The organism is Roseateles sp., assembly GCF_047654785.1.
Taxonomy (GTDB): domain Bacteria; phylum Pseudomonadota; class Gammaproteobacteria; order Burkholderiales; family Burkholderiaceae_C; genus Pelomonas.
In genome coordinates this window covers 1,237,635-2,121,825 of sequence record NZ_JASGKQ010000003.1, presented here as the reverse complement: position 1 = coordinate 2,121,825, position 884,191 = coordinate 1,237,635, and the positions used below count along the sequence as shown (strand labels likewise).

The 884,191-nt window shown below is 71.5% G+C and carries 778 protein-coding genes, 14 tRNA genes, 12 pseudogenes and 5 riboswitches (1 of these 809 running past the window's edge); of the genes and pseudogenes, 436 read left to right on the top strand and 368 right to left on the bottom strand.

Annotated elements, in window-relative coordinates; genetic code table 11:
* The 7 genes and pseudogenes from QM788_RS18785 to QM788_RS18755 all read left to right on the top strand — a co-directional run.
* Positions 1-264: pseudogene (locus tag QM788_RS18785) on the top strand (GTPase); the annotation flags it as partial.
* 318 nt (positions 265-582) lie between these two features.
* A pseudogene (gene hflK, locus QM788_RS18780) lies at positions 583-1,787 on the top strand (FtsH protease activity modulator HflK).
* A 15-nt stretch (positions 1,788-1,802) separates the two neighbouring features.
* Positions 1,803-2,693: a protease modulator HflC gene (hflC, locus tag QM788_RS18775; RefSeq protein WP_415662963.1), complete on the top strand. Its 891-nt coding sequence runs from the start codon at positions 1,803-1,805 to the stop codon at positions 2,691-2,693.
* A complete protein-coding gene (locus tag QM788_RS18770; RefSeq protein ID WP_415662962.1) occupies positions 2,690-2,872 on the top strand; it encodes a DUF2065 domain-containing protein in 183 nt (60 codons plus the stop codon). Before hflC ends, QM788_RS18770 begins: the two co-directional genes overlap by 4 nt.
* A gap of 64 nt (positions 2,873-2,936) precedes the next feature.
* Positions 2,937-4,100, top strand: coding sequence for an ATP phosphoribosyltransferase regulatory subunit (locus QM788_RS18765; RefSeq protein WP_415662961.1), 1,164 nt, complete (start codon positions 2,937-2,939; stop codon positions 4,098-4,100).
* A 46-nt stretch (positions 4,101-4,146) separates the two neighbouring features.
* Entirely contained in the window at positions 4,147-5,478 is a 1,332-nt protein-coding gene (locus QM788_RS18760) for an adenylosuccinate synthase (RefSeq protein WP_415662960.1), read from the top strand.
* A gap of 32 nt (positions 5,479-5,510) precedes the next feature.
* Positions 5,511-6,032 carry a phosphoribosyltransferase gene (locus tag QM788_RS18755; RefSeq protein WP_415662959.1) on the top strand — a complete coding sequence of 174 codons (522 nt, stop codon included), beginning with the start codon at positions 5,511-5,513 and terminating at the stop codon, positions 6,030-6,032.
* Between the two features lie 190 nt (positions 6,033-6,222).
* On the opposite strand, the gene QM788_RS18750 is transcribed toward QM788_RS18755, so the two are convergent.
* A tRNA-Leu gene (locus tag QM788_RS18750) sits at positions 6,223-6,307 on the bottom strand.
* 68 nt (positions 6,308-6,375) lie between these two features.
* On the opposite strand from QM788_RS18750, the gene rnr reads away from it, so the two are divergent.
* A complete protein-coding gene (gene rnr / locus QM788_RS18745) occupies positions 6,376-8,727 on the top strand; it encodes a ribonuclease R (RefSeq protein ID WP_415662958.1) in 2,352 nt (783 codons plus the stop codon).
* A 7-nt stretch (positions 8,728-8,734) separates the two neighbouring features.
* On the opposite strand, the gene QM788_RS18740 is transcribed toward rnr, so the two are convergent.
* The 5 genes from QM788_RS18740 to QM788_RS18720 form a co-directional block, all read right to left on the bottom strand.
* Entirely contained in the window at positions 8,735-10,087 is a 1,353-nt protein-coding gene (locus QM788_RS18740) for an NAD(P)H-hydrate dehydratase (RefSeq protein WP_415662957.1), read from the bottom strand.
* Positions 10,088-10,119: 32 nt separating this feature from the next.
* Positions 10,120-11,895 carry a ShlB/FhaC/HecB family hemolysin secretion/activation protein gene (locus tag QM788_RS18735; protein ID WP_415662956.1) on the bottom strand — a complete coding sequence of 592 codons (1,776 nt, stop codon included), beginning with the start codon at positions 11,893-11,895 and terminating at the stop codon, positions 10,120-10,122.
* 40 nt (positions 11,896-11,935) lie between these two features.
* On the bottom strand, positions 11,936-14,911 hold the full coding sequence (locus QM788_RS18730) for a beta strand repeat-containing protein (RefSeq protein ID WP_415662955.1): 2,976 nt from the start codon (positions 14,909-14,911) through the stop codon (positions 11,936-11,938).
* Positions 14,912-15,817: 906 nt separating this feature from the next.
* Positions 15,818-17,530 carry a filamentous hemagglutinin N-terminal domain-containing protein gene (locus QM788_RS18725; protein ID WP_415662954.1) on the bottom strand — a complete coding sequence of 571 codons (1,713 nt, stop codon included), beginning with the start codon at positions 17,528-17,530 and terminating at the stop codon, positions 15,818-15,820.
* Between the two features lie 283 nt (positions 17,531-17,813).
* Positions 17,814-19,064 carry an NAD(P)/FAD-dependent oxidoreductase gene (locus QM788_RS18720; RefSeq protein WP_415662953.1) on the bottom strand — a complete coding sequence of 417 codons (1,251 nt, stop codon included), beginning with the start codon at positions 19,062-19,064 and terminating at the stop codon, positions 17,814-17,816.
* A 355-nt stretch (positions 19,065-19,419) separates the two neighbouring features.
* On the opposite strand from QM788_RS18720, the gene rpsB reads away from it, so the two are divergent.
* The 26 genes from rpsB (at position 19,420) to QM788_RS18590 (ending at position 44,858) form a co-directional block, all read left to right on the top strand.
* Complete coding sequence (gene rpsB, locus QM788_RS18715) at positions 19,420-20,166, top strand: 30S ribosomal protein S2 (RefSeq protein ID WP_415662952.1); 747 nt, start codon at positions 19,420-19,422, stop codon at positions 20,164-20,166.
* Between the two features lie 69 nt (positions 20,167-20,235).
* Entirely contained in the window at positions 20,236-21,129 is an 894-nt protein-coding gene (gene tsf / locus QM788_RS18710) for a translation elongation factor Ts (protein ID WP_415662951.1), read from the top strand.
* Positions 21,130-21,218: 89 nt separating this feature from the next.
* Positions 21,219-21,929, top strand: a complete 711-nt coding sequence (pyrH, locus tag QM788_RS18705; protein ID WP_415662950.1) for a UMP kinase — start codon at positions 21,219-21,221, stop codon at positions 21,927-21,929.
* 54 nt (positions 21,930-21,983) lie between these two features.
* Positions 21,984-22,544 carry a ribosome recycling factor gene (gene frr / locus QM788_RS18700; RefSeq protein WP_415662949.1) on the top strand — a complete coding sequence of 187 codons (561 nt, stop codon included), beginning with the start codon at positions 21,984-21,986 and terminating at the stop codon, positions 22,542-22,544.
* A gap of 14 nt (positions 22,545-22,558) precedes the next feature.
* Positions 22,559-23,266, top strand: coding sequence for a polyprenyl diphosphate synthase (uppS, locus tag QM788_RS18695; protein ID WP_415663012.1), 708 nt, complete (start codon positions 22,559-22,561; stop codon positions 23,264-23,266).
* Positions 23,267-23,291: 25 nt separating this feature from the next.
* Positions 23,292-24,128, top strand: a complete 837-nt coding sequence (locus tag QM788_RS18690) for a phosphatidate cytidylyltransferase (protein ID WP_415662948.1) — start codon at positions 23,292-23,294, stop codon at positions 24,126-24,128.
* On the top strand, positions 24,125-25,291 hold the full coding sequence (gene ispC / locus QM788_RS18685) for a 1-deoxy-D-xylulose-5-phosphate reductoisomerase (protein WP_415662947.1): 1,167 nt from the start codon (positions 24,125-24,127) through the stop codon (positions 25,289-25,291). Before QM788_RS18690 ends, ispC begins: the two co-directional genes overlap by 4 nt.
* Positions 25,288-26,646 carry an RIP metalloprotease RseP gene (rseP, locus tag QM788_RS18680; RefSeq protein WP_415662946.1) on the top strand — a complete coding sequence of 453 codons (1,359 nt, stop codon included), beginning with the start codon at positions 25,288-25,290 and terminating at the stop codon, positions 26,644-26,646. The genes ispC and rseP overlap by 4 nt, the downstream gene beginning before the upstream one ends.
* Before the next feature lie 14 nt (positions 26,647-26,660).
* Entirely contained in the window at positions 26,661-28,973 is a 2,313-nt protein-coding gene (gene bamA, locus QM788_RS18675; protein WP_415662945.1) for an outer membrane protein assembly factor BamA, read from the top strand.
* Complete coding sequence (locus tag QM788_RS18670) at positions 28,973-29,482, top strand: OmpH family outer membrane protein (RefSeq protein WP_415662944.1); 510 nt, start codon at positions 28,973-28,975, stop codon at positions 29,480-29,482. The genes bamA and QM788_RS18670 overlap by 1 nt, the downstream gene beginning before the upstream one ends.
* A 14-nt stretch (positions 29,483-29,496) precedes the next feature.
* A complete protein-coding gene (gene lpxD / locus QM788_RS18665; protein ID WP_415662943.1) occupies positions 29,497-30,540 on the top strand; it encodes a UDP-3-O-(3-hydroxymyristoyl)glucosamine N-acyltransferase in 1,044 nt (347 codons plus the stop codon).
* A complete protein-coding gene (fabZ, locus tag QM788_RS18660; protein ID WP_415662942.1) occupies positions 30,537-31,004 on the top strand; it encodes a 3-hydroxyacyl-ACP dehydratase FabZ in 468 nt (155 codons plus the stop codon). Before lpxD ends, fabZ begins: the two co-directional genes overlap by 4 nt.
* A 126-nt stretch (positions 31,005-31,130) precedes the next feature.
* Positions 31,131-31,925, top strand: a complete 795-nt coding sequence (gene lpxA, locus QM788_RS18655) for an acyl-ACP--UDP-N-acetylglucosamine O-acyltransferase (RefSeq protein ID WP_415662941.1) — start codon at positions 31,131-31,133, stop codon at positions 31,923-31,925.
* A 347-nt stretch (positions 31,926-32,272) separates the two neighbouring features.
* Positions 32,273-33,382 carry a lipid-A-disaccharide synthase gene (lpxB, locus tag QM788_RS18650; RefSeq protein ID WP_415663011.1) on the top strand — a complete coding sequence of 370 codons (1,110 nt, stop codon included), beginning with the start codon at positions 32,273-32,275 and terminating at the stop codon, positions 33,380-33,382.
* Positions 33,354-33,974, top strand: a complete 621-nt coding sequence (rnhB, locus tag QM788_RS18645; protein WP_415662940.1) for a ribonuclease HII — start codon at positions 33,354-33,356, stop codon at positions 33,972-33,974. The genes lpxB and rnhB overlap by 29 nt, the downstream gene beginning before the upstream one ends.
* Entirely contained in the window at positions 33,962-34,759 is a 798-nt protein-coding gene (locus QM788_RS18640) for a TrmH family RNA methyltransferase (RefSeq protein WP_415662939.1), read from the top strand. The genes rnhB and QM788_RS18640 overlap by 13 nt, the downstream gene beginning before the upstream one ends.
* 82 nt (positions 34,760-34,841) lie before the next feature.
* The gene (gene hemP / locus QM788_RS18635) at positions 34,842-35,054 is read left to right on the top strand and encodes a hemin uptake protein HemP (RefSeq protein ID WP_415662938.1); all 213 of its coding nucleotides are present in this window, start codon (positions 34,842-34,844) and stop codon (positions 35,052-35,054) included.
* 68 nt (positions 35,055-35,122) lie between these two features.
* Positions 35,123-36,211: a hemin-degrading factor gene (locus tag QM788_RS18630; protein WP_415662937.1), complete on the top strand. Its 1,089-nt coding sequence runs from the start codon at positions 35,123-35,125 to the stop codon at positions 36,209-36,211.
* Positions 36,199-37,047, top strand: coding sequence for a heme/hemin ABC transporter substrate-binding protein (locus QM788_RS18625; protein ID WP_415662936.1), 849 nt, complete (start codon positions 36,199-36,201; stop codon positions 37,045-37,047). The genes QM788_RS18630 and QM788_RS18625 overlap by 13 nt, the downstream gene beginning before the upstream one ends.
* On the top strand, positions 37,031-38,083 hold the full coding sequence (locus QM788_RS18620) for a FecCD family ABC transporter permease (protein WP_415662935.1): 1,053 nt from the start codon (positions 37,031-37,033) through the stop codon (positions 38,081-38,083). Before QM788_RS18625 ends, QM788_RS18620 begins: the two co-directional genes overlap by 17 nt.
* A 2-nt stretch (positions 38,084-38,085) precedes the next feature.
* The gene (locus QM788_RS18615; protein ID WP_415663010.1) at positions 38,086-38,898 is read left to right on the top strand and encodes an ABC transporter ATP-binding protein; all 813 of its coding nucleotides are present in this window, start codon (positions 38,086-38,088) and stop codon (positions 38,896-38,898) included.
* Positions 38,899-38,923: 25 nt separating this feature from the next.
* The gene (locus QM788_RS18610) at positions 38,924-40,075 is read left to right on the top strand and encodes a DUF2325 domain-containing protein (protein WP_415662934.1); all 1,152 of its coding nucleotides are present in this window, start codon (positions 38,924-38,926) and stop codon (positions 40,073-40,075) included.
* On the top strand, positions 40,072-40,446 hold the full coding sequence (locus QM788_RS18605; protein WP_415662933.1) for a hypothetical protein: 375 nt from the start codon (positions 40,072-40,074) through the stop codon (positions 40,444-40,446). The genes QM788_RS18610 and QM788_RS18605 overlap by 4 nt, the downstream gene beginning before the upstream one ends.
* A 98-nt stretch (positions 40,447-40,544) precedes the next feature.
* Positions 40,545-41,819, top strand: a complete 1,275-nt coding sequence (gene glgC, locus QM788_RS18600; RefSeq protein WP_415662932.1) for a glucose-1-phosphate adenylyltransferase — start codon at positions 40,545-40,547, stop codon at positions 41,817-41,819.
* Positions 41,816-43,279, top strand: coding sequence for a glycogen synthase GlgA (glgA, locus tag QM788_RS18595; protein WP_415662931.1), 1,464 nt, complete (start codon positions 41,816-41,818; stop codon positions 43,277-43,279). Before glgC ends, glgA begins: the two co-directional genes overlap by 4 nt.
* Positions 43,280-43,331: 52 nt before the next feature.
* Complete coding sequence (locus QM788_RS18590) at positions 43,332-44,858, top strand: S1/P1 nuclease (RefSeq protein WP_415662930.1); 1,527 nt, start codon at positions 43,332-43,334, stop codon at positions 44,856-44,858.
* On the opposite strand, the gene QM788_RS18585 is transcribed toward QM788_RS18590, so the two are convergent.
* Positions 44,859-45,731, bottom strand: a complete 873-nt coding sequence (locus tag QM788_RS18585) for an EamA family transporter (RefSeq protein WP_415662929.1) — start codon at positions 45,729-45,731, stop codon at positions 44,859-44,861.
* Positions 45,731-46,552, bottom strand: a complete 822-nt coding sequence (locus QM788_RS18580; RefSeq protein ID WP_415662928.1) for a pyruvate, water dikinase regulatory protein — start codon at positions 46,550-46,552, stop codon at positions 45,731-45,733. The genes QM788_RS18585 and QM788_RS18580 overlap by 1 nt, the downstream gene beginning before the upstream one ends.
* Before the next feature lie 247 nt (positions 46,553-46,799).
* Between QM788_RS18580 and ppsA the strand changes: the two genes are divergently transcribed.
* From ppsA to QM788_RS18550, 6 genes are all read left to right on the top strand, one after another.
* Positions 46,800-49,196, top strand: coding sequence for a phosphoenolpyruvate synthase (ppsA, locus tag QM788_RS18575; RefSeq protein WP_415662927.1), 2,397 nt, complete (start codon positions 46,800-46,802; stop codon positions 49,194-49,196).
* A 121-nt stretch (positions 49,197-49,317) separates the two neighbouring features.
* Positions 49,318-51,504, top strand: a complete 2,187-nt coding sequence (locus QM788_RS18570; protein ID WP_415662926.1) for a S46 family peptidase — start codon at positions 49,318-49,320, stop codon at positions 51,502-51,504.
* Positions 51,505-51,517: 13 nt separating this feature from the next.
* On the top strand, positions 51,518-52,399 hold the full coding sequence (locus tag QM788_RS18565) for a LysR family transcriptional regulator (protein WP_415662925.1): 882 nt from the start codon (positions 51,518-51,520) through the stop codon (positions 52,397-52,399).
* Positions 52,396-53,742, top strand: a complete 1,347-nt coding sequence (locus QM788_RS18560; RefSeq protein ID WP_415662924.1) for a hypothetical protein — start codon at positions 52,396-52,398, stop codon at positions 53,740-53,742. The genes QM788_RS18565 and QM788_RS18560 overlap by 4 nt, the downstream gene beginning before the upstream one ends.
* 26 nt (positions 53,743-53,768) lie before the next feature.
* On the top strand, positions 53,769-54,323 hold the full coding sequence (locus QM788_RS18555; protein ID WP_415662923.1) for a DUF1566 domain-containing protein: 555 nt from the start codon (positions 53,769-53,771) through the stop codon (positions 54,321-54,323).
* Between the two features lie 8 nt (positions 54,324-54,331).
* Positions 54,332-54,661 carry a YnfA family protein gene (locus QM788_RS18550; protein ID WP_415662922.1) on the top strand — a complete coding sequence of 110 codons (330 nt, stop codon included), beginning with the start codon at positions 54,332-54,334 and terminating at the stop codon, positions 54,659-54,661.
* 30 nt (positions 54,662-54,691) lie between these two features.
* Here QM788_RS18550 and QM788_RS18545 read toward each other — a convergent pair whose 3' ends face one another.
* The 8 genes from QM788_RS18545 to QM788_RS18510 all read right to left on the bottom strand — a co-directional run bounded on the left by QM788_RS18545 (position 54,692) and on the right by QM788_RS18510 (position 64,184).
* A complete protein-coding gene (locus QM788_RS18545; protein ID WP_415662921.1) occupies positions 54,692-55,006 on the bottom strand; it encodes a protease inhibitor I42 family protein in 315 nt (104 codons plus the stop codon).
* Between the two features lie 6 nt (positions 55,007-55,012).
* Positions 55,013-55,477 (bottom strand): hypothetical protein, encoded by a 465-nt coding sequence (locus QM788_RS18540; protein ID WP_415662920.1) that lies wholly within the window; start codon positions 55,475-55,477, stop codon positions 55,013-55,015.
* 14 nt (positions 55,478-55,491) lie between these two features.
* Positions 55,492-56,595 carry a C1 family peptidase gene (locus QM788_RS18535; RefSeq protein ID WP_415662919.1) on the bottom strand — a complete coding sequence of 368 codons (1,104 nt, stop codon included), beginning with the start codon at positions 56,593-56,595 and terminating at the stop codon, positions 55,492-55,494.
* A 302-nt stretch (positions 56,596-56,897) separates the two neighbouring features.
* On the bottom strand, positions 56,898-58,052 hold the full coding sequence (locus tag QM788_RS18530; protein ID WP_415662918.1) for an L-lactate dehydrogenase: 1,155 nt from the start codon (positions 58,050-58,052) through the stop codon (positions 56,898-56,900).
* 69 nt (positions 58,053-58,121) lie between these two features.
* Positions 58,122-59,039: a LysR substrate-binding domain-containing protein gene (locus tag QM788_RS18525; protein ID WP_415662917.1), complete on the bottom strand. Its 918-nt coding sequence runs from the start codon at positions 59,037-59,039 to the stop codon at positions 58,122-58,124.
* Between the two features lie 405 nt (positions 59,040-59,444).
* A complete protein-coding gene (locus QM788_RS18520) occupies positions 59,445-60,452 on the bottom strand; it encodes a choice-of-anchor A family protein (protein WP_415662916.1) in 1,008 nt (335 codons plus the stop codon).
* Between the two features lie 205 nt (positions 60,453-60,657).
* Positions 60,658-62,988 carry an ATP-dependent DNA helicase gene (locus QM788_RS18515; RefSeq protein WP_415662915.1) on the bottom strand — a complete coding sequence of 777 codons (2,331 nt, stop codon included), beginning with the start codon at positions 62,986-62,988 and terminating at the stop codon, positions 60,658-60,660.
* Positions 62,988-64,184, bottom strand: coding sequence for a DNA polymerase Y family protein (locus QM788_RS18510; protein WP_415662914.1), 1,197 nt, complete (start codon positions 64,182-64,184; stop codon positions 62,988-62,990). The genes QM788_RS18515 and QM788_RS18510 overlap by 1 nt, the downstream gene beginning before the upstream one ends.
* A 124-nt stretch (positions 64,185-64,308) precedes the next feature.
* Between QM788_RS18510 and QM788_RS18505 the strand changes: the two genes are divergently transcribed.
* Positions 64,309-64,761, top strand: a complete 453-nt coding sequence (locus tag QM788_RS18505) for a YidB family protein (protein WP_415662913.1) — start codon at positions 64,309-64,311, stop codon at positions 64,759-64,761.
* A gap of 18 nt (positions 64,762-64,779) precedes the next feature.
* Here the strand turns inward: QM788_RS18505 and QM788_RS18500 are convergent, their stop codons facing one another.
* From QM788_RS18500 to QM788_RS18490, 3 genes are all read right to left on the bottom strand, one after another.
* Positions 64,780-66,426: a PhoH family protein gene (locus QM788_RS18500; protein ID WP_415662912.1), complete on the bottom strand. Its 1,647-nt coding sequence runs from the start codon at positions 66,424-66,426 to the stop codon at positions 64,780-64,782.
* 165 nt (positions 66,427-66,591) lie between these two features.
* Positions 66,592-67,071, bottom strand: a complete 480-nt coding sequence (locus tag QM788_RS18495; protein WP_415662911.1) for a peroxiredoxin — start codon at positions 67,069-67,071, stop codon at positions 66,592-66,594.
* Positions 67,072-67,189: 118 nt separating this feature from the next.
* A complete protein-coding gene (locus QM788_RS18490) occupies positions 67,190-67,564 on the bottom strand; it encodes an Mth938-like domain-containing protein (RefSeq protein WP_415662910.1) in 375 nt (124 codons plus the stop codon).
* A 114-nt stretch (positions 67,565-67,678) separates the two neighbouring features.
* On the opposite strand from QM788_RS18490, the gene QM788_RS18485 reads away from it, so the two are divergent.
* From QM788_RS18485 to speD, 6 genes are all read left to right on the top strand, one after another.
* Complete coding sequence (locus QM788_RS18485; protein WP_415662909.1) at positions 67,679-68,905, top strand: pyridoxal phosphate-dependent aminotransferase; 1,227 nt, start codon at positions 67,679-67,681, stop codon at positions 68,903-68,905.
* 10 nt (positions 68,906-68,915) lie between these two features.
* Positions 68,916-70,235 (top strand): homoserine dehydrogenase, encoded by a 1,320-nt coding sequence (locus QM788_RS18480; RefSeq protein ID WP_415662908.1) that lies wholly within the window; start codon positions 68,916-68,918, stop codon positions 70,233-70,235.
* A 133-nt stretch (positions 70,236-70,368) separates the two neighbouring features.
* Positions 70,369-71,760 carry a threonine synthase gene (thrC, locus tag QM788_RS18475; protein WP_415662907.1) on the top strand — a complete coding sequence of 464 codons (1,392 nt, stop codon included), beginning with the start codon at positions 70,369-70,371 and terminating at the stop codon, positions 71,758-71,760.
* Complete coding sequence (gene glp, locus QM788_RS18470) at positions 71,753-72,964, top strand: gephyrin-like molybdotransferase Glp (RefSeq protein ID WP_415662906.1); 1,212 nt, start codon at positions 71,753-71,755, stop codon at positions 72,962-72,964. Before thrC ends, glp begins: the two co-directional genes overlap by 8 nt.
* Entirely contained in the window at positions 72,961-73,218 is a 258-nt protein-coding gene (locus tag QM788_RS18465; RefSeq protein WP_415662905.1) for a MoaD/ThiS family protein, read from the top strand. The genes glp and QM788_RS18465 overlap by 4 nt, the downstream gene beginning before the upstream one ends.
* A gap of 76 nt (positions 73,219-73,294) precedes the next feature.
* Positions 73,295-73,681 (top strand): adenosylmethionine decarboxylase, encoded by a 387-nt coding sequence (speD, locus tag QM788_RS18460; RefSeq protein WP_415662904.1) that lies wholly within the window; start codon positions 73,295-73,297, stop codon positions 73,679-73,681.
* A 94-nt stretch (positions 73,682-73,775) separates the two neighbouring features.
* On the opposite strand, the gene QM788_RS18455 is transcribed toward speD, so the two are convergent.
* The 9 genes from QM788_RS18455 to QM788_RS18415 all read right to left on the bottom strand — a co-directional run bounded on the left by QM788_RS18455 (position 73,776) and on the right by QM788_RS18415 (position 82,199).
* Positions 73,776-75,317, bottom strand: coding sequence for a flavin monoamine oxidase family protein (locus QM788_RS18455; protein WP_415662903.1), 1,542 nt, complete (start codon positions 75,315-75,317; stop codon positions 73,776-73,778).
* 11 nt (positions 75,318-75,328) lie between these two features.
* The gene (locus tag QM788_RS18450) at positions 75,329-76,894 is read right to left on the bottom strand and encodes a polyamine aminopropyltransferase (RefSeq protein WP_415662902.1); all 1,566 of its coding nucleotides are present in this window, start codon (positions 76,892-76,894) and stop codon (positions 75,329-75,331) included.
* A complete protein-coding gene (locus tag QM788_RS18445; RefSeq protein ID WP_415662901.1) occupies positions 76,891-77,574 on the bottom strand; it encodes a hypothetical protein in 684 nt (227 codons plus the stop codon). Before QM788_RS18445 ends, QM788_RS18450 begins: the two co-directional genes overlap by 4 nt.
* Positions 77,564-78,109, bottom strand: a complete 546-nt coding sequence (locus QM788_RS18440) for a hypothetical protein (protein WP_415662900.1) — start codon at positions 78,107-78,109, stop codon at positions 77,564-77,566. The genes QM788_RS18445 and QM788_RS18440 overlap by 11 nt, the downstream gene beginning before the upstream one ends.
* A gap of 94 nt (positions 78,110-78,203) precedes the next feature.
* Positions 78,204-78,410 (bottom strand): YciI family protein, encoded by a 207-nt coding sequence (locus tag QM788_RS18435; RefSeq protein WP_415662899.1) that lies wholly within the window; start codon positions 78,408-78,410, stop codon positions 78,204-78,206.
* 21 nt (positions 78,411-78,431) lie between these two features.
* Positions 78,432-78,653 (bottom strand): DUF350 domain-containing protein, encoded by a 222-nt coding sequence (locus QM788_RS18430; RefSeq protein ID WP_415662898.1) that lies wholly within the window; start codon positions 78,651-78,653, stop codon positions 78,432-78,434.
* A gap of 12 nt (positions 78,654-78,665) precedes the next feature.
* The gene (locus QM788_RS18425; RefSeq protein WP_415662897.1) at positions 78,666-80,249 is read right to left on the bottom strand and encodes a DUF4178 domain-containing protein; all 1,584 of its coding nucleotides are present in this window, start codon (positions 80,247-80,249) and stop codon (positions 78,666-78,668) included.
* On the bottom strand, positions 80,242-81,285 hold the full coding sequence (locus QM788_RS18420) for an SPFH domain-containing protein (protein WP_415662896.1): 1,044 nt from the start codon (positions 81,283-81,285) through the stop codon (positions 80,242-80,244). Before QM788_RS18420 ends, QM788_RS18425 begins: the two co-directional genes overlap by 8 nt.
* 102 nt (positions 81,286-81,387) lie before the next feature.
* Positions 81,388-82,199, bottom strand: a protein-coding gene (locus QM788_RS18415) for an IS5 family transposase (protein ID WP_415659607.1) whose coding sequence is annotated in 2 segments (ribosomal slippage) — positions 81,388-81,869 and positions 81,869-82,199 — 813 coding nt in all. Because the reading frame shifts where the segments join, the coding sequence is not laid out codon by codon here.
* Between the two features lie 81 nt (positions 82,200-82,280).
* On the opposite strand from QM788_RS18415, the gene QM788_RS18410 reads away from it, so the two are divergent.
* From QM788_RS18410 to QM788_RS18390, 5 genes are all read left to right on the top strand, one after another.
* Positions 82,281-82,766, top strand: coding sequence for a molybdenum cofactor biosynthesis protein MoaE (locus QM788_RS18410; RefSeq protein WP_415662895.1), 486 nt, complete (start codon positions 82,281-82,283; stop codon positions 82,764-82,766).
* A 78-nt stretch (positions 82,767-82,844) separates the two neighbouring features.
* Positions 82,845-85,436 carry an ATP-dependent chaperone ClpB gene (gene clpB / locus QM788_RS18405; RefSeq protein ID WP_415662894.1) on the top strand — a complete coding sequence of 864 codons (2,592 nt, stop codon included), beginning with the start codon at positions 82,845-82,847 and terminating at the stop codon, positions 85,434-85,436.
* A 103-nt stretch (positions 85,437-85,539) separates the two neighbouring features.
* Positions 85,540-85,749 carry a hypothetical protein gene (locus tag QM788_RS18400; protein WP_415662893.1) on the top strand — a complete coding sequence of 70 codons (210 nt, stop codon included), beginning with the start codon at positions 85,540-85,542 and terminating at the stop codon, positions 85,747-85,749.
* 45 nt (positions 85,750-85,794) lie between these two features.
* Positions 85,795-87,912 (top strand): TonB-dependent siderophore receptor, encoded by a 2,118-nt coding sequence (locus QM788_RS18395; protein ID WP_415662892.1) that lies wholly within the window; start codon positions 85,795-85,797, stop codon positions 87,910-87,912.
* Positions 87,913-87,928: 16 nt separating this feature from the next.
* On the top strand, positions 87,929-89,110 hold the full coding sequence (locus tag QM788_RS18390; protein ID WP_415663009.1) for a PepSY-associated TM helix domain-containing protein: 1,182 nt from the start codon (positions 87,929-87,931) through the stop codon (positions 89,108-89,110).
* Here QM788_RS18390 and QM788_RS18385 read toward each other — a convergent pair.
* On the bottom strand, positions 89,051-89,377 hold the full coding sequence (locus QM788_RS18385; RefSeq protein WP_415662891.1) for a hypothetical protein: 327 nt from the start codon (positions 89,375-89,377) through the stop codon (positions 89,051-89,053). The genes QM788_RS18390 and QM788_RS18385 overlap by 60 nt on opposite strands.
* A gap of 52 nt (positions 89,378-89,429) precedes the next feature.
* Between QM788_RS18385 and QM788_RS18380 the strand changes: the two genes are divergently transcribed.
* Complete coding sequence (locus QM788_RS18380) at positions 89,430-90,290, top strand: sterol desaturase family protein (RefSeq protein ID WP_415662890.1); 861 nt, start codon at positions 89,430-89,432, stop codon at positions 90,288-90,290.
* Positions 90,291-90,354: 64 nt separating this feature from the next.
* Positions 90,355-91,656, top strand: a complete 1,302-nt coding sequence (locus tag QM788_RS18375; RefSeq protein WP_415662889.1) for a diguanylate cyclase — start codon at positions 90,355-90,357, stop codon at positions 91,654-91,656.
* On the opposite strand, the gene QM788_RS18370 is transcribed toward QM788_RS18375, so the two are convergent.
* A complete protein-coding gene (locus tag QM788_RS18370; protein WP_415662888.1) occupies positions 91,645-93,645 on the bottom strand; it encodes an alpha/beta hydrolase family protein in 2,001 nt (666 codons plus the stop codon). The two genes, QM788_RS18375 and QM788_RS18370, sit on opposite strands and share 12 nt — an antisense overlap.
* A 131-nt stretch (positions 93,646-93,776) precedes the next feature.
* Here QM788_RS18370 and nadB point away from each other — a divergent pair, with 131 nt between their 5' ends.
* The 3 genes from nadB to QM788_RS18355 are packed head-to-tail and all read left to right on the top strand — an operon-like array spanning position 93,777 to position 95,950.
* A complete protein-coding gene (gene nadB, locus QM788_RS18365; RefSeq protein WP_415662887.1) occupies positions 93,777-95,387 on the top strand; it encodes an L-aspartate oxidase in 1,611 nt (536 codons plus the stop codon).
* A 43-nt stretch (positions 95,388-95,430) separates the two neighbouring features.
* On the top strand, positions 95,431-95,649 hold the full coding sequence (locus QM788_RS18360; RefSeq protein ID WP_415662886.1) for a DUF433 domain-containing protein: 219 nt from the start codon (positions 95,431-95,433) through the stop codon (positions 95,647-95,649).
* Positions 95,633-95,950, top strand: coding sequence for a DUF5615 family PIN-like protein (locus tag QM788_RS18355; protein ID WP_415662885.1), 318 nt, complete (start codon positions 95,633-95,635; stop codon positions 95,948-95,950). Before QM788_RS18360 ends, QM788_RS18355 begins: the two co-directional genes overlap by 17 nt.
* A gap of 13 nt (positions 95,951-95,963) precedes the next feature.
* Here the strand turns inward: QM788_RS18355 and QM788_RS18350 are convergent, their stop codons facing one another.
* Complete coding sequence (locus QM788_RS18350) at positions 95,964-96,254, bottom strand: late competence development ComFB family protein (protein WP_415662884.1); 291 nt, start codon at positions 96,252-96,254, stop codon at positions 95,964-95,966.
* A gap of 53 nt (positions 96,255-96,307) precedes the next feature.
* Complete coding sequence (gene nadA, locus QM788_RS18345; protein WP_415662883.1) at positions 96,308-97,408, bottom strand: quinolinate synthase NadA; 1,101 nt, start codon at positions 97,406-97,408, stop codon at positions 96,308-96,310.
* A 64-nt stretch (positions 97,409-97,472) separates the two neighbouring features.
* On the opposite strand from nadA, the gene QM788_RS18340 reads away from it, so the two are divergent.
* Entirely contained in the window at positions 97,473-98,312 is an 840-nt protein-coding gene (locus QM788_RS18340) for a substrate-binding periplasmic protein (protein WP_415662882.1), read from the top strand.
* Positions 98,313-98,334: 22 nt separating this feature from the next.
* On the opposite strand, the gene QM788_RS18335 is transcribed toward QM788_RS18340, so the two are convergent.
* Entirely contained in the window at positions 98,335-99,144 is an 810-nt protein-coding gene (locus QM788_RS18335; RefSeq protein WP_415662881.1) for an AraC family transcriptional regulator, read from the bottom strand.
* Between the two features lie 70 nt (positions 99,145-99,214).
* Between QM788_RS18335 and QM788_RS18330 the strand changes: the two genes are divergently transcribed.
* From QM788_RS18330 to rraA, 6 genes are all read left to right on the top strand, one after another.
* The gene (locus QM788_RS18330) at positions 99,215-100,468 is read left to right on the top strand and encodes an MFS transporter (RefSeq protein ID WP_415662880.1); all 1,254 of its coding nucleotides are present in this window, start codon (positions 99,215-99,217) and stop codon (positions 100,466-100,468) included.
* 70 nt (positions 100,469-100,538) lie between these two features.
* Positions 100,539-101,687, top strand: coding sequence for an AI-2E family transporter (locus QM788_RS18325; RefSeq protein ID WP_415662879.1), 1,149 nt, complete (start codon positions 100,539-100,541; stop codon positions 101,685-101,687).
* A gap of 107 nt (positions 101,688-101,794) precedes the next feature.
* The gene (locus tag QM788_RS18320; RefSeq protein WP_415662878.1) at positions 101,795-103,510 is read left to right on the top strand and encodes a thiamine pyrophosphate-binding protein; all 1,716 of its coding nucleotides are present in this window, start codon (positions 101,795-101,797) and stop codon (positions 103,508-103,510) included.
* Between the two features lie 265 nt (positions 103,511-103,775).
* Positions 103,776-104,192, top strand: coding sequence for a GreA/GreB family elongation factor (locus tag QM788_RS18315; RefSeq protein WP_415662877.1), 417 nt, complete (start codon positions 103,776-103,778; stop codon positions 104,190-104,192).
* 31 nt (positions 104,193-104,223) lie between these two features.
* Positions 104,224-104,457, top strand: a complete 234-nt coding sequence (locus QM788_RS18310) for an RNA-binding S4 domain-containing protein (protein ID WP_415662876.1) — start codon at positions 104,224-104,226, stop codon at positions 104,455-104,457.
* Positions 104,454-104,963, top strand: coding sequence for a ribonuclease E activity regulator RraA (rraA, locus tag QM788_RS18305; protein WP_415662875.1), 510 nt, complete (start codon positions 104,454-104,456; stop codon positions 104,961-104,963). The genes QM788_RS18310 and rraA overlap by 4 nt, the downstream gene beginning before the upstream one ends.
* Here rraA and serB read toward each other — a convergent pair.
* The 14 genes from serB to QM788_RS18235 form a co-directional block, all read right to left on the bottom strand.
* Positions 104,953-105,663 (bottom strand): phosphoserine phosphatase SerB, encoded by a 711-nt coding sequence (gene serB / locus QM788_RS18300; protein WP_415662874.1) that lies wholly within the window; start codon positions 105,661-105,663, stop codon positions 104,953-104,955. The two genes, rraA and serB, sit on opposite strands and share 11 nt — an antisense overlap.
* A 46-nt stretch (positions 105,664-105,709) precedes the next feature.
* Positions 105,710-106,282: a PEP-CTERM sorting domain-containing protein gene (locus QM788_RS18295; RefSeq protein ID WP_415662873.1), complete on the bottom strand. Its 573-nt coding sequence runs from the start codon at positions 106,280-106,282 to the stop codon at positions 105,710-105,712.
* Positions 106,283-106,454: 172 nt separating this feature from the next.
* Positions 106,455-106,531, bottom strand: a tRNA-Pro gene (locus QM788_RS18290).
* 47 nt (positions 106,532-106,578) lie between these two features.
* On the bottom strand, positions 106,579-107,094 hold the full coding sequence (locus QM788_RS18285) for a MerR family transcriptional regulator (protein ID WP_415662872.1): 516 nt from the start codon (positions 107,092-107,094) through the stop codon (positions 106,579-106,581).
* Between the two features lie 48 nt (positions 107,095-107,142).
* Entirely contained in the window at positions 107,143-107,508 is a 366-nt protein-coding gene (locus tag QM788_RS18280) for an integration host factor subunit alpha (protein WP_415662871.1), read from the bottom strand.
* 12 nt (positions 107,509-107,520) lie between these two features.
* A complete protein-coding gene (gene pheT, locus QM788_RS18275; protein ID WP_415662870.1) occupies positions 107,521-109,950 on the bottom strand; it encodes a phenylalanine--tRNA ligase subunit beta in 2,430 nt (809 codons plus the stop codon).
* Between the two features lie 6 nt (positions 109,951-109,956).
* Positions 109,957-111,000: a phenylalanine--tRNA ligase subunit alpha gene (gene pheS, locus QM788_RS18270; protein ID WP_415662869.1), complete on the bottom strand. Its 1,044-nt coding sequence runs from the start codon at positions 110,998-111,000 to the stop codon at positions 109,957-109,959.
* 87 nt (positions 111,001-111,087) lie between these two features.
* Positions 111,088-111,444, bottom strand: a complete 357-nt coding sequence (rplT, locus tag QM788_RS18265; RefSeq protein WP_025564000.1) for a 50S ribosomal protein L20 — start codon at positions 111,442-111,444, stop codon at positions 111,088-111,090.
* A gap of 26 nt (positions 111,445-111,470) precedes the next feature.
* Positions 111,471-111,674, bottom strand: a complete 204-nt coding sequence (rpmI, locus tag QM788_RS18260) for a 50S ribosomal protein L35 (protein WP_028601240.1) — start codon at positions 111,672-111,674, stop codon at positions 111,471-111,473.
* 119 nt (positions 111,675-111,793) lie between these two features.
* Positions 111,794-112,339 (bottom strand): translation initiation factor IF-3, encoded by a 546-nt coding sequence (gene infC / locus QM788_RS18255; protein ID WP_268166444.1) that lies wholly within the window; start codon positions 112,337-112,339, stop codon positions 111,794-111,796.
* A gap of 68 nt (positions 112,340-112,407) precedes the next feature.
* Positions 112,408-114,315: a threonine--tRNA ligase gene (thrS, locus tag QM788_RS18250; protein ID WP_415662868.1), complete on the bottom strand. Its 1,908-nt coding sequence runs from the start codon at positions 114,313-114,315 to the stop codon at positions 112,408-112,410.
* 201 nt (positions 114,316-114,516) lie between these two features.
* The gene (locus QM788_RS18245) at positions 114,517-115,614 is read right to left on the bottom strand and encodes a patatin-like phospholipase family protein (protein ID WP_415662867.1); all 1,098 of its coding nucleotides are present in this window, start codon (positions 115,612-115,614) and stop codon (positions 114,517-114,519) included.
* Between the two features lie 2 nt (positions 115,615-115,616).
* Positions 115,617-117,848, bottom strand: coding sequence for a TonB-dependent receptor plug domain-containing protein (locus tag QM788_RS18240; RefSeq protein WP_415662866.1), 2,232 nt, complete (start codon positions 117,846-117,848; stop codon positions 115,617-115,619).
* 129 nt (positions 117,849-117,977) lie between these two features.
* The gene (locus QM788_RS18235; protein WP_415663008.1) at positions 117,978-120,335 is read right to left on the bottom strand and encodes a Tex family protein; all 2,358 of its coding nucleotides are present in this window, start codon (positions 120,333-120,335) and stop codon (positions 117,978-117,980) included.
* A gap of 145 nt (positions 120,336-120,480) precedes the next feature.
* Here QM788_RS18235 and QM788_RS18230 point away from each other — a divergent pair, with 145 nt between their 5' ends.
* Positions 120,481-121,125: a glycoside hydrolase family 19 protein gene (locus QM788_RS18230; protein ID WP_415662865.1), complete on the top strand. Its 645-nt coding sequence runs from the start codon at positions 120,481-120,483 to the stop codon at positions 121,123-121,125.
* A gap of 6 nt (positions 121,126-121,131) precedes the next feature.
* Here the strand turns inward: QM788_RS18230 and QM788_RS18225 are convergent, their stop codons facing one another.
* From QM788_RS18225 to kduD, 17 genes are all read right to left on the bottom strand, one after another.
* The gene (locus QM788_RS18225) at positions 121,132-121,899 is read right to left on the bottom strand and encodes a substrate-binding periplasmic protein (RefSeq protein WP_415662864.1); all 768 of its coding nucleotides are present in this window, start codon (positions 121,897-121,899) and stop codon (positions 121,132-121,134) included.
* 35 nt (positions 121,900-121,934) lie between these two features.
* Positions 121,935-123,182: a TIGR03862 family flavoprotein gene (locus tag QM788_RS18220; protein ID WP_415662863.1), complete on the bottom strand. Its 1,248-nt coding sequence runs from the start codon at positions 123,180-123,182 to the stop codon at positions 121,935-121,937.
* A gap of 25 nt (positions 123,183-123,207) precedes the next feature.
* Complete coding sequence (locus tag QM788_RS18215) at positions 123,208-123,897, bottom strand: NUDIX hydrolase (protein ID WP_415662862.1); 690 nt, start codon at positions 123,895-123,897, stop codon at positions 123,208-123,210.
* 22 nt (positions 123,898-123,919) lie between these two features.
* Positions 123,920-125,506: a nicotinate phosphoribosyltransferase gene (locus tag QM788_RS18210; RefSeq protein WP_415662861.1), complete on the bottom strand. Its 1,587-nt coding sequence runs from the start codon at positions 125,504-125,506 to the stop codon at positions 123,920-123,922.
* Positions 125,507-125,548: 42 nt separating this feature from the next.
* Positions 125,549-126,412, bottom strand: a complete 864-nt coding sequence (prs, locus tag QM788_RS18205; protein WP_415662860.1) for a ribose-phosphate diphosphokinase — start codon at positions 126,410-126,412, stop codon at positions 125,549-125,551.
* A gap of 130 nt (positions 126,413-126,542) precedes the next feature.
* Entirely contained in the window at positions 126,543-127,427 is an 885-nt protein-coding gene (locus tag QM788_RS18200; RefSeq protein ID WP_415662859.1) for an SDR family oxidoreductase, read from the bottom strand.
* Positions 127,424-127,867 carry a GNAT family N-acetyltransferase gene (locus tag QM788_RS18195; protein WP_415662858.1) on the bottom strand — a complete coding sequence of 148 codons (444 nt, stop codon included), beginning with the start codon at positions 127,865-127,867 and terminating at the stop codon, positions 127,424-127,426. The genes QM788_RS18200 and QM788_RS18195 overlap by 4 nt, the downstream gene beginning before the upstream one ends.
* Positions 127,867-128,889, bottom strand: coding sequence for an NADP-dependent oxidoreductase (locus tag QM788_RS18190; protein WP_415662857.1), 1,023 nt, complete (start codon positions 128,887-128,889; stop codon positions 127,867-127,869). The genes QM788_RS18195 and QM788_RS18190 overlap by 1 nt, the downstream gene beginning before the upstream one ends.
* A 78-nt stretch (positions 128,890-128,967) precedes the next feature.
* Positions 128,968-129,768: a DNA-binding transcriptional regulator KdgR gene (gene kdgR, locus QM788_RS18185; RefSeq protein ID WP_415662856.1), complete on the bottom strand. Its 801-nt coding sequence runs from the start codon at positions 129,766-129,768 to the stop codon at positions 128,968-128,970.
* 45 nt (positions 129,769-129,813) lie between these two features.
* Positions 129,814-131,094, bottom strand: a complete 1,281-nt coding sequence (locus QM788_RS18180) for a pectate lyase family protein (RefSeq protein WP_415662855.1) — start codon at positions 131,092-131,094, stop codon at positions 129,814-129,816.
* Positions 131,091-132,179: a pectinesterase family protein gene (locus QM788_RS18175; protein WP_415662854.1), complete on the bottom strand. Its 1,089-nt coding sequence runs from the start codon at positions 132,177-132,179 to the stop codon at positions 131,091-131,093. Before QM788_RS18175 ends, QM788_RS18180 begins: the two co-directional genes overlap by 4 nt.
* Complete coding sequence (locus QM788_RS18170; protein ID WP_415662853.1) at positions 132,176-133,357, bottom strand: oligogalacturonate lyase family protein; 1,182 nt, start codon at positions 133,355-133,357, stop codon at positions 132,176-132,178. The genes QM788_RS18175 and QM788_RS18170 overlap by 4 nt, the downstream gene beginning before the upstream one ends.
* Positions 133,358-134,647 (bottom strand): ABC transporter substrate-binding protein, encoded by a 1,290-nt coding sequence (locus QM788_RS18165; RefSeq protein ID WP_415662852.1) that lies wholly within the window; start codon positions 134,645-134,647, stop codon positions 133,358-133,360.
* Positions 134,644-135,750 (bottom strand): ABC transporter ATP-binding protein, encoded by a 1,107-nt coding sequence (locus QM788_RS18160; RefSeq protein ID WP_415662851.1) that lies wholly within the window; start codon positions 135,748-135,750, stop codon positions 134,644-134,646. The genes QM788_RS18165 and QM788_RS18160 overlap by 4 nt, the downstream gene beginning before the upstream one ends.
* Positions 135,750-136,622: a carbohydrate ABC transporter permease gene (locus QM788_RS18155; protein WP_415662850.1), complete on the bottom strand. Its 873-nt coding sequence runs from the start codon at positions 136,620-136,622 to the stop codon at positions 135,750-135,752. The genes QM788_RS18160 and QM788_RS18155 overlap by 1 nt, the downstream gene beginning before the upstream one ends.
* Positions 136,619-137,500, bottom strand: coding sequence for a carbohydrate ABC transporter permease (locus tag QM788_RS18150; protein WP_415662849.1), 882 nt, complete (start codon positions 137,498-137,500; stop codon positions 136,619-136,621). Before QM788_RS18150 ends, QM788_RS18155 begins: the two co-directional genes overlap by 4 nt.
* 78 nt (positions 137,501-137,578) lie before the next feature.
* Positions 137,579-138,340, bottom strand: a complete 762-nt coding sequence (kduD, locus tag QM788_RS18145; protein ID WP_415662848.1) for a 2-dehydro-3-deoxy-D-gluconate 5-dehydrogenase KduD — start codon at positions 138,338-138,340, stop codon at positions 137,579-137,581.
* A 418-nt stretch (positions 138,341-138,758) separates the two neighbouring features.
* Here kduD and QM788_RS18140 point away from each other — a divergent pair, with 418 nt between their 5' ends.
* Genes QM788_RS18140 through QM788_RS18120 form a run of 5 tightly spaced genes read left to right on the top strand, consistent with a single transcriptional unit; the run spans position 138,759 to position 148,810 of the window.
* On the top strand, positions 138,759-141,677 hold the full coding sequence (locus QM788_RS18140; protein WP_415662847.1) for a TonB-dependent receptor: 2,919 nt from the start codon (positions 138,759-138,761) through the stop codon (positions 141,675-141,677).
* 11 nt (positions 141,678-141,688) lie between these two features.
* A complete protein-coding gene (locus QM788_RS18135) occupies positions 141,689-142,249 on the top strand; it encodes a PEP-CTERM sorting domain-containing protein (RefSeq protein WP_415662846.1) in 561 nt (186 codons plus the stop codon).
* Positions 142,250-142,267: 18 nt separating this feature from the next.
* Positions 142,268-145,105 (top strand): hypothetical protein, encoded by a 2,838-nt coding sequence (locus QM788_RS18130; protein WP_415662845.1) that lies wholly within the window; start codon positions 142,268-142,270, stop codon positions 145,103-145,105.
* A gap of 54 nt (positions 145,106-145,159) precedes the next feature.
* Positions 145,160-148,057: a TonB-dependent receptor domain-containing protein gene (locus tag QM788_RS18125; protein ID WP_415662844.1), complete on the top strand. Its 2,898-nt coding sequence runs from the start codon at positions 145,160-145,162 to the stop codon at positions 148,055-148,057.
* A gap of 3 nt (positions 148,058-148,060) precedes the next feature.
* A complete protein-coding gene (locus tag QM788_RS18120; protein ID WP_415662843.1) occupies positions 148,061-148,810 on the top strand; it encodes a rhamnogalacturonan acetylesterase in 750 nt (249 codons plus the stop codon).
* Between the two features lie 16 nt (positions 148,811-148,826).
* Here the strand turns inward: QM788_RS18120 and QM788_RS18115 are convergent, their stop codons facing one another.
* The gene (locus tag QM788_RS18115) at positions 148,827-149,783 is read right to left on the bottom strand and encodes a sugar kinase (RefSeq protein ID WP_415662842.1); all 957 of its coding nucleotides are present in this window, start codon (positions 149,781-149,783) and stop codon (positions 148,827-148,829) included.
* A 247-nt stretch (positions 149,784-150,030) separates the two neighbouring features.
* Between QM788_RS18115 and phaR the strand changes: the two genes are divergently transcribed.
* Genes phaR through QM788_RS18095 form a run of 4 tightly spaced genes read left to right on the top strand, consistent with a single transcriptional unit; the run spans position 150,031 to position 153,311 of the window.
* Positions 150,031-150,579: a polyhydroxyalkanoate synthesis repressor PhaR gene (phaR, locus tag QM788_RS18110; protein WP_415662841.1), complete on the top strand. Its 549-nt coding sequence runs from the start codon at positions 150,031-150,033 to the stop codon at positions 150,577-150,579.
* Between the two features lie 27 nt (positions 150,580-150,606).
* Complete coding sequence (gene rimO / locus QM788_RS18105; RefSeq protein ID WP_415662840.1) at positions 150,607-151,998, top strand: 30S ribosomal protein S12 methylthiotransferase RimO; 1,392 nt, start codon at positions 150,607-150,609, stop codon at positions 151,996-151,998.
* Complete coding sequence (locus QM788_RS18100; RefSeq protein WP_415662839.1) at positions 151,995-153,194, top strand: PLP-dependent transferase; 1,200 nt, start codon at positions 151,995-151,997, stop codon at positions 153,192-153,194. Before rimO ends, QM788_RS18100 begins: the two co-directional genes overlap by 4 nt.
* A 15-nt stretch (positions 153,195-153,209) precedes the next feature.
* Positions 153,210-153,311: a DUF1778 domain-containing protein gene (locus tag QM788_RS18095; protein ID WP_415662838.1), complete on the top strand. Its 102-nt coding sequence runs from the start codon at positions 153,210-153,212 to the stop codon at positions 153,309-153,311.
* Positions 153,312-153,398: 87 nt separating this feature from the next.
* Here QM788_RS18095 and smpB read toward each other — a convergent pair whose 3' ends face one another.
* Positions 153,399-153,860 carry an SsrA-binding protein SmpB gene (gene smpB, locus QM788_RS18090; RefSeq protein WP_415662837.1) on the bottom strand — a complete coding sequence of 154 codons (462 nt, stop codon included), beginning with the start codon at positions 153,858-153,860 and terminating at the stop codon, positions 153,399-153,401.
* 47 nt (positions 153,861-153,907) lie between these two features.
* Here smpB and QM788_RS18085 point away from each other — a divergent pair, with 47 nt between their 5' ends.
* Together QM788_RS18085 and QM788_RS18080 are read left to right on the top strand one after the other, a co-directional pair.
* A complete protein-coding gene (locus QM788_RS18085) occupies positions 153,908-154,366 on the top strand; it encodes a type II toxin-antitoxin system RatA family toxin (RefSeq protein ID WP_415662836.1) in 459 nt (152 codons plus the stop codon).
* The gene (locus QM788_RS18080; protein ID WP_415662835.1) at positions 154,356-154,658 is read left to right on the top strand and encodes an RnfH family protein; all 303 of its coding nucleotides are present in this window, start codon (positions 154,356-154,358) and stop codon (positions 154,656-154,658) included. Before QM788_RS18085 ends, QM788_RS18080 begins: the two co-directional genes overlap by 11 nt.
* A gap of 9 nt (positions 154,659-154,667) precedes the next feature.
* Here QM788_RS18080 and QM788_RS18075 read toward each other — a convergent pair whose 3' ends face one another.
* A complete protein-coding gene (locus tag QM788_RS18075) occupies positions 154,668-155,177 on the bottom strand; it encodes a DUF4124 domain-containing protein (protein WP_415662834.1) in 510 nt (169 codons plus the stop codon).
* 86 nt (positions 155,178-155,263) lie between these two features.
* Between QM788_RS18075 and guaB the strand changes: the two genes are divergently transcribed.
* The 3 genes from guaB to guaA all read left to right on the top strand — a co-directional run bounded on the left by guaB (position 155,264) and on the right by guaA (position 159,622).
* Entirely contained in the window at positions 155,264-156,733 is a 1,470-nt protein-coding gene (gene guaB / locus QM788_RS18070) for an IMP dehydrogenase (protein WP_415662833.1), read from the top strand.
* A 62-nt stretch (positions 156,734-156,795) separates the two neighbouring features.
* Positions 156,796-158,028, top strand: coding sequence for a TCR/Tet family MFS transporter (locus QM788_RS18065; protein ID WP_415662832.1), 1,233 nt, complete (start codon positions 156,796-156,798; stop codon positions 158,026-158,028).
* Between the two features lie 7 nt (positions 158,029-158,035).
* Entirely contained in the window at positions 158,036-159,622 is a 1,587-nt protein-coding gene (gene guaA, locus QM788_RS18060) for a glutamine-hydrolyzing GMP synthase (RefSeq protein ID WP_415662831.1), read from the top strand.
* Between the two features lie 12 nt (positions 159,623-159,634).
* On the opposite strand, the gene QM788_RS18055 is transcribed toward guaA, so the two are convergent.
* The 3 genes from QM788_RS18055 to QM788_RS18045 form a co-directional block, all read right to left on the bottom strand.
* Positions 159,635-159,943 (bottom strand): hypothetical protein, encoded by a 309-nt coding sequence (locus tag QM788_RS18055; protein ID WP_415662830.1) that lies wholly within the window; start codon positions 159,941-159,943, stop codon positions 159,635-159,637.
* Positions 159,944-160,055: 112 nt separating this feature from the next.
* A complete protein-coding gene (locus QM788_RS18050) occupies positions 160,056-177,545 on the bottom strand; it encodes a Calx-beta domain-containing protein (protein ID WP_415662829.1) in 17,490 nt (5,829 codons plus the stop codon).
* Between the two features lie 47 nt (positions 177,546-177,592).
* Entirely contained in the window at positions 177,593-178,978 is a 1,386-nt protein-coding gene (locus tag QM788_RS18045; protein WP_415662828.1) for a TolC family protein, read from the bottom strand.
* Between the two features lie 227 nt (positions 178,979-179,205).
* On the opposite strand from QM788_RS18045, the gene QM788_RS18040 reads away from it, so the two are divergent.
* Together QM788_RS18040 and QM788_RS18035 are read left to right on the top strand one after the other, a co-directional pair.
* The gene (locus QM788_RS18040) at positions 179,206-180,921 is read left to right on the top strand and encodes an ATP-binding cassette domain-containing protein (RefSeq protein WP_415662827.1); all 1,716 of its coding nucleotides are present in this window, start codon (positions 179,206-179,208) and stop codon (positions 180,919-180,921) included.
* Positions 180,922-180,924: 3 nt separating this feature from the next.
* Positions 180,925-182,226: an HlyD family type I secretion periplasmic adaptor subunit gene (locus tag QM788_RS18035; RefSeq protein WP_415662826.1), complete on the top strand. Its 1,302-nt coding sequence runs from the start codon at positions 180,925-180,927 to the stop codon at positions 182,224-182,226.
* 34 nt (positions 182,227-182,260) lie between these two features.
* Here QM788_RS18035 and QM788_RS18030 read toward each other — a convergent pair whose 3' ends face one another.
* From QM788_RS18030 to pxpB, 4 genes are read right to left on the bottom strand one after another with little or no spacing between them, the layout of a single operon-like run.
* Positions 182,261-183,265, bottom strand: coding sequence for a DUF72 domain-containing protein (locus tag QM788_RS18030; protein ID WP_415662825.1), 1,005 nt, complete (start codon positions 183,263-183,265; stop codon positions 182,261-182,263).
* On the bottom strand, positions 183,262-183,996 hold the full coding sequence (pxpA, locus tag QM788_RS18025) for a 5-oxoprolinase subunit PxpA (RefSeq protein ID WP_415663007.1): 735 nt from the start codon (positions 183,994-183,996) through the stop codon (positions 183,262-183,264). The genes QM788_RS18030 and pxpA overlap by 4 nt, the downstream gene beginning before the upstream one ends.
* 13 nt (positions 183,997-184,009) lie before the next feature.
* Positions 184,010-184,933, bottom strand: a complete 924-nt coding sequence (locus tag QM788_RS18020) for a biotin-dependent carboxyltransferase family protein (protein WP_415662824.1) — start codon at positions 184,931-184,933, stop codon at positions 184,010-184,012.
* Complete coding sequence (gene pxpB, locus QM788_RS18015) at positions 184,930-185,568, bottom strand: 5-oxoprolinase subunit PxpB (protein WP_415662823.1); 639 nt, start codon at positions 185,566-185,568, stop codon at positions 184,930-184,932. The genes QM788_RS18020 and pxpB overlap by 4 nt, the downstream gene beginning before the upstream one ends.
* Before the next feature lie 36 nt (positions 185,569-185,604).
* On the opposite strand from pxpB, the gene tadA reads away from it, so the two are divergent.
* The 11 genes and pseudogenes from tadA to QM788_RS17960 all read left to right on the top strand — a co-directional run bounded on the left by tadA (position 185,605) and on the right by QM788_RS17960 (position 197,935).
* The gene (tadA, locus tag QM788_RS18010) at positions 185,605-186,150 is read left to right on the top strand and encodes a tRNA adenosine(34) deaminase TadA (RefSeq protein WP_415662822.1); all 546 of its coding nucleotides are present in this window, start codon (positions 185,605-185,607) and stop codon (positions 186,148-186,150) included.
* Complete coding sequence (locus tag QM788_RS18005) at positions 186,147-187,136, top strand: LD-carboxypeptidase (RefSeq protein WP_415662821.1); 990 nt, start codon at positions 186,147-186,149, stop codon at positions 187,134-187,136. Before tadA ends, QM788_RS18005 begins: the two co-directional genes overlap by 4 nt.
* A 50-nt stretch (positions 187,137-187,186) precedes the next feature.
* A pseudogene (locus QM788_RS18000) lies at positions 187,187-189,356 on the top strand (ABC transporter substrate-binding protein).
* A complete protein-coding gene (locus QM788_RS17995) occupies positions 189,356-190,339 on the top strand; it encodes an ABC transporter permease (protein WP_415662820.1) in 984 nt (327 codons plus the stop codon). Before QM788_RS18000 ends, QM788_RS17995 begins: the two are co-directional and overlap by 1 nt.
* A 76-nt stretch (positions 190,340-190,415) precedes the next feature.
* Positions 190,416-191,858 (top strand): ABC transporter permease, encoded by a 1,443-nt coding sequence (locus tag QM788_RS17990; protein ID WP_415662819.1) that lies wholly within the window; start codon positions 190,416-190,418, stop codon positions 191,856-191,858.
* Positions 191,851-193,689, top strand: coding sequence for a dipeptide ABC transporter ATP-binding protein (locus tag QM788_RS17985; RefSeq protein ID WP_415662818.1), 1,839 nt, complete (start codon positions 191,851-191,853; stop codon positions 193,687-193,689). The genes QM788_RS17990 and QM788_RS17985 overlap by 8 nt, the downstream gene beginning before the upstream one ends.
* Positions 193,690-194,129: 440 nt before the next feature.
* The gene (locus QM788_RS17980; RefSeq protein ID WP_415662817.1) at positions 194,130-194,774 is read left to right on the top strand and encodes an ABC transporter substrate-binding protein; all 645 of its coding nucleotides are present in this window, start codon (positions 194,130-194,132) and stop codon (positions 194,772-194,774) included.
* An 86-nt stretch (positions 194,775-194,860) separates the two neighbouring features.
* Entirely contained in the window at positions 194,861-195,703 is an 843-nt protein-coding gene (locus QM788_RS17975; RefSeq protein WP_415662816.1) for a MotA/TolQ/ExbB proton channel family protein, read from the top strand.
* Between the two features lie 26 nt (positions 195,704-195,729).
* Complete coding sequence (locus QM788_RS17970; RefSeq protein WP_415662815.1) at positions 195,730-196,155, top strand: ExbD/TolR family protein; 426 nt, start codon at positions 195,730-195,732, stop codon at positions 196,153-196,155.
* Between the two features lie 14 nt (positions 196,156-196,169).
* A complete protein-coding gene (locus QM788_RS17965) occupies positions 196,170-196,607 on the top strand; it encodes an ExbD/TolR family protein (RefSeq protein ID WP_415662814.1) in 438 nt (145 codons plus the stop codon).
* A gap of 83 nt (positions 196,608-196,690) precedes the next feature.
* The gene (locus QM788_RS17960; protein ID WP_415662813.1) at positions 196,691-197,935 is read left to right on the top strand and encodes a hypothetical protein; all 1,245 of its coding nucleotides are present in this window, start codon (positions 196,691-196,693) and stop codon (positions 197,933-197,935) included.
* Positions 197,936-198,002: 67 nt separating this feature from the next.
* Here the strand turns inward: QM788_RS17960 and QM788_RS17955 are convergent, their stop codons facing one another.
* From QM788_RS17955 to QM788_RS17925, 7 genes are all read right to left on the bottom strand, one after another.
* Positions 198,003-198,761 (bottom strand): 3-hydroxyacyl-CoA dehydrogenase, encoded by a 759-nt coding sequence (locus tag QM788_RS17955; protein ID WP_415662812.1) that lies wholly within the window; start codon positions 198,759-198,761, stop codon positions 198,003-198,005.
* Between the two features lie 113 nt (positions 198,762-198,874).
* Positions 198,875-199,528, bottom strand: a complete 654-nt coding sequence (gene adk, locus QM788_RS17950; protein ID WP_415662811.1) for an adenylate kinase — start codon at positions 199,526-199,528, stop codon at positions 198,875-198,877.
* Between the two features lie 115 nt (positions 199,529-199,643).
* The gene (gene kdsB / locus QM788_RS17945; RefSeq protein ID WP_415662810.1) at positions 199,644-200,381 is read right to left on the bottom strand and encodes a 3-deoxy-manno-octulosonate cytidylyltransferase; all 738 of its coding nucleotides are present in this window, start codon (positions 200,379-200,381) and stop codon (positions 199,644-199,646) included.
* The gene (locus tag QM788_RS17940; protein ID WP_415662809.1) at positions 200,378-200,590 is read right to left on the bottom strand and encodes a Trm112 family protein; all 213 of its coding nucleotides are present in this window, start codon (positions 200,588-200,590) and stop codon (positions 200,378-200,380) included. The genes kdsB and QM788_RS17940 overlap by 4 nt, the downstream gene beginning before the upstream one ends.
* A complete protein-coding gene (lpxK, locus tag QM788_RS17935; RefSeq protein WP_415662808.1) occupies positions 200,517-201,629 on the bottom strand; it encodes a tetraacyldisaccharide 4'-kinase in 1,113 nt (370 codons plus the stop codon). Before lpxK ends, QM788_RS17940 begins: the two co-directional genes overlap by 74 nt.
* Positions 201,595-202,011: an ExbD/TolR family protein gene (locus QM788_RS17930; RefSeq protein ID WP_415662807.1), complete on the bottom strand. Its 417-nt coding sequence runs from the start codon at positions 202,009-202,011 to the stop codon at positions 201,595-201,597. Before QM788_RS17930 ends, lpxK begins: the two co-directional genes overlap by 35 nt.
* A gap of 20 nt (positions 202,012-202,031) precedes the next feature.
* Positions 202,032-202,649, bottom strand: coding sequence for a MotA/TolQ/ExbB proton channel family protein (locus QM788_RS17925; RefSeq protein WP_415662806.1), 618 nt, complete (start codon positions 202,647-202,649; stop codon positions 202,032-202,034).
* Positions 202,650-203,044: 395 nt separating this feature from the next.
* Here QM788_RS17925 and xseA point away from each other — a divergent pair, with 395 nt between their 5' ends.
* Both xseA and QM788_RS17915 read left to right on the top strand, forming a co-directional pair.
* On the top strand, positions 203,045-204,337 hold the full coding sequence (xseA, locus tag QM788_RS17920) for an exodeoxyribonuclease VII large subunit (protein WP_415662805.1): 1,293 nt from the start codon (positions 203,045-203,047) through the stop codon (positions 204,335-204,337).
* 58 nt (positions 204,338-204,395) lie between these two features.
* A complete protein-coding gene (locus QM788_RS17915; protein WP_415662804.1) occupies positions 204,396-204,977 on the top strand; it encodes a superoxide dismutase in 582 nt (193 codons plus the stop codon).
* A gap of 69 nt (positions 204,978-205,046) precedes the next feature.
* Here QM788_RS17915 and QM788_RS17910 read toward each other — a convergent pair whose 3' ends face one another.
* The 9 genes from QM788_RS17910 to QM788_RS17870 form a co-directional block, all read right to left on the bottom strand.
* Positions 205,047-206,087 carry an NAD(P)-dependent alcohol dehydrogenase gene (locus QM788_RS17910; protein WP_415662803.1) on the bottom strand — a complete coding sequence of 347 codons (1,041 nt, stop codon included), beginning with the start codon at positions 206,085-206,087 and terminating at the stop codon, positions 205,047-205,049.
* Between the two features lie 112 nt (positions 206,088-206,199).
* On the bottom strand, positions 206,200-207,060 hold the full coding sequence (locus tag QM788_RS17905; RefSeq protein ID WP_415662802.1) for an SDR family NAD(P)-dependent oxidoreductase: 861 nt from the start codon (positions 207,058-207,060) through the stop codon (positions 206,200-206,202).
* Positions 207,061-207,091: 31 nt separating this feature from the next.
* Positions 207,092-207,886: an SDR family NAD(P)-dependent oxidoreductase gene (locus tag QM788_RS17900; RefSeq protein WP_415662801.1), complete on the bottom strand. Its 795-nt coding sequence runs from the start codon at positions 207,884-207,886 to the stop codon at positions 207,092-207,094.
* Positions 207,887-207,900: 14 nt separating this feature from the next.
* Entirely contained in the window at positions 207,901-208,857 is a 957-nt protein-coding gene (locus tag QM788_RS17895; protein WP_415662800.1) for an SDR family NAD(P)-dependent oxidoreductase, read from the bottom strand.
* Between the two features lie 23 nt (positions 208,858-208,880).
* Complete coding sequence (locus QM788_RS17890; RefSeq protein ID WP_415662799.1) at positions 208,881-209,684, bottom strand: SDR family NAD(P)-dependent oxidoreductase; 804 nt, start codon at positions 209,682-209,684, stop codon at positions 208,881-208,883.
* An 82-nt stretch (positions 209,685-209,766) separates the two neighbouring features.
* Positions 209,767-210,810 carry an MBL fold metallo-hydrolase gene (locus QM788_RS17885; RefSeq protein ID WP_415663006.1) on the bottom strand — a complete coding sequence of 348 codons (1,044 nt, stop codon included), beginning with the start codon at positions 210,808-210,810 and terminating at the stop codon, positions 209,767-209,769.
* 66 nt (positions 210,811-210,876) lie between these two features.
* Positions 210,877-211,806 carry an alpha/beta hydrolase gene (locus QM788_RS17880; RefSeq protein ID WP_415662798.1) on the bottom strand — a complete coding sequence of 310 codons (930 nt, stop codon included), beginning with the start codon at positions 211,804-211,806 and terminating at the stop codon, positions 210,877-210,879.
* A gap of 125 nt (positions 211,807-211,931) precedes the next feature.
* A complete protein-coding gene (locus QM788_RS17875; RefSeq protein WP_415662797.1) occupies positions 211,932-213,608 on the bottom strand; it encodes a GMC family oxidoreductase in 1,677 nt (558 codons plus the stop codon).
* A gap of 5 nt (positions 213,609-213,613) precedes the next feature.
* Complete coding sequence (locus QM788_RS17870; protein ID WP_415662796.1) at positions 213,614-215,137, bottom strand: CoA-acylating methylmalonate-semialdehyde dehydrogenase; 1,524 nt, start codon at positions 215,135-215,137, stop codon at positions 213,614-213,616.
* A gap of 97 nt (positions 215,138-215,234) precedes the next feature.
* Between QM788_RS17870 and QM788_RS17865 the strand changes: the two genes are divergently transcribed.
* The 10 genes from QM788_RS17865 (at position 215,235) to QM788_RS17820 (ending at position 223,751) form a co-directional block, all read left to right on the top strand.
* A complete protein-coding gene (locus tag QM788_RS17865; RefSeq protein ID WP_415662795.1) occupies positions 215,235-216,152 on the top strand; it encodes a LysR family transcriptional regulator in 918 nt (305 codons plus the stop codon).
* A 61-nt stretch (positions 216,153-216,213) separates the two neighbouring features.
* Entirely contained in the window at positions 216,214-218,442 is a 2,229-nt protein-coding gene (locus tag QM788_RS17860) for a heavy metal translocating P-type ATPase (RefSeq protein ID WP_415662794.1), read from the top strand.
* Positions 218,443-218,449: 7 nt separating this feature from the next.
* The gene (ccoS, locus tag QM788_RS17855; protein ID WP_415662793.1) at positions 218,450-218,635 is read left to right on the top strand and encodes a cbb3-type cytochrome oxidase assembly protein CcoS; all 186 of its coding nucleotides are present in this window, start codon (positions 218,450-218,452) and stop codon (positions 218,633-218,635) included.
* A 10-nt stretch (positions 218,636-218,645) separates the two neighbouring features.
* A complete protein-coding gene (gene ccoN, locus QM788_RS17850; RefSeq protein ID WP_415662792.1) occupies positions 218,646-220,091 on the top strand; it encodes a cytochrome-c oxidase, cbb3-type subunit I in 1,446 nt (481 codons plus the stop codon).
* A gap of 12 nt (positions 220,092-220,103) precedes the next feature.
* Positions 220,104-220,748 carry a cytochrome-c oxidase, cbb3-type subunit II gene (gene ccoO / locus QM788_RS17845; RefSeq protein ID WP_415662791.1) on the top strand — a complete coding sequence of 215 codons (645 nt, stop codon included), beginning with the start codon at positions 220,104-220,106 and terminating at the stop codon, positions 220,746-220,748.
* Positions 220,735-220,866, top strand: coding sequence for a cbb3-type cytochrome oxidase subunit 3 (locus tag QM788_RS17840; protein ID WP_415662790.1), 132 nt, complete (start codon positions 220,735-220,737; stop codon positions 220,864-220,866). The genes ccoO and QM788_RS17840 overlap by 14 nt, the downstream gene beginning before the upstream one ends.
* Positions 220,863-221,780, top strand: a complete 918-nt coding sequence (gene ccoP, locus QM788_RS17835) for a cytochrome-c oxidase, cbb3-type subunit III (protein ID WP_415662789.1) — start codon at positions 220,863-220,865, stop codon at positions 221,778-221,780. The genes QM788_RS17840 and ccoP overlap by 4 nt, the downstream gene beginning before the upstream one ends.
* A gap of 4 nt (positions 221,781-221,784) precedes the next feature.
* Entirely contained in the window at positions 221,785-223,194 is a 1,410-nt protein-coding gene (ccoG, locus tag QM788_RS17830; protein WP_415662788.1) for a cytochrome c oxidase accessory protein CcoG, read from the top strand.
* A gap of 18 nt (positions 223,195-223,212) precedes the next feature.
* Positions 223,213-223,458, top strand: coding sequence for a hypothetical protein (locus QM788_RS17825; protein ID WP_415662787.1), 246 nt, complete (start codon positions 223,213-223,215; stop codon positions 223,456-223,458).
* Positions 223,455-223,751: a hypothetical protein gene (locus QM788_RS17820; protein ID WP_415662786.1), complete on the top strand. Its 297-nt coding sequence runs from the start codon at positions 223,455-223,457 to the stop codon at positions 223,749-223,751. Before QM788_RS17825 ends, QM788_RS17820 begins: the two co-directional genes overlap by 4 nt.
* Positions 223,752-223,796: 45 nt before the next feature.
* Here the strand turns inward: QM788_RS17820 and fnr are convergent, their stop codons facing one another.
* The gene (fnr, locus tag QM788_RS17815) at positions 223,797-224,537 is read right to left on the bottom strand and encodes a fumarate/nitrate reduction transcriptional regulator Fnr (protein WP_415662785.1); all 741 of its coding nucleotides are present in this window, start codon (positions 224,535-224,537) and stop codon (positions 223,797-223,799) included.
* Positions 224,538-224,666: 129 nt separating this feature from the next.
* Here fnr and hemN point away from each other — a divergent pair, with 129 nt between their 5' ends.
* The 3 genes from hemN (at position 224,667) to icd (ending at position 228,022) form a co-directional block, all read left to right on the top strand.
* Positions 224,667-226,061: an oxygen-independent coproporphyrinogen III oxidase gene (hemN, locus tag QM788_RS17810; protein ID WP_415662784.1), complete on the top strand. Its 1,395-nt coding sequence runs from the start codon at positions 224,667-224,669 to the stop codon at positions 226,059-226,061.
* Between the two features lie 12 nt (positions 226,062-226,073).
* Complete coding sequence (locus tag QM788_RS17805) at positions 226,074-226,703, top strand: sulfite exporter TauE/SafE family protein (protein ID WP_415662783.1); 630 nt, start codon at positions 226,074-226,076, stop codon at positions 226,701-226,703.
* Positions 226,704-226,765: 62 nt separating this feature from the next.
* Entirely contained in the window at positions 226,766-228,022 is a 1,257-nt protein-coding gene (gene icd, locus QM788_RS17800) for an NADP-dependent isocitrate dehydrogenase (RefSeq protein ID WP_415662782.1), read from the top strand.
* 67 nt (positions 228,023-228,089) lie between these two features.
* Here the strand turns inward: icd and QM788_RS17795 are convergent, their stop codons facing one another.
* Entirely contained in the window at positions 228,090-230,324 is a 2,235-nt protein-coding gene (locus tag QM788_RS17795) for an NADP-dependent isocitrate dehydrogenase (RefSeq protein WP_415662781.1), read from the bottom strand.
* A gap of 217 nt (positions 230,325-230,541) precedes the next feature.
* Complete coding sequence (locus tag QM788_RS17790; protein WP_415663005.1) at positions 230,542-230,784, bottom strand: cold shock domain-containing protein; 243 nt, start codon at positions 230,782-230,784, stop codon at positions 230,542-230,544.
* A gap of 185 nt (positions 230,785-230,969) precedes the next feature.
* Between QM788_RS17790 and clpS the strand changes: the two genes are divergently transcribed.
* Genes clpS through QM788_RS17770 form a run of 4 tightly spaced genes read left to right on the top strand, consistent with a single transcriptional unit; the run spans position 230,970 to position 234,163 of the window.
* Positions 230,970-231,347, top strand: coding sequence for an ATP-dependent Clp protease adapter ClpS (gene clpS / locus QM788_RS17785; RefSeq protein WP_415662780.1), 378 nt, complete (start codon positions 230,970-230,972; stop codon positions 231,345-231,347).
* Complete coding sequence (gene clpA / locus QM788_RS17780; RefSeq protein WP_415662779.1) at positions 231,344-233,671, top strand: ATP-dependent Clp protease ATP-binding subunit ClpA; 2,328 nt, start codon at positions 231,344-231,346, stop codon at positions 233,669-233,671. Before clpS ends, clpA begins: the two co-directional genes overlap by 4 nt.
* 10 nt (positions 233,672-233,681) lie before the next feature.
* A complete protein-coding gene (locus QM788_RS17775) occupies positions 233,682-233,879 on the top strand; it encodes a stability determinant (protein WP_415662778.1) in 198 nt (65 codons plus the stop codon).
* Complete coding sequence (locus QM788_RS17770; RefSeq protein WP_415662777.1) at positions 233,879-234,163, top strand: type II toxin-antitoxin system RelE/ParE family toxin; 285 nt, start codon at positions 233,879-233,881, stop codon at positions 234,161-234,163. Before QM788_RS17775 ends, QM788_RS17770 begins: the two co-directional genes overlap by 1 nt.
* Here QM788_RS17770 and QM788_RS17765 read toward each other — a convergent pair.
* From QM788_RS17765 to QM788_RS17745, 5 genes are read right to left on the bottom strand one after another with little or no spacing between them, the layout of a single operon-like run.
* Positions 234,160-234,936 carry a zinc-dependent peptidase gene (locus QM788_RS17765; RefSeq protein ID WP_415663004.1) on the bottom strand — a complete coding sequence of 259 codons (777 nt, stop codon included), beginning with the start codon at positions 234,934-234,936 and terminating at the stop codon, positions 234,160-234,162. The genes QM788_RS17770 and QM788_RS17765 overlap by 4 nt on opposite strands.
* A complete protein-coding gene (locus tag QM788_RS17760; RefSeq protein ID WP_415662776.1) occupies positions 234,936-235,682 on the bottom strand; it encodes a UDP-2,3-diacylglucosamine diphosphatase in 747 nt (248 codons plus the stop codon). The genes QM788_RS17765 and QM788_RS17760 overlap by 1 nt, the downstream gene beginning before the upstream one ends.
* Positions 235,679-236,176: a peptidylprolyl isomerase gene (locus tag QM788_RS17755; RefSeq protein ID WP_415662775.1), complete on the bottom strand. Its 498-nt coding sequence runs from the start codon at positions 236,174-236,176 to the stop codon at positions 235,679-235,681. Before QM788_RS17755 ends, QM788_RS17760 begins: the two co-directional genes overlap by 4 nt.
* Positions 236,173-236,748, bottom strand: coding sequence for a peptidylprolyl isomerase (locus tag QM788_RS17750; protein ID WP_415662774.1), 576 nt, complete (start codon positions 236,746-236,748; stop codon positions 236,173-236,175). Before QM788_RS17750 ends, QM788_RS17755 begins: the two co-directional genes overlap by 4 nt.
* A 33-nt stretch (positions 236,749-236,781) precedes the next feature.
* Positions 236,782-237,297: a tetratricopeptide repeat protein gene (locus QM788_RS17745; RefSeq protein WP_415662773.1), complete on the bottom strand. Its 516-nt coding sequence runs from the start codon at positions 237,295-237,297 to the stop codon at positions 236,782-236,784.
* A 142-nt stretch (positions 237,298-237,439) separates the two neighbouring features.
* On the opposite strand from QM788_RS17745, the gene cysS reads away from it, so the two are divergent.
* The 6 genes from cysS (at position 237,440) to QM788_RS17715 (ending at position 243,189) form a co-directional block, all read left to right on the top strand.
* Positions 237,440-238,810, top strand: coding sequence for a cysteine--tRNA ligase (cysS, locus tag QM788_RS17740; protein ID WP_415662772.1), 1,371 nt, complete (start codon positions 237,440-237,442; stop codon positions 238,808-238,810).
* On the top strand, positions 238,810-239,451 hold the full coding sequence (locus QM788_RS17735) for a DNA-3-methyladenine glycosylase family protein (RefSeq protein ID WP_415662771.1): 642 nt from the start codon (positions 238,810-238,812) through the stop codon (positions 239,449-239,451). The genes cysS and QM788_RS17735 overlap by 1 nt, the downstream gene beginning before the upstream one ends.
* Entirely contained in the window at positions 239,451-240,422 is a 972-nt protein-coding gene (locus tag QM788_RS17730) for an acetyl-CoA carboxylase carboxyltransferase subunit alpha (protein WP_415662770.1), read from the top strand. The genes QM788_RS17735 and QM788_RS17730 overlap by 1 nt, the downstream gene beginning before the upstream one ends.
* Positions 240,391-241,710: a tRNA lysidine(34) synthetase TilS gene (gene tilS / locus QM788_RS17725; protein ID WP_415662769.1), complete on the top strand. Its 1,320-nt coding sequence runs from the start codon at positions 240,391-240,393 to the stop codon at positions 241,708-241,710. Before QM788_RS17730 ends, tilS begins: the two co-directional genes overlap by 32 nt.
* Before the next feature lie 60 nt (positions 241,711-241,770).
* Entirely contained in the window at positions 241,771-243,048 is a 1,278-nt protein-coding gene (locus QM788_RS17720) for an aspartate kinase (RefSeq protein WP_415662768.1), read from the top strand.
* 48 nt (positions 243,049-243,096) lie between these two features.
* Positions 243,097-243,189 (top strand) — tRNA-Ser (locus tag QM788_RS17715).
* A 149-nt stretch (positions 243,190-243,338) separates the two neighbouring features.
* Here the strand turns inward: QM788_RS17715 and QM788_RS17710 are convergent.
* From QM788_RS17710 to modB, 13 genes are all read right to left on the bottom strand, one after another.
* Complete coding sequence (locus tag QM788_RS17710) at positions 243,339-243,602, bottom strand: cyd operon YbgE family protein (protein WP_415662767.1); 264 nt, start codon at positions 243,600-243,602, stop codon at positions 243,339-243,341.
* 71 nt (positions 243,603-243,673) lie between these two features.
* Positions 243,674-243,796, bottom strand: a complete 123-nt coding sequence (gene cydX / locus QM788_RS17705) for a cytochrome bd-I oxidase subunit CydX (protein ID WP_415662766.1) — start codon at positions 243,794-243,796, stop codon at positions 243,674-243,676.
* A gap of 14 nt (positions 243,797-243,810) precedes the next feature.
* Positions 243,811-244,953, bottom strand: a complete 1,143-nt coding sequence (gene cydB, locus QM788_RS17700) for a cytochrome d ubiquinol oxidase subunit II (RefSeq protein WP_415662765.1) — start codon at positions 244,951-244,953, stop codon at positions 243,811-243,813.
* 10 nt (positions 244,954-244,963) lie between these two features.
* Complete coding sequence (locus tag QM788_RS17695; protein ID WP_415662764.1) at positions 244,964-246,520, bottom strand: cytochrome ubiquinol oxidase subunit I; 1,557 nt, start codon at positions 246,518-246,520, stop codon at positions 244,964-244,966.
* Positions 246,517-246,693: a cytochrome oxidase putative small subunit CydP gene (cydP, locus tag QM788_RS17690; RefSeq protein WP_415662763.1), complete on the bottom strand. Its 177-nt coding sequence runs from the start codon at positions 246,691-246,693 to the stop codon at positions 246,517-246,519. Before cydP ends, QM788_RS17695 begins: the two co-directional genes overlap by 4 nt.
* A 216-nt stretch (positions 246,694-246,909) precedes the next feature.
* Positions 246,910-248,277, bottom strand: coding sequence for a multicopper oxidase family protein (locus tag QM788_RS17685; RefSeq protein WP_415662762.1), 1,368 nt, complete (start codon positions 248,275-248,277; stop codon positions 246,910-246,912).
* A 14-nt stretch (positions 248,278-248,291) separates the two neighbouring features.
* Positions 248,292-249,674, bottom strand: a complete 1,383-nt coding sequence (locus QM788_RS17680; RefSeq protein WP_415662761.1) for a TolC family protein — start codon at positions 249,672-249,674, stop codon at positions 248,292-248,294.
* Positions 249,675-249,756: 82 nt separating this feature from the next.
* Positions 249,757-250,125 (bottom strand): hypothetical protein, encoded by a 369-nt coding sequence (locus QM788_RS17675; RefSeq protein WP_415662760.1) that lies wholly within the window; start codon positions 250,123-250,125, stop codon positions 249,757-249,759.
* A 36-nt stretch (positions 250,126-250,161) separates the two neighbouring features.
* On the bottom strand, positions 250,162-250,968 hold the full coding sequence (locus tag QM788_RS17670; RefSeq protein WP_415662759.1) for a TOBE domain-containing protein: 807 nt from the start codon (positions 250,966-250,968) through the stop codon (positions 250,162-250,164).
* Positions 250,965-251,447 carry a hypothetical protein gene (locus QM788_RS17665; RefSeq protein ID WP_415662758.1) on the bottom strand — a complete coding sequence of 161 codons (483 nt, stop codon included), beginning with the start codon at positions 251,445-251,447 and terminating at the stop codon, positions 250,965-250,967. The genes QM788_RS17670 and QM788_RS17665 overlap by 4 nt, the downstream gene beginning before the upstream one ends.
* Positions 251,444-252,208 carry an ABC transporter ATP-binding protein gene (locus tag QM788_RS17660; RefSeq protein ID WP_415662757.1) on the bottom strand — a complete coding sequence of 255 codons (765 nt, stop codon included), beginning with the start codon at positions 252,206-252,208 and terminating at the stop codon, positions 251,444-251,446. Before QM788_RS17660 ends, QM788_RS17665 begins: the two co-directional genes overlap by 4 nt.
* Positions 252,205-252,951 carry a molybdate ABC transporter substrate-binding protein gene (gene modA, locus QM788_RS17655; protein ID WP_415662756.1) on the bottom strand — a complete coding sequence of 249 codons (747 nt, stop codon included), beginning with the start codon at positions 252,949-252,951 and terminating at the stop codon, positions 252,205-252,207. The genes QM788_RS17660 and modA overlap by 4 nt, the downstream gene beginning before the upstream one ends.
* On the bottom strand, positions 252,948-253,634 hold the full coding sequence (gene modB / locus QM788_RS17650; RefSeq protein ID WP_415662755.1) for a molybdate ABC transporter permease subunit: 687 nt from the start codon (positions 253,632-253,634) through the stop codon (positions 252,948-252,950). The genes modA and modB overlap by 4 nt, the downstream gene beginning before the upstream one ends.
* 139 nt (positions 253,635-253,773) lie before the next feature.
* Here modB and QM788_RS17645 point away from each other — a divergent pair, with 139 nt between their 5' ends.
* The 10 genes from QM788_RS17645 to phoR all read left to right on the top strand — a co-directional run bounded on the left by QM788_RS17645 (position 253,774) and on the right by phoR (position 262,920).
* On the top strand, positions 253,774-253,950 hold the full coding sequence (locus QM788_RS17645) for a hypothetical protein (protein WP_415662754.1): 177 nt from the start codon (positions 253,774-253,776) through the stop codon (positions 253,948-253,950).
* Between the two features lie 27 nt (positions 253,951-253,977).
* Positions 253,978-254,170: riboswitch (yybP-ykoY riboswitch) on the top strand.
* Positions 254,171-254,179: 9 nt separating this feature from the next.
* Complete coding sequence (locus QM788_RS17640; protein ID WP_415662753.1) at positions 254,180-254,758, top strand: TMEM165/GDT1 family protein; 579 nt, start codon at positions 254,180-254,182, stop codon at positions 254,756-254,758.
* Between the two features lie 28 nt (positions 254,759-254,786).
* Positions 254,787-255,950 carry a serine hydrolase domain-containing protein gene (locus QM788_RS17635; protein WP_415662752.1) on the top strand — a complete coding sequence of 388 codons (1,164 nt, stop codon included), beginning with the start codon at positions 254,787-254,789 and terminating at the stop codon, positions 255,948-255,950.
* Positions 255,951-256,124: 174 nt separating this feature from the next.
* Complete coding sequence (pstS, locus tag QM788_RS17630) at positions 256,125-257,165, top strand: phosphate ABC transporter substrate-binding protein PstS (protein ID WP_415662751.1); 1,041 nt, start codon at positions 256,125-256,127, stop codon at positions 257,163-257,165.
* Between the two features lie 158 nt (positions 257,166-257,323).
* On the top strand, positions 257,324-258,283 hold the full coding sequence (gene pstC, locus QM788_RS17625) for a phosphate ABC transporter permease subunit PstC (RefSeq protein ID WP_415662750.1): 960 nt from the start codon (positions 257,324-257,326) through the stop codon (positions 258,281-258,283).
* Between the two features lie 58 nt (positions 258,284-258,341).
* On the top strand, positions 258,342-259,205 hold the full coding sequence (gene pstA, locus QM788_RS17620; protein ID WP_415662749.1) for a phosphate ABC transporter permease PstA: 864 nt from the start codon (positions 258,342-258,344) through the stop codon (positions 259,203-259,205).
* A 10-nt stretch (positions 259,206-259,215) separates the two neighbouring features.
* The gene (gene pstB / locus QM788_RS17615; RefSeq protein ID WP_415662748.1) at positions 259,216-260,001 is read left to right on the top strand and encodes a phosphate ABC transporter ATP-binding protein PstB; all 786 of its coding nucleotides are present in this window, start codon (positions 259,216-259,218) and stop codon (positions 259,999-260,001) included.
* A 16-nt stretch (positions 260,002-260,017) separates the two neighbouring features.
* Complete coding sequence (gene phoU, locus QM788_RS17610; protein ID WP_415662747.1) at positions 260,018-260,725, top strand: phosphate signaling complex protein PhoU; 708 nt, start codon at positions 260,018-260,020, stop codon at positions 260,723-260,725.
* Between the two features lie 112 nt (positions 260,726-260,837).
* The gene (gene phoB / locus QM788_RS17605; RefSeq protein ID WP_415662746.1) at positions 260,838-261,539 is read left to right on the top strand and encodes a phosphate regulon transcriptional regulator PhoB; all 702 of its coding nucleotides are present in this window, start codon (positions 260,838-260,840) and stop codon (positions 261,537-261,539) included.
* A gap of 16 nt (positions 261,540-261,555) precedes the next feature.
* Entirely contained in the window at positions 261,556-262,920 is a 1,365-nt protein-coding gene (gene phoR, locus QM788_RS17600) for a phosphate regulon sensor histidine kinase PhoR (RefSeq protein ID WP_415662745.1), read from the top strand.
* On the opposite strand, the gene QM788_RS17595 is transcribed toward phoR, so the two are convergent.
* From QM788_RS17595 to trxA, 4 genes are all read right to left on the bottom strand, one after another.
* Entirely contained in the window at positions 262,903-264,543 is a 1,641-nt protein-coding gene (locus tag QM788_RS17595; RefSeq protein ID WP_415662744.1) for a hypothetical protein, read from the bottom strand. The two genes, phoR and QM788_RS17595, sit on opposite strands and share 18 nt — an antisense overlap.
* Positions 264,544-264,649: 106 nt before the next feature.
* The gene (locus tag QM788_RS17590; protein ID WP_233390366.1) at positions 264,650-264,901 is read right to left on the bottom strand and encodes a type B 50S ribosomal protein L31; all 252 of its coding nucleotides are present in this window, start codon (positions 264,899-264,901) and stop codon (positions 264,650-264,652) included.
* A 112-nt stretch (positions 264,902-265,013) separates the two neighbouring features.
* Positions 265,014-266,279: a transcription termination factor Rho gene (rho, locus tag QM788_RS17585; protein ID WP_373716215.1), complete on the bottom strand. Its 1,266-nt coding sequence runs from the start codon at positions 266,277-266,279 to the stop codon at positions 265,014-265,016.
* A 246-nt stretch (positions 266,280-266,525) separates the two neighbouring features.
* Positions 266,526-266,855: a thioredoxin TrxA gene (gene trxA / locus QM788_RS17580; protein ID WP_415662743.1), complete on the bottom strand. Its 330-nt coding sequence runs from the start codon at positions 266,853-266,855 to the stop codon at positions 266,526-266,528.
* A 109-nt stretch (positions 266,856-266,964) separates the two neighbouring features.
* Here trxA and QM788_RS17575 point away from each other — a divergent pair, with 109 nt between their 5' ends.
* From QM788_RS17575 to QM788_RS17565, 3 genes are all read left to right on the top strand, one after another.
* On the top strand, positions 266,965-267,603 hold the full coding sequence (locus tag QM788_RS17575) for a recombinase family protein (protein WP_415662742.1): 639 nt from the start codon (positions 266,965-266,967) through the stop codon (positions 267,601-267,603).
* 343 nt (positions 267,604-267,946) lie between these two features.
* Positions 267,947-268,828: a ParB/RepB/Spo0J family partition protein gene (locus tag QM788_RS17570; protein ID WP_415662741.1), complete on the top strand. Its 882-nt coding sequence runs from the start codon at positions 267,947-267,949 to the stop codon at positions 268,826-268,828.
* Positions 268,829-268,894: 66 nt separating this feature from the next.
* A complete protein-coding gene (locus QM788_RS17565) occupies positions 268,895-270,142 on the top strand; it encodes a zonular occludens toxin family protein (RefSeq protein ID WP_415662740.1) in 1,248 nt (415 codons plus the stop codon).
* 105 nt (positions 270,143-270,247) lie between these two features.
* Here QM788_RS17565 and QM788_RS17560 read toward each other — a convergent pair whose 3' ends face one another.
* The 10 genes from QM788_RS17560 to QM788_RS17515 all read right to left on the bottom strand — a co-directional run bounded on the left by QM788_RS17560 (position 270,248) and on the right by QM788_RS17515 (position 275,470).
* A complete protein-coding gene (locus tag QM788_RS17560; RefSeq protein ID WP_415662739.1) occupies positions 270,248-270,499 on the bottom strand; it encodes a hypothetical protein in 252 nt (83 codons plus the stop codon).
* 42 nt (positions 270,500-270,541) lie between these two features.
* The gene (locus QM788_RS17555) at positions 270,542-270,796 is read right to left on the bottom strand and encodes a hypothetical protein (protein ID WP_415662738.1); all 255 of its coding nucleotides are present in this window, start codon (positions 270,794-270,796) and stop codon (positions 270,542-270,544) included.
* Between the two features lie 185 nt (positions 270,797-270,981).
* Positions 270,982-271,284, bottom strand: coding sequence for a DUF2523 family protein (locus QM788_RS17550; RefSeq protein WP_415662737.1), 303 nt, complete (start codon positions 271,282-271,284; stop codon positions 270,982-270,984).
* 2 nt (positions 271,285-271,286) lie between these two features.
* On the bottom strand, positions 271,287-272,183 hold the full coding sequence (locus tag QM788_RS17545) for a hypothetical protein (protein WP_415662736.1): 897 nt from the start codon (positions 272,181-272,183) through the stop codon (positions 271,287-271,289).
* A gap of 534 nt (positions 272,184-272,717) precedes the next feature.
* On the bottom strand, positions 272,718-273,035 hold the full coding sequence (locus QM788_RS17540; protein WP_415662735.1) for a zonular occludens toxin domain-containing protein: 318 nt from the start codon (positions 273,033-273,035) through the stop codon (positions 272,718-272,720).
* A gap of 216 nt (positions 273,036-273,251) precedes the next feature.
* Positions 273,252-273,461 carry a hypothetical protein gene (locus QM788_RS17535; RefSeq protein ID WP_415662734.1) on the bottom strand — a complete coding sequence of 70 codons (210 nt, stop codon included), beginning with the start codon at positions 273,459-273,461 and terminating at the stop codon, positions 273,252-273,254.
* An 8-nt stretch (positions 273,462-273,469) separates the two neighbouring features.
* Entirely contained in the window at positions 273,470-273,763 is a 294-nt protein-coding gene (locus tag QM788_RS17530) for a hypothetical protein (RefSeq protein ID WP_415662733.1), read from the bottom strand.
* An 8-nt stretch (positions 273,764-273,771) separates the two neighbouring features.
* The gene (locus tag QM788_RS17525; protein ID WP_415662732.1) at positions 273,772-273,984 is read right to left on the bottom strand and encodes a hypothetical protein; all 213 of its coding nucleotides are present in this window, start codon (positions 273,982-273,984) and stop codon (positions 273,772-273,774) included.
* 2 nt (positions 273,985-273,986) lie between these two features.
* Entirely contained in the window at positions 273,987-274,286 is a 300-nt protein-coding gene (locus tag QM788_RS17520; RefSeq protein WP_415662731.1) for a hypothetical protein, read from the bottom strand.
* A gap of 26 nt (positions 274,287-274,312) precedes the next feature.
* Positions 274,313-275,470, bottom strand: a complete 1,158-nt coding sequence (locus tag QM788_RS17515) for a replication initiation factor domain-containing protein (protein WP_415662730.1) — start codon at positions 275,468-275,470, stop codon at positions 274,313-274,315.
* 514 nt (positions 275,471-275,984) lie between these two features.
* Here QM788_RS17515 and QM788_RS17510 point away from each other — a divergent pair.
* The 6 genes from QM788_RS17510 (at position 275,985) to QM788_RS17485 (ending at position 284,510) form a co-directional block, all read left to right on the top strand.
* On the top strand, positions 275,985-276,227 hold the full coding sequence (locus QM788_RS17510; protein ID WP_415662729.1) for a hypothetical protein: 243 nt from the start codon (positions 275,985-275,987) through the stop codon (positions 276,225-276,227).
* Positions 276,228-276,306: 79 nt separating this feature from the next.
* Positions 276,307-278,901 carry a PD-(D/E)XK nuclease family protein gene (locus QM788_RS17505; protein WP_415662728.1) on the top strand — a complete coding sequence of 865 codons (2,595 nt, stop codon included), beginning with the start codon at positions 276,307-276,309 and terminating at the stop codon, positions 278,899-278,901.
* Positions 278,898-282,113, top strand: coding sequence for a UvrD-helicase domain-containing protein (locus QM788_RS17500; protein WP_415662727.1), 3,216 nt, complete (start codon positions 278,898-278,900; stop codon positions 282,111-282,113). Before QM788_RS17505 ends, QM788_RS17500 begins: the two co-directional genes overlap by 4 nt.
* Positions 282,114-282,128: 15 nt before the next feature.
* Positions 282,129-282,205 (top strand) — tRNA-Pro (locus QM788_RS17495).
* A gap of 176 nt (positions 282,206-282,381) precedes the next feature.
* The gene (locus tag QM788_RS17490) at positions 282,382-284,361 is read left to right on the top strand and encodes an OPT family oligopeptide transporter (protein ID WP_415662726.1); all 1,980 of its coding nucleotides are present in this window, start codon (positions 282,382-282,384) and stop codon (positions 284,359-284,361) included.
* A gap of 72 nt (positions 284,362-284,433) precedes the next feature.
* Positions 284,434-284,510 (top strand) — tRNA-Arg (locus QM788_RS17485).
* Between the two features lie 50 nt (positions 284,511-284,560).
* Here QM788_RS17485 and QM788_RS17480 read toward each other — a convergent pair.
* Positions 284,561-285,259, bottom strand: coding sequence for an N-acyl amino acid synthase FeeM domain-containing protein (locus tag QM788_RS17480; RefSeq protein WP_415662725.1), 699 nt, complete (start codon positions 285,257-285,259; stop codon positions 284,561-284,563).
* A gap of 286 nt (positions 285,260-285,545) precedes the next feature.
* Here QM788_RS17480 and QM788_RS17475 point away from each other — a divergent pair, with 286 nt between their 5' ends.
* Complete coding sequence (locus QM788_RS17475; RefSeq protein WP_415662724.1) at positions 285,546-286,256, top strand: hypothetical protein; 711 nt, start codon at positions 285,546-285,548, stop codon at positions 286,254-286,256.
* Between the two features lie 28 nt (positions 286,257-286,284).
* Here QM788_RS17475 and QM788_RS17470 read toward each other — a convergent pair whose 3' ends face one another.
* The 6 genes from QM788_RS17470 to lptF all read right to left on the bottom strand — a co-directional run bounded on the left by QM788_RS17470 (position 286,285) and on the right by lptF (position 291,799).
* Positions 286,285-287,358, bottom strand: a complete 1,074-nt coding sequence (locus tag QM788_RS17470; protein ID WP_415662723.1) for a phosphotransferase — start codon at positions 287,356-287,358, stop codon at positions 286,285-286,287.
* A gap of 86 nt (positions 287,359-287,444) precedes the next feature.
* Positions 287,445-288,149 (bottom strand): Crp/Fnr family transcriptional regulator, encoded by a 705-nt coding sequence (locus tag QM788_RS17465; RefSeq protein WP_415662722.1) that lies wholly within the window; start codon positions 288,147-288,149, stop codon positions 287,445-287,447.
* A 43-nt stretch (positions 288,150-288,192) separates the two neighbouring features.
* A complete protein-coding gene (locus QM788_RS17460) occupies positions 288,193-289,137 on the bottom strand; it encodes a CysB family HTH-type transcriptional regulator (protein WP_415662721.1) in 945 nt (314 codons plus the stop codon).
* Between the two features lie 78 nt (positions 289,138-289,215).
* Positions 289,216-289,581, bottom strand: a complete 366-nt coding sequence (locus QM788_RS17455; protein WP_415662720.1) for a sirohydrochlorin chelatase — start codon at positions 289,579-289,581, stop codon at positions 289,216-289,218.
* The gene (gene lptG / locus QM788_RS17450; protein WP_415662719.1) at positions 289,581-290,705 is read right to left on the bottom strand and encodes an LPS export ABC transporter permease LptG; all 1,125 of its coding nucleotides are present in this window, start codon (positions 290,703-290,705) and stop codon (positions 289,581-289,583) included. Before lptG ends, QM788_RS17455 begins: the two co-directional genes overlap by 1 nt.
* On the bottom strand, positions 290,702-291,799 hold the full coding sequence (gene lptF, locus QM788_RS17445) for an LPS export ABC transporter permease LptF (RefSeq protein WP_415662718.1): 1,098 nt from the start codon (positions 291,797-291,799) through the stop codon (positions 290,702-290,704). The genes lptG and lptF overlap by 4 nt, the downstream gene beginning before the upstream one ends.
* Before the next feature lie 30 nt (positions 291,800-291,829).
* Between lptF and QM788_RS17440 the strand changes: the two genes are divergently transcribed.
* From QM788_RS17440 to QM788_RS17400, 9 genes and pseudogenes are all read left to right on the top strand, one after another.
* Complete coding sequence (locus tag QM788_RS17440) at positions 291,830-293,293, top strand: leucyl aminopeptidase (RefSeq protein WP_415662717.1); 1,464 nt, start codon at positions 291,830-291,832, stop codon at positions 293,291-293,293.
* Positions 293,294-293,296: 3 nt separating this feature from the next.
* Positions 293,297-293,716, top strand: a complete 420-nt coding sequence (locus tag QM788_RS17435) for a DNA polymerase III subunit chi (protein WP_415662716.1) — start codon at positions 293,297-293,299, stop codon at positions 293,714-293,716.
* 115 nt (positions 293,717-293,831) lie between these two features.
* Positions 293,832-294,972 (top strand): annotated as a pseudogene (locus QM788_RS17430) (branched-chain amino acid ABC transporter substrate-binding protein).
* A gap of 429 nt (positions 294,973-295,401) precedes the next feature.
* Complete coding sequence (locus QM788_RS17425; protein ID WP_415662715.1) at positions 295,402-296,784, top strand: TIGR03013 family XrtA/PEP-CTERM system glycosyltransferase; 1,383 nt, start codon at positions 295,402-295,404, stop codon at positions 296,782-296,784.
* Between the two features lie 62 nt (positions 296,785-296,846).
* Complete coding sequence (gene prsK, locus QM788_RS17420) at positions 296,847-298,976, top strand: XrtA/PEP-CTERM system histidine kinase PrsK (RefSeq protein ID WP_415662714.1); 2,130 nt, start codon at positions 296,847-296,849, stop codon at positions 298,974-298,976.
* Complete coding sequence (gene prsR / locus QM788_RS17415; RefSeq protein ID WP_415662713.1) at positions 298,973-300,334, top strand: PEP-CTERM-box response regulator transcription factor; 1,362 nt, start codon at positions 298,973-298,975, stop codon at positions 300,332-300,334. Before prsK ends, prsR begins: the two co-directional genes overlap by 4 nt.
* A 71-nt stretch (positions 300,335-300,405) precedes the next feature.
* Positions 300,406-301,692: a GNAT family N-acetyltransferase gene (locus QM788_RS17410; protein WP_415662712.1), complete on the top strand. Its 1,287-nt coding sequence runs from the start codon at positions 300,406-300,408 to the stop codon at positions 301,690-301,692.
* Positions 301,689-302,447, top strand: coding sequence for a S1C family serine protease (locus QM788_RS17405; RefSeq protein ID WP_415662711.1), 759 nt, complete (start codon positions 301,689-301,691; stop codon positions 302,445-302,447). Before QM788_RS17410 ends, QM788_RS17405 begins: the two co-directional genes overlap by 4 nt.
* Before the next feature lie 105 nt (positions 302,448-302,552).
* Positions 302,553-302,985 (top strand): annotated as a pseudogene (locus QM788_RS17400) (type II toxin-antitoxin system MqsA family antitoxin).
* Positions 302,986-303,056: 71 nt separating this feature from the next.
* On the opposite strand, the gene QM788_RS17395 reads toward QM788_RS17400, so the two are convergent.
* The 5 genes from QM788_RS17395 to QM788_RS17375 form a co-directional block, all read right to left on the bottom strand.
* Positions 303,057-303,551, bottom strand: coding sequence for a GNAT family N-acetyltransferase (locus tag QM788_RS17395; RefSeq protein ID WP_415663003.1), 495 nt, complete (start codon positions 303,549-303,551; stop codon positions 303,057-303,059).
* Positions 303,548-303,820 (bottom strand): DUF1778 domain-containing protein, encoded by a 273-nt coding sequence (locus QM788_RS17390; protein WP_415662710.1) that lies wholly within the window; start codon positions 303,818-303,820, stop codon positions 303,548-303,550. Before QM788_RS17390 ends, QM788_RS17395 begins: the two co-directional genes overlap by 4 nt.
* A 278-nt stretch (positions 303,821-304,098) precedes the next feature.
* The gene (locus QM788_RS17385; RefSeq protein WP_415662709.1) at positions 304,099-305,028 is read right to left on the bottom strand and encodes an EDSAP-1 family PEP-CTERM protein; all 930 of its coding nucleotides are present in this window, start codon (positions 305,026-305,028) and stop codon (positions 304,099-304,101) included.
* Positions 305,029-305,208: 180 nt separating this feature from the next.
* Positions 305,209-307,989, bottom strand: coding sequence for an XrtA/PEP-CTERM system TPR-repeat protein PrsT (prsT, locus tag QM788_RS17380; protein ID WP_415662708.1), 2,781 nt, complete (start codon positions 307,987-307,989; stop codon positions 305,209-305,211).
* A 74-nt stretch (positions 307,990-308,063) separates the two neighbouring features.
* Positions 308,064-309,680: an FAD-binding oxidoreductase gene (locus QM788_RS17375; protein WP_415662707.1), complete on the bottom strand. Its 1,617-nt coding sequence runs from the start codon at positions 309,678-309,680 to the stop codon at positions 308,064-308,066.
* 508 nt (positions 309,681-310,188) lie between these two features.
* Between QM788_RS17375 and QM788_RS17370 the strand changes: the two genes are divergently transcribed.
* The 20 genes and pseudogenes from QM788_RS17370 to QM788_RS17275 all read left to right on the top strand — a co-directional run bounded on the left by QM788_RS17370 (position 310,189) and on the right by QM788_RS17275 (position 334,488).
* Positions 310,189-310,701 carry an XrtA/PEP-CTERM system exopolysaccharide export protein gene (locus QM788_RS17370; RefSeq protein WP_415663002.1) on the top strand — a complete coding sequence of 171 codons (513 nt, stop codon included), beginning with the start codon at positions 310,189-310,191 and terminating at the stop codon, positions 310,699-310,701.
* A gap of 49 nt (positions 310,702-310,750) precedes the next feature.
* Positions 310,751-312,337 carry an XrtA system polysaccharide chain length determinant gene (locus tag QM788_RS17365; protein WP_415662706.1) on the top strand — a complete coding sequence of 529 codons (1,587 nt, stop codon included), beginning with the start codon at positions 310,751-310,753 and terminating at the stop codon, positions 312,335-312,337.
* A gap of 1 nt (position 312,338) precedes the next feature.
* Positions 312,339-313,304, top strand: a complete 966-nt coding sequence (locus tag QM788_RS17360) for an XrtA-associated tyrosine autokinase (protein ID WP_415662705.1) — start codon at positions 312,339-312,341, stop codon at positions 313,302-313,304.
* Entirely contained in the window at positions 313,285-314,844 is a 1,560-nt protein-coding gene (locus tag QM788_RS17355) for a TIGR03016 family PEP-CTERM system-associated outer membrane protein (RefSeq protein ID WP_415662704.1), read from the top strand. Before QM788_RS17360 ends, QM788_RS17355 begins: the two co-directional genes overlap by 20 nt.
* Positions 314,845-314,871: 27 nt before the next feature.
* Positions 314,872-315,969 carry an XrtA/PEP-CTERM system-associated ATPase gene (locus QM788_RS17350; protein WP_415662703.1) on the top strand — a complete coding sequence of 366 codons (1,098 nt, stop codon included), beginning with the start codon at positions 314,872-314,874 and terminating at the stop codon, positions 315,967-315,969.
* An 87-nt stretch (positions 315,970-316,056) separates the two neighbouring features.
* Complete coding sequence (locus QM788_RS17345) at positions 316,057-316,950, top strand: XrtA system polysaccharide deacetylase (protein WP_415662702.1); 894 nt, start codon at positions 316,057-316,059, stop codon at positions 316,948-316,950.
* 1 nt (position 316,951) lies between these two features.
* The gene (locus QM788_RS17340; protein ID WP_415662701.1) at positions 316,952-318,001 is read left to right on the top strand and encodes a FemAB family XrtA/PEP-CTERM system-associated protein; all 1,050 of its coding nucleotides are present in this window, start codon (positions 316,952-316,954) and stop codon (positions 317,999-318,001) included.
* A gap of 85 nt (positions 318,002-318,086) precedes the next feature.
* The gene (locus QM788_RS17335; protein ID WP_415662700.1) at positions 318,087-319,274 is read left to right on the top strand and encodes a TIGR03087 family PEP-CTERM/XrtA system glycosyltransferase; all 1,188 of its coding nucleotides are present in this window, start codon (positions 318,087-318,089) and stop codon (positions 319,272-319,274) included.
* Complete coding sequence (gene xrtA / locus QM788_RS17330; RefSeq protein ID WP_415662699.1) at positions 319,271-320,836, top strand: exosortase A; 1,566 nt, start codon at positions 319,271-319,273, stop codon at positions 320,834-320,836. The genes QM788_RS17335 and xrtA overlap by 4 nt, the downstream gene beginning before the upstream one ends.
* A 42-nt stretch (positions 320,837-320,878) precedes the next feature.
* Positions 320,879-322,159 (top strand): nucleotide sugar dehydrogenase, encoded by a 1,281-nt coding sequence (locus QM788_RS17325; RefSeq protein ID WP_415662698.1) that lies wholly within the window; start codon positions 320,879-320,881, stop codon positions 322,157-322,159.
* Positions 322,160-322,178: 19 nt separating this feature from the next.
* Positions 322,179-323,666, top strand: coding sequence for an MBOAT family O-acyltransferase (locus QM788_RS17320; protein ID WP_415662697.1), 1,488 nt, complete (start codon positions 322,179-322,181; stop codon positions 323,664-323,666).
* 2 nt (positions 323,667-323,668) lie between these two features.
* Positions 323,669-324,712, top strand: coding sequence for a hypothetical protein (locus QM788_RS17315; RefSeq protein WP_415662696.1), 1,044 nt, complete (start codon positions 323,669-323,671; stop codon positions 324,710-324,712).
* The gene (locus tag QM788_RS17310) at positions 324,709-325,845 is read left to right on the top strand and encodes a TIGR03088 family PEP-CTERM/XrtA system glycosyltransferase (RefSeq protein ID WP_415662695.1); all 1,137 of its coding nucleotides are present in this window, start codon (positions 324,709-324,711) and stop codon (positions 325,843-325,845) included. The genes QM788_RS17315 and QM788_RS17310 overlap by 4 nt, the downstream gene beginning before the upstream one ends.
* Positions 325,846-325,947: 102 nt before the next feature.
* A complete protein-coding gene (locus QM788_RS17305) occupies positions 325,948-327,885 on the top strand; it encodes an XrtA/PEP-CTERM system amidotransferase (protein ID WP_415662694.1) in 1,938 nt (645 codons plus the stop codon).
* Entirely contained in the window at positions 327,882-329,105 is a 1,224-nt protein-coding gene (locus QM788_RS17300; RefSeq protein WP_415662693.1) for a TIGR04063 family PEP-CTERM/XrtA system glycosyltransferase, read from the top strand. Before QM788_RS17305 ends, QM788_RS17300 begins: the two co-directional genes overlap by 4 nt.
* A gap of 16 nt (positions 329,106-329,121) precedes the next feature.
* Positions 329,122-330,315, top strand: coding sequence for a glycosyltransferase family 4 protein (locus QM788_RS17295; protein WP_415662692.1), 1,194 nt, complete (start codon positions 329,122-329,124; stop codon positions 330,313-330,315).
* Positions 330,308-331,627, top strand: a complete 1,320-nt coding sequence (locus QM788_RS17290) for a putative O-glycosylation ligase, exosortase A system-associated (RefSeq protein ID WP_415662691.1) — start codon at positions 330,308-330,310, stop codon at positions 331,625-331,627. The genes QM788_RS17295 and QM788_RS17290 overlap by 8 nt, the downstream gene beginning before the upstream one ends.
* On the top strand, positions 331,624-332,574 hold the full coding sequence (locus QM788_RS17285) for a polysaccharide deacetylase family protein (protein ID WP_415662690.1): 951 nt from the start codon (positions 331,624-331,626) through the stop codon (positions 332,572-332,574). Before QM788_RS17290 ends, QM788_RS17285 begins: the two co-directional genes overlap by 4 nt.
* 5 nt (positions 332,575-332,579) lie before the next feature.
* Positions 332,580-333,311, top strand: a pseudogene (locus tag QM788_RS17280) (acyltransferase family protein); the annotation flags it as partial.
* A gap of 88 nt (positions 333,312-333,399) precedes the next feature.
* Positions 333,400-334,488, top strand: coding sequence for an acyltransferase family protein (locus tag QM788_RS17275; protein ID WP_415663001.1), 1,089 nt, complete (start codon positions 333,400-333,402; stop codon positions 334,486-334,488).
* Positions 334,489-334,512: 24 nt separating this feature from the next.
* Here the strand turns inward: QM788_RS17275 and wecB are convergent, their stop codons facing one another.
* From wecB to QM788_RS17225, 10 genes are read right to left on the bottom strand one after another with little or no spacing between them, the layout of a single operon-like run.
* Positions 334,513-335,613, bottom strand: coding sequence for a non-hydrolyzing UDP-N-acetylglucosamine 2-epimerase (gene wecB, locus QM788_RS17270; RefSeq protein WP_415662689.1), 1,101 nt, complete (start codon positions 335,611-335,613; stop codon positions 334,513-334,515).
* 19 nt (positions 335,614-335,632) lie between these two features.
* Positions 335,633-337,306, bottom strand: coding sequence for an asparagine synthetase B family protein (locus QM788_RS17265; RefSeq protein WP_415662688.1), 1,674 nt, complete (start codon positions 337,304-337,306; stop codon positions 335,633-335,635).
* 8 nt (positions 337,307-337,314) lie between these two features.
* The gene (locus tag QM788_RS17260; protein ID WP_415662687.1) at positions 337,315-338,349 is read right to left on the bottom strand and encodes a glycosyltransferase family 4 protein; all 1,035 of its coding nucleotides are present in this window, start codon (positions 338,347-338,349) and stop codon (positions 337,315-337,317) included.
* A gap of 11 nt (positions 338,350-338,360) precedes the next feature.
* Positions 338,361-340,430, bottom strand: coding sequence for a GNAT family N-acetyltransferase (locus QM788_RS17255; RefSeq protein WP_415662686.1), 2,070 nt, complete (start codon positions 340,428-340,430; stop codon positions 338,361-338,363).
* A 12-nt stretch (positions 340,431-340,442) separates the two neighbouring features.
* A complete protein-coding gene (locus QM788_RS17250; protein ID WP_415662685.1) occupies positions 340,443-341,903 on the bottom strand; it encodes an oligosaccharide flippase family protein in 1,461 nt (486 codons plus the stop codon).
* Positions 341,904-341,925: 22 nt separating this feature from the next.
* On the bottom strand, positions 341,926-343,158 hold the full coding sequence (locus QM788_RS17245; RefSeq protein ID WP_415662684.1) for a glycosyltransferase: 1,233 nt from the start codon (positions 343,156-343,158) through the stop codon (positions 341,926-341,928).
* A 4-nt stretch (positions 343,159-343,162) separates the two neighbouring features.
* Positions 343,163-343,849: a tetratricopeptide repeat protein gene (locus tag QM788_RS17240; protein ID WP_415662683.1), complete on the bottom strand. Its 687-nt coding sequence runs from the start codon at positions 343,847-343,849 to the stop codon at positions 343,163-343,165.
* Positions 343,846-344,697 (bottom strand): hydrolase 1, exosortase A system-associated, encoded by an 852-nt coding sequence (locus QM788_RS17235; RefSeq protein ID WP_415662682.1) that lies wholly within the window; start codon positions 344,695-344,697, stop codon positions 343,846-343,848. Before QM788_RS17235 ends, QM788_RS17240 begins: the two co-directional genes overlap by 4 nt.
* Positions 344,694-345,497: a hydrolase 2, exosortase A system-associated gene (locus QM788_RS17230; protein ID WP_415662681.1), complete on the bottom strand. Its 804-nt coding sequence runs from the start codon at positions 345,495-345,497 to the stop codon at positions 344,694-344,696. Before QM788_RS17230 ends, QM788_RS17235 begins: the two co-directional genes overlap by 4 nt.
* Positions 345,494-345,751 (bottom strand): acyl carrier protein, encoded by a 258-nt coding sequence (locus tag QM788_RS17225; RefSeq protein ID WP_415662680.1) that lies wholly within the window; start codon positions 345,749-345,751, stop codon positions 345,494-345,496. Before QM788_RS17225 ends, QM788_RS17230 begins: the two co-directional genes overlap by 4 nt.
* 135 nt (positions 345,752-345,886) lie before the next feature.
* On the opposite strand from QM788_RS17225, the gene QM788_RS17220 reads away from it, so the two are divergent.
* The 5 genes from QM788_RS17220 to QM788_RS17200 are packed head-to-tail and all read left to right on the top strand — an operon-like array spanning position 345,887 to position 351,498.
* Positions 345,887-347,458 (top strand): acyl-CoA ligase (AMP-forming), exosortase A system-associated, encoded by a 1,572-nt coding sequence (locus QM788_RS17220; protein WP_415662679.1) that lies wholly within the window; start codon positions 345,887-345,889, stop codon positions 347,456-347,458.
* 20 nt (positions 347,459-347,478) lie between these two features.
* On the top strand, positions 347,479-348,624 hold the full coding sequence (locus QM788_RS17215; RefSeq protein WP_415662678.1) for a hypothetical protein: 1,146 nt from the start codon (positions 347,479-347,481) through the stop codon (positions 348,622-348,624).
* 11 nt (positions 348,625-348,635) lie between these two features.
* Complete coding sequence (locus QM788_RS17210; protein ID WP_415662677.1) at positions 348,636-349,898, top strand: pyridoxal-dependent decarboxylase, exosortase A system-associated; 1,263 nt, start codon at positions 348,636-348,638, stop codon at positions 349,896-349,898.
* Entirely contained in the window at positions 349,895-350,833 is a 939-nt protein-coding gene (locus QM788_RS17205) for a hypothetical protein (protein ID WP_415662676.1), read from the top strand. Before QM788_RS17210 ends, QM788_RS17205 begins: the two co-directional genes overlap by 4 nt.
* Before the next feature lie 53 nt (positions 350,834-350,886).
* Complete coding sequence (locus QM788_RS17200) at positions 350,887-351,498, top strand: methyltransferase domain-containing protein (protein WP_415662675.1); 612 nt, start codon at positions 350,887-350,889, stop codon at positions 351,496-351,498.
* A gap of 18 nt (positions 351,499-351,516) precedes the next feature.
* Here QM788_RS17200 and QM788_RS17195 read toward each other — a convergent pair whose 3' ends face one another.
* Positions 351,517-352,257, bottom strand: coding sequence for an arginyltransferase (locus tag QM788_RS17195; RefSeq protein ID WP_415662674.1), 741 nt, complete (start codon positions 352,255-352,257; stop codon positions 351,517-351,519).
* A complete protein-coding gene (locus tag QM788_RS17190; protein ID WP_415662673.1) occupies positions 352,254-352,988 on the bottom strand; it encodes a leucyl/phenylalanyl-tRNA--protein transferase in 735 nt (244 codons plus the stop codon). Before QM788_RS17190 ends, QM788_RS17195 begins: the two co-directional genes overlap by 4 nt.
* A gap of 77 nt (positions 352,989-353,065) precedes the next feature.
* On the opposite strand from QM788_RS17190, the gene QM788_RS17185 reads away from it, so the two are divergent.
* From QM788_RS17185 to QM788_RS17170, 4 genes and pseudogenes are all read left to right on the top strand, one after another.
* Complete coding sequence (locus QM788_RS17185) at positions 353,066-353,221, top strand: hypothetical protein (RefSeq protein ID WP_415662672.1); 156 nt, start codon at positions 353,066-353,068, stop codon at positions 353,219-353,221.
* Between the two features lie 30 nt (positions 353,222-353,251).
* Complete coding sequence (locus tag QM788_RS17180) at positions 353,252-353,608, top strand: Spx/MgsR family RNA polymerase-binding regulatory protein (RefSeq protein WP_415662671.1); 357 nt, start codon at positions 353,252-353,254, stop codon at positions 353,606-353,608.
* Positions 353,608-354,324, top strand: coding sequence for a riboflavin synthase subunit alpha (locus QM788_RS17175; protein WP_415662670.1), 717 nt, complete (start codon positions 353,608-353,610; stop codon positions 354,322-354,324). Before QM788_RS17180 ends, QM788_RS17175 begins: the two co-directional genes overlap by 1 nt.
* 69 nt (positions 354,325-354,393) lie before the next feature.
* Positions 354,394-355,365: pseudogene (locus QM788_RS17170) on the top strand (magnesium and cobalt transport protein CorA).
* A gap of 68 nt (positions 355,366-355,433) precedes the next feature.
* Here QM788_RS17170 and QM788_RS17165 read toward each other — a convergent pair.
* The 3 genes and pseudogenes from QM788_RS17165 to QM788_RS17155 form a co-directional block, all read right to left on the bottom strand.
* Positions 355,434-355,712 carry a hypothetical protein gene (locus QM788_RS17165; RefSeq protein ID WP_415662669.1) on the bottom strand — a complete coding sequence of 93 codons (279 nt, stop codon included), beginning with the start codon at positions 355,710-355,712 and terminating at the stop codon, positions 355,434-355,436.
* Between the two features lie 376 nt (positions 355,713-356,088).
* Entirely contained in the window at positions 356,089-356,586 is a 498-nt protein-coding gene (locus tag QM788_RS17160; protein ID WP_415662668.1) for a hypothetical protein, read from the bottom strand.
* Positions 356,587-356,801: 215 nt separating this feature from the next.
* Positions 356,802-356,858: pseudogene (locus QM788_RS17155) on the bottom strand (DUF1010 domain-containing protein); the annotation flags it as partial.
* A gap of 276 nt (positions 356,859-357,134) precedes the next feature.
* On the opposite strand from QM788_RS17155, the gene QM788_RS17150 reads away from it, so the two are divergent.
* Positions 357,135-357,419 carry a hypothetical protein gene (locus tag QM788_RS17150; RefSeq protein WP_415662667.1) on the top strand — a complete coding sequence of 95 codons (285 nt, stop codon included), beginning with the start codon at positions 357,135-357,137 and terminating at the stop codon, positions 357,417-357,419.
* Positions 357,420-357,477: 58 nt separating this feature from the next.
* On the opposite strand, the gene QM788_RS17145 is transcribed toward QM788_RS17150, so the two are convergent.
* A complete protein-coding gene (locus QM788_RS17145; protein ID WP_415662666.1) occupies positions 357,478-357,771 on the bottom strand; it encodes an immunity 53 family protein in 294 nt (97 codons plus the stop codon).
* A 141-nt stretch (positions 357,772-357,912) separates the two neighbouring features.
* On the opposite strand from QM788_RS17145, the gene QM788_RS17140 reads away from it, so the two are divergent.
* Positions 357,913-358,926, top strand: coding sequence for a transposase (locus QM788_RS17140; RefSeq protein WP_415661394.1), 1,014 nt, complete (start codon positions 357,913-357,915; stop codon positions 358,924-358,926).
* On the opposite strand, the gene QM788_RS17135 is transcribed toward QM788_RS17140, so the two are convergent.
* The 4 genes from QM788_RS17135 to QM788_RS17120 all read right to left on the bottom strand — a co-directional run bounded on the left by QM788_RS17135 (position 358,853) and on the right by QM788_RS17120 (position 361,265).
* Positions 358,853-359,464 (bottom strand): methyltransferase family protein, encoded by a 612-nt coding sequence (locus tag QM788_RS17135; protein WP_415662665.1) that lies wholly within the window; start codon positions 359,462-359,464, stop codon positions 358,853-358,855. The two genes, QM788_RS17140 and QM788_RS17135, sit on opposite strands and share 74 nt — an antisense overlap.
* Positions 359,465-359,607: 143 nt before the next feature.
* Positions 359,608-360,222 carry a DUF1294 domain-containing protein gene (locus QM788_RS17130; protein WP_415662664.1) on the bottom strand — a complete coding sequence of 205 codons (615 nt, stop codon included), beginning with the start codon at positions 360,220-360,222 and terminating at the stop codon, positions 359,608-359,610.
* A gap of 97 nt (positions 360,223-360,319) precedes the next feature.
* Positions 360,320-360,700: a VOC family protein gene (locus QM788_RS17125; protein WP_415662663.1), complete on the bottom strand. Its 381-nt coding sequence runs from the start codon at positions 360,698-360,700 to the stop codon at positions 360,320-360,322.
* 88 nt (positions 360,701-360,788) lie between these two features.
* A complete protein-coding gene (locus tag QM788_RS17120) occupies positions 360,789-361,265 on the bottom strand; it encodes a DUF4262 domain-containing protein (RefSeq protein WP_415662662.1) in 477 nt (158 codons plus the stop codon).
* Between the two features lie 165 nt (positions 361,266-361,430).
* On the opposite strand from QM788_RS17120, the gene QM788_RS17115 reads away from it, so the two are divergent.
* Positions 361,431-362,429: an integron integrase gene (locus QM788_RS17115; protein WP_415662661.1), complete on the top strand. Its 999-nt coding sequence runs from the start codon at positions 361,431-361,433 to the stop codon at positions 362,427-362,429.
* Positions 362,430-362,431: 2 nt separating this feature from the next.
* Here QM788_RS17115 and acnA read toward each other — a convergent pair whose 3' ends face one another.
* Entirely contained in the window at positions 362,432-365,143 is a 2,712-nt protein-coding gene (gene acnA / locus QM788_RS17110) for an aconitate hydratase AcnA (protein WP_415662660.1), read from the bottom strand.
* 131 nt (positions 365,144-365,274) lie between these two features.
* On the opposite strand from acnA, the gene QM788_RS17105 reads away from it, so the two are divergent.
* The 12 genes from QM788_RS17105 to dut all read left to right on the top strand — a co-directional run bounded on the left by QM788_RS17105 (position 365,275) and on the right by dut (position 377,079).
* The gene (locus QM788_RS17105; RefSeq protein WP_415662659.1) at positions 365,275-366,615 is read left to right on the top strand and encodes an MATE family efflux transporter; all 1,341 of its coding nucleotides are present in this window, start codon (positions 365,275-365,277) and stop codon (positions 366,613-366,615) included.
* A 108-nt stretch (positions 366,616-366,723) separates the two neighbouring features.
* Positions 366,724-367,698: a BMP family lipoprotein gene (locus QM788_RS17100; protein WP_415662658.1), complete on the top strand. Its 975-nt coding sequence runs from the start codon at positions 366,724-366,726 to the stop codon at positions 367,696-367,698.
* A gap of 5 nt (positions 367,699-367,703) precedes the next feature.
* A complete protein-coding gene (locus QM788_RS17095; RefSeq protein WP_415662657.1) occupies positions 367,704-369,236 on the top strand; it encodes an ABC transporter ATP-binding protein in 1,533 nt (510 codons plus the stop codon).
* 85 nt (positions 369,237-369,321) lie between these two features.
* A complete protein-coding gene (locus QM788_RS17090; RefSeq protein ID WP_415662656.1) occupies positions 369,322-370,431 on the top strand; it encodes an ABC transporter permease in 1,110 nt (369 codons plus the stop codon).
* Positions 370,424-371,389 (top strand): ABC transporter permease, encoded by a 966-nt coding sequence (locus QM788_RS17085; RefSeq protein WP_415662655.1) that lies wholly within the window; start codon positions 370,424-370,426, stop codon positions 371,387-371,389. Before QM788_RS17090 ends, QM788_RS17085 begins: the two co-directional genes overlap by 8 nt.
* The gene (locus QM788_RS17080) at positions 371,389-371,805 is read left to right on the top strand and encodes a cytidine deaminase (RefSeq protein ID WP_415662654.1); all 417 of its coding nucleotides are present in this window, start codon (positions 371,389-371,391) and stop codon (positions 371,803-371,805) included. Before QM788_RS17085 ends, QM788_RS17080 begins: the two co-directional genes overlap by 1 nt.
* Positions 371,806-371,813: 8 nt before the next feature.
* Positions 371,814-372,650 (top strand): purine-nucleoside phosphorylase, encoded by an 837-nt coding sequence (locus tag QM788_RS17075; protein ID WP_415662653.1) that lies wholly within the window; start codon positions 371,814-371,816, stop codon positions 372,648-372,650.
* A gap of 8 nt (positions 372,651-372,658) precedes the next feature.
* A complete protein-coding gene (gene deoC / locus QM788_RS17070; RefSeq protein ID WP_415662652.1) occupies positions 372,659-373,411 on the top strand; it encodes a deoxyribose-phosphate aldolase in 753 nt (250 codons plus the stop codon).
* Between the two features lie 2 nt (positions 373,412-373,413).
* Complete coding sequence (gene deoA / locus QM788_RS17065) at positions 373,414-374,733, top strand: thymidine phosphorylase (protein ID WP_415662651.1); 1,320 nt, start codon at positions 373,414-373,416, stop codon at positions 374,731-374,733.
* Positions 374,733-375,416, top strand: coding sequence for a tRNA (guanosine(46)-N7)-methyltransferase TrmB (gene trmB, locus QM788_RS17060; protein ID WP_415662650.1), 684 nt, complete (start codon positions 374,733-374,735; stop codon positions 375,414-375,416). Before deoA ends, trmB begins: the two co-directional genes overlap by 1 nt.
* Complete coding sequence (gene coaBC, locus QM788_RS17055; RefSeq protein WP_415662649.1) at positions 375,416-376,630, top strand: bifunctional phosphopantothenoylcysteine decarboxylase/phosphopantothenate--cysteine ligase CoaBC; 1,215 nt, start codon at positions 375,416-375,418, stop codon at positions 376,628-376,630. Before trmB ends, coaBC begins: the two co-directional genes overlap by 1 nt.
* Positions 376,630-377,079: a dUTP diphosphatase gene (gene dut, locus QM788_RS17050; RefSeq protein WP_415662648.1), complete on the top strand. Its 450-nt coding sequence runs from the start codon at positions 376,630-376,632 to the stop codon at positions 377,077-377,079. Before coaBC ends, dut begins: the two co-directional genes overlap by 1 nt.
* Here dut and QM788_RS17045 read toward each other — a convergent pair.
* Complete coding sequence (locus QM788_RS17045) at positions 377,073-377,591, bottom strand: FKBP-type peptidyl-prolyl cis-trans isomerase (protein ID WP_415662647.1); 519 nt, start codon at positions 377,589-377,591, stop codon at positions 377,073-377,075. The genes dut and QM788_RS17045 overlap by 7 nt on opposite strands.
* A gap of 32 nt (positions 377,592-377,623) precedes the next feature.
* Here QM788_RS17045 and QM788_RS17040 point away from each other — a divergent pair, with 32 nt between their 5' ends.
* From QM788_RS17040 to QM788_RS17030, 3 genes are all read left to right on the top strand, one after another.
* Positions 377,624-378,739, top strand: a complete 1,116-nt coding sequence (locus tag QM788_RS17040) for a JmjC domain-containing protein (RefSeq protein WP_415662646.1) — start codon at positions 377,624-377,626, stop codon at positions 378,737-378,739.
* Positions 378,736-379,230, top strand: coding sequence for a hypothetical protein (locus QM788_RS17035; protein WP_415662645.1), 495 nt, complete (start codon positions 378,736-378,738; stop codon positions 379,228-379,230). The genes QM788_RS17040 and QM788_RS17035 overlap by 4 nt, the downstream gene beginning before the upstream one ends.
* Positions 379,231-379,391: 161 nt before the next feature.
* Positions 379,392-379,619 (top strand): hypothetical protein, encoded by a 228-nt coding sequence (locus QM788_RS17030; RefSeq protein ID WP_415662644.1) that lies wholly within the window; start codon positions 379,392-379,394, stop codon positions 379,617-379,619.
* An 83-nt stretch (positions 379,620-379,702) separates the two neighbouring features.
* On the opposite strand, the gene QM788_RS17025 is transcribed toward QM788_RS17030, so the two are convergent.
* The 7 genes from QM788_RS17025 to QM788_RS16995 form a co-directional block, all read right to left on the bottom strand.
* Positions 379,703-380,482, bottom strand: coding sequence for an MBL fold metallo-hydrolase (locus QM788_RS17025; protein ID WP_415662643.1), 780 nt, complete (start codon positions 380,480-380,482; stop codon positions 379,703-379,705).
* Positions 380,483-380,504: 22 nt separating this feature from the next.
* Positions 380,505-381,626, bottom strand: a complete 1,122-nt coding sequence (gene bamC, locus QM788_RS17020; RefSeq protein WP_415662642.1) for an outer membrane protein assembly factor BamC — start codon at positions 381,624-381,626, stop codon at positions 380,505-380,507.
* Between the two features lie 154 nt (positions 381,627-381,780).
* The gene (dapA, locus tag QM788_RS17015) at positions 381,781-382,662 is read right to left on the bottom strand and encodes a 4-hydroxy-tetrahydrodipicolinate synthase (protein ID WP_415662641.1); all 882 of its coding nucleotides are present in this window, start codon (positions 382,660-382,662) and stop codon (positions 381,781-381,783) included.
* A 31-nt stretch (positions 382,663-382,693) separates the two neighbouring features.
* Positions 382,694-383,194: a class I SAM-dependent methyltransferase gene (locus QM788_RS17010; RefSeq protein ID WP_415662640.1), complete on the bottom strand. Its 501-nt coding sequence runs from the start codon at positions 383,192-383,194 to the stop codon at positions 382,694-382,696.
* Positions 383,191-383,316 carry a hypothetical protein gene (locus QM788_RS17005; protein WP_415662639.1) on the bottom strand — a complete coding sequence of 42 codons (126 nt, stop codon included), beginning with the start codon at positions 383,314-383,316 and terminating at the stop codon, positions 383,191-383,193. The genes QM788_RS17010 and QM788_RS17005 overlap by 4 nt, the downstream gene beginning before the upstream one ends.
* Positions 383,313-384,530: an MFS transporter gene (locus tag QM788_RS17000; RefSeq protein ID WP_415662638.1), complete on the bottom strand. Its 1,218-nt coding sequence runs from the start codon at positions 384,528-384,530 to the stop codon at positions 383,313-383,315. The genes QM788_RS17005 and QM788_RS17000 overlap by 4 nt, the downstream gene beginning before the upstream one ends.
* A 15-nt stretch (positions 384,531-384,545) precedes the next feature.
* A complete protein-coding gene (locus QM788_RS16995) occupies positions 384,546-385,967 on the bottom strand; it encodes an amidohydrolase family protein (RefSeq protein WP_415662637.1) in 1,422 nt (473 codons plus the stop codon).
* A gap of 90 nt (positions 385,968-386,057) precedes the next feature.
* On the opposite strand from QM788_RS16995, the gene QM788_RS16990 reads away from it, so the two are divergent.
* The 6 genes from QM788_RS16990 to QM788_RS16965 all read left to right on the top strand — a co-directional run bounded on the left by QM788_RS16990 (position 386,058) and on the right by QM788_RS16965 (position 392,286).
* Positions 386,058-388,064: a DNA topoisomerase IV subunit B gene (locus QM788_RS16990; protein WP_415662636.1), complete on the top strand. Its 2,007-nt coding sequence runs from the start codon at positions 386,058-386,060 to the stop codon at positions 388,062-388,064.
* Between the two features lie 45 nt (positions 388,065-388,109).
* Entirely contained in the window at positions 388,110-388,343 is a 234-nt protein-coding gene (locus QM788_RS16985) for an AbrB/MazE/SpoVT family DNA-binding domain-containing protein (protein WP_415662635.1), read from the top strand.
* Positions 388,330-388,773: a PIN domain-containing protein gene (locus QM788_RS16980; RefSeq protein ID WP_415662634.1), complete on the top strand. Its 444-nt coding sequence runs from the start codon at positions 388,330-388,332 to the stop codon at positions 388,771-388,773. The genes QM788_RS16985 and QM788_RS16980 overlap by 14 nt, the downstream gene beginning before the upstream one ends.
* A complete protein-coding gene (locus QM788_RS16975; RefSeq protein ID WP_415662633.1) occupies positions 388,770-389,294 on the top strand; it encodes a GNAT family N-acetyltransferase in 525 nt (174 codons plus the stop codon). The genes QM788_RS16980 and QM788_RS16975 overlap by 4 nt, the downstream gene beginning before the upstream one ends.
* Positions 389,291-391,612 carry a DNA topoisomerase IV subunit A gene (gene parC / locus QM788_RS16970; protein ID WP_415662632.1) on the top strand — a complete coding sequence of 774 codons (2,322 nt, stop codon included), beginning with the start codon at positions 389,291-389,293 and terminating at the stop codon, positions 391,610-391,612. The genes QM788_RS16975 and parC overlap by 4 nt, the downstream gene beginning before the upstream one ends.
* Before the next feature lie 173 nt (positions 391,613-391,785).
* A complete protein-coding gene (locus QM788_RS16965; protein WP_415662631.1) occupies positions 391,786-392,286 on the top strand; it encodes an FxDxF family PEP-CTERM protein in 501 nt (166 codons plus the stop codon).
* A 221-nt stretch (positions 392,287-392,507) separates the two neighbouring features.
* On the opposite strand, the gene QM788_RS16960 is transcribed toward QM788_RS16965, so the two are convergent.
* Genes QM788_RS16960 through QM788_RS16945 form a run of 4 tightly spaced genes read right to left on the bottom strand, consistent with a single transcriptional unit; the run spans position 392,508 to position 395,770 of the window.
* On the bottom strand, positions 392,508-393,830 hold the full coding sequence (locus QM788_RS16960) for a TAXI family TRAP transporter solute-binding subunit (protein ID WP_415662630.1): 1,323 nt from the start codon (positions 393,828-393,830) through the stop codon (positions 392,508-392,510).
* Positions 393,830-394,324 carry an outer membrane protein assembly factor BamE gene (locus tag QM788_RS16955; protein WP_415662629.1) on the bottom strand — a complete coding sequence of 165 codons (495 nt, stop codon included), beginning with the start codon at positions 394,322-394,324 and terminating at the stop codon, positions 393,830-393,832. Before QM788_RS16955 ends, QM788_RS16960 begins: the two co-directional genes overlap by 1 nt.
* A 4-nt stretch (positions 394,325-394,328) precedes the next feature.
* On the bottom strand, positions 394,329-395,369 hold the full coding sequence (locus QM788_RS16950) for a quinone-dependent dihydroorotate dehydrogenase (protein ID WP_415662628.1): 1,041 nt from the start codon (positions 395,367-395,369) through the stop codon (positions 394,329-394,331).
* Positions 395,360-395,770 (bottom strand): LysR substrate-binding domain-containing protein, encoded by a 411-nt coding sequence (locus QM788_RS16945; protein WP_415662627.1) that lies wholly within the window; start codon positions 395,768-395,770, stop codon positions 395,360-395,362. The genes QM788_RS16950 and QM788_RS16945 overlap by 10 nt, the downstream gene beginning before the upstream one ends.
* On the opposite strand from QM788_RS16945, the gene QM788_RS16940 reads away from it, so the two are divergent.
* From QM788_RS16940 to rpiA, 5 genes are all read left to right on the top strand, one after another.
* Positions 395,760-397,112 carry a 3-deoxy-7-phosphoheptulonate synthase gene (locus QM788_RS16940; RefSeq protein ID WP_415662626.1) on the top strand — a complete coding sequence of 451 codons (1,353 nt, stop codon included), beginning with the start codon at positions 395,760-395,762 and terminating at the stop codon, positions 397,110-397,112. The two genes, QM788_RS16945 and QM788_RS16940, sit on opposite strands and share 11 nt — an antisense overlap.
* Positions 397,113-397,373: 261 nt before the next feature.
* On the top strand, positions 397,374-398,045 hold the full coding sequence (locus QM788_RS16935; RefSeq protein WP_415662625.1) for a PEP-CTERM sorting domain-containing protein: 672 nt from the start codon (positions 397,374-397,376) through the stop codon (positions 398,043-398,045).
* Between the two features lie 20 nt (positions 398,046-398,065).
* A complete protein-coding gene (locus tag QM788_RS16930) occupies positions 398,066-398,680 on the top strand; it encodes a PEP-CTERM sorting domain-containing protein (protein ID WP_415662624.1) in 615 nt (204 codons plus the stop codon).
* A 5-nt stretch (positions 398,681-398,685) separates the two neighbouring features.
* Positions 398,686-400,452 carry a glycoside hydrolase family 16 protein gene (locus QM788_RS16925; protein ID WP_415662623.1) on the top strand — a complete coding sequence of 589 codons (1,767 nt, stop codon included), beginning with the start codon at positions 398,686-398,688 and terminating at the stop codon, positions 400,450-400,452.
* Between the two features lie 59 nt (positions 400,453-400,511).
* Entirely contained in the window at positions 400,512-401,171 is a 660-nt protein-coding gene (gene rpiA / locus QM788_RS16920) for a ribose-5-phosphate isomerase RpiA (protein ID WP_415662622.1), read from the top strand.
* On the opposite strand, the gene mnmC is transcribed toward rpiA, so the two are convergent.
* From mnmC to QM788_RS16885, 7 genes are all read right to left on the bottom strand, one after another.
* Positions 401,168-403,054 (bottom strand): FAD-dependent 5-carboxymethylaminomethyl-2-thiouridine(34) oxidoreductase MnmC, encoded by a 1,887-nt coding sequence (gene mnmC, locus QM788_RS16915; RefSeq protein ID WP_415662621.1) that lies wholly within the window; start codon positions 403,052-403,054, stop codon positions 401,168-401,170. The two genes, rpiA and mnmC, sit on opposite strands and share 4 nt — an antisense overlap.
* 2 nt (positions 403,055-403,056) lie before the next feature.
* Positions 403,057-403,383 carry a type II toxin-antitoxin system RelE/ParE family toxin gene (locus QM788_RS16910; protein ID WP_415662620.1) on the bottom strand — a complete coding sequence of 109 codons (327 nt, stop codon included), beginning with the start codon at positions 403,381-403,383 and terminating at the stop codon, positions 403,057-403,059.
* Entirely contained in the window at positions 403,380-403,649 is a 270-nt protein-coding gene (locus QM788_RS16905; protein WP_415662619.1) for a type II toxin-antitoxin system Phd/YefM family antitoxin, read from the bottom strand. The genes QM788_RS16910 and QM788_RS16905 overlap by 4 nt, the downstream gene beginning before the upstream one ends.
* 61 nt (positions 403,650-403,710) lie before the next feature.
* A complete protein-coding gene (locus QM788_RS16900) occupies positions 403,711-404,997 on the bottom strand; it encodes an MgtC/SapB family protein (protein ID WP_415662618.1) in 1,287 nt (428 codons plus the stop codon).
* Positions 404,997-406,367, bottom strand: a complete 1,371-nt coding sequence (locus QM788_RS16895) for an MBL fold metallo-hydrolase RNA specificity domain-containing protein (protein ID WP_415662617.1) — start codon at positions 406,365-406,367, stop codon at positions 404,997-404,999. The genes QM788_RS16900 and QM788_RS16895 overlap by 1 nt, the downstream gene beginning before the upstream one ends.
* Before the next feature lie 101 nt (positions 406,368-406,468).
* Complete coding sequence (locus QM788_RS16890) at positions 406,469-408,250, bottom strand: DUF3482 domain-containing protein (protein ID WP_415662616.1); 1,782 nt, start codon at positions 408,248-408,250, stop codon at positions 406,469-406,471.
* An 85-nt stretch (positions 408,251-408,335) separates the two neighbouring features.
* The gene (locus QM788_RS16885) at positions 408,336-409,808 is read right to left on the bottom strand and encodes a DEAD/DEAH box helicase (protein WP_415662615.1); all 1,473 of its coding nucleotides are present in this window, start codon (positions 409,806-409,808) and stop codon (positions 408,336-408,338) included.
* A gap of 249 nt (positions 409,809-410,057) precedes the next feature.
* Between QM788_RS16885 and QM788_RS16880 the strand changes: the two genes are divergently transcribed.
* From QM788_RS16880 to QM788_RS16850, 7 genes are all read left to right on the top strand, one after another.
* Entirely contained in the window at positions 410,058-410,591 is a 534-nt protein-coding gene (locus tag QM788_RS16880) for a YfiR family protein (RefSeq protein WP_415662614.1), read from the top strand.
* Positions 410,588-411,811 carry a diguanylate cyclase gene (locus QM788_RS16875; RefSeq protein WP_415662613.1) on the top strand — a complete coding sequence of 408 codons (1,224 nt, stop codon included), beginning with the start codon at positions 410,588-410,590 and terminating at the stop codon, positions 411,809-411,811. The genes QM788_RS16880 and QM788_RS16875 overlap by 4 nt, the downstream gene beginning before the upstream one ends.
* Complete coding sequence (locus QM788_RS16870; RefSeq protein ID WP_415662612.1) at positions 411,808-412,317, top strand: OmpA family protein; 510 nt, start codon at positions 411,808-411,810, stop codon at positions 412,315-412,317. Before QM788_RS16875 ends, QM788_RS16870 begins: the two co-directional genes overlap by 4 nt.
* A gap of 94 nt (positions 412,318-412,411) precedes the next feature.
* Positions 412,412-414,076: an energy-dependent translational throttle protein EttA gene (ettA, locus tag QM788_RS16865; RefSeq protein WP_415662611.1), complete on the top strand. Its 1,665-nt coding sequence runs from the start codon at positions 412,412-412,414 to the stop codon at positions 414,074-414,076.
* A 97-nt stretch (positions 414,077-414,173) separates the two neighbouring features.
* A complete protein-coding gene (locus tag QM788_RS16860) occupies positions 414,174-414,722 on the top strand; it encodes a Spy/CpxP family protein refolding chaperone (RefSeq protein ID WP_415662610.1) in 549 nt (182 codons plus the stop codon).
* A gap of 91 nt (positions 414,723-414,813) precedes the next feature.
* Positions 414,814-415,530 (top strand): response regulator, encoded by a 717-nt coding sequence (locus tag QM788_RS16855; protein WP_415662609.1) that lies wholly within the window; start codon positions 414,814-414,816, stop codon positions 415,528-415,530.
* A 24-nt stretch (positions 415,531-415,554) separates the two neighbouring features.
* The gene (locus QM788_RS16850; protein ID WP_415662608.1) at positions 415,555-416,940 is read left to right on the top strand and encodes an ATP-binding protein; all 1,386 of its coding nucleotides are present in this window, start codon (positions 415,555-415,557) and stop codon (positions 416,938-416,940) included.
* 11 nt (positions 416,941-416,951) lie between these two features.
* On the opposite strand, the gene QM788_RS16845 is transcribed toward QM788_RS16850, so the two are convergent.
* Genes QM788_RS16845 through trpS form a run of 3 tightly spaced genes read right to left on the bottom strand, consistent with a single transcriptional unit; the run spans position 416,952 to position 419,700 of the window.
* Complete coding sequence (locus QM788_RS16845) at positions 416,952-418,295, bottom strand: MATE family efflux transporter (protein WP_415662607.1); 1,344 nt, start codon at positions 418,293-418,295, stop codon at positions 416,952-416,954.
* On the bottom strand, positions 418,292-418,702 hold the full coding sequence (locus QM788_RS16840; protein ID WP_415662606.1) for a DUF3717 domain-containing protein: 411 nt from the start codon (positions 418,700-418,702) through the stop codon (positions 418,292-418,294). Before QM788_RS16840 ends, QM788_RS16845 begins: the two co-directional genes overlap by 4 nt.
* Positions 418,699-419,700 (bottom strand): tryptophan--tRNA ligase, encoded by a 1,002-nt coding sequence (gene trpS, locus QM788_RS16835; protein WP_415662605.1) that lies wholly within the window; start codon positions 419,698-419,700, stop codon positions 418,699-418,701. The genes QM788_RS16840 and trpS overlap by 4 nt, the downstream gene beginning before the upstream one ends.
* A gap of 157 nt (positions 419,701-419,857) precedes the next feature.
* On the opposite strand from trpS, the gene purN reads away from it, so the two are divergent.
* A complete protein-coding gene (gene purN / locus QM788_RS16830; RefSeq protein ID WP_415662604.1) occupies positions 419,858-420,493 on the top strand; it encodes a phosphoribosylglycinamide formyltransferase in 636 nt (211 codons plus the stop codon).
* Positions 420,494-420,509: 16 nt separating this feature from the next.
* On the opposite strand, the gene QM788_RS16825 is transcribed toward purN, so the two are convergent.
* On the bottom strand, positions 420,510-421,160 hold the full coding sequence (locus tag QM788_RS16825; RefSeq protein ID WP_415662603.1) for a DUF1345 domain-containing protein: 651 nt from the start codon (positions 421,158-421,160) through the stop codon (positions 420,510-420,512).
* Between the two features lie 35 nt (positions 421,161-421,195).
* Here QM788_RS16825 and QM788_RS16820 point away from each other — a divergent pair, with 35 nt between their 5' ends.
* From QM788_RS16820 to QM788_RS16810, 3 genes are all read left to right on the top strand, one after another.
* Positions 421,196-422,458, top strand: coding sequence for an RsmB/NOP family class I SAM-dependent RNA methyltransferase (locus QM788_RS16820; protein WP_415662602.1), 1,263 nt, complete (start codon positions 421,196-421,198; stop codon positions 422,456-422,458).
* Between the two features lie 130 nt (positions 422,459-422,588).
* Entirely contained in the window at positions 422,589-423,800 is a 1,212-nt protein-coding gene (locus QM788_RS16815; protein WP_415662601.1) for an acyl-CoA desaturase, read from the top strand.
* Positions 423,801-423,890: 90 nt separating this feature from the next.
* Complete coding sequence (locus QM788_RS16810) at positions 423,891-424,394, top strand: DUF3016 domain-containing protein (RefSeq protein ID WP_415662600.1); 504 nt, start codon at positions 423,891-423,893, stop codon at positions 424,392-424,394.
* Positions 424,395-424,485: 91 nt separating this feature from the next.
* Here the strand turns inward: QM788_RS16810 and QM788_RS16805 are convergent, their stop codons facing one another.
* Positions 424,486-425,040, bottom strand: a complete 555-nt coding sequence (locus tag QM788_RS16805; protein WP_415662599.1) for a phasin family protein — start codon at positions 425,038-425,040, stop codon at positions 424,486-424,488.
* 159 nt (positions 425,041-425,199) lie between these two features.
* Here QM788_RS16805 and QM788_RS16800 point away from each other — a divergent pair, with 159 nt between their 5' ends.
* From QM788_RS16800 to QM788_RS16770, 7 genes are all read left to right on the top strand, one after another.
* On the top strand, positions 425,200-425,643 hold the full coding sequence (locus QM788_RS16800; RefSeq protein ID WP_415662598.1) for an acyl-CoA thioesterase: 444 nt from the start codon (positions 425,200-425,202) through the stop codon (positions 425,641-425,643).
* 43 nt (positions 425,644-425,686) lie between these two features.
* Positions 425,687-427,012 (top strand): sodium:proton antiporter, encoded by a 1,326-nt coding sequence (locus QM788_RS16795; protein ID WP_415662597.1) that lies wholly within the window; start codon positions 425,687-425,689, stop codon positions 427,010-427,012.
* A gap of 8 nt (positions 427,013-427,020) precedes the next feature.
* Positions 427,021-428,004, top strand: a complete 984-nt coding sequence (locus tag QM788_RS16790) for a 2-hydroxyacid dehydrogenase (protein WP_415662596.1) — start codon at positions 427,021-427,023, stop codon at positions 428,002-428,004.
* The gene (locus QM788_RS16785; protein WP_415662595.1) at positions 428,004-428,828 is read left to right on the top strand and encodes a hypothetical protein; all 825 of its coding nucleotides are present in this window, start codon (positions 428,004-428,006) and stop codon (positions 428,826-428,828) included. Before QM788_RS16790 ends, QM788_RS16785 begins: the two co-directional genes overlap by 1 nt.
* Before the next feature lie 67 nt (positions 428,829-428,895).
* Positions 428,896-430,278: a DNA recombination protein RmuC gene (locus QM788_RS16780; protein ID WP_415662594.1), complete on the top strand. Its 1,383-nt coding sequence runs from the start codon at positions 428,896-428,898 to the stop codon at positions 430,276-430,278.
* The gene (locus QM788_RS16775) at positions 430,275-431,429 is read left to right on the top strand and encodes an MFS transporter (RefSeq protein WP_415662593.1); all 1,155 of its coding nucleotides are present in this window, start codon (positions 430,275-430,277) and stop codon (positions 431,427-431,429) included. The genes QM788_RS16780 and QM788_RS16775 overlap by 4 nt, the downstream gene beginning before the upstream one ends.
* Before the next feature lie 914 nt (positions 431,430-432,343).
* Complete coding sequence (locus tag QM788_RS16770) at positions 432,344-432,499, top strand: DUF736 family protein (RefSeq protein WP_415662592.1); 156 nt, start codon at positions 432,344-432,346, stop codon at positions 432,497-432,499.
* A gap of 192 nt (positions 432,500-432,691) precedes the next feature.
* Here QM788_RS16770 and QM788_RS16765 read toward each other — a convergent pair whose 3' ends face one another.
* Positions 432,692-433,027, bottom strand: coding sequence for a YegP family protein (locus QM788_RS16765; RefSeq protein WP_415662591.1), 336 nt, complete (start codon positions 433,025-433,027; stop codon positions 432,692-432,694).
* A 375-nt stretch (positions 433,028-433,402) separates the two neighbouring features.
* On the opposite strand from QM788_RS16765, the gene QM788_RS16760 reads away from it, so the two are divergent.
* Positions 433,403-442,327, top strand: a complete 8,925-nt coding sequence (locus QM788_RS16760) for a hypothetical protein (RefSeq protein ID WP_415662590.1) — start codon at positions 433,403-433,405, stop codon at positions 442,325-442,327.
* Here the strand turns inward: QM788_RS16760 and fliQ are convergent.
* The 4 genes from fliQ to QM788_RS16740 all read right to left on the bottom strand — a co-directional run bounded on the left by fliQ (position 442,285) and on the right by QM788_RS16740 (position 445,266).
* Positions 442,285-442,551, bottom strand: a complete 267-nt coding sequence (fliQ, locus tag QM788_RS16755; RefSeq protein ID WP_415662589.1) for a flagellar biosynthesis protein FliQ — start codon at positions 442,549-442,551, stop codon at positions 442,285-442,287. The genes QM788_RS16760 and fliQ overlap by 43 nt on opposite strands.
* A gap of 171 nt (positions 442,552-442,722) precedes the next feature.
* Complete coding sequence (locus QM788_RS16750) at positions 442,723-443,880, bottom strand: tetratricopeptide repeat protein (RefSeq protein WP_415662588.1); 1,158 nt, start codon at positions 443,878-443,880, stop codon at positions 442,723-442,725.
* Positions 443,881-443,898: 18 nt separating this feature from the next.
* Positions 443,899-444,804, bottom strand: coding sequence for a tetratricopeptide repeat protein (locus QM788_RS16745; RefSeq protein ID WP_415662587.1), 906 nt, complete (start codon positions 444,802-444,804; stop codon positions 443,899-443,901).
* Between the two features lie 96 nt (positions 444,805-444,900).
* Positions 444,901-445,266, bottom strand: a complete 366-nt coding sequence (locus QM788_RS16740; protein WP_415662586.1) for a hypothetical protein — start codon at positions 445,264-445,266, stop codon at positions 444,901-444,903.
* A 681-nt stretch (positions 445,267-445,947) separates the two neighbouring features.
* Between QM788_RS16740 and QM788_RS16735 the strand changes: the two genes are divergently transcribed.
* Positions 445,948-446,961, top strand: coding sequence for a transposase (locus QM788_RS16735; protein ID WP_415661394.1), 1,014 nt, complete (start codon positions 445,948-445,950; stop codon positions 446,959-446,961).
* 3 nt (positions 446,962-446,964) lie between these two features.
* Here the strand turns inward: QM788_RS16735 and QM788_RS16730 are convergent, their stop codons facing one another.
* Complete coding sequence (locus tag QM788_RS16730) at positions 446,965-447,390, bottom strand: hypothetical protein (protein WP_415662585.1); 426 nt, start codon at positions 447,388-447,390, stop codon at positions 446,965-446,967.
* 203 nt (positions 447,391-447,593) lie between these two features.
* Between QM788_RS16730 and QM788_RS16725 the strand changes: the two genes are divergently transcribed.
* Positions 447,594-448,405 (top strand): IS5 family transposase gene (locus tag QM788_RS16725; RefSeq protein WP_415659607.1). Its coding sequence is split into 2 segments (ribosomal slippage): positions 447,594-447,924 and positions 447,924-448,405, totalling 813 coding nucleotides; the frame shifts between segments, so codons are not numbered across the junction.
* A gap of 385 nt (positions 448,406-448,790) precedes the next feature.
* Here the strand turns inward: QM788_RS16725 and QM788_RS16720 are convergent.
* The 5 genes from QM788_RS16720 to QM788_RS16700 form a co-directional block, all read right to left on the bottom strand.
* A tRNA-Ala gene (locus tag QM788_RS16720) sits at positions 448,791-448,866 on the bottom strand.
* A gap of 46 nt (positions 448,867-448,912) precedes the next feature.
* Positions 448,913-449,971: a tRNA 2-selenouridine(34) synthase MnmH gene (mnmH, locus tag QM788_RS16715; protein WP_415662584.1), complete on the bottom strand. Its 1,059-nt coding sequence runs from the start codon at positions 449,969-449,971 to the stop codon at positions 448,913-448,915.
* Entirely contained in the window at positions 449,968-452,565 is a 2,598-nt protein-coding gene (locus QM788_RS16710; protein WP_415662583.1) for a [protein-PII] uridylyltransferase, read from the bottom strand. Before QM788_RS16710 ends, mnmH begins: the two co-directional genes overlap by 4 nt.
* Before the next feature lies 1 nt (position 452,566).
* A complete protein-coding gene (map, locus tag QM788_RS16705; protein WP_415662582.1) occupies positions 452,567-453,388 on the bottom strand; it encodes a type I methionyl aminopeptidase in 822 nt (273 codons plus the stop codon).
* A 30-nt stretch (positions 453,389-453,418) separates the two neighbouring features.
* Entirely contained in the window at positions 453,419-454,276 is an 858-nt protein-coding gene (locus QM788_RS16700) for an undecaprenyl-diphosphate phosphatase (protein ID WP_415662581.1), read from the bottom strand.
* Positions 454,277-454,405: 129 nt separating this feature from the next.
* On the opposite strand from QM788_RS16700, the gene QM788_RS16695 reads away from it, so the two are divergent.
* From QM788_RS16695 to QM788_RS16660, 8 genes are all read left to right on the top strand, one after another.
* A complete protein-coding gene (locus tag QM788_RS16695) occupies positions 454,406-455,041 on the top strand; it encodes a TetR/AcrR family transcriptional regulator (protein WP_415662580.1) in 636 nt (211 codons plus the stop codon).
* Positions 455,042-455,116: 75 nt separating this feature from the next.
* Positions 455,117-455,770, top strand: a complete 654-nt coding sequence (locus QM788_RS16690; protein ID WP_415662579.1) for a protein-L-isoaspartate O-methyltransferase family protein — start codon at positions 455,117-455,119, stop codon at positions 455,768-455,770.
* A gap of 149 nt (positions 455,771-455,919) precedes the next feature.
* Positions 455,920-457,266 carry a TolC family outer membrane protein gene (locus QM788_RS16685; RefSeq protein ID WP_415662578.1) on the top strand — a complete coding sequence of 449 codons (1,347 nt, stop codon included), beginning with the start codon at positions 455,920-455,922 and terminating at the stop codon, positions 457,264-457,266.
* A 109-nt stretch (positions 457,267-457,375) separates the two neighbouring features.
* Positions 457,376-457,702: an ArsR/SmtB family transcription factor gene (locus QM788_RS16680; RefSeq protein WP_415662577.1), complete on the top strand. Its 327-nt coding sequence runs from the start codon at positions 457,376-457,378 to the stop codon at positions 457,700-457,702.
* Positions 457,699-458,130 (top strand): YeeE/YedE family protein, encoded by a 432-nt coding sequence (locus tag QM788_RS16675; RefSeq protein WP_415662576.1) that lies wholly within the window; start codon positions 457,699-457,701, stop codon positions 458,128-458,130. Before QM788_RS16680 ends, QM788_RS16675 begins: the two co-directional genes overlap by 4 nt.
* A gap of 14 nt (positions 458,131-458,144) precedes the next feature.
* The gene (locus tag QM788_RS16670) at positions 458,145-458,567 is read left to right on the top strand and encodes a DUF6691 family protein (RefSeq protein ID WP_415663000.1); all 423 of its coding nucleotides are present in this window, start codon (positions 458,145-458,147) and stop codon (positions 458,565-458,567) included.
* A 22-nt stretch (positions 458,568-458,589) separates the two neighbouring features.
* The gene (yaaA, locus tag QM788_RS16665; protein WP_415662575.1) at positions 458,590-459,369 is read left to right on the top strand and encodes a peroxide stress protein YaaA; all 780 of its coding nucleotides are present in this window, start codon (positions 458,590-458,592) and stop codon (positions 459,367-459,369) included.
* Positions 459,366-460,208 (top strand): 2OG-Fe(II) oxygenase, encoded by an 843-nt coding sequence (locus QM788_RS16660; protein WP_415662574.1) that lies wholly within the window; start codon positions 459,366-459,368, stop codon positions 460,206-460,208. The genes yaaA and QM788_RS16660 overlap by 4 nt, the downstream gene beginning before the upstream one ends.
* 7 nt (positions 460,209-460,215) lie before the next feature.
* Here the strand turns inward: QM788_RS16660 and QM788_RS16655 are convergent, their stop codons facing one another.
* Positions 460,216-460,761 carry a LuxR C-terminal-related transcriptional regulator gene (locus tag QM788_RS16655; protein ID WP_415662573.1) on the bottom strand — a complete coding sequence of 182 codons (546 nt, stop codon included), beginning with the start codon at positions 460,759-460,761 and terminating at the stop codon, positions 460,216-460,218.
* Between the two features lie 99 nt (positions 460,762-460,860).
* Here QM788_RS16655 and QM788_RS16650 point away from each other — a divergent pair, with 99 nt between their 5' ends.
* The 3 genes from QM788_RS16650 to QM788_RS16640 are packed head-to-tail and all read left to right on the top strand — an operon-like array spanning position 460,861 to position 464,001.
* On the top strand, positions 460,861-461,568 hold the full coding sequence (locus QM788_RS16650; RefSeq protein ID WP_415662572.1) for a CoA transferase subunit A: 708 nt from the start codon (positions 460,861-460,863) through the stop codon (positions 461,566-461,568).
* Between the two features lies 1 nt (position 461,569).
* Positions 461,570-462,208 carry a 3-oxoacid CoA-transferase subunit B gene (locus QM788_RS16645; protein ID WP_415662571.1) on the top strand — a complete coding sequence of 213 codons (639 nt, stop codon included), beginning with the start codon at positions 461,570-461,572 and terminating at the stop codon, positions 462,206-462,208.
* A 2-nt stretch (positions 462,209-462,210) separates the two neighbouring features.
* A complete protein-coding gene (locus tag QM788_RS16640) occupies positions 462,211-464,001 on the top strand; it encodes a gamma-glutamyltransferase family protein (protein WP_415662570.1) in 1,791 nt (596 codons plus the stop codon).
* 7 nt (positions 464,002-464,008) lie between these two features.
* Here the strand turns inward: QM788_RS16640 and QM788_RS16635 are convergent, their stop codons facing one another.
* Positions 464,009-464,500 (bottom strand): disulfide bond formation protein B, encoded by a 492-nt coding sequence (locus tag QM788_RS16635; RefSeq protein WP_415662569.1) that lies wholly within the window; start codon positions 464,498-464,500, stop codon positions 464,009-464,011.
* Complete coding sequence (locus tag QM788_RS16630; RefSeq protein ID WP_415662568.1) at positions 464,500-464,964, bottom strand: RidA family protein; 465 nt, start codon at positions 464,962-464,964, stop codon at positions 464,500-464,502. Before QM788_RS16630 ends, QM788_RS16635 begins: the two co-directional genes overlap by 1 nt.
* Positions 464,965-465,045: 81 nt before the next feature.
* On the opposite strand from QM788_RS16630, the gene QM788_RS16625 reads away from it, so the two are divergent.
* Positions 465,046-467,442, top strand: coding sequence for a DNA internalization-related competence protein ComEC/Rec2 (locus QM788_RS16625; protein ID WP_415662567.1), 2,397 nt, complete (start codon positions 465,046-465,048; stop codon positions 467,440-467,442).
* Positions 467,443-467,642: 200 nt separating this feature from the next.
* On the opposite strand, the gene QM788_RS16620 is transcribed toward QM788_RS16625, so the two are convergent.
* The 10 genes from QM788_RS16620 to QM788_RS16575 form a co-directional block, all read right to left on the bottom strand.
* A complete protein-coding gene (locus QM788_RS16620; RefSeq protein ID WP_415662566.1) occupies positions 467,643-468,122 on the bottom strand; it encodes a hypothetical protein in 480 nt (159 codons plus the stop codon).
* Between the two features lie 378 nt (positions 468,123-468,500).
* Positions 468,501-470,654: a putative Ig domain-containing protein gene (locus tag QM788_RS16615; protein WP_415662565.1), complete on the bottom strand. Its 2,154-nt coding sequence runs from the start codon at positions 470,652-470,654 to the stop codon at positions 468,501-468,503.
* Positions 470,655-470,906: 252 nt separating this feature from the next.
* Positions 470,907-471,155: a hypothetical protein gene (locus tag QM788_RS16610; RefSeq protein WP_415662564.1), complete on the bottom strand. Its 249-nt coding sequence runs from the start codon at positions 471,153-471,155 to the stop codon at positions 470,907-470,909.
* 185 nt (positions 471,156-471,340) lie between these two features.
* The gene (gene acnB, locus QM788_RS16605; RefSeq protein ID WP_415662563.1) at positions 471,341-473,932 is read right to left on the bottom strand and encodes a bifunctional aconitate hydratase 2/2-methylisocitrate dehydratase; all 2,592 of its coding nucleotides are present in this window, start codon (positions 473,930-473,932) and stop codon (positions 471,341-471,343) included.
* A gap of 37 nt (positions 473,933-473,969) precedes the next feature.
* Positions 473,970-474,377 carry a type II toxin-antitoxin system VapC family toxin gene (locus tag QM788_RS16600; protein WP_415662562.1) on the bottom strand — a complete coding sequence of 136 codons (408 nt, stop codon included), beginning with the start codon at positions 474,375-474,377 and terminating at the stop codon, positions 473,970-473,972.
* Positions 474,374-474,649 (bottom strand): AbrB/MazE/SpoVT family DNA-binding domain-containing protein, encoded by a 276-nt coding sequence (locus QM788_RS16595; RefSeq protein ID WP_415662561.1) that lies wholly within the window; start codon positions 474,647-474,649, stop codon positions 474,374-474,376. The genes QM788_RS16600 and QM788_RS16595 overlap by 4 nt, the downstream gene beginning before the upstream one ends.
* A gap of 107 nt (positions 474,650-474,756) precedes the next feature.
* Positions 474,757-475,392 (bottom strand): hypothetical protein, encoded by a 636-nt coding sequence (locus QM788_RS16590; protein ID WP_415662560.1) that lies wholly within the window; start codon positions 475,390-475,392, stop codon positions 474,757-474,759.
* Between the two features lie 75 nt (positions 475,393-475,467).
* Positions 475,468-476,469, bottom strand: a complete 1,002-nt coding sequence (locus tag QM788_RS16585; RefSeq protein ID WP_415662559.1) for an HpcH/HpaI aldolase/citrate lyase family protein — start codon at positions 476,467-476,469, stop codon at positions 475,468-475,470.
* Positions 476,466-477,239 carry a trans-aconitate 2-methyltransferase gene (tam, locus tag QM788_RS16580; RefSeq protein ID WP_415662558.1) on the bottom strand — a complete coding sequence of 258 codons (774 nt, stop codon included), beginning with the start codon at positions 477,237-477,239 and terminating at the stop codon, positions 476,466-476,468. Before tam ends, QM788_RS16585 begins: the two co-directional genes overlap by 4 nt.
* A gap of 21 nt (positions 477,240-477,260) precedes the next feature.
* The gene (locus tag QM788_RS16575) at positions 477,261-478,247 is read right to left on the bottom strand and encodes a malate dehydrogenase (RefSeq protein WP_415662557.1); all 987 of its coding nucleotides are present in this window, start codon (positions 478,245-478,247) and stop codon (positions 477,261-477,263) included.
* Positions 478,248-478,362: 115 nt separating this feature from the next.
* Between QM788_RS16575 and QM788_RS16570 the strand changes: the two genes are divergently transcribed.
* The 10 genes from QM788_RS16570 to purL all read left to right on the top strand — a co-directional run bounded on the left by QM788_RS16570 (position 478,363) and on the right by purL (position 490,482).
* On the top strand, positions 478,363-479,100 hold the full coding sequence (locus QM788_RS16570; RefSeq protein WP_415662556.1) for a GntR family transcriptional regulator: 738 nt from the start codon (positions 478,363-478,365) through the stop codon (positions 479,098-479,100).
* 82 nt (positions 479,101-479,182) lie between these two features.
* Entirely contained in the window at positions 479,183-479,611 is a 429-nt protein-coding gene (sdhC, locus tag QM788_RS16565) for a succinate dehydrogenase, cytochrome b556 subunit (protein WP_415662555.1), read from the top strand.
* 25 nt (positions 479,612-479,636) lie between these two features.
* Entirely contained in the window at positions 479,637-479,999 is a 363-nt protein-coding gene (gene sdhD / locus QM788_RS16560) for a succinate dehydrogenase, hydrophobic membrane anchor protein (RefSeq protein ID WP_415662554.1), read from the top strand.
* Positions 479,999-481,768 (top strand): succinate dehydrogenase flavoprotein subunit, encoded by a 1,770-nt coding sequence (sdhA, locus tag QM788_RS16555; RefSeq protein WP_415662553.1) that lies wholly within the window; start codon positions 479,999-480,001, stop codon positions 481,766-481,768. The genes sdhD and sdhA overlap by 1 nt, the downstream gene beginning before the upstream one ends.
* Before the next feature lie 7 nt (positions 481,769-481,775).
* Positions 481,776-482,477, top strand: coding sequence for a succinate dehydrogenase iron-sulfur subunit (locus QM788_RS16550; protein ID WP_415662552.1), 702 nt, complete (start codon positions 481,776-481,778; stop codon positions 482,475-482,477).
* Between the two features lie 26 nt (positions 482,478-482,503).
* Positions 482,504-482,755, top strand: a complete 252-nt coding sequence (locus tag QM788_RS16545) for a succinate dehydrogenase assembly factor 2 (protein WP_415662551.1) — start codon at positions 482,504-482,506, stop codon at positions 482,753-482,755.
* 33 nt (positions 482,756-482,788) lie between these two features.
* Positions 482,789-484,099, top strand: a complete 1,311-nt coding sequence (gene gltA / locus QM788_RS16540; protein ID WP_415662550.1) for a citrate synthase — start codon at positions 482,789-482,791, stop codon at positions 484,097-484,099.
* Positions 484,100-484,166: 67 nt separating this feature from the next.
* Positions 484,167-485,132: a ribokinase gene (locus QM788_RS16535; RefSeq protein ID WP_415662549.1), complete on the top strand. Its 966-nt coding sequence runs from the start codon at positions 484,167-484,169 to the stop codon at positions 485,130-485,132.
* 12 nt (positions 485,133-485,144) lie between these two features.
* A complete protein-coding gene (locus QM788_RS16530) occupies positions 485,145-486,455 on the top strand; it encodes a TRZ/ATZ family hydrolase (RefSeq protein WP_415662548.1) in 1,311 nt (436 codons plus the stop codon).
* A gap of 73 nt (positions 486,456-486,528) precedes the next feature.
* Positions 486,529-490,482, top strand: a complete 3,954-nt coding sequence (purL, locus tag QM788_RS16525; protein WP_415662547.1) for a phosphoribosylformylglycinamidine synthase — start codon at positions 486,529-486,531, stop codon at positions 490,480-490,482.
* Here the strand turns inward: purL and QM788_RS16520 are convergent, their stop codons facing one another.
* On the bottom strand, positions 490,483-491,157 hold the full coding sequence (locus QM788_RS16520; protein ID WP_415662546.1) for a glutathione S-transferase family protein: 675 nt from the start codon (positions 491,155-491,157) through the stop codon (positions 490,483-490,485).
* A gap of 61 nt (positions 491,158-491,218) precedes the next feature.
* Positions 491,219-492,550, bottom strand: a complete 1,332-nt coding sequence (locus tag QM788_RS16515; RefSeq protein WP_415662545.1) for an MFS transporter — start codon at positions 492,548-492,550, stop codon at positions 491,219-491,221.
* Positions 492,551-492,664: 114 nt separating this feature from the next.
* Between QM788_RS16515 and cyoA the strand changes: the two genes are divergently transcribed.
* The 7 genes from cyoA to QM788_RS16480 are packed head-to-tail and all read left to right on the top strand — an operon-like array spanning position 492,665 to position 499,404.
* Complete coding sequence (gene cyoA, locus QM788_RS16510; protein ID WP_415662544.1) at positions 492,665-493,741, top strand: ubiquinol oxidase subunit II; 1,077 nt, start codon at positions 492,665-492,667, stop codon at positions 493,739-493,741.
* 8 nt (positions 493,742-493,749) lie between these two features.
* Positions 493,750-495,771 (top strand): cytochrome o ubiquinol oxidase subunit I, encoded by a 2,022-nt coding sequence (cyoB, locus tag QM788_RS16505; RefSeq protein ID WP_415662543.1) that lies wholly within the window; start codon positions 493,750-493,752, stop codon positions 495,769-495,771.
* Between the two features lie 15 nt (positions 495,772-495,786).
* Complete coding sequence (gene cyoC, locus QM788_RS16500; RefSeq protein WP_415662542.1) at positions 495,787-496,410, top strand: cytochrome o ubiquinol oxidase subunit III; 624 nt, start codon at positions 495,787-495,789, stop codon at positions 496,408-496,410.
* Complete coding sequence (gene cyoD, locus QM788_RS16495; RefSeq protein ID WP_415662541.1) at positions 496,410-496,808, top strand: cytochrome o ubiquinol oxidase subunit IV; 399 nt, start codon at positions 496,410-496,412, stop codon at positions 496,806-496,808. The genes cyoC and cyoD overlap by 1 nt, the downstream gene beginning before the upstream one ends.
* A 16-nt stretch (positions 496,809-496,824) precedes the next feature.
* Positions 496,825-497,532 (top strand): SURF1 family protein, encoded by a 708-nt coding sequence (locus QM788_RS16490; RefSeq protein WP_415662540.1) that lies wholly within the window; start codon positions 496,825-496,827, stop codon positions 497,530-497,532.
* The gene (locus QM788_RS16485) at positions 497,529-498,857 is read left to right on the top strand and encodes an ATP-binding protein (protein ID WP_415662539.1); all 1,329 of its coding nucleotides are present in this window, start codon (positions 497,529-497,531) and stop codon (positions 498,855-498,857) included. The genes QM788_RS16490 and QM788_RS16485 overlap by 4 nt, the downstream gene beginning before the upstream one ends.
* Complete coding sequence (locus QM788_RS16480) at positions 498,844-499,404, top strand: response regulator transcription factor (RefSeq protein ID WP_415662538.1); 561 nt, start codon at positions 498,844-498,846, stop codon at positions 499,402-499,404. Before QM788_RS16485 ends, QM788_RS16480 begins: the two co-directional genes overlap by 14 nt.
* Positions 499,405-499,410: 6 nt before the next feature.
* Here the strand turns inward: QM788_RS16480 and QM788_RS16475 are convergent, their stop codons facing one another.
* From QM788_RS16475 to QM788_RS16455, 5 genes are all read right to left on the bottom strand, one after another.
* Positions 499,411-500,736 carry a type II toxin-antitoxin system HipA family toxin gene (locus tag QM788_RS16475; protein WP_415662537.1) on the bottom strand — a complete coding sequence of 442 codons (1,326 nt, stop codon included), beginning with the start codon at positions 500,734-500,736 and terminating at the stop codon, positions 499,411-499,413.
* A complete protein-coding gene (locus tag QM788_RS16470; RefSeq protein ID WP_415662536.1) occupies positions 500,729-501,034 on the bottom strand; it encodes a helix-turn-helix domain-containing protein in 306 nt (101 codons plus the stop codon). Before QM788_RS16470 ends, QM788_RS16475 begins: the two co-directional genes overlap by 8 nt.
* A gap of 54 nt (positions 501,035-501,088) precedes the next feature.
* The gene (locus QM788_RS16465) at positions 501,089-502,081 is read right to left on the bottom strand and encodes an LLM class flavin-dependent oxidoreductase (RefSeq protein ID WP_415662535.1); all 993 of its coding nucleotides are present in this window, start codon (positions 502,079-502,081) and stop codon (positions 501,089-501,091) included.
* A gap of 61 nt (positions 502,082-502,142) precedes the next feature.
* The gene (yjjJ, locus tag QM788_RS16460) at positions 502,143-503,510 is read right to left on the bottom strand and encodes a type II toxin-antitoxin system HipA family toxin YjjJ (protein ID WP_415662534.1); all 1,368 of its coding nucleotides are present in this window, start codon (positions 503,508-503,510) and stop codon (positions 502,143-502,145) included.
* Between the two features lie 122 nt (positions 503,511-503,632).
* Complete coding sequence (locus QM788_RS16455) at positions 503,633-504,712, bottom strand: S1C family serine protease (RefSeq protein WP_415662999.1); 1,080 nt, start codon at positions 504,710-504,712, stop codon at positions 503,633-503,635.
* A 73-nt stretch (positions 504,713-504,785) separates the two neighbouring features.
* Between QM788_RS16455 and QM788_RS16450 the strand changes: the two genes are divergently transcribed.
* Genes QM788_RS16450 through upp form a run of 3 tightly spaced genes read left to right on the top strand, consistent with a single transcriptional unit; the run spans position 504,786 to position 506,921 of the window.
* Complete coding sequence (locus QM788_RS16450; protein ID WP_415662533.1) at positions 504,786-505,514, top strand: DUF1624 domain-containing protein; 729 nt, start codon at positions 504,786-504,788, stop codon at positions 505,512-505,514.
* Positions 505,511-506,263, top strand: a complete 753-nt coding sequence (rlmB, locus tag QM788_RS16445) for a 23S rRNA (guanosine(2251)-2'-O)-methyltransferase RlmB (RefSeq protein ID WP_415662532.1) — start codon at positions 505,511-505,513, stop codon at positions 506,261-506,263. Before QM788_RS16450 ends, rlmB begins: the two co-directional genes overlap by 4 nt.
* Positions 506,264-506,294: 31 nt before the next feature.
* A complete protein-coding gene (upp, locus tag QM788_RS16440) occupies positions 506,295-506,921 on the top strand; it encodes a uracil phosphoribosyltransferase (RefSeq protein ID WP_415662531.1) in 627 nt (208 codons plus the stop codon).
* 147 nt (positions 506,922-507,068) lie between these two features.
* On the opposite strand, the gene QM788_RS16435 is transcribed toward upp, so the two are convergent.
* Complete coding sequence (locus QM788_RS16435) at positions 507,069-508,244, bottom strand: acetylornithine transaminase (RefSeq protein ID WP_415662530.1); 1,176 nt, start codon at positions 508,242-508,244, stop codon at positions 507,069-507,071.
* Positions 508,241-508,897 carry a DJ-1/PfpI family protein gene (locus tag QM788_RS16430; RefSeq protein WP_415662529.1) on the bottom strand — a complete coding sequence of 219 codons (657 nt, stop codon included), beginning with the start codon at positions 508,895-508,897 and terminating at the stop codon, positions 508,241-508,243. The genes QM788_RS16435 and QM788_RS16430 overlap by 4 nt, the downstream gene beginning before the upstream one ends.
* 48 nt (positions 508,898-508,945) lie before the next feature.
* Here QM788_RS16430 and QM788_RS16425 point away from each other — a divergent pair, with 48 nt between their 5' ends.
* On the top strand, positions 508,946-509,920 hold the full coding sequence (locus QM788_RS16425; RefSeq protein WP_415662528.1) for a GlxA family transcriptional regulator: 975 nt from the start codon (positions 508,946-508,948) through the stop codon (positions 509,918-509,920).
* 57 nt (positions 509,921-509,977) lie between these two features.
* Here QM788_RS16425 and QM788_RS16420 read toward each other — a convergent pair whose 3' ends face one another.
* Entirely contained in the window at positions 509,978-510,985 is a 1,008-nt protein-coding gene (locus QM788_RS16420; RefSeq protein ID WP_415662527.1) for a D-2-hydroxyacid dehydrogenase family protein, read from the bottom strand.
* A gap of 279 nt (positions 510,986-511,264) precedes the next feature.
* On the opposite strand from QM788_RS16420, the gene QM788_RS16415 reads away from it, so the two are divergent.
* The 25 genes from QM788_RS16415 to QM788_RS16295 all read left to right on the top strand — a co-directional run bounded on the left by QM788_RS16415 (position 511,265) and on the right by QM788_RS16295 (position 534,700).
* Entirely contained in the window at positions 511,265-512,599 is a 1,335-nt protein-coding gene (locus QM788_RS16415) for a hypothetical protein (RefSeq protein WP_415662526.1), read from the top strand.
* Positions 512,600-512,682: 83 nt separating this feature from the next.
* Positions 512,683-513,576, top strand: coding sequence for a LysR family transcriptional regulator (locus tag QM788_RS16410; RefSeq protein ID WP_415662525.1), 894 nt, complete (start codon positions 512,683-512,685; stop codon positions 513,574-513,576).
* Entirely contained in the window at positions 513,573-515,024 is a 1,452-nt protein-coding gene (gene leuC, locus QM788_RS16405) for a 3-isopropylmalate dehydratase large subunit (RefSeq protein WP_415662524.1), read from the top strand. Before QM788_RS16410 ends, leuC begins: the two co-directional genes overlap by 4 nt.
* Before the next feature lie 62 nt (positions 515,025-515,086).
* On the top strand, positions 515,087-515,734 hold the full coding sequence (leuD, locus tag QM788_RS16400) for a 3-isopropylmalate dehydratase small subunit (RefSeq protein ID WP_415662523.1): 648 nt from the start codon (positions 515,087-515,089) through the stop codon (positions 515,732-515,734).
* Between the two features lie 2 nt (positions 515,735-515,736).
* A complete protein-coding gene (gene leuB, locus QM788_RS16395; protein ID WP_415662522.1) occupies positions 515,737-516,831 on the top strand; it encodes a 3-isopropylmalate dehydrogenase in 1,095 nt (364 codons plus the stop codon).
* A gap of 93 nt (positions 516,832-516,924) precedes the next feature.
* On the top strand, positions 516,925-518,037 hold the full coding sequence (asd, locus tag QM788_RS16390) for an aspartate-semialdehyde dehydrogenase (protein WP_415662521.1): 1,113 nt from the start codon (positions 516,925-516,927) through the stop codon (positions 518,035-518,037).
* A gap of 230 nt (positions 518,038-518,267) precedes the next feature.
* The gene (locus tag QM788_RS16385) at positions 518,268-520,796 is read left to right on the top strand and encodes a FimV/HubP family polar landmark protein (RefSeq protein WP_415662520.1); all 2,529 of its coding nucleotides are present in this window, start codon (positions 518,268-518,270) and stop codon (positions 520,794-520,796) included.
* Positions 520,797-520,858: 62 nt separating this feature from the next.
* The gene (gene truA, locus QM788_RS16380) at positions 520,859-521,641 is read left to right on the top strand and encodes a tRNA pseudouridine(38-40) synthase TruA (RefSeq protein WP_415662519.1); all 783 of its coding nucleotides are present in this window, start codon (positions 520,859-520,861) and stop codon (positions 521,639-521,641) included.
* A complete protein-coding gene (locus QM788_RS16375; protein WP_415662518.1) occupies positions 521,638-522,270 on the top strand; it encodes a phosphoribosylanthranilate isomerase in 633 nt (210 codons plus the stop codon). The genes truA and QM788_RS16375 overlap by 4 nt, the downstream gene beginning before the upstream one ends.
* A 7-nt stretch (positions 522,271-522,277) precedes the next feature.
* A complete protein-coding gene (gene trpB, locus QM788_RS16370) occupies positions 522,278-523,531 on the top strand; it encodes a tryptophan synthase subunit beta (RefSeq protein WP_415662517.1) in 1,254 nt (417 codons plus the stop codon).
* 76 nt (positions 523,532-523,607) lie between these two features.
* Positions 523,608-524,417, top strand: a complete 810-nt coding sequence (trpA, locus tag QM788_RS16365) for a tryptophan synthase subunit alpha (RefSeq protein ID WP_415662516.1) — start codon at positions 523,608-523,610, stop codon at positions 524,415-524,417.
* On the top strand, positions 524,414-525,286 hold the full coding sequence (gene accD, locus QM788_RS16360) for an acetyl-CoA carboxylase, carboxyltransferase subunit beta (RefSeq protein WP_415662515.1): 873 nt from the start codon (positions 524,414-524,416) through the stop codon (positions 525,284-525,286). Before trpA ends, accD begins: the two co-directional genes overlap by 4 nt.
* Positions 525,287-525,407: 121 nt before the next feature.
* Positions 525,408-526,940 (top strand): Fic family protein, encoded by a 1,533-nt coding sequence (locus QM788_RS16355; RefSeq protein ID WP_415662514.1) that lies wholly within the window; start codon positions 525,408-525,410, stop codon positions 526,938-526,940.
* Positions 526,941-526,977: 37 nt separating this feature from the next.
* Positions 526,978-528,288 (top strand): bifunctional tetrahydrofolate synthase/dihydrofolate synthase, encoded by a 1,311-nt coding sequence (gene folC, locus QM788_RS16350; RefSeq protein ID WP_415662998.1) that lies wholly within the window; start codon positions 526,978-526,980, stop codon positions 528,286-528,288.
* Between the two features lie 15 nt (positions 528,289-528,303).
* Complete coding sequence (locus tag QM788_RS16345; RefSeq protein WP_415662513.1) at positions 528,304-529,104, top strand: SPOR domain-containing protein; 801 nt, start codon at positions 528,304-528,306, stop codon at positions 529,102-529,104.
* Positions 529,105-529,114: 10 nt separating this feature from the next.
* On the top strand, positions 529,115-529,657 hold the full coding sequence (locus QM788_RS16340; RefSeq protein WP_415662512.1) for a CvpA family protein: 543 nt from the start codon (positions 529,115-529,117) through the stop codon (positions 529,655-529,657).
* Positions 529,658-529,669: 12 nt separating this feature from the next.
* Complete coding sequence (gene purF / locus QM788_RS16335; protein WP_415662511.1) at positions 529,670-531,181, top strand: amidophosphoribosyltransferase; 1,512 nt, start codon at positions 529,670-529,672, stop codon at positions 531,179-531,181.
* Positions 531,178-532,407 (top strand): O-succinylhomoserine sulfhydrylase, encoded by a 1,230-nt coding sequence (locus QM788_RS16330; RefSeq protein ID WP_415662510.1) that lies wholly within the window; start codon positions 531,178-531,180, stop codon positions 532,405-532,407. Before purF ends, QM788_RS16330 begins: the two co-directional genes overlap by 4 nt.
* On the top strand, positions 532,404-533,807 hold the full coding sequence (gltX, locus tag QM788_RS16325; RefSeq protein WP_415662509.1) for a glutamate--tRNA ligase: 1,404 nt from the start codon (positions 532,404-532,406) through the stop codon (positions 533,805-533,807). Before QM788_RS16330 ends, gltX begins: the two co-directional genes overlap by 4 nt.
* 89 nt (positions 533,808-533,896) lie before the next feature.
* A tRNA-Ala gene (locus QM788_RS16320) sits at positions 533,897-533,972 on the top strand.
* A gap of 52 nt (positions 533,973-534,024) precedes the next feature.
* Positions 534,025-534,100: transfer RNA gene (locus QM788_RS16315), tRNA-Glu, on the top strand.
* A gap of 53 nt (positions 534,101-534,153) precedes the next feature.
* Positions 534,154-534,230, top strand: a tRNA-Asp gene (locus tag QM788_RS16310).
* A 77-nt stretch (positions 534,231-534,307) separates the two neighbouring features.
* Positions 534,308-534,383 (top strand) — tRNA-Ala (locus QM788_RS16305).
* A 49-nt stretch (positions 534,384-534,432) separates the two neighbouring features.
* Positions 534,433-534,508 (top strand) — tRNA-Glu (locus QM788_RS16300).
* A 115-nt stretch (positions 534,509-534,623) separates the two neighbouring features.
* Positions 534,624-534,700, top strand: a tRNA-Asp gene (locus QM788_RS16295).
* Positions 534,701-534,767: 67 nt separating this feature from the next.
* Here the strand turns inward: QM788_RS16295 and QM788_RS16290 are convergent.
* The 4 genes from QM788_RS16290 to QM788_RS16275 all read right to left on the bottom strand — a co-directional run bounded on the left by QM788_RS16290 (position 534,768) and on the right by QM788_RS16275 (position 536,834).
* Positions 534,768-535,022 carry a hypothetical protein gene (locus QM788_RS16290; RefSeq protein WP_415662508.1) on the bottom strand — a complete coding sequence of 85 codons (255 nt, stop codon included), beginning with the start codon at positions 535,020-535,022 and terminating at the stop codon, positions 534,768-534,770.
* 282 nt (positions 535,023-535,304) lie between these two features.
* A tRNA-Ser gene (locus QM788_RS16285) sits at positions 535,305-535,395 on the bottom strand.
* 59 nt (positions 535,396-535,454) lie between these two features.
* On the bottom strand, positions 535,455-536,372 hold the full coding sequence (locus QM788_RS16280; RefSeq protein ID WP_415662507.1) for an SPFH domain-containing protein: 918 nt from the start codon (positions 536,370-536,372) through the stop codon (positions 535,455-535,457).
* A 33-nt stretch (positions 536,373-536,405) separates the two neighbouring features.
* Complete coding sequence (locus tag QM788_RS16275) at positions 536,406-536,834, bottom strand: NfeD family protein (protein ID WP_415662506.1); 429 nt, start codon at positions 536,832-536,834, stop codon at positions 536,406-536,408.
* Positions 536,835-536,955: 121 nt separating this feature from the next.
* Here QM788_RS16275 and QM788_RS16270 point away from each other — a divergent pair, with 121 nt between their 5' ends.
* On the top strand, positions 536,956-539,223 hold the full coding sequence (locus QM788_RS16270) for an Orn/Lys/Arg decarboxylase N-terminal domain-containing protein (protein WP_415662505.1): 2,268 nt from the start codon (positions 536,956-536,958) through the stop codon (positions 539,221-539,223).
* A gap of 58 nt (positions 539,224-539,281) precedes the next feature.
* On the opposite strand, the gene fabI is transcribed toward QM788_RS16270, so the two are convergent.
* Positions 539,282-540,061 (bottom strand): enoyl-ACP reductase FabI, encoded by a 780-nt coding sequence (gene fabI / locus QM788_RS16265; protein WP_415662504.1) that lies wholly within the window; start codon positions 540,059-540,061, stop codon positions 539,282-539,284.
* A 266-nt stretch (positions 540,062-540,327) separates the two neighbouring features.
* Here fabI and rimP point away from each other — a divergent pair.
* From rimP to QM788_RS16195, 14 genes and pseudogenes are all read left to right on the top strand, one after another.
* Positions 540,328-540,831, top strand: a pseudogene (gene rimP / locus QM788_RS16260) (ribosome maturation factor RimP); the annotation flags it as partial.
* Positions 540,832-540,959: 128 nt separating this feature from the next.
* Positions 540,960-542,438, top strand: a complete 1,479-nt coding sequence (gene nusA / locus QM788_RS16255; protein ID WP_415662503.1) for a transcription termination factor NusA — start codon at positions 540,960-540,962, stop codon at positions 542,436-542,438.
* A 53-nt stretch (positions 542,439-542,491) separates the two neighbouring features.
* Positions 542,492-545,485, top strand: coding sequence for a translation initiation factor IF-2 (gene infB, locus QM788_RS16250; RefSeq protein ID WP_415662502.1), 2,994 nt, complete (start codon positions 542,492-542,494; stop codon positions 545,483-545,485).
* Positions 545,486-545,554: 69 nt separating this feature from the next.
* The gene (rbfA, locus tag QM788_RS16245; RefSeq protein WP_415662501.1) at positions 545,555-545,935 is read left to right on the top strand and encodes a 30S ribosome-binding factor RbfA; all 381 of its coding nucleotides are present in this window, start codon (positions 545,555-545,557) and stop codon (positions 545,933-545,935) included.
* Complete coding sequence (gene truB, locus QM788_RS16240; protein WP_415662500.1) at positions 545,928-546,875, top strand: tRNA pseudouridine(55) synthase TruB; 948 nt, start codon at positions 545,928-545,930, stop codon at positions 546,873-546,875. Before rbfA ends, truB begins: the two co-directional genes overlap by 8 nt.
* Positions 546,876-546,900: 25 nt before the next feature.
* Positions 546,901-548,724 carry a translational GTPase TypA gene (gene typA, locus QM788_RS16235; protein ID WP_415662499.1) on the top strand — a complete coding sequence of 608 codons (1,824 nt, stop codon included), beginning with the start codon at positions 546,901-546,903 and terminating at the stop codon, positions 548,722-548,724.
* 117 nt (positions 548,725-548,841) lie between these two features.
* Positions 548,842-549,702 (top strand): DMT family transporter, encoded by an 861-nt coding sequence (locus tag QM788_RS16230; RefSeq protein ID WP_415662498.1) that lies wholly within the window; start codon positions 548,842-548,844, stop codon positions 549,700-549,702.
* The gene (locus QM788_RS16225; protein WP_415662497.1) at positions 549,699-550,814 is read left to right on the top strand and encodes an enoyl-CoA hydratase/isomerase family protein; all 1,116 of its coding nucleotides are present in this window, start codon (positions 549,699-549,701) and stop codon (positions 550,812-550,814) included. Before QM788_RS16230 ends, QM788_RS16225 begins: the two co-directional genes overlap by 4 nt.
* Positions 550,811-551,812, top strand: coding sequence for a tRNA dihydrouridine(20/20a) synthase DusA (dusA, locus tag QM788_RS16220; protein WP_415662496.1), 1,002 nt, complete (start codon positions 550,811-550,813; stop codon positions 551,810-551,812). Before QM788_RS16225 ends, dusA begins: the two co-directional genes overlap by 4 nt.
* Positions 551,809-552,375, top strand: coding sequence for a methylated-DNA--[protein]-cysteine S-methyltransferase (locus QM788_RS16215; protein WP_415662495.1), 567 nt, complete (start codon positions 551,809-551,811; stop codon positions 552,373-552,375). The genes dusA and QM788_RS16215 overlap by 4 nt, the downstream gene beginning before the upstream one ends.
* An 8-nt stretch (positions 552,376-552,383) precedes the next feature.
* Entirely contained in the window at positions 552,384-553,640 is a 1,257-nt protein-coding gene (locus QM788_RS16210; RefSeq protein WP_415662494.1) for a DEAD/DEAH box helicase, read from the top strand.
* The gene (locus QM788_RS16205) at positions 553,630-554,100 is read left to right on the top strand and encodes a CYTH domain-containing protein (protein ID WP_415662493.1); all 471 of its coding nucleotides are present in this window, start codon (positions 553,630-553,632) and stop codon (positions 554,098-554,100) included. Before QM788_RS16210 ends, QM788_RS16205 begins: the two co-directional genes overlap by 11 nt.
* Positions 554,097-554,534 (top strand): nickel-responsive transcriptional regulator NikR, encoded by a 438-nt coding sequence (gene nikR, locus QM788_RS16200; protein WP_415662492.1) that lies wholly within the window; start codon positions 554,097-554,099, stop codon positions 554,532-554,534. Before QM788_RS16205 ends, nikR begins: the two co-directional genes overlap by 4 nt.
* Positions 554,535-554,636: 102 nt before the next feature.
* Positions 554,637-556,709, top strand: a complete 2,073-nt coding sequence (locus QM788_RS16195; protein ID WP_415662491.1) for a TonB-dependent receptor — start codon at positions 554,637-554,639, stop codon at positions 556,707-556,709.
* Positions 556,710-556,712: 3 nt separating this feature from the next.
* Here QM788_RS16195 and QM788_RS16190 read toward each other — a convergent pair whose 3' ends face one another.
* Both QM788_RS16190 and QM788_RS16185 read right to left on the bottom strand, forming a co-directional pair.
* Entirely contained in the window at positions 556,713-557,687 is a 975-nt protein-coding gene (locus QM788_RS16190; protein ID WP_415662490.1) for a recombination-associated protein RdgC, read from the bottom strand.
* Between the two features lie 63 nt (positions 557,688-557,750).
* A complete protein-coding gene (locus QM788_RS16185) occupies positions 557,751-558,395 on the bottom strand; it encodes a DsbA family oxidoreductase (RefSeq protein ID WP_415662489.1) in 645 nt (214 codons plus the stop codon).
* A 73-nt stretch (positions 558,396-558,468) separates the two neighbouring features.
* Between QM788_RS16185 and yghU the strand changes: the two genes are divergently transcribed.
* The 4 genes and pseudogenes from yghU to QM788_RS16165 all read left to right on the top strand — a co-directional run bounded on the left by yghU (position 558,469) and on the right by QM788_RS16165 (position 560,534).
* Entirely contained in the window at positions 558,469-559,350 is an 882-nt protein-coding gene (yghU, locus tag QM788_RS16180) for a glutathione-dependent disulfide-bond oxidoreductase (protein WP_415662488.1), read from the top strand.
* Positions 559,347-559,976 (top strand): glutathione S-transferase family protein, encoded by a 630-nt coding sequence (locus QM788_RS16175; protein ID WP_415662487.1) that lies wholly within the window; start codon positions 559,347-559,349, stop codon positions 559,974-559,976. Before yghU ends, QM788_RS16175 begins: the two co-directional genes overlap by 4 nt.
* Positions 559,977-560,026: 50 nt before the next feature.
* Positions 560,027-560,307 (top strand): annotated as a pseudogene (locus QM788_RS16170) (BrnT family toxin).
* A gap of 2 nt (positions 560,308-560,309) precedes the next feature.
* Positions 560,310-560,534, top strand: coding sequence for a BrnA antitoxin family protein (locus tag QM788_RS16165; RefSeq protein WP_415662486.1), 225 nt, complete (start codon positions 560,310-560,312; stop codon positions 560,532-560,534).
* A gap of 18 nt (positions 560,535-560,552) precedes the next feature.
* On the opposite strand, the gene QM788_RS16160 is transcribed toward QM788_RS16165, so the two are convergent.
* Genes QM788_RS16160 through QM788_RS16130 form a run of 7 tightly spaced genes read right to left on the bottom strand, consistent with a single transcriptional unit; the run spans position 560,553 to position 567,683 of the window.
* A complete protein-coding gene (locus tag QM788_RS16160; protein WP_415662485.1) occupies positions 560,553-561,446 on the bottom strand; it encodes a hypothetical protein in 894 nt (297 codons plus the stop codon).
* Between the two features lie 8 nt (positions 561,447-561,454).
* Entirely contained in the window at positions 561,455-562,435 is a 981-nt protein-coding gene (locus QM788_RS16155) for a succinylglutamate desuccinylase/aspartoacylase family protein (protein WP_415662484.1), read from the bottom strand.
* Positions 562,436-562,469: 34 nt separating this feature from the next.
* A complete protein-coding gene (locus QM788_RS16150) occupies positions 562,470-563,651 on the bottom strand; it encodes an esterase-like activity of phytase family protein (RefSeq protein WP_415662483.1) in 1,182 nt (393 codons plus the stop codon).
* 58 nt (positions 563,652-563,709) lie between these two features.
* Positions 563,710-565,026: an aspartate aminotransferase family protein gene (locus tag QM788_RS16145; RefSeq protein WP_415662482.1), complete on the bottom strand. Its 1,317-nt coding sequence runs from the start codon at positions 565,024-565,026 to the stop codon at positions 563,710-563,712.
* Between the two features lie 56 nt (positions 565,027-565,082).
* A complete protein-coding gene (locus tag QM788_RS16140) occupies positions 565,083-566,000 on the bottom strand; it encodes a DMT family transporter (protein WP_415662481.1) in 918 nt (305 codons plus the stop codon).
* On the bottom strand, positions 565,997-566,782 hold the full coding sequence (locus QM788_RS16135; protein ID WP_415662480.1) for a ferritin-like domain-containing protein: 786 nt from the start codon (positions 566,780-566,782) through the stop codon (positions 565,997-565,999). The genes QM788_RS16140 and QM788_RS16135 overlap by 4 nt, the downstream gene beginning before the upstream one ends.
* 16 nt (positions 566,783-566,798) lie before the next feature.
* A complete protein-coding gene (locus tag QM788_RS16130) occupies positions 566,799-567,683 on the bottom strand; it encodes a hypothetical protein (RefSeq protein ID WP_415662479.1) in 885 nt (294 codons plus the stop codon).
* A gap of 117 nt (positions 567,684-567,800) precedes the next feature.
* Between QM788_RS16130 and QM788_RS16125 the strand changes: the two genes are divergently transcribed.
* Together QM788_RS16125 and QM788_RS16120 are read left to right on the top strand one after the other, a co-directional pair.
* The gene (locus QM788_RS16125; protein ID WP_415662478.1) at positions 567,801-568,325 is read left to right on the top strand and encodes a gamma carbonic anhydrase family protein; all 525 of its coding nucleotides are present in this window, start codon (positions 567,801-567,803) and stop codon (positions 568,323-568,325) included.
* 95 nt (positions 568,326-568,420) lie between these two features.
* Positions 568,421-569,362 carry an Hsp33 family molecular chaperone HslO gene (locus tag QM788_RS16120; RefSeq protein ID WP_415662477.1) on the top strand — a complete coding sequence of 314 codons (942 nt, stop codon included), beginning with the start codon at positions 568,421-568,423 and terminating at the stop codon, positions 569,360-569,362.
* Here the strand turns inward: QM788_RS16120 and QM788_RS16115 are convergent.
* From QM788_RS16115 to QM788_RS16065, 11 genes are all read right to left on the bottom strand, one after another.
* The gene (locus QM788_RS16115; protein ID WP_415662476.1) at positions 569,287-569,862 is read right to left on the bottom strand and encodes an AAA family ATPase; all 576 of its coding nucleotides are present in this window, start codon (positions 569,860-569,862) and stop codon (positions 569,287-569,289) included. The two genes, QM788_RS16120 and QM788_RS16115, sit on opposite strands and share 76 nt — an antisense overlap.
* A 235-nt stretch (positions 569,863-570,097) precedes the next feature.
* Positions 570,098-570,709, bottom strand: a complete 612-nt coding sequence (gene pnuC, locus QM788_RS16110; RefSeq protein WP_415662475.1) for a nicotinamide riboside transporter PnuC — start codon at positions 570,707-570,709, stop codon at positions 570,098-570,100.
* Positions 570,709-571,023 carry a septum formation initiator family protein gene (locus QM788_RS16105; RefSeq protein WP_415662474.1) on the bottom strand — a complete coding sequence of 105 codons (315 nt, stop codon included), beginning with the start codon at positions 571,021-571,023 and terminating at the stop codon, positions 570,709-570,711. Before QM788_RS16105 ends, pnuC begins: the two co-directional genes overlap by 1 nt.
* A 163-nt stretch (positions 571,024-571,186) precedes the next feature.
* Positions 571,187-572,473: a phosphopyruvate hydratase gene (eno, locus tag QM788_RS16100; RefSeq protein WP_415662473.1), complete on the bottom strand. Its 1,287-nt coding sequence runs from the start codon at positions 572,471-572,473 to the stop codon at positions 571,187-571,189.
* A 77-nt stretch (positions 572,474-572,550) separates the two neighbouring features.
* A complete protein-coding gene (locus tag QM788_RS16095; protein ID WP_415662472.1) occupies positions 572,551-572,838 on the bottom strand; it encodes a DUF1330 domain-containing protein in 288 nt (95 codons plus the stop codon).
* A 4-nt stretch (positions 572,839-572,842) separates the two neighbouring features.
* The gene (gene kdsA, locus QM788_RS16090) at positions 572,843-573,700 is read right to left on the bottom strand and encodes a 3-deoxy-8-phosphooctulonate synthase (protein WP_415662471.1); all 858 of its coding nucleotides are present in this window, start codon (positions 573,698-573,700) and stop codon (positions 572,843-572,845) included.
* A 157-nt stretch (positions 573,701-573,857) separates the two neighbouring features.
* Complete coding sequence (locus QM788_RS16085; protein ID WP_415662470.1) at positions 573,858-575,489, bottom strand: CTP synthase; 1,632 nt, start codon at positions 575,487-575,489, stop codon at positions 573,858-573,860.
* A gap of 81 nt (positions 575,490-575,570) precedes the next feature.
* A complete protein-coding gene (locus QM788_RS16080) occupies positions 575,571-576,359 on the bottom strand; it encodes an alpha/beta fold hydrolase (RefSeq protein WP_415662469.1) in 789 nt (262 codons plus the stop codon).
* On the bottom strand, positions 576,356-578,914 hold the full coding sequence (gene mutS, locus QM788_RS16075) for a DNA mismatch repair protein MutS (RefSeq protein WP_415662468.1): 2,559 nt from the start codon (positions 578,912-578,914) through the stop codon (positions 576,356-576,358). Before mutS ends, QM788_RS16080 begins: the two co-directional genes overlap by 4 nt.
* Positions 578,915-578,952: 38 nt before the next feature.
* Complete coding sequence (locus QM788_RS16070; protein WP_415662467.1) at positions 578,953-579,171, bottom strand: XRE family transcriptional regulator; 219 nt, start codon at positions 579,169-579,171, stop codon at positions 578,953-578,955.
* A 73-nt stretch (positions 579,172-579,244) separates the two neighbouring features.
* Positions 579,245-580,240 (bottom strand): LysR family transcriptional regulator, encoded by a 996-nt coding sequence (locus tag QM788_RS16065; protein WP_415662466.1) that lies wholly within the window; start codon positions 580,238-580,240, stop codon positions 579,245-579,247.
* 87 nt (positions 580,241-580,327) lie between these two features.
* Between QM788_RS16065 and QM788_RS16060 the strand changes: the two genes are divergently transcribed.
* Positions 580,328-581,338 (top strand): zinc-binding alcohol dehydrogenase family protein, encoded by a 1,011-nt coding sequence (locus QM788_RS16060; protein WP_415662465.1) that lies wholly within the window; start codon positions 580,328-580,330, stop codon positions 581,336-581,338.
* A gap of 75 nt (positions 581,339-581,413) precedes the next feature.
* A complete protein-coding gene (locus tag QM788_RS16055; RefSeq protein WP_415662464.1) occupies positions 581,414-582,484 on the top strand; it encodes a hypothetical protein in 1,071 nt (356 codons plus the stop codon).
* A gap of 19 nt (positions 582,485-582,503) precedes the next feature.
* Here the strand turns inward: QM788_RS16055 and QM788_RS16050 are convergent, their stop codons facing one another.
* Positions 582,504-582,710: a heavy-metal-associated domain-containing protein gene (locus QM788_RS16050; RefSeq protein ID WP_415662463.1), complete on the bottom strand. Its 207-nt coding sequence runs from the start codon at positions 582,708-582,710 to the stop codon at positions 582,504-582,506.
* 180 nt (positions 582,711-582,890) lie between these two features.
* Between QM788_RS16050 and QM788_RS16045 the strand changes: the two genes are divergently transcribed.
* Together QM788_RS16045 and cueR are read left to right on the top strand one after the other, a co-directional pair.
* Positions 582,891-585,320 (top strand): heavy metal translocating P-type ATPase, encoded by a 2,430-nt coding sequence (locus QM788_RS16045; RefSeq protein ID WP_415662462.1) that lies wholly within the window; start codon positions 582,891-582,893, stop codon positions 585,318-585,320.
* Complete coding sequence (cueR, locus tag QM788_RS16040; RefSeq protein ID WP_415662461.1) at positions 585,317-585,721, top strand: Cu(I)-responsive transcriptional regulator; 405 nt, start codon at positions 585,317-585,319, stop codon at positions 585,719-585,721. Before QM788_RS16045 ends, cueR begins: the two co-directional genes overlap by 4 nt.
* Positions 585,722-585,845: 124 nt before the next feature.
* Here the strand turns inward: cueR and QM788_RS16035 are convergent, their stop codons facing one another.
* Positions 585,846-586,160 carry an energy transducer TonB gene (locus tag QM788_RS16035; protein WP_415662460.1) on the bottom strand — a complete coding sequence of 105 codons (315 nt, stop codon included), beginning with the start codon at positions 586,158-586,160 and terminating at the stop codon, positions 585,846-585,848.
* Positions 586,161-586,386: 226 nt separating this feature from the next.
* Entirely contained in the window at positions 586,387-587,337 is a 951-nt protein-coding gene (locus QM788_RS16030) for an inositol monophosphatase family protein (protein WP_415662459.1), read from the bottom strand.
* A 116-nt stretch (positions 587,338-587,453) separates the two neighbouring features.
* On the opposite strand from QM788_RS16030, the gene QM788_RS16025 reads away from it, so the two are divergent.
* The 3 genes from QM788_RS16025 to QM788_RS16015 all read left to right on the top strand — a co-directional run bounded on the left by QM788_RS16025 (position 587,454) and on the right by QM788_RS16015 (position 592,376).
* Positions 587,454-588,191, top strand: a complete 738-nt coding sequence (locus QM788_RS16025) for an RNA methyltransferase (protein ID WP_415662458.1) — start codon at positions 587,454-587,456, stop codon at positions 588,189-588,191.
* 39 nt (positions 588,192-588,230) lie between these two features.
* Complete coding sequence (gene cysE, locus QM788_RS16020; protein ID WP_415662457.1) at positions 588,231-589,007, top strand: serine O-acetyltransferase; 777 nt, start codon at positions 588,231-588,233, stop codon at positions 589,005-589,007.
* Positions 589,008-589,112: 105 nt separating this feature from the next.
* Positions 589,113-592,376 carry a two-component regulator propeller domain-containing protein gene (locus QM788_RS16015; RefSeq protein ID WP_415662456.1) on the top strand — a complete coding sequence of 1,088 codons (3,264 nt, stop codon included), beginning with the start codon at positions 589,113-589,115 and terminating at the stop codon, positions 592,374-592,376.
* On the opposite strand, the gene mog is transcribed toward QM788_RS16015, so the two are convergent.
* Both mog and yjgA read right to left on the bottom strand, forming a co-directional pair.
* A complete protein-coding gene (gene mog / locus QM788_RS16010; protein ID WP_415662455.1) occupies positions 592,373-592,951 on the bottom strand; it encodes a molybdopterin adenylyltransferase in 579 nt (192 codons plus the stop codon). The two genes, QM788_RS16015 and mog, sit on opposite strands and share 4 nt — an antisense overlap.
* Positions 592,944-593,477: a ribosome biogenesis factor YjgA gene (yjgA, locus tag QM788_RS16005; protein ID WP_415662454.1), complete on the bottom strand. Its 534-nt coding sequence runs from the start codon at positions 593,475-593,477 to the stop codon at positions 592,944-592,946. Before yjgA ends, mog begins: the two co-directional genes overlap by 8 nt.
* A 58-nt stretch (positions 593,478-593,535) precedes the next feature.
* On the opposite strand from yjgA, the gene pmbA reads away from it, so the two are divergent.
* The 6 genes from pmbA to QM788_RS15975 all read left to right on the top strand — a co-directional run bounded on the left by pmbA (position 593,536) and on the right by QM788_RS15975 (position 599,471).
* Positions 593,536-594,903: a metalloprotease PmbA gene (gene pmbA / locus QM788_RS16000; RefSeq protein WP_415662453.1), complete on the top strand. Its 1,368-nt coding sequence runs from the start codon at positions 593,536-593,538 to the stop codon at positions 594,901-594,903.
* Between the two features lie 66 nt (positions 594,904-594,969).
* Positions 594,970-596,121 carry an ABC transporter substrate-binding protein gene (locus QM788_RS15995; RefSeq protein ID WP_415662452.1) on the top strand — a complete coding sequence of 384 codons (1,152 nt, stop codon included), beginning with the start codon at positions 594,970-594,972 and terminating at the stop codon, positions 596,119-596,121.
* Between the two features lie 3 nt (positions 596,122-596,124).
* A complete protein-coding gene (locus QM788_RS15990; RefSeq protein WP_415662451.1) occupies positions 596,125-597,006 on the top strand; it encodes a branched-chain amino acid ABC transporter permease in 882 nt (293 codons plus the stop codon).
* A 135-nt stretch (positions 597,007-597,141) separates the two neighbouring features.
* The gene (locus QM788_RS15985; RefSeq protein ID WP_415662450.1) at positions 597,142-597,996 is read left to right on the top strand and encodes a branched-chain amino acid ABC transporter permease; all 855 of its coding nucleotides are present in this window, start codon (positions 597,142-597,144) and stop codon (positions 597,994-597,996) included.
* A gap of 1 nt (position 597,997) precedes the next feature.
* Positions 597,998-598,759, top strand: coding sequence for an ABC transporter ATP-binding protein (locus tag QM788_RS15980; RefSeq protein ID WP_415662449.1), 762 nt, complete (start codon positions 597,998-598,000; stop codon positions 598,757-598,759).
* Positions 598,752-599,471, top strand: coding sequence for an ABC transporter ATP-binding protein (locus QM788_RS15975; RefSeq protein ID WP_415662448.1), 720 nt, complete (start codon positions 598,752-598,754; stop codon positions 599,469-599,471). The genes QM788_RS15980 and QM788_RS15975 overlap by 8 nt, the downstream gene beginning before the upstream one ends.
* On the opposite strand, the gene QM788_RS15970 is transcribed toward QM788_RS15975, so the two are convergent.
* The 4 genes from QM788_RS15970 to QM788_RS15955 form a co-directional block, all read right to left on the bottom strand.
* A complete protein-coding gene (locus QM788_RS15970; RefSeq protein ID WP_415662447.1) occupies positions 599,465-599,812 on the bottom strand; it encodes a TIGR01244 family sulfur transferase in 348 nt (115 codons plus the stop codon). The genes QM788_RS15975 and QM788_RS15970 overlap by 7 nt on opposite strands.
* A 9-nt stretch (positions 599,813-599,821) precedes the next feature.
* Complete coding sequence (locus QM788_RS15965; protein WP_415662446.1) at positions 599,822-600,268, bottom strand: GatB/YqeY domain-containing protein; 447 nt, start codon at positions 600,266-600,268, stop codon at positions 599,822-599,824.
* 99 nt (positions 600,269-600,367) lie between these two features.
* Positions 600,368-600,580 (bottom strand): 30S ribosomal protein S21, encoded by a 213-nt coding sequence (rpsU, locus tag QM788_RS15960; protein ID WP_012346814.1) that lies wholly within the window; start codon positions 600,578-600,580, stop codon positions 600,368-600,370.
* Positions 600,581-600,711: 131 nt separating this feature from the next.
* A complete protein-coding gene (locus QM788_RS15955; protein ID WP_415662445.1) occupies positions 600,712-601,950 on the bottom strand; it encodes an NAD(P)/FAD-dependent oxidoreductase in 1,239 nt (412 codons plus the stop codon).
* Between the two features lie 206 nt (positions 601,951-602,156).
* On the opposite strand from QM788_RS15955, the gene QM788_RS15950 reads away from it, so the two are divergent.
* A complete protein-coding gene (locus QM788_RS15950; RefSeq protein ID WP_415662444.1) occupies positions 602,157-603,164 on the top strand; it encodes a GGDEF domain-containing protein in 1,008 nt (335 codons plus the stop codon).
* Between the two features lie 10 nt (positions 603,165-603,174).
* On the opposite strand, the gene QM788_RS15945 is transcribed toward QM788_RS15950, so the two are convergent.
* From QM788_RS15945 to QM788_RS15915, 7 genes are all read right to left on the bottom strand, one after another.
* The gene (locus QM788_RS15945; protein WP_415662443.1) at positions 603,175-603,633 is read right to left on the bottom strand and encodes an EVE domain-containing protein; all 459 of its coding nucleotides are present in this window, start codon (positions 603,631-603,633) and stop codon (positions 603,175-603,177) included.
* A gap of 221 nt (positions 603,634-603,854) precedes the next feature.
* On the bottom strand, positions 603,855-604,145 hold the full coding sequence (locus QM788_RS15940; protein WP_415662442.1) for a cell division protein ZapA: 291 nt from the start codon (positions 604,143-604,145) through the stop codon (positions 603,855-603,857).
* Positions 604,142-604,357 (bottom strand): DUF904 domain-containing protein, encoded by a 216-nt coding sequence (locus QM788_RS15935; RefSeq protein WP_415662441.1) that lies wholly within the window; start codon positions 604,355-604,357, stop codon positions 604,142-604,144. The genes QM788_RS15940 and QM788_RS15935 overlap by 4 nt, the downstream gene beginning before the upstream one ends.
* A gap of 14 nt (positions 604,358-604,371) precedes the next feature.
* Entirely contained in the window at positions 604,372-605,016 is a 645-nt protein-coding gene (gene nth / locus QM788_RS15930) for an endonuclease III (protein WP_415662440.1), read from the bottom strand.
* A gap of 12 nt (positions 605,017-605,028) precedes the next feature.
* Complete coding sequence (gene rsxB / locus QM788_RS15925) at positions 605,029-605,673, bottom strand: electron transport complex subunit RsxB (protein WP_415662439.1); 645 nt, start codon at positions 605,671-605,673, stop codon at positions 605,029-605,031.
* Complete coding sequence (locus QM788_RS15920) at positions 605,670-606,995, bottom strand: polyhydroxyalkanoate depolymerase (protein WP_415662438.1); 1,326 nt, start codon at positions 606,993-606,995, stop codon at positions 605,670-605,672. The genes rsxB and QM788_RS15920 overlap by 4 nt, the downstream gene beginning before the upstream one ends.
* Positions 606,996-607,142: 147 nt before the next feature.
* Positions 607,143-608,333, bottom strand: a complete 1,191-nt coding sequence (locus tag QM788_RS15915) for an amino acid aminotransferase (RefSeq protein WP_415662437.1) — start codon at positions 608,331-608,333, stop codon at positions 607,143-607,145.
* A gap of 113 nt (positions 608,334-608,446) precedes the next feature.
* Between QM788_RS15915 and uvrB the strand changes: the two genes are divergently transcribed.
* The 9 genes from uvrB (at position 608,447) to tsaD (ending at position 617,095) form a co-directional block, all read left to right on the top strand.
* Positions 608,447-610,585, top strand: a complete 2,139-nt coding sequence (gene uvrB, locus QM788_RS15910; RefSeq protein WP_415662436.1) for an excinuclease ABC subunit UvrB — start codon at positions 608,447-608,449, stop codon at positions 610,583-610,585.
* 167 nt (positions 610,586-610,752) lie between these two features.
* Positions 610,753-611,298 carry a Fe-S cluster assembly transcription factor gene (locus QM788_RS15905; RefSeq protein WP_415662435.1) on the top strand — a complete coding sequence of 182 codons (546 nt, stop codon included), beginning with the start codon at positions 610,753-610,755 and terminating at the stop codon, positions 611,296-611,298.
* Between the two features lie 13 nt (positions 611,299-611,311).
* The gene (locus QM788_RS15900; RefSeq protein ID WP_415662434.1) at positions 611,312-612,532 is read left to right on the top strand and encodes an IscS subfamily cysteine desulfurase; all 1,221 of its coding nucleotides are present in this window, start codon (positions 611,312-611,314) and stop codon (positions 612,530-612,532) included.
* Between the two features lie 12 nt (positions 612,533-612,544).
* The gene (gene iscU, locus QM788_RS15895; protein ID WP_415662433.1) at positions 612,545-612,931 is read left to right on the top strand and encodes a Fe-S cluster assembly scaffold IscU; all 387 of its coding nucleotides are present in this window, start codon (positions 612,545-612,547) and stop codon (positions 612,929-612,931) included.
* A gap of 1 nt (position 612,932) precedes the next feature.
* Positions 612,933-613,256, top strand: coding sequence for an iron-sulfur cluster assembly protein IscA (gene iscA, locus QM788_RS15890; RefSeq protein ID WP_415662432.1), 324 nt, complete (start codon positions 612,933-612,935; stop codon positions 613,254-613,256).
* Positions 613,257-613,318: 62 nt separating this feature from the next.
* Complete coding sequence (gene hscB / locus QM788_RS15885) at positions 613,319-613,849, top strand: Fe-S protein assembly co-chaperone HscB (RefSeq protein WP_415662431.1); 531 nt, start codon at positions 613,319-613,321, stop codon at positions 613,847-613,849.
* Positions 613,849-615,705, top strand: coding sequence for a Fe-S protein assembly chaperone HscA (gene hscA, locus QM788_RS15880; protein WP_415662430.1), 1,857 nt, complete (start codon positions 613,849-613,851; stop codon positions 615,703-615,705). The genes hscB and hscA overlap by 1 nt, the downstream gene beginning before the upstream one ends.
* A gap of 11 nt (positions 615,706-615,716) precedes the next feature.
* Positions 615,717-616,055, top strand: a complete 339-nt coding sequence (fdx, locus tag QM788_RS15875; protein ID WP_415662429.1) for an ISC system 2Fe-2S type ferredoxin — start codon at positions 615,717-615,719, stop codon at positions 616,053-616,055.
* 5 nt (positions 616,056-616,060) lie between these two features.
* Entirely contained in the window at positions 616,061-617,095 is a 1,035-nt protein-coding gene (gene tsaD / locus QM788_RS15870) for a tRNA (adenosine(37)-N6)-threonylcarbamoyltransferase complex transferase subunit TsaD (RefSeq protein WP_415662428.1), read from the top strand.
* Here the strand turns inward: tsaD and QM788_RS15865 are convergent.
* The gene (locus QM788_RS15865; protein WP_415662427.1) at positions 617,092-617,526 is read right to left on the bottom strand and encodes an Hsp20/alpha crystallin family protein; all 435 of its coding nucleotides are present in this window, start codon (positions 617,524-617,526) and stop codon (positions 617,092-617,094) included. The genes tsaD and QM788_RS15865 overlap by 4 nt on opposite strands.
* Positions 617,527-617,928: 402 nt before the next feature.
* Between QM788_RS15865 and rpsO the strand changes: the two genes are divergently transcribed.
* From rpsO to QM788_RS15745, 24 genes and pseudogenes are all read left to right on the top strand, one after another.
* Positions 617,929-618,198, top strand: coding sequence for a 30S ribosomal protein S15 (gene rpsO, locus QM788_RS15860; RefSeq protein WP_415662426.1), 270 nt, complete (start codon positions 617,929-617,931; stop codon positions 618,196-618,198).
* Positions 618,199-618,408: 210 nt separating this feature from the next.
* A pseudogene (pnp, locus tag QM788_RS15855) lies at positions 618,409-620,554 on the top strand (polyribonucleotide nucleotidyltransferase).
* A gap of 11 nt (positions 620,555-620,565) precedes the next feature.
* A complete protein-coding gene (locus tag QM788_RS15850) occupies positions 620,566-621,552 on the top strand; it encodes an NAD(P)H-quinone oxidoreductase (protein ID WP_415662425.1) in 987 nt (328 codons plus the stop codon).
* A 10-nt stretch (positions 621,553-621,562) separates the two neighbouring features.
* Positions 621,563-622,309: a triose-phosphate isomerase gene (gene tpiA / locus QM788_RS15845; protein WP_415662424.1), complete on the top strand. Its 747-nt coding sequence runs from the start codon at positions 621,563-621,565 to the stop codon at positions 622,307-622,309.
* A 60-nt stretch (positions 622,310-622,369) separates the two neighbouring features.
* Positions 622,370-622,762, top strand: coding sequence for a preprotein translocase subunit SecG (gene secG, locus QM788_RS15840; RefSeq protein ID WP_415662423.1), 393 nt, complete (start codon positions 622,370-622,372; stop codon positions 622,760-622,762).
* Positions 622,763-622,873: 111 nt separating this feature from the next.
* Positions 622,874-622,958 (top strand) — tRNA-Leu (locus QM788_RS15835).
* 222 nt (positions 622,959-623,180) lie between these two features.
* Positions 623,181-623,540 carry an NADH-quinone oxidoreductase subunit A gene (locus QM788_RS15830; RefSeq protein WP_415662422.1) on the top strand — a complete coding sequence of 120 codons (360 nt, stop codon included), beginning with the start codon at positions 623,181-623,183 and terminating at the stop codon, positions 623,538-623,540.
* A 30-nt stretch (positions 623,541-623,570) separates the two neighbouring features.
* Positions 623,571-624,047 (top strand): NuoB/complex I 20 kDa subunit family protein, encoded by a 477-nt coding sequence (locus QM788_RS15825; RefSeq protein ID WP_046113908.1) that lies wholly within the window; start codon positions 623,571-623,573, stop codon positions 624,045-624,047.
* An 8-nt stretch (positions 624,048-624,055) separates the two neighbouring features.
* Positions 624,056-624,652, top strand: coding sequence for an NADH-quinone oxidoreductase subunit C (locus tag QM788_RS15820; RefSeq protein WP_415662421.1), 597 nt, complete (start codon positions 624,056-624,058; stop codon positions 624,650-624,652).
* A gap of 5 nt (positions 624,653-624,657) precedes the next feature.
* Positions 624,658-625,911 carry an NADH-quinone oxidoreductase subunit D gene (locus QM788_RS15815; RefSeq protein WP_415662420.1) on the top strand — a complete coding sequence of 418 codons (1,254 nt, stop codon included), beginning with the start codon at positions 624,658-624,660 and terminating at the stop codon, positions 625,909-625,911.
* Positions 625,908-626,408: an NADH-quinone oxidoreductase subunit NuoE gene (gene nuoE, locus QM788_RS15810; protein WP_415662419.1), complete on the top strand. Its 501-nt coding sequence runs from the start codon at positions 625,908-625,910 to the stop codon at positions 626,406-626,408. Before QM788_RS15815 ends, nuoE begins: the two co-directional genes overlap by 4 nt.
* A gap of 8 nt (positions 626,409-626,416) precedes the next feature.
* Positions 626,417-627,757: an NADH-quinone oxidoreductase subunit NuoF gene (nuoF, locus tag QM788_RS15805; RefSeq protein ID WP_415662418.1), complete on the top strand. Its 1,341-nt coding sequence runs from the start codon at positions 626,417-626,419 to the stop codon at positions 627,755-627,757.
* A 22-nt stretch (positions 627,758-627,779) separates the two neighbouring features.
* Positions 627,780-630,086, top strand: coding sequence for an NADH-quinone oxidoreductase subunit NuoG (nuoG, locus tag QM788_RS15800; protein ID WP_415662417.1), 2,307 nt, complete (start codon positions 627,780-627,782; stop codon positions 630,084-630,086).
* 14 nt (positions 630,087-630,100) lie between these two features.
* The gene (nuoH, locus tag QM788_RS15795; RefSeq protein ID WP_415662416.1) at positions 630,101-631,198 is read left to right on the top strand and encodes an NADH-quinone oxidoreductase subunit NuoH; all 1,098 of its coding nucleotides are present in this window, start codon (positions 630,101-630,103) and stop codon (positions 631,196-631,198) included.
* A 10-nt stretch (positions 631,199-631,208) separates the two neighbouring features.
* The gene (gene nuoI / locus QM788_RS15790; RefSeq protein WP_415662415.1) at positions 631,209-631,697 is read left to right on the top strand and encodes an NADH-quinone oxidoreductase subunit NuoI; all 489 of its coding nucleotides are present in this window, start codon (positions 631,209-631,211) and stop codon (positions 631,695-631,697) included.
* A gap of 53 nt (positions 631,698-631,750) precedes the next feature.
* A complete protein-coding gene (locus QM788_RS15785; RefSeq protein WP_415662414.1) occupies positions 631,751-632,407 on the top strand; it encodes an NADH-quinone oxidoreductase subunit J in 657 nt (218 codons plus the stop codon).
* Positions 632,404-632,724: an NADH-quinone oxidoreductase subunit NuoK gene (nuoK, locus tag QM788_RS15780; RefSeq protein ID WP_415662413.1), complete on the top strand. Its 321-nt coding sequence runs from the start codon at positions 632,404-632,406 to the stop codon at positions 632,722-632,724. Before QM788_RS15785 ends, nuoK begins: the two co-directional genes overlap by 4 nt.
* Before the next feature lie 7 nt (positions 632,725-632,731).
* Positions 632,732-634,771, top strand: coding sequence for an NADH-quinone oxidoreductase subunit L (gene nuoL, locus QM788_RS15775; protein WP_415662412.1), 2,040 nt, complete (start codon positions 632,732-632,734; stop codon positions 634,769-634,771).
* A 20-nt stretch (positions 634,772-634,791) separates the two neighbouring features.
* Complete coding sequence (locus QM788_RS15770) at positions 634,792-636,270, top strand: NADH-quinone oxidoreductase subunit M (RefSeq protein WP_415662411.1); 1,479 nt, start codon at positions 634,792-634,794, stop codon at positions 636,268-636,270.
* A 21-nt stretch (positions 636,271-636,291) separates the two neighbouring features.
* Positions 636,292-637,773, top strand: coding sequence for an NADH-quinone oxidoreductase subunit NuoN (nuoN, locus tag QM788_RS15765; protein ID WP_415662410.1), 1,482 nt, complete (start codon positions 636,292-636,294; stop codon positions 637,771-637,773).
* 10 nt (positions 637,774-637,783) lie between these two features.
* Entirely contained in the window at positions 637,784-638,086 is a 303-nt protein-coding gene (locus QM788_RS15760) for a DUF2818 family protein (protein ID WP_415662409.1), read from the top strand.
* Positions 638,073-638,660, top strand: coding sequence for an NUDIX domain-containing protein (locus tag QM788_RS15755; RefSeq protein ID WP_415662408.1), 588 nt, complete (start codon positions 638,073-638,075; stop codon positions 638,658-638,660). Before QM788_RS15760 ends, QM788_RS15755 begins: the two co-directional genes overlap by 14 nt.
* Before the next feature lie 285 nt (positions 638,661-638,945).
* Positions 638,946-640,088, top strand: a complete 1,143-nt coding sequence (locus QM788_RS15750; protein WP_415662407.1) for an efflux RND transporter periplasmic adaptor subunit — start codon at positions 638,946-638,948, stop codon at positions 640,086-640,088.
* Between the two features lies 1 nt (position 640,089).
* The gene (locus tag QM788_RS15745) at positions 640,090-643,302 is read left to right on the top strand and encodes an efflux RND transporter permease subunit (RefSeq protein ID WP_415662406.1); all 3,213 of its coding nucleotides are present in this window, start codon (positions 640,090-640,092) and stop codon (positions 643,300-643,302) included.
* Here QM788_RS15745 and QM788_RS15740 read toward each other — a convergent pair whose 3' ends face one another.
* The gene (locus QM788_RS15740) at positions 643,303-644,706 is read right to left on the bottom strand and encodes an FAD-binding oxidoreductase (RefSeq protein ID WP_415662405.1); all 1,404 of its coding nucleotides are present in this window, start codon (positions 644,704-644,706) and stop codon (positions 643,303-643,305) included.
* The gene (locus QM788_RS15735) at positions 644,703-645,098 is read right to left on the bottom strand and encodes a DUF2069 domain-containing protein (protein ID WP_415662404.1); all 396 of its coding nucleotides are present in this window, start codon (positions 645,096-645,098) and stop codon (positions 644,703-644,705) included. The genes QM788_RS15740 and QM788_RS15735 overlap by 4 nt, the downstream gene beginning before the upstream one ends.
* A 21-nt stretch (positions 645,099-645,119) precedes the next feature.
* Between QM788_RS15735 and QM788_RS15730 the strand changes: the two genes are divergently transcribed.
* A complete protein-coding gene (locus tag QM788_RS15730; protein ID WP_415662403.1) occupies positions 645,120-646,400 on the top strand; it encodes a YihY family inner membrane protein in 1,281 nt (426 codons plus the stop codon).
* A gap of 7 nt (positions 646,401-646,407) precedes the next feature.
* Positions 646,408-646,875, top strand: coding sequence for a Fur family transcriptional regulator (locus QM788_RS15725; protein ID WP_415662402.1), 468 nt, complete (start codon positions 646,408-646,410; stop codon positions 646,873-646,875).
* 4 nt (positions 646,876-646,879) lie between these two features.
* Here QM788_RS15725 and QM788_RS15720 read toward each other — a convergent pair whose 3' ends face one another.
* Together QM788_RS15720 and QM788_RS15715 are read right to left on the bottom strand one after the other, a co-directional pair.
* Positions 646,880-649,048, bottom strand: a complete 2,169-nt coding sequence (locus QM788_RS15720) for a hypothetical protein (protein WP_415662401.1) — start codon at positions 649,046-649,048, stop codon at positions 646,880-646,882.
* A gap of 4 nt (positions 649,049-649,052) precedes the next feature.
* Complete coding sequence (locus QM788_RS15715) at positions 649,053-651,182, bottom strand: TonB-dependent receptor (protein ID WP_415662400.1); 2,130 nt, start codon at positions 651,180-651,182, stop codon at positions 649,053-649,055.
* Positions 651,183-651,368: 186 nt separating this feature from the next.
* On the opposite strand from QM788_RS15715, the gene QM788_RS15710 reads away from it, so the two are divergent.
* The 4 genes from QM788_RS15710 (at position 651,369) to QM788_RS15695 (ending at position 655,103) form a co-directional block, all read left to right on the top strand.
* Entirely contained in the window at positions 651,369-652,940 is a 1,572-nt protein-coding gene (locus tag QM788_RS15710; protein ID WP_415662399.1) for a hypothetical protein, read from the top strand.
* Between the two features lie 92 nt (positions 652,941-653,032).
* Positions 653,033-653,737, top strand: a complete 705-nt coding sequence (locus QM788_RS15705; protein ID WP_415662398.1) for a PEP-CTERM sorting domain-containing protein — start codon at positions 653,033-653,035, stop codon at positions 653,735-653,737.
* Positions 653,738-653,771: 34 nt separating this feature from the next.
* Complete coding sequence (locus QM788_RS15700) at positions 653,772-654,629, top strand: all3515 family Zur-repressed PEP-CTERM protein (RefSeq protein WP_415662397.1); 858 nt, start codon at positions 653,772-653,774, stop codon at positions 654,627-654,629.
* A gap of 243 nt (positions 654,630-654,872) precedes the next feature.
* Positions 654,873-655,103, top strand: a complete 231-nt coding sequence (locus QM788_RS15695) for a hypothetical protein (protein WP_415663013.1) — start codon at positions 654,873-654,875, stop codon at positions 655,101-655,103.
* Positions 655,104-655,107: 4 nt separating this feature from the next.
* On the opposite strand, the pseudogene QM788_RS15690 reads toward QM788_RS15695, so the two are convergent.
* The 3 genes and pseudogenes from QM788_RS15690 to QM788_RS15680 all read right to left on the bottom strand — a co-directional run.
* Positions 655,108-655,359 (bottom strand): annotated as a pseudogene (locus QM788_RS15690) (helix-turn-helix domain-containing protein); the annotation flags it as partial.
* Positions 655,341-655,820, bottom strand: coding sequence for a signal peptide prediction (locus QM788_RS15685; RefSeq protein WP_415662396.1), 480 nt, complete (start codon positions 655,818-655,820; stop codon positions 655,341-655,343). The gene QM788_RS15685 and the pseudogene QM788_RS15690, both read right to left, overlap by 19 nt.
* Complete coding sequence (locus QM788_RS15680) at positions 655,817-656,383, bottom strand: helix-turn-helix domain-containing protein (RefSeq protein ID WP_415662395.1); 567 nt, start codon at positions 656,381-656,383, stop codon at positions 655,817-655,819. Before QM788_RS15680 ends, QM788_RS15685 begins: the two co-directional genes overlap by 4 nt.
* A gap of 92 nt (positions 656,384-656,475) precedes the next feature.
* Here QM788_RS15680 and kbl point away from each other — a divergent pair, with 92 nt between their 5' ends.
* From kbl to QM788_RS15660, 4 genes are all read left to right on the top strand, one after another.
* A complete protein-coding gene (gene kbl / locus QM788_RS15675; RefSeq protein ID WP_415662394.1) occupies positions 656,476-657,672 on the top strand; it encodes a glycine C-acetyltransferase in 1,197 nt (398 codons plus the stop codon).
* A complete protein-coding gene (locus tag QM788_RS15670; protein ID WP_415662393.1) occupies positions 657,669-658,616 on the top strand; it encodes an NAD-dependent epimerase/dehydratase family protein in 948 nt (315 codons plus the stop codon). The genes kbl and QM788_RS15670 overlap by 4 nt, the downstream gene beginning before the upstream one ends.
* A gap of 35 nt (positions 658,617-658,651) precedes the next feature.
* The gene (locus QM788_RS15665) at positions 658,652-659,488 is read left to right on the top strand and encodes a MipA/OmpV family protein (protein WP_415662392.1); all 837 of its coding nucleotides are present in this window, start codon (positions 658,652-658,654) and stop codon (positions 659,486-659,488) included.
* 153 nt (positions 659,489-659,641) lie between these two features.
* Complete coding sequence (locus tag QM788_RS15660) at positions 659,642-660,637, top strand: peptidoglycan-binding protein (RefSeq protein ID WP_415662391.1); 996 nt, start codon at positions 659,642-659,644, stop codon at positions 660,635-660,637.
* 31 nt (positions 660,638-660,668) lie between these two features.
* On the opposite strand, the gene QM788_RS15655 is transcribed toward QM788_RS15660, so the two are convergent.
* Genes QM788_RS15655 through QM788_RS15645 form a run of 3 tightly spaced genes read right to left on the bottom strand, consistent with a single transcriptional unit; the run spans position 660,669 to position 663,063 of the window.
* Entirely contained in the window at positions 660,669-660,977 is a 309-nt protein-coding gene (locus QM788_RS15655; RefSeq protein ID WP_415662390.1) for an Mpo1-like protein, read from the bottom strand.
* The gene (locus QM788_RS15650) at positions 660,974-661,774 is read right to left on the bottom strand and encodes an alpha/beta fold hydrolase (RefSeq protein WP_415662389.1); all 801 of its coding nucleotides are present in this window, start codon (positions 661,772-661,774) and stop codon (positions 660,974-660,976) included. The genes QM788_RS15655 and QM788_RS15650 overlap by 4 nt, the downstream gene beginning before the upstream one ends.
* Positions 661,771-663,063, bottom strand: a complete 1,293-nt coding sequence (locus QM788_RS15645; RefSeq protein WP_415662388.1) for an O-acetylhomoserine aminocarboxypropyltransferase — start codon at positions 663,061-663,063, stop codon at positions 661,771-661,773. The genes QM788_RS15650 and QM788_RS15645 overlap by 4 nt, the downstream gene beginning before the upstream one ends.
* Positions 663,064-663,136: 73 nt before the next feature.
* Here QM788_RS15645 and QM788_RS15640 point away from each other — a divergent pair, with 73 nt between their 5' ends.
* Both QM788_RS15640 and aroC read left to right on the top strand, forming a co-directional pair.
* Positions 663,137-663,610, top strand: coding sequence for a CBS domain-containing protein (locus QM788_RS15640; protein ID WP_415662387.1), 474 nt, complete (start codon positions 663,137-663,139; stop codon positions 663,608-663,610).
* An 87-nt stretch (positions 663,611-663,697) separates the two neighbouring features.
* Positions 663,698-664,801: a chorismate synthase gene (gene aroC, locus QM788_RS15635; RefSeq protein WP_415662386.1), complete on the top strand. Its 1,104-nt coding sequence runs from the start codon at positions 663,698-663,700 to the stop codon at positions 664,799-664,801.
* A gap of 33 nt (positions 664,802-664,834) precedes the next feature.
* Here the strand turns inward: aroC and QM788_RS15630 are convergent, their stop codons facing one another.
* From QM788_RS15630 to queF, 19 genes are all read right to left on the bottom strand, one after another.
* On the bottom strand, positions 664,835-665,635 hold the full coding sequence (locus QM788_RS15630) for an NRDE family protein (RefSeq protein ID WP_415662385.1): 801 nt from the start codon (positions 665,633-665,635) through the stop codon (positions 664,835-664,837).
* A gap of 73 nt (positions 665,636-665,708) precedes the next feature.
* The gene (locus QM788_RS15625) at positions 665,709-667,097 is read right to left on the bottom strand and encodes an L-serine ammonia-lyase (RefSeq protein ID WP_415662384.1); all 1,389 of its coding nucleotides are present in this window, start codon (positions 667,095-667,097) and stop codon (positions 665,709-665,711) included.
* Between the two features lie 2 nt (positions 667,098-667,099).
* Positions 667,100-667,483, bottom strand: a complete 384-nt coding sequence (locus QM788_RS15620) for a type II toxin-antitoxin system VapC family toxin (RefSeq protein ID WP_415662383.1) — start codon at positions 667,481-667,483, stop codon at positions 667,100-667,102.
* Positions 667,484-667,488: 5 nt separating this feature from the next.
* Entirely contained in the window at positions 667,489-667,734 is a 246-nt protein-coding gene (locus QM788_RS15615; RefSeq protein ID WP_415662382.1) for an AbrB/MazE/SpoVT family DNA-binding domain-containing protein, read from the bottom strand.
* A gap of 62 nt (positions 667,735-667,796) precedes the next feature.
* Complete coding sequence (gene gcvP / locus QM788_RS15610) at positions 667,797-670,715, bottom strand: aminomethyl-transferring glycine dehydrogenase (RefSeq protein WP_415662381.1); 2,919 nt, start codon at positions 670,713-670,715, stop codon at positions 667,797-667,799.
* Positions 670,716-670,728: 13 nt separating this feature from the next.
* Positions 670,729-671,103 carry a glycine cleavage system protein GcvH gene (gene gcvH / locus QM788_RS15605; RefSeq protein ID WP_415662380.1) on the bottom strand — a complete coding sequence of 125 codons (375 nt, stop codon included), beginning with the start codon at positions 671,101-671,103 and terminating at the stop codon, positions 670,729-670,731.
* A gap of 2 nt (positions 671,104-671,105) precedes the next feature.
* Positions 671,106-672,218, bottom strand: coding sequence for a glycine cleavage system aminomethyltransferase GcvT (gene gcvT, locus QM788_RS15600; RefSeq protein ID WP_415662379.1), 1,113 nt, complete (start codon positions 672,216-672,218; stop codon positions 671,106-671,108).
* A 26-nt stretch (positions 672,219-672,244) separates the two neighbouring features.
* Positions 672,245-672,348, bottom strand: a riboswitch (glycine riboswitch).
* Between the two features lie 19 nt (positions 672,349-672,367).
* A riboswitch (glycine riboswitch) is annotated at positions 672,368-672,452 on the bottom strand.
* A gap of 16 nt (positions 672,453-672,468) precedes the next feature.
* A complete protein-coding gene (locus QM788_RS15595; RefSeq protein ID WP_415662378.1) occupies positions 672,469-672,858 on the bottom strand; it encodes a type II toxin-antitoxin system VapC family toxin in 390 nt (129 codons plus the stop codon).
* A complete protein-coding gene (locus QM788_RS15590) occupies positions 672,855-673,064 on the bottom strand; it encodes a type II toxin-antitoxin system VapB family antitoxin (protein WP_415662377.1) in 210 nt (69 codons plus the stop codon). Before QM788_RS15590 ends, QM788_RS15595 begins: the two co-directional genes overlap by 4 nt.
* Positions 673,065-673,190: 126 nt before the next feature.
* Positions 673,191-674,090, bottom strand: a complete 900-nt coding sequence (locus QM788_RS15585; protein ID WP_415662997.1) for an aspartyl/asparaginyl beta-hydroxylase domain-containing protein — start codon at positions 674,088-674,090, stop codon at positions 673,191-673,193.
* Between the two features lie 14 nt (positions 674,091-674,104).
* A complete protein-coding gene (locus tag QM788_RS15580; RefSeq protein WP_415662376.1) occupies positions 674,105-674,974 on the bottom strand; it encodes a lipid A biosynthesis acyltransferase in 870 nt (289 codons plus the stop codon).
* A gap of 14 nt (positions 674,975-674,988) precedes the next feature.
* Positions 674,989-675,423: an organic hydroperoxide resistance protein gene (locus QM788_RS15575; protein ID WP_415662375.1), complete on the bottom strand. Its 435-nt coding sequence runs from the start codon at positions 675,421-675,423 to the stop codon at positions 674,989-674,991.
* Between the two features lie 35 nt (positions 675,424-675,458).
* Entirely contained in the window at positions 675,459-677,411 is a 1,953-nt protein-coding gene (locus QM788_RS15570; protein ID WP_415662374.1) for an ABC-F family ATP-binding cassette domain-containing protein, read from the bottom strand.
* A complete protein-coding gene (prmB, locus tag QM788_RS15565; protein WP_415662373.1) occupies positions 677,408-678,268 on the bottom strand; it encodes a 50S ribosomal protein L3 N(5)-glutamine methyltransferase in 861 nt (286 codons plus the stop codon). The genes QM788_RS15570 and prmB overlap by 4 nt, the downstream gene beginning before the upstream one ends.
* The gene (locus QM788_RS15560) at positions 678,265-679,425 is read right to left on the bottom strand and encodes a PilT/PilU family type 4a pilus ATPase (protein WP_415662372.1); all 1,161 of its coding nucleotides are present in this window, start codon (positions 679,423-679,425) and stop codon (positions 678,265-678,267) included. The genes prmB and QM788_RS15560 overlap by 4 nt, the downstream gene beginning before the upstream one ends.
* Positions 679,426-679,528: 103 nt before the next feature.
* Positions 679,529-680,353: a 2,3,4,5-tetrahydropyridine-2,6-dicarboxylate N-succinyltransferase gene (dapD, locus tag QM788_RS15555; protein WP_415662371.1), complete on the bottom strand. Its 825-nt coding sequence runs from the start codon at positions 680,351-680,353 to the stop codon at positions 679,529-679,531.
* Positions 680,350-681,573 carry a succinyldiaminopimelate transaminase gene (gene dapC / locus QM788_RS15550; protein ID WP_415662370.1) on the bottom strand — a complete coding sequence of 408 codons (1,224 nt, stop codon included), beginning with the start codon at positions 681,571-681,573 and terminating at the stop codon, positions 680,350-680,352. Before dapC ends, dapD begins: the two co-directional genes overlap by 4 nt.
* A 27-nt stretch (positions 681,574-681,600) precedes the next feature.
* The gene (locus tag QM788_RS15545; RefSeq protein ID WP_415662369.1) at positions 681,601-682,554 is read right to left on the bottom strand and encodes a diguanylate cyclase domain-containing protein; all 954 of its coding nucleotides are present in this window, start codon (positions 682,552-682,554) and stop codon (positions 681,601-681,603) included.
* A 6-nt stretch (positions 682,555-682,560) separates the two neighbouring features.
* Positions 682,561-683,001: a preQ(1) synthase gene (gene queF, locus QM788_RS15540; RefSeq protein WP_415662996.1), complete on the bottom strand. Its 441-nt coding sequence runs from the start codon at positions 682,999-683,001 to the stop codon at positions 682,561-682,563.
* A gap of 154 nt (positions 683,002-683,155) precedes the next feature.
* On the opposite strand from queF, the gene smc reads away from it, so the two are divergent.
* The 4 genes from smc (at position 683,156) to QM788_RS15520 (ending at position 689,718) form a co-directional block, all read left to right on the top strand.
* The gene (gene smc, locus QM788_RS15535; protein WP_415662368.1) at positions 683,156-686,668 is read left to right on the top strand and encodes a chromosome segregation protein SMC; all 3,513 of its coding nucleotides are present in this window, start codon (positions 683,156-683,158) and stop codon (positions 686,666-686,668) included.
* A 2-nt stretch (positions 686,669-686,670) separates the two neighbouring features.
* The gene (locus tag QM788_RS15530) at positions 686,671-687,741 is read left to right on the top strand and encodes a cell division protein FtsZ (RefSeq protein WP_415662367.1); all 1,071 of its coding nucleotides are present in this window, start codon (positions 686,671-686,673) and stop codon (positions 687,739-687,741) included.
* Positions 687,742-687,802: 61 nt separating this feature from the next.
* Positions 687,803-689,098 (top strand): hemolysin family protein, encoded by a 1,296-nt coding sequence (locus tag QM788_RS15525; protein WP_415662366.1) that lies wholly within the window; start codon positions 687,803-687,805, stop codon positions 689,096-689,098.
* A gap of 2 nt (positions 689,099-689,100) precedes the next feature.
* A complete protein-coding gene (locus QM788_RS15520) occupies positions 689,101-689,718 on the top strand; it encodes a Fic/DOC family protein (protein ID WP_415662365.1) in 618 nt (205 codons plus the stop codon).
* 7 nt (positions 689,719-689,725) lie between these two features.
* Here QM788_RS15520 and QM788_RS15515 read toward each other — a convergent pair whose 3' ends face one another.
* On the bottom strand, positions 689,726-689,899 hold the full coding sequence (locus QM788_RS15515; RefSeq protein WP_415662364.1) for a hypothetical protein: 174 nt from the start codon (positions 689,897-689,899) through the stop codon (positions 689,726-689,728).
* A gap of 69 nt (positions 689,900-689,968) precedes the next feature.
* On the opposite strand from QM788_RS15515, the gene ligA reads away from it, so the two are divergent.
* Positions 689,969-692,074: an NAD-dependent DNA ligase LigA gene (ligA, locus tag QM788_RS15510; RefSeq protein ID WP_415662363.1), complete on the top strand. Its 2,106-nt coding sequence runs from the start codon at positions 689,969-689,971 to the stop codon at positions 692,072-692,074.
* On the opposite strand, the gene QM788_RS15505 is transcribed toward ligA, so the two are convergent.
* Both QM788_RS15505 and QM788_RS15500 read right to left on the bottom strand, forming a co-directional pair.
* Entirely contained in the window at positions 692,071-693,051 is a 981-nt protein-coding gene (locus QM788_RS15505; protein WP_415662362.1) for an SGNH/GDSL hydrolase family protein, read from the bottom strand. The genes ligA and QM788_RS15505 overlap by 4 nt on opposite strands.
* Positions 693,052-693,126: 75 nt before the next feature.
* Entirely contained in the window at positions 693,127-694,053 is a 927-nt protein-coding gene (locus QM788_RS15500; protein ID WP_415662361.1) for a LysR family transcriptional regulator, read from the bottom strand.
* Positions 694,054-694,197: 144 nt separating this feature from the next.
* Here QM788_RS15500 and QM788_RS15495 point away from each other — a divergent pair, with 144 nt between their 5' ends.
* The 5 genes from QM788_RS15495 (at position 694,198) to QM788_RS15475 (ending at position 699,202) form a co-directional block, all read left to right on the top strand.
* Positions 694,198-695,289 carry an HlyD family secretion protein gene (locus QM788_RS15495; RefSeq protein WP_415662360.1) on the top strand — a complete coding sequence of 364 codons (1,092 nt, stop codon included), beginning with the start codon at positions 694,198-694,200 and terminating at the stop codon, positions 695,287-695,289.
* A gap of 245 nt (positions 695,290-695,534) precedes the next feature.
* The gene (locus QM788_RS15490; RefSeq protein WP_415662359.1) at positions 695,535-697,115 is read left to right on the top strand and encodes an MDR family MFS transporter; all 1,581 of its coding nucleotides are present in this window, start codon (positions 695,535-695,537) and stop codon (positions 697,113-697,115) included.
* A 41-nt stretch (positions 697,116-697,156) separates the two neighbouring features.
* The gene (locus QM788_RS15485; protein ID WP_415662358.1) at positions 697,157-698,578 is read left to right on the top strand and encodes an efflux transporter outer membrane subunit; all 1,422 of its coding nucleotides are present in this window, start codon (positions 697,157-697,159) and stop codon (positions 698,576-698,578) included.
* A gap of 43 nt (positions 698,579-698,621) precedes the next feature.
* Complete coding sequence (locus QM788_RS15480; RefSeq protein WP_415662357.1) at positions 698,622-698,906, top strand: CopG family ribbon-helix-helix protein; 285 nt, start codon at positions 698,622-698,624, stop codon at positions 698,904-698,906.
* Entirely contained in the window at positions 698,906-699,202 is a 297-nt protein-coding gene (locus tag QM788_RS15475) for a type II toxin-antitoxin system RelE/ParE family toxin (protein WP_415662995.1), read from the top strand. The genes QM788_RS15480 and QM788_RS15475 overlap by 1 nt, the downstream gene beginning before the upstream one ends.
* A gap of 3 nt (positions 699,203-699,205) precedes the next feature.
* On the opposite strand, the gene QM788_RS15470 is transcribed toward QM788_RS15475, so the two are convergent.
* Complete coding sequence (locus QM788_RS15470) at positions 699,206-700,480, bottom strand: 3-deoxy-D-manno-octulosonic acid transferase (RefSeq protein WP_415662356.1); 1,275 nt, start codon at positions 700,478-700,480, stop codon at positions 699,206-699,208.
* A 38-nt stretch (positions 700,481-700,518) separates the two neighbouring features.
* Positions 700,519-701,916: a phosphomannomutase/phosphoglucomutase gene (locus tag QM788_RS15465; RefSeq protein ID WP_415662355.1), complete on the bottom strand. Its 1,398-nt coding sequence runs from the start codon at positions 701,914-701,916 to the stop codon at positions 700,519-700,521.
* Positions 701,917-702,047: 131 nt separating this feature from the next.
* Between QM788_RS15465 and QM788_RS15460 the strand changes: the two genes are divergently transcribed.
* Genes QM788_RS15460 through selD form a run of 4 tightly spaced genes read left to right on the top strand, consistent with a single transcriptional unit; the run spans position 702,048 to position 705,980 of the window.
* Positions 702,048-703,490 carry an Ada metal-binding domain-containing protein gene (locus QM788_RS15460; RefSeq protein ID WP_415662354.1) on the top strand — a complete coding sequence of 481 codons (1,443 nt, stop codon included), beginning with the start codon at positions 702,048-702,050 and terminating at the stop codon, positions 703,488-703,490.
* Complete coding sequence (locus tag QM788_RS15455) at positions 703,487-703,987, top strand: methylated-DNA--[protein]-cysteine S-methyltransferase (protein WP_415662353.1); 501 nt, start codon at positions 703,487-703,489, stop codon at positions 703,985-703,987. The genes QM788_RS15460 and QM788_RS15455 overlap by 4 nt, the downstream gene beginning before the upstream one ends.
* A complete protein-coding gene (locus QM788_RS15450) occupies positions 703,984-704,871 on the top strand; it encodes a DMT family transporter (RefSeq protein WP_415662352.1) in 888 nt (295 codons plus the stop codon). The genes QM788_RS15455 and QM788_RS15450 overlap by 4 nt, the downstream gene beginning before the upstream one ends.
* A 32-nt stretch (positions 704,872-704,903) precedes the next feature.
* Positions 704,904-705,980 carry a selenide, water dikinase SelD gene (gene selD / locus QM788_RS15445; RefSeq protein ID WP_415662351.1) on the top strand — a complete coding sequence of 359 codons (1,077 nt, stop codon included), beginning with the start codon at positions 704,904-704,906 and terminating at the stop codon, positions 705,978-705,980.
* A 12-nt stretch (positions 705,981-705,992) separates the two neighbouring features.
* Here the strand turns inward: selD and QM788_RS15440 are convergent, their stop codons facing one another.
* The 14 genes from QM788_RS15440 to QM788_RS15375 all read right to left on the bottom strand — a co-directional run bounded on the left by QM788_RS15440 (position 705,993) and on the right by QM788_RS15375 (position 722,209).
* Complete coding sequence (locus QM788_RS15440) at positions 705,993-707,771, bottom strand: secretin N-terminal domain-containing protein (protein WP_415662350.1); 1,779 nt, start codon at positions 707,769-707,771, stop codon at positions 705,993-705,995.
* On the bottom strand, positions 707,768-708,154 hold the full coding sequence (locus QM788_RS15435; RefSeq protein ID WP_415662349.1) for a hypothetical protein: 387 nt from the start codon (positions 708,152-708,154) through the stop codon (positions 707,768-707,770). The genes QM788_RS15440 and QM788_RS15435 overlap by 4 nt, the downstream gene beginning before the upstream one ends.
* Positions 708,151-708,798, bottom strand: coding sequence for a hypothetical protein (locus QM788_RS15430; protein WP_415662348.1), 648 nt, complete (start codon positions 708,796-708,798; stop codon positions 708,151-708,153). The genes QM788_RS15435 and QM788_RS15430 overlap by 4 nt, the downstream gene beginning before the upstream one ends.
* Positions 708,795-709,475 carry a hypothetical protein gene (locus QM788_RS15425; protein WP_415662347.1) on the bottom strand — a complete coding sequence of 227 codons (681 nt, stop codon included), beginning with the start codon at positions 709,473-709,475 and terminating at the stop codon, positions 708,795-708,797. The genes QM788_RS15430 and QM788_RS15425 overlap by 4 nt, the downstream gene beginning before the upstream one ends.
* On the bottom strand, positions 709,475-710,245 hold the full coding sequence (locus QM788_RS15420; protein ID WP_415662346.1) for a hypothetical protein: 771 nt from the start codon (positions 710,243-710,245) through the stop codon (positions 709,475-709,477). Before QM788_RS15420 ends, QM788_RS15425 begins: the two co-directional genes overlap by 1 nt.
* 222 nt (positions 710,246-710,467) lie before the next feature.
* Positions 710,468-713,671, bottom strand: coding sequence for a DUF6701 domain-containing protein (locus QM788_RS15415; RefSeq protein ID WP_415662345.1), 3,204 nt, complete (start codon positions 713,669-713,671; stop codon positions 710,468-710,470).
* A complete protein-coding gene (locus QM788_RS15410) occupies positions 713,671-714,108 on the bottom strand; it encodes an agglutinin biogenesis protein MshP (RefSeq protein ID WP_415662344.1) in 438 nt (145 codons plus the stop codon). Before QM788_RS15410 ends, QM788_RS15415 begins: the two co-directional genes overlap by 1 nt.
* Positions 714,109-714,111: 3 nt before the next feature.
* Positions 714,112-714,918: a type II secretion system protein J gene (locus QM788_RS15405; protein ID WP_415662343.1), complete on the bottom strand. Its 807-nt coding sequence runs from the start codon at positions 714,916-714,918 to the stop codon at positions 714,112-714,114.
* On the bottom strand, positions 714,896-715,432 hold the full coding sequence (locus tag QM788_RS15400) for a type IV pilus modification PilV family protein (protein ID WP_415662342.1): 537 nt from the start codon (positions 715,430-715,432) through the stop codon (positions 714,896-714,898). The genes QM788_RS15405 and QM788_RS15400 overlap by 23 nt, the downstream gene beginning before the upstream one ends.
* Before the next feature lie 37 nt (positions 715,433-715,469).
* A complete protein-coding gene (locus tag QM788_RS15395; RefSeq protein ID WP_415662341.1) occupies positions 715,470-715,916 on the bottom strand; it encodes a Tfp pilus assembly protein FimT/FimU in 447 nt (148 codons plus the stop codon).
* Between the two features lie 3 nt (positions 715,917-715,919).
* Positions 715,920-716,312, bottom strand: a complete 393-nt coding sequence (locus tag QM788_RS15390) for a type II secretion system protein (protein ID WP_415662340.1) — start codon at positions 716,310-716,312, stop codon at positions 715,920-715,922.
* Positions 716,313-716,466: 154 nt separating this feature from the next.
* Complete coding sequence (locus QM788_RS15385) at positions 716,467-717,696, bottom strand: type II secretion system F family protein (RefSeq protein ID WP_415662339.1); 1,230 nt, start codon at positions 717,694-717,696, stop codon at positions 716,467-716,469.
* Between the two features lie 247 nt (positions 717,697-717,943).
* Positions 717,944-719,677 (bottom strand): GspE/PulE family protein, encoded by a 1,734-nt coding sequence (locus QM788_RS15380; protein WP_415662338.1) that lies wholly within the window; start codon positions 719,675-719,677, stop codon positions 717,944-717,946.
* Between the two features lie 21 nt (positions 719,678-719,698).
* Positions 719,699-722,209, bottom strand: coding sequence for an ATPase, T2SS/T4P/T4SS family (locus tag QM788_RS15375; RefSeq protein WP_415662337.1), 2,511 nt, complete (start codon positions 722,207-722,209; stop codon positions 719,699-719,701).
* 366 nt (positions 722,210-722,575) lie between these two features.
* On the opposite strand from QM788_RS15375, the gene pcp reads away from it, so the two are divergent.
* The 4 genes from pcp to QM788_RS15355 are packed head-to-tail and all read left to right on the top strand — an operon-like array spanning position 722,576 to position 725,063.
* Positions 722,576-723,238 carry a pyroglutamyl-peptidase I gene (gene pcp / locus QM788_RS15370; protein ID WP_415662336.1) on the top strand — a complete coding sequence of 221 codons (663 nt, stop codon included), beginning with the start codon at positions 722,576-722,578 and terminating at the stop codon, positions 723,236-723,238.
* Between the two features lie 47 nt (positions 723,239-723,285).
* On the top strand, positions 723,286-723,552 hold the full coding sequence (locus QM788_RS15365; RefSeq protein ID WP_415662335.1) for a DUF2282 domain-containing protein: 267 nt from the start codon (positions 723,286-723,288) through the stop codon (positions 723,550-723,552).
* Between the two features lie 10 nt (positions 723,553-723,562).
* Complete coding sequence (locus QM788_RS15360) at positions 723,563-724,420, top strand: DUF692 domain-containing protein (protein WP_415662334.1); 858 nt, start codon at positions 723,563-723,565, stop codon at positions 724,418-724,420.
* Positions 724,407-725,063, top strand: a complete 657-nt coding sequence (locus QM788_RS15355) for a DNA-binding domain-containing protein (RefSeq protein ID WP_415662333.1) — start codon at positions 724,407-724,409, stop codon at positions 725,061-725,063. The genes QM788_RS15360 and QM788_RS15355 overlap by 14 nt, the downstream gene beginning before the upstream one ends.
* Positions 725,064-725,068: 5 nt before the next feature.
* Here QM788_RS15355 and QM788_RS15350 read toward each other — a convergent pair whose 3' ends face one another.
* The 19 genes from QM788_RS15350 to QM788_RS15260 all read right to left on the bottom strand — a co-directional run bounded on the left by QM788_RS15350 (position 725,069) and on the right by QM788_RS15260 (position 741,276).
* Positions 725,069-726,316: a voltage-gated chloride channel family protein gene (locus tag QM788_RS15350; RefSeq protein ID WP_415662332.1), complete on the bottom strand. Its 1,248-nt coding sequence runs from the start codon at positions 726,314-726,316 to the stop codon at positions 725,069-725,071.
* A 56-nt stretch (positions 726,317-726,372) separates the two neighbouring features.
* Positions 726,373-726,438, bottom strand: a riboswitch (Fluoride riboswitch).
* A gap of 28 nt (positions 726,439-726,466) precedes the next feature.
* The gene (tolA, locus tag QM788_RS15345; protein ID WP_415662331.1) at positions 726,467-727,321 is read right to left on the bottom strand and encodes a cell envelope integrity protein TolA; all 855 of its coding nucleotides are present in this window, start codon (positions 727,319-727,321) and stop codon (positions 726,467-726,469) included.
* Complete coding sequence (tolR, locus tag QM788_RS15340) at positions 727,321-727,755, bottom strand: protein TolR (protein ID WP_415662330.1); 435 nt, start codon at positions 727,753-727,755, stop codon at positions 727,321-727,323. The genes tolA and tolR overlap by 1 nt, the downstream gene beginning before the upstream one ends.
* 81 nt (positions 727,756-727,836) lie before the next feature.
* Positions 727,837-728,511 carry a protein TolQ gene (gene tolQ, locus QM788_RS15335; protein WP_415662329.1) on the bottom strand — a complete coding sequence of 225 codons (675 nt, stop codon included), beginning with the start codon at positions 728,509-728,511 and terminating at the stop codon, positions 727,837-727,839.
* Complete coding sequence (gene ybgC / locus QM788_RS15330; protein ID WP_415662328.1) at positions 728,508-728,909, bottom strand: tol-pal system-associated acyl-CoA thioesterase; 402 nt, start codon at positions 728,907-728,909, stop codon at positions 728,508-728,510. Before ybgC ends, tolQ begins: the two co-directional genes overlap by 4 nt.
* Complete coding sequence (locus QM788_RS15325) at positions 728,906-730,084, bottom strand: pyridoxal phosphate-dependent aminotransferase (protein ID WP_415662327.1); 1,179 nt, start codon at positions 730,082-730,084, stop codon at positions 728,906-728,908. Before QM788_RS15325 ends, ybgC begins: the two co-directional genes overlap by 4 nt.
* Before the next feature lie 8 nt (positions 730,085-730,092).
* Positions 730,093-730,614 carry a transcription antitermination factor NusB gene (nusB, locus tag QM788_RS15320; RefSeq protein ID WP_415662326.1) on the bottom strand — a complete coding sequence of 174 codons (522 nt, stop codon included), beginning with the start codon at positions 730,612-730,614 and terminating at the stop codon, positions 730,093-730,095.
* Positions 730,611-731,084 (bottom strand): 6,7-dimethyl-8-ribityllumazine synthase, encoded by a 474-nt coding sequence (gene ribH / locus QM788_RS15315; RefSeq protein WP_415662325.1) that lies wholly within the window; start codon positions 731,082-731,084, stop codon positions 730,611-730,613. Before ribH ends, nusB begins: the two co-directional genes overlap by 4 nt.
* An 8-nt stretch (positions 731,085-731,092) precedes the next feature.
* Positions 731,093-732,211, bottom strand: a complete 1,119-nt coding sequence (gene ribBA, locus QM788_RS15310; RefSeq protein ID WP_415662324.1) for a bifunctional 3,4-dihydroxy-2-butanone-4-phosphate synthase/GTP cyclohydrolase II — start codon at positions 732,209-732,211, stop codon at positions 731,093-731,095.
* Positions 732,212-732,235: 24 nt separating this feature from the next.
* A complete protein-coding gene (gene ribD, locus QM788_RS15305) occupies positions 732,236-733,282 on the bottom strand; it encodes a bifunctional diaminohydroxyphosphoribosylaminopyrimidine deaminase/5-amino-6-(5-phosphoribosylamino)uracil reductase RibD (RefSeq protein ID WP_415662323.1) in 1,047 nt (348 codons plus the stop codon).
* A gap of 39 nt (positions 733,283-733,321) precedes the next feature.
* Positions 733,322-734,626, bottom strand: coding sequence for a type IV pilus modification PilV family protein (locus QM788_RS15300; RefSeq protein ID WP_415662322.1), 1,305 nt, complete (start codon positions 734,624-734,626; stop codon positions 733,322-733,324).
* 4 nt (positions 734,627-734,630) lie between these two features.
* A complete protein-coding gene (locus QM788_RS15295) occupies positions 734,631-735,926 on the bottom strand; it encodes a PilX N-terminal domain-containing pilus assembly protein (protein WP_415662321.1) in 1,296 nt (431 codons plus the stop codon).
* Positions 735,923-736,672, bottom strand: coding sequence for a PilW family protein (locus QM788_RS15290; protein ID WP_415662320.1), 750 nt, complete (start codon positions 736,670-736,672; stop codon positions 735,923-735,925). The genes QM788_RS15295 and QM788_RS15290 overlap by 4 nt, the downstream gene beginning before the upstream one ends.
* Positions 736,663-737,292: a hypothetical protein gene (locus tag QM788_RS15285; RefSeq protein ID WP_415662319.1), complete on the bottom strand. Its 630-nt coding sequence runs from the start codon at positions 737,290-737,292 to the stop codon at positions 736,663-736,665. Before QM788_RS15285 ends, QM788_RS15290 begins: the two co-directional genes overlap by 10 nt.
* A gap of 3 nt (positions 737,293-737,295) precedes the next feature.
* Positions 737,296-737,751: a type IV pilin protein gene (locus QM788_RS15280; RefSeq protein ID WP_415662318.1), complete on the bottom strand. Its 456-nt coding sequence runs from the start codon at positions 737,749-737,751 to the stop codon at positions 737,296-737,298.
* Between the two features lie 79 nt (positions 737,752-737,830).
* Positions 737,831-738,376 carry a GspH/FimT family pseudopilin gene (locus QM788_RS15275; RefSeq protein ID WP_415662317.1) on the bottom strand — a complete coding sequence of 182 codons (546 nt, stop codon included), beginning with the start codon at positions 738,374-738,376 and terminating at the stop codon, positions 737,831-737,833.
* A 142-nt stretch (positions 738,377-738,518) separates the two neighbouring features.
* Positions 738,519-738,962 (bottom strand): transcriptional regulator NrdR, encoded by a 444-nt coding sequence (gene nrdR, locus QM788_RS15270; RefSeq protein ID WP_415662316.1) that lies wholly within the window; start codon positions 738,960-738,962, stop codon positions 738,519-738,521.
* Between the two features lie 22 nt (positions 738,963-738,984).
* Entirely contained in the window at positions 738,985-740,238 is a 1,254-nt protein-coding gene (glyA, locus tag QM788_RS15265) for a serine hydroxymethyltransferase (protein WP_415662315.1), read from the bottom strand.
* 38 nt (positions 740,239-740,276) lie between these two features.
* Positions 740,277-740,389, bottom strand: a riboswitch (ZMP/ZTP riboswitch).
* 8 nt (positions 740,390-740,397) lie between these two features.
* The gene (locus QM788_RS15260; RefSeq protein ID WP_415662314.1) at positions 740,398-741,276 is read right to left on the bottom strand and encodes a transglycosylase SLT domain-containing protein; all 879 of its coding nucleotides are present in this window, start codon (positions 741,274-741,276) and stop codon (positions 740,398-740,400) included.
* A gap of 220 nt (positions 741,277-741,496) precedes the next feature.
* On the opposite strand from QM788_RS15260, the gene QM788_RS15255 reads away from it, so the two are divergent.
* On the top strand, positions 741,497-743,029 hold the full coding sequence (locus tag QM788_RS15255) for a UbiD family decarboxylase (protein ID WP_415662313.1): 1,533 nt from the start codon (positions 741,497-741,499) through the stop codon (positions 743,027-743,029).
* Positions 743,030-743,224: 195 nt separating this feature from the next.
* Here the strand turns inward: QM788_RS15255 and QM788_RS15250 are convergent, their stop codons facing one another.
* The gene (locus QM788_RS15250; protein ID WP_415662312.1) at positions 743,225-744,052 is read right to left on the bottom strand and encodes a YdcF family protein; all 828 of its coding nucleotides are present in this window, start codon (positions 744,050-744,052) and stop codon (positions 743,225-743,227) included.
* 1 nt (position 744,053) lies between these two features.
* Here QM788_RS15250 and QM788_RS15245 point away from each other — a divergent pair, with 1 nt between their 5' ends.
* The 7 genes from QM788_RS15245 to QM788_RS15215 all read left to right on the top strand — a co-directional run bounded on the left by QM788_RS15245 (position 744,054) and on the right by QM788_RS15215 (position 751,464).
* Positions 744,054-747,581 carry a DUF748 domain-containing protein gene (locus tag QM788_RS15245; protein ID WP_415662311.1) on the top strand — a complete coding sequence of 1,176 codons (3,528 nt, stop codon included), beginning with the start codon at positions 744,054-744,056 and terminating at the stop codon, positions 747,579-747,581.
* An 8-nt stretch (positions 747,582-747,589) separates the two neighbouring features.
* On the top strand, positions 747,590-748,126 hold the full coding sequence (gene msrA / locus QM788_RS15240; protein WP_415662310.1) for a peptide-methionine (S)-S-oxide reductase MsrA: 537 nt from the start codon (positions 747,590-747,592) through the stop codon (positions 748,124-748,126).
* Positions 748,126-748,854: an ATP-binding cassette domain-containing protein gene (locus QM788_RS15235; protein ID WP_415662309.1), complete on the top strand. Its 729-nt coding sequence runs from the start codon at positions 748,126-748,128 to the stop codon at positions 748,852-748,854. The genes msrA and QM788_RS15235 overlap by 1 nt, the downstream gene beginning before the upstream one ends.
* The gene (locus QM788_RS15230; RefSeq protein WP_415662308.1) at positions 748,851-750,098 is read left to right on the top strand and encodes an FtsX-like permease family protein; all 1,248 of its coding nucleotides are present in this window, start codon (positions 748,851-748,853) and stop codon (positions 750,096-750,098) included. The genes QM788_RS15235 and QM788_RS15230 overlap by 4 nt, the downstream gene beginning before the upstream one ends.
* Positions 750,099-750,168: 70 nt before the next feature.
* Entirely contained in the window at positions 750,169-750,390 is a 222-nt protein-coding gene (locus tag QM788_RS15225; RefSeq protein ID WP_415662307.1) for an AbrB/MazE/SpoVT family DNA-binding domain-containing protein, read from the top strand.
* 77 nt (positions 750,391-750,467) lie between these two features.
* On the top strand, positions 750,468-750,881 hold the full coding sequence (locus tag QM788_RS15220; protein ID WP_415662306.1) for a PIN domain-containing protein: 414 nt from the start codon (positions 750,468-750,470) through the stop codon (positions 750,879-750,881).
* Positions 750,882-750,981: 100 nt separating this feature from the next.
* Entirely contained in the window at positions 750,982-751,464 is a 483-nt protein-coding gene (locus tag QM788_RS15215; protein ID WP_415662305.1) for a DUF3299 domain-containing protein, read from the top strand.
* A gap of 5 nt (positions 751,465-751,469) precedes the next feature.
* Here the strand turns inward: QM788_RS15215 and pdxH are convergent, their stop codons facing one another.
* A complete protein-coding gene (pdxH, locus tag QM788_RS15210; protein ID WP_415662304.1) occupies positions 751,470-752,105 on the bottom strand; it encodes a pyridoxamine 5'-phosphate oxidase in 636 nt (211 codons plus the stop codon).
* 109 nt (positions 752,106-752,214) lie between these two features.
* Here pdxH and QM788_RS15205 point away from each other — a divergent pair, with 109 nt between their 5' ends.
* On the top strand, positions 752,215-752,808 hold the full coding sequence (locus QM788_RS15205) for a nucleotidyltransferase family protein (protein ID WP_415662303.1): 594 nt from the start codon (positions 752,215-752,217) through the stop codon (positions 752,806-752,808).
* A gap of 10 nt (positions 752,809-752,818) precedes the next feature.
* Here the strand turns inward: QM788_RS15205 and QM788_RS15200 are convergent, their stop codons facing one another.
* The 4 genes from QM788_RS15200 to QM788_RS15185 are packed head-to-tail and all read right to left on the bottom strand — an operon-like array spanning position 752,819 to position 757,694.
* Positions 752,819-754,189, bottom strand: a complete 1,371-nt coding sequence (locus QM788_RS15200; RefSeq protein WP_415662302.1) for an efflux transporter outer membrane subunit — start codon at positions 754,187-754,189, stop codon at positions 752,819-752,821.
* Complete coding sequence (locus QM788_RS15195) at positions 754,186-755,385, bottom strand: HlyD family secretion protein (protein WP_415662301.1); 1,200 nt, start codon at positions 755,383-755,385, stop codon at positions 754,186-754,188. The genes QM788_RS15200 and QM788_RS15195 overlap by 4 nt, the downstream gene beginning before the upstream one ends.
* Positions 755,382-757,073 (bottom strand): MFS transporter, encoded by a 1,692-nt coding sequence (locus QM788_RS15190; protein ID WP_415662300.1) that lies wholly within the window; start codon positions 757,071-757,073, stop codon positions 755,382-755,384. The genes QM788_RS15195 and QM788_RS15190 overlap by 4 nt, the downstream gene beginning before the upstream one ends.
* 27 nt (positions 757,074-757,100) lie before the next feature.
* Positions 757,101-757,694: a gamma-glutamylcyclotransferase gene (locus QM788_RS15185; RefSeq protein ID WP_415662299.1), complete on the bottom strand. Its 594-nt coding sequence runs from the start codon at positions 757,692-757,694 to the stop codon at positions 757,101-757,103.
* Positions 757,695-757,809: 115 nt separating this feature from the next.
* Between QM788_RS15185 and edd the strand changes: the two genes are divergently transcribed.
* Positions 757,810-759,639, top strand: a complete 1,830-nt coding sequence (edd, locus tag QM788_RS15180; protein WP_415662298.1) for a phosphogluconate dehydratase — start codon at positions 757,810-757,812, stop codon at positions 759,637-759,639.
* A gap of 11 nt (positions 759,640-759,650) precedes the next feature.
* Positions 759,651-760,277: a bifunctional 4-hydroxy-2-oxoglutarate aldolase/2-dehydro-3-deoxy-phosphogluconate aldolase gene (gene eda, locus QM788_RS15175; protein ID WP_415662297.1), complete on the top strand. Its 627-nt coding sequence runs from the start codon at positions 759,651-759,653 to the stop codon at positions 760,275-760,277.
* A gap of 32 nt (positions 760,278-760,309) precedes the next feature.
* On the opposite strand, the gene QM788_RS15170 is transcribed toward eda, so the two are convergent.
* Positions 760,310-760,699, bottom strand: a complete 390-nt coding sequence (locus QM788_RS15170) for a hypothetical protein (RefSeq protein WP_415662296.1) — start codon at positions 760,697-760,699, stop codon at positions 760,310-760,312.
* 100 nt (positions 760,700-760,799) lie between these two features.
* On the opposite strand from QM788_RS15170, the gene QM788_RS15165 reads away from it, so the two are divergent.
* Complete coding sequence (locus QM788_RS15165) at positions 760,800-761,513, top strand: helix-turn-helix transcriptional regulator (RefSeq protein ID WP_415662295.1); 714 nt, start codon at positions 760,800-760,802, stop codon at positions 761,511-761,513.
* Positions 761,514-761,844: 331 nt separating this feature from the next.
* Entirely contained in the window at positions 761,845-762,096 is a 252-nt protein-coding gene (locus QM788_RS15160) for a hypothetical protein (protein ID WP_415662294.1), read from the top strand.
* Here QM788_RS15160 and QM788_RS15155 read toward each other — a convergent pair.
* The 3 genes from QM788_RS15155 to fur all read right to left on the bottom strand — a co-directional run bounded on the left by QM788_RS15155 (position 762,093) and on the right by fur (position 765,110).
* Positions 762,093-763,694: a methyl-accepting chemotaxis protein gene (locus QM788_RS15155; protein WP_415662293.1), complete on the bottom strand. Its 1,602-nt coding sequence runs from the start codon at positions 763,692-763,694 to the stop codon at positions 762,093-762,095. The two genes, QM788_RS15160 and QM788_RS15155, sit on opposite strands and share 4 nt — an antisense overlap.
* A 140-nt stretch (positions 763,695-763,834) precedes the next feature.
* Positions 763,835-764,608 (bottom strand): exodeoxyribonuclease III, encoded by a 774-nt coding sequence (gene xth / locus QM788_RS15150; RefSeq protein WP_415662292.1) that lies wholly within the window; start codon positions 764,606-764,608, stop codon positions 763,835-763,837.
* 58 nt (positions 764,609-764,666) lie between these two features.
* Complete coding sequence (fur, locus tag QM788_RS15145; RefSeq protein ID WP_415662291.1) at positions 764,667-765,110, bottom strand: ferric iron uptake transcriptional regulator; 444 nt, start codon at positions 765,108-765,110, stop codon at positions 764,667-764,669.
* Positions 765,111-765,696: 586 nt separating this feature from the next.
* Here fur and QM788_RS15140 point away from each other — a divergent pair.
* Genes QM788_RS15140 through QM788_RS15115 form a run of 6 tightly spaced genes read left to right on the top strand, consistent with a single transcriptional unit; the run spans position 765,697 to position 768,256 of the window.
* Positions 765,697-767,040: a metallophosphoesterase gene (locus QM788_RS15140; protein ID WP_415662290.1), complete on the top strand. Its 1,344-nt coding sequence runs from the start codon at positions 765,697-765,699 to the stop codon at positions 767,038-767,040.
* A complete protein-coding gene (locus QM788_RS15135; protein ID WP_415662289.1) occupies positions 767,027-767,281 on the top strand; it encodes a hypothetical protein in 255 nt (84 codons plus the stop codon). Before QM788_RS15140 ends, QM788_RS15135 begins: the two co-directional genes overlap by 14 nt.
* A gap of 5 nt (positions 767,282-767,286) precedes the next feature.
* A complete protein-coding gene (locus QM788_RS15130; RefSeq protein WP_415662288.1) occupies positions 767,287-767,460 on the top strand; it encodes a hypothetical protein in 174 nt (57 codons plus the stop codon).
* Positions 767,457-767,612: a hypothetical protein gene (locus QM788_RS15125; protein WP_415662287.1), complete on the top strand. Its 156-nt coding sequence runs from the start codon at positions 767,457-767,459 to the stop codon at positions 767,610-767,612. The genes QM788_RS15130 and QM788_RS15125 overlap by 4 nt, the downstream gene beginning before the upstream one ends.
* A gap of 13 nt (positions 767,613-767,625) precedes the next feature.
* Positions 767,626-767,853: a hypothetical protein gene (locus tag QM788_RS15120; RefSeq protein WP_415662286.1), complete on the top strand. Its 228-nt coding sequence runs from the start codon at positions 767,626-767,628 to the stop codon at positions 767,851-767,853.
* Positions 767,840-768,256, top strand: a complete 417-nt coding sequence (locus tag QM788_RS15115; RefSeq protein ID WP_415662285.1) for a type II toxin-antitoxin system VapC family toxin — start codon at positions 767,840-767,842, stop codon at positions 768,254-768,256. Before QM788_RS15120 ends, QM788_RS15115 begins: the two co-directional genes overlap by 14 nt.
* On the opposite strand, the gene QM788_RS15110 is transcribed toward QM788_RS15115, so the two are convergent.
* The 7 genes from QM788_RS15110 to QM788_RS15080 form a co-directional block, all read right to left on the bottom strand.
* Positions 768,246-768,584 (bottom strand): hypothetical protein, encoded by a 339-nt coding sequence (locus QM788_RS15110; RefSeq protein ID WP_415662284.1) that lies wholly within the window; start codon positions 768,582-768,584, stop codon positions 768,246-768,248. The two genes, QM788_RS15115 and QM788_RS15110, sit on opposite strands and share 11 nt — an antisense overlap.
* A 224-nt stretch (positions 768,585-768,808) precedes the next feature.
* Positions 768,809-769,630, bottom strand: coding sequence for an efflux RND transporter periplasmic adaptor subunit (locus QM788_RS15105; protein ID WP_415662283.1), 822 nt, complete (start codon positions 769,628-769,630; stop codon positions 768,809-768,811).
* Positions 769,627-771,615, bottom strand: coding sequence for a hypothetical protein (locus tag QM788_RS15100; protein ID WP_415662282.1), 1,989 nt, complete (start codon positions 771,613-771,615; stop codon positions 769,627-769,629). The genes QM788_RS15105 and QM788_RS15100 overlap by 4 nt, the downstream gene beginning before the upstream one ends.
* Before the next feature lie 13 nt (positions 771,616-771,628).
* A complete protein-coding gene (locus QM788_RS15095) occupies positions 771,629-773,812 on the bottom strand; it encodes a hypothetical protein (RefSeq protein ID WP_415662281.1) in 2,184 nt (727 codons plus the stop codon).
* Positions 773,800-775,641, bottom strand: a complete 1,842-nt coding sequence (locus QM788_RS15090) for an HlyD family efflux transporter periplasmic adaptor subunit (RefSeq protein WP_415662280.1) — start codon at positions 775,639-775,641, stop codon at positions 773,800-773,802. Before QM788_RS15090 ends, QM788_RS15095 begins: the two co-directional genes overlap by 13 nt.
* 41 nt (positions 775,642-775,682) lie before the next feature.
* Entirely contained in the window at positions 775,683-776,249 is a 567-nt protein-coding gene (locus QM788_RS15085) for a hypothetical protein (RefSeq protein ID WP_415662279.1), read from the bottom strand.
* A gap of 29 nt (positions 776,250-776,278) precedes the next feature.
* The gene (locus QM788_RS15080) at positions 776,279-818,212 is read right to left on the bottom strand and encodes a right-handed parallel beta-helix repeat-containing protein (protein WP_415662278.1); all 41,934 of its coding nucleotides are present in this window, start codon (positions 818,210-818,212) and stop codon (positions 776,279-776,281) included.
* A gap of 267 nt (positions 818,213-818,479) precedes the next feature.
* Here QM788_RS15080 and QM788_RS15075 point away from each other — a divergent pair, with 267 nt between their 5' ends.
* A complete protein-coding gene (locus QM788_RS15075; RefSeq protein ID WP_415662277.1) occupies positions 818,480-819,484 on the top strand; it encodes a peptidylprolyl isomerase in 1,005 nt (334 codons plus the stop codon).
* On the opposite strand, the gene feoB is transcribed toward QM788_RS15075, so the two are convergent.
* The 4 genes from feoB to QM788_RS15055 form a co-directional block, all read right to left on the bottom strand.
* Positions 819,469-821,352, bottom strand: a complete 1,884-nt coding sequence (gene feoB / locus QM788_RS15070) for a ferrous iron transporter B (protein ID WP_415662276.1) — start codon at positions 821,350-821,352, stop codon at positions 819,469-819,471. The genes QM788_RS15075 and feoB overlap by 16 nt on opposite strands.
* Positions 821,349-821,621: a FeoA family protein gene (locus tag QM788_RS15065; protein WP_415662275.1), complete on the bottom strand. Its 273-nt coding sequence runs from the start codon at positions 821,619-821,621 to the stop codon at positions 821,349-821,351. Before QM788_RS15065 ends, feoB begins: the two co-directional genes overlap by 4 nt.
* A 101-nt stretch (positions 821,622-821,722) precedes the next feature.
* Positions 821,723-825,496, bottom strand: coding sequence for a response regulator (locus QM788_RS15060; RefSeq protein WP_415662274.1), 3,774 nt, complete (start codon positions 825,494-825,496; stop codon positions 821,723-821,725).
* A 3-nt stretch (positions 825,497-825,499) separates the two neighbouring features.
* A complete protein-coding gene (locus tag QM788_RS15055; RefSeq protein WP_415662273.1) occupies positions 825,500-826,666 on the bottom strand; it encodes a response regulator in 1,167 nt (388 codons plus the stop codon).
* 74 nt (positions 826,667-826,740) lie between these two features.
* On the opposite strand from QM788_RS15055, the gene QM788_RS15050 reads away from it, so the two are divergent.
* From QM788_RS15050 to QM788_RS15015, 8 genes are all read left to right on the top strand, one after another.
* Complete coding sequence (locus QM788_RS15050; protein ID WP_415662272.1) at positions 826,741-827,481, top strand: sulfurtransferase; 741 nt, start codon at positions 826,741-826,743, stop codon at positions 827,479-827,481.
* A 52-nt stretch (positions 827,482-827,533) separates the two neighbouring features.
* The gene (locus tag QM788_RS15045; RefSeq protein WP_415662271.1) at positions 827,534-828,490 is read left to right on the top strand and encodes an alpha/beta fold hydrolase; all 957 of its coding nucleotides are present in this window, start codon (positions 827,534-827,536) and stop codon (positions 828,488-828,490) included.
* A 25-nt stretch (positions 828,491-828,515) separates the two neighbouring features.
* Positions 828,516-829,301, top strand: coding sequence for an ABC transporter substrate-binding protein (locus QM788_RS15040; RefSeq protein ID WP_415662270.1), 786 nt, complete (start codon positions 828,516-828,518; stop codon positions 829,299-829,301).
* Positions 829,302-829,541: 240 nt separating this feature from the next.
* On the top strand, positions 829,542-830,234 hold the full coding sequence (locus QM788_RS15035) for an ABC transporter permease (protein WP_415662269.1): 693 nt from the start codon (positions 829,542-829,544) through the stop codon (positions 830,232-830,234).
* A 55-nt stretch (positions 830,235-830,289) separates the two neighbouring features.
* On the top strand, positions 830,290-830,973 hold the full coding sequence (locus QM788_RS15030) for an ABC transporter permease (RefSeq protein WP_415662268.1): 684 nt from the start codon (positions 830,290-830,292) through the stop codon (positions 830,971-830,973).
* A gap of 2 nt (positions 830,974-830,975) precedes the next feature.
* Positions 830,976-832,103, top strand: coding sequence for a succinylglutamate desuccinylase/aspartoacylase family protein (locus QM788_RS15025; protein WP_415662267.1), 1,128 nt, complete (start codon positions 830,976-830,978; stop codon positions 832,101-832,103).
* A 144-nt stretch (positions 832,104-832,247) separates the two neighbouring features.
* On the top strand, positions 832,248-833,015 hold the full coding sequence (locus tag QM788_RS15020) for an ABC transporter ATP-binding protein (RefSeq protein ID WP_415662266.1): 768 nt from the start codon (positions 832,248-832,250) through the stop codon (positions 833,013-833,015).
* Between the two features lie 3 nt (positions 833,016-833,018).
* Positions 833,019-833,387, top strand: coding sequence for a YbaN family protein (locus tag QM788_RS15015; RefSeq protein ID WP_415662265.1), 369 nt, complete (start codon positions 833,019-833,021; stop codon positions 833,385-833,387).
* Positions 833,388-833,406: 19 nt separating this feature from the next.
* On the opposite strand, the gene QM788_RS15010 is transcribed toward QM788_RS15015, so the two are convergent.
* The 3 genes from QM788_RS15010 to QM788_RS15000 all read right to left on the bottom strand — a co-directional run bounded on the left by QM788_RS15010 (position 833,407) and on the right by QM788_RS15000 (position 836,791).
* Positions 833,407-833,985: an isochorismatase family protein gene (locus QM788_RS15010; RefSeq protein WP_415662264.1), complete on the bottom strand. Its 579-nt coding sequence runs from the start codon at positions 833,983-833,985 to the stop codon at positions 833,407-833,409.
* On the bottom strand, positions 833,982-836,021 hold the full coding sequence (locus QM788_RS15005) for a M3 family metallopeptidase (protein WP_415662263.1): 2,040 nt from the start codon (positions 836,019-836,021) through the stop codon (positions 833,982-833,984). The genes QM788_RS15010 and QM788_RS15005 overlap by 4 nt, the downstream gene beginning before the upstream one ends.
* Positions 836,022-836,101: 80 nt before the next feature.
* Complete coding sequence (locus QM788_RS15000; protein WP_415662262.1) at positions 836,102-836,791, bottom strand: hypothetical protein; 690 nt, start codon at positions 836,789-836,791, stop codon at positions 836,102-836,104.
* A 109-nt stretch (positions 836,792-836,900) separates the two neighbouring features.
* Between QM788_RS15000 and QM788_RS14995 the strand changes: the two genes are divergently transcribed.
* From QM788_RS14995 to argG, 3 genes are read left to right on the top strand one after another with little or no spacing between them, the layout of a single operon-like run.
* Complete coding sequence (locus QM788_RS14995) at positions 836,901-837,461, top strand: YaeQ family protein (RefSeq protein ID WP_415662261.1); 561 nt, start codon at positions 836,901-836,903, stop codon at positions 837,459-837,461.
* Positions 837,458-837,724, top strand: coding sequence for a GNAT family N-acetyltransferase (locus tag QM788_RS14990; protein ID WP_415662260.1), 267 nt, complete (start codon positions 837,458-837,460; stop codon positions 837,722-837,724). Before QM788_RS14995 ends, QM788_RS14990 begins: the two co-directional genes overlap by 4 nt.
* A 14-nt stretch (positions 837,725-837,738) precedes the next feature.
* Positions 837,739-839,055: an argininosuccinate synthase gene (argG, locus tag QM788_RS14985; RefSeq protein ID WP_415662259.1), complete on the top strand. Its 1,317-nt coding sequence runs from the start codon at positions 837,739-837,741 to the stop codon at positions 839,053-839,055.
* A 10-nt stretch (positions 839,056-839,065) separates the two neighbouring features.
* Here the strand turns inward: argG and murB are convergent, their stop codons facing one another.
* Positions 839,066-840,136 (bottom strand): UDP-N-acetylmuramate dehydrogenase, encoded by a 1,071-nt coding sequence (murB, locus tag QM788_RS14980; RefSeq protein WP_415662258.1) that lies wholly within the window; start codon positions 840,134-840,136, stop codon positions 839,066-839,068.
* 37 nt (positions 840,137-840,173) lie between these two features.
* Here murB and QM788_RS14975 point away from each other — a divergent pair, with 37 nt between their 5' ends.
* The 9 genes from QM788_RS14975 (at position 840,174) to lspA (ending at position 851,069) form a co-directional block, all read left to right on the top strand.
* Positions 840,174-840,662 (top strand): YajQ family cyclic di-GMP-binding protein, encoded by a 489-nt coding sequence (locus QM788_RS14975; protein ID WP_415662257.1) that lies wholly within the window; start codon positions 840,174-840,176, stop codon positions 840,660-840,662.
* Between the two features lie 2 nt (positions 840,663-840,664).
* Entirely contained in the window at positions 840,665-841,315 is a 651-nt protein-coding gene (locus QM788_RS14970; protein ID WP_415662256.1) for a TIGR02281 family clan AA aspartic protease, read from the top strand.
* Positions 841,316-841,404: 89 nt separating this feature from the next.
* Positions 841,405-842,604, top strand: a complete 1,200-nt coding sequence (locus QM788_RS14965; protein WP_415662255.1) for an acyl-CoA dehydrogenase family protein — start codon at positions 841,405-841,407, stop codon at positions 842,602-842,604.
* Positions 842,605-842,619: 15 nt separating this feature from the next.
* Positions 842,620-843,747, top strand: a complete 1,128-nt coding sequence (locus QM788_RS14960; RefSeq protein ID WP_415662254.1) for an acyl-CoA dehydrogenase family protein — start codon at positions 842,620-842,622, stop codon at positions 843,745-843,747.
* 49 nt (positions 843,748-843,796) lie between these two features.
* Positions 843,797-844,513, top strand: coding sequence for a pseudouridine synthase (locus QM788_RS14955; RefSeq protein ID WP_415662994.1), 717 nt, complete (start codon positions 843,797-843,799; stop codon positions 844,511-844,513).
* 112 nt (positions 844,514-844,625) lie between these two features.
* Entirely contained in the window at positions 844,626-846,593 is a 1,968-nt protein-coding gene (locus QM788_RS14950; protein WP_415662253.1) for an ATP-binding protein, read from the top strand.
* Positions 846,594-846,634: 41 nt separating this feature from the next.
* Positions 846,635-847,672: a bifunctional riboflavin kinase/FAD synthetase gene (locus QM788_RS14945; RefSeq protein ID WP_415662252.1), complete on the top strand. Its 1,038-nt coding sequence runs from the start codon at positions 846,635-846,637 to the stop codon at positions 847,670-847,672.
* Between the two features lie 74 nt (positions 847,673-847,746).
* Entirely contained in the window at positions 847,747-850,578 is a 2,832-nt protein-coding gene (gene ileS / locus QM788_RS14940; protein WP_415662251.1) for an isoleucine--tRNA ligase, read from the top strand.
* Positions 850,579-850,580: 2 nt separating this feature from the next.
* Complete coding sequence (gene lspA, locus QM788_RS14935) at positions 850,581-851,069, top strand: signal peptidase II (protein ID WP_415662250.1); 489 nt, start codon at positions 850,581-850,583, stop codon at positions 851,067-851,069.
* A gap of 18 nt (positions 851,070-851,087) precedes the next feature.
* Here the strand turns inward: lspA and QM788_RS14930 are convergent, their stop codons facing one another.
* Positions 851,088-852,077 (bottom strand): quinone oxidoreductase family protein, encoded by a 990-nt coding sequence (locus QM788_RS14930; RefSeq protein ID WP_415662249.1) that lies wholly within the window; start codon positions 852,075-852,077, stop codon positions 851,088-851,090.
* A gap of 63 nt (positions 852,078-852,140) precedes the next feature.
* On the opposite strand from QM788_RS14930, the gene QM788_RS14925 reads away from it, so the two are divergent.
* The 5 genes from QM788_RS14925 (at position 852,141) to QM788_RS14905 (ending at position 857,369) form a co-directional block, all read left to right on the top strand.
* The gene (locus QM788_RS14925; RefSeq protein WP_415662248.1) at positions 852,141-853,043 is read left to right on the top strand and encodes a DMT family transporter; all 903 of its coding nucleotides are present in this window, start codon (positions 852,141-852,143) and stop codon (positions 853,041-853,043) included.
* Complete coding sequence (locus QM788_RS14920) at positions 853,040-853,633, top strand: RluA family pseudouridine synthase (RefSeq protein WP_415662247.1); 594 nt, start codon at positions 853,040-853,042, stop codon at positions 853,631-853,633. Before QM788_RS14925 ends, QM788_RS14920 begins: the two co-directional genes overlap by 4 nt.
* Positions 853,634-854,338 carry an SDR family NAD(P)-dependent oxidoreductase gene (locus QM788_RS14915; RefSeq protein ID WP_415662246.1) on the top strand — a complete coding sequence of 235 codons (705 nt, stop codon included), beginning with the start codon at positions 853,634-853,636 and terminating at the stop codon, positions 854,336-854,338.
* A 62-nt stretch (positions 854,339-854,400) separates the two neighbouring features.
* Positions 854,401-855,273: a Tim44 domain-containing protein gene (locus tag QM788_RS14910; RefSeq protein ID WP_415662245.1), complete on the top strand. Its 873-nt coding sequence runs from the start codon at positions 854,401-854,403 to the stop codon at positions 855,271-855,273.
* 86 nt (positions 855,274-855,359) lie between these two features.
* Positions 855,360-857,369, top strand: a complete 2,010-nt coding sequence (locus QM788_RS14905; protein WP_415662244.1) for a prolyl oligopeptidase family serine peptidase — start codon at positions 855,360-855,362, stop codon at positions 857,367-857,369.
* A gap of 37 nt (positions 857,370-857,406) precedes the next feature.
* Here QM788_RS14905 and QM788_RS14900 read toward each other — a convergent pair whose 3' ends face one another.
* From QM788_RS14900 to rpsP, 6 genes are all read right to left on the bottom strand, one after another.
* Positions 857,407-858,396 carry a CobD/CbiB family protein gene (locus QM788_RS14900; RefSeq protein ID WP_415662243.1) on the bottom strand — a complete coding sequence of 330 codons (990 nt, stop codon included), beginning with the start codon at positions 858,394-858,396 and terminating at the stop codon, positions 857,407-857,409.
* 23 nt (positions 858,397-858,419) lie between these two features.
* The gene (locus QM788_RS14895; RefSeq protein ID WP_415662242.1) at positions 858,420-859,103 is read right to left on the bottom strand and encodes a CoA pyrophosphatase; all 684 of its coding nucleotides are present in this window, start codon (positions 859,101-859,103) and stop codon (positions 858,420-858,422) included.
* A gap of 64 nt (positions 859,104-859,167) precedes the next feature.
* Positions 859,168-859,521: a 50S ribosomal protein L19 gene (gene rplS, locus QM788_RS14890; RefSeq protein WP_415662241.1), complete on the bottom strand. Its 354-nt coding sequence runs from the start codon at positions 859,519-859,521 to the stop codon at positions 859,168-859,170.
* A gap of 132 nt (positions 859,522-859,653) precedes the next feature.
* Entirely contained in the window at positions 859,654-860,394 is a 741-nt protein-coding gene (gene trmD, locus QM788_RS14885) for a tRNA (guanosine(37)-N1)-methyltransferase TrmD (RefSeq protein ID WP_415662240.1), read from the bottom strand.
* A 16-nt stretch (positions 860,395-860,410) separates the two neighbouring features.
* Positions 860,411-860,932 (bottom strand): ribosome maturation factor RimM, encoded by a 522-nt coding sequence (gene rimM / locus QM788_RS14880; protein ID WP_415662239.1) that lies wholly within the window; start codon positions 860,930-860,932, stop codon positions 860,411-860,413.
* Positions 860,933-861,024: 92 nt separating this feature from the next.
* The gene (gene rpsP / locus QM788_RS14875; protein ID WP_415662238.1) at positions 861,025-861,285 is read right to left on the bottom strand and encodes a 30S ribosomal protein S16; all 261 of its coding nucleotides are present in this window, start codon (positions 861,283-861,285) and stop codon (positions 861,025-861,027) included.
* 184 nt (positions 861,286-861,469) lie between these two features.
* On the opposite strand from rpsP, the gene QM788_RS14870 reads away from it, so the two are divergent.
* On the top strand, positions 861,470-862,027 hold the full coding sequence (locus tag QM788_RS14870) for a GNAT family N-acetyltransferase (RefSeq protein WP_415662237.1): 558 nt from the start codon (positions 861,470-861,472) through the stop codon (positions 862,025-862,027).
* A 73-nt stretch (positions 862,028-862,100) separates the two neighbouring features.
* A complete protein-coding gene (locus QM788_RS14865; protein WP_415662236.1) occupies positions 862,101-862,529 on the top strand; it encodes a hypothetical protein in 429 nt (142 codons plus the stop codon).
* Here the strand turns inward: QM788_RS14865 and QM788_RS14860 are convergent.
* From QM788_RS14860 to murJ, 9 genes are read right to left on the bottom strand one after another with little or no spacing between them, the layout of a single operon-like run.
* Entirely contained in the window at positions 862,523-863,533 is a 1,011-nt protein-coding gene (locus tag QM788_RS14860; RefSeq protein WP_415662235.1) for an inorganic phosphate transporter, read from the bottom strand. The two genes, QM788_RS14865 and QM788_RS14860, sit on opposite strands and share 7 nt — an antisense overlap.
* Before the next feature lie 9 nt (positions 863,534-863,542).
* A complete protein-coding gene (locus tag QM788_RS14855) occupies positions 863,543-864,190 on the bottom strand; it encodes a DUF47 domain-containing protein (RefSeq protein ID WP_415662234.1) in 648 nt (215 codons plus the stop codon).
* Between the two features lie 59 nt (positions 864,191-864,249).
* Complete coding sequence (locus QM788_RS14850; RefSeq protein ID WP_415662233.1) at positions 864,250-864,606, bottom strand: DMT family protein; 357 nt, start codon at positions 864,604-864,606, stop codon at positions 864,250-864,252.
* 17 nt (positions 864,607-864,623) lie between these two features.
* A complete protein-coding gene (gene folK, locus QM788_RS14845; protein WP_415662232.1) occupies positions 864,624-865,118 on the bottom strand; it encodes a 2-amino-4-hydroxy-6-hydroxymethyldihydropteridine diphosphokinase in 495 nt (164 codons plus the stop codon).
* Positions 865,115-866,680 carry a polynucleotide adenylyltransferase PcnB gene (gene pcnB, locus QM788_RS14840; RefSeq protein WP_415662231.1) on the bottom strand — a complete coding sequence of 522 codons (1,566 nt, stop codon included), beginning with the start codon at positions 866,678-866,680 and terminating at the stop codon, positions 865,115-865,117. Before pcnB ends, folK begins: the two co-directional genes overlap by 4 nt.
* Positions 866,677-867,345: an HAD family hydrolase gene (locus QM788_RS14835; RefSeq protein ID WP_415662230.1), complete on the bottom strand. Its 669-nt coding sequence runs from the start codon at positions 867,343-867,345 to the stop codon at positions 866,677-866,679. The genes pcnB and QM788_RS14835 overlap by 4 nt, the downstream gene beginning before the upstream one ends.
* A complete protein-coding gene (gene hda / locus QM788_RS14830) occupies positions 867,342-868,028 on the bottom strand; it encodes a DnaA regulatory inactivator Hda (RefSeq protein WP_415662229.1) in 687 nt (228 codons plus the stop codon). The genes QM788_RS14835 and hda overlap by 4 nt, the downstream gene beginning before the upstream one ends.
* 32 nt (positions 868,029-868,060) lie before the next feature.
* Complete coding sequence (locus QM788_RS14825; protein WP_415662228.1) at positions 868,061-868,912, bottom strand: SirB1 family protein; 852 nt, start codon at positions 868,910-868,912, stop codon at positions 868,061-868,063.
* Positions 868,912-870,474, bottom strand: coding sequence for a murein biosynthesis integral membrane protein MurJ (murJ, locus tag QM788_RS14820; protein ID WP_415662227.1), 1,563 nt, complete (start codon positions 870,472-870,474; stop codon positions 868,912-868,914). Before murJ ends, QM788_RS14825 begins: the two co-directional genes overlap by 1 nt.
* Before the next feature lie 119 nt (positions 870,475-870,593).
* On the opposite strand from murJ, the gene rpsT reads away from it, so the two are divergent.
* On the top strand, positions 870,594-870,890 hold the full coding sequence (rpsT, locus tag QM788_RS14815; RefSeq protein ID WP_268152380.1) for a 30S ribosomal protein S20: 297 nt from the start codon (positions 870,594-870,596) through the stop codon (positions 870,888-870,890).
* 145 nt (positions 870,891-871,035) lie between these two features.
* On the opposite strand, the gene QM788_RS14810 is transcribed toward rpsT, so the two are convergent.
* Both QM788_RS14810 and QM788_RS14805 read right to left on the bottom strand, forming a co-directional pair.
* The gene (locus QM788_RS14810) at positions 871,036-871,914 is read right to left on the bottom strand and encodes an alpha/beta fold hydrolase (protein ID WP_415662226.1); all 879 of its coding nucleotides are present in this window, start codon (positions 871,912-871,914) and stop codon (positions 871,036-871,038) included.
* A gap of 92 nt (positions 871,915-872,006) precedes the next feature.
* The gene (locus QM788_RS14805; RefSeq protein WP_415662225.1) at positions 872,007-872,336 is read right to left on the bottom strand and encodes a DUF3579 domain-containing protein; all 330 of its coding nucleotides are present in this window, start codon (positions 872,334-872,336) and stop codon (positions 872,007-872,009) included.
* 152 nt (positions 872,337-872,488) lie between these two features.
* On the opposite strand from QM788_RS14805, the gene QM788_RS14800 reads away from it, so the two are divergent.
* The 7 genes from QM788_RS14800 to QM788_RS14770 all read left to right on the top strand — a co-directional run.
* A complete protein-coding gene (locus tag QM788_RS14800) occupies positions 872,489-873,694 on the top strand; it encodes an aspartate aminotransferase family protein (RefSeq protein ID WP_415662224.1) in 1,206 nt (401 codons plus the stop codon).
* Positions 873,691-874,653: an ornithine carbamoyltransferase gene (gene argF / locus QM788_RS14795; protein ID WP_415662223.1), complete on the top strand. Its 963-nt coding sequence runs from the start codon at positions 873,691-873,693 to the stop codon at positions 874,651-874,653. The genes QM788_RS14800 and argF overlap by 4 nt, the downstream gene beginning before the upstream one ends.
* A 56-nt stretch (positions 874,654-874,709) precedes the next feature.
* Positions 874,710-875,486 (top strand): metallophosphoesterase family protein, encoded by a 777-nt coding sequence (locus QM788_RS14790; RefSeq protein ID WP_415662222.1) that lies wholly within the window; start codon positions 874,710-874,712, stop codon positions 875,484-875,486.
* Positions 875,483-876,931: a protein kinase domain-containing protein gene (locus QM788_RS14785; RefSeq protein WP_415662221.1), complete on the top strand. Its 1,449-nt coding sequence runs from the start codon at positions 875,483-875,485 to the stop codon at positions 876,929-876,931. Before QM788_RS14790 ends, QM788_RS14785 begins: the two co-directional genes overlap by 4 nt.
* Positions 876,932-876,960: 29 nt before the next feature.
* A complete protein-coding gene (locus QM788_RS14780) occupies positions 876,961-877,290 on the top strand; it encodes a YkgJ family cysteine cluster protein (RefSeq protein WP_415662993.1) in 330 nt (109 codons plus the stop codon).
* Positions 877,291-877,565: 275 nt separating this feature from the next.
* Positions 877,566-883,172, top strand: a complete 5,607-nt coding sequence (locus QM788_RS14775) for a YDG domain-containing protein (RefSeq protein WP_415662220.1) — start codon at positions 877,566-877,568, stop codon at positions 883,170-883,172.
* 40 nt (positions 883,173-883,212) lie between these two features.
* Positions 883,213-884,191 carry the 5' portion of a ShlB/FhaC/HecB family hemolysin secretion/activation protein gene (locus QM788_RS14770; protein ID WP_415662219.1) on the top strand. The gene runs 797 nt beyond the window's last position, so 979 of the gene's 1,776 nt are visible here — the first part of the coding sequence; it begins with the start codon at positions 883,213-883,215; its stop codon lies beyond the right edge, outside the window.

Sequence of the window (884,191 nt, the reverse complement as noted above, 5' to 3'; positions counted from 1 at the left end):
CTGTTCGCCACGCTGGACACCACCACCCACTCGCTCTACCTGGAGCAGGCCGGCGCCAGCGTGTCGCTGTCCGACACGGTGGGCTTCATCCGCGACCTGCCGCACAGACTCATCGAGGCCTTCCGTCGCGACGCTGCAGGGGCGGCCGACGCCGACCTGCTGCTGCACGTGGTGGACACCGCCAGCCCGGTGCTGGACGAGCAGATGGCCGAGGTCGAGCGCGTGCTGGCCGAGATCGGCGCGGCCGGCATGCCGCAGATCCTGGTCTACAACAAGCAGGACCTGCTGCACGAACGACCAGCGCCCGCGCGAGATCGTCGACGCCGTTCTTGCGCCCCGCGGGCGGCACCGCGCCGACGCCGCGCGTGTTCGTCAGCGCCCGGGGCGGCGCCAGCACTGGCCGAGCTGCGCCAACTGATCGCCGTGGCCATGCAGGCCCGGCCCTTGATTCCCGACGAGCGGGACCACGTTTCGACGTCGAGCCGTCGGACGGTCCCGAGTTCCTTCTTCCTCAGTCCCTTCCCAGGCATGAGCAGCACTTTCCACACCCCGCCCCGCAGCCCCTCCTGGGTCCGGCGCCTGATGACGCCGGTGGCCCGCGCCGCCGGCCGGCTGCTGAACAACGGCCGCAACGACGGCCCGCCCGACCTCGACGAGCTCTGGCGCGACTTCAACCAAGCAAGCTCTCCGGCATGTTCGGCGGCAAGCCCAGCGGCCCCACCGGCCCGGCCGGCGGCACCGGCGGCGGCGTGCCCGACATGAAGGGCGCGGGCATCGGCGCCGGGCTGATCGCCGGCGTGGTCGCGCTGGGCTGGCTGGGCAGCGGCTTCTTCATCGTGCAGGAAGGCCAGCAGGGCGTCGTCACGTCCTTCGGCAAATACAGCAAGACCGTGGAAGCCGGCTTCCAGTGGCGGCTGCCCTATCCGTTCCAGCAGCACGAGATCGTGTCGGTCACGCAGCTGCAGCAGGTCGAGGTGGGGCGCAACTCGGTCGTGGCCGCCACCGGCCTGCGCGACTCGTCGATGCTGACGCAGGACGAGAACATCGTCGACATCCGCTTCACGGTGCAGTACACGATCAAGGACGCCCGCGAGTTCCTGTTCGAGAACCGCGAGCCCAGGGACGCCGTGATGCTGGCCGCCGAGTCGGCGGTGCGCGAGATCGTCGGCAAGAGCACGATGGACTCGGTGCTGTACGAGCAGCGCGACGTCATCGCGGTGGACCTGGCCAAGTCCATCCAGGCGCAGCTGGACCGCCTGAAGGCCGGCATCCTGATCAAGAACGTCAACGTGCAGAGCGTGCAGCCGCCCGAGCAGGTGCAGGCCGCGTTCGACGACGCCTTCAAGGCCAACGCCAACCGCGAGCAGCTGAAGAACGAGGCCCAGGCCTACGCCAACGAGGTGATCCCGCGCGCGCAGGGCGAGGCCGCCAAGCTGCGCGAGCAGGCGCAGGGCTACAAGGCCCGCGTCGTCGCCACCGCCGAGGGCGACGCCGAGCGCTTCAAGAGCGTGCTGGCCGAGTACCAGAAGGCGCCGCAGGTCACGCGCGACCGCCTCTACATCGACGCGATGCAGCAGGTCTACAGCAATGTCAGCAAGGTCATGGTGGACAGCAGGAGCGGCTCCAACATGCTCTACCTGCCGCTGGACAAGCTGCTGCAGCAGGGCGGCAGCGGCAGCGTGACGGTGTCCGCGCCGCAGCCCGCGAGCCTGCCCGAGTCCGCGCAGGTGCCGGCCGCCGCCGACCTGCGCGGCCGTGACAACCTGCGCAGCCGCGACGGCCGCTGACCGAGGAAGCCCCCCATGAACCGTATTGCCGCCATCGTCGCCGGCGCGCTCGTCGTCCTGATGCTGCTGTCGTCGACGCTCTTCATCGTCGACCAGCGCCAGTTCGCCGCCGTCTATGCGCTCGGTGAGATCAAGGAAGTCATCACCGAGCCGGGCCTGAAGTTCAAGCTGCCGCCGCCGCTGCAGAACGTCGTGCTGCTGGACCGCCGCGTGCAGACGCTGGACAGCCCCGAGTCGCGCCCCATCTTCACGGCCGAGAAGAAGAGCCTGGTCATCGACTGGCTCATCAAGTGGCGCATCGCCGAGCCGCGCCAGTTCATCCGCAACAGCGGCGCCGACATCCGCAACGTCGAGAACCGGCTGGCGCCGGTCGTGCAGGCCGCCTTCAACGAAGAGGTCACCAAGCGCACCGTCATCGCCGTGCTGTCCACCGAGCGCGAGAAGGTGATCAGCGACGTGCGCAAGCGCCTGACCGACGAGGCCGCGCAGTTCGGCATCGAGGTCGTCGACGTGCGCATCAAGCGTGTGGACTTCGCCTCGGGCATCACCGAATCGGTCTACCGGCGCATGGAGTCCGAGCGCAAGCGCGTGGCCAACGAGGCGCGCTCCACCGGCGCGGCCGAGGGCGACAAGATCCGCGCCGACGCCGACCGCCAGCGCGAGATCATCGTCTCCGAGGCCTACCGCGACGCGCAGAAGGCCATGGGCGAGGGCGACGCCCGGGCCTCGGCGCTGTACGCCGATGCCTTCGGCCGCGACCCGAACTTCGCCCAGTTCTACCGCTCGCTGACGGCCTACAAGGCCAGCTTCCGGAACAAGAGCGACGTGATGGTCGTCGACCCGAACAGCGACTTCTTCAAGGCCATGCGCGGGGCCGGCCCCGCCGCCGCAGCGGCGCGCAAGTGAACGAGTGGCTGGCCGCGCTGGCGCTGGTGCTGGTCATCGAGGGGCTGATGCCGCTGCTCAGCCCGGCGAGCTGGCGCGAGGTGTTCCGCCGCGTGCTGGCGATGAGCGACGGGCGAATCCGCTTCATCGGCCTGGCCAGCGTGCTGATGGGCACGCTGGGCCTGCTCTGGTTGCGCTGATCCGAACGCTGGCGGGCCGAAGGCGGCCCGTACAATGCCGTTTTTAACCGCCTAGCCCGCGCCCATGACCTCTGCTTGGCTGCTGCCCGAGCACATCGCCGATGTCCTGCCCTCGCAGGCACGCCGCATCGAAGAACTGCGCCGAGAGCTGCTCGACATGGCCCGCAGCTACGGTTGCGAGCTGGTCATCCCGCCGCTGCTGGAGCACCTGGACTCGCTGCTGTCCGGCACCGGCAGCGGCTCCGACATCAAGCTCTTCAAGCTCGTCGACCAGCTCTCCGGCCGCTCGCTCGGCCTGCGCGCCGACACCACGCCGCAGGTCGCCCGCATCGACGCCCACCTGCTGAACCGCCAGGGCGTGACGCGGCTGTGCTACTGCGGCCCCGTGGCGCACGCGCGGCCCGACGGCCTGAACACCAGCCGCGAGCCGCTGCAGTTCGGCGTCGAGATCTACGGCCACGCCGGCCTGGAGGCCGACCTGGAGGTGCAGGAGCTGGCGCTGGACGCGCTGCGCCGCGCCGGGGTCGGCCGCGTCATGCTGGACCTGGGCGATGCGCGGCTGCTGCGCGGCGTGCTCGACGGCGTCGCGCTGCCGGCCGACCGGCTCGGCGCGCTGACCGCCGCGCTCGCCGCGAAGGACATGGACGCGCTCGCCGCGCTCGCCGCCGGCATGCCTGCCGCGACGCGCGACGCGCTGCTGGCCCTGCCCAGCCTGTTCGGCGGCCGCGAGGTGCTGGACGAGGCCGCGCGCCGCCTGCCGGACCACCCGCTCGTGAAGGCCGCGCTGGCCGACCTGGGCTGGCTGGCCGGCCACCTGGCGGCCGTGCATCCCGAGGTCGGCCTGGGCTTCGACCTGGCCGACCTGCAGGGCTATGCGTACTACACCGGCATCCGCTTCGCGGCCTATGCGTCCGGCTGCGCCGACGCGGTGCTGCGCGGCGGCCGCTACGACGAGATCGGCGCCGCCTTCGGCCGCCGCCGGCCGGCCGTGGGCTTCAGCCTGGACCTGAAGACGCTGGTGGGCCTGGTGCCCGCGACCCGGCTGCGCGCCGCCGTGCGCGCGCCCTGGGGCGAGGACGCCTCGCTGCGCCAGGCCGTGCGCGCGCTGCGCGAGCAGGGCGAGACGGTGGTGTGCGTGCTGCCCGGCCACGAGCACGAGGCCGACGAATTCGACTGTGACCGCGAGCTGGTTCGCGGGCACGCTGGCTGGGCCGTCCGCGCGCTGTGAGGCGCGGCCGCCCGCAATCCCATTTCAAGCAAGACAGGCAAGCAACATGAGCCAAACCGCGCGCGGACGCAATGTGGTCGTCGTCGGTACCCAGTGGGGTGACGAGGGCAAGGGCAAGGTCGTGGACTGGATGACGGACCATGCCCAGGGCGTCGTGCGTTTCCAGGGCGGCCACAACGCCGGCCACACGCTGGTCATCAAGGGTGTGAAGACGGCGCTGCAGCTGATCCCCAGCGGCATCATGCGCGACGGCGTGGCCTGCTACATCGGCAACGGCGTCGTGCTGGACCCGACCCATCTGCTCACCGAGATCGAGCGCCTGGAGGCGGCCGGCGTCGAGGTGCGCTCGCGGCTGTTCATCAGCGAGAGCTGCCCGCTGATCCTGCCCTTCCACGTCGCCGTGGACAAGGCGCGCGAGGCGCTGCGCGAGACCAGCGGCAGCGGCAAGATCGGCACCACCGGCAAGGGCATCGGCCCGGCCTACGAGGACAAGGTCGCCCGCCGCGCGCTGCGCGCCCAGGACCTGAAGCACCCCGAGCGTTTCGCCAAGAAATTGCGCGAGCTGCTGGAGCTGCACAACTTCGCGCTCGCCGGCTACCTGAAGGGCGAGGCGCTGGCCTTCGAGCCCATCTTCGAGCAGGCCATGAAGATGGCCGAGCAGATCAGGCCCATGCTGGCCGACGTCGGCTACCTGATCCACAAGGCCCACCAGGCCGGCGCCAATATCCTGTTCGAAGGCGCCCAGGGCACGCTGCTGGACATCGACCACGGCACCTACCCCTACGTCACCTCCAGCAACTGCGTGGCCGGCAACGCCGCGGCCGGCGCCGGCGTCGGGCCGCAGATGCTGCACTACATGCTGGGCATCACCAAGGCCTACACGACGCGCGTCGGCTCCGGCCCGTTCCCGACCGAGCTGGACTGGGAGCAGCCCGGCACCGTCGGCCACCACCTGTCCACCGTCGGCCAGGAGCGCGGCACCGTGACCGGCCGCGCGCGCCGCTGCGGCTGGCTGGACGCCGCCGCGCTGAAGCGCTCCATCATCATCAACGGCATCACCGGCCTGTGCCTGACCAAGCTCGACGTGCTGGACGGCCTGCCCGAGATCAAGATGTGCGTGGGCTACGAGCTGGACGGCAAGCGGCTCGACATCCTGCCGCTGGACGCCGACGAGATCGAGGCCTGCACGCCCGTCTACGAAAGCTTCCCCGGCTGGACGGAGGCCACCTTCGGCGCGACCTCGATCGAGGCGCTGCCGGCCAATGCGCGCAGCTACCTGAAGCGCGTCGAGGAAGTCATCGGCGCGCCGATCGACATGGTGTCCACCGGCCCCGACCGCGAGCACACCATCGTGCTGCGCCACCCGTATTCCGCCTGACCCATCCCCATCACCACGGAGACACCCTCGCCATGCTGACCGACGACGGCAAACACCTGTACGTGTCCTGGGACGAGTACCACCTGCTGACCGAGCGCCTGGCGCTGAAGGTGCATGCCTCGGGCTGGCAGTTCGACCAGATCCTGTGCCTGGCCCGCGGCGGCATGCGCCCGGGCGACGTGCTGTCGCGCGTGTTCGACAAGCCGCTGGGCATCATGTCCACCAGTTCCTACCGCGCCGAGGCCGGCACCATCCAGGGCCGGCTGGACATGGCCAAGTACATCACCATGCCCAAGGGCGAACTGGCCGGCCGCGTGCTGCTGGTGGACGACCTGGCCGACTCCGGCATCACGCTGAAGGCCGTCGTGGAGCGGCTGCGCGGCATGCCGGCCATCAGTGAACTGCGCTCGGCGGTCATCTGGACCAAGCAGGTGTCGGCCTACACGCCGGACTACTACGTCGAGATGCTGGAAACCTCGCCGTGGATCCACCAGCCGTTCGAGGAGTACGACGGCATGGGGCCGGAGGCGTTGGCGAAGAAGTTCGTCGTTTGAAGCGACGTTGGTGGGTGAGTGGCACGGATGAAAAGCTCGATTTGTGCCACCACTCGACGAAGCGCCCATCGAGGGTGCCTCGTCGGGGACTCGGTCACGTCCCGCGACCCCGACGCGCCCTTCGAGTCCTCTCCTGGGCACCCAAAAAGCAAAAGGCCAGCGCGTTTGCGCTGGCCTTTTGCTTTTTGTCTGGTGCCCAGGAGAGGACTCGAACCTCCACGGAGTTACCCGCTAGTACCTGAAACTAGTGCGTCTACCAATTCCGCCACCTGGGCAAGGTGCTCAACACTTCTGGTGAAGTCCTGAGCCGTTTCAGGAAAGCGCGGACTATAGCATCAAAATCTTGAAACACGCAAATCACACTTCCACCGGCGCCGACGGCGCCGGGCTGCTCGGCGAGGTCGAGGGCACGCTGCAAGGCCACCGCGACGGGCACGGCTTCCTGATCCCGGACGACGGGTCGGCCGACATCTACCTCTCCTCGCAGGAGACCCACGCCGTCATGCACGGCGACCGCCTGCGCGTGCGCGTGACGCGCTTCGACAAGCGCGGCCGCCCCGAGGGCAAGGTGCTGGAGATCCTGGCGCGCAGGAAGCGGCCCATCATCGGCCGGCTGCTGCTGGAGTCCGGCGCCTGGCTGGTCGCGCCCGAGGACCGGCGCATGGGCCAGGACATCCTGATCCCCAAGAACGGCATCGCCAACGCGACGGCCGGCCAGGTCGTCGCCGTCGAGCTGACCGAGCCGCCGTCGCTGTACTCCAGGCCGGTGGGCCGCGTCGTCGAGGTGCTCGGCGAGATCGACGACCCCGGCATGGAGATCGAGATCGCGGTGCGCAAGTACGACGTGCCGCACCGCTTCAGCCCCGACACGCTGGCGCAGTCCGCCAAGCTGCCCGAGAAGCTGCGCGCCGCCGACCTGAAAGGCCGCATCGACCTGCGCGACGTGCCGCTGGCCACCATCGACGGCGAGGACGCCCGCGACTTCGACGACGCCGTCTACTGCGAGCCCTTCAAGCAGGGCCGCGGCAAGAAGGCCTTCGAGGGCTGGCGGCTGCTTGTCGCCATCGCCGACGTGTCGCACTACGTCAAGCCCGGCGAGCCGCTGGACGCCGACGCCTACGAGCGCGCCACCTCGGTCTACTTCCCGCGCCGCGTGATCCCGATGCTGCCGGAGAAGCTGTCCAACGGCCTGTGCTCGCTGAACCCGTATGAAGACCGGCTCAGCATGGTCTGCGACATGCTCGTGTCCACGGCCGGCGAGGTCTCGGCCTACCAGTTCTACCCGGCCGTCATCAGCTCGCACGCGCGCTTCACCTACAACGAGGTGGCCGCCATCCTCGCCAACACGCACGGCCCGGAGGCCGCCAAGCGCCGCGAACTGGTGCCGCAGCTGCTGCACCTGCACGAGGTCTACCGCGCGCTGCTGGCCGAGCGCCAGCGCCGTGGCGCCATCGACTTCGAGACCACCGAGACGCAGATCGTCTGCGACGACAACGGCCGCATCGAGAAGATCGTCCCGCGCACCCGCAACGACGCGCACCGGCTCATCGAGGAGGCCATGCTGGCCGCCAACGTCTGCGCGGCGGACTTCATCCAGCACGGCAAGCACCCCTCGCTGTACCGCGTCCACGAAGGCCCCACGCCCGAGAAGCGCCAGACGCTGCAGGCCTACCTGCGCTCGCTGGGCATCCCGCTGGGCATCTCCGACGACCCGGCGCCGCGCGAGTTCCAGCAGCTCGCCGAGGCCACCAAGGACCGCCCCGACGCGCAGCAAATCCACACCATGCTGCTGCGCTCCATGCAGCAGGCCATCTACACCGGCACCAACTCCGGCCACTTCGGCCTGGCCTACCCGGCCTACACGCACTTCACCAGCCCGATCCGGCGCTACCCGGACCTGCTGGTCCACCGCGTCATCAAGGCGCTGCTGGCCGGCCGGAAGTACACGCTGGACCCGGCCAAGATGAACGTGCCGCAGGCGCCCAAGCGCCCCGGCCGCGCGGCGCCGCCGAACCCGGCCGAGGCCCGCAACGAGGCCGAGCGCTGGGAGGTCGTCGGCGCGCACTGCAGCGCCAACGAGCGCCGCGCCGACGAGGCCAGCCGCGACGTCGAGGCCTGGCTGAAATGCCGCTACATGCGCGACCGCCTCGGCGAGGAGTTCGCCGGCACCGTCAGCGCGGTCACGTCCTTCGGCCTGTTCGTGCAGCTGGATGCGCTCTACGTCGAGGGCCTGGTCCACATCACCGAGCTGGGCGGCGAGTACTTCAAGTTCGACGAGGCGCGCCAGGAACTGCGCGGCGAGCGCACCGGCATCCGCTACGCCACCGGCGCGCGCGTGCAGGTGCAGGTCGGCCGCGTGGACCTGGACGGCCGGCGCATCGACTTCCGCCTCGTGCGCGAGGCCGACGAGCTGCGCGCGCTCGCCCGCGGCGCCGCGCCCAAGTCGGCGGGCAAGCCGGCAGGCAAGGGCGCCGGCCGGGCCCCGGCCCGGAAGCGGGCGCCGCAGACGGACGCCCAGATGGCCGCGCAGACGGCCGTCGAGGCGCTGGAAGACGTGCGCCAGGCCGACCGCGACCTCAAGCAGAGCCGCAAGGCCGCCGTCGCGGCGCTGCACCCGGTGAAGGCCGCGCGCAAGGCGGCGAACAAGGCCGCCAAGAAGTCGGCCGCCAAGCCGGCGACGCGCAAGCGCCGCTGAGTTGGGCTCAGCGCCCGGCCGCAAGCCGGGCGACCAGCTCGCCGGCCCGCGCCAGCGCCGGCCCCTCGCCCGCGCGGCCATGCTGCTCGACGCCCTGGCAGGCGATGGCGTGCGCGCCCGCCCGGGGCTGCTGCGCCCACAGCCCGCCCAGCCAGCCGGCCAGCACGTCGCCGGTGCCGGCCGTCGCCAGGCCCGGGCCGCCGCTGGGGCAGAGGGCCGGCGTCTCGCCCGGGCTGGCGACGACGCTGCCCGAGCCCTTCAGCACGACGGTGGCGTTCAGCGCGCCGGCCAGCCGCTGCGCGGCGGCCACGCGGTCGCGCTGCACGGCGGCCACGTCCGTGCCCAGCAGGCGGGCGGCTTCCAGCGGATGCGGCGTGAGCAGCGTCGTGCCGGCCGGGCGCTGCCGCAGCCGGGCCGCGAGCGCCGGGGCCGCGGCGACGGCGTTCAGCGCGTCCGCGTCGAGCACGAGCGGGCCGGTCTGGGCCAGCAGCGCCGGGGCGGCGGCGGCCGCCGCGTCGCCGGCACCGCAGCCGAAGACCCGCACCGCGTCCGGCAGGCGCGCGGCCGCGCCGCGCATCAGCTCCGGCCACGCCGGGTCGGCGGGCTCCAGGGCCGGCGCGTCCAGCAGGTCCACGTAGACCCGCCCCGCGCCGCAGGCCAGCGCCGCGCGCGCGGCCAGCCGGGCTGCGCCCTGCATGCCCGGCGCGCCGCCCACCACCAGCACCTGGCCGTGGCTGCCCTTGTGGCTGGTCGCGCCGCGCGCCGGCCGGGGCACGGGGCCCAGCAGCAGCGCGGTGGGCGCCTCGTCGGGCGCGACGCCCAGGCCGTCGAACCACAGGCGCCCCGCATGCGCGCGGCCTTCGCCGGTGAACAGGCCGGGCTTGAGCGTCAGCAGCACCAGCGTGTGGTCGGCCCGCACGGCGAGCTCACCGGCCGGCTGGCCGGTGTCGGCGAGCAGGCCGCTGGGCAGATCGACGGCCAGCACCGGCGCGCCGCAGGCGGCCATCGCGGCGATGGGCGCCCGCAATTCGGCGGCGGGCGCGCGGTTCAGCCCCAGGCCCAGCAGCGCGTCGATGGCCAGCGACGGATTCGCCGGCATGTCGTGGCCGACGTGGACCGGCACGCCGGCCTGCGCGAGCCGGCGCGCGGCGACCTGGCCGTCGCCGCCGTTGTTGCCGGGGCCGCAGGCCACCCAGACCGGGCCGTCGCCGCGCCGCAGCGCCAGCGCCAGCTTGGCCACGGCCAGGCCGGCGCGCGCCATCAGGTCGGGCGAGTGGACGAGGGCGCGGGCCTCGATGCGCCGGCTGGCGGCGACGTCGAACAGCGGCAGCGGGGCGGTGGTGGGCAGCAGCGGGTGCATGCCCGCGAGCTTAGGACCTGTTCACGCCTTCTTCAGAACACCCACCCCCCCTGCACCAGCACGCGGGTGCGCCCGGCGCGCTCGCTCATCGGCTCGCCGCCGGCGGTGCGGCGGGCGAGCTGCAGCTTGGCCATGCCGCCGCCTGTGGTCGCCAGGCTCAGCGAGGCGCCCACGTCGGCCAGCGTGCGCGGCTGGCCGGAGGGGCCGGCGGGGTGGGCCGCGCGCGCCCGGCCGTGGTCGGTGAAGACCCCCGCCGTCCAGCGCAGCCGGCTGCCCTGTCCGCCGCTTTGCGTACCACCCAGCGCCTTGTTCAGCTCCGCGTGCAGCAGCACCGCATGGTCGCCGCTGAGCTCGCCGATGGGGTAGGCCAGCACGCCGCCGCTGCCGGCCACGCCCATGCGTTCGCTGCCGTCGAGGTTGCGCCCGCTCAGCGTGATCTGCGCCCGCGCGCTGGCCTGCGCCGTGACGCCCTGCGGCAGTTGCACGGCGTGCGCCAGCCGGAGTTCGAGCTTGCCGTAGTCGCCCTCGGTCCGGTCGCCGGCCGCGTCCAGCGCCCGGGCCGTGGCGTCGCGGAAAGCGAGCCGCCCGTAGCTCAGCGCCGCGCTGGCCGTGGTCTGGCCGTCGTGGCCGGCCAGCAGCGCGTGGATGTGGCGCAGGCTCACCGAGGCGGTGACGCCGTGCGAGCGCTTGGGCGTGACGAGGCCTGCGCTGCGCACCTCGTCGCGCAGCTGCCGCGCGGCCAGCGCGAGGCCGGCTTCGATGCTGGTGGCCCGGGTGCGCTTGAGCGGCGTGGTGAGGTTGAGTTCGAGCGCGTCGGCGGTGCCGGTGGCGTCCAGCGCGGCGTAGCGGTCGCCGAGTTCGTAGCGGGTGCGCGAGAGCGCGGCTTCGGCGCGCGTGCCGCGGGTGCTCAGCAGCGCGGAGTAGGCCAGGCGCCCGTTGGCCAGGCCGGCGTGTTCGGTGAGCAGGCCGCTGGCGGAGAGCCGGTCGCCGCGCCCGGTGGGGGAGTTCCAGTCCACGGCGCCGGAGAGGCGCGCCTTGCCGGTGTAGCGCGAGCCGTGGTTGTCGGCCAGCAGGTAGCCGTTGGCCGCGGGCGTGGCCTGGGTGCCGACCGCGAAGTCGCTGGTGCCCACGCGGGCGCCGGGCATCACGTCGGCGCGCACGACCTGCACGCCGGGCGTGTCGTTGATGATCAGCATCGCGCGCTCCAGGGTGTCGAGCGAGACGATGTCGTAGCGCTTGACGTCGTCCAGCAGGCCTTGCACGACCGCGTCGTTGACGCGCGAGCGGTTGTCGAGCACGAAGCGGCCGTAGTTGCCCTCGAGCACGCGCAGCGTGAGCACGCCGCCGCCGGCTTCCTGGGCGGGTTCCTGGGCGGGCACGTAGACGCGCGCGACGAAGTAGCCGCGCCCGCGGTAGTAGCGGGTGAGGCGGGCGGCCAGGGCTTCGAGCTCGGCCAGGGTGTAGGCCTTGCCGGCCTCGCCCTGCAGCTGGGCCTGCAGCGTGGCGGTGTCGATCTCGCGGTTGCCGGCGATCTCGAAGCGCGCCACCTGCACGCGCGGGCCGCCGCCGGGCAGGGCCTGCATCGGGGGTGCGGGCGGGAGGTTGCCGAGCGTGGGCAGCGGCGGCGCGGTGTCGGGGCGCGGGGCGGGCGCGGGCAGCTGGCGCAGCGCGTCGCCGATGCCGGGCGGGGCCGTCTGCGCCTGCGCGGCGAAGGCGGCCAGCGCGAGCGCGGCCGACAGCGCCGACAGCGTGAGAAGGCGGGGCTCGAAGGTGCGGGCGCGGGGGGCGGAGCGGGTCGTCATGGACATCGGGGGCATGGGGGTGATGGGAGAGCGGGCGGTCAAGGCGTCACTCCTCGGCCTGGACGACGAACAGCAGCTGGTCCACGCCGGTGGGCAGGCGCACGCCGCCGTTGACGATCTCGGCCAGCGAGTTGCGGCTGAGCGGCACGCGCACGTCGGGCGGGGTGCCGGTGGCGGCCCCCGCGCCGGGCTTGAGCATCGCGCGGGCCTGGGTCAGCGTGACGCCGGTGCTGGCCTCGCCGCCGCGCGGCGCGGACACCAGCGCGAGCGCCGCGCCTTGCTCGAAGGCGCCGGCCAGGGCCTGCGGCATCGCCACGACGTTGGGCGCCAGGCCCGCCACCGGGCCGGTGGCGTCGCCGGGCAAGGCGGCTTCGGTCAGCGCGGGCACGGCCGGCAGGGTGCGCACGGCCTGCGCCACCACGGCCTTGACGGCGTTGTCCTGCACCGTGATCTGCAGCACCGTGTTGCCGCTGTCGGCGATGGCGTAGTGCGCGTCCTGCGCGGCGAACTGCGCGCGGATCTCGTAGACCCCGGCGTTGCGGATGGCGTCCACCTGCTGGCCGTCCTTCCAGATCGTGTAGGCCAGCGCGCCGGGCTCGGTGCCGGCCACCGTGTTGGCCCAGCTCTGCAGCACCAGCTGGTCGAGCTGCGCGGGGGTGACCAGGTCGGAGCCGTTGGCCGTGTAGAGCTTGCCCGGCTCGGCGCTGGCCAGGGTGTAGGTGAGCGGGCGGTGCAGCAGGTTGCCGGTGAGGCCCTGGCCGGCGCCGCCGGCCAGCTGGTAGTTGCCGGCGTCGGCACCGCCGAGGGCCAGGCCGGTGAGGGCCACGGGCTTGCCGCTGCCGGCCACCGTGTCGGCGAAGGCGGCGCTGTAGTCGAGGGCCAGCTGGTCGCCGGCGATGCGGTCGTCCGTGGCCTGCACGCTGGCGGCCAGCGTGCCGTCGAACACCTTGTCGGCGACGGTGAAGCTCAGCTGCAGCACGCGCGGGGTGATGAGCACGCTGCCGGTGGGCGAGCCGGCCAGCGCGTAGTTGGCGTTGCTCAGGCCCAGCGTGCCGGCGGACAGCGCCTGCGTGCCCACGCCCTTGCCGGCCAGCGCGGCGCTGCCGGTGAGGCTGGCCTGCTCGCCGGGCAGCACGCCACTGAGTTGCAGCAGGTCCAGCCCGGCCACGGCCGTGCCGTCGTAGGCCCGGCTGGCGCCGGCGATGGCGCTGACGGTGACGGGGCGGGCGGTGATGGTGACGTTGCCGGTGGGCGTGCTGCCCGTCAGCGTGTAGTTGCCGGCAGCCGTGCCGGTGAGCGCCAGGCCGCTGAAATCCGTGATGGCCTGGGTGCCGGCGTTGGCGCTGGCGAGGGTGGCGTTGCCGGCCACGGCCACGTTGTCGCCGGCCACGAGGTTGCCGATCTGCAGCAGGTTCACGCCGGCCAGCGCCGTGCCGTCGTAGACCCGGCTGGCGCCCGGCAGCACGCTCACGCTCACGGGCCGCGCGGTGATGGTCACGCTGCCGCTGGGCGTGTTGCCCGCCAGCGTGTAGTTGCCCGCAGCCGTGCCGGTGAGCGTCAAGGCCGTGAGGCCGGTGAGGGCCTGGGTGCCCACGTTGGGGCTGGCGAGCGTCGCGCCGCCGCCCACGGCCACGTCGTCGCCGGGCAGGAGGTTGCCGATCTGCAGCAGCTCCAGTCCGGCCAGCGCCGTGCCGTCGTAGGCCCGGCTGGCGCCGGCCACGACGGCCACGCTGACCGGGCGGGCGGTGATGGTGACGTTGCCCGTGGGCGTGCTGCCCACCAGCGTGTAGTTGCCGGCATGTGCGCCGGTGAGCGTCAGGCCGGTGACGCCGACGAGCGCCTGGCTGCCCACGCCGGATGCGGCCAGGGTGCCGGTGCCCGACAGGGCCACGCTCTCGCTGCCGACGATGTTGGTGATCTTCAGCAGCGCGTGGCCGGCGTCGGTGGTGGCGTCGTAGACGCGGCTGGCGCCGGCCACCGTGGTGAGGGCCACCGGGCGGGGCAGCACCAGGTAGCTCGATCCGTTGAGGGTGTAGTTGCCGTTGCTCAGGGCCAGCGTGCCGGCCGAGGCCAGGGTCTGCGTGCCCACGCCGGCGCCGGAGAGGGTGCCGCTGCCGGTGGCGGTGACGGTGTCGCCGGCCACCAGGTTCTGCACCACCAGGTCGGTGCCCGCGAAGGCGCTGGTGCCGTCGTAGGTCTTGCCGGCCTGCACCACGCGCGGGGTGATGGCGGTGCCGTCGGCGGCGAGCGTGACGCTGTAGTTGCCGGCCTTGCCGCCGTTCGTGCCGTCGGCCAGCGTGGCACCCACCTGCGCGGTGGCGCCGGCGTTGGCGGAGGTGAAGGTGACGGTGGGGGTGAAGACCAGGGTCTCGCTGCCCACCAGGCCGCTGAGCGTGCCGCCGGTGGCGCTGCCGGCGGTGGTGCCGTCGTAGACCTTGGCGCCGACCGTGGCGCCGGTGATCGTCAGGGCCTTGGGCGTGACGGTGGCGGCCACGGCCTGGCCGGTGAGGGGCGTGAAGTCGTAGTCGCTGGGCAGGCCCGAGCCGGTGACGGCCAGGCCCGCCACGTCCACGCTGGCGCTGCGGCTGCCCGCGTCGGGGCTGTCGAGCACGCCGGTGACGCCGGTGAAGCTGAGCGTGTCGCCCGCCACGCCGCCGACCGGGCTGGCCGTGACGCTGGCACCGGTGGTGCCGTCGTAGGCGCGCGTGGACACGCTCAGGGCGGCCGTGACTGCGGCCTTGCTGACCTCGACCGTGCCGGTGGGCAGGGTGCTGCTCAGCGTGTAGTTGGTGCTGGAGAGCGTGAGGCCGCCGATGCTGCTGACCGAGCGCGTGCCGGCGTGGATGGAATCCAGCGTGGCCAGGCCGCCCAGGCTGACGCTGTCGCCGTTGACCATGCCGGCGAGGTTGAACAGGCTGGCCGCGGCCACGTTGCTGCCGTCGTAGGCGCGGGTGGCGCCGTTGTTGACGGCCAGTGTCAGGGCGCGGGGATCGACGGTGAAGGCGCCGGTGGGCAGGGTCACGTCGTAGTCGGCCGGGTCGAAGCCGCTGGCCCAGGTCAGCGAGAAGATGTTGGGCGTGCTGGCGTAGGCGTAGCTGCCGGCGTTGGTGGTGGGGGAGATGGCGGTGCCCCAGTTGACCGACAGGCAGCCCGTGCAGCCGGTGAGGCTCAGGCCTCGACAGCGAGGGCAGTACGGTGTCGCCGTAGGTCATGCCCAGTGCGCCGGGCAGGGTCAGGGTGAGCGAGGTGGTAGTGGGCGTCCAACCCGCCTTGTGGACCGGATAGCCGTCATTGAACGTGCTCTTCTGCAGCCAGGGGCCGGTAGGGCCGAAGTCCCAGCCCGCGCCGGTGAACGTGGCCTTGTCCGTCATCTGGGCGGTGGGGAGCGGACGACTGTTGGTGATCGTGAGCGTCATTTGTCGGGGTTGTAGGTGTTGTCACTGCCCGGTGGCGAGACGGCCGGTGAACGAGCTGTCCCAGTAAGCTGTCGATCACAGTGATAGTGTAAAGACCGTTGCAATTGACTTTGCAAAGCCGACAAAGGCTCCCTTGCCCGACTCGGCGACACTGCCCACGTGGTAGCTGCGCTCAATGGTGGTTAGGTTCCCAATACGTTCACCAACGAATCCGCCAACTTGCTAATGGTACCGACTAATGCACGATACGTTGACGCGCGCATAGGAATCGGCTATATGCAAGTCCTTCCTGCGTGCGGCCGATCAAGCCGCCTGCTCTGTTTGTTGACATCCGTACCCTGGACCGAGCTGCGCACGATGTTGACAGTGCCGTGGGTTCCACGTAGGCGACCAACCCACCGGAGGTCTGAGCGTCCGAGACACTCAGATTGGTGACGGCGACGCCTGAAATCGATACTGGCCTCCACGCTACCGCAACCAGGCCGGCTGCGGAAAACATCGTGCCGCCACTGCTATGGATATTCACGTTGTCCAGGCGCAGATCGCGCACCGTCAGGTTGCCCCGGTCGCCGCCGAAGAAGGCAGCTATTCGCGTTCGAGGCGCCTGCGATGTCGATGTTGCTGATCGTGTGCCCCAGCCCCGTGAACACCGTGGGCGTGTTGCTGCCCGCCACGGAGTTCGTGAAGCTGATGCTGTTGGCATCCATGTTTGCCCCCAGCGCCAGGTACGCGGTCACGGTGCTGGTGTTCAACGCGCCGATCAGGTCGGCGGTCGAGGTGTTGCCCAGCGCGCCCAGGCTGGTCACCACGGTGTAGGTGTTGGTGCTACCGAGCCCGCCCGCTATCGTGGAGAAATTCTGCCCGGCCTGCAGCGAGATCGGCGCCCACACGTAGTAGTCCGAGGCCTGCCCGCCGACCACGCCGTCGTTCGCCGCCTGCCCGTACTCCAGGGCCAGCTTGCCGCTGGCGCCCGTGGCCGTGATGGGCTTGTTGATGTAGATGTTGCGATCGGCCACCAGCGACAGCGTCGTGTTGGCCGACCAGTTCACCGCGTCGTTGACGAAGATGTCGCCGTTGCCGCTGGTGCCGCCGTTGATGCTCTGGATCCCGACATGGTTGTTGTTCAACTGCGCCGACAGGGTGGCGCCGCTGATGTCGCCGCCGCTGGCGATGGTGTAGTCCTGCGGGTCGATCAGCCAGGTGCCAGTCTTGCCCTGCGGCGCGGCGGTGGTGATGTGCGCGCTGTCGGCGACCTTCACCTTCGCGGCGCTGGTCTCGATGAAGCCGCCGTTGCCGCCGTCCGGCGCGCTGGCGTCCAGCGTGCCGCTGACCGTGGTGGTGCCGCGCTCCATGTCGCCCAGCAGCACGATTTTTCCCTCGTGCTCGGCGATGCTGCGCGCGCGGATCTCGCCGCTGTGGTTGACCATGCCGTCCAGCAGCCCTTCGGCTGCCTTGGCCGTCAGCAGCACCTGGCCGCCATCGGCCAGGATGGCGCCGCCGTTGGCCACCAGGCTGTCCAGCGCGCCCTGCTCCAGGGTCACGCCGACCAGCGAGCTGCCGTTGAAGTTGAGCGTGACCTGGTTGCCCGCGGCCAGCGCGACGTGGCCCAGCTTGGCGCTGATGACGCCGTCGTTGCGCACCTGCTGGCCGATCAGCGCCACGTAGCCGCCGTCGGCCGCGTTGAGCGTGCCTTCGTTGACGACGCTACCGGCGCCGCTGCCGCTGAAGCTGGCCTTGCCGGCCATGAAGTCCGCATCGCTCAGGTCGCGCGTGGAGGCCACGAGGCCGGCCGTGTCCACGCGCGCGCCCTTGCCGAACAGCACGCCGTTGGGGTTGAGCACGAAGACCTGGCCGTTGGCCTTCAGCGCGCCGTCGATGACGGAGGTGTCAGCGCCGGTGACGCGGTTCAGCACCACGGCCTGCGCATTGGGCTGCTGGAAAGTGACGCTGGCGTCCTTGCCGATCGAGAAGTTCTGCCAGTTGATGGCCGCGCGCTGGCTGCCCTGGGTGACCGTCATCGCGCTGCCCTGCTGGGCGATGGCCGCACTGCCGGCGGTGACCTGCCCGCCGGTGGGCAACGTGCCCGGGCCGGCCGCGAAGGCCGCGCTCGCGGCGGCGACCAGGCCGGCCGCACCGGCCGCCTTGCCGCAGCTGCGCGCGGTCTCCGCGACGGCGACGAAGGCGCCCAGGCGCCGGTTCCAGACTTTGCGATAGATGTGGTTCATACGGGCTGCAAGACGGTGAGGAGCCACGCGGCGCCACCCCCACCTGGGCGGTGGCGCGCGCATGTGAAAAACAGGTGCAGCCAGTATTCGGAAAACGCTCAGATCCGTATACGCGGATCGCGCAAACCTCTATACGGATTGCGCAGTCGCCCCCTGTTCCCGCGCCGAAAGGCGGGGAATGCGTGAGGAGTTCACAGTCCAAAAATGGCGGGTCGCGGCCGCCTGGCGGCTGCCTGAGCGCCGGCGCAACATCCCGCCGGGCGGCGTGGCCGCGAACGGGTTCTCAGGCCAGCCGCTGCGGGCCGAGGGCCGTGATGTCGAGGGCCGGCGCCTGGCCGGCGACCTGTTGCGCCAGCAGCTGCGCGCTGCCGCAGGCCAGGCCCCAGCCCTGGCCGCCGGGCGAGAGGTTGAGCCACAGGCCGGGGCGGGCGGCGGCGCCGAGCAGCGGCAGGCCGTCGGCCGGCACGGCGCGGCGGCTGAGGCCCTGCTGCACCTGCTGGTGCAGCACCGAGCCGGGGAACCAGTGCTGCAGGCCGCGGTGCAGGGCCTCGAAGTCGGGCGTGGCCTTGGCGCGGGCGTCGGTGACGGCCAGGCCGCCGGTGACGCGCACGCGCTGGCCGCTGCGGGCCACCGTGAGGCCGCGCGAGGGGTCCACCCAGCCGCCCTTGGGGCCGAGGTCGGGATGGGCCTCCAGCAGGCGCAGCGGCGCCGTGACGGCGGCCTCGTGCCGGGCGGCGAGCCGCAGGCGCTGGCCGGCCAGCGCGGCCGCCTCCAGGCCGTTGCACAGCACGACGGCGTCGAAGCGCTCCTGCTGCGGGCCGGCCGGCTGCGGCAGGGTGTCGCCCGCGTCGCGCTCCACGCCGCGCGTGGGGGCCTCGGCGGGCGGCGTGTATTCGTGCTGCAGCGCGAGGCCGGCGCCCTCGGCGGCGATGGCGCGCACCGTCGTGTGGAAGCGGAACTCGGCGCCCAGGCGCTGGGCCTGCAGGCGCAGCTGCTGGGCGAAGAGGCGGGCGTTGCCGGCGCCGCCCTGGCCCAGCGCCAGCGCGGCGGACAGCGGCGCGTCGGGGTTCAGGCCGGGCTCGCGGCGCCGGGCCTCGCCGGCCTCGATCAGCTCGACCTGCAGGCCGAGCGCCTGCCAGCCCGGCAGGGCGGCCTCGGCGGCGGCCGCGCGTTTGGCGTCGGCCAGCGCGACGAGCAGGCCTTCGGCGGCCTCGTCGTCCAGGCCGAGTTCGCGGCGCAGCGCGGCGGTGCGGGCGAGGCTGAGATGGCTCAGCGCGGCGAGCGTGGCCGGCGCGTCGCCGCCGGTGCGGCCGGCGCGCCAGCGGCGCAGGCGCAGGCCCAGCGGTGCCGGCGCGCCGGCCTCGGCGAGCCCGGGCACGAAGGGGGAGAGCAGGGCGCTGCTGGCGAAGCTGGCCTGCTCGGCGACGCTGCCGCCGCGCTCGAAGACCTGGACCCGCAGCCCCAGCGCGGCCAGCTCGTAGGCCGTGGCCACGCCGGCCAGGCCGGCGCCCACCACCGCGACGCTGCGGCTCACCGCGGCACCCGGCGGGCAGCCGCGGAGGCGGTCGTGGCGCGGGGCGCCGAGGCGGGCGCCGCAAGCGGGCTGGCGACCGCGGCGGGGCGGCGTCGGCGGGAGGGGGTCATGGGCCGTGTATACTCTGCGGGTTTTGCCGGAGGGGGCAGCTTTTTGAGCTGCTTTCGTTCGGCAGGACGGTTGTGAGGGGTGGCGTCACCAGGAGGCTGGTGCCCGCCCGTCGCAACGAATCGCAAACCGGCCACGCAAAGGTGTTGTGGTTTGCGGCGCTGGGAATCCGTTCAGAAACAAGGGTTTCCAGATGCTGCGACGCAATTCGGGCCGGATTTTAGACCCAACCTTCGGAGCAAGACCCATGTCTGTCACGATGCGCGAGATGCTGGAAGCCGGCGTCCATTTCGGCCACCAAACCCGCTTCTGGAATCCCAAGATGGCCCCGTATATCTACGGCCATCGCAACAAGATCCACATCATCAACCTCGAGAAGACGCTGCCCGCGTTCAACGATGCGATGAAGTTCGTCCGCTCGCTGGCGGCCAAGCGCGGCACGATCCTGATGATCGGCACCAAGCGCCAGGCCCGCGAGTTCGTCGCCGCCGAGGCGCAGCGCGCCGGCATGCCCTACGTCGATTCGCGCTGGCTGGGCGGCATGATGACCAACTTCAAGACGGTCAAGACCTCGCTGAAGAACCTGAAGGACATGCAGGCCCAGGTCGAGGCCGGCACGCAGCCCGCGATCAAGAAGGAAGCCCTGCTGTTCCAGCGCGACATCGCCAAGCTGGAGAAGAACATCGGCGGCATCCAGGACATGACCGCGCTGCCTGACGCGATCTTCGTGATCGACGTCGGCTACCACAAGATCGCCGTCGCCGAGGCCAAGAAGCTGGGCATCCCCGTCATCGGCGTCGTGGACACGAACCACTCGCCCGACGGCATCGACTACGTCATCCCCGGCAACGACGACTCGGCCAAGGCCGTGGCGCTGTACGCCCGCGCCGTCGCCGACGCGGTGCTGGAAGGCAAGGCCAATGCCACGAACGACGTGCTGGCCGCGGTGGCCCCGGCCGGCGACGAGTTCGTCGAGGTTTCCGAAGAGGCCTGAGCCCCTTCCACCCTGCATTCGAAAGGGGCCTCACGGCCCCTTTTTCCGAACCGATCCTGGAGAACTGAAATGGCTGCAATCACTGCAAGCATGGTCGGCGAGCTGCGCGCCCGCACCGACGCCCCGATGATGGAGTGCAAGAAGGCGCTGACCGAGGCCGACGGCGACATGGGCCGCGCCGAGGAGATCCTGCGCGTCAAGCTGGGCAACAAGGCCGGCAAGGCTGCGTCGCGCATCACCGCCGAGGGCGTGGTCGCCGCCGCCGTGGTCAACGGCAACGGCGCGATGGTCGAGGTCAACTGCGAGACGGACTTCGTCTCCAAGAACGACGCCTTCCTGGCCTTCGTGTCCGCGCTGGCCGGCCTGGTGGCCGAGCACGCGCCGGCGAACGTCGAGGCGCTGTCGGCGCTGCCGCTGTCGCAGGAAGGCTTCGGCCCGACCGTGGAAGACGTGCGCAAGGGCCTGATCGGCAAGATCGGCGAGAACATGACGATCCGCCGCTTCCAGCGCTACACCGGCTCCAAGCTGGCGACCTACCTGCACGGCACCCGCATCGGCGTGGTCGTCGAGTTCGAGGGCGATGACGTGGCCGCCAAGGACGTGGCGATGCACATCGCCGCGATGAAGCCGGCCGCGCTGTCGGGCGCCGACGTGTCGGCCGAGCTGGTCGAGAAGGAACGCAAGATCGCCACCGAGAAGGCCGCCGAGTCCGGCAAGCCGGCCGACATCGTCGCCAAGATGGTCGAGGGCTCGGTGCAGAAGTTCCTGAAGGAAGTCGCGCTGCTGGACCAGGTCTTCGTGAAGGCCGCCGACGGCAAGCAGACCGTGGGCGCGCACCTGAAGTCGGTCAACACGACGGTCAAGGGCTTCACGCTGTACGTCGTCGGCGAAGGCATCGAGAAGAAGGTGGACGACTTCGCCGCCGAAGTGGCCGCCCAGGTGGCCGCCGCCAAGGGTCAGTAAAGACCCCTGCTGAATGAAAGGGCGCCAAGTTGGCGCCCTTTAAACTTCCGGCCTCCCCCCAGACCCACCCCCCGATTTCCGAGGACAACATGCCCGCGTACAAGCGCATCCTGCTCAAACTCTCCGGTGAAGCCCTGATGGGCGACGACGCCTACGGCATCAACCGCGCGACCATCGTGCGCATGGTGCAGGAGGTGCGCGAGGTCACCGAGATGGGCGTCGAGGTGGCGGTGGTCATCGGCGGCGGCAACATCTTCCGCGGCGTGGCCGGCGGCTCGGTCGGCATGGACCGCGCGACGGCCGACTACATGGGCATGCTCGCCACCGTGATGAACTCGCTGGCGCTGGCCGACACGATGCGCCAGGAAGGCATGACCGCCCGCGTGATGTCGGCCATCGCCATCGAGCAGGTCGTCGAGCCCTATGTGCGGCCCAAGGCGCTGCAGTACCTCGAAGAGGGCAAGGTCGTCGTCTTCGCCGCCGGCACCGGCAACCCCTTCTTCACGACCGACACCGCCGCCGCGCTGCGCGGCGCCGAGATCGGCGCGGAGATCGTGCTGAAGGCCACCAAGGTGGACGGCGTCTACACCGCCGACCCGAAGAAGGACCCGTCCGCGACGCGCTATTCGCGCATCGGCTTCGACGAGGCCATCGCCCGCAACCTGCAGGTGATGGACGGCGCCGCCTTCGCGCTGTGCCGCGACCAGAAGCTGCCGATCAAGGTCTTCAGCATCTTCAAGCCTGGCGCGCTCAAGCGCGTCGTGCAGGGCGAGGACGAGGGCACGCTGGTCCACGTCTGAGCCGCCGCGCCGACCGCCCGGGCGGCCCGTCCCGCAATTTCACAGGTATCGATCATGAGCATCGCCGACATCAAGAAGAACGCCGAAGCCAAGATGGCCAAGTCCGTCGAGGCGCTGAAGGGTGAACTGCAGAAGATCCGCACCGGCCGCGCCCACCCGGGCATCCTGGACCAGGTCAGCGTCGATTACTACGGCTCCATGGTGCCGCTCAGCCAGGTGGCCAACCTGACGCTGCTGGATGCGCGCACGATCTCCGTCCAGCCCTGGGAAAAGGGCATGGGCGCCAAGATCGAGAAGGCCATCCGCGAGAGCGACCTGGGCCTGAACCCGGCCAGCCAGGGCGACCTGATCCGCGTGCCGATGCCGCCGCTGACCGAGGAGCGCCGCCGCGACCTGACCAAGGTCGTGCGCAATGCCGGCGAGGACGCCAAGGTGGCCGTGCGCAATCTGCGCCGCGACGCCAACGAGCAGGCCAAGAAGCTGCTGAAGGACAAGGAAATTGGCGAGGACGACGAGCGCCGCAGCCTCGACGAAGTGCAGAAGCTCACCGACCGGGTGATTAGCGAGATCGACAAGCTGATCTCGGCCAAGGAAGCCGAGATCATGGCGGTTTGAGCGCGCGGCCCGACGTGACGACGCCCGACCGCCCGGCGCCGCCGCGCCACGTCGCCATCGTCATGGATGGCAACGGCCGCTGGGCCAAGAAGCGCTTCCTGCCGCGCTTCTTCGGCCACAAGGCGGGCGTGGACAGCCTGGTCAAGATCGTGCAAGCCTGCATCGACCGCGGCATCGAGCACCTGACCGTCTTCGCCTTCTCCAGCGAGAACTGGAAGCGCCCGAGCGACGAGGTGTCCGGCCTGATGGGCCTGGTGCTCGCGGCCGTGAGCCGCTACCTGGCCAAGATGGGCGCGATGGGCGTGCGCATCCGCATCGTCGGCGACCGCGACGCGGTGTCCGACAAGCTGCGCAACGCCTGGAACGAGGCCGAGGCGGCCACGGCCCACAACACCCGGCTGACGCTCAACGTCGCCTTCAACTACGGCGGCCGCTGGGACATCGTGCAGGCCTGCAGGAAGGCCATCGCGGCCGGCGTGAAGCCCGAGGAACTGACCGAGGCCAGGTTGTCCGGGTTCATGGCGATGAGCCATGCGCCGGACCCGGACCTCTTCATCCGCACCGGCGGCGAGGTGCGCATCAGCAACTTCCTGCTCTGGCAGGCGGCCTACACCGAGTTCGTGTTCTCGGACTGCCTCTGGCCCGAGTTCGGCGAGCGCGAGCTGGACGCCGCGATCGCGTCCTTCCACGAGCGCGACCGCCGCTTCGGCGGCGTGAAATGAGCCCATCGCCCGAGGAGCGAACCCCTTGCTGAGAACGCGCGTCATCACCGCCCTCGTGCTGCTGGCCGTCCTGCTGCCGGTGCTGTTCCAGGCCTCGCCCTGGCCCTTCGCCTGGGTGACCGTGCTGCTGATGGGCGCGGCCGGCTGGGAATGGGCGCGGCTCAACGGCCTGCCCGGCACCGGCGCCATCGCGGCCGGCGTGGCGCTGGCGCTGGCCTGCGTCTGGACGCTGCTGCTCGGCGGGCTGCATGCGCCGCCGCCCTGGCTCTGGTGGCTGGCCACCGGCACCTGGGTGCTGGGGGGCGCCTACGCGCTGCGCGCCGGGCCGGCCGGCTGGCCGCAGATCGCGCGCGGCGGCCGCCTGGCGCTGGGGGCGCTGCTGCTGTGGGGCGCCTGGCTGGCCATCACGCAGGCCAAGGTGCTGGGCATCAACTTCATCCTGTCGGTGTTCTGCCTGGTCTGGGCGGCCGACATCGCCGCCTACTTCGGCGGCCGTGCGTTCGGCCGGCGCAAGCTGGCGCCGGCGATCAGCCCGGGCAAGAGCTGGGAGGGCGTCTGGAGCGGCCTGGCCGGCGTCGTCCTGCTGGCGGCGCTGTGGGTCCACGTCATCGACGTGCGGGTCGCCGTCGATTCGCCCAGCCTCTACACGCTGCTGGTGCAGCGGCATGGCTGGGTCGCGCTGCTGGCGCTGGTCTTCCTCGCGGCGATGAGCGTCGTCGGCGACCTGTTCGAATCCCTGGTCAAGCGCGCGGCCGGCGCCAAGGACAGCAGCGGCCTGCTGCCCGGCCACGGCGGCGTGCTGGACCGCATCGACGCGCTGCTGCCGGTGTTCCCGCTGGCCCTGGCCTTGATCACCCTATGACCCGCCAACGCCTCTGCGTCCTCGGCGCCACCGGCTCCATCGGCGTCAACACGCTGGACGTGCTGTCGCGCCATCCCGAACGCTATGAAGTCGTCGCGCTCAGCGCGATGAGCCGCGTGGACGAACTGCTGGCCCAGTGCCTGCGCTGGCAGCCGCGCTTCGCGGTGATGCCGCAGCGCGAGGCCGCGGCGCGGCTGCGCGAGCGCCTGCGCGAGGCCGGCAGCCGCACCGAGGTGCTGGACGGCGCCGCCGCGCTGGCCGAGATCGCCGCGCATCCGGAGGTGGACACGGTCATGGCCGCCATCGTCGGCGCCGCCGGCCTGGCGCCCGCCATCGCCGCGGCCCGCGCCGGCAAGCGGTTGCTGCTGGCGAACAAGGAGGCCATCGTCGTCGGCGGCGCGCTGTTCATGCAGGCGGTGCAGGCCGGCGGCGCGACGCTGCTGCCCATCGACAGCGAGCACTCGGCCATCTTCCAGTGCCTGCCGGAAGACCGCGCGACCTGGCATGAGCGCATCGACCACATCGTGCTGACCGCCTCGGGCGGCCCGTTCCGGCAGCGCGATCCGGCGACGCTCGCCGACGTGACGCCCGAGCAGGCCTGCGCCCACCCGAACTGGGTCATGGGCCGCAAGATCTCGGTCGATTCGGCGACGATGATGAACAAGGCGCTGGAGGTCATCGAGGCGCGCTGGCTGTTCAACCTCGCGCCGGAGCAGATCCGCGTGCTGATCCACCCGCAGAGCATCATCCACTCCATGGTGGTCTGCCGCGACCAGTCGGTGCTGGCGCAGCTCGGCACGCCCGACATGCGCGTGCCCATCGCCTACGGCCTGTCCTTCCCCGAGCGCATCACGTCGGGCGCCAGCCGGCTGGACCTGCTGACCACGCCGGGCCTGACCTTCGAGGCGGCCGACGCGCTGCGCTTCCCCGGCCTGCACCTGTCCTGGCAGGCGCTGCGCGGGCCCGAGGGCACGACCACGGTGCTGAACGCGGCCAACGAGGTGGCCGTCGATGCCTTCCTGAACGGCCGGCTGCGCTTCGACCGCATCCACGCCGTCAACGCGCAGTGCCTGGCCGACATCGTGCCGGGCGATTGCGGCAGCATCGAGGCGCTGCTGGCGCTGGACGCCCGCACGCGCGCCCACGCGGAGCGGCTGGCATGACCACCGTCATCGCCTTCCTCGCCGCGCTGGCGCTGCTGATCGCCGTCCACGAATGGGGCCACTACCGCGTGGCCAAGGCCTGCGGCGTCAAGGTGCTGCGCTTCTCGATCGGATTCGGCCGCGTCGTCTGGCGCCGCATCGGGCGCGACGGTACCGAGTTCACGCTCAGCGCGCTGCCGCTGGGCGGCTATGTGCGCATGCTGGACGAGCGCGACGGCCCGGTGGCGCCCGGCGAGCGCGGGCAGGCCTTCAACCAGCGGCCGCTGCGCCAGCGCGCGGCCATCGTCGCCGCCGGCCCGGCCGCGAACTGGGTGCTGGCCGTGCTGCTGTTCGCCGCGGTCGCCTGGCTGGGCAGCGAGCTGCCCAAGGCCGTGCTCGGCACGCCGCCGGCCGGCTCGCTCGCCGACCAGGCCGGCGTGCGCGCGGGCGACTGGGTGCAGGCCGTGTCGGCCGACGGCCAGCAGTGGGACGCCGTCGAATCGCTGGCGGATCTGCAGGCCGCCGTGGCGCGCGCGCAGGCGCTGGGCGAGCCGCTGCACCTGTCGGTGGGCGCGCCGGGCCATGGCACGCGCAGCCTGCGGCTGGAGACCGAGCGCCTGGCCGGGCGCGCGCCGGACGCGCGGCTGTTCCTGGACATCGGCCTGTCGCCGCTGGCCGAGCCGCTGATCCGCCAGGTCGCCGCGGCCGGCCCGGGCGCGGCCGCCGGCCTGCAGGCGGGCGACCGGGTGCTGACCATCGACGGCCAGGCCGTGCCCGATGCCGGCTTCCTGCGCGACGCCATCCGCCGCGCGCACGACGGCGAGCAGCCGCGCGCGATGGCGTGGCAAGTGGAGCGTGCGGGCCACGTCGTCGAGCTGCAGGCCACGCCGCGCGTCATCGAGGAAGGCGGCCAGCGCATCGCCCGCCTGGAGATCGGCGTGGGCGGGCCGCCGGAGCGCGTGTTCGTCAGCCACGGCCTCGCCGGCGGGCTGTGGCGCGGCGTGCAGCAGAGCTGGGACATGGCGGCCACCACGCTGCGCCTGATCGGCCGCATCCTGACCGGCGAGGCCTGGCCCCGCAACCTCAGCGGCCCGCTGACCATCGCCGACTACGCCGGCCAGTCCGCGCAGGCCGGGCTCACGCCCTACCTCGACTTCCTCGCCAAGATCTCGCTGAGCCTGGCCGTGCTGAACCTGCTCCCGCTGCCGATGCTCGACGGCGGGCACCTCATGTATCATCTTTTCGAGGGTCTGAGCGGCCGCCCCGTCCCCGAACGGTGGCAGCAATTCATGCAGCGCATCGGTGCGCTGATCCTGCTGCTGATGATGGCCTTGGCCCTTTCCAACGACGTCGCCCGCCTGGCGGGCTGGCACTGAAACTCCCCGGTCCCATGTCCTTTCCTTTCCGCTCGGGAGCATCGCTGCGCCCCTCATTCCTGGCTTTGGCTCTCGCGGGGATCTTCCAGTCGGGGCTGGCCTGGGCCGTCGATCCCTTCGTGCTGAAGGACATCCGCGTCGAAGGCCTGCAGCGCACCGACCCGGGCACCGTGTTCGCGTCGCTGCCCTTCCGCATCGGCGACACCTACAACGACGAGAAGGGCGCCGCGGCGCTGCGCGCGCTGTTCGCCACCGGGCTGTTCAAGGACGTGCGCATCAGCATCGAGGGCGATGCCGCCGTCGTCATCATCGACGAGCGCCCCATCATCGCCAACGTCAACTTCGTCGGCCTCAAGGAGTTCGACACCGAGGCGCTGACCAAGTCGCTGAAGGACGTGGGCATCGGCGAGGGCAAGCCCTTCGACAAGGCGCTGGCCGACCGCGCCGAGCAGGAGCTCAAGCGCCAGTACCTGACGCGCAGCCTGTACGGCGCCGAGGTCACGACCACCATCACCCCGATCGAGCGCAACCGCGTCAACGTCAGCTTCAACGTGACCGAGGGCGAGCCGGCCAAGATCGCCGAGATCCGCATCCTGGGCTCCAAGGTGTTCTCGGAAAGCACGCTGCTGGGCCTGCTGGAGCAGACGACGAGCGGCTGGCTGACCTGGTACACCAAGACCGACCGCTACTCGCGCGCCAAGCTCAACGCCGACCTCGAAACCATCCGCAGCCACTACCTGAACCGTGGCTACCTGGAGTTCGCGGTCACGTCCACGCAGGTGACGATCTCGCCGGACAAGCAGAGCATCAGCATCGCCATCACGGTCAGCGAGGGCCAGCCCTACACCGTCACCGGCATCAAGCTCGAAGGCGACTTCCTGGGCCGCGAGGACGACTTCAAGCACCTCGTGTTCATGAAGCCCGGCCAGGCCTACAACGGCGAGGCCGTGGCCGCGACGACGCGCGCGTTCAGCGACCTGTACGGCACCTACGGCTACGCCTTCGCCCGCGTCGACAGCCGCCCGGACATCAACCGCGAGACCGGCCAGGTGGTCGTCACGCTGATCGGCGAGCCGCAGCGCCGCGTCTACGTGCGCAAGGTCATCATCTCGGGCAACTCGCGCACGCGCGACGAGGTCATCCGCCGCGAGTTCCGCCAGTTCGAGGCCGCCTGGTACGACGGCCAGAAGATCAAGGCCTCGCGCGACCGCGTCGAGCGCCTGGGCTACTTCAAGGACAAGGAAGTCAGCATCGACACCCAGGAGGTGCCGGGCGCGCAGGACCAGGTCGACGTGCTGCTGACCGTCGCCGAGCGCCCCACCGGCGCGATCACCGTCGGCGCGGGCTATTCCAGCCAGCAGCGGCTGTCGTTCAGCGGCTCCATCCGCCAGGACAACGTGTTCGGCTCGGGCAACTACCTGGGCATCGACATCGCCACCGCGCGCACCGGCCGCCAGCTGCAGATCAGCACGGTGGACCCGTACTTCACGGTGGACGGCGTGTCGCGCGCCATCGACGTGTTCTACCGCACCACCAAGCCCATCAACACGCTGGGCGAGGAGTACGAGTACGTCACCAAGGGCGGCGCGATCCGCTTCGGCGTGCCCTTCTCCGAGGTCGACACCGTGTTCTTCGGCGTCGGCTACGAAGAGACCGACATCACCACCTCCAAGGGCCTGCCGAACAGCTACCTGCTGTTCGTCAACCAGTTCGGCCAGCGCAGCAACGCCGTGCCGCTGACCATCGGCTGGCAGCGCGACAGCCGCGACAGCGTCATCACGCCGTCGCGGGGCAAGTACCAGCGCGTCAACGTCGAGCTGAGCCCGCTGGGCGACGCGCAGTTCGCGCGGCTGAACCTGCAGTACCAGCAGTACTTCGAGATCACGAACAAGATCACGCTGGGCGTCAACAGCGAGCTGGGCTGGGGCGCGGGCCTGGGCAACCGGCCCTATCCGATCTTCAAGAACTTCTACGGCGGCGGCCTGGGCTCGGTGCGCGTGTTCGAGGCCGGCTCGCTGGGCCCGGTGGACAACACCGGCTCCTACAGCGGCGGCAACCGCCGCTTCAACCTGAACGCCGAGCTCTACCTGCCGGTGCCCGGCAGCGGCAACGACAAGAGCTTCCGCATCTTCCTGTTCGGCGACGCGGGCAACGTCTGGGGCTCGCACGAGAAGCTGAAGTTCGACAGCGTGCGCGCGTCGGCCGGCATCGGCCTGTCGTGGATCTCGCCGATGGGGCCGCTGCGCCTGAGCTATGGCCAGCCCATCCGCAAGGAACGCACGGATAGAATCGAGAAATTCCAATTCCAGATCGGGACTGCATTCTGATGATGAGCAAGCTCTTGCAATCGGTGGCCCTGGCCGCCGCAATGACGGTGGCCGCCCCGGCCGTGCAAGCCCAGGAACTCAAGATCGGCTACGTCAACAGCGAGCGCGTGCTGCGCGAGGCCAACCTGGCCAAGACGGCGCAGATCAAGCTGGAAGCGGAGTTCGGCAAGCGCGAGAAGGACCTGCGTGACCTGGAAAGCCGGCTGCGCGGCGCCGCCGAGAAGCTCGAGAAGGACGCGCCGACGCTGTCCGAGTCCGAGCGCAGCCGCCGCCAGCGCGACGTCGTGGAGCAGGAGCGCGACCTGCAGCGCAAGCGCCGCGAATGGCAGGAAGACCTGACGCAGCGCAAGAACGAGGAGCTGTCCGTGGTGGTCGAGAAGGCCAACCGCGTCATCAAGCAGATCTTCGACGCCGAGAAGTACGACCTGATCCTGCAGGACGCGATCCACTTCAGCGCCCGCGTGGACATCACCAAGAAGGTGATCGACGCGCTGAACGCGCAGAAGTAAGCCGGACGCTCACGATGAGCCCGACGCCCCCCGTCGCGCTCGCCGAGCTGATCGCCGCCTTGGGCGGCGATTTGCTTGGTGGGTCCGAGGTGCGCATCGCGCGCATCGCGCCGCTGGACGAGGCCGAGGCCGACGGCATCAGCTTCCTGGCCAATCCACGCTACCAGGCCCAACTGGGCACGACGCGGGCGGGCTGCGTCATCGTCGCGCCGGCGCTGGCCGAGGCGGCGGCCCGGCGTGGCGACGCGGGCGGCGCGGTCATCGTCACGCCCGACCCCTATCTGTACTTCGCCCGGCTCACGCAGTGGTGGGCGGCGCGCACGCGGCCGGCGGCGCAGGCCGGCGTGCATGCCAGCGCCATCGTGTCGCCGGATGCGCGGCTGGGCGAGGGCGTGGAGGTCGGCCCGCTGGCCGTCGTCGAGGCCGGCGCCGTGATCGGCCGCGATGCCCGCATCGGCGCGCACTGCGTCATCGAGCGCGGCGCCGCCGTCGGCGAGGGCACGCGGCTGGCGCCCCGCGTGGTGCTGGGCCACGGCTGCCGCATCGGCGCGCGCGGCCTGGTCCACAGCGGCGTCGTCATCGGCGCGGACGGCTTCGGCTTCGCGCCGAGCCCGAGCGGCTACGTGAAGATCGAACAGCTGGGCAACGTGCGCATCGGCGACGACGTCGAGATCGGCGCCAACACCTGCATCGACCGCGGCGCGCTCGGCGACACCGTCATCGAGGACGGCGTGAAGCTCGACAACCTGATCCAGATCGCCCACAACGTGCGCGTCGGCAGGAACACCGCGATGGCCGGCTGCGCGGCGGTCGCGGGCTCCACGCGCATCGGCGCGAACTGCACCATCGGCGGCGCGGCCAACATCATCGGCCACCTGACGCTGGCGGACGGCGTGCACATCTCGGCGGCCACCACCGTCACGCGCAGCATCGCCGCGCCGGGCGTGTACAGCGGCCCGCATCCCTTCGAAGAGAATTCGAGCTGGCAGAAGAACGCGGCCACGCTGCGCCAGCTCCATGGCCTGAGAGAGCGTGTGCGCGCGCTGGAAAAGAAATGACTGAGACGACGACCCCGACGACGATGGACATCCACGACATCCTGAAGCGCCTGCCGCACCGCTACCCCATCCTGCTGGTGGACCGGGTGGCGGAGCTGGTCAAGGGCGAGCGCATCCGCGCGATCAAGAACGTCTCCATCAACGAGCCCTTCTTCCTCGGCCACTTCCCGCACCGCCCGGTGATGCCCGGCGTGCTGGTGCTGGAGGCGCTGGCCCAGGCCGCGACGCTGCTGGCCATCGAGACCATGGGCATCGTGCTGGACGACAAGGCGGTGGTCTATTTCGCCGGCATCGACGGCGCCCGCTTCAAGCGCCCCGTCGAGCCGGGCGACCAGCTCGTGCTGGAGGTGACGCTGGGCCGCGCCAAGGCCGGCATCTACAAGTTCTCGGCCCGGGCGCTGGTGGGCGAGCAGCTCGCGGCTGAGGCCGAGCTGATGTGCACCATGCGCCGCATCAATGATTGAGCCCACCCCCTACCGGCTTCGCCGGCCCCCTCAAGGGGGCGCACCCAGTGGCCTGGCAAAGCCAGCTCCACGGGTGCCGCTGGAGGGGTCGAACACGCGCTTTGCGCGTGCGTCTCTGGAGCCGGCATGGCTTTGATTCATCCGACAGCATTGATTGACCCTGCCGCCGAGCTGGACAGCAGCGTCGAGGTCGGCGCCTACACGCTGATCGGCCCGCACGTGAGGATCGGCGCCGGCACCGTCGTCGGGCCGCACGTCGTCATCGAGGGCCACACCACCATCGGCCGCGACAACCGCTTCTTCCAGTTCAGCTCGATCGGCGCCGCCAACCAGGACAAGAAGTACGCCGGCGAGCCGACGACGCTGGTGATCGGCGACCGCAACACCATCCGCGAGTTCTGCACGCTCAACGTCGGCACCGTGCAGGACCGCGGCGAGACGGCGGTGGGCGATGACAACTGGATCATGGCCTACTGCCACATCGCGCATGACTCGGTGCTGGGCAACCAGAACACGCTGGCCAACGGCGTGACCTTCGCCGGCCACGTGACGGTGGGCGACTGGGTCACCATCGGCGGCCTGAGCGGCATCCTGCAGCGCATGCGCATCGGCAGCCACGCGATGATCGGCTTCCAGGCCCACGTGGCGCATGACGTGCCGCCGTTCATGACCGTGGACGGCAACCCGCTGGCGGCGCGCGCCGTCAACGTCGTCGGCCTGAAGCGGCGCGACTTCAGCGCCGAACGCATCGGCGTGATCCGCCAGGTCTACAAGCTGCTCTACCGCAGCGGCCACACGCTGGACGAGGCCTGCGCGGCCATCGAGGCGCTGCGCGGCACGGAAGGCGGCGCGGCCGACGGCGACATCGACACCATGCTCGCCTTCCTCGCCGCCTCCACGCGCGGCATCGTCAGGCAGTGAAGCCCCTCGTCCAAGCAGCACCTCGCCGGTGCGGGCCGGCTTGGGAGCGGCCCGGCGCCCGGTCCGCGCGTTCGGCGGAGGTGTGACGTGACCCTAAATCCGGCAGTTGGGCATGCCCGAGGGGCTGGCGAGGCGGGCCGCTGGCAAGGCGCGACGACGCTGCGGGCTCATGCCCGCGAGGAGAAGCAACGCCGCCAGCGGCCCGCAGCGCCAGACCAGCGGGCGTGCAGCGCTGCTCATCGAAGTGCCGATCTCCGCATGGGCGACGAGGTGTTGAACCATCAGGACCTTCGATGAATGGCAAGCGGTCAACTGCCGGATTTAGGGTGATCCCGCCCCGCCTCGGCATGGTGGCCGGCGAGGCCAGCGGCGACCTGCTGGCCGGCCTGCTGCTGCAGGGCCTGCGCGCGCGCTGGCCCGGGCTGCGGTCCGAGGGCATCGGCGGCCCGAAGATGCTGGCCCAGGGCTTCGAGACCTGGTGGCCGCACAGCAAGCTGTCCCTCTTCGGCTACGTCGATGCGCTGCTGAACCTGCGCGAGCTGCTGGCGATCCGCAGGCAGCTCGGCAACCGCCTGATCGCCGACAGGCCCGACCTGTTCATCGGCGTCGATGCGCCCGATTTCAACTTCGGCCTGGAGACGCGGCTGCGCGAGGCCGGCATCAGGACGGTCCACTTCGTCTGCCCGTCCCTCTGGGCCTGGCGGCCGGAGCGCATCGAGACCCTGAGGCGCGCGGCCGACCATGTGCTGTGCCTGTTCCCGTTCGAGCCCGAGATCCTGCAGCGGGCCGGCATCGGCGCCACCTACGTGGGCCATCCGCTGGCCGACGCGATCCCGATGGAGCCGCCGCGCCCGGCGGCCCGCGAGGCCCTGGCGCTGCCGGAGGCCGACACCGTCATCGCGCTGCTGCCCGGCAGCCGGCGCAGCGAGATCCGCCACATCGCGCCGGCGCTGCTCGGCGCGGCGAAGCGGCTGGCACGGCCCGGCCGGCGCTTCGTGATGCCGGTCGTGCCGGGCCTGCGCGGGCTCGTCGAGCCGCTGCTCGCGGACGCGGGCGGCGCCGCCGTCCAGCTCGTCGACGGCCAGTCCCACGCGGCGCTGGCGGCCTGCGACCTGGCGCTGGTGGCCAGCGGCACGGCCACGCTGGAGGCGGCGCTGTTCAAGCGCCCGATGGTGATCGCCTACCGCATGAACGCGTTGAACTGGTGGCGCATGAAGGGCAAGGGCCTGCTGCCCTGGGTGGGCCTGCCCAACATCCTGGCGCGCGACTTCCTCGTGCCGGAGCTGCTGCAGCACGACTGCACCCCCGAGCGCCTGGCCGGCGAGGCCGAGGCGCTGCTGGCCGACGCGCCGCGCCGCGCGGCGCTGCACCAGCGCTTCGTCCACCTCCACGAACTGCTGCGCCAGGACACCGCGCGGCGCGCCAGCGATGCGATCGCCCAGCTCCTTCCCGCCTGAGCAGTCGGCCCTGGACTGGGCGCCGGCCACCGGCCTGGTGGCCGGCGTGGACGAGGCCGGCCGCGGGCCGCTGGCCGGGCCGGTGTTCGCCGCCGCCGTCATCCTCGACGAGCTGCAGCCCATCACCGGCCTGGCCGACTCCAAGGCGCTGACCGCCGCGAAGCGTGCCCGGCTGTTCGACGAGATCCGCGCCAAGGCGCTGTGCTGCTGCATCGCGCAGGCGAGCACCGAGGAGATCGACCGCCTCAACATCCTGCAGGCCACGATGCTGGCGATGCAGCGGGCGGTCCACGGCCTGCGCCTGAAGCCCGCGCTGGTGCGCGTGGACGGCAACCGGCTGCCGGTGCTGCCGATGGCGGCCGAGGCCATCGTGAAGGGCGACGCCAGCGTGCCGGCCATCTCGGCGGCCAGCATCCTCGCCAAGGTGGCGCGCGACCTGTTCTGCGAGCAGATGCACCGCAGCCACCCGCAGTACGGCTTCGCCACGCACAAGGGCTACGGCACGCCCGCGCACCTGGCCGCGCTGAAGCAGCATGGCGCCAGCCCCTGGCACCGGCGCAGCTTCGCGCCCGTGCGGGAGTGTCTGCGGTGAGCGCGCAGCTGCTGCACATCAGCTCGCGCGACAACCCGGCGCTGGTCCGGCTGCGCAAGATCGCGGCCGATGCCGGCGGCTACCGCAAGGCCGGCAGCGTCTGGATCGAGGGCGACCACCTGCTGCGCGCCGCGCTGCAGCGCGGCTGGCGGCCGGCGCTGGTCGTGCTGACCGACGCCGCGCTGCGGGACGCCGCGCTGGCGGCGCTGGCCGAGGCCGCGCCGCGCGCGCTGGTCGTGCCGGCGGCGCTGTTCAAGGCGCTGAGCGGGCTGGAGTCGCCCGCGCAGATCGGCGCCGAACTGGCGCTGCCGGCGCCGGCCGCCGCGGCGCCGGCCATCGACCCCGGCGTGGCCACCGTGGTGCTCGACCGCCTGCAGGATGCCGGCAACGTCGGCGCCATCCTGCGCAGCGCGGCGGCCTTCGGCGTGCGGCAGGTGCTGGCGCTGAAGGGCACGGCGGCGCTGTGGTCGCCCAAGGTGCTGCGCGCGGGGCAGGGCGCGCACTTCGGGCTGCGCCTGGTCGAAGGCCTGGCGGCCGACGACCTCGCCGCGCTCGCCGTGCCGCTGGTCGCCACCAGCCCGCACACCGGGCAGCTGCTGCACCGCGTCGCGCTGCCGTCGCCGTGCGCCTGGGTGCTGGGCCACGAAGGGCAGGGCGTGTCGCCCGCGCTGATGGCGCGCTGCGCGCTGACCGTCGGCATCCCGCAGCCGGGCGGCGAGGAGTCGCTGAACGTGGCCGCCGCCGCCGCCATCTGCCTCTACGAAAGCCACCGCCAGCGCGCTTGACCGTTGGCGCGCCCGGCCGGGCGCATGGGTAGGGGCATCGCCGGGCTTGCAATCGAGAATGATTCTCATTACAGTGGCGAGCATGTTTGGTGACACCCGCCCGCCCAAGACCGCGCCGCCGCCGGACCGCCGCCCGGCCGTCGCACATGCCGCCGCCACGCCCGTGCCGCCGGGCCGGCGCAGCATCGACAGCGCCACGCTGCTGGGCCATGGCAGCGAGCTGCTGATCCACCACCACGAGCAGGTCTACCGCCTGCGGCTCACGGCGCAGGGCAAGCTGATCCTGACCAAATGAGCCGCGCGGCGCCGCGGCGCCGTGCCCATCCTTCCGATTCCCCCGCTTTGCACCCAAGGAGCCCGCCGATGGATCTCTGCCAGGCCTACCGTGACGCCCGCGCCGCCGGCGCGACCCGCCACCGCGACATCGCCGAGTCCCTCGGCGTCACCGAGGGCATGCTGATCGACGCCCACGTCGACGCGCCCCGCCCCGACGGCGGCGGCCTGCAGGCGCAGCGCCTGCGCCGCGACTTCCCGCGCCTGCTGTCCGAGCTCAGCCGCGCCGGCGAGCTGATGGCGCTGACGCGCAACCCGCACTGCGTCCACGAGCGCACCGGCGTGTACGAGAACCTCAGCGCCCAGGGCGCGCCGGGCCGCGAGATGGGCATGGCGCTGGGCGACGAGATCGACCTGCGCCTGTTCTACAGCCACTGGGCGCACGGCTACGCGGTGCGCGAGGCGACGGCCCAGGGCGAGCAGCAGAGCCTGCAGTTCTTCGACGCGCGCGGCGTGGCCGTCCACAAGATCTTCACCCGCCCGGCCACGCAGATGGCGGCCTGGCAGGCGCTGCGCGCCGACTGGATCGACCCGCAGGCGCCCGCGCCGCAGTGGTCGGCCGAGGTGCCGCCGGCCGCCACCGACGCGCCCGAGGTGGACGCCGACGCCTTCCGCGCCGGCTGGGCCGCGATGCGCGACACCCACGACTTCTTCGGCCTGCTGCGCCGCCACGGCCTGACCCGCCGCACCGCGATGCACCTGGCCGCGCCGCAGTTCGCGCAGCGCGTGGACAACCACGCCGCCCGCGTGCTGCTCGAAGGCGCGGCCGCCAACGGCACGCCCATCATGGTGTTCGTCGGCAACCCCGGCGTGATCCAGATCCACGGCGGGCCCATCAAGCGCGTGGCGCTGATGGGCCCGTGGCTGAACGTGCTGGACCCGCGCTTCAACCTGCACCTGCGCGAGGACGCCATCGTCGAAGCCTGGGCCGTGCGCAAGCCGACCGTGGACGGCCTGGTCAGCTCGCTGGAGCTGTACGCGGCCGACGGCGAGCTGATCGCCCAGTTCTTCGGCCAGCGCAAGCCCGGCCAGCCCGAGCGCTGCGCCTGGCGCCAGCAGCTGGACGCGCTGGTGGACGACCCCGCCTGGACCGAGGAGGGCGCCGCATGCGCCGCCTGATGCTGCAGCGCCGCCACTGCCTCGCGCTGGCGCTGCTGCCGGCGGCCGCGCGCGCGCAGGCGGCGCCGCGCCTGGTCAGCATCGGCGGCGCGGTCACCGAGACCGTCTACGCGCTCGGCGCGCAGGGCCAGCTCGTCGGCGTGGACACCACGTCGCTGTTCCCCGCGGACGCCACCCGGCTGCCGCAGGTGGGCTATGCCCGCACGCTGTCCGCCGAAGGCGTGCTGGCGCTGGCGCCGCAGCTGCTGCTGGCCAGCGGCGAGGCCGGCCCGCCGCATGTGCTGGCGCAGCTGAAGCAGGCCGGCGTGCGCGTCGAGGTGCTGGACGACCAGCACCGCTTCGACGGCATCGTCGAGCGCACCCGGCGCATCGGCCAGCTGTGCGGCCGCGAGCGCGAGGCGCAGCAGCTCGTCGCCCGCATGCAGCAGGACTGGGCCGCGCGGCCCCGGCCGCCGGCCGGCAGCGCGCCGCGCGTGCTGTTCGTGCTGGCCCATGCCGCCGGCCAGCTGCGCGTGGCGGGCGAGGGCACCGCCGCCGACGCGATGCTGCAGCTGGCCGGCGCGCGCAACGCGATGGCTGGCGTGCAGGGCTACAAGCCGCTGACGGCCGAGGCCGCGCTGCAGGCCGCGCCCGACGTCATCCTGTGCACCGACCAGGGCCTGGCCGCGCAGGGCGGCGCGGACGGCCTGCTCAAGGGCCCCGGCCTCGCGCTGACGCCCGCCGGCCGCGCGCGCCGCGTGGCCAGCATGGACGCGCTGCTGCTGCTCGGCTTCACGCCGCGCCTGCCGCAGGCCGTGGCCGAGCTGACGATCCGGCTGCATGGACGCGCCGCTTGACCGCCCGCTGATGCGCTGGCCCGCGCTGCCGGGGTGGCCGCTGGCCTTCGCGGCGCTGGCCGCCGCGGTCGTCGTGGCCGCCAACAGCGGCGCGCTGTCGCTCGGCTGGGCGGACTGGCGGGCGCTGCTGGACGGCGAGCCCACCCAGGGCGCGCTGGTGCTGGCGCAGCTGCGGCTGCCGCGGGTCGCGTTCGCCGTCGTCGTCGGCGCGGCGCTGGGCCTGGCGGGCGCGCTATCGCAAGGCGTGTTCCGCAACCCGCTGGCCGAGCCCACGCTGCTGGGCATCCCCAGCGGCGCGATCTGCGCGGTGGCGCTGATGCTGACCGTGCTGTCCGCCTGGGCCGGCGGCCTGCCGCCCGCGTGGCGGCCGTTCGCGGTGCCGGTGGCGGCGCTGGCGGGCGCCTGGGCGATGTGCGCGCTGCTGCAGGGCGTGGCACGGCTGCTGGTGCCGGGCGCGGTGGCCGGCCTGCTGCTGGCGGGGCTGGCGCTGAACGCGCTGGCCATGGCCGTCGTGGGCCTGTGCACCTACGTGGCGACCGACGAGCAGCTGCGCACCCTGACGTTCTGGCAGCTCGGCTCGCTGGCGCTGGCCGGCTGGCCGGTGGTGGCGGTGCTGGGCGCGGCGGTGGCGGGGGCGCTGGCGATGTCGCGCCGCTGGGGCCAGGGCCTCAATGCGCTGGCGCTGGGCGAGACGGTGGCGGCCCAGGTCGGCGTGCCGGTGGTGCGGCTGCGCCGCGCGCTGGTGCTGGCGCTGGCGCTGCTCAGCGGCCTGGCGGTGGCCTGGTGCGGCATGATCGGTTTCGTCGGCCTGCTGGCGCCGCACGCGGCGCGCGGCCTGGTCGGCGCGGACGCCCGCCGCGTGCTGCCGCTGGCGGCCTGGTTCGGCGCGGTGCTGCTGCTGCTGGCGGACACGGCCGCGCGCACGCTGGTCGTGCCGGCGGAGCTGCCGGTGGGCATCCTGACCGCGCTGTTCGGCGCGCCGGTGCTGTTCGTGCTGCTCAAGCGCGCACAGCGCGAGATCGGCGGGGGCTGGTGAGCATGCCCCGCCTGCTGCAGCTCGACGCCGCCACGCTGGCCCGCCACGGCCAGGTGTTCGGCCCCTTCGACCTCGGCGTGGACCTGGGCGAGCGCGTCGCGCTGCTGGGCCCCAGCGGCGCCGGCAAGTCCACGCTGCTGAAGCTGATGTGCGGCGACCTGGCGCCGACGGCCGGCCGCGTGCTGCTGGACGGCCAGCCCATCGCCGCGATGGACCCGCGCCCGCGCGCGCGCCGCCGCGCGGTGCTGCCGCAGTCGCACCAGGTGGCGTTCGGGCTGCCGGTGGAACTGGTCGTCGGCCTGGGCCGCTGGGCCGGCGACGGCGCCGACCGCTGGGTGCGCCAGGCGCTGGCCTGGGCCGCCGCCAGCCACCTGCAGGGGCGGCGCTACGACCGGCTCTCCGGCGGCGAGCAGGCGCGCGTGCAGCTGGCGCGCGTGCTGGCGCAACTGGCCGACGTCGAGGCCGGCCTGCTGCTGGTGGACGAGCCGCTGGCCTCGCTGGACCCCGGCCTGCAGCTGGAGCTGCTGGACACGCTGGCCCGCTTCTGCCGCGAGCGCGGCCATGCGCTGGTGGCCGTGCTGCACGACATCCAGCAGGCGCTCAACGGCTTCGACCGCCTGGTGCTGGTGAAGCACGGCCAGGCGACGGCCGACCTGCCCGCCGGCGCGGCCGCGCTGCCGGCGCTGGAAACCCTGTTCGGCCTGCGCCTGCAGGCGCTGCCCACGCCCGACGGCGCCTGGGCGCTGGCCGCGCGCCGCCTGGAGGCGGCGCCCCCCATCCCCGCCCATCCCGTCCCGGAGGTCTCGAATGGCTGAATCCTGCTGCGCGGCCCATACCGCCATGCCCGTCCTCACCGGTTCGCGCCGCCGCCGGCTCTGGGAGCTGGGCAGCCATGCGCACTGCCCCGTCGTCGGCGTCTGCGTGCCGCTGGAGCGCGTGCGCGTGCTCGCCAGGAAGCTGCTGGTGCTGCAGGGCGACGAGGACGACTACACGCTGCACTGCAGCCTCGTCACCGCCGCCGCGCGCCGCAACGCGGTGGCCGAGGCGCTGCAGAAGGACCTGGAGCAGCGCTTCGCGCTGGAGGTGCGCCAGGCCGCGCAGGCCAAGTGCCGCGACAGCCTGATGGCCTGGTGGCGCGGCCGCGCGGCGCAGGGCGAGATCGCCGGGGCGCTGTGGGCCACGCTGACGCATGCGCGCTGCGACGAGTGGCTGGAGATGCGCGTGCTGGGCCAGGTCCACATGCTGCAGCACCAGGTGGGTGCGGCGCAGCGGGTGGACATGGTGCGCCACCGCGAGCTGGCGGCCGAGCACCAGGCGCTGGCCCGCGAGTACGCCGACGTGCAGCAGCGCGTGACCGCCTGGAGCCTGGAGCGCGCCCGCGAGCAGCAGGCCTGGGAGCAGGAGCGGGTGCAGCTGCGCGCCGCGCAGATCGGCCTGCAGACACAGCTCGCGCAGGCCCAGGAGCAGCTCGCCCACTGGCAGGCCGCGCGGCCCGACCTGCCGGAGCGCGAGCAGCTGCGCGAGCGGCTGGCCGAGCAGCTGGAGCGCAACCAGGCGCTGCAGCGCGAGATCAACCGGCTGGCCTCGCGCGCCGTGCCGGAGGCCGCCGCCGAGGCGCTGCCGGCGCCCGTGCCGGCCGCCGCGGACGAACCGCCGCCGCCCGCCGATCCGGCGCGGCTGGAGCACCGCGTCATCCTGTGCGTGGGCGGGCGCGGCGGCAGCGTGCCGCAGTACCGCCAGGCGGTGGAGGGCTGCGGCGCGCAGTTCCTGCACCACGACGGCGGCAGCGAGCACAAGCCGGCGCAGCTGGAGCCGCAGCTCGCCGCGGCCGACCTGGTCATCTGCCAGACCGGCTGCATCAGCCACGACGCCTACTGGCGCGTGAAGGACCACTGCAAGCGCCACGGCAAGCGCTGCCTGTTCGTCGAGACGCCCAGCCGCAGCGCCTTCGAGCGCGCGCTGGCGCAGGCCGCGGGCGCGGAAGCCGCATGACGGTGCCGCACCCCGCCGCCGGGCACGCGCTGCAGCGCTGGCAGCGCATGGCGCTGGGCGTGCGGCTGGCCTACCACCCGAGCCGGCCCTGCAGCATCGGCTGCTACGTCGGCGTCGGCCGGGCGCTGGTGCGGCACGGCTTCCTGCCCGAGCTGGAGGCCGAGCAGCGCATGTACCGCCTGCTGCTGCAGACGGCCGCCGACCTGGCGCTGCCGCCCGCGTGGCGCCAGCACTGCCTGAGCCATGCGCTGCACCCGCTGGCGCGGCTGACCACGCTGCTGGCGCACGACCCCTTCACCGTCACCGCGCTGCATGCGCGCTGGGACCTGGCCCACCGCCAACTGCCCACCACCCCGGCGGACGCGGACTGATTCCGGCGGCAACCGAGGGGAAGCCCGCTGCGGCGCGGCCCCGGACTGGCCCCAAACTGGGGCCTGTTCGCAGCCCCCTCCGCGGAGACCCGTCAGCCATGCCCCCGTCCGTCACGTCCCCCCATCAACTCGCGCGGCGCGCCATCGCCCTGGTGCTGGCCGGCGGCCGCGGCTCGCGGCTCAAGCAGCTCACCGACGCCCGCGCCAAGCCGGCGGTCTACTTCGGCGGCAAGTTCCGCATCATCGACTTCGCGCTCAGCAACTGCGTCAACAGCGGCATCCGCCGCATCGGCGTCGTCACCCAGTACAAGAGTCATTCGCTGCTGCGCCACATCCAGCGCGGCTGGAGCTTCCTGCGCGCCGAGCTGAACGAGACCGTGGACCTGATGCCCGCCCAGCAGCGCGTCGACGAGGAAAGCTGGTACCGCGGCACGGCCGACGCCGTCTACCAGAACCTGGACATCATCCAGAGCACCGAGGCCGAGTACATCGTCGTGCTGGCCGGTGACCACATCTACAAGATGGACTACTCGGCCATGCTGATGGACCACGCCGAGAACGTCGCCAAGAACGGCGCCGGCTGCACGGTGGGCTGCATCGAGGTGCCGCGCAGCGAGGCCAGCGCCTTCGGCGTGATGGCCGTGGACGGCGAGCGGCGCATCACCGCCTTCAAGGAAAAGCCCGCCGACCCGCCCGGCATCCCCGGCCGCGAGGACACCTGCCTGGCCAGCATGGGCATCTACATCTTCAACGCCGACTACCTCTACCGCCTGCTCGCGGAAGACCTGGCCGACCCCGACTCCAGCCACGACTTCGGCAAGGACGTGATCCCCAAGACCGTGGCCGAGCAGCGCGCCGTCGCCCACCCGTTCGGCATGAGCTGCATCCTGAACCCCAACGGCGCGCCGCCCTACTGGCGCGACGTGGGCACGCTGGACGCCTTCTGGGCCGCCAACCTCGACCTCGCCTCGATCAGCCCCGAGCTCGACATCTACGATACCGACTGGCCGATCTGGACCTACCAGCGCCAGCTGCCGCCGGCCAAGTTCATCCCCGACCACAACGGCATGCACGGCATGACGGTGAACACCATCGTCAGCGCCGGCTGCATCGTGTCGGGCTCGCACGTCGTGCAGTCGGTGCTGTTCAACAACGTGCGCATCCGCTCGTTCTGCAACATCCACCAGAGCGTGCTGCTGCCGGGCGTCAGCGTGGGCCGCAACTGCCGGCTCACCAAGGTCATCATCGACCGCGCCTGCGACATCCCGGACGGCCTGGTCGTCGGCGAGGACGCCGCGCTGGACGCGGCCCGCTTCGAGCGCACCGAGAACGGCGTCGTGCTGATCACCAAGCAGATGCTCGCCAGGCTGTGACGGCGCGCGTCCTGCAAGTCAGCGCGGAGCTGTACCCGCTGCTGAAGACCGGCGGCCTGGCCGACGTGGCCGGCGCGCTGCCCGCCGCGCTCGCCGCGGCCGGCGCCGAGCCGCGCCTGCTGCTGCCGGGCTTCCCGGCCATCCAGGCCGCGCTGGCGCCGGAGGGCACCGTCGCGCCGGTCGCGCTGCCGTGGAGCGAGGGCCGGGCGACGCTGCTGCGCGGCCGGCTGCCGGGCTTCGGCATGCCCGTCTACGTGCTGGACGCGCCCGGCCTGTTCGACCGCGCCGGCAACCCCTACGGCGACGCGGACGGCGTGGCCTATGCCGACAACCACCGCCGCTTCGCGCTGCTGGGCCTGGCCGCCGCGCGCCTGGCCGAGGGCGCGGACGCCGCCTGGCGGCCCGACGTCGTCCACGCGCACGACTGGCACGCGGGCCTGGCCTGCGCCCACGTCGCCGCCAGCCGCGCGCGCCGCCGCACCGCGGCGCGCACGGTCTTCACCATCCACAACCTCGCCTACCAGGGGCTGTTTCCGGCCGGCCACTTCGGCGACCTGGGCCTGCCCGCCCACCACTATGCGATGGAAGGCGTCGAGTTCCACGGCCAGGTCAGCTTCATGAAGGCCGGGCTGCACTTCGCCGACGCGATCACCACCGTCAGCCCCAGCTACGCGCGGGAGATCCGGACCCCCGAGCAGGGCTGCGGCCTGGACGGCCTGCTGCGCCGCCGCGCCGACGTGCTGCACGGCATCCTGAACGGCGTGGACTACGCCGTCTGGTCGCCCGCGCACGACCGCGGCATCGCCCAGGCCTACGACGCCGACCGCCCCGCCGGCAAGGCCGCCTGCAAGGCCGCGCTGCAGCGCGACTGCGGGCTGGACGTGGCGGCCGGCGCGCCGCTGTTCGGCATCGTCAGCCGGCTGACCGAGCAGAAGGGCCTGCCGCTGGTGCTGCAGGTGCTGCCCGACCTGCTGGCCGGCGGCGGCCAGCTCGTCGTGCTCGGCAGCGGCGACGCGCGGCTGGACGAGGCCTTCGCCGCCGCCGCCGCGCGGCATCCCCGCCAGGTCGCCCGCCGCACCGGCATGGACGAGGGCCTGGCCCACCGCATCGTCGCCGGCAGCGACGTGGTGCTGGTGCCCAGCCGCTTCGAGCCCTGCGGCCTGACGCAGCTCTACGGCCTGCGCTACGGCGCGCTGCCGCTGGTACACCGCGTCGGCGGCCTGGCGGACACGGTGGTGGACTGCACGCTCGAAGACCTCGCCGCGGGCACCGCCACCGGCTTCGCCTTCGACGGCTTCGACGCCGACGCCTGCCGCCGCGCGCTGCGCCGCGCGTTTGCGCTGTGGCAGCGCCCCGAGGACTGGGCCGCGGTGCGCGCCACCGCGATGCGCCAGCGCTTCGGCTGGGACGACGCGGCGCGGCGCTATGTCGCGCTGTACGGTGGGCTGCTGTCGGGCTGATGCCGGGCAGAGTTCGGCGCAAACTCCGGTCCTTTCCACCGGACCCGCCGCCATGCCTGTTTCCCGCTTCCCCGTGTTCCGCCACCTCGCCGCTGCGGCCGCCGCCGCGCTGGCTCTCGTGCCCGTCGCCTGCCAGGCCTGGGGGCAGGAGGGCCATGCCATCGTCGCCGAGATCGCGCAGCGCCGGCTCACGCCCGCCGCGGCGGCCGGCGTCGCGCAGCTGCAGGGCGGCGCCAGCCTGGCCTCGGTGGCCAGCTGGGCCGACGACGTGCGCGGCCAGCGCCCGGGCGACTTCAACCTGCACTTCGTCAACCTGCCGCGCGGCGCGCGGGCCTACGACGCGCAGGCCCACTGCGCGCCGTCCGCCAAGGGCGATTGCGTCGTGGCCGCGCTGGGCCGCGCGCAGCAGGCCCTGCGCTGCGGGCCGACCGAGGAGGCCCGGCGCGAGGCGCTGCGCTACGTCGTCCACTTCGTCGGCGACCTGCACCAGCCGCTGCACGCCACCGGCGACCTCGAAGGCGGCAACGGCTTCAAGGTCCATGGCAGCCTGCACGGGCAGACCTGCAAGGGCGCCTGCGCGCTGGAGAGCGGCAACCTGCATTCGCTGTGGGACGCGGGCCTGATCCGCCGCGCCGTCTGGGCCTGGGGCGCCTACGTCGACCGCCTGGAGCAGACGCTGCTGGCCACGCAGGACTTCGACCTGAAGAGCGGCGGCGACCAGCCCGCCGACTGGGCGCTGCAGTCGCACGCGGTGGGCGAGCTGGTCTGGAACGACCAGCTCATCCCCGCCGACGGCCGCATCGACGACGCCTACTACGCCGCCGTGCTGCCGGTGCTGGACCAGCAGCTGGCGCTGGGCGGCCTGCGCCTGGCCCGGCTGCTCAACGAGACCTTCGCGCCCGGCTCGTGCAGTGCGCCGGTGGCCGGCACGCCCTGGCCCGCCGCCGAGACCGGCCTGCGGCCGGCGGCCAACCTCGGCGAGCTGAAGGCCCAGTTCAGCGCCTACCGCGACGGCGGCGGCTACGCGCGCGACCAGGCCGCGGTCGCCGAGGCCGCCACCGCCTACGTGCTGGCGCGCGCCGGCCAGGTGGCCAGGCCGGCGCTGGTGCTCGACATCGACGAGACCTCGCTGGATAACTGGGGCCAGATGGCGCAGAACGACTTCGGCTACATCGTCCACGGCGACTGCGGCAGCGCACCCGGCACCGCCTGCGGCGCGCTGGCCTGGGAGGCGCAGGGCCGCGCGCCGGCCATCGCCGCGACGCTGAAGCTTTACCGGGCCGCGCGGGCCGCCGGCGTGGCGGTGTTCTTCATCACCGGCCGCAAGGAGGCCGAGCGCGCCGGCACCGAGGCCAACCTGCGTGCCGCCGGCTACGATGGCTGGGCCGGCGTGGTGCTGCGCCCGGACGGCGCGCACGGCGCCCATTCGGCCGCCAGCTTCAAGGCCGCCGAGCGCGCCCGCATCGTCATGCAGGGCTACCAGATCCTGGCGACCGTGGGCGACCAGCCCAGCGACCTCTCCGGCGGCTACGCCGAGAAGGCGTTCTTGCTGCCGAACCCGTTCTACCGGATCCCTTGATCAGATCGCCAGCGCGACGACCCCGGCGCCGATCAGCGCCGCGCCTGCCAGCCGCCAGCCGCGCTCGCCCTCGCCGAGCAACTGCCCGCCGAGCAGCGCGGCGAACAGCATGGACACCTCGCGCGCCGGGGCCACCCGCGACAGCGGCGCCTCGCGCATGGCCAGCAGCACCAGGATGTAGGCCAGCGGCCCGAGGCCGGCGACGGCCAGCACGCCCTTCCAGGTGCGGCGCAGTTCGGGCAGGAAGCCCTGCGGGTCGCGCAGCGCCACCGGCAGCTGCAGCGGGATGCGCAGCACGTTGCCGAAGTACTCGGTCATCAGCGGCGACACGGCCAGCACCTTGACCGCGTAGCCGTCCAGCAGCGTGTAGCCGGCGATCAGCGCGCCCGTGGCCGCGCCCCAGTACAGGCCGCGCCGGCGGCGCAGCGCGGCGTCGGGGTCGCCCGTGGCGCCGCGCGGCCCCATCGTGATGAGCAGGATGCCGCCCACCACGCCGGCCAGCCCCAGCGCGCCGAGCGCGCCCAGGTGCTCGCCCAGCAGCGCCACGGCGGCCAGCGACGACAGCAGCGGCCCGCTGCCGCGCGCCACCGGGTAGACCACGGTCAGGTCGCTGGCGCGGTAGCCGGCCAGCAGGCAGTTGAAGTACAGCAGGTGGACCGCCGCGCTGGCACCGACGACGGCCCAGGCCAGGCCGCTCCAGCGCGGCAGCTCCGGCACGCCGACCCACAGCGCCGCCGGCAGCCACAGCAGCGCCACGCCCAGCGAGCAGGCCAGCACGAAATGCGGCCCGCCGCCCCACCGCTTGGCGGCCAGGTTCCAGAGCGCGTGGAGCAGGGCGGCCGCGAGGACGAGCGCGAGGGCCGGCGCGGGCATCAGTACATCAGGCGGTCGGGCCGGATGTCGCGCAGGATGGTCGTCGCGATCTCTTCGATGGACTTGTGCGTGGACGACAGCCAGGAGATGCCCTCGCGCTTCATCATGGCCTCGGCCTCGTTGACCTCGTAGCGGCAATTCAGCGGGTCGGCGTACTTGCTGCCCGGGCGGCGCTCGTTGCGGATGGAGGCCAGCCGCTCCGGGTCGATGGTCAGGCCGAAGCACTTGCGCCGGTGCGGCACCAGCGCCGGCGGCAGCTTGCGGCGCTCGAAGTCCTCGGGGATCAGCGGGTAGTTGGCGGCCTTGATGCCGTGCTGCATGGCCAGGTAGAGCGACGTGGGCGTCTTGCCCGAGCGCGACACGCCCAGCAGGATCACGTCGGCCACGTCCAGGTTGCGGGCCGACTGGCCGTCGTCGTGGGCCAGCGAGAAATTGATGGCCTCGATGCGGTCGTGGTACTCCTGGCTCTCGGCCACGTCGGAGAAGCGGCCGACGCGGTGGTTGCTCGTGATGCCGAACTCCTCCTCGAGCGGCTCGATGAAGGTGCCGAACATGTCCATCACGCGGCCCTGGCAGCGCTCGCGGACGATCTTGAGCACGTCGCGGTCCACCAGCGTGGCGAAGACGATGGGGCGCTGGCCTTCGCTCACGGCGGTTTCGTTGATCTCGTTGACCACGGCCTGGGCCTTCTCGGCCGAATCCACGAAGGGCCGGCGCACGTGGCGGGCCTTCAGCGAGAACTGCGCCAGGATGGAGTTGCCGAAGGTCTCGGCGGTGATGCCGGTGCCGTCAGAGACGAAATAGACGGTTCTGGCACTCATGTTGGCGGCTCGTGAAGTTGTGGCGTGCCGATGATAGCCAGCCGACCCACTCGGCCGCGGGCGGTTACGGTGGGGTACGAACCGCCTAGAATCCGCCGCAATTCCTCGCGGTCAGCCCCATGCGCGCCTCCCTCCCCCCAGAAGAATCCAGAAATGGACGGAGCCGCGCCTGCCTTGAGCATCCCTGCTCGGCGCCGGGCCAGGACACCGCGGCGGCCCCGGTTTTTCAACCTCCCGGAGTTTTTTCATGTCCACCCTGTTCGAGGCGACCGCCCTGGTCGTACCGTTTGAGAACCTGAGGATGAGCGACGTCGAGTCTGTTGGCGGCAAGAACGCCAGCCTCGGCGAAATGATCTCGCAGCTCGCCGCCAGCGGTGTGCGCGTGCCCGGCGGCTTCGCCACCACGGCGCACGCCTTCCGGCATTTCCTGAAGCACGAGGGGCTGGACGCGCGCATCGCTGCGCGGCTGGCCTCGCTGAACACCGACGACGTGCGCGCGCTGGCCGAGGCCGGCGCCGAGATCCGCGGCTGGATCGAGAGCCAGCCCTTCCCGGCCGACCTGGAGGCCGCCGTGCGCGCGTCGTTCGCGCAGCTGACGGCGGACAACCCGGGCGTGTCCTTCGCCGTGCGCTCGTCCGCGACGGCCGAGGACCTGCCCGACGCCTCCTTCGCCGGCCAGCAGGAGACCTTCCTGAACGTGGTCGGCATCGACGAGGTGCTGCACAAGATGCGCGAGGTGTTCGCGTCGCTGTACAACGACCGCGCGATCAGCTACCGCGTCCACAAGGGCTTCGCGCATGGCGACGTGGCGCTGTCGGCCGGCGTGCAGCGCATGGTGCGCAGCGACCTGGGCTCGGCCGGCGTGATGTTCACGATCGACACCGAGAGCGGCTTCCCCGACGTGGTCTTCATCACCTCCAGCTACGGCCTGGGCGAGACGGTGGTGCAGGGCGCCGTGAACCCGGACGAGTTCTACGTCCACAAGCCGGCGCTGAAGAACGGCAAGCAGGCGCTGATCCGCCGCAACCTGGGCTCCAAGCTGATCCGCATGGAGTTCGCGTCGCCCGAGGAAAAGGCCGCCAGCGGCAAGCTGGTGAAGACCGTGGACACGCTGCCCGAGCACCGCAACCGCTACTCGCTGAACGACGCGGAAGTGACCGAGCTGGCGCAGTACGCGATGATCATCGAGCAGCACTACGGCCGCGCGATGGACATCGAGTGGGGCCGCGACGGCGTCGACGGCAAGCTCTACATCCTGCAGGCCCGCCCGGAGACGGTGAAGAGCCAGGCCACCGGCCAGGTCGAGCACCACTACAAGCTCAAGGCGCACAGCGCCGTGCTGGCCGAGGGCCGTGCCATCGGCCAGAAGATCGGCACCGGCCCGGTGCGGCTGGTCGAGAGCGTCGCCGAGATGGAGCGCGTGCAACCGGGCGACGTGCTGGTCACCGACATGACCGACCCGAACTGGGAGCCGGTGATGAAGCGCGCCAGCGCCATCGTCACCAACCGCGGCGGCCGCACCTGCCACGCGGCCATCATCGCCCGCGAGCTCGGCATCCCGGCCGTCGTCGGCTGCGGCGACGCGACCGACAAGCTCAAGGACGGCCAGCTCGTCACCGTGGCCTGCTCGGAGGGCGACACCGGCTACATCTACGACGGCCTGCTGGAGACCGAGGTCAGCGAGGTGCACCGCGGCGAGCTGCCGTACTGCCCGATCAAGATCATGATGAACGTCGGCAACCCGCAGCTGGCGTTCAACTTCGCGCAGATGCCCTCGGGCGGCGTGGGCCTGGCGCGGCTGGAATTCATCATCAACAACAACATCGGCGTCCACCCCAAGGCCATCCTGGACTATCCGAACATCGACGCCGACCTGAAGAAGGCCGTCGAGTCGGTCGCCCGCGGCCATGCGTCGCCGCGCGCCTTCTACGTGGACAAGCTGGCCGAGGGCATCGCCACCATCGCGGCGGCCTTCTTCCCGCGCCCGGTCATCGTGCGGCTGAGCGACTTCAAGTCCAACGAGTACCGCAAGCTCATCGGCGGCACCCGCTACGAGCCGGACGAGGAGAACCCGATGCTGGGCTTCCGCGGCGCGTCGCGCTACATCAGCGGCGAGTTCCAGGACGCGTTCGCGATGGAGTGCGAGGCGCTGAAGCGGGTGCGCAAGGACATGGGCCTGACCAACGTCGAGATCATGGTGCCCTTCGTGCGCACCGTGAAGCAGGCGGCCAAGGTGGTGGACATGCTGGCCGAGAAGGGGCTGAAGCGTGGCGTCGAGGGCCTGCGCGTCATCATGATGTGCGAGGTGCCGAGCAACGCCATCCTGGCCGAGCAATTCCTGGAGCACTTCGACGGCATGTCCATCGGCTCCAACGACCTGACGCAGCTGACGCTGGGCCTGGACCGCGACTCCGGCCTGGAGCAGCTGGCCGGCGACTTCGACGAGCGCGACCCGGCCGTCAAGGCGCTGATCTCGCGCGCGATCCGCGCCTGCCGCGCGACCGGCAAGTACATCGGCATCTGCGGCCAGGGCCCCAGCGACCACCCGGACTTCGCCGAATGGCTGGCCGAGGAGGGCATCGTGTCGATCTCGCTGAACCCGGACACGGTCATCGACACCTGGCAGCGCCTGGCGGCGGGCTGACCGCGCCGGCCCGGGGCGGCTTCTGCGGCGCATGCCGCGGGCCGTCCTGGCTTTCAGCACAGGGGCGGGGCCGCGGCTTCACGGTAGGCTCGCGGCTTCGCGTCATCACCGCCCCTTTGCCATGAACCGCCATTCCCTCTCGCTGCTGGCCGCCGCCGTGCTGGCCGCCGCCACCGCCCATGCCGAAGAAGGCATGTGGATGCCCAAACAGCTGCCGCAGATCGCCAAAGCCCTGAAGGCCGGCGGCCTGGCGCTGGACCCCCGGACGCTGAACGACCTGACCGCTTTCCCGATGGGCGCCGTCGTCTCGCTGGGCGGCTGCACGGCCAGCTTCGTGTCGCCGCAGGGCCTGGTGGTCACCAACCATCACTGCGCCTACGGCAGCATCCAGTACAACTCCCGGCCTGACCGCGACCTGCTGAAGCAGGGCTTCTACGCCGCCACGCTGGCCGACGAACTGCCCGCCGCGCCAGGCAGCCGCATCCTGGTCACCGTGGACATGAAGGACGTGTCCGCCGACATCCTCGACGCCAGGACGTTGGCGCTGGACGGCAAGGCCCGCAGCGACGCGATCGAGGCGACCGAGAAAAAGCTCGTCGCCGCCTGCGAGGCCGATGCCGGCCACCGCTGCAACGTCTACGCCTTCTTCGGCGGCCTGCAATACCAGCTCATCAAGCAGCTGGAGATCCGCGACGTGCGCCTGGTGCATGCGCCGGCCACCGGCGTGGGCCTGTTCGGCGGCGATGCCGACAACTGGGTCTGGCCGCGCCACACCGGCGACTACAGCTTCTACCGCGCCTACGTCGGCCCGGACGGCAAGCCCGCCGAGTTCAGCAAGGACAACAAGCCCTACCTGCCCAGGCACCACCTGAAGCTCGCGTCGCCCAAGACCAGCCCGCTGAACGAGGGCGACTTCGTCATGGTGGCCGGCTACCCGGGCCGCACCAACCGCCACCGCCTGCCGGCCGAGGTGGACTTCGCGTTCGGCTGGGAGCAGCCGGCGCGCATCCAGGCCATGGGCGAGTCCATCGCCCTCATCAAGGCCGAGACCGCCGGCCGACGCGACGGCGAGATCCGCATGGCCTCGCGCATGCAAGGCCTGCAGAACTACTTCAAGAATCTGGAAGGCCAGCAGCAGAGCTACGCGGGCAGCGACATCCTGGCGCGCAAGCAGGCCGGCTTCGACCGGCTCACCGCCTGGATCCACGCCGACGCCCGGCGCCAGGCGCGCTACGGCGCCGACCTGGCCGCCACGCAGCGCCTGCTGGCCGAGCGCCAGGCCACGGTGCGCGCCGAGCACCTGATGGGCTTCATGTCGCCCGCGCTGCTGAACGCCGCGCGCCAGCTCTACGAGGCCGCCGAGCAGCGCGCCAAGCCGGACGCCGAGCGCAAGAGCGGCTTCCAGGAGCGCGACCTGCCGCGCCTGAAGGCCGCGCAGCAGTCGCTGGACCGCCGCTACGACGAGCCGAGCGACAAGCGCCTCGCCGCCCACTTCCTGGCGCAGTACCTGGCCCAGCCGGCCGGCACGCTGAATGAAGCCTGGCTCGGCGCGCTGGGCCTGAAGGCCGGCCAGGACGAGGCCGCCGTCCGCGCGCAGCTGGACAAGCTCTACGCCGGCAGCCGCCTCGCCGACACCGCCACCCGCATGGCCTGGCTGGGCAAGGACGTGGCCGCCTTCAAGGCCAGCGACGACGCCTTCATCCGCGCCGCCGTGGCGCTGTACGGCGACGACCAGAAGCGCGAGGACCGCGACAAGGAACTCGGCGGCCAGCTGCAGAAGGCCTATGCCGGCGTGCAGCAGGCCATGATCGACTACCACGCCAGCCGCGGCGAGGCCGTCTACCCCGACGCCAACGGCACGCTGCGCATCAGCTTCGGCAAGGTGCAGGGCCGCACGCCCGGCGCCGACGGCGGCACCTGGACGGCGTTCACGACGCTGCGCGGCATCGTTGCCAAGCACAAGGGCCCGGACGAGGCGGGCGGCGAGTTCAACGCGCCGGCCGAGCAGCTGGCCGCCATCCAGGCGCGCCAGTTCGGCGACTACTACGTCAAGGCGCTGGACTCGGTGCCGGTGAACTTCCTGTCCACGCTGGACACCACCGGTGGCAATTCCGGCAGCCCGGTGCTGAACAAAAAGGCCGAGCTGGTGGGCCTGCTGTTCGACGGCACGCTGGACGCGGTGATCTCCGACTGGGACTTCAACCCCCGGATGGTCCGCAGCATCAGCGTCGACGCGCGCTACATGCTGTGGCAGATGCGCACCGTCGACCGGGCCACGCGGCTGCTGGACGAAATGGGCATCCGCTGAGGCCCGGCCGCGCATGGCCGGCGACAACCTGCGCGACCTCCAGGCCTTCCTGGCGGTGTCCGAGGCGCACAGCTTCACCCGCGCCGCGGCGCGGCTGGGCGTGTCGCAGTCGGCGCTGAGCCAGACCATCCGCGGGCTGGAGGAGCGCATGGACATGCCGCTGTTCGTGCGCACCACGCGCCGGGTCTCGCTGACCGAGGCCGGCGAGCGCCTGCTGGCGCTGGTGGGCCCGGCGATGGAGGAAATCCGCCAGGGCCTGGCGCAGATGAGCGCGCTGCGCCGCCGCCCGGCCGGCACGCTGCGCATCTCGGCGGACGAGTACGCCGTCCACGCCGTGCTGTGGCCGGCGCTGCCGGCCTTCCTGGCCGCCTACCCGGACATCAAGGTCGAGATCACCACCGACTACGGCTTGACCGACATCGTCGGCCAGCGCTACGACGCCGGCGTGCGCCGCGGCGGCCTGGTCTCCAAGGACATGATCGCGGTGCGCATCGGGCCGGACATGCCGATGGCCGTCGTCGGCGCGCCGGCCTACTTCGAGCGCCGCGGCCGGCCCCGGCTGCCGGAGCAGCTCATCGAGCACGACTGCATCAACCTGCGCCTGCCGGCGCAGGGCCTGTACGGCTGGACCTTCCGCAAGGGCGGGCAGGAGCAGCGGCTCAAGGTGGACGGGCAGCTGGTGCTCAACAGCCTGTTGCAGATCGTCGAGGCGGCGCGGGCCGGCCTGGGCCTGGCCCACGTGCCCGAGGCGCTGGTGCGCCCGCACATCGAGTCCGGCGCCCTCGTCGAGGTGCTGCGCGACTGGCGCCACACCTACGAGGCCTACCATCTCTACTACCCCAACCGCCGCAAGCCGCCGGCCCTGGAACTGCTGGTGGAGGCGCTGCGGGCATGACGCGCCGGCTCGCCACCCTCACCGCCTGCCTGGCCGCGGCCCTGGCGCTGGCGGCCTGCGCGCCGCTGGCGCCGCGCCCGCCCGGCGCCGAGCAGGCCGCGCCGCGCCCGACCGCCGCCGACTTGCTGGCGCTGCAGCCGGGGGACCTCAGCTGGCCCGCCACGTCCACGGCCGGCGAGCGGGCGCAGCGCGAGCAGGCGCTGGCCGGCATCCGCGCGGTGCTGGCGCTGCCACCCGGCCCCGCGCGCGACGCGGCGCTGCCGGCGCTGTTCGACGCCGTGGCCCACTACAACGCCGAGGCGGACGCCGCGCGGCCGCTGCTGCTGGCGGCGCTGCCCACGCTGGGCACGCGCGACGCCGAGACGCAGCGCGCGCTGCTCACCGCCGCGCACACGCTCTACCCCGCCGAGGCCGCGCCGCTGCTGTGGCCGCTGCTGCCGCAGCTCGGCGCCAGCAAGCCCTTCGCGATCGCCGCCTACACGCTGCTGCAGGCCGACCCCGGCGCCGCGCCGCGGTTGGCCGCGCTCGTGCCGGCGCAGTTCCCGGGCTGGGCCGACGACGCGCGGCTGCTCGCGCTGATGCAGCGCCTGCAGCCGCCGCCGGCCGCCGCGCCGCCGCCGCTGGCCGAGCTGCTGGCCGCGCCGCTGCGCCCGGGCTTCCCGGTCATCTACAGCCTGCAGCGCCCCGGCCGCCAGCGCATGGGCCTGGCGCTGGTGCGCGGCGCCGACGGCCGCTTCGTGCGCGACGCGGCCGGCCGGCTGTTCACGTCGCCGCAGCTCGCGCTCGCGCGCAGCGGCCTGCCCGGCACCCTCACCAACGGCAACACGCCGCAGGGCCTGTTCACCATCGTCGGCGCCGGCACGGCCCGCAACCCCGACATCGGCCCCACGCCCTATCTGCACAGCAAGCTGCCGATCGAGGCCACGCCCGCCGAGTTCGAGCACGTGGACGCCACCGGCGCCGCTGCCTGGAGCGAGGCGCTGTACGACAGCTACCTGTCGCCGCGCTGGCGCGCCTGGGCGCCGTTCAAGGAAGCCTGGCTGGCCGGCCGCGCCGGGCGCGACGAGCTGCTCATCCACGGCAGCACCATCAACCCCGCCTACCACGCCGGCGCGGCCTATTTCCCCGGCACGCCGCAGCAGGGCTGCCTGGTGTCCGGCGAGGACTGGGACCCGGCCACCGGTCGCCTGCTCGCCAGCCGCCATCTGGCGCTGGCCCAGGCCTATGCCGCCGCGGGCGCGCGGGCCGACCTGGCCGGCTACCTGGTCGTCGTCGAGCTGCCGGGCGATGGCGAGGTCACGCCGGCCGAGGCGCAGGCGCTGGTGACGGCGGCGGGGCGCTGAGCGCGCGTTCTGGCAGCATGGGCGCCATGCGACCCTTTGCCCTCCTTGCCCTCGTCACCGCCGCGCTGGCCTCGGCCGCCGCGTCCGCCACCCCCGCTCCGGCGCTCGCGCCCAGCGCCGACGGCCAGGAGCTGCTGGACGCCGCCAGCGGCCACGCCTGGGCGCGCTGCGTCGAAGGCATGCAGTGGGACGGCCGCGGCTGCCTGGGCCGGCCGGCGCTGTTCACGCACGCCGAGGCGCTGGCGATGGCCCGCGCGCGCAGCCAGGCGCAGGGGCGGACCTGGCGCGTGCCGCGCGTGCAGGAGCTGCGCCAGTTCGGCGAGCGGCTGGCGCGCGCGCCGCAGCCGGCCGCGCTGGCGCCGGCCGCCCCGGCGGGCTGGTACTGGACCAGCACCGTGCGCATCGACAGCGAGGCGGTGAACCCCTACGCCTACGGCAACGTGCAGCGCGGCAGCACCGGCGCGCGCAGCGACCGGCTGGTGCTGCAGACCGGCTGGGCGGTGGACCCGCGCAGCGGCGAGGCGCGCGGCGACCTGCCGCGCCGCGAACGGCTGCCGCTGCGGCTGCTGCGCGTGGAGTGAGCGCCGCCATGCTCAAGACCCTGGGCTTGTTCATCGCCACCGCGCTGGCCGAGATCGTCGGCTGCTACCTGCCCTGGCTGTGGCTGCGCCAGGGCGGCCCGGCCTGGCTGCTGCTGCCGGGCGCGGCCAGCCTGGCGCTGTTCGCGTGGCTGCTGTCGCTGCACCCGACGGCGGCCGGGCGCGTCTACGCGGCCTACGGCGGCGTCTACATCGGCGTGGCCATCGTCTGGCTGATGTTGGTGGACGGGGTGAAGCCGACGCTGACCGATTGGCTCGGCGTGGCGCTCTGCCTGGCCGGCATGGCGGTCATCATGTTTGGGCCGCGCGCGGCGGCGTGAGCGGCGCGCGCAGCCCCTCCCGCCGTCCCGCTAGGTGACTTCCAGCGTCGCCGAGAAGCTGGATGGCGGTGTGTCGTCCGGCGCCCAGGCGCGGCGCAGCGCCGCGTTGACCGCGTGGCACCCCGGCGCGATGGCGCGCAGGCGCAGCACGCGCTCGCCGCCGCCGCCGGGGGCGCTGCCCGCGGGCACCTGCTCATCCGCCAGCAGGCTCAGGCCGGGCGGCACGGCCAATTCCCAGCGGTAGCCCGTCGTCGGGTTCTCGGGCAGCCGCAGCAGCACGTCGTCGCCGACGGTGGCGCGCAGGGCGCCGCCGTGCTGCGCCTGGGTCAGCAGATGCTCGGCCATGGCGGGCTACCAGACGTAGGCTTCGTGGATCATGCCGTCCGCTTCGTCGCGGTAGTTGTACGGCGCCTGTGCCTGCTTGGCGTGGGCGCCGAGCAGGGTGAGGGCCATGACCGCGCTGTCCGAGTTGTTGGCCAGCTTCTTCCAGCCGACGCCGTTGACATGGACCCAGGCGTTGCGGTTCTGGTTCATGGACCACAGCGCGGTGACGCGCTTGTCGTTGTTCCAGGCGGTGATGCCGCCGTCGCCGTCGCCCGAGGCGTTCAGCGAGTCGGGCGTCAGCGTGGGCGCGCCGTCCGCCGCGCCGCTGCCCGCGCTGTCGCTGGTGTCGTCGGCCTGGGGCGGGGTCAGGGAGGGGGCTTGGTCGCTCATGGCGCTTCCTTCGGTGGTGGTCTGGAGGTTGGAGGGGTCGCGCATCGGCATGCCGGCATTGCCCGCCGCCTTCTTGCTGCCGCATCCGCAGTCGTTGCTCATGGTGAACCTCCCGTTCAGAACACGTAGGCCTGCTTGATGACGCCGCCTTCCTGGTAGACGTTCACCAGGCTCTTCGTCAGCTTGGCGCTGGACAAGAGGGTCAGCAGGTCGATGAAGATGTTGTCGTTGTCGAAGGCGATGCGCCTCCAGCCGATGTTGCCGTCGAGGTAGACCCAGGCGTTGCGGTTCTGGTCGATGCTCCACAGGCCGAGCACCTTGCGGCCGTTGAGCCAGCCGGTCTCGATCACGCCGTCCACGGCCCACATCTGCGCGTCGATGCCGCACTGGCCGTAGGCGATGTTGAAGAAGCCCTGCGCGCCCCAGTTGGTGCCCCAGCTGTTCTTGCAGATCCAGTAGCCCCCCGCGTCGTTGTAGCCGACGACGCAGACGCAATGGCCGCCTGCCGCCGCGCCGCTGACGTGCTTGTAGACCCCGCTCTTGTACGAGAAGAAATCGTTGTAGACCGTGAAGGCGGCGGACAGCGGGCCGCGCGTCGACAGCCAGGTCTTCATCTCGGCCGCCGTGTTGATCGGGTGCCAGTTGCTGATCTTGGTCAGGCGGTTCTGCCAGTCGGCACAGCGGTTGCTGCAGTTCTGGTCCGCGGCGGTGTAGGGGTAGCAGGCCTCGTCCGCGACGCCATCCGTCTTGAACGCGTCCAGCCCCTTGTCGCACCACCAGCCGTTGTTGCAGTTGCGGCCCTGGGCCCGCGCGATGCAGTAGAACAGGTGGGCCTCGGAGAGATCCACCGCCAGGCTGGCGTCGTCGCGCTGCACGCGGAACGTGCCTTCCACCGCGGCGGCGCTGCCGAACGCGACGCAGGAGCCGCAGCCGCCCTGGTCCTTCACCGGGGTGATGAAGTTCTTGCCGCCCACGTTGCGCAGGTCGTAGGACGCCGGGGCGCCCTCGGCGGACAAGGCCATCGCCGCGTCGCGGTTGGCTGCCGCGGCGCGTTCGCGGTCCAGCAATTCGGCTTCGCCACCCGGCGGCGTGGCGCCGAGGCGCAGCCGCTTATCCTGGTCCGGCAGTTCGGACACGCTCGTCACGCCCGCCTGCCAGGCTTCGCCTGCCTGGGCCACCGCGCTTTGCAGGGCGGCCGCATCCATTTTCTCGAGTGCCATGGGACTGTCTCCCGCGAGTCGATTCGGGTCCCGGGCAGGGCGATCTCCCTGGCGGAACCGCGCCGGAGGACTCGCTCTCGGCGCGGCCGCATCGTGTGCCCGGGCGCCGTGCGATGCCATCCGCAAGCGGAGGGAAGCCGCCCCGAAACAGTCCACAAGATTGAGGTGAAGGCGCGTCGCCATCGACTTCGCCTCATCAAGCCGCAGGATCGGCGCGCCCTCGGGGGAGGAGAACCACGGCGCGCAGAACCCGTGGCGGGCCACCCCGCGCCGCTTGAGCCGCGCGGCTGCGGGCCGGCGTCTCAGGCCGCCGGGTAGCTGCCCGGCACCAGGATGTCCCGCGTCACGTTCGTCAGCTGCGTGTGGCCGCAGAAGGCCATGCTGACGTCGAGTTCCTTGTGGATGATCTGCAGCGCCTTCGTGACGCCGGCCTCGCCCATCGCGCCCAGGCCGTAGGCCATCGCGCGGCCGATCATCGTGCCGCGGGCGCCCAGCGCCCAGGCCTTCAGCACGTCCTGGCCGGAGCGGATGCCGCCGTCCATCCAGACCTCGGTCCGGCTGCCCACCTCGGCGGCGATGGCCGGCAGCGCGTGGATGCTGCTGGGCGCGCCGTCCAGCTGCCGGCCACCGTGGTTGCTGACGACGATGGCGTCGGCGCCGGCCTGCACGGCGAGCTTGGCGTCCTCGACGTCCATGATGCCTTTCAGGATCAGCTTGCCGCCCCACTGTTCCTTGACCCAGGCGATGTCGGCCCAGGACAGGCGCGGGTCGAACTGCTCGTTGGTCCAGGCCGACAGCGAGCGCATGTCGCTCACGCCCTTGACGTGGCCGACGAGGTTGCGGAAGGTGTGGCGCTTCGTGCCCGCCATGCCCAGCACCCAGCGCGGCTTGGTGGCCAGGTTGATGAGGTTGGCCAGCGTCGGCCGCGGCGGCGCGGTGAGGCCGTTCTTCAGGTCCTTGTGGCGCTGGCCGATGACCTGCAGGTCCAGCGTCAGCACCAGGGCGGAGCATTTGGCGGCCTTGCAGCGGCCGATCATGCGCGCCATCGCGTCGCGGTCGCGCATCATGTAGAGCTGGAACCAGAAGGGCGCGGACGTGTGCTCGGCGATGTCCTCGATGGAGCAGATGCTCATCGTCGACAGCGTGAACGGGATGCCGAACTTCTCGGCCGCGCGCGCGGCGTGGATCTCGCCGTCGGCGTGCTGCATGCCGGTCAGGCCGACGGGCGCGATGGCCACGGGCATCTTCGCGTCCTGGCCGATCATCTTGACGGCGGTGCTGCGGCCTTCCATGTTGACGGCCACGCGCTGGCGCAGCTTGATGGCCTGGAAGTCGCTCTCGTTGGCGCGGTAGGTGGTCTCGGTCCAGGAGCCGGAGTCGGCGTAGTCGTAGAACATGCGCGGCACGCGTTTCTCGGCGAGCTGGCGCAGGTCTTCGATGCAGGTGATGACGGGCATGGCGGCGGGCTGGGTTGCGGGTGGCCGCGATGCTAGGGCCGCCGCGTGCCCGGCGCGTCGGAAAAAACCTCAGGCCGCAGCGGAAGAGTTTTCCGCGGCCAGCGCCGCGCAGTGCGCGTGCAGCCAGGCCGCGAAGGCGTCGGCGGCGGGCCCGGGCCGGTGCGTCACCAGCCCGTAGTGCCGCTCGGCCGGCACCGCCAGCGCGAACGGACGCACGAGGCGGCCCTCGGCCAGTTCGTGCCGGGACAGGCTGAGCCGCGCCAGCGCGACGCCCTGGCCGGCGAGTGCTGCGGCCAGCACCAGGCCGAGGTCGACGAGGCGGGCGCCGGCGTCCGGCTCGGGCACGCCGTCCAGGCCGGCGGCGCGCAGCCACGGCGCCCAGGGCTGCAGCGGCGTGCGCAGCAGCGGCAGCGCGAGCAGGTCGGCCGGCGCGCGCAGCGCGGCGAAGCGGGCCAGCAGCGCGGGCGCGGCCAGCGGCGTGAGGCGGTCGTGCAGCAGCACCTGGGCGGGGGCGAGGTCGTCCGGCACGGCGCCGTGGCGGATCTCCAGGTCCGCGCCCGCGTCGCCCTCGGCCAGCAGCGGCACGGACAGCGTCAGCTCCAGCTCGACCTGCGGGTGCGCCGCCGCGAAGCCGGGCAGCGCGGGCACGAGCAACTGGCGCGCGAACGTGGGCGTGGAACTCACGCGCAGCCGCTCGCGGCGCCCGCCCGGGCGGCGGTGCAGCGGCATGGCCTGCAGCAGCGCCAGCGCCTGGCGCACCTGCGGCAGGTACTCGTGCCCGGCGGGCGTGAGCGCCAGGCCCCGGGGCGGCTGGCGCAGGAACAGCGGCTGGTCCAGCCGCTCCTCCAGCCCGGCCACGCGCTTGGCGACGGCGCTGGCCGTCAGCGCCAGCTCGGCGGCCGCGGCCTCGAAGCTGCCGGCGCGCGCCACGGCGTCGAAGGCGAGCAGGGCGTCCAGCGAGGGCAGGCGGATGGGGCGGGTGGGCATGCGGGCATCGTATCCAGCGGTGTGGGGGTTGCTGGTGTTGCTGCTGGTGTTTGTGCCGGTGTTGGGCTGGGCGCAGGAGGGCGGGGAGCCCTCCTGTTCAGCGTTGCGCTCAGTCGTCGCCGCGAAAACCCGCTGGTGGAAGCGCCGGGATGCGGGGATGGGTAATTGCGCAGGTAAAGGAGGAGGGCCGCGCAGCGGCCCGGGGGACACGGAGCAATTGCCCATCCCCGCGTCCCGGCGCCAGCCCGGCCTTCCCGTCAGGTGCCTGCCCTGAGTGAACATCCCAAAAACAAACGCCGCCACGCGCACTGGAAACTCCAGGCAGGGTGGCGGCGGCAGACCCCGGGGCGCGCCCGGGGCCTTGGGGGAAGGCGGCGCCGATGCCGGCGGCCGCCTTCCGGCAGATCAGCGCGACTGGCGACGGCGGCGGGCCAGGGTGCCCACGGTCAGCAGACCGGCCATCAGCATGGCGTAGGTTTGCGGTTCCGGCACCGGCGAGGTCGGGGTGAAGTGCTCGTAGCCGATTTCCAGCTTGCGGCCATCCGCGTCCGCGCCCAGCGAGTCGGCGATCAGCATGCCTTCCAGGTGGCCGGAGCCGCTGACGGCGGCGTTCACCGCGAGCACGCTGCCGTTCACGAAGGTGTTGACGTTGACGCTGGTGGCGTTGACCAGGTTGAACACGATGCGGTCGCGGAACGAGGCCAGCGGGTCCGTCGAGTCGCCCTTGTCGCCACCGAAGTCGCCGGCGAAGGTGACGTTGGTCAGCGTGCTGTTGATGACGATGTGGGCGCCGGCCTTGATGTTGCTCAGCGACAGGTTGGTCAGGGCGGTGTCGCCGAGGTTGAAGACCTGCACGTCGGACGTGCCGTCACCGACCAGCGAGACGCCGCCACCGACGACCGAGAAGCTGCCGTTGGCCGCTTCGGACGCCAGGCTGTTGGACAGGCCGCCGAGTTGCGACTTGGCGGCGGCGAAGTCGAGGTAGTTCGCGTTCTTCGTCGCGGTCTTGTATTGCCAGTCGGCCGCCTGCAGCGTGCCGCCGTAGACGATGTCGCCGGTGTTCAGCTGGCCGGGGATCCAGGGGGCGGTCGACGGGCCGATGGTGGCGTTGGTGTCGACATCGTAGGTCGGGCCGTTGTAGACCATGCCGTGCGTCATCGTCACGTTGCCGCCGACCACGAGGGACGGTGCCGTGGAGCCGTAGGCATTGCGGTAGCCGATGTCGAAACCGTTCGTCAGGTCGCCACCGACGGCCAGGCGGCCTTCCACGTCGGCAGCGTTCGTGACGTTGCCGAAGAAGAAACCGCTGTAGCCGTTGGCGGCGCCGAAATCGATGACGGGCACGGCTTGCGCAGCGCCCGCAGCGGCCAGCAGCGCGACGGCGGCGATGCGGTTCAGGGTCATGAATGCCATGGAATTGTCCTTTCCTCGTGGTGTTGAATATTCGATGCCCGTTGAACTGGTTTGCAACCGGTATCTGCCGCTTTTCAGCTCCATTGACTGGTATTGAATTGGCTCTTTGGGCGGGTCGGATTCTCTGGGCGAATCTTGAGATTTGTGACCCCCGGGGTCAGGGGGGCTGTTGTCGGGATGTGCGCTGCGTCACGCGCGGCGGGCGTCACAGCCGCCACCAGGCGGGCAGCAGCGCGCGTACTTCGGGGCGGCGGTAGCGCCGGTCCAGCAGCCACACCCAGCCCCGGTCGTCCACCGAGCGCAGCACCCGGCCGGCGGCCTGCACCACTTTCTGCAGGCCGGGCACGAGGTCGGCATAGCCGTGGCCGGGGCCGAACAGCGCGTCCAGCCGCTCGCGCACCTGGTCCTGCAGCGGCGACACCGGCGGCAGGCCGAGCGTGGCGATGAAGGCGCCGATGAGCCGGGTGCCGGGCAGGTCCACGCCCTCGGCGAAGGCGCCGCCCAGCACGGCGAAGCCGATGCCGCGGCCGCCCGCCGCGAAGCGCTCCAGGAAGGCGCGGCGCGCGGCGTCGCCCATCGTGCGGGACTGGCGCCATTGCGGCAGCGCCGGGTGGCGCAGCGCCAGCCGCTGGGCGGCCTGCTCCAGGTAGTCGAAGCTGCTGAAGAAAGCGAGGTAGTTGCCGGGGTGCGCGGCGAACTGCGCGGCGAGCAGGTCCACCAGCGGGTCCAGCGAGGCCTGGCGGTGCTCGTAGCGGGTGGACAGCCGGTCGGCCACGCGCACGCTCAGGTGCTCGGGCGGGAAGGGCGCGGGCAGGTCGATCCACGCGGCGTCGTCCGGCAGGCCGAGCAGCCGGCGCGGGTAGTCGGGCGGGCCCAGCGTGGCCGAGAACAGCGTGACGCTGCGGCAGGCCGCGAAGCGCTCCTTCAGGAAGGGCGCGGGCACGATGTTGCGCACGGACAGCAGCAGGTCGCGCACATCGCCGGTGTCGACGGGCGGCTCGTCGTCCAGCAGCGACAGGGTCTGCGGCGCGCCGGCCTCCGCCGCGCGGCCGGCGCTGCGCTGCAGGTCGCACAGCGAGTGCGTGTCCAGCCGGTCCAGCAGTCGCTGCAGGCCCAGCACCTCGAAGTAGAACTCCAGCACCGCGCCCACCTCCAGCGGGTGGCGCTGCACATGCTCGCCCAGCGCGGTGTTGGCGCGCTGCAGCGCGTCGGCCAGCGGCTCGGGCAGCTGGGGCAGCGGCTGGTAGTCCGCCGCCGCCGGGCCGCTGGCGAGCCGGGCCAGCTCGCCGGCCAGGCGGCGCAGCGGCGGCTGCAGCGCCCGGGGTGCGGCGGCGACGGCCTCGCGCACGCGGGCCAGGCTCAGCGCGCCGCTGTACATGTCCCGCGTTCGGGCGACAAGGTTGTGCGCCTCGTCCACCAGCAGCGCCAGCGTCCAGCCCTGGGCCTGGGCCAGGCCGTGGAGCTGGCCGTGGGGGTCGAAGGCGTGGTGCACGTCGGCGACGACGACGTCGGCCCAGCGCAGCATCTCCTGGCCCAGGTAGTAGGGGCAGATGCCGTGCGCGAGCGCGATGCGGCGCTGCGTGGCGGGGTCCAGCCAGGCGGCGGCCGCGGCCTCGGCGCGGGCGGCGGGCAGGCGGTCGTAGAAGCCGTGGGCCAGCGGGCAGGCGTCGCCGTGGCAGGCCTTGCCGGGGTGCTCGCAGGCCTGCTCCTTGGCGACGAGGGCGAGCACGCGCAGCGGCAGGCCCGGGCTGGCGCGGCGCACGGCCTGCAGCGCCTCCAGCGCGGGCAGGCGCCCGGTGCCCTTGCAGGTCAGGTAGCCGATCTTGTCCAGCCGCTGGCTGGGCATGGCGCGCAGCAGCGGGTAGAGCGTGCCCAGCGTCTTGCCGATGCCGGTGGGCGCCTGGGCGAGCAGGCAGCGGCCCTGGCCGGCCGCGCGCCAGACGGCCTCGGCCAGCAGGCGCTGGCCCGGGCGCATCTCGCCGAGCGGGAAGGGCAGGGTGGCCAGCGCGGTGTCGCGCGCGGCGCGGTGCGCGGCTTCCTGCGCGGCCCAGGCCTCGAACTGGCCGCAGCGCGCCTCGAACGCGGCCTGCAGCGCCGCGGCGGGCGCGGTCTCGCGCAGCACGGTCTCGTGCTGGGTGTCGGCGTCCACGTAGACCAGCGCCAGCTCCAGCTCGGCCAGGCCGCGGTCGGCGGCGATGAGGGCGCCATACGTCTGCAGCTGCGCCCAGTGCAGCGCGCGGCGGTTCTCGGGGACGAGCTCGACGGGGCCGCGCACGGTCTTGATCTCCTCCAGCCGGTTGACGTCGGCCTCGTAGCCGTCGGCGCGGCCGCGCACGCGCAAATGGCCGTGCCGGCCTTCCAGCGGCAGCTCGGTCTCGTAGCCCGGCGAGCGCCGCGCGATCACGGCCAGCTGGCCCGCCTGGCCTTCCAGCGACGTGGCGGACGGCGTGAAGCGGCGGTCCAGGCTGCCGCGCTTGGCGGTGAACTCGCAGAGGCTGCGCACCGAGACGGTGTAGTGCCAGTCGGGCGCGGCCATCAGAAGAGCGAGAGGTTTTCCCGCCCGGGCGGGCCGGCGCGCGCGGCGGCCGGCACCTCGCCGGCGGGCACGAGGTTGCCGATGCGCACGCCCATCAGCCGCAGCCGCTTGTCGAAGCTGACGCGCTTCAGGCACAGGCCGGCGGCGCGGCGGATGTCGGCGGCGCTGGCGATGGGGCGCTCGAGCGTCTGGTCGCGCGTGACGGTGACGAAGCCCTCGAAGCGCAGCTTGATGCCCACCGTCTTGCCCGCGTAGCGCTTGCGCGCGAGGTCGCCGGCCAGGCTCTCGCACAGCTCGTCGAGGATGCGGCCCAGCAGCGCGCGGTCATGCACCGCGTGCAGGTCGCGTTCGAAGGTGGTCTCGCGGCTGATGGAGACCGGCTCGCTGTGCGTGACGACGGGGCGTGCGTCGCGGCCGTGGGCGGCGTCGTGCAACCAGCGGCCGTAGCTCTCGCCGAACTGCTCGACGAGCCAGGCGGGCGCGGCGGCGGCGATCTGGCCGATCGTCTCGATGCCCAGCCGGGCCAGCTTGTCGCCGGCCTTGGGGCCGATGCCGTTGACCTTGCGCACGGCCAGCGGCCAGATGCGCGTCGGCAGCTCGTCCATCGTCAGCACGGTGATGCCGTCGGGCTTGTCCAGCTCGCTGGCGATCTTGCTGAGCAGCTTGTTGGGCGTGATGCCGATGGAGCAGGTCAGCCCGGTCGCGCGGCCGACCGAGTTCTTGATCTCGCGCGCCACGGCCTTGACGCCGCCGAGCGGGTCGTGGCCGACGGCGTCGCGCACGCCGGGCACGTCGGTCAGGTCGATGTAGATCTCGTCGATGCCGCGGTCCTCGATGACCGGCGCCACCTCGGCCACGGCGGCCTTGAACAGCCGCGAGTACTTGCGGTAGCTGTCGAAGTCGGCCGGCAGCAGGATGGCGTCGGGCGCGCGCAGCGCCGCCTTCATCAGCCCCATGGCCGAGAACACGCCGAGGTCGCGGGCCGCATAGGTGCTGGTGGTGACGACGCCGCGGCCGGTGTAGTCGCGCAGCCGGGCGTAGCGCCAGCTGCCGTCCGCCAGCTGCCGGGGCGCGTCCGCGCGCCGCCCGCCGATGACGACCGCCTGGCCGCGCAGCTGCGGATAGCGCAGCAACTCGACGGACGCGTAGAAGGCGTCCATGTCGAGGTGGGCGATCCAGCGGTCGGGCTGCGGCATGGTGCGCGGCATTGTCCGGGCGCGCGTTGACAGCCGCTGGCAGCAGCGGCCGGGGGGCGCGGGCGTGTTGGCCTATGCTCGCGCCGCGGCCCCGGGCCGTGCCCTTTCTTTTTTGGAGACTTCGATGGGACTTCTCGACAACATCCTCGGCGCTGCCACGCAGGCCCTCGGCAGCCAGCAGGCGCAGGGCGACGGACCGAACTGGATGGCGCTGATCGCCGGGCTGCTGGCCAACGGCTCGGCCCAGGGCGGGCTGGCCGGGCTGCTGCAGCAGCTGCAGGCCGGCGGCCTGGGCGAGCAGCTGCAGAGCTGGATCTCGACCGGCGGCAACCTGCCGGTGTCAGCCGACCAGCTCAGCAGCGCGCTGGGCGGCGCGGGTGGCCTGCTCGGCCAGCTGGCGCAGCAGGCGGGCGTGTCGCCGGCCGAGGCCGGCAGCCAGCTCAGCCAGTGGCTGCCGCAGATCATCGACATGCTGACGCCGGACGGCCAGCTGCCGCAGCAGGGCGCGGGTGCCGCCGGCGGCGGCCTGGGCGACCTGGCCGGGATGCTGGGCGGCCTGCTCGGCGGCCAGCGCTGAGCCGGCGGCCCTCCAGCGCTACAGCACTTCCGACGCGAAGTCGGCGAGCCGCGAGCGCTCGCCGCGCGCCAGCGTCACGTGGCCGCTGTGGGCCCAGCCCTTGAAGCGGTCCACCGCGAAGGTCAGGCCCGAGCTGCCCTCGGTCAGGTAGGGCGTGTCGATCTGCGCGAGGTTGCCCAGGCAGACGATCTTGGTGCCCGGGCCGGCGCGCGTGATCAGCGTCTTCATCTGCTTGGGCGTCAGGTTCTGCGCCTCGTCGATGATGACGAACTTGTTCAGGAAGGTGCGCCCGCGCATGAAGTTCAGGCTCTTGATCTTGATCTTGCTGCGCACCAGGTCGTTGGTGGCCGCGCGGCCCCATTCGCCGGCCGACGAGCCGCCCTTGGCCAGCACCTCCAGGTTGTCGTCCAGCGCGCCCATCCACGGGCCCATCTTCTCCTCCTCGGTGCCGGGCAGGAAGCCGATGTCCTCGCCCACCGGCACCGTCACGCGGGTGACGATGATCTCGCTGTAGCGGCGGTCGTCGAACACCTGCGCCAGCGCGGCGGCCAGCGTCATCAGCGTCTTGCCGGTGCCGGCGGTGCCGGTCAGCGTGATGAAGTCGCACTCCGGGTCCATCAGCAGGTTGAGCGCGAAGTTCTGCTCGCGGTTGCGCGCCGTCACGCCCCAGACGGCATGCTTCTGGTGGCCGTAGTCCTTCAGCGTGCGCAGCACGGCGGACTTGCCGGTGATCTCCGTGACCTTGGCGTACAGCGGCGTGGCGTCGGGCGCCTCCAGGTAGACCAGTTCGTTGACCAGCAGGCTGGGCACCAGCGGGCCGCTGATGCGGTAGTAGGTGGTGTTGCCCTGCTGCCAGCTCTCGACGGTCTTGCCGTGGCGCTCCCAGAAGTCGGCGGGCAGCGCCTGCACGCCGGTGTAGAGCAGGTCGGAGTCCTCCAGCGTCTTGTCGTTGCGGTAGTCCTCCGCCGGCAGGCCCAGCGCGCGGGCCTTGATGCGCATGTTGATGTCCTTGGACACCAGCACCACCTCGCGGCCCGGATGGCGGCTCTTGAGCGCCTGCACGACGCCGAGGATCTGGTTGTCCGCCTTGCCCTGCGGCAGGCCTGGCGGCAGCGGCGTGTCGATCAGCTCGGTCTGGAAGAACAGCTTGCCCTCGGCCTCGCGGTGGCCGGTGCCGGCCAGCGGCAGGCCCTTGGCCATCTCCTGGATGCCGCTGGTCTGCAGCGTGGCGGCGAGCTGGTCCAGCTCGCGGCTGACCTGGCGCACGTTGCGGGCGACCTCGGTCATGCCCTTCTTGTGCCCGTCCAGTTCCTCCAACGTGATCATCGGCAGGAAGACGTCGTGCTCCTCGAAGCGGAACAGCGACATCGGGTCGTGCATCAGCACATTGGTGTCCAGCACGAACAGCTTGGCCGGGCCGGCGGCCGCGGCCTTGCGCGCGCGCCTGGGCGCGGCGGCCTGGGCCGGCGCTTTGGTTGGCAGCTTGGCGGCGGGGGCTGAGGCCGGCTTGGCGGCGGCCGGCGCGGGCGGCAGGCGCAGCACCTCGGCCGTGGGGGCGGTGGCGGCGGGTGCTGCGGCGCGGGGTTTGCTGGGGGTCAGGTTGGCCGGGTAGGCGGTGGCTTCGAGGCGGCTGGCGCGTTGTGCGGGAGGCTTGGGCAGTGGCATGTACGGCTAGAGCGGCGGAAGTGAACCCCACGCGGTCCCGGCGCCAGAAAGCAAAAAGCCGCACAGGATGAGTGCGGCTTTTCCAGTCTGAGGCGAGGAGGCGACCCGGGGCATGCGCCGATTATGCACATCCGCCGGGGCGCGCCGGCTCGCCAGCGAAGCGGCTCAGGCGGCTTCCTTCTTGAGGCCCTTGACGGCCTTCAGCACCTCGTCGACGTGGCCCGCGACCTTGATGCCGCGCCATTCGCCGACCAGGATGCCGGTGGGGCTGATCAGGAAGGTCGAGCGCTCGATGCCCTTGACCTTCTTGCCGTACATGATCTTGTTCTTGACCACGCCGAACATGTGGCAGAGCTTTTCCTCGGTGTCGGCGATCAGCTCGAAGGGCAGCTCCAGCGCCTGCTTGAACTTCTCGTGCGAGGCCATGTTGTCGCGCGAGACGCCGAGCACGACCGCGCCGGCCTTCACGAAGTCCTTGTGGCGGTCGCGGAACTGCATCGCCTCGGTGGTACAACCGGGCGTGTTGTCTTTCGGGTAGAAATACAGCACGACCGACTTGCCCAGGAAGGCGTTGCCGGTGAACTTCACGCCGCCGGTGGCTTGAGCCTCAATTTCCGGCAGGGGTTTGTTGAGCGCAGGCGTCATTGGGGGGTGCGGCAGAGTTGGGCTCGCGGGGTCCCCGGTTCGTGCGCAAAGTCACGCGGGCGCCCGCAGGCAATAGCCGGCGATTATAAAGCCTCGCCCCGTCGCCCGGCCGCCCGGGTCATCGCTCGATGAGCAGCGCCGCCAGCACGTTGCGGCCTTCGCTGGCCAGCACGGTGTAGGTGCGGCAGGCGGCGGCGATGTCCATCACCTCGAAGCCGATGCGCGCCGCCACCAGTCCCCGCCACAGCTCGGGGCGGGGAAAGCGCAGCCGCGCGCCGCTGCCGAAGACGACCAGCTCCGGCCGCAGCGCCAGCATCGCTTCGAAATGCGCGGGCTGAAGTTCCTCGAAGCGCGAAGGCGGCCAGGCGGCGACTTCGCCCCGCCACGGCACCAGCACGCTGGCCGTGTGCGGCCGGCCGTTGACCCAGATGCTCTGGGCGTCATGGCGGGAGATGCTGTTGCCGCCCTGCGGCTCGTCGAGCTGGAACTTCATGGGGAACGGGGGCGAGAGGGGGCGGGAGGGCCGGGGCGCGAGTGTCGCGCACAACGGCCTTCGCGCCCGGCACCTGCTTAAACTGCACGGTCCCCTTTTTGCAGTGCAGCAACCGTGAAACCCATCGCCAAATCCAGCAAGCTCGCCAGCGTCAGCTACGACATCCGCGGCCCGGTGCTGGACAAGGCCCGGCAGATGGAGGAAGAGGGCCAGAAGATCATCAAGCTGAACATCGGCAACACGGCGGTGTTCGGCCTGACGCCGCCGGACGAGATCGTGCAGGACATGATCCGCAACCTTGCCGACGCCGGCGGCTACACCGACAGCAAGGGCCTGTTCGCGCCGCGCAAGGCGGTGGTGCACTACACGCAGCAGAAGGGCATCCGGGGCGTCACGGTGGACGACGTGTACCTGGGCAACGGCGCGTCCGAGCTGATCCAGATGGCGATCAACGCGCTGGTCAACGACGGCGACGAGATCCTGATCCCGGCGCCGGACTTCCCGCTCTACACCGCCGTCGTCGGCCTGTCCGGCGGCCGCCCGGTGCACTACCGCTGCGACGAGGGCGCCGGCTGGCTGCCCGACCTGGATGACATCGCCGCCAAGATCACGCCGCGCACCCGCGCCATCATGGTCTGCAACCCGAACAACCCGACCGGCGCGCTCTACCCCGACGACCTGCTGCTGGGGCTGATCGAGCTGGCGCGGCGCCACCAGCTCATCGTCTTCGCCGACGAGATCTACGACAAGGTGCTGTACGACGGCGCGACGCACACCAGCATGGCCTCGCTGGCCGACGACGTGCTGTTCGTCACCTTCAACGGCCTGTCCAAGAACTACCGCTCCTGCGGCTACCGCGCCGGCTGGATGGTGGTCAGCGGTGAGAAGCGCCACGCCCGCGACTACATCGAGGGCCTGAACATGCTGGCCTCGCTGCGGCTGTGCGCGAACACGCCGGGCCAGCTCGCCATCCAGACCGCGCTGGGCGGCTACCAGAGCATCAACGACCTGGTCGCGCCCACCGGCCGCCTGGCCCGCCAGCGCGACCTGGCCTACGAGCTGCTGACGCAGATCCCCGGCGTCAGCGTCGTCAAGCCGAAGGCGGCGCTCTACATGTTCCCGCGCCTGGACCCCAAGGTCTACCCGATCACCGACGACCAGCAGTTCGCCTACGAGCTGCTGGCCGAGGAGAAGGTGCTGATCGTGCAGGGCACCGGCTTCAACTGGCCCGAGCACGACCACTTCCGCCTCGTCTTCCTGCCCAACGTGGACGACCTGCGCGAAGCCGTGGGCCGCATCGACCGTTTCCTGGCCGGCTACCGCCGGCGCGTTTCCTCCTGAGTCCCCGCGTATGAAACCCATCCAAGTCGGCCTGATCGGCCTCGGCACCGTCGGCGCCGGCACCTTCCACGTCCTGCAGCGCAACCAGGCCGAGATCCGCGGCCGCGCCGGCCGGGGCATCGAGGTGGTGATGGTGGCGGCCCGTAATGCCGCGCGCGCGGCGGCCTACCAGGCCGTCGTCGGCGACGGCGTGCGCTGCGTCGCCGACCCGCAGCAGCTCGTGGACGACCCGGCGCTGGACGTCGTCGTCGAGCTGATCGGCGGCATCGAGCCCGCGCGCACGCTGGTGCTGCGCGCCATCGCCAACGGCAAGCACGTCGTCACCGCGAACAAGGCGCTGCTGGCGCTGCACGGCACGGAAATCTTCGAGGCGGCGCGCGAGCGGGGCGTCACCGTCGCGTTCGAGGCGGCCGTGGCGGGCGGCATCCCCATCATCAAGGCGCTGCGCGAGGGCCTGACGGCCAACCGCATCGAGTGGATCGCCGGCATCATCAACGGCACGACCAACTTCATCCTCTCCGAGATGCGCGGCAAGGGCCTGGACTTCGTCACCGTGCTGAAGGAGGCCCAGCGCCTGGGCTATGCCGAGGCCGACCCGACCTTCGACATCGAGGGCGTGGACGCCGCCCACAAGCTCACCATCATGAGCGCGATCGCCTTCGGCGTGCCGGTGCAGTTCGACAAGGCGCACGTCGAGGGCATCAGCGCGCTCCAGGCCACCGACATCCGCTACGCCGAGCAGCTGGGTTACCGCATCAAGCTGCTGGGCATCACGCGCCGCCGCGAGCACGGCATCGAGCTGCGCGTGCACCCGACGCTGATCCCGGCCAGCCGGTTGATCGCCAACGTCGAGGGCGCGATGAACGCCGTCGTCGTGCAGGCCGACGCGGTGGGCACGACGCTCTACTACGGCAAGGGCGCGGGCGCCGAGCCGACGGCCTCCGCCGTCGTCGCCGACCTGGTGGACGTGGCCCGCCTCGCCACCGCCGACCCTGGCCACCGCGTGCCCCACCTGGCCTTCCAGCCCGACGCGATCAGCGACACGCCGGTGCTGCCCATGGCCGACGTGCAGACCGCCTTCTACCTGCGCCTGGTCGTGGCCGACCAGCCCGGCGTGCTGTCGCGCATCACGACGACGCTGGCCGAGCACGACATCTCCATCGACGCGGTGCTGCAACGCGAGTCGGCGGACGGCGAGCGCCAGACCGACCTCATCATCCTGACCCACGACACCGTGGAAGGCCGCATGAACGCGGCACTCGCCAAGATGCAGGCGCTGCCGACCGTGCTCGCGCCCATCGTGCGCATCCGCAAGGAAGAACTCGCGTGATGGCCCACTCCCGAAGCGCTTCGCGCCTCCCCCTCAAGGGGGCGCTGCCAGTGGCCCGGCAAAGCCGGTGCCACGGCAGCCGCTCGATCAAATCGTTCAGCGCCGCAGATGGATCGTTTGCGGTGAAAGCTCTATGAAGTACGTCTCAACCCGCGGCGACCAGACCGAGCGCGGCTTCTCCGACATCCTGCTCGAAGGCTTGGCGCCGGACGGCGGCCTCTACCTGCCCAAGACCTACCCGCAGGTCGATGCAGCGACGCTCGCGCGCTGGCGCGGCCTGGCCTATGCCGACCTCGCGTTCGAGATCCTGTCGCTCTACATCGACGACATCCCTGCTGACGACCTGCGCGCGATCACGCGCAAGGTCTACACGCCGGAAATCTTCGGCACGCCGGAAATCACCCCACTGACCTGGCTCGGCGACGGCCTCGCGCTGGAGGGCCTGTCCAACGGCCCGACGCTGGCCTTCAAGGACATGGCGATGCAGCTGCTCGGCGCGCTGTTCGAGTACGAACTCGGCCGGCGCGGCGAGACGCTGAACATCCTCGGCGCGACCTCGGGCGACACCGGCAGCGCCGCCGAATACGCGATGCGCGGCAAGCAGGGCGTGCGCGTCTTCATGCTGAGCCCGCACGGCCGCATGAGCCCCTTCCAGCAGGCGCAGATGTTCAGCCTGCAGGACGCCAACATCCACAACCTCGCCATCGAGGGCGTGTTCGACGACTGCCAGGACATCGTCAAGGCCGTCTCCAACGACCTCGCGTTCAAGCGCGAGCACCGCATCGGCACCGTCAACTCGATCAACTGGGCGCGGCTGCTGGCCCAGGTCGTCTACTACTTCGCCGGCTACTTCCAGGCGACGAAGACCAATGACCAGAAGGTCAGCTTCACCGTCCCGTCAGGCAATTTCGGCAACGTCTGCGCCGGCCACGTCGCGCGCATGATGGGCCTGCCCATCGCCCGCCTCGTCGTCGCCACCAACGAGAACGACGTGCTCGACGAGTTCTTCCGCACCGGTGCCTACCGCCCGCGCGGCACGGCGGACACGCACGAGACCTCCAGCCCGTCGATGGACATCTCCAAGGCCAGCAACTTCGAGCGCTTCGTGTTCGACCTGCTCGGCCGCGACGGCGCGCGCGTGCGGCAGCTGTTCTCGTCGCCGGCCTTTGAGCTGACGGCGGACGAGCAGGCCCGCATCGCCGGCTTCGGCTTCGCGTCCGGCCGCAGCACGCACGCCGACCGCGTGGCGACCATCCGCCGCTGCCACGCCGAGTACGGCGTCGTCATCGACCCGCACACGGCCGACGGCCTCAAGGTCGCGCTCGACCTGCGCGCGCCCGGCGAAACCATGCTGGTGCTGGAAACCGCGCTGCCCGCCAAGTTCGCCGCGACCATCGTCGAGGCGCTCGGCAGCGAGCCGCCACGCCCGGCCGGCCTCGAAGGCATCGAGCAATTGCCCAAGCGCGTGAAGGTCATGCCGGCCGACGTGGCCCAGGTGAAGACCTACATCCACGCCCATGTCTGACGCCCCGCGCAAGCCGCTGATCGCCCTCGACGACGCGCTGGCCACGCTGCTGGCTCAGGCCGCGCCGCTGGCGGGCACGGAGACGCTGCCCACCGCCGCCGCGCGCGGCCGCGTGCTGGCCGCCGACCTGATCTCGCCGCTGGACGTGCCGCCCGCCGACAACTCGGCGATGGACGGCTACGCGCTGCGCGCCGCGGACGCCGCGGCCCCATTGCCAGTGACGCAACGCATCCCGGCCGGCCAGGTTCCCGGCGCGCTGCCGTCCGGCGAGGCCGCGCGCATCTTCACCGGCGCGCAACTGCCGGCGGGCGCGGACACGGTCGTCATGCAGGAGTTCGCCGAGCTGGCGGACGACGGCCGCTTGCGCGTGACCCAGCCCGTCACGCGCGGCCAGCATGTGCGCCTGCGCGGCGAGGACCTGAAGGTCGGCCAGACCGTGCTGCCGGCCGGCACGCGGCTGGACGCCATCGCGCTGGGCCTCGCGGCCACGGCCGGCGCGGCGCAGTTGAGCGTCGCGCGCCGCCCGCGCGTCGCCGTCTTCTCGACCGGCGACGAACTGGTGATGCCCGGCGAGCCGCTGCCGCCCGGCGCGATCTACAACTCCAACCGCTTCACGCTGCGCGCGCTGCTCGAAGGGCTGGGCTGCGAGGTCATCGACCTCGGCATCGTGCCCGACCGCCTCGACGCCACCCGCGCCGCGCTGCGCGAGGCGGCCGCGCGGGCGGACGTGATCCTGACCTCGGGCGGCGTCTCCGTCGGCGAGGAAGACCACCTGCGCCCCGCCGTGCAGGCCGAGGGCCGGCTCGACCTGTGGGCCATCGCGATCAAGCCCGGCAAGCCCTTCGCGTATGGACGTGTCGGCGAAGCGCATTTCATCGGCCTGCCCGGCAACCCGGTGTCCAGCCTCGTGACCTTTCTCGTGCTGGTTCGGCCCTTCCTGCTGAAGCTGCAAGGTGCGACCCGCCTCGCGCCGCGCGGCTACCGGCTCGCGGCCGGCTTCGACTGGCCCCGGCCCGACAAGCGCCGCGAGTTCCTGCGCGTCCGCCTGGACGAGGCCGGCGGCCTCGCGCTGTTCGCCAACCAGAGCAGCGGCGTGCTGACCTCGGCCTACTGGGCCGACGGCCTGCTCGACAACCCGGCCGGCCAAGCCTTCAAGGCGGGTGACGCGGTGCGCTTCCTCCCGTTCGCGGAACTGCTGGCATGACGATCACGGTCAAGCTGCGCTTCTTCGCGTCGCTGCGCGAAAAGCTCGGCGACGAGGGGGTGCTGTGCTTGCCCGAAGGCAGCACCGTCGCCGCCGCGCGCGATGCGCTGCTGGCGCGCGACGAGCGCCACGCCGACGCGCTGGCGCGTGGCCGTGCGGTGCGGGCGGCGCTGAACCAGACGATGTGCGCCGAATCGGCCGTGCTGGCGGACGGCGACGAACTGGCGTTCTTCCCGCCAGTGACGGGCGGATGACCATGAGCCCCCACGCTCGCTGGCGCTCGCTGCCCCCCGAGGGGGCGTCATCCGCCTTGGGGCGGCCCGGCGGCGGATGAACGGCCTGCACCTGACGGCCGACTTGAGCGGCGTCGATCCGGCACTGCCGCCGATGACCGACCCGGCCGCGCTCGCCGCGCTGTGCCGCGACGCCATCGCCGCCTCGGGCCTGAGCGGCGTCGCCGAACTCTTCCACCGCTTCGCGCCCGAGGATGCACAGAGCGGCATCACCGGCGTCGTGCTGCTGGCCGAATCGCACGTCGCCGTGCATACGTGGCCCGAACTGGGCGGCGTGACGCTGGACGTCTACGTCTGCAACTACGGCAGTGACAACAGCGCCCGCGCGGAGGCGCTGCTCGATGCTCTGCTGAAAGCCTTTGCGCCGTGTGACGCGGCGGTTCAACGCTTGACCCGCGCGGCTGCGTCGACGCCGAGGCAGTAGGTTGGGGTGAACAACGTGAACCCCAACGAATGCTGCCGGCCTGAATGTTGGGGTTCGCAGGCTCACTCCAACCTACCGGGCTCTGCGCCGCGCCTCAAAGGCTGAGCCGCTCGGCCGCTTCGACGCCGACCGTGTACGCCTCTTCAAACACTGAATAGCCCGCCAGGTCGCCGTGCGCGAACACGACGCGGCCGCGCTGCGCGTTCAGGGCGGCCAGTTCGGCCGAGCCGCGCAGGCCGGGCGTCGGGATGCTCATCGCGTGGCCGAAGCGGCAGAGCGCGATGCGCTCGACCTTGGCCGGCAGGTCGGGGTGGGTCTGGGCCAGCTCGGCGGTGACGATGCGCGCCCAGTGCTGCCAGGGCCGCGCCAGCAGCTCGCCGCGCCGTGCGGCGGGCAGCGCGACATAGGCCGTCAGCAGCGGCGGGCGCGGTGTCGGGTCGAGCGACTGGTGGCGCGCATCGACGTAGCCCAGCGCCGTCGAGCCGTAGCGCACGTTGTCCCAGGACGGCGGTGCGCCGGGGCGCGTCAGCAGCGGCTCGCGCAGCAGCAGGCTGGCGGTCAGCCAGGGCGCGTGCCGCTGCTTCAGCGCGCGCAGCGCATCGGGTGGCGCGGTGAGCAGCCGCGCGGACACGAACAGCGGTGCGGCCATCACGACGGCGCGCGCGGCCCAGCGCTCGGGGGCGCCGGCGGCCTCGTTCCAGGCCAGCAGCTCGACGCCGCTGCGCTGCTCGGTGACGCGCAGCACGGTGCGGCCCGTGTGGATGCGTTCCCGCAGCGGCTCGGCGAGGCGCTGCGACAGCCAGCCGTTGCCCTCGGGCCAGGTCAGCACCGGCTCGCGCTCGGCGGCTTCGTCGCCCGGCGCGTGGAAGCCGTGGCGGCTGGCGAAGTAGTGCAGGCCGGCCCAGGCGGAGACGGTGGTGGCGTCCGCGCCGTAGTCGTCGCGGCAGCAGTAGTCGAGGTACCAGCGCAGCCGTGCGTCGCTCAGGCCCTGGCCGTCCAACCAGGCGGCGAAGGGCTGCGCGTCCAGCGCGGCATGGCCGGCCGTCCAGCGCGTGCGGTGACTGGGCATGGCGAAGCCGAGCCCGCGCTGCGCCCGCGCGACCAGGGCCGAGAAGTGGCGGTACTGGGCCAGCGACGCGGCGCCGTCGGGCGGCGGCAGCAGGCCGTCATGCCAATAGCCGCCGTTCGGGCCGTCGATGAACAGCCGCTCCTGCGGGCTGTGGCAGAGCCAGCGCTCGTCCCAGACCGTGCGGCCGGCCTGTTCGCGCGCGAGGCCCAGTTCGTGCAGCAGTTCGTTGACCTCGTGCGCCTCGGGGCCGGGCAGCGGCAGGTAGTGCGCGCCGAGCGGGCAGGGCGCGCTGCCGACGACGTGGCTGCGGCTGTTGCCGCCGGGCTGGTCTTCGAGGTCGAGCAGCGCGAAGTCGTCGATGCCGCGCCGGGCCAGCGCCCGCGCGCAGGCCAGCCCGGCGATGCCGCCGCCGACGATGAGCACGCCGGTCTTCCTCAGCGGGCCGCTGGCCTGGGGCAGTTCGCCGCGCAGCCGGTGCCCGCGCTCGGGATGGGTGCCGACCCAGCCGCCTTGCAGCGCTGGGGCATCGGGCGTGCAACCCGTGGCGGCCAGTCCCGCCAGCAGCAACTCGCGCCGCCTCAATGCACCTTCCCCCATTCCTCTTCGAAGGTCTGCACCAGCACCTGATTGGACAGCCGGTTCACCTCGGCCGGCACGCGCGCCATGTCGGGCGGGAAGTCCAGCAGCGTGGGCAGCGTCTGTGCGTTGATGAAGCGCAGGCCGGGCGGGAACTGCGTGGGCGCGCGGAACGGCCGGCGCGACGCGAGCACGAAGCCCCATTCGCCGAAGCTCGGCACGTGGGCGTGGTAGGGCGTGGCGGTCAGCCCGACGGACTCGACGGTGGCCACCACGGTCCAGAAGCTGCGCCGGGCCACCAGCGGCGAGGTAGTCTGCACGACCGCGTAGCCGGAGGCCGCGAGGTGCTGGTCCACCAGCTCGTAGAAGCTGGCCGTGTAGAGCTTGCCGAGCGCGAAGTTGGACGGGTCGGGGAAGTCGATGACGATGACGTCGAAGGTCCCGGCGTGCTGCTCCAGCCAGCCGAAGGCGTCGGCGTTGACGATGGTGAGCTTCGGCGACGCCAGCGCCCGGCCGTTCAGCGCGGCCAGCCGGGGGGTGTCGCGGAACAGCGTGGTCATCAGCGGGTCCAGCTCCACCAGCGTGACCTGCTCCACGCTGGCGTGGCGCAGCACCTCGCGCACGGCCATGCCGTCGCCGCCGCCCAGCACCAGCACGCGCTTGGGCGCCCCGTGCGCGGCCATGGCCGGCTGCACCAGGGCCTCGTGGTAGCGGTACTCGTCGCGCGAGTGGAACTGCAGGTTGCCGTTCAGGAACAGCCGCGTGCCGGCCTGCCCGTCGGTGACGACGATGCGCTGGTAGGCGCTGCTCTGCTTGAAGACGATGTGCTCGCCGTAGAAGCGGTCCTCGGCCCAGGTGGTCAGCCGCTCGGCGCCCAGCAGCGCGGCCAGCAGCAGGCCGGCCGACAGCGTACAGGCCGCCGCCATCGCCGCCCTGGCGCGCACCTCGGCGCGGAACAGCCACAGCGCCCACACCGCCACCGCCACGTTCAGCAGCCCGAAGGCGATGCCCGTGCGCACGAGGCCCAGCTGCGGCACCAGCACCAGCGGGAAGGCCAGCGCGACGAGCAGCGCGCCGAGGTAGTCGAAGGTCAGCACCTGCGACACCAGGTCCTTGAGCCCGTAGCGTGCGCTGAAGTGGCGCTTCAGGATGCGCATGACCAGCGGGATCTCCAGCCCGACCAGCGTGCCCACCAGCAGCACCAGCCCGTACAGCAGCACGCGGAACGGCGTGGCCGCGCCGGGCGGCAGCAGGCTGTGGACGGCGAACAGCGCCGCCGGCATCAGCCCGCCGATGACGCCGACGAGCAGCTCCACCTGCAGGAAGACGCCCACCAGCTGCCGCTCGACGAAGCGCGACAGCCACGAACCCAGCCCCATCGCGAACAGGTAGACGCCGATGACGGTGGAGAACTGCAGCACCGAGTCGCCGAGCAGATAGCTCGCCAGCGCGCCCGCCGCCAGCTCGTAGACCAGGCCGCAGGCGGCGATGACGAAGACGCTGGCGAGCAGCAGCAGCTCGGCGAGCGAGACGGGCGCTGTCTGGCCCTCATGGTGGTGCAGATTCATGGGCTCAAGGCTTTCAGGCGGCCCATGACGAGGCCGGCGCGTTCCGGCTCGACGATCAGGCCCGGCAGCACGTTGGCGAAGTCCGGGTTCTTCAGCAACCGGGCGAAGGCAGCGGCCACCGCCTGCCGCAATTCGGCGGGGGCAGCGGCCATCTCATCGGCAAGCTCCTCGCGCCCGTCGATGATGTTGAGCACGTCTTCGAGGTCGTGGCTGCTCATGAAGTCGCCGCCGCCACGGCTGGCAAAGGCTTCGAGCTTGGTCGCCACGAAGGCGACGGCGCTCACCCGCCGAATGACCACGCCCGCACCCAAGTCCAAGGGCACGGCAGTTTCCACCGCATAGGGGTACCAGCGGTTTGAGAAGCCCAGCACCTCCGGCTGTACCGGCATCAGGTCGAAGGGCACCCCCGATGCCTTGTGCACCCAGCGGCAAATCACATCGCTGCTGACGTCACGCGCAAACCCGCGCGCCGCCACGGCCTCCTCGATGCGATGGAACAAGGCGCGGTTGGCACTCACCACCGCATCCACATCGCGGGTGGCGCGCACCGGATCGGCCAGCAGGTCGGTGACGAGCAGGCCGGCCACGGCACCGCCGACAAACACCACTTGCTCCCGCAACTCTCCCAGGGCCTCGGCGACGCTGCGCAGATGGGGCAGGTTCGGGTCATCAACGCGCATCGGCGTCTCCGGGGTCGAACTGCATCAACTCGGCTTCCATCAGCTTCGTGGCCAGCGTGCGCTCGCGCGCCCGCCCGATGCGCAGGGCGTCCAGCAGCGCCAGCAGGCGATGCAGCGCGGGGTCGGCCAGCGCGGCCTGCGGCGCCGTCCGATACAGGGGCGAGAGCGTCGGCCCTTTGGCGCTGCCGGTGGGATGCGCCCAGACGGGTGCCTCCCCGGCGGTCACCGTCAATTGGCTGGCCAGGGGCTCGGCACCGAAGGCCGTCGGCACGCCCCGCTTGACCGGCCCCGGCGTGGCCGGCCAGATATAACGCACGCCGTGCAGCATGAACTCCAGCAGGTTGGGCCTGACCGGCGACCATTCACCGCGAGCAGGCGTCACCGCCAGGCCGGACGCCACCGCGCGCTTCACGCTGGCGTGCGCCTCCGACGCGCTCATGGTCAGGGCTTCGCCTAAAGCGGCATAAGTCCAGCGCTGCGGCGGGTGTGCCGCCACCTTCAGCAGCACCAACAAGTCTTGGGGTTTGAGGTCCATCGGGCGTGCATATTCGCTATTCGCGAATTGCGAATGTCGCCGATGAAACCCGATTTGGCAAGCCGTCGGCGGCCGCACCAGCTCAGCCCCTGCTTCACCTGTCGAGAACGAAGTCCCAGCCGGCGCGCAGGCCGCCGGTAGTGAAGGGGTCTGCGGCGATCAGCGCCTCGACGGCCGCCCTGTCCGGTGCCCGCACTATCCACAGCCCGCCGACTGGCGTCGCCTCGGGTGACTCGCGCAGCGAGCCGGCGGCGCGCAGCGGGTCGGCATGTGCGGCGACCCCTTCGAGGTGGACTGGCAACAACCGGCGGCGCAGCCGTGCTCAGCCATGGATCGCCGCCGCGACGATGTGCCCGATCGACAGGCACATCGCGCCGACGACGATGGCCAGCGCCACGTTCTTGTGCTCGACGATCTCCTCCCACAGCTTGTAGGGGGTGATCTTGTCGACGATGACGAACGAGATCCAGAAGACGGCGACGCCGATCAGGGCGTACATCGTCGAGCCGAGGACGACTTCGGGCCGGAGCCAGTCGAGGGTCATGTCAGTTCTCCTTTACTTGTGGCCGCCGCCACCGCTGCTGTAGCCGCCGTAGCTGCCGCCGCCGTTGCCGATCCGCACGCCGCTGCCGCGCGAGTCCGCGAGGCACTGGCGGTATTCGTTGCTGTTTTCGCCGAAGCTGTCCTTGTACGGCTGGCAGCCGTCGTCGCTGCAGGCGCGCAGCGCCGAGAACAGCACCACCATCAGGAACAGGCCGATGACGATGTTGCGCAGCAGCGTGCCGCCGTCGTTCCTGAAGGCCGAGGCGTCGCGTGCGAGGGCGCCGGCCGGCGCGGCGAGGCCGAAGGCCTGCTGCACGGCGGACGCGGGCAGCGTGCGGCCGGCGCTCCAGGTCAGCTCCGGGCCCTGCTGCTCGCGGCTCAGCAGGAACTGGCCATCGTGGCTGGCGTAGTCGGTCACCTGCACGCGGTCGCCCAGCCGCACGGGCCAGTAGAACTCGCCCAGCACATGCGTCGTCTTCGCGCCATAGGCCCAGCGCTGCACGTAGGCGCGGCCCTGCCAGGTGGCGCCGCCGCGCTGCGGCGCGGGCGCGCCGGTCAGCGTGCGCACCAGGCTCCAGCCTTCGTCCGTGTCGACGAGGAAGGCGAAGCCGGCCAGCCGGTTGTAGAGCAGGTATTCGCGCCAGAAGCTCTGCTCGTCCTCCGCGTCCTCGGGGAGGTCGCAGCGCTCCTGGTAGCCGACGACGGTCCAGGGCAGCGGCTGGCCGTCGTCGGCCGCCAGCGTGCCGGTGCGGCCGAGCGGGATCAGCGGCGGCGCGCCGGGGCTTTGCGCGGTGAAGCCGAGGGCCTGGGCGTCGCCTTCCGGCAGGTCGACGACGGCCTGGCATTGCGCGCAGCTCATGCTCTTGGTCTGCACCAGGCTGGGCGCCAGCGGTGCGCCGCAGTTGGGGCAGGCGATGGCCCGGCCCTTGAACCGGGCGTCGGCGACCGACTCGCCCTCGGCCGTGCTGCGCAGCCCCTGCAGCGCCAGCTCGGCCAGCTGCACGCCGCGGCCGAGGGACCAGACGGGCGGGCCATCCTCGCGGTATTCCAGCGTGCCGACCTCGTCGCGCTCGTTGCGCAGCTCGGCGACGCGGCCCGTGCGCGGCACGCGCGGCAGCTCGCCCTCGGCCGCGTACACGGCGGCGTCGATCACCGCCGCCACCTGCCAGCGCTGCCCGGCCAGCGTCAGCGGCAGGCCGGCCTGGGGCTGCGCGGGCGGCGCCTCGGCCAGCGGCGCCTCGAGGCTGAGGACGAAGCGGCCGTTGTCCTCGCTGAGCCAGGCCACGCGCGGGGCGTCGCCGGCATCGAACAGCAGGTGCCATTCGTTCCAGCGGCCGAGCTCCGAGCCGCGCTGCACGCGGCCGACGACGGCGAAGCCCTGGCCCATCCAGCGCCCGGTGGTGCCGAGCTGCAGCGGCGAGTAGTCCTCGAAGATCTCGGCGCTCTGGCCGATCCGCTGCAGCGCATCGCCGTCGCGCAGCAGCGTGCTGCGGCAGAAGCCGCAGACGGCCGTCGTCGACGCCGCGCTGGCGAACGCTACCGGCGCGCCGCAGTTGGGGCAGGCCGCACGCCAGCGGCGCTGGGCTTGGTCAGCCAAGCTTCTTCAGCAGATCGGCCTTCTTCGCGGCGAATTCCTCGTCGGTCAGGATGCCCTTGGCCTTGAGGTCGCCGAGCTTTTCCAGCAGCGCGACGATGTCGTCGGGCTTGCTGGCGGCGGGGGCCGGCGCCGCCGTGCCCACGCCGGCCAGGCCCTGGCTGAGCGTCTGCGCCAGCGTCTGGCCCAGCGCGACGCCCGCGCCCAGGCCCACGGCCTCGCCGGCGATGCCGCTGCCGCCGGCGCCCACGCCCTTGGCCATCTCGGGCAGCGCCTGCGCGGCCTGGTACTGCATGAACTGGCCCATGTTCTGGCCGATGATGCCCATGCCGATGCGCTGGTCCAGGATCTTCTGCAGCTCCTCGGGCAGCGACACGTTCTGCATCGTCACCGACATCAGCTCCAGGCCGAGGGCCTGGAAGGCTGGCGCGGTGGCGGCCTGGAGCGCGGCGGCGAACTCGACCTGGTTGGCCGCCAGGTCCAGGAACGGCGTGCCGCTGCCGGCCACGGCGTCGCTGATGTGCTGCAGCATCAGCCCGCGCAGCTGGCCCTCCAGCTCGGCCACCGTGTAGCGCTCGCGCGTGCCGGAGATCTGGCTGTGGAAGGCCTTGGGGTCCTGGAGGCGGTAGGCGTAGTTGCCGAAGGCGCGCAGCCGCACGGCGCCGAAGTCCTTGTCGCGGATGGACACGGGCTGGCTGGTGCCCCAGCGCTGGTCGATCTGCTGGCGGGTGCTGAAGAAGTAGACGTCGCTCTTGAACGGCGACTCGAACAGCTTGTCCCAGTGCTTCAGGTTGGTCAGCAGCGGCAGCGTCTGCGTGGTGAGCCTGTGCGTGCCGGGGCCGAACAGGTCGGCCACCTGGCCCTCGTTGACGAACACCGCCAGCTGCGACTCGCGCACGACGAGCTGGGCGCCGTTCTGGATTTCCATGTCGCGCATCGGGAAGCGCCAGGCCAGCACGGCGTCTCCCGCGGCCGCCGAGTCCTCGGTCCACTGGATGATGTCGATGAACTGTTTCTTGATGAAATCCATCAGGGCCATGGCGGGTCTCGCTTGCGGTCGGGAAAGGTGCGCAGTATGCGGCGCGAACCGGGCAGGCAGCCGGCCGGGGCCAGGTGAATATGACCCTCCGGCTTAGAGCGGCTAACAAAACTGAATCAATGCTCGCACGCAGATGACGCTGCACGCCAGGGATAGCAAGGCCACATGGGTATGAACGCTTCGCTCGAAACGCACGCGCAGCTTGCCGAAGGCGGCCAGCCAAGCATGCGTGCGTTCGACGACCCAGCGATGGCACCCGAGTCGGTCGTTGCGCTCGATACCCCTGCGGGCGATCCGATCCTGGATGCCTCGGCGCTTGAGGTGCTCCCGACAGCGTGCAAAGTCGTAGCCCTTGTCCGCGTGCAGCTTGTCGGGCCAGCGGCGCGGCTTTCCACGCTTTCCTCGCACATCGGGCAAGGCATCGATCAACTGCTCGAAGACCACCGAGTCGTGGCGGTTGGCTCCGGTCACGCAGAACATCAGCGGGATGCCCTGGCGGTCCGTGATGATGTGACGTTTGCTGCCGAGTTTTCCTCTGTCCGTGGGGTTGGGGCCAGTGTGCGAGCCCCCCGGGGGCTGGGCACGCTGGCCCCGTCCAGGCTGGCTCGGCTGAAGTCCAGCCGCCCGGCGCTACGCAGTTCGGCCAACAACAGCATATGCAATTGGTGCCACACACCGGCATCCTGCCATTGGCGCAGTCGCCGCCAGCAGGTCATGCCACTGCCGAAGCCCAGTTCCTGGGGCAACTCTTCCCAGGGGATGCCGGTGCGCAGCACGAACAGGATGCCGTTCAGAGCCATCTCGTCGCTCACCCGTGGACGACCGCCCTTGACCGAGGGCACGAATACCGGCAGCAGTGGCTCAATCTTCTTGAACAGCGCCGCGCTGATTTCCTTGTTCTTGGTTCGACCCATGTACCGTCAAACGCACTTCAACCGCCTGACGATGACAGGGTTGTGTTAGCCGCTCTTAGGGGGCCGGGCGAGAATGCCGGCATGGCGAGAGTTTCCATCCAGTCGGCCGACTTCGACCTCGGCGCCGAGGCGGCGGCCCTGCGGGCCGGCGACGGCGGCGTGGGCGCGGTGGTGGCCTTCGTGGGCACGGTGCGCGAGCACGGCAGCGGCGCGGCCGTCGTGCGGATGGAGCTGGAGCACTACCCGGGCATGACCGAGGCCGCCATCGAGGCCATGGTGGACGCCGCGCTCGCCCGCTTCGACATCCGCGCCGCCCGGGTCATCCACCGCGTGGGCGCGCTGCGCGCGTGCGAGCAGATCGTCGCGGTGCTGGTCGCCGGCGCGCACCGCGGCCCGGCCTTCCAGGCCTGCGAGTTCCTGATGGACTACCTGAAGACCCAGGCGCCGTTCTGGAAGAAGGAGCACACCGCCGACGGCGCGCACTGGGTGGACGCCCGGGCGGCGGACGACCAGGCGCTGGCGCGCTGGGGCATCGCCGGCGGCAACGCGGCCGCGGAGCCGCAGTAGGCGCCCGCCGTTCGTGGCCGGCGCTTGAAATCGCCGGGCGCGTGCCCACTTGGCTTGCAACCGGAGGAGTCATCCATCATGCGAGCCGACAAGTTCACCACCCGATTCCAGGAAGCCCTGGGCGAGGCGCAGAGCCTGGCCCTGGGCCGCGACAACCCCTACATCGAGCCCGTCCACGTGCTCGCCGCGATGCTGGCGCAGGACGACGGCCCGCGCGCGCTGCTGGAGCGCGCCGGCGTGAAGGCGCCCGCGCTGAAGACGGCGCTGGACGGCCTGATCGCCGGGCTGCCCCAGGTCAGCGGCGACGGCCAGACCGTGCAGGCCGGGCGCGAGCTCGTGGCCCTGCTGCAGGCGGCCGAGAAGGAGGCCACGAAGCGCGGCGACCAGTTCATCGCCAGCGAGATGTTCCTGCTCGCGCTCAGCGACGCCAAGACCGACCTGGCCGGCGTCGTGCGCGGCCACGGGCTGACGCGCAAGGCGCTGGAGGCCGCGATCCAGGCGGTGCGCGGCGGCGAGAAGGTCGATTCCGCCGACGCCGAGGGCCAGCGCGAGGCGCTGAAGAAGTACACGCTCGACCTGACCGAGCGCGCGAAGCAGGGCAAGCTCGACCCGGTGATCGGCCGCGACGAGGAAATCCGCCGCGCGATCCAGGTGCTGCAGCGCCGCAGCAAGAACAACCCGGTGCTGATCGGCGAGCCGGGCGTGGGCAAGACGGCCATCGTCGAGGGCCTGGCGCAGCGCATCGTCAACGGCGAGGTGCCGGACAGCCTGAAGGACAAGCGCGTGCTGGTGCTGGACATGGCGCTGCTGCTGGCCGGCGCCAAGTACCGCGGCGACTTCGAGGAGCGCCTGAAGGGCGTGCTGAAGGAGGTGGCGCAGGACGAGGGCAAGACCATCCTCTTCATCGACGAGATCCACACCATGGTCGGCGCCGGCAAGGCCGAGGGCGCCATCGACGCGGGCAACATGCTGAAGCCCGCGCTGGCGCGCGGCGAGCTGCACTGCATCGGCGCGACGACGCTGGACGAGTACCGCAAATACGTCGAGAAGGACGCCGCGCTGGAGCGCCGCTTCCAGAAGGTGCTGGTGGACGAGCCCAGCGTCGAGGCCACCATCGCCATCCTGCGCGGCCTGCAGGAGAAGTACGAGGTGCACCACGGCGTCGAGATCACCGACCCGGCCATCGTCGCCGCGGCCGAGCTGAGCCACCGCTACATCACCGACCGCTTCCTGCCCGACAAGGCCATCGACCTGATCGACGAGGCGGCGGCCAAGATCAAGATCGAGATCGACTCCAAGCCCGAGGCGATGGACCGGCTGGACCGCCGCATGATCCAGCTCAAGATCGAGCGCGAGGCCGTGCGCAAGGAGAAGGACGAGGGCTCGCAGAAGCGCTTCGCGCTGATCGAGGAAGAGCTGCTGAAGCTGCAGCGCGAGTACGACGACCTGGAGGAAATCTGGACCGCCGAGAAGGCGCAGGCCCAGGGCTCGGCGCATGTGAAGGAGGAGATCGACCGCATCCGCCAGCAGATCGAGGACTGGAAGCGCAAGGGCGACTTCAACAAGGTCGCCGAGCTGCAGTACGGCCGCCTGCCCGAGCTGGAGAAGCAGCTCAAGGAGGCCCAGGCCAAGGAGGCCGGCAAGGCCGGCACCGACAAGCCGCAGCTGCTGCGCACGCTGGTCGGCGCGGAGGAGATCGCCGAGGTCGTCGCGCGCGCCACGGGCATTCCGGTGTCCAAGCTGATGCAGGGCGAGCGCGAGAAGCTGCTGCAGATGGAAGGCCGGCTGCACGAGCGCGTGGTCGGCCAGGACGAGGCCATCCAGGCGGTGTCCGACGCCATCCGCCGCTCGCGCGCCGGCTTGAGCGACCCGAACCGGCCGCTGGGCTCCTTCCTGTTCCTCGGCCCCACCGGCGTCGGCAAGACCGAGCTGTGCAAGGCGCTGGCGGGCTTCCTGTTCGACAGCGAGGACCACATGGTGCGCATCGACATGAGTGAGTTCATGGAGAAGCACTCGGTCAGCCGCCTGATCGGCGCGCCGCCGGGCTACGTCGGCTACGAGGAAGGCGGCACGCTGACGGAGGCCGTGCGCCGCAAGCCCTATTCGGTGCTGCTGCTCGACGAGGTGGAGAAGGCGCACCCGGACGTGTTCAACGTGCTGCTGCAGGTGCTGGACGACGGTCGGCTCACCGACGGTCAGGGCCGCACGGTGGACTTCAAGAACACCGTCATCGTGATGACCAGCAACCTCGGCTCGCAGCACATCATGGCGCTGGCGGGGCAGGGCGAGCAGGTGATCCGCGACGCGGTGTGGGGCGAGGTCAAGAGCCACTTCCGGCCCGAGTTCCTGAACCGCATCGACGAGACGGTGATCTTCCACGCGCTGGGCGCGGCGCACATCAAGTCCATCGCCCGCATCCAGCTGCGCCAGCTCGAGGCCCGGCTGGAGAAGCTGGAGATGAAGCTGGACGTGTCCGACGCGGCGCTGGACGAGCTCGCCAAGGTCGGCTTCGACCCGGTGTTCGGCGCCCGACCGCTGAAGCGCGCCATCCAGCAGCGCGTGGAGAACCCGCTGTCCCGGCTGATCCTGGAGGGCCGGTTCGGGCCGAAGGACGTGATCCCGGTCAACGTCGAGAACGGCGAGTTCAGCTTCGGGCGCGTCGTGCACTGAGCCGCCGGTCCCCCCCGGCCCCAGGCCGCCTTTCCCATGCGGGGAGGCGGCTTTTTGACGCTTGCGTATAAAATGATAATCATTCTCAATCGCATCAATCCGGATGACATCTCCCCGCAGGGCCGATCACGGCCATCGCCGAAACCGCTTTCATGACGCGCTGACGCTGTGGGGCTGGCCGCTGGCGCTGGGCCTGCTGAGCGCCAGCGGGCTGGTGTCGGCGCTGGTGTCCGACGACTGGGGCGACACCTGGTCGTGGATCGCGCTGGGCGTGCCGGTGCTGGTCATGGGCCGGCATGCGCTGCGCCGCTGAGGCCGGACGCCCCTGAAAACTTCCCTCCATTTGCTCTCCAACGACATGAAGAACCGATTCCTGCCGACCGCCTGCGCCCTGGCCGCCGCCGCCGCGATGGCTCCCGCCCAGGCCCAAGAAGCCAGCGCCCCCGCCGTTGCCAGCGGGCCCACCGCACTGGAAGCCGTCGTGGTGACTGGCAAGCGCGCCAATCGCATCTCCAAGGGAGCGACGGGGCTGGCGATGGAAATCAAGGACACGCCCCAGTCCATCAGCAACCTCGATAAGGAGGACATCACTGCGTTCGGCGCGACCGACTCCAACGAGGCCCTGCGCATGGCCACCGGTATCAACGTCGAGCAGTACGAGACCAACCGTGCGGTGTTCAACTCGCGCGGCTTCGAGATCCAGCTGACGCAGATCGACGGCCTGGGCATGACCAACGACTGGGGCACCGTGGCCGGCCAGCAGGACACCTATCTGTTCGAACGCATCGAGCTGATCCGTGGCGCCAACGGCCTGCTGACCGGCGTGGGCAATTCCTCCGGCACGATCAACTACGTGCGCAAGCGTCCGCTCAACGAGGACCGTGGCGAGGTGAGCCTCACGGCCGGCTCTTACGACACCCGTCGTCTCGCGCTGGACTACAACAAGCGCCTCACCGGCGACGGTGCCTGGGCCGGCCGCGTCGTGGCGGTGTACGACGACAAGGACTCCTACCTCCGCGCACTGCACAACAAGCGCAGCACGCTGTACGGCGTGGTCGATGGCCAGATTGGCGAGAACGGCGTGCTGACGCTGGGCGTCACGCTGTCCGACTCGAAGCAGAAGTCGCCGATGTGGGGCTCGCTGACGCTGACGCGCACCGACGGTACGCAGGCGGACTTCGACGTCTCCGCCTCGACGGCGCCCGACTGGAGCTACTGGAACATCCGCACGCAGAGCGTCTTCGCCGAGTACACGCACAGCCTGGGCGCGGACTGGGAGGCCAAGGTCACCTACAACCACCGTCACAACCGGGACGAATCCCACCTGCTGTACGCCTACACGAACACCGGTGCGCTGAACCCGGACGACACCGGCCTCATTGGCTGGCCCTACGGCAGCGTCATCACGACGAACAACGACGTGCTGGACGCCAACGTCAGCGGCCAGTTCAGCGCCTGGGGCCGCAAGCAAAGCCTGCTGGTGGGAGCGAGCCATTCCCGCCAGCGTAACGAGACCGACCTGACCAGCCCGCTGACCAATATGTTCCTGCCGCTGCCGGCCTTCCCCTATCCCGGCAATGCCTACCCGGAGCCGGATTGGGGCGCGCGTACTCCCAGTTCCAGTGGTAGCCAGACGCTGGATCGCGTCTACGTCGCATCGCGCCTGTCGCTGACCGACGGCCTGAAGGGCATCGTCGGCTTGAACGCCATCCGTTTGAAGCGCGAGGGCAGTTCCATCTACGGCAATGCCGCCGCGCAGACGCCGCCGGCTACGAACAAGGTCAGCCCCTACGCCGGACTCACCTACGACATCACCCCCGACGTGCTGGGCTATGTGTCCTATTCCGACATCTTCCAGAATCAGGATCAGTACGACATCACCGGCAAATACCTGTCACCGATGAAGGGCCGCAACATTGAGGCTGGCGTCAAGGCGGATTGGCTGGGCCGCAAGCTGCTGACCACCTTCGCGGTGTTCACGGCCGAACAGAAGGGCCTGGGCTTCGCCGGCGGCGTCATCAAGGAAGGACCGAAGACCGGGCAGACCTACTACGTGCCCAAGGACGTGGACTCCAAGGGTGTGGAGTTCGAGGCCACCGGACAGATCGACAAGGACACGCGTCTCACGCTGGGCCTGACCCGACTCAAGCTCACCGGCCCCGACGGCGGCGACACGACCGAATGGGTTCCGCGCACCGCGTTCAACTTCCGCTACGTCAGCCGAGTGGCCTCACTGCCGGGATTGGAACTGGGCATCAGCGGCCGTTGGCAGTCCGACGTGCGCAAGGATGCCGGTGCCCGCCAGGACGCCTACCTGTTGGCGCACGGCTTTGCTGCCTACGAGCTGAACGACCGCGCGACGCTGCGCCTGAACGTCAACAACCTGTTCGACAAGAAATACATCCAGGGCCTGTCCTACGGTGCGATCTACGGCGCGCCGCGCAACGTCGCCGTGTCGCTGGACTACAAGCTCTGACGCCGCCGCCATGAGCCTGAGCACGCGTTCGATCCGGGTCTGGGCCTGGCTGCACAAGTGGAGCAGCCTGGTCTGCACCGTCTTCATGCTGCTGCTGTGCCTGACCGGGCTGCCGCTGATCTTCCACCACGAGATCGGCCACCTGCTGGGCACCGAGATCGAGGCGCCGGAACTGCCGGCCACGCTGGAGGGCCAGCGCGCGTCGGCGGACGCGGTGATGGCCGCGGCGCGCAGCCAGTACCCGGACCGCATCGTGCAGTTCATGGGCAAGTCCGACGACGACGATCGCCTGTGGTGGACCACGCTGACGCCCTCGCCCGAGCCGACCGAGGACTACAAGTCCGTCACCGTGGACGCGCGCACGGCCCGGGTCGTCGGCGAGTACAAGGTGGGCGAGGGCTTCATGGACCTGATGTTCCGCCTGCACGTGGACCTGTTCGCCGGCCTGCCCGGCAAGCTCTTCCTCGGCTTCATGGGCCTGCTGTTGCTGCTGGCGGTCGTGTCGGGCGTCGTGCTGTACGCGCCCTTCATGCGCAAGCTGGACTTCGGTACCGTGCGCCACGAGCGCTCCACTCGCGTGCGCTGGCTGGACCTGCACAACCTGATCGGCATCGTCACGCTGGTGTGGTGCTTCGTCGTCGGCGCGACCGGCGTCATCAACACCTGGGCCGACCTGCTCATCAAGTACTGGCAGTACGAGCACGTCGGCGCGCTGCTCAAGCCCTACCAGGGCCAGCCGCTGGTGCCGGAAAGCCAGCGCCTGCCGACGCAGCGGCTGCTGGAGTCCGCCCAGGCCGCCGCGCCGGGCAAGAAGCTCTACTTCGTCGCCTTCCCCGGCACGGCCTTCTCCAGCCCGCACCACACGACCTTCTTCATGCGCGGCGACACGCCGCTGACCTCCAAGCTGATGCTGCCGGTGCTGGTGGACGCGCGCACGGCCGAGGTCACCGCCGCGCCGGAACTGCCCTGGTATTTGGACGCGCTGCTGATCTCGCAGCCGCTGCACTTCGGCGACTACGGCGGCATGCCGATGAAGGTGCTGTGGGCGCTGCTGGACATCGCCACCCTCGTCGTGCTGGGCAGCGGGCTGTACCTGTGGCTGAAGAAGCGCGGGCCGGCCAAGGCCGCCTCGCGGGCCTCACCAGCGCGAGCGGTGGTCCTCGGTGACGCCGAGCAGGCCGTAGACACGGCGCGGTAGCGCGCCCGCCGACGCGCGCACCTCGCCGCTGAAGCCCGGGCCGCGGAAGCGCAGGCCGCCCAGCCCAGGTCGACGATGGCGACGCCGAGGAACACCGCGCCGTTCCCCGAGGCCCACGTAGTGCCAGCGCTTGTGGTGCAGCCGCCGCCACAGCCAGCCCGGGCGCGGCCGCAGCCCGGCCCAGTCGATGCGCGCGATGGCGCCGGCATGGCGGCCGCAGGCGGGCCGGCCGCCGCTGACGGCCGCGCCGGGCAGGTCGAGCGGCATGCGGGTTTGTGCCGTCCGGGCGGCGCGCCAGTTTCGCCGCAACATCGCGGGCATGGACGCGCTGCTCGACCTCTACCACCGCCACCTCGACTGGCGCGACCTGACGCTGCTGATGCTGTCGCCGGTCTTCATCGCGCTGATCGCGCTGGAGGCCTGGCGCTTCCGCCGCACCGGCGTGTTCGAGCTGCGCGACAGCCTGGACAGCCTGAACAGCGGCGGCAGCTACCTCGTCATCGACCTGCTGCTGCTGACCGTGCTGGTGCTGCCGGCGATGGGCTGGGTCCACGACCACCGGCTGTTCACCATCGCGGTGACGCCGTGGAACTTCCTCGCGCTGTTCCTGCTCGTCGAGTTCCTCTATTACGGGTTCCACCGCGCCAGCCACCGCATCCGCTGGTTCTGGTGCGCGCACGTCGTCCACCACGGCTCGGAGAAGATGAACTTCGGCACCGCGCTGCGGCAGAGCTGGTTCTACCCGCTGGCCGGCAACTGGCTGTTCTACCTGCCGGCCGTGTGGCTGGGCTTCGAGCCGCGCTGGGTGCTGTTCGCGCTGTCGCTGAACCTGGGCTACCAGTTCTTCGTCCACACCACCTGGGTGGAGCGCCTGCCGGCGTGGTTCGAGTTCGTCTTCAACACGCCGTCGCACCACCGCGCCCACCACGGCCGCAACCCGCAGTACATGGACCGCAACTACGGCGGCACGCTGATCGTCTTCGACCGCCTGTTCGGCAGCTTCGTGCCCGAGCAGGAGCCGGTGGACTACGGCCTGGAGCACCCCTTCCCGACGCACAACCTGTTCTCGCTCAACGCCCACGAGTGGCGCGCGATGTTCCGCGACATGGCCCGCGAGCAGAGCTGGGGCCTGCGCCTGGCCCATCTCTGGATGCCGCCGGGCTGGCGGCGGCATGGATGACCGGCGCTGAGACCGGCGCTGAGGGATGATGCGGGCTGGCTCCGCTGTGCCCGAGGAACACCCCATGCCCACCTCTGCGATCACCGATGCCCGGCTGCTGCTGGACGAGGTGGGTGCCTTCGTCTACACGACCGACGCCGCCGGCCGCTACACCTATGCGAACCGGCTGGTGCTGGAGCTGCTCGGCAACCCCCCGTTGGCGGCCGTGGTCGGCAAGTCCTTCACCGATTTCGTCGATGTCGGCGCCGCCGGCGACGCGCTGCGCGAGACCGACCTGCGCGTGCTGCGCGACGGCGAAACCCTGGCCCGCGAGGAAACCAGCAGCAGCCGCGCCACCGGCGAGCTGCGCACCTACTGGTCGATCAAGAAGCCGCTGCGCGACGCCGGCGGCGCCATCGTCGGCATGCTGGGCATCTCCCACGACATCACCGAGAAGAAGCGGCTGGAGGACCAGGTGCGCCAGCAGAAGGAGCTGCTGGACGCCGTGCTCGACAACGTCCAGGGCCTGGTCTACGTGAAGGGCGCGAACCGCCGCTTCCTGTACGCCAACAAGCACCTGGCCACGGTGTTCGGGCGGCCGGTCGAGGCGATCGTCGGCCGCCTGGACAGCGAGCTGATGCCGCGCGAGGCGGCCGACGCCTTCTGGGAGAAGGACAAGCACATGCTGGCGACCGGCCAGCCCTATGCCGGCGAGGAGTCGCTGGTCGACGCGGCGGGGCAGCTGCGCCACTACTGGAGCGTGGTCGTGCCCTGGGCCGGCTTCGACGGCATGCCCGCGCTGATCGGCCTGATCACCGACATCACCGAACTGCACGCGCTGAAGGAAGAGCTGCGGCAGCAGGCCCACAGCGACAGCCTGACCGGCGTCGCCAACCGGCGCAGCTTCTTCGAGAGCGCGGAGCGCGAGTTCGCGCGCAGCCGCCGCCACGGCACGCCGCTGAGCGTCGTCGCCATCGACCTCGACCACTTCAAGCAGATCAACGACGGCCACGGCCACCCGGTGGGCGACACGGTGCTGCGCGGCTTCGTGCTGTGCTGCCAGCGCCTGCTGCGCGAGGAGGACCTGTGCGCCCGCACCGGCGGCGAGGAGTTCTGCATCCTGCTGCCCGGCACCGACGCCGAGGCCGCCTGGGCGGTCGCCGAGCGCATCCGCACCGAGCTGGCCGGCTGCGCGCTGAGCCCGGAGCATCCGGCGCTGCGCGTGACCGCCAGCTTCGGCGTGACCGAGATGGGCGCGGCCGACACGCACTTCGGCCCGCTGTTCTCGCGCGCCGACCGCGCGCTCTACGCGGCCAAGCAGCAGGGCCGCAACCGCAGCCGCCTGCTGCGCGCGGGCGAGGCGGTTGCGGTGGCGTCAGGGCTCTAGGTACCGGGCCAGGAAGGCCTCCATGCGCTCCGCGAAATCGACGCGGTGCTTCAGCACGGCGAAGCCGTGGCCCTCGCCGGGGTAGCTCACCCAGGCCGGCTCGTTGCCCGCCTCGCGCAGCGCCCGGCGCATGCGCTCGCCATGGGCCAGCGGCACGCGCAGGTCGGCCTCGCCGAAGGCCAGCAGCACCGGCGCCTTGATGCGCGCCGCCTGCTGGACCGGCGAGTGGGCGGCGATCATGGCCGCGTCCCTGACCGGGTCGCCCACCATGTCGCGGAGCTGGTACTGGCGGCCCCAGTCGGAGATGTCGTCGCGCACCCACCAGGAGCCGGCCACGTAGAGGTCCAGGTCGGTCACGGCCACCCAGGCGACGCCGCAGCGGTAGAGGCCGGGGTCGTTGACCAGGCCCATCAGCGTGCTGTAGCCGCCATAGCTGGCGCCGGCGATGCAGGCCTTGTCGCTGGCGATGCCCTGGGCCTGCGCCCAGCGCAGTGCGTCGGCGACGTCGTCCTGCATCGCCTGGCCGAACTGCCGGAAGCCGGCGCGGAAGTGCGCGCGGCCATAGCCGGTGCTGCCGCGGAACTCGGGCTCGATGACGACATAGCCGCGCGAGGCCAGGAACTGCGCCTGCGCATGCCAGCCCCAGGTGTTGCCCCGCACCCAGGGCCCGCCGTGCACGAGGACGACGGCCGGCAGCGGCCCGGCGGCGCCCGGGCGGCGGGTGATCCAGACGGGCAGGTCGCGGCCATCACGCGCCTGGATGCGCTGCAGCTCCATTTGCGCCATCCCGGCCGGCTCGATGTCGATGCGCACCCGGCCCACGGGCCGCCAGTGCGCCTCGCCGTCGGGCGGCTGGGCCTGGTAGAGCCAGAACCGGCCCGGCTCGCCGTCGCTGTAGGAGCGCACGAGCGCCACCATGTCGGGCCGGGCGCAGCGCCGGCAACTGATGCTGTTGACGCGGCCCGGCATGCGCTCGTCGGCCTGCTGCTGCAGCGCCTGCATCGCGGCGTTCTGCCAGACGGTGGTTTCGCGGTCGGTGACGGCGCGCACGCCGAGCGCGGCGCCGTCGCCATCGGCGAGCACGCGGCCGCGGAAGTCGAAGCCGGGCGCGCTGGCCAGCGGCGCGCCCGGCGCGCGGGCCTCGAAGTCGTAGCGGCTCAGCACCGTCTCGCCGGCCGGCCCCGCGGCGTGCGTCACGTAGAGCTGGCCGGCATCGTCCACGGCGTTGATGCCGAACGGCGGGTCCAGCACCTCGCTCTCGTACAGCGTCTGCCAGTCCTGCCGGCCCGGCCCGCGCCACAGCGCGGCCCGGCGGCCCTCGCGGCGCGTCAGCGCGACGCGCAGCTCGCCGCGGCCGTCGGCGACCCAGCCGACCGTGTCGGGCGGGACGCTGACGCCGGTCGGGCGCGTCCGGCCGGTGCGGGTGTCCAGCCACAGCGGGCGCTCCAGGCGGCGCTCGTCGGCCGTGAACGCGACCATCAGCACCTCATCGTTGCGCTGGCCCGGCTGCGGCCTCGGCACGGCCAGCAGGCGGTGGTTCCAGTCCAGCAGCTGCGCCTGGCGGGAGTCGCCGCTGCCGATGAAGGGGCGTCCCAGGCGCCGCACCAGCTGGCGCAGTTCGCTGCCGTCGGGATTGACCGCGAACAGCCCCGGCGCGCCGTTGGGGCGGCCGCTGCCGTCCGACAGATCGACGGCGGTGAAGACCAGGCGTTCGTCATTGACCCATTGGACCTGCCCGATGTCGGCGTCCTTGAACTGGAGGGGGCCTGACACCTTGCCGCCGGGGCCGAGGTCGGCCACGCCCAGGCCGATGCGGCCGCCGCCGAAGGCGCCGCGCAGCGCGAGCTTGCGGCCCGAGGGCGACAGCACGGCGCCGACGATGTCCGGGTCCTTGAAGAACACCTCGGCCGGCGGCGGCGCGGCCCGCGCGACGCCGGCGCACAGCAGCAGGCCGGTGATGACGGCGGCCCAGCCTTTGAAATCGCCCATGTGTCTTTCCTCCCGCACGCTTCGTCGTTGGCGGCGCGGAGCATAGGGCAGGGCCGGTGCCGCCCGGCTGCGCGCCAGCGCAATCCCCGCCTGGCCACCGGCATGCCGGCGCTGCCGCACAATCGCCCGCCATGACCGCAGCCTCCCCAGCCTCCCCCGTCGTCATCATCGGCGCCGGCCTCGCCGGCCTCACCGTGGCCCTGCACCTGGCCGACACGGTGCCCGTCGTCGTGCTCGCCAAGCGCGAGCTGACCGAGGCCGCCACCGCCTGGGCGCAGGGCGGCATCGTCGGCGTGCTCGGCAACGACGACAGCATCGAGAGCCATGTGCGCGACACCCAGGACGCCGGCGCCGGCCTCGTGGACGAGGCCACGGCCCGCTTCATCGCCGAGCGCAGCGCGGCGGCCGTGGGCTGGCTGGTGCAGCAGGGCGTGCCCTTCACGCCCGACGACGACGGCCCGCTGGGCCTGCACCTGACGCGCGAGGGCGGCCACGCGGTGCGCCGCATCGCGCATGCGGCCGACGCCACCGGCAAGGCCATCCACGACCAACTGCTGGCCGAGGCCCGCCGCCACCCCGGCATCACGCTGCGCGAGCGCTCGATGGCGGTGGACCTCGTCACCTCGCGCCACCTGCAGCGCGACGAGCCGCCGCGCGTCTACGGCGTGTACGCGCTGGACATCGACGCGCAGCGCGTCGAGACGCTGCCGGCGCGCGCCGTCGTGCTCGCCACCGGCGGCGCCGGCAAGGTCTACCGCTACACCACCAACCCCGACACCTCCACCGGCGACGGCATCGCGATGGCCTGGCGCGCCGGCTGCCGGGTGGCGAACATGGAGTTCATCCAGTTCCACCCGACCTGCCTCTACCACCCGCAGGAGCGCAGCTTCCTGATCACCGAGGCGCTGCGCGGCGAGGGCGCATACCTGAAGCTGCCTGAACATCTCGGGGGCACCCGCTTCATGGCCGCGCACGACGAGCGCATGGAGCTGGCGCCGCGCGACATCGTCGCCCGCGCGATCGACTTCGAGATGAAGAAGCACGGCCTGGACCATGTGTGGCTGGACGCGACGCATCTCGGCGAGGCCTTCCTCATCGAGCACTTCCCGACCATCCACGCGCGCTGCCTGAAGCTGGGCATCGACATCGCGCGCCAGCCCATCCCCGTCGTGCCGGCGGTGCATTTCACCTGCGGCGGCGCGGTGACCGACCTGAACGGCCGCTGCGACCTGCCGGGCCTGTACGCCGTGGGCGAGACGGGCTACACCGGCCTGCACGGCGCGAACCGGCTGGCCAGCAACTCGCTGCTCGAATGCGTCGTGCTCGGGCAGACCTGCGCGGCCGACATCCTGGCGGCCCCGCCGCCGGCCGCCGCGCCGCTGCCGGCCTGGGACGAGAGCCAGGTGGACAACGCCGACGAGCAGGTCGTCATCGCCCACAACTGGGACGAGCTGCGCCTGCTGATGTGGAACTACGTCGGCATCGTCCGCACCACCAAGCGGCTGGAGCGGGCGCTGCACCGCATCGCGCTGCTGCGCAGCGAGATCGACGACTACTACGCCAACTTCCGCGTCACGCGCGACCTGCTGGAGTTGCGCAACCTCGTCGACTGCGCCGAACTGATCGTCCGCTCCGCGCTGCTGCGCCACGAAAGCCGCGGCCTGCACTACAGCCGCGACTACCCGCAGACGCTGCCGGTGAGCTTCCCGACCGTGCTGATCAGCGAGCGGCGGCGGCGCTGAGCGGCGGGCGGCCCGGCATAGACTCAAGGCCCTGGAGGTGAGCATGGATGGCCGCACGGTTTCCCGCGATCCCGACGTCATGAGCGGCGCGCCCTGCTTTGCCGGTACGCGGGTGCCGGTGAAGCACTTGTTCGACTACCTCGAAGGCGATTCGACGCTGGACGACTTCCTGGCTGACTTCCCCAGCATCAGCCGCACGCAGGCCATCGCCGTGCTGGAGGCCGCACGCCTGCATCTGGTGGCCGATGCGCCTGCTGCTTGACGAGTGCGTGCCGGCACGGCTGGCGCGGGCGCTGACCGGCCATGCGGTCTCGACGGTGGTGCAGATGGGCTGGTCGGGCGTCAAGAACGGCCGGCTGCTCGCGTTGGCCGCCGACGATTTCGATGCGCTCGTCACCGTGGACAAGAACCTGCCCTACCAGCAGCACGAAGCCGCGCTGCCGCTGCCCGTGATCGTGCTGGAGGCCCACTCCAACGAACTCGCCGTGTTGATGGCGCTGGTGCCTGCGCTTCAGTCGGCCCTGGGGCAAATCGGGCAGCGGCGCTTCATCCGGGTCGGCTGAGCGTCGGCCGCGGTCATTTGCGTGCCCGCAGCGCCGTGCGCGCCCGCACGAAGTCGAAGGCGTAGCCCACGGCCTCGGCGATGGCGGCGTCGATCTCGTTGCGTTCGTTGGCGGTCAGGTAGAAGCTGAAGTCCACCTCGTGGCGGATGTAGCGCGGCGGCAGGCGGTTCAGCGCCACGCAGGCCACGTCGCACAGCAGGTCGCCGTTGGCGGCGATGTCGGGGTGGTGGGCGGACGCCTCGAGCACCGCCGCGAAGACCTCGCGCTCGTGGTGGTTGTAGAGGGTGCTGAAGTCGGCGGTCATGGTGGCGGGCCTCGTGGATCGGTGGCCGGGTTATAGCGCGCCTCGGGCCGCGTTCAGGCGGCGCCGATGCCCGGCGTCATGCCCGAGGCCGCCGCTTTGCGGGCGGCCGTGAAATCCAGCATGCGCGTGATGCAGCGCTGCGCCTTCACGCGGACGGCTTCGTCCACGTGGATCTGCGGCTCGCCGCTTTCCAGGCAATCGACGAGGTTGGCCAGCCCGTTCATCGCCATCCACGGGCAGTGCGCGCAGCTCTTGCAGGTGGCGCTGTTGCCGGCGGTGGGCGCCTCGATCAGCGTCTTGCCCGGCGCGAGCTGGCGCATGCGGTGCAGGATGCCGTTGTCGGTGGCGACGATGTACTGCTGCGCCGTGCCCTCGACGACGGCCTTGATCAGCGCCGACGTGGAGCCCACCACGTCGGCCTGCTCGACGACGCTGCGCGGCGACTCGGGATGGACCAGGATGAGCGCGTCCGGGTGCTGCTCGCGCAGCAGCTCCAGTTCCAGGCCGCGGAACTCGTCGTGGACGATGCAGGCGCCGTTCCACATCAGCATGTCCGCGCCGGTCTGCTCCTGGATGTAGCGGCCGAGGTGCCGGTCGGGCGCCCACAGGACCTTCTGGCCCCGGGCATGCAGGTCGCCGACGATCTCCAGCGCGCAGGAGCTGGTCACCATCCAGTCGGCGCGGGCCTTCACGGCGGCGCTGGTGTTGGCGTAGACGACCACCTGGCGGTCCGGGTGGGCGTCGCAGAAGGCGGCGAAATCGTCGGCCGGGCAGCCCAGGTCCAGCGAGCAGGTGGCGTCCAGGTCGGGCATCAGCACGCGCTTCTCGGGACTCAGGATCTTGGCCGTCTCGCCCATGAAGCGCACGCCGGCCACGACCAGCGTCTGCGCCGCGTGGTCGCGGCCGAAGCGGGCCATCTCCAGCGAGTCGGACACGATGCCGCCGGTCTCCAGCGCCAGGTCCTGCAGCAGGCCGTCCACGTAGTAGTGGGCGACGAGCACGGCGTCGTGCCGCTTCAGCAGGGCGCGGGCGCGGTCGGCCAGCGCGTGGCGCTCGCCGGGCGACAGCGGCGCGGGCACCTTGGCCCAGGCATGCGCGGTGGAGCAGGCGCCGGCCGCGTCCTGCTTGGTGTAGTCGAACAGCTGTGTGTCCATCGGGCGGTCTTTCCAGTGGGGCCGCGTCGCGCGTCGGTCGCCGGGGGCTCCCTACACTCGCGGCATGGCAAGGGGTGTGGATTGTCCGTCGGGTGGCGGCCGGATTGGCGGTGCCGCCGCGAAGCCCGCACGGTGGCGGGCGGCGTGGCTGCTGCTGGCGGCGTGCGGCGGGCTCGCGGCCGCCCGCGCGGCGCCGGACGCGCCGGCCAGCGCGCCGCCGGACCGGCCGACGCTGCGCTTCATCGTCGGCGAGGACTGGGCGCCGCCCTACCTGGAGCTGCGCGGCGGCCGCCCCGTCGGCGGCCTGGCCTTCGAGCTGATGGAGCGCGTCGCGCAGGCCGCCGGCGCGCGGCCGGTCTACCTGATGCTGCCGCCGAAGCGCACGCAGGAGGCCCTGCACGCCGGCGAGGCCGACCTGATGTGCCTGATGAGCCCCAAGTGGCTGGCCCAGCCGCTGCCGGCCGGGCGCCTCGGCCCGCCGCTGCTGGTGCTGGAGGACGTGCTGGCCGTGGCGCCCGGCCCCGGCCGCCGGGCGCCGCTGGACCTGGCCGCCCAGCGCGGCCTGCGCGTGGGCACGGTGCTGGGCTACCGCTACCAGGAGCTGGGGCCGCTGTTCGACGGCGGCCAGCTGGTGCGCGACGACGCCGGCACCCAGAACGCCGTGCTGGAGAAGCTGGCGCGCGGCCGCATGCCCGTCGCGGTGGTGGACCGGCTCGTGCTCGCGCAGTTCAACCGCGGCCGGCCGCCGGCCGAGGCGCTGCGGTCGCTGCAGGTGGTGAGCCAGACGCCGGTGTACTGCCTGCTGGGCGGCCACACCCGGCTGGCGCCCGCGCGGCTGCTGCGGGCGCTGCACGCGGTGGCCGAGCACGGCGACCTGGCGCGCCTGCTGCAGCGCTACCGCTGACCGGCGCGCCGCGCCGCCGCCATCACGCCTCGGCGAAGAAGCGGCTCGGCGGCATGCCGACCGTGCGCGTCACCATCGCGGTGAAGGCGCTGGCGCTGGCATAGCCCAGCTCGGCGGCGATGTGGCTCATCGGCCGGCCGCGGGCGGCCAGCGTCAGCGCATGCGCCAGCAGCAGCTGCGAGCGCCATTGCGCGAAGCTGGTGCCCAGCTGCTCGCGGAACAGCCGGCTCAGCGTGCGCGGGCTGGCGCCGGCCTCCAGCGCCCAGTCCTCCAGCCCGGCGTGGCGGCCGGGCTCCTGCAGCATGGCCTCGCAGAGCCGGCGCAGGCGCGCGTCCCGCGGCAGCGCCACGCCCAGCGGCAGCGGGCGGGCGCGCTGCAGCTCGATCAGCAGCAGCGCCTCGATTCCGGTGCGCCGCGCCGCGTCGGCGGCGCTCTCGGCCGGCGTTGGGTCGGGCAGGGCGGGCAGGGCCAGCACCAGCTCGCGCAGCAGCGGCGACACCTCCAGCACCCGGCCCACCCGCCAGGCCTCGCCGGCCAGCAGCGCCGGTCCGAGGTACAGCGTGCGCAGGTCGCACTGCTCGATGGCCGTCACCGCGTGGACCAGCCCCGGCGGGATCCACACCGCGCGCGACGGCGGCACGATGTAGGTGGACGCTTCGGTGCTGACGCGCACGGCGCCGGTCATCGAGAACACCAGCTGCGCCCAGTCGTGGCGGTGCGGCTGGATGTCGGCGAGGTGTTCCAGCACGCGGGACTTGGCGCGCAGCGGGCGCTCCGGCGTGGGCGCGAAGCGCTCGGGCGAGATGGCGGGGAAGCTTTTGCCGCTGGCCATGGCCGGATTCCGATAGAACTTGACGAACCATCGTAACTGCGCCGGCCGGCGTTTTCCTAGAGTGGCGCCCATGGACACCTCCCCCGCCTCCCCGCCGGACGCCGGCCGCCAGCGCCGGCGCGACATCGCCACCCTCTCCACCATCGGCGTCGCGCATGGCACCTCGCACTTCTTCCACATGCTGCTGCCGCCGCTGTTCCCGGCGTTCATCCAGGCGTTCGGGCTGACGTACTCGGAGCTGGGCCTGCTGGTGACGACCTTCTTCGTCATCTCCGGCGTCGGGCAGGCGCTGTCCGGCTTCGTCGTCGACCGGGTGGGCGCGCGGCCGGTGCTGTTCATGGCGATGGGTTTCTTCTTCCTCGGCGCGGTGGCGGCCGGGCTGGCGCAGGGCTTCGGCGGGCTGATGCTGGCGGCGGCGCTGGCCGGTGTGGGCAATGCGCCCATGCACCCGGCGGACTTCACCATCCTGAACAAGCGCGTGTCGCCGCCGCGCCTGGGCCATGCGTTCTCGGTGCACGGCATCAGCGGCAACCTGGGCTGGGGGCTGGCGCCGGTGTTCTCGATCGGCATCGCCGAGGCCACGGGCAACTGGCGCCTGGCCTGCGCCGGCACGGCGCTGTTGGCGCTGGCCGTCATCGCGCTGGCGTACTGGCAGCGCGACGCCATCGACGACCGCCAGGGCACCTGGAGCCATGCCAAGCCCGCGCCCGGCGCGAAGCTGGAGCATCCGATGGCCTTCCTGAAGCTGCCCTCGGTGTGGCTGTGCTTCTCGTTCTTCTTCTGGACGACGGCGGCGCTGTCGGCCATCCAGAGCTTCGCCAGCCCCGCGCTGCAGAAGGCCTACGGCCTGCCGGCCGCGCTGACCGCCTACGTCGTCACCGGCTACATGCTGGCCGGCGCGGCGGGCATGGTGTGCGGCGGCTTCCTGGTCGCCCGCGCCGAGCGGCTGGAGCGGACCATCGCCGCCGCGATGGCGTTCGCCGCCGCGCTGCTGGCGCTGACGGCCAGCGGCCTGCTGCCCGGCACCGCGGCGGCGGTCGTCGCGGCGCTGGCGGGCTTTGGCACCGGCGTGGCCGGCCCGTCGCGCGACATGCTCATCAAGCGCGCCGCGCCGCCGGGCGCCACGGGCCGCGTCTACGGCACGGTGTACTCGGGCCTGGACGTGGGCTTCGCCGTCGCGGCGCCGGTGTTCGGCGCGCTGATGGACCGAGGCCATGCGCTGGGCATCTTCGGCGGCGCGGCGGTGGCGCTGCTGCTGGGCATCGCGTCGGCCGGCCTGGTGGGGCTGGGGCTGGCGCGCCGGCCGGTGGCGGCGGCCGCCTGAGCGGCGCCCGCGGCCCGCGGACCCGTACCATGCGGCACCGCCCCGCCTGGGGGCCGACCCGCCGCGCGCCATGAAATTCAAGCACTTCGCCACCTCGCCGGTCCTGGAGAACAGGGCCTTCATGGCGCTGCTGCTCGCGGTCAGCGCGGCCTTCCTGTGGATCCTGCTGCCGTTCGGCGGCGCGGTGTTCTGGGGCGCGGTGATCGCCATCGTCTTCACGCCGGTCCACACCCGGCTGCTGCGCCGCTGGCCGCGGCGGCGCACGCTGGCGGCGCTGGCGACGCTGGGCATCGTCGTGCTGATGGGGGTGCTGCCGCTGGCGCTGCTGACCGGCACGCTGGTCCGGGAGGGCGCGGCGCTGTACCAGCGCGTGCAGTCCGGCGAGACCAATTTCGCGCGCTACTTCGAGCAGGTGGTGACCGTGCTGCCGGGCTGGGCGCACGGCCTGCTGGAGCAGTTCGGGCTGACGGACTTCAACGAGCTGCAGTCCCGCATCGCCGATGCCGTCGGGCGCGGCAGCCAGGCGATCGCCACCTATGCCTACAGCATGGGCCAGAACGCGCTGGACTTCGTCGTCGGCTTCTTCGTCATGCTGTACCTCGCGTTCTTCCTGCTGCGCGACGGCGCGGCCCTGAGCCGCCGCATCCGCGCGGCCGTGCCGCTGGCGCCCGCGCACCGCCGGCACCTGGCGGAGAAGTTCATCACCGTGATCCGCGCCACCGTCAAGGGCAACATCCTGGTGGCGGCCACGCAGGGCGCGCTGGGCGGCCTGGCGTTCTGGTTCTTCGACATCAAGGGCGCGCTGCTGTGGGCGGTGCTGATGGGCTTTCTGTCGCTGCTGCCGGCCATCGGCGCCGGGCTGATCTGGCTGCCGGTGGCCGTCTACTTCCTGGTGACGGGCGCGGTCTGGCAGGGCGTGGTGCTGATCGCCTACGGCGTGCTGGTGATCGGCCTGGTGGACAACCTGCTGCGCCCGCTGCTGGTGGGCAAGGACACGCAGATGCCCGACTACCTGGTGCTGATCTCCACCATCGGCGGCATGGCGGTGTTCGGCATCAACGGCTTCGTCATCGGCCCGGTCATCGCGGCGATGTTCATGGTGGCCTGGGACCTGTTCGCCAGCGCGCGCGAGGAGGCGGCGGAAGACGCCGCGCGGGACGCGGCGCAGGAACCCGTGCAAGAGGCCGCCCCCGGCGCCACGCGGCCGCCCGAGGCCTGACGCGCCGGGCCGGCGCCCGCCGCCCGCCCCGGCAGGGCCACGGCGGGTTATGGCCGACACCTTTGTGTCAATGCCTGGCGTGGCGGCCGGCGGCTTACAGTCCCCGGATGACTGGACACCCCCCTCCCGCCCGCCTCGCCGGCCATGCCCTGGTCGAAGCGCTGATCGCCCAGGGCGTCACCACGGCCTTCGGCGTGCCGGGCGAGAGCTATCTCGCCGTGCTGGACGGCTTCCACGAGCATGCCGATCGCATCCGCTTCATCGCCTGCCGGCAGGAGGGCGGCGCGGCCTTCATGGCCGAGGCGCAGGGCAAGCTGACCGGCCGGCCCGGCATCTGCTTCGTCACGCGCGGCCCGGGCGCGACGAACGCCAGCATCGGCCTGCACACTGCCTTCCAGGACAGCACGCCGATGATCCTGTTCATCGGCCAGGTCGCCAGCGACCAGCGCGACCGCGAGGCCTTCCAGGAGGTGGACTACCGCCAGATGTTCGGCCCCGGCACGCTGGGCATGGCCAAGTGGGTGGGCGAGGTGCACGACGCCGAGCGCCTGCCGGAGTACGTCGCCCGCGCCTTCCACACCGCGATGCAGGGCCGGCCCGGCCCGGTCGTGCTGGTGCTGCCCGAGGACATGCTGACGCAGGCCATCACGGCGCCCGTCGTCCCGCCCGCGCGGCCGGCCGAGGCCGCGCCCACGCCGGCCGCGCTGGCCGAGCTGCGCGGGCGCCTGGCCGCCGCCCAGCGGCCGCTGGTCATCGCCGGCGGCGGCGGCTGGACGCCCGGCGCCGCCGCCGCGCTGCAGCGTTTTGCCGAGGCCTGGCAACTGCCCGTCGGCTGTGCGTTCCGCTTCCAGGACCTGTTCGACAACGCGCACCCGAACTACGCGGGCGACGTGGGCATCGGCATCAACCCCCGGCTCGCGGCGCGGGTGCGGGACGCCGACCTCATCCTCGCCGTCGGCCCGCGCCTGGGCGAGATGACCACCGGCGGCTACACGCTGCTGCAGGCGCCGCGGCCCGCGCAGCAGCTCATCCATCTCCACGCCGGCGCCGAGGAACTGGGCCGCGTCTACACGGCCGAACTGCTGATCAACGCCAGCATGAGCCAGGCCGCGCCCGCTCTGGCCGCGCTGGAGCCGCCCGCCGACATCCGCTGGCGCGGCTGGACCGCCGCCGCCAACGCCGACTACCGCGCCAACCTCGAGCCCACGCCGGTCGCGCCGCTGGACATGGCCGAGGTCGTCCGCCTGCTGGCCGAGAAGCTGCCGGAGGGCACGATCTTCACGAACGGCGCCGGCAACTACAGCGGCTGGCTGCACCGTTTCCACCGCTACACCGCGCTGCACCGCTTCGGCAAGACGCAGCTGGCGCCGACGTCGGGCGCGATGGGCTACGGCGTGCCGGCCGCGGTCGCCGCGGCGCTGCTGCAGGATGAGCGCTGGGTCGTCAACATCGCCGGCGACGGCGACTTCCTGATGACCGGCCAGGAGCTGGCCACGGCCACCGGCTACGGCGCGAAGAAGCTGCTCATCGTCGTCGTCGACAACGGCAGCTACGGCACCATCCGCATGCACCAGGAGCGCGAGTACCCGGGCCGGGTGTCGGGCAGCGACCTGTTCAACCCCGACTTCGCCCGGCTGGCCGAGGCCTACGGCTTCGTCGCCGCGCGGGCCGAGAGCACCGCGCAGGTCGGCCCGGCGCTGGACGCGGCCATCGCCGCCGGCCGGCCGGCGCTGCTGCACCTGCGGCTGTCCGGCGACGTGTCCACCTCGCGCGCGACGCTCACCGCCATCCGCGACGCGGCGCTGCAGCGCCGGGCGGGCTGAGCCGGACAGCGCCGCCCGCTGGGGCACAATCGCCCGCCATGAGAAGCCCGGCCCATCCGCAGCGCCCCATGCCCGTCGCCGACACGGTGGCGGGCGGACGCCTGGCCGTGGCCTTCCAGCGCCCGGCCGCAGATTCCTGAGCCCGGCGATCCCCCACCACTCCCCCACATAGCGCAACCTCGATCGCCGGGCCCACAGCCAGCGCGATGCCGTGCCGCCGCTGCCAGGCCCTGTCCGGCGGCATGGCCCCGAACGAGGTGCAGCCATGTCCTTCCCATCCCCGCAACCGGGCGCCGAGCGCCTGCTGAGCGAACTCGACCACCGCCGCCTGAGCCTGCTGGTGGGCGCCCTGCCGACGGCGCACAAGCCCTTGCAGGACCTGCTCGACACCGCCGAGCTGCTGCCGTCGCCGCAGTTGCCGGCCGACGTCGTGTCGATGAACTCCGAGGTCGAGGTGCTCGGCCCGCAGCGCGGCCAGCGGCAACGCCTGACCCTGTGCTACCCGGCCGATGCCCGGCCGGAGCAGGGCCGCATCTCGGTGCTGTCGCCCGTGGGCCTGAGTCTGCTGGGCCGCACGGTCGGCGAGCAGGTCAGCTGGCAGGCCGGCCATGGGGCGGTCGGCAGCCTGTGCATCCAGGCCTTGCCCTACCAGCCCGAGGCCAGTGGCGACTTCAGCCGCTGAGCCCGGCTGCGGCGCTGCCAGAATGCGGCGCATGCAGGAAATCATCTTGGAACTTCGCGGCGACTACATCGAACTGGACAAGCTGCTGAAGGCCACCGGCCTGGCCGACAGCGGCGGCCAGGCACGCGCGCGGATCGCCGCCGGCGAGGTGCGCGTGGACGGCCAGGTGGAGTTGCGCAAGACGGCCAAGATGCGCGCCGGGCAGCTGGTCGAGTTCGCCGGCCAGCAACTGCGCGTCGCTGCGGCGCAAGGAGACGGGCGATGAGCTTTTCGACCTGCGACTTCTGCGATGCCCACAAGGCCGACGACAGCGGCGCCTTCCGCGTGCTGCCGGGCGGCGCGCTGGCGGCCTTCGGCGGCGCGGCGCGCTTCGCCGGGCCGGTGGCGACGGTGCGCTGCGCCGACGACAACAGCCGCGTGAAGGAGGCCGTCGAGAGCCCCGGCGCGGGCCGCGTGCTCGTCGTCGACGGCGGCGGCTCGCGGCGCCGGGCTTTGCTGGGCGGCAACCTGGCCGCCGCGGCGGCGAGCAACGGCTGGGCCGGCATCGTCATCGACGGCTGCGTGCGCGACGTGGCGGAGCTGGCGGCGACCGGCATCGGCATCCTCGCGCTGGCGGCGGTGCCGCTGCCGACGGACCGCCGGGGCCAGGGCCTGGCCGGCGTCGCGGTGCGCGTCTGCGGCGTGGACGTGCGGCCGGGCGACTGGCTCTATGCCGACGCGGACGGCGTGGTCGTCAGCGCCGGGCCGCTGGCCGCCGCCGCTACGGCCTGAGGACGTCCAGCAGCCGCGCCAGCCCGCCGCCGTCGATGGCGACGCGGGCCTGCTCGCGCACCCGGGGCTTGGCGTGGTAGGCCACGGACAGGCCGGCGGCACCCATCATCGGCAGGTCGTTGGCGCCGTCGCCGACCGCAATCGCCTGCTCGGGGCGGCAGCCGACCGCCGCGCAGCAGGCCAGCAGCATCAGCCGCTTCTGCTCGCCGTCGCAGATGTCGCCCCAGTCCTGCATGACGAGGCGGCCGGTGAGGGCGCCATCCACGATCTCGAGCTCGTTGCTGCGCACGAAGTCCATGCCCAGTTCGGCCGCGACGAAGCGGGTGAAGAAGGTGAAGCCGCCGGAGACGAGCAGCAGCTTCAGGCCCGCGGCCTTCAGCGCCGCGCACAGCTCGCGCGCGCCGGGATTGAAGTGCAGCCGTTCGGCCAGCACCCGGTCCAGCACGCCGGCCGGCACGCCGGCCAGCAGCGCCAGGCGGCGGCGCAGGCTGTCCTTGAAGTCGGTGATCTCGCCGCGCATGGCGGCCTCGGTGATGGCGGCCACCTCGGCGCCCCGGCCGGCGAGCGCGGCGATCTCGTCGATGCACTCGATGCCGATCAGCGTCGAGTCCATGTCGAAGGCGGCGAGCTTGAAGTGGGCGAGCGGCGGCAGCGCGGGGCCGTCGCGCAGGACGAGGCCTTCAGGGGCGGGAGGGGTCACGGGTGGGAGTGTCGGGGCGGGGATGGCCGCGATTATCCCGGCGCGTTCAGCGGCGGCCGGCGCGGCGCCGCTGCGCGGCCAGGAGTGCGAGGCCGCCCAGCAGCAGCGCGGCGCTGGCGGGCTCGGGCACCGGGGCGGTCCATGCGTAGATCTCGAACCAGGCGTCCGGCGCCGCGCTTAGGCCGCGCATGTCGATGCGGATGCTGTGGTCCGCGAAGCTCAGCCGCGACAGGTCGAGCTTGTCGATGGTGGTCTCCAGTGCCACGCCGGCGATCCGCCTGTCGCTGCCGTACAGCGACGCGAAGGTGAAGGCGTTGACGGCGATGTCGCTGAAATCGGCGTTGAGGCCGGTGCCGGTGTAGTGGTAGCGGATGCGGCGGTCGTCGATGTCCAGCGTCTGCGTCGGCACGGTCAGCACGTTGCAGAGCTGCGCGGCGCCGGGGCAGCTCAGCTCGATGTCGTCGCTGACCATGACGCTGTCGCTCGTGTGCCAGTCCTGCCCGCCGCCGACATAGTCGTAACGCACCTCGACGGTCGTGCCCTGCAGCTCGTCGGCGCGGGATGGGGCGGGGGCCGCGAAGGCCGAGGCGAGGGCGGTGGCGAGAATGAGGGTCTTCATGGGGGGGGGCTCCGGGGGCGGGGCCGGCCAGTCTAGACAGCAGGGCGGGCGCTGGCAGCCCCTAGGTGTCCGGGCGGCAGAAGACAGGAGTCGCCAGGCTACTTCCGCAGCCAGAAAGGAAAAAGGACTTAGAGGCTTTCGCTTCTAAGTCCTTGATTTCTCTTCTTGTTTTTGGTCGGGACGGCGGGATTCGAACTCGCGACCCCTTGCACCCCATGCAAGTGCGCTACCAGGCTGCGCTACGCCCCGACTGAGCCGAGCAGTATAACCGAGAAATCAGCACCCGGCCGGCGATTTCAGGTGAGGAGCGTCGCGCGGATCGACAGCAGCTCGGCGCGGACCTGCTCCAGCGAGGTCAGCGGCCCGGCGGCCAGCACCGGCAGCGTGATCGACGCGCCGGCCGCCTTCAGCGGCTGGGCCGCGGCGTGCGGCGCCGCGTGGCGGGCGGCCGGGGCCGGCATCGGTTCACCGGGCAGGTCGTCGGCATCGTCATCCGGCACATCGGCGGCCTGCGCGGCCTCGGCCTCGTCGCGGAAGTTCTGCGTGGCCGGCGGCGGCAGGCCTTCGCTCAGCTGGTTGCGCGCGCCGCTGATCGTGAAGCCCTGGTCGTAGAGCAGGTCGCGGATGCGGCGGATCAGCAGCACCTCGTGGTGCTGGTAGTAGCGCCGGTTGCCGCGCCGCTTCATCGGCTTGAGTTGCGTGAACTCCTGCTCCCAGTAGCGCAGCACATAGGGCTTCACGCCGCACAGCTCGCTGACCTCACCGATGGTGAAGTAGCGTTTGGCGGGGATGGCGGGAAGCGCCTTATCCATTGCAAATTCTCATTGCAAATCAAGGAGTTCGCGTGGGGAGGGCAGACTCTACTCGAAGTCCTCGCCCGCGGGCGCGTCACCTTGCACCACCCCCTTGAGTTTGTGGCTGGCGTGGAAGGTGACGACGTTGCGCGCCTTGATCGGGATGGACTCGCCGGTGCGCGGGTTGCGGCCCGGCCGCGGCGCCTTGCGGCGGATGTTGAAGTTGCCGAAGCCGGAGAGCTTGACGTCCTGCCCCTTGACGAGGCTGTCGTGCAGGATGTCGAAGAAGGCCTCGACCATGTCCTTGGACTCGCGCTTGTTCAGGCCGAGCTTGTCGAACAGCAGTTCGGCCAGTTCGGCCTTGGTCAGCGTGGGCGTCTCCAGGCTGCCGATGACGACGGCGGCGGCCTTCTTGGGGTCGTTGGCGTCCATGGGGACCTCCGGTCAGCCGCGCAGGCGCGCGCCGAGTTGCTGGCTGGCGGCGGCGACGATGGCGGCCACGGCCGCGTCGATGCGCTCGTCGGTCAGCGTGGCCTCGTCGTCGAGCAGTTCCAGGCGCACGGCCAGGCTGCGCTCGTCGGCCTGCAAATCGGTCGTGGCGGTGGCGGCGGGTTTGAACACGTCGAACAGCCGGGCCGAGCGCAGCAGCGCGCCGCCGACGGCGGCGATGGCGGCCATCAGCGCGTCGTGGGGCACGCCGTCCTTGACGACCAGCGCCAGGTCGCGCTGCACGGCCTGCTGGCGCGGCAGCGGCTGGCCCTGCGGCAGCGTGCGGGTCAGCGCGGCATCGAGGTCCAGCTCGAAGACGATGGGTGCGCCGCCGCTGATCTCGTAGGCCTGGCGCCAGCGCGGGTGCAGTTCACCGACGATGCCGATGGGCTGGCCATTCAGGCTCACGCGGGCGCTGCGGCCGGGGTGCAGCGCGGGGTGTTCGGCGGCCTCGAAGCTCAGCGCCTGCGGCGCGAACAGCGCTTCGAGGTCGCCCTTCACGTCGAAGAAATCGACGGCGCGGTCCTTCTGGCTCCATTGCTGCTGGTCGGCCGGGCCCCAGGCGAGGCCGCCGATGCGCAGCGGCTGCGCGATGCCGGCGACGGCCAGCGGGCCGGTGGCGACGGCTGCGTCGCGCTTGAACACGCGGCCCAGTTCGAACACGCGCACGCGCGTCGCGCGGCGGGCCTGGTTGTGACGCAGCACCTGCACGAGGCTGCCGATCAGGCTGGTGCGCATGACGGACAGCGGCGCGGCGATGGGGTTCAGCAGCTTGATCGGGTTCGTCTCGCCGGCCAGTTCGCGCTCCCAGCGTTCCTCGACGAAGCTGAAGTTGATCGTCTCGAAATAGTCGCGCGCGGCGACCGCGCGGCGCAGCGCGTGCGTGGACTGGCGCGACTCCGAGCGCGCGCGGCCGACGATGGGCGCCAGCGGCGCGCTGGACGGCAGCGTCGGGTAGCCGAGCACGCGGATGATTTCCTCGATGAGGTCTTCCTCGATCTGGAGGTCGAAGCGCCAGCTCGGCGGCGTGACGGTCAGCACGCCGTCGGCCGCCGTGAACGGCAGGCCGAGGCGCGTGAAGACGCGCTCGCAGTCGGCCTGCGTGACGGGCATGCCGATGACCTTGGCGGCGCGCGCGACGCGCAGCCGCACGGGCTGGCGCACCGGCACATTGGGCTGCTGGTCGTCCATCGCGCCGACCTGGATGTCGGGTGTGCCGCAGATGTCGAGGATGAGCCGCGTGATGCGCTCGATGTGCTCGACGGTCTGCGACGGATCGACGCCGCGCTCGAAGCGGTGGCCGGCGTCGGTCGAGAAGTTGTAGCGCCGGCCCCGGCCCATGACGGCCTCGGGCCACCAGAACGCGGCCTCGACGTAGACGTTCCTCGTGTCGTCGGACACGGCCGTGTGGTCGCCGCCCATGATGCCGGCGAGCGACTCGACCTCGCGCGCGTCGGCGATGACGCCGACCTTCTCATCCAGCTGGACCGTGTTGCCGTTCAGCAGCTTCAACTGCTCGCCGGCCCGGCCCCAGCGCACGACCAGTTCGCCGCTGATCTTGTCGAGGTCGAAGATGTGCGACGGGCGGCCGTACTCGAACATCACGTAGTTCGAGATGTCCACCAGCGCCGTCACCGAGCGCTGGCCGCAGCGCTCCAGGCGCTGCACCATCCACGCGGGCGTCTTGGCTTGGGTGTCGATGCCCTTGACGATGCGGCCCGAGAAGCGGCCGCAGAGGTCGGGGGCTTCGATGCGCACGGGCAGCTTGTCCGCCAGCGTCGGCGCGACGGGCGGGAACCCGGCCTGCAACAGTGGCGAGCCCGTCAGCGCCGCCACCTCGCGGGCGATGCCGAACACGCTCAGGCCGTGGCCGAGGTTGGGCGTCAGCTTCAGCGTGAACAGCGTGTCGTCGAGGTTCAGGTGCTTGCGGATGTCCTCGCCGACGTGCGCCTCGGCGGAGAGTTCCAGCAGGCCGCCGTGGTCTTCGCTGAGCTTCAGCTCGCGCGCCGAGCACAGCATGCCGAAGCTCTCGACGCCGCGCAGCTTGCCGACGCCGATCTTGAAGGGCTTGCCGTCTTCACCAGGAGGCAGCTCGGCGCCGACGGTGGCCAGCGGCACCTTGATGCCGGCCCGCGCATTGGGAGCGCCGCAGACGATTTGCAGCGGCTCCGGGCCACCCGCGTTGACCTGGCAGACGCGCAGCTTGTCCGCGTTCGGATGCTGCTCGGCCGCGAGGATTTCGGCGACGACGATGCCGTGGAAGGGCGGCGCGACCGGGCGCAGCTCTTCCACTTCCATGCCGGACATGGTCAGCAGTTCGGCCAGTTGCTCGGTGGACAGCGGCGGATTGCAGAACTCGCGCAGCCAGGACTCGGGGAATTGCATAACGGTTTACTTGAACTGTGCGAGGAAGCGGAGGTCGCCGTCGAAGAAGGCGCGCAGGTCGTTGACGCCGTAGCGCAGCATCGCCAGGCGGTCGATGCCGGAGCCGAAGGCGAAGCCGATGTAGCGCTCGGGGTCCAGGCCCATGTTGCGGATGACCTGCGGATGCACCTGCCCGGAGCCGGACACCTCCAGCCAGCGGCCCTTCAGCGGGCCGCTCTCGAACATGATGTCGATCTCGGCGCTGGGCTCGGTGAACGGGAAGTAGCTCGGGCGGAAGCGCAGCTGCAGTTGGTCCGTCTCGAAGAAGGCGGTGATGAAGTTCAGGTAGACCGCCTTCAGGTCCTTGAAGCTGATGTTCTCGCCGACCCACAGGCCCTCGACCTGGTGGAACATCGGCGAGTGCGTCGCGTCGCTGTCCACGCGGTAGGTGCGGCCCGGCGCGATGACGCGGATCTCGGGCATCGTCTCCTGCCCCGCGTAGCGCTTGGCGTGGGCCTGCGCGTAGCGGATCTGCATCGGGCTGGTGTGCGGGCGCAGGTTCAGCCAGGCGCCGTGCTCGTCCTTCATGTCGACGTAGAAGGTGTCCTGCATCGAGCGGGCGGGGTGGTTCTCGGGGTTGTTCAGCGCCGAGAAGCTGTACCAGTCGGTCTCGATCTCGGGGCCGTCGGCCACGTCGAAGCCCATGCTGCCGAAGATGGCCTCGATGCGCTCCATCGCGCGCGTGATCGGGTGCAGCCCGCCGGTGCCGCGCTGGCGGCCGGGCAGCGTCACGTCGAGCGCCTCGGCCTTGAGCTGCTGCGCCAGTTCGGCGGCGGCGAGGGCGTCGCGGCGGGCGGTCAGTGCGGCCTCGATGCCGACCTTGAGCTGGTTGATCTCGGCGCCACGGGTCTTCTTTTCCTCGATGCTGAGGGCACCCAGGCCCTTCATCAACTCGGTCACGCGGCCGGACTTGCCGAGGAAGCGGGCCTTGGCGTTTTCGAGTTCGGCGGGCGTTGGCGCGGCGGCGAAGTCCGCTTGCGCGGCAGCCAGGAGGGCGTCGAGATCAGACATTCGGGAATGACAAATGAAAAGAGGCCGACCCTGGTGGGCCGGCCCCGAAAGTTTGCGTGCTCCGGCGTGAACCGGAGCGGGTCGCAATCAGGCGAGCGCGGCCTTCACCTTGGCGAAGATGCTGGCGAAACCAGCCGGGTCGTTGACGGCCAGATCGGCGAGGACCTTGCGGTCGATCTCGATCTGCGCCTTCTTCAGGCCCGCCACGAACTTGCTGTAGGACAGGCCCAGGCCGCGCGAGGCGGCGTTGATCCGGGCGATCCACAGCTGGCGGAACACGCGCTTCTTGGTGCGGCGGTCACGGTAGGCGTATTGGCCCGCCTTCATCACCGCCTGCTTGGCGATGCGGAAGACGTTCTTACGACGACCGCGGAAGCCCTTGGCCAGGGCCAGGACCTTCTTGTGACGGGCGCGAGCGGTGACACCACGTTTGACGCGAGGCATATGTTTCTCCTTCTAGTCTTGGTGGATTACAGGCCGGCAAAGGGCAGCATTTGTGCCATGTGCCCCATGTTGGTCTCGTGCACGTTCACGGCGCCGCGCAGCTGGCGCTTGTTCTTCGTGGTCTTCTTGGTCAGGATGTGGCGCTTGAACGCCTGACCGCGCTTGACGGTGCCACCCGGACGGACGCGAAAACGCTTTTTCGCGCTGCTCTTGGTCTTCATCTTGGGCATTGAATGCTCCTTCTAAGTGTGTCCCTGGGGCGATGCCGAAAGAGCCCGGCATGCTTGTCGGCCTCAGGAGACTTGTGAACCGGCGGGCGACCAAACCCACTGGTTGAACTCTTTCGATCTCAGCGCTTTTTCGGCGCCAGGACCATGATCATCTGCCGGCCTTCGAGCTTGGGCATGTTCTCGACCACCGCCACGTCGGCCAGTTCGTCGCGGATGCGCTCCAGGAGGCGCATGCCGATGTCCTGGTGCGTGATCTCGCGGCCCCGGTAGCGCAGCGTGACCTTGCCCTTGTCGCCGTCCTCGGCGATGAAGCGGCGCAGGTTGCGCATCTTGATCTGGTAGTCGCCCTCGTCCGTGCCCGGACGGAACTTGACTTCCTTGATCTCGATGATCTTCTGCTTGGCCTTGGCTTCGGCAGCGCGCTTTTGCTCCTGGTACTTGAACTTGCCGTAGTCCATCAGCCGGCAGACCGGCGGATTGGCGGTGGCGGAGATCTCGACCAGGTCCACGTCCAGGTCGCCCGCCATGCGCAGGGCTTCCTGGATGCTGACGATCCCGATGGGTTCGTTCTCGGGGCCGTTCAGGCGGACTTCGGGAGCCATGATTTCGCGGTTCAGCCTGTGCTTGCGCTCAGGAATCGCACGACGGTCGGCAAACGTAGCGATGGTGTGGACCTTTCAGCAGGCGCCAAGGCGGCGGCGCCCAGAAAAAACAAAGCGCGCCCCGGTGGCTCTCAGGCCTTGTTGGCGATGTCTGCGGAGATCCGGTCAACGAACTCCTGCAGGGGCATCACGCCAAGATCCTGGTTGCCGCGGGCGCGGACTGCAACGCTGCCATTCGCCTTCTCCTTGTCACCGACGACGAGGATGTACGGCAGCTTCTGCAAAGACAACTGGCGGATTTTATAGGTGATTTTCTCGTTGCGCAAATCAGCCTGAACCCTAAGCCCTTGTTTTTGCAGCGATTTCACGATTTCCTCGACGTAATCGGCCTGCGCGTCGGTGATGTTGGCGATGCCCACCTGCACCGGCGCCAGCCACGCGGGCAGCGCGCCGGCGTGCTGTTCGATCAGGATGCCGATGAAGCGCTCCAGGCTGCCGACGATGGCACGGTGCAGCATCACGGGCGTCTTGTGCTGGCCGTCCTCGTCGACGAACTCGGCGCCCAGGCGGGCCGGCACGTTGTGGTCGATCTGCATCGTGCCGCACTGCCATTCGCGGCCCAGCGCGTCCTTCAGCGTGTACTCGATCTTGGGCGCGTAGAAGGCGCCGTCGCCGTGCGCGATCTGGAACTCGCAGCCGGAGCGCCGCAGGCTCTCCATCAGGATGTTCTCGGTGCGGTCCCAGTACTCGTCGCTGCCGATGCGCTTCTCGGGCCGGGTCGCCACCTTGTAGAGCACGTCCGTGAAGCCGAAGTCCCGGTAGACCTTCTGCAGCAGCCGCGTGAAGGCCTCGCATTCGTTGAGGATCTGGTCGTCGGTGCACATGATGTGCCCGTCGTCCTGCGTGAAGGCGCGCACGCGCATGATGCCGTGCAGGCCGCCGGACGGCTCGTTGCGGTGGCAGGCGCCGAACTCGCCGTAGCGCAGCGGCAGGTCGCGGTAGCTCTTCACGCCCTGCTTGAAGATCAGCACGTGGCCGGGGCAGTTCATCGGCTTGAGCGCGTATTCGCGCTTCTCCGACTCGGTGACGAACATCGCGTCGCGGTACTTGTCCCAGTGGCCGGACTTCTCCCACAGGCCCTTGTCCAGGATTTGCGGGCCGCGCACTTCCTGGTAGCCGTTGTCCTGGTAGACCTTGCGCATGTACTGCTCGACCTGCTGCCACAGCGCCCAGCCCTTGGGGTGCCAGAACACCGTGCCGGGGGCGGACTCTTCCATGTGGAACAGGTCCAGCTCGCGGCCCAGCCGGCGGTGGTCGCGCTTCTCGGCCTCCTCCAGCCGCGTCAGGTATTTCTGCAGGTCGTCCTTGCTGGCCCAGGCGGTGCCGTAGATGCGCTGCAGCATCTCGTTGCGGTGGTCGCCGCGCCAGTAGGCGCCGGCCACCTTCATCAGCTTGAAGTGCTTGAGCTTGCCGGTGCTGGGCACGTGCGGGCCGCGGCAGAGGTCCTCGAAGGCGCCTTCGGCGTACAGCGACACGTCCTGGTCGGCCGGGATGCTCTCGATGATCTCGGCCTTGTAGGCCTCGCCCAGCGCCTTGAAGTGCGCCACGGCCTCGTCGCGCGGCAGCACGCGGCGCACGACCTTCTCGTCCTTCTTCGCCAGCTCGACCATCTTGGCCTCGATCGCGGCCAGGTCCTCGGGCGTGAAGGGGCGCTTGTAGGCGAAGTCGTAATAGAAGCCGTTCTCGATGACCGGGCCGATGGTGACCTGGGCGTCGGGGTAGAGCTCCTTGACGGCGTAGGCCAGCAGGTGGGCCGTGGAGTGGCGGATCATGTCCAGGCCGTCGGCATCCTTGTCGGTGACGATGGCCAGGCTGGCGTCGCGGTCCAGGCGGTAGCCGAGGTCGACGACCTTGCCGTCGACCTTGCCGCCGAGCGCGGCCTTGGCCAGGCCGGCGCCGATGCTGGCGGCGACGTCGCCGACCGTCAGCGGCGCGGGGAACTCACGGCGGGAGCCGTCGGGGAGTTGGATGGAAATCATGAGCAGTGCTCCGTCAGGGGCGGAAATGAAAAAGCGCGGCCGGGTGCCGCGCTTGGTTCATGGCCCCAGGTGGGAGAGGGGCGAGAAGACGTGACGTGCCGCGGCCGACTAGCTACCGGTGAAGGTGGGGGGCGTAGTTCGCGGTGTCATAACCGGGGTGCCTTTCTCGCTCTTGTGGGATGAGGGGAGGAAGGCGCGATTCTAAAGCGGCAGCGCCGCGATCGAGTCGCGCTGCACCAACGCGGCGAATTCGTCGGCCAGCCGCTGGCTCTCGCGCACCGCGGTGCGCCAGCGGCGGCGGCGCTCGCCGGCGTCCAGCTTCAGGAAGTCGTTGCGGTCCGGCAGCTTGGCGCCGGGCAGCCCGGCGATCCACGCGGGCGAGGGGCACAGCAGCACGACGTTGTCCAGGAACGCGGTCGGGCGGTGGCGGTGCTTGAGCGCCTTGTCCAGCCAGCCGGGCACGACCTGGCGCTGGAAGTGCGGGTAGAGCACCAGCGGCGCGCTCGTGGCCTGCAGCGCGCGGTAGTCCAGGTGCAGGTGGTAGTCGGTGATGCCGCCGTCCCAGTAGGCGCCGCGCGGCGCGCCGGGCAGGTCGGCTTGGGCCTGCAGCCAGAACGGGATGGAGCAGCTCGCCAGCAGCGCGCCGCGCAGGTTGGCGCGCGACAGGTGGACCTCGCGGGTCGTGAAGTCGGCCAGCCTCAGCGGCAGGCGGTCGCGCGGGTCCGAGAAGACGACGCGCTCCAGGAAGCGGCCCAGCAGCGGCCGCGACACCGCATTGGCCGCGAACGCGCCGAGGTAGCCCAGCGGCGTGCGCAGCCGGCCTTCGCGCGCCAGCAGGCCCAGCCCCTTGTGCTGGCCGCGCGACGTGACGATGTGCAGCCGCAGGCGCGGATGGGCCAGCACCTCGGCCTCGCGGCCGGCGAAGATCCCGGCCAGGATCTCGCCGAAGCGCCGGCTGACGCCCTCGGGGCGCGGGCGCTTGTCGCCGGGCAGCACGTCGTAGTCCTGCGCGACATAGGCCTCGGCCATCGCGTCGAACGCCGCGGCCACGTCGCGCTGGGCCAGCGCCGCCGTGGCCATGCGCCAGGCGCCGATGCTGGCGCCGACCAGGTGGACCGGGTGGCGGGCCTGCGGCAGCCAGTCGCCGAACACGAAACGGTCCAATCCGTTCAGGATCAGGCCCTTGGGGCCGCCGGCGGCGGCGGGGACCAGCCCGACGTCCCCGGCGTGCAGGCCGCGCTCGGCCAGGCGGGCGCGGGCGGCGGGGCCGGCATGGAGCTGCAGTGCGGCCGCGGCCATGGTCAGAACTTGTGTTCCCAGTTCACCGCATACCAGGGCACCGGCTGGCGCTCGCTGAGGCTGTAGTCCGGCAGGCCGGCGATGGCCACGCGCGTGCCCTGCCTGGGCTGGAACAGGCCGCTGGCGCTCACGCGCACGCTGTCCTGGCTGCCCAGCTGCAGCGCGGCGAAGGCGTCCAGCGAACGCGAGGCCAGGCTTTCCTGGCTCTGCAGCACGGTCTGCTGCACGGTGAACCGGGGCGCGATCTGCGCGCTGATGCCCATGTTGAGGGGCAGGCTCTTGAGCCGGTAGTCGGCGCCCAGGTTGAGCTGCCAGGGCTGCTGGCCCTCCAGCCGGTTGTCGGGGCCGGGGATGTCGGCGACCCGGGACTGGTAGACGTTCAGCGACGCGCGCAGGCTCAGCGCCGTCGTCGGCTCGAACAGGCTGGGGAAGAGCTCGCCCGCGCGGCCCTTGACCTCGAACTCCAGGCCGGTGGTGCTGGCCCGGCTGAGGTTGATGGGCCTGGCCACCCAGCGCGGCATCGCCGACCAGCTGACGCTGTTCTCCAGCGCCAGCGCGTTGCGCACCAGGCCGGTGATGCGGCGGTGGAAGGCGCCCACCGACACCATGCCGCCGGCCGGCAGGTAGGTTTCCCAGGCGAGGTCCAGGCCGGTGGCCAGTTCGGGCTGGAGGGCGGGGTTGCCGACCCGGTCCGGCGTGGTCTGCGTGTTGGTGCGCGCGTCGGGGCCGATGGCGGGGTAGTCGGTGTTGATGGTCGGGCGGGCGATGAGCTGCTGCACGTCGGCCGCCTTGTAGCTGCGCGTCAGGCTGGCGCGCACCAGGTCGCGGCCCTTGGGGTCGGGCTTGAAGTTCAGGTGCAGCAGCGGCGTGGTGACCTGGCTGGTGCTGTTGAACTCGCTGCCGACGCCGACGCTTTCGATCCGGATCCGCTCGTGGCGCAGGCCGACGTAGGCGGACCACTGCGGGCTGATCTCCCACTCGTCCTGCGCATAGGCGGCGGTGCGGGTGATGGTGGCGTCGAAGGGCTGCCCCTCCAGGCCGGGCAGCAGGTCGGCGCCGTTCTCCGTCGTGCGGCGGGTCTCGTCGCGGGTGCGGCGCTCCAGCTCGCCGCCGACGGTGACCGTGTGCGCCTCGCCGGCGTACTGGCTGTACTTGCCTGCCAGCGTCGCGTTGCGGTTGCGGTTGTCGCCGGTGGTGGTGCGGGTGACGGTCTGCGCGCCGTCCTGGCCGCGGCCGAGGAAGCCGAAGTTGAAGTCGGCGCCGCCGCTGCCGGCCCCGGCACGCAGCTCGATGCGGCGGTCCTCGCCGAAGCGGTTGTTGTATTGCAGGTTGACGCGCTGCGCCGAGAAGGTGCCGCGGTTGCGGGTGCTGTCCAGCACGCTGGGCGGCAGCACGCTCTGGCCCGGCGTGGCGGCGAGGATCTGCGTCGTGCTCTGGCCGTCGGAGCGGAACTGGTTGCGCACGAAGAAGCCCTGCAGCGCCAGCGTCTCGTCCTCGCCCAGCTTCCAGTTCAGGCGCGGCGAGATGTTGAAGCCGCGGCCGTGGGAGCGGTCGCTGCCGGCGCTGGCCAGGTGGGTGCTGCCGGCGTCGCGCACGCGCTCGCCGTCGCTGTCGGTGACGGAGTTCCACTGGTAGACCGAGACCGGCAGCACGAAGCCCACGCCGCCGACGATGCGGTCCCCGTAGGTGAAGCCGGCGTTGACGACCGGCTTCTCGCTCGCATAGGCCAGGCCCAGGCGCATGTCCTTCTGCACGACGCGCGGTGCGTCCTTCAGGATGATGTTCAGCGTGCCGGCGATGGCCTGCGCGCTCTGGTCGGCCGTGGGCGCCTTGCTGACCTCCAGGCGCTCGACCTGGGCGGGGTTCAGGTTGTCCAGGCTGAAGCCCGGCGGCGCCGGCTCGCCGTTGACGAGGATCTGCGTGTACGCGCCGCCCAGGCCGCGCATGCGCAGCTGGCCGCCGGAGACGTTGATGCCGGGCAGGCGCTTGAGCACGTCGGAGAGCTGCGTGTCGCCGTACTTGTCCAGCTCCTCGCGGCCGTAGAGCTGCTTGGCCACGGGCTCGCGGCGGCGCAGGTCGGTGTCGGTCTGCTGGCGCGTCACGGACACGCGCTCCAGCTGCTGGCTGGCGGGCGTGGGCGGCGTGTTCGTGGCGCGCTCCACCTCCTGCTGGGCCAGCGCCAGGGCAGGGCAGAGCAGGAGCAGGAGCAGCGACGCGAGGGCGGGGGTTTTCAAGGGGAACTCCGGGGAAGGCGGGGAAGCGGCGCCGCGGCCACCGGCGGCGCGATGGCGCGATGGCGCGGTGGCGCGGGCGGCATCATGGCAGCGCCGGGCGGCGGTGCCGAAGGTCAGCCCCGCGGGTTTTCAGCGTTTGGTCTGCAATTTGGCAAAAGCCGCCGCCATCGCGTTGCCGCCGGCCGGCGCCGCGTCGCGCGGGCCGCCGCCCTGGCGCTCGTGGCGCGCCGCCGGGCGGAAGGCGTTGTCCGGCCGCGGGCCGCGCGGCGCCTGCGCGTCCAGCTTCATCGTCAGCGAGATGCGCTGGCGGGCCAGGTCCACCTCCAGCACCTTGACCTTGACGATGTCGCCGGTCTTGACCACCTCGCGCGCATCGTTGACGAATTTGCTGGACAGCTGGCTGACGTGGATCAGCCCGTCCTGGTGCACGCCCAGGTCCACGAAGGCGCCGAACTGCGCGACGTTGCTGACCGTGCCCTCCAGCAGCATGCCGGGCTGCAGGTCCTTCACGTCCTCGATGCCGTCGTTGAAGCGCGCGACCTTGAAGTCGGGCCGGGGGTCGCGGCCGGGCTTCTCCAGCTCGGCCAGCACGTCCTTGACGGTGATGGCGCCGAACCGGTCGTCGGCCAGCAGCTCGGGCTTCAGCGTGCGCAGCACCTCGCTGCGGCCGATGACCTCGGCGGCCGGGCGCTTCAGCAGCGCCAGCGCCTTCTCGACCAGCGGATAGGTCTCGGGGTGGACGCCGCTGAAATCCAGCGGGTTGTCGCCGCCATGGATGCGCAAAAAGCCCGCCGCCTGCTCGAAGGTCTTGGGGCCGAGGCCCGTCACGTCCAGCAGCTGCTGGCGGTTGCGGAACGCGCCGTGGGCGTCGCGCCAGCGCACGATGCTGGCGGCCACCGAGGCGGACAGCCCCGACACCCGCGCCAGCAGCGCCTGCGACGCGGTGTTCAGGTCCACGCCGACCTTGTTCACGCAGTCCTCGACGACGGCGTCCAGCGCGCGCGCCATCTCGCCCTGGTTCACGTCATGCTGGTACTGGCCGACGCCGATGCTCTTCGGGTCGATCTTGACCAGCTCGGCCAGCGGGTCCTGCAGCCGGCGCGCGATGGAGACGGCGCCGCGCAGGCTCACGTCCAGGTCGGGCAGCTCCTTGGACGCGAATTCGCTGGCCGAGTAGACCGACGCGCCGGCCTCGCTGACCACCATGCGCTCGATCTTCACGCCGGCATCCAGCGCCTGCAGCTTCTTGACCAGCTCGCCGGCCAGCTTGTCCGTCTCGCGGCTGGCCGTGCCGTTGCCGATGGCGATCAGGTTCACGCCATGCGCGGCGCACAGCCGGGCCAGCGTGTGCAGCGCGCCGTCCCAGTCGCGCCGGGGCTCGTGCGGGTAGACGGTGGCGGTGTCCAGCACGCGGCCGGTGTCGCTGACCACGGCGACCTTGACGCCGGTGCGGATGCCCGGGTCCAGCCCCATGACGACGCGCTTGCCGGCCGGTGCGGCCAGCAGCAGGTCGCGCAGGTTCTCGGCGAAGACCTTGATCGCCGTCGCCTCGGCGGCCTCGCGCAGCCGCGCGAACAGGTCGCGCTCCAGGCTCAGCGAGAGCTTGACCTTCCAGGTCCAGCCGATGGTCTTGCGGATCAGCGCGTCGCCCGGGCGGTTGGCGTGGCGCCAGCCCAGGTGCGACGCGATGCGGCCCTCGGCCAGGCCGGGCTGGCCGGCGACGGGCTCCTCGTCCAGCACCAGCTTGGCGTCCAGCAGCTCCAGCGTGCGGCCGCGGAACACGGCCAGCGCGCGGTGCGAGGGCACGGTGCGGATGGGCTCGGCGTAGTCGAAGTAGTCGCGGAACTTGGCGTGGTCCGGCAGCTCGCCGTTCTTGCCGTCCATCAGCCGGCTCTGGAACAGGCCTTCGGCCCACAGCCACTCGCGCAGCTTGCCGACCAGCACCGCGTCCTCGGCCCAGCGCTCGGAGAGCAGGTCGCGCACGCCGTCCAGCACCGCGTGCGCATCGGCGAAACCGGCCTCGGCCAGCGCCGCCCAGCCGCCGTCCCGGGCGGCCGCGAAGCCGGTGGCCTCGGCCAGCGGGTCCAGCGACGGGTCGGCGAACAGCCGGTCGGCCAGCGGCTCCAGGCCGGCCTCGCGGGCGATCAGGCCCTTGGTGCGGCGCTTGACCTTGTAGGGCAGGTAGAGGTCTTCCAGCTCCTGCTTGGTCGGCGCGGCCTGGATGGCGGCCTCCAGCTCGGGCGTCAGCTTGCCCTGCTCGGCGATGCTCTTCAGCACCGCCGCGCGCCGGTCGGCCAGCTCGCGCAGGTAGACCAGGCGCGCGTCCAGCTCGCGCAGCTGCGTGTCGTCCAGGCCGTCGGTGGCCTCCTTGCGGTAGCGGGCGATGAAGGGCACGGTGGCCCCGCCGTCCAGCAGGTCGACGGCGGCCTGCACCTGGGCCGGCCGGACCTTCAGTTCGGCGGCGATCTGGGAAACGATGTGGTCCACAAACACGAAGGGCGCCGTCCGGGCGCCCTGGGGAATACGCGAAGGCGCGCATTCTGCCAAACCGGGCTGGGCGCATCCCCCATCGCGAGGAGGCGCCCGCCGTGGCGGCTGGCTAGGCTGGGGCCTGCATTGCCGGAGGTTCGCCATGCCCATCGTCCTGTCGCTGCCGCTGCTCGCCCAGCTCGCACCCAACGCCCGCTCCAGCTACCGGGAGGCCGCCGCTGGCGCCCAGTCGGTGCTGGACCGCCATGGCATTACGAACAGCCGGCTGCGCCTGGCGCATTTCCTCGCGCAGATCCTGCACGAGAGCGGCGCGCTGACGCTGCAGCAGGAGAACCTGAACTACAGCGCGCCGCGCCTGCCGGCGGTATGGCCCAGCCGCTTCAAGCCGCGCGGGCCGCTGGACCCCGCCGCCTATGCGAACAACCCCGCCAAGCTGGCCAACGAGGTCTACGGCGGCCGCATGGGCAACACGCGTCCGGGCGACGGCTTCCGCTACCGCGGCCGCGGGCTGCTGCAGCTGACCGGGCGCGACAGCTACCGCGAGGCCACGCGCATCGTGCGCCGCTTCACGCCGGATGCGCCGGACTTCGACGCCGAGCCGGACCTGGTGTTCAGCGCCGCCTGGGCGCTGCCCATCGCTGCCGCCGAGTGGGAGGCCAAGGGCTGCAACATGTTCGCCGATGAGGACCAGATCACCCGGGTCACGCAGCGCATCAATGGCGGGCAGATCGGCATCGCCGACCGGCGCGATTGGCTGCTGCGCGTGAAGGCGCTGCTGAAGGCCTGACCACCGCTACCGGGCCTCGGCGGGCCGGCGCCAGCGCTCCTGGAGGGCCTTCGCGGTGCCGTCGGCGTTGACGAGGCGCATGCCCTCGTCGAATGCGGCCAGCATGCGGGCCGCGTCCGGGTGGTGGCGCGAGAAGGCGGTGTAGATGCCGAACGCGTTCAGCTGGCCGACCACCTTGAACCGCCCGGCCAGGTCCTGATGGCGCTCGAACAGCCGCTGCGCGTTGAGGCCCGGCGCCAGCGTGTAGTCGGCGCGGTCGCGCAGCAGCAGGCGGAAGTTGGTTTCGTCGTGGCTGGTGACGACGCGCCGGATGCGCGGGTTGGCGTCGAACTCGCTGCCGTACTCGTAGCCGCGCGTCACGGCGACCCGTTCGCCGTCCAGGTCGCGCACCTGCAGGCCGCCGGGGCGCTTCATCGCCGCCTCGGCGCGGGCGTAGATCAGGAAGCGCTCCTCGAACATCGGCCGGGCCGGCCAGCGGTAGGCGTGCTTGATCTGCAGCGTGCGCGTGGTGTTGAAGCAGGCCGCCAGCGAGCCGGTCCGGGTCTGCGCCATGCAGCGGGCGTAGGGCATCGGCTGGAAGCGGGCCTGGACGCCGACGGCGGCGAAGGCCGCCGCCACCAGATCCACGGTGAGGCCCTGGGCGCGGCCCTGGCGCTCGGCCGAGTAGGGGAACCAGTCGTCCTCCGCGCCGATGAGCACCGTGCCCTCTTGCGCCCATGCGGCGGCCGCCGGCAGCGCCAGCGTGGGGAACAGCAGCGCATCGCGTCGGCGCATCGTGAAGGCTGCAGGGGGGGGTGTGCGGCCCATGCCTAGCGGCCGCCGCGGGCCAGCAGGCCCAGCGCCGCCGCGCGGCCGCTGGCCAGGCAGGCGGTGAGCAGGTAGCCGCCGGTGGGCGCCTCCCAGTCCAGCATCTCGCCGGCCGCGAACACGCCGGGCAGCTCGCGCAGCATCAGCCCGTCGGCCAGCGCCTCGAAGCGCACGCCGCCGGCCGTGCTGATGGCCTCGGCCACCGGCCGCGGCGCATGCAGCCGCAGCGGCAAGGCCTTCAGCGCCGCGGCCAGCGTGGCCGGGGCCAGCATCTGCTCGCGCGTGAGCAGCTCGTGCAGCAGGCCCAGTTTCAGCGGGCCCAGGTGCAGCCGGCTCTTCAGGTGCGAGGACAGCGAACGGCTGCCGCGCGGGTGGGCCACCTCGGCGAGCACGCGCTCGGGCGTCAGCTGCGGCAGCAGGTCCAGCTGCAGCGGCGCGCTGCCGTCACGGGCGATGCGCTCGCGCAGCGCGCTGCTGGCGGCGTAGACCAGCGAGCCCTCGATGCCGGTGGCGGTGATGACGAACTCGCCCGCGCGGGCCGGGAAGCCCTCGGCCGCCAGCGCCACCGGCTTGACCGGCTGGCCGGCGAAGTCGGCCGCGAAGCGCGCGCTCCAGCCGGGGCCCTGCGGGTGCGCGGCCGTGGGGCCGACGTCGAAGCCGCAGTTGGCCGGCCGCAGCGGCGCCACGTCCACGCCGCGGGCCTGCAGCAGCGGCGCCCAGGCGCCGTCCGAGCCGAGCTGCGGCCAGGACGCGCCGCCCAGCGCCAGCAGCGCGGCGGCCGGCGTGACCAGCCGCTCACCGTCCGGCGTGGCGAAGCGCAGCGTGCGGCCGTCCTCGGCCCAGCCGGTCCAGCGGTGGCGCATCGCGAACTTCACGCCGCCGGCGCGCAGCCGGTGCAGCCAGGCGCGCAGCAGCGGCGCGGCCTTGAGGTCGGCCGGGAACACGCGGCCGGAGGTGCCGACGAAGGTCGGCACGCCCAGCGCGCCGGCCCAGGCGCGCACCGCGTCGGCGTCGAAGCCGCGCAGCAGCGGCTCGATTTGCGCGGCGCGCGCGCCGAAGCGGCCGGCGAAGGCGTCGAACGGCTCGGCGTGCGTCAGGTTGAGCCCGCCCTTGCCGGCGAGCAGGAACTTGCGGCCGACGCTGGGCTTGGCGTCGAAGACGGTGACGGCCTGGCCGGCGGCGGCCAGCACCTCGGCGGCCATCAGGCCGGCCGGGCCGCCGCCGATGATGGCGATGGGATCGGGGGTCATGGGCCCGATTGTCCCGCCGTGGTCGTCAGCCGCCGCTGATCAAGCCTTCGATGTAGGCCAGGTCGCCGCGCAGGCGGTAGCCTTCGGCCGGCCGACCCACGGCGCCAATGCGCACGTCGGTGGCGACCAGCGCGTCGGCCGCCAGCATCTTGCGGCGGAAGTTGGCCTTGTTCTCGGTGGTGCCGCAGACCAGCTCGTAGGCCTGGCGCAGATCGCTCAGCCGGAACACGGGAGGCAGTAGGTGCGCAACGATGGTGGAGTAGCGCGCCTTGGCCTGCAGCCGTGCCAGCGCGGTCTGGATCAACTCAGTGTGGTCGAAGGCCAGTGGGGGGAGGGCCGGCGTGGGATGCACGGCGTGCAGCGATACGGCGCCGGCTTGTATCAGCGCGTCCACCGCCGAGGGCTCGTGCAATGCCAGGTAGACGACGCTGGCCGACCAGCCGCGCGGGTCGCGTTTGGGGCCGGACGCCGTGTAGACCTGCTCCAGGTGGCTGGGCGTGAAGCCCAGCTTCTGCTTCAGGATGCGCAGCGCCGCGTGCGTGGTGGATGCGTCCACGTGACCGGTACGCGGGTCGCCATGCACGTAGCCACCGGGCAGTACGGCCCGGCCCGCGAAGGGATCTTCCGTGCGCGTCATCAGCGCAACCTGCAACCGTCCGTCATGAAGCGTGAGGATCACCACGTCCACCGTCAGGATGGGGTTCTGGTAGTGCATGGTCGCCGTCTCGGCTGCGCCGTCAACCGCCGTTGCGCAGCCGCGCACGGATATCGGCCAGCGACTGGCGGCGCAGCAGCTCGCCGTCCTTGAAAACGGTCTCCAGCAGGCCGCCGGCTTCCTGCTCGGGTGTCTGGCGGTCGTGCAGCACGTAGTGCTCACCGTCGCGCTCGACGCGCAGCAGGCCCACGGCCGACTTCTTGGTGCCAGCGTCGGTCTTGGGGTCTTTGGACAGTTCACGCAACTCGCCGTTGACGACACCGGCCGTGGCCTTCATCGCCATGCCGAAGCTGTCGCGGGTGATGAACTGGTAGCTGTAGCTGCCCACGCCCAGCACGACGTTGGTGGAAGCGAAACCCTTGGCTAGCAGGCGTTGCATGATGGCGTCTGCGCGCTGCAGCGTGATGGAGTCGCCGTAGATCAGGCCCACGCGCTCATGCAGCACCTTGAAGCCCTTGGCGGTTTCGGCGCCACCGAAGATGTCCCACAGGCATTGCACGGCACCACGGCGCTCGGCATCGGTGATGAGGGCGTTGTCGTTACGCACGGTGAAGTAGCCGTCGGCGGAGCGGGCGGGTTGGCCGCTGGCGTCTGCCACCAGTTCTTCGTCCAGATAACCGGTCAGGATCAGCACCGGGTCGCCCGAATCGGGGCGAAACACGACTTTGGCTTGGCCCAGCGCGTTGGGCGTGCGGGCCAGGATTTCGGCTTTCAGCGTGAGCGCGTACTCGGTGATGACCTGCCAGAAGTCCCAGGTGTCGCTGACGATGCTGACCATGCCGCCGGGGTAGGTTTGGGTGATGAGGCGGCGGAAGGTGCCGATCTCGTCCAGCTTGCCGCCCATGCTCATCACGCTGTGCTCGGTGGCGGGGATGGAGCCACCCACCATCTCCGTGTCGCTGTTGGCGTCGTAGTAGTCCTCCACGTAGTCGATGGCGCTGACCGTGTCGGTGCCGGTGAAGCTCAGCAGGTGGCCGGCGCCGCTGCGGGCTGCGTCCTCGGGGCCTGACATGCCGCGGGCCGAGAAATCGTGCGCCTGCCAGTCGATGAACAGCGGGTCGCCGCCAGTCATGTCGCAGTAGGCCTCCAGCAGGCGGCGGTACTGGTAGGCCAGCGTGGCCACGGTCATGGGTTTCCAATTGGCGCTGCTCAGCACGGTCTCGATGTAGTTGGTCAGCCAGAAGAACTGCGGCAGCGTCTCGGTGACGGTGAATGGCGGCACCTTGATGTCCACCAGCGAGCCTTCGGGCAGCGCCTTGATGTGCAGCGGCAAGTAGCCCAGGTCGTGCAGTGCCTCGATGTGATCTGCCGGCACGGCGCCAGGGCCGAGGGCGTTGTCCATGCGACGGCGGTAGCGGGCCACGGCCTTGGCCTTGGGAAGTTGGAAGAACTCGCTGTTGAAGGCGTCCATCAGGATGTCGAGGATGAAACCCTGCAGGCCGAAGAACACGACCTTGCCGTTGAACGCTGCCGGACCGGTGCGCAGCACCGGTGCCAGGCGGTCGGAGCGGGGCGTGAAGTTGCTGTAGACCTTCTCGGTGCCGGCGGGGTACTGGAACACGTGGCCCGACTTGTAGAAGTCGATCAGGTTCAGGGGGTTCAGCTTCATGGCGTTTCTTCTTTCTCTCTGGGGTGATTGGTGATGTGGGTGTCAGGTGGCGGGCGTCAGGCGGGTGGTGTCGGCCAAGGTAGGGTCGGCGCAGTGCGCGGCAAAGATGCCGTCGAACCAGGGCTGCAGGGGCGTCAGCCCCTTGGTGAACAGGCCGTGCGTCACGTACAGGAACAGCGGTTGCGAGGTCTTGCCGCGCAGAACCTGCGCCAGTGCGATGAAGGTGCCGCCGCCATCGCAGATGTCGTCAACGATCAGCAGCGGCAGGTCGGGCAATTCGCCCGAGACTTCGGCGCTGGACAGCTTGCCGGTGACCGGGTCGCGCGTCTTGGTGGCATAGGCGACTGGGGCACCGACGGCCTTGGCGACCAACTCGACACGCTTGCGGGCGCCGACGTCGGGTGCCACCAGCGCGACTTGGGGTAGATGCACCAGCGCGCCGGTCAGCAGCGCCTGCACGTAGTGCGCGGCGGGCAAGATGCGCACGCGGTCGAGCAGCGCGGGTGTTACGTCGCTGTGTGGGTCGGCGATGGTGACCGAGGCGAAGTTCAGGCTGTTGACCAGCCGGCAGAAGACGGCAGCGGATAAAGGTTCGCCGGGCAGGGCGACGCGGTCCTGCCGGGCGTAGGGCACGTAGGGCATGACCAGATGGATCTCCGCATCGTGGCGGGTCGCGCGGCGTAGTGCGTCCGCCGTCAGCAGCAGGTCCATCACGCCGTTGGTGTCGTGCAGATGCGCCGTCAGTGTCCAGATGCGGTCGCGGCTGACACCGACGCTGGCGGGCAACCGGACGTGGCGCTCGCCGCCGGGGAAGGCAAGGAACTGAAGGTCGGGATGGCTGTCACCATCGGACGCATCGAGCGCGGCGGGGGTGGCAAATGATTGCAGGGAGAAGCGCGAGATCATGTTTCGTCCTTGTTTGTCTCATTGTGAGACAAATTGAGGAGGGTGAACAGACCCCAAAAGAAACAGGCGCTGATTTCAGCGCCTGTGGGAATGGGACGTGCAGCCGGAGGCGTCGATACGACGCCGGCCATCAGCCCGCGCGCAGCTTGGCGCGCAGCGTCGCGCCGATCTCGGGTTTGTCGATGAAGGGGTCGGTCGGGTTGCGCTGCTGCATCACGTCTTCCAGCCGCGTCTGCACGCCGGCCAGCGCCTGGGGGTGGCTGAAGATGTAGAACTTGTCGTGGTCGATGGCGTCGAACACCAGCGCGGCCACGTCGGCGGCGGTCAGCTTGCCGGAGTTCACGGCCTTGTCGGTCTGCGCCTGCGAGATGAGCTGGCTCTTGGTCGGCCGGGCCGCCGCGAATTCGCCGGGGCGGTTGCGGTGGCTCTGGCTGATGCCGGTCGGCACGAAGAACGGGCACAGCACCGAGGCGCGCACCTGGTCGGTCACCAGCGACAGGTCCTGGTACAGCGTCTCGGAGAGCGACACCACCGCGTGCTTGGACACGTTGTAGACGCCCATGTTGGGCGGGTTCAGCATGCCGGCCATCGAGGCGGTGTTGACGATGTGGCCACGGTAGGCCGGGTCGGCCTGGGCGGCGGCCAGCATCATGGGCGTGAACAGGCGCACGCCGTGCACCACGCCCATCAGGTTGACGCCCAGCACCCATTCCCAGTCGCTGACGCTGTTCTCCCAGATCAGCCCGCCGGAGCCGACGCCGGCGTTGTTGAACACGAAGTGCGGTGCGCCGAAGCGGGCCTGCACCGCGTCGGCCAGGGCCTGCATGGGCTCGGCCTTGGCGACGTCGACGACGCGGGACAGGACCTGCACGTCCTTGAACTCGGCGGCGGCGCGGTCCAGCGCGTCGGCCTGCACGTCCACCAGCACGAGGTTCATGCCGCGCCGGGCGGCGAGGCGGGCGGTTTCGAGGCCGAAGCCGGAGCCGGCGCCGGTGATCACTGCGGTGGGGGTCATGGGGTCCTCATTTCGATGTGGGTGATGCCGTCTTCGAGGTAGGGCGCGCCGACGGGCGCGAAGCCGAAGCTGGCGTAGAAGCGCGCCAGGTGGGCCTGGGCGTGCAGCGTGATCGCGTGGCCGGGCCACAGCCGCCTGCACTGCGCGACCGCCTCGGCCATCAGCGCGCGGCCCAGGCCGATGCCGCGCGCGGCGGGCGCGGTGACGACGCGGCCGATGACGGCCTCGGGCGCCTTCACGCCCGGCGGCAGCAGGCGGGCGTAGGCGCGCAGCGCGCCGCTGTAGTCATGGCCCAGCAGGTGCCAGCCCAGCGGGTCGATGCCGTCGAGGTCGAGGAACAGGCAGCGCTGCTCGACGACGAAGACGGCGGCGCGCAGGGCCAGCGCGTCGTAGAGCGGCCGGGCCTGCAGTCCGTCGAAGGGAACGCAGGTCCAGCGCATCAGGCCAGCTTGACGAGCTGCTTGCCGAAGTTGCGGCCCTTGAGCAGGCCGATGAAGGCCTCGGGCGCGCTGGCCAGGCCCTCGGCCACCGATTCGCGGTATTTCAGCCGGCCGCTGGCCACCAGGCCGCCCAGCTCCTTCAGCGCCTCGGGCCAGACCTCCATGTGCTCCGAGACGATGAAGCCCTCGACCTTCATGCGGTTGACGAGGATGAGCTGCGGCGCGGCCAGCGGGATGGCCTGCCCGTCGTAGCCGGAGATCATGCCGCACATGGCGACGCGGCTGAAGGCGTTGGCGCGCAGCAGCACGGCGTCCAGGATCATGCCGCCGACGTTCTCGAAGTAGCCGTCGATGCCGTCCGGGCACGCGGCCTTCAGCGCGGCGGACAGCGACTTCACGTCGCCGTGCTGCTTGTAGTCGATGCAGGCGTCGAAGCCGAGTTCCTCGACGACGTAGCGGCATTTGTCGGCGCCGCCGGCAATGCCCACGGCGCGCGCGCCGCGCGCCTTGGCGAGCTGGCCCACGGCCGAGCCGACGGCGCCGCTGGCGGCGCTGACCACCACGGTCTCGCCGGCCCGGGGGGCGATGATCTTGACGAGGCCGTACCAGGCGGTCACGCCGGGCATGCCCACGGCGCCGAGGTAGGCGGACAGCGGGATGTGCGTGGTGTCCACCTTCTGCAGCACGCCGCGCTGGCCGGCGTCCACGGTCAGGTACTCCTGCCAGCCGCCCATGCCGACGACCGGGTCGCCGACGCGGAAGTGGCCGTTCCTCGACTCGACGACCTCGCCGGCCGTGCCGCCGATCATCACCTCGCCCAGCGGCTGCGACGCGGCGTAGCTCTTGCTGTCGTTCATGCGGCCGCGCATGTACGGGTCCAGGCTCAGGAAGTGGTTGCGCACCCGCACCTGGCCGTCGGCCAGCGGGGCGAGCGCGGTCTCGACCAGGCGGAAGTTGTCGGGCGTGACCTCACCCCGGGGGCGGGAGGCGAGGACGATCTGGCGGTTCAGGGTGGGGCTCATGGCGGCAGGCGGTGCGACGGACAGCCGGCATTGAAGCATCCCGCCCGCGGCCCCCGCGTCCCAGGGGCGACAAGGCGCTCAGCCGGCGATCGGGTAGGCCGTGCAGCCCAGCTTCTCGGAGATGTCGCGGCTGGCGGCCTGCAGCATGCGCACGACCTCGGGCGCTTTCTCCTCGCTGAAGCGGAAGGTGGGGAAGGACACGCTCATGCCGGCGATGGGCTGGCCCAGCCGGTCGAAGATGGGCACGCCCAGGCAGCGGATGTGGTCGTCGAACTCCTCGCGGTCCTCGCCGAAGCCCTGGGCGCGCACCTGGGCCAGCTCGGCCAGGAAGGCCGGGCGTTCGGTGATGGTCTTGTCGCGGAAGCGCGTGAAGGTGGCGCCGTCCAGGATGCGGTCGCGGCGCTCGGGGTGCTCCCAGGCGAGCAGCACCTTGCCGATGGCGGTGCAGTGCAGCGGCGCGCGGCGGCCGATGCGCGAGTACATGCCCAGCATGTGGCGCGAGTCCACCTTGTGGATGTAGATGATCTCGCTGTCGATCAGGCTGCCCAGGTGGACGGTCTCGCCGGTGGCGTCGGCCAGCATCTGCATGTGGTGCTTGGACAGGTCCACCAGCTCGGGCGAGGGCAGGGCCTTGGCGCCGAGCTCGAACATGCGCATGGACAGGCCGTAGCGCTCGCTGTCGGCCTCCTGGCGCACATAGCCCAGGCTCTTCATGGTCTGCAGGAAGCGGTAGACCGTGGCCTTGGGCATGGCCAGGCGCACCGACAGGTCGGTGATGCCGATGTCGCTGCGCTCCCCCAGGGCGTTCAAGATGGCGAACACCTTGAGCACCGCCGCAACCGATTCCGGCTGCTTCGAATCACCACTGTCGTCGTCCATCGTTTCGATTCTTTCGGGCGCTGGTTCCAGGGGGCGGATTCTGACTCAGCGCAGGCGCGGGCCGGCCTCCGCGCGGATTCGCTCAGCAAGGCGATCGGGATGGGCGGTGCGCAGCGCGGCGGCGTCGTAGGCGTCTTCCGGGCGCCAGCCGACGTCGGCGGACAGCGGCTCGTCGGGGTGGGCCGCGTTCCAGGCGGCCCGCAGGTCCACCGGCCGGCCGTTCAGGCGGTTGCCGCGGTCCAGCAGCGCGCTGCCGCCCAGGCGGCGCAGCAGCCGGTGGGCCGGGATGACGGCGGGCAGCTCCCAGGCGTTGTCGTCGCTGACCAGGCGCGAGCGCAGGCCCACGCCGAGGGAGTAGCCGAAGTCGGCGGCGTGCCCGGCGCTGAACAGGTTGCTCGCCACGTGGACGCGGCCGAAGCGCACGCGCGGCGTGCGCTCCTTGCAGGCGTCGAAGTGGTTGTGGTGCAGCGTCACGCGCAGCAGGCCGTCGTCGCCGGTGCGGGCGTCGCCGCCGCCGATGAGCAGGGTCTTGTCGTGCCCCTGGAAGCGGCACCAGGAGACGGTGACGAGGTCGCTGCCGTGGGTGATGTCCAGCAGGCCGTCGTGGTGCTGCACGCGCTGGCCCAGGCGCTGGGGTTCCAGGCGGTCGGGGTGGTGGCCGTCGTCGAAGTGGCAGTGGTCCACCCACACGCGCCGGGCGCCGCGCAGCGACAGGTTGTCGTAGGCCGAGTTCCACTCGCCATGGCCGTTGTCGCGCGGTTGCCATTCGGGAAAGTGGTCGTAGGCGTCGCGCAGGTGCAGGTCGCGCAGCACGACGTTGCGCACCTGCTCCAGCAGCAGCATGCCGCGCGTGAAGCCGGCGCCCGGCGCGGCGCCGACCAGCGTGGTGTTGGACGGCAGGCGCACCGTGGCGGCCCGGGCCTGGCGCTGGGCGGAGCGGCGGCGCGCGTCCTCCAGCGGGCCGGCGGGGTCGCCGCGGCCCCAGGTGGCGGGGTCGAAGGCGCGGTCGAAGGCGTCGGCGTCGAAGGCCGGGTCGCGGAAGGCCTCGGCGTCGCCGGGGCAGAGGTCGATGAGGGCGTGGACGCGGATGAGCTTGGGCGCATCGCCCAGGCGCAGCGCGGCGTCCAGGCCGGCGCGGTCGTGCACGTCGAAGACCCGGCCCGGCCGGGCCGGCATGCCGGTGGGGGAAGCGTCGCCGGGCACGACCGCGCCGGCCCAGCCCAGCGGGCGGTCGGCGGCGTCCCGGGGCGGGCTCGCGCAGCCGGCGAGCGCGGCGAGGCCGCCGAGTGCGGGGAGGGCGAGGGCGCGGCGGCGGGTGAGGGTCATGGCCGGTTGTCGAATTCGTGGAGGCGGTGGGTGGCGGCGTCGAAGGGGCGGCGCGAGGTGCTGGCGGCCCAGGGGCCGACATGCTCGCCGATCTCGCTGTCGCGCACCACGGCCAGGCCGTTGGGGCTGCGGCCGGCCTGCCAGGTGCCGGGCTTGACGCCGGCATCCCAGGCGCGGCCCAGCGCGGTGCTGCCCGGCGCGACGCCGGGCTCGGCGACGAGGCGGCTGTGCGTGACGAGGAAGCCCTGCGCCGCGTCCGGCGCCGTGCTGGGCGCCAGGATGATGCCGCCCTGCCCGGGCGCGCGGCGGTGGGCGCGGGTCAGCAGCGTGCTGTGCTCGATGACCAGCACGGCGTTGCCGAAGACGAAGTCCACGTCGCCCGCGATCAGGCTGTGGCGGATCAACTGGCGGGCCGGCGCGCCGGCCGTGCGGCGCTTGGCGTACAGCGTGTCCTGGTGGCCCAGCAGGCGCACGTTTTCGAGCTGGAGGCGGTCGCCCATCAGCGTCAGCGCGACGGCCTGCGCGCCGCCGCTCTCGCCGCCGCCGGGCGGGTAGGCCCGGCCGGCGCGCACGCCGTCCATCGCGTCGTTGGCGATGGTCAGCGAGAGCAGCTGCACGTCGTCGCTGTCCACCAGCAGCGTCGTGCTGCCGCTGGTGCCGATGGCGGTCTTGCCGAGTTCGGGCCAGCAGGGGTGGGCGGGCTCGTCGGCGGCCTTCGGCCGGCCGGCGAAGCGGTGGTCCACCAGCACGACGGCGCCGGGGTCCAGCGCCGCGCCGACCAGTGCGAGCGGCGCCTTGTCCCGGATGCACAGCGGGCCGCGGTAGGTGCCGGGCTGGATCTGGATGACCCAGCGCCGGGGGCTGCGGGCCGGCGCCTGGTCGATGGCGGCCTGCACCGACTCGCCGGGCCGGACGACCAGGTCGGGCGCGGCGGCGGACAGGTCGGCCAGCGGCGCGGGCCGCCAGTCGCCCAGGTAGGCGGCCGGCGTGTGCGCTGCGGCCTGCCCGGGCGTCAGCTGCGGGCGCGGCTGGGTCGGGCTCGCGGCGGCGGCCAGCGCCAGGGCCAGCGCGAGCAGGGGCTTCACAGGTCGGCCAGGTAGAGGGCCGGCTCGACGCCGTTCGCGCGCTCCTTGTCGCAGCTGAACAGCACCTGCTTGCCGTCCGGCGTGAAGCTGGGGTGGGGGTGGGTGACCTGGCGGCTGTCCTTGTAGACGTCCCAGCCGCTGTCGTGGCGGGCAATCTTCCGAGTGGACGGGCGGGCCGTGCCGGCCTTCAGGTCGAACAGGTGCAGATAGGGGTCGCCCGTCAGCATCGCGTTGCTGGCGGCGCTGTCGCCGCTGGCCTGGCCGCAGCCGTCGCCGACGATCAGCGTGCCGTCGAAGTTGCTCATCAGGTGGGAGCACTGCGGCATCGCGGTCAGCACCCGGTTCTCCAGCGTGACCGGGTCCAGGCTGCAGATCCAGCGCTCGGGGGACTGGTGGTCGTAGCTGACGTAGATCATCGCGCTGCCGTCCGGCACCCAGAACTCGTGCGTGCAGCTTTCGCCGTCGCGGTGTTGCTTGCCGCAGCGGCGGTTCGTGCCGTCCTCGTCGATGAACCACATGCGCGCGTCGATGAGGTCGTGCGGGCCTTCGTGGCAGTAGGCCACCGTGTTGTCGTCGAAGGGCCGGTACTGCGGGTGGCCGAGCCAGCCGCGCTGCTCCAGGATGACGTTGCGCTGGCCGGTGCGCAGGTCGACGCTGAAGAGCCGGCACAGCGGCTTCTTGTGGAACATCTCGTTGAACTTCTGCCAGGTGTTCAGCGGGAACCAGTCGGCGGCGGCGATCTCGATGCCGACCATCTTCGTGCAGGCGCTGTTGGCCACCCAGGTGCCGTAGCCGACCCAGCCCTCGGGCACGACGTAGGCGACCTCCTCGCGCAGCGTGGCCAGCTCCAGGCGGATCAGGTTGCGGTCGCCGCGCACGAAGTAGACGAAGCAGTCGTCGGGGCTCATGAAGGCGCCGAAGGTGTTCTCGCGCGCGCCGTCGGTGAGCTGCACGGCGCACTGCGTCTGCAGGTCCAGCAGGTGCAGGTTCCAGTTCGGGCTGGGCTGGGGGCCGAACTCGCCGCCGAACATCAGCTTCGTGCCGTCGTTCGTGAAGCACTTCTGATAGAAGTAGTTGCGGTGGCAGGTCACGTCCGGCGGCGTCAGGCGGGTGACGCGGGCGCCGGTGTCGGGGTCCTCGCGGGTGAGGAACTGGAACTGGCGTTCGGTGGCTTTCATCTACTGGATCCTCTGCAGCAGCGCATTGCCCTCGGCGACGAGCCGGCGCGCGGCCTCGCCCTCGGTGGTCTTGTGGTACGCGACGGTCTCGAAGACCTCGCGCATGAACTTCTGGAAGCGCGCGTGCTCGAACAGCGGCGCCGGGCGGATCAGCCGGCCGGCGTCGCGCTGGGCCTGGATCTGGTCGTGCGCGGCGAGCTCCAGCGGCGGCAGGCCGCCGGCCTGTTGCAGCACGGCCAGCGCCCCCTTGGCGCTGGGCAGGCCGCGGGTGCGGCCGAGCAGGCGGGCGGCCTCGGGGTCGGTCAGCAGGAAATTCACCAGCCGCGCGGCGAGCGCCGGCTGGCGGCAGTTGCGGCCGACGGCGTACATGACCGTGGGGCGGCCGAACAGCCCGCTGTCCCGGGCGCCGGGCAGCGTCGGGAAGGTGCCCAGCGCCAGCTTCTCGCCGGGCGCCAGCGTGGAGGCGCGCAGGCCGATCACCGAGTCCCAGGTGTAGTTGCCGGCCCAGCGGCCGGCCACCCAGTCGGGCTGCTGCTCGGTGGGCTTCTCGGCGCCGCCCAGCGACGCGCGCAGCGGCAGCGGCGTGGCGACGTGCTCGGCGATCAGCCGCTTGTAGACCTGCACCCACTCCAGCGCGGCGGCCGGGCTCATCGCCACGCGCGGCCGGGCCGGGTCCACGAAGGGCGTGCCGTGCTTCTGCTGGATGTAGCTCTGCGACAGCAGGATCATGTCGTAGAGCTCGCCGTCCAGCGGGTAGGCGCCGTCGCCCAGCCTGGCGCGGAAGGCGGGGCCGGCGGCGAACAGCTGCTGCCAGGTCTGCGGCAGCGCCAGGCCGGCGCGCTGGAAGGCCGTCTGGTTCCACAGGAAGATGCGCGCGCTGAAGGAGATGGGCAGCGCGTTGAGCCGGCCGGCGACGCGGCCGTAGGCCAGGTCGTCGTCGCCGAACTGGTCCAGCGCCAGCTCGCGGGCCAGGCCGCTCAGGTCCGTGAAGCCGTTGCCGCGCTTGCTGAACATCGCCAGCCAGGCCCAGTTGATCTGCATCACGTCGGGCTCGGAGCGGCCGGCGATCTGCGTGGTCAGGCGCTCCAGGTAGCCGTTGAAGCCCATGTACTCGGCCTTCACGCGCACGCCGTGGCGCTGCTCGAAGACCTTGAGCGCGGCCAGCGTCGCCTGGTGGCGGCTGGCGCCGCCCCACCAGGCGAAGCGCAGCACCGGGCGCTCCTGGGCGTGGACGAAGGGCGCGGCCAGCGCGGCGCCGCTGGCGATGAGGGTGCGGCGGTTCAGGCTCATGCGAGGAGGCTCGCGCCGTCGTCGCCCGCGGCGAACAGGTGGGCGTGGTTCATCTGGAAGTGCAGGCTCAGCGCGGCGCCGCGGGGCAGGGCGGCCAGGGCGCTGCCGTCCTCGGCCGGCACGCGCGCGCTGAAGGCGACGCCGCCGAGGTCGAAGTAGGTGAAGACCTCGGCGCCCATGTGCTCGCAGAACTTCAGCGTCGCGCTGACGGCGGTGCTGCCGGGCCTGGCCGCCAGGCCGATGTGCTCGGGGCGCAGGCCGAACTGCACGGCGCCGTCGGCGGCGGCCTTGAAGCGGCCGGCCGGCAGCGGCAGGCTGACGCCGCCGAGCTGGACGGTGCCGCCGCGCAGCCCGGCGGGCACGATGTTCATCTCCGGCGAGCCGATGAAGCTGGCGACGAAGGCGTTGGCCGGGCGGTCGTAGAGCGCGGTCGGCGTGTCCACCTGCTGGATGACGCCGGCCTTGAGCACGCAGATGCGCTCGCCCATGGTCATCGCCTCGGTCTGGTCGTGGGTGACGTAGATGGTGGTCGCCGGCTGGCCGGCGTCGCGCAGCGAGCGATGCAGCTCGGTCAGCCGCACGCGCATCGCCGCGCGCAGCTTGGCGTCGAGGTTGGACAGCGGTTCGTCGAACAAAAAGACCTCGGGCTTCTTGACGATGGCGCGGCCCACGGCCACGCGCTGCGCCTGGCCGCCCGAGAGCTGCTTGGGGTAGCGCGCCAGCAGGTGCTCCATCTCCAGCAGCTGGGCGGCGTGGCGCACGCGCTGGTCCAGCTCGGCCTTGCCCGTCTTGGCCAGCTTGAGGCCGAAGGCGAGGTTGTCGTAGACCGTCATGTGCGGGTAGAGCGCGTAGTTCTGGAACACCATCGCGATGCCCCGGCCCTTGGGCGCCACGTCGTTGACGACGCGGCCGCCGATGTGCAGCTCGCCGCCGCTGATGGACTCCAGCCCGGCCACCATGCGCAGCAGCGTGGACTTGGCGCAGCCCGAGGGGCCGACGAAGACCATGAACTCGCCGTCGCGCACGTCGAGGTCGACGCCGTGCACGGCCTTGAAACCATTGGGGTAGGTCTTCTCGACCTTGCGCAGGGAGACAGCGGCCATCAGCCTTTCACGCCACTGCTGGTGGCGCCCTCGATGAAGTGTTTCTGCGCCGCGAAGAACACCGCGACGGACGGGATCAGCGCGACGACGGAGATCGCGATGACGTTGGCCCACTCGACTTCCTCGGTGGCGCCGATGCTCATCTTCAGCGCCAGGCTGACCGGGTATTTCTCGACCGAGGCGAGGTAGATCAGCGGGCCCATGAAGTCGTTCATCGTCCAGATGAACTGGAACACGACGACGCTGATGATGGCCGGCTTGAGCAGCGGCACGATGATGTGCCAGAGCAGCTGCAGCGCGTTGCAGCCGTCGATCAGCGCGGCCTCTTCCATGTCGCGCGGGATGCCGCGCAGGAACTGCACGAGCATGAAGACGAAGAAAGTGTCGGTGGCGAAGGCCGAGGGCACGATCAGCGGCAGGTAGCTGTCCAGCCAGCCCAGTTCGCGGAACACCAGGTACTGCGGCAGGCGCAGCACGATCAGCGGCAGCATCATCGTGCCGACCATGATGCTGAACAGCGTCTTCTTGCCCCAGAACTCGAAGCGCGCGAAGGCGTAGGCCACCAGCACGCAGGAGATCACCGTGACGACGATGCGCGGGATGGTGATCAGGAAGCTGTTCAGGAAATAGGTGGCGAAGGTGTACTCGGTGCTGGTCTTCCAGCCCTTGGCGTAGGCGTCCAGCGAGAAGCGGTCGGGCCAGAAGCCGGCCGACGTGAAGATCTCGCTGTTGCTCTTGAAGGACGCGCCCACCAGCCACAGCAGCGGGTAGAGCATGACGATGGCCGTCGCGCCCAGCATCAGGTAGCGCAGCCAGGGCGTGCGGCCGTCGTCGCCGACGGCGCGTTCCTGCAGGTCAGCGGCGGTGCTCATTTCTTGGACTCCCCGGCATAGAACACCCAGTACTTGCTGCTCCAGAACGAGATCGCGGCCAGCGCGGCGACCAGCGCGAACAGCACCCAGGACAGCGCCGCGCCATAGCCCAGGTTGAAGAAGCGGAAGCTCTGGTCGTAGATGTAGAGCGCCAGCACGTAGGTGGAATGCAGCGGGCCGCCCTCGGTGATCAGGTAGGGGCCGTTGAACTCCTGGAAGGCGTGGACCATCTGCATGATCAGGTTGAAGAAGATCACTGGCGTGATCAGCGGCACGGTGATCCGCCAGAACTGCTGGTTGACGCTGGCGCCGTCGATCTCGGCGGCCTCGTACAGCGACTTCGGCACGTTCTGCAGCGCGGCCAGGAAGATCACGCAGGCCGAGCCGAACTGCCAGGTGAACAGCAGCACGATGGTCCACATCGAGTAGTGCTCGTCGGCCAGCCAGGGGATGGGCTCCAGGCCGAGCCGGGCCAGGATGATGTTGACCAGGCCGTTCTTCGCGAACACGAAGCGCCACAGCACCGCCACCGCGATGGATCCGCCCAGGATGGACGGGATGTAGAACGCCGCGCGGAAGGCGTTGATGCCGCGCAGCCGGAAGTTCAGCACCTGCGCCACCACGAGCGCGAAGCCCACGCGCAGCGGCACGGCCAGCAGCGCGAAGGTCAGCGTCACGCCCAGCGACTTGGTGAACAGCGGGTCGCCGGTCAGCATCTCCTCGTAGTTGCGCAGGCCCACCCACTCGGGCGGGTCGATCAGGTCGTACTGCGTGAAGCTGAGCGCGAAGCTCATCACGAAGGGGAAGAGCTTGAACAGCAGCACGCCCAGCACGAAGGGCAGCACGAACAGGAAGCCCAGCTTTTTGTTCTCGTACATCTCACCGTGTCTCCGTCGGTGATTTCGTGAGGCCCGCCTTGGCGGGGCGGGTCATGCAGCGCAAGCGCGTAGGGGGAGTTACCTGGCCAGCCAGCCGCCGTCCACGGCCAGCGTATAGCCGTTGACGTAGTCGGAGGCCGTGGACGCCAGGAACACGACCGGGCCCGCCAGGTCCTCCGGCTTGCCCCAGCGCGCGGCCGGGATGCGCTCCAGGATGGCGTTGTTGCGCTGCTCGTCGGCGCGCAGCGCGGCGGTGTTGTTGGTGGCCATGTAGCCCGGCGCGATCGCGTTGACGTTGATGCCGTGCGAGGCCCACTCGTTGGCCATCAGCCGCGTGATGCCCATCACGCCGCTCTTGCTGGCCGTGTACGAGGGCACGCGGATGCCGCCCTGGAAGCTCAGCATCGACGCGATGTTGACGATCTTGCCGCCCTTGCCCTGCGCCATGAAGACCTTGGCCACCGCCTGCGACAGGAAGAACACCGACTTCAGGTTCAGGTCCATCACGTCGTCCCAGTCGGCCTCGGAGAACTTGATGGCGTCCTCGCGCCGGATGATGCCGGCGTTGTTGACGAGGATGTGGATCTCGCCGTTCAGCGCCTTGGCCTGGGCCACCAGGCCGGGGATGCAGCCCACGTCGCCCAGGTTGGCGCGCAGGTCCAGGAAGCGCCGGCCCAGCGCCTCGACGCCGGCCCGGGTGTCGTCCGGTTCGGTGACGTTGACGCCGACGATGTCGGCCCCCGCCTGTGCGAGCGCCAGCGCCATGCCCTGGCCCAGGCCCGTGTTGCAGCCCGTGACGATGGCCGTCTTGCCGGCCAGGTTGAAGTTCTGGAGAACCATGTGGTGTGTCCCAAGGTGCGCGGAGCACCGGTTGCGTGTGGAAGAAGAGGGGAATGAGCGCTTGAAACGCGGTTCCAAAATTCTTTGAGCCGAAGCTTATGCGCTCGTCAAGCATCGCGGAATCATGGTTTTCAATTAGTGAACCGCTGTTCCGATTTTGTGGCTATGCCCTTATCATCGCCCACCATCCCGCCCAAGAGCGCAAGAACATGAGCACTTTCCTCTTCAGCGGCGCCGCGCTGCCGGCCCCGTGGCCCCGCTGCCGCGACGGCCTCTAGCCGTCGCGGCCTGCCCGGCGCTCGCACTGCCGCGATGCCGGGCTTCCAGAACCGACGGGTGCCCTGCGTGCGCCTGGCCTCACCCAGCCCAGCCCGAGAGCCGCCGGCATCGCCAGGCGGCCAGCACCAGGAGACCCTTCATGCCCCGATTCCGCCCGCCCCGCCCTCCGGCCCTCTGCCCGGTGGCCCTGGCCGCCGGCCTGCTCGCCGCGCCCGCCTGGGCCCAGGACGCGCCCGCCGCGCAGCTCGAAACCGTCACGGTGACCGGCATCCGCGCGTCGCTGGAGAGCGCGCTGAACGCCAAGCGCCAGGAGAAGGGCATCGTCGACGTCATCAAGGCCGAGGACATGGGCAAGTTCCCGGACACCAACCTGGCCGAGTCGCTGCAGCGCATCCCGGGCGTGGTGATCGACCGCGATGCCGGCGAGGGCCGCAACATCACCGTGCGCGGCCTGGGCGGCGACTTCACGCGCACCCGCATCAACGGCATCGAGGCGCTGGCCACCACCGGCGGCACCGACAGCTCCGGCGGCGCCAACCGCAGCCGCGCGTTCGACTTCAACGTCTTCGCCGCCGACCTGTTCAACTCGCTGACGGTGCGCAAGAGCAGCTCGGCCGACGTGGACGAGGGCTCGCTGGGCGCCACCGTGGACCTGCAGACGGCCCGCCCCTTCGACCTGAAGAAGTCCGTCGCCGCCGTGTCCGTGAAGGGAACCTACAACGAGCTGCGCGGCAAGGCCACGCCCAAGTCCTCGTTCCTGCTCGCCAAGACCAGCGCCGACGGCCGCTTCGGCATGCTGCTGTCCGGCGCCTACTCCAGGCGCGAGGTCTACGAGGAGGGCTTCAGCACCGTGCGCTGGGACAACGGCCCGTCCAGCGGCGGCTGGTGCCCGCCGCAGGGCGTGGCCACCGGCCTGCCGGCCGGCTCCACCGCCACCACCTGCGGCCCGGCCGCGCAGGGCGTCGCCCGTCTGCCCAACACGCCGGAATACGTCGCTGCCTACAACGCCGCGTCGTCGGCCACCAACTTCCACCCGCGCCTGCCGCGTTACGGCCGCCTCACGCACGACCAGTCGCGCCTGGGCCTGACCGCTTCCGTGCAGGCCCGCCTGTCGGACAGCACGCTGATGACCTTCGACATGCTCTACAGCAAGCTGGAGGCCACGCGCCGGGAAGACTTCCTGGAGGCCATCTCCTTCAGCCGCAACCTCGCCCAGGGCGGCAAGCAGCAGACCAGCGTCGTCGAGGCCCAGTTCGCGCCCGGCGGCCAGCTGCTCTACGGCAAGTTCAACGGCGTGGACATCCGCGCCGAGTCGCGCTTCGACCGGCTCAGCACCGAGTTCTCGCAGCCCACGGTGACCTTCGAGCAGGACATCGGCGACACCGTCAAGCTGACGCTGCGCGGCGGCCGTGCCAAGTCGCGCTACCACAACCCCATCCAGACCACGACCACGCTGGACGCGCCCAACGTCGACGGCTACGTGTTCGACGCCCGCGGCGACGACCGCGCGCCGCTGCTGGCCTACGGCAGCCTCGACCCCAGCGACCCCGGCGGCGGCCTGAAGATCCACGGCGTGCCGGCGGGTGCGACCAGCATCGCCAACTTCACGCCCAGCGAGGTCCGCATCCGCCCCAACGGCGTGACCAACGAGCAGGACGTCGCCACCGCCGACGCCGCCTGGGAGCTCTCCGACAGCCTGACGCTCAAGGGCGGCCTCAGCTACAAGAAGTTCAGCTTCACCAGCTACGACTTCCGCCGCGCGACCGAGGTGATGGCTGCGCTGCCGGCCAACGCGCTGCCCAACGGCCTGGTGAGCACCGTGCGGGGCTTCGGCAAGGGCCAGAACCTGCCCGCCGGCTCGGTCACCTCCTGGGTCACCCCGGACCTGGATGCCATCGCCGCCCTCTACGACATCTACTGCAACTGCCTGAAGAGCGGCCCGGCCGGCGGCCCGGGCGACTACCGCCTGGCCTCCATCACCAACGGCAACGCCCGCGGCGGCAACCGCGCCATCAGCGAGACCGACACCGGCGCCTGGCTCATGGCCGACTTCGAGGCCCGCCTGGGCGGCCTGCCCGTGCGCGGCAACGTCGGCACACGCTATGTGAAGACCGCCATCCTGTCCAAAGGCTATCTCGCCACCGGCGGCGGCAGCCTGGCCGTGGCCGAGCGCAGCTACCGGGACTGGCTGCCCGCGGCCAACCTCTCGGTCAACCTCAGCCGCAACCTGATGCTGCGCGCCGCGGCTGCCAAGGTCATGTCGCGCCCGCCGCTGCTCAGCCTGAGCCCGGGCGGCACGCTCACCACCACCGGCCAACTGGGCTACACCGGCGGCAACCCGGCGCTGGAGCCCTTCCGCGCCAAGACGCTGGACGCCAGCCTGGAGTGGTACCACGCCAGGAACGCCTTCATCGGCCTGGGCCTGTTCCACAAGAAGATCGACAGCTACGTGCTCACCAAGGGCCGCGACGTGGCCTACAAGGACACCGGCCTGCCGATGTCGCTGCTGCCCAGCAACTTCACCGGCGACGAGATCTTCCGCTTCAGCGCGCCGGTCAACTCGCCGGGCGGCAAGCTCAGCGGCTTCGAGATCAATGTGCAGCAGCCCTTCAGCTTCCTGCCGGGCCTCGGCAAGAACTTCGGCCTGCTGGCCAACTACACGCAGGTCAAGTCCAAGATGGAATACCTGCTGTCGGCCACCGCGGTCGGCGCGGCCACCGTCACGGAAGACCTGGTGAACCTGTCGCCGCGCTCCTGGAACCTGTCGCTCTACTACGACGACGGCCGCTTCAGCGGCCGCGTGTCCACCTCGGCGCGCTCCGCCTTCCTGACCACCATCCCGGCCGGCAACAACCAGGACGTGGCCGGCAAGAACAAGACCTTCAACGTCGACCTGTCGCTGGGTTACAAGCTGGACGGCAACCTGGAGCTGACCTTCGAGGCCACCAACCTGAGCAACCAGCCCAACGACCAGTTCATCTCGCGCGCCATGGACAACGTGGTGGTCAACAACTACACCGGCCGCGAGTTCGTCGTCGGCGCCCGCTACAAGTTCTGACGGAGACCGCCATGAAGAAGCATCTCGCACCGCTGGCGGCCGCCGCGCTGCTGGCCTCGGCCGCCGCGTCGGCCGCCGTGCTGACGCCGGGCACGCCCGTCACCGGCACGCTCGACGGCGACCCCGCCGGCCTGCTGGGCGCGCCGGACTTCGCCGGCAACGCCAGCACCGTGGCCGACGGCTTCGACAGCGTCGAGTTCATCGCCGCGGACTTCAGCTTCCAGCTCGACATCGGCAGCGACGGCCTGCTGCGCCTGTACGACAACACCGGCACCGGCGCGCTGGCCGGCACGCGCGTGATCCGGCTCAGCTTCGCCGACGCCGCGCTGGCCCTGGCCCCGCCGCGGCTGGCCGACGGCGCCAGCCTGCTGTCCGGCGCCGTGCAGCTGCAGCTGCTGGGACCGCAGGCCGTGCAGCTCACGCTGGCCGACCTGCGCTTCGACGCACCCTACGCCAGCGTCGGCATCCAGCTGGCGCCGGCCCCCGTGCCCGAGCCCGCGCCCGCGGCGTTGCTGGCGCTGGGCCTGCTGGGCCTGGCCTGGCGCCGCCATGGCCACCGCGGCCGCCGCTGAACTTCGGGAGACCCCGTGATGAAACCGATCCTCGCGGCGCGCGCGGCGCTGCTGTTCCTGCCCCTGTCCTTGTCGGCGCCCGCGCCAGCGCTCGCGCAGGCGCCCGGGCCCATCGACCCGGCCCGCGAGGCCGCGCCGGCCGACGGCTTCGCCGCGCTCGGCGGCGGCACCACCGGCGGCGCCGCCGCCGGCCCCGGCCAGATCTACACCGCCAGCAACCGCCAGCAGCTGCTGGCGGCGCTGGCCCATGGCGGCAGCCAGCCCAAGATCGTCAAGGTGGTCGGCAGCATCGACATGAGCGAGGGCCGGCCCTTCGCCAGCCGCGCGGACCAGGACCAGCGCGCCGCCGTGCGCCTGCCGTCCAACACCACGCTGATCGGCGCCGGCCCGGGCGCGGGCCTGGCGCACGGCCGCATCGAGATCATCGGCGTGGCCAACGTCATCGTCCGCAACCTGGCGCTGATGGCGCCCTGCGACGTGGCGCCGGTCTGGGACCCGGCCGACGGCAGCAGCGGCAACTGGAACGCCGCCTACGACGCGATCAGCATCCAGGGCGCCGAGCGCGTGTGGATCGACCACAACACCATCACCGACACGCCGCTCACCGACGACCAGCTCCCGGTCGAGAACGGCAAGCCGCGCCAGTGCCACGACGGCGCCATCGACATCACGCGCGGCGCCAGCTTCGTGACGGTCAGCTACAACGTCATCGACCGGCACGACAAGGTGATGCTGATCGGCCATTCCGACGGCCACACCGCCGACATCGGCCGGCTCCAGGTCACGATCGCCAACAACGTGTTCTCCAACGTCACGCAGCGCGTGCCGCGGGTGCGTTTCGGCCAGGTCCACCTGTTCAACAACTACCTCGCGGGCAGCAAGGCCGCCGCCGCCTACCCCTACAGCTATGGCGTCGGCGTGGGCACCGGCGCGCGGGTGATCTCGCACGGCAATGTGTACGCCGTCGCCGGCGCGGCGCCCGGCTGCGCGTCGGTGGTGAAGGCCTTCAACCCCGACGCCGCGAGCAGCTTCGCCGACACCGGCTCGATGCTGAACGGCGCGCCGCTGGGCGTTTGCGCGCTGCCCGGCGCCGTCGGCTGGAGCGTGCCCTATGCGTTCACACCGCGCCCCGCCGCGCTGGTCCGGGCCAACGCCCTCGCGCGGGCCGGCGCCGGCAAGCTGGCCACCGCGATCACCGGCAGCGGGCCGGTCGGCGTCGAGCCCGGCAGCGTGGAGCCCGCGCGCCATGCGACCGGCGTCCACACCGACACACCGCTGGCCATCGCCTTCGACGCGGCCCCCGTGCTCACCGGCGCGGGCGCGATCACCGTGCGCCGCGCCAGCGACGGCGCGGTGGTGGACCGCATCGACCTGTCGGCCGCGCCCTCGGCCACCGACACCCAGACCGCGCTGCCGCGCAGCAACCTGGAGATCGATGCGCTGGCCCTCGGCGCCATGCCCGAGAACCCGGCTCGCGCCCGCTTCGTCTGGTACCGCCCGGTCGCCGTCAGCGGCAACCAGGCCGTCGTGCGGCTGCGCAGCAACCGCCTGGCCTTCGGCACCACCTACACGGTGAGCGTCGATGCCGAGGCCTTCGCGGGCCGCATCCACGGCTCGCCGTTCGCCGGCCTGAGCTGGAGCTTCACGACGCGCGGCGCGCCGGCCAGCCGCACCCAGGTCAGCGTGGACGACGACGGCGCCGCAGCCGACTTCCGCACCGTGCAGGGCGCGCTGAACTGGGTGATGGCCGGCTGCTCCACCGGCAGCCCGGCGGCGGGCGGCTGCAACACGGCGGCCACGCCCAAAACGGTCAGCATCCGCAACGGCCTGTACCCGGAGCTGCTGATGCTGCGCAACGTCGCCAACCTCAGCCTGGTGGGCGAGAGCCGCGACGGCGTGCAGGTGGGCCGGGCGAACTTCGAGTCGCTCAACAGCGGCAGCGGCGCCAGCAGCGTCGCGCCGGGCACGGCGCTGACCGCCGGCGGCCGCGTTCCGGGCCACCGCGTGCTGGGCGGCGGGCGCGCGGTGCTGCTGGTGGAGAACAGCGACCTGCTGACGCTGCGCAACTTCACGCTCGTCAACCCGCATGCCCGCGCCGCCGCCTTCGACAACCAGGCCGAGGCGCTGTACTTCAACACCAGCACCACGCCCGCCGCGCACCGGCTGGTGGGCCGGGAGATGAACTTCGTCTCCGAGCAGGACACCCTGCAGCTCAAGGGCTATGTGTGGATGTACCAGTCGCTGGTGGCGGGCAACGTGGACTTCATCTGGGGCGGCGTGATGGCCGCGCTGTTCGAGGACTGCGAGATCCGCAGCGTGATGGACGCGGCCAGCAGCTCGCCCGGCTACCTCCTGCAGGCGCGCGCGACGGCCGGCGACGCGGGCTTCGTGTTCCTGAACAGCCGCCTGACCGCCGGCCCGGGCGTGGCGGCCGCCTACCTGGCGCGCAGCGGCGGCACGGCCAGCAGCGCCTACGTCGACAACATCGCTTTCATCGACACCCGCATGGGCCCGCACATCCTGCCGGTGGGCTGGTGCGTGGGCACCGGCACCAGCAGGACCGGCACCGGCCAGGGCGGCTGCGGCAGCAACCCGCCGCCCTGGGCCGGCACTGCCGGCGGCGGCGCGACCGACGCGGCCGGCTGGCGCGAATCGGGCAGCCGCGACCTGGACGGCCGCCCGCTGGACACCAGCGCCCGCCTGGGGCTGGCCGCCGTCAAGCTGGGCGGCGCGACCGCCCATGTGCAGCTCGCCAAGCCGCTGGACAGCACCGCCGGCCTGACCCGCCGCGCCGACATCTTCCGCCGCTCCACCATCGCCACCGGCTCGCCCGGCGGCTGGGTGCCGGCTCCCTGACTCCGGCGCGACCCGCGCGCGACCGGCTACAACTCGAACCCAGGAGACCCCGCCATGACCCCGATTTCCCCGTCCTTCCGCCCCCGCCTGAGCCTGTGCGCCGCTGCTGCCCTTGCGCTGACCGGCACCGCCCAGGCCCAGGAGGTCGCCGTCCCGGTGACGATGGAGCGCATCCAGATCACCGGCTCGTCCATCAAGCGCGTGGCCGGCGAGACGGCGCTGCCGGTGTCCGTCAACAAGATCCAGGAGCTGGACGCGCGCGGCCACACCGAGCTGAAGGACCTGCTGCTGGAGCTGCCGCAGTCGCAGTCGCTGGGCATGAATGCCGGCGCGGCCGGCCCGGTGCTGAACCTGCGCGGCCTGGGCCCGATGCGCACGCTGACGCTGCTCAACGGCCGCCGGCTGGCCAACGAGCCGCTGCAGGACCAGTACGTGTCGGCCAATGTGATGCCGCGCATGGCGCTGGACCGCGTCGAGACGCTGCGCGACGGCGCCTCGTCCATCTACGGCTCGGACGCCATCGGCGGCGTGCAGAACTACGCCACCCTCGACAACTTCCGGGGCGCGCGCATCAAGGTCGAGCTGAACGCGCCGGAGCGCTCGTCGCGCGGGCAGACCAACTCGATCGGCCTGATCGCCGGCATCGGCGACCTGGCCAGCGACGGCTGGAACGTCTACGGCGCCATGGACTACCAGACCAAGTCGGCGCTGATGCAGGGCGACCGCCCGGAGCTGTTCGACGGCTCGGCGCTGAACCGGCTGGGCCTGCTGAAGACGCCCAGCAACAAGAACCCCAGCCCCAGCGCCAACTTCGGCTTCAGCACCGGCAGCAACAGCAACTACAACCCCAGCTTCGCCACCGGCTGCCTGGCGCCGTACTCGCTGCCCACGCTGGGCGCCGGCAGCGTGGCGGCGACGCCCAGCTACGGCAACGCCGGCTGCTACCGCGACCCGAACTACTACACCGCCGTCAGCGACGGCAGCCGCATCAGCAACCTCTACGGCAAGGGCAGCCTGAACCTGGGCGGGGGCCACCGCCTGAACCTGGAGCTGATGCACGCGGCCTTCACGGTGCAGAAGTTCCGCGGCCTGCAGCTGCCCACCAGCAACGAGCCGGCCACCACCTACTCGATGCCGGCCACCAGCAAGTACTACCCCGGCAAGGGCATCACGCCGCTGGTCGACGTGGTGGGCAGCAACACCGGCAGGAACTCGCCGTCGATGTACATCGACGCCGCCAGGACGCCGGGCGCCGTCAGCCCGCTGAACATGAGCGACCGGACGATCTACTTCCAGTGGGGTCCGGCGGAGCTGGGCTCGGCCTACCGCAACGACGAGCAGATCAACGACCGCCTGGTGCTCAGCGCCGAGGGCTCGGTCTGGAACTGGGACTACCGCGTGGGCCTGAACTACGGCCACTCCCAGCGCGACACCCGCACCGGCGGCGGCTACATCCTCTACAGCAAGGCGCAGGAGGGCTTCACGAAGGGCATCCTCAACCCCTTCGGCCTGCAGGATGCCGAGGGCCTGGCCTACCTGCAGAGCATCGAGCTGCGCGACTACACCTACCGCTTCAACGAGGCCTTCAACAAGGCCGTGGACGCGACGCTGACCCGCGAGCTGATGGACCTGGGCGGCGGCCCGCTGACGCTGGCCGTCTCCGGCGAGCTGCGCCGCGACGAGGCCCGGGTGCGCGCCGCGCCGCTGGACCACGTCGCCAAGCTGGCCAACGGCAATTACAACGTCAGCAGCGCCGGGGTGGTGCTCAAGGACGACATCGTCGGCGAGAACCCGGCCGGCGTGGCCAGCACGCTGCACCGCGACATCAAGTCCGCCGTCATCGAACTGGACGCGCCGCTGACCAAGGCCTGGAGCGTCAACGGCGCCGTGCGCTCCGACACCTACAGCGACCTGAAGACCACCACGGTCAACCCCAAGCTGTCGGTGCGCTTCCAGCCCACCGCCGAGCTGATGCTGCGCGCCTCGGCCAACACGGGCTTCCGCGCGCCGTCCATCATGGACATCCAGAACCCGACGCCGGAAGTGCGCGTGGTGACGATGGACGACCCGGTGCTGTGCCCCAGCGCGACGCCGCTCACCACCAACACCGGCACGCCGGTCAGCGGTTTCACGGCAGACCAGGTCTGCAACGTCGGCGTCAACGTCTGGACCAAGTCGCCCGACAACAGCCACCTGAAGCCCGAGGAGTCCAAGGGCTGGTCCGTCGGCGGCGCCTTCGAGCCCGTCAAGGGCCTGCTGGTGACGGTGGACTACTGGGGCATCCGCATCGGCGGCGTGCTGGGCGCGCTCAGCTACGCCGAAGTGCAGTCGGCGCCGGCCAAGTACGCCGCCAACATCCTGCGCAAGGCCGACGGCACCATCGACCACATCGTGGCCAGCCAGGGCAATCGTGGCGACATGAGCATGCGCGGGCTGGACGTGGCGGCGACCTACCAGCTGAAGACCGGCAGCTGGGGCAGCTTCAACTTCAAGCTGGACGGCACCTACTACGACAAGTACGCCTTCTCGGTGGAGAAGGGCGGCCAGGTCTACGACAACATCGGCATCCTGAACAACGACGGCGTCTACACCGTCTCCAACCTCGGCCTGGCGACGACGCAGCAGATCATCTACCGCTGGAAGCACACGGCCGCCGTGGCCTGGCGGCTGGGCAACTGGTCCACGCAGCTGTCGCAGCGCTACAGCAGCGGCCTGACCGACCAGACCCCGCGCGCCGGCTCCAGCTACACCAGCATCAAGGCCTACAAGCAGTACAACCTCAACGCCGCCTACACCGGCTTCAAGAACCTGAAGCTGAACTTCGGCATCAACAACCTGACCGACGTGAACCCCTCGCTGACGGCCAACACCCGCTACGAGGGCTATCTGACCAGCAACGCGGACATCCTGGGCCGCAGCTTCCGGTTCTCGGCCGAGTACACGTTCTTCTGAGCCATGCAGCCGGCCCGACTGACCTCCCTTCTCGCCGCCGTGCTGCTGGCGGCCGGCACGGCGGCGGCCCAGCCGCCGGCCGCCGCGCCCCGGGCCGGCGAGAGCACCGCCAACGTCGCGCCCGGCCCGCGCCTCATCCTCGTCGGCGACTCGACGATGGCGCCGCGCAGCGGCTACGGCAACGCGCTGTGCGCGCGGCTCCAGCAGGTCGCCTGCCTGAACCTCGCGCGCGGCGGCCGCTCCAGCAAGAGCTTCCGCGCCGAGCGCCTGTGGGACGTCGTGATGGCGCTGCTGGCCGAGAAGGGCCACAGGACGCTGGTGCTGATCCAGTTCGGCCACAACGACCAGCCCGGCAAGCCCGGCCGCTCGACCGACCTGGCCACCGAGTTCGTGCCCAACATGGCGCGCTACGTGCAGGAGGTGAAGGCCGCCGGCGGCGACGTGGTGCTGGTGACGCCGCTGGCGCGCCGCGGCTTCAAGGACGGCCGGCTTCCCAACGACCTGCGCCCCTGGGCCGAGGCGCTGATCCGCGTCGGCGCCGAGCAGGGCGTGCCGGTGCTGGACCTCAACGCCACCAGCCACGCCGCCGTCGCCGCGCTGGGCCAGGACGGCGCCGACACGCTGGCCGAGGCTCCGCCGCGCTTCGACCGCACCCACCTCGGCCCCCGGGGCGCGGCGCTGTTCTCGGCGCAGGTGCTGCAGGGCCTGCTGCAGATCCGGCCGGACCTGGCCGCGGCGGCGACGCTGGAGTGATCCGGCGCCCGCCGGCTCACGCCGGCATCAAATCCGCCATCGCCTCGCGCGGGATCAGCGCCCCCGGGTGCTGGATGACGCGCGCGGCCAGCCGGTGGGCGAAGGCGGCGGCGTCGGCGGGCGCGGCGCCGGCCAGGCGCCGGGCCAGGTAGCCGGCGGCGAAGGAGTCGCCCGCGGCGGTGGTGTCGACGACGCGCGGCACGGCCTCGGCGGCCACGTCCTGCCAGGCGCCGTCCCGCCCGACGCGCGCGGGCAGCGCGCCGCGCTTGATGGCGATCTCGGCCACCGGCAGCGCCTGCGCGGCGGCCACGGCGGCGTCCAGGTCGGGCAGGCCGTGCAGCGCCTGGTGGTCGTCGGCCGTGACCAGCGCGAGCGACGCCGCGGCGAACGCGCGGCCGTACCAGTGCCGCGCCTCGGCCGCCGACTCCCACAGCCGCGGGCGGTAGTTGTTGTCGAACGCGACCAGGGCGCCGCGCGCGCGCATGCGGGCCATCAGCGCCAGCACGCGCTCGCGCCCGGCCGCCGGCAGGATGGCCAGGCTGATGCCGCTCAGGTAGAGCGCGTCCAGCGCGTCGGCCTGCGCCTCCAGCGCGGTGGCGGCGGTGTCGAAGTACGAGCGCGCCGCCGCCTGGCCGCGCCAGTAGTGGAAGCGCCGCTCGCCGCCGGCATCCAGCTCGATGAGGTAGAGCCCCGGCAGCCGCCCGGCCAGCCGCTGCACCAGCCCGGTCCGCACCCCTTCCTCGGCCCAGCGCGCCAGCATGCCGGCGCTCAGGCTGTCGTCGCCCAGCGCGGTGGCGTAGTGCACGCGCAGCGCCGCGCCGCCGCAGCGGGCCATGTAGACGGCGGTGTTCAGCGTGTCGCCGCCGAAGGCCTGCCGCATCGGGCCGAACGCGGCACCCTGCAGCTCCAGCATGCATTCGCCCAGCGCGGCGATGGAGACCGGCCGGGCGCCGGGCGAGGAGGGGTGGTTCACGGGATTTGAAAATGAAACGACGGTTCAATAGGATAACCCGACCGGTTCATTCCAGGGCTTCTGGTTTGCCCCGGCCGGGCCGTCCTGGAGGCCGCGCACTGCGGCGGCCTCGGTGGCGGCGAACAAGCCTCGGCAGCGGCGGCTCCGGAGTCGCCAGGGATTGGTCAGGCCGGGGTCAGCCTGGCGCGGGGCGGCGGTGGTAAGGTCGGCCCGAATTCGTTGCTGCACCGCATCAGGAGACCTTTGCATGGTGACTGCCCGCAAGAAGCCGGCATCCACGACCGGGCCCGCCCACGCCGCCGAGGCCAGGCCGGGGCTGCGCATCCTCAAGAAGTACCCCAACCGGCGCCTGTACGACACCCAGGCCAGCAGCTACATCACGCTGGCCGACGTGAAGCGCATGGTGCTGGACGGCGTGGCCTTCGAGGTCCACGACGCGAAGACGCAGGACGACCTGACCCGCTCCATCCTGCTGCAGATCATCCTGGAGGAGGAGACCGGCGGCGTGCCGATGTTCTCGACGGCGTCGCTGGCGCAGATCATCCGGTTTTACGGCCATGCGATGCAGGGCGTGATGGGCGGGGTGCTGGAGCGGCAGATGCAGGCGGTCGCCGAGCTGCAGCAGCGCTTCGCCGAGCAGCCGCCCGGCATGCCGTTCGCGCCCGACGCGTGGAGCAGCCTGATGGGCAGCTACGCCGAGCAGTCCAAGTCGCTGATGAACAAGTGGCAGGAGCAGCTGAAAAATGCCGGCGTGCTGTTCCCGTTCGGTGTGCCGCCCGGGGGCAAGAAGCCGTGAGCCGCGTTCATCGCCGAAAATGCGGCGATGAATGACGCCGCCACCCTCGCAGCTCCCCCGGCCGCCGCGCCCAAGATCGGCTTTGTCAGCCTTGGCTGCCCGAAGGCCCTGACCGACAGCGAACTGATCCTCACGCAACTGCGCGCCGAGGGCTACGACACCTCCAAGACCTTCGCCGGGGCCGACCTGGTGATCGTCAACACCTGCGGCTTCATCGACGACGCGGTCAAGGAGAGCCTGGACACCATCGGCGAGGCGCTGGCCGAGAACGGCAAGGTCATCGTCACGGGCTGCCTGGGCGCCAAGTCCGGCCATGCGTCCGACAACCTGGTGCGCGAGATCCACCCCAGCGTGCTCGCCGTCACCGGCCCGCACGCGACGCAGGAGGTGATGGACGCGGTCCACACCCACGTGCCCAAGCCGCACGATCCCTTCGTCGACCTGGTGCCGGCCTATGGCGTCAAGCTCACGCCCAAGCATTTCGCCTACCTGAAGATCAGCGAGGGCTGCAACCACCGCTGTTCGTTCTGCATCATCCCGAGCATGCGCGGCGACCTCGTGTCCCGCCCCATCGGCGACGTGCTCAACGAGGCGCGCGCGCTGTTCGAGAGCGGCGTGAAGGAACTGCTCGTCATCAGCCAGGACACCTCGGCCTACGGCGTGGACGTGAAGTACCGCACCGGCTTCTGGGACGGCAAGCCGGTCAAGACCCGGATGCTCGACCTCGTCGCCCGCCTCGGCGAGATCGCCAGGCCCTACGGCGCCTGGGTGCGGCTGCACTACGTCTACCCCTACCCGCACGTGGACGAGGTGCTGCCGCTGATGGCCGAGGGGCTGGTGCTGCCCTACCTCGACGTGCCCTTCCAGCACGCCCACCCGGACGTGCTCAAGCGCATGAAGCGCCCCGCCAACGGCGAGAAGAACATGGAGCGCATCCTGCGCTGGCGCGCGGTCTGCCCGGAACTGGTCATCCGCTCGACCTTCATCGCCGGCTTCCCCGGCGAGACGGAGGCGGAGTTCCAGTATCTGCTGGACTTCACGAAGGAGGCGCAGATCGACCGCGCCGGCTGCTTCGCCTACTCGCCGGTGGAGGGCGCGAGCGCCAACGACATCGCCGGCGCGCTGCCCGACAAACTGCGCGAGGAGCGCCGCGCGCGCTTCATGGCGGTGGCTGAAGGCGTGTCGGCCGCCAAGCTGCAGGCCCGCGTGGGGCAGACGATGCAGGTGCTGGTGGACGCCGCGCCGGCGCTGGGCCGCAAGGGCGGTGTCGGCCGCAGCTACGCGGACGCGCCCGAGATCGACGGCAGCGTCAAGATCCTGCCGCCCGAGAAGGCCAGCCGGACGATGAAGGTGGGCGACTTCGCGCGCGTGCGCATCGTCGCGGCCGACGGCCACGACCTGGTGGGCGTGCTGGCATGACGCGCAAGCCCGCGACCGCACTGATCCACCACCCCTACCGCGCCCCCGACGGCTGGGACGCCGTGCCGGTGCCCGTGGCCAAGGCCTCGACCGTGCTGTTCAAGGACACGGCCGACCTGCACACGCCGCGTCCGCGCGACGGCCGCTCCTACCGCTACGGCCTGCACGGCACGCCCACCAGCTACACGCTGGCCGCGCGCCTGGCCACGCTGGAGCATGCCGAGCACTGCCTGCTGGTGCCCAGCGGTCTGGCGGCGGTGACGCTGCCGTCGCTGGCCATGCTGCGCCCCGGCGACGAGGTGCTGGTGCCCGACAACGCCTATGGCCAGAACCGCTACCTGACCGAATCCTGGCTGCCGCAGTGGGGCGTCACCCACCGCTTCTACGACCCGCTTGCGGTGCCGGAGCTGCGCGACAGCACCCGGCTCGTCTGGCTGGAGGCCGCGGGCTCCATCACGCTGGAGTTCCCGGACCTGCTGGGCACCTTGGCGGCCTGTCGGGCGCGCGGCGTCACGACGGCGCTGGACAACACCTGGGGTGCCGGCCTCGCGTTCAACGGCTTCGAGCCGGCGCCCGGCACGCACCCGGGCCTGGGCGCGGACATCGTCGTGCAGGCGCTGACCAAATACCCCAGCGGCGGCGCCGACGTGCTGATGGGCTCCGTCTGCACGCGCGACGCCGCGCTGCACGAGCGCCTCAACCACGCGCACGAGCACCTGGGCTACGGCCTGGGCCAGAACGACGTGGAGCTGGTGCTGCGCGGCCTGCCGACGCTGCCGCTGCGCTACGCCGCGCAGGACCGCGCGACGCGCGAGCTGGCGCGCTGGATGGCCGGCCGGCCCGAGATCGCGCGGGTGTTCCACCCGGCGCTGCCCGGCTCGCCGGGGCACGAGCACTGGCTGGCGGTCGGCGATCCGCAGGCGCGGGGCGCGGCGGCGCTGTTCTCGGTGGCGTTCCAGCCGGCCTACGGCGCCCGCCAGGTGGACGCCTTCGTCGACGCGCTGCAGCTCTTCGGCATCGGCTACTCCTGGGCCGGCCCGATGAGCCTGGCCGTGCCCTACGACCTGGGCCGCAGCCGCAACCTGCCGCTGCCCTTCGAGGGCCGGACGCTGGTGCGCTTCGCGATCGGCCTGGAAGACGTGGACGACCTGCGGGCCGATATCGAGCAGGCGCTGGCCGCTCTTGGTCGGGGCTGACGGCGGGCGCGTTTGGTGTCCGAGCGCGACACACGCAAGGTGTTGGCCTTGCTGGACGACCCGCCCGAGCCGAACGAGCGGCTGGTGTCCCTGCTGAAGGCCAGGCAGGCGCGGTGACCGGCCTGCCGCCGCTCTGATCGGCGCACCTGGTCGGTGCTGGGGGCACAGGCGCTACGGGCTCTTCGAGCCTCGCGGCTCGGCCGTTCAGCCCTTGCGGCCCGTCGATGCGTGCCGCATCAACTGCCCCTTCTCGCGCTCCCAATCCCGCTTCTTCTCCGTCTCGCGCTTGTCGTGCTGGGCCTTGCCCTTGGCCAGCGCGATGTCGGCCTTCACGCGGCCGCCCTTGTAGTGCAGGTTCAGCGGCACGAGCGTGAAGCCGCGCTGCTCCACCTTGCCGACCAGCCGCTTGATCTCGGCCTTGTGCATCAGCAGCTTCTTCGTGCGGTCGGCCTCGGGCGTCACGTGCGTGGACGCGCTGCGCAGCGCGTTGATGCGGCAGCCGATCAGGAACAGCTCGCCGTCCTTGATCATCACGTAGCCGTCCGTCAGCTGCACCTGGCCGGCGCGGATGGCCTTGATCTCCCAGCCCGACAGCACGACGCCGGCCTCGAACTGTTCTTCGATGTGGTAGTCGTAGCGGGCGCGGCGGTTCTCGGCGATGGACATGGGATGGCAGGTGAGGGCGGGGCCCGTCAATACAATCCGTGGATTCTATGAAGCAGGTCAAAAAGTCCGTGCTGCTCTGGCACCCGCCGCAGGCCATGTACGACCTGGTCACCGCGGTGGAGCACTATCCCGAGTTCCTGCCCTGGTGCAGCAGGGTCGAGGTGCTGGCGCAGAGCGCCGATGGCGTCACCGCCCGGCTGCACCTGGCCTATGCCGGCGTGCGCCATGCGTTCACGACGCGCAACACGAACGAGCCCGGCCGCAGCGTGCGCATGGAACTGGTGGACGGCCCGTTCTCGCACCTGGACGGCCTGTGGCAGTTCCACCCGCTGGCCAGGCCCGGCGCCGACGGCGAGGCCAGCGCCTGCAAGATCGCCTTCGAGCTGAACTACGCGTTCAGCAGCGGCGCGCTGGAGGCCGTGGTCAGCCCGGTGTTCGACCGTATCGCCAACACCTTCGTCGACAGCTTCGTGCAGCGCGCGGAGCGCCTCCACGGTGCGCGTTGAACTGGTGTGGAGCCCGGCGGCGGGCGACGTGCGGCACCGCTGGCTGGAGGTCGAGCCCGGCGCGACGGTCGGGTCCGCGCTGCGCGGCTGCGGCGAGTTCGGCCCGGCCATCGAGCCGCTGCGCGTCGGCATCTGGGGCCGCGTGCGGCCGCTGGACACGCCGCTGCGCGAGCGCGACCGCATCGAGGTCTACCGGCCGCTCACCGTCGATCCCAAGGAGGCGCGGCGGCTGCGCTACGCCCGGCGCGGCGAGCGCATCGTGTCGCGCCACCGGCCCGGGCGCCCGGGCTGAGCGCCCGGCTCAGCGGCACTCGCTGGTGATCGCGTCCCGCGCGCTGGCCATCTCGGCGGCGATCTGCCGTTCGTCCATGAAGACGCGCTCGCCCCGGTCGTTGGTGCGGGTCAGCCGCGAGCCGCTGTGCAGCTCGCGCAGGTAGGCCTGGGCGCGCGCGCAGTTCTCGCGCCGCTTCTCGGCCGCGCGGCGCTCGGCGTCCTGCTGCCGGGCGGCCCGGCCGTCCTGGTCCCGCTTCTGGCGGGCCGCGGTGTCCAGCTCGGCCTGGGACGCGGCGCTGGCGGCCTGGGCCGCGGCCACGGCAGCTGCCGCGCTCGCGGCGGCGCCCACCGGCGCGACGACGATGGCCGGCCGGGCGCCGCCGGGGCGCTGCAGGATGTCCTTGTCCGGCGTGCCGGCCGGGGGCGGCATGTCGCTGTACTGCAGCTTGCCGCGGGCATCGCGCCACTTCCACTGGGCATGGGCGGACGCGGCCAGGGCCAGGCCGATCAGGGCGATGAACAGGGGCTTGTGGCGCATGCGGCCAGTTTAGGGCCAGCCGCCCCCGGCAGCGGCGGGCCGCAGGGCCCACCGTACAATGCCGCTTTGCGTCTGGAGCTTTCCTCATGCGCCTTCTTGGCAAAGCGCTCACCTTCGACGACGTGTTGCTGGTGCCGGCGTTCTCCCAGGTGTTGCCCCGCGACACCAGCCTGGCGACCCGACTGTCGCGCAACATCCCCCTGAACCTGCCGCTGGTGTCCGCCGCGATGGACACCGTGACCGAGGCGCGCCTGGCGATCGCCATCGCGCAGGAGGGCGGCATCGGCATCGTCCACAAGAACCTGAGCGCCGAGGCCCAGGCGCGCGAGGTGGCCCGGGTCAAGCGCTACGAGAGCGGCGTCGTCCGCGAGCCGCTGACCATCACCCCGGACACCAGCGTCCGCGAGGTCGTCGAGCTGTCCCGGCTGCACGGCTTCTCGGGCTTCCCGGTGGTCGAGGGCCGGCGCGTCGTCGGCATCGTCACCGGCCGCGACCTGCGCTTCGAGACGCGCATGGACGCCAAGGTGCGCGAGATCATGACGCCCGCCGAGAAGCTCATCACCGTCAAGGAAGGCGCGTCGCTGGACGAGGCCAAGGCGCTGATGCACACGCACAAGCTGGAGCGCGTGGTCGTCGTCAACGAGGCCTTCGAGTTGCGCGGCCTGATGACGGTGAAGGACATCACCAAGCAGACCAGCTTCCCCAACGCCGCGCGCGACAGCCACGGCGGCCTGCGCGTCGGCGCGGCGGTGGGCTTCGGCGAGGACACCGAGCAGCGCGTCGAGCTGCTCGTCAAGGCCGGCGTGGACGCGATCATCGTCGACACCGCGCACGGCCACAGCGCCGGCGTGCTGGAGCGGGTGCGCTGGGTCAAGCGCGCCTACCCGGGCGTGGACGTGATCGGCGGCAACATCGCCACCGGCGCGGCCGCGCTGGCGCTGGTGGAGGCGGGCGCGGACGGCGTCAAGGTCGGCATCGGCCCCGGCTCCATCTGCACGACGCGCATCGTCGCGGGCGTGGGCGTGCCGCAGATCACCGCGATCGACAACGTCGTCACCGCGCTGAAGGGCACCGGCGTGCCGGTCATCGCCGACGGCGGCGTCCGCTACTCGGGCGACGTGGCCAAGGCCATCGCGGCCGGCGCGGACTGCGTGATGATGGGCGGCGCCTTCGCCGGCACCGAGGAGGCGCCGGGCGAGACCATCCTGTACCAGGGGCGCACCTTCAAGAGCTACCGCGGCATGGGCTCGATGGGCGCGATGGCCAAGGGCAGCGCGGACCGCTACTTCCAGGACACCTCGGCCAACAACCCCAACACCTCCAAGCTGGTGCCGGAAGGCATCGAGGGCCGGGTGCCGTACAAGGGCTCGGTGGTGCAGGTCATCTTCCAGATGGCCGGCGGCCTGAAGGCCTCCATGCACTACTGCGGCTGCGGCTCCATCGCCGAGATGCAGGACAAGGCCGAGTTCGTCGAGATCACCACGGCGGGCATGCGCGAGAGCCATGTCCACGACGTGCAGATCACGAAGGAAGCGCCGAACTACCGCAGCGAGTGAGCTGTTGACCGAACGAACGGGGCGACGCCAGATCGCCCCGTTCTTCTTTTTGCGCAAACGCGATGAGCCCGTCCCCGCAGCGCACCCCGGCCATGGGTTTCATCATGGCCGCCGTGCTGATCGACATGATCTCCATCGGCCTGATGGTGCCGGTGCTGCCGCACATCGTCGGCGCCTTCACGCATGGCAACGACGAGCAGGCCTCGGCGCTGCTGCTGGTGATGGCGGCGTTCGGCGTCGCCAACTTCTTCGGCTCGCCGGTGCTGGGCGCGCTGTCGGACCGCTTCGGCCGGCGCCCGGTGCTGCTGGTCGGCTTTGCCGGCCTGGCGCTGAGCTTCTTCGTCACGGCCATGGCAACGGCGCTGTGGGTGCTGGTGGCGGTGCGGCTGTTCACCGGGGCCATGCAGGCCAACATCGCCATCGCCAACGCCTACGTGGCCGACATCACGCCGGCCGAGGACCGCGCCCGCCGCTTCGGCCAGCTCGGCGCGATGTTCGGCATCGGCTTCATCCTCGGGCCCGTGGTGGGCGGCTGGCTGGGGCACTACGACGTGCGCTGGCCCTTCGTCGCCGCAGGCTGCATGGCGCTGCTGAACTGGTGCTACGGCTTCTTCGTGCTGCCGGAATCGCTGCCGCCGCAGCGGCGCCGCCCGTTCGAGTGGCGCCGCGCCAACCCGGTCAGCGCGCTGCGCGGGCTGGCGGCGCTGAAGGGCGTGGGCCCGCTGGTGGCCGTGATCGCGCTGTCGTCGCTGGCGCAGTTCATGCTGCACATGACCTGGGTGCTCTACACCAAGTTCCGCTTCGGCTGGGGGCCGCTGGAGGTCAGCTGGTCGCTGTTCGCCGTGGGCGTGGTGTCGGTCATCAGCCAGGGCGTGCTGCTCAGGCCATTGCTGGCGCGCTTCGGCCCGCAGCGGCTGGCGCTGATCGGCATGGGCTCGGCGGCGCTGGCCTACGTGGGCTTCGGCCTGGCGACGCAGCCCTGGATGATGTATGCCGTCATCGCGCTGAACCTGCTCGGCGGCGTCGCGTCGGCGGCGGTGCAGGGCATCATCTCCAACGCCGCCAGCGCCGACCGCCAGGGGCAGGCCATGGGCGCCGTGTCGTCGCTGAACAGCCTGACGGCCGTGCTCGCGCCGGTCATCGGCCTGACGCTGCTGGGCTGGGTGTCGCACCTGCATGCCGCCGACCCGCGCATGGGCCTGCCCCTCTTCGCCTGCGCCGCCCTGCAAGGGGCCGGCCTCATCCTGGCCTACCGCTTCTTCCATCGCCAGCGCGCGGCCCTGCAAGCCGCCTGAGAACACCATGCAACACGACAAGGTCCTGATCCTCGACTTCGGCTCCCAGGTCACCCAGCTCATCGCCCGCCGCGTGCGCGAGGCGGCGGTGTACTGCGAGATCCACCCGAACGACGTGCCGGACGACTTCATCCGGTCGTTCGCGCCCAAGGCCATCATCCTCAGCGGCAGCCACGCCTCCACCTACGAGGACCACGAGCTGCGCGCGCCGCAGGCCGTGTGGGAGCTGGGCGTGCCGGTGCTGGGCATCTGCTACGGCATGCAGACCATGGCCGTGCAGCTGGGCGGCACCGTCGAGTGGAGCGACCAGCGCGAGTTCGGCTACGCCGAGGTGAGGGCGCATGGCCACACGCGGCTGCTGGACGGCATCCAGGACTTCGAGACGCCCGAGAAGCACGGCATGCTCAAGGTGTGGATGAGCCATGGCGACAAGGTCACTGCGCTGCCGCCGGGCTTCAAGCTGATGGCCTCCACGCCCAGTTGCCCCATCGCCGGCATGGCCGACGAGGCGCGCGGGTTCTATGCTTTCCAGTTCCACCCCGAGGTCACGCACACGCTGCAGGGCGCGGCCATCCTGACGCGCTTCGTGCGCGACATCGCCGGCTGCACCGGCGACTGGCAGATGGGCAGCTACATCGACGAAGCGGTGGCGCGCATCCGCGAGCAGGTGGGCGACGAGGAGGTCATCCTGGGCCTGTCCGGCGGTGTCGACTCCAGCGTGGCGGCGGCGCTGATCCACCGCGCCATCGGCGACCAGCTCACCTGCGTCTTCGTCGACCACGGCCTGCTGCGCCTGAACGAAGGCCGGATGGTCATGGACATGTTCGCCGGCCGGCTGCACGCCAAGGTCGTGCACGTGGACGCGAGCGAGCAGTTCCTGGCCCAGCTGGCCGGCGTGACCGACCCGGAGCGCAAGCGCAAGATCATCGGCGCCGAGTTCGTCGAGGTCTTCCAGGCCGAGGCCGGCAAGCTGAAGAACGCCAAGTGGCTGGCGCAGGGCACCATCTACCCCGACGTGGTGGAAAGCGGCGGCACCAAGACCAAGAAGGCCACCACCATCAAGAGCCACCACAACGTCGGCGGCCTGCCCGAGACGCTGGGCCTGAAGCTGCTGGAGCCGCTGCGCGAGCTGTTCAAGGACGAAGTGCGCGCGCTGGGCGTGGCGCTGGGCCTGCCGGCCGACATGGTCTACCGCCACCCGTTCCCGGGCCCGGGCCTGGGCGTGCGCATCCTGGGCGAGGTCCGCCGCGACTTCGCCGACCTGCTGCGCCGCGCCGATGCGATCTTCATCGAGGAGCTGCGCAACACCCTGGACCCGGCCACCGGCAAGAGCTGGTACGCGCTGACCTCGCAGGCCTTCGCCGTGTTCCTGCCGGTCAAGAGCGTGGGCGTGATGGGCGACGGCCGCACCTACGACTACGTCATCGCGCTGCGCGCCGTGCAGACCAGCGACTTCATGACGGCCGACTGGGCGGAACTGCCCTACGCGCTGCTCAAGCGAACCTCGGGCCGCATCATCAACGAGGTGCGCGGCATCAACCGCGTGACCTACGACGTGAGTTCCAAGCCGCCGGCGACGATCGAGTGGGAATGAGCTGGTTCTCGCTCACCCCGCCGCCAGGCGGCCCTGCACCCGCACCAGGCCGGCCTCGCCGCCCGGCGTGACGCGCCAGGTGCGCGCCGCCACCGGGGTGCCGCGCCGGGTGCGGTGGCCGGGCATCTGCAGCACCGCCGCATCCGGCCCGGCCTGCCGCAGCCGGCCGAGGGCGACGGTGCCGTCGCTGAATGCCACCTGCAGCGCATCGCCCGCGGCCAGCTGCGCCCGGCCGGGCGCGTCGAGGCAGCGCAGCAGCGCGCCCGGGTAGAGGTGGGTGTGGCTGGCGGCGAAGCGCCACGGCTTGGCGGGGTGGTTCATGGGCTGCGGCGGGTCCGGTCCTGGCGGGCAGGCCCTCGCCACCCCGAGGTGAGGCGGTGGCGGGGAAGGGCGATGGTGCCAGGTCCGGCGCATTCCTGGCATCGACCGGGCATCAACCCGGCATCGGCACCGCCAGCACCTCCACCGGCGTGGCATGCACGTCCGCCACGCCCTGCAGCTGCGCCAGGGCCACGAGGCCGCTGCCGTCGCTGCCGGCATGCGTGTCGGCGTCGAAGTACAGCCGCGTCTCGCTGCCGTCCGAGATGGCGAAGATCGCCGGGCCGTGGTGGCTGCCCCTGGCCGTGATGGCGGCCTCGAGCTCGTCCAGGTGGCCGGCGCTGCCGGTGCCGAACTGGAAGGTGCCCGGGGCGAACGACACCTGGTAGACGTCGGCGTTGCCCTTCGCGGCCAGCCGCGCGAGCGTGGTGGCAAGGTCGGTGTCGAAGGCCTGCGACACGGTGACCATGCTGCCCTGGCCGAGCCCGCCGAAGGGCGCGGACACGATGCCGATCCGGTCCACGCCGGACTGGAAGTCCTGGATGACGTCCATGCCCTCGCCCGGCGCGGTGAACACGAAGCGGTCCGCCCCGGCGCCGCCCTGCAGCACGTCCGGGCCGGCGCCGCCGACCAGGGTGTCGTTGCCGTCGCCGCCGCGCAGCACGTCGCTGCCGGCGCCGCCGAGGAGCAGGTCGTCGCCGGCCAGCCCGTCGAGGGTGTCGTTGCCGTCGCTGCCTTCGACGCGGTCGTTGCCCGCCGTCGCTGTGTCGTCGTTGCCCACGATGACGCTGGCCGTGTCGCCGATCTGGCGCACGCCGTTGCTGCCGGTCACCGACACCACCATCAGCTCGTCCAGCTCCACGGTGTCGTCGCCCTGCACGTCGATGCTGAAGCTCAACGTCGCCTCGCCCGCGTTGAAGTGCAGCGTGCCCGCCGGCAGCACGTTGCCGGCGAAGTCCCCGGCGTTGACCGGCGCGAGCCCGCCGCCGGCCACCTGCCAGGCGAAGTCGCCGGCCTGCGAGGCGTTGGCGCGGGTCACGTCGAAGACGACCTGGCGCGTGCTGCCCGGCCCGCCCTCGGCGACCGTGGCCTCGCGTGCGGCCAGGGACACGCCGCTGTCGTCGTCGCGGATGACGCCGTCCACCGGCGTGCTGTCGACGTTGACGCCGCTGCCGCTGAGCGTGACCTGGAAGCTCTCGTCGCCTTCGCCCACGGTGTCGCCGCGGGCGTACAGCGTCAGCACCTGGCTGGCCGCGCCGGCCGCGAGCGTGATCGTGCCGCTCAGCGGGCTGCTGAAGTCGTCCGCGTCCACCATGCCGGTCACGTCGTAGTTCAGCGTGACCGCGTTCGCGGTCGAGCCGGAGCGCAGCACCTGGAAGGTGAAGGCCGTCAGGTCGCCGGTCCCCCCTTCGTCGCGCGCCGCGTCGAGCGCGCGCAGCGTCACGCCCAGGTCGTCGGTGCGGATGGTGCCCACCGCGCTGTTGGCCAGCGGGTTGGTGGTCACGCCGGTGCCCGGGTTGATCAGCTTCACGGCGAACTGCTCGTCGAGTTCGGTCGCCGTGTCGCCGGCGACCATCACGGTGATGGTCTTGGTCGTCTCGTTGGCCTGGAAGGTGACCAGGCCGGTGGGGAGCGTGCCGCCGAGGAAGTCGTCGCCGCTGGCCGCGCCGCCGCCGGCGCCCACCACCTCCCAGCCGACGCTGGCCTGCTGGTCCAGCGCGCCGGTGCGGGTGACGGTGAAGGTGTACGGCGTGCCGCCGCTGTTGCCTTCTCCCTGGTCGGCCTGCGCCGCCGCGATGCTGATCTGGCTGTCGTCGTTGATGATCGTGCCCTGCGCGGTGGTGTTCACCAGGTCGGCGCCGACGGCGTTGGACAGCGTCACCGTGAAGTCCTGGTCGGCGCCCAGCGTGCGGTCGCCTTCCACGTTCAGCACGATGTCCACATAGGCCTGGCCGACCGCGAACTGGATGCTGCCCGAGGGCATCGCGCCGCCGATGAAGTCCGACCCCGCGGCCGGGTAGGGGCCGGTGCCGGCCGTGCTCCAGTCGACGCTGGCGGTGCCGCTCAGGTCGCCCAGGCGCTCGACGCGGAACACATAGGGGGTGGTCTCGCCGTCATGGCCCTCGCGTTTGACCGCGTCCAGCGCCGTGATGATGATGCCCATGTCGTCGTTGTCGATGACGGTCGTGGCGGTGTCCACCAGCAGCGCCACGCCGGTCGGGTCGTACAGCCGCACCGAGAAGCCCTCGTTGCGCTCGCCGACGTCGTCGCCGTAGACCGTGATGGTGATGGTCCGCGTGACGTCGCCGGGCAGGAAGCCCACCGCGCCCGAGGGCGTCAGGCCGCCGAAGTCCTCGGCGTTCACCGGGTTGCCGCCCGCGCCGATCACCTCCCACAGCGCGCTGGCGCTGCCGCTGAAGTCGCCCGAGCGGGTGACGGTGAACGTGAAGTCGCGCGTCGTGCCCGAGGCGCCTTCCTCGGCCGAGGCCTGGTCGGCCGTGATGACCAGCACCGGGTCGTCGTTGCGGACGGTGCCGGTGGCGGAGGCCGTGCCTATCGTCGAGCCGTAGGCCGGGTTGGACAGCGTCAGCGAGAAGGTGTCGTCGAACTCGCCCAGGTCGTCGGCGCGCACGTCGATGCTGACGATCGCGCTGGTCTGGCCGTCGGCGAACTGCACCGTGCCCTGCGTCGTGACGAACGAGTTGGCGTCCAGCGGGTGCTCGCCGCTGCCGGCCACCTGCCAGTCCACGCTGGTCGCGCCGATGGCGGTGCCGCTGCGGTGGATGATGAAGCTGTACGCAGTCACGTTGCCGGCCGAGCCTTCCGGGTGGTCGGCGTCGAGGGCGGCGACCGAGAGGGTGTCGTCGTCGTCGAGGATGCTGCCCGCCGCGCTGCCGTTGGCGATGTCGGTGGCGGCATCCGGGTTGGCGAGCTCCACGGTGTAGTTCTCGGCGCCTTCGTCGAGGCCGTCGCCCGCCAGCTGCAGCGTGATGGTCTTGCTGGTCTCGCCCGCGGCGAACGACACCGTGCCGCTGGGCAGGCCGCCAAAGGCGCCCAGCAGGTCCTGGCCGGCCGCGAAGTCGGCGGCGCCGGCGCTGCCGGCCTGCACATGCCACTGCACGCTGCCGGCCCCGGCCACGTGGCCGGTGCGGGTGACCACGAAGGTGGCGGTGCCCGGGTTGCCGAGGTCGCCCTCGGCGACGTTGGCGTTGCCGGCGGCCACCGACACCTGCGCGTCGTCGTTGCGGATCACGCCGCCGGCCGACGCGGCGGCCGGGTCCACCGTGGAGCCGGTGCCCGGATTGAGCAGCGCCACCGTGAAGCTCTCGTCGCCCTCGACGCTGCGGTCGCCCGCCGTCGCCACGGTGATCGTGGCGCTGGCCTGTCCGTCGGCGAACGTGATCTGCCCGCTGGTGGCGGCGAAGTCGTCCGCATCGGTGCTGCCGTGGACGATGTGCCAGTCCACCGTGGACGTGCCCGTGAGGCTGCCGGTGCGGGTGACGGTGAACGTGCGCGCGCCGCTGCTGCCGGCCCCGCCTTCCGGCCCATCGGCATCGCTGCCGGCGATGGACAGCACGTCGTCGTCGTTGGTGATGGTGGCGACCAGCGAGTCGGTGCCCAGCTCCTGGTAGCCGGTGCCGGACGGCGGTGCCAGCGTCACGGTGAACTGCTCGTCGGCCTCCAGCAGGGCGTCGGCGGCCAGCGTGACGGTGAACTCCTGCATGCTCTCGCCAGCGGCGAAGACGAGCAGGCCCGAGGGCAGCGCGCCGCCGGCAAAGTCGGCCGTATCCGCCGCGTCCGCACCGGTGCCGGCCAGGCTCCAGGCCACCGAGCCGGCGCCGAGGCCGCCGCTGCGGACGACGCGGAAGGTGAAGCTGTTGCCGGTTTCGTCCTCCGACGCCGGTGCCGACACCAGCGTCAGGTTCCACAGCGTGTCGTCGCTCAGGATCGTGCCTTGCGCCGTGCCCGAGCTGATCTCGGTGCCGGCCGAGGCGCCCGACAGCACGAGCTGGAAGGGCTCGTCGGACTCGATGGTGTGGTCGCCCTGCACCCAGATCTCGACGGTCTTCGAGGTCTCGCCGCTGGCGAAGCTCACCGTGCCCGAAGGCAGCGTGCCGCCCACGAAGTCGGCGGCCGTGATGCCGTTGCCGGCCGGCACGGACCAGGTCGCGGTACTCGTCTGCGCCAGGTTGCCGGTGCGCAGCACCTCGAAGCTGAACAGCGTGCCGCTGGCGCCGTCGGCGTTCTCGTGGCGCACGGCGTCCACCGGCTGCACGGCCAGGGCGGCGTCGTTGTTGAGGATCGTGGTGTCGACGTGGTCGTTCGTGTAGTGCACGCCGGCCGGGCCGGTGATGCTCAGGCGGAAGCCTTCGTCCGCCTCCTTGTTGTTGTCGCCCGCGATGGGTACGACGAGGGTCTTCGAGGTCTCGCCCGCGGCAAAGCTGATGCTGCCGGTCAGCGCGACGAAGTCGGCGGCGTCGGTCGGGTCCGCCCCGAGGCCGGTGACGGCCCAGGTGATCGTCTGGCTGGCGCTGGTGTTGCCCGAGCGGGTCACGGTGTAGGTGGCCGGCGTGGTGCCGGCGTCGCCTTCGGCCATGGTCGCGGGGCCGGTGAGGTCGAACCAGGTGTCGTCGGCGACGATGCTGCCGTCGGCCGTGGCCGTGGTCAGCACGATGCCGGCGCTCGGGTTGCTGAGCGTGACGGTGAAGCCCTCGGTGAGCTCGGCTGCGAGGTCGCCGGCCACGGCCACCGTCAGCGTGATGCTGGCCTGGCCCGCCGGCAGCGTCAGCGTGCCCGAGGGCAGCGCGTTGCCGGCGAAGTCCGCCGCGTCGGCCGCGTTCGTGCCGGAGCCGGCCACGGCCCAGTCCACGGTGCCCACCGTGGAGAGGTCGCCCGTGCGGGTCAGCGTGAAGGTGTAGTCCGTCGTGCCGCTGTCGCCTTCGGCCTTCACGGCGCTGGTGGCCGCGATGGCGAGCGTGGCGTCGTCGTTCACGATGGTCGCGGTGGCCGAGTTGCCGACGATGAGCGAGCCGGTGGAGCCCGACAGCGTCACGATGAGGGTCTCGTTGCCTTCCAGCACCGTGTCGCCGAGCACGTCGATGGTGATGATCTGGCTGGACTCGCCGGCCGCGAAGTGGACCGTGCCCGAGGGCAGCACGTTGCCCACCAGGTCCGTCGCGTCCGCCGTGCCGCCGGTGACGGCCCAGTTCACCGACGAGGGGGAGGACAGGTCGCCCCGGCGCTTGATCTCGAAGGTGAACGCCGTGCTGCCGCCGTGGCCCTCGGCCTGCATCGGCTGCTGCGCGGTGATGGCGACGCCGTTGTCGTCGTTGAGGATGGCGCCGGTGGCGCTGGCGTCGGCCAGGCTGTCGCCCGCGGTGCCGGCGCCCAGCGTCAGCGCGACCGTGTAGGTCTCGTCGGACTCGGACACGTTGTCGACGCTCGGGCTGATGGTGATGAGCTTGCTCGTCTCGCCCGGGGCGAAGGTCACGCTGCCCGAGGGCAGGGTGCCGCCGAAGTCGGCCGCGTTCGCCGGCTTCGGGCCGCTGCCGGTCACGGCCCAGGCCACGGTCTGGTTCTGCGCGGTGTCGTGCGAGCGGGTGATCGTGAAGGTGTGCGGGCCGGCGTCCTCGTCGCCTTCGGCGGCGGTGGCGGCGATGCTGAAGCTGCTGTCGTCGTTGCGGACGGTGCCGATGGCCTCGATGCGCTGCGGGTCGTTGATGCCGGCCAGGTTGTACAGCTGCACCTTGAAGGTTTCCATCGCCTCCGGCGTGATGTCGCCGGCCACGTCCACGGTGATGGTCTTGGTGGTCTCGTTCGCGGCGAACTCGATCAGGCCGGTGGTGGGGCCGATGATGTCGTCGTCGCTGGTGGTGACGTGCGTCAGCATCCATTCGGCCGACGACGCGCCGGCCACGGCGCCGCCGCGCGTCACCGTGAAGCTGATGGTCGCGCTGCCGCTGTCGCCTTCCGTCACGGCCGCGTCGGCGACCGAGATCGAGGTGTCCTCGTTGGTGATGGTGGTCGTGGCGGTGGACGTGACGATCTGGCCGAAGGACGGGTTGGACAGCACGACCGAGAAGGCCTCGTGGGCCTCGGCGAGGGAGTCGCCGCGCACCTCCACGGTGATGGTCTTGGTGGTTTCCACGCCGTTGAAGGTGATGACCCCCGAGGGCAGCGCGTCGCCGACGAAGTCGGCGGCGTTGGCCGGGTGCGCGCCGCTGCCGACCAGCGCCCAGTCCACCGTGCTGGTGGTGCCGGTGCCGTTGGCGTTGATCAGGCGCGTGACCGTGAAGGTCACGTTCTGCACCTGCCCGGTGTCGCCCTCCACCACCGAGGCGCTGTCGGCCGTCACGGTGTACTTCACGTCGTCGTTGAGCAGCGTGGCGCTGAAAGACGCGCTGGCCGTGGTCGCGACCGCGTCGAAGGCCGGGTTGAAGGTGACGCCCGGGTCGGTGGAGCTGAGCGTGAAGGTGAAGGTTTCGTCCGCCTCGATTGCCGTGTCGCCGGCCAGGATGGGCAGCGACACCAGCTGCTGGTGGATGCCGTTCGGGTTGCCCGTGACCGGCGGCAGCACGAAGCTGCCCGACGTCCGCACGAAATCGCTGTTGTTGGTGGTGCCGTGCGTGATCGTGTAGTTGACCGTGATCGCGTCCATGCGGCCGTAGCGCGAGATCGTGAACTCGAAGTTCCCGGGGTTCGCGTCGCCTTCCAGGACCTTGTTCGTGTAGGTGTTGCCGACCAGGTCGCCCACGTACAGGCGCACGTCGTCGTTCAGGATCTGCGTCGTGGCGACGGTCTGCGTGCCGATGCTGGTCGGGCCGTAGCTGGCGCCGTTGGCCCAGCGCGGCGCGATCTCCACGGTCAGCGCCTCGCCGATGTCGCCGTGGGCCTGCTTGTCGGCGACCAGCTTGAGGCGGATCTCGGCCGAGGACTGGTTGGCGGCCAGGTTGACGATGCCGTACGCGCGGCTGCGCTCGTAGTCCCATTGGATGTCTTGCAGCGCGCCGCCGTTGACCGAGTATTTGCCCTTGCTGTCGGCCAGCGGGTCGCTGCCGTTGATGTGGATGCCGTAGAAGTCCAGCACCACGCTCACCGGCACGTTCATCGTGCTGCCGCTCAGCGACGGGTTGGCCGCGCTGCGGGTCACCGTGTAGACCACGTCGGTGGTGCCGCCGCTGGAGCCCTCGTACTGGCTCGCCTGCGCCGCGGTGATGTTGATGAGCGGGTCGGCGTCGTCGTCGTAGATGCGCACCCGCGCCGTGTTGGCGAGCTGGCTCACGCCGCCGGTCGATGGGTTGGAGACGCTGACGCTGAAGTCCTCGTACCAGCTCTCGGGCAGGCTGTCCGCGGCCACCGTGAGCAGCACGGTCTTGCTGTCCTCGCCCGCGGCGAACGAGATGGCGCCGCCGTTGGCCAGCGCGTTGCCGTCGACGCTGGCGCCGAGGATGTCGCTGGCGTCGGCCTTGTACCAGGTCGCCTTCGTGGCGTTGCTCTCGTTCGTGTTCTCCGTGCCGGGGAAGCTCATGTTGAACTGGACCGTGCCGGCGTTGGCCGAGCTGCCGGTGCGCGAGACCACGACGGCCACCGTCGTCGTGCCGCCCGTGCCTTCGACGACGTCGACGTTCGCCACCGAATACAGCGGGTCGTCGTTGCCGATGTAGACGAACTTTTCTTTCCGCTGCTCGGCGAGGCTGCCGCCGGTCACCCCGGTCATCTGCACCTGGAAGGTCTCCAGGTCCTCGGCCGCGGTGTCGCCGCGCACCTGGATCTCGATGGCCTTCCAGCGCTCGCCGTCCGCGAAGGTGACGCTGCCGCTCGTCGCCTGGCCCACGGCCAGGTCGGTGGCGTTGGCCGCCACCGTGCCGTCGTCGGCGACGAAGTTGATCTTCCAGTTGACCGTGGTCGTGCCGGCCTGTGAGAGGTCCCGCTCCAGCCAGACGTAGCGGGTGCTCGAACCGGTGTCGCCCTCGCTCAGCGCGTTGTGCCGGCCGTAGTACGTCGTGCGGCCGGCGTCGCCTTCCGCGCGGATGTAGACGATGTTCTCGTCGCGCAGGATGCGGCCTTCGGCGGTCGTCTGCGTCACCGCGTCGACGTTGGCCGAGGTGCTGCCGAGCTTCAGGTGGAACCACTCGTTGTTTTCCACCGTCGCGTCGCCGCGGGCCTGGAAGGTGATGGTCTTGGACGACTCGCCGGCGGCGAAGCTGAGCACGCCGGACGGCAGCACGCCGTTCTTGAAGTCCGCCGCGTCGGCCGCGTTCTCGCCCTGCCAGCCGCGCTCGTCGGAGTAGATGCCGCCGTAGGTGGCGGACCAGTTGTAGCCGGTGACGGCCCAGTTCACCGTGCTCACGGCGCCGAGGAAGCCGCTGCGGGTGACCTGGTAGCTGTAGGTCGCCTCCGTGCCGGCCACGCCCTCGACCTGGTCGATGCGCCCGCCCTGCAGCGCGACGGTGATGTCGTCGTTCAGGATGATGCCGGTGGCCGTCGCCTGGCTGCCCAGCGTCGTGCCGATCGACGGCCCGGACAGCGCGATGGTGAAGCTCTCGTCGGCCTCGATATCGTGGTCCCCGGCGAGGTTGACCGTGATGGTCTTGCTGGCCTCGCCCGCGGCGAAGGTCACCATGCCGCTCGGCAGCGCGTTGCCGAGGAAGTCGTTGGCGTCGGCGCTGCCGGCGGTGACGGTCCAGTTGGCCGTGCTGGTCTGCTGCAGGTCGCCGATGCGCACGACCGTGAAGGTCATCGCGGCGCTGGCGTCGGTCTCGCTGAAGCTGACCGTCGGGGCGCTGAAGCTGAGCTGCGAGTCGTCGTTGCGCACCGTGCCGTCGGCCGAGGCGGCGCCGATGCTGCCGTCCGACGAGTTGGACAGCGTCACCCGCAAGGTCTCGTTGCTTTCGAGCAGGCCGTCGCCGGCCACCATCAGCGTGATGGTCTGGCTGGTCTCGTCGGCCGCGAAGCTGATCAGGCCGCTGGGCATGCCTCCGTTGTCGCCCAGCGCGTCCTGGCCGGGCTCGAAGTCGTCGGCATCCACCGGGTTGGTGCCGCCGCCGACGCGCCATTCGACCGAGCCGGGGCGCGACACGTCGCCGCTGCGGGTGATGGTGAAGGTGAAGGGGCTGCTGAAGTTGGTGCCTTCCGCGCGGTTGGCCAGCAGCGTCGTGATGTTGAGGCCGGCGTCGTCGTTCAGGATCACCGTCGCCGCCGAGGCGGCCCCGAGGCTGGTGTTGTCCGGCGCGTTCGACAGCGTGACGGTGAGCGTCTCGTCGGCCTCGAACCCCGCATCGCCCAGCACCTGCATGGTGAGGGTCTTGCTGGTCTCGCCGTCGGCAAAGGTCAGCGTGCCCGACGGCAGCTGGCCGTCGGCGAAGTCGTCGGCGCTCAGGCCGGTGGCCGTCCAGTCGATGGTGCGGCTGCCGCGCAGCAGGCCGGTGCGGTTGACCGTGAAGGTGACGGTGGTGTCCGTGCCGGTGTTTTCGAGCACCTGGGTGGCCTGGGCGACGACGTCGAACTGGTCGTCGTCCGTCTCGATGGTGGTGCTGGCGAGCTCGCCGCCGCTGACCAGGGTGCCGGCGCTGGGGTTCTGCAGCTGCACCGAGAAGGTCTCGTCGGCCTCGACGGCGGTGTCGCCGCGCACCTGGACCGTGATGACCGCGGTGGCGGCGCCCGCCGCGAAGTGGACGGTGCCGCTGGGCAGGCCGCCGTTCGTGCCCAGGCCGTCCTGGGCGGCGGCGAAGTCGGTGGTGTCGGTGTCGTCGGACACCACCAGCCACTGCACCGAGGCCGCAGCCGACAGGTTGCCGGTGCGGGTGACGGTGAAGCTGAACGGGGTGCTGTTGCCGGCCGTGTCCTCCGCCGCTGCGGCGGGGCCGGTGATCGCGTAGCTGGTGTCGTCGTTGGTGACCACGGTTTGCGCGCTGGCGCCGGTGATCAGGCCCTGGCTGCTGTTCGACAGCGTCAGCGTGAAGGCCTCGTCGCTCTCGATGTCGCGGTCGCCGGTGACCAGCAGGGTCACGGTGGCCGTGCTCGCGCCGGCGGCGAAGTTGAGCGTGCCGGACGGCAGCACGCCGCCCAGGACGTCCGCGCCGTCGCCGCCGTTCGCGCCGGTGATCGCGAAGTCGATGGTGGCCGAGTTCGCCAGGTTGCCGGTGCGGGTGACGGTGTAGACGACGCTGGTGTTGCCGCTGTGGCCTTCGGCGACGCTCGCGGCGGCCGTGACCGCGAACGCCGTGTCGTCGTTGCGGATCACGCCGTCCGCCGTGGCGCCCCGGATCGCCTGCGGCGTCTGGTCGGCGAGCATGGCGTTGGACAGCGTGACCGTGAAGCCCTCGTTCAGCTCCAGGACCAGGTCGGCGGCGACGCTCACGTCGAGGGTCTTCGAGAGCTCGCCGGCGGCGAAGTGCAGCGTGCCGCCGGGCAGCGCGCCGCCGTGGAAGTCGTCGGCGTCGGCCGCGGCCTGCGCGCCGCTGGCGGCGGCGTTGCCGGTCACGGCCCACTCGACCTGCGCGGCCGAGTCGCCGTTGCCGATGCGCACGACGATGAACTGGTAGCTGACCACGCCGGCATCGCCCTCGCGGGCCGGGTGGGCGGCGGCGGTGATCGAGAAGCCGAGGTCGTCGTTGGTGATGGTGGTCGTGGTGCTGCCGGTGAGCAGCGCGCTGTTCGGGGACTGCGGCTCCAGCCGCACGGTGAAGGCTTCGTCGAGCTCCGGCGTCGCGTCGCCGCGCAGCCGCACGTTGATGGTGGCGCTGGCCTGGCCGGCGGCGAAGTTGATCTTGCCCGAGGGCAGGCCGGCGTTGCTGCCGAGCGCATCCTGCGCGGCGGCGAAGTCGGTGGCGTTCGCCGCCGTCGCGCCGCCGTCGGTCTCGACCCGCCAGTCCACCACGGCGGCCGAGAGCGCGCCGCTGCGGGTGACGGTGTAGGCGACGGTCTGTGTGCCGGTGTCGCCCTCGGCCACGCTGGCCGGGCCGCTGAGGGTGTAGCCGGTGTCGTCGGTGGTGACGACCGTGGTGGCGGACCCGGCCACGATCACGCCGTTGCCGGACGGGTTGGCGAGTGTGACGGTCAGCGTCTCGTCGGGCTCGAACGTGGCGTCGCCGGTGAGCGTGAACGAGATGGTCGCGGTGGCCTGGTCCGGTGCGAAGGACGCGGTGCCGGCGAACACGGTGCCGGGGTCGAAGTCGTCGGCGTCCAGGCCGGCGGCGCTCCAGTCCACCGTCCGGCTGCTGTGGAGGTCGCCGCTGCGGCTGATGACGAACTGCAGGGTCTGGCTGGTGCCGGCGGCGCCCTCGGCGACCGAGGCCTGGGCGGCCGCGATCGAGAAGCCGGCGTCGTCGGCCAGCACCAGGCCGTCGGCGCTGGCCGTGTTCAGGTCGGCGCCGCTGACGTTGCTCAGCGTCACGGTGAAGCCCTGGTCGGCCTCGATCGTGGTGTCGGCTGCGATCGAGATGGACACGGTCTTCGTGGTCTCGCCCGGCAGGAAGGTGAGGGCGCCGGTCGTCACGGCGAAGTCGCCGGCAGCGACCGGGTTCGCGCCGCTGCCCGCCACCGTCCAATCCACGGTGGTGGTGCCGGTGAGGATGCCGCTGCGCTCGACGGTGAACACATGCACCGTGGCGCCGGCATCGCCCTCGGCCAGCGCGGTGGTGGTGGCCTGGATGGCCAGGCCGGTGTCCTCGTCGGTGATGAGGTTGTCCGCCGTGCCGACGCCGATCTCCGTGCCGTCGGGCGCGTTGATCAGCGTCACGGCGTAGCCCTCGGGGCCCTCGAAGCGGCTGTCGCCGGCCACCGGCACGGTGATCGTCGCGGTGGCCTGCCCGGCCGCGAAGGTCACGGTGCCGGACGGCAGCACGCCACCGGCGAAGTCGACGGCGTCGGCGGGGTTGGAGCCCTGGCCGCTCAGCTGCCAGCCGACGGTGGTGGCGTTCGCCAGGTTGCCGGTGCGGGTGACGGTGAAGGTGGCGTTGGTGACGTCGCCGGGGCCGCCTTCCACCACGTCGGCCTGGTCGGCCGACAGGACCAGGCGGTTGTCGTCGTCGGTGATCGTGACCGTGGTGCTCGCGTCGCCGATGCTGAGGCCCACGCTCGGGCTGTGCAGCGTGACCGTGAAGTTCTCGCTGCCCTCGAGCAGCGAGTCGGCGGCGACCGCCAGCGTGAAGGTCTGCGTGGCCTCGCCCGGCGCGAACGTGACGACGCCGCTGGGCAGCGTGCCGCCCGCGAAGTCGGCCGCGTCGGCGGAGCCGGCGCTCACCTGGTAGCTGGCGCTGTGGCTGACCGACAGGTCGCCGACGCGCTGCACGGTGACGGTGACCAGCGTCATGCCGCCGCTGCCTTCCACCACCGGCGCATGCGGCAGGATGGAGATCGTCGCGTCGTCGTTGCGGACGGTGCCGGCCGTGTCGGGGTTGACGATGGAGATGCCGGCGGACGGCGTGTCGAGGTGGATCGTGAAGCCTTCGTCCGACTCGCCGTCTGTGTCCGCCGCGAGCGGCACGGTCACCGTGATGGAGCCGACGCCGCGCGGGAAGTGGACCGTGCCCGAGGGCAGCACGCCGCCGGGGAAGTCGGCCGCGTCGACCGGGTTCGCGCCGGCCGGCTGCAGCGACCAGTTCAGGCTGCCAGCCGTGGTCAGGTCGCCGTTGCGCTGCAGCTGAAAGCTGAGCGACGCGGGCGCGGCCGGGTTGCCCTCGGCCAGGTCCAGGCCGGTGGCCACCAGGGTGATGGCGCTGTCGTCGTTGAGGATGACGCCGTTGGCCTGGGCCGTGGTGATCACCACGCCCGGCTGGGTGGTGGCGATGGTGACGGTGTAGCCCTCGTTGGTTTCGAACAGCCCTTCGGCCGCGGGCATCAGCGTGATGGTCTTCTGGGTCTCGCCGACGCCAAAGCTGACGGTGCCGGACGGCCAGCTGCCGCCGAAGTCGGCCGCGTTGGCCGCGAAGCCGCCCACGCCGGAGGCGCTCCAGCTGAGCGTCGCGGGCGCGTCGAGGTAGCCGCTGCGCGTGACGACGAAGGTGTGGACATGGCCCGTGCCGGTGCCTTCCTTGAGCACCGCGTTCTGCGCGGCGATGGCGACGGTCATGTCGTCCGGGTCGATGCCGGCGACGGCGAAGCCGCGGTCGATGGCGGTGTTCGGCTGGGTCGTCACCAGTTGCACCGCGTAGCTCTCGTAGCCTTCGTGGCGGTCGTCGCCGTCGAGGCTGATCTCCAGCAGCACGCTGGCCTGGCCCGGCGCGAAGCTCACGGTGCCCGTGGGCAGCACGCCACCCTGGAAGTCCGCGGCGTCCGCCGGGTTCTCGCCGTAGCCGGCGGTGGTGTAGCCGACGGTGGCGGCGTTCGACAGGTTGCCGCTGCGGGTGACGAGGAACTGCTGCACGCCGCCGGTGCCGTTGCCTTCCATGGTCGACGGCGTGACGGCGGTGATGTTGAAGACGATGTCGTCGGTGCGGATGACGCCCTGGGCCTCGCCGTAGAGGATCTGCTGGCCGGGCGGCGGGTTCGACAGCGCCACGCCGAAGGTCTCGTCCATCTCGATGACGGCGTCGCCCTTCACCCAGACGGTGACGAGCTTGACGAGTTCGCTGGCCGCGAAGGTCACCGTGCCGCTGGGCAGGCCGCCGTTGCTGGACAGCGCGTCCTGGCCGGCGACGAAGTCGTTGGCGTCCACGCCGTCGCCGCCCAGCGAGAACAGCCGCCACTGGATGGACGCGCCGGTGTTGAGCGTCTCCGAGCGGCGCACCTCGAAGGTGATGGCGGTCTGGCCGCCGGTGCTGCCTTCCATGACGTCCATCGCCACGCCCTGGAGGGTGAAGCCGACGTCGTCGTTGCGCAGCAGCGTGGTCGCGGTGGCCTGGCCGATCTGGGCGTTCGCGCCGGGGTTGCCCAGCTGGACGGTGAGCGCCTCGTCCGGTTCGATCATGCGGTCGCCGGCGACCTGCAGCGTGATCTGCTTGCTCGTCTCGCCCGCGGCGAAGTACACGGTGCCGGCCGGCAGCGCGCCGCCCGCGAAGTCGTCGGCATCGACGCCGCCGCCCACCGTCCAGTCCACCTGGCTGGCGGCCAGGCCGTTGGTGCGGCTGACGGTGAAGCTGAGGCTGCGGGTGGCGCCGGTGTCGCCTTCGGTGAGGCTCACCGCGTCGGCGGAGATCGAGATCATGCCGTCGTCGTTGACGACGGTGGTGGTGGCGACGCCGTGGTCGAGCACGGCCAGCCGCGGGCCCGGGTTGACGAGCGTGACCGTGAGCGTCTCGTCGAGCTCGACGGCGCGGTCGCCTGCCAGCGTCAGCTCGAGGGTGTGGCTCAGCTCGCCGGCGGCGAACTGCACGGTGCCCGACGGCAGCACGCCGCCGAAATCGGCCGCGTCCACGCCCGACAGCTGCCAGCCGACGCTGGTGGCGTGGCGGTCGGTGGTGCGCGAAACCGTGAAGCGCAGCACCTGGGTGCTGCCCTGGTCGCCTTCGACGACGCTGGCCTGCAGCGCGGTGATCGAGGCCTCGTCGTCGTCGTTGACGATGGTGGTGGTCGCGGCGCCGGCGGTGCTGGAGATGGCCAGGTTGGCGCCGGGATTCAGCAGCGTGACCGTCAGCGCCTCGTCGGCCTCGTTGCGGCTGTCGCCGGCCAGCGGCACGGTGATCACCCGGCTCAGCTCGCCGGCGGCGAACTGCACCGTGCCCGACGGCAGCACGCCGCCGACGAAGTCGGCCGCGTCGACGCCGCCGCCGGCCACCCAGTCGACGCTGGAGGCGCTGCTGCCGTTGCTGCGGCTGACCGTGAAGCTGATCTGCCGGCTGGTGCCGGCGTTGCCCTCGTCCACTTCGCTGGCGGCGGCGGTGATGGAGACGATGGCGTCGTCGTTGACGATGGTCACGGCGGCCGTGCCGGCCTGCGGGTCGGGCTGGGCATTGCGGCCGGGCAGCACCTGCAGGGTCAGCGTCTCGTCGGGCTCGACGACGCGGTCGCCGCTGACCTGCAGGGTGATGGTGCGCACCAGCTCGCCCGGGGCGAACTGCACGCTGCCCGATAGCGGCCCGCCGCCGAGGTCGTCGGCATCGACGCCGAGCGCCTGCCAATCGACGTTCGCCGCGGCGTTGCCGTTGCTGCGCGTGAAGGTGAAGGTGAGCACCTTGCTGCTGCCGGCGTCGCCTTCGACGATGCTGCTGGCGCTGCTGGTGACCGACACCAGCGAGTCGTCGTCCCGCAGGGTGACGGCCGCCGTCGGCGTGCCGCCCGGCAGCAGGTTGCGGCCCGGGGCCAGCGTCACGGCCAGGGTTTCGTCGGCGCCGACGCTGCGGTTGCCCACCGGCATCAGGGTGATGGTGCGGCTGGTCTCGCCGGGCGCGAAATCGACCGTGCCCGACGGCAGCACGCCGCCGAAGCGGGCGGGATCGACGCCCGCGGCCTGCCAGTCCACGCTGGCGCTGCCCGCGCCGTTGCTGCGGGTGACGACGAACTGCACCGGCACGGCCTCGCCGGTGTCGCCTTCCAGCGCGGTGGACTGCACGGCGCCGACCGAGACGGTGCCGTCGTCGTCCAGCACGGTCGTGGTGGCGGTGGCGGCGGCCGGATCGACGCTCAGGTTGGGGCCGGGCTTGAGCGCCACGGTCAGCGGCTCGGTGCCGAGCGTGCCGCGGTCGCCGCGCAGCGTCAGCGTGACGAGCTGCGAGGTCTCGCCGTCGGCGAAGTGGACGGTGCCCGTGGGCAGCTGGCCGCCGAAGCGCGCCGGGTCCACCCCCGAGGCCTCCCAGTCGGCCGAGGCCGGGCCGTTCGCGCCGGAGCGGGTGACGACGAAGGAGATGGTGGTCTCCTCGCCGACGTCGCCCTCGGCCACCTGGGCCAGGACCGGCGCGATCGACACGACGCTGTCGTCATCGACGATGGTGGTGCTGGCGAGGGTGGCGGCCGGGTCCGCGCGCAGGTCGCCGCGCGGGGTGATCTGCACGGACAGGGTCTGGTCCGGCCCCGGCGTGCGGTCGCCGGTCAGTTCGAGGGTGATGAGCTGCGAGGTCTGGCCGGCGGCGAAATGCACCGTGCCCGACGGCAGCAGGCCGCCGAAGCGGGCCGGGTCCACGCCCAGCGCCTGCCAGTCGACGTCGGCCTCGCCGTCGGCGCTGTTGCGCGTCAGCGTGAAGCTGAACGCGCGCACCTCGCCCTGGTCGCCCTCGAACACCCGCGGGCTGCCCGCGGTGACGCCCACCAGCAGGTCGTCGTCGACCAGCGTGGTCGTGGCCGTGCCCTGGCCGGGGGCCAGCTCCAGGTTCCGCGTCGGCAGCAGCGAGAGGGTCAGGTCCTGCGTGCCGGTGAGCGCCCGGTTGTCGGGCAGCGTCAGCGTGATGACCTGGCTGGTCTCGCCGTCGGCGAAGGTGACGGTGCCCGACGGCAGCGTGCCGCCGAACCAGGCCGGGTCCACGCCCGCGGCTTGCCAGTCGGCGGCGCCGATGCCATGGCCCTGGCTGCGGGTGACGGTGAAGCTGATGGTCTGCGAGCTGCCCTCGGGGCCCTCGACCACGCGGGTCGCGTTGGCGGCGATGGCGACGGTGGCGTCGTCGTCGCGCACGGTGACCTCGGCCACCGGCTCGTCGATGATGATCTGGCCCGGGATGCCGCCGCCCAGCGTGACGGTGAGCAGGCGCGCGGCGCCAGCCTCCTCGACGCGGTTGCCGGCCAGGGTCAGCGTGATCGTGGCCTCGGCCTGCCCGGCGGCGAAGCTGACGGTGCCGGCCGGCAGCACGCCACCCGGGAACATCTCGGCCGGCAGGCCGGTCGCGGCCCAGGTCAGCTCGGCCGGCATGAACGGGTTGTCGCGCGTGATGGTGAAGCGCACCTCGGTCGGATGGCCGGCGTCGCCCTCGAAGACCTCGGCCTGGTCCGCGCGCAGCGCGACGTGCGACTCCGGCAGGCTGCCCATCGGCGCGGGCGGCGTGCCGGGCGCCGGCGCGGCCGACGAGGGCTGGTGGAACTCGGCCACGCCGCCCGGCAGCGAGAGGCGCGAGCCCTCCACCGTCAGCACCGCGGTCTCGGGCGGGATGAAGCGGATCAGCTGCGGCGCGCTCGCGTCGCCGGTGAGGGCGGTGATCTCGGGCGACGGCGCGTTGTTGAACGTGGTCATCGTCCGGCTGTAGGGGTCGCCGGTCAGGCCGGTGACCTCGGGGCCGGTGAAGCTGCCGAAGGCGCGGCTGGCGGCCGGCCCGGACGCCTCCGGGAGCGGCGCGTCCGGCGCGTCCCAGAACGACGGCGCGACGAAGGGGCCGGCGGGTTCCTGGCGGCCGGCCTCGGGCGCGGCGGGGGCGGCCTGTGCCGGGTGCGGCGCCGGGGCGCTGCCGTCCGCCGCCTGCTCCGGCGGCGCATGGGCGGCCATGTCCTGCATGACGGCCTGCAGCAGCAGCGCCTGCGGCGGCTGGCCGGCGGCCCGGGCCATGCGCAGCGCCTGGGCGAGCACCTCCAGCAGGCGGTCGGCCAGCGCGTCGGCCTCGGCGGCCGGCAGGCCGCGCGCGAGCAGGAAGGCGCGCAGCGCGTCGAGCGGGGCGGCGGCGTCCGTCGGGGAGGCCTGGCTGGCCTGGAGCGCCTGCTCGAGGGCGAGATGCAGCGTGTCGAGCGACAGGTCGGTGGAGGTGGTCATGCGGAGGCGGGCGGCGGGGGGGCAGGGGGCGCGCGGGGCGGCGGGGCTCAGTGGGCGGCGGCGGCCGGCGCGTCGCCGGTCAGGTCGCTGCCGGGGACGACGATGCCCGGCTCGCGGAACAGCGCGGGCGTCAGCTTGCCGCCGGCGCGCATCACGCGGTAGGCGGCGACCACCTCGTCGATGCGCGCGGCGATCGCGTCGCTCTGCGCGTTCAGCAGGCCGGTCTCGCCGCTCAGCAGGTCCAGCAGCGTGCGGCGGCCCAGCTCGCGCTCGCGGCGGCCCAGGTCCAGGAACTTGCCGGACAGCGCGACCTGGTCGTTCAGGTAGGCCGAGCGCTCGCGGGCGGTGCGCCAGCCGGTCCAGGCGTTGCGCAGCTCTTCCATGGCCTGGATGCGCACATAGCCGGCCTTCTCATCGGCCGAGATGGCGGCCTGGTCGGCGGCGTCGGTGACGCGCGCGGCGCGCATGCCGACGTCGAAGGACCAGCTCAGCCGCACCTGGGCGCGGGTGTCGTCGCGCCTGCCCAGCACGCCGTCCAGCTCGTCGTAGCGGCTGCGCGAGACCTGCAGGTCCACGCGCGGGGCCAGTTCGCGGGAGCGCTGCTGGTCGCGCTCGGCATGGGCCACCTGCGCGCGGGCCTGGGCGGCGATGAGGTCGGGGTTGCCGCCGAGCCAGTGCTCGTCCAGCACCGCCTCCTCGCTGGCCGGCAGCAGCGCGGCCGGGGCCGCCAGGGCCTCCAGGTCCTCGGCCGTCGCGGGGCGTTCGCCGAACACGGCCTCGTAGCGGTTGACCGCCTCCTGCCACTGGCGCTCGGCGGCGATGCGGCGGGCCTGCACGCCGGCGAGCTGGGCCTTGGCCTGCAGCACGTCCGTGGCGTAGCCGCGGCCCGCCTCCAGCCGGGTGTTCTCCAGCTGGGTCTGGCGCTGCACATAGTCCTCGGAGCGGCGCGCGAACTTGACCACCTGGCTGGCCCGGATCAGCGCCAGCTGCGCCTCGACGGCGGCCAGCAGCAGGTTCTGGCGCTGCAGCTCCTGCTCGCGGCGTTCCTTGTCGGCCACCAGCCGGGCGGTGCGCACGCGGTCGCCGGTGGCGCCGAAGTCCGAGATGAGCTGGTTCACCGAGACCGACTGCTCGCGCGGGTTGAACGAGCCGGTGGTGCCGATGTCGCGGTCGATCTTCTGCCGGCCGGCCGTCATGCTGAGCGACACGCGCGGGTAGTAGGCGCTCTGCTCCGCGCCGATGGCGGCGTCGGCGCTGGCCACGTCGGCGGCCACCACGCGCATCAGGCGGTGCTCCTGCAGCAGGCGGTCGATGCGGTCCGGCAGCGAGCGGCCCGGCGCCGCGGGCTGGGCGGCGGCGGGGCCGGCCAGCGCGAGGAGCACGGCGGCGTGCAGGGCGGCGAGGAGCGGGCGGGCGGCGAGGCGGAGCGTCATGGTGGTTTTCGTGAAAGCTGGCGGGGGGCGGGGCGGCTCGCGCAGAGCTTCCCGGACGCCATGCTCCCCGAGGTGGGGCCCGCCGATGCACCATGAAGGGGCGGAATCGCCCGCTTGTTCACGGATTCGCCCGCGACGCGCCTGCCCACAATGAATGGGCCTGTCACCTCCATGTCACCCACTTTTGGGGTTCGAGCGGCCCACGCGCCGCCGGCCTGCCGCCCGCCATGAATGAACTCTGGGAACGCCTGAAGCTGCACCGCGCCGTCGGCTGGGAGCTGGCCGGGGCCTCCGTGCTGATCAACTTCCTCGCGCTGACCAGCGCGCTCTACAGCACGCAGGTGATGAACCGCTACCTCTCGCTCGGGGTGGACGCCACGCTCGTCGCGCTGACGCTCGGCGCGCTGCTGGCGCTGCTGTTCGAGGTGGTGCTGCGCCATGCGCGCGCGGCCCTCGCGCAGTGGACCTGCGCCCGCGCCGACCGCCAGCTCGGCGAGGCCGCGCTCGCGGCCAGCGCCCACAGCCAGTACGCCGCCTTCGACGCCGTGCCCCCGCCGGCGCGGCGCGAGGCCTTGTCGGGCCTGGCCACCATCCAGCAGAGCTTCGGTGCCGCCAGCCTGACGGCGCTGCTGGACGCGCCGGCCGCGCTGCTGTTCGTCGTCTGCCTGTTCGCGCTGAACACGCTGCTCGGCGTGCTGGCGCTGCTGGCCATCGCCGCCGTGGTGGGCGCGTCATGGCTCACGAACCGCCTGCAGCAGGCGCCGGGCGCCGAGCAGCAGCGCCAGGCGCTGCTGCTGGCCGCGACCCAGCACACGCTGGCGGCGTCGCCGGAGCTGGTGCGCAGCTTCAAGGCCCATGAGCCGCTGCGCCAGGCCTGGCGCGCGGTGGGCGTGGACCTGCACCGCAGCCGCGCGCTGCTGGCCGGCGTGCAGAGCCTGTCGGGCAATGCCAGCTATGCCGCCGGCATCCTGCTGGGCATGCTGGTGATGGGCCTGGGCGCGCGCGAGGTGCTCGCCGGCCGGCTCGACGTGGGCACGCTCATCGGCGCGAACATCCTGGCCGGCCGCGCGCTGGCCGCGGTGACCCGCCTGACCCAGCTGACCGACGGCCTGGCCCGCGGCCGCCGCGCGCTGGACGCGCTGGGCCAGCTCGCACGCCTGCCGCGCGAGCGCAGCGAGGGCAGCACGCTGCTGCGCTACAGCGGCGCGCTGCGCTTCGAAGACCTCGCGTTCGCGTGGCCGCGCCAGTCCACGCCGCTGTTCGAGCGTCTCGACTTCGAGCTGCGCAGCGGCGGCGTCGTCGCCGTGACCGGCGGCAACGGCACCGGCAAGACCACGCTCGCCAAGCTGCTCGCCGGCCTGCTGGAACCCTCGCGGGGCCGGCTGTTGGCCGACGGCATGGACCTGCGCCAGGCGCTGCCCGACTGGTGGCGCGGCCAGGTGGCCTGGCTGCCGCAGGAGCCGCAGTTCTTCGACGGCACGCTGCGCGAGAACCTGGCCGTGCTGCAGCCGCAGATCGCCGACGCGGCGCTGCTGGATCTGTGCCGCGAGCTGGGCCTGGCCGATTTCGTCGACGGCAGCCCCGACGGCCTGCAGATGCCGGTGCGCGGCGGCGGCGCGGCGATCCCGCCGGGCATACGCCGGCGGCTGGCGCTGGTGCGCGCGCTGGCCGGCGGCGGCCCGCTGGTGGTGCTCGACGAGCCCACCGAGGGCCTGGACGCCGCCGGCTGCCGCGCCGTGGCCGCGCTGCTCAACCGCCTCGTGCGCGAGGGCCGCAGCATCGTCGCGATGAGCAACGACCCCTTCATCGTCGCGGCCGCCGAGGCCACCATCGACCTCAACGCCAAGCCCGTGCCCCGCATCGTGCTGGCGGCGAACGCGGTTCGTCCGCCACCGTCGGCGACCGTGACCTCCCTGCGACCCGACACGGCCGCGGCCGTCTGACCCATGACCGACACCGCCCCCACCACGCCCGCCGACCCGCTCGACCAGCCGCCCGGCACGCGGCGCACGCTGCAGGCCACGGCCGGCCTGCTGGCCGCCTTCGTCGTCTGGGGCGCGCTCTGCAAGCTCGACATCGCCAGCCACTCCGCCGGGGAGGTGGTGACCTCGGGCCAGACCAAGCTCGTGCAGCACCTGGAGGGCGGCATCGTGCGGCGCCTGCTGGTGCGCGAGGGCCAGGCGGTGCAGGCCGGCGATGCGCTGGCCGAGCTGGAGCGCAGCGCGTCCGACGCCGAGCTGCGCGAGCTCGAGGCCCACATCGGCGGCCTGCAGATCCGCATCCTGCGCCTGGAGGCCCAACTCGCCGGCCGCGCGAGCTTCGACGTGCCCGCCGCGCTGGCGGCGAAGTTCCCGGAACAGGTGCGCACCGCGCGCGAGCTGTTCGAGTCGCAGCGGCAGCGCCTGGCCGGCAACCTGGAAGTGCAGGGCTTCAAGGTCTCGCAGCGCGACGGCGAGCTCAACGAGCTGCAGGCGCGGCGCGAGCACCTGCAGGGCAAGCTCAAGCTGCTGGGCGAGCAGATCGCCATCAGCGAGAAGCTGCTCAAGGACGGGCTCGCCAACCAGTACGAGCACCTCAACCTGCTCAAGGAACTGGAGATGACGCGCGGCGCGCTGAACGAGACCGTCGCCTCGCTGGGCCGCATCGCCACCGGCCGCCGGCTGGAGAACGCGTCGCTGCGCACGCTGGCGTCGAGCGACCGCGAGCAGATGCACAAGGACCTCGAGGACGCGCGCAAGCAGCTGGCCGAGTTCCAGGAGCGCTCGAGCAAGTACACCGACAGCCAGCGGCGCACGGTGGTGCGCGCGCCCATCGCCGGCACCGTGATGACGATGAACGTCGTGACCGAGGGCGGCGTCGTGCCGCCCGGCGGCACGCTGATGAGCCTGGTGCCGGCCGGCGAGCGGCTGCTGGTGGAGGCCCGGCTGCCGGTGGGCGACGTGGGCCTGGTCCACCCGGGCCAGCCGGCGCGGCTGCAGCTCATGTCAGCCAGCGCGCGCGGCTTCCAGCCGGTGGCGGGGACGGTCATCGACATCAGCCCGGACTCCGTCGTCGAGCAGGGCAAGGAGCCCTACTACCGCGTGCGCATCGAACCCGCCCGGCGCGAGTTCCTGCATGACGCCCGCCGCTATCCGCTCGTGCCGGGCGTGATGGTGTCGGTGGCCATCCTCGCGGGCGAGCGTTCGGTGCTCGGCTATGTGTTCGATCCGCTGACCTCGGGCATGCGCATCGCGCTGACCGAGCCCTGAGCCGGTTCGGGGCCGGGGCGCGGCCGCCGGCCCGTCAGCCGCCCACCACCGCCTGCGCCAGCGCGCGCACGCTCAGCGGCGCCGAGCCCTCGGCCTTGTTGGAGACGGTGACGAAGCAGTCCTGCCCCGCGCCCGCGGTGCCGCGGATGACGCGGGCCAGCTCGGCGCGCGTGTCGGGGTCGGGGTCCAGCAGCGCGTCGAACTCGCCGTAGCGCCGCTCGGCCTGTTCGTAGCCGTAGGGGCCGTGCAGGCGGTTCAGGTTCCAGCGCGCCACCAGCGGGCCGGGCCACAGCGCGCGCAGCAGCGGCAGCTGGCCGGCCAGCGGCGGCAGCTTGGGGTGCAGGCCCAGGCAGTAGCGGGCGCCCGCGTCACGCAGCAGCGCGGCGAGCTCGGGCGTCAGCCATGCGGCGTCGCGCACCTCGACGGCCAGCACGCCGGCCGGCGGCGGCGGCAGCGCGCGCAGCAGCGCATGCAGCCGGTCCAGCTGCTCGCCCAGGCGCGCCAGCCGCGGGCCGGGCAGCGGGCTGATCTGGAAGACCAGCGCGCCGATGCTGGCGCCCAGGCCTTCGTAGGCGGGCTCGATGAAGTCCCGCAGCGCGGCGGCCGGGTCGAGGAACAGCGGGTTGGGCTGCTGGCCGCGGCCGTCCTCGCCGCGCAGCAGCGCGTCGGTCACCAGGCTGGGCGCCTTCACCGTGAAGCGGAAGCCGCGCGGCACCTGCTCGGCGTGGCGCTGGAACTCAGCCGCCGCCAGCGGCCGGTAGAAGCCGCGGTCGATGCCCACGGCGCGCAGCAGCGGGTGCGCGGCGTAGGCCGGCAGGCCGGCCCGGGACAGCGTGGACTCGCCGTGCCGGCCCTGCCACACCAGGCCCTGCCAGCCGGGGTAGCTCCAGGTGGACGTGCCGAGATGCACCTGCGGCGGCAGCGCGGCGGCCAGCGCCAGGTCGCCGGCCCCGGGCGGCATGGGCTGCACGCCGCGCCGGGGCCGGGCGGCGGGCGCCGGGGGCGGCGGGCCGCCGAACAGCTCGTCCTGCGCCGTCATGCGCGCAGCCGCACGCCGGCGGCGGCCAGCGCCGCGTGCAGCGCGCGGGCGAGGGCCAGCGCATGCGGGCCGTCGCCGTGCAGGCAGACCGTCTGCGCCCGCAGCGGCACGGTCTCGCCGCCGACGGCCTGCACGACGCCCTCGCGCACCATGCGCAGCGTGCGCGCGACGGCAGCGTCCACGTCGTCCAGCAGCGCGCCGGGCTGGCCGCGCGGCACCAGGCTGCCGTCGGCGCGGTAGCCGCGGTCGGCGAACACCTCGGCGACGGCGCGCAGGCCGGCGCGCTCGGCGGCGCGCAGCAGTTCGCCGCCGGCCAGGCCGTAGACGGCCAGCGCCGGGTCCACGGCCTTCACGGCGGCGGCGACGGCGTCGGCCAGCGCCGGGTCGCGCGCGGCCTGGTTGTAGAGCGCGCCGTGCGGCTTCACGTGGTGCAGCCGGCCGCCCTGGGCGCGCACCAGCGCGGCCAGCGCGCCGACCTGGCAGATCACGCCGGCCCGCACGTCCTCGGGCGGCAGCTGCATCTCGCGGCGGCCGAAGTGCTCGCGGTCCGGGTGGCTGGGGTGGGCGCCGATGGCCACGCCGCGCGCCAGTGCCGCGTCCACGGTGGCCCGCATCAGCGGTGCGTCGCCGGCATGCCAGCCGCAGGCGATGTTGGCGGAGCTGACGAGCGCCAGCAGCGCCGCGTCGTCGGGCGCGCCTTCGCCGAGGTCGGCGTTGAGGTCCAGGTGCAGGGTCATGGCAAGGTCACGGCAGGGCGGCTCGCAGCCGGTTCAGCAGGGCCTGGCGCTCGCGCAGCGCGGCGTGCGCGTCGGCCGGCGTGCAGCGCTGGAAGCGCAGCGTGCCGCCGAGGCGCAACTGGGCGAGTTTCCACAGGTCGGCGCGGATGACGACGGCGATCTTCGGGTAGCCGCCGGTGGTCTGCGCGTCGGCCAGCAGCGCGATGGGCTGGCCCGACGGCGGCACCTGCACGACGCCGGGCAGCACGCCGTGCGAGGCCAGCTCGCCGCCGCGCTCGCGGGCCAGCGCCGGGCCGGCCAGGCGGTAGCCCATGCGGTTGCTCTGCGGCGTGACGGTCCATGCCGCGGCCCAGAACGCGTCGCGCGCGGCGGCGCCGAAGTCGTCGTGCTCGGGGCCGGGCAGCGCGCGCACGCTGGCGCTCCAGTCCGGCGGGCGCAGGCCGGCGGCGCGCGCGGGCCGGGCGGCGGCCGGGCCCAGCGGCAGCCGGTCGCCGTCGCGCAGCGCGCGGCCGGCCAGGCCGCCGAAGCCGGCCTTCAGGTCGGTGCTGCGCGAGCCCAGCAGCTCGGGCACGGCGATGCCGCCGGCCACCGCGACGTAGCTGCGCATGCGCTCGCGCGGCGCGGCCAGCCGCAGCGTCTGGCCGGCGCGCACCGGGCTGCGCCAGCCGGGGCGCAGCGGGCGGCCGTCGAGCTCGGCGTCGGCGTCGGTGCCGGTCAGCGCGACGCAGCCGTCGGCCTCGAAGCGCAGCGCGGCGGCGCCGAGCGTGAATTCCAGGCCGGCGGCCTGCGGCGGGTTGCCGACGAGCAGGTTGCCGCAGGCCAGCGCGAGGTCGTCCAGCGCGCCGCAGGCGCTCAGGCCGCGGTCGCGCCAGCCGGGGCGGCCCAGGTCCTGCACGGTGGCCAGCGGCCCGGCGCGGAGGATCTCGATCATGGGCTGGGCACGAAGCGCACCCGGTCGCCCGGCGCCAGCAGCGTGGGCGGCTCGGCCTGCGGGTCGAACAGCGCCAGCGGCGTGCGGCCGATGAGCTGCCAGCCGCCCGGCGTGGCCAGCGGGTAGATGCCGGTCTGCGCGCCGCCGATGCCGACGCTGCCGGCCGGCACGCGCAGCCGGGGCTCGGCGCGGCGGGGCGTGTGCAGCGCCGGATCCAGCCCGCCGAGGTAGGTGAAGCCGGGCTGGAAGCCGAGGAAGTACACCTCGTACTCGGCCGCCGCGTGGCGGCGCACCACCTCGCCGGGCGTCAGCCCGCAGTGCGCGGCCACGTCGGCGAGGTCCGGGCCGTCGTAGACGACCGGGATCGCCACGCTGCGGCCCGGCGCGGCAACGCGCGGCGGCTGCGCCCACAGCGCGTGCGTGGCCGCGGCCAGCGCGTCGGCGTCGGCCTGCAGCGGGTCGAACAGCAGCGTCAGGTTGTTCATGCCGGGGATGAGCTCCTGCACGCCGGCCAGCCGCGCCAGGCCCTCGGCCAGCTGCCGCAGGCGCTGCTGCTGCGCCGGCGACGCGGGCGCGGCCGGCGTGCAGCACAGCGCGGCTTCGCCGAGGGGGTGGAGGGACAGCGCCGGGGCCATGGCCGCCAGCATGCCATGGGTACACTGCCGGCCCTGATGACCGCGCCCCTCTACACGCCCACCGACGAGCATGCCATGCGGCTCGCGCTGGACCAGGCGCACAACGCCTGGCTGGTGGGCGAGGTGCCGGTGGGCGCCGTCATCATGCGGGCCGGGCAGGTGGTGGCCACCGGCTACAACCGCCCGATCACGACGCACGACCCGACCGCGCATGCCGAGATCGTCGCGCTGCGCCACGCGGCGGCGCTGCTGGAGAACTACCGGCTGCCGGAGTGCGAGCTGTTCGTGACGCTGGAGCCCTGCGCGATGTGCGCGATGGCGCTGATGCATGCGCGCCTGCGGCGCGTCGTGTTCGCGGCGGCCGACCCCAAGACCGGCGTGGCCGGCTCGGTGATCGACCTGTTCGGCCAGCCGCAGCTCAACCACCACACGCGCGTCGAGGGCGGGCTGCTGGCCGAGCCGGCGGCCCGGCTGCTGCGCGACTTTTTCACCGAGCGCCGCGAGGCCGCCCGCGCGCGCCGCGCCGGGCGGCAGGGGCTGATCCCCACCGGCGAAGCGACCGAACTGGACGGACACCGATGACCTCACTGACGCTGTTCACCCCCGCGGGCGCGCTGCCTGCCGCCGCGCCGCTGAAGCGCGCGGCCCGGCGGCTGGCGCAGCTGGGCTTCGACGTGGCCGTGGACGCCGACGCGCTGGCGCGCCACCAGCGCTTCGGCGGCGACGACGACACGCGGCTGGCCGCGCTGCACCGCGTCGCCGACGCCGCGCCCGGCGTCGCGCTGGCCACGCGCGGCGGCTACGGCCTGACGCGGCTGCTGGACCGGATCGACTGGGCCCGCATCGCCGCCAGCGTGGAGCGCGGCACCCGCTGGGTGGGCTACAGCGACCTGACGGCGCTGCAGAACGGCTTCATCGCCCGGCACAAGGGGCTGGCCATGTGGTCCGGCCCGCTGGCCTGCGACGACTTCGGCCGCAGCGACGCGGAGGGCGGCGTGGACGAGGTGACGCAGGACTGCTTCACCGAGGCGATGAGCGGCGCGCTGGAGGCGGTGGGCTTCCGCGCGCCGACGGCCGAGTTCGACGGCCTGGAGGCGCGCGGCCGGCTCTGGGGCGGCAACCTGACGGTGCTGTGCTCGCTGCTGGGCACGCCGCACTGGCCCAAGGTCAAGGGCGGCCTCCTGTTCCTGGAAGACGTCAACGAGCACCCCTACCGCGTCGAGCGCATGCTGCTGCAGCTGCAGCAGGCCGGCGTCATCGACGCGCAGGCCGCGGTGCTGCTGGGCGACTTCAGCGGCGCGGCCCGCTCGCCCAACGACCGCGGCTACGGCCTGAAGGACGCGGTCGCCGCGCTGCGCGCCCGCACCGGCACGCCGGTGCTGACCGGCCTGCCGTTCGGCCATGTGCGCACCAAGGTCTGCCTGCCGGTGGGCGGCACGGTGGAGCTGTACGTGCAGGGCCGCGAGGCCATCGTCGGCTGGCAGTCGGACCCGCGGCTGGCGCATGCCGCGCACGGGCACGACGGCCACGCCTGCGGCGAACACTGCGGCCACGGCCACCGGCATTGACGGTGGCGCCCGGCTGCTGGATCAGGACAGCCCTGGGCGCGCTGGCGCTCATGCTGCTGGCCGGCTGCAACAACAGCCCCTACCCGCGCGGCGCGGAGCGCGAGAACACGCTGTACATGGCCTTCTCGGAGCGCTCGCCGCGCTACCTGGACCCGACGTCCTCCTACGCCGCGCCCGAGAGCACCTATGTCTACGAGATCAGCGAGCCGCCCTACGGCTACCACCCGCTGAAGCGGCCGTACACGCTGATCCCGCGCGCCGCCGCGGCGCTGGCCAGGCCGTACTACCTCGACGCCCAGGGCCGCCGCCTGCCCGACGACGCGCCGGACGCGCAGATCGCCCAGGCGGTGTACGACATCCCGATCCGGCGCGGCGTGAAGTGGTCGCCGCACCCGGCGTTCGCGAAGGACGCGCAGGGCCGCCCGCTCTACCTGGACCTGAAGCCGGGCGAGCTGGGCGACAAGCGCAGCCCCTTCGAGTTCGCGCAGCTCGCGACGCGCGAGGTGGTGGCGGCGGACTTCGTCTACGCGCTCAAGCGGCACGCCAACCCGCGGCTGGAGGCGCCGGTGGCGGCGGTGTTCTCGGAGCACATCGTCGGGCTGAAGGACTACATCGCGCTCGTGAAGCGCGAGAGCGCCAGGCAGCTCGCCGGCCTGCCCGAGAGCCTGGCGGACAAGCCCTTCCTGGACCTGCGCCAGTGGCCGCTGGCCGGCGCCGAGGCGGTGGACGACCACCTGCTGCGCATCCGGCTGAAGGGCCGCTACCCGCAGTGGCAGTACTGGCTGGCCACCAACTTCACGGCGGCCATCCCGTGGGAGGTGGACGCCTTCTACGCCCAGCCCGGCATGGCCGCGAACTCGCTGGGCTGGAACCGCTGGCCGGTGGGCAGCGGGCCGTTCATGATGACCGAGTACGTGCAGGACCGCCGGCACGTGATGAGCCGCAACCCCAACTTCCACGGCGACACCTACCCCTGCGAGGGCAGCCCGGGCGACGCCGAGGCCGGGCTGCTGGCCGACTGCGGCAAGCCGCTGCCCTTCGTGGACAAGGTGGTGGCCACCAACATCAAGGAGCGGGTGCCCATCAAGGAGCTGTTCAAGCAGGGCTACCTGGACCTGCCCGAGATGGACCGCGCCGACTGGGGCGTCACGCTGGGCGTGGACCGCGACGACTCCGACGAGGTCCGGGCGCTCTACGAGGCGCGCGGCTTCCGGCTGCCGATGATGACGGACATCACCAACTGGTACCTGGGCTTCAACTGGCTGGACCCGGTGGTGGGCCGCGGCGACACGCCCGGGCAGCAGGCACGCAACCGCGCGCTGCGCCAGGCGATCTCGATCGCCATCGACTGGGAGGAGGGCTACGGCCGCATCTTCCGCGACAAGGGCGGCGACGCGGCGCACGGCGTGCTGCCGCCGGGCGTGTTCGGCTCGAAGGAGGGGCAGCCCGGCGAGTACAACCCGGTGACGCACCGGCTGGTCGACGGCCGGCCGGTGCGCCGGCCGCTCGAGGACGCGCGCCGGCTGATGGCCGAGGCCGGCTACCCCGGCGGCCGCGACGCGAAGACCGGCCGGCCGCTGGTGCTGAACTACGACTTCCAGCGCGTCGTCACGCCGGAGCTGAAGGCCGAGAACGACTGGCTGGTGCGCCAGTTCGCGAAGCTGGGCATCCAGCTCGACATCCGCGCGACCGACTACAACCAGTTCCAGGAGAAGGTGCTCAAGGGCAAGCACCAGAATCTTCTGGTGGGGCTGGTTCGCGGACTACCCGGATGCCGAGAACTTCCTGTTCCTGCTCTACGGCCCCAACAGCAAGAGCCTGCACGAGGGCGAGAACACCGCCAACTACCAGAACCCCGAGTTCGACCGGCTCTACCGCCAGCTGCAGTCGCTGGAGGACGGGCCCGAGAAGGCGCAGGTGATGGCGCGCATGAACGACCTGGTGCGCCAGGACGCGCCCTGGGCCTGGGGCTACTGGAGCTATTCGGGCGTGGCCTTCCAGCACTGGGTCCACAACGGCAAGCCCGGCGTGGTGGTGCGCGACCGCGCGCGCTACCTGCGCGTGGACGTCGCGGAGCGCACCCGCAGGATCGCCGAATGGAACCGCCCGGTCTGGTGGCCGCTGCTGGCGCTGGCGGCGGGCGGGCTGGCCATCGCCATCCTCACGCGGCGCGCCTGGCGCGCGCGCGAGGCCGCCACCGCGCGGCCGGGAGCGCGCTGATGCTGGGCTTCGCACTGCGCCGCCTGGGCTACGGCCTGGCCATCCTGGTCGGGGTGAACCTGTTCACCTTCTTCCTGTTCTTCGCGGTCAACACGCCGGACGACATGGCGCGGCTGAACATCGGCGGCAAGCGCGTCACGCAGGAGCAGATCGAGGTCTGGAAGCGCGAGCGCGGCTACGACAAGCCGCTGTACTTCGACGCCGCCCGGCGGGGCAGCGAGCGCTTCACGCACACCATCCTGTGGGAGCGCTCGGTCAGCCTGTTCGCGCTGGACTTCGGCAAGAGCGACGCGCGCCAGGCGGTCAACATCGGCCACGAGGTCAAGGTGCGCATGGGCGTGAGCCTGCAGCTGGCGCTGCCGCTGTTCCTGCTGCAGGTGATCGCCAGCGTCGCGTTTGCGCTGCTGCTGGTGTTCTTCCGGCACACGCGCATCGACTTCTGGGGCGTGGTGCTGTGCGTGCTGATGCTGTCGATCAGCAGCCTGTTCTACATCATCGTCGGCCAGTTCCTGTTCGCCCGCGTGCTGAAGCTGGTGCCGATGAACGGCTTCGCGCCGGGGCTGGACGCGGTGCGCTTCCTGGCGCTGCCCATCCTGCTGTCGCTGCTGGCCCGGCTGGGCGGCGAGGCGCGGCTGTACCGCGCGATGTTCCTGGAGGAGATGGGCAAGGACTACGTGCGCACCGCGCGCGCCAAGGGCCTGAGCGAGGGCCGCGTGCTGCGCCGCCACGTGCTGCGCAACGCGCTGATCCCCATCATCACCAGCGCCGGCAGCTACCTGCCCTATGTCTTCCTCGGCAGCCTGGTGTTCGAGAGCTTCTTCGGCATCCCGGGCCTGGGCGCCTTCGTCATCGAGGCCATCACGGGGCAGGACTTCGCCATCGTCCGCACCATGGTCTTCCTCGGCGCGCTGCTCTACATCGCCAGCAACGCGCTGATCGACATCGCCTACACCTGGGTGGACCCGCGGGTCCGGCTGCAATGAGGTTTCCGACCCCCACGCGCACTGCGTTCACTGCCCCCCGAGGGGGCGCCCATGCCCTTCGGGCGGCCGGGCGGCCATGAAGCCCGTGCTGCTCTGGGCCGACCTCGCGCTGTGGCTGATGACCGCCGCCGGCCTGGCCTATGCGTGGCGCGTGGCGCGCCAGGCCCACCTGCGCGCCACCTGGCGCCGCGTGCTGCGCGACCCGGTGGCCGCCAGCGCCGGCGTCGTCATGGCGGCGTTCCTGCTCGTCACGCTGGTGGACAGCGTGCACCTGCGCCGCGCGCTGCCGGCCGCGGACGGCGGCGCCGCCGTCTACGACACCCGCACGCTGTCGCTGCTGGACCTGGCGCTGGCGCGCCAGATCGGCATGCGCGAGGTCAGCTACTCGCTGCCGCTGGGCACGCATGGCTTCAACAAGGAGAGCCTCACCGACGCGCAGGGCCGCACCGTCCGTGACTACCCGCGCCTGCGCTTCGGCGGTGCCCACCTGGCCGACCCGGCCACGCAATGGGCCGGCGACGTGGCCCGGCGCGCGGGCCTGGGCCTGCTGGGCGGCCTGGCGCTGGCCGCGCTCGCCGTGGCGGCCACCGCCGCCGCGCTGGCCCGCCGCCACGGCGGCTGGCGCCGGGCGCTGGCCGACCTCGCCGCCGACCGCACCGACCTCCCGCTGCGCGCCATCCTGGCGACGCTGGCGGTGTTGTTGCTGCTGGCCGGGCCGGTCGCCGCGCTGATGCCCCACTACCACGTGTTCGGCACCGACCGCACCGGCAACGACGTGCTGGTGCAGGCGCTCAAGAGCGTGCGCACCGCCTTCGTCATCGGCGCGCTGTCCACGCTGGCGACGCTGCCGGTCGCGCTGCTGCTGGGCGTGCTGGCCGGCTATTACAAGGGCTGGGTGGACGAGGTCATCCAGTACGTCTACACGACGCTCAGCGCCGTGCCCAACGTGCTGCTGATCGCCGCCTGCGTGCTGATGGTGCAGGTCTTCTTCGACAAGAACCCCGAGCTGTTCGAGACCGCCGCCGAGCGCTCCGACGTGAAGATGCTGGTGCTCTGCCTGATCCTCGGCCTGACCGGCTGGGCCGGCCTGTGCCGCCTGGTGCGCGCCGAGACGCTCAAAGTGAGGGAGCTGGACTACGTGCAGGCGGCCACCGCCTTCGGCGTGGGCGACCTGACGCTGATGGCCCGCCACATCGTGCCCAACGTGATGCACCTGGTGCTGATCACCGTCGTGCTCAGCTTCTCCGAGCTCATCCTGTACGAGGCCGTGCTGACCTACGTCGGCGTGGGCGTGGACCCGGTGATGAACAGCTTCGGCGGCATGATCAACCTGGCCCGCGCGGAGATGTCGCGCGACCCGGTCGTGTGGTGGAGCTTTGCCGCCGCGTTCGGCTTCATGGTGAGCCTGGTGCTGGCCGCCAACCTGTTCGCCGACGGCGTGCGCGACGCCTTCGACCCCAAGGCGCGCTCGGCCCGGCCGCGCGTTCTGCTGCGCCGCCCGGGAGCCGACGATGCTTGAGATCGACGGCCTGCACGTGCAGCTCGACGCCGAGGCCGGCCTGGTGCGGGCCATCGACGGCATGCAGCTCGCGCTGGCGCGCGGCGAGACCTTCGCGCTGGTCGGCGAGAGCGGCTGCGGCAAGAGCATGACGGCGCTGGCGCTGATGCGTTTGCTGCCCGAGAACGGCCGCATCGGCGCGGGCGCGGTGCGCCTGGACGGGCAGGATCTGCTGGCCCTGCCCGAAAGCCGCATGCGCGGCCTGCGCGGCGGCCGCGTGTCGATGATCTTCCAGGAGCCCGCGACCAGCCTGAACCCGGTCATGCGCGTCGGCGACCAGATCGTCGAGGCCATCGAGGCGCACACGGCGCTGCGCGGCAAGGCGGCGCGCGCCAAGGCCATCGACTGGCTGGCGCGCGTGGGCATCCCCGAGCCCGAACGACGCATCGACGACTACCCCTTCCGCCTGTCCGGCGGCCAGAAGCAGCGCGTGATGATCGCCATCGCGCTCGCCGCCGAGCCCGACTTCCTCGTCGCCGACGAGCCCACGACCGCGCTGGACGTGACCATCCAGGCGCAGATCCTGGACCTCATCCGCGACCTGCAGCGCGAGCGCCAGCTCGGCGTGCTGCTGATCACGCACGACCTGGCCGTCGTCAGCGGCATGGCGCACCGCGTGGCGCTGATGTACGCGGGCCAGATCATCGAAGTCGCGCCGGCCGCCGAGTTCTTCGCGCAGCCCAGGCATCCCTACGCGCGGCTGCTGCTGCAGGCGCTGCCCGACGCGGCCCGGCGCGGCGAGCCGCTGGCGGCCATCGCCGGCACCGTGCCGCCGCTGTGGCTCACGTTCGCGGGCTGCCGCTTCTGGCCGCGCTGCGACAAGGCCATGGGCCACTGCGCCAGCACGCCGCCGATGCTCACCGAGGAAGGCCCGCAGCACCAGGTGCGCTGCCTGCTCTACAGCCAGCCCGGCGAGCCGCTGCCGCGCCCGCCCGCCGCGCCCCGGGCGCTGCCACCGGTGCCCGCCGCGCAGGGCGAGCCGCTGCTCGACGTGCGCGAGCTGCGCGTGCGCTTCGCGCTGAAGGCGTCGCTGTTCTCCCGCGCGCCGAAGCACTTCGACGCGGTGGACGGCGTCAGCTTCCAGCTGCACGCCGGGCGCACGCTGGCGCTGGTCGGCGAATCCGGCTGCGGCAAGACCACCTCCGGCAAGGCCATCGTGCAGTTGCTGCGCCGCCAGGCGCGGGTCAGCGGCCAGGCGCTGTTCGGCGGGCGCGACCTGTTCCACCTCGACGGCCCCGCGCTGGTGCAGGCGCGCCGCAGCGTGCAGATCATCTTCCAGGACCCGTTCGCGTCGCTGAACCCGCGCATGCGCGTGGCCGACGTGCTGGAGGAGGGGCTGGTCGCGCTGCGCCCCGAGCTGGACGCCGCGGCCCGCCGTGAGCGGCTGCACACGCTGGTCGACCAGGTCGGCCTGCGCCGTGACGCGCTGCAGCGCTGGCCGCACGAGTTCTCCGGCGGCCAGCGTCAGCGCATCGCCATCGCCCGCGCGCTGGCGGTCGAGCCGCGGCTCATCGTCTGCGACGAACCGACGTCGGCGCTGGACGTGTCCGTGCAGGCGCAGATCCTCAACCTGCTGCGCGAACTGCAGCGTGAGCAGGGCCTGGCCTACCTCTTCATCACGCACAACATTGGTGTCGTCGAATACATCGCCGACGACATCGCCGTCATGCAGCGCGGGCGCATCGTCGAGCAGGGCGCCTGCGCCGACGTGCTGGGCCGGCCCCGCGAGGGCTACACCCGCGCGCTGCTGGCGGCGGTGCCGCGGCTGCGCACCGATGTTCGCCGGCCGTAACGCCCGGGCCGGGTGCGCCCGGCCATCGCGCCTGCTGCGTGGCGGTTGGCCATGCGGCGCGGCGCATGGGCCTGAAACCGCCCGTAACCCGCCCGTCGGCGGCTGGGGTTAGCCCCAACGAGGGGCGCCCGGGGGCGCCGCTAAGATGGCTGCGAGGCGCAATGGATCGGGTGCCATGCACCTCGTTCCCTGCCGGAGAAACGCATGCCCGACGGCCTTGGCCACCGGGCGTTTTTTTTGGCCCGGAACTTGCTGTGAAACCTTGTGTGTTCCCGAGGATTCGCGTGCTCTCGATGGGGTGGAGCCCTGGGCTCCGCGATCTATCTAGAATGCACGCCCTTCAGGGAATTCGCCGACGGCAGGAGCGCAACTTCCGCCGTTCAAGTGGCCCTTTTCTGAGAGTCATTGACTGTGATTTGTAGTTGCAAGAAGGAGCGCGCATGAATTTTGCGCAGGAGAAGCAGGGCGCATCCCGGTTCACGGGGATCGGCATCGTGGTCCTGATCCACGTCGTGGCGATCTACGCGCTGGCCAGTGGCTTGGCGCGCGACATCGTCAAGAAGGTCAGTGGCCCGATTGACGTCAAGGTGATCGAGGAGAAGGTCAAGCCGCCGCCGCCGCCCGAGAAGGTCGTGCCGCCGCCGCCGGACATGAAGGCGCCCCCGCCGCCGTTCGTGCCGGTGCCCGAGTTCCAGGTGACCGCGCCGGCGCCGCCGGCACCGGCCATCCAGTCCACGCAGGTCGCGCCGCCCGCGGTCGCCGAGATCCGTCCGGCCCCGGCGCCGGCACCGGCCGCACCGCCGGCCGCGCCCAAGCCCGCCAAGATCACGGCCGGCATGGTCTGCACGAAGATGGGCAAGCCCGAGATGCCGTCGGTCAACTGGACCGGCGAGGCGCTCTACAAGGCCGTGGCCACCGTGAAGGCCGGCCGCGTCACCGCCGTCGAAGTCACCCCGCTGCGCGGCGGTGTCGATCGCAAGGCCCAGCGCGCGCTGATCCAGGCCATCTCGGAAACGCTGCGGGAAACCTATGAGTGCCCGGGCGACCATGTGTTCGAGCAGGAGTTCCAGTTCAAGATCGATTAAGAAGCCCCTGCCTCTCGAACCCCGGCGCCGGCCCGGCGCCTTCCAGTACCGAACCAAACCAGAATTTTTCCCTAGGAGTTGACTCCATGATTTCTCGCATCACTGGCTTCCTGGCCGCCATCGCCATGGCCGCGACCCTGGCCGTTCCGCCCGCCCACGCGCAAGACCAGGCCGCCAGCGCCGCTTCGACCGCCGCCGTCGAGGCCGCCCCGGTCATCGATGCCGCTCCCGCCGAGCCCGCGCCGGCCGCCTCCAAGCCCGCCGACAACCCCTACAGCCTGGCCAACATCGTCGCCCACGGCAACGTGGTCGACCAGGTCGTGCTGGTGATCCTGGGCATCATGTCCATGGGCTCCTGGTACATCCTGGTCGTGCGCCTGTGGGACACGAGCAAGCTGGCCTCCGAGGCCAAGGACGTCCGCGCCAACTTCTTCAAGAAGGCCAGCCTGGCCGATGGCATCAAGGGCCTGAAGGAAGAAAGCGCCTTCCGCTACATCGCCAGCACCGCCGTCGAGGCGTCGGAGCACCATGAAGGCGCGCTGACCGAGAACATCGACCACAGCAGCTGGGTGACGATGAACGTCGACCGCGCCGTCGCCGACGTCAACAGCAAGATCTCCGGCGGCCTGGGCTTCCTGGCCACCGTCGGTTCGACCGCGCCGTTCGTCGGCCTGTTCGGCACGGTGTGGGGCATCCTGAACGCGCTGACCGCCATCGGCGTCGCCGGCCAGGCCTCCATCGACAAGGTGGCCGGCCCCGTGGGCGCCGCGCTGATCATGACCGCCATCGGCCTGGTCGTCGCCGTGCCGGCCGTGCTGGGCTACAACTGGCTGGTCAACCGCAACAAGAACGTCATGAGCCAGGTCCGCGCCTTCGCCGGCGACCTGCATGGCGTGCTGATGGGTAACCGCGCCATCGCCAAGCGCTGAGCCCAGCAGCTCACAGGAGCCAAGCCATGGGCATGAACGTCGGATCATCCTCCGGCGAGGACGATGTGGTCTCGGCCATCAACACCACGCCCCTCGTGGACGTGATGTTGGTGCTGCTGATCATCTTCCTCATCACCGTGCCGGTGGTGACCCAGTCGGTCGCTGTGAATCTCCCCAAGGAGACCAACGTCGTCCGGGTCACCAAGCCGGAAAACATCGAAATCTCGGTCAGCAAGGACGGCGACGTCTATTGGGGCACCAAGCTGATTCCCGACATGGAGGAGCTCGTGCAGCGCCTCGGCAAGGAATCGGTCAAGAACCCGCAGCCCGAGGTCCACATTCGCGGTGACGAGAAGTCCCGCTACGAGTCGGTCGGTCGCGTGATCTTCGCCAGCCAGCGCGCGGGCATCATGAAGGTCAACTTCGTCACCGAGCCGCCGGCTCGCAACTGATCCCAGGAGTCCACATGGGAATGAACGTTGGAAGCTCGTCAGGCAGCGGTGAACCCGAAGTCCTGATGGACGTCAACACGACGCCGCTGATCGACGTGATGCTGGTGCTGCTGGTGATGCTGATCATCACCATCCCGATCCAGCTGCATACCGTCAACCTCGACATGCCGCCGCCGAGCACGAACACGCCTCCGCAGGAGCCGGTCGTGCACACGGTCATGATCGACTTCGACGGCACCGTCTACTGGGACGAGGAGGCGCTGGCCAACCAGGCCGCCGTCGACGCCAAGATGCACGAGGTCGGCCTGCTGAACGTCAGCGACCAGCCCGAAATCCACATCAAGCCGAACAAGCTGGTGGATTACGGCGTCGTGGCCGCGGTGATGGCTTCGGCCCAGCGCAACAGCGTCAAGAAGATGGGCATGGTTGGTAACGAGCAATACGTCAAGTGACGTGTTCCCGGGCCAGTTGACGCCGATACTCTGATGCGCGCTGCCCGAGAGGGCGGCGCGTTTTTGCTTTTCAGGAGAGCAAGTTGAAGACTTTGAAGACCGTGATGGCCGTCGCCGTTGGCGCCCTGGCCCTGTCCCTGAACGGTGCGCCCGGCGCCGAATTCGGCTTCAGCCGCGCCGCCGCGCAGGATGCCGTGCGCAAGGAAGTCGGCACGCCGCTGACCGAGGCGAGCCGGCTGGTGAAGTCCGGCAAGTTCCGGGAAGCGCTGGCCAAGCTGCGCGACGCCGAAGCCGTCGGCGGCCGCACGGCCGGCGAGAACAACGCGATCGAGGGCGTGCGCTTCTCGGCCGCGATGGGTGCCGGCGATGCCGACACCATGGCCCGCTCCTACGACGCGCTCAAGGGCAAGCTGAGCGGCGCGCAGCAGCTGCAGTACATGGAAGCCATCGCGGGCACCTACCTGCGCGGCGGCAATGCGGCCAAGACGCTGGACTGGGCCGGTCGCTACTTCGCGGCCGGCGGCAGCAGCGCCAGCGTCAAGCAGATGCAGCAGCAGGCGCAGTTCCGGTCCGGCGACATGACGGCCGTGCTGAAGGAAACGCTGGCCGAGGTGCATGCCGACGAGAAGGCCGGCCGCACGCCCAGCCAGGACAAGCTCAACATCCTGCTCTATGCGGCGCAGAAGAAGGGCGACGCGGCCACCGAGTCCTACGCCGTCGAGCGCCTGCTGAACCACTACCCCCGCAAGGAGCTGTGGGCCCAGGTGCTGGGCAGCCTGCAGGGCAAGAAGGGCTTCGCGTCGCGCTTCGCGCTGGACGTCTACCGCCTGCAGCTGGCCACCGGCAACCTGAAGACGGCGGACGACTACATGGAGATGGCGCAGCTGGCCGCCCAGGCCGGCTACCCGGACGAAGGCAAGAAGGTCGTCGAGCAGGGCCTGGCCGCCAACCTGCTGGGCCAGGGCGCCGAGGGCGCGCGCCACAAGCGCCTGCTGGACCTGATGGTCAAGAAGTCCAACGAGGCCAGGGCCGGCGCGGCCGGCGCCGAGAAGGCGGCCAACGACGCCAAGACCGGCGACGAGCTGGTCAAGCTCGGCCTGTCGCGGGTGTTCGCCGGCGACAAGGCGGGCGGCCTGAAGCTGGTGGACGCCGGCATCGCCAAGGGCAATTTCACCCGCGTGGACGACACCAAGCTCTACCAGGGCCTGGCGTACTACAACGCCGGCGAGACCGCCAAGGCCCAGTCCGCCTGGCGCGGCGTCAAGGGCACGGACGGCTCGGGCGAACTGGCGCGGCTGTGGCTGGTCCAGTCGCGCTCCAAGCGCTGAACCCGGCGCAAAACACGAAGGGCCCCGCGAGGGGCCCTTCTTCATGGTGGCTGCAGCCTTGGCGGCCTCACTTCGGCGCCAGGCGGATGGCGCCGTCCAGGCGGATGACCTCGCCGTTCAGCATCTCGTTGGTGACGATCTGGTGGACGAGCTTGGCGTAGTCCTGCGGCGTGCCGAGGCGGCTGGGGAAGGGCACGCTCGCCGCCAGCGCGTCCTGCACCTCCTGCGGCATACCGAACAGCATCGGCGTGCCGAAGATGCCCGGCGCGATGGTCATGTTGCGGATGCCGTTGCGGGCGAGGTCGCGCGCGATCGGCAGCGTCATGCCGACGACGCCGCCCTTGGACGCCGCATACGCTGCCTGGCCGATCTGGCCGTCGTAGGCGGCGACCGAGGCCGTCGAGATCAGCACGCCGCGCTCGCCGGTCGGCTCCGGTTCGTTCTTCGCCATCGCCTCGGCGGCCAGCCGGATCATGTTGAAGCTGCCGATCAGGTTGACCGTGATGACCTTGCTGAAGCTCGCAAGCGGATGCGCGCCGTCCTTGCCGACGGTCTTGGCGGCCGGCGCGATGCCGGCGCAGTTGACCAGGCCCACCAGCTTGCCCAGGCCGGTCGCGGCGGCGACGGCGGCCTGGCCGTCGGCCTCCTGGCTGACGTCGCAGCTGACGAACACGCCGCCGATCTCGGCGGCGACGGCCTGGCCGCGCTCGGCCTGCAGGTCGGCCACGACGACCTTGCCGCCGTGCGCGGCCAGCATGCGGGCCGTGCCTTCGCCCAGGCCCGACGCGCCGCCGGTGACGATGAATACCTTGCCTGCGATTTCCATGGATGCGCTCTCCTGTGTTGATTGACGTGGACGTCAATTGTCGCCGGGCGGCGGGCGTGAAAAAGCCGCGAGGCGGTGCGCGCTCGCGGCTGTCGTCGGGGGGGGGCGGCGGATCAGGCCAGCGCGGCCAGCGCCTTGCGGGTGATGTCGTCGACCGAGCCCACGCCCTCGATGCGGCGGTAGCGGGGCGCCTGGGCGTCGCCGGTGGCGGCCCATTGCGAGTAGTAGTCGACCAGCGGGCGCGTCTGCGCGGAATAGACGTCCAGGCGCTTCTTGACGGTCTCTTCCTTGTCGTCGTCGCGCTGCACCAGCGGCTCGCCGGTCTCGTCGTCCAGCCCCTCGACCTTGGGCGGGTTGAACTTGACGTGGTAGATGCGGCCCGAGGCCGGGTGCGAGCGGCGGCCGCTCATGCGCTCGATGATGGCGTCGAACGGCACGTCGATCTCCAGCACGTAGTCCAGCTTCACGCCGGCGGCCTTCATCGCCTCGGCCTGCGGGATGGTGCGGGGGAAGCCGTCGAACAGGAAGCCGGCGGCGCAGTCCGGCTGGGCGATGCGCTCCTTGACCAGCGAGATGATCAGGTCGTCGCTGACCAGCGCGCCCGACTTCATCACCGCGTCGGCCTGCAGGCCCAGCGGCGTGCCGGCCTTCACGGCGGCACGCAGCATGTCGCCGGTGGAGATCTGCGGGATGCCGAATTGCTTGCAGATGAAGGCAGCCTGGGTGCCTTTGCCGGCGCCAGGGGCGCCCAGAAGGATCAATCGCATGGGTCTCCTCGTCCTGTTCGTCTGGTGAAGGGACCGTGAAAAAAGTCCGCCTCGGGGTCAGCGGCCGAGTATCGCATGCGGCCTTTCTGCGGCCTGACGCGCGCAAGCGCGCTCATCACCCCTGGATCAGCCCCCGGACGCGCGCCAAGTCCTCCGGGGTGTCCACGCCCGGCCCGGGCTGCTCGTCGCTGACGTGCACCGCGATGCGCTCGCCGTGCCACAGCACGCGCAGCTGCTCCAGCGACTCGATCTGCTCCAGCGGGCTCACCGCCAGCGTCGGAAAGCGGCGCAGGAAGCCGGCGCGGTAGGCGTACAGGCCCACGTGGCGCAGCGCCTGCCGGGGCGCGCCGCCGCCGTCGCGCCACCAGGCGATGGGCGCGCGCGAGAAATAGAGCGCCCGGCCGGCCCGGTCGCAGACGAGCTTGACGACGTTGGGATTCGTGAATTCGCAAGGGTCGGTCAGCGCATGGGCGACGGTGGCCATCACGCAGCCGGGCTGGGCGGCCAGCGTCGCGGCGCAGGCGTCGATCATCGCGGGCGCGATCAGCGGCTCGTCGCCCTGCACGTTGACGACGGCGGCGTCGTCCGCCAGCCCCAGCAGTTCGACGGCCTCGGCCAGGCGGTCGCTGCCGGACGGGTGGTCGGCGCGCGTCATCAGCGCGCGCACGCCGTGCGCGGCGCAGGCGGCGGCAACCTCGGGCGCGTCGGTGGCGACGACGACCTGCGCCGCCGCGGACTGGGCCGCCCGGCGCGCGACGCGCACGACCATCGGCAGGCCGCCGATGTCGGCCAGCGGCTTGTTGGGCAGCCGCGTGGACGCCAGCCGCGCCGGAATGACGATGGTGAAGCTCACGGCGCCGGGGCGAGCACGGGCGCGGGCGGCGCGGCGTCCGGCTCCCAGGGCCGGGCCTCGGTGTCCAGCATCAGCGGGATGCCGTCGCGGATGGGAAAGGCCAGGCGGTCGGCGCGGCAGCCCAGCGCGGGCAGCTCACCGTCGCGCAGCAGCGTCAGCGGCCCCTTGCACAGCGGGCAGACGAGCATTTCGATCAGGCGTGGATCCATCGGGCGGGCAGAGTCGTTGCAGGTGGGCGTCCAGCGCGGCATCGAAGCCGGCGCCGGGCGCGAAGTCTAGCGCCACGACCCACACGGGCAGGGCGCCGACGCGCCCGGGCGGCAGCTTCACGGCGTCCTTCTCGGTCAGCACGATGCCGGCCGCGCCGGGCGGCCAGGGCAGCGTCGCGAAGTCGGCATGGTCGGGCAGCGGCAGCGTGTCCAGGCGCAGGCCCAGGCCGGCCAGCATGTCGAAGAAGCGCTGCGGCCGGGCGATGCCGGCCACGGCCAGCAGGCCGGGCCGGCCGCGCAGCGCCAGCAGCGTCGCCATGTCGGCGGGCCGGCCGGCCCACCAGTCGGCCAGCGTCGCGGCGCCGGCCAGGCGGCGCTGCGCGACGAAGCCGGGCAGCGCCGTGCTGGGCTGCGGCGCGTTGTAGACGACGAGCTGGTCGGCCGCCGGCCGCCCGGGCGGCTGGCGCAGCGGGCCGGCGGGCAGCAGCCGGCCGTTGCCGAGGCCGCGCTCGTCGAACACCAGCAGGCTCAGCGCGCGCGGCAGCCGCCAGTGCTGCAGGCCGTCGTCGCTGACCAGCAACTGCAGGCCGGGTTCGGCGGCCAGCAGCGCGCGGGCGGCGGCCACGCGGTCGCGGCCGACGGCCACCGGCACGCGGCCGCGCAGGTGGATCAGCAGCGGCTCGTCGCCCACTTCGCGGGCGGTGCTGGCGGGGCCGACCAGGCGCACGCCGTCGCCTTCACGCCCGTAGCCGCGCGAGACCACGCCGGCGCGCAGGCCGCGCTCGCGCAGCCGCGCCAGCAGCGCGAGGGTGGTGGGCGTCTTGCCGGCGCCGCCGACGATCCAGTTGCCGACGACGATGACCGGCACGGGCAGCGCCCCGGCGCGCTTCAGGCCGAGGCGCCAGGCCAGCGCGCGCAGCGCCAGCAGCGCGCGGTAGAGCCCGCTCAGCGGCAGCAGCGCGGTGGAAAGCGGGCCGCCCGTCAGCCACTCCCGCTGCAGGCGGTCAGCGAGCGTCGGTCTGCGCGGCGAAGGTGACACGGGTCAGGCCCACGCGCCGGGCGGCGTCCATCACGTTGATGACGGCCTGGTGCGGCGTGGCGGCGTCGGCCGAGATGATCAGCGCCGTGTCGGCGTTGCCGCCCGAGGCCTGGCGCAGCGCGCCGACCAGGATGTCCACCGAGCGGCCCTCCACCGGCTGGCGGCCGACGACGAAGCGGCCGTCCGCGGCGATGCCGACGATGACCTCCCGGGGCCGGTCCTTGAGCTGTTCCGCATCGGCCGCGGGCAGGGTGATCTGCAGCTCGGTGAACTTGGAATAGGTGGTGGACAGCATCAGGAAGATCAGGATCACCAGCAGCACGTCGATGAAGGGGATCAGGTTGATCTCCGGCGGTTCGCGGTGCGGGGAGCGGAAGCGCATGGTGTCAGCTCGTCCGTCGCTCAGGCCGTGTAGCGGCGCAGCTGGCCCAGCAGGCAGTCGGCGGCGGCCTCGAGTTCCAGCACGTATTCCTCGATGCGGCCGCGGAAGTAGCGGTAGAACATCAGCGCCGGGATGGCGATCATCAGGCCGAAGGCGGTGTTGTAGAGCGCGATGGAGATGCCGTGCGCGAGCTGCGCCGGGTTGCCGCCGCCGGGCGCCTGGCTGCCGAAGATCTCGATCATGCCCACCACCGTGCCCATCAGGCCCAGCAGCGGCGCGGCCGTGGCGATGGTGCCGAGCGTGTTCATGTAGCGCTCCAGCTGCTGCACCGCGCGGCGCCCGGCGAACTCGAATACCTGGCGCAGCTGCGCCTCGGGCATCTGCGGCTCGGCGGTGACGGCGCGCAGGCCGGCGGCCAGCACCTCGCCCAGCAGCGAGCTCTCGGCCAGCCGGTCGACCATCTCCGGCGCGGGCAACTGCGGGGTGCTGACGGCGAGCACCTCGTCCAGCAGGCGCGGCGGCATCACGCGGCTGGCGCGCAGGCTGCTGAAGCGTTCGATGACCAGGGCCAGCGCCACCACGGAGCACAGGAGCAGCGGCCAGATCGGCCAGCCGGCGGCTTGTATGATCGAAAACAAGGGCGTTCCCGTCGAAGAATCGTCGAAGAAAACGGCCGCTGGACGGCCGGGAAGTGCGCGGGATTATGGACCCAGGTCCACACCGCCCCGCCCGTGCCGCGCCCTCGCGCGGCCGCCTCGCCGCCATCCACCGCCGCTGTGGATAACGTTGTGGGCAAGCGGGGGCGCAAGGGCGGCAGGGGCCGTCAGATCAAGGTCTTGGACACTTTGCCTCCAAATTGGGCAGCGGAATTCGAATTGAAAAACAAGGCCTTATGGACACATGACGGCGCCGTGACGGGCGCCCCGGGTCGCCGCCGCGTGTCGGCCGGGCCGGCGCGCGCTTGTGGACTTCCCGGCCCCGGCTGCGGCCTGCGGCCGGGCGCCGCGCGGGCCGCAGGCCGCAGGGGCTGCCGGTGACCGAGGACCGCGAACCCGCGCCGGGCCGCCGCGTCTGGGGCGTGGCGGGGCTGGTCGAGGCGATCGCGCAGCGGCTGGCGGCGCAGTTCTCGGTCGTCGTGGTCGGCGGCGAGATCGCCGGCTTCACGCGCGCGGCCAGCGGGCACTGCTACTTCAGCGTCAAGGACGCCGACGGCCAGGCCGCCAGCCTGCGCTGCGCGATGTTCCGCCGTGCCGCGGCGATGCTGGACTTCACGCCGGCCGACGGTGCGCTGGTCGAGCTGCGCGGCCGCGTGGCCGTCTACGAGCCGCGCGGCGAGCTGCAGTTCGTCGTCGAGGCCATGCGCCGGGCCGGCGCCGGCACGCTGTACGAGCAGTTCCTGAAGCTGCGCGCGCGGCTGGCGGCCGAGGGCCTGTTCGACGCCGCTGCCAAGCGGGCGCTGCCGGCGCTGCCGCGGCGCATCGGCGTCGTCACCTCCGCGGCCGGCGCGGCGCTGCATGACGTGCTGACCGCGCTGGCGCGGCGCGCGCCGCAGGTCGAGGTCGTCATCTACCCCAGCCCGGTGCAGGGCGCGGAGGCGCCGGCCGCGCTGGTCAACGCGCTGCGCCTGGCCAACCGGCGTGCCGAGGTGGACCTGTTGCTGCTGGTGCGCGGCGGCGGCTCGCTGGAGGACTTGTGGGCCTTCAACGACGAGCGCGTCGTGCGCGCGGTGGCGGCGTCGGCGCTGCCGGTGGTCTGCGGCGTCGGCCACGAGACGGACGTGACGCTGTGCGACCTGGCCGCCGACCTGCGCGCGCCCACGCCCACGGCGGCCGCCGAACTCGCCGCGCCGGCGCGCGCCGAGCTGCTGCAGCGGCTCGCCGGCCTGGAGCGCGCGTTGGCGCTGCGCACGGAGCAGCGCCTGCAGTCCCTCGCGCAGCGGCTGGACCGCCTCGCGCTGCGCCTGGCGCGGCCCAGCGACGCGCTGGCCCGCCAGCGCCGCGCGCTGGACCTGCTGGCGCAGCGCGCCGCCGCCGCGCCGGTGCGCCGCATCGAGCTGCAGCGCCAGCGGCTGGCCCATGTCGCCGAGCGCCGCCGCCGCGCCGCCGCCGAGTTCACGCGCCGCCATGCGGCCCGGCTGGACGCGCTGCAGGCCCGCCTGCTGGCGCTGGATCCGCAGCATGTGCTGGCGCGCGGCTATGCCTGGCTGGACGACGGGCAGGGCGGCGCCATCACCTCGGTGCAGGCGCTGACGCCGGGACGCGAGCTGCGCGCGGTGCTGGCCGACGGCAGCGCGCCGCTGCAGGTACTGCCACCGCGACAGGGGTGATGCCCCCTCCCTACAATCCGCCGCGTCTTTTCCCACCCCATACACCGAGGACTCCACCATGGAACACACCCTGCCCCCGCTGCCCTATGCCATCGACGCGCTGGCCCCGCACTACAGCAAGGAAACCCTGGAGTACCACCACGGCAAGCACCACAACGCCTATGTCGTGAACCTGAACAACCTGCAGAAGGGCACCGAGTTCGAGCACATGACGCTCGAGGAGATCGTCAAGAAGAGCTCCGGCGGCATCTACAACAACGCCGCGCAGATCTGGAACCACACCTTCTTCTGGCACTGCATGAAGCCGCAGGGCGGCGGCGAGCCCAGCGGCGCGCTGGCCGCGGCGATCAACGCCAAGTGGGGCAGCTACGCCGCGTTCAAGGAAGCCTTCGTGAAGAGCGCCGTGGGCAACTTCGGCTCCGGCTGGACCTGGCTGGTCAAGAAACCCGACGGCAGCGTGGACATCGTCAACACCGGCGCCGCCGGCACGCCGCTGACCACCGCCGACAAGGCCCTGCTGACCGTGGACGTGTGGGAGCACGCCTACTACATCGACTACCGCAACCTGCGCCCGAAGTTCGTCGAGACCTTCCTCTCCAACCTCGTGAACTGGCAGTTCGCCGAAGCCAACTTCGCCTGAGCGCGCGGCGCCGCGAAACGGAAAAGGCCGGTCGGGTGACCGGCCTTTTTTTTTGTGGGCGATGCCGGATTACAGGCTGGCCATGTCGATCACGAAGCGGTAGCGCACGTCGGAGCGCTCCATGCGCTCGAAGGCCTCGTTGATCTGGTCCATGCGGATCATTTCGCAGTCGGGCAGGATGTTGCGGCGCGCGCAGAAATCCAGCATCTCCTGCGTCTCGGGGATGCCGCCGATCATCGAGCCCGCGATGCGGCGGCGGCCCATGATGGCGGGCACGGTGAAGAGCTCGTCCATGTTGCCGAGCTGGCCGACCAGCACCAGCGTGGCGTCGATGTCCAGCAGCGGGATGTAGGGGTTGATGTCGTGCTTGACGGGCACGGTGTCGATGATCACGTCGAAGCCGTTGGCGGCCGCCTTCAGCGCCTTGGCGTCCGAGGTGTCCAGCAGCCGGTCGGCGCCCAGCGCCAGCGCGTCGGCCTCCTTGGCCTTGGAGCGGCTCAGCACCGTGACGTGCGCGCCCATGCCCACGGCCAGCTTGACGGCCATGTGGCCCAGGCCGCCCAGGCCGACCACGCCGACGCGGCTGCCGGGGCCGACGTTCCAGGTGCGCAGCGGCGAGTAGGTGGTGATGCCCGCGCACAGCAGCGGCGCGGCGCGCGCCAGGTCCAGCCCGTCGGGCATGCGCAGCACGAAGTCGTCCTTCACCACGATGTGCTTGGCGTAGCCGCCGTAGGTGGTCTCGCCGGTGACGCGGTCGCGGCCGTTGTAGGTCTCGGTGAGGATCTCGCGGCACATGTGCTCGTTGCCGTGGTGGCACTGGTCGCAGTGCTGGCAGCTGTCGACGAAGCAGCCCACGGCCACGTGGTCGCCCAGCTTGAACTTCTTGACGTCGGGGCCGATGGCGGTGACGCGGCCGACGATCTCGTGGCCCGGCACCACCGGGTACATCGCGCGGCCCCAGTCGTTGCGGGCCATGTGCAGGTCGGAGTGGCAGACGCCGCAGTAGAGGATCTCGATGCCCACGTCGTCGGGCCGCAGCTCGCGGCGCTCGATGGTGTGGGGGGCCATGGGGGAGGTGGCCGACTGGGCGGCGTAGCTGGCGGTTTTCATGGGTCTGGGCTCCGTCAAGGAATGGTGGCTGCCTGCGCTCGACCGGCAAGTGCGGGCAACCGACTCGGCTAGGAAAAAGGGCGATCGGGGGAAGGCGATGGCGAGGCGGCGATCAGAGCGCCTGGGCCGTATTCTTCAACGCGCCCGGGATGGCCGTGTCCTCGCCGCGCGCGCGCCAGGTTGCGAGGTCGCGGTGGCGGGAGGCCACGGCGCCTTCCCAGAGCTGGTAGGCATCTTCGCCCAGCATCAGGCGCACCGGGGCGGTGTCGCCGTCCACCATGTCGATGACGACCTGCATGCCCTTGGCCGCATCGCCCATCTGCTGGCCGTCCTGGGTGGTGAAGTACTCGTCCAGGCCGGCGTCCAGCGGCGCGTAGTCGGCGATGCGGCCCTCGGCCTTCATCGCGGCCGCGCCCGCGAAGCCGGTGCGGAAGGCGCCCGGCTCGACCAGCGTGACGCGCACGCCGAAGGGCTTGACCTCGTGGTGTAGCGCCTCGGTGAAGCCCTCCAGCGCGAACTTGGACGCGCAGTACAGGCCGTTGCCGGGGAAGGCGACGAGGCCGGCGATGCTGGTCAGGTTCAGGATGTGGCCGGCCTTGCGCGCGCGCATCTGCGGCAGCACCTCGCGCGACAGCTCGGCGGCGGCGAAGAAGTTCAGCTCCATGTTGGCGCGGATCTGCGCCGGGCTGAACGCCTCCAGCGCGCCGTAGGCGCCCGCGCCGGCGATGTTGGCCAGCACGTCGATGCGGCCGAACCGGTCCGTGGCGGCCTGCAGCGCCGCGGCGCGCGAGGCGGCGTCGGTCACGTCCAGCTGCAGCGCCAGCGCGCGTTCGCCATGGGGCGCGGCGAGGGCCTGCAGCGGCGCCAGGCGGCGTGCGGTCAGCACGGCGCTGTCGCCGCGGGCCAGGACGGCCTCGGCCAGCGCCTTGCCGAAGCCGGACGAGGCGCCGGTGATGAACCAGATCTTGCTCATGTGGATGTCCTTGAAAGGTGAGGGGGAAGGGTCAGAGGGGCGTGTCGGCCACGCCGCCGTCGGCGCGCAGGGCCGCGCCGGTGGTGCCCGAGGACAGCGGCGAGCAGGTGTAGAGCACCAGGTTGGCCACTTCCTGGGCGGTCTGGAAGCGCCGGGTGATCGACGAGGGGCGGAGCGTCTTCAGCACCTCGGTGCCGATGTCGGCGATGGGCTTGCCGGTGCGTTCGGTCTCGGCCTTGAGCATGTCCTCCACGCCCTCGCTCAGCGTCGGGCCGGGCAGCACCGCGTTGACGGTGACGCCCGTGCCGGCCATGGTCTTGGCCAGGCCGCGCGACAGGCCCAGCAGGGCGGTCTTGGTGGTGGCGTAGTGCAGCATGTCGGGCGGGGTGCTGATGCCGCACTCCGAGCCGATCATGACCACGCGGCCCCAGTCGCGTTCGCGCATGCCGGGCAGGTAGGCGCGCGACAGGCGCACGCAGGACATGATGTTGACGGCCCAGTAGCGGTCCCAGGCCTCGTCGCTCAGGTCGAAGAAGTCCGCCGTCTCGAACAGGGCGGCGTTGTTCACCAGGATGTCGCAGTGCGGCACCTGCCCGACGAGGCGCGCGCAGCCCTCGGCGCTGCCCACGTCGGCGGCCACGCCGCGCACCTGGGCGCCGGGGTGCTGGGCCTGGAGCCTGGCGACGGCCGCGGCCACCTTGGGCTCGCCACGGCCGTTGACGACGACATTGGCGCCCTCCCGCAGCAGCGAGGCGGCGATGGCGTGGCCGATGCCCTGGGTGGCGCCGGTGACGACGGCGGTCTTGCCGTTCAGATCGAATTGCATGGGGGGTGTTCCTTTCAGGCAAAAGCATCGACGCCGGTCAGCTGGGCCGACAGCGTCCACAGGCGCTCGGCCTGTGCGGGGGCGATGGCGTAGCTGCGCACGCCGGACTCGATGGGCTGGGGGCTGTCATCGTGCACGGCCACGTCGCAGTCTTCGCAGTACAGCCCGCCGTGGCCGTCGAGCAGCGCCGAGGTGGCGGCCCACACCGTGGTGGCCGCGCCCTGCGGCGCCGTCTTGAAGGTCGGGTCGATCACGTCGCCCTGGTCGTTGAGCCAGCCCAGCGACCTCATCTCGCCCAGGTCCATGTGGCGTTGCAGCGGCGTGTAGATCTTGCCCGGATGCACCGAGAACGAACGCACGCCCTGGGCCTGCCCCAGCGTGTCGAGCTGCTTGGCGAACAGCGCGATCGCCGTCTTGGACTGGCCGTAGGCCAGCCACTTGTCGTAGCCGGTGTCGAACTGCACGTCGTCCCAGCGCATGGGGCAGTAGTGATGGCCCATGGACGACAGCGACACGACGCGCGCGCCGCGGGCGATGGCCGGCCACAGCCGGTTGACCAGCGCGTAGTGGCCCAGGTGGTTGGTGCCGAACTGCGACTCCCAGCCCGGGCCCACGCGGGTTTCGGGGTTGGCCATCACGGCGGCGTTGCAGATGACGATGTCGGCCCGGCGGCCGCTGGCGACGAAGCGTTCGGCGCAGGCGCGCACGCTGGCCGGGTCGGCCAGGTCGAGCCGATCGACCTCGACCTGGGGCATGCCTTCGAGCGCCTGGCGCGCCGCCCCGGGGCTGCGCGCCAGCACCAGCACGTGCGCGCCGGCGCCGGCCAGCGCCCGGGTGGTTTCCAGGCCCAGGCCGGAGTGGCCGCCGGTGACGATGGCCAGCTTGCCGGCCAGGTCGATGCCGGCCACCACGTCGGCGGCGGTGCTGCGGAAGCCGAAGCCGGAGTTCAGCGGGGTTTGGGGATTCTGCATGGAGGCTGGCGGTTGGATGCCGGTCACAACCGGATCTCGACGACGTCGGCGCCATCGAAGGCCGTGTCCTCGCCGCGCGCGCGCCAGCGGTTCAGGTCGTCGATGCGCTGGGCGATGGTGGCGTCCCAGATCGAATATGCATCGCGGCCCAGCATCAGCCGCACCGGCGGCGCGTCGCTGGCCACCACCTCCAGCATGCGCTGCGCGGCCTTGGCCGGGTCGCCCATCTGCTGGCCGGCCGAAGTGGCCAGGTAGGTCTCGAAGGGCTCGACCATGGGGCGGTAGGCCTCGATGCGCTGCACCGGGCGCATGTTCACGTCGCCCGCGAACTCGGTGCGCAAGGCGCCCGGCTCGACCAGCGTGACGTGGATGCCCAGCGGCCGGGCCTCGATGGCCAGCGCCTCGGTCCAGCCCTCGAGGGCGAACTTGGCCGCGCAGTAGGGGCCGGCGGCGTTCATGGCCACCAGGCCGGCGATGCTGCTCACCGTGAGGATGCGGCCCGCGCCCTGCTTGCGCATCTGCGGCAGCACGGCGCGGCTCATCTCGGCGGCGGCGAAGAAATTCAGCTCCATCTGCTCGCGCAGCTGATCGAGGCTGAACTCCTCGCAGGCGCCGGCCACGGCCTGCTCGCGCGCGGCGGCGTCGGTCACGTCCACGGCCAGCGGCAGCACGCGGTCTTCGTGGCCGTGCGCGATGGCCTGCAGCCGGTCCAGCCGGCGCGCGGTGATGACGGCGATGTCGCCGTTGGCGATGACCGCCTCGGCCAGGGAGCGGCCGAAGCCGGACGAGGCGCCGGTGATCAGCCAGACCTTCTTGGTGGGATACATGTTTGCTTTCTTGGATTGAAGAACGGCGCGCCGTCCATCGGCAGGTGGCGAAACGGCCGCCTGCTGCGCGGGCCGCCGGCGATCACTGCGGCCGGGGCGTGCGCCACCAGCGGCGGCCTGGCTGCGGCGCGTCCAGGTCCACGCGCTCGCCGAACACCGGCGTGGCGACCGGCACGCCCTGCTCGTCGGCAAGGCGCAGCACCTGCTCGAACGGGTCCTGCCAGACGTGCAGGGCCAGGTCGAAAGTGCCGTTGTGGATCGGCAGCAGCCAGCGGCCGCGCAGATCCTGGTGGGCCTGCACGACCTGCGCGGGCAGCAGGTGCACGTAGCGCCACCGCGCGTCGTAGGCGCCGGCCTCGATCAGGGTCAGGTCGAAGGGGCCGAGGCGCCGGCCGATCTCGGCGAAGCCGCCGAAATAGCCGCTGTCGCCGCTGAAGAACAGCCGGTAGGCGTCGTCCTGGATCACCCACGACACCCACAGCGTGCGGTTCGCATCCGACAGCGTGCGGCCGGAAAAATGCTGCGCGGGCGTGGCCGTGAGCTTCAGTCCCTCGACCTCCACGCACTGCCACCAGTCGAACTGCCGGATCTTGGCGCGGTCTATGCCCCAGCCGGCCAGCCGGTCGCCCACGCCCAACGGCACCAGGAAGGCCTGCGCCTTGCCGTCCAGCGCGCGCAGCGCGGCCGGGTCCAGGTGGTCGTAGTGGTCGTGCGAGAGGATCACGGCACGCAGCGGCGGCAGCTCGTCCAGCGCGATGGGCGGCGCGTGGAAGCGCTTCGGGCCCAGGAACTGGACGGGCGAGGCGCGCTCGGCGAACACCGGGTCGGTCAGCCACCAGTGGCCGCGCAGCTTCATCAGCAGCGTGGAATGGCCCAGGCGGTAGAGGCTGCGGTCGGGCGCGGCGTCCAGCTCCGCGCGGGTCAGGCGCTGCACCGGCAGCGGCGCGCCGGGCACGGTGCCGCCGGGCTTGTTGACGAACACGTCCCACCACACGCGCAGCGTGGACTCGGGCATGTCGCCCGGGCCGGGCGGCCGCGGGTTGTGGAAGCGCCCGTCGCGCCATTGCGGCGATGCCGGGTAGTCGGCGATCACGGGACTGAACATCGCAAGAACCCCCCAGGCCATGAGGGCGATGAGCACCAGCCCGCCGGCGAGGCGGGCGGGTGAGAAACGGCGGCGCCTCGCCACGCCTTACGCGCCCAGGTGCTGCTTGTAGAACGGCACCAGCTGGGCGAGCGCCTGGCCGGTGGCCTCGGGCTCGTCGTACAGCGCGTAATGGCTCTTGCCCGGCACGATCTGCAGGCTCTTCTGGCTGGAACGGGCGCGGCCATACAGCTCCAGGCCGTCGCGGTAGGAGCCGAAGCCGCCCGGCACGCCGCCGATGACGATGTGCAGCGGCTGGGTCAGCAGCACTTCGACGAGGTGGAAGGCGTCCCAGCCCACGGCGGCGCCGGTGCTGGTCAGGCGCAGCTTGTTCGGCGAGCCCGGCTGCTGGCCGCGCGGCGTGGTGTAGTACTGCACGGCTTCGACGACGTCGATGTCGTCGAGGCCGGCCTTCGCGCGCTCGGCCTCGGAGCCGGGGATGTAGCCGACGATCAGCGGCTCGGCGCCGCGCGCCTCGGCGGTGCGCTGGCGGGCGATGGCGTCCAGCGTCTTGATCGCGGCGTCGGGCGTCATGTCGCCCTCGCGCATCAGGCGGCCGTAGTTGGCGCCCACGACGGTGCCCACGGCCTTGAAGCGGCGGTCGGTCATCGCGGCGCTGACGGCATAGCCGCCGCCGCCGCAGACGCCCAGCACGCCGATCTTGTCCTCATCGACGTAGGGCAGCGTGACCAGGTAGTCCACCGCGCAGCGGAAGTCCTCGACGCGGGTGGCCGGGTCTTCCAGGAAGCGCGGTTCGCCGCCGCTGGCGCCCTGGGTGGAGGCGTCGAAGGCCAGCGTGATGAAGCCGGCCTTCGTCAGCGCCTCGCCGTAGATGGCGCCCGAGGTCTGCTCCTTGCAGCTGCTGATCGGGTGGGCGCAGACGATGGCGGGGTACTTCTTGGCGGGGTCGAAGCCTTCGGGCAGGCGCAGCGCGGCGGCCACGTCCCAGCTGCGGTTCTTGAATGTCACCAGTTCCATCGTTCGATCTCCTTGCGGGTTGCGGGGGTGTGAGCGTTGGAACGGATTCTGGGGAGGTGCCGATATTTCGTGTAGAGGTCTATATGTGGATGCTGCTATTCATCCGGCTAATCAATGGCGGGCGCTCAAGCGCCTGCGGCCCGGTCGCCGGCCAGGATCCAGCCCGCCGCCTTCTCCGCGATCATCAGCGTCGGGCTGTTGGTGTTGCCGCTGGTGATGGTGGGCATCACGCCCGCGTCCGCGACGCGCAGGCCGGCGACGCCGCGCACCCGCAGGCGGCTGTCCACCACGGCCAGGGGGTCGTCCGCGCGCCCCATCCGCGTCGTGCCGACCGGGTGGAAGATGGTGCTGGCGATGTCGCCGGCCAGGCGCGCGAGCTCCTCGTCGCTCTGGTACTGCGCGCCGGGCTTGAACTCCTCGGGCCGGTAGCGGGCCAGCGCCGGCTGGGCGGCGATGCGGCGCGTCAGGCGCAGGCTGTCGGCGGCGACCTGGCGGTCCTGCGGCGTGCTCAGGTAGCGGGGCGCGATGGCGGGCGCGTCGTGCGGGTCGGGGCTGCACAGCGTGACGCTGCCGCGGCTGGTCGGGTTGAGGTTGCAGACGCTGGCGGTGAAGGCCGGGAAGCTGTGGAGCGGGTCGCCGAAGGCGTCCAGGCTGAGCGGCTGCACGTGGTACTGCAGGTTGGCGTGCGGCTGGCCCGGGTCGCTGCGGGCGAAGGCGCCGAGCTGCGAGGGCGACATGCTCATCGGCCCGCTGCGCGTGAGCAGGTACTCCAGCCCGATGCGCGCCTTGCCGGCGAGCGAGGACGCCAGCACGTTCAGCGTGCGCACGCCCTGCACCTTGAAGACGGCGCGGATCTGCAGGTGGTCCTGCAGGTTGGCGCCGACGCCCGGCAGGTCGGCGACGACGTCGATGCCGTGCGCCTGCAGCAGCGCGCCGGGCCCGAGGCCCGAGAGCTGCATCAAGTGCGGCGAGCCGATGGCGCCGGCGCACAGCACGACCTCCCGGGCGGCATGGGCCACCACGCGCTGCCGGCCGTCCCAGACCTCGACGCCGGTGCAGCGCAGCCCGCCGTCCGGGCCGCGTTGCGTCAGCAGGCGCGTGGCCTGCGCGCGGCGCCAGAGCCGGAAGTTGGGCCGGGCCGTGCAGGCCGGGCGCAGGAAGGCCTTGGCGGTGTTCCAGCGCCAGCCGGACTTCTGGTTGACCTCGAAATAGCCGACGCCCTCGTTGTCGCCGCGGTTGAAGTCGGCCGTCGCGGGGAGGCCGGCCTGCTGGGCGGCCGCGGCGAAGGCGTCGAGGATGTCCCAGCGCAGGCGCTGCTTCTCCACGCGCCATTCGCCGCCGTGGCCGTGGAAGCGGCCGAAGTCGGCGTCGCGCGCGGCGGCCTGCCGCGCGTCGCCCAGGCAGTGGTCCTCGTGGCGCATGAAGTCGGGCAGCACCTGCGCCCAGCGCCAGGCGTCGTCGCCGGTCAGGTCGGCCCAGTGCTCGTAGTCGCGCGCCTGGCCGCGCATGTAGATCATGCCGTTGATGCTGGAGCAGCCGCCCAGCACCTTGCCGCGCGGGTAGCGCAGCCGGCGGCCGTTCAGGCCGGCGTCGGGCTCGGTCTGGAAGCACCAGTCGGTGCGCGGGTTGCCGATGCAGTAGAGGTAGCCCACCGGGATGTGGATCCAGTGGTAGCTGTCCCGGCCGCCGGCCTCGATGAGCAGCACCCGGTGGCGCGGGTCGGCCGACAGCCGGTTCGCCATCAGGCAGCCCGCCGTGCCGGCGCCGACGACGATGTAGTCGACGCCCGTGTCCGCGCTCATGGCCGTCATTGCGCGGTCGGCATCGTGAACTCGGCGCCCTGGGCGATGCCCTGGGGCCAGCGCTGCATGATGGACTTCTGCTTGGTGTAGAAGCGCACGCCCTCCGCGCCGTAGGCGTGCATGTCGCCGAACAGGCTCTTCTTCCAGCCGCCGAAGCCGTGCCAGGCCATCGGCACCGGGATCGGCACGTTGATGCCCACCATGCCCACCTGCACGCGGCGCCCGAACTCGCGCGCCGCGTGGCCGTCGCGCGTGTACAGGCTCACGCCGTTGCCGAACTCGTGCGCGTTGACGAGCGCGACCGCCTCGGCGAAGTCCCTGACGCGCACGACGGCCAGCACCGGCCCGAAGATTTCCTCCCGGTAGATGCGCATCGCCGGCGTGACGTGGTCGAACAGCGTGCCGCCGAGCCAGAAGCCGCCCGAGGTGTCGGCGCCGGTGGCCGCGCCGGCCTGGGCGCCGTCGAACCGGCGGCCGTCCACCAGCAGCCGCGCGCCTTCCTGCTCGCCCAGCGCGATGTAGCGGCTGATGCGCTCGTGCGCGGCGCGCGACACGATCGGCCCCATCTCGGCGGCCAGGTCCTCGCCGTCGAGCACCTTCAGCGCCCGCGTGCGCTCGACGAGCCGGGGCACGACCCGGTCGGCCGCGTCGCCCACCAGCACCGCCACCGAGATCGCCATGCAGCGCTCGCCGGCCGAGCCGTAGGCGGCGCCGATCAGCGCGTCCACGGCCTGGCCGATGTCCGCGTCCGGCATCACCACCAGGTGGTTCTTGGCGCCGCCCAGCGCCTGCACGCGCTTGCCCTGGCGCGCGCCGGCCTCGTAGATCGCGTTGGCGATCGGCGTGGAGCCGACGAAGCTGACGGCCTTCACGTCCGGGTGCTCGATCAGCGCGTCCACGGCCTCCTTGTCGCCCTGCACGACGTTGAACACGCCGTCCGGCAGGCCGGCCTGGCGCAGCAGGTCGGCGAGCAGCAGCGCGGGCGACGGGTCGATGGGGCTGGGCTTGAGCACGAAGGTGTTGCCCGCCGCGATGGCCAGCGGGAACATCCACGCCGGCACCATCACCGGGAAGTTGAACGGCGTGATGCCGGCCACCACGCCGAGCGGCTGGCGCAGCGTCCAGTTGTCGATGTGGGTGGACACCTGGTCCGTGAAGTCGCTCTTCAGCAGCTGCGGGATGCCGCAGGCGAACTCGACGATCTCGATGCCCCGCGTCACCTCGCCCTGCGCGTCGGTGAACACCTTGCCGTGCTCGGCGGTGATCGCGTGGGCCAGCGCATCGCGGTGCTGGTTGAGCAACTCCAGGAACTTGAACAGCACGCGCGCGCGGCGGATGGGCGGCGTGTCGGCCCATGCCGGGAAAGCGGCCTGCGCGGCGGCCACGGCCAGGTCCACGTCGGCCCGGCCGGCGAGCGCCACGCGGCCCGTCACCCGCCCCGTCGCGGGGTTGGTCACGTCCTGCGTGCGGGGCGAGCTGCCCGTGACGAGGCGGCCGCCGATGAAGTGGTCGATATTCGTGATGCTCATGAGGTTCTCCGGTGAAGCCCGCAGTTTTCCCAGGACGGCGCTGCAAATCCAATGAGAATTTCGGCGCCGCCGTATAAGAGCGGCAAATAATCAGCCCATGTCCAGGCTGTCCCAGTTGCCCGTCGACCCGCAGGCGCTGCGGGCCTTCACCACCGTCGCGCGCGAGGGCAACGTCTCGCGCGCGGCCGAGCGCCTGCACCTGAGCCAGCCGGCGGTCAGCCTGCAGCTCAAGGCGCTGGCCGAGGCCACGGGCCTGAAGCTGCTGCGCCGCACGCCGCAGGGCATGGCGCTGACGCCCGACGGCGCCGCGCTGCTGCCGCTGGCCGACAAGGCGCTGGCCGGGCTGGGCGAGTTCGCCAGCGCCGCCGCGGCGCTGCTGACCACGGTGCGCGGCCGTTTGCGCATCGGCACCATCCTCGACCCGGAGTTCACCCGGCTGGGCGCCTTCCTGCGCCAGCTCGTCGAGTCCAGCCCGCAGATCGACACCCAGCTGCGCCAGGACATGAGCGGCGAGGTGCTGGCGCTGATCGCCGGCGGCCAGCTCGACGCCGGCTTCTTTCTCGACCTGCCCGACGAGCCGGTCGGCGCGCCCTGGGCGCGCCGCACGCTCACGCGCTTCAGCTACCGCGTGCTGGCGCCGGCCGGCTGGGGGCCGCAGGTGCGCGGCAAGGACTGGAAGGCGCTGGCCGCGCTGCCCTGGCTGGGCACGCCGCCGTCCAGCGTCCACCACCGGCTGCAGCGCCGCGTGTTCGGGCCGGGCTCGGCGTCCGGCCTCGAGCCGCAGCGGGTGGCGCTGGTCGACCAGGAGTCGTCCATGCTCGACCTGGTGCGCAGCGGCGTCGGGCTGTCGCTGGTGCGCGAGTCCATCGCGCTGCACGAGGCGCACTCGCGCGGGCTGGTGATGGCCGACCGCGTCGCGCTGGACTGCGAGCTGAGCTTCGTCTGCCGCGCCGAGCGCCGGGCCGAGCCGGTCATCGCCGCGGCGCTGGCGGCGCTGGACGCGGTGTGGCTCTGAGGCATGGCAATCGCCGGCGCCTTGATGCAGGTCATGGGCGCGGCCGGGCGAGGCTGCGAAGATGCGCAGCGTGAGCGTTCCGCCCCCCGGTCTGCGCGCGGCCGACGCCGACGCGCGGCTCCTCGCCCCCTTCACGACCTGGCCGGACGGCCCGGACGGCATCGCCGTGTCCCAGTTGCAGGTGGCCGGCATCCACTGCGCGGCCTGCTCGGGGATCATCGAGGCGGCGCTGCTGGCGCTGCCCGGCGTGGCGGCCGCGAGCGTGAACCCGGCGGCGGGCCGGCTGGCGCTGCGCTGGCGGCCGTCGCGGCTGGCGCTGGCCGACGTGCTGGCCGCGCTGCAGGCCGCCGGCTACCGCGCCAGCCCGGACGTGGCCGCGCCCGCGCGCGAGCTGCGCCGCCAGGAGCGGCGCCAGGCGCTGTGGCGGCTGTTCGTCGCCGGCTTCCTGATGATGCAGGTCATGATGCTGGCCACGCCTGCCTACGTGGCCGCGGCCGGCGAGCTGGCGCCGGACCTGGACCGGCTGCTGCGCTGGGGCAGCTGGGTGATGACGCTGCCGGTGATGGCGTTCTCCGCCGGCCCCTTCTTCAGCGGCGCGTGGCGGCAGCTGCGCGCCGGGCGGCTGGGCATGGACGTGCCGGTGGCGCTGGGCATCGCCGTCACCTTCGTCGCCAGCACCGGCGTGCTGTTCGACCCGGGCGGCCTGTTCGGCCACGAGGTGTATTTCGACTCGCTGACCATGTTCGTCGCGCTGCTGCTGCTGGCGCGCTGGTTCGAGCTGGGCGCGCGCCACCGCGCGGCCGAGGCGCTGGAGGCCGTGGCCGGCGCGCTGCCCGCCGTGGCCGAGCGGCTGTTGGACGAGGGCGGCAGCGAGCGCGTGCCGCCCGAGGCGCTGCGCGTGGGCGACCGGCTGCGCGTGGCGGCCGGCGAGGCCTTCGCGGCGGACGGCCGGGTGCTGTCCGGCCGCGGCTGGGTCAACGAGGCGCTGCTGACCGGCGAGTCCGCCCCCGTGGCCAAGGCGGCGGGCGACGCGGTGGTGGCGGGCAGCATCAACGGCGACGGCGTGCTGGTGGTGGCCGTGCAGCGCGTGGGCGAGGACACGACGGCCCAGGGCATCGTGCGGCTGATGCAGCAGGCGCAGGGCCAGCGGCCGCCGGCCGGCAGCGTGCTGGACGGCGTGGCCACCTGGTTCACGGCGGTGGTGCTGCTGCTGGCGCTGGGCGCGGGCCTGGCCTGGTGGTGGATCGAGCCGTCGCGCGCGGTGGCGGTGGCCGTGGCGGTGCTGATCGTGACCTGCCCCTGCGCGCTGACGCTGGCCGCGCCCGCCGCCTGGCTGACGGCCAGCGGCGCGCTGGCGCGGCGCGGGCTGCTGCTGGCCGAGCTGTCCGCGCTGGAGCGGCTGTGCGCGGTGGACACCGTGGTGTTCGACAAGACCGGCACGCTCAGCGAGGACCGGTTGCGGCTGCGCCGCCACTGGGCGCGCGGCGCGGGTGCCGATGCCGACGCGCTGCTGGCCGCCGCGCGCAGCCTGGCGGCGCTGTCGCGCCACCCGCATGCGCGCGCGCTGGCCGGGGAGGGCGGCGAGGCCCCGGCGGGCGACTGGCACGAGGTGCACGAGGTGCCGGGCCACGGCATCGAGGCGCTGGACGCGGGCGGCCGCCGCTGGCGGCTGGGCGCGTCGGCCTGGGTCGGCGACGCGCCGGACCCGGCGGCGCGGCTGGCGTTCGGCGACGGGGCCGGCCGCGTGCTGTGGCTGGACCTGGCCGAGCTGCCGCGCGCCGACGCGGCCGAGGCCGTGGCCGCGCTGGCGGCCAGCGGCCGGCGCGTGCGGCTGCTGTCGGGCGACCAGCCGGCCGCCGTGGCGCGCATGGCCGGGGCGCTGGGCATCGCGCAGTGGCAGGCCGGCGCGGCGCCGCAGGCCAAGCTGGCCGCCGTGCGCGCCTGGCAGGCGGCGGGCGAGCGCGTGCTGATGGTGGGCGACGGCATCAACGACGCGCCGGTGCTGGCCGCGGCCGACGTGCGCATCGTCATGGGCGAGGGCGCGATGCTGGCGCGCAGCGCGGCGGATGCGCTGCTGGTGTCCAACCGGCTGCTGGCCGTGCCGCAGGCGCTGGCGCTGGCGCAGAAGACGCGCCGCGTGCTGCGCCAGAACCTGGCCTGGGCGGCGCTGTACAACCTGGCCTGCGTGCCGCTGGCGCTGGCCGGCTGGCTGCCGCCGCTGGCCGCGGGCGTGGGCATGGCGGCGAGCTCGCTGTTCGTCGTGCTGAACGCGCAGCGCCTGAACCGCTGACCCGTCGATGGACATCCTCTACCTGCTGATCCCGTTCTCCGTCGTGCTGGTGCTGGTGATCGTGGCCGTGTTCGGCTGGGCGGTGCACAGCGGCCAGCTGGACGGCTTCGAGGACGAGGCTGAACGCATCCTGCTTGACGAGGATCAAGGCGCCGGGCGCGCCCCCCGAGAAGAATCCGTGAAATCAGACTGAAGGAGTCGCGATGTCGAACGAAAGAGCCCCGGCCACGACCGGGGCGGTGTATGAGGACGGGCCGGTGCGAGCTTTCGCGCTGGCCGCCGTCATTTGGGGGGTGGTGGGCATGGCGGTGGGCGTGTTCATCGCCGCGCAGCTGGCCTGGCCGGAGCTGAATTTCGGCATCCCGTGGCTGAGCTACGGGCGCCTGCGGCCGCTGCACACCAACGCGGTGATCTTCGCGTTCGGCGGCTGCGCGCTGATGGCGACCTCCTACCACGTCGTGCAGCGCACCGGCCAGACGCGGCTGTTCGCGCCCAAGCTGGCCTGGTTCCATTTCTGGGCCTGGCAGGCGGTCATCGTCGCGGCGGCCATCACGCTGCCGCTGGGCTACACGCGCGGCAAGGAGTACGCCGAGCTGGAATGGCCGATCGGCGTGCTGATCACCATCGCCTGGGTGGCCTACGCCATCGTCTTCTTCGGCACGGTGGGGCGGCGCAAGATCCGCCACATCTACGTGGCCAACTGGTTCTTCGGCTCGTTCATCCTCGCCGTGGCGCTGCTGCACCTGGTCAACGGCGCGGTGCTGCCGGTCAGCCTGTGGAAGAGCTATTCCGCCTATGCCGGCGTGCAGGACGCGATGGTGCAGTGGTGGTACGGCCACAATGCCGTGGGCTTCTTCCTGACGGCCGGCTTCCTCGGGATGATGTACTACTACATCCCCAAGCAGGCCGAGCGGCCGGTGTACAGCTACCGGCTGTCCATCGTCCACTTCTGGGCGCTGATCTTCACCTACATGTGGGCCGGCCCGCACCACCTGCACTACACGGCGCTGCCGGACTGGGCGCAGAGCGTGGGCATGATCTTCAGCCTGGTGCTGCTGGCGCCGAGCTGGGGCGGCATGATCAACGGCATCATGACCCTGTCGGGTGCCTGGAACAAGCTGCGTGACGACCCCATCCTGAAGTTCCTCATCGTGTCGCTGTCGTTCTACGGCATGAGCACGTTCGAGGGGCCGATGATGTCGATCAAGACGGTCAATGCGCTGAGCCACTACACCGACTGGACCGTGGGCCACGTGCATTCCGGCGCGCTGGGCTGGGTGGGCCTGATCTCCATGGGCTCGCTCTACCACCTGATCCCGCGCATGTACGGCCGCACGGAGATGTATTCCAAGCGCGCCATCGAGCTGCATTTCTGGATCGCGACGCTGGGCATCGTGCTCTACATCGCCGCGATGTGGATCGCCGGCGTCATGCAGGGCCTGATGTGGCGCGCGGTCAACCCCGACGGCACGCTGGTCAACACCTTCGTCGAAAGCGTCAAGGCGACCTGGCCGTTCTACGTGATCCGCCTGGTCGGCGGGCTGATGTACCTGAGCGGCATGCTGGTGATGGCCTGGAACGTCGTCAAGACCATCCAGGCGGGCAAGCCGCAGCAGGTCCGCATTCCCCAAGTCCTGGCGCATGCCTGAGGAGACCCAGACATGAGCACTTCCAAAGAACGCTACACCGGCCACCAGCGCATCGAGACCAGCAACCTGCTGATGATCGTGCTGGTGCTGGTCACCGTCTTTATCGGCGGCTTCGTCGAGATCGTGCCGCTGTTCTTCCAGCGCTCGACCACGCAGCCGGCCCCCGGCCTGAAGCCCTACACGGCGCTGCAGGTCGCCGGGCGCGACATCTACGTCCGCGAGGGCTGCTACAACTGCCACTCGCAGATGGTGCGCCCGCTGCTGGCCGAGACGCTGCGCTACGGCGAGTATTCCAAGGCCGGCGAGTTCGTCTACGACCGCCCCTTCCAGTGGGGCAGCAAGCGTACCGGGCCGGACCTGCACCGTGTCGGCGGCAAGTACAGCGACGACTGGCACCGCCTGCACCTGAACAACCCGCGCGACCTGGTGCCGGAGTCCAACATGCCGGCCTACCCGTGGCTGGCCACGACGCCGGTGGACGCGGCCGGGCTGCCGGCCCGCATGAGCGCGCTGCGCACGCTGGGCGCGCCGTACAGCGACGCCGAGATCCAGGACGCGCCCAAGGCCGCGGCCGGCAAGACCGAGATGGATGCGCTGGTGGCCTACCTGCAAGTGCTGGGCACCGCCGGAAAGGGAGCTCCCCGTGGGAATCAATGAACTTCGCGTGGCCGTGACGCTGGTGTCGCTGGCCGTCTTCATCGGCATCGTCGTGTGGGCCTGGCGCGGCCGCTTCGAGGCCGCGGCCGAACTGCCGCTGCTGGGAGAAGAGCAATGAGCGACTTCTTCAACAATGGCTGGTCCATCTTCGTCGCCGCGGCCACCGTGCTGGGCCTCCTGGCCTGCCTGCTGCTGCTGGCGATCGCCAGCCGCCGCCAGCCCTCGGCGGCCGACAACACCACCGGCCACGTCTGGGACGAGGATCTGCGCGAACTGAACAACCCGCTGCCGATGTGGTGGATGGGCCTGTTCGTGCTGACCATCGTGTTCGCGGGCGCCTACCTGGCCCTGTACCCGGGCCTGGGCAGCGTGGCCGGCAAGCTGGGCTGGACGAGCACCGGCGAGCATGCCGCCGACGTCGCGCAGGCCCGCGCGGCGATCGCGCCGGTGTACGCCGGCTTCGCGCAGATGGCGCCGGAGCAGCTTGCCAAGGATCCCAAGGCCCATGCGATCGGCGAGCGGCTGTTCTCCAACAACTGCGCCACCTGCCACGGCTCGGACGCCAAGGGTTCCAAGGGCTTCCCCAACCTGACCGACGGCGACTGGCTGTGGGGCGGCAGCTTCGAGACCATCACCGAGACCATCACCAAGGGCCGCGAGGGCGTCATGCCGCCGATGGCCGCGGCGGTGGGCGGCGCGGACGACCTGCGCAATCTCGCGCACTACGTGCTGTCGCTGTCCGGCAGCCCGCACAACTCGCTGTACGCGCAGCTGGGCAAGCCCAAGTTCGCCGCCTGCGCGGCCTGCCACGGCGTCGGCGGCAAGGGCAACACCGCGCTGGGCGCGCCCAACCTCAGTGACCGCACCTGGCTGCACGGCTGGGGTGAGGAGGCGGTGGTGGCCATGATCACCAACGGCAAGCACAACGTGATGCCCGCGCACGGCGACCGGCTGACGCCCGAGCAGATCCGCGTGCTGGCGGCCTATGTGTGGGGGCTGTCGCAGTCGCAGGACGTCGCCGCGGCGCAGTGATGCCATGAGCGATCCCGCCCGGGGCGATGCCGCCCAGGTCATCCGGCTCTACAAGTCGGAAGACAAGATCCATCCCCGCTCGGTGGACGGCCTGTTCGCCCGCTGGCGCTGGGCGCTGGTGGCGCTGACGCAGGCCGTGTTCTACGGCCTGCCCTGGCTCAGCTGGGGCGACCGCCCGGCCGTGCTGTTCGACCTGGCCTCGCGGCGCTTCTACGTGTTCGGCCTGGTCCTGTACCCGCAGGACTTCGTCTACCTCACCGCGCTGCTGCTGGTGTCGGCCTACGGGCTGTTCCTGTTCACGGCCATCGCCGGCCGCGTCTGGTGCGGCTACGCCTGCCCGCAGACCGTCTACACCGAGCTGTTCATGCTCATCGAGCGCTGGTTCGAGGGCGACCGCAACGCGCGGCTGCGGCTGGAGAAGGCCGGCTGGTCCTGGAACAAGCTCTGGCGCAAGGGCGGCAAGCACGCCGTCTGGATCGCGCTGGCGCTGTGGACGGGCATCAGCTTCGTCGGCTACTTCACGCCTATCCGCGAGCTGCTCAGCCTGTCGTCGCTGGGCGGCTGGGAGGCCTTCTGGGTGCTGTTCTACGGCTTCGCCACCTGGGGCAACGCGGGCTTCATGCGCGAGCAGGTGTGCAAGTACATGTGCCCCTACGCGCGCTTCCAGAGCGCGATGTTCGACCGCGACACGCTGATCGTCAGCTACGACCCCGCGCGCGGCGAGCCGCGCGGCAAGAACGCGCAGCGCGGCAAGAAGGGCGAGGCGCGCAGCGCCGCGGTGGGCGACTGCATCGACTGCGGCCTGTGCGTGCAGGTCTGCCCCACCGGCATCGACATCCGCCGCGGCCTGCAGTACGAGTGCATCAGCTGCGCCGCCTGCATCGACGTGTGCGACGGCGTGATGGACAAGATGGGCACGCCGCGCGGGCTGATCCGCTATGACACGCAGAACGGCCTGGACGGCCAGTTCACCCGCGCGCAGCGCTGGCGCCGCGTGTTCCGGCCGCGCGTGCTGGTCTACAGCGCGCTGCTGCTCGCGCTGACCGCCGGCATGGGCTGGAGCCTGATGAGCCGCCACGGCTTCCGCGTGGACGTGGTGCGCGACCGCGCCACGCTGGCGCGGCTGGTCGAGGACGGCTGGATCGAGAACCTCTACCGGCTGCAGCTGATGAACGCCACCGAGGCGCCGCAGCGGCTGAGCGTCACCGCCGAAGGCCTGACCGGCCTGCGGCTCAGCCGCGCCACCACCGTGACGCTGGCGCCCGCCGAGGCGCGCTGGGTGACCGTGGCGCTGCGCCTGCCGCCCGAGGCCGCCCAGCAGCTCAAGCCCGGCGCCCAGCCCGTGCGCTGGGTCATCCGCAGCGACGGTGGCGACACCGTGGCCGAGAAATCCACCTTCGTCGTGCCGCGCTGACGCGGCGGGAGACCTGCGATGTCCACCACCCCCTCCACCAAGCCCCCCCGTTCCTCCTCCGGCTGGCGCGAGCCCATGGTCTGGCTCGTCGTGGCCGGCCCGGTGTCGGTCATCCTGGCCAGCATCGTCACGGTGGTGCTGACGCTGCGCCACCCCGATCCGCCGCTGGTGCTGGGCACCGGCAGCGAGCAGGCGGCGGACGAGGCGCCCGCGCTGGCCGCCCGCAACCATGCCGCCACCGGCGTGCCGGGGGCGTCGCGGTGAACGGCGAGCAGGCCGGCCCTTCGCGCCTCGTGCGCTGCGCGTTCGCGGTGGGCTGGGCCTCCTTCCTCGCGGCCGGCGTGCTCGAGGCACTGGTGTTCGCGGTGGTGGACCCGCACGAGCTGCGCTGGTTCGGCGCGGCGCCGGTGGAGCTGTCGCCGCAGGCCGTCTACACGGTCAGCTTCCTGATCTTCTGGGGCGTGTGCGCGCTGGGCAGCAGCATCGCGCTGCTGCTGGTCAACCTGCCGACGCAGGAGCCACCGCCGGAGCGGCGCTCGCCGGACTGGCCGCGCTGACCGGCGCTTGCCGGCCGAGGCAGCCCTGGGCCGTGGGCCTTCCGCTCAGCAGCGGCTGTTGTTCACCAGCGCCTGCAGCCCCGGCTGGTCCAGGATGCGCAGCTGGCGCTGCTTGACCTCCATCAGCCCGTCCTCCTGGAACTTGCTGAAGGTGCGGCTCACCGTCTCCAGCTTCAGCCCCAGGTAGCTGCCGATCTCCTCGCGCGTCATGCGCAGCACCAGGCTGGACGCCGAGAAGCCGCGCGCCTGCAGGCGCTGCGTCAGGTTCAGCAGGAAGGCGGCGAGCCGCTCCTCCGCGCGCATGTTGCCGAGCAGCAGCATGACGCCGTGGTCGCGCACGATCTCGCGGCTCATGATGCGGTGGAAGGAGTGCTGCAGCGACGTGAACTCGCGCGACAGGTCTTCCAGCTGGCCGTAGGGGATGACGCAGACCGACGAGTCCTCCAGCGCGACGGCGTCGCAGTGGTGGTGGTCGCTGCTGATGCCGTCCAGCCCCAGCAGCTCGCCGGCCATCTGGAAGCCGGTGACCTGGTCGCGGCCGTCCTCGCTGCCCACGCAGGTCTTGAAGAAGCCGGTGCGCACCGCGTACAGCGCCTCGAAGCGCTCGCCGTTGCGGAACAGGTGCTCGCCGCGCGGCACCGCGCGGCGCTTGGCGACGAGGCCTTCCAGCTGGTCCAGCTCATGGGCGTTCAGGCCGACGGGCAGGCACAGCTCGCGCAGGTTGCAGCTGGCGCAGGCCACCTTCAGCGGCTCGACGGCGACGGGGGCGATGGGGGCGGTAGACATCGGGCGATTATCCGCATGCGCGCCGCGCACCGTGGCAAAGGCCCGCCGGGGGAGCGCGGCGGCCGGGGCCTGCACCGGGGCTTGACGTGGATCAACACCCCGCCGCCAGCGTCTCGGCACAGTGCCGCCATGGCTGCTGTGACCGACCGCCCCCTCGACGACGACCTGCTTCAATACAACCTGAAGCGCCACGACGTGGCCGGGCCGCGCTACACCTCCTACCCCACGGCCGACCGCTTCGTGGAGGCGCACCAGGCGCCGCAGCACCTGCAGGCGCTGGCCCAGCGCGGCACGGCGCAGCCGCTGTCGGTGTACGTCCACGTGCCGTTCTGCGAGCAGCTCTGCTACTACTGCGCCTGCAACAAGATCATCACCAAGCACCACGAGCGCGCGGCGCCCTACCTGGCGCTGCTGGACGTGGAGATGGACCTGGTGGCCGGTGCGCTGGGCGGCGCCGCGCCGGTGTCCCAGCTGCACCTGGGCGGCGGCTCGCCGACCTTCCTGAGCGACGCCGAGCTGGGCGCGCTGATGGACGCGCTGCGCCGGCGCTTCCGGCTGCTGCCGGGTGCCGAACTGTCCATCGAGGTGGACCCGCGCACCGTGGACGCCACGCGCCTGGCGCACCTGCGGCAGCTGGGCTTCAACCGCCTGTCCTTCGGCGTGCAGGACTTCGACGCCGCGGTGCAGAAGGCCGTGCATCGCGTGCAGCCGTTCGAGCAGGTGCGGGCGCTGATGCAGACGGCGCGCGAGCTGGGCTTCTCGTCCACCAACGTCGACCTGATCTACGGCCTGCCGCTGCAGACCTCCGCGAGCTTCGCCCGCACCATCGCGCAGGTGGCCGAGCTGCGGCCCGACCGCATCGCCATGTACGCCTATGCGCACCTGCCGCAGCGCTTCAAGCCGCAGCGCCGCATCGCGGCCGAGCTGCTGCCGCCGGCCGGGGACAAGCTGGCCATGCTGTCCGGCGCCATCAGCGCGCTGCTGGGCGAGGGCTATGCCTACATCGGCATGGACCACTTCGCGCTGCCGGACGACCCGCTGGCCGTCGCCAAGCGCCAGGGCCTGCTGCACCGGGGCTTCCAGGGCTATTCCACGCAGCCGGACTGCGACCTCGTGGGCCTGGGCGTGTCCGCCATCAGCCGCGTGGGCGCCACCTATGCGCAGAACGCCAAGACGATGGCCGAGTACGAGGACGCGCTCAACCAGCGCCAACTGCCCGTGCAGCGCGGCCTGGCGCTGACGCGCGACGACCTGCTGCGCCGCGCCGTCATCATGGCGCTGATGTGCCAGGGGCGGCTGGAGTTCGAGTCCATCGCCGCGTCCTACCTGGTCGACGTGCCGGCCTATTTCGCGCCCGAGTTCGAGCGGCTGGCGCAGCTGGCCGCGCAGGGCCTGGTGGCACTGGAGCCGGGCGCCATCCAGGTCACGCCACTGGGCTGGTACTTCGTGCGCGCCGTGGCCATGGTGTTCGACCGTTACCTGCAGGCCGACGCCAGCCGCGAGCGCTTCTCCAAGATCATCTGAGAGACTCCGCGGATGAGTCTCGACGCCGCCCTGATCGGCTCGGCCGCGCTGATGGGCCTGGCCGCCGCGCCGCATTGCGCGGTGATGTGCAGCACGCCCTGCGCGCTGGCCGCGCGCGGCCGCGAGCAGCAGATGCGGCTGCTGGCCGGGCGGCTCGTGGGCTATGGCGCGGCGGGCGCCGTCGCGGCGGCCTCCGCGCAGGCGCTGGCGCGGCTGTCGCAGGGCGCGGCCGTGCTGCAGCCGCTGTGGGCGCTGCTGCAGGCGGCGCTGCTGGTGCTGGGCCTGAGCCTGCTGGTGCGCGGCCGCGTGCCGGTGTGGCTGGCCAATGTGCGCTGGCGGCCGGCGCCGGGCCGCAGCTTCGCGACCGGCCTGGCCTGGGTCGCCATGCCCTGCGGGCTGCTGCACGCGGCGCTGCTGCTGGCGGCCTTGTCGAACTCGCCGCTGGGCGGCGGTCTGGCGATGGCGGCGTTCGCGGCCACCAGCACGCTGGGCCTGGCCGTCGCGCCCGCCTGGGTCGCCCGGCTGCCGCGGCGCGTGGGCGATGCCTCGCCCGCGCTGCGCCTGGCCGGCCTGGGGCTGGTGGCGGCGTCCGGCTGGGCGCTGGCGCATGGCGTGTGGCAGCGCATCGCGGCGCTGTGCTGACGCGCCCCTAAACTCGCGCCCGGCGCCGCCGTATCCCCCGCATTCCCCGCGAAAGTCCAGCCATGTCCTCACACATCCAGGTGCCCGAAGGCGGCCTGAAGATCGCCGTCCGTGCCGACGGCTCGCTGAACGTGCCCGACCAGCCGGTCATTCCCTACATCGAGGGCGACGGCACCGGCGCGGACATCACGCCCGTCATGCTGAAGGTGGTGGACGCAGCCGTGGCCCGCGCCTACGGCGGCGCCAGGAAGATCCACTGGATGGAGGTCTATGCCGGCGAGAAAAGCACCCGCGTCTACGGCCCCGGCGTCTGGCTGCCCGAGGAGACGGTGGCCGCGCTGCGCGAGTACGTCGTCTCGATCAAGGGTCCGCTGACCACGCCGGTGGGCGGCGGCATCCGCTCGCTGAACGTCACGCTGCGCCAGGCGCTGGACCTCTACGTCTGCCTGCGCCCGGTGCGCTACTTCGACGGTGTGCCCAGCCCCGTGAAGGAGCCGCACAAGGTGGACATGGTCATCTTCCGCGAGAACTCCGAGGACATCTACGCCGGCATCGAGTACGAGGCCGGCAGCGAGCAGGCGCGCAAGCTCATCGCCTTCCTGCGCGACGAACTCGGCGCCCACAAGCTGCGCTTCCCCGACACCTCCGGCCTGGGCGTCAAGCCCGTGTCGCGCGAGGGCACCGAGCGCCTCGTCCGCAAGGCCATCCAGTACGCGATCGACCACGACCGGCCGAGCGTCACGCTGGTCCACAAGGGCAACATCATGAAGTTCACGGAAGGCGCCTTCCGGGACTGGGGCTATGCGCTCGCGCAGAAGGAATTCGGCGCCGAGCCCATCGACGGCGGCCCGTGGTGCCGGCTGCGCAACCCGAAGACCGGCCGCACCATCACCCTCAAGGACAGCATCGCCGACGCCTTCCTGCAGCAGATCATCCTGCGCCCGGCCGAGTACAGCGTCATCGCGACGCTGAACCTGAACGGCGACTACATCTCCGACGCGCTGGCCGCGCAGGTGGGCGGCATCGGCATCGCGCCGGGCGCCAACATGAGCGACTCCACCGCGCTGTTCGAGGCCACGCACGGCACGGCGCCCAAGTACGCCGGCAAGGACTACGTGAACCCCGGCTCCTCCATCCTGTCCGCCGAGATGATGCTGCGCCACATCGGCTGGACCGAGGCCGCCGACGTCCTCATCGGCGCGATGGAAAAGGCCATCCTGAGCAAGAAGGTGACCTACGACTTCGCCCGCCTGATGGACGGCGCGACGCAGGTGTCGTGCTCGGGGTTCGGGCAGGTCATGATCGACCAGATGGCGTGATCCGGCAGCGATCATGAAGAACGGGGCGCCGATGGCGCCCCGTTTCGTTGCCAGCCGTGGCCGGCGGTCAGCCCAGCGACGCCAGCACCGCGTTGAAGGTCGCGCTCGGGCGCATCACCGCTTCCAGCTTGGCGGCGTCCGGCAGGTAGTAGCCGCCGATGTCGGCCGGCTGGCCCTGCACGGCCTTGAACTCGGCGGCGATCTTGGCCTCGTTGCCTGCCAGCGCCTCGGCCACCGGCTTGAAGCGCGCGGCCAGTTCGGCGTCCTCGGCCTGCGCGGCCAACTCCTGCGCCCAGTACAGCGTCAGGTAGAAGTGGCTGCCGCGGTTGTCCAGCTCGCCGGTCTTGGGGTTGGGGCCCTTGCCGTTGTCCAGCAGCCGGCCGGTGGCGGCGTCCAGCGTCCTGGCCAGCACCTTGGCGCGGGCGTTGCCGTTCTTGAGCCCCAAGTCTTCCAGGCTCACGGCCAGCGCGAGGAATTCGCCCAGCGAGTCCCAGCGCAGGTGGTTCTCCTCCACCAGCTGCTGCACATGCTTGGGCGCCGAGCCGCCCGCGCCCGTCTCGTACATGCCGCCGCCGGCCATCAGCGGCACGATGGACAGCATCTTGGCGCTGGTGCCCAGTTCCATGATCGGGAACAGGTCGGTCAGGTAGTCGCGCAGGATGTTGCCGGTGGCGCTGATCGTGTCCAGCCCGCGGATCACGCGCTCCAGCGTGTAACGCATCGCGCGCACCTGGCTCATGATCTGGATGTCCAGCCCGGTCGTGTCGTGCTCGTGCAGGTACATCTTGACCTTGCGGATCAGCTGCGCCTCGTGTGGGCGGTAGGCGTCCAGCCAGAACACCACCGGCATGCCCGAGTTGCGCGCGCGGTTGACGGCCAGCTTCACCCAGTCGCGGATGGCGGCGTCCTTGCACTGGCACATGCGCCAGATGTCGCCCTGCTCGACGTCCTGGCTCAACAGCACCTCGCCGGTCTCCAGGTCGGTGATGTTGGCCACGCCGTCCTCGGGGATCTCGAAGGTCTTGTCGTGCGAGCCATATTCCTCGGCCTGCTGGGCCATCAGGCCGACGTTGGGCACCGTGCCCATCGTGCGCGGGTCGAAGGCGCCGTGCCACTTGCAGAAGTTGATCATCTCCTGGTAGATGCGGGCGAAGGTCGATTCCGGCATCACGGCCTTCACGTCCTTCAGCCGGCCGTCGGCGCCGTACATCTTGCCGCCGCTGCGGATCATGGCCGGCATCGAGGCGTCCACGATCACGTCGTTGGGCGAGTGGAAGTTGGTGATGCCCTTGGCCGAGTCCACCATCGCCAGCTCGGGGCGGTGCTCGTGGCAGGCGTGCAGGTCGCGCTTGATCTCGTCCTGCTTGGCGCTCGGCAGCGTGGCGATCTTGGTGTAGAGGTCCACCATGCCGTTGTTGACGTTGACGCCCAGCTCGTCGAACAGCTTGCCGTGCTTCTCGAAGGCCTCCTTGTAGAAGATCTTCACGCAGTGGCCGAACACGATGGGGTGGCTCACCTTCATCATCGTCGCCTTCACGTGCAGCGAGAACATCACGCCGGTCTTGCGCGCGTCCTCGATCTCCTTTTCGTAGAAGGCCAGCAGCGCCTTCTTGCTCATGAACATCGAGTCGATCACCTCGCGGTCCAGCAGCGACACCTTGGGCTTGAGCACGATGGTCTTGCCGCTCTTCGTGATGAGCTCCATCTTCACGTCGCGCGCGCGGTCCAGCGTCATCGACTTCTCGCCATGATAGAAGTCGCCGTCATGCATGTGCGACACATGCGAGCGCGACGCCTGGCTCCACTCGTCCATGCGGTGCGGGTTCTTGCGGGCGTACTCCTTGACCGCCTTGGGCGCGCGGCGGTCGGAGTTGCCCTCGCGCAGCACCGGGTTCACGGCCGAGCCGATGCACTTGTTGTAGCGGGCGCGGATGTCCTTCTCCTCGTCCGTCTGCGGCTTCTCGGGGAAGTCCGGGATCTTGTAGCCCTTGTCCTGCAGCTCCTTGATGGCGGCCTTCAGCTGCGCCACCGACGCGCTGATGTTGGGCAGCTTGATGATGTTGGCCTCGGGCTTGAGCGTCAGCTTGCCCAGCGCGGCGAGGTTGTCGGGCACGCGCTGCTCCTCGGTCAGCAGTTCCGGGAACTGGCCCAGGATGCGGCCGGCCACGGAGATGTCGCTGGTGGCGACGTCGATGCCGGCCTGCGCCGCGAAGGCCTTGACGACCGGCAGCAGCGAAGCGGTGGCCAGGCGGGGCGCCTCATCGGTCAGGGTGTAAACGATCTGGGTCTTGTCGGTGGTCATGACGGTGTTCCGGTGAAAAGGCAGTCCATGCGGCGCTCGGGTCGCGCACGAGGCGGCAACTCTAGCAAGCCGGGCCGGCGGCGAGCTTACGGCCGGTGGTGCGGTCCGCTGTCCGGCCCGGCCGCCTGCCGTTCTTGAAGCTGAGCTCTCCAGGGGCACCAAGACAAAGCCCCGTGGCCTGGCGGCGCACGGGGCTTGCTGGCGGACGGTGCCGGGTTCAGGACGCCTGCGGCTGCTCCAGGCCGCGGGCGGCGGCTTCCATCGGCGTGATGTTCTGCGCCAGCTGGCCCTTGGGGCCCTGCACCAGGTCAAACTGCACCTGGCTGCCTTGCTTCAGCGTGCGGAAGCCCTCCATCTGGATCGCCGAGAAGTGGGCGAAGACGTCATCGCCGCCGGCTTCCGGCTCGATGAAGCCGAAGCCCTTGGCATCGTTGAACCACTTGACCTTGCCTAGCGCCATCATCTTTGTCTCCATGCTTGTGGGGCACCTCTCGACGGAGGCGGAGGCAAATTCTGGTGACGGCGGCATCCTCGTCAATCCGGGACCTTCCCGGCCGGGTTCACCCGGGGGAGGCTTGCAATCGGCGGGGCCGCCGCCAAGTCCCCGGAGGCCGGCGGGGACGACCCCGTCGATAGAATTCCGGCATGTCCTCGTCCCCCGTGTCCTCGTCGAGAAGCCAGTCCCCGCCGCCGCCCGCGCCCCCGGTCCCGCCGGGCCGCGACGAGGGCAGCGGTGCCGTCGTCGTCGAGCGCCAGACCCAGAAGACCGAGCCGCCCCGGCTCTACCAGGTGCTGCTGCTGAACGACGATTTCACGCCGATGGAGTTCGTCGTCATGGTGCTGCAGGAATTTTTCCGGCACGACCTCGATACGGCGACGCAGATCATGCTCAAAATCCACCACGAGGGGCGTGGGGTCTGCGGTGTGTTCACCAAGGACGTCGCCGCGACCAAGGTGGAGCTGGTTTCGGCCGCCTCACGGCGCGCCGGCCACCCCCTGCAGTGCATTATGGAGGCCGCATGATTGCGCAAGAGTTGGAAGTCAGTCTGCACATGGCGTTCGTCGAGGCGCGCCAGCAGCGGCATGAATTCATCACCGTCGAGCACCTGCTGCTCGCGCTGCTGGACAACCCCAGCGCCGCCGAGGTGCTGCGCGCCTGCGCCGCCAACCTGGACGACCTGCGCAAGAGCCTGACGCAGTTCATCAAGGAGAACACGCCCATGGTGGGCGGCAGCGACGAGGTGGACACCCAGCCCACGCTCGGCTTCCAGCGCGTCATCCAGCGCGCCATCATGCACGTGCAGAGCACCGGCAGCGGCAAGAAGGAAGTGACCGGCGCCAACGTGCTGGTGGCCATCTTCGGCGAGAAGGACTCGCACGCCGTCTACTACCTGCACCAGCAGGGCGTCACGCGGCTGGACGTCGTCAACTTCATCGCCCACGGCATCAAGAAGACCGACCCCGAGCCGCCCAAGGCGCCGGAAGGCCAGGCCCAGGGCCCCGAGGGCGAGCGCGAGGACGGCGAGGGCGGCGCCAACGCCAAGGCCTCTCCGCTGGAGCAGTTCACGCAGAACCTGAACCAGCAGGCCAAGGACGGCAAGATCGACCCGCTGATCGGCCGCGAGGCCGAGGTCGAGCGCGTCGTGCAGGTGCTGTGCCGCCGCCGCAAGAACAACCCGCTGCTGGTCGGCGAAGCCGGCGTCGGCAAGACGGCCATCGCCGAGGGCCTGGCCTGGCGCATCACCGAGGGCGAGGTGCCCGAGGTGCTGGCCGACGCCATCGTCTACTCGCTGGACATGGGCGCGCTGCTGGCCGGCACCAAGTACCGCGGCGACTTCGAGCAGCGCCTGAAGGCGGTGCTGAAGGCGCTGAAGGACCAGCCCCACGCGGTGCTCTTCATCGACGAGATCCACACGCTGATCGGCGCCGGCGCCGCGTCGGGCGGCACGCTGGATGCGAGCAACCTGCTGAAGCCCGCGCTGTCCAGCGGCGCGATGAAGTGCATCGGCGCGACGACCTTCACCGAATACCGCGGCATCTTCGAGAAGGACGCGGCGCTGAGCCGCCGCTTCCAGAAGGTGGACGTGGCCGAGCCCTCGGTCGAGCAGACCGTCGAGATCCTGAAGGGGCTGAAGAGCCGCTTCGAGGAACACCACTCGGTCAAGTACGCGCTCGGCGCGCTGCAGGCCGCGGCCGAGCTGTCGGCCAAGTACATCAACGACCGCCACCTGCCGGACAAGGCCATCGACGTCATCGACGAGGCCGGCGCCGCGCAGCGCATCCTGCCCAAGAGCAAGCAGAAGAAGACCATCACGCGCGCCGAGGTCGAGGACATCGTCGCCAAGATCGCGCGCATCCCGCCCGCCTCGGTCAACAGCGACGACCGCAGCAAGCTCAAGACGCTGGACCGCGACCTGAAGAGCGTCGTGTTCGGGCAGGACCCGGCCGTCGATGCGCTCGCCGCCGCGATCAAGATGGCGCGCTCGGGCCTGGGCCGGCCGGACAAGCCGGTCGGCAGCTTTCTGTTCAGCGGCCCGACCGGCGTCGGCAAGACCGAGGTCGCCAAGCAGCTCGCCTACATCCTCGGCATCGAGCTGATCCGCTTCGACATGAGCGAGTACATGGAGCGCCATGCGGTCAGCCGCCTGATCGGCGCGCCGCCGGGCTACGTCGGCTTCGACCAGGGCGGCCTGCTGACCGAGGCCGTCACGAAGAAGCCGCACGCGGTGTTGCTGCTGGACGAGATCGAGAAGGCGCACCCGGACGTGTTCAACGTGCTGCTGCAGGTCATGGACCACGGCACGCTGACCGACAACAACGGCCGCAAGGCGGACTTCCGCAACGTCATCATCATCATGACGACCAACGCGGGCGCCGAGGCGCTGAACAAGGCCACCATCGGCTTCACGACCCAGCGCCAGCAGGGCGACGAGATGGCCGACATCAAGCGCCTGTTCACGCCCGAGTTCCGCAACCGGCTGGACGCCATCGTGTCCTTCCGCCCGCTGGACGAGGAGATCATCCTGCGCGTGGTCGACAAGTTCCTGCTGCAACTCGAAAGCCAGTTGCAGGAGAAGAAGGTCGAGGTCAGCTTCTCCGACGCGCTGCGCAAGCAGCTCGCGACGAAGGGCTTCGACCCGCTGATGGGCGCGCGGCCGATGCAGCGCCTGATCCAGGACACCATCCGCCGCGCGCTGGCCGACGAGTTGCTGTTCGGCAAGCTGGTGGACGGCGGCCGCCTCAGCGTCGACGTGGACGGCCAGGGCGAGACGGTGCTGGACATCCAGCCCGCGCCGCCCAAGCCCAGCAAGGACGGCAAGCCCAAGGCCGAGCCGGCGACCGCCTGACGCCGCCGCCATGAACGCCGGCCTGTCACCCCTGGTTTCCGAGTTCGAGACCGCCGAGCAGGAGGCGAGCTACGCGGCCTGGCTGCGCGCCAAGGTCGCGGCCAGCCTGGCGGATCCTCGCCCGGCCGTTCCGCACGACGAGGTGGAGCGCCGCATGGCGGAGCGCCTGCTGCGGCTGCGTGAGCGTGTGCAGGGCGATCCGCCCTGATGCTGCCGATCTTCTGGTCGGCATCGGCGGAAGCCGATCTGGCCGCCATCGTCGAATACATCGGCGCACACGACATCGGCGCGGCCGAGCGCCTGTGGGCGCGACTGCGGGCCAGCGTGCTGCCGCTGTCCGACCACCCCTATCTCCACCCGATCAGCGAGCGGGTCCCCGGCCTGCGGGAGGTGGTGGCCCATCCGAACTACATCGTGCTGTACCGGGTGGCGGCCGACCGCATCGATGTGGTCAGCGTCGTCCACGCCCGCCAGCAGTTCCCCACGCCTTAGCTGGCAGCCGGGTCCTGCCTGAAGAACCCGGCCAGCAGCGCATACATCGCCGGCTCCTCGGCGCGCATCGCGGCCGGGGCGACGAAGAAGGCCTCGACGGCCACGGCGAAGAACTCCTCGACCGCCTCGCCGCCGTAGGGGTCGATCAGCGTGTCCTCGCCCGCGTCGATGCGCGCGCAGAACTTCTCCCATTCGGCGTTGATGACTTCGATCCAGCGCTCGCGCTCGGCGGCGTCCAGCGGCGGCACGCCGTCGGCCAGGCCGTCGCGCATGTCGATGACGTGGGCGAACTCGTGGATGACGACGTTGAAGACCGCATCGGCGCCGAACTCGGCCGGGTCGTCGCTGGCGGCGATGGCCTGCCAGGCCAGCATCAGCGGGCCGCCCTCCATGGCTTCGCCGGCGAGCTCCTCGTCGTACTCGTGGACGATGCCGTCTTCGTCCTCGTAGCGCCGCGCCGCGACGACCTCGCCGGCATGCATGACGATGCCGACGAAGCCGTCGTACCAGGCCAGGCCCAGCCGCAGCACCGGCAGGCAGGCCTGCGCGGCGACGGCCACGGCCACTTCGTCCGTGACCTCGAAACCGTCGACGCCGTGGAACTCCTTGGTCGACAGAAACAGACTGCACAGTCGACGCAACTCGGCGAGATCGTCCTCGCTGCGCTGGGCCAGGAAGGGGTAGCGCAGCAGCGTCAGCTGCCACAGCGCATCGGGAATGGCATGGCGCTGGACGGCGCGCTGTTCGCGCCAGTTCCTGATGGCCTTGAGGATCACAGCGGCAGGCGTTGCAGGCCCGTGGCCGACAGACGGATCACGTCGCCGCGCGGCGGTGTGGCGTCCAGGTCCCAGTCGGACAGCACGACGCGCTTGAGACCGTCGCCCAGGTCGTGCTCGGCCGGGCGGTGCGTGTGGCCGTGGATCAGCGTCGTGGCGCCGGCCTCGCGCAGCAGCGCGCGGCAGGCGTCGGCGTCGAGATCCATGCCCATCAGCTGTGCCGCTTGCGACGCGCGGCTCTGCGCGCGTGCCTGGCGGCCGAAGGCCTGGCGGTCGGCCAGTGGCTTGGCGAGGAAGTCGGCCTGCCACGCGGGCGAGCGGCTGGTCGCGCGCCAGGCCCGGTAGCCGGCGTCGGCCAGGCATTGCGCGTCGCCGTGCGCCAGCAGCCAGCGCCGGCCGAAGGCGTCGAGCACGGTGGGGTCGGGCAGGGCGGCCATGCCGGCATCGGCCAGCAGGTCGGCGCCGACGAGGAAGTCGCGGTTGCCCGGCATGAAGAACAGGGCCTTGCGCCGCGAAGCCTCGCGCAGCGTCGTCACGACGCTGGCTTCGAAGGGCTCGTGGCGGGCGTCGTCGCCCACCCAGACTTCGAAGATGTCCCCCAGCAGCAGGACGGCCTGGGCCGGCGTGCCGGCCAGGTGGCGCGCCAGCCGCACCAGCGTGCCGGGGGTGTCCGGCCCCAGGTGCAGGTCCGAGAGCAGGTCGATGTGCTCCCAGTCCGCCGGGGCCGCGAGCCGCGGGATCAAACTTCGGCGGCTTTCTCGATCACGACGTCCTCGACCGGCACGTCGCCATGGCCGCCGCGGCCGGCGGTGCGCACCTTCTCGATCTTGTCGACCACGTCCTGGCCCTCGACGACCTTGCCGAACACCGCATAGCCCCAGCCCGACGGGCTTTCGGACTTGAAGTCCAGGAAGCCGTTGTTGGTCGTGTTGATGAAGAACTGCGCCGTGGCCGAGTGCGGCGCGTTGGTGCGCGCCATGGCCAGCGTGTAGTGGGCGTTCTTCAGGCCGTTGTTGGCCTCGTTCTGGATGGGCGCCTCGGTGGGCTTTTGCTTCATGCCGGGCTCGAAGCCCCCGCCCTGGATCATGAAGCCCTTGATGACGCGGTGGAACACCGTGCCGTCGTAGTGGCCGCTGCGGACGTAGTTCAGGAAGTTGGCGACGGACAGCGGCGCTGCTGCGGCGTCCAGTTCGATGAGGATGTCGCCGTGGTTGGTGGTGAGTTTGACTTGGCTCATGGCTTGGCGGGCTCGATGACGGCCCGGGTGATGGAGATGGGGGTGACCGGCAGGTGCTGGTGCATGCCGCGCGGGGCGACCTCGGCGGCGCGGATGCGGTCGACGACGTCCATGCCCTCGATGACCTGGCCGAACACGGCGTAGCCCGAGGCGGGGTCGCCGGGCTCGCCGTCCAGGCGCGGGTTGTCGGCGACGTTGATGAAGAACTGCGAGGTGGCCGAGTTCGGGTCGTTGGTGCGCGCCATCGCCAGCGTGCCGCGCACGTTGCTCAGGCCGTTGTGCGACTCCAGCGGGATGGGCGGCCGGGTGGGGCGCTGGTTCAGCCGGGCGTCGTAGCCGCCGGTCTGCACCATGAAGCCGTCGATGACGCGGTGGAACAGCACGCCGTTGTAGTGGCCGGCCTTCACGTACTGCAGGAAGTTGGCGACGGACTTGGGCGCCTTCTCGGCGTCCAGCGCGACGCGGATGTCGCCTTCGGTGGTCTGCAGCTTCACGGTCTGCGCGGTGGCCGCCGCGGTGCCGCCCAGCGCGAGCAGGCCGGCGAGCAGCAGGGAGAGGGAGGGCTTGGTCATGTCGGGGTGGGTGTCGCGGTAGCCGGTAGCGGGTCAGTGCGAGCGCAGCTCGCGGGTCAGGGCCTGGGTGCGGGCGATCTTGCCGGCCAGCGCGTCGCTGGGCGCCGCAGCCGCCTTCTGCGCGCGCTGGTAGGCGCGCACGGCCAGGCGCAGCAGCACGTCGCCCAGGTTCTCCAGCGCCTGCGCATGCTCGGGCTGCAGGCGCAGCGCCTGCTCCAGCTCGGCCCGGGCCTCGTCCAGTTCGCCGGCCGCGGCATGCAGCACGGCGAGGTTGTTGTAGGGGTCGGCCAGGTCGGGGAAGTCCTGGGTCAGCCGGGTGAAGATGGCCAGCGCCTGCGCACGCTCGCCCAGGTCCATGCGCATCACGCCCAGCGCGAAGCGCAGCTGCAGGTCGCCGGGCGTGCGGGCCAGGGCCTGCTCGACCTGTTCGACGGCCTGCGCCTTCTGGCCGGCCAGCCACAGGCGCTGGGCGCCGGCCAGGTCGTCGGCGCGGACGGGCGCGGCAGCCAGCGCGGCGAGCAGCACGAGGGAGGGGAGGGGCAGGCGCATGAGGGTTGTCGCGGGGGCGGCGGGGAGGGCGGCAGGAGGGGTGGCCGCTATACTGAATTCATTCTATGAGCCCCGCCTGGCCGCCCCCGGTGCGGGGCTTCTTGTTGGTGGCTGCGGCCCCCCGAAGCGCTTCTTCCCGCCCATGTCCCTGCGCGTCTACAACTCCCTGAGCCGAGCCCTCGAAGATTTCGTTCCCCGTGAAAGCGGGAAGGCCGCGATGTACGTGTGCGGCATGACGATCTACGACCTCTGCCACATGGGGCATCTGCGCATGATGATGGCGTTCGACGTCGTCTACCGCTGGCTGAAGGCGTCGGGCTACGAGGTCACCTATGTCCGCAACATCACGGACATCGACGACAAGATCATCAAGCGGGCGCTCGAACGCAACATGCCGATCGCCGCGCTGACGGCCGAGATGACGGCGGCCATGCACGAGGACTTCGCCCGCGTCGGCGTCGAGCGGCCGACGCACGAGCCGCGCGCGACGCAGTACGTGCCGCAGATGCTGGCGCTGATCGAGCGGCTGGAGGCGCGCGGCCTGGCCTACCGGGCCGCCAACGGCGACGTGAACTATTCGGTGCGCAAGTTCGCCGGCTACGGCAGGCTCAGCGGCAAGCACCTCGACGACCTGCGTGCCGGCGAGCGCGTGGCCGTGGACGACGGCAAGCTCGACCCGCTGGACTTCGTGCTCTGGAAGGCCGCCAAGGCCGACGAGCCGGCCGACGCCAAGTGGGCCGCACCTTTCGGCGAAGGCCGCCCGGGCTGGCACATCGAGTGCTCGGCGATGAGCTGCGCGCTGCTCGGCGAGAGCTTCGACATCCATGGCGGCGGCGCCGACCTGCAGTTCCCGCACCACGAGAACGAGATCGCGCAGAGCCAGGGCGCCGGCTACCCGTTCGCGCGCTACTGGCTGCACAACGGCTTCCTGAACGTCGACGGCGAGAAGATGTCCAAGAGCCTGGGCAACTTCTTCACCATCCGCGACGTGCTGCAGAGGTTCGACGGCGAGACGCTGCGCTTCTTCATGCTGCGCACCCACTACCGCCGGCCGTTCAACTTCAGCGACACGCACCTGGAAGACGCCCGCACCGCGCTGACCCGGCTCTACACGGCGCTGGACGCCGTGCCGCCCGCCGAGGTCGCCATCGACTGGGCCCAGCCGCACGCCGCCGCGTTCAAGGCCGCGATGGACGAGGACTTCGGCACGCCCGGCGCCATCGCCGTGCTGTTCGAGCTGGTCAACGAGGTCAACCGCGAGCGCTCGGCCGGGAAGGCCGGCCTGCTGAAGGCGCTGGCCGGCGTGCTCGGCGTGCTGCAGCAGCCGCCGCGCGCCTACCTGCAGGGCGGCTCCGGCGACGACGGCGCGTGGATCGAGGCGCGCATCGCCGCCCGCGCCGCCGCCAAGGCCGCGAAGGACTTCGCCGGTGCCGACGCCATCCGCGCCGAGCTGGCCGCCCGCGGCATCACGCTGAAGGACGGCGCGGGCGGCACCACCTGGGTCAAGAGCTGATGGCGTCCAGGCCGCCGGTCGAGGTCACCCCGGACTACTGGGACGACGCCTGCAGGCACCTGGTCAAGCGCGACCGGGTGCTGAAGAAGCTCATCCCGCAGTTCGGCGAGGCCCGGCTGCAGAGCCGCGGCGACGCCTTCGCGACGCTGGCGCGCTCCATCGTCGGCCAGCAGATCTCCGTGCATGCGGCGCAGGCCGTGTGGGAGCGCTGGGTCGCGCTGACGCCGAAGTTCCAGCCCGCCGCCGTGCTGGCGCTGGGCGTGGAGGCGCAGCGAGCGGCCGGGCTGTCGGCGCGCAAGGTCGAGTACCTGCGCGACCTGGCCGAGCATTTCGACGCCGGCCGCGTCCACGTGCGCCAGTGGGCGCAGATGGACGACGAGGCCATCATCGAGGAGCTGGTCGCCATCCGCGGCATCGGCCGCTGGACGGCCGAGATGTTCCTGATCTTCCACCTGATGCGCCCCAACGTGATGCCGCTGGACGATGTCGGCCTGCTCAAGGGCATCAGCCTCAACTACTTCTCCGGCGAGCCCGTCTCCCGCGCCGAGGCGCGCGAGGTGGGCGACGCCTGGGCGCCGTACCGCTCGGTGGCCGTTTGGTACATTTGGCGCAGCTTGGATCCCCTACCGGTGGACTACTGATGAGCAAAAAACACTTCCTGGAATTCGAGCAACCCATTGCGGAACTCGAGACCAAGATCGAAGAACTGCGCTACGTGCAGAGCGAATCGGCGGTGGACATCTCGGAAGAGATCGACCGCCTGTCCAAGAAGAGCCAGCAGCTGACCAAGGAGGTCTACGGCAGCGTCGCGCCGTGGCAGGTCTACCAGGTGGCCCGCCATCCGCAGCGCCCGCAGACGCTGGACTACTGCGCGGAGGTCTTCACCGAGTTCCAGGAGCTGCACGGCGACCGCCACTTCGCGGACGACGCCGCCATCGTCGGCGGCCTGGCGCGCTTCAACGGCCAGGCCTGCATGGTCATCGGCCACCAGCGCGGCGCGGACGCCAAGGAGCGCACGAGGCGCAACTTCGGCATGCCCCGCCCCGAGGGCTACCGCAAGGCGCTGCGGCTGATGAAGCTGGCCGAGAAGTTCGGCCTGCCGGTGTTCACGCTGATCGACACCATGGGCGCCTACCCCGGCATCGACGCCGAGGAGCGCGGCCAGAGCGAGGCCATCGGCCGCAACATCCTGGAGATGGCGCAGCTCGAAGTGCCCATCATCGCCACCATCATCGGCGAGGGCGGCTCGGGCGGCGCGCTGGCCATCGGCGTGGCCGACCAGGTGCTGATGCTGCAGTTCAGCGCCTACTCCGTCATCTCGCCCGAGGGCTGCGCGTCCATTCTGTGGAAGAGCAGCGAGCGCGCGTCCGACGCCGCCGAGGCGCTGGGCATCACCGCGCACCGGCTGAAGGCGCTGGGCCTGATCGACAAGATCGTCAACGAGCCGGTGGGTGGCGCGCACCGCGACCCCAAGCAGATGGCGTCCAACCTGAAGCGCGCGCTGAGCGACGCGCTGCGCCAGGTCAGCGACCTGAAGACCCGCGAGCTGCTGGACCGCCGCTACGAGCGCGTCCAGGCCTATGGCCGCTTCAGCGACACCAAGAATCGCTGACCCCGACACCGTCGCGGTCGCCTTCAGCGGCGGCCTCGACTCCACGGCGCTGCTGCATGCCGCGACCCGCGCGGCGCAGGGCCGGCAGCGCGTCGTCGCCCTGCACGTCCATCACGGCCTGCAGCCGCAGGCCGACGGCTGGGCCGCGCATTGCGAACAGGCAGCGCGCTCGTTCGGCGCCGGCTTCGATTGCACGTGGCTGAGCGGCGCGCCCGGGCGGGGTGACAGCGTCGAGGCCTGGGCGCGCGCCGGGCGGCACCGTGCGCTGCACGAGATGGCGGTGCGGGTCGGCGCCGACCTGCTGCTGCTGGCCCACCACCGCCGCGACCAGGCGGAGACTTTTCTGCTGCAGGCGCTGCGCGGCGCCGGCACGGCGGGCCTGGCGAGCATGCCGCGGCAGCAGTGGCGCGATGGCATCTGCTGGGCGCGGCCCTGGCTGGACCGGCCGCACGCGGCGCTGCGCGCCTACGCCGAACGGCACGGCCTGCGCTGGATCGAGGACCCGAGCAACGGCGACGCCCGCTTCGCCCGCAACCGGCTGCGGCAGCTGCTGTGGCCGGCTTTCCCGGCCGCGGAGGCCGGGCTGGCGCAGGCGGCCCGCTGGGCGCAGCAGGCCGAGGCGCTGGCCCGGGAGATCGCGGCGGCCGACCTGGCGACGCTGGCGGACGGCGAGCGCCTGGACCTGCCGGCGCTGTTCGCGCTGTCGCCGGCCCGGGCCGGCAACGCCCTGCGCGCCTGGCTGGCGTGCCGCACCGGTGCGCCGGCCAGCCTGGTGGCGCGGCTGCTGGCCGAATGGCGGCCCGGGGCCACGCTGTCCTGGCCGGCGCCCGGCGGCTGCCTGCACGCCTACCGGGACGGCCTGTTCTGGGCCGCGCAGGCGCCGCTGCCGCCGGCGGCCACGGTGCTCGACCTCAGCCGCCCGGGCCGCTATCCGCAGCCGGGCTGGGGCGGCGCCTGGGTGGTGGCCGAGGCGACCGCCGGGCCGCGCCTGTGCCGTGAGCGCCTGGCGCGCGTGACGCAGCGTGCCCGCGGCGGCGCCGAGCAGTTCCAGCGCGCCCCGGCGGCCGCCGTGCGCAGCCTGAAGAAGGCCTGCCAGGCGCAGGGCCTGCCGCCCTGGCGCCGCGCCGGGCCGCTGCTGTGGGACGACGGCGGGCGCCTGCTGGCCGTGGCCGGGCTGGGCATGGACGCCCGTGCCTTCGCGGCAGGAGATGAGCCCGGCCTTGCCCTGCGCTGGCTGGAGGACTCAGCCTTGCCGCAGAGCGAAGGCGGAGCCGGTGGCGCTGCATAAAATCATGGGTTTGCGAGCATGCCACCCCGGCGGCTCGGCCTTCAGCCTTCGCTCAAACACATGGCTCTGATCGTCCACAAGTACGGCGGCACCTCGATGGGGTCCACCGAGCGCATCCGCAACGTCGCCAAGCGTGTCGCCAAATGGGTGCGCGCCGGCCACCAGATGGTGGTCGTGCCCTCGGCGATGAGCGGTGAAACCAACCGCCTGCTCGCGCTGGCCAAGGAGGTGTCGCCCGCCGGCCAGACCCCGGCCGCGCTGCGCGAGATGGACGCGATCGCCGCCACCGGCGAGCAGGTCTCGGTCGGCCTGCTGGCGCTGGCGCTGCAGGCCGAGGGCCTGGAGGCCGTCAGCTACGCCGGCTGGCAGGTGCCGGTGCTCACCGACTCCGCCTACACCAAGGCCCGCATCGAGCGCATCGACGACGCCCGTGTGCGCGCCGACCTGGCGGCCGGCAAGGTGGTGGTCATCACCGGCTTCCAGGGCATCGACGCCGCCGGCAACGTCACCACGCTGGGCCGGGGCGGCTCGGACACCTCGGCCGTCGCCATCGCCGCGGCAATGAAGGCCGACGAGTGCCTGATCTACACCGACGTGGACGGCGTCTACACCACCGACCCGCGCATCGTCCCCGAGGCGCGCCGCCTGCACACCATCAGCTTCGAAGAGATGCTGGAGATGGCCTCGCTGGGCTCGAAGATCCTGCAGATCCGCTCGGTGGAGTTCGCCGGCAAGTACCGCGTGCCGCTGCGCGTGCTGTCCAGCTTCACGCCGTGGGACATCGACATCAACGAGGAAGCCAAGTCCGGCACCCTGATCAGTTTTGAAGAGGACGAAAACATGGAACAAGCCGTCGTGTCGGGCATCGCCTTCAACCGTGACGAGGCCAAGGTGACGCTGCTGGGCGTGCCGGACAAGCCGGGCATCGCCTTCCAGATCCTGGGCCCGGTCGCCGAGGCCAACGTCGACATCGACGTCATCATCCAGAACGTCTCCCACGACGGGAAGACCGATTTCTCCTTCACCGTGCACCGCAACGACTACGCGCGCACGATGGACCTGCTGAACAACACGGTCGGCCCGGCGACCCACGCGGGCCAGGTGGTCGGCGACCCGAAGATCTGCAAGGTTTCCATCGTCGGCATCGGCATGCGCTCGCACGTCGGCGTGGCGGCCAAGATGTTCCGCGCGCTGAGCGAGGAGGGCATCAACATCCAGATGATCTCGACGAGCGAGATCAAGACCAGCGTCGTCATCGACGAGAAGTACATGGAGCTGGCCGTGCGCGCGCTGCACAAGGCGTTCGAGCTGGACCAGGAAGTGGTGGCCAAGGCCTGATTTCCATCCGAGGTGCCGCCGCGCTGGTATAGAATGCGCGGCTGTGCTGGAGTCGTGACCGAGTGGCCGAAGGTGCTCCCCTGCTAAGGGAGTATGTGGGCAAAACCTGCATCGAGGGTTCGAATCCCTCCGACTCCGCCAAGTACAAGTTCAGGCCCGCCGTCAGGCGGGCCGTCCAGAACGCGAAGCCCGGTTCCGTCTTAGGAGCCGGGCTTTTTTGTGCGCGCTTGGATCGTGATGGCGCAACTGCGCCATGTCACGAACCAGCGCTTTGGCCGGCCTGCCGCGCGTCAGCCCCGCAGCGCCACGCTGGCGCATGCGATGGCGAGCGCGGCCAGGCAGGCCCGGCCGGAGAACAGCCAGCGCCAGGCGCGATGGCGGGGCACGAAGCCGACACCCCGGACGAACCCCGCGCTCATCGCCCAGAACAGCAGCATCGCCAGGCCATGGTCGGCCCGGCCATCCGCGCCGGCGAACACCAGCGGGTAGGCGGTGCCGGCGAGCATCAGCGCCAGGCCGGCCAGCAGGCTGGGCCAGTGCAGTCCGGGGCTCATCGGCGCAGGCTCCGGCCCGCGGCACGTCCCGCCAGGCGGGCGCTGGGCCCCGTCGGGCGGCCGGGCGGGGCTCACGCGTCGTGGCCGCGATCGTGGGAGGCGCGGCGGTCTTCGGCCATCTCGCCCCACATCGCGTTCATGACGGCCAGCAGCACGGCGAAGCCGACGCCGAGGATCCAGGCGAAATACCACATGGCAGGCCCTTTCTTCAGTAGGCGGTGTGTTCGTTGGCGCGGATGTGCTCGACCGTGACCTTGCCGCGCATCACGCGGTAGGCCCAGCCGGTGTAGAGCACGATCAGCGGCATGAAGAGCACGGTGGCGCCCAGCATCAGCGCCAGCGTCATCGGGCTGGAGACGCTGTCCCAAACCGTCAGGCTGGCGCTGGGCATGCTGGAGGACGGCATCACGAAGGGGAACATGGCCGCGCCCGCCGTGCCGATGATGCCGGCCAGCGCCAGCGACGAGGCGACGAAGGCGGCCAGCGTGTGGCGGGTGCCCGCGAGCCCGGCCGCGAGCAGCGCGCCGGCGATGCCCAGGCCCGGCAGCGCCCACAGCGCCGGCAGCAGGCGGTAGTTGGCCCACCAGCCGTCGGCGCTGCGCACGACGACCTTGGCCAGCGGGTCGGGCAGGGCGTTGGGGTCGGGCGCCTGGACCATCGCGAAGCCCTCGATGCCGCCGAAGCGCAGCCACAGCCCGGCGCCGACGAAGGCCAGCACGGCCAGCAGCGCCGCGCCGCGCGCGGCCCGGGCGGCGCGTGCCTGGATGGTGCCCTCGGTGCGGTGCGCGAGGTAGACGCCGCCCTGCATCGTGATCATGGCGCTGCTCACCCCGCCGGCCAGCAGCGCGAAGGGGTTGAGCAACTGCCAGAAGCTGCCGGTGTAGGTGCTGACGAGGTAGTCGTCGAACTGGAAGGGCACGCCCTGCAGCAGGTTGCCGAAGGCCACGCCGAAGATCAGCGGCGGCACGGCGCCGCCGATGAACAGGCCCCAGTCCCAGGCGCTGCGCCAGCGGGCATCGTGGATCTTGCTGCGGTAGTCGAAGCCGACGGGGCGGAAGAACAGCGCCCACAGCACCGCCAGCATCGCTCCGTAGAAGCCGCTGAAGGCGGTGGCGTAGACCAGCGGCCAGGCCGCGAAGATGGCGCCGCCGGCCGTGATGAACCAGACCTGGTTGCCGTCCCAGTGCGGGCCGACGGTGTTGATGACGACGCGGCGCTCCTCGTCGCCGCGGCCGACGAAGGGCAGCAGCGTGCCGACCCCCATGTCGTGGCCGTCCATGACGGCGAAGCCGACCAGCAGCACGCCGACCAGCAGCCACCAGATGATCTTCAGGGTTGCGTAGTCCATCACCATGTCCTCCTCAGGCGTGTGCGGGTTCGCGGTCGTAGCGGCCGGTGCCCAGGCTGCCCGGGCCCTGCCGCGCGAACTTCTGCATCAGGTAGACCTCGATGACCAGCAGCACCGTGTAGAAGCCCACGAAGCCGGCCAGCGAGCCGTAGAGGCTTTCGGCGCTGAGCGTGGACACGCTCAGGTGCGTGGGCAGCACGCCGTAGATGGTCCAGGGCTGGCGGCCGTACTCGGCGACGAACCAGCCCAACTCGCAGGCCAGCCAGGGCGCCGGCAGCATCCACAGCGCCCACGTCAGCAGCCCGCGCCGGCGGGCGAAGTCGCCCTTGAGCGTGTGCCAGAACGACAGCGCGAACAGGGCCAGCATCAGCACGCCCAGCCCCACCATGGCGCGGAAGCTCCAGAACATCGGCGTCACGCGCGGCACGGTGTCGTTGACGGCGCGCCCGATGGTCTGCGCGGTCGCCTGGCGCACGTCGGCGACGTATTTCTTCAGCAGCAGGCCGAAGCCGAGGTCGGCCTTGTGGCGTTCGAAGGTCTCCCGCGCCACCGGGTCGTCGCGGTGGCGGCGCAGCGCTTCGAGCGCGATGACGGCGACGATGCCGCGCTCGATGCGCTCGCGGTTCTTCGCCTTGATGTCGCGGATGCCCGGGATCTCCTTGCTGAGGCTGCGCGTGCCGATGAGGCCCATCGCGTAGGGGATCTCCAGCGACCAGTCGTTGCGCTGCGCGGCCTCGTTGGGCCAGGCGATCACGTTGAAGCTGGCCGGCGCGGGCTCGGTCTCCCACATGGCCTCGATGGCGGCCATCTTGGTCTGCTGCGCCTCGCCGACCATGTAGCCGGACTCGTCGCCCAGCACGATGACGCTGAGCACGCTGGCCAGGCCGAAGGCCGAGGCCACGCGGAAGCTGCGCCTGGCGAACTCCACGTCGCGGCCCTTGAGCAGGTACCAGCTGCTGATGGACAGCACGAACATCGCGCCCGTCACATAGCCGGCGGAGACGGTGTGGACGAACTTGGCCTGGGCGTCCGGGTTGAAGACGATGGCCCAGAAGTCGGTCATCTCCATGCGCATGGTCTGGTAGCTGAACTCGGCGCCCACCGGGTTCTGCATCCAGCCGTTGGCGATCAGGATCCACAGCGCCGACAGGTTGGTGCCGACGGCCATCAGCGTCGTCACCAGCAGGTGCTGCGGGCGGCTGAGGCGGTCCCAGCCGAAGAAGAACAGGCCGATGAAGGTGGATTCGAGGAAGAAGGCCATCAGGCCCTCGATGGCCAGCGGCGCGCCGAAGATGTCGCCGACGTAGTGCGAGTAGTAGGCCCAGTTGGTGCCGAACTGGAACTCCAGCGTGATGCCGGTCGTCACGCCCAGCGCGAAGTTGATGCCGAACAGCTTGCCCCAGAAGCGGGTCATGTCCTTCCACACCGTCCGGCCGGTCATCACGTAGACCGACTCCATGATGACGAGCAGCCAGACCATGCCGAGCGTCAGCGGCACGAACAGGAAGTGGTACATGGCCGTGGCTGCGAACTGCAGCCGCGACAGGTCGACGACGTGTTCCGAGATCACCGGGATCCTCCTGAGGCGGGCGTGGGGGCGACGATGTGCTGGGCGGCCGAGGCGGCGTCGGGGCTCAGGCGCTGGTCGCGCACGAAGCCCCACCACAGCCCGGCCAGTGCCAGCAGCTTGACGGCGAGCACCCAGGCCAGGTGCCGGACCAGCCGGCGTTCATCGCGTTGCATGCCCTGCTCATCCCAAGAACCGTGCCAGGCCGCGCGGGCGCTGGTGCTGCGCGCCAACTGCTTGTCGCGCAACAGGATTCGCGGTCCGCGCGGGCGCTGCCACGGCGTGCCGGCGCCGGCAGCGCCGGCAGCGCCGGCTGCCAATGCCGTCGTGGCAGTGCCGGATGGCAGTCGGGCTGGCAGCCCTCCCGGGGCCGGCCCGATGCGCCGCCGGCCTCAGTGCACGTGGTGGTGGGGCTTGCGCACCTGCACGTCGGCCGCGGCCGGGGGCGGCGCGCCCGGGGCCGTCGCGGCCGGCGGCGCGTCGCCCACCTCGCGCGCCAGCGTGCCGGCCGGGTGCTGGAACCAGCCCGGGTCGCCGTAGTCGCCGCGCCCGAGCCCGCGCCTCACCTTCAGCATGCTGAACATGCCGCCCATGCCGACGGCGCCGAACGGGCCGTCGCCGGCCATCATCGGCGCGGTGTTCTGCGGCCCGGGCATGCTCATCTCCGTCATCTCGTGCATGCCCGTGTGCCCCATGGCCATGTAGCCCGGCACCAGCTTGCGGATCCTGGCCTCCAGGTCGCTGGCGTCCACGCCCAGCAGCGTCGGCACGTCGTGGCCCATCGCGTTCATCGTGTGGTGGGCCTTGTGGCAGTGCAGCGCCCAGTCGCCTTCCTCGTCGGCGATGAACTCGATCTGGCGCATCTGGCCGACGGCGATGTCGGTCGTCACCTCGGGCCAGCGCGCGCCGCGCGGCACCGGGCCGCCGTCGGTGCCGGTGACCTCGAACTCATGGCCGTGCAGGTGGATGGGGTGGTTGGTCATCGTCAGGTTGCCGACGCGGATGCGCACGCGGTCGCCCTGGCGCGCCACCAGCGGAGCAATGCCGGGGAAGATGCGGCTGTTCCAGCTCCACAGGTTGAAGTCCAGCATCGTCATCACCTTGGGCACCGCGCTGCCGGGGTCGATGTCGTAGGCGTTGAGCAGGAAGGCGTAGTCGCGGTCCACGTCGGCGATGTGCGGATGCTTGCGGCTGGGGTGCGTGATCCACAGGCCCATCATGCCCATGGCCATCTGCACCATCTCGTCGGCGTGCGGGTGGTACATGAAGGTGCCGGGGCGGCGGGCGACGAACTCGTACACCCAGGTTTTGCCCGGCGGGATGGGCGGCTGCGTGAGGCCCGACACGCCGTCCATGCCGTTGGGCAGGCGCTGGCCGTGCCAGTGCATGGTGGTGGGCTCGGGCAGGCGGTTGGTCACGTAGATGCGCACGCGGTCGCCCTCGACGACCTCGAGGGTCGGCCCCGGGCTCTGGCCGTTGTAGCCCCACAGCTTTGCCGTGAAGCCAGGCGCCATCTCGCGCACGACGGGTTCGGCGACCAGGTGGAACTCCTTGACGCCGTCGCGCATGCGCCACGGCGCGGTCCAGCCGTTGAGCGTGACGACGGGGCGGTAGGGCCGGCCGTTGGGCGGCGCGAGCGGCGGCTGGGTGTCGGGGGAGGACTGGATGACGGGCTCGGGCAGCGCGGCCATCGCGGCCTTGGAGACCGCGGCCAGCGAGGCCAGCGTGGAGCCGGCGAGCAGGGAGCGTCGGTTGAACATGGGAACCTCGGAATTCAGTGGGCCGCCGTGGCGGCGGGCGTGGCGGCGGTGGCGCCGGATGCGGGCCGGGCCGGCGATGCGCGGCCGACGAGGGCCTGGTCGAGATCGGCCTGGGCCAGCCAGAAGTCGCGCAGCGCCTCCTGCGCGGCGCTGGCGGCGGCGGCCTGCGCGCGCGCGTCGGCCAGCAGCTCGAACACGCCGGCCAGCATGCCGTTGTAGCGCAGCAGCTGTTCGCGGGCGATGCGCCGGGCCAGCGGCAGCAGCTCGTCGCGGTGCTGGCGGGCGATGTCGAAGGCGCTGTGGTACAGGCCGTAGGCCTCGCGGGCCTCGGAGCGCGCCTGCACGGCGGTGGCCGCCGCGTCATGCGCGGCCTGGCGGGCCAGCGCCTGCGCGCGCGGCAGCGGGCCGGGGCCGAACAGCGGCAGCTCCAGCGCGACCTCCCAGCCGCGCTGCGTGGGCGCCTCGTTGGACGAGTTGTGCGCGACGCTCAGCTCCAGCATGGACACGAAGCGCGTCGTGCGGGCCAGGTCGGCCTGGCGCGCCGCCTGCTCCAGCGTCGCGCGCGCGGCCTGCACGTCCAGCCGCCCGGCCAGCGCGGCGGCGTCGATGCCGCCGGGCTCGCGCGGCGCGGCGGGCAGCTCGGGCAGCTGCGCCGGCAGGCGCAGCGCGGCGGCGTGCTCGCCGTCCAGGCCCAGCAGCCGCACCAGGCGCTCGCGCGCGGCCAGGTGCTGGGCCTGCGCGCGCGCCAGCGCCAGCCGGGCCTCGGCCTCGAACGCCTGTTCGCGCGCCTGCGCCAGCGCATTGAAGTTGCCGGCCGCGTGCAGGCGCCGGGCCAGTTCGGCGCCGGCCTCGGTGGCGTCCAGCACCTGGCGGCGCTGCTGCAGCGTGGCCTCGGCCGACACCGCCTGTATCCAGGCGCGGCGGGTGTCGGCGGCCAGCGCCAGCACGTCGCCGGCCGCCTGCTGCTGCTCGGCCTGCAGGCGGCGCTGCTCGGCGGCGCGCACCAACGGCAGCGTCAGCAGCCGGGCCAGGTCCAGGTGCCAGCCGCGCTCCAGCTCCACCTCGGCGCCGCGCGTCAGGCGGCTGAAGCTGAAGCCGGGGTTGGGCAGGCGGCCGGCGGCATCGACCTCGGCGGCGGTGACGCCCAGGCCGGCGAGCCGGGCCTGCAGCGCGCGGTTGTTCTGCAGCGCCAGCCGCACGGCGGCGTCGGCGGGCAGCGGTTCGCGCAGCCGGTCGGCCAGCGCGTCGGCGGCGAGCGGCTGGTCGGCCAGCGGCTGGCCGGTGTGGGCCTGGGTCAGGCGGTTGACTTCGGCGAGCGGGGCGCCGGGGTCGATGCTGGCGCAGCCGGCCAGCAGCAAGGCGGCCAGCAGCGGCAGCGCTGCGGGAGAGGGAGTCATGGGATGGACCTCGGGTGACGGACGGGAACCCACCCGCGCCCCGGGGATGCGGGGCGGCGGGTGCTGTGGGGCAGGGGCGGGTTCAGGCCCGTGGCGGCGGGTCGGGCAGCGGCGGCACGATGCCGCGCCAGGCCTCGGCCGGCGCCAGCGCCACGCGGGTGGCTGGCGCCACGCCCATCGCGCCGACGGCCAGCACCGGCGGCGGCGCGGTGGCCAGGCAGCACGGGGCGCACAGCTTGCAGGGCTTGCCGGCGGCGTGGTGGCCATCGGCGTCGCCATGGGCCTTGGCCGGTGCGCTGTCCGGTGCGGCGTGCGCCGCATGGTCCGCGTGCGCGCCGTGCTGGGCCGCGGCGGGTGGCTCGCAACCCGGCAGGCCGGCCGCGAGCAGGCCGCGCAGCGGCAACAGCACCAGCAGCAGGCACAGCAGCAGGAATCGGCCGGGGCGACGCATGGCCGGCACTTTAACCGCGCGTCGCGTCCGGGGCGCTCAGCCGCGCACGGCCAGCATCACCGCATAGGCCTTGAAGGTGGCCGTGGCGGGCTGGCCCACGGCCAGGCCCAGGCCGTCCACCGCGTCGTTGGTGATGCTGGCCGTGATGGTCAGGCCGCCCGGCAGCGTGATGCCGGCCAGGCTGGACACCGCGCCGCGCTGCACGCGTGACACCGTGCCCGCCAGCTGGTTGCGGGCCGACAGCCGGTAGCCGCCGAAGTCGGTCACCAGCACCACCTCGCTGGCCTTCACCAGTGCCAGCGCCTCCTGGCCGGGGCGCAGGACCAGTTCCTCGGCGGCCTGCGTGGTCAGCGACGCGGTGACCTGCTGGCCGCCGGCCAGCGCGACTTGCACCGTCGTCGTCGCCGGGCCGGCGTGGACGGCCGCGATCTGGCCGGGGAACTGGTTGCGGGCGCTGGTTTTCATGCTCATCCTTTTCAGCAGGGCGGCGAGCCCCGGTTGTTCGGTCAGCCAGGCTTCCTGCTCGCCGAGGAAGCCGGCGAGGCGGGACTGCAGGCCCCGCCACGCGGCCAGCAGCGCCAGGCCCTCGGCGGTCAGCCGCGAGCCGCCGCCGCCCCGGCCGCCGGTGGCCGTCTCCAGCAGCGGCGCATGCGTCAGCGCGCCGGCGGCGTCCAGCACCAGCCAGGCACCCTTGTAACTGTAGCCGGCGGCGCGCGCGGCCTTGTGCAGCGAGCCGGTCAGCGCCAGCGCCGCCAGCAGGTCGAAGAAGCGGCCGTCCAGCCGGCCGGCCAGGCGCAGCTCGCCTTGCAGCAGCGGATGGTCGGCGGGGCGCGGCGCGGTCAAGGCGGCGCAGGGGCCGGCGGCGCGAGCAGTTGCAGGGACGCCAACTGTCGCACCCAGCGCGCGGGCCGCGCGTCGGCCGGCACGACCAGGCGCAGCGGGCCTTCGTCGGGCCGCAAGCCGCCGGTGACGAGGAACACGCGCCGGCCGCCCAGCGCCGGGTCCAGCTCGCCCCAGGAAAAGGCGGCCGCATAGCCGTCCCGCGCGCCGGCCAGCAGCACCTGGCGCAGCGCGGCGCCGCGCACCTGCTGCGGCGGCACCACGCCCGCGGCGCGCAGCACCTGCAGCAGGTCCACCGCCTGGGCCTCGATCCGGTGGCCGTGCGCCTCGGCCTGGACGGGTTCGTGCGGCAGCGCGGCCAGCGCGGCGGCGTCCAGCGTGACGGTGCTGCCGTCCAGCCGCTGCACCTGCAGCTGGGCCTGGGCGGCCGGGCCGAGCAGGGCGAGGCACAGCGCATGGAACAGCGCGGGCAGGGCTTTCATGCGAGTCGTTCCTCCAGCAGGTCGCGGCGGCGCCGTTCCTCGGGCCGCAGCGCGGCGGCATCCGGCAGCAGGTCGTGGGCGGGTCCGGCGTCCAGGTCCACCTCGCGGACGATGCGGCCGCCGTCCACGACGTAGGCGCGGTGGGCGAGCGCGGCGACGTCGTCCAGGTCGTGCGTGATCATGACGGCCGGGATGCCCCAGCGCTCGCGCACCGCGCGCAACTCGTCGCGCAGCTGCCGGCGCAGCAGCGGGTGCAGCGCGGCGAAGGGCTCGTCCAGCAGCAGCACCTGCGGGTTGCAGGCCAGCGCACGCGCCAGCGCGACGCGCTGCTGCTGGCCGCCGGACAGCGTGGCGGGCCGGCTGCGCGCCAGCGCGGCGAGGCCGAAGCTGTCGATCAGTTCGTCCACCCGCGCCGCGTCGCCGGCCCGCAGCCGGCGGCGCCAGCTCGTCAGGCCGAAGGCGATGTTGTCGCGCACGCTGAGGTGCGGGAACAGCGCGTAGTGCTGGAACAGATAGCCCACGCCGCGCGCCTCGGGCGGCAGGCACAGGCCGGCGGCGGTGTCCAGCAGCGCGCGGCCGTTCAGCCGCACATGGCCGGCGCGCACCGGCAGCAGCCCGGCCATGGCCTGCAGCGTCAGCGACTTGCCGGCACCGGACGCGCCGTACAGCGCGACGAAGGGCGCGTCGGTGGCGAAGGCGATGTCGAGGTCGAAGCGGCGCCGGGCGTCGCTGACCGACAGCTGCAGCCGGACGTCGATCAAGGCTTGCCGAAGCCGTATCGGGCCAGGATGGCCTGCGCCTCGGCGCCGCCGAGGAAGGCGATGAAATCCCGGGCCAGCGCGGCCTGCCGGCTCTCCGCGACGGCGGCCACCGGGTAGGTCACCGGCGTGTGGCCGCCCACCGTCATGGCGATGCGCACCTTGTCCTTCAGCAGCTCGGCGTCCGTGCGGTAGACGAAGCCGGCCTCCACCTCGCCGCGGGACACGTAGTCCAGCACCTGGCGCACGTTGTCGGCATGGACGAGCTTGGGCTGCAGGCCGGCCCACAGCTGCGCGCCCTCCAGCGCCTGCTGCGTGTAGCGGCCCACGGGCACCGAGGCCGGCTTGCCGACGGCGATGCGCTTCACGCCGGCCTGGTTCAGGTCGGCCAGCGTGGCGACGGCGGGCGCGCCCTGCACCGGCGTGATGAGCACCAGGCTGTTGGCGGCGAAGTCGCGGCGGGTGCCGTCCTGGATCAGCTTCTGCGCCACGCCGCGGTTCATGGTCTCCTGGTCGGCGCTGGCGAACACGTCCACCGGCGCGCCCTGGGCGATCTGCTGCAGCAGCACGCCCGACGCGGCGAAGTTGAAGCGCACCGTCGCACCCGGCCGGGCGGCCTCGAACCGGGGGGCGATCTCCTTGAAGGCGTCGGTCAGGCTGGCGGCGGCCGAGACGGTGAGCTGTTGCGCCGACGCGAACAGCGGCAGCGTGGCCAGGGCGAGGGAGAGCAGCAGGCGTTTCTTCATGGCGGGGAGGGGCGTTGCAGGTAGCGATTGGACAGCACGAGGATGGCGACCGAGACGGCCGACACGAGGAGGGCGAGCAGCAGCGCCAGGTCGTCGCGGCCGGCCTGCACGGCGTCGTAGATGGCCATCGAGGCGGTCTGCGTCTGGCCCGGGATGGAGCCGGCCACCATCAGCGAGGCGCCGAACTCGCCCATCGCCCGGGCGAAGGCCAGCAGCGTGCCGGCCAGGATGCCGGGCCAGGCCAGCGGCAGCGTCACGCGCACGAAGGTGCTCCAGCGCGACTGGCGCAGCGTGCGGGCGGCTGCCTCCAGGTTGCGGTCCACCTGCGCGAAGGCGCTGCCGGCGCCCTTGAGCACCAGCGGCAGCGCCACCAGCGCCGACGCCAGCACGGCGCCGTGCCAGCTGAAGATGACCGTGTAGTCGAACTGCTCGCGCAGCCAGGCGCCCAGGGCGCTGCGCCGGCCCATCAGCACCAGGATGCCGTAGCCCAGCACCGTGGGCGGCAGCACCATGGGCAGCATGCAGACGGCCTCCAGCACGCCCCGGCCGGGCAGCCGCGTGCGGGCGAACACCCAGCCCAGCGCCAGGCCCAGCACCAGCGCCAGGCCGGTGGCGACCCCGGCCACCCGCAGCGTCAGGGCCAGCGGTGCGGCGTCGAACTGGGTCCAGAGGTCGGTGGGCATGGCCGTAATGTAATCAACTACATCTTGATGCCGGAGCGTGACGGAATGGACACCGCCGCGTCCGTGCGCATGTTTCTTAAGGGGTTAACCCTATAATCGGGTTTTCCCTAGGTCGCAAGCCTGACTGACCCCGAAGACCATGAGCCTGATCCAGAACTTCCTCCACGCGCTGCGCAACCTGCTGACGGCGGACACCCCCGTTGATATCGAAGAGCGCTACCTGTCCCGCGCCATCGACCACGCCGACCTGGAGCGCCGCATCGCCACCCAGTCGCGCGCCTGGATGTCGATGGCGCCGAGCAGCACCGGCCGCTGAGTGCCGGCCTGACGATCACGGCGCCGGCATAATGCGCGCCGTCACTGGGGAGTAGCCGCTCTCCCGCAAGCCCGGCTTGCGGCCGAGGCCGACGTCAACACACTTGGCCCGCAGGCCATGGCGTCGGCAGTTCCAGAACCTGGCAAGACCTTTGACCATGCCGCCTCCGCACTGGCCGGGGAAGCGGCGTGGTCATTCGTCCTCGATCCGGCCTGGAACCCGTTCTCCCATGGAAGCCCTGCTCGTCTCCACCGGCGTCGTCGCCCTCGCCGAGATCGGCGACAAGACCCAACTCCTCGCCTTCCTGCTCGCCGCGCGCTTCAAGAAGCCGCTGCCCATCATCCTCGGCATCCTGTGCGCCACCGTCGTGAACCACGGCCTGGCCGGCGCGCTGGGCGCGTGGATCACCGCCACCGTGCCGCCGGGCGCGATGCGCTGGGTGCTCGGCGCGTCCTTCCTCGGCATGGCGGTCTGGACCCTGGTGCCCGACCAACTGGACGAGGACGACACCCGCATCGCGCAGCGCTTCGGCGTGTTCGGCGCCACGCTGGTGACCTTCTTCCTCGCCGAGATGGGCGACAAGACACAGGTCGCCACGGTCGCCATGGCGGCGCACTACGCCAGCCCGGCCTGGGTGGTCGTCGGAACCACGCTGGGCATGCTGGTGGCCGACGTGCCGGCCGTGTTCGTGGGCGACAAGCTGGCCCATCGCATCCCGATGAAGCTGGTGCACGCGGCGGCTGCGGCGATCTTCGCGGCGCTGGGCGTCGCCACGCTGCTGGGCGCCGGGGCGGGTTTCGGGTTCTGAGCCCGGCGGATCTCGCAGAATCGGGGGCATGAAGCATCCTCCGCTCCTGACCCCCTGCCTGCTGGCGCTGGCGCTGCTGGCCGGCTGCGCCCACCCTGGATTGGTGCCGGCGCCGCTGGCGCAGGCCGACCAGGCCGTCGAACGCGTCATCGCCGACCGCCAGATGCCCGGCGCCGCGCTGTGGATCGAACGCATCGGCGTCGGCAGCCACCACCGCGCCTTCGGCCAGCGCGCCGTCGAGCCCGCGCCCGAGCCGCTGGACGAGGCCACCGTCTTCGACGCCGCCTCGCTGACCAAGCCGGTCGTCACCGCCACGCTGGTGCAGTTGCTGCGCGAGCGCGGCCGGCTCGACATCGAGGCGCCGCTGCAGCGCTACCTGCCCGGCTGCGGCGGGGCGGAGAAGGCCGGCATCACGCTGCGCCACCTGCTCACCCACAGCTCCGGCCTGCCCGCCAGCCTGCCGGGCAACGGCGCGGGCGACTGGGCCGGCGCGGACGACGCGCAGCGCATCGCCTGCGGGCTGCCGCTGGACGGGGCGCCGGGCGAGCGCTTCCGCTATTCGGACGTCAACTTCATCCTGCTGGGCCGCATCGTCGAGCGCCAGGCCGGCATGCCGCTGGACGCGTTCGCGCGGCAGGCGCTGTTCGACCCGCTGGGCATGCGGGACAGCGGCTACCTGCCGCTGCGGCGCATGGCGGCCGCGCGCATCGCCCCCACCGAGCGCCTGGACGGCGGCCGCGTGCTGCGCGGCGAGGTGCACGACCCGACCGCCCGCAAGATGGGCGGCGTGGCCGGCCACGCGGGCCTGTTCACGACGACGGCCGACCTGGCCCGCTTCGCCCGCATGCTGCTGGCCGGCGGCGTCGCCGACGACGGCCGCCGCCTGCTGGCGCCGGACAGCGTGGCGCTGCTGACGACGGCGCAGTCGCCGCCCGCGCTGGCCGAGCGGCGCAGCCTGGGCTGGGACATCGCGTCGCCCTATGCGCGGCCGCGCGGCAGCCTGTATCCGCCGACCAGCTTCGGCCACACCGGCTTCACCGGCTGCGCGTTCTGGCTGGACCCGGGCAGCCGCAGCTTCTTCGTGCTGCTGTCCAACCGCGTGCACCCGACGGCGGGCACCAACGTGCTGCCGCTGTACGGCCAGCTCGGCACGCTGGCGGCGCAGGCGGCCGGGCTGGCGCCGGGACACTGAGAACCTGTTCGCGGCCGTCCATGTGACAGCCGCGTGACGCCGGATGACGGGCTGTCATACAGTGTCCCGGCGCGCATCGGGCGGCGTTTCGCGGGCGGCGCGGGTCACCGAACCGTCACATTCGATCCCTAGGATGGCGGCCATTGTCAAACCGCTGTGCGGAAGGTGTCTCAGATGAACTTTGCCCAGGTCAACCCGTCGCTCGTCCTCGTTGCAGGCCTGTTCGGCGCCCAGGTGGCGCTGGCGCAGGACGTGACCGGTGCCGGCGCCACGTTCCCGGCGCCCATCTATGCCAAGTGGGCCGATGCCTACCACAAGGCCACCGGCGCCCGCATCAACTACCAGTCCGTCGGCTCCGGCGCCGGCATCAAGCAGATCAAGGCCAAGACGGTGGACTTCGGCGCCTCCGACATGCCGCTGAAGGACGAGGACCTGGCCAAGGACGGCCTGGTGCAGTTCCCGACCGTGATCGGCGGCGTCGTGCCGGTGATCAACGTCAAGGGCATCGCCCCGGGCCAACTGAAGCTGACCGGCGCCGTGCTGGCCGACATCTACCTCGGCAAGGTCACGAAGTGGAACGACGCGGCCATCACCGCGCTGAACCCCGGCGTCGCGCTGCCCGACGCCGCCATCGCCCCGGTCGCACGCGCCGACGGCTCCGGCACCACCTTCATCTTCACGAACTACCTGTCCAAGGTCAGCCCGGACTGGAAGGACAAGGTCGGCGAGGGCACGACGGTCAAGTGGCTGGCCGGCACCGCCGGCAAGGGCAATGAAGGCGTCGCGGCCTTCGTGCAGCGCCTGCCCAATGCCATCGGCTACGTCGAGTACGCCTATGTGAAGCAGAACAAGATGACCTTCGTCCAGCTGAAGAACCGGGACGGCCAGTGGGTCAGCCCCAACGACGAGGCCTTCAAGGCCGCCGCCGCCGGCGCGGACTGGAACAAGACCTTCTACCAGATCACCACCGACCAGCCGGGCAAGGCCGCGTGGCCGCTGACCAACCCGACCTACATCCTGATGCACAAGGCGCAGGACAAGCCCGCCCAGGGCAGCGCCGCGCTGAAGTTCTTCGAGTGGGCCTACGCCAGCGGCGACAAGCTGGCCGACGACCTGGACTACGTGCCGCTGCCCGCCTCGGTGAAGGACCTGGTGCGCAAGCAGTGGGCCGGCCAGATCAAGGACGCCGCTGGCAAGCCCGTCGCCTACAAGTGATCCCCGGGCGCCTCGCGCGGCACTGAAGAAGCCCGGCTCCGGCCGGGCTTCGCCACGAGAAGGCGCCTCCACCCCGACCCGCCCTTTCCGGAGGTCCCTTGGCAGCCATCCTTCCCGCCGGCAGCGCCGACGCCGAACCCAGGCCCCATCTCGCGCCCATGAGCCCGCAACCGCCGCGCCGCCGCGTCGCCCCCTGGGCCGACACGCTGTTCGCCACCCTGTCGCAAGGGGCCGCCTGGCTGACGCTGGCGCTGATGGTGGGCATCATCGGCTCCCTCATCGTCGGCGCCGCGCCGGCCCTGCAGGCCTTCGGCCTGGGCTTCCTGACCAGCGCGGAATGGGACCCGGTGCAGGAGAAGTTCGGCGGCCTGGTGATGATCTACGGCACGCTGGCCAGCTCGTTCATCGCGCTGCTGATCGCGGTGCCGGTCAGCTTCGGCATCGCCATCTTCCTGACCGAACTCTCGCCCAGCTGGCTGAAGCGGCCGCTGGGCATCGCCATCGAGCTGCTGGCGGCCGTGCCGTCCATCGTCTATGGCATGTGGGGCCTGCTGGTGTTCGGCCCGATCCTGGCCACCTTCGTGCAGCAGCCGCTGCAGGCGATGTTCGGCGGCGTGCCCTACCTGGGCGCGCTGTTCTCGGGCCCGCCGGTGGGCATCGGCATCCTGTCGGCCGGCATCATCCTGGCGATCATGATCATCCCGTTCATCGCCTCGGTGATGCGCGACGTGTTCGAGGTGACGCCGCCGATGCTGAAGGAGTCCGCCTACGGGCTGGGCGCGACGACCTGGGAGGTCGTCTTCAAGGTCGTGTTGCCGTTCACCAAGACCGGCGTGGTCGGCGGCGTCATGCTGGGCCTGGGCCGGGCGCTCGGCGAGACGATGGCCGTCACCTTCGTCATCGGCAACATGAACCAGCTGAGCTCGCTGTCCGTCTTCGAGGCGGCCAACAGCATCACCTCCACGCTGGCCAATGAATTCGCCGAGGCCGGCGAGGGCCTGCACCAGGCCTCGCTGATGTACCTCGGCCTGGTGCTGTTCCTGATCACCTTCGTCGTGCTGGCCATCTCCAAGCTGCTGCTGGTCCGGCTGAAGAAGAGCGAAGGAGCGCGTTCATGAGCCCCGCACGGCCGCCCGAACGGGCTTACACCGCAATGCAACGCACGGAGGTTTTCTGATGTCCTCGACCCTCGACGCGCGCCGCCTGGCGATGCACCACAAGCGCAAGCGCACCAACGTCGTCGCGCTGGCGCTGTCCCTCGGCGCCATGGCCTTCGGCGTGTTCTGGCTGATCTGGATCCTGTTCGAGACCATCTACCTCGGCATCGGCGGCCTGAACTGGGCCACCTTCACCGAGATGACGCCGCCGCCGCAGGGCGAGGGCGGCGGCCTGGCCAACGCGCTGTTCGGCAGCTTCGTCATGGTGGGCCTGGCCACGCTGGTGGGCACGCCCATCGGCATCCTGGCCGGCGTCTACCTGGCCGAGTACGGCCAGAAGACCTGGCTGGGTAGCGTGGTGCGCTTCATCAACGACATCCTGCTGTCCGCGCCGTCCATCGTCGTGGGCCTGTTCGTCTACGCCGTCGTCGTCGCCAGGCTCAAGAGCTTCTCCGGCCTGGCCGGCGCGCTGGCGCTGGCGCTGCTGGTCATCCCGGTCGTCATCCGCACGACGGAGAACATGCTCAGCCTGGTGCCCAACGCGCTGCGCGAGGCGGCATATGCGTTGGGCACGCCGAAGTGGAAGGTCATCCTGTCCATCACGCTGAAGGCGGCGCGCGCCGGCGTCATCACCGGCATCCTGCTGGCGCTGGCCCGCGTGTCCGGCGAAACCGCGCCGCTGCTGTTCACCGCGCTGTCCAACCAGTTCTGGACCAGCGACCTCGGCGCGCCGATGGCCAGCCTGCCGGTCACGATCTTCAAGTTCGCGATGAGCCCCTACGAGAACTGGCAGAAGCTGGCCTGGGCGGGCGTCTTCCTGATCACCGTGGGCGTGCTGCTGCTGAACATCCTGGCCCGCGTGCTTTTCAAGAACAAACACTGAGGACTCCACCATGGACGCCAAGATCGAAACGCCCGTGGGCGAACGCGCCAAGCTGTCGGTGCGCAGCCTGAACTTCTACTACGGCGGCTTCCACGCGCTGAAGAACATCAACCTCGACATTCCCGAGAAGAAGGTCACCGCCTTCATCGGCCCGTCGGGCTGCGGCAAGAGCACGCTGCTGCGCACGCTGAACCGCATGTTCGAGCTCTACCCCGAGCAGCGCGCCGAAGGCCAGATCCTGCTGGACGGCGAGGACATCCTGACCGCCAAGGACGACGTCTCGCTGATCCGCGCCAAGGTCGGCATGGTCTTCCAGAAGCCCACGCCCTTCCCGATGTCGATCTACGACAACATCGCCTTCGGCGTGCGCCTGTTCGAGACGCTGCCGCGCGTCGAGATGGACGAGCGCGTCGAATGGGCGCTCAAAAAGGCCGCGCTGTGGACCGAGGTGAAGGACAAGCTCAACCAGAGCGGCTCCGGCCTGTCCGGTGGCCAGCAGCAGCGGCTGTGCATCGCGCGCGGCATCGCCATCAAGCCCGAGGTGCTGCTGCTCGACGAGCCCTGCTCGGCGCTGGACCCGATCTCCACCGGCAAGATCGAGGAGCTGATCCACGAGCTGAAGAGCGACTACACGGTGGCCATCGTCACCCACAACATGCAGCAGGCCGCGCGCTGCTCGGACTACACGGCCTACATGTACCTGGGCGACCTGATCGAATTCGGCCCGACCGCGGAGCTGTTCATGAAGCCCAAGCGCAAGGACACCGAGGACTACATCACCGGCCGCTTCGGCTGACCCCAAGGAGGACGGCATGACCGACAAGCATCTCTCGACCCAGTTCGACGCCGAGCTCAGCGGCATCTCCACCCGCGTGCTCGAAATGGGCGGCCTGGTGGAAGCCCAGGTGGCCCAGGCCGTGCAGGCGCTGCTGGACTTCAGCGCCGACTCGGCCGGCGACGTGCTGGCCAAGGAAGGCCGCGTGAACGCGATGGAGGTGGAGATCGACCGCGACCTCTCCACCATCATCGCGCGCCGCCAGCCCACCGCGCGCGACCTGCGCCTGCTGATCGCCATCAGCAAGAGCATCGCCAACCTGGAGCGCGTGGGCGACGAGGCCGCCCGCATCGCGCGCACCGTGCAGCGCCTGGTGACCGGCGGCGTCTCCAGCCGCATGCGGCTGCCGATGTCCGACCTCGCCTACGAGGCCGAGCTCGCCACCGGCCAGCTGCGCAAGTCGCTGGACGCCTTCGCCCGGCTGGACGTGGAGCGCGCGCTGGACGTGCTCAAGCACGACGACGAGATCGACAAGGAATTCGACGGCCTGCTGCGCAAGCTCATCACCTACATGATGGAAGACCCGCGCACCATCTCCTCGTCCATCGACCTGGTGTTCGTCGCCAAGGCCATCGAGCGCGTCGGCGACCACGCGAAGAACCTGGCCGAGGTGATCATCTACGTGGTCAAGGGCACGGACGTGCGGCACAACTCGCCCGAGGCCGTCGAGACCATGGTTCGATGACCCACCCCCGACCCGCTTCGCCGGCCCCCTCGAAGGGGCGCTGCCCGTGGCCCGGCCAAGCCGGCGCCACGGCGGCCGCCCGGCCAGGCACCACTTTCGAAAGAGCCATCCCATGAGTCGAATACTGGTGGTGGAAGACGAATCGGCGATTGCCGAGCTGATCTCCATCAACCTGCGCCACGCGGGCTTCGAGGTCACCCTCGCCGGCAGCGCCGCGCAGGCGCAGGCCGAGGTGGACGGCGTGCTGCCCGACCTGGTCCTGCTGGACTGGATGCTGCCCGGCCAGAGCGGCGTGGCGCTGGCCCGCCAGTGGCGCGCCAGCGCGCGCACCAGGGAGCTGCCCGTCATCATGCTGACGGCGCGCGCCGAGGAGGTCGACAAGATCGCCGGCCTGGACGCCGGGGCCGACGACTACATCACCAAGCCCTTCTCGACCAACGAGCTGCTGGCCCGCATCCGCGCCGTGCTGCGCCGCAAGGCGCCCGAGGCGCTGGACAGCGCCGTCGAGGTGGGCCCGCTGCTGCTGGACCCGGGCACGCGCCGCGTCAGCCGCGACGGCGTCGAGGTCAAGCTCGGCCCGACCGAGTTCCGCCTGCTGCACTTCCTGATGACCCACCCCGAGCGCGTGCACAGCCGCCCGCAGCTGCTGGACCGCGTCTGGGGCGACCACGTCTTCATCGAGGAGCGCACCATCGACGTCCACGTCAAGCGGCTGCGCGAGGCGCTGGAGCGCGTGCAGTGTGCGCGCATGATCGAGACGGTGCGCGGCGCGGGCTACCGGCTGACGCAGCAGGCCGGCGCGCTTTCCGCCTGAGAGCGCCCGCGCGTCCATGACCTGGCTGCTGCCGCGACTGCTGATGGCCCTGGCGGCCGTCGGGCTCGGGTTCGTCGTCGGCGTGCTGGTGCGCGCCGCCAGCGGGTCCGAGGCGCTGAGCCTGGGCCTGGGCGTGCTGGCCGGCGTGGCGGCGCTGCTGCTGGTGGACGCGGTGCGCGGCAACCGGCTGCTGAACTGGCTGCGCGGCAACCAGCTCGACAGCGCGCCGCGCGACACCGGCCTGTGGGGCGAACTGGGCTACCGCGTCGAGCGCGCGATGCGCGACCGCGACCGGGCGCTGGCGCGCGGCCGCGTGGAGCTGGACCAGTTCCTCTCCGCCATCGAGGCCTCGCCCAACGGCGTGCTGATGCTGGACCGGCAGGAGCAGATCGTCTGGTGCAACCGCGCCGCCGCCGACCATTTCGCGCTGGACCCCCGGCGCGACCTGCAGCAGCGCATCACCAACCTCGTGCGCGCGCCGGCCTTCGTCGCCTACCTGCAGGCCGGCCGCTACGCCGAGCCGCTGGTGCTGGGCACCGGCCGCGGCCCGGGCACGCTGTCCATCATCGTGCGCGAGTACGGCGAGGGCATGCGCCTGGTGCTGTCGCTGGACGTCACCGAGCGCGTGCGCGCCGAGGCCATGCGGCGCGACTTCGTCGCCAACGTCTCGCACGAGATCCGCACGCCGCTGACGGTGCTGTCCGGCTTCATCGAGACGCTGCAGGCGCTGCCGCTGACGCCGGTGGAACGCGACCGCATGCTGCTGCTGATGGCCCAGCAGACCCAGCGCATGCAGACGCTGGTGGCCGACCTGCTGACGCTGGCGCAGCTGGAAGGCAGCCCGCGCCCGGCGCCCGACCGCTGGGTGGCGCTGGACAGCCTGCTGGCGCGCGTCGCGGCCGATGCCGAGGCGCTGTCCGCCGGCCGCCACGCGCTGCGCCTGCGGCCCGCGACCGGCGTCGAACTGGCCGGCATCGAGAGCGAACTGCTCAGCGCCGTCGCCAACCTCGTCACCAACGCCGTGCGCTACACGCCGGACGGCGGCGAGGTCGAGCTCACGTGGCGGCTGCTGGAGGACGGCAGCGGCGAGCTGGCCATCGTCGACACGGGCCTGGGCATCGCGCGCGAGCACATCCCGCGCCTGACCGAGCGCTTCTACCGCGTTGACGGCAGCCGCTCGCGCGAGACCGGCGGCACCGGCCTGGGCCTGTCCATCGTCAAGCACGTCATGCAGCGCCACGGCGGCGAGCTGATGATCCAGAGCGAGGTGGGCCGGGGCTCGCGCTTCCGGCTCGTCTTCCCCGCGGCGCGCGTGCGCCAGTCCGGCGACGTGGCGCTGGGCGACGAGGCCGCCTTCGCCGCGTCAGCGGCGGCGCAGTAGCACCAGGCCGGCGGTGCCGCTGCGGTCCGTCGGCCGCTTCACCTGCGCCACCACCTGCCAGCCCGGCGGTACCGGCTGCCCGGCGCCGATGACGGCGTGCGGGCAGCGCGAGTCGGCCAAGCTGCCGCGGCCCTGCACCGTCCAGCCGCCGTGCCACTCCAGCCCGGCCAGCGTCGCCAGCGGCTGGCCCGGCGCGGCCAGGCATCGCGCCTGCGCCGGCAGGTGCGCCTGCAGCCGCGCCACCAGCGGCGCCAGGCTGCGCGCGTAGTCCAGCGGCGGCAACAGCAGGCTCATGGCCAGCAGCCAGCCCAGCGCCACGCCGCCGGCCGGCAGTGCCAGGCTCTTCCACAGCGCATGGCGGTGGCGCGCGGTGCGCCAGCGCACCAGGGCCAGCCAGGCCGCCGTCGCCGCGAGCGCCAGCACCAGCGCCAGCGGGCTGAAATGCGGCTCGAAGCCCTCGGCCAGCCGGCGCATGTTGGCCAGCGGCCGCGCCGGCCAGCCGGTGTGCATGGACAGGTAGTAGAGCCAGCCGAACAGCGCGACGGCCGAGAAGATGAAGACGCAGAACCAGTCCACCGCCGCCGCGATGCTGCGGCTCAGCGTCGGCAGCGCGAAGGCCGCCAGGATGGCCAGCGAGGGCAGGGCCAGCAGCAGCGCGCGCTCCGAGCCGCCCATCGCGACGCAGGCCGCCAGCGGCACCAGCAGCGCGATGGCCGGCACGGCGATGTGGCGGCGCAGCCCATGGCGGCGCCAGCGCCACAGCGTCCACAGCGCCAGCGGCCCGGCCGGCCAGCAGAACCAGGCCAGCAGGCTGGCCAGCGACGCCGGGTCCGGCGCCGCCCCCAGCCGCCAGGCCCAGCCGTGGAAGGCCCAGGCCGCCAGCACGGCGCAGGTCAGCGCGCCCAGCAGCCAGACGCGCTGGCCCTGGGCCGATTCGTAGCTGGAGCGGTGGTTGAGCAGCACGCCCAGCAGGCCCAGCGCGCAGGCCACGGTCGGCGCATCGCTGGCCGCCAGCACCGGCAGCGCGACCAGCACGGCCAGCCGGGACTGCCAGCGGCGGTAGGGCGCGGCCGCCAGGCCGTAGAGGTAGACCGACACGGCCAGCAGCTGCAGTAGCTCGGGCGTGGTCTCGTGGCCCAGCTGCAGCAGCCCCAGCGACGCCATCAGCGCCAGCAGCGCGCCGTCGGCCAGCGCGCGCGCATAGTCCACCGCGTGCGCCTCGCCGCCGAACGCGAACGCGACGGGCTGTGCGGCCTCCGTGCGGGCCAGGTGGAAGCAGGCGTACCAGACGGCCAGGAACACCCCCGCCAGCACCAGCGCATAGGGCAGTCGGGCGGCGACCGGGGCGTCCAGGAAGGGCAGGGCCTTGATCGCCAGCGCGCCCAGCCAGTAGGGCAGCGGGCCGCTGTCGGCCGGGATGCCGGCGATGGCCGGCTGCCACCAGGGCGCGCGGCCCTCGGCGATGCTGGCCATGAAGCCGAAGGCCGTCAGGTCGGCGCTGCGCCAGGGCTGGCGGCCGAAGATGCCGGGCAGCAGATAGGCCGCGCACAGCAGCAGCAGAGCCACGCGGGGCAGGCGAACGGCGCCGCGCTCGGCGACGATGGCGGGGGTGGGGAGGTTCACGCGCGGGAGTTCGGTCGATGCGGCCGGCATGATGCCGCAGAAACGACGAAGGGCAGCCGAGGCTGCCCTTGCATGGCGGGAGCGGTGCGCGACCGCCCCGGCGGCGTCACTTCTTCAGGTGCGCGAACTTGTTGCGGAACTTCTCGACGCGGCCGCCCAGGTTGTCCACGCTCTTCTGCGTGCCCGTGTAGAAGGGGTGCGACTCGCTGGTGGTTTCCAGCTTCACCAGCGGCAGGGTCTTGCCGTCGATCTCGATGGTTTCCTTGGTCTGCACGGTCGAGCGCGTGACGAACTGGAAGCCATTGGACAGGTCGACGAACGCGACGTCGCGGTAGTTGGGGTGGATGCCTTCTTTCATGGGGAACCTCTTGGCTGGGTTGGGAGCCACGCCGGCCGGCCCGGTTTGGGAACCGGACTGGCCACCGCACTTTCCAGGGGTGTCGGGGCGGAAAACCCGCGATTGTAGCGGATCAACCGCCGCGGCGCATCATGTCGAAGAAGTCGAGGTTGTTCTTCGACGCCTTCATCTTGTCGAGGATGAACTCCATCGCCTCGATCTCGTCCATGTTGTAGAGCAGCTTGCGCAGGATCCAGCTCTTTTGCAGGATCTCGGGCTTGAGCAGCAGCTCCTCGCGGCGCGTGCCGGACTTGTTGATCAGGATGGACGGGTAGACGCGCTTCTCGGCCATGCGGCGGTCCAGGTGGATCTCGCAGTTGCCAGTGCCCTTGAACTCCTCGTAGATCACCTGGTCCATCAGCGAGCCGGTGTCGATCAGCGCGGTGCCGATGATGGTCAGCGAGCCGCCTTCCTCGATGTTGCGCGCCGCGCCGAAGAAGCGCTTGGGGCGCTGCAGCGCGTTCGAGTCGACGCCGCCGGACATCACCTTGCCCGAGGACGGCAGCACGTTGTTGTACGCGCGGGCCAGGCGGGTGATGGAGTCTAGCAGGATGATGACGTCCTTCTTCAGCTCCACGAGGCGCTTGGCGCGCTCGATCACCATCTCGGCCACCTGCACGTGGCGCGCGGCGGGCTCGTCGAAGGTGGAGCTGATGACCTCGCCGCGCACGGTGCGCAGCATCTCGGTCACTTCCTCGGGGCGCTCGTCGACGAGCAGTACGATCAGGTGGCAGTCCGGCGCGTTGGCGACGAGGGCATGGGCGATGCTCTTCATCATCTCGGTCTTGCCGGTCTTGGGCTGGGCGACGATCAGCGCGCGCTGGCCTTTGCCGATGGGCGCCACCAGGTCGATGATGCGGCCGGTGATGTTCTCCTCGCCCTTGAAGCCCTCGCGTTCGAGCCTGAACTGCTCCTTGGGGAACAAGGGCGTCAGGTTCTCGAACATGATCTTGTTCTTGCTCTCCTCGGGCGTCTGGCCGTTGACGCGGTCCACCTTCACGAGCGCGAAATAGCGCTCGCCGTCCTTGGGCACGCGCACCTCGCCTTCCACCAGGTCGCCGGTGTGCAGGTTGAAGCGGCGGATCTGGCTGGGGCTCAGGTAGATGTCGTCCGTCGACGCCATGAAGCTGGCCTCGATGGAGCGCAGGAAGCCGAAGCCGTCGGGCAGCACTTCGAGCACGCCGTCGCCGAAGACCTGTTCTCCGGCCTTGGCGCGTTTCTTCATGATGGCGAACATCAGCTCCTGCTTGCGCAGGCGGCTGACGTTGTCGATCTCCAGTTCCTCGCCCATCTTGATGAGGGCCGAGACGTGGAGGGCTTTCAGTTCGGAAAGATGCATGGGTGGACACCCGTCAGGGGCCGCGGTGCCAGCCAAGGCACAACGGCGAGGTCACGGTCGCCCCGGAACGGGACCGCACGGCCGGCCGCCGCTCCCAAAAAAGCGGGCGGCGTGGCGTCAGGAAACGTAGGGGAGGGGCGCCGAGTCCACGCTGGCTGGATTCGTCCGAATCCGGGGCGTGTTGGCTTTTGGCTGCCGCAGCGGAACGCCGGGAGGCGTGTGAAGCGCTGTGGCAGCCGGGCGCGATTATAGGTTCGCGTCGATGAAGGCGGTTAATTGGGCCTTGGAGAGGGCGCCGACCTTGGTGGCGGCCAGTTGGCCGTCCTTGAACAGCATCAGCGTCGGGATGCCGCGGATGCCGAACTTGGCGGGCACCTGGCGGTTCTCGTCCACGTTCATCTTGGCCACCTGCAGCTTGTCGCCGTAGCCGGCCGCGACTTCGTCCAGGATGGGGGCGATCATCTTGCACGGGCCGCACCACTCGGCCCAGTAGTCCACCAGCACCGGCTTGCCGGACTGGATCACGTCGGCGTCGAACGACGCGTCGGAAACATGCTTGATCAATTCGCTGCTCATGGGAGGGTTCCTTGGCCTCAGAAGGTGGGCGTCGCCGTGCGACGGCGCCGTCCGGATAGGCAAAATCATTGTACACAAGCACCCTGGCCAAGCTCCGAAAGCTGGCCCGATGGCCCCGTTTCTCCCGCGTTCACGAAAGCCAGGCGCTGCAAACATCGCAGCACCAATAGGGAGAACGGCATTGAAACTGGGGTATGCGCGTGTTTCCACGCTTGAGCAAGATACACGACTTCAGATAGACGCGCTGAAAAAAGCAGGCGTTTCAAAGTATTGGCACGAGAAGCGCTCCGGGGTGAAGGAGCGGCCGGAGCTTGAAGATTTACTCTCCAGCATCGGAACGGGCGACGTTGTAGTCGTCTACAAAATCGACAGGCTTGCACGGTCGCTGCAAGACTTGATCCGAATCGAAAGCCTGATTCGCCAGGCTGGCGCTTGTCTGCAAAGCCTGACTGAGCCGATAGAAACTCAAACGGCCGTCGGCCGCATGATGTTTCAGCTTTTGGGAGCGTTCGCCGAGTTCGAACGCAGCCTGATCAACGAGCGCTGCACCGCCGGGCGCATCGCCGCGCGTGCCCGTGGCGTTCGTTGCACGAAGCCGCGCAAGTTCGACTATGAATCGGCGTTGCGCATGCGAAATTCCGGGGCCTCAATAACCCAGATCGCCGAAGCCCATGGCGTTTCCTTCGAGAGCGTCAAATGCGCCATCTACAGAATGAAGCGCGGCAAAACCCCCGTGGCGATGCCCTAACGGGCCCGGGCTCTATGGCTTCGCCACAAAGCCCCTGCGGGTCTTTGCCCTTCGGGTAACGATCCCTATCGCAAGCTGCCGCCATGAGCAGGTAGCTAAACGGAGCCTACCTCCCTGTTCGTTGTACCGCGAAGCGGTTTAGGCGTCAAGACCAAGCCCTGCGGGCCATTTCCGCGCACCGGCATATGAGCGTCGCACAGCGACGCCGATAGGAAGGGCAGGGCGGAAATGGGTCTTGACCCCTAAACCGCTTCGCTGTGCATGGCCTTTGGCGAGGAAGGCCCCACCCCACGGGCGGGCCGTCATGCCCCACCGGGGCGCTTTTCAACCAATGGAGAACGCTATGTCTGAGCAAAAGTCCATCACCCAAATGATCCCCCTCGCCGCCGTCACGATCGCACCGAACGTTCGCACGCGAACCGGCCTGAATGAGGCATCCATCAACGAACTTGCCGAGTCGCTGAAAGAGCACGGCCTGATGCAGCCGATCTTCGCACGGCGCGTGAACGATGGATACGCGGTGATCGCAGGGCAGCGGCGCACCTTGGCCGCGATCCGCGCCGGATGGTCGGAAATCGCCGCCATCGTCACCGACGAAGACAAGTCCGCCGAGCTGAAGGCGAAGCAGATCATCGAGAACGTTCAGCGCGAAAACCTGAACCTGTTCGAAGTCTGCACTGCGGTTCGTGAGATGCAGGCCATGATCGGCAAGCCGGCCGAGGTGGCGCGCAAGCTGAACAAGTCCGCCGGGTGGATTTCTAAGCATCTATCCCTGACCTCGCCCGGCTTCAGCCAGGAAGTGCGGAACCTAGTCGCAGACGGCAATCTTCAAGACGTTGAGACGGCCGTCACGCTGAACCAGATTGCAAAACACAGCGACGGCGGGCCGATGCTAGAGAAGCTGCTGCCGATGGTGAAGCTTGGGACCGTCGGACGAACGACCGTGCGCCAGCACCTTGACGAACTGCGCAAGGCGTCACAGATGAACCTTGAACTGCCCAAAGGCGGAGAGGGTGGCGAAGATGGTGGCGAAGATGGTGGCGAAGATGGTGGCGAAGATGGTGGCGAAGATGGTGGCGAAGGCGATGGCGACGACGAAGAGCCGACCGGCAAGGCCACGATCACCTTTCAGCTTTCCGCTTCGCAGGCCAAGCAGTTCGAAGCCCTCGGCGGCGCACAGTGGCTACGCCGTCAACTCAAGAGGCTGGAGAAGGCGCAGAACTAATTAAACGAAATGGACGGGCTGACCGCCCGTCCGTTTCGCATGCGAAACAGAAAGCGGAGAACATCAATGATCATATTCCACGAAGGATTGCCGGGTTCCGGAAAATCTTACGAAGCCATGGCGGTTCGTATTATCCCGGCCATCAAGGCGGGCCGTGAAGTCGTAGCATACGTCGAAGGTATCGACCACAAGAAGATTGCCGAAATCGCCGGAGTCAGCGAAGAAAGATGCAGAGAACTACTGCACGTCTTGACTCGTGATCAGATGAAATCCAATTGGGTTGAACTCTGCAGGGACAACGCGCTTCACGTCTTCGATGAAGCTCAAAACTTCTGGGGAAACCGCGTCAAACTGAATGAGGTGCAAACCGAACTGGTGACGGAGCACCGGCACCGTGGCATGGATATCGTCTTGATGGGTCAAGACGTACGGGACGTACATGCCACATGGCGACGCCGAATCGAACTCAAGCTCTGTTTTCTGAAGCTCAACGCGTTCGGAAAAGGCAAGAAATACAGGGTCAACACTTTTCGCCACACTGGTGGAGACAAGTACAGTAAAACAGGAACAACGATAACAAAATACGATCAGAAGTATTTTGGAACGTACAGCAGTCACGTGTCGGATGACACGAATACTGACGTTTACACCGACCAACGAGCGCAAGTATTGAATCATCCGTGGCTGAAATACGGAATCCCGCTAACGGCCATCGCCGTTACATTCGGCGCATGGAAAGCATGGGCATTTTTTCATCCTGATGAAAAACAGCCGGTTAAGTCAGAAAGGCACTTCGAAGTTCAGCGGCCAATCAACAACAACGGCGCCGCAGTGCAACCAAAAAAAACAGCCGACAACAACCAGCAAGCAGAGCAAGAAGAAAAATCACCGATAGAGCGCCGAATGCTAGAAGTGTCATCGAAGGGAAGAATCCGACTTGCCGGGCTCATCACGATGCGCAACCGCACGTCCGGCGTGATTGAATGGATTCAAGGCGGATCCGTCGTCATCGAAAGACTTTCGCTTGACGCACTCAGAACGCTAGGCGTTGCCGTCGTCATAAGCGGCGACGTTGTTCAGCTTGCCGTAGGCGGCTACCACGAACTGGCCACGCCATGGCCCCTGGAAGAATTCGGACGGGCAACAGCGGCACAACAGTCCGCAGTTCGCGGCCCTCAGCCAATCAGCAGCGAAAACAAGACGACAACGATAAGTCAAGAAAACACGCCGCCAAGATTCTTTGATGCACCCGGCCCCATAACGCACACCCCCACAGTTGGAAGTGCCATCAAGGACGTAGCCGCCGGGCGATAGTTTCGCACGAGAAAAATCGGCCAATGCCGGCCACGGCGAGCCAGGGCCGGTTCTTGCTCGAACAGCTCGGGGCGCGCCGCGCCCGCGCTTGAAGATCGTCCAAGCTTATTCGGCCACCAAGCGCACGAGCAACTCGCGCACATCAGCTTCCAACTGCCCGCGTCCGGCAGCACCAGATGAGGGGGCGTCATGGGCGACCGAGTAGCGCTTGTGCGGCATCTGGTGCTGCTTGTAAGCCTGGCCGCGCAATCGGTTTTCTGGCGTGTAGACGACGGTGCCGTCCTGGCGCTGGGTGAGCTTCAGGCCGGTATCTCGGCCGTCGATGATTAGGCTGTCGTCGGTGGCGTGCTGCAGCATGGGGCGATCCTGGAAAGCCCGGCGCCTGCCGGGCCGGGTTGTTCAGAGGGCGGCGATAGCGGCTTCGGCAGCTTCCAGGCTCTCGAAATACCAGACCTTCGACTGACCGTCGAAGCGGGCGCCTTGGGCCTTCAGAACGTCCTTGACGTCGAAGGTGTTGCCGCCGAAGGCGTTCTTGCCGTAGCCCATGCCGCTGGTGCCGAATGTCAGGCCCAGGGCGGCGGCCTTCTCAGCCAGTCGGTTCTTGCGCTCTTCAAGGCCGTTGAAGGCGGGGCGGACGGTGTGCTTGATGAACATGGTGTGCTCCTATCGGAACGCCAGGAACCGCCTGGACTCGGGGACCGCGTTTCTGCTGTCCATGTCCTGAAGTATACGCGCAATGCGCGCAACGTCAACAACTTTTTTCCACCACGGAATCCGTTTTATGAAGTAACGATCCCTATCGCACCATACTTAGACGAACAGTGGCGCTAATAGGGTTGTCAGAATATGAAGGAAAGCGCCTTGCGAGTAATCCTGAACGTAAATCCAGCGCCAATAATGCCAAGTGCAGTAGGAATGCCAAGTGCAGTCAATATATAAGAAACACCGGGATCGATGTTTGCATAGACAGACTGCAGGCCGTCCTCAAGGAACTGAGGAACAGGAATTGACGACGACAAGCTTACGAACGCATTTGCGCACATTTCCACCGTGCCAATAAATGCATCCGACACGAAGTCCCACAACGCACCAAAAAACGACTTTACAAGGCCCAACAGCCATGAGGTAAATTGGCTAAGCACAATCAATCTCCGATGGAAATCCTGAAGGCAAAGAACGACGCCACCACAAGTATGCAGACCTTTAGTATCGCCAATGCGCTAGATGCAAAAGAACTGCAAAACTGATCGATGCTGAATTCGGCGTCGATATAAGGAATAGTGCCGCTCCAACTTGGACAGGTGCCGGCGGCAGAAACTACCAAAAACCGGCCGGCCGCCGTTCCTATCGGCGTAGACAGGAACGAATCCCTCGCCGACGCCAAGACGCTATCCAACGTCTTTCCTTTCGCATGATAAAGGCTACCAATATTCGCAGGCTCACCGCCGCACCCCGATGCACTCGAATTCTTCTTGCACTCGCTTGATTCGTCGTCACCTTCGTCCTTGCCATCATCCTTTCCAGGTGGCTTGTTCGTCGTCGACTCGCTCTCAGTCACGCTAGAACCATCGGGCCTAACGGTAGTTCTCGTCGTCGTCGTTTCGACAATGCCGTCAGCGCCGGTCCTTGTCGTCGTTTCCGTTGTAGTCTTCGACCCGTCCGGGTTTTCCTGAACGGTCTTTTCCGTCTTCGTCGTGCTTTTGTCTTCAGAACTCTTATCAACTTCGTGATCGTCGCCGCTCTGATCGAAACAAACAGTCTTTCCGTTTATCGTGCCGGCGCCCTGACCCGGCTTACAACCGTCCGGCGGCACAGCCGATGCAGCACTGCCAACCTGCTTCCCGGCTTCAGCCGATGCACTGCATTTTTTGCCCGTATTTACGTACGCCCCTTTCGCATACCAATGTTTAACGCCGTCAACAAGCGAGCTACCGGCCGGCGACTCACCATCAAAAACAACTTCACAATTTCCCGAACAACCCCAAACAACAGGACTAGCAGAAGCTTTCGTGCCAATGTCGAAATAACCACTTTTGTTCACCTCCTTAGAAGGGCAAGCGCCACTGCACGACTTGCCGTCAACGCTAGGGCTATAACCGCCAGAACAACTGCACTGTTCACTCCCGGAATACGTAGAGTTCTCCGGGCACTCATTGACATAAGACCAGGAAATATTAATAACCCAGCCCTCGCTAGTGTCGCTGGCAAGACTTCCGTCAGGTCGATACTGCTTATGCCACCTATCACACTTGGCCGGATTGGTACTAGGGTTACAGGCTTTACTGTAATGAACTCCAGAACCCCAGCTATAACTATATGACGAGCCTTCGCACGTAGTTGCGGCAAGACCGCCGTCCTTCGATTTAAACACACTGCCATCTGACAGTTTTTGGCAGTAATACTCAATGCCAGAAGCGCGTGGGACCGTTCCCTCAGCCTTTGCGTAATTGGTTCCAAAAATTAGGCAAAGGCACGTGACAATCAAATACAGCGCGCAAAAAAAGATTCTACGCATGCTAACCATTTGCCAGGCCCAGAACACATGCCTTTCCACAAAGGCACCCGCAAAAGAAAATCACCACAAGCCACATGTTTGCACCTCATTAAGTTTGACGCGGTTTCCCCAGAAGTTTTGAGCTTCGTCGAAGACATGAAGCGCGTTGTCCCTGCAGAGTTCAACCCAATTGGATTTCATCTGATCACGAGTCAAGACGTGCAGTAGTTCTCTGCATCTTTCTTCGCTGACTCCGGCGATTTCGGCAATCTTCTTGTGGTCGATACCTTCGACGTATGCTACGACTTCACGGCCCGCCTTGATGGCCGGGATAATACGAACCGCCATGGCTTCGTAAGATTTTCCGGAACCCGGCAATCCTTCGTGGAATATGATCATTGATGTTCTCCGCTTTCTGTTTCGCATGCGAAACGCCCCAGACCTTTCGATCCAGGGCGCATCGTCGGCGAATCAGCGTCCGAACATGGAAAGTATCCGACGCACGCCAAACGCCACAAGCCTATAGCCAACTATGAAAGCAGCGAAAGCTAAAACCGCTGACGACTCGTCATCGCGCGATATGGCATCGACGATTGCCGAAAAATCCATGGCCTATCAGCGAATCATCGAAAGAACGATGCGAACGCCCGTCTTGATGACCGCAGGTGCGGCCAGAATCGCACCGATGGCCAGAATGGCCGTTCCGACCGAAGACAAATCAACCGCCCCGGTCAGGGACGAAAAATCGGGCGCGGCGGCATTCGCAAAACCAGAAACTGCGACGGCCAGACCGGCGACCACGGCGCCCTTGAACTTGTTTTCCATTTCAATGCTCACTTTCCGTTAATGAAATTGACGACCGCACCAACAGCCCAACCGATAACGTAGCTGCTGACCACAAGAAAAAAACCAGCACTCCAGGCGGCCGCCAAATCTGCGGATGGAGGCAGTTCATTCGTAGACGAAGATTCTTCTTGAATCAACGCGAGAACCTGATCAGCTTCGTCCGGAGAAAACACAACCATACCCGGACAACCGCCACCAGACTGACCCTGATAAGGCCCGATAACGGCGACTTGAGAGCCACCAATATCAACAGAGCCGACAACGTTGACGCACGAAGCCATGCGAAGCGTCAAGCGAAATCGGCGTCAAGATCAACAACGAGGGCAGAGCCCTTATCGCAGTGATCGTCAACAAGCTGACGAATGTCGTCAAAATCATCAACAACGCCGAACCGAACAGCCGTGGCAAGGGAAGGGGTCCAAGCCACGTCACCAGTTCCTGGGTGAACGTGCAGAAACTGGAACGTCACACCAGACTGAATAATGAAGCGGCCGGACGCCATGATTAGGCAGCCTTCGCCGCGACAGGCTTCAGACCATGCATCACGGTCTTCGAAGTCTTGCCGTTCGTGACAATTTCCATTTCCGCGATGGCATCGAACGGAAACGGCATCTTCTCGAACTTCTTGATTTCATCGCTCAGGCCGAGCGTGAATTCAGCAGAGCACTGCCCAAACGCGTTGCCCTTGCTCGAATCCATATCGACCAAGGCATACACCTTCGTCGAATCAAAGGAAACGCCGTTGTCCATTTGGCCTTTGCTGGCCTTCATACCAACGACCTTGATCTGTGATTGGAACTTCATACGAACTCACTTTCGCTTGCGAAATGTCAGGCCCCGTTAAACGATGGCGCGGAAGCTGGGGCCATAAGCGCCGCGACTTTTTCAAAAGTTTCCCGAAGACGGTCCGGAGCAATGCCGAGAAGCCGGCGCGGAACGCGATGGCGTTCGCTATCGATTATCTCCGCAAGAATGTCACCGCCCATATCGAAGGCAGCAACGATGGCCGGGGCGGCTGTGCGCTTGATCCAACGGACCACGCGAACAACGGCGGCTTCCGCCGTCGTATCAATCAAATCCGGCACCGTAGGGATTCGCTCAGCCTCAGCCGCAATTCGCTCACGCTCCAAAAGCTCCGCGCAAAGCGGATATGCGCCTGCGAAAAAATCGGCCGGACGGGTCATCGAATCCAGGGAAATCACGCGATGGTTATCACGAAACTCAACCTCGACACGAACCCACTCCGACCCGGCCTCGTGGCCGAACTGTTCGTCGCCCTTCTCATAAACGCGGCAGCATTTGCCGGTTTCACGAGAACCAACTTCGAAAGTGCGTGAATGCTGAAGCTCCCAGCTTCCGTGATTCTTCTGTCCAGGTCGCTTGCCGCGAACGTCAAAGCCGCCTTCGCGGTATGCCTGGACAGCATCAGTGACGCTGTAGCCGGTCCATATGTCAAGGCTCAAATCGATGCGCGTCACGTGTCCACGTGCGGCAGAAATCCAGTCACGGACCGGCGCTAATTGAGCCGGCGTGATCGTGAGCAGCGCGGAGCCGAAGAGGTTGAAGTGAACCGTGCCGGCCTGCTTCACCGACTTCGCGCCGGCCATGACGTAGCCAACGGTTTCTCCGGCGAAACGAAGCTCAACCCTGACCGAGTAGAAGTCCATGCCGCGCAAGACAGCGCCGACTTCGAACTTGCCCAACATGGCGCAAAACTGACGAGCCCCGGCAAGCGCCACGGCGTGCGCCGTGGTGTATTCGGACACGTCCACCGTGGACGACTTGCGAACCAGATCGCGGCCGGGCTGGTCCAGCAGTTCCAGAACCGTTACGTCAAGCAACGATGGTTCCCGCGACACGATGGCATCCATCGGCAGGGTGAATCGCAACCAGTCAACCCGGACGCGGCCAGGGTTCGACTGTTCAATCTGTTCCAGCGTCCACTTGATCCGGCTTCCGGCCATCACCGGCTTGGCATCTACTTTCACGACCGTGCCCCCACTGTTGTCCCCGTGTTACCGAGGGGGACAGCGCAGGCCGGCGTCATGCCCGCGCAAGCGCGTGCATCGACGCCGGCCTGCGCCGGCTCGCACATGCACCTTTCGTCCAGGTGGCTGCACTGACGAACGTTCGCGTCCGCAAACCAAATCTGCCCGAGGTAGCAGTCCACCTTGAACCAGTCCGGCGAACGCTCATCACGACCGGGCGCGGCTTCGATGACTCGTCCGCACAGCACAACACCGCGCTTGCGGACTTGCACACGCACCACAGCCGATGCGCCCGCCCGCTCACTCGCCGACAGCACAACAGCCAGCCATGACCGATATGTCAGCGGCTCGCCTTGCGTAGTTGACTCGCTGTGAAGTACATTCCCGGCCATAAAGCACTACCCTTCGTGATGCTTCACGTTTTGCGAAGCATTTCGGCCCGACTGTACGTCATGAAAGGTGAACTATGAACTTGGGGAAAACCCTTATGGATGGCGTGGCGGCCAAAAACGGCATGACCCGCTACGCCATAGCCAAAGAACTTCAGCTCCACCAAGGCTTTTTGAGCCGGGTTTACGCCGGCAAAGACCCGATCCCGCCTGCAATGGCCGCACGCCTCGCAGTTCTTGCCGGCATAGACGCACGCCGGGCAGCAATGGAAGCGCTTGTTTCGCAAGAGAAAGACCACGAGAAGGCCATCGCCCTAGCTGAAGCGCTTGGCGTGGACGCGCCCCCTACGCCAGTGGCTAAGGTGTGACATAGCCACTTTGGGCCCGTCGGTCGCCGGGGTGACCGGCAGCGGCGGCCAGGCCGGGCGTGGGAGGCCCGTTTCACCCGTGCAGCAAACCATCAGCCTGGGCCTCGCGCCCGGGGAAGACATCGCCGCGTTCTGGCAGCGCGTGGCCGGCGCCTGCGCCGGCTGGCTGGCCGGGCAGGGCGCGCCGCTGCGCGACGCCGTGTTGCTGCTGCCGTTCGCGCAGCAACTGGCGCCGGCGCGCCGGGCCTTCCTGGCCCGGGGCGGCTGGCAGCCGCGCATCACGACCAGCCACAGCCTGGCCGCGGCGCTGGGCCCGACGCCGCTGGCCGCGCCCGACCAGCTCTCCGGCGACGCCGCCATAGACGCCTTCACCGCCGACCGCCTGCTGGCCGACCAGAGCTGGGTGCAGCCGCTGCGGCGCGGCAGCCCGCGGGACTACCGCGTCGCGGTCGCCCGCCTGGTGGGCACCGCGCAGGCGCTGGCGCGTGCCGCCGCGCAGGTGCCGCCCGACGAGCGGCCCGCCTTTCTCGACGTCGCCCGCCAGCGGCTGGCCGCGCTGGACGCCGGCCCCGGCGTGCTGGAGCGCGCGCTGGCCCAGGTGGCGCTGGCCTGGGTGGCCACGGACGAGCGCCGGCCGGCCACCGACGCCCTGTTCGCGCTGCGCCCCAGCGCCTGGATCTGGCTGCGCGCGGGCGGCCCCGACCCGCTGGCACAGGCGCTGCTCGCCCGGGCCGGCGGGGCCGGCGAGGTGCCGGCGCTGTGCCTGGACGCCGACCTGGACCTCGACCAGGCCTGGGCCGGCTTCACGCCCGCGGCGCGGGTGGAGGCCGCCGTCGCGCCGGACTTCGAGACGCTGGCCGCGCAGAGCGCCACGGCCGTCATCCAGCACCTGAACGCCGGCCGCCGGCCCGTCGCGCTGCTGGCGCAGGACCGCGTCGTCATCCGCCGCGTGCGCGCGCTGCTGGCGCGCCAGGGCGTGCCGGTGCATGACGAAACCGGCTGGACGCTGGCGACCACGCCGGCCGCCGCCGCCGTCATGGCGCTGCTGCGCGCGGCGCTGGCGGGCGGGGCAGTGGACGACTGGCTGGCCTGGATGAAGTCCGCGCTGGCGGCCGATTGGCCCGCCGACGGGCTGGCCGCGCTGGAGTCCTGCTGCCGCCGCTTCGCCTGGCGCCAGGCCGCGCAGCTCGACGCGGCCACGCTGCCGCCCGCCGCGGGCGCGGCCTGGCAGCGCGCCCGGCGCCAGTTGGAGCCGCTGGCCGGCGGCGCGCGTTCGCTGGGGGGCTGGCTGACGGCGCTGAAGCAGGCCCTGCACGGGCTGGGCCCGCTGGCCGGGGTGGCGGGCGGCGAGGCGCTGGGCGAGGCGCTGTGGCTGTCCCGCAGCCCCTGGGCCGGCAGCGCGCACGAGGCCGCGCTCGCCCAGGCCCGGCTGCGGCCCGAGGAGTTCCTGGCCTGGGTGGACGACACGCTGGAGTCCGCGCAGTTCGAGCCCGCCGAGGAAGCGGGCGCCGCCGAGGTCGTCATCACGCCGCTGGCGCGGGCGCTGCTGCGGCCGTTCGGCGCCGTGGTGCTGCCCGGCGCGGATGCCGCCACGCTGGGGCCGGTGAACCCGCAGGCCGGCCTGCTGGCCGATGCCGACGCGGTGGCGCTGGGCCTGCCCGGCCTGGCGCAGCGGCGCGAGGCCGAGGCGCTGGGCCTGGCGCAGCTGCTGCGCGCGCCGGTGCTGACGCTGCTGCGCTGCGCCTTCGCCGGGGCCGAGCCGTTGCCGCCCAGCCCGCTGCTGGAGCGGCTGGCCGGCGCCGCGGCCCGGGCCGGGCAGGCGCTGGCGCGCTGGCCGGACGGGCGGACACCCGCCGCGCCGCCGTCCGCGCCGCAGACCCGCGCCGCCGCCGACGCCGCGGGCCGGCTGCCCGCCGCGCTCAGCGCCAGCGCCATCGACGCGCTGCGCAACTGCCCCTACCAGTTCTTCAGCCGCGCCGTGCTGGGCCTGCGCGAGGCCGACGAGCTGGAGCAGGAAACCACCAAGCGCGACTACGGCACCTGGCTGCACGCGGTGCTCAAGCGCTTCCACGAAACGCGCGACGGCGGTGGCGATGACGACGCGGTGCTGCGCGCCGCCGCCGAGGCCGAGCTGGCGCTGCTGGACGCCACCGACTTCCTGCCGTTCTCGGCGGCCTTCGAGCGGCTGCGCCCGCTCTACCTGGCCTGGCTGGCCGAGGCGGAGGCCGGCGGCCAGCGCTACGTGGCCGGCGAGGTGGCGCGCGAGGCGACGCCCTTCGCCGCGCCGCTGGAGGCGCTGCGGGTGCAGGGCCGCATCGACCGCATCGACGACCGCGCCGGCCGCATGCTGCTGCTGGACTACAAGACCGGCAACGCCAAGGCGCTGAAGGACAAGGTGGCCGCGAAGCTGGAGGACACCCAGCTCGCCACCTACGCGCTGCTGAGCGGCGCCGGGCCCGGCCTGCAGGCCGCCTACCTGGTGCTGGACGACGGCAAGGGCATCGCGGTGCTGCCGCACGAGGACGTCAGCGACACCGCCCTGGCGCTGCGCGACGGCCTGCAGGCCGACCTGGCCGCGGTGCATGCCGGCGTGCCGCTGCCGGCGCTCGGCGAGGGCCGCGTCTGCGACTACTGCGAAGCCCGCGGGCTGTGCCGCAAGGACGACTGGACATGAGCGCCTCCGAACTCGCCTACTGGGCCGACGGCCGGCGCATCCCGCGCGAGCAGTTCTATGCGCTGGCCTGCGACCCGGCGCGCAGCATCGTCGTCGAGGCCTGCGCCGGCGCGGGCAAGACCTGGATGCTGGTGTCGCGCATCCTGCGCGCGCTGCTGGCCGGCGCCGAGCCGCAGCAGATCGTCGCCATCACCTTCACCCGCAAGGCCGCCGGCGAGATGCGCCAGCGCCTGGCCGACTGGCTGGCCGAGTTCGCGCAGGCCGACGAGGCCGCGCAGCTCGCGGCGCTGCGCCAGCGCGGCCTGCCGGCCGGGGACGCCGCCGCGCTGCGGCCCCGGCTGGCCGCGCTGCAGGCCGAGCTGCTGCGCGGCGGCCGGGCCGTGGAGGTGCGCACCTTCCATGGCTGGTTCTCGCAGCTGCTGCGCGCGGCGCCGCTGGCCTTTTTGCGGGCGCAGGGCCTCGCGCCCGAACTGCAACTCGTCGAGGACGAGGAGGAGCTGATGCCCCCGCTGTGGCGGCGCTTCCACGCCGCCGTGCTGGCCGACGCGGTGCTGCGGGCGGACTTCCAGGCGCTGACGCAGTCGCGCGGCCGCTTCAACCTGCGCGAATGGCTGCTGGGCGCGTTCGCCAGGCGCGTCGAGCTGCGGCTGGCCGAGGCCGCCGGGGTGCTGGCGGGCAGCCTGCCCGGCGCCGTCGAGCTGCTGGGCATGACGCCGGAGCAATTCTTCGCGCAGCTGCGCGGGCCGCTGCAGGCGCTCGCCCGCCAGCTCGGCCAGGCCCAGGGCAAGAAGGCGCAGGCCGCGGCCGCCGCGCTGGAGCAGGCCGAAGCGGTCGATGCCGCCTTCGCCGCGCTGTTCACGCAGAAGGGCGAGCCGCGCAAGCTGGGCGTCGACAGCCCGGACCTGGACGCGCTGTGCGACGAGCTGCTGCGCCTGCGCGGGGCCATCGCCCAGCAACAGGCGGCGGACGAGCATGCCGCGATGCGGCGGCTGGCGCTGGTGCTGGTGGACGCCTTCGAGGCGCTCAAGCGCGAGCGCGGCCTCGTGGACATGAACGACCTGGAGCGCGGCGCGCTGGCGCTGCTGGCCGACGCGGACACCGCCGGCTGGGTGCAGCAGCGGCTGGACGCCCAGGTGCGCCACCTGCTCATCGACGAGTTCCAGGACACCAGCCCGCTGCAGTGGCAGGCGCTGCACGGCTGGCTGTCGGCCTATGCCGGCGCGGGCGCGGGCGCGCCGCTGTCGGTGTTCATCGTCGGCGACCCCAAGCAGAGCATCTACCGCTTCCGCCGCGCCGACCCGCGCGTGTTCGCCGCGGCGCAGGACTTCGTCTGCGCGGGCCTGCAGGGCGCGCGCCTGGCCTGCGACCACACGCGGCGCAACGCGCCCGAGGTGCTGGAGGCCGTCAACGCCGCGTTCGACGCGGCGCAGCGCGCCGACGCCTACGAGGGCTTCCGCCCACACACCACCGAGGTCCCGGCCGGGGACGAGCTGGCCGGCCTGTGGGCGCTGGACGCCGGGCTGGCCGCGCCGCCCCCGGCCGAGGCCGCCGACCCGATGCGCTGGCGCCCCAGCCTGAGCGAGCCGCGCGTGGAGGCCGAGCTCAGCCGCCGCGCGCCCGAGTGCGAGCGCGTCTGCGCGGCCATCGCCGGCCTGCTGCGCGAGCGGCCGGCGCTCCGGCCCGGTGACCTGTTCGTGCTGGCCCGCAAGCGCGACCCGCTGCGCCAGCTCAGCGCGGCGCTGACGGCGGCCGGCGTGCCGCACGCCGCGCCCGAGGAGCAGCCGCTGGCGGCGCTGCCCGACGTGGCCGACCTGCTGGCGCTGCTGGACGTGCTCGCCTCGCCGGGCCACGACCTGTCGCTGGCCCGCGCGCTGCGCAGCCCGCTGTTCGGCGCCAGCGAGGCCGACCTGCTGGCGCTGGCCGAGGCCGCCGGCAGCGCCGACTGGCTCGGCCGGCCGCCCGCCGAGCGCCGCCGCTGGTGGGATGCGCTGCACGAGCTGGCCGCGCCCGGCCCCGTGCTGGCGCGCGCCCGGGCGCTGCTGCGCGACTGGGCCGAACAGGCCCGCCAGCGCACGCCGCACGAGCTGCTGGACCGCATCGTCCACGAGGGCGCCCTGCTCGCCCGCATCGCCGCGGCCGTGCCGGCCGCCGACGCGGACGTGCGGCTGCAAAGCGTGCAGGCCCTGCTACGCGCGGCGCTGGATCTGGACGGCGGCCGCTACGCGCAGCTCTACGGCTTCGTGCGCGCGCTGAAGCGCCGGCCCATCCCCTTCGTGCCCGCCGCCGCGCCCGACGCGGTGCAGCTGCTCACCATCCACGGCGCCAAGGGCCTGGAGGCCGAGGTCGTGTTCCTGCTGGACACCGACGCCGCGCCGCCCAAGGCCGAGACGCTGGGCCTGCTGCTGGACTGGCCCGTGGGCCGGCGCGCACCGGTGCGCGCCGCGTTCCTCGCGTCGGAGGCCCGGCCGCCGCCGTCGCTGCAGGCGCTGGTGGACGGCGAGCGCGCCGCCCGCGAGCGCGAGGAGCTGAACGGCCTGTACGTCGCGATGACGCGCGCCCGCCGCGCGCTGGTGCTCAGCCACACGCCCGGACGCAGCGCCGCCACCAGCTGGTGGGACCGGCTGCAGCCGCTGGCCCGCCGCTGGCCGCTGGCGGCGGACGCCGGGGCGCGCGCCGCCGCCGCCGCGCCGCCGCTCGCGCCGCTGCCGCGCTGGCAGCCGCCGCCGGCCGCGCCGGTGCGCGACGGCGCGGCCCGCGACGCCCGCCAGGCGCAGGTCGGCGAGGCGCTGCACCGCGTGCTGGAGTGGGCCTCGGCGCCCGGCCAGGCGCAGCCGCTGGCGCTGCTGATGGACGCGGCCTCGCAGGCCTTCGGCCTGGACGCCCGGGCGCGCGAGCAGCTCGCCCGGGCCGCGCAGGCCATCCTCGCCAGCGCCGACTGCCGGCCCTTCTTCGACCCGGCCTGCCTGCTGTGGGCCGGCAACGAGGTGGCCGTGGGGCAGGGCGGCGAGGACCAGCGCATCGACCGCCTCGTGCAGACGCGCGACGGCACCTGGTGGGTGCTGGACTACAAGCTGGGCAGCGCGCCGGAGCGTGATCCAGCCTACCTCGCGCAGATGCGCGGCTACGTCGCGGCCGTGCAGGCGCTGCAGCCGGGCGAGCCGGTGCGCGCCGCGCTGATCAGCGGCACCGGGCGCCTGGTGCCGGTCGGCTAGAATCGCGGGCTTGTTCGGGGCGTAGCGCAGCCTGGTAGCGCATCTGCTTTGGGAGCAGAGGGTCGCGAGTTCGAATCCCGCCGCCCCGACCACCCTTTCGACAACCCGCCGCTGGCCCCGCCACCGGCGGGTTCGTTTTTTTGAGAGGCCGCACGACCCCGCAAGCGAGGCCCGGGCATCCCCCGGGGTGGCGCCGGCGGTCCGGCCGGGACAATCCGCCCCTTTCGCTTCAACCCCCGGCGCAGCCACAAGCCGCGCCCGAGACTCCATGGCACTCCAACACCTGACCGACGAGCAGATCGCCACCTGGACCCGCGCCCAAAAGGACGAGTGGTGGTTCAAGAACGTCTACCGCGGCGACATGGCGCAGCTGACGCTGCGCTCGGCCTTCACCGGCTTCCTGCTCGGCGGCATCCTGTCCGCCACGGGCTTGTATATCGGGGCCAAGACGGGCATCGCCATCGGCGTGGGCCTGACCTCGGTGATCCTGGCGTTCGCGCTGTTCCGCGCGCTGCACGCCAGCGGCTTCGCGCAGGACTACACCATCCTGGAGAACAACTGCACCCAGTCCATCGCCACCGCGGCGGGCTACGTCATCACGCCGTTGTTCTCCAGCCTGGCGGCCTACATGCTGATCACCGGCGTCATCCCGGCGTGGTGGCAGCTGATGATCTGGATCTTCGTCGTCTCCATGATCGGCGTGCTGCTGGCCTTCCCGCTGAAGCGGCGCTTCATCAACGAGGACCAGGCGCCGTTCCCCGAAGGCCGCGCCTGCGGCGTGGTGCTGGACTCGCTGTACCACGGCGAAGGCGGCGAGGGCCTGTTCAAGGCCAAGCTGCTGGGCGTCGTCGGCGGCTTCACGGCGCTGTACCAGGCCGTCGTCAGCGATGGCTGGATGAAGCTGGTCCAGTTCAAGATCCTGATGCTGGACAAGTGGGCCGGCCTGAAGGCGCCCTGGCACCTGCATGAGCGGCTGGACCAGTACTACTACGACTGGGCCGGCAAGAGCGCGGCGCTGATCCCGACCATCCTGGGCACGGACATCCGCCAGCTCGGCCTGCGCGTCACGCTGGACGCCGCGATGCTGGGCGTCGGCGGCCTGATGGGCATGGCGGTGGCGGCGAGCTGCTTCCTCGGCGCCTTCATCAACTTCGTCGTGCTGGCGCCCATCATGATCCAGGCCGGCGACATCGCGCCGCGCCTGGGCGCCGACGGCGTGCTCGTGCCGCTGAACCGCGCCGAGATCGTCAACCAGTGGTCGCTGTGGTGGGGCGTGACGATGATGGTCGTGGGCGCCATGGTGGGCCTGCTGGCCAAGCCCGAGATCTTCAAGAACGCGTTCCGGCGCAAGGCACCGGCCGCCCCGGGCGGGGGCAGCGACCTGCTGAAGGACATCGAGGTGCCGATGTGGATCAGCTACGTCGGCGTGCCGCTGTTCAGCGTGCTGGGCAGCTACGTGACGCACGTCTTCTTCAACGTGCCGTTCTGGCTGGCGCTGGTGTCGCTGCCGCTGATCTTCGTGCTGACCGTCATCTGCACCAACTCGATGGCGTTGACCTCCTGGACGCCCACCGGCGCGCTGTCCAAGATCACGCAGTTCACGATGGGCGCCATCGACCGCAGCAACCCCGGCTCCAACCTGCTGCCGGCCGGCATGACCAGCGAGATCGCGTCCAACGCGGCCAACCTGCTGTCCGACATCAAGCCCGGCTACATGCTGGGCGGCAAGCCGCGCCACCAGGCCATCGGCCACATCATCGGCAACTTCGCGGGCGTGCTGTTCTGCGTGCCGCTGTTCTTCCTGCTGTTCCTGACGCCCGACGCCAGCGGCGTGCGCAGCGTGGCCACGCTCGTGTCCGACCAGTTCGCCATGCCCGCCGCGCTGCAGTGGAAGGGCGTGGCCGACATCATCGCCAAGGGCCTGAAGGGGCTGCCGACGTCGGCGCTGGTCTCCATGGGCGTGGCGGCCGTCGCCGCCGTGGCGATGGAAGTGGCGCGCATCAAGACCAAGGGCCGCTTCCAGCTCTCCGCCGTGGCCACCGGCCTGGGCGTGGTGCTGCCGCCGGAATCGGTGCTGGCGATGTTCGTCGGCGCCGTGGTTTTCTTCCTGATGGGCCGCAAGCACAAGGCGCCGGGCACCCCCGGCCACCGCATCTGGGTGGACGGCATGGAGCCCATCTGCGCCGGCCTGATCTCCGGCGCCGCGCTGATGGGCATCGGCAACGCCATCATCAACGTGCTGATCTGATCCGCCCCGTTTCTCCCCTGACAATGGCGGCCGGCCGTCTGGGAACGGCCGAGTCGTCTGAGTTCCGCCGCACTGCCCATAGCTCAACTGGATAGAGCACCAGCCTTCTAAGCTGGGGGTTCCAAGTTCGATTCTTGGTGGGCAGGCCAGCCTTGCGGGCCCGACCCGCGTGCGACCTGGCACGCCGCCGGGAGCGTGGCTACGGCAGCCGGGCCAGCATCGTCGCCTCGGTGGCCTCGTCCCAGGCCAGCGGATAGAGGCTGCGCGCGGCGGCCAGCGCGTCCGGCTGGCCGCCCCAGCGGGCGATCTGCTCGCGCACGGTGGCGAAGTCGATGCTCATCAGCACGGCCGGCGCCGCGACGCGCGGATTGTGGCGCGCGGTGGTGTGCGGCACGAAGCCCAGGCAGCGGCGGTAGAACGCCACGTGGCGCGGGTTGACCTCGATGACCAGCCGCTCGCAGCGCGCGCGCCGGTGGGCGTGCAGGTAGCCGAGGTGGAAGATCTGGGCCAGCACGCGCTTGGGTTCGTGGGAATGCTTGTCCACCGCCAGGCCGCCGAACTCGCACAGCCTGATGCCCTGCGCCCGCCAGGCGCCCAGTTCCTCGCGGAACAGCAGGTCGGCATTCAGGCCGCCGCCGCCCTGGCCGTCGTCGTCGAAGCGCACCGACAGCGTGCCGACGATGCGGTCGCCGTCGCGCGCCGTGCAGACGATGTCGCCGTCCTCGTTGCGGCTGCTGTAGCGCTCGCGGCTGACCTGCAGGCCGCGGTCGCCGTAGCGGCGCTGGACGAGGCCCAGCGCGTCGCCGTCGAGGCCGCCGAAGTCGCTGGACAGCGCCAGCGGCGCGGCGGCAAGGGTCTGGGCCCTTGGGGCAGGTGGGGCGGCGAAGGTGGGGGTCATGCGGGTGGTCCCTCCGCGCTGGGTGCGCGAGTTCCCAAGTCTAGGAAGGCATTGACGCCCCTGGCGCCCGCGCTCACAGACCGATACACCGCCGCGCCGCACGGCATGAGATTTCTCACGCGGTGTCGCTGCGGGGGCAAGGTGGAGGGGGCGCCCGCGCCGGCCCGGTGGCGCGGCGGGGATGGGGCGTGAATACACTGCGATTATCCGTCGCTTCCCTTTTGCGCCCCGTTCCTCGCGGGCGCCTCCCGATCCCATGGTGGTAAAGCAAGTCAAGCATTGGCTCGTGACGCGGGCTAACGCCGCGCGCTGGCGTCCCGTCCAGGACTGGGCCGAGGCCGGCGGCGCCACGTTCAGCCAGGCGGGCGATGGCCAGGGCTTCGTCATCGAGCGGCCGGCGGGGGCGCTGGGGCCGCTGCGCGTCGAGTGGGGCGAGTCCCAGCGCAGCTACCTGCCGGGCTGCGAGCTGCGCATGCGCTGCGAGATGGGGCTGCATCGGGACCTGCAGCTGATGGTGCTGGGCCGCGCGCTGATGGAGACGCTGGAGCGCGCCGTCTTCGAGGCCTACACCGACACGCTGAAGACCCGCCTGGACACCGGCACGCCGGAGGAGATGCGCTGGCTGGTGATGTTCCCGCGGTTCGAGCAGGCCGCCTCGCCAGTCATCCGCCAGCACTACGGCGTGGTGGGCGCGACGCGGGAGCTGGCGGGCGCGTGGCTGGACGGCGAACTGGGCGAGGCGCTGGTGCAGGCCAGCGAGGACCTGCTGCCCGAGGGCCACCCCTTCGTGCTGATGGCCATGCGCGGCAACCTCTACTTGCGCGCCGGGCTGGACGAGGCCGACCTGCCCCGGGTGCAGGGGCTGGTGTGGCTGCTTGAATGCGCCGCGCGCGCGGCGCGGCGCGTGGGCGAGCGGCTGTCGGACTCCGGCGCCTGGCCGACGACGACCTCCGTCGCCTGGACGCCGCCGTCGATGCGCGCCGGCGACGCCGGCTGACGCAGCCTGGGGGGGCTTAAGGACTCTTTCAGGCTTTCTGCGCGAAGCGCCAGGCCAGCTCCGACAGCGGCCGCGCGCTGGCCGCCGTCTCCCTGGCCTGCGCGCTGGACGCGGTGCCGTCCACGACGCGCTTGGCGATGCCCTGCACGATGGCGGCGATGCGGAACAGGTTGTAGGCCAGGTAGAAGTTCCAGTCGGCCATGACGGCATCGACGTCCGCGCGGCCGGTACGCTCGCAGTAGCGCTGCACGTACTCGCGCTCGCTCGGGATGCCCAGCGCGGCCAGGTCCTTGCCGCCCAGCCCGCGCGCGGCGCCGGAGGTCTCGATGTGCCAGCTCATGCAGTGGTAGCTGAAGTCCGCCAGCGGGTGGCCCAGCGTGGACAGCTCCCAGTCCAGCACGGCGATGATGCGCGGCTCGGTGGGGTGGAAAACGACGTTGTCCATGCGGTAGTCGCCGTGGACGATGGCCACTTCGCCCGCGTCGCGGGCTGACGCGGGGATGTGCCCGGGCAGCCAGTCGATCAGCGCGTCCATCGCTGGATTGGGCTCGGTGACGGAGGCGAGGTACTGCTTGCTCCAGCGGCCGATCTGGCGCTCGAAATAGTTGCCGGGCTTGCCGTAGGCCGCCAGCCCGCGGGCTGCGAAGTCCACCTGGTGCAGCGCGGCGATGACGCGGTTCATCTCGTCGAAGTGGGCCGCGCGGCCGGCGTTGTCCATGCCGGGCAGGCTCTGGTCCCACAGCACGCGGCCGGGCATGAAGGACATGACGTAGAACGCGCGGCCGATGACGGACTCGTCCTCGCACAGCGCATGCATCGCCGGCACGGGCACGTCGGTGCCGGCCAGCGCGCGCATCACCTGGAACTCGCGCTCGATCGCGTGGGCGGACGGCAACAGCCGGGCCACCGGGCCGGGCTTGCTGCGCATCACGTAGCGCGCGCCGGGCGTGGTCAGCAGGTAGGTCGGGTTGGACTGGCCGCCCTTGAACTGCTCGATGGCCAGCGGCCCCGCGAAGCCGTCGACGTGGGCGCTCAGCCAGGCTTGCAGGGCGTCGGTATCCAGGGGCTGGGCCAGCGGGCGGGTGCCGGTGAATGCTTCCATGGCGGTCGTCGTGAGGTGGCGCGAATCCGCCATTGTGGGAGGCGCCGGGCGGCGGGCGTGTCTCCTGCGCGGCAGCGCCTGGCGGTTCAGCGCGCGGCGGCGGCCAGCAGCTTCTCGCGGCTCAGCACCACCAGCCGCGTGGGCTCCACGCGCACGGCGCCCTCGCGCTCGAAGGCCTTGAGTTCCTGGTTCACCCGCTGGCGCGATGCGCCCAGCAGCTGGGCCAGGTCTTCCTGCGCCAGCTGCAGGCCGATGCGGATCTCGTCGCCTTCCGCCACGCCGTAGGAGCGCGCCAGCAGCAGCACCTGCTTGGCCAGCCGCGCGGCCAGTGGCCGGGTGTTGAGGTCTTCGATCATGTCGAACATCAGCCGCAGGCGGCGGCAGTTCAGCCGCAGCAGCGCGTCGTACAGCTCCGGGTGGACCTGCAGCAGCGCGCGGAAATCGGCCTTGCGCACGCACAGCAGCGTGGTCTCGCCGTGGGCGCAGGCGTCGTGCGTGCGGGGCAGGCCGTCGAACAGCGCGATGTCGCCGAACCAGGTGCCGGGTTCGACATAGGTCAGCGAGATCTGCTTGCCGGCCAGCGACACCGAGCTGACGCGCACCGCACCCTTGGCGACGCCGCACCACTCCAGGGCCGGATCGCCGCGGTGGGACAGCATGGTCTCGTCCGCCAGCCGGCGCACGTAGGCGCGCTGCAGGATGTCGTGGCGCAGCGGTTCGGAGAGCCGGGCGAACCAGGCGCCCTGGTCGATCTGCCGGCGTTCGGCGGGAGTGAGGCTGAGTGCGTTCATGGCTGGGGCGGCATTGTGCCGCCCATCGTTTCCGGCGCCGGCCCTACAGGCCGAAGTCGGTCGCATCGCCGCTCATCGCCCGCTCCAGCAGCTTGCGGCTCAGCCGCTCGGACAGCAGCTCGGCGAACACGTAGACATAGTTGCGCAGGTAGGCGCCGCGCTTGAAGGCGATGCGCGTCACGTTGCTGCCCAGCAGCGTGCCCAGCGGCCGGGCGACGAGGTCGCTGCCGGGCGGCTCCTCGCGCATCGCCATCTCGGCGACGATGCCGACGCCCATGCCCAGGCGCACATAGGTCTTGATGACGTCGGAGTCGATGGCCTCCAGCACGACGCTGGGCGTCAGGTGGCGGGCGGCGAAGGCCTTGTCGATGCGCGTGCGGCCGGTGAAGCTGGGGTGGTAGGACACCAGCGGCTCGACGGCGAGCTGTTCCAGGCTGATGCGCTCGCAGCTCGCCAGCGGGTGCTCGCGCGGCACCACCATCACGTGCTGCCATTCGTAGCAGGGCAGGGTGACCAGCTCGGGGTACTGCGCCAGCGATTCGGTGGCCAGGCCCAGGTCGGCGGTCTCGTCGAGCAGCATCCGGGCGACCTGGTCGGGGCTGCCCTGGTGCAGGCTGATGCGCAGCTGCGGCAGGTTCTTGCGCAGCTGCGCCACCGGCGCGGGCAGCACGTAGCGCGCCTGGGTGTGGGTGGTGGCGATGGAGAAGGTGCCGCTGTCCTGGCGCGAGTACTCCTCGCCGATGCGCTTCAGGTTGCCCACCTCGCGCAGGATGATCTCAATGCAGGCCAGCACCTGCTGCCCCGGCTCGGTGATGCGGCGCAGCCGCTTGCCGTGGCGCGAGAAGATGTCCACGCCCAGTTCCTCCTCCAGTTCGAGGATGGCCTTGGACACCCCCGGCTGCGACGTGAACAGCGCCTTGGCCGTCTCGGTCAGGTTGAGGTTGCGGCGGGCGGCTTCCTGGACGAAGCGGAATTGGTGCAGGTTCATGTCAGTGGCGCGCGGCCGCTCCGGAGCCACTGACGCACCCCCTCGGGGGGCAGTGAGCGGAGCGAGCGTGGGGGTGAATCATTCGAGAGTCGCCAGGCAGGCGTCGCAGATGGCGTGCAGCACGGCGTCGTGCTCGCCGAGGGAGGGGTGCAGCCGCCACTCGACGCCGCCATGCCGCTGGCGCAGGCCGTCGAGCAGCGGCGGCACGTCGCGGCGCACATGGCCGCCGGTGCCGAGGAAGAGCGGCAGGACGTGCACGCGCGTGCAGCCGGTCGCGGCCAGCGCCGCGGCGGCGTCCTCGAGGCCGGGAGGCATGAATTCGAGGTAGGCCAGCGCCAGCGGCAGCTCCGGCCGCGCGGCGCGCAGGCGCGCGGCCACGGCCTCGAACGGGCGCGCCCAGGCGGCGTCGCGCGCGCCGTGGGCGAAGAGCAGCAGCCCGTCCATCAGCGGTAGCGCACCAGCCAGGCGAATGCCGCCATCGACAGGCCCAGGTACAGCAGGCTGGGCGTGGCCGAGACGATCCAGGGCGTCCAGTTCTTCAGCAGGCCCAGGTGGCCGGCGACGTTGTTCAGCAGCACGAAGCTGATGCCCAGCATGATGCCGCCGAACACCTTGAGGCTGATGCCGCCCGAGCGCCCGTGCAGGTAGGCGAAAGGCAGCGCCAGCGCCACCATCACGAAGCAGGCGAACGGGTAGAAGGCCTTGCGCCAGAACTGGATGCTGTGCGCCTGCGCGGACTGCTCCTGCGCCGACAGGTGCCGGGTGTAGCGGTACAGCTCGGCCGTGGACATGGACACGGCCGGCTGCACGGCCGCGGCGATGACGCCCGCGTGCAGGGAGCTCTGCCAGTCCAGCCGGTCGAGCCGCTGCTCGGTGACGGCCACGGCGCCGACCTTGCCCGCGGCCGGCGTGCCCGGCGCCCAGTCCGTGCGCTGGACCTGCTGCAGGTGCCAGACGCCGCGGCCGTCGACGCCGGCCTTGCCCGCCTCGGTGCGCGACAGCAGCCGGCCCTGCGCGTCGAACTCGTAGATGCGCACGTCCTCCAGCGCACCGCCGCCGCCGACGCGGCCGACCTTGACCGAGTAGCTGCGCTCCTGGCCGTCGACCTGCCGGTGGTCCTTCAGCCAGGCGCCGCGGGCGGGCGCGCTGGCGCCGTGGCTGAAGCTGGCGCGCAGCTCGTCGCCCTTGCGCTCCAGCGCGGGCGCGACGTAGTCGCCGACGACGAAGGTCAGCACCGCGAACACCGCCGCCAGCCGGGCCAGCAGCCCCAGCGCGCGCGCCGGCCCGAGGCCGCCGGTGCGCAGGATGGTGAACTCGCTGCTCTGCGCCAGCCGGGCCAGCGCGATGATGGTGCCGATCAGCACGGCGATCGGGAACAGCGTGTAGAAGTTGCGCGGCAGCTCCAGCGCGGCCAGCAGCGCGGCCTGGCCGGCACCCGCGCCGATGCGGGACATGTTGTCCAGCTCGTCGACGAAGTCGTTGAAGAACACCAGCGACAGGAAGGCCAGGACGACCATCACGATGGCGCCGACGATGTCTTTGTAGAGCAGGCGGCGGACGGTCCTCATGCCGCGGCCTCCTTCGCGCGCCGGCGCAGGCAGAAGCGGTTGCCGTTGTCGCGCAGCCAGATGACCGCCAGCGCCAGCAGGAATGCGCCGCCGTGCAGGCCGGCCAGGGCGTGCGACAGCGAGGCGCGGCCGTTGCCGACCCAGGACACCGTGACCGTGATGAGGTTGAAGTAGACGACGAAGGCCAGCAGCGCGAACAGCAGGTTCCAGTTGTTCGCGCGGCGCGGGTTGGACGCGGCCAGGCCCACGCCCAGGAAGGCCATGTTGATGCCGCCGAGGATCATGCCCAGCCGCCAGGCCAGCTCGCCCCGGTGCTTGGGGTTGGGCGAGTGCAGCAGCTCCAGCGTCGGCGTGGCCTTGGGCGGCAGCTGGCTGGCGTTGGCCAGCACCTGGGTGTCGGTCAGCACCTGGTACTGCTCGAAGCGGGCCAGGCTCTTCTCGCCGGTGCGCAGCTGGGTCTCGTTGCGCTGGCCGTGGTCCAGCACCAGGTAGCGGTCGCCGCCCTCCATCAGCAGCCGGCCGCGCGAGGCGGTGGTCACCGATTCGCGCTCGTGCTGGTTGGCGAGGATGAAGACGTTGCGGCCCACCGTGGCGTCGTCGCCGTCGCGCTCGATGAAGAACACGCGGCTGCCGTCGCGCGAGCTCTGGAACTGGCCCGGCGCCACGCGCGACAGGTCGCCGCGCTTCTGGTAGCGCTCCTTGAGCTCGGCGCTGTTCCGGTTGCCCCAGGGCCAGACGACCAGCTCCAGCACGATGATGGCCAGCAGCACCGGCCAGGCCATGCGCAGCACTGGCCGCACGAAGCGCGACAGCGGGATGCCGCTGGCGAACCAGATCGTCATCTCCGACTCGCGGTACAGCCGCCCGAGCGTCAGCACGACGGCGATGAACAGCGCCAGGGTCAGCATCGTCGCCAGGTGGGCGATGGTGGCGTAGCCCATCAGCAGCACCACGTCCTGCGGCGCCACGTTGCCGCCCGCCGCCTGGCCCAGCGTCTTGATCAGCGTCAGCGTCAGCATGATGGTCAGGATGACCACCAGCGTGACGCCGAAGCTCCGTGCCAGCTCGGACCGCGTGGATGAATCGAATAACATCAAACGCACTTCTATCTACTTCTAGTCATTATGGACTTCAAGATTCAAACCGCGGAGCTCGACGGGCTCGCGGGCGTGGGTGCTGACGCCCTGGTCGTCGTGCTCGGCGGCGAGGCCTTGCCCCAGGGTCTGGATGCCGCCGTTGCGCAGCAGGTGCAGGCCGCGATCAAGCTGGGCGACTTCGCGCTGAAGGCCGGCCAGGCGCTGACACTGACGAACCCGGCCGGCCTGAAGGCACCGCGCCTGGTGCTGGCCGCCAGCGGCAAGGCGACGCTGGCCGCCGCCCGCGCCGCGCTGGGCGCGGCCCTGGCGCAGGTCAAGTCGCGCGGCGCGGCGAGCGCCGCCGTGGCCTTCGCCGGCTTCGACGCGGCGCTGGCCGAGTCGCTGGCCGAGCAGAGCGCGCTGGCCGCCACCGATGCCGTCTACGTCTACCGCCACACCAAGCCCAGCGCGGCCCCGGCGCCCAAGCTGGCCAAGGTGACGCTGCTGGTCGACAAGGCCGGCCAGAAGGCCGCCAAGGCCGGCCTGGCGCGCGGCGAGGCGATCGCCGCCGGCGTCGAGCTGGCGCGCGAATGCGCCAACCGCCCGGCCAACCACGCGACGCCGACCTACCTCGGCCAGGTCGTGCAGGCGCTGGGCAAGACCTACGGCGTCAAGGTCGAGGTCATGGACAAGAAGGCCGTCGAGAAACTGGGCATGGGCAGCTTCCTGTCCGTCGCCCAGGGCTCGGACGAGCCGCTGCGCTTCATCGTCGCCCGTTACGAGGGCGCGGCCAAGTCGGTGGCGCCGGTCGTGCTGGTCGGCAAGGGCATCACTTTCGACACCGGCGGCATCTCGCTGAAGCCCGGCGCCGAGATGGACGAGATGAAGTTCGACATGGGTGGCGCCGCCAGCGTCATCGGCACGCTGCGCGCGGTGGCCGAGCTCAAGCCCAGGCTCAACCTCGTGATGATCGTCGCCGCCTGCGAGAACATGCCCAGCGGCCGCGCGGTCAAGCCGGGCGACGTGGTGACCTCGATGTCCGGCCAGACCATCGAGATCCTGAACACCGACGCCGAGGGCCGCCTCATCCTGTGCGACGCGCTGACCTATGCGGAGCGCTTCAAGCCCGCCTGCGTCATCGACGTGGCGACGCTGACCGGCGCCTGCGTCATCGCGCTGGGCGGCGTGCGCAGCGGCATGTACGCGAGCGACGACGAACTCGCCGCCGCGCTGACGGCGGCCGGCGACGCGGTGCTGGACCCGTGCTGGCGCATGCCGCTGGACGACGAGTACGCCGAGGGCCTGAAGAGCAACTTCGCCGACCTGCCCAACATCGCCGGCCGCGCGGGCGGCTCCATCACGGCGGCCAAGTTCCTGCAGCGCTTCGCCGGCAAGTACCGCTGGGGCCACCTGGACATCGCCGGCACGGCCTGGAAGGGCGGCGCCGCCAAGGGCGCGACCGGCCGGCCCGTGGGCCTGCTGACGCACTTCGTGCTGGGCCACGCCCGGTAGTCGGTGCAGCAGGTCAGCTTCTACAGCGACGCGGCCGAGCCCCTGCGTTTCGCCTGCCGGCTGGTGCGGCGCGCGCTGGCGTCCGGCAAGCCGGTCGGCGTCTGCGTGGCGCCGGCGCAGGCGGCGGCGCTGGACGCGCTGCTGTGGAGCTTCGACGCCAGCGAGTTCATCCCGCACCGGCAGTGGGACGGCGCGACGCCGCCCGCGCCGGGCGAGGTGCTGCTGGTCGCCGACGCGGCCCGCCTGCCGCACCGCGGGCTGCTGCTGAACCTGGCCGAGCCGCTGCCGGCGGCCGCGTTCGAGTTCGAGCGCGTGCTGGAGGTGGTGGGCCGGACGGCCGAGGCCGTGCAGGCGGGCCGGGTGCGCTACCGGGCCTACAAGCAGGCCGGCGCGGCGCTGGACCACTTCACCGCCAACGGTTGACAGCCCGGCGTCCATGCTTTCCCGGATGAGTCCCCCCCTTGGAATTGGGGTATGTTCAGTTCGTTGAAAAACTCAACGACCGTTGTCTTTCTCTCTTTCCAATCGGAGTCGATCCATGCAAATCAAGCTGAATGTGGTAGTCGGTGCAGTGGCAGCGCTGCTCAGCGGTGCCGCAATGTCCCAGGATCTGGTCGTCAAGATCGGCCACGTCGGCCCGATCAGCGGCCCGAGCGCCCACCTGGGCAAGGACAACGAACTCGGGGCCCGCCTGGCCATCGAGGAACTGAACGCCAAGGGCGTCACCATCGGCGGCAAGAAGGCCAAGCTGGAACTGCTGGCCGAAGACGATGCGGGCGACCCCAAGCAGGGCACGGCCGCCGCGCAGAAGCTGGTGGACTCCAAGGTCAACGGCGTCATCGGCCACCTGAACTCCGGCACCACCATCCCGGCGTCCAAGATCTACAGCGATGCCGGCGTCCCGCAGAATCTCGCCGTCCGCGACCAATCCCAAGTACACCCGCCAGGGCTACAAGACGGCCTTCCGCGTCGTCGCCGACGACGTGCACCTGGGCGGCACGCTGGGCAAGTACGCGGTGACCACGCTGAAGGGCAAGTCCATCGCCGTCGTCGATGACCGCACGGCCTACGGCCAGGGCGTGGCCGACGAGTTCGAGAAGGGCGTCAAGAAGGCCGGCGGCAAGGTCATCGGCCGTGAGTTCACGAACGACAAGGCGACCGACTTCACCGCCATCCTGACCTCGCTGAAGTCCAAGAAGCCGGACGTGGTGTTCTTCGGCGGCATGGACTCCGTGGGCGGCCCGATGATCCGCCAGATGAAGCAGCTCGGCATCAACGCCAAGTTCATGGGCGGCGACGGCATCTGCACGGCCGACCTGCCCAAGCTCTCCGCCGGCACCATGGCCGACGGCCAGGTCGTCTGCGCCGAGGCGGGCGGCATCGAGGGCGCCGGCAAGAAGGGCATGGACGAGTTCAAGGCCCGCTTCCAGGCCAAGTTCGGCGTCGACGTGAAGCTCTACGCGCCCTACGTCTACGACGCCACCAACGCGATGGTGGCCGCCATGGTCAAGGCCGGCTCCGCCGACCCGGCCAAGTACCTGCCGGTGCTGGCCAAGGAAACTTACCACGGCGTGACCGGCACCATCGCCTTCGACGAGAAGGGCGACATCAAGAATGGCGCGCTGACGCTCTACAGCTACAAGGGCGGTGCCCGCGAGCAGCTCGCCGTCGTGCGCTGAGTTCCCTCCGGCCCTGCCAGACGCCCGCCGCCCGGCGGGCGTTTTTTATTGCATGCGTGGCGTGACGTGCGATCCGCACGTTTTGCCTGCCCGGCCCGCCGGCCGGCGGGCCCGGTTGGGGTCTACTGCCGGCGCCGTGAAAATGGCGTCGTGACATGGGGCACATTCAAGGGGCAACCACCCTCCAAACGGGGGGCTTTCAAGGGCAGGGGGCAACGGCATGATGCCGGCGGCTTTCAAGGCCGGGTGCCTGATGTTCGCTGCGGCGTCAAGCCCGGGACATCCCAGTGTTCCCCACGAAGCCGGCGCCCGTGGTGGGCGGCGTTCGCAGCGGGTTTTCCGCGCGTCGGCTGGAATATCGAATCCTGTCGGATTCATGGGTGGGATGAAAATGCTGTGGCGCCAAGGCGGAATTGATCGGGGATCCAGATGATTCGAATATTCAACCATTACCTGCGCCGGCAGACGCTGCTCCAGGTCTTCTTCGACCTGGGCCTGATCGTCTTCGCCGTGATCGCCGTCGTCCTGAGCCAGGGCGAGTCCGCGCAGACGGTGCTGCCGCTGGCCGCCTCGCACGGCTTGTCGCTGGCCGGCTGCATGTTCGTCATCAATTCCGCCACCGGCTTCTACCAGCACGCGCACAACCGCTCGCTGACGGAGTCCTGCGCCCGCGCGCTGTTCGGCCTGCTGTTCGGCCTGCCGCTGGCCTACGTCATCTTCAGCCTGGTGCCGTCCGACACCAGCCACCGCAACCTGCTGACGCTGGTGGCCATGGGTGCCGTCGCGGCGGTCATGGTGCACCGCGTGTATGCCTCGCATTCCGGCGCCCAGGCGCGCATGCGCAGCCGCATCCTGATCTTCGGCGTCGGCCCGGCGGCCCGCGCCGTCGGCAACACGCTGCGCGCCTCGGACCCGCATGCGCAGATCGTCGGCTACTACGCCGGCCCGAACGAGGACCAGCACGACGTGCCCAGCGCCGAGATCATCCGCGACGGCGGCAACCTGACCGAGGCCGCGCTCAAGCACAACGTGGACGAGATCGTCGTCGCGCTGAGCGAGCGCCGCGGCGGCAGCATGCCGCTGCGCCAGCTGCTGGACTGCAAGCTCTCCGGCGTGCGTGTCGTCGACATCGCCACGCACTTCGAGAAGACGCTGGCGCAGATCAACATCAAGCACGTCAATGCCGGCTGGCTGGTGTTCGGCGACGGCTTCAGCCAGGGCATGATGCGCGCGGCGATCAAGCGCGTCTGCGACATCGTCTTCGCGCTGCTGATCCTGGCCGTGTCCTGGCCCATCATGCTGCTCACGTCGCTGGCCATCCGCGCCGAGTCGCGCGGCCCGTTGCTGTACCGCCAGGAGCGCGTGGGCCTGAACGGCGTGCCGTTCAAGGTCATCAAGTTCCGCAGCATGCGCACCGACGCCGAGAAGGACGGCAAGCCGCGCTGGGCGGCCAAGAACGACGACCGCGTGACGCGCGTCGGCCGCTTCATCCGCAAGGTGCGCATCGACGAGCTGCCCCAGCTCTTCAATGTGCTCAAGGGCGAGATGAGCATGGTGGGCCCGCGCCCCGAGCGGCAGTATTTCGTGGACGAGCTGACCGCCAAGATCCCCTACTACGCCGTGCGCCACAGCGTGAAGCCGGGCGTGACGGGCTGGGCCCAGGTCCGCTATGCCTACGGCTCGACCATCGAGGACTCGGTGGAGAAGTTGCAGTACGACCTGTACTACGTCAAGAACCACTCGCTCTTCCTGGATCTGCTGATCATGCTGGAGACGGTGGCCGTCGTGCTGACCGGCAAGGGCGCCCACTGACGCGCCGCCGCCGGGCGTCCGCGCCGATGCCCGCGCCTGCCGGGCATGCTTGAATCCCCCGCATGCCCCATCCCTCCCTGATCGAGGCGCTGCCCGCCGCGGCGTCGCTGGGCAGCCTCAGCGCGCTGGTGTGCGGCCTGGTCTATGGCGGGTTCGCGCTGTATTTCGCGCAGCGGCTGCTGCGCGACAGCCTGCCGGTCACCCGGCTGGCCCTGGTCTTCCTGGCCGCGCTGGCGGCCAGCGCCGCCTGGGCGGGTGTGGCGCTCGCGGACGGGCTGCGGCACTGGTCCGACCGCTGGCCCGGCTGGGTGGTGCCCAGCCTGGACCTGCTGCGCTCCGGCCTGTGGTTCGCCTTCCTGGCGCTGCTGCTGCCGCCCCGGCGCGGCACGGGGCCGGGGTGGATGCGCCCCGCCATGGCCATGGCGCTGCTGCTGCCGGCCGCGCTGATCCTGGTCGCCGAGACGCGGCCCGTCGGAGAACTGGCGCGCCCGCAGGCGTTCGCGGCGCTCGGGCTGGCGGTGCTGGGGCTGGTGCTGGTCGAGCAGGTGCTGCGCAGCGCCAGCGCCGATGCGCGCTGGAACGCCAAGCCGCTGTGCCTGGGCCTGGGCGGCCTCTTCGTCTTCGACCTCTTCATCGGCTCGCAGGCGGCGCTGTTCCAGCACTTCGACGGCGATGCCGTCAGCGTGCGGCCGCTGGTGCATGCGGCCGCGGTGCCGTTGCTGTGGGTGGCCTCGCGCCGCTACGGCGACTGGCGGGGCAAGCTGCACGTGTCGCGCGCGGCCGTGTTCCACTCCGCCGCGCTGCTGCTGGTCGGGGGCTACCTGCTGGTGGTGGCTGGCGTGGGCTATTACGTGCGCTACACGGGCGGCGAGTGGGGCCGCGCGCTGTCGGTGGCGCTGGTGTTCGTGGCGCTGGTGGCGCTGGCGCTGCTGATGGCGTCCGGCGCGATGCGGGCCCGGCTGCGGGTCTACATCAGCAAGAATTTCTTCAGCTACCGCTACGACTACCGCGAGGAATGGCTGCGCTTCACGCAGCTGCTGTCGGCTGACGCCCAGCCCCAGCTCACGGCGGAAACCGTCGTGCGCGCGCTGGCGAACCTGGTGGAAGGCCCCAGCGGCATGCTGTGGCTGCAGCGGGCGGCGGACGCCGATTTCGTGCAGGCCGCCACCTGGAACCTGCCCGCGCAGCCGGGCGGCGAGCCCCGCGAGGGGTCGCTGGGCCGCTTCTGGCGGGAGCGGGCCTGGATCATCGACGTCGACGAATGGCGCGCGGACCCGGAGGCCTACCCCGGGCTGGAGCTGCCCGCATGGCTGGTGGCCGAGCCGCGCTGCTGGCTCATCGTGCCGCTGCTGGTGGGGGAGGCGCTGATCGGCTTCGTCGTGCTCGGCCGGCCGCGCGCCGCCATCGAGCTGAACTGGGAGGTGCGGGACCTGCTGCGCACCGCGGCCCGCCAGGCCTCGGGCTACCTGGCGCAGATGCAGGCCACCGAGGCCTTGCTGGAGGCGCGCAAGTTCGACGCCTTCAACCGCATGTCCGCCTTCGTCGTGCACGACCTCAAGAACATCGTCACCCAGCTGTCGCTGATGATGAAGAACGCCAAGCGGCTGCGCGACAACCCGGAATTCCAGCAGGACATGCTGGACACGGTGGAGAACTCGCTGGAGAAGATGCGCCAGCTGATGCTGCAGCTGCGCGAGGGCGAGACGCCGCATGGCGTGGCCAGCGGGGTGGACCTGGAGCAGATCGCCCGCCGGCTGGCCGACGCGGCCGCGCGCAAGGGCCGGGAGCTGCAACTGGCGCTGCAGCCCGGCGTCAGCACGCGCGGGCATGCCGAGCGCGTGGAGCGGGTGGTGGGCCACGTGGTGCAGAACGCCTTCGACGCGACGCCGCCCGAGGGCGTCGTGCGGCTGAGCCTGGCCGCCGAGGGCAGCCAGGCCTGCATCCGCGTGGCGGACAGCGGCTGCGGCATGAGCGAGGATTTCATACAGAATCGACTCTTCAAGCCGTTCCAGACCACCAAGGCCAGCGGCATGGGCATCGGCGCCCACGAGAGCTATCAATACGTGCAGGAACTGGGAGGCAAGATCAGCGTGCAGAGTGAATTGGACCGGGGCACCACCGTGACCCTGCTGCTGCCCTTGTTCCACGCGCAGGCCGACGCCCCGCTGGCGGCGCTGGAGGGCCGCCGATGAGCACGCCCCGCCACGCCCCGCTGCTGATCGTCGAGGACGACCTCTCGCTGCAGAAGCAGCTCAAGTGGTCGCTGGACCGCTTCGAGTCGGTCACGGCCGACGACGTCGCCAGCGCCGTGCTGCAGTTCCGCCGCAGCAGCCCCGCCGTCGTCACGATGGACCTGGGCCTGCCGCCGGACCGGGACTCCGTGTCCGAGGGCTTCAGATGCCTGGAGAAGCTGCTGGAGCTGGACCCGGGCGTCAAGGTCATCGTGCTGACCGGCCAGAACGACCAGGACAACGCGCTGCGCGCCATCCGCATGGGCGCCTACGACTTCCTGGCCAAGCCCGTCGATCCGGACGTGCTCAGCCTCACCGTCGAGCGCGCCTACCGGCTCTACGAACTGCAGCAGGAGAACCGCCGCCTGCAGATGCAGCAGAGCAGCGACGTGTTCTCCGGCCTGATCACGCGCGACCCCGGCATGCAGCGCGTCTGCCGGATGATCGAGAAGGTCGCGCCCAGCGACGCCACCGTGCTGCTGCTCGGCGAGAGCGGCACCGGCAAGGAGGTGCTCGCGCAAGGCCTGCACGACGCCTCCCGGCGCAAGGGCCGCTTCGTCGCCATCAACTGCGCGGCCATCCCCGAGACGCTGCTGGAGAGCGAGCTCTTCGGTTACGAGAAGGGCGCCTTCACCGGCGCCACCAAGTCCACGCTCGGCAAGATCGAGACGGCCAACGGCGGCACGCTGATGCTCGACGAAATCGGCGACCTGCCGATGCCGCTGCAGGCCAAGCTGCTGCGCTTCCTGCAGGAGCGCGTCATCGAGCGCGTCGGCGGCCGGCAGGAGATTCCCATCGACGTGCGCGTGGTGGGCGCCACCCACCAGGACCTCCAGGCCCGCATCGCCGACGGCCGCTTCCGCGAAGACCTCTACTACCGCCTGGCCGAGATCGTCGTCGAGATCCCGCCGCTGCGGGAGCGGGTGGGCGACCCGGTGCTGCTCGCGCACGCCTTCGCGCGGCGCTTCGCCACCGAGATGCGCCGCCCGGTGCCCACGCTGTCCGACGACGCCGTCCGCGCGCTCGAGGCCCACCGCTGGCCCGGCAACGTGCGCGAGCTGCAGAACATGCTCAAGCGCGCCGTCATCATGGCGGAGGACGACCGCATCACGGCGCTGGACCTGGGCCTGCGCGCCGCCCCGGCGCCGGCCGACGACGCCGCCACGCTGGACCTGCGCACCGTGCGGGAGAATGCGGAACGCCAGGCCGTCATCACCGCGCTGGCGCGCACCGATGGCAACATCGTGCGGACGGCCGAGCTGCTGGGCATCAGCCGCCCGACCCTGTACGACCTGATGAGCCGGCTGCAGGTGAAGTAGCCGGCCCGACGGCATCCCCTGACTCGCGACCCGCGTCGCGCCGCTCGGCCCGGGCCCGGAGAACCCCGCACATGAAGATTCGGCAAGCAAACCTACGAAAGCGGCTGCACGTCGGCTTGCGGCGGGCGCTGTCGCGGCTGCCGCGCGAATGGCGCTTCGCCATGTACCGCCGCCTCGTCGACTGCGACCCCGCGCCCGACCCCAAGCTGGAGCTCAAGGTCGCGCAGACCCAGGAGGAGCTGGAGGCATGCTTCCGCATCCTGCACGACGCCTACGTGGCCAGCGGCTTCATGAAGCCGGCGGAATCGGGCATGCGGCTGACCCTGTACCACGCGCTGCCGACGACGACGACGCTGTGCGCCAAGTACGACGGGCGGGTGGTGGGCACCATGTCCATGATCCGGGAAGGCGTCTTCGGCTTTCCGATGCAGTCGGTCTTCGACCTCAGCGACGTGCGCGCCAAGCAGGGCCAGATCGCCGAAATCTCCGCGCTGGCCGTCCACAAGGACTTCCGCAAGACGGGCGGGGCCATCCTCTTCCCGCTGATGAAGTTCATGTACGAGTACTGCACGGCGTACTTCGACACCCGCCACCTGGTCATCGCGGTCAACCCGGACAAGATCGAGCTCTACGAGTCGCTGCTGTTCTTCGAGCGCCTGCAGGAAACCGTGCTGGAGAAGTACGACTTCGCCAACGGTGCTCCCGCCGTCGGCGCGACGCTGGACCTCCCGGCGGCCAAGGCGACGTTCAAGCGGGTCTACGAAGGGCGCAGCGAGCGCAAGAACCTGTACGGCTACTTCATCACCACGAAGATGCCCAACATCCGCTTCCCCACGCGGCGCTACCACACCACCAACGACCCGGTGCTGACGCCGGCCATCCTCGACTACTTCTTCAACCAGCGCAGCCAGGTGTTCCGCGACCTGGACGACCGGCGCAAGGCGCTGCTGTGGTCCATCTACGACCAGCCCGAGTTCCGCGCCGTCCTGCCGCTGCTGGACGAGGCCACGCCGCCCGACCTGCGGGCGATGCGGCGCCACCAGCGCTTCTCGCTGCGCTGCCCGGCCGAGCTCCGCCCGGCGCGGCCCGGCGCCCATCCGGTCGTCGCCACGGTGATCGAGGTGTCGCTGTCAGGCTTCCAGGCCACCTCCAAGCTGCCGCTGGCGGTGGGCGACACCGGCACGGCCCTGGTCGAGCTGGGGCCGAACGAGCGGTCCGAGTTGCGCTTCACCGTCATGCGCCACCACCGCTCCGAGCGCGGCGACGACTACTACGGCTTCCGCCTGCAGGACACCGATGCCGCCTGGCGCCAATGCGTCAGCGCCCTCGAAACCGGATACGTCGGAGGCGACTTGTGAAGCGGCGCGCGTTCTGCACGCTGGCGGCGGCGCTGGCCACGGCCGCTGGCGGGGCCGCCGCCGAGGAGTCGCTGCCGGACCTGATCGCCCGCGCCAAGCCGGCGGTCGTGCTCGTCGGCACCTACGGCGCGCTGGACAGCCCCAAGTTCAGCTTCCGCGGTACCGGCTTCGTGGTCGGCGACGGCCTCACGGTCGTGACCAATGCCCACGTCATCGCCCAGCCGGCCGACGACACCGCGCAGCGCAGCCTGGCTATCCAGGTCTGGTCCGCCGGCGGCGGGTGGACGCTGCGGCAGGTCAAGCAGATGTCCGGTGACCCGTTCCGCGACCTGGCGGTGCTGCGCGTCGAGGGCGACCGGCTCCCCGCGCTGACGCTGGCCACGACGCCGGTCCGGGAAGGCGCCGCCATCGCGCTGATGGGCTTCCCGCTGGGCGGCGCGCTGGGCTTCTCGCACGTGACCCACCGCGGCATCGTCGCGGCGCGCACCGCCATCGCGTCGGCGGCCTCCAACTTCCAGGCCCTGAACGCGCGCGCGCTGCGGCAGCTGCGTGAAGGCAGCTTCGACATCCTGCAACTGGACGCCACGGCCTACCGCGGCAACAGCGGCGGCCCGGTGTTCGACCTCGCGTCCGGCGAGGTGGTGGGCGTGGTCAGCATGAGCCTGGCCAAGGACACCAAGGAATCGGCGCTGAACTCGGCCAGCGGCATCTCCTACGCCATCCCGGCTGCGGATGTGCTGCGGCTGCTCCGTTGATCCCCATGTGGGCGACCTTCTCGGCGCTGGCTGGCGATGCTGCGTTCGGGCTGGATTTCGCAGGGATGCTCGATGCGGTCGTGTGTCCTTCAAGGCGTTGTGAACATGCGACGCCCCGTCTGCGCTGCGGCTGAACTGGTGCATGACTCCCGCGACCTGCCCTGTACCTACCAGGGCGAGGCGACCAGCATTCCGGCCGTGGCCGGGGATTTCTGCCCTGCCTGCGGTGAAAGCGTGCTCGATGCCGCCGAGTCGGCGCGCGTCGGGGCGGCCATGCTGGCCTTCAACCGGCAGGTGAATGCCAGCATCGTCGATCCCGGGTTCATTGCCGGTGTTCGCAGGAAACTGGCGCTGGACCAGCGGGAAGCGGCCGAGATTTTCGGGGGGCGGGGTCAATGCGTTCTCGCGCTATGAGAATGGCAAGACCAGGCCACCGCTGGCGCGGGTGAAACTGCTCCAGGTGCTGGATCGCCATCCGGAACTGCTGAACGAAATCCGGGGCGCCGAGGCACAGTGCGGCGTGCGGGCTCCGGCATGAGCAGCGCCTCAAGCAAGCGGGACAGGCCGCAGGCTGAAGCGGCGCCAATGAGCCCCAACTGCTGAGCAGGATCAAGCCTTCACGGTGCCCAGGCGCAGCATCAGCGTCCTCGGATGTTGCGGCGACGCCTGGAAGCCGTAGTGTTCATAGAACTGCTGGGCGCGCTCGTGGAGGGCATGGACGAGCAGCGCACGAACGCCGGCATGCTGGGCAACGTTCATCGCGCGGTGGACGGCGTCCTGCAGCAAGGCGGCGCCCAGTTTGATGCCCTGGGCGCGGCGATCGGCGGCCAGCCTGGCCAGAACCATCACCGGGATCGGATCAGGCATGTTGCGGCGCACACTGCCGGTGGCTGCCTGGTGTGATACCGCGCCAGCAGCCATCGCGTAGTAGCCGTAGACCCGCCCCTGCGGGTCGGTGACGACGAAGGTCCGGCTGGCGCCGCTCAGTTGGTTGGCCCATGCCCGGCGCCGGAGCCAGTCATCGAGACTGCCTTCCCCACAGGCGAAATCCTCCAGCAGATGGGCCGCAGAGAGCGGCTGGGGCGCGCTCAGGCGCACGCTCAGCCCGCGTGCTGGTTCCAGGGCGCATCCACGGCCAGGAGCCGTTCCAGCCCGGGGTTGGGGGTGGGGGGGGCATCGAGCAGCGCGGTGAACTGCTGGAACTGCTCGGCATCCAGGCTGAAGAACACCTGATCCAGCATCACGGCCTGGGCCCGGTCGCAGGCGGCTTCGAGCATGAAGTCGGAGCGGTTCTTGCCGAGCAGGCTGGCGGCGTGATCGATCAGGTCCCGCTGCTCGGGCAGGGCGCGCAGATTGATGGCGGCATCGCGCATGGATCCTCCTGTTTGCATACACAACGGTTATACGAATTGTCCGGCAAGGCGCAGCCGTTGTCGATGCAAACATCGCCAGCGGTGATGGCGGCAGACCGTGGGTGGCTTTGATGCTCCACGTCCCGGCAGCAAGCCCGGCAAGCGCAGCCGTGATGGCCGCTGAGGCAGCCTGGTCCGACGGGTAAAGCGCGAAAAAAACCGCCCAGCGGTTGCTGGGCGGTTGGGCTCAGAGCGCTTCGGTCAGCTGGCCGCCGGGCGGCCAGCTGGTGCCATCGCTATCAGGCGGCCTTGCGGCGGCGCGAAGCGAAGCCGGCGCCGAGGGCGGCGACGCCCAGCAGGGCCAGGCTGGCAGGCTCAGGCAGGGGCGACTTGTCGTAGGCAGTGGCGTTGGACGATTGGTTGATCGCGAACTGATACGCCACGCCAGCCTTGAACGTGAACGCGTCCGACAGGTAGGTCTTGGTGCCGTTGGTCGAGAACTGCGTGGCGGCGTTGAACAGCGAGTCAGACGCGCTGTACGACTTGTTCATGTCGGCGGGTGCGAATTCCAGCACGGAACCATCGGAACCGAGGATGCTCATGTTCCAGCCATAGCCGGCGAAGGCGTTCACGTCGTCACCGGCCGGGGTCAGCGGGTCAACCCAGGCTTGGATGAAGGCGTCCACGTTCACGAACAGAGCGCTGGTGAAGGTGGTGCCGACGGTGAACGAGCCCGTGATACGGCCGCTGTTACCGATGGTGGAGTTGGCGCCGCCGAAGTTGGTCGGGCCGGTCACCACGGCGTCGGCGCGGGTCAGACCGGAGATGCTGCCGCCCAGGGCCGTGCCGGAGATGAACATGTCACCCAGGGCGTAGTTGGCGCCGCCAGGCACGCTGATGTGATTGGTGGCGTTTTCCAGACCGCCGTTGGTGCCGTTGTACAGGCTACCGTCGCAAGCGCCAGCGCAACGGTTCTTGACGTCCACGTCCACGGCGCCGTTGGCCGTGATGGCGTTCGGACCGGCGCCGCCGGCGACCACGCCGTTGTAGCTGGCGGTGGCGTTGCCGGTACGGGATTCGCCGGAGATGGTGAGGGTCGGGGCGCCGGGGGCGGCGAAGCCAAGGCCGGTGACGTGCATGTTGGCGATGCCGACGGCACCTGCTTGAGCTTGGCTGGCCATCAGCGAAGCGGCGGTGGCAACCAGACCTGCCAGAACCTTGAATTTCATGCTGCTCTCCTAGAGGGAAGAAAAAAGAGTGACGCAGAGTCTTAAGCAGTCTCCGTGCCAGGTCTTGAATCCGTCCATCAAGTCATTGATTTGAAAAGGATTTTCTGAATGATCCGGGAGGGGTTGCCGGCGCGCGTCCGCGCGTTGTCAACTTCGCCGACACCCCTGTTCCGGTGGCCGCTACTGGGCCTTGGCCTTCAGCGCGGCCAGCGCCGCCGGGTCGACGCCGGTGCCGCGCTGCTCCAGCGCGGCCAGTTCCTGGCGGGCGCCGGCCTTGTCGCCGTCGTCGATGAGCATCTGGGCCAGGTGCAGCCGGTGCGCGGGGATGTCCGGGGCCAGCGCCACGGCCTCGCGCTGGCGGGCGAGGGCGGCCTTGCGGTCGCCGGTGGCGGCGAGCGCGGCGGCCCAGGTGTCCAGGAACCACGGCCGGTTGGGCGAGGCCTTGTTGGCGCGCTCGGCGTGGGCCAGCGCCTGGCGCGGGTCGGCCTGCAGCAGCAGGCTGGCGAGGTTGTTGAGCGCGAAGGGGTTCTCGGGCTGCACCTCGAGGACGCGCCGGTACAGGCGTTCGGCCACGGCCTTGTCGCCGGGGGCGCCCGAGAAATGCCGGCGCTCGGCGGCTGCGGTCATGACGACGACGTCGCGCGGATGGTCGGCCATCCATTGGGTCTCGAAGCGCTCCAGCTCCTTGGTCTGGCCGGCGCGGCCCATGGCGCCCAGGGTCAGCAACGCCAGTTCGCTGCTGGGCTGCCGGGCGACGGCGCTGCCGTAGGCCTTGGCGGCGAGGTCGTGGCGGCCGCGCAGGGTGTTCCAGTCGCCCTCCAGGACGGCGGCCTGGAAGGGGTCTTTCGCGGCGACGCGGCGGATCAGCGGCTCGATCTGCTGGGGCTTGTTGCTCTTGTGCAGCGCGGCGACGAGCAGCTTCTGCGCCTCGGGGGTGTCGCCGCCGGCGCTGATGGCCATGCCCAGGGTCTGGGCGGCGGCGGCCGGGTCGCCGTTGGCGAGCTGCAGGCGCGCGATGGCGACCTGGCGGTCGCTGTCGTCGCCGGGCAGTTCGCGCAGCCGGGCGATGGTGGAGCGCGCGGAGGTGGTGTCGAGGTTGTCGATGTGGAGCTGGGCCAGCAGCTCCAGCAGCGCGCGGTTGTCCGGGAAGGCCTTGAGCGCGGCCTGCGCTTGCTCGATGGCGACCTTGGGCTGGCGGGCGTTGGCGTAGGTGCGGATCAGCGCGATGCGCGGCTCGATGGCCGTGGGCGCGGCGGTGATGGCGGACTGCAGGAAGGCGCGGAGCTTGGCCAGGTCGGTGCCGGCCTGCACCTTGACGGCGTACAGGTCCATCAGTGCGTTGGCGTTGCCCGGCTGCTTGGCCAGGAAGCTGGTGAAGCGCTGCTCGGCCTGGGCCACGTTGTTCTCGCGCAGGTCCAGGCCGGCGAGGCCGCGCACGGCCATGATGTAGCTGGGGTCGCGCTTCAGCGCGTCCTCCCAGGCCGCGCGGGCCTGGGGCACCTGGCCTTGCACCAGCGCGAGCTGCCCGCGCAGGTGGCTGGCGACGGGGGTGTTGGGCTTCTTGCGCTCGATCTCGGCGAGGGCGGGTTCGACGTCGGCGAAGCGGCGCAGCTGCATCAGCGCGGCGACCAGCGTGAGGTCGGCGGCCAGCGACGGGTCGGCGGCGGCGGTGGCGCGCAGGTCCTGCAGGCCCTGCTCCTGCTTGCCGGCGTTGATTTTTTCCAGCGCGAGGTAGAGCTTGCCCTTGAGGTTGTTGGGGTCGATCTTGAGCGCGCTGCTGTAGTAGGTCTGTGCATTGGCGGCGTCGCCGGCCGCGACGCTGGCTTCCGCCGCCAGGCTCAGCGCGGCGACCGGGGGCGAGGCCAGGTCCAGCAGCGGCTTGAGCGTCGCCAGCGCCTTGCGCGAGGAGCCCATGCGGACCTGGGCCTCGGCGAGCTGCAGGCGCAGGTCGCCCTGCTCGCGGTGGCCGGGCAGGGCCTGGGCGAGCAGCCGTTCCGCCTGCGTGTACTGGGCGCTGCGCAGCGCCACGACGCCGGCCAGGTGCGCGGCCTTGGGGGCGTCCGGCGCCACGCGTAGCAGCGCCGCAGCGCTTTCGCCGGCGCCCTTGAGGTCGCCCTTCTCCAGGCGCAGCCAGGTGGTCATGTAGTGGGTGAGGTAGCCGTCGCGGCTGATCGCGCGCAGCCGGTCGACGTCCTTGCCGGCGGCATCGAACTCCTTTTTCATCATGCGCAGGGTGACCAGCGCGGCCAGCGGCCGCTGGTCCTGCGGCTCCAGCGCGCTGGCCTGTTCGTAGGCCTTGATGGCCTCGGCGCGGCCGGCGGGCCGCTGGGCGGCGATGTCGCCCTTGAGCAGCAGCGCGTTGATGTCGTCGGGCGCCTGCTTGAGCAGGGGTTCGAGCTGGCGCAGCGCCTCGTCGGCCTGGCCGCCGTCGTTGAGGCGGCGGACTTGGAGCAGCCGGGCCGGCACGCTGTGCGCGTCGAGCGCCAGCGCCTCCCGGGTCAGGCGGTCGGCTTCCTCGATGTTGCCGAGCGCGTAGTGGCCTTCCGCGAGCGCGGCCAGCGCGTCGGCCTTGGCGGCCGGGTCCGGCAGCTTCAGGTCGGCCTGGTACTGGGCGAGCACCCGGCGCGGCTCGTCGGTGGCCAGTTCGGCGCGGATCAGCTTGGGCAGCACGCGCGCCTCGGGGGCGCCGAATTCCCGCGCCTTCAGCAGCTCGATCTTGGCGCCGGCCGGGTTGCCCAGCGACAGCAGGTTCTCGCCCATCAGCAGGCGCGCCTCGGCGAGCTGCGGGTTGTCCTGCAGGGCGGCGCGCAGGTGGATGGTGGCGGCGGCGCGTTCGCGCTTGTCAAGGCTTTGCTTGGCCGCGGCCAGTTCGTCCGTCGCGGTTTTCTGGCAGCCCGCCAGCGCAATGGCGACAAGCCAGGGGATATGCCTGGCCATGGTTTTCTTGTGGCGGAACTTCATGGTTTGGATTGCGTGTGGATATCTGGGAATCTGGGTGGCCGGCAGCAGTATGGAAAATGCTGATTGGGCGATTTTCAATAGTATCGGCCTGGCGCCACGCGCCGCTGCGGATCGAGCGCGCGCGCGAGCCGGTCGTTGAAGGCGGATGCCTGCGGCGCCAGCTGGCGCAGCTGGGGCATGGCGTCCACCGGCATGCGGTAGGGGAAGAAGCCGCGCTCGCGGCCGCGGTGCAGCAGTTCGTCGTAGCAGGCCCAGGCGCGCTCGCGGGCGCCGGGCGCCTGGGCGTCGAACAGCAGGGGCACGGTGCTGTCGAACAGGCGGTCGCTCAGCGTCGTGAAGGTGATCAGCGGCTCGAGGCCGTGCCGCGCCGTCGTGCTGCGCACCAGGTCCTCGTAGCTGGCGGCGGCGGCCGCGGTCATGGGCACAAGGGGCGCGTACCAGAGCAGGCCGCAGCCGTCGGCGGCGGGGTCGCGCGGCGTGCTGGCGGCGCCGCTGCGGTTGCGCCAGTAGGCCAGCGGCAGCGCGGTCTCGTTCGGGCGGCCGGCGACCAGGTCCAGCGATTTGCGCAGCGTGCCGGTCAGGGCCTGCAGGCGCTGGCCCATTTTCCCGGGCAGCAGCCGGCTCAGCGCATGCAGGGTTTGCGCGCGCTGCGGCGTCACGAACATCAGCCGGCTGGCCAGGCCCTTGAGCCGGGATTTGATTTCGCGCTGCGCCGCGCGCACCATGCCGGGCGTGCCGTACAGGGTGCAGAAACCCGTCCATGGGAATATCTGATATTCACGGCCCATGGCCTCCACGACCGCTTCCGGAATCACGCCCTGGGAATTCAGAGCGTCCCAGGGGTAGGGCGCGGACATGGACAGCACGCGGTGGCGGTTCATCAGGTTGATGGCGCCCACCACGCCGGGGGTGCGCTGCAGGATGTCGCGGATGGCCTCGACGGCCGGGCCGAGCAGGCCGGCGTCGCGCAGGCTGAACAGGCCCACGCACAGCGCCTGCGGGCGCCGGGCCAGCAGGATGGACATGCGCGTGACCACGCCGAAGCCGCTCTGGGTGAACAGCCCCATCGTCTGCGGGCCCAGCCCCCAGCGGAACAGCCGGGCGAGCTCCGGGCCGGCGGCCTCGCGCAGCATGCCGCGGTAGACGGTGCCGTCGGCCAGCACGGCCTCGATGTCGGTGACGGCGGCGAAGTGGTCCACGATGGGCGTGACGCCGTAGCCGCGCTCCAGCGCGTTGGACAGCAGGCTGGTGCCGGGGCCGGCGCCGGTGACCGGCACCAGGAAGGGGTGCGGGCCGGCGGGGTCTTCGTCGAGGAAGCGGGCCAGCGCCTCCTGCGTCACGCCCGGCTCGACGGTGACGACGCCCTGGACGGCGTCGAAGTCCAGGCCGGTCATGCCGCCGAGGTCGAGCAGCAGGCAGTCGTGCCCGGCCGGCAGCGCGCTGCCATAGCCCCAGTTCTTGCCCGTCGAGATGGGATGGACGGCGAGGCCGAGTTCGTGGGCGGTGCGCATGACCTCGACGACCTGGGCCTGCCCGGTGGCGCGCACGGCGCCCAGCAGCCGGCGCTCGGCGCCGGTGGTGTCGCGGCCGTAGCGCCGCTGTGCCTGCCCGGCATCGTCCACCTGCGATTCGCCCCATTGCTGGCGCCAGCGCCGCGCCGCTGCTTCAAGGTCCAGGGGGGGAGTCGTCATGTGGAGTTGCCCATACCGCCGTGCCGTTGTGTCCAGGCCCGCGGCGCCGCTGGCGGCGGCGCGAGGCACAGAGGCCGGAGTCTAAGGCGGGATGCCTGCAGCCCATGGGGTGGCGCGGCCCCGGACGGGGTGGGCGTGGGCTGCAGGCGTCGTTCGGGCGCGGCCGGGCGGCGCGAGCGTGAAAAAGCTGTCATTCGGGCCGGCGTGCCGCCCCCTTGAGCCCGGGGAGCGCCGGCGGGAGGGCGGGCTTCGTGTGGCATCATCTTCGATTCGCTTCTGCGGCAAATCTGCGCGACGATGTGGGCGTTTTTGGGCGGCGGCGGCAAATGATTCGGCCTATAGCTGGGGCTATAGGGTCTATATCGTGGCAGGGGATTGCATCGTGGAATATTCAAAAGGGTATCTGTTCCGCCGCGCGGCGACGCTGGCCGCGGGTGCGTGCCTGGGCTGGCTGCTGGCGGGGTGCTCGTCGCTGGGCGGGCAACTGCCCCAGGCGCCGGCCACGGCCATGAGCGATGACTACAGCTACATCATCGGCGCCGGCGACACGCTGAGCATCCAGGTCTGGCGCAATCCGGAGCTGTCGATGGTGGTGCCGGTGCGCCCGGACGGCAAGATCGCCGCGCCGCTGGTGGACGAGATGCTCGTGCAGGGCAAGACCTCGGTGCAGGTGGCGCGCGACGTGGAGCAGGCGCTCGGCAAGTACGTGCGCGATCCGGTGGTGACGGTGATCGTGACCAGCTTCGTGGGCCCGTACAGCGAGCAGATCCGCGTCGTCGGCGAGGCCGCCAAGCCGCAGTTCCTGCCCTACAAGCAGAAGATGACGGTGCTGGACGTGATGATCGCCGTCGGCGGCCTGACGGACTTCGCGGCCGGCAACAGCGCCACCATCCTGCGCACCGCCGAGGGCAACAAGCAGTACGCGGTGCGGCTGAAGGACCTGATCAAGCGCGGCGACGTGTCGGCCAACGTCGAGATGCGGCCGGGCGACATCCTCATCATTCCCCAGAGCCTGTTCTGAGCGCGGCGCGGCCGCCCCTTGCAGATCGCCTTCACAGAGACTTCTCACGATGGAATCGTTGATTGCCCAGCTGCTGATCGTCGTGCGGCGGATGTGGAAATACCGCTGGGCGGGGCTGGCCGTGGCCTGGGTGGCGGGGCTGGTGGGCGCCGTGGTGGTGTTCGTGCTGCCCGACCGCTACGAGGCCAGCGCGCGCATCTACGTCGACACGCAGTCCATCCTGAAGCCGCTGATGTCGGGCCTGACGGTGCAGCCCAACGTGGAGCAGCAGGTGACGATGCTGAGCCGCACGCTGATCAGCCGCCCCAACGTCGAGAAGCTGGTGCGCATGGCCGACCTGGACCTGAAGAACCAGACCAAGGCCCAGCAGGAGGCGCTGATCGAGACGGTGACCCGCAGCCTGTCCATCCAGAGCGTGGGCCGCGACAACCTCTACATCCTCGGCTACCGCGACAGGGATCCGGAAACGGCCAAGCGCGTGGTGCAGTCGCTGGTCTCCATCTTCGTGGAGTCCAGCCTCAGCACGAGCCGCAAGGACACCTCGACCGCCACCGCCTTCATCAACGAACAGATCAAGACCTACGAGACCAAGCTCGAGGAGGCCGAGACGCGGCTCAAGGAGTTCCGGCTGAAGAACCTGGCCGCCATGGGCGGCGACGGCAGCAAGGACACGGCGGCGCACATCGCCGAGATCAGCGGGCTGCTGGAGCGCGCGCGCCTGGAGTACCGCGAGGCGGTGAACGCGCGCGACGCGGCCAAGGCGCAGCTGGACGCGGAGCGGCGCGGCGGCGGCCAGACGACGGCGCAGAGCCTGATGCAGGAGTCGGCGATGAACATCAGCACGCCGGAGCTCGACGCGCGGATCGCGGAGCACCGCCGCAACCTGGATGCGCTGTCGCAGCGCTTCACCGACCAGCACCCCGACATCATCACGACCAAGAAGCTCATCAAGGATCTCGAAGACCAGCGCAAGCGCGAGGTCGCCGAGCTGCGCAAGGCGGCGATGAACGTGCCGTCGGTCGCCGGCACGCAGGGCGGCTCGGCCACCATGCAGGAGATGGCGCGCGTGCTGGCGACGTCGGAGGTGCAGGTGGCGGCGCTGCGGGCCCGCGTCGACGAGTATTCGGCGCGCTATGCGCAGGCGATGGCGGCCTTGAAGACCGCGCCGCAGATCGAGGCCGAGGCGGCGCAGTTGAACCGCGACTACGCGATCCAGAAGCGCAACTACGAAGACCTGGTGCAGCGCCGCGAGCAGGCGTCGATCTCGGGCGAGCTGGACGTGGCGTCCGGCATCGCGGACTTCCGCGTCATCGACCCGCCGCGCGCCAACCCCAAGCCGGTGGCGCCCAACCGCCTGCTGCTGCTCGCCGGCGCGATGGCGGCGGCGCTGGGCATCGGCGTGTTCACGACCTTCGCGGCCAGCCAGCTCCGGCCGGTCTTCCACGATGCCAACGACTTGCGCGCCCGCGTCGAGCTGCCCATCCTGGGCGTGGTGACGCGGCTGGTGACCGACGCCGACCGCGCGCGCCAGCGCGTGGACCTGATCCGCTTCTCGGCCGGTGCGGGCGGGCTGCTGGTGATGTTTGCAATCGCACTGACGATATTGGCCGTGCAGCTCAGCCGGCAGGTGGTTTGACATGTCGAGCTTGATCGAACAGGCCGCCCAGCGGCTGGAGCAATTGCGCCAGGCGGGCATCGTGCTGCCGGGCGACGAGCAGGCGGCCCCTGCGCAGGCCGCGCCGCCCGTGGCCCCGGCCGCCGTGGCGCCGCAGGCGGCGCCCAAGCCCGTCGGGCTGGTGGCCGCGAAGGACGACGGGTCCAGCGTGTCCTCCAAGCGCGTCGAGCTGGACGTGGTGGCGCTGGCGGCGCAGGGCTTCCTGATGCCGCACGCGCCGCGCTCGCAGACGGCGGACCAGTACCGGGTCATCAAGCGGCCGCTCATCAAGAACGCGATGGGCAAGGGCGCGGCGACCATCAACCACGCCAACCTGCTGATGGTGACCAGCGCGCTGGCGGGCGAGGGCAAGAGCTTCACGTCCGTCAACCTGGCGCTGAGCATCGCCGCCGAGCTGGACAACACGGTGATGCTGGTCGACGCCGACGTGGCCCGGCCCTCGGTGCTGCGCATGCTGGGCCTGCCGCAGGGCCCCGGCCTGCTGGACGTGCTGGAGGAGCGCGTCGACATGTCCGAGGTGCTGCTGCGCACCAACGTCGAGAAGCTGACCATCCTGCCCAGCGGCACGCCGCACGCCCGGGCGACGGAGCTGCTCGCCAGCGACGCGATGCGCCAGCTGCTGGACGACATGGCCAAGCGCTACCCGGACCGCATCATCATCTTCGACTCGCCGCCGCTGCTGCTGACGACCGAGTCGCGCGTGCTGGCCTCGCACATGGGGCAAATCATCGTCGTCGTGCATGCCGAGAAGACCCCGCAGAGCGCGGTCCAGCAGGCGCTGGCGGCCATCGAGACCTGTCCCGTCAAGATGATGCTGCTCAACCAGGCCAGCCCGAACGCGGCCGGTGGCTACGGCTACGGGTATGGCTACGGGTATGGGTATGGCTACGGTTACGGCTACGGTGGCAATGAACCGGCGCAGAGCTGAGCCCGGCCCGGCCGCCATCGCGGCGGCCGCGCTGCTCGCCATCGCGGCGGGCGGCGCGCAGGCGCAGCAAGGGGAAGGGGCCGGCGGCGTTTCGCGCGGCTGGGCCCTGCAGCCCCGGGTCAGCCTGATGCAGACCTGGACGGACAACCTGCGCCTGGACGACCGGAACAAGGATGCGGCGCTGATCACGACGCTGGCGCCCGGCATCAGCCTGCTCAGCAATGCCGGCGCGGTGCGCGGCAGCCTGGACTATTCGCTGTACGGCATCGCCTACCTGAAGTCCGACGCGCCGTCGCAGCTGCAGAACTCGCTGGCGGCCAACCTGCGGGCGGAGGTGATCGGCGACACGCTGTTCGTCGACGCGCGGGCCAACATCGGCCAGCAGAGCGGCTCGGCCTTCGGCCTGCAGAGCACGCCCACGCTGGGGTCGCGGGGTGCCGTGTCCAACCTGGTCAACGCCAACCAGCACGAGACGCGGACGTTGGCCGTGTCGCCGCTGCTGCGCGGCTTCCTCGGCCCGGTGGCCAGCTACGAGCTGCGCGGCGACGCCACGCGCACCGCGGTGCGCGGCGCCACCCTGGGCGACAGCCATGGCACGGGCGGGTCGCTGCGCGTCAGCCAGCGCGATCCGGGCGTGGCCGGCTGGTGGCTGCTGGCGAGCACCCAGCGGCACAAGTCCGCCGGCGGGCGCAGCGGCAACCGCAACGATTTTGCGAAAGCGGGCCTGAACTACCGGCCGGACGTGGACTGGCTGTTCACCGCCAGCGTCGGCCAGGAGCGCAACGACTACCTGGGCGGCGGCAGCCAGGACGGCGTGACCGGCGGCATGTCCGTGCAATGGACCCCGTCGCCGCGCACCAGCCTCGGCGCCGACTGGCAGCACCACGACTATGGCGACAGCCACGCGCTGTCGGTGCAGCACCGCACGGCGCGCTCGGTCTGGCACCTGTCCGACACGCGCAACATCACCCTCGGCAACATCGGCGCGGCCGGCGGCGTGCGCAGCAACTACGACCAGTTCTACCAGCTGTTTGCGTCGCTGGAGCCCGACCCGGTCCAGCGCGACCTGCTGGTGCGCGCCTACCTGCAGTCGCAGGGCCTGTCGCCGGACGCGTCGGTGGCGGGCGGCTTCCTGTCGGCCGGGCCCAGCCAGGTCCACAGCCAGATGCTGGGCGTCACGCTGCAGGGCGTGCGCAGCAGCCTGTCGCTGCAGGCCATCCGCACCGTCACGAGCCGGCTGGGCGAGAACCTGAACCAGGGCGACCTGGCCAACACCTCGCGCGTCGAGCAGCGCAGCTACTCGCTGACGGCCAGCCACCAGCTCACGCCGCTGTGGGGCCTGTCGCTGACGGCGGCGCGCCAGCAGTCGGCCGGCGACCTCGCCAGCCAGGCCATGACGCTGACCAGCTGGACCGCCAACTGCAACGCCCGCCTCGCGCCGCGCCTGAATGCGCAGCTGGGCGCGCGCCACAGCCGCTTCGAAGGTACGGCGCCGTACACCGAGAACGCGGTGTACGCCAGCCTGACCCAGCAGTTCTGAGGCCACGCCGCGCCATGGAAAACTGACATGTACGAAGCCTTCTACGGCCTGAGCAGCAAGCCCTTCCAGCTCAGCCCGGACCCCAACTTCTATTTCGGCAGCAAGCAGCACCGCCGGGCCAAGGCCTACCTGGACTACGGCGTGCTGCGCAACGACGGCTTCATCGTCATCACCGGCGAGATCGGCGCCGGCAAGACCACGCTGCTGCGCGGCCTGCTGGACAGCCTGAACCGCAGCAACGTCGTCATCGGCAACGTCGTCACCACCCAGCTCGACGCCGACGACACGCTGCGCATGGTGGGCGCGGCCTTCGGCGTGCGCGTGAAGGACGCGCCCAAGTCCGAGCTGCTGATGACGCTGGAGGCCTTCTTCGTCAACCAGGTCACGCAGGGCAAGCGCTGCCTGCTGATCGTCGACGAGGCGCAGAACCTGACCGCGCGCGCGGTGGAGGAGTTGCGCATGCTGTCCAACTTCCAGTTCGCCAACCAGTCGCTGCTGCAGACCTTCCTGGTCGGCCAGCCGGAGTTCCGCAGCATCCTGCAGAAGCCCGAGATGGAGCAGTTCCGCCAGCGCGTCGCGGCCACCTGCCACATCGGCCCGCTGGACGAGGACGAGACCCAGCGCTACATCGAGCACCGCCTGAAGTGCGCCGGCTCCACCGGCAAGCCCACCTTCGACCACGACGCCTTCCCCGCCATCCACAAGGCCAGCAACGGCATCCCGCGCCGCATCAACCGGCTGTGCGACCGCCTGCTGCTGCTGGGCTTCATGCAGGGCCGCACGCAGCTGACGCTGGCCGACGTGAAGGAAGTGCTGCGCGACATCGCGCAGGAAAGCGAAACGCCGCGCCACACCGACGCCAGCCCGCTGGACAGTATGCCCGCCCGGCTGGCCGACAGCCGCCCGGCCGCGCTGGACAGCGCGCCCGGCGCGCTCGACGTGGCGCGGCTGAAGCTGGGCCTGGCCGAGGCCGAGGGCCTGTCCGGCGAGATCGCCGCGCTCAGCGCCGGCCACGATGCCGACCGCCTGCAGCGCCTGGAGCGCAGCGTGATGCGGCTCGAGCGCATCAACCTGCAGACGCTGGCGCTGCTGCAGAAGCTGGTGGATGCGGTCAAACAGCCATGAAACCTTGCCCCGCAGAACGCGTGCCCGCCCGGCCGGCCAGCCAAGGCGCCGGCCCGCGTTTTCATGACCCGAGCCAGGACGACTGACATGTTGATGCCCACCCCGACCCCCGCCCTGCGCAATGCGATGAGCATCGACGTGGAGGACTATTTCCAGGTCTCCGCGTTCGCGCCCTACATCCGGCGCGACGACTGGAACGGCCTAGAGTGCCGCGTCGAGCGCAACATCGACCGCATCCTGGCCCTGCTCGCCGACAAGCAGGTGCGGGCGACCTTCTTCACGCTCGGCTGGATCGCCGAGCGCCATCCGCGGGTGGTCCGCGCCATCGTCGACGGCGGCCATGAGCTGGCCAGCCACGGCTACGGCCACGAGCGCGCCAGCGACCTGAGCCCGGCCGCCTTCCTGGACGACGTGGCCCGCGCCAAGAAACTGCTCGAAGACCTGGGCGGCGTCGCCGTCGTCGGCTACCGCGCGCCGAGCTTCTCGATCGGCAAGGGCAACCTCTGGGCCTTCGACGTGCTGCGCGACGCCGGCTACCGCTACTCCAGCAGCGTCTACCCCATCGCGCACGACCACTACGGCATGCCCGACTCGCCGCGCTTCGCCTACCCGGTGCGCGACGGCCTGCTGGAGATCCCGGTGACGACGCTGCGCATGGGCTCGCGCAACCTGCCCAGCAGCGGCGGCGGCTACTTCCGGCTGCTGCCCTATGCGCTGTCGCGCTGGATGATCCGGCGCGTCAACCAGGTCGACGGCGAGCCCGCGGTCTTCTACTTCCACCCCTGGGAGATCGACACCGAGCAGCCCCGCGTGCCCGGCATCGACGCGAAGACGCGCTTCCGCCACTACGTCAACATCCCCCGCACGCACGGCCGCATCGCGCGGCTGCTGGGCGACTTCCGCTGGGGCCGCATGGACGAGATCTTCCTCGGCCGCGCCACCAGCCCGAGCCGCGGGCAGTCCTTGTCGAACCCCGCCTGACATGAGCACCGATTTGCGCATTGCGCGGCTCGCCGCGCAGGACCGAGCCTTGTCCGCGCGCTGGGACGCCTTCGTCCTCGCGCACCCGCAGGCCACCTTCTTCCACCGCAGCGGCTGGCTGCGCGTCATCGAGTCGGTGTTCGGCCACGCGGGCTTCTTCCTCTACGCCGAGCGCGACGGCGCCATCGAGGGCGTGCTGCCGCTGGCCGAGGTCAGGAGCCGGCTGTTCGGCCACTCGGTGGCGAGCCTGCCCTTCGCCGTCTACGGCGGCGTCGTGGCGCTGAACGACGAGGCCGCCGCGGCGCTGGAGGCCGAGGCCGAGAAGATCGCCCGCGGCCTGGGCGCCGAGCACCTGGAATACCGCTACCTCGGCGCCGCCCGCCATGCCGACTGGCCGCGCCAGGACCTCTACGTCACCTTCCGCAAGGAAATCCTGCCCGACGAGGAGGCCAACATGCTGGCCATCCCGCGCAAGCAGCGCGCGATGGTGCGCAAGGGCATCAAGAACGAGTTGCGCGCCGAGATCGACCCGGGCGTGGAGCGCTTCTTCGCGCTGTATGCCGACAACGTCCACCGCCACGGCACGCCGGCGATGCCGAAGAAATACTTCCAGGCCCTGCTCGACGAGTTCGGCGCCGACGCCGAGGTGCTGACCGTCAGCGCGCCCGACGGCCAGCCGCTGTCCACGGTGCTGAGCTTTTATTTCCGCGACGAGGTGCTGCCCTATTACGCGGGCGACGACGAGGCCGCGCGCGACCTCGCCGCCAACGACTTCAAGTACTGGGAGCTGATGCGCCGCGCCTGCGCGCGCGGGCTCAAGGTGTTCGACTACGGCCGCAGCAAGCAGGGCACCGGGCCCTATGCGTTCAAGAAGAACTGGGGCTTCGAGCCGCAGCCGCTGTCCTACGAGTACCGGCTGTTCAAGCGCGACGCCGTTCCCCAGAACAACCCGAACAACCCCAAGTACCAGCTGATGATCAAGACCTGGCGCAAGCTGCCGCGCGGCTTCGTGAACTGGCTGGGGCCGTTCATCGTCAGGAACCTCGGGTGAGGGCGGACCGTGACGCTCCCACGCGCTCTCCGTCCGCTGCCCGCCGAGGCGGTGCGCCAGCGCCGTCGGGCGGCCGGGCGCTGACATGAAGATCCTCTACCTCGTCCACCGCCTGCCGTACCCGCCCAACAAGGGCGACAAGGTGCGCTCCTACCATTTGCTCAAGCACCTGGCGGCGCGCCACGAGGTGCACCTGGGCACCTTCATCGACGACCCCGACGACGAGCAGCATCTGCCGCGCGTGCGCGCGCTGTGCGCCGGCCTGCACGCCGCGCGGCTGAACCCGCGCACGGCCAAGCTGCTGAGCCTGCGCGGCCTGCTCAGCGGCGAGGCGCTGAGCCTGCCCTACTACCGCGACGCCGGCCTGCGCGCCTGGGTGGACGAGGCGGCGGCCCGCGTGGGCTTCGACGCCGCCGTCGTCTTCAGCGGCGTGATGGCGCAGTACGCGCCGCCGGGCCTGCGCCGGCTGGTGGACTTCGTCGACGTCGACTCCGCCAAATGGCGCGACTACGCGCCGGAGCATGCCTGGCCGCTGTCGTGGCTGTACCGGCGCGAGTTCGAGAAGCTGCTGGGCTTCGAGCAGCGCGTGGCGCGGGACGCCGCGTGCAGCTTCTTCGTCACCGACAACGAGGTCGCGCTGTTCCGCGCGCTGAGCCCGGGCCGAGAGCTGCGGCTGGCCGCGCTGGGCAATGGCGTCGATGCCGATTTCTTCATGCCGGACGCCGCCCGCGCCAGCCCCTTCGCGGCGGGCGAGCTGCCGCTGGTGTTCACCGGCGCGATGGACTACTGGCCCAACGTCGACGCGGTGGGCTGGTTCGTCCGCGACATGCTGCCGGCGCTGCGCCAGCGCTTTCCGGCGCTGCGCTTCCACATCGTCGGCCGCAGCCCGGCGCCGGCCGTGCAGGCGCTGGCCGGCGAGGCCGTCAACGTGACCGGCACCGTGCCCGACGTGCGCCCCTTCCTGCAGCACGCGGCCGCCGTCGTCGCGCCGCTGCGGCTGGCGCGCGGCATCCAGAACAAGGTGCTGGAGGCCATGGCGATGGCGCGGCCCGTCGTCGCGGCCGGCAGCTGCGTGCGCGCGATCGCGGCTGCGGCGCCGGCCGGTCTGCTGCCCGCCGACACCGAGGACGACTACGTCCAGCGCGTCGGCGCGCTGCTCGCCGACCGCGAGGCCGCGGACGCCGCCGGCCGCGCGGCCCGCGACTTCGTGCTGGGCGCCTACAGCTGGGACGCCCACCTGGCGGGCCTGGACCGCCACCTGGAGGCCGCATGAGCCCCGCACGGACTGCGTGGCGGCTGCCGTTGCTGGCGCTGGCTGGGGCCTGGGCGCTGCTCGTGGCGCTGTACTTCGACACCGGCGCGGCCATGGTGGAGATCTGGGAGCGCTCCGAGACCTTCGCCCATGCCTGGGTCGTGCCGCCCATCTCGGCCTGGTTGGTCTGGCGCCGGCGCGCCGACCTCGCGGTGCTCGAGCCGCTGCCGGCGCCGCGCTGGCTGTGGGGCATGCTGCCGCTGGGCCTGCTGTGGCTGCTGGGCAGCCTGGCCACCGTCAACGCGGCGATGCAGTTCGCGTTCGTCGGCATGCTCGTGCTGATGGTGCCGGCGCTGCTGGGCACCGAGGTGGCGCGGCGTATCGCCTTCCCGCTGGGCTTTCTGTTCTTCGCCGTGCCCTTCGGCGACTTCCTGACGCCGTGGCTGGTGGAGCGCACCGCAGACTTCGCCGTGCTGGCCGTGCGCGCGTCGGGCATCCCGGTGTTCCGGGAGGGCACGGAGTTCGTCATCCCGACGGGCTCGTGGTCGGTCGTCGAGGCCTGCAGCGGCATCCGCTACCTGATGGCCTCGGTCATGGTGGGCACGCTGTTCGCGTACCTGAACTACCGCGGCCTGGCCAAGCGCTGGGCCTTCGTCGCCGTGGCCATCGTCACGCCGCTGGTCGCCAACTGGCTGCGCGCCTACATGATCGTCATGCTGGGCCACCTGTCGGGCAACAAGCTGGCCGTGGGCGTGGACCACCTCATCTACGGCTGGGTGTTCTTCGGCATCATCATGCTGGCGATGTTCATGATCGGCGCGCGCTGGTCCGACCCCGATCCCGAGCCGGTGCCCGCGCCGCCGGCCGGCGCCGGGGCCGGCGCCTCGCCGCGGCGCGCCACCATGGCGCTGGCGGCCGCGCTGCTGGCCGTGGCGCTGCCCGCCGGCCTGCGCGCGCAGGTGCAGCAGGCCGGCGCGCACGGCCAGCCCCGGCTCGCCGCGCCGGCCCTGCCCGGCCAGGCCTGGGTGGCGGAGCCGCTGAGCACCTGGGCGCCCCACTTCGTGAACCCGGCGGCGGCGCTGCACGGCCACTACCGGCGCGGCGAACCCGAGGCCGGCGCGTCGGTGGGCGTCTACATCGGCTACTACCGCGACCAGCGCGCCGGCCGCCAGCTCGTCACCTCGGTCAACGAACTGGTCAACAGCGAAGAGGACAAGGTCTGGTCGCGCACCGCCTCCGGGACGGGGAGCGTCGATGGCCAGGCCTGGCGCACGGCGGAGCTGCGCGGCCAGGCGCTGAGCGCCGTCCACGGCGACGGCAGCGGCGCGCCGCGGCTGCGCGTCTGGCAGGTCTACTGGATCGACGGCCGCCCCTTCACGAGCGACTGGCAGGCCAAGCTCTACGGCGCCTGGCGCCGCCTGCTGGGGCAGGGCGACGACGCGGCCGTCGTCATCGTCTACGCCGACAAGGCGGCCGCCGGTGCGGATGACGCGCTGTTGCGCGACTTTTTGCACAGGCACTGGGCGGTGCTGGACACCACTTTGAGGGGCGTGCGCGACCACGGCGCCGGTCGCCGGCCCTGACAATCACGCGCCTTTGAGATTCACAAGCAAACGGAAATCGACATGAACACGATCGCAGTCATCGGCCTGGGCTATGTGGGCCTGCCCCTGGTGGTGGAGTTCGGCAAGCAGATCCGCACCATCGGCTTCGACATCGCCAAGAGCAAGGTCGAGGCCTGCCAGCGCGGCACCGACCCCAGCCGCGAGCTGACGGACGACGAGGTGCAGGCCGCCAAGCATGCCGTCTACACCGACGACCCGAAGATGCTGGCCGAGGCCGACGTCATCATCGTCGCCGTGCCCACGCCGGTGGACGACGCCCACATCCCCGACTTCCGCCCGCTGATCGGCTCGTCCACGAGTGTCGGCCGGCACATGAAGAAGGGCGCGATCGTCGTCTACGAGAGCACCGTCTACCCCGGCGCGACCGAGGAGGTCTGCATCCCCGTGCTGGAGCGCGAGTCCGGCCTGAAGTGGAAGCAGGACTTCTTCGTCGGCTACAGCCCCGAGCGCATCAACCCGGGCGACAAGGAACACACGCTGACCAAGATCCTGAAGATCGTCTCCGGCGACACGCCCGAGACGCTCGACAAGGTCGCCCAGGTCTACGAGAAGATCATCATCCCCGGCGTGCATCGCGCGTCCAGCATCAAGGCCGCCGAGGCCGCCAAGGTCATCGAGAACACGCAGCGCGACCTGAACATCGCGCTGATGAACGAGCTGTCCATCATCTTTGACAAGCTCGGCATCGACACCTCCGAGGTGCTGGAGGCCGCCGGCACGAAGTGGAACTTCCTGAAGTTCAAGCCGGGCCTGGTCGGCGGCCACTGCATCGGCGTGGACCCGTACTACCTGACCCACAAGGCCGACATGCTGGGCTACCACCCGCAGGTCATCCTGGCCGGCCGCCGCATCAACGACGGCATGGGCAAGTTCATCGCCGAGCAGACCATCAAGCAGATGATCGCCAGCGGCTGCCCGATCAAGGGCGCCAAGGTCAACGTGCTGGGCCTGACCTTCAAGGAGAACTGCGGCGACCTGCGCAACTCCAAGGTCATCGACATCATCAACGAGCTGAAGACCTACGGCGTCGAGATCTTCGTGACCGACGCGCAGGCCGAAGCCGAAGAGGCCTTGCACGAGTACGGCGTGCGCCTGCTGCCGTTCGCCGAGCTGCCGCAGGCCGACGCCATCGTCGCCGCCGTGTCGCACCGCGAGTACGCGGCGCTGTCGATCGACGACATCGGCAGCAAGCTTGCCAAGGGCGGCGCCTTCATCGACGTGAAGGCGGCCTTCAACGCCGCCGCGCTGCAGGACGCAGGCTTCCGCCTCTGGCGCCTCTGACGCCTGCCGCGCCGCGCCCATGCTCTTCACGACGTCGACGTTTGCCTTCCTGTTCCTGCCCATCGTCCTGATCGGCTACTACGGGATCGGCAGGCGTTCGATGGACGCGGCGGCGGCATGGCTGTTCGCGGCCTCGGTGTTCTTCTACGGGTACTGGATGCCCGAGTTCACGCTGCTGCTGCTGGTGTCGATCGCCGTCAACTTCTGCATCGGCGCGGCCATCCAGGCGGCGCGGCGCGACCAGCGCATGGCGCGCGGCAAAACCTGGCTGGTGGCCGGGCTGGTCTTCAACCTGGGCCTGCTCGCCTACTTCAAGTACGCGAACTTCTTCGTCGAGAACCTGGCGGCGCTGTTCGGTGCGCACTGGGGCGCGCTCGGCATCATCCTGCCCATCGGCATCTCGTTCTACAGCTTCACGCAGATCGCCTTCCTCGTGGACACCTGGCAGGGCAAGGTGCATGAGGTCCGGCCGATCCACTACGGCCTGTTCGTCACCTTCTTCCCGCACCTGATCGCGGGGCCGGTGCTGCACCACGCGCAGATGATGCCGCAGTTCTCGCAGCCGTCGTCCTACCGGTTCGACGCGGCGAAGTTCTTCGGCGGCTGCGCCATCTTCGCGCTGGGGCTGTTCAAGAAGATCGTGCTGGCCGACGGCATCGCGCCGTTCGCGGACGCCGTCTTCAACGGCGCCGACGCCGGCATGGTGCCGCGCGGGGCCGAGGCCTGGCTGGGCGCGCTGGCCTATACGCTGCAGCTGTACTTCGACTTCTCCGGCTACTCCGACATGGCGATCGGCCTGTCCTGGATGTTCAACATCCGGCTGCCCTTCAACTTCGACTCGCCCTACAAATCGGCCAGCATCAGCGAGTTCTGGCGGCGCTGGCACATCTCGCTGTCCACCTTCCTGCGGGACTACCTCTACGTGCCGCTGGGCGGCAACCGCAAGGGTCCCGTGCGCCGCTACCTCAACCTGGCCGCGACCATGGTCCTCGGCGGGCTGTGGCATGGCGCGAGCTGGTCGTTCGTCCTCTGGGGCAGCCTGCATGGCCTGTACCTGATGGTCAACCACGGCTGGCGCGCGCTGCAGGGCCGCCTGGGGCTGGCCATGCCGCGGCCGCTGGCCGGCCTGGGTGTCGTGCTGGGCTGGGCGCTGACCATGCTTGCGGTGGTGCTCGCCTGGGTGTTCTTCCGCGCCGTGTCGCTGGACGGCGCCTGGCGCATGCTGGGTGCGATGGCCGGCACGCGAGCCGGCGCGCCGGAGGCGGTGCTGCTGTGGAACGCCGGCCTGCAACCCCTGGTGGGCTGGCTGTGGTGCGCGATGCTGGCGGCCCTGGCCGTGCTGGCGCCCAACAGCAACCGCCTCGGCGACGCGGTGCATGCGCGCTTTGCCGCCTCGGCGGGCTGGCGGGAGATCGGCGGCACCGTGGCCGTCTGCCTGGCGGTCTTCCTGGTGGTCGTCAACTCGGCGCGCCAGGCCGTCAGCGCCTTCATCTACTTCAACTTCTGAGCATGGCGACCACCCGCTTGCGCATCGCGGCCGGCGTGCTCCTGACGCTGGCAGGGCTGGAGCTGCTGTGCCGGCTGCTGCCCGTGTCCACGGCCACCTTGACCGGCTACCACGGCGACCCCGAGCTGCTGACCTATCCGCCGGGCCACCGCTGGGTCGCTTCCACCGGCTGGGACCTGCGCAACCCGCAGCGGCTGCAGGCCAACGCCCAGGGCTTTCTCGCGGACCATGATTTCGTCCGGGACCCGGACGCCGTGGCCCTGATCGGCGACAGCTACGTCGAAGGCAGCATGCTGGACGCGGACGCCCGCGCCGGTGCGCAGCTGGAGCGGCTGCTGCCCGGCCGCAAGGTCTTTGCGATGGGCAGCCCCGGCACGGCGCTGCTCGACTATGCGCAGCGCATCCGCTGGGCGCACGAGAACTACGGCGTGCGCGACATGGTGCTGCTGCTGGAGCGCAGCGATGCCCGGCAGGTGCGCTGCGGGTCCGGCAACGTCCACAGCCGCTGCCTGGACCCCGCCACGCTGGAGTCCCGGGTCCAGCGCCTGCCCGAGCCCGGGCCGTTCAAGCGCCTGGCCAGGCACAGCGCGCTGCTGCAGTACCTGTTCGGCCAGGTCAAGCTGGACGGCCGGCATTTCCTGGCGGAGATGCTGACCCGCCAGGCACCCGCGGCGGACGTCGGCGCGCGTGCGCGCGTCGCGCCGTCGGCAGCGGCCCTGGCGGCGGAGCGCCGCGTCATCGACGCGGCGGTGCAGGAGTTCTTCCGCGTCGCCAAGCCCCATGTGGCGGGGCGGCTCGTGATCCTGGTGGACGGCCTCCGCAGCCCGGCGGGCCGGCCCGAGGGGGCGGACGAGTTCCAGCGCGCCCATCTGATCGACGCCCTGCGCCGGGGCGGCGCCGACGTCGTGGACCTGGAGCCCGTCTATGCGCGGCATGGGGCGGTCTCACCGCTGTCGCTGGACGTCGGCCCCTATGACGGGCATCTCAACCGGCTGGGCCTGGCCCTGGCCATGAAGGCCGGCGCCGACGCGCTGCACACCCCGTGACGGACAGCCGCCCCCTCGTTGCACACCTGCTGAACCGCTTCGACACCGGCGGGCTGGAGAACGGCGTCGTCAACCTCATCAACCACCTGCCGCAGTTCCGGCATGCGGTGATCGCGGTCACCGAGGTCACGGCGTTCAAGGACCGCGTGAAGGCGCCCGGCACGCAGTTCATCGCGCTGCACAAGCCGCCGGGGCAGGGGATTTGGCTCTACCCGCGCGTGTATCGGCTGCTGCGCGAACTGCGCCCGGCCATCGTGCACACGCGCAACCTCGGCGCGATGGAGTTCCAGTGGCCCGCCTGGGCCGCGCGCGTGCCGCTGCGCATCCATGGCGAGCATGGCTGGGACGTGGGCGACCTCGGCGGCGAGAACGTCCGCAACCAGCGGCTGCGCCGCGTCTACGGCGTCGGCGTGCACCGCTTCGTCGCGCTGTCGCGGGCCATCGAGACCTATCTGACCGGGCCCGTGGGCGTCGCGCCCGCGCGCGTGCAGCGCATCTGCAACGGCGTGGACACGCAGCGCTTCGCACCGGCCACCGGCGTGCCGGCCGCCTGGCCGTACCGGCGCGGCGAGCACCTCGTCATCGGCGCCGTCGGCCGCATGCAGGCGGTGAAAGACCCGCTCAACCTGATCGACGCCTTCCTGCGCCTGCGCGAGCTGTGCCCGGCCGACTGGCCGCGGCTGCGGCTGGCGATGCTGGGCGGCGGCGCACTGCTGGATGCCGCGCGCGAGCGGCTCGCCCAGGCCGGCGCGGCCGACCGGGCCTGGCTGCCGGGCGACCGCAGCGACGTGGCCGAGCTGCTGCCGCAGTTCGACCTCTTCGCGCTGCCCTCGCAGGCCGAGGGCATCAGCAACACCTTGCTGGAGGCCATGGCCAGCGGCTGCGCGCCGGTGGCGACCCGCGTGGGCGGCAACCCGGAACTGGTGGAGCAGGACCTCAGCGGCCTGCTGGTGCCGGCGCAGGACGGCGCGGCGCTGGCCGACGCGCTGGCCCGGCTGGTCCGCGATCCGGCGCTGCGCCAGCGGCTGGCGGCGGCGGCGCGGGCCCGGGTGTGCGAGCAGTTCAGCCTGGACGCCATGGTGGCGGCCTACGGCCGGCTGTATGCCGCCGCGCTCCCGCAGTCGGGGGGGTAGCCCGTCACGACTTCACGCCCGCCGCGCCCGGTGCCGGGAGGCGCCGTGAAGCTCGGTAAGAATCCTCCTTTCACCAAAGATTGACATCGTCAGCTCCCATCCATGTGCGGCATCACCGGCCTTTTCGACATCCGCGAGCGACGCGCGCCCGAACGCGAGCGCCTGCATCGCATGAACGAGTCCCAGCACCACCGCGGGCCGGATGAAGGCGAGCTGTACGTCGAGCCCGGCCTGGGCCTGGGCCACCGCCGGCTGTCGGTCATCGACATCGCCACCGGCCAGCAGCCCATCTTCAACGACGACAAGTCGGTGGCCCTGGTCTTCAACGGCGAGATCTACAACTACCAGGAGCTGATGGCCGAGCTGGGCGCGCTGGGCCACCAGTTCCGCACCAAGAGCGACAGCGAAACCATCGTGCGCGCCTGGGAGCAGTGGGGCGAGGACTGCGTGCACCACCTGCGCGGCATGTTCGCCTTCGCGCTGCACGACCGCCGCCGCCAGACGCTGTTCATGGCGCGCGACCGCCTCGGCGTCAAGCCCATGCACTACGCGCTGCTGGACGACGGCTGGCTGCTGTTCGGCTCCGAGCTGAAGAGCCTGCTGGCCCACGGCGGCATGCCGCGCGAGCTGGAGCCGCAGGCCCTCGAGGAGTATTTCTCGCTCGGCTACGTGGCCGATCCGCGCACCATCTTCAAGGCCGCGCGCAAGCTCGAGCCCGGCCATCGCGTGCTGTGGAAGCGCGGCGAACCCGTGCCCGTGCCCAAGCCTTACTGGGACGTGCGCTTCACGCTGGACAACCCGATCTCGCAGCGCGATGCCGAGGCCGAACTGCACGAGCGGCTGAAGGAGGCCGTCAGGCTGCGGCTCAAGGCCGACGTGCCGCTGGGCGCCTTCCTGTCCGGCGGCGTCGATTCCAGTGCCGTCGTCGCGCTGATGGCCGGGCTGCAGGGCAGCGAGCCGGTCAACACCTGCTCGATGGGCTTCGACGACCCGAAGTTCAACGAGGTCGAGTTCGCGCAGATGGTGGCCGACCGCTACCGCACCAACCACCGCGTGCAGACGGTGGCCAGCGACGACTTCGACCTCATCGACACGCTGGCCCGCTTGTACGACGAGCCCTATGCCGACAGCTCGGCCATCCCCACCTACCGCGTCAGCCAGCTCGCGCGCCGCCATGTGACGGTGGCGCTCTCCGGCGACGGCGGCGACGAGAGCTTCGGCGGCTACCGCCGCTACCGGCTGCACATGATGGAAGAGCGCATGCGCGCCGCCATGCCGCAGGGCCTGCGCCGGCCGCTGTTCGGCACGCTGGGCCGGCTCTACCCCAAGATGGACTGGGCGCCGCGCTTCGTGCGCGCCAAGACCACCTTCGAGGGCCTGGCGCGCAGCAGCGTGCAGGCGTATTTCCACTCCATGTCCATCATGCGCGGCCCGATGCGGCAGGCGCTGTTCTCGCCGAAGCTCAAGCGCGAGCTGGCCGGCTACGACGCGCTCGCCGTGTTCGAGCGCCACGCGGCCAATGCCGGCACCGAGGATCCGCTGGCGCTGATCCAGTACCTCGACACCAAGACCTACCTGGTCGGCGACATCAACACCAAGGTCGATCGCGCGTCGATGGCGCACAGCCTGGAGGTGCGCGAGCCGTTGATGGACCACCCGCTGGTGGAGTGGCTGGCCACGCTGCCCTCGCACTACAAGCTGCGCGACGGCGAGGGCAAGTATTTGTTCAAGAAGACGATGGAGCCGCTGCTGCCGAACGACGTGCTGTACCGCCCGAAGATGGGCTTCGCCGTGCCGCTGGCACGCTGGTTCCGCGGCCCGCTGCGCCAGCGCGTGCGCGACGCGGTGCTGGGCGAGCGCCTGGCCGACACCGGCTGGTTCGAGCCCGCCTACCTGCGCCAACTGGTGGACCGCCACCAGAGCGGGCAGAGCGACTTCAGTGCGCCGCTGTGGACGCTGATGATGTTCGAGGGCTTTCTGCGCCAGGTCGTCGATGCGCCCGAGTCCACCGGCCTGCCGGTGCCGGAGGTGGTCGCATGAGGGTGCTGCACGTCTTCGACCACTCCATCCCGCTGCACTCGGGCTACACCTTCCGCTCGCTGGCGCTGCTGGGCGGCCAGCGCGCGCTGGGCTGGGAGACCTTCCACCTGACCAGCCCCAAGCACACGCTCGGGCTGGCCGGCAAGGCCGACGGCGCGCTGGAGGAGGACGTCGAGGGCTGGCATTTCTTCCGCACGCCCGAGGTGCCCACCGCGGCCTTGCCCGGCCTCGGCGAGTTCAAGCTGATGAAGGCGTTGCAGCTGCGGCTGGAGCAGGTGGCGCGCGCGGTGAAGCCCGACGTCATCCACGCCCACTCGCCGGTGCTCAACGCGCTGCCGGCGCTGAAGGTGGGGCGGCGGCTGGGCATCCCGGTGGCCTACGAGGTGCGCGCCTTCTGGGAGGACGCGGCCGTGGACCATGGCACGACCCGCGAGGGCAGCCTGCGCTACCGCCTGACCCGCGCGATGGAGACCCATGCGCTGAAGCGCGCCGGCCACGTGTTCACGATCTGCGAGGGCCTGCGCGGCGACATCGTCGCGCGCGGCATCGCGGCGGACAAGGTCACGGTCATCCCGAACGCGGTCGACATCGAGAACTTCGAGCCCGGCGGCCAGCCCGACGAGGCGCTGAAGACCCGCCTGGGCCTCACGGGCGCGACGGTGCTGGGCTTCATCGGCTCCTTCTACGCCTACGAGGGGCTGGACCTGCTGCTGCAGGCGCTGCCCGTGCTGCTGGCGCGCCGCCCCGACGTGCGCGTGCTGCTGGTCGGCGGCGGGCCGCAGGACGCGGCGCTGAAGGCGCAGGCTGCGCGCTTGGGCGTGGCCGACAAGGTCGTGTTCACCGGCCGCGTGCCGCACGCCGAGGTCAACCGCTACTACGACCTGGTGGACGTGCTCGTCTACCCGCGCCATTCGATGCGCCTGACCGAGCTGGTCACGCCGCTGAAGCCGCTGGAGGCGATGGCCCAGGGCCGCATCCTCGTCGCCTCGGATGTGGGCGGCCACCGCGAGCTGATCCGCGACGGCGAGACCGGCGCGCTGTTCCAGGCCGGCAGCGCCGACGCGCTGGCCGCCGCCGTGCTGCGCCTGCTGGACGCGCGCGAGCGCTGGCCGCAGCTGCGCGCGCAGGGCCGGCGCTTCGTCGAGACGGAGCGCAACTGGCGCGCGTCGGTGGCGAACTACCCGGCCGCCTACCAGCGCCTGCGCGCTGCTGCGCGCTAGCCGGCATCGGATCGCCGTGCGGCTGCTGACCTTCACCTCGCTGTTCCCGAGCAGCGCCCGGCCCCGGCATGGCCTGTTCGTGGCCGCGCGGCTGCGTGAGCTGCGCCAGCGGCACGGCTTCGACGCCCAGGTGCTGGCGCCCGTGCCGTGGTTCCCGCTGCGCGGCGAGCGCTTCGGCGAGTACGGTGCCTGGGCGCGCACGCCGGCCGAGGAGGACTGGCAGGGCCAGCCGGTGGCGCATCCGCGCTACCTGATGCTGCCCAAGGTCGGCATGGCCTGGCAGCCCGACGCCATGGCGCGCGCCGCGGCCGCGTGGATCGACCGCACGGGCGCCCGGTTCGACCTGATCGACGCGCACTACTTCTACCCCGACGGCGTGGCCGCCGCCGCGCTGTCGCGGCGTTACGGCAAGCCGCTGCTGATCACCGCGCGCGGCTCCGACCTGAACCTGATCGGCCGGGACGGCCGCGCGCGCCAGCGCATGCTGGACGCCTGCGCGCAGGCCAGCGCCTGCATCGGCGTCAGCCAGGCGCTGGTCGAGGTGCTGCACGGCTGGGGCGTGGCGGCCGGCAAGCTGCACGTGATCCGCAACGGCGTGGACCTGGACCGCTTCACGCCGCAGGAGCGGCCTGCCGCGCGGGCGGCGCTCGGCCTGGAGGCCGACGCGCCGCTGCTGCTGAGCGTGGGCAACCTGGTCGAACTCAAGGGCCATGCACTGCTGGTCGAGGCCGTCCATGCGCTGCGCGAGGGCTGGCCGGCGCTGCGCCTGGCCATCGCCGGCGAGGGGCCGGAGCGGCCGCGGCTGGAGGCGCTGATCGAGCGTCTCGGCCTGGGCGCGCGCGTGCGGCTGCTCGGCCCGGTGGCGAATGCCGACCTGCCGGCCTGGTACAACGCCGCCGACCTGTTCCTGATGCCGTCCAGCCGCGAGGGCCTGCCCAACGCCTTGCTGGAGGCCCTGGCCTGCGGCACGCCGGCGCTGGCCAGCGCGGTCGGCGGCATTCCCGAGGTGCTGGGTGATGCGCCCGGGGCGGGCGAGCTGTTGGCCGAGCGCAGCGCGGCGGCCATCGCCGAGGCGCTGCGCCGCTGGCTGCCCCGGCCGGTCGACCGGCTGCCGGCCCGGCGTGTCGCCGAGGGCTATTCATGGGCCAACAGCGCGGCGCGGCTGGCGACCCTGATGCGATCCGTGACGAAAGGCGTTCCCCATGCGTGACCTGCTGCTGGCGCCCATGCTGCTGTGGATCGTGCTGCGGGCCTTCCGCCAGCCCTGGATCGGCGTGCTGGGCTGGACCTGGCTGAGCATCATGAACCCGCACCAGCTCTCCTGGCAGCTGAGCAGCCTGCCGGTGGCGGCGGCCATCGGCGGCGCGACGCTGCTGGGCCTGCTGATCACCAAGGACCGCAAGGACTTCTCGCTGGGGCGCGAGCAGATCGTGCTCATGCTGTTCATGGCCTGGATGTGCATCACGCTGCCGTTCTCCTTCCTGTTCGAGCCCAGCTACGACCTCTGGAAGCGCGTCATCAAGATCGACCTGATGGTGCTCGTGACCCTGGTGGTGCTGTACAGCCGGCGGCACCTGATGCTGTTCATCTGGGTCAACGTCCTGTCCATCGCCTTCTACGGCGTCAAGGGCGGCGCCTTCACCATCGCGACGGGCGGCAGCTTCCGGGTCTGGGGGCCCACCAGCACCTACATCGAGGGCAACAACGAGGTCGCGCTGGCCATCGTGATGACCATCCCGCTGATGCGCTTCCTGCAGATGCAGATGACGGGCCGCTGGAGCCGGCATGCGATGTCGGTGGCGATGGCGCTGATGGCCGCCGCGGCGCTGGGCAGCCATTCGCGCGGCGCGCTGCTGGCGATCGCGGCGATGGCGGTGGTGATGTGGTGGCGCGGCAATAACAAGCTCGTCATGGCCGTGGGCATGCTGGTGGTAGGCGGCGCGCTGCTGTCGATGATGCCGGCCGAGTGGTGGGCGCGCATGAACACCATCGAGACCTATGACCAGGACGCCTCGGCGCTGGGCCGCATCAACGCCTGGTGGATGGCGTGGAACCTGGCCAAGGACAACTTCTTCGGCGGTGGCTTCATGGTGTCCAACGCGGCGATCTTCGCCACCTACGCGCCCGATCCGACGGCCGTGCATGCCGCGCACAGCATTTACTTCATGGTGCTGGGCGAGCATGGCTTCATCGGCCTGTTCCTGTTCCTGCTGCTGTTCTGCCTGGCCTTCGGCACGGCGGGCAAGCTGCGCACCCAGGGCCGGCGCCAGCCCGAGACGCAGTGGCTGTCCGACCTCGGCGCGATGCTGCAGGTGAGCTTCGCGGGCTATGCGGTGGGCGGCGCCTTCCTGAGCCTGTCCTACTGGGACCTGCCCTACAACATGATGGCGATGGCCGTGATCGGCCAGCGCTGGATGGCGAACAAGGCCTGGCTGAAGGAGGTGCCCGAGCCGCTGGTCGTGCTGCCGGCCTGGCTGTCCCGCCGCTTCAAGAAAAAGCCCGACGTGGCCTTGCGCACATGACCCCCTTCTTCCGCCTGCTCTCGCCGGCCGGCCCGCGCGCGCGGCTGTCCGTGCTGATCTTCCACCGCGTGCTGCGCGAGCCCGACCCGCTGTTCCCGGACGAGGTCGACGCGGCGCGCTTCGACGAACTGCTGGGCTGGGTCAAGTCGTGGTTCGACGTGCTGCCGCTGGACCAGGCCGCGCGCCGGCTGCAGGACGGCAGCCTGCCGGCCCGCGCCGCGGTGCTGACCTTCGACGACGGCTATGCCGACAACCACGACGTCGCGCTGCCGCTGCTGCGCAAGCACGGCCTGCCGTGCAGCTTCTTCATCGCCACCGGCTTCCTGGACGGCGGCCGCATGTGGAACGACACGCTGATCGAGGCCGTGCGCCGCAGCCCGCTGGCCGAGCTGGACCTGCGCGGCCTGAGCGACGCCCAGGGCGCCGACCTCGGCCGGCACGCGCTCGCGGACCGCCGCGCGCTGCTGGGGGCGCTGATCCCGCGCGTCAAATACCTCGCGCCCGAGCCGCGCCTGGCCTGCGTGGCCGCGATCGCCGCGCGCGCCGAAAGCCCGCTGCCCGACGACCTGATGATGAGCTCCGGCCAGGTGCGCGCGCTGCGCGCCGCCGGCATGCAGATCGGCGCGCACACGGTCAGCCACCCCATCCTGGCGACGCTGTCGCCGCAGGCCGCCGCCGACGAGATCGGCCGTAGCCGCGACGTGCTGGAGCGGCTGCTGGGCGAGCGGGTGGGCCTGTTCGCCTACCCCAACGGCAAGCCCGGCACCGACTACCTGCCCGAAGTGCATCCGGCCCTCGTGCGCGAGCTGGGCTTCGACGCCGCCGTCTCCACGCGCTGGGCGGCGGCGCGGCGCGGCGACGACCCGTTCCAGATCCCGCGCTTCACGCCTTGGGACCGCGGCCGGCTGAAGTTCGGGCTGCGGCTGCTGCGCAACCTGTCGAACTGAACCCGATGCGCTTCCGCGCCGACATCGAGGGCTTGCGGGCGCTCGCCATCGTCCCGGTCGTCGTGTTCCACGCCTGGCCGCAGTGGCTGCCGGGCGGCTATGTGGGCGTGGACGTGTTCTTCGTCATCTCGGGCTACCTGATCACGTCCCTGCTGCTGCAGCGGCTGGAGCGCGGCAGCTACAGCATCGGCGCGTTCTATGCGGCGCGCATCCGGCGCATCTTCCCGGCGCTGTTCGCGATGCTGGCCGTCGTGTCGCTGGCGGCCTGGCTGCTGCTGACGCCGCCGGCGCTGGTCGAGTTCGCCCGCACGCTGGGCGCGACGGGGCTGTTCGCCTCCAACCTGGAGCTCTACCGCACGACCGGCTATTTCGACGGCGCGACCGAGCTCAAGCCGCTGGTGCACACCTGGTCGCTGGCGGTCGAGGAGCAGTACTACATCGTCTTCCCGCTGCTGCTCGCGGCGCTGCACCGCTGGGCGCGCGGTGCGATCGCCTGGGTGCTGGCGGGGCTGGGGCTGGCGTCGCTGGCCTATGCGCAGTTCCTGCTGGCGCGCGACGTGCCGCTGGCCTTCTATTCGGCGCTGTCACGCACCTGCGAGCTGATGGTGGGATCGCTGCTGGCCCTGCGCGGCGCGCGCGAGCTGCCGCCCTTGCCCGCCGCGTGGCGCCAGGGGCTGGGCTGGGCCGGCCTGGCGGCCATCGGCACGGCCTGCGTGGGCCTGAAGCCGGACTCGGCCTTCCCCGGCCTGGCCGCGCTGTGGCCCTGCCTGGGCGCGGGCGCGTTGATCGAGGCCGGCCGGGGGGGGGGGGAGCGCGGCCAGCCGGCTGCTGGCCTGGCGGCCGCTGCGCTGGATCGGCGCGCTGAGTTTTTCGCTCTACCTGTGGCATTGGCCGGCGCTGGTGTTCGCGCGGCACCTGCTGCTGGGCCACCCGGGGCCGGTGCAGGCGGGCGTCGCGGTGCTGCTGGCCGTGGCGCTGGCCTGGGCCTCGCTGCGCTGGGTCGAGACGCCGGTGCGCCAATCGGCCTGGCCCCAGCGCCGCATGCTGTGGGCGGGGGCGGCGGCCATCGGCGCCTGCCTGCTGCTGGCGGCGGGGCTGTGGGGGGCCGGGCACCGTGCGCGCGAGGCCGCCACGCCGGCCAACACGCTGCTGGCGGCGGCCGGCGACGCCAACCCGGCGCGGGAGCGCTGCCATGTGAGCCGGCAACTGCAGCTCGGCTATGCCGACCGCTGCCAGTTCGGCCCGGCCCAGGCCCCGCGCCAGCTGGCCGTGTGGGGCGACAGCCATGGCGTGGAGATCGCCGCGGCCTTGGCCGGGCAGCCGGGGGCGGGCCGCAGCCTGGCCATGCTGACGGCCTCGGGTTGCCCGCCCACCGACGGGTTCTCGCCGCCGAACCTGCCCTACTGCGCCCCGCACAACGAGGCCGTGCTGAAGGCGCTGGCGGCGGATGCCCGCGTCGACCGCGTGCTGCTGGCCAGCCGCACCTCGGGCTACCTGGGCGACGCCGCCAAGGCCGCGGACTATGAGCAGGGGCTGCGCCGGGCCGCGCAGGCGCTGGTCGACGCGGGCAAGCAGGTCTGGCTGCTCGACCCGGTGCCGACCTATGGCTACGCCGTGCCCGCCGCGCTGGCCCAGCGCCAGCGGCGCGGGCAGGACCTGGCGGGCTTCGGCATGGCGCAGCGCGACTACCTGCGCCGCGAGGCCGCCGCGCTGGCGCTGCTGGAGCGCGTCGCGGCGGCCACCGGCGCGCGGCGCATCGCGGTCGGGCAGGCGCTGTGCGGCACGGGGCACTGCGAGGTCATCGACGCGGCCGGCCGGCCGCTGTACTTCGACGACAACCACCTCAGCCTGGCTGGCGCGCGGCTGCTGGCGGACCGGGCCTTGCGGCCGCTGGTCGCGCCGTCCGGCGGCTAGGCCGAAGTCGAGGCCGGGCGGCCCTCAGGCGCCCAGGCGCTCGGCCAGCACGGCGACGATGCGCTCGGCGGCCTTGCCGTCCCACAGCGCGGGCCGGCGGCCCTTCTTGCCGTGGCCGGCGAGCACCGCGCGGCAGGCGGCCAGCACGTTCGCCGGGTCGGTGCCCGCGAGCACGTTGCTGCCTTCGTCGACGGTGACCGGCCGCTCGGTCGTCTCGCGCATCGTCACGCAGGGCACGCCCAGCGCCGTGGTCTCCTCCTGCAGGCCGCCGCTGTCGGTCAGCACCAGGGTCGCGTCGCGCCACAGGTTCAGGAAGGCCATGTAGGGCTGCGGCGTCAGCAGGTGGACGTTGGCGCCGACCGCGATGCCGTGCGTCTCCAGCCCCTTGCGGGTGCGCGGGTGCATCGGGAAGACCACCGGGATGTCCTCGGCCAGCTGGTTGACCACGCCGATGGCGCGGCGCAGGTTGTCCTCGCCGTCGACGTTGCTCGGCCGGTGCAGCGTGACGACCGCGTAGCGCTCCAGCCCCGCCTTCAGCGCGTCGGGCTGCGGCTGGGCGACGAGCTTGGCCTGCTGGTAGAGCAGGTTGTCCACCATCACGTGGCCGACGTCGTAGAGCACGTCGGCGGGCTTGCCCTCCTTCTCCAGGTGCAGGCGGCCGGAGGGCTCGGTGATGAAGAACCAGTCGGTGATCGCGTCGGTGACCAGGCGGTTGATCTCCTCGGGCATGGCCATGTCGCCGCTGCGCAGTCCGGCCTCGACGTGGGCGACCGGGATCTGCGCCTTCTTGGCGACCAGCGCGCAGGCCAGCGTCGAGGTCACGTCGCCGACGACGACGCAGCAGTCCGGCCGCGAGGTCTGCAGCAGCGCCTCGTAGGCGAGCATGATCTTGCCGGTCTGCTCGGCGTGGCTGCCGCCGCCGCAGCCCAGGCGCTGGTCGGGCTGGGGGATGCCGAGCTCCTGGAAGAAGACGTCGTTCATGTCGTGGTCGAAGTGCTGGCCCGTGTGGATCAGCTCGAAGCGCAGCCGGCCGTCCTGCTGCAGCGCGCGCACCATGGGCGCGATCTTCATGAAGTTGGGGCGGGCGCCGGCGATCAGGTGGATCAGGGGTCGGGTGGAAGCCATGTCAGGGTGCTTTCGGGGGTTAGGCGGCCATGCGGTAGTTCGGGGCGTGCTTGCGGAGCCACTGCTCCAGCATCATCAGGATCCACACCAGTTCGCCGTAGTAGCCCGGCTGTTCGCGCAGGTGGCGCGTCAGCAGGGTCTCGACGAAGTCCTGGCGGATCAGGCCGCGCGCGGCGATGCCGCGCAGCGACTCGGCGGCCAGCGCGTTCAGCGCCGCGTCCTTGACGGCCCAGGGGCCGAAGGGCAGGCCGAAGCCGTGCTTCTTCTTCGTGATGATCTCGTCCGGCAGGAAGCCGCGCAGCGCCTCCTTGAAGAACCAGCGCAGCTTCACGCCCTTGAGCTTGTAGTCGGTGGGCAGCTTCAGCGAGAAGTCCAGCAGCCGCGTGTCCAGCAGCGGGAAGCTCACGTCCATGCCGGCCAGCGCGCTCGTGCCGACGACCTTGGGCAGGTCGTTCTCGGCCAGCGTGTAGCGCCAGTCGAAGGTCAGCATCTGGTTGACCAGGCTGGCCTGTCGCGGCCCGGCGGCCCAGGTGGCGCGCTGGTGCTCGCGCGGCGCGTCGGTGTTCACGGCGGCCAGGAAGCCGGGCGTGAAGATCTCGGCCAGGCCGATGCGGTCCAGCAGGTTGTAGCTCTGCATGCGGTCGGGCATGGGCACGCGGGCCTGGCGGATGTAGCTGCCGCCCTTCTTCAGCAGCGGGATGCTGTCGGTGACCGGGTTCAGGAACAGCGGGTCCATCACGGCGCGCAGCGGCGCCGGGATGCGGCCGTAGACCTCGAACACGCCTTCCTTCGCGTAGCGCGTGTTGCCGCCGAACAGTTCGTCGCCGCCGTCGCCGGCCAGCAGGCGGGTGTAGCCGTCGGCGCGCGCCTTGCCGGCGCAGTAGAAGGCCGGCACGGCGGAGGAGTTGCCGAAGGGCTGGTCGTAGTGAGCCGCGACGTCGGGAATCGCGCGCACCAGGTCGGCCGGCGTCACGTAGTACTCGTGGTGGTCGGCGCCGTAGGCGCGCGCCGCGATGCGGGCGTACTCCATCTCGTCGTAGCCCTCGGCCTCGAAGCCGATGGAGTAGCTGGCCGGCGGCCGGTCGGTGGCCTCGCGCAGCAGGCCGCAGACGGTGGAGCTGTCGGTGCCGCCGGACAGGAAGCAGGCAGTCTTGCCGTCGCCCGTCAGCCGCTCGCGCACGGCGCTGCGCAGGATGCCGCGGAACTCGTCGCGCAGCGCGTCGAAGTCGGGGCGGGCCTGCTCGTCGAAGCGTGGCGTCCAGTAGGGCGCGACGGTCAGCCGGCCGTTCTCGAACAGCGCGTAGTGCGCGGCCGGCAGGCGCTGGATGCCGGCGTAGATGGTGTGCGGCGACGGGATGCAGTGGTGGAAGAGGTAGGCGAACAGCGCCTGCGGATCCAGCTCGGTCAGGCCCAGGCGCCGCGCCAGCTCGTCGGCGCGCGTCGCCCAGTGCAGCCGGCCGTCATGTACCGCGTAGCAGAGGCTGTGGATGGCGAAGCGGTCCACCGCCAGCCAGGCGCCGCCGCCGGGCAGGTCCAGCGCCACGGCGAACTCGCCGCCCACGCCGGCCGCGCAGGCGGCGCCCTTCTGGGCATAGGCCAGCTGCCAGGCCGCATGGGCATCGGCCACGGGCGTCGCGAAGCGGGGGGCGCCGGCGGCGAAGGGGGTGTCGGGAGAGGGAGCGTGAAGGTGCATGTTTGTCGTCAATGCACGGGCGTCGAGCCCGCGCGGGTTGCAATGGCATTCTGGTAGACGGTGAGCAGTTGCTGCGCCACCTCGTCCCAGCACAGGTGGGCGACGGTGGCGCGGCAGCGCGCCGCGTCCGGGGGATCGGCCAGCATCTGCTGCAGCGCGCGGCGGATGGCGTCGGTGTCGTCGGGGTCCACTTCGGTCAGGCAGCCCGCCATGCCGGCCGTGCCCATGCCGTGGCGCCGCGTCATCACCGCCGGAACCCCGGCGGCCAGCGCTTCCAGCACCACCAGCGGCATCACCTCGGACTGGCTGACCAGCGCCAGCACGCCGGCACCCGCATACAGGCCGGGCAGCAGCGGGTCGTCGTAGCACAGCGCGCCCAGGTGGCGGGTGTCGGGCAGTTCCAGCACCTGCTTCAGGTAGGGCGCGTCGGCCGGCAGGCATTGCCCGACCAGCACGAGCTGCCGGCCCAGCCCCAACTGGTTCTTGTGCGAGTTGACGCTGCCCACGCACAGCACATAGCCGGGCCGCAGGCCGTAATGGGCCAGGGCCGCGTCGGGCGTGGCGTCGAAGAAGCGCGGGGGGACGCCGTTGGGCACCTCGGCGATCTTGGCCGCGGGCACCTGGAAGGCCTGCTGCAAGGTCTGGGTTTCGAGCCGGCCTAGCGACACGCAGCGCTCGGCCCAATGCAGGCAGCGCCACATTTGGGAGTACTCGGTGCGCACATGCCAGCCGGTCAGCCGGCCCAGCACGCGCTCGGCGCCGCGCGCCGTCATGCCCAGGGTGCGCGTCCAGTGGGGCTGCATCAGCGACGACACCACCACCGGCACGTGCAGGGACTGCGCCCGCCGCACGAGGGTGTAATTGCCGTGGACGCAGGCGAACACATGCAGCAGGTCGAAGTCGGTGAACTTCTCGCGGACGGGGTCGATCAGCACCATGTCATGGGCGGTGCGGCGGACGGCCGCGACGGTCTCCAGCATCTGGACCTGCAACCCGCCGATGGCCTGGAACAGCGCCGGGTAGGAAATGGCAGCAATGCGCATGACGATGCCTTTCAGGAGTTGCGGGTCCGGGCCGCAGGCCTGCTTTGCAGCCGGCGCCAGGCCTCGCCGAAGGTCTGGCCCGCGAGGCCGGCCAGACCACGCAGCGTAAGGGCATCGTAGGCCACCAGGCCCCAGCGTTCGCGGCGCTGGCTCATCCAGGTGGCTTTGTAGGGGTCGTCGCCGATCAGGTAGTCGACTTCGCGCACGCGGTCCACGTCGAGCGCATGCGCCATCAGGTGCGCCGTCAGCAGCGTGCCCGGGGCCAGGGCCTTGTGGCTTTCGTCGTAGGCGAGCTTGTAGATGTCGGCGCGGCCGTTGGCGACGATCCAGATCTGCGCCGCCACCGGCTTGTCGCCCAGCCAGGCCAGGCCCAGGCGCAGCCAGCCGCGGCGCGCGCACAGGCGCACCAGGCCGGGCATGAACTCGGGGTAGGGCTCGGGCACCTTCCAGCTGTGCGCGTAGACGGCCTGGTAGGCGGCCAGCGCGGCGGCCAGCCCGTCGCCGCCCTGGACGATCTCCAGCCGGCCGCCCTCGGCGGCGAACTTCTTCGCATTGCGCCTGAGGGTGCTGCGCAGCTGGCCGCTGCGGGCCTTCAGGTAGTCGGCCCAGCCCTGGCACACCGGCTCGTACCAGTTGCCGAAGGCGAAATAGCGGCACACCTTCAGGCCGGCCAGCCGCAGCGCCTGCGCGAGCACGGCGAACTCGCGCGCGGCCGGATCCATGGGCGCGAAGCGGTAGGCGGCTGCACCGGCGCCGTCCTGGCGCAGTGCCCGGGTCAGCGGCAGCAGGTCCCCGGCCTCGACGCCCTCGGCCAGCGCGGGAGCGAAGAGGGCGGTATAGAAGTTGGCCAGCGCGCCCACCTCGCGGCCCAGCGCCGTCGTCTGCGCGACGGTGGGCAGCACCGCGAGCACCCGGCCCTGGCGGCGCAGCACCTGCCAGCGCAGGTCGTGGCCGGCGTAGACGGTGTCGGCGAGGTTGGCGTACCAGTCCGCGCCGAACTCGATGTGCCGCTGCTCGGCCTGCGCGAGCAGCGCGAGCGCGTCGGCGGGCAGCTCGCGCACATGGCCGAAGCGCTCGACGCCGGCGCCGGCGGCCTCGGGCGGGCTCTGCCTGCGCGTCGGCGGCAGGCTGCCGATGCGGCGCAGGCTGACGTGGTGGATCCGGTGCTGCGCGGTGGACCAGGCGAGCAGGTCGGCCCCGGCCTCGGCGTAGAACTCGACGGTGCCGCCGGGCAGGCGCTGGAACAGGTCCGCCAACATGCGCTTCAGCAGCACGCGGCCTGGCGCGAGGTGTTCGACGCGCTCGTCGAAGCTCGCCTTGAGCATCAGGGCCGTGCCGCCGCGCGGCGACAGCACCAGGCGCGAGGCCAGCAGCGCATCGCCCAGCCAGAGCTCGTACACCAGGGCCTCGCCGCGCGCGGCGAAGGCGGCCATGACCTCGGCATCGAAGCGCTCCTGCGCGCCGCCGCTGCGGCCCTCGGGCGCCCGCAGGCGGCGCTGCAGCGCCGCGTGGCGCACGACCGCGGCGGCGATCGCCTCGGGCTCGTCGGCGATGTCCAGCCGCGCGCCGCCGAGCGCCGCCTCCTGCCGGTCCATGTCCCGCAACAGGGCCTCGGGCCGCCGGGCCCAGTAGCCGTCGAAGCCGCCTTGCAGGCCGATGGCCATCGCCAGCCCCCGGGGCTGGCTGCGCACGGCCGGGCCGGGCAGCGCCAGCTCGCTGGCGCTGCCCGGCAGCGCGGCGAGCAGGCCGCGCAGGTCCAGCCCGGACGGCATCAGGCCGAGGCCGGCCTGGGTCTGCGGGGGCAGGAAGCCGGACCAGACGCCCTGGCCACGCGCGTGCGGCTCGAGCAGCAGCATGGCCACCGCCTCGCCTTGGTGGCGGGCGCTGGCGAGCAGCGCGCCCTGATCGCCGAAGTGGCGCAGCAGGCCGTCGACGAAGGCGCCGTCGCGCAGCGGGTGGCCGTCCGCCAGGCGCCGGTGGAGGTCGTCCCAGGCACCGCGATGCGGCCCCAGGCCCTGGGCCGGCGGCAGCGGGTGGAGCTGCCAGTCAAGCGTGGCAACGGCGGCGGGCCGGGCGTCCATCGCGGTCGGACCTCATCGGGCCGGGCGGCCCAGCAGCCAGTGCAGCGGCGGCGCCATGCGCAGCAGCTCGTCGCGCAGCGGGTGCCGGCCGCGCCGCATCATCGCCACATAGGCGAGGCTGCCCACCCCGCCGACGAGGACGATGTGCCAGAACGGCGGCGCATCGGGCCACAGGGCGGCCAGCGCGACGGCGGCCAGCGCGGCCGGCACGGCCGTCAGCAGGCCCAGCAGCAGGCTGCGCCGGCAGGCCTGCCACAGCCAGCGCCAGTCGAAGCCGTAGTGGTGGCGCAGCTGCGCCTGCCAGGTCCACAGGGCGCCGATGCGGAACAGCAGCAGCGCGAAGGCGAGCTGCCGCAGGTCGAGGACGAGCGAGGACAGCAGCACCGTCAGCAGCGTCGTGCTGCTGATGGCGCTGGCGCGCAGCACGGCGCTCGCGTGGCCGCCCGCGGCCAGCGCGCTGTAGGCCAGCTGGATGGGCGCGGCGAGCACGGCCCACAGCGTGACCCAGGGGGCGATGTCGGCGGCTTCCTGCCACTGGCTGCCGAACAGCAGCAGGATCATCGGCTTGGCGACCAGGGCCAGCATCAGCACCAGCGGGATCTGCAGCCCGGTGTGCGACTCGATCGCGCGCGCCAGCAGCGGCGCGGGCGCCTGGCCCTCGCGCAGGCCCTTGGCGAAGGCCGGGGCGAACACCTGCAGCAGCACCTCGTTGACCTTGCCGCAGATCATCGTCAGCAGGCTGTTGGCCCGGCTGAAATGGGCGACGGCCTCGACGGACATGGTCTTGCCGAGCACCAGGTCGGCGCCGCCGTCGTCCATGCGGCTGATCAGGTTGGCCAGGCTGGCGGTGCCGCCGAACTTGAGCACCGGCCCCAGCCCGCGCAGCGTCGGCGGCAGCAGGGCCAGCGCGGGCCGGGCGGCGGCGAGCCCGATGATGGTGGTCACGACGCCGGCCAGCGAGCCCCAGGCCATGCTCATGTAGCTGGCGCCGTGCCAGGCACTGCCCAGGGTGACGATGGTGCTGGCGATGCCGGAGGCAATGTTGATCTTGGCCACCGCGTTGAAGTCCATCTCGCGCTTGAGCATGCTCAGGATGTAGGCCCCGAAGGGCAGCAGCGCGAAGTTGGCGGCCAGCACGTAGAAGACCCGGCCGACGCCGGGCTGCCCGTAGAAGCGCGCCGCCACCGGGGACAGTGCCACCATCAGGCCGGCCACGGTCCAGGACGTGAACAGCATGATGCTGAAGGCGGCCCGCAGGTCCTGGCGGGTCACTTCCTTGAGCTTGACCAGGTACTGCCCCACGCCGAAGTCGCGCAGCATGTGGCCGAGGCTGACCAGCGTCACGGCGATGGAGTAGATGCCGATCTCGCGCGGCGACAGCAGCCGGGCCACGATGATCGAGCTGCCCATCGCGAGCACGAAGTTGATCCCGGTGGCCAGCCCCGTGACCCGCAGTGCGCGGTGGACGCTCATGAGGGCTTGCCGTGCCGCAGGCTCACAGCGCCTCCAGCCAGCGCACGAACTGCTCGCTGCGGGCCCAGCGGGACGCGCCGGTCACGGCCTGCGGCGTCGGGCTCAGCTGGAGCGCCGCATCGCGCTGGCAGAGCCGGCGCAGCAGCGCGGCGATGGCGGGCGCATCGTCCAGCGGCGCCTGGCTCGTGACGCCGGCGTCGCGCAGCACCTGGGCCGTGTCGCCGGCCGGGTCGGCGAGCGTCACGATCTTCGGGCCGGCGCGCAGGTATTCATAGACCTTGGCCGGAACCTGCGCATTGCAGTTGGCGGCCTGCATGACGAGCAGGCCGTCGGCGCGCTGCATCTCTTCGAGCGCGGCCCGGTAGTTCACGGCGGGCAGCACCTCCACCATGTCGGCGACGCCCAGGCCTGCCGTCAGCCCGGTGATCAGCTCCGCATGCACCGGCGCACGGAAGCGCACCCGGAGCTGCCGGGCATCGAAGCCCTCGGCGCGCAGCAGTGCCAGCGCCTCGATGAACTGCGTCGGGTCGCGCTCCGAGGGATAGACGATGCCGCTGTGCAGCAGCGTGATGGCGCCGGGGTGCAGCGGCGCGGCGGCGGCCTGCGGCGCGGCGGCGAAGCTGGCCTCGTCGTAGCCGTTCTCCATCAGCTCGATGCGCGCGCCGGGGTGGCGGGCCTGCATCTCGCGCTGCGTGCCCGGCGTGGTGACGGTGACCAGCCGCGCCCGGGCGCAGGTCAGGGCTTCCAGCCGGGCCCACTGGGCGCGCGTGACGGCATCGGCCGGGTAGGTGGGCTGCACCATCGGGTCGCGGAAGTCGGCGATCCAGGGCAGGCCGCTGCGCCGGGCCAGCGCCGCGCCGATCACGTGCGCGGTCGGGATGGGGTAGGTGCTCCAGATGGCGTGGTGCGGCAGGCGCTCGAGCAGCGCGAGGCCGCGGCGCACGCCGTCCAGGCGCCACGAGGCCCAGCGGTCGGGCCGGGTCGTCCAGGCGAAGTGGCGGCCGCCGATGGACAGGTGGCGCGCGGCATCCAGCGTGAAGGCGCGCTCGACATGGACCTCGGCCGGAACCTCGGCCAGCAGGTCCTCGGCCACGCGCTCGTAGGCACGGGGCTGGCAGGTCAGCACGGAGACGTCCCAGCCGAGTTGCGGCAGGTGCTGCGCGAGCCGCAGCGTGCGCTGGATGCCGCTGGAGCCTGCGAGCGGCGGGAAGTGGTAGGCGATCAGCAGCGCGCGCCGCCGTGTGGGATGGGACATGGGGTCAGGGCGCCGAAGGGGCGGAGGCCGGGGCGGACGCGGCGTCTGGCGGCGCGGGGAGGGGCTGGGGCTCCTGCCAGCGCCCGATGGCCTTCAGGCGGTTCTGCAGGTCGGTGCGCGGCCAGCCGTCGGCGATGGACAGGTGGCATTGCTTCAGCGCCTCGTCGTAGTTGCCGAGGTCGAACATCAGCATGCCCAGGTTGTTGCGCGTGGGCGGGTCCAGTTCGGGGACGCGCAGCAGGGGTTCGGCCATCTGCAGCGCCTTGTCCTTGCGGCCCAGCCGGTTCAGGTAGTCGATGTAGATCAGCTGGGGAATGCGGTCGTCGGGCCGGAAGCGGAAGGCGCGGTCGAAGTAGCAGTCCACCGTGTAGTTCATGTTGGGCGGCTGCGCGCCCTTGAGCTTGACGCCCCAGTTGGCCAGCGACATCAGCGCGCGGTGGTGGTTGGGCGAGGCGCGCAGCGTGTAGTCGATGTCCCCGCCCAGGTAGCCGGCATGGCCGGCGATCAGCCGTTCGACCTCGGTCGTGAAATGGCGGCTCTCGACGATGGCGAGCTTCTGATCCTTCTCGACGCGGTAGTCGAAGGGACCGTAGGCATTGGTCAGCTCGCCGCAGAACGACCCCTGCGCCGCGGCAGAAAGGCTCAGGACTCCGCACAGCAGGCTCGCGGTCAGGGCGGGAATGGTCTTCATGGCAGGGCGGGGAGTTGCTGCAGCCACTGGACGATAGCCGAGTGGGCCTGCTCGAGATGGCTGCGCGTGGACAGCGTGTGGTCGGCGCCGGCCAGGTCGACGCGGCGGGCTGCGGGGCGGGCCAGCGCGGCCTGCCAGGGCGGCATCACGCGCGCGTGATCGAGGAATTCGCGTGCCGTGTAGTCGTCCTCGCTGATCAGCAGCAGCAGCGGGCCGGCGAAGGCCTGGGCCGTGGCGGCCATGCGGTCCTGGAAGCTGCGCGAGTCGGCCTTTGCCTGGCCCGCGCCGCGGGCCAGGCGTAGGTTGCCGGCCAGCGCGCGCAGCGCCGTCAGGCCCACGCCGCCGCGCAGCAGCTTGAGCCAGAACTCGCGCTCGCGCAGCCGTCGCACGTAATAGTGCTTCACGTGGGTCTGCGCCAGCGTCGCGGCCGAGCGCACCCAGGGGTTCAGCAGCGCGACGCCGGCCACGCGCGGGTCGCGGGTCGCATCCAGGTAGAGCAGGGCGGCCGACGCCGCGTCGCACAGGCCGAACAGCACCACGCGCCGCAGCGCCGGGCGCGCGGCCAGCAGCGCGGTGACGGCGGCGGCGATGTCGGCGTCCACGGCCAGGAAGTCCCGCGCCTCGCCCGGGCTGTCTCCCATGCTGCGGTAGTCGAAGCGCAGCGCCGCGAAGCCGTGGCCGGCCAGGTGGCGGGCCAGCAGCGTGAACTGCCGGTGGCTGCCGGCGCGGTACTGCGGGCCGCCGACGATGATGAGCACGCCCACCTCGGCGGGGGCGCCGTCGGGCTCGGCGAGGATGCCGACCAGCGGCATGCCCTCGCAGGCGAAGTCCAGCACGGATTCCTTCACGACAGCGCCTCCACCGTGCGGTCGATCAGCGCGGGCGCCAGCTCGATCTCGCTGGTCGCCCAGAAGCCGGGCCCGGTGACGGACTGCGCGCGGACGGCCCAGCCGGCGCCCTGCCAGGCCTTGACGGCCTGCTCGCTGGCGGGCGTGAGCGCCGCGTCCTCGCGCGGGCCGAGCTCCAGCCATTCGACGCGGCCGGGCGTGCCCGCCGGGGCCAGCCGGGCCGCCTCCAGGCCGGCGGCCAGCGGCGCGCCGAGGGAGTAGCCGGCGATCTCGACGGCGCGGCCGGCGGCCAGGTCGCCCTTCATCTGCTCCATCAGCCCCTTGCCGGCGCCGCCGGCCATCTCGGCGGCCAGCTTCAGGCGCAGGAACTGCTGCAGCGCGAGCTTGCCGCTGGTCATGGGCTGCCAGAACAGGTGGTTCACCGGCCGGCCCCAGTCGGCGGCGGCCAGCAGGCCGCCGGCGCGCAGGCTCCACAGCCACAGCGGCGCGTCGGCCACGCGGCGGTCCAGCTCGGCCAGGCCCAGGCGCACGTCGTCCTGCCAGTCGGCCCAGCCGGCGTCGCCGAACTCGGCCGACGAGTCGCCGCAGCCGCGCAGGTCGATCTGCAGCACCGCATGGCCGGCCGCAGCCAGCGCGCGGCAGGCCAGGGCGGCCATGCGGCGGGACTTGTTCATCTCCTCCGCGAACGGGTGCAGGTAGAGCAGCCTGCCGCGCGGCGCGCCCGCCGGCGCGTGGAACAGGCACAGCCGCTGCTCGCCGCCGGCGGCGGGCAGGAAGAAGACGTCGGGCCGGGGGGTCAACCCAGGCGGGCCGCGGCGAAGTCGGCCAGGGAGCCCACGGTGGCGAAGGTGTCGCCGTCGATGTCGTCGTCGTCGACGGCGATGCCCAGCTGCTCCTCCATCGCGGTGATCAGGCTGACCACGGCCATCGAGTCCAGCTCGGGCAGGGCGCCGAGCAGCGCGGTGTCGCGGGTGAAGGTCTGGGCGCGGCCGTTCAGGCTCAGCACATCGTCAAGAAGTCGCAGCACATGGCTGAGGACCTGGGCGTTTTCCATTCGTGGGCGTCCGAAAATCAAGCCCGCCAGTTTATCCGCCGGCCCCCTTGCCCCCGGGGGCACCCACCCCTCGGCCCCGGGGGCGCGTGAGATACTTTTTTCACTGTTTGCGCCCTGTTCTTCATCCCTGAGCCCATGCCCGAATCAACCCTCCTGAATGAGTTGGTGGCCGTCGCCGCCGAGCGCACGCCCGATGCCCCGGCCCTGACCTGCGGCGCGGCGACGCTGAGCTATGGCGCGCTGGACGCCGCCGTGCGCGGCTTCGCCAGCGGGCTGATGGGCCTGGGCCTGGCGCGTGGCGAGCGCGTGGCGATCTACCTGGAGAAGCGCTTCGAGACCGTCGTCGCCAGCTTCGGCGCCCCGGCGGCCGGCGCCGTGTTCGTGCCGCTGAACCCGCTGCTGAAGCCGGAGCAGGTGGGCTTCATCCTGCGCGACTGCGACGTGCGCGTGCTCGTCACCTCGCCCGAGCGGCTGGCGCAGCTGGGCGAGGTGCTGGCGCAATGCCCGTCGCTGCGCCACGTGGTGCTGACGCATGGCGAAGGCAGCGCCCCGGTGCAGGTGCAGGACTGGGCCGCGCTGCTGGCGGCGCCGGCGCGCGCGGGCCACCGCGTCATCGACACGGACATGGCGGCCATCCTCTACACCTCCGGCTCCACCGGCCGGCCCAAGGGCGTCGTGCTGTCCCACCGCAACATGGTGGCCGGCGGCAAGAGCGTGGCCAGCTACCTGGAGAACCGCGCCAGCGACACGCTGCTGGCCGCGCTGCCGCTGTCCTTCGACGCCGGCTTCAGCCAGCTCACCACCGCCTTCCACAGCGGCGCGCGCGTCGTGCTGCTGAACTACCTGATGCCGCGCGACGTGCTGAAGGCGATGGAGCGCGAGCGCGTCACGGGCCTGACGGCCGTGCCGCCGCTGTACATCCAGCTGACGCAGCTGGACTGGCCCGCCGCCATCGACCAGCACCTGCGCTACTTCGCCAACACCGGCGGCCGCATGCCGCGCGCGACGCTGGACCTGCTGCGCGCCAAGGCGCCGTCCGCCAAGCCCTTCCTGATGTACGGCCTGACCGAGGCCTTCCGCTCCACCTACCTGCCGCCCGCCGAGGTGGACCGCCGGCCGGACTCCATCGGCCGTGCCATCCCCAACGCCGAGATCCTGGTGCTGCGCGAGGACGGCACCGAGTGCGCGGCCGACGAGCCCGGCGAGCTGGTGCACCGCGGCGCGCTGGTCGGCCTGGGCTACTGGAACGACCCGGAGAAGACCGCCGAGCGCTACAAGCCGCTGCCGGCCGGCGTCGGCGGCCGCGAGGGCGGCCTGCAGCTGCCCGAGTTCGCGGTGTTCTCCGGCGACACGGTGCGGCGCGACGCCGAGGGCTTCCTGTACTTCGTCGGCCGCCGCGACGAGATGATGAAGACCTCGGGCTACCGCGTCAGCCCCACCGAGGTCGAGGAGGTCCTGTACGCCACCGGCCTGGTCGGCGAATGCGTGGCCTTCGGCGTCGACCACGACGCGCTGGGCCAGGCCATCCAGGTCATCGCCACGCCGCCGGAAGGCGCGGCCGCGCTGGACGTCGCCGCGCTGCTGGCCGCCTGCAAGGCGCGCATGCCGGCCTACATGGTGCCGCACGGCATCGAGGAGCGGCCCGGCCCGCTGCCGCGCAACCCGAACGGCAAGATCGACCGCAAGACCCTGGCGAGCGGGGCGTGAGGGGCATGTCGGCTTCTTCGGTGCCTGCGGTCGTCGTCGGCCTTTGCGCGCATGGCCTGACCATCGTTCGGGATCTGGCGCAGCGCGGGATCCCCGTCATCGCGCTGGAATCGGACGCCTCGCTGCCGGGCGTGCGCACCCGCCACGGCGAGGTGCGCCTCGTGCCCGACATCAACGGCGTCGGGCTCATCGACGAGCTCGACCGGCTGGCGGACTCGTTGCCGACGACCGGCGGCCGGCCGGTGCTCATCCTCACCAGCGACCGCATGGTGCAGGTGGTCGGCGACGCGGCCGAGCACGTCGGGCGGCGCTACCGGCTGGCCTGGCAGCAGGCCGCGGACCGCCTGTTGCCGCTGCTCGGCAAAGGCGCCATCGAGGCGCGATGCGTCGAAGTCGGGCTGAACTACCCGCGCTCGCGGCTGGTCGAGGACTTGTCGGGGCTTGCCGGCGCGCTGGCCGGTTTGCGCTTCCCGGTGATCGCCAAGCCGGTCCGGCCGCTGTCGGCCTTCAAGACGCTCGTGGCGGGCAGCGTGGCGGAACTCGACGCCGCCAAGGCGCAGCTCGAGGCCAGCCTGCCGGTGCTGGTGCAGGAGTTCATCCCCGGCGACGACAGCCGCATCCGCTTCGGCGCGCTGTACCTGGACGAGGGGCGGGTGCTCGCGCGCTTCGAAGGCCGGAAACTGCATTCGCGCCCGATGGGGCACACGACCGTCGCGCTGTCCGAGCCCGACGACGGGGTCCATGCGCTGGCATGCCGCTTCTTCGGCGGCCTGAAGCTCTCCGGGCCGGTGTCCCTCGAGCTCAAGCAGGACGCCGACGGCAACTACTGGGTCATCGAGCCCACGGTCGGCCGGACCGATTTCTGGTCGGGCCTGTGCAGCGCCAATGGCGTCAACCTGTCGCAGGCCGAATACCTCGCGGCGCTCGAACTGCCCCAGCCCGCCCATCGGCAGACGCAGCCTGGCGTCTGGATCAACGGCGAGCGCTTCCCCGGTGCGCTGTTCTGGCTGGCCCGCCACCATCCCGCCGCGCTTTTGCGGCGCATCCGAGGCGTTTATTTCGACTCGGGGGACTGGCGGCCCTATATTGCGGCGACGCTGCGTTTCGTCCGCTCGGTTTTCAGCCGGGCGTTGCAGAAGGCGCGCAAATCGCTGTCGCCGAACTGATACTGTCCCGCATGAGCGACCCCACCCCTCCGAAGCGCGTGCTGGAGCACGCCCCCGTCCTCTTCCCCCGTGACGCGAACGGCGAGCTGCTCGTCGGCGGCCAGCGCCTGTCGGTGCTGGCCGAGCGCGTCGGCCAGACGCCGTTCTACGCCTATGACCGCGGCCTGCTGCGCGGCCGCGTGGCCGAGTTGCGCGCGGCGCTGCCGCAGGGCATCGAGCTGCACTACGCGATGAAGGCCAACCCGATGCCGGCGCTGGTGCAGTTCATGGCCGGGCTGGTGGACGGCATCGACGTGGCCTCGGCCGGCGAGCTGCAGGTGGCGCTGAATGCCGGTGCCGACCCGCACGAGATCAGCTTCGCCGGCCCCGGCAAGCGCGACATCGAGCTGGGCCAGGCGGTGGCGGCCGGCGTGCTCGTCAACGTCGAGTCCGCGCGCGAGCTGCGGCCGCTGGCGCGCGCGTCGCAGCGGCTGGGCCTGCCGGCGCGCGTCGCGCTGCGCGTGAACCCCGACTTCGAGCTGAAGGGCTCGGGCATGCGCATGAGCGGCGGGCCCAAGCAGTTCGGCATCGACGCCGAAAGCCTGCCGGAGGTGCTGGCCGAGGTCGCCGCGCTGGCCGGCGACGGCCTGGCCTTCGAGGGCTTCCACCTGTTCGCCGGCTCGCAGAACCTGAAGGCCGAGGCGATCTGCGAGGCGCAGCAGAAGAGCTACGAGCTGGCGCTGCGGCTGGCGGCGAGCGCGCCCGCGCCGGTCAGGTTCCTGAACCTGGGCGGCGGCTTCGGCATCCCCTACTTCCCAGGCGAGGCGCGGCTGGCGCTGGCGCCGATCGGCGACAACCTCGCCGCGCTGCAGGCGCGCGCGAAGGCCGATCTGCCGGCTGCGAAGCTGGTCATCGAGCTGGGCCGCTACTTTGTCGGCGAGGCGGGCGTGTACGTCAGCCGCATCGTGGACCGCAAGGTCTCGCGTGGCCAGGTCTTCCTGGTGGCGGACGGCGGCCTGCACCACCACCTGTCGGCCTCGGGCAATTTCGGCCAGGTGCTGCGCAAGAACTACCCGGCCTCCATCGAGCCGCAAGGCCGGCGCGAGGCGGCGACGGAGGCCGCCAGCGTGGTCGGCCCGCTGTGCACGCCGCTGGACCTGCTGGCCGACCGCATGGACATGGCGCGCGGCGAGGTCGGTGACCTGGCGGTCATCTACCAGAGCGGCGCCTACGGCCGCAGCGCCAGCCCCGAGGGCTTCCTGGGCCACCCGAACTGTGTCGAGGTTCTCATGTGAAGACGGCGCTGGCCATCCTCTCCTCCCGGGAGTCGCCCCAGCGCTTGGGCGGCAATGTCCGGGCGGCGCTGGCCTCGCTGCAGCAGGCCGGGGGGATGGCCGTGCTGTACGTCGTCGTGAACGGCAACCCGGCCCTGGCGGAGGCCATGGTCCGCGAACTGCGCACCGTGGTGCCGCCCGGCGGCGTGCGGCTGATGCTTTATGAGGTGCTGATGGCCGACAAGGCGGCGGCCTGGAACCAGGCCTTGCACGACATCATGGCGCCGGCCGAGCTGACGGTCTTCGTGGACGGCTATGCGCAGTTGCGGGGCCCGGCCATCGGCACCCTGCATGCCTGTGCGGCCGCGACGCCGCAGGCGCTGGCGGTCAGCGGCGTGCCCTATTCAGGGTGGTCGGCCCGGCGGCTCGCGGCCGACATGCGCGTGAACGGCGGCATCCACGGCAACCTCTACGCGCTGAAGGCCGCTACGGTGGAGGCTTTGCGCGCCATGGGTTTCAGGCTGCCGCTGGGCATCTACCGCACGGACCCGACGCTCGGCGCCGCGCTGTCGTTCGGCCTGGGCCTGAGCGCGCCGCGCGAATGGCGGCCGGCCGAGCGGATGGCGCTGGCCGACGCCGCGCTGTGGACCATCCCGCGCTTCAGGTGGTGGACATGGAAAGCATGGGCGGGCTACCGTCTGCGGCGCGATCGTCAGGCGCAGGGCTGGTTGGAAAACGCGGCCGTGCGCCACAGTTACCAGTTCAAGCAGCGGGATTTCGCTGACCTTCCAGCGACCGCGAGGGAACTGGTGGGGCGCTGGATTGACGAGGACCCGCAGGCGCTATCTGTGCTGGATTCGCGCAAGGACATGGCGCTGGCCTGGCGGCGGCTTTCGGTTGACCGGGACTGGTCCAGCGCCGCAATTCCTGCCAAGCTTCTGTTCAGCGCTGGGTGAGTGCGCGGCGCGAAGCCGGTTTTGTATGCGGTTGCATTCAATTGGGGGGTCGTATGCTGGAGCACTGGTTGCAGGCAAATCGGGATCGACTCAAGGAATGGCTGGAGTTGGTCGGCTATGACTACCGGCATTGGACGCGCCCCGTCATGTACGAGCGCTGCGCGGAGTTGATCACTGCGCTGGATCCGCCCAGGCTGGATGTGCTCGAAATTTCTGCGGGCTGGTACTTTCAGGGTTTCCCCTTCAGGTCGTTCAGGTCGGCTGATTATCCTGACTATGACGTATGCCGGGAGGCGCTGCCGCAGCAATTCGACTTGATCATTGCGGATCAGGTGTTCGAACACCTGCTGTGGCCCTATCGGGCCGCACGCCACGTCTGCGAGATGGTCAAACCCGGTGGGCATTTCCTGGTGACGACGCCGTTCTTGATCCGCAGGCACGAGATTCCTTTCGACTGCACCCGCTGGACCGAGACCGGCATGAAGCACTTTCTCATCGAGGCTGGTTTTGAGGGGGACAGCATGATTACCGGGTCGTGGGGTAACCGCGCCTGCGTGAAGGCGAATTTCAAGAAATGGGCGCGTCGCGGCTGGTTTGGCTCGCTGAAGAACGAACCTGATTTTCCCGTCGTGGTCTGGGCGCTCGCCAGGCGTGCGGCCGCGTGAACTCGCCGGGGAGCCCGGTCAGCCGTCTTCCCAGACCCCGTTCCTCAGCACCTGATGCGGCCTGAAGCCTGACTTGTAGGCCATCTTGGGGCTCTCGGCGATCCAGTAGCCCAGGTAGACGTGGCTGAGCTTCAGGTCGCGGGCCTGCTGCACCTGCCAGAGCACGCCGTAGGTGCCGAAGCTGCCTTCCACGTCCGGGTCGTAGAAGGTGTAGACCGCCGACAGGCCGTCGCTGAGGATGTCGAGGATGGAGACCATGCGCAGCGGGCCCGGGCCGTCCTGGCCGTCCGGCGGCGGTTCGCGGAACTCGACGAGGCGGGAGTTGATGCGCGACTGCAGCAGGAACTGGGTGTACTGGTCCACGCTGTCGTGGTCCATGCCGCCACCGCTGTGGCGGCCGGCCTGGTAGCGCAGGTACAGCGCGTAGTGCTCGGGCGAGTAGCCCAGCCGCATCACCTTGGCCTGCAGGTGCTGGTGGGCCTGCCAGGCGCGGCGCTGGGAGCGGGTCGGCTGGAAGCGGGCCACCGGCAGGCGCAGCGGGATGCAGGCGCGGCACTGGTCGCAGTAGGGGCGGTAGGTGAACAGGCCGCTGCGCCGGAAGCCGGCGGCGACCAGGTTGGAGTAGGCGTCCGCGTGGATCAGGTGGCTGGGCGTGGCGACCTGGCTGCGCGCCTGGCGGCCGGGCAGGTAGCTGCACGGGTAGGCGGCGGTGGCGTAGAACTGGATCTGCGCGAGCGGCAGTTCTTTGGGGTGGGTCACGTCGAGGTCAGCAGGTGCCGGTGCCAGTGGCCGGGATGATAGGTCCAGGGCCCCGGCGAGGGGCCGTCGACGTGGGCGGCCAGGTGGGCCTCGAACGCGCTGCGCGGCAGCTCGGCGGCGCCCAGCGACGCCAGGTGGCCGGTGTGCTGCTGGCAGTCGATCCACGGGATGCCGAACTCGCGGCACAGGCACACCAGCGCGGCGAGCGCGATCTTGGAGGCGTCCGTGCGGCGCATGAACATGGATTCGCCGTAGAACATGCGCCCGAGGTTGACGCCGTACAGCCCGCCGGCCAGCTCGCCGTCCATCCAGGTCTCGATGCTGTGCATGGCCGGCCAGGCCAGGTAGGCCGCCTGCAGCTCGGGGACGATCCAGGTGCCGTCCTGCCCCTCGCGCGGCGTGCCGGCGCAGGCGGCGAGCACGGCGGCGCGGTCGAAGTCGACGCGGATCTCGCAGCCCGGCGTGGCGGCGAAGCGCTGCACCGCCTTGCGCAGCGAGCGGGACAGCTTGAAGTCCGCCGTGCGCAGCACCATGCGCGGGTCGGGCGCCCACCACAGCGGCGGCTGGCCGGGGCCGTACCACGGGAAGATGCCGCGGCGGTAGGCGGCGTCCAGCCGCGCCGGCGTCAGCGTGCCGCCGGCCGCCAGCAGGCCCGGCGCCTCGGTGTCGGCGCCCAGCGCGCGGCGGGTGGGCGGGAAGTCGAGGGATGCGTCGTCGAGCCAGTCGATCATCCTAAATCCGGCAGTTGGGCATGCCCGAGGGGCTGGTGAGGCGGGCCGCTGGCAAGGCGCGACGACGCTGCGGGCTCATGCCCGCGAGGAGGAGCAACGCCGCCAGCGGGCCGCAGCGCCAGACCAGCGGGCATGCAGCGCTGCCCACCGACGTGGTGATCTCCGCATGGCCGACAAGGTGTTGGAGCACCAGCACGTTCGATGAATGGCAAGCGGTCAACTGCCGGATTTAGGATCATGGGCGGCATGGTACGGTGGCGGCCATGATCACCGTCTACGGCATCCCCAACTGCGACACCGTCAAGAAGGCACGCGCCTGGCTGGCGGAACACGGCCTCGAAGCCGGCTTCCATGACTTCAAGAAACAGGGCGTTCCCGCCGCCGAGCTGCCCGCGTGGCTGGCCGCCTTCGGCCGCGACAAGCTCGTCAACCGCGCCGGCACCACCTGGCGCAAGCTCGGCGACGCGGCCCGGGCCGCGGTGGTGGACGACGCGTCCGCCACCGCGCTGATGCTGGCCGAACCCAGCGTCATCAAGCGCCCGGTCGTCCGCTGGGCGGACGGCGGGCTGACGCTGGGCTTCTCGCCCGACGCGTTCGCGGCCCGCCAGGGGGGGCGCTGATGTTCACCGGCATCGTGCAGGGCGTGGCGCGCGTGGCCGCCATCGAGGCCCGCGACGGGCTGCACACGCTGCGCCTGGCCTTCCCCGAGGGCTTCGACGACGGGCTGGCCATCGGCGCCAGCGTGGCCTGCGACGGCGTGTGCCTGACCGTCACCGGCCGGCCCGCGCCGGGCGAGGCCAGCTTCGACGTGATGGCGCAGACGCTGGGCCTGACCACGCTGGGCCGGCTGGCCGTGGGCGCGGGCCTGAACGTGGAGCGCGCGGCGAAGGAAGGCGTGGAGATCGGCGGCCACCCGTTGTCGGGCCATGTGGACGTGTCGGCCCGCATCGCCGCCATCCGCACGCCGGACAACAACCACGTGATCCGCTTCGCGCTGCCGGCGCCGTGGATGCGCTACGTGTTCGCCAAGGGCTACGTCGGCGTCAACGGCTGCAGCCTGACCGTGGCCGAGGCGCGGCGCGAGCGCGACGGCTCGGGCTGGTTCGAGGTCTGGCTGATCCCCGAGACGCTGCGCATGACCACCTTCGGCGACAAGGCGGTGGGCGATGCGGTGCACATCGAGATCGAGCGCAGCACCCAGGTCGTCGTCGACACCGTGCGCGACGCGCTGGACGAGAGGCTGGGCCCGCTGCTGCCGGTGCTGGAAGCCCTGGCCCGCGAGCGCGGCATCGAGCTCGACGGCATCGCCCTCGCCGGGACCGCCCACCGGCCCTGACGCCGTTGCGGCGCGCCGCCCCGCGGCGTGCGACGATGCGGCGCCAACCGAGAAAAGGGAGACGCCGCCATGCTGATCAACAGCGCCGTGTACGAGGACGGCCGCATCGTCGCCGAGCCGGGGCTGGCGGGCGTGTCCGAGGCGCTGGCGAACACCTCCGGCTTCGTCTGGATCGCGCTGCGCGACCCGGACGACGACGAACTGGCCCTGCTGCAGCGCGAGCTGGACCTGCCGCCGCTGGCGGTGGAGGACGCCCGCAAGGGCCAGCAGCGGCCCAAGGTGGAGGAGTACGGCGACATGCTGTTCGCCGTCGTGCAGATGCTGGAAACCACGGCCGATGGCGGCCTGGCGGAGGGCGAGGTGCATGTGTTCGTCGGCGCGCGCTTCGTCGTGTCGGTGCGCCACCGCAGCCAGCAGGGCTTCCTCGGCGTGCGCGGGCGCGCCGAGCGCGAGCCGAACCTGCTGCGGCTGGGGCCGGGCTTCGTGCTGTACGCGCTGATGGACGCGGTGGTGGACCGCTACTTCCCGCTGATCGACGCCGTCGAGGCCGAGCTGGAGCAGCTGGAGGAAACCATCTTCCAGCCGCACCAGGACCGCCAGGCCGTGGTGCAGCGCCTGTTCGCGCAGAAGCAGCGCCTGGCCACGCTGCGCCATGCCGTCATGCCGCTGCTGGAGGCCACCGCCAAGCTGCACGGCGGCCGCGTGCCGGCGGTGTGCAACACGCTGCAGGACTACTTCCGCGACGTGTACGACCACCTCGTGCGCATCCAGGCCAGCCTGGACGCCGCGCGCGAAACCATCATCGCCGCCACCCAGGTCAACCTGACGCTGGTGGCCATCGACGAATCGCTGGTCACCAAGCGCCTGGCCGCCTGGGCCGCCATCTTCGCGGCGTCCACCGCGCTGGCCTGAATCTGGGGCATGAACTTCGAGCACATGCCGGAGCTGAAATGGGCGCTGGGCTACCCGATGGCGCTGGGCGCGATCACGCTGGTCAGCGGCGTGCTGTACTGGCGCTTCCGGCGCGCGGGCTGGCTGTGAGCGCACGCGGCCGCGCCGAGCGCGGCTGAGGGGGGCGGGCAGCGGCAGGGCGCCGGCTTCGAGCGGCGTCAGGCCCCGCCCGGCAATGGCGGGGCCGCGGCGCCGGTGCGGTAGGCCTCCAGCGGGAAGTCCTCGCCCGGCGCGATGAAAAGCGAGCCGCCTTTCTCCTTGAAGCCGGCCAGCAGATCCAGGGCCAAGGCCGAGGCCAGGCAGAGCGCTTGAAACGAACGCTTGCCGTGGATGGGATGCCGCTTGGGGAACAGCGGGGCCACGGCCACCGGGCAGGCCCATTCTTCCGCGCCCAGCTGATAGGGCAGCCGTCGCGCCTCCGACAGCGCGGCGGACAAGGAGAAGAGACAGAAGACTTCCGCCGCGTGAGCGCAGATCGTCGATGAGTCGAGGTTCGGACCTGCGCGGGGTGTGCCTGATCAGCTCAAGGAGGCGGCCGATGCCGTCCTCGGCTAACGAATGAGGCCCCCGCGTGTGTCTGTCATCAGGGTCCGCAGCCATGAAGGGCTGCATCAATGACCGGTTGTAGTTTTGCACTCCGCAACCTGGCTCCCTACTCGACGAGAAGTGCGGGCGTGGCTGGAACTGAAGGTTGAAAAGAATCGGGCCGCTGCGCGGCCCGAGGGGAATCATTCGCTTGACAGATGGGGAAGCCCTTGTAGAAGCTGAGCCGCGAGCGGCGGCTTGCCGACGCGAGTCGGCTCGAGCGACTGGTTAGGCACCATTTCGCAACCTCTGAGACATTGGGTAGATGGCCAGCGCAACTGTTGCAAGGTTGGTAGCGTAGAGAACTAGCTTGGTCTGACGAGCTAGCGGCAGCTTGAAAGCGAGCTTCATAACTAGACCTTCGACGGCGACATTTATCCCAGCTGCCAGGAGCACTGTTGCGACCCAAGCTACTGGATTGAATGTGCCCCAAGAGAACGCCCAGTTCACTAGAAGCCCAGGAAATATCTCGTACAAGAGTCCGGCAAGCGGAATCAATATAAAGCCAAGTGCCGCGGAAGCGGCGTTGGCACTGACATCCACAAGCAGTGCTCTTCCCGGCCTAAGTGAGAAGAGGCGCTGAATGGCAATGAACTCTATGGCAATCCCAGCCACGATAACCCACCACACATACAACCCGCTCACCAAATACAGCGCAGGCCAGACCATGTTCGCTATGGCGGCCGTCGGAAGAATCAGCAGGATTAGGGTGAAGGCGCGATGCATCTATGGTGCCTAACGGCCAAGGTAAGCCGCCGCCGTAGGCGGTCGGCTTGAGCGCAGAGTTAGGCGCGAGGCTGACTGAGCGCACAGCGCTGGGGCCAGCGCTGCCCGCAGCACCCGAGCGCCCTGAACTACCAAAACCATAGCTGCCAGCGCTTGCTGGACGGGCGCTGGAGCCTGATTTAGCACTGAACTTTGCATGGGCAAACCGCGTGCACCTAACGAACTAGGTAAGCCGCCCGCAGAATGCGGGTCGGCTTGAGCGAATGGTTAGGACTGGCATGGAATTACTCGAATGATTGCTTGTGCCGTGCTTTGACCCACTGAACATCAACTGGGCCATTGAAGCCAACGACTGAATCAACGGCACAGTGTGGACAAATGGTAGTTTGTGGGCTGTTTTCTCCATCACACCAATCGGTGATATCGCACGGCGGGAACTGACTAAAGCAATAAAAACACACGGCAACTTCGCTGGATAATAGCGCTTGCCGGTTAAATGTGCAATCACAGGTGCGGCCCATAATTTCTAACGCCTGAATTAAGCCGCCTTGCGAAGCAAGGTCGGCTTGAATGAATTGTTAGGCCGCTGTAGCCCGGTAGATGAAGTAGCCACCGATGACCACAGCAGCCCAGAAAAGCAAGCCTACGATAGCGCAGCTGCCCTCGCTTGGCTCAGACCTGGGCTTTACCAGCCGGATCAGAACGTGGCCTGCCCCTTTGACCAGCAGCTCAAAGACGATCTCAACGAAGATGCGTCCAATGACGCGCAGTACGCCACCAAGTGCCTCGCCTGCAATATCACCGAGTGGCATAAGTGTTCTTCTGCGGCCTAACGCCTGAATTAAGCCGCGCCACGAAGTGGCGTCGGCTTGAATGAATTGTTAGGCCGCGTCACGCGCAGGCCCAATTGAGGAAAGTACGCAACAACTCGGCGAGATTATTGGCACCGCCGTAGCCGACAAACTGCCCAGACTCCAATTTGCAGACAATCCAGTCAGTATCAGTATCGGAATTCCCATGAGACTGCGGCTCAAAGGCTTTCCCTTCTAGATCGGTCTCCACGAGATCAATCTTGACCATCCAACCTGGGTTGTCGAGCGTATCGATCTTGACGCCAAACGAATGCTCCCAGTCCTCATTGCATTGAGCCCGATACCAGTCTTGAAGTCGCTGTAGTTCACTCATGAGCGGCCTAACGCCTGAATTAAGCCGCGCCGCGAAGCGGCGTCGGCTTGAATGAATTTAGGACTTACGCAAACGTTTAAATAAATAGACCCTGCATGGTATTTGTTGGATAATGTGCCGCATCGACCTCAGCATGCAAAGTTGTCCATCAAAAGAATCGACTACTGCCAGTTCATCCTGACCAGCCAGACCAATTTCACCATGACGAACTTTGCGGATCACGGCCAGGGATTCAGCCACGATGCGGTGAAGCGATACCTGCAAGGCGACAAGCTGTCGGCCAGCTTGGTCTGGGAGCATGCGCAGCGTGACATCGTTCCATCCCCCCGGGGATGCATCGTGTTTGACGACACCATCCTCGACAAAGGCCATTCGCACCAGATCGAGTTGGTTCGCCGGCAGTACAGCGGCAATGCCCACGGCATCATCAAAGGGATCGGCCTGGTGAACTGCCTCTACGTCAACCCCGACACCGGCGAGTATTGGCCCATCGACTATCGATTGTTTGCGCCCGAGCAGGACGGCAAGACCAAGCTGGAGCACGTGCGCGACATGTTGGTCAGCGCTGCGGGCAACAAAGCACTGCCCTTCACCCGGGTGCTGTTCGACACCTGGTACGCCACGATGGAGCTGATGCTGCTGGTGGACAGCCTGGGCAGACGCTTTTACTGCCCGATCAAGGCCAACCGGCTGGTCGATGACAGCGCCGGCCAAACGCCGTACCGGGCAGTGAGCGGCTTGTGCTGGACGGCACAAGAGGCTGAGCGCGGCAAGCTGATCAAGATCAAGGGATTCCCCAGGGACTACAAGGTGAAGCTCTTCCGGGTGACGGTGTCTTCCCACCGCACGGATTGGGTCGTGACGAACGATCTGGCTCAAGATTCGACGCAGGGCACGCAAAAGGCGTGTGCGCTGCGCTGGAAGATCGAGCAGTTTCATCGAGAACTCAAGCAGCTGACGGGCGTTGAGAAGTGTCAGTGCCGCAAGGCGCGAATGCAGAGAAACCACATCGCCTGCGCGATCTTGGTTTGGCTGCGGCTGCGGGCGGTGGCCAAGGAAAAACTCTCTTCGATGTATCAGATCAAGACCAGTTGGCTGTCCGAACGGATGCGCCAGGAGCTGCGAAGTCCTTCGGTTTTGATGCGTTTTGCGTAAGTCCTAGGTAAGTTGTTCCAAACTGTTGTGTGAGCCAACTTTCTTCTTGTTTGAGTTTGCGCCAAAACGATAGAAAGACAATTGCTACTGCCAGAATGCCACGCCAATCACCTACCATGAGCGTGTTGCCGATGAACAGAAGCAACAAGCCACTGTAAATCGGATGCCGCACGAGCCGATAGGGGCCGGATTGGATTAGCTCGTGCTCCTTTTTTAGCTGGACGCTGAGACTCCAATTTTGACCTAGTAAGTGGCGTGACCAGATTGCAAGCGCGGCACCAAGGAGGCAGAGGGCTAAGCCTATAGAGTAGACAAGCGTAGTGTGCGGGACAAAGTTCTCACGCAACAAGCTATGGCCAAACCAATCACCTGGGCCGAGCAGCAAGACCGCGATAAGGAGTGGAAGCCAGTAAGCGACGAAGCGTTTGAATGGAGCCTCTATTCTTTCAGGTGCCTTGACCCGGCGAGCGCTCCATAGCCAGTAAAGCAATACGCTTAGCCACGCTAGTTTGAGTCCGATGCTGAATTGCGGCGGCACAAATCTCTCCCGTGTTGCCTAACGTTGGAGTTAACCGGACCGCAGCGGCATGCGGCCTGGCCCGCGCAGCGCCTTTGTTTATCATGCGCCGCGCGGGCCAGGCCGCATGCCGCTGCGGGTCCGGTTGAACGACTGGTTAGGCCTCACAGCGCAGGCAGAAGGGACCGGCGAAGTGGCGATGCCAACAACACGAGACCAACGACATTGAGCAAAGCGGTTGCCCAGAAGACCTGCCTGAACGGTTGCTTTGTGGACTTGTGGCGAAGAAGCTGCTGCGCCAACAGTGCGCCAGGCCACCCGCCTGCGACAGCCAGCATGTGCAACGTGCTTTCCGGTGTGCGCCATGCGCCGCTGCTTGCGGCCGACTTGTCTGCGGCGTAGGCCAGGAAGGTCGCAGCGCTGACGGCGAGATACAGGCCGGCGACCCAGAGCGGAAGCTTCCAAACTGCCGCGACCACGACGTAGATGACAAGGAAGGCAGGTATGGCAAAGAGGGTCGCCGTTCCCCATTGCGCACGTGTTGCTCGTTCGGACGGTCTGACGGGACGGCGAAATTGGACGAGCTGAACGTTCTTGGCGCGCTTACCCTTTGGCCCAAGTTCCACCTCAAAGCTGACGGCTTGTCCGAGCTGAGGGCGACCCGTGCCCCGAGGCCAAGCAGAGACGTGGACGAAGATGGGTTCGCCGCCCTGGCTGGATTCAATGCGCCCGAAGCCGCGTTCGTCGTTCCAGGAAGTGAGGTTGCCTTCAAAGCGCATGAGTGCGGAAATGTGTTTCGTGAGGCCTAACGCCTGAATTAAGCCGCGTTGCGAAGCAACGTCGGCTTGAATGAATTGTTAGACCGCAGTGCGTGGCTCATTGGTCCGCTGGCGGCTCCCACAGCTCGACTTTGTTTCCGTCAGGGTCTATGACCCATCCGAACTTGCCGAAGTCAGAGGACTCCACCTCATCAAGTACGTTGCAGCCCTCTGCACGTAAAGCGGCCAGAAGTGCGTCAAGATTGTCCACGCGAAAATTGATCATGAAGGGAGACATGCTTGGATCCATCTTCTTCGCGTCTTGCGCGAACACACTCCAGATGGTCATCCCAGGCTCGCTGTCGGAGCCTCCCCATTGAAATACAGCGCCTCCCCAATCGCTTACGGCCAGCCCGAGGTGATCTCGGTACCAAGCTCCCAGTCGCTTGGGATCAGGGGACTTGAAGAAGATGCCGCCTATGCCTGTCACGCGCTTCATGAGGTTTCCTCCACGATTCGACCAATCAATTTCTGCGGTCTAACGCTGGAGTTAAGCGGCGGCGAAGCCGTCCGCCTTGAACGAGATGTTAGGTGCCACTAGCGACAGCCGCAATGACTGGCTGTATTGCACGAAACTCTGATGTGGCTTGAGGATGCCATGGAAAGAGCCCAGAGCGTGAAGGCCAGACAATTTGAAAGAGCGGAAAGTCATTGCCTTGATAGTACCAGCAACAGAAACCGACGTACTCTTGATACCCAATGGTTGGAACTTCGGCGAAGCAGCATAAATAGTTGTTGACTAGAGCATCAGTTGGGAGTGCGAGATCTAGCGGATGACCAGACTTTGCTGCATCGGCAGCGATGCAAAAAATTTGGTGAGCAACCTTAGATGAAAGGCCAAAAATGATGAGTTCTGGGTGCTTGTAAGACTCAAACAAGCCCACCGTAAATGAATAACCGGATTGCTCGCCTTCGGCAAAAATGCTGACGCAGTGCCATCCGAAGTTGGCGATGTCATCTATGACTTTTTGCTCGCTCTCATCTTCGCCAACTCTACGAACCATGTCTGTGGCACCTAACTAGGATTAGACGACGCCCATGCTACGGTGCGCAGTCGGCTAAGACAAGCCAGAGCATTCCCTCCCCCCTGAAATCGTCTCCCGCTACAGTTTAGGCAAACCTAAAATTTCGCGGACGCACTCGTCGCACAGGTGCCCGGAGGTTCGCCCATGCCGTCGGTATCGCCACCCCCTCGCCCCAAGCTACTGGACCAGATGCGCAGCCATCTGCGCACCCGGCATTACAGCTTCCGCACCGAGGAGGCCTATGTGGATTGGGCGCGGCGTTTCATCCTGTTCCACGGCAAGCGCCACCCGCAGGAGATGGGGGCGGCAGAGGTCGAGGCCTTTCTGAGCCATCTGGCGGTCGAGCGGCAGGTGGCCGCGGCCACGCAGAACCAGGCCAAGGCGGCGCTGCTCTATTTGTACAAGCAGGTATTGGAGATCGACCTGCCGTGGCTGGACGAGGTCGTCCAGGCGCGGCGGCCTCGGCGCCTGCCGGTGGTGCTGACGCCCACCGAGGTGCGCGAGCTGCTGCTGCACGTGGACGGCACCGCGGGGCTGGTGGCGCAGTTGCTGTACGGCACGGGCATGCGGCTGATGGAGGCGCTGCGGCTGCGGGTGAAGGACGTGGAGTTTGCGCGGCGCGAAATCCTCGTGCGCGAGGGCAAGGGCAACAAGGACCGGGTGACGGTGCTGCCGGAGAACCTGATGGCGCCGTTGCGTGCGCAGCTGGACAAGGCGCGCGCGCTGCATGAGAAGGACCTGGCCGCCGGCCTGGGGCGGGTGTATCTGCCCCAGGCGCTGGCGGTGAAGTACCCGCAGGCCGATAGGAGCTGGGCCTGGCAGTGGGTGTTTCCGTCGCCGGTGCGCGCGCTCGATCCGCGCCCGGATGCGCGCACCGGCCTGGCCGTGGAGCGGCGGCACCATGTCTTTCCGGAGTCCGTGCAGCGTGCGGTGCGCGAGGCGGCCCGGCGGGCCGGCATCGACAAGCCGGTGACGCCGCACGTGCTGCGGCATTCCTTCGCCACGCATTTGCTGCAGGCCGGCCACGACATCCGCACGGTGCAGGAGCTGCTGGGCCATGCGGACGTCAGCACGACGATGATCTACACCCATGTGCTGAACAAGGGCGGGCGCGGCATCCTGAGTCCGCTGGATGCCTTGTGATGTCAGCCCGCCAGCAACTGCCTCAACACGAACGGCAGGATGCCCCCATGCCGGTAATAGTCCACCTCGATGGCGGTGTCGATGCGCAGCGTCAGCGGCGTTTGCTTCACCGTGCCGTCCGGGCGGGTCACGGTCAGCGTCGCGTCGCCCTGGGGCTGGATGTCGTCGGCCAGCGTGATGTCGATGGTTTCGCCGCCCGTCAGGCCCAGCGTTTCCCAGGAGTCGCCGGGCTTGAATTGCAGCGGCAGCACGCCCATGCCGATCAGGTTGCTGCGGTGGATGCGCTCGAAGCTCTTCGCCACCACGGCCTTGATGCCCAGCAGCTGCGTGCCCTTGGCGGCCCAGTCGCGGCTGGAGCCGGTGCCGTATTCCTCGCCGGCGAAGACGACGGTCGGCGTGCCCTCGGCGAGGTAGGCCATCGCGGCGTCGTAGATGGTGGCCTTGGCGCCGTCCTTCAGCGTGTAGCCGCCTTCCTCGCGCGAGCCGTCGGGCAGGGCGGGCAGCATCAGGTTCTTCACGCGCACGTTGGCGAAGGTGCCGCGCACCATCACGTCGTGGTTGCCGCGGCGTGAGCCGTAGGAGTTGAAGTCGGCGCGGCGCACGCCGCGGGCGATGAGGTATTGGCCGGCCGGCGTGGTTTCCTTGAACGAGCCGGCGGGGCTGATGTGGTCGGTGGTGATGGAGTCGCCGAACAGCGCCATGATGCGCGCGCCCCGCACGCCGGCCTCCAGCGGCGGCGGCAGCATCGTGAAGCCGTCGAAGAACGGCGGCCGGGCGATGTAGGTGCTGTCGGGCCAGTCGTAGACCTGGCCGGTCACGCCCTGGATGGCGTCCCACAGCTTGCCGGGCCGGCGGGTGACCTGGTCGTAGTTGGCCTTGAAGGCGTCGCCGTCCATGGCGTAGCGCATCAGCGCGTGGATCTCGTCGCTGTGCGGCCAGATGTCGCCCAGGTAGACGGGCCGGCCGTGCCGGCCGAGGCCCACGGGCTGGGTCATCAGGTCGCGCGTGACGGTGCCGGCGATGGCGTAGGCCACCACCAGCGGCGGGCTGGCGAGGAAGTTGGCCTTCAGGTTGGGGTGGATGCGCGCCTCGAAGTTGCGGTTGCCGGACAGCACGGCCGCGCAGACCAGGTCGTTGTCCTGGATCAGCTTGTTCAGCTCCGCCGTCAGGTCGCCCGCGTTGCCGATGCAGGTGGTGCAGCCGTAGGCGGCGACGTTGAAGCCGAGCTTCTCCAGGTAGGGCAGCAGGCCGGTCTTGCGCAGGTAGTCGGTGACGATGCGGGAGCCGGGGGCCAGCGAGGTCTTGATGTGCGGCTGCACGCTGAGGCCGGCCTCGACGGCCTTCTTCGCCAGCAGGCCGGCGGCCAGCAGCACGCCGGGGTTGCTGGTGTTGGTGCAGGAGGTGATGGCGGCGATCAGCACGTCGCCGTTCTTCACCGGGATGCCGGACTCGGTGACGTAGGGCCGCGCCAGCTTGTCCGCGGGCTGGTTGAAGCCGTTCTCCGCCACCGGCTTGCTGAACAGCTCGGCGAAGCGCGCGGCCAGGTGGGTGATCTCGATGCGGTCCTGCGGCCGCTTCGGGCCGGCCAGGCTGGGCGCCACGCTGCCGAGGTCCAGCGTGACGACGGCGCTGTAGTCCAGCTCGCCCCGGGCCGGCACGCCGAACATCTGCTGCGCCTTCCAGTAGGCCTCGAAGGCGTCGATTTCCGCCGCGCTGCGGCCGGTGCCGCGGAAGTAGTCGAGGGTCTTGCCGTCCACCGGGAAGAAGCCCATCGTCGCGCCGTACTCGGGCGCCATGTTGGCGATGGTGGCGCGGTCGGGCACGGACAGGCTCTCGGTGCCCTCGCCGAAGAACTCGACGAATTTGCCCACCACCTTGTGCCGGCGCAGGATCTCGGTGACGGTGAGCACCAGGTCGGTGGCCGTGACGCCCTCGCGCAGCCGGCCGGTCAGTTCGAAGCCGACGACGTCCGGCGTCAGGAAGTACACCGGCTGGCCCAGCATGCCGGCCTCGGCCTCGATGCCGCCCACGCCCCAGCCGACGACGCCGATGCCGTTGATCATCGTCGTGTGGCTGTCGGTGCCCACCAGCGAGTCGGGGTAGCAGACGCCGTCCTTGCCGCGGTGGATGCCGCGCGCCAGGTATTCCAGGTTCACCTGGTGGACGATGCCGAAGCCCGGCGGCACGACGCCGAAGGTGTCGAAGGCCTGCATGCCCCACTTCATGAACTCGTAGCGCTCGCGGTTGCGCTCGAACTCGAGCTTCATGTTCAGGTCCAGCGCCTTCTTGCTGCCGTAGTGGTCCACCATCACCGAGTGGTCCACCACCAGGTCCACCGGCACCAGCGGCTCGATGGCCTTGGGGTCGCGGCCCATCGCGGCGGCGACGTTGCGCATCGCGGCCAGGTCGGCCAGCAGCGGCACGCCGGTGAAATCCTGCAGCACGACGCGGGCGACGACGAAGGGGATCTCGTCCACCCGCTCGGCGTTGGGCCGCCAGCGGGCGAGCTGCTCGACGTGGGCCGGCGTGACCTTCTGGCCGTCGCAGTTGCGCAGCACGCTCTCCAGCACGACGCGCAGCGACAGCGGCAGGCGGCGGATGTTCGGAAACGCCTCGGCCAGCCGGGGCAGCGAGAAGAACCGCGCCGGCTGGCCGGCCCCGGGCTGGAAGCTAGACAGCGTGTCGGCGAACGCGTGGGCGGCGGGCTTGGGCATGGCGGCTCCTTTACGATGCCGGCCCATTTTGGCGAGCTTGCCGTGACCTGTGTGATTCCCGCCCCGAAGCCCGACAAGCCCGGTCAGCCCGCCCTCGGGCCCGCTGCCCCCCGCCTCGGGCGAGGCGCCGCATGACCGCCCGCCCGCGCCTCTTCCCGCTGGCCTGGCCGATGCTGCTGGAGCTGCTGCTGGGCATCGGCATCGGCGTCGTCGGCACCGCGCTGGCCGCGCGGCTGGGCGACGACGCGGGCGCCGCGTTCGGCCTGGCCAACCAGGTGTTCGCGGCGCTGTTCGTGCTGTTCCGGGTCATCGGCGCGGGCGTCAGCGTGGCCGTCACGCAGGCGCTGGGCGCCGGCCGGCGCGACCAGGCGGATGCCGTGGCCCGCGCCGTCGTCGGCGCCAGCACCTGGCTGGGCCTGGGCGGCGCCGTGGCGGCGCTGCTGGCAGCCGGGCCGCTGCTGCGCCTGGTGAACGCGCCGCCCGAGGTCGCGCCGCTGGCGCAGGCGTTGCTGCAGGCGCTGGCCCCGGCGCTGCTGCTGGATGCGTGGAACGCCAACATGTCCAGCGTCATGCGCGCCCACCTGCGCAGCCGCGAGGCGCTGGCGGTGGTCATCGCCATCCAGCTGGTCACGCTGGCGGTGGCGCTGCTGGCCATGCCGCGCCTGGGGCTGCCGGGCTATGCGCTGGCCTGCCTGTGCGGCCGGGGCATCGGCCTGCTGGCCCACGTGACGCTGTGGCGGGCGCGGCTGGGCCTGCGGCTGCGCCGGGCGGACTGGTGGCGGCTGGTGCGCGCACCGCTGGGCACGGTGCTGCACATCGGCATCCCCGGCGCGGCGGAGAACGTGTGCTGGCGGCTGGCCTTCATGGTCAGCATCGCCTGCGTGGCGCAGCTCGGCGCCCATGCGCTGGCCACGCATGCGTACACGATGCAGTTCCTGCACGTGATCCTGATGTTCAGCCTGGCCGTGGGCTTCGCGGTGGAGATCCTGGTGGGCCACATGGTGGGCGCCGGCGAGCTGCACGCGGCGCACCGGCTGGTGCGCAAGTCGCTGGCGCTGGGGCTGGCGGTGGCGTTCGTGGTGGCCGGCGGCTTCGCGCTGGCCGGGCCGTGGCTGCTGGCGCGCTTCACGTCGGACCCGCAGATCGTCGCGCTGGGCTGCACGCTGCTGTGGTGGACGGTGCTGCTGGAGCCGGGCCGCACCTTCAACCTCGTCGTCATCAACGCGCTGCGGGCCGCGGGCGATGCGCGCTACCCGGTCATGGCCGGCGCCGCGTCGATGGCGGTGGTGCTGGCCGGGGGCAGCTGGTTCCTGGGCGTCTACCTGGGCTGGGGGCTGGTGGGCGTGTGGATCGCCTACGCCGCCGACGAGTGGATCCGCGGCCTGCTGATGTGGCGCCGATGGGCGACACTGGGCTGGCTGCCCCATGCCCGCGCGGCGCACCGCCGGTTGCGCCATGCCCGGCCGGGGTGAGGCGCCGGGCCGCGGCGGGGCCGCCGGATCGGTGTTTTCCTGGTCCGTAGAACTTGAGGGATGTTTCCTACAATGCGCGCCTTTCGCCGGAATCCGACCGCCCACCCCATGAAGCCCACCCCGATCCGCCTTTCCCTGGCCCTGGCGTTCGCCTGCGGCGCGGCGCAAGCCCAGCAGCCCGCGGTGATCTTCGACATGGGCGGCAAGTTCGACAAATCCTTCAACCAGGCCGGCTACCAGGGCGCCGAAGCCTGGAAGAAGGAGACGGGCAAGAAATACCTCGAATTCGAGATCAGCAACGACACCCAGCGCGTGCAGGCCCTGCGCCGCATGGCCGAGCGCGGCGCCAGCCCCATCATCAGCATCGGCTTCGCGCAGGCGTCGGCGCTGCAGCAGGTGGCCAAGGACTTCCCCAAGACCCGGTTCGCCATCATCGACGCCCGGGTGGACCTGCCCAACGTGCAGTCCGTGCTGTTCAAGGAGCAGGAGGGCAGCTACCTGGTCGGCGCGATGGCCGCGCTGGTCAGCAAGACCGGCAAGGTCGGCTTCGTCGGCGGCATGGACATCCCGCTGATCCGCAAGTTCCAGTGCGGCTACGAGCAGGGCGCCCGCAAGACCAACCCCAAGGTCGAGGTGATCTCCAACATGACCGGCACCACCTCCAGCGCGTGGAACGACCCGACGCGCGGCGGTGAGCTGGCCAAGGCCCAGTTCGCCAAGGGCTCGGACGTGGTGTTCGCCGCCGCCGGCGGCACCGGCGTGGGCGTCTACCAGGCCGCCAAGGACGCCGGCAAGCTCGCCATCGGCGTGGACAGCAACCAGAACCACCTGCAGCCCGGCACCATGCTGACCTCGATGGTCAAGCGCGTGGACGTGGCCGTCTACAACGTGCTGAAGGGCTGGAAGCCCGGCGTGCAGGTGCTCGGCCTGAAGGAAGGCGGCGTGGACTACGCGGCCGACGAGCACAACGCCCGGCTGCTGACCCCGGCGCTGAAGGCCAAGGTCGATGCCGTCAAGGCCGACATCATCGCCGGCAAGGTCAAGGTGGCGGACTACATGGCAGACAACGCCTGCAAGCTCTGACCGGCATGACGGTCGCGGTCCGCCTCCAGGGCATCTCCAAGCGCTTCGGCGCCGTGCAGGCCAACCGCGAGGTGTCCTTCGACATCGCGGCCGGCAGCGTGCACGGCCTGGTCGGCGAGAACGGCGCCGGCAAGAGCACGCTGATGGCCATCCTGTACGGCTACTACCACGCCGATGCCGGCAGCATCGAGGTCGATGGCCAGCCGGTGCGCATCGCCAACTCGCAGCAGGCCATCCAGCTGGGCATCGGCATGGTCCACCAGCACTTCATGCTGGTCGACACGCTGAGCTGCCTGGAAAACATCATGCTCGGCGCCGAGGGCGGCTTCTTCCTGGCGCCGTCCAAGGCCCGGGTGCGGGCCCGGCTGGAGGCGCTGATGCGGGAGACCGGCCTGCAGGTGCGGCTGGACGCCGTCGTGGCCGACCTGCCGGTGGGCGAGCTGCAGCGGCTGGAGATCCTGAAGGCGCTGTACCGCGGCGCGAAGATCCTGATCCTGGACGAGCCCACGGCCGTGCTGACGCCGCAGGAGACCGACCAGCTCTTCGTCACGCTGCGCCGGCTGCAGCAGCTGGGCACCACGCTCATCCTGATCACGCACAAGCTGCGCGAGGTGATGAGCCTGTGCAGCGCCGTCACGGTGATGCGCGCGGGCCAGGTGGTCGAGACCCGGCCCATCGCCGGGTGGAGCGAGGCCGCGCTGGCCGAGTCCATGGTGGGCCGCAAGGTCACGCTGGGGCGGCCCGCCGGCATGGAGATCAAGGCCGGAGACGTGCGGCTGCAGGCGTCCGGCCTGAGCCTGAGGCACGCCAACGGCGTGCCGGCGCTGAAGGACGTGAGCCTGGTGCTGAAGGCCGGCGAGATCGTCGGCGTGGCCGGCGTGTCGGGCAACGGCCAGAGCGAGCTGCTGGAGGTGCTGTCCGGGCTGCGCGCGCCCGAGGGCGGCCGCATGGCGCTGGGCGGCCGCTCGTTCACGCCCGAGGCCTGGCTGGACACCGCGCAGGCCCGCCCGCTGCGCCTGGCCCATGTGCCGGAGGACCGCCACGCGGTGGGCCTGGTGATGAGCTTCCCGGCATGGGAGTCCGCCGTGCTGGGCTACCACGGCCTGCCCAAGTACCGCCGCGGCGCGTCCATGAACCATGCGGCGATGCGCGACGCGACCCGCCGGATGCAGGAGCGTTTCGACGTGCGCCCGCGCGACGAGAACCTGGGCTCCAGCAAGTTCTCCGGCGGCAACCAGCAGAAGCTGATCCTGGCCCGCGAGATCGGCGAGCAGCCGGCCGTGCTGCTGGTGGGCCAGCCGACGCGCGGCGTCGACATCGGCGCCATCGAATTCATCCACCACCAGCTGCGCGCGCTGCGCGACGCCGGCTGCGCGGTGCTGCTGGTCAGCAGCGAGCTGGACGAGATCCTGGCGCTGGCCGACCGCGTCGTCGTCATGAACGCCGGCCGCATCACCGGCGAACTCGCCATCGAGGACTGCGACGAGCGGCGCCTGGGCCTGCTGATGGCCGCGCAGGAAGAAAGGGCGGCAGCATGACGCGAGCCGAGCGCTGGGCCGCTCCCGAGCCGGCCCGCATCCCCTCGGGGGATCGACTGCGGGACACCGCAGGCGAGGGGCAGACATGAGCCAGCCTTTGCAACTCCCGAAGTGGATCGACATCGGCCTGCTGCCGCTGTGGAACCTCGCCGTCGCGCTGGTCGTGGCCGGCCTGGTGGTCATGCTGATCGGCCACAGCCCCTGGCAGGCGCTGGAGGTGCTGCTGAACGGCGCGCTGGGCAGCGTGCGCGGCCTGGGCTATTCGCTGTACTACGCGACCACCTTCATCTTCACCGGCCTCGCGGTCGCGGTGGCCATCCACGCCGGCCTGTTCAACATCGGCGGCGAGGGGCAGGCGACGCTGGGCGGCATCGGCGTCGCGCTGGCTGCGCTGTGGCTGGGCGCGAAGCTGCCGGCCATCGTCATGCTGCCGCTGCTGGTGCTGGCCGCCGCCGCGTTCGGCATGCTGTGGGCGGCGCTGCCGGCCTATCTGCAGGCCTGGCGCGGCAGCCACGTCGTCATCACGACCATCATGTTCAATTTCCTCGCCGCCGGCTTGAACGGCTACCTGCTGGTGAACTGGCTGCGCCCGGCCGGCAGCATGTCGGTGGAGTCGGCCGAGTTCGCCGACAGTGCCCGCATGCCGGCGCTGCACCAGATCGCCGCGGCGCTGGGCTGGGAACTGCCGTCCTCGCCGCTGAACCTCAGCCTGGTGATCGCGCTGCTGGCCTGCGTCTTCGTCGGCTGGTTCTTGTGGAAGAGCGCGGCCGGCTACGCGGTGCGTGCCGTTGGCAGCGCGCCGCGCGCCGCGCACTACGCCGGCATCCGGCCGCGCGCGCAGATCCTGCTGGCGATGGCCCTCTCCGGCGCGCTGGCCGGCATGGTGGGCGTCAATGAAATCTCCGGCGTGCAGGGCAAGCTGACGCTGGACTTCGTCGCCGGCGCGGGCTTCACCGGTATCGCCGTGTCGCTGATGGGGCGCAACCATCCCCTAGGCATCGTGCTCGCGTCGCTGCTGTTCGGCGTGCTCTACCAGGGCGGCGTCGAGGTGTCGTTCGAGCTGCAGGGCTTCAGTCGCGAGATGGTCGTCACGGCGCAGGGCCTGATCGTGCTGTTCTCCGGCGCGATGGCGACCGTCAGCGCGCCGCTGTTCGCGCGCCTCTACGCCGCGCTGAAAGGGGGCCGCCGTGGATGAGGTGCTGATCGCGTCCGTGCTGGCCTCGACGCTGCGCGTCAGCGCGCCGCTGCTGCTGTGCGCGATGGCGGGCGTGCTGTCCGAGCGCGCCGGCGTCATCGACCTGGGGCTGGAAGGCAAGATGCTGTTCGCCGCCTTCGCCGCCGCCGCCGCCGCGTCGGTCACGCATTCGACGGCCTGGGGCCTGGCGGCCGCCGTCGCGGTGGCCTGCGCCGCGTCGATGGTGCACGGCTTCGCCTGCGTGACGCATCGCGGCGACCAGGTCGTCTCGGGCGTCGCGCTGAACATGATCGCGGCCGGCCTGACCGTGGTGCTGGGCATCGCCTGGTTCCAGCAGGGCGGCCAGACGCCGCCGATCGAGCCCGACGTGCGCCTGACCGCGCTGGCGCCGGCCTTCGCCGAGCCGCAGCCGGGGCACTGGCTCGCGTCCGTGTTCGGCCACGGGCTGCTCAGCCACAACGCGCTGGTCTACGCGGCCTTCCTGATGGTCGCGGCCGTCTGGTTCTTCCTGGAGCGCACCCGGCCGGGCCTGCGGCTGCGCGCCGTCGGCGAGAACCCGGCGATGGTCGAGGCGGCCGGCATGTCCGTGCAGGGCCTGCGCTACCAGGCGCTGCTGATGAACGGCGTGCTGTGCGGCCTCGCGGGCGCTTATCTCACGCTGGCGCAGAACGCGTCCTTCTCGCCGAACATGACGGCCGGCCGCGGCTACATCGCGCTGGCCGCGATGATCTTCGGCAAGTGGAAGCCGCTGCCGACGCTGGGCGCCTGCCTGCTGTTCGGCTTCCTGGACGCGGTGGCGATCCGCTTGCAGGGCGTGGCCTTGCCCGGCATTGGCGAAGTGCCGGTGCAACTGATCCAGGCGCTGCCCTACATCCTGACCGTCGTGCTGCTGGCCGGCTTCATCGGCTCCGCCGTCGCGCCCAAGGCGCTGGGCCGGCCCTACGTGAAGGAACGCTGATGGAACTCTCCCAGGACCTGCTCGCCCGCCTGCTCGCCGAGTCGCTGCGCGCGCGCGACTTCGCCCATGTGCCGTACTCCGGCTACCGCGTCGGCGTCGCGCTGCTCGACGAGCAGGGCCGCATCCACATCGGCGCGAACATGGAGAACGCGTCCTACCCGCAGGGCTGGTGCGCCGAGCCCTCGGCGCTGACGGCGATGCGGATGGCCGGCGGCCAGCGCGCCGTCGCCGCGCTGGTGAGCGGCCCCGGGCCGGAAATCATCACGCCCTGCGGCGGCTGCCGCCAGAAGCTGCGCGAGTTCGCGGTGCCGGAGGAACTCGTCATCCTCGCGGCCGACCCCGGCGGCATCCGCCAACGCTGGACCCTGGCCGAACTGCTGCCGCACAGCTTCGGGCCGTCCCACCTGAATTTCTGAGGTTCCCCATGATCGACAACAAGACCCTCGACGCCGCGATCACCGCGAGCGTCGAGAAGCTGCAATCCCTGTTCGGCGACGCGCCCGAGGTCGCCGTCGTGCTCGGCTCCGGCTGGGCCGGCGCGGTCAGCCACGTGCAGGACGCCAAGTCGCTGCGCTACACCGAGCTGCCCGCCTTCCCGCAGCCCAGGGTCGAGGGCCACGTCAACGAGGTCGTCGCCGGCCGCATCGGCGCGCAGCGCGTGATCTTCCTGCGTGGCCGCGCCCACACCTACGAGAGCGGCGACTGCACCGGCATGGCCGGCGCGCTGCGCAGCCTGAAGCGCTGGGGCGTGAAGCTGCTCTTGCAAACCAACGCCTCCGGCTCGCTGCGCAGCCACATGCCGCCCGGCAGCCTGATGCTGATCGCCGACCACATCAACGCGCCGCAGCGCAGCCCGCTGGTCGGCGAGCAAGGCAGCCATCGCTTCGTCGACATGGTCAACGCCTACGACGGCGAGTTGCGCCAGCACGCGCTGGCGCTGGCCAGGCGCGAGAACCTGATGCTGGGCGAGGGCACCTACTGCTGGGCGCTCGGCCCGCAGTTCGAGACGGCCGCCGAGATCCGCATGTTCGCCGCCTGGGGCGCGGACGCGGTCGGCATGAGCACCGTGCCCGAGACCATCCTGGCCCGCCATGCCGGCCTCAAGGTCATGGGCCTGGCGCTGATGACCAACATGGCCGCCGGCCTGTCCGCCGAGGCGCTGACGCACGACCTGACGCTGAAGCAGGCGCAGGCCTCCGGCGAGCGCGCGTCCGCCTTCCTGGCCGCGCTGGTGGCCAGCTTCAAGGACGTGGCGCTGTGAGCATGGCCATGAAGGCCGCCGCCCGCACCGCGCTGGCCTGCCTGGACCTGACCAGCCTGAACGACGCCGACACCGACGCCGACATCGCCGCGCTGTGCGTCCGCGCGCAGACGGTGCATGGCCCCGTCGCCGCCGTGTGCGTCTGGCCGCGTTTCGTCGCCCAGGCCCGTGCCGCGCTGCCGGCATCCATCCAGGTCGCCGCCGTCGCCAACTTCCCCGACGGGTCGCTGGACCTGCAGCGCGCGCTGGCCGACGTGGCCGAGATCGCGCAGGCCGGGGGCGATGAAGTGGACGTGGTGTTGCCGTACCGCGCGCTGCTGGCTGGCAAGACCAGCGAGGTCGCCGAGTTCCTGTCCGAAGTGCGCTTCGCCAGCCGGCCGCTGGCGCTGAAGGTCATCATCGAATCCGGCGAACTCGGCACGGCCGCCGCCATCGCCGAGGCCACGCGGCTGGCGCTGGCGGCGGGCGCCGATTTCGTCAAGACCAGCACCGGCAAGACCAAGACCGGCGCGACGCCCGAGGCCGCCGCCGTGATGCTGAAGGAAATCGCCGCCAGCGGCCTGCCGTCGGCCGGCTTCAAGGCCTCGGGCGGCGTGCGCTCGGTGGCCGACGCGGCCGGCTACATCGCCCAGGCCGAGGCGGCGCTCGGCGCCGCCGCGCTGAACCCGCAGCGCCTGCGTTTCGGCGCGAGCGGGCTGCTCAACGACATCGAATCCGTCCTCTCCGGCCGCGAATCCGCCGCCACGACTGCGACCTACTGACCATGCTTGCCCAAGAAATCATCCGCGCCAAGCGCGACGGCCAGGCGCTGAACGAAGCGCAGATCCAGAACTTCGTCGCGGGCCTGACGCACGACACCTGGAGCGAGGGCCAGGTCGCCGCGCTCGGCATGGCCGTGTTCCTGCGCGGCATGGGCCGCGACGAGGCCGTGCTGCTGACCCGCGCGATGATGAACTCCGGCCGCGTGATGCGCTGGCCCGACATGCCCGGCCCGGTGCTCGACAAGCACAGCAGCGGCGGCGTCGGCGACAAGGTCAGCCTGATGCTCGCGCCGATGGTGGCGGCCTGCGGCGGCTACGTGCCGATGATCGCCGGCCGCGGCCTCGGCCACACGGGCGGCACGGTGGACAAGCTCGAAGCCATCCCCGGCTACACGACCGCGCCCGACCCGCAGCGCTTCGACCAACTCGTCAGGACGCTGGGCTGCGCCATCATCGGCCAGACCGCCGACCTGGCACCCGCCGACAAGCGCTTCTACGCGACTCGCGACGTGACGGCCACCGTCGAGAGCGTGCCGCTCATCACGGCCAGCATCTTGTCCAAGAAGCTCGCGGCCGGCCTCGAAGGGCTGGCGATGGACATCAAGTGCGGCAACGGCGCGTTCGCCGCCACGCCCGAGTTCGCGCGCGAACTGGCCGAGAGCATCGTTGCCGTGGCCGGCGGCGCGGGGCTGAAGACGCGCGCGCTGATCACCGACATGAACCAGATCCTCGGCAGCGACGCGGGCAATGCGCTGGAGGTCGCCGAGACCATCCGCTACCTGACCGGCGCGCACCGCGAGCCGCGCCTGCACGAGGTGACGCTGGCGCTGTGCGCCGAGATGCTGGTGCTGGGCGGCCTGAGCGCGGACACGGCCGCCGCGCGCGTGAAGCTGCAGGCCGCGCTGGACAGCGGCGCGGCGGCCGAGAAGTTCGCGCAGATGGTCGCCGCGCTGGGCGGCCCGGCCGACCTGCTGGAGCGGCCTGCCGCCTACCTCGCCGCCGCGCCCGTCGTGAAGCCCGTGCCCGCGCCGCGTGCCGGCGTGCTCGCGGCGATGGCGACGCGCGACCTCGGCGTCGCCATCGTCGAGCTGGGCGGCGGCCGCCGCCAGGCGGGGGACGCCATCGACATGCGCGTCGGCTTCTCCGCGGTCCGGCCGCTGGGTACGCGCGTCGCCGCCGGCGAGCCGCTGGCCTTGATCCACGCGGCCGATGACGCCGCCGCCGACCGCGCCATCGCGTCCTACCTGGCCGCCTGCACGCTGGGCGACGAGGCCGTTACTGCCGTGTCGGCCGCGCCGCTGGTCATGGCCGAGGTCGGCTGATGGAACAGAACGACCCGCCGCGCCGCGCGATCAAGAGCTTCGTCACGCGCGCCGGCCGCATGGGCACGGGCCAGATCAAGGCGCTGGCCGAACTGGGACCGAAATTCGTGCTGCCCTACAAGCCCGAGCGCATCGACCCCGAGGCCGTGTTCGGCCGCCAGGCCCCGCTGGTGCTGGAGATCGGCTTCGGCATGGGCGGCGCGACGGCCGAGATCGCGGCCACGCTGCCCGACCACGACTTCATCGGCTGCGAGGTGCATGAGCCCGGCGTCGGCGCGCTGCTGAAGCTCATCGCCGAGAAGCAACTGAGCAATATCCGCATCGTCCAGCACGACGCGGTGGAGGTGCTGCGCGACATGATCGGCCCCGGCGTGCTGGCTGGCGTGCACATCTTCTTCCCCGACCCCTGGCACAAGAAGCGCCACAACAAGCGCCGGCTGATCCAGCCCGAGTTCGTCGCCCGGCTGGTCGAGCACCTCGCCCCCGGCGGCTACCTGCACTGCGCGACCGACTGGCAGCCCTATGCCGAGCAGATGCTCGACGTGCTGTCGGCCGAACCGGGCCTGGCCAACACGGCGCAGGGCTATGCCGAGAAGCCCGCCTACCGGCCGTTGACCAAGTTCGAGAATCGCGGCATCAAGCTGGGCCACGGCGTGTGGGACCTGGTGTTCAGGAGGTGTTGATGACTTCACCCCTTCGCGGCAAGCACATCCTGCTGGCCATGACCGGCGGCATCGCCGGCTACAAGGTCGCGGAACTGACGCGGCTGCTTGTGAAAGCCGGCGCGACGGTGCAGGTCATGATGACCGAGGCCGCGCAGCAGTTCATCACGCCGGTGACGATGCAGGCGCTGTCCAACCGGCCCGTGTTCATCGATCAGTGGGACGCGCGGCCCGCCAACAACATGGCCCACATCGACCTGAGCCGCGAGGCCGACGCGATGCTCGTCGCGCCGGCCAGCGCCGACGCCATCGCCGCGCTGGCGCAGGGCAGGGCGGACGACCTCGTCAGCCTGACCGCGCTGGCCCGCCGCATCCACGAGTGCCCGCTGCTCGTCGTGCCGGCGATGAACCGCGAGATGTGGGCGCATCCGGCGACGCGGCGCAACGTCGCGCAGATCGAGGCCGACGGCGCGACCGTCATCGGCCCGGCCAGCGGCGACCAGGCCTGCGGCGAGGTCGGCGACGGCCGCATGCTGGAGGCGCAGCAGATCTTCGACGACGTCGAGGCCCGGCTCGCGCCGAAGCCGCTGCGCGGCAAGAAGCTGCTCATCACGGCCGGCCCGACCTTCGAGCCCATCGACCCGGTGCGCGGCATCAGCAACCACAGCAGCGGCAAGATGGGCTTCGCCATCGCCCGCGCGGCCGCCGAGGCCGGCGCGGACGTGACGCTGGTGGCCGGCCCGGTGCATCTGCCCACGCCGCGCGGCGTGCGGCGCATCGACGTGCAGACCGCCCGGCAGATGTTCGACGCCGTGCTGCCGCTGGCCGCGCAGCAGCACGCCTTCATCGCCACCGCGGCCGTGGCCGACTGGCGGCCCGCCGAGGTCCACGAGCACAAGCTCAAGAAGGCCGAAGGCGCGGTGACCGCGCCCACGATCGCGATGGCCGAGAACCCGGACATCCTCGCGGCCGTGGCGGCCCTGAGCGCGCCGCCCTACTGCGTTGGCTTCGCGGCCGAGAGCGAGAAGCTCGCCGAGCACGCCGACGCCAAGCGCCGCCGCAAGGGCATCCCGCTGATCGTCGCCAACCTGGGGCCCGCCACCTTCGGCCGCGACGACAACGCGCTGCTGCTGATCGACGAACAAGGCCAGCGCGAGCTGCCTGAAGCGGGAGGTCGGGCGGACAAGCTCAGCCTCGCCCGCGCGCTGATCGCCGAACTCTCCACACGACTCTGATGCACGCCATTGACCTGCAAGTGCTCGACGCCCGCATGGCCGAGCAGATCCCCGCCTACGCCACGCCCGGCAGCGCCGGCCTCGACCTGCGCGCCTGCCTCGATGAAGCCATCACGCTGGCCCCCGGCCAGACCACGCTGATCCCGACCGGCCTGGCCATCCACATCGCCGACCCCGGCCTGGCCGCGCTGGTCCTGCCGCGCTCCGGCCTGGGCCACAAGCACGGCATCGTGCTGGGCAACCTCGTCGGCCTGATCGACAGCGACTACCAGGGCCAGCTGATGGTCAGCTGCTGGAACCGCGGCCAGAGCGAGTTCACGATCCAGCCCTTCGAGCGCATCGCGCAACTCGTCATCGTGCCGGTCGTGCAGGCGGCGTTCCGGCGCGTGGACAGCTTCGATGAATCCGTCCGTGGTACTGGCGGCTTCGGCTCAACCGGCGCTCAGTGAATTGACTCATCCGGCGGCGCACCCGTCTGCACCATGAAGATCGGCTCGCCGACCGAGCCGGCCTGCGCCTCCTCCTCGGTCGCCGCGCGCACGTCCAGCAGCACCAGGTGCATGCGCAGGCCGATGCCGGCCAGCGGGTGGTTGCCGTCCAGCACGACGTGCTCCGGGTAGACCTCGGTCACCGTGTAGACCGCGTCGGGCATGCCCTCGGTGGCGGCGCCTTCCGGCGGACCCTCGAACTGCATGCCCGGCGCCACGTCGGCCGGGAACAGGCCGCGCGCCTCGAAGCAGACGAGGCCGGAGTCGTAGTCGCCGAAGGCTTCCTCCGGTTGCAGCGCGAGGTCGGTCTCGAAGCCGGCCTGCTGGCCCTCCAGCGCGGCCTCGACCTTGGCGAACAGGTCGTCGCCCCCCACCAGGAATTCCATCGGTTCGGCCAGCTCGTCGATGAGCTGGCCCTGGGCATCGTCGAGTCTCCAGCGCAGGGAGACGACACAGGGGCGGGTCACTTGCATCGCGGCATTTTCGCATCGGCACAATGCCCGCCATGCAGATCGACCACCCGACCCCGATGCTCGCCGGCCTCAGCCCGGCGCAGTTCATGCGCCAGCACTGGCAGAAGCAGCCGCTGCTGGTGCGCCAGGCCTTTGCCGGCGCGGCGCCGCCCGCCACGCTGAAGGCCCTGGCCGCGCTGGCCGCGCGGGACGACGTGGAGAGCCGCCTGGTCACCGCCTTCGACGGCGACTGGCAGCTCCGGCACGGCCCCATCGCCCGCCTGCCCGCGATGGCCAAGCCGGGCTGGACGCTGCTGGTGCAGGGGCTGGACCAGCACCTCGCCGAGGCGCGCGCGCTGCTGGACCGCTTCCGCTTCGTCCCGGATGCGCGGCTGGACGACCTGATGCTGTCCGTCGCCAGCGACGGCGGCGGCGTCGGCCCGCATTTCGACTCCTACGACGTATTCCTGATCCAGCTCGCCGGCCGGCGCCGCTGGCGCATCGCGGCGCAGCAGGACGCCGTGCTGCGCGACGACGTGCCGCTGAAGATCATTGCCAATTTCAAGCCCGAGCAGGAGTTCGTGCTGGACGCGGGCGACATGCTCTACCTGCCGCCGGGCTGGGCGCATGACGGCGTGGCCGTCGGGCCGGGCTGTATCACCGGTTCGGTGGGCTTCCGCGCCTCGGCGGCGCAGGCGCTGGCGGCCGAGCTGCTGCCGCGGCTGTTCGACGAGGGCGACGAGGCCGGCGAGCTCTATGCCGACCCGCAGCAGCAGGCGGTCGCCGCGCCCGCTCGGGTGCCGGCCGCGTTGCTGGACTTCGCGCGGCGCGCGGTCGAGGCGGCCGTGCAGCGCCCCGAGGCGCTGGAGCGGGCCCTGGGCGAGGCGCTGACCGAGCCCAAGGCCACCGTCTGGTTCGAGCCCGGCGAGCCATTGCCGCCCGGGCAGGGCGCCTGCCTGGACAGGCGCAGCCGCATGCTCTACGACGCGACGCAGGTGTTCCTGAATGGCGAGAGCTTCCGTGCCGGCGGCCGCGACGCGGCGCTGATGCAGCGGCTCGCGGATGCCCGCGCGCTGACGGCCGCCGAGGTCGCCGAGCTCTCCGCCGAGGCCCGCGAACTGCTGGACCAGTGGACCGAGGACGGCTGGGTGCAGCCGCAGCCGTCATGACGCCCCGGGGTTTCGCCGGCCGCGCCGAGTTCCAGCGCCTGGTCGCCGATACCCTGGCCTGGGCCGCTGGCCAGGGCTGCCGCGAGCTGCACGCCTGGGATGCCAGCTTCGTCGACTGGCCGCTGTCCGATGCCGAGGTGCTGGCCGCGCTGGCCGCCTGGGCCGGGCACGGCCGCCAGTTGCACCTGCTGGCCCTGCAGTACGAGGACCTGGCCCGGCGCCACCCGCGCTTCGTGCGCTGGCGCCGCGACCATGCGCACTGCGTCACCGCGCGCGCGGTGGCGGCGGACGTGCGGCTCGATGCCGCGCCGCCAAGCCTGCTGCTGGCCGCCGGGCGCGACGGCATGCTTGGCCTGCGGCTGTTCGACCGCCACCTGTGGCGCGGCGAGCTGAGCGCCGAGCCGGCGCAGCGGCTGCAGGACCTGGCATGGTTTGATGCCCTGGCGCAACGATCCAGCGAATCATTTGCCCCCACGACTTTGGGGCTGTGAATCTTTGCCGAGCCGACCCCCCTATAATCGCGGGCTAGGCGAGGGAAGCAATCGAGGTTTTCCGCGTCTTGTTCTTTCGGGGTCGGCCGTGGTGAACCATGCACCGGCGCACGACCCCAAAGTTTTGGTGTGCACCGTCGTTTAATCGTTTGAGGACAAGTATGAACAAGTCGATCCTGTTGGCTTCCCTGCTGGCTGCCGTTGCCCTGACCGCCTGCAGCAAGAAGGAACCCGAAGTCGTGGCGCCCGCGCCCGTCGTTGAAGCCGCTTCGGAGGCCGCCTCGGCCGTCGTCGAAGCCGCTTCGGAAGCTGCTTCGGCCACCGTCGGCGCCGCTGAGGCTGCCGCTTCGGCCGTCGTTGACGCCGCTGCCTCGGCTGTCGCGAAGTAATTCGCCTCGTCCCAGCGAAAAGAGCCGTCGCTGCGCAAGCAGCGGCGGCTTTTTCTATTTCCCGGCCCGCCGCCGGGTGAGTTTCAGCGGACGGCCAGCCAGCCAAACCCCAGCGCCGGGTCGGCGACGCGAATATCGTCCGGTCCGCCGCCGAGCACGCCCGCCAGCGCCTCGCGGGCCAGCGTGGGCGAGTTGTTTTTCTCGCTCAGGTGGGCCGCCACGACGGTACCGAGCGCGGCGCCGCGGCAGCGGGCCAGCAGGTCGGCCGCAGCGGCGTTGGACAAATGCCCGTGCGTGCCGAGGATGCGGCGCTGCAGCATGGGCGGGTAGGGGCCGGCGCGCAGCATGGCCTCGTCGTGGTTGCATTCCAGCAGCAGCGCCTGGCAGCCTCGCAGCGCGTCGGCGACCGCGTCGGGCGCGCAGCCCAGGTCGGTGACCAGCCCGAGCCGCGCGGCGCCGTCGTCCAGGCACAGCTGCAGCGGCTCCAGCGCATCGTGGGGCACGCTGAAGGGGCGCAGCGCCAGGTCGCCCAGCGCCAGGGTGTCGCCGCTGCGGACCAGCCTCAGCAGCGTGGTGTCGAAACCGTCCTGCGCGATGGCCCGCCAGGTGCCGCGGCTGGTGATCAGCGGGATGCGATGGCGCTGCGCGAACGCCAGCGCGCGGCCGACGTGGTCGCCGTGCTCGTGGGTGATGAAGAGGGCGTCGAGGTCGGTCGGCGTGCAGCCGGCGCGGGCCAGCCGCTTCGTCAGCTCGCGTTCGCTGAAGCCGGCGTCGACGAGCACGCGGGTGGTCGTGATGCCCTGGCTGGCCTCGACCAGCGTCGCATTGCCGCCGCTGCCGCTGCCGAGGCTGCAAAAGCGCATCACGGCGGCGGCGCGGCGCGCGTTACTTCAGGTCGTCCATCAGCAGGTTGAGGATGCGCTTGGCGTTGTCGTCGGCGACCGCCTGGCCGCGCTCGTCGAGCACGCGCACCGTGCTCTTGTCGCCCTCGGCCTTGACCGAGACGCGGTAGCGCGTCGGCGTGGCGGCCTTGGCGCCGAACAGGCGCTGGAAGAAGTTGGGCTCTTCCTGGCCGGCCTTCTCGGGGTCGGCGTAGCGCAGGTAGAACAGGCCGGCGGCGCGGTCGCGGTCCTCGATGGTGAAGCCATGTCGGTCCAGCGACAGGCCGACGCGGCGCCAGGCGCGGTCGAAGCCGTCGGCGACGGCGAGGCTGTCGGGCACCTCGGACAGCGGGCGGCGCGGGCGGGCGGTTTCGCCGCCGACGGCCAGCGGGGAGGCCTGGGCGGCCGGCTGCGCGGGCGTCTCGGCGACGATGGCCTGGGCCGCCGTTTCCTGGCCGCCGAGCTTGAGCAGCAGGCGCGACAGCATCTCGGCCTCCAGCGACGGGTCGCTCGGGCGGTTCTGCCAGGAGGTCGAGTCGCGGCTCTGCGAGGTGTAGACCTCCTGCATGCCGCGGTGGCTGATGAAGATGTCGGTGCCGCTGGCGCTGCGCTCGACGCGGGTGCGGTACATGTCGCGCTCGCCGGTCGAGTACAGGCCGTCGAAGAGGCGGCCGATGGACTGGCGGATGAAGTCCTGCGGTAGCTTGGCGCGGTTCTCGGCCCAGTTGGTTTCCATGACGCCGACGTCCGGCTGGTCCTTGACGACCTCCAGGCCGCGCTCCTGCCAGAAGGCGCGCAGCTGCGGCCAGATCTGTTCGGGCGTGGCGTCGGCGTGCAGCCAGCGCTCGGTGCCGGCGCGTTCGAGCTTGACCTTGCCGGCGGCGTTGGGCGCCACGCTGTTGGCGGCCAGCGCCTGGCCCGGGGCGGCCGCCGGCGCGGCGGGGCGGGCGGCGGACAGCGCCGAGGCGGTGATGGAGCCGCCCTGCACCTGGGCGCGGTTGTCGCGGGCCAGCTGGGTCAGGTCGGGCGGGATGTCCAGGCCCTGGGTCTGGCGCGAGGCGGTTTGGTAGTCGACCTTGTCCGACGAGAACATGTTGCCGAGCGTGCTGCAGCCCGCGAAGGACATGGCGAGGGCCGTGCAGGCCAGGCGGGTCGCCGTGGGGCGAAGCGAACGAATCGGGCGAATCGACAGAAGGGACGTCACGCTGGAACTCTCCGGGAACAAAGGCGCCGGCCCGGGCCGGCGCAGCCGCGCATTAGACCAGAGCCACCACCGGTGCTCAGAGCAGGCCGGCGTCGCTCATGGCCTGGGCGACGCTGGCCTGGCCGGCGGGCGTCAGCGGCGTGATCGGCAGGCGCAGCGCGGCGCCGCAGCGGCCCAGGCGCGACAACGCCCACTTGGCCGGGCCGGGGCTGGGCTCGCAGAACAGCTGCTTGTGCAGGCCCAGCAGCTGCAGGTGGATCTTGCGGGCCTCGACGGCGTTGCCGGCCAGCGCCAGGCGGCACAGCTCGGCCATCTGGCGCGGTGCGACGTTGGCCGTCACGCTGACGTTGCCGTGCCCGCCCAGCAGCATCAGGGCCACGGCGGTGCCGTCGTCGCCCGAGTAGATGTGGAAGCCCTCGGGCGCGTGCTTGATGAGGAAGGCGGCGCGCTCGATGTTGCCGGTGGCCTCCTTGACGCCGAACACGCCGGGCAGCGCGGCGCAGCGCAGCGCGGTCTCGGGCGCCATGTCCGCGACGGTGCGGCCGGGCACGTTGTAGAGCATCATCGGGATGTCCACGGCCTCGGCGATGGCCTTGAAGTGCTGGTAGATGCCTTCCTGGGACGGCTTGTTGTAGTAGGGCACGACCGACAGCGTGCAGTCCGCGCCGACTTCCTTGGCGTAGCGGCTCAGCTCGATGGCCTCGGCGGTGGAATTGGCGCCGGTGCCGGCCAGGATGGGGATGCGGCCCCGGGCGTGCTCGACGGCGGCGCGGATGATCTCGCGGTTCTCTTCCATGCTGACCGTGGGCGACTCGCCGGTGGTGCCGACGACGCCGACGCAGGCCGTGCCTTCCTCGATGTGCCAGTCGATCAGGCGGCGCAGGGCCGGGTAGTCGATGCTGCCGTCGTCGTGCATGGGCGTGACGAGGGCGACGATGCTGCCGAGGATGGGCTTCATGGTGGGCTGGTCTGGAGGAATGGGGGCGATTTTAGGCCGCCGGATGCGGGCGGACGGCCGCAACGCGCTGGACGAAGCGCGGGTTGACGCCCGGCTCGAACAGGTCTTCGTAAGCCACGATGCGCCAGTCGCCGCAGACGCGCAGCAGCTCGCCGCGCTGCAGCAGGAAGTCGGGCCGCGACGGCCGGCCGATGGCCTGCTGGCCATCGGCGAAGGTCTCCCACACCAGCCAGCCGCCGGGCTTGACGGCGGCGCGGATGGGTTCGAACAGCGGCCGCCACAGGTAGTTGCAGACGACGACCAGGTCGAACGCGCGGCCGGCCAGCGGCCAGGCGGCGTTCTCGAGGTCGGCGTCGATGATCTCGGCGTGGCCGCGCAGCGGCGCGGTGGCGGCCGTGTCGCGGTCCACGCCGGTGACCCGCCAGCCGGCCCGGGCCAGCCACAGCAGGTTGCGGCCCGCGCCGCAGGCCAGGTCCAGCGCGGTGCCGGGCGAGGGCGTGGCGAAGCGCTGCAGCCAGGCGGAGGGCGTCATCCGAAGCAGGCCCAGATCTGCTCGCCCAGCTGCACCATGACCGCCGGGTGGCGGTAGGCCAGCACCGTCGCCGCCAGCGCGGCGGCGGCCAGCGCCGGCCAGATCCAGCGGCGCGGCTTCATGCCGGCCGGACCCTCGGGATGGGCGACTCGCGCACCGGCAGGTTGGCCAGCAGCGCCATGACGCCCAGCGCGATGGACAGCCACCAGACCACGTCGTAGCTGCCGGTGGCGTCGTACAGCCGGCCGCCCAGCCACACGCCCAGGAAGCTGCCGACCTGGTGGCTCAGGAACACGAAGCCGCCCAGCATGGACAGGTGCTGGGCGCCGAAGATCTGCGCGACCACGGCATTGGTCGGCGGCACCGTGGACAGCCACAGAAAGCCCATGACGGCCGCGAACAGGTAGACGCTCAGCGGCGACAGCGGCAGCGAGATGAAGGCCAGGATGGCCACGGCGCGCAGGCCGTAGATGGCCGACAGCAGGTAGCGCTTCGGGTAGCGCTGGCCCAGCGAGCCGGCGGCGTAGGTGCCGAAGACGTTGAACAGCCCGATCAGCATCAGCGCGCCGGTGGACACGTCCAGCCCCAGGCCGTGGTCCCTCAGGTAGCTGGGCAGGTGCACGCCGATGAAGACGACCTGGAAGCCGCAGACGAAGTAGCCCAGCATCAGCAGCTGGAAGCTGCGGTAGCCGAAGGCCTCGCGCAGCGCCTGGCCGATGCTCTGGTGCCCGGCGGCGGCGCCGTTGGCCTGCCGTTCGCGCACGCCCAGCGCCAGCGGCACGATCAGCAGCGCCGCGGCGGCCAGCAGGAACAGCGCCGCCTGCCAGCCGACGCGGCCGATGAGCCAAGTCTCGATGGGGATCATCGCGAACTGGCCGAAGGAGCCCGCCGCCGCCGCGACGCCGAAGGCCCAGGAGCGCTTCTCGGGCGCCACGGTGCGGCCCAGCACGCCGTAGATGACGGCGTAGGTGGAGCCCGACTGGGCGATGCCGATCAGCACGCCCGCGCCGAGCGTGAAGCCCAGCGGGTGGCTGGCCGTGGCCATGGCCAGCAGGCCCAGCGCGTAGGCGGCGCCGCCGGCGGCCAGCACCTTCCAGGCGCCGAAGCGGTCCGCCAGCATGCCGGCGGCGGGGCCGGCCAGGCCCCAGGCGAGGTTCTGCACCGCCATGGCGAAGGAGAAGGTCTCGCGCGTCCAGCCGCGTTCGGTGACGATGGGCTGCAGCCAGAAGCCGAAGCCGTGCCGGATGCCCATCGACACGGTGACGATGAGGGCGCCGCACAGCAGCACCTGCTGGACGGACAGGCCGGTGGCCGTGGCGCGGGACGTGTCGTTCATGGGGCGGGACTGTAGTCAGCGCCGCTTGGCCTTGGTTGTCGCCTTGGTTTTGGCCGCAGCCTTGGGCCTGGCCTTGGCCTTGGCTTTTGCCTTCGCCGTGCCCTTGCCGGCCTGCGCCTTCTTGCGGGCCGCCGGCTTTTTCTTCGCGGCCGGCGGGTCGGCGGTGGAGGCGCTGGCCTGCGAGCTGGACGCGGCCACCTCGGCCAGCCGCGTCAGCAGCCGGCCCTGCTTGACGCGCAGCATGGGCTTGTCGACCTGGGCCAGGTCGGTCAGCGGGTCGCTGCCCAGCACGAGGAAGCTGGCCTCGCAGCCGGGCTCGAAGCAGCCGATCCGGCGGCCGGGGAAGAGGGCGCGCGGCGTGTCGATGGTGGCCAGGCGCAGCAGCGTGGCGCGGTCCAGGCCGAGGTCGTCCAGCGCATGCAGCTCGGCGCGGGCGGTGCCGATGAAGACGTCCGAGCCCAGCAGCAGCGGCACGCCGGCCGCCCGCAGCCGCGCGAGGTTGGCGCGCTGCACCTCGCGCAGCGCGGCCAGCGGCGCGGCGTCGAGCGGGAAGAGGGCGGTGGCGGCCGTTGTCGTGATGACGGCGGTGCGCTGGCGCGCGGCCTGCGCGGCGGCGGCCTCGCTGATGGCGAAGGTCTCGGGCGGCTCGCCCAGCGTGTTGGCGTAGCCGGGCAGGTGGGCGATGGCGTCCACGCCGGCGGCGAGCGCGGCGCTGAAGTCGGCGGCGGTTTCCACGTGGGCCACCACGCGCAGGCGCTCGGCGTGGGCGAGACGGGTCAGCGTGGCGGCGGTCTCGGGGCTCAGGCCCAGGCGGCCGAAGGTTTCCGGGCGGCCGTGCAGCTCGGGGCGCTCGCTGTGCGCCAGCACGATGCGCAGCCACTGACCGCCGCGCGCCTTGATGGCGGGCCACTGGGCGACGGCCTGCTCGGGGCTGTCGACCAGCACGATCAGCTGCTGCGCCGCGGCCGCCTCGGGGCTGGGCTGGCCCAGCACGGCGGCCAGCGGGTAGCCGTCGCTGGCGGTGATGCAGGCGGTGACGAAGCCGACGTCCGGCGCCGCCGGGTCGGCGGCCAGCGGGCGCACCTCGGCGACGCCGGCCGGGTCGCCGCACAGCATGGCGGCGTAGAACACGCCCTCGTCGATGTATTTGTCGGCGTACTGGCGCCAGCCCCAGGCGGTCTGCAGGTTGTGGTTGTGGGCCTCGGCCAGCGGGCCGATGAGCACCTGGCCGCGCATGTCCATCTTGCGGTTGACCTGGGCCGGCTTGCGGGCGACGAACACGCCGTTCTCGACGTACAGGTTGCCGCGCTGGATCTGCCGGCCGTCGAACCAGCGGGCGTTCTTCAGCTCCCAGGTCAGCGGGGCGCTGGCCTGGTAGGGCGCGTCGGCGTGGCTGAGGCCGCAGGCCAGCAGCAGGAGGAGGGGCAGGACTCTCAAGAGGGCGGTCGGTCGGACTTCGGGGGGGCGCGAATCCTAGCCCGGGGCGGCGTGGGGAGCGCGTAAGCAGGTTCATAGAATCCCGCCCCTATGTCCAGCCGCCCGTCTTCCCCGTCTCCCGCCGTTCCCCCCGCCTATGGCGAAGCGTCCATCCGCGTCCTGAAAGGGCTGGAGCCCGTCAAGCAGCGGCCGGGCATGTACACCCGCACCGACAACCCGCTGCACATCATCCAGGAGGTGATCGACAACGCGGCCGACGAGGCGCTGGCCGGCTTCGGCAAGCGCATTGACCTGGTGCTGCATGCCGACGGCTCCGTCTCCATCGCCGACGACGGCCGCGGCATCCCGTTCGGCATTCACCCGGAGGAGGGCGTGCCGGTCGTCGAGATCGTCTTCACGCGGCTGCACGCGGGCGGCAAGTTCGACAAGGGCTCGGGCGGCGCCTACAGCTTCTCGGGCGGCCTGCACGGCGTGGGCGTGTCGGTGACGAATGCGCTGGCCAGGCGGCTGGAGGTGACGGTCTGGCGCGACAAGCAGGTGGCCGGCATCGCGTTCGAGCATGGCGACGTGGTGGAGCCGGTGGCCACGCGGCCGGCCGATGCATCGGCCAAGGGGGGCGACCGCAAGCAGGGCACGACGGTGCGCGTCTGGCCCGAGGCCAGGTATTTCGAGAGCGCGGAGCTGCCGCGTCACGAACTGATTCATCTGTTGCGCTCCAAGGCCGTGCTGATGCCGGGCGTGACGGTGACGCTGAAGGTCGAGAAGACCGGCGAGACGAGCACCTGGCTCTACAAGGCCGGGCTGCGCGACTACCTGGCGCAGTCGCTGCAGGCGGACCCGCTGATCCCGCTGTTCGAGGGCGAGGGCTTCGCGACGGCCGGCGAGAGCGAGAACTTTGCCGAGGGCGAGGGCGCGGGCTGGTGCGTGGCCTTCACCGAGGAGGGCGCGCCGCTGCGCGAGAGCTATGTGAACCTGATCCCGACGGTGGCCGGCGGCACGCACGAGTCGGGGCTGAAGGACGGGCTGTTCGGCGCGGTGAGGGGCTTCATCGAGATGCATTCGCTGCTGCCCAAGGGCGTCAAGCTGATGCCCGACGACGTGTTCTCGCGCGCCAGCTTCGTGCTGTCCGCCAAGGTGCTGGACCCGCAGTTCCAGGGCCAGACCAAGGAGCGGCTGAACTCGCGCGACGCGCTGCGGCTGGTGTCGGCCTACGTGAAGCCGGCGCTGGAGCTGTGGCTGAACCAGCATGTCGAGCACGGCAGGAAGCTGGCCGAGCTGGTCATCAAGCAGGCACAAACTCGGCAACGCGCCAGTCAGAAGGTTGAAAAACGAAAGGGCTCGGGCGTCGCCGTGCTGCCGGGCAAGCTGACGGACTGCGAGAGCCGCGACCTGGCGTTGAACGAGGTCTTCCTCGTCGAGGGCGACTCGGCCGGCGGCAGCGCCAAGATGGGGCGCGACAAGGAGACCCAGGCCATCCTGCCGCTGCGCGGCAAGGTGCTGAACGCCTGGGAGGTGGAGCGCGACCTGCTGTTCAAGAACAACGAGATCCACGACATCTCGGTGGCGCTGGGCGTGGACCCGCACGGGCCCAACGACACGCCGGACCTGGGCGGGCTGCGCTACGGCAAGGTCTGCATCCTGTCGGACGCGGACGTGGACGGCTCGCACATCCAGGTGCTGCTGCTGACGCTGTTCTTCCGCCACTTCCCGAAGCTGGTCGAGGCCGGCCACGTGTTCGTCGCCCGGCCGCCGCTGTACCGCGTGGACGCCCCGGCGCGCGGCAAGAAGCCGGCCGCCAAGCTCTACGCGCTGGACGACGGCGAGCTGACCGCGACGCTGGACAAGCTGCGCAAGGAAGGCGCCCGCGAGGGCTCCTGGAGCATCAGTCGCTTCAAGGGCCTGGGCGAGATGAACGCCGAGCAGCTGTGGGACACGACGCTGAACCCCGAGACGCGGCGGCTGTCGCGTGTGACGTATGGGCAGTTCGACTTCGCGGCCACGGTGGACGCCTTCAACAAGCTGATGGGCAAGGGCGAGGCCGCGTCGCGGCGCGAACTGATGGAACTGCACGGCGACGCGGTGGAGATCGACATCTGATCCGCTGGATATACAATTTTCAAGACGTATATCAAGGAGCCGGGCATGAAGATCGCGAAGTGGGGCAACAGCCTGGCCGTGCGGCTGCCGGCGGCGGTGGTAGAGGCGATGGGCCTGCGCGAGGGCGACGAGATCGCCATCGAGGCCGTCGGCGAACGCCAGTTGCAGCTCGCCAAGGTGCCGACCACCGACGACCTGCTGGCCCGCCTGCGCCACTACCGCGGCTGCCTGCCCGAGGGCTTCAAGTTCGACCGCCTGGAAGCCAATGCCCGGGATTGAGGTGCGTGACGCGGGCCCGGTCTACACGGTGCCGCGGGCCTTCGTCGACACGAATGTGCTGATCTACACGCTGGACGCCGACCCCCAGCGCAGCCTGCGGGCGGAGCGGCTGCTGGCGCAGCGGCCGTTCACCAGCGTGCAGGCGCTCAACGAGGTGGTGAACGTGCTGCGCCGCCGGCAGGCGCTGGACTGGGCCGCCATTGCCGACGTGGCGGCCCAACTGGCCTCGCTGTGCGAGGTGGTGGGCCAGACGCTGGCCACGCACCGGCAGGCGCTGCTGCTGATGTCGCGGTACCCGCTGTCGTGGTGGGATGCGCTGATGCTCGCCGCCGCCGTCGAGAGCGGGGCGGAAACCTTCTTCAGCGAAGACCTGCAGGACGGCCTGCTGGTGCAGGGGCGCCTGCGCGTCCGCAACCCCTTCACCGCATGACCGCCCTGCGCCTGCGCCCGACGATGCTGTCCGACCTCGACTGGGTCGTCTCGGTCGAGCGCGACGGCGCGAACCTGCCCTTCATCACGCCCTGGGAGCGGCCGCAGCACGAGGGCGCGATCCGCTTCCCCGATTCGCGGCACTTCATCCTCGAAGCAGGTGACGAGCTGCATCGCATCGGCTTCGCCATCCTGCAGGGCTGCCGCAACCCGCACGGCTCGGTCGAGCTGAAGCGCCTGGTGCTGCAGGCCAAGGGCCGCGGCCTCGGCCGCGCGGCGGTGCGGCAGTTGAAGGCGCTGGTCTTCACGCAACTGAAGGCGCACCGCTTCTGGCTGGACGTGAAGTCGCTGAACACCCGCGCCCTCGCGCTCTACCAGAGCGAGGGCTTCGTCGAGGAAGGCCGGCTGCGCGAAAGCGTGCGCAGCGCCGAGGGCTACGACTCGCTGGTCGTCATGTCCCTGCTCGACCGCGAATACCTGGCGCGCACCGCGCTCGGCCAGGAAGAACCCAGGAATCCATGAACCAGACCCCCATCGACTTCACCGCCGCCGCCGACGCGGACGACAACGCGCTGGCGCTGGCCGCCTACGCCCAGCAGGCCTATCTCGAATACGCGCTCAGCGTCGTCAAGGGCCGCGCGCTGCCGAGCTATGCCGACGGCCAGAAGCCCGTGCAGCGCCGCATCCTCTATTCCATGCACCGGCTGGGCCTGGGCTGGAGCGGCAACTCCGGCGCCAAGCCGGTCAAGGGCGCCAAGGTCGTCGGCGACGTGCTCGGCAGCTTCCACCCGCATGGCGACCAATCCGTCTACGACGCCCTGGTGCGCATGGCGCAGGACTTCTCGCTGCGCTATCCGCTGATCGACGGCCACGGCAACTTCGGCAGCCGCGACGGCGACGGCGCCGCCGCGATGCGCTACACCGAAGCGCGCCTCGCCCCGATAGCCCGGCTGGTGCTCGACGAGATCGACGAGGGCACGGTGGACTTCCGCCCCAACTACGACGGCACGACGCAGGAACCCGTCGAGCTGCCGGCGCGCCTGCCCTTCGCGCTGCTGAACGGCGCCAGCGGCATCGCCGTCGGCCTGGCCACCGAGATCCCCAGCCACAACCTGCGCGAGGTCGCCGCCGCCGCCGTCGCGCTGCTGAAGGACGACAAGCTCAGCGACGACGTGCTGTTCGACCTGCTCCCCGGCCCGGACTTCCCCGGCGGCGGCCAGCTCATCAGCGCGCCGGAGGACATCCGCGCCGCCTACACGACGGGCCGCGGCAGCCTCAAGGTGCGCGCGCGCTGGAAGATCGAAGACCTCGCGCGCGGCCAGTGGCAGCTCGTCGTCACCGAGCTGCCGCACGGCACCAGCGCGCAGAAGGTGCTCGAAGAGATCGAGGAGCTGTCCAACCCCAAGGTCAAGGCCGGCAAGAAGACGCTGACGGCCGAGCAGCTGCAGCTCAAGGCCAGCGTGCTGGCCGTGCTGGACAGCGTGCGCGACGAGTCCAGCAAGGACGCCGCCGTGCGCATCGTCTTCGAGCCCAAGAGCCGCACGGTCGAGCAGCAGGACCTGGTCACCACGCTGCTGGCCCACACCAGCCTGGAGGGCAGCGCGCCGGTCAACCTGACCATGATCGGCGCCGATGGCCGGCCGACGCAGAAGAGCCTGCGCGAGGTGCTGGCGGAGTGGATCGCCTTCCGCCAGACGACCGTGCGCCGCCGCACCGAGCACCGCCTCGCCCACGTCAACGACCGCATCCACGTGCTCGAAGGCCGGCAGCTCGTGCTGCTGAACATCGACGAGGTGATCCGCATCATCCGCGAGTCCGACGAGCCCAAGGCCGCGCTGATCGAACGCTTCAGGCTCTCCGACCGCCAGGCCGAGGACATCTTGGAGATCCGCCTGCGCCAGCTCGCGCGGCTGGAGGCCATCAAGATCGAGCAGGAACTCGCCAAGCTGCGCGACGAGCGCGCGAAGCTGGAGGACATCCTGGGCAGCAACGCCGCGCTGCGCCGCACCGTCATCAAGGAGATCGAGGTCGACGCCAGGCAATACGGCGACGACCGCCGCACGCTGATCCAGGCCGAGAAGCGCGTCGTCGCCGAGGTGAAGATCGTCGATGAGCCCGTCACCGTCATCGTCAGCCAGAAGGGCTGGGTGCGCGCGCTGAAGGGCCACGAGGTCGATGTCGCGGCGCAAACCTTCAAGGCCGGCGACGCGCTGTGGGGCGCGTTCCCGTGCCGCAGCGTCGATCCGCTGGTCGTCGTCGGCAGCAACGGCCGGGTGTACTCGGTGCCGGTCGCCACGCTGCCAGGCGGCCGCGGCGACGGCCAGCCCATCACGACCATGATCGAGCTGGAAGCCGGCACCCAGGTCGCCCACTACGTCGCCGGCGCCCCCGGCCGGCGCCTGGTGCTCGCCGGAACGGGCGGTTACGGCCTGATCGCCCAGCTCGGCGACCTGGTCGGCCGCCAGAAGGCCGGCAAGTCCTTCCTGGCGCTGGACGACGGCGAGGCGCCGCTGCTGGCCGTCGTGCCCGATGACGCCGTCGCGCTGCAGCTCGGCGTGCTGAGCGCGCAAGGTCGGCTGCTGTGCTTCCCGCTCGACGAACTCAAACACCAGCCCAAGGGCGGCCGCGGCCTGGCGCTGATGGACCTGGACGCCAAGGACGGCCTGCTGTCGCTCGCCTGCTTCACGACGCAGCTGCGTGTCCACGGCAGCGGCCGGGGCGGCAAACCGCGCGACGAACTGCTGAAGAACCAGTCCCTGCTGGCCCACGCGGCCCGGCGGGCCCGCAAGGGCAAGGCCGTGGACGGGCTCCAGAAAGTGGCACGGCTGACCCGCGAATGAGCCAGCCTGGTGCGCCGATCACCAGCATGGGTTACTAAACGATTTCATTACAAACCGCTACATGTAAGTGACGAACTGCCCCTAGGTTAGGGGGGGTGCTCGGAACTTCAAAAGTGTTCGCTGCACTGCACAATACAGCCTCGTTTTCCCCCACTTTGTTCAGGAGTTTGAACATGCAATTCAAGTCAACCGTTCTGGCCGCCGCCCTGGCACTCGCCGCTGCTGGCAGCCACGCCGACGTCATCAATCTGGGCGACGTGCCGCCGACGGCCACCTTTGCCGGCACCGTCGCGGGTGTCTTCACCAACACCTATCAGTTCACCCTGACCGGCGACTACGCCGTGTCGGCCGGCGCGCTGAACTTCTCGGTGTTCGCCCCCTACGGCCTGATCTCCGGCTTCAGCGCTTCGCTGAACGGCCAGTCGCTGCTGGGCAACTCCTCCAGCACCAACGTCGCTCCTGGCGTGACCTTCACCAGCCAAAGCCTGGCCGGCCTGATGAACCTGAGCGCTGGCACCTACACGCTGACGGTTTCCGGTGACGCCGGTGCCGGCGCCACCTTCACCGGCTACGTCCAAGCCGTGCCGGTGCCGGAACCCGAAACCTACGCCATGCTGGCTGCCGGCCTGGGTGTCATCGGTTTCGTCGCTTCGCGCCGCCGCCGCGACATCTGATCGTTGCCTAGACGCCGGGGCCATCCTCACGGGTGCTCCTGCGTGAGGTGAACCTCCAAAAGCCCTGACGCTCGGCGTCAGGGCTTTTTTCATGTCGTTGGCCAGCGGCCAGACGCTGACGGCGCGTCAGGGCGCCTTGCGGTGATCGGGAGCGCGCTGCCGTGGGGCTGTGTCATCCACTGCTGACCGTCGCCGGAGGCCGGCCGACGGGCCGCGCCGGCTCAGCCCGTGGCCTGCTGCCGCGCGACGATGCGCTTGCGCGCCGCGTGGATGTTGTTGCGCAGCGCGTACAGCTCGTCCGCATAGGACAGCGGCACCGCGATGCGGTTGACGCGCCCGTCCAGCTCGTCCAGCTTCTTCAGCAGCTCGGCCGGCGGCTCGGGGCCTTCGGCGCGCTCTTCGAGGTCGCGCAGCAGCGCATACCAGCGGAACACGCGCCGCCGCACGCGCCACTGGTAGAGCGGCGGCACCACGCGCGACAGCGGCAGCAGCAGCACCAGCAGGCCGCCGATGACCAGGCCCATGCGTTGCACCAGGTTGGCCAGCCAGAACGGCAGCCAGCGCCGGTAGACGGGCGGCGTGCCGTTGATGGCCTGGTCGCCCTCGGCGCTGACGGGCAGTTCGCTGGTGCGGGTGTTGGGGAAGTCGCGCGCGCGGTTGAACCAGCCCACGTCGCCGTGCAGCTTCACGGCCGCCTCGGCGAACAACTGGCGCAGCGACGGGTGCAGCTCGCCGCGCGCGAGCAGCGCGGTGGTCAGCGCCACCATCTGCACGTCCTGTGCGGGCAGGTCGGCCGCGAGGTCGGCCACGCCGCGCGGCAGCGTCACGCTGGACAGGAAGCCGAAGCGGCGGCTGTAGGCGTCGGCCTGCGCCAGGTCCACCAGCGCGATGCCCGGCGCGCGCAGCAGCCGGCGCACGAAGCGCGACTGCGGCGCCTGCGCCAGCACGATGGCGTCCACCCGGCCGGCCAGCAGGGCCTCGCTGGCCTGCTCGGGCGGCAGGTACTGCAGCTGCGCGGGCTCCAGCTTGTTGGCCTTGAAGAGCCGCGCCATCAGCAGCGGCACGCCGCTGCCCGGCGTGTCCACGTTCAGGCGCAGCGCCGCCAGCGGCGGCAGCGCGGTGACGGGCGCGCGCTGCAGGGCGGGCGTCTGGCGGTAGAACAGCCACAGCGGCTCGTAGAACAGCGAGCCCAGCGACAGCAGCGTGTCGTCGTCGCTGTCGAACTCGCCGGTGCCGCCGCGCACGAAGCCCACGTCCGCGCGGCCGTCGCGCAGCGCCTGCAGGTTCTCGGCCGAGCCGGCCGTGGCGATCTGCTCGACCGTGATGCCCCGAGCCTGCAACTGCTCGGCATAGCGCTTGCCGAACAGCGCATAGGTCGAGCCCTCCGGCCCCGTGGCCAGCCGCACGCTGCGGGGCGGCTGCGGGTCGATCCACCAATAGGCCGCCGCCAGCAGCGCGCCGACCAGCAGCAGCACCGGTCCGATGGACACCAGCCCGTCGCGCAGCGACTGCGCGAACACCGACAAGCGTTGGAAGTGCGCCATCAATCGAGGCCGGGGAAGCGGCGGTTCGGGAACACCATGCTCTGCGAGGCGCGCAGCACGGCGCCGTCCTTGAAGTGGACGTTGAAGCGCATGCCGTAGTCCGAACCGTCGGGCGCGATGGTCCAGTCCCAGACCTCCTCGCCGCTGAGGCGGTAGAACACGCGGCTGCGCTCGGCGCCGAGCAGGCGGCTGACCTGCTCGGGCGTCATGCCGGGCACGACGCGCGCGCGGCCGGCCGGCGCCAGCGTGTCCTCGACGCCGCGCAGCCGGCCGTCGGCCGCGAGCCGCACCATCCAGCAGTGCTGGCCCAGGGGCTGGCTCGAATACTCCAGCGTGCGCCCGCCGTCGGCCTCGGGCCAGACGCGCTTGGGCGCGCCGTACAGCGCCACCACGTCCGCCTCGGTGCTGGCGCCGGGCCGCAGCCGCGCGTCGCGGCCGGGCGTCGCGCAGCCGGCGAGCAGCGCGAGGCAGGCGAGGGCGGCGCGGCGGCGCATGGCGTCAACCCCTGGCCAGCGCCTGCGCGCAGTCGGCCACCAGCGCCGGGCCCTTGTAGATGAGGCCGGTGTAGACCTGCACGAGGTCGGCGCCGGCCGCGAGCTTGGCGCGCGCGTCGGCGCCGCTCATCACGCCGCCGACGCCGATGATGGGATAGCCCGCCGGCAGCGCCGCGCGCAGCAGGCGGATCACGCGGTTGCTGGCCTCGAACACCGGCGCGCCGGACAGCCCGCCGGCCTCGTCCGCATGCGCGAGGCCCTGCACCTGCTCGCGGGCGATGGTGGTGTTGGTGGCGATGACGCCGTCGATGCCGTTGGCCGTCAGCGTGCGGGCGATGACGGCGACCTGGTCTTGCTCCAGGTCCGGCGCGATCTTCACGAACATCGGCACGCGGCGGCCGTTTTGCGCGTCGAGCTGCTGCTTGCGCCGCTGCAGCGCGCCGAGCAGCGCGTCCAGCGCTTCGTCGCCCTGCAGCGCGCGCAGGTTCTTGGTGTTGGGGCTGGAGATGTTGACGGTCACGTAGTCGGCATGCGGGTGCACGCCCTCCAGGCCGGCCAGGTAGTCGTCCGCCGCGCGCTCGATGGGCGTGGCGGCGTTCTTGCCGATGTTCAGGCCCAGGATGCCGCCGGCCGCCCGGAAGCTGTGCGCGCGCTTCACGTTGGCGACGAAGCTCGCCAGCCCCTCGTTGTTGAAGCCCAGCCGGTTGATCAGCGCGTTGGCCGCGGGCAGGCGGAACATGCGCGGCCTGTCGTTGCCGGGCTGGCCCTGGGGCGTGACCGTGCCGACCTCGATGAAGCCGAAGCCCATCGCGCCCAGGCCGTCGATGCAGCGGCCGTTCTTGTCCAGCCCGGCGGCCAGGCCGACGCGGTTGGGGAAGCGCAGGCCGGCGACGTTCACCGGGTCGCTGATGCGGCTGCCGCTCCACAGGCACTGGGCGGGCGTGTTCTGCAGCCGCGCGATGGCGTTCAGCGTCAGCTCGTGGGCGTGCTCGGCGTCCAGGCCGAACAGCAAGGGGCGGGCGAGGGCGTAGGGGATCAGGGGCATGGCGGCATTGTCTCTTCACGGTCCCAGGGCGGCAGCTCGCCCAGCTTCTCCAGCATGAAGTCGATCAGCGCGCGCACCTTGGGCGCCGGGTGGCGCGGTGCGCGGCCCGGCAGGTAGACGGCGTAGAGCGTGTCCGCGTCCGCCAGCCCGCCGACCGGCTGCCAGCCGGGCAGCACGGCGCGCAGCCGGCCGGCGCGCAGGTCGGCGCCGATGGCGTAGGTCGGCAGCACGGCCAGGCCCAGGCCGGCCAGCGCGGCGACGCGCAGCGACTCGCTGCTGTTGGCCGTCAGCCCGCTCTCGAAGCGCAGCGTGCCGCGCGTCTCCACGTCGGCCTCGCCCAACTCGGCGTGCCGGAAGCGCCAGCGGGCCGCCGCCGCCGCGTCCGGCCTGGTGAATTCCATCGGCGCCTTCAGCCTGATGTTCGTGATGATCCGGCGCGGCCAGGCGGGCCGGGTGGCGGGCCTGTTCTTCCTGGTGCCGGGGGTGTCGGCGCTGCTGGGCTTCGTGCTGCTCGGCGAGCGGCTGGCGCCGCTGGCGCTGGCGGGCTTCGGCCTGTCCGCTTGGCGGTCTGCCTGGCGGCCGCCAAGCGGTGAGAATGCCGGGCTTGCCTGGAACCCCGCGATGAAACCCCTGGACGACCCCCGCCACGACCACGAAGCCGGCTCCCGCGACGAGACCCGCGACACCACCCGCACCGACGACACCCGCATCGGCGCCGTGCGCGCGCTGATCAGCCCCGCGCTGCTGCTGGAGGAACTGCCCATCCCCGACGCGACGCTGGAGCTGGTGGAGCGCGCGCGCCAGCAGATCGGCGACGTGCTGCACGGCCGCGACGACCGGCTGCTGGTCATCGTCGGCCCCTGCTCCATCCACGACCACGACCAGGCGATGGACTACGCCCGGCTGCTCAAGGTGGCCCGCGACGAGCTGCAGCGCGAGCTGCTGATCGTCATGCGCGTCTACTTCGAGAAGCCGCGCACCACGGTGGGCTGGAAGGGCTACATCAACGACCCGCGGCTGGACGGCAGCTTCCACATGAACGAGGGCCTGCGCCTGGCGCGCCAGCTGCTGCTGGACGTGAACGGCCTGGGCCTGCCGGCCGGCACCGAGTTCCTGGACCTGCTGTCGCCGCAGTACATCTCCGACCTGATCGCCTGGGGCGCGATCGGCGCGCGCACCACCGAGAGCCAGAGCCACCGCCAGCTCGCGTCGGGCCTGAGCTGCCCGGTCGGCTTCAAGAACGGCACCGACGGCGGCATCAAGGTCGCCAGCGACGCCGTGCTGGCCGCGAGCTCGTCGCACGCCTTCATGGGCATGACCAAGATGGGCACGGCCGCGATCTTCGAGACCCGCGGCAACCAGGACTGTCACGTCATCCTGCGCGGTGGCAAGGCGCCCAACTACGACGCCGCCTCCGTCGCCGCCGCCTGCGCGGCGCTGCGGGCCTCGGGCCTGCGCGAGCAGGTCATGATCGACTTCTCGCACGCCAACTCCAGCAAGCAGTACGAGCGCCAGGTGGACGTGGGCCGCGACGTGGCCGCGCAGATCGCCGGCGGCGACGCGCGCATCACCGGCGTCATGATCGAGAGCCATCTGCAGCCCGGCCGCCAGGACCTCGCCGAGGGCCAGACCCGTGCCGACCTCAAGCCCGGCGTGTCCATCACCGACGCCTGCCTGGGCTGGTCGCAGACCGAGCCGCTGCTGCGCGAGCTGGCCGCCGCCGTGCGCAGCCGCCGCGGCTGACGCGGCCGCCGGCCACCACCCGCCACACACGCCCCCGCCGCCCGGCGGCGCATCCGGGCCGACCCTGCCCGTCCGCCGGACGCGACGTTCGCGGCCGCCCCCGGGGCAGGCCGCATTGACAGCCCCGCCGCCTCGGTCCTATGGTCGCGTTCGCCATTGAAAGCGCTTTCAGAAAGCGCTTTCAATGTGTGCGGACGGGCGGCCGGCGGCAGTGTGCCGTCGCCTCGTTCGGGATCCATCCCATCAGAACCAGGAGACGACATGTTGAATCTGAAGACCCAGGCGGCCTTGGCCGCGCTCTGCCTGGCCGGCGCCGCCGGCGCGGCCACCGCCAACGGCCTGGCCAACGGCGGCTTCGAGACGCCCGGCGGCGACCTGGCCGCCGGCTGGCGCACCGCGCCCACGGGCAACCCGGTGGTGCTGTCCGGCGACGCCCACACGGGCGCGCACGCGGCGCTGCTGAGCGTGCCCGGCGGCTTCGGCGCGTCCACGCTGTTCCAGGACTCCTTCGCCCACGGCGGCCTGGCGCCGCTGACGGCCGCCAACGTCGGCGACACGCCGGTGCTGAGCTTCTGGGCCAAGGGCGACGTCAGCCCCACCGGCAACATCATGTTCGCGCTGAGCTACATGGGCGCCGGCGGCAGCCTGTGGAGCAGCGGCAACCAGTTCTTCCAGGGCCAGCTGGACGCCGGCGCCTGGACGCAGATCAGCTTCCAGGGCGCCGCCATCCCGGCCGGCACCACCTCGGTGTTCCTGGAGATCAACACCGCCGTCGGGCCGCTGCTGGATGGCCGCGCCAACGCCGTCGTCATCGACGACGTGCAGTTCGCGCTGGCCGCCGCCCCCGTGCCGGAGCCCGGCAGCTTCGCGCTGCTGGCGGCCGGCCTGGCCGCCGTCGGCGCCTGCGCCCGCGGCCGTCGCCGCCACGCCTGAGCCCCCCGAGGAGACAAGCCATGCAGATCCCTTCCCTGTCCCAGACCGCCGCCGCGTTGTTGCTCTGCGGCCTGGCCGCGCAGGCCGGCGCCACCGGCACCGTCGTCATCGACACCTACGGCCCCGGCGACGCGACCGACGGCTGGCCCTCCCAGCTGATGCCGGGCCAGGACCTGGCCATCGCCTTCGACATCGCCAGCGCCGCCACCATCGAGTCCATCCTCACGTCCATCGACGGCGTGGGCGGCATCACCGTCGGCATCCTGGCCCGCATCGGCAGCGTGCCCACGGCCGGCGCCTGGCTCTACAGCACCCACCTGAGCGACCCCTGGGCCAACACGCCGCTGGCGCCCGCCGGCTGGACGCTGGCCGCCGGCAGCTACTGGCTGCTGACGCAGGCCGACGCCGGCTTCGCCGGCCAGTGGCAGAGCGGCACCGACACGCCCGGCGCCGCCTGGGCCTTCTCGTCGTCCGGCGCCTGGCAGGCGGTGGACACCGGCTTCATCGGCGCGCCGGCCACGCGCATCACGGTCACCAGCGCCGTGCCCGAGCCGTCCACCTGGGGCCTGATGGCGCTGGGCGCCCTCGTCGTGGCCGGCGCCCGCGTGCGCCGCCAGCAACAACCGCAAGGATGAATGCCATGAACCGTCAATCCCTGCTGCGCGCCGCCGCCCTCGGCGCCGCGCTGCTGGCCGGCGCCGCCGCGCACGCCAGCGTCACCAGCCCCGTCATCGGCCGGCTGCTGTGGTCCGAGGAGTTCAACGGCGCCGGCCTCGACGGCGCGCTCTGGTCCAGCTACGACGGCAACGGCTGCCAGATCGGCCTGTGCGGCTACGGCAACCAGGAGCTGGAGACCTACCGCCCCGGCAACCTCGGCATCGCCAACGTGCCCTTCGAACCCGGCACGCGGGCGCTGGCGATCACGGCCCGGCGCGAGGTCGTCGGCAGCAACCAGTTCACGTCCGGCAAGATCGACTCGGCCGGCAAGGTGCAGGTCAAGTACGGGATGATCGAAATCCGCGCGGCCACGCCGTCGGTCGGCGTGGGCCTGTGGCCGGCGCTGTGGATGCTGGGCACCAGCCCGCAGGCCTGGCCGCGCAAGGGCGAGATCGACATCATGGAGCAGGGCGGCCGCCAGCCGGCCGGCCTGCCGCCGATCTCGCCGGACCAGTTCGTTGGCGCCAACGTCATCACGTTCAACGAAGCGGCCTGCGTACCCGGCAACGAGAGCTGCGCCGCGTCCACCGCCTGGCAGACCAAGAACTGGGCCACGCCCTCGCGCTCGCTGGCCAACCGCTTCGTGCTGTACCGCCTGTACTGGACCGACACGCAGATGCGCTTCACGCTGGTCGACAACGGCCGCGAGCTGGACATGTACAAGGCGCCCATCTCCACGGTCGGCTCGCCCGCGCTGCAGCAGCCGTTCTACCTGCTGATGAACATGGCCGTCGGCGGCACGTTCACCCCCGCCGCCACGCCCGCGCAGGTCACCGTGCTGCTGCCCGCGACCATGTACGTGGACTATGTGCGCGTCTACGAGCTGGACGGCCTGGGCGAGGTCAAGCTCGGCGTGGGCATCACGCCCGAGGCCGGCAGCTTCGGCGTGTTCACCGACGAGACGCCGGTCGACAACGGCCAGGCGCTCGGCGCGTCCGCGGATTTCTTCATCTGGAACACCGGCGCGATGAGCGGCGGCAGCCTGCCGCCGTTCGAAGGGGCCAACGTGCTGGCGCTGAACTACTTCGCGCCGGGCCAGTGGTTCGGTGGCGCCATCCAGTCGCGCCAGGCGCACGACATGAGCGGCTTCCGCGGCGGCCACATCAAGCTCAAGATCAAGGCGCCCGCCGACCTCGCGTTCAAGATCGGCATCCTCGACAACTACACCAACCACGGCTGGGTCACCTTCCCCGCCAACACCACCGCCTACGGCCTGGTGCGCAACGGCGAATGGGGCACGGCGACCATCCCCGTGGCCGAGATCGCCGGGCCGCTGGTCGCGCTGCAGTCGATGAACTCGCTGTTCGAGTTCCTCAGCGTCGACGGCGCCAACCCCGCCGCGCCGTTCCAGATGGCCTTCGACGACATCGTCTGGGAGTCGGGCACGGCCGGCACGCCGCGGCTGGCCGTCGCCGCCCGGGCCGCCGCCGGCAGCGGCGCGTCCGGCGCCACGCAGACCGGCGCGACGACGCTGGAGTTCGCCGCCACGGCCAGCGGCTGGGTGGATGTGCACTACAGCGTCAACGGCGGCGACACGCAGCGGGTGCGCATGCGCCAGGACGGCACGGCCAGCCGCTACACGGCCGGCGGCCTGAAGCGGGGCGACGTCGTCGAGTACCGCTTCACGGCCTGGGACGCCCGGCGCCGGGTGGCGGACGACTCGGCGGCCAGGACCCTCGTCATCCGGTAGCCGGCGGCGCGCGGATCCGGCGGCTGCTCCTGCCGCCCGATCCGCGAAAATCGGCCGCCATGAACCAAGACCAGCTCAAACAACTCGTCGGCCGCGCCGCGCTCGACCACGTGGTGCCCGGCGAGATCCTCGGCGTCGGCACCGGCTCCACGGTGGACTGCTTCATCGACGCGCTGGCGGCCAGCGGCATCGCCATCCCCGGCGCCGTGTCCAGCTCCGAGCGCTCCACGCAGCGGCTGAAGCAGCACGGCATCCCCGTGCTGGACGCGGGCGAGGTGCGGCGCCTGGCCGTCTACATCGACGGCGCCGACGAGATCGACGGCCGCGGCTTCATGGTCAAGGGCGGCGGCGCGGCGCTGACGCGCGAGAAGATCGTCGCCGACCTGGCCGAGCGGTTCGTCTGCATCGCCGACGCCTCCAAGCTCGTCACGACGCTGGGCGCCTTCCCGCTGCCGGTGGAGATCATCCCGATGGCCGCCGCGCAGCTCACGCGCCGCTTCGCCGCGCTGGGCGGCACGGCCCGACTGCGGGCCGGCGTCGTCACCGACAACGGCGGCCAGCTGCTCGACGTGACCGGCCTGGCCATCGCCGACCCGCTGGCCTTCGAGGCCGAAGTGAACCAGTGGCCCGGCGTCGTCACGGTCGGCGTGTTCGCGCGCCACAAGGCGCAGGTCTGCCTGCTGGGCGGCGCGGACGGCGTGCGGACCCTGCGCTTCTAGGCGCCGCCGCCCGGGCGCCGCGCCCGCCGCAGCGCGAAGCGCAGCGGGTCCACCGCGTCCAGCAGCCCCGCCTCCAGCGGCCGGGGCGCGCCCAGCGCCAGCGCGGCCACCAGCCGGCCGGCGAGCGCGGCCCAGGTGATGCCGCGCGACGCGAACCCGGTGCAGACGGCCAACCCCGCCAGGCGCGGCTGCAGCCGCAGCTGGCCGGCGGGCTCGCCGGGCGCGGCCAGCCCGCCGATCAGCGGCAACCGGTCGGGCGCGACCAGCCGGAACGCGACGCGGCCGGCCAGCGGTGCCGGCGGCAGCGGGCCGCCCCACCCGGCCAGCCGGGCGTAGCGCGCGAGGTTGTGCGCCTGGTCGGCCTCGCGCAGCGCGGTGTCCGGGTCGCCGTCCTGCGCGGTCGCGCCGCACCACACGCCGCCCCGGCCGTCGGCGATGGCGTAGCCCTCGCCCGCGACGGGCAGGGCCGGGCACCAGGGCGCGTCCGCGAGGTGGGTGAGCTGGCCGCGCTGGACGGCCAGCTCCGCGGCCAGCGGCACGTCCAGGCCCGCCAGCAGCGGCAGCGCCGCGTGCCCGCCGGCCAGCACGACCAGCGGCGCCTGCGCGATGACGGCGCCGCCGCCGTCCAGCAGCTGCCAGCCGTCCGCCCCACGGCGCAGCGCGGCGACGGCGGTGTGCGGCCGTAGCGTGGCGCCGCTGGCGGCCAGCATCGCGCGTACATAGGCGGGCGGGTCCAGCGCGCCGCCGCCCGGGTAGTGCCAGGCAGGGCAGGGCAGCGCGGTGCCGGCGCGCCGGGCGGCCTCGGCGGCCGGCAACGGCGCCACGTAGCCGGCCGCGCCGGCCATGGCGTCCGGCGGCATCCGGGTTTCGAGCCGCAGCAGGCCGTGCTGGTGCGGCAGGCCCAGCTCGCGCAGCAGCGCTTGCGTGGCCAGCGCGGCCGCGCGGTTGAAGCGCGCATGCGGGCCGTCGTCGGGGTTCACGGTGCCGTGGAACAGGCCGGCCGGGTTGCCGGAGCTGGCCTGGGCCGGGCCGGGCAGCGCCTCGACGACGGTGCAGGCCACGCCCTCGCGCGCCAGCGCCAGCGCGCAGGCGGCGCCCGCGAGCCCGGCGCCGACGATGACGGCGTGCCGCGCGTCCGGCGCCAGCGGCGCGCGGCCCGGCGGGGGCGGCGGCAGGTGGCGCGGCGCGAAGCGGGCGGCCGTCATCTCCGGCTTGTTGGCGAAGCCCGGTGCCAGCCGCACGTCGAAGCCGGCCGCCGCCAGCACGCGGCGCATCGGCCGGTTGATGCTCCAGGTCGCCGCCGTCGTGCCGGGCACGGCGTGGCGGGCCAGGCTTTTCAGCAGCCACTCGTCCCACAGGTCCGGGTTGCGCAGCGGCGCGAAGCCGTCCAGGTAGAGCGCGTCCGCCGGCAGCACCAACTGCCGCGCCAGCTCGCGGGCGTCGCCCAGGCCCAGCAGCAGCGTGACGCGGCCGCCGTCGAAGTCCAGCGCGTGCAGCCCGGCGGTCAGCGGCGGCCAGCGCTCGACGAGCCGGGCGGCCAGGTCGGGCAGCGGGCTGGCCGCGTGCGCGCGGGCCAGGTCCTCGCGGCGCAGCGGATGCTTTTCGACGCTGACGAACACCAGCCGCTCGCAGCGCGCCGGATCCTGCCGCCAGGCGTCCCAGGTGGCCAGGAAGTTGTTGCCCAGGCCGAAGCCCGTCTCCAGCACGACGAAGCGGCGCCGCCCCTGCCAGCGCCCGGGCAGGCCGCTGCCGGCGATGAACACGTGCCGGGCCTGCGCCAGCGCGCCGGCGCGCGCGTGGTAGACGTCGCCGAAGGCCGGCGCGGACGGCGCGGCGGGGTCGGAGAAATCGACCTCGGCGGGCGTGACGGCGGGGGATTTCATGCTCAGCGGGCCACGCGCAGCAGGCGCCGCGCGAGCAGCCCGCGCAGATCGCGGCGCACGTCGCAGACGATGTGGACGTAGACGATGCCAGCGGCCGGCTCGTAGATGAGCCGGTTCTTGCCCGAGACGATCTGGCGGTAGCGGTCGCTGCCGAGGTCGGCGAGTTCGTCGGGCACGGCGCCCGAGAGCGGGAAGGCCTTGAGCGTGTCGGACGAGGTGCGCAGCCGGGCCAGTGTGTCCTGCCAGGCCAGCGGGCCGAATTTGCCGACGACGTAGCGGCGGATGTCGCGCAGGTCCTGCTCCGCGCCGGGCAGGAAGACCAGCCTCACGCGCTGTCGTCCCGTTCCAGGTCGGCGAACACCGCGTCGGCGTCGCGGAAGCGGCCCGCGTCGATGTCCTGCTGGCCCAGGGCCAGCAGCTTCAGCAGGGCGAGGGTTTCCTGCTGGCTCTCGTAGGCATGCACGTCCATGACGATCAGCCGCGCCTCGCCGTTCTGGGTGATGAGCAGGGGCTCGCCGGAGTCGGCGATGTCGTTGGCGATGCTGGCCGCGTGGCTCTTCAGGTAGCTGATGGGTTTGACTTGGGCGGAGAGCATGGCGGTGCGGGTGGAATTGATTCTGGACTGAATATAGTCCAAATACGGTCCGGAAATTGAATCATCCAGCGCCGGAGGCCAGCCAGGCGACCCATCCGCCGCCCAGCAACAGCGGCAGCCCCAGTGCCGGGATCACGAAGCGCGCGAAGCGCCAGCCGCCCGCCGCGACGGCCGTGAGCGCGCGCGTGCCGCTGTTGCAGGCGAAGGCCAGCAGCAGGCCGAACAGGGCCTGGTGGATGCCGATGCTGCCGGCCGCCTGCAGGCCGGCCAGCGACGCGATCGGGGCATGCACGTCGGCGAAGGCGGCCAGCGCGACGGCGCCGTAGAGGCCGCCGTCGCCGAAGTGCGCGCGCGCCCAGCTCACCGCCACGGCCACCGCGCTCAGGATCAGCGCCAGCAGCAGCGCCTCGCGCAGCCGCAGCGGGCCGCGCCGGTCGCTGGCGCCGGCCGCCGCGGCGCCCGCCTGTTCGGTGCGCCGGGAGCGCCGCGCCAGCAGCAGCCCGAGGCTGCCGCACAGCGCCACGCCGAGCAGGCTGATCGGCAGCAGCGCCAGCGCCGCGTCGGGCGCCATCGCGAACAGCATGGCCTGGGCCAACAGCCAGGTCGCGCAGGTGGACAGCACGGCGCCCGCCGCGCAGGCGAGCGCGATGCCGGGCTCGCGGCGGGCGCGCGCGCCCAGGGCCGCGATGGTGGCCGTGCTGGACACCAGCCCCGACAGCAGGCCCGACAGCGCCAGCCCCGCCTGCGGGCCGGCGGCCCGCAGCGCGACGTGGCCCACGGCCTGCAGCGCCAGCAGCAACAGCATCAGCCCCAGCAGCGAATTCGCCTTCATGCCGGCCAGCCAGGGCAGCGGCTGCTGCGGCATCAGCGGCAGCACCACCAGCGCCAGCGCGCCGAGCAGCAGGCCGTCGTGCAGCTCCTCCTCGCGCAGCACCTGGGTGGCGAAGCGGTGCAGCCGCGTGCGCGCGGCCAGCAGCGCGGTCACGACGACGGCGGCCGGCGAGCCCAGCAGCGGCGCGGTGACGCACAGCGCGCCGATCAGGTAGGTCACCAGCAGCGAGATCTCGGTCGTCAGGCCGGGGTCGCGGCTGCGCACATAGGCCAGCGCGACCAGCGCCGTGACCGCCAGCGCGCCCACCGGCACCAGCCCCGGCAGGTCCAGCGCCTGGGCCAGCGCGCCGCCCAGCGCGGCCAGCGTGAAGGTGCGCAGGCCGGCCGGCTCGCGGTGCGGGCCGCGCTGCTTGTGGCGCTCGCGCTCCAGCCCGATCAGCAGCCCGCTGCCGAGCGCGGCGGCCAGGCCGAAGAGCAGCTCGCCCGGGACGCCGAAGGCCTGGTCCGGCAGGGCCATCACCAGCCGACCGTCTCGCCGTGCTGCGGCACGCGCACCGGCCAGCCGAGTTCGTCCTGGATGCGCACGCGCAGCGCATCGGCGGCGGCGGGCTCGCCGTGGACGACGTAGACCTGCTCCGGCGGGCGCGGCAGCGCGCGCAGCCACTGCAGCAGGCCGTGGGCGTCGGCATGGCCGGAGAAGCCGTCGAGGTGGCTGATCTCGGCGTTGACCGGCACCCAGCGGCCGCGGATCTTGACCTCGCGCTCGCCCGCCACCATGCGCGCGCCGCGCGTGCCGCCGGCCTGGAAGCCGGGGAAGGCGATGTGGTGCTGCGGCTGCGGCGCCAGCGTCTCCAGGTAGTTCAGCACGCGGCCGCCGGTGGCCATGCCGCTGGCCGAGATGACCACGGCGGGCCGGGCGCGCGGCGCGGCCAGGCTGGCGGCGAGCTTGAGGCTCTGCGCCTGCTTGGTGACGTAGCGCACGCGGTCGGTCAGGCCGCGGGCCTCGCTGGCGGAGATGCGCAGCAGCCGGGCGTGCTTGAGGGTCAGCTCGGTGGCCTGCTCGGCCATCGGGCTGTCCAGCCAGATCGGCACCTCCAGCGGCAGCTCGCCGGCACGGCGCAGCCGCTGCAGCACCAGCAGCAGCGACTGCGCGCGGCCGACGGCGAAGCTGGGCAGCAGCACCGAGCCGCCGCGCTTGAACGTGGTGCGCAGGATCTGCGCGAGCCGGGCTTGCGCGTCCTCGGGCGGGTGCAGGCGGTTGCCGTAGGTGGACTCGACCAGCACCACGTCGGCCGCCGGCGGCACCTGCGGCGTGGGCATCAGCAGGTCGCCGGCGCGGCCCAGGTCGCCGGAGAACAGCAGCGAGCGGCCGCCGTGGCGCACGTGGATGGACGCGGCGCCCAGCAGGTGGCCGGACGGCGTGAAGCGCACTTCGGTACCGCCCAGCGTGAGGCGGCCGTCGCGCGGCAGCGCGGCGAACTGCCCGAGCGTGGCCTCGGCCTCGCGCACGCCGTACAGCGGCAGGGCCTTGTCGTGGCGGCTGGAGCCGTCCCGGTTGGCGCGGCGGGCGTCTTCCTCCTGCAGGTGGGCGCTGTCGCGCAGCAGCACCTCGCACAAGTCGCGCGTGGCCGCGGTCGCGTAGATCGGGCCCTTGAAGCCCTGGCGGCGCAGCGCGGGCAGGTAGCCGCAGTGGTCCAGGTGGGCGTGGGACAGCAGCACGGCGTCGAGCTGCGTGGCGGGCGCGCCGAGCGCCATCCAGTTGCGTTCGCGCAGCGCCTTGTAGCCCTGGAACAGGCCGGCATCCAGCAGCAGGCGCTGCTCGCCGAGCGTCAGCAGGTGGCGCGAGCCGGTGACGGTGTCGGCGGCGCCGAGGAAGGTGAGCTTCATGCGGTTTCCAGGGAAGGCGAGGCGGCCGATTCCAGCATCTTCACGGCCGGGTGTGCTTGAGCCAGCGCAAGCGGGCGCGTGCCGGCCGCGAGGCGGTGGGTTCAGGCATCGCCGGCCTGCGCGTCGGCCTCGGCCAGCAGCGTTTCGCAGCAGGCCGCCAGCAGCGCCTGCAGCCGGGCGGGCCGCTGGGCCGGCTCGCCGTGGAAGGCGGCGACCCAGTCCTGCGCGTCCGCCGCGGCCCGCACGCGGGCCGGGTCCAGCGCCAGGCCGCGCTGCAACTGCCATTCGCCCAGCAGCTCGGCGGCGCGCCGCGGCGCGGCCTCGGCGAGCGCGGCATCGGCACTGGCGCTGCGCTGCTCGCGGCGCCGGGCGGTCCATTCCGTCAGGCCCGCGCCGGCCATGCCGCCCACCACGGCGCCGACCAGCGCACCGGCCCCGAGCGACAGGCCGCCGCTGGCCAGGTCCGCGCCCAGGCCGGTGGCCGCGCCGCTGAGCGCACCGCCGAGCACGGTGTTGCGCGCCTTGTGGGGCAGGGCGGGGCCGGCCGGCACGGCGGGCAGCGGCTCGCCCAGCGGCGCCAGCGCGCGCGCCATGGCCTGCTGGGCCAGTGCCTCGTGCTCGCGCAGCGGTGCCTCCCAGGCGCGCAGCAGGCGCTGCCAGGCCGGCTGCAGCGCGGCGGGCCAGCGCGCGCCGAGCGCGCGCAGCTGGCGCCGCTCGGCCGGCCAGCCCGCGGGCAGCGGGGCGGCGGCCGTCAGGCTGGCGTCGAAGGCCGGGGCCGGCGCGCCGGCCAGCCGGCGCCAGGCCCGCTCGGGCCAGGACGCGGGCGGCGCGCCGGGGGCGGCGTCCCCGACCGTGACCCACAGCCGGTCGCCTTCGGGGCTGTCGAGGCGCTCGCCCGGCTCGCCCAGCAGCCGGCCGGCCCACAGCCGCTGCGGGTCCAGCACCAGCAGGCGCAGGTCGCAGGCGCTGCCGCTGCGGGTCGCCAGCGGCAGCGCGCGCGCCAGGCGCCGGCCGCGCAGGCCGGCGGCGAGCGCGAGCAGCAGCCGCGGCAGCGCGACCAGGGCGACGGTGGCGGCCAGCAGGTGCAGCCAGTCGGCCGCCCGGGCGGTGGCTGGCTGCAGCGCGCCGTGGCGCAGCGGCGTGACGTCGGGCACCGCGCGGCCGGTGAGCCAGGACGCGGGCGCCAGCAGCGTGTCGGCGAAGCGCTGCACGGACGCGGCGTCCAGGTAGGTGCTTTCCCAGCCGATCAGGAATTCATGGCTGACGGCGCGCAGGTAGAGCCCGGCGACCAGGCCCAGGCTCAGGCCGAGCAGGCCGGCGTGCCACAGCAGCGCGGCGCGCGCGCCCTGCAGCGGCGCGCTCAGCCGCCACCAGTGCGCCAGCGCGGCTGCGGCGCGCCCGCGCACCCGGCGCGCCAGCAGCCAGCGCCACAGCGCCGGGCTGCGGTCGCCGCCGCGCGGGCCGAGGCCCTGCCAGGCCGCCCAGGCCGCGAGCAGCCCGTAGCCCAGCAGCTGCAGCGCCAGCACCCCCCACAGCGGCAGCGCCAGCAGGTTGAGCTGGCGGCCGCCCAGCCGGTCCATCGCCAGACCGAGGGCCAGGCCCAGCAGGCCGGCGGCCACCGGCCAGGCGCCCGACCACAGGCGCCGTTCGAGCAGCGCCGCGAGCCGCTCGTCGCGCTCGCCCAGGCGCCGCGCGGCATGGCGGGCGCGCGCCAGGCGGAAGTCGGCCGGCGCCTCGGCGCGCGCCTGCTGCGTGGCCCAGCGCGCGTCGTCGGTGGACCACAGCGCCTCCAGCCCGCTGGACTCGGCCCAGTCGAGCAGCGCCACGCGCCGCGCGTCGGGCTCGGCGGCGGCGAAGGGGCGGGCGTGCGGGGCGTCTTGCATGCGCGAGCGAGTCTAGGGGTGTGCCGCCCAGAAAAAACGGCCTGCCCCGCGAGGGACAGGCCGCGAGGCGCGGGCGGGTGCGTGCTCAGCGCTTGGGCTGGGTCAGGCGCGGGCCGTTGTTGTGGCGGGGCGTGCCGCCGTCGCGGCCGGGCTGGCCCTGCGGCTTGGGCGCGGTGCGGGCGCCGCCGTGGCCGGTGTGGGCCTGGGGCTTGCCGCCGCCACCCCCGCCGCCGGCGCGGCCGCCTTCACGCGGGCCGCCACGGCCACCGCCGCCGCCACCGCCACCGCCACCGCCACCACCGGGCCGGCCGCCGCGGCCGGCGTGCTGCGGCGGGTTGGGGTTGCGGCCCCGGCTGCCGTTCGGGTTGAGCACGGTGCGGCCCAGCACGATGGGCTCGGCGCGCTCGTTCGGGTCGGGCGCGAAGCCGGGCACGATCTCCTTCGGGATCTCGCGCTTGATCAGCTTCTCGATGTCGCGCAGGAAGCCGTTCTCGTCCACGCAGACCAGGCTGACCGCCTCGCCCTGCGCGCCGGCCCGGCCGGTGCGGCCGATGCGGTGGACGTAGTCCTCCGGCACGTTGGGCAGCTCGAAGTTGACGACGTGGGGCAGTTGGTCGATGTCGATGCCGCGGGCGGCGATGTCGGTGGCGACCAGGCAGGTCAGCTCGCCGGACTTGAAGTCCGCCAGCGCCTTGGTGCGCGCGCCCTGGCTCTTGTTGCCGTGGATGGCCATCGCGCTGATGCCGTTGTCGTTCAGGTAGTCGGTCAGCCGGTTGGCGCCGTGCTTCATGCGCGTGAACACCAGCACCTGGTGCCAGTCGCCGCCCTTGATCAGGTGGACCAGCAGCTCCTTCTTGCGCTCGCGGCCCACCGGGTGGACCTTCTGCGCGATCTGGTCGTTGGTCTGGTTGCGGCGGGCCACCTCGATGAGGGCCGGCTGGTTCAGCAGCCGGTCGGCCAGGGCCTTGATGTCGTCGCTGAAGGTGGCGCTGAACAGCAGCGACTGCTTCTGCGCCGGCAGCAGCGCCAGCACCTTCTTGATGTCGTGGATGAAGCCCATGTCCAGCATGCGGTCGGCTTCGTCCAGCACCAGGATCTCGACCTTGGAGAGGTCCAGGTTGCCCAGGCCCGCGTGGTCCAGCAGGCGGCCGGGCGTGGCGACGAGGATGTCCACGCCGTCACGCAACTTGTTGACCTGCGGCTGCATGCCGACGCCGCCGAACATGACCATGCTCTTGAGCTGCGGCAGGTATTTGCCGTAGGTCTGCACGCTTTCCTCGACCTGCGCGGCCAGCTCGCGGGTGGGCGTCAGCACCAGCGCGCGGATGGCCGGTCGGCCGCGCTTGTCCAGCGTGCGCTGGCCGGCCTGCAGCCGGTGCAGCATCGGCAGCGTGAAGCCGGCGGTCTTGCCGGTGCCGGTCTGGGCGCCGGCCATCAGGTCGCCGCCCTTCAGCACGGCGGGAATGGCCTGGGCCTGGATGGGGGTGGGGGTGGTGTAGCCGGCGTCGGCGATGGCCTTGAGCAGCGGCGCTGCCAGGCCCAGGGTGTCGAAACTCATCGAATCCTAGAAAAGGGGAGGGCACGCCGAGAAAATCACCGGGGCTCGCCGTGCCGCCGGGGAGGCGGGCACCAGTCTTCGGGCGAGCCAGGCCGCGTGCGGGGCTGCTGAAAAATGAAACGCCGCGCAAGACTGAGGGCGCGGCGTCGGGGAGCATTGTAGCCGGCCCACCCGCGCGGGGTCCGTACACTCGCACCGCCGCGCCTGCTGGCGGCGTTTTCCTTGCGCATGTATTCCCGCCGTTTCCTGTTGACCTGCCTGCTGTCGCTGGCCTGCTTCGCGCGCCCGGCGCTGGCGGGCGAGGCGGCGCGCCAGCTCGCCCAGGCGGAAAGCGGCCTGGACACGCCCGAGCTGGTCGCCGCGATCCTCGGCTACACGGTGTGGCCCGGGGCGGCCGACCGCAGCCTGACGCTGTGCGTCAGCCGCACGGCGGCCGAGGCGGGGGCGATCCTGGCGCTGGCGGGCGGCCCCCGCGTGCGCTGGCCGCTGCAGGGCCGCAGCATCGACGCGGATGCCGCGCCGGCCGCGGGCTGCGACATCGTCTATTTCGAGGGCTGGGAGCCGCAGGCTCAGCGCGAGGTGCTGCGCGGGCTGGCCGGGCGGCCGGTGCTGAGCATCGGCCGCGGCCACGAGTTCTGCAGCGACGGCGGGCTGTTCTGCCTGGCGACCGGCGCGGCCGGGCAGCGCTTCGAGGTCAACCTGGACGCGGTGGCGCGCAGCGGGCTGCGCGTGAACCCGCAGGTGCTGCGGCTGGCGCGGCCGCGCGGGGCGGGGCGCTCATGAGCGGTGCGGAGCTGCCGACGCTGGCGGCGCTGTTGCGCCGGGGCCAGTTGCGCGTCGCGTGGGTGACGCTGCTGGCGGTGGGCGCGGTGCTGACGGTGGGCATGCTGATGTCGCTGCGGGGCTCGCAGCTGCGCAGCCTGGACCTGGTGGCGCGCGCGATCGCCTATTCCGGCGAGGCCGCCGTCGTGTTCCGCGACGCGGGCGCGGCCGGCGAGTTGCTGGCCGAGGTGGCCGAGCGCGAGCAGCTGGCCGGCGCGCGCATCGTGCTGGAGGACGGGGCGGAGCTGGCGGCGCGCGAGCGCGGCGGGCGCGCGCCGCTGCTGGAGGGCTGGGTGGAGACGCTGCTGCCGCTGCAGGCCGGCGCCGAGGTGCGCTCCCAGGGGCGCCGGCTGGGGCGGGTGGAGCTGCGCGGCGACGGCGCGCCGCTGATGCGCGCGCTCGCCGGGGCGCTGGCCGTCGTGCTGGCCGGCATGGCGCTGAGCGGCCTGGTGGCGCTGCGCGCGGCGCGCCGGCTGACGTCGCGGCTGGAGGCGCCGCTGCGCGAGCTGGCGGCGCAGTCGCGCGCGATCCACGCCCAGCGCGCCTTCGGCCGGCGCGCCCATGGCGGCGGGGTGCGCGAGATCGCGGCGCTGGCGGACGACTTCAATGCGCTGCTGGACGAGGTGCAGGCGCGCGAGGCGGAGCTGCTGGGCCGCCACGCGGAGCTGCAGTCCGCGCACGACAGCCTGGCGCAGCAGGCCCGCCAGGACGCGCTGACCGGCGTGGCCAGCCGCACCCATTTCCGGCAGTGCCTGCGCGATGCGGTCGAGCGTGCCCGCGGCGGCGGCGCCGGGCTGGGGCTGCTGTTCATCGACGCGGACGGCTTCAAGCGCATCAACGACGAGCATGGCCACGAGGTCGGCGACCGGGTGCTGGTGGCGGTGGCGCAGCGCCTGTCCGCGGCGGTGCGCGAGCACGACCTGGTGGCCCGCCTGGGCGGCGACGAGTTCGTCGTGCTCGTGCAGCCGCTGCGCCACGCCGACGACGCGCGCCGCATGGCGCTGCAGATCGAGCAGGCGGTGGCCGCGCCGGTGCCGCTGGACGGCGCGGCGGTGCTCAGCGTGACGCCCGGCGTCAGCGTGGGCGTGGCCGTCTACCCCGAACATGGCGACAGCGCGGAGGCTCTGCTGCGCGCCGCCGACGATGCGATGTACCGGCGCAAGCGCGCCCCGACACCATGAAGACTTTCCGCCGACGTTTGCTGTTTCCCGCCCTGGCCCTGCTGGCCCTGGGCGCCTGCCGGCAGATGCCGCCGCTGCCGGCCGCCGAGCCGGCGCCCTGGACGCCGGCCCAGGTGCAGGCCTTCCGCGCGCTGGGCTTCGTGTCCACGGGGGAGGACGCCTGGTCGCTGAACCTCGCCACCAGCCTGCTGTTCGACTTCAACGCCGAGCAGCTCAAGCCGGCGCAGCGCGAGCAGCTCGCCCGGGTCGGCCGCGCGCTGGCCGAGGTGGGCGTGCGCGGCCTGCGTATCGAGGGCCACACGGACAACGTCGGCGACGCCGAGTACAACCGCCGCCTGTCCGAGCGCCGGGCCGGCGTCGTCGCACACGTGCTGGCCGGCGCGGGGCTGTCGCCCGAGCACCTGCCCACGCAGGGCTTCGGCAGCGCCAAGCCGATCGCCGACAACGCGACCGAGGCCGGCCGGGCCCAGAACCGCCGCGTCGTGCTGATCGCGCCAGCCTTCTAGCGAGCTCTGCGACAATGCCGGCCGCTGTGCGGACCCGGTCCCCTGGACCGGGTCCGCACTCGCCTTTCTGAACGACTTCAACTCCCCGCGCACCATGGCCCAGTACGTCTTCTCGATGAACCGCGTCAACAAGACGGTTCCCCCCAAGCGCCACATCCTCAAGGACATCTCGCTGAGCTTCTTCCCCGGCGCCAAGATCGGCGTGCTGGGCGTGAACGGCTCCGGCAAGTCCACGCTGCTGAAGATCATGGCCGGCGTGGACAAGGAGTACGAGGGCGAGGCCGTGCCGATGCCCGGCATCAAGATCGGCTACCTGGAGCAGGAGCCCAAGCTCAACCCCGAGCAGACCGTGCGCGAGGCGGTGGAGGAGGGCATCGGCGGCGTGCTGGCCGCGAAGAAGCGGCTGGACGAGGTCTATGCCGCCTACGCCGAGCCGGACGCCGACTTCGACGCGCTGGCCGCCGAGCAGGGCGAGCTGGAGGCCATCATCGCCGCCGCCGGTTCCGAGAACACCGACCTGCAGCTGGAACTCGCCGCCGACGCGCTGAACCTGCCGCCCTGGGACGCCGTCATCGGCGTGCTGTCCGGCGGCGAGAAGCGCCGCGTCGCGCTGTGCCGGCTGCTGCTGTCCAAGCCCGACATGCTGCTGCTGGACGAGCCCACCAACCACCTGGACGCCGAGTCGGTGGAATGGCTGGAGCAGTTCCTGCAGCGCTTCCCGGGCACCGTCGTCGCGATCACCCACGACCGCTACTTCCTCGACAACGCCGCCGAGTGGATCCTGGAGCTGGACCGCGGCCACGGCATCCCGTGGAAGGGCAACTACTCCGACTGGCTGGACCAGAAGGAACGCCGCCTGGAGCAGGAGCAGAAGAGCGAGGACGCCCGCGCCAAGGCGATGAAGGAAGAGCTGAAGTGGGTGCGCTCCAACGCCAAGGGTCGCCAGGCCAAGAGCAAGGCGCGCCTGGCCCGCTTCGAGGAGCTGAGCGACGTCGAGTACCAGCAGCGCAACGTGACGAACGAGATCTTCATCCCCGTCGCGGAGCGCCTGGGCAATGAGGTCATCGAGTTCGAGAACGTCAGCAAGAGCTTCGGCGACCGCGTGCTGATCGACAACCTGAGCTTCAAGGTGCCGGCCGGCGCCATCGTCGGCATCATCGGCCCGAACGGCGCCGGCAAGTCGACGCTGTTCCGCATGCTGCAGGGCGTGGAGCAGCCGGACAGCGGCAACGTCAAGATCGGCAAGACCGCCAAGCTGGCCTTCGTGGACCAGAGCCGCGCCAGCCTGGAGGCCGACAAGACCGTCTGGGAGGACGTCTCCGGCGGCCTGGACAACATCACGGTCGGCAAGTTCGTGATGCCCAGCCGCGCCTACCTCGGCCGCTTCAACTTCAAGGGCAACGACCAGCAGAAGCTGGTGGGCTCGCTGTCCGGCGGCGAGCGCGGCCGCCTGCACCTGGCCAAGACGCTGGCCCAGGGCGGCAACGTGCTGATGTTGGACGAACCGTCCAACGACCTCGACGTCGAAACCCTGCGCGCGCTGGAAGAGGCGCTGCTGGAGTTCGCCGGCTCGGCCATGGTCATCAGCCACGACCGCTGGTTCCTGGACCGCATCTGCACCCACATCCTGGCCTGCGAGGGTGACTCGCAGTGGTTCTTCTACGACGGCAACTTCCACGAGTACGAGGCCGACAAGAAGAAGCGCCTGGGCGAGGAGGGCGCGCGGCCCAAGCGCATGCGCTTCAAGCCGATCAAGTAAGGCGACGACGGGACACAGTTCTTTACCCCGTCCCCAACGACCGCTCACAGGCCCGCTGGAAGATACCCATCACCCCCTTCGTTCCAGGAGACCCGTGATGAAAGCCTTCCAGATCCAGAACCTGTTGCGCGTCGGCACCGTGGCGGCCGCGCTGGCCGTCGCCGGCGTGGCGGCGCATGCCCAGCCGGGCGGCCATGGCGGCCCTGGCCGGGGCGGCCCGTCGGCGATGATGGAGCGCGGCTTCGGGCATGACGCCCGGCTGGACTACATGCTCGACGTCGCCAACGCGAGCGACGCCCAGCGCAGCCAGATCGCCGCGATCTTCAAGGCCGCGCGCCAGGATCTCGCCGGCCAGCGCGACGCCGGCCGCAAGCTGCATGAGCAGATGGCCGCGCTGCTGGCCGCGCCCACCCTCGACGCTGCCGCCATCGAGGCCACGCGCGCGCAGATGAGCGCCCAGCACGACGCCGCCTCCAAGCGCCTGAGCCAGGCCCGCATCGACGCGGCCCGCGTGCTGACGGCCGAGCAGCGCGCCCGGGTCGCCGACGTGATGAAGAAGCGCCAGGCCCGCATGGACGCGCGCCAGAACGCCCGCAAGGACGGCGACCGCAAGGACGCCCGCAAGCACGCCGACCACAAGGGCTGAGGCCTCGCCGGCGCGCCGTTCTGCGATGCTTGCGTCCCGACCTGCCGGCGCGTCCGCGCGCCGGCTCCCGCTGACCCCGCCGATACCCCCGATGAGTGCCCGACTGCTGTTGATCGACGACGACGCCCGCCTGACCGGCATGGTGGGCGACTACCTGCGCGCGGCCGGCTTCGAGGTGAGCACCGCCGGCAGCCTCGCGGCCGCCCGCGACGCGCTCGCCCACGGCCGCTTCGAGCTGATCGTGCTGGACCTGATGCTGCCCGACGGCGACGGGCTGGACTTCTGCCGCTGGCTGCGCGGCGACACGCGCTGGCGCCACCAGCCGGTGCTGATGCTGTCGGCCCGCGGCGAGCCCATGGACCGCATCCTCGGCCTGGAGCTGGGCGCCGACGACTACCTCGCCAAGCCCTTCGAGCCGCGCGAGCTGCAGGCCCGCATCAAGGCCCTGCTGCGCCGGCTGGAGCCCCGCTCCGACGGCGACGAGGTGCTGAGCTTCGGCCGCCTGGAGATCGACCTCGCGGCCCGCGTGGCGCGGCTCGGCGGCAGGATCTGCGACCTCACCAGCCACCAGTTCGACCTGCTCGTCGTGCTGGCGCAAAGCCCCGGCCGCGTGCTGTCGCGCGACCAGATCATGGACGCGCTCAAGGGCCATCCGCTGGAGGCCTTCGACCGCTCCATCGACGTCCACATCTCGCGCATCCGCGCCGTCATCGAGGACGACCCCAAGACCCCCCGCCGCGTGCTGACCGTGCGCGGCGCCGGCTACGTGTTCGCGCGCAAGCAGGATGCGGACGCCGACGTCGCCTGACGGCGGCCGCCCGCAGCACGCGCGATGAAGTCGCTCTACGTCCGCATCTACCTGACGCTGGTGGCGCTGCTGCTGGCGTTCGCGTTCGGCTCGGCCTGGCTGTTCCAGCGCCACATCGAGGAAGAGCGCGGCAACGTCGAGGTGGCCGCCAGCGAGCGGCTGAACGCGATGGCCGAACTGCTGAGGCTGGCGCTGCCGCCGCCCACGGCGCCGCGCGCCGCGCAGGCCGAGGTGTTCGCCGACTGGGCGCAGCGCCTGCGCATGCCGCTGGCGCTGGAGGACACGGACGGCCGGCGCATCGGCGCGACGCCGATGTTCCTGCGCCGGATGGACGACGCGGGCGCCATCATCATCACCGCCAGCCTGGGCGACGGGCGCAGCCTGGAGATGGTGCGCACCGTGCGCCCGCCCGGCCCGCAGGCCGGCGCCGCGCCGGACGCCGGCGGCAGGCCGGGTGCGCGGGCGGCGCGCTCGCCGCGCGCCGATGAAGGCCCCTGGACCGGCCCGTGGCTGCGCCGCCCGGTGTCGCCCGGCGCGCCGGGCGTGTCGACGCTGGCCGTCGTGCTGCTGCTGCTGTTCGTCGGCGTGGCTGCCGGCGCCTACCCGGTGGTGCGCCGGCTGACGCGCCGGCTGGAGGCGCTCAAGCGCGGCGTCGAGCAGTTCGGCGCCGGCCAGCTGGCCCACCGCGTGGACGACAGCGGCCGCGACGAGGTGGCCGCGGTGGCGGCCAGCTTCAACCAGGCCGCCGCGCGCATCGAGACGCTGCTGCGCTCGCACCAGACGCTGCTGGCCAACGCCAGCCATGAGCTGCGCTCGCCGCTGGCGCGGCTGAAGATGGCCTTCGCCATGTTGGACGAGGCCGCGCCCGCCCAGCGCGAACGGCTGGTGCGCGAGATCGACGTCAACATCGCCGAACTGGACACGCTGGTCGAGGAGGTGCTGCTGGCCAGCCGGCTGGAGGCCGGCAGCGCGGTGGACGAAAGCGCGCCGGTGGACCTGCTGGGCCTGGGCGCCGAGGAGGCCGCGCACGCCGGCGCCGCGTTCGAGCCCGGCACGGAGTCCGCCCGCCTGGACGGCCAGGAACGCCTGCTGCGCCGCGCGCTGCGCAACCTGCTGGAGAACGCGCGCCGCTACGGCGGGCCGGACGTGGAGCTGGCGCTGCGCCCGGTGGCCGGCGGCTACGAATACGAGGTGGCCGACCGCGGCGGCGGCGTGCCGGCCGCGCTGCGCGAGCGCATCTTCGAGCCCTTCTACCGCCTGCCCGGCCATGCCGAGATGGCCGGCGGCGTGGGCCTGGGGCTGAGCCTGGTCAAGCAGATCGCCGAGCGCCACGGCGGCAGCGTGCGCTGCCTGGCCCGGGACGGCGGCGGCAGCCGCTTCGTGCTGTTCCTGCCGGCGCGGGGGCGCTGACCGCGCCCGCGCTAGCGGTTCGCGTCGAACACCCGCTTGAGCAGCAGCCCGAGCAGCAGCGCGGCGGCCAGTAGCCCGGCCGTGGCCGCCTGCCAGAAGCCCACGGCGCCGACGCCGTGCGGGCCGAAGGCGAGGACATAGCCGCCGCCGATGCCCAGGCCCCACAGCGCGATGACGTAGATGACCATCGGCAGCGTCGCCACGTGGTAGGCGCGCAGCAGGTGGGCCGCCACCGTCTGCAGCGCGTCGCCGAGGTGGAAGAACCAGACCCACACCAGCAGCGGCAGCGCCGCGGCGGCGGCCTCGGGATTGGCCGTGTAGAGCGCCACGATGGGCTCGCGCGCCAGCGCGACGGCGGCGCCCACCGTGGCCGCCACCAGGGCCGCCAGCACCATCGCATGCCGGCCGACGGTGCGCGCCTCGCGCCGCTCGCCCGCGCCCAGGTGCTGGGCCACCAGCGTCAGCGCGGCCATGGCCAGTGCGAGCGCGATCATGAACATCATCGCCACCAGGTTGACGGCGATCTGGTGCCCGGCCACCGGCGTGGCGCCCAGCCGGGCGATGAAGAAGGCCATGAAGGTGAAGCCGGTCACCTCGACCAGGATGGAGCCGCCCATCGGCAGGCCCAGGCGCACCAGGCCCCAGAGCGCCGCGCCGTCGGGCCGCACCTGCCACAGCGCGGGGATGCGGAAGGGCCGGTAGAAGGCGTCGCGCCGCAGCAGCCACAGCGCCGCCAGCGCCTGCGCGCCCATCGCGATCGCGGTGGCCCAGCCGCAGCCGGCCACGCCCAGCGCCGGCAGCGGGCCCCAGCCGAATACCAGCAGCGCGTTCAGCGGCACCTTGGCGGCCAGCCCGGTGAGCTGCATGGCCATGACGGCCTTGGGCCGGCTCACGGCCGTGGCGAAGCCGCGGAAGGCGCTGAACAGCAGCGCCGCCGGCAGCGCGAAGGCCTCGGGGCGGGTGTAGGCGCGCACCTTGGCGGCCTGGGTGGCGTCGAGCTCGGCGAGCCAGATGAAGGGGTCGGGGAACCACAGCGCCAGGCAGCCCGGGACGCACAGCAGCACGGCCAGCCACTGCGCCTGCACGAAGCTGCGGCCGGCGGCGGGCAGGTCGCCGGCGCCGAACTGCCGCCCGGCGATGGGGCCGATGGCCAGCACCACGCCCATCAGGCCGACGAAGATGGACACATAGGCCGCCGAGCCCACGGCCAGCGCGGCCAGGTCCTGCGGGCCGACGCGGCCCATCATCAGCGTGTCCACCGTGCTGAACATCATCACGGCGAGCTGGCCGACGAGCACCGGCCAGGCCAGCGGCACCAGGCGGCGCACGCTGTCGGCGAAGCGGATCCGGCTCATGGCGAGGCCCTCTCGGCGTAGCGGTTGAAACGCCAGGCCGTGGCCTCGTGCGTGATGCGCGCCCAGACCAGGCGCTTCTCGAACGGGTCCAGCGCCGGCCAGTGCTGGACCTCGTCGAAGCTGCGGCCGCAGCCCTTGCAGACGGGGTCGCCCTGGGCGGTGGAGCAGATGGCGATGCAGGGCGAGTCCGGCGTGGTCTCGTACCAGGCCAGCCAGGCGCCCAGCGCGCGGTCACTCAGCGCGTCGACGCCGATCTCGCTGGCGCGGCGCCAGGCCAGCAGCGCATAGGCCTCGGCGAGCGCGCGCACCTCGGGCGCGGCGCTGATACCGTCCGGCGACGGCGAACGCTCGCGCCACCAGTTGATGGCGGCCTCGAGGTCGGTGACATGGATGCTTTCGGGAGTCAAGCGACCAGCCCCATTGCCGCGCGGACCTCGCGCAGCGTCTTGCGCGCGACGGCGCGGGCGCGCTCGGTGCCCACCTCCAGCGTCCACTGCACCTGGCGCGGGTCCAGCGCCGCGGCGCGTTCGCGCCAGGGCGCCTGTTCGCGCTGGACGGCCTCGATCAGCGGCTGCTTGCAGTCCAGGCAGCCGATGGCCGCGCTGCGGCAGCCGGCGTCGCAGGCGGCGAGGGTGGCGGCGTCGCTGTAGATCCGGTGCAGCGGCCACACCGGGCAGCGCGCCGGGTCGCCCGGGTCGCTGCGGCGCGCGCGCTGCGGGTCGGTGGGCATGGTGCGGATCTTGGCGGCGGTGGCCTCGGGGGCGTCGCGCATCGCGATGGCGTTGTCCGCGCTCTTGCTCATCTTGCGGCCGTCCAGCCCGGGCACGCGGGCGGTCTCGGTCAGCAGCGCCTGCGGCTCGGCGAACACGGGCGCGTTCCCGGCGTAGACGCGGTTGAAGCGCCGCGCCACCTCGCGCGTGACCTCGACGTGGGCGGCCTGGTCCTCGCCCACGGGCACGCCGGCGGGCTTGTAGAGCAGGATGTCGGCTGCCTGCAGCAGCGGGTAGCCGAGGAAGCCGTAGGTGGCCAGTTCCGGGTCGGCGGCCACCTGCTCCCGGTAGCTGGGCATGCGCGCCAGCCAGCTGGACGGCGTGCACATGGCCAGCAGCGTGAACAGCTCGGCGTGCTCGGGCATGCGGCTTTGCAGGAAGAGGGTGCAGCGCTCGGGGTCGATGCCGGCGGCCAGCCAGTCGGTGACCATCTCGTAGACATGGCGCGCCAGCGCCTCGCCGCTGGGGCGCTGCGTGGTCAGCGCATGCCAGTCGGCGACGAAGAAGAAGCCCTCGTGCGTGTCTTGCAGCCGCACCCAGTTCTTCAGGGCGCCGTGGAAGTGGCCGAGGTGCAGGGCGCCGGTGGGACGCATGCCCGACAGGACGCGCGGGCGGGCGGGGGCAGGGATGGACATGGGGCGCGGATTGTCGTCCAAGCCCTCGGCGGTGCCGGATGCCGGGGATTGCAGCCCTAAACTGCCTCCCCATGACGCACCCTGGCTTTCCCGCGCCCGCACCCCGTGCGGCCCCTGCCCCCGCGAGGGGCGTTTTTCATCCGGGGGCGGCCCGGCGATGAAAAGGCTGGTGATCCTGATTTCCGGGCGGGGCTCCAACATGGAGGCCATCGTCCAGGCCTGTGCCGCCGAGGGCTGGCCGGCGACGGTGGCCGCCGTCGTCAGCAACCGGCCCGACGCGGCCGGCCTGGCCTTCGCCGCCGCGCGCGGCATCGCCACCGCGGTCGTCGACCACAAGGCCTACGGCAGCCGCGAGGCCTTCGACGCCGAGCTGGCCCGGGTCGTCGACGGCTTCTCGCCCGACCTGGTCGTGCTGGCCGGCTTCATGCGCATCCTGACGCCCGGCTTCACCGCCCGCTATGCGCGCCGCATGCTCAACATCCACCCGTCGCTGCTGCCCGCGTTCACGGGCCTGCACACCCACGAGCGGGCGCTGGCGATGGGCTGCAAGGTGGCCGGGGTGACGGTGCATTTCGTCACCGCCGAGCTGGACCACGGCGCCATCGTCATGCAGGCCGTGGTGCCGGTGCAGCCGGGCGACGACGCGCAGGCGCTGGCCGCCCGGGTGCTGGCGGCCGAGCACCGCATCTACCCGCAGTCGGTGCGCTGGTGCGTGGAGGACGCGCTGGCCTGGGACGGCGATGCGGTGGTGCACCACCGCGGCGGCGCGCCGCAGCAGCTGCTGCTGGATTGAGCCGGGGCGGCCGGGCTCAGCGGATCAGTCCGGCCAGGATGTTGACCGTGAAGGCCAGCACGCCGGTGTTGAAGACGAAGGCCAGCAGCGCCTGCGCCAGCACCAGGCGGCGCATGGCCCGCGAGCTGACGCCGACGTCCGACGTCTGCGACGTCGCCGCCACCGTGATCGAGAAGTACAGGAAGTCGCCGTAGTCCGGCGGGCCGTCGTCGCCCGGGAACTCCAGCCCATGCGCCGCGCGGCCGTCGCCGTGGTAGAGGCTGGCGTAGGCGATGCCGAACTCCACCGGCAGCAGCAGCCAGGAGCTGCAGACCGTCGCCACCGCGAACAGCAGCTCCCGCGTGCCCGCGGCCTGGCCGCCGCGCGCCGGGGCCAGCTCCAGCGCGATGGCGCCCAGGCTCGCCAGCGCCCCGGCGGCGGCGAGCAGCAGCATCACCGGCAGGCCTTCGGCCAGTTGGCGGGCGCGCTGCTGCAGGTCCGCCGCGCCGCCGCGGCCCAGCATCATCCACAGCGCCAGCGGCAGGTAGATCCACAGCGTGAAGTCCCAGCCCAGCAGCAGCCGCGCCGCCGTCGGCAGTTCGCCCGGCCAGCAGGCCGCCAGCACGCTGCCCGCGACGATGGCCGACAGCAGCCGGGGCCGCAGGCGCAGCTGGGTCCAGAGGTTCATGGGGTGCGGCGGAAGGGGGCCGGGATAATGGGGCGATGCATCCTAATGCCCTGCTGGAGCTGTGCGCCGAGCTGATCGCCGCCGTCAACAAGCTCGACGCGCCGGCCGACGCCACCGTCTCGGCCTTTTTCCGCCACCACAAGCACCTCGGCCAGCGCGAACGCGCCAGCCTGGCCGAGACCGTCTATGCGCTGCTGCGCGAGCGGCTGCGCTTCCAGAACCTGGCGCAGAGCGGCAGCGGCCCGCTGAACCGCCGCCTGGCCATGCTGGCCTGGCGCGGCAGCGACAGCTTCCTCGGCGGCGCGCTCGGCCCCGCCGAGAAGCAGTGGCTGCAGCAGGTCCAGGCCATCGACCCGGCGAGCCTGCAGCCCCGGCTGCGCCACAACCTGCCCGACTGGCTGGCCGAGCCGCTGCTGGCGCGGCTGGGCGAGGCGGAGTTCTGGCGGCTCGCCGGCGTGCTGAACGAGCCGGCGCCGCTGGACCTGCGCGTCAACACGCTCAAGCTCAAGCGCGAGGAGGCGCAGGCACAGCTGCAGGCCGCCGGCATCGCGGCGGCGCCCACGCCGTACTCGCCGCTGGGCCTGCGCATCGACGGCAAGCCGGCCTTGAACAAGCTTGCGGTGTTCACCAGCGGCGGCGTCGAGGTGCAGGACGAGGGCAGTCAGCTGCTGGCGCTGCTGCTCGCGCCGAAGCGCGGCGAGATGGTCGTGGACTTCTGCGCCGGCGCCGGCGGCAAGACGCTGGCGCTGGGCGCGGCGATGCGCAACACCGGCCGGCTCTATGCGTTCGACGTGTCCGGCCACCGGTTGGATGCGCTCAAGCCGCGCCTGGCGCGCAGCGGCCTGTCCAACGTCTACCCGGCGCAGATCGCCCACGAGCGCGACGAGCGCATCAAGCGCCTGGCCGGCAAGATCGACCGCGTGCTGGTGGACGCGCCCTGCTCGGGCCTGGGCACGCTGCGCCGCAACCCGGACCTGAAATGGCGCCAGTCGCCCCAGGCGGTGGCGGAGCTGCAGGCCAAGCAGCGCGCCATCCTGGCCAGCGCCGCGCGCCTGGTGAAGCCGGGCGGCCGGCTGGTGTACGCCACCTGCAGCCTGCTGGAGGCCGAGAACGAGGAGGTCGCCGCGGAGTTCGGCGCTGCCCATCCCGGCTTCAGGCCGCTGCCGGCGGACGAGGCGCTGGCCAAGGCCCAGGTCGAACGGGCCGGCGAACTGGTGGAGAACGGCGCACTGCGGCTGTGGCCCCACCGCCATGCGACGGACGGGTTCTTCGCCGCCGCGTGGGAGCGGGCGGCTTGACGGCGGTCAAAGACCGCGCCGATTGGCACGCTCCCGAGCGCGGACGCGTCCGCAAACCCCTTGTTTTTGCAGTGATTCCCCTACAATTCAGGTTCCTTCGTATGGCCATTGCGGCCGAGGTCCTGGACGCATGAACGACATCCTGAACGCACTGATGAACTGGCTGGCCGATGGCCTGTTGGGCTTCAGCGCTTGGCAATTGGTGGTCTACACGCTGGTCGTGACCCACATCACGATCGCATCGGTGACGATCTTCCTGCATCGCGCACAAGCGCACCGCGCGCTGGACCTCGGGCCCATCCCGTCGCACTTCTTCCGCTTCTGGCTGTGGCTGACCACCGGCATGGTGACCAAGGAATGGGTCGCCATCCACCGCAAGCACCACGCGAAGTGCGAAACCGAGGAAGACCCGCACAGCCCGCAGACCCGCGGCCTGAAGAAGGTGCTGGCCGAGGGCGCCGAGCTGTACCGCGCCGAGGCCAAGAACCAGGAAACCATCGCCAAGTACAGCCGCGGCACGCCCGACGACTGGATCGAGCGCAACCTCTACACCAAGTACAGCTGGCAGGGCGTGGCGCTGATGCTGATCATCAACGTGGCGCTGTTCGGCGTCATCGGTGCCACCATCTGGGCCATCCAGATGGCGTGGATCCCGATCTGGGCCGCCGGCGTCGTCAACGGCATCGGCCACTACTGGGGCTACCGCAACTTCGAGGCGCCCGACGCCTCGACCAACCTGACGCCCTGGACGCTGATCATCGGCGGCGAGGAACTGCACAACAACCACCACACCTACCCGACGTCGGCCAAGTTCTCGGTCAAGCCCTACGAGTTCGACATCGGCTGGATGTACATCCGGGGCCTGGAGATGCTGGGCTGGGCCAAGGTGCGCAAGACGGCGCCCAAGCTGAGCCTGGGCGAGATCAAGCCGGCCGATGCCCGCACGCTGGAGGCGCTGATCGCCAACCGCTACGAGGTCATGGCCACCTATGCCCGCGGCCTGAAGGCGGCCTGCGCGGCCGAGCTCGCCAAGATCAAGGCCGAAGGCGGCCAGCACAGCGAGCGCTTCGCGCAGTTCAAGCAGGCCCAACGCTGGCTGCACCGCGACCAGGAGCGCATCCCCGCCGCCGTCCATGGCGACCTGGCCCATGCGCGCGCCGCCAGCCCGGTCATCGACAAGCTGGTGACCATGCGCGAAGAGCTGCGCCAGATGTGGACGCGCACCAACGTGTCCGCCGAGCAGCTGGTGGCCGACCTGCAGGCCTGGTGCCGCCGCGCCGAGGAAAGCGGCATCGCCGAGCTGCAGGCGTTCTCGATGCGGCTGCGCGCGGCCCACGTCTGAGCGAGGTTTCGGCCAGGTAAAAGGCGCCCCTTGCGGGCGCCTTTTTCATGGGCTGGCCTAGACTTTGGGCAGGTTTCGAGGAGACATGCCATGAAGTACCGCTGGATCGCCCTGGGCCTGCTGGCCGCCGCTGCCGCCGCGCGGGCCGACGTGCAGGTGAATTTCGTCAAGCCCGACACCTTCTCGGACATCAAGGACAACCAGGGCTTCCGCGACCCGTCCGTGCTGAAGGACATCGAGGCGCATCTGGTGGCGCAGGCCGGGAAGCGGTTGCCCGGCCGCGACGTGCGCATCGACGTCACCGACGTCAATCTGGCCGGCGAGGTCGAGCCCGTGGGCCGCAGCGGCCAGTGGCTGCGCGTGATGCGCACCGTGACGCCGCCGTCCATCGAGCTGAACTACGAGGTGCGCGACACCGGCAAGGTCGTGCGGCAGGGCAAGGCCGTGCTGCGCGACATGAACTACCAGGACGGCTTCAACAACTACTTCAGCGGCGAGCCGCTGCGCTACGAGAAGCGCATGATCGACCGCTGGTTCGACACCGAGTTCGGCACGGCCACTGCCGCCGCCGCGTCGGCATCGTCGCCTCGCTGAAGCGGCGAGGCGGACGCCTCCCGGGCGAGGAGATCGCCATGAAAAAACCCGGCGCTTTCGCGCCGGGTTTTCGGGGGAGGCGGGTGCCGGATCAGGCCGAGCGCTTGCTGGCGCGGGTGGTCGTCTGCGAGGCCTTCACGGCTTGCGACGTGGCGGCCTGGAAGTTGGCTTCGGCCATTTCGACGGCCTGCTTGGTGGCCTTCTGCACCGATTCGAACGCGTTGTTCGCGGCGGCCACGGCCGACTTCACCAGCGCGACGGCGTTCTCGCTGCCGGCCGGGGCGTTCTTGGCGGCGTTGTCCACCACGGCGGTGAATTTCTTCTGCACGTCGGCGAACTGGGCTTCGGCGGCCTTGGCCACTTCGGCGCTGGTGCTGGAGGCGATGTCGTAGAGGTGGCGGCTGTAGGAGGCGGCCTTCTCGGCGGACGGCTGCAGCAGCGCGGCCTGCAGGGACAGCAGCTCTTGCGCGTCCTTCACCGACAGCGCGGCGGCGGTGTGGTCGGCGGCTTCGCTCAGCGCCGTCTTGGCGACCTGCAGGTTCAGCTCGACGAGCTTCTCGATGCCTTCGAAGGCCTTGTTCGTCAGGCCGAAGAGGGTTTCGACGTTGGCCTTGTGGGCGGCGAGGATTTGTTCAGCGGTCAGCATGGGGATCTCCGATTCCAGGGTTCAAAACCGTTTGCCGTGCTTTTGCTGCACTGCAACATGATTCGAATGATAGGGGCTGCGCGGCGGAATGCAAGAACTTTTTGTGCACTGCAGCAAAGCCGCGGGCCGCGCCCCGGCGCCGCATGGAAGAATGCCCGCATGACCGACCCGCGCCCGCAACCCGACACCCGCGACGCCTACCCCCGCTTCGTCCCGCTGACGACGCGCTGGATGGACAACGACGTCTACGGCCACCTGAACAACGTCGTCTACTACAGCCTGTTCGACACGGCGGTGAACAGCCTGCTGATCGAGGCCGGCGCGCTGGACATCCACGGCGGCGCGGTGATCGGCCTGGTGGTGGAGACGCACTGCAACTTCTTCGAGTCGCTGGCCTTCCCGCAGCGCATCGAGGCCGGCGTGCGCGTGGCCCGGCAGGGCCGCTCCAGCGTGCGCTACGAGATCGGGCTGTTCGCCGAGGGCGCGCCCGCCTGCGCCGCGCGGGGGCATTTCGTGCATGTCTACGTGGACAGCGCCAGCCGCCGCCCGGTGGCCGAACTGCCCGCCGCCTACCTGCGCGCCCTGCAGGCGCTGACGCGATGAGCGCCGCGCCGGGGGGCGGTGTCCCGTTCGCCCGGGGCTGCGCATGACGCTGCCCGGCGCCGCGCTGGGCCTGGCCTGGGCCCTGCCGTTCGCGGGCCTGCTGCTGTCCATCGCCGTCATGCCGCTGGCCGCGCCCGCGGTGTGGCACCACCATGCCGGCAAGATCGCCGCGGCCTGGACGCTGCTGCTGGGGTTGCCGTTCGCGCTGAACTTCGGCGCGGCCGCGACCGGCGGCGTGCTGGTGCACACGCTGGTGGCGGAGTACCTGCCGTTCACGCTGCTGCTGGGCGCGCTGTACACCACGGCCGGCGGCATCTACATCCGCGGCAACCTGCATGGGCGGCCGGCGCTCAACGCGGGGTTGATGGCGCTGGGCGCGGCGCTGGCCAGCGTCATGGGCACGACGGGCGCGTCGATGCTGCTGATCCGCCCGCTGATCCGCGCCAACGACAACCGCCGCCACAACGCCCACGTCGTGGTGTTCTTCATCTTCATCGTCGGCAACGTGGGCGGGGCGCTGACGCCGCTGGGCGACCCGCCGCTGTTCCTGGGCTTCCTGCAGGGCGTGGACTTCTTCTGGACGGCGCGCCACCTGCTGCCCGAGACGCTGTTCCTGCTGGGCGCGCTGCTGGCCGTGTTCTGGGCTCTCGACACCTGGCTGTACCGCAGGGAAGGCGTCACGCCGCTGGATCCGACGCCCGACACCTCCGGCATCGGCCTGGAGGGCGCCATCAACCTGCTGCCGCTGGCCGCGGCCATCGCGCTGGTGCTGATGAGCGGCACCTGGCGGCCCGGCATCGAGTTCGACCTGTGGGGCACGCCGCTGCCGCTGCAGGCGCTGGTGCGCGACGGGGGCCTGCTGGGCGTGGCCGCCGCGTCGCTGTGGCTGACGCCGGCCGGCGTGCGCGCGAAGAACCAGTTCTCGTGGGTGCCGATGCAGGAGGTGGCCAAGCTGTTCATCGCCATCTTCCTGACGATGGCGCCGGTCATCGCCATGCTCCAGGCCGGCCCGGCCGGCGTGTTCGCGCCGTTGGTGGCGCGGCTGGACTCGCCGGCCGCCTACTTCTGGCTGACCGGCGGGCTGTCGTCGGTGCTGGACAACGCGCCCACCTACCTCGCCTTCTTCCACCTGGCCGGCGGCGACGCGCAGCGGCTGATGGGCGAGGGCGCGCCGGTGCTGGCCGCGATCTCGGGCGGCGCCGTCTTCATGGGCGCGATGACCTACATCGGCAACGCGCCCAACTTCATGGTCAAGGCGATCGCCGAGGAGCGGGGCGTGCGGATGCCCGGCTTCGGCGGCTATCTGCTGTGGTCCGGTGCGGTGCTGCTGCCGCTGTTGTTCCTGGTGTCGTGGAGATGGATGCAATGACGAATGCAATGACGAAACCCAAGGTGCTCGTGGCCCGGCGCGCGCCGGCCGAGGTGCTGGCGCAGCTGGCCGCCCATTTCGAGCTGGACCGGCACGACGGCGAGTCCCCGCTCGGCGCCGACGAACTGCGCGCGCGCCTGCAGGGCAAGGCCGGCGCCTTCGTCACCGGCACCGAGCGCATCGGCGCCGAGCTGCTGGCCGCCTGCCCGGACCTGAAGGCCGTCTGCACGATGACCGTCGGCCACAACCACATCGACCTGGCGGCCTGCACCGCGCGCGGCGTGCTCGTCACCAACACGCCGGACGTGCTGACCGAGACCACCGCCGACTTCGGCTTCGCGCTGCTGATGGCCACGGCCCGGCGCATGGCCGAGGGCGAGCGGCTGCTGCGTGACGGCGGCTGGAAGAGCTGGTCCTGGGACTTCCTGGCCGGCGCCGAGGTGCATGGCAGCACGCTGGCCATCCTCGGCATGGGCCGCATCGGCCAGGCCCTGGCGCGGCGCGGGCGCTTCGGCTTCGGCATGCGCGTGATCTACCACAACCGCTCGCGGCTGCCGGCCGACACCGAGGCCGCGCTGGGCGCGCGCTACGTCGGCAAGGACGAGCTGCTGCGCGAGGCCGACCACCTGGTGCTCGTGCTGCCGTACTCCGCCGAGGCGCACCACTGCATCGCCGCCGCCGAGCTCGCGCGGATGAAGCCCACCGCCACGCTGATCAACATCGCGCGCGGCGGCATCGTCGACGAGGACGCGCTGGCCGCCGCGCTGCGCGAGCGGCGCATCGCCGCCGCGGGGCTGGACGTGTTCGAGGGCGAGCCCCGGGTCAACCCCGCGCTGCTGGCGCTGCCCAACGTCGTGCTGACGCCGCACATCGCCAGCGCCACGCTGCCCACCCGCCACGCGATGGCGCGGCTGGCGGCCGACAATCTCGTCGCCGCGCTGACCGGCGCGACGCCCCCGACCCCGCTGAACCCCGAAGTCCTGCCCCTGTGATGAAACGCCTGCTGTACGTCCTCGCGCTCGTTCCCGCGCTGGCCCTGGCCCAGCCACCCCGGCCCCAGGGCGGGCCCAAGCCACCGCCGCCGCCACCCGCGGCCGCGTCGGCCGCCTCCGCCGTGCCGATGGACGAGAACGCGCCGCGCGATCCCAACAAGTTCGCCGCGCTGTCCCTGCTGGGCGACAACGTGCAGCTGCTGAGCCTGACGCCCGCGCGCGGCGACACGGTGCAGACCGGCGAATGGAAGGCCGCGCCCGCCGGCGGCCTGGACAACGCGGTGCTGCAGGCGCTGAACCAGGCCCTCAAGGCCGGCGACGGCAAGCGCGAGGTCAAGCTCTACACCTCGTCCACGCGCAGCCTCTACGGCGACCCGGCCGCGCTGTTCGTCGACGGCAAGCTGGCGCTGCCCGGCAACCTCGCCGCTGCCGTGCGCTCCGGCGGTGCGGCGCGGCTGCTGCTGGTCACGCGCAGCCGCCAGGCGCCGGACCTGGCCGCGGCGCTGCCGGCGCCCATCCTCGCCAGCCTGGAAGGCCCCGGCTTCGTGCTGGACCAGCGGCCCGGCGGCCAGATCGGCTTCGACGGCCAGGCCGGGCTGCCGGTGTTCGCGCCCTACCTGTCCGTCCGCGTGGCCCTGGTCGACCTGGACGACCTGCGGCTCAAGCGCGAGCAGTCGCTGGCCGTCGCCAGCCGCCTGGCCGTGGCCCGCGAGGCCGCCGCCAACCCCTGGGCCGCCACCTCGCCCGAGCAGCGCGTGCAGGCGCTGGAGGCGCTGATCGAGGCCGAGCTGCCCAAGGCGGTGGCGGCGCTGGTCGCGCCATAGGCCCCGCCGGCCCGGCGCGCGGCGCCGCTGGCCGCAGGCCGCGACCGGGCCGGAGACAATCGCCGCCATGAGCCTGTTCGACATGTTGCTGCTGGGCCTGCTGGCCGGGGTGTTGGTGGTGCTGGTGTTGATCTGGGCGCGTTCGAGGCCGCAGGCTGCGGCGTCGCCCGAGCAGGTGCAGCAGAGCAGCGAGCGCCTGGAGCGCGAGCTGCGCGACGAGCTGGGCCGCAGCGCCAGCGGCACGCGGCAGGAGCTGATGCAGGGGCTGGCGCAGTTCCAGCAGGTGCTGGCGCAGGGGCTGCAGGGCAGCAACCAGTCGCTGGCCGCGCAGTCGCTGGCCGCGCGCGAGGCGCAGGACGCCGCCGCCCAGCGCATCGCCCAGGCGCAGGTGGAGGCCACGCAGCGCCTGGCCGACGCGATGCGCCAGCAGCTGCAGGCCATGTCGCTGGGCAACGAGCAGCGCCTGAGCGAGCTGCGCCACACCGTCGAGCAGCGCCTGGCCAGCATCCAGCAGGACAACGAGCGCAAGCTCGAGCAGATGCGCGCCACCGTGGACGAGAAGCTGCACGCCACGCTGGAGCAGCGCCTGGGCGAGAGCTTCAAGCAGGTGGCCGAGCGGCTGGAGCAGGTGCACAAGGGCCTGGGCGAGATGCAGAGCCTGGCGCGCGACGTGGGTTCGCTGAACCGCGTGCTGACCAATGTGAAGACGCGCGGCGTGTTCGGCGAGGTGCAGCTGGCCGGCCTGCTGGAGCAGGTGTTCACCGCCGAGCAGTACGCCGCCAACGTGGCGGTGCTGCCTGGCTCCAGCGAGCGGGTGGAGTTCGCGATCGCGCTGCCCGGCCAGCGCCGGGACGACGGCGCGGGCGGCCCGCCGCTGTGGCTGCCCATCGACGCCAAGTTCCCGCGCGAGGACTACGAGCGCCTGCTGGACGCGCAGGAGCGCGCCGACGCGCCCGCGGCCGAGGCGTCGGCCAAGGCCATCGAGAACCGGCTGCGGCTGGAGGCCAGGACCATCCGCGACAAGTACATCGGCCCGCCGCACACCACCGATTTCGCCATCCTGTTCGTGCCGACCGAAGGCCTGTACGCCGAGGCGCTGCGCCGCCCCGGCCTGCTGGAGGGCCTGCAGCGCGAGCACAAGGTGATGCTGTGCGGCCCCACCACGCTGCTGGCCACGCTGAGCAGCCTGCAGATGGGCTTCCGCACGCTGGCGCTGGAGAAGCGCAGCGCCGAGGTCTGGGAAGTGCTGGGCGCCGTGAAGACCGAGTTCGGCAAGTTCGGCGACGTGCTGGCCAAGGCCAAGAAGAAGCTGGAGGAGGCCGGCAACACGCTCGACGCCGCCGAGGTACGCACGCGCGCGATGACGCGCAAGCTCAAGGGCGTGGAGGCGCTGCCGGACGACACGGCGCAGCAGCTGCTGCGCCTCGGCCGGGGCGGGGAGGACGCGTGAGCGCGGCGCCGCCGCGCCACCTGCGCGCCGCCTTTCCGTGGCTGATCGCCACGATGATCTGCGTGCACGCCTGCATGGCCACCACGCGCGTCACCGCCAGCCTGTGGGTGCTGCAGCAGGGCCATGGCGAGGCGTCGGTGGGCCTGCTGCTGAGCCTGTTCGCGGTGGCGCCCATCGTGCTGTCGCTGTGGGCCGGCCGGCTGGCCGACCGCCACGGCTTCCACCGCCCGGTGGGCATCGGCGTGGCGCTGGCCTTCGCCGGCGCGCTGCTGGCGCTGCTGCTGCCGCGGCTATGGGCCATCGCCACCGGCTGCCTGCTGTGCGGCGGCGCGGTGGCCGTGGTCGCCGTCGCGCTGCAGCGCGAGGCGGGCCTGATGGCCGAGCAGCCCGGCGAGCTGAAGAAGATCTTCAGCTGGATGGCGCTGGGCCCGGCGCTGTCCAACGCGCTGTCGCCGGTCATCGCCGGCCTGCTGATCGACCACGTCGGCATGACCGCGGGATTCGCCTTCGCCGCGCTGCTGCCGCTGCTGGCCTGGGCGCTGGCGCGCCGCGTGCCGCGCAACCCGCCCCAGGTCTACACCAAGAGCTTCCGCGAGCCGCCGGCCTGGGACCTGTTCCGCCTGCCCATGTACCGGCGGCTGCTGGTCGTCAACCTGGCGCTGTCGGCCGGCTGGGACGCGCACAGCTTCGTCGTGCCCGTGGTGGGCCATGCGCGCGGGCTGTCGGCGGCCAGCATCGGCCTGGTGCTGGGCAGCTTCGCCGCGGCGGCCACCGTGGTGCGGCTGGCCATCGTGCGCTTCGCCGACGACCTCGACGAGGCCCGCGCGCTGCGCAGCGCGATGGTGCTGGCCACGCTCACCTTCATCGCCTACGCCTGGCTGCCCGGCACTGCGGGCCTGATGTGCGGCTCGGCGCTGCTGGGCGTGGCGCTGGGCTCGGTGCAGCCCATGGTGCTGGCCATGCTGCACCGCGCCACGCCGCCGGAGCGCCACGGCCAGGCGCTGGGCCTGCGCATGCTGACCATCAACGGCGCCACCGTGGGCATGCCCGCAGGCTTCGGCATGCTCGCTGCCGCCACCGCGCTGGCCGCACCCATGTGGGTGATGGCCGCGGCGCTGCTGGCGGCGCAGTGGCCGGCGAGGAAGCTGTAGCGGGCAGGGCGGACCGGCAAAAAACAAGGGTTGCGACCTTTCGGAGGCAACCCTTCTGGGTGGGGGCAAGTTCTATCGGAACCCTGAACCCATCTCGTCAAACGGTTTGCGGTTCGATTCGCGAACACGGGATCGAACGCGCACCGTCCCCGACATCAGTCCGCCCATCCCACCCCGCGCAGCAGGAACAGCGTCCGCTCCGGCGCGCGACGCGCCAGTAGCAGGTTGAGGGCCAGCTTTTCGGCGCGGGCCTCGTTGAGGTCGGGCGCGAACCGACACGGCGATGTGGCGCCGGACGGGGAAGGGACAGCGACTCGGTGCGGGAGGCTTGCGATGATCGTGCGGAGGCCGCGCCTGCCACCAAGATTTCGGGTCCAAAAAGGTCCATCTCGACGCATGACTTGGATGTTGAATTTGGACTTCACATCTAAGTTGCTCGACCCGAAAAATAAAGTCCTTGAAAAACAAGGACTTGGGATCGTTTGGTGGAGAGGAGGAGGTACGCCGTGCCTTCGCCTAACCTGTATCCCACGCCCTTGCAGATCAACAACTTGGTGTTTCGAGAAGACATTTCTCAGTGATCCGTCGGCTGTGCCAACTGGATTTCCAATTGACGCTGTATACGCTACCAGCAAAGGCGGTGTGGATGCAAATTTTGGTCGACGTAAGGCGAGCGCGATCTGGCTTGGCGGGCAGCGTCTCGATAGGTGCAGTGGCTCAACTGTTGGTCGACAAGTTCGAGCTGCAACTGTCGCGACGTGTGTGCGCAGTTCGGAAGCTTCAGCGAGCGCTTGGACCCGCAGGCCAGTCCTGCGGCTGCGCCGCCTGTGGTGGCAGGGGCTGTGCAGCATCGGCGCGGATGCCTCGGAACGCCTGGAATACGTTCCAGCGCGTTTCAAGGAAAGAAAATCACCATGAGCATCATCGGCACGGGCAACAGCTACGCCGGCACCGCGTGGACTCTCGCCTTGAACGTCAATGTCCACGTCGTGCCTAACGACAACGGCAGCGAGCACGCCCCGGACTTCCGCATCATCACGGGCAACGGGCTGGAGATCGGAGTGGCCTAGAAGAAGGGCGGTAAGGCCGACCGGTCCTACCTGGCGATAACGTTGGACGCCCCCTTCGTTCTCGGCCACCCTCTGCGCCCGCCTGGTCGAAGGCCAGGGCGGCGCGCGCAACCTGATCTGGACGCGCACAGCAAGGGCGGCTGATCGCCGCCCCGGAGCCCCGCTGTGGTGGGGTGCGCTTTCAGCCCAGCCTCAGGCGCTCAGGTCCACGACCTGGGCGTCGGGGGCGTTCTTCTTGACCGAGGCGATGCCGCCTTCCATGGCCGAGGCCGAGGAGTACATCTCGCTGTTGCCGATGACTTGGCCGTTGGCGGCTTTGAGGTTGAAGTACGGCTTGCCGCTGGACGAGGTTGCGCGCTCGTAGCGTTCGTCCAGCGGAGCATTGGCCTTGACTGAATCGATGCCCTGCTGAGCGCTGGTCTTGGCCTCGTACATCTGGCTAGTCAGGATGACCTCGCCGTTGCCGGCCTTGAGATTGAACATGAACTTGTCGTTCTTGGACTTTGTGATCTCGAACTTGCCGCTCATTGGATTCCTCCTGGCGAGTGTGGTTTGAATGGCCGGATGGCGCTGTGTTTGTACCAGAGCCCGTGGCGGATCATGGGAGGCGTCTGTTCGACTGGCCTTGACAGGGATGATCGAGGATGACGGCGTCAGGTGGATGGCGACCAATGATGCGGCAGCAACGTTTCAATCCGGCTGGCCCGCAGCTGGTGTCGCACCTCCGGTGCATGCCCTCGCAGGTCAGCTTCCATCACTCCAAATGCAACCATTTGTATCCGCCACTAAACCTACGGCAGCATTCCCGGAAAACCTCATCTGAACCGAGATGGCGGTGGTTGTTCAGTGTCCAGCCGGCCCGGCGCGTGAAGCCGTGGCTCGGGCATGCAGGGAGAGTGGCAAATGGTTGCAGTGGTGTCTGGCAATGGCCTGGGTTTGAACCTGAGTTCTGGCGCGGTGCTGGGAAGCGCGGGCGTCGGGGGCACGGCGACTTTTGGTCGCCAGAGCGACCGTGTGTACGTCAACGCCGCCAACGGCAATCTTGTCATTCAGAACCGCGACGAGATGCTCGAGGGCCGGGGGCTGGATGCCCCAGGCCTGCGCACGTACAACAGCCAGGGAGGTTTGGGCGACGACCTCAACGGCGACCAGTGGCTGAGCGAGATGATACGCAAGGTCTGGTGGCACAGTGGCACTCCCGGCACGCCGGGCGCCGTCGTTTCCCGATGGGATGAGGATGGCTCAGAAACCAGGTTCTCCTGGGACAGCAACCTCAACAAGTACGTCAGCTACCAAGGCGGAGGCCCTGCAGACACCCTCAGCCAAGTGGGGGGGCGTTGGGTTTTCGTGGATGGTTCAAGTCAAGCCACCGAGACCTACAGCAACTCCACTGGCCGCCCGATCAGCTTGACGGACAGCAGCGGCAACAGCCTGACCTTCACGTATCACGGGCCGTGGGGGCCGCTGCACAGCGTGACGACGTCAGCTGGCGAGATCACCTACTACGACTACAGCGATGACGGCATGGTCACGCAGATGCGCACCGTCACCAAGAGCAGCGAGGCTGGCGGGCTGGACCGCACGCTCACGCGCGTGCGCTATGGCTATGACGCCGACAGCCGGCTGCAGAGCGTCACCGTCGATCTCAGCCCCGAAGACAATTCGGTGGCCGATGGCCGGGTCTTCACCACGACCTATGCCTACGACGGCAGCAGCAAGCGCATCGCCAGCATCACACAAAGCGACGGCGCCAAGCTCAGCTTCACCTACGACGCCAGCCAGCGCGTCCAGACCGTCACCGATGCGCTGGGGGGCGTCACCACGTTCAGCTACGACACCGGCAACCGGGCCACCACCGTCACCGACGCGCTGGGCCAGGCCAGCGTCTACCGCTACGACGCCAGCGGCCAGTTGCTATCGGTGAGCGCTCCCGCAGTCAACGGCGTCGCAAGCACCCTCAGCTACACCTACGACAGCGTTGGCAACGTCACCGCCATCACCGATGCCGAGGGGCGCAGTGTCGTGATGGCCTATGACGGTGCCGCCAACGTCATCCGCCAGACGGACGCGGCGGGCAACGTCGTGCGCCGCAGCTACAACGCCCGGAACCGACTCATCGCCGAGACCATCGCCACGTCGGGCGAGCCCGGCAGCACCGCTCCGGCCACGCGCTACGTCTACGACAACACGGGCATGCGGCTGCGCTTCACGATCAGCGCCGAAGGCCGCGTCACCGAGTACCGCCACGACAGCTTCGGCCAGCGCACCAGCACCATCCAATATGCCGGCGCCACCTACGCGCTCGGCGGCTGGTCCTGGAGCAGCATCCCCAGCGACACGGACATGGCCAATTGGGCCAACGCGCAGGACCGCAGCAAGACCCAGCGCGTGGACTGCGCCTACGACTGGCGCGGCCAACTCAGCCGCAGCACCAGCTACGACAGCGTCGATGCCGCAGGCAATGGCCAGGGGGCCAACCTCACGCAGTACATCTACGACGCCGCAGGGCTGCTGATCAAGACCATCGATGCGCGCAGCGGCGTCACTCAGAGCACCTACGACGGCCTGGGCCGCGTGCTCACCACCACCAACGCGCTGAACCAGGTCAGCGTCAACAGCTACGACGATGCCGGCGGCAGCGTGCGCACCACCGCCTTCAACGGCCTCGTCGCCACCAGCACCTTCGACAAGCTCGGGCGTGCCGTCAGTGTGGTCGAGAGTAGCCCTACCACGCTTGACGCTCGTTATGTCACGAGCGCCAACATGTCGTTGGACGGTAACTTGCTCGGCAAGAACTCGGGCAGCGACGGTTGGGACTCAGGTGCATATAGCAAGCAGGGTATTGCGGGAGGCGCCAGCGTGAGCTTTCGGCCGGCACAGAACAATAAGTACATCATGGTTGGCCTCAAAACTGACCCTGCCACCGACAACAACTATGCCAGCATCGACTGGGCAATGTATTGCAATGTCGATGGCTATCTTCAGATCTATGAGAGTGGAAACCACATTGGTTACTTCGGCTCCTACAGCGCTGGCGACCAACTGGCTGTGACGTACGATGGCGTCAACATACGCTACGTCCGCAACGGCCAGGTGCTGCGTGCGGTGGCGGCGACCATCACCCAGCCGCTTTATGCGGACTCGTCGTTCTACAGCGTCGGAGGCAAGGTCTCCGACCTGCAATTCGAGCGCTATCCATTTGCCAACGGAGTCTTCGTGGGGGAGGCCGGCGTCAGCATCGATGGGCCGACCGCCACGAAGACCAGCGAGGTGGATGACTGGAACTCGGCCTTCAGATCCAAGGTCGGCTACAGCGGTGGTGCCAGCGTCAGCTTCAGGCCGTCGCAGACCAACAAATACCTGATGGTCGGCCTCAACACCGACCCAGCTTTTGACAACTACTACGCCTCCCTTGATTTGGCGTTCTATATGACGCCCGATGGTGCTTTGCACATTTACGAAAGTGGCGCTCACATTGGCAACTTCGGCACCTATGCCGCAGGTGATCTACTCAGCGTGGGCTATGACGGTACGGTGATTCAGTACATCAAGAACGGTGTCGTGCTGCGTTCGGTGACAACAAATATCACCCAGCCGCTGTACGCGGACTCGTCGTTCTACAGCTTTGGTGGTCAAGTTTCAGACCTGGACTTTGAAAGCGGTCCGACTCTGAGCAGAGTCAAGAGCCACTACGACGCTGACAGCCGGCTGCGCATGACGCAAGACGCGGTGGGCAACCGGCAGTGGTTCCTGTACGACGACGCCGACCGCCTGGTGGGCCAGGTCAATGCCCTGGGCCAACTCACCGAAACCGTCTACAACAAGGCCGGCCAGGTCACGCAGACCGTGGCGTATGCCAACCTGGTCAACCTGCCCAGCCTCATCGACGCCAACGGCCGGCCGACCAACGTCAGCCTGGGGCAGGTTCGCCCCGCAGCCAGCGCCAGCGACATCAAGCGCTGGAGCGTGTACGACGGCGCCGGACGCCTCACGCGCAGCATCGACCCGCTGGGCGCGGTCACGGAGTTCACGTACGACAACAGCGGCCGGCTGTTTCTGACGCGGCGCTATGCCAACGCCGTGGCGACTTCGAGCCTGGGGGCCGCACCCACGCTCGCGCAGGTGGCGCCAGGCGCGAGCAGCCAAGACCAGATCCTGCGCAGCTTCTACGACAACGATGGGCTGGCCACCGGCAGCATGGACGCCACGGGGGCTTTGAGCGAGCGCCAGTACGACGCGGCAGGCCGGCTCGTGGCCACGCTGCAGCGCACGCAGTTCGCCAGCGCGGCCCAGGTGGGCCAGATCACCAATGCCGCCACCACCCTGGCGCAGGTGCGCCCGGGCGACAGCGCCAATGACCGCAAGACGCTGGACTTCTACAACGCCCGTGGCCAGCTCGTGGGCCGGCTCGATGGCGAGGGCGGATTCAGCGAGACCCGCTACGACGCCAGCGGCAACGTCAGCCAGACCCTGCGCTACAGCTTGAAGGCCACGGGCTTCAACACTGCCAGCCTGCTCAGCAGCATCCGCAGCGCAGCCGGCGGCGTGCAGACCAACACCGTCTACGAGTACGACCTGCTCAACCGCGTGCTCAGGCAGCGCGTGGACCCCACGGGGCTGAACCTGACGACCACCAGCGTCTATGACGACGCGGGCAACCAACTGTACGTCACCGGCCCGAACGGGACGACGACCAGGACGCAGATGGACGCCAAGGGGCGAGCCACGGCCACGACGGTGGACCCGTCGGGATTGAACCTGACCACGCGCACGAGCTACGACGCCAATGGGCGGGTGAGCACCGTGACGGACGCCAAGGGCACCGTCACGCTCTTCACGTACGACCAGCTCGGCCGCAAAACCAGCCAGACCATCGACCCCGCAGGGTTGAACCTCATCACCACGTACGCTCATGACCGCCAGGGCAATCTGGCCAGCATCACGGATGCCAAGGGTCAAGTCACTCGCTACAAGTACGACGCGGCAGGCCGCAAGATTGGCGAGATCGATGCTGACGGCGCGATCACGGAGCACGTCTACGACGCGGCAGGTCAGGTCGTCCAGACCATCCGGTACGCCAACTCGGCCAAGAACATGCTGCCCAACAGCAGCTTTGAGGCCGGGACAGCAGGGTATGGCTTCTGGTCGTATGACTGGCTTGAGTCCGGCAACAGCCTGAACCCAAATTGGAGCGTGCCCGGGCAAGGCACGCTGTGGCTGCGTCACCCCAACAACGCTGCGCGCGACAACCCCAATGGCGCGGTGATCTACAGCAACGTGGACACCCAATCTACGCCGGTGCTGCCGGGACAGCGGTATTTCGTGTCGGCACTCGTTGGTGTGCATCGCGCTGACGCGGCGTTGTGGGTGAACTTCATCAACAGCAATGGCGAGCACGTGGCCTGGGCGGTTCCAGTCGGTGGGCAGGCCACGATGGGAGTTGAAGAAGCCATAGGCGGCACGTCCCTGTCGGGCTACAAGCTGCTCAGCGGTTATGTCACCGTCCCAGACGGAGCTTCGCAAATCCGCATCGAGGTTAAGAAGGGGCGCACGGTCGCCGGCCATGAGGATTCTTATCTCTTCGTGGCCAACATGGCCGTGCGCCAGGTCAACCCGGATGCGAGTGCCGCAGAAGGATGGCGCCCCGTCGCCACCGCAGCCGACCAGATCATGCGCTACAAATACGATGCGGCGGGCCGCAAGGTTGGCGAGATCGATGCTGACGGCGCGATCACGGAGCACGTCTACGACGCGGCAGGTCAGGTCGTCCAGACCATCCGGTACGCCAACTCGGCCAAGAACATGCTGCCCAACAGCAGCTTTGAGGCCGGGGCAGCAGGGTATGGCTTCTGGTCGTATGACTGGCTTGAGTCCGGCAACAGCCTGAACCCAAATTGGAGCGTGCCCGGGCAAGGCACGCTGTGGCTGCGTCACCCCAACAACGCTGCGCGCGACAACCCCAATGGTGCGGTGATCTACAGCAACGTGGATGTCCAGTCCACGCCGGTGCTGCCGGGGCAGCGGTATTTCGTGTCGGCACTCGTTGGTGTGCATCGTGCTGACGCGGCGTTGTGGGTGAACTTCATCAACAGCAATGGCGAGCACGTGGCCTGGGCGGTTCCAGTCGGTGGGCAGGCCACGATGGGAGTTGAAGAAGCCATAGGCGGCACGTCCTTGTCGGGCTACAAGCTGCTCAGCGGTTATGTCACCGTCCCAGACGGAGCTTCGCAAATCCGCATCGAGGTTAAGAAGGGGCGCACGGTCGCCGGCCATGAGGATTCTTATCTCTTCGTGGCCAACATGGCCGTGCGCCAGGTCAACCCGGATGCGAGTGCCGCAGAAGGATGGCGCCCCGTCGCCACCGCGGCCGACCGCACCACGCGGTACGTCTACGACGCTGCAGGCCGACTGACATACAGCGTAGATCCGATGGGTTCGGTGACCCAGCATGAGTACGACGCGGCTGGCCAACTCGTGGTCGTGCGTGAGCTGGCCAATCAGGTACCCAACGGTGGCGCGATCAAGCTTCTCAACACCGATGGCCAGTGGCATGGCATGAACAACTACACGCTGGGTACCTTCACGGCCGGCGATGTGGTCACAGCCACGGTTCGCTTCAAGGCACCACCCCATTTGCGCGGCGAGATGTTCCTGGGTGACGCAGGCGGCCCGGACCCTTACGACAACAGCATCAGCAACTTCATCTATGGCAATGATGGCTGGCAGACACTGACGCTGACTTGGCGGATGGCGCACGACGACATCATGTCGGTGTACCTCTACAACCAGATCGCGTCGACCGACGGAGGTGTGATCTACGACGATCTACGCGTCAGCAGCGTGATGCGCGGAGAGGTCTTCGCCGAGGACTTCCGCAGCGCCGACGTGGCTTCTTTGAGTGAGCGTGGCTGGGGCTTTGGCGTGACCACGCAAGCTGTGGTGGGCGGGCAATCCGACGTAGGCACGCAAGCCCAGTTCGCCAGCTTCCTGGCCACGCTGTCTGATCCCACACGTGACCGCACCACGAGGTATGTCTACGACGGGGGCGGCCGACTGGCGTACACGCAAGACGCTTTGGGCGGGGTGGTGAGGAACCGGTACGACGGGGCGGGCAACGTGCTGGAGCGTATCGGCTACGCCCGGAGGCTGCCCACCAGCCTGGCACCCACGATGGCGGCGTTCGATGCGGCCGTGCAAGCCGACGCCAGCTACGACCACAAGACCCGGTTCGTCTACGACGCGCTGGGCCGCGTGCGCTTCACCGTGGCGCTGTCCAACGGTGCGGCCAACCAAGGCACCGTCACCGAAACCGTCTACGACGCCCTGGGCCACGTGGTCCGCAGCATCCAGTACGCCGACTACATCGCCTACAACGCGGTGACCGACGGCGCCAGCGAAGCCGCCGTGCGAGCCCTGCTGCCCGGCAACACGCTCAGCGCCCGAGAAACCCTCTACACCTATGACGCCGTTGGACGCCTCATCCATACCGCGCAATCCCACCAGGTGAGCGGCGCCAGCAAATACTTCAGCCTCACCGAACGCCGCTACGACCCGCTGGGCCGACTCAGCGAGCACATCGCCTACGCCAACGAAGCCCTCCTCTCCGACCTGCCCGCCGTCGTCAGTGCCCCCCAGATCGCGGCACGCATCACGGCCAACGCCGCCAGCGACCGCCTCACTCGCTACATCTACGACGCGGCCGGCCGCGTGCTCAGCGCCACCGATGGCGAAGGCTACGTCGAGCGCTACGCCTACGACGCCTTCGGCCGCAAGGTCCAGTACACCAACAAGAACGGCGCCACCACCGACTACCAGTACGACGCGGCCGGCCGCCTGACCCAGGAACTCGGCGCCGCGGTCGACATCCACAGCGTCGACGCCTCCCTGAACATCACCTTGGCCGCCGGCCAGCGCCTGGCCACCCGCTACACCTACGACGCCTTCGGCAGCCTGGCCAGCCGCACCGAGGCCGCCGGCATCGCCGGCCAGCAGCGCACCACTCGCTACGAATACGACGCGCTGGGCCGCCAGATCAAGACCCGCTTCGCCGCCGTGGGCGTGTACGACGCCGGCCAGGACGACCTCGGCGCCAACGGCGCCGGTGGCGCCGCCCTCAGCCGCAAAGAGGCCGTCCGCGAACTCGTCACGCAGACCGTCTACGACGCCTTCGGCCAGGCCGTGGCCAACCTCGACATCTCCGGCAACTACAGCTACAAGACCTACGACGCACTGGGTCGCGTCGTGCTGGAGATCGACGCCAACCACAACGTCTCGCGCCACCTCTACTCCGATCGCGTGGGCGAGTCCGGCACGCTGCAGCGCATCGGCACCGGCGCCAGCTTCACCGACAGCCTGAGCATCAGCGCCGACGTGCTCAAGGCCGCAGCGCAGGCCGCGCAGAACGCCGCGGGCCAGCGCAGCGTCACCACCTACCTGGACCAACTCGGGCGCACGCTGCGCACCGAAGACCTCGGGGGCGGCGTGTTCAGCTTTGATGCGGCCAGCGGCCAAAGCGGCACCTGGAGCCGCGTCACCGCCTACACCTACAACGCCTTCGGTGAACTGGCCTTCAAGGACACGCAACTGGCCAACGACCCGAACCGGCTGTCGCGCGAGAGCAAGCTCTACGACCTCCAGGGCGGCCTGACCCGCACCGTCGACGCCGAAGGCGGCGTCACCGACTACAGCCGCAATGCCTTTGGGGACGTCACCCAAAGCATCGAATACGCCACCAGGACCACCCCTGGCAACCCCGGGGCCGCCGTGCCCGACCTGCGCGCCAGCGCCGGCGCAACGAGCGCCATCGGCTTCGACCGCGTCACGCAAAGCGCCTACGACCGCCGCGGCCTGCTGCGCAGCACCACCCTGGTCGGCCTGCAACTCGGCCAGCGCAGCGGCACCAACACCCTCGGCACCCAACTCGCCAACGCCCAGACCCGCTACCAATACGACGGCGCGGGCAACACCGTGCAAATCCTCAACCGGGTGCTGGACGGCAACGGCAACCCCCTGGAGACCGGCACCGAGACGATCAACGTCTACGACGCGCTCGGCCGCGTCGTGGCCATCACCGATGGCCGGCGCCATACCCGGCGCCGCGATGGCCAGCACGCCCAACCCCACCAGCACCTTGACGGGCATGCCGACGAACATCACGTTCATCTGCGGCAGCACGCGCGACACGAAATCAAGCACCAACTCGGTGAGCAGCAACAGGAAAAGAGCGGGCGCCATCACGACGATGGCAAGACTGAACATCGAGCCGGTCGCCTTGATCAGGTGTTCGGCGGACGGCAGTTGCCAGATCGTGCCGGGCGGCACCCACTGAGCCGTCTGCACGATGCCGCGAAGCAGCGCCAGATGGCCATCGCTGCCGAAGAACACGGACAGCCCGACCATGGTCAGCGCGACACCCATCACCGGCGTGTTGGCACGGGTCACCGGATCCAGCACGGTCGCCATGCCAAATCCGGTCTGCAAGTCGAGCAGTCGCCCGGCCATGGCCAGCGCAGCGAAAGCCGCATGCAGCGACAAGCCGAGCAGCGCGCCCAGCGCCACCTCGCTCAGCAGCAACAGGCTCAACGCCCCCAGGCCAGCAGGCACCGGTGCACGCAGGCCCAGCGCCGCGCAAAGGATGCCGGACAAAGCAAGCGTCAACAGCACCCAGAAGGCCGGCGGCGCCTTCACCGCCTGCGCGAGCGGACTCAAACCCAGCAAGGCACCCAGGCGAGCCCAAAGCAGCAGCAGTGCCACCGACCAGGCCGGATCAAACCAAGGCATGGCGGTCAAACCAGCCGGGGGATGGTGCGAATCAGGGCGCTGCTGTAAGCCACGAGCTGGCTCAGCATCCAAGGCCCGGCAAACACCAGCACCGCCACGCTGGCCAGCAGCTTGGGAATGAAGGTGAGCGACATCTCCTGGATCTGGGTGACCACTTGGAAGACGCTCACAAGCAGGCCCACGATCAACACGGTCAGCAGCAACGGCGCGGACACCACCACCGCCTGCCACAGCAATTGAGCAAACAGATGCAGCGAAACGTCCGGTGTCAAAGCGCCTCCTCCCTGTAGCTTGCCCATTCTTGTTGTCCTGGCTATCACTGCCAGTCTGTTGCGGGCGATTAACGTTCTACGCGATTGTGTGACAAGTTTAACGAAATGTTCTTCCTTGCGTCACGGGGTATACGCCAACCCCGCAGGGCATGCGAGCGCGCCATGACCGGTTCAGGTGGCGCGTGCCGTCATCCTTGCCCACATCGCCTGCAACGCCGGGTTGCTGCCTGCCGTCGAGCCCACGAATCGATCCAGCGCCCGCCCCAGCAGCTCCGAGTCCAGCATGCCCGGCCCATGCTCAAGCACCATCCTGGCCACCATGGCATTCACCGAGGCTGCATCGAGCTTTGATGCGGTCCTCAGATGGCGCTCGCTCGACTGCCGGTCGCCGCGCAACGCGGCGACCAGGGCCAGGCCGCCATGTGTCTCGCCAAAGTTGTCGTCCCGGGACAAGGCCGATTGAAAGCTCGCGGCGGCGCCTTCGACGTCCCGCGACAGCAGTTGCATCCAGGCCAGCGCATGCCAACTGCCCAGATGGTCCGGCGACACCTCAACCGCCACCTTGAGCGCCTCGATGGCCCGAGACATGTCACCTTGCGCCGCAAGCACCAGGCCCTGGCCCAGATGCGCACGCCCCATGCGGGGCTCGATGCTCGTGCTCCGCACGAAATGCCCCAGCGCTCCATCCAACTGGCCCCGGCCCAGCTCGACAAAACCAGCGGCGGCCGCAAGTTCCGCATTGCCCTGAATCGCCTCGGCGCCGGCTTGCGCCAACAGCTGCGCCGCATCGTCCATGCGTTCGGCATCCAGCAGCAAGGTCGCAATCGCAGCCCATCCCTGCACGGGCAAGGCATGCCCACGCCCGGCTTGCCAGGCACGCGACTCAGCCAACGCCGCCTCCAAATCGCCCAGATGATGCTGCGCACGAATACGCAGCAGCCGAACCGCATCGGCATCGTCCGGCGGCAGCTTTGTGGCCTCTTGCGAGGCCAGCTCTGAAACGACGGCAGACCAGTTCCCCTGCTGCGCATGGCAGCGGGCCAACTCCTGCACAACGGCGGCGTGTGCATGGCCCTCGCTGATCAGCGCCTGCAGCAAAGGCAGGGCTTCAGCAGCGTTCCCCACAGCGCGTTCAGCCACGGCCAGACGGTATCGCGCCAGCGCATCGCCGGGCTGGCGCTGCAACTGCTGTTGCAGCGTTGACTTCGCGGCACCCCAGTCGCCAAGCTGCAACTGCAGGTCGGCCACGTCGGCCAACAACTGCGGGTTGCGTGGATCCTGGGCCAGGTAATCCAGCAGGCGGTTCAAACGGTCGATGGCGGCAGTCATCACAAATCCCGGAGGCGATCAATGCGGCTTGCCGCGATGCGTGTACGCGGAAATGAAAAGATGCTCGGGCTCAAGGCCTGCCTCGGCACCCGATACCACCGCATCTTCCGGCTTGGCCGCAACGGCGCTGCCAGGGACTGGCGCAGGCGCTTCCACCGCCGCAGATGTCGCGCCATCCCGACCAGGCAGGTGCTGGATGGCATCGATGACGCGACGCATATCGCCATTCAGGGGAGGGTTGTCATGGTTCTGCTCCACGCCCTCGCTCAATGCCTGCACGGCCGCATCGAACTCATCCGCCACGAGATGGAGCATGCCGCGATGGAGGGCGGCGAGATATGCCTGGGGATGCAGCGTGCCCAGTGACGCCAACGGCGCCCATGCCGCCTTCGCGGCCTCGACCTCGCCCGAGGTCACATGCAGCATGCCGAGCTGGAAGCGGGCCAGCGGGAAGTCCGGCCCCAGCTCGACCGCCCTGGCCATGCTGGCCTTCGCTTCCGCCGCAAGCCCGAGTTGCGCGTACTCGCTGCCCAGCATGAAAAGCGCATGGGCCGAAGCATCGGCCCGGCCGGCGGCCTCCTTCAGGTAGGCGAGCGCATGCCCCGCGTCATCCCGCCGCGAAGCCTCCAGGGCCAGGGCCAACAGCTCGGTTTGAGTCAGCTTGGTGAGTGAGTCAATGGACATGACAGGAACGATGAGCCTCCGCAATGCGCGCGATTGTGAGGCCACGAAGCGTGTGGCACCGGGCGCTGGCTGAGGTGACCCCAAATCCGGCAGTTGGGCATGGGCATGCCCGCAGCGCCAGACCAGCGGGCGTGCAGCGGTGCCCACCGAAGTGCCGATCTCCGCATGGGCGGCAAGGTGTTGAAACATCAGCGCTTTCGATGAATGGCAAGCGGTCAACTGCCGGATTGAGGTGACCACGCCGCGGGCGAATCCGACTTGCCAACCACCAACACCCCCAGGCAAACCTGCGCCATGCAGACCGGCTCGGCATGGCTCCCTGATGGGCGCGGAGGCTCAGCTGGCCAGAGCCTGCAACTCGGCCAGGGCATCAGCCAGCAGGCGGGCACCGCCTTCATCCTGCTCAATGGCCCGACAGGTCCGTTCCACCATGTCGCCAAACGCCGGATCCAGTTGCAGCGCACTGCCCAGTTCATCCAGCAGTGCCGCCTCGACAAACAGGCGCAACACTTTGGCACGCGGCAACGCGTCACGCTGCCCGGCCCTCAGAGTCCTGAGTCTTGCAGGCAGGCGCTGCAACGCCGTGGCATCCACGCGGCCCCCGCCGACCGGCGCGCCCTGGCCCGCCGCAGCGCGAGCCGGAGCCTGGCCCTCCGGCCGCACACCGCGCGACTGCGCCTGCTCCACCTGGAGCAGGATCAAGGCGCGAGCCAGAGGGGAAATCGGTGGCGTCATGGCAACCCGTGTGAACGCCGCATTGTGGCTGGCCGGCGGGCGCTCGCGATATCGGCACAGCCTCGGCGGTGGGCTCGAACCGCCCACGGCGAGCGTCGATGGTGGCGCCACCGCGTCAAGGCCAAGCCCTCACGGGCGGCCAGCGGCCGGCCTGGACCCGGCTATGCACCTTGGAGATCAGTCCTCAATGAGCCTCAGTCCCGAGCCAGTGACCCTCAATTCACGCCGAAGCAAATGCGAGTACCGCGTTGAGCAGCAAGGCGCTCGCAGCAGCAAGAAGCAAGTAGTAAGCGAACAACCGGTCTGCAATTCGCCCTTGCCCACCCAGTGCAGCGGCAATAGCACGGCGCTCATCCCACACGAAGGTCGACAAGACAATTGATGCGCCCCAGCCTAGGAATGGATGCCACCCCCAGAGTGGCGACACCGCAAGAACTAAATTGAGCGCAATACCGAGTGGCCATAGAAGAGAGGCTACGGCTTGCAGCCGACGGGGAATGTGGTCTCCAACGCGCACGACTGCTACTCCTTCCTCGGCGGCGCCAACGGCTGCCAAATGTTTTCGTTAGGACTTACGCAAATGTTTAAATTAATAGACCCCGCAGGGTATTTGTTGGATAATGTGCCGCATCGACCTCAGCATGCAAATTGTCCATCAAAAGAATCGACTACTGCCAGTTCATCCTGACCAGCCAGACCAATTTCACCATGACGAACTTTGCGGATCACGGCCAGGGATTCAGCCACGATGCGGTGAAGCGATACCTGCAAGGCGACAAGCTGTCGGCCAGCTTGGTTTGGGAGCATGCGCAGCGTGACATCGTTCCATCCCCCCGGGGATGCATCGTGTTTGACGACACCATCCTCGACAAAGGCCATTCGCACCAGATCGAGTTGGTTCGCCGGCAGTACAGCGGCAATGCCCACGGCATCATCAAAGGGATCGGCCTGGTGAACTGCCTCTACGTCAACCCCGACACCGGCGAGTATTGGCCCATCGACTATCGATTGTTTGCGCCCGAGCAGGACGGCAAGACCAAGCTGGAGCACGTGCGCGACATGTTGGTCAGCGCTGCGGGCAACAAAGCACTGCCCTTCACCCGGGTGCTGTTCGACACCTGGTACGCCACGATGGAGCTGATGCTGCTGGTGGACAGCCTGGGCAGACGCTTTTACTGCCCGATCAAGGCCAACCGGCTGGTCGATGACAGCGCCGGCCAAACGCCGTACCGGGCAGTGAGCGGCTTGTGCTGGACGGCACAAGAGGCTGAGCGCGGCAAGCTGATCAAGATCAAGGGATTCCCCAGGGACTACAAGGTGAAGCTCTTCCGGGTGACGGTGTCTTCCCACCGCACGGATTGGGTCGTGACGAACGATCTGGCTCAAGATTCGACGCAGGGCACGCAAAAGGCGTGTGCGCTGCGCTGGAAGATCGAGCAGTTTCATCGAGAACTCAAGCAGCTGACGGGCGTTGAGAAGTGTCAGTGCCGCAAGGCGCGAATGCAGAGAAACCACATCGCCTGCGCGATCTTGGTTTGGCTGCGGCTGCGGGCGGTGGCCAAGGAAAAACTCTCTTCGATGTATCAGATCAAGACCAGTTGGCTTTCCGAGCGGATGCGCCAGGAGCTGCGAAGTCCTTCGGTTTTGATGCGTTTTGCGTAAGTCCTATTCGTACGACTTGACGGTCAAGTCCAAGAGGCTTGCGCGCGGTTCAATGCGCGTCACCATATTCCATGCATTCGGTGCAAGCAGCGTAGCTTGCCGCCCTGCCGTGGTGTAAGTCGGCGCTTGGAACAACGCTGCAATACGTGGGTTAGTTACCGCCCCCGTCGCGACTCGAGCATCTAGAACTAGACCTGTAGCAAGCCCCCACGCCATATCCCCAGCAACCGCCAAGCGTTGGGCTTCAGGCGAACCACCACTGAGGCTCACCGCCATTTCAAGTGCACTGCCCGGCAAGTAATCGGACTCCACTGCCGAACCACTAAGGGCTTTTATCAGGTTCGTCGTATTCAGTCCGAAGCCAGCAGTGCTCTTTACCGTGAAGGCAGCACCATACGCTGTCAAAGGAACACCGGCCCACTTGGTCAACGTGGTCGGTTCCGGTGTGGCAGTAAGCGCTGCACCTGTAAGGGTCATGGCGACGCCTTGCACAGTCCCAAGGCCATCGGTCACCATTCCGAGGGCCGCAGTGACCGCCTTGTATGCAGGGCTGACGCTACCAGGCCCGCCCCTCTAAGAGCGGCTAACACAACCCTGTCATCGTCAGGCGGTTGAAGTGCGTTTGACGGTACATGGGTCGAACCAAGAACAAGGAAATCAGCGCGGCGCTGTTCAAGAAGATTGAGCCACTGCTGCCGGTATTCGTGCCCTCGGTCAAGGGCGGTCGTCCACGGGTGAGCGACGAGATGGCTCTGAACGGCATCCTGTTCGTGCTGCGCACCGGCATCCCCTGGGAAGAGTTGCCCCAGGAACTGGGCTTCGGCAGTGGCATGACCTGCTGGCGGCGACTGCGCCAATGGCAGGATGCCGGTGTGTGGCACCAATTGCATATGCTGTTGTTGGCCGAACTGCGTAGCGCCGGGCGGCTGGACTTCAGCCGAGCCAGCCTGGACGGGGCCAGCGTGCCCAGCCCCCGGGGGGCTCGCACACTGGCCCCAACCCCACGGACAGAGGAAAACTCGGCAGCAAACGTCACATCATCACGGACCGCCAGGGCATCCCGCTGATGTTCTGCGTGACCGGAGCCAACCGCCACGACTCGGTGGTCTTCGAGCAGTTGATCGATGCCTTGCCCGATGTGCGAGGAAAGCGTGGAAAGCCGCGCCGCTGGCCCGACAAGCTGCACGCGGACAAGGGCTACGACTTTGCACGCTGTCGGGAGCACCTCAAGCGCCGAGGCATCCAGGATCGGATCGCCCGCAGGGGTATCGAGCGCAACGACCGACTCGGGTGCCATCGCTGGGTCGTCGAACGCACGCATGCTTGGCTGGCCGCCTTCGGCAAGCTGCGCGTGCGTTTCGAGCGAAGCGTTCATACCCATGTGGCCTTGCTATCCCTGGCGTGCAGCGTCATCTGCGTGCGAGCCTTGATTCAGTTTTGTTAGCCGCTCTTAGTTGAGCGTCGCAACTCCTTCGGCAAGGCGGGGTTGGCGGCGCGCACGTGGTCCGGGATGACCAGCCGCAGGTACCAGATGCCGGATGCACCGCGAACGAGGTGGCCGGCGCGAAGGCGCGGGTGCCAGCCGTCCGCCGATGCGGCCGGCGTTGCATCCGAGCGACGGCGATCAGCGGCAGGCGCCGGACGGGGAGGGGGCAGCGGCTCGGTGCGGGAGGCTTGCGACGACCGTGCGGAGGCCGCACCTGCCACCAAGATTTCGGGTCCAAAAAGGTCCATCTCGACGCATGACTTGGATGTTGAATTTGGACTTCACATCTAAGTTGCTCGACCCGAAAAAGAAAGTCCTTGAAAAACAAGGACTTGGGATCGTTTGGTGGAGAGGAGGAGGATCGAACTCCCGACCTCCGCATTGCGAACGCGGCGCTCTCCCAGCTGAGCTACCCCCCCACGCGAGCCGGCAGTATAGCCGGGCTGCGGACCGTTCCGGCCGGGTTCAGCCGGCGGCGATCAATGCGCGAGCGGCGTCGGCCAGGCGGGCGGGGGAGGCGTCGGCCAGTGCGACTTCGCGGGCCCGGGCGAGCGCGGGGAAGTGGCCGCGCAGCGAGCGTTCGTAGCCGGGGTCGTAGTGGTCGCGCATCAGTTCGGCGAACACGCCCGCCCAGTCGCCGGCGCGGGCGCGGGCCTGCCAGCCGGCGACGCGCGCATGGCCGCGCAGCTCGACGAGGCCGTCCAGCGCGCGGCAGAAGCCGTCGGGGTCGGCGCGGAAGTGGGCGTAGTCCTGCAGCAGCAGCGCGACACGGGCCGCGTCGGGCAGGGTGAGCCAGACGCAGGCGCTGGCGGGCTGCTGCATCGCGGCCAGCAGCGCGGCGGGCAGGGTGATGCGGCCGATCTTGCGGCTTTCGCTTTCGACGTAGACGGGCCGGGCCGCGTCCAGCCCGCGCAGCGCGGCCCACAGTGCGCTGTCGAAGCGCTTCTGGCTGGGCTGCGGGGCGCCGGGCCGGGCGCCGAGCACCGAGCCGCGGTGGGCGGCCAGGGCTTCGAGGTCCAGCACCTGCGCGCCCTCGGCGGCCAGGGCCTGCAGCAGCCGGGTCTTGCCGCTGCCGGTGCGGCCGCACAGCACCTGCCAGCGCAAGTGCGCCGGCCAGGCGTCGAGGTCGGCGCGCACCTGGGCGCGGTAGGCCTTGTAGCCACCGGTGAGTTGGCGGGAGCGGAAGCCGATCTGGCCAAGGAACCAGTGCAGCGACAGCGAGCGCTGCCCGCCGCGCCAGCAGTAGACGAGCGGGCGCCAGGTCTTGGGCTTGCCGCCGGTGCGCTCGTCCAGCAGCCGGGCGACGTTGCGCGCGACCAGGGCGGCGCCGAGGCGGCGGGCTCCGAGCGGGTCCTGCGCGTACAGGGTGCCGACGACGCGGCGTTCGTCGTCGTCCAGCACGGGCCAGTTCTCGGCGCCGGGGAGGTGGTCTTCGGCGAACTCGGCGGGGGAGCGGACGTCGAGGACGGCGTCGAAGCGGTCCAGCGTCGCCAGCGCGTCCGCGATGCCGAGGGTGTAGTTCATGCGGGGAGGGACACGGCGTCCAGCAGCTCGTTCTCGATCTGCAGCTGCGCCTTGTTCTGCTGCAGCGCCGGGCCGTCGAGCAGGAAGGTGTCTTCCACGCGCTCGCCGAGCGTGGAGACCTTGGCGAGCTGCAGGTTGATGCCGTGGCGGGCCAGCACGCGGGCGATGGCGTAGAGCAGGCCGGCGCGGTCGCTGGTGGAGATGGTGAGCAGCCAGGCGGTGGCGCGCTCGTCGGGCCGCAGCGAGATGCGCGGCGTGTACGGGAAGCTCTTGACGCGGCGCGACAGCCGGCCGCGCCGGGGCTCGGGCAGCGGGCCGCCGGCCTGCAGCGCGGCGCCGAGCTTGTGCTCCACCAGCGGCACGAGGTCGCGGTGGTGCACGTCGGCCTCGGGGCGGATGACCTGGAAGGTGTCCAGCGCGTAGCCGTTGCGCGTGGTGTGGACCTTGGCGTCGAGGATGCTGAAGCCGGCGCCGTCGAAGTAGCCGCAGATGCGGGCGAACAGGTCGGGCTGGTCGGGCGCGTAGACCAGCACCTGCAGGCCTTCGCCGATGGGCGAGGGGCGGGCGCGCACGACGGGCAGCTGCGTGTCCACGTGCCGCCACAGCGAGCGCGCGTGCCAGGCCAGCTCGGGCCCGTCGTGGCGGGCGAAGTAGCTGACGGCCAGGCGGCTCCACAGCGGCTCCTCGGTGCCGGGGAGCTGGGCGTGCAGCGCCAGGTCCTGCCGGGCTTCCTGTTTGCGGGCCTCGATCTCGGCGTCGAGGTTGATCGGCGCGCCGCCCAGCGCCCGCAGCGTGATGCGGTAGAGGTCTTCCAGCAGCTTGCCCTTCCAGGCGTTCCAGACCTTGGGGCCGGTGCCGCGGATGTCGGCCACGGTCAGCAGGTACAGCGCGGTGAGCCGGCGCGCGGTGCCGACCTTGGCCGCGAAGCGGGCGATGACCTGCGGGTCGGACAGGTCTTCCTTCTGCGCGACGCGGGACATGGTCAGGTGCTGTTCGACGAGGAACACGCACATGGCGGTGTCCTCGGCGTTCAGCCCGTGCTGGCGGCAGAAGCGGCGCACCTCGACGGCGCCCAGCTCGGAGTGGTCGCCGCCGCGGCCCTTTGCCACGTCGTGGAAGAGGGCGGCGATGTAGAGCAGCTCCGGCGCGTCGAACTGCGACGCGAGCTGCGAGCAGAAGGGATATTCGTGGACGTGCTCGGGCACGAAGTAGCGGCGCACGTTGCGCAGCACCATCAGGATGTGCTGGTCCACGGTGTAGACGTGGAACAGGTCGTGCTGCATCTGGCCGACGATGGCGCGGAATACCCACAGGTAGCGGCCCAGCACGGAGGTCTGGTTCATCAGCCGGAAGCTGTGCGTCTGGCCCTCGGGGGCGCGCAGCATGGCCAGGAAGGTGGCGCGGTTGACCGGGTCGCGGCGCCAGGCGGCGTCCATCAGGCCGCGGGCGTTGTACAGCGCGCGCAGCGTGCGCGCGGACAGGCCCTTGATGCCGCGCGTGCGCTGGTAGACGAGGAAGGTGCGCAGGATGGCGTGCGGGTCGCGCTGGTAGAGGTCGTCGCTGGCGACCTCCAGCATGCGGCCGCGGTCCAGGAAGTCGGTCTCGCCCTCCAGCGGGCGCAGGCCGCCCTGCTGGGAGCCGTTGATCTGCTCCTCCAGGTTCAGCAGCAGGATCTGGTGCAGCTGCGAGACGGCCTTGGCGGCCCAGTAGTAGCGCCGCATCAGCCGCTCGGAGGCGCGCAGCGAGTCCGTCGGCGCGAAGCCGAAGCTCTGCGCCACGGCGGTCTGCAGGTCGAACACCAGGCGGTCCTCGCGCCGGCCGGCCACGGCGTGCAGCCGCGCGCGGATCAGGCGCAGCTGGCCCTCGTTGCGCTGCAGCTGCCGGCTCTCGAACGGCGTGATGAGGCCGCGCTGCGCCAGGGACTTCCAGGTCTTGCCGAGGCCGGCCGCGCGGGCGATCCACATCAGCATCTGCAGGTCGCGCAGGCCGCCGGGGCTTTCCTTGCAGTTGGGCTCCAGCGCGTAGGGCGTGTCGTCGAACTTGGTGTGGCGCTGCAGGGCCTCCAGCGTCTTGGCGCGGAAGAAGGCCCGGGGGTCCATGGCCTGCATGAAGCGCCGCGCCATCTGCCGGAACAGCTTGGCGTCGCCGGCCAGCGCGCGGGCTTCGAGCAGCGCGGTCTGCACGGTCACGTCGCCCTGCGACTCCGACAGGCATTCGCCCAGCGTGCGCACCGACGAGCCGATCTCCAGCCCCACGTCCCAGCAGGCCGTGATGAAGCCCTCGATGGCGGCCTTGGCGGGGCCGGGCACGTGCGCCTCCACGCCGTCGGGCAGCAGCACCAGCACGTCCACGTCGGAATGCGGGTACAGCTCGCCGCGGCCGTAGCCGCCGACGGCGGCCAGGCAGGCACCCGCGGGCATGCCGGAGCGGGCGGCCTCGGCCCAGAGCGTGCGCAGCGTCGCGTCCACATGCCGCGCCAGCCGGCGCAGCAGCGCCTGCGCGGCGGCCTGCGTGGGCCGGCCGGCCATGAAGCCGTCGATCAGCGCCTGCTTGCCCGCCTTGAACTGCTGGCGGAGGTCGGCGAGCGTGGCCACGTCAGGCGGCGGCGGTGGCGGCCTGCGTGACGAAGGCCGGCGGCGGCGGGCTGCCGGCCGACAGCGTCATGATCTCGTAGCCGGTGTCGGTGACGAGCAGGGTGTGCTCCCACTGCGCGGACAGCGAGCGGTCCTTGGTGGCGATGGTCCAGCCGTCGCCCATTTCCCTGATCTCGCGGCGGCCGGCGTTGATCATCGGCTCGATGGTGAACATCATGCCGGGCACCAGTTCGTCCAGCGTGCCGGGGCGGCCATAGTGCAGCACCTGCGGCTCCTCGTGGAAGACGCGGCCGATGCCGTGCCCGCAGAACTCGCGCACGATGGAAAAGCCGGCGTTCTCGGCGAAGGTCTGGATCGCGTGGCCGATGTCGCCCAGCCGCGCGCCGGGCTTGACCTTCTGGATGCCCTTCCACATCGCCTCGTAGGTGAAGGCGCACAGCCGCTTCGCCGCGATCGAGCCCTCGCCGACGATGAACATGCGGCTGGTGTCGCCGTGCCAGCCGTCCTTGATGACGGTGACGTCGATGTTGACGATGTCGCCGTTCTTCAGCGGCTTGTCGTTCGGGATGCCGTGGCACACCACCTGGTTGACCGAGGTGCAGATCGACTTGGGGTAGGGGATGTAGCCCGGCGGGCAGTAGTTCAGCGGCGCCGGCACGGCCTGCTGCACGTGGACGATGTGGTCGTGCGCGAGCCGGTCCAGCTCGTTGGTCGTGACGCCCGGCTTGACGTGGGCGGTGAGCATGTCCAGGACTTCGGACGCCAGGCGCCCGGCGACGCGCATGCCGTCGATGTCGCTACCGGTCTTGATCGTGATGGCCATAGGGACGCGATTATCCGCGCGGGCCCGGGCTCAGTCTTTCCAGATGTCCATGCCCATGTAGGCCGTGGCCAGCACCACCAGGCCGAAGGCGATGCGGTACCAGGCGAACACCTTGAAGTCGTGGCTGGAGACGTAGCGGATCAGCCAGCGGATGCACAGCAGCGCGCTGGCGAACGCGAACACCAGGCCCACGGCGAACATCGGCAGGTCGGCCCAGGCCAGCGCGTCGCGCTGCTTGAGCACCGAGTAGGCGCCCGCGCCCATCAGCGTCGGGATGCCCAGGTAGAAGCTGAACTCGGTGGCCGCCTTGCGCGACAGCCCCAGCACCAGGCCGCCGATGATGGTGGCGCCCGAGCGGCTGGTGCCCGGGATCATCGCCAGGCACTGCAGCAGGCCGACCTTGAGCGCGTCCAGCGGGCCCATGTCGTCCACCGTCTCCACGCGCGCCTTGCGGCCGCCGGCCAGGTCCATCTCGCCGTACAGGCGCTTGTGGCGGGCCTCCACCCACAGGATGACCAGGCCGCCGACGATGAAGGCCATCGCCACCGGCACCGGGTGGAACAGGTGGGCCTTGATGAGCTTGCCGAAGGCCAGCCCCAGCACCACGGCGGGGATGAAGGCGATCAGCACGTTCAGCGCGAAGCGGCGGGCCTGCGGATCGTGGCCAATGCCGGTGACGGTGTGGGCCAGGCGCTGGCGGTACTCCCAGACCACGGCGAACATCGCGCCCGTCTGCACCGCGATCTCGAAGACCTTGGCCTTCTCGCCCACGAAGTCCAGCAGCGAGCCGGCCAGGATCAGGTGGCCGGTGGAGGAGATCGGCAGGAATTCGGTCAGGCCCTCCACGATGCCCATGACGGCGGCTTTGATCAGCAGGATGACGTCCACGTACAACTCTCCGGAAGGCAAACGAATGCGGCGAAAAAGCCGCGCAGTGTAGCCAGCGCGGCGTGCGATCTTGCCGGCGGCCCGCCCCGTGGCTACATTACTGACCCTTCGGTCAATAACTTCCCCGCCTTGGCCACCGCCACCCCCCGCCAACGCCGCAAGGACGCCCGCCCGCAGGAATTGCTGGACGCCGCGCTGGCGCTGTTCGTCGAGAAGGGCTTCGCCGCGACGCGCAGCGAGGAGGTGGCCGCCCGCGCCGGCGTGTCCAAGGGCACGCTGTACCGCTACTACCCCAGCAAGGAAGAGCTGTTCAAGGCGATGGTGCGGGAGAACCTCTCGGTGCACATCGCCGAGTCGGCCGCGCAGGCCGCGCAGCACCGGGGTTCCATCGCCGGACTGCTGGTGGCGATGATGCGCGCCTGGTGGGCCCGGGTCGGCCAGAGCAGCGCCGGCATCGTCTGCACGCTGCTGATGGTCGAGGCGCGCCACTTCCCCGAACTGGCCCGGTTCTACGTGGAGGAGGTCATCCAGCCGTCGCAGGACCTGCTGGGCGCGCTGATCGAGCGCGGCATCCAGGCCGGCGAGTTCCGGGCCGTGCCGGTGGAGGCCACCGTCCACCTGCTGATCGCGCCGCTGCTGCACATGATGCTGCACGAGCATGCCTTCGGCGAGCACCGCCTGTGCCGCCACGACCTGGGCGCCGTGGAACTGCTGGAGGCGCAGCTGTCGCTGCTGCTGCACGGCCTGCTGGCGCAGCCGGGCTGAGGCCGGACCGAAGGCCGCCGCCCCTAGAATTTTGCTTTTCAGCCCGCCGACCCGCGGCGCCCCTCGGAGAACCAGATGAACGTCGAACAAGCCCGCTTCAACATGATCGAGCAGCAGATCCGCCCCTGGGACGTGCTCGACCCCGGCGTGCTGGAACTGCTGCATGTGGTGCACCGCGAGGACTTCGTGCCCGAGGCGCTCAAGGCCCAGGCCTTCGTCGACACCGAGCTGCCGCTGACGGCCACGCGCCGCATGCTGGCGCCCAAGGTCGAGGCCCGGCTGCTGCAGGAGCTGAAGCTGCAGCGCCACGAGAAGGTGCTGGAGATCGGCGCGGCCACGGGCCACCTCGCCGCGCTGCTGGCCCACCAGGCGCAGCGCGTCGTCGCGGTGGAGGCCGATGCCGGCCTGGCCGCGCAGGCCGCCGCCAACCTCCGGCGCGCGGGCGTGGCGAACGCCAGCGTGCTGAACCAGGACGGCGCGGCCGGCGTGGCCGCCGAGCAGCCGTTCGACGCCATCCTGCTGTCCGGCTCGGTGGCCGCCGTGCCGCAAGCGCTGCTGGACCAGCTCAAGGTCGGCGGCCGGCTGGCGGCCATCGTCGGCGCCGAGCCGGTCATGCGCGCCGTGCTCGTCACGCGCACCGGCGCCAGCGACTTCGCCACCCGCGAGCTGTTCGACACCGTGGCCGGGCGCCTGCCGGGCTTCGCCGAGGCGCCCGCCTTCAGCTTCTGAACGGCGCGCATGCCGGACGCAGCCCGTCGCCCCGAAACACCGCCTGCCGCCGCCCGGCGCGCAGGTCGTCGCATGGCTGCGGTCGCCGGCGGGCTTTGCGTCTATAAACCCGGCCGCCGCCTGATCCACCGCATCGCCCAAGGAATCCCATGCCCCTCGTCCTCGCCCAGCGCCTGATCCTGCAACCGCTGGCCCTCGCCGCCGGCCTCCTGATGGCCGGTGCGGCCCAGGCCCAGAGCCTGCAAGAGCTCTACGACGCGGCGCGGGGCTATGACGCCACCTACCTGGCCACCAAGGCCAGCGCCGACGCCGCCGCCGCCCGCGCGGCCCAGGCCGAGGCGCTGCAGCGCCCCACGTTCGGCCTGTCGGCCTCGGGCACCCAGGGGCGCACCGACCCGCCGGGCGGCCAGGCCGTCAACAGCCGCACGCTGTCGGCCGGCCTGCAGGGCCGCTACGCCGTCTACAACGCGGCCAACCAGCCCACCATCGACAAGGCCCGCCGCGGCCTGGAGGCGGCGCAGGCCGACCTGGACATCGCCGAGCAGGACCTGATCGTCCGCCTGGCCACGGCCTATTTCGACGTGCTGGCCGCCCGGGACGCGCTGACCACCTCGCAGGCCAACAAGGCCGCCATCGCCGAGCAACTGGCCTCGGCCAAGCGCAACTTCGAGGTCGGCACCGCCACCATCACCGACACCCGCGAGGCCCAGGCCCGCTACGACCTGGCGGTCGCGCAGGAACTGGCGGCCGACAACGAGTTGCGCGTCAAGCGCGTGACGCTGGACCAGTTCGTCGGCCGCGCCGGCGTGGAGCCCAAGGCGCTGGCCCAGCCGGTGGCGCTGCCGGCGCTGCCGAGCAACGACGTCGACACCTGGGTCGCCACCGGCGACGACCAGCACCCCGCCGTGCGCAAGGCCCGGCTGGGCCTGGAGGTGGCGCAGCTGGACACCCAGATCGCCCGCGCCGGCAACCAGCCGACGCTGGACCTGAGCGGCAGCGTCGGCGCCCAGAACCTGCACAACAACCTCAGCGGCCTGGCGGCCCAGTCCTCCGGCGTCGGCACCGGCAAGACCGCCAGCGTCGGCCTGACGCTGACCTACCCGCTCTACACCGGCGGGCTGACGCAGAACCGCATCAAGGAAACCCTGGTGCTGGAGGACAAGGCCCGCAACGACCTGGACTTCGCCCGCCGCAGCGTCGCCGAGGCCACCCGCCGCGCGTTCTTCGGCGTGCAGTCGCTGAAGGCGCAGGTCAGCGCCTACGAGGCGGCCGAGGCGTCCTCCAAGCTGGCGCTGGAGGCCACGCAGCTCGGCTACAAGGTCGGCGTGCGCGTCAACCTGGACGTGCTGAACGCGCAGACCCAGCTCTACGGCACGCAGCGCGACCTGGCCAAGGCGCGCTACGACGTGGTGGTGAACAGCCTCAGGCTGCGCCAGGCCTCGGGCCAGCTGCGCCCCGAGGACGTGACGGCCGTCAACGCGCTGCTGACGCGCTGAGGCCCGCGCCCCGCCGGCCTGCAAGCCCCGCCTCGGCGGGGCTTCGCATTTCTGCGCCACGCTGCCGCCATGCAGCCCGCTTCATTATATTTTTCGATATAGTGTCGCGATGCCCCGGCCCGCCGCCCTCGACCCGCTCGCGCTGCGCGCCGCCGCGGGCGAGGCGGTGGCCGCGCTGAAGGCGCTGGGCAACACGGAGCGGCTGCTGCTGCTGTGCCAGATGTCGCAGGGCGAGATCAGCGTCGGCGAGCTGGAGGCGGCGCTGGACATCCGCCAGCCGACGCTGTCGCAGCAGCTCGGCGTGCTGCGCCGCGAAGGCCTGGTGGACACGCGGCGCGACGGCAAGCGCGTCATCTACCGCGTGGCCGACCCGCGGCTGCTGGCGCTGCTGCGCACGCTCTACACCCTGTACTGCCCCAAGGAGGACGACGCATGACCCTGGACTGGACCGCTTTCACGCCCTGGCCGGCGCTGGCCGGCGGCCTGCTGATCGGCCTCGCGGCGGCGCTGCTGATGCTGCTGGCCGGGCGCATCGCCGGCATCAGCGGCATCCTCGGCGGGCTGCTGCGCCCGGGCGACCGCGCCTGGCGGCTGGCCTTCGTCGGCGGGCTGCTGGCGTCGCCCTGGCTGTTCGCGTGGCTGGGCCGCGCGCCGCAGCCGGCCGTGGACGCGGGCTGGGGCACGCTGGTCGCCGCCGGCCTGCTGGTGGGCGTCGGCACGCGTTACGGCGCCGGCTGCACCAGCGGGCATGGCGTCTGCGGCCTGTCGCGGCTGTCGCCGCGCTCTGCCGTGGCCACCGCCGCCTTCATGGCGGCCGGCTTCGCGACGGTGTTCGTCGCGCGCCACCTGCTGGGGGCCGCGTGAGGGGCGGCGCCGTCGTGGCCGTGCTGGTCGCCGCGCTGTCCGGCCTGGTCTTCGGCCTGGGCCTGATCGTCTCGGGCATGGTGGTGCCGGCCAAGGTGCTGGGCTTCCTCGACCTGGCCGGCGCCTGGGACCCGTCGCTCGCCTTCGTGATCGGCGGCGCGCTCGCCGTGGGCCTGCCGGCCTTCCTCGGCGCGCGGCGCTGGCGCCGCTCGCTGGCCGGCCTGCCGCTGCAGTGGCCGGCGCAGACGGCCATCGACCGCCGCCTCGTCGGCGGCAGCCTGCTGTTCGGCATCGGCTGGGGGCTGGCCGGGCTGTGCCCGGGGCCGGCCGTCGTCGTGCTGGGCATGGGCAGCGCCAAGGCGGCGGCCTTCGTCGCCGCGATGCTGGCCGGCATGGCGCTGCACGCGGCCCTGGAGCGGCGCGCGGCAGGCCCTTGAGCCTGGGCCAGAATCCGCGCCCATGCTGTTCCTGCTCTCGCCCGCCAAGTCCCTCGACTACGACACCCCCACGCCGCCGCCGCTGGCGCCGCGGCTGACCCGCCCGCAGTTCCTGGCCGACACGGCCGCGCTGATCGCGCTGCTGCGCACCCAGAGCGTCGCCGAGGTGCGCGCGCTGATGGACCTGTCCGAGCCGCTGGCCCGGCTCAATGTGGAGCGCTACCAGGCCTGGCGCCCGCGCTTCACCGACCGCAACAGCAAGCCCGCGGTGCTGGCCTTCGACGGCGACGTCTACGACGGCCTGGACGCGAAGACGCTGTCCGCCGACGAGCTCGTGTGGGCGCAGGCGCATGTGCGCATGCTGTCGGGCCTGTACGGCCTGCTGCGGCCGCTGGACCGCATGCAGCCCTACCGGCTGGAGATGGGCACGCGGCTGCGGACCCCGGCCGGCGCCAGCCTGTACGACCACTGGGGCGACCGCCTCGCGCTGCACCTGAACGGGCTGGCCCGGGGCGAGCGGGCGCCGGTCATCGTCAACCTGGCGTCGCAGGAGTATTTCCGCGCGGTGGACCGCCCGGCGCTGAAGCCGCGCGTCGTCGACTGCCAGTTCGAGGACTGGAAGAACGGCGGCTACAAGGTCATCAGTTTCTTCGCCAAGCGCGCCCGCGGGCTGATGGCGCGCTTCGCCATCCAGCAGCGCCTGGAAACGCCCGAGGGGCTGCGGGCCTTCGACCTGGACGGCTATCGTCTGGCCCCCGAGGCCTCGTCCCCCGAGCGCCTCGTCTTCCGCCGCAAGCCATGAGCCAACAAGCCATCACCCCCGAACTGTGCGACTGGATCGCCGAGCAGTCGCGCGCCGGCCACCCGTCGCAGAACATCCTGGCCGCCATGCTGGGCAGCGGCTGGGACGAGGCCATCGCCCGCCAGGCGCTGGCCCGCACGCTGGGCCAGTCGGCCACGCTGACGGCGCCGGCCGGCGCGACGCCCGGCCTGCCCGAGCCCGACCTGAGCCGCTTCGCGCCGGTGCTGGACGCGGGCGACCGGCCGGTCAAGGTCGTCATGGCGCTGCGCCAGCCGCGCGTGGTGGTGTTCGCCGACCTGCTCTCCGGCGAGGAGTGCGACGGCATCATCGCGCTGGCCACGCAGCGGCTGTCCCGCTCGGAAACGGTGGCCACCGGCGGCGACGGCAGCGAGGTGAACGCCGCGCGCACCAGCGACGGCATGTTCTTCGAGCGCGGCGAGACGGCGCTGATCCAGCGCGTCGAGGGGCGCATCGCCGCGCTGCTGCGCTGGCCGCTGGACCACGGCGAGGGCCTGCAGGTGCTGCGCTACAGCCCGGGCGCGGAGTACCAGCCGCACTACGACTACTTCGACCCCGCGCACGCCAGCACGGCCAACATCCTGCGGCGCGGCGGCCAGCGTGTCGGCACGCTGGTCATCTACCTGAACACGCCCGCGGCGGGCGGCTCCACGATCTTCCCGGACATCGGCCTGGACGTGGCGCCGGTCAAGGGCAACGCCGTGTTCTTCAGCTACGACCGGCCGCACCCGGCCACGCAGACGCTGCACGGCGGCTCGCCCGTCGTCGAGGGCGAGAAGTGGGTGGCGACCAAGTGGCTGCGCCAGGGCGTGTTCAACTGAAACGCGCTCAGGCGGACAGCAGCCGGTTGATCAGCTCGGGCGTGCTGCCGGCGCGGTATTTCTTCATCAGCCGGCCGCGGTAGACGTCCACCGTGCGCGGGCTCACGCCCAGGCGGCGGCCGATGCCCTTGCTGGTCTGGCCCTCGACCAGCAGCGCCGCGATCTCGCGCTCGCGCGGCGTCAGGTCGGCCGAGATCTGGCGGCGGGCGGACAGGTCCTCGAAGCTCCAGATGCCGCGCGCATGCGGGTCGGCCGGGTCCAGCGCGCGGCCGCTGACGTGGCACCAGAACAGCTCGCCGCCGCCGACGCGGCGCATCACGCGGTCGTCCGCGTAGCGGCCCTGCGCGTCCAGGCTGGCGACGATGCGCGCGCCGGTGCGCTCGAACTCCGCGGCGCTGGGGTAGAGCACGGCGAAGCTGTGGCCGACGAGCTGCCCGCGCGTGGCCGAGAACATCTGCAGCACGCGCTCGTTGCAGTCCACGATCTGGCGCTGCGCCGACAGCACCAGGCCGATGGGCGCGAGCTGGAAGGCGTTGCGGTAGTCCGGGTCCATGCGCGTAGGGAGTGGGCTTTACGTGATCTTGCGTAACGACGGCCGAGGGCGCGCGATAGTACCCTTGCGCCCGTGTCTGAATCGCCAGGAGACGGTGGCATGAACAAGGTGTACCCGAGCGCCGACGAGGCGTTGCGCGGCGTGGTGGCGGACGGGCAGTTGCTCGCCGTCGGCGGCTTCGGCCTGTGCGGCATCCCGGAGGCGCTGATCGCGGCGCTGCGCGACAGCGGCGTCAAGGGCCTGACGGTGATCTCCAACAACGCGGGCGTCGACGGCTTCGGCCTGGGCCAGCTGCTGGAGACGCGGCAGATCAGGAAGATGATCTCCAGCTACGTCGGCGAGAACAAGGAGTTCGAGCGCCAGTACCTGGCCGGCGAGCTGGAGCTGGAGTTCACGCCGCAGGGCACGCTGGCCGAGAAGCTGCGCGCCGGCGGCGCCGGCATCCCGGCCTTCTTCGTGCGCACCGGCGTGGGCACGATGATCGCCGAGGGCAAGGAGGTGCGCGAGTTCGACGGCGAGGCCTACATCCTGGAGCGGGCGCTGGTGCCCGACGTGGCGCTGGTCAAGGCCTGGAAGGCCGACAAGAGCGGCAACCTGGTGTTCCGCCGCACGGCGCGCAACTTCAACCCGGCCGCCGCGATGGCCGGCAAGCTCACCGTCGTCGAGGTGGAGCAGGTCGTCGAGACCGGCAGCATCGACCCGGACGACGTGCACCTGCCGGGCATCTACGTCCATCGCATCGTCGTGAACGCGCAGCCCGAGAAGCGCATCGAGAAGCTCACGCTGTCGCCCAAGAAGGAGAACTGACATGGCCTGGACGCAAGACCAGATGGCCGCGCGCGCGGCGCAGGAGCTGGAGGACGGCTTCTACGTGAACCTCGGCATCGGCATCCCGACGCTGGTCGCCAACCATGTGCCGCCGGACAAGGAGGTCTGGCTGCAGAGCGAGAACGGCATGCTGGGCATCGGCCCGTTCCCGACCGAGGACGAGGTGGACGCCGACCTCATCAACGCCGGCAAGCAGACCGTGACGACGCTGCCCGGCAGCAGCATCTTCGGCAGCCACGACAGCTTCGCGATGATCCGCGCCGGCAAGATCAACCTCAGCATCCTCGGCGCCATGCAGGTCAGCGGCCGGGGCGACCTGGCCAACTGGATGATCCCGGGCAAGATGGTCAAGGGCATGGGCGGCGCGATGGACCTGGTGGCCGGCGTGAAGCGCGTCATCGTGCTGATGGAGCATGTCGCGCGCAAGAAGGACGGCAGCGAAGACCTGAAGATCCTTCCCGCCTGCACGCTGCCGCTGACCGGCGTCGGCGTGGTGGACCGCATCATCACGGACCTCGGGGTGTTCGACGTGGTGCCCGAGGGCCTCAAGCTCGTCGAGCTGGCCGACGGCGTGACGCGCGAGTTCGCGCAGGGCAAGACGGGCGTGCCGCTGCTCTGAGCTTGAGCGCCTTTCCGGTGCGCCGCCTGCCGGCCGCGCTGCTGCTGGCCGCGGCCCTGGCGCCGCCGGCCCGGGCGCAGCCGCTGGAGCAGCCCGAGGCCGCCACCACCCGCGCCTCGCGGCCCGCTGCCGGCCTCGCCGCGCCGGCCCGGCGCTTCGCCGTCACGGCGGCCAACCCGCTGGCGGCCGAGGCCGGCGTGGCGATGCTGCGGGCCGGCGGCTCCGCGTTCGACGCCGCCGTGGCCGTGCAGGCGGTGCTGGGCCTGGTGGAGCCGCAGTCCAGCGGCATCGCCGGCGGCGCCTTCCTGCTGCACTGGGACGGCCGCCAGGTCAGCGCCTGGGACGGCCGCGAGACCGCGCCCGCCGCGGCCACGCCGGGCCTGTTCCTGCGGCCCGACGGCCGGCCGCTGGCGATGCGCGACGCGGTGCTGAGCGGCCTGTCGGTGGGCGCGCCGGGCGTGCTCGCCATGCTGGCCGAGGGCCACCGCGCGCACGGGCGGCTGGCCTGGGCGCGGCTGTTCGAGCCGGCCATCCGGCTGGCCGAGCGGGGCTTCGCCGTCAGCCCGCGGCTGGCCGAGCTGGCCGCGGGCGAGCCGGCGCTGCGCGGCGACCCGCAGGCCGGGCCGTATTTCTTCGGCGCGGACGGCCAGGCCAGGCCCGCCGGCACGGTGCTGAAGAACCCGGCCTACGCCGCCGTGCTGCGCGGCATCGCCCGGCGCGGCGCGGCGGCCGGCTTCTACGCCGGCCCGGTGGCGGCGGACATCGTGCGCCGCGTGCAGGGCCACGCCCGCCCGGGCCTGCTGAGCACGGCCGACCTGGCCGCCTACCGGCCGGTGCGGCGCCCGCCGCTGTGCAACGACTGGCGCGGCTACCGCGTCTGCGGCGTCGGGCCGCCCACGTCGGGGCACCTGACGGTGATGCAGATCCTCGGCCTGCTCGACGCCCAGCCGCGCGCCCGCGCAGCCACCGGCCTGACGGCGGACTGGCTGCACGCCTACGCCGAGGCCGCCAAGCTGGCGTTCGCGGACCGCGCGCAGTTCATCGCCGACCCCGCCTTCGTCGCCGCGCCCGGCGGCGACTGGCTGCAGCTGCTCGCGCCGGCCTACCTGGCGGCGCGCGCCGCGTCGATCGGCGAGCGCGCGATGGCGCCGGCCGCCGCGGGCGACCCCGGCGCGCTGCCGCGCGCGCTGGCGCCGCAGGCCGAGCAGCCGGAGCACGGCACCAGCCACGTCAGCATCGTCGACGCGCGCGGCCACGCGGTGGCGATGACGACCAGCGTCGAGTCCGCCTTCGGCAACCGCGTGATGAGCGACGGCGGCACCGGCTTGGCCGGCGGCTTCATGCTGAACAACCAGCTCACCGACTTCTCGCTGGACCCGGTGGGCGCCGACGGCCGGCCGGTGGCCAACCGCGTGGAGCCGGGCAAGCGGCCGCGCTCCAGCATGGCGCCGACGCTGGTGTTCGACCGCGCGGGCCGGCTCGTCATGGTGGCGGGATCGCCGGGCGGGCCGGTGATCATCCATTACGTCGCCAAGGTGCTCACCGGCGCGCTGGCCTGGGGCCTGGGCGCGCAGCAGGCGGTGGACCTGCCCAACTTCGGCCACTTCAACACCGGCACGCTGATCGTCGAGCGCGGCGCGCTGGGCGAGCCGCAGCTGGCCGCGCTGCGCGGCCGCGGCCACCGGGTCGGCGAGGCCGACCTGACCAGCGGCCTGCAGGTGCTGCTGCGCGGCCCGGCCGGCTGGACGGGCGGCGCGGACCCGCGCCGCGAAGGCGTGGTGAGCGGGGAGTGAAGGGCGGTCAGCGCTTGTTCAGCACCGCCAGGCCCGTCGCGCCCAGCAGCACGAACAGCACGCCGCTCCACACCTCGTAGGGCAGGCCCAGCAGCCGGTAGGCGGCCGCCTCGGCGCAGTTGGCGGTGATCATGAACACCGGCGGCCAGAGCTCTTCCAGGCCGAGCGCGGTGACGATCCGGTCGGCCAGGCCCATCGCGCAGCTGGCACTCTGCGACGCCACCTCGTGCTGGAACACCGCCGCCGTCAGGCCCGCGGCGCACAGCATCAGCACGACGACCAGTGCGCCCTGGCGCAGCGAGCGCCGGCCCCGGGCCAGCCAGCCCAGCAGCGAGAACGTGCCGATGGCCAGGTAGAGGGCCCGCTGCAGCACGCACCACGGGCAGGGCTTGACGCCGAACTGGTGCTGCGCGACCAGCGCCACGCCCACCGCAGCGACGCTGGCCACGGCCATGGCCGCCAGCGCCCGCGCCGGCCACGGGGAAGGGGAGATGAACATCAGCCGGCGATCTCGGCGATCAGCTCGATCTCGACGCAGGCGCCCATCGGGATCTGCGCGACGCCGAACGCGCTGCGCGCATGCTTGCCCGCGTCGCCCAGCACGGCGGCCAGCAGCTCGGAGCAGCCGTTGGTGACCAGGTGCTGCTCGGTGAAGTCCGGCGTGCTGTTCACCAGGCTCATCACCTTGACGATGCGCACGCGGGACAGGTCGCCCGTGGCCGCCTGCAGCGTGCCCAGCAGGTCGATGGCGACCGCGCGCGCGGCCTGCTGGCCGGTGGCGGTGTCCACGTCGCGGCCGAGCTGGCCCACCCAGGGCTTGCCGTCCTTCTTGGCGAGGTGGCCGGACAGGAACAGCAGATGGCCCGTGCGCGTGTACGGCAGGTAGGCCGCGGCGGGGGCGGCCAGCGGCGGCAGCGTGATGCCGAGTTCGGCCAGCTTGGCTTGGATGGCGGTGGAGCTCATGAGGGGAAGCGCGGTGGCGCGTGAAAAAAACGGCGGCATGCTACACCCCGCGTCCGCAGCACGGCGGCGCAGGGAGGGACCGTGGCACGGCAGCCTTGGGGGATGCGCGAGCTGGCGGCGGCGGGCCTGGCCTGGCTGGCCGGCCTGGCGCTGCTGCACCGCTGCGAGCGGCTGCCGGCGGCGCCGGAGTACGCCGTGCTGGCGCTCGCTTTGGTGGCCATTGCGGGGCTGTGGCGGCTGCGGCACCGGCACTGGGCGCTGCTGGCCGGCGGCGTGGCGCTGGCCGCCTTCCTGCAGGGGGCGGTGCGCGCCGAATGGCGGCTGGCCACCGAGCTGCACCCGGCCTGGGAGGGGCGCGACCTGGTGCTGGCCGGCCGCGTCGATTCGCTGCCCGTGGCCGTCACCGGCCAGGGCGGCGTGCCGGGCTGGCGCTTCGGCTTCGCCGTCGAGTCCGTGGGCGCCACGGGCGCCGCGCTGCCGCCCGAGGTGCCCGCGCGGCTGATGCTGCTCGCCTACGACGGCCCGCCCGTCACGGCCGGCGAGCGCTGGCGCTTCACGGCTCGGCTCAAGCGCGCGCACGGGCTGGCCAACCCGGGCGGGTTCGACGCCGAGCTGTGGCTGTTCGAGCAGGGCCTGCGCGCCAGCGGCGTGGTGCGCGGCGCCGAGCGCCTGCAGGCCGCGCCCTGGTGGGGGCTGGACGCCGCCCGGCAGCGGCTGCGCGCGCGCATCCAGGCGCAGGTGGCCGACCCCGGCGCGGCCGGCGTCATCGCGGCGCTGAGCCTGGGCGACCAGGCCGCCATCTCGCACGCCGACTGGGCGCTGCTGCGCGACACCGGCGTGGCCCACGCCTTCAGCGTCAGCGGGCTGCACGTGACGATGTTCGCGTGGCTGGCCGCCGCGCTGGTGGCGCCGCTGTGGCGGCGCAGCGGCCGGCTGTGCTTGCGCCTGCCGGCGCCCGCCGCCGCGCGCTGGGCCGGCGTGGCGGCGGCGCTGGGCTATGCGCTGTTCTCGGGCTGGGGCGTGCCGGCGCAGCGCACCGTCGTCATGCTGGCCGCGGTGGCCGTGCTGCGCTCGCTGGGCCTGCGCTGGCCGTGGCCGCTGGTGCTGCTGGCGGCCGGCGTGGCCGTCACGGCGGCCGATCCCTGGGCGCTGACGCAGCCCGGCTTCTGGCTGTCGTTCGGCGCCGTGGGGCTGTTGATGACGGCCGGCGACGCGGCGGCCCCCGGCTGGCGCGCGCGGCTGAAGGCGGCGCTGCGCACGCAGGCCGTCGCCACGGTGGGGCTGGCGCCGCTGAGCCTGATCTGCTTCGCGCAGCTCTCCGCCGTGGGGCTGCTGGCCAACCTGCTGACGATCCCGCTGATCAGCTTCGTCGCCACGCCGCTGGCGCTGCTGGGCGCGCTGTGGGCGCCGCTGTGGACGCTGGCCGCGTGGGGCGTGCAGGCGCTGGTGTCGGCGCTGAAGCTGCTCGCCGCCTGGCCCGGCGCGGTGTGGTGGCCGCCGGCCGCGCCCGGCTGGGTGCAGGGGCTGGCGCTGCTGGGCGCGGCGCTGCTCGTCATGCGGCTGCCGTGGCGGCTGCGGCTGGCGGGGCTGCTGATGGCCGTGCCGCTGCTGTGGCCGGCCGTGCCGCGGCCGCCCGCGGGCGAGTTCGAGCTGCTGGCGCCCGACGTCGGCCAGGGCAACGCGGTGCTGGTGCGCACCACCGGCCATGCGCTGCTGTTCGACGCCGGCCCGGTCTACGCGCCGGGCGCGGACGCCGGCGAGCGCGTGCTGCTGCCGCTGCTGCGCGCGCTGGGCGTGCGGCGGCTGGACATGCTGGTGCTCAGCCACCGCGACGGCGACCACGTGGGCGGCGCCGCCACGCTGATGCAGGGCCTGCCGGTGGCCGAGCTGCGCAGCTCGCTGGAGCCCGGCCACGCGCTGCTGCGCGCCGGCCCCGCCGCCGTGCGCTGCGAGGCCGGCCAGGGCTGGACCTGGGACGGCGTGCGCTTCGACCTGCTGCACCCCACGCCGGCGCACTACGGCGCGGGGCTCAAGCCCAACGACCTGTCCTGCGTGCTGCGCATCGCCGCCGCGTCCGGCCGGCGCGCGCTGCTGGCGGGCGACCTGCAGGCCGACCAGGAACGCCGCCTGGCGCAGCGCGAGCCCGGCCTGCGCGCCGACGTGCTGCTGGTGCCGCACCATGGCAGCAAGACGTCCTCCAGCGCCGAACTGCTGGCGGCGGTGCGGCCCGTGGTGGCGGTGGTGCAGGCCGGCTACCGCAGCCGCTTCGGCCACCCGGCGCCGCCGGTGCTGGCGCGCTACCAGGCGGCCGGCATCGCGGTGGTGGCCAGCCCGTCATGCGGGGCCTGGCGCTGGGCCAGCGCGGAAGGCGCGTCGAGCTGCTGGCGCGACCTGTCGCGACGCTACTGGACCGACCGCGTGGCGCCCGCCGTGCCGGACGCGGCGCTCAGCGGCCCGGCGTGGCCGGGGGAGGAGTGAGACTGTGGTGGAGGGGGGGGCGCGTGTGCTGCCACGAATGCAGGTGGCTTGGTCAAGCGACAGGCTGGGGCTATGTCCTGGTTGCACTGCAGGCGAACCATCCTGGCCAACGGAGATGTCCAGATGGCAGCTTTGTGCACGCTGGTGTCAATTCGCCTGCCGAGCGACCGGCAGGTTCTGCCCGCTCGGGCCCCGGCCCCTCATTGGCAGTTGAACCGAGTCGCTGACTGGAATGGGGGTGCCGCCCGCTTGACCCCCAACTGTTCCGCCCGTGTGACGACCTGTTTCATTGCCGAGCGAGCTGAATTCTTCGTGTCGCAGAAGCACGTGCTCGATGCAAGTTCTTCCACTGCATCGCTTACCTTTTGCCTGAGATGCTCCTGCAGGCAGCCCGGAGCTTGCGCTTGTTGCTGGGCCAGGTCGGCGAGATCCCTGGCGAGCGTGTCCGGCCGCACGCACCCCGCGACATCGGAGATCGGCTCAAAGTAGCGCGGCCGGCCTGCCGGGCGCGGCCAAAGCCGCGCCATGGCCGTCAGGAGGGTTCGCGAATTGGGCAGGCTCACCCGTTCGGCCAGCGCCTGATAGTCGAGAAAGTGGTAGACGGTCTCGGCCCCCAGCACAACACCTACGCCCGGGTGGCGCGCGCTGATGTCTGCCGCTGCGCGGCTCAACTCGTCCAAGGCGTCTCCGCCTTGTTTCATTGCGCTATAGAAGTCCGCAGTCAGTGACTCGCCAATGAGGGCTTGAGCGCGGTCCGCAGCAGCAACCACGGCGCACACAGCCTCTGCGGACGGGGCTTGCTGCAGTGCGGCGAGTGCGGCCCCGTGTGTATCAAGTGCTCTAGAGGCACTCGATGCAGCGGGCAGCGGTTCCGGAACACTGACCTCGGGTGACGAAGCAGCGGCTAACCGGCGAACCGCAGCGATTGCGCCGCTACCGACATACATTTCGTCCGCTGGCGCCCGCAAACATGCCCCTAAGGCCGCCAGTAGTATTCCCGAGACTACGCTTCGAATCGGTTGTCGCATTTGACCACCATATGCCTCGGCCGCTGTGTCTCAATGCCCGTCGTCGGACCAATGAGGCGGGTCGGACACCAGCTTGATTACGGAATATCCGGCTCCAACTTGATGAAGGGTAGTGTTGCCGCCTGTGCGCGGTTCGGACGTGATGCTCACGCCCTCGCCATGTGCACCTAGGATCGTCAGGTTGCCGGTCCACGAAATGCTCATGTCGATGGCCAAGCGTTCCGTGTGCCGCGATTGGAGTGCAGGCGCGTAGGCAATCCCGTACGCATTCACCATTTGCTGTGCGGCGAAGCGCGCTGCAGTGTTGTCGACGGCGCCTTGCGCGCTGCGGTGGACCCAGCAGATCTCGACCCCCACCATCCGCGGCACGCTTGCGGGGTCGAGGCCTTGCTTGGCGATCCTGTACGAGTAGTGCATCAGGTAGGCACGCTCGGCTGGTCGGTAGGTGGCCGAGATGGAGACCGTAGCACCCGCTGCTCGAAGTGCCGCGATGAAGCTGTCCACATTCACCTGGAAGGCCGAGGCAAGGTCTGCAGTATTCGTGCTAGTCGGGAAGCGCGCCACCCATGCCGCACCACTCGCTTCCTTGACACGAACGGGAGCGGTCGCAGTTTTGCCACCGGCCGTCGCAGTGCCTGTGTAGTCACCAGCCGCAACGTAGCGCGTGGCGAACGTGGTTCCCGAGCCGCTTGCGGGGGCGCCGCCACCCGCCCATGCGGCCTCGCTCGCAGACCCGCCGGACGCGGTATATGTGACCGTCTCGTTCGGGCAAACCTCCGGCGCGCTAACAGCCACGCTCAACGATTCTTCGGCCACCGCATCGACGACCAGCGAGGAGTCGTACAGGTCATCGCCGACGTTGGTCACCGTCAAGTCGAATTGGACCGTGTCGCCGGCACTGGACACGGGCAGCGATAAGGTCTTCCACGCCGTGGAGCCGCCTGCGTCGAATGCCGCGAGGCCAAGGCCGTTCATGCTATGGGAATCGCTGACAGAGCCACCGCCTTGCAGGCTGCGGATTGAGACGGCATACGAATCGTTGTATCCCGAGCCGAAGTAGCCACCGGGCACCTCGCTAGTGATGAAGCGATACCGAACCATCACCCGCGATGTACCCGGCGCGACATTAAAGGTTCGTGATACGGACCGTGGCCCTTCCCCCACCGTGCTCAGTTGCAGGTCCATGTCGCCGGTCGCGGCTGCCGCCGCCGCCAACGGGTGTGCTTTCGGCGCCGCTGCAAGGGAAGTTTGTGCCGCGCTCAGTGCCCTGGCCGCACGATGGAGGCTGGCGGAAGCACTTGCCGTAGCTGCGCTGACGGTTCCGGGCTCGATGGTCTCCGTGTGCGGGACAAGGCTCGCACTGCCGGCGGTACCCACTTCCCATCCCGCAAACCCCTGGCTGAAATCGTTGTTGGCGACGTCGCTGGGGCTCTTGAAGCCGGCCAGCTGAAGAGTGACTGTGCCCGCCCCACCCACCGTCGTGAGTGTCGCGAACCGATTCGCCGTCGCGTTGGCGCTTAAGAGAATCGTCCGGTTCGGAACGTCATGCAGCAGCACCCGCCCAGTGGATGTGGTTTCCTCGAATCCCACGGTGTCGTCGTCGGACAGCTTCGCGACCACGGTGGTGCTACCGGGCGCCGTACCGGCTTCGGTTCGAACGTTTACTGCCAAGGTCTGCGAGCCAGCCCACAGGGTTGCGGCCAAGCTGAGGCTGTGCCCGGTAGTGTCGGTGGCCAGTACCACGATGTCGTTTCGGCCCTCGGCGAGAATGCTGCCAGCCCGGATGGCATCGCTGGTGACATCGACTGCGGCCTCAAGCTGCTGGCCGTTGCGAAAGATCCGCACGGCGCCCGATGTCGTCGAAAGCGAGGCACCGGTCGCCCGAATGGTCACTGACGCGCCGACCGATACGAACCGCTTCGGATTGATGGCCGCATCGAAGGCCAGCGTACCCTCCGAGGCATGTTCCGTCGCTTCTTTCGCAGCGATGTTGAGCGTCAACGTGAAGGCTGCCGATCCGCCGGCATTCCTCGCTGTGATGACGTAGGCGCCGTGGTTGACATCTTCACCTGGCGTTCCGGCAATGACGCCGGTGGCCGAATCGATGGCGACACCGTCGGGCAGCGCGGGCGTTACCGAGTAACTTTCCACCGAGCCGGAGACTGTCGGCGCAAGCGATGGCATCGGATCCCCAATCTGAAGGGGCGCTGGTTGGGAATACGATAGGTTCGCTGGCGCTTGCATCGCAGGAGCACCTCCACCACCTCCGCCGCCACAGCCTGCAAGCACAATGACGAGTGCGACTGTTCCCAGATATGGCACTGGGCGCGTCCGAACGAAGTCACGGATAAGCTGGAACAGACGCAGGACCATCGCCCCCTCCTATGGAATTCGAGAAGTTTCTGGGCGTCAACTCTTGGGCGTACAGAAGCACGCTCAGGTGGCAAGTTCTCCTTGGCATCGTCCAGCCTGCCGCCATTTAGGCAAACCAAAAATCCGCAGATCGCCAACCCCCGTGGCCGCCAGGAACTGCGCGAAGAACGCCAACTGTCCGTGCGGCGTCGCCGAGGCCGCCTCGTCCCACCGAACGTGCATGCGCCCGCCCAGCGTGTCCACCACCTGCGCCTGTTCCGCCTGCCCGGCCTCACCACGGCGCGCTATCGCCCTGTGTCTTGCTTCACCCATCGGGTGAGTCTGACCTATCGGCTCAACTCCGCTCCACTGCTCGCTCTGCAGCCCTTTCGGATGGGGCAACTGCCGTTTTTAGGTTGACTGGTGTTGGATGGACATGGAGAGTCGATGTGAGGTGAAAGAAAGCCCCGCCGGCCCGTGAGAGGCCGGCGGGGCTTGGCATGCCCGTCAAATCAGGATCAGGCCGCCACCGCCTTGGCCGCGTCCGCGTATTCCTCGATCTGGTCGAAGTTCATGTAGCGGTAGACGCTGGCCTTGTCGGCGTCGATGACGCCCATCTCCTTCAGGTATTCCTCCTTGGTCGGCAACCGGCCCAGGCGGGACGCGATGGCGGCGAGTTCCGCCGAGCCAAGGAACACGTTGGTGTTCTTGCCCAGCCGGTTCGGGAAGTTGCGGGTGGAGGTGGAGATCACCGTGGCGCCCTCGCGCACCTGGGCCTGGTTGCCCATGCACAGGCTACAGCCCGGCATTTCGGTGCGTGCGCCGGCCGTGCCGAAGGCGGCGTAGTGGCCTTCCTTGATGAGCTCGTTCTGGTCCATCTTGGTCGGCGGCGCGACCCACAGCTTGACCGGGATGTCGCGCTGGCCGCCCAGCAGCTTGGCCGCCGCGCGGAAGTGGCCGATGTTGGTCATGCACGAGCCGATGAAGGCTTCGTCGATCTTGGTGCCGGCCACTTCGGACAGGAACTTGGCGTCGTCCGGGTCGTTCGGGCAGCAGACGATGGGTTCCTTGATGTCGGCCAGGTCGATCTCGATGACGGCGGCGTATTCGGCGTCCTTGTCGGCCTCCAGCAGCTCGGGCTTGGCGAGCCAGGCCTCGACCTTCTCGATGCGGCGTTGCAGCGTCTTCGCGTCCTGGTAGCCGTCGGCGATCATGTTCTTCATCAGCACGACGTTGCTGGTCAAGTATTCCTTGATCGGCGCCGGGTTGAGCTTGATCGTGCAGCCGGCCGCCGAGCGCTCGGCGCTGGCGTCGGACAGTTCGAACGCCTGCTCGACCTTCAGGTCCGGCAGGCCCTCGATTTCGAGGATGCGGCCCGAGAAGATGTTCTTCTTGCCGGCCTTGGCGACGGTCAGCAGGCCGGCCTTGATGGCGTACAGCGGGATCGCGTGCACGAGGTCGCGCAGCGTCACGCCCGGCTGCAGTTCGCCCTTGAAGCGCACCAGCACCGATTCGGGCATGTCCAGCGGCATCACGCCGGTGGCCGCGCCGAAGGCGACGAGGCCGGAACCGGCGGGGAAGCTGATGCCGATGGGGAAGCGGGTGTGCGAGTCGCCGCCGGTGCCGACGGTGTCGGGCAGCAGCAGGCGGTTCAGCCAGGAGTGGATGACGCCGTCACCGGGGCGCAGCGCGACGCCGCCGCGGTTGCTGATGAAGGCGGGCAGCTCGCGGTGGGTCTTCACGTCCACGGGCTTGGGGTAGGCGGCCGTGTGGCAGAAGCTCTGCATCACCATGTCGGCGCTGAAGCCCAGGCAGGCCAGGTCCTTCAGCTCGTCGCGGGTCATCGGGCCGGTGGTGTCCTGGCTGCCCACGGTGGTCATGCGTGGCTCGCAGTAGGTGCCGGGGCGCACGCCCTGGCCTTCGGGCAGGCCGACGGCGCGGCCCACCATCTTCTGCGCCAGCGTGAAACCGGCGTTCGACGCGGCAGGGGCTTGCGGCAGGCGGAACAGCGTGGAGGCGGGCAGGCCCAGGAACTCGCGCGCCTTGGCGGTCAGCGAGCGGCCGATGATGAGGTTGATGCGGCCGCCGGCGCGCACTTCGTCCAGCAGCACGTCGCTCTTGAGCTTGAACTCGGCGACCGTCTCGCCGTTCTTCAGGATCTTGCCGTCGTAGGGCAGCACGTCGATGACGTCGCCCATCTCCAGCTTGCTGACGTCCACCTCGATGGGCAGCGAGCCGGAGTCTTCCTGCGTGTTGAAGAAGATCGGCGCGATCTTGCCGCCCAGCGTGACGCCGCCGAAGCGCTTGTTCGGCACGAAGGGAATGTCCTGGCCCGTGGCCCAGATGACGCTGTTGGTGGCGGACTTGCGCGAGGAGCCGGTGCCGACCACGTCGCCGACGTAGGCGACCAAGTGGCCCTTCTTCTTCAGGTCCTCGATGAACTGCATCGGGCCGCGCTTGCCGTCTTCCTCGGGCTTGAAGGCCGCGTCGGGGCGGGTGTTCTTCAGCATCGCCAGGTAGTGCAGCGGGATGTCCGGGCGGCTCCAGGCGTCGGGGGCGGGGGAGAGGTCGTCGGTGTTGGTCTCGCCCGGCACCTTGAAGACGGTGACGGTGATCTTCTTCTCGACCTCGGGGCGGCCGGTGAACCACTCGGCGTCGGCCCAGCTTTGCATCACTTCCTGGGCCTTGGCATTGCCGGCCTTGGCCTTGGCGGCGACGTCGTTGAAGTAGTCGAACATCAGCAGCGTCTTCTTCAGCGCGTCGGCGGCGACGCCGGCGACTTCGGCATCGTCCAGCAGTTCGATCAGCGGATGCACGTTGTAGCCGCCCACCATGGTGCCGAGCAGCTCGGTGGCCTTGGCGCGCGAGATCAGCGCGACCTGGATGTCGCCGTGCGCGACGGCGGCCAGGAAGCTGGCCTTGACCTTGGCCGCGTCGTCCACGCCGGGCGGCACGCGGTGGGTCAGCAGGTCGAGCAGGAAGGCGTCCTCGCCGGCCGGCGGGGCCTTGATGAGCTCGATCAGCTCGGCGACCTGCTTGGCATCCAGCGCAAGGGGCGGGATGCCGAGGGCGGCGCGTTCGGCTGTGTGTTGGCGATAGGCTTGAAGCATGGTGTTTCTCCGTTGAATCGGCAGGTCGGGCAGCAGGTCAGGCCGAGGTCGGGACGACGATCCTCAGCCCTTTGAAATAGTCTCGATAGAAGCCCACGTCGCGCGTGATCAGGCCGTCACACTGCATCATGGCGTGGGAGCCGATCAGGAAGTCGGCCACGGTGCGGGTGCGGTTGCCGCCACGCTGGCGGTAGCGGCGCTGCATCTCGCCGGCACGCAGGGCCGACTTGGCCTCCATCGCGTCGAAGCGCAGCCCCATGTCTTCGAGGAACTGGAGCACGTCGGTGCCATCCTTGAAGGCGGTGCAGACTTCCGCCAGCGCGACTTCGCACAGCACGACCGGGCCGACGTGCAGTGCCTGGCGCACGGCCTCGGCGGCGCTGGTGCTGGCGTCGTCGTCGCCGGCGATCAGGTCGATCAGCACGGAAGAGTCGGTGGCGATCAAGGCGTGCCGTCCCCGTTGTCGGGTTCGGGCGGCAGGTAGGGGTCGCCGGGCGCATGGCCGCGGATGGCGCGCATGGCCTCGTCGGTGTTGGCGAAGCCGTCGAGCTTGAAGCGGCCGCGCAGGCGCGAGATCGCGTCATCGACGTTCTTGCGCAGCACGATGCGCCCGCCGTCCAGCTCGACCTTGAGCGTCGTGCCCTTGGTCAGGCCCAGCGCATCGCGGACGGCCTTGGGCAGCGTGATCTGCCCGCGTTCGGCAACAGTGGCTTCCATGGCGCCTCCAGCAAGGGGCTGCGGCCGGTGGGCCGCAGGCTCAGGTATGCATCAAAAAGTATGCATCGATTCTACATACCTGGTGCCGGCTCTTCAAGCCGGATGCGTCACTGCGCGGTGCCGGTCGTGATGCCCAGGCCATTGCGCGCCGCGGCGGCGGCTTCGGCCTCGGGGTCGTTGATGCGGGCGGCTTTCGCTTCCTCGATCAGCCGGGCCTGCTCGGCGTGGATGCAGTCGTCCAGGATGCGCTGGCCGATCTTGGTGTCCAGCAGCATGGACTTGTTGGCGATCTGGATCATCAGCGTGCGGCCGGTGACGTCTTCCAGGCGCAGCGCGCCGGTGGACGACAGCACGGGCTTCATCGTGAAGACGTGCTTCTGCCACTTCACGTCGATGTAGCCGGCCGCCTTGGGGTGCTTCTCGATCTGCACGGTTTCCTTGAACTCGCAGGCGTAGCCGCCGAGGTAGGCGCGTTCGGCGGCGGCGAGCTGGGCGTCGTCGGCGTCCGCCAGCACGGGCTCGGGCGGGGGCGGCGGGGTCTTCTTCTTGGCGACCTTCGCAGGCTTGGCGGCGGCTTTGGCGGCGGGCTTGGCCACCGGTTTGGCTGCCGGCTTGGCGGCCGGTTTGGCCGTGACTGCGGGCCTGGCCACCGCAGCCTTGGCGGGGGCGGTCTGCGCCAGCGCGGGGAGGGCGGCGCAGAGGATCAGGGCGGCGGCGGCGCCGCGGAGGGAGGTCTGGAACATCGGGTGTGGGGCGAAAGAGGTGGGCGGGTGTCGGGCTGCATTGTCCGGCGCGGTGCGGTGCCGGGCTTGCTCGCTTTACCCGACGGGGGCGGGGAAGAACGCCGACCGGGCGTCGGCGGGCAGGCGGCCGGTGCGCTCGGCGCGCTCCAGCACCGCCCAGAAATAGCGGTAGCTGGCGCGGTCGTGCAGGCGGTCGCGGAAGGCGGTCGGCGCCCACTGGGCGGCCTGGGCGGCGAGCAGCAGTTCGGCGGCCTCGGCGACCTCGTCGGCGGCCGGCGCGAAGGCGTTGATGATGGGGCGGATCTGGTCCGGGTGGATGCTCCACATGCGCGTGTAGCCGAACTCGCGCGCGGCGCGGCGGGTGGCGTCGGCCAGGCGCGCGGTGTCGCGGAACTCGGTGACGACACCGTGCGACGGCACCTTGCCGAAGGCGTGCGCGGCGGCGGCGATCTCCAGCTTGGCGCGCACGACCAGCGGGTGCTCGAACTGCCCCGGCAGCGCCATCGCCGCCTTGGGGATGGCGCCGCCGTGCGCGGAGACGAAGTCCATCAGCCCGAAGGACAGCGATTCGATGCGCGGGTGCGCGGCGATGCGGAACACCTCGCGCAGCGCGCCGTGGGTTTCGATCAGCACCTGCAGCGGCAGCCGGGGCACGCCGTGGCGGTGGCAGGCGGCGTCGATGGCGGCGGCGGCGCGGTCCACGTCGTCGGCGCCCTCGGGCTTGGGGATCATCAGGTAGGCCAGCCGGCGGCCGGCCCGGGCGACCAGCGTGTCCACGTCCGCCTCGAAGGCGGCGTGGCGCCACGGGTGGACGCGGGCGCCGACGCGGCCGAAGCGGTTGGCGGCGCTCGTCGCCAGCTCGGCGATCAGCAGCGCGTGCTCGGCCTCGCCGCCGACCGGGGCGCCGTCCTCGGCGTCCAGCGTGACGTCGAACACGGGGCCGAGTTCGGCCTGCAGTGCCAGGCTTTTGCGCATGCGGGCCTCGACGCCGCAGTAGTGATCGACGACGGGCAGCCGCGGCGGCGTGGCCGCGCCGGGCTCGAACAGCGCGTCGCGTGGGTGGACGTTGGGCGTCATGGGCGGCGGGCGATGAAGAACAGGCGCGGGAAGGCCAGCAGCCGCCGGCCGTCCGCGCGTGGCGGGTAGCTGTCGGCGATGCGCTGCCCGTAGGCGGCGAGGAACTGCGCGCGCTCGGGCTCGGGCAGCGGGTCCACGAAGGGCCGCAGCCCCGTGCCGCTCACCCACTCGACGATGCGCGCGGGCGAGTCCATCGGGTGCTGGTAGGCGGTGCGCCACAGGTCCAGCGCGGCGCTGAGCGGCGCCAGCAGGTCGTAGTAGCCGTCCAGCCCCAGCAGCTCGGTGCGCAGTTGGCGCGTGTCGCCGATCAGCGCGGCGAACGGCGCCTGCGCGGCCAGCTCGCGCATCGCGCGGTGCGTGGGTTCGTCGCGGTTGTCGGGCATCTGCACGGCCAGCACGCCGCCGGGCGCGAGCAGGCCCAGCAGGCGCGGCAGCAGGGTCTCGTGGCCGCCCACCCATTGCAGCGAGGCGTTGGCGTAGATCAGGTCGGGCGCGTCGCCGGGCGTCCAGCCGGCGATGTCGGCCAGCTCGAAGCGGCAGCCGGGCAGGCGCTCGCGGGCGCTGGCCAGCATGGCGGGGGAGTTGTCGATGCCGGTGAGGTCGGCCTCGGGGAAGCGTTCGGCCAGCAGCTGCGTGGAGTTGCCGGGGCCGCAGCCGAGGTCGACGACCCGGCGCGGCGCTTCGAGCGGCACCCGCGCCAGCAGGTCGCGGGCAGGGCGGGTGCGCTCGTCCTCGAAGCGGCGGTAGAGATCGGGGTTCCAGTCCTTCATGCCGCTTCCGGGGTGGCGGGTTTACAGCAGGTGCTTGACGCCGTCCTGCTCGTCCGTCAGTTCCTTCAGGGTCTTGTTGATGCACTCCTGCGAGAACTCGTCGATGGCGATGCCTTCGACGATCTTGTACTCGCCGCCTTCGCAGGTGACCGGGTAGCCGAACATGACGTCCTTCGGGATGCCGTATTCGCCGTTGGACGGGACGCCCATCGTCACCCACTTGCCGTTCGTGCCCAGCGCCCAGTCGCGCATGTGGTCGATGGCGGCGTTGGCGGCCGAGGCGGCCGAGGACAGGCCGCGCGCCGCGATGATGGCGGCGCCGCGCTTGCCGACGGTGGGCAGGAACACGTCACGGTTCCAGGCTTCGTCGTTGATCATGGCCTTGACCGACTGGCCGTCGATCGTGGCGTTGCGGTAGTCGGCGTACATCGTCGGCGAGTGGTTGCCCCACACGGCCAGCTTCTCGATCGCGGCGACGGCCTTGCCGGTCTTGGCGGCCAGCTGCGAGGCGGCGCGGTTGTGGTCCAGGCGCAGCATGGCGGTGAAGTTCTTGGCCGGCAGGTCCGGGGCCGACTTCATCGCGATGTAGGCGTTGGTGTTGGCCGGGTTGCCGACCACCAGCACCTTGACGTTGCGCGAGGCGACGGCGTTCAGCGCCTTGCCCTGGGTCGTGAAGATGGCGCCGTTGACGGCCAGCAGTTCGGCGCGTTCCATGCCCGGGCCGCGCGGGCGCGAGCCGACGAGCAGCGCGTAGTCGGTGTCCTTGAAGGCGGTCATCGGGTCGCTGTGGGCCTCGACGCCGGCCAGCAGCGGGAACGCGCAGTCCTCCAGTTCCATGATCACGCCCTTCAGCGCGTTCTGGGCCTTCTCGTCGGGGATCTCCAGCAGTTGCAGGATGACGGGCTGGTCCTTGCCCAGCATCTCGCCGGAGGCGATGCGGAACAGCAGGGCGTAGCCGATCTGGCCAGCAGCGCCGGTGACGGCGACGCGAACGGGTTTCTTGCTCATGGAGGTCTCCGAGGACAGGGGTTGAAACGGGTGAGTGGGGCGTCGGCAGCGCGGGCGCCGCCCGATGGCGGGCAAGTGTACGGGCTTGCCCTGGCGGCCCCGGGCTCGTGCTGCAATGGCCCCCATGGTCAAAGCTCCCCGGCGCGCTGCGGCGCCGTTGTACGAACAGATCCGCCAGCTCATCGTCAGCGCGCTGGCCGCGGGCGAATGGAAGCCCGGCGACGCGCTGCCCAGCGAGGCTGCGCTGGCCACGCGCTTCGCGGCCAGCCCCGGCACGGTGCGCCGCGCGCTCGACGAGCTGGCGGCCGCCCACGTCGTCGAGCGCCGCCAGGGCGCCGGCACCTTCGTCGCCACGCACACGGCGCCGCGCGACGCCTACCGCTTCCTGCGGCTGGTGGCCGATGGCGGAACGGCCGGTTTCACGCGCCGGCTGCTGCATTGCCGCCGTGCCCGCGCCACGGCCGAGGCGGCGCGGGCGCTGCAGCTGCGCGCGGGCGAGCCGGTCATCGAGGTGCGCCGGCTGCTGCTGCGCGACGGGCGGCCCGTGGTGCTGGACGACCTGTGGCTGCCCGAGCGGCATTTCCAGGGCCTGGCGGCCGAGGTGATCGACGCCTATCCGGGCACGCTGTACGCGCTGTTCGAGGCGCGCTTCGGCGTGCACATGGTGCGCGCCGAGGAGAAGCTGCGCGCGGTGGCCGCCGGCGGCGACGCGGCCGCGCTGCTCGGCCTGCCGCCCGGCAGCCCGCTGCTGAGCGTGGAGCGCGTGGCCTTCACCTACGGCGACCGGCCGGTCGAACTGCGCCGCGGGCTCTACCACACGGAGGCCGACCATTACCGCAACGACTTGAACTGAAGCTGACGATGACGCAGTGCAGCATGCGTGAATTCTTGGGCCTAGAATCGTTCGGTTTCACATTGATTACCCAGGCTCGATCATGACGAACAGCGCCAAGGCAAGACCGGAATTCCGCAACATCCACGTCACGCAAATCGTCAGGTACCGCCTCCCGCCCGCCGGCATCGTCTCCATCCTGCACCGCGTCAGCGGGCTGCTGATGTTCCTGCTGCTGCCCTTCGTGGTCTGGATGCTGGACAACAGCCTCACGTCGGAGATCTCCTTCGAGTCCTTCACCAACGTGTTCGTGGCCGGCGTCGGCGGCCTGCCGGGCTGGTTCATCAAGCTGGTGGCGCTGGCCCTGATCTGGGGCTACCTGCTCCATTTCATCGCCGGCGTGCGCCACCTGTGGATGGACGCCACGCACAGCGTCAGCAAGGCCCAGGGCCACAGCACGGCCGTCGCCACGCTGGGCCTGAGCACGCTGCTGACGCTGGCGCTGGGCGCCAAGCTGTTCGGCCTGTACTGAACCCCACCCCTGCGAAGGAACAACAATGAGCACTTTCGGCTCCAAGCGCCTCGTCGTCGGCGCGCACTACGGCCTGCGGGACTGGCTGGCGCAGCGCGTCACCGCCGTGCTGATGGCCCTGTTCACCCTGGCCCTGCTCGTGCAGGTGCTGATGCCCGGCGAGCCGCTGGGCTATGACCGCTGGGCGGCCATCTTCTCGCAGCAATGGATGAAGGTGCTGACCTTCGTCACCGTCGTCGCGCTGGCCTGGCACGCCTGGGTGGGCGTGCGGGACATCTGGATGGACTACGTGAAGTCCGTCGGCGTGCGGCTGGCCCTGCAAGTGTTTTCTATCGTGTGGCTGCTCGGCTGTGCCGGCTGGGCAATCCAGGTGCTGTGGAGGCTGTGATGACGGCAAAGATTTCGACCCGCAAGTTCGACGTGGTCATCGTCGGAGCCGGTGGCTCCGGCATGCGCGCCTCGCTGCAGCTGGCGCTGGCCGGCCTGAACGTGGCCGTGCTGTCCAAGGTCTTCCCGACCCGCTCGCACACCGTCGCCGCGCAAGGCGGCATCGGCGCCTCGCTGGGCAATATGAGCGAGGACAACTGGCACTACCACTTCTTCGACACCGTCAAGGGCTCGGACTGGCTCGGTGACCAGGACGCCATCGAGTTCATGTGCCGCGAAGCGCCCAAGGTCGTGTACGAGCTGGAGCACTTCGGCATGCCGTTCGACCGCAACGCCGACGGCACCATCTATCAGCGCCCCTTCGGCGGCCACACCGCCAACTACGGCGAGAAGCCCGTGCAGCGCGCCTGCGCCGCCGCCGACCGCACCGGCCACGCGCTGCTGCACACGCTGTACCAGCAGAACGTCAAGGCGCGCACGAACTTCTTCGTCGAGTGGATGGCGCTGGACATCATCCGCGACGCCGAGGGCGACGCCGTCGGCGTGACCGCGCTGGAGATGGAGACCGGCGAGGTCCACATCCTGCACGCCAAGACCGTGCTGCTGGCCACCGGCGGCGCCGGCCGCATCTTCGCGGCCAGCACCAATGCCTTCATCAACACCGGCGACGGCCTGGGCATGGCGGCGCGCGCCGGCATCCCGCTGGAAGACATGGAGTTCTGGCAGTTCCACCCGACCGGCGTGGCCGGCGCGGGCGTGCTGCTGACCGAGGGTTGCCGCGGCGAGGGCGCGATCCTGCGCAACAGCAACGGCGAGCGCTTCATGGAGCGCTACGCGCCGACGCTGAAGGACCTGGCGCCGCGCGACTTCGTGTCCCGCTCGATGGACCAGGAGATCAAGGAAGGTCGCGGCTGCGGTCCCAACAAGGACTACGTGCTGCTGGACATGACCCACCTCGGCGCCGAGACCATCGCCAAGCGCCTGCCCTCGGTGCTGGAGATCGGCCACAACTTCGCCAACGTCGACATCACGAAGGAACCCATCCCCGTCGTGCCGACCATCCACTACCAGATGGGCGGCATCCCGACGAATGTGCATGGCCAGGTGGTGATCCCGCGCAACGGCAGGCACAACGACATCATCAACGGCCTCTACGCGGTGGGCGAGTGCTCCTGCGTGTCGGTGCATGGCGCCAACCGCCTGGGCACCAACTCGCTGCTGGACCTGGTGGTCTTCGGCCGTGCGGCCGGCAACCACATCGTCGACTTCAACCTGAAGACGAAGTCGCACAAGGAGCTGCCCAAGGACGCTGCCGACCGCACGCTGGCCCGCCTGGCGCGGCTGGAGTCGGCCACCAGCGGCGAGTACGCGCAGAACGTCGCCAACGACATCCGCTCGACCATGCAGAAGCATGCCGGCGTGTTCCGCACGCAGGCCTCGATGGACGAGGGCGTGCGCAAGATCAAGGAAGTCGCCGCGCGCGTCGGCGGCATCGGCCTGAAGGACAAGTCCAAGGTCTTCAACACCGAGCGCGTCGAGGCGCTGGAAGTCGAGAACCTCATCGAAGCCGCCCAGGCGACGATGATCTCTGCCGCCGCCCGGCCCGAGAGCCGGGGCGCCCACGCGCACAACGACTACCCGAACCGCGACGACGCGAACTGGATGAAGCACACGCTCTGGTACTCCGAAGGCAACCGCCTGGACTACAAGCCGGTCAATCTTCAGCCGCTCACGGTCGAATCCGTGCCTCCCAAAGTTCGCACCTTCTGAGTCAGCCATGAAGCGCACCTTCCAGATCTACCGCTACGACCCCGACAAGGACGCCAAGCCCTACATGCAGACCCTCGAGATCGAACTCGACGGTCACGAGCGCATGCTGCTGGACGCCCTGGTCAAGCTGAAGGCCGTGGACCCGACGCTGTCCTTCCGCCGCTCCTGCCGCGAAGGCGTGTGCGGCTCGGACGCGATGAACATCAACGGCAAGAACGGCCTGGCCTGCCTGACGAACATGCGCACGCTGCCGGGCGTCATCACGCTGAAGCCGCTGCCGGGCCTGCCCGTCGTGCGCGACCTGATCGTCGACATGACGCAGTTCTTCAAGCAGTACCACTCGATCAAGCCCTACCTCGTCAACGACAACCCGCCGCCCGAGAAGGAGCGCCTGCAGTCGCCCGTCGAGCGCGAGGAGCTGGACGGCCTGTACGAATGCATCCTGTGCGCGAGCTGCTCGACGAGCTGCCCCAGCTTCTGGTGGAACCCCGACAAGTTCGTCGGCCCCGCCGGCCTGCTGCAGGCCTACCGCTTCATCGCCGACAGCCGCGACGAAGCCACGGCCGAGCGCCTGGACAACCTCGAAGACCCCTACCGCCTGTTCCGCTGCCACACCATCATGAACTGCGTGGACGTCTGCCCCAAGGGCCTGAACCCCACGAAGGCCATCGGCAAGATCAAGGAACTGATGGTCCGCCGCGCGGTCTGACGACGATGGCGCAGGCACAGGCCCCGATGATCGACGAACGCGCGCTGTCCAAGCTGCGCTGGCGCTGCCGCCGGGGCCTGCTCGAGAACGACTTGTTCATCGAGCGCTTCTTCAACCGTCATCCGCACGGCGTCACCACGCTCCAGGCCGATGGCCTGACGGCGCTGATGGACCTGGCCGACAACGACCTTTTGGACCTGCTGCTGCGCCGCAAGGAGCCCAGTGGTGAAATCGACACCGCTGCGGTGCGGGGCGTGCTCGCCGACCTGCGCACCTGACATCCGTTTTTCAAAGCCTCAAAGGACTGCACCATGACCCCGTCCGACGTGAAAGCCACCCTGTCGTTCTCCGACGGCAGCCCCTCGATGGACCTGCCCCTGTACAAGGGCAGCATCGGCCCGGATGTCATCGACATCCGCAAGCTCTACGGCCAGACCGGCAAGTTCACCTACGACCCGGGCTTCCTGAGCACCGCGTCGTGCAATTCCACGATCACCTACATCGACGGCGACAAGGGCGAGCTGCTGTACCGCGGCTACCCCATCGAGCAGCTCGCGGTGAACTGCGACTACCTCGAGACCTGCTACCTGCTGCTGTACGGGGAACTGCCCAACGAGAGCCAGAAGGCCGACTTCGAGAACCGCGTCACCCATCACACGATGGTCAACGAGCAGATGCAGTTCTTCCTGCGCGGCTTCCGCCGCGACGCCCACCCGATGGCCGTCATGACCGGCCTGGTCGGCGCGCTGTCGGCCTTCTATCACGACAGCACCGACATCAATAACCCCGAGCACCGCGAGATCGCGGCGATCCGGCTGATCGCCAAGATGCCGACGCTGGTGGCCATGGCCTACAAGTACACCATCGGCCAGCCCTACATCTACCCGAAGAACGACCTGTCCTACGCCGGCAACTTCATGCGCATGATGTTCGCCACGCCGTGCGAGGAGTACAAGCCCAACGACGTGCTGGTGCGCGCGATGGACCGCATCTTCACGCTGCACGCCGACCACGAGCAGAACGCGTCGACTTCGACCGTGCGGCTGTGCGGCTCGTCGGGCACCAACCCGTTCGCGGCCATCGCGGCTGGCGTGGCCTGCCTGTGGGGCCCCGCGCACGGCGGCGCCAACGAGGCCTGCCTGAACATGCTGGGCGACATTCAGAAGCAGGGCGGCGTCGCGCGGATCGGCGACTTCATCAGCAAGGTCAAGGACAAGAACTCCGGCGTCAAGCTGATGGGCTTCGGCCACCGCGTCTACAAGAACTACGACCCGCGCGCCAAGCTGATGCGCGAGACCTGCCACGAGGTGCTGGCCGAGCTGGGCCTGCAGAACGACCCGCTGTTCGAGCTGGCGATGAAGCTGGAGCAGATCGCGCTGGAGGACGAGTACTTCGTCGCCCGCAAGCTCTACCCGAACGTGGACTTCTACTCGGGCATCGTGCAGCGCGCCATCGGCATCCCGGTGCCGCTGTTCACCGCCATCTTCGCGCTGGCCCGCACGGTGGGCTGGATCGCCCAGCTCAATGAGATGATCGGCGACCCCGAATACAAGATCGGCCGCCCGCGCCAGCTGTTCGTCGGCGCGACGCCGCGCGACGTCAGGCCCATCGCCCAGCGCTGATCCGCCGGTTGCCGCCTCACCGCGAACCCCTCGGTGCCCCCGAGGGGTTCTTTCATTGGGAGCCCCGATGACCCGACCAGAGATCCTCATCCTCGGCAGCGTCAACCGCGACCTCATCGTCCATGCGCCGCGCCTGCCGCTGCCGGGCGAGACGCTGCGCGGCCAGCGCTTCGGCTCCTGCCTGGGCGGCAAGGGCGCGAACCAGGCGGTGGCCGCGGCGCGCCTGGGCGCGCGCGTGGCGCTGGCGGCGCGCGTCGGGCTGCAGGAGAACGGCGCGGCGCTGGTGGCGCAGCTGGTGGCGGAGGGCGTCGACACGCGCGCCGTCGTCCAGCCGGCCGACGAGGCGCCCGGCGTCGCGCTGATCGTCGTCGGCGCCGAGGACGCCGAGAACCAGATCGTCACCGTGGCCGGCTCCAACGGCACGCTGCCGCTGGCGCAGGTCGAGGCGCTGGACATGGCCGGCCTGCGCTGGCTGGTGGCGCAGCAGGAGCTGCCGCTGCAGAGCATCGCCCGCGCCTTCGAGCGTGCGCATGCGGCCGGCGCGAAGACCGTGCTCAACGCGGCGCCGTACCGGCCCGGCTGCGAGCGGCTGCTGCCGCTGGTGGACCTGCTGGTCGTCAACGCGTTGGAGGCGCAGGCGCTGATGGCGACGCTGGGCGGCGCCGCGGCCACGCCCGAAGCGCTGGCCGACGCGCTGCGCCGGCAAGGCCCGGCGGCGGTGCTGGTGTCGCTGGGCGGCGATGGCCTGTGCTGGGCCGATGCCGACGGCCCGCGCCGCGTGCCGGCCCGTGCGGTGAAGGCCGTGGACACCGTGGGGGCGGGCGACACGCTGGTCGGCGCGCTGGTGACGGCGCTGGCCGAAGGCCGCCCCGTCGCCGCCGCGCTCGCGTTCGCGCTGGCCGCCGCCGCGCTGGCCGTGTCCCGCGCCGGCGTGCAGGACGCGATGCCGCGCCGCGCCGAAGTCGAAGCACTGTTGAACCTGAACCCGGCCGCCGGCAGCTCGCCACTCATCGACAGTCCGGATAGAGCCTGAAGGAGAACCCCCATGAGCCCCACCCTGCTGCTGCCCCGCTGGCTGCTGACGATGAAGCCCGGCGAGGGCGTGCTGGAAGACCATGCGCTGCTGATCGACGGCGAGCGCATCGCCGCCGTCGGCCCGCGCGACGCGCTGCTGGCGCAGTACCCGCAGGCCGAGCGTGTCGAGCTGCCCGGGCAGATCCTGATCCCCGGCCTCATCAACGGCCATGCGCACTCGGCCATGACGCTGCTGCGCGGCGTCGCCGACGACGTGCCGCTGATGGACTGGCTGCAGAACCACATCTGGCCGCTGGAGAAGCGCTGGGTTAGCGAGGACTGGACCTACCTCGGCAGCAAGCTCGCCGCCGCCGAGGGCCTGCGCAGCGGCACGACCTACATCAACGACATGTATTTCTTCCCGACCGCGATGGCCCGCGCCGCCGTGGACTCGGGCGTGCGCGCCGCGGTGTCGATGAACGTCATCGACTTCCCGACCGGCTATGCCTCCGGCCCGGACGACTACATCGCCAAGGGCGTGGCCGCCTACGAGCAGTTCAAGGGCGAGGCGCTGCTGGACTGGACGAGCGCGCCGCATGCGCCGTACACCGTGTCGGACGAGACCTTCGTCAAGCTGCGCGAGCTGGCCGAGCGGCTCGACATCCAGATGCACTGCCACATCCACGAGACGGCGGGCGAGGTGTCGGACGGCGTCAAGCAGCACGGCGTGCGCCCCATCGAGCGGCTCGATAGGCTGGGCCTGTTCAGCGAACGCATGATCGCCGTCCACATGGTCCACCTCGACGAGACCGAGATCGAGCTGATGGCGAGGAAGGGCGCGCACCTGGTCCACAACCCGAACTCCAACCTGAAGCTGGCCTCGGGCGTGATGCCCTTGAAGGCGCTGGAGGCCGCGGGCGTCAACACCATCCTCGGCACGGACGGCGCGGCGTCCAACAACCGGCTCGACATGTTCGGCGAGATCCGCTCGGCCGCGCTGCTGGCCAAGGGCGTCACCGGCGACCCGACCGTGGCCTCGGCGCGCACCGCGCTGGAGATGGCGACGATCCGCGCCGCCAAGGCCATGGGCCGCGGCGACGACCTCGGCTCGCTGGAGGCCGGCAAGCTGGCCGACTGCGTGGCCGTGTCGCTGGACGGCGTCGAATGCCAGCCGGTCTACAACGTGGCGGCGCAGCTGGTCTACGTGGCCGGCCGCGAGCATGTCAGCAACGTCTGGGTCGGCGGCCGCCAGGTGCTGCGCGAGCGCCAGCCGACCACGATCGACGTGCCCGCGCTGCTGGCCGAGGTGCGCGACGTGGTCGGCCGCATGCAGAAAGGCTGAAGGGCCGGGCGTCGGGCCGGGGAGCGCCTTTTAGAATGCGCGTTTTCCCTCACGCCGGCCGCCTCCCGACGCCATGACCCGCACCCTGCATCTGCAATGTTTCGAGGGCGGCAACGCCTTGTCCACGTTCCGCGCCCGGGCCTTGCTGGGCCGGTTGCAACAGGTCCATGAACGCATCAGCGGCGTCAGCGCCCGCGCGGTGCACTGGGTGTGGACGGACGCGGCGATGGCCGCCGACGCGCGCGAGCGCTTCGCGGCGCTGCTGACCTACGGCGAGCCGGCCGACGCGGCCGACGGCGGCGACCTGGTCGTCGTCACGCCGCGCTTCGGCACGGTCAGCCCCTGGGCGTCCAAGGCCACCGACATCGCGCGCAACTGCGGGCTGGCGCTGCGCCGCGTGGAGCGCGTCGTCGAGTACCGCATCGCGCTGAAGCCGGGGCTGCTGGGCGGCGCCAGACACCTCGGCGAGGCCGAGCTGCAGGCCTGCGCCGCGCTGCTGCACGACCGCATGACCGAGTCGGTCTGCTTCAGCCGCGAGGACGCCGCCCGCCTGTTCGACGAGCGCACGGCCGAGCCGCTGGCGCATGTGGACGTGCTGGGCCAGGGCCGCGCGGCGCTGGAGCGCGCCAACGTCGAGTTCGGCCTCGCGCTGTCGGGCGACGAGATCGACTACCTCGACGCCAACTTCCGCAAGCTGGGCCGCAACCCCAGCGACGTCGAGCTGATGATGTTCGCGCAGGCCAACAGCGAGCACTGCCGGCACAAGATCTTCAACGCCAGCTTCGTCGTCGACGGCGAGGCGCAGCCGCTGAGCCTGTTCGGCATGATCCGCAACACCGAGAAGCTGCACCCGCAGCACACGGTGGTCGCGTATTCGGACAACGCGGCCATCATGGCCGGCCACCGCATCGAGCGCTGGCAGCCGGCGCCGCAGCCCGGCGCGGCCTACCAGGCCCGCGACGAGCAGGCCGAGGTGCTGATGAAGGTGGAGACGCACAACCACCCGACGGCCATCTCGCCGCACCCCGGCGCGTCCACCGGCGCGGGCGGCGAGATCCGCGACGAGGGCGCGACCGGCCGCGGCTCCAAGCCGAAGGCGGGGCTGACGGGCTTCTCGGTGTCCAACCTGCACCTGCCGGGCCTGGCCGAGCCCTGGGAGCGGAACCCGGTCGGCAAGCCGGCGCACATCGCGTCGGCGCTGCAGATCATGATCGACGGGCCGCTCGGCGGCGCGGCCTTCAACAACGAGTTCGGCCGGCCCAACCTGGCGGGCTATTTCCGCGTCTTCGAGCAGACGGTGGCCGGCGTGCGCCGCGGCTACCACAAGCCCATCATGATCGCGGGCGGGCTGGGCAGCATCCGCGCGGACCTCACCCACAAGATCCAGTTCCCCGCCGGCACGCTGCTGATCCAGCTCGGCGGCCCCGGCATGCGCATCGGCATGGGCGGCGGCGCGGCCTCGTCGATGGCGGCGGGCACGAACACGGCGGACCTGGACTTCGACTCCGTGCAGCGCGGCAACCCCGAGATCGAGCGCCGCGCGCAGGAGGTCATCAACCACTGCTGGGGCCTGGGCGCGCAGAACCCGGTGCTGGCCATCCACGACGTCGGCGCGGGCGGCATCTCGAACGCCTTCCCCGAACTGGTCAACGACGCGGGCCGCGGTGCGCGCTTCGACCTGCGCAGCGTGCCGCTCGAAGAATCGGGCCTCGCGCCCAAGGAAATCTGGTGCAACGAGAGCCAGGAGCGCTATGTGCTGGCGATCGCGCCCGAGAGCTTGGTGCTGTTCCAGGCGCTGTGCGAGCGCGAGCGCTGCCCCTTCGCCGTGGTCGGCGTGACGACCGAGGAGCGCGAGCTGAAGCTGGCCGATGGCGACGAGTACCCCATCGACATGCCGATGGACGTGCTGCTCGGCAAGCCGCCCAAGATGACGCGCGACGTGGCCCGCGTGGCGCGCGACGGCGGCGCGCTGGACCTGACCGGCGTCCAGCTGGCGCAGGCCGCGTTCGACGTGCTGCGCCACCCGACCGTCGCGAGCAAGCGCTTCCTCGTCACCATCGGCGACCGCAGCGTCGGCGGCCTGAACCACCGCGACCAGATGGTCGGCCCCTGGCAGCTGCCGGTGGCGGACTGCGCCGTCACGCTGGCCGATTTCAAGGGCTTTGCCGGCGAGGCGATGAGCATGGGCGAGCGCACGCCGCTGGCCGCCGTCAACGCGCCGGCCTCGGGCCGCATGGCGGTGGCGGAGGCCATCACCAACCTGCTCGCCGCGCCGATCGAGCTGCCGCGCGTGAAGCTGAGCGCCAACTGGATGGCCGCCTGCGGCGAAGCCGGTGAGGACGCCGCGCTGTTCGACACCGTGAAGGCCGTCGGCATGGACCTGTGCCCGGCGCTGGGCATCTCGATCCCGGTCGGCAAGGATTCACTGTCGATGCGCACCAAGTGGGAGGGCCAGCAGGTCACCGCCCCGGTGTCGCTGATCGTCACCGCCTTCGCCAGCATCGCCGACGTGCGCGGCACGCTGACGCCGGAGTGGCAGTGCGAGGACTCGGCGCTGATCCTGATCGACCTCGGCCAGGGCCGGCACCGCCTCGGCGGCTCCATCCTCGCGCAGACGCTGAACCAGTTCGGCAACGAGGTGCCCGACCTCGACGACCCGCAGCTGCTGGTGTCGCTGGTCGATGCGATCAACGCGCTGCGCGCCGACGGCAAGCTGCTCGCCTACCACGACCGCTCCGACGGCGGCCTGTGGGCGGCGGCCTGCGAGATGGCTTTCGCCGGCCAGACCGGCCTGAGCCTGAACGTGGACATGCTGGTCACCGAAGGTGACGGCATCAGCGACAGCCGTGCCGACATGGGCGACTCCAAGAACTGGGCCGCGCAAATCGGCCCCCGCCGCGACGAGCTGACGCTGCGCGCGCTGTTCGCCGAGGAACTGGGCGCGCTGATCCAGGTGCGCGCCGCCGACCGCGACGCCGTCATGCAGGTGCTGCGCGCGCACGGCCTGTCCAGACACGCCCACGTCGTCGCCAAGCCCAACGCGGCACGGCAGATGGAGGTCTGGCGCGACGCGAAAAAGGTCTTCGCCGCGGACCTGACCGCCTTGCAGCAGACCTGGGACGAGGTGAGCTGGCGCATCGCCCAGCTGCGCGACAACCCGGCCTGCGCGGACGCCGAGCACGCCGCCGCCGGCCAGGCCGACGACCCCGGCCTGCATCTGCACCTCACCTTCACGCCCGAGGCTCCGTTCGTCCACACCGGCGCGAAGCCGAAGGCGGCGATCCTGCGTGAGCAGGGCGTCAACTCCCACGTCGAGATGTCCTACGCGATGGCGCTGGGCGGCTTCGACAGCCGCGACGTCCACATGAGCGACCTGCAATCGGGCGCGGTCAGGCTGGACGGCTTCGCGGCCTTCGTCGCCTGCGGCGGCTTCAGCTACGGCGACACGCTGGGCGCGGGCGAGGGCTGGGCGCGCAGCATCATGTTCAACCCGGTGCTGGCCGAGCAGTTCCGCGCCTTCTTCACGCGACCCGACACGCTGGCCCTGGGCGTCTGCAACGGCTGCCAGATGCTGGCCGCGCTCGCGCCCCTCATCCCCGGCGCCGACGCCTGGCCGCGCTTCACGCGCAACCAGAGCGAGCAGTTCGAGGCGCGGCTGTCGCTGGTCGAGGTGCTGGACTCGCCCAGCGTCTTCTTCCACGGCATGGCCGGCAGCCGCCTGCCCATCGCCGTCGCGCACGGCGAGGGCTATGCGAACTTCGCGCGCCAGGGCGACGCGGCCAAGGCCATCGCCGCGATGCGCTTCGTGGACCACCACGGCCGGCCGACCGAGGCCTATCCGTTCAACCCCAACGGCAGCCCGGGCGGCCTGACCAGCGTGACGACGGCCGACGGCCGCTTCACCGCGCTGATGCCGCACCCGGAGCGCGTGTTCCGCCACGCGCAGCTGAGCTGGACGCCGGGTGACAAGAGCACGCACAGCCCCTGGCTGCGCATGTTCCAGAACGCGCGCCGGGCGTTGGGCTGATCAGCCCGCCAGGAAGCGCGGCGGCAGCTGCGCCTGCAGCGGGTAGTGCTGGAAGAACGGTCGGGCCTGCACGATGGCGCGCCACACCGAGGGGCGGGCCAGCAGGCGCTCGAAGTAGGCCGCCAGTCGTGTGTGGCCGGGTGGGAAGGGCCGCACGATGGCGGCGTAGAACAGCGCGGGCGCGGCGGCGCAGTCGGCCATGCTGAAGTGCCGGCCCGCCGCCCAGGGGCCGGCGCCGAGGCGGCCCTCGATCAGGTCGTAGGCCTGGCCGAGGGCATCGGCATAGACGGCCTGGTCACGGGCGTCGCGCTCGGCGGCGGGGCGCAGCAGTTCCGCGATGTAGCGCTGCATGGGCGTCATCACGTAGAGGTCGAAGAGGCGGTCCCACAGGCGCACGTCGAGCTGGGCGTCGAAGTCCTCCGGCAGCAGCCGGACGCGGCCGGGGTGGCGGCGGTCCAGATACTCGATCTGCACGGAGGTTTCGGGCAGCACGCGCTCGCCGTCCACCAGCAGCGGGATCTTGGCGCTGGGCCACAGGCGTGCATGGGCGGCGCGGTCGGCCGGATCGCCGAGGTTGACGATGCGGGCCTCGAACGGCGTGCCGTTCTCGTACAGCGCGATCAACAGCTTCCAGCAACAGGAGGACAGCGGGTGGTAATGCAGCGTGAGGGCCATGGTCGTGCGGCTCAAAAGTGGCGGACCCGCGGGCCCGCCTGGTGCCGTGAAGGAGGACGTTTCAGTCCTGCACCACGGTGGCGGCCGCCTGCAGCCGCTTGTTGACCCGCAGCGCCAGCAGCGTGCAGACCGCGCCGGACAGCAGGTAGCCGCTGACCGCCATCAGGCCGAAGCGCGACGACAGGAACAGCACCACGACCGGCGCGAACGCGGCGCCCAGCAGCCAGGCCAGGTCGGCCGTCAGCGCGGCGCCGGTGTAGCGGAAGTGCGGCAGGAAGTTGGACGTCACCGAGCCGGCCGCCTGGCCGTAGGACAGGCCCAGCAGCACGAAGCCGATCAGCAGGAAGGCCGTCTGCCCGGGCTTGCCGCCGCCCAGCAGCAGCGGCGCGACCAGCGCGAACGCGCCGATGGCCAGCGCCAGCGTGCCCAGGAAGCTGCGGCGGCCCATCTTGTCGGCGATCAGGCCCGACATCAGCATCGAGACGGCCGCGAACGCGGTGCCCAGCAGCTCCATCTTCATGAAGTCGGCCACGCTCTGCTCGGAGAACAGCGCCACCCACGACAGCGGGAACACCGTCACCAGGTGGAACAGCGCGTAGCTGGCCAGTGCCGCGAAGGCGCCGACGATGATGTGGTGGCCCTGGGCGGGCAGCAGTTCGTGCAGGTGCGCGGGGTCGAGCTCATGCTCCTCCATGCGCTTCTCGTACTCGTGCGTGACGACCAGGCGCAGCCGGGCGAACAGCGCCACGACGTTGATGGCGAACGCGGTGAAGAACGGGAAGCGCCAGCCCCAGGACAGGAAGTCCTTCGCGTCCAGGCTGGTGTAGACGTACAGGAACACGCTGGACGCGACGAAGAAGCCCAGCGGCGCGCCCAGTTGCCCCAGCATCGCGTACCAGCCGCGGCGGGCGGGCGGCGCGTTCAGCGCCAGCAGCGAGGGCAGGCCGTCCCACGAGCCGCCCAGCGCCAGGCCCTGGCCCACGCGGCACAGCGCCAGCAGCACGATGGCGGTGTCGCCCGCCGCGGCGAAGCTGGGCAGCAGGCCCATGGCGACCGTGGAGCTGCCGAGCAGGAAGAGCGCGGCGGTCAGCTTCGCGGAGCGGCCGAAGCGGCGCTGGATCTCCATGCCGATCAGCGTGCCGATGGGCCGCACGATGAAGGCCAGCGCGAAGATCAGGAAGGCGTACAGCGTGCCGGTCAGCGGGTCGGCGAACGAGAAGAAGACCTGCGGGAATACCAGCACGGACGCGATGCCGAACACGAAGAAATCGAAGTATTCGGACGCGCGGCCGATGATGACGCCGACGGCGATGTCGCCGGGGGCCAGGTCTTCGTCGCTGCGCTGGGTCAGCGGGCCGGGATGGGGGGCTTGGAAGGTACTGCTCAGGGCCATGGCGGGTTTGTCTCCGTCGTTGACTAGGACAAAATGTCCACTCGTTGATCTGCCTCAATCAACGTACATTTCCGCTCCGCGTGCAAGATCGTTAACCCTGGCGCGCCGCTCAGGATGCCTCTCAACAAGTCTGCCCTTTCGCGCGTCCTGGCCTTGTCGGCCAGCGTCGCTTTGTGTGGTTGCAATGCGATCGTGATGAAGCCGCACGGCGACATCGCGCAGCAGCAGGCGCAGCTCATCGTCACGTCGACGCTGCTGATGCTGCTGATCATCGTCCCGGTGATCGCGCTGACGCTGTTCTTCGCGTTCCGCTACCGGCAGTCCAACACCGAGGCCACCTATGCGCCGGACTGGGACCACTCCACCCGCCTGGAGCTGGTGATCTGGGGCGCGCCGCTGCTGATCATCATCGCGCTGGGCGCGATCACCTGGATCAGCACGCACAAGCTGGACCCGTTCCGCCCGCTGGACCGCATCGCCGCGGACAAGCCGCTGCCGGCCGACGTCCGGCCGCTGGAGGTGTACGCGGTGTCCATGGACTGGAAGTGGCTGTTCATCTATCCCGAGCAGGGCATCGCCACCATCAACGAGCTGGCCGCGCCGGTGGACCGCCCGATCCACTTCCGCTTCACCTCGACGACGGTGATGAACACCTTCTACGTGCCCGCGCTGGCCGGCATGATCTACACCATGCCCGGCATGGAGACGCAGCTGCACGCGGTCATCAACAAGGCGGGCGTGTATGACGGCATGTCGGCCCAGTACAGCGGCGCCGGCTTCTCGGACATGCGCTTCAAGTTCCACGGCGTCAGCGAGGAGGAGTTCGCGCGCTGGGTCGCCACCAACAAGGCCGGCGGCGGCGCACTGACGCGCGCCGAGGTCCTGCAGCTCGAACAGCCCAGCACCAAGGAGCCCATCCGCCGCTACGCCAGCGTCGAGCCGGGCCTGTGGAGCGCCATCGTCGACCGCTGCGTGGACGGCCGGAAGATGTGCGCCAGCCAGATGATGGCCATCGACGCCGCGGGCGGCGCCGGCAAGGGCGGCGTCGCCGGCACCCTGCGCAGCGCCTGGCGCGATGCCGAGGGCGTCCAGCGCGAGCGCGTCGTCGTCGCCGGGCTGTGCACGCCCACCAACCCGCTGGGCCTGCCCATCGAAACCGGCGCCGAGACGGCCGCCACGCCGAAGAACTGAGTCCGCCGATGTCCACTGCACACCACCCGGCTGCCGCCGTCGAGCAGCTCCACCCCGTTCTCGGCCGGCTGGGCTGGGAAGCGATTCCCTTCCACGAGCCCATCCTGATCGCCACCTTCGCGGCCGTCGTGCTGGGCGGCCTGCTCGTGCTGGCCCTGCTGACGAAATACCGCCTGTGGGGCCCGCTGTGGCGCGACTGGCTGACCAGCATCGACCACAAGAAGATCGGCATCATGTACATGGTGCTGGGCATCGTGATGCTGTTGCGCGGCTTCGCCGACGCGATCATGATGCGCGCCCACCAGGCCATGGCCTTCGGCGACAACGCCGGCTTCCTGCCGCCGCACCACTACGACCAGATCTTCACGGCGCATGGCGTCATCATGATCTTCTTCGTCGCCATGCCGCTGGTGACGGGCTTCATGAACTACGTCGTGCCGCTGCAGATCGGCGCGCGCGACGTGGCCTTCCCGTTCCTGAACAACTTCAGCTTCTGGATGACCACCGGCGGCGCCATCCTGGTGATGGTCTCGCTGTTCATCGGCGAGTTCGCCAAGACCGGCTGGCTGGCCTATCCGCCGCTGTCGGGCCTGCTCGCCAGCCCCGACGTGGGGGTGGACTACTACCTCTGGGCGCTGCAGATCGCCGGCGTGGGCACGACGCTGTCGGGCATCAACCTGATCGCCACCATCATCAAGATGCGCGCGCCGGGCATGACGATGATGAAGATGCCCGTGTTCACGTGGACCTCGCTCTGCACCAACGTGCTCATCGTCGCCACCTTCCCGGTGCTGGCCGCGACGCTGGCGCTGCTGACGGCCGACCGCTACCTCGGCACCAACTTCTTCACGAACGACCTCGGCGGCAACGCGATGCTGTACGTGAACCTGATCTGGATCTGGGGCCACCCCGAGGTCTACATCCTGGTGCTGCCGGTGTTCGGCATCTTCTCGGAGGTGGTGTCCACCTTCAGCCGCAAGAAGCTGTTCGGCTACGCGTCCATGGTCTATGCGACGGTGGTCATCACCATCCTGTCCTACCTGGTCTGGCTGCACCACTTCTTCACGATGGGCTCGGGCGCGTCGGTGAACAGCTTCTTCGGCATCACGACGATGATCATCTCGATCCCGACGGGCGCGAAGATCTTCAACTGGCTGTTCACGATGTACCGCGGCCGCATCCAGTTCGAGGTGCCGATGCTGTGGACCGTGGGCTTCATGGTCACCTTCGTCATCGGCGGCATGACCGGCGTGCTGCTGGCCGTGCCGGCGGCGGACTTCGTGCTGCACAACAGCCTGTTCCTGATCGCCCACTTCCACAACGTCATCATCGGCGGCGTCGTGTTCGGCATCTTCGCCGGCATCAACTACTGGTTCCCCAAGGCCTTCGGCTTCCGGCTGGACGCCTTCTGGGGCAAGGTGTCGTTCTGGTGCTGGCTGATCGGCTTCTGGGTCGCGTTCGCGCCGCTGTACGTGCTGGGCCTGATGGGCGTCACGCGCCGCGTCAGCCACTTCGACGACATGTCGCTGCAGCCCTGGTTCGTCGTCGCGGCCATCGGCGGCCTGATCATCGCCTGCGGCATCGCCGCGTTCCTGGTGCAGATCGCCGTCAGCGTGATGCGCCGCAAGGAGCTGGCCGACACCACCGGCGACATCTGGGGCGGCCGCACGCTGGAGTGGTCCACCGCCTCGCCGCCGCCGGACTACAACTTCGCCTTCACGCCCATCACCCACGAGATGGACGCCTGGCACGACATGAAGCAGCGCGGCGCCGAGCGGCCGACGCAGGGCTTCCTGCCCATCCACATGCCGAAGAACACCGGCGCGGGCTTCGTCGTCGCCATGCTGGCCACGGCCATGGGCTTCGCGCTGGTCTGGCACATGTACTGGATCGCCGCGGCCGCCTTCGCGGCCACCGTCATCGCCTCCATCGTGCATACCTTCAACTACGACCGCGACTACCACATCCCGGCCGACGCCGTGACCCGCAGCGAGGACGAGCGCACCCGCGCCCTCGCGGCGGGCGCCTGACCGGGAGCCCCCGACATGTCCGCCACCATCGCCACCCACGTGAACGGCGCGCCGCTCTACTACGACCGCAGCGGCGCCTACCACCCGCCCGGCAGCACCATGCTGGGCTTCTGGCTGTACCTGATGAGCGACTGCCTCATCTTCGCGGTGCTGTTCGCCGTGTACGCCGTGCTGGGCCGCAGCTATGCGGCCGGCCCCTCGGGCGCCGACCTGTTCGACCTGCCGCTGGTGGCCGCCAACACCGCGCTGCTGCTGTTCTCGTCCATCACCTACGGCTTCGCGATGATCGCGATGCAGGCGCGCCGCAAGGGCGGCGTGCTGGCCTGGCTGGCGATCACGGGGCTGCTGGGCCTGGGCTTCCTGGCCATCGAGCTGTATGAGTTCCAGCACCTGCTCCACGCGGGCGCCGGCCCGCAGCGCAGCGCCTTCCTGTCCAGCTTCTTCACGCTGGTGGGCACGCACGGGCTGCACGTCGCCTTCGGCAGCCTCTGGCTGGTCACGCTGATGGTGCAGGTGCACAAGCGCGGCCTCACGCCCGCCAACCGCCGCCGCCTGATGTGCCTGTCGATGTTCTGGCACTTCCTGGACGTCGTCTGGATCGGCGTGTTCACCTTCGTCTACCTGATGGGAGTGCTGTGATGGCAGCCAACCACGACCACGCGCACGGCCACCATGACGACGACCACCTCGACGGCGAGGCGGATTTCCACGTCAGCACCCGGGGCTACGCCACCGGCTTCCTGCTGTCGGTCATCCTGACGGCCATCCCGTTCTGGCTGGTGATGGCCCAGGTGCTGCCCAGCCCCAAGACCACCGGCTTCGTCATCCTCGGCTTCGCGGCCGTGCAGATGGTCGTCCACATGGTGTACTTCCTGCACATGAACGCCAAGGTCGAGCAGGGCTGGTCGCTGCTGGCGCTGCTGTTCACGGCGGCGCTGGTCATCATCATGCTGGCCGGCTCGGTCTGGGTCATGTACCACATGAATACCAACATGATGCCCACGCCCGATCCCGCGGCGATGCGCAACATGCCCTGACCGCGGCGCCTGGGGCATGGGCCGCGCCGCGCGCCTCGCGCTGATCGCTGCGGCGGCGCTGGCCAGCCTGGGCTTCATGGCGCTGGCGGCCTGGCAGGTCCAGCGCCTGGCCTGGAAGCAGGACCTGATCGCCCGCGTCGAGCAGCGGCTGCGGGCCGAGCCCGTGGCGCCGCCTGCGGCCTGGGCCGAGGTCGGCCGGGCCGACGAATACTGCCGCCTGCGCCTGTTGGGCCGCTTCGAGCCGGCCGAGGTGCTGGTGCAGGCCACCACCGAGCTGGGCGGCGGGCACTGGGTGCTGGCGCCGCTGCGCCTGGCCGACGGCCGCGCCGTGCTGGTCAACCGCGGCTTCGTGCCGCCCGCGCAGCGCGCCCCGGCGCAGCATGCGCCGCCCGCCGGGCCGGTCGAGCTGGTCGGCCTGCTGCGGCTGACGGAGCCCGGCGGCGGCCCGCTGCGGCGCAACGAACCGGCGCAGGGCCGCTGGTACTCGCGCGACGTGGCCGGCATCGCCGCGCAGCTGGGCGTCGCCGGGCCGGTGGCGCCGTTCTTCGTCGATGAGGCCGCCGACCCCGCCCGGCCGCGCCGCTGGCCGCGCCCGGGGCTGACCGTGCTGCGCTTCACCAACCACCACGCCGTCTACGCCGCCACCTGGCTGGCGCTGGCGGCCATGTCCGCCGCCGCAGCCGTCTGGCTGGTCCGCGACGCGCGCCGCCGTCCGCTGCCGTGACCGCCGACGCCAGCCGCGTCCCGCCCGCCGCCGCCCCCGAGCGCCGCGCCGGCCGCGCCAACCTCAGCCAGCTCATCCAGCTGCGCTGGCTGGCCGTGGTCGGGCAGCTCGCCACGGTGCTGGCGGTCCACCTGGGCCTGTCCATCACGCTGCCCTGGGCCGAGATGCTGGGCCTGCTGGGCGTGCTGGTCGCGTTCAACCTGTTCAGCCTGTGGCGCAACCGGCTCGTGCGGCCGGTGTCGCAGATCGAGCTGTGCATCGCGCTGCTGGTGGACGTGGGCGTGCTGACCGGCCAGCTCTACCTCGCCGGCGGCAGCGGCAACCCCTTCATCTACCTCTACCTGATGCAGGTGGCCGTGGCCTCCGTGCTGCTGCGGCCGGCCTACCTGATGGCCGTGGTGCTCAGCGCCGTCACCGGCTTCGTGCTGCTGACGCAGTGGCACCGCCCGCTGCAGCTGGACCTGTCGATGCCCACCACGCTGTCGCCCAACTACCTGGGCGGGCTGCTGCTGTGCTTCTTGCTCAACGTCGGGCTGCTGAGCGTGTTCATCGTCCGCATCAACCGCAACCTGCGCCAGCGCGACGCCGAGCTGGCCGCCGCGCGGCAGCGCGCGGCGGAGGAGGAACACATCGTCCGCATGGGCCTGCTGGCCAGCGGCGCCGCGCACGAGCTGGGCACGCCGCTGGCGACGCTCAGCGTCATCCTCGGCGACTGGGCGCACATGGCGCCGTTCGCCGCCGAGCCCGAGCTGCGCGAGGAGATCGAGGAGATGCAGCGCCAGATCCAGCGCTGCAAGGCCATCGTCACCGGCATCCTGATGTCGGCCGGCGAGATGCGCGGCGAGGCGCCGCAGCCCGCCACGCTGCGCGCCTTCATCGACGGCCTGGCCGGCCGCTGGCGCGCCGCCCACCCGCAGGCCGAGCTGGCCGTCGTGCAGCGGGACCTGCCGGCGCGGGAGATCATCTCGGACAGCGCGCTGCAGCAGGTGGTGGCCAACCTGCTGGACAACGCCGCCGAGGCGGCGCCCGGCACGCGGCTGACGCTGCTGGCGCACTGCCCGGATGGCGCCACCCTGTCGCTGAGCGTGCTGGACGACGGCCCCGGCTTCGACGCCGAGCGCCTGCGGCACTTCGGCGCGCCCTACCAGAGCAGCAAGGGCCAGCCCGGCCGCGGCATGGGGCTGTTCCTGTCCGTCAACGTGGCGCGCACGCTGGGCGGGCGGCTGGAGGCACGCAACCGCGCGGAAGGCGGCGCCGCCGTGACCCTGACGCTGCCGCTGGCCGCGCTGCTGCCGCGACAATCGCCGCCCCATGCCCGCCGCTGAACCCGACCGCCTGCTGCTCATCGTCGAGGACGACGACAGCTTCGCCCGCACCCTGAGCCGCTCCTTCGAGCGCCGCGGCTGGCGCGTGCTGCGCGCCACCGGGCTGGACGACATGCTGGCCCGGCTCGACGCGCTGCCCGACGACGAGGAACTGGGCCATGCCGTGGTGGACCTCAAGCTCGCCGGCGGCGCCTCGGGCCTGGCCTGCGTGCAGGCGCTGCACGGCTGGGACCCGGAGGTGCTCATCGTCGTGCTGACCGGCTACGCCAGCATCGCCACGGCGGTGGAGGCCATCAAGCTGGGCGCCTGCCACTACCTCGCCAAGCCGGCCAACACCGACGACATCGAGGCCGCGTTCGCGCGCCGGCAGGGCGACGCGGACGTGGAGGTGGCCGGGCGCCAGACCGCGTCCATCAAGACGCTGGAGTGGGAGCGCATCCACGAGGTGCTGGCCGAGACCGGCTTCAACATCAGCGAGACCGCGCGCCGGCTGGGCATGCACCGGCGCACGTTGGCGCGCAAGCTGGAGAAGCAGCGGATCAAGTGAGCCGCTTCAGCCCCTCGGCCGGCGCCTGCGCTTGCCGAGCTGCCGCCGGACCCCGTCGCAGGCGGCCTCGACCTGCTGCCGGGCTTGCGCCAGTTCCTCGGCCAGCCCGAACGCCGGAGCGGTGCGCGCGATCTCGGCGTCGGGAACGCCCAGCTCGCGCAGGCGCTGCTGCCAGTTCTGCGCGATGAACCGGCTCTTGGCCAGCAGCCAGGCGGCGCCGGCTTCGATGTCCACGCCAAAGTGGCCGGCGGCGCCCAGCAGGCGCTCGACCGTCGGCACGGCAGAGCCATCGATGCCCACCGCCATGCGCAGCACCGGCCGCTCCTTCGCCACGGGTGTGACATCGAACAGCGGCGCCAGGCGCCAATGTCCCTCGCGCAAGAGCAGGCCATGGTTGCGGGGATGGTCGTCCGTGTTGCCCAGCAGCGCGTTGGTCGCCATGCGCCGCCACAGCTCGGCCCTGTCTGCGGCCAGCCAGGGGCTCGTTCGGGCCCAGCGGCACAGCTCGTCGGCCAGGGCCAGGTAGGACCGGCCCGGGTCGCCGAAGACCGCGTCCAGCCGCAGCACCGTGTGCGCGCTGGCAAATGGCAGCCGGGCCGGCGGCGCCCCGGCGACCAGGGCTTGGCTGCCAACGCCTGTGCGGTCGAACCGCTCGATCAGGAAGATCGCATGGGCGCCCGCCTGCACGTGCCGGAACCTCGGGGCCTGCAAATCGACCTGGCCGTCCAGGTCGCGCGCCAGTGACATGGCGACGAACTCCTTGGCTGGCAGCCAGGGGATGTCGTTGCGGTCGCGCATCTTGGCGAGCCACCAGCGGCCCTCCGCATGCACGGTGACCTTGGGCCGCTCGCCGCCGGCACTGGTTTCGTTGCCGTCCCGCAGTTGCCGGATCGCGCGGCTGGACGGTGCTTCCTCATCCAGCGCCCTGGCAAGGCCCTCCAGTTCGCTGAACGCATGAGGGCGCCAGCCCAGCTTGCGCTCGATGCCCATGCAGGCCTCCAGCGCGCCGACGCCATCGGCCGGGCCCCGCTCCAGCCGCTCCAGTGGCGACAGCTCCCGCCCTGCCTGGGCATCCAGTCGGTCGGCGCCGTACCCCGCCGGCGCGGCATCGCGGAGCACGCCCGGCAGCCCGTCGGCATCGAGGACCAGCACGCCCTTGGTACGGTTGGCCTTGCCCAGCTGGACCGGGTCGGGCGCCAGCCAGCCCGGGTTGTCCAGGTAGTCGTTTTGGTAGAGCCAGCGCTTGGCCCCGCCTTCCTGCCGCAACTCGGCAATCAGCGTGGGCGCGTCCTGCCCCGGCAGCCAGAACCAGACGGGCGTCGAATCAGCCACGCCGGCCCGCCCCGCGCGTTGCGGCCCGGATGCCCTGGCTGACGACGGCCTCGTCCATCCCCGGCAGCAGCCAGGCATTCACCTGCTCCAGCAGCTCCAGGGCCTTGAGCACCTTGAGCAGATTGCCCAGGGACACGCCGTGGTGGCCGGCTTCGAGCGATGCCACCGTGCTGACGCCCACGTCGGCCAGGCGGGCCAGGTCGATCTGCGTCAGCTCACGGGCGCGCCGCGCCAGCGCCACGCGCGAGCCCAGTGTGAGCAGGCTCTCCCTGACCAGAATGGGAACCGGCGAATTCATTGACATAGGAATGAATCCTATGGACTAATGATTCCTTTGGCAATGATTTTCAGCTCAGTCCAGGGCCGCCAGCAACTCGTAGGAGCGCCGCCGCGCGGCATGGTCATGCACTGCGGTGGCGACGATGAACTCGTCCGCCTGCGTGCGCTCCAGCGTCGCTGCGAGGCCCGCGCGTACCGTGGCCGGCGAGCCGACGATGGACTCGGCCAGCATGCGCTGCACCTGGGCGGCTTCCGCCGGCGTCCACAGCGCGTCCATGCCCGCCACCGGCGGCGGCAGCTTGCCGCGCTGGCCGCGCACCATGCCGAGGAAGCGCTGCTGCGTCGACGTGAACAGCCCGCGCGCCTCGTCGTCGGTGGGCGCGACGACGATGTTCAGCCCCACCATCGCATGCGGCCTGGGGTGGCGCGCGCCGGGCCGGTAGCTGGCGCGGTAGACCTGCAGCGCCTGCATCAACAGCTCCGGCGCGAAGTGCGACGCGAACGCGAACGGCAGGCCCAGGTAGGCGGCCAGCTGCGCGCCGTACAGGCTGGAGCCCAGCAGCCAGACCGGCACCTCGGTGCCCTGGCCCGGCACGGCGCGCACGGCGGCGCCGTCCCGCGCGGGCGCCAGGTAGGCCTGCAGCTCCAGCACGTCGTTCGGGAAGGCGTCCTCGCCGCTGCTCTCCAGGCTGCGGCGCAGCGCGCGCATCGTCGGCCGGTCGGTGCCGGGCGCGCGGCCCAGGCCGAGGTCGATGCGGTCGGGGAAGAGTTCGGCCAGCGTGCCGAACTGCTCGGCGATGGTCAGCGGCGCATGGTTGGGCAGCATGATGCCGCCCGCGCCGACGCGGATGCGGCGTGACGCGGCGGCGAGCTGGCCGATCAGCACGGCCGTCGCCGAACTGGCGACGCCCTCCATGTTGTGGTGCTCGGCGACCCAGTAGCGCGCGTAGCCGAGTTCGTCGGCCAGGCGCACGAGGTCCAGGCTGTTCAGCAGCGCGTCGCGGGTGCTGGCGCCTTCGACGACGGGCGCCAGGTCGAGGATGGAGAGCGGGGGCAGGGCGGTCATGCCGGCATCTTGCCCAAGCGTGCGCGGCGCCGCCGGCCCGGGGCTTTGCGCGGCCGTGATCTCATGCCAGGGCCATCACGCGCTCCAGCGCGGCAGCGTTGCCGGCGCACAGCACGCGGAAGCCCGGGCTGATGCGCGCATCCGCCGCGGCGGCTCGCCAGAACGCGAGCGCCCGGGGCGCGACGCGCTGCCAGCGCTCGTGCTCGGCGGGCAGCGGCAGCGCGGGCGCCAGCGGCGGCGACGCGACCTCGCCGCCCGGCTGCGGCGCGTAGCGCATCGGCAACTGGTCGTAGCTCGGCGCCAGTTGCAGGCCGCCCGCGTCGTGGAAGAAGCCGAGGTTGCCGCCGTGCATGTCGCTGTTGGCGATGAGCCGGCCGAAGAGCTGGCGCTCGGCCGCGCGCTCGGCGTCGGCCGCGCTCAGCAGGCCCTGCGCGGCCAGCGCGCGGGCGACGGCGGCCCAGTCGTCGCCCGGCGCACCGACGAGGCCGGCATTGGCGCTCTCCAGGCTGACGACGCCGCGCCGCCCGTGCGGGCCGACGCGGTCGAAGCGTTCGCTTTCCAGGAAGTGGCGCCCGCCGTGCGCCAGCAGCCGCGTGGGCGCGGATTCGGTGCCCAGCGCCTCGGCCGCGAGGTGCTCGCAGACGAGCAGGTCGCGCCAGCGCTGCACGGTGGCCGAGTCGTCGGCGCCGGAGAACTTGACGACGCAGTGCGGCGTGGCCATGCCGGCCCGTTCGCGGGCGGCCGTGAACTTGGGGAACTCGCCGCCCGCCGACGAGCCCGGCAGGCCGCCCGCCATCGCCTGCACGGCCAGCGCGGCGTAGGCGGCGGGCAGTTCGGCTTCGGTCAGCGGCGGCGGGGCGTTCAGGCGCGTGTCGAGGCAGCGGCGCAGTGCGGCGTCGCCGACGAGCAGCGCGCCGGGCAGGTCGTCGCCGAAAGCACCCAGCGCCAGCAGCAACGCGTCGTCGTCCCAGAGCCGCGGGTCGGGCGCGAGTCCCAGCGTCCCGGCGTGCTGGCGCGCGAAGGCGCGGCCGAGGAAGCCCTGGGGACGCAGGTCGTAGAGCGGGTAGGGCAGGCCCTCGTACCAACCGTCGCGCGCTTCGTCGGGCAGGGGCCAGGCGGGCGGGGGGGATGTGATGGCCTCGACGTGGCAGCCCTGCGGCCGGATGGGGCTCAGCCGGCCGAGCGGCTGCGGCCGGCCCTCGGCGTCGATGCGGTAGAGCGGCGCCTCGATGCGCTGGCCGCGGATCTCGCGCCGCCAGGCGATGCGGCGGCGGCGCGTCTGGCCGGCGCCCAGCACCGCGTCGCCGGCCGCGGCCACCAGGCGCTGCACGGTCTTGGTCGAGCAGCCCAGGCCGGCGGCGATCTCCGCCACGCCCTGCGGGCCGCGCAGGCGCAGCAGGCGTTCGAGACTGGGCAGGTCGGCGGGCATGGGTTCAGGTGCGTTTGTCCTGAATTTTGTCCTGAATTGAAGTGTGAAATCAATTCAATGACAATGGGTTGCGTCGCTTGATGTCGGAGATTTGTCCTGAATTTTCGGCGCTGTGGCCGGCCTCAGTCCGAGCTGCCCAGCGTCGCCGTGACCCGGCGCGTCTGCCCCGCCCGCCAGACCGTCAGCGTGACCTTCTCGCCGATCTGGCGCGTCTCCAGCAGCGAGAGCATGTCGTCGAGGTCGGCGACGGCCTGGGCGTCCACGGCGGTGATGACGTCGCCCTGCACGATGCGGCCGTTGCGGTCGCGGCGGTAGGGCTGCAGGCCGGCGGCGGCGGCCGGGCTGGCGTTGGCGACATCGACGAGCAGCACGCCCTTGGGCGCGCGCAGCGTCTGCGTCAGCTGGGGCGCGCCGGCCGTGACGCCCAGCGCCGGGCGGACGAAGCGGCCGTCGCGGATCAGCCGCGGCACGATGCGGTTGACCTCGTCGACCGGAATGGCGAAGCCGATGCCGGCGCTGGCGCCGCTGGGGCTGTAGATGGCCGTGTTGACGCCGATCAGCCGCCCGGCCGAATCGAGCAGCGGGCCGCCGGAGTTGCCCGGGTTGATGGCCGCGTCGGTCTGGATCGCGCCCTTGATGGTGCGGCGCGTGACGGACTCGATCTCGCGGTTCAGCGCCGAGACGATGCCGGTGGTGAGCGTCTGGTCCAGCCCGAAGGGGTTGCCGATGGCGTAGACCTTCTGGCCCACCTGCAGCTCGCGGCTGGTGCCCACGGCGATGGCCGGCAGCTTGTCGCGCGGCGCCTCGATGCGCAGCACCGCGAGGTCGCGGTCGGGGAAGGCGCCGACCAGCCGGGCGGCGTAGCTGCTCTGGTCGGCCAGCGTGACGGTGGCGCGGTCGCCGCCCTGGATGACGTGGAAGTTGGTGACGATGTGGCCGGCCTCGTCCCACACGAAGCCGGTGCCGGTGCCGCTGGGCTGCTCGCTGGTGCGCAGCGAGAAGAAGTCGCGCTGCACGCTCAGCGTGGTGATGTGGACCACCGACGGCGACACGCGCTTGAACACGCCGATGTTGTTCTGCTCCTCGGCGCTCAGCGCGCCGCGGGCGCTGATGGCGCGCGGCTGGGCCGGCGGGGCCTTGGCGAAGGCGGGCGCGCCGAGGGCGGCGAGCAGGGCGGTGGCGAGCAGCAGGCGGCGGGGCAGGGCGGTCACGGTGCGAGGGCGGCAGAGTGGCGAGGCCCCGCATTTTGGACGCGGCCCTAGACTGCGCGGCGCCATGGCCGCCATGCCCGATTTCCGCTCCAGCCGTTCCAGCCGCGCCGCCCGCCTCGACGCGCTGCGCGGCGCCGCCGTCGTCTGGATGGCGGCCTACCACTTCGGCTTCGACCTGAACCACTTCGGCTGGATCCACCAGGACTTCTACCGCGACCCGGTCTGGACCGGGCAGCGCACCGCCATCGTCAGCCTGTTCCTGTTCTGCGCCGGCGGCGGCCAGGCCTTGGCGCTGCGGGCGGGGCAGGGCGCGGGGCGCTTCTGGACCCGCTGGGGCCAGGTGGCCGGCTGCGCGCTGGGGGTGACGGCGGGCTCGTGGCTGATGTTCCCGGGCAGCTGGATCAGCTTCGGCGTGCTGCACGGCATCGCGGTGATGCTGCTGCTGCTGCGGCTGGGCCTGGCGCGGCTGCCGGACGCGGCGCTCGCGGCGCTGGCCGTGGCGGCCCTGGCGGCGCCGCAGCTCGTGCAGCACCCGGTGTTCGACTCGCGCTGGACCGACTGGGTGGGGCTGGTCACCCACAAGCCCGTCACGGAGGACTACGTGCCCGTGCTGCCCTGGCTGGGCGTCATGCTGCTGGGCTTTGCCGCCACGCGCGCGTGGCCGCAGCTGTGGCGGGGTGGCGCGCCGCGGCCGCTGGCCGTGCTGGGGCGCTGGTCGCTGAGCTTCTACATGCTGCACCAGCCGGTGCTGATCGGCCTGCTGCTGGTGCTGCCAACGACAATGCGGCCATGAGCTCGCCCAAGTCCGTCCTGTTCGGCTTCCACGCCGTCACCGTCCGCCTCAAGACCCACCCCGGCTCCATCGCCGAGGTGCATTTCGACCCCGCGCGGCGCGACCAGCGCATGCGCGCCTTCATCGAGCGCGCCCGCGAGGCCGGCGCCAAGCTGGTGGAAAGCGGCGACGAGCGGCTCACGCAGCTGGCCGGCAGCCCGCGCCACCAGGGCGTGGTCGCGCGCGTGGCGGCGCTTGCGCAGCAGCACTCGCTGGACGATGTGCTCGACGCCGTTGAATCGGAAAAAAAGGGCCCGCTGCTGGTGCTGGTGCTCGACGGCGTGACCGACCCGCACAACCTCGGCGCCTGCCTGCGCGTGGCCGACGGCGCGGGCGCGCACGCGGTCGTCGCGCCCAAGGACCGCGCCGTGGGCCTGAACGCGACCGTCGCCAAGGTCGCCAGCGGCGCGGCCGAGACCGTGCCCTACCTGATGGTCACCAACCTCGCGCGCACGCTGGGCGAGCTGAAGGAGCGCGACATCTGGGTGGTCGGCACCTCGGACCGCGCCGAGCGCTCCATCTACGACCTCGACCTGACGCGCCCCGTCGCGCTGGTGCTGGGCGCCGAAGGCGAGGGCATGCGCCAACTGACGGCCAGGACCTGCGACGAGCTGGTCCGCATCCCGATGGCCGGCGCCGTCGAGAGCCTGAACGTGTCGGTCGCCTCGGGCGTGTGCCTCTACGAAGCGCTGCGGCAGCGCAGCCGATAATTCGGCGCTTCAGCAAAAAGGGAACGCCGTCATGGCCGTCATCGAAGTCAAGCACCCCCTCGTCAAGCACAAGATCGGCCTGCTGCGCGAGGCGGACATCTCGACGAAGAAGTTCCGCGAGCTGACCGGCGAGGTGGCCCGGCTGCTGGCCTACGAGGCGACGGCCGACTTCCCGACCGAGAAGGTCACCATCGATTGCTGGAGCGGCCCCGCCGAGTGCGACCAGATCGCCGGCAAGAAGGTCACCGTCGTGCCCATCCTGCGCGCGGGCCTGGGTATGCTGGACGGCGTGCTGGACATCCTGCCCAACGCCAAGGTGTCCGTCGTCGGCCTGGCCCGCGACCACGAGACGCTCAAGCCGGTGAACTACTTCGACAAGTTCGTCGGCAACCTCGAAGCCCGCACCGCGCTGATCATCGACCCGATGCTGGCCACGGCCGGCAGCATGATCGCGACCGTCGACCTGCTGAAGGCGCGCGGCTGCAAGGACGTGCGCGCGCTGGTGCTGGTGGCCGCGCCGGAAGGCGTGCAGGCGCTGGAGGCGGCCCACCCCGACGTGCGCTGCTGGACGGCCGCCATCGACAGCCACCTGAACGAGCAGGGCTACATCATCCCGGGCCTGGGCGACGCGGGCGACAAGATCTTCGGCACGACATGAGACCCCTCGACTGGTCTTGCGTGGCTGAACGCCCGCAAGCCCAGTCGGTCCCCCGAGGGGACGGCGATGCTCACGGCATTGAGCCGTGAGCAAATCGCCCTGGCGGGCCGGCTTGGGAGCGGCTCGGCGCTCGGCCCGCTGAGCAACTCAGCCCAGCACAGCACGCAACGCCCGGCGCAGCAGCGCCAGGCCTTCGCCCATCTCCGCCGCGCTGATGTTCAGCGCCGGCATCAGCCGCAGGAGGTGAGGGCGGGGCGCGTTCAGCAGCAGGCCTGCCGGCTCCAGCGCCTGTGCGGCGGTGACCACGTCGTGGGCCAGGTCGGCCGGCAACACCAGCGCCCGCAGCAGCCCCAGGCCGCGTTCCTCCACGAGGCCGTGGTCACGCACGATGGCTTGCAGGCTTTCCGACAGCTGCACCGCGCGCTCGCGCACGCCGGCCAGGAAGTCGGCGTGGCAGACCTCGTTCACCACCGCCAGCCCGACCGCCGCCATCAGCGGGTTGCCGGCGAAGGTGCCGCCCTGGTCGCCGGGCTCGAAGCAGTTCAGCGCCTCCTTGCACAGCAGCGCCGAGATCGGCACGCCGCCGCCCAGGCCCTTGGCCAGCGTCATCACGTCGGGCTCGATGCCGAACTGCTCGTAGGCGAACGCGGTGCCGCAGCGGCCGATGCCGGTCTGCACCTCGTCGGCGATCAGCAGCACGCCGCGCTCGGCCGTCAGCGCGCGCAGCTCGCGCACGAAGCCGCCATCGGCGACGACGACGCCGGCCTCGCCCTGCACGAACTCGATCATCACGGCCACCGTGTCCGCCGAGAGGGCCCGCTCGACCGATGCGATGTCGTTCAGCCGCGCCTTCGGGAAGCCCTGCGGCATGGGCGCGTAGAGACGGTCCCAGCCCGGCTTGCCGGACGCGCTCATCATCGCCAGCGTGCGACCGTGGAAGCCCTGCTCGAAGCCGATGACCTCGTGCGCGCCGCCGCGATGGCGGCTGCCCCAGCGCCGCGCCAGCTTCACGGCGCCCTCGTTGGCCTCGACGCCCGAGCTGGCCAGGAACACGCGGTCGAAGCAGCTCAAGGCCGCCAGCCGTTCCGCCAGGTCCAGCAGCGGCCGGTTGAAGTAGGCCGGGCTGGGGTTCAGCAGCCGCTGCGACTGCCGCAGCAGCGCCTGCGTGATCAGCGCCGGGCTGTGGCCCAGGCTGTTGACGGCCCAGCCCTGCACCAGGTCCAGGTGGCGCTTGCCGGCCTCGTCGGTGAGCCAGGTGCCCTGGCCGTGCGTGAACACGGTGTTCGGCCGGCGGGCGATGGTGATGAGGGCGTCGGTGCTCATGGTGTGTCGTGCCAGTCGTGGTCCATCTGGCGGGCCGTGCGGGCGGCCAGTTCGTGCCCGTGCAGCCGGCGCACCAGGTGCAGGCTCATGTCCATGCCGGCCGAGATGCCCGCCGACGTGACGACCGCGCCCTCGTCGACCCAGCGCACGCCGCCGCGCACCCGCACTGCGGGCCGCAGCGCGCGCAGCGCGGCCAGGTCTTCCCAGTGCGTCGTGGCGGCCAGGCCGTCCAGCACGCCGGCCGCGGACAGCAGCAGCGCGCCGGTGCAGACCGACGCCAGCACGGGCGCGCTGCGGCGCTGCGCGGCGATCCAGGCCAGCACGTCGGGCCGTTGCAGTTCGGCATCGACGGCGCCGCCGGGCACGAGGGCGTAGTGCAGCGGCGGGTGTGCGTCCAGCGTGAAGTCGGGCTGCACGCGCAGGCCGGCGCGGGCGCGCACCGGGGCCGGCGTCGCGGCGAGGGTGACCACGTCGAACAGCGCGGCGCTGCAGGCCGGCTGGCTGCGCGCCCAGACGCGCGACGCGGTGGTGAACACCTCGTAGGGGCCGGCCATGTCCAGCAGTTCCATGTCGTCGAAGACCAGGATGCCAATGTTCATCGGGGTGGTGCGGGGGCGGTGGGTGTCGGTGGCCAGCAGTGTGCGGCGAAGCATCATTGGCCGCCATGACGCAGTTCCCACTTTTCCTGCCATCATGCGGGCATGGCCTGCCGCATCGCCTTCGTGTTGTTCCCGGGCTTCCAGCAGCTCGACCTGGCCGGGCCGATGGCCGTGTTCGAGGTGGCGCGGCTGGCGCGGCCGGGCAGCTACGGCTGGCGCCTGGTCGCCAGCGCGCCGCCCGTGGTGCGCAGCTCTGCCGGCGTCGCCTGGCCGGTGCAGGGCCTGCCGCGGCGGCTGGGCGGCCTGGACCTCGTCATGGTCATCGGCGGCGACGGCGTGGACGCCGCCTGCGCCGATGTGCGCCTGGTGGCCTGGGTGCAGCGCGCCAGCCGCTCGGGCGCGCGCATCGCCAGCATCTGCAGCGGCAGCCTGCTGCTGGCCGCGGCGGGCCTGCTGGACCACCGCACGGCGACGACGCACTGGTCGCGTGGCCGGCAGTTCGCGGCCGAGTTCCCGGCCGTGCGCCTGCAGCCGGACCGCATCTACGTGCGCGAGCCGGCCCAGAAGCGGCGCCAGTGGCCCGAGCTGTGGACCAGCGCCGGCATGACGGCCGGCATCGACCTGTGCCTGGCGCTGCTGGCCCACGACCACGGCGAGGACCTGGCCCGCGAGGCCGCGCGCCAGCTCGTCGTGGAGCGCCGCCGGCCGGGCGGGCAGTCGCAGTTCTCGCCGCTGCTGGACCTGCAGCGCCCCGACGGCCGCTTCGGTGCGCTGCTGGACGACGTGCGCCGCGAGCCGGCGCGCGACTGCAGCGTCGACGCACTGGCCGCGCGCGCCTGCATGAGCCCGCGCCACTTCGCGCGCTGCTTCCGCGCCGAGACCGGTGCGACGCCGGCCCAGGCCGTCGAGCGGTTGCGCGTGGAGGCCGCGCGCGCGGCGCTGGAGGGCGGCGCGGCGTCGGTGCTGCGCGTGTCGCAGGACTGCGGCTTCGGCAACACCGAGCGCATGCGCCGCGCGTTCGTTCGGCTGCTGGGCCGGCCGCCGGCCGCGTTCAGGCCCGGCGGCCGCGTGGCCTGAGCCGCGTCAGTCCGACACGGCGGCGAACGGGGTGTTGGCCCCGGCGTGGTGGCCGCCTCAGCGGAGCACCTTGAGCGCGTCCGGGTTGACGAGATGGGTCGGCTGGTGGTGGATGAAGTTCAGCACGTTGTCGAACGCGGCGTCGAAGTACGTCTCGTAGCTGTCCAGCTCCACGTAGCCGATGTGCGGCGTGCAGACGGCGTTCTCCAGCCGCAGCAGTGGGTGGCCCTGCAGGATGGGCTCGCTCTCGAACACGTCGATGGCCGCCATGCCGGGGCGGCCGCGGTTCAGCGCGGAGACGAGTGCGCCTTCCACCACCAGCTCCGCGCGCGAAGTGTTGACGAACAGCGCGGTGGGCTTCATCTGGGCCAGGTCCTCCGGCGTGATCAGGCCGCGCGTGGCGTCGCCCAGGCGCAGGTGCACGGACAGCACGTCCGACCCGGCGAAGAAGGCCTCGCGGCTGGGGGCGGCCAGGTGGCCGTCGGCCTCGGCCTTCAGGCGCGAGGCCTCGCTGCCCCACACCATCACCTGCATGCCGAACGCGCGGCCGTAGCCGGCCACGAGCTGGCCGATGCGGCCATAGCCCCAGATGCCCAGCGTCTTGCCGCGCAGCACCAGCCCGAGGCCGAAGTTCGCCGGCATGGACGCGGCCTTCAGCCCCGCCTGCTGCCAGGCGCCGTGCTTGAGGTTGCCGATGTACTGCGGCAGGCGGCGCATGGAGGCCATGATGAGCGCCCAGGTCAGCTCCGCGGGCGCGATCGGGCTGCCCACGCCCTCGGCCACCGCGATGCCCAGCCGCGTGCAGGCCTCGACGTCGATGTGGCTGCCGACATGGCCCGTCTGCGCGATGAGCTTGAGCCTGGGCAGCTTCTCGAGCAGCTGGCGCGGGAATGCGGTGCGCTCGCGGATCAGCACCAGCACCTCGGCGTCCCGCAGCCGCACCGACAGCTGGCCGATGCCCTTGACCGTGTTCGTGAACACCTTGGCGTTCAGCGGCTCCAGCTTCGCCGCGCAGCGCAGCTTGCGCACGGCGTCTTGGTAGTCGTCGAGGATGATCACATTCATGGTCGAGGCAGGCGCGGCCGTCGGGCGGCGCCGGGCGGGATCGTGGGCATTCGGGTTCGGGGCATTGTGCCCTCGGGCGGCCCCGGCCCGCCCCGCTCCGTGCGGCGGCGTGGCCGTGTTTCCGTTCGAGCCCCGGCACCTGCTCGACTTCATCCCCGGGGCGTTCGAGATCCTGTGAGCGGCGCGGGCAGTTGCAGGCGTTCGACACCGGGTGCCGCCGGGACGCCGGGGCCTGAATCGGCAGCGCAGAATCCGCGCCTTCGCCTTTCGATCCGCCCGATGCGTCACGTTCTCTTCCTGCTGGCCTGGCTGCCCACCGTCGCGCAGGCCTGGGGCAACCACAGCCCCCTGTGCTACCGCGCCTTCGAGCGCATGCCCGAGGTGGCCGAGGCCGCGGCCGTGAAGGCCGAGCCCCTGGCCGATTTCCTGCGCGACCAGGAGGCGGCGATCGCCGCGGCGCTGGACGCCCAGGAGGCCTGGGCCCGCGAGCACCTGAAGGGCCATGCGCCACGGCCGCAGGCGCTGCGTTTCGTGCCCGACGCCCGGCGCAGCGATGCCGACCGCCGCGCCGCCTTCCTGCGCGCGCTGCGCCTGTCGCCGCAGACCCGGCTGGCGCTGTACCTGCAGGTGGACCCGCGCGAGGTCGGGACGACCCGGCCGGCCCTCGACGCCGGCCTGGTCACCGCCGTTCCGCCCGGCAAGGGCGCGACCCAGCGCTTCGTCGCGCTGCAGCCCGGCGAGGCGGTCGCGCCGCTGGCCGTGCTGGCCTCGGCCTGCGACGAGCCCGACTACGGCCACGACCTGAACCTGTTCGACGACAACCCGGGCAGCCCGGCGGACCCGCCCTATGGCTTCGGCCCCCAGCCCTTCGGCAACCCGGCCGTCGCGATCGGTTCGCAGGCGCCGTTCCACATGGGCTTCTTCCACCAGGGCGTGCTGTTCAACACGCTGGCGCCCAGCTTCGCGCGCACCTTCACCGAGCTGCGCGTGCAGCAGTACGGCGGGCTGGCGGTGCTGGCCTGGCAGACCGGCCACGCCTACTGGGGCTGGCGCTTCGCCGGCCTGGCGCTGCACCACGTGGAAGACCTGACGCAGCCCTACCACGCCAGCGCCGCGCCCGGCGCGACGCTGGCCTACATGATGTGGGTCAACCTCAAGGCGCAGCTCGGCGCGCCGGCCGACCGGCAGGGGCTGGTGGTGCTGCAGAGCAACCGCCATTTCGTGCTGGAGGAGTTCCAGACGCGCTGGATCATGGACGCCGCCCGCCGGCAGCAGGATGGCCCGCTGGAATGGGCGCTGCGCGACGCCACCGGCGACACGCGCTATCCGCCGTGGGGCCCGGCCTATGTGCGCGAGGTGGTCGCCGCGGAGGCCTTCGCCGCCGGCCCGGCCACCGATGCGGCCGTGGTCGTCGGTGCGCCGGCGAAATTCGTCACCGACCCACATTTCGATTTCGCCGCCCACGAGGCCGAGCTGGGCCCCGAGCTCGTGCGCGACCTGCAGGGCCGGCGCGAGGCGCTGCACCAGGCCATCGCCCGGCTGCTCGGCCACTTCGGCGCCCACAGCCGCAACGCGCTGCGCGGGTTGCTGGAACAGGCCCGCCCGGTCCGTTGAATTTCGCCATTGGCGAAATCTCAATCGTTTTCTGGCGCAGAATCGCTTTCCCCGCGAAGGCTATGCTGGAGCCAGAGACCCCCATGCGCCACGACCTCACCACCCTCAACCTCGTGCTGGCCATCGAGCAGACCCGCTCGATCACCCGGGGCGCCGCCCAGGAGCACCTGGCGCTGGCCGCGGCCAGCAAGCGCCTGTCGGACCTGGAAAGCCGCCTCGGCGTGCAACTCTTCGAGCGCCGCGCGCGCGGCGTGGAACCCACCGAGGCCGGGCGGGCGCTGGTGCGCCACATCCGCTCGCTGCATGCGTCGCTCTACGCCCTCGAAACCGAGGTCATGGAGTTCTCGCGCGGCATCAAGGGCCATCTGCGCATCGCGTCCAACACCAGCGCCATCGCCGAGTGCCTGCCGCCCTACCTGGTCGAGTTCTCCCAGGCGCATGCGCAGATCCGCATCAGCCTGGAAGACCTGACCAGCGCCGAGGTGCAGGCCGCCGTCGCCGAGGGCCGGGCGGACGTGGGCATCTTCGCCGCGCCGGTGCTGGACAACCGCGTGCAGACCTGGGTGTTCGCGCGCGGCCGCCTGGCGGCGCTGGTGCCGCTGAAGCATCCGCTGGCGCAGCGCGAGGCCGTCGCCTTCGACGACCTGCTGGCCTACGACCTCATCGGCCTGCATGCCGGCGCCAGCGCGCAGGAGCTGCTGCGCGAACAGGCGGCGGCCCGCGGCAAGACGCTGAACGCGCGCCTGCAGGTCCGCGGCTTCGACGCGATCGCGCAGCTGGTCGAGTCCGGCCTGGGCGTGGCCGTGCTGCCCGAGGAGCCGGCCGAGCGCTTCACGCGCGTGTTCGGCGTGCGCTGCCTGCGGCTGGAGGAGCCCTGGGCGGAGCGCGACTATTACCTGGGTGTCCTGCGCCAACAGCGCTTGCCCACCGTGGTGCAGCGCTTCGTGGACACCCTCATTCCCCGAGAGAAGCAATGACCGCTAGAACTCTTTACGACAAGCTCTGGGACGAGCACGTCGTGCACACCGAGCCCGACGGCACGGCGCTGCTCTACATCGACCGCCACCTCGTCCACGAGGTGACCAGCCCGCAGGCCTTCGAGGGCCTGGACCTGGCCGGCCGCAAGGTCTGGCGGCTGTCCGCCAACCTGGCGGTGAGCGACCACAACGTGCCGACGACGGACCGCAGCCAGGGCATCGCCGACCCCGTCTCCAAGCTGCAGGTGGACACGCTGGACGCCAACTGCGACCGCGTCGGCATCACGCAGTTCAAGATGAACGACCGCCGCCAGGGCATCGTGCACGTGATCGGCCCGGAGCAGGGCGCCACGCTGCCCGGCATGACGGTGGTCTGCGGCGACAGCCACACCTCCACGCACGGCGCTTTCGGCGCGCTGGCGCACGGCATCGGCACCAGCGAGGTCGAGCATGTGCTGGCCACGCAGACGCTGTCGGCCAAGAAGGCGAAGAACCTGCTCGTCAGGGTGGACGGCCAGTGCCCCCGGGGCGTCGGCGCCAAGGACATCGTGCTGGCCATCATCGGCCGCATCGGCACGGCCGGCGGCACCGGCTACACCATCGAGTTCGCCGGCTCCGCGATCCGCGCGCTGAGCATGGAAGGCCGCATGACGGTCTGCAACATGGCGATCGAGGCGGGCGCCCGCGCCGGCCTGATCGGCGTGGACGACGTGACCATCGACTACGTGAAGGGCCGCCCCTTCACGCCCGGGACCGATCCGCAGACCGGCCGCTTCGCGGGCGGCGTCGAGTGGGAGCAGGCCGTGGCCTACTGGCGCACGCTGCACTCCGATCCCGGCGCGCACTTCGACAAGGTCGTCGAGATCGACGCCGCGCAGATCCGCCCGCAGGTCACCTGGGGCACCTCGCCGGAGATGGTGCTGTCCATCGATGACCGCGTACCCGACCCCGACAAGGAAAAGGACGCCGTCAAGCGCGGCGCCATCGAGCGCGCGCTGACCTACATGGCGCTGGAGCCCAACAAGGCCATCAACGACATCCACGTGGACAAGGTCTTCATCGGCTCCTGCACCAACAGCCGCATCGAGGACATGCGCGAGGCCGCCGCCGTCGTGCGCCAAATGGCAGGTTCTGGCGGCCGGGTCGCCAAGAACGTCAAGCTCGCGCTGGTCGTGCCGGGCTCCGGCCTCGTGAAGGCGCAGGCCGAGGCCGAGGGGCTGGACCAGGTCTTCAAGGGCGCCGGTTTCGAGTGGCGCGAGCCGGGCTGCTCGATGTGCCTGGCGATGAACGCCGACCGGCTGGACCCGGGCGAGCGCTGCGCGTCCACCAGCAACCGCAATTTCGAGGGCCGTCAGGGCGCCGGCGGCCGCACCCACCTGGTCAGCCCCGCGATGGCTGCCGCCGCCGCGATGGCCGGCCATTTCGTCGACGTGCGGACGATTTCCTGATGCGCTGCGGGACAGGCCGGTCGAGCGAAGCGAATCGCTCTGTCCTCAACTGACTGAGAAAAATGGACAAGTTCACCCTCCACAAGGGCCTGGTCGCACCGATGGACCGCGAGAACGTCGACACCGACGCGATCATCCCCAAGCAGTTCCTGAAGTCCATCAAGCGCACCGGCTTCGGCCCCAACCTGTTCGACGAATGGCGCTACCTGGACCCCGGCGAGCCCGGCCAGGACCCGGCCAGCCGCCGCCCCAACCCCGACTTCGTGCTGAACCAGCCGCGCTACGCGGGCGCCAGCATCCTGATCGCGCGCCAGAACTTCGGCTGCGGCTCCAGCCGCGAGCACGCGCCCTGGGCGCTGCAGCAGTACGGCTTCCGCGCCATCCTGGCGCCGAGCTTCGCGGACATCTTCTTCAACAACTGCTTCAAGAACGGCCTGCTGCCCATCGTGGTGCCGGAGTCGGCGATCGCGCAGTTGTTCGACGAGGTCAAGGCCTTCCCCGGCTACCAGCTCGTCGTCGACCTGCCGCGCCAGGTCGTCGTCAAGCCCGACGGCGCCGAGATCGCGTTCGACATCGAGCCCTTCCGCAAGGAATGCCTGCTCGGCGGCCTCGACGAGATCGGCCTGACGCTGCGGCAGGCCGACAAGATCCGCGCCTATGAAGCCGCCCGTATCGCCAGCAAGCCCTGGCTGAACAACCGAGTGATTTGACGATGAAGAAGATTGCAGTCCTGCCGGGTGACGGCATCGGCCCCGAGATCATGGCCGAGGCGGTCAAGGTGTTGAACGCGCTCGACTTGGCCGTGGCGCTGGAATGGGCCGACGTGGGCGGCAAGGCCTACGAGACCAGCGGCCACCCGCTGCCGCCCGCGACGCTGAAGCTGGCCCAGGAGGCCGACGCCGTGCTGTTCGGCGCCGTCGGCGACTGGAAGTACGACAAGCTGGAGCGCGCGCTGCGCCCCGAGCAGGCCATCCTCGGCCTGCGCAAGGCGCTGGGCCTGTTCGCCAACCTGCGCCCGGCCATCTGCTACGAGCAGCTCACGCATGCGTCGTCGCTGAAGCCCGAACTGGTCGCGGGGCTGGACATCCTCATCATCCGCGAGCTGACCGGCGACATCTACTTCGGCCAGCCACGCGGCCGTCGCACGGCGGTGGACGGCCATTTCCCCGGCGCCGACGAAGCCTTCGACACGATGCGCTACTCGCGCCCCGAGATCGAGCGCATCGCCCACGTCGCCTTCCAGGCCGCGCGCAAGCGCAACAAGCGCCTGACCAGCGTGGACAAGGCCAATGTGCTGGAAACCTCGCAGCTCTGGAAAGACGTGGTCACCGAGGTCCACGCGCACTACCCCGACGTCGAGCTGGACCACATGTACGTGGACAACGCCGCGATGCAGCTCGTCAAGGCGCCGAAGAAGTTCGACGTGGTCGTCACCGGCAACATGTTCGGCGACATCCTGTCCGACGAAGCCGCGATGCTGACCGGCTCCATCGGCATGCTGCCCTCGGCCTCGCTGGACGCGAACAACAAGGGCCTCTACGAGCCCAGCCACGGCAGCGCGCCGGACATCGCGGGGCAGGGCGTTGCGAACCCGCTGGCTACAATCCTGTCCGCCGCCATGATGCTCAAGTTCTCCCTTGACCTGCCCGAAGCCGCCGCTCGCATTGAAGCGGCGGTTGGATCGGTGTTGGGCCAGGGCTTGCGCACCGCCGACATCTGGAGTGAAGGCAGCTCGAAGGTCACGACCCGCGAGATGGGCGACGCTGTCGTCAAAGCCATCACGACCACCAAAACCATTCAGCGCTGAAGCTCCGTCTCGTCTCGCCCCTCCAAACCCGGCGAACGAGCCGGGGCCCGAAGTGGATGGGGTTTGGTGAACGACCGACGAAAGGATTTGATGATGACGACCCTGGTAGGCCTCGTAGGCTGGCGCGGCATGGTGGGCTCGGTGCTCATGGACCGCATGACCGCCGAGCGCGATTTCGACCTGATCGAGCCGCTGTTCTTCTCCACCTCCAATGCCGGCGGCGCCGCCCCCGCGCAGGCCAGGAACGAAACCAAGCTGCAGGACGCGTTCGACATCGAACAGCTCAAGCGCTGCGACATCATCCTCACCGCCCAGGGCGGCGACTACACGACCGAGGTCTTCCCCAAGCTGCGCGCGGCGGGCTGGAACGGCCACTGGATCGACGCCGCCTCCACGCTGCGCATGAACGACGACGCCGTCATCGTGCTCGACCCGGTCAACATGCCCGTCATCAAGAACGCGCTGGCGGCCGGCGGCCGGAACTGGGTGGGCGGCAACTGCACGGTCAGCTGCATGCTGATGGGCGTGGGCGCGCTCTACAAGGCCGGCCTCGTCGAGTGGATGTCCACGCAGACCTACCAGGCCGCCAGCGGCGGCGGCGCGCAGCACATGCGCGAACTGCTGACGCAGTACGGCACGCTGAACGCTGCGGTCAAGCCGCTGCTGGACGACCCCAAGAGCGCCATCCTCGAAATCGACCGCCAGGTCATCGCCAAGCAGCGCTCGCTGTCTGCCGACGAGACGGCCCATTTCGGCGTGCCGCTGGGCGGCTCGCTGATCCCGTGGATCGACAAGGACCTGGGCAACGGCCAATCCAAGGAAGAGTGGAAGGGCATGGCCGAGACCAACAAGATCCTCGGCAGCGCCGGCATCCCCGTGGACGGCTTCTGCGTGCGCGTCGGCGCGATGCGCTGCCACAGCCAGGCGCTGACCTTCAAGCTCAAGAAGGACGTGCCGCTGGCCGACATCGAGGCGCTGATCGCCGCCGACAACGAATGGGTCAAGCTCGTGCCCAACACGCGCGAGGCCACCGTCCGCGACCTGACGCCCGTCGCCGTCACCGGCACGATGACCATCCCCGTCGGCCGGCTGCGCAAGCTGGCGATGGGGCCGGACTACCTCGGCGCCTTCACCATTGGCGACCAACTGCTGTGGGGCGCGGCCGAGCCGCTGCGCCGCATGCTGCGCATCCTGCTGGCGGCCTGATCCGCCGCGTCGATCCCGGCTCGGCCGTGCATTGCTATGGGAATCAGGCGACACGTCAGGTGCCGCTTGAGCATTTCAGCGTATATGCTTGATGCCGTTGTGTTTTTGATTCGAGACTCGATGCAGGCCATGACGTGCAAACCCGCGTGCAGACCCGGTTCGCGCAGCGCCGGCTGAAGATCGAGACAGGCGGGGCCCATCGGCCCCGCCTTGTTGCTTGGGGGAATGCCTTGAAAGACCACATCCGCGACGCATTCGAGGGCCGGCGCCCCACTGGCTTTGCCCGCCACCATCTGGCGCTGGCCGCGGCGCTGCTGCTGGCCAGCGGCGGTGCGCAGGCGCTGGGGCTGGGCAAGCTGAGCGTGCAGTCCGCGCTGGGCGAGGCCATGCGCGCCGAGATCGACGTCACCAGCCTGTCGGCCGAGGAGGCCGCCACGCTGAAGGTGCGCGTCGCGCCGGCGGAGTCCTACCGGACGGCCGGGGTGGACTACAACCCGGTGCTGGCCTCCACGCAGGTGCAGGTGGCGCGCCGCAATGGCCGCACGCTGCTGCGCGTCAGCAGCGACCGCGCGGTGCAGGAGCCGTTCATCGACGTCATCCTGGAGCTGAGCTGGTCCAGCGGCCGCCTGGTGCGCGAATACACGCTGCTGTTCGACCCGCCGGCCCTGCCCAAGCCGGCGCCCGCCGTCACCGCGCCGCCGGTGCTGGCCGCCGCGCCGACGGTGTCCAGCGAAGCCGTGCCCGCGCCCGCACCGGCCGCCGCGTCGGCGCTGCCGCGCCACGCCGCTGCGGCGCCCGCGCCGGCCCCTGCCGTTCCTGCGGCCGCCCGCCGCGCTGCGGCGCCGGCCGCCGAGCGGCCGCCGGTCGCGGCGATGGCCGAGTACCAGGTGCGTGCCGGTGACTCGCTGTCCAAGGTGGCCCGCCGCACGCAGGTCAGCGGCATTTCGCTGGACCAGATGCTGGTGGGCCTGTTCCGCAACAACCCCGACGCCTTCATCGACGGCAACATGAACCGCCTGAAGGCCGGCTCCGTGCTGCGCGTGCCGGGCGGCGACGCGCTGGCCGGCGTCTCGCCGGGCGAGGCGCGCCAGCTCATCCGCGCCCAGAGCGCCGATTTCTCCGCCTACCGCCAGCGCCTGGCCTCCGCGGCGCCGACGCTGCAGGCCACCGAGAACGAGCGCCAGTCCAAGGGCCAGGTGCAGGCCGCCGTCGAGGACCGCAAGCCTGCCGCCGCGCCCGCGCCCGACAAGCTCACGCTCAGCAAGGCCGGTGGCGCGAGCGCCGCCGAGGCGCTGGCGTCCAAGGACACCGAGCGCAAGGACGCCGCCGCCCGCGTGGCCGAGCTGACGCGCAATGTCGAGGCGCTGAAGCAGCTCTCCAACGCGGCCGGTCCGGCCGCCTCCGACACCGCCGCGGCCGCCTCCGAGGCCGCGCCCGCGCTGCCGGTGCCGACGGTCGCCACCGCCGAGCCCGCATCGGCGCCGGTGGCCGCCAGCGCTGCGGCGTCGCGGCCGCAGGCGCCGGCCAGCGCTGCCCCGCCGGCGCCGCCGCCGGTGGCCGAGCCGCCGGGCCTGATCGAGAAGCTGCTGGACAGCCCCGTCGTGCTGCCGCTGGTGGCCGTCCTCGTCGCCGTGCTGGGCGGCCTGGGCCTGTACCGCCTGCGCTCGCGCCGTCCGGCCAGCGCGCCCGACACCGGCTTCCACGAAAGCCGCATGCAGGCCGACTCCTTCTTCGGCGGCACCGGCGGCCAGCGCGTGGACACCCGCGACGCGCAGAGCACCGGCCAGTCGTCGATGAGCTATTCGCTCAGCCAGCTCGACGCCATCGGCGACGTGGACCCGGTCGCCGAGGCCGACGTCTACCTGGCCTATGGCCGCGACCTGCAGGCCGAGGAAATCCTGAAGGAAGCGCTGCGCGCCGACCCCGCGCGCCTGGCCATCCGCCTGAAGCTGCTGGAGGTCTACGCCAAGCGCCGCGACACCAAGGGCTTCGAGCAACTGGCCGTGCAGCTCTACGCCGAGACCCAGGGCAGCGGCGAGGACTGGGCCAAGGCGCAGGAGCTGGGCCGTGGCATCGACCCGGACAACCCGCTCTACCAGCCCGGCGGCGCGCCCGCGCTGGCCGAGGACGGTTTCGAACTGCGTCCCGAGCCGATGAACGCGAGCACGCTGCCGCAGACCGCGCTGCCCAGCGGCCCGTCCACGGCGGCTGCGGCGCTGGACGCGCAGCTGAGCACGGACGCGTTGTCGCGCCGCGGCCCGGACACCGGCCCGGTCAGCGGCTTCGACCTCGCGCTGGACCTGGACCTGGACGCGCCCGAGCCGGTGTCGCCCACGGCCATGGCCGCCACGCAGGCCATGCCGGCCTCCGTGGAACGGGCGCCGCTGACGATGGACTTCGACCTCTCCGGCCATGGCGCCCGCACCGCGCCGCCGGCGCCCGACCTGAGCTTCGACCTCAGCGGCATGGACGTGCTGTCCGTCACCCCGCCGCCCCCTGCGGAGCCGGCCGGGCTGGACTTCGACCTCGGCGAGCCGACGACGCTGCCGGGCGAAACCCAGCCCGACCAGCTCGCTCAGGCGCTCGATGCGCTGGGCCAGGACGAGGGCGACCCGCTGCAGCGCCAGCTGGAGCTGGCCGACGAGTTCCGCCAGATCGGCGACACCGAAGGCGCGCGCGAGGTGCTGCAGGAAGTGCTCCAGCGTGCCAGCGGCCCGCTGCGCGAGCGGGCGCAGGCCATGCTCGACGACCTGCGCTGAGCACCGGCCGCGATACTTCGACGCCCGGCCTGGCCGGGCGTTTTTCCATTCGGCGGGGATTCATGAGAGTTGCACTCGGCGTCAGCTACCGCGGCGGCGGCTACAACGGCTGGCAGAGCCAGCCCGGCGGCCGCACCGTGCAGGACGCGTTGGAGAAGGGCCTGTCCGCCTTCGCGGCCCGGCCCGTCCGCACCATCTGCGCCGGCCGCACCGATGCCGGCGTGCACGGCATCAACCAGGTCGTCCACTTCGACACCGAGGTCGAGCGCGAGCCTTTTTCGTGGGTGCGCGGCAGCAACCGCTACCTGCCGCCCGACATCGCGATCCAGTGGTGCCGCTTCCCCGGCGACGCCTTCCACGCGCGCAACTCGGCGCGCGGCCGGCGCTATGCCTACCTGCTGCTGGAGTCGGCCGTGCGGCCGGCCATCGAGTCGGGCCAGTGCGGCTGGGTCTTCCGGCCGCTCGATCAGGGCGCGCTCGAAGCGGCGGCCGCGCGGCTGATCGGCGAGCACGACTTCTCGTCCTTCCGCTCGTCCGAATGCCAGGCCGCGTCGCCGGTCAAGACGCTGCGCGAGATCAGCGTGCAGCGGCGCGGCGCGTACTGGCGCTTCGAGTTCGAGGCCAGCGCCTTCCTGCACCACATGGTGCGCAACCTGATGGGCTGTCTGCTCGCCGTGGGCACGGGCACGCGCTCGGCCGACTGGGTCAGCGAGGTGCTCGCCGCGCGCGACCGCAAGGTGGCCGCGCCGACCTTCGCGCCGGACGGCCTCTACTTTCTCGGCCCGAGCTACGACGCCGAACTGGACATCCCGCGCGAAGTCGCGGCTTTGAACTGGCTGCCATGACCACTCGAATCAAGATCTGCGGGCTGACCCGCGAGGCCGACGTTGACGCCGCCGTGGGCGCGGGCGCCGATGCCATCGGCTTCGTCTTCTACGCGAAGAGCCCGCGCGCCGTGACGCCCGAGCGGGCGCGGGCGCTGGCGCGGCGGCTGCCGCCCTTCGTGACGCCCGTGGGCCTGTTCGTCAACGCGACCGACGCCGAACTGGCCGCCGCGCTCGACGCGCTACCCAACATGCTCGTGCAGTTCCACGGCGACGAGACGCCCGCCGACTGCGGGCGCGTCAAGCGCCCCTATCTGCGCGCCGCGCGCATGGCGCCGGGCTTCGGCTTGGTAGACTTCGCGGCAGCTTTTTCCAGTGCCCAGGCCATCCTGCTCGACGCCCACGTCGAGGGTTATGGCGGCGGCGGCAAGGTCTTCGATTGGTCACTCATTCCACGAAACGTTCCCTCTCCAGTCGTTTTGTCTGGTGGGTTGAATGCTGCCAACGTGGCCGATGGCATCGCGCAGGTGCGGCCCTGGGCCGTTGACGTGAGTTCCGGCGTCGAGGTGTCGAAAGGCATCAAGAGCGCCGACCTGATCCACGAGTTCTGCCGCGCCGTGAAGCGCGCCGATGCCGAGCTCCCACGCTAGGACAACCATGTTCCCCTACGACCAGCCCGACGCGACCGGGCATTTCCGCCATGCGGGCGGCCCCACCTATGGCGGCAGCTTCGTCTCCGAAACCCTCGTCCACGCGCTCGACGAGCTGAAGGACGCCTATACCAACTACCGCGACGACGCCGATTTCATCGCGGAGTTCCAGAAGGAACTGAAGCACTTCGTCGGCCGCCCCAGCCCCATCTACCACGCCGAGCGCTTGTCCCGCGAACTCGGCGGCGCGCAGATCTACCTGAAGCGCGAGGACCTGAACCACACCGGCGCGCACAAGATCAACAACGTCATCGGCCAGGCACTGCTCGCCAAGCGCATGGGCAAGCCGCGCGTCATCGCCGAGACGGGCGCGGGCCAGCATGGCGTGGCGACGGCGACGATCTGCGCGCGCTATGGGCTGGAATGCGTCGTCTACATGGGCAGCGAGGACGTGAAACGCCAGTCGCCCAACGTCTACCGCATGAAGCTGCTCGGCGCGACCGTCGTGCCGGTGGAGAGCGGCAGCAAGACGCTGAAGGACGCACTCAACGAGGCGATGCGCGACTGGGTCACGAACGTCGAGAACACCTTCTACATCATCGGCACCGTGGCCGGCCCGCACCCCTATCCGGCGATGGTGCGCGACTTCCAGCGCGTCATCGGCCTGGAATGCCTCACGCAGATGCCCGAACTCGCCGGCCGCCAGCCGGACGCCGTCATCGCCTGCGTCGGCGGCGGCTCGAACGCGATCGGCATCTTCCACCCCTACATCCCGCACGAGGCCGTGCGGCTGATCGGCGTCGAGGCGGAAGGGCAGGGCATCGCCAGCGGCAAACACGCCGCCACGCTGAGCGCCGGCAGCCCCGGCGTGCTGCACGGCAACCGCACCTATCTGCTGCAGGACGCGGACGGCCAGATCATCGAGACGCATTCCATCTCGGCCGGCCTGGACTACCCCGGCGTCGGCCCCGAGCATGCGCACCTGAAGGACATCGGCCGCGCCGAATATGTCGGCGTGACGGACGCCGAAGCGCTGGCCGCCTTCCACCGGCTGTGCCGCACCGAGGGCATCATCCCGGCGCTCGAATCCAGCCACGCGGTCGCGCATGCGATCAAGCTGGCGCCGACGCTCGTGAAGGACAAGGTGCTGCTGGTCAACCTCAGCGGCCGGGGCGACAAGGACATCGGCACCGTCGCCGACCTGTCCGGCGCCGCTTACTTCGACCGCCCGTCGCAAGCCGGTGAGAAGGTCAAACAATGAGCCCCCACGCTCGCATTCGCTCACTGCCCCCCAAGGGGGCGCACGGCCACCTTGGGGCGGCCCTTCGGAGGCCGTCATGAGCCGCATCCAGACCACCTTCGACGCGCTGAAGGCGCAAGGCCGCAAGGCGCTGATCCCCTTCGTCACGGCGGGCGACCCGCATCCGGCGGCCACCGTCGCGTTGATGCTCGCGATGGCCGAGGCCGGCGCGGACGTCATCGAACTGGGCGTGCCCTTCTCCGACCCGATGGCCGACGGCCCCGTCATCCAGCGTGCCGGCGAGCGGGCGCTGAAGGCCGGCGTCACCCTGCGCCAGGTGCTGGCCTATGTGCGCGAGTTCCGCGGCCGCAACGGCCACACGCCCGTCGTGCTGATGGGCTATGCCAACCCGGTCGAGCGCTACGGCCTGGACGCTTTCGTCGCCGATGCCTGCGCGGCCGGCGTGGACGGCGTGCTGATCGTGGACTACCCGCCCGAGGAATGCGAAGACTTCGCCGCCAAGCTGCGCGCCGCCGGCATGGACGCGATCTTCCTGCTCGCGCCCACGTCCACCGAGGCGCGCATCGCCCAGGCCGGCCAGCTCGCCAGCGGCTACGTCTACTACGTGTCGCTGAAGGGCGTGACCGGCGCGGGCCACCTCGACACCGCGGCGGTCGCCGCCGCCGTGCCGCGCATCCGCGCGCACGTCAGCGTGCCGGTGGGCGTGGGCTTCGGCATCCGCGACGGCGCGACGGCGCGGGCCGTGGCCGACGTGTCGGACGCGGTCGTCATCGGCTCCAAGCTCGTCGAGCTGCTGGAGCGCCAGCCGCTTGATAATGTCGCCTCCACCGGCGCCGCCTTCATCCGCGAGATCCGCGCGGCACTCGACAAGAGGAACGACACATGAGTTGGCTCGACAAACTGCTCCCGCCCAAGATCCAGCAAGGCGACCCCGCCGACCGCCGCACGGTCCCCGAGGGCCTGTGGATCAAGTGCCCGAGCTGCGAGACGGTGCTCTACAAGACCGACCTGGAGCAGAACATCAACGTCTGCCCCAAGTGCAGCTTCCACCACCGCATCGGCGCGCGCGCGCGGCTGGATGCCTTTCTGGACGGCGAGGGCCGCTACGAGATCGGCCAGGAGGTGCTGCCCGTCGATGCGCTGAAGTTCAAGGACAGCAAGAAATACCCCGACCGCCTGAAGGAAGCGCTGGAGAACACCGGAGAGACGGACGCGCTGGTCGTGATGGGCGGCGCCGTGATGAGCGTGCCGGTCGTCGCGGCCTGCTTCGAGTTCGACTTCATGGGCGGTTCGATGGGCTCGGTCGTCGGCGAGCGCTTCGTGCGCGGCGTCGAGACGGCCATCGAGCAGAAGACGCCCTTCATCTGCTTCACCGCCACCGGCGGCGCGCGCATGCAGGAGGGCCTGCTGAGCCTGATGCAGATGGCCAAGACCAACGCATCGCTGACGCGGCTGGCCAAGGCCCGGCTGCCCTACATCAGCGTGCTGACCGACCCGACGATGGGCGGCGTGTCGGCCTCGTTCGCGTTCGTGGGCGACATCGTGCTGGCCGAGCCCAAGGCGCTGATCGGCTTCGCCGGCCCGCGCGTCATCGAGAACACGGTGCGTGAGAAGCTGCCGGCGGGCTTCCAGCGCGCCGAGTTCCTGATGGAGAAGGGCGCGGTGGACATGATCGTGGACCGCCGCCAGCTGCGCGAAACCATCGCCCGCCAGCTCGCGATGCTGCAACGCCAGAGCGCGGACGCGGTGGCTTGAGCGGCGCGCCTTCAGCATCGAGCCAGGCCCTGTGCCTGGCTTTGTTTTTGCCAAATGCCAACTGACCGGTTGAGGCAGGGCATGGCGACGCAAAACGGCATCCGCCCCAAAGGTTGAAGTGGTGTCCCAAAAGCTCCCCATCAACATCCGCGACCTGCTGCGCCAGCGCACGGTCGAGGGCGAGCGCATCGAATACAAGGCCGGCTGGAACCCGGATGCGGTCATCCGTACCTTGTGCGCCTTTGCCAACGATTTCGAGAACCTGGGCGGCGGTTATGTGGTGATCGGGCAGGACTGCGATGCCGACGGCAGGCCCGTGTTTCCGCCGGTCGGCCTGCCCGACAAGCAACTCGACAAAATCCAGCGCGAGCTGCTGGCGCACTGCCAGTTGATCCAGCCGCCGTATTTCCCGGTGTTGAGCCTGGAGGTGGTCGAGGGCCGCAAGCTGATCGTGCTGCAAGCGCCGGGCGGGCAGACACGCCCCTACAAGGCGCCGGAAGCGGTCACGGCCGGCAAGAAGACGTGGCGTTACTACATCCGCCGCTACAGCAGCACGGTCGAGGCCAAGGGCGATACCGAGCGGGAACTGTTGAGCCTGGCCGCCAAGGTTCCGTTCGACGACCGCTTCAACCAATTCGCCTGCGTCGACGATCTCTCCCAGCCCTTGATGCAGGGTTTTCTGGAGGAGGTCGGCAGCTCGCTGGCGGCGGATGCGCCGGGGCTTTCCGTCGAGGCGCTGGGGCGGCAAATGAACGTGGCAGGCGGCCCCACCGAATCGCCGTGGCCCAAGCATGTGGGCCTGCTGTTCTTCAACGAGATGCCGGAGCGGTTCTTCCCCGGCGTGCAGATCGATGTGGTGTGGTTCCCCGAAGGCGCGGGCGGCGACCGCTTCGACGAGAAGATTTTCAAGGGGCCGCTGGCGCGGATGACGCGCGAGGCGCTGGGCTACATCCAGCGCAACTACCTGCATGAAACGGTCATCAAGCATCCCGACCGGGCCGAGGCCACGCGGGTCTGGAACTTCCCCTACGCCGCCATCGAGGAGGCGGTGGTCAACGCGGTCTATCACCGCTCCTACGAGGAACGCGAGCCCATCGAGGTGCGCATCAGCCACGACGAACTGGTGGTCGTCAGCTTCCCCGGCCCGGATCGGTCGATCCGCATGGAAGACCTGAAGGCAGGTCGTGCCGTCAGCCGCCGCTACCGCAACCGGCGCATCGGCGAGTTCCTGAAGGAACTGGAGATGACAGAGGGGCGCTCCACCGGCATCCCGAAAATCCTGAAGGAGATGGCCGCCAACGGCTCGCCCGCGCCGCTGTTCGAGACGGACGACGAGCGGCTTTCGTTCGTGATCCGGTTGCCACGGCATCCCTTGGCCCTTCTCCCGGTGGTGGGCACAGGTGAAGTCACAGGTGAAGTCACAGGTGAAGTCACAGGTGAAGTCGAACGCCTGCTCCGTGCCGTGGTCGGCGAGATGTCCCGGCAGGAAATCCAGACTGCACTGGGCCTCAAGGGTGCAGACCACTTTCGCAAGGCGTATCTGAACCCGGCCTTGGCCATGCAGGTGATCGAGATGACCCTGCCCGACAAGCCCCGCAGCAGCAAGCAACGCTACCGCCTGACGGCGGTCGGGCGGCAATGGCTCAAGGCCTGAACCCGCCGTGCCACCCCTTTCCCCCAACGACCTCGCCATGACGCTCGACGACTGGCTCGCCCACTGCGAGCGCCTGCATCCCAAGACCATCGACATGACGCTGGACCGCGTCGCGGCGGTGAAGCAACGCCTCGGCATCCATTTCGACGTCCCCACCATCGTCGTCGCCGGCACCAACGGCAAGGGCTCGACCTGCGCGATGCTGGAGTCCATCGCGTTGCACGCCGGCTACCGCGTCGGCCTCTACATCAAGCCGCACCTGGTGCATTTCGAGGAGCGCTGCCGCGTCGGCGGCGTGCCGGTGGCGGCGGCGTCGCTGGTGCCGCATTTCGAGGCCGTCGAGGCCGCGCGCGGCGACATCACGCTGACCTATTTCGAGTTCACGACGCTGGCCATCATGCGCCGGCTGCAGCATGAGCCGCTGGACCTGGTCATCCTCGAAGTGGGCCTGGGCGGGCGGCTGGACGCCGTCAACGTCATCGACGCGGACTGCGCCGTCATTACCAGCATCGACCTGGACCACACCGAGTTCCTCGGCCCCGACCGCGAGCGCGTGGGCCGCGAGAAGGCCGGCATCATGCGGCCGGGGCGGCCGGTGGTCGTCAGCGACCCGGTGCCGCCCGCGTCCCTCGCTGCGCGCGCCGCGGAGCTGGGCGCCGACCTGCGCCAGCTGGGCCGCGACTTCACTTTCAGCGGCGACCGCACGCAATGGCAGTGGGCCGGGCGGGGCAAGCGCTTCTCCGGCATGGCCTATCCGGCGCTGCGCGGCGTCAACCAGCTGCTGAACGCGGCTGGCGTGCTGGCCGCCTTCGAGGCGCTGGCGGACCGCCTGCCCATCAGCGCGCAGGCCGTGCGCACCGGCCTGGCGCTGGTCGAGCTGCCGGGCCGCTTCCAGGTGCTGGCCGGCCAGCCGGCCGTCGTGCTGGACGTGGCGCACAACCCGCATGCCGTCGCGGCGCTGGCGCAGAACCTGGACCAGATGGGCTTCTTCCCGCGCACCCATGCCGTCTTCGGCGCGATGGCGGACAAGGACCTGGCGGGCATCCTGGCCAGGGTCGCGCCGCTGGTCGACGTGTGGCACTTCACGGACCTGCCGATCCCGCGCGCCGCGACGGCCGCGCAGCTGGACGCTGCCTTCCTCGCCGCCGGGCTGAAGACGCCGCCCGGCGTCGCCACGCACACCCACGCCGATCCGCTGGCGGCCCTGCAGGCGGCGGCGGCCGGGGCGACCACGACCGATAGAATCCTCGTCTTTGGTTCCTTCTACACCGTGGGAGGCGTGCTGCAGCAGGGCCTTCCCCGCGTGACCGCCGGGGCCGCAGCGCCCGCGCCGCCCACCCTCCACTGACGCCAGACGCCGCCGATGGGCCTGTTTTCCTTCCTCAAGCGCGATGACGCCGCCACTGCGGCGGCGCCCAAGAAGTCGGCCAAGCCCGGCGCCAAGGCCGCCCCGGCCGACGACGTGCAGGTGCTGCGCGTGCGCGCCCGCCGCCGCCTCATCGGCGCGGCGGTGCTGGTCGCGGCGGGCGTGGTCGGCTTCCCGCTGATCTTCGAGACCCAGCCGCGGCCCATTCCCGTGGACCTGCCCATCGACATCCCGCGCAAGGACGCCGTGCCGCCGCTGCCGGTGCCCGCGCGCGAGCCGCTGGCGCAGCCGGCGCCCGAGCCAGTGCAGGAGCCTGCGGCCGAGTCCAAGGCGGAGCCCCCCACCGAGCCGCCGCCCAGGGTGGCGGAGAAACCCGCCGAGAAGCCTGCTGAAAAACCCGTCGAAAGGCCTGCTGAGAAGCCTCCCGTCGAGAAGCCCTCTGCCAAGGTGGCCGACGCGCCACCGAAGAAGCCGGCGGACAAGCCTGCCGACAAGCCCAGGGACCGCGCCGGCGACGGCGCCCGCGCGCAGGCGCTGCTGGAGGGCAAGGAGCCCGCGTCCGCGCCGGCCGCGCGCTTCATCGTCCAGGTGGGCGCCTATGGCGAGAACAAGGCGGCGCAGGAGGTGCGCGCCAAGGCCGAGAAGCTGGGCCTCAAGACCTATGCCCAGGCCGTGGACACGGCCGGCGGCCGCCGCATCCGCGTGCGCCTGGGGCCGTTCGCCAGCCGCGACGAGGCCGAGCGCGCCGCCGCCCGGCTCAAGGGCGCGGGCCTGCCCGGCGCCGTCCTGACGCTCTGAGCCCCGGGCCATGGACGTTTCGCTGAGCTGGGTCGACCTCGCGCTGGCGGCGCTGCTGCTGCTGTCGGTCGGCATCGGCCTGTGGCGCGGGCTGGTGTACGAGGTGATGTCGCTGGCCGGCTGGGTCGTGGCCTATTTCGCCGCGCCGCCGCTGGTGCCGCTGGTGGCGGCGTCGCTGCCGGACTCGGCCGTCGGCAAGCTCGGCCCGACCGCCTTCCACGTCGCCACGCTGGCCATCGCCTTCTTCGCGGTGCTGATCGTGTGGAGCCTGGCCACGCGCCTGGTCAAGACGCTGATCCACGCGACGCCGCTGTCCGCCGTGGACCGGCTGGGCGGCGCCGGCTTCGGCGCGCTGCGCGGCGTGTTCATCGCGCTGCTGCTGGTGCTGGTGATCGGCGCGTCGCCGCTGGCGGCGTCGTCCACCTGGCAGGCCTCGCGCGCCGTGCCGCTGCTGGGCGGCGCGCTGCGCGAGATGGCGCCGCTGCTGCCCGAGCCCGTCGCCCGTTTTGTTTCCCGCTCGATGACCCCATCCGAGACGGATTCGCCTGACTAAGGAATCTTCGCCATGTGCGGCATCGTCGGCACCCTCGCTGCCTCCCCCGTCAACCAGTTGCTCTACGACGCGCTGCTGCTGCTGCAGCACCGCGGCCAGGACGCCGCCGGCATCGTCACGATGCAGGGCCACAAGTGCTTCATGCACAAGGCCCGCGGCATGGTGCGCGACGTGTTCCGCACCCGCAACATGCGCGCGCTGCCGGGCAACATCGGCCTGGGCCAGGTGCGCTACCCGACGGCCGGTAACGCCTACAGCGAGGAGGAGGCCCAGCCCTTCTACGTCAACGCGCCGTTCGGCATCGTGCTGGTGCACAACGGCAACCTGACCAATGCCCATGCGCTGAAGGACGAGCTGTTCGCCATCGACCGTCGCCACATCAACACCGAGAGCGACACCGAGGTGCTGATCAACGTGCTGGCCCACGAGCTGGAGCTGGCCGCGCGCGACCTGCCGCTGACGCCGAAGGAAATCTTCGCTGCCGTGCGCGCGGTGCAGAAGCGCATCAAGGGCAGCTACGCCGTCATCGCGCTGATCGCCGGCCAGGGCCTGCTGGCCTTCCGCGACCCCTACGGCATCCGCCCGCTGTGCTTCGGCAAGTCGGCCGGCGGCGAGTTCATGGTCGCCAGCGAGAGCGTGGCGCTGGAAGGCACCGGCCACCAGCTGGAGCGCGACCTGGCGCCCGGCGAGGCGCTGTTCGTCGACATGGCCGGCCAGGTCCACACCGAGCAGTGCAACGACCACCCGCAGCTCAACCCCTGCATGTTCGAGTTCGTCTACCTGGCGCGGCCGGACTCGGTGATGGACGGTATTTCCGTCTACCAGGCCCGCCTGAACATGGGCGAGACGCTGGCGCAGCGCGTCATCTCGACGATGCCGCCGAGCGAGATCGACGTGGTCATCCCCATCCCCGAAAGCAGCCGCCCGTCGGCGATGCAGCTGGCCCACCGCATCGGCAAGCCCTACCGCGAGGGCTTCGTGAAGAACCGCTATGTCGGCCGCACCTTCATCATGCCGGGGCAGGGCGCGCGCAAGAAGAGCGTGCGCCAGAAGCTCAACGCGATCGGCCTGGAGTTCAAGGGCCGCAACGTGCTGCTGGTGGACGACTCCATCGTCCGCGGCACCACGTCCAAGGAGATCGTGCAGATGGCCCGCGAGGCCGGCGCGCGCAAGGTTTACCTCGCGTCCGCCGCGCCGCCGGTGCGCTTCCCCAACGTCTACGGCATCGACATGCCGACGGCCGAGGAGCTGATCGCGCACAACCGCTCCGTCGAGGAGATCCGCGCGTACATCGGCGCCGACGCGCTGATCTACCAGGACGTGGACGCGATGAAGCGCGTCGTCGCGGCGCTGCGCCCGGGCCTGGCCGGCTTCGAGGCCAGCTGCTTCGACGGCCACTACGTGACTGGCGACGTCAGCCTGGACGACTTCAAGGCCATGCGCGACCAGCGCACCAGCCAGTCCGGCGAGGACGAGGCCGATGCGCGCAGCCGCCTGGCGCTGCAGGGGGGAGGCGAGCGATGAACACGAACGACCGGCGCCGCCTGCCCGACGGCCTGCGCCCCGAGACCCTGGCCGTGCGCACCGCGCTGGACGCCAGCCAGCACGGCGAGAACTCCGAGGCGCTGTTCCTGACCACGGCCTATGTGCAGCCCGACGCCGCCACCTCGGCGCGCAAGTTCTCGGCCTCGGAGGACTTCACCTACTCGCGCACCAGCAACCCGACGGTGCGCAGCCTGGAGGCGCGCCTGGCCGCGCTGGAAGGCACCGAAGGCGCCATCGCCACCTCCACCGGCATGAGCGCCATCCTGCTGCTGGGCATGGGCGCGCTGAAGGCCGGCGACCACGTGATCTGCTCGCGCTCGGTGTTCGGCTCCACGATCAACCTGTTCGCCAAGGAGTTCGGCAAGTTCGGCGTCGAAACCACCTTCGTGTCGCAGACCGACGTGGCCGAGTGGCGCGCGGCCGTGCGCCCCGGCAAGACCCGGCTGTTCTTCGCGGAGACGCCCACCAACCCGCTGACCGAGGTCTGCGACATCCGCGCGCTGGCCGACCTGGCGCACGACGCGGGCGCCATCCTCGCCGTCGACAACACCTACTCCACGCCCGCGCTGCAGCGCCCGGCCGAGCTGGGCGCCGACCTCGTCATGCACTCGGCCACCAAATACATGGATGGCCAGGGCCGCGTGATGGCCGGCGCGCTATGCGGCCCGAACGCGTGGATACGCGACGTGTTCGGCCCCATCCTGCGCACCGCGGGCATGACGCTGGCGCCGTTCAACGCCTGGGTCGTGCTCAAGGGCCTGGAGACGCTCGGCCTGCGCATGAAGGCGCAGAGCGAGCAGGCGCTGGCCGTCGCCCGCTGGCTGGAGGCGCAGCCCGAGGTGGACCGCGTCTACTACCCCTCGCTCGCCTCCCATCCGCAGCACGACCTGGCCATGCGCCAGCAGCGCGGGCAGGGCGGGGCGGTGCTGTCGTTCGACCTGCGCGCCGACTCCCCCGAGGCCGCCCGCGCCGCCGCCTTCCACGTCATCGACAGCACCCGTGTGCTGTCCATCGCCACCAACCTCGGCGACACCAAGTCCATCATCACCCACCCCGCCACGACCTCGCACGGCCGCCTCACCGAGGCGCAGCGCCAGGCCGCCGGCATCGGCCAGGGCCTGATCCGCCTGGCCGTGGGCCTGGAGCACGTCGACGACATCACCGACGACCTGCTGCGCGGCCTCTCCACCCTGACGACCCGATGACTTCCAACTTCGACAAGGTCCGCACGCGCATCGCGCCGTCGCCGACCGGCTTCCTGCACCTGGGCACCGCCCGCACCGCGCTGTACTCCTGGGCCTACGCCCGCCACCACGGCGGCGAATTCGTGCTGCGCATCGAGGACACCGATGTGGCCCGCTCCACGCAGGACTCGGTCGACCAGATCATCGCCGCGATGGATTGGCTGGGCCTGGACTACGACGAGGGCCCCATCTACCAGATGCAGCGCCTGGACCGCTACCAGGCCGTCATCGACCAGTTGATCGCCGCCGGCCGCGCCTACCGCTGCTACGCGACGCCCGAAGACCTCGACGCGATGCGCGAGGCGCAGCGCGCGCGCGGCGAGAAGACGCTGTACGACCGCCGCTGGCGCCCCGAGCCCGGCAAGACGCTGCCGCCGCCGCCCGAGGGCGTGAAGCCAGTGATCCGCTTCGCCAACCCCGTCGACGGCGGCGTGAGCTGGGACGACCTGGTCAAAGGCCCCATCACGATCAACAACCGCGAGATCGACGACCTCGTCATCGCCCGCCAGGACGGCGTGCCGACCTACAACTTCGCCGTCGTCGTCGACGACTGGGAGATGCGCATCAGCCATGTCTTCCGTGGCGACGAGCACGTCAACAACACGCCCTGGCAGATCAACATCTTCAACGCGCTGGGCGCGCCGTTGCCCCGGTTCGGCCACCTGCCCATCATCCTCGGCGACGACGGCCTCAAGCTCTCCAAGCGCCGTGGTGCCGTCAGCGTGATGGACTACGCCGCGCGCGGCTACCTGCCCGAGGCGATGCTGAACTACCTCGCCCGCCTGGGCTGGAGCCACGGGGACGACGAGCTGTTCTCGGCCGCGCAGATGGTGTCGTGGTTCGACGGCTCGCACCTGTCCAAGAGCCCGGCGCAGTGGGATCCGGCCAAGCTGGACTGGGTCAACGGCCACTACGTGAAGCACATCGACGAAGCGCGGCTCGCCGGCCTGGCCGTGGCGCAGCTGGCCGGCCGGGGCATCGACGCGACGCTTGAGCAGGTGCAGCCCAAGGTCGGCCTGTTCAAGGACCGCTGCGCCACCGTGGCGGCGCTGGCGGACTGGCTGGCGATGTACTTCGCCCCCATCGCGCCGTCCGCCGACGACCTGGCGACGCACCTGACCGACGCCGTCCGCCCGGCCGTGGCGGCGCTGGCCCAGCGCCTGGCCGCGCTGGCCGACTGGAACAAGGCCGCCATCCAGCAGGCCTTGAAGGACACACTCGCCGCCACCGGCCTGAAGATGCCGCAACTCGCCGTGCCGGTGCGCGTCATCGTCTGCGGCCGCGCGCAGACGCCATCGCTGGACGCCGTGCTGGAGCAGTTCGATCAGAAAAAAGTGCTCGAACGCTTGCAAGCCGCCTGAAATTCGTCATATACTCTTGGTCTCGCTTGAACAGCGCTGTTGACGAAGAAGTCGAGAAACGAAAGTTGCTCGGCGGCATCGGAAGCACAGGGGGTATAGCTCAGCTGGGAGAGCGCTTGCATGGCATGCAAGAGGTCAGCGGTTCGATCCCGCTTACCTCCACCAAGAATCCACGAAAGGGTTCGAGGTGGCGCGCAGTTCAAGCCGCGAAGGTTCAGTCCCCTTCGTCTAGAGGCCTAGGACACCACCCTTTCACGGTGATTACAGGGGTTCGAATCCCCTAGGGGACGCCAAGTTTGATGGAGCTTGGGGTTTGCCGCAAGGCGAATCCGAATTCATCCCACGCGGAGTGGTAGTTCAGTTGGTTAGAATACCGGCCTGTCACGCCGGGGGTCGCGGGTTCGAGCCCCGTCCACTCCGCCAAGGATTCCGTCGGGTACGCCCGACCAAAGAACGGCCAATTCGTTGGCCGTTTGTTTTTTGCGACCGCTTTGACCGGCGGGGGTATAGCTCAGCTGGGAGAGCGCTTGCATGGCATGCAAGAGGTCAGCGGTTCGATCCCGCTTACCTCCACCAACCATTCTTTCGGGATGGTCCGGTGGTTTCGCAGCAGTTTTGAAATTCTGTCCCCTTCGTCTAGAGGCCTAGGACACCACCCTTTCACGGTGATTACAGGGGTTCGAATCCCCTAGGGGACGCCAATTCTTCATTGGCAATCCCGTCGCAAGGCGGGGCTGTTGGAAAATCCGTCGCAAGACGGCCAAGTTTGATGAAGCTTGGGGTTTGCCGCAAGGCGAATCCGGATTCATCCCACGCGGAGTGGTAGTTCAGTTGGTTAGAATACCGGCCTGTCACGCCGGGGGTCGCGGGTTCGAGCCCCGTCCACTCCGCCAAAACATTCATGCGCCGAATCCCTGACGGGTTCGGCGCATTTCTTTTCTGGGCTGCGGAAAATATATCTCAAGACACGCCGCGGGCCGGCGCGGGCGCGGTGCCGGCCATGTCGCTGCCGCCGCCGTGCGATGGTGGACCGGCGGCCGGCCGGGTATCGGCGGGCGAGGCCGTGCGGGACGCCGCGTCGCTGGGCGCGCGTTTGCCGCTGACGATGAGGCGCGCCAGTTTGACCACCTCGCTGGCTTGGGCCGGCAGTCCGCCGGCCACCAGTCCCACCGCCAGGCACAGGCTCGTCATCCACCCCTTCAGCAGTCGCGTCATGGTTCCACTCCAGCCCTGCGGGCGGCAAGGCGAACGTTGCAGTGTTCCGCAAGCGGACCTGTTTCAACCCTGCCCGCGCGATGAATTGCGCTTTCCAGGGGGTGAATTGCGGGAATTGTTCCGTGTCCAGTGCCCATCGACGGTGGCTGCGCGGGCGGGCGCGAAAAACCTTGGCCCCCTGCGGCGTCCGAACAAAACAAAGGCCTCAAGGCGGCACATCTTTTGGCGTGCGACTCTTGAAGCCTTATGAGGGCGTTGCCCAACATCAACAACTCATGATCCTGGCGGAGAGGGCGGGATTCGAACCCGCGGTGGGCTGTTAACCCACACACGCTTTCCAGGCGTGCGACTTAAACCGCTCATCCACCTCTCCTGCAAGCCCGCGATCATAGCGCATCGGCAGGCGTGTCCAACGATTCATTCGGGCACTGCTCACGTGCTCTTCCTGCTTTTGATCAGTCCCATGGCCGTGCCGATCAGGCCGGCGACTTCGGTCATGTTGCCCGGCACGATCATCGTGTTGTTCTTCTGCGCCAGCTGCGCATAGGCCTCGACGGCCTTCTCGGCCACCTTCAACTGCACGGCCTCTTCGCCGCCCGGCTGCTGGATGGCGGCGGCGATCTTGCGGATGGCGTCGGCCGACGCGTCGGCCACGGCGGTGATCGCGGCGGCCTCGCCCTGGGCCTTGTTGATCTCGGCTTGCTTCTCGCCCTCCGAGCGGGCGATGGCGGCCTCGCGCTCGCCGGTGGCGATGTTGATCTGCTCCTGGCGGCGGCCCTCGGAGGCGGCGATCAGCGCGCGCTTCTCGCGCTCGGCGGTGATCTGCGCCTGCATGGAGTGCAGGATGGCGGGCGGTGGCGTCAGGTCCTTGATCTCGTAGCGCAGCACCTTGACGCCCCAGTTCAGCGCGGCTTCGTCCAGCGCCTGCACGACGGAACTGTTGATGACGTCGCGCTCCTCGAAAGTGCGGTCCAGCTCCATGCGGCCGATGACGGAGCGCAGCGTGGTCTGCGCGAGCTGGGTGATGGCGACGACGTAGTTGCTGGCGCCGTAGCTGGCGCGCATCGGGTCGGTGACCTGGAAGTACAGGATGCCGTCCACCGTCAGCTGGGTGTTGTCCTTGGTGATGCAGACCTGGCTGGGCACGTCCAGCGGGATTTCCTTCAGCGAGTGCTTGTAGGCCAGGCGGTCGACGAAGGGCACCAGGAAGTTCAACCCCGGCGTCAGCGTGGCGTGGTACTTGCCCAGTCGCTCGACGACCCAGGCGTGCTGCTGCGGCACGACCTTGACGGCCCTGACGACGAAGATGGCGGCGATGACGAGGATGACGAGGGCGATCTCAAATCCCATGGGGTGGCTCTCCGGGTATGTCGGTTGAGGGGTTCAGCGGTCCAGCAGCAGGCAGTTGCCGTCGACGGCGCGGATCACGTGCGGGCCGGTCTGGGCGGGGCCGGCGCCGACGAAGCGGGCCTGCCAGGCGGCGCCCCGGTATTGGACGCGCGACTGGCCGTCGGCCGACCAGTCGTCCACGCGCACGGTCTGGCCGATGTCGAGGTTGACGTCCGGGTTGTGCGAGGCCGGTGCCGGCCGGGTCGCCCGGCTGCGGCGGCGGTAGCAGCCGAAGACGGCCACGCCGCCGACGACGGCAGCGGCCAGCATCTGGCCTGCCGGGCCTAGGCCCGCATGCGCGGCCAGCGCGCCGGCCGTGGCGCCCAGGGCCAGCATCAGCAGGTAGAACGAGCCGGTGGCGAGTTCCGCCGCCACCAGCAGGCCTGCGGCGATCCACCAGACGGTGGCGGAATTCCAGTCCATGTCAGCTCCCGGGCGGTTTCGTGGCGGGCAGTTTATCGACCGCGGCGCCGCGGCCCTTTCATGCGGCGGCCCTACACTTCGCCGCTTCGTTTTTTGATGCCCGCCCGCTGGAGAGGCCGCGATGATCCGTTTCCATTTCCCCATCGTCATCATCGACGAGGACTACCGCTCCGAGAACACCTCGGGCCTGGGCATCCGCGCGCTGGCCGAGGCCATCCAGAAGGAGGGCATGGAGGTGTTGGGCGTCACCAGCTATGGCGACCTGTCGCAGTTCGCCCAGCAGCAGAGCCGCGCGTCCGCCTTCATTCTGTCGATCGACGACGAGGAGTTCGCCGGCGGGCCGGACATCGACCCGGCGGTGCTGAACCTGCGCAAGTTCATCGGCGAGATCCGCTTCCGCAACCCGGACATCCCGATCTACGTCTACGGCGAGACGCGCACCAGCCAGCACCTGCCCAACGATGTGCTGCGCGAACTGCACGGCTTCATCCACATGTTCGAGGACACGCCGGAGTTCGTGGCCCGCCACATCATCCGCGAGGCCAAGAGCTACCTCGACGGCCTGGCGCCGCCGTTCTTCAAGGCGCTGATGGACTATGCGCAGGACGGCTCGTATTCATGGCACTGCCCGGGCCATTCGGGCGGCGTGGCCTTCCTGAAGAGCCCGGTGGGCCAGATGTTCCACCAGTTCTTCGGCGAGAACATGCTGCGCGCCGACGTCTGCAATGCCGTGGAGGAACTGGGCCAGCTGCTGGACCACACCGGCCCGGTGGCCGCGTCGGAGAAGAACGCCGCGCGCATCTTCAACGCGGACCACTGCTTCTTCGTCACCAACGGCACGTCCACGTCCAACAAGATGGTCTGGCACCACACGGTGGCGCCGGGCGACGTCGTCGTCATCGACCGCAACTGCCACAAGAGCAACCTGCACGCGATCATCATGTGCGGCGCCATCCCGGTCTTCCTGACGCCCACGCGCAACCACTACGGGATCATCGGCCCCATCCCCGAGAGCGAATTCAGCCCGGAGACCATCCGCGCCAAGATCGCCGCCAACCCGCTGCTCGCGCACGTGGACCCGGCCACCGTCAAGCCCGCCATCGTCACGCTGACGCAAAGCACCTACGACGGCGTGCTCTACAACACCGAGACCATCAAGAAGAAGCTGGACGGCTACATCCCGACGCTGCACTTCGACGAGGCCTGGCTGCCGCACGCCGCCTTTCACGATTTCTACGGCCAGTTCCACGCGATGGGCAAGAACCGCGTGCGGCCGAAGGAAGCGATGGTCTACGCGACCCAGTCCACGCACAAGCTGCTGGCCGGCATCTCGCAGGCTTCGCAGGTGCTGGTGCAGGACTCGCAGACGGTCAAGCTCGACAAGCACCTCTTCAACGAGGCCTACCTGATGCACACCAGCACCAGCCCGCAGTACTCCATCATCGCCAGCTGCGACGTGGCCGCCGCGATGATGGAGCCGCCCGGCGGCACGGCGCTGGTGGAGGAGAGCATCCGCGAGTCGCTGGACTTCCGCCGCGCGATGCGCAAGGTCGAGGGCGACTACGGCGACGATTGGTGGTTCAAGGTCTGGGGGCCGGACTACCTGCGCGCCGACGAGGGCGGCGAGCCCGTGTCGGCCGACTGGATGCTGCATGCCGACGAGGACTGGCACGGCTTCGGCGCGCTGGCCGAGGGCTTCAACATGCTGGACCCGATCAAGTCCACCATCATCACGCCCGGCCTGGACATGGAGGGCCGCTTCGCCGCGACCGGCATCCCGGCGTCCGTCGTCACCAAATTCCTCGTCGAGCACGGCGTGGTGGTCGAGAAGACGGGGCTGTACTCCTTCTTCATCATGTTCACCATCGGCATCACCAAGGGCCGCTGGAACACGCTGCTGACCGCGCTGCAGCAGTTCAAGGACGACTACGACAAGAACGCGCCGCTGTGGCGCATCCTGCCGGAGTTCTGCGCGCAGAACCCCAAGTACGAGCGCATGGGCCTGCGCGACCTCTGCCAGGCCATCCACCAGGCCTATGCCGAGGGCGACATCGCGCGGCTGACGACGGACATGTACCTGTCCAACCTGCAGCCGGCCATGACGCCGACCGACGCCTATGCCCACATCGCGCAGCGCAGAACCGAGCGCGTCGGCATCGACGAGTTGGAAGGCCGCATCACCACCTCGCTGCTGACGCCTTACCCGCCCGGCATCCCGCTGCTGGTGCCGGGCGAGCGCTTCAACAAGAAGATCGTCGATTACCTGAAGTTCACGCGCAGCTTCAACGCCCGCTTCCCCGGCTTTGCGACCGACGTGCATGGCCTCGTGCACGAGATCGACGAGGAAACCGGCCGCGGCCACTACTACGTGGACTGCGTCAAGCAATGAAACAAGGGCTCCGACAGGAGCCCTTGCGTTGTGGAGCGGGGCAGGGCAGCCGGGCGGCTTACTCGCTCGCCAGCGCCACGTGGCTGAAGCCGCCGTCCACGTACAGGATCTCGGCGCTGACGCCGCCGGCCAGGTCCGACAGCAGGAAGGCGGCCGCGTTGCCCACGTCGTCGATGGTCACGTTGCGGCGGATCGGCGCGGCGGCGGCGAACTGGCCCAGCAGCTTGCCGAAGTCCTTGATGCCCGAGGCCGCCAGCGTCTTGATCGGGCCGGCCGAGATGCCGTTGACGCGCACGCCCTTGTCGCCCAGCGCATGGGCCAGGTAGCGCACGCTGGCCTCCAGGCTGGCCTTGGCCAGGCCCATGGTGTTGTAGTTGGGCACGAAGCGCTCGGCGCCCAGGTAGCTCAGCGTCAGCAGCGCGGCGCCCGGGCGCAGGCGCGGCGCGGCCAGCTTGGCCATCGCCGGGAAGCTGTAGGACGAGATGTCGTGCGCGACGCGGAAGTTCTCGCGCGTCATGCCGTCGAGGAAGTTGCCGGCGATCGCGTCGCGCGGCGCGAAGCCGATGGAGTGCACGAAGCCGTCGAACTCGGGCCAGACCCCGCCGAGCTGGTCGAACAGCGCCTGCATCTGCTCATCGCTGGTCACGTCGCAGTCATAGACCCGGCTGGAGCCGAACTCGGCGGCGAACTCGGCAATGCGCTCCTTGAAGCGTTCACCCTGGTAGCTGAAGGCCAGCTCGGCGCCTTCGCGGTGGCAGGCCCGGGCGATGCCGTAGGCGATGGAGCGGTTGGACAGCACGCCCGTGATCAGCAGCCGCTTGCCGGCGAGAAAGCCCATTCTTGTCTCCTGTGACAACTCAAACAGCCTCGGATTCTGGCACGCCGCCGGCGGGGCGGCTTGCCGGCACGGGACTTGCACAGTACAATCCGAGCTTCACTGGAAATGACGGCCGCCTTTTTGATCCTTCGAGGATCCTCCAAGGCGGCATGTCAACGAGCCCCGGACGATATCCCCCGGCGCAGGATTCTGGTGAACGAGTGGGCGGATTCATCCAGCCCATTTTTTTTGCTTTTTCGATTTTTCCGACCCGACACCCAGACCGCATGAGTTGGCAAGCCGCTGTAGAAACGACCGTGACCGGCCTCGGTTACGACCTCGTGGACTGCGAACGCAGTGCCGGCGGTCTGCTTCGCGTGACGATCGACAAGCTGCCGGCCCAGGCCGATGCCGGCGAACTGATCTCCGTGGACGACTGCGAGAAGGTCACGCGCCAGCTGCAGTATGTGCTGGAGGTGGAGGCGTTCGAATATGCCCGGCTCGAGGTGTCCTCGCCGGGGCTGGACCGGCCGCTGAAGAACGCCGCGCACTACGCCCGCTTCGCCGGCCAGGAAATCGACATCACGCTCAAGGCGCCGTTCCAGGGGCGCAAGAAATACCGAGGCGTCGTCAGTGCCCAGCCCGACGCCGCCAGTGACCAGGCCTGGCGCCTGGTGTTCGACGACGGCACGGCCGAGCAGGCGCTGGACTTCACGCTCGACGAGGTGCGCGAGGCGCGCCTGGTGCCGGTCATCAGTTTCAAGGGGCGCGGCGGCGAGCCGGCGCCCGATCGCAAGCCCGGCCAGCGGGGCGTCATCAAGCCGAAGAAGGTGCCGAAGTCGGCAGCGGCGAAGAACACAGGGGGCGAGCCCGCAGCGGCGGCGCCCGGCCAAGACAAGGTTGACGGAGATCTCAAGCAATGAACCGCGAAATGTTGATGCTGGTGGACGCGATCTCGCGCGAGAAAAGCGTGGAGCGCGATGTCGTGTTCGGTGCGGTGGAAGCCGCGCTGGCCTCGGCCACCAAGAAGATTTACGGCGGTGAGGCCGACATCCGCGTCAGCGTGGACCGCGAGTCCGGCGAGTACGAGACCTTCCGCCGCTGGCACGTCGTGCCCAACGAGGCCGGCCTGCAGAACCCCGACGCCGAAATCCTGCTGTTCGAGGCCCAGGAGCAGATCGCCGACATCGAGGTGGACGACCACATCGAGGAGCCCGTCGAGTCCGTGCCGATCGGCCGCATCGGCGCGCAGGCCGCCAAGCAGGTCATCCTGCAGAAGATCCGCGACGCCGAGCGCGAGCAGCTGCTGAACGACTTCATGTCGCGTGGCGAGAAGATCTTCGTCGGCACCGTCAAGCGCCTGGACAAGGGCGACATCATCGTCGAGAGCGGCCGCGTCGAAGGCCGGCTGAAGCGCAGCGAGATGATCTCGAAAGAGAACCTGCGCACCGGCGACCGCGTGCGCGCCGTCATCCTCGGCGTGGACCCGACGCAGCGCGGCCCGCAGATCATGCTGTCGCGTTCCAGTCCCGAGTTCATGAAGGAACTGTTCGCGCAGGAAGTGCCCGAAATCGAGCAGGGCCTGCTGGAGATCAAGAGCTGCGCCCGCGACAGCGGTTCGCGCGCGAAGATCGCCGTCGTCAGCCACGACCGCCGCGTCGACCCGATCGGCACCTGCGTCGGCGTGCGCGGCTCGCGCGTCAACGGCGTGACGACCGAACTGGCCGGCGAGCGCGTGGACATCGTGCTGTGGAGCGAGGACCCGGCGCAGTTCGTCATCGGCGCGCTGGCCCCGGCGAACGTGCAGAGCATCGTCGTCGACGAGGAACGCCACGCGATGGACGTGGTGGTCGACGAGGAGAACCTCGCCATCGCCATCGGCCGCGGCGGCCAGAACGTGCGCCTCGCGTCCGAGCTGACCGGCTGGCGCATCAACATCATGTCGGCCGAGGAATCGGCCGCCAAGCACGAGCAGGAGGCCGAGAGCGTCCGCAAGCTCTTCGTCGAGAAGCTCGACGTGGACGCGGAAGTGGCCGACATCCTGATCGCCGAGGGTTTCACCAGCCTGGAAGAAGTGGCCTACGTGCCGATGCAGGAAATGCTGGAGATCGAAGCCTTCGACGAGGACACCGTCACCGAACTGCGCACCCGTGCCAAGGACGCGCTGCTGACGATGGAAATCGCCAAGGAAGAGAAGGTCGAGGAGGTCTCGCAGGACCTGCGCGACCTGGAAGGCGTCACGCCCGAACTGCTGAGCAAGCTGGCCGAAGGCGGCATCAACACCCGCGACGACCTGGCCGACCTGGCCGTGGACGAGCTGGTCGAACTGTCCGGCCTGGACGAAGGGGCCGCGCGCGCGCTGATCATGAAGGCCCGTGAACACTGGTTCAACGACTGACTGACTGCCGACCCCCGCCGCACCGCACCGAAAGCTAATTGAAGGACCCCCACATGGCCGTGACTACCGTCGCCCAATTCGCCGCCGAGCTGAGCAAGCCGGCGGGCACGCTGCTGGAGCAGCTGCAAGCCGCGGGCGTCAAGAAGTCTTCCGTCGACGACTCGCTCAGCGAGGCCGACAAGGAACGCCTGCTCGACCACCTGCGCTCCACCCACGGCACCGCCGGCACCGAGCGCAAGAAGATCACGCTCGTCAAGAAGTCCACCACCGAGATCAAGCAGGCCGACGCCTCCGGCAAGGCCCGCACGATCCAGGTGCAGGTCAAGAAGACGCGCACCTTCGTCAAGCGTGACGACGAAGCCTCCACCGGCCCCGACGAGGCCGAGCTGCTGCGCCGCGAGGAAGAGGCCCAGGCCCAGGCCGCCGCGCTGCGCGCCCAGGAGGAGGAGCTCGCCGCCAAGGTGAAGGCCCGCGAGGAGGCCGAGCGCGCCGCCCGCGAAGCCGCCGAGCAGCGCCGCGCCGAAGAGCAGGCCGCTGCGGAAGCCGCCGCCAAGGCTGCGGCCGAAGCCGCCGCCGCTGCGGAAGCCGCCGCCAAGGCCGAGGTGACGCCGCAGGCGCAGGCCGAGGCCCGCGCCCGCAGCGCCGCCGCCGCCGCCGCCGAGGCCGCCGCGATCAACAAGGCCGCCGCCGCCAAGCGCGCGCCGAAGCCGGCGCCCGCGCCGGAGCCCGAGGTCGTGGTGGCGCCGCCGCCGCCGGCCGTGCCCGAAGCGGCCGCCCCGGCCGCCGCCGCCGAGGCGCCGAAGCCGGCGCTGCGCGTCGTCAAGGCCGTGGATGCCGCCGCCGAGGAGAAGCAGAAGCAGGACGACCTGGCCCGCCGCCGCAAGGCCGCCGAGGACGAGGCCGCCAAGATCCGCGCGATGATGAACGCGCCTAAGAAGGTGCTGGTCGCGAAGAAGCCCGAGGAGCCCAAGCCGGCCGACGGCGCGGGCATCAAGGGCACCATCCACAAGAAGGCCGGCACCCCGGGTGCCGCGCCTGCCGCGCCGGGGGCCGGCAGCGGCAAGCCGGGCGACAAGAAATCGGTCAAGTCCGAGAAGCTGTCGTCCAGCTGGGCCGACGACGCCGCCAAGAAGCGCGGCCTGAAGACCCTCGGTGCCGGCCCTGCCGGCGCCGGCCGCCCGGGCGGCGGCAACTGGCGCGCGCCGGCGCGCGGTGGTGCGGGCGGCCGTCGCGGCGACCGCGGCGGCGCATCGCCCTCCAGCTTCCAGGCGCCGGTCGAGATGCAGGTGCAGGAGGTGCACGTGCCCGAGACCATCTCGGTGGCCGACCTCGCGCACAAGATGTCCGTGAAGGCCGCCGAGGTCATCAAGCACCTGATGAAGCTGGGCCAGATGGTCACCATCAACCAGCAGCTGGACCAGGAAACGGCCATGATCGTGGTCGAGGAAATGGGCCACAAGGCCTTCGCCGCCAAGCTGGACGACCCGGACGCCTTCCTCGAGGAAGAGGGCACGTCGGCCGAGCAGCAGCACGAGGCGCTGCCGCGCGCGCCGGTGGTCACCGTCATGGGCCACGTGGACCACGGCAAGACCTCGCTGCTGGACTACATCCGCCGCAGCCGCGTGGCGGCGGGCGAGGCCGGCGGCATCACGCAGCACATCGGCGCCTACCACGTCGAGACGCCGCGCGGCATGATCACCTTCCTGGACACCCCGGGCCACGCGGCCTTCACGGCCATGCGGGCGCGCGGCGCCAAGGCGACGGACATCGTCATCCTGGTCTGCGCGGCCGATGACGGCGTCATGCCGCAGACCAAGGAAGCCATCCACCACGCGAAGGCGGCCGGCGTGCCCATCGTGGTCGCGATGACCAAGATCGACAAGCCCGACGCCAACGCCGAGCGCGTGAAGAGCGAGCTGGTGGCCGAAGAGGTGGTGCCGGAAGAGTTCGGCGGCGATTCGCCCTTCATCGGCGTGTCGTCCAAGACCGGCCAGGGCATCGACGAGCTGCTGGAGCAGGTGCTGCTGCAGGCCGAGGTGCTGGAGCTGAAGGCGCCGGTCGAGTCCATGGCCAAGGGCCTGGTCATCGAAGCCAAGCTGGACAAGGGCCGCGGCCCGGTCGCCACGGTGCTGGTGCAGAGCGGCACGCTCAAGCGCGGCGACGTGGTGCTGGCCGGCTCCACCTACGGCCGCGTGCGCGCCATGCTGGACGAGGACGGCAAGCCCACCACCGAGGCGGGCCCGTCCATCCCGGTGGAGATCCAGGGCCTGACCGAGGTGCCGCAGGCCGGCGACGAGTTCATGGTGCTGTCCGACGAGCGCCGCGCCCGCGAGGTCGCCACGTTCCGCCAAGGCAAGTACCGCGACGTCAAGCTGGCCAAGCAGCAGGCCGCCAAGCTGGAGAACATGTTCAACGAGATGGGCCAGGGCGACGTGCAGACGCTGCCGCTCATCATCAAGGCCGACGTGCAGGGCTCGCAGGAGGCGCTGGCCGCGTCGCTGCTCAAGCTCAGCAACGCCGAGGTCAAGGTGCAGATCGTCCACGCGGCGGTCGGCGGCGTCAGCGAGAGCGACATCAACCTGGCGATCGCGTCCAAGGCCGTCATCATCGGCTTCAACGTGCGCGCCGACGCCGGTGCGCGCAAGCTGGCCGAGGGCAACTCGGTGGACCTGCGCTACTACAGCATCATCTACGACGCCGTGGACGATGTGACCAAGGCGATGTCCGGCATGCTGGCGCCCGAACAGCGCGAGGAGTCGCTGGGCACGGCCGAGATCCGCGTCGTGTTCGTCGCCTCCAAGATCGGCACGGTGGCCGGCTCGATGGTCACCAGCGGCCTGGTGCGGCGCGGCGCGCGCTTCCGCCTGCTGCGCGACAACACCGTCGTCTACACGGGCGAGGTGGAGTCGGTGCGGCGCGAGAAGGACGACGTCAAGGAAGTCAAGGAAGGCTTCGAGTGCGGTATCAAGCTCAAGAACTACAACGACATCAAGGAAGGTGATCAGCTGGAGTTCTTCGAGATCAAGGAAGTGGCCCGCACGCTCTGATCTTCCGGCCAGGGTTCACCCCGGAACCCCGCCCGAAAGGGGCGGGGTTTGTTGTTTCAGGAAACCGCCATGCGACACAAACGCGCCATCCCCAACCGCAGCTTCCGAGTGGCCGACCAGATCCAGCGCGACCTGGCCGAGCTGATCCGCGAGCTGAAGGATCCGCGCATCGGCATGGTCACGATCAGCGCCGTCGAGGTGACGCCGGACTATGCGCATGCCAAGGTGTTCTTCTCCGTGCTGATCGGCGACGCCGCCAAGACGCAGGAGGCGCTGAACGAGGCCGCCGGCTTCCTGCGCAACGGCCTGTTCAAGCGGCTGCAGATCCACACGGTGCCGACGCTGCACTTCCAGTTCGACCGCACGACCGAGCGCGCGGCCGAGATGAGCGCGCTGATCGGCAAGGCCAATGCCACGCGCGCGCTGGACGACGGGGAAGCGAATGACTGACGCCGTCGCCGCCAGGCCGGCACGCGCCCGCATCCCGCGCCGCGCGCTGCACGGCGTGTTGTTGCTCGACAAGCCGCTGGGCCTGTCGAGCAACGACGCGCTGCAGAAGGCCAAGTGGCTGCTGCGCGCCGAGAAGGCCGGCCACACCGGCACGCTGGACCCGCTGGCCACCGGCCTGCTGCCGCTGTGCTTCGGCGCGGCCACCAAGTTCAGCCAGCTGAGCCTGGACGCCGACAAGCGCTACCTGGCCACGCTGGCGCTGGGCATCCGCACGACCACGGGCGACGCCGAAGGCGAGGTGCTGGAGCGCCACGACGTCGGCGCCATCACGCCCGGGCAGATCGCCGCCGCCTGCGCCGCCTTCACCGGCGAGATCGACCAGATGCCGCCGATGTACTCGGCGCTGAAGTTCGAGGGCAAGGCGCTCTACGAGTACGCGCGCGCCGGGGTCGAGGTCGAGCGCAAGAGCCGCCGCGTGGCGATTCACGGCATCGACATCGTCGCCATGCACCCTGGCACCGTGACCCTCGACGTCCGCTGCAGCAAGGGCACCTACATCCGCACGCTGGCCGAGGACATCGGCGCGGCGCTGGGCGTGGGCGCCTCGCTGGCCGCGCTGCGCCGCACGGCGTCCGGCGGCCTGACGCTGGACGGCGCCGTCACGCTGGCGCAGATCGAGGCGCTGCCCGACGACCAGCGCGCCGCGCTGCTGACCTCGCCCGACCGGCTGCTGGCCGACGCGCCCGAGCTGCGCCTGAACACCCAGGACGCCGTGCGCTTCCTGTCCGGCCTGCGCCGCCGCGTGGACGCGCCCGACGCGCCGCGCGTGCGCGTCTACGGTCCCGAGCCGCGCGCCTTCCTCGGCAGCGCCCACATCACCGCTGGCGAGTTGATCGCCGACCGCCTGCTGACGCCGCCCGAAGTGCAGGCGTTGCTCTGAATCAGTTTTTTTACCGAGAAGTGCCATGACCACCCCGATCCGCAACATCGCCATCATTGCCCACGTCGACCATGGCAAGACCACCATGGTGGACCAACTGCTGCGCCAGAGCGGCACCTTCGCCGACCACGAGAAGGTCGTCGACACCGTGATGGACAGCAACGCCATCGAACGCGAACGCGGCATCACCATCCTGGCCAAGAACTGCGCGGTCAGCTGGGGCGGCACGCACATCAACATCGTCGACACGCCCGGCCACGCGGACTTCGGCGGCGAGGTGGAGCGCGCGCTGTCCATGGTGGACGGCGTGGTGCTGCTGATCGACGCCCAGGAAGGCCCGATGCCGCAGACCCGCTTCGTCACGAAGAAGGCGCTGGCGCTGGGCCTCAAGCCCATCGTCGTCGTCAACAAGGTGGACAAGCCCGGCGCCAAGCCCGACGCCGTCATCAACGCCGCCTTCGACCTGTTCGACAAGCTCGGCGCCACCGACGAGCAACTGGACTTCCCGGTCGTCTACGCCTCCGGCATCAACGGCTGGACCTCGCTGACCGAGGGCGCGCCCGGCGAGCAGTGGGGCCCCGACATGTCGGCGCTGTTCGAGACCATCCTGAAGCATGTGCCGCCGCAGAAGGGCGACCCGGCGGCGCCGCTGCAGCTGCAGATCTCGGCGCTGGACTTCTCCACCTTCGTCGGCCGCATCGGCGTGGGCCGCATCAGCCAGGGCACCATCAAGCCCGGCATGCAGGTCGCCGTCATGGAAGGCCCGGGCGGCAAGAGCGTCAACGGCCGCATCAACCAGGTGCTGACCTTCCACGGCCTGGACCGCGTGCAGGTGACCGAGGCCGGCCCCGGCAACATCGTGCTGATCAACGGCATCGAGGACATCGGCATCGGCGTGACCGTCACCAGCGTGACCGACCCGGCACCGCTGCCCATGCTGAAGGTGGACGAGCCGACGCTGACGATGAACTTCTGCGTCAACACCAGCCCGCTGGCCGGCCGCGAAGGCAAGTACGTCACCAGCCGCCAGATCTGGGACCGCCTGCAGAAGGAGCTGCAGCACAACGTCGCGCTGCGCGTCAGCGAGACCGACGAGGACGGCGTCTTCGAGGTCTGCGGCCGCGGCGAGCTGCACCTGACCATCCTGCTGGAGAACATGCGCCGCGAGGGCTACGAGCTGGCCGTCTCCAAGCCGCGCGTGATGTTCAAGGACATCGACGGCGTGAAGAGCGAGCCGATGGAACTGGTGACCGCCGACGTCGAGGAAGCCCACCAGGGCGGCGTCATGCAGGCGCTGGGCCTGCGCAAGGGCGAGATGCTGAACATGGAGCCGGACGGCCACGGCCGCGTGCGCCTGGAGTACCGCATCCCCGCGCGCGGCCTGATCGGCTTCGCCAACGAGTTCATGAACCTGACCCGCGGCTCGGGCCTGATCTCGTCCATCTTCGACGGCTACGAGGCCCACAAGGGCGAGATCGGCGGCCGCAAGAACGGCGTGCTGATCAGCATGGACGACGGCGAGATCTTCACCTACGCGCTGGGCAAGCTGGACGACCGCGGCCGCATGTTCGTCAAGCCCAACGACCCGGTGTACGAGGGCATGATCGTCGGCATCCACAGCCGCGACAACGACCTGGTCGTCAACGCGACGCGCACCAAGCAGCTGACCAACTTCCGCGTGTCCGGCAAGGAAGACGCGATCAAGATCACGCCGCCCATCGACCTGACGCTGGAATACGGCGTGGACTTCATCGACGACGACGAGCTGGTCGAGATCACGCCCAAGTCGGTTCGCCTGCGCAAGCGCCACCTGTCGGAAAACGACCGGAAGCGTGCGGCCCGCGCTTGAGCGCTCGGGCGCAAGGCGCCCAAGCGCGGAGCGCTGAATGTGGCGCTCCTCCTGCCCCCTCCAGGAGGGGGTTCTAGCCAGTCGATTGCCCGCGCCCCTGTTCAGGGGCGCTCTTTCATGAGCCACCGATCTGCCGTCTTGCTGATGCTGCTGGTCACGCTGATGTGGAGTTCGGCGGGCGTGGTCACGCGGCACCTGGACGCCGCGCGGGGCTTCGAGATCACGTTCTGGCGCAGCGCGTTCAACGCGCTGGCGCTGGTGCTCATCCTCGGCGCGATCCGGGGCAGGGCGCTGTTGCCGGCGCTGCGCGGCGTGGCGGTCTGGGCATCCGGCATCTGCTGGGCCGTCATGTTCACGGCCTTCATGGTGGCGCTGTCGCTGACGACCGTGGCCAACGTGCTGGTCACGATGTCGCTGTCGCCGCTGTTCACGGCCGTGTTCGCCTGGCTGTTCCTGCGCCAGCCGGTGCCGGGCCGCACCTGGGCCGCCATCGCGGTGGCCAGCGCGGGCATCGCGTGGATGTTCGGTGGCCAGCTCGGCGGGCCGCTGGCCGGCGTCGTCGTCGCGCTGGGCGTGCCGCTGGCTGCGGCGTCCAACTGGTGCCTGTTGCAGAAGGCGGGCGCGCAGGGTGACATGCTGCCCGCCGTCCTCATCGGCGCGCTGCTCTCCGCGGCCGCCACCCTGCCGCTGGCCTGGCCACTGCAGGCCGGCGCGCACGACCTGGGCCTGCTGGCCCTGCTCGGCGTGTTCCAGCTCGCCGTGCCCTGCCTGCTGGTCGTGCGGCTGGCGCGCGAGCTGCCCAGCCATGAAATTGCGTTGCTGGGCCAGGCCGAAACCTTATTGGGCGTGCTGTGGGCCTGGCTTTTTGCGGGCGAACACCCGGGCAGCGCGGCGCTGATCGGCGGTAGTCTCGTGCTCGTCGCCCTGATCGCCAACGAGGCGCTGGCCCCCGCCCCACCTGCTTTGAAGAACGCATGAACGACCTGATTCCGCCCCTGGCATCCGATGGCCAGATCGTTGCCGCCGTCAACGGCTGCCTCGGCCTGATCACGCTGAACCGCCCGCAGGCGCTGAACGCGCTGTCGCTGGCCATGGTCCGCGACATCACGACGCTGCTGGACCACTGGGCCGCGCGGCCCGAGATCCAGGCCGTGGCCCTGCTGGGCGCGGCCCGCGACGGCAAGCCGCCCGCCTTCTGCGCGGGTGGCGACATCCGCTTCTTCCACGCCGCCGCCCATGCGGGCGACCCGGCGCTGGGCGACTTCTTCACCGAGGAATACCGCCTCAACCACCGCATCCACCACTACCCCAAGCCCTGCGTCGCACTGATGGACGGCATCGTCATGGGTGGCGGCATGGGCATCAGCCAGGGCGCCAAGCTGCGCGTGCTGTCCGAGCACTCCCGGCTGGCCATGCCCGAGACCGGCATCGGCCTGTTCCCGGACGTGGGCGGCGGCTGGTTCCTCGCGCAGTGCCCGGGCCACGTGGGCGAATGGCTGGCGCTGACCGGGCAGGCCATCGCCGCCGGCGACGCCATCGAATGGGGCCTGGGCGACGTGTTCGTGCGCGCCGAGCAGTGGCCCGAACTCGTCGCGGAGCTGCGCCAGGGCGACCAGCCCAGCGCCGAACACGTCGTCGCCACCGTGATGGAGCGGGCCGACCTGGCGCCCGTGTCCGCGCCCAAGGCGACGATGGACCGCATCGATCGCCACTTCAGCCAGCCCAGCGTCGCCGCCATCCTCGCCTCGCTCGCGCAGGACGACGACGGCTGGGCGCGCGAGACGCACGCCACGCTGCTGAAGCGCTCGCCGACCATGATGGCCGTCACGCTGGAACTCGTGCGCCGCGGCCGCACGCTGAGCCTGGCCGACGACCTGCGCCTGGAGCGCGACCTGGTGCACCACGCCTTCCACCTGCGCGGCGCGGCGCGCAGCGAGACGGTGGAGGGCATACGCGCGCTCGCGGTCGACAAGGACCACGCGCCGCGCTGGCAGCCGGCCAGCGTCGCCGACGTCGACACCGCCGAAGTTGCCGCCTTCTTCACCAGCCCCTGGACGCCGGCCGGGCATCCGCTGCGGGACCTGGAATGAGCGGTCCGCATCCCGGCGGCCACAGCCCCTGGCGCCTGTCCGTGGCGCCGATGATGGATTGGACTGACCGCCACTGTCGCTACCTGCACCGCCTGATCACGCGCCGCGCGCTGCTGTACACCGAGATGGTGACCACCGGCGCGTTGCTGCATGGCGACCAGCCGCGCCACCTGGACTTCAACGCCGAGGAGCACCCGGTCGCGTTGCAGCTCGGCGGCAGCGAGCCGGCGGACCTGGCCGCCTGCGCCCGGCTGGCCGAGCGCTGGGGCTATGACGAGGTGAACCTGAACTGCGGCTGCCCCAGCGAGCGCGTGCAGAAGGGCGCGTTCGGCGCCTGCCTGATGGCCGAGCCGGGGCTGGTGGCCGACTGCGTGAAGGCCATGCGCGACGCGACGGCGCTGCCGGTCACCGTCAAGCACCGCATCGGCATCGACCGGATCGAGCGCTACGACTTCGTGCGCGACTTCGTCGGCACCGTGGCCGAAGCGGGCTGCGAGGCCTTCATCGTCCATGCCCGCAACGCCTGGCTGCAAGGCCTGTCGCCCAAGGAGAACCGCGAGCTGCCGCCGCTGCGCTACGAGCTGGTGGCCCGGCTGAAGCAGGAGTTCCCCCGGCTCACCATCGCCATCAACGGCGGCCTGAAGACGCCGGACGAGATCGCCGCTCAGCTGCGGCTGGTGGACGGCGTGATGGTCGGCCGCGAGGCCTACCACGAGCCCTGGAGCATGGCGCAGTGGGACTCGCGCTTCTTCGACGCATCCGACCCGGCCGCCTCGCGCGAGCAGGTCGAGGACGGCTGGCTGGCCTACCTGGACCGACTGCACGCCGGCGGCCGTCCGTGGCCGCATGCGATGCGCCATGCGCTGGGCCTGTGGAACGGCACGCCGGGCGCGCGGCGCTGGCGCCAGGTGTGGAGCGACCACCGGCTCAAGGCCCTGGCGCCGCGCGAGGTGGCCGCCCGCGCCACGGCGGCGCGGCTGGGGCAGGGCGGCGCATGACGCCGCGCTTCGCCGTCTTCGCCACCGCGCTGGGCGACTGCGCCGTCGCCTGGCGCGGCGAGGCGGGCGAGGGCCTGATCGGCTCGCAGCTGCCCGCGGCCGACGCCGGGGCGCTGCGGGCGCTGATGCGCGAGCGCTTCGGCGACGCGCTGGAGGTGCCGCCGCCCGCGCCGGTGCAGGCGGCCATCGCCGCCGTGCAGCGCCTGCTGGCTGGGCAGACGGCGGACCATGGCGAGCTGCTGGCCGTGCGGCTCGACGACCGCAGCCTGTCCGGCTTCGAGCGCCAGGCGCTGCAGCTGACGCGCCACATCCCCGTCGGTCAGACGCGCAGCTACGGCGAGATCGCCGCCGCGCTGGGCGATGCCGGCGCCGCGCGCGCGGTGGGCCGCGCCGAAGGCCGCAACCCGTTCGCCCCCATCGTGCCCTGCCACCGCGTGATGGGCGCGGGCGGCGACCCCACGGGCTTCTCGGCGCCCGGCGGCGTCGACACCAAGCGCCGCCTGCTGCTCATCGAGGCCCGTGCCGCCGGGCAACTGGCCGGCGACCAGCGGCCGCTGTTCTGAGGAGCGCCATGTCGTTCGCCACCCTGGGCCTCACGCCCGCCCTGCTGCGCGCCGTGCGCGCCCAGGGCTACCACGCGCCCACCGCCGTCCAGGCGGCCGCGCTGCCGCCCATCCTCGCCGGCCGGGACCTGCTCGCGCTCGCGCCGACCGGCGCCGGCAAGACCGCCGCGTTCGCGCTGCCGCTGCTGCAGCGGCTGGTCGACGCGCCGCCGCGCCCCGGCCCGCGCGCACTCGTGCTGGCGCCCACCCGCGAGCTGGCCCAGCAGACGGCCCAGCTGCTGCGCGAGCTCGCCGCCACGCTGCTGCACCGCCCGAAGGTCGCGCTCGCGTTCGGCGGCGTCTCCGTCAATCCGCAGCTGATGGCGCTGCGCGGCGGCTGCGACGTGATGGTGGCCACGCCCGGCCGGCTGCTCGACCTGCTGGACCACAACGGCCTGACGCTGCGCGGCGTCGAGATGCTGGTGCTCGACGAGGCCGACCGCCTGCTCGGCCAGGGCTTCGCCGACGAGCTGCAGCGCGTGCTGGCGCAGCTGCCGGCGCGCCGCCAGACGCTGCTGTTCTCCGCCACCTTCCCGCCCGCCGTGCAGGCGCTGGCCGGGCAGTGGCTGTGCGAGCCGGTGCGCATCGCGCTCGAGGACGCGCCGCCGCGGATCACGCAGCGCGCCCTCCAGCTCGACCGCGCCCAGCGCCTGCCCGCGCTGCGCCAGCTGCTGCGCGACGAAGGCTGGCAGCGCGTGCTGGTGTTCGTCGCCAGCCGCTACACGGCCGAGCTGGTGTCGGACAAGCTGTTCGCCCATGGCTTCAAGGCCGGCGTGCTGCACGGCGAGCTGAGCCAGGGCGCACGGCGCGACGTGCTGGCGGCGCTGAAGGCCGGCACGGTCCAGGTGCTGGTGGCCACCGACGTGGCCGCGCGCGGCCTGCACATCGACGCGCTGGACGCCGTCGTCAATTACGAGCTGCCGCGCTCGGCCGCCGACTACACCCACCGCATCGGCCGCACCGGCCGGGCCGGCGCCGAAGGCGCGGCGGTGAGCTTCATCTGCGCGGACGGCGCCGAGAACGCCGAGAGCCACTTCCGCCTCATCGAGAGGCGCCAGGGCCGGCGCGTGCCGCGCGAGCGCCTGGCCGGCTTCGAGCCCCGGGCCGTGGCGACCGAGGCGCAGGCCACGGGCGGCATCAAGAGCGCGACCCGCAAGAGCAAGAAGGACAAGCTGCGCGAGGCCGCCGCCCGCGCCGCCGCAGGAGGCCACGACGATGGGCATTGAGATCGAACGGAAATTCCTCGTCCGCGGCGACGGCTGGCGCCAGCCGGCCGAGGCGCAGACCCGCTTCAGCCAGGGCTACCTCAGCCGCGACCCGGCGCGCACCGTGCGCGTGCGCGTGGCCGGCGAACGGGCCTTCCTGACGATCAAGGGCGCCACCACCGGCGCCACGCGCGCCGAGTTCGAGTACGCCGTGCCGCTGGCCGACGCGCGGCAGCTGCTGGCGCTGTGCGACGGGCCGGTGGTCGAGAAGATCCGCCACCGGTGCGTGGCCGGCGGCGGCCTGGCCTGGGAGATCGACGAGTTCCTGGGCGCCAACGCGGGCCTGGTGGTCGCCGAGATCGAGCTGGCGTCCGAGGACCAGCCCTTCGCCCGCCCGGCCTGGCTGGGCGAGGAGGTCACGGGCGACGCGCGCTACGTCAACGCCAACCTGGCGGCGCATCCCTTCACGGGCTGGCCATGAAGCGCCTGACCATCTCGCTGGACGACGACCTGGCCGATGCCTTCGAGGCGCTGGTGCGCGCACGCGGCTATGAGAACCGCTCCGAGGCCTTCCGCGACCTGTTGCGCCAGGACCTGGGCCAGGCGCGCATGCAGGCGCAGCCGGACGCGCCCTGCGTGGGCACGTTGACCTATGTGTACGACCACCACCAGCGCCAGTTGGCCCTGCGGCTCAACCAACTGCAGCACGACCACCACGGCCTGACCATCGCCACCACGCACGCCCATCTGGACCGCGACCACTGTATTGAGACCGTCCTGGTGCGCGGCCGCACCGACGAGGTGCGCACCTTTGCGCAAGCGGTGATCGCGCAGCCGGGGGTGAGCCATGGCCAGTTGCACCTGGTGCCGATGGCGCCGCACGCCCACGACGGCCCGCCGCACCTCGGGCACTGAACTTGCACAGGGGCCGGCGCTGGCTGTAAGAAGCTTTCAGAAAACTTCATACAACCGTGCCAGTCCAGCCACGGCGCGGGTCGACAGGTGCATGTGCGAGTCATGGGATCACGAAAGAGGGGGGCGGCCGTGGCCGTGGTGGCGGCGACCTGCGCGGCGGCGGTGCAGGGGCAGTCCGTCACGACGCTGGACAAGGTGGAGCTCACCGGCCGGCATTACGACAATGCCGTCGGCAGTGCCGACGCGGCGTCCCAGGGCAGCATCCGCGCCGAACTGCTGAAGAACCGGCCCGCGCTGCGCCCGGGCGAGGTGCTGGAGTTCGTGCCCGGCGTCATCGTCACGCAGCACTCGGGCGACGGCAAGGCCAACCAGTATTTCCTGCGCGGCTTCAACCTGGACCATGGCACCGACTTCGCCACGACGGTGAATGGCCTGCCGGTCAACCTGCCCACGCACGGCCACGGCCAGGGCTATTCGGACTTGAACTTCCTGATCCCCGAGCTGGTCGAGCGCATCGAGTACCGCAAGGGGCCGTACTTCGCGCAAGGCGGCGACTTCTCCGCCGCCGGCTCGGCCGACATCGCCTACCGCCGCACGCTGGATGAGGATTTCGTGGCGCTGACGCTGGGCGAGCGCCGGTTCCGGCGCTTCGTCGGCGCGGGCTCGTCGGCACTGGGCGGCGGCCTGCAGTTGCTGGGCGCGGTCGAGGTGCAGCACAACGACGGGCCGTGGACGCTGCCGGAGCGGCTGCGCAAGCGCAATGGCGTGTTGACGCTGTCGGGCGGCACGGCGGCCCAGGGCTGGAGCGCCAGCCTGATGGGTTACGACGCGCGCTGGCAGTCCACCGACCAGGTTCCCGAGCGCCTCATCGCGGCCGGCCACCTCGGCGGCCAGCCCTTCGGCCGCTTCGACGCCATCGACACCAGCGACGGTGGCGAGACGCGGCGCACCAGCGGTTCCGGCGAATGGCATCGCGTCACCGCCGGCCAGACCACGCGCGTGGCGGCCTACGCGATGGACTACCGGCTCCAGCTGTTCTCCAACTTCACCTACGCGCTGGAGCGGCCCGATGACGGCGACCAGTTCTCGCAGCAGGACAGGCGCCGCGTCCATGGCGCCAGCGCCAGCCATGCGGCGGCGCACCGGCTAGCCGGCCTGCCGGCGCGCAGCGAGGTGGGCGTGCAACTGCGCCATGACCGCATCCGCGTCGGGCTGTTCGACACCGTGCAGCGCCGCATCACCGCCACCACGCGCGAGGACGCGGTGCGCCAGACGCAGCTGGGCGTCTACGGCCAGACGGCGGTGGCGCTGGCGCCGTGGCTGCGCGGCGTGGCGGGCGTGCGGGCCGACCAGGCGCGTTTCAGGGTCGACGGTCTCTCCAACGCGGCCAATTCGGGCCAGGCGTCCGGCCATCTGATCTCGCCCAAGCTGTCGCTCATCGCCGCGCCGTGGGCGCACACCGAGCTCTTCTTCAACGCCGGCCGGGGCTTCCACAGCAACGACGCGCGTGGCACCACCGCGCGCGTCGACCCGCGGAGTGGCGACCCGGTGGACCCGGTGCCCGGCCTGGTCGCCGCACGCGGCCTGGAGCTGGGCGCGCGAACGGAGTGGCTACCGGGGCTGCAGTCGTCGCTGGCGCTGTGGACGCTGGACTTCGACTCCGAGCTGGTCTACGTCGGCGACGCCGGCGCCACCGAGGCCAACCGCCCGAGCCGGCGGCGCGGCGTGGAGTGGAGCAACCGCTGGGTTCCGGTGCCCTGGCTGCTGGTCGATGCCGACCTGGCCTGGACGCATGCGCGCTTTGCCGATGACGACCCGGCCGGCAGCCGCATCCCCAACGCGGTGGACAAGGTGGGGGCGCTGGCCATCACCGTGCGCGACCTGGGCCCCTGGTCGGCGAGCCTGAACTGGCGCTACCTCGGGGCGGGCGCACTGGTCGAGGACGGCAGCATGCGCTCGCGCCCGTCGCTGACGGCCCAGCTGCGCCTCAGCCGCCGGCTGTGGCAGCGCGGCGAGCTGACCGTGGACGTCTTCAACCTGGGCGACCGCCGGGTCAACGACGTCGAGTACTTCTACGAGTCGCAGCTGCCCGGCGAGGCCGCGGCGGTGGCCGACCGGCATGTCCACCCGGCCGAGCCGCGCACGGTGCGCGTGACGCTCAGGCTGGGTTTTTGACGCTCACCAGGGCGGCGCGTCCTCGCCGGGGGCGGCGGGGGGCGTCGCTGCCGGCGTGGATGCCGCAGCGGGGGCCGGCGCGGCGAAGTCGTGCTCGCCGCCCAGGCCCTCGATCAGCGCCGGGACCAGCCGGCCCAGCTCGCCGGTGGCCAGCGCCAGGTCGGCGTCGAAGGCTTCGTCGCCGCTGGCCTCGGGCCGGCCCTCGAAGGCCAGCTCCAGGAAGCTGATCTTCTTGATCGCCAGCCCCTCGGTCAGCGTGAAGGCGACGCGGTCGCGCCAGGACAGCGCCAGGCGCGTCGGCATCTTGCCGCTGGTCAGGTGGGCGCGCACCTCGTCGATGTCCAGCGGGTGGCGGGCGTAGCGCACGACGGGCTTGTGCTCGTCGCTGCCCTTGAGCTCGCACTCGCGCTCGATCTGGAAGCCCTCGGGCGTCACGCCGTCCATCAGCCACGCGGCCATCACGGCGGCGGGGCTCTCGGCGGTCTGCACCAGCTGCAGGCTCAGGCCCGGGCTGGCCTGCACCAGCAGCGTGACGACCTCGTCGGCGCGCGCGCTCGACCCGGCATCGACGAACAACAGGCCCTGCGCCGGCGCGATCCACACCTGCGTCGCCGAGGTCTTGGTGAAGGCGCGCGGCAGCAGCTCGTGCTCGGCCTGCTCCTTCAGCTCCTTGCGCGCCTTCTTGCCGGGCTTGCGGCCGGTGCTCTCCTCGATGTGCTCGGCCAGCTCGTCCACGCGCTCCTGCACGACGGAGCCGGGCAGCAGGCGCTGCTCGCGCTTGAGCTTGACGACCCAGTGGCCGTCGACGACTTCGACCAGCGGCGCATGCGCGACGCCGCGCGGCGGCGCCCAGCCCACGGCCAGCGCCTGCGTCGGGGCGCAGGGCAGGAAGGGTTCCTTGGCGAGTTGCTCGGCCAGCTGGGCGGCATCGGCCGTCCAGCCTTCGCCGATGCGGTAGGTGATGAGGTTCTTGAACATGGGATTCCGAAGAAAGGCGAAGCCCGCCGAGGCGGGCTTCGAGAGATGCCGGGGGCGATTGTCTCAGCGCCCGGCCATCGCCTCGCGCAGGGCCTGCTCGAAGGCCTCGACCGGCTGGCCGCCCTGCACGAGCAGGCGCTGGTCGATGACGACGGCCGGCACGGCCTGGATGCCCTGGCGGCTGACCTCGGCCTCGCGGGCCTGCACCTCGGCGGCGAAGCGGTCGCCGGCCAGCAGCTCGCGCGCCTCGGCCTCGGGCAGGCCGGCGGCGCTGGCCAGCGGCAGCAGCACGGCGGGGGCCGACACGTCCAGCCCGTCGCTGAAATAGGCCGCCAGCAGTGCGTGCTGGAGCCGCAGCTGCTGCGCCGAGCCGAAGCCCACGCCGGCCCAGTGCAGCAGGCGGTGCGCGCGCCGCGTGTTGACGATGCGCGTGCGCGCCGGGCTGAAGGCGAAGCCCAACTCGGCGCCGCGCTGGCGGATGGCCTCGTGCGTGCGCGCGAACTGCTCGGGGCCGGCGCCGTATTTCTGCATCAGGTGCTCGGCGAGGTCCTGTCCCTCGGGCCCCATGCCGGGGTTGAGCTCGAAGGGGTGGAACTGGATGTCCAGCGCCAGGCCGGGGATGCGGGCGGCGGCGGCTTCCAGTGCGTGCAGGCCGATGGCGCACCAGGGGCAGACGACGTCGGAGATGAAATCGATGCGCAGGATCATGGCGGCGATTGTCCGCCCGCGCGGCGGGATGCGGTTACCGTGCGGGCTTCGCGTTTTATCGGAGATCGCCCCCATGACGGACAACACCGCCTACGTGCCGCCGCAGGTCTGGCACTGGGACCGCGGCAACGGCGGCCAGTTCGCCAGCATCAACCGCCCGGTGGCCGGCGCCACGCACGAGCAGGCGCTGCCGGTGGGCCGCCACCCGCTGCAGCTGTACTCGCTGGGCACGCCCAACGGCGTCAAGGTGACGGTGATGCTGGAGGAACTGCTGGCCGCCGGCCATGCCGGCGCGGAGTACGACGCCTGGCTGATCCGCATCAACGAGGGCCAGCAGTTCGGCAGCGGCTTCGTCGAGGTCAACCCCAACTCCAAGATCCCGGCGCTGCTGGACCGCAGCGGCGGGCCGGGCGTGGCGCCGGTGCGGGTGTTCGAGTCCGGCGCCATCCTGATGTACCTGGCCGAGAAGTTCGGCGGCGCCTTCCTGCCGGCCGGCGGGCCCGAGCGCGCCGAGACCCTGAGCTGGCTGTTCTGGCAGGTGGGCAGCGCGCCCTTCCTGGGCGGCGGCTTCGGGCACTTCTACGCCTATGCGCCGACCAAGCAGCAATACCCCATCGACCGCTACGCGATGGAGGTCAAGCGGCAGATGGATGTGCTGGACCGGCTGCTGGCCACGCGCCCCTACCTGGCCGGCGAGCAGTACACCATCGCCGACATGGCCGCCTGGCCCTGGTACGGCGCGCTGGCCAAGGGGCAGATGTACGGCGCGGGTGAGTTCCTGTCGGTGCACGAATACACCCACGTGATCCGCTGGGCCGACCAGATCGCCCGGCGCCCGGCCGCGCAGCGCGGCCGCAAGGTCAACCGCACCCATGGCGAGCCGGCCAGCCAGCTGCACGAGCGGCACGAGGCCAGCGACTTCGACACCCGCACCCAGGACAAGGTGGCGCCATGATCACCCTCTACGACTGCGCCACCGCCCCGAGCCCGCGCCGCGCGCGCATCCTGCTGGCCGAGAAGCGCGTGCCCCACGAGACCGTGCAGGTGGACCTGCGCCACGGCGAGCAGATGGGCGAGGCCTACCGCCGCATCAACCCGCACTGCACGGTGCCGGCGCTGCGGGTGGAGGAGGGCGTGGTGCTGACCGACAACGCCGCCATCGCGGCCTACCTGGAGGCGCGCTTCCCCGAGCCGCCGCTGCTGGGCCGCACGCCGCTGGACAAGGCCGAGATCGCCAGCTGGCAGTGGCGTGCGGAGTTCGACGGGCTGCTGGCGGTGGCCGAGGCCTTCCGCAACGGCAGCCCGGCCATGGCCAACCGCGCGCTGTCCGGGCCGGTGGACCATGCGCAGATCCCGGAGCTGGCCCGGCGCGGCCTGGCGCGGGTGCAGCTGTTCTTCACGATGCTCGACGCGCACCTCGACGGACGCGAGTTCATCGCCGCCGGCCAGTTCAGCATCGCCGACATCACGGCCGTCGTCGCCGTGGACTTCGCGCGCATCGTCAAGGCCAGGCCGGGGGACGAGCATCCGCACCTGCGGCGCTGGCGCGAGGCGATGGAGGCGCGCGGGACGATGGCGTAGCACCCGCCGCCCCGCATTGATGGGCAGGGTGGTGTGCATACAATGTACGCATGATCGACTTCGAATGGGATCCTGCCAAGGCCGCAGCCAATCTCAGGAAGCACCGGATCTCGTTTGAAGAGGCGAAAACCGTCTTTTACGACGAGTTCGCCATCCAGTTCTTCGACGAGGAGCATTCGCCCGACGAAGAGCGTTCCTCATGCTTGGGCTGAGCTCTGGCGCCAAGCTGCTCATCGTTTGCCATTGCGAACGTGAGCAGGGCCGGGTCATCCGGATCATCTCGGCCCGCAAGGCAACCCGGCGCGAAAGCGCCTTCTATCAAGGTGGTTGACCATGAAAGATGAATACGACCTCGCCAAGCTGAAGGCACGCAGGAACCCCTATGCCTCGAAGCTGAAGAAGCCGGTCACCATGCGGCTGTCCGAGGACGTGCTGGTGTACTTCAAGCGCATGGCCGACGAGGCCGGCGTGCCCTATCAAAGCCTCATCAACCTGTACCTCAGGGACTGCCTGGCGAACAAGCGCCAGATCAAGATCGACTGGCCCCAGGCGGCTTGATCGCGGAGCGCGGGGGTGCTAGCGCCGCCCCGCCTTCTCCAGCTCGACGACCGCCTCCAGCAGGTAGGGCCGGTCGTGCTCGAAGAAGCTCTGCTGGATGTTGCTGTTCGGCACGCGCAGGAAGCGCAGGCGCCGGGTCTTCAGCAGCTTCAGGCTGTCGCCGAAGTAGTGCTTGAACAGCAGGTCGTGCTGGCCGTTGGCGTAGGCCTTCTTCAGCCCGTAGGCCAGGCGCTCGGCCAGCCGGGGCTGGGTCCGGGACACGAAGTAATACATCGGCATGTAGGTGAACACGGCGAAGTTGTCCACCAGCATCAGGCCGGGGTGGCTGGCCTGGTGGGCGCGCAGCTCGGGCTCGACCTCGTAGACGCTGCGCATCAGCAGCTGGAAGCGGCCCGAATGCAGCATCGGGATCAGCGTCGCGTGGACGCCGCCGTAGACGACCTGGAAGCCGTTGTCCTCCAGGATGCGGGCGCTGGACCAGCCCGGCCCCTGGCCGATGGTCAGCGCCTTCAGGTCGGCCACGGTCCGCACCGCCTCGTACAGCGGCTGCCGGTCCCGGTAGCCGAGGAAGAAGCGGAAGCTGGCCAGGCCGCGCATCAGCGGCACGCGCACCGGCAGCGCGCCGTCCAGCCACTCCTGCGTCGGCATCGCCACGGCGACCGACAGGCTGCCCTTCTCCAGCTCCAGCAGCTGGCGCCGGATGACCGTCTCCTCGCGCTGCTGCACCAGCTGGTACGGGCCGTACCGGTCGCTGGACAGCCGCAGCGCCAGCGCGAGCAGCTCATCCGCGTAGCGGCGGTGCGGCGCCTCGCGCTCCATGAACGGGATGGTGACGACCTGCGGCGGCGGGGCTGGCGGCGCGGCTGCGGCGGACAGCGCGGCCAGCAGCAGCAGGGCTGGCAGTCGCTTCATCGGCCTTCTCAGAGCCGGCGGTCGCTCGGCCGCGCGAGGTAGAACCATTCCGTCCCGGGCGGCGACTTGACGTTCGGGAACACGATGCGGCCGCCGCTGGGCGCCAGCACGGCCTCGCCGCTGGCGCGGGTGCCGATGCGCTGGCCCTGCGCGACGGCGTCGAAGCTGGCCCACTCGCGCTCGAACGAGTCGCCCGCGTCCTCGCGGTCGATGACCTCGTAGAGCTGCAGCAGCTCCGGCGGCTGCGCGGGGCGGTGCGGCTCGACGGCGCCGTCGTCCAGCATGCCCAGCAGCACCAGCGTGCGCAGGATGGCGCGCCGCGCCACCTCGGGGCCGGCCGGGTCCAGGTGCTGGCCGCATTCCAGCGTGATGGCCCAGCCGCCGGTGGAGCGCATGTACTCGGTGGTGCCGACGCCGTAGTGCGGGTCGCTGGTGAGCGCGGCGCGGCGCGAGCCGTCGTGCTCGCGCTGCTGGCGGCGCTGCAGGCCCAGCGCATAGGTGGACAGCCAGCCCTCGACGATGCGACCCACGCCCAGCGCCGCCGCGACGGCGGACTCGGTGGCCTCCTGCGAGAACGGCTCCAGGTCGCCGTCGTTGTTGCGCGGGCCGATCATCGCGAAGGCCGGGCCCTGGCCCTGGAAGCTGTGCAGGTCCAGCAGGCCGTCGTGCTGGCCGAGCAGCGGGCACAGCACGCGGGCGATGCGGTCCTCGAAGTCGTGCACCACGGCCGGCGGGCGCAGGTTGCGGTTGAGGTTGCGGTCCCCCTCGCGGCGGTCGAGCCGGTAGGCCAGCGGGTTGACGACGGGCACCAGCGTCAGCGTGCCGCGCCGCAGCACCAGCTCGCCGGCATCGAGCTGGCGGATGATCTCGGCCATGGCCCGGGTGCCGTGGACCTCGTTGCCGTGCACGGCGCCGGTGACGAGGAGGCGGGGGCCGGGCCGCAGGCCGGCGAACTGGTGGATGCGGAGGTGGGTGGGCGGACTGCTCATGCCGCCATCGTATCGGCAGGGGCGCGGCAGGTTCTCAAGGCAGCGGGCCGTCGATGCGCAGCGCGATGAGCTGCGTGAACTGGTTCGGGTTGAAGTTGTTGTCGGACAGCAGCACCAGCGTGCGCTTGCCGTCCAGCAGCGGGCCGAAGCTGATGCCCTCGATGTTGTCCAGCGCAAGCACGCTGCCGTCGTCGTTGCGCAGCGTGGACAGGTCCAGCAGCAGCGTGCGGCGGACGGGCACCAGGTCACGGCCCTTGAGGCTGGGCCAGCCGGACACGTCGGTGGCGCCGCGCGTGTCGATGCGGTAGAGCCGGATGGTGTTGCCGGTGGGCCGCCCGGTGCGCGGGGATGTGCCGGGCGTGGCCGCGCCCGCGGCGTAGGCGCGCTCGATGGCGATGAACTCGGTGGCCGACAGCGCCAGCAGGTCCGCCACGCCGTTGGTGGCGAACCCGCCCTCGCGCGCCGGCGGGACGGGCACGGGGCCGACCTCGTAGACGTACTCCGCGCCGGGGCGGCCGCTGTCCAGGTCGAACGACAGCATGCGCGCGCGGCTGCCGTGCGCCACCGTCGTGGGCAGGTCGTCCTGCGTCAGCGCGTTCTCGGTCAGGGTCCAGACGGTCTGGCCGTCGGGCGTGATGGCCACGCTCTCGAACGAGAGGTTGTTGTAGATGCCCCGGTCGCCGGCCGCCAGGCCGCCGGCGCTGCCGGCGGGGTCGAAGTGCTCGGGCACGGGGAACTCGCCGGCCGGCCGGCCGTCGGGGTGCATGCGGCGCAGCGTCGGGTTCTGCAGGCCGGCCGACGTGCGCTGGCCCTCGTTGCTCCAGTAGATGAGCTGGCGCCGGGCGTCCAGGCGCAGGCCCTCGGGGTCGACCCGGTTGCGGCCGAAGGGCTGGCCGTCGGCATCCAGCAGCGAGGTCATCGCCACCACGCGCACGCCGGCATCGCCGGGGTCGGCGGCGCGGCGGAACTGGCGGAGGTCCAGCGCCAGCTCGTAGAAGCGCGCGGGGGCCAGGCTGCTGCGGTCGTCGCAGACGGCCAGGTAGTGGCCGGTGGCGGCGACGTGGTCGAGGCTGGACAGCCCGCCCACCGGCAGGCCGCCGAAGCTCGTGTCCGGCCGCAGGACCTGCTGGCCGAGGTAGGTGAGGGTCTGGGCGAGGCCGGGCAGAGCGGCCAGCGTCAGGCTGGCGGCCAGCGCGCAGCGGGCGAGCGACTTCATGGGAATCCTTGGGGGGCGCCCGGCCGCAGCAGGCGGCCCGGGCGCGCGGTGGGGGGGGTCAGGCGGCGCGGCGCAGCGCGGCGCGCAGCGTCTCGATGATGCGTTCGATGTGGCTGCCTTCGATGATGAGCGGCGGCGACAGCGCGATGGTGTCGCCCGTCGTGCGGATCAGCAGGCCCTGCTCCCAGCAGTCCAGGAAGATGTCGAACGCGCGCTTGGCGGGCTGGCCGTCCAGCGGCTTCAGCTCGATGCCGCCGATCAGGCCGATGTTGCGCACGTCGATGACGTTGGGCTCGTCGCGCAGCGAGTGCAGCGCGCGCCCGAACTCGTCCTGCAGCGCGGCCGCGCGGGTCAGCAGGCCGTCGTCGGCGTAGGTGTCCAGCGTGGCCAGGCCGGCCGCGCAGGCCAGCGGGTGGGCCGAGTAGGTGTAGCCGTGGAAGAACTCGATCAGGTGCTCGGGCCCGGTCATGAAGGCGTCGTGGATCTTCTGCTGCGCGAACACCGCGCCCATGGGCACGCAGCCGTTGGTGATGCCCTTGGCCGTCGTCATCAGGTCGGGCGTGACGCCGAAGGTCTGCGCGCCGAACGGGTTGCCGGTGCGGCCGAAGCCGGTGATGACCTCGTCGAAGATCAGCAGGATGCCGTGGCGGTCGCAGATGTCGCGCAGGCGCTGCAGGTAGCCGGCCGGCGGGATCAGCACGCCGGTGGAGCCGGCCACGGGCTCGACGATGACGGCGGCGATGGTCGATGCGTCGTGCAGCGCCACCAGGCGCTCCAGGTCGTCGGCGAACTCGGCGCCATGCGGCGGGACGCCGACCGAGAAGGCGTTGCGCGCCGGGTCGTGCGTGTGGCGGATGTGGTCCACGCCGGCCAGCAGCGTGCCGAACATCTTGCGGTTGGCGACCATGCCGCCCACCGAGATGCCGCCGAAGTTGACGCCGTGGTAGGCGCGCTCGCGGCCGATGAGCCGGGTGCGGCTGGCCTCGCCGCGCACGCGGTGGTAGGCGAGGGCCATCTTCAGCGCCGTCTCCACCGACTCGGAGCCGGAGTTGGTGAAGAACACCCGGTTCATGCCCGGGGGTGCGACCTGCGCCAGCCGCTCGGCCAGCTCGAAGGCCTTGGGGTGGCCCATCTGGAAGGGCGGCGCGAAGTCCAGCTCGGCGGCCTGCTCCTGGATGGCCTTGACGATCCGGGGCCGGTTGTGGCCGGCGTTCACGCACCACAGGCCGGCGATGCCGTCCAGCACCTGGCGGCCCTTGTCGTCGCGGAAATACATGCCGTCGGCCTGGGTCAGCAGGCGCGGCGCCTGCTTGAACTGGCGGTTGGCCGTGAAGGGCATCCAGTAGGCATCGAGTCTGGAAACGTCTGCGCTCATGCGGGGGCTCCTGGCGGAAGGATGGGGAAGGGCGGGGATGGATTTTGACGGGTGGGTCAGCGTTGCGCCGCCAGCGGCTGTCGGCGCCTGGCAACGAGCGGCGCGAGCTGCACGAGCAGCAGGCCGGCCAGCAGCAGCGCGCAGCCGGCCAGGCCGGCGGCATCCAGCCGCTCGCCGAGCAACGCGTGGCCGAAGGCGGCGGCGAACAGCGTCTCGGCCGACAGGATGATGGCGGCGTCCGCCGCATGCGCGTAGCGCTGCGCGACGACCTGCGCGGTGAAGGCGATGCCCACCGACAGCACGCCGGCATAGGCGATGGGCCCCGCCGCGGCCCGCAGGCCGGCCCAGGCCAGCGGCTCCAGGGCGGCGGCGGCCGCCAGCGACAGCAGGCCGCAGACCACGAACTGGCCGCAGGCGACGAGGAAGGGCGCGGCCATGCGGTCGGCCCAGCGGCCCACCATCAGCACGTGCAGGGCCCAGGGCAGCGCCGAGCCGACCACCCACAGGTCGCCCGGCGCCAGGCGCAGCTCGTGCGCGCCGGACAGCAGGAAGGCGCCCGCCAGGCAGCCCGCCGCCGCCGGCCACACCGACCAGTGCGCCAGTTGCCGCAGCAGCGCCCAGGCCAGCACGGGCACCAGCGGCACGTACAGCGCCGTCAGGAAGCCGGCGTTGGTGACGCTGGTGGTCTGGAGGCCCACCTGCTGCATGGCCGCGCCCGCCGTCATCAGCAGGCCCAGCAGGCCGATGTGCGCGGCGTCGGTGCGCGACGGCGTGCGGCCGGCGCGCGCCAGGCGCCGCCACTCCAGCAGCGCCAGCGGCAGCACGACGAGCGCGCCGACCAGGAAGCGCACGCCGGTGAACAGCATCGGGCCGACGTGCGCCATCGCCTGGCTCTGCGCGACGAAGGCCGAGCCCCAGATCAGCGCGACCAGGGTCAGCAGCAGGTTGGCCTGCGCGCGCGACATGCGCGTCATGGCCGCTGCAGCGCGGCGAGTTCCGCGTCGTCGAAGCCGGCCGCGCGGCGCGCCGCGAGGTTGAAGGGCGCGCGCAGCCGGGGCGCCTGGTGGCGCGCGGCCAGCTCGGCGTAGGCGGCCAGCGGCTCCAGCCCGCGCTGCGCGCACAGGAAGCGGAACCAGCGGTTGCCGGCTGCCACGTGGCCGATCTCGTCGCGCAGGATCAGGTCCAGGATCTCGCCCGCGCGCCGGTCGCCCGCGCCGACGAGCTTGGCGCGCACGGCGGGCGAGGCGTCCAGCCCGCGCGCTTCCAGCGTGCGCGGCACCAGCGCGACGCGGGCCAGCACGTCGTGCCGGGTGCGTTCGGCCATGTCCCACAGCGCGTTGTGGGCGTCGAAGTCGCCGTAGTCGAAGCCCAGCCCGCGCAGGTGCTCGCGCAGCAGCGTGAAGTGCGTGGCCTCCTCCGACGCGATGCGCAGCCAGTCGCGGTAGAACTCGGTGGGCAGGCCGGCGAAGCGCCAGCAGATGTCCAGCGCGAGGTTGATCGCGTTGAACTCGATGTGCGCGATGGCATGCACCAGCGCGGCGACGCCCGCAGGCGTGGACAGCGGCGGGGGCTTGAGCGCGGTGTGGGCGACCAGCCGCGGCCGCGCGGGCCGGCCGGGCACGCCGCCGTCGGGCCCGGCGATGGCGGCCGCCGGGTCCAGCGGGCCGGCATCGGCGTGCAGCGCCTGGGCGGCGGCGGCTTTGGCAAGGGGATCGGCGATGAGCAGCGCGGCGAGGGCGCGGGAGCGGGCTTCCATGGCGCCCGCATTGTCGTCAATGCAGCTCGCGCGCCAGGTCCAGGTCGTAGCGCCGGTGGTCGAAGTCCAGGCCCTCGACCGGTGGCGTGGCCAGGCGGAACAGCCGCCGCGACGGCAGGTCCGCATAGCGCAGCGAGGCGCGCATGTGGGCGCGGAACAGCGCCAGCAGCGAGCCGTCGGCATGGGCCGCGGCCAGGCCCGCCGTCAGCCGCTCCACGAGCTGCCGGTTGCTCTGGTGCGTGTAGAAGAACTGCGGCAGGTCGTAGACCAGCGCGAAGCTGCGGTCCAGCGTCAGCGCCGGCAGGTCGGCATGCGCCAGCGCCTCGTTGCGCACCTCCAGCACGCTGCGGCAGAACAGGTCCACGCGGCCCTGGGCGACCATCCTGAACATCGCCTCGTAGCTGGGCACCTCCTCGACGCGGAAGCCGTTGGCGCGCAGGATGGCGCCGTCTGCCCAGCCGTCGCCCTGGACGATGCGGAAGCGCCGCAGCGCATCCAGCGTGCGTGCCTGCGCGACGGCATCGCGGGCCTGCGGCGAGACGAAGCAGACGCGGTAGCCGACGGCGCCCAGGTGCAGCGGAAAGCGGACCGGCACCAGGCCGGCCGCGGTGCGCGCCGGATCGGGGCCGGTGACGACCAGGAAATTGGGATGGCGGCGCTGCGCCGCGCTGACCAGGGCGCGCTGGATGTTCATGGCCGGCGCCAGCTCCAGCCGGTACGGGCCGTGGCTGGCCAGCGTCTTGTCCAGCGCGAGGCGGATGACGGCATGGTCGTAGGCCTGGCGCGGGTCGGTGCCGCTCTCGGGCTGGCGCAGCGTGACCACCAGCGGCGCGGCCTGCACGGCCTGCGCGGCCAGGTGGCCGGGCAGCAGCAGACCGGGGAGCAGGAGGCGTCGTCGCATCGTCGGGCCAGGCAGCGGGGGCGGCCATTTGAGCACCGGGCCGGCCGCCGGGGCCCGCTGCATGCCCCCATAAAATCGGGGTCTTCGCCCATGGGGCCGACAACGAGGGGCCATGCGATGGCGATCTACCAGCTCGACGAACACCTGCCCGACGTGGCCGACACGGCCTGGGTGGCGGAAAGCGCCGAGGTCATCGGCCGCGTGACGCTGGGCGAGGGCGTCAGCGTCTGGTTCAACGCGGTGCTGCGCGGCGACAGCGACACGCTGACCATCGGCGCCGGCAGCAACATCCAGGACGGCTCGGTGCTGCACGCCGACCACGGCGCGCCGCTGGTGATCGGCGAGAACGTGACCGTGGGCCACCAGGTGATGCTGCACGGCTGCACCATCGGCGACGAAAGCCTGGTCGGCATCGGCGCCGTGGTTCTGAACGGCGCGCGCATCGGCCGCCACTGCATCGTCGGCGCCGGCGCGCTGGTCACCGAGGGCAAGGTGTTCCCCGACCGCAGCCTCATCGTCGGCGCGCCGGCCAAGGCGGTGCGCGAGCTGAGCGAGGCGCAGGTCGCCGGACTCAAGGCCAGCGCCGCCCACTACGTCAACAACGGCCGCCGGTATGCGGCGGGCCTGAAGAAGATTGGATGAAGCGATGAGAAACGTGAAGGCCGGCGGGCAGGCAGAGCGCCGGGCCGCCATCCCCACGGGGGACGGTCCGGCGGACTCGCCGGACGGGGCGCGCCATGTCTGAGCTGCACAAATTCCTGTTCGACGGCCTGCCGGTGCGCGGCATGCTGGTGCGGCTGACCGGCGCCTGGCAGGAGATGCTGTCGCGCCGCGAGCCCGGCAGCGAGTACCCGGCGGAGCTGCGCGACCTGCTCGGCGAGATGAGCGCCGCGGCCGTGCTGATGCAGGCCAACATCAAGTTCAACGGCGCGCTGGTGCTGCAGGTGATGGGCGACGGCCCGGTCAAGCTGGCCGTGGCCGAGGCGCAGCCCGACCTGGCCTTCCGCGCGACGGCCAAGTGCGTCGGCGCGGTGGCGCCGGGCGCGTCGCTCGCCGACCTGCTCAACCGGCAGGGCCAGGGCCGCTGCGCGATCACGCTGGACCCGCGCGACAAGCTGCCCGGCCAGCAGCCCTACCAGGGCGTGGTGCCGCTGAGCGATGCCGGCGGCGCACCGCTGTCGCGGCTGTCCGAGGTGCTGGAGCAGTACATGCGCCAGTCCGAGCAGCTCGAGACGCGGCTCGTGCTGGCCGCCAACGGCGGGATCGCCGCCGGCCTGCTGATCCAGCGGCTGCCGGTGGAGGGCGAGAACAACCTCGGCGAGCAGCGCCGCGAGGAGCTGTCCGAGGCCTTCAACCGCATCGCCCTCCTGGCCGGCACGCTGAGCGCCGAGGAACTGCTGACGCTGGACGCCGACACCGTGCTGCGCCGGCTGTTCTGGGAGGAGACGCTGACCCGCTTCGAACCCCAGGCGCCGCGTTTCGCCTGCACCTGCTCGCGCGAGCGCGTGTCGCAGATGCTGCGCGGCCTGGGCGTCGAGGAGGCCGAATCGGTGCTGGCCGAGCGCGGCGAGATCGAGATCGGCTGCGACTTCTGCGGCCGCCACTACCGCTTCGACGCGGTGGACGTGGGCGCGCTGTTCGCGCCGGGCGCGCAGGCGGCGGGCGGCGGGCTGCAGTAGTTCAGCGCGGCGATGGCGGCCGCCAGCCGCTGGTCGTCGCTGCCGGCGATGTCGACCCAGCGCAGGCCGCCCGCCGCCAGCGCCGCGCGCAGCCGTGCGTCGAACGCCGCGCGCACGCCGGGGCCGTCGCGCTGGATGCCGTCGGCCTGCCAGGGCAGGTCCGGGGCGCACAGCAGCGTCAGCTCGCAGCGGCGCTGGAAGGCGATGGCCTCGGCCGTCAGCGAGGCGTCTCCGAAGTAGTGCTCGCTGCACAGCGCGGTGATCAGCGGCGTGGTGTCGCAGATGACCAGTTCATGCCGTTGCGCCGCGGCCTCGATGCGCGCGGCCTGCTCGGCGGCGATGTGGGCCTGCTCGTGGCGCTGCGGCGTGCGGCCGTGGGCGTCGCACCATTCGCGCAGGTACTCGGCGACCAAGCCGGCGCCGAAGTGCGCGGCGAGCGCCTCGGCCAGCGTGGACTTGCCGGTGCACTCGGCGCCGAGCAGCGCGATCCGGCGTGTCACCCTGAGTCCGGCAGTTGACCGCTTGCCCTTCATCGAAAGCCCTGATGTTTCAACACCTTGTCGCCCATGCGGAGATCAGCACTTCGGTGAGCAGCGCTGCATGCCCGCTGGTCTGGCGCTGCGGGCCGCTGGCGGCGTTGCTTCTCCTCGTGGGCATCAGCCCACTTCGTCGGCGCGCCTTGCCAGCGGCCCGCCTCGCCAGCCCCCCGGGCATGCCCAACTGCCGGATTCAGGGTCACCTGCGTTTCCAGGCGCGCCAGCCGATGACGCTCATCGGGATGAAGCCGGCGTAGAGGATGACGGTCAGCCAGTAGCCCTTCAGGCCGAACAGCACGACGCTGACCGCGTTGACGACGATCCAGGTCGGCCAGTTCTCCTCGTACTTGCGCGCCAGCAGCCACTGGCCCAGCAGGCTGGCGACCGTCGGGAAGGCGTCCCAGTAGGGCAGCGGGCTGTCGGTGGCGCGGTCCAGGAACAGGCCCAGCAGCGGCCAGGCGGCCAGCGCCAGCAGCACGGGCCGCACCAGGCCGCGCAGCCCCAGGCGGCGCACCGTCAGCGCCTCGCCGCCGCACGTGCGGCCGAAGCGCCACTGCCACCAACCCCACAGCGCCAGCGCGGCGAACACGAGCTGCAGCCCAGCCTCGCCGTAGAGCTTGCCGTCCCAGAACAGCGCGAAATACATCAGCGAGCTGAGCAGCGCCAGCGGCCAGGCGAGCAGGTGGACCCGCATGTTGCAGACCACCATCCACACGGCGAGCACGAAGGCGACCAGCTCCAGCCACGAGACAGGGCTGCCCAGCGCGGTGAAGGCCGGCGCCAGCAGCGCGGCCCAGGCGGCGGCCAGCATCAGCGCGGCGCGGCGTCGCTGGCGGACGCGCCCGGCAGCACCGTGCGCGGCGACTGCGGCACGAACACCTCGTCCGCCTTGATCATGCCCAGCTCGAAGCGGGCCTTCTCCTCGACCATCTCCAGGCCCTCGCGCAGGTCGCGCAGCTCGGCCTGCAACTGGTCGTTGTGCACGCGCGCGCGGTCGTTGTCGGCGCGCGCGGCGGCCACTTCCTCCCGGAGGTGGGCCACATAGGGCAGGCTGCCCCGGCCCACCCAGAGCTGGGCCTGGATGGCGATCAGGAACACCGCCAGCAGCAAACCAAGCGCTTTCATGGTGCCCCTCGCCCAGCCTCGCCCCGCTGAACGCGGGCGAGTCTGGTCGGTCCCCCGAGGGGACGGCAATGCTCGCGGCCGCGAGCCGCGAGCGCATCGCCAGCGCGGGCCGGCTTGGGAGCGGCCCGGCGCTCGGCCCGCATGGCAGGGGCTGCCAGCGAGGTCACTTCAGGTTGTAGAACGCCGCGCGGCCGGGGTAGACGGCGACGTCGCCGAGGTCTTCCTCGATGCGCAGCAGCTGGTTGTACTTGGCCATGCGGTCCGAGCGCGACAGCGAGCCGGTCTTGATCTGGCCGGCGTTCAGGCCGACGGCGATGTCGGCGATGGTGTTGTCCTCGGTCTCGCCCGAGCGGTGCGAGATCACGGCCGTGTAGCCGGCGCGCTTGGCCATCTCGATGGCGGCGAAGGTTTCGGTCAGCGTGCCGATCTGGTTGATCTTGATCAGGATGGAGTTGGCGATGCCCTTGTCGATGCCTTCCTGCAGGATCTTGGTGTTGGTGACGAACAGGTCGTCGCCCACCAGCTGCACCTTCTGGCCCAGCACCTCGGTGAGGTGCTTCCAGCCGTCCCAGTCGCCCTCGGCCATGCCGTCCTCGATGGAGATGATGGGGTATTTGTCGACCCAGGTGGCCAGCATCGCGGTCCATTCCTGCGCGGTCAGCGAGATGCCGCCTTCGCCTTCGAGCACGTACTTGCCGTCCTTGTGGAACTCGCTGGCGGCGCAGTCCAGGCCCAGCGCGATCTGCTCGCCGGCCGTGTAGCCGGCCTTGTCGATGGCCTGCAGGATCAGCTGGATCGCGGCCTCGTGGCTCTCGACGCTGGGCGCGAAGCCGCCCTCGTCGCCGACGGCGGTGGAGATGCCCTTGTCGTGCAGGATCTTCTTCAGCGCGTGGAACACCTCGGCGCCCCAGCGCAGCGCCTCGCGGAAGCTCGGCGCGCCCACGGGGATGATCATCAGCTCCTGCAGGTCCAGCGAGTTGTTGGCGTGCGCGCCGCCGTTGATGACGTTCATCATCGGCACCGGCAGCTGGCAGCCGTTCATGCCGCCGAAGTAGCGGTACAGCGGCAGGCCGGACTCTTCCGCCGCCGCGCGGGCCACGGCCATCGACACGGCCAGCATCGCGTTGGCGCCCAGGCGGCTCTTGTTGTCGGTGCCGTCGAGGTCGATCAGCGTCTTGTCGAGGAAGGCCTGCTCGGAGGCATCCAGGCCCAGCACGGCCTCGGAGATCTCGGTGTTGATGTGCTCGACGGCCTTGAGCACGCCCTTGCCCAGGTAGCGGGCCTTGTCGCCGTCGCGCAGCTCGATGGCCTCGCGGCTGCCGGTGGACGCGCCGGACGGCACGGCCGCACGGCCCATGACGCCGGACTCCAGCAGCACGTCGCATTCGACGGTGGGGTTGCCGCGGCTGTCGAGGATCTCTCGGCCGACGATGTCAACGATGGCACTCATTCTTCGGTCTCCAGGAAGTGAAAAAACTCGGGGCGCGGGCAGTGTGCCAAGCGGGCGTTACCGCGTCACAACAGCCGTCAAACGCCGTCGGCGACCACCATGCGCATGACGCCGGCGTCGCGGCGCAGCGCGCGGGCGTGCTGGTAGGTCTGGGATTCGTAGAAGGCCTTGGCGGCGGCGCGGTCGGCGAAGCGCATCAGCACGAGGCGTGTCGGCGCCCAGGGGCCTTCCAGCACCTCGGGCTCGCCGCCGCGCACCAGCACCTCGGCGCCGTGCTCCTGCATGGCCTTGGTGCTCCATTCGCGGTACTTGGCCATCTGCTCGGGGTCGGTGACGGTCACGTCGGCAAGGATGTAGGCGGCCATGGTCTCAGCAGGAAAAGTCGTTCTCTAACAGGGGCTGCTGCTTGACGACGCGGTCGAGCGCGACGAGTTGCGCCAGCAGCGCCTTCATGTGCTTCAGCGGCACGGCGTTCGGGCCGTCGCTGAAGGCCTCGGCGGGATTGGGGTGCGTCTCCATGAACAGCCCGGCCACGCCCGCGCCCACGCCGGCACGGGCCAGCACCGGCACCATCTCGCGCGCGCCGCCGCTGGCGCCGCCGAGGCCGCCGGGCTTCTGCACCGAGTGGGTCACGTCGAACACCACCGGCGCGCCGCTGTTGCGCATCTCGGCCAGGCTGGTCATGTCGGCGACGAGGTTGTTGTAGCCGAAGCAGACGCCGCGCTCGCAGGCGAGGAAGCTGTCCTCGGGCAGGCCCTTTTCCTTCGCCGCCGCGCGCGCCTTGTCGATGACGTTCTTCATGTCCCAGGGCGCGAGGAACTGGCCCTTCTTGATGTTGACCGGCTTGCCGCTCTGCGCGACGGCGCGGATGAAGTCGGTCTGGCGGCACAGGAAGGCCGGGGTCTGCAGCACGTCCACGACGCTGGCGACCTCGGCCACCTGGGCGGCGTCGTGCACGTCGGTCAGGATGGGCAGGCCGGTCTGGCGGCGCACCTCGTCGAGGATCTTCAGCCCGGCCTCCATGCCGACGCCGCGCTTGGCTGTGCCGGAGGAGCGGTTGGCCTTGTCGAACGAGCCCTTGTAGATCAGCGGGATGCCGAGGGCCGCGCAGGCTTCCTTCAGGCGGCCGGCCACGTCCAGCGTCAGTTCCAGCCCCTCGATGGAACAGGTGCCGGCGATCAGGAAGAAGGGCCGGTCGATGCCGACCTCGAATCCGCAGAGCTTCATTTCATTCGTCCATTTCTATTGCGGGCCGAGCGCCGGGCCGCCCCAAGCCGGCCCGTCTGGCGATGTGCTCGCGGCTCGATGCCGCGAGCATCGCCGTCCCCCAGGGGGACCGACCAGGATTGCCGGCGTGCAGCCGGCGCAAGACTGGGCGAGGGGCTCATTTTTCGTGCTTGTGGTCCAGCGCCGCCTTGATGAAGGCCGTGAACAGCGGATGGCCGCCCCAGGGCGTCGACTTGAACTCGGGGTGGAACTGCACGCCGACGAACCAGGGGTGGACCTCGCGCGGCAGTTCGACCATCTCGGTCAGCTTCTCGCGCTGCGTGATCGCGGAGATGACGAGGCCGGCCTGCTGCAGCCGGTCGAGGTAGTGCTCGTTGGCCTCGTAGCGGTGGCGGTGGCGCTCGGTGACGACGGGGCCGTAGATGTCGTGGGCCAGCGTGCCGGCCTTCACGTCGGAGCTCTGCGCGCCCAGGCGCATCGTGCCGCCGAGGTCGGAGTTGGCGTCGCGCTTCTGGATGCTGCCGTCGGCGTCCTGCCACTCGTCGATCAGCGCGATGACGGGGTGGGGCGTGGCGGGGTCGAACTCGGTGGAGTTGGCGCCTTCCAGGCCGGCCATGTGGCGCGCGTACTCGATGGTGGCCACCTGCATGCCCAGGCAGATGCCGAGGTAGGGCAGCTTGTGCTCGCGGGCGTATTGCGCGGCGAGGATCTTGCCCTCCACGCCGCGCTTGCCGAAGCCGCCGGGCACGAGGATGGCGTCATAGGCGCTCAGCGTGCCGACCGTCTCGGGCGTCAGCGTCTCGCTGTCCACGTACTCGATCTTCACGCCCGCATGGTTGTGGATGCCGGCGTGGCGCAGCGCCTCGTTGAGCGATTTGTAGGAGTCCGACAGGTCGGTGTACTTGCCGCACATCGCGATGGTGACCTGCTCCTTCGGGTTCTCGACCTCGTGGACGAGGGTGTCCCAGCGCTTCAGGTCGGTGCTCTTGGTGTTGAGCTGGAGCTTGGTGCAGATGAGCTGGTCCAGCCCCTGCTCGTGCAGCACGCGCGGCACCTTGTAGATGGTGTTCACGTCCCACATCGAGATCACGCCGTACTCGGGCACGTTCGTGAACAGCGAGATCTTCTCGCGCTCGTCGTCGGGGATGCGGCGGTCGGCGCGGCACAGCAGCGCGTCGGGCTGGATGCCGATCTCGCGCAGCTTCTGCACCGTGTGTTGCGTCGGCTTGGTCTTCAGCTCGCCGGCGGCGGCGATCCAGGGCACGTAGGTCAGGTGCACGAAGGCCGTGTTCGTCGGGCCGGCGCGCAGGCTCATCTGGCGCACGGCCTCCAGGAAGGGCAGGGACTCGATGTCGCCCACCGTGCCGCCGATCTCGACGATGGCCACGTCCACGCCCTCGGCGCCGCGCTTGATGTATTCCTGGATCTCGTTGGTGATGTGCGGGATCACCTGCACCGTCTTGCCGAGGTAGTCGCCGCGGCGTTCCTTCTCCAGCACGGACTTGTAGATCTGGCCGGTGGTGAAGTTGTTGGCCTTCTTCATGCGCGTCGTGATGAAGCGCTCGTAGTGGCCCAGGTCGAGGTCGGTCTCGGCGCCGTCGTCGGTGACGAACACCTCGCCGTGCTGGAAGGGCGACATCGTGCCGGGGTCCACGTTGATGTACGGGTCCAGCTTGATCAGGGTGACGTTGAGGCCGCGCGATTCGAGGATGGCAGCCAGGGAGGCCGACGCGATGCCCTTGCCCAAGGAGGACACCACACCGCCGGTGACGAAGACGTATTTGGTCATGTCTTGCAGCAGCCCAGAACAGGCTGCTGTGGTGGGAAATCGAGATTGTACGTGCCCCTCGCCGGTGGGCCGGCCGGCGGATCAGGCCAGCAGCTCCAGCACCAGGTCCGCGGTTTGCTCGGGCTTCTCGAAGGGGTAGAGGTGCGAGCCCTCCATCCAGCGCCAGTGCGCGCCGGCCAGCTTGCGGGACGCCGCCGCGCCGGCCTGGCGCAGCTCCGCCGAGCGCGTGCCGCCGACGAAGGCCACCGGGCATTGCGGCGGGCGCAGGCGCAGCAGCAGCGGCAGGTGGTGGGGCAGCGTGCGGTAGATGTGCGCCTCGACCTCGCGCGTGAAGCGCAGCCGCACCCGGCCGCCGGCCTCCTCGAAGCCGGCCTGCACATAGTCGGCCAGCACGCGCCGGTCCCAGCGGGCGAAGGCCTGCTTGGCGGCGAAGTGGGCCTGCACCGCGTCGCGGTCGGGCCAGCTGTGGCGGCGCTCGCGGGCGATGCGCGACGGCGGGAAGCGGTGCATCAGGCCGGTCGTCTTGGCCATCGCGATGGCGGCGGCCTTCAGTCCGGCGATGACGGGCGAATCCAGCATCACCACGCGGCGGGCCAGCTCCGGCCGGTGACAGGCGGCCATCAGGCTGAGCATGCCGCCCAGCGAGTGGCCCGCCAGCACGACCGGGCCGACCGGCCGCACCTCGTGCTCGATGAAGTGGAGCAGCTGGTCGCGCAGCCGGCGCCAGTCGCCGGTGACCGGGAAGCGCGGGTCGTGCCCGAAGCGGTCCAGCGCCTCGACGCGCCAGCCGGCCGCGCGCCAGCGCTCGAACAGCACGCGGTAGCAGCCGGCCGGGAAGCTGTTGGCGTGCGAGAAGACCAGGATCTTCATAGCGACGCCAGCTGCTTCAAGCGGTAGAGCGCATCCAGCGCCTCGCGCGGCGACAGCGCGTCGGGATCGACCTGGGCCAGCGCCCGCAGCAGCGCGCTCGGCTCGGCGGCCGGCGGCGGCGCGGGTGGTGCGGCGAAGAGGTCGAACTGGTCGTCCGCCGCGTTCTGCCGCGCTTCCAAGGCTTCCAGCGTCGCGCGCGCCTGGCGCACGAGGCTGGCGGGCATGCCCGCGAGCTTGGCGACCTGCACGCCGTAGCTGCGGCTGGCCGGGCCGGGCTGCAGTTCGTGCAGGAAGACGATGTCCTCGCCGCTTTCCACCGCGCCGACATGCCAGTTCTGCGCCATCGCATGCTTGGCCGGGAACTCGGTCAGCTCGAAATAGTGCGTTGCGAACAGCGTGAACGCGCGCGTCTTGTCGTGCAGGTGGCTGGCGATGGCCGAGGCGAGCGCCAGACCGTCGAAGGTGGAGGTGCCGCGCCCGATCTCGTCCATCAGCACCAGCGACTGCTCGGTCGCCGCGTGCAGGATGGCCGCGCCCTCGGTCATCTCCAGCATGAAGGTGGACTGCGCGTTGGCGAGGTCGTCCGCCGCGCCGATGCGGGTGTGGATGGCGTCCATCGGGCCGAGGCGGCAACTGGTGGCCGGCACGTAGCTGCCCATCGCCGCCAGCAGCGCGATCAGCGCGACCTGGCGCATGAAGGTGCTCTTGCCGCCCATGTTCGGGCCGGTGATGACCAGCATGCGCGTGCGCGCGTCGAGCCGGCAGTCGTTGGGCATGAACTCGGCGCCGCCCGTCTCGGCCAGCCGCGCCTGCACGACCGGGTGGCGGCCGGCCTCGATCTCCAGACAGGGCTGGGCGACGAACTCGGGCCGGCACCAGCCCAGCGTCGCGGCGCGCTCGGCCAGCGCGGCCAGCGCGTCCAGCGCGGCCAGCGTGCGGCCCAGCGCGGTCAGCGGCGCCAACTGGCCGATCAGCGTGTCGATGAGCTGCTCGTACAGCAGCTTCTCGCGCGCCAGCGCGCGCTCGTTGGCGGACAGCGCCTTGTCCTCGAAGGCCTTCAGCTCCGGCGTGATGAAGCGCTCGGCGTTCTTCAGCGTCTGGCGGCGCTGGTAGTCCATCGGCACCTTGTCCAGGCCGCTGCTGGTCACCTCGATGTAGAAGCCATGCACGCGGTTGAACTGCACGCGCAGGTTGGCGATGCCGGTGCGGGCGCGCTCGCGGGTTTCGAGGTCGAGCAGAAAGCCGTCGCAGTTCTGCTGGATGCCGCGCAGCTCGTCCAGTTCGGCGTCGAAGCCGTCGGCGATGACGCCGCCATCGCGCGGCAGCGGCGCGGGCTCGGCGGCAATGGCGCGCGCCAGCAGGTCGAGGATGGCGGGCGGCGGGTCCAGCGTCTCGTCGTGCAGCGAGGCGGGCGTGGCGGCGCGGAGTTGCGGCAGCGCCTGCAGCGTCGCGCGCAGGCCGGTCAGTTCGCGCGGGCGCACCTGGCGCAGCGCGATGCGGGCCGAGATGCGCTCCACGTCGCTGACGGACTTCAGCGCCTCGCGCAGCGGCTCGAAGCCTGCCGCGTGCAGCGCCGCGATCGCGTCGTGCCGCGCGACGGCCTCGGCGCGATCGCGCTTCGGCGTCAGCAGCCACTGGCGCAGCGTGCGGCTGCCCATGCCGCTCTTGCAGCTGTCGAGCAGCGAGAACAGCGTCGGCGCGGGCTCGCCGCGCAGCGTCTGCACCAGTTCCAGGTTGCGCTGCGTCGCGGGCGGCAGGTCGAGCAGGTCGCTGGCGCGCTGCACGCGCAGCGAGCGCACGTGCGCGAGCGCCCGGCCCTGCGTGTGCTCGGCGAAGGCCAGCAGCGCGCTCGCCGCCGCATGGGCCTGGGCCAGTTCTTGCGCGTTGAAGCCTTGCAGGCCGGCGACGCCGAGCTGCTCGCACAGCTTGCGCTGGCCCAACGCGCCGTCGAACTGCCAGCCCGGCCGGTTCGTCACCGGGAACCGCGCGCGCATGACACCGGCCGGCTGCTGCTCGCGGTTCACCAGCACCTCGGCCGGCATCAGCCGCGCGAGCCAGCCGGGCAGTTCCGTGTCGCTGCACTCGGCCAGGCCGATCTCGCCCTGCGTCAGCGACAGCCACGCCAGGCCGTGCCGGCGGCCGTGGCCGGAGACGGCCAGCAGCACGGCGTCCTGCTTGTCGGCCAGCAACTCGGTGTCGGTGATCGTGCCCGGCGTGACGACGCGCACCACCTTGCGCTCCACCGGTCCTTTGCCCGCGCCGACCTCGCCGACCTGCTCGGCGATGGCCACCGCCTCGCCCAGCTTGATGAGCTTGGCGAGGTAGCTCTCCAGCGCATGCACCGGCACGCCGGCCATGACGACCGGCTGGCCGGCGCTCTGGCCGCGCGTCGTCAGCGTGATGTCCAGCAGCGCATGGCACTTGCGGGCGTCGTCGTAGAAGACCTCGTAGAAGTCCCCCATGCGGTAGAGCAGCAGCGTGTCGGGGAAGTCCGCCTTCAGGCCTAGATACTGCTGCATCATGGGCGTGTGCGCTGAGAAGTCTTGTTTGTCCATTTGAATCGACGGCTTGGCGCCTTATCTGCCCGTCCTGTTCAGTGCGCGGCCCTGCCCTCGAACGGCCATTGGCCGGTCTTGAGCATGAACAGCTCGAACAGGCCGGGCGGCATCGCCCGGTCCCCGGCCTCCCATTGCTGCCACCCGCGCAGAGACGACCGAACCAGGTCGGCGGCCTCCGACTGCGTGAGCCCCGCCGCCAGGCGGGCCTGGCGGATGGCGTCGGGCGGAGGGGTGTGAGGTTTCGGGGTGTTCATGGGCCGGTCGCGGGGCTCCGATCGCGGGTGCAGCGGGGGGGGAGGGCGCTGGATGATACGCTCATTGAGCGCATCAGGATGCCCGCGCCCGGTGGGGAGTCCCTGCTGCCGCTCCGGGGCCGAAGGGAGCGCCGTCGGGCTTCGACGCTTCCGCCGGCGCGGCCCGCGCCTCGGCCATCGCCGCGAATTTCACCGCGAGAAAGTCCACCAGCGCGCGCACGCGGGCGGGCACGAAGCGGCCGCTGGGCAGCAGCGCGTGCAGTGGGTAGGCCTCGGCCTGCCAGTCCTGCAGCAGCGGTACCAGGTCGCCGCGGGCCAGTTCGGCCTGCTGGTCGATGGGCGACTTCAGCAGGATGCCGGCGCCCGCCACGGCCCAGGCCCGGGCCAGCGAGGCGTCGTCGACCCGCCGGTCGCCGGCTACCCGCACCTCGGTCCACTGGCCATCGCGCTGAAAACGCCAACGCCTGAAGGGCCGGCCGCCGCGATCGAAGATCAGGCAGTTGTGCCGCTGCAGGTCCAGCGGCGTTTGTGGCGCCGGGTGGCGGGCAAGATAGGCGGGCGAGGCGCTGACGATCGGGCGGGTCTTGGCCAGCGGCCGTGCCACGAGCCGGGAATCCGCCAGCGCGCCGTAGCGGATGGCGACATCGACCTCGTCGCGCACCACGTCGAGCGGGCGGTCGCCCACCGACAGCACCAGTTGCACGCCCGGGTGGGTGCGCAGGAATTCGTCGAGCCAAGGCAACAGCACGCTGCGCGTCAGGTCGGACGGCGCGGCCACGCGCAGCGCGCCCACCAGCGCCGCGTGGTCCGCGGTGGCCTGCGCTTCGCCCTCGGCCACCAGGTCGAAGGCGCGGCCGGCGTAGTCCAGCAGCGTCTGGCCCGGGGCCGTGAGGCGCATGGCACGGGTGGAGCGCTCGAAGAGCCGCACGCCCAGTTGCCCCTCCAGCCGCTTGAGCATGGCGCTGGCGGCTGCGGGAGTGACCGCCATCACCTCGGCTGCCCCGGTGAGGCTGCCGGTGCGCGCGGTCTGGATCAGTACCTGCAGGTCCGACATATTTCCAATCTTCATTTGAAATTATTCTTTCCTTTTCTCCATTCTCAATGAAGCATTGACTTTCTAGAGTGGCGGCACTCTCTTCACACCAAGGTCTTGAACATGAAAGCCGTCGGCTACCGCCAGCCCCTGCCCATCGAGCATCCCGAGTCCCTGCAGGACATCGAGCTGCCCGTTCCCCGGCCCGGGCCGCGCGACCTGCTGGTGCGCGTGCGGGCGGTCTCCGTGAATCCGGTGGACACCAAGGTCCGCAGCAGTTCGCCGCCGGCCGCGGGTCCGTTCAAGGTGCTGGGGTGGGACGCGGTGGGCACGGTCGAGGCGGTGGGCTCTGCGGTCTCGTCGTTCCAGGTCGGTGACCGCGTCTACTACGCTGGCGCCATCGACCGTGCCGGCGCCAACAGCGAACTGCACGTGGTGGATGAACGCATCGTGGCCAAGGCGCCGCAGTCGCTGGACGACGCGCAGGCCGCCGCGTTGCCGCTGACGGCCATCACCGCCTGCGAACTGCTGTTCGACCGCCTGCGGGTGGCCAGGAACGGCAACGAAGGGCGGAGCCTGCTCGTCATCGGCGGAGCGGGCGGCGTGGGTTCGATGCTGATCCAGCTCGCCCGCAGGCTCACCCGCCTGAAGGTCATCGCCACGGCGTCGCGCCCGGCATCGCGGCGGTGGTGTCTGGACCTCGGCGCGCACGATGTGATCGACCACGCGCAGCCGCTGGCGGCACAGTTGCGGGCCATCGGCATTGATGCCGTGGACATGGTGGCGGCGCTGACGCAGACGCCGCAGCACTATGCGCAGATCGTCGAGGCGCTGGCGCCGCAGGGCCAACTGGCCGTCATCGACGACATGGAGGGCCTGGATGTGATGAAGCTCAAGTCCAAGTCCATTTCGCTGCACTGGGAGCTGATGTTCACGCGCGCGCTGTACCAGACCGCAGACATGGGCGAGCAGGGCCGGCTGCTGGCCGAGGTGGCCGCGCTGGTCGATGCGGGCCAGCTCCGCAGCACCGTGGGCGAGCACCTCGGCCGCATCGACGCCGCCCATCTGCGCCGCGCCCATGCGTTGATCGAAAGCGGGCGGGCCGTGGGCAAGATCGTGCTGTCGGGCTTCTGACGGGAGCGATGCCCGGTCGCATCCCTGAGAATGACCAAGCCGATGGGCGATGGTCCTGGACGGCGGGGAGGTGCAATGGGAAGACGGATCCGGGCCGGCCTCGCGCTGGCGTTGTGGGCGGCCGGCGCGGCCTGGGCGGCGGCGCCGTCGCTGTGCACGCGGCTGGCCGACGAGGCGCGGCGGCTGCCGCCCGACGCCTGGGCGCAGCCGGAGCCGCTGGCGCAGTGGCTGCGGCCGGCTCGTGCCGGTGCGGGGCATCGGCCGTCACCCACCGAGCGGGCGCTGGTGGCCGACCGGCGCTGGCGCGAGCGCCTCGGCCTGACCGGGGACGAGGCCGTCGGCGTCAGCCGCCTGCCGGGCACGCCGGTCTACCTGGTCGAGCACGTGGCCGGCACGGGCAACTGCCAGTCGCTGGTGCTGGTGCAGGCGCGCCCGGGCCGGCCGGTGCGTGCGCTGGCGCCGCCGTTCGACCTGGCGGACCAGGCGCTGTGCATGACCCGTAGCGCCGTGGCGGCCCGGGTGGTGGGGCGGCCGGCGCTGGTCGTCGGCGGCGCGCCGGCCCCGGCCAGCCCGGACCGCGAGTACCGCATCGCCCCATGGACGGCGCGCGGCTGGGGGGCATCGTGCAGCCTGGCGCTGCGCCTGCACGCCACGATGGCGGCGGGAGCGCGCTTCTGCCGGCCCGGCGCCGGGGTCTGCGAGGCCGGGCAGGCCGTGGCGCAGCGGCTGGCCCAGGCCTATGAGGCGGACCGCGCCGCGCAGGCGCCGCTGGACGCCCGGCCGTTCGCGGCCGGCCAGGCGCCGGATGCCGCCGTGCTCGCGGCGCTCGCCGCGCCGCCGGCCGGGGAGGGCGCGGCGGGCGACGCGAACCTGGCGCTGCCGCTGTTCGGCGCCGACGGCCATGCGCTGGACGCGATGCGGGCGCAGTTCTCCAACGCCGACCCGCGCCGGCTGCCGGTGTTCATCGACGGCCGCTGGTGGCTGGCCGTCGTCGGCCGGGGCGGCGTGGGCTGGCGCGAGGGCGATGCCGTGCTGGTCGCGCTGTTCGCGCCGCCGGGCGGGCCGGCCGACGCGGTGGCGTCCTACCAGTTCATCACCCGTCCGGCCGGGCTGCGCGAGGCCGTCGCGCGCGATGAGCGGCGCTGAGTCGGGCTCGCGCCCAGGCTCAGGCGGGCAGGGGCTGCGGCGGGTGGCCGGCGCGGCCGAGGGTCTCGGCGAAGGCGGCGGCGTCCGCGCGGTCGGGCGACAGCTGCACCCGGCGCTGCGCCAGGTCGACCTGCACCCGCGCCTGTGGGTCCACGGCGTGCAGCGCGGCCGTGACGGCGCGGGCGCAGCCGCCGCAGCTCATGCGGGGAAGGTGGAAGCTGATCATGGTTTGAGTTCCTGGGTGGGGATGGCTGCGACTCTCCGGCCTGCCCCCGTGGCAAGGTCAAGGCTCGGGCGGCCGAACCCGGGCGGCGCGCATGGTCTACTGCGCGCCGGCTTGACCTTGCCACCGTGGCAAGCCTGACGATGGCGGCTCGCCGTCGCTGAAACAGACACCGGGATCCCCATGAACGCCGCCACGCCGCCCGCCCTCCAGACCCTGAAGCTGCCCGTCACGGGCATGAGCTGCGCGTCCTGCGCGGGGCGGGTCGAGCGGGCGCTGCAGGCGGTGGCGGGCGTGCAGTCCGCCAGCGTCAACCTGGCCACCGAGGAGGCCGCCGTCAGCGCCGGCCCGACCGTGGCGGTGCAGGCGCTGGCGGACGCGGTGCGACAGGCGGGCTACGGCGTCGCCATCGCCGAGCTGCAGCTGCAGGTGGAGGGCATGACCTGCGCGTCCTGCGTGTCCCGTGTGGAGAAGGCGCTGGCGAAGGTGCCGGGCGTGGTGGACGCGGCGGTCAACCTGGCGACCGGGCGTGCGACGGTGCGGGCGCTGCCGGCGGTGCCAGTGGGCGCGCTGCAGGCGGCCGTGCAGAAGGCCGGCTACACGGCGCGCGCGTTGGCGGCGGGGCAGGCGGCGCCGGGTGCCGCGCTGCCGCCCTGGTGGCCGGTGGCCGTGGGCGGGCTGCTGACGCTGCCGCTGGTGCTGCCCATGCTGCTGCAGGTGCTCGGCCTGCACGCGATGCTGGACGGCTGGCTGCAGCTGGCGCTGGCCACGCCGGTGCAGTTCGGGCTTGGCGCGCGTTTCTACCGCGCCGGCTGGCGGGCGGTGCGGGCCGGCACCGGCAACATGGACCTGCTGGTGGCGCTGGGCACCTCGTCGGCCTACGGCCTGTCGGTCTGGCTGCTGCTGACCCACGGGCCGCATGCGCACCTGTATTTCGAGGCCTCGGCGGCCGTCATCACGCTGGTGCTGCTGGGCAAGTGGCTGGAAGAGCGCGCCAAGCGCCAGACGGCCGATGCGATCCGCGCGCTGAACGCGCTGCGGCCGACGACGGCCCGCGTGCGGCGCGCCGGCGGCGACGTGGAGCTGCCCGTCGAGCAGGTGGCCGTGGGCGACCTGGTCGTCGTGCGGCCGGGGGACCGGGTGGCGGTGGATGGCGAGGTCGTCGAGGGTCGCAGCCACGTGGACGAGGCGCTGATCACCGGCGAGAGCCTGCCCGTGGCCAAGGGCGAGGGCGACCGGGTGACGGGCGGCGCGATCAATGCCGAGGGCCTGCTGCTGGTGCGCACCACGGCGATCGGCGCCGAGACCACGCTGGCGCGCATCATCCGCATGGTCGAGTCGGCGCAGGCGGCCAAGGCGCCCATCCAGCGCGTGGTGGACCGCGTCAGCGCCGTGTTCGTGCCGGCGGTGCTGGCCGTCGCGCTGGCCACGCTGCTGGGCTGGCTGGCCTGGGGCGGCCCTTGGGAGCAGGCGCTGATGAACGCGGTGGCGGTGCTCGTCATCGCCTGCCCGTGCGCGCTGGGCCTGGCCACGCCCACGGCCATCATGGCCGGCACCGGCGTGGCCGCGCGCCACGGCATCCTCATCAAGGACGCCGAGGCGCTGGAGGTGGCGCATGCGGTGCAGGTGGTGGCCTTCGACAAGACCGGCACGCTGACCGAGGGCCGGCCGGCGCTGGCGGCCGCGGAGCCCGCCCCGGGCGTGGCGCGCGAGGAGGTGCTGGCGCTGGCGGCCGCGCTGCAGGCCGGCAGCTCGCACCCGCTGGCGCTGGCGGTGCTGGCGGCCGCGCAGGCCGCCGGCGTGGCGGTGGTGCCGGCCGAGGACGCCGGCGCGCTGCCGGGCCGCGGCGTGGCGGGGCGCGTGGGCGGCCGGGCGCTGCTGCTGGGCAGCACGCGGCTGCTGCAGGAGCTGCGGGTGGAGGCCGGCGCGCTGGCGGCGCAGGCGCAGCGCCTGCAGGACGAGGGGCGCACGGTGTCCTGGCTGATGGAGCGCGAGGGGCCGGGCGACGGCGGGGCCGCGCGGCTGATCGGGCTGCTGGCCTTCGGCGACACGGTGCGGCCCGCGGCGCGCCAGGCCGTGGCGCGGCTGCATGCGCTGGGGCTGCGCACGCTGATGCTGACCGGCGACAACCGCGGCGCCGCGCAGGCCGTGGCGCGGGACCTGGGCATCAGCGACGTGCGCGCCGAGGTGCTGCCGGGCGACAAGGCCGCCGTCGTGCAGCAGCTGCGCGCCGAGGGCTGCCGGGTCGCCTTCGTCGGCGACGGGCTGAACGACGGCCCGGCGCTGGCCGCGGCGTCGGTGGGCTTTGCGATGGCCGGCGGCGCCGACGTGGCCACCGAGACGGCCGGCATCACGCTGATGCGCGGCGACCTGCGGCTGGTGGCGGACGCGATCGACGTGTCGCGGCGCACCTACGCCAAGATCAAGCAGGGCCTGTTCTGGGCCTTCGCCTACAACGTGCTGGGCATCCCGCTGGCGGCGCTCGGGCTGCTGAACCCGGTGATCGCCGGCGCGGCGATGGCCTTCAGCAGCGTCAGCGTGGTCACCAACGCGCTACTGCTGCGGCGCTGGCGCGGCGCGGCGCAGGACGGCGGGCCCGGGAGGCCGGCATGAACATCGGCCAGGCGGCCGCGGCCTCGGGGGTCTCGGCCAAGATGATCCGGCACTACGAAAGCCTGGGCCTGTTCCCGCAGGCCGCCCGCACCGAGGCCGGCTACCGCCAGTACGGCGACGGCGAGGTGGCGACGCTGCGCTTCATCCGGCAGTCGCGCGACCTGGGCTTCTCGCTGGCGCAGATCCGCGAGCTGCTGGGCCTGTGGCAGGACCGCCGCCGTCCCAGCCGCCAGGTCAAGGCGCTGGCGCAGGCCCACATCCAGGAGCTGGAAGCCAAGCTGGCGGAACTGCAGGCCATGAAGGCCACGCTCGCGCACCTGGTGGACTGCTGCCACGGCGACGACCGGCCGGACTGCCCGATCCTGGCGTCGCTGGAGGCGCCGCCCAGTGCCAGGAAATGAAATGCGCTTTGCGCTTTGCGCTGTGAGCGCGGGGCGCAGGAGGGCGGCCGTCCCTCCTCCCAACAACGAAACAGGCCCGCGATGCGGGCCTGCTGCGTGATGCGGAACGGCGGTTCAGCCGTGTTCAGTCTTCCGACCTGAACACCAGCTTGACCTCGTGCGTCTGCGCGGCGCCGGTGCCTTCGAACTTCCACTGGCTCAGCGCGTCGACGGCGGCGCGGTCGAACACGCGCTTGGGTTCGGCTTCCACCACTTCGACGCCCGAGACCTTGCCGTCGCCGGCGATGTTCATCTTGGCGCGCACGCTGCCGGCGGTGATGTTCTTCTTGATCGCCTCGCCGGGGTACTCCGGGGCCACCTTCTTCAGGACTTTGGCGTCGGCATGGGCCAGGGACGCTGCGGCGACGAGGGCGAGGGCGATGGCGGAACGGGCAAACATCGGAGGAGTCCTTCTTTCGGTTGGCTTCGGGGAGGCGGCGGCTCGTGGCCGCGTGACGGGACGCATTCTGGCCAGCCCGCCCCCCACAGGTAAGGGGGATGGCCGTGTACAAGTCACGCTGCGGCGGCCGGGTTGCCGCGCCGGCGCGGCGGCCGCGAACTCCTTCACGGCCCCCAAACGGCGAAGCCCTCGCGTGGAGGGCTTCGGCGGGGGAGGAGGTGCCGGGTCAGCGCGTCGCGTCGCCGTTGTCGCCGGACGGCTTCTTCAGCCGCACCGGGCCGCGCTTCTTCGGCGCCGCCGCGGCCGGCGCCTCGGGGGCGGGGGCCTCGGCGCCTGCCGTGGCCGGCGCGGCGGCGTCTTCTTCCTTGATGACGCGGGTGTAGGGCGACAGCAGCGTGACGAGCTGGGCGTAGATCTTGGGGTTGCCGGCCACCACCTCGCGCTGGTGCAGGAAGTCGGCCTCGCCGGTGAAGTTGCCGATCAGGCCGCCCGCCTCGGACAGGATCAGCGAGCCGGCGGCGATGTCCCAGGGCTGCAGGCCGGTCTCGAAGAAGGCGTCGTAGTGGCCGGCGGCGACGTAGCACAGGTCCAGCGCGGCCGCGCCCGGGCGGCGCAGGCCGGCGCACAGCTGCATGACCTCCTCGAACATCTTCAGGTAGCGCTTGAAGTTGTCGCCGCGGCGGAAGGGGAAGCCGGTGCCGATCAGCGCGTCGCTCATGCGGGTGCGGCGCGACACGCGCAGCCGGCGGTCGTTCAGGAAGGCGCCGCGGCCCTTGGTGGCGTAGAAGAGGTCGTTGCGGGTCGGGTCGTAGACGACGGCCTGCTGCACCACGCCGCGGTGCGCCAGCGCGATGGACACGCAGTACACCGGGAAGCCGTGGATGAAGTTGGTCGTGCCGTCCAGCGGATCGATGATCCAGACGTATTCGGAGTGCCGCGCGCCGTGCGTGCGGCCGGACTCCTCGGCGAGGATGCCGTGGTCGGGGTAGGCGCCCAGCAGCGTCTCGATGATGACCCCTTCCGCCGCGTGATCGACTTCGGTCACGAAGTCGTTCGGGCTCTTGGTGTTGACGCGCAGCGCCTCCAGGTCCAGCGAGGCGCGGTTGATGATGGCGCCGGCCGCGCGCGCCGCCTTGATGGCGACATTGAGCATGGGATGGAGGGACGTCTGCTGCATGCGGGCACTCGCTGGGAAAGGGATCGACAGGGGGAAAGAGCGCCGGGCGGCGGCGTCGAACGCAGGGGCCGGCCCGGATAATCGCGCGATTCTAGCCGCAGCCTCCGTAGAAACCCGTGGACTCCACACGCTTCATCCTGATCAACACCAGCCATGCGGGCAACGTCGGCGCCGCGGCGCGGGCGATGAAGGTCATGGGCTTCGGCGACCTGGTGCTGGTGGCGCCGCGCTTCGCCGACGTGCTGTGCCACGAGGAGGCCGTGGCGCTGGCCAGCGGCGCGGCGGACGTGCTGGCGCGCGCCCGCGTCGTGGCCACGCTGGCCGAGGCGCTGGACGGCGTGGACTTCGCCTGCGCGACCGCGATGACGCCGCGCGACTTCGGCCCGCCCACGCACGCGCCGCGCGCGCTGTTCGCCGAGCTGGCCGCGCGCCCGGCCGCGCCGCGCCTGGCGCTGGTGTTCGGCTCCGAGCGCTACGGCATGGCCAACGAGGACGTCTACCGCTGCCACGCGGTGCTCAGCATCCCGACCGGCCCCGGCTACGGCTCGCTCAACCTCGCGCAGGCTGTGCAGCTGCTGGCCTACGACCTGCGCCAGGCGCTCGGCGGCTTCGCGGTGCAGCCGCGCACGCCCGACCCCGAGCGGGCCGACCTGCGCGCGGTGCAGGGCCTGCTCGACCATCTGCAAACGGCGCTGGCCGACATCGGCTACCTCGACCCCGCCGCGCCGAAGAAGCTGATGCCGCGCCTGAACCAGCTCTTCAACCGCGCCGGGCTGACGAACGAGGAGGTCCACATCCTGCGCGGCATCGCCCGGCAGATGAGCAAGACCTCGGCGGCGGCAGGTTCCCGCTAGGCCTCCTACACTGGCCCGCCTTTCCTTCCCGGCCACCCCATGTTCCAGCGCCTGCGCGAAGACATCGCCCTCATCCTCGAACGCGACCCGGCCGCCCGGTCGGCGTGGGAGGTGCTGACCTGTTACCCGGGCCTGCACGCGCTGATGTTCCACCGCCGCGCGAACTGGCTGTGGCGCCACGGCTTCAAGTGGCTGGCGCGCTGGCTGTCGCACTGGAGCCGCTGGCTCACCGGCATCGAGATCCATCCCGGCGCGCGCATCGGCCGCAAGGTGTTCATCGACCACGGCATGGGCATCGTCATCGGCGAGATGGCCGAGGTCGGCGAGGGCTGCACCATCTACCAGGGCGTCACGCTGGGCGGCACCTCGCTGGTCAAGGGCGCCAAGCGCCACCCGACGCTGGGGCCGGGCGTCATCGTCGGCGCCAACGCCTGCGTGCTGGGCGGCTTCACGGTCGGCGCGGGCGCGCGCATCGGCTCCGGCGCCGTCGTCACCAAGCCGGTGCCGGCCGGCGCCACGGCCGTGGGCAACCCGGCCCGCATCATCGAGGCCGCCAGCGACCAGCTGCGCGAGGAGGCTGCCGCCCGCATGGGCTTCTCGGCCTACGGCGTGACCCAGGGCGACGACCCGGTGGCGCTGGCCATGCGCGGCCTGATCGACAGCGCCTCCGGCCACGAGCACCAGATCGCGCTGCTGTGGAGCGCCGTCTGCAAGCTCTCCACGCAGCTGGGCCAGCCGGTCGGCGACTGCGTTCCGCATGACGCGCAGCGCGACGAGGCCTTCGACGCCGACGGCATGAACCGCCTGGTGAAGTAAGGCACTTTCCGCGCGCCTGCGTGGCGCGCGATACGGCCTGGGCGCGCCGGCCGTCCCGCAGAATCGCCGGTTCCGGGCCGCCGGCCCGACCTGAGACCGCCCGCCGTGCGCCTGCGTGAGTTCCGACAGCAGCTTTCCGAACGCTGGCGCGCGGCGCCGGGCCTGCTGCTGGCCGCCTGGCTGGCCGCGCTGCCGGCCGGCGCGGCGCCCGAGCCCCGCCAGGACCGGCTGGCCGGCATCGCCTTCCAGCACATCGGCCAGGCGCAGGGCCTGCCCAATGCCATCGCCACCGCGCTGGCCGAGGACGGGCAGGGCTTTCTGTGGATCGGCAGCCCGGGCGGCCTGTCGCGCTGGGACGGCTACCGCTTCCGCGTCTACCAGGCCGACCCGCAGCGCGACGGCGCGCTGCCCGACAACTACGTGCAGGCGCTGCACGGCGACGCGCGCGGCCGGCTGTGGGTGGGCACCGTGTCCGCCGGCCTGCTGCGCCACGACCCGGCCACCGACCGCTTCGTGCGCTACGCCGTCGGCGGCGACGCGGGCCTGAGCCACGTCAGCGTGCGCCAGGTCGTGGATGACGGCGACGGCGGCCTGTGGGTGGTGACCGACGGCGGGCTGGACCGGCTGGACCCGGCCAGCGGCCGCATCGAGCACGCCAGCCGCGGCTGGGCGGCGCCGGCCGGCGCGCAGGTGCGCGTGCTGCTGCGCGACCGGCGCGGCACGCTGTGGCTGGGCAGCGCGGCCGGCCTGTTCCGCCGCGCGCCCGGCGCCGCCGCGCTGCAGGCCGTGCCGCTGCGCGAGGGCGCGGCCGTGCAGCCCGAGATGCTGCGCGAGGACGGCGCCGGCCGCATCTGGGTGGGCACGCTGCAGCACGGCGTGTTCGTGCTGGACCACGAAGGCCGCGCCGCCGCCGCGCCGGTGCGCGAGCAGGCCGCGCCCGACGGCATGGACCTGCTGCAGGGCCAGCAGATCGCCGGCCTGGCGGAGGTGGCGCCGGGCGAGATGTGGGTGGCGACGCTGACCCAGGGCCTGCTGGCCGTGAACCTGGCGCAGGGCCGGACGCAGCGCATCCGCCACGTGCCCGCCTGGCCCATGAGCCTGGCCGACAACGGGCTGCGCGCGCTCTACCGCGACCGCGCCGGCCTGGTCTGGGTGGCGACCAACCGCGGCCTGAGCCGCTACGACCCGCGCCAGAGCGGCGTGCTGACGCGCTTCGGCGTCGTTCCGGACGGCGGCGACGCGCTGGACGCGCGCTTCGTCAGCACCGAGATCAGCTGGATACAGCCCATGCCCGGCGACCGGCTCTGGCTGGGCACGCACAGGAACGGCATCGACATCCTCGACGCGGGCGGCGCCCGCGTCGGCGCCCTGCGGCCCGATCCCGCCCGGCCCGACGGCGCGCTGCCGGGCGACCCGGTGCTGGCGATGGCGCCCGCGCCGGACGGCAGTGTGTTCGTCGGCACCAAACGCGGCCTGTACCGCGTGGACGCCGGCGGCCGGCGCGTCGCCCGCGTGACGCTGGCCGGGCGCGACCCGATGGCCTCCGTCTGGGCGCTGCTGGCCGACGGCGACGCGCTGTGGGTCGGCGGCCAGGCCGACGGCCTGTGGCGGCTGGACCTGCGCAGCGGCCGCGCCGAGGCGGTGGTGCCGGCCGTGCCCGGCCTGAGCGACCGGCGCGTGACCGTGCTGGCGCGCGACGCCCACGCCGACGGCGTGCTGTGGGTGGGCACGCGCTACGGGCTGAACCGCGTCGACCTCGCCCGCCGCAGCGTCACGCAATGGCTGCCCGGGCCGGCGCGCCCGGGCGCGCTGTCGGCCGGCTTCATCACCGCGCTGCTCCACGACGCCGAGGGCCGGCTCTGGGTCGGCAGCTACGGCGGCGGCATCGACGTGCTGCCCGCGCCGGGGCAGGGCGGCGCCGCGCCCCGGCGTCTGGGGATGGCGCAGGGCCTGCCGGACAACACCGTCAACGCGCTGGTGGCGGACCTGCAGGGCCGCATCTGGGCCAGCACCGACAACGGCCTGGCCCGGGTGGACCCGCGCACGCTGGCCGTGCTGGCGCTGCGCCGCGCCGAGGGCGTGGTGTTCCCGACCTACTGGACCGCCGCGGCCGCGCGCACCCGCCGCGGCGAGCTGCTGTTCGGCGGCGCGGGCGGCCTGACGGTGGTGCAGCCCGAGAAGCTGCAGCGCTGGACCTACCGGCCTGCCGTGCTCGTCAGCGGCGTCCTGGTCGGCGGCCGGCCGGTGCCGCTGGACCCGGCCGGCGGCGCGACGCTGACCGTGCCGGCGGCGGCCAACAGCCTGGCGGTGGAGTTCTCGTCCAGCGACTTCTCGGCCCCCGAGCGCAACCGCTATGCCTACCGGCTGGAGGGCTACGACGCCGACTGGGTGGCGGCGGACGCCACGCACCGGGTCGCCACCTACGCCAACCTGCCGCCCGGCGGCTACCGGCTGCGCCTGCGCGCCAGCAACCGCGACGGCCAGTGGGGCGAGCGCGAGCTGGCGCTGCCGGTGCGCGTGCTGCCGGCCTGGCACCAGACCTGGGCCTTCCGCGCCGCCGCCGCGGCCGGGCTGACGCTGCTGGCGGTGGCCGCGGTGCGCATGCGCACGCGGCTGCTGCGCCAGCGCCAGCGCGAGCTGGAGGTCAAGGTGCGGCAGCGCACCGCCGAGCTGGAGGCGCTGCACCGCACGCTGGAGGCGAAGTCCGCCGAGCTGCAGGCCAGCAGCGTCACCGACCCGCTGACCGGCCTGCACAACCGCCGCTTCCTGGCCGAGCACATCGAGCACGACCTCGCCGCCAGCCAGCGGCGCGCGCAGGAGGCGCGCGCCGCGGGCGGGCAGCCGCTGGACACGGACAACGTCTTCCTGCTGCTCGACGTGGACGCCTTCAAGCGCATCAACGACCGCCACGGCCACGCGGCGGGCGACGCGGTGCTGGTGGCGTTCGGCGCGCGGCTGCGCGCGGTGCTGCGCGAGAGCGACTACCTGGTGCGCTGGGGCGGCGAGGAGTTCCTGGCCGTGGCCCGCGACACCGACCGCGAGCGCGCCGCCGAGCTGGCCGAGCGCATGCGCGCCGCGATCGCCGCCACGCCGTTCCGGCTGGCCGACGGCAGCCAGCTCGCCGTCACCTGCTCCATCGGCTTCGCCTGCGTGCCCTTCGACCCGGAGCGCCCGCAGGCGCGCAGCTGGCAGCAGGTGGTGAACCTGGCGGACCGCGGGCTGTACGCCGCCAAGCGCGCGGGCCGCAACGCCTGGGTGGGCGTGCATGCCGGCGGCCCGCAAGGGGTGGGCGGCCTGGGACTGAGCAGCAACCGCCCGCTGGAGGCCGTGGCCGCCGCGCTGGCGGAGCCGGGCGCGCTGGTCGCTTAGGCCCGGGGCGGGCGCTGCGCGCTCTTGGGCCGGAAGGCCGGGCAGACCTCGGCGCGGGTCTCCAGGTAGGGGCCGCCGATCAGGTCCAGGCAATAGGGCACGGCCGCGAAGATGCCGCTGGCCTGCGGGTGGCCGGCCAGCGTCTCGGCGATGGCCTTGGGCTGGCCCGGCAGGTTGATGATGAGCGTCCGGCCGCGGATGACGGCCACCTGGCGCGACAGCAGGGCCGTCGGCACGAAGTGCAGCGAGATTTGCCGCATCTGCTCGCCGAAGCCGGGCATCACCCGGTCGGCCACGGCCAGCGTGGCCTCGGGCGTCACGTCGCGCGGCGCGGGGCCGGTGCCGCCGGTGGTCAGCACGAGGTCGCAGCGCGCCGTGTCCACCAGCTCGACGAGCGCGGCCGAGATGCCGGCCTGTTCGTCCGGGATCAGGCGCGGCACGAATTCGACGGGGTTGAGCAGCGCGGCCGTCAGCCAGTCCTGCAGCGCGGGCAGGCCGCGGTCCTCGTAGGCGCCGCTGGACGCGCGGTCGCTGATGGAGACGATGCCGATGCGCACCGCGTCGGGCTCATGCATCGCCGGCCGCCTCGCTCGCCTTGATGAACTGGAACAGCTCGCGGAAGGCGCGGCCGCTGCGCTTCTCCGGCACGTTGGCCGCGTCCTTGCGCGCCGCGCGCACGAGGCTGCGCAGCTGCTGGATGTCCACGCCCTCGTGCTCGGCGAGGAAGGCCTGCAGCGCCGCGTCGTCCGCCAGCAGGCGCTCGCGCCAGCGCTCGGACTGGTGCAGCTTCAGGCTGTCCTGCGCGTGGCCGAGCTTGAACGCGGCGACCGCCTCGCGCACCGGCTCGGGGTCGATCTTGCGCATCAGCTTGCCGATGTACTGCATCTGCCGGCGCCGGCCCTCGAAGTTGGTGATCTTTTTGCAGGCCCGCAGCGCGTCGCCGAGGATCTCGGGCAGCGCCAGCGGCTCCCAGCGGCTCTCGGGCAGGGCCAGCAGCTCTTCGCCGAGCTTCTGCAGCGCGGTCATGTCGCGCTTCATCTGGGATTTGCTGGGGCGGTCGAAGTCGTCGTCGGCTTCGAGTTCGGGGGTGTTTTCTTGCATCTCTGGCCGTGTCGAGGCGGGTTCTATGATTGTCGCCCACTCGAATTCAGCGCCCTTCATGTCCCAAGCCCAAGACGGTTTCGCCTACAGCCCCGAGCAGTTCCAGCAGTGGATCGAAGACGCGCTTGCCGAAGCGAAGCGGCTGGGCGCCAGCGATGCGGGGGCCGAGGTGTCGGAGGGCTGCGGGCTGTCGGTGTCGGCGCGGCTGGGCAGGCTGGAGAACGTCGAGCGCAACCGCGACAATTCGCTCGGCATCTCGGTCTACCTGGGCCAGCGGCGCGGCAACGCGAGCACCTCGGACTTCTCGCCGCAGGCCATCCGCGACACGGTGCGCGCCGCCTACGACATCGCCCGCTTCACCGCCGAGGACGAATTCGCCGGCCTGCCCGACGCGGCCGACCTGGCGCTGGACGCCGCCGCCCGCCCCGAGCTGGACCTGTTCCACCCCTGGGCCGTGGACGCCGCCGGGGCCGCCGAGATCGCGCTGCGCTGCGAAGCCGCCGCGTTCGCCGTGGACCGGCGCATCACGAACAGCGAGGGCGCGGCCGTGTCGGCGCAGCAGTCGCATTTCTGGATGGGCAACACGCGCGGCTTCCGCGGCGGCTACGCCAGCTCGCGGCACTCGCTGTCGGTCGCGCCGATCGCCGGGCGCGGCGCCGGCATGCAGCGCGACGCCTGGTACAGCTCCATGCGCGACGCGGCCGACCTGGCCTCGGCCGAGGCCGTGGGCCGCTACGCCGCCGAGCGCGCGCTGTCGCGCCTGAAGGCGCGCAAGGTCGCCACCGCCGAAGTGCCGGTGCTGTTCGAGAGCACCGTCGCGATCGGCCTGCTGGGCGCGCTGGTGCAGGCCACCAGCGGCGGCGCGCTGTACCGGCGCACCAGCTTCCTGCTCGACAGCCTGGGCCAGCCGGTCGTGGCGCCGCACATCGACATCTCGGAAGACCCGCACGTGCGCAAGGGCAAGGGCAGCTCGCCGTTCGACGACGAGGGCGTCGCCACGCGCGCGCGCAGCGTCGTGCAGGGCGGCGTGCTGCAGGGCTATTTCCTGTCCAGCTACTCGGCGCGCAAGCTGGGCATGAAGACCACCGGCCATGCCGGCGGCTCGCACAACCTGCGCATGAGCAGCCGCGCCACCGCGCCCGGCGACGACCTGGCGACCCTGGTGCGCCGCCTCGGCCGTGGCCTGCTGGTCACCGAGCTGATGGGGCAGGGCGTGAACTACGTGACCGGCGACTACTCGCGCGGCGCCAGCGGCTACTGGGTCGAGAACGGCGAGATCGCCTTCCCGGTTCATGAAGTGACCATTGCCGGCAACCTGAAGGACATGCTGCACAACATCGTCGGCATCGGCGCGGACGAGTACACCATGGGCACCAAGACCGTCGGCTCCGTGCTGCTCACCGGCATGAAGCTGGCCGGCAACTGAGCGCCGCCGACCTATCATCCGCACCCGGTTCCACGGAACCCACCCACACACTAGGAGCACTTCGAGATGACCACTCGCACCCTCAGGCCGCTGGCCTTCGCCGCGTTCATCGCGCTGGGCGGCGCGGCCCAGGCCGCAGACATCAAGCTGGGCGTGGCGGAGGCCCTGTCGGGCGGCGCGGCGCAGTACGGCGTCAGCATCCGCAACGGCTTCCAGCTCGCGGCCAACGAGATCAACGCGGCCGGCGGCATCAACGGCAACAAGCTGGTGCTGGTGGTCGAGGACGAGCAGGGCAAGAAGGAGGAGGCGATCAACGCCTTCAAGAAGCTGATCTTCCAGGACAAGGTGCTGATGCTGTTCGGCCCCACGCTGTCCAACTCGGCGCAGGCGGCCGACCCGATCGCCCAGGCCGCCAAGACCGTCGTCTTCGGCACCTCCAACACGGCCGACGGCATCACCTCCATCGGCGACCACGTGTTCCGCAACTCCGTCACCGAGGCCGACGTGCTGCCGGTGACGCTGTCCACCGCCGTCAAGAAGCTGGGCATCAAGAAGGTCGCCGTGCTCTACGGCAACGACGACGTGTTCACGAAGAGCGGCTACGACAACTTCAAGAAGGCACTGGAGGCGCAGAAGATCGCCGTCACGACGACCGAGACCTTCGCCAAGGGCGACGTGGACTTCAAGGCCCAGCTGACCAAGATCAAGGCCGGCAACCCGGACGCGCTGGTGCTGTCCGCGCTGATCGCCGAGGGCGCGCCCGTCATGGTGCAGGCCCGCCAGCTCGGCCTGAACGTGCCGGTCATCGGCGGCAACGGCATGAACTCGGTCAAGGTGTTCGAGCTGGCCAAGGGCGCGTCCAACGGGCTGTGGGTCGGCAGCCCCTGGTCCATCGAGAACCAGACCAAGGAGAACGGCGCCTTCATCGTCGCGTACACCAAGCAGTACAAGGCCGCGCCCGACCAGTTCGCCGCGCAGGCCTATGACGCGATGTACATCACCGCCCAGGCGCTGAAGAAGCTCAAGCTCACCGGCGACGTCGCCAAGGACCGCGCCGCGCTGCGCAACGCGCTGCCCGACGTGAAGTGGGCCGGCGTGACCGGCGGCTTCGCTTTCCGCCGCGCGCTGGACAAGGCCGGCAAGCCCGCCGGCTACGACGCCCACCAGACCGCCATCGTCAGCGTGACCAAGGATGGCCGCTACGCGATCGAGAAATAAGGCGTGCTGGAACAGCAGCTCTTCAACGCGCTCTCGCTCGGCAGCGTCTATGCGCTGTTCGCCCTCGGCTTCACGCTGGTGTTCGGCGTGCTGGGCGTGGTCAACCTGTCGCACGGCGCGGTCTTCATGGTGGGCGCCTACGCGGCGCTGCAGGCCGTCCTGCGGCTGAACCTGCCGCTGGCCGGCGCGCTGGCCGTGGCCTTCCTGGCGTCGGGGCTGCTGGGCCTGCTGATCGACCAGCTCGTGCTGCGGCCGCTGCGCGCGCGCAATGCGCCACACCTGATCCCGATGATCGCGACCATCGGCCTGGCGATCGCGCTGAACAGCCTGGCCCAGGGCCTGTTCGGCGCGGAGAACCTGCGCTTCCCGGCCGAGGTGCTGCCGCACGACACGCTGACCGTCGCCGGCCTGCACGTGACGGTGCTGGAGCTGGGCATCATCGCGCTGTCCTTCGGCCTGATGGCCGTGCTGCTGCTGGTGCTGCGCGGCACGCAGCTCGGCCGCGCGTTGCGCGCCATCGCCGAAAGCCCGAAGGCGGCGGCGCTGCTGGGCATCAACGTCGGCGGCCTGTTCATGCTGACCAGCTTTTTCGCGGCCGGCCTGGGCGGCGTGGCCGGCGTGCTGATCGGGCTCTATTCCAATGCGCTGTTCCCGCTGATGGGCCAGCCCATCCTGCACAAGGGCATCGCCGTCATCATCCTCGGCGGCATGGGCGACATCCGCGGCGCGATGCTGGCGGGGCTGTTCCTCGGCTTCGCCGAGGTGCTGTCAGTGGCCTACATCGGCTCGACGATGCGCGACGCGGTGGGCTTCGGCCTGCTGTTCGCCGTGCTGCTGCTGCGGCCCAAAGGGCTGTTCGGCACCACCAACGAACGGAAGGTATGAGGCCCCTCGTCCAAGGCGTACCTTGGCCGGTCCCCCGCGGGGACGGCGATGCTTGCCGGATCGACCGGCAAGCACATCGCCATGACGGGCCGGCTTGGGAGCGGCCCGGCGCTCGGCCCGCGTGGAACCCATGAAATGACAGAGAGTTTCGAGAGCTTCTGGGCCGTCTACAGCAACCTGGTGCTGACGCTGGGCACCAACGCGCTGCTGGCGCTGTCCATCTACCTGACGCTGTCCTGCGGCATGCTGGCGATGGCGAACGCCGCCTTCATGGGCATCGGCGCCTACACGGCGGCGCTGCTGACGATGAATGCCGGCGCGCCGTTCCCGGTGGCGCTGGCCGGCGGCATGGCCGCGCCCGCGCTGGTGGCGCTGCTGATCGGCGGGCCGACGCTGCGGCTCTCCGGCGTCTACCTGGCGATGGCGACGCTGGCCTTCGGCGAGGTGGTGCGCATCTTCATCCTCAACACCGAGGACTGGACCGGCGGCGCGCTGGGCCTGAACGGCATCCCGCCGTCCACCGCGTGGTGGCACGTCGCGCTGGCGCTGGTGCTGGCCTGCGCGGTGCTGGCGCTGCTGCGGCGCTCCAAGGTGGGCCGCGCCTTCGAGGCCATCAAGCTCGACGAGACGGCGGCCGGCCTGATGGGCATCGCCGTCAACGCGCACAAGATGCTCGCCTTCGTGCTCGGCGCGATGCTGGCCGGCCTGGCCGGCGCGCTGAACGCGCACCTGACCTTCTTCATCGGCCCGAACGAATACGGCTTCGACCGCGGCGTCGAGATCCTGACCATGACCATCCTCGGCGGCATCAACGGCCTGATGGGGCCGGTCTCGGGCGCCGTCATCCTGACGCTGCTGCCCGAGCTGCTGCGCGGCCTGGCGGACTTCCGCAACGTGTTCAACGGGCTGATCCTGGTGGCCATCGTGCTGTTCCTGCCGCGCGGCCTGTGGGACCCGGCGCGCGTGCGCGCGCTGTTCGGGAAGCGCTGACATGCTGACGCTGCAATCCGTCTCGCGCCACTTCGGCGGCCTCAAGGTGCTGCAGGACGTCAGCTTCGACGTGCCGGCCGGCGGCATCTTCGGCCTGATCGGCCCCAACGGCGCCGGCAAGACCACCGTGGTCAACCTCATCACCGGCCTGCTGCCGCCGACCTCGGGCGACATCCTGTTCGACGGCGCCAGCCTGGTCGGCCGCCCGCCGCACAGGATCACCACGGGCGGCATCGCGCGCACCTTCCAGAACATCCGCGTGTTCAAGGAGATGACGCTGCTGGAGAACGTCATCGTCGGCATGCACGGCCGGCTGGCCTACGGCCCGGCCGGGCTGCTGCTGCGGCTGCCGTCCTTCCGCGCCGCCGAGCGCGCCGCGCGCGAGCGCGCCCGCGAGCTGCTGTCGTGGATGAAGCTCGACCACAAGGCCGACGACATCGCCGACAACCTCAGCTACGGCGAGCAGCGCAAGCTCGAGCTCGCCCGCGCGCTGGCCACCGAGCCCAAGCTGCTGCTGCTGGACGAACCCGTGGCCGGCATGAACGGCGCCGAGAAGACCGAGCTGATGGCCGAGATCCGCAACATCCAGGCGCGCGGCTACACCATCTTCATGATCGAACACGACATGCGCTTCGTGATGGGCCTGTGCGAGCACATCGCGGTGCTGAACTTCGGCCGCATCATTGCCCAGGGCGGGCCGGACGCGGTGCGCAACGACCCGCAGGTCATCGAGGCTTACCTGGGGCGCGACGACGATGAATGAACCGCTGCTGAGCGTCGCCGGGCTGGCGGTCAACTACGGCCACGTCGAGGCCGTGCGCGGCATCGACTTCGAGCTCGCGGCCGGCGAGATCACGACGCTGGTGGGCGCCAACGGCGCGGGCAAGTCGACGACGCTGATGGCGCTGTCCGGCCTCGTGAAGAAGGCGGCCGGGCGCGTGCGCTTCGATGGGCAGGACATCACCGCGCTGGCGCCGCACCGCATCGTCGCCGGCGGCCTGGTGCAGGTGGCCGAGGGCCGCGCCACGCTGACCAGCCTGAGCGTGCGCGAGAACCTGGAGCTCGGCGCCTACACGCGCCGCGACGGCGCGGCCGCCCGCGCGCGCGACCTCGACCGCATCTACGCGCTGTTCCCGCGCCTGGCCGAGCGCGCCGGGCAGATGGCCGGCAGCCTGTCCGGCGGCGAGCAGCAGATGCTGGCCATCGGCCGCGCGCTGATGGCCCGGCCGCGGCTGCTGCTGCTGGACGAACCGTCCATGGGCCTGGCGCCCCTGATCGTGCAGGACATCTTCCGCACGCTGAAGGCCGTCAACGCCGAGGGGCTGACGATCTTCCTCGTCGAGCAGAACGTGAAGCAGGCGCTCAAGCTCGCGCAGCGCGCCTATGTGCTGGAGAACGGCCGTATCGTGCTGCAGGGCAGCGGCGCCGAACTGCTGGGCGACCCGCGCGTGCAGGCCGCCTACCTGGGTCACTGATCGAGCTGCTGCGCCTGCAGGAACAGCCGCGTCGAGCGCGCACCCGAGCGGCAGAAGCACAGCAGCGGGCGCGGCAGCTCTTCCAGCAGCCGGGCGAACGCCGCGATCTCCTCGGGCGACTGGTAGCCGCCGGCCACCGGCAGGTGGCGGTATTGCAGGCCGGCGGCCTGCGCCGCCGCCTGGATCTCGGCGGAGGTCGGTTGGTCCGGGCCGTGCTCGAAGTCGGGCCGGTTGTTGACGACGCTCTTGAAGCCCAGGGCCGCGGCTTCGGCCATGGCGTCGGGCGTGAGTTGCGGCGCGGCGCAGATGTCGGGCGCGATCGCTTGCAGGGGCAGGCTCATGGCGGCTCCTTACTTGGCCAGCGCGGCCTTGACGGCGGCCGACACGGTGCTCATCTCGGCCGCATTGCCCAGCGCCGCCTTGGCGGCGGCCATGACCCGGCCCATGTCGCCCGGGCCGCTGGCGCCCAGCTCGGCGACCAGGGCGGCGACCTTCTCCGCCACCGCCTCGGCGCTCATGCGCTCGGGCAGGTAGACCTGCAGCACCGCCAACTCGGCGCTTTCCTTGGCGACCAGGTCGTCCCGGCCGGCGGCGGCGAACTGGCTGATGGAGTCCTTGCGCTGCTTGATGAGCTTGTCGACGATGGCGACGAGGGCGGTGTCGTCGACGGTGATGCGCTCGTCCACTTCCTTCTGCTTGACGGCGGCCAGCAGGCCGCGGATGGCCAGCAGGCGGTCGGCGTCCTTGGCGCGCATCGCGGCCTTCATGTCTTCGGTGATGCGGTCTTTCAGGCTCATGGGAGTCTCCGGTTCAAAAAGACAAAAACCCGCGACAGCGTCCTGTGGCGGGTTTTGGAGTTCACCGGAACGCGGGGTTCCGGGTCGCGTCAGAGCCGATCAGTACAGCTTCTTGGGCAGCTGCATGCTGCGCACGCGCTTGTAGTGGCGCTTGACGGCGGCGGCCTTCTTGCGCTTGCGCTCGGCGGTGGGCTTCTCGTAGAACTCGCGGGCGCGCAGTTCGGTCAGCAGGCCCAGCTTTTCGATGGTGCGCTTGAAACGGCGCAGGGCGACGTCGAACGGCTCGTTTTCCTTGACGCGGATGGTGGTCATGTATGTCCTTCAGAATGCGCTCGGTGTTCGCGGCTGGGTTGCAGCAGCAGGTTCCGGATTGCTGCCTGGTCCAGGCTTGCGAATCGACGCGCGGGGGTTTGCCAGCAAAGCCGAGGATTGTAGCCGGGAAATCAAGGGCTTGCCAAGATTTGCCCGGGCTGTGCCTCGGCGGCGGCCAGCGCCTCGGCGCAGGCCGCCGCGCTGGCCCAGGCCCACTGGAAGTTGTAGCCGCCCAGCCAGCCGGTCACGTCCACCACCTCGCCGATGAAATGCAGGCCCGGCACGCGCCGGCTCTCCAGCGTCTGCGAGCTCAGCTCCCGGGTGCTGACGCCGCCGCGCATGACCTCGGCCTTGCGCCAGCCCTCGTCGCCGCTGGGCAGCAACTGCCACTCGTGCACGCTGCGGCCCAGCCGCTGCAGGTCGGCATCGCGGCAATCGGGCAGCGGCCGCGCGGCGTCCAGCCCGGCACGTTCCAGCCAGGCGGCGGCCAGGCGCTGTGGCAGCCGGGCGGCGAACTCGTTGCCCAGTTGCCGCCGGGACGCGGCCTTGGCCGCCACCAGCGCCTCGTCCAGCCGCTGGCCGGGCGCCAGGTCGATCCGCAGCGGCTGGCCGTCCGTGCGGTGGCTGGAGATCTGCAGGATCGCCGGGCCGCTGAGGCCGCGGTGCGTGAACAGCAGGTCCTCCAGGAAGCGCACGCGCGCCTTGCCGCTGCCGACGCCGACCTCCACCGGCAGCGACAGCCCGGCCAGCGCCGCGAACGGCGCCCAGGTGTCGGCATCGAAGGTCAGCGGCACCAGCGCCGGCCGGGGCGCGACGACGGCATGGCCCAGCCGGGCCGCGAGGCGCAGCCCCCAGTCGCTGGCGCCGATCTTGGGCACCGGCAGGCCGCCGGTCGCCACGACGACGCGCGGCGCGCGCACCGGACCCTGGCTGGTGTCCAGCTCGAAGCCGCCGCCCGGCAGCGGGCGCAGGTCCGCTACCGTGCAGGGCTGCCAGCGCGTCACGCCGCCGACCTCGCATTCCGCCAGCAGCATTCGGATGATCTGCTCGCTGCTGCCGTCGCAGAACAGCTGGCCCTTGTGCTTTTCGTGGAAGGCGATGCCGTGGCGTTGCACGAGCCGGATGAAGTCCTGGGGCGTGTAGCGCGCCAGCGCCGAGCGGCAGAAGGCCGGGTTCTCGGACAGGAAGTTCGCCGGTCCCACCTCGCGGTTCGTGAAATTGCAGCGCCCGCCGCCGGAGATCCGGATCTTCTCGGCGATGCGCGGCGCGTGGTCGATGAGCAGCACGCGCCGGCCGCGCTGGCCCGCCCGGCCGGCGCAGAACAGGCCCGCCGCGCCCGCGCCCACCACCACCGCATCGAAGTCCTGCATACGTCTCCCGTGAAATGGGGCCGCATTGTCGGGGGCGCGGGGGGTGAAATTCGTTACGATTGGCGCCATGCGAGCCCGGGAGCCTTCTAGGGGGGAGGCCCGATTCGTGGGGTGACCCCGCCTTGCGAGCCCTGTTGGCGGCCCACTACAGTCCCGCGACTCGCCGACGCCGACGGCGTGACTCGCACCAGAACGATTTCATGGACATGACCGCAGATACCACCGCGATGCAGCCGGAATCCGGCAGCTTGGCGCATTGGCTCGCCGGTCATGCGGAACTGGGCGGCGCGACGCTGGCCGGCCTGGTGTCGCTGATCGAGCCGCTGGGCAGCCAGGCGGCCATCAAGTCCGTGGCGAACGGGCGCTATGTCTTCGCCAGCGCCGGCCTCGCGCAGATGTTCGAGCGCGACGCGGTCGTGGACCGCACCGATGCCGAGCTGCTCAAGCCCGAGGAGACGACCGCGCTGCGGCGCGTCGAGCAGACGGTGATGGCGCAGCGCTACCCGGTGACCAGCGAACACAAGCTGGAGATCGGCGGCCGCCGCCGCGAGTTCAGCGTGACGCGGCTGGCGCTCGGGTCGGAGTTCGTGCTGTCCGTCTGGCACGAGCGCACCGAGGAACGCCAGCGCGAGTCGCAGCTGCAGCGGGCGCTGGCGCAGATCGAGCAGCAGCAGGGCGCGATCGAGCAGATCCGCCGCGAGCTGCAGCAGGGCTCCGGCCGGGACGACGTCTCGGGCCTCTACATGCGCCCGCAGTTCGACGACCAGCTGCTGCGCGAGATCGACCTGTCGTCCCGCGAGCACCGCGAGTTCGCGCTGGTCATCATCGCGCTGGACGCCTCGCCCGCGATGGCCGGCCTCGGCGACGATGCCCAGTTGCGCCTGCTCGAAGGCATGGGCCGCATGCTGCGCGCCAACACGCGGGCGATGGACTCGGCCTGCCGCATCGGCGCGCAGCGCTTCGCGGTGCTGCTGTCCGGCGTGGGCCTGGCGACCGCGCATGCGCGCATGGAGCAGCTGCGCCGCCAGTGCGCGGCGCAGATCGTCGTGCTGAACGGGCAGGACCTGGGCCTGTCCGTCTCGATGGGCGTGTCCAGCTTCCCGCACACGGCATCGCGCCAGGAAGAGTTGCTGACGGCCAGCGAGGCCGCCGTGCACGAAGCCCAGCGCCGCGGCGGCAACCAGGTGGTGCTGGCGTCGATCGCCTTCGGCTGACCGGGTCCGCTCAGGCGGCGTGCAGCCGCCTCAGCACGGCCTGCCATTCGGCCGGCGTCACCGGCGTGATGGACAGCCGGCTGCTGCGCTCCAGCACGCGCATGGACGCGAGTTCCGGCGCTTCGCGCATCTCCTTCAGGCTCAGCAGCCGCGTCGTCTCGCGCCAGCGCACGTCCACGTGCACCCAGCGCGGCGCGTCGGGCCTGGACTTGGCGTCGTGGTAGGGGCTGGCGGGGTCGAACTGCGTCGCGTCGGGGTAGGGCGCGCTGCAGACCTCGGCGAGCCCGGCGATGCCCGGCTCGGCGCAGGACGAGTGATAGAACAGCACGCCGTCGCCGGGCCGCATGCCGTCGCGCATGAAGTTGCGGGCCTGGTAGTTGCGCACGCCGGTCCAGGGGAGGGTGCCGGCGCGCTGCAGGTCGAGGATGGAGGCCTCGTCGGGCTCGGACTTCATCAGCCAGTAGTTCATGGGCCGATGCTAGGGGAGAAGAAGGTGTCCACCGCGATCCGCAAGGCCGAGATCCTGAACACCCAGGGGTAATCAGGTGGGCGAGGTCAGCCGGACTTCGGGTTCATCTGACGCGAGACGATCACGCCCGTCCGGCATGTTCCAAGCCCTTGCTCGCAAGAGCATCGGATGAAGGAAATAAAGCCCCGGGGAAAGCGATGGACGGGGCGGATTTTAAGCCGTCAAAGCAGTTGCCCGTCGTGCCCAAGCGCTTCATCCAGGCGCTTGATCAGGGCGTCGTCCACGTCGGCCTCGGGCGCGGGCGTTTCGCGCGGGGCGCCGGCCAGTTGGTAGGCCAGGTTCAGCGCGGCCAGCACGGCGATGCGCTCGCGCGCCTTGACCTTGCCGGCGTCGCGGATGGCGCTCATCTCGCGGTCCACGTGGGCGACGGCGGCGGCCAGCGCGGCTTCGCCGCCCTCGGGGCAGCCGAGCAGATAGCTCTGGCCCATGATGGTCACTTCCATCTGCTTCACGGCTGCTCCTCCGGGGGGGCGGCGTCGGCGGGCAGGCGCTCCAGCAGCGCATCCACGCGGGCGCGGGCGGCGCTCAGGCGCGAGCGCAGGCTGTCGCGCTCCTGGGTGATGGCGTTGAGCTGCACCTGCAGCAGCAGGTTGGTGCGCAGGATTTCGTCGTGCCGCACGAGCAGGCGCTCGACGCGGTCGGTCAGGTCGGTCAGGCTGGCCATGCAGGGGCTCGTGATCAGGCGGGCGCCGATTTTAAGTGGCGGCTGTGGTCGCACTCGGCGCTGACGGCGCAGGCGCCGCACAGCGGCTTGCGCGCCTGGCAGACGTAGCGGCCGTGCAGGATCAGCCAGTGGTGCGCGTCCACCATGTAGGCGGGCGGGATGCGCTTCAGCAGCCCGAGTTCGACGGCCAGCGGCGTCTTGCCCGGCGCCAGGCCGGTGCGGTTGCTGACGCGGAAGATGTGCGTGTCCACGGCCATCGTCGGCTCGCCGAAGGCGACGTTGAGCACGACGTTGGCCGTCTTGCGGCCCACGCCGGGCAGCGCCTCCAGCGCCTCGCGCGAGCGCGGCACCTCGCCGCCGTGCAGCTCGATCAGCATCCGGCAGGTCTGCAGCAGATGCCGGGCCTTGCTGCGGTACAGGCCGATGGTCTTGATGTGGCTTTCCAGCCCTTCGGTGCCGAGCGCCAGGATCTGCGCCGGCGTGTTGGCGACGGCGAACAGGCGCCGGGTGGCCTTGTTGACGCCGACGTCGGTGGCCTGGGCGGACAGCAGCACGGCCGTCAGCAGCTCGAACACGCTGGCGAACTCCAGTTCGGTCTGCGGCGCCGGGTTGGCGGCCTTCAGCGTGGCGAAGAAGCGTTCGACCTGGGCGGCGTCCATGGCGGATTTCTCTCAGCCGCGCCGGGCGCGCGCGCGGGCCAGCGCGGCCTCGATGGCGGCGCGCTTGCGGTCGAGTTGCGCGGGATCGGTGATGGCGGACGCGGCCGGCAGGTCGGCCAGCTTGGCCTCGGCCTTGGCGGTCAGGCGGGCGTCGTTCTCCTCGGCCTCGCGGCGGCGCCGGAACTGGCGGAACAGGTAGCGCTCGCGGGCCTGGTCGGCCTGCGGCTGGCTCCAGGCGGCCCAGCCGGTGGCGGTGGTCACCTCGGGCAGGGTGATGCAGTCCACCGGGCAGGCGGGCACGCACAGCTCGCAGCCGGTGCATTGCGCGGCGACGACGACGTGCATGGCCTTGGGCGCGCCGACGATGCAGTCCGCCGGGCAGGCCTTGATGCACAGCGTGCAGCCTATGCACCAGGCTTCGTCGATGACGGCGACACCGCGCGTGGCCTCGATGCCGTTGGCGGGGTTCAGCGGCCGCGCGGGGCGGCCGGTGAGGGCGGCCAGCCGGGCCACGCCCTCGGCGCCGCCGGGCGGGCACTGGTTGATGTCGGCCTCACCCGCGGCGACGGCATCGGCGTAGCCGCGGCAGTCCGGGTAGCCGCAGCGGGTGCATTGGGTTTGCGGCAGCGCGGCGTCGATCAGGGCCGCGAGGCTCACGCCGCCTTCTTGGCGGGGCGCTTGGCGGCGGGCCTGGCGGCCGGCGCCGCGGCGGCGGGCGCGGGCGCCAGCACGGGCGCGGCCTCGTACTTGGCGATGAAGTCGCGCACCTGCGGGTAGACGTTCTCGCGCCAGCGGCGGCCGGAGAAGATGCCGTAGTGGCCGGCGCCCTTGGCTTCGTAGTGCGCCTGGTGCTCCTTGGGGATGCTGGCGCACAGGTCGTGCGCGGCGCGGGTCTGGCCGGCGCCGGAGATGTCGTCCAGCTCGCCTTCGACGGTCAGCAGCGCGCTGGCGGTGATGTCCTGCGGGCGCACGGTCTGGCCGTCGACGACCCAGGTGCCGTTGACCAGCGCGAAGTCCTGGAACACCGTCTTGATGGTGTCCAGGTAGTACTCGGCGGGCATGTCCAGCACGGCGTTGTATTCGTCGTAGAACTGGCGGTGGGCGTCGGCGCTGTCGTCGTCGCCGCGCACCAGGTCGAGGAAGTAGTCGTAGTGCGAGGTGACGTGGCGGTCCGGGTTCATCGCCACGAAGCCGGTGTGCTGCAGGAAGCCGGGGTAGACCTCGCGGCCGGCACCGGGGAAGTTGGTCGGCACGCGGTAGATGACGTTGTTCTCGAACCAGCTGAAGCTGCGGTTCATCGCCAGGTTGTTGACGGCCGTCGGGCTCTTGCGGGCGTCGATGGGGCCGCCCATCATGGTCATGCTGCGCGGCGTGGCCTCGCCCTGGGTGGCCATCAGCGAGATCGCGGCCAGCACCGGCACGGTGGGCTGGCAGACGGAGATGACGTGGCAGCTGTCGGCACCGACGTGGCGGATGAACTCCTGCACGTAGCGGATGTAGTCGTCCAGGTGGAAAGGCCCGACTTCCGCAGGCACCATGCGGGCGTCGGTCCAGTCGGTGATGAAGACCTTGTGATCCTTCAGCAGCTGCTTGACGGTGTCGCGCAGCAGCGTGCTGTGGTGGCCGGACAGCGGCGCGACGACCAGCACCGTGGGCTGGGTCTTCATCTTGGCCAGCACGGCCGGGTTGTCGGTGAAGCGCTTGAAGCGCAGCAGCCGGCAGAAGGGCTTCTCCAGCGGCACCAGCTCCTGCACGGCGACCTCGACGCCGTCGACCGGGACGGTGCGGATGTCGAACTCGGGCTTCTCGTAGTCCTTGGCCAGCCGGTGCATCAGGTCCAGGCCGGCGGACATGCGCTGCGACAGCGGCGTGTGGGCGAAGGGCGACAGCGGGTGGCTGTAGAGCTTGGCCGACGCGGCGGCGAACTCGGAGAACGGGCTGAGCAGGGCGCGCTGGGTTTCGAAGAGCTGATACAGCATGGCAAACCTTGGACGAGGGCCGTGGAAAGGGTAGCGATGGTGCCAGAAAACGCTTTCGCCGTTGTGCGCCGCAGCATCCGCGGTGCGGCGCGGAGGCGGCCGAAACCGCCAATCCTGCGCATTCGGTAGGCGTTTCCCGGGGGGCGGTCAGCCCTGCAGCACGGCCGCCATGCCGGCGGCCACGGCGGGCAGGTTGCCCTCGTTCAGCGCCGCCATGCAGAGGCGGCCGGAGTCCAGGCCGTAGATGCCGAACTCGCTGCGCAGGCGCTGCATCTGGGCGACGCTCAGGCCGGAGTAGCTGAACATGCCGAGCTGTTCGGTGACGAAGGACAGGTCCCGCGTGACGCCCGCGGCCTGCAGCGCCGCGACCAGCGCGCCGCGCATGGCCTTGATGCGCACGCGCATGCCGGCCAGCTCCTGCTCCCACAGCGCGCGCAGGCCGTCGTCGCCCAGCACCTGGGCCACCACCTGGGCGCCGTGCGTCGGCGGGTTGGAGTAGTTGGTGCGGATCATGATCTTCAGCTGCGACAGCACGCGCGCGGCCTCCTCGTCGCTGCCGCAGACGACGCTCAGCGCGCCGACGCGCTCGCCGTACAGCGAGAAGCTCTTGGAGAAGCTGGTGGACACGAAGAAGCCCACGCCCGCGGCCAGGAACTGGCGCACCGCCTCGCCGTCTTCCTGCAGGCCGAAGCCGAAGCCCTGGTAGGCCATGTCCAGGAAGGGCGTCAGGCCCCGGGCCTTGACGGCGGCCACCACCTCGGCCCATTGGGCGGCGCTGAGGTCGTAGCCGGTCGGGTTGTGGCAGCAGGCGTGCAGTACGACGATGGTGCCGGCCGGCGCGGCGTTCAGCGCGGCCAGCATGCCGGCGAAGTTCAGGCCCTTGGCGTCGGCGTCGTAGTAGGGGTAGGTTCCGACCGTGAAGCCGGCCTGCGTGAACAGCGCGCGGTGGTTCTCCCAGCTCGGGTCGGAGATCAGCACGGTGGCGCCGGGGCTGAGGTGCTTCAGGAAGTCCGCGCCGACCTTGAGCGCGCCGGTGCCGCCCAGCGCCTGCACGGTGGCGACGTGCTTCAGCTCGCTGCCGAAGACGAGCTTCTGCACGGCCTTGTCGTAGGCGGCGATGCCGTCGATGGGCAGGTAGCCGCGCGGCTTGGGGGCGGCGGCCATGGCCTTCTCGGCCTCCTGCACGCACTTCAGCAGCGGCAGCTTGCCGTTCTCGTCGTAGTAGACGCCGACGCCGAGGTTGACCTTGCCCGGGCGGGTGTCGGCGTTGAACTGCTCGTTCAGGCCGAGGATGGGGTCACGGGGAGCCAGGGCGACGTCGGCGAACAAAGAAGACATGGGGGTTCCTGAAAAGGCGTTGTCAGCAGGGGCAGGTTGAAGACACGGGGGCTGCGCTAACCTGCCGGGTTGCGCAGCGCAGCAATTTTGCCCGTGAACCCAGGGAATTCCCCATGCAAGAAGCCTTGAACGCCCCGCCCGCTCCCGAGGGGGACCCGGAGGAGCGCAAGGGCGAGTTCGTCAGCTTCGAAGGCTCGCCGTTCCAGCTGTTCCAGCCCTTTCCGCCGGCGGGCGACCAGCCGGCGGCCATCGCGCAGCTGGTGGAGGGCGTCAACGACGGCCTGAGCTACCAGACGCTGCTGGGCGTGACCGGCTCGGGCAAGACCTTCACGATGGCCAACGTCATCGCCCGGCTGGGCCGGCCGGCCATCGTCTTCGCGCCCAACAAGACGCTGGCGGCGCAGCTGTACAGCGAGTTCCGCGACTTCTTCCCGAACAACGCGGTCGAGTACTTCGTCAGCTACTACGACTACTACCAGCCCGAGGCCTACGTGCCGCAGCGCGACCTGTTCATCGAGAAGGACAGCGCGATCAACGAGCACATCGAGCAGCTGCGCCTGTCCTGCACCAAGAGCCTGCTGGAGCGGCGCGACGTGGTGATCGTCGCGTCCGTGTCGGCGATCTACGGCATCGGCGATCCGAGCGACTACCACCAGATGGTGATGACGCTGCGCGTGGGCGACAGGCTGGGCCAGCGCGACGTGATCGCGCACCTGATCCGCATGCAGTACACGCGTAACGAGATGGAGTTCACGCGCGGCCATTTCCGCGTGCGCGGCGACACCATCGACGTGTTCCCGGCCGAGCACTCGGAGCTGGCGATCCGCATCGAGCTGTTCGACGACGAGGTGGAGGCGCTGTCGCTGTTCGACCCGCTGACGGGGCGGGTGCGGCAGAAGATCCCGCGCTTCACGGTCTACCCCAGCAGCCACTACGTGACGCCGCGCGAGCGCGTGCTGACCGCGATCGAGGCGATCAAGCAGGAGCTGCGCGAGCGGGTGGACTTCTTCGTCAAGGAGGGCAAGCTCGTCGAGGCGCAGCGCGTGGAGCAGCGCACCCGCTTCGACCTGGAGATGCTGCAGGAGGTGGGCCACTGCAAGGGCATCGAGAACTACACGCGCCACCTCTCCGGCGCCCAGCCCGGCGACCCGCCGCCGACGCTGGTGGACTACCTGCCGCCCGACGCGTTGATGTTCCTGGACGAGAGCCACGTGCTGATCGGCCAGTTCGGCGGCATGTACAACGGCGACCGGGCGCGCAAGACGACGCTGGTGGAGTACGGCTTCCGGCTGCCGTCGGCGCTGGACAACCGGCCGCTGAAGTTCGCCGAGTTCGAACGCAAGATGCGCCAGGCCATCTTCGTGTCGGCCACGCCGGCGCAGTACGAGCAGGACAACGCGGGCCAGGTCGTGGAGCAGGTGGTGCGGCCGACCGGGCTGGTGGATCCCCTCGTCGAGGTGCGGCCCGCCACGCATCAAGTGGACGACGTGCTGCAGGAGATCCGGCTGCGCGTCGAGGCCAACGAGCGCGTGCTGATCACGACGCTGACCAAGCGCATGGCCGAGCAACTGACCGACTACCTCGGCGACAACGGCGTCAAGGTGCGCTATCTGCACTCGGACGTGGATACGGTGGAGCGCGTGGAAATCCTGCGCGACCTGCGGCTGGGCGCCTTCGACGTGCTGGTGGGCATCAACCTGCTGCGCGAGGGGCTGGACATCCCGGAGGTGTCGCTGGTCGCCATCCTGGACGCCGACAAGGAAGGCTTTCTGCGCGCCGAGCGCAGCCTGATCCAGACCATCGGCCGCGCGGCGCGCAACTTGAACGGCAAGGCCATCCTGTACGCGGACAGGATCACCGACTCGATGCGCAAGGCCATCGGCGAGACCGAGCGCCGCCGCGCCAGGCAGATCGCCTTCAACGAAGAGCACGGCATCACGCCGCGCAGCGTGCAAAAGCGCATCAAGGACCTGATCGACGGCGTGTACGCCGAGGACGCCGGCCGCGACGACGCCCGGCTGCTGGCTGCGGCCCAGGTGGAGGAGCTGTCCGAGAAGGACTTGTCCAAGCGCATCGCCCAGCTCGAAAAGCAGATGCTGGAGCACGCCCGCAACCTCGAATTCGAGAAGGCCGCCCGGTTGCGCGACCAGCTGGCGCAGCTGCGCGAGCAGGCCTTCGGCGCCCGGGTGCACGACAGCATCGTGCCGCTGGACGCCGCCCGCCAGGCGGGCAGGGGTGCCGCGCCGCGCTGATGCTGCTGCGCTGCAGCAAAGACCTGCGCAAACCTGGGGGCTAGGCACGCCCCCTGGGGAAGGCTCGATTAGTCGAGTAAAATCATCGGAAATGATTCGCTCGGATATGGTCCCCGGCCTCCCGGGTTAACCCGTAACCGATCAGGCATCTCGCAAAGGAGTTTCGTATGCGCCTCACCACCAAAGGCCGGTTTGCCGTCACCGCGATGCTGGATCTGGCGCTGCGCGAGAACACGGGGCCCGTGGCCCTGGCGGCGATCAGCCAGCGGCAGCATATTTCGCTGTCCTACCTGGAGCAGCTGTTCGGCAAGCTGCGCCGCCACGAGCTGGTGGAGAGCACCCGCGGCCCGGGCGGCGGCTATTCGCTGGGCCGCAAGGCCGACGACATCACCGTCGCCGACATCATCGTCGCCGTGGACGAGGCGCTGGACGCCACCGGCTGCGGCGGCAAGGAAAACTGCATGGGCGAGGACAGCGGCCGCTGCATCACCCATGAACTCTGGACCAACCTGAACGCCAAGATGATCGAGTACCTCGACTCGGTCTCGCTGCGCAAGCTGGCCGACGAGCAGCTGGCCAAGGGCTTCGAGGTCGAGGCCGCGCCGATCAAGCGCGCCATTTCCAGCCAGCCCGTGCTCAAGCCCATCCGCGTGACGGCGCCGAACTCGGTGTTCGCGCTGGGCGGCAATCTCGGCGGCGCCTTCAGCAAATAAGAAGAACCTTCCCATGGACATGACCCCGCATTTCCCGATCTACCTCGACTACGGCGCGACGACGCCCTGCGACCCCCGCGTGGTGGACGCGATGATTCCCTGGTTGCGCGAGCACTTCGGCAACCCGGCGTCGCGCAGCCACGCCTGGGGCTGGGAGGCGGAAGAGGCGGTCGAGCGCGCGCGCGTGCAGGTGGCCGAGCTGATCGGCGCCGACCCGCGCGAGATCGTCTGGACCTCCGGCGCCACCGAATCCAACAACCTGGCGATCAAGGGCGCCGCGCAGTTCTACAAGACGCGCGGCAAGCACCTGATCACCTTGAAGACCGAGCACAAGGCCGTGCTGGACACCATGCGCGAGCTGGAGCGCCAGGGTTTCGAGGTGAGCTACCTCGACGTGCAGGAGAACGGCCTGCTGGACCTGGAGGTGTTCAAGGCCGCGCTGCGCCCGGACACCATCCTGGCCTCGGTCATGTACGTCAACAACGAGATCGGCGTCATCCAGGACGTGGTCGCTCTGGGCAAGCTCTGCCGCGAGCGCGGCGTGATCTTCCACGTCGATGCGGCCCAGGCCAGCGGCAAGGTCGAGATCGACCTGGCCCAGCTGCCCATCGACCTGATGAGCCTGGCCTCGCACAAGACCTACGGCCCCAAGGGCATCGGCGCGCTCTACGTGCGCCGCAAGCCGCGCGTGCGCCTGGAGGCGCAGATGCACGGTGGCGGCCACGAGCGCGGCATGCGCTCGGGCACGCTGCCGGTGCACCAGATCGTCGGCATGGGCGAGGCCTTCCGCATCGCCCGCGAGGAGATGGGTGCCGAGCGCGAGCGCATCCGCGCGCTGCACGAGCGCCTCGTGAAGGGCCTGTCCGGCATCGAGCAGACCTTCATCAACGGCGACCTGGCACAGCGCGTGCCGCACAACCTGAACATCTCGTTCAACTACGTCGAGGGCGAGTCGCTGATCATGGGCGTCAAGGGCCTGGCGGTGTCGTCCGGCTCGGCCTGCACCTCGGCCAGCCTGGAGCCCAGCTACGTGCTGCGCGCGCTGGGCCGTTCGGACGAACTGGCGCACAGCTCGCTGCGCATGACCATCGGCCGCTTCACGACCGAGGAAGAGATCGACTACGCCGTCAGCGTGCTGACCGACCGCGTCGCCAAGCTGCGTGAGCTGTCGCCGCTGTGGGACATGTACAAGGATGGCGTCGATCTCTCGACGATCCAATGGGCAGCGCATTAAAAGGAGAACGACATGGCATACAGCGACAAGGTCGTTGACCACTACGAGAACCCCCGCAACGTCGGCAAGTTCGACAACGGCGACGAGGACGTCGGCACCGGCATGGTCGGCGCGCCGGCCTGCGGCGACGTGATGAAGCTGCAGATCAAGGTCAACCCGGCCACCGGCAAGATCGAGGACGCCAAGTTCAAGACCTATGGCTGCGGCTCGGCGATCGCATCCAGCTCGCTCGTGACCGAATGGGTCAAGGGCAAGACGCTGGACGAGGCGCTGACCATCAAGAACACCCAGATCGCCGAGGAGCTGGCGCTGCCGCCGGTCAAGATCCACTGCTCCATCCTGGCCGAGGACGCCATCAAGGCCGCGGTGGACGACTACCGCGCCAAGCACGCGAGCTGATATGTCCGTCACGCTGACCGAGGCCGCGGCCCGCCACGTCAAGCGCTACATCGCCAAGCGTGGCAAGGGCGTGGGCGTGCGCCTGGGCGTGAAGACGACCGGCTGCTCCGGCCTGGCCTACAAGCTCGAATACGCCGACGAGGTGGCGCCCGAGGACGTGGTCTTCGAGGGCCACGAGGTCAAGGTGCTCGTCGATCCCAAGAGCCTGCCCTACCTGGACGGCACCGAGCTGGACTTCGTCCGCGAAGGCCTGAACGAAGGCTTCAAGTTCCGCAACCCGCGCGAGAAGGACCGCTGCGGCTGCGGCGAATCCTTCCGTGTCTGACCGGCATTGACGACGTGCGCGAGCGCGGCACCGGCCGCGCTTTTTGCTTTTCTCCGATCACCATGCGCCTGACCGACAACGATTTCCAGCTCTTCGGCCTGCCCGAGACGCAGGCCCAGGACCGCGCCGCCATCGACGCGCGCTGGAAGGCGCTGCAGGCCGAGGTCCACCCCGACCGCTTCGCCGCCGAAGGCGCCGCCGCACAGCGCGTGGCGATGCAGTGGGCGATGCGCGTCAACGAGGGCTACCAGCGCCTGAAGGATCCGCTCAAGCGCGCCGCCTACCTGTGCGAGCTGCGCGGCGCGCCGGTGCAGGCTGAGAACAACACCGCGATGCCGCCCGCCTTCCTGATGCAGCAGATGGCATGGCGCGAGGCGCTGGACGACGCGAACGACGAGGCCGCGCTGGCCGCCCTCGACGACGACGCGGCCCAGGCCGAAACCGCCGCGCTCGCCGCGGTGCAGCGCCTGCTCGACGAGGCCGGTGACATCGACACCTCGGCGCCGGCCGCCGCATCCCAGGTCCGCGCGCTGATGTTCATCCAGCGCTTCCGGGCCGACATTGACCGGCGCCTCGCGGCGCTCGACGCCTGATGGCACTCCTCCAGATCTCCGAACCGGGCGCCTCGCCCGACCCGCACCAGCGCCGCATCGCCGTCGGCATCGACCTCGGCACGACGCATTCCCTGGTCGCCGCCGTGCGCCACGGCGTGGCCGAATGCCTGCCCGACGAGCAGGGCCGCGTGATCCTGCCATCCGCCGTGCGCTACCTGCCCGAAGGCCGCCGCCAGATCGGCGCCGACGCACTCGCTGCACAGGCCGAAGACCCCGAGAACACCATCGTCTCGGTGAAGCGCTTCATGGGCCGCGGCGTCGCCGACGTGGCCGGCCGTGAGCAGTTGCCCTACCGCTTCGAGGACCACCCCGGCATGCTCGCCATCGCCACGCGCGACGGCGTGAAGAGCCCCGTCGAGGTGTCCGCCGAGATCCTGGCGACGCTGCGCTTCCGGGCCGAGGACACGTTCAACGACGACCTGTTTGGCGCCGTCATCACGGTGCCGGCCTATTTCGACGACGCCCAGCGCCAGGCGACGAAGGACGCCGCCGAACTGGCCGGCCTCAAGGTGCTGCGCCTGATCAACGAGCCGACCGCGGCCGCCATCGCCTACGGGCTGGACAACGCCAGCGAAGGCCTCTACGCCGTCTACGACCTGGGCGGCGGCACCTTCGACATCTCGCTGCTGCGGCTGACGCGCGGCGTGTTCGAGGTGGTGGCGACCGGCGGCGACGCGGTGCTGGGCGGCGACGACTTCGACCGCGCGCTGGCCGACTGGGCGCTCGCCGGCCGCAGCGTCACGTCCGCGCACGACAAGCGCGCCGTGCTCGTCGCCGCGCGCGCGGCCAAGGAGGCGCTGTCCGCGGCCGACGCGGCCGAGCTGGTCGCCGCACTCGATGCCGGCGAGCTGCGCGTGGCCGTCACCCGCGCCCAGTTCGAGGCGCTGGCCCAGCCGCTGGTCGCCAGGACGTTGTCGGCCGTGAAGCGCGTGCTGCGCGACGCCAAGGTCAAGGCGTCCGAGGTGCGGGGCGCCGTCATGGTCGGCGGCTCCACGCGCATGCCGGTGGTGCGCCGCGCGGTCGGCGAGCTGTTCGGCCCGGAGGGCCAGGCCAGGGTGCTGACCAACCTGAACCCCGACGAGGTGGTGGCCCTCGGCGCGGCCATCCAGGCCAACCAGCTCGCCGGCAACGCGGCCGACGGCGAGATCCTGCTGCTGGACGTGATCCCGCTGTCGCTGGGCCTGGAGACCATGGGCGGCCTGGTCGAGCGCGTCATCGAGCGCAACTCGACCATCCCGGTCGCCAAGGCGCAGGACTTCACGACCTTCAAGGACGGCCAGACCGCGCTCGCGGTGCATGTCGTGCAGGGCGAGCGCGACCTGGTCAGCGAATGCCGCTCGCTCGCCCGCTTCGAGCTGCGCGGCATCCCGCCGATGGCGGCCGGCGCGGCGCGCATCCGCGTCAGCTTCCAGGTCGATGCGGACGGGCTGCTCAGCGTGTCGGCGCAGGAGCTGACCTCGGGCGTGCAGGCGGCCATCACCGTCAAGCCCAGCTACGGCCTGTCCGACGAGCAGATCGCCGGCATGCTGAAGGACGGCTTCACCAGCGCCGACGCCGACATGGCCGCCCGCAAGCTGCGCGAGGCGAGGGTGGAGGCCGAGCGCATGGTGCTGGCCACGCGCAGCGCGCTCGCCGCCGACGGCGACCTGCTGCCCGCCGCCGAGCGCGAGGCGCTGGCGGCCCGGCTGTCGGCCCTGGCCGCGATGGACGGCGATGCCGACGCCATCGACGCCGCGACGAAGGCGCTGGCCGAGGCCACCGAAGGCTTTGCCGCCGAACGCATGAACCGCTCCATCGCCCGCGCCCTGACGGGCCGCGATGTGTCGGCGCTCTGAAAGAACACCCCATGCCCGTCATCACCATCCTTCCACACGCCGAGTACTGCCCCGAGGGCCGCACGGTGACCGCCGCGCCCGGCGCATCGATCTGCGAGGCGCTGCTGGACAACGACATCCCCATCGAGCACGCCTGCGACCAGGTCTGCGCCTGCACGACCTGTCACGTCATCGTGCGCCAGGGCGGCCGCTCGCTGAGCGAGATGGAGGAGGACGAGGAAGACATGCTGGACCGCGCCTGGGGGTTGGAGCCGGACTCGCGCCTGTCCTGCCAGGCGCTGCTGCGCCAGCAGGACATCACGATCGAGATCCCCAAGTACTCCATCAACCACGCCAAGGAAGGCAAGTGAGCGCCGTGCAGCGTGTCCTCGGCTTCGAGTCGTCCTGCGACGAGACCGGGGTCGCGCTCGTCGAGGTGGACGGCGACGCGCCGCCCCGGCTGGTCGCGCAGGCGCTGCACAGCCAGATCGCCATGCACCAGGCCTATGGCGGCGTCGTGCCCGAACTGGCCTCGCGCGACCATGTGCGCCGCGTGCTGCCGCTGGCGCGCGAGGTGCTGTCGCAGGCCGGGCTGGCGCTGCCCGACGTGGACCTGATCGCCTACACCCAGGGCCCCGGCCTCGCCGGCGCGCTGCTGGTCGGTGCCGGCGTGGCGGTGTCGCTGGCGGCGGCGCTGGACCTGCCGGCGCTGCCCATCCACCACCTCGAAGGGCATCTGCTGTCGCCCTTTTTGTCGGCCGACCCGCCCGAGTTCCCGTTCGTCGCGCTGCTGGTCAGCGGCGGGCACACGCAACTGATGCGCGTGGACGGCGTCGGGTCGTACGAGATCCTCGGCGAAACCATCGACGACGCGGCCGGCGAGGCCTTCGACAAGAGCGCCAAGCTGCTGGGCCTGCCGTATCCCGGCGGCCCGCACCTGGCGCGCATGGCCGAGTTCGGCAACCCGCAGGCCTATGAACTGCCGCGCCCGCTGCTGCACAGCGGCAGGCCGGATTTCAGCTTCGCCGGCCTGAAGACGGCCGTGCTGACGCAGGTGCGGAAGATCGGCGATTCACCGTGCGAGCAGACCAAGGCCGACCTCGCCGCATCGACGCAGGCCGCCATCGTCGAGGTGCTGGTGAAGAAATCGCTGCTGGCGCTGAAGGCCACGGGGCTGAAACGCCTGGTCGTCGCCGGCGGCGTGGGCGCGAACGCCCGGCTGCGCGAGCAGCTGGACGCCGCCTGCGCCCGGCGCGGCGTGCGGGTGCACTACCCCGAGCTGGCGCTGTGCACCGACAACGGCGCCATGATCGCGATGGCCGCCGCGCTGCGGCTGCAGCGCGGCCTGGCCCGGCCCCGGCGGGACGGCGGCTTCGAGGTCCGCCCGCGCTGGGACCTGGCCTCGGTTTAGTTCACCGTCAGTTGGCTGGCCACGCTGGCGGCGCGCTTGGCCAGCTTCAGCGTCAGCACGCCCTGGTCCAGGCTGGCGTTGGAGTCGCCCTGGCTGATCTCCTGCGGCAGCGTGAAGCTGCGCGAGAAGCGGCTGACCGTGCGCTCGCGGTAGATGACGCGCTCGCCGTCCTTCTTCTCGTCGTCCTTGCGCTGCTCGGCGTCGATGCTGATACGGCGGCCGTCGATGTGGACCTTGACCGCGTCCTTGGGCACGCCGGGCATGTCGAGCCTGACGGTGTAGGCCGTTTCGGACTCGCTGACGTCCAGCGCCGGGCTGCGCAGCGTGGCCGCGCTGGCGTCGCGGCCATCGCTGAAGAAGCTGTCGTCGAAGAAGCGGTCCAGCGAGCGGGACAGGTCGGACAGGTTGCGGTTCACGGGAACGAGGAACATGGTGGTCTCCTTGAGAGAGGCTGTTGACGCTGCTCGTCTGGGTTCGGGAGCAGCACCCGATGAGCCCCAGCTAGGTGCGGCCCGCGGCGCTTCAAGGGCCGGATCGCGGCGGCTTGATGCAAGTCACGGGAAGGGTGGACAGCGCCTCCGCCGGCTCTTGAAATCGCCGCGGCCGGCGGCAGTTCAGGCCTTTCGTGCCCGCGCGCAGCCCGGGCGGGGCAGGGTGGGGGTGCCGTTTCGGCTATACTCCGCCGGTTTTGCGCTTCCCTTTCGCCTTTGTGGTGTCGGAGCGCGGAGCACCAGCACGGCCCGGGGCGGTTCCCCCGTGTCCGCAAGTCAACCCCGGAACCGTCTGCGGCGCATCAGCAGCCCGGCCGGCTTTCCGACCACCAGGAACATCACATGTCCGTCGCAGAACTGAACAAGGCCGAAATCGTCAAGGCCAATGCCCGCAGCGCCAACGACACCGGCAGCCCGGAAGTCCAGGTCGCCCTGCTGACCGCCCGCATCAACGAGCTGACGCCCCACTTCAAGCTGCACGCCAAGGACCACCACGGCCGCCGCGGCCTGCTGAAGATGGTCAACACGCGCAAGAGCCTGCTGGCCTACCTGAAGCGCGTGGACTCCGCCCGCTACGTCGCGCTGATCCAGAAGCTGGGCCTGCGCAAGTAATCCATTGCATCCGTCGAGGAGCCTGTCTGGTCCGGCAAGCCCAGCACAGGCTCTTCGTCCATCTGCGGGAAACCAAGCTGACGTGGTCGCGGATCATTCCAAGACGGCTCCTCGCACCGAGCCGCCCTGGAATGGCATCTGGACCAAACCCAGCCTCGTTCCCGGTTCCACCGAATGCCTGAGCGCATTCACAACCACCAGGAGATGAGCATGTCCATGTTCAACAAGGTCACCAAGTCCTTCCAATGGGGCCGCCACCAGGTCGTGCTGGAAACGGGCGAGATCGCCCGCCAGTCCAGCGGCGCCGTCCTCGTCAACATCGAAGGCACCGTCGTGCTGGCCACCGTGGTCGCCAAGACCGAGGCCAAGGCCGGCCAGGACTTCTTCCCGCTGACCGTCGACTACCTCGAGAAGACCTACGCCGCCGGCAAGATCCCCGGCAGCTTCTTCAAGCGCGAGGGCCGCCCCAGCGAGCACGAGACGCTGACCAGCCGCCTGATCGACCGCCCGATCCGCCCGCTGTTCCCCGAGGGCTTCTTCAACGAGGTCCAGGTCGTCATCCACGTCGTCAGCCTGAACCCCGAGGTGCAGGCAGACATCGCCGCGATGATCGGCACGTCCGCCGCGCTGGCCGTGTCCGGCATCCCGTTCAACGGCCCGATCGGCGCCGCCCGCGTGGGCTACGTCAACGGCGAGTACCTGCTGAACCCGAGCAAGTCCGAACTGGCCAACAGCCAGATGGACCTGGTCGTCGCCGGCACGCAGGCCGCGGTGCTGATGGTCGAGTCCGAGGCCTCGGGCCTGTCGGAAGAAGTCATGCTGGGCGCGGTGGTGTTCGGCCACGAGCAGGGCAACGTCGCCATCGCCGCGATCAACGAGCTGGTCAAGGAAGCCGGCAAGCCGGCCTGGAACTGGACCGCGCCCGCCAAGGACGAGGCCTTCATCGCCAAGGTCAACGGCCTGGCCGAAGGCCCGCTGCGCGAGGCCTACCAGAATCCGCTCCAAGCAGGCCCGCACGCAGGCCTGCCGCGCGGCCACCGCGAACGTGTTCGCCGCGCTGACCGCCGAAGGCGTCGCCTTCGACAAGGTCGAGGTCGAAGGCCTGCTGTTCGAGATCGAAGCCCGCATCGTGCGCAGCCAGATCCTGGCCGGCGAGCCGCGCATCGACGGCCGTGACACCCGCACCGTGCGCCCCATCGAGATCCGCAACGGCCTGCTGCCCCGCACGCACGGCTCGGCGCTGTTCACGCGCGGCGAGACGCAGGCCCTGGTCGTCGCCACGCTGGGCACGGACCGCGACGCACAGCGCATCGACGCGCTGGACGGCGAGTTCGAGGACCGCTTCATGATGCACTACAACATGCCCCCCTTCGCCACCGGCGAGACGGGCCGTGTGGGCTCGCCGAAGCGCCGCGAAATCGGCCACGGCCGCCTGGCCAAGCGCGCGCTGATCGCCGCGCTGCCGAGCAAGGAAGACTTCCCGTACTCGCTGCGCGTGGTCTCCGAGATCACCGAGTCCAACGGCTCCTCGTCGATGGCCTCCGTCTGCGGCGGCTGCCTGGCGCTGATGGATGCCGGCGTACCGATGAAGGCCCACGTGGCCGGCATCGCGATGGGCCTGATCAAGGACGGCAACCGCTTCGCCGTGCTGACCGACATCCTGGGCGACGAGGACCACCTCGGCGACATGGACTTCAAGGTGGCCGGCACGACGACCGGCATCACGGCCCTGCAGATGGACATCAAGATCCAGGGCATCACCAAGGAAATCATGCAGGTCGCGCTGGCGCAGGCCAAGGAAGCCCGCCTGCACATCCTCGGCAAGATGGTCGATGCCATGGGCAGCGCGAACACCGAGGTGTCGCAGTTCGCCCCGCGCCTGTACACGATGAAGATCAACCCGGAGAAGATCCGCGACGTCATCGGCAAGGGCGGCGCCACCATCCGCGCGCTGACCGAAGAGACCGGCACGACCATCGACATCGGCGAAGACGGCACCATCACCATCGCCTCGACCGACGCCGAGAAGGCCGAACTGGCCAAGAAGCGCATCGCCGAGATCACCGCCGAGGTCGAAGTGGGCAAGGTCTACGAAGGCCCGATCGTCAAGATCCTGGACTTCGGCGCCCTCGTGAACCTGCTGCCCGGCAAGGACGGCCTGCTGCACATCAGCCAGATCGCCCACCAGCGCGTCGAGAAGGTCACCGACTTCCTGCAGGAAGGCCAGGTCGTCAAGGTCAAGGTGCTGGAGACCGACGAGAAGGGCCGCATCAAGCTGTCGATGAAGGCGCTGCTCGACCGCGACGCTGCGCCGGCCCCGGTGGCCCCGGCCGCCGACGCCCCGGCTGCGGAGTAAGCCGCGCAGCGATGAAAGCCATCGCCATCACCCGCCCCGGCGGGCCCGAGGTGCTGGAGCTGGCCGAGCGGCCGGATCCGGTCGCGGGCCCGGGCGAGTGCCTGATCCGCGTGGCCGCTTCGGGCATCAACCGCCCGGACGTGCTGCAGCGCAAGGGCGCCTACCCGCCGCCGCCGGGTGCGAGCGAGCTGCCCGGGCTGGAGGTGGCCGGCGAGATCGTCGCCGGTGACGCCGACGCGCTCGCCGCGCAGGGCTTCAAGCTGGGCGATGCGGTCTGCGCGCTGGTCAATGGCGGCGGCTATGCCACGCTGTGCACGGCGCCGGTCGGCCAGTGCCTGCCGGTGCCCAAGGGCTGGACGCTGGCGCAGGCGGCGACGCTGCCGGAAACCTGCTTCACCGTCTGGGCCAACGTGTTCCAGCGCGCCGGCCTGCAGGCCGACGAGACGCTGCTGGTGCACGGCGGCGCCAGCGGCATCGGCGTGACGGCCATCCAGATCGCCAAGGCGCTGGGCGCCCGCGTGCTGGTGACCGTCGGCAGCGCCGCCAAGGCCGAGGCCTGCAAGGCGCTGGGCGCCGACGTGGCGATCAACTACCGGGAGCAGGATTTCGTCGCCGAAGCCCGGGCCGCCACCGGGGGGCGCGGCGTCGATGTGATCCTGGACATGGTGGCCGGCGACTACGTCGGCCGCGGCGTGCAGGCGCTGGCCGAAGACGGCCGCCTGGCGCTGATCGCCGTGCAGGGCGGCGTGGCGGCGGAGATCGACGCCGGCGTGGTACTGCGCAAGCGGCTGACGATCACCGGCTCGACGCTGCGCCCGCGCTCGGCGGCGTTCAAGGCCCAGCTGGCGCGCGCGTTGCGCGACCAGGTCTGGCCGCTGATCGACGCCGGCCGGATCAAACCCGTGATCGACCGCGAGCTGCCCGCGCACCAAGCGGCCGAGGCGCACGCACTGATGGAATCCAACCGGCACATCGGCAAGATCGTGCTGACCTGGTGATGGAGTGGCAATGAGAAAGAAGCTCGTCGTTGGCAACTGGAAAATGCATGGCAACCGCGTGGCCAATGCCCAACTGCTGGCCGGCCTGAAGGAAGCCGGCCCCTGGAACGCCGACGTGGCCGTCTGCGTGCCCTTCCCCTACATCGCCGAGACGGCGCTCGCGCTGACCGGCACGGCCCTGGCCTACGGCGCGCAGGACTGCTCGGCGCACGAGCAGGGCGCATACACGGGCGAGGTGTCGTCGGCCATGCTGCATGACATCGGCTGCCGCTACGCCATCGTCGGCCACTCGGAGCGCCGCGCCTACCACGCGGAGAGCGACCAGCTCGTCGCCGACAAGGCCAAGGCCGCGCTGGCGCACGGCGTGACGCCCATCGTCTGCGTCGGCGAGACCCGCGCCGAGCGCGAGGCCGGCCAGACCGAAGCCGTCGTCAAGCGCCAGCTCGCCGCCGTCATCCACACGCTGGGCCACTGCTGCGGCGAGATGGTCGTCGCCTACGAGCCCGTCTGGGCGATCGGCACCGGCCTGACCGCGACCCCCGCCGAGGCGCAGGCCGTCCACGCCGTGCTGCGCGCGCAGCTGCGCGCGGCGACCGACAAGGCGGACGCGATGCACCTTCTGTATGGCGGCAGCGTCAAGGCCGACAACGCGGCCGAGCTGTTCGGCCAGCCCGACATCGACGGCGGCCTGATCGGTGGCGCCTCGTTGAAGGCGGCCGACTTCGCCGCCATCTGCCGGGCCGCGGCGGCCTGTTGAGTTTTCCCGGCGCCGGCCCGCGGGGCAGGGCGCCACCCGAGTATTGATGGAGTGTTAGGAATGCAGGTCTTTGCAAATCTGGTGTTGATCGTTCAGCTGCTGTCGGCCCTGGCGATCATCGGTCTGGTGCTGGTGCAGCACGGCAAGGGCGCCGACATGGGCGCCTCGTTCGGCAGTGGCGCGTCGGGAAGCCTGTTCGGCGCCACCGGCAGCGCCAACTTCCTGTCGCGCACGACGGCGTTCGCCGCGACGCTGTTCTTCGGCTGCACGCTGGGCCTGGCCTTCCTGTCCAACGGCCGCACGTCGGCGCAGACCTCCGACAGCGCACTCGACCGCGCGCCGGCCGTCGTCGCGCCGGCCCCAGCGGCATCGGGCGCCGCCGCCATCCCTGGCGCCGCTGTCGTGCTGCCTGCCGCGCCGGCGTCCGCCGCCGCGTCGTCCGCGGCGCACTGAATCCCGACTAAAAACCTCGCCTCTTTGCCCGGGAGCCCGGTGCTTCCGGTATAGAATGCGAGGCTGTCTGGCAAGCAAACCCTCACGAGTTGCCAGGCATATTGAATACCTGCCGTCGTGGTGAAATTGGTAGACACGCTATCTTGAGGGGGTAGTGGCGAAAGCTGTGCGAGTTCGAGTCTCGCCGACGGCACCAGAACATAGGCTAGGATTCCTGCAGTCCTGATGCGGGAGCCAGCCATAGCGGCCTGTCGCTGGAGGCCGTCCGGTTTGACGCCGGGCGGCTGAGCAAGGTTCAAGGCGGGCGCGATCCGCGAGCGATTCTTCGATTCGCTGGTGGCGCGCCTGTTTGCTTTTGTGGCTTGGCTTTTGCCAGGCCACGGTGACGAAGACACACAGTCGATCCGAGAAAGCCCAGATGAATCTCGAACAATACCTGCCCGTCATCCTCTTCATCTTGGTCGGCGCAGGTGTCGGGATCGCCCCCCAGATCCTGGGCGCGCTGCTCGGCCCCAACCGCCCGGACGCAGCCAAGAACTCCCCCTACGAATGCGGCTTCGAGGCCTTTGAAGACGCGCGCATGAAATTCGACGTGCGCTACTACCTCGTCGCCATTCTGTTCATCCTGTTCGACCTGGAAATCGCCTTCCTGTTCCCGTGGGCCGTGGCGCTCAAGGAAATCGGCACGACGGGCTTCTGGGCGATGATGATCTTCCTTGGCATCCTGGTCGTGGGCTTCGCCTACGAATGGAAAAAGGGCGCCCTCGATTGGGAATGAGCGTCCGCCGACACAAGCTGGGAATTCCAAATGGGTATTGAAGGCGTCTTGAAAGAGGGCTTCGTCACCACCTCGGTGGACAAGCTCATCAACTGGTCCAAGACCGGTTCGCTGTGGCCGATGACGTTCGGCCTGGCCTGCTGCGCCGTGGAGATGATGCACGCGGGCGCCGCGCGCTACGACATCGACCGCTTCGGCATGCTGTTCCGCCCGAGCCCGCGCCAGAGCGACCTGATGATCGTCGCCGGCACGCTGTGCAACAAGATGGCGCCGGCGCTGCGCAAGGTCTACGACCAGATGGCCGAGCCGCGCTGGGTGCTGTCGATGGGCTCCTGCGCCAACGGCGGCGGCTACTACCACTACAGCTATTCCGTCGTGCGCGGCTGCGATCGCATCGTGCCGGTGGACGTCTACGTGCCCGGCTGCCCGCCGACGGCCGAGGCGCTGCTCTACGGCATCCTGCAGCTGCAGGCCAAGATCCGCCGCGAAAACACCATCGCCCGCTGAGGCAAGGCATGAGTCAACACCTCGAAACCCTGGCCCAGCGGATTGGCGCCATCCTCGGCGAGCGCGTCGTCGAGCTGAAGAACGCGCTCGGCGAGCTGACGCTGACCGTGCGCGCCGCCGACTACTTCGACGTCGCGACCACGCTGCGCGACCACGCCGAACTGAAGCTGGAGCAGCTGATCGACCTCTGCGGCGTCGACTACAGCGCCTACCGCGACGGCACGCACGAAGGCCCGCGCTACGCGGTCGTCAGCCACCTGCTGTCGGTGAGCCACAACTGGCGCTTGCGCCTGAAGGTGTTCGCCACGGACGACGACTTCCCCTGCGTGGCCTCGGTCACGCCGGTGTGGAACTCGGCCAACTGGTTCGAGCGCGAGGCCTTCGACATGTACGGCGTCATCTTCGACGGCCACAGCGACCTGCGCCGCATCCTGACGGACTACGGCTTCATCGGCCACCCGATGCGCAAGGACTTCCCGGTGTCGGGCCACGTCGAGATGCGCTACGACGCCGAGCAGAAGCGCGTGGTCTACCAGCCGGTGACCATCGAGCCGCGCGAGATCACGCCGCGCATCATCCGCGAAGACAAGTACGGCGGGCTCTGAACATCATGGCCGAGATCAAGAACTACACCCTCAACTTCGGCCCCCAGCACCCGGCCGCCCACGGCGTGCTGCGCCTGGTGCTGGAACTGGACGGCGAAGTCATCCAGCGCGCCGACCCGCACATCGGCCTGCTGCATCGCGCGACCGAGAAGCTGGCCGAGCAGAAGACCTTCATCCAGTCGCTGCCGTACATGGACCGCCTCGACTACGTGTCGATGATGGCCAACGAGCAGGCCTACTGCCTGGCCATCGAGAAGATGCTGGGCCTCGAAGTGCCCCTGCGCGCGCAGTACATCCGCGTGATGTTCGCCGAGATCACGCGGCTGCTGAACCACCTGATGTGGCTGGGCGCGCACGGCCTGGACTGCGGTGCGATGAACATGCTCATCTACTGCTTCCGCGAGCGCGAGGACCTGTTCGACATGTACGAGGCGGTGTCGGGGGCGCGCATGCACGCGGCCTACTTCCGCCCGGGCGGCGTCTACCGCGACCTGCCGGACGCCATGCCGCAGTACCAGGTCAGCAAGATCAAGAACCAGAAGGCCATCGACCGCCTCAACGAGAACCGCCAGGGCTCGCTGCTGGACTTCATCGAGGACTTCTGCCGCCGCTTCCCGAAGAACGTCGACGACTACGAGACGCTGCTGACCGACAACCGCATCTGGAAGCAGCGCACCGTCGGCATCGGCGTCGTGTCGCCCGAGCGCGCGCTCAACCTCGGTTTCACCGGGCCCATGCTGCGCGGCTCCGGCATCGCCTGGGACCTGCGCAAGAAGCGCCCCTACGACGTCTACGACCGGCTGGACTTCGACATCCCGGTCGGGACCAACGGCGACACCTATGACCGCTATGTCGTGCGCGTCGAGGAGATGCGCCAGTCCAACCGCATCATCCAGCAGTGCGTCGCCTGGCTGCGCGCCAACCCCGGCCCGGTCATCACCGACAACCACAAGGTGGCGCCGCCGGCCCGCGTGGACATGAAGTCCAGCATGGAAGAGCTGATCCACCACTTCAAGCTCTTCACCGAAGGCTTCCACGTGCCCGAGGGCGAGGCCTATGCGGCCGTCGAGCACCCCAAGGGCGAGTTCGGCATCTACCTCGTCAGCGACGGAGCCAACAAGCCCTACCGACTCAAGATCCGCGCGCCGGGCTTCTCCCACCTCGCGGCCCTGGACGAGATGGGCAAGGGCCACATGATCGCGGACGCCGTGGCCATCATCGGCACGATGGACATTGTTTTCGGCGAGATCGACCGATGAGCTACCAACTCTCCGACGCCACCCGGGCGCGCTTCGACCGCGAGGTCGCCAAGTACCCCTTCGAGCTGCGCCAGTCCGCCGTCATGGCCTGCCTGGCCATCGTGCAGCAGGAGGAAGGCTATGTGTCGCGCGCGGCGGAAGACGCCATCGCCGCCCACCTCGGCATGCCGCCCATCGCGGTCTACGAGGTGACGACCTTCTACAACATGTACAACCAGCGCCCGGTGGGCAAGTTCAAGCTGAACGTCTGCGCGAACCTGCCCTGCCAGCTGCGCGACGGCCAGAAGGCGCTGGACCACCTGTGCCACAAGCTCGGCATCGAGCAGGGCGGCACGACGGCGGACGGCCTGTTCACCGTGCAGAAGAGCGAGTGCCTGGGTGCCTGCGCCGACTCGCCGGTGATGCTGGTCAACGACCGCCAGATGTGCAGCTTCATGACGACCGAGCGCCTCGACGAACTCGTCGACGTGCTGCGCGCCGAAGCTGGCAAGGACTGAGGACGACGATGCTGGACCTCTCCAAATTCCAAAGCACCGGCGCCGAGACCTGCTTCCACGGCCGCCACATCAGCCCGCAGATCTATGCGGACCTGAACGGCAAGAACTGGTCCCTCAAGGACTACGAGGCCCGTGGCGGCTACGCGGCGCTGCGCAAGATCCTCGGCAAGGACGGCGGCGACGGGCTGACGCCCGACCAGGTCATCGCCGAGGTCAAGACCTCGTCGCTGCGCGGCCGCGGCGGCGCCGGCTTCCCGACCGGCCTGAAGTGGAGCTTCATGCCGCGCCAGTTCCCGGGCCAGAAGTACCTGGTCTGCAACTCCGACGAGGGCGAGCCCGGCACCTGCAAGGACCGCGAGATCCTGATGCACAACCCGCACCAGGTCATCGAGGGCATGGCGATCGCCGCCTACGCGATGGGCATCACGGTCGGCTACAACTACATCCACGGCGAGATCTTCGAGGTCTACGAACGCTTCGAGGCCGCGCTGGAAGAGGCGAGGGCGGCCGGCTACCTCGGCGACCGCATCATGGGCTCGGACTACAGCTTCCAGCTCCACGCCCATCACGGCTTCGGCGCCTACATCTGCGGCGAGGAAACGGCGCTGCTGGAATCGCTCGAAGGCAAGAAGGGCCAGCCGCGCTTCAAGCCGCCGTTCCCGGCCAGCTTCGGCCTGTACGGCAAGCCGACGACGATCAACAACACCGAGACCTTCGCGGCCGTGCCCTGGATCATCCGCAACGGCGGCCAGGCCTACCTGGAGATCGGCAAGCCCAACAACGGCGGCACCAAGCTGTTCTCGGTGTCGGGCGACGTCGAGAAGCCCGGCAACTTCGAGATCCCGCTGGGCACGCCGTTCTCGACGCTGCTGGAACTCGCCGGCGGCGTGCGCAAGGGCCGCAAGCTCAAGGCCGTGATCCCGGGCGGTTCGTCCGCGCCGGTGCTGCCGGCCGAGGTGATGATGCAGTGCACGATGGACTATGACGCCATCGCCAAGGCCGGCTCCATGCTGGGCTCGGGCGCCGTCATCGTCATCGACGACTCGCGCTGCATGGTGCAGAGCCTGCTGCGCCTGTCCTATTTCTACGCCCACGAGTCCTGCGGCCAGTGCACGCCCTGCCGCGAGGGCACGGGCTGGATGCACCGCGTGCTGGAGCGCATCTACCGCGGCGAGGGCCGGCCCGAGGACCTCGACCTGCTGAACTCGGTGGCCGACAACATCCAGGGCCGCACGATCTGCGCGCTGGGCGACGCGGCGGCCATGCCGGTGCGCGCCATGATCAAGCACTTCAAGCACGAGTTCGTGCACCTGATTGAACACAAGAAGCCCCTGGTGGCTCCGACCTGAGCTGTCCAAGGGAAACACCATCATGGTTGAAATCGAACTCGACGGTCAGAAGGTCTCGGTGCAGGAAGGCAGCATGGTCATGCATGCCGCCGAGAAGGCCGGCACCTACATCCCGCACTTCTGCTACCACAAGAAGCTGTCCATCGCGGCCAACTGCCGCATGTGCCTGGTGGACGTGGAGAAGGCGCCCAAGCCCATGCCCGCCTGCGCGACGCCGGTGACGCAGGGCATGATCGTCCGCACCAAGAGCGACAAGGCGGTCAAGGCGCAGCAGGGCGTCATGGAATTCCTGCTGATCAACCACCCGCTGGATTGCCCGATCTGCGACCAGGGCGGCGAATGCCAGTTGCAGGACCTGGCCGTGGGTTACGGCACCGGCAAGAGCCGCTACGTCGAAGAAAAGCGCGTCGTCTTCCACAAGAACGTGGGCCCGCTGATCTCGATGGAGGAGATGAGCCGCTGCATCCACTGCACCCGCTGCGTGCGCTTCGGCCAGGAGATCGCCGGCGTCATGGAGCTGGGCATGGCCCACCGCGGCGAGCACAGCGAGATCCAGACCTTCGTCGGCCGCACGGTGGACTCCGAGCTGTCCGGCAACATGATCGACATCTGCCCGGTCGGCGCGCTGACGAGCAAGCCCTTCCGCTACAGCGCCCGCACCTGGGAGCTGTCGCGCCGCAAGAGCATCAGCCCGCACGACTCGACCGGCGCCAACCTGGTCGTGCAGGTCAAGAACCACCAGGTGATGCGCGTCGTGCCGCTGGAAAATGAAGCGGTCAACGAATGCTGGATCGCCGACCGCGACCGCTTCAGCTACGAGGCGCTGAACAGCGACGCCCGGCTGACCGCGCCGATGATCAAGCAGGGCGGCGCCTGGAAGCAGGTCGACTGGACCACCGCGCTGGAATACGTCGCCAACGGTTTGAAGTCCATCAAGGCCGAGCATGGCGCGGCCGCCATCGGCGCGCTGGGCTCGGCCCACAGCACGGTGGAGGAACTGCACCTGCTCGGCGAGATCGTCCGCGGCCTGGGCAGCGACAACATCGACCACCGCCTGCGCCACAGCGACTTCGGCAATGCCGCGCCGGCCGGCCACGCCCGCTGGCTGGGCACCAGCATCGCCAGCCTGTCCGAACTGGACCGCGCGCTGGTCATCGGCGCCAACCTGCGCAAGGACCACCCGCTGTTCGCCGCCCGGCTGCGCCAGGCCGCGCGCCGCGGCGCCGCCGTCAGCCGCATCGGCATCGGCAACGACGACTGGCTGATGCCGCTGGCCGCGTCGGCCTCGGTCGCGCCTTCGGGCTGGGTGCAGGTGCTGGCCGACGTGGCCGCCGCGGTGGGCGAGGGCGCGCCGCTGGCGGGCACGGCGACCGACGAGGCCCGGGCCATCGCCGCCGGCCTGCTGTCCGGCAAGGCCAAGGCCCTGCTGCTCGGCAACGCCGCCGCCGAACACCCGCAAGCCGCCAGCCTGCTGGCGCTCGCGCAGTGGATCGCGCAGCAGACCGGCGCCAGCGTCGGCTACCTGACCGAAGCCGCCAACACCGTCGGCGCCCAGCTGGTGAAGGCGCAGCCGCAGGCCGGCGGCCTGGACGCCGGCCAGATGCTGGCCGGCACCGCGCTGAAGGCCGCGCTGCTGCTGAACACCGATCCGGTGCTGGACTCCGCCAACGCCGGGGCCGCCGCCCGCGCGCTGGACGCGGCCGAGATGGTCGTCGTGCTGAGCCCGTTCAAGAGCGGCATCGAATACGCCGACGTGCTGCTGCCCATCGCGCCGTTCACCGAGACCTCGGGCTCCTTCGTCAACGCCGAGGGCCGCCTGCAGAGCTTCGTCGGCGTCGTCAAGCCGCTGGCCGAGACGCGCCCGGGCTGGAAGGTGCTGCGCGTGCTGGGCAACCTGCTGGGCCTGCCGGGCTTCAACCAGGACAGCTCCGAGCAGGTGCGCGAACAGGCGCTGGGCGGCGACATCGCCGGCCGGCTGAACAACGCGACGGCCGCCGTGCCGCAGCTGGCCGCGCGCGGGGAGGGCGTCGAACGCTTCGGCAACCTGCCCATCTACGCGAGCGATGCGCTGGTGCGCAATGCCACGTCGCTGCAGCTGACGGCCGACGGCCGCGAAGCCGCCACGGCCGGTCTGCCCGCCGGCCTGTGGCAGCAACTGGCGCTGCAGGACGGCGATTTCGTCCGCATCTTGCAGGATGGCGGCGCTGCGCAACTGCCGGCCCGCCTCGAAGCCGGCCTGCCGGAAGGCGTCGTCCGCGTGCCGGCCGGCCTCGCACAAACCGCCGCGCTGGGTGCCGCCTTCGGCACGCTGAGCGTCAGCAAGGTCTGAGGGAGCCTGAACCCATGATCGACACCCTCTACCAGAATGGCGCCTCGCTGCTGGGCGCCGCGTGGCCCGTGGTCTGGAGCCTGCTGAAGATCATCGCGGTCGTCGCGCCGCTGATGATCTTCGTCGCCTACCTGACGCTGTGGGAGCGCAAGGCCATCGGCTGGTCGCAGATCCGCCCCGGCCCGAACCGCGTCGGCCCTTATGGCCTGCTGACGCCGATCGCCGACGCGGTCAAGCTGATCTTCAAGGAGATCATCAAGCCGACCGCCGCGAACAAGGGCCTGTTCTTCCTCGGCCCGATCATGACCATCATGCCGGCGCTGGCCGCCTGGGCCGTCGTGCCCTTCGGCCCGGACGCGGCGGTCGCCAACGTCAACGCCGGCCTGCTGTTCCTGATGGCGATCACGTCGCTGGAGGTCTACGGCGTCATCATCGCGGGCTGGGCGTCCAACTCGAAGTACGCCTTCCTCGGCGCGCTGCGCGCGTCGGCGCAGATGGTGTCCTACGAGATCGCGATGGGCTTCGCGCTGGTCGTCGTGCTGATGGTGACCGGCAGCCTGAACATGACCGCCGTCGTGCAGGTGCAGGAGAAGGGCCTGTTCGCGGACATGGGCCTGAACTTCCTGTCCTGGAACTGGCTGCCGCTGTTCCCGATCTTCATCGTCTACTTCATCTCGGGCCTGGCCGAAACCAACCGCCATCCGTTCGACGTGGTGGAGGGCGAATCGGAAATCGTCGCCGGCCACATGATCGAGTACTCGGGCATGTCGTTCGCGATGTTCTTCCTGGCCGAGTACGCCAACATGATCCTGGTGTCGGCGCTGGCCGTCGTCATGTTCCTGGGCGGCTGGAGCGCGCCGATCTCCTGGAGCCTGTTCGGCCTGGAGACGCCGGCCTTCATCCAGCACACGATGGCGTTCTGGAACTGGGCCTGGCTGTTCGGCAAGACCTTCGTCGTCGTCACCATGTTCCTGTGGGTGCGCGCCACGTTCCCGCGCTTCCGCTACGACCAGATCATGCGTCTGGGCTGGAAGATCTTCATTCCCATCACGCTGATCTGGCTGGTCGTTGTCGGTGCCTGGATGCAGACCCCGTTCAACATCTGGAAGTGAGGCGGCGACCATGACCACCATCACGAATTTCGCGAAGACCTTCTTCCTCTGGGAACTGCTCAAGGGGATGAAGCTGACCGGCCGGCACTTCCTGTCGCGCAACATCACGGTGCAGTTCCCCGAGGAGAAGACGCCGCTGTCGCCGCGCTTCCGCGGCCTGCATGCGCTGCGCCGCTACGAGAACGGCGAGGAGCGCTGCATCGCCTGCAAGCTCTGCGAGGCCGTCTGCCCGGCGATGGCCATCACCATCGAGAGCGACGTGCGCGCCGACGGCAGCCGCCGCACGACGCGCTACGACATCGACCTGACCAAGTGCATCTTCTGCGGCTTCTGCGAGGAAAGCTGCCCGGTGGACTCGATCGTCGAGACCAACATCTTCGAGTACCACGGCGAGAAGCGCGGCGACCTGTACTTCACCAAGGACATGCTGCTGGCCGTCGGCGACAAGTACGAGCCGCAGATCGCGGCGCAAAAGGAGGCGGACGCCAAGTACCGCTGACCGCTGGCCGGCCTCGCGGCCGCAGCGGTCCGGCGCAGCTGGCCTGGATACGTATGGACATCACGACCATCCTCTTCTACGTCTTCTCCGGCATCCTGCTGGTGAGTTCGTTCCGCGTCATCACGGCGCGCAGCACCGTGCACGCGGCGCTGTTCCTGATCCTGTCGTTCTTCACCGCATCGTGCATCTGGATGCTGCTGAAGGCCGAGTTCCTCGCGATCGCGCTGGTGCTGGTCTACATCGGCGCCGTCATGGTGCTGTTCCTGTTCGTCGTCATGATGCTGGACCTGAACTCGGACAGCCTGCGCGAGGGCTTCTGGAAGCACCTGCCGCTGGCGGCCATCGTCGGCGCGCTGATCGCGTTCGAGATGGGCATCGTGCTGATGGGCGGCTTCCAGCTCGCCGAGGCGCCGGCCGCGACGCCCGAGCAGCTCCAGCTCGGCAACACCAAGCTGCTGGGCATCGAGATCTACACGAACTACCTCTACCCGCTGCAGATCGCCGCCGTGCTGCTGCTGGTCGCCATCGTCGCCGCCATCGCGCTGACGCTGCGCCGCCGCAAGGATTCGCGCGCGATGGACCCGTCCGAGCAGGTCAAGGTCACCAAGGCCGACCGGCTGCGCATCGTCAAGATGGCGCCGACCGTCGCCGCACCGGCCGCTGCTGCCGCAGCGCCGGCGGCCGCACCCACCGAAGGAGGCCAGGCATGACCGGCGCCGCTGGATTGACCCTGGGACATTTCCTGACGCTGGGCGCGATGCTGTTCGCGCTGTCGGTGATCGGCATCTTCCTGAACCGCAAGAACCTGATCGTGCTGTTGATGGCCATCGAGCTGATGCTGCTGGCGGTCAACATGAACTTCGTCGCTTTCTCGCACTACCTGGGCGACATGGCGGGCCAGGTCTTCGTGTTCTTCATCCTGACCGTCGCGGCGGCCGAGTCGGCCATCGGCCTGGCCATCCTGGTCGTGCTGTTCCGCAACCGCGCCAGCATCAACGTCGAAGAGCTCGACGCGCTGAAGGGATAAGCACCAGATGTCTGCACAACTCTCCCTAAACACCCTGCTGGCGGTGCCGCTGGCGCCGCTGGTGGGCGCGGTCGTCGCCGGCTTCTTCGGCAAGGCGGTGGGCCGCCGCGGCGCGCACGTCGTCACCATCCTCGGCGTGCTGGTCGCCTTCATCCTGTCGGCGCAGACGCTCTACAGCGTCGCCGTCGACGGCGCGCGCTTCAACGAGACCGTCTACGAATGGATGGTGCTCGGCCCGCTGAAGATGGAGGTCGGCTTCCTGATCGACGGCCTGACCGCGATGATGATGGTGGTCGTGACCTTCGTGTCGCTGATGGTCCACATCTACACCATCGGCTACATGGAGGAGGACGACGGCTACCAGCGCTTCTTCTCCTATATCTCGCTGTTCACGTTCAGCATGCTGATGCTGGTCATGAGCAACAACATGCTGCAGCTGTTCTTCGGCTGGGAGGCCGTGGGCCTGGTGTCCTACCTGCTGATCGGCTTCTGGTACAAGAAGCCGACGGCCATCTTCGCCAACATGAAGGCCTTCCTGGTCAACCGGGTCGGCGACTTCGGCTTCATCCTCGGCATCGGCCTGCTGGTGGCCTTCGGCGGCTCGCTGAACTACACCGAGACCTTCGCCAAGGCGGATTTGCTGTCCAAGATGGTCTTCCCGGGCACCGACTGGATGCTGCTGACCGTCGCCTGCATCTGCCTGTTCATCGGCGCGATGGGCAAGTCGGCGCAGTTCCCGCTGCACGTCTGGCTGCCGGACTCCATGGAGGGCCCGACGCCCATCTCGGCGCTGATCCACGCGGCGACCATGGTGACGGCCGGCATCTTCATGGTGGCGCGCTTCTCGCCGCTGTTCGAGCTGACCGACACGGCGCTGAACTTCGTGATGGTGATCGGTTCGATCACGGCGCTGTTCATGGGCTTCCTGGGCATCATCCAGAACGACATCAAGCGCGTCGTCGCGTACTCCACGCTGTCCCAGCTGGGCTACATGACCGTCGCGCTGGGCGCCTCGGCCTACTCGGTCGCCGTGTTCCACCTGATGACGCACGCGTTCTTCAAGGCGCTGCTGTTCCTCGGTGCGGGCTCCGTCATCATCGGCATGCACCACGACCAGGACATCCGCAACATGGGCGGCCTGCGCAAGTACATGCCCATCACCTGGATCACGTCGCTGCTGGGCTCGCTGGCGCTGATCGGCACGCCGCTGTTCTCGGGCTTCTACTCGAAGGACTCGATCATCGAGGCCGTGCATGCCAGCCAGCTGCCGGCTTCGGGCTTCGCCTATTTCGCCGTCATCGCCGGCGTGTTCGTGACGGCCTTCTACTCGTTCCGGATGTACTTCCTGGTCTTCCACGGCAAGGAGCACTTCCACCACAAACCCTTCCCCGGCGAGCATGACCACCATGACGACCACGGCGACGGCCATGCGCACACGCCGCATGAGTCGCCCGCCGTCGTCTGGGTGCCGCTGGTGCTGCTGGCCATCCCGTCGGTCGTCATCGGCTTCCTGGCCATCCAGCCCATGCTGTACGGCGACTTCCTGAAGGACGCCATCACCGTCAACACCGCCGCCCACCCGGCGATGGCCGAGCTGGCGCACCACTTCCACGGCGCCGCCGCGATGGCGCTGCACGGCCTGCAGACGCTGCCGTTCTGGCTCGCGCTGGCCGGCGTGGTCACCGCCTATGTGTTCTACCTGGTCGCGCCCGCCATCCCGGCCACCTTCGCCCGCGTGCTGCGCCCGCTGATCGTCGTCATGGAGAACAAGTACTTCATGGACTGGATCAACGAGAACATCCTGGCCCGCGGCGCCCGGGCGCTGGGCACGGGCCTGTGGAAGGGCGGCGACGGCCTGCTGATCGACGGCCTCGTCATCAACGGTTCGGCCCGCGCCGTCGGCGGCATCGCCGGCCTGGTGCGCCGCGTCCAGACCGGCCACCTGTACTGGTACGCGCTGGTCATGATCCTCGGCGTCATGGGGCTGATGACCTGGCAGCTCTGGCCCTATATCGAGCCCCAGTTCAAGTCCCTCATCGGCGGCTGAACGCGAGGCGGAGAACAAGAATGTTGCTGAGTCTTGCGATTTTCCTGCCCATCGTCTGCGGCGCGCTGCTGCTGGCGGTCGGGCGTGACGAACAGGCCCATGCCGTGCGCTGGCTGGCGCTGGTGGCGGCGGTGGCGAGCTTCCTCGTCACCATCCCGGTGATCACCGGCTTCGACACCGGCACGGCGGCGATGCAGTTCGTCGAGAACCATGCCTGGATCGAGCGGTTCAACATCCGCTACCACCTGGGCGTGGACGGCATCTCGATGTGGTTCGTGCCGCTGACGGCCTTCATCACCGTCATCGTCGTCATCGCCGCCTGGGAAGTGGTGGAGCAGCGCGTGCACCAGTACATGGGCGCGTTCCTGATCCTGTCGGGCCTGATGGTCGGCGTGTTCGCCGCGCTGGACGGCATGCTGTTCTACGTGTTCTTCGAGGCCACGCTGATCCCGATGTACATCATCATCGGCGTCTGGGGCGGCCCGAACCGCGTCTACGCGGCCTTCAAGTTCTTCCTGTACACGCTGGCCGGCTCGCTGCTGATGCTGGTGGCGCTGCTCTACCTGTACTCGCAGGTGCCCGGCGGCAGCTTCGACATCCAGACCTGGCACGAGCTGCCGCTGTCCGGCACCGCGCAGACCTGGCTGTTCTTCGCCTTCCTGGCCGCGTTCTCGGTCAAGGTGCCGATGTGGCCGGTGCACACCTGGCTGCCGGACGCCCACGTCGAGGCGCCCACCGGCGGCTCCGTCGTGCTGGCGGCCATCATGCTGAAGCTGGGCTGCTACGGCTTCCTGCGCTTCTCGCTGCCGATCGCGCCGGACGCCGCGCGCGAATGGTCCTGGCTCATCATCACGATGTCGCTGATCGCCGTCGTCTACATCGGCCTGGTCGCGCTGGTGCAGAAGGACATGAAGAAGCTGGTGGCCTACTCGTCCATCGCGCACATGGGCTTCGTCACGCTGGGCTTCTTCATCTTCAACGAGCTGGGCGTGGCCGGCGGCCTGGTGCAGATGATCGCCCACGGCTTCGTGTCGGGCGCGATGTTCCTGTGCATCGGCGTGCTCTACGACCGCGTGCACTCGCGCGAGATCGCGTCCTATGGCGGCGTGGTCAACACCATGCCCAAGTTCGCCGCCTTCGCCGTGTTCTTCGGCATGGCCAACTGCGGCCTGCCGGCCACGGCCGGCTTCGTCGGCGAATGGATGGTCATCCTCGGCACCGTCAACCACAACTTCTGGCTGGGCGGCGTGGCCGCCACGGCGCTGATCTTCGGCGCCGCCTACACGCTGTGGATGGTCAAGCGCGTCTACTTCGGCGACATCGCCAACGACGACGTGCGCGCGCTGACCGACATCAACACGCGCGAATTCGTGATGCTCGCCATCCTGGCCGTCGCCACGCTGTACATGGGCCTGTATCCCAAGCCCTTCACCGACGTGATGCACCACTCGGTCACCGAGCTGCTCCGCCACGTGGCGCTCAGCAAGATCCCGGCCTGATTCCGAGCAGAGGCAAGAACAATGAACGACATGAACTGGCTCGCGGTCTACCCGGAAATCCTGCTGCTCGCGATGAGCTGCGTGGTCGCGCTCGCGGACCTGTGGGTCACCGACGAGCAACGCCGCCCGACCTACTGGCTGACGCAGCTGACGCTGCTGGTCGTCGCGGGCGTCCACTTCAGCCGCTTCGACGCCGGGCTGACCCACTACGCGATGCAGGGCATGGTGGTCGCCGACCCCATGGGCCACCTGCTGGCCGGTTTCGCCAGCCTGGCCACGCTGGTCGCGCTGGTCTATGCACGCCCCTACGCGGCGTCGCGCGAGATGCTGAAGGGCGAACTCTTCATCCTCAGCCTGTTCGCGCTGCTGGGCATCAACGTGATGCTGTCGGCCAACAACTTCCTGGTCATCTACCTCGGCCTGGAGCTGATGAGCCTGTCGCTGTACGCGCTGGTGGCGCTGCGCCGCGACCATGCCGTGGCGACGGAAGCCGCGATGAAGTACTTCGTGCTCGGCGCGCTGGCCAGCGGCTTCCTGCTGTACGGCCTGTCGATGATGTACGGTGCCACCGGCTCGCTGGCGCTGCCCGATGTTTTCGACGTCATCGCCAAGGGCATCCCCAACGCGTCCGTGCTGGTCTTCGGCGTGGTGTTCGTCGTGGCCGGCCTCGCGTTCAAGCTCGGCGCCGCGCCCTTCCACATGTGGGTGCCCGACGTCTACCAGGGCGCGCCCACGGCCGTCACGCTGCTGATCGGCGCGGCGCCCAAGCTGGCCGCCTTCGCCATCACCGTGCGCCTGCTGGTGGAAGGCATGGCCGGCCTGGCCGTGGACTGGCAGCAGATGCTGATCGTGCTGTCCGTCGTGTCGCTGCTGGTGGGCAACCTGGCCGCCATCGCGCAGACCAACCTCAAGCGCATGCTGGCCTACTCCACGATCGCCAACATGGGCTTCATGCTGCTGGGCATGGCCTCCGGCGTCGTCAACGACAGCGCCCAGTGGGGCATCAACGCCTACAGCGCCGCGATGTTCTACGCCGTCACCTACGTGCTGACGACGCTGGGCACCTTCGGCATGGTCATCCTGCTGTCGCGCCAGGGCCATGAGGCCGAGGAGATCAAGGACCTGGCCGGCCTGGCCAAGCGCAGCCCCTGGTTCGCGCTGGTGATGACTCTGTTCATGTTCTCGCTGGCCGGCGTGCCGCCGACGGTGGGCTTCTACGCCAAGCTGGCCGTGCTGCAGGCGCTGGTGGTCAACGGCCATCCCTTCTACCTGGGCCTGGCGGTGTTCGCGGTGGTCGCGTCGCTGGTGGGTGCCTTCTACTACCTGCGGGTCGTCAAGGTCATGTTCTTCGACGCGCCGGCCGACACCGCGCCGCTCGCCGCCCCCGGCGACGTGCGGCTGGTCATGTCGCTGAACGGCGCGGCCGTGCTGGTCCTGGGCCTGATGCCCGGCGGCCTGCTGGAGCTGTGCAAGATCGCCATCCGCCAGGCGCTGACCACCTGAGGCCCGCCCCGTGGACCCGTCCGCCGCCGTCTGGCTGGTCCTGGCCGTCGCCGTCGTCGCGGCCAACCTGCCTTACCTGAATGAGCGCCTGCTGTTCGTCGGCCCGCGCCGCGCGCCCAAGGCGGCGGGGTGGCGGCTGCTGGAGCTGGCGCTGATGGCGGTGCTGACCTTCGCGGTCGGCTCGCTGCTGGAGGCCGGCATCGGCCAGCGCCATGCCCAGGGCTGGGAGTTCTACGCGGCGGCCGCCTGTCTCTTCATCACGCTGGGGTTCCCGGGCTTCGTCTGGAGGTATCTGCGCCGTGGCCGAGGCTGACGATTCCCACCTCGTCGAGCGCCTGCTCGACAGCCAGCAGGCCTACCGTGGCCATTTCCTGGACGTGCGCCGCGACCGCGTCGCGCTGCCGGACGGCAAGACCGCCCACCGCGAGTACATCCGCCATCCCGGCGCCGTGATGGTCGTGCCGCTGCTGGACGACGGCCGGCTGCTGATGGAGCGCCAGTACCGCCACCCGATGGCGCGCGTGATGCTGGAGTTCCCGGCCGGCAAGCTCGACGCCGGCGAGGCGCCGCTGGCCTGCGGCCAGCGCGAGCTGCTGGAGGAGACGGGCTACCGCGCCGCCGAATGGGCCTGCGCCGGCGTGCTGCACAACGCCATCGCCTACTCCGACGAAGGCATCCACATCTTCTTCGCGCGCGGCCTCTCGCGCGGCGCGCAGCGGCTGGACGAGGGCGAGTTCCTCGAACTGGTCACGCACAGCGCCGACGAGCTCGACGCACTGGCGTGGCGCGGCGAGCTGACCGACGCCAAGACGCTGATCGGCCTGCTCTGGCTGCAGCGCTGGCGGCAGGGCGCCTGGCCGCTGGACTGGGTGCCGGCGCCCCGCTGAGGCCCCCCGCCCGGGCCGCCGAATCCGCGCTCCGTCGCCCCGCCGGCGCGCCCGTCGCGCCAAACGCGCGCTTCACCCGCGCCAACTGCAGTCCGTCGCACGACTTCCGGCATGCCGGGGTGGCGTCGTTATGCTTGCCGCCGCTGTGTCATGTGGTGCACGGACATGACAGCGAAGGCGCGGCCACGAGGCCGCGTACCCGGCCGGGCGCTGACGCGACCGGCTCCCCGAATTCCCCCGGCCACAACCAAGAACGAATCCAGGATGACCCACCGTCCCACCCCGTTGCCTGCGACCGCGCGCGGTCTGCTGACGCTCGCCGCCGCCGCGGCGCTGCTGGCCCTCGCGGCCTGCAAGAAGCCCGGCGACGACGCCAGCGCGGCCAAGCCGCCGCCGGCGCTGCAGCTGCGTGTCGAGGACCGGCTCGTGATGGGCCAGAGCGCGCACAGCAGCGGGCCGCTGATCACCGGCGCCGTGCAGCCGGAGCGCCGCGCCGACCTGCGCGCCGAGGTCTCGGCCATCGTCCAGCAGGTGTTCAAGGAGAACGGCGAGCCGGTGCGCCGGGGCGACCTGCTGGTGCGCCTGGACGCCACCGCCATCCGCGACAGCCTCGTGTCCGCGCAGGAAGCCGCCCGCGCCGCCGCCGAGGCCTTCGAGCAGGCCGACCGCCAGTTCCAGCGCCAGAAGCAGCTGCAGGCGCAGGGCATGGTCTCCCTGCAGGCGCTGGAGGACGCGCAGAACCGCCGCACCGCCGCGATGAGCGAGCGTGTCGCGGCCGATGCCCGCCTCGTGGCCGCGCGCCAGCAGGTCGGCCGCACCGAAGTGCGCGCGCCGTTCGACGGCGTCGTCAGCGAGCGCCAGGTGTCGTCCGGCGACACGGCCCAGGTCGGCAAGGCGCTGCTGAAGGTCATCGACCCGGGCAGCATGCGTTTCGAGGGCTATGTCTCCGCGGACCGCCGCGCCGAGCTGAAGGTCGGCCAGCCGGTGGACCTGCGCATCAACGGCGCGGCCAACCCCGAGGTGGAGGGGCGCATCCGCCGCATCGACGTCGCGGCCGACCCGGTCACGCGCCAGGTCGCGCTGCTGGTGGACTTCGTCGACCCGCGGCAGGCCGCGGTCGCCGGCCTGTACGGCGAGGGCCATGTGCGCACGACGACGGTGGCCGCGCTGATGCTGGGCGAGGCCGACATGCAGCGCGACGGCGACCGCACGTTCGCGTGGATCGCCAAGGACGGCAAGCTGCATCGCCAGCCCATCGTGCTGGGCGAACGCGACCAGCGCAGCGGCGAGTTCGTCGTGAAGAGCGGCCTGGCCGTGGGCGACGTGGTCATCCGCAACCCCAGCCGCACGCTGGTCGAGGGCACGCCGGTGCAGTCCGCCGGCGCGCCGGCCACGCCTGCCGCCGCGTCGGCCAGCACGGGAGGCTGAGGTGCTGATCTCCGATTTCGCCATCAAGAAGCCGATCGCCACCATCGTCTGCATCATCGGCATCATGGCGCTGGGGTTGCTGGCGCTGTCCAAGCTCAAGGTCAACCAGAACCCCGACGTCGACATCCCCATCCTCGTCGTCAGCATCCCCTACCCGGGCGCCTCGCCCGAGACCAGCGAGCGGGAGATCGTCAACCGCGTCGAGCGGCCGCTGCTGGCCGTGCCGGGCGTCACCGAGGTGCGCTCCACCGCGGGCGAGGGCCAGGCCACCTTCGTGCTGCAGTTCGACTTCAAGAAGAACCTCATCGAGGCCGCCGACGACGTGCGCAACGCGATCGCGTCGGTGCGCTACAACCTGCCGCAGGAGATGCGCGAGCCCATCCTGCAGCGCGTCGACCCGTCGGCGCAGCCGGTCATGCAGGTGTCGCTGGAGTCGCCGACGCTGACGCACGCCGAGCTGTCGCGCATCGCCGAGGACCAGCTCGCCGACAAGTTCCGCGCCGTCCCCGGCGTCGGCAAGGTGGACGTGTACGGCGCGCTGAACCGCGAGCTGTCGGTGCTGCTGTCGGGCCAGAAGCTGCGCGAGTTCAACGTGTCGGTCACCGACGTCGTCAACGCGCTGCGCAACCAGAACATGTCGGCCCCGGTCGGCAAGGTGCGCGGCGAGTACGAGGACCAGAGCATCCGCCTGATCGGCCGCATCGCCTCCCCGGCGGACTTCGACCGCATCGTCGTCAAGCGCAGCGGCAGCGAGCTGGTGCGGCTGGGCCAGGTCGCGTCCATCGAGGACGGTTTCGCCGAGCGCACCACGCTCTCCGTGCGCAACGGCAAGAACAACGTGGGCCTGTCCATCACGCGCTCCCGCGAGGCCTCGACGGTCTCGGTGGCCAAGGAGGTGCGCAAGATCGTCGAGGAGAGCAACAAGACGCTGCCCGGCGGCGCCAAGCTCGAGATCACGCAGGACGGCGGCAAGGACGCGCAGGACAGCCTGAACAACGTCATCCACGCGCTGGTGTTCGGCGCCGGCCTGACCATCTTCGTGGTCTACGCCTTCCTGAACTCCTGGCGCTCGACGCTGATCACGGCCACCTCGCTGCCCACCTCGGTCATCGCCGCCTTCATCGCCGTGTGGCTGTTCGGCTTCTCGCTGAACTTCATGAGCCTGCTGGGGCTGTCGCTGGCGATCGGCGTGCTGATCGACGACGCCATCGTCGTGCGCGAGAACATCGTGCGCCACATGGAGCGCGGCGCCGACCGGCGCACCGCGGCCTTCAAGGGCACGGCCGAGATCGGCCTGGCCGTCGCGGCGACCACCTTCTCCATCGTCGCGGTGTTCGTGCCGGTGGCCTTCATCTCCGGCGTGGCCGGCGAGTGGTTCCGGCCGTTCGCGCTGACGGTCGTGGCCTCGGTGCTGGTCAGCCTGCTGGTGTCGTTCACGCTGGACCCGATGCTGTCCGCCTTCTGGGGCGACCCGCCGGGCCACCACGAGGCGCCCAAGACCGGCCTGTCCAAGCTGCTGCAACGCTTCAACGTCTGGTTCGACCACCAGGCCGACCGCTACGGCCGCGTCATCGCCTGGGCGCTGCGCCACCGGCGCTGGATGGCGGGCATCGCGTTCGCCAGCTTCGTGGCCGCCATCGGCCTGCAGCAGACGCTGGGCGGCAGCAGCTTCCTGCCCAGCTCCGACTTCGGCACCATCGCGGTCGACATCCGCACGCCGCCCAGCGCCAGCCTGGAGTACTCGCGCCGCAAGCTCGCCGCCGCGGCCGACATCGCCCGGCAGCTGCCCGAGACCAAGGCCACCGACAGCTTCGTGCAGACCACCGGCGGCAAGCTCTACATCGACATCGGCAAGAGCACCGAGCGGGCGCGCGGCGCCCAGCAGATCGGCGCGGACCTGCGCGAGCGGCTGAAGGTGCTGGCCGGCGCCGAGTACGTCGTGCTCGACGACCTGAACAACGGCGCGCAGAAGCCGGTGCAGATCCGCTTCTACGGCACGGACACGCGCCAGCTGATGGCGATGACCGAGGACTTCATGGAGCGGCTGCGCAAGGTGCCGGGCGCGGTGGACGTGGGCCTGTCGCAGCAGGACACGCAGGACGAGCTGCAGATCGAGATGCACCGGGGCCTGGCCAACGCGATGGGCATCTCGGTGGGCGACGCCGCCAACGCGCTGCGCGTGGCGTTCGCCGGCATCCAGGTCGGCGACTGGGTGGACCCGACCGGCCAGACCCGCGACGTGTCCGTGCGCCTGCAGCGCGCCGACCGCGTGGACGCGACCAACATCGAGCGCCTGCCGATCGCCGTGTCCGGCACCGGCACCATGGTGCCGCTGGAACAGATCGCCACCGTCACCACCGGCAAGGGCCCGGCCACCATCCAGCACGTGGACGGCAAGCGCGTCGTCACCGTGTCGGCCAACGCGCAGGGCCGCTCGTCGGGCGAGGTCTCGGCCGACGCGCTGAAGCTGGCCCAGGGCATGACCTTCCCGCCGGGCTATGGCATCAAGCTGGCCGGCGCGTCCAAGGACCAGCAGGAGGTGTTCGGCGCCATGGGCATCGCGCTGGCATCCGGCATCGGCCTGATGTACCTGATCCTGGTCATCCAGTTCAACAGCTTCACCGCGCCGCTGGGCGTCATGCTGTCGCAGCCGCTGTCGCTGATCGGCGTGGTCGTCGCGCTGCTGCTGACCAAGGGCACGCTGAACCTGATGAGCTTCATCGGCATCATCATGCTGGCCGGCCTGGTGGCCAAGAACGCCATCCTGCTGCTGGACGCCGCGCGCCAGGAGGAGGCCAAGGGCGTGCCGCGCGAGGAGGCGCTGATGCACGCGGGCCGCCAGCGCTTCCGGCCCATCCTGATGACCACCTTCGCGCTGATCGCCGGCATGCTGCCGGTGGCCATCGGCATCGGCGAGGGCGGCGAGTTCTACCGCCCGATGGCCGTGGCCATCATCGGCGGCACGATCACGTCCACCTTCCTGACGCTGCTGATGGTGCCGAGCTTCTACGACAGCATCGAGATCATGCGCGACCACCTCGGCCAGAAGTTCGAGCGCCGCGCCGCGCGCTGGGGCGCCTTCGCGGCGGGCCTGCTGTGCTTCCTGGAGGTGCTGGCCTTCCTGACGCTGCTGCGCTTCGTGTTCCGGCTGCTGCGCGGCGCCTGGCGCTGGGCCCGCCGCGGGCGGGCGGCGGTGCCGGCCCGCGCCGGCTGATCACAGCAGCCGGCCCGGATTCAGCAGGCCCTGGGGATCCAGGGCCTGTTTGATGCGCCGCATCAGCGCGAGCGCGACTGGATCCTTGCGGCGGCCGAGCTCCTCGCGCTTGAGCCGGCCGATGCCGTGCTCGGCCGAGATCGAGCCGCCGCGCCGGCACACGGCGTCGTACACCTTCTCGTTGATCGCCGCCTCGTGCGCGGCCAGGAACGCGGCCGGCGCGACGCCGGGCGGCGCCTGCACGTTGTAGTGCAGGTTGCCGTCGCCCAGGTGGCCGAAGTCGATGACCTCGATGCCGGGCAGCCAGGCGGCCAGCGCCGCGTCCATCTCGGCGACGAAGCCGGGCAGGGCCGAGACGGGCAGCGAGATGTCGTGCTTGATGTTCAGCCCCGCCTGCGCCTGCGCCAGCGGGATGGACTCGCGCAGGTGCCAGAAGGCCCGGGCCTGCTGCAGGTTCTGCGCGACGGCGGCGTCCTGCACGATGCCGCGCTCGAAGGCCGCCTCCAGCAGCCCCTCGAACACGCCGCGCGCATGTTCGGCGCTCTCGGCGTCGGACAGCTCCAGCAGCACCGTCCACGCGGCGGCCGGCAGCGGCTGGTGCAGCTGCGGCAGCTCGCGCGCCAGCAGCGCCAGCGACGCGCGGTTCATCACCTCGAAGCCGGTCAGCGCATCGCCCGCGCGCTCGCGCGCCCGGCCCAGCAACGCCACCGCATCGTCCAGTGTGCTGCAGGCGGCCAGCGCCGTCAGTCGCTCCCAGGGCTGGGGGTGGAGCTTCATCGTCGCCGCGGTGATGACGCCCAGCGTGCCCTCGCTGCCGATGAACAGGTCGCGCAGGTCGTAGCCGGTGTTGTCCTTGCGCAGCCCGGAGAGGCCGTGCCAGACCTCGCCCGCCGCGGTCACCACCTCCAGCCCCAGGCACAGCTCGCGCGCATTGCCGTAGCGCAGCACCTGCGTGCCGCCGGCATTGGTCGCCAGGTTGCCGCCCAGCGTGCACGAGCCCTCGGCGGCCAGGCTGAGCGGGAACAGCAGGCCCGCGCCGGCCGCGGCGGCCTGCACGTCCGCCAGCACGCAGCCGGCCTCGGCGGTCAGGCTGGCGTTGGCCACGTCGATGCAGCGCACCCGCTTCATGCGCGCGAGGCTGAGCACCAGCTGCCGGCCGCTGTCGTCCGGTGTCGAGCCGCCCACCAGGCCGGTGTTGCCGCCCTGAGGCACGACGGCGACCCGGTGCGCCTGGCAGAGCCGCAGCACCTCGGCCACCTCTTCGGTGGACGCCGGCCGCGCCACCGCCAGCGCGCGGCCGGCGTAGCGCCGGCGCCAGTCGCGCTCGTAGGCCGACAGGTCGCCGCCGGCCAGCAGCCCGGCCTCGCCGAGCCGCGACCGCAGCGCGTCGAGCAGGCCGTTCATGGCTGGGCCGCCGCGGCCGCCTTCGCCGCCGCCAGCCGCTGGCGGATCTGCGCGGTGCAGGCCGTGAACGCCAGCACGCCCAGCGCCACCTCGCCCAGCGCCAGCCACCGGCCCGGGCCGGCCTCGCTGGTGCCGCGCACCAGGCCCTCCAGCACGTACAGCCAGATGAACAAGGCCACCCAGCGGTAGGTGTAGAGGCGGTAGCGCCACAGGCCCACGGGCGCGGCCAGCAGCGGCAGCGCCTTCAGCGCCAGCGTGCCGCGGCCGGTGGGCGCCAGCCACAGCTCCCAGGCCAGGCAGAGCGCGATCAGCGCGGCCACGCTGGTCACGGCGAGCTGGCGCGACAGGCGTTCGCCGTCGCTGGGTCGGGTTCGTTCGGGGGCAGATGACATGACTGCGGCATCATAGAAGCCATGTCCCCCGAGCCCCGTGCGCCCCTTCCCGCCGACAACCCCGCCGACAACCCCGATGCGCCGCTGGAGCGCAACCCCGTCGCACTGGCGAAGAGCTTCGCCGCCGAACTGCTGGCCTGGCCCTGGCTGCAGACGCTGCACACCTTCCGCCAGCGCTTCCGCGAGGAGCGGCTCGGCCTGACCGCCGGCAGCCTGACCTTCACGACGCTGATCTCGCTGGTGCCGCTGCTGACGGTGATGCTGGCCGTGTTCACCGCCTTCCCGATGTTCTCCAGCTTCCAGCATGCGCTGGAGCAGTACTTCCTGAAGAGCCTGATCCCGCCCAACATTGCCAAGCCGGTGCTGGCCTCGCTGACGCAGTTCGCGGCCAAGGCCAACCGGCTGGGCGCGGTGGGCTTGGTGGCGCTGGGCGTCACGGCGCTGGCGCTGATGCTCACCATCGACCGCACGCTGAACGCCATCTGGCGCGTGCGGCGCTCGCGGCCGATGGCGCAGCGCGTGCTCGTCTACTGGGCGGCGCTGACGCTGGGCCCGCTGCTGCTGGGCGGCAGCCTGACGCTGACGAGCTACGCCGTCACCGTCGGCCAGGGCCTGATCACGAAGATGCCGGGCGGCCTCGCCACGCTGCTGGGCGGCGCGGACATCGTGCTGCTGGGCCTGGCCATCGCCGGCCTGTTCCACTACGTGCCCAACACCCACGTGCGCTGGCGCCATGCGCTGCTGGGCGGGGTGTTCGTGTCGGTGGGCTTCTCGCTGGCGAAATCGCTGCTGGCCTGGTACGTCAAGCAGGTGCCGACCTATTCGACGCTGTACGGCGCGTTCGCGACGGTGCCGATCTTCCTGATCTGGATCTACCTGGGCTGGGTCATCGTGCTGCTGGGCGCCATCCTGGCGGCCAACACGCCGGCCCTGGTCGGCCGGCTGCACCTGCGCCCGGACACGCCGGGCCAGCCGCTGGCGCTGGCGCTGGAGGTGCTGCGCGAGCTGCGGCGCGCGCGCGACGCCGGGCGGCGCGGCCTGTCGCACCTGGCGCTGGCGCGCGCGCTGCGCGTGGACCCGCTGCAGCTGGCCCCCATCCTGGACAAGCTGCTGGCGATGGACTGGATCGGCCTGCTGGAAGAGGAGGGCGCGCAGCGCCTGGTGCTGCTGTGCGCGCCGCAGCACACGCCGGCCGCGCCGCTGCTGGCCGGCTTCCTGGCCGGCCGCGAGGGGCTGCTGGGCAACCTGTGGGCGCAGGGGGACTGGGCGCGGATGACGCTGGACGGGCTACTGGCAAAATGACGCCGCCATGACAAGCCCCAAGAGCCGTGCCCCTGCCGCCGGTGCCGATGACGAGGCCCAGGCGCGCCGCCGCGAGCGCCTGAGCGCCGCGGGCCTGCGCGTCACCGCGAACCGGCTGGCCGTGCTGCAACTGATCGAACGGGCGCCGGTCGCGCTCAGCCACGCGGACCTGGAGGCCGCGCTGCCCGCGGGCTTCGACCGCGTCACGCTGTACCGCACGCTCGACAGCTTCGTCGACGCGGGCCTGCTGAGCGCCACGGTCGGCGCGGACCGCATCCGCCGCTTCAGCCCGCTGGCGGGCGATCCGGCGGGCCACCACGATCATCTGCACTTCCATTGCGACGACTGCGGTCGCGTGTTCTGCCTGCCGGCCAAGCCGCCGCGCCGGCCCAGCGTGCCGGAGGGCTTCCAGGTGGAGGGCGCGGACCTCTACGTGCACGGCCACTGCGCCGACTGCACGCCGGCCCCTCGCTGAGCGTTCAGTACGGGTTGTTCGGCGCGATGTAGTGCACGAAGTGGCTGCCCAGCGCGTCGGCGCTGGTCAGCCGGGCCGACAGCCACACCGGCAGCCAGCCGGCCGGCACCTCGAGATCGACGTCCCACACCGCGCTGCCGTCCGCGCGCACCGTTTGCGCGGGCAGCCGCCGGACGCGCCGCAGCCGCGTCTCGCCGCTGGCCGGATGCGCCAGCTGCAGCTCCGCGCTGGCGCCCAGCGGCGTCAGCGTCGCGGCCGCCGCCGCGCGCCAGGGCCAGGCGGCCTGCAGCCGGCGGCCCGCCAGCGCCGGGTCCACCACCCGCGCGTACAGCGGCTGCTGCTCGGGCGCCGAGGCCAGGTCGAAGCGGGTGAACAGCCGCTCGCGCTGCGCGGCCAGCGACGCCTCGCCGGGCGGGGCGCTGGGCAGCCGCGCGGTCAGCACCTGGAGCGGCGTGCCGTCTGCGGCGAGGAAGGCGAAGTCGTAGGGCGTGCCGGCGCGCAGCGCCGCCCAGGCCTGGCGGCAGGCCTCCCGGTCGGCGTCGCCGGTGCTGGGGCAATGGCCCAGCGGCACCTGGTGGGCGTCCGCGCCGGGGCGGTCGGCGAATGACAGCAGCGCGTCGTCGCCGTCCGGCGCCGGGGCGGCCAGGTCCAGCCCCTGCGGCGGCAGCCCCGGGCCCGTGACGCGCACGCGCTGGGCGCGGGGGTCGATGCGGCGCGCGTCCACCTCGAAGGCGAGCAGCCGCGTGACCTGCGCGCTCGGCGTGCCCAGCGCCCGTGAGTGCAGCCGGGCGGCTTCCAGGCGCGCCTGCCAGGTCGCAGCGTCCGAGCGGTAGGCGGCGAACAGGCCGAACTGCGTGTCGTCCGGGCTGCCGTAGTCCAGCAGCCCGCCGGCCGGCACGTCCGCCTGGCCCCCGTCGATGCGGCACTGCGGGCCGGCGGCATCCGCCACGGCCTCGCAGCGCATGCCGGGCAGCGCCCGCAGCGCGGACCCGGCCGCGGCGCGCGGGCCCAGCACGGCCACGTGCCGCACGCGCACCTGGCCGGCCTGGCCGTCGCCCTGCCACAGCCAGCGGCCACCGGACTTGCGCATCCACAGCGTCTCCGCATGGGGCAGCCACGGCGCGCGCGGCCGCACCTGGAAGCGCACGAGCAGCCGGTCGCCGGACGCGGCCTGCAGCACGCGCACGGCGCCGAAGTGCGCCCCTTGCAGGCTGAAGCCGCCCAGCTCGTCGGCATCGTGGCGGCGCAGGACGCGCTCGGCGAAGGCCGCGCCCGCCAGGCCGGTGTGCCGGAAGCCGGCGTCCAGCAGCGGCAGCAGGTCCGCGGCCGCCGGGATGCCGGACGCGAACCGGGCCTGCAGCTCGCCGAGCTGGCGTTCGATCTCCGGCACGGCGGCCAGCGCGGCGCGGGCGGCCTCCTGCTCGGCGGCGCTCAGCGGCGGCAGCACCGCGTCGCTGCTGGAGGCGACCGGGTCCACCGTGATCGGCGCCATGTCCGGGCCGGCCGTGCGCAGCGCATAGGCCGCCGGCCGGGGCTGCAGGTCGAGCAGCCCGGCGACGCCGTCCAGCCCCGCGTGGCGGGCCTCGAACTCGCCGGTGCGCGGGTCCAGCGCCTCGGCGCCCAGCAGCGCCAGCACCGGGCGCACCAACTGCTTCACGCGGTCCAGGCTGCTGCGCAGCGCCGCCGCGTTGACGCGCATGAAGTCCACGCGCTCGTCCTGCAGCAGCTCGTGCGGCGTGCCGCCCAGCACGAAGGCCGTCATCAGCTCGGTCAGCGGCGTCACGTTGACGGCGCGCTGGCCCACGTCCAGCGGCACGGCGAGCGAGTGCAGCATCACCGGCTCGCCGCTGCTGGTGCCGCGCACCTGCACCAGCAGCGGCCCGGACAGCGCCTCGGTGGCGACATCGTAGCGCCCGTCCGCCGCCGTGCGCGCGTGGGCCGTGAGGCCGCGCGCGTCGACCACCAGCACCTCGGCGTCCGCCAGCGGCGCGCCGTCCGCCGCCATGCCGACCAGGTGGCCGCTGCGGCAGCGGGCGCAGGGCGCGCCGGCCAGGTCGTCGGGCAGCAGCTCGAAGGACGCGGGCTTCTCCACCTCGTTGCCGCCGCCGCAGGCGATCAGCGCGACGACGGCGAGCAGCGAGGTGGCCAGCGAGCGGCGCGTGGAGGTCTTCATGGTGTCAGTGCCTGATCTCGACGCCGGCTTCCAGCGTCCGGCCCGGCTCGGGGGCGTAGTTGCGCAGGAAGGAGGTGCTGTTGCGCACCGCCTGGTCGGTCAGGTTGCGGCCCACGAGGTAGGCGCTCCAGCGCGGGCCCGCCGCCTGCGGCGAGGTCCAGCGCAGGCAGGCGTGCCATTGCACGGACGCGGCGGTCGCGGTCTCGTTCTCGCCGGGCCGGGTCTGCGCCCGGGTGCGCACGCCGCGCAGGTCCGCGGCCCAGCCGCCGCGCGTGGCCTCCAGCCGCAGGCCCCAGCGCGCGGCGGGCTGGCGGGGCAGGTCGCGCCGCAGGCCCACCAGTTGGCCGCGCACCTGGTCCGCAAAGGCGGACAGCGTCAGCGCGCCGGCCTCCAGCTCGGCCAGCTCGCGCGACAGCTCGGCCTCGAAGCCGTGGAAGCGCGCGTGCGCCTGTTCGTAGCGCGTGACCGGCAGGCACTGGTCCAGCTGGGCGCACAGCGCGCGGAACTGCTGCTTGTCGACCGCGTAGAACACGCCCAGGCTGCGCTGGTAGATGTGGTCCTTGACGCGGTACTGGAAGGCATTGGCCCGCAGCGACCAGGCGCCCGCGTGCTGCTCGCCGGCGAGGTTCCAGCCCTGCAGCCGCTCCAGCGCCAGCGCGCTGTTGCCGAAGTCGTAGGTGCGCGTGGCGATGTGCGGGCCGAGCGCGTACAGCTCCTGCACGTCGGGCGCGCGGCTGGCGCGCCAGTGGGTGAGGGTGGCCTTGCCCTGGCCCAGCGTGCGCGTGGCCGCCACGGACAGGTTGCCGAAGTGGAAGCGCCGCTCCGGCAGCGCCACGATGACGCCCAGCCGGGTGGGCTGCGGCCCGGGGCGGCTGTTGCGGGCGTCGGCGCGCATGCCCAGCTCCAGCGTCCAGGGCGCCAGCGCCAGCTTCTCGACGGCGAACAGCGCATGGCCGCGCAGCCGCGTGCGCGGCACGAAGGCCTCGGCCCCGAGCGCCGAGAAGTCGCGGTGCAGCAGGTGCACGCCCGCCGTGCCCTGGTGGCCGGCGGCCAGGCTGTGCTCGACTTCCAGCCGCGCCTCGCGCACATCGTGGGTGAAGCGGGTCTCGACGACGCCCTGGTTCATCTCGTCATGGTGGTAGCGCGTGTCGGCGAGGCGCAGCCGCAGCAGCGACGCGGCCGAGCCCGGGCGCCGCCATTCGCCGAGCAGCTCGGCGCGGCGCTGTCCGGCGGCGATGCGCACGCGCTCCTCGGGCGGCTCGTCGGCGGCGGGCGGCGCGCCGCCATGGCTGTGCGAATGCGCGCCCGGCGGCAGGCCGTAGTCGGTCTTCAGCGTCGACACGGAGGCGCCGATGAAGCCCGCGCCGAACACCGCGCTCGCGCCGACGGCGCCACCCTCGCCGTGCGAGTCGCTGTTGGCGATGTGGCCCTCGGTGTTGCGGCCGCTGACCAGGAAGAACTGCTGCTTGACCGCCGCCTCGTCGATGGCCCAGCCGCGGATGCGCGCCACGCCCTTGCTGCGGCGGTGCGCATCGGCGTGCCAGGCCAGGCCGGCCGGGCCCGGGCCGGTGCCGCCTTCCGCGCGGGCCAGCCGGGTGTCGCTGCCCGCGCCGCGGCGCAGCTCGGCGCGGCCGCGCAGGGCGCCGGGCAGGGTTTGCGGAATGCGCTCGTACTCCACCTCCACCGCGCCGCCGATGGCGTCGCCGCCGAACTGGATGGCCGAGGGGCCGCGGTGCACCGTGATGCGCTCGGCCAGGCCCGGCTCCACCATCACGCCGTGGTCGGCGCTGATCGTCGAGGCGTCGTGCGCGCCGCTGCCGTTCACCATCGCCCGCACGCGCGAACCGCTCTGGCCGCGGATGACGGGCAGGCCCACGTTGGGGCCGAAGCTGGCGTTGGCCACGCCCAGCTCGTCCTGCAGCGTGGCGCCCAGCGTGGCCGCCGCCTTGTTGCGAAGTTCGTCGGCCTGCAGCACGGTGGCCGGCCCGGCCGGGCGCGCCAGGCCGCGCCCCTGCACCGTCACCTGGGGCAGCACGCCGTCGGCCCGCGCGGGTGGCGGCGCCTCCTGCGCGGCGGCATGGCCGCCCAGCATCAGCAGCAGGGCGTTGGGCAGGCAGCGGATCGGAACGGGCATGAGGTCAGGCGGAGCGACGTCGCCCGGCGGATGCCGCGGCGCACGGGACGGTTGCATTGAATTGCAGTTGTGTTGCATTAGTATATGCAACTTGTTTGCGAAAACAGGTGATGTCGGATGGCGCGCGGTGAGGTCTTCGAGGGATGGCGCAGCGGGCGTGCCGGGCTGGCCCGGGCGTTTCGGGCAGTGGGCGCCGCGCTGCTGCTGTCGTGCGGCGGCGCGGCGCTGGCGCAGCATTTCGACGTGGAGCTGCGCACCGACAAGGGCCCGGTGGCCGGGTCGCGCATCGTCACGGACTTCTATGGCGACCTCGGCCTCGCGGGCAAGCTGCCCATCGACGCGCTGACCGGCCACCGCATCTTCCCGGCCTATTTCAGCGACTTCGCCGGCGGCCCCTACGCGACGGCCAACCCCGGTTTCCAGGCCTTTGCCGGCACGTTCGTCCAGGGCGAGGAGCTCCATTTCCGCGCGCTCGGCACGCTGCTGCACTGGACGCCCGCCAGCGGCACGTGGACGGCCGCGCCGAGCGGCGTGAGGCTCACGCTGTATGGCGGCATCCCGGCGGAAGTGGTCATCGGCTACAGCACCAACCCCGCCGCCTGGGCCGAGCGCTACGCCTACTACCAGGGCGGCACGCGCTATGACGGCCAGGGCATCACCGGCCCGCTGACCGCCGCCATCGACGACGTGAAGGCCGGCGGCTCCTTCCACTCCCACCTGGACTGGAAGATCAGCAGCGCCGCCGGCACGCCGCCCGCGGGCGCCTACCTGCTGACGCTGGAGCTGTGGTCGCCCACGCTGGTGGGCGGCCAGCCCAAGTACCTGGCGTCCCGGCCCTTGCACATCATCTTCGAGCGCGGGCTGACCGAGGCCGAGATGCAGGCCGCGTTCACGAGTCGCATCTCGCCGGCCTGCGGGGCGCGCGCGATGCAGTGGACGGTGGGCGCGAACAGCTGCTCGGCCAGCGTGCCGTCGACCGCGTCCGGCCACACGGCCGTCGCCACGGACGGCGTCGGGCCGGCGACGGGCAGCGCCACCTTCGCCTGCAGCGACGGCAACTGGGGCACGCCGGGCAACGCGAGCTGCGAGCTGCCGCCGCCCGCGGACTGCGGCGCCCGCACCCTGAGCTGGCAGGTGGGCGCCAACAGCTGCTCGGCCCCGGTGCCGGGCACGGCGTCCGGCGCCGCGGTGACGGCGATCGACGGCGACGCCCCGGCCACGGGCAACGCGAAGTTCGCCTGCACGGACGGCCACTGGGGTGCCGCCACCGAGGCGTCCTGCACCGTGCCGGCGCCGTCCGGCTGCGCCGCCCAGGCCGTCACCTGGCGCGTCGGCGGCGACAGCTGCAGCGGCACGCTGGCCGCGACGCCCTCGGGGAGTTCGGCGCTGGCCACCGATGCCGACGCGCCCGTGGTGGGGGCCGCGAGCTTCAGCTGCGTCGACGGTGCCTGGAGCGCCGCGACCCATGCCAGCTGCGCGGCGCAGCCACTGGCCTGCCCGGCGCAGACGCTCGCGTGGTCGGTGGGCGGGCAGGCCTGCGAGGCCCGGGTGCCGGCATCGCCGTCCGGCACCTCGCTGCTGGCGACCGACGACGACGGCCCGGTCGGCGGCACTGCGGGCTTCAGCTGCGGCAACGGCCTGTGGTCGGCGCCGGCCGCGGCGTCCTGCGTGGCCGCCAAGCCGCTGCCCGCCGCGCTCGCGCCGTCTCCGCCGTGGGCGCCACCGGTGCGCCTTCCCTGGGACAGGCTGCGGCACTGATGCAATTATTTTGCATCAATGTCGTGTGAAATTATGCAACTTGATTGCATAATTCTCGCCCGGGCAATCCGCCCGTCCGTTAGGAGGAAACCGTGATCCGTTCATTCGCATTCACCGGCCTGGTCGCTCTCGCGGCGCTGGCCCCGACGCTGGCAAAGGCCGATGAGGACCATGCCGGCGACATCGCCGTGTCGGCCGTCGGCGGCAAGCTGGTGGCCGCCAGCGAGCACTACGCCGTCCACGGGGCGACCGGCTTCAAGATCTTCGAGGGCGACTTCGGCGACTTCAGCAACGGCCCCTACGTGACCAAGAGCCCGGGCTTCCAGACCCAGGGCGGCGCCACGCTCCAGCCGCTGTCCCTGCTCAGCTTCTCCGGCATCGGCGCGCTGAGCTACTGGAACGGCAGCGCCTGGGGCAGCTCACCGACCGGCGTGAACGTCAGCGTCAAGGACGTCATGGACGAACTGACCACCTGGGGAGCGGACGGCGTGACGGCCGGCGCGAGCTCCTACATCGACCAGGTCTCGACCAGCGGCACCCTGCACAGCCATCTGACGATGGCGGTGACCCCGGCCGCGGCGGCGGGCGCCTACATGGTCCAGATGCGCCTGGAGTCCGACGCCTACGCCAGCTCCGACCCGTTCTACCTGGTGTTCAACCGCGGCCTGTCCGGCGCGGCCTTCGAGGCCTCGGTCGATGCGCTGGCCGCACCGGTGCCGGAGCCGTCCGCCTACGCGCTCATGCTCGCCGGCCTCGTGGCGGTGACCGCGCTGGCGCGCCGCCGCAAGCACGGCTGATCCCGACCCCCACTCCCATCCGACAAGGACGACCATGAAGTTCTCTCTGACCGCCTGCGTCCTGGCCCTTGCCATCGCGCTGCCGGCCCACGCCAACAGCGCCGTCCGCGGCGACGAAGGCATCGGCTTCTACATCGGCATCGACGGCCAGGCGACGCTGGCCTCGGGCACCTTCGCCGGCCAGGCCAATCCGAACGCCGGCCGCCTGACCTGGCTGCTCGACCACGGCGACCACTACCACGGCATCGGCACCTACAGCTACACCGGCACGGCCGCCGCGCCCGTGGTGATGCCCACGAACGCCAACAACCGGCTGCCCGAACCGAGTTCGCGCGTGAACGACGCGACCAGCGCGATCGCGCTGCAGGCCGGCACGGGCGCCTGGAGCGGCTCGTGGGTCAGCCAGGTGCTCCCGGCCGGCGCGCCGGCCCATGCATACAGCCTGCTGGGGGCGGCCTCGACGCAATCGCTGAACGGCCTGAGCCCGGACGCCGACGTGCTCTTCAACAGCAGCGGCGGCCGCTGGTCCGGCAGCGCCAGCGGCGTCACGGTGGCGCTGAAGCTGGAATCCGTCACTGCGGGCCTGAAGGTCGCCGCCGGCGGCAATGCCGACATCTTTGCCGGCGGCGTCGGCAGCCTGTGGGTGCTGGGCGACTTCGAGACGCTGGCGTTCGACCCCGTGTTCCACGTGGACGGCCAGGCCGCGCCGGGCGTCTACTCGGCGCAGTTCTCGCTGGTCAACCTCGGCAGCAACACGGCGGTGGGGAACGGCGGGACCTTCTCCTACGACTTCGCGGTCGCCGCGCCGGTGCCCGAGCCGTCCGGCCTGGCGCTGATGCTGGCCGGCCTGCTGGGCGTCGGCCTGCTGGCCCGCCGCCGCCTGCCGCGTTGATCCGGGGCTTTCGACCCGGCTGAGATCGGGGCCCGCGCCAGCCGGAAGGGCGGGCCGGGCTCCGTCACGGTGGTACGCGGCCCGTCCGGCCGGCGGAGGCCGCCGGACGGCGCGCTGGCGCGCCGGACCTGGCGGAGATGCCGGTGCGGTCCGACGGCAGCGTCTCCCGGGGCGTGTTCGCTGCGGGCCGTTCGCATCGGCAAAAATACGGGCCATGACCACCACGACCCTCTTGTCGACACCATGAAGCAGGTCGGCCGCCGCATCGAGCCGCCGCTGCTGGCCGAACCCAGCGGCGCGGCGCTGGCCGATGGCCTGGCCTTCAGCGCCAGCGTGGCCGGCCTCGCGGGCGGGCGGGTGTTCTTTCCCAAGGGCGTGTTCCGCTACAAGTCGCACGCCGAGGCCAATGCCCATCAGGCGGCCTGTCTGGCCGAGGGCATGGCGAGGCTGGCCAGGGACAGGCGCCGTGGCTGACTATGCGCGCCCGGCGACGTTGAATGAAGGGCGCCGCCCCATTCGTGCGCTGCTGCCCGGTGGGCGCCAGCGGCATCTCGCGTAGCGGCTGGAACAGCTCGTCCAGCGTCACGCCCAGCGCAAAACACAGACTGGCCAGCGCCTACACCGAAGGGTTGGTCGTGCTGCGCTCAACGGCTGAGATGTAGGTGCGGTCCACCAGTGCGTGGAAGGCAGGCGTCTCCTGGGACTTGTTCGCTAGTCGGAGCCCTTGCATGAGCCCGCGTGGGCGTCGAACCCCGGCGGGCTGCTGTGCCGCACGGCGTGCGTCTCGAACGCATTGCCCGCATGCGCGCCCTGGCCGCGCAGGACCGCCACCAGGCTGGCCAGCGGGTAGGCCAGAAAGAACAGCGGGCCGAACCACAGGTATTGCCGCACGTGCACATGTTCATGCAGCCGCAGGCGCGCCAGCTCCGCGGCGCTGACGCCGAGGATGACCTGGCCCAGCGTGATCGCGGCGAAGGGCAGGCGCGCCGCGCGGCTGCCGGCGGGCGCCGCGCCCCGGTGCCAGCACACCTCGATGGCGAGTCCGTGACGTCGGGCGCCGCCGCCGGCCAGCAGCATCGGCAGGCCCAGCGCCGCGCCCACGAGCGTGCAGGGCAGGGCCCAGGCCATGCCGATCCCGCAGCCCAGCCGGCGCAGGTGGCGCGAGAAGCCCCGCAGCGCGCCGGCCGTCACGGGTGCAGCACCACCAGCAGCGCCGTCGCCGTCGACTTGGCCGGGTTGCGGATGGCGTGCGGCCCGTCCACCGCGTAGCGCGCGGTCTCGCCGGCCTTGAGCCGGCTCGTCACGCCCTGGGCCGTGACCTCCAGGCTGCCGCTGAGCACGCTCAGGTGCTCGCGCGAGCCGGGCTCGTGCGCCTGCGAGTCCAGCACGCCGCCGGGCTGCACGCTCAGCTCGTACCACTCGAACTGGCCGGCCAGCTCGATGGGCCCGAGGATGCGCAGCTTGCACAGCCCGTCCGGGCTGGACAGGCCCGGCGTCGCATGGGCCGGCACGGTCTCGATGGCCGGCGCCGCCGCGCGCTCCGCGCCGAGCAGCTCGCCCATCTCCACGCCCAGCGCATTGGCCAGCCGCCAGACCACGGCCACGGTCGGGTTGGCCTGGTTGCGCTCGATCTGCGACAGCATCGACTTGCTGACGCCGGCCCGCCGGGACAGGTCGTCCAGCGACAGGCCGCGGCTGCCGCGCAGCGCCTGCAGCGCGGCGCCGACGCGGGGCGGTTCGGTGTCCAGGCTCATGCTTGACGTCGTCGGATGATTTCCAGATACTGCACGAAAGTTCGATATATCGAACAAGTTCACTGACCGGATTGTGCATCAGGAGCGGCGCCATGAGCCAGGCTTTCTACCAACACCTGCAGACCGAGCTGGACGGCATCCGCGCCGCCGGCCTCTACAAATCGGAGCGCATCATCACCAGCCGCCAGGGCGCCGTCGTGCGGACGGCGGACGGCCGCGAGGTCATCAACCTGTGCGCGAACAACTACCTGGGCCTGTCGTCGCACCCGGCCGTCGTCGAGGCCGCGCACGAGGCGCTGCGCACGCACGGCTTCGGGCTGTCGTCGGTGCGCTTCATCTGTGGCACGCAGGACCTGCACAAGACGCTGGAGCAGCGCATCGCCCGCTTCGTCGGCTGCGAGGACGCCATCCTCTACGCCGCCGCGTTCGACGCCAACGGCGGCCTGTTCGAGCCGCTGCTCGGCGAGCAGGACGCCATCATCAGCGACGCGCTGAACCACGCCTCCATCATCGACGGCATCCGCCTGTGCAAGGCGCAGCGCTGGCGCTACGAGCACAACGACCTGGCCGACCTGGAGCGCTGCCTGAAGGAGGCGACGGAGAAGGGCGCGCGCTTCAAGCTGGTGTTCACCGACGGCGTGTTCTCGATGGACGGCACCATCGCCCAGCTCGACAGGATCCGCGAGCTCTGCGACCGCTACGGCGCGCTGCTGGGCATCGACGAATGCCATGCCAGCGGCTTCATGGGCGAGACCGGCCGCGGCACGGCGGAGCACCGGGGCGTGTTCGGCAAGGTCGACATCATCACCGGCACCTTCGGCAAGGCGCTGGGCGGCGCGTCGGGCGGTTTCACGGCGGCGCGCAGGGAAGTCGTCGAACTGCTGCGCCAGCGCTCGCGGCCCTATCTGTTCAGCAACACGCTGGCGCCCGGCATCGCCGGCGCGTCGCTGGCGGTGCTGGACCTGCTGGAGGGCTCGACCGCGCTGCGCGACAAGCTGGAGGCCAACACCGCCTGGTTCCGCGCGGCCATCCAGGCCGCCGGCTTCGAGATCAAGCCCGGCACCCACCCCATCGTGCCCATCATGGTCTACGACGCGGTGAAGGCGCAGCAGCTGAGCCAGCGTCTCCTGGAGCTGGGCGTCTACGCGGTGGGCTTCTTCTTCCCGGTCGTGCCCAAGGGCCAGGCGCGCATCCGCGTGCAGGTCTCGGCGGTGCATGAGCGCGAGCACCTGGAGCAGGCCGTCGCCGCCTTCGCGCAGGCCGGCCGCGAACTGGGGATCCTGCCATGACGCGCATCCTCATCATCGGCGCCAACGGCCAGATCGGTACCGAGCTGGCGGCCGAGCTGGCGACGCGGCACGGCCACGACGCCGTCATCACCAGCGACCTCTCGCCCAAGGGTCGCGTGCCCGCGCTGCACCACGAGACGCTGGACGTGACCGATGCCGGCGCGCTCGCCACCATCGTCAAGCGCCACAAGATCACGCAGGTCTACCACCTGGCCGCCGCGCTGTCGGCCAACGGCGAGAAGCACCCGATGTGGGCCTGGGACCTGAACATGAAGGGCCTGCTCAACGTGCTGGAGCTGGCCCGCCACGAGAAGCTGGAGCGCGTGTTCTGGCCCAGCTCCATCGCCGCCTTCGGCCCCAACACGCCGGCCGTGGACACGCCGCAGACCACCGTGATGGATCCCACCACGGTCTACGGCATCAGCAAGCTGGCCGGCGAGCGCTGGTGCGCCTGGTACCACGCCAAGCACGGCGTGGACGTGCGCAGCCTGCGCTACCCCGGCCTGATCAGCTGGAAGACGCCGCCCGGCGGCGGCACGACGGACTACGCCGTCGAGATCTTCCACGCCGCGATCCGGCAGGGCCGCTACACCTGCTTCCTGGCAGCCGGCCAGGCGCTGCCGATGATGTACATGCCCGACGCGCTGCGCGCCACCCTCGAGCTGATGCAGGCGCCGGCCGACGCCATCAAGCAGCGCGGCAGCTACAACCTGGCCGGCGTCAGCTTCACGCCGGAACAGATCGCCGCCAGCATCCGCCGCCGCCTGCCGGCCTTCACGATGGACTGCGTGCCCGACTTCCGCCAGGCCATCGCCGCGAGCTGGCCGCAGCGCATCGACGACGGCGCGGCCCAGGCCGACTGGGGCTGGGCGCTGCGCTACGACCTGGACGCGATGGTCGACGACATGCTCTCGAATCTGACACGGGAACTGCAGGCCGGCTGACGGGCCGGCCCCGGCGGGCTGCTAGGCTGGCCCGCATGAGCACCGCCCCGCTGCCCGTCCTGCTGGCCGCCGCCGCGCTGGCCCTGACCGCCGTGCCGGCCCGCGCCGGTGCGCCGCAGCAGGATGCGAAGGACGACGGCCCGCCGGCCCGCTACGTGCTCGGCCTGTCGCTCGCCTCGGTCCCCGAGTACGAAGGCGCCCGTCGGCGGGATCTCAAGCTCCGGCCCGTCTGGGCCGCCCGGATCGGGCGCCTGCGCCTGGCCACCGGTGGCGGCAGCGCGCTGCTGGGCTTCGGCCGCGAAGGCGCCGGCGCCGGGGCGAGCACCGCGCTGATCGAGGGCGAGCGGCTGCGCGTGGGCGTGTCGCTGAGCCTGGACGGCGGCCGCGACAGCGGCGGCGACGCCGGCACCACGCGCGGCCTGCCCGACGTGCGGCGCACGCTGCGCGCCAAGCTCTACGCCAGCTACAGCCTGGCCCGGGACTGGACCGTCGGCGCCGCCGTGTCGCAGGACGTGCTGGGCCGCCAGGGCGGGCTGACGATGAGCCTGGACACAGGCTGGCGCTTCTTCCGCAGCGAGACCACCGAGTGGAGCGCCGGCATCGGCGTGTCCGCCGCCAATGCGCAGAACCTGCGCAGCTACTTCGGCGTGCCGGACTCGGCCGTGGCCGCCAGCGGCAAGCCCGCATACCGCCCCGGCGCCGGCCTGCGCGACGTGCATGCGGGCCTGGGCGTCCGGCATGCGCTGTCCCGGCACTGGTTCGTGTTCGGCGGCGTGGGCACCAGCCGGCTGCTGGGGCCCGCGGCGCGCAGCCCGCTGGTGGAGCGGCCGGGCGGCATGTCGGCCGCCGTTGGCGTGGCCTGGCGGAACTGAGCGTTGCCGATCTCCGCGTAGCGCCCGCATCACCCCGCTTGGGGATGCCGCCGCCGCATCGGGCGCCTACAACGCGCCCATGTCGGGCCGGGCGCGAGCCGCTGCGCCGGCACGTTTGCCGCCCGCCGGCCCCCACACGCCAAGGAGACTGCCATGCCCGAGGTCCTGACGAACGAGGCCGCCCGCGCCTTGCTGGCCGAGTTGCCGGCGGCGCCGCTGACCGGCCTGCAGCAGCGCACGGCGCAGGCCATCGTCAACCTGTTCGAGACCAGCCAGGTGCTCGGCGACTACGGCCGCGTCACGGTGCTCGCGGGCGACTCGGGCCATCTGAGCTTCGGGCGCTCGCAAACCACGCTGGGCTCCGGCAACCTCGCCAAGCTGCTGGAGCGCTACGCCGCCAATCCCGCCGCGCGGTGGGCATCGCGGCTGGCCGCCTACCTGCCTCGGCTGCGGGCGCGGGACGTGGCGCTGGACGATGACGAGGTGCTGAAGAACATCCTGCGCGCGTCGGCGGACGACCCGGTCATGCGCGACGTGCAGGACCGCTTCTTCGACGCGACCTACTGGCAGGTCGCCGAGCGCGCGGCGGCGCGTACCGGCATCGGGCTGCCGCTGGGGCTGGCCGTCGTGTATGACAGCCAGGTCCATGGCTCCTGGGCGCTGCTGCGCGACGAGACGCTGCGCGCCATCGGCAGCCCCGACCAGGCGGGCGAGCGGGACTGGCTGCGGCGCTACGTGGCGGAGCGGCGCCGCTGGCTGGCCGGCCACCGCAATCCGCTGCTGCGCAAGACCGTCTACCGGATGGACGCCCTGCAGCGCCTGATGGACCTGGGCGCTTGGACGCTGCAGTTGCCGCTGGTGGTGCAGGGGCAGGAGATTTCGCCGACGACGCTGTCCGGCCTGCCGCCCGGCTGCTGGGACGGCCCGGTGCCGGGAAGCCGGCCGCTGGGCCTGCAGCAGCCCATGCTCCGGGGGCTGGATGTGCGGCTGGTGCAGGTCGGCCTGAGCGAGCGGGGCTTCGACGTGCGCGCCGATGCGCTGTTCGGCAGCGGCCTGCGCCAGGTCATCCTGGCCTGGCAGACGCGCGCGGGCCAGCCGCTGACCGGGGCGCTGGACGCGGCGACCGTGCTGGCGCTGGCCGCCCAATGACGATGAATGGCGCCGAATGGTGTCCAACGGGTCAGAGCCTGACCCGGCCGATCCAGATGTCGCGGTACATCACCCAGTCGCCCATCAGGCTGTACAGCGGGTACTTGAAGGTCGCCGGCCGGTTCTTCTCGAAGAAGAAGTGGCCGACCCACGCGAAGCCGTAGCCGCACAGCAGCGCGCCGAGCAGCCAGGCCGGCTGGCCGGTGTACAGCAGCCGCGCGAGGCAGGCCAGCACCAGCGTCGTGCCGACGAAGTGCAGGCGCCGGTTGCGGCGGTCGGCATGCTCGGCCAGGTAGAAGGGATAGAAGTCCGCGAAGTGGCGGAAGCGCCCCGGGCTCATGGCGGCGTTCCCGCCAGCGCCTGGCGCAGCGCGGCGAGCACGGCATCCGGCGCCTCGGCCATCAGCGCGTGGCCGGCCGGCACGGTGTGGATGCGCGGCTTCAGCAGCGGGCCGAGCACGGCGTTGTGCCGGGGCTGGGTCATCTGGTCCTGCGCGCCGAGGATGAAGTGCACCGGGCAGGCCACGCGCGCCGCAGCGGCCTCGCCGCCGGCGTAGCGGTCGCAGACGCGGAAGTCGTTCTCGAACAGGTTGACCGCCGCCTGTCGGTGCTGCAGCCGGCGCATCAGCGCCATCGAGCCGCCGCGCAGCCAGGCGCCGGGGCCGGGGTAGCCGGGCTTGGCGCTGGGCAGCGCGTGCGAGAAGGCCGTGACCATGGCCATCGCGGCCTCGGGTCGCTCGCGCGCGGTGGCCAGCAGCGCGTCGGACACGGTCATCGGGTAGGCCGTGCCCACCATGACGAGCACGGACGCGCGCTCCGCGGCTTGCAGCGCGACCAGCGAGCCCATGCTGTGGCCGACCAGCGCGGCCTGCCGGACGCCGGCCGCGTCCAGCAGCCGGTGCAGCCAGGTGGCGATGGCCTCGACGCTGGCCAGCGGCGCGCCGCCGCTGCGGCCGTGGCCGGGCAGGTCCACGGCCAGCACGCCATGGCCGTGGTGGGCGCACCAGCGGGCCAGCAGCGTCCAGACGCTGTGGTCGTTCAGCGCGCCGTGGATGAAGACGACGCAGGGCAGCGCGGGGTCGAAGGGCTTGCCGCCGGTGTAGGCGTAGGCCTCGTGGCCGTCGATGAGGAATTTCATGCCTTGCCCGCCACTTTGAGCGCCCGCTTCAGGTCGTCGATGAGGTCGGCCGGGTCTTCCAGGCCGACGGACAGCCGGATGGTGCCGGGGCCGATGCCGGCGCTGCGCAGCGCGGCGTCGTCCATGCGGAAGTGCGTGGTGCTGGCCGGGTGGATGACGAGCGACTTGCTGTCGCCCACGTTGGCCAGGTGCGAGAACAGCCGCAGCGCTTCGATGAAGGCGCGGCCCTGGGCGCGCGTGCCCTTCAGGTCGAACGAGAACACCGCGCCCGCGCCGCGCGGCAGCAGGCGCTGCGCGAGGGCATGGTCCGGGTGCGAGGGCAGGCCGGGGTAGCCCACCCGCGCCACCAGCTCGTGCCCGGCCAGGAACTCGGCCACCGCCTGCGCGTTGGCCACGTGCCGCGCCATGCGCAGCGGCAGCGTCTCCAGCCCCTGCAGCATCAGCCAGGCGGTGTGCGGGCTCATGCAGGCGCCGAAGTCGCGCAGGCCCTCGCGGCGGGCGCGCAGCAGGAAGGCGCCGACGGTGCTCTCCTCGGCGAACACCATGCCGTGGAAGCCGTCATAGGGCTCGCACAGCGTGGCGAAGCGGCCGCTCCGGGCGTGCGCGGCATCCCAGTCGAACGAGCCGGCGTCCACCAGCACGCCGCCCACCACCGTGCCGTGGCCGCACAGGAACTTGGTGGCCGAGTGGTAGACCAGGTCCGCGCCCAGCTCGGCCGGGCGCTGCAGGCAGGGCGTGGCGAAGGTCGCGTCCACCAGCAGCGGCAGGCCGGCCTCGTGGGCGAGGGCCGACACGGCCGGGATGTCCAGCACGTCCAGCCCCGGGTTGCCCAGGCTTTCGCCGAACAGCAGCCGCGTCTCGGGCCGGATCGCGGCGCGCCAGGCGCCGAGGTCGCGCGGGTCCACGAAGGTGGTGTCGATGCCGAAGCGGCGCAGCGTGTAGTGCAGCAGGTTGTGGCTGCCGCCGTACAGCGCCGTGCTGGCGACCACGTGGCCGCCCGCGCCCATCAGCGTGCACACGGCCAGGTGCAGCGCCGCCTGGCCGCTGGCGGTGGCGATCGCGCCGACGCCGCCCTCCAGCGCCGCCATGCGCTCCTCGAACACGGCCGTGGTCGGGTTGGAGAGCCGGCTGTAGACATGGCCGGAGCGCTCCATGTTGAACAGCGAGGCCGCATGCCCGCTGTCCTCGAAGACGAAGGAGGTGCTGAGATGCAGCGGCGTGGCCCGCGCGCCGGTGCCCGGATCGGGCGCGGCGCCGGCATGCAACGCGAGGGTGTCGAGGCCCGGCATGGTGTTTTCTATGGGGTGGAGGCGCGGGCATTGTGTGCTATGTTGCCCGGGCGTTTTCCCATGGAGGTTCCCTATGAAGGTCGTCGATATCCTGCGCGTCAAGGGCGGCACGCTGTTCACCGTTTCGCCCGACGAACCGCTGAAGGAGTCGCTGGACGTCATGGCCGAGCGCGACATCGGCTCGCTGGTGGTCATGGACCACGGCGAGCTGGTGGGCATGCTGACCTTCCGTGAGGTCATCGTGGCCATCGTGAAGAACGGCGGCGCGGTCGGCACGACCATCGTGCGCACCGTCATGGACGACGCGCCGCTGACCTGCACGCCCGAGACCGAGATCGACGAGGTGCGCCGCATGATGCTGGGCCGGCATGCGCGCTACATGCCGGTCATGAACGGCAAGACGCTGATGGGCGTGATCTCGCTGTACGACGTGGCCAAGGCCGTCGTCGACAGCCAGGACTTCGAGAACCGCATGCTCAAGGCCTACATCCGCGACTGGCCGGTGGAAGAGAACGAGAACGCCGCCGAGGCCGGCCCCAAGCTCTGAACCCGGTTCGCAACGCATGAAGGCGGCCTTCCCGGGCCGCCTTTTGCATGGGGGCTGCGGGACGGCGCCACCTAAAATTCCGCGCATATGTCAGGCAGCACCTTCGGCGAACTCTTCCGCGTCACCAACTTCGGCGAAAGCCACGGCCCGGCCATCGGCTGCGTCATCGACGGCTGCCCGCCCGGCCTGGCGCTCGCCGAGGCCGACATCCAGCCCGAGCTGGACCGCCGCCGCCCCGGCACCAGCCGGCACGTCACGCAGCGCAACGAGCCGGACGCGGTGCGCATCCTGTCCGGCGTGTACGAGGGCGTCACCACCGGCACGCCCATCTGCCTGCTGATCGAGAACACCGACCAGCGCAGCAAGGACTACGGCAACCTGCTCGACACCTTCCGCCCCGGCCACGCCGACTACACCTACTGGCGCAAGTACGGCGTGCGCGACCCGCGCGGCGGCGGCCGCTCGTCGGCGCGGCTGACGGCGCCCATGGTCGGCGCCGGCGCCGTGGCGCGCAAATGGCTGAGGCAGGCCTACGGCACGGAATTCCGCGGCTGCATGACGCAGCTGGGCGAGATCGGGATCGCGTTCGAGGGCTGGCAGCACGTCGGCCAGAACCCCTTCTTCGCCGCCAACGCCAGCCAGATCGCCGAGCTGGAGGCTTACATGGACGAGCTGCGCCGGGCCGGCGACTCGGTCGGCGCGCGCCTGCGCGTCGAGGCGACGAACGTGCCGGTGGGCCTGGGCGCGCCGCTGTTCGACAAGCTGGACGCCGACATCGCCTATGCGCTGATGGGCATCAACGCGGTCAAGGGCGTGGAGATCGGCGAGGGCTTCGGCGTCGTGCCGCAGCGCGGCAGCGCGCATGGCGACGAGCTCACGCCCGAGGGCTTCGCCAGCAACAACGCCGGCGGCGTGCTGGGCGGCATCTCCACCGGGCAGCACATCGTCGCCAGCCTGGCCATCAAGCCCACCAGCTCCATCCGCAGTCCCAAGGCCAGCATCGACCGCGCCGGCCACCCGGCCACGGTGGAAACCTTCGGCCGCCACGACCCCTGCGTGGGCATCCGCGCCACGCCCATCGCCGAGGCCATGCTGGCGCTGGTGCTGATGGACCATGCACTGCGCCACCGGGCGCAGTGCGGCGACGTGGCGCTGCCGGTCGCCCCCATCCCGGGCGCCCGGCCCGCCTGAGCCGCCTGAGCGCGGGCGCCGCGGCCGGGCTCGTCAGCAGGGCCAGGCGGCCAGCAGGTGCGTGACCGGCGGCAGCCAGCCGCCCTCGGGTGTCGTGCTGCGCTCCATGACCCGGGTGAGGCCGCCGGCCTCGCGGATCAGCACCGTGCTGCAGCGTGTGCCGTAGCGGGCCTGCGCGGGCCGGGCCGGGTCGGGCAGGCGGATGAAGCGGGGCGACAGCAGGCGCTCCAGGTCGAGGCCGACGCCAGTGTCGGGCAGCGCCGCGTCGGCGGCGGGCGTGGGGTCGGCCAGCGCGGCGAACAGGCGGTCGGCCAGGTCCGCGGCGTTGGTGGCGCCGGCCAGCGCCTCGGCCAGCGCGGCCCGCAGCGCGAGGGCCTTGGGCCAGGGCGTGTCCAGCGCGGCGTTGGACAGCGTGTGCAGCCGGCCCGCCAGCGGCACCGGCGCCGCGGCCCGGTTGCTGATGCAGTACCAGGCATTTCGCGCGAGATCGGCGCCGACCAGGTTGAAGCCGTTGTAGCCCGGCCGCAGCCGGCGCGCGAAGGCGGGCGCATCGTCGCCGCCGGCCAGCCAGTCCAGCACCAGCGCACCGCGCGACGGCGCGTTCGCGGCCTGCCGGCCGGGCTCGCGGACGTTGGTGAGCAGCGCGAGCCGGCCGCCGCGCGCCAGGCCGAACCAGGTGCCGCCGGCTTCGAGGTCGCGGCCGGCCAGTACGCCGGGGCGGTCCGGCCACCAGGCCATCGGCGCCGCGGGGCGGGCGAAGAACTCGTCGCGGTTGGCGGCGATGACCAGCGGGAAGCGCGGGTGGGCGGCCAGTGCAAAGGCGGCGAGGCACATCAGCGTGGCGGCTCCGTCGGGTTCATGCGCTGTCGTGGCTTGCCGCGCGGCCGCCGTGGAGCCGGCTGATGGGCTAGCACTCGACGATGTTGACCGCCAGGCCGCCGCGCGCCGTTTCCTTGTACTTGGTCATCATGTCGGCGCCGGTGTCGCGCATGGTCTTGATGACCTTGTCCAGGCTGACGAAGTGCGTGCCGTCGCCGCGCAGCGCCATGCGCGCGGCGTTGATGGCCTTGACCGACGCGATCGCGTTGCGCTCGATGCAGGGGATCTGCACCAGGCCGCCGACGGGATCGCAGGTCAGGCCCAGGTGGTGCTCCATGCCGATCTCGGCGGCGTTCTCGACCTGCTCCGGCGTGCCGCCCATCACCGCGCACAGCGCGCCGGCCGCCATCGAGCAGGCCACGCCCACCTCGCCCTGGCAGCCGACCTCGGCGCCCGAGATGGAGGCGTTTTCCTTGTAGAGGATGCCGATGGCCGCGGCGGTGAGCAGGAAGTCCGTCGCGCCCTTGGGCGTGCTGCCGTGGACGAAGCGGGTGTAGTAGTGCAGCACCGCCGGGATGATGCCGGCCGCGCCGTTGGTGGGCGCGGTGACGACGCGGCCGCCAGCGGCGTTCTCCTCGTTGACGGCCAGCGCGTAGAGGTTGACCCAGTCCATCACCTGCAGCGGGTCGCGCAGCGCGGCCTCGGGGTTGGCCGTCAGGTCGCGGTGCAGCTGCGCCGCGCGGCGCCGGACCTTGAAGCCGCCCGGCAGCACGCCCTCGGTCCGGCAGCCGCGCCCGACGCAGGCCTGCATGACGTCCCAGATCTTCGCCAGCCCGGCGTCGATCTCGGCCTCGCTGCGCCAGTGGCATTCGTTGCGGCGCATCAGCTCGGCGATGGACAGGCCGTGGCGCCGCGTCAGCGCCAGCAACTCGTCGCCGGTCTTGAAGGGGTAGGGCAGCACGGTCACGTCGGGCGCGATGGCCTTTTGCCGGCTGCCGTCGGCCGCCACCTCGTCGCTGACGATGAAGCCGCCGCCGACCGAGTAGTAGACGCGGTTGGCCGTTTCCTGGCCGGCCGCGTCGAAGGCGATGCAGCGCATGCCGTTGGCGTGGAAGGGCAGGCTCTCGCGGCGCTTGAAGACCAGGTCCTTCGCCTCGTCGAAGGCGATGCGGCGCTGGCCGACGAGGTTCAGGTCGCCACTGCGGATCGCGGCCAGCAGCGCGGGAATGGCCTCGACGTCCACCGTGTCCGGCTCATGGCCGGCCAGGCCGAGCAGCACGGCCTTGTCGCTGCCATGGCCCTTGCCGGTGGCGCCGAGGCTGCCGTACAGGATGACCTGCACGCGGGCCACCTGGTCGAGCAGCCCCTCGTGCTGCAGGCGCAGGCCGAACAGCCGCGCGGCGCGCATCGGGCCGACCGTGTGCGAGCTGCTCGGGCCGATGCCGATCTTGAAGAGGTCGAAGACGGAGACGGCCATGGTCAGCGGATGAATTGGAATTTGAAGCCCGGCAGCTTGGCCCAGGCGTGGTCAGCGGTGACGACGGTGGCGTCCAGCGATGCGGCCAGCGCCAGGCAGCATCGGTCGCCGAGAGACAGGCCCAGCACCTTCGTGGCCGGCCGCAACAAGCCGGCCTGGAGCGCCAGGCTCGCGCTCAGCGGCACCACGTCGAGCCCGAACTGCTTCAGCTCGAATTCGATGCGGCCCGTCGGGTACGCCTGCTCGGCCAGCTTGGACGCGCATTCGGCCCAGTTGGCGGCGCTCACGAAGCCGCCGTGCTCCACGGCGAGTTCCACGACCGCGCCGCCGCCCGGTTCGCTGAACACGGATGCCAGCAGCGCCGAGGTGTCGTAGACGAAAGGCATGGGCGCTATTCCCGGGCGGCTTCTTCGCGGCGCTCGCGGATCAGCCCGTCCACGACGCTGCTGCCGTCCTTGGGCTTGTAGGGCGCGACGCGGGCCTGCATCGCCTTGATGGCCTGCCGGCGCGCGACGATGCGCAGTTCGCCGTCTTCCACGTACATGGACAGCGGCTCGTCGGGCTTGAGATCGAGCGCCTTGCGCAGTTCGGCCGGGATCAGTACCCGGCCTTCCTTGGACATGCGAACGGCTTCCATGTTCGATACCTCGTGAATTGACAGATTTTTCCAATTCTGGCAATGAATCAGATGCCTGTCATTCAGGCTTCGCTGTACTCGCCCAGCGGCACGCAGCTGCAGAACAGGTTGCGGTCGCCCCAGACGTTGTCCACGCGGCCGACTGGCGACCAGTACTTCTGCTTCAGCAGTGAGGGCAGCGGGAAGGCGGCGGCCTCGCGGGGGTAGCCGTGCGTCCATTCGGAACTGCTGACGACCATCGCCGTGTGCGGCGCGTTGACCAGCGGGTTGTCCTCGCGGCTGAGCTGGCCGGCCTCCACGTCGGCGATTTCCTGGCGGATCTGGATCATCGCGTCGATGAAGCGGTCCAGTTCGGCGCGGCTCTCGCTCTCGGTCGGCTCGACCATCAGCGTGCCGGCGACCGGGAAGCTCAAGGTCGGCGCGTGGAAGCCGTAGTCGATCAGGCGCTTGGCCACGTCCTCGGCGCTGATGCCGGAGCTGTCCTTCAGCGGGCGCAGGTCGAGGATGCACTCGTGCGCGACGCCGCCGCCCTTCACGCCTTCGATGCCGCCGCTGAAGTGGATGTCGTAGTGGTCGGACAGCCGTGCGGCGACGTAGTTGGCGTTCAGGATCGCGACCTCGGTGGCTTTCTTGAGGCCTTCCGCGCCCATCAGGCGGACGTACATCCACGAAATCGGCAGCACCGCTGCATTGCCCAGCGGAGCAGCACTCACCGCACCGATGTTGGTGGCGGCCCCCAGGCCCGCCGTGCGGTGCGCGGGCAGGAAGGGCACGAGGTCTTCCACCACGCAGACCGGGCCGACGCCGGGGCCACCGCCGCCGTGCGGGATGCAGAAGGTCTTGTGCAGGTTCAGGTGGCTCACGTCGCCGCCGAACTGGCCCGGCGCGGCCAGGCCGACCAGCGCGTTCATGTTCGCGCCGTCCACGTAGACGCGGCCGCCGTGGGCCTTGACCAGCGCGCAGATGTCCTTGACGTGCGTGTCGAACAGGCCGTAGGTGGACGGGTAGGTGATCATGATCGCGGCGAGCCGGTCGGCGTGCTGCTCGCACTTGGCCTTCAGGTCGTCGAGGTCGATATTGCCTTCCTTGTCGCACTTGGTGACGACGACCTGCAGGCCGACCATCTGCGCGGACGCCGGGTTGGTGCCGTGCGCGCTTTCGGGGATCAGGCAGACGTTGCGCTGGTGGTCGCCGCGCGACTCGTGCCAGGCCTTGATCGCCAGCAGCCCGGCGTATTCGCCCTGCGAGCCGGCGTTGGGTTGCAGGCTGATGCCGGCGTAGCCGGTGGCCTGGCACAGCCACTGGCGCAGCAGCGCGTCCAGCTCGGCGTAGCCGGCCAGCTGGTCCTGCGGCGCGAAGGGGTGGACGCCCGCGAACTCCGGCCAGGTGATCGGGATCATCTCGGCCGTCGCGTTGAGCTTCATCGTGCAGGAGCCCAGCGGGATCATGCTGCGGTCCAGCGCCAGGTCCTTGTCCGACAGGCTGCGGATGTAGCGCAGCATCTCGGTCTCGCTGTGGTGGGTGTTGAAGACCGGGTGCGTCAGGTAGCGGCTGGCGCGGCGGAGCGGCGCGGGGATGAGGTCGGGCGTGGCGGCCAGCGCGTCCACGCTGGGCAGGGCCTGGCCGTCCTGGGCAAAAATCTTCCACAGCAGCGCGAGGTCCTCGCGCGTCGTCGTCTCGTCCAGCGACACGCAGACGTAGTCACCCCAGGCGCGGCGCAGGTTGGCGCCGTGCGCGACGGCGCGTTGCAGCAGGCGCTCGGTGTCGGCGCCGGCCTTCAGGCAGACGGTGTCGAAGGCGCCGGCTTCGAGGTGGTGGGTCTGGCTCAGATCGACGCCAAGCTGCTTCAGGCCGGCGACGAAGATGCCGAGATAACGCGCCACCCGGGCGGCGATGCGCTTCAGCCCCTCGGGGCCGTGGTAGACGGCGTACATGCTCGCGACGACGGCCGGCAGCACCTGCGCCGTGCAGATGTTGCTCGTCGCCTTCTCGCGGCGGATGTGCTGCTCGCGGGTCTGCAGCGCGAGGCGGTAGGCGGGCTGGCCCTGCGCGTCCTTGGACACGCCGACGAGGCGGCCGGGCATGGAGCGCTTGAAGGCGTCTCGGCAGGCCAGGTAGGCCGCGTGCGGGCCGCCCGCGCCCATCGGCATGCCGAAGCGCTGCGTGCTGCCGACGACGATGTCCGCGCCCATCTCGCCGGGGCTCTTCAGCAGCGTCAGCGCGAGCAGGTCGGCCGCGACGATGAAGGCGGCCTGCTTGGCGTGGACGGTGGCGGCGCTGCTGCTCCAGTCGTGCAGCCAGCCGCTGCTGGCGGGGTACTGGGCCAGCGCGGCGAAGTAGTCGTCGGCGGCCAGTGCGTCTTGCCAGGCCTGCGCGGAGTTGGCCACCTTGACCACCAGGCCCAGCGGCTTGCAGCGCGTCTGGATGACTTCCAGCGTCTGCGGATGGGTGTCACCCGAGACGACGAGCACGTCGCCCTTGGCGCGCACGCTGCGCTTGGCCAGCGTCACGGCCTCGGCGGCCGAGGTGGCCTCGTCCAGCATCGAGCCGTTGGCGATGTCCATGCCGGTGAGGTCGGTCACCATGGTCTGGAAGTTGACCAGCGCCTCCATGCGGCCCTGCGAAATCTCCGCCTGATAGGGCGTGTAGGCCGTGTACCAGGCGGGGTTCTCCAGCACGTTGCGCAGGATGACGCCCGGTGTGTGCGTGCCGTGGTAGCCCTGGCCGATGAAGCTCCGGTAGAGCTTGTTCTTGCCGGCGATGGCCTTCAGCTCGGCCAGCGCGCCGGCCTCGGTGATGGGCTCGGGCAGTTGCATGGCCTGGTCGCGGCGGATGGACGCGGGCACCACCGCGTCGATCAGCGCGCCGCGGCTGGCCACGCCGATCGCGGCGCACATCAGGGATTCATCGCCGGCATCCGGCCCGATGTGGCGGGCGTGGAATTCGGTGGCGTCTTCGAGTTGGGTGAGCGGCGTCGGCATGGCGGGCAGGGGATTACAGGGTCTTGAGCAGGGCGTCGTAGGCGGTCGAGTCCATCAGCGCGTCGAGCTGGGCGGGCTTGGCCAGCTTGACCTTGAAGAACCAGCCGGCCTTGAGCGGGTCGGCGTTGGCGAGCGAGGGGTCGTCGCGCAGCGCCTCGTTGACCTCGGTGATCTCGCCGTCCACCGGCATGTAGACGTCGGCCGCGGCCTTGACGGACTCGACGACGCCGGCCACGTCCTTCTCGGCATAGCTCTTGCCCACTTCGGGCAGATCGACGAAGACCACGTCGCCCAGCGCATCCTGCGCGTGGACGGTGATGCCCACCGTGGCGGTGCCGTCGCCGTGGACTTCCAGCCATTCGTGGTCGGGGGTGTACTTGATGGACATGTTTAGCCTCGGTAGTAGCGGTTGGGGGTGAAGGGGGTGGCAGAGACGACCATCGGCGTGCGCTTGTCGCGCACGACGGCGAAGACTTCGGTGCCGACGGCTGCATGGGGCGTGGCGATGTAGGCCAGCGCCACCGGCTGGTTGACCGTGGGCGCCAGCGTGCCGCTGGTGACGACGCCGATCTCGGTGCCGTCGGCCGTGACGATCCTGGCGCCCTCGCGCACCGGCATGCGCTCCTTGCCGACCAGGCCGACGCGCTTGCGCGCCGTGCCGTGGGCCAGTTGCGCGTCGATGACGGCCGCGCCGGGGTAGCCGCCGGCCCGCGCGCCGCCGGCACGGCGCACCTTCTGGATGGCCCAGGTGATGGACGCTTCGACCGGCGTGGTCGTCTGGTCGATGTCGTGGCCGTAGAGGCACAGGCCGGCTTCCAGCCGCAGCGAGTCGCGCGCGCCCAGGCCGATGGGTTTGACCTCGGCATGGGCCAGCAGTTTGCGCGCCAGCGCCACGGCATCGTCCTCGTGGACGGAGATCTCAAAACCGTCCTCGCCGGTGTAGCCGGAGCGGGTGACGAAGGTGTCGATGCCGTCGAGCGCGAAGAAGCCGCCGGTCATGAAGGTCAGCTTGGCGACCTCGGGGTTCAGGCGCGACAGCACGTCCACGGCCTGCGGGCCTTGCAGTGCGAGCAGCGCGCGTTCGGGCATGGGGATGACGTCGCAGCGCGCGCCGAGGTGCTGTTGCAGGTGCGCGATGTCCTGCGCCTTGCAGCCGGCGTTGACGACGATGAAGAGGTCGTCCGGGCGTTTGCAGACCATCAGGTCGTCGAGCAGGCCGCCCTGATCGTTCGTGAAGAGGGCGTAGCGCTGCTTGAACACGCCGAGATCGACGATGTCCACGGGCACCAGCGTCTCCAGCGCGGCGGCGGCATCGGCGCCGACGAGGCGCAGCTGGCCCATGTGCGACACGTCGAACAGCCCGGCGGCGGCGCGCGTGTGCTTGTGCTCGGCCATCACGCCGCTGGGGTATTGCACCGGCATGTCGTAGCCGGCGAAGGGCACCATCTTGGCGCCGAGTTCGACGTGGAGGGCGTGGAGGGGCGTTTGCAGCAAAGAGGACATCGAGGGCTCCGACGGAATGCGGGTGGGATGTCCTCGCTGTCCGGGGTACCTGAGAGATTGACGAGCGCTGTGCCCGCTTGCCCCTTCGGTGGGCCGGCTCCGGGGCCGGCCTCTCTCCAGTGAGGAACGCCGCCGGTGCCTGCCACCGATGGCGTTTGTCAGTCCTTCTGCCTGAGCGTTGTTGCGCCTTCGGCGGCCCCCAACGGCAACGGGGCGCTCTCCTGACCGGGCGGCATTCTAGGGGAGTTGTTCAGTGCGCGGCGGCGCCGTAGGCCACGCCCAGTTGGCGGGCCGCGGCGTCCAGGCGCTTGTCGAGGGTGTAGAGGCGGGCGCCGGGGGTGATCAGCGTGGAGGCCAGCAGCAGCATGTCGATGAGGCCGAGGCCGAGGCCGAGGCCGCGGCCGAACAGCTTCTCGCGGTCGAGCAGCCGGATGGCTTCCTGCACCGTGGCCACGCCGGCAGACGGCAACCGGCCGATCTCGGCCAGCACGCTGGCGCGCGGAGCCGGCGGCGTGCCGCAGGCCAGTTCGCCGATCACCAGCTCATGCGACAGCACCTGGCCCACCTGCAGCAGGCCCACCAGCGTCAGGTCGGTCTGCTTGAAGTGCTCCGACCAGACGCAGGTGTCCACCAGGATCATGTCGGCTCGACGGTGGCGGGCCGGCGGCGCGGGATGGGCGCCATGTCGGGCACGCTGCCGCCCAGCGCGATCAGCCGCTGCGCGGCGCGGACGCGCACATAGGTGCGCACCGCCTCCTCAATCAATTTCGCACCTTCCAGCGTGTTGTCGGACATCTCGACCGCGCGGCGGTAGAGCTCGTCGTCGAGCGTGACGGTGGTTCGCATGCGGCACTCCTTGCCATGGATTCGATGCAAATGTGCATCAAATCCGGTGACGAAACAAGGCCGCGTCAGTCGCCGTGCGCGTGGACGGCCGCGAAGAACAGCGGTTTGCGCACCCGGGCCATGGCCTCAGCCCAGCAGCCACCACAGCAGCAGGCCGCCGAAGATCAGCCACTGCAGCCCGTAGTAGGCGAAGCGGCTCCTGGCCTTGATGCGCTTGCCGAACAGGCGCACCTGCTGCACGTAGGCGAAGGCCTTGTTGATGCCGCCGGTGCGGTCGGTGGCCGCGTTGGGCGCCGAGGCCGCGCGGATCAGCGTGTGGCTGATGAAGTGGTTGAACGCACGGGCGAGCGGGTTGTTCAGCGGCCGCTCGACGTCGCAGAACAGGATGATGCGCATCTGCCCGGACTGGTTCTCGGCGTAGTGCAGATAGGTCTCGTCGAAGACGACGCCCTCGCCATCGCGCCAGGAGTAGCGCTCGCCGTCCACCGAGATGTAGCAGCGGTCGTCGTTGGGCGTGGCCAGCCCCAGGTGGTAGCGCAGCGAGCCGGCGAAGGGGTCGCGGTGCGTGACCAGCCGGCCGCCCGGCGGCAGCGCCGCGAACATCGCCGCCTTCACGGTCGGCAGGCGCTGCAGCAGCCCCGTGGTCACCGGGCACAGCGCCTTCGCGGAGGCGTGCGCGTCGTCGTACCACTTCAGGTGGAAGCGCGTCCAGCCGGTCTTGAAGAAGCTGTTGAAGCCGGCGTCGTTGTACTGGTCGCTCTTCTTGATCTCGCCGGCCTCGGCGAGCCGGTAGGCCTCGGCGCGGATGTCCTGCCAGTGGTCCTGCAGCAGCTTCAGCTCGGGGAACGCCGACACCGGCAGGTAGGGCTTGGCCGGCAGCCTGGAGAACAGGTACATCAGGCAGTTGATCGGCGCCATGAAGGTCGAGTGGTCCGTCAGCTGCCGGAAGAAGCGCAGCCGCACGCGGCCCCGGAAGTGGACGTAGACCGTGCTGGCGACGAACACCGCGACGATGGTGAGCTTGATGTAGGGGATGTCAGTCATTTGGCGTAGAAGTCGGCCTCGCCGGGCGGGCGCGACTTGAAGCGCTTGTGCAGCCAGAAGTATTGGTGCAATTGTCCGCGCGCCTGGCGCTCGATGACGGCGTTCATCCGTGCGGTGTCGGCCGTGACGTCGTCGGTGGGGAAGCCCTGCAGCGCCGGCTCGATGACCAGCGTGTAGCCGTCCGCCTCGCGGCGCGGGTAGCAGGGCAGCACGGCCGCGTCGGTCGCCGCGGCCATGCGCGACAGCCCGCCGATGGTGGCCGCCGGCACGCCGAAGAAGGGCACGAACACCGAGTCGCGGGCGCCGAAGTCCTGGTCGGGCAGGTAGTACAGGCGGTAGCCGTCGCGCAGCGCGCGCAGCGTGGGCCGGGTGCCCTGCCGGCGCGAGAAGATGATGCCGGTGCCGAAGCGCAGCCGCCGGGCGCGGAAGAAGGCGTCCAGCCACGGGTCCTTCTGCACCGAGTAGATGCTGACCAGCGGCGTCTCCAGCGACACGCGCAGCCCGGCCAGGTCCAGCCCGGTGAAGTGCGGCATCATCAGGATCACGTTGCGGCCCGCCAGCGCCTGCAGGTGCTCCAGGCCGTCGATGCGCACCAGCCGCTTCAGCCGCTCGCGGGACGCGAACCAGCCGTAGCCGTACTCCAGCAGCATCTGCACGATGGCGACGAAGTGCCGGCGCAGCAGCCGCGCGCGCGCGGCCTCGTCCAGCGCCGGCAGGCACAGCCGCAGGTTCACCTCGCCGATGTGCCGGCGCGACGTGGGCAGCAGGTAGACCAGGTTGCCCAGCAGCCAGCCCAGCGCCGACACGGCGCGGAATGGCAGCCAGCTCAGCAGCCACACCGCGCCCACGAGCAGCTTCACGCCCATGCGCGCGCCCCGGCTCAGGCGAGGCTCAGCGTGACGTCCACGTTGCCGCGCGTGGCGTTGGAGTAGGGGCAGACCTCGTGGGCCGCAGCCACCAGCGCCTCCAGCGCGGCGCGGTCCATGCCGGGGACGGCGATCCGCATGTCGACCTGGATGCCGAAGGCGCCGGGCTTGCCGGCGTGCGGGCCGATGGCGACGCTGCTGGTGATGGCCACGTCCGCCGGCAGCGCGATCTTCTGCCGGCCGGCCACGGCCTTCATCGCGCCGATGAAGCAGGCCGCATAGCCGGCGGCGAACAGCTGCTCGGGGTTGGTGCCGGGGCCACCGGCGCCGCCGAGTTCCTTGGGCGTGGACAGCGCCAGGTCCAGCGCGCCGTCGGACGACCTGGCGGTGCCGGCGCGGCCGCCGGTGGCCGTGGCGGTGGCGGTGTAGAGGGCTTTCTCGATGGCCATGGTGGGCTCCTTCGTGGGTGGCGGGTGGGGCGGCGTCAGGCGGACAGGGCTTCGATCTGCTCGCCCAACTCCAGCCAGCGTATCTCTTCGGCGTCGAGCTGGTCGGCGATGGCCTTCAGCCGCCGGCCCATCTCGGCGATGGCCGACGCGGCGGCGCCCTCGGCCAGCTGCGCCTCGATGCCGGCGCGCTCCTCGGCCAGCGCATGCATGCGCCGGTCGATGGCCTCCATCTCCTTGCGCAGCGGCCGGGTCTGCTCGGCGAGCCTGGCGCGCGCCTGGCCCGAGGCCTTGCGGTCCTCGCGCGAGGCCGGGGGCGGCGCGGCGGCGGCGGGCGCCGCGGCCACCGCCGGGCGAGCGGCGGGCGGCGGCTTCCTGGTCACGCGCGCCGCTTCCCTGCTCTGGTCGAGCAGCCAGCGCTGGTAGTCGTCCAGGTCGCCGTCGAAGGGCTTGACCTGGCCGTCGGCCACCAGCCAGAACTCGTCGCACACCTCGCGCAGCAGCGCGCGGTCGTGGCTGACCAGCATGACCGTGCCCTCGAACTCGTTGAGCGCCAGCGACAGCGCCTCGCGGGTGTTCAGGTCCAGGTGGTTGGTGGGCTCGTCCAGCAGCAGCAGGTTGGGCCGCTGCCACACCAGCATCGCCAGCACGAGGCGCGCCTTCTCGCCGCCGGAGAGGCTGCCGACGGCCTGGTTGACCATGTCGCCGGTGAAGCGGAACTGGCCGAGGAAGTCGCGCAGCTCCTGCTCGCGGCCGGCGGGGCCCACGTCGCGCGCGAGGCGCACCATGTGCGCCAGCGGGCCTTCGTCCAGCCGCAGCACGTCCAGCTCCTGCTGCGCGAAGTAGCCGATGGACAGGCCCTTGCCCTCGGTCAGCCTGCCGGCCATGGGCTGCTGTGCGCGGGCGATGGTCTTGACCAGCGTGGACTTGCCCTGGCCGTTGGCGCCGAGGATGCCGATGCGCTGGCCGGCCAGCACGGAGCGGTCGACGCCGCGCACGATGATCTTGTCGCCGTCGTCCGTGCGGTAGCCGGCCGACAGCTCATCGAACATCAGCATCGGGTTGGGCAGGTTCAGCGGCTCGCGGAACTCGAAGTTGAAGTCGGCCGAGGCCAGCACCGGCGCCAGCTTCTCCATGCGCTCCAGCGCCTTGACGCGGCTCTGCGCCTGCTTGGCCTTGCTGGCCTTGGCCTTGAAGCGGTCGATGAACTTCTGCAGGTGGGCGACCTTCTCCTGCTGGCGCTCGAACGCGGCCTGCTGCAGCACCATGCGCTCGGCGCGCTGGCTCTCGAAGCTGGTGTAGTTGCCGCCGTAGCGCACCAGCTTGCCCTCGTCCAGGTGCAGCGTGACCTTGGTGATCGCGTCCAGGAACTCGCGGTCGTGGCTGATGATGATCAGCGTGCCGTCGTAGCGCTGCAGCCAGGCCTCCAGCCAGACCAGGGCGTCCAGGTCCAGGTGGTTGGTGGGCTCGTCCAGCAGCATCAGCTCGGCCGGGCACATCAGCGCGCGGGCCAGCTGCAGCCGCATGCGCCAGCCGCCGGAGAAGCTGTTGACCGGCGCGTCCAGCTGCTCGGCCTTGAAGCCCAGGCCCATCAGCAGCGCCTGCGCGCGGGCGCGGGCGTCGAAGGCGCCGGCATCGGCCAGCGCGGCGTGGGCCTCGGCCATCGCGTGGCCGTCCTCGGCCTGCTCGGCCTGCGCGAGCGCGACGCGGGCGGCCACCAGCGTCAGGTCGCCCTGCAGCACGAAGTCGGTCGCGCCGTCCTCGGTCTCGGGCATGTGCTGGGCGACCTCGGAGCGGCGCCAGTGCTTGGGCACCTCGACCTCGCCGCGGTCGTTGGACAGCCGCCCGGTCAGCAGCGCGAACAGGCTGGACTTGCCGGCGCCGTTGCGGCCCACCAGGCCGATCTTCTCGCCGGGCTGCAGCGTCGCGGACGCGCCGTCCAGCACCACCTTGACGCCGCGGCGCAGCGTGATGTCGCGCAGCGTGATCACAGCAGGTTCTCCCGGGTCAGCAGCAGCACCTGGTCGGCGCCGGCGGAGGTGTCCATCCAGACGGCTTCGAGGCGCGGGAACGCGGCCTCGAAGTGCTCGCGCTCGTGGCCGATCTCCAGCACCAGCACGCCGCCTTCGGCCAGCGCGGCGGGCGCGTCGCGCAGCAGCGCGCGGACGAAGTCCATGCCATCGGCGCCGCCGGCCAGCGCCAGCGCGGGCTCGGCGCGGTACTCGGCGGGCAGGGCGGCCATGCTGGCGCTGTTCACGTAGGGCGGGTTGCAGAGGATCAGGTCGTACGGCCCGTGCGCGCCCCGCAGGCCGTCGCCCTGCAGCAGCCGGATGCGCCCGGCCAGGCCGTGGCGCTCGACGTTGAGCCGGGCGACTTCGAGCGCCTCGGCGCTCAGGTCCAGCGCATCGACCTCGACCTCCGGCCAGGCCAGCGCCGCCAGCACCGCCAGGCTGCCGTTGCCGGTGCACAGGTCGAGCACGCGGCGGCTGTCGGGGCGCAGCCAGGGGTCGATGCTGGCGTCGGCGATCAGCTCGGCGATGAAGCTGCGCGGCACGATGGCGCGCTCGTCGATGGTGAACGGCACGCCCTGCAGCCAGGCCTCGCCGGTCAGGTAGGCGGCGGGCTTGCGGGTGGCGATGCGCTCGTCGACGAGGGCGGCGACGGACGCGGCCTCGGCGTCGCTCAGCTCGCGGCCTTCGTGCTCGTCCAGCGCGTCCAGCGGGATGCCGAGGCGCCACAGCACCAGCCACAAGGCCTCGTCGAAGGCATTCGTGGTGCCATGGCCAAAAAACACGCCCGCTTGGGTCAAGCGGGCGGCTTGGGTGTCGATGCAGTCGATGAGTTTCAAGTGCCGCGGACGTCCAGGGTGATTTCGGTGAAGCTGGCTTCGTCGCCGGCCTTTTCTTCCTTGCGCGGCGCGTTCATCAGGCGCGCGCCCGGGGTTTCGTTCTGCAGCCGCCACAGCAGGTTGGTCGGCGAGTCGGCGAAGGCCAGGCCTTCCTCGCGGGTGATGGTGCCGTCGGTGATGAGCTTGGCGAAATGCTCCTCATAGGTCTGCGACCCCTCGGCGATGGACTTCTCCATCGCCTCCTTCACGCCGCTGAAGTCGCCGTTCTCGATCAGCTCGGCGGTCAGCTTGGTGTTCAGCAGGATCTCGACGACCGGCACGCGCCCGCCCGCCGTGGCGCGCACCAGGCGCTGCGAGACGATGGCCTTCAGGCCCGCCGCCAGGTCGTTCAGCAGCGCCGGGCGGGACTCGGGCGTGTAGAAGGACAGGATGCGGTTCAGCGCGTGGTAGGTGTTGTTGCCGTGCAGCGTGGCCAGCACCAGGTGGCCGGACAGCGCGTAGCTGATGGCCGCCGTCATGGTCTCGCGGTCGCGGATCTCGCCGATCAGGATGCAGTCCGGCGCCTGGCGCAGCGCGTTCTTCAGCGCCACCTGCAGCGACGCGGTGTCGCGGCCGACCTCGCGCTGGTTCACCACCGAGCGCTTGTTGCTGAACAGGTACTCGACCGGGTCCTCGATGGTCAGGATGTGCCCGGTCAGGGTCTGGTTGCGCAGCTCCAGCATGCTGGCCAGCGTCGTGCTCTTGCCGGTGCCGGTGGCGCCCACCATCAGGATCAGGCCGCGCTTTTCCTTGATCAGCTGCCCGAGCACCGGCGGCAGCCGCAGCGACTCCAGCGACGGGATGTCGTGCGGGATGTGGCGGAACACGCCGGCGATCGAGCCGCGCTGTCGGAAGCCCGACAGCCGGAAGCTGCCGACGCCGCGCACCGCCACGGCCATGTTCAGCTCGCCGGTGCCGTCCAGCTCGGCGAGGCTGGCGGGGTCGATGACCTCGGCGATCAGCTGGCGCGGCTGCGGCGGCGTCAGCAACTGGTCGGACAGCTGCACCGTCTGCCCGTTGATGCGGATCAGCACCGGCATGTTGGCCGACAGGTAGCAGTCCGACGCCCCCTTGTCGGCCATCAGCCGCAGGATGCGCTCCATGTTCCCGCCAGACATCACAGCCCCTCGTCGGTCGGGTACGCCTGCCGATCCCCCGAGGGGGTGAGCGCCGGCTTGGGAGCGGCCCGGCGCGCGGCCCGCTTGGCTTGGCAGCGCATGATCAGGCGCGCAGCAGTTCGTTGATGCTCGTCTTCGAGCGGGTCTGCGCGTCCACGCGCTTGACGATGATGGCCGCGTACAGGCTGTAGCGGCCGCCGTCCTTGGGCAGCGAGCCGGAGATGACGACGGAGCCGGCCGGCACGCGGCCGTAGCTCACCGTGTCGGTCGCGCGGTCGTAGATGGGCGTGCTCTGGCCGATGTACACGCCCATGGAGATCACCGAGTTCTCCTCGACGATGACGCCCTCGACGATCTCGGAGCGGGCGCCGATGAAGCAGTTGTCCTCGATGATGGTCGGGTTGGCCTGCAGCGGCTCCAGCACGCCGCCGATGCCGACGCCGCCGCTCAGGTGGACGTTCTTGCCGATCTGCGCGCAGGAGCCCACGGTGGCCCAGGTGTCCACCATCGCGCCTTCGTCGATGTAGGCGCCGATGTTCACGTAGCTGGGCATCAGCACGACGTTCCTGCCCTGGAAGCTGCCGCGCCGCGCGACGGCCGGCGGCACCACGCGCACGCCGGTGGCGCGCAGCTCGGCCTCGCCCAGGCCGGCGAACTTGGTGGGCACCTTGTCGAAGAAGGTCAGGTCCTTGTCGCCCATCAGACGGTTGTCGTTCAGCCGGAACGACAGCAGCACGGCCTTCTTGACCCACTGGTGCACGGTCCACTGGCCCACGCCCTCGCGGGTGGCCACGCGCAGCCGGCCGGCGTCCAGCTCGGCGATGACGTGCTCCACCGCCTGGCGCAGCTCGGGGGCGTTGATGGGGTCCAGCGAGGCGCGGTTGTCCCAGGCGAGGTCGATCAGGCTTTGCAGTTCGGCGGTGTTCATGGACGGGATTCCGTGTAGGAGACGATGCGGCGCGCGGCTTCCAGGCATTCGGCCTCGTCGGCGACGAGGGCCAGGCGGATGCGCCCGGCGCCGGGGTTGCCGCCGTGCGCGGCGCGCGCCAGCAGGCTGCCCGGCAGCACCGCGAGATTGTATTGAGCGAGCAGGCCCTGGGCGAAGCCGACGTCGTCGCCCCCGGGCACGGCGGCCCAGAGGTAGAAGCCGGCGTCCGGCAGCGCCACGTCCAGCACCCCGGCCAGCAGCGGCGTGACGGCCGCGAACTTCTCGCGGTAGCGGGTGCGGTTCTCGATGACGTGCGCCTCGTCGCCCCAGGCCGCGATGCTGGCGGCCTGCACCAGCGGGCTCATCGCGCTGCCGTGGTAGGTGCGGTAGCGCAGGAAGCGCTGCAGCAGCGCCGCGTCGCCGGCCACGAAGCCCGAGCGCAGCCCCGGCACGTTGGAGCGCTTGGACAGCGAGGTGAAGCTGATCAGGTTGCGGAAGTCGCCGCGGCCGAGCCGGGCGGCGGCCTCCAGCCCGCCCAGCGGCGGCTCGTCGCGGAAATAGATCTCCGAATAGCACTCGTCCGACGCGATGACGAAGCCATGCCGGTCGCTCAGCTCGAACAGCGTGCGCCATTCGTCCAGCGGCATCACCGCGCCGCTGGGGTTGCCGGGCGAGCAGACGTAGAGCAGCTGCGTCCGGGCCCAGGTGGCGGCATCGATCCGCGCCCAGTCCGCGGCGAAGTTGCGGGCCGGGTCGGCGTTGGCGAAGGCCAGCTGCGCGCCGGCCAGCAGCGCCGCGCCTTCATAGATTTGATAGAACGGATTGGGGCAGACGACGGTGGCGCCGGGCCGGCCGGCATCGACGACGGTCTGCGCGATCGCGAACAGCGCCTCGCGCGAGCCGTTGACGGGCAGCACCTGCGTGGCCGGGTCCAGCGCCAGCCCGTAGCGGCGCGCGATCCAGCCGGCGATGGCCTCGCGCAGCGCCGGCGAGCCGGCCGTGGCGGGATAGCTGGACAGGCCGGCCATCGCGCCCCGGATGGCGTCTTCGACCAGCGCGGGCGCCGCGTGGCGCGGCTCGCCGATGCCCAGCGAAATCGGCGGCAGGGCGGGGTTGGGCGTGATGCCCGCCGTGAGCGCACGCAGGCGCTCGAACGGGTAGGGCTGCAGCAGGTCCAGGCGGGGGTTGGCGGGCGGGCTGGCAGGCGGGGACGGGCTCATGCCGGGCATGATAGGCGGCGCCCCTGCTCAGCCCGCTTCGTCGGCGAAGCAGAAGGTGTTCTTGCCGCGCCGCTTGGCGGCGTAGAGCGCCAGGTCGGCGCTGCCGATCAGCGCCTGCAGGTCCTGCTCGACCTCCAGCGGCACCGGGGCGATGCCGACGCTCAGGCCGATGTGGATGGGCTCGTCCGCGCCCTCGAAGGGTCGGGCGATCGCGGCGATCAGCCGCTGCGACAGCGCCGCGCCGGCCTCCTTGCCGTTGGCCTGGACGACCGCGACGAACTCGTCGCCGCCCAGCCGCGCGATCACGTCCATGCCCCGCAGCACGCCGCGCAGCCGGTCGGCCACCTCGCGCAGCACGGCGTCGCCGACGAGGTGGCCGAAGCCGTCGTTGACCTGCTTGAACCCGTCCAGGTCCATGCACAGCAGCAGCAACTGCGCACCGTCGCGGCGGCTGCGCGCCACCTCCTGCGTCAGCAGTTCGCCGAGCAGCGTGCGGTTGGGCAGCTCGGTCAGCGCGTCGTAGGAGGCCAGCCGGGTCAGCTGGGCCTCGCGCGCCTTGCGCTGGCCGGTGGCGCGCGCGGAGGACACATAGCCCAGCGGCGCGCCGGTCACCCCGTCCCGCATGAGCCGCACGCTCGCCTCCATCCAGACCCAGTGGCCGTCGCGGTGGCGCTGGCGGATTTCGACGCTGCCCATGCTCAGCGCGCCGGTGCCGATCTGCTGCAGCAGCGCGCGGAAGGCGGGGACGTCGTCCGGGTGGACGATGTCGATGGCCTTCTTGCCGACCAGCTCCGCGGGCTCATGGCCGAGCAGCGCCGTGACGGCCGGCGACACGTAGAGGCGGGTGCCGTCGAGGCCGCCGTAGATCAGGGTGTCGGTGGCGTTCTCGGCCAGCTGCCGGAAGAACGCCGCCTCGCGCTCGGCCGCTTCGAGGCGCTGCCGCAGGGCCTGGAGGGTGTCGTCCGGCGGGGCGGTGGCCATGGTGGGTCAGCGCAGCAGTCCCGACTCGAAGCCATGCGCCGGCAGCTCCACGCGCGGCGCGGGCTGCCAGCCGGCCTGGCAGTGCTCGGCGACGACGTTGGTGTAGATGCCGCCGCGCACATACCACTTGGCGGTGATGCGGATGAAGCGCGGGTCCGTGGCCTTGACGATGTCGTCCAGGATCCGGTTGGTCACCTTCTCGTGGAAGGCGCCCTCGTCGCGGTAGCTCCAGAAGTACATCTTCAGGCTCTTGAGCTCCACGCAGAGCTGGTCCGCGATCATGTCGATGGTGAAGTGCGCGAAGTCCGGCTGGCCGGTCAGCGGGCAGTGGCAGGTGAACTCGGGCACCTGGAACTGGATGACGTAGTCCCGCTCCGGGTTGGGGTTCGGGAAGACCAGGATGTCCTTGCTGGGCTGGCTCGGCGGGTTGGCGGGCACCTCGCGCATCTTGGGTTGCTTCCGGGGGGCGGGGGCGGCGGACTTCTTGGTGGCCATGGCTCGGGCTTTCTGAGAGGGGGCGAATGCTATCATCCGGCCCCGTCGAGGCGCCCGTGAAAGGCGCTTTTCTTTAGCCAAATCAACGGCTTACGCGCCCGTCTCCATGCGGCTGAACTCGATCAAGCTCGCCGGCTTCAAATCCTTCGCCGAACCCACCACCTTCCAGCTGCCCGGGCAGCTGGTGGGCGTGGTGGGCCCCAATGGCTGCGGCAAGTCCAACATCATGGACGCGGTGCGCTGGGTGCTGGGCGAGAGCAAGGCCAGCGAGCTGCGCGGCGAGTCCATGCAGGACGTGATCTTCAACGGCAGCGGCAACCGCAAGCCGGCGGGCCGCGCCAGCGTGGAGCTGGTGTTCGACAACGCGTCGGCGCGCGCGGGCGGACCGTGGAACCAGTTCAGCGAGATCGCCGTCAAGCGCGTGCTGACGCGCGACGGCACCAGCAGCTACTTCATCAACAACCAGCCGGTGCGCCGCCGCGACGTGCAGGACGTGTTCCTCGGCACCGGCCTCGGGCCGCGCGCCTACGCCATCATCGGCCAGGGCACCATCTCGCGCATCATCGAGAGCAAGCCCGAGGAGCTGCGGCTGTTCCTGGAGGAAGCGGCCGGCGTGTCCAAGTACAAGGAACGCCGCCGCGAGACCGAGAACCGCCTCAAGGACACGCGCGAGAACCTGACCCGCGTCGACGACATCCTGCGCGAGCTGAACGCGAACCTCGAGAAGCTGGAGCGCCAGGCCGAGGTGGCGGCCAGCTACCGGCAGCTGCAGGACGCCGGCACGCTGAAGCTGCACCAGCTCTGGTGGCTGAAGGCGCGCGACGCCGGCAGCGAGGCGGCGCGCGTGAAGGCCGCGCATGCCGAGGCCGTCAATGCGCTGGAGGCGCGCACGGCCGAGCTGCGCGCCGTCGAGGCGACGCTGGAGGAGGTCCGCCAGCAGCACTACGCGGCGGGCGATGAACTGCACGCCTCGCAGGGCCGTTACGCCGAGGCGCAGCTGGAGGTGAGCCGGCTGGAGGAGCGCATCCGCTTCGTCGTCGAGAGCCGCAACCGAGCGCAGCAGCGGCTGGCCGAGCTGCACGCGCAGGACCGGCAGTGGCGCGAGCGGGTCGAGCAGTCCGCAGCCGAGCTGGAGGGCATCGCCGGGCAGATCGCCGGGGCCGACGAGCAGAGCGAGATCCTGGCCGCGCAGGCCGAGGAGCAGCAGGCGCAGCTGCCCCAGGGCGAGGACGCGCTGCGCGCCGCGCAGGCCCGCGCCAACGAGCAGCGCGCGCAGGTCGCGCAGGTGCAGCAGCAGATTCAGGTGCTGGCCGCCGAGAGCCGCAGCGTGGACGAGCAGGCGCGCGCGCTGCGCCAGCGCGAGGACCGGCTGACGGCCGAGTCCCGTACGCTGGGCGCGCCGGACCCGGACGCGCTGCAGGCGCTGCAGGCCCGCAGCGCCGAGGCCGACGAGGCGCGCGACCTGGCCGACGCCCGGTTGCAGGAGCTCGCCGAGCAGCTGCCGCAGCTGGAGGAGCAGCGCCGCGCCGCGCAGCAGGACGCCAACGCGCAGCTGGCCCGGCAGTCCGAGCTGAGCGCCCGCCTGGAGGCGCTGAAGGCGCTGCAGGACAAGGTGCAGACCGAGGGCAAGCTCAAGCCCTGGCTGGCCCGGCACGGCCTGGACGGGCTGCAGGGCCTGTGGACCCGGCTGCACATCGGCCAGGGCTGGGAGAACGCGCTGGAGGCCGCGCTGCGCGAGCGCATGGGCGCGCTCAGCGTCGGCCGGCTGGAGGTGGTGCGCGCCTTCGAGTCGGACGCGCCGCCGGCCCGGCTGGCCTTTTATTCGCCGCCGCCTGGCGCGATCACGAACACGCACGAGACCCTGCCCAGGCTCAGCGCGCAGCTGAAGCTGGACGACGCCGGCCTCGTCGCGCTGCTGAACGACTGGCTGGAGGGCGTCTACACCGCGCCCGACCTCGACGCGGCGCTGGCCGCGCGCGACCGGCTGACGCACGGCGAGCTGATCCTGACGCCGCAGGGGCATGCGGTGGGCCAGTTCTCCGTCACCTTCTACGCGCCGGACTCCGAGCAGGCCGGCCTGCTGGCGCGCGCGCAGGAGATCGAGCAGCTGGCGCTGGCGCAGAAGGCGCAGGCGCTGATCGCCGACGAGGCGCGGCTGCGGCTGGCCCGCGTCGAGCACCAGTTCAACGACGCCAGCGGGCGCCTCGCCGCGCTGCGCCGCGAGGCCGGCGACGCGCAGACGCGCGCGCACCAGCTCCAGGTCGAGCTGCTGCGCCTGACCCAGCAGGCCGAGGCCAGCCAGCAGCGCCGCGTCGGCCTGGACGCCGAGCTGGCCGAGATCGCCGCGCAGCAGGAGGCGCTGCAGGAGCGCCGCGCGGTCGGCGAGGCCCGCTTCGAGGAGCTGGACCTGCAGCTCGGCGACGCGCAGCAGCGCCACGCCGAGCTGGACGACGGCGTCATCGCCGCCGAGCGCCGGCTGGCCGACGCCCGCGAGCAGCTGCGCACGCTGGAGCGCCGCGCGCAGGAGGCGCGCTTCGCGACGCAGACGCTGGCGGCCCGGCGCGGCGAACTGCAGCGCGGCATCGAGACGGCGCAGGCGCAGATCGCCACCGTCGCGGCGTCCGCGGCCAGCCTGCAGGCCGAGCTGGATGGCTTCAACGACGCCGCCGCGCAGGCCGGCCTGCAGGACGCGCTGGCGCTGAAGGTCGAGCGCGAAGGGCAGCTGGCCGCCGTGCGCGCGAGCTACGACGACCTGTCCCTGCGCCTGCGCAAGGCCGACGAGCAGCGCCTGAGCTTCGAGCGCAGCCTGGACCCGCTGCGCGAGGCCATCACCAAGCTGCAGCTCGAAGAGCAGGCCGCCCAACTCGGCGGCGCGCAGTACCGCGAGCAGCTCGAAGCGGCGGCCGTCGATCTCGAAGCGCTGGCGAAATCCATCGAGGACGGCGGCGTCAAGCTCTACGGCCTGCAGGGCGAGATCGACCGCATCAACCGCGAGATCGCCGCGCTGGGCGCCGTCAACCTCGCCGCACTGGACGAGCTGACCGCCGCCCGCGAGCGCAAGACCTTCCTCGACGCGCAGTGCGCCGACCTGAACGCGGCCATCAAGACGCTGGAAGACGCGATCCACAAGATCGACCTGGAGACGCGCGACCTGCTGGGCGCCACCTTCAACCAGGTCAACGAGCACTTCGGCCGCATGTTCCCCGAGCTGTTCGGCGGCGGCCAGGCGCGGCTGGTGATGACCGGCGACGAGATCCTGGACGCGGGCGTGCAGGTCATGGCCCAGCCGCCGGGCAAGAAGAACAGCACCATCCACCTGCTGTCCGGCGGCGAGAAGGCGCTGACCGCCATCGCGCTGGTGTTCGCGATCTTCCAGCTCAACCCGGCGCCGTTCTGCCTGCTCGACGAGGTGGACGCGCCGCTGGACGACGCCAACACCGAGCGCTACGCCAAGCTCGTCTCGCAGATGAGCCGCGGCACCCAGTTCCTCTTCATCTCGCACAACAAGATCGCGATGGAGATGGCCGAACAACTGATCGGCGTGACGATGCAGGAGCAGGGCGTGTCCCGCATCGTCGCCGTGGACATGGACAAGGCCCTGGAGATGGCCGAAGCATGACGATGAGCCTGACGACCCTTCTGGCCCTGCTCGGCGCCCTGGTGCTGGTGGCGGTGATCGCCCATGGCGCGTGGACCGCGCGCAAGGCCGGCCCCCGGCGCGCGCTGCCGCCGATGGAGGAGCCGCATTTCGACGGCGGCCCGGCCGCCGTGGCGGCGGCGGACGCCGATGGCGGCGAGGCCGCCGCGGCCGAGGCGCTGGGTGAGCTGGAGGCCGCGCTGCCGGCCGTCGCCCGCCCGCCGCGCCGGCCCTCGACGCGCGTGGATGCGCTGATCGACGCGATCGCCACGATCACCGTCGAGACGCCGGCCTCCGGCGAGCTGGCGCTGCAGCACCAGCCCGGCAGCCGCCGCGCCGGCACCAAGCCCTTCCAGATCGAAGGCCTGAACGCCGAGACCGGCGAGTGGGAGCTGCCCACGCCCGGCCAGCGCTACGGCGAGTTCCAGGCCGGCGTGAAGCTGGCCAACCGCAGCGGCGCGCTCAACGAGATCGAGTACTCCGAGTTCGTGCAGAAGATCCAGGCCTTCGCCGACGGCATCGGCGGCTTCGTGCAGTTCCCCGACATGCTGGACGTGGTGGCCCGCGCCCGCGAGCTGGACCAATTTGCCGCCAGCCACGACGCGCAGCTCGCGCTGCTGCTGCGCGCCAGGACCGCGGCCTGGACGCCGGGCTTCGTGCAGCAGGCCGCGTCGCGCCACGGCTTCGTGATGGGCGCGCTGCCCGGGCGGCTGGTGATGCCCTCGCCCGAGGAGGGCGCGCCGCCGGTGCTGACGCTGCAGTTCGACGCCCAGGCCGCGCTGGCCGACGACCCGGAGGCGCTGTCGCTGCGCGAGCTGACGCTGGCGCTGGACGTGCCGCAGACGCCGGCCGAGCAGGAGCCGTTCGCGGCCTGGCAGGAATCGGCCCGCGCGCTGGCCCGCGACCTGGAGGCCGAGGTCTGCGACGACCGCGGCCAGCAACTGGGCCTGCATGCGTTCGCGGCCATCGACGTCGAGCTGAAGAAGCTCTACGAGGCGCTGGCCGCGCGCGACCTGGCCGCCGGCTCGCCGGCCGCGAGAAGGCTGTTCTCCTGATGGCGCACCCGGCAGCGCTCCGCGGCGGCCGGTCCGCCTGCCCGACGGGCGGGAGGCGCCGGTGACCACCTCGCTGCTGCTGATCGGCCTGCTGATCCTCGGCAGCGCGTTCTTCTCGCTGGCCGAGCTGTCGCTGGCCGCGTCGCGCCGGCTGAACCTGCAGCAGCGCGCCGATGCCGGCGACGCCCGCGCCGCCAGGGTGCTGGCGGTGCAGGAGCACCCGGGCGACTACTTCACCGTCGTGCAGATCGGCATCAACACCGTGGCCATCCTCGCCGGCATCGTCGGCGAGGGCGCGTTCACGCCGCATTTCGAGGCGCTGTTCGGGCTCGCGGTCGCGCCCGAGGCGGCCGCCACGCTGGGCTTCGCGGCGTCCTTCGTCGGCATCACGTCGCTGTTCATCGTCATGGCCGACCTGGTGCCCAAGCGCCTGGCCATGACCGAGCCCGAGCGCGTGGCGATGGCGCTGGTCGGGCCGATGCTGGCGCTGTGCCGCCTGCTCAGGCCGCTGGCCTGGCTCTTCAGCGGCATCACCGAGGGCCTGATCCGCCTGCTGGGCCTGCCCGCGCAGCGCGACGAGACCATCAGCCACCGCGACATCCTGGCGCTGACGGAGGCCGGCTACCAGGCCGGCGTCGTCGCGGACGGGGAGCAGCAGGTCATCGCCAACGTGTTCGAGCTGGACACGCGCACCGTCGAGACGGTGATGACCCACCGCGAGCGCATCGTGTACTTCTCGCGCGGCGACGACGATGCGCTGATCCGCAACCGCATCGCCGACACGCCGCATTCGACCTACCTCGTCTGCGACGGCGACCTCGACGCGGTGGCGGGCTACGTGGACGCGACGGACCTGTTCCAGCGCGTGCTGCGCGACGAGCCGCTGTCGCTGCAGGCCGAGGCCGGCGTGCTGGTCAAGAAGGTGCTGATCGTGCCCGACCGGCTGACGCTGTCGGAGATGCTGACGCAGTTCCGCGAGGCGCACGAGGACTTCGCCGTCATCGTCAACGAGTACAGCCGCGTGGTCGGCGTGGTGACGCTGAACGACGTGATGAGCACCGTGATGGGCAGCCTGGTCGCGCCGCACGACGAGGAGCAGATCGTCCGCCGCGAGGACGGCAGCTTCCTCGCCGACGGCGTCACGCCCATCCCCGACGTGGAGCGGGCGCTGGGCATCGAGGGCTGGCCGCAGGCCGGCACCTACGACACGCTGGCCGGCTTCCTGATGGTGCGGCTGCGCCGCATCCCGCGCCGCACCGACGTCGTGGAGTGGGAAGGCTGGCGCTTCGAGGTGGTCGACGTGGACAGCTATCGCGTGGACCAGGTCATGATCACGCCGACGGCGCACGGCGGATAGCCATGGGCCGCTACGCCATCGGCGGCGACGAGGGCGAATGCCAGCCGGGCTCCGACGGGCGCGTGCTGCGCAACCTGGCCGGCATCGCGTCGCCCGAGGACATGGACGAGCTTGAACTGGCGCTGCTGGCGCAGCTCTATGACGCCGTGCTGGTGGAGGATCTGCCGGACCGGCGCCTGACGGTCGCCGATCTGAAGACCTGGCATCGCCGCTGGCTGGGCAACGTCTATGCCTGGGCGGGCCGGGAGCGCGGGGTGAACATGAGCAAGGGCGACTTCCTGTTCGCGTCCGCCGCGCAGTTGCCCCGGCTGCTGGCGAACTTCGAGCGGGACTGCCTGGCCCGCTGGACGCCCTGCCATGGCATGGCCGACGCGGCGCTGGTCGAGGCCATCGCGGTGACGCACGTGGAGTTCATCCTGATCCATCCCTTCCGCGACGGGAACGGCCGTTTGTCGCGCCTGCTTGCGGACGTCATGGCCGTCCAGGCGGGGCGCCCGCCGCTGGACTACGGCAGCTGGGCCTCGGGCAAGGACGCCTATGTCGCGGCGATACGCGCAGGGCATGCCGGCCACTACGGCCCGATGTGCGCGCACGTCGCGCAGGCGATGGGGCTGGGCTGAGCCGCCGTCAGCGGGCCAGGCCGATGTGGGCGAACCGCCGGACGGGCTGGTTCAGCTTGGACTCCAGCGCCGCCACCGCCTGGCCGGTCTCGACCGCCGTGGAGCTGGCCACGGCGCGCAGCACCGCCTGCCGGCTGGGGCGCGGCGGCGTGGCGGCGGGGCGGGGCGGCGGGGAGCGCATGGCGGTTCGACGTGGGAGAGGCAGTGTACCCAGCGGGCGCCGCGATCCGTGCCCGCGACAATCCCGCGCATGACCGCCGCTCCCGCCACCGACGCCCCGCGGCGCGCCGCCGAACTGCGCGCCGCGCTGAACCACCACGCCCATCTCTACTACGTGCTCGATGCGCCCGAGCTGCCGGACGCCGAGTACGACCGGCTGTTCGCCGAGCTGCAGGCGCTGGAGGCCGCCGACCCCGGGCTGCTGACGCCGGACTCGCCGACCCAGCGCGTCATCGGCGCCGTGCTGGACGGCCTGGCGCCGGTGCGCCACGTCGTGCCGATGTTGTCGATCACGACCGAGACGGACACGACCGAGGGCGGCGCGATCGCCTTCGATGCGCGCGTGCGCCGCGAGCTGGCGCTGGCCGACACCGACCCGCCGGTGGAATACGCCGCCGAGCTGAAGTTCGACGGCCTGGCGATGAGCCTGCGCTACGAGCACGGCGTGCTGGTGCAGGCCGCCACGCGCGGCGACGGCGAGACCGGCGAGGACGTGACGCAGAACGTGCGCACCATCGGCCAGGTGCCGCTGCGGCTGAAGGGCGAGGCCCCGCCGGTGCTGGAGGTGCGCGGCGAGGTCTACATGCGCCGCGACGATTTCGAGCGCCTCAACGAGCGCCAGCGCGAGCGCGGCGAGAAGACTTTCGTGAACCCGCGCAACACGGCGGCCGGCGCGATCCGCCAGCTCGACCCGGCGCTGGTGCGCCAGCGGCCGCTGTGCTTCTACGCCTACGGCCTCGGCGAGACGCAGGGGTGGGAGGCGCCCGCGACCCATGGCGGCCTGCTGGACGCGCTGGCCGCGCTCGGCCTGCCGGTCTGCGCGGACCGCGCGGTCGTCCAGGGGCCGGCCGGCCTGGTCGAATTCCACCGCGCGATGGCGGCCCGGCGCGATGCGCTGCCCTTCGACATCGACGGCGTGGTCTACAAGGTCAACTCGCGCGAGCTGCAGCAGAAGCTCGGCTTCAAGACCCGCGAGCCGCGCTGGGCCGTCGCGCACAAATACCCGGCGCAGGAGCAGGTGACGACGCTGCTGGCCATCGACGTGCAGGTCGGCCGCACCGGCAAGCTGACGCCGGTGGCGCGGCTGGAGCCGGTGTTCGTCGGCGGCACGACGGTCAGCAACGCGACGCTGCACAACGTGTTCGAGATGCGCCGCAAGGATGTACGTGTTGGTGATCGAGTGATCATCCGGCGAGCAGGTGACGTAATTCCTGAAGTGGTATCGCGGCTCCACAAAGGGTTTTGGGCCAATGCAGAAACACCAGATCAACTGCACCCGATCGCACGCGACCCTTACGTGCCCAACTTCCACATGCCGCGCGCCTGCCCGATCTGCGCCAGCGCCGCGCTGCGCGAGAAGGGCGGCATCGAGTACCGCTGCACCGGCGGCCTGTTCTGCCCGGCGCAGCGCAAGCAGGCGCTGCTGCACTTCGCCGGCCGGCGCGCGATGGACGTCGAGGGCCTGGGCGACAAGCTGGTCGAGCAGCTGGTGGACGCCGGCATCGTGACCAGCCTGCCCGGCCTCTACAAGCTGGGCGTCGCGCGGCTCGCGGCGCTGGACCGCATGGCCGACAAGAGCGCGCAGAACCTGGTCGCCGCGCTGGAGCGCAGCAAGGCGCCGACGCTGGCGCGCTTCCTGTTCGCGCTCGGCATCCGCCAGGTCGGAGAGACGACGGCCAAGGACCTGGCCCGCCATTTCGGCACGCTGGAGCGGTTGATGAACGCCAGCGTCGAGCAGCTGCTGGAGGTGGCGGACGTGGGGCCGATCGTCGCGGCCAGCGTGCACACCTTCTTCGCGCAGCCGCACAACCGCGAGGTCGTCGAGCAGCTGCTGGCGGCCGGCGTGCAGCCGCAGGAGAGCGCGGGCGAGGGCGACGACCGCCCGCGTCCGCTGCTGGGCCGCACGCTGGTGCTGACCGGCACGCTGCCGACGCTGTCCCGCGACCAGGCCCAGGCGCTGATCGAGGACGCGGGCGGCAAGGTCAGCGGCTCGGTGTCGAAGAAGACCAGCTACGTCATCGCCGGCGAGGAGGCCGGCAGCAAGCTGGAGAAGGCGCGCACGCTGGGCGTGCCGGTGCTGGACGAGGCCGGGCTGCGCGCCTTGCTGGCGGGCGGCGATGCCGCCGCCGCGGGTTAGCGCGCCAGCGCGGCGCGGCGCCTGAGCGACAGCGCGCCGAGGCCCAGCGCCATCAGCAGCCAGGTGCCGGGCTCGGGCACCGCGGCCACGGCCGCCAGCGCGGCCTGGCCGATCAGCGCATGGGTGGCGGCCGAGGGGTGCAGCGCGTCGGAGAAGGACGAGACGCTGCACGAGATGCCGACCGAGCCGGGGAAGTCGCCGCAGGGCGTCGACACATTGGTGATGCCGTACAGCGCGCCGCCGTTGGCCAGCGCGTCGTGGCGGATGTCGGCGGCCAGGCCGGCCATGTCGAGGAAGCTGACCGTCAGCCCGCTGAACTGGGCCTGCAGCAGCGGCACCAGGCCGGCGACCAGCAGGTTGTAGCGCTGCGTCACGTCGCTGGATTCGGCGGTCAGGCCCAGCGCGGCGGCCTCCGGCGTGTTGCCGAGGTCCGGCACGTTGGAGATCAGCACATGCTGCGCGCCGCGGCTGGCCAGCAGGCCGACCACGCTGGCGATGTTGCCGGCCGCGGCCTGCGCGGCCGCCTGGCGCGACTCGGGCGTGCTGGCGGCGCCGCGGGCGTCGCGCAGGTCGTTGCCGCCGCCGACGACGACGTACAGCCCGTCCGGGTCGGCCGCCGCATGCGACGGCGCCCACAGCCCGCCGGCTTGCGCGAGCAGCCCGGGCGGGTTGGAGCCGGTGCCGGTGCGCGCGCCGCCGAAGGCGTAGTTGCTGCCGCCGATCAGCGAGGGCACGGCGCCGGCCGGCAGGGTCAGGCCCTCGGCCAGCACGTCGATCCAGATCGGCCCGTCGGAGAAGCGGCCGCTGGCGTAGGGCGCCGCGGGCGTCGTGCCGCCGGTGGCCAGCAGGATGTTGCCGGTGTCGGACAGGCTGTCGCCGAACACCGTGAGGCTGGAGTAGGCCAGCGCGGGCAGGCTGCCGGCGGTGGCGGCGCCGAGGACCAGGGTGCCGACGCAGCGGCGCAGGAAGTTCTTCATCGTCTTGCCTCGTTGTCTCGTTCGAGTGGGCCTGCAAGCTAACGCGCCGGCCCGCGCCGGGGCAGCGGACAAGTCCTACCCCTCGAACGCGGGGGCGGGCAGACCGAGCGGCGCCTCCCGGGCCCAGTCGGGCTGGGTCTCGAACAGGTGGTCGATGAAGGCCCGCGTCTTGGCCGGCATCAGCCGGCGGCTGGCCGTCAGCAGGTGCACGGGCAGCGGCTCGTGGCGCCAGTCGGGCAGCACCGGCACCAGCGTGCCGGCGGCGACGTCGGGCGCCACCATGCCGACCGGGAAGCTGCCGATGCCGCCGCCGGCCCGGGCCAGCGCCAGCACCAGTCCGATGGCGTTGGCCTCCAGCGGCCCGCGCGCCTCCACCTCGGCGGTCTGCCGGCCGTTCTGCAGCGTGCGGGGCAGGCCGCGGGCCTGGCTGAGCAGCACGAAGTCGTGGCCCGCCAGGTCGGCCGGCGCCCGCGGGGCCGGGCGCGACCGCAGGTAGGCGGGGCTGGCGAACAGGCCGCGCTCCAGCACCATGAAGCGGCGCGCCACCAGCTCGGGCTCGTCGATGGCGCCCATGCGCACCGCCACGTCGTAGGGCTCGTTGAACAGGTCCACGCGGCGCGGCGTGGTGTCCACCTCCAGCGTCACGCGCGGGTAGCGGCGCACGAAGCGGGCGAAGCTGTCGGCCAGCAGCAGCGTCGCGAACTCCGCCGGCACCGCGACGCGCAGCCGGCCCTGCGGCGTGGCGTCGCGGGAGGCCAGCCACTGGCGGGTCTCGGCGATGTCGTCGTCATGCCGCGCGGCGCGCTCGGCCAGCTGCTGGCCGAGTTCGGTCAGCGTCATGCGGCTGGCGCCGGGCACGAACAGCCGCGCGCCCACCGAGGTCTCCAGCGCCGCCAGGCGCCGGCTCAGCGTGGCCTTGGGGCAGCCGAGCTGGCGCGCGGCCGCGGACAGCGAGCCGGCCTTGTGGACCTGGGCCAGCAGCAGGAGGTGGTCGATCTTCATCGGGCGTGATTTCGTTTCGTTCCCGGAACGGTCTGTTTGAATTTTCCGGCTATTCGCCAAAAACGGAACTCTCTACAGTCCCGCGCTCCATGTCAATGCGCCGGCAGCCGCCTTCCCGCAGCAACGGCAACGAGGATCCCCGCCATGAACGCACCGCAAGACCCGGCCGCCACGGCGCCCCAGCCCGCCAGGAGCGGCCCGCCGGTGCCGCTGTTGGTCATCGGCGCCGCGCTGCTGATCGGCGGCCTGGGGCTGGGCGGGCGCATGTGGTGGCGCAGCCAGCATGTCGTCGAGACGGACAACGCCTTCGTCGCCGGCCGCATCCACCCGGTCGCCACGCGCGTGGCCGGCGTCGTCACCGAGATGCACATGCGGGACAACGCGGCCGTCAAGGCCGGCGACCTGCTGCTGCGCCTGGACCCGGCCGATGCCGCCGTGCAGGTGGAGCGGCTGAAGGCGCAGATCGCGCAGGCGGACGCGGCCCTGGCCACCAGCGCCGCGCAGATCGCCCAGGCCCGCGCGCAGGCCGCCGCGGCCGGCTCGCAGGTGGCGCAGGCCGAGGCGGTGCTGGCCCGCACGGAGCTGGACGCCCGGCGCAGCCAGGCGCTGTTCGGCGCCGAGCTGCGCGCCACCAGCCGGCAGGAGCTGGACGCCGCGCTGGCCGCCCGCGACGTGGCCCGGGCCGACTTGGCCGCCCGCAAGGCCGGCGCGGCCGCCGCGACGCAGGCCGTCGCCGCGGCGGAAAGCGCGCGCCGCTCCGCCGACGCGCAAAAGGGCGCCACGCTGGCGCAGCTGAAGGACGCGCAGAACCAGGTCGGCTACGCGGAGCTGCGCGCGGCCAGCGACGGCCGCATCGGCCGGCGCACCGTGGAAGTGGGCCAGCGCGTGCAGCCGGGCCAGCAGCTGGCCGCCATCGTCGAGCCGGAGACCTGGATCGTCGCCAACTTCAAGGAAACCCAGCTCGCGCGGATGAAGCCGGGCCAGCCGGCGCAGGTGAAGGTGGACGCCTTCCCCGGCCGCGAACTGCGCGCCCGGGTGGACAGCTTCGCGCCCGCCTCGGGCGCCAGCTTCGCGCTGCTGCCGCCGGACAACGCGACCGGCAACTTCACGAAGATCGTGCAGCGCGTGCCGGTGAAGCTGGTGTTCGAGCCCGAGAGCCTGAAGGCGCTGGGCGAGGCCGCGGCGCGCATCGTGCCGGGGCTGTCGGTGCAGGTGGAAGTCGAGCTGGCCGACTGAGCCCAAATCCGGCAGCTGACCGCTTGCCATTCATCGAAAGTGCTGATGTTTCAACACCTTGTCGCACATGCGGAGATCACCACGCCGGTGAGCAGCGCTGCATGCCCGCTGGTCTGGCGCTGCGGGCCGCTGGCGGCGTTGCTTCTCCTCGTGGGCATCAGCCCACTTCGTCGGCGCGCCTTGCCAGCGGCCCGCCTCGCCAGCCCCTCGGGCATGCCCAACTGCCGGATTTAGGCTGAGCGGCCATGGGCAACGACAACCTGCCGCCGCCCACCGGCGAGAAGGTCAGCGGCCGCACCTGGGTGGCCGTGCTGGCCAGCCTGCTGGGCGCCTTCATGGCGGTGCTGGACATCGCCATCACCAACTCCTCGCTGCGCGACATCCTCGGCGCGCTGTCAGCCACGCAGGAGGAGGGCTCGTGGATCTCCAGCGCCTACCTGGTGGCCGAGATCGTCGTCATCCCGCTGGCGGGCTTCCTGGCGCTGGTGTTCTCGACGCGCCGCTACCTGATCGTCAACGTCGTGCTGTTCCTGCTGTTCAGTACGCTGTGCGGCATGGCCTGGAGCCTGGAGAGCATGATCGCCTTCCGCGCCGCCCAGGGCTTCACCGGCGGCGTGATGATCCCGATGGCGATGACGCTGGTCACGCGCAAGCTGCCGCTGAACAAGCGGCCGATCGGCCTGGCGCTGTTCGGCATGACCGCCACGCTCGCGCCCACGCTGGGCCCGACGGTGGGCGGCTGGCTGACCGAGCTGTACGGCTGGCCCAGCATCTTCTACCTCAACTGGGTGCCCGGCGTGCTGCTGATCCTGGGCGTGGGCTACGGGCTGGACAAGGAGCCCATGAACCTGAAGCTGCTGCGCGACGTGGACTGGCTGGGCATCGCCTGCATGGCCATCGGCCTGGGCTCGCTGACCGCGATGCTGGAGGAGGGCAACGCCAAGGACTGGTTCCAGAGCCCCTTCATCATCGCCGCCGCGGTGCTGGCCGTGGCCGGCCTCTACGGCTGGGCCTGGCGCGGCCTGACGCGCAGCAACACCTTCATCGACCTGCACATCCTCGGCCGCCCGAGCTTCCTGATCGCCGCCGCCATCGCCTTCGTCACCGGCATGGGGCTGTACGGCTCGGCCTTCATCCTGCCGTTGTACCTGGGCCAGATCGCGCAGTACACGCCGATGCAGATCGGCCTGGTCATCATGTGGATGGGGCTGCCGCAGCTGTTCATCATGCCGTTCGCGGCCAAGCTCTCCACCCAGCTCGACAACCGCGTGATGATGAGCGCGGGGCTGGCGCTGTTCGCGCTGTCCTGCTTCATGAACACGCACATGAGCGCCGACACCGCCGGCCCCGAGCTGATCGCCGCGCAGGTCGTGCGCGCGCTGGGCCAGCCGCTGATCATGATCACGCTGACCAACTTCGCCATCAACGGCATCCCGCCCCGGCTGCTGCCCAGCGCGTCGGGCATGTTCAACATGATGCGCAACCTCGGCGGCTCCGTGGGCATCGCGCTGCTGGCGACGCTGCTGACCAACCGCGAGCACCTGCACAGCGCCCGCCTCGGCGAGGCGGTCAGCCTGTACGAACCGGCCACGCAGGCGCGGCTGGAGGCGCTGGCGCAGAACTTCGCCGCGAAGGGCGCCGACGCCGCCGCCGCGCAGGACATGGCGCTGAAGGCGCTGGACGGCATCGTGCGCCGCGAGAGCTTCGTCATGGCCTACAACGACGCCTTCCTCGTCCTCGGCATCGCGCTGGTCAGCTGCATCGCCGCCGTCTGGCTCAGCAAGAAGGTGCTGGGCGGCACCGCCTCGGGCGAGGCCGCGCATTGAAAACCCGTCCAGAGGGCCTGCCCGCCCGCAGGGAGATTGAGATGAATGCACAGATTTCGCCGTCGCTGCCGCTGTCGCTGCTGGTGGCGGCCGCGCTGGCCGGCTGCACGACGCTGGGCCCCGACTACCAGGCCCCGGCGCCCCGGGCCCCGGCCGCCTATGCCAGCCCGGCCGCCACGGCCGGCGCCGAGCTGCAGCGCGACTGGTGGCGGATGTTCGGCGACGCGCAGCTGGACGCGCTGCAGGCCCGCGCGCTGCAGGCCGCGCCGACGCTGGCCGCCGCCGCCGCCCGCATCGAGCGCGCCCGCGCGGTGCTGGGCGCGACCCGGGCCGACGGGCTGCCGCGCCTGGACGTGGGCGCCAGCGAGACCGGCCTGCGTACCTCGGCCCGCGCCGTCACGACGCCGGTGCTGGGTGGCCAGGCCGTCAGCTTCGAGGGCTGGCAGACCGCCGTGCAGGCCAACCTCGGCTGGGAAATCGACCTCTGGGGCCGCGTGAAGCGCCAGGCCGAAGTCGCGCAGGCCCAGCTCGACGCCGCCACGCTGGACGCCGCCGCCGCCCGCGTCGCGCTGACGGCCGACGTCGCCGCCGCCTACTGGCAGTGGCGCGCGCTGGCCGACGAGGCCGCGGCGCTGCAGCGCGTGCACGACAGCCGCGCCAAGGCCTTCCGGGTCGCGCAGACCCGCTTCGACGCCGGCGCCTCCACGCTGCAGGACCTGGAGCGCGTGCGCGCCGAACTGGCCGCGGCCGACGCCGACCTGGCCGACCTGCCGCGCCGCCAGGCCCTGGCGCTGAACCAGCTCGCCGCGCTGACCGGCCAGGGCGCGGCCGAGCTGCGGCTGCAGGCCAGCCCGCTGGCCGCGCCGCCGCCGGTCCGCGCCGGCCTGCCGTCCGAGCTGCTGCAGCGCCGCCCGGACCTGGCCCAGAGCCTGGCCCAGCTGCATGCCGCGACGGCGCAGGTCGGCATCGCCGAGGCGGCCTTCTACCCCGCGATCCGGCTGACCGGCAGCTTCGGCTACCAGAGCAAGGACCTGAGCGACCTCGTCTCCGCGCCGGCGCGGCTGTACAACTTCGGCCCCGGCATCTCGCTGCCGCTGTTCGAGGGCGGCCGCAACCGCGCCAACCTGGCCGGCGCCCGGGCCCAGGTCGATGAATCGCTGGCCGCCTTCCGCGGCCGCATGCTGCAGGCGCTGCGCGAGGTGGACGACGCGCTCGCCGAACTGCAGGGCCGCGCGGCCGTCGTGGACGCGCAGCGCCGCACGCTGGCGTCCGCCGGCCAGGCGCTGGCGGTGGCCCGCAGCCGCTACGAGCAGGGCGCCGTCGGCTACCTCGACGTGACCGAGGCCGAGCGCACGCCACTGGCGGCGGAGCGCGCGCTGGCGCAGCTGCGCGGCGCGCAGTGGGCGGCCACGGCGCAGTTGGTGAAGGCGCTGGGCGGGGGATGGGGCGGCAGCGGCAACTGATGTGCTACGCTGCACTTCCTGCGTAACACATCAGGGCGATGCCATGAGCGAAGCCACCTTCACCTTCCGTGTCGATGAAAGCCTGAAGAGCGAGTTCGCCACGGCCGCCAAGGCCTGCGACCGCACCGGCGCCCAATTGCTGCGCGACTTCATGCGCGAGTTCGTACAGCAGCAGGACATGGCCGGGCATGACGCCTGGTTCCGCCGCCAGGTGCAGGACGGCCTGGACTCTGCGAATGCTGGCCGGTTGGTGCCTGCTGCCGACGTCGAGGCCAGGTTCGCGGCACGCCGGGCGTCTACGCGCGGCGCCCTTGAAGCGTCCGAATGATGGAACTGCGCTGGACGCCTGAAGCCATCCAGGACCGCGAAGCCATCTACGACTACATCGAGGCCGACAACCCGCGCGCGGCACTGGCCCTCGACGAATTGCTTGAAGAGAAGGCCGGCCGCCTGGCCGCCCAGCCCGGCCTCGGCCGCCCGGGCCGCGTGGCCGGCACGCGCGAACTGGTCGCGCACCAGAACTACATCCTCGTCTACGACGTGGTCGGCGGGCACGTGCGCGTGCTGCGTGTGCTGCATGCGTCCCGGCAGTGGCCGCTGCCGGATGAGCACGGCCCTGGCTGAGGGTCAATTCCGCATCGACGCCAGCAGCGCCGCGGCCATCCGCTGTGCTGCGCCCCGATGAGCTGCGGCGAAGGCAAGGGCGGCGCGGCCCATCCCGCGGCTGGCGTCGGCATCGGCGCACAGCTCGAGGCCGCGATCCAGGGCCGTGTGCAGGCTCGTGCAGCGCTCGGCGGCACCAGCGCGCACAGCCAGCTCGGTCGCCTCGGCGAAATTGAAGGTGTGCGGCCCCGCCAGCACCGGGCAGCCGCAGGCCGCCGCCTCGATCAGGTTCTGCCCGCCCAGCGGCTCGAAGCTGCCGCCCAGCAGCGCGACGCCGGCCAGCCCGTAGTACAGCGGCATCTCGCGCATGGAGTCGCCCAGCCACACGTCGGCGCGCAGTGCGTCGGGCGGCGGCGCGTCGCCCCAGCCGCTGCGGCGGGCGAGCGTGAAGCCGGCATCGGCGATCAGTCCGGCCACTTCGTCGAAGCGCTGCGGGTGGCGCGGCACGATGGCCAGCAGCGGCCGGGGCGCCGGCTGCTTCCGCCATTCGGCCAGCAGCGCGGCCTCCTCGCCCTCGCGGCTGACGGCCAGCAGCAGCACCGGGCGGCCGAGCGCCGCCGCCCAGGCGCGGCCGCGCGCGATCAGCGCCGGGTCCACGGCGACGTCGTACTTCAGGTTGCCGGCCACCTGCACGCGCGGTGCGCCCATCGTGCGCAGGCGCTGGGCGTTGGCCTCGGTCTGCGCGAGAGCCAGCGCCATGCGCCGCGCGGCCGGGCGCATCAGCGCGCCCAGCCGCAGGCCCTGGCGCAGGCTCTTTTCCGACAGCCGGGCATTGGCCAGCACCATGGGCAGGCCGGCCCGCTCGGCCTCGCGCTGTAGCGTCGGCCAGACCTCGGTCTCCATCAGCACGCCCAGGCGCGGCCGCCACTGGCGCAGGAAGCGGCGCACGGCGCCGGGCGTGTCGTAGGGCAGCCAGGCCTGGGCATCGCCCTCGCGCAGCAGCGCCTGGCCGGCCTCACGGCCGGTGGCGGTGGAATGGGTCAGCAGCAGGCGCAGCGACGGATCGCGGGACCGCAGCGCGTCGATGAGCGCGCTGGCCGCCCGCGTCTCGCCCAGCGACACGGCGTGTATCCACAGCCGGCCGGGTTCGGCAGGCCCCTTGTAGAAACCCAGCCGCTCGCCCAGCGCCTGCCGGTACAGCGGCTCCTGGGCGCCGCGCCGCCACAGGCGCAGCAGGTAGAAGGGCGTCAGCAGGCGCAGCGCCGCTGCATAGGCGAGGCGGGCGAGGTGGTCGCTCATCGGCGCGGCCGCGACCCGCCTGCCGTCCCGCATCGCGCTCAGTGCCCGGCGGCGAACCTGGCGTCCGGCTTCACGCGCTTGAGCTGCGCCAGCACGTCATGCTGGATGCGCTCCAGCGCCTCGGGCGTGTGGCCCTCGAAGCGCAGCACCAGCACCGGCGTGGTGTTGGACGGGCGGATCAGGCCGAAGCCGTCGGCGTACTCGAAGCGCATGCCGTCGATGGTGTTGATCTCCTGCACGCCCGGCAGGTCGCCCGGCGTGACGAGTTCCTTGAGCTTCCTGACGACCTCGTGGTGCTCGCCTTCGGCGCAGGGCACGTTGATCTCGGGCGTGTTGAAGCTGTTGGGCAGGGCCTGCAGCACGGCGCTCGGGTCGTCACTGCGCGACAGGATCTCGAGCATGCGGCCGGCCGTGTACATCGCGTCGTCGAAGCCGTACCAGCGCTCGCTGAAGAAGATGTGGCCCGACAGCTCGCCGGCCAGCGGCGCGCCGGTTTCCTTCAGCTTGGCCTTGGCCAGCGAGTGGCCGGTCATCCACATCAGCGGCTTGCCGCCGTGCTCGCGGATCCACGGCGCCAGGCGCTGCGTGCACTTCACGTCGAAGATGATCTCGGCGCCGGGCTGGCGTTTCAGGATGTCGGCCGCGATCAGCATGATCTGGCGGTCCGGCATGATCATCTCGCCGTCCTTGGTGACGATGCCCAGCCGGTCGCCGTCGCCGTCGAAGGCCAGGCCCAGCTCGGCGTCGCAGGCGTGGACGACGCGCTTGAGGTCTTCCAGGTTCTCGGGGCGCGAGGGATCGGGGTGGTGGTTGGGGAAGTCGCCGTCCACCCTGGAGAAGATGTCGATGACCTCGCAGCCCAGCGCGCGCAGGATGGCCGGGGCCGAGGCGCCCGGGATGCCGTTGCCGCTGTCGACGACGATCTTCATCGGCCGGGCCAGCTTGCAGTCGCGCACGATGCGGGCGGCGTACTCGGGCACGATGTCCATCCGGCCGACCCGGCCGCGGCCGCTGGCGTAGTCCTCGGCCTCGATGCGGCGGCGCAGGCCCTGGATCTGCTCGCCGTAGACGGCGGCGCCCTGCAGCACCATCTTGAAGCCGTTGTAGTCCTTGGGGTTGTGGCTGCCGGTGACCTGGATGCCCGAGGTGCAGCCGTGCTTGCCGCGCGTGGCGGCGACGTAATAGAGCATCGGCGTCGTCACGGCGCCGATGTCGACGACGTCCAGCCCGGTCGAGGCGATGCCGCGGATCAGCGCGGCGACCAGGCCGGGGCCGGACAGGCGGCCGTCGCGGCCCACGGCCACGGCCTTTTCGCCCAGTGCCTTCGCCTCGGTGCCGAAAGCCCGGCCCAGGTGTTCGGCGAGTTGTTCGTCCAGGGTCTGGCCGACGACGCCGCGGATGTCATAGGCCTTGAAGATGGAAGCGTGGACCTGCATGGATGCCCTTGAAAAAGCTGGGTTTCGGAAATCGCGGCGGATTGTAGGCACGCGCCCGGCCGGCGCCCGCGGGGCAGGGGCATGTCCGGAAACGGCCAGTCCCGGGCCGGCGCGCCGCCTAGACTGGCCCCATGCCGCCCGACACCCTGCCGCCCGACGCCGCCTACGCCGCCCTCCAGGCGCGCGACGCCCGCTTCGACGGGCGGCTCTACGTCGGCGTCACGTCCACCGGCATCTACTGCCGCCCGGTCTGCCGCGTGCGCCTGCCGCGGCGCGAGAACTGCCGCTTCTTCCCGACGGCCGCGCAGGCCGAGGCCGCCGCGTTCCGCCCCTGCCTGAAGTGCCGGCCCGAACTGGCGCCCGGCCCGCTGCCGTGGACGACGGCGGACGCCTCGCGCACGCTGGCCCGCCAGGCCGCCGCGTGGCTGGACGCCTGCGACGACGCCGGCGCCAGCGTCGAGGGCCTGGCCCGGCACCTGGGCATCACCAGCCGCCACCTGCGCCGCATCTTCCAGGCCGAGCACGGCGTGTCGCCGCTGCAATACCTGCAGACGCGCCGGCTGCTGCTGGCCAAGGCGCTGCTGACGGACGGCCCGATGCCGGTGCAGCAGGTGGCGCAGGCCGCCGGCTTCGCCAGCCTGCGCCGCTTCAACGCCGCCTTCAGCGCGCACTACCGGATGCCGCCCACGGCGCTGCGCCGCGCGGGCGGGCCGCCGGGGCAGGGCCCGTGCCTGCGGCTGGGCTGCCGCCAGCCCTATGACGCGGCCGGCGTGCTCGCCTTCCTGGCGCCGCGCGCGGTGGCCGGCGTCGAGCGGGTGGACGCGGGCGGCATCACCCGCTCGCTGGCGCTGGCGCATGCGGGCCGGCGCCACGCGGGCTGGCTGCGCGTCGATTTCGGCCGGCCCGGCGAGGTGGCCGTGGCGCTGTCGCCCGCGCTGTGGCCGGCCGCCGGCTCGCTGCTGCCGCTGCTGCGCCGCTGGCTGGACCTGGACGCCGACCCCGCGCCGATCGCCGCCGCGCTGGGCGCGGGCGCCGTGCCCGGCCAGCGCCTGCCGGGCTGCCTGGACCGCTTCGAGCTGGCCGTGCGCGCCGTGCTGGGCCAGCAGGTCACCGTGGCCGCCGCGCGCACGCTGGCGGGCCGCGTCGCCGAGCGCTTCGGCGAGGCCCTGGCCGACGCGCCCCCGGGCGTCGGCCGCCTGTTCCCCACGCCCGGGCGCATCGCCGCCGCCACGCGCGACGACATCGCGTCGCTGGGCATCATCGGCCGCCGCGCGGACGGCCTCGTCGCGCTGGCGCGGGCCTGGCCGACGCTGGCCTTCGCCCGCCGCGAGGGCCCGCCCGAGGCCGCCGCCGCGCAGCTCACCGCCATCCCCGGCATCGGCCCCTGGACCGCCAGCTACATGCTGATGCGCGGCTGGAGCTGGCCCGACGCCTTCCCGCCCGGCGACGTCGTGCTGCGCAAGGCGCTCGGCGCCGGCGGCCCGCCGCTCTCGCCCCGGGCCTGCCTGCAGGCCGCCGAGCGCTACCGCCCCTACCGCAGCTACGCCGCGCTGCACCTCTGGAGACAGGCATGACCCTGCCGCAATGCCACCACATCCTGCAGCGCCGCATCGCCACGCCGCTGGGCCCGCTGACGGCCGCCCGCAGCGCGGCCGGCCTGTCGGGCCTGTGGTTCGACGGCCAGAAGCACCACCCCGGCCCGCTCGCCGTGCCGCAGGACGACGGCCGGGACCCGGTGCTGTCCGCCGCCGCCGCGGCGCTGGCCGCCTACTTCGGCGGCCGGCCCGTCGAGCTGCCGCCGCTGGACCCGGCCGGCACGGCCTTCCAGCGCCAGGTCTGGCAGGCGCTGCTGCAGATCGCGCCCGGCCGCTGCGCCAGCTATGGCGGCCTGGCCGAACGCCTGGGCCGCGCCCAGGCCGCCCGCGCGCTGGGCGCGGCGGTGGGGCGCAACCCCATCTCCATCCTGATCCCCTGCCACCGCGTCGTCGGCGCGTCCGGCGCGCTGACCGGCTATGCCGGCGGGCTGGCGCGCAAGCAGGCGCTGCTGCGCCTGGAGCAGGGCGCCGCATGAGGCCGGCCGACCTGGCCGAGCTGGTGCTGCTCGCCGCGCTGTGGGGCGCGTCCTTCCTGTTCATGCGGTTGGGCGCCCACGAGTTCGGCGCGATCCCGCTCGCCGCCGCGCGCGTGGGCCTGGCCAGCGCGCTGCTGCTGCCGCTGCTGGCCGCGCGCGGCCAGCTCGCCGGCCTGCGCCGGCACTGGCGGGGCCTGCTGCTGGTCGGCGCGCTGAACAGCGCGCTGCCGTTCGCGCTGTTCTCGTTCGCGGCGCTGTCCCTCAGCGCCGGGCTGGCCAGCATCGTCAACGCGACGACGCCGCTGTGGACGGCCCTGGTCGCCTTCGCCTGGCTGGGCCGGCGCCTGACGCCGTGGCGGGTGCTGGGCCTGGCCCTCGGCTTTGCCGGCGTGGCCTTCCTGGCCTGGGACCAGGCCGGCTTCAAGCCCGGCGCGGGCCGTTCGGGCCACGCCGGGCTCTGGGCCATCGCCGCCTGCGCCTCGGCGACGCTGTGCTATGGCGTGGCCGCCAATGCGACGCAGCGCTTCCTGTCGGCGGCGCCGCCGCTGACGGTGGCCGCCGGCAGCCAGGCGGCCAGCACGCTGCTGCTGGCGCTGCCCGCCGCCTGGCTGTGGCCGGCGCAGCCGCCCGGCGCGCTGGCCTGGGGCAGCGCGCTGGGCCTGGCGCTGCTGTGCACGGCGCTGGCCTACATCCTGTTCTTCCGCCTGATGAGCCGCGTGGGGCCGACGAACACCGTCTCCGTCACCTTCCTGATCCCGCTGTTCGCCATCCTGTGGGGCGCGCTGTTCCTGCGGGAACCCGTCACCGCGCAGATGCTGGCCGGCGGGGCCATCGTGCTGGCCGGGATCGCGCTGGCGCTGGGGGTCGTGGGCGGGAGGCGCTAACGGCGCCGGCCGCGCCCGATATGCTCGCCACCATGAACCCTGCCACTGCTGCCTCCCCACCGGCCGCCGAACCCCGCCTGACCTCGCTGTCGCACGGCGGCGGCTGCGGCTGCAAGATCGCGCCGGGCGTGCTGTCCGAGATCCTGAAGGGCACGGCCGCGATGCCCATCCCCCCGGAACTGCTGGTCGGCATCGAGACCTCGGACGACGCCGCCGTCTACCAGCTCAACGACGAGCAGGCGCTGGTCGCGACGACCGACTTCTTCATGCCCATCGTCGACGACCCGTTCGACTTCGGCCGCATCGCCGCGACCAACGCGATCAGCGACGTCTACGCGATGGGCGGCCGGCCGCTGCTGGCGCTGGCGCTGGTGGGCATGCCGGTGAACGTGCTGTCCACGCAGACCATCGGCCGCGTGCTGGAGGGCGGCGCGGCGGCCTGCCGCGCGGCGGGCATCCCGATCGCGGGCGGGCACACCATCGACTCCGTGGAGGCCATCTACGGCCTGGTGGCCCTCGGCCTGGTGCATCCGCGGCGCGTCCGGCGCAACGCCGATGCGCGGCCGGGCGACCTGCTGGTGCTGGGCAAGCCGCTGGGCGTCGGCGTGATGAGCGCGGCGCTGAAGAAGGACCAGCTCGGCCCCGAGGGCTATGCCCGCATGATCGACACGACGACGCGGCTGAACACGCCGGGGCCGGACCTGGCGGCGCTGCCGGGCGTCCATGCGCTGACGGACGTGACCGGCTTCGGCCTGGCCGGCCATGCGCTGGAGCTGGCGCGCGGCGCCGGCTGCACGGTGGAGCTGGACTGGCCCGCCGTGCCGCTGCTGCCGGGCGTGCGCGAGCTGGCGCAGCGCGGCTTCGTCACCGGCGCGTCGGGCCGCAACTGGGCGGGCTACGGCGGCGACATCGCGCTGCCGGCCGGCTTCGCCGCCGAGGACCGGGCGCTGCTGACCGACCCGCAGACCAGCGGCGGCCTGCTGGTGTCGTGCGACGCGGGCGCGGTGGACGCGGTGCGGGCCGTCTTCGCCGCGCACGGCTTCGCCGCGGCGGCCGTGGTCGGCCGCGTCACGCCGCGCGGCGCGCGGCCGCTGGCCGTCCAGGGCTGAGGCCGCCGGGCGTCAGTTCGCGGCCGGCCCGCTGGCGGCGGCCGCCGCACCGTCCAGCCGGATCACGCGGCGCGAGCGGGTCTCGGTGTCGGCCAGCGACGCGCTGATCAGCCGGTTGTGCTGCTCCCAGTCCTCCGCGCCGCGGATGATGCTGGGCTTGATCAGCACCACCAGTTCGCGCTTGCGGCCGGCGTTGGCGCGGTTGCCCAGCAGCATCGAGGTGACGGGGTTGGCGTCCGCGCCGGGCAGGCCCGAGCCGCGGCGCGAGGCCTCCATCTGCATCAGGCCGCCGATGGCGACGATCTGGCCGTCGGGAATGCGCACGACGGTGTCGGTCTCGTTGATGCTGGCGCTGGCCAGCGGCAGCCGGAAGTTGCCCACCTCGCCCAGGTTCACCTGCTTGACCTTCTCCGTCACGTTGGACACCGACGGGTGGATGTGCAGCGTGATCATGTCGGCCGCGTCGATCTGCGGCGTCACGTCCAGCGCGATGCCGCTGAAGAAGGGCGTCAGCGTCAGCGTCGGGATCTGGTTGGTCGTGCCGTTGAAGCCGCTGTTGCCGGTGCTCGTGCCGCTGTTGCTGCCGCTGATGCCGGTGATGAAGTAGTCGTCGGTGCCGACCTTCAGCACGGCCTTCTGGTTGTTCAGCGTGGCGATGCGCGGGCTGGACAGGATCTGCGTGTCGCCGTGGCTCTCGATGAAGCTCAGCAGCGCCTGGAAGCCGCCGCGCGACAGCGCCAGGCCGAAGGCGCCGCCGCCGGCCGAGGGCAGCGGGATCAGGTCGCTCCAGGCCGGTTGCTGCGTGGCGCCGGACAGCGTCGGCAGGCCCAGCGCGTTGCTGACCAGCGGGTTGACGACGGCGCCCACGGCGCCGGGGAGGGACGGGTTCACGCTGGTCTGGCCGATGGCGCTGCGGTCGCTGATGCGCGACCAGTCGATGCCGCTCTGGTAGCCCTCGCGCAGCTCCACCTCGACGATCTTGGCCTCCAGCATCACCTGCCGCTCGACGGCCACGCGCGTGGCCTTCAGCCAGGCCTCGACGTGGCGCAGCTCCTCCGGCATCGCGCGCACCGCGACCGTGCCGGTCTGCGGGCTGGCGATGACGGCGCGGCCCTCGCCGCCGCCGACCAGCGAGCGCAGCGCCGCGCTGGTCTCGGCCCAGAAGTCGCCGGCGCTGCGGGTGCTGAGCTGGCTGCTTTCCTGCTGCAGCACGGTGTTGCTGCCGCCGCTGCCGGCCGTGCCGCTGCCGTTCTGGGTGCCGACCGGCGCGGCCCCGGAGCTGACGCGCACCTCGCTGCGGCCGCTGCGCTGCAGGGCCAGCGCGTTCAGTGTGAACACGCGCGTCTGCAGCGTCGGCGGGAAGACGGTGATGCGGCGGCCGTCGATGGCGTAGTCGAAGCCGTAGACGTCGCGGATCGCGTCCAGCGACTCGCGCAGCGTGACGCCCTTGAGCGTCACTGACAGCACGCCCGACACCGCCGGATGCACCAGCATGCTGTAGCGCGTGTCGCTGACCAGGGACAGGAACACGTCGCGCGCCGGGGCGCCGTTGACGATCAGGTCGAAGCGCGGCTCCGGCGGCAGCGCCGGGGCGGGCGGCGGCAGCGGGGCCGACGCGGCCGCTGCCGCCGCCGCGTCGGCCGCGGCGCGCGCCGGGGCCGCGCCGCGCTGCGCCTGCAGCTCCTCGCGCAGCGCCTGGCTGGGCTGGGCGAGCTGCAGCGGCTTGTCGGCACAGCCGGCCAGGGCGGCGGCCAGCAGCGTGGCCAGCAGGTGGGGGATGGGGGCCTTCATGGCTGCTTCTCCTGGGAGTTCTTCTTCGCGCCGGTGCGGCGCGCCTCGGCGGGCGGCGGGCGCTTCTCGACGCCGCCGTACAGCGGCTCGCGGCGGACCTGGCCGGCCTCGCGCAGCCACACGGCCTGCTCGGTGATGCGTTCGATGCGGGCGCCGTCGAGCCGCTCGCCGACGCCGTAGCGCCGGCCGCGCTGCACGACGTAGCCGCGCCCGTTGCTGAACACGACCTGGCGGATGGCCGGCGCCGCCGGGGCGCTGGCCGCATCGGCGGCCGGCGCGGCCAGCGCGCCGCGCAGCGCGGGCGGCAGCGCGGTGGGGTCGCGCGGCGCGTCCTGCGCCAGCGCCGGCAGCGTGGCCCAGCACAACAGGGCAAGGGTTCTCATGGCTGCACCTTCAACACGAAAAGTTCGGCCTGCAGCCGCGCCGGCTCGCCGCCGCCGGGCGCGCTCAGGCGCAGCTCGCCCCAACGCAGGCCGGGCAGCTCGCGCTCCAGCGCCTGCACGTGGCGCTGCAGGTCGGCGTAGCGGCCCCGCACCTGCAGCGCCACGCCCTGCCAACCGACGCCGGGGACGCGCGGCGCCGCCGGCTCGTCGTCGTCCAGCAGCGTCAGCCGCTCCAGCACCAGGCCGGGCTGGCGGGCCAGCAGGCGCTGCAGCAGCGCGGACAGGCCTTCGCCGCCGCCGGCCGTGCCAAGGCGGCGCAGCTCGGCGTCCAGCCGCACGCGCTCGGCCTGCGCGGCCTGCACGGCGGCGCGCTGCGCGCCGGCCGGCTCGCCACCCGCGCCCTGGCTGGCGCCGACGAACTGCGCGCGCAGCTGCGCCAGCTCGGCCGCCTGCCGGTCCTGCTCGGCGGCGCGCCGGCTGGCGCGGGCGGCCAGCGGCGACAGCAGCAGCGTGTCGAACAGCGCGGCCAGCACGGCGGCGACGCACAGCAGCAGCACGGCCCGCTCGCGCAGGCTGAGCGCGTCGATGCGCCGGGCCTGGCGCGCCCAGGCGCTGCGCAGCGGGGTGAGGTCCAGGCCGGTCATCGCGCGCCTCCCGGGGCGGCGGCGCTGGCCGCGCCGGCCGGCGCGCTGACGACGCGCCAGGCCCAGACCGGCAGCCGCGCCTGCGCCAGCGGGCTGCCGCCGTCCAGCAGCGGGTGGGCGCCGGCCTCGGCGCCCGGCGTGCCCAGGCGTTCCACGTGCAACGCCGACAGCTGCTGGCCGGCCAGCAGCGGGTGGGCGGCCAGCTGGGCCAGCCAGGGCCGCAGCACGGCGGTGTCCAGCGTGCCGCCCGCGAGTTCCACGCGGCCGGGCGCATGGCGCAGCTCGCTGAGCCAGGCCGCCTGGGGCAGGCTGCGGGCGACCAGGGCCAGCAGGTCGGAGTGGCGCCGGCCGGCGCTGTCACCGCCGAGCGCCTGCAGCAGCGCACGGCGCTCGGCGTTGCCGGCCTGCAGCGCCAGCAGCTGCTGCTGCAGCGCGCCGACGTCCTGCGGCGCGGGCAGGGCGGCGCTGGCGGCCAGCAGCGCCTGGCGCTCGGCCGCGTGGCGGGCCAGCAGCGCCTGGTGGTCGGCCTCGGCGCGGCGGTCGCGCTGCTGCAGCCACAGCGCGGCGACCAGGCCGGCCAGCAGCAGCGCGGCGCCGGCCTGCAGCAGCGTCCGGGCCGAGAAATGCTGCCGGGGGGCCAGCAGCAGCGGCGTCAACAGGTTGATTTGCTGGGGCATCAGAGGTGTCGGGTCTCGGTGCGCAGGGCGGCGCCCAGCAGCGGGATGCAGGCGGCCAGCGCCTGCGCGGCGTCGCCCTCGGGGGGCGGGGCGTCGGGGGCGAACGCGGCCAGCGGGTCCAGCGCGACGGTGCGCTGGCCCAGCTCGCGCTGGATCAGCGCGGCCAGTTCGGCGCCGTGCGCGGCGCTGGCGATGTACAGCCGCGCCAGCGGCAGCTCGGGCCAGCTGCGCTCCCACACGTCGATGGAGCGCTGCAGCTCGACGACCAGCGGCGACTCCTCGGTGCCGCCGCCGAACGCGCCGCCGGGCTGGTACTCGAAGCCCAGCGGCAGCTCGGTGGCGGCCGCCTCGGCGTGCTCGCTGCGGGCGCGGGCCAGCAGCCGGGCGTCGTTCTCGAGGCGGCGCACGTAGAAAAGCTCGTCGCCGGCGCACACGACCAGCAGGCAGTGCCGCGCGTCAATCAGCACGGCGGCGCAGGCGCGCGCGGCCAGGCCGTCGGCGCGCGCGCTGGCGCCGAGCAGGTTGCGCAGCGCGGTCTCCCAGATGTCGAGGGTGCCCAGGTGCTCGGTCAGCGCCGCGGCGTCGCGGGTGAGCGCCTGGATGGCGGCGTTGCGCGCGGCGACGACGAACAGCTGGCGCGCATGGGCCGTGTTGGGCCGCGCCACGTCGCCGCCGACGTGCATCACGTCCAGCGTCAGCTCGGCGACGTCCACGTCCACCAGGTCCTTGACCTGCCAGCGGGCGGCGGCCTTGAGCTCTTCCTGCGGCACCGGCGGGGTGTCGACCTTGAGGATTCTGGTAGTCCGCCGGGTCCAGCAGCGCGATGGCCTCGCCGCCGGGCAGCGGCCGCGCCTCGGGCAGCAGGCCCCAGCGCAGCAGGCGCACGGGGGCGGCGCCCGGGGCGCCGTCGGTCAGCACGAAGGCGTGCTGCTCGCCGACGCGGCGCAGCAGCAGGCGCTGCGCGCCGCGGCGGGGGGACCAGGGCCAGCGCATCAATAGTTCTCCCGTTGGTAGAGCACGCCGTCGCCGCCGCGGTAGAGGCCCCAGCTGGCGCGGGCGGCCGGGTCGCTGGGGGTGGAACCGCACCAGGGCGCGCGCAGCGCCTCGAGGCCGGCGCCGGTGCTGGCGGCCTTCGCGGGCGTCCAGCCGCCGGGGGTCTTGAGGCAGGAGGCGTCGGCGGGCGGGCTGGCGGCGTCCAGCGCGATGGCCACGTCCAGGCTGCCGACGCGGCCGCCGCCCGGGGCCGCGAGCGTCAGCCGGCCGATGCCCTGCGCGACGGTGCTGCTGCTGCCGCCCATGGCGGCGTCGCCGGCCGTGAGCGACTTGCGCAGGTTGCCGAAGCTCAGGTCGCTGGCGCGGATGCGGGTGCAGGAATCCAAGGTGTTGGTGGTGTAGGCGCCATCCGCCCAGTGCTGCGCGGCGAGCGGCAGGTGCAGCGGCCGGCCGGCGGCGCCGATCGCATTCTGGAGGCGCAGCCGCCCGTGGCGCAGCGGGATTGTGCCTCCCACCCGGACGCGGTCGGCGCCGTTGGCGGGGCTGTCGGTGTCGAGGTCGGGCGACAGCATGGCGACGCCGTCCGGGTCCACCGGCGCGATGCCGAAGGCGGCCGTGTCGTAGGGGCCGGCGGGCGCGGCGGCGCGCGTGACGCGGGCCGTCAGCGTGACGCCGCTGGCCACGCCGGCCGACCAGCTGCCGCTGCTGGCGCTGGCGGCCAGCCGGCCGTTGCCGGCGTTGAAGACCTCGCTGCCGGCGATGCCGGCCAGCTTGAACTGGGCCGGTGCGGCCAGGTCCAGCCGGGCGAAATCGCCGCTGTAGTTGCGCGTCGTCGCGCCGGCCGCGTTGCGGGCGGTGAGCGTGAAGCCCAGCCGGAAGCGCTCGCCGAGGTAGGTGAAGGCGGACGGGCTGGGGCAGGCCTGGTCCACCCGGTGCGTGACGCCGCCGCCGCTGAGCGCGAAGCCGGCCGGCACGAAGCGGCCGACGCGCGGCTGCGGGCTGCCGGCGGCGTTGAAGACGAGCGCATCCAGGTTCAGGCCGGCGCTGCCGAGGTAGTTGGCGACGACGGCCTGGGTCTTCAGCAGGAAGCTGCCGACCTCGGCATAGGCCAGCGTGCCGGTGGTCGCGGCGCCGCCGCTGAAGCCGCCGACGACGTTGTTGGCCAGCGCGCCCAGCGTGCCGCCGGCCGGCGTCTGCGCGCCGGCCACCGGCGCCAGCGTGACGGCGCTGCCGAAGCCCGGGGCGGCGCCGCCCGCGGACACCTGGGCCAGCGTGCTGCCGGGGTCGGGCAGGCCGTCGTCGTCGGCGTCGGCGCCGCTGGCCCAGCGGTAGGCGGTGACCGTGGCCGAGAAGGGCGCGCCGGCCGCGCCGAAGACGGCGTCCGCCGGTGCGCTGCCGCCGGGGTTGGCGGTGCCGGCCAGCGCCAGGCCGGTGACGGCCAGCGTGAACGGGCGCACGCTCAGGTCCGGGCTGCTGCCGCTGACGGCGGTGGCGGCCTTGCTCAGCGAGTCGTCCTCGAGGTTGAGCGCGTAGCGGCCGACGTCGCTGGTGGCGAGGTCGAAGCGGGCGATGCCGGCGGTGAAGGCCAGCGTCAGGTTGTTGGCGGCCGGCCGGCCGGCCGGCACGGCGGCACCGGATCCGGCGACGGTCGGCGGCGTCCAGGGGCCGCCGCTGTCGCTGCGCCAGAGCTTGACGGCGCGGCTGCCGGCGTAGTCGCTGGCCACGCCGCAGACGCCGGTGGACGGGTCCTTGCGCATCAGCTCGACCCGCAGGTCGTGCGGGCGCCCGGCCACGGCGACGAAGGAGCCGGCGATGCGGTCGTCCAGGTCGTCGGCCCAGCGGAAGGCGTTGTCGCGGTAGCCGATCACGGCCGAGGTGCTGCTGCTGGCGCCGGAGGCGCTGTCCACGGCCGTCACGGTGAGGTTCTGCGCCAGGCCGTGGGCCAGCCGCAGCCGGACGACGCCGAGGTCCGCCGCCGCGAAGGTGTAGCTGGCCTTGCCGCTGTTGGCCGGGCCGGGCACCAGGCTGCCGGCCGGCGCCGGGCCGCTGCCGGCCGTCCAGGTGCCGGTGCCGGTGCTGGTGCTCAGGCGCATCGTGCCGGCGTAGGTGGTCAGCGTGTTGCCGTTGGCGTCGCGGGCGGTGATGGTCAGCGCCTGCGGGCTGCAGGTGGAGGCGCTGCCGGTGCCGGAGAACGCGAAGCTGGCGGGGATGCCGCCGTTGCAGGGCGGCGGCGTCGCGTAGGTGGAGTTGTTGGCCACGCAGGCGCTGCCGCAGCTGCCGCCGCAGCAGACGCTGTCGACCTTGCTCTGGTAGCCCAGCGTGATGCTGCCGGTGCCGGTGGACTGCACGCAGGACAGCGCGGTGGCGCTCTGCTCGAAGCTGATGCTGCCGTTGCCGGTCGTCAGCGAGCCGGCGACCCGGGCGCCGTAGCCCACCGTGACGTTGCCCGAGCCGCCGCTGATGGGACCGTCCACGCGGGACTCCTGGCCCAGCGAGATGGTGTGGGTGGTCGTGAGGCTGCCGGCCACCCGGGCGCGGAAGTCGAGGGTGACGGCGCTGGTGCCGGCGGCGAGGTTGCCGAACACGGTGGCCTCCTGCCCCACGGTGATGCCGCCGTTGCCGGTCACGTTGCCGGACACGCTGCCGTTGCGGCTGATGGTGACGAGGCCCGAGCCGCCCGAGACGTTGCCGCCGATCTGGCCGCCGCGGCCGGTGACGATGCTGCCGCTGCCGGCGGCCGTGACGCTGCCGCTGACGGTGGTCTGGTCGCCCAGCGAGAGGTTGCCGCCCGTGGCGGCCACGCTGCCGGTGATGGCGATGGCGCCGATGCCGACGTTGTTGACGTCGTCCACCGCGTGGACGCTGTAGGCACTGATGTTGCCGGTGATGCGGGTCTTGTGGCCCAGCGACAGCTGGCCGGTGACGACGAGCTTCAGGTCGCCCGTGCTGCCGCCCTGGTTGATCAGCCCGTTGCTGGTGGCGAAGTCGCCGTTGATGGTGAGCGTGGCCGGCCTGGGTGCGTTGACGGCCAGCGTGTCGCCGTAGGCCAGCGTCAGGCTGGGGCAGCTGTAGCTGGCGCCGTTGGCCGTGCAGCCGGGGGGCAGGTTGCCCGGCAGCACGTAGGCCGTGGCCGCGGCGCGCAGCGGCAGCAGCAGGGCCGGCAGCAGGCAGCCCAGGTGGATGATGAGGATGAAGTGGCGCATCACTTGCCCAGCGTGCGGCTCAGCTGCCGCTCGGTGTAGGTGGGCTGGTCCGTGCCGGCGTTGGGGCAGGCGCCGGCGGCGGCCAGGTTGCAGGCGGTGGCCAGCAGCTCGTAGAAGGCCAGCGTGGCGCCGTCGTCGCTGAGCGTGCCGCTGGCCGGCGTGCGGGTGCAGCGCACGGTGACGGTGAAGTCGGCGAGCTGGCCGGGCAGCGTGAAGCTGCGCGTGGCGAAGCAGGCCGGCTGCCCGGGCGCGCGCAGCAGCTGGTGGCTGCCCCATTCCAGGCCGGCGAACGCGGCCTGGTAGGCCCGCGCGGCCGCCAGCTCGCCGGCCGAACCCAGCTGCTGGCGCTGGCTCAGCGCGGCCAGCGCCGTGCCCAGCGCGGCCAGCACCACCAGGATGAACAGCATGGACATCATCGTGAAGCCGCGGGTGCGCATGGGCTAGGGGAGGTTGTCCACGTGGACGGCGTGGTAGAGCGACACGGTTTCGCCGACCTCGCCCGGCGTGCCGAGCTGCAGGTGCAGCGTCACGAGGGCGTGGCGGGCCGAGGGGCCGGACGGGTCGTAGCCGAAGCTGCAGCCGCTGACGTGCCGCGCCAGCACGGCCGCGCGGCCGCCGCTGGGCGGGTCGGGCTGGCTGGCGTGGAAGCCGTAGCCGGTGTGGCGGGTCAGCGTGCCGGCGGCCAGGTCGCAGCGGTAGGTGACGGGCGGCTCGATGGCGTAGACGCGGTAGGGCGGCGCCTGCAGCGCGTTGGGCAGCGCGGCGCCGCCGATGTCCAGGTGGCTGGCCGGGCCGGCCGGGTTGGACGCGACGCGCACGTTGGCGCCGGTGTAGGCGTCGGCGTCGGGCACGCCGGGGCCGAGGTTGTACCAGGCCAGGCGCTGGCCGGCCGCGGCCAGGCGCAGCGGCGGGCCGACGATGTCGAAGCCGGTGTCCGCCTCGCCGAAGCGCAGCGGGTCGCCGCCGGCCACCGCGTAGCGCGCCGCGCCGCTGGCCGGGATCAGCTCCAGGCTGCGGCCGCTGACGCGGGCGCTGTTGGGCAGCGCGCCGGCCAGGTCGCGGCCGATGCGGCGCAGCGCGGCGTCGGCCTCGTCGCCCAGCCGGGCGCGCGCGCCGGTGGCGAAATAGGCGCTGGTGGCCGGCACGATGAACTGCGCCACCATGGCGGCGACCACGCCGGTGGCGGCGATCGCCAGCACCGCCTCGATCAGCGTGAAGCCGTGCTCAGGACGTGGCGTTCGGCGCATGGCGGGTTCGCCAGCCCTGCAGCACCAGCGGGCTGCCGTCGGGGCCGGTGACGGTGACGGTGATCTGCAGCGCCTCGGCCGCGGGCAGCGAGTCCAGCGCGGCGGCGGCGACGGCGATGCTGGCCGTGTAGCCGGCCAGGCCGGGCACGGCGGCGCCGCCCGGGTCGCGGATGCCGGCCATCGAGAAGCCGGCGTAGTCGTTGACGTTGTCGAAATAGGCCGGGCCGTAGCGGCTCTCGCCGGCCTCGGGGCCGGGGGCCTCGGGCAGGCTGGCGCAGCTGCCGGTCTCGGCCTGCTCGTCGTCCGGGTCGCAGGCGGTGAAGGGCATCAGCTGCACCTCGCGCAGCAGCGACTCGGCGATGGCCAGCTGCTGGCGGCGGATCAGCGGGTCGGCGCCGGCCAGCGTCGCGGTGACGAACACGCGCAGCATGGCCGCCAGCGCGATGCCGACGACGGCGATGAACAGCAGCAGCTCGATCAGCGTGAAGCCGCGTGCCTGGCGGGGGTGGGGCATGCGGGCCATGCTAGTCCGGGAGGGCGGCGCGAAAGCCTCAAGGAAGGGGGTGGATCAGGCCCGTATCCGCCACCACGCGGTAGGCCTGGCTGTAGCTGCCGGCGGCCACGGTGACGGTGAGGTCGGTGCCGCTGCCGGTGGCCGTCGCGCCGCTGTTGGCGCTGTTGAAGGTGACGCTGCGGCTGCCGCCCTCGGCGATGCAGGGCGATTCGGCGGCGGGGCAGGGCAGGCTGCCGAGTTCGCCGCCGGCCGCGTAGGCCCAGCTGACGCCGGTGCCGGTGAAGGTGGCGACGATGGGGCGGCGCTGCTGCAGCGCCAGCCGCTGCAGGGCCTGGTGGCGGGACTGCAGCTCGTCGCCGAAGGCGCGCAGCCGCCACAGCGTCGTGTCCAGCACCTGGGGCAGCGCGAACACCGCCAGCGCGGCCATGATGACGATGACGAGGACCAGCTCGACCAGCGTGAAGCCACGCGACGCGCGTGGCATGCGTCAGTTGATGCCGGTGGCGGTGAAGTTGGCCGACTTGCCGTGGGCGCTGACGGCGCAGTCGGTCTTGGTCACGTCGGCGGCGATGGCGGCGGCGGTGATGGTGTAGCCCGTGGGCAGGCCGCCCTGCAGCGCGCCGGCCACGTCGGTGCAGTTGGCGATGGGGATGGTCTTGTTGGTGGTGGCGGTGCCGGTCTCGCCCTTGGCCTTGCGGCTGGCGAAGTTGATGGCCGAGGCCGAGCTGAGCGCGCCGGCCACGCCGTTGACGGCGGCCAGCTTGGCGTCGTCGTCGACGTTGACGAACTTGGGCAGCGCGACGGCCGCCAGCACGCCGAGGATGACGATGACCATCACCAGCTCGATGAGGGTGAAGCCGGCTTGGCGGGATTGGTTCATGGGGTGCCTTCCTGCGCTCGCTGCGCTGTGGTCCGGGATGCCGGGACTATCGGCCCCGGCGCGCGGCGCCTGGCGTGAAAAGCGCACGGGCGCCGGCTGCGCGTCCCAGGCCGGGCGGCCAAGCGTTGCAGGCTTCACAGTTGTTTACGGGCGCTCAGCGTCCCATGGCGGCCTGGCCCAGGCTCCACAGCGGCATGAACACGCCCAGCGCCAGCACCAGCACCAGCGCGCCGATGACGGCCAGCAGCAGCGGCTCGATGGCGGCGGACAGGCCCTTGATGGCGTAGTCGGTCTCGCGCTCGTACATCTGCGCGATTTCGTTCATCAGCGTGTCCAGCTCGCCGGTCTCCTCGCCGACCGCGATCATCTGCAGCACGATGGGCGTGAACACGCCGCTGGCGGTGGCGCAGCGCGACAGGCTCTCGCCGCGCTCCACGCCGTCGCGCATCTGCTCGATGCGTGCGCCGATGTAGGCGTTGTCCACGGTCTGCGCCACCACGGTCATGGTCTGGCTGATCGGCACGCCCGAGCTGCTGGCCAGCGCGAAGCTGCGCGCGAAGCGGGCCAGCGTGGCCTTGCGGACGATGGGACCGGCGATGGGCAGGCGCAGCTTGAGGCGGTCCCAGGCGTAGCGGCCGGCCGGCGTGGCGATGCGGTGGCGCCAGGCCAGCGCGGCGCCGATGGCGCCGGCCACCAGCAGCGGCCACCAGGCCACCGTCCAGGACGAGAAGCCGAGCAGCACGCGCGTCATCAGCGGCAGCTCGCTCTTGAAGTGCGCGAAGACCTCGGCGAACTTGGGCAGCACGAACAGGTTGATGACGACCAGCGCCAGCCCCATCGCGATGAGGACCATGGCCGGGTAGCGCAGCGCATGGCGGATGCGGGCGCGCAGGTCCAGCTCGGACTCCAGGTGCTGCGACAGCCGGCGGAACACCTCGGTGAGCTGGCCGGTGAGCTCGCCGACGCGCGTCATCGCGACGTAGAAGCCGCCGAACACGGCCGGGTGGCGGGCGAACGCGGCGGCCAGCTCGCGGCCCTGGTCCAGGCTGGCGCGCACGTCCTGCAGCAGCGCGATGACGCCGGGGTGCGTGGTGGACGCCTCCAGCCCCGCGAGCGAGCGCAGCAGGGGCACGCCGGCCTTCTGCAGCGTGTAGAGCTGGCGCGTCAGCACCAGCGCGTCTTCCTGCGTGACAGGCCGGGCGAGCAGCGCCTTCAGCCAGCCGCCGCCCTCGGCCGGGCCGGCGGCCGCGCCGGCCGGCTCGATGCTGACGGGCGTGACGCCGCCGGCCATCAGCTGCGCGGCCACCGCGTCGCTGCTGGCCGCGTCGACGAGGCCCTCGACCCGCTCGCCGCGGCCGTCGCGGCCCTTGAAGGCGAAGTTCATGTCGGGCGCCTTTGATGCTTTGAGGCCGCGTGCCGAGCGCCGGGCCGCCCCAAGCCGGCACGCGGGCGATGTGCGTGCGGCTCAATGCCGCACGCATCGCCGTCCCCTCGGGGGCGGAGGCCGGACACGGTGAGCCCAGTGGGCTCGCTGTGCCTGCCGAAGGGCAGCGGGCTGGCCCGCTGCGCGGTCTGCAAGACCGACCAGACAAGCCCGCGTTCAGCGGCGCGGGACTGGGCGAGGGGCGCCATCATTCCGCATCCACGCTGATGCGCACCGCCTCGGCCAGCGAGGTCCTGCCCTCGCGCACCAGGGCCAGGCTGCGGTCGGCCAGCGTGCGGCCCTTCAGCGCCTGGCGCGCGGCCGCCAGGAAGGCGCCGGCATCGCTGCGCTGGATGGCCAGCGCCATGTCCGGGTCCAGCTCCAGCATCTCGTAGACGCCGCGCCGGCCCTGGTAGCCGGTGCCGTTGCACTCGGCGCAGCCCTGGCCGCGCAGGCTGGGCACCGGGCCGGGCGGCTCGCCGTTGCGCGCCAGCACTTCGTTGACCCAGGCCTGCTCCTGCGGCGTGGCCGGGTGCGGCTCGGCGCAGTGCGGGCAGACGCCGCGCAGCAGCCGCTGCGCCAGCACGGCCTGCAGCGAGGTGGCCACCATGAACGGCGGCGCGCCCATGTCCAGCAGCCGGAACGGCGTGGACACGGTGTCCCGCGTGTGCAGCGTGGACAGCAGCAAATGGCCGGTGATGGCCGCGCGCAGGCCGATCTCGGCGGTCTCGGCGTCGCGCATCTCGCCGACCAGGATGACGTCCGGGTCCTGGCGCAGCGCGGCGCGCAGCACGCGGGCGAAGTCCAGCTCGATGCGGTCGTTCACCTGCACCTGGGTCAGCCCGGGCAGCCGGTACTCGACCGGGTCTTCCACGGTGATGATCTTCTGCTGCCCGGCGTCCAGCTCGGCCAGCGCCGCGTACAGCGTCGAGGTCTTGCCGGAGCCGGTGGGGCCGGTGACGAGGATCATCCCGGCGTCGCGCCCCAGCAGCTCGCGGAAGCGCTGCAGCATGTCGCCGGGCATGCCCAGCTCGCCCAGCCGGCGCAGCGCCGAGCCCTGGCCCAGCAGCCGCATGACCACCGATTCGCCGTACTGGCTGGGCATGGTGGACAGGCGCACGTCCAGCGTGCGGTCCGACAGGCGCAGCGAGAAGCGGCCGTCCTGCGGCAGCCGCTTCTCGGAGATGTCCAGGCCGGCCATCAGCTTGAGCCGCTGGGCCAGCGCGGGGGCGATGCGCTTGTCGGCCTGGGTGAGCGTCTGCAGCAGGCCGTCCACGCGGTTGCGGATCAGCAGCTCGCCTTCCTGCGGCTCGATGTGCACGTCCGACGCGCCGGCCCGCGTGGCGTCCTCGAACACGCTCTGCAGCAGCCGCACGACCGGCGCGCCTTCCTGGCCCACGCTGGCCTGCAGTGCGCCGAAGTCCACCGCGTCGCCGAGGTCCTTCTCCAGCGCCTTGGCCAGGCCGGAGATCTCGTCGCTGCGGCGGTAGTGCCGGTCGTAGACGGCGGCGAGCTGGCTGTCGGCGACGACGGCCATCGCCAGCCGGCGCTTGAGGATCTTGGCCAGCTCGTCGAAGCCGAACAGGTCCAGCGGGTCGGCCATCGCCACCAGCAGCGTGTCGCCGCGCTCCTCCAGCACCAGTGCGCGGAAGCGCCGCGCGGGCGTCTCGGGCAGCAGGCGCACCAGCTCGGTCTTGAGCGGGAAGGTCTTCAGGTTGACGAAGGGCACGCGCAGCTGGCGCGCCAGCACGTGGGCCAGCGCCTCCTCGGTCAGCAGGTGCGCCTCGATGAGGATGCGGCCCAGCTTCTTGCCGGTGGCGCGCTGCAGCTCCAGCGCCTGCGCCAGCTGCTCGGCCGAGATCAGCTGCTGCTCGACGAGCACGTCGCCCAGCCGCAGCCGGGGGCGCGGCGCGGTGCCGGTGTCGCGGGAGGGTTCGCTCATGGGCGGGCAGGGGTGGGTTGTTTACTGGTTGCTGGTCGCGTGGACTTCGGGGAGGGTGGTGATGCCCTGCAGCACCTTGACGATGCCGTCCTGGCGCAGCGAGCGCATGCCCTCGGCCAGCGCGGCGTGCTGGATCTCCTCGGCGCGGGCGCCGGTCTGGATCAGCCGGCGCAGGCCCTTGGACACCGACAGCAGCTCGTGCAGGCCGGCGCGGCCCTTGAAGCCGGTGCCGCCGCAGGCGGGGCAGCCGGGGCTGTGGTATTTCATCAGCCGGCCGTCCTGGCCGTGCTGCGCGATCCATTCCGCCGTCAGCGCCAGCCGGCCCGGCCGCGCGTCGGCGGGGAAGACGTGCAGGTAGTCGTCCAGCAGCTCGCCCAGCTCGGCCTCGGCCAGGGGCTCGCGGGTCTGGCAGGCCGTGCAGCTGCGCCGCACCAGCCGCTGCGCCAGCACGGCCAGCAGCGAGTCGGCGAAGTTGAACGGGTCCATGCCCATGTCCAGCAGCCGCGTGATGGTCTCGGGCGCGCTGTTGGTGTGCAGCGTGGACAGCACCAGGTGGCCGGTCAGCGAGGCCTCGACGGCGATCTCGGCGGTCTCCTGGTCGCGGATCTCGCCGACCATGATGACGTCCGGGTCCGCGCGCAGGAAGGCGCGCAGCGCCTTGGCGAAGGTCCAGTCGATGCGCGGGTTGACCTGCACCTGCCGCAGCCCGGCCTGGGTGATCTCCACCGGGTCCTCGGCGGTCCAGATCTTGCGGTCCGGCGTGTTGATGTGGGCCAGCGCCGAGTGCAGCGTGGTGGTCTTGCCGGAGCCCGTGGGGCCGACGCACAGCACCATGCCGTAGGGCCGCGCCACGGCCGCCTGCAGCGCGGCCAGGTTGGGCGGCGACAGGCCGATGCGCGCCAGCGGGATGGGCTTGCTGCTGGCCAGCAGGCGCATCACCACGTCCTCGAGGTTGTTGTTGGTCGGGATGGTCGCCACGCGCAGCTCCAGCCGGTGCTGGGGCGAGAACTTGGCGAAGTTGATCTTGCCGTCCTGCGGCTTGCGGCGCTCGGAGATGTCGAGGTCGCACATGATCTTGATGCGGGCGATCATCGCGTTGCGGTAGGTGTGCGGCAGCTCCAGGTAGGGCTGCAGCACGCCGTCGCGGCGGAAGCGGATCTTGAGCTTCTCCTTGCCGGGGTAGGTCTCGATGTGGATGTCGGACACGCCCTGGCCGCTGGCCTCGATGATCATGCTGTTGATGAGCCGCACCAGCGAGTTGTCGCTCTGCTCGATGGCGGGCTCCTCGTCCTTGGCGGCGCGCTCGCTGCTGTCGCGCTCCAGGCTCTCGATGAGCTTGTTGGAGCTTTCCAGCACGAAGTCGGGCGTCAGGTCGGGCAGCGAGCTGGTGCGGTGCGCCGGGGCCTCGCCGCCGAGGCGGTCGAACACGCTCGGGATCGCGAACTGCAGCGTGCCCAGCTTGGTCAGCGTGGGCACGATCTTGAGCTGGGTGATGAATTCCACCTCGTCGAGCGCGTCGCGCCGCGTCGGGTCTTCCATCGCGACGACCAGCCGGCCGTCGCGCAGCACCAGCGGCAGCACCTCCAGCCGCCGGGCCACGGCCTGGGGCAGCTTGCGCACCGCGTCGGGCTCGATGGCGAAGCGGTCCACGTCGACGATGGGATAGCCCATCTTGCGCGCCAGCGCCGACTGCAGCTGCGCCCGGGTGATCGCGCCGCGGCGCACCAGCAGCTCGCCCAGCGGCACGGAGCGGTCCTCGCGCTGCTGCACCAGCGCCTGGTCCAGCTGCTGCTGCGACACCAGGTCCAGCGCCAGCAGCGCCTCGCCGATGCGCACCATCGGCATGCGCGCCTGCTGCTCGATGGCCTGCAGCAGCTGCTCGGCGGTGACGATCTGCCGCTCGACGAGGATGTCGCCGACGCGCCGGTGGCGCAGCCCGGCCTGCTCGACGGCGGCGGCCGCCAGCTGCTCCGGCGTGACGGCCCGCTCCTTGAGCAGCAGGTCGCCGATGCGCTCGCCGATCTCGAAGTGCGCCAGCACCTCGCGCGGCACGAACACGCGGCGCACCGAGTCGTCGCTCTCGGACAGCGGCGGAAACAGGAACAGGCCCGCCGGGTCCTGCTGGTGGCCGATGGTGATGCCCTTGAGCTCGTCGCCGCCGGTGAAGACGATGCGGAACTCGGTGCGCGGGCGCCGGTCCAGGCTCAGCGGCGTGTCGCCGTCGCCGCGCGGCGGCACCGTCACCGCGCGCATCAGCTTGATGGCGCGGAACTGGCTGAACTTCAGCGGCATGCTGTTGCGCGCCGGCGGCACGTTGATGCGCGCGATGCGCTCCGCGGTGTCCAGCGCCAGCAGCTGGCCGGCGCTGCGGCTGTTGTTCAGGCCGAGGATCTCGCAGGCCTCGGGGCCGGCCTGCGGTTGCGGCTGCGGGTAGGCGGCGTAGGGCGGGCAGGGCCAGAGGAAGCCCTGCGCGGCGGCGGGCGCCTCGGCGTCGCCAGCGGGCTGGAGCGGGGACAGGGAGAGTTCGGTCATCCTAAATCCGGCAGTTGGGCATGCCCGAGGGGCTGGCGAGGCGGGTTGCTGGCAAGGCGCGAAGACGCTGCGGGCTCATGCCCGCGAGGAGGAGCAACGCCGCCAGCGGCCCGCAGCGCCGGACCAGCGGGCATGCAGCGGTGTCCACCGACGTGGTGATCTCCGCCTGGGCGACAAGGTGTTGAAACATCAGGGCTTCGATGAATGGCAAGCGGTCAACTGCCGGATTTAGGATCGCGCGCGTTCGGGGTGCGGACGATTATGGGAGCCGGCAGCCGGCCGCACCGGCCCGAACAGCCCCCGCCAGGCCCGGCAGATGCGGCAGATGGCACGCCCGGCGGCCCCGGCTTCGGGACAATGCCGGCCATGAACATCCTGCTCACCGGCTTCGAGCCCTTCGGCGACCCGCTGCACGGCCCGGCCGTCAACCCGTCCTGGGAGGTGGCGCGCGCGCTGCACGGCGAGGCGCTCGGCGGCGCCACCGTCCACGCGCGCCGGCTGCCCACCCGCTTCGCCGGCGCGCCGCAGGCGCTGGCCGACGCGCTGGCGGCGCTGCGGCCCGGCCTGGTCATCGCGCTCGGCCAGGCCAGCGGCCGCAGCGAGGTCTCCATCGAGCGGGTGGCCGTGAACCTGATCGACGCGCGCATCCCCGACAACGACGGCGTGCGCCCGCTGGACCAGCCGGTGCGCCCCGGCGCCCCGGCGGCCTATTTCTCGACCCTGCCCGTCAAGGCGCTGCGCGACGGCCTGCGCGCGGCCGGCCACCCGGCCGGGCTGTCGCTGAGCGCCGGCGCCTTCGTGTGCAACCAGGTGTTCTTCGAGCTGCAGCACCGGCTCGCCGGCCGCGGCGTGCCCAGCGGCTTCATCCACCTGCCGGCGCTGCCCGAGCAGGCCGCGGCCACGCAGCCCTGCGTGCCCAGCATGGGCCTGGCCGCGCAGGTCGACGCGGTGCGGCTGGCGGTCCGGATCGCGCTGTCGGGCGGCGAGGCGCCGGCCGGCCGGCCCGACGACGGCGCGCCGGTGAGTTGAGTGCGTTGAGAATCGCGCTTTCCATCCCCTCCCTGGAGAACCCGCCCATGAAGAACCCCGCCCTCGTGTCCTCGGCGCTGGCCGCCGCCCTCGCGCTCGGCTTGGTCGCCCAGGCCCAGGCCAGCGACAAGGCCGCCCGGGAGAAGTGCTACGGCATCGCCAAGGCCGGCCAGAACGACTGCGGCAGCGCCAGCGGCTCGCACGCCTGCGCGGGCGAGGCCAAGGTCGACAACGATCCCGACGAATGGAAGTACGTGCCCAAGGGCAGCTGCGAGAAGCAGGGCGGCAAGACCACGCCGCCGGCCCGGCAGTAGGCGCGCCGCGATGGCGGCGCCGGCCCCCTGCGTCGGCATCGGCTGGCGCACGCCGCACCACGAGGCGCTGCTGCGGCAGCGCCCGGCGCTGGACTTCATCGAGGTCCACTCGGAGAACTTCTTCGCCGACGGCGGCGCCGCGCTGGCCGTGCTGGACGCCGGCCGCGCCGCCTACCCGGTCAGCCTGCACGGCGTGGGCCTGGGGCTGGGCTCGGCCGCCGGGCTGGACGGCTGGCACCTGGACCGGCTGGCGCGGCTGGCGGCGCGGGTGCAGCCGCGCTGGGTGTCCGACCACGCCTGCTTCGCGCGCGTCGGCGCCGGCGGGCACGCGGCCGACCTGCTGCCCATTCCCTTCACCGACGAATCGCTCGCGCTGCTGCTGCGCCATGTGCAGCAGGTGCAGGAGCGGCTGCGGCGGCCGCTGCTGGTGGAGAACATCAGCGCCTACCTGGGGTGGTCCGGCGACACGATGGCCGAGCCCGAGTTCTTCAACGAGCTGACGCGGCGCAGCGGCTGCCAGTTGCTGCTGGACGTGAACAACCTGGTCGTCAACGCGCGCAACGCCGGCTGCACGCCGGCCGGCGCGGCGCGCGAGGCGGCGCGCTGGGTCGGCGCGATCCGCCCCGGCAGCGTCGGCGAGATCCACCTGGCCGGCCACGGCGAATGCGGCGGCCTCGTCATCGACGACCACGGCAGCCGCGTGCGCGACGAGGTCTGGCAGGCCTACCGCGCCGCGCTCACGCACCTGGGGCCGCTGCCCACGCTGGTCGAGTGGGACAACGACCTGCCGGCGCTGGAGCTGCTGCTGGACGAGGCGGCGCGGGCGCGGGCACTGCAAGCCGAAGGATGCGCCCATGAGCCTGGCTGAGCAGCAGCAGGCGCTGCTGGCGGCGATCCGGCACGGCGGTGCGGCGCCGGCCGGCGTCGCCGGGGCCGGTACAGGCGCCGGGCTCGCGGCCTACCGCCGCAACGCCCGCACGCTGGCCGCGCGCGCGTTGCGCGAGGGCTTCGCCAGCGTGGCGGCCGAACTCGGCGACGAGGCGTTCGCCGCGATGGCCTGGCGCTTCTGGCGCGAGCACCCGCCGGTGCGCGGCGACCTGGGCGAGTGGGGCGGCGAGCTGGCCGGCTTCCTCGCGCGGCACGCGGGCGAGGCCAGCGGCCTGCCGCACCTGGCGCGGCGCGACTGGGCGCTGTCCCGCGCCGAGCGCGCCGTCGACGCGGTGCTGGACGCCGACTCGCTGCAGCTGCTGGCCGGCACGCCGCCGGAGCGGCTGCAGCTGGACCTGCGGCCCGGCGTCGCGCTGGTGGACGGCAGCGTGCTGGTCTGGCGCGAGGGCTGGCGCGCGCGGTGGCAGGCGCTGCCGGCGGGCGACGCGGCCTTCGTCGCGGCGCTGCTGCGCGGCGACAGCCTGGCCGCCGCGCTGGCGGCGGCCGAGCCCGGGGGCTTCGACTTCGGCGCCTGGCTGCAGGCCGCGCTGCGGCACGCCTGGCTGCTGGCGGCCCGGGGCTGAGGGGCTCAGCCCGGTCCGGCGCCGTCGTCGGGCCGGTGGCGTGGCTTGGCGTGGCCCGCGCGCTGGGCGTGGTAGATGCCGGTGTGGCCGGAGCCGAGGTAGCTGACGACGCAGGCCAGGCCGGCGTAGACGCCGATCTCGGCGCCGAACAGCTCCATCGCCATCAGCGTGCAGGCCAGCGGCGTGTTGGCCGCTCCGGCGAACACGGCGACGAAGCCCAGCGCCGCCAGCATCGGCAGCGGCAGGCCCAGCAGCGGCGCCAGCGCATTGCCCAGCGTGGCGCCGATGAAGAACAGCGGCGTCACCTCGCCGCCCTTGAAGCCGCTGGCCAGCGACGCGACCGTCAGCAGCAGCTTGGCCGCGAAGTCCCACGGCGGCAGCGGCTGCTGGAAGGCCTCGGCCAGCGTGGGCAGGCCCAGGCCCGCGTAGCGCCAGGCATCGCTGCCCCAGACGACCGCGGCGATCACCGCGCCGCCCAGCAGCGGCCGCAGCGGCGCGTAGGCGATGTGGCGCTTCATCAGCGCCTGGCCGGCATGCGTCAGCCCGGCGAACACCCGGCCGGCGAGGCCGAAGGCGATGGCGGCCAGCAGCACCGCCAGCAGCGGCCAGGGGGCCATCGCCGGCAGCGCGCCGGCCGCGTAGTGGGCGTGGTGGACGCCCCAGGCGGCCGTCACCCGGTCGGCGACGACGGCGGCGACCAGGCAGGGCAGCAACGCGTCATGGCGCAGCCGGCCGACGACCAGCACCTCCAGCCCGAACAGCGCCCCGGCCAGCGGCGTGCCGAATACCGACGCGAAGCCGGCGCTGATGCCGGCCATCAGCAGCACGCGCCGGTCCTCGGCCTGCAGCCGGAACAGCCGGGTCAGCTGGTCGGCCAGCGCGCCGCCCATCTGCACGGCCGTGCCTTCCCGCCCCACCGAGGCGCCGAACAGGTGCGAGCCCACGGTGCTCGCCAGGATCAGCGGCGCCATGCGCAGCGGCACCACCCGCTTGGGGTCGTGGATCTCGTCGATCAGCAGGTTGTTGCCGCCTTCGACCTCGCGACCCAGCTTCAGGTAGACCCAGCCGACGCAGAAGCCCGCCGCCGGCAGCCCCCAGATCAGCCAGCGCTGCGCCTCGCGCAGCGCGGTGGCCCGGTCCAGCGCGATCAGGAACAGCGCGGACGCGCTGCCGGCGAGCACGGCGACGAGGCTGGCGAGCAGCAGCCAGCGCGCGACGTGGCGGAGCAGGGACAGGCGGGGAAGCTGGGGCATGGTGGCGGTCCTCGGGGTCAGTGCCGGGGACGCGCGCCTACGCATCCCCGGGAACGGGGTACGTAGGCATCATCAGCCTGGGGCCAGGCGGTTCGAGGAGGCATGCCATCTCCTGGGCGCGCATTCTAGGCAGCCCGGCGGGCCCTCCGGTCACTCGCGCGGGCGGAAGCTGATCACCAGCACCGGCGGCACGCGGCCGTCCACGTCGCGCGGCAGGCGCTCGGCCTTCTCGATGGCGCGCAGCACCGCGCGGTCCCATTCGCCGTCGCCGCTGGCCTTGAGCACCTTGCTGCCCAGGATGAGGCCGTCGGGGCTGAGCGTCACCTGCACCTCGGCGGTCGGGTTGGCGCCGCCGTCGTCGGCGTAGATGATGAGCGGGCGGATCTTGGCCTTGATCCGGCCGGCATAGCCGGCCGACGGCGCGGCGTTCTGCTTGGCCGTGCCGGTGGCGCCCGGCGCGCCGGTGGCGCCGGCCATGCCCATCAGGCGGCGCAGGTTCTCCTGGCGCAGCGCTTCGCGGCGGGCCTCGGCGTCCTTGGCTTCCTTCGCCTCCTTGGCCTTCTTCTTGCGGTCCTGCTCCTGCTTCTCGGCCTTTTCCTGCTGCGCCTTTTCCTTGGCGGCCTTCTCCTTGGCTTCTTCCTTGGCTTCCTTTTCGCGTTCCAGCGCATCCCGGCGCGCCTGCTCGGCCTTGGCCTTTTTGGCCTTGGCGACGGCGATCTCCGCCTCGCGCTGTTCGGCGGCCTCGGCCTCGGCGGCGGCGCGCGGCGGGGCCTTGGGCTCGGGCCGGGGCGCCTCGGGCTCCGGCTCTGGCGGCGCCTGTTCGCGCGGCGCGGCCACCTGCGGCACGGCGGACCACAGCTCGGCCTCGAAGGCGGGCGAGGCGTCGCTGCGCCAGTTCAGGCCGTAGCTGAGCGCCAGGATCAGCAGGCCGTGGGCGAGCAGCGCCAGCACGAGGCCGCGGCCGATGCCGGCGGCCTCCGGGGGGCGCAGCGTGGCGGCGGACATCAGTTCGACGCGGCGCCGCTCTTCACGGCCAGGCCGACGCGCTGGATGCCGGCGCGCTGCAGCAGGTCCATGACCTGCACGACGGCTTCGTACTTGACGTTCTTGTCGGCGGAGATGACGACCGGGTTGGCCGCGTCGTCGCCCTGGGCCTTCTTGACGCGCTCGGCCAGCCGGTTGGCGGGGATGGCCTCGGGCTCCAGTTGGTCGAGCTTGATCTTGAGCTTCTCGTCGCTACCGACGATGACCTGGATCACGTGCTGGGGCTGCTGGCGGTTTTTGCCCACGCTGGGCAGGTCCACCAGGCCGGTCGTGATCAGCGGCGCGCTGACCATGAAGATGATGAGCAGCACCAGCATCACGTCGATGAACGGCACCATGTTGATCTCGTTCATCGTGCGGCGCCGGCGGCCGCCACGGGCGGAGACGGCGGCCATCAGCGGCGCCCGGCCGCCCGAAGGCGCTGATGCGCCCCCTCGGGGGGCAGGGAACGAAGTGAGCGTGGGGGCACCATGACCTCAGTGTTGCGTCGCGTTGCGTTGCAGGATGTTGGAGAACTCCTCGATGAAGGTCTCCAGCGTGATCGCGCTGCGGTCGATCTGGCGCGCGAAGCGGTTGTAGGCCAGCACGGCGGGAATCGCGGCGAACAGGCCGATGGCCGTGGCCACCAGCGCCTCGGCGATGCCCGGGGCCACGGTGGCCAGCGTGACCTGCTGCAGGTTGGACAGGCCGACGAAGGCGTGCATGATCCCCCAGATGGTGCCGAACAGCCCGACGTAGGGCGACACGGAGCCCACCGACGCGAGGAAGGAGAGGTTGCTCTCCATCGCGTCCAGTTCGCGCTGGAAGCTGGCGCGCATCGCGCGGCGGGCGCCGTCCAGCAGCGCGCCGGAGTCGGTGACGCGCTTCTCGCGCAGCTTCATGAACTCGCGCATGCCGGACGCGAAGATGCGCTCCAGCGGCGCGCCGTCGGCGCGGTTGCCGACGGCCTGGTAGAGCTCGTTGAGGTTCTTGCCGCTCCAGAACTCGGCCTCGAAGGCGTCGTTGCGGCGCTTGACCTGGCCGAGGCCGATGAGCTTGCCGAAGATGACGCTCCAGCTCGCCAGCGACACCAGCAGCAGGCCGGCGATGACGAGCTGCACCGCGAAGCTCGCGTGCAGGATCAGGGAAACGATGGAGAGGTCTTGGTTCATGCGGAGGTGATTGCCGCGACGACCGCGTCCGGCAGGCGTTGGGGTTTCAGGTCGTGCGCGCGCACGCAGCCGATGCGGATCTCGCCCTCGGCCAGCAGCGTGTCGCCGCGCAGCGCGCGCTGGCGCACGACGAGGCTGGCGCGGCCGGCGGGCTCGGGCTCGACGGTGACGGTCAGCAGGTCGTCGAGCCGGGCCGGCGCGAGGTAGCGCAGCTGGGTGGCGGCGACGACGAAGATCGCGCCGGTCGCCTCGCGCAGCGCGTGCTGCTCGACGCCGGCCGCGCGCAGCCATTCGGTGCGGGCGCGCTCGAAGAACTTCAGGTAGTTGGCGTAGAAGACGATGCCGCCGGCATCGGTGTCCTCCCAGTACACCCGCACGGGAAAGCGGAAGGGGCTCATCCGAGCACCTCGCGCAGCCGGCGCACCGCCTCTTCGAGATCCGCCATCGACGACGCGAACGACAACCGCATCCAGCGCCGCGGATCGGCCAGGCCGAAGTCGCGCCCCGGCGTCAGCGCCACCTGGGCGCACTCCAGCAACTCGTGGGCGAAGGCCCAGGAGTCGGTGCGGTGGCGGCTCACGTCCATCCAGGCGTAGAACGCGCCGTCCGGCGCGACCGGCACCGTCAGGCCCAGTTCGTCCAAGGCCGGCACGATGAAGTCGCGGCGCTGCTTCAGCAGCGCGCGGCGGCGCTCGAACTCGGCGATGGACGCCGGCTCGAAGCAGGCCAGCGCCGCCCGCTGCGACGGCGTGGACGGGCAGATGTAGAGGTTCTGCGCCAGCCGCTCGATGGCCGGCACCAGCGCCGGCGGCAGCACCAGCCAGCCCAGCCGCCAGCCGGTCATGCCAAAGTACTTGGAGAAGCTGTTGACGGAGAGGATGTCGTCGCCCAGCGCCAGCGCCGTGCCGCCGAAGCGGGCGTCGTAGCTCAGCGGCAGGTAGATCTCGTCCACCACTAGCGCGCCGCCGCGCTCGCGCACCAGGCCGGCGGTCTCGCGCAGCGCCTCGGGCGCGATGGAGGTGCCGGTGGGGTTGCCGGGCGAGGCCAGCAGCACGCCGCGCGTGGCCGGCGTCCAGGCGTCGCGGACCTGCGCGGGCGAGAGCTGGAAGCGCCCGGCCGCGTCGGTCGGCAGCAGGCGCGGCGTGGCGTCGGCGGCGGCGACGAAGTGGCGGTTGCAGGGGTAGCAGGGGTCGGGCAGCAGCACCTCGTCGCCGCGCTCGAACAGGGCCAGGCAGGCGAGCTGCAGCGCCGCCGAGGCGCCGGCCGTGATGGCGATGCGCTGCGGCGCGACGTCCAGGCCGAAGCGCTCGCCGTACCAGCGCGAGAGCGCCTCGCGCAGCGCCGGCAGGCCCAGCGCGTCGGTGTAGGGCGTGGGGCCCTGCGCGACGCGGGCCAGCGCGTCGCGGACGGCGGGCGCGGCGCCGAAATCCGGCTCGCCGATGTTCAGCCGGATCATGCGCCGGCCGCCGCGGGCCGGGTCGCACAGCGGGCCGGCGGCGGCGCGCTCCGCCGCCTTGGCCAGCTCCATCACGTAGAAGGGCTCGATGCGGTCGAGCCGGGCGGCCAGCTTCATCGGCGTCTTCAGCGCCTGGCGGCGACCTCGACCGGGCGCAGGTCGCCCGCGGCGCGGTCCAGCACGCCGTTGACGTATTTGTGGCCGTCCGTGCCGCCGAAGGCCTTGGCCAGTTCGACCGCCTCGTTGATGGCGACCTTGTACGGGATGTCGATGCAGTGCTTGAGCTCGTAGGCGCCGATCATCAGGATGGCGTGCTCGATGGGCGACAGCTCGGTGGTCTTGCGGTCCACGTGGCGGGCGAGGATGGCGTCCAGGTCGGCGGCCTCCTGCACACAGCCGGCCAGCAGCGCGTCGTAGTGCTTCAGGTCGAGCTTGGCGTAGCCCTCCTGCTCGCGGCCCAGCGCGACGATGGCGCCGATGTCCTCGCCGGTCAGCAGCCACTGGTAGAGGCCTTGCAGCGCGGCCTCGCGCGAGCGGCGGCGGGCGGACTTGGCCGGCGCCTTCCTGCCGGCGGCGGGCTGGCCGGGGCGGGCGGCCGTCTTGGCGGCCGCTTTGACGGCCGTTTTGGGGGCGGTCGGTGCGTTCACTCGATGTCTTTCAGCAGGTTGGCCATTTCGACCGCCACGCGCGCGGCGTCGCGGCCCTTGGGCTCGGCCCGGGCCCAGGCCTGGGTCTCGTTCTCGACGGTCAGGATGGCGTTGGCGATCGGGAGGCCGTGGTCCAGCCCGACGCGGGTGACGGCGGCGCCGCTCTCGTTGGCGACCAGCTCGAAGTGGTAGGTCTCGCCGCGGATGACGCAGCCCAGCGCGATCAGCGCGTCGAAGCCGCCGCGCTCGGCCAGCGCCTGCAGCGCCAGCGGCACCTCCAGCGCGCCGGGCACGGTGACGTGGCGGATGGCCTCGGCCGGCACGCCGAGGACGGACAGCTCGGCCAGGCAGGCGCTGGCCAGCGCGGAGGTGATGGCGTCGTTGAAGCGCGCCTGGACGATGGCAATGCTCAGCGCGCTGCCGTCGAGCGCGCCTTCGAAGCTGGCCTGGCCGGGGTCGGAATGCTGCATCGCGGGCCTCAGTCTTGGGTGTCGGCGGATGGGGGGGCGACGAAGCCGGTCACTTCCAGACCGTAGCCCGTCATGCTGGGCATGCGGCGCGGGCTGCCCAGCAGCCGCATGCGGTGGACGCCGAGCGCCTTCAGGATCTGCGCGCCGACGCCGTAGGTGCGCAGGTCCATGGCGCCCTTGCTCGGGGCCGGCGCGGGCGCGGCGGCGCCGGCCTGCACGCGGGCGAGCACGCCGGCGGCGTCCTCGCCGCAGTTCAGCAGCACGGCGACGCCGGCCGGACTGGCCTGCAGGGCCGCCAGCGCGGCGGGCAGGCCCCAGGAGTGGCCGCAGGCGCCGGCTTCCAGCAGGTCCAGCACGGACAGCGGCTCGTGCACGCGCACCAGCACCTCGTCCTCGGGCGTCCAGCGGCCCTGGCTGAGCGCCAGGTGGACGCCGCCGGTGCGGTCGGTGAAGACCTGGCAGTCGAACTCGCCCTGCGCGGTGTTCAGCCGGCGCTCGGCGGCGCGCTGGATCAGGCTTTCGTGGCGGCTGCGGTATTCGATCAGGTCGGCGATGGTGCCGATCTTCAGGCCGTGCTCCCGGGCGAACAGCTCCAGGTCCGGCAGCCGGGCCATGGTGCCGTCGTCCTTCATGACCTCGCAGATCACGGAGGTGGCCGACAGGCCGGCCATGCGCGCCAGGTCGCAGCCGGCCTCGGTATGACCGGCGCGCATCAGCACGCCGCCGTCCTGCGCCTGCAGCGGGAAGATGTGGCCGGGCTGGACCAGGTCGCCGGCCTGGGCGCCGGGTGCGACGGCGGCCTGCACGGTGCGGGCGCGGTCGGCGGCGGAGATGCCGGTGGTGACGCCGGTGGCGGCCTCGATGGAGACGGTGAAGGCGGTGCCGTGCTGGGTGCCGTTGCGGCGCGTCATCGGCGGCAGCTGCAGGCGCTCGCAGTGCTCGCGCGGCAGCGTCAGGCAGATCAGGCCGCGGCCGTAGCGGGCCATGAAGTTGATGGCCTCGGGGGTGACGAGGTCGGCGGCGAGGACGAGATCGCCCTCGTTCTCGCGGTCTTCCTCGTCGACGAGGATGACCATGCGGCCCGCGGCCAGCTCGGCCACCAGCTCAGGAATGGGGGAGATGGGCATAGCCGGCGATTGTAGGTGGCGACCCTAGGTCGGACGCAGCCGCAGGCGCAGATCGGCGCCGACGGCGGTGGCCTCCACGAGGCGCCAGCGCGGGGCGTCGCCCAGGGCGGCCAGCGGCGGCAGCGCGGCCAGCGGCCGGCCTTCGCCGACCAGCAGCGGCGCCTGGTAGACCAGCAGTTCGTCGACCAGGCCGGCGGCCAGGAAGGCGCCTGACAGCACCGGCCCGGCTTCGACGTGCAGCTCGTTGACGCCTTGCGCGCCCAGCTCGGCCAGCAGCGCGGGCAGGTCCGCGCGGCCGGGGCCGATGACGCGCGCCTCGCCGGGCGGCTGCAGGATGCGGGCCGCCGCCGGCAGGCGCCCGCGCGGGTCGAGCACGAGGCGCAGCGGCTGCTTCGAGGTGGGCACGAGGCGCACGTCCATGCGCGGGTCGTCGGCCAGCACGGTGCCGATGCCGGTCAGCACGGCCCCGGCGCGGCGGCGCCAGGCGTGGCCGTCGGCGCGCGCCGCCTCGCCGGTGATCCACTGGCTGCGGCCGTCGGGCAGCGCGGTGCGGCCGTCCAGCGAGATGGCGGACTTCAGCCGCACGAAGGGCCGGCCGCGCTGCATGCGGGAGAAGAAGCCGATGTTCAGCTCCCGCGCGGCGTCGGCCACGGCCGGGGCCGCCAGCTCGACCTGCAGGCCGGCCGCCCGCAGCCGCGCCAGGCCCTGGCCGGCGACTTGGGGGTTGGGGTCCTGCACGGCGACGACGACGCGGGCGATGCCGGCGGCGACCAGCGCGTCGCAGCAGGGCGGCGTGCGGCCATGGTGGGAGCAGGGCTCCAGCGTGACGACGGCGGTGGCGCCGCGCAGGTCGTGGCCGCGGGCGGCGGCGTCGCGCAGCGCCATCACCTCGGCATGGGCCTGGCCGGCGGCCTGCGTGTGGCCGCTGCCGAGCAGCTGCCCGGCGGGCGACAGCAGCACGCAGCCGACGCGCGGGTTGGGGTCGGTCAGCCCGATGGCCTGTTCGGCGAGCGCGAGCGCCTGCTGCAGCGCGTGGGGGAGGTCGAGGGGAGGGGCGGCGGCGGGAGGCATCCGGCCAGTCTAGCCAGCGCCGCCGTCAGCACCGGTTCATCACTGGAGCCGGACGGTCGAGTAGTCGACGAAGATGCCGTTCGCCGGGTCGGCCGGCGGCGCGGTCGGGCAGCCGACGTCGCCGCGCACGACGAGGAAGTTCTGCCGCGCCAGCGACCGGCTGACGCCGCGGTAGACCTCGGGGTGCTCCTCGTTGTCGATCTTGAACTTGCCTTCGGCGGCGCTGATGAGGACGTAGGTGTAGCCGTTGCCGTTGTAGTCGGCGCTGTAGCGGCAGACCTGGAACTGCGAGGGCCGGGTGCCGAGGTCCAGCCCCGACAGCAGCACCTGCCCCCACCAGTTGCGCGGCGACTGGGCGTTCGGGTAGATGATGCAGTGGTAGTTGACGAAGGGCTGGCCGCTGCCCGCCGAGGACGGCGCGTCGCTGAAGCAGGTGGGCGTGAGCCCGGCCGGGTACTCCCTGCCGGGCAGCAGCTCCCAGGTGTTGCCGCGCTGCTTCTTGAACTCGCTGGCCGACAGCGACACGGTGAGCGACAAGGGCCGCGCCGCCGCCTCGGGCGCCTTCGGGTCGGCCGGGTTGGTGCTGGAGAAGCGGATGGTGCCGCTGAGCAGGTAGCCCACCGTGTTGTTCCGGCAGGTCTCGACGCTCTCCGGCGTCAGCGAGGACACGGGGGTGTTGATGTCGATCTCGCACTTGCCGGTGATGGTGCCGCTGGCGTTGTCGAACACCCAGACGGCCGTGCCGCCGCCGGGCGGTCGGAAGGCGCTGCGGCCGTCGCCGAGGTCTTTCGCCGTGGCCGGGATCGCGGGGTTGCGGCCGGAGGGCGTGCGGACGCCGTTGACCGGCGGCGCGATGCCGAGCGCGCCGGAGAACACCGGGTCGGTGCGGGAGACGACGGTGTGGAGCTTCAGTCGCTCCTCGGTGTCGGCGCGGTCTTTCCAGCTGACGGTGACCGACACCGTGCGTGCCTGCGGGTCGTCCGCGTCCTTGATGAAGGGCTGCACCTCGCGCAGCACGGAGAAGGTCGCGTTGGTGTCGCTCAGGCTCGGGGTCCGTGCGGCGGCGGCCTTCAGGCCGTCGTCGTAGTCGATGGTGCCGGCCGGCGCGTCGTCCGGCTTGTCCACGTAGGGGAAGGCGCGCAGCGCCGCCAGTTCCTGCTGCGCCAGCCGCATCGCTTCGCTGCGCTGCTTGGCGACATCGCCGCCATGGCGCAGGTTCACCATCAGGCTGACGAGCGCCACCATGCCGAAGGACATCACCATCAGCGCGACCAGCGCTTCGATCAGCGTCACGCCGCGCGCGCGGCGGCGCGGCTGGATGAGGGGACGCTGCGAGGGCTTCATGGGGTCAGATCCCGTCCTGCCAGCCGCCCGGCACCCGCACGAAGCTGCCGACGCCGTTGCGCAGCCGGTCGGCCACGGCCTGCTGGTAGCTGATGTCCATCGCGCCGTGGGTGCTCATGCTGCCGGTCACCAGCACCATGCCGGACACCTGCGAGGGCTGGGCGGTCGAGTTGGTCCATGTCAGGTTGCCCTGCGCCACCAGCATGCCGTTGATCTGGAACGGGCCGCCGAGCACGATGTCCTGGGCGACGATGAGCACCGGATCGTCCACGCTGCCGATGACCGTGTTGCTGCTGATCTGCAGCGCGCCGTTCACCCACAGCATGCGCTGGCCCGCCGCATAGGCCTTGGCGAGCGCTTCCGAGCAGTCGCCGGCACAGGTCACCTCCCGCAGCGCGGGGTGGTGCCGGTAGTGCGCGCCGGTCATGCCCATGAACATCTTGAAGACGTCGTCGCCCGCCGGCGCGTCCCGCAGCGCCGGGTCGCCCTGCACGCGCAGCTCGCTGAGCGCCGTCCCGGGCACGCCTTCCATGCGCTCGTCGTTCATGCCCGTCCACGTGCCGCCGATGGCCAGCAGCGTGCCGGCGGAGCGCGCGTCCGTGTTGTGCAGCCCCAGGCCGGTGCCGGTCATCGTCAGGTCGCCCTTGACGGTGAGCGGCGTGGCCGGCGGCGTGCGCACGGCGCCGACCAGGGCGACCAGCGAGTCGAGCGTGCTGAGCGCCAGCTGGGCCTTGCTGCGCTGCGCCGCGTTGCTCACGCCGACGCAGCGGTCCACGACGCTGGCGGTGCAGCCCAGCACCTTGACCCGCAGCGTGCCGTTGCGCGGCCCGGTGTCCAGAATGACGCCGAAGCTGGGCGTGATGTCGTCGCCGGCGGCCGCGGCCGGCTCCGTCCGCTCCTCTAGCTCGGGGCACTGGCAGGCCCAGCCCGTACCGTCCGGGCTGCGTTGGCAGTCCACCATGACCGACCGGACGATCTTGTTCAGCTGGAAGGTCCGGTCCGCGACGTCGAGCTGCAGGTATTTGTCCATGAAGCGCTGCCCGCCCGCGTCCTTCGGGACGCAGGCGCCGTCGATCGGCGGGCCGTTGAGCTGGGCGAGCGTCCATTCGATGCCGCCCTCGGCCGCTTCCTGGGCCAGGCTGGCGCGCGCATAGCTGGAGGCGATGCGCTGCTCGAACAGCAGGCTGCGGCTGGCGTAGGCCGCCAGCAGCGCCATCACGAGGAACAGCACCATGACGATGATCAGCGTCGCCGCGCCCCGCTGGCGCGCCGTGGCCGGCGATGAGGCGTGGCGCGTCATGGCGGGCAGGTCCCGGAGATGTCGTCGGCCCGGATGCGCTCGACGCCCGACAGCGTGCGCCGCACATTGGCATCGTGCCTGGCGACGCCGACGATGGTGAAGCTGACCTTGCGGATTTTCTGCACCGGGCAGACGGGCTGGCCCGTGCCGCCGCAGGCCTTGTCGCAGAAGCCGCCGAGGCTCAGCGATGTCGTGTCGACGTCCACCGTGAAGTCCTTGATCAGCAGCACCTCCGGGTCGGTGATGGGTTGCCAGTTCGGCTGGCCGTCGGCCTTGAGGCCCAGCTGGACGTAGAGCGTCTCGGCGCTCCGGTCCCATTTCACGCCGAACTGCTCGTTGCCGGTGGGCGTGGGCTGGACGTTGTAGGCGTTCGTCGCCGCGTCCCGCCGGGCATAGGCATAGGACACGGTGCGGCCGTCCGTGGTGCTGCTGACCGTGAACGGGGCGTACAGATTGGGCGTGGCGGGCTTGGCGATGCCGTCCGTCACCGGCGGCGGTGCCCAGACGCCGTTCTCCGCATTGCCGCGGAAGCCGGCGCGGCGGAAGTCCTGCTGGATCAGGTCCGAGGCGGTGCGCAGATCCTGCTGGATCTGGGTTTCCAGCATCAGGCGCCGGTGCTCGTTGATCTGGTTGACGGCGATCAGCGAGGCCGCCGCCGCCACGATCAACCCCACGGTGATGCCCACCATGAGTTCGACGAGGCCCAGGCCCCGCTGGCGCGGACGGGACGGCCGGATCAGCTGCATGTGCCACGCGGCTCGGGTTGGTCGCAGACGGGGTAGCCGCTGAAGCCGTCCGGCGCGCAGATCCGCACCCGACCGACGTTGTTGTATTCCACCCGGAGCCGGGCGCCGGTGCGCTCGCCGGTCACCGTCACCACCGGGCCTTCCGGCAACCCGCTCTTGCCGCTGCGGTAGAAGGTGATCAGGCAGGCGTGCAGCCCCCACTTGACGGCGGCGGCGTCGAAGCGCACGCCGGTGTCCCTCGGCAGGATGAATTCGCGGACCAGCGAGCTCCTGCCGCCCTGGCAAACGGTGGTGGCGGGGCGGGTGCAGGTGCAGGTGTCTTCGATGCTGGCGGTGGCCAGGCGCGCGCAACTCGTCAGCTCGCCCGGCACCGGCTCCAGGTGCAGGTTCAGCTCGCCGTTGGCCGCCAGCGCGTTGGTTTCTGCCTTGGCGTAGTTGAACAGGCTGAGCAGCTCGCCCGCAGCGGCGGCGATGCGGCGGCGTTCCATGAAGTCGGCCATCGACGGCGCGGCCACCGCGACGAGCACGCCCAGCACCAGCACCGCGACCAGGGTTTCCACCAGCGTCAGCCCGGCCAGGCGGCGGGCCTTCCGGGCGGGGATCGAGGGGCGGCGCTCCATGGCTCAGCGGGCCCAGCAGGCCGTGTTGTTCTCGGTGCTCGAGCTCTTGTAGCCCAGGTACTTCACCTGGGCGCCGTTCACCTGGACGGCGAGCTTCTCGCAGTCGGTGTCGGTGGCCTGCGCCGTGCCGGACTTGACCGTGGCCGTGGCGATGTAGCCGCCCGTGAGGCTGGGCGTGGCGCCGATGCCGGTGATGGCGACGGTGTAGTACCGGGTGATGGCCGCCGGGCTGACCTGCAGCGTGTCCAGGCTGTCGGTGTAGGCGGTGTGGTTGGTGCGGTAGCGCTCCTGCGCCTGCATCACCGCGGTGAGGACCGCCGCCGCGTCGGCGCGCCGGCTGCGCTTCACGGCAGAGGTGTAGCTGGGGTAGGCGATGGCCGCCAGGATGCCGACGATCACCAGCGTCACCATCAGTTCGATCAGGGTGAAGCCTCGTGGCGGACGGCTGGATTGGCGCATGTGTGGAATTTTCACTCCATGGCCCTGCCGCTCGTCCGGCGGCGTTGACCGTCGGTCGCGGCCCCCACGAATTGGGGGGTCAGCAGCGGGGCAGGCGGCCGAGCTTGCCGCCGGTCGAGCAACTGCGCACGCGCCCGGTGATCGCGATCACCTGGCGGATGCCGGGGCCGTTCTCCAGCGCGACCTCGACGCTGCCGGTCTGCGTGACCAGGCCCTGGCGGTGCTGGAACTGCAGCGTCTCGGCATTGCTGCTCAGCGTCAGCGGCTGCTGGGCGGGCAGCCACTCGGCCTTCAGCACCGCGCTGTCGGTGCTCTTGCAGGCGGCCTGGCCGCCCGCGCAGTCGCAGTCCCTGGGCGCGCCGGTGTGCAGCAGGTAGCAGGCCTGGGCGCCGCGGGCGCTGACGCGGAAGTGGACGGCCTCGCCGAGGCGGGCGGCCTCGCTGCGGGCGAAGCGCAGGTCGGCGGCCAGCGTGTCGGCGGTGGCGCGCAGCAGTTGCTCCTGGCGCAACTGGGTCATCGCCGGGATGGCCTGGCCCAGCAGCGTGGCGCCGATGCCGACCCCGACGCACAGCTCCACCAGGGTGAAACCACGGGCTTGGCGGCGGGGGCTGGCGGTGCGGTTCATGGCGGCTTCCTCGGTGCGTTGCGGATGAACGAACTCTAGGAAGCGGCCCTGGCCGCGTCTTTCCCTCCGTGGGCGGGGCGGCGGGGGAGGGTGGGGGTGCCCGCACCGGCCTCCCTCCGACGGGGGGAGGGTGGACCCGGGGTCAGATTTCCCGGATCAGCTGGCGGAACTCGTCGACGTCCTCGAAGCTGCGGTAGACCGATGCGAAGCGGACGTAGGCGACCTTGTCGATGCGCTTGAGCTCGCGCATGACCAGTTCGCCCAGCCGGGTGGACGCGATCTCGCGCGCGCCGCTGGCGAGCAGCTTTTCCTCGATGCGGTTCAGGGCCGCGTCGATCTGCTCGACGCTGACCGGCCGCTTGCGCAGCGCCAGTTGCATGGAGGCGCGCAGCTTGGCGGGGTCGAAATCGGCGCGCCGCCCGTCCTTCTTGACGACCGAGGGCAGGGCGATGTCCGCCCGCTCATAGGTCGTGAAGCGCTTGTCGCAGGACAGGCAGCGGCGCCGGCGCCGGATGGCGTCGCCCTCGTCGGACTCCCGCGTCTCGACGACCTGGGTTTCCGTGTGAGAGCAGAACGGGCAGCGCACGGCGCGGGCGGTCGGTCGCCGGTCAGCCGCGGTAGACCGGGAAGGCGGCCGTCAGCGCGGCGACCTTCTCGCGCACGGCGGCCAGGTTGGCCTCGTCGTGCGGCTTGTCGAGCACGTCGGCGATCAGGTGGGCCGTCTGGCGCACCTGCTCCTCCTTGAAGCCGCGCGTCGTCATCGCCGGCGTGCCCAGGCGGATGCCGCTGGTGACCATGGGCTTCTGCGGGTCGTTCGGGATGCCGTTCTTGTTGCAGGTCATGTGGGCCGCGCCCAGGATGGCCTCGGCCTCCTTGCCGGTCAGGTTCTTGGGGCGCAGGTCCACCAGCATCACATGGCTCTCGGTGCCGCCGGAGACGATGCGCAGGCCGCGCTCGATCAGCGTGTCGGCCAGCACCTTGGCGTTCTTGACCACCTGTTCCTGGTAGGCCTTGAACTCGGGCGTCAGCGCCTCCTTGAAGGCCACGGCCTTGCCGGCGATGACGTGCATCAGCGGGCCGCCCTGGATGCCGGGGAAGATGGCCGAGTTGATCTTCTTGGCGATCGCCTCGTCATTGGTCAGGATGATGCCGCCGCGCGGGCCGCGCAGGCTCTTGTGCGTGGTCGAGGTCACCACGTCGGCATGCGGCAGCGGGTTGGGGTAGGCGCCTGCGGCGATCAGGCCGGCGTAGTGGGCCATGTCCACCATGAAATAGGCGCCGATCTCCTTGGCGATCCTGCCGAAGCGCTCGAAGTCGATGCGCAGCGAGTAGGCCGACGCGCCGGCGATGATGAGCTTGGGCTTCTTCTCGCGGGCCAGCGCTTCCATCGCGTCGTAGTCGATCTCCTCCTTGGCGTTCAGGCCGTAGGAGATCACGTTGAACCACTTGCCGCTCATGTTCAGCGCCATGCCGTGCGTCAGGTGGCCGCCTTCGGCCAGGCTCATGCCCATGATGGTGTCGCCCGGCTGCAGCAGCGCGAAGAACACGCCCTGGTTGGCCTGTGAGCCGCTGTTGGGCTGCACGTTGGCGAACTCGGCGCCGTAGAGCTGTTTCAGGCGGTCGATGGCGAGTTGCTCGACCACGTCCACGTACTCGCAGCCGCCGTAGTAGCGCTTGCCCGGGTAGCCCTCGGCGTACTTGTTGGTCAGCTGGCTGCCCTGGGCCTGCATGACGGCCGGCGAGGTGTAGTTCTCGCTGGCGATCAGCTCGATGTGCTCTTCCTGGCGGCGGTTCTCGTGCTGGATGGCGGCGGCGATCTCGGGATCGACCAGGGCGAGGGTGGACGTGTTGCGGTCAAACATGGCGGTGTGACGAAGTCAGGCGTTGGGCTCCGGGACGTCGGAGCTGCCCAGGCGAACGGCTGAAAACGGCCGCGGCGGCCGACTCACGCTCCCCGGTGGTGGCCCACCTCGGGGCAGCTCGTGCCCCTGATCGCCAGTCGCGTGAGCAGGCAGTGTATGTCAGCGCAGCAGCGCGACCTGGGCCGACTCGCCGGCGGGTGCCGACGCGGCCTCCACCGTCGGCGCCTCGACCACGGGGGCCTCGCGCAGCGCCGGCCGCGCCGTCGTGTTGGGCGGCACGGCCCGGCCGGCGGCGACGGACTTGAGCAGGTCATGCTCGGCCAGCACGCGGGCGGTGTAGCCGGTGTCCATCGGCAGGTTGGCGCCGCCCACGTAGTAGCGCAAGCCCTCTTCCAGGCTGCCGGCGCGCCGTATGCAGTCCATCAGAACCTGCACGCCCACGCGCAGGTTGGTGACCGGGTCGAACGCGGCGTGCGTGCCGCCGAAGGCCTCGTACTTGTCGTCGTGGACGCGGGTCATGACCTGCATCAGGCCCTGCGCGCCCACGGCACTCTGCGCGAACGGGTTGAAGCCGGACTCGATGGCCATGATGGCCAGGATCAGCGTCGGCTCGACCTTGGCGCGCTGGCCCACGGCCCAGGCCTCCTGCACCAGGCGGCTGACGGGCTCCGGCGCCACGCGGTAGCGGCGCGCCAGCCAGTGCGCGACGGCGGCCTGCTGGCGGCTCAGCGCGCGCGGGTCCGCGGCGGTGGCGCGGGTGATGGCGTCCGGCTCGGCGGCGGCCAGCAGCGTGTTGCCCTCGGCCTCGGCGCGGGCCTCCTGGCGGGCGCTCAGCCAGCCCAGCGTGGCGGATTCGATCTGCTGCTGCAGGCCGGCCTGGCTGGCGAACACCACCAGCGCCGACACCACCGCCAGCCCGACCAGCGCCAGCGTGTTGTGGCTGACCACCAGCAGGCCGTTGCCGATGTCCTTGACGAACAGCGACGCCGACGCCCGCACGAGGCCGAACAGGCTGATGAGGTTTTGACGTGACGTCATGCGACTCCCTTGTGTCGCAACCCGCCACGGGCGGCCGCGGCGGCGGCGGCCCGGGTGGGGCGACGGTGATAATTTCCCGGTCCATGGACGGGTCCTGCGGCACTCGCGTGCCCGGCGGACCCGGTCGGGCTGGGTTCGGTAGAAACCCGAAGCGTGCGAATTTTACGAACCGTAGATAACCAGTCAAGGCTGTTTGACCGGTTCAAAATTACTTCTTGTTATGAAATACAGAGACCTGCGCGACTTCATGGCCGGCCTGGAAGGCCTCGGCGAGCTGCGGCGCGTGCGTGAAAAAGTCTCGCCTGTGCTGGAGATGACGGCCCTCAGCGACCGCGTGCTGCGGGCCGGCGGCCCGGCCCTGCTGTTCGAGTCGCCGACCGGGTTTTCCACCCCCGCCTTGACCAACCTTTTCGGGACAACGCGTCGCGTCGCACTCGGCATGGGCGCTGGGTCTCTGGCCGATTTGCGGGATGTCGGCCGGGTGCTCGCGAGCCTCAAGGAACCCGACCCGCCGAAGGGCCTGAAGGACGCCGGAAAACTGCTGCAGATGGCCCGCGCGCTGTGGGACATGAAGCCCGCCGTGCAGCGCCGCGCGGCCTGCCAGGAAGAGGTGCTGGAAGGCCGCGACATCGACCTCGGCCGGCTGCCCATCCAGACCTGCTGGCCGGACGACGCATCCCCCCTGATCACGTGGGGTCTGGTGATCACCCGCGGGCCCGCGCGGCCGCGCCAGAACCTCGGCATCTACCGCCAGCAGCTGATTGGACCCCGCCAGGTCATCATGCGCTGGCTGGCGCACCGGGGCGGTGCATTGGACTTCCGCGACTTCGCGCTGGCCCACCCGGGCGAGCCCTTCCCGATCGCCGTGGCGCTGGGCGCGGACCCGGCCACCATCCTCGGCGCCGTGACGCCGGTGCCGGATTCGCTGTCCGAATACCAGTTCGCCGGCCTGCTGCGCGGCTCGCGCACCGAGCTGGTCGACACCGGCGTCGGCCATGGCCAGCCCCTGCAGGCGCCGGCCTCGGCCGAGATCGTGCTGGAGGGCCGCATCCCGCCCGCCGCGCCGGGCTTCACGGGCGTCAGCGAGCGGGGCGTGCCGCTGAAGGAGAAGGGCGGCTACCTGCACGCGCTCGAAGGCCCGTTCGGCGACCACACCGGCTATTACAACGAGCAGGACTGGTTCCCGGTCTTCGAGATCACCCGCCAGACCCAGCGCGCCAACCCGATCTACCACTCCACCTACACCGGCAAGCCGCCCGACGAGCCGGCCATCCTGGGCGTGGCGCTGAACGAGGTGTTCGTGCCCATCCTGCAGAAGCAGTTCCCGGAGATCGTCGACTTCTACCTGCCGCCCGAGGGCTGCAGCTACCGCATGGCCATCGTCTCCATCAAAAAGGCCTACCCGGGCCATGCCAAGCGGCTGATGTTCGGCATCTGGAGCTTCCTGCGGCAGTTCATGTACACGAAGTTCATCGTCGTCGTGGACGAGGACATCGACACGCGCAACTGGCAGGAAGTGGTCTGGGCCATCACCACCCGCATGGACCCGGTGCGCGACACCACGCTGGTGGACAACACGCCCATCGACTACCTGGACTTCGCGTCCCCCGTCAGCGGCCTGGGCGGCAAGATGGGGCTGGACGCGACGAACAAATGGCCCGGCGAGACCGACCGCGAGTGGGGCCGCGGCATCACGCTGCCGCCCGAGGTCACGGCCCGGGCCGAAGCGCTATTCGGGCAACTCTTCCCTTGAAGGGCCGCCGCGCCTCGCCTATTGTTGGCAGGCCTTTTCAGGCACAACCTCCGGCGCCATCCTTGAGCGCCAGGCGCCCACCGGCACATCGCCGCTGAGCCCCACGGTGGCCCCGCCACCACCCGGCCCCGCCCGGCCTCACCGCCCGGCGGGGCTTCCATTTGGCCGGCCCGCAGCAAAGCAGCCGGGCCGCACTCAGCGGCCGGCCCACCAGGCCAGCGTCTCATAGGCCACGTAGCGCACCCGGGCGAAGCCGCCGGTGGAGGGCAGCCAGTCGGCGACGCTGCCCAGCGCATCGTCGCGCAGCCCGGTGGGCGCGGCAATGATGCGCATGCCCAGCGGCCCGGCCGCCGCCTCGAAGGCGCGCAGCGCGCGGCGCATGTGGGCGTCGTGGGTGACCAGCACCACCTGCCGCACGCCCGCGCGCGCCAGCAGCGGCAGCGTGTTGGCCGCGTTCTCGCGCGTGTCGCGGGAGCGGTCCTCGGCCCAGCGCAGCGGCAGGCCGTGGTCCTGCGCGGCGACGCGGGCGACGACGCTGGCCTCGGACTGGCGCAGCTCCGTCGCCATCCAGCCGATGCCGCCCGAGAACGCCAGCGGCCAGCCGCTGCGCCGGGCGATCCAGGCGCCATAGGCCAGCCGCTGCGCCGTGATCGGGGCCAGCCTGGCCGCGCCCAGCTCGGGCACATGGCGCTCCACGCCGCCGCCCAGCACCAGCACGGCGCCGTCCGGCCGCCCCTTGAGCGCGTCGACCTGCGCCGGGGCCAGCAGCGGCGGCGGGCCGGCGGCGCGCATCAGCAACTCGCCGGCCGCCTCCGTCGCCGACAGCCACACCCCCAGCAGCGCCAGCCCCAGCAGCCAGCCGCCGCCCCGGCGGCGCCGGTGCAGCCGCCAGCCGCCCCAGGCGGCCAGCGCCAGCAGCGGCGCGGGCGGCAGCAGTGCGGCCAGCAGCAGGGTCTTGGCGGAGGCGTAGAGCATGGGCAGCGGCACGGCCGGCATCATCGCCCACATCAATAATGCGGCCACCGTGAAAACCGCTCCCCGCTCTCCCGTCCGCATCGCCCTCTGGGCCCTGACCGCCGTCGCCGCGCTGGGCAGCCTGCTGCTGCTGCTGGTCACGCTGCTGCTGCCCGGCTGGGTGGCGGGCCGCGGCGTCGCGCTGGCCACCGAGGCGCTGGGCCGCCCGGTGCACATCGGCCAGTCCCATTTCGAGCCCTGGCGGCTGGCCGTGGTGGCCGAGGACCTGCGCATCGGCGGCGCCGCGCCGGACCGGCCGCCGCTGCTGACGCTGGCCAAGGTGGACGCCGCGCTGTCGCTGCGCTCGCTGCTGCGCGGCCGCGTCGTCATCGAGTCGCTGGCGCTGACGCGGCCCGAGCTGCGCCTGGCGCGCGTGGCCGAGGGGCATTACGACATCGACGACCTGATCCAGCGCTTCGCCGCCCAGCCCGGCGCGCCGGACGAACCCGCCCCCGAGTTCGCCGTCTACAACATCGAGCTGACCGAGGGCCGGCTGCTGTTCGACGACCGGCCCGTGCAGCGCCAGCACGAGCTGGCCGAGCTGCGCCTGGCGCTGCCCTTCGTCTCGACGCTGGAGGCGGACGTGCAGGTCAAGGTGCAGCCCAGCCTGAGCGGCCAGCTGGACGGCGTGGCCTTCGCCAGCCATGCCGAGGCGCTGCCGTTCGGCGACGCGGCCAGCGCCCGGCTGTCGCTGAAGCTCGCCGGGCTGGACCTGGCGCCGCTGGCCGCCTACCTGCCGGCCAGCCTGCCCGTGCGCCTGGCCCGGGGCCGGCTCGACGTGGACCTGGCGCTGGACTTCGCCGAGCACGCCGGCCAGGCGCCGGGCGTGAAGCTCAGCGGCGCCGTGCAGCTGCTGGACCTGGCGCTGAACCAGCCCGACGGCCAGCCGCTGCTCGCCTGGCAGCGGCTCAGCCTGCCGCTGGCCGACGTGCAGCCGCTGCGCCGCCAGGCGGGGTTCGGCACCCTCGTGCTGGAGTCGCCCGAGGGCTGGCTGCGGCCGCTGCCGGATGGCCCGCCCGCCACGGCCGCAGCCGCCGCTTCGGCCCCTGCGGCCGCGCCGTGGCAGTTCAGCGTGGCCGGCGTCGAGGTGCGGGACGGCCGCCTCACCGTGCGCGACCTGACGCTGGACGCCATCGCCGTCAAGCTGGGCGCCGCCGCCTGGCCGCTGAAGCAGCCGGCGCAGCTGGACGCCAGCCTGCGCCTGGATCAGGCCACGCTGGCCGCCCAGGCCCGGCTCGCGCCCGACGCGCTGGACGTGGACGCCACGCTGGCCGGCCTGCCGGTGGAGCGCCTGGCCGCCTGGCTGCCGTTGCCCGGCGGCGCGCGGCTGGCGGGCGCGGTGTCCGGCAAGGCCGCGCTGGCCGTCAAGGACCCACTGGCCGACGGCGCCGCCGCGCGCGCCCGGCTGGCGCTGCGCGATCTGCACGTCGCCGATGCGCGCCTGGCGCTGGGCGGGCAGCCGCTGCTGACGCTGGCCGCGGCCGACCTGGACCAGGCCGAGATCGACCCCGGCGCGCGCGAAGCCCGGCTGGGCACGCTGAAGCTGCAGGCGCCGCGCGCCCGGCTGGCCCGCGACCGCGACGGCCGGCTCAACCTCGCGCCGCTGCTGCCGGCCGACGACCGGGCCGAACCCGCCGCCGGCCCCGGCTGGACGCTGCGCCTGGCCGGCCTGGCGCTGGACCGCGGCGCGCTGCGCTGGCGCGATGCCGCCGTCCCGGACGGCGTCGCGCCCGTCGCGCTGGCGGTGGAGGCGCTGCGGCTGCAGCTCGGCGCGCTCGGCTGGCCCAGCCATGCGCCGGTGCAGGCGCAGCTCGCGGCGCAGCTGGCGCCGCTGGCCGACAACGACCAGCCCGTGGCCGCCGGCGCCGGCAGCCTGCAATGGAGCGGCCGCATCGGCCTGGCGCCGCTGTCCGCCACCGGGCAGCTGCGCAGCCAGGCGCTGCCGCTGCAGCTGTTCGACGCCTACCTCGACCCCGCCTGGGGCCTGCACCTGCGGCATGCCGAGCTGGGCCTGCAAGCCGACGTGGCCGCCGCGCGCCAGCCCGACGGCCGCTGGCAGGCGACGGCGGGCGGCGACGTGCGCATCGGCCCGCTGGCTCTGCTGCAGGCCCGCGTCATCGACGGCCGGCGCGCGGTCGGCGAAGACCTGCTGAGCTGGCAGGCGCTGCAGCTCGACGGCCTGAAGCTCACGCTCGCGCCCGACGCGCCGCCGCGGCTGGCCGTGCGCGACGCCACGCTGGACGACGCCTACGCCCGCCTCATCGTCGACGAGCAGGGCCGCTTCAACCTGCGCGACATCGGCCCGGCCGAGGCCGCCCCGGCGCCCGGCGATGCGGCCGCATCCGCACCGGCATCGGCACCGTCCGCCCCGGCGTCCGCGGCCGCCCCCGCCGGCCGCCTGGCGCCCGAGTTCGCCGCCGAGCGCATCCGCGTGAACCGCGGCCTGGTGGACTTCAGCGACCGCTTCGTGCGTCCCGGCTACAGCGCCCGGCTCAGCGAACTGGAGGGCACGCTGGGCGCGTTCTCGTCGGCCAACCCGCAGACGGCGCCGCTGAGCGTGCGCGGCAAGGTGGCCGGCACCGGCCTGCTGGAGATCGACGGCCAGCTCAAGCCTGGCGCGCCGCTGGTGATGGACGTGAACGCCAACGCCAGCGACATCGAGATGGCGCCACTGTCGCCCTATGCCGCCAAGTACGTGGGCTACGCCATCGAGCGCGGCAAGCTCTCCACCAAGCTGCACTACAAGGTCGAGCCCGGCGGGCAGCTGGTGGCGAGCAACCAGATCATCCTGAACCAGCTCACCTTCGGCGAACGTGTGGAAAGCCCCAGCGCCACCACGCTGCCGGTGCGCTTCGCCGTGGCGCTGCTGAAGGACCGCGACGGCGTCATCGACGTGAACCTGCCGGTCAGCGGCTCGCTGGCCGACCCGCAGTTCAGCGTCGGCGGACTGGTGTGGCGGCTGCTGCTCAACCTGATCGGCAAGGCGCTGACCTCGCCGTTCTCGCTGTTCAGCGGCAGCGACGCGCCCGAGGAGGCGCAGGTGGCCTTCGCGCCCGGCAGCGCCGAGCTGGCGCCCGGCGACAAGCTGGAGCGCATCGCCCGGCTGCTGGCCGACAAGCCCGGCGTGCAGCTCACGCTGACCGGCTGGGCCGGCATCGCCGCCGAGCAGCAGGCCCTGCGCGAGCAGCGCCTGGCCCAGGCGCTGGCCGCCGAGGCCGCCAGCGGGGCGGCCTCGCCCGACGAGGCGCTCCGGCGCGTGTACGCCGCCACCCGGCTGCCCAACAAGCCCAAGAACCTGCTGGGCCTGCCCAAGGAGCTGCCGCCCGAGCAGATGCGCGGCCTGCTGATGGGCAGCTACACGGTGGACGGCGACACGCTGCGCCAGCTGGCCGACGCCCGCGCCACCGCCGTGCGCGACGCGCTGCTGGCGCGCGGCGCGCCGAACGCCCGCCTGTTCCTTTCCGCGCCCAAGGTGTGCGACGCCGACTGCGACGAGGCCTGGCGCCCCCGCGTCGAACTGTCCCTCGGCGCCTCTTGAAGACCCCCATGACCGACATCCCTTTCGAACGCATCACCCTGGCCGGCGGCTGCTTCTGGTGCCTGGAGGCCGTCTACGAGCGGGTGCGCGGCGTGCGCAGCGTCGAGAACGGCTACAGCAACGGCCTGGGCGCCGCGCCCGACTACGAGAGCGTCTGCGGCGGCCACACCGGCTTCGCCGAGGTGGTGCGCATCGACTTCGACCCCGCCGTGCTCTCGCTGCGCGAGCTGCTGGAGGTGTTCTTCGTGATCCACGACCCGACCTCGCTGAACCGCCAGGGTGCGGACGTCGGCACCCAGTACCGCTCCGGCATCTACTGGCACACCGAGGCGCAGCGCCTGCTCGCCGCCGAGATGCTGGCGGCGCTGAACCACGAGCACGCCGGCCGCGTCGTCACCGAACTGCTGCCCGAGACCAACTACCACCCGGCCGAGGCCTACCACCAGCACTACTACGCCCGGCATCCCGACCAGGGCTACTGCGCCTTCGTCGTCGCCGGCAAGGTGGACAAGTTCCTGGCCACCTTCCAGAGGCTGGTGGCCTGATGCTGGCCTGGCAGGGGCTGGCCCACCGCTATGCCGGCGGCGCCGAGATCGCCTACGCCGACTTCGCGCTGCCGCCGCGGCGCCACCTGCTGCTGCGCGGCGCGTCGGGCTCGGGCAAATCGACGCTGCTGGCGCTGCTGGCCGGGCTGCTGCGCGTGCAGCAGGGCACGCTGAGCGTGGCCGGCACGGCGCTGCCGGGCCTGGGCCCGCGCGCGCTGGACGCCTGGCGCGGCGCGACGCTGGGCGTGGTGCCGCAGCGGCTGCACCTCAGCGACGCGCTGACCGTGGCCGGCAACCTGGCGCTGCCGGCGCTGGCCGCAGGGCAGGGCGCCCACGCCGCGCAGGCCGCGCGCGCCGCCGAGCTGCTGGCCGCGCTCGACATCGCCGATCTGGCCGGCCGCCGCCCGCACCAGCTCAGCGTCGGCCAGGCGCAGCGCGTGGCGCTGGCGCGCGCGCTGATGCGCAAGCCCCGGCTGCTGCTGGCCGACGAGCCCAGCGCCAGCCTCGACGACGAGCACACGCTGCACATGCTCGCGCTGCTGCTGGACGCGGCCGAGCGCGAGGGCTGCACGCTGGTCATCGCCAGCCACGACGCCCGCGTCGTCGAGGCGCTGGGCGCGCGGGACGACGTGGTGCAGCTGTCGCTGCGCGGCCGCGACGGCGGCGGCGGGCCGGGCGGGGCGCCGGGCGAGCGCACGACGGCCTGGTCCACCGGGAGCCTGTCGTGATCCGGCTGGCCTGGCGCTACCTCTGGTCCAGCCCGCTGACGACGGCGCTCAACCTGCTGCTGCTGACGCTGGGCCTGGCGGCGGCCACCTTCGTGCTGCGCGCCAGCACCCAGGTCGAGGGCGGGCTCAAGCGCGACCTGGCCGGCATCGACCTGGTCGTCGGCGCCAAGGGCAGCCCGATGCAGATCATGCTGGCCGGCGTGTTCCACCTGGACACGCCCACCGGCAACATCCCGCTGGCCACGCTGGACCTGCTGAAGCGCCAGCCACTGGTCGCCGAGGTCGTGCCGCTGTCGCTGGGCGACTCGTTCCGCGGCTGGCGCATCGTCGGCACCACGCCGGACTACCTCGGCCTGTACGGCGCGGTGGTCGGGCAGGGCGCGCTGTGGACCCGGCCGATGCAGGCGGTGCTCGGCGCCGAGGTCGCGCGCGCCAGCGGCCTGAAGCCGGGCGACCGCTTCGCCGGCAGCCACGGCCTGGCCGGCGGCGGCGGCGAGCATGGCGACCACCGCTTCGAGGTCGTCGGCGTGCTGGCCGAGTCCGGCAGCGTGCTGGACCGGCTGGTGCTGACCGACCTGGCCTCGGTGTGGGAGGTGCATGCCGGGCACCACGGCGGCGAGGTCCCTGACGCCCATGAAGCCCATGAAGCCCATGGGGATCACGAAGACCCTGGCCACGCCGACCATGACGACGATGACCGCGAGATCACGCTGGCGCTGGTGCGCTACCGCAGCCCGCTGGCGGCCGTCTCGCTGCCGCGCTGGGTCAATGCGCAGGAGGGCCTGCAGTCGGCCGCTCCGGCGCTGGAGACCGCGCGGCTGATGCGGCTGGTGGGCGCCGGCACCGAGGTGCTGCGCGGCTTCGGCCTGGTGCTGCTGGCGGCCGCCGGGCTGTCCGTCTGGGTGGCGCTGCTGCATGCGGTGCGCGCCCGCCAGGGCGACCTGGCGATGCTGCGCATGCTGGGCGCGCCGGCCTCGCGCGTCGCCGCGCTGATCGCGCTGGAGGCGCTGCTGCTGGCGGCGCTGGCCACCGTGCTGGGCCTGGCGCTGGGCCATGGCCTGGTCGCGCTGCTGGAGCGGCTGCTGGCGGCGCGCCAGTCGCTGCGCCTCGCGCCGCTGGGCTTCAGCGAGGCCGAATGGGCGGTGCCGCTGCTGGCCGCCGGCCTGGCCCTGCTGGCCGCCGCCTGGCCGGCGTGGCGGGCGTACCGGCTGGACGTGACGACGCTGCTGCAGGCGCCGCGGTGAAGCAAGGATGCCCTCCAGCGTGTGCCGGATTCGTCGATCCTTACAATTCGTCAAAACGAAAGGAATCGGCATGGCAGACGCGACACTGACCGCCAAGGGGCAAACCACCATCCCGCGCGAAATTCGCGACCGCCTCGGCCTCGAGGCCGGCGACAAGCTGGCGTTCACGATGCTGTCCGACGGCACGGTCGTCATGCGCGCCAAGACGCGGCGCCTGGCCGACCTGGCCGGCCTGCTCACGCGGCCCGGCCAGCCTTCTGTCGGCGTCGACGAGATGCGGCTGCCGGAATGAGCGCCGCGCCGGGCCGCCCCAAGCCGGCTCGCTCCCCGCTGAGGGAACAGGCCGCAGGCCGGAAGGGGATGCCGCCCATGAGCGTGTCCATCGACACGAACGTGCTCGTGCGCCTGCTCGTGCGCGACGATGAGATGCAGTTCGCGGCGGCCAGGCGCCTCGTCGAGCAGGCGGCGGCTGCGGATGAGCCGGTGCTCATCGTGCTGCTGGTACTGCTCGAGGCCGAGTGGGTGCTCCGCAGCCGCTACCAGCTCGACAAGGCCTCGATTGCCGCCGCGTTCGCGCAGCTGCTCGAGGCGAAAGGCGTCGTCATCGAACACGAGCCGACGCTCGAGGAGGCCCTCTACGTCTGGGCTCAGCATCCGGCGGCCGATTTCGCCGATTGCCTGCTCAACGCGCGGGCCGCACATCTGGGCCGGACCCGTTTCGTCACCTTCGACGTCGGTGCCGCCAAGCTGCCTCGCGGCGAATTGCTCGCCGCAGCTCACTGACGCGGCCGCCGGCGCTCGGGGGCTGCGCCGTCATGCCGGCCCGCAGCCCGCCCGGCGGCACAATGGCGAGGCCCGTTCTGCCACCCCACGCCGACCCGCCATGAAATCCTTCGCCGCCGCCGCCCTGCTCGCCGCCGGTGCCGCGTTTGCCCAGACGCCGCCCGCCCTCGGCCAGGGCCCCGGCTACCACGACCCGCGCAGCCCCTTCAAGCCGCTGGAGGAACGGGCCGACATCGTGTCGTGGAAGCTGCTGTCCCAGGTCACGGCCAAGGCCGAGAAGAAGAAGCTGGTGCCGGTCTTCCCCACGGCCGTGCAGGCGCTGGACCGCAAGACGGTCAAGGTGCAGGGCTTCATGATGCCGCTGGAGGTGGGCGACCGGCAGCAGCACTTCCTGCTGTCGTCCGTGCCCACCACCTGCTCGTTCTGCGTGCCCGCCGGCCCCGAGGGGCTGGTGGAGGTGCGCACGAAAAAGCCGGTGCGCTACACGCTGGAGCCGGTCGTCGTGGAAGGCCAGCTGGCCGTGCTGACGGACGACCCCTACGGCCTCTACTACCGCGTGGAAGAGGGCCTGGCCGTCCACTGAGTCGATCAGGGCGCCAGGCGCTCGCGCAGCCAGCGGCCGCCGTCCAGGCGGAACACCAGCCGGTCGTGCAGCCGCGAGCGGCGGCCCTGCCAGAACTCGAAGCGGTCCGGCACCAGCCGGAAACCGCCCCAGTGCGGCGGCCGCGGCGGGTTCAGGCCGTGCTGCGCGGCGGCCTTGGCCGCGTTGGCGACCAGCACAGCGCGCGAGCCGATCACCTGGCTCTGCGGCGACGCCCAGGCGCCCAGGCGCGAGTCCAGCGGCCGGCTCTTGAAATAGTCGTCGGACTCCTCGGCCGAGGTCCTCTCCACCCGGCCCTCGATGCGCACCACGCGCTCCATCTCCACCCAGTGGAACTGCAGCGCCGCGCAGGGGTTGTGGGCCAGCTCGCGGCCCTTGCGGCTTTCGTAGTTCGTGAACCAGACCATGCCGCGCGCGTCGCTGCCCTTGAGCAGCACGACGCGGGTGGAGGGCCGGCCGTCCGCACCGACGGTGGCCACGGTCATCGCGGTGGGCTCGGACACGTCGTGCGCGATGGCCTCGTCCATCCAGCGGTCGAAGAGGGCGAACGGGCCGTCCGCGGCCTCGGCCTCGTCCAGTTCCCCCAGTTCGTAGCTCTTGCGGAAGTCACTCAGTTTGCTCATGGAGCCGAAGTATGCAGACCTTCCCCTAGGTGAACGCCCCAGCTTCTTGAACGCCGGGGCAGTGGGCATGCTTGCGGCACCGCAGCATCCGCGAGAATGGTTCCCCGTGATGACGAAACGACGCCCCGCCATCGTCGTGCTGGCCGTGGGCCTGGGCAGCCGCTTCCGTGGCCGGGGCTCGCACCCGGGCGGCCAGCCTGGCGCGGACACCCTGCTGGCCCGCACGCTGCGCCATGCGATTGCCACGCAGCTGCCGGTGGTGGTGGTGGCCACGCCCGCGCTCGCGCCCGTGGCGCACAAGTTCGTCGCCGCCCGCGACGTCGTGACGCTGCCCGAGCGCGATGCCAACGGCCGGCCGCTGCCGGTGGGCATGGGCCATGCCATCGTGGCCGGCGTCGGCGCCACCGGGGACGCCGACGGCTGGCTCATCCTGCCGGCGGACATGCCGGAGGTGCAGCCGGCCACCCTGGTGGCCGTGGCGCGCGGGCTGGAGCAGTACCCCGTCTGCTACGCCCAGCACCGCGGCATCCAGGGCGACCCGGTCGGCTTCGGCACCGAGCTGTTCTCGGAACTGATGGCCCTGCAGGGCGACGGGGGCACGCGGCGGCTGGTGGCGCGCTACGCGGCCCAGCCCATCGACGTGGACGACCCCGGCATCCATGCCGGCGCGGCCCCGGCCGAGGCGGCGCGGCTGGGCCGCTGAGCCGGGGGCGTCAGGGCTCGCGCCGCCAGCCGCCGCCCAGCGCGCGCACCAGCGCCAGCTGGTTGTCGAGCTCGGCCTGGCGCAGCCGGATCAGCTCGTTGTCCTGCGCATAGAGGTTGCGCTGGGCGTCCAGTTCCTCCAGGTAGCCGGCGTAGCCGGCCTGGTAGCGGTCGTGCGCATAGCCGAGCGAGCGCGCCAGCACGTCGCGGCGCTGCTGTGCGAGCTGGCGCTGGCGGCCCAGGCGCTCCAGGCCGGCGAGCGCGTTCTCCACCTCGGCCAGCGCCGCCAGCACGCGGCCGCGGTAGGCGAGGGCGGCCTGGTCGCGCTGCGCGGTGGCGGCGTCGAACTGCGCCCGCAGCCGGCCCGCGTCGAACAGCGGCGCGAGCACGCTGGCGCCCAGGCTCCAGACGTGCACGGGGTCGTAGCGCAGCCCGCTGACGTACAGCTCGCCCGCGCTGGCGCTGAGGTTGAGCTGCGGCAGGAAGGCGGCGCGGCGGGCGGCCAGCGTCGCATCGCTGGCGGCGAGCTGCAAGGCGGCCTGGGCGATGTCGGGGCGGCGCGCCAGCAGCGCCGAGGGCAGGCCGGCGGGCGGCAGCGGCAGCGCCAGGTCGTCGAAACCACGCCCCGGCGGCAGCGGTGGGTCGAGGGCCGGGCGGCCGGTCAGCAGGGCCAGCCCCTGCTGCTGGCGCCGGATCGCCAGCTCCAGCGCCGGCAGGGTCTGCGCGACCGCCGCGTGTTCGGCCTGCGCCTGGGTCAGCTGCAGTTGCGAGATGTAGCCGGTGCGGGCCTGGTCCTCGGCCAGGCGCAGCGCCTCGGCGCGCGAGTCCAGCGTGCGGCGCGCGAGCGCGAGCTGGGCCTGCTGGGCACGCAGCGACACATAGGACTGCACCGTCAGCGCCGCGACGCTGAGGGCCATGCCGTCGCGCTCGGCCCGGCTCGCGTCGGCGCGCAGCTCGGCGGTGCGGGTCAGCGCGCGCTCCCGGCCCCACAGGTCCAGCTCCCACGACGCGGCCAGCCCCGGCTGCACGGCGCGCGACTCGGAGATGCCGGTGGGCTGCAGCGTCCGCGAGGTCTGCAGGCCCAGCACGGCGTTGAGCTGCGGGCCTTCGGCGGCGCGGCTGGCGGCCAGCGCGGCGCGGGCCTCGGCCAGGCGCGCGCCGGCCAGCAGCAGGTCGGTGTTGTGGGCCAGGGCCTGGGCGACGAGCTCGTCCAGCGCCGCGTCGCCGAAGCCGCGCCACCAGTCGGCGCGCAGTTCGGCAGCGGCGGCGGGCGCGCTGTCCTGCCAGGCGGCGGGCGGCGCCAGCGGCGCGGGCGCCTCGGGCAGCGGCGGCAGCGCGCAGCCGGACAGCGCCAGCGCCGCCGCGCCGAGCAGCCGCCTCATCGCGCCGCTCCCGAGGCCGCTGCGGCCGTGTCCACGCGCACCACCATCGACATGCCCGGCCGCAGCCGCGCCGCGTCGGGCTGGCCCGGGTCCAGCGCGATGCGCACCGGCAGGCGCTGCACGACCTTGGTGAAGTTGCCGGTGGCGTTGTCGGCCTTCAGCACGCTGAACTCCGAGCCGGTGGCCGGCGCGATCTGCTGGATGTGGCCGCGCAGCTCCACGCCGCGCAGCGCGTCGGCGCGCAGCACGGCGGGCTGGCCGACCTGCATGCGGCCGGTCTGCGTCTCCTTGAAGTTGGCGATGACCCAGTGCTGCTGCGGCACCAGGAACAGCAGCTGCGAGCCGGCGCTGGCGTACTGGCCCAGCCGCACGGACACCTCGCTGACCTGGCCGTCGGCCGGCGCGCGGATGACGGTGTTGGCGAGGTTGACGCGCGCCTGCGTCAGCTGCGCGTCGGCCGCCTGCACCTGGGCCTGCAGCCCGGCGCGGCCGACGGTCGTGGCCTTGATGCGTTCCTCGCCGATGCGGACCTCGGCGCGCGCCTTCTCGACGTTGGCCGCCGCCAGCCGCCGGCTGCTGCGCACGCGGTCGCGCTCGTTGAGCGACACCGAGCCGCGCCCGGACAGCTCCTCCACGCGCTGCAGCTCGGCCGCGGCGCGGGCCTGCTCGCCCTCGGCCGAGGCCAGCGTGGCGCGCGCGGCGGCCAGCGTGGCCTGGTTCTGCGCCTGCGCCTGCGCGAAGTTGTCGAGCTGGGCCGCCGCATTGGCGCGCTGCGCCTCGGCCTGCGCGACGGCGGCGGCGTAGAGGCGGTCGTCGATGCGCACCAGCGGCTGGCCGGCGCGCACCTGCGCGAAGTCCTGCGCCAGCACCTCGACGACGTAGCCGTTGACCTGCGGCGACAGCACCGTCACCGCGCCGCGCACATAGGCGTTGTCGGTGGCCTCGACGCGGGTGTCGAAGGGCCCCAGCTCCCAGGCGCGCAGGATCAGCGTGACGCCGGCCAGCGCCACCACGGCCATCACGGCGATGGCGGTGGCCGAGGCCTTCAGGTATTTGGACGGCGGCGCGGGCGGGGCCTGGGGCGCCGGTGGCGGCGGCGCGGGCGGCGGCGGGCTGTTGCCGGCGCCGTCGGCGGGCAGCGGCAGGTCGGTCTCGGTGATGTCGCGCGGGGGCGGGGTGGGCGACGCGGTGCTCATGGGCGTGCGGGGGTGGCGGTGGGGGAGGGCGGGGTCGGGGCGGAGCGGCGCTGTTCCCGCCACTGCGCCCAGAGGGCGAGGCTGCGCCGGCCCAGCGCCCACAGCAGGTAGGCGATGGCGGTGACGGCGCTGAACATGAAGACGTCGTTGTAGGCGCGCACATTGGCCTCGCGGCGCGCGGCCTGGGCGAGCTGGGCCGTGCCCTGCGCGGCGCGCAGCACCGGGTCGGCCACCACGGCGCCCAGCGCCGCGCCCTGCTGCGCGAGGCGCTGCGCGACCTGCGGGTCGGCGCGGTCCAGCCGGGCCACCAGCGCGGCCGAGAACTCGTGCTCCCGGTAGACCTGGTAGGTGTTCAGCACGGCCGCGCCGAACAGCCCGCCCATCGTCTGCGTGACCGAGAACAGCACCGAGAACGTGATGATGTAGGCCGGGCCGTTTTTCAGCGCCTGCTGCAGGCCGATCAGCAGCAGCGGCCCGAGGAACATGCCCGAGCCGAAGGCCAGCAGGAACTGGCTGACGAAGAAGTCCTGCGGCCGGTCGAGGCTGGTGCGGTGGTGGTCCAGCAGCCCGGCGGCGGCGAACAGCGCGATCGCCAGCAGGATCTGCGGGATGGTCGCGCGCGGCGAGAAGGTGGCCGCGCAGGCCAGCGCGCCCAGCACCGTGCCGGCCAGCACGACGGCGAACAGCGGCTGCATCTGGTCCGGCCCCATGCCCAGCGTGCGCAGCAGGCCGACCGCGCCGGCCGACTGCTCGGCCGTCAGGAAGCGCAGGATCAGGCAGCCCAGCGCGAAGCGCAGCGTGGCCGCGTTGGCGAACCAGCGCGTCTGGATCAGCGGGTTGGCGCGGTGGTGCTCGATCAGGATGGCCACCGTCATCAGCAGCAGCGCCGCCACCAGCAGCCAGCCCAGCCAGGGCGTGTCCGTCCACCAGTGCAGATAGCCCTGGGACAGCACGGCCACCACCATCGCCACGGCGGGCGCCACCAGCGCGAAGGTGAGGAAGTCCAGCGGCTCGAACACCGCGATCTGGATGCCCGGCGGCAGCTTCAGCACGACGACCGCGGCCAGGCTGCACAGCGCCAGCCCGGCCTCGAACAGGTGCAGGTGGTGCAGGCTGCCGTCGCCGAGGTTGAGCAGCGCGGGCGAGACGACCCAGGCCAGCGGCAGCGCCAGCTGGCCCGCGCCCAGCGCCAGCGCCAGCGCGCGGCCGGTGTGCACGCGCGGCAGGCTCTGCAGCATGTAGAGCATGCCCAGCGTGCTGCAGGCGCTGCCGGCCAGGCCGCTGGCGGCGCGCAGCGCCAGCAGCGTCGGGTAGCCGCCGGCGTACAGGTGCAGCAGCGACAGCACGGCGTAGATGGTCAGCCCGATCTCGGCGAACCAGCGGATGCCGAAGCGCTGCCGGCACTTGACCACCAGCAGCGCGGTCGTCACGTTGACCATCACATAGGCCGCCGGCAGCCAGGCGCCCTCGGAGGGCGTCAGGCCGAACTGGCCCTGGATCAGCGGCAGGTTGGCCGCGACCAGCCCGTTGCCGAAGCCGCCGGTGATGGTCACCAGCAGCGACACCAGCGCGTAGGCGATGCGCCGCCACGGCGGGTGCCAGGGCATGGAGGGCGAGCCCGGCAGCGTGGGCTTTTCGTGGTCCGCCCAGTCGGGGACGGGGTGGAGGGGCTGGGGGCTGGTGGCCATGCGGGGCCGTAGTGTGTCAGAACAGGCTCAGAGCGGCGCGCACAGGCCATGCCGCGCGGCCAGCCGGGCCTGGCGCTCCAGCTCGGCGTCGTGGATGCCGTGCTCGCGCAGGCCCTGCACGGTGCGCAGCAGGTAGTCCAGCGTCGTGCCGTAGCGGCCGCGCGCATGGCGCAGGATGTGCAGCAGCTCGGCGTCGGGCAGCGCGCCCGTCCAGTTCGGGCTGCGGCGCGGCAGCGTGAAGGCCAGCGCGCGCAGCGGGCCGCACAGCGTGTCGCAGCGCAGCCAGCGCGGCTCGTAGACGCCACCGTTGGGCATCTCGCGCTCCCACAGCAGCGGCAGCACGGCCTCGCCGTCGGCCCGCGGCACGCGGTAGACCAGCCCGCGGCAGCTGCCGCCCGACATCAGCGCCAGCACCAGGCCCGGCTGCTGCGGCGTGCCGCGGTTCACGCGCGAGCGCATGCGCAGGCTGCGGTGCCAGCCCGGCACGCGGGCGGGCAGGGCCTCGCTGAACTCGAGGTCGGGCCGCCAGATCAGCGAGCCGTAGGCGAACAGCAGCAGGTCGCCGCCGCCGGCCCGCCAGTGCGCCAGCGTGGCCTGCAGGCCAGGGGAGGGGTGGGACATCGCCCGCATGTTGGCACGCCGTACCTGCGGCGTAACCCAGGACGGGCCGTGACGAAGTAATATGGTTACCTGTTTTCCACGGGCGCGGTTACACGCCCGACCCAAGGAGACCCGCATGAACACCATCCTGAGCCAAGTCACCGAGCGCATCCGCGAGCGCAGCGCCCCGCTGCGCGGCGACTACCTGGCCCGCATCGCCCAGCTCAGCCACCGCCAGCGCGGGTTCGAGCGCATGGGCTGCGCCAACGTGGCGCATGCCGTCGCGGCGCTGCCGGGCGACGACAAGCTGCGCATCGTCGCCGAGAAGGCACCGCATCTGGGCGTCGTCACGGCCTACAACGACGTGCTGTCGGCCCACCAGCCCTATGAGCACTACCCCGGGCTGATCCGCGCCGAGGCGCAGCGCCGCGGCGCCACCGTGCAGGTGGCCGGCGGCGTGCCGGCGATGTGCGACGGCGTCACGCAAGGCCTGCCCGGCATGGAGCTGAGCCTGTTCTCGCGCGACACCATCGCGATGAGCACCGCCATCGCGCTGACGCATGACGTGTTCGACGCCGCGCTGCTGCTGGGCATCTGCGACAAGATCGTGCCGGGCCTGCTGATCGGCGCGCTGCACTTCGGGCACCTGCCCTGCGTGTTCGTGCCGGCCGGGCCGATGGGCACGGGCATCTCGAATGCCGACAAGGCCAAGGTGCGCGAGCTGTACGCGCAGGGCAAGGTCGGCCGCGACGAGCTGCTGGCCAGCGAGTCCGCCGCCTACCACGGCGCCGGCACCTGCACCTTCTACGGCACGGCCAACAGCAACCAGATGCTGCTGGAGGCCATGGGCCTGCACGTGCCGGGCAGCGCCTTCGTCCACCCGCACGACCCGCTGCGCGAGGCGCTGACGCGCGAGGCCGTCGGCGCGGCGCTGCGCATCAGCGGCCGCCTGCCCGGCCAGGCGGCCCGGCCCATCGGCCACGTCGTGGACGAGCGCTGCATCGTCAACGCGATGGTCGCGCTGCTGGCCACGGGCGGCTCGACCAACCACCTGATCCACTGGGTCGCCGTCGCGCGCGCGGCCGGCATCCTGATCGACTGGAGCGACTTCTCGGCGCTGTCCGCCGTCGTGCCGCTGCTGGCGCGCGTCTACCCCAACGGCAGCGCCGACGTGAACCAGTTCCAGGCCGCCGGCGGCCCCGGCTTCGTCATCCGCGAGCTGCTGGACGCCGGCCTGATGCACGAGGACGTGCTCAGCGTCGGCGGCGACTCGCTGCGCGCCTACGCCTTCGTGCCGGTGGCTGCGGACGCCGGCGGCGAGGTCGTGCGCGAGGCGCTGCCCGCCGCGAGCCCGGACGACGGCGTCGTGCGCACCGCCGCCGCGCCCTTCAGCGCCACCGGCGGCCTCAAGCTGCTGGCCGGCAACCTGGGCCGCGCCGTCATCAAGATCTCGGCCGTGCCGGAGGACCGCCACGTCGTCGAGGCGCCGTGCCGCGTCTTCACGACGCAGGAGGCCATGCTGGCCGCCTTCAAGGCCGGCGAGCTGGAGCGCGACGTGGTCGTCGTCGTGCGCTTCCAGGGCCCGCGCGCCAACGGCATGCCCGAGCTGCACAAGCTGACGCCGCCGCTGGCCGTGCTGCAGGGCAAGGGCTTCAAGGTCGCGCTGGTCACCGACGGCCGCATGAGCGGCGCCTCCGGCAAGGTGCCGGCGGCCATCCACGTCAGCCCCGAGGCGCTGGCCGGCGGGCCGCTGGCGCGGCTGCGCGACGGCGACCCGGTGCGCGTGGACGGCATCGCCGGCACGCTGCAGGCGCTGGTGGCCGACGATGAATGGAACGCCCGCGAACCCGCCACGCTGACCCCGGCCGAGGCCGAGGTCAACGCCCACGGCCTCGGCCGCGAACTCTTCGCCGGCCTGCGCCGCAATGTCCTGAGCGCCGAAGAGGGCGCCGTCACCTGGTTGTGAGTGAGATCCCCATGCTTGAAACCCTGAGCCTGGCCAGCCACGGCCCCGTCATCCCCGTCATCGTCATCCAGCGCCTGGAAGACGCCGTGCCGCTGGCCGAGGCCCTGGTGGCCGGCGGCGTCAAGGTGCTCGAAGTGACGCTGCGCACGCCGGTCGCCTTGCAGGCGATGGAGGCGATGGCGAAAGTCCCCGGCGCCATCGTCGGCGCCGGCACGCTGCGCACGCCGCAGGACGTTGCCAACGCGAAGAACGCTGGCTGCCAGTTCGGCGTCAGCCCCGGCTACACCGACGCGCTCGCGGCGGCCTGCGAGCGCGAGGGCCTGCCGCTGCTGCCGGGCGTGTCCACCGCGTCCGAGGTGATGCAGGCCAACGCGGCGGGCTTCGGCTTCCTGAAGCTGTTCCCGGCCGTCGCCGTCGGCGGCGTGAACCTGCTGAAGGCGCTGGCCGGCCCGTTCCCGGACGTGGCCTTCTGCCCGACCGGCGGCATCTCGCCGGAGACCGCGCCGCAGTTCCTGAAGCTGCCCAACGTCCGCGTCTGCGGCGGCTCCTGGCTGACGCCGCAGGACGCCCTCGACGCCAAGGACTGGGCGCGCATCACCCGGCTGGCCGCGGACGCCGCCGCGCTGCGCGGCGCCTGACGCGCCGGGCCGCGGCGCTTCTCAGGCGCTTGTCAGGCCGCCAGCCGGGGCTCGGCCGCGCGCAGCGCCGCCAGCACCGGGCCCTGCCAGGGCAGCAGGTAGACCAGCGTGGCCAGCGCAGCCTTCAGGCGCGGCGACAGCAGCGGCCGGCCGCGCTCGTCCAGCAGCAGCACGTTGGAGCGCACGGCCAGCGGGTCCGCCTGCACGACGGTGCCGTCGCCGACCTCGATCCAGCCCCACTCCATCCAGGCGCTGACGCCGGCCTGGCGGCCCTCCCAGCGCGTGGTGCCGGCCAGCGTGCGGGCGCTGCCGCGCGGGCGGCGGACGTCGGTGCGGGCATGCCGCACGTCCCGCGCGGCGCTGGGCAGCGACGCCGCGGGCCAGCAGACGCTGCCGCCGGGCAACTGGGTGAGGATGGGCATGGGGTACCTCGTGGTCGTGTGATTCGAACAAGGCGCAGTCTCCGGCCGGAAACGGGCTGCGCACAAGCTGGCAGACTTGACAGGTATGGGCGCCCCGGGAATGAACTACCAGCAACTGATCGACGTCGGCCTCAGCGACGACCTCGCCGGTTTCGAGCGCCGCCTGGTCGCGGCGGCGGACGCGATGGGCTTTCCGATCATCTCGGGCATCCTGATGCGCGGCGTGCTGCGGGACGCCGACGTGCAGATCACCTCGCTGGGCAACACGCCCAAGGTCTACCTGGACGCCGCCAAGGACCTGGCCGACACGCGGCGCGACCCGGTGCTGGGCCGGCTGATGATGCAGTCCGTGCCGGTCGTGTACGACCAGCGCACCTATGTGGACGCCGGCATGGCCGACCTGTGGGACATGCAGGCGCCCTACGGCTACCGGACGGGCATCGCGGTGAAGCTGCACCTGCCGGGCAACAGGCACTTCCTGCTGGGCGTGGACCGCGACGAGGCGTTGCCCGAGCCCGGCACCTCGTTGATGCACATGATCGCCGGCTTGCAGCTGCTGTCGGCGCACGCGGTGACGGCGGCCGAGCGGCTGCTCGGCCCCAAGGTGGACCAGCACGACCTGCCCAGGCTCACGAAGCGCGAGCTGGACACGCTGAGCTGGACCTCGCACGGGAAGACGGCCTGGGAGGTCAGCGCCATCCTCGGCATGAGCGAGAAGACGGTGAACTTTCATTTGGGCAACGCGATGCGCAAGCTGGGCGTGGGGTCCAAGCACCAGGCGGTGCTGAAGTGCGTCGCGGCCGGCCTGCTGTGAGGTGACGGCGGCGAGGTGACTGCGGGTAGTCCCTCCCTGGAAGACTTGCCAGGTTTCGAGGCGCAAGAAAACAGGGACATTTCGGTCCAGCGAATCCCCGCCCCCCAATGGAGACTCCCATGACCCTCATCGACCTGATCTGCGAAGTCCTTGGCCTGCCCCGCCTGGGCGGCTGAATCCCCGAGCGGGACCGCCGCTGTTCCGCACCGCGCCCCGGCCCGCCACGTCGACCGCCGCCTGACCCCGGCCCTCGACGTGCGGGCCGGGGCCGCGCTCTGCGGGCCCTCGCTGCGGTCCGCCCCACCCGCTGCGGCGTTGCCCCTGCCTCCAGGTGCCCATCTCCCACGACACCTATGCCCGGCTGCTCAGCCTGGCCGACCAGGCGCCGCTCGACGCCCTGGCCCTGAACGAGCGCACGCTCGCCCGCGCCAAGACCCTGGGCTACAACCTGATCGGCCAGGTGCGCAACGCCCCGGCCAGCCGGCTGCGGGCCGACCTCGGCGCCGAACGCGCCGAGGAGCTGCACCGCGTGCTGCTGGAATACGGCCTGCGCCGGCCCGCGGACGCTCCCGACACCCCTTAAGCCTGCCTGGCGGCCCGGCGCAGCGCCACGGCCTCCGGCAGCGCGCGCGTCTCGTTCGCCGCGAGGCGGAAGATGCGCAGCGCGGCGCTCACCTGGCCCGTGTCGTCGCGCATCTGCGCCGCAGCGCGGGCGAGCTGCTCCACGAGGCTGGCGTTCTGCTGCGTGATGCCGTCGAGCCGGCGGATGGCGCCATGCACCTCCGCGACGCCGCGCAGCTGCGAATGGGCGCCGTCGTCGATGTTGGCGATCAGCGTCCGGAAGGCGTCGACCTGGGCCAGCGTCGCGTCGATGCTCTCGCGTGCGGCGCGGGTCTGCGCCTCGCCGGCCTGCACGCGCTGCGTGGAATCGTCGATCAGCGACTTGACCTCGCGCGCCGCCGCCGAGCTGCGCTGCGCCAGCGCCCGCACCTCGCCCGCGACGACGGCGAAGCCCTTGCCGTGCTCGCCGGCGCGGGCCGCCTCGACGGCCGCGTTCAGCGCCAGCAGGTTGGTCTGGAAGGCGATGCTGTCGATCAGCTGCACGATCTCGCCGATGCGGCCGGACGCCCCGGCGATGCCGCCCATGGTGTCGGTCACCGAATGCACGACGGCGGCGCTGCGCCGCGACACGTCGTGCAGCTGGCCGGCCACGCCGGTGGCGGTTTCGGTGTCGCCGGTCGTGCCGCGCACGGTCGCGGCGATCTGCTCCATGCTGGCCGCCGTCTGCTGCAGGCTGGCGGCCTGGCTCTCGGTGCGGCGGGCGAGGTCCTGGTTGCCCTGGGCGATCTCGTCGCTGATGCCACGGATGCGGTCGACGTCGTGGCGGGTGTCCACCACCATCGCGCACAGGTTCACCGCCACCTGCGCCATCGCGGACTCCAGCCCGTGCGTCAGCGCATGGCCGCTGGGCCGCAGCGCGGCGGAGAGGTCGCCGGCGGCCAGCGCGCGCGCGAAGCCCAGCGTGGGCGCCAGCGCGGCCTGCAGCCGCCGGTGGCGCAGCGCCGCCAGGCCCGCCGCCGCGGCGACGGCCGCCCCGGCCGCCGCCCACGGGCCGGCCAGCACGAGCGCCGCGGCGGCGACGCCGGCCGACAGCAGCGGCGCCGCCATGCCGGCCAGCCAGGGCAGCCGCCGCCCGAGCCGGCTCAGCGCGCCGGGCAGGCCCGGACGGATCAGCGCGCCGCCGTTCAGCCGGTGCCCGGCGCGGCCCGATGCCTGCTCCTGCCGCATCAGCGCGTACAGCTGCTCGGCCTGCTCGATCTGCGCCCGCGTCGGCTGCGAGCGCACCGACAGGTAGGCCACCGGCCGGTCGCCGTCCAGCAGCGGCGTGACGTTGGCCATGACCCAGTAGTGGTCGCCGTTCTTGCGGCGGTTCTTCACGACGCCGGACCAGGGCCGCCCGGCCTGGATGGTGTCCCACAGGTCGCGGAAGGCCTCCTGCGGCACGTCCGGGTGGCGCAGGATGTTGTGCGGCTGGCCGAGCAGTTCGTCCAGCGCATAGCCGCTGGTGTCGACGAACACCGCGTTGGCATGCAGGATGCGGCCCTTCAGGTCGGTGGTGGACACCAGCGTGCGGCCGGCGGGGAAGGGGTGTTCGCGTTGGGTGACGGGTTGCAGGCGCATGGCGGAATCCTCCGGCGCGCGAGCATGGGGGGCCGGGCGGCGCCCGCCCTTGATCTCGCGCAAGCCGGCGCGGCCGGCGCCCGCGGCCGCCGCGCCCGGGCGTGACTTTCCTCTCGAATCCGGCGGCGGCTCACACCTTCTCAGCCGTCGAGGGTGACGACGACGGGCGCGTGGTCGCTGGGCCGCTCGTTGCGGCGCGGGGCCTTGTCGATCTCGCAGGCCGTCACGCGGGCCCGCAGCGCCTGGCTGACGAGGATGTGGTCGATGCGCAGGCCCTGGTTCTTGCGGAACGCGAGGTTGCGGTAGTCCCACCAGCTCCAGCTCTTGGGCGGCTGCTCGAACAGGCGGAAGGCGTCCGTCAGCCCGAGCGCGAGGAGCTGGCGGAACTGCTCGCGCTCCTCGGGCGTGCAGTGGATCTGCCCGGCCCAGGCCACCGGGTCGTGCACGTCGCGGTCCTCCGGCGCGATGTTGAAGTCGCCCATCAGCACCAGCCGCTCGTGCTGCGCCAGCTCGCCGGCCAGCCAGGTGCGCAGGGCCGCGAGCCAGCCCATCTTGTAGGCGAACTTGTCGCTGTCCGGCGCCTGGCCGTTGGGGAAGTAGCCGCCGATGACGCGCACGCCGCTCACGGTGCCGGCGATGACGCGCGCCTGCTCGTCGGCGAAACCAGTGATGTTCATCACCACGTCGGTGGCGGGCTCGCGGCTGATCAGGGCCACGCCGTTGTAGGTCTTCTGCCCGAACCACTGCACCTGGTAGCCGGCCGCCGCGATCTCCTGGGCGGGGAACTTGTCGTCGGTGAGCTTGGTCTCCTGCAGCACCAGCGCGTCCACCGGGTGGGCGGCCAGCCAGTCCAGCACCTGCGGCAGGCGGACGGCGAGGGAATTGACGTTCCAGGTGGCGAACTGCTGCTTCATCGGAGGCCTCGGGTGGGGAGCGCGGGCCGGCATTGTGCCGGCGCCGCGGCGCCCCCCGTCACTTGCCCGGCGGGCGGCACTCCGGGCGCGAGCACAGCCCGTAGAGCGCCAGCGCATGCGCCTGCAGCCGGAAGCCGCGCTCCGCGGCGATGGCCTGCTGGCGTGCCTCGATATCCGGGTCGCAGAACTCCTCGACCCGGCCGCAGCGCAGGCACACAAGGTGGTCGTGGTGCTCGCCCTCGTTCAGCTCGAACACCGAGCGGCCGGTCTCGAAGTGCGTGCGCGTCAGCAGCCCGGCCTGCACGAACTGCATCAGCACGCGGTACACGGTGGCCAGGCCGATGTCGGCGTTCTCGGCCATCAGCGCCTGGTAGACCTCCTCGGCGCTCCAGTGGCGGCGCTCGCCTTCCTGGAACACCCGCAGGATCTTGATGCGCGGCGTGGTCGCCTTCAGCCCGGAGGAGTGGATGTCGGCGATGTGGTCGGTGAAGTGGCGCGTCATGGGCGGTCAGGGCAGGGCGGGTGGACGTACCGTGACCTCAGGGTCCACGGCCAGGGGCGCGGACGATCATAAAGCGAATAATTCTCATTTGCATCGGTGCCGATGCCGCAGTGTGATGGATGGCCGACGGGCGCGTCGGTCCCCCGTCGCGCGCGGCCGCCCCCGGCGCGCCGCGCGCAGGTGCAGGCCCAGCAGCAGCGGCAGCGCGAGGCCGGCGACCCAGTGCATGCCCCCGGGACGGGAAACGCGACAGCTAGAACGTGCTGCAGCCGGAGCTCGGTGCGTGCCAGCTCGGCCTTCAGCGCGGCAACGTACTGGACGGCCAACGTGGCGTCATTGACGGCCAGCGGGTCGCCCAAATCGCTTATGGAGGGTCGGCCGGGATTCATGTGATTTCACGCCAAAAGTTGCCTAACTCGTTGTCGGCTTTATGGAAATCAGAAATTCCCTTCTGGATACATCGCGACAGAGCCGCAGAGTAGCGCTTGCCGGGATTCCCTCCCCCGCTCTCGCTACGTGCCAGCGGCGCGGACGCCCTGGGAATCCTCCCCTCGGGCACCCCCAAATGTGTCGTTACGATTTGTGAATGCGACTGCTGCATCTCTCCGACATCCACTTCAAAGAGCCCGACTGCCTCGACCTGCCGACTGACCCCGAGCGCCCGTACAGGACGCGCTTGAAGGCTGACCTCGTGGAGCTGTGTGCCGAGAAGACGGTGGACGCCATCCTCGTCAGCGGCGATATCGCCTTCAAGGGGCACCCCGCTGAGTTCGCCGTGGCCGACGCCTGGCTGAAGGAGCTGGCGGCCGCGTCCGGCTGCCGTCCCGACCGGATCTACGTCGTGCCAGGCAACCACGACGTCGACCGGTCCATCTGCCGTGGGTCTGCGGTCATCTCGAACGCCCAGGCTGCCATCGCCAGGGCGCCGCATCTACATCGCGAGACCGTGCTGCGCACGCAGCTCAGGGACAGCGAATCTGGCGCGGCGCTGTTCAAGCCCTTGGCCGCCTACAACGCCTTCGCCTCTCCCCTGGGTTGCTTTGTCAGCCCGGCCCTGCCGTACTGGTTCTACAACCTGGACGACCTCGGCGGCGGCGTGACCCTGCGGCTGCACGGCCTCACCTCGACGCTGATTTCTGGCCTGGAAGACCGCGACGACCAGCCCGGCCGCCTGTATCTCAGCCCGCTGCAGACGGTGCTGGACCCCGAGCCCGACGTGCTGAACCTGGTCATGTCTCACCACCCCCCGCGGTGGTTCATGGACGAGCACGCGGTAGACGATGCCGTGAATGACCGAGCGCCGCTCCAGTTCTTCGGCCATGAGCACCGACAGCGCTGCATCGCGACCGACGGCTACATGCGCTTCAGCGCCGGCGCCGTGAACCCCGAGCGTCACGAAGCCGACTGGAAGCCTGGCTACAACGTCATCGACATCGAGGTGGTCGGCACCGGCAAGGAGCGCGTGGTGCGGGTGTGCGCGCGTGTGCGCCAGCTGCAGAAGAATCCTGAGCGGTTCATCGCCGTGACCACCAAACAAGGGCACGATGTGTGGACCCAGGACATCCTGTTCCCCAGCCATGCCACCCACGTCGTCCGTCCGGCCGAAGCCCAGCCCGCCCCGGCGGCCGCCGCCGCGCCCGCGGCACCAGTGCACGTCGCAACGCCCGCGGAGGTGGCCATGAGCAGCCCGAACACCAAGGGGTTGGTCTTCCGGTTCTGGAACCTGGCCGACAGCCAGAAGCGCGAGATCATGTTCAAGCTCAAGCTCATCACCCATTCAAGGGCTGACCATCATGGACCCCATCACAGCACTCGCAGCCTTCGGCCCGCTCGCCGTCGAGGCCGGCAAGGCGCTCGTTGCGCGCTTCATCAGCCCCGACACCTTCAAGCCCACAACGGTGGGCGACTGGCTCACCATGCGCCAAGCTGACACGGCGCTGTTTCAGGCCATGCAGGACAAGGGCGGCGGCCCGGCCTGGGTGGATGCCATCGTGCGCCTTCAGCGGCCCTTCGTGGCCGCCGTGGCGCTGGGCACCTGGGCCGCGCAAGAGCTGACCATGCCGACGGGCGCGACAGAGGCGTGCAGCAACTTCGCCGCCGTCGTCGGCTTCTACCTGTTCGGCGACCGCACGCTGTTCTACGCCGGCAAGGCCGGCAAGTCCGGCAAGTGACCAGGATGCAAGACACCATCGTCAAGGCGCTAGCGGGCGCAGCAGCCGGCGCCGTCATCGGCTGGGCCGGCACCGCGCTCACGCTCACCGGCCGCGTGGCCGCCATCGAAGCCAGCCAGGCCCGAACGGAAGCCGCCATCGAGCGCATTGCCGCCAAGCTCGCGGAGCGTGAGCGATGAAGCTGCCGGCCTACGTGCCCAAGCCGGCCGAAATCGGCCGCGAGGCCATCATCGTGCTGGCCGGCGCGCTCATCGCGGCGGCCGTCATCGGCCAGTTGCCAAGCGTGCGCGCCTGGATGAAGCGGCAGTGGGACGGCGCGGCACCCATGTGAGAAGATCGCCAGCATGAAAAGCGTCCTGTTCGCCAAGAGCAAGCCTGAGCAAAAGCCCATCGGACTGGTGGAGGTCGAGGGCATCGGCTTTCATGAGGTGGCGAGCAGCGCGCCTCGGCTGAGTGGCGAGCAGATCGGCGCAAGGCTGGATGCGTTCTACGCCAAGCATCCGCGCCGGACCCTGAAGAGGGGTCAGAAGACCATCGTCGAAAAGCTGCGCGAAGACCGTGATCGTCGTTGACGCCTCGGTGGCGCTGGCCTGGGTGCTGGACGACACGGACGCGGCTCACCGCTACGCAGCCGAAGTCGCAGAAGCCAAGATCGTGGATGGCATCGAGTTGATCGCGCCCATGCTCATGGCGCAAGAGTGCAGCTACAGGCTGCTCAAGACCGGCCGCGCAAAGCGCTGGGGTGAGGCATTGGTGGCGGAGTACGGCGAAACCATCGACATGATCGGCGTTCGCTACCTCGACCAAACATCGACCGTCGCGGGGTTGGTCCGCTTCGCCGTGCGCCGCCACGTGCAGGGGTATGACGCCGTGTACCTGGCCCTGGCGCTCGCCACGGGGGCCAAGCTCGCCACGCTCGACGGCGGCCTGAAGACGGCCGCGCGCGCGGCCGGCGTCGAGCTGTTCAGCGCCTGAGCGAGGTACGGCGCGCGGCCATCAGCTCGCCGGCAGTCTCCCGCCAGGTCGGCGCGTTGGCGCTTCCGAAGTCGCCAGCGGCCAGCACGCGCGCCAGCTCGCGGCGTAGGCGCTCCAGTTCATCGCCAAGCGCCCGCGCGTGGCCGGCATGCAGCGCGGCCAGGTTCTCGGCCTCTATGACCTCGGCGCGTGCCGTGCGCCACCCGAACGAAGGCGCCGACAGCCATAAGGCCAGCAGCACGGCGACCGGCGCCCGGTCGGCTGCTATCCAGCGATGCGCGGTGGACTTGGAAGTCCTGAAATTGGCCGCCAGGCGCGCGGCGCTCATGCCTCCGTGATCCGCCAAAAGCACCGATAGCGCTGGCATTCTTCCGGCCAGATTTCCCCCTAGCATGTTGTGTCCCTTTTGATAAATATGGTTATTGTCTGATTGACAGATTAAAATCGAAGTGATATAGCAACATGGCACTAGCTGGCGACAATGTGCATTATGTAAATTAACGTCGACATGCACCACGCACCAGCTACGGTGCGCACTTGCGCAAACCTCCTTCAAAGAAACCGCACCTTGCAGCGCACACCCGCGGGGATTTCGCCGTTGGCGTTGGGCAGTTCCAGCCGCACGCCGAACGAACCGCTGGCGGAGTCCATGACGCGGTCCACCACCTTGATCTGCGCCTGCCAGCTTCCCTTCAGCGGCGCTTCGGGCGTGATCTCGGCCAGGCGGCCGGCCTTGATCTGGCCCATCAGGCCCACCGGCAGCACCACCTCCACACGCAATGGATGGGTCTGCGCCATCTTCAGGATCGGGCGCGAGCCCTCGCCGGTGAAGGCCAGTTCACCCGGGTGCTGCAGGCGGTCGGTGACGATGCCGTTGAACGGGGCACGCAACTGGCGCTGCCTGACGACGGCGTTCAGCCGCTGCGCCTCGATGCCGGCGAGGCGGCGGTTGTCCACCGCCAGCGCCAGTTCGGCCTCGGCCACGCGCAACTCGGCCTGCGCTTCGTCGCGGTCCTGTGCGGTGATATAGCTCTGCCGGCGCAGTTCCTCCCGGCGGCGGAATTTCTCGCGGGCGTAGTCGGCCCGGGCGCCCGCCACGCGCTGCTCGGCTTCGGACTCGGCCCGCTGCTGGGCGCCGGCCAGCGCCGCGCGTTCCACGCTGCCGTCCAGCAGCACCAGCGTGTCGCCGGCCTTGACCTGGCTGCCCCGCTCCACCAGCACCTTGTCGATGAGGGCATTGGCCGGGCTGCGGATTTCGATGCGCTGGTGGGGTTCGATCAGGCAGTCGTAGCCGCCGCCGGCCGCCGGTGCGGCGGGCTTGGGCGCCTGGGCCAATGCGGCCGACGACAGCAGCAGGAGAGCAAGGGGCTTCATATCTGGTTTCCGGCGAATCCGAGCAGGTTGTCGAGTTGGCGGTCGGCCTTGAGCGTGCGGCGGCGCATCGCGGCATGCAGGCGCCCGGCATGGCCCTGGGCGGCGCGGCGCAGCAGGGCCAGCGCCCAGGCGGGCAGTTCGTCGCGGCCCGCGAACAGCCGACCCAGCAGCGCCTGCAGCGTGGCGGCGTGGGCGGTGAAGATCTCGTCGTCCAGCGCGACGATGGCGCGCGCGACGCCGGGGTCACCCTGCCGCGCACCCCGGCCCACGAGCTGGCGGTCGATGCGGGCGGAGTCGTGGAACTCGGTCAGCAGCACGGCCAGGCCGCCCTGGCGCTTGACGGCGTCGGCCAGGTGGATGTCGGTGCCGCGGCCGGCCATGTTGGTGGCCACCGTCACCGCGCCGGACTCACCGGCCGTGGCGACGATGTCGGCCTCCTCCTCGTCCTGCCGCGCGTTCAGCACGCGGTGAACCTGGCGCGGGCCGAGCGCCGCCGACAGCGCCAGGGACGCACGCACCGAGCGCGTGCCCACCAGCACCGGCCGGCCGGCCGCCAGCTCCTGCGCCACCGCCTCGCGCACGGCGGCCCATTTGGCGGCCTGGGTCCGCAGCAGCCGCGGCGGGTGGGTGACGCGCTGCTCGGGCTGGTGGGTGGGCAGCCGCACCACGTCGAGCCGGTAGACCTGGTTCAGCTCGGCGGCCACCTCGGCGGCGGTGCCGGTCATGCCGGCCAGCCGCAGGTAGCGGCAGAAGAAGCGCTGGAAGGTGATGCGCGCGAGCGTGCGGGCCGGCTCGGTCAGTGCCAGCCCTTCCTTGGCTTCCATCATCTGGTGCAGCCCGCCCTCCCAGCTGCGGCCTTCGAGCACGCGGCCGGTGTACTCGTCGACGATCTGCACGGTGCCGTCGATGACGACGTAGTGCTGGTCGCGGTGGAACAGGTGCAGCGCGCGCAGCGCCTGGCCGACGAGTTGCTCGCGCCCGCGCGCCACGCCCCAGATGCCGCCCAGGCCGGCTGCGGCCTCGCGCACGGCCGGCAGGCCGGCCGCCTCGAAGTGCAGGCTGTGGCGGGCTGCGTCGATGCTGAAGTGCTCGCCCGGCTTCAGCGTCGCGGCGATGGCCAGCGCCTGCCGGTAGTCGGCCGCGTCCGGCGGCTGGCCCTGCTTTTCGGACAGGATCAGCGGCGTGCGGGCTTCGTCGATGAGGATGGAGTCGGCCTCGTCGACGATGGCGAAGTGCAGGCCGTGCAGCAGCAGCGGCTGCGGCAGGCGGCCGTGCAGCAGGCGGGCCTGCATCTGCGCGGGGCTGACCCGGCCGCCGGCCGAGACGCGGTCGCGCAGGTAGTCGAACACCAGGCTCTGGTTGGTGCAGTAGGTGATGGGCCGCTGGTAGGCCGCGCGCTTGGCCTCGTGTTCCAGCGTGGCCCAGACGACGCCGGCCGCCATGCCGAAGAAGTTGAACAGCGGCTGCATCAGTTCGCAGTCGCGGCGGGCCAGGTAGTCGTTGACGGTGACGACGTGCGTGGGCAGGCCCGCCGCGCCGGCGACGGTGGCGGCCAGGCCGGCGGTGAGCGTCTTGCCCTCGCCGGTCTGCATCTCGGCCAGGCGCCCTTCGATCAGCACGGCGGCGCCCATCAGCTGGGTGTCGAACGGCCGCTTGCCGAGCGCGCGCCGGGCGCCCTCCCGCACCAGCGCCATGACGTCGGCGAGACCCGCGGCGCGGCCGGCCTGCACGGCCGCGGGGGCGGCGGCGAACAGGCGTCTGCGGAGTTCCTGGTCGGTCTGCTGCCGGATCTCGGCTTCGCGCTGGCCGGCCTCGTGCGCCATGCGGCGCAGCGCGGGCACGGCGGGGATCAGCCGGCGCTTCAGGCGCCAGACGACGCCGCGGGCGAAGCGGTCGTGGACCGGTTCGTCCACGTCGCGGCGCTCGGGGAAGATGCCGTGGGCGAGCGCGTCGCCGATGTCGAGCGGGAGCGTGGCGGTGTTCATCGCGGCGCGGCCGTCATAGCTGGAAGTGCGACAGGAACAAGCGCCGCACCCCCTCCCCCACCCGCATCGCCACCGGCTCCGGCTCATGCGTCAGCCGCACCATCACCCGCGCGCCGATCTGCCGGTAGGGCATGTCCGGCCCGAGCTGCAGCTCGTGCTCGAACAGCGTCTGCAGGGCCTGCATGCCCTTGGGGTCGTGCGGGTCCAGCGGGATGTCGCCGCCGGCGGCCGTGCCCAGCGCCGGGCTGGGCAGCTCCCGCGCGGCGGCCGGCACGCTGCGGGCCAGCGTGGCCGCGTAGCTGTGCCCCGGCGCCTGCGGCATGCGCACCTCGAAGCCATGCACGGTGGCGCTCTGCCACTGGGGCAGCACCAGCCGTACGCGGGCCGGGCCGGCGGTGTCCACGTGCCCCAGCACCTCGCCGCGCTTGAAGAAGCGTCCGGGCAGGTCGTCGGGCCGCGTCAGCAGCAGCACGCCCGCCACCTCGGCGCGCACCACCAGCTTGGCGGCTTCGTCCTCCAGCGCGGCCAGCGCGGCCTGCTCGCGCCGCACTTCTTCGGCCAGCAGCGCCGCCCGCGCCGGCGCGATGCCGATGACGCCGAAGGCCGCGTCATGCCGGGCCCGCGCCAGCGCCAGCCGGCCGCGCTGCTCGCCCAGGCGCGCGTCCAGCGCCGGGTCCAGCAGCTCGGCCACGGGCTGGCCTTCCAGCACCACCGTGCCGGGCCGCACCAGCAGCCTGGAGAAGAAGCCGCCGCCCTGGGCGCGCAGCACCGCGTTGTCGCTGGGCCAGACGATGCCGGTGGCGGTGGAATGCCGCGGCATCGGCACGACGAACAGCAGCAGCCCCAGCAGCAGGCCCGACACCCACAGCGCGCGCCGCACGCGGCCGGCCTGCGGCTCCAGCGCGGGGTCGCCGGCCAGCTTCTTCAGGCCCTTGGCCCAGGGCCAGACCATGCTGGCGACGATGCCCCAGGCCGCGACCAGCACGCCGATGAAGAAGTAGCGGCTGGCGATGAAGACCGCGATGCTGAACATCACGAACAGCCGGTAGGCCAGCGCCAGCGGCGCGTAGACCAGGAACCAGCGGCGCTCGCCCGGGGTGCTCAGGGGCGGCTCGGCCTGGTGCTGGCCGAACAGGTGGTGGCGCAGCAGCCAGCCCCAGTACTCGGTGGCGCGCTGGCCCAGGTTGGGACTCTCGATGGCATCGGCAAAGATGTAGTAGCCGTCGTAGCGCAGCAGCGGGTTGGCGTTGAACATCAGCGTCGTCACGCTGGCCAGCACGATCACGTTGAAGGCCAGCGAGCGCACGAAACCGGGCTCCAGCGCCAGCCACAGGTAGAACGCCAGCGCCGCGATGAACAGCTCGGTGAGCATGCCCGCCGCGCCCACCAGCATGCGCGGCCAGCGGCTGGCGAAGGCGCTGGAGCTGCTGGCGTCCACATACGGCACCGGGAAGAACACGAGCAGCATGACGCCCATCTCGTGGACCTCGCCGCCAAAGCGCTTGGCCGCCAGGCCGTGGCCGATTTCGTGCGCGGCCTTGAGCAGCGGGAACAGCAGCGCCAGCAGCAGCAGGTTGTCCACCGCGAGCAGGCGTTCGTTGATGTTGCCGGTCAGCTCGCGCCAGTGGCTGGGCGCCAGCAGCACGGCGGGCAGCACCACGGCCAGCCACAGCGCGGCGCCGGCCCAGCCTTTCAGCGGCCCGGCGGCGGCGACGGCGCGGCCGAGCCAGGCGTCCGGGTCCAGCAGCGGAAAGCGCAGCGACACCGGGTTGGCGAAGCGCTGCAGCAGCTTGGCCTTGCGCTGCCGGCCGCCGCGCTCGAACAGCTCGGCCACGTCGGGCGTCACGTCGCACTGGATCAGGTCGGCCGCGTAGAGCTGGCCGAACAGCTGCACCAGCTCGTCCTGGCTGGGCGTGTGCTCGTCCATCGCGGCGCTGAGCCGGTCCCACACCTGCTGCAGCGTGCGCTGGCCGTCCAGCAGGCCGATGACGCGGTAGCTGCCGGGGTTGAAGCGGTGGTACTTGCCGGACACCCGGTCTTCCACCACGTACCAGATCTCGCCGCGGTAGACGTGCCGGTGGATGCGCACGTGGCCGCGCAGTCGCGGCTTGAGGGCGGCGACGCGGTACCAGTTGCCGGAGAACAGCGCGTCGCCCAGCGGGCGCCGGGGCCCGGCGGCATCGCTCAAGGCGTCCATTGCCACAGGGCCAGCCGGAGCCAGTCGATGAAGCGGTGCGTCCACACCCACAGCAGGCTGCGCTCGCCCACCACCACCTTGGCCACGCCCTCCATGTTGGGCCGCAGCCGGGCGCCCTGCGGCCCGGCGAGTTCGGCCTCGGCGCGGAAGTAGTTGCGCCCCTCCTCGACGACCGACACCGGCGTGACGGACTTCAGCCTGAAGTGCCAGTGCTGGCCCGGCGCGCCGGTCAGCACCAGCTCGCCGCCCTGCCCGGCCTGCACGCGGGCGATGTCGCGCTCGTCGATCTTCAGCACGACGCGCCAGCTCGCCAGCGGCGCCAGCTCGAACAGCGTCTTGCCCATTTCCAGCGGCGCGCCGAGCTGCTGCGACAGGTCGCCCTTGACGACGACGGCGTCGAACGGCGCCGTCAGCGCCACGCGGGAGAGCTTGGACAGCGTCAGGTCCAGCTGCGCGCGGGCCTGGTTGGCCTGGGCCGCCGACAGGCGCTGGTTGACGCGGTCGGCCTGGGCCATCGCTTCGCGCTCCTTGCGCTGCGCCATTTCAAGCTCGGTTTCCCAGCGCACCTTTTCCAGCTGCAGCTCGCGGTCGTCCATGCGGGCCAGCACCTGGCCCGCCCTGACGGTGTCGCCCGCGCGGGCGGGCGCTTCGCGCAGAAAGCCGTCGAACGGCGCGACGGCCGCGCGCTGCACCGCCCCTTCGACGACGGCCGGCGCCGAGACGCGGTGGTCCACCGGCAGCACGGCCGCGATCAGCAGCAGCAGCGCCAGCACGCCCGCGCCGAGCTTCAGGCCGGGGTGGGACGCATCCGTCAGCCGCGCCGCCGTGTGGCGCAGGCTGCGGCGGGCATGGTGGGCCAGGCTCTCGTCCCGCGCGTGCTTGTGCTCCAGCACCGGCGCCAGCACGCCGGCCAGCAGCGCCATGCCCTTCAGCTCGGCCGGCTGGAAGGCGGTGTTGCGCTCGAACAGCAGCACCGCGAACGGCGGTGCCGCGCCGATGGCCAGCGGCTGCGAGGCCAGCGCCAGGCTGCCGGAGTCCGCCGCGTAGCGGGCATGGGCCATGCACAGCGTGCCCGGCTCGGTCGCATCGCCCGCCTCGGGCCAGACGAGCGGGCGGCGCTGGTCGAAGGCCTCCGTCATTGCGGCGCGGGCCAGCGCGGTCAGGTTGGCGCGTTCGTCGAACCACGCGGAGTGCGACACCGCGGCCGTCTCCAGCGCCTGGCCCTCGGCCAGCGCCAGCTGCACCTGGTGGCAGCCGAAGCGCGCCGCCAGCTTGTTGACCAGCGTCAGGCCGGCCTGGCGGAAGTCGGGCTCGGCCAGCGCGGCGAGCGACACCTCGAACAGGAAGGCCGATTCGTCCAGCCGCTGGCGAGCCTGCGACAGCTCGCGCTGCGCGAACAGGTCGGCCATCCAGCCCGCGCCCCAGTGCGTGAGGCGGGCGGCCAGCCGCGCAGCCTCGGGGCTGGGGTCCAGCAGCTCCAGCACGACCGCGCCATGCAGCGCGCCGGCTGCGGCCAGCGGGTAGGCCAGCTGCACCGGGTGGCCGGCATGCTGGCGGCGCACGCCCTGGCGCGTGGCCAGGCATTCGCGGGCGATGTCGGCCAGGCGCTGCAGCTCGGTGCCTTCGGGCCAGGCCGCAGCGGGCACGTAGGAGCCCGAGGCGTCCTGCAGCAGCAGTAGGCCCACCTGCGCATCGGGCACCAGGCTGCACAGCACGGCCAGCCAGGCGCGGCACAGCGCTTCGGCGGACTGCGCCTCGGCCAGCGACGCCCAGGCGGCGTCCGCGCCCAGGGCGGGGGTGGCGGCGGGAAGGTCGTGGCGGGCGTTCATCGCGGCGTCAGGGGCCAACCATCGGGCCCACCGCCCTGCCCTCAGGCGCGGCGGCGGCGAGCCCGCAGGCCCATGACGGCGAGGCCGGCGGCCAGCATCAGCGCGGGGCTGGCCTCGGGCACGGCCGAGACGGTCACGCTCGAGCTGCCCGCCACCGTCAGGTCGGGGCCGAAGTCGGGGGCGCCCAGGTCCAGCGTGTAGCTGATGGCGTGGGTGCCGACGGCCAGGCCGGTGAAGCCGATCTGCACGGTGTGGACGCCGGCGCTCAGGCCCGGCAGCACGCCGATGCTGGACACGCCCAGGTGGCCGGTGCCCGAGTTGATTTCGGTCCAGTCCGGGTCGAGGCCGTCGGCCACGGCGGCCCAGCTCAGGCCCAGCGCCGTGGAAATCTCCGGCTTGAGCGCCAGGCCCGCGTCGGCCCAGGAGAGGTTGAAGGTCAGCGAGGTCGGCATGAAGGCCTCGGAGACGTTCAAGGTCAGCGTCACCAGGGCCTCGCCCCCGACGGTGGTGGTGGCCGGCGCGGCGCTGCCGGTGACGGTCAGGGCCTGCGCGGGCAGCGCCAGTGCGAGCGCCGCCGCGGCGGCCAGGGTCGTGATCGAGTGCTTCATGCCGGTGTTCTCCTGAATCGAATGCATCGCTAGATCGTCAGCTTCCAGTCATTGGGCACGGTTTGCCTGGCGCCCGCAACCCAGTCATTCACCCATGTGCTGCTGGGCAGCGGCGCGTCGAGGCCGAAATCCAGCGCGCCGCTGATGCGCACCACCGGGGCGGGAGCCGCTGCGGGTGGGTTGGCGGCCATGCTCCGCTTGCCGGCCTGGCCATCCACGGCGGCCGGCGTGGCCGGCGATTCCACAGGCAGCGGCGCGGACAGGCCCAGCGTGCGGGCCAGGCGCTGCTGCGCCTGCGGCTGGCCCTGCTGCCGGGCGATGTTCGGCGCCAGCGCGGTATCCGTGGCGGCGATGCGGCCATTGCGGTTGATGTCGGCCACCAGCAAGGGGTCGGTCAGCCGGTAGGCGGCGAAGCCGGTGTCGCTTCTTGCGGCGACACGCTGGATCAGCGCGGCGTCGTTGGCCTGCACCTCGCCGTTGCCGTTCGCGTCGCCCAGCGTGGCGACGAGCTGCACGCCCTGGTCGGCCCGGGCAGCCGCGCCGTCGATGCGCAGATCCTGCAGGCGCAGCAGGCGGCTGGCGCCGGCCGTGGCGCCCGCCGGCACGCTGGTGGTGAGGCTCACGAGCGCACGCAGCGCCGCGTCGGGCAGCACGCTGCCCAGCATCAGCTGCACGCCCAGGCGGCCGGCGACGCCGGCATCCAGGTTCATGACGCTGCCGGCCGGCGCACCGGCGCCGAGCTTGACGGCGTCGATGTGCAGCGTGGCGGGGTCGTAGACGAGCTGGAAGTAGACGCTGCGTGCGCCCGCAGCCTCGCGGACCTGCACGGCCAGTGCCTGGTTGGCGCTGCCGGCCGGGGCCACGAGGTCGCCCACGCTGAGCACCGCGCCGCTGTCCGCGCCCACCGTGAAGCGGGCGACGAAGTCGTCTCCCGGGCTGCCGTCGGCATTGCCGTCGAGTGGCTGGCCGTCGGCCTGCGCGGTGAAGCCTGCGGCGCCGGACTTCAGCGTCAGGCTGTAGTCGCCGGCCGGCAGCACGCCGCGGGTGGCGACGTAGCGCAGGCCCCGGCCATCGGCGTCGAAGAAGACGCTGCCGGTGATGCGGCCGGCGCTGCCGCCGTCGAGCGGGCCGTCCAGCCACAGGTCCTGCGTGCCGCCGGCGCCGTAGGCGTCGATGAGCACGGTGTCGATCGCGCGGTCGAAGCGCAGGCTGAAGCCGTCGGCCTCGCTGGTGACGCGGGTCACCACCGGGCCGGCCGGCGCCGCCACCGCAGCCGGAATGGCCGGCACGGGGACGCCACGGCTGGCGTTGAGCACCAGCGCCGCGTCGGTGGCCGTGATGCGGCCGTCGCGGTTGGCGTCGGCGATGCGGACCGGGTCGATCAGCGGGGTGGCGGCGAAACCCGTGTCGCTGCGCGCCGCCACGCGCTGGATCAGCGCCACGTCCGCCGGCTGCAGCGTGCGGTTGCCGTCGGCATCGCCGAGGTTGGCCACGACGTGCAGGCCGTCGTCGGCGCGCAGCGGGCCGGCATCGCCGCTGAGGTCGCTCAGGCGCAGCACCTCGGCCGTGCCATGGCCGGCGGACAGCGGCACCGTGGCCTGCACCAGCACCAGGTGGCGCAGCGCGGCGTCGGCGATGGGGCTGCCCAGTGTGAGCTGCACGCGCAGCACGCCGGGCTGGACGACGCTGCTGGTGAGGCTGCTGCCGGCGGGCAGGCCGCTGGCGAGCATGGCGCCGGTCACCTGCAGCAGCGCCGGGTCGAAGTGGAGGTCGAAGCCCAGGGACTGGAAGCCCGCGCCGCGCGCCAGGCTGATGGCGAAGGCGCCGAGCGCCGGGTCGTGGCTGGCCACCTGGCCCGGGCCGCGGGTGAAGTCCTGCACCGCCAGCACCGCGCCGCCATGGGCGGCCACGGTGAAGCTGCGGGTGTAGGCGTCGCCCGGGATGCCGTCGCCATCGCCGTCCAGGCGCAGGCCGCCCAGGCTGACGAAGCCGTCGGCCCCCGCGTTCAGGCGCAGCTGGTAGCTGCCGGCTTCCAGCAGGCCGCCGGTCTTGACGAAGCTGAAGCCGCGGCCATCGGCGTCGAAGACGATGCTGCCGGCGACGCGGCCGTTGACGCCGCCGACCGGGCCGGTGAGGTCGACGTCAGGCAGCAGGTTGCCGGCGCCGTAGAGCTGGATGAGCGCCTGGTCGACCGCGTTGTCGAAGCGCAGGCGGAAGCCGGTGTCGGTGGCCTGGAAGCCGCTGACCTGCAGCGTCGGCAGCGCCGGCAGCACCTGCAGCGTGACGAGGCCGGTGGCGACGCCGCCGGCACCGTCGCTGACGCGGTAGCTGAAGCTGGTGCTGCCGCTGAAGCCAGCCGCCGGGGTGAAGACCAGCCGGCCGTCGGCGGCGACCTGTACGGTGCCTTGCAGGCCGGCGGTGTCGATGGCGGTGACGCTGAGCGCGTCGCCGTCGGCGTCGCTGTCGTTGGCCAGCACGCCGGGGGCGTCGATGGTCAGCGTCTGGCCGGCCTGGACGGTGTAGTGGTCCTGCGCGGCGACGGGGGCCTGGTTGGTCTGCGCCACGGTGACGGCCACGGCCGGCGCGGTGAAGCTGCCGTCTTCGTTCGTGGCGCTTGCGACGATGCTGAAGTTGCCGGCCGCGGTGAACACGTGCGTGGCCGACGGGGCGGTGCCGGCCACCGAGGTGCTGCTGCCGTCGCCCCAGTCGATGCGCCAGCCGCTGATCGTGTCCTGGCCGGGGTCGGTGGCGCCGAGCGTCAGCGTGTAGGCCTGGCCGGCGCCGATGCTGCCGGCACCGCTGGCCGTCAGCGTGGGGGCGACGTCCTTCACGTCCACCACGAAGCTGCGGGTGGACAGGCCGCCCGCGCCGTCGTCGGCCTGGATGGTGAACGGGTAGCTGGCGTCGCCGTCGCTCGCCCGCCAGCTGATGAGGCCGGAGGCGGCGTCGATGGCCGCGCCGGCCGGGCCGCTCAGCAGCGTCCAGGTGATGGGGCCGGGGCCGTCGGCGTCGGTGGCCGTGGCGGTGAGGGACAGGGCCTCGCCTTCGCTCAGCGTCTGCGGCGCGATGGCGGCGATGACGGGCCTGTCGTTGGCCGCCTGGACGACCAGCTCGACGGTGCCGGTGGCGCTCTTGCCGCCGGCATCGGTGACGCGGAAGACGAAGCGGTCCGCCCCGTTGTAGCGGGCGTCCGGCGTGTAGCTGACGATGCCGGTGGTCGGGTCCAGCGTGCCGAGCGTGCCGTGGCTGGGGCCGCTGACGATGCCGTAGACCAGCGCGCCGCCTTCGGGATCGGTGCCGGCCAGCGTGATGAGCCGGGCCGTGTCTTCGTCGACCTGGACGGTCTGGCCGCTGGCCACCGGCGGGTCGTTGAACGCCATGCGCAGCGTGAGCGTGCTGGGCGGGTGGGCGCCGTCCTCGTCGGTCGGCGTGACGCTGACGGTGTAGCTGCCGTCGGTGTCGCCATAGGTGTGGCTGAGGCTGCCGGGGTTGCCGGCCACGGTCTGCGTGCTGCCGTCGCCCCAGTCGATGAACAGCGAGGTGATGGTGTCGGCGCCCGGGTCGGTGACGGTGTAGCTGAAGCCGTAGGCCTGGCCGGCCACGCCGTTGCCGATGCCCTGGTCGAGATCGGGGCCGGTGAAGTCGAGCCGGGGCGCGACGTCCCGGACCAGGATCTTGAACGTGAGGTCGGCGCTGCGGCTGGGCGTGCCGCCGTCGCCGACGCGCACGAGGACGTCCACGTCGCCGGGGCCGTCGGCCGGGGTCCAGCTGAACAGGCCGGTGGCGGCGTCCAGCGTGGCGCCGGCCGGGCCGGACAGCAGCGTCCAGGTCTGGCCCGGGCCGTCGGCGTCGGTGGCGCTGAGCTGGACCTGGATCCGGCTGCCCTCGGCGACCTGCTGGTCGGCCACGGGGGCGATGACCGGCGGATCGTTGAGGTTGACCACCGTGAGGCTGAAGGTGGCGAGGTTGGACGGCGCCGCGTTGCCGGTGCTGCCGTCCGGGTCGCCGCGGTCCCGGGCGCGCCAGGTGAAGCTGTCGGCGCCGATGTAGCCGGCGTTCGCGGTGTAGACCCAGGCGCCGCCGGCGCCTTGCGTCAGCGTGCCGTGGGCCGGGCCGGTGACGAGTTCGAACGCCAGGTGGGCGCGGGCGGTTTCGTTGTCGCTGGCGGCCAGCAGCAGGTTGACGCTGCCGTTCTCGTTGACGTTGGCGGACTGGTCCTGCGCGACCGGCGCGGTGTTGGTGGGCGTGACGTCGATGCCAATCCGCGCCGAGGACATGCCGGCCTTGCCGTCGTCGACCTGGAAGGTGAAGCCGTCGCTGCCGTTGAAGTCGGGGTTGGGGGTGTAGGTCAGCTTGTGCGTGACCGGGTCGATGGCGGACAGCGTGCCGTGCAGCGCATCGGTCGGGATGGTGTAGGTCAGCGTGTCGCCATCGGCGTCGGTGGCGGCCAGCGTGATCTCGAGGCTGCCGTTCTCGGCCACCGTGACGGTGGCGGGCGTGGCCACCGGCGCATGGTTGCTGCTGCGGTCGATGGTGAAGCGGCGGACGTGGTCGCCCCCCGGCGTGCCGTTCCCGTCGCCGTCCAGCGGGTTGCCGGCCGTGTCGAAGATGGCGCGGGTGCCGCTCAGCGTCAGGCGGTACTGGCCCTCGGCCAGCACGCCGCCGAAGTCCAGCGTCAGCCGGGTCTCGGGGAAGGAATAGAACGGGTTGATCTTGACGATGAGGTCGTCGCCCGTGTCGAACTGGCCGTCGGCGCCGGCGACGCGCAGCTCGTAGTTGGCCGGGCTGCGGGCGGAGACGCCGTTGAGCGCTTCGTCGAAGTCGATCTGCACGGACGAGAACGCCAGCGCCGTGCTGCCGCCATCGGCCGGCAGTTGCGAGATGCCGACGGCCCGGGGGCCCGCGCTGTCGCCGGACGCACCCTGGAACTCGTAGGCGCCGATGTCGTAATAGGTCAGGCCCGGCCTAGGGGTCCACAGCAGCGAGCCGGCGCTGGCGAGGTTGGCCTGGCCGTCGTAGCCGGCGAGCACATAGGTGACGCCGTTGCCGGCCGACAGGCCCACGGTGGGCGTCAGGCCGGTGTTGCCGGCGCCGTAGTCGAAGCGCACCGTGCCGTCGGCGGCCAGCGTCAGCGCCATATTGGCGTCGGTGGCGCTGCCCTGCAGCTTGGCGGCCCAGCGCACGGTGATGCTGTCGGCCGTCTGGCTGACGAAGATGTCCTTGCCGGCGGGGCCGGTGTCGAGGTCGTCCCACAGCGGGGCGATGCGCACATTGCGCAGCAGCGCCTCGGTGCTGTTGCCGTTGCCGCTGTACGGGGAGTCGGGGCCCTCGAACTGCACGAAACCGTTCACGTTGACCCACATCTTGGTGTAGGTCTTGCCGTAGAACGTGAAGTCGAAGCCCAGGGCCTGCTCGAAGGCGTAGTCGCCGGTGCGGAAGTTCTTGGCCGTGCCGGTGGCCGAGAACTGCGCGCCGGCATCGGTGGGCACGAAGAGGTCCCAGCCGGTGCCCTGGTTGGCCACGTCGGGGTCGTTGCGGCGGTCGCGGCCTTCGATGTCCTTGGCGGGCGCCAGGTAGGCGTTGCCGGCGTCGATGGCGGCGGAGAAGGCGTCCAGCTCGAAGTTGTCGTCGAAGCCGTTGCCGGTGGACACGCCCTGCTCGCCGAGGATGTTGTCGGCGCCGTCGATGTCGAGGAACAGCGGGTTGCCGGTGACGGAGTGGGCGTCCTTGCCCGAGGCCGCCTGCCAGTCGGCCAGCGTGGCCTGCGTGGCGCCGTTCCACAGGCCGATGAAGGCGTTGGCGGCCGGGCCGCGGAACAGCAGGTTGTGGTCGCTCCGCAGGCCGGCCTGGCTGTTGGCATCCACGCTGATGCCGTAGCCGGCATCCACGCGCAGGATGTTGTTGGCCAGCAGCACGTTGCTGGCGTTGTTGGTCAGGCGGATGCCCTCGCCCACCAGCTGCAAGATGGTGTTGTTGTAGAGGCCGTCGCCCGCGTTGGCGTCATGGCCGCCCTGGATGCGCACGCCCTGGTTGGTGTTGGCGTAGATGACGTTGTTGACGAGGCGGCTGTAGCCGGTGTCGATGACGCCCACCGAGTTGCTGTAGATGCGGTTGCCGTCCAGCAGGCCGTCATAGGCCTGCACGCCGGTGGTGTTGGCGTAGATGGCGTTGGCGCGCGCGGTGAGGCCGGAGGTGGCGTCGACGCCCAGCCCGTTGTGGTGGACGAGGTTGCCCTCGACCAGCAGGCTGCCGTAGTAGTTCTGGATGCCGATGCTGGCCTGGTTGTAGACCTCGTTGTCGCGGAACACGGCGCCGTTGCCGCCATAGCTGTACATGCCGACGCCGCCGTTGTCGTGGACCTTGTTGCCCTGGGCGACGTTGTTGCTGCCGTAGGAGAAGTTCAGGCCGCCGTTGACGTTGTTGCGGATGTCGTTGTCCTCGACGCGGTTGCCGGTGGCGCTGTCGACGTAGAGGCCGCGGTTGTTGTTGCGGATGACGTTGTCGGTGAGCAGGTTGCCGTCGTTGCCGGCGCCCAGCCACACGCCCTCCTGGGCGTTGCTGCCGATGTCGTTGCCGCGCAGCGTGTTGCGGTCGCTGTCGACGTTGCTGCCGAACACGACGCCGTAGGCGCCGCCGGTGATGTTCAGCCGCTCGAGGGTGACGTCGTCGGCGCCCTGGAAGTCGAAGGTGTAGGCGCCGGACCCGGTGTTGCCCCGGCTGATGGTGGCCACATGGCCCACGCCGCCGGGGCCGGTGATGCGCACGCCCGAGTCGCTGGCGGCCAGCGGCACATTGGTGTAGACGCGGTAGACGCCGCTGTCGACGTGGACGACGTCGCCCGGGTCGAGGTCGTAGGCCCGCAGCAGCGCCGCGAGGCTGGCCATGGGCCGGTCGGCGCTCTTGCCGCTGTTCAAGTTGTTGCCGACGGCGGTGCTGCGGTCGTCGCCGACGAGGCTGCCGTCGTTGACGAAGAACTCGCTGCCGCCGTTGGCGATCAGCAAGGGCTCGCGGGAGACGGCCTGCGCGGCCACGCTGCCGTCGCCGTGGCGCACGATGGCGCGGATCCGGGCGGTGTTGCCGTCGGTGGGCTGGTCGGGCGTCCAGCGGTAGTGGCCGTTGCCGAAGCGGTCCATCGTCAGGCCGGTGGCCAGCGTCTGCCAGCTGGCGCCATCGTCCAGGCTGGTCTGCAGGTCCACCGTGGCCTGCAGGTCGGCCACGGGCACGACGCGCAGGATCTCGATGCCGCTGATCTCGGCGCCCCAGCCGCTGGTCTTGGTGATCAGGTCGAGATTGATGCCCTGCCCGCCGCTGGCGACCACGTCGAACTGGCGCACCACGGCCTTGAAGTTCGCGCCGGCAGCGGCGCGGATGTCGAAGTCACTCTGCACGGTGTTGCCGTTCAGCCGGATGTCGAACTGGCGGCTGCCGGGCTGGGCGTAGACATAGCTCTCGGCGAAGTGCAGCCGGACGACGTATTGCCCGTCGGCCACCGGCAGCGCCCAGCTCAGGCCCTGGCCGACCGTGCCGTTGGCATAGGCGTTGGTCTGGTAGACGGCGGCCGGCGCGCCGTCGGTGACGCCGCTCAGGTCCACCGGCTCGCTGAAGCCGGTGGCGCTGTAGCCCTGGGTCTGGTGCTCGTTGCGCTGCCAGTAGCCCAGCAGCCCGTCGCCCACCGGGCCGGCGTTGCCGGCGTTGATCAGCAGCGCCTGCTCGGTGGCGGTGATGCCGGCGGTGTGCCAGCCGATGTCCACGGCGGTGCCCACTTCCAGCTTGGCATGGCCGTGCGGCCCGGTGAGCTGCACCGTGGGCACCGGGGTGGCCGTGGCCTGCGCGGTGTTGCCGTAGGCGCCCATGTCGATGCGGCCGCCGTTGTCGACCGGCTCGCGCACATGGCTGAAGGACGGGTCGCCGGCATCGACGCCGGCGGCGCCGACGGGCAGGCGGAAGTCGTCATCGCGGCCGGCATCGCCCTGCACGCGCTGCAGGCGGATGGCGTCGGCCGTGAACTTGCCGTAGGCGCCCTTGTCGCTGACGCGCACGCTCAGCGTGTCGCCGGTGACGACGACGGTGGCGATCGCGCGCCACTTGGCGCCGTCGGCCGTGAAGTCGTTGGGCGCACTGTTCTGGCCGGTGCGCTGGTAGGCGATCAGATGGTCCGGATCGACCAGGCCGTCGTAGAGCTCATACGGCGTGTTGCCGGCATAGCCGCCGTTGGCGTTGTGGGCCCAGGTGGCGGCGATCTGGTAGGTGCCGGGGGCCAGGTCGGTGAAGGTGTAGGTGGCGTGGTTGGCGCCGCTGCCGTAGAGGTTGCCGCCGGCCTCGCGGCGGTCATCGCCATAGCCCGGCGTGTTCGCGGTAACGGTGGTGAAGCTGCCGGCGAAGCTGACGCCGATGTCGCCGTCGTCCAGGATGACGGCCGCGCCGAGGGGGGCGGTGGACCAGCCGGACACGCCGTCCGCGCCGTCCGCGTCGCGGAACTGCACGGGCGAGACCTGGCTGTGCAGGTCGTTGCCGGTCTCGAAGCGCCAGGTCAGCAGGTTGCCGAAGCTGGCGTCTTCCCAGGTGATGCCGACGAAGGCGGCGGAGTCGCTGCCGCCGAACACGTTGTAGTCGCTGTCGAAGCCGCGTTCGGCGCTGGCCGGCACGACGATGGCGGTGGCGTCGGTCAGGTCGAAGATGTTGTTGCGCAGGCGGACGTTGGCGGCGTTGGCCTCCACGTCGATGGCGCGGCCGCCGCTCTGGCGGATGGTGTTGTTGTAGAGGCCATTGCGGTCGTCGCCGCTGCGGTTGCCGCCGATGCGAACGGCCATGGCGTTGTCCCAGAAGACGTTGTTGCGGACCATGTCGGAGCCGCCGTCGCGCAGGCCCAGCGTGTTGCCGTAGACGCGGTTCTCCCAGATCGTGCTGTTGGACAGGTCCATGCCGGTGGTGTTGGCGTAGACGTGGTTGCCCAGCACCTCGGCGCCACTGCCGGCGATGCCGGTGGTGTTCTGGCGCAGCACGTTGTGCTCGCCGCGCGCGCCGAGGAGCGACAGGCCGGTGCCGGAGCGCCAGACTTCGTTGCCGCGGGCCACGCCCTCGTAGTAGAGCTGGATGCCGGTGCCGACGTCGTGCACGCGGTTGCCGGCGACGACGGGCGCGTCGTCGGCCTCGTCGCCGGAGGCAAGGCCATGGATACCGGTGCCCTGGTTGAACACCTCGTTGCCGGTGATGAGCAGGCGGGTGGTGTAGGCCGCGTTGATGCCGGTGCCGCCGTTGTCGTGCACGGTGTTGCCGACGACCAGGCCGTCGTCGACGTTGGCGCCCAGCGAGATGCCGCCGCCGCTGTTGCCGGTGACCTCCAGGTTCTTCAGCACGTAGCGGTGCGACCCGCTGTTGTCGCCGATGACGGCGCCCCACTGGCCGCCGCTCAGCGTCAGGCTCTCCAGCGTCACGTCGGTGGCGCCGGAGAGCAATACGGCGACCTGGTTGCCGTTGGTGTTGCCGCGGTTGAGTTCGCTGACGGCGTGCAGCGCGCCGACGATGCGCACGCCGGAGTCCCTGGCGCCCAGCGTGATGTTGGTGATGAGGTCGTAGCGGCCGCTGTCGACGTAGATGGTGTCGCCGGGGCCGACGTCGTAGGCGCGCAGCAGCGCCGACAGGCTGGCCATCGGGTGCGCGGCGTCCTTGCCGCTGTTGGCGTTGTCGCCGGTGGCGGTGGTGTATTCGTCGCCGCTCAGCGAGCCGTCGTTGACGTAGTAGACCTTGCCGCCGTTGGCGATCAGGAAGGCTTCGTCGGAGGTGTCGCTGGCCGCGACCGCGCCGTCGCCGTACACGGCGATGGCGCGGATGAGCGCGGTGTTGCCGGCGGTGGCGAACTCCGGCGTCCAGCGGGTGCTGCCGTTGCCGAAGCGGTCCATGGCCAGGCCGCTGGCGATGGTCGTCCACGACAGGCCGTTGTCCAGGCTGGCCTGGAGGTCGACCCTGGCGTCCGCATCGCCGGCCGGCACGACGCGCTGCACCTCGATGCCGCTGATCTCGGCGCCCCAGCCGTTGGTCTTGGTGACCAGGTCGACGGCGATGCCCTGCCCGCCGCTGGCGGACACTGTGAACTCGCGCACCACGGCCTTGAAGTTCGCGCCCGCGGCGGCGCGGATGTCGAAGTCGCTCTGCACGGTGTCGCCGTTGAGCCGGATGTCGAACTGGCGGCTGCCGGGCTGGGCGTAGACATAGCTCTCGGCGAAATGCAGCCGGACGACGTAGTCGCCGTCGGCCACGGGCAGCGCCCAGCTCAGGCCCTGGCCAACCGTGCCGTTGGCATAGGCGTTGGTCTGGTAGACGCTGGCCGGCGCGCCGTCGGTGACGCCGCTCAGGTCCACCGGCTCGCTGAAGCCGGTGGCGCCGTAGCCCTGGGTCTGGTAGCCGTTGCGCTGCCAGTTGCCCAGCGCGCCGCCCGCCACGGGGCCGGCGTTGCCGGCGTTGATCGCGAGCACCGGTTCGGTGGGCAGCAGGCCGGCGGTGTGCCACTCGACGGTGACCGGCGTGCCGACGGTGAGCTTGGCGTAGCCGGCCGGGCCGGTGACCTGGATCAGCGGCGCGGGGCTCTGGGTGGCGTGCCCGGTGTTGCCATAGGCGCCCTGGTCGATGCGGGCGCCGTTGTTCAGCGGCTCGACGTTGTAGGGCGAGGTCGGGTCGCCCGCGTCCACACCGGCGGAGCCGGCCTGCAGGCGGAAATCGTCATCGGCGCCGTGGTCGCCGGTGATGCGCTGCACGCGGATGGCATCGGCCACGATCTTGCCGTAGGCGCCGGCATCGCTGACGCGCACGGTGAGCGTGTCGCCGGTGATGACGACGATGGCCAGATCGCGCCAGTTGGCGGCATCGGCGGCGTAGTCGCCCGGCAGCACGTTCTGCGTGGTGCGCATGTTGCGCACGAGGTTGCCGGCCGAGGCCGCGCCGTCATAGAAGGCATACAGCGTGTTGCCGCTGTTGCCCGAGGTGCTGGCCCAGCTGCCGGCGACGACGTAGGTGCCGGCCTGCAGGCCGGTGAAGGTGTAGGTGGCCTGGTTGCTGCCGGTGCCGTACTGGTTGCCGTTGGCCTCGCGGCGGCTGCCGCCGAAGCCGGGGTTGGCGGTGTTGACCGTGGTCCAGCTGCCGGAGAAGGCCACGCCGGCATCGCCGTCGTCCAGGATGCGCGCGGCGCCGAGGGGCGACTTGTCCCAGCCGGAGATGTCGTCGGCGCCGTCGGCATCGACGTAGCTGGGCGTGGCGACGCGGCTGTGCACGTCGAAGCCGGTTTCGTAGACCCAGTCCGGGCGGCTTGCGAAGTCGCGGCCTTCCCAGCGGGCCAGCAGCGTGCCAGCCTGCTGCGAGAACAGGTTGTAGTCGCTGACGAAGCCGCTCTCGCTGTTGGGGCTGACGGAAACGCCGAGCGCGCCCGAGCGCAGGTCCAGGATGTTGTTGACGAGGCGGGCGTTGTAGGCGTTGTCCACCAGCACGGCGGTGCCGCCGGTCTGCACGATGGTGTTGTTCACCAAGCCGTGCAGCTCGGTGCCGCTGAAGCCGCCGCTGATGCGCACGCCGCTGGTGTTGTCCCAGATCGCGTTGTTGCTCAGCAGCGTGTTGCTGCCGAGGTAGACGCCCAGCGTGTTGCCGTAGACGCGGTTGTCCGTGGCGGCGATGCTGCTGAGGCTCAGGCCCGTGGTGTTGGCATAAGCCGTGTTGCCGGTGAACAGCACCACGCCGCCGGCGTCGATGCCGGTGGCGTGGCCCCACACGACGTTGCCGCTGACCTCCTGGCTGCTGTAGGCGCCGATGCCGGTGCCGGCCGCCCAGACGACGTTGTTGCGGACCCAGCCTTCGTAGTACTGCTGGATGCCGGTGCCCGAGATGTCGTGAACCTGGTTGCCGGCGATGGTCGTGCCATCGCCCGGCTCGTCGCCCGACGAGTAGGCGTAGATGCCGGTGGACTGGTTGTAGACCTCGTTGCCGCTGATGAGCAGGCGGGTGGCGTACTGGCCCTGGATGCCGATGCCGCCGTTGTCATGCACGACATTGCCCAGCACCCGGCCGTCATCGACGTTCTGGCCGAGGTAGACGCCGCCCGCCGTGTTGCCGGTGACGTCGCTGTTGCTCAGCACGAAGCGGTGCGCGCCGGCGTTGTCGCTGACGACGAAGCCCCACTGGCCGCCGGTCAGCGTCACGCGGTCCAGCGTCACGTCGGTGGCGCCCGTGCCGAGCACGAAGGCGTACTGGCCGCTGTTGGTGTTGCCGCGGTTCAGCACCGAGGCATGGCTGGCGGCGCCGCGGATGATGACGCCGCTGTCCTGCGCATCCACCAGCAGGTTGGTGGCGAGGTTGTAGACGCCGGTATCGACGAGGATCAGGTCGCCCGGCTTGAAGTCGTAGGCGTTCAGCAGCGCCTGCAGCGACGCCTTGGGGCGGTCGGCGCTGCGGCCGTCGTTGGCGTCGTTGCCGACCGCGGTCGTGTACTCGTCGCCGGCGAGCGAGCCGTCGTTGACGTAGAAGGTGGTGACGGTGGAGGCGAGGTTGAAGCTCGCGTCCGACGTGTCCTTCACGGCCGGCTGCAGCACGGCGCTGACGCGCAGCGTGTAGCTGCCGCCCGGAAACTGGCCGGCGCCCGGCGTCCAGTCGTAGGCGCCGTCGTTGGCCTCGTCGGTCGCGACCGGCAGCCAGTGGCTGCCGTCCAGGCTGATGTCGAGGTTGACGTTGCCGGCGAAACCGTCGGAACGCCAGCGCACGGCGAAGGTCTCGCCTTCGGCCACGGTCTCGCCGCCGTTGGGCGTCATCACGCGGACGTAGACGGCCGGGCTCAGCGAGGCGTAGCGGGTGTTGCCGTCCGAACCGATGTTGACGTAGCCACCGCGGGGCGTGGGCTCGTTGTCGAACGGCTGGTCATGCGCGCCGCGGTCGATGCCGGGGCTGTCCTGTTCGTCTTCCACCAGCGTGCCGCCCAGCAGCGTGGGCAGGCCATCGGCGCCCAGCACGGGTGCCAGCGAGGCGCCATGGAAGCTGCCCTGCGTGCTCTTCAGGTGGAAGTCGTCGTCGCGGCCGTCGCTGTCCGCGCCGGCATCGCCCAGGTGGCCGTCGCCGCCGTCGATGTCGACGAACAGCGGGTCGGCGGCCTGGCTGTCCAGGTCCTGGAAGTTGGCCTGCCGCCAGGCGGTGATCGAGCTGCGCTGCGTGGCCTGCCAGATGCCCACGGCGCCCTGGAAGAGGTTGTAGTTGGACGTGAAGCCGTTCTGCGAGTTGGCGTCGACGCTCAACGCCACGCCGCCGGTGCCGGCCCACAGGATGTTGTCGAGGAACCGGGCGTTGCCGGCCGAGCCGTACAGCTGCACGGCGTCGCCGACGGTCTGGTAGACCGTGTTGCCGATGAACTGCGGGCTGCTGCCGTTGAGCTTCACGCCGGCCGACGCGTTCGCGTAGATCAGGTTGCTGCGCAGCACGCTGTTGCCCTGGCTGTAGGCGCCGAGCAGGTTGCTGTAGACGGTGTTGCCGGTGGCGCTGGCGTTGCTGAGCCACAGGCCCGTGCCGTAGTCGTAGCCGGCACCGGGGTTGTTGTCGTAGATGCGGTTGTCGGTGACGACGCCGCCGTTCATGGACAGGCCGTTGGCGTTGCCGTGCACGACGTTCTGGCGGGCCTCGCCGCCGGTCATGCCGATGCCCCAACGGCCGTTGCCGAGGTTGCCGGCGGCCACGTTGCCCTGCACCAGCGCATTGCCGGACACCTGGGCGCCGCCGTTGCCATTGTCCAGGAAGCGGTTGCCCAGGCCCGAGCCGATCGCGCCGCCGACCAGCGCCTGCGCGCCGCCGCCGACCAGGTAGGTCAAGCCGGCGCCGGTGTTGCCCTGGAACAGGTTGGCCTGCACACGGGTGGCCGGCGTGTAGTACAGGTAGGCCCCGTTGCCGACGTTGTCGGTGAGCTGCGAGCGGGTCAGGAAGCCGAGCGAGCCTTCGGCGTACAGGCCGCCATGGCCGCGGTTGCGGCTGGCGGTGAGCTCGTCGATGCCGCCCAACGTGCCGCTGACGGCCAGGCCGGTCAGGCCGTTGTCGTGGACGTTCAGGCCGGTCCAGGTGGCCAGCGGCGCGTTCACCTGCGCCGCGTAGAGGCCCTCGTTCACATGGCCGTAGGCCTCGATGTGGTCCAGGTCCACCGCGTCCGCGCCGCCGGTGAGCAGCAGGCCACGGCTGGCGTCGCGCAGCACCAGGTGGCTGAGGGTGACGAAGTCGGTGTCCGACAGGTCCAGCAGCGCCCACTGGCGTTCATTGGGCACGATGGGGAACAGCGTGGCGCTGTGGCCGGCCTGCGTCGGGCCGGTCAGCGTGAAGCCCTCGTCGATGCCGAAGCCACGCGAGGCGGTGCCCGACAGCGTCAGGGATTCGAGCAGGGCGTAGTCGCCGCTGTCCACGTACAGCGTGGCGCCGGCCTGCAGGTCGTAGGCGCGGAACAGGTTGGTGAGGTTGGGCTTGGCCGAGCCGGCGCTCTTGCCGGTGTTGCGGTTGTCGCCGGCTGCGGTGGTGTACTCGTCGCCGGCGGTGGCCCGGTCGTTGACGTAGTAGGTCAGCCCGTCCTCGGGCACCGTGAAGGGCTCCTGGCTGCGGTCCAGCACGGCCGGGTTGCCGACCAGGCTGACCTGGATGCGCAGGCCGTGGGTGCCGAAGTCGATGCCGCTGTTGCCCGGGATCCAGGTGAACTGGCCGGAGTCCGGCGTGGCCGGCACGACGTTGGCCAGCCACTGCGGGCCGTCGGCCGTGTCCCGGTAGACGTCGATGCGCACCGGCGAGTCGTCGGTGTTGCCGAAGGTCTCCCAGGTGATGTTGAGCGGCTTGAACTTCTCCCAGTCGACGTAGAAGTCCGGCGAGCGCAGGTTGATGCGCGGCGCGGCGCCGGTGGCGAGAGGCAGGTCGGTCGCGGCCTGGCCGTAGGCGCCGATGTCGCTGCCCTGGCTCTCGCTGACCTTGTAGAGGAAGGCCTGGTCGAAGTAGCCGTCGGCGTTGCCGCCGGCGAGGCGGTTGGTGCGGAAGACGAATTCCACCGAGCGCGTGCCGAACGGCAGGTCGGCGCGCTGGCCCACCAGCTCCCAGCGGTTGGTGCTGCCGCCGGCCTTGGCCACGGCGGTGGCGATGACGTCGCCGCCCGCGTTGCGGAAGATCAGCTGCACCTCGCCGCTGTCCACCGGGCTTTCCGCGGCCATGCGGATGCGGCCGCCGAACAGCAGCTCGAAGTCCTGGCTGTCCGCCTGCGCGGCGGTGAGGCCCAGTTGCGCCAGCGTGAAGGTCTGGCGCGCAAAGCCGCCGGCCACGCCGCCGGCGAAGAAGAAGTTGCTGCCTTCGTAGGCCCGCGGCGCGCTGCCGTTGGGCGTGGCGACGGCCTGCGAGCCGGTGTTGACCTCCCAGCCGGCGGTGCCGCTTTCGAAGCCGGGGTTGGCGATCAGGTTGATGTCGGCCGGGTCGCGGCCGTTGTCCACCAGCGCGTTGCCCATGTCGATGCCGGGCGAGCTGAAGCGCTGGCCGGCCACCGGATAGCGCAGGCGGAAGTCGTTACCGAGGATGCTGACGAACTCCGGCCGGGCCCAGGTCGGGTTGACGACCGTGGCGCCGATGGAGTGCAGGTCGAACTTGGCGATGTCGGCCTGCCAGTCGAGGATGTCGGTGAAGTCCCGGGTCCAGAAGCCCAGCTTGCCGGCGCCCGACGTGAACAGGTTGTTGTAGTCGGAATGGACACCGTAGCGGCTGTCGTTGGCCACATACAGGTCGTAGCCGCCCATGGCCCACATCAGGTTGTTCTGCACCTCGACTTCGGTGCTCCCGCCTTCGCTGCGCAGGTTGTCGCCCGTGAGGGCGTAGAAGGTGTTGTTGAACACCCGCACGTCGTTCTTGCCGGTGATCTGCACGCCCACCAGCGTGTTGCGGTAGAACAGGTTGTGCAGGATGCGCTGCTCGCTGCTGGCGTTGATGGCCGTCTGGTTGGCCGAGAAGCGGTTGAACTGGATCGTGCCGCTGAAGGCATCGACGCCAGTGACATTGGCCTCGATCAGGTTGGCGTGTTCCAGCGTGGCGCCGCCCAGCTGGCCGGTGCCGGTGACGCCCACCGTGTTGGCACGCACCACCTGGCCCTGCATCGGCGCGCCGCCCAGCAGCTGCACGCCGGTGGCATGGGCCTCGAAGGTGTTCGGGCGGTCCACGGACGCCCCCACCCAGCCCAGCGCCGCGGCGCCGGCCAGGCTGCTGCGCAGGCCGACGGTGGCGCCGGTGACCAGGTTGCCCGCGAGCTGGTTGCCCGCCGCGTAGTTGACGCCCAGGGCGCCGCCCTGCACGCGGTTGTTCTCGAGCAGGCCGTCGAAGCTGGCCAGCAGGTCCAGGCCGGTGCCGGTGCCGCCGGCCAGCCAGGTGTTGCCCGCGATGCGGCCGCTGGCGGTGGCGCCGGCGGCGATGCGCAGCGCGGCCGTGGAGCCGGTGACGGTGTTGTCGCGGATCTGCACGCCGGTGGCGCTGTCCAGCAGCAGGCCCACGGCCGAGGCGATGGTGTTGAAGCGCAGGCTGGCGTCGGCCACGCCCGCGGCGATGCTGACGCCGCCGCTGAAGGTGTTGCCGGACAGCCGGGCGCCCTGCCCTGCGGCCAGGCTCACGAGGCCGGCAACGCGGCTGTCGCTGACGCCCGCGCCGTCGGCGGCGAGGGTCAAGGTGGACTGCAGGTCCAGTTTCAGCAGCGTGACGTGGGCGCCGTTGACCACGACGGCCCCGGTGATGCTGCTGCCCGGTGCGCCCCAGATCGTGACGCCGGCATCCGCCGCCGACACCGTGAAGCCGCCCTGGCTGCCCTCGACGACGATGACGTCGCCCGCACCCAGCGCCTGGCTGTCGAGGATGTCCTGCACCGTGCCGCTGGCGGTGGCCGTGAACACGCGGCCGGCCGGCGCGGCGTCGGCGCGCACCAGGATCTCGGGCGAGCCCGCTGGCGCGGCGGCGCCCGCGCTGGCGTCCTGCCAGGCCAGCACGGCGCGGCCGCCGCCGTCCACGGCGAGCGCGAGCTGCTGCGGCTCGCCGCCCGTCGGGCTGATGCCGCTGCCGGCGCCGATGCCGCTGGCCTGGCCGGGCAGCGCCTCCTCGAAGTGCTGCGTCGCGGCGTTCCACTGGCGCTCGTACAGGCTGCTGGCCGCGTCGAGCAGCGGGGTGTCGGCCCACACCAGGCGCAGCGAACTGCCGCCCGCCGCCAGTTGCGGCAGGCCGGGGCGGCTTTGATCCCTGATGACGTCGCGCACGGTGACGCCGCCGCTGCCGAGCTGCGCGGTGAGCACCGTGGCGCCCTGGTCGGCCCAGGCCTGCCAGGCGATGAACAGGCTGCCGCCGAAATAGGCGACGCTGGGCTGCGCGTGATGGGTGGTGTCCAACCCCAGCGCCGCCTTCACGGCGGCGCCGCCGCTGACGCCGCCGCTGTCCGATCCGGCCAGGCCCGCCCAGCTTCCCGCGGCGGCCGAGCCGCCCGGCGTGAACTCGGTGACGTAGACCTGGCGCAGCGCGCTGCCTGGCTGCACCGCCGAGTAGGCGATGGCGACCTTGCCGCCGCTGGCGGCGAGGCTGAAGTCGCGCAGCTCGGTGCCCAGCGCCAGGCCGGCGGCGGGCTGCGTGCCCAGCGTGACCCAGGCGCCGCCGGTGTAGATCTTGGCGAACAGGCGCACGTCGCCCGTCGCGTCGTCGCTGAACACCAGCACCGGGCCGCTGGCGGTGTTGACCAGCCCGGCCCGCACGGCGTGGCCGGTCGCGCTGGCCGTGCCGAGGCTCGCCCAGGCGCTGCCGTTCCAGCGCTTGACGACGATGTCGCGGCTGCCGTCGGCCAGCGTCTCCGTCCAGGCGACCACCGGCGCGCCGCTGCCGTCGACCGTGATGGCCGGCCGGGTGGACGACGCGGCGCTGGCGGACACGCCGCCCTGCGACGCGCTGCCGCCCAGCGCGACCCACTGGCTGCCGTCGTGCCTGGCGACGTAGATCTCGAAATTGCCGTTGCGGCTGTCGCTCCAGGCGACGTAGCGCTCGCCGCCGGGGCCGGTGGCCACGGCGGGTTCCTGTGACAGGCCCGGGTCGCCGGCCAGGCCGCGCAGCGCGGCGGTGTCGGCGGCGCTGCCGTTCAGGTCGGCCCAGCGGCCGCGGCTGACGACGCCGTCGGGCAGCTGGCCGGCGGCGCGCGGGCTGCTGCCGTCCACCGGCACGGCGGCCGGCGCCGGTGTCGCGGTGACGGCGCCATCGAAGGCGGCGTCGTCGCCGCCCCCGCCGAAGTCGATGTGGTTGGTGCTGCCGCCGCCGGCCTCGGCCACGGCCATGCCGGCCGCCCCCTGGATCAGGTCGTCGCCGCCTTCGCCGTACAGCAGGTCGTTGCCGCCCTGGCCGTAGAGCTGGTCGCGGCCCGAACCGGCCTCGTTGCCGTTGCTGCCGAAGTCGCCGTAGAGGTGGTCGGCCGCATCGTCGTCGCCCGCGCCGCCGATGGCGTGGCCATAGAGCTTGTCGTTGCCGGCGCCGCCCAACAGCAGGTCGGCGCCTGCGCCGCCTTCCAGCGTGTCGTCGCCGGCGCCGCCTTCCAGGATGTCGTTGCCGCTGCCGCCGTCGAGGCGGTCGTTGCCGGCCAGGCCTTGCAGGCGGTCTTCGCCCGCGCCGCCCAGCAGCGTGTCGTCGCCGTCGTCGGCGCCGATGAGGATGTCGTCGCCGTCGCCGCCGTCGATGAGGCCGCCCTGGCCGTAGCCCTGGACCAGCTCGTCGTCGCCGGCCTCGCCGTAGAGGCGGTCGGCGCCGAAGCCGCCGTCGATGAGGTCGTCGCCGCCATTGCCGTGCAGTTCGTCGTCGCCCTGCTCACCGTAGAGGCGGTCGGTGGCGTGGTCGTCGTCGGGCTGGCCGTCGATGTCGGGGGGCGCGTGGCCGTAGATCCGGTCGTCGCCGCGGCCGCCGTACAGCGTGTCCTTGCCGGCGCCGCCGTAGACCGTGTCATGGCCATCGCCGCCGTCGACGAAGTCATCCCCCGCACCGGCATCGACGGCATCATCGCCGCCCAGCGCCCAGATCTGGTCGTCGCCGTCGCCACCGTCAATGAGGTCGCCGGTCCGGCCGCCGTCGTCGCTGCCGAAGATGCGGTCGTTGCCCGCGCCGCCCGCGAGGGTGCCGCCGGCGCCCGGGCCGGCGACGATGAGGTCGTCACCCGCACCGCCGTCGATGTCGTCCACGCCGTCGCCGCCGTACAGGTCGTCGTCGCCGGCGCCGCCGATCAGGGTGTCGTCGCCGCCGCGGCCGTGGACCGTCCAGCCTTGCGACTGGGCGGACAGGTCCAGCAGGTCGCCCTGTTCGCCACCCACCAGTTCGGGGCGGCTGCCCGTGACGCTGCCGCCGATCCGCGCGCTGCCGCCTTCGGCGTCGGCGCTGTGGTGGTCGACCGCGAAGAACAGGCGTTCGCCCGCGGTGACGCTGCCCTGGATGAGGAGGTCGTCACCGGCACTGAGCGTCACGCTCTGGCCGGCCTGCACGCTGCGGCCCTCGCCGATGACGATGTGCTCGCCGCCAGCGGCGCTGTCGCGCGACGTGAGCCGCACATGGCCCGCACTGCTGACGATGGCCCCCACGTAGAGCGCCTGCGCCACTTCCGTCAGCTGCACCCCGGTGTCGCCACGGGCGTTGACGAAGCCGCCCGACGCGCTGAAGCGGCTGTCGATCTCGATGTCGTCGTAATAGCCGCCGATGCTGCCGCTGACGGCCAGCGTGAGGCTGTTGCCTTCGATGTCGGCGGCGAGGTCGGAAAAGTCATCCAGCAGGTCGCCGCCCAGCACGGTCAGCTCGACGTCGGCGCCGGTCGAGCGCACGCGGTCGAGGTTGAGGTCGCCCGCGACCTCGGCCAGGTAGATGGACCCGTCGGCCAGCGCCCAGACATTGCCGTGGCCGGGACGCGAGGAGTCGATCTCCAGCGCGTTGCCGTCGCTGCCGATGCCGGCGCCGCCTGCCGTGAGGCGCAGCTCGATGCCCAGCACGTCGGCATCGGCGTCGCTGCCGATCTCCTGGATGCCGCCGCTGGCCGCGGAGATGGCGACGTCGTTGCTGGCCGCCTCGACGCGCGCCAGCAGCACGCTGCCGCCGGTGGACGTGAGGCTGACGGCGCCGCCCTGCGCCAGCACCAGGCGGGGCAGCGTGATGTCGCCGCCGGCCAGCATCGTGATGCGGTCGCCCGCGGTGACGAGGTGGTCCGGGTACAGGCCGGTGCGCGTGCCGGCCTGGCCGCCGGTCACGGCGGAGATGCTGCCCTGCGTGGCGGTGATGCTCACGTCGCCGCCGGCCACCACGTGGTCGACCTGCACCGAGCCGCGGGCGCTGGTGATGGACAGGTCGCCCGCCTGCGCCCACAGCGACGCGGGCGCGAGCACCTGCTGGCCGGCCTGGATGCCGACGTTGGTGCCGCCCTGCACGATGCGCGGCAGCGTGATGTCGCGGCCCGCGGTCAGCTGGGCGCTGCCGCCCGCGGTCAGCAGGTTGTCGGTGTACAGCGCGATCCAGGTGTGGGCATAGCTGGCCAGCAGGTGGGTGATGTCCAGCGCGGCGGTGACGGTCGCGTTGCCGCCGGCGATCAGGTGGTCGGCGGCGACGGAGTGGTTCAGGCTCTGCACCGTCAGGTCGCCGGCGCCGGCCTGCACGGTGCTGGGCAGCGTGATGTCGCCGTTGGTGCGGACGGTGGCGCTGGCGCCGGCCGTCCAGGTGTTGCGCTGGAACAGGTCCATGCGCTGGGCCGGCGTCTGCGCGGCGACGCTGAGGTCGGTGGCCGTCTGCAGCTGGCCCAGGCTGGTGGTGGAGGCGATGGCGCCGTCGCCGGTGCCGAAGTAGCCGATCGGGAAATCGACGATCGCGGCACCCGCCTGGTCGGGGCGGAAGTGGCGGACCCAGCTCGTGGTGCCGAGGTCGGCGCCGCTGGACGAGCGGAAGATCTGCACGTCCACCTGGTAGGTGGGCGGCAGCGCCGTCACGGTGACCTGGCGCCTGGCCTCGCGCAGCAGCAGGTCCAGCCTGGCGCCGGCGCTGAGGTCGCCCAGGCTCAGCTTGAAGTCGCCCACGTCCGGGTCGCGCAGCAGGCCGCGCACGGCCAGCCAGCTGTCGGCGCCCGAGGCGCTGGTCAGGAATGCGGCCTTGCCGGGGCTTTGCACCAGTTCCAGGTTCAGGCGCGCGCTGGCGCTGCCGATGGCGCCGCCGGCGTTCAGCGTGGCGACCTGGGTGCGGACGATGGCGTTGGGGTCGAGGCTGACGATGTCGCCGCTGACCGTGGCGATCAGCGAGCTGCCCAGCGGGTTGTCGATCAGGCCGTTGAGCTGGATGTCGGGCTGGCCGGTCGCGTGGGTGTTGCGGATCAGCAGCTCGGTGGCGCCGTAGCTGTTGCGGATGCCGAACTCGAACGGCGTGGCATCGGTGCGCGCGCCGCTGATGTTCTCGGCCACCAGCGTCACCTCGGGCACGGCCGTGGTGTTGACCGGCGCGATGTCGTTGATGCGCAGGTCCTTGCTGGAGTTGTTGGTCAGCGTGATCCGGTTGAAGGTGTGGATGAAGGTGAACGTGGACTGCGTGCCGCTGATGGTGCCGGCCTCCAGGCCGCCGGCGTCCTTCTTGTTGGCCGGCACATCGACCGACTGGGCCTCGAAGCGCGCGCGGCCGATGTCGTCGTTGACCACGTCGTTGACGATGATGGCCGTGGGCGTGCTGCTGTAGCTGAGGTTCTGCGCCGTCACCACGTTGCCCGCCGCGTCCACGACCAGCACCGGGTTCGGGCCGGAGGCCAGGCGCGCGTCGGCGTTGAAGTCGATGTGCTGGCCGTAGGTGTGCGGCGTGCCCACGTCCACGCTGCCGCCGTCCGCCCAGGCGCCGTCCTGCACGTAGCGGAAGCGGGTGCTGTAGCTGCCGAAGGCGGCGCGCACGTCCAGCGCATAGGTCTCGAAGTTCGCGCCGGCCTCGGCGTTGACCCGCGTGTTCAGGCGCTGTTCGATCTTCAGGTCCACGTCGGTGTCGCCACCGGCCGCGTCGGCCTCGCCTTCCGAGTAGGCATAGGCGTCCAGGCCGCCGTGGAATGCCGTGACGTCGATGGTCTCCAGCGCGCTGACCAGTGCGCCGCCATACACATTGACCACCGCGTCCGAGAACATGCGCGAGTAGGCGTGCGAATCGGGGTTGGCCCCGGCCGCGGCCGAGTAGGCGTCGGCGGTGACGCGGCTCTTGGCGTGCGTCATCGCCGCGTCGAGCGCGATGTTGTCGCCGGCCACGACCCGGGCGTCGTGGCCGATGTTGACGGCGGTCTGCTGCGCATCGCCGCTGTCGCCGACGCGCCAGTACATGTCGGCGTCCGAGCCCGCCCCCAGGCCGCCGCTGGAGGCCTTGCCGTAGACGTCGCCCTCGAAGCGCGACTCGGCCTTGATGGCGACGTCGCGCGCGGCGTCGATGCTCGCGCCGGCGCCGACGCCGGACGTGGTGTCGTGGTCGAGCTGCACGCCGCCGCTCACGTCGGAGGTGTTGACGAAGCCACCGCCCTTGGAGTTGGCGTCGATGGTGCCGTTCTGCGTGCTCTTGGACAGCAGGCTGACCGAGCCGCCGGACCGGAGCTGCGCGCCCGCGCCGGCCGCGGCCTGCACGGTCTGGGTGGCATTGACGAAGGCCTCCGAATTGCCCACGGCGATGAAGGCGCCGCCGCTGGAGCCGGCCGTGGCCGCGCCGTTGGCGGCGGAGAAGGCGTCGAGCATGATGTCGCCGCCGGCCTGCACCACCGCGTTGTCGCCCACCAGCGCGCGCACGTCGGCCACCAGGTCGACATGCGACTCGGACCCCTTCTCGCCGAAGATCAGCGCGCCAGCCGAGCCCACGGTCTTGCCGCTGGACACGCCGTTGTCGGCCACGCTGCTGACCAGTTGCAGCGCCCCGCCCGCCCCCAGCAGCTGGTGGCCGGCGCCGGAGCCGGCGCTGGTGAGGTCGACCTCGAGCTGGTGCTGGCCGGTGCTGCTGGCGCCGGAGATCTCCAGGCCTTCGACGCCGAGGGTGTGCTTGCCGCCGCCCGCGCCGAGGTCGATGGCCGGCCCGCCCGCGGTCGCGGCGAGCTGGACGGTGTTGGCGTCGATGACCCTGACGTAGTAGGTGGTGCCGCCGCTCAGGCCCGGCAGCGCCGCCGTGCCCACGCGCGTCAGCACATGCCCGCTGGCCTGCGATTCGGCGGTGTTGCTGATGTCGATGGCCGTGCCGCTGCTGGCATCGCCCGCGCTGGCGGCGAGCTTGATGTGGTTGTCGTCGACGCGGATGACGTAGTAGGTGCCGTCGGCGGCCAGGCCGGTGATGGCCGCCGGCGGCAGGCCGTCGCCCGGGTTGAGGTCGCGCAGCGTGTACTTCACCGCCTCGCCGGTGCCGAAGCCATGGCCGTTGAGGGTGATGAGGTCGGCGCCGGCGCCCTCGACCGCCGCCCCTTCGAACTGCTCGGCGCCCGCCGTCCGGTAGGTGACGGCCTGGCCGTTGGCGAAGCCGTGGCCGGCGACCGTGATGCGGTCGGCCGCGGCGTCCACCGCGCCGCTGAGGAAGCTGCGCGGCGCCGACGTGGCACCGGCAGCGGTGGCGGCGAGCTTGATGGTCTGCGCGTCGATGACGCGCACGAAATAGGCCTGGCCGTCGACCAGCCCGCTCAGCGCCGGGTTGCCGGCGCTGTGGTAGATCACGCGCTGGCCGTCGCGGAAGCCGTGCTCGACGTCGAATCTGATTTCGTCCCTGGCCGCATCGACCGTCGTGGACTTGAACACCGAGCCCAGCTTGACGCTGATGGGCGAGGTGACGATGACCTGGTAGTTGCGCCCGTCGCCCAGGCCGCCGACCGGCGTGTTGCCGTCCAGGCCGATGCTGTAGGTGACCGTGTCGCCCGTGGTCAGGCCGTGCTCGCCGTTCAGCGTGATGGTGTTGGTGCCGACGCCGACGCCGCCGGCCCCGAAGGTGGTGTCGCCGCTGCTGACGGTCCGGCCCTGGTCGGCCTTGAGCTGCACGCTGCCGCCGGCCTTCACGGCGGCGCCGCCGAGGATCTCGGCGCGCACCGTGGGGCCGACGTTGATGTCGGCCTTGGAGATGCTGGCGGTGCCCGCGCCGGCGAACGACGAGCCGTCGGCCACGCCGTCGCCCTCGGCATTGCCGTGCGCGCGCAGCGCCACGTTGCCGCCCACGTCGACGGCCGCGCCGCCGCCGAGTTCGGCGGTGATGGTGGGGTTGACGTTGACGACCGGCGCCGAGCCGTTGCCCGACACCAGCAGGCCGCCGGTGGCGGCGAGCGCCGTGGCGGCGCCGCGGCCGCCGCCGGCGGCGTCGATGGTGAGGCTGGCGCCGGTGATCCGGGCGTTGCCCACGCGGGCGCGGCTGCTGGAGCTGGCGTCGGCGCGCGCGTCGGTGGCGCCGAGGGCCAGGCCGAGCGAATAGGCCTCGCCGTCCGCCCGCGAGCCGGCCTTGTCGGCCACGGCGGACAGCAGTTCGGTGCCACCGTCGGCATGCACGGAGGCGCCGTCGCGGACCTCGGCGCTGACGCCGGCCGCGCTGACGGCGCGCGCGTCGGCCCCGTTGATGCTGGCAAAGCCGCTGGCCCCGCCGGCCTCGCCGGTGGCGGAGGCGCCCTGCGAGCCGTCATGCGCGGCGCGGATGGTGACGCGGCCGCCGGCATCCAGCGCGCCGCCCACGCTGGTGGCCACGGTGGGCGTGACCCGGGCATTGGACGCCGCCTTGCCGACGGCGGCGAAGAGGCCGTAGCTGTCGGTGTCGGAGCTGGCCTTGGCGCCGCCGCTGGTGGCCGCGCCGGCCAGGATGTTGCCGCCCGCGGTGATGCCGCTGCCGAGCAGCTGGGTGCTCAGGTTGCGGGCCACGATGGCGCTGGAGTCGTTGGCCGCCAGGCCGATCAGGCCGCCGACCGGCGCCGTGGTGGCGGCCGTCGAGCCCTGGTCGCTGACGTTGTCGATCGCCACGTTGCCGCCGGCCGAGATGCCGGTGCCGGCGGCGATGGTGGTGGCCTGGCGGTCGTCGTCGTAGCTGTTGCTCGCGGCGTCGGTCAGCCGGCCGCCGGCGATGCTGTCCGCGCGCGCATTGCCCTTGCCCAGCAGGCCGCCGAAGGACACGCCATAGCCCTCGGCGGTCGCCAGGTTGCCGGAGCGCGTGGTGACGGTGAAGTCGCCCGATGCGGCGCGCAGCTCGGCGCCGTTGCCGCCCAGCAGGGTCGCCATGTCGGCCGAGGCCTGCGCCAGGCTGCTGGCGCCGATGCCGCTGAAGGCGAAGCTGCCGCCCGATGCGGTGGCGTAGGCCGTCGCGTCCTGGCCGCTGGCGCCGCTGCCGTCGTGGTTGTGGCTGGCCAGCACCGAGAAATTGCGGCCGGCGGTGATGGTCGAGGCGCCGACCACCGTGTCCATGTCGGGCCGCACGCGGGCCGTGGCGTCGGAGCCGCTGAAGGACAGGAGCGTCGACATCGCCACGCCGTTGGCCCGTGCATTGGCGTCGCCGGTGGACAGGTTGTTGATGACGACGTCGCGTGCCGCGCTGATGTTGCCGCCGGCGCCGATGCCGACGTTCAGCGTCGGGGTGACCGTGGCGCTGGCGGTGTTGGCGCCGCCCGAGCCCAGCAGGCTGAACGACGAGGCCTTGCTCTCCGACGTGGCCCGGTAGTCCTGGCGGCTGTTGACGACCAGGTCGCCGCCCACGGTGCCGGAGAGGCCGCCCGTCACCGCCTGGGTGCTGCCGTCGATGGCCGCGTCGGACTTCGCCACGCCGCCCGCGCCCACCAGCGCCAGGTTCTCGCTGTCGCCCACGGCGTCGGCCGTCAGGCCCGACAGCGTGTCGAAGCGGACCGTGCCCGAGGTGTCGAAGACGACGCCCGAGCCGGTGTCGTTCGTCAGGTTGGCCACCGCGCTGGCCGATGAGTTGCTGCCCGACAGCGACAGCCCGGCCGCGCCGGCGCTGGCGGTGGAGCGCGCGGTGGCCCGGCCGGCGGCCGCGTCGCCGTTGTTCAGCCGCACCGCCATCAGCACCTCGCCCTTGCCGCCGTGGGTGGTGATGCGGGCGTTGTTGCCGATGTTGGCCGTCAGGGTCGGGTTGAGGTCCACGTCGGCCACCGAACCGCCCGCGCCCACGCCGCCGGCGAACTGCACGCCGTCGGCGATGCCGCTGGCCTGGGTGGACGCGTTCGCGCCGACGTTGACGCCGCCGTCCACGTCGATGACCGCGCCGGCGCCGATGCCGGCCGAGACCGTGGGCGTGACGGCGCTGGTGGACTTCGCCCCCGAACTGGCCACGACCAGGCCGCCAGCCGCGGCGGAGCTGTGGGCGTTGGCCACCTGCACGGCGGTGGCCTCGATGGCCAGCCCGCCGCCGCTGACCTTGGCGGCGCCGTGGGCCGTGGTGGCGCCCGCCGACATGGCCGTCGCCGTCATCGCGCCGCGGGCCAGGCCGCCACCGCCGAGCGCCCTGCCGTCGGCCGTCGCGGTGTTGTCGGCCACGGCCCGCACGGTGACCACGCCGCCCTGGCCGTCCAGCGTCGCCCGGCCCTGCGTGGTGGCGCTGGTGTTGGCGCCGGACTTGGCGCTGGCGTTGGCCCCGGCGACGCTGACGCCCGCGCCGATGCCGGTGCTGTCCGCCTTCGCGCGGGCGTTCTGGCCGTTCTGGTTGTGCTGCGCCTGGAGGCTGATGCCCTGCCCGCTCAGCGTCGTCGCGCCCTGCACGAGGGTGGCGACGTTCGGGGCGACCTCGGCGTTGGCGGACATCACCCCCACCGCGCCCAGCAGGCCGAACGACAGGCCGCGGGCCTGCGCGTTGGCGTCGGCGTCCGACAGCGCCAGGATGCTGATGGCGCCCGAACTGGTGACGGTGCTCGCCGAGCCGGCGTTGCCGGAACCGGCCGTGACGGCGCCGCTGGCCCGGGCCGTCGCGTCGCCGCTGTTGACGCCGGCGGCCAGGCCGCCGCCGGAGGCGTTGGCGAAGGCGTCGGCGTCGTTGTGGCCCAGCGCGCGCACATCCACGCCGGTGCTGCCGTCGGAGCCGCCGGCGATCTCGGCCGTGGTGGAGCCGCTGGCGTTGGAGACGGCGACCGACTTGCCCGCGGCGACCAGCAGGCTCATCGAGGGGCCGGAGGTTTCGGTGTGGGCGATGTTGGCCGCGTCGGCGTGGATGGCGATGGCGCCGGTGGCCGACAGCAGGCTGCCCGCGCCGCTGCGCGCGGTGGTGGTGGCGTTGGCCTGGGCGGTGGACGCCGCGCCGGTGGCGCCGAGCAGCGCGCCGCCGGAGGAGCTGCGGGCCAGGGCCACGGTGTCGCCGCCGGTGGCGGCGGCACCGTCGTGGTTGTGGCTGGCGGTGATGCCGATGTTGCGGCCCACGTTGGCGGTCGCGTTGCCGGTCAGCGCGCTGACGGTGGGGCTCATGGTCGCGCTGGCGATGGAGCCCCCCATGCCCAACCCCCCGCCCACTACGGCGCCGATCGCGGTGGCGGTGGTGTCGGCCGTCGAGGCGGCCGTGACGAGGAGGTCGCGGAAGGTGTTGATCGTGCCGCCGCCCCCCAGGTGGGCGGTGAGCGTGGGCGCGAAGCTGGCGGTGGCCGCATTGAGCTGGCCGGCGCCCAGCAGGCCGAGCGTGGACGCATGGGCTTTGGCGTCCACCAGGTGGTTGCCGGTGGTCTCGACCTTGAAGTCGGCGAGCTGCGTGCCGCTGACGGCGCCCAGCGTCTGGTTGACGGTGCCGCCGACGGCGGCGTCGGCCACCGCGCCGCCGATGCCGCCGATGCCGTAGCCGCGGGCGTCGCCATCGGCCTCCACATGCGTGCCGGTCTGCGCGACGAAGGACACGCCACGCATCGCGTTCAGGGTGACATCGGTGCCGGTGGTCGCGTTGATGTCGTAGTTGAGCCTGGCATTCGCCTCGGCGCCGCCGCCGGCCGCGATGCCGCCGCCGGCCGCGAAGGCGGTGGCCGTGGCGCCGCCGGCCTCCACGCTGCCGCCGTTGTGGCGCAGTGCGAAGTTGATGTTGCCGGTGTCGAGATTGCTGGCGGTGGCGTTCACGCCGGTACCGACGCGCAGCGTCATCGTCGGGGCCAGCGTCACGTCAGACCTGGACAGCCCCAGCGACGGGCCGGCCGACACGGCCACGCCGGTGGCGGTGCCGTCGGCATCGGTGCTGGCCAGGCCGATGACGTTGATGTCCTTGGCAACCTTGATGAGTGCGCCGTCGCCCAGGCCCACCCGCACGTCGGGGTTGACCAGGGTGGTGGCGCCCGCGCCGGTGCCGGCGGCCAGCAGGCCGCCGGCCGTGCCTTTGGCGGTGGCGGCGCCCATCTGCCTGGCGTCGGCCAGCACGCTCAGCGTCGCGGCCTGGACGTCGGCGCCGCTGGTGGCCTCGGTGATGCCGCCCGAGCGGGCCGCGGCCGTCACCGCGCCCGCGGACATGCCGATGGCGCCGCTGAACGCATCGCCCGTGCCCCGGGCCACATTGCGTGCGGTGGCCCAGACGTTGACGCCGCCGCCGCCCGCGTCGAAGCGGGTGGCGTTGCCGGCCAGCGCCCGGGTGTCGGCGGCGGCGCTGGCGTCGGCATGCGCACCGGCGACGGACACGCCTGCGGCAAGGCCGGCTGCGTCGGCCAGGGCGGTGCTGTTCTCGGCGCGCTCGTTGTGGCGGGCGCGCACGCTGATGCCGTTGCCGCTGATCGCCGTGCTGCCGCGCACCTCGGCCGTGACGGCGGGGCTGACCTGGCTGGTGGCGCCCATGAAGCCGGCCGCCCCCGCCAGGCCGAACGACAGCGCCCGGGCCTGCGCGTCGGCCACGGCGCTGGAGCGCGCGTCCACCGTGACGGCGCCCGTGCTGCTGGCGGCGCTGGCGACGCCCTCATCGCCCATCGCGGCCGTGACGCCGCTGTTGGAGCGCGCCGTCGCGCTGCCGCCGCTGGCCCCGGCCAGGCCGGCCAGGCCGGCGGCGTTGGCCCGCGACACGGCGTTGTTGCGGCCGTCGGCCCGCACATCGATCGCCGTCGAGCCGCCCACGCCGCCCCGCAGGTCCGCCGTGGTGCCGCCGCCGACGACGGCGGCGCTGGTGGACAGCCCGAAGCCGATCAGCCCGCCCCCACCCAGGCCCAGGGTTTCGCTGCTGGCGAGGTTGGCCGCATCAGCCAGCACGCTCACCGCGCCGCCCGAGCTCAGGCGGCTGCCGGCGCCCACGGTGGCGTCGACCACGGCCGATGCCGTGGCCGAGGCGCCCGCGCCGGTGGCGCTGAGCAGCGCGCTGCCGGCAGAGGCCAGCGCGGCGGCCCGGGTGGCCTGCCCGGTGGGGCCGTTGTCGCCGACGTTGTGGCGGGCCTGCACGAGGACGGCGCCGCCGGCCGTGAGCTGCTGGGTGCCGGTGCGGGCGAACACGGTCGGGCTCATGGTGGCCGACGCGATGGACGCGCCGATGGCGCCGCCGCCGGCCGACCGGCCCAGCGCCGCGGCGGAGGTGTCGCTGCCGGACAGCATCTGCACCGTGGCGGTGCCGCCGACGTCGAGGGTGCCGCTGCCCAGGCTGATGCCCAGGGTGGGCGTGAAGCTGGCCGTGGCGCTGTTGAGCTGGCCGCTGAACAGGCCGCCGCCGGCCGCGCGCGCCGTGCTGCTGACCGGCTGGCTGGACACGCCCAGCGCGTTCAGGTTGCGGCCCACCGCGCCGCTGGCGCTGCTGAAGTTGCTCTGCGCGCTGCCGTCCACCGTGGCGCTGGACACCGCGCCGCCCACGGCGACGCCGCCGAAGGTGTCGCTGTCGGCCGTGGCCTCGACATGGTTGCCCAGCAGCAGGCCCACGTTCAGGTCGCGGCCGGCGTTCAGCGTGACGTCGGTGCCCGAGCTTTGCAGGATGTCGTAGCGCGTCTGCGCGGACGCCTGCGAGCCGCTGGTGGCGGCGATGCCGCCGGAGGGCGCGGCCGCCGTCGCGGTGGCGCCGCCCGCGTCGCCGGCCCCGCCGTTGACGCGGGTGGCGATGGTCAGGTCGGACGCGGCGCCCGTGGCCGTGAGGCCGGCGCCGCTGCCGATGCGGTTGCTCATGGTGGGGCTCAGCGTGGCGTCGGCCACGGAGATGCCCATCGAGAACCCGGCCGACACGGCCCTGCCGGTGGCGCTGCCGTCCGAATCGGCCGTGGTCTCGGCGATCACCGAGATCGGGCCGCCCACGCTGACCTGCGCGCCGTCGCCGATGCCGGCGTTGACGGTGGGCGTGACGCTGCTGGTGCCGCTGGCGCCGGCAGCGCCGGCCAGCACGCCGCCGGCCGCGGCCTTGGCGGTGCCGGCGGCGTGCTGGCCGGCGCGGGCCAGCACGGTGTAGCTGGCGCCCGTCACGTCCGCGCCGCTGACGGCGCCCGTGGTGCCGCCGGTGGCGGCATGGGCCGCCACCGCGCCGGCGCCGATGCCGGCGGCCACGGAGAGCGCATCGCCGTTGGCCAGGGCCGTGTTGTCGGACCGCCCCTCGACGACGACCGCGCCGCTGCCGCCGGCGATGGCGGTGCTGTCGCCCACCAGCGCCTGGGCGCCGCCCCGGCTGGTCGCGTTGGCGATGGCGCCCGAGGCCGCCAGGCCCAGGCTGCCGCCGGCCGCGTCGGCCGTGGCGCGCACGTCTTCGCCGCCCTGGTTGTGGTAAGCGCCGACCCGCACGCCCGCCCCCGACACCAGCGAGGTGTTGCCGGCGACGGTGGTGCGCACGTCGGGCGAGGCCTCGGCGCTCGCGGCCATGATGCCGGCCGCCCCGGCGATGCCCAGGGACAGGCCCTGGGTGTTGGCCGTGGCGTCGTTGCTGGCGCGCGACTCGATGACGATGGCGCCGCTGGCGTTGAGGACCGCGTCCTGCGCGGCCACGCCCACGGTCGTGGCCACGCCGCCGTTGGCGCGCGCCGTGCTGACCGCGCCGTTGCTGCCCACCACGCCGCCGCTGGAGGCGCCGGACTGGGCGTCGGCCAGGTTGCGGGCCTGGGCGCGCACGGTCAGGTCGGTGGACGCGGCGACGCCGCCCAGCAGCTCGGCCGTGGTGTCGCCGTCGGCGCGCGCGTTGCCGATGCTGACGCCCACCGTCGCGCCGCCGCCGGACAGGGTGAGCGCCTCCGCCCGGGCCTCGTTGCTGTTGGCGGCCAGCACGTCGATGCGGCCGCCCGCGCTGACCTGTGAGCCGGAACCCACGCCGGCCTTGACGGTTCCGTTGGCTTCGGCCGTGGGCACCGCGCCGTTGCCGCTGAAGCCGCCGAAGCCCGGGGCCATGGACGACGCCCAGGCGCCCTTGCCGGCCAGCGCGCCGGTGCCGTTGTGGTTGTTGCGCGCCTGCACGCGGATGAGGCCGCCCGCGTTGAGCACCGAGGTGGCGCCCACCAGCGCCTGCACGGTCGGCGAGAAGGTCGCATCGGTCAGGCTGACGCCGGTGGCGCCCGCGCCGCCGGTGACGGTGAGCACCTTCGCATCGGCCTTGCCGGTGGAGACGGCATCGGCCGTCGCGTCGCCCGAGACCTTGATCAGCGACGCATCGCCCACCGATGTGCGCAGCGCGGGCGTGACGTCCACGAACGCGAAATTGGCGCTGACGCCGACGGCGCCGACGGCGAAGCCCAGCGTGTGCGCCTGGGCGTCAATGTCGGCCACGGCATCAAGGTGCAGCGCGCCGACCGTCTGGCCGGCGTCCTGGCCGATGCGCGCGCCGGCGCCCACGTCGGCGCTGACCTGGCCGTCGCTGGCCAGGCGGGTGAAGGATGCGCCTGCCGCCACGGCGCCCGCCGTGCCCTGCAGCGTCGCGAGGTGGATGCCGCGGTTGGAAACGGCCGACACGTCCACGCTGGACGCCGCCTTCACGCGCGCGCCGCCGCCCAGGCCCGCCTGGTTGTTGCTGTGATCGCTGAGCACCGACACGGCGGCGCCCAGGCCCACGAAACCGGCGCCGCCGGCGAACGCGGTGGCGTCCACCGTGGCGTCCAGCCGCGAGCCGACCTTGAGGGCCCCACCCGCGGCATAGCTGCCGCCCGCGCTGGCCTGGGTGTTGAAGGCGGTGGCGAACACGCCGATGCCGGCGCCCACGCCGCCCGCGCCCGCACCCACGGCGCCGACGAGGAAGTCCACGTCCGCCCACTGCCTGGCGTTGACCGCGATGCTGTTGCCGGCCGTGATGCTGGTGCCGGCGGCCACGGTGGCCTCGGTGCCCTGCGCGGGCGTGGCTGCGTTGATGGCGCCGAGCAGGTCGGCCTGGCTGGGGCCGGAGCCGGCCACCAGGGTGCCGGCGGCGCCGGCGCGTTCCTTCACGCGCTGCTGGCCGGAGCCGGCCGCGCCGCTGTCGAAGCCGCCCAGCGCGGTGCCGACCTGGCCCTTGGCCGCGCTGGCCTGCCGGGCGGCGTCTTCATCGCCCTTGCCGCCGTTGATGGCGAGGCTGTCGCCGGAGTCGCCCTTCTCGTTCTCGTAGCCGCGCTCCATCGGCGTGCCGACGGACCAGACCGTGATCGCGCCCGCCGCGCCGACGAAGCCGCCGGCGCCGGAGATGGTCAGCGTGTCGAGGTCGATGCGCGACAGGCCGCTGACGGCCACGTCGCCGCGCGCGGCGACGTCGGCGTTGCCCAGGATGCGGGCCGCCGTGTCGTTGCGCAGGCTGCCCACCTGCACGGCCGCGCCGACGCCCACGAAGCCGCCCGCCGCCGCGCCGGTGAAGTGCGTGCCCGAGGCGCTGTTGGCCGCGGTGACGTAGACGCCCTGGTCCCCGTCCGCGCCGGCATTGCCGCCGGCCCGGTTGATCTTGGTGTTGGCGCCGATGATGGCCGTGGTGTCGGAGTCCAGCAGCGTCACGCCGACTCCGCCGCCCACGCCCACGTAGCCCGCGCCCACCGCCACGTCGAGGTGGAAGAAGTTCTCGCTGCTGCGGCCCTGCACCACCACGCCGTGGCGCTCGGCCCGGCCCAGGCCGGCCGCATCGACGCTGCCGTCCAGCTGGCCGGCCAGGCCGCTGCCGGCGCCCTTGGCGTCGACCGTCGCGCCGGTCAGGATGCCGGCGTCGGTGCGCTTGGTGAGGGACATGACGCCCACCGACGCGCCGATGCCCACGGTGCCGCCGGCCCCGGCGCCGGCGATGGCGGTCACCTGCGAGTCGTCATGGGCCAGCACGCCGACGTCGCCGCCGGCAGCCAGCTTCGCACCGGCGCCGACGGTGGCGGCGGTGCGGTTGTCCAGCACCAGCACGTTGACCGCGCCGCCCACGCCGACCGTGCCGCCGGCCACGCCGGCCGCGACGAGCACCAGGTGGTCCTGGTTGCCCGACTGCAGCACCACGTCGTCCCGGGCCTTGACGCTGGCGTTGCCGCCGATGCCGGCGGTGGTGTCGTGGTGGATGACGCTGACGTCCACGCCCGGGGCCACGCCGACGGTGCCCAGGCCCACCGCCGCGGCCACCGCCACGTGCGAGAAGTCGTTGCCGGCACCCACCAGCACGCTCTGGCCCGCGCCGGCGGTGCCGGTGTCGGCGTTGATGTCGGCGCCGGCACCGATGCCGGCGTGGGTGGTGGTGTCGACCACGTTGGTCGCCGAGCCCACGCCGATGCCCACCGTGCCGCCGCCCAGGCTGATGGCGAAGGTGTTGATGGTGTCGCGGTTGGTGGCGGTGACGGCCAGGCCCTGGAAGCCGCTGCGCGTGGTCGGCGTGGCGCTGCGGATGCCGCTGAAGCTGCCATCGCTGCTGCTGTTGCCGTTGCCGTCCTGCGCGTTGTAGGCCGGCGTGCCGACCTGGTAATCGGCGAGGCTGCCGCGCTCGCCGGAGGACGCATCGGGCAGCGCCTTGACGGCGGCTTCGTCCATCTGGCCGGCCGGCGCGTAGCCCACGCCGATGCCGCCGTCCTGCACGGTCAGGCCGGGGCGCAGGCCGTCGGCCGTCACCCTGGCGCCCTCGCCGATCAGCGCCTGCGTGTTCTTGGTGGCCGTGACCACGCCCACCGCGGCGCCGATGCCGGCCGTGCCGGAGACGCCGATGGAGCCGGTGATGATGTTGGCGGTGGTGTGCTCGTCGGCCGCCACCTGCACGCTGCCTTGCGCATGCAGGTCGCCGGCACCGGCGCTGGCCCGGGCGTCGGTGGGATCGTCGCCCAGGATGGCCCGGGTGACGGTGTTGAGCACCTGGACGTTGGCGTCCACCGCGATGCCCGCGGACGAGCTGGCCGCGATGCCGCCGGACACGGACGCGATGGTCTCGCTGGCGTCGGACAGCACCTGCACATTGCCGTCCACCGTGCCCACCACGCCGGAGCCCATGCGCGCCTCGGTCGTCTTGTTCACCGTGTTGACCACGGCGCCCACGCCGACGCCCACGCTGCTGGACGCCGCCACCGAGCCCGCCACCGAGATGATCTCGGTGGCGTCGTCGGCGCGCACCTTCACGTCCGCCTGCGTGGCGTCGGCGGCCGTGCCCACGGCCAGCGTGGCGCTGTCGTCGATGCGCGCCCGGGTGGTCTCGTTCAGCACGTTGACGACCACCGAGCCGGCCACCGCCGCGCTGCTGGACGCGCCGCCGCCGACCGCGATGGTGGTGAGCCGGTCGTGCGAGGTGGCGGCCACGTCCACGCCGCCGGTGCCGCCGGCCGCGATCGCCGTGCCGGGCCCGACGAGCGCCTGCACCGTGTCGTTGTGGACCAGCACGGTGCTGGAGATGCCCACGCCGGCCGAGTTGCCGTAGGCCAGCGCCCCGGCGATCTGCGTCAGGTCGAACGGCGCATCGGCCACCACCGCCAGCCCGCCGCCGGCGGCCAGCGCCGCGCCGGTGCCGCCGGCCGTGGTGGCCTCGGTGCGGGTCGTGACGATGTAGACGGACACGCTGCCGCCCACGCCTGTGCCGTCGGTGGCCACGCCGGCGGTGGCGGCGACCGTGGTGATGTCCTGGTCGCTGCCGGCGCGCACGGCGATGTCGCGGCCGGCCTTGACGGCCACGCCGCTGCCGAGCCGGGCCTGGGTGGTCTCCGTCAGCACGGTCACGTCCAGGCCGATGCCCACGCCCGCGTTGCCGATCGAGATGCCGCCGGCGCCGGCGCCGCCGTCGATGTCGGTGCGGCTCCTGGCCGTGACGCCGACGTCCTGCGCCGCGCCGGCCGCCACGCCCATCGCGGCATCATTGACCTGCACGCCGTCGTCCAGCCGGGCGATGGTGTCCAGCATGAAGATGTTGACCGCCGCCGAGCCGGCGCCCGCGGCGCCGTCGGTGGAGATGCCGCCGGAGATGGCCAGGTTGGTGACCGCCACGCCGCCCAGCGGATCGGGCAGGTCCACGGTGGCCGGGATGAGCTGGCCGGTGGCCGACACGGTGGTCGCATCGCGCGCGGCGAGCTGCGTGTTCGCGCCCACGGTCGCGTTCGTGCGCTCGACGACGATGTTCAGCCCGACCGAGGCGCCGACGCCCGTGCCCTCGGTGCTGACGCCGGCAGCGCCGGCAATCGCCTGCAGCGCTGTGCTCTGGTCGGCCACCACGTCCAGCGCACCGGCGTTGGCGCGGATCTGCGTGCCCGCGCCGACGCTGGCGGCGGTGTCCAGCGTGACGATGTTGATGGCCACGCTGCCGGCCACGCCGGTGTCCTTGCCGCCGGCGGCGGCCAGGCCCCAGCTGCGGAACTCGTGGTCGCCGCCGTCGCCCGGGCGGTCGGCCCGCACGCGCACCGAGCCGCCGCGCAGGTCCGCGTTGGCGCCCACGCGGGCGGTGTTGCTGGCGTCCACCACGCCCAGGCTCACGGCCGCGCCGACGTTGGTCTTCTGGCTGGTGTCGAGGGCGTCGCCGAAGGCCTGGTTGATGACGTTGTAGTCGGCCTGCGCGTCGATGGTCAGCGCGCCGCCGGCGGTCAGCGTCACGCCGTCGGCCACGCTGGCCGCGTTGTCGGTGACGAGCACCTGCACCACCACCGCCGCGGCCACGCCGGTGCCGGAGGACTCGGTGCCGCCGGTCTCGCCCTTGGTCTGGCTGTTGGCGCCATCGACCTGGTCCTTGCTCTTGGGCAGCTCGCGGTCGCCACCGTTGTTGGGGTTGTTGTTGACCTGGTTGTCGGCTTCGCTGTCGGCGCTGCGGCCGCTGGCGCTGTTGCCCGCCGCGCTGGCCTGGGCCGTGCCGGTGGCCAGCACCGTGGCGGCGGACGACACGTCGGCCGCGCCGTCGGCCGCGACGTTGCGCGCCAGGCGGGCGCTGACGTCGCCGTCGATGACGGTGACGACGACGGACGCGCCGACGGCGGTGTCCTTGCCGGCCGCCTCGGCCTTGGCGCTGCCGGTGACCTGGTCGACGCGCTGGGCGCGCACCGCCATGTCGCCGGCCACGGCCAGCGTGCCGGTGGCGCTGCCGACGTAGGCGTGGGTGTCGGGGGTGGCGACGGTGACGGCGGCGGACACGCCGACGCCGGTGTCGCCCTTGGCGCCGTTCTCGGCCTCGGTGACCAGGGTGTGCTGCGCGGTGGCGGTGACGGCCATGGCTGACACGTTGCCGCTGAGCTGCGCATCGTCGGCCAGCGTGGCGTCGAGGTTCCGATCGACCACGTTGACGGCGACGGACGCGCCGACGCCCACGTCCTCGCCGCCGGCCTGCGCGCCCTCGTTCTCGGGAATGGCCTTGGCCGTGTCGCTGGCGGTGGACTGGGTGATGGCCTGCAGCGTGCCGCCGGAGTCGGCGCCGCCGAGCGTGGCACGGGCGCCGCCGCCCATCTGTGCGCGGGTGTCTTCGTTGACGATGTTGATGGCGACGCTGCCGGCCACGCCGATGTCGCCGCCGCCGGCGCCGCTCTTGGCGCTGGCCAGCGTGGTGTGGGTGGTGTCTCCGCCCACGTCGGCCATGCGGGCGCCGAGCTGCAGGCCGTCGGCCGTGATGGCCACGCCGGCATCGACCAGCGCTTCGTTGGTGGTGGCGGCGTGGTTCACCGCCACGGCGGCGCCCACGGCGTCGCCGCCGTCGCCGGTGGTCGCGCTGCCGTCGGCAATCGCCTGCGCGTCGGTGTTGGCGGTGGACTGGACCGAGACGTTCTTGGTCGGCGTGTTGATGGCGCCGGCGCTGATGCGCGCGCGGCTGGTGACGTCGGTGATGTTGACGCCCACTGCGGCGGCGACGCTGACGGTCTCGCTGCTGCCGCTGTCGCCGCTGGTCGAGTCGGTGCTGGCGACGCCGGCCGACGGCGTCGCCGAGCTGGTACTGGAATCGCGCGCGCCGCCGCTGCCGGCCGCCTTGTCGCCGAGGCTGCGGCCGGCGGCGGTCTTCTGGTTCACGCCGTCGTCGTCGGCGCTGCTGTCGCCGTCGTCCTGCTCGCCGCCCACCGAGCTGGCCTCGGCCTTGGCGCTGGTGCTGACCCGGCTGCCACCGGCCACGCCGACGGCGCCGCTGCTGGTGACGGCGCGGGCCAGTTCGGCGTCGGCGCGGTCCCGCTCGACGCTGACGGCCACGGACGCGCCGATGGCCGCGTCGTCGTCGCCCTCCGCCTTGCCCTTGGCGCTGGTGGCGTTGCTGGCGCGCAGGCCGGCCGTGATGGCCAGGTCGCCCGTGGCGGTGAGCGTGCCGTCGGCCGTGCCCAGGCGGGCGATGCTGTCCTGGTTGGCCACCGTGACGGCCACGACCGGCGCGACCGCCGTGCCGCCCTTGGCGCCGCCCTCGGCGGTGGTGGCCAGGGTGTTCTGCAGCGCGGACGCGATCGTCAGCGCGCCGGCCCGGCCCAGCGCGGCGCCGTCGGCCACCTCGGCGCGGGCGATGTGGTCCGCCACGTTGACGGCGACGGACGCGCCGACGCCCGTGTCCTGCGCCTCGGCCTGCACGCCGGAGTCCGTGGGCGTGGCCTTGGCGGTGTCGGCGTGCGTGCTCCGGGCCGTGACGCTGCTGGCGCCCGTGCCGGCGTTGGCGGTGGCGCCCGCGGCCAGTTCGGCCGTGGTGCGGTCCACCGCGACGTTGATGGCCAGCGCGCCGGCCACGCCGGTCTTGGCGCCGCCCGCGCCGCTCCTGGCTTCGGCGCCGGTGGTGTGCGTGGCGCCGTCGCCGCTGGCTTCGGCCATGCCGGCGCTGATGGCCAGGCCCTGGCTGTCGATGGTGCTGCCGGCCAGCACGCGGGCTTCGTTGGTGTTGTGGCCCACGTTGAGGGCCACGGCGGCGCCGACACCGGTGTCGTCGGGCTTGTCCTCGTCCTTGGCGCGGGTGCTGCCGTCGGCCGCGGCCCGGGCATCGCTGTCGGCCCGGGCGGCCACGCTGACGGCACCGCCGGCGGCGATGGCGCCGCCCGAGACGGTGGCGCTGGCCGTTGCGTCGGCAACGTTGACCGCCACCGCGGCGGCCACGCTGACCGTGCCGCCGCCGGTGCCCTCGGCCGACGGCGTGGCGGTGCCCGTGGCGGAGCCGCGCGCGCCGCCGCTGCCGGCGACCGCGTCGCCCAGGCCGCGCGCGGCGGCGTTCTGGTCGTTGACGGCCTGGTCGTCGCTGCTGGCATTGCCGTCGTCCTCCTTGCCGCCGACGGCGCTGGCCTTGCTGCTGGCCGTGCTTGCCGTGCGGCTGGTGGCCGACAGGCCGATGGCGCCGGGGCTCTGCAGGTCGCGCGAGGTGCGGGCCAGGCTCTTGTCGTTCTCGACGCTGACGGCGATGGCGGCGCCGACGGCGGCGTCCTTGCTGCCCTCGGCCTTGCCTTCGGCCTGGGTGGTGTTGCTGCTGGCCAGCGTGGCGTTCACGCCGATGGCGCCGCTGGCGTCGATCGGGTCGCCGGTGCCGATGCGGGCATTGGCGTCCTGGTTGGCGACGGTGACGGCCAGCACCGGCGCGACGGCCGTGCCGCCCTTGGCGCCGCCCTCGGCGGTGGTGGCGATGGCCGAATCGGTCCGGGCGTTCAGCGTGACGGCGCCGGCGGGCGTCAGCCGGGCGCCGTCCTCGATCTCGGCGCGGCTGAGGTGGTCGGCCACGTTGATCGCGACGGACGCGCCGACGCCGGTGTTCTCGGCCACCGCGCCGCCGCCCGGCGTGGCGGCGTCGGGCAGCGCCTCGACGGTGTCGGTGCTGGTCGAGTCGGCGTCCAGCGTCACGGCGCCGGCATGGGCGTTCACCCGGGCGGCCGGGCCCAGCGTGGCCTCGAAGCGGCTGATGCCCACGCCGATGGCCAGCGAGCCGGCCACGCTGGTGTTGCCGGTGGCGGCCCCCGAGGTGGCCGTGGTGCGGGCCTCGTTGCGCTGGCCGGCCACGGTGGTCGCGCCCAGCGCCAGGCCGTCGCTGCTGAGCGTGGCGTCGCCCACGCGGGCGCTGCTGCCGATTTCGGCCACGTTGATGGCCACCGCGGCGCCGACGTTGGTGCTGCCCTGGGCCGCGACGCCGCTGGCGTCGGCCTGGGCGTCGAGGTCGCTTTCGTTCTTCAGCGACAGCGCGCCGCCGGTGACGGCGATGTCGGCGCCGTCGCCGACGCGGGCCGTGCTCTGGCCGTCCAGGTGGTGGATGGCGATGGCGGCGGCCACGGTGACGGGGCCGTCGCTGGTGCCGGCCTGCGGCGTGCTGCCGCTGGCGCCGCGCGCGCCCTGGTGGCTGGCGGCCGTGTTGCCCGCGCCCTGGGCGCTGGCACCCTGCTGGCTGGCGGTGTTGCCGTTGTCGGTGGCGCCGCGCGCGGCGGCCCGGGCCTCGCTGCGCGTCACGCCGGTGTTCCTGCTGGACAGCAGCACGGCCGCGCCGGCCTGCAGCTTGCCGTCCAGGACGGCTTCCACCAACGGCGCCGCATGCGTGACGACGACGGACGCCCCCACGGCCGCGCTGTCCGTGCCGCCGGCATCGCCCGCACCCTTGGCCAGCACGTCCAGCGCGCTCTGGGCGCTGCCGGTCAGCCCGCCGCTCAGCCTGATGTCGGTGCCGCCCAGCGCGCCGACCTTGGCGCCGGTGTTGACCACGGTGACCGCGACGACCGGCGCCACCGCCGTGCCGCCGCTGGCGCCGCCCCGGGCCTCGGTGTCGACGTCGCCGGTGGCGCTGGCCGTCTGGCTCAGCGCGGTGCCGGTGAACTTGGCGCCGGCGTCGGCCTGCGCGCGGGTGGTTTCGTCCACCACGTTGATGGCGACCGACGCGCCGACGCCCGTGCTGCCGCCGGCGGCCCCGTCGGCCTTGGGCAGCGCCTTGGCCTGGTGGTGGGTGTTGCTGCTGGCGCCGTACGACACCGTGCCGGTGGCCGAAGCGGTGCTGCCCGCTTCCTGCAAGGCCTCGGTCGCCAGCACGGCCACGTGCAGCGCCAGCGAGCCGGCCACGCCGACGCCTTCGGCGCTGCCCGCGCCGGAGGTGGCGGCGGCGCCGAACCTGGCGTCGGTGGTGGTGCTGGCGGTGACCGTGGTGGCGGGCGCGGCGATGGCCACGCCGTCGCCCAGCGAGGCGCGCGTGCGGCCGTCCGCAAAGCTCAGCGCCGCGGCCACGCCGACGCCGGGGCTGCCGGTGGCGCCGCTGCCGTCGGCCTCGGTGCTGGCGGCGGCGCCGGCCGCCGCCGCGGTGGACGAGGTGGCCGACACGGCGACCGTGCCGGCCGTCGTCACCGTGCCGCCGGCCAGCCGGGCGGTGGTGTCGCCGCCCACGTGGGTGACGGCCACGGCCGCGGCGAAGTTCAGGTCGCCATCGCCCGTCTGGGCCTTGTTGCTGGCGAGCTGTTGCTGGCCCTGCGTGGGCGCGGCGCCGCCAGCGGGCTGCGTGGCGCCGCCGGCGGTGGACTTGGCGGCCGTGTGGACCGTGCGCACGCTCGTCGCGGTGGCGCTGATGCTGCTGCCGGCCAGCGCGGCCGTGCCGTCCACGTCGACCGTGGTGTCGCCGCCCAACTGTGTGACGGCCACCGTGCCGCCCCGGGCGCCACCGGCATCGGCACCCGCGGTGCCATCGGCGACGGCCGCCACGTCCACCGTGTTGCTGGCCTTCAGCACCAGCGCGCCGCTGGCGGACAGCGACGACGAGCCGCCCACCGTCACGCCGGCCGCGCTGCTGACGATGGCGGACGCGACGGAGGCGTCCTTGTCGCTCGCGGTGCTGCTGGCGTCGGGCTGAGTGGTCGCCCTGGCGGTGACGCTGGCGGTGGACGCCAGCGTGATCTTGCCGGCCGTGGCGCTCAGGTGGGTGGCGCCGGCCAGCCTGATCTGCGCGTCGGACGTGGTCTGCACGAAGGCCACCTTGACGACGTTGCTGCCGTAGCTGGCGTCCTGCGTGTCGACGTTGACGCTGGTGCTGACGACCAGGCCGATATCGCCCGCCGTCAGCGTGGCGTTGGTGAGGCTGATGGCGCCGCTGGCCTTGCCCAGCAGGTTGAAGCCGTCCAGCAGCGTCACGCCGTCGGTGACGGCCTGGGTCACGCCCAGGTAGATGTCGCCGGCCTGCAGCGTCACGCCGTCGGCGGAGATGGCCTCCTGCGAATCGACGCTCAGCGTGCCAGTGCTGATGAAGCCGCTGGCGAAGACGATGTCGTCCGTGCTCTTCAGGAACAGCGCGGCGGGGTTGTAGAAGTCGGGGCCGGTGCTGTTGAAGCTCAGCGTGTCGTCGCTGACCAGCGGGATGTCGGTGCCGCCCTCCAGTTCCACCATGACCGCGAAGGGCGTGGCCGGATTCGTGCCGGCGACGCCATCGTCGTAGCCGAGATCGACCTGCACCTTGTCCGACATGCCGGGCAGGCCGTTGATGGTGACCTTGACGTTCTGCGTCAGCGCCACCTGGCCCAGCGACATGCCGACGGTGTTGTCCCAGACGCGGATCTGCGGCGTGCCGCCGCTGTAGACGGTCTCGACCTTCAGGTCGCCGGAGTGGGTGTCGATGGTCAGCGTGCCGGCGGGCGCGAAGCTGGCCAGCGGGATGGGGGTGTCCGACAGCAGCAGGCGCGGCTCGAGGTGCTCGAAGACCAGCTTCTCGCGGGCCGGCGCGGGCGCCGCGGATTTCCCGCGGATGGCGGCCGGTGAAGCGGCCGCGCGCTTGCGCAGGCCGTGCTGAAGCTGTTGCCAGAAGTTCTTGCGCTGAGCCATCGCCGTCTCCACAGACCGCCGGCAGCCGCCGGGCCGGGCTTGCACATGCGCGCGCCCGGGCCGCAAACGAGCGGATGCCGATGCACGATCTTCTGCCTCCAAGCACAAATAAGCACGCGATGGCTGTCATGGGTCGGAGCGACCTCACCCCCTCATCCAGGGGGCGTGCCGATGTCGGGTTTGGGGCGGCGGCCGGCGGCTACGCACAAACCCCAGGACGGCTCCCGGCCAAACGGGTGTTGTCGGCGCCGCCGTTAAGCTCGCGCCATGAAGAAGATTCCCCTGCTGCTGGCCCTGGCCGGCCTCACCGCGGCGGCGCTGGCCGCGTCACCCGGCGCCGCCAGGACCAAGGCGTCCCAAGCCGCCAAGGCATCGAAAGCCGCCCAGGCGCCCAAGCCCGCCAGGCTGCTCTCGGCGGCCGAGGTGCTGCAGGCCAGCCCGGCCGCCGACTGGCGCGGGCTGGACCCGCAGAACACGCTGCTGATGGAACTCGCGTCGGGTCAGGTCCTCATCGAGCTGGCGCCGCGTTTCGCGCCCGCCCATGTCGCCAACATCCGCGCGCTGGCGCGCGGCGGCTACTGGGACGGCCTGGCCATCCTGCGCGTGCAGGACAACTTCGTCACCCAATGGGGTGACCCCGACGGCGAGGACGCCGCCAAGGCCCGGCCGCTGCCGGCCGGCGCGGCGCCCCGGCTGCCGGCCGAGTTCTCGGTGCCGCTGGACAGCATCGGCCAGGCCGCCGGCTTCGCCCGGCTGCCCGACGTGGAAGGCTGGGCGCCGCGCACCGGCTTCGCCGGCGGCTTCGCGGTGGCCGCCGACCCGAGGACCGGCAAGGCCTGGCTGGCGCACTGCTACGGCGTGGTCGGCGCGGGCCGCAGCGATGCGCCGGACTCCAGCAACGGCGCCGAGCTGTATGCCGTCATCGGCCAGGCGCCGCGCGGGCTGGACCTGAACATCACCGCCGTCGGCCGCGTGCTCAAGGGCATGGAGCTGCTGTCCGCCCTGCCCCGCGGGACGGCGGCGATGGGCTTCTACGACAAGCCCGAGCAGCGCACCGCCATCCAGCGCGTGCGCCTGCTGGCCGACGTGCCCGATGCCGAGCGGCCGACGCTGCAGGTGCTCCGGACCGAGTCCGCCACCTGGGCGCGGCTGCTGGACGCGCGCCGCCACCGCGGCGGCTGGTTCGTGCACAGCCCCGGCTACATCGACGTCTGCAGCGCCAGCGTGCCGACGCGGCCGGCGCCGGACGCCGCCGCTCAGGCGCCGAAGTAGAGCGCCACGCGGTAGGTGATGAACGAGGCCAGGTAGGCCAGGCCGAACAGGTAGCCGGCGATGATCAGCGGCATCTTCAGGCCGCCGGTCTCGCGCTTCACGGCGGCCAGCGTGGCCAGGCACTGCGGCGCGAACACGTACCAAGCCAGCAGCGACAGCGCCGTCGCCAGGCTCCAGGTCTGCGCGATCACCGGCGTCAGCGCCTGGGCGGCCGCGTCGTCGCCGGTGGCGGACAGCGCGTAGACCGTGCCCAGCGCGCTCACCGCCACCTCGCGGGCGGCCAGGCCGGGCACCAGCGCCAGGCTGATCTGCCAGTTGAAGCCGATGGGCGCGAAGATCGTCGCCAGGCCGGCGCCCAGGTAGCCGGCGATGCTGTACTGGATGGGCGCGCCGGTGGCGCCCTCCGGCGGCGACGGGAAGCTCGACAGCAGCCACAGCGCCAGCGTCAGCGTCAGGATGATGCCGCCGACGCGCTTGACGAAGATCACCGCGCGCTGCCACAGCCCCAGCGCGATGTTGCGCGGGTGCGGCCAGTGGTAGGCCGGCAGCTCCATCATCAGCGGCCGCACCATCTGGCCGGCGCGCGTGAAGCGCTTGAGCACCCAGGCCACCAGCAGCGCGCCCAGGATGCCGGCCAGGTACAGGCCGAACAGCACCAGCCCCTGCAGCTCCAGCCCCGCCACCCGGCGGTTGGGGATGAAGGCGCCGATCAGCAACGCGTAGACCGGCAGGCGCGCCGAGCAGGTCATCAGCGGCGCGATCATGATGGTGACCAGCCGGTCGCGCGGGTTGGAAATGGAGCGCGTGGCCATGATGCCGGGAATTGCGCAGGCGAAGCTGGACAGCAGCGGGATGAAGCTGCGCCCCGACAGGCCGACGCTGCCCATCAGCCGGTCCAGCAGCAGCGCGGCGCGCGGCAGGTAGCCCGACTCCTCCAGCACCAGGATGAAGAAGAACAGGATCAGGATCTGCGGCAGGAACACCAGCACCCCGCCGGCGCCGGCGATGATGCCGTCGACGATCAGGCTGTGGAACCAGCCCTCGGGGATGAAGCGGCCCACCTGCTCGCCCAGCCAGCCCATGCCGCCCTCGATCAGCTCCATCGGCGTCTCGGCCCACGTGAACACCGCCTGGAACAGCAGGAACAGCAGCACGGCCAGGATGACCGAGCCGGCCACCGGGTGCAGCAGCACGCGGTCGACGCGGTCGCTGGGCAGCGTGGGCAGCTCGTCGTCAAGCTTCATGGCCGTCAGCAGCCGCCGCACCACCACGTGGTCGTCCTCGTCGCCGCCGGTGGCCGCCGCGGGCGCCTCCCAGACCTCGGGGCGGTCCAGCACGGCGCGCAGCTCGTCCAGGCCTTCGTTGCGGATGGCCACGGTGCGCACCACCGGCACGCCCAGCTGCGCGGCGAGCGCCGCCGGGTCCACCACCAGGCCGCGGCTGGCGGCCAGGTCGGCCATGTTCAGCGCCACCACCACCGGCATCCCCAGCCGGCGCACGGCCAGCACCAGGCGCAGGTTGCGGCGCAGGTTGGTGGCGTCCAGCACGCAGATGACGAGGTCGGGCCGCTTCTCGCCGGTGGCGCGGCCGGCCAGCACGTCGCAGGTCACGCGCTCGTCCGGCGAGCGCGGGTGCAGGCTGTAGGTTCCCGGCAGGTCCAGCAGGCGCAGCGCCTTGCCGGCGGCCGAGGTCAGCCGGCCTTCCTTGCGCTCGACGGTCACGCCCGCGTAGTTGGCCACCTTCTGGTGGCTGCCGGTCAGGCCGTTGAAGAGCGCGGTCTTGCCGCAGTTGGGGTTGCCGACCAGGGCGACGAGCTTGCCGCCGCGGTGGACGTGGACGACCGCGGCGCCGGTTTGCGCGGGCTTCATGACGGCCGCCGCTCCGGCGCGGGGGTCACGGCGATGCACGCCGCCTCGGCATGGCGCAGCGCGAAGGTCGACTGGCCGACCCGCACCACCAGGTTGCCCGAGCCGGCCGCGCCGCGGCGCAGCACCCGCACCGGCTCGCCGGGCAGGAAGCCCAGGTCGGACAGCCAGATGCCCCACTCCGGGGCATGCGCGGGCGCGCTGACCTGCTGGACGGTCAGCACCGGCCCGGCGGGGGCGGCGGCGAGGCTGGAGGGCGGCGGCACGGACATGGCGGCGGTTTCGGTGCGGAAGGCACTTGATTGAGAACGATTCTCATTGTATGCATGCCCACGCGGGCGACGGCCGGGACAGGCCCCGGCAATGGGCGGCGTCAACGCGGCGGCGGCCCGCTCTCGCGCTCGGCGAGCTGGCGCAGCAGCGCGTCGCAGGCCGTCAGCGCGCCGGCGAAGTCCAGCCGCGCGACGGCGGCGGCCAGCGCCTCCCGCGCCGCGGGCGCCAGCGCATCCACCTGGGCGCCCAGCTGCTCGCACACCGCGACGGCGCGCATATTGCGTTCGGCCAGCAGCTGGCGGAGCTGGCGCAGCAGGTCCGGCGGCGCCGGCGCGGCCGGCGTCGTGGCGGGGACCGGCGCCGGCCCGGCCGGCAGCGCCGCCAGCGTTTCGTCCAGCAGGCGCTGCAGCGCGTCCGCGTCCACGGCCTGCACGCGGCCGGCTTGCGGCCCGGCGCGCAGGCCCTGCTCCTGTCGCCCGGCCAGGTCGGCCAGCGCCGGGGCGCCGACCGCGCCGGCCAGCCCGCGCAGCGTGTGCAGCACGCGGGCGGCCTCCGGCACGCTGCCCTGGCGCAGATGGCGGCGCAGCGCGGCCAGCTCGGCCGGCGCGTCCTGCACGAAGGCCGCCGCCAGCCGGTCGTACAGCGTCTGGCGCCCGCCCAGCCGGCGCAGCGCGGCGTCGCGGTCCAGCAGCGGTGGCGGCGCGCCATCGCCACCGGCCGCGGTGGCCGCGGCGGCCTCCGCCGGGCCGGCATGCCGGCGCAGGCTGGCCACCAGCTGCGCCAGGTCCACCGGCTTGGCCACGTGGTCGCACATGCCGGCGGCCAGGCAGGCCTGGCGGTCGGCGTCCATCGCATTGGCGGTCATCGCGATGATCCGGCTCGCGGGCCGCCGCTGGAGGATGCGCTGCGCGGCCTCGAAGCCGTCGAGGTCGGGCATCTGCAGGTCCATCAGGATGGCGTCGAACGGCGGCTCGGCGGCCAGCGCCAGGTGCACGCCCTCGACGCCGCCGCCGGCCAGCGTGACGGCGGCGCCCTCGCCGGCCAGCAGCTCCTGCGCCACCTGCCGGTTGAAGCCGTTGTCCTCGACCACCAGCAGCCGCAGGCCGGCCAGCCGCGGCTCGCCACCCGGCGCGCGGCGGCGCGGCGCGGCGCCGGTGGCCTCGGCCACGGCGTCCTGCAGCATGGAGGCGGTGACCGGCTTGACCAGGTAACCGCCCAGGCTGGCGACCTCCTGCTCGCTGCGCCCGGCCAGCAGTTCGCGGCCGTGGGCCGTGACCATGATGATGACCGGCGCGTCGGACGCGTGGCTGGCGCGGATGCGGCGCGAGGTCTCCCAGCCGTCCAGCCCCGGCATGCGCCAGTCCATCAGGATCAGGCCGTAGCGCGGCGCGCCGCGTTCGGCGGCCAGGTGCACCATCGCCAGCGCCTGCTCGCCGCTGGCGGCCAGGTCGCAGTCCCAGCCCAGGCTCTCGCCGATGCCTTGCAGCACCTCGCGGGCCATGGGGTTGTCGTCGACGATCAGCACCTTCAGCCCCGGGCGCGCGGGGGCCGGCGCGGCGTCCCCGGCGGGCGACTCCGGCAGCGCCAGCTCGAAGTGGAAGCGGCTGCCCTCGCCCACCCGGCTGTCCACGCGCAGCTCGCCGCCCATCAGCGCGACCAGCCGGCGGCTGATGGCCAGGCCCAGCCCGGTGCCGCCGTAGCGGCGCGAGGTGCTCTGCTCGGCCTGGCTGAAGCCGGTGAAGATGTGCTCCAGCTTGTCCGGCGGGATGCCGATGCCGGTGTCCGCCACCTCGAAGCGGATGCGCGCGGCGCCGCGCGCCTCGCCCAGCAGCGTCAGCGCCAGCACCACCTCGCCGCGCTCGGTGAACTTCAGCGCATTGCCGGCCAGGTTCAGCAGCACCTGGCGCAGCCGCGTGGCGTCGCCCACCAGCGCCGCCGGCAGCCGCGGGTCGAGCCGGAACAGCACCTCCACCTCCTTCGCGCCGACGTTGGCCGACAGGATGACGGCCAGCTCGCGCATGAAGTCGCTCAGCACGAAGCGGTGCGGGTCCAGCTCCATCTTGCCGGCCTCGACCTTGGAGAAGTCCAGCACGTCGTTGATGACGCCCAGCAGCGCCTGCGCGGCCGTGTGGGCCTTGGCCGCGTAGTCGTGCTGGCGCGGCGTCAGCTCGGTGCGCAGCAGCAGGTTGAGCATGCCCAGCGCGCCGCTCATCGGCGTGCGGATTTCGTGGCTCATGTTGGCCAGGAAGTCGCTCTTGGCCTGGCTGGCCGCCTCGGCCGCGACGCGGGCGCGCACCAGCTCCACCTCGGCGCGGTGGCGCTCGGTCACGTCGATCAGCATCTGCACCACGCTGACCAGCCGGCCGCGCCGGTCGCGGATGGCGCTGGCGCTGCCGTCCACGAACAGCTCGCCGCCGCCCGGCAGCGCGAAGCCGCGCTCGAAGCGCACATGCGCCAGCCGCCCCGCCGCCAGCCGCGCCAGCTCGCCGCCCGGCAGCCGGCCGGGGCGGAAGTCCGGCAGGTCGGCCAGCCGGCCGCCGCGCAGCTCGTCGGCGCTGCGGCACAGCATCGCGGTCAGGGCCTGGTTCACGTCCAGCACCAGGCCCTGCGCGTCGCACAGCGCGATGCCCACCTGCGCGCGCTCGAACACGCCGCGAAAGCGCTGCTCGCTGTCGTGCAGCGCCTGCGTGCGCTGCGCCACGCGCGCCTCCAGCTGCTGCTTCTCGACGACCAACTGCTCCGTCATCCGGTTGAAGCCGCGCGCCAGCGCGCGGAACTCGGCGAAGCCGCGTTCCGGCGCCCGCTCCTCCAGCTTGCCGTCGGCGATGCGCGCGACCGCGCGGGCGAGCGCCCGCACCGGCCGCACCAGCCGGCGGCCCAGCAGCAGCGCCAGCCCGAGCGACAGCAGCAGCGCGAAGACCAGCGCCAGCAGCAGCCGGTCGCGCAGCGCGCGGACCGGCGCGAAGGCCTCGTCGGCATCGACGCTGACGGCCAGCCCCCAGCCCAGTTCCGGCAACGGCTGCCAGGCCGACAGCAGCGCCACGCCGCCGTCCGCCGCCGGCCCGCTGCCGCGCTCGCCGCGCAGGCCGCGCAGCGCGGGCGAGCCGTCGGCCGGCGCCCCCGCCGGCGCGCGCCGGGTGGCGTTGACGAGCACCGCGCGGCCGCCCTCGTGCCGCGCCAGCGCGATCTCGCCGGTCCGCAGCAGGCCCGGCCGGCCGCTGGCCATGCGCAGCAGCTGCTGCGGGTCCAGCTGCAGCATGACGCTGCCCAGCACCCGCTCGCCATCGGCCACCGCATGCACGACGAACAGCGACAGCGGCTGCCGGCCCGCCACCAGCACGGCCGGCGCGGCCGGCCGGCCGAGCGCGCGGCGGTGCGCGTCCGGCAGGCCCGCGCCGGCGAAGGCGCCTCCGTCCAGTCCGGCGCCCGCCGGCAGCGGCCGCAGCGCGAAGCCGATGCGGCCGTCCGGCCGCACCAGCAGCAGGTTCAGGTATTTGCCGGTGCCGCCCAGCCGCTCGTAGAACGCGCGGCTGGCGGCCGGCGGCGGCGGGCCCGCGCCGTCGCGCGGCCCGGCCAGCAGCGCGCGCGTGTCGCCGGCCTGCGCCGCGAGCTGCGCGTCCAGCCGCACGTCGTCGAGGTAGGCGCCGATCTCGTCGACCTTCTTGCCCGCCACGGCCGCCAGCCCGTCGGCCACGCTCGCGCGCAGGCTGCGTTCGAAGCTGCCGAGCTGCCACAGCCCCACGGCGCCCAGCGGCAGCATGGACAGCAGCACGAAGCCCAGCAGCAGCGCCGGGCCGATGCGCCAGGCCCCGCGCGCCGGCCCGCCGGCCGCCGCCGGGGCGGGCGGCGCGGCGGCGCCGGCCGGGGCTTGCATGAGCTAGCGCGCCGCGCGGCGCGCCTCGGGCGAGATCATCGGCAGCGTCAGCCGCACCGTCGTGCCCAGGCCGGGCGTGGACTCGACCTGGATGTCGCCGCCGAGCGCGAAGGTGACGAGGTTGCGCACGATGTACAGCCCGGGCTCGCTGCGGTGCGGGCCGAAGCGGGTGGAGAAGAAGGGGTCGAACACCCGGCCCAGCATGCCCGGCGCGATGCCCACGCCGTGGTCCTGCACGGTGATGACGAGCTGGTCCGCGCCCAGCGGCCGCACGCGGATGTGCACCTCGCCGCCGGCCTCGCGGTAGGCGTGCTTGACGGCGTTCTGGATCAGCGTCGTCAGCACCTTGCCGAGCGCGCCGCGGAAGCTCAGCAGGTGCAGGTCGTCGCCGGCATCCAGCTCGCAGCGCACCTGGTGCGCCTCCAGCGCGCCGGCCAGGCCGGCCACCACCTCGTGCACCAGTTCGAGCAGCGAGAAGCTGCGGCGCTGGTCGCCGAAGTTGTCGGCGGTGGACTGCAGGAAGGTGTCGACGATGGACAGCGTGCGCTGCAGGTTGGACAGCACCAGCGCCACGCTCTCCTCGCTGACGCGCAGGTGCCGCTCCAGGTCGCTGCGCCGCAGCGCGCCGGCCTGCGACTGCGCGCTCAGGTGCGCCAGGTCGTCCTGCAGCGTGCAGGCGGAGATCAGCGCGTTGCCCAGCGGCGAGGACAGCTCCTGCGCGATGCCCGAGATCGTGCGCCCCACCGAGGCCAGCCGGTCGCGCTGGAACAGCTCGATCTGCGAGCGCGCGAAGCTCTCGGAGGCGAGCTTGAGCGCCAGCTGCGTGCGCACCCGCGCCTTCACGACGACGTCCACGAAGGGCTTGGGGATGTAGTCCACCGCGCCGTGCGCGAAGCCCTCGGCCTCGTCGTCGGCACCGCCCTGCACGGTGACGAAGATGACGGGGATGCCGCGGGTGCGCGGGTCGGCCTTGAGCCGGTCGCAGACCTCGTAGCCGCTCATGCCGGGCATCAGCACGTCGAGCAGGATCAGGTCGGGCAGCTGCTCGGCGCAGAAGGCCAGCGCCTCCGCGCCGCTGGTGGCCAGCGACACCTCGCATTCGTCCACCAGGAGCTGGTACAGCGCGTGGATGTTGCTCGGTTGGTCGTCGACGACGAGGATCAGCGGCATGGCGGCGCAGGATAACCGACGGCCGCGCGCGGCACCCGGCGTGCCGCCCTGCGGACGCGATAATCCGCGCCCTCATGCAGCCCGGCCCCATCCTCAACATCTCCTGCTACCTGTTCGTGCCGCTGGCCGACCCGGCGGCGCTGCGCGACCGGCTGCACGCCCGGGCCGAGGCGCTCGACCTGAAGGGCACGGTGCTGATCGCCGGGGAAGGCATCAACCTGTTCCTGGCCGGCCCGGCGGACGCGGTGCGCGCCTGGGTCGCCGAACTGCGCGCCGACGCCCGGCTGCAGGCGCTGGCGCCCAAGGAAAGCTGGAGCGCCACCCAGCCCTTCCGGCGGCTGAAGGTCAAGGTCAAGCCCGAGATCATCCGCATGAACCGCCCCGCCGTGCGGCCCGACCAGGCGCCCCGCGCGCCGGCCCTGGCGCCCGCCACGCTGGCCCGCTGGCTGGACCAGGGGCATGACGACGAGGGCCGCGAGCTCGTCATGCTGGACACGCGCAACGGCTTCGAGGTGGACCACGGCGCCTTCGCCGGCGCCGTCGACTGGCGGCTGCGCCGGTTCAGCGACTTCCCCGCCGCGCTGGAGGCGCACCGGGCCGAACTGGCCGGCAAGACCGTGGTGAGCTACTGCACCGGCGGCATCCGCTGCGAGAAGGCGGCGATGGTGCTGGAAGCCGCGGGCCTGCGGGCCTGGCAGCTGGACGGCGGCATCCTGAAGTACTTCGAGGACACCGATGGCCGGCACTACCGCGGCAACTGCTTCGTGTTCGACGAGCGCGAGGCGCTGGCGCCGGACCTGAGCCCCGCCGCGTGACCCTAAGTGGCATGAACCCGGCCCGCATCCCGCCGGGGCGAAGGGGGCCGCCATGAGCTTCGGCGACACGGTGCTGCGCGCCGCCGGCCTGCTGCTGATGCTGGCCGCGCTGGCCTTCGCCGCCGGCAAGGCGCCGGACCGCCCGCTGGACAGCCTGCTGCCGCGCTGGGCGCCGCCGCCGTCGGACTTCCTGGAGCTGGACGGCCAGCTGGTGCATGTCCGCGACCAGGGTCCGGCCAGCGACCCGCTGCCGCTGGTGCTGATCCACGGCACCAGCGCCAGCCTGCACACCTGGGAGGGCTGGGCCGGCGAGCTGGCGCGCACGCGCCGCGTCATCAGCTTCGACCTGCCGGGCTTCGGCCTGACCGGGCCGAGCGCCGACGGCGACTACCGCGATGTCCGCTACGTCGCCTTCGTGCGCGCGCTGCTGGCGCGGCTGGGCGTGGGCCGGGCCATCGTCGCGGGCAACTCGCTGGGCGGCGGCATCGCCTGGCAGCTGGCGCTGGCCGACCCGGCGCGCGTGGCCGGGCTGGTGCTGGTGGACGCCGCGGGCCACCAGGCCGAGCCCGAGGCCGAGGCCGTGCCGCTGGTCTGGCGGCTCGCGCGCCTGCCGGTGCTGCGCGAGGGCCTGCGCTGGGTGCTGCCGCGCCGCGCCGTCGAGGACGGCGTGCGCAGCGTCTACGGCGACCCCGGCCGCGTCGACGCCGCGCTGGTGGACCGCTACTACGAGCTGGCGCTGCGCGAGGGCAACCGCGCCGCGCTGATGCGACGCCTGGACCAGCTCGCGCCCGGGCCGGTGGCGCGGCTGGGCGAGATCCGGGTGCCCACGCTGATCCTGTGGGGCGGCCGCGACCGCCTCATCCCGCCGCGCTGGGCCCAGGCCTTCCACCAGGCGCTGCCGGGCAGCCGGCTGGTGGTGTTCCCGCAGCTCGGCCATGTGCCGCAGGAGGAAGACCCGGCTGCTACCCTTGCGGCCTTGCGCGGCTGGCTGCCCGAAGTCGCGCGCTGAACCCGTCCCACCCCAGAGGTCCGACATGAAGAAGAACGTCCTGTTTGCACTGACCGCGCTGTCCCTCGCCGCCTCGCTGGCGCAGGCCCAGGCGCCCGAGTGGAAGAAGCTGCGCATCGGCGTCGAAGGCGCCTACCCGCCGTTCTCCGAGATCGGCCCCGACGGCAAGCTCAAGGGCTTCGAGATCGAGCTGCTGCAGGCCTACTGCGCCGAGATGAAGGCCCAATGCACGCTGGTGCAGCAGGACTTCGACGGCCTGATCCCGGCGCTGCAGTCGCGCAAGGTGGACGCCATCTTCGCCAGCGTCGCCATCACCGAGGAGCGCCGGCGCGTCATCGGCTTCTCCAAGCCCTACTACAACACGCCGGCGCGGCTGGTGGCCAAGGCCGGCGCGAAGCTGGAGCCCAGCGCCGCCGGCCTGAAGGGCAAGAAGATCGGCGTGCAGCGCGGCACGACGCACGAGGCCTACGCGGACGCCACCTTCAAGCAGAGCGAGATCGTGCGCTACGGCAGCCAGGACCAGGTGTTCCTGGACCTCAAGAGCGGCCGCATCGACGCCACGCTGATGGACTCGCCGGCCGCCGACTTCGGCTTCCTGAAGAAGCCCGAGGGCAAGGGCTTCGCGTTCGCCAGCGGCCCGATCAACGACGACAAGATCTTCGGCGTCGGCTCGGGCGTGGGCATGCGCAAGGCGGACGAGGCGACGCTGGGCCGGAAGTTCGATGCCGCCATCGACGCGCTGCGGGCCAACGGCACGTTCAAGAAGCTGGCCGGCAAGTATTTCGATTACGACATCGCGCCGCTGAAATGAGGCCCCTCGCCCAGCCTCGCGTCGCTGAACGCGAGCGAATCTGGTCGGTCTTGCAGACCGCGCAGCGGGCCACCAGCCCGCTGCCCTTCGGCAGGCACGGCGAGCCCACCGGGCTCACCGTGTCCGGCCTCAGCCCCCTGGGGGACGGCGATGCGCGCGGCATGGAGCCGCGCGCACATCGCCTGCGGGCCGGCTTGGGAGCGGCCCGGCGCCAGTCCGCCGCTAGCGCGTGACATCGGTATGCTGCTGCACGGTTTCCTCCCCAGCCTGCTCGAAGGCGCGGCCGTCACGCTGGCGGTGGCGCTGTCGTCGCTGGCGGTCGCCGCGGCGCTGGGCCTGGCCGGCGCGCTGGCCAAGCTGTCGCGCTCGCGCGTCGCCCGGGGCCTGGCCGGCGTCTACACGACGCTGATCCGCGGCGTGCCCGACCTGCTGCTGATGCTGCTGATCTTCTACGGCGGCCAGCTGGCGGTGAACACCGTGGCGCCGATGCTGGGCCACGAGGACTACATCGACATCGACCCCTTCGTGGCCGGCGTGCTGACCATCGGCTTCATCTTCGGCGCCTACCTGACCGAGGCCTTCCGCGGCGCCTTCCTGGCCGTGCCGCCGGGCCAGCGCGAGGCGGGCCTGGCCTATGGCATGAGCCCGCGCCGGGTGCTGTGGCGCATCACCGCGCCGCAGATGCTGCGCCACGCGCTGCCGGGGCTGTCCAACAACTGGCTGGTGCTGATCAAGAGCACGGCCATCGTCTCGGTGATCGGCCTGTCGGACCTGATGACGCGCGGCCAGCAGGCCGCCGGCACCACGCGCGAGCCCTTCAGCTTCTACCTCGCCGTGGCGCTGATCTACCTGGCCTTCACCAGCCTGTCCGAGCTGGGCTTCAACTGGGCGAGAAAGCGCCTGGCCATCGGCGTGCGGGAAGGGGCGCTGTGAGCCCCGCCCGGCCGCCCGAAGCCGCCTGCCAGCGCGCCGCACGAGGGGCGAACCCATGAACTTCGACGCCATCGCCGAGAACTTCCCGATGTACCTGGCGGGCTTGCTCGTCACGCTGAAGCTGCTGCTGTCGCTCGGCTGCGGGCTGGCGCTGGCGCTGCCGCTGGCCGTGGTGCGCACCGTCTCCCGCGGGCTGGCGTCGCGCCTGGTCTGGGCCTACACCTATGTGTTCCGCGGCACGCCGATGCTGGTGCAGCTGTTCCTCGTCTACTACGGCCTGGCGCAGTTCGACGCGGTGCGCGAGAGCGTCGCCTGGCCCTGGCTGTCGTCCGCCACCTTCTGCGCCTGGCTGACCTTCACGCTGAACACGGCGGCCTACACGACCGAGATCATCGCCGGCAGCATCCGCGCGCTGCCCGCGGGCGAGATCGAGGCCGCCAAGGCGCTCGGCATGGGCCGGGCGCTGATGCTGCGCCGCATCGTGCTGCCCGCCGCGCTGCGCCGCGCGCTGCCGGCCTACGGCAACGAGGCCATCTTCATGCTGCACGGCACCTCGCTGGCCAGCATCGTCACGCTGCTGGACCTGACCGGCGCCGCCCGCGCCATCAACGCCAAGTACTACCTGCCGTTCGAGGCCTTCATCACGGCCGGCGCCTTCTACTTCGTGCTGACCCTCGGCCTGGTCGGCCTGTTCCGCTGGGCCGAGCAGCGCTGGCTGAAACCGATGATGAACCGTTGACCATGCAAACCGTCCGCCACGCCCTCCTCTCCCCCGCCCCCGGCACGCAGCGCGAGCTGGTGTCGCTGCACTACGGCCCCGAGGCCCGCGCCAGCGGCGGCCAGAAGGCCTACATCCAGGCCTCGCTGCACGCCGACGAGCTGCCCGGCATGCTGGCCGCCCACCACCTGCGCCGGCGGCTGGACGCGCTGGACGCGGCCGGCCAGATCACCGGCGAGATCGTCCTCGTGCCGATGGCCAACCCCATCGGCCTGGCCCAGCACCTGCTGCACATGCACGAGGGCCGCTTCGAGCTGACGACCGGCGAGAACTTCAACCGCCACTACCCCGAGCAGACCGAGGCCGTCGCCGACGCCGTCGAGGCGCAGCTCGGCGCGGACGCCGCCGCCAACGTCGCCACGCTGCGCCGCGCGCTGAAGGCGGCCGTGGCCGCCTCGCCCGCCACCACCGAGCTGCAGTCGCTGCGCCGCACGCTGCTGGGCCTGTCCTGCGACGCCGACATCGTGCTCGACCTGCACTGCGACGCCCAGGCGCTGCTGCACCTCTACACCGAGACGCCCTGCTGGCCCGACTGCGAGCCGCTGGCGCGCTTCCTCGGCGCGCGGCTGACGCTGACCGCGCAGGAGTCCGGCGACAGCCCCTTCGACGAGGCCTGCTCCCAGGTCTGGTGGAAATGGGCGCGGCGCTTCGCCGGCCGCTTCCCGGTGCCGCAGGCCTGTCTGTCCGTCACCGTCGAGCTGCGCGGCGCGGCCGACGTGACGCACGAGCTGGCCGAGGCCGACGCTGACCGCCTCATCGACTTCCTGCGCTGGCGCGGCCTGATCGCCGGCGACCGGCCCGCGCTGCCCGAGCCGCAGGGCGACGCCCGCCCGCTGGCCGGCAGCATGCCCATCACCGCGCCGGTGGCCGGGGTGCTGACCTTCGTGAAGGAAGTCGGCGCCGAGGTCGAGGCCGGCGAGGTGCTGGCCCAGGTCATCGACCCCATCACGGCCCAAGTCACCGAACTGAAGAGCCCCGTGGACGGCCTGCTGTTCGCGCGCGACTTCCTGCGCTTCGCCTATGCCGGCATGCGCGTCGCCAAGGTCGCCGGCCGCGAAGCGACGCGCACCGGCAAGTTGCTTGGGGCGTGAGATGAGGCCCCTCGCCCATTCCGGCCCCGCTGAACGCGGGCCGGACTGGCCGGTCCCCCGAGGGTGCGGCGATGCGAGCGGGGTGTGCCCCGCTCGCACATCGCCTGCGGCCCGGCGCTCGGCCCGCAAAGAGACACTGACGACATGACCATCCAACTCCAGGCCACCAACATCCACAAGCGCTTCGGCGAGCGCGAGGTGCTCAAGGGCATCTCGCTGGCCGCGACGCGCGGCGACGTCGTCACGCTGATCGGCTCGTCGGGCTCGGGCAAGAGCACCTTCCTGCGCTGCCTGAACCTGCTGGAACAGCCGCACGAGGGCGAGCTCGCGCTGGGCGGCGAGGCGCTGAAGCTCGTGCGCGACCGCGACGGCAGCCTGAAGGCGGCCGACGCGAAGCAGCTGCAGCGCTGGCGCGCGCGGCTGGCGATGGTGTTCCAGAACTTCAACCTGTGGGCGCACATGACGGTGCTGGAGAACGTCATCGAGGCGCCCGTGCACGTGCTGGGCCGGCCGCGGGCCGAGGCCGTCGAGCGCGCGCAGGCGCTGCTGGCGCGCGTCGGCGTCGCGCACCGCGCCCACGTCCACCCGGCGCAGCTGTCGGGCGGCGAGCAGCAGCGCGTCGCCATCGCCCGTGCGCTGGCGGTGGACCCGGAGGTCATGCTGTTCGACGAGCCCACGTCGGCGCTGGACCCGGAGCTGGTCGGCGAGGTGCTCAAGGTCATGCGCGACCTCGCCGCCGAGGGCCGCACCATGGTCGTCGTCACGCACGAGATGGGCTTCGCGCGCGAGGTGTCCAACCACTGCCTGTTCCTGCACCAGGGCAAGGTCGAGGAAGAAGGCAACCCGAAAGAGATGCTGCTGCGCCCGCAGTGCGAGCGCCTCCAGCAGTTCCTCAGCGGTGGATTGAAGTAGCCCATGCGCCAAACCGCGACCCGGCTGCTCTGGCGTGCCGTGGCGCTGCTGAGCGTCGCGCTGGCGCTGCTCGGCGTGCTGCTGCCGGGGTTGCCGACGGTGCCTTTTTTGCTGCTGGCCGCCTGGGCGGGCGGCAAGGGCTGGCCGGCGCTGGAGGCCTGGCTGCTGAACCACCCGACGCATGGCGACACCATCCGCCGCTGGCGCGAGCGCGGCGCGGTGCCGCGTCGGGCCAAGTGGCTGGCCACGGTGATGATGGGCTGCAGCGCCGTCGTGCTGGCGCTGTCGCCGCTGCCGCTGGCCGCCAGGATCGCGCTGCCGGCGCTGATGGCCGGCGTGGCGGTCTGGCTCTGGCGGCGGCCGGAAGCCTAGGCACGTGCCGGGCCGCGCGTCAGCCGGCCGACTTGACGAGCGCCAGCACCTCGCGGAAACGCGGATGCCGGCAGTCGTCCAGCCATTCGAACAGCACCATCTCGTGCGTCACGATGCCGGCGCCGGCCCACGCCAGCCGGGCCATCGCCGCCGCAGGGTCGCCGGCACGGCGCGACCCGCTGGCATTGGCGACCACCCAGACCCGCTTGCCGGCGCGCAGCAGCCCGAGCGCCGTCTGCATCATGCAGACATGGGCCTCGCAGCCGGCGATGACGATCTCGCCGCAGCCCGGCTTCGCGGCGTCCAGCGCGGCCAGCAGGCCATCGGCGCAGGCGTCGAAATGCGTCTTGGCGAGGACGCTGTCGCATTCGGCCCGCAGCGGCGCCACGGTCGGCCCCAGGCCCGCCGGGTTCTGCTCCGTGCCGAGCACCGGGATCCCGAGCAGGCGCGCGGCCCGCGCCAGCAGCACCGCATGGGCCGCCACGGCCGCCGCGTCATGGATGGCCGGCATCAGGCGCGCCTGGTAGTCCACCAGCACCAGCGCGCTGGCGTCCGCGTCGATGGCCCCCGCCTTGGGGCGGCCCGGCGCGGTGCTCATGCCAGCAGCCCCCGGTCCTTCAGCATGGGCTCCACGACCGGATCCCGCCCCCGGAAGCGCCGGAATGCCTCGCCGGGCTCGACGCTGTTGCCCACCGACAGGATGCACTCGCGCAGCCGCGCCGCGACGGCCGGGTCGAAGGGGTCGCCGGCCTCGGCGAAGGCATCGAAGGCATCGCAGTCCAGCACCTCGGCCCACAGGTAGACGTAGTAGCCCGCCGCGTAGCTGGCGCTGCTGAACAGGTGCTGGAAATGCGTCAGCCGGTGGTTCATGCCCACCTCCGGCGGCAGGCCCCGGCGGGCCAGCACGTCGCGCTCGAAGGCCACCACGTCGTCCGGTGCGTCCGGCAGCGCGTGGGCGGCCATGTCGACGAGGGCGCTGGCCGTGTAGCGCAGCGTCTCGTAGCCCTGGCCGAACTGGCGCGCGGCCTGCAGCCGGGCCAGCAGCGCGTCGGGCAGCGGCTCGCCGGTCTGCCAGTGGCGGGCGAACTTTTTCAGCACCTGCGGCTCGGCCATCCAGTGCTCGAAGAGCTGCGACGGCAGCTCGACGAAGTCGCGCAGCACCTGCGTGCCGGCCAGGCGCTCATGCTCGACGCTGGACAGCAGCCCGTGCAGGCCGTGGCCGAACTCGTGGAACAGCGTGCGCACGTCGTCGAAGCTCAGCAGCGTGGGCTCGCCGGCGGCGCCGCGCGCGAAGTTGTTGTTGTTCAGGATGACCGGCGTGGCCCCGAGCGCGCGGCTCTGGTTGCGCAGCGGGTTCATCCACGCGCCGCTGCGCTTGGTCGGCCGGGCGAAGTTGTCCTGCAGGAACAGGCCGCAGCACGCGCCGTCGGCGCCGAAGACCTCCCAGGCGCGCACGTCGGCGTGGTAGCCGGCGATGTCGGGCCGGGTCTCGAAGCGCAGGCCGAACAAGCGGCTCGCGCAGTCGAACATCGCCGCCACCATGCGGTCCAGCGGGAAGTAGGGCTTGACCTCGGCCTCGTCCAGCTCGAAGCGGGCGCGCCGGGCCTGCTCGGCGTAGAAGCGCCAGTCCCAGGGCTCCAGCGCATGCGTCGCGCCGGCCGCGGCCATCGCGCCGCGCACGGCCTCGCGCTCGCGGGCCTGGGCGGCCAGCGCCGGGCGCCACACGCGCTCCAGCAGGTCCATGACGGCGCCCTGGTGGCGGGCCATGGTGTCCTCCAGCGCGAAGTCGGCATAGCAGGCATGGCCGTGCAGCCGCGCGGCTTCGGCGCGCAGCGCGAGGATCTCGCGGCACAGCGCGCGGTTGTCGGTGGCGCCGTCGCCGTCGCCCCGGCCGACCCAGGCGCGCCAGGCCTGGTCGCGCAGGTCGCGCCGGGCGCTGAAGGTCAGGAAGGGCACGATCAGCGAGCGCGACAGCGTGACGACATGGGTGCCCTCGCCCAGCCCGCGCTCCCGCGCCGCCTGGCGGGCCGCCGCGCGCAGAAAGCCCGGCAGGCCGGCCAGCTCGTCCTCGCTGTCCAGGCGCAGCTGGTAGCCGCTCTCGGCGGCCAGCACGTTCTGCGCGAAGCGCGTGTTCAGCTCGGCCAGCCGCGCCATGACGGCGGCGTAGCGCGCCCGGGCCTCGGGCGCGAGGCGGGCGCCGGCCCGCAGGAAGTCCAGGTGCACGCGCTCCAGCAGCCGCCGCGCCTCGGCCGGCAGGCCCAGGCGGTCGCGCTGCTCGAACAGTGCCTGCACGCGCGCGAACAGGCCGGCGTGCATGTAGACGGCGCTGTTGTGCGCGGCCAGCGGCGCCGCCAGCGCGCGCTGCGCGGCCTGCAGCTCGGGGGAGGTGGCCGACGCGGCCAGCGTGTGGAACAGGTGTTCGAGCCGGGTCAGCAGCCGGCCGCTGGCATCGAACGCGGCGATGGTGTTGGCGAACGTGGGCGCCTCGGCCTGGGCGGCGATGGCGTCCACCTCGGCGCGGTGGCGGGCCAGCGCGACGTCGAAGGCGGGCTGGAAGTGCGCCGGCCGGAGGGCGGCGAAGGGCGGCAGGCCATGCGGGCCGGGCCAGTCCTGCAGCAGCGGGTTGTCGGTCATGCGCGGAAATCCTCGGAGGCAAAGCAAACGGGCCGCTTCCTTGCCGGAGGCGGCCCGTGGGGGTCAGCGGCAGGGCCGGGTCACTTGCCGGCGGAGGCGGCTGCCGCGGCCGCTGCTGCGGCGGCCTTTTCCTTGCGGATGGCCTTCTCGTCGTTCTCGTCGTAGGCCTTGTTCTGGCACTCGGCCTTCCACTTGTCGCTGGCGTCGAAGTGCTTCTCGGTGCGCTCCTCGATGGCCTTGAACTGGTCGTTCAGCGCGTCCACCTTGTCGGAGAAGGCCTTGCGCTTGGCGCCCTGCTCGGCATCGGCGGCCTTGACGGCGTCGAACAGCTTGCTGAAGCCGTTGGCGCGCGCCTGGTAGGCCTCGTTGCGGGCCTTCAGGTCTTCCTTGGACAGCTTGGGCGCCTCGGCGGTCAGCGCGGCGTGGTCGGCCAGGATGGCTTCCTTCTCGGCCTTCACGTCGCTGACCTGCTTGCCCAGCGCGGCCTCGCCGGCCTCGATCTCGACCTTCTCGGCCTTGAGCTTCTCGGCGTTGGCCTTGTAGGCGGCCTGGTCGGCCTTGATGGCCTCGGACTCCTTGCTGTTGGCCTCCTGCGCGTCGATGCAGGCGCGCAGCTCGTCGCGCGACATCAGCTTGGGCTTGGGCTTGGCCACCACCGGGTTGGCGACCCTGTTGTTCTTCGGGTCGACCTTGGCCTTGGGGTTGTTGGTGATCTGCGCCTGGGCGGAGACGGCGACGACCAGCGCCAGCGGGAGGAGGATGCGTTTCATGGCAGGAGCGCAACGCGGGTTGCGAAGGTTCGGAACGGGAGGCGAAATGATGCCACGAGGCTTCGCGCCGATAATCGCCGGCTGCCCTCCGTCTGTTACGAAGTCCTGCATGGCGCTCAAAGCCACCATCCACAAAGCCCAGCTGCAGATCGCCGACATGGACCGCCATGTCTACGGCGACCACAGCCTCACCCTCGCCCGCCACCCCAGCGAGACCGACGAACGCATGATGGTCCGCGTGCTGGCCTTCGCGCTGCACGTGCCGGCCGACGAGCTGCGCGGCCGGCTGGAGTTCACCAAGGGGCTGTCCGACGTGGACGAGCCCGAGCTGTGGCAGCTGGACCTGACCGGCGAGGTCGCGCACTGGATCGACCTGGGCCAGCCCGACGACCGCCGGCTGATGAAGGCCCACGGCCGCAGCGAGCGGGTCAGCGTCTACAGCTATGCATCCAGCACCGAGGTCTGGTGGCGCGGCCTGGCCGGCAAGCTCACGCGCGCGCCGAGGCTCGCCGTCTGGCAGATCCCGGCCGAGCAGTCGCAGGCGCTGGCCCGGCTGGCCGAGCGCAGCATGCAGCTGCAGGTCAGCATCCAGGACGGCAGCGTCTACGTGTCGACCGCGAACGCGGCGGTCGAGATCCATCCCATCGCCTTGAAGGAGGCCGCGCCATGACGCCGCAGCACGACCCCGACCACCGGCGCTTCACGCTGCCCACCACGCCCACCAGCATGCTCGACTACGAGCTGGGCAGCAGCCACGTGGTGTTCACCCACACCGTCGTCCCCGCGGCCTACCAGGGCCAGGGCCTGGCGGCCCGGCTCGTCGAAGCCGGCCTGGCCTGGGCCCGGGAGCAGGGCCTGAAGGTCGTGCCCGCGTGCAGCTACGTCAACGCCTACATCAAGCGCCACCCCGAGTGGCAGAACCTCGTCGCCTGAAGAGACCCGTCACCATGTCCACGATCCTGCAATCCGTTCCCGTCGGCCAGAAGGTCGGCATCGCCTTCTCCGGCGGCCTCGACACCTCGGCCGCGCTGCACTGGATGAAGCTCAAGGGCGCCCTGCCCTACGCCTACACCGCGAACCTGGGCCAGCCCGACGAGCCCGACTACGACGAGATCCCGCGCAAGGCCATGCTCTACGGCGCCGAGAAGGCCGTGCTGGTGGACTGCCGCGCGCAGCTGGTCGCCGAAGGGCTGGCCGCGCTGCAGGCCGGCGCCTTCCACATCAGCACCGCCGGCGTGACCTACTTCAACACCACCCCCATCGGCCGCGCCGTGACCGGCACCATGCTGGTGGCGGCGATGAAGGCCGACGGCGTCAACATCTGGGGCGACGGCTCGACCTACAAGGGCAACGACATCGAGCGCTTCTACCGCTACGGCCTGCTGACCAACCCGGCGCTGAAGATCTACAAGCCCTGGCTGGACCAGGCCTTCATCGACGAGCTGGGTGGCCGCGCCGAGATGTCCGCCTTCATGACGGAGAAGGGCTTCGCCTACAAGATGAGCGCCGAGAAGGCCTACTCCACCGACTCCAACATGCTCGGCGCCACGCACGAGGCCAAGGACCTGGAGCACCTGAACAGCGGCATCAAGATCGTCAACCCCATCATGGGCGTGGCCTTCTGGCGCGACGACGTGGCGATCCCGGCCGAGGCGGTCACGGTGCGCTTCGAGGAAGGCCTGCCCGTGGCGCTGAACGGCGTCGAGTACCGCGACCCGGTGGCGCTGCTGGCCGAGGCCAACCAGATCGGCGGCCGCCACGGCCTGGGCATGAGCGACCAGATCGAGAACCGCATCATCGAGGCCAAGAGCCGCGGCATCTACGAGGCGCCGGGCCTGGCACTGCTGCACATCGCCTACGAACGCCTGGTCACCGGCATCCACAACGAAGACACCATCGAGCTCTACCGCGACAACGGCCGCAAGCTCGGCCGCCTGCTCTACCAGGGCCGCTGGTTCGACCCGCAGGCCATCATGCTGCGCGAGACCGCGCAGCGCTGGGTGGCGCGCGCCATCACCGGCGAGGTGGCCATCGAGCTGCGCCGCGGCAACGACTACTCGCTGCTGGACACCCGCAGCCCCAACCTCACCTACGCGCCCGAGCGGCTGAGCATGGAAAAGGTGGAAGGCGCCTTCAGCCCGGCCGACCGCATCGGCCAGCTGACCATGCGCAACCTCGACATCAGCGACACGCGCGGCAAGCTGGGCGTCTACACCGGCGTGGGCCTGCTGGCCGGCGGCGGGCTGCCCAAGCTGGAAGGCTGAGCGGCGCGCCTTAAACGACCACCGGCTCCGGCTCCAGCCGGATGCCGAAGCGGCCGTAGACGCTCTCCTGGATCGCGCGTGCCAGCGTCACCACCTCGGCGCCGCGCGCGTCGCCCTTGTTGACCAGCACCAGCGCCTGCTTGTCGTACACGGCCGCGCCGCCGACGCTTTTGCCCTTCCAGCCGCAGGCGTCGATCATCCAGCCGGCCGCCAGCTTCACGCTGCCGTCGGCCATGGGGTAGTGGACGATGCCGGGGTCGCGGCCGATGATGTCGCGGCACTGCTCGGCGGTGACCACCGGGTTCTTGAAGAAGCTGCCCGCGTTGCCGATGGCGGCCGGGTCCGGCAGCTTGGCGCGGCGCACGGCCACGATCCAGTCGAAGATCTGCCGCGCGTCCGGCGCCGCGATGCCCGTCTCGGCCATCTTGCGCTCCAGCTCCAGGTAGCCCAGCACCGGCCGCCAGGGGCGCGGCAGGCGCAGCCGCACGCGGGTGATGACGCTCTTGCCCGCCAGCCCGCCGAAGCCGTCGTGCTTGAACACGCTGTCGCGGTAGCCGAAGCGGCACACCGCGGCCGGCAGCAGCGCCGGCCGGCCGGTGACGAGGTCCATCACTTCCACCGCCTCCAGCCGGTCCTTCACCTCGATGCCGTAGGCGCCGATGTTCTGCACCGGCGCGGCGCCCACGGTGCCGGGGATCAGCGCCAGGTTCTCCAGGCCCGGGTAGCCGTGGTCCAGCGTCCACTGCACCAGCGCATGCCAGGCGACGCCGGCGCCGGCCTCGACGATCCAGGCGTCCTCGCGCGCCTCCAGCAGCCGGATGCCGGGGATCTCCACCTTCAGCACGACGGCGTCCACGTCGCGGGTCAGCACGAGATTGCTGCCGCCGCCCAGCACGAACTTGGGCGCGCGGCCCAGCTCGGGGTGGTCGACGACGCGGCGCACGTCGGCCGCCTCGCGGATGCGCACCAGGCGGCGCGCGACGGCGGGCAGCGCGAAGCTGTTGTAGGGCTTGAGGTTCACGTCGGTCTCGATCACGAGGCCCGGGGCTTCGTTCGAGGGGAGGGAAAGGGCTGCAGACATGGGAAAATTTTCGCCGATTCATCTACCGGCCACTGCCATGCCCAGCTTCGACACCGTCCTCGAACCCGATCACGTCAAGATCCGCAACGGCGTGGACAACAGCATCAAGGAGATCGGCACCCGCTTCGACTTCAAGGGCACCGGCGCCAAGGTCGAGCTCAAGGACAAGGAAATCCACGCCACCGGCGACAGCGAGTTCCAGCTCGAACAGATCGAGGCCGTGCTGTACGGCAAGCTGACCAAGCAGGACGTGGTCATCAGCTTCCTCGACAAGCAGGACAAGGTCGAGAAGCTCGGCGGCGACAAGCTGCGCCAGGTCTACAAGATCAAGGAAGGCATCGAGGCCACGCTGGCCAAGAAGATCGTCGCCTCGCTGAAGGAGAGCAAGCTCAAGGTGCAGGCCAGCATCCAGGGCGACGCGGTGCGCGTGACCGGCAAGAACCGCGACGACCTGCAGGCCGCGATCGCGCACCTGAAAAAGGGCTTCAGCGACACGCCGCTGACCTACAACAACTTCCGCGACTGAAGATGGCCCGGCCGCCGCTGGTCGCCGCGCTGCTGGGCCTGGCACTGCTGCCGCCGGCCGCCCCGGCGCAGCCGGCGGTGCAGCTCAACGGCATGCTGGGCACGCGCGCGGCGCTGCTGCTCATCGACGGCGAGCCCCGCACGCTGCAGGTGGGCGCCAGCAGCGGCGGCGTGAAGCTGGTGGCGCTGGAGGCCGGCCGCGCCGTCGTCGAGGCGGGCGGGCGGCGCCAGACCCTGGTGCTGGGCGCCGCGCCCGCGCGCGTGCTCGCGGCCGGCGCGCCACCCGCGTCGCAGATCACGCTGCCCGCCGGCCCGGGCGGCCATTTCACCGCGCCGGGCGCCATCAACGGCCACGCCACCACCTTCCTGGTGGACACCGGCGCCACCACCCTCGCCATCGGCCAGGCCGAGGCCGACAAGCTCGGCCTGCGCTACCGGGACGGCCAGCGCGTCGTCGCCCATACCGCCAACGGCGCGGTGCCGGCCTCCCGGATCATGCTGGCCAGCGTGCGGGTCGGCGCCGTCGAGGTGCGGGACGTGGAGGCCGTCGTCGTTCCGGCCGCGCTCGGCCATGTGCTGCTCGGCAACAGCTTCCTGGGCCGCTTCCAGATGCGGCGCGACAACGACGTCATGACGCTGGAGCTGCGCCGCTGACGCCCGCGCGCGGCTGTCCCTCGCCGGACAGCGCAAATGCGAACGACCGTGCTAAAAATTCCGGCGTTCCCATCACGAAACGACACGACATGGACCTCAACTTCACCGAGGCCGAACTGGCCTTCCGCGCCGAGGTGCGCGAGTGGGTGCGCGCCCATCTGCCGGCCGACATCGCGCACAAGGTGCGCCACTCGCTGCGGCTGAACAAGGACGACCACCAGCGCTGGGCCAAGATCCTGGGCCAGAAGGGCTGGCACGGCTGGGGCTGGCCCAAGGAGTTCGGCGGCCCGGGCTGGAACGCCGTGCAGCGCCACCTGTTCGAGGAGGAATGCGCCCTCGCCTGCGCGCCGCGCGTCGTGCCGTTCGGCCCGGTGATGGTGGCGCCGGTGATCATGGCCTTCGGCACGCCGGAGCAGCAGCAGCGCTTCCTGCCCGGCATCATGAGCGGCGAGGTCTGGTGGAGCCAGGGCTACAGCGAGCCGGGCTCGGGCTCGGACCTGGCGTCCGTCAAGTGCCGCGCCGAGCGCCAGGGCGACAAGTACATCGTCAACGGCCAGAAGACCTGGACCACGCTGGGCCAGTACGGCGACTGGATCTTCTGCCTGGTGCGCACCTCCACGGAAGGCAAGCCGCAGACCGGCATCTCCTTCCTGCTGATCGACATGAAGTCGCCCGGCGTGACCGTCAAGCCCATCATCATGCTGGACGGCGAGCACGAGGTGAACGAGGTGTTCTTCGACAACGTCGAGGTGCCGGCCGACCAGCTCATCGGCGAGGAGAACAAGGGCTGGACCTACGCCAAGCACCTGCTGTCCCACGAGCGCACCAACATCGCCGACGTGAACCGCGCCAAGCGCGAGCTGGAGCGCCTGAAGCGCATCGCCGCCGCCGAGGGCCTGATGGACGACCAGCGCTTCCGCGACCAGATCGCGCTGTGCGAGGTGGACGTCGTCGCGCTGGAGATGATGGTGCTGCGCGTGCTGTCCGGCGAACGCACCGGCAAGCAGCCGCTGGACGTGGCCGGCCTGCTGAAGATCCGCGGCAGCGAGCTGCAGCAGCGCTACACCGAGCTGATGATGCTGGCCGGCGGCCCGCTGGCCCTGCCGCACATCCACGAGGCCATGGAGGCCGGCTGGCAGGGCGACCAGTGGCTGGGCGGCGCCTGGCTGGGCGGCGCCGGCCACGCGATCCCGGTGACCGGCAACTACCTGAACGTCCGCAAGACCACGATCTACGGCGGCTCGAACGAAGTGCAACGCAACATCGTCGCGCAGACGGTGCTGGGCTGATTGGAGACAGCGCAAATGGATTTCGATTTTTCTGAAGACCAGCAGGCCCTGCGCGACGCCGTGCGCCGCTTCGTCGACAAGGACTACGGCTTCGAGCGCCGCACGCAGATCGCCCGCGCCGGCGGTTTCGACCGCGCCGCCTGGGACGGCCTGGCCGGCCTGGGCCTGACCGCGCTGGCCGTGCCCGAGGCCCACGGCGGCCTGGGGCAAGGCGCCGTCGAGGCCATGGTGGTGATGGAGGAGCTGGGCCGCGGCCTGGTGCTGGAACCCGTGGCCCAGGGCGCGCTGATCGCGCCGGCCGTGCTGCGCCACGCGCCGGACGCGCTGCAGGCCGCCTGGCTGCCGCGCATCGCCGGCGGCGAGGCGCTGGTCGTGCTGGCCCACCAGGAGGCTCGGTCGCGCTACCGGCTGAACCAGGTCGCCACGCGCGCCGCCGACGGCAAGCTGACCGGCGTGAAGAGCCTGGTGCCAGCCGGCGACCTGGCCGATGCCTTCATCGTGCCGGCGCGCGTGTCCGGCGCCGACGACGCGGCGGACGGCATCGCCCTCTACCTCGTCGAGCGCGGCGCGGCCGGCCTGCACACCCGCGCCTACTCGCTGCACGACGGCTCGCGCGCCGCCGAGGTCCACTTCGCCGACACGCCCGCGCAGCTGATCGCCGGCCCCGGCCAGGGCTTCGCGCTGCTGGAGCTGGCCGCCGACGTCGGCATCGCCGCGCAGGCCGCCGAGGCCGTCGGCGTGATGGAGCGCTACCTGGCGCTGACCGTCGAGTACCTGAACACGCGCAAGCAGTTCGGCGTCGCCATCGCCAGCTTCCAGGCGCTGCGCCACCGCGCGGCCGACGTGAAGATGCAGCTGGAGCTGGCCCGCTCGATGAGCTACTTCGCCACGCTGCGCCTGGGCGACGCGCCCGCCGTGCGCCGCCGCGCGCTGTCGCAGGCCAAGGTGCAGCTGGGCCAGGCCATGCGCTTCGTCGGCCAGCAATGCACGCAGATGCACGGCGGCATCGGCGTGACGGACGAGTACGCCGGCAGCCACTACTTCAAGCGCCTGACCGCGATGGAGATGCAGTGGGGCGACACCCTGCACCACCTGGGCGAGGTGAGCGCGCGGATGCAGGATACGGCCGGCGTCTTCGCCTGAGGCGCCCCCGGGGCATGGGCCGGCGACAATCCGGCCCATGCCCCAACGCCTGCGACTCGACCAGATCCTTTTCTCCCAAGGCTTCGGCACCCGGCGGCTGTGCGCCGGGCTGATCGCGCACGGCGAGGTGCGCGTCGCCGGCCAGGTCGTCGACGACCCCGGGGCCGAGTTCGACACCGAGGGCCTGTGCTTCGACGTCGGCGGCCAGGCCTGGCCCTATGCCGAAAAAGCGCTCGTGATGCTGAACAAGCCCGCCGGCTACGAGTGCTCGCAGAAGCCCAAGCACCACCCCAGCGTGCTCAGCCTGCTGCCGGCGCCGCTGCGCGAGCGCGGCGTGCAGCCCATCGGCCGGCTGGACGAAGACACCACCGGCCTGCTGCTGCTGACCGATGACGGCGCGCTGATCCACAGGCTGACCTCGCCCAAGCACCACGTGCCCAAGGTCTACGAGGCGCGCTGCAAGCACCCGCTGACGCCGGCCATGGCCGAGCAGCTGCTGGCCGGCGTCGAGCTCAAGGAGCCCGAAGGCAAATACCAGCGGCCACCCGAGACCACCCGGGCCGAGGGCGCCGAGATCGTCGACGGGACGCTGCTGCGGCTGACGCTGCTGGAGGGCAAATACCACCAGGTCAAGCGCATGGTGGCGGCGGTAGGCAACCGGGTGGAGGCGCTGCACCGCTCGCGGCTGGGCGCGCTGGCGCTGCCGGCCGACCTCGTGCCCGGGCAGTGGCGCTGGGTGGACCGCGCGCTCGTGCTGGGCGGCTGAAACGGGCTTCCGGACCGGCAGGCTTCACGGTTTCCGCCGGATCATGAAGGGCCCACGGGCGGCAGGCCGCACCACCTTGGGCTAGGCTCGCGGTTCAATACCAGTTCCCGACATGGCCATCCACACCGAACCGAACCCGGGCGGCGCTCCGGCGCCGGCCGCGCGCCAGGACCACCTGCTGCAGCTGGCGACCGACCTGCTCGACCTCGGCACCTGGACGCTGGCGCTGCCGACCATGCGGCTGACGCTGTCCGGCCGGGCCGCGGCGCTGCTCGGCCAGCCGGCCGGCAGCGAGCCCGACTGGGAAGCCGTGCTGGAGGGCGTCGACCCGGCGGACCGGCAGGGCCTGCGCCAGGCGCTCGCCACCTGCCTGTCGTCCCCGTCGCCCGTCGAGCACAGCTTCCGGGTCGGCGCCGCGTCGGGCACGCCACGCTGGCTGCGCCTGCGCGCCGCCGCGGTGCGCGACGGCGGCGGCCAGGTGCTGGCCGTGGACGGCGTCTGCCAGGACGTCAGCGACACCAAGCGGGCCGAGCAGGCCATCGCCGAAACCGAGACCCGCTTCCGCGCGCTGGTCGAGGGCCTGCAGCGCGTGTCGGTGCAGGGCTACGACCACCAGCGCCGCGTCATCTTCTGGAACGGCGCCAGCGAGCAGCTCTACGGCTACACCCGCGAGGAGGCGCTGGGCCGGCAGCTGGAAGACCTGATCATCCCGCCCGAGATGCGCGAGCTCGTCATCGAAGGCACGCGGCAGTGGCTGGAATCCGGCGTCGTCTCCGTGCCGGCGGAAGAGCTGGTGCTGCGCCACAAGGACGGCTCGCCGGTGCCGGTGTTCTCCAGCCACACCATGCAGCGCAGCCTGTCCGGCGAGGCGCAGCTCTACTGCGTGGACGTGGACCTGAGCGAGCGCGTCGCCGCCGAGGCCGAGCGCCAGCAGCTCGAGGCGCAGCTGCGCGAGGCGCAGAAGATGGAGGCGCTGGGCACCATGGCCGGCGGCATCGCCCACGACTTCAACCATGTGCTGGGCGCCGTGCTGGCCAACGTCAGCCTCGCCAGCGGGATGCTGCCGGCCGGGCACCCGGCGCTGGCGCCGCTGGACCTGGTGGCCCGCGGCGGGCGCCGCGCGCGCCGCATGGTGCAGCAGATCCTGGCCTTCAGCCGCCACCAGGCGTTGGAGCTGCGCCCGGTGGACCTGGTCGAGGAGGCCCGCCACGCGCTCGCGCTGCTGCAGGCCAACCGCCGGACCGGCGTGACCCTGGTGCTGAACTACGAGGAGCGGCCGCTGTGGGTGAGCGCCGACGCGGCCCAGCTGCAGCAGGTGCTGCTGAACCTGTGCACCAACGCCGCGCAGGCGCTGCCCGAGCACGGCGGCCGCATCGAGGTCGCGCTGCAGCGGCTGCCGGCCGGCCCGGGCGACGCCGTCGCGCCGGTGCGCCTGACGGTGCGCGACGACGGCCGCGGCATGGACGCCGCGACGCTGGCGCGGGTGTTCGAGCCCTTTTTCACGACCAAGGCCGTCGGCCAGGGCAGCGGCCTGGGGCTGTCCGTCGTCCACGGCATCGTGCTGGCCCACCACGGCCACATCCACGTCGAAAGCCAGCCGGGCCAGGGCACCAGCGTCCACGTCGACCTGCCGGGGCTGGACGAAGACGCCGTCGAGGTCGCCGCCTCCGAGTGGGCCGGCCTGCCGGACGACAGCCCGCCGCCACGCGGCCGGCCGCTGGTGATCTATGTGGACGACGACGACGTGATGCGCCTGACCGTGCAGGCCCTGCTCGAACGCGCCGGCTACCGCGTGCGGCTGTGCAGCAATGCCAGGCAGGCGCTGGACGCGCTCGCGCAGGCGCCCGGCGAGGCGGCCGTGCTGGTGACCGACTTCAACATGCCCGACGGCGACGGCCTGGCGCTGACGCAGGCGGTGCGCGAGCGCCATCCCGGGCTGCCGGTGCTGATCAGCTCCGGCTACGTCAGCGACGCGCTGACCCAGGACGCCCATGCGCTGGGCGTGCAGGCGGTGCTGCACAAGGAGCGCGTGCTGGAAGACCTGATCGCCCACGTGCGCGGCGCGCTGCAAAGCGGCTGAGCCCGGCGGCGGCCGCCGCGGCCGCCGCGATAATTTCCGGCATGCGTGTCTTTCGCGGCTTCCACCATCCCGGCATCGCGCCCGCCTGCGCGCTGACCATCGGCAATTTCGACGGCGTGCACCGGGGCCACCAGGCCATGCTGGCGCTGCTGCAGTCCGAGGCCCGGCACCGCGGCCTGCCGAGCTGCGTGCTGACCTTCGAGCCGCACCCGCGCGACCATTTCGCGGCCCGGCTGGGCAAGCCCGAACTGGCGCCGGCCCGCATCGCCACGCTGCGCGACAAGCTCGTCGAGCTGGCGCGCTGCGGCGTGGACCAGGTGGTCATCCTGCCCTTCGACGAGGCGCTGGCCGCGCTGCCGGCGCAGAACTTCATCCGCCAGGTGCTGCGCGAGGGCCTGGGCGCGCGCTACGTGCTGGTGGGCGACGACTTCCGCTTCGGCGCCAAGCGCCAGGGCGACTACGCGACGCTGGACGCCGCCGGCCGGGCGCAGGGCTTCGACGTCGCCCGCATGATGAGCTACGAGGTGCACGGCCTGCGCGTGAGCAGCTCGGCCGTGCGCGAGGCGCTGGCCGCGGGCGACATGGACGCCGCCGCCGCGCTGCTGGGCCGGCCCTATGCGGTCTCGGGCCACGTCACGCACGGCCGCAAGCTGGGCCGGCAACTGGGCGAGCGCGCGCCCGGCACGGCCGACGGCTTCCGCACGCTGAACCTGCGCTTCCCGCACGGCAGGCCGGCCGCGCACGGCATCTTCGCGGTGCAGGTGCATGGCCTCGTGCAGCGGCCGCTGCCGGGCGTCGCCAGCCTGGGCAACCGGCCCACCATCGAGGACGCCGGCCGCGTGCTGCTCGAAGTGCACTGCCTGGACTGGCCGGCCGACGAACTGGGCCGCGAGGGGGGCTACGGTAAACTGGCCCGTGTGGAACTGCTGCACAAACTCCGCGACGAGGCCCGGTACGACGACCTGGCCACGCTGACGGCCGCGATTCGCCAGGACACCGAGGCCGCCCGCGCCTTCCTGGCCGGCCACGCCGCCTCGCACGCCCAGGTCAGCCGCCAGACCACGCGCGACCGAATTTGAAGCGGCGCCCCGCCGCCCGTCGTCCTCGCCTCCCCCGCCTTCCGACCGCCAGGCCCGCCGCCTGGCCGCCCGCCATGACCACCCCGGACTACCGCTCCACGCTCAACCTGCCCGACACGCCCTTCCCGATGCGCGGCGACCTGCCCAAGCGCGAGCCGGGCTGGGTGCAGCAATGGGACGAGCAGGGCCTGTACAAGCGGCTGCGCGACGCGCGCTGCGGCGCGCCGAAATTCGTGCTGCACGACGGCCCGCCCTATGCCAACGGCCAGATCCACATCGGCCATGCGGCCAACAAGATCCTGAAGGACATGATCGTCAAGGCGCGCCAGCTCGCGGGCTTCGACGCCGCCTACATCCCCGGCTGGGACTGCCACGGCCTGCCGATCGAGAACCAGATCGAGAAGACCTTCGGCCGCGGCCTGCCGCGCGACGAGGTGCAGGCCAAGAGCCGCGCCTACGCCACCGAGCAGATCGACGCCCAGCGCCGCGACTTCAAGCGCCTGGGCGTGCTGGGCGACTGGGCGCACCCGTACAAGACGATGGACTTCGCCAACGAGGCCGGCGAGATCCGCGTGCTGAAGCGGCTGTTCGAGCGCGGCTTCGTCTACCGCGGGCTGAAGCCGGTGTACTGGTGCTTCGACTGCGGCTCGTCGCTGGCCGAGTTCGAGATCGAGTACGCCGACAAGCAGAGCCCGGCCGTGGACGTGGCCTTCCTGTGCGCCGAGCCCGGGAAGCTGGCCGCCGCCTTCGGCGTCGCGCCGCTGGCGAAGGAGGCCTTCACCGTCATCTGGACGACGACGCCCTGGACGATTCCCGCCAACCAGGCGCTCAACCTCAACCCCGAGCTGCCCTATGCGCTGGTGGACACGCCGCGCGGCTGCTTCGTCGTCGCCGAGGCGCTGGTCGAGAAATGCCTGGCGCGCTGGCAGCTCGACGGCCGCATCGTCGCCACCACGCCCGGCCGCAAGCTGGAACTGCTGAAGTTCAAGCACCCGCTGGCCCACGTTGACCCCGGCTACGACCGCGAAAGCCCGGTGTATCTGGCCGACTACGCCACCGCCGAGGACGGCACCGGCGTCGTCCACTCCGCGCCCGCCTACGGCCTGGACGACTTCCAGAGCTGCGTCGCCCACGGCCTGGCCTTCGACGACATCCTGAACCCCGTGCAGGGCAACGGCGCGTATGCGGCCGAGTTGCCGCTGTTCGGCGGCCAGCACATCTGGAAGGCCAATGCCGCCGTCGCGCAAGCGCTGCTGGACGCCGGCCGGCTGATGGCGCAGAGCAAGATCACGCACAGCTACCCGCACTGCTGGCGGCACAAGACGCCGGTCATCTACCGCGCCGCCGCGCAGTGGTTCGTGCGCATGGACGAGGGCGAGGGCCTGTTCACGACCGACAAGGCCCCGCAGAGCCTGCGCCAGACCGCGCTCGCCGCGATCGAGGCGACGAGCTTCTACCCCGAGAACGGCCGCGCCCGGCTGCACGACATGATCGCCGGCCGGCCCGACTGGTGCATCTCGCGCCAGCGCTCCTGGGGCGTGCCGCTGCCGATCTTTCTGCACAAGGACACCGGCGAGGCGCACCCGGACACGCTGGACTTCATCGAACGCGCCGCGCAACTCGTCGAGCGCGGCGGCATCGAGGCCTGGGCCAAGCTCGACGCGGCCGACTGGCTGGGCGAGGACGCCGCCCACTACACCAAGGGCAACGACATCCTCGACGTCTGGTTCGACTCCGGCTCCACCTTCGAGCATGTGCTCAAGGGCAGCCACCGGGGCGCGGCGCATGACGACGGCCCCGAGGCCGACCTGTATCTGGAAGGCCACGACCAGCACCGCGGCTGGTTCCACTCCTCGCTGCTGATCGCCTGCGCGCTCTACGGCCGCGCGCCCTACAAGGGCCTGCTGACGCACGGCTTCGTCGTCGACGGCCAGGGCCGCAAGATGAGCAAGTCCATGGGCAACGTCGTCGCGCCGCAGGCCGTGTCGGACAAATACGGCGCCGAGATCCTGCGCTTGTGGACGGCCGCGACCGACTACTCCGGCGACCTGGGCCTGGACGACAAGATCCTCGCCCGTGTCGTGGACGCCTACCGCCGCATCCGCAACACGCTGCGCTTCCTGCTCGCCAACACCAGCGACTTCGACCCCGCCACCGACGCCGTCGCGCCCGAACAGCTGCTGGAGGTGGACCGCTACGCGCTGGCCCGCGCGGCCGAACTGCAGGCCGACATCCTCGGCCACTTCGAGCGCTACGAGTTCCACCCGGTGGTCGCCAAGCTGCAGGTCTACTGCTCCGAGGACCTCGGCGCCTTCTACCTCGACGTGCTGAAGGACCGCCTCTACACGACGGCGCCCAAGAGCCTCGCGCGCCGCTCGGCGCAGACGGCGCTGTCGCAGATCACGCACGCGATGCTGCGCTGGATGGCGCCCTTCCTGAGCTTCACGGCCGAGGAAGCCTGGGCCGTGTTCGCAGGCAGGCAGCCCGGCGAGAGCATCTTCACCGAGACCTACTGGGATTTCGGCGCCGTCGACGCCGCGCTGCTGGCCAAATGGCGCCGCATCCACGAGATCCGCGGCGAGGTCAACAAGGCCATCGAGGCGGTGCGCACCACCGGCGCCATCGGCGCCTCGCTGCAGGCCGAGCTGACGCTGCAGCTGGACGCGCAGGACCATGCGCTGCTGGCCAGCCTGGGCGACGACCTGCGCTTCGTCTTCATCACCTCGGCGGTGACGCTGCTGCCGGCGGCGCAGTTCGGCGTCGCCGTCACGCCCAGCGCCCATGCCAAGTGCGAGCGCTGCTGGCACTACCGGGCCGACGTCGGCAGCATCGCAGCCCACCCCACGCTGTGCGGCCGCTGCGACAGCAACCTGCACGGCGCGGGCGAAACCCGCACCGTGGCCTGAGCATGAGCAGGACCGCCCCCGGCACGCGGCTGAGCCAGTGGCTGCTGGCCGCCGCGCTGATCATCGTCGTCGACCAGCTCACCAAGATCCTGGTCATCGGCGCCTTCCAGCTCGGCGACGTGCACCCCGTCACCGGCTTCTTCAACCTCGTGCGCGCCCACAACTACGGCGCCGCGTTCAGCTTCCTGCACGGCGCCTCGGGCTGGCAGCGCTGGTTCTTCCTCGGCCTGGGCCTGGCGGCGGCCGGCTTCATCGTCTGGATGCTGCGCCGCCACGGCCAGCAACGCCTGTTCGCCTGGGCGCTGACGCTGATCCTCGGCGGCGCCCTGGGCAACGTCATCGACCGGGCCGTACACGGCTACGTGGTGGACTTCATCCAGGTCCATGCCGGCGGCTGGTACTTCCCGGCCTTCAACGTCGCCGACAGCGCCATCACCGTCGGCGCGGTGCTGCTGGTCCTCGACGAACTGCGCCGCGTGCGCCGGGGCTGACCCCGGCGCCGGCCGCCGTCAGGGCAGCAGCACCGCACTGCCCACCAGGCGGCGGGCCTCCAGGTCGCGGTGCGCCTCGGCCACGTCGGCCAGTGCATAGCGCCGGTCGATGCGGATGTCCACCTGCCCGCCGGCCACCAGCGCGAACAGCTCGTCGCCCATCGCCTGCGTCGCCTGCTGCGAGGCCAGGTGCGTGAACAGCGTCGGCCGCGTCAGGTACAGCGAGCCCTTGGCTGCCAGCGTGCCGATATTGACCGGCGGCACCGGCCCCGACGCGCCGCCGAAGCTGGCCAGCAGCCCGAACGGCGCCAGGCTGTCCAGCGAGCCGGCCCAGGTGTCGGCGCCGACCGAGTCGTACACCACCTTCACGCCGCGGCCGCCGGTGATCTCGCGCACCCGGGCCGCGAAGTCGGGATCGCGCCGGTAGTTGATCGCGTGCGCGGCGCCATGCGCCAGCGCCAGCGCGCATTTCTCGTCGCTGCCGGCGGTGCCGATCAATTGCAGCCCGAGCGCCCGCGCCCACTGGCAGGCGATCAGGCCGACGCCGCCGGCCGCCGCGTGGAACAGCACGAAGTCGCCCGCCTGCAGCCCGCCCTGCGGCAGCGTGCGGCGCAGCAGGTACTGCACCGTCAGGCCCTTGAGCATCATGGCCGCGGCGGTGTCGAAGGCGATCGCGTCGGGCAGCCTGAGCACGCAGCGGGCGGGCATCACGCGCGCGGTCGCGTAGGCGCCGGGCGGCTGGCTGGCATAGGCGGCGCGGTCGCCCGCCTTCAGGTGCGCGACGCCCTCGCCCACCGCCTCCACCACGCCCGCGCCCTCCATGCCCAGCCGCGCCGGCAGCGGCAGCGGGTAGCTGCCGTTGCGGTGGTAGACGTCGATGTAGTTCAGGCCGCAGGCATGGTGGCGGATGCGGACCTCGCCCGGCCCGGGCTCGCCCACCTCCACGTCCACCAGTTGCAACTGCTCCGGGCCGCCCGGGGCCTCGATGACGACGGCTTTTTCGCTCATGCGTGTCCTCCTGTTTCGCACCTCCGGTATCGTGCCAGCCCTTTGGCCCCGCCGCCGCCGACGATGACGCTGACCCCACGCCTGGCCCTGCTGCTGACCGCGCCGCCCCTGCTCTGGGCCGGCAATGCCGTGGCCGGCCGGCTGGTGCGCCACGACATCCCGCCGCTGCTGCTGAACGCGCTGCGCTGGGCGCTGGCCTTCGTGCTGCTGGCGCCGCTGGCGCGCCGGCTGCTGCGCCATCCGGGCGAGGCGCTGTCGCGCTGGCGCGGCCTGGCGGGGCTGGGTTTCCTCGGCATGGGTTGCTACAACGCGCTGCAGTACCTGGCGCTGCACACCTCGTCGCCGCTGAACGTCACGCTGATCACCGCCAGCATGCCGGTGTGGATGCTGGGCGTGGGCGCGGCGTTCCACGGCGTGAAGCCCACGCGGCGGCAAGTGGCCGGCGCGGCGCTGTCGCTGGCGGGCGTGGCGCTGGTGATCGCGCGCGGCGACCCGGCGGCACTGCGGGAGGTGCATTTCGTGCCCGGCGACCTGCTGATGCTGGTGGCCCTGTTCGCCTGGGCCGTCTACTCGTGGATGCTGGCGCGCCCGGCCCCGGGGCTGCGGCCCGGCGAGCGGCCGGACTGGCACTGGGCCGAGGCGCTGATGGCGCAGCTGATGTTCGGCCTGTTCTTCTCGGGCGTGTCGGCCGGCGTCGAGCACGCCGTCGCGCCGGCCGAGGTCCACTGGCGCCCGACGCTGGTGGCCGTGCTGGCCTACGTGGCCATCGGCCCGTCGCTGATCGCCTACCGCTGCTGGGGCCTGGGCGTGGCCGAGGCGGGCCCGGCGGTGGCGGGCTTCTTCGTCAACCTGACGCCGGTGTTCGCCGCGCTGATCTCCGCCGCGCTGCTGGGCGTGGCGCCGGCCTGGTACCACGGCGCGGCGTTCGCGCTGATCGCGGCGGGCATCGTCGTGTCGTCCCGATGATCCGGGTGCTGCACGCCGACGAGCGCCTGGTCGCCATCGACAAGCCGGCCGGCCTGCTCAGCGTGCCGGGCCGCAGCGAGCCGGACTGCGCCAGCGCGCGCGTGCAGGCGCTCTACCCGGACGCGCTCGTCGTCCACCGGCTGGACCAGGCCACCTCGGGCCTGCTGCTGTTCGCGCGCGGGCCGCAGGCGCAGCGCGAGCTGAGCGCGGACTTCGCCGCGCGCCGCATCGGCAAGCGCTATGTCGCCATCGCCGCCGGCCAGCTGGCGGGCGAAGGCCTGATCGACCTGCCGCTGGCCGCCGACTGGCCCAACCGCCCGCGCCAGCAGGTGGACCCGGTGCGCGGCAAGCCCTCGCAGACCCGCTGGCGGGCGCTGGCCGCCGCCGGCCGCCACACCCGCGTCGCGCTGGAGCCGCTGACCGGCCGCAGCCACCAGCTGCGCGTGCACCTGGCCCACCTCGGCCACCCGCTGCTGGGCGACGCGCTCTACGCGCCGCCCGACATCGCCGCCGCCAGCCCGCGCCTGCTGCTGCACGCCAGCGAGCTGCGCGTCGGCGCCCTCCACCTCACCTGCCCTGCGGAGTTCTGAATGCACCTCTACATCGTCACCGGCAGTTCGCGCGGCCTCGGCGCGGCCCTCGTGCGGCAGCTCGCCGTGCCCGGCAACGCCGTCGTCGGCATTGCCCGCCGGCTGGACCCGGCGCTGCCGGCCGAGCAATGGACGCTGGACCTGGCCGACCCGCTGCCCGCCGCCGAGCGCCTGCAGGCCTGGCTGCGCGCCAACACCGGCTGGGCCAGCGCCACGCTGGTCAACAACGCCGCGCTGCTGGGCGCGCCCGGGCCGCTGGCCGCCAGCGGGCTGGCGGAGCTGTCCGCCGCGCTGCGCGTGGGGCTGGAGGCGCCGGCGCTGCTGAGCCGGGTCTTCCTGGCCGAGACCGCCGGCGTCGCCCGGCGCCGGCTGCTGAACATCTCCTCCGGCCTGGGCCGCCGCGCGATGGCCGGCAGCGCCGCGTACTGCGCCGTCAAGGCCGGGCTGGACCACCTCAGCCGTGCGCTGGCGCTGGAGGCGCCGGACGTCGGCATCGTGTCGCTGGCGCCGGGCGTCATCGACACCGACATGCAGCTGCAACTGCGCGGCGCCGACCCGGCCCGCTTCCCCGAGCAGGCGCGCTTCCAGGGCCTGAAGGACGGCGGCCAGCTGCAGACCGCCGACGCCGCTGCGGCCGACATCCTTCAGTTTTTGGCGCGGCCTGACTTCGGAAAAACCACCATCGCCGATATCCGGGACCGTTGAAAATCCTGAGCCTTGCCGCGATATGCATCGGGCCCGTTCCTCACTCCTGGAGACCCCCCCACGTGAACCGCTTCCTCGCCGTGACCCTGGCCGCCCTGCTGGCCGTCTCCCTGCCCGCCCACGATGCCGAGGCCAAGCGCCTGGGCGGCGGCGGCATGAAGCGCAGCCTGCCCACGCAGACGGCGCCGCGCACGCCGCCCGCGCAACAGCCCGCAGCGCCGCAGCAGGCCGCCCCGGCCAAGCAGGCTGGCGCGACGCCGGCCGCACCCGCCGCGGCGGCGCCCAAGCGCTCGTGGATGGGGCCGCTCGCGGGCCTGGCCGCCGGCCTGGGCCTGGCCGCGCTGGCCAGCCACCTCGGCTTCGGCGCCGAGCTGGCCAACTTCATGACCCTGCTGCTGCTGGGCCTGGTCGCGGTGGTGGCCATCCGCTTCCTGATGCGCCGCTTCGCCGCGCCGAAGCCGCCGCAGCTGGCCGGCGCCAATGGCATGAACTTCGACGCCCGGCAGCCGCAGCAGCCGCCGGCGTGGAACCCGCCGGCCGCGGCCACCGCGGCGCCGGCCGCATCGGCCGTGCCGGCCGGCTTCGACGCCGCGGGCTTCGAGAAGATCGCCAAGCAGGTATTCATCCGCCTGCAGGCCGCCAATGACGCCGCCGACCAGGCCGACCTGCGCCGCTTCACCACGCCGCAGATGTACGCCAGCATCCAGCACGACCTGCTGGAGCGCGGCAACCAGCCGCAGCGCACCGAGGTGATGCAACTGGACGCCAGCGTCGTGGACGTGGCCACCGAGAACGGCGAGCAGGTCGTGTCCGTGCGCTTCTGGGGCCTGGTGCGCGAGCAGAGCGAGCAGGCGGCCGCCGACTTCGATGAGGTGTGGCACCTGGTCAAGTCCGGCGACGGCTGGCTGATCGCCGGCATCCAGCAGACCGCCTGACCCGCGGGCATGTCGGGCCGGGCAGCGGCCCGAGACCCGCACGAGAATGGGCGCTTCGAGCGCCCATTTCCCTTTCCAGAGGCCCCATGAACCGACTGACCCTTCCCGCCTGCGCCCTCGCCGCCGCGCTGCTGGCCGGCTGCGCCGCGCCGCCGGCCCCGACCGCCGCCACCGCCGTCGTCGCGCCCAACGCCAACCTCGTCGTGCAGGGCATCCCGCCCGTGCCGCAGCGCCTGGCCGACGCCATCAGCCGCTACAACGACTTCCGCGGCCACAGCTTCGCCGACTGGCATCCGACGCAGCGCGAGATGCTGGTCAGCCACCGCAAGGCCGGCGCCAACACCGCGCAGATCTTCCGCGTCAGCCAGCCGGGCGCCGAGGGCGAGCCGCTGACCGACGGCGCCGACCCGGTGACCCGCGCCAGCTACGAGCCGCGCACCGGCAAGTACATCGTCTTCGAGCGCGCCAGCGGCGGCAACGAGGTCGGGCAGATCTACCGCCTGCCGCTGGACACGCCCGGCGCGCAGCCGGTGCTGCTGACCCGCCCCGACGAGCGCCACGCCATCAACACCTGGCTGCGCCGCAGCGGCCAGCTGGTCTATTCGTCGGTGCCCATCGACCGCACGGCCCAGGGCGGCACGCGCAGCAAGGTCAGCACCACGCTGTGGCTGATGGACCCCGAGCAGCCCGAAGGCCGCCGCAAGCTGGCCGAGCTGGACGGCGGCGGCTGGGCCGCGGGCCGGCCCTCGCCCGACGAGCGCCTGCTGACGCTGAGCCGCTACCTGTCGGCCAACGAGTCGCAGGTCTGGCTGCTGGACCTGCACAGCGGCGTGCCCAAGCAGCTGCTGCCCGCGCCGGGCGGCAGCGAGGCCAAGGCCACGTACAGCCCGGCCGGCTGGACGCCCGACGGCCGCGGGATGTGGATCACCAGCGACCGCGCCGGCGAGTTCCGCGAGCTGATGAAGCTGGACCTCGCCAGCGGCCGCATCGACCGCGTCAGCAGCCACATCCCCTGGGACGTCAGCGGCGTCACGCTGACCCAGGACGGCCGCCGGCTGGCCGCGCAGTTCAACGTCGACGGCCGCCACGAGCTGCACTTCTTCGACGCCGCCACCGCCCGCGAAGTGCCCGCCCCCGCCGCGCTGCCCGCCGGCAACGTCGGCGCCGCGTCCTTCCACCGCGCCCGCGGCGAGCTGGCCTTCTCGGTCAGCAACGCCCAGGGCCCGAGCCAGATCTACTCGCTGGCGGCGGACGGCCGGGTCGAACAGTGGACCCGCGCGGCCGCCGCGCCGGGCATGGACACGTCCGGCTTCAGCGAGCAGCGGGTCGTGCGCTGGAAGAGCTTCGACGGCACCCCCATCTCCGGCCTGCTGACCACGCCGCCGAAGCGCTTCACCGGCAAGCGCCCGGTGCTGATTTCGATCCACGGCGGCCCGGAATCGCAGGCCAGCGTCGGCTTCCTGGGCCGCAACGCCTACTTCGTGCAAGAGCTGGGCATGGCGCTGATCCAGCCGAACGTGCGCGGCTCCAGCGGCTACGGCAAGAGCTTCCTGGCGATGGACAACGGTTTCAAGCGCGAGGACTCCGTGAAGGACATCGGCGCGCTGCTGGACTGGATCGCCGCGCAGCCCGGCCTGGACGCCTCGCGCGTGCTCGTCATGGGCGGCAGCTACGGCGGCTACATGACGCTGGCCGTGTCCACGCACTACGCCGACCGCATCGCCGGCGCCATCGACGTGGTGGGCATCTCGCACTTCGTGACCTTCCTGAACAACACGGAGAGCTACCGCCGCGACCTGCGCCGCGTCGAGTACGGCGACGAGCGCGACCCGGCCATGAAGGCGCACCTGGAGAAGATCTCGCCGCTGACCAACGCGGCCCGGATCAAGAAGCCGCTGTTCGTCATCCAGGGCAAGAACGACCCGCGCGTGCCCTACACCGAGGCCGAGCAGATCGTCGCCACGGTGCGCCAGGGCGGCACGCCGGTCTGGTACCTGCGCGCCGAGAACGAGGGCCACGGCTTCCAGAAGAAGGACAACCAGGACTACCAGTTCTACGCGACCGTGCTGTTCATGCAGCAGACGGTGCTGAAGTAGCCCGCCGGCGCAGGTGCGCCGCGGCGCACCTGCGCGCTCAGCCGACCAGGTTGGCCAGCGTCAGCAGCGCCAGCAGCAGCATCCACAGCACCACCGAGCGCCACACCAGGCCCACCACGCTCTGCAGGTGGCCCAGCTGCGGCGGCACGCCTGCGGTCGAGCCGGCGGCGCCGGTGGTCTCGGGCTCGGTGCCGGCGTCGAAGGTCTTGCTGCGGTCCGGCGTGATGCCGGGCGCGGCCGCGCCGCCCAGTTGCAGGCCGACCGCGCCGGCCGCGGACGCGAGGATGATGCCCTCGTTCGGATGCAGCCACAGGCTGGCGTCGCGCCGCCAGGCGTTCACCGCTTCCTCGAAGTTGCCGACGATGGCGAAGCCGGTGGCCGTCAGGCGTGCGGGCAGGTGGTCGATCACCGTGAAGGCCTGGCGCGACAGGGCCAGCAGCCGCGCGTTGGCGGGCGCGTCCAGCGTGCGGCTCTTGAAGGCCCAGTAGCGGCCGGCGAACTCGGCCATCCGGTAGACCACCGCGCCGGCCGGCCCCAGGCCCAGCGTGGAACAGACGATGAACCAGAAGAACACGCCGAACACATGGCGGTGCGCGGCCAGCAGCGAGTGTTCGATGACGTGGCGGATCAGCTCGGTGCGCGGCAGCTCGCTGGCGTCCAGGTGGCGCCACTCGGCCAGCAGCCGGCGCGCGGTCGTGTCGTCGCCGCGCTCCAGCGCGTCGCGGATGTCGGTGAAGTAGTGGCTGAACTGGCGGAAGCCCAGCGTCAGGTACAGCACGAACACGTTCAGCGCCAGCGCCAGCAGCAGGCTGAAATGGCGCAGCCCCCAGTACAGCAGCGCCACGGCGACGCCCGGCACCAGCACGGTGATGGCCCAGACGACGGCGGCGTGATGGGTGTCGCCGGCGTCGAAATTGCGGCCCGTCCAGCGCACCCAGCCGATGACCGACTGGTGCACGCGGTTGCCATGCCTCAGGGGTTTGAGCTGTTCACACAACAGGGCCAGCAACACCGCGAAGAAATTCATGGGCCCGGATGATAGTGGCGCGCTCAGGGGGCGCTGAGCAGGCGGTAGAGGTTGCGCAACATCGCCGCCGTCGCGCCCCAGATGAAGTACTCGCGCCCGGCGCCCTGCCAGGGCATGGACAGGAAGCGCCGCTCGGTGCCGGCGAGCTCGAAGCGGTGGTGGCGGTGGTGCGCCGGGTTCATCAGGAAGGCCAGCGGCACCTCGAAGGCCTCGGCGACCTCGAACGCGTCCAGCGCCAGCGTGAAGCCCGGCCGCACCAGGCCCACCACCGGCGTCACCTGGAAGGCGGTGACGGTGGCGTAGACCGGCAACTGGCCGATCACCTCGATGCGCTCGCGCGGCAGGCCGATCTCTTCCTCGGTCTCGCGCAGCGCGGTGGCCACGGGGCCGTCGTCCTGCGGCTCGGTGCGGCCGCCGGGGAAGCTGATCTGGCCGGCGTGGTCGCGCAGGTGGTCGGTGCGGCGGGTCAGCAGCAGGTTCAGGCCGGCGTCGCGCTGCACCAGCGGCAGCAGCACGGCCGCGCCGGTGGGCGTGCGGCCGGGGAACAGGCCGCCGTCACCGGCGAATTCGGGCGACCAGCCGGGCAGCGCCGCGAGCCGCGCGCGGATGGCCTCGGGCGTCAGCGCGGCGGCGGGCACCGGCGGCAGGTGGTCGTCGATGCCCGTGACCGGCGCGAGCTGGGGCTGGATGATGGCGGGACGTGTCATGCGGAAAAACAAAAGCCGCCGAGAGCGGGGCTCCGGGCGGCCTTGGGCGGTGGGAACCGGCGGATTAAGCCAGCTTCTCCTTGATGCGCGCCGACTTGCCCGAGCGCTCGCGCAGGTAGTACAGCTTGGCGCGGCGGACGTCGCCGCGGCGCTTGACGTCGATCGACGCGATCAGCGGGCTGTACAGCTGGAAGGTGCGCTCCACGCCTTCGCCGCTGGAGATCTTGCGCACGATGAAGCTGCTGTTCAGGCCGCGGTTGCGCTTGGCGATGACGACGCCTTCGTAGGCCTGCACGCGCTTGCGGCTGCCTTCGACGACGTTGACGCTGACGATCACGGTGTCGCCGGGGGCGAAGGCCGGGATGGTCTTGTTCAGGCGGGCGATTTCTTCTTGCTCGAGGGTTTGGATCAGGTCCATCTGTGCTCCTAAGGATCTTGGCGTGCCGCTATTTATCGGGATGTTTGCAGTCCGGCATGAGGCATGAACCGGGCCACTCGACCGCCAGAGGATCGGACAGCCCGCGAGTATAGCCAGCGCTGCGGGTTTTGCCTAGAGCCCGGCCAGGAAGGCCTCGTCGGCCCGGCTCAGGCGGCCGGCGGCGCGGGCGGCGGCGATCAGCTCGGGCCGGCGCGCGGCCGTCAGCGCCAGCGAGCGCTCGCGGCGCCAGCGGCCGATGGCGCCGTGGTGGCCGGACAGCAGCACCGCCGGCACGCCGCGGCCGTCGGCCAGGACCTCGGGGCGGCTGTAGTGCGGGCAGTCCAGCAGGCCGTCCGAGAAACTGTCCTGCTGGTGCGACTGCGCATCGCCCAGCACGCCGTCCTGCAGCCGCGCGACGGCGTCCAGCAGCGCCAGCGCGGGCAGCTCGCCGCCGGACAGCACGAAGTCGCCCAGGCTCAGCTCCAGCGTCACGTGGCGGTCCAGCACGCGCTGGTCGATGCCTTCGTAGCGCCCGCACAGCAGCAGGGCGCCGGGGCCGGCGGCGAGTTGCTGCACCAGCGGCTGGTCCAGGCGCGCGCCGGTGGGCGTGAAGTGGATGACCGCCGGCGCCGCCTCGCCGCGGTCCGCCTTCGCGGCGGCCAGCGCCCGCTCCAGCGGCTCCGCCAGCATCACCATGCCGGGCCCGCCGCCGTAGGGGCGGTCATCGACGCGGCGGTAGTTGTCCTCGGCGAAGTCGCGCAGCGGCCAGAAGCGCACGTCCACCTGGCGGCTCTCGAAGGCGCGCCGCGTGACGCCGTGCGTCAGGTGCGGCGCGAACAGCTCCGGGAAGATCGTCAGGACGTCGAAGCGCATGGCGGCCGGCGCGGCGTCAGAAATCGACGCCCCAGTCGACACGGATCTGCCGCGCGTCGAGGCTGACGTCATCGACGAACGCGGCGACGAACGGGATCAGCCGCTCCTGGTCCGGCTTGGCCGGCGCCTCGACGCCCGGCGGCAGGACGCGCAGCACCGCGTGCGGGCCCGTGTCCAGCAGGCCGATGACGCGGCCCAGCGGCTGGGCCTCGCGGTTGACGACGTCCAGGCCGATCAGGTCCACCCAGTAGTACTCGCCGTCGCCGGCCCGCGGGAAATCGGCGCGCGAGATCCACAGCTCCCAGCCGCGCAGCGCCTCGGCGCCGTTGCGGTCCGCCACGCCGTCGGCGCTGGCGACGATGCCGTCGCCGTGCTCGCGCACGGACAGCATCTTCAGTGCCTGCTGGCCGGGCTTGGGGCCGGGGCTCTTCAGGAACCAGCGCTTGGCGGTGAACAGCGCATCGCCCTGGTTGGAATAGGCCTGCACCTTGAACCAGCCCTTGACGCCCCAGGCGTCCAGGATGCGGCCGACCTGCACCAGGTCGGCCGGCCAGGGGGCGTCGCCGGCGTCAGAAGCAAAAAACGGCGCCGAAGCGCCGTCTTGCCGAGGCTTGCTGCCTGCCACGCGCGTCAGGCGGCGGCGACGGCGGCCGCCTTGGCCTCGCCGACCAGGCGGGCCACGGTGGGCGACAGCTGGGCGCCGACGCCGACCCAGTAGCTCACGCGATCCTGCGCGACGCGCAGCTTCTCGGCGGCGCCGGAGGCGACGGGGTTGTAGAAGCCGACGCGCTCGATGAAGCGGCCGTCACGGCGTTGCTGGCTGTTGGCGACGACGATGTTGTAGAAGGGGCGCTTCTTGGAGCCGCCGCGGGCCAGACGAATCACAACCATGATGTTTCCTAAAAATTGGGCGACCACCGCACGAGGAGACACTCAAGTGGCGAGCGAGTCGAATAGCAGGAACCCCTGCCAGGGCAGGCACCGTAGATACGCCGCAGCCATCTGCAGCCAGTGCCGAAAACCGCGCATTATAAACTCGCCCGCGCCCGTTTCCGGCAACCCCTGAGCCCGCCAGATGTCACAGCCCGCACCGCCCTCGCCCGCCGCCCTGCCGCTGGCGATCCGCCCCAGCACCGAGACCGACCTCCCCGCCATCCAGGCCATCTACGCCCAGGCGGTGCGCGAGGGCACCGGCACCTTCGAGACCGAGGCGCCCGGCATCGACGAGATGGGCCGCCGCCGCGCCGAGGTGCTGGGTCGCCAGTTGCCCTGGCTGGTGGCCGAGCGCGGCGGCGAGGTGCTGGGCTATGCCTACGCCAACTACTTCCGCCCGCGCCTGGCCTACCGCTTCTGCGTCGAGGACTCCATCTACCTCGCCCCCGCCGCCCAGGGCGCGGGGCTGGGCCGGCTGCTGCTGGCCGAGCTGATCGCGCGCTGCGAGGCGGCCGGCGCGCGGCAGATGCTCGCGGTCATCGGCGACGCGGCCAACGCCGGCTCCATCGGCGTGCACACCGCGCTGGGCTTCCAGCACACCGGCATGCTGAAGAGCGCGGGCTGGAAGTTCGGCCGCTGGCTGGACGTGGTGCTGATGCAGCGCACGCTGGGCGTGGGCGACGGCATGGTCGCTGAATGAGCGCCGCGCCGGGCCGCCCCAAGCAAGCTCGCTCCCCCTCGGGGGGACAGGCCGCAGGCCGAAGGGGGCACCCATGAGCAGCGGCAGCAAGCACAAGGCGGTCGCCACCTGGCTGGCGCTGCTGGTGGGCGTGTTCGGCCTGCACCGCTTCTACCTGTTCGGCCTGCGGGACCGCTGGGGCTGGGCCTTCCCGCTGCCGACGCTGCTGGGCCTGGCCGGCCTGCAGCGCATGGAGCATCTCGGCCAGGACGACCGCCTGGCCTGGGCGCTGATCCCGCTGCTGGGCGCCAGCCTGGTGGCGGCGCTGCTGGGCGGCATCGTCTACGGGCTGACGCCGGACGAGCACTGGAACGCGCGCTTCAACCGCGGCCGGCCGGCCGCCACGGGCGGCTGGGCGGCGGTGATCGGCGTGGTGCTGTGCGTCTTCTTCGGCGGCACCGCGCTGATGGCCACCGTGGCCTTCAGCGCCCAGCGCTACTTCGAGTCGCAGGCCGGTCAGTAGAAGACGAAGCTGAGCTGGTAGCAGATCGCGGCCATCACGGCGGCGGCCGGGATCGTGAAGATCCACGCCCACACGATGCTGCCCGCCACGCCCCAGCGCACGGCCGAGGCCCGCCGCACCGAGCCCACGCCGACGATGGCGCCGGTGATGGTGTGCGTGGTGGACACCGGCACGCCCAGCGCGGTGGCGACGAACAGCGTGATCGCGCCGCCCGTCTCCGCGCAGAAGCCGCCCACGGGCTTGAGCTTGGTGATGCGCTGGCCCATGGTCTGCACGATGCGCCAGCCGCCGAACATGGTGCCCATGCCGATGGCCACGTAGCAGGCGACGATGACCCAGGTCGGCGGCGCCGCCTCGCCCACGCCGACCATGCCGGCGGCGATCAGCAGCATCCAGATCAGGCCGATGGTCTTCTGCGCGTCGTTGCCGCCGTGGCCCAGGCTGTACAGGCCGGCCGACACCAGCTGCAGCCGGCGGAACCAGCGGTCCACGCGCAGCGGCGAGGTGTGCCGGCAGATCCAGGCCACGAGCACCATCATCAGCGAGCCCAGCACGAAGCCCAGCAGCGGCGACACGATGATGAAGGCGACGGTCTTCCAGATGCCGCCGGCCACCAGCGCCGACGGGCCGGCCTTGGCGACCACGGCGCCGGCGATGCCGCCGATCAGCGCATGCGACGAACTCGACGGGATGCCCCACCACCAGGTGATGGCGTTCCACGCGATGGCGCCGATCAGCGCGCCGAAGACGACGTGGTGGTCCACGACGCCGGGCTCGACGATGCCCTTGCCGATGGTGGCCGCCACGTGCAGCTGGAAGATGGCGACGGCCACGACGTTGAAGAAAGCCGCGAACAGCACGGCCTGCTGCGGCTTGAGCACGCCGGTGGAGACGACGGTGGCGATGGAGTTGGCCGCGTCGTGGAAGCCGTTCATGAAGTCGAACAGCAGCGCCAGCGCGACGAGCAGGGCCACCACCCAGAAGGCGATCTCAGCGGATGCCATGGGCGATGTTCAGGAGTTCTCGAGGACGATGCCCTCGATCAGGTTGGCCACGTCCTCGCAGCGGTCGGAGATGGATTCGAGCTGCTCGTAGATCGCCTTGAGCTTGATCAGCTCGCGCACGTCCGGCTCCTCGCGGAACAGGTGCGACATGGCCGAGCGCATCACGCGGTCGGCGTCGGACTCCAGGCGGTCGATCTCCTCGCAGGTCTTGATCGCCGCCTCGGTGGTGGCCGGCTTGCTCAGGTTGGGCAGCAGCGTGACGGCGTGCTGCACGCGCTCGCAGCAGCGCACCGACAGCGTCGCCAGCTGCAGCACCGGCTCGGGCACGGCGCGCACGTCGTACAGCGACAGCGTTTCGGACGAGTCCTGCAGCAGGTCCAGGATGTCGTCCATCGCATTGATCAGGCTGTGGATCTGCTCACGGTCGATGGGCGTGATGAAGGTGCGGTGCAGCAGCCGGTTCACCTCGGCGGTGACGCGGTCGGCGGCGTGCTCGGCCCGGTCGACTTCATCCGCGTAGCGCTGGCGCTGCTCCGTGTCGGCGTAGTTCTCGATCATCTTCAGGAAGGCCCGCGAGCCTTCCGCGATGAAGCCGCCGTGCTCGTTGAACAGCTCAAAAAAATTGCCCTCGCGGGGCAGCAGCTTGCCGAACAGCATGGACGTCCTTGGATTCCGGAAAGGCGCGGAGTTTAGCGGCCCGGGGTTACCGGCCAGGATCAAGCCGACCGGAAGATGAAGTACACGGCGCCCATCAGGCACAGGCCGGCCCACAGGAAATCCAGCTTCAGCGGCTCGCCCATGTAGAACAGGCTGAAGGGCACGAAGACGGCCAGCGTGATGACCTCCTGCGTGATCTTCAGCTGCGCCAGGCTGAAGCCGGCACCGTGGCCGATGCGGTTGGCCGGCACCTGCAGCAGGTACTCGAACAGCGCGATGCCCCAGCTGAGGAGCGCGGCGACCAGCCACGGCTTGCCGGCCAGCCCCTTGAGGTGGCCGTACCAGGCGAAGGTCATGAACACATTGGACAGCAGCAGCAGGCCCAGGGTCTGCCAGCCGGCGGGGGTCGAGAACATCGCGGGGCCTTTCGGGGTCAGGGTGACCCGGGCAGCGGGCCGGCGCATTCGATGCGCTGCGCCCGCCAGCCGCCGCCCGCGGCCGCCGGGGCGGCCAGGTGGGCCAGGCCGGGCGCGATCTCCAGCAGCGGCCGCAGCACGAAGGCGCGCTCGCCCAGGCGCGGGTGCGGCAGCGTCAGCCGCGGGGTGTCGAGCACGAGGTCGGCGTACAGCAGCAGGTCCAGGTCCAGCGTGCGGGGCGCGTTGCGGTAGGGCCGCTCGCGGCCGTGGGCCTGTTCGATCGCCTGCAGCGCGTCGAGCAGCGCCAGCGGCGCCAGCGCGGTGTCCAGCGCAGCGACGGCGTTCAGGAAGTCCGGGCCGCCGGCTTCCACCGGCGCGCTGCGCCAGGCGCTGGACAGCGCGGCCAGCCGCGTGCCGGGCAGCGCGGCCAGTTCGCCGGCCGCGCGGGCCAGCGTGGCGGACAGGTCCGCGCCCAGGTTGGCGCCGAGGCCGACGTAGGCGCGCGCGCTCACTCGGCGCCGGGCGCCGGGGCGCCCTCCCCGCCGCCGGCGGGCTTGCGGCGACGGCGGCGGCGCTTCCTGGCCGGGGCGTCGGCCGCGGCGGCCTCGTCGCCGTCCGGCGTTGCGGCCGTCTCGGCCGCCTCATCCGCCGGCGGGCGCGGCGCGCGCACGGCGCGGGGCGGCTTCTGCTGGCTGGCGCGGGCGTCGGCCAGCAGCGCCTGGCGGTCGTCGTCGCTGCCGAGCGCGAAGTCCTCCCACCAGTCGGCCAGCGCGGGGTCGATCTCGCCGACGTCGGCGCGCAGGCGCAGGAAGTCGAAGCCGGCGCGGTAGCGCGGCTGCTCGACGAGGCTGAACACGCCCGAGCCGCTGCGGCGCTCGAAGCGGGTCTGCATCATCCAGATCTCGCGCATGTCGGCGGCCAGCTTGCCGCGGCCGGAGATGTCGCCGATGCGGGCGTCGAACACCGCGTCGATGGCCTGGGCCAGCGCCGGCACCGGCGGCTCGCCGGCGGCGCGGTTCTGCGTCCAGCGCTCCAGCACCTCGTGCCACAGCATGCAGGCCAGCATGAAGCTGGGGCTGACGCCGCGGCCCTCGGCGACGCGGCGGTCGGTGTCCTCGAAGGCCTGGCGCAGGAAGGCGCCGCGCACGCCGTCGGGCAGGTCGCCGGCCTCGGTCAGCATCGCGTCCAGCACGGCGAAGCTGCCCTTGCCGCCCGGGCCGACGAGGCCGAGCTGCTTGAGCTGCACCAGGCTGGCCAGCGAGTGGCCGGTCTGCAGCAGCTTGATCATCTCGTCGAACAGCCGCGAGGCCGGCACGTTGGCCAGCAGCGGGACGCAGGCGCGCACCGGCGCCAGCGTCTTCTTCTCCAGCGCGAAGCCGAGCTTGGCCGCGAAGCGCACCGCGCGGACGAGGCGCACCGGGTCTTCGCGGTAGCGGGTCTCGGGGTCGCCGATCATGCGCAGCAGCTTGGCGCGGGCGTCGGCCAGGCCGCCATGGTAGTCGACGACCAGGCAGCGCACCGGGTCGTAGTACATCGCGTTGACGGTGAAGTCGCGGCGCGCGGCGTCCTCGATCTGCGGGCCCCAGACGTTGTCGCGCAGCACGCGGCCGCTGGCGTCCACGGCGTGGTGCTTGCCATCCAGCTCGGCCTTGGCGGTCTTCTCGTTGCCGGCCACGGCCTCCGATTCGGTCGGCAGCGCGCGGAAGGTCGACACCTCGATGACCTCGTGCTCGCGGCCGCGGCCGTAGACGACGTGGACGATGCGGAAGCGCCGGCCGATGATGAAGGCGCGGCGGAACAGGCCCTTGACCTGCTCGGGCGTCGCGTTGGTGGCGACGTCGAAGTCCTTGGGCCGCACGCCCAGCAGCAGGTCGCGCACGGCGCCGCCGACGATGTAGGCCTCGAAGCCGGTGTCGGTCAGCGTCTTGACGACCTTGACGGCGCGCTCGTCGAGCAGCGTGGGGTCGATGCCGTGGACATCGGCGCCGATTTCGACGCGCCGGCCCAGCGGGCTGGCTTTCCGGGACGGCGCCGCGGGCTTGCCGAGCAGCTTGTCGATGAACTTCTTGATCATGCGAAGAGTTGGAGCTGGGGCCAGCCGCGCTCGGCGGCGATGCGGGCGAGCGACGGGCTGGGGTTGGTGGCCACCGGGTGGCTGGCGCGTTCGAGCAGGGGCAGGTCGTTGGTCGAGTCGCTGTAGAAGGTCACCCGCCCGAAATCGCGCCATTGTGCCCCGAGGCCCCGCAGCCAGTCGTCGACGCGCGCGATCTTGCCCTCGCGGAAGCTGGGCACGCCGCGGATCGCGCCGGTGTAGCGCCCGGCGCCGTCGCGCTGCAGCTGCACGGCGATCAGGTGCTCGATGCCGAAGGCCTCGCAGATCGGCGCGGTGACGAATTCGTTGGTCGCGGTGACCAGCGCGATCAGGTCGCCCGCATCGCGGTGCCGCTGGATCAGCGCGACGGCCTCGGGCCGCAGCGCCGGCCGCATCACCTCGGCCATGAAGCGCTCGCGCATCGCCAGCGCGTCGGCCAGCGGCCGCGACCGCCAGGCCGACGTGGCGAAATCGACATAGGCCGGCAGGTCCAGCGTGCCGGCGTTGTACTGCGCGAAGAACTCGTCGTTCCTGGCCCCCCAGGCGGCGCCGTCCGCCCAGCCGACCTCCACCATGAAGGCGCCGAAGGCATGGTCGGAGTCCACCGGGATCAGCGTCCCATCCAGGTCGAAAAGCGTCAGATTCATAAATTGGGGTCAGAGTCGATTTTTTCGTCGGCCAGCATGGCCTTCAGCAGCGGCAGCGTCAGCGCGCGCTTGGCGGACAGCGCGAACGCGTCCAGCCGTTCGAGCAGCGCCATCAACCCTTTGAGGTTGCGCTCGAAGCGGGTGAGCAAATAGCCCAGCACGTCGTCGCCCAGCAGCAGGCCGCGCCGGTCGGCCTCGCGGCGCAGCGCGGCGCGCATCTCGGCTTCGCGCAGCGGCGCGAGCTGGAAGCTCGGCCCCCAGCCGAGCCGGGTGCGCAGGTCCTCGCGCAGCGGCAGGTCCACGGCGGGCGCGTCGGCGGACGCGACGACGGTATAGCCCTGCCCCGCCGAGGCCACGAACAGCGCGAACGCGGCATGCTGCCGGCCGGCATCGAAGCGGTGGCAGTCGTCCAGCAGCAGCAGGCTGTCGTGGGCGGGCAGCTCCCAGGGCAGGGGGGTGTCGGCGTCGTACCAGGCGGCGCGCTGGCCGGCGGCCTGCCAGCGCTGGGCCAGCGCCTGCAGCAGATGGGTCTTGCCGGCGCCGGCCGGGCCCCACAGCAGCACGGGCGGGTCGCCGGGCTTGAGGCCCAGCAGGTAGGCCAGCGCCTCGGCGTTGGCGCCGGGCAGGAAGTTGTCGAAGCTGTGCGCCGGGGGCGCCAGCAGCGCGAGCGGGATCTGCCTCATGGGCGTGTGGTGGACGGGCGGGCGCGGGATTGTCACTGATGCGGCGGCGGGCGCTGCAGCACCGCCAGCCGCGCGCGCAGCGCGCCGGCGTCGGGCGCCTCGGCGCAGCGCGAGACGTAGAAGGCCAGGTCCCGGGCGGCGGCGGCCCGCTCGCCGAGCGCGGCCAGCAGCAGGCCGCGGTCGCGCCGCTCGGCCGGGTCGTCCGGCAGCAGCGCGACCAGGCGCCGCTGCACCGCCAGCAGGCGCGGCCCGTCCTGCGCGGCGCGGTGCACCTCCTTCAGGTTGCGCAGCATGCGCGCCAGGATCTGCCGCGGCGTGGCGGCGCGCAGGAAGAAGGCCAGCGGCGGGTCCAGGTCGGCCGGCAGCGCGCTGCCCCGCCGGTAGACGGCCAGGCGCTCCTCCAGCCGCGCGGCCGACAGGGTCTCGCCGGTCAGCGGGTCCAGCACCACCTCGCCCAGGCCGATGCGGCACTTGACGAGGAAATGCCCCGGGAACCCCACGCCCGCCATGCGCAGGCCGGCCTGCGCGCCCAGCTCCAGCAGCAGCACGGCCAGCGCGATGGGCAGGCCGCGCCGGGTCTGCAGCACGCGGTGCAGATAGCTGTTGTCGGCCGCGTAGCAGTCGTTCGGGTTGCCGGCGAAACCCAGTTCGCCATGGAAGAAGCGGACCAGCGCGCGCAGCCGCTCGGGCGGCCCGGCCCCGGGCGCCAGGCGCTCGCGCAGCCGGCGCGCCAGGTCGTCCACCCCGGCCAGCACGGCCTGCAGGTCCAGGCGCGGATGATCGTCCTGCGCCAGGCTGGCGGCGGCTTCCAGCAGGTTCAGCCCCTGGTCCTGGGCCACCAGCGTGGCGAAGTGCTCCAGCGGCGTGGGCAGCGCGAACTTCATCAGGCGGGGCGGGCCAGCGCGCGCAGCTTCATGCCGGACAGCCGCAGCACCGCGAAATAGACCGCCGCGCTGCCCGCCAGGCTGGCGGCCATGACCAGGCCGCGCTGCAGCTCGTGCCGGCCCAGGCCGATCCAGTCCACCCGCGTGGCCAGCCCCCACTGCAGCGCCGCCATCGCCGCGCAGCCCAGCGCCACGCGCAGGCCGAACGCCAGCCAGCCCGGCTCCGGGCGGTAGCTGCCCAGCTTCTTCAGCCCCCACAGCAGCCAGCCGGCGTTGACCAGCGCGCCCAGGCCGATCGACAGCGCCAGCCCCGCCACGCCCAGCCAGGGCACCAGCGCGGCGTTGAACGCCTGCGTCAGCAGCAACACCGCGACGGCGATGCGGGCCGGCGTGCCGGTGTCCTGCCGCGCGTAGAAGCCCGGCGCCAGCACCTTGATGGCCAGCAGCCCCAGCAGGCCCACGCCCCAGCCCATCACGGATTGCGCGGTGTGCGCCACGTCGTTCGCGGTGAACGCGCCGCGGTGGTAGAGCACCGCCGTCAGCGGCGCCGCGAACACCAGCAGCGCCACCGCGCAGGGCAGCGCCAGCAGCACCACCATGCGCAGGCCCCAGTCCAGCAGCCGGCTGTAGCGGCCCGCCTCGCCGGACGCCTGCGCGGCGGACAGCTGCGGCGTCAGCACCGCGCTGAGCGCCACGCCCAGCAGGCCGATCGGGAACTCCATCAGCCGGTCGGCGTAGTTCAGCCACGAGGTCGCGCCCTCGGCCAGGTGGCTGGAGATCTGCGTGTTGATCATCAGCGACAGCTGCGACACGCCCACGCCCAGCAGCGCCGGCCCCATGCGCAGCAGCACGCTGCCCACGCCCGGATGGCGGCGCGACTCCTGCAGTCCGCGCCAGCTCAGCCGCATGCGCGGCAGCACGCCGATGGCCCGCAGCGCCGGCCACTGCGCCAGCAGCTGCAGCACGCCGCCCAGCATGACGCCGATGGCCATCGCGTAGATGCCCGGGTAGCCCGCGCGCTGCAGCGGCCCGGCCAGCAGCCAGCCGGCGGCGATGACGCTGAGGTTGAGCAGCACCGGCGTGGCCGCCGGCACGGCGAAGCGGCGCCAGGTGTTCAGGATGCCGGCGGACAGCGCCACCAGCGACATGCAGCCGATATACGGGAACATGAAGCGCGTCATGACCACGGACGCCTCGAAGGCCTCGTCCGGCAGGCCCGAGCCCAGCAGCCACACCAGCACCGGCGCGGCGACGACGCCGAGCACGCAGGTCGCCACCAGCGCCCACAGCAGCACGGTGGCCACGGCGTCGATCAGCCGCTGCGTCGCGGCCTCGCCCTCGGTGGCCCGCGTGGCGGCCAGCAGCGGCACGAAGGCCTGCGAAAACGCGCCCTCGGCGAACAGCCGGCGCAGCAGGTTCGGGATGCGGAACGCGACCAGGAAGGCGTCGGTCATCGCGGTGGCGCCGAACAGGCCGGCCACCATGGTTTCACGGACGAGCCCGGCGATGCGCGAGGCCAGGGTCAGCAGGGAGATCGTGGACGCGGCGCGCAGCAGGTTCATGGCGGCGGATTATCCGTGCCGCCCAGGGCGCCCTCGCGGCATGGACGCCGGCCGCTTGGCTTCATCTCCAGAATCGGGCTATACTCGCTGTCTTTGCACCAACTGGGTATAGATACAGCATGGCAACCAGCTCCAAAGCCAAGAAGAAGACGGTTCGCCTGGCATCGGGCCGCAAGCGCGCCCGCCAGGACGTCAAGCTCAACGCCGCCAACACGGCACTGCGCTCCAAATTCCGTACGGTCATCAAGAACGTGCAAAAGGCCGTGACGGCCGGCGACAAGTCCAAGGCCGCCGACCTGTTCAAGACCGCCCAGGCCGTCATCGACTCCGTCGCCGACAAGGGCATCTTCCACAAGAACAAGGCTGCTCGCCACAAGAGCCGCCTGTCCGCCAAGATCAAGGCGCTCGCCGCCTAAGACCCAATCCAGCTCTGGTGCAAGCCGAAGGCCCGCGAAAGCGGGCCTTTTGCATTTCCGCCGCGCCGCCGGGGCTTGCTACTGCGGCGTGCGGGCCGAGCACCGGCCCGCGTTCAGCGAGGCGAGGTTGGGCGAGGGGCCAACCTCAATGCCACTCACCCGGCCCCACCCCCTGGATGCTGCGGTCCCGCAGCCACTCCGCGACGGAGCGGGCCACCCATTGCGGGTCGTCCAGCGGCAGGTCGTGCCCGGCCCGGGTGTGCAGGCGCAGCGGCGCCCCCCAGGCGCGGCTGATGGCCTGCGAGCAGCGCCAGTCCACCAGCCGGTCGGCCTTGCTGCACAGCAGCAGCATCGGCGCCGCCGGGCGCGTGCGGCTGGCGCGGTAGCGCAGGCTCGCCAGCAGCTGGCGCGCCGTGTTACGCACGCCCAGCGGATGCTCGCGCTGCAGCTCCAGCCAGCGGTCGATGACCGCCTGCGGTGGCGTCAGCCGCGTCGTCAGGCTCAGCACACGCTCCTCGCGCGCGCGGGCGCTGAAGCGGCTCAGCGACAGCAGCAGCAGCCCCAGGTAGTTCAGCGTCCGCGGCCGGCGGAAGGTCTCGCTGAACGGCCGCAGGCTGGGGTTGATGAGCACGCCGGCCTCGACCTCGCCGGGGTGCCGGTTCGCCCAGTCGCTGAGCACCGCGGCCCCCAGCGACATGCCCACCAGCGACACCGGCCCCTGCACGCCGCAGCGCTGCAGTTCGGCGCGGCAGGCATCGACGATGGCAGACACCTGCGTCGGGCTGGCCTGGCGGCGCAGCGTGCCGGTGCCCGGCAGGTCCATCATCAGCAGCCGCGACGCGGGGTGCAGCTCGCGCAGTTCGCGCAGCAGGTGCTCGGGGAAGACGCCCCAGTGCCCGCTCTCGCGCGACAGCCCGCGCAGCAGCACCCAGACCGGCCCGCCGGCCGCGCCCGCAGGCCCGCTCGCCGCCAGCGTGGCCAGCGGCAGGGGCGAAGCGGCGGCGGGGGCGGCGCTGGGGTTCATCGGGCGGCTCGAAAAAAGTCGCCCAGGATAGCGGCGGGCCGGCCCGCCCGGCCCCCGTGCCCCCCGCCCAGATGCGGGAAAACCGTGGGAAATCAGACGCCCGGCGGGTCTTCGGGCAGCAGGCAGGCCTCGGCGACCTGCAGGCTGTTGTCGCGCGCGAAGTTCATGACGAAGTCCCAGGCCATCGGTTCGAGCTGCCTGAGCTCCTCGTTGACGATCACGCATTTCACGCCGTTGATGACCCGGGGCACGCACAGCGGCGAGTAGCCGATGTGGGCGCCGATGCCAGGCCGCACGCCGCCGGGGCGGAAGCTGGACATCGCGCCGGCCAGCCGTTCGGCCCAGTCGCTCGGGCGGAAGGTCTTGCCGTCCAGGGTCACGCCTTGGATGAAGACTTCGCGCGGCGGCTTGGCAACGGTCATGGGCAGGGAGGCTTCGCAGGTACAGCGGAAACCGCTGCGAAAGGCGGCTATTGTGCCCTGCCCCCGGGCTGCCTGTTGCGGCGCAGCATGCGCCCGGGCGCCGACCCTAGAATCAAAAGCCCACCGTTCCCCAAACCTGTCACGGAGACCCGATGAACGCTGTCCCCTCCTCGTCCGAACCCCATGTGATGCCGACCTACGGCCGCCTGCCCGTCGCCCTGTCGCACGGCCAGGGCTGCTGGGTCTGGGACACCCAGGGCCGACGATTGCTGGACGCGCTCGGCGGCATCGCCGTCAACACGCTGGGGCACAACCACCCGCGCCTGGTGCCGGCGCTGCAGGACCAGGTGGCCAAGCTCATCCACACGAGCAACTACTACCGGGTGCCGCTGCAGGAGCAGCTCGCCGCGCGGCTGTGCGAGCTGTCGGGCCTGGCCAACGTCTTCTTCTGCAACAGCGGGCTGGAGGCCAACGAGGCGGCGCTGAAGATCGCCCGCAAGTTCGGCCACGACCGCAGCAACCCGGCGCCCGAGGTGCTGGTGTTCGAGGGCGCCTTCCACGGCCGCTCGCTCGCCACGCTGTCGGCCACGGCCAACCCCAAGATCCAGGCCGGCTTCGCGCCGCTGGTGCCGGGCTTCGTGCGCGCGCCGCTGAACGACATCGCCGCCGTCGAGGCCGCCCTCGCCGCCCACCCCAACATCACGGCCATCTTCCTGGAGACCATCCAGGGCGAAGGCGGCATCAACCCGGCGCGCATCGAGTTCCTGCAGGCGCTGCGCCGCCTCTGCGACGCGCGCGACCTGCTGCTGATGCTCGACGAAGTGCAGTGCGGCGTCGGCCGCACCGGCAAGTGGTTCGCGCACCAGTGGGCCGGCATCCAGCCGGACGTGATGCCGCTGGCCAAGGGCCTGGGCTCGGGCGTGCCCATCGGCGCCGTGGTCTGCGGCCCTCGCGCGGCCGGCGTGCTCCAGGCCGGCAACCACGGCACCACCTTCGGCGGCAACCCGCTGGCGATGCGGGCCGGCGTCGAGACGCTGAGGATCATGGCCGAGGACGGCCTGCTGGCGAACGCCGAGGCCGTCGGCGCGACGCTGCGCGGCGCCTTGGCCGACGGCCTGGCCGGCGAGGCCGGCGTCGTCGAGATCCGCGGCCAGGGCCTGATGCTCGGCATCGAGCTGGACCGCCCGGCCGGCGCGCTGCTGACGCAGGCGCTGGACGCCGGCCTGCTGATCAGCGTGACGGCCGACCGCGTCGTCCGCCTGCTGCCGCCACTGATCCTGACGGACGACGAGGCGCGCGAGATCGCGGCCCGCCTGGTGCCGCTGGTCAAGGCCTTGCTGGCCCAGCCCAAGCCATGAAACCGGGGGACGGACTGATGCGTCACTACCTGCAGTTCAAGGACCTGCGCGCCGAGGAATACGCCCACCTGTTCGACCGCGCCGCCATCATCAAGCGGCGCTTCAAGAACTACGAGAAGTACCAGCCGCTGGCCGACCGCACGCTGGCCATGATCTTCGAGAAGGCCAGCACCCGCACCCGCGTCAGCTTCGAAGCCGGCATGTACCAGATGGGCGGCTCGGTCGTGCACCTGACCACCGGCGACAGCCAGCTCGGCCGCGCCGAGCCCATCGAGGACTCGGCGCGCGTGATCAGCCGCATGGTGGACCTGGTGATGATCCGCACCTTCGAGCAGCGCAAGCTCGAACGCTTCGCCGCGCATTCGCGGGTGCCGGTCATCAACGGGCTGACCAACGAATACCACCCCTGCCAGATCCTGGCCGACCTGTTCACCTTCATCGAGAACCGCGGCATGGACCGGCGCGGCGCGATCGACATGGGCTGCCTGAAGGGCCGCGTCGTCGCCTGGGTGGGCGACGGCAACAACATGGCCAACACCTGGCTGCAGGCGGCGGAAATCCTGGGCTTCACGGTCCACGTCAGCACGCCCAGCGGCTACGGCATCGACCCGGCCGTGGCCGGCGTGAAGGACGCCGGCTGCTACAAGGTCTTCACGGACCCGCTCGACGCCTGCGACGGCGCCGACCTGGTCACCACCGACGTGTGGACCAGCATGGGCTACGAGGCCGAGAACGAGGCCCGCAAGGCCGCGTTCGCCGACTGGTGCGTGGACGCGGCCATGATGGCCCGCGCCAAGCCGGACGCGCTGTTCATGCACTGCCTGCCCGCGCACCGCGGCGAGGAAGTGGCCGCCGAGGTCATCGACGGGCCGCAGTCGGTGGTCTGGGACGAGGCGGAAAACAGGATGCACGTGCAAAAGGCACTCATGGAGTACCTGCTGCTCGGCCGCATCGGCTGACATGGCGCAGGCGTTGGTGTAGGCGCGGCGTCAGCGCGGCATGGCAAGCTGCGCCGATGCGCTGGGCCTTCATCACCGACATCCACGCCAACCGCCAGGCCTTCGAGGCCGTGCTCGCCGACGCGCGGGCGCAGGGGGCCACGCATTTCGCGCTGCTGGGCGACTTCGTCGGCTACGGCGCGGACCCGGCCTGGGTCGTCGAGCAGGCCATGGCGCTGGCCGCCGAGGGCGCCGTCGCCGTGCAGGGCAACCATGACGAAGCCGTCGTCCGCGGCAGCACGCCGGGCATGCACGCGGACGCCCGTGCCGTCGTCGATTGGACGCGCGCCCAGCTCGGCGAGGCGCAGCTGCGCTTCCTCGCGCAGTTGCCGATGCAGGCCCCCGGCGAGCCCGGCCACTGCCTGTTCGTACACGCCAACGCCTACGACCCGCGCGGCTGGGAGTACGTGCAGGGCCGCGCCGAGGCCATGAAGAGCCTGCACGCCCACCCCGCGCGCATCCAGGTCTGCGGCCACATGCACGAACCCATGCTCTTCCACCTCTCCGGCACCGGCAAGGCGGGCGAGTTCCGGCCCGTGGCCGGCGTGCCCGTGCCGCTGCCGGGGCACCGGCAGTGGCTGGTCATCCCCGGCTCCTGCGGCCAGCCGCGCGACGGCAACCCGGCCGCCTGCTACGCGCTGCTGGACCCGCCGGCCTCCGAGCTCGAAGACGCCCGCCTGAGCTACCGGCGCGTCGCCTACGACGTGGATGCCGCCTGCGCCGCGCTGCGCGCCAGCGCGCTGCCGCCGCCCCTCGTCGAGCGCCTCGCGCGCCGGCTGGCCCTGGGCGAATGATGGCCGCCACCCCGCCGCCGCCCGCCCCCGCCGCGCCGCTGGCGCCCGGCCAGTTGCTGGACGGCTTCCGGCTCGAAGAGCGGCTGCACCAGGGCGGCATGGCGCACCTGTGGCGCGCCACCCGCGCCGACGGCAGCGACGACGGCTTCGAGCTGCTGATGAAGGTGCCGCGCATCAAGGGCGGCGAAGACCCCGCCACCATCGTCGGCTTCGAGGTCGAGCAGATGCTGATGCCGCAGCTGAGCGGCCCGCACGTGCCGCGCTTCGTCGCCCGCGGCGACTGGACGCGCCAGGCCTTCGTCGTCATGGAGCGCATCCCCGGCGACTCGCTGCGCCCGCGGCTGGACGACGCGCCGCTGCCGCCCGAGGAAGTGGCCGACATCGGCGCCCGCGTCGCCACCGCGCTGGCGGCGCTGCACCGCCAGCACGTCGTGCACCTGGACGTGAAGCCCAGCAACATCATGTTCCGGCCCGACGGCACGGCCGTGCTGGTGGACTTCGGGCTCAGCCGCCACGAACAGCTGCCCGACCTGCTGGAGGAAGAGTTCACGCTGCCCATGGGCACCGGCCCCTACATGAGCCCGGAGCAGGTGCAGTTCGTGCGCAACGACCCGCGCAGCGACCTGTTCGCGCTCGGCGTCATGCTCTACCACCTCGCCACCGGCGAGCGGCCGTTCGGCCAGCCCAACTCCGTGCGCGGGCTGCGGCGGCGGCTCTACGTCGAGCCGGTGCCGCCGCGCGCGATCCGGCCCGAGCTGCCGAAATGGCTGCAGGAAGTCATCCTGCACTGCCTGGAGGTCAAGCCCGAGCGCCGCTACCAGAGCGCCGCGCAGCTCGCGCTGGACCTGCGCGAGCCCGAGGGCGTGGTGCTGACCGCGCGCGCCGAGAAGCTGCAGGCCAGCGGCGCGATGCGCCGGCTCAAGCGCTGGTTCTTCGCGCTCGGCGCCGAGCCCGCGCCGGTGCCGCCGGCGGGCGAGCAGCTCGCCCGCAGCCCCATCGTCATGGCCGCCGTGGACGTGGACAACGCCACGCCCGAGCTGCTCGCCCAGCTGCGCGAAACGGTGCGCCGCATCGTGCAGACCGAGGCCGGCGCGCGGCTGGCCTGCGTGTCGGTGATGAAGACCAACCGTATCGGCATCGACGAGCTGACCGACAAGCACGGCCAGAGCCTGCACGTGAAGCAGCTCATCGCGCTCAAGCACTGGGCGCGGCCCATCAGCAAGGCGCTGGACCTGGCCGACGGCCGGCTCACCTTCCACGTGCTGGAAGCGCCCGACGCGGCCGGCGCCATCATCGACTTCGCCAGCCGCAACGGCGTGGACCACATCGTCATGGGCGCGCGCGGCGCGTCGGCGCTGCGGCGCTACCTGGGCAGCGTCTCCGGCCAGGTGGTGGCCGAGTCGGACTGCACCGTCACCGTCGTGCGCCAGCCGGCCACCAGTTGACGGCAGGCCCCGAGGCCCGCGCCGCCGCGATGCACGACAACCCCTGCCTGCGCTGCGGCGCCTGCTGCGCGAGCTTCCGCGTCGATTTCGACCGCAGCGAACTGCAAAGCAAAGGCGGCCGCGTGCCGGACGGGCTGGCCGTGGCGCTCGCCGGCCGCCTCATGCGCCTGCGCGGCACCGACCACACGCCGCCGCGCTGCGCGGCGCTGACCGGCACCGTCGGCGTGAAGGCCGGCTGCGGCATCCACGAATGGCGGCCCTCGCCCTGCCGGGAGTTCGGCGAACGCGCGCCCATGGGCCTGGGCGACGACGCCTGCGCCCGCGCCCGGGCGCGCCACGGGCTGCCGCCGCTCCAGTAGCGCCCTTCCCGCCCGGTGCGGCCGTGGCAGCCGTGCTCAGGCAGCCGCCAGGCGGCCGCGACCCGCCGTTTTTGGGCTGTGAACTCCTCACGCATTCCCCGCCTTTCGGCGCGGGAACAGGGGGCGACTGCGCAATCCGTATAGAGGTTTGCGCGATCCGCGTATACGGATCTGAGCGTTTTCCGAATACTGGCTGCACCTGTTTTTCACATGCGCGCGCCACCGCCCAGGTGGGGGTGGCGCCGCGTGATTCCTTGTCTTCTCGTGCAGCCCGTATGAACCACATCTACCGCAAAGTCTGGAACCGGCGCCTGGGCGCCTTCGTCGCCGTCGCGGAGACCGCGCGCAGCTGCGGCAAGGCCGCCGGCGCGGCCGGCCTGGTTGCCGCCGCGAGTGCGGCCTTCGCGGCCGGGCCGGGCACGTTGCCCACCGGCGGACAGGTCACGGCGGGCAGTGCGGCCATCGCGCAGCAGGGCAGCGCGATGACGGTCACGCAGACCACTCCGCGCGCGGCGATCGACTGGCAGAACTTCTCCATCGGGCGCGACGCCAGCGTCAACTTCGTGCAGCCCAACGCGCAGGCCGTGGTGTTGAACCGCGTGACGGGCAAGCAGGCTTCCGTCATCGACGGTGCGCTGAAGGCCAACGGCCAGGTCTTCGTGCTCAACCCCAACGGCGTGCTGTTCGGCAAGGGCGCGCGCGTCGATACCGCCGGCCTGGTGGCCTCCACGCGCGACCTGAGCGATGCGGACTTCATGGCCGGCAAGGCCACGTTCAGCGGCAGCGGCGCCGGTAGCGTCGTCAACGAAGGCACGCTCAATGCGGCCGACGGCGGCTACGTGGCGCTGATCGGCCAGCAGGTGCGCAACGACGGCGTGATCTCGGCCAAGCTGGGCCACGTCGCACTGGCCGCGGGCAACCAGGTCACGCTGAACTTCAACGGCAGCTCGCTGGTCGGCGTGACGCTGGAGCAGGGCGCGCTGGACAGCCTGGTGGCCAACGGCGGCGCCATCCTGGCCGATGGCGGCGAGGTGCTGCTCACGGCCAAGGCGGCCGAAGGGCTGCTGGACGGCATGGTCAACCACAGCGGCGAGATCCGCGCGCGCAGCATCGCCGAGCACGAGGGCCGGATCGTGCTGCTGGGCGACATGGAGCGCGGCACGACCACGGTCAGCGGCACGCTGGACGCCAGCGCGCCGGACGGCGCGAGTGGTGTGAATGGCGGCTTCATCGAGACCAGCGCCGCGAAGGTGAAGGTCGCCGACGGCGCGCGCATCACCACGGCGGCCGCGCAGGGCCGCACCGGCACCTGGCTGATCGACCCGCAGGACTACACCATCGCCAGCGGCGGCGACATCAGCGGCGCCACCCTGTCGGCGCAGCTGAACAACAACCATGTCGGGATCCTGAGCATCAACGGCGGCACCAGCGGCAACGGCGACATCTTCGTCAACGACGCGGTGAACTGGTCGGCCAACACGACGCTGTCGCTGGTGGCCGATCGCAACATCTACATCAACAAGCCCATCACCGCCACGGGCGCCAGCGGCAAGCTGGCCCTGGAGTACGGGCAGGCGGCGAACGACGGCGTGGTCGGCGGGCAGGCCTCGGACTACTACGTGTGGGCGCCGATCTCGCTGCAGGCCGGGCAGAACTTTTCCACGATGGCGGGCGGGCTCGGCAGCACCAACACCTACACCGTGGTGACCAGCCTGGGCGCGCTGGGCAACACCTCGACCGCCGACCTGATCGGCGCGTTGAACACCAGCACCGTGACCGCGTACCTGGCGCTGGGGGCGGACATGGATGCCAACAGCATCAGCTTCACGAACTCCGTGGCGGGCAGCAACACGCCCACGGTGTTCACGGGGCTGGGGCACACGATCAGCAACATCGACATCGCGGGCGCCTCGACCGCGAAAGCCGCCTTCTTTGGCGGAACGCGAGGCAACCTGACGGTGCGCGACCTGCGCCTGGACAGCGTGAACGTCCATGGCAATAGCGGCACGATGTTTTCCGCAGCCGCCCTGGTTGCGGATGCGACGGGTCCGGTGTGGATTTCAGGGGTCTCCGTCTCCAATCTGAGTGTCTCGGGCGGCCAAGATGGCGGTGGGCTGGTCGCCTGGGTGGGCAGCTATGGCTCTGCCAGCATCGTGCGCAGCTCGGTCCAGGGCACGGTTGTCGGAACCTTTCGGGCAGGCGGCTTGGTTGGCACCAACCTCAACGACGTGTACGTGGCCGATTCCTACGCGCGCGTCGACGTATCGGCCCCCGGCGGCTGTGAGTGTGGCGGTGGCGGATTGATCGCCAAACTCTTGGGTGCCTACGCCGAAATCACTATCGAGCGCAGCTACCACGTGGGCAGTGTGCCGACGGGCGCGGGAGCCTTTGTCGGCAGTGTCAGTATGAATTCTGGGGATTCGACTGTCACCGTCACCGACAGTTTCTGGGACAACTCGGTCAGCGGCGCGGCTACTGTGTGGATGGACACCACCTATGACCCGGGGGGGATGGTGTACACGATCTCCAACAGCAGCGGCTCGCGCACCACCGCCCAGATGACGGACCCGGCCACGTTCACCGGCGCGAACTGGGATTTCAGCGCCACCGGCCCCTGGCTGCACAAGAGCACGCTCAATGACGGCTACCCGCTCCACAAGGCGGCCTGGACGCCACCCACCACCACCTCGCTCACGCTGACCCTGCCCAGCGCACTGGGCATGACCTACGGCGACACCGTGCTGCCCTCACTGTCGGGCCTGAGCCTCACCGGCTGCTCGGGCTGCCTGTCGGTCAGCTGGGGCTCCGCGATCTCCTCCACCACGAACGCCGGCAGCTACGCCTACGCCAGCACGCCCAGCATCTTCACGCTGAACTGGAACGGCGTTGACCCGTCCGACTACGACGTGACCCTGCCCACCGGCGCGTTCACCGTCAACCCGCGCCCGCTGACGCTGGCCGTGAACAGCGGCGCCACGCGGGCCTACAACGGCAGCGCCCTGGCGGCGGCCGGCCTGTTCAACGTCACCGGCACCGTCAACGGCGACAGCGTCAGCCTCGGCGGCCAGGCCACGCTGGACTCCCTGCACGCCGGCACGCGCTCGGTCAGCAGCATCGGCGGCCTGACGCTCAACAACACCAACTACACGCTGGGCAGCACCCTGCCCACCGGCACGGTCGAGGTCAGCAAGGCCGCGGTCACGGCCGCCCTGAGCGTGGCCACACGCGCCTACGACGGCACCACCGGCGCCACCGTCACCGCCACCGCCACCGGCGGCGCCGTAGTCGACTCGCTCAGCTTCACCGGCGTCACCGGCGTGCTCGACAGCCCCGACGCCGGCAGCCGCACCGCCAGCGTGGACGTGGCGGGCCTGGCCGTCACCGGCTCGGGCCTGCCCAGCGACTACGACTTCACGCCCCTCACCGGCCAGCCCGTGGCCGCCACCGTCACGCCCAAGGCCCTGACGATCACCGGCTTCACGGTCGGCGCCAAGGTCTACGACGGCACAAGCACCGGCAGCGCCACCGGCGGCACGCTCAGCGGCCTGGTCGGCAGCGAGACGCTGGTCTTCACGCCCACCGCCACCTTCACCTCCGCCAACGCCGGCGCCACCGCGCAGGTGGGTGCCACGCTGGCCGACGGCACGAACGGCGGCAAGGCCGGCAACTACAGCGTCACGCTCGCCGCCGACGGCACCGCCATCACCCCGCGCGTGGTGCAGGCCGGCAAGACCTACGACGGCACCAGCGCCTTCGCGGGCACCGACCTGGTGGTGCAGAACCTGGTGGCCGGCGACACCGTCACCGCCACCGGCAGCGGCACCCTCTCCGGCGCCGGCGTGGGCACGCAGACCCTGGCCTCGGCCGGCACGCTGGCCCTGAGCAACGGCAACTACACCCTCAACGGATCGAGCTACCTGGTGCTGCCCCGCCCGGTGGCCCTCACCACGGTGGCCGGCGCCAGCCGCGTCTACGACGCCACCACCGACGCCGGCCACGCGCTGCTGAAGATCACCAACATCGTCGGCAGCGAGAGCGTGGCCCTGTCGGGCACCGGCACCCTGGCCGCATCCGGCGTGGGCAGCCAGGCGCTCGTCGGCGTCACCGGCCTGACGCTCACCGGCGCACATGCCGGCAACTACACGCTGGTGGGCAGCACGCCCACGGGCAACGTCACCATCACCGCCCGCCCGGTCAGCGTGGCCGTCGTGGCCGGCGCCAGCCGGGCCTACGACGGCACGGCGCTGGCCGGACTGGAGCTGCTGCAGATCGGCAACCTCCTGCCCGGCGACGACGTGGCCGTGGGCGGCGGCGCGACGCTCGCCAGCCCCAACGTGGGCACCCAGGCCCTCACCGGCCTCACGGCCTTGACGCTCACCGGCACGGCTGCGGGCAACTACACGCTGGCGGGCAACACGCCCAGCGGCAGCGTGACCATCACCGCGCGGCCCGTGAGCGTGAGCGTGCTGCCGGGCGCCAGCCGGGTCTACGACGGCACGGCGCTGGCCGGCGTGAACCTGCTGCAGATCGGCAACCTCGTGGCCGGCGACAACGTGGCCGTGGCCGGCAACGCCACCCTCGCCAGCGCCAACGCCGGCACCCAGGCCATCACGGATTTCAGCGGCCTGGCGCTCACCGGCACGGCTGCCGGCAACTACACGCTGACGGGCAGCACGCCCACCGGCAACGTCACCATCACCGCCCGCCCCGTCACCGTCAGCGCCATCGCCGGCGCCAGCCGGGCCTACGACGGCACGGCCGTGGCCGGGCTGGACCTGCTGCAACTCAGTGGCGTGCTGCCCGGCGAGCAGGCCAGCCTCACCGGCAGCGCCGCGCTGGCCGGCAAGGGCGTGGGCACGCAGGCGCTGTCCGCCGGCACGCTGGGCCTGAGCAACGCCAACTACGCGCTGGCCGGCTCGCCCACCGGCAGCGTGCTCATCACCCCGCGCGTGCTGCAGCTGAGCTTCACCGTCGCCGACAAGGTGTTCGACGGCACGCTGGCCGCCAGCGTGCAGGCCACGGACGACCGCATCGCCGGCGACCAGCTGGCCCTCGACTACAGCGCCGCCTTCGCCGACACGGTGGCCGGCAGCGGCAAGCCCGTGGCCCTCACCGGCCTGGCCCTCGGCGGTGCCGACGCCGGCAACTACCAGCTGGCCGGCGGCGCCGGCCAGGGCCTCACCGGCAACCTGCTGCACCGCCCGCTCACCTACACCCTGGCCAGCGCCGAGCCGGGCAAGCTCTACACGGCCAACGGCACCGACCTCGTGACCCCCGCGCAGCTCGACCAGCTGGTGCTGCAGAGCTGGGCCAACACGGTGGCCGGCACCGAGCCCGGCGCGCTGGCCTACACGATCTGGAAGGACGGCCAGCAGGTGGACGCCATCCGCAACGCCGGGGTCTACGAGATCCGCGCGCAGTTCGCCGCGCAGGACGCGCACTACGCCATCGCCGACAGCGGCAACACGGTGCTGCAGATCACGGTGCAGGACAACGCCGTCAAGGCCGTGGTGGCGCAGGCCGTGCGCACCCTGCCGGCCGTGCCCGCGCTGACCGAAGCCGCCTTGCCCGGCGACGCCACCGGCCCGGTGGCGGGCCTGGCGCCCAACGTCGTGGCGATGCCGCAGGCCCTGGCCGGCGCCTTCGAGCAAGGCGCGGCGCTCGCGCTGGTGTCCGCGCCGCGCGGCGGCGAGGCCAGCACCGGCGTCACGCTGACCCAGGCCCGCGCGATGCTCAAGCCCGGCGCGGGGGCCGCCACCGGCACCCCGCCCGACGTGCGCGTGCCGCTCAGCCGCAACTCGCTGGCCGAGATCGTCAACGGCGGCGTGCGCCTGCCCACCGGCGTGGACCAGCTGCTGTTCGTCGTCCAGGCCGAGGAGTGACGCCTTGACCGCCCGCTCTCCCATCACCCCCATGCCCCCGATGTCCATGACGACCCGCTCCGCCCCCCGCGCCCGCACCTTCGAGCCCCGCCTTCTCACGCTGTCGGCGCTGTCGGCCGCGCTCGCGCTGGCCGCCTTCGCCGCGCAGGCGCAGACGGCCCCGCCCGGCATCGGCGACGCGCTGCGCCAGCTGCCCGCGCCCGCCCCGCGCCCCGACACCGCGCCGCCGCTGCCCACGCTCGGCAACCTCCCGCCCGCACCCCCGATGCAGGCCCTGCCCGGCGGCGGCCCGCGCGTGCAGGTGGCGCGCTTCGAGATCGCCGGCAACCGCGAGATCGACACCGCCACGCTGCAGGCCCAGCTGCAGGGCGAGGCCGGCAAGGCCTACACCCTGGCCGAGCTCGAAGCCCTGGCCGCCCGCCTCACCCGCTACTACCGCGGGCGCGGCTACTTCGTCGCGCGCGTCTACGTGCCCGCCCAGGAACCCGCCCAGGAAGCCGGCGGCGGCGTGCTCACGCTGCGCGTGCTCGAGGGCAACTACGGCCGCTTCGTGCTCGACAACCGCTCGCGCGTCAACGACGCGGTCGTGCAAGGCCTGCTGGACGACGTCAAGCGCTACGACATCGTCTCGCTCGACACCCTGGAGCGCGCGATGCTGATCATCAACGACACGCCCGGCGTGCAGGTCGTGCGCGCCGACGTGATGCCCGGCGCCCGCGTGGGCACCAGCGACTTCGCGGTCGGCACCCAGGCCACGCCCGCGGCCAACGGCTACCTGCTGGCCGACAACCACGGCTCGCGCTACACCGGCAAGGCGCGCCTCTCCGGCGCCGTGGACTGGAACTCCCCCACCGGGCGCGGCGACCGGCTCTCCGCCAGCGGCCTGCTCACCGAACACGCCGGCCTGGCCAACGGGCGCCTGGCCTACTCCGCGCTGCTGAGCACCCGCGGCACGCGCGCCGAAGCCGCGCTCTCGCGCACCCGCTACGAACTCGGCGACCGCTACGCCGCGCTGGACG

Excerpts from the sequence above, each read along its gene's own strand:
- QM788_RS16550 (WP_415662552.1), top strand. The coding sequence starts at position 481,776 with ATGAAGCGCACCTTCCAGATCTACCGCTACGACCCCGACAAGGACGCC.
- QM788_RS16760 (WP_415662590.1), top strand. The coding sequence starts at position 433,403 with ATGGTTGCAGTGGTGTCTGGCAATGGCCTGGGTTTGAACCTGAGTTCT.
- pstA (WP_415662749.1), top strand. The coding sequence starts at position 258,342 with ATGTCCTCGACCCTCGACGCGCGCCGCCTGGCGATGCACCACAAGCGC.
- hemP (WP_415662938.1), top strand. The coding sequence starts at position 34,842 with ATGTTTGGTGACACCCGCCCGCCCAAGACCGCGCCGCCGCCGGACCGC.
- QM788_RS16095 (WP_415662472.1), bottom strand. The coding sequence starts at position 572,838 with ATGGCCGCCTACATCCTTGCCGACGTGACCGTCACCGACCCCGAGCAG.
- QM788_RS17645 (WP_415662754.1), top strand. The coding sequence starts at position 253,774 with ATGAGCCTGATCCAGAACTTCCTCCACGCGCTGCGCAACCTGCTGACG.
- prsK (WP_415662714.1), top strand. The coding sequence starts at position 296,847 with ATGCCCCATCCCTCCCTGATCGAGGCGCTGCCCGCCGCGGCGTCGCTG.
- QM788_RS18500 (WP_415662912.1), bottom strand. The coding sequence starts at position 66,426 with ATGCCACTGCCCAAGCCTCCCGCACAACGCGCCAGCCGCCTCGAAGCC.
- QM788_RS17255 (WP_415662686.1), bottom strand. The coding sequence starts at position 340,430 with ATGGACGCCCGGCCCGCCGCCGTTGCCACGCTTGACTGGCAGCTCCAC.
- bamC (WP_415662642.1), bottom strand. The coding sequence starts at position 381,626 with ATGTCCTTCGCGGGCTGCAGCACGCTCGGCAACATGTTCTCGTCGGAC.
- QM788_RS16145 (WP_415662482.1), bottom strand. The coding sequence starts at position 565,026 with ATGAGCGCAGACGTTTCCAGACTCGATGCCTACTGGATGCCCTTCACG.
- QM788_RS17575 (WP_415662742.1), top strand. The coding sequence starts at position 266,965 with ATGGCCCCGTTTCTCCCGCGTTCACGAAAGCCAGGCGCTGCAAACATC.
- QM788_RS15905 (WP_415662435.1), top strand. The coding sequence starts at position 610,753 with ATGCGCCTCACCACCAAAGGCCGGTTTGCCGTCACCGCGATGCTGGAT.
- QM788_RS17915 (WP_415662804.1), top strand. The coding sequence starts at position 204,396 with ATGGAACACACCCTGCCCCCGCTGCCCTATGCCATCGACGCGCTGGCC.
- QM788_RS16780 (WP_415662594.1), top strand. The coding sequence starts at position 428,896 with ATGAGCCTGTTCGACATGTTGCTGCTGGGCCTGCTGGCCGGGGTGTTG.
- fdx (WP_415662429.1), top strand. The coding sequence starts at position 615,717 with ATGCCCGTCATCACCATCCTTCCACACGCCGAGTACTGCCCCGAGGGC.
- QM788_RS15650 (WP_415662389.1), bottom strand. The coding sequence starts at position 661,774 with ATGAAATTCCTCATCGACGGCCACGAGGCCTACGCCTACACCGGCGGC.
- QM788_RS18585 (WP_415662929.1), bottom strand. The coding sequence starts at position 45,731 with ATGCCCGCGCCGGCCCTCGCGCTCGTCCTCGCGGCCGCCCTGCTCCAC.
- QM788_RS16280 (WP_415662507.1), bottom strand. The coding sequence starts at position 536,372 with ATGGGATTTGAGATCGCCCTCGTCATCCTCGTCATCGCCGCCATCTTC.
- QM788_RS15105 (WP_415662283.1), bottom strand. The coding sequence starts at position 769,630 with ATGAAGCCCCTTGCTCTCCTGCTGCTGTCGTCGGCCGCATTGGCCCAG.
- nuoG (WP_415662417.1), top strand. The coding sequence starts at position 627,780 with ATGGTTGAAATCGAACTCGACGGTCAGAAGGTCTCGGTGCAGGAAGGC.
- QM788_RS15235 (WP_415662309.1), top strand. The coding sequence starts at position 748,126 with ATGCTGGCCTGGCAGGGGCTGGCCCACCGCTATGCCGGCGGCGCCGAG.
- QM788_RS17480 (WP_415662725.1), bottom strand. The coding sequence starts at position 285,259 with ATGACCCCCACCTTCGCCGCCCCACCTGCCCCAAGGGCCCAGACCCTT.
- QM788_RS18085 (WP_415662836.1), top strand. The coding sequence starts at position 153,908 with ATGAAGCAGGTCAAAAAGTCCGTGCTGCTCTGGCACCCGCCGCAGGCC.
- QM788_RS16895 (WP_415662617.1), bottom strand. The coding sequence starts at position 406,367 with ATGAAGCTCACCTTCCTCGGCGCCGCCGACACCGTCACCGGCTCGCGC.
- kdsA (WP_415662471.1), bottom strand. The coding sequence starts at position 573,700 with ATGAAGCTCTGCGGATTCGAGGTCGGCATCGACCGGCCCTTCTTCCTG.
- QM788_RS14825 (WP_415662228.1), bottom strand. The coding sequence starts at position 868,912 with ATGAAGTTCGCGCTGCCCACGCCGCTGGAGCACTTCGCCACGCTGGTG.
- QM788_RS18620 (WP_415662935.1), top strand. The coding sequence starts at position 37,031 with ATGGACGCGCCGCTTGACCGCCCGCTGATGCGCTGGCCCGCGCTGCCG.
- smc (WP_415662368.1), top strand. The coding sequence starts at position 683,156 with ATGCGGCTGAACTCGATCAAGCTCGCCGGCTTCAAATCCTTCGCCGAA.
- QM788_RS18725 (WP_415662954.1), bottom strand. The coding sequence starts at position 17,530 with ATGAACCACATCTATCGCAAAGTCTGGAACCGGCGCCTGGGCGCCTTC.
- trpS (WP_415662605.1), bottom strand. The coding sequence starts at position 419,700 with ATGTCCATCCCTGCCCCCGCCCGCCCGCGCGTCCTGTCGGGCATGCGT.
- QM788_RS18075 (WP_415662834.1), bottom strand. The coding sequence starts at position 155,177 with ATGCGCCACAAGCCCCTGTTCATCGCCCTGATCGGCCTGGCCCTGGCC.
- QM788_RS16815 (WP_415662601.1), top strand. The coding sequence starts at position 422,589 with ATGAACGACATCCTGAACGCACTGATGAACTGGCTGGCCGATGGCCTG.
- QM788_RS16795 (WP_415662597.1), top strand. The coding sequence starts at position 425,687 with ATGACGCTGCCCGGCGCCGCGCTGGGCCTGGCCTGGGCCCTGCCGTTC.
- QM788_RS16490 (WP_415662540.1), top strand. The coding sequence starts at position 496,825 with ATGGGCCGCGCCGCGCGCCTCGCGCTGATCGCTGCGGCGGCGCTGGCC.
- rpsT (WP_268152380.1), top strand. The coding sequence starts at position 870,594 with ATGGCAACCAGCTCCAAAGCCAAGAAGAAGACGGTTCGCCTGGCATCG.
- trpA (WP_415662516.1), top strand. The coding sequence starts at position 523,608 with ATGAGCCGCATCCAGACCACCTTCGACGCGCTGAAGGCGCAAGGCCGC.
- QM788_RS17735 (WP_415662771.1), top strand. The coding sequence starts at position 238,810 with ATGGCGTCCAGGCCGCCGGTCGAGGTCACCCCGGACTACTGGGACGAC.
- QM788_RS16965 (WP_415662631.1), top strand. The coding sequence starts at position 391,786 with ATGCAATTCAAGTCAACCGTTCTGGCCGCCGCCCTGGCACTCGCCGCT.
- QM788_RS17500 (WP_415662727.1), top strand. The coding sequence starts at position 278,898 with ATGAGCGCCTCCGAACTCGCCTACTGGGCCGACGGCCGGCGCATCCCG.
- glgC (WP_415662932.1), top strand. The coding sequence starts at position 40,545 with ATGCCCCCGTCCGTCACGTCCCCCCATCAACTCGCGCGGCGCGCCATC.
- QM788_RS17245 (WP_415662684.1), bottom strand. The coding sequence starts at position 343,158 with ATGTCCCATCCCACACGGCGGCGCGCGCTGCTGATCGCCTACCACTTC.
- QM788_RS17965 (WP_415662814.1), top strand. The coding sequence starts at position 196,170 with ATGGGAATGAACGTTGGAAGCTCGTCAGGCAGCGGTGAACCCGAAGTC.
- QM788_RS17185 (WP_415662672.1), top strand. The coding sequence starts at position 353,066 with ATGCCCGCGAGGAGGAGCAACGCCGCCAGCGGGCCGCAGCGCCAGACC.
- QM788_RS16135 (WP_415662480.1), bottom strand. The coding sequence starts at position 566,782 with ATGGAAGCCCGCTCCCGCGCCCTCGCCGCGCTGCTCATCGCCGATCCC.
- glyA (WP_415662315.1), bottom strand. The coding sequence starts at position 740,238 with ATGTTTGACCGCAACACGTCCACCCTCGCCCTGGTCGATCCCGAGATC.
- QM788_RS17370 (WP_415663002.1), top strand. The coding sequence starts at position 310,189 with ATGAGCGATGACTACAGCTACATCATCGGCGCCGGCGACACGCTGAGC.
- QM788_RS15500 (WP_415662361.1), bottom strand. The coding sequence starts at position 694,053 with ATGAAGATCGACCACCTCCTGCTGCTGGCCCAGGTCCACAAGGCCGGC.
- QM788_RS16975 (WP_415662633.1), top strand. The coding sequence starts at position 388,770 with ATGACCGCCCTGCGCCTGCGCCCGACGATGCTGTCCGACCTCGACTGG.
- QM788_RS18200 (WP_415662859.1), bottom strand. The coding sequence starts at position 127,427 with ATGACCCCCACCGCAGTGATCACCGGCGCCGGCTCCGGCTTCGGCCTC.
- gltA (WP_415662550.1), top strand. The coding sequence starts at position 482,789 with ATGACCCCGTCCGACGTGAAAGCCACCCTGTCGTTCTCCGACGGCAGC.
- QM788_RS15475 (WP_415662995.1), top strand. The coding sequence starts at position 698,906 with ATGGAACTGCGCTGGACGCCTGAAGCCATCCAGGACCGCGAAGCCATC.
- QM788_RS16900 (WP_415662618.1), bottom strand. The coding sequence starts at position 404,997 with ATGGCCCTGCCGGACCAGGCCTTCGGCGTCCCGGGCGAGCTGCTCTTC.
- QM788_RS16435 (WP_415662530.1), bottom strand. The coding sequence starts at position 508,244 with ATGAGCACCGACGCCCTCATCACCATCGCCCGCCGGCCGAACACCGTG.
- QM788_RS15215 (WP_415662305.1), top strand. The coding sequence starts at position 750,982 with ATGAAATCCTTCGCCGCCGCCGCCCTGCTCGCCGCCGGTGCCGCGTTT.
- QM788_RS18520 (WP_415662916.1), bottom strand. The coding sequence starts at position 60,452 with ATGGCATTCATGACCCTGAACCGCATCGCCGCCGTCGCGCTGCTGGCC.
- QM788_RS18540 (WP_415662920.1), bottom strand. The coding sequence starts at position 55,477 with ATGAGCAACGACTGCGGATGCGGCAGCAAGAAGGCGGCGGGCAATGCC.
- QM788_RS17115 (WP_415662661.1), top strand. The coding sequence starts at position 361,431 with ATGCCGTCGGTATCGCCACCCCCTCGCCCCAAGCTACTGGACCAGATG.
- QM788_RS17470 (WP_415662723.1), bottom strand. The coding sequence starts at position 287,358 with ATGGAAGCATTCACCGGCACCCGCCCGCTGGCCCAGCCCCTGGATACC.
- QM788_RS16575 (WP_415662557.1), bottom strand. The coding sequence starts at position 478,247 with ATGAGCAAGAAACCCGTTCGCGTCGCCGTCACCGGCGCTGCTGGCCAG.
- cysE (WP_415662457.1), top strand. The coding sequence starts at position 588,231 with ATGTTCCAGCGCCTGCGCGAAGACATCGCCCTCATCCTCGAACGCGAC.
- coaBC (WP_415662649.1), top strand. The coding sequence starts at position 375,416 with ATGACTTCACCCCTTCGCGGCAAGCACATCCTGCTGGCCATGACCGGC.
- QM788_RS17220 (WP_415662679.1), top strand. The coding sequence starts at position 345,887 with ATGCCCGAATCAACCCTCCTGAATGAGTTGGTGGCCGTCGCCGCCGAG.
- lptG (WP_415662719.1), bottom strand. The coding sequence starts at position 290,705 with ATGAGGACCGTCCGCCGCCTGCTCTACAAAGACATCGTCGGCGCCATC.
- QM788_RS17665 (WP_415662758.1), bottom strand. The coding sequence starts at position 251,447 with ATGAAAGCCCTGCCCGCGCTGTTCCATGCGCTGTGCCTCGCCCTGCTC.
- ribH (WP_415662325.1), bottom strand. The coding sequence starts at position 731,084 with ATGCAGCATTCCGACCCCGGCCAGGCCAGCTTCGAAGGCGCGCTCGAC.
- QM788_RS16765 (WP_415662591.1), bottom strand. The coding sequence starts at position 433,027 with ATGAGCGGCAAGTTCGAGATCACAAAGTCCAAGAACGACAAGTTCATG.
- QM788_RS16645 (WP_415662571.1), top strand. The coding sequence starts at position 461,570 with ATGGCCTGGACGCAAGACCAGATGGCCGCGCGCGCGGCGCAGGAGCTG.
- QM788_RS15495 (WP_415662360.1), top strand. The coding sequence starts at position 694,198 with ATGAACGCACCGCAAGACCCGGCCGCCACGGCGCCCCAGCCCGCCAGG.
- QM788_RS16160 (WP_415662485.1), bottom strand. The coding sequence starts at position 561,446 with ATGAAGCGACTGCCAGCCCTGCTGCTGCTGGCCGCGCTGTCCGCCGCA.
- QM788_RS18735 (WP_415662956.1), bottom strand. The coding sequence starts at position 11,895 with ATGTCCATGACGACCCGCTCCGCCCCCCGCGCCCGCACCTTCGAGCCC.
- QM788_RS15130 (WP_415662288.1), top strand. The coding sequence starts at position 767,287 with ATGCAAGACACCATCGTCAAGGCGCTAGCGGGCGCAGCAGCCGGCGCC.
- wecB (WP_415662689.1), bottom strand. The coding sequence starts at position 335,613 with ATGGCTTCCACCCGACCCCTGATCCACCTGATCGCCGGCGCCCGCCCC.
- QM788_RS16595 (WP_415662561.1), bottom strand. The coding sequence starts at position 474,649 with ATGGAAGCCACTGTTGCCGAACGCGGGCAGATCACGCTGCCCAAGGCC.
- hscB (WP_415662431.1), top strand. The coding sequence starts at position 613,319 with ATGCGCCTGACCGACAACGATTTCCAGCTCTTCGGCCTGCCCGAGACG.
- QM788_RS17345 (WP_415662702.1), top strand. The coding sequence starts at position 316,057 with ATGTTGATGCCCACCCCGACCCCCGCCCTGCGCAATGCGATGAGCATC.
- QM788_RS18450 (WP_415662902.1), bottom strand. The coding sequence starts at position 76,894 with ATGAATCTGCACCACCATGAGGGCCAGACAGCGCCCGTCTCGCTCGCC.
- QM788_RS18050 (WP_415662829.1), bottom strand. The coding sequence starts at position 177,545 with ATGACCACCTCCACCGACCTGTCGCTCGACACGCTGCATCTCGCCCTC.
- QM788_RS16885 (WP_415662615.1), bottom strand. The coding sequence starts at position 409,808 with ATGAGTTTCGACACCCTGGGCCTGGCAGCGCCGCTGCTCAAGGCCATC.
- QM788_RS16650 (WP_415662572.1), top strand. The coding sequence starts at position 460,861 with ATGAACAAGGTGTACCCGAGCGCCGACGAGGCGTTGCGCGGCGTGGTG.
- QM788_RS17320 (WP_415662697.1), top strand. The coding sequence starts at position 322,179 with ATGCTCTTCACGACGTCGACGTTTGCCTTCCTGTTCCTGCCCATCGTC.
- QM788_RS17770 (WP_415662777.1), top strand. The coding sequence starts at position 233,879 with ATGCTGCCGATCTTCTGGTCGGCATCGGCGGAAGCCGATCTGGCCGCC.
- QM788_RS16465 (WP_415662535.1), bottom strand. The coding sequence starts at position 502,081 with ATGACCGCCCTGCCCCCGCTCTCCATCCTCGACCTGGCGCCCGTCGTC.
- QM788_RS16935 (WP_415662625.1), top strand. The coding sequence starts at position 397,374 with ATGTTGAATCTGAAGACCCAGGCGGCCTTGGCCGCGCTCTGCCTGGCC.
- QM788_RS16345 (WP_415662513.1), top strand. The coding sequence starts at position 528,304 with ATGGGCCTGTTTTCCTTCCTCAAGCGCGATGACGCCGCCACTGCGGCG.
- QM788_RS15110 (WP_415662284.1), bottom strand. The coding sequence starts at position 768,584 with ATGAGCGCCGCGCGCCTGGCGGCCAATTTCAGGACTTCCAAGTCCACC.
- QM788_RS15220 (WP_415662306.1), top strand. The coding sequence starts at position 750,468 with ATGAGCGTGTCCATCGACACGAACGTGCTCGTGCGCCTGCTCGTGCGC.
- tolA (WP_415662331.1), bottom strand. The coding sequence starts at position 727,321 with ATGTCCGCCGCCACGCTGCGCCCCCCGGAGGCCGCCGGCATCGGCCGC.
- QM788_RS16945 (WP_415662627.1), bottom strand. The coding sequence starts at position 395,770 with ATGGAATTCACCAGGCCGGACGCGGCGGCGGCGGCCCGCTGGCGCTTC.
- QM788_RS17260 (WP_415662687.1), bottom strand. The coding sequence starts at position 338,349 with ATGCGCATTGCTGCCATTTCCTACCCGGCGCTGTTCCAGGCCATCGGC.
- rpsP (WP_415662238.1), bottom strand. The coding sequence starts at position 861,285 with ATGGTTGTGATTCGTCTGGCCCGCGGCGGCTCCAAGAAGCGCCCCTTC.
- QM788_RS15255 (WP_415662313.1), top strand. The coding sequence starts at position 741,497 with ATGAAATACAGAGACCTGCGCGACTTCATGGCCGGCCTGGAAGGCCTC.
- QM788_RS17860 (WP_415662794.1), top strand. The coding sequence starts at position 216,214 with ATGCGCAGCGTGAGCGTTCCGCCCCCCGGTCTGCGCGCGGCCGACGCC.
- dut (WP_415662648.1), top strand. The coding sequence starts at position 376,630 with ATGCACGCCATTGACCTGCAAGTGCTCGACGCCCGCATGGCCGAGCAG.
- sdhC (WP_415662555.1), top strand. The coding sequence starts at position 479,183 with ATGACGAACAGCGCCAAGGCAAGACCGGAATTCCGCAACATCCACGTC.
- QM788_RS16980 (WP_415662634.1), top strand. The coding sequence starts at position 388,330 with ATGCCCGGGATTGAGGTGCGTGACGCGGGCCCGGTCTACACGGTGCCG.
- QM788_RS15575 (WP_415662375.1), bottom strand. The coding sequence starts at position 675,423 with ATGGCCATCGAGAAAGCCCTCTACACCGCCACCGCCACGGCCACCGGC.
- QM788_RS15090 (WP_415662280.1), bottom strand. The coding sequence starts at position 775,641 with ATGAACGCCCGCCACGACCTTCCCGCCGCCACCCCCGCCCTGGGCGCG.
- QM788_RS17190 (WP_415662673.1), bottom strand. The coding sequence starts at position 352,988 with ATGATCGACTGGCTCGACGACGCATCCCTCGACTTCCCGCCCACCCGC.
- QM788_RS15185 (WP_415662299.1), bottom strand. The coding sequence starts at position 757,694 with ATGTCCCACCCCTCCCCTGGCCTGCAGGCCACGCTGGCGCACTGGCGG.
- phaR (WP_415662841.1), top strand. The coding sequence starts at position 150,031 with ATGGTGACTGCCCGCAAGAAGCCGGCATCCACGACCGGGCCCGCCCAC.
- QM788_RS15085 (WP_415662279.1), bottom strand. The coding sequence starts at position 776,249 with ATGAAGCACTCGATCACGACCCTGGCCGCCGCGGCGGCGCTCGCACTG.
- phoB (WP_415662746.1), top strand. The coding sequence starts at position 260,838 with ATGAGTCGAATACTGGTGGTGGAAGACGAATCGGCGATTGCCGAGCTG.
- QM788_RS15325 (WP_415662327.1), bottom strand. The coding sequence starts at position 730,084 with ATGAAGCTGGCCGCCCGGCTCGACCGCATCGAGCCCTTCTACGTGATG.
- QM788_RS17425 (WP_415662715.1), top strand. The coding sequence starts at position 295,402 with ATGATTCGAATATTCAACCATTACCTGCGCCGGCAGACGCTGCTCCAG.
- QM788_RS17265 (WP_415662688.1), bottom strand. The coding sequence starts at position 337,306 with ATGCACCTTCACGCTCCCTCTCCCGACACCCCCTTCGCCGCCGGCGCC.
- QM788_RS15025 (WP_415662267.1), top strand. The coding sequence starts at position 830,976 with ATGCAAACCGTCCGCCACGCCCTCCTCTCCCCCGCCCCCGGCACGCAG.
- QM788_RS14895 (WP_415662242.1), bottom strand. The coding sequence starts at position 859,103 with ATGACACGTCCCGCCATCATCCAGCCCCAGCTCGCGCCGGTCACGGGC.
- fabZ (WP_415662942.1), top strand. The coding sequence starts at position 30,537 with ATGACTGAGACGACGACCCCGACGACGATGGACATCCACGACATCCTG.
- QM788_RS16470 (WP_415662536.1), bottom strand. The coding sequence starts at position 501,034 with ATGAATTCGCCGGTTCCCATTCTGGTCAGGGAGAGCCTGCTCACACTG.
- QM788_RS16085 (WP_415662470.1), bottom strand. The coding sequence starts at position 575,489 with ATGACCAAATACGTCTTCGTCACCGGCGGTGTGGTGTCCTCCTTGGGC.
- pcnB (WP_415662231.1), bottom strand. The coding sequence starts at position 866,680 with ATGATCAAGAAGTTCATCGACAAGCTGCTCGGCAAGCCCGCGGCGCCG.
- QM788_RS15365 (WP_415662335.1), top strand. The coding sequence starts at position 723,286 with ATGAAGAACCCCGCCCTCGTGTCCTCGGCGCTGGCCGCCGCCCTCGCG.
- QM788_RS15945 (WP_415662443.1), bottom strand. The coding sequence starts at position 603,633 with ATGAACTACTGGCTGATGAAGTCCGAGCCCGACGAGGCCTCCATCCTC.
- QM788_RS15530 (WP_415662367.1), top strand. The coding sequence starts at position 686,671 with ATGAGCCTGACGACCCTTCTGGCCCTGCTCGGCGCCCTGGTGCTGGTG.
- gcvP (WP_415662381.1), bottom strand. The coding sequence starts at position 670,715 with ATGCCGACGCCGCTCACCCAACTCGAAGACGCCACCGAATTCCACGCC.
- QM788_RS15620 (WP_415662383.1), bottom strand. The coding sequence starts at position 667,483 with ATGCCTTTCGTCTACGACACCTCGGCGCTGCTGGCATCCGTGTTCAGC.
- gcvH (WP_415662380.1), bottom strand. The coding sequence starts at position 671,103 with ATGTCCATCAAGTACACCCCCGACCACGAATGGCTGGAAGTCCACGGC.
- QM788_RS17880 (WP_415662798.1), bottom strand. The coding sequence starts at position 211,806 with ATGGAACTGGTGACATTCAAGAACCGCAGCTGGGACGTGGCCGCCGCG.
- QM788_RS17905 (WP_415662802.1), bottom strand. The coding sequence starts at position 207,060 with ATGAGCAAGATCTGGTTCATCACCGGCGCCTCGTCCGGCTTCGGCAAG.
- QM788_RS15770 (WP_415662411.1), top strand. The coding sequence starts at position 634,792 with ATGTTGCTGAGTCTTGCGATTTTCCTGCCCATCGTCTGCGGCGCGCTG.
- kduD (WP_415662848.1), bottom strand. The coding sequence starts at position 138,340 with ATGGTTCTCCAGAACTTCAACCTGGCCGGCAAGACGGCCATCGTCACG.
- QM788_RS17465 (WP_415662722.1), bottom strand. The coding sequence starts at position 288,149 with ATGAACGCACTCAGCCTCACTCCCGCCGAACGCCGGCAGATCGACCAG.
- QM788_RS16210 (WP_415662494.1), top strand. The coding sequence starts at position 552,384 with ATGTCGTTCGCCACCCTGGGCCTCACGCCCGCCCTGCTGCGCGCCGTG.
- QM788_RS15850 (WP_415662425.1), top strand. The coding sequence starts at position 620,566 with ATGAAAGCCATCGCCATCACCCGCCCCGGCGGGCCCGAGGTGCTGGAG.
- pdxH (WP_415662304.1), bottom strand. The coding sequence starts at position 752,105 with ATGAGCAAACTGAGTGACTTCCGCAAGAGCTACGAACTGGGGGAACTG.
- QM788_RS16785 (WP_415662595.1), top strand. The coding sequence starts at position 428,004 with ATGAAACGCCTGCTGTACGTCCTCGCGCTCGTTCCCGCGCTGGCCCTG.
- tilS (WP_415662769.1), top strand. The coding sequence starts at position 240,391 with ATGGCCGCTTCAGCGACACCAAGAATCGCTGACCCCGACACCGTCGCG.
- rpsU (WP_012346814.1), bottom strand. The coding sequence starts at position 600,580 with ATGACCACCATCCGCGTCAAGGAAAACGAGCCGTTCGACGTCGCCCTG.
- sdhD (WP_415662554.1), top strand. The coding sequence starts at position 479,637 with ATGAGCACTTTCGGCTCCAAGCGCCTCGTCGTCGGCGCGCACTACGGC.
- truB (WP_415662500.1), top strand. The coding sequence starts at position 545,928 with ATGACTGACGCCGTCGCCGCCAGGCCGGCACGCGCCCGCATCCCGCGC.
- QM788_RS16875 (WP_415662613.1), top strand. The coding sequence starts at position 410,588 with ATGAGCGGTGCGGAGCTGCCGACGCTGGCGGCGCTGTTGCGCCGGGGC.
- QM788_RS18440 (WP_415662900.1), bottom strand. The coding sequence starts at position 78,109 with ATGGACCTCAAACCCCAAGACTTGTTGGTGCTGCTGAAGGTGGCGGCA.
- ppsA (WP_415662927.1), top strand. The coding sequence starts at position 46,800 with ATGTCCACCCTGTTCGAGGCGACCGCCCTGGTCGTACCGTTTGAGAAC.
- QM788_RS15275 (WP_415662317.1), bottom strand. The coding sequence starts at position 738,376 with ATGAACCGCACCGCCAGCCCCCGCCGCCAAGCCCGTGGTTTCACCCTG.
- QM788_RS16530 (WP_415662548.1), top strand. The coding sequence starts at position 485,145 with ATGAGCCCCACCCTGCTGCTGCCCCGCTGGCTGCTGACGATGAAGCCC.
- QM788_RS16990 (WP_415662636.1), top strand. The coding sequence starts at position 386,058 with ATGTCCAGCCGCCCGTCTTCCCCGTCTCCCGCCGTTCCCCCCGCCTAT.
- mnmC (WP_415662621.1), bottom strand. The coding sequence starts at position 403,054 with ATGAAATCCCCCGCCGTCACGCCCGCCGAGGTCGATTTCTCCGACCCC.
- QM788_RS15655 (WP_415662390.1), bottom strand. The coding sequence starts at position 660,977 with ATGAGCCCGGGGCGCTTCCGCCACTTCGCGGACTTCTATCCCTTCTAC.
- QM788_RS15660 (WP_415662391.1), top strand. The coding sequence starts at position 659,642 with ATGCCCGAGGTCCTGACGAACGAGGCCGCCCGCGCCTTGCTGGCCGAG.
- nuoE (WP_415662419.1), top strand. The coding sequence starts at position 625,908 with ATGAGCTACCAACTCTCCGACGCCACCCGGGCGCGCTTCGACCGCGAG.
- prsR (WP_415662713.1), top strand. The coding sequence starts at position 298,973 with ATGAGCACGCCCCGCCACGCCCCGCTGCTGATCGTCGAGGACGACCTC.
- QM788_RS17730 (WP_415662770.1), top strand. The coding sequence starts at position 239,451 with ATGAGCAAAAAACACTTCCTGGAATTCGAGCAACCCATTGCGGAACTC.
- nusA (WP_415662503.1), top strand. The coding sequence starts at position 540,960 with ATGAACCGCGAAATGTTGATGCTGGTGGACGCGATCTCGCGCGAGAAA.
- QM788_RS15720 (WP_415662401.1), bottom strand. The coding sequence starts at position 649,048 with ATGAAGACCTCCACGCGCCGCTCGCTGGCCACCTCGCTGCTCGCCGTC.
- QM788_RS15725 (WP_415662402.1), top strand. The coding sequence starts at position 646,408 with ATGACAAGCCCCAAGAGCCGTGCCCCTGCCGCCGGTGCCGATGACGAG.
- ispC (WP_415662947.1), top strand. The coding sequence starts at position 24,125 with ATGACCCGCCAACGCCTCTGCGTCCTCGGCGCCACCGGCTCCATCGGC.
- QM788_RS16615 (WP_415662565.1), bottom strand. The coding sequence starts at position 470,654 with ATGCCATCGCTTGCGCCGACAGTCTCCGGCTCGGTGGAAAGTTACTCG.
- rpsB (WP_415662952.1), top strand. The coding sequence starts at position 19,420 with ATGTCTGTCACGATGCGCGAGATGCTGGAAGCCGGCGTCCATTTCGGC.
- hscA (WP_415662430.1), top strand. The coding sequence starts at position 613,849 with ATGGCACTCCTCCAGATCTCCGAACCGGGCGCCTCGCCCGACCCGCAC.
- QM788_RS14925 (WP_415662248.1), top strand. The coding sequence starts at position 852,141 with ATGACGCTGACCCCACGCCTGGCCCTGCTGCTGACCGCGCCGCCCCTG.
- QM788_RS16060 (WP_415662465.1), top strand. The coding sequence starts at position 580,328 with ATGAAAGCCGTCGGCTACCGCCAGCCCCTGCCCATCGAGCATCCCGAG.
- QM788_RS15010 (WP_415662264.1), bottom strand. The coding sequence starts at position 833,985 with ATGAGCACCGCGCCGGGCCGCCCCAAGGCGGGGGCCATCGACGCGGAC.
- QM788_RS16750 (WP_415662588.1), bottom strand. The coding sequence starts at position 443,880 with ATGACTGCCGCCATCGACCGTTTGAACCGCCTGCTGGATTACCTGGCC.
- gcvT (WP_415662379.1), bottom strand. The coding sequence starts at position 672,218 with ATGTCCTCTTTGCTGCAAACGCCCCTCCACGCCCTCCACGTCGAACTC.
- QM788_RS15665 (WP_415662392.1), top strand. The coding sequence starts at position 658,652 with ATGAGCACCGCCCCGCTGCCCGTCCTGCTGGCCGCCGCCGCGCTGGCC.
- QM788_RS18410 (WP_415662895.1), top strand. The coding sequence starts at position 82,281 with ATGGCGAGAGTTTCCATCCAGTCGGCCGACTTCGACCTCGGCGCCGAG.
- QM788_RS15965 (WP_415662446.1), bottom strand. The coding sequence starts at position 600,268 with ATGAGCCTGAAAGACCGCATCACCGAAGACATGAAGGCCGCGATGCGC.
- yjgA (WP_415662454.1), bottom strand. The coding sequence starts at position 593,477 with ATGCAAGAAAACACCCCCGAACTCGAAGCCGACGACGACTTCGACCGC.
- QM788_RS16870 (WP_415662612.1), top strand. The coding sequence starts at position 411,808 with ATGAAGACTTTCCGCCGACGTTTGCTGTTTCCCGCCCTGGCCCTGCTG.
- QM788_RS15580 (WP_415662376.1), bottom strand. The coding sequence starts at position 674,974 with ATGGGCGTGAAGCTGCTCGTGGGCGCGGTGTGGCTGCTGAGCTGGCTG.
- QM788_RS14995 (WP_415662261.1), top strand. The coding sequence starts at position 836,901 with ATGGCGCTCAAAGCCACCATCCACAAAGCCCAGCTGCAGATCGCCGAC.
- QM788_RS15735 (WP_415662404.1), bottom strand. The coding sequence starts at position 645,098 with ATGTCATCTGCCCCCGAACGAACCCGACCCAGCGACGGCGAACGCCTG.
- QM788_RS15680 (WP_415662395.1), bottom strand. The coding sequence starts at position 656,383 with ATGAGCCTGGACACCGAACCGCCCCGCGTCGGCGCCGCGCTGCAGGCG.
- QM788_RS17910 (WP_415662803.1), bottom strand. The coding sequence starts at position 206,087 with ATGAAAACCGCCAGCTACGCCGCCCAGTCGGCCACCTCCCCCATGGCC.
- QM788_RS16630 (WP_415662568.1), bottom strand. The coding sequence starts at position 464,964 with ATGAGCTCCACCGCCATCCAAGCCAAGCTGGCCGAACTCGGCATCACG.
- QM788_RS14785 (WP_415662221.1), top strand. The coding sequence starts at position 875,483 with ATGATGGCCGCCACCCCGCCGCCGCCCGCCCCCGCCGCGCCGCTGGCG.
- QM788_RS18100 (WP_415662839.1), top strand. The coding sequence starts at position 151,995 with ATGACGCGCAAGCCCGCGACCGCACTGATCCACCACCCCTACCGCGCC.
- QM788_RS18630 (WP_415662937.1), top strand. The coding sequence starts at position 35,123 with ATGGATCTCTGCCAGGCCTACCGTGACGCCCGCGCCGCCGGCGCGACC.
- nuoL (WP_415662412.1), top strand. The coding sequence starts at position 632,732 with ATGTCTGCACAACTCTCCCTAAACACCCTGCTGGCGGTGCCGCTGGCG.
- adk (WP_415662811.1), bottom strand. The coding sequence starts at position 199,528 with ATGCGATTGATCCTTCTGGGCGCCCCTGGCGCCGGCAAAGGCACCCAG.
- edd (WP_415662298.1), top strand. The coding sequence starts at position 757,810 with ATGAACACCATCCTGAGCCAAGTCACCGAGCGCATCCGCGAGCGCAGC.
- QM788_RS17125 (WP_415662663.1), bottom strand. The coding sequence starts at position 360,700 with ATGAAGCGCGTGACAGGCATAGGCGGCATCTTCTTCAAGTCCCCTGAT.
- QM788_RS16105 (WP_415662474.1), bottom strand. The coding sequence starts at position 571,023 with ATGAAAGCGCTTGGTTTGCTGCTGGCGGTGTTCCTGATCGCCATCCAG.
- QM788_RS14905 (WP_415662244.1), top strand. The coding sequence starts at position 855,360 with ATGAACCGACTGACCCTTCCCGCCTGCGCCCTCGCCGCCGCGCTGCTG.
- rraA (WP_415662875.1), top strand. The coding sequence starts at position 104,454 with ATGAGCTTTTCGACCTGCGACTTCTGCGATGCCCACAAGGCCGACGAC.
- uvrB (WP_415662436.1), top strand. The coding sequence starts at position 608,447 with ATGCAAGAAGCCTTGAACGCCCCGCCCGCTCCCGAGGGGGACCCGGAG.
- QM788_RS17090 (WP_415662656.1), top strand. The coding sequence starts at position 369,322 with ATGAGCCAGCCTTTGCAACTCCCGAAGTGGATCGACATCGGCCTGCTG.
- mutS (WP_415662468.1), bottom strand. The coding sequence starts at position 578,914 with ATGGACAAACAAGACTTCTCAGCGCACACGCCCATGATGCAGCAGTAT.
- QM788_RS16050 (WP_415662463.1), bottom strand. The coding sequence starts at position 582,710 with ATGATCAGCTTCCACCTTCCCCGCATGAGCTGCGGCGGCTGCGCCCGC.
- QM788_RS15455 (WP_415662353.1), top strand. The coding sequence starts at position 703,487 with ATGACCCTGCCGCAATGCCACCACATCCTGCAGCGCCGCATCGCCACG.
- QM788_RS16080 (WP_415662469.1), bottom strand. The coding sequence starts at position 576,359 with ATGAAGATCCTGGTCTTCTCGCACGCCAACAGCTTCCCGGCCGGCTGC.
- QM788_RS17975 (WP_415662816.1), top strand. The coding sequence starts at position 194,861 with ATGATTTCTCGCATCACTGGCTTCCTGGCCGCCATCGCCATGGCCGCG.
- QM788_RS17225 (WP_415662680.1), bottom strand. The coding sequence starts at position 345,751 with ATGGAAAACGCCCAGGTCCTCAGCCATGTGCTGCGACTTCTTGACGAT.
- QM788_RS18280 (WP_415662871.1), bottom strand. The coding sequence starts at position 107,508 with ATGGACGCCAACGACCCCAAGAAGGCCGCCGCCGTCGTCATCGGCAGC.
- thrS (WP_415662868.1), bottom strand. The coding sequence starts at position 114,315 with ATGATTTCCATCCAACTCCCCGACGGCTCCCGCCGTGAGTTCCCCGCG.
- QM788_RS17455 (WP_415662720.1), bottom strand. The coding sequence starts at position 289,581 with ATGGACGGGCTGCTGCTCTTCGCCCACGGCGCGCGCGACGCCGCCTGG.
- QM788_RS15395 (WP_415662341.1), bottom strand. The coding sequence starts at position 715,916 with ATGCCACGCGCGTCGCGTGGCTTCACGCTGGTCGAGCTGGTCCTCGTC.
- QM788_RS16045 (WP_415662462.1), top strand. The coding sequence starts at position 582,891 with ATGAACGCCGCCACGCCGCCCGCCCTCCAGACCCTGAAGCTGCCCGTC.
- pmbA (WP_415662453.1), top strand. The coding sequence starts at position 593,536 with ATGTCCCAAGCCCAAGACGGTTTCGCCTACAGCCCCGAGCAGTTCCAG.
- upp (WP_415662531.1), top strand. The coding sequence starts at position 506,295 with ATGGCCGTCATCGAAGTCAAGCACCCCCTCGTCAAGCACAAGATCGGC.
- QM788_RS17490 (WP_415662726.1), top strand. The coding sequence starts at position 282,382 with ATGGCACTCCAACACCTGACCGACGAGCAGATCGCCACCTGGACCCGC.
- QM788_RS16330 (WP_415662510.1), top strand. The coding sequence starts at position 531,178 with ATGAACACGAACGACCGGCGCCGCCTGCCCGACGGCCTGCGCCCCGAG.
- dapA (WP_415662641.1), bottom strand. The coding sequence starts at position 382,662 with ATGAAGCCCATCCTCGGCAGCATCGTCGCCCTCGTCACGCCCATGCAC.
- fur (WP_415662291.1), bottom strand. The coding sequence starts at position 765,110 with ATGACGCGCCACTTCACCGACCACATCGCCGACATCCACTCCTCCGGG.
- QM788_RS17305 (WP_415662694.1), top strand. The coding sequence starts at position 325,948 with ATGTGCGGCATCACCGGCCTTTTCGACATCCGCGAGCGACGCGCGCCC.
- QM788_RS15125 (WP_415662287.1), top strand. The coding sequence starts at position 767,457 with ATGAAGCTGCCGGCCTACGTGCCCAAGCCGGCCGAAATCGGCCGCGAG.
- QM788_RS16205 (WP_415662493.1), top strand. The coding sequence starts at position 553,630 with ATGGGCATTGAGATCGAACGGAAATTCCTCGTCCGCGGCGACGGCTGG.
- QM788_RS17680 (WP_415662761.1), bottom strand. The coding sequence starts at position 249,674 with ATGACTCCCTCTCCCGCAGCGCTGCCGCTGCTGGCCGCCTTGCTGCTG.
- QM788_RS14975 (WP_415662257.1), top strand. The coding sequence starts at position 840,174 with ATGCCCAGCTTCGACACCGTCCTCGAACCCGATCACGTCAAGATCCGC.
- purL (WP_415662547.1), top strand. The coding sequence starts at position 486,529 with ATGACCCGCACCCTGCATCTGCAATGTTTCGAGGGCGGCAACGCCTTG.
- QM788_RS16825 (WP_415662603.1), bottom strand. The coding sequence starts at position 421,160 with ATGAACCTCTGGACCCAGCTGCGCCTGCGGCCCCGGCTGCTGTCGGCC.
- QM788_RS18030 (WP_415662825.1), bottom strand. The coding sequence starts at position 183,265 with ATGACGGCGCAGGACGAGCTGTTCGGCGGCCCGCCGCCCCCGGCGCCC.
- QM788_RS18760 (WP_415662960.1), top strand. The coding sequence starts at position 4,147 with ATGAGCCAAACCGCGCGCGGACGCAATGTGGTCGTCGTCGGTACCCAG.
- QM788_RS17175 (WP_415662670.1), top strand. The coding sequence starts at position 353,608 with ATGTTCACCGGCATCGTGCAGGGCGTGGCGCGCGTGGCCGCCATCGAG.
- tadA (WP_415662822.1), top strand. The coding sequence starts at position 185,605 with ATGACCGCGCCCCTCTACACGCCCACCGACGAGCATGCCATGCGGCTC.
- QM788_RS15465 (WP_415662355.1), bottom strand. The coding sequence starts at position 701,916 with ATGCAGGTCCACGCTTCCATCTTCAAGGCCTATGACATCCGCGGCGTC.
- QM788_RS17335 (WP_415662700.1), top strand. The coding sequence starts at position 318,087 with ATGAAGATCCTCTACCTCGTCCACCGCCTGCCGTACCCGCCCAACAAG.
- QM788_RS15195 (WP_415662301.1), bottom strand. The coding sequence starts at position 755,385 with ATGAGCACCGCGTCGCCCACCCCGCCCCCGCGCGACATCACCGAGACC.
- tam (WP_415662558.1), bottom strand. The coding sequence starts at position 477,239 with ATGAAGGACTGGAACCCCGATCTCTACCGCCGCTTCGAGGACGAGCGC.
- msrA (WP_415662310.1), top strand. The coding sequence starts at position 747,590 with ATGACCGACATCCCTTTCGAACGCATCACCCTGGCCGGCGGCTGCTTC.
- QM788_RS18055 (WP_415662830.1), bottom strand. The coding sequence starts at position 159,943 with ATGAACCACCCCGCCAAGCCGTGGCGCTTCGCCGCCAGCCACACCCAC.
- gltX (WP_415662509.1), top strand. The coding sequence starts at position 532,404 with ATGACTTCCAACTTCGACAAGGTCCGCACGCGCATCGCGCCGTCGCCG.
- QM788_RS16165 (WP_415662486.1), top strand. The coding sequence starts at position 560,310 with ATGAAAGATGAATACGACCTCGCCAAGCTGAAGGCACGCAGGAACCCC.
- infB (WP_415662502.1), top strand. The coding sequence starts at position 542,492 with ATGGCCGTGACTACCGTCGCCCAATTCGCCGCCGAGCTGAGCAAGCCG.
- QM788_RS15915 (WP_415662437.1), bottom strand. The coding sequence starts at position 608,333 with ATGTCTTCTTTGTTCGCCGACGTCGCCCTGGCTCCCCGTGACCCCATC.
- truA (WP_415662519.1), top strand. The coding sequence starts at position 520,859 with ATGAGAGTTGCACTCGGCGTCAGCTACCGCGGCGGCGGCTACAACGGC.
- mnmH (WP_415662584.1), bottom strand. The coding sequence starts at position 449,971 with ATGAACTACACCCTCGGCATCGCGGACGCGCTGGCGACGCTGGACCGC.
- QM788_RS18325 (WP_415662879.1), top strand. The coding sequence starts at position 100,539 with ATGAAATTCAAGCACTTCGCCACCTCGCCGGTCCTGGAGAACAGGGCC.
- QM788_RS14805 (WP_415662225.1), bottom strand. The coding sequence starts at position 872,336 with ATGACCGTTGCCAAGCCGCCGCGCGAAGTCTTCATCCAAGGCGTGACC.
- QM788_RS17590 (WP_233390366.1), bottom strand. The coding sequence starts at position 264,901 with ATGAAAGAAGGCATCCACCCCAACTACCGCGACGTCGCGTTCGTCGAC.
- speD (WP_415662904.1), top strand. The coding sequence starts at position 73,295 with ATGAACGGCCTGCACCTGACGGCCGACTTGAGCGGCGTCGATCCGGCA.
- lpxD (WP_415662943.1), top strand. The coding sequence starts at position 29,497 with ATGAGCCCGACGCCCCCCGTCGCGCTCGCCGAGCTGATCGCCGCCTTG.
- QM788_RS17390 (WP_415662710.1), bottom strand. The coding sequence starts at position 303,820 with ATGCGCGATGCCGCCATCAATCTGCGCGCCCTGCCCGAGCAGCGGGAC.
- QM788_RS16960 (WP_415662630.1), bottom strand. The coding sequence starts at position 393,830 with ATGGCGCACTTCCAACGCTTGTCGGTGTTCGCGCAGTCGCTGCGCGAC.
- QM788_RS15020 (WP_415662266.1), top strand. The coding sequence starts at position 832,248 with ATGACCATCCAACTCCAGGCCACCAACATCCACAAGCGCTTCGGCGAG.
- QM788_RS15260 (WP_415662314.1), bottom strand. The coding sequence starts at position 741,276 with ATGACGTCACGTCAAAACCTCATCAGCCTGTTCGGCCTCGTGCGGGCG.
- lptF (WP_415662718.1), bottom strand. The coding sequence starts at position 291,799 with ATGTTATTCGATTCATCCACGCGGTCCGAGCTGGCACGGAGCTTCGGC.
- accD (WP_415662515.1), top strand. The coding sequence starts at position 524,414 with ATGAGTTGGCTCGACAAACTGCTCCCGCCCAAGATCCAGCAAGGCGAC.
- QM788_RS17250 (WP_415662685.1), bottom strand. The coding sequence starts at position 341,903 with ATGAGCGTCCACCGCGCACTGCGGGTCACGGGGCTGGCCACCGGGATC.
- ccoS (WP_415662793.1), top strand. The coding sequence starts at position 218,450 with ATGGACATCCTCTACCTGCTGATCCCGTTCTCCGTCGTGCTGGTGCTG.
- QM788_RS17145 (WP_415662666.1), bottom strand. The coding sequence starts at position 357,771 with ATGAGTGAACTACAGCGACTTCAAGACTGGTATCGGGCTCAATGCAAT.
- QM788_RS17355 (WP_415662704.1), top strand. The coding sequence starts at position 313,285 with ATGAACCGGCGCAGAGCTGAGCCCGGCCCGGCCGCCATCGCGGCGGCC.
- QM788_RS18040 (WP_415662827.1), top strand. The coding sequence starts at position 179,206 with ATGAATGAACTCTGGGAACGCCTGAAGCTGCACCGCGCCGTCGGCTGG.
- prs (WP_415662860.1), bottom strand. The coding sequence starts at position 126,412 with ATGATCTCGCGCTTCTCCCTGCAATCATTTGCCACCCCCGCCGCGCTC.
- lpxA (WP_415662941.1), top strand. The coding sequence starts at position 31,131 with ATGGCTTTGATTCATCCGACAGCATTGATTGACCCTGCCGCCGAGCTG.
- QM788_RS16955 (WP_415662629.1), bottom strand. The coding sequence starts at position 394,324 with ATGCGCCGCCGCGCCGCCCTCGCCTGCCTCGCGCTGCTCGCCGGCTGC.
- QM788_RS15100 (WP_415662282.1), bottom strand. The coding sequence starts at position 771,615 with ATGAACACCGCCACGCTCCCGCTCGACATCGGCGACGCGCTCGCCCAC.
- QM788_RS18560 (WP_415662924.1), top strand. The coding sequence starts at position 52,396 with ATGACGCGCCGGCTCGCCACCCTCACCGCCTGCCTGGCCGCGGCCCTG.
- QM788_RS14915 (WP_415662246.1), top strand. The coding sequence starts at position 853,634 with ATGCACCTCTACATCGTCACCGGCAGTTCGCGCGGCCTCGGCGCGGCC.
- ligA (WP_415662363.1), top strand. The coding sequence starts at position 689,969 with ATGACCGCCGCTCCCGCCACCGACGCCCCGCGGCGCGCCGCCGAACTG.
- QM788_RS18340 (WP_415662882.1), top strand. The coding sequence starts at position 97,473 with ATGGCAAGGGGTGTGGATTGTCCGTCGGGTGGCGGCCGGATTGGCGGT.
- yghU (WP_415662488.1), top strand. The coding sequence starts at position 558,469 with ATGACGGACAACACCGCCTACGTGCCGCCGCAGGTCTGGCACTGGGAC.
- QM788_RS18165 (WP_415662852.1), bottom strand. The coding sequence starts at position 134,647 with ATGAGCCTGAACCGCCGCACCCTCATCGCCAGCGGCGCCGCGCTGGCC.
- QM788_RS17460 (WP_415662721.1), bottom strand. The coding sequence starts at position 289,137 with ATGAACCTGCACCAATTCCGCTTCGTCCAGGAAGCCGCCCGCCGCAAC.
- QM788_RS18430 (WP_415662898.1), bottom strand. The coding sequence starts at position 78,653 with ATGACCCTCGACTGGCTCCGGCCCGAAGTCGTCCTCGGCTCGACGATG.
- QM788_RS16515 (WP_415662545.1), bottom strand. The coding sequence starts at position 492,550 with ATGGCCCTGAGCAGTACCTTCCAAGCCCCCCATCCCGGCCCGCTGACC.
- yaaA (WP_415662575.1), top strand. The coding sequence starts at position 458,590 with ATGCTGTTCCTGCTCTCGCCCGCCAAGTCCCTCGACTACGACACCCCC.
- QM788_RS15560 (WP_415662372.1), bottom strand. The coding sequence starts at position 679,425 with ATGTCTGGCGGGAACATGGAGCGCATCCTGCGGCTGATGGCCGACAAG.
- pxpB (WP_415662823.1), bottom strand. The coding sequence starts at position 185,568 with ATGGCCCCGGCGCTGTCCCTCCACCCCCTCGGCGAAGCCGCGCTGTGC.
- murB (WP_415662258.1), bottom strand. The coding sequence starts at position 840,136 with ATGTCTGCAGCCCTTTCCCTCCCCTCGAACGAAGCCCCGGGCCTCGTG.
- QM788_RS18045 (WP_415662828.1), bottom strand. The coding sequence starts at position 178,978 with ATGACGCTCCGCCTCGCCGCCCGCCCGCTCCTCGCCGCCCTGCACGCC.
- bamA (WP_415662945.1), top strand. The coding sequence starts at position 26,661 with ATGTCCTTTCCTTTCCGCTCGGGAGCATCGCTGCGCCCCTCATTCCTG.
- QM788_RS15375 (WP_415662337.1), bottom strand. The coding sequence starts at position 722,209 with ATGACCGAACTCTCCCTGTCCCCGCTCCAGCCCGCTGGCGACGCCGAG.
- QM788_RS17365 (WP_415662706.1), top strand. The coding sequence starts at position 310,751 with ATGGAATCGTTGATTGCCCAGCTGCTGATCGTCGTGCGGCGGATGTGG.
- QM788_RS16450 (WP_415662533.1), top strand. The coding sequence starts at position 504,786 with ATGGCCGCCATGCCCGATTTCCGCTCCAGCCGTTCCAGCCGCGCCGCC.
- QM788_RS18570 (WP_415662926.1), top strand. The coding sequence starts at position 49,318 with ATGAACCGCCATTCCCTCTCGCTGCTGGCCGCCGCCGTGCTGGCCGCC.
- QM788_RS18555 (WP_415662923.1), top strand. The coding sequence starts at position 53,769 with ATGCGACCCTTTGCCCTCCTTGCCCTCGTCACCGCCGCGCTGGCCTCG.
- aroC (WP_415662386.1), top strand. The coding sequence starts at position 663,698 with ATGTCAGGCAGCACCTTCGGCGAACTCTTCCGCGTCACCAACTTCGGC.
- QM788_RS16140 (WP_415662481.1), bottom strand. The coding sequence starts at position 566,000 with ATGACGCGCATGTCGCGCGCGCAGGCCAACCTGCTGCTGACCCTGGTC.
- QM788_RS14775 (WP_415662220.1), top strand. The coding sequence starts at position 877,566 with ATGAACCACATCTACCGCAAAGTCTGGAACCGGCGCCTGGGCGCCTTC.
- clpB (WP_415662894.1), top strand. The coding sequence starts at position 82,845 with ATGCGAGCCGACAAGTTCACCACCCGATTCCAGGAAGCCCTGGGCGAG.
- QM788_RS16585 (WP_415662559.1), bottom strand. The coding sequence starts at position 476,469 with ATGACGCCCAACGTCCACCCACGCGACGCGCTGTTCGAGCCCGGCGCG.
- QM788_RS16230 (WP_415662498.1), top strand. The coding sequence starts at position 548,842 with ATGAGCCACCGATCTGCCGTCTTGCTGATGCTGCTGGTCACGCTGATG.
- nuoH (WP_415662416.1), top strand. The coding sequence starts at position 630,101 with ATGATCGACACCCTCTACCAGAATGGCGCCTCGCTGCTGGGCGCCGCG.
- ileS (WP_415662251.1), top strand. The coding sequence starts at position 847,747 with ATGACCACCCCGGACTACCGCTCCACGCTCAACCTGCCCGACACGCCC.
- hemN (WP_415662784.1), top strand. The coding sequence starts at position 224,667 with ATGGCTGCTGTGACCGACCGCCCCCTCGACGACGACCTGCTTCAATAC.
- QM788_RS16660 (WP_415662574.1), top strand. The coding sequence starts at position 459,366 with ATGAGCCAACAAGCCATCACCCCCGAACTGTGCGACTGGATCGCCGAG.
- QM788_RS15980 (WP_415662449.1), top strand. The coding sequence starts at position 597,998 with ATGCTGACGCTGCAATCCGTCTCGCGCCACTTCGGCGGCCTCAAGGTG.
- parC (WP_415662632.1), top strand. The coding sequence starts at position 389,291 with ATGAACCAGACCCCCATCGACTTCACCGCCGCCGCCGACGCGGACGAC.
- QM788_RS16675 (WP_415662576.1), top strand. The coding sequence starts at position 457,699 with ATGACCCTGGACTGGACCGCTTTCACGCCCTGGCCGGCGCTGGCCGGC.
- QM788_RS16890 (WP_415662616.1), bottom strand. The coding sequence starts at position 408,250 with ATGCAAGACGCCCCGCACGCCCGCCCCTTCGCCGCCGCCGAGCCCGAC.
- QM788_RS18740 (WP_415662957.1), bottom strand. The coding sequence starts at position 10,087 with ATGCACCCGCTGCTGCCCACCACCGCCCCGCTGCCGCTGTTCGACGTC.
- QM788_RS18195 (WP_415662858.1), bottom strand. The coding sequence starts at position 127,867 with ATGCGCTGGACCTGCGTTCCCTTCGACGGACTGCAGGCCCGGCCGCTC.
- QM788_RS15225 (WP_415662307.1), top strand. The coding sequence starts at position 750,169 with ATGGCAGACGCGACACTGACCGCCAAGGGGCAAACCACCATCCCGCGC.
- QM788_RS18150 (WP_415662849.1), bottom strand. The coding sequence starts at position 137,500 with ATGTACGAGAACAAAAAGCTGGGCTTCCTGTTCGTGCTGCCCTTCGTG.
- QM788_RS15900 (WP_415662434.1), top strand. The coding sequence starts at position 611,312 with ATGGACATGACCCCGCATTTCCCGATCTACCTCGACTACGGCGCGACG.
- QM788_RS15040 (WP_415662270.1), top strand. The coding sequence starts at position 828,516 with ATGAAGAAGAACGTCCTGTTTGCACTGACCGCGCTGTCCCTCGCCGCC.
- QM788_RS18420 (WP_415662896.1), bottom strand. The coding sequence starts at position 81,285 with ATGGCCCTGATGGATTTCATCAAGAAACAGTTCATCGACATCATCCAG.
- QM788_RS15060 (WP_415662274.1), bottom strand. The coding sequence starts at position 825,496 with ATGCAAGCCCCGGCCGGCGCCGCCGCGCCGCCCGCCCCGGCGGCGGCC.
- QM788_RS18160 (WP_415662851.1), bottom strand. The coding sequence starts at position 135,750 with ATGGCCGCTGTCTCCCTGCGCAAGGTCGAGAAGACCTACCCCAATGGT.
- QM788_RS17675 (WP_415662760.1), bottom strand. The coding sequence starts at position 250,125 with ATGCGTCGCCCCGGCCGATTCCTGCTGCTGTGCCTGCTGCTGGTGCTG.
- QM788_RS17940 (WP_415662809.1), bottom strand. The coding sequence starts at position 200,590 with ATGGATCCACGCCTGATCGAAATGCTCGTCTGCCCGCTGTGCAAGGGG.
- QM788_RS16820 (WP_415662602.1), top strand. The coding sequence starts at position 421,196 with ATGCATCCTAATGCCCTGCTGGAGCTGTGCGCCGAGCTGATCGCCGCC.
- QM788_RS15405 (WP_415662343.1), bottom strand. The coding sequence starts at position 714,918 with ATGCGCCGAACGCCACGTCCTGAGCACGGCTTCACGCTGATCGAGGCG.
- rseP (WP_415662946.1), top strand. The coding sequence starts at position 25,288 with ATGACCACCGTCATCGCCTTCCTCGCCGCGCTGGCGCTGCTGATCGCC.
- QM788_RS15950 (WP_415662444.1), top strand. The coding sequence starts at position 602,157 with ATGACCGCAGATACCACCGCGATGCAGCCGGAATCCGGCAGCTTGGCG.
- QM788_RS16545 (WP_415662551.1), top strand. The coding sequence starts at position 482,504 with ATGATCGACGAACGCGCGCTGTCCAAGCTGCGCTGGCGCTGCCGCCGG.
- ribD (WP_415662323.1), bottom strand. The coding sequence starts at position 733,282 with ATGCCTCCCGCCGCCGCCCCTCCCCTCGACCTCCCCCACGCGCTGCAG.
- QM788_RS18765 (WP_415662961.1), top strand. The coding sequence starts at position 2,937 with ATGACCTCTGCTTGGCTGCTGCCCGAGCACATCGCCGATGTCCTGCCC.
- QM788_RS18605 (WP_415662933.1), top strand. The coding sequence starts at position 40,072 with ATGACGGTGCCGCACCCCGCCGCCGGGCACGCGCTGCAGCGCTGGCAG.
- QM788_RS16270 (WP_415662505.1), top strand. The coding sequence starts at position 536,956 with ATGATCCGTTTCCATTTCCCCATCGTCATCATCGACGAGGACTACCGC.
- QM788_RS16805 (WP_415662599.1), bottom strand. The coding sequence starts at position 425,040 with ATGCTGACCGCTGAACAAATCCTCGCCGCCCACAAGGCCAACGTCGAA.
- QM788_RS15380 (WP_415662338.1), bottom strand. The coding sequence starts at position 719,677 with ATGAGCGAACCCTCCCGCGACACCGGCACCGCGCCGCGCCCCCGGCTG.
- QM788_RS15670 (WP_415662393.1), top strand. The coding sequence starts at position 657,669 with ATGACGCGCATCCTCATCATCGGCGCCAACGGCCAGATCGGTACCGAG.
- QM788_RS17030 (WP_415662644.1), top strand. The coding sequence starts at position 379,392 with ATGAACAAGTCGATCCTGTTGGCTTCCCTGCTGGCTGCCGTTGCCCTG.
- QM788_RS18320 (WP_415662878.1), top strand. The coding sequence starts at position 101,795 with ATGACTGGACACCCCCCTCCCGCCCGCCTCGCCGGCCATGCCCTGGTC.
- QM788_RS17875 (WP_415662797.1), bottom strand. The coding sequence starts at position 213,608 with ATGAGCGCGGACACGGGCGTCGACTACATCGTCGTCGGCGCCGGCACG.
- QM788_RS18225 (WP_415662864.1), bottom strand. The coding sequence starts at position 121,899 with ATGCGCCGACGCGATGCGCTGCTGTTCCCCACGCTGGCGCTGCCGGCG.
- QM788_RS14960 (WP_415662254.1), top strand. The coding sequence starts at position 842,620 with ATGGATTTCGATTTTTCTGAAGACCAGCAGGCCCTGCGCGACGCCGTG.
- QM788_RS15290 (WP_415662320.1), bottom strand. The coding sequence starts at position 736,672 with ATGCAGCTGATCCGGCCGTCCCGTCCGCGCCAGCGGGGCCTGGGCCTC.
- QM788_RS18310 (WP_415662876.1), top strand. The coding sequence starts at position 104,224 with ATGCAGGAAATCATCTTGGAACTTCGCGGCGACTACATCGAACTGGAC.
- QM788_RS16950 (WP_415662628.1), bottom strand. The coding sequence starts at position 395,369 with ATGCCCCTGATCCCCTACGCCCTCGCCCGCCCCTTGCTGTTCGGCCTG.
- cyoB (WP_415662543.1), top strand. The coding sequence starts at position 493,750 with ATGTCCACTGCACACCACCCGGCTGCCGCCGTCGAGCAGCTCCACCCC.
- QM788_RS17755 (WP_415662775.1), bottom strand. The coding sequence starts at position 236,176 with ATGAGCCAAGTCAAACTCACCACCAACCACGGCGACATCCTCATCGAA.
- QM788_RS18370 (WP_415662888.1), bottom strand. The coding sequence starts at position 93,645 with ATGGGCGATTTCAAAGGCTGGGCCGCCGTCATCACCGGCCTGCTGCTG.
- QM788_RS17750 (WP_415662774.1), bottom strand. The coding sequence starts at position 236,748 with ATGACCAAGCCCTCCCTCTCCCTGCTGCTCGCCGGCCTGCTCGCGCTG.
- hda (WP_415662229.1), bottom strand. The coding sequence starts at position 868,028 with ATGAGGCAGATCCCGCTCGCGCTGCTGGCGCCCCCGGCGCACAGCTTC.
- QM788_RS17990 (WP_415662819.1), top strand. The coding sequence starts at position 190,416 with ATGAAGCCCGTGCTGCTCTGGGCCGACCTCGCGCTGTGGCTGATGACC.
- iscU (WP_415662433.1), top strand. The coding sequence starts at position 612,545 with ATGGCATACAGCGACAAGGTCGTTGACCACTACGAGAACCCCCGCAAC.
- QM788_RS16410 (WP_415662525.1), top strand. The coding sequence starts at position 512,683 with ATGCGCCACGACCTCACCACCCTCAACCTCGTGCTGGCCATCGAGCAG.
- cueR (WP_415662461.1), top strand. The coding sequence starts at position 585,317 with ATGAACATCGGCCAGGCGGCCGCGGCCTCGGGGGTCTCGGCCAAGATG.
- modB (WP_415662755.1), bottom strand. The coding sequence starts at position 253,634 with ATGCCCACCGACCTCTGGACCCAGTTCGACGCCGCACCGCTGGCCCTG.
- QM788_RS18140 (WP_415662847.1), top strand. The coding sequence starts at position 138,759 with ATGCCCCGATTCCGCCCGCCCCGCCCTCCGGCCCTCTGCCCGGTGGCC.
- cyoA (WP_415662544.1), top strand. The coding sequence starts at position 492,665 with ATGCCTCTCAACAAGTCTGCCCTTTCGCGCGTCCTGGCCTTGTCGGCC.
- QM788_RS17040 (WP_415662646.1), top strand. The coding sequence starts at position 377,624 with ATGCAGATCGACCACCCGACCCCGATGCTCGCCGGCCTCAGCCCGGCG.
- QM788_RS17530 (WP_415662733.1), bottom strand. The coding sequence starts at position 273,763 with ATGGCTTCGTGCGTCAACGTTGTCGGCTCTGTTGATATTGGTGGCTCT.
- QM788_RS17130 (WP_415662664.1), bottom strand. The coding sequence starts at position 360,222 with ATGCGCTTTGAAGGCAACCTCACTTCCTGGAACGACGAACGCGGCTTC.
- QM788_RS16680 (WP_415662577.1), top strand. The coding sequence starts at position 457,376 with ATGCCCCGGCCCGCCGCCCTCGACCCGCTCGCGCTGCGCGCCGCCGCG.
- QM788_RS15425 (WP_415662347.1), bottom strand. The coding sequence starts at position 709,475 with ATGCCCCAGCAAATCAACCTGTTGACGCCGCTGCTGCTGGCCCCCCGG.
- QM788_RS15280 (WP_415662318.1), bottom strand. The coding sequence starts at position 737,751 with ATGCGCCAATCCAGCCGTCCGCCACGAGGCTTCACCCTGATCGAACTG.
- QM788_RS15430 (WP_415662348.1), bottom strand. The coding sequence starts at position 708,798 with ATGACCGGCCTGGACCTCACCCCGCTGCGCAGCGCCTGGGCGCGCCAG.
- QM788_RS15820 (WP_415662421.1), top strand. The coding sequence starts at position 624,056 with ATGAGTCAACACCTCGAAACCCTGGCCCAGCGGATTGGCGCCATCCTC.
- smpB (WP_415662837.1), bottom strand. The coding sequence starts at position 153,860 with ATGTCCATCGCCGAGAACCGCCGCGCCCGCTACGACTACCACATCGAA.
- kbl (WP_415662394.1), top strand. The coding sequence starts at position 656,476 with ATGAGCCAGGCTTTCTACCAACACCTGCAGACCGAGCTGGACGGCATC.
- QM788_RS17870 (WP_415662796.1), bottom strand. The coding sequence starts at position 215,137 with ATGAGCATCACGAATATCGACCACTTCATCGGCGGCCGCCTCGTCACG.
- QM788_RS18190 (WP_415662857.1), bottom strand. The coding sequence starts at position 128,889 with ATGAGCCCCACCCTGAACCGCCAGATCGTCCTCGCCTCCCGCCCCCGG.
- QM788_RS14870 (WP_415662237.1), top strand. The coding sequence starts at position 861,470 with ATGTCACAGCCCGCACCGCCCTCGCCCGCCGCCCTGCCGCTGGCGATC.
- QM788_RS15350 (WP_415662332.1), bottom strand. The coding sequence starts at position 726,316 with ATGCCCCAGCTTCCCCGCCTGTCCCTGCTCCGCCACGTCGCGCGCTGG.
- kdgR (WP_415662856.1), bottom strand. The coding sequence starts at position 129,768 with ATGGACGACGACAGTGGTGATTCGAAGCAGCCGGAATCGGTTGCGGCG.
- QM788_RS16225 (WP_415662497.1), top strand. The coding sequence starts at position 549,699 with ATGAACGACCTGATTCCGCCCCTGGCATCCGATGGCCAGATCGTTGCC.
- phoR (WP_415662745.1), top strand. The coding sequence starts at position 261,556 with ATGACCTGGCTGCTGCCGCGACTGCTGATGGCCCTGGCGGCCGTCGGG.
- QM788_RS18335 (WP_415662881.1), bottom strand. The coding sequence starts at position 99,144 with ATGGCCAGCGGCAAAAGCTTCCCCGCCATCTCGCCCGAGCGCTTCGCG.
- QM788_RS17325 (WP_415662698.1), top strand. The coding sequence starts at position 320,879 with ATGAACACGATCGCAGTCATCGGCCTGGGCTATGTGGGCCTGCCCCTG.
- QM788_RS17885 (WP_415663006.1), bottom strand. The coding sequence starts at position 210,810 with ATGGCCTGGGGGGTTCTTGCGATGTTCAGTCCCGTGATCGCCGACTAC.
- QM788_RS16655 (WP_415662573.1), bottom strand. The coding sequence starts at position 460,761 with ATGGACCCGGACTACCGCAACGCCTTCCAGCTCGCGCCCATCGGCCTG.
- hflC (WP_415662963.1), top strand. The coding sequence starts at position 1,803 with ATGAACCGTATTGCCGCCATCGTCGCCGGCGCGCTCGTCGTCCTGATG.
- QM788_RS18550 (WP_415662922.1), top strand. The coding sequence starts at position 54,332 with ATGCTCAAGACCCTGGGCTTGTTCATCGCCACCGCGCTGGCCGAGATC.
- QM788_RS16215 (WP_415662495.1), top strand. The coding sequence starts at position 551,809 with ATGACGCCGCGCTTCGCCGTCTTCGCCACCGCGCTGGGCGACTGCGCC.
- lspA (WP_415662250.1), top strand. The coding sequence starts at position 850,581 with ATGAGCAGGACCGCCCCCGGCACGCGGCTGAGCCAGTGGCTGCTGGCC.
- QM788_RS17340 (WP_415662701.1), top strand. The coding sequence starts at position 316,952 with ATGAGCACCGATTTGCGCATTGCGCGGCTCGCCGCGCAGGACCGAGCC.
- QM788_RS18610 (WP_415662934.1), top strand. The coding sequence starts at position 38,924 with ATGCCCGTCCTCACCGGTTCGCGCCGCCGCCGGCTCTGGGAGCTGGGC.
- QM788_RS17540 (WP_415662735.1), bottom strand. The coding sequence starts at position 273,035 with ATGATCATATTCCACGAAGGATTGCCGGGTTCCGGAAAATCTTACGAA.
- QM788_RS17720 (WP_415662768.1), top strand. The coding sequence starts at position 241,771 with ATGGCTCTGATCGTCCACAAGTACGGCGGCACCTCGATGGGGTCCACC.
- QM788_RS17210 (WP_415662677.1), top strand. The coding sequence starts at position 348,636 with ATGAGCGACCCCACCCCTCCGAAGCGCGTGCTGGAGCACGCCCCCGTC.
- QM788_RS15135 (WP_415662289.1), top strand. The coding sequence starts at position 767,027 with ATGCGCCAAGCTGACACGGCGCTGTTTCAGGCCATGCAGGACAAGGGC.
- QM788_RS17045 (WP_415662647.1), bottom strand. The coding sequence starts at position 377,591 with ATGCAAGTGACCCGCCCCTGTGTCGTCTCCCTGCGCTGGAGACTCGAC.
- QM788_RS17565 (WP_415662740.1), top strand. The coding sequence starts at position 268,895 with ATGATCATATTCCACGAAGGATTGCCGGGTTCCGGAAAATCTTACGAA.
- QM788_RS17555 (WP_415662738.1), bottom strand. The coding sequence starts at position 270,796 with ATGTTCATCAAGCACACCGTCCGCCCCGCCTTCAACGGCCTTGAAGAG.
- QM788_RS15815 (WP_415662420.1), top strand. The coding sequence starts at position 624,658 with ATGGCCGAGATCAAGAACTACACCCTCAACTTCGGCCCCCAGCACCCG.
- rimO (WP_415662840.1), top strand. The coding sequence starts at position 150,607 with ATGAATGACGCCGCCACCCTCGCAGCTCCCCCGGCCGCCGCGCCCAAG.
- cysS (WP_415662772.1), top strand. The coding sequence starts at position 237,440 with ATGTCCCTGCGCGTCTACAACTCCCTGAGCCGAGCCCTCGAAGATTTC.
- QM788_RS15190 (WP_415662300.1), bottom strand. The coding sequence starts at position 757,073 with ATGGCCACCAGCCCCCAGCCCCTCCACCCCGTCCCCGACTGGGCGGAC.
- QM788_RS17795 (WP_415662781.1), bottom strand. The coding sequence starts at position 230,324 with ATGACCACCGACAAGACCCAGATCGTTTACACCCTGACCGATGAGGCG.
- QM788_RS14790 (WP_415662222.1), top strand. The coding sequence starts at position 874,710 with ATGCGCTGGGCCTTCATCACCGACATCCACGCCAACCGCCAGGCCTTC.
- QM788_RS18035 (WP_415662826.1), top strand. The coding sequence starts at position 180,925 with ATGACCGACACCGCCCCCACCACGCCCGCCGACCCGCTCGACCAGCCG.
- QM788_RS16415 (WP_415662526.1), top strand. The coding sequence starts at position 511,265 with ATGCGTCACGTTCTCTTCCTGCTGGCCTGGCTGCCCACCGTCGCGCAG.
- dapD (WP_415662371.1), bottom strand. The coding sequence starts at position 680,353 with ATGAACACCGCCGAACTGCAAAGCCTGATCGACCTCGCCTGGGACAAC.
- QM788_RS17375 (WP_415662707.1), bottom strand. The coding sequence starts at position 309,680 with ATGACGACTCCCCCCCTGGACCTTGAAGCAGCGGCGCGGCGCTGGCGC.
- QM788_RS15450 (WP_415662352.1), top strand. The coding sequence starts at position 703,984 with ATGAGGCCGGCCGACCTGGCCGAGCTGGTGCTGCTCGCCGCGCTGTGG.
- fabI (WP_415662504.1), bottom strand. The coding sequence starts at position 540,061 with ATGGGCTTTCTCGCCGGCAAGCGGCTGCTGATCACGGGCGTGCTGTCC.
- QM788_RS15360 (WP_415662334.1), top strand. The coding sequence starts at position 723,563 with ATGGCGGCGCCGGCCCCCTGCGTCGGCATCGGCTGGCGCACGCCGCAC.
- QM788_RS15200 (WP_415662302.1), bottom strand. The coding sequence starts at position 754,189 with ATGAGGCGGCTGCTCGGCGCGGCGGCGCTGGCGCTGTCCGGCTGCGCG.
- QM788_RS18445 (WP_415662901.1), bottom strand. The coding sequence starts at position 77,574 with ATGCGCGTTGATGACCCGAACCTGCCCCATCTGCGCAGCGTCGCCGAG.
- QM788_RS17350 (WP_415662703.1), top strand. The coding sequence starts at position 314,872 with ATGTACGAAGCCTTCTACGGCCTGAGCAGCAAGCCCTTCCAGCTCAGC.
- rpiA (WP_415662622.1), top strand. The coding sequence starts at position 400,512 with ATGAACCAAGACCAGCTCAAACAACTCGTCGGCCGCGCCGCGCTCGAC.
- QM788_RS16120 (WP_415662477.1), top strand. The coding sequence starts at position 568,421 with ATGTCTGAGCTGCACAAATTCCTGTTCGACGGCCTGCCGGTGCGCGGC.
- nikR (WP_415662492.1), top strand. The coding sequence starts at position 554,097 with ATGAAGCGCCTGACCATCTCGCTGGACGACGACCTGGCCGATGCCTTC.
- QM788_RS15030 (WP_415662268.1), top strand. The coding sequence starts at position 830,290 with ATGAACTTCGACGCCATCGCCGAGAACTTCCCGATGTACCTGGCGGGC.
- QM788_RS16810 (WP_415662600.1), top strand. The coding sequence starts at position 423,891 with ATGAAGTACCGCTGGATCGCCCTGGGCCTGCTGGCCGCCGCTGCCGCC.
- QM788_RS16190 (WP_415662490.1), bottom strand. The coding sequence starts at position 557,687 with ATGTTCAAGAACCTCATCACCTACCGCATCGGCGAAGGCTGGACGGCC.
- QM788_RS18400 (WP_415662893.1), top strand. The coding sequence starts at position 85,540 with ATGACATCTCCCCGCAGGGCCGATCACGGCCATCGCCGAAACCGCTTT.
- ribBA (WP_415662324.1), bottom strand. The coding sequence starts at position 732,211 with ATGCCCATCTCCCCCATTCCTGAGCTGGTGGCCGAGCTGGCCGCGGGC.
- QM788_RS16635 (WP_415662569.1), bottom strand. The coding sequence starts at position 464,500 with ATGTTCATCTCCCCTTCCCCGTGGCCGGCGCGGGCGCTGGCGGCCATG.
- QM788_RS18465 (WP_415662905.1), top strand. The coding sequence starts at position 72,961 with ATGACGATCACGGTCAAGCTGCGCTTCTTCGCGTCGCTGCGCGAAAAG.
- QM788_RS17710 (WP_415662767.1), bottom strand. The coding sequence starts at position 243,602 with ATGAGCCCCGGACTGCACTGGCCCAGCCTGCTGGCCGGCCTGGCGCTG.
- QM788_RS16340 (WP_415662512.1), top strand. The coding sequence starts at position 529,115 with ATGGACGTTTCGCTGAGCTGGGTCGACCTCGCGCTGGCGGCGCTGCTG.
- QM788_RS18525 (WP_415662917.1), bottom strand. The coding sequence starts at position 59,039 with ATGCCCACCCGCCCCATCCGCCTGCCCTCGCTGGACGCCCTGCTCGCC.
- QM788_RS17535 (WP_415662734.1), bottom strand. The coding sequence starts at position 273,461 with ATGGAAAACAAGTTCAAGGGCGCCGTGGTCGCCGGTCTGGCCGTCGCA.
- QM788_RS16905 (WP_415662619.1), bottom strand. The coding sequence starts at position 403,649 with ATGCTCTCCGCCCAAGTCAAACCCATCAGCTACCTGAAGAGCCACGCG.
- QM788_RS17180 (WP_415662671.1), top strand. The coding sequence starts at position 353,252 with ATGATCACCGTCTACGGCATCCCCAACTGCGACACCGTCAAGAAGGCA.
- acnB (WP_415662563.1), bottom strand. The coding sequence starts at position 473,932 with ATGCTTCAAGCCTATCGCCAACACACAGCCGAACGCGCCGCCCTCGGC.
- QM788_RS18020 (WP_415662824.1), bottom strand. The coding sequence starts at position 184,933 with ATGATCGAGATCCTCCGCGCCGGGCCGCTGGCCACCGTGCAGGACCTG.
- QM788_RS15630 (WP_415662385.1), bottom strand. The coding sequence starts at position 665,635 with ATGTGCCTCGCCGCCTTTGCACTGGCCGCCCACCCGCGCTTCCCGCTG.
- QM788_RS15440 (WP_415662350.1), bottom strand. The coding sequence starts at position 707,771 with ATGAAGGCCCCCATCCCCCACCTGCTGGCCACGCTGCTGGCCGCCGCC.
- QM788_RS16770 (WP_415662592.1), top strand. The coding sequence starts at position 432,344 with ATGAGCATCATCGGCACGGGCAACAGCTACGCCGGCACCGCGTGGACT.
- QM788_RS17745 (WP_415662773.1), bottom strand. The coding sequence starts at position 237,297 with ATGCGCCTGCCCCTCCCCTCCCTCGTGCTGCTCGCCGCGCTGGCTGCC.
- QM788_RS15955 (WP_415662445.1), bottom strand. The coding sequence starts at position 601,950 with ATGCAGGACTTCGATGCGGTGGTGGTGGGCGCGGGCGCGGCGGGCCTG.
- rlmB (WP_415662532.1), top strand. The coding sequence starts at position 505,511 with ATGAGCTCGCCCAAGTCCGTCCTGTTCGGCTTCCACGCCGTCACCGTC.
- QM788_RS17510 (WP_415662729.1), top strand. The coding sequence starts at position 275,985 with ATGACCCGCTACGCCATAGCCAAAGAACTTCAGCTCCACCAAGGCTTT.
- QM788_RS17385 (WP_415662709.1), bottom strand. The coding sequence starts at position 305,028 with ATGAAATTCAAGGTTCTGGCAGGTCTGGTTGCCACCGCCGCTTCGCTG.
- ccoG (WP_415662788.1), top strand. The coding sequence starts at position 221,785 with ATGAGCGATCCCGCCCGGGGCGATGCCGCCCAGGTCATCCGGCTCTAC.
- QM788_RS14945 (WP_415662252.1), top strand. The coding sequence starts at position 846,635 with ATGCGTGTCTTTCGCGGCTTCCACCATCCCGGCATCGCGCCCGCCTGC.
- QM788_RS15485 (WP_415662358.1), top strand. The coding sequence starts at position 697,157 with ATGAATGCACAGATTTCGCCGTCGCTGCCGCTGTCGCTGCTGGTGGCG.
- QM788_RS16130 (WP_415662479.1), bottom strand. The coding sequence starts at position 567,683 with ATGCGACGACGCCTCCTGCTCCCCGGTCTGCTGCTGCCCGGCCACCTG.
- tolQ (WP_415662329.1), bottom strand. The coding sequence starts at position 728,511 with ATGAACCAAGACCTCTCCATCGTTTCCCTGATCCTGCACGCGAGCTTC.
- QM788_RS16685 (WP_415662578.1), top strand. The coding sequence starts at position 455,920 with ATGCCCCTCGTCCTCGCCCAGCGCCTGATCCTGCAACCGCTGGCCCTC.
- QM788_RS14860 (WP_415662235.1), bottom strand. The coding sequence starts at position 863,533 with ATGGCATCCGCTGAGATCGCCTTCTGGGTGGTGGCCCTGCTCGTCGCG.
- QM788_RS17160 (WP_415662668.1), bottom strand. The coding sequence starts at position 356,586 with ATGCATCGCGCCTTCACCCTAATCCTGCTGATTCTTCCGACGGCCGCC.
- QM788_RS15515 (WP_415662364.1), bottom strand. The coding sequence starts at position 689,899 with ATGCGCTCCCCGCCGCCCCGCCCCGCCGCCACGCCGCCGCGCCCCAGC.
- QM788_RS16590 (WP_415662560.1), bottom strand. The coding sequence starts at position 475,392 with ATGTTCCAGACCTCCCTCCGCGGCGCCGCCGCCGCCCTGATCCTCTGC.
- cydP (WP_415662763.1), bottom strand. The coding sequence starts at position 246,693 with ATGCAACGCGATGAACGCCGGCTGGTCCGGCACCTGGCCTGGGTGCTC.
- dusA (WP_415662496.1), top strand. The coding sequence starts at position 550,811 with ATGAGCGGTCCGCATCCCGGCGGCCACAGCCCCTGGCGCCTGTCCGTG.
- tpiA (WP_415662424.1), top strand. The coding sequence starts at position 621,563 with ATGAGAAAGAAGCTCGTCGTTGGCAACTGGAAAATGCATGGCAACCGC.
- clpA (WP_415662779.1), top strand. The coding sequence starts at position 231,344 with ATGATTGCGCAAGAGTTGGAAGTCAGTCTGCACATGGCGTTCGTCGAG.
- QM788_RS18360 (WP_415662886.1), top strand. The coding sequence starts at position 95,431 with ATGGATGGCCGCACGGTTTCCCGCGATCCCGACGTCATGAGCGGCGCG.
- selD (WP_415662351.1), top strand. The coding sequence starts at position 704,904 with ATGAACCCTGCCACTGCTGCCTCCCCACCGGCCGCCGAACCCCGCCTG.
- QM788_RS18315 (WP_415662877.1), top strand. The coding sequence starts at position 103,776 with ATGTCCTTCCCATCCCCGCAACCGGGCGCCGAGCGCCTGCTGAGCGAA.
- QM788_RS18155 (WP_415662850.1), bottom strand. The coding sequence starts at position 136,622 with ATGAGCACCGCCGCTGACCTGCAGGAACGCGCCGTCGGCGACGACGGC.
- QM788_RS17200 (WP_415662675.1), top strand. The coding sequence starts at position 350,887 with ATGCTGGAGCACTGGTTGCAGGCAAATCGGGATCGACTCAAGGAATGG.
- QM788_RS18135 (WP_415662846.1), top strand. The coding sequence starts at position 141,689 with ATGAAGAAGCATCTCGCACCGCTGGCGGCCGCCGCGCTGCTGGCCTCG.
- QM788_RS18180 (WP_415662855.1), bottom strand. The coding sequence starts at position 131,094 with ATGACCCTCACCCGCCGCCGCGCCCTCGCCCTCCCCGCACTCGGCGGC.
- QM788_RS14900 (WP_415662243.1), bottom strand. The coding sequence starts at position 858,396 with ATGAATTTCTTCGCGGTGTTGCTGGCCCTGTTGTGTGAACAGCTCAAA.
- QM788_RS15045 (WP_415662271.1), top strand. The coding sequence starts at position 827,534 with ATGAGCTTCGGCGACACGGTGCTGCGCGCCGCCGGCCTGCTGCTGATG.
- QM788_RS17805 (WP_415662783.1), top strand. The coding sequence starts at position 226,074 with ATGAGTCTCGACGCCGCCCTGATCGGCTCGGCCGCGCTGATGGGCCTG.
- QM788_RS17290 (WP_415662691.1), top strand. The coding sequence starts at position 330,308 with ATGCGTGACCTGCTGCTGGCGCCCATGCTGCTGTGGATCGTGCTGCGG.
- icd (WP_415662782.1), top strand. The coding sequence starts at position 226,766 with ATGTCCTCACACATCCAGGTGCCCGAAGGCGGCCTGAAGATCGCCGTC.
- acnA (WP_415662660.1), bottom strand. The coding sequence starts at position 365,143 with ATGCCCAAGCCCGCCGCCCACGCGTTCGCCGACACGCTGTCTAGCTTC.
- pstS (WP_415662751.1), top strand. The coding sequence starts at position 256,125 with ATGAACTTTGCCCAGGTCAACCCGTCGCTCGTCCTCGTTGCAGGCCTG.
- QM788_RS18355 (WP_415662885.1), top strand. The coding sequence starts at position 95,633 with ATGCGCCTGCTGCTTGACGAGTGCGTGCCGGCACGGCTGGCGCGGGCG.
- pyrH (WP_415662950.1), top strand. The coding sequence starts at position 21,219 with ATGCCCGCGTACAAGCGCATCCTGCTCAAACTCTCCGGTGAAGCCCTG.
- QM788_RS18505 (WP_415662913.1), top strand. The coding sequence starts at position 64,309 with ATGGGACTTCTCGACAACATCCTCGGCGCTGCCACGCAGGCCCTCGGC.
- leuD (WP_415662523.1), top strand. The coding sequence starts at position 515,087 with ATGGACAAGTTCACCCTCCACAAGGGCCTGGTCGCACCGATGGACCGC.
- pcp (WP_415662336.1), top strand. The coding sequence starts at position 722,576 with ATGAACATCCTGCTCACCGGCTTCGAGCCCTTCGGCGACCCGCTGCAC.
- folC (WP_415662998.1), top strand. The coding sequence starts at position 526,978 with ATGACGCTCGACGACTGGCTCGCCCACTGCGAGCGCCTGCATCCCAAG.
- QM788_RS15505 (WP_415662362.1), bottom strand. The coding sequence starts at position 693,051 with ATGAAGAACTTCCTGCGCCGCTGCGTCGGCACCCTGGTCCTCGGCGCC.
- purN (WP_415662604.1), top strand. The coding sequence starts at position 419,858 with ATGAAAAGGCTGGTGATCCTGATTTCCGGGCGGGGCTCCAACATGGAG.
- QM788_RS16290 (WP_415662508.1), bottom strand. The coding sequence starts at position 535,022 with ATGACGCGACTGCTGAAGGGGTGGATGACGAGCCTGTGCCTGGCGGTG.
- QM788_RS15435 (WP_415662349.1), bottom strand. The coding sequence starts at position 708,154 with ATGAGAACCCTTGCCCTGTTGTGCTGGGCCACGCTGCCGGCGCTGGCG.
- frr (WP_415662949.1), top strand. The coding sequence starts at position 21,984 with ATGAGCATCGCCGACATCAAGAAGAACGCCGAAGCCAAGATGGCCAAG.
- QM788_RS15995 (WP_415662452.1), top strand. The coding sequence starts at position 594,970 with ATGACCACTCGCACCCTCAGGCCGCTGGCCTTCGCCGCGTTCATCGCG.
- QM788_RS15035 (WP_415662269.1), top strand. The coding sequence starts at position 829,542 with ATGCTGCTGCACGGTTTCCTCCCCAGCCTGCTCGAAGGCGCGGCCGTC.
- nadA (WP_415662883.1), bottom strand. The coding sequence starts at position 97,408 with ATGGACACACAGCTGTTCGACTACACCAAGCAGGACGCGGCCGGCGCC.
- QM788_RS17035 (WP_415662645.1), top strand. The coding sequence starts at position 378,736 with ATGACGCCCCGGGGTTTCGCCGGCCGCGCCGAGTTCCAGCGCCTGGTC.
- QM788_RS15415 (WP_415662345.1), bottom strand. The coding sequence starts at position 713,671 with ATGCGCCACTTCATCCTCATCATCCACCTGGGCTGCCTGCTGCCGGCC.
- deoC (WP_415662652.1), top strand. The coding sequence starts at position 372,659 with ATGAAGGCCGCCGCCCGCACCGCGCTGGCCTGCCTGGACCTGACCAGC.
- modA (WP_415662756.1), bottom strand. The coding sequence starts at position 252,951 with ATGAAGAAACGCCTGCTGCTCTCCCTCGCCCTGGCCACGCTGCCGCTG.
- QM788_RS16860 (WP_415662610.1), top strand. The coding sequence starts at position 414,174 with ATGAAAGCCTTCCAGATCCAGAACCTGTTGCGCGTCGGCACCGTGGCG.
- QM788_RS18615 (WP_415663010.1), top strand. The coding sequence starts at position 38,086 with ATGCCCCGCCTGCTGCAGCTCGACGCCGCCACGCTGGCCCGCCACGGC.
- QM788_RS17285 (WP_415662690.1), top strand. The coding sequence starts at position 331,624 with ATGACCCCCTTCTTCCGCCTGCTCTCGCCGGCCGGCCCGCGCGCGCGG.
- deoA (WP_415662651.1), top strand. The coding sequence starts at position 373,414 with ATGCTTGCCCAAGAAATCATCCGCGCCAAGCGCGACGGCCAGGCGCTG.
- QM788_RS17895 (WP_415662800.1), bottom strand. The coding sequence starts at position 208,857 with ATGCAGAATCCCCAAACCCCGCTGAACTCCGGCTTCGGCTTCCGCAGC.
- QM788_RS15390 (WP_415662340.1), bottom strand. The coding sequence starts at position 716,312 with ATGAACCAATCCCGCCAAGCCGGCTTCACCCTCATCGAGCTGGTGATG.
- QM788_RS15520 (WP_415662365.1), top strand. The coding sequence starts at position 689,101 with ATGGGCCGCTACGCCATCGGCGGCGACGAGGGCGAATGCCAGCCGGGC.
- QM788_RS15695 (WP_415663013.1), top strand. The coding sequence starts at position 654,873 with ATGAAGCAGGTCGGCCGCCGCATCGAGCCGCCGCTGCTGGCCGAACCC.
- QM788_RS18385 (WP_415662891.1), bottom strand. The coding sequence starts at position 89,377 with ATGCCGCTCGACCTGCCCGGCGCGGCCGTCAGCGGCGGCCGGCCCGCC.
- trxA (WP_415662743.1), bottom strand. The coding sequence starts at position 266,855 with ATGAGCAGCGAATTGATCAAGCATGTTTCCGACGCGTCGTTCGACGCC.
- phoU (WP_415662747.1), top strand. The coding sequence starts at position 260,018 with ATGACCGACAAGCATCTCTCGACCCAGTTCGACGCCGAGCTCAGCGGC.
- QM788_RS15055 (WP_415662273.1), bottom strand. The coding sequence starts at position 826,666 with ATGCCGCTGATCCTCGTCGTCGACGACCAACCGAGCAACATCCACGCG.
- QM788_RS15000 (WP_415662262.1), bottom strand. The coding sequence starts at position 836,791 with ATGAAACGCATCCTCCTCCCGCTGGCGCTGGTCGTCGCCGTCTCCGCC.
- QM788_RS16065 (WP_415662466.1), bottom strand. The coding sequence starts at position 580,240 with ATGAAGATTGGAAATATGTCGGACCTGCAGGTACTGATCCAGACCGCG.
- QM788_RS17900 (WP_415662801.1), bottom strand. The coding sequence starts at position 207,886 with ATGCAATTCGATCTGAACGGCAAGACCGCCGTCGTCACCGGCGCCACC.
- QM788_RS15920 (WP_415662438.1), bottom strand. The coding sequence starts at position 606,995 with ATGCTGTATCAGCTCTTCGAAACCCAGCGCGCCCTGCTCAGCCCGTTC.
- QM788_RS17930 (WP_415662807.1), bottom strand. The coding sequence starts at position 202,011 with ATGCGCTTCCGCTCCCCGCACCGCGAACCGCCGGAGATCAACCTGATC.
- QM788_RS15470 (WP_415662356.1), bottom strand. The coding sequence starts at position 700,480 with ATGAGCGACCACCTCGCCCGCCTCGCCTATGCAGCGGCGCTGCGCCTG.
- QM788_RS18580 (WP_415662928.1), bottom strand. The coding sequence starts at position 46,552 with ATGAGTGCCAGAACCGTCTATTTCGTCTCTGACGGCACCGGCATCACC.
- QM788_RS17105 (WP_415662659.1), top strand. The coding sequence starts at position 365,275 with ATGACCGCCCGCCCGCGCCTCTTCCCGCTGGCCTGGCCGATGCTGCTG.
- QM788_RS17360 (WP_415662705.1), top strand. The coding sequence starts at position 312,339 with ATGTCGAGCTTGATCGAACAGGCCGCCCAGCGGCTGGAGCAATTGCGC.
- QM788_RS15825 (WP_046113908.1), top strand. The coding sequence starts at position 623,571 with ATGGGTATTGAAGGCGTCTTGAAAGAGGGCTTCGTCACCACCTCGGTG.
- ccoO (WP_415662791.1), top strand. The coding sequence starts at position 220,104 with ATGAGCACTTCCAAAGAACGCTACACCGGCCACCAGCGCATCGAGACC.
- QM788_RS18285 (WP_415662872.1), bottom strand. The coding sequence starts at position 107,094 with ATGGATAAGGCGCTTCCCGCCATCCCCGCCAAACGCTACTTCACCATC.
- murJ (WP_415662227.1), bottom strand. The coding sequence starts at position 870,474 with ATGAACCTGCTGCGCGCCGCGTCCACGATCTCCCTGCTGACCCTGGCC.
- QM788_RS15075 (WP_415662277.1), top strand. The coding sequence starts at position 818,480 with ATGAAGAAGATTCCCCTGCTGCTGGCCCTGGCCGGCCTCACCGCGGCG.
- QM788_RS14970 (WP_415662256.1), top strand. The coding sequence starts at position 840,665 with ATGGCCCGGCCGCCGCTGGTCGCCGCGCTGCTGGGCCTGGCACTGCTG.
- pheT (WP_415662870.1), bottom strand. The coding sequence starts at position 109,950 with ATGCAATTCCCCGAGTCCTGGCTGCGCGAGTTCTGCAATCCGCCGCTG.
- rpmI (WP_028601240.1), bottom strand. The coding sequence starts at position 111,674 with ATGCCCAAGATGAAGACCAAGAGCAGCGCGAAAAAGCGTTTTCGCGTC.
- rpsO (WP_415662426.1), top strand. The coding sequence starts at position 617,929 with ATGTCCGTCGCAGAACTGAACAAGGCCGAAATCGTCAAGGCCAATGCC.
- QM788_RS15410 (WP_415662344.1), bottom strand. The coding sequence starts at position 714,108 with ATGCGCACCCGCGGCTTCACGATGATGTCCATGCTGTTCATCCTGGTG.
- QM788_RS14865 (WP_415662236.1), top strand. The coding sequence starts at position 862,101 with ATGAGCAGCGGCAGCAAGCACAAGGCGGTCGCCACCTGGCTGGCGCTG.
- QM788_RS17520 (WP_415662731.1), bottom strand. The coding sequence starts at position 274,286 with ATGAAGTTCCAATCACAGATCAAGGTCGTTGGTATGAAGGCCAGCAAA.
- QM788_RS17970 (WP_415662815.1), top strand. The coding sequence starts at position 195,730 with ATGGGCATGAACGTCGGATCATCCTCCGGCGAGGACGATGTGGTCTCG.
- rho (WP_373716215.1), bottom strand. The coding sequence starts at position 266,279 with ATGCATCTTTCCGAACTGAAAGCCCTCCACGTCTCGGCCCTCATCAAG.
- pstC (WP_415662750.1), top strand. The coding sequence starts at position 257,324 with ATGAGCCCGCAACCGCCGCGCCGCCGCGTCGCCCCCTGGGCCGACACG.
- QM788_RS16850 (WP_415662608.1), top strand. The coding sequence starts at position 415,555 with ATGAAGTCGCTCTACGTCCGCATCTACCTGACGCTGGTGGCGCTGCTG.
- fnr (WP_415662785.1), bottom strand. The coding sequence starts at position 224,537 with ATGTCTACCGCCCCCATCGCCCCCGTCGCCGTCGAGCCGCTGAAGGTG.
- QM788_RS17775 (WP_415662778.1), top strand. The coding sequence starts at position 233,682 with ATGAACGCCGGCCTGTCACCCCTGGTTTCCGAGTTCGAGACCGCCGAG.
- sdhA (WP_415662553.1), top strand. The coding sequence starts at position 479,999 with ATGACGGCAAAGATTTCGACCCGCAAGTTCGACGTGGTCATCGTCGGA.
- pstB (WP_415662748.1), top strand. The coding sequence starts at position 259,216 with ATGGACGCCAAGATCGAAACGCCCGTGGGCGAACGCGCCAAGCTGTCG.
- QM788_RS18565 (WP_415662925.1), top strand. The coding sequence starts at position 51,518 with ATGGCCGGCGACAACCTGCGCGACCTCCAGGCCTTCCTGGCGGTGTCC.
- QM788_RS16855 (WP_415662609.1), top strand. The coding sequence starts at position 414,814 with ATGAGTGCCCGACTGCTGTTGATCGACGACGACGCCCGCCTGACCGGC.
- QM788_RS18530 (WP_415662918.1), bottom strand. The coding sequence starts at position 58,052 with ATGCCCGTCATCACCTGCATCGAAGACCTGCGCCAGCTCGCCGAGAAA.
- QM788_RS14835 (WP_415662230.1), bottom strand. The coding sequence starts at position 867,345 with ATGAATCTGACGCTTTTCGACCTGGATGGGACGCTGATCCCGGTGGAC.
- QM788_RS18120 (WP_415662843.1), top strand. The coding sequence starts at position 148,061 with ATGCAGCCGGCCCGACTGACCTCCCTTCTCGCCGCCGTGCTGCTGGCG.
- QM788_RS17995 (WP_415662820.1), top strand. The coding sequence starts at position 189,356 with ATGCTGGGCTTCGCACTGCGCCGCCTGGGCTACGGCCTGGCCATCCTG.
- rbfA (WP_415662501.1), top strand. The coding sequence starts at position 545,555 with ATGCGACACAAACGCGCCATCCCCAACCGCAGCTTCCGAGTGGCCGAC.
- QM788_RS16195 (WP_415662491.1), top strand. The coding sequence starts at position 554,637 with ATGGGATCACGAAAGAGGGGGGCGGCCGTGGCCGTGGTGGCGGCGACC.
- QM788_RS18330 (WP_415662880.1), top strand. The coding sequence starts at position 99,215 with ATGGACACCTCCCCCGCCTCCCCGCCGGACGCCGGCCGCCAGCGCCGG.
- leuC (WP_415662524.1), top strand. The coding sequence starts at position 513,573 with ATGACCGCTAGAACTCTTTACGACAAGCTCTGGGACGAGCACGTCGTG.
- QM788_RS17560 (WP_415662739.1), bottom strand. The coding sequence starts at position 270,499 with ATGCTGCAGCACGCCACCGACGACAGCCTAATCATCGACGGCCGAGAT.
- QM788_RS17985 (WP_415662818.1), top strand. The coding sequence starts at position 191,851 with ATGCTTGAGATCGACGGCCTGCACGTGCAGCTCGACGCCGAGGCCGGC.
- nuoK (WP_415662413.1), top strand. The coding sequence starts at position 632,404 with ATGACCGGCGCCGCTGGATTGACCCTGGGACATTTCCTGACGCTGGGC.
- QM788_RS15545 (WP_415662369.1), bottom strand. The coding sequence starts at position 682,554 with ATGGCCACCGCCCCGCCGGACGACACCCTCCAGGCCCTGCGGCAGCGC.
- QM788_RS16175 (WP_415662487.1), top strand. The coding sequence starts at position 559,347 with ATGATCACCCTCTACGACTGCGCCACCGCCCCGAGCCCGCGCCGCGCG.
- QM788_RS16425 (WP_415662528.1), top strand. The coding sequence starts at position 508,946 with ATGGCCTGCCGCATCGCCTTCGTGTTGTTCCCGGGCTTCCAGCAGCTC.
- QM788_RS14780 (WP_415662993.1), top strand. The coding sequence starts at position 876,961 with ATGCACGACAACCCCTGCCTGCGCTGCGGCGCCTGCTGCGCGAGCTTC.
- tsf (WP_415662951.1), top strand. The coding sequence starts at position 20,236 with ATGGCTGCAATCACTGCAAGCATGGTCGGCGAGCTGCGCGCCCGCACC.
- QM788_RS16420 (WP_415662527.1), bottom strand. The coding sequence starts at position 510,985 with ATGAATGTGATCATCCTCGACGACTACCAAGACGCCGTGCGCAAGCTG.
- QM788_RS16520 (WP_415662546.1), bottom strand. The coding sequence starts at position 491,157 with ATGGCCCTCACGCTGCATTACCACCCGCTGTCCTCCTGTTGCTGGAAG.
- QM788_RS15005 (WP_415662263.1), bottom strand. The coding sequence starts at position 836,021 with ATGACCGACAACCCGCTGCTGCAGGACTGGCCCGGCCCGCATGGCCTG.
- map (WP_415662582.1), bottom strand. The coding sequence starts at position 453,388 with ATGGCCATCACGATCAAGACCGGTAGCGACATCGACGGCATGCGCGTC.
- QM788_RS17025 (WP_415662643.1), bottom strand. The coding sequence starts at position 380,482 with ATGCGCTTTTGCAGCCTCGGCAGCGGCAGCGGCGGCAATGCGACGCTG.
- QM788_RS17955 (WP_415662812.1), bottom strand. The coding sequence starts at position 198,761 with ATGGAAATCGCAGGCAAGGTATTCATCGTCACCGGCGGCGCGTCGGGC.
- QM788_RS18395 (WP_415662892.1), top strand. The coding sequence starts at position 85,795 with ATGAAGAACCGATTCCTGCCGACCGCCTGCGCCCTGGCCGCCGCCGCC.
- nuoN (WP_415662410.1), top strand. The coding sequence starts at position 636,292 with ATGAACGACATGAACTGGCTCGCGGTCTACCCGGAAATCCTGCTGCTC.
- queF (WP_415662996.1), bottom strand. The coding sequence starts at position 683,001 with ATGCGCGAGGTGCCCGCCAACCCGCCGAGCCAGCCCAGCAAGGACATC.
- QM788_RS17790 (WP_415663005.1), bottom strand. The coding sequence starts at position 230,784 with ATGGCGCTAGGCAAGGTCAAGTGGTTCAACGATGCCAAGGGCTTCGGC.
- QM788_RS15975 (WP_415662448.1), top strand. The coding sequence starts at position 598,752 with ATGAATGAACCGCTGCTGAGCGTCGCCGGGCTGGCGGTCAACTACGGC.
- QM788_RS15615 (WP_415662382.1), bottom strand. The coding sequence starts at position 667,734 with ATGGAAGCCGTTCGCATGTCCAAGGAAGGCCGGGTACTGATCCCGGCC.
- QM788_RS17865 (WP_415662795.1), top strand. The coding sequence starts at position 215,235 with ATGTCCAGGCTGTCCCAGTTGCCCGTCGACCCGCAGGCGCTGCGGGCC.
- QM788_RS17890 (WP_415662799.1), bottom strand. The coding sequence starts at position 209,684 with ATGTATCCCACCAAGAAGGTCTGGCTGATCACCGGCGCCTCGTCCGGC.
- QM788_RS18755 (WP_415662959.1), top strand. The coding sequence starts at position 5,511 with ATGCTGACCGACGACGGCAAACACCTGTACGTGTCCTGGGACGAGTAC.
- prsT (WP_415662708.1), bottom strand. The coding sequence starts at position 307,989 with ATGAAGTTCCGCCACAAGAAAACCATGGCCAGGCATATCCCCTGGCTT.
- QM788_RS18495 (WP_415662911.1), bottom strand. The coding sequence starts at position 67,071 with ATGACGCCTGCGCTCAACAAACCCCTGCCGGAAATTGAGGCTCAAGCC.
- thrC (WP_415662907.1), top strand. The coding sequence starts at position 70,369 with ATGAAGTACGTCTCAACCCGCGGCGACCAGACCGAGCGCGGCTTCTCC.
- rplT (WP_025564000.1), bottom strand. The coding sequence starts at position 111,444 with ATGCCTCGCGTCAAACGTGGTGTCACCGCTCGCGCCCGTCACAAGAAG.
- QM788_RS18005 (WP_415662821.1), top strand. The coding sequence starts at position 186,147 with ATGACCTCACTGACGCTGTTCACCCCCGCGGGCGCGCTGCCTGCCGCC.
- QM788_RS16570 (WP_415662556.1), top strand. The coding sequence starts at position 478,363 with ATGGCCCCCATGGTCAAAGCTCCCCGGCGCGCTGCGGCGCCGTTGTAC.
- QM788_RS18535 (WP_415662919.1), bottom strand. The coding sequence starts at position 56,595 with ATGGCACTCGAGAAAATGGATGCGGCCGCCCTGCAAAGCGCGGTGGCC.
- QM788_RS15625 (WP_415662384.1), bottom strand. The coding sequence starts at position 667,097 with ATGGCCGTCTCCGTCTTCGACCTCTTCAAGATCGGCATCGGCCCGAGC.
- lpxB (WP_415663011.1), top strand. The coding sequence starts at position 32,273 with ATGGTGGCCGGCGAGGCCAGCGGCGACCTGCTGGCCGGCCTGCTGCTG.
- QM788_RS14965 (WP_415662255.1), top strand. The coding sequence starts at position 841,405 with ATGGACCTCAACTTCACCGAGGCCGAACTGGCCTTCCGCGCCGAGGTG.
- asd (WP_415662521.1), top strand. The coding sequence starts at position 516,925 with ATGACGACCCTGGTAGGCCTCGTAGGCTGGCGCGGCATGGTGGGCTCG.
- secG (WP_415662423.1), top strand. The coding sequence starts at position 622,370 with ATGCAGGTCTTTGCAAATCTGGTGTTGATCGTTCAGCTGCTGTCGGCC.
- trmB (WP_415662650.1), top strand. The coding sequence starts at position 374,733 with ATGGAACAGAACGACCCGCCGCGCCGCGCGATCAAGAGCTTCGTCACG.
- QM788_RS18375 (WP_415662889.1), top strand. The coding sequence starts at position 90,355 with ATGCCCACCTCTGCGATCACCGATGCCCGGCTGCTGCTGGACGAGGTG.
- QM788_RS16535 (WP_415662549.1), top strand. The coding sequence starts at position 484,167 with ATGACCCGACCAGAGATCCTCATCCTCGGCAGCGTCAACCGCGACCTC.
- QM788_RS16610 (WP_415662564.1), bottom strand. The coding sequence starts at position 471,155 with ATGGGTGAAGCAAGACACAGGGCGATAGCGCGCCGTGGTGAGGCCGGG.
- leuB (WP_415662522.1), top strand. The coding sequence starts at position 515,737 with ATGAAGAAGATTGCAGTCCTGCCGGGTGACGGCATCGGCCCCGAGATC.
- QM788_RS18210 (WP_415662861.1), bottom strand. The coding sequence starts at position 125,506 with ATGAAGCTGAACCCCCTGAACCTGATCGACTTCTACAAGTCGGGCCAC.
- QM788_RS15730 (WP_415662403.1), top strand. The coding sequence starts at position 645,120 with ATGTCCCCCGAGCCCCGTGCGCCCCTTCCCGCCGACAACCCCGCCGAC.
- trmD (WP_415662240.1), bottom strand. The coding sequence starts at position 860,394 with ATGCGCTTCGACGTCCTGACGATCTTCCCGGAGCTGTTCGCGCCGCAC.
- QM788_RS16030 (WP_415662459.1), bottom strand. The coding sequence starts at position 587,337 with ATGCAGCAGACGTCCCTCCATCCCATGCTCAATGTCGCCATCAAGGCG.
- ybgC (WP_415662328.1), bottom strand. The coding sequence starts at position 728,909 with ATGAGCCCCTTCCGCTTTCCCGTGCGGGTGTACTGGGAGGACACCGAT.
- QM788_RS14920 (WP_415662247.1), top strand. The coding sequence starts at position 853,040 with ATGATCCGGGTGCTGCACGCCGACGAGCGCCTGGTCGCCATCGACAAG.
- pnuC (WP_415662475.1), bottom strand. The coding sequence starts at position 570,709 with ATGCTGGCCGCCGCCTGGGCCGCGCTGCTGGCGCCGGCCTTCACCGCG.
- nadB (WP_415662887.1), top strand. The coding sequence starts at position 93,777 with ATGACCGCAGCCTCCCCAGCCTCCCCCGTCGTCATCATCGGCGCCGGC.
- QM788_RS18245 (WP_415662867.1), bottom strand. The coding sequence starts at position 115,614 with ATGGCCGCGGCCGCACTGCAGCTCCATGCCGGCCCCGCCGCCCGCGCC.
- QM788_RS17315 (WP_415662696.1), top strand. The coding sequence starts at position 323,669 with ATGGCGACCACCCGCTTGCGCATCGCGGCCGGCGTGCTCCTGACGCTG.
- QM788_RS18510 (WP_415662914.1), bottom strand. The coding sequence starts at position 64,184 with ATGCCGCAGCCCGACCGCTGGATCGCCCACCTCGACATGGACGCCTTC.
- QM788_RS16150 (WP_415662483.1), bottom strand. The coding sequence starts at position 563,651 with ATGAAGTCGCTCGCCCGCTGCGCGCTGGCCGCCAGCCTGACGCTGGCC.
- QM788_RS15970 (WP_415662447.1), bottom strand. The coding sequence starts at position 599,812 with ATGAGCCTGCCCCTGCAAGCGATCGCGCCCGACATCTGCGCCGCGCCG.
- ettA (WP_415662611.1), top strand. The coding sequence starts at position 412,412 with ATGGCCCAGTACGTCTTCTCGATGAACCGCGTCAACAAGACGGTTCCC.
- QM788_RS16070 (WP_415662467.1), bottom strand. The coding sequence starts at position 579,171 with ATGAACACCCCGAAACCTCACACCCCTCCGCCCGACGCCATCCGCCAG.
- QM788_RS18295 (WP_415662873.1), bottom strand. The coding sequence starts at position 106,282 with ATGAAGACCCTCATTCTCGCCACCGCCCTCGCCTCGGCCTTCGCGGCC.
- QM788_RS15645 (WP_415662388.1), bottom strand. The coding sequence starts at position 663,063 with ATGCCGGGCCTCGACACCCTCGCGTTGCATGCCGGCGCCGCGCCCGAT.
- QM788_RS18220 (WP_415662863.1), bottom strand. The coding sequence starts at position 123,182 with ATGACCCCCGATCCCATCGCCATCATCGGCGGCGGCCCGGCCGGCCTG.
- feoB (WP_415662276.1), bottom strand. The coding sequence starts at position 821,352 with ATGAAGCCCGCGCAAACCGGCGCCGCGGTCGTCCACGTCCACCGCGGC.
- QM788_RS17440 (WP_415662717.1), top strand. The coding sequence starts at position 291,830 with ATGGACTTCAAGATTCAAACCGCGGAGCTCGACGGGCTCGCGGGCGTG.
- QM788_RS15080 (WP_415662278.1), bottom strand. The coding sequence starts at position 818,212 with ATGGCTCAGCGCAAGAACTTCTGGCAACAGCTTCAGCACGGCCTGCGC.
- QM788_RS17570 (WP_415662741.1), top strand. The coding sequence starts at position 267,947 with ATGTCTGAGCAAAAGTCCATCACCCAAATGATCCCCCTCGCCGCCGTC.
- QM788_RS17120 (WP_415662662.1), bottom strand. The coding sequence starts at position 361,265 with ATGGTTCGTAGAGTTGGCGAAGATGAGAGCGAGCAAAAAGTCATAGAT.
- QM788_RS15140 (WP_415662290.1), top strand. The coding sequence starts at position 765,697 with ATGCGACTGCTGCATCTCTCCGACATCCACTTCAAAGAGCCCGACTGC.
- QM788_RS16790 (WP_415662596.1), top strand. The coding sequence starts at position 427,021 with ATGACGAAACCCAAGGTGCTCGTGGCCCGGCGCGCGCCGGCCGAGGTG.
- nth (WP_415662440.1), bottom strand. The coding sequence starts at position 605,016 with ATGGACGCCGCCCAGGTCGAACGCTTCTTCGCCACGCTGAAGGCCGCC.
- QM788_RS15300 (WP_415662322.1), bottom strand. The coding sequence starts at position 734,626 with ATGAAGCCCTCGCAGCGTCCCCTCATCCAGCCGCGCCGCCGCGCGCGC.
- QM788_RS16055 (WP_415662464.1), top strand. The coding sequence starts at position 581,414 with ATGGGAAGACGGATCCGGGCCGGCCTCGCGCTGGCGTTGTGGGCGGCC.
- eda (WP_415662297.1), top strand. The coding sequence starts at position 759,651 with ATGCTTGAAACCCTGAGCCTGGCCAGCCACGGCCCCGTCATCCCCGTC.
- QM788_RS15400 (WP_415662342.1), bottom strand. The coding sequence starts at position 715,432 with ATGCCCCACCCCCGCCAGGCACGCGGCTTCACGCTGATCGAGCTGCTG.
- eno (WP_415662473.1), bottom strand. The coding sequence starts at position 572,473 with ATGAGTGCCATCGTTGACATCGTCGGCCGAGAGATCCTCGACAGCCGC.
- ccoP (WP_415662789.1), top strand. The coding sequence starts at position 220,863 with ATGAGCGACTTCTTCAACAATGGCTGGTCCATCTTCGTCGCCGCGGCC.
- QM788_RS16480 (WP_415662538.1), top strand. The coding sequence starts at position 498,844 with ATGCCCGCCGCTGAACCCGACCGCCTGCTGCTCATCGTCGAGGACGAC.
- QM788_RS14850 (WP_415662233.1), bottom strand. The coding sequence starts at position 864,606 with ATGTTCTCGACCCCCGCCGGCTGGCAGACCCTGGGCCTGCTGCTGCTG.
- QM788_RS18515 (WP_415662915.1), bottom strand. The coding sequence starts at position 62,988 with ATGGCCGCGCCCGACTGGCACTACACCGTCTCGGTGCGCAGCCTCTGC.
- QM788_RS16430 (WP_415662529.1), bottom strand. The coding sequence starts at position 508,897 with ATGCTTCGCCGCACACTGCTGGCCACCGACACCCACCGCCCCCGCACC.
- QM788_RS17525 (WP_415662732.1), bottom strand. The coding sequence starts at position 273,984 with ATGGCGTCCGGCCGCTTCATTATTCAGTCTGGTGTGACGTTCCAGTTT.
- ccoN (WP_415662792.1), top strand. The coding sequence starts at position 218,646 with ATGTCGAACGAAAGAGCCCCGGCCACGACCGGGGCGGTGTATGAGGAC.
- QM788_RS15170 (WP_415662296.1), bottom strand. The coding sequence starts at position 760,699 with ATGCCCATCCTCACCCAGTTGCCCGGCGGCAGCGTCTGCTGGCCCGCG.
- QM788_RS17825 (WP_415662787.1), top strand. The coding sequence starts at position 223,213 with ATGTCCACCACCCCCTCCACCAAGCCCCCCCGTTCCTCCTCCGGCTGG.
- QM788_RS17005 (WP_415662639.1), bottom strand. The coding sequence starts at position 383,316 with ATGAAGCCGCGCCGCTGGATCTGGCCGGCGCTGGCCGCCGCCGCGCTG.
- guaB (WP_415662833.1), top strand. The coding sequence starts at position 155,264 with ATGCGCCTTCTTGGCAAAGCGCTCACCTTCGACGACGTGTTGCTGGTG.
- QM788_RS15985 (WP_415662450.1), top strand. The coding sequence starts at position 597,142 with ATGACAGAGAGTTTCGAGAGCTTCTGGGCCGTCTACAGCAACCTGGTG.
- clpS (WP_415662780.1), top strand. The coding sequence starts at position 230,970 with ATGTCCTCGTCCCCCGTGTCCTCGTCGAGAAGCCAGTCCCCGCCGCCG.
- QM788_RS15015 (WP_415662265.1), top strand. The coding sequence starts at position 833,019 with ATGCGCCAAACCGCGACCCGGCTGCTCTGGCGTGCCGTGGCGCTGCTG.
- QM788_RS14990 (WP_415662260.1), top strand. The coding sequence starts at position 837,458 with ATGACGCCGCAGCACGACCCCGACCACCGGCGCTTCACGCTGCCCACC.
- QM788_RS15935 (WP_415662441.1), bottom strand. The coding sequence starts at position 604,357 with ATGGCCAGCCTGACCGACCTGACCGACCGCGTCGAGCGCCTGCTCGTG.
- QM788_RS16690 (WP_415662579.1), top strand. The coding sequence starts at position 455,117 with ATGAACGTCGAACAAGCCCGCTTCAACATGATCGAGCAGCAGATCCGC.
- QM788_RS16155 (WP_415662484.1), bottom strand. The coding sequence starts at position 562,435 with ATGAGCAGTCCGCCCACCCACCTCCGCATCCACCAGTTCGCCGGCCTG.
- QM788_RS16035 (WP_415662460.1), bottom strand. The coding sequence starts at position 586,160 with ATGTTTGCCCGTTCCGCCATCGCCCTCGCCCTCGTCGCCGCAGCGTCC.
- rplS (WP_415662241.1), bottom strand. The coding sequence starts at position 859,521 with ATGGACCTGATCCAAACCCTCGAGCAAGAAGAAATCGCCCGCCTGAAC.
- pheS (WP_415662869.1), bottom strand. The coding sequence starts at position 111,000 with ATGTCTGATCTCGACGCCCTCCTGGCTGCCGCGCAAGCGGACTTCGCC.
- QM788_RS15490 (WP_415662359.1), top strand. The coding sequence starts at position 695,535 with ATGGGCAACGACAACCTGCCGCCGCCCACCGGCGAGAAGGTCAGCGGC.
- QM788_RS15830 (WP_415662422.1), top strand. The coding sequence starts at position 623,181 with ATGAATCTCGAACAATACCTGCCCGTCATCCTCTTCATCTTGGTCGGC.
- purF (WP_415662511.1), top strand. The coding sequence starts at position 529,670 with ATGTGCGGCATCGTCGGCACCCTCGCTGCCTCCCCCGTCAACCAGTTG.
- QM788_RS15165 (WP_415662295.1), top strand. The coding sequence starts at position 760,800 with ATGAACTACCAGCAACTGATCGACGTCGGCCTCAGCGACGACCTCGCC.
- nuoI (WP_415662415.1), top strand. The coding sequence starts at position 631,209 with ATGACCACCATCACGAATTTCGCGAAGACCTTCTTCCTCTGGGAACTG.
- QM788_RS14950 (WP_415662253.1), top strand. The coding sequence starts at position 844,626 with ATGGCCATCCACACCGAACCGAACCCGGGCGGCGCTCCGGCGCCGGCC.
- QM788_RS14800 (WP_415662224.1), top strand. The coding sequence starts at position 872,489 with ATGAACGCTGTCCCCTCCTCGTCCGAACCCCATGTGATGCCGACCTAC.
- QM788_RS17640 (WP_415662753.1), top strand. The coding sequence starts at position 254,180 with ATGGAAGCCCTGCTCGTCTCCACCGGCGTCGTCGCCCTCGCCGAGATC.
- guaA (WP_415662831.1), top strand. The coding sequence starts at position 158,036 with ATGCAACACGACAAGGTCCTGATCCTCGACTTCGGCTCCCAGGTCACC.
- QM788_RS17685 (WP_415662762.1), bottom strand. The coding sequence starts at position 248,277 with ATGTTCAACCGACGCTCCCTGCTCGCCGGCTCCACGCTGGCCTCGCTG.
- QM788_RS15385 (WP_415662339.1), bottom strand. The coding sequence starts at position 717,696 with ATGAACTTCGCCTTCAAGGGCCGCGACGGCCGCGGCGAGCGGGTCGAG.
- QM788_RS16185 (WP_415662489.1), bottom strand. The coding sequence starts at position 558,395 with ATGATCCTGCGCATCGATTTCATCTCCGACGTCGTCTGCCCCTGGTGC.
- QM788_RS16845 (WP_415662607.1), bottom strand. The coding sequence starts at position 418,295 with ATGAGCCGGATCCGCTTCGCCGACAGCGTGCGCCGCCTGGTGCCGCTG.
- QM788_RS17410 (WP_415662712.1), top strand. The coding sequence starts at position 300,406 with ATGAAGATTCGGCAAGCAAACCTACGAAAGCGGCTGCACGTCGGCTTG.
- QM788_RS18480 (WP_415662908.1), top strand. The coding sequence starts at position 68,916 with ATGAAACCCATCCAAGTCGGCCTGATCGGCCTCGGCACCGTCGGCGCC.
- QM788_RS15155 (WP_415662293.1), bottom strand. The coding sequence starts at position 763,694 with ATGCGCCTGCAACCCGTCACCCAACGCGAACACCCCTTCCCCGCCGGC.
- QM788_RS18670 (WP_415662944.1), top strand. The coding sequence starts at position 28,973 with ATGATGAGCAAGCTCTTGCAATCGGTGGCCCTGGCCGCCGCAATGACG.
- QM788_RS17010 (WP_415662640.1), bottom strand. The coding sequence starts at position 383,194 with ATGACGCCCTCCGCCTGGCTGCAGCGCTTCGCCACGCCCTCGCCCGGC.
- QM788_RS18490 (WP_415662910.1), bottom strand. The coding sequence starts at position 67,564 with ATGAAGTTCCAGCTCGACGAGCCGCAGGGCGGCAACAGCATCTCCCGC.
- typA (WP_415662499.1), top strand. The coding sequence starts at position 546,901 with ATGACCACCCCGATCCGCAACATCGCCATCATTGCCCACGTCGACCAT.
- yjjJ (WP_415662534.1), bottom strand. The coding sequence starts at position 503,510 with ATGCCCGCCGACCTGCCCAGTCTCGAACGCCTGCTGCGCCTGCGCGGC.
- QM788_RS15065 (WP_415662275.1), bottom strand. The coding sequence starts at position 821,621 with ATGTCCGTGCCGCCGCCCTCCAGCCTCGCCGCCGCCCCCGCCGGGCCG.
- QM788_RS17980 (WP_415662817.1), top strand. The coding sequence starts at position 194,130 with ATGAATTTTGCGCAGGAGAAGCAGGGCGCATCCCGGTTCACGGGGATC.
- QM788_RS18170 (WP_415662853.1), bottom strand. The coding sequence starts at position 133,357 with ATGAAAGCCACCGAACGCCAGTTCCAGTTCCTCACCCGCGAGGACCCC.
- QM788_RS18590 (WP_415662930.1), top strand. The coding sequence starts at position 43,332 with ATGCCTGTTTCCCGCTTCCCCGTGTTCCGCCACCTCGCCGCTGCGGCC.
- nuoF (WP_415662418.1), top strand. The coding sequence starts at position 626,417 with ATGCTGGACCTCTCCAAATTCCAAAGCACCGGCGCCGAGACCTGCTTC.
- QM788_RS17095 (WP_415662657.1), top strand. The coding sequence starts at position 367,704 with ATGACGGTCGCGGTCCGCCTCCAGGGCATCTCCAAGCGCTTCGGCGCC.
- QM788_RS18545 (WP_415662921.1), bottom strand. The coding sequence starts at position 55,006 with ATGGCCGAGCATCTGCTGACCCAGGCGCAGCACGGCGGCGCCCTGCGC.
- iscA (WP_415662432.1), top strand. The coding sequence starts at position 612,933 with ATGTCCGTCACGCTGACCGAGGCCGCGGCCCGCCACGTCAAGCGCTAC.
- argG (WP_415662259.1), top strand. The coding sequence starts at position 837,739 with ATGTCCACGATCCTGCAATCCGTTCCCGTCGGCCAGAAGGTCGGCATC.
- QM788_RS15715 (WP_415662400.1), bottom strand. The coding sequence starts at position 651,182 with ATGCCCGTTCCGATCCGCTGCCTGCCCAACGCCCTGCTGCTGATGCTG.
- QM788_RS17000 (WP_415662638.1), bottom strand. The coding sequence starts at position 384,530 with ATGAACGACACGTCCCGCGCCACGGCCACCGGCCTGTCCGTCCAGCAG.
- rnhB (WP_415662940.1), top strand. The coding sequence starts at position 33,354 with ATGCGATCGCCCAGCTCCTTCCCGCCTGAGCAGTCGGCCCTGGACTGG.
- QM788_RS15285 (WP_415662319.1), bottom strand. The coding sequence starts at position 737,292 with ATGGAGCGCCGCCCCTCGATCCCCGCCCGGAAGGCCCGCCGCCTGGCC.
- cyoD (WP_415662541.1), top strand. The coding sequence starts at position 496,410 with ATGGCAGCCAACCACGACCACGCGCACGGCCACCATGACGACGACCAC.
- QM788_RS17080 (WP_415662654.1), top strand. The coding sequence starts at position 371,389 with ATGGAACTCTCCCAGGACCTGCTCGCCCGCCTGCTCGCCGAGTCGCTG.
- QM788_RS15640 (WP_415662387.1), top strand. The coding sequence starts at position 663,137 with ATGAAGGTCGTCGATATCCTGCGCGTCAAGGGCGGCACGCTGTTCACC.
- QM788_RS17100 (WP_415662658.1), top strand. The coding sequence starts at position 366,724 with ATGAAGCCCACCCCGATCCGCCTTTCCCTGGCCCTGGCGTTCGCCTGC.
- tolR (WP_415662330.1), bottom strand. The coding sequence starts at position 727,755 with ATGGCCGCCGTCTCCGCCCGTGGCGGCCGCCGGCGCCGCACGATGAAC.
- QM788_RS18215 (WP_415662862.1), bottom strand. The coding sequence starts at position 123,897 with ATGCACTACCAGAACCCCATCCTGACGGTGGACGTGGTGATCCTCACG.
- glp (WP_415662906.1), top strand. The coding sequence starts at position 71,753 with ATGTCTGACGCCCCGCGCAAGCCGCTGATCGCCCTCGACGACGCGCTG.
- QM788_RS18130 (WP_415662845.1), top strand. The coding sequence starts at position 142,268 with ATGAAACCGATCCTCGCGGCGCGCGCGGCGCTGCTGTTCCTGCCCCTG.
- QM788_RS16125 (WP_415662478.1), top strand. The coding sequence starts at position 567,801 with ATGGCGATCTACCAGCTCGACGAACACCTGCCCGACGTGGCCGACACG.
- QM788_RS15740 (WP_415662405.1), bottom strand. The coding sequence starts at position 644,706 with ATGAACGGCCTGCTCGACGCGCTGCGGTCGCGGCTCGGCGAGGCCGGG.
- QM788_RS18230 (WP_415662865.1), top strand. The coding sequence starts at position 120,481 with ATGCCCATCGTCCTGTCGCTGCCGCTGCTCGCCCAGCTCGCACCCAAC.
- cyoC (WP_415662542.1), top strand. The coding sequence starts at position 495,787 with ATGTCCGCCACCATCGCCACCCACGTGAACGGCGCGCCGCTCTACTAC.
- QM788_RS15050 (WP_415662272.1), top strand. The coding sequence starts at position 826,741 with ATGCAGCCCGGCCCCATCCTCAACATCTCCTGCTACCTGTTCGTGCCG.
- QM788_RS16375 (WP_415662518.1), top strand. The coding sequence starts at position 521,638 with ATGACCACTCGAATCAAGATCTGCGGGCTGACCCGCGAGGCCGACGTT.
- QM788_RS15095 (WP_415662281.1), bottom strand. The coding sequence starts at position 773,812 with ATGGACGCCTTGAGCGATGCCGCCGGGCCCCGGCGCCCGCTGGGCGAC.
- QM788_RS18380 (WP_415662890.1), top strand. The coding sequence starts at position 89,430 with ATGGACGCGCTGCTCGACCTCTACCACCGCCACCTCGACTGGCGCGAC.
- QM788_RS15120 (WP_415662286.1), top strand. The coding sequence starts at position 767,626 with ATGAAAAGCGTCCTGTTCGCCAAGAGCAAGCCTGAGCAAAAGCCCATC.
- cydX (WP_415662766.1), bottom strand. The coding sequence starts at position 243,796 with ATGTGGTATTTCGCCTGGATCCTCGGCGTCGGCTTCGCCGTGCTGCTG.
- QM788_RS15205 (WP_415662303.1), top strand. The coding sequence starts at position 752,215 with ATGACGAAACGACGCCCCGCCATCGTCGTGCTGGCCGTGGGCCTGGGC.
- QM788_RS15460 (WP_415662354.1), top strand. The coding sequence starts at position 702,048 with ATGCCGCCCGACACCCTGCCGCCCGACGCCGCCTACGCCGCCCTCCAG.
- argF (WP_415662223.1), top strand. The coding sequence starts at position 873,691 with ATGAAACCGGGGGACGGACTGATGCGTCACTACCTGCAGTTCAAGGAC.
- QM788_RS14855 (WP_415662234.1), bottom strand. The coding sequence starts at position 864,190 with ATGCTGTTCGGCAAGCTGCTGCCCCGCGAGGGCAATTTTTTTGAGCTG.
- QM788_RS16275 (WP_415662506.1), bottom strand. The coding sequence starts at position 536,834 with ATGGACTGGAATTCCGCCACCGTCTGGTGGATCGCCGCAGGCCTGCTG.
- xrtA (WP_415662699.1), top strand. The coding sequence starts at position 319,271 with ATGAGCCCCGCACGGACTGCGTGGCGGCTGCCGTTGCTGGCGCTGGCT.
- QM788_RS15700 (WP_415662397.1), top strand. The coding sequence starts at position 653,772 with ATGAAGTTCTCTCTGACCGCCTGCGTCCTGGCCCTTGCCATCGCGCTG.
- QM788_RS17300 (WP_415662693.1), top strand. The coding sequence starts at position 327,882 with ATGAGGGTGCTGCACGTCTTCGACCACTCCATCCCGCTGCACTCGGGC.
- xth (WP_415662292.1), bottom strand. The coding sequence starts at position 764,608 with ATGAAGCAGCAGTTCGCCACCTGGAACGTCAATTCCCTCGCCGTCCGC.
- QM788_RS14930 (WP_415662249.1), bottom strand. The coding sequence starts at position 852,077 with ATGAGCGAAAAAGCCGTCGTCATCGAGGCCCCGGGCGGCCCGGAGCAG.
- QM788_RS17240 (WP_415662683.1), bottom strand. The coding sequence starts at position 343,849 with ATGAAGACCATTCCCGCCCTGACCGCGAGCCTGCTGTGCGGAGTCCTG.
- QM788_RS15480 (WP_415662357.1), top strand. The coding sequence starts at position 698,622 with ATGAGCGAAGCCACCTTCACCTTCCGTGTCGATGAAAGCCTGAAGAGC.
- QM788_RS16985 (WP_415662635.1), top strand. The coding sequence starts at position 388,110 with ATGAAGATCGCGAAGTGGGGCAACAGCCTGGCCGTGCGGCTGCCGGCG.
- QM788_RS17635 (WP_415662752.1), top strand. The coding sequence starts at position 254,787 with ATGAAGCATCCTCCGCTCCTGACCCCCTGCCTGCTGGCGCTGGCGCTG.
- QM788_RS18065 (WP_415662832.1), top strand. The coding sequence starts at position 156,796 with ATGAGCCCGTCCCCGCAGCGCACCCCGGCCATGGGTTTCATCATGGCC.
- QM788_RS18350 (WP_415662884.1), bottom strand. The coding sequence starts at position 96,254 with ATGACCGCCGACTTCAGCACCCTCTACAACCACCACGAGCGCGAGGTC.
- QM788_RS15595 (WP_415662378.1), bottom strand. The coding sequence starts at position 672,858 with ATGATCCTGGTGGACACCTGCGTCTGGTCGGAGCACTTCAAGCAGACC.
- QM788_RS14810 (WP_415662226.1), bottom strand. The coding sequence starts at position 871,914 with ATGAACCCCAGCGCCGCCCCCGCCGCCGCTTCGCCCCTGCCGCTGGCC.
- QM788_RS15785 (WP_415662414.1), top strand. The coding sequence starts at position 631,751 with ATGGACATCACGACCATCCTCTTCTACGTCTTCTCCGGCATCCTGCTG.
- QM788_RS15295 (WP_415662321.1), bottom strand. The coding sequence starts at position 735,926 with ATGACGCGCCACGCCTCATCGCCGGCCACGGCGCGCCAGCGGGGCGCG.
- QM788_RS16925 (WP_415662623.1), top strand. The coding sequence starts at position 398,686 with ATGAACCGTCAATCCCTGCTGCGCGCCGCCGCCCTCGGCGCCGCGCTG.
- QM788_RS16930 (WP_415662624.1), top strand. The coding sequence starts at position 398,066 with ATGCAGATCCCTTCCCTGTCCCAGACCGCCGCCGCGTTGTTGCTCTGC.
- trpB (WP_415662517.1), top strand. The coding sequence starts at position 522,278 with ATGTTCCCCTACGACCAGCCCGACGCGACCGGGCATTTCCGCCATGCG.
- QM788_RS18125 (WP_415662844.1), top strand. The coding sequence starts at position 145,160 with ATGACCCCGATTTCCCCGTCCTTCCGCCCCCGCCTGAGCCTGTGCGCC.
- QM788_RS15590 (WP_415662377.1), bottom strand. The coding sequence starts at position 673,064 with ATGCGAACCACCGTCACGCTCGACGACGAGCTCTACCGCCGCGCGGTC.
- QM788_RS15865 (WP_415662427.1), bottom strand. The coding sequence starts at position 617,526 with ATGTTCCTCGTTCCCGTGAACCGCAACCTGTCCGACCTGTCCCGCTCG.
- mog (WP_415662455.1), bottom strand. The coding sequence starts at position 592,951 with ATGCATGAGCCCGACGCGGTGCGCATCGGCATCGTCTCCATCAGCGAC.
- QM788_RS18625 (WP_415662936.1), top strand. The coding sequence starts at position 36,199 with ATGCGCCGCCTGATGCTGCAGCGCCGCCACTGCCTCGCGCTGGCGCTG.
- QM788_RS15355 (WP_415662333.1), top strand. The coding sequence starts at position 724,407 with ATGAGCCTGGCTGAGCAGCAGCAGGCGCTGCTGGCGGCGATCCGGCAC.
- QM788_RS17075 (WP_415662653.1), top strand. The coding sequence starts at position 371,814 with ATGATCGACAACAAGACCCTCGACGCCGCGATCACCGCGAGCGTCGAG.
- QM788_RS16800 (WP_415662598.1), top strand. The coding sequence starts at position 425,200 with ATGACCGACCCGCGCCCGCAACCCGACACCCGCGACGCCTACCCCCGC.
- dapC (WP_415662370.1), bottom strand. The coding sequence starts at position 681,573 with ATGAGCCCGTCCCCGCCTGCCAGCCCGCCCGCCAACCCCCGCCTGGAC.